Consider the following 742,103-nt stretch of genomic DNA (forward strand, 5'->3'; position numbering starts at 1 on the left):
CCTTTGCAAACGCTTTTGTTCCACCCTCGCCCATTAATTTGATAACGAGATCGGAATGACGAAAGGTGATCCACACAATGATCAAATTCAACAGAAGTGAAACCATTGAAATCCAATATCCATACGCATCAACAATAATGATGATAGCGGTCAGTGCGCCCGGTCCCATGACCAACGGAATTCCAATGGGAACAACACCTACCGATTTGGCTGTTTCCTTTCGTTCATCACTAGAGAAAAGCAGATCGGTCACGGCAAGCACAAGCAAAACAATTCCACCACCAATTCGAAAATCATTTTCGGTAATTCCCAGAAATTTGAAAATCACTTTTCCCAGTACAAGAAACACCAGAGCCACCGCTCCTGCCGTCAGTGATGCTTCGATGATCAGTTGGCGACGAGACTTTAATGTCATCCCCTGTGTTAGTGAAACAAAAATAGGAACAAGTCCCGGCACATCAATCGCCACAAACAGCGGGATGAATGCCATGATTAAATCATTTAAAATGTTCCAGACTTCTTTCATTAACTCTATTGTTTTAAAAAAATAAGATTGGATGTATCGAAATAATGCTGAACAAAAAAATCAAAATATTGTCATTACATCAATTATGATTTTAATTCTTTTAAAGCCGCCTCAATAATTGCCACCGTCTCTTTTTCCGAAATTAAAATTCTCGCACCGGATTGACGCACAGCGTCCGCGACAGTTCCCTTCTTTTCTTTCAGCATATTCCATACGTGGTAACCCAAACGGTATTGATCATTTGGTTCTTTTGTCGGTATCGTTTTAACACTGTTATAGGCGATTTTTTCTAATGAAGCATCGTCGAATGGTCGAACGGATGAAGGAGCAATAGTTGTCATGGAGAGTTCCCTGATGTTATTTGGTATTTTTCTGCGTTAATATAATCAACGCTTACTTGAGAAGCATGTTCTCTTTCAGACCCAATATCTTCTTCATATTATCTGCGAGCTGTTCCAAAATGGTTTTATAATGATCCATCGTTCTAAATCGCTCTGCGTAATCTCGCATGGCCGTAATCATTCCAACATCTTTTCCAGCCCGCTCGCTTAAATAATACTTGTTGTTCATAATCTCGATGTACAACTCTGCAGCCGTTTTTCCCTTAAACACATCTAAAATATTTTCAGATCGGAATAACTCGCAGATAGGAACAAAGATCGTTTTATACCAATCCCGCGTAGCTGCGGCAAGTGTTACATCGTTGCGTAACCGTTCGCTCATATACCATTTATGTTCTTCAATATGTTTTAAGAATTGATCGACATACGCAGGATTGAAAATGCTCCCGAGAAATTTATCAATATTGAACGACGTCTGTTGTTGAAATATTTTTTTCTTTACTTCAACATTATATAACAATGTATATCGCTCTTGGATGTATTTTTTATCTTCTTCCATTCCAAGATTGTCGCGAACCACACCGCTGCTCCGCAAATCTTCGTTGATCCAATCCATCGATTCAAAGAAAAAATTCAAATCTGCTTCTCGCATAGATTGTGAAATCTGCGGATGGATCTCAATCGTCTCCGCATCCGATAGATATGCAATAAGGACCGTTTGTATACCGACGAACGGTGTTTCTCTCTTTGAAAATTTAATAAGGACGTTGGCAAGAGATGCGTCGCCCCAATAGACCCCGTTGCTGTGCAGTTGAATGAATAACCGTACAATCGCATCCCAAATTTTCTGCCGATTTTCTTTTCGGAAATTTCTTGAGTAAAGAAGAGAATCAGGAAGAACTTTATCGACTAAAACGGTAACGGTATGGGAAATGAAATTATCTTCGTATTGAATTCCGACCGGTGTTTCAATGGCAATTGATTCCTCTTCCCGCACCACAAATCCCGCCGGGACAAGAGTGTGAATACCGCGCAGCAATAGTTGTTCGTAATGATCGATCTCTTTTTTGGAGATCTTTTCACTGATTTCTTTAATGCCAAAAGAAAATCTTCCAGTTTTGACAAAGACGACCACGTGACGCGAAATTCCCCGTTTTATATTTAAGATATTCACGCCGCATTTGTGCCAATCACCAATCGGAACGTTCCATGGTAATTTTAGTAGTTCTTCTTCAAAGATCGGGTCGACGTGAAAACGGATATGGGGGGAGAGTGTCATGACACTCAAAGATAAGAATATTTCTCTAGGATATGTTGGAACAGTCTTACACCAAGAACAAACGTGATGAAAAAATAAAGATACTCTCGGAAAGAGCGTTTATTTCTTTCCGTATTTCACTTGTAGGTATTTTATAATTCCGGGCAGGAGTGATAATAAAATCACGACGGCGATAACGTAATGAATATTTTTATCGATGTTCGGAATGGTTGAACCGAGAAAATATCCGATGAACAACATTCCCGGAATCCATAACACTGCTCCGATAACATTGTAGGTTGCAAACTTCATATACTTCATTTGGGCGATACCAGCAACAACGGGCGCAAACGTTCGTGCAAACGGCATAAATTGTGCGGCAACAATGGTGAATGGTCCGTACTTGTCATAAAAGGTTTTTGTATTGATCAGATGCTGTTTTTTAAAGAAGCGAGAATCTTCCCGAGAATATAATGCCTGACCACTCTTTCTTCCGATCGCATAGCCAGTTGCATTTCCAATAATAGCGGCGGCAAGCAACAATGGTGTTAATAAAGCGATATCAAAATATCCCGCAGCAGCAAACAATCCGGCAGTCACTAAAAGCGAATCTCCCGGCAGAAAAAATCCGACCAGAAGACCGGTCTCAGAAAAAATAATCATTGCCAGTCCGGGATATCCCGCCCAGCTGACAAGTTCTTTGATGTTGAGAAGCTTATGAAAAAATTCAGAAATAAAATCCATACAATAACACCATAGAAAAAATTTGCGAACAATATTATGAAACTCTTTTACAGCGGCTGTAAAATTCCGGTGTTTAACAGATACAACAAACCGAGACCAACAACAATTCGATAAATAATAAAGAGATATGTTGTATGTGATTTTAAATAATTTAACAAAAATGCGATAGAGGCATAACCGACAATTCCCGAAACAACGGTAGCGACAACCAAGCTTACAATTCCATCACTTGAAGAAAGCAAAACTTCTCGTTCTTTTATTAATTCTAAAATTCCGGCCGCTAACACCGAAGGAAGAGAAAGTAAAAATGAAAATCGAGCCGCTGTTTCGCGAGTCATTCCTGTAAACAATCCTCCGGTAATGGTTGTTCCGGAGCGGGATGAGCCCGGAATAAGGGCGACGGACTGCCAAAATCCAACAACAACGACCTCTTTCCAGGAAAGATCCTCAAGTGTTTTCAACTTTTCGCCGCGGGCTAGCTTCTTTTTGGTTATCCATTCGGCAATCATCAACACAATCGCCAGCAGAATCAACGAGGCGCTGATAACATAAAGGGATCGGAACGATGTCTCAATTTGGTGTTTTAAGAGTAAACCAAAAAAAACGATTGGCACCGTTCCTGTTGCAATCATCCAACCGAGCTGTGCGTCGCGATTATATAGTAGTCTACCAGACATCAGACCTTTAATGACTGCCGAAGTAATGGTAATAATATCTTTTCGAAAGTAGAATAGAACCGCTACGAGCGTTCCAAACTGAATGACTGCGGTAAACGCAGCGCCGGGGTCTTCCCATCCAATCAACGCCGGAATAATACGCAAATGTCCCGTGCTGCTGATGGGGAGAAATTCTGTCAATCCTTGAATTACGCCGAGTATAACAGCTTGAATAATGTCCATTGTATGTGTGAGATTAAAAAAAAAGAGGAGTGTTCATCTCCTCTTACTGTACATATTAAGGTACGAAAAAAATACATTCCTTTCAAACGGAGCATTTTTATAAAAACAGTTGAATTCTTTCAATTTATATTGTACTCTAGCCGAGCATAACAGACGATAGTCCGAAGCTCTATATTTCTTTCACATATCAAATCAAAAAAAATGACTACACCATCCTCCACCAAATCCCAATTTGGAACACTGATCACAGTCTTCTTTTTTTGGGGATTTCTTGCCGCATCGAACGGTGTCTTTATTCCGTTTTGCAAGGAACACTTTAGTCTCACACAGTTTCAATCGCAGCTGATCGATCTTGCATTCTATTTAGCATACTTTGTCGGTTCGCTTGCTCTCTATTTAGTAGAACGGTTAATGAAAATCGATTTCCTTAATAAGATTGGTTATAAGATGGGAATCGCATACGGCCTTTTTGTTTCTGCGGCTGGCGCTATAGCAATGATTGGCGCTGTGAACAGTGGAAACTACTGGCTGATTCTTGGTTCACTCTTTCTGATTGCAATAGGATTCTCCCTTCAGCAAACCTGTGCACAACCATTTGCTATTGCACTTGGTAATCCGGAAACCGGCGCACACCGTCTAAACCTTGCGGGTGGAATGAATTCTTTCGGCACAACAATTGGTCCGCTGATCGTTAGTTACTTTCTCTTTGGCGGATTGACTAAAAATGTCCAGGTGGAGATCGGTTCTGTCAATCAAATGTATATGTTTCTTGCAGGATTATTCATTGCCGTTGCACTCTTCTTCATCTTTTCCAATCTTCCCAAAATTACGCAGGACGAACACATTGAAGCTGGTCGCGGCGCATTGAAATATCCGCAGCTTGTGTATGGTATGGCGGCAATTTTTGTTTATGTCGGCGTAGAAGTGACAATCCAAAGCAATATGGGTGCGTTGTTGAAATTGCCCGAATTCGGTGGATACGACGAATCCGAAATCGCGCATTTTATTTCTCTTTTTTGGGGAAGCTTAATGATCGGACGATGGACCGGAGCAATTACAGTATTCAATCTTCCTAAAATGTGGAAAAATATTCTGACCGTGGTCGTTCCCTACGTTGCCTTTGGAGTGGTGCTTGGTGCGAACTCGTTAGGAGGGACCGATGTAAGCGATCTTTATCCTTACGCATTTGTGATTGCTATTCAGATTGTTGGATTTTTTATCGGGCAGGAAAAACCGGCAAAGACTCTTTTGGTTTTTGCGCTCCTGGGAATGGCGGCAATGTCTGTTGGAATGTTAACGACCGGTAAAATTGCCATCTTTGCATTTATCAGCGGCGGATTATTCTGTTCAGTGATGTGGCCTTGTATTTTTGCACTTTCTGTTGCAGGACTTGGAAAATATACCAGCCAAGGTTCCACATTCCTTATTATGATGATTCTTGGCGGCGCGCTCATTCCTCCGTTCCAAGGTTATATGAGCGATGTCTTGAACGATATTCACATGTCATATATCGTAACGATTTTCTTGTTTGGATACCTGGCCTTCTTTGCGATGAAGGCAAAATCAGTATTAAAAGCACAAGGTATCGATTACGAAACAAGCACAGCAGCGGCACATTAAGAACGATTATCATTAGTAAACAGAAACGTCCCGTTATGGGACGTTTCTGTTTTTAAAGAGTTAGTTTATCGCTTATGGAAATTGTAGGGATAGATTATGAGGACAATTTTGAATATTCTTCCAAAGCTTTTTCTGTCAACTTATCCTTCACCTCTTTTGACATCAGCACTTTGTCCCAATACTTTCCTTTATCCTTTTTGTCTTGATCTGAAGGGACTCCTATAAATAGACCATTTTTGCCATCGGCGATTTTGAATCCTTTGATCGTGATTCCTTCCGATGTTTCGAGATCGAAAAACGCTTTCAAATTATTCGATCCGTCAAACTGTTTCATGTTTACGACATTCATACTGCCTCCTATAAATAATTGTGGGAAAAGTGTTGCGTTGATTTATGTTGAGGCAAAATTAAAAAGGGAGAATATCGCAGTCAAGAATTATGCATTGACAACAAAGGTAACCACTAAGAAGTAGGCGTGGAGAATGTTTTATAAGGGGAAAAGCGTTGGCAATAGAGACGTGTTTGACAAAGCTACCATCAAACGATGCGATATTCTTTTCCTTCAATCGCCGCTCTTACAAAACCATTGGCTCGTTGCAGTCGTTTTGTTGCTTCATTGTAATCGACATTTGCTTTAATCATCACGAGGGCAGATTTTACGTGTCCTTTTGCTTCGTTCAAATATTGTTCTGCGGCCACATAATCGACACCAGTAATTGTCATCACAATTCGCTTTGAGCGTTCAACAAGTTTTTTGTTCGTCATCTGAAGATCAATCATCATGTTCTCGTAGATCTTTCCTAGACGGATCATAGCTGTTGTGGTTATCATATTAAGGATCAGTTTTTGTGCAGTTCCACTTTTCATTCTTGTGGAGCCCATCACCACTTCTGGACCGACCTCGGCACACATAGCAACATCAAGTACTTCCGCCAAATGTTTGTATTCGGGAAGATCCAGATTTCCTCTTGGATTGGTGGTGACATATAAGGTTTTTGCGCCGAGTTCTTTTGCCCGCCGTACTGCACCAATTACATACGGCGTTCTCATGCTTGCGGCAATTCCGCACACTATATCGTTGGGTCCGACAGATTTTTGATCGATATCGTGTGCGCCCCCTTCGGGTTTGTCTTCTGCTCCTTCCACGGCGCGAAACATCGCCCCTTCACCTCCCGCAATCATTCCTTGCACCATGTCGAACGGGACACCGAATGTCGGTGGACATTCGCTAGCGTCTACAACGCCAACTCGGCCGCTCGTTCCTGCGCCAACATAAATCAATCTGCCCCCATTAAGGAAACCTTTTACAACTAGTTCGACCGCTTGGGCGATGTAAGGAATTTGGGTTTCGACGGCAAGTGCCACCTGTTTATCTTCGTTGTTGATAATAGTGAGAATTTCTGTAATTGAACGAGCATCAATATCCATTGAATTGGCATTGCGCTGCTCGGTGGAAAGTTTTTGCAGTTGCTGAAAAAGTTCTTGGGTAGACAAATGAGCTCCGTTATTTCATTGTTGCGATAATGAGTTTCTTATCCAGATTATCAAACTCTTCGCTTCCCGGAAAGAGTAAAGGAACACTCTGAAGAAAAATGTTTGGAGAAGACTTTTTCACTAGGAGCTCTTCTTCTTCAATCTCTGCACCTTTAAATGTAATCAAAGATGGGGCGGAAATCGAAATCTTTTCAGCTCCTATATTACTGCCGCTTTGCTTTTTAAGAAAGGGTATACCCCATTCAATAAGATTTGAAAGGCTACTTACTGAGCGTACTACGACAGCATCAAAAGAACGGAAAAAATCTGGTTTGTTTTGTACTTCTTCTGCACGTCCCCAAATGGTTTTTACATTTTTTAATTCTAATGAATCAGCCATCGATTGAACGGCAACCAATTTTTTTTGTGTTGAATCAAGCAATACAAACGAGCAATCGGGTAGCATAATTGCCAGTGGTATTCCGGGAAATCCCCCACCAGTTCCAAGATCCAGGATCTTCGATCCGGAAAAAAACTGTATTTTAAAAAGCATTGAAAGAGAAAGAGAAATATGTCCCCTCCAAATATTCTCCTCGTTTTTTCTGGAAACAAGATTGATTTTTTTATTCCAATCCAAAAGCAGATTTTTGAACAATGATAGCCGGCGGATTTGTATGTCCGTTATAAATAGATCGTTTTTCTTAAAAAGTGTATATAGCCAGAGTTCTTCGTTGTTCATTGTTTCACGTGAAACTTGTACAGAACGGGATGTCTTTCCGTTGTACCGTTATTTTGATTCGAGTTGTTTTAAAAATATACTCAAGACAGAGACGTCGGAGTTTGTAACACCGGCGATGCGTGAAGCTTGCCCAATGGAATGCGGACGAATGCGATTTAGCTTCTCTTTTCCCTCAGTGCTCAGTGAAGATATTTTTGTGTAATTAAAATTTTCCGGAATGAGGTACTCTTCAAATTTTGCAAAACGATGAATCTGTTCATTCTGTCTCTGAATGTATCCCGCATACTTTACGTCAATCTCTACCTGCTCTCGTACATCGTGTTTTTGCAGAAATGATTTTATTATTTGGTCGGAAATAATTTCTGTAAGATCCAACGCATTAATATTTGTTCGACGAAGCATTTTTGAAAGATTGTCATTTTCCAGAATTGGAGATTCATTTTTCTTTTCAAGCAATGGATTTATTTTTACCGGAGAAATCGTAGTTGACTCTAGATAACGAATTGTTTCTTCAACCATTTTTTCTTTTGCATCCAGTCGCTCAATCATTTCTTTTGAGATTAATCCTAATTCATATCCATCGCGCATCAATCTCCTATCGGCGTTATCTTGTCGTAACAACAATCGATATTCTGCACGCGAAGTAAACATTCGATACGGCTCATCAGTAGATTTGTTGATGAGATCATCAACCATCACACCAATGTATCCTTCGCTCCGTTGTATTACGAATGGATTTCTTTTTTGAATCTTCAATGCGGCATTGATACCGGCAATCAATCCTTGTCCGGCCGCTTCTTCATAACCAGACGTTCCATTAATTTGCCCTGCCAGAAAAAGTCCGGAAACGAGTTTTGTTTCCAATGTATGTCTCAATTGATGCGGAGGAAAATAATCATACTCCACAGCGTAACCAGGACGAATCATTTGTGCATTTTCCAAACCGGCGATGGATCTGATTCCTTCAAATTGAATCTCTTCCGGAAGACTTGTAGAGAATCCATTCACGTACACCACGTTCGTATCGTATCCTTCAGGTTCAAGAAAAATTTGATGCCGGTCTCGTTCAGCAAAGCGAAATACTTTATCTTCGATGGATGGACAATATCGAGGTCCGATCCCCTTAATACGGCCGGTAAACATTGGAGAACGATCAAAACCTTTTTCCAAAATCTTGTGAGTCGTGGTGTTTGTGTATGTAAGGTACATCGGTATCAAACGATTTGTAATCTTTTCATTTTGATACGAGAAAGGAATTGGCGGATCATCACTGTTTTGTATTTCAGTTTTAGAAAGATCAATACTGTTCAGATCTATTCTTGGAGGCGTTCCAGTCTTTAATCTTCCAGAAGTAAATCCCAACGACTGCAAACTTTCGGTAACACCACGAGCAGGAGCTTCTCCAAATCTCCCTCCGCTACGATTCTTCTCCCCTGTGTGCATCAATCCATTGAGGAATGTCCCCGCACAGAGCACCAACGAACCGCAAGAAATACCGTGTCCGAGAAAAGTTCTTATTCCTTTAAGAACTCCTTCGTCAACATGGATATCTAAAACTGAATCTTCTAAGACCTCAAGATTGAATTGAGAAAGAATTCTTTTTTGAGCATCGGTAGCGTACCACTCCCTGTCATTCTGACTACGTGGGGACCAAACGGCGGGACCTTTTGAAGTATTGAGCATCTTAAATTGGATTCCCGTAGCATCTGCTATCTTTCCCATTTCACCACCGAGCGCATCTATCTCTCTTACGAGATGTCCCTTCGCTGTCCCCCCTATTGCAGGGTTGCACGACATTCTCCCTATAGCATTAGCTTTAAGAGAGATGAGTAGCGTGGAACAACCCATCCTTGCGGAAGCCAATGAGGCCTCAATGCCGGCATGTCCACCACCAATCACCACAATATCATAATATGTCTTTGGTCTATCAATCAACATAATGTTTCACGTGGAACAATTAATCCGCTACTTCCCGATACAAAAATTAGAAAAAATGTTGTTTAAAATGTCATCAGGGGTGGTCAATCCAATAATCTCTCCAAGATAATTAAGCGCACCCCTCAAATCAACCGCAGCAAAATCACCGCCAAGTCCTTCATTGACAGTTTGTTTCGCTGCGGCAATAGAAACCAGAGCTTTCTCTAAAGCATCTTTATGTCTGACGTTTGTAATTGTTACAGAAGAAGCTGTTGAATCATGACGAGGAATTGCAACATCTATCAATTTTTGTTTTAAGGATTGTATTCCTTGATGAGTTTTGCAGGAGATCCAAACGGGTGAAATTTTGCTTAAAACATTTATAGCGTCACATTTAATGTCAGATTTGTTCAACACCAAAAGAACTGATTTAGCATCATGGTATTGGTTGAATATTTTATCGTACAACGTAATATCTTCTGTTGAAACTAGTATCGAGCTGTCAATAAGAATTACGATAACATCTGAAGAATCTATCGCCTTTGATGTCCTTTTTATTCCCTCGATTTCAATTGAGTCATTAGATTCTCTTAATCCAGCCGTATCATTAAAGATGAATTCTATTCCATCAAGATGGATACTCTCTTCAATGGTGTCCCTAGTTGTTCCAGGAATATCACTTACTATAGCTCTCTCCTCTTGTAGCAAGACATTTAGGAGACTTGATTTTCCCGCATTAGGTTTTCCAACTAACGCTACTTTAATACCCTCCCTGATGACTTTTCCTTCCTGATAGCTGGAAGACAACTCTTTTATGGATAATTCAACGTGGTCAAGGTTTTTGATAATCTTATTTTTTTCTATTAAAGTAATTCCTTCTTGGGAAAAATCTAGTTCCAGTTCCAACAAAGAACAAATATTAAGAATCTCTTCCCTAAGGGATTGCACCTTCTTTGATAGCTTCCCGCTTAACTGGTCCACCGATGCTTTGTGTGATTTTTCAGACTTTGAGTGAATGATGTCTGCAACGGCTTCCGCTTGAGTTAGATCCATTTTTCCATGAAGAAATGCTCTCAATGTAAATTCACCAGGACCGGCAGGACGAGCACCATATGAATATAGTAGAATTAAAATTTTCTGAGAGACGAAATACCCACCATGAGAACTAATTTCTACAACATTCTCTCCGGTAAAAGAATTTGGCGAGCGGAACACCGAAACTAGGACGGTGTCAATTGTTTCACGTGAAACTGGGTGAACAATTGTTCCATAATGAATTGAGTGAGAAGTTGAATCTTGAACAGTAGTTGTTCCCCGGAAAACGGTATCAACAATAGGAAAAGCGGCGTTCCCGCTAATACGTATAACGGATATACCACCAATTCCAATCGGTGTTGCAATAGCGGCAATAGTCTCGTTCGTGATTGATAAAGAGTGCATAAAAAGAAAAATTTTTCAAAGATACGAAATTTTTTCTTGACAACGGAATGAAATGTTATATCTTATATATGTGTAACTCAGTTGCACTACTAACGATTAACGACAAAAGAATGCCCGCATACAACAAACATACAGAGAACATATCGAAACGCTCACGCGTTCGCGTTGTTGCTGTGCCTGTGGCTCTCCTTCCGCTGAGCGGCATTATTATTCTTTTGGGAATTACATTTGCGATTCTACGCCTAATTATTATTAGCTAAGAATACGCAGAGGTTACTCCCAAAAACAAATCACACATCCACCAACTAGAAACACGTGAGAAATAAAATCAGGGCGTAACCTCTGAACCGAGGTTGTGTATCGCTTTTTTTATTTTTCAGGTGTCCTATGACTCAACATACTTCTCCTTCTTCCCCGCAACGGCAAATGACCGGCGCAGAAATTTTTGTTCGATCGTTGATCGAAGAAAAAGTGGATATCGTATTCGGTTATCCGGGAGGAGCCGTTATAGGTATCTATGACGCTCTGCACGATATCTCAGATATTAAACATATCCTTACCCGTCACGAGCAAGGTGCTGTCCACGCTGCTGAAGGATACGCAAAAGCGAGCGGCAAACCGGGCGTTGCATTGGTAACTTCGGGACCCGGCGCCACCAATACCGTTACTGGAATTGCGGATGCTTATATGGATTCCATTCCGATCGTTGTCTTCACAGGACAAGTTGCTCTGAAGTTGATCGGTAACGATGCATTTCAAGAGGCAGATATTGTCGGCATCACTCGCCCAATCACCAAACACAATTATCTCGTCCGCGATGTGAATGAACTTGCTGCAACAATTAAAGAAGCATTCTATGTTGCCACCACCGGTCGTCCGGGTCCGGTTCTTGTCGATCTTCCGAAAGATGTGATGGCGACAAAAACCGTATTCAGTTATCCCAAGACAGTAAAGATGCGTTCCTATGTCCCGCATGTTGAAGGACATCAAAAACAATTGGACAAAGCAATAGCATTAATTGCGAAGGCAAAACGTCCTGTGTTATATGTAGGAGGCGGAACAATTCTTTCCAACGCCGCGGAAGAACTGACAAAGTTTGCACACAAAACAAAAATTCCGGTGACGACAACACTTCATGGTCTCGGTGCTTTTCCAGAAACGGATGAGCTCTCGCTCGGCATGTTGGGAATGCACGGCACATGGTATTCCAACACGGCGGTGAATTATTGCGATTTGCTAATCGCAGTCGGCGCAAGGTTTGATGATCGCGTGACAGGAAAGACCGATGCGTTCGCCCCCGAAGCGAAGAAGATTCATATCGATGTCGATCCATCAAATATCAGTAAAAATGTAAAGGTGGATGTACCGATTGTCGGTGACGTGAAAAGAGTGTTGCAACAATTGCTGCCGTCTGTTAGTCCATTGGATACAAAAGATTGGATTCAAACAATTAAAAATTGGAAAGAGGAACATCCGCTTCGATATAAAAGCGGAAAATATATTCGGATGCAGCATGTCATCCGGAAAATTTCAGAGGCAACAAAAGGGAAGGCGATAATGGTGAGTGATGTTGGTCAGCATCAAATGTGGATGGCCCAATTTTATCAATATATTTATCCGCGTACGCATTTAACATCCGGTGGACTCGGCACTATGGGATTTTCACTTCCGGCATCGATGGGTGCGGCGTTTGCTCGGAAAGATTTTCCAATCATCTCTATGAGCGGGGACGGGGGAATACAGATGAATATTCAAGAACTCGCAACCATCCGTGAGCATAACGTCCCTGTGAAAATATTGATCATGAACAACGGGTATCTCGGCATGGTAAGGCAATGGCAAGAGTTGTTCTGGCGAAAACGATATTCTCACGTAGAAATGTTCGGTCCTGATTACGTAAAATTGGCCGAAGCATATGGTATTCCCGGATTTCGAGTAACCTTGACAGATGAGGTAGATAATGTTGTCAATAAAATGCTTGAAATCGATGGCCCCGTACTCGTAGAATTCAAAGTGGTAAAAGAAGAAAATGTTTATCCGATGATTCCGGCAGGGCAGACATATCATGAAATTATTGATGTACCGGATAATACAGCAACAATTGAAGATGAACAAGAACGTGATCTTGAAATGATCACTATTACCAAAGGATAATGTATGAGTAATACTGTTGAAGTACCATTAGTTCAAACGTCACACAAACACACAATTTCCGTGCTGCTGGAAAATAAATTCGGCGCTCTGAATCGAGTTGCCGGAATGTTTTCTGCAAAAGGATACAATCTTGAAAGTATTACTGTTGGTCCGACAGAAGACAGTTCTATTTCACGGATGACAATTGTTACACGCGGTGACGACGCCATTATTGAACAAATCATCAAACAGCTCAATAAATTAATTGATACACTGAAGGTGGTTGATCTTACATACGACAGCTTTATGGAACGGGAACTCGCGTTGATTAAGATCGGAACAACGACAGATAGTCGTCCGGAGATTATGCAGATTGTCGAAATTTTCCAAGGGAAAATAATTGATATTAGTCATAAAACATTAACCGTTGAAGCAACAGGGAGCGGTCAAAAAGTAGATGCGATCATTAAAATGTTAAAACCATTCCATATCAAAGAGATAGCCCGTACCGGGAGAGTTGCTTTAAAAAGAGAATTTGTCGGAGAAGTATAACTATGAAAGAACCGTATCAACATCAGGATAATTTTCCGTTATACGATCCGCGCAACGAACACGATGCATGCGGTATCGGATTTATTGTGAACATCAAAGGAGAACGGTCCCACGATGTCATCAGTAAAGGAGTTGAGATTCTTATCAATTTAACGCATCGCGGTGCATGCGGCTGCGATCCTGAAACGGGGGATGGAGCAGGCATTACGATACAAATCCCTCATAAATTTTTTGTGAAAGAATGTAAGACCTTAGGAATTACTCTTCCGGAGGAAGGGGAGTATGGAGTTGGAATGGTATTCCTGCCGGTGAATCAATCTTCACGTTTGGTGTGCGAAGGGATCATGGAGCGTATTGTGCGGGAAGAAGGATTGAGTGTTCTCGGATGGCGTGATGCTCCGGTTGGCGCAGATGCAATAGGTCGTATCGCCCGCACTTCGCAGCCTTATATTGAGCAAATCTTCGTTCGCCGTGCGGAGGGAATGACAAGGGAAGAATTCGATCGTAAATTATATGTTGTCCGTAAACGGGCGGAGGCAGAATTATATACTTCCGACATTAAAGAAAAAGATTTCTTTTACATTCCGTCGTTATCATCCCGTGTGATTATCTATAAAGGACTATTGCTGGCGCCGCAAATCAAACAGTTCTATAGCGAGTTGTTGGATCCAGACACTGAAAGCGCACTCTGTCTTGTGCATCAACGGTTTTCCACGAACACTATGCCGAACTGGCAACTGGCACATCCGTTCCGTTTCGTGAGTCATAACGGAGAGATCAACACCATGCGTGGTAATGTTATTTGGATGCATGCACGGCAATCGGTGTTGAAATCCGATTTGTTCGGAGATGATCTTAAAAAATTATTTCCCATTATCCAACCAGACGGAAGTGATTCTGCAGCGTTAGATAATGCTGTTGAATTATTATATCACTCCGGCCGAAGTCTGCCGCATGTGATGGCAATGCTGATTCCCGAAGCGTGGAGCATGGATGTCACCATGTCTCCGGAGAAAAAAGCATTCTATGAATATCACGCATCGCTGATGGAACCATGGGACGGCCCGGCAGCTGTTGCTTTTACGGATGGAAAAGTAATTGGTGCAACGCTGGATCGTAACGGATTGCGACCTGCTCGATACATTGAAACACACGACGGATTATTGATTATGGCGTCCGAAGTCGGTGTTCTTCAGATTGAACCGGAGCGGGTGAAGATGAAAGGAAGACTGGAGCCGGGAAAAATGCTGCTGGTGGATCTTGAACAGAAACGTGTGATTCTGGATGAAGAAATTAAATCGCAATTAAGCTCTCGCAAGCCGTACGGCAACTGGATTAAAGAAAATCAGATCACCATTGAACAGCTTGCCGAACCTCCGCGCGCACATATGTTGAGCGAAAAAGATATTATTCAGCGTCAGAGAATGTTCGGCTACAGCGATGAAGATGTACGGATGATTGTCACTCCGATGGCGGTGAACGGGGAAGAAGCGATCGGTTCTATGGGAACCGATACACCGCTTGCGTGTTTATCCGACAAACCGCAATCGTTATTCAACTACTTCAAACAATTGTTTGCTCAGGTGACAAATCCGCCGATCGATCCGATCCGCGAAGAATTCGTCATGTCATTAACAAGTTACATTGGAACGGAAAGAAATATTCTTGAAGAGACACCGCAGCATTGTCATACATTAAAACTGCAGCATCCGATTTTAACTAATGTAGAATTGGAAAAACTCCGCCGCGTTTCGCAGGGAGATTTTCTGACGACAACATTGCCCATGTTGTTCCGTGTGAATGGTGGAGAACAGGAATTGGAGCGGGCGCTTGAAGGATTGTGCCGCCGCGCCTCATTGGCGATTGAATCCGGTTATTCTATTATCATTCTTTCCGATCGTGGATCCGACGAAGAGTATGCACCCATTCCGAGCTTGCTTGCAATGACAGCGGTTCACAATCACTTGGTGCGAGAAAAAACGCGAACACAGGTTGCACTCGTTGTGGAGTCAGGCGAACCACGCGAAGTGATGCACTATTGTTTGTTGATAGGGTATGGTGCAAGCGCCGTCAATCCTTATCTCGCAATCGAAACAATTGAAGACCTTGCCAATAAAGGACGTTTATCAAAAGACGTGACAGCAGAATATGCTGTGAAAAACTACAAAAAGGCTGTCGGAAAAGGATTATTGAAAGTCTTTTCGAAGATGGGAATTTCGACACTGCAAAGTTATCGTGGTGCACAAATTTTTGAAGTGATTGGATTAAATAAAAATTTGATAGAAAAATATTTCAACGGAACATCTTCCCGTATTGAAGGGATTGGATTGGATGTAATTGTGGAAGAGGCAAGACGTAAACATGAGTTTGCGTTGCAATCAATCTCGCATGCGAACACAGAACTTGATCTTGGAGGAAATTATCACTTCAGAATCAATGGTGAACGTCATTTAATCAATCCAACAACTGTAACGAAACTGCAACAGTCAGTCCGAAAGAGAGATTTCAAAACATTCAAAGAGTTCACCGGCATTTTGAATGATCAGAATAAAGAATTTTTCACTTTGCGCGGATTGATGGAATTCAGAGAAGGAACGCGAAGTGTCCATATTGAAGATGTTGAGCCGGCAAAACAGATTGTGAAACGTTTTGTGACAGGAGCGATGTCGTACGGATCCATTAGTAAAGAAGCGCACGAGACGATAGCGATTGCAATGAATCGCATCGGTGGAAAATCCAATACGGGAGAGGGGGGAGAAGATGAATCGCGTTTCAGTTCCGATGCGAATGGAGATCTTCGACGCAGCGCCATTAAACAAGTTGCATCCGGAAGATTTGGCGTGACAGCGAATTATCTTGTCAATGCCGATGAGATTCAAATTAAAATTGCCCAGGGAGCGAAACCGGGCGAAGGGGGACAACTTCCCGGATTCAAAGTGGATGAAGTGATTGCAAAAACTCGCCATTCAATTGCTGGCGTCGGTCTGATATCTCCACCACCGCATCACGACATCTATTCTATCGAAGATCTTGCGCAATTGATTTATGATCTGAAGAATGTGAATCCGATAGCCAGAATTTCTGTGAAGCTTGTGTCTGAAGTTGGTGTCGGAACTGTTGCTGCCGGTGTGGCAAAAGCACATGCGGATATGATCCTGATCAGCGGCGATAGCGGCGGAACAGGTGCTTCTCCGTTAACTTCTATTAAACACGCCGGTGTGCCTTGGGAACTTGGGCTTGCGGAAACACAACAAGTGTTGGTGATGAACGATCTTCGCAGCCGCGTTCGAGTGCAAACGGATGGAAAATTGCAAACAGGCCGCGATGTTGTTATTGCTGCATTGCTTGGTGCTGAAGAATTTGGGTTTTCAACTGCGCCGTTAATTTCTATGGGATGTATTATGATGCGCAAGTGTCATTTGAATACATGTCCCGTCGGAATTGCAACGCAGGATCCTGAATTACGAAAGAAGTTTACCGGTACACCGGAACATGTGATCAACTTCTTTTTCTTTATCGCAGATGAAGTCCGTGAAATTATGGCGAAGCTCGGCTTCCGCACGATTGATGAAATGATCGGCCGCGTGGATATGCTGCAGCAGAGAAAAGATATTGATCATTGGAAAGCGAAAGGAATTAACCTTTCATCAATCCTACATCAACCAACAGTGCCGCTGAGAATTGGACGTCGATGTTCAATTTCTCAAGATCACGGTTTGAATGAAGCGCTGGATTATCAACTTCTTGAACAGACGAAATTGGCGCTCGAAGAGAAGAAGCCGGTAGAAATTTCTCTTCCCATCAGAAATGTTCATCGCACAGTCGGTGCGTTGCTGAGTGGGCGGATTGCAAAATATTACGGAGCAGAGGGATTGCCGGAGAGCACGATCAAAATCAATTTTACAGGATCAGCGGGGCAAAGTTTCGGAGCGTTCCTTTCTAAAGGAGTGACGTTAACGTTGGAAGGTGATGCAAACGATTATGTCGGAAAAGGTCTTTCCGGCGGAAAGATTATTATCTATCCGCCAAAAAATTCCACGTTTGTTCCCGAGGACAATTCGATTGTTGGTAACGTGGTAATGTATGGCGCAACGAGCGGCGAAGCGTATTTTGCCGGAAAAGGGGGCGAGCGGTTTGCCGTAAGAAATTCCGGTGCAACCGTCGTTGTGGAATCTGTCGGAGCAAACGGATGCGAATACATGACAAACGGAATTGTTGTTGTGCTGGGTAAAACGGGCAAAAATTTTGCAGCAGGAATGTCCGGAGGATACGCATTCATCTTGGACGAAGACGGAGAATTCAGCTCAAAAATGTGCAACAAATCAATGGTCGATCTGGATGTAATGAATGAGGAGGACGATAAACTTGTTCAGAGCCTGATTAAAAAACATGTTGACTTCACAGGAAGCCGACGCGGTAAAAAAATTCTTGATGAGTGGAAAACCTGCCGAACAAAATTTGTAAAAGTGTTTCCGCACGATTACAAACGTGTTTTGAATAGTGCAAAACAAAAAGTTAAACAGGAGGTAGTACATGGGTAAACCGACCGGTTTTATGGAATATCAACGGGAGGTTCCGCAACGTCGTCCCGTCAACGAACGATTGGAAGATTGGCGCGATGTCTATACGGCGTTTGGAGAAGAGAAGGTAAGGACGCAAGGCGCGCGTTGTATGGATTGTGGTGTTCCATTCTGTCAATCAGGCTGTCCTGTGAATAACGTTATTCCGCATTGGAACGACTTGATCTATAAAGATCGATGGGAAGAGGCTATACGGGTTCTTCATTCAACAAATAACTTTCCGGAATTCACCGGCAATGTTTGTCCTGCTCCGTGCGAAGCGTCGTGTGTGCTGGGGATTAACGAACCGCCGGTGACGATTAAAGTGATAGAACGAACGGTCATCGAATATGCTTTTAGCCATGGCTGGATCAAACCTGAACCTCCTAAAAAAAGAACAGGAAAAACAGTTGCCGTTATTGGTTCCGGTCCTTCGGGATTAGCAGCCGCGCAGCAATTGAATCGCGCCGGTCATCGTGTAACGGTGTATGAAAAGAACGATCGCGTTGGCGGATTGCTCCGATATGGAATTCCCGATTTTAAATTTGAAAAACATTTGCTCGATCGACGTATTGAACAGTTGCAGGCAGAAGGGATTGTTTTTACAACAAAGACAAATGTCGGAGTAAATATTTCTGCCGAAGAATTACGGCGTTCATACGATGCGATATTATTATGCGGTGGAGCAGAATCTCCGCGCGATCTTAAAGTGCCGGGACGTGAACTGAAAGGAATTCATTTTGCAATGGAATTTCTTCCCCAGCAAAATCGCCGCAACGCTGGCGACAAAACAGATCCGCTCAAAGATATTCTTGCAACCGGAAAACGGGTGGTGATTATTGGCGGGGGTGATACCGGCGCGGATTGTCTTGGAACAAGTTTGCGTCAAAAAGCAAAATCAGTCAATCAATTTGAGATTATGCCAAAACCACCTCTGGAACGCGCAGCTTCAACACCGTGGCCTCTTTGGCCTCTGCAATTAAGAACAGAAAGTTCGCATGAAGAAGGGGGAATTCGTGACTGGGCTCTTGCAACAACAAAATTTGAAGGAGACGCAAACGGCAATGTGACAAAATTGCACGCTATCCGCGTGGGGCCGCCGCCAAATTTTGCTCCCATCACCGGGACGGAGTTTACGTTCGATGCTGATCTCGTGCTGCTGGCGATGGGGTTTAACGGCCCCACAAAGAATGGATTGTTAGATGAACTGGGAGTTGCTCTTGATGCAAGAAGCAATGTTTCGACCGACAAGGAATATATGAGTTCTGTTCCAGGAATTTTTTCTGCGGGAGATATGCGACGCGGTCAATCGCTCGTTGTTTGGGCAATCAGTGAAGGACGAAAAGCAGCGCGCAGCGTCGATAAATATTTGATGGGGGTATCAACATTACCATAATTCTATTGGGGGAGGAGAAAAAACGATGAAACTAAAGTTCATTGTGTTCATACTGTTCTTCGCTCTTCAGAGTTCATTTGCACAAAAAAAACAGATGGACAAAGCGAATACAATATTTGTGCAATTGAATGGTATCAAACAACAGACAGGACAAGTAATGTTGAGCCTGTTCAACAAAGATGAAGGATTCCCGACGCATCCCGAAAAAGCATTTCGGTGGAGCAAAGCGAAAGTAACATCTTCATCCTTGATCATTAGTTTTGACGGACTTCCGCCGGGTGCATATGCAATTGCCGTAGTGCACGATGAAAATTCAAATGATGTGATGGATAGAAATTGGCTTGGGTTTCCGGAAGAACCGTACGGAATATCAAACAATGCAACAGGCACATTTAGTCCTCCAAAATTTGAAGAGGCAAAGTTTACCGTTACCGGAAAACGCGATACGATAAAGATTGAAATGCAGCCGTAACATTTGAATGGAAATGTGTACACAATATTTGAGAGATAACTATTCATTATTAAGAAGGAAGTACAACAATGGCAAAAATCAATTTCGGCGGAACAGTAGAAGAAGTCGTTACCCGCGAAGAATATTCACTTGAGAAAGCAAAAGAATTTTTAAAGAACGAAGTTGTTGCAATTATCGGTTACGGTCCGCAAGGATACGGTCAATCGCTGAACATGCGCGACAATGGAATTAACGTTATTGTTGGCCAACGTAAAGGGGGCCAAGGATGGAGTGACGCTATCCGTGACGGCTGGATAGAAGGAAAGAATCTTTTTTCGAACATCGAAGAGGCGATCCAAAAAGGGACCATTGTTCAATATCTGCTTTCCGATTCCGGACAAAAGCAGATGTGGGATGTGGTGAAGAAAAATTTGAAAAAAGGACAAGCGTTGTATTTTTCTCATGGATTCTCTGTGGTGTTCAAAGATCAAACCAATATTATTCCGCCAGCCGATGTGGACGTCGTTCTCGTGGCTCCCAAAGGGAGCGGGCGCACAGTACGCAGTAACTTTCTTGCAGGAAGTGGTATTAATGCAAGTTTTGCAGTGTTTCAGGATGCAACAGGAAAAGCACGCGAACGGGCAATTGCCTGTGGTATTGCAATTGGGTCAGGATATCTTTTCGCAACAACCTTCGAAAAAGAAGTGCTTTCGGACCTTACCGGTGAGCGTGGTGTGTTAATGGGAGCGATTGCAGGTTTAATGAAAGCACAATACGATGTGCTCCGTCAGATGGGACATTCGCCGAGTGAAGCGTTTAACGAAACAGTGGAAGAAGCAACACAGAGTCTCTATCCGCTCGTTGGAAAATATGGGATGGACTGGATGTTTGCGGCCTGTTCAGTAACAGCACAGCGCGGCGCGTTGGATTGGGCAAAAAAATTCGAAACTGCGAATCGTCCATTATTTGAGTTGCTCTATCGCGATGTGCAATATGGTGTGGAGACAAAACGTGTGCTCGATTCTACCAGCGCACCGGATTACCGAGCAACACTGCAGAAAGAACTTGATGAATGGAAAAATTCCGAGATGTGGAAAACAGGCGAAGCAGTAAGAAGTCTTCGACCGGAAAACTGGAAAAAATAAGTCCGCACATGTGAACGATCTTGCGACCGTTCCGACAAAACTCAATGAAAACAAAAATATTCACATACGATACGACGCTTCGTGATGGAACTCAAGGCGAGGAAGTTTCCTTTTCCGCCGAAGATAAAATCAAGATTGCCAAACGGCTGGATGCATTTGGCATTGATTACATCGAAGGGGGATGGCCGGGTTCCAATCCAAAAGATATGGAGTTCTTTGAGAGAGCTCGAACGATTCAATTTGTGCACGCAAAGATTGCGGCATTTGGCAGCACGCGCCGGGCAAAAAATCGCGTTGAAGATGATGCAAATATCAAAGCGCTGCTGGATGCACAAACTCCTGTCGTAACGATTTTTGGAAAAACGTGGCTGTTGCATGTGAAAGAAGCATTGCAGATCACTGAGGAAGAAAATCTCGAAATCATTTCCGATTCCGTCGCGTATCTGAAAAAGAATAGTAAAGAAGTAGTGTATGATGCGGAACATTTCTTTGACGGATATAAAACTGACAAAGCATATGCCATCAAAACACTGCAAGCAGCGCAGTCTTCCGGCGCGAACGTGATTGTTCTGTGCGACACAAACGGCGGAACGATGCCATGGGAAATTTCTTCAATCGTTGATGAGATCAAACCATTCATCACGGTGCAGCTCGGCATTCATACGCATAACGATTGCGAACTTGGTGTGGCAAATTCGCTTGCCGCTATCAAATCCGGTGCGATACATGTGCAGGGAACAATCAACGGATACGGTGAACGTTGTGGCAATGCTAATCTCTGTTCCATCCTCCCAAATCTTGAAATCAAGTTAGGCAACGAAACCGTTGGGAGCGAACAATTAAAAAAGTTGACAGACCTTTCCCGATACGTAAGCGAATTAGCAAATTTGAAACACAGAAAAAATCAGGCTTATGTCGGTGAAAGCGCCTTTGCACACAAAGGGGGCGTTCACGTCAGTGCGGTGATGAAAACACCGAAGACATATGAGCACGTTCAGCCGGAAGTTGTTGGTAATGTGCGCAGAGTACTTGTTTCTGATCTTTCAGGAAGAAGCAATGTGTTGTATAAAGCGGAAGAGCTTGGATTGAAGATCGACGACAAATCTCCCGCCGCTCAGAAAGTTGTGGAAGAATTGAAGGAGATGGAGCATTACGGTTACTATTTTGAAGATGCGGAAGCATCGTTTGAATTGCTGGTAAAGAAACATACCGGTGAGATCAAAAAATTATTTGAACTTGAGCGATTTAAAATCAGCATTCACAAAGATTCCGACAGCAGTGATGCGCGAAGCGAAGCGATGATTAAAATTCGTGTGGGCGACGAGACGGAAATGACCGCTGCGGAAGGAAATGGTCCGGTGAACGCAATGGACAAAGCCTTGCGCAAAGCGCTTGAACGATTTTATCCTCAATTAAAAGAAATTCAGTTGACGGATTATAAGGTGCGAGTGCTCGATTCTCAGAATGCTACCGCAGCAAAAGTTCGTGTATTAATCGAAACAAAAAACGGAACATCATCCTGGAACACCGTTGGTGTTTCATCGGATGTTGTTGACGCCAGTTGGAAGGCGTTGGTCGATTCCATCACCTATCACTTATTAAAGAGGAAGTAAGGAAAAACAAATGATTGTTGTCTTAAAACCCGGAACAAAAAAAGAAGAATACGAACACGTTATTGAACGCGTAAAAGAATATGGTTTTAAACCGCATCCAATCGTCGGCGAAGAGCGGACGGTGATTGCCTGTGTCGGCGATGAGCGTGGCAAAGCACAACTGCAGCAATTGGAATCGTTGGAATATGTTGAAAATGTCGTACCTATCTTAAAACCATTTAAACTTGCCAGCAACGAAACGAAAGCGCGATCCGTTGTTAAAGTGGGAAATGTAGAATTTGGAAGCGCACAATTTGTTGTGATTGCCGGTCCGTGTTCCGTTGAATCGAAAGAACAGATCGAATTAAGCGCGGAACAAGTAAAAAAAGCGGGAGCACAAATGCTCCGTGGGGGCGCGTTTAAGCCTCGCACATCTCCATATTCGTTCCAGGGACTTGAAGAAGAAGGATTAAAACTTCTCGCTGCAGCTCGTGAAAAGACCGGACTACCATTCGCAACCGAAGTGATTTCCCCAAGTGATGTTGAGCTTGTTGCAAAATATTCCGACATGCTTCAGATCGGTGCGCGAAATATGCAAAATTTTGCTCTGCTGAAAGAAGTTGGTAAAACAAAACGTCCGATATTGCTCAAACGAGGAATGTCCAGCACGTATAAAGAATTATTGATGTCAGCGGAATATATCATGTCCCAAGGAAATTACAATGTTGTTTTATGTGAGCGCGGAATCCGCACCTTTGAAGATTATACGCGTAACACGTTCGATCTTACCGCTGTTCCGGCATTAAAAGAAATGTCACATTTGCCGGTGATTGTTGATCCGAGTCATGGTACCGGAATCCGCAGTTTAATTCCGCCAATGGCAAAAGCGGCTGTCCCTGTCGGAGCAGATGGTATCATTATTGAAGTGCATCCAAATCCGGAAAAAGCATTTTCGGACGGCGCACAATCTTTGATGCCGGATCAATTTTCAAAACTGATGGATGATATACGACGATATTTACCGTTAGAGAACAGACATTTATAACGACGCGGCAGGTCGGCATTAATGCCATCCTGCCAATACATATGCTGAGGAATATATGAGTGATCGAGTATACATTTTTGATACAACACTGCGCGACGGAGAGCAATCTCCCGGTGCGAGTATGAATTTTGTCGAAAAAATCAGAATGGCAAAGCAGTTGGAACAGCTACAGGTGGATGTGATTGAAGCGGGATTCCCGATTGCGAGCGAAGGGGATTTTGAATCGGTAAAAGAAATTGCCAAACAAATTCGCACCGTAACGATTGCAGGATTGTGTCGTGCAAATAATAATGATATCGATCGGGCGTGGGAAGCACTACGGCATGCAGAAAAACCGCGTATTCATACATTCATCGCTACGTCGGACATTCATCTAAAATATAAGTTGAAAAAGACACGAGATGAAGTTCTGGAAAATGCGATCAAGGCGGTGCGCAGGGCAAAATCGTACTGCGACGATGTAGAATTTTCCTGTGAAGATGCTTCGCGAACCGATATTGATTTTCTCTGCAAAGTGGTCGAAGCGACAATTGCTGAAGGTGCTACTGTTGTAAACATTCCAGATACTGTTGGATATTCAGTTCCAACAGAATATGGTACAATTATCCGTACGTTGATGGAACGGGTTCCGAATATTAATAAGGCGATTGTGAGTGTTCATTGCCACGACGATCTTGGATTAGCCGTTGCGAATTCATTGGCTGGTGTTATGAACGGCGCACGACAAATTGAATGCACGATTAATGGTATCGGGGAGCGTGCAGGAAATGCATCCTTGGAAGAGATTGCAATGGCTATCCGTACGCGCAGCGAAGCATTAAAAGTATCAACAAACATCAGCACCGAAGAGATTTATCGATCAAGCAAAATGCTAGTATCGCTGACAGGAATGCATATCCAGCGCAATAAAGCAATCGTTGGCGAAAATGCATTTGCGCACGAAGCAGGGATCCATCAGGATGGAATGCTCAAAAATCCGTTGACGTATGAGATTATGACTCCCGAAAGTGTCGGTATAAAACACAGCACGCTGGTGCTCGGAAAACATTCCGGACGCCATGCGTTGAAACAACGATACGAAGAACTTGGATACAAACTGTCTGCCGAAGAATTGGAAAAAGCGTATTCCTTGTTCAGCAAACTTGCTGATGAAAAGAAACAAGTGTTTGATGACGATCTTGTTGCGCTTCTTCAGGATGAACTTTCTTCAGTAGAAGAAACATATACGATTGAAACGCTACAAGTGACAAGTGGATTAAACATTGTTCCGACCGCAACCGTTGGTTTGAAAAAAGGAAGTCAATTCCTGCAAGATTCTTCCACAGGTGACGGACCGGTTGATGCAGCATACCGCGCCATTGAACGAATCACCAACATTAATGCAGATCTTTTGGACTATTCCATTAAGTCTGTTTCGTGGGGACAGGATGCGATAGGAGAAGTCTTTGTGAAGATAGCGATCGACGGATATGTGTTTAACGGCCGCTCGGCAAGTACCGATGTAATCACCGGAAGCGTCAAAGCATATGTGAATGCAATTAATCATGCAATTGCGGCGCGATATCGAAAACAACAATCAACAAGCGAAAACGTTGGAGTATAATAATTTTTACTCCATTGTATTAAAAAGGATTCCTGTATGGCAATGACGATCACCGAAAAAATTTTAGCAAAACATTCCGGAAGAAACTCCGTGCAGCCCGGCGACAATGTGTGGATTGATGTCGACGTGTTGATGACGCACGATGTGTGTGGACCGGGAACCTTCGGAATTTTTAAACGAGAATTCGGACAGAATGCAAAAGTATGGGATAAAGATAAACTCGTTGTCATACCGGATCATTACATCTTTACAAAAGATATGCATGCAAACCGCAACATCCAGATCCTGCGCGATTTTGCAAAAGAACAAGACCTTCCGCATTATTTTGATGTTGGCACATCCCGCTATAAAGGTGTTTGCCATGTTGCCATGCCTGAAGAAGGATTTACCCGTCCCGGCGAAGTATTGTTTGGCACGGATTCGCACACATGTACTGCCGGAGCGTTTGGTGAGTTTGCGACTGGAATTGGAAATACCGATGCAGCGTTTGTTCTCGGAACAGGAAAGCTGTGGGTAAAAGTTCCCGAAACAATGAAGTTTATCTTCGAAGGGGAAATGCCAAGATATTTAATGGCGAAAGATCTCATTCTTGCCGTCATTGGAAAAATCGGTGTGGATGGTGCAACATACCGCGCAATGGATTTCAGCGGCTCCACCGTTGATGCTATGACGATGGAAGACCGTATGACGTTGTGTAATATGGTGATTGAAGCGGGTGGAAAGAACGGCATCTGTACGCCGGATAAAACAACTATGGATTACGTCAGCGCCCGCACAAATAAAAAGTTTGAATGTTTTTTGAATGATACGGATGCAAAGTATCACTCTGTTCACCGATTTAATGTGAACGAAATCGAACCGACTATTGCTAAACCGCACTCTCCGGACAATAAAGCGTTCGTGAGCGAAGTCGCCGGAACAAAACTGGATCGCGCATACATCGGCAGTTGTACCGGCGGGAAGATTTCGGATTTCATTGCTGCTGCTGAGATTTTGTACGGCGAAAAAGTAAAGATCGATACATTTATCGTTCCGGCGACAACGGACGTTGCCAACCAGATTAAAACAATCAGAGTAAAAGGGAAAACGGTGATGGAGATTTTTGAAGATGCGGGATGTCGCATTGGTGACTCATCATGCGCCGCATGTTTGGGAGGACCATCCGATACATTCGGACGGTTGAACGGAGCGGAAGTTTGCATTTCGTCCACAAACAGAAATTTTCCCGGGCGAATGGGTTCCAAGAAATCGCAAGTATATCTTGCATCGCCGTACACCGTCGCGGCATCGGCAGTCAAAGGGGTTATCACGAATCCCCGCGAATTTTTTAATTAGGGAAAGACCTTCCATGTTTTAAAAACATGGAAGGTCTTCAGAAACATTTAATATTAAGGCAGCTATGAAAGCAATCATTAAAGGAAAAGCATTCGTTCTTGGAAATGACATCGACACCGATCAGATTATTCCGGCGGCTCACCTTGTCTATAAATTAGATGATATTGATGAAAAGAAAAATTACGGCAGATATGCATTCTCCGGAGTTCCAATTGAACAATCGGGCCTGCCGCAAGGAAACATTCCTTTCATTAAAGAAGGGGAATGGCAGAGTGATTATCGTATTGTTATCGGCGGAAAGAACTTTGGATGTGGATCGTCACGTGAACATGCACCATTCGCACTGCAAGTTGCAGGGATTGAAGCGGTGATTGCTGAAGGATATGCCCGTATTTTTTATCGCAACGCCATTGATGGCGCATTTATTGCTCCGTTTGAATCGACGCAGCATTTGGCAAAAGAGATTAAAACGGGAGATGAACTTGAATTGGACACAACAAAATGTTCATTAAAGAATCTCACACAAAACAAAGAATATCAACTCAGCCCGCTTGGAGATATTGAACATATTCTTCGTGGTGGGGGAATATTTGAGTATGCGAGAAAATCCGGAATGCTGCAGAAATAAACGACGAAAGAGAATTGAGATTATCATGTTAAATAAAACAATAGCTATTATCGGTGCTGGAAATATGGGAACCGCGTTGATTCGTGGAATCCTGAACGCGAAACTGACAAGTGCGAAAAAGATTTACGCCAGCGGCACGAGAATAGAAAAGCTGGAAAAACTTTCTGCAGAGTACGGCATTAATGTAACAACAAACAATAAAGATGCCGCCAAACATGCAGACATTGTTGTCCTTTGTATCAAAGCATCGGTGATTCGTTCTGTGCTGGAAGAGATGCACAAAGTGCTGCATAAAGGACAACTTGTTATCTCCATTGCGGCCGGTGTTACAACGGAATCCATGGAAAAAATTATCGGAAAAAACATGCCGGTTATTCGCTGCATGCCGAACATTGCATCAACAGTAGGACTCGGATCTACGGCAATATCATTTGGTCGATATGTTCATTCAGCGCAGCACGATGTAGCCATTAAAATTTTTGAAGCTGTCGGCGATGTCGTCGTTGTTGGTGAACAGCATCTTGATGCAGTAACAGGATTAAGCGGCAGCGGTCCTGCGTACATTTACATGGTAATCGAAGCGCTTATTGACGGTGGTGTAAAGATGGGATTACCACGCGATATTTCGACAAAACTTGCCATTCAAACCGTTCTTGGTTCTGCAAAACTGGTGAAGGAATCAAATGTCCATCCTGCAATTTTGCGCGATCAGGTAACCACTCCAGGCGGTACAACAATCAACGCAATTCACGAACTGGAATCGCACGGTTTGAGGTCGATGTTAATTGATGCCGTGGCAACAGCGACGAGGCGTTCAAAAGAACTCTCGGAATTAATCAACAAGCATTAAACTCTCCAGAAGTAATGCTCTCAACGAAGTTTTAACTCTCTTATGAAGAAAACGATTACAGTAATTTCCGGTGACGGGATCGGTCAAGAAGTTGTTGCAGGTGCTCTGCAAGTGTTAGATGTTGTCGCAACAAAATTTCATCACACGTTTGAATTACAAAATGCGTTAGCCGGCGGCGCAGCGTTGGATGCTACAGGAATTCCTCTTCCCGAAGAGACGCTGAAACTTTCCAAAGCAAGCGATGCCGTTCTGCTCGGTGCAGTCGGCGGTCCAAAATGGGATTCCAATCCTCAGCACTTAAAACCGGAACGAGCATTGCTGGGACTTCGCAAAGAACTTGGTTTGTATGCAAATATTCGCCCCGCAAAAATTTATTCTGCCCTTGTCGATGCATCGTCATTGAAGAAAGAGATTGTAAACGGTGTTGATATTATTGTTGTTCGTGAATTGACCGGCGGATTATATTTCGGTAAGCCAAGCGGATTTGAAACAAGAAACGGCGAAGAGGTCGGATTTAATACAATGATCTACTCGGAGTCGGAAGTGCAACGAATTGCCGTGTCGGCTTTTGAGATTGCACGAAAACGGAAAAAGAAATTATGTTCCGTAGACAAAGCTAATGTATTGGAAACGTCGCAATTATGGCGAAGAGTTATTTTGAACGTTGCAAAACAATATCCCGACGTTGAACTCTCTCATATGTATGTGGACAATTGTTCAATGCAGTTAATCCGTAACCCCAAACAGTTTGATGTTATTGTTACGGAGAATCTCTTCGGCGATATTCTCAGCGATGAAGCGGCTATGTTAACCGGTTCTATCGGAATGCTTGCTTCAGCCAGTCTTGGCGGAACTGTTGCAATGTACGAACCGGTGCATGGCAGCGCGCCGGATATTGCGGGACAAAATAAAGCGAATCCAATTGCGACTATCGCTTCCGTAGCGATGATGTTGAAATATTCTTTTAATCTTAACACAGAATCCGATGCAATTGAAAATGCTATAGAGAATGTGTTGAGTAAAGGATTCCGCACGGGAGATATTTATACTGAAGGAACAACATTGCTTGGAACAAAAGAAATGGCTTCAAAAATTATTGAATGTATGTAATTTCACCCTTTCACTCGACCAATCTTGAAGACAAACAGAATTTTTTTTTACCTGAAAGAATACAAGACTTGGCCGAGATAACACGAAAAATCTTTACTTAATCATATGCTTACAATGAAATTTGGCGGAACATCGGTCGGCGATGTTCCCAGACTGCAGGAAGTTGTTTCAATCGTCAAACAATTTTTGAAAGACCAGCCGGTGGTTGTTGCTTCGGCGATGGGAGGACTGACCAATGTACTGCTCGATACAGCACAAAAAGCGGTCGAACGGAAGTCCGGTGAAGTGAACAATGCCATTGCAGCAATTCGAGAAAGGCACTTACAAATTGCAAACGCCATGATTCATGATTATCCCCGGCGTGCTGCGCTGATCAAAAATCAACAGGATTCGATCAATGAACTAGCTAATTTCTATCATGGCGTGAGTCTTTTGCGTGAACTTTCGCCCCGTTCACTTGATGCGATTGCATCATTCGGAGAAATCCTATCATGTATGCAGATTGCTGCTATTTTTGAGGAAAACGGCATCAAATCCCAATTTATTGATGCGCGAACAATTATTCAAACCGACGATAATTTTGGAGAAGCTTCTGTCGATTTCTCCGTTTCGAATAAAAAAATCAACGAAACAATTTCACCACTTGTATCCAAAGGGATTGTTCCTGTTGTGACCGGATTTATTTCGTCTACAGAGGATGGAATAACAACAACAATTGGTCGAAGTGGTTCGGATTATACCGGCTCAATTGTTGGTTCTGCCATTAACAGTAAAGAAATCTGGATCTGGACGGATGTTGACGGTGTTATGACTGCCGATCCTCGATTTGTCAAAGGGGCACAAGTGCTCTCGGAAATTTCCTACCGCGAAGCAGCGGAGATGAGTTATTTTGGTGCAAAGGTTATTCATCCAAAGACAATGGTTCCGGCAATCGAGAAAAAGATTCCGATTCGGATTAAGAATACATTTAATCCGGAACACCAAGGAACGCTTATTTCAGCAAAACCGAATCACGGAGGAACATCAGCAAAAACGGTGACATCCATCGACAATCTTGCCATTATTGCAATTGAAGGAAATGGAATGATCGGCGTGCCGGGTGTTTCTGCAAGAATTTTTTCAGCATTAGCACGCGCTCAAGTAAACGTCATGATGATATCGCAGGCGTCATCGGAACATAATGTCTGTATTCTTGTTCCCAAAAAAGATAGTGCGAACGGTGTAAAAGTGCTGCGGGATGAATTCAGTATTGATATTGCAAAGAAAATTATTGATGCTGTTACTGTAAAAGAGACCGTTTCCATTGTTGCGGTGGTTGGAGAAGGAATGATTGGCACGAAAGGAATTGCCGGGAGAACATTTGATGCAGTTGCAAAAGCAGATGTGAATATCATTGCGATTGCACAAGGCTCGTCCGAATTGAATATCTCGTTCGTTGTTGATCAAAAAGATGCCAAAAAATCGGTGCAGGCTGTGCACGATTCGTTTTATCAATAGATTGTTGCTTGCCGCTATTCCGGATAGATGGTAGTGTTGTAACATCAGTAAAAAAGAATCAGAATGTATTTTCAGACCGACAATCAAAAATAATACATGCAAAAATATCAAAGCATCAGCTGTTCGTATTATGATCAACTGGAAGCATATGCGACAAAACGCACACACTGTTCCATCATCTATAGTGATGATTCAGAAAAAATTATCGATGGTGTTATTGTGGATGTCTATGCAAAAGAAGGTGCGGAATATTTAAAACTTGACAACGGAACCGTGATTCGATTGGATTATCTTCTATCGATCAACGGTATTCCTGTCAGCAATATTTGCTAATATGAAATCGATCTTAAAAAGTATAACAACCGGAACCGAATATCCACTTAACGAAGTCCGATTCACATCGGACAACGGTGAATTGCTGGATGTGATTCATGATTTTGATGCAATTCGGAAACAATATTCAATTTCCCGCGAATATTTTTCTACTAAACGATCCACGATCAACGGTCAGCCGAGCGGCGGCGTTTGGCATTTTAAAGAATTAGTCTTACCGACAATCGCGGAATCGGAGATTGTTTCCAAACAGGAAGGAAATACACGGCTATACCGCAGCAAAAAAATCTCCTCATGGCTTGGATTGAATTCAGAAAAATTCTTTTTAAAGCATGAAGGAGAAAACCCCACCGGTTCGTTTAAAGATCGTGGAATGACTGTTGCTATAACACAAGCAAAAGCGCTGCATCAAAAAGCGGTGACGTGTGCATCCACAGGAAATACGTCAGCATCACTGGCTGCTTATGCTTCAGAAGCGGAATTGACGGGAATTGTGCTCATTCCCAAGGGGAATGTGGCTGTTGGAAAAATTTCGCAGGCGCTTGCATACGGAACAAAAACACTTGTTGTCGATGGAGACTTTGATGATTGCATGCGGATGATCCGCGAGGCGCAGGAAAAACTTTCCGCGTATCCACTCAATTCCATCAATCCATTCAGACTTGAAGGGCAAAAGACAATCATGTGGGAAATTTTGCTTCAACTGAACTGGCAAATTCCCGATTGGATTGTTTTTCCCGGAGGGAATCTTGGGAATACCAGCGCATTCGGAAAAGCGCTGCATGAAGCAAAAGAACTTGGTCTGATCGATAGGCTTCCCAGGTTCGCGGTGATTCAAGCAGAAGGGGCAAGTCCGTTTTACAAAGCGTATAAAAATAATTTTTCCGGATTGAAAACGGAAAAGGCAGATACTATTGCTACTGCAATTAAAATCGGTGATCCAGTAAACTACTCCAAAGCCGTGCGTGCATTACGGTGGACAAACGGAATTGTGGAAAGCGTCACAGATGAAGAAATTCTGGAAGCAAAAGCGAATGTTGATGCTGCGGGTATCGGCGCAGAACCGGCTTCGTGTGCAACGGTGGCAGGAATAAAAAAATTGATTGCCAGCGGCGAGATAAAAACAAGCGAAACCGTCGTCGGAATACTGACGGGAAACATATTGAAAGATCCGCAGGTGATTGTTGATTACCATTTTAACCGAAAAACGGCTCTCGCAAATCCGCCAAACGAAATAAAAGCAGACATTAGTGATTTAAGAAAATATCTTTAATACACCGCAAAGACACAGAGACGCAAAGAGAAATGACTGTCGAAAATCTCAATCGCATTTCGAAGACAATTCTTGATGCGTGTATTACTGTTCATCGGGAAATGGGGCCTGGTTTATTAGAATCAATTTATGAGCTATGTCTGTTGGATGAGCTTCAACAAAGAGGATTAGTAGTTGCAAGCCAAGTTTCAATTCCTTTGAGGTTTAAGGGAAAAGAGCTATCCAAAGATTTTCGTATCGATATTCTTGTTGAAAACGAAATAGTTTTAGAAATTAAAGCGGTTGACATTTTGCTGCCAGTACATGAAGCACAAATAATCTCATACTTAAAGTTAACAGATAAGAGATTAGGCTTTTTGATCAATTTTAATGTTCCGTTATTAAAAAATGGTTTTAAACGATTCGTTCACAATTTTTAATTTTAGCGCCTTGGCGTCTTTGCGGTGTAAAAATGCAAATAAAAATTCCCTGTTCCACCTCTAATCTCGGTCCCGGATTTGATACGCTTGGTTTGGCGTTGAATCGGTTTCTCTATCTTTCCGCAGAACAATCAAACGGATTGACAATCATTGTTGAAGGAAACGGCAAGGAACATATTGCTACCGACGCGACGAATCTTGTTTATGCAGCAATGACTTCAACAGTCCAAAAAGTTGGAAGAACAATACCAGCGATACACCTTCATATTAAAAATGAAATTCCGTCATACGGCGGACTTGGAGGGAGTGGTGCAGCGATTGCCGGCGGTGTTTTTCTTGCGAATGAATTGTTGAAAATGAAATTATCAAAAGATGATATGTTGAATATCGCTGTGGAAATTGAAGGACATCCTGATAATGTTTCCGCTGCGATATTTGGCGGATTAACAGTAAACAGTTTCGATGCGGAAAGAAAAGTTCATTGCCGGAGTATTAATATAAAAAAACCACTTTCCGTTATTACCTGCTCTCCTCATTTTCAGGTACAGACGAAAGAAGCACGGAAGATTCTTCCACAGCAAGTTCCCCTTAAAGATGCTGTCACCAATATCGAAAATGCAGCATCCCTTGTTGCTGCAATGATGAGTGGAGATTTTGAAGCATTACGCTATGTGACTACTGATCGTCTCCATGAACAATACCGTGCCACACTTATTCCCGGATATGCCGATGTTCAGAAAGCAGCACTCGATGCCGGTGCATTATCCTTCAACATTAGCGGCGCAGGACCAACAGTCTTTGCGTTTGCCGTTGCACACGAACAACAGATTGCCGCCGCCATGAAACAGGCGTTCGAACGGAACGGACAACAGGCAACATCAGAAGTGATATCCGTAGAAAATTCCGGTGCGACTCTTCTCTAAACTGCTTATCTTTTGTATCACAGCTGTCCAAAATAAATCGTAACTGAATACAAAATTGGCTGTAGTAACTCAAATTGGGTAAATATATTTTGATAACAAGTAGTAAACCCTCTTTGCTGTATTGTAGAGATCGTATAAAAGTGTGTGGGTGCGAAATTTAGGAGGACTGAGTGAATGGGAAAGCGATGAATGACGGGACTTTTGATGGCGCGATTCGCGCCATCAACGGGCAAGAGCGAACGGGATTCATCGCGCGCGTTAAATTTCGCAAGGAGTTCTTTTGCTTCTTTTCTTGCTCCGTCAAGAAAAGAAGAGAGTGAGGAATTTTGTTGTTTTTATCAATGTATTTTGGACAAGTGTGATTTTGTATCATCCTTATTAACATTCTGGGAAACCCATGAGCGAATTTCCACAAAGCGATCGTAATAAAGTACGCCGGCTTCCTCAGCGGGGCCATTATGACAAAGACACAGTCTATGCCATTGTCGACGAAGCGCTGATTTGTCACGCAGGCTTTGTTGTTGACGGACAACCGTTTGTTATTCCGACGATTCATGTTCGGATTGGTGATACAATCTACCTGCATGGCGCTGTTGCGAACAGGATGTTATCACATCTTAAAGCAGGAAATGATGTGTGCCTGACAATGACACTGATTGACGGAATTGTGTTTGCGCGATCGGTCTTTCATCATAGTATGAATTATCGTTCGGCAGTGTTGTTTGGGAAGGGAAGAGTGATTGAGGGATATGATGAAAAGTGGAAAGTCTTTGAAGCATTAACAGAGCATATTGCTAAGGGACGGTGGAATGACGCGCGAAAACCAACAGAACAAGAGACAAACATCACCACCATTATTGCGATCGATATTGAATCTGCCTCTGCAAAAATACGGATCGGTCCCGCTAAAGATGATGAGGAAGATTATGCTTTACCGATGTGGGCCGGGGTAATGCCGGTGAGTATGAAATTTGGTGAACCAAAAAGAGATGAACGACTGCCGGAAACAGTTTCTCTACCGGCATATCTAAAGGAATACCGGCGTTAGCAGCAATTATTGTTTGATCAGTTCGAATGTTTGCGGTGTTCTTTTGATCCAATCCATAAATGATCGGTCTTTTTCCGGCATATCTTCGGGGACGATATATCCCTTCAGTTGAGTTGATCCCGCAAGATTTCCATTTTTATTGATCTTTGCCGTTGAAACAATGACGCCGGAACCCATATTTTTATATCCGAAGATTAACTCTCCATTCTTCGATACAGAAAACACCTCTTGTTCTATTCTCTTTCCCCGCGCCCAAGGCGGATCGACGCGAAACAGTGTTGGCACACTATTGTTTATTGAAATCTCTATTGTTATTGGCTCTTCTTTCGTTTGGAATTGAATTTCTCCTGAAGATGGCTGAACTCTACTCTGACTCCCTTTCCAGATACCAATATATTGAAGCACTTCATCGGCAGAGGGTTTCCGCAATCCCAAATAATAATCGGCAAGAGAACTATCATGCAATGCGATCGTTGCAGCATTGTTTTTCAGAATGTCGATCTCATGCATGGTACCGTAGATCGTTTCTGCATATTGTGTCAATTCAAGTACTTCTTTTTTGCGATGCTCCATGAGATTTCTGGACGCACTTCCCAACAATATACGAAGTGGGATCTGGTAATGATATCCATAGCTTAACGATATTGTTTCGTAATGTTTTTTCAGTTGCAACAATGAGAGATCCTTTTTTACGGGAGCAAAATCTTGAAAAAGGAATTTTAATCCATCGTACATCCCTTTGCCGGGAATGGATTCATGTGTTTCACCAGACAATATCACTTGCAGTGCGTTATTTCCTTTTGGCATGAACCGACTCCAATCAGTTCCCCAGCCGAACGCATTCTCAATAGAAACGTACTTTGTTTTGCTGTTCTCTTTGAGTAAGCGTGCAATATTATTTTTGAGCGCATCTGTTTTTGGGTCGATGTTGATTGGAACATCAAAGGAAAGAATCCACGGAAAGATCAGCGGCTTCCGTGCAAGAAGATACGAAACAAACAGACCTCCCTGAGAATGTCCGATGATGATCGTATGACCATTCAACGGAAAATGTTTCGTTAAAAAAGGTAGCAATTCGTCGGAGACAAATTGTGAAAAATTCTTTTCACCAAGTCCATCCAAGGCACTTGGCATAGGCATATCACGATTCCTGTCGGTGTTGGGAATCCCGACGATCACCGCTTCCGGCATTTGGGGAATTTCAGAGGAATAACACATAAAGCGAGATGTGCTCACCAACAATTCAAACAGCGTTTCAGCATCGAAAACAATAATCAGCGGATATCGGGTGTTTTGGTTCACCGTTTGCGCCGCGGGTGAGTAAAGATAGATATTCCGTTTTTCTTGTAACACGTTTGAATAGAGTAATCGTGTCGTACCAATCGTTACCTGATTGCTTGATTGAGCAAAACATGCCGTTGTTAATAATCCGGTAATAAAAAGAAGTTGGAGTTTGTTCATTCTTCAATTAGTTGTAGACTGTCCATGATCGGCTTCTGGATGATTTTTAACAACGCTCTCGCAGTTCTTGTTTGAAATTGTCAAAAACTTGGTTTTAAATAACCAATTTACGGTTCTGTTAATTGTCTCAGGGAAAATTTATCTCAATACAAGTACCATCCAGTCGGCTACCGACTGTAAAAGTGTAGGATCTTTTGTAAACATGGGTGCGCCGTGTCCGGCATTGTTTAGCACCTTCATTGTACTGACCGAATTTGTTGATGTGGCCACCATCTCCCTGATTGACTTCACAGCAGGATCTTCCTCAGAACTGGCGGCACCGAATATTGCCAACTGAGGATTGTTACGTAAATAAGTAAGTCCTGCTTTTGAAGTCCCACCCGAAAGCAACATTAAACCCTTTATTTTACCGCTGCGTTTGGCTAATCCTATTGCATTATTTACGCCACAACTGGCACCACCAACGCCAAGATTGAGCGTATCAATCCTTGGCTGCGTCATCAACATTGCAAGTGCCGAATCAATGTCTTTGGAGAGATTTTCGTATCCTCCAACGGAAGGTGTCTCACCGTATCCCCTATAGTCGAAAGTAAGCACGTGAATACCGAATTGAGCTAAAGTTGTAGCAAGTTGCTTCCAACTCTTGCGGTCCATATTGCATTGGTGCAGCAATAGCATTCCTGGTCCCTGCTTATCCGAAGTATAATATGTTGCTTTTAATTTAACACCATCATGCGCAAGAATATCTATATTAATTTCTTGTACTGATGATGGCTCTTTGGCCAATGCACAAACTGATAGTATAAGAAACATTATTGTTTTCATGACGCCCTTTTAATTTTTCATTTATGAAATTGATTTTACTCAACTCAATCTTTTGAGTTTCCTTAAAGTAAAAACCGTTTTTAACGTAGCTCATATTTCAAATAATACAAAAGATAAAAAAGTTCTTACGTTAACACTGATCTCTTAGTTTCTCTTCCTCTTTTTGAAATTTTATCAGAGGAATTGGATTAGGAGGTTGTTGTTTCTGTCGTGCCGTTTTTGGCAGTGCTGTTTCCGCGGAAAGGATATTTGGTTCTCCTCCAAAGAAATAACTTAAAGCTTTTCGCCGTCTAATATAGTTGATCCCTCCATATGTCGAATCGATTTTTAATGTGGGGTAAAGAATTTCCTCCTTCCATCCCGCAAATCCTCCAAGCAGCGTGTATACGCTATCATAGTATTTCATTTTTAGAAGCATCCATGCCTGAGATGCATGGATTCCCCCTTCAGAATACAGCACAACAACTTCATTTCGTTTGATCCCTCCGTTCAGCAGTTCCTGCAGAGTCATATTCTCCGCATCAGCAATTGTGTTGAGGGCATGCAGTGAAGAATCACGCAAGTCGATTAATCGGATCTTTTTTCCTGCATAGAGCTGTTCGGCGAGTTCAAGAGGGGTGATATGATCCTGTTCGCTTTCAATGAGCGCAGCAATTTCCGGAACGTTCACTTCTGATTGTTGAGGCGTACCAATGGATGCAGCAAGAAGTGAAAGAACGAGGACAATACCGACAAGTAATTTATTGAGAGTCATGAATTTTATTCCGTACGAAGTCGTTTTTCAAGATTCTCGGCGCCCCAAAATCCGGCAAGCGCTACCAGGACGATAAGGAGCACCGTTGTTCCATGAGAGAGATGCAATACTTGTGACAGAGTAATTTCACCCATTGAGGTCGATGAACACCAATCACCGATGAGGGGAAATAATTCGCCAAACAATAAAATTCCAGCAAACATTCCGAGCAAATGGATCCATCCATCCATCTTTCCGGTAACAGAGGCAACACAGCATGTTCCGGGACAATAGCCCCCCATCACGAATCCAACTCCAAATACCAATCCGCCAACCAGTTGAGGGATAAGAAATGTTGGAAGAACACCAACAAGTGAGAGATCGATCAACCCAAACCAAGAAAACCAAAACAAACCGAGCATTGCAGTAATAATTGCAGTGAACATCACTTTAAAAACCGTGAGATCGCGAAAATAGAATTGCTGGGCGAGTTTTACGCTGCTTCCGAACCCTGCCTGTTCAAGAAAGAATCCAAAACCAATACCGATAACGACAGCAAATAACAATGCTGTTTCATTTCCAAATAATCCAAATTGATAGAATGGTGCGTTCATACTAAGTCCACTGCTTTTTAAAAAAATATGCAACGCAATATGCACTGGCAAACACAGCAATCATAAAGACCCAACTTCCCACACTTAAAAGTGCTCCTCCTGTTAACGCCTGACCGCTTGTGCACCCACGGGCAATCTTGGATCCGAATCCCATCAGAATGCCACCGGAAAATGCGTACACCATTCTTGTCGTAATGGTAACTCGTGCACTTTTATCAACAGTACGACGCACCCGCCCCGAAATGAGTCCCGAAATTAATCCGCCAATCAGCACGCCGAGGATCTCGAAGACGAGCCAATCATTTAACGGATTTCCAGATGGTGTTGAGAGATACTCTTTATAGAAAGTGTTGGATTGAGCATGCGACGGTGCGACGCTGTTCACACCAAAAGTGAGAAATGAACTTAATGCACCTGAAGCGCCGAGGCCTCTTCCCATAATTACAAAGGCAGCAAGCAGGACGAGTCCGATTCCGATGCCTGCGAGGTAAGGATTCATGTATGGTTTGGGTGCACTCATGGTATATAAGTATGTGAGTAGTTGAGTAACCGAACGTACGAGGGAATAATATCTCAATTACTCAACTACTTTCGGTATTTTTTCCAAGGAGATCTACTTCTTCACTGACTCCGGTTTTTCGATAGGATAACTATCATCCCGCACATTCCAATCCTCAAAACACCCATCGTACACTTTTGCATTGTAGCCGAGATATTTTGCAGCATAATAAACAAGTGTTGCCTGCTGTCCCACATGACAATAGGTGACGACCGTGCTTCCTTTCGCGACGCCGGCGCTATCGAAAAGTCTTTGTAACTCAGCGACAGATTTTATTTTATTTGTGCTATCGAGAACCGTGTTAAAGACAAGACTCTTCGCACCTTTGATATGTCCTTGGCGAGCAACACCACCTCCGTTACCATCATAAAAATTCTTTGTACGGGCATCAACGATTGTTACCTTTGGATTGGAGAGATTCTGTTTCACCCAATCGGCATCCGTAATCACCAATGGATCGATCTTCAAAGAAAGTGTTGTTTTTATGAAGTGCGGAATTTCTTTAGAGATTGGTCTTCCTTCACTTTTCCACATCTCTAAGCCTCCATCCAACAACGCTGTCTGTTCGGCAAATCCGAAATATGACAAAGCAAGAATAATTCTTGTTGTTGTGGTAACATTTTGTCCGGCAAAGACAACCACAATTTTTGAGTCAGATGCAATGCCAAGCTCTTCTAAGGCTTTTTTCCCTTCTTCCAGCGTTGGCATTTCTGTGTTCAGATCTGGATTCGAAACGGCCAGTGAATTGAACCACACAAATCGAGCCGTGGGGAGGTGTGCATATTTATATTCATTTCGGCTGAAGCCGACCTGTAAAACGACCAAGTCTTTATCATTGAGATGATCCGAAAGCCATTGAGTTGATACAAATGGGGGAATAGACCGTTCGGCAGATGCCGATGAAAATACCACGACAACAATCATGAAGCTAAAAAGTGTTCGCATTATACGCTCTCCAGAACAATGTTCATTACGAATGTAGCGTGAACCTACAAAATTTACAAGAGACGTTCAAATGAGATGGGACGAAATGAGGGGAATTTGGGGCGAATATTCTCAAAAGTATTTTGATACGAAGAGATCAGCGAAACAACAGCAGCGCGGCAAATGAAACGAACAGTCCTGCCGCAAGCAACGAAATGGCGATCGTGCCCATAATATTTTTTTGATCCGGAATTTTTCCTTTGTTCCAAAAGAAGAGACCTATCAGACCGATAGGATACGCAATGAACAAATTCATGAGGTATGGCCACATCCAGCTGGTGAGGAAAAAAATACTTGCACAACCGATTGCAATCAGATTGTAGCGGAAGATTTTTTTATGGTTGGTCATATTTCAAATAGATGCAGAACACCTTAGAGGTGTCTTACATCTTAACATTCTGGAACTAAAAGCAACGCGGTTACTTTACTAGAATTAATTTTTTTGTGTCGCTAAAAGAGCCAGATTGCAGCCGATAAAAATACATTCCACTCGATAGATTCTTTGGAATAAATTTGATCGTATATGTACCCGCACGTCGTTCTTCGGCAACAAGTTGTTCTATTTCTCTTCCCATAAGATCGTAAATTGTTAGGGTGACAAACGAATTATGTGGAACGGTAAAATGAATTGATGTTGTCGGATTAAAAGGATTTGGATAATTTTGGGAGAGTGAAAATGTTGTTGCCGATACTCCAAGATCGGACGGATTCACATTCATAACTTTTGGTTGAGTGCTAAATACGCCATACCAATTTCCCGCATAAAGAAAACCATCACTGGAAAGGGAAAAACAATCCGGGGAGTATATATTTGTCGATTCCCAGGTATTACCATTATCGGTGGAAACATATGCAGAATCCCATGCGGTATATATAGTCCCTGTGTTTGTTACAATCAGGGCATCAATTGGATGAAGATGCCCATTAGTACCAAGAATGCGAGTCCAGGTGACACCATCATCCGTAGATCGTAGCAGCGCATCTATGCTGGACGCAAATATTGTTTTATTCGGGGAAACAGCTAATGCTTCAACATAACCCCCTTCAAGCAGGGCAGCCATATTTATTGTAGACCACGTATCACCATTATTTGTTGATTTATATACTCCGCCCGGTCCGCTTGCAAAAATTTTTCCGTCTTTTCCGGGAACAATATCAAAAATTGCTTTTGATAACGTTGTTATAATTTTCCACGTGTTCCCGCCATCCAAACTCCGGTAGAGAACCCCATGTTTAAATCCCGCAAAAAGTATCGAATCGTTCAATTTGGCTGTTGCTGTAACAGCATACGCCTGCAACCCGCACCCTGCTAATTTCCATTGAATCGTATCCAGCTTTGTGCGATACAAACCGGTTTCTGTGCCGGCAAATAAATATTGATCCGATACGGTTAATAATGAATGCAGGTTGATTGGGCTTGGCAAGCCAACATCAATTGCCTGCCAATGATCTCCTTTATCCTTTGACATTGATAAACCATAATCAATCGCTCCTGCATATATTGTTCCGTTTGAACCGACAGTGATATTGCTGATATATTTATTTGCTAAACCAGATGTGAACCATGTTTCTCCGTCATCGGTAGAACTGTAGACCGTACCTCGTGCAGTCGCTCCGTACAAAATACCGCCGGAATCAAGTGCTATTTTCCTGATGTTGTTTCCTAAATTTTTTCCGGCAACAAAGTTCCACGTTGTGCCGCTGTCAGCGGAGAATATAATTTTCCCTCCATAACCGGCAAAATATTTTCCACCGAAAGAACTAATAATAAAACCTTCAAAATGTCCCATTGTGCCATGCTTCTTCCAGGTATTTCCCTGATCAGTCGAGACAAAAAAACCTCCCATATTAAACGAAACATAGAGAGTGCCATTTTTATCTGTCGTCATTGTTTCAACAATAAAATTTGTTTGTTCAAGACCGGCATTTTTTGAAATCCAGGATTTTCCGCTATCAACCGATGTAAAAACACCAAGCCGTCCTCCGGCAAACAAAGTGCCGGTTGTATCTGCAACAATGTGAGTAAAAGAATATGCTGTATCGCTTGCATTGAGAAGATTCCAGGATATTCCATCGTTTGAAGAAGCATAAAGACCATAGTTGTACATAACAACGAATAAGATTCTATTTGCTTCAGCAAGACGAGAAACACGTTGTGGATCCAACGGGAGGGAATTTGCAATATTAATCCATTCTGTTTTACCCGAATCCAAGCGAAAAAAAGATTCGTTTGTTACCACAACTAATTGCTTTTTCGACGTACGGAGCAACTGCAAAACAAATCTTCCGGGAGTTTGTTTATGTTCCCAATTTTTTCCGGCGTCGGATGAATAAGACAACTTTCCATCTCCCAATCCATTAAATGAATTTGTCCAAACGTAAATTTGACCAGAGTCTCCCGCCGTCATTGAGCGAATATCTCCCCCATATGGTCCATTAAGTTGTTTCCAAAAATTTAACTGTGCGAATGCCGGATTGACATGAACAGCGGTCAGGAAGGCTAAAAATGCATATAATTTCATATGACCTACAGAATTCATAATTACTTCTGAAGTTGTCGTGGGTTTCGAAGAACGTTATAAAAACTCTCTTCTAAAGATGCGGGTCTATTCTTACTCTACGAGCTTTTTTACAATTTCCACCGCCGTGATTCCATCAGCTTCAGCATTGAAATTGGGAATAATACGATGACGCAGCACAGGAATGGCAACAGAGCGGACATCATCCATATCTGGTGTGTATTTGCCGTTTAAAATGGCTCGAGTCTTTGCACCAAGAATCAAATATTGCGACGCACGAGGTCCTGCGCCCCAGGTGAGCCAGTCTTTAATGAACTTCGGTGCATGCGCATCTTTCGGACGGGTTTTTGCCACCAGATTCACCGCAAAATCAATCACATTATCCGCCACCGGAACACGGCGCACAAGATCTTGATACCCAATAATGTCATCGGCATTTAAGAGATGTTTCAGTTTCGGTGCATATTGGCTTGTAGTAGATTTGACGATCTGTTTTTCTTCTTCAAACGAAGGATATTCAAGCCATAAGTTGAACATGAAACGATCCAGCTGTGCTTCCGGCAGAGGATAGGTTCCTTCCTGCTCAATTGGATTTTGCGTTGCCAAAACAAAAAATGGTTCATCAAGCGTATATGTTTTTCCCGCTGCGGTCACTTTGTGTTCCTGCATCGATTCTAAAAGAGCCGCCTGTGTTTTGGGTGGAGTTCTGTTGATTTCGTCCGCAAGAACAATATTAGCGAAAACCGGTCCTTCAACAAATTTGAATACTTTTCCGCCGCTCTTTTTATCCTCTTCAATAATTTCTGTACCGGTGATATCACTCGGCATCAAGTCCGGCGTAAATTGTATGCGATTGAATTTCAGATCGAGCACATCGGCAAGCGTTTTAATCAACAGAGTTTTTGCAAGTCCGGGAACACCTACCAGCAGGCAATGCCCGCGCGAAAGGAGAGAGGTGAACAATTGTTCGATCACAACATCCTGACCGACAATCACTTTGGCGATCTCAGTTCTCATCGCTTGAAATGATACATTCAGTTCGCGAACAGCTTCAACATCGCTACGTTTCGGTTTTAATGATTCAATTTTTTCAATTCGTTTTGCCACAGATTATCCTTAATGTTTTTTTGAACCACATAGGCACATAGATCACAGAGGTTTACTATTTATCACAATCTAACAAAAAAAATCTACAAGAAGCACTGGATAGTTCACATCGCAGAGATTCGTTATCTTCGTGCAAGCCAATCCCGAGGATTCTGTTTATCTTTTTCTTTCCATACTTCAAAATGGAGGAGATTTCCGGAGACAGTTTCGCCGCTTTTTGCAATGATGGCCCCTTCCTTAATTTGTTGACCAGCTACCACAGAAATTTCTGATAAATGCGCATAGACTGTTCGATATCCATGGCTGTGGTTAATAATGATCAAATTTCCGTACGAAGGCAGCCAATGAATAAGCGCAATTTCACCGTCGGCAACACTTCGGATGGGAGCATTTTCCTTTGTTGAAATATCAATCCCGGTGTTAGTAGTAATGGTTTTCATAACGGGGTGCACCTGATTGCCGAACTCCGCCACAATCCTGCCTCCAACAACGGGCCAAATCAATTTTCCCTTTCGTTCAAGAAGGGGACGCAGCACCAATTCTACTTTTGCTGTTTCAATCTCATATTCTTTTTCGCGAAGTTCAGCACGGCGGTTCGCCTCGGCAATTTCTCGTTCCTTTGCTTTTGCTTTTGCAAGGTCATTTTTTTTCTTTAACTCTGCCAACTCTTTTTCCCGCTCGATTTTTGCAACTCGTTCACGCTCGCGCTGCGCCGCGCGTTCCTTTGCAATACGTTCTTTCCGTTCGCGTTCTTCTCGCTCCGCCTTTTCTTTTCGGATACGTTCCTGTTCAATCAATACCGTAATAAGGTTTTCGAGCTCCTTTGCGGCGGAGATTTTTCGTGTCAGCTCTTTCTTTAATAGCGACTTATCTTCACGAATATCTTTCAACACACTCTTTCGACGTTCCTTTGTTTTGTTGAGCGTAAACTCTTCTTTGATTTTTTCGGAGATTAATTGCTGTTCTGTAGAAAGTTTTTCCTGCAGCGTGCTGTGCTCAATTTCGATCTGGTCTTTTTTGGAAAGAATCTTTTCAAGATCCTTTTTCCGCTGATCCGAAAAGCGCTTCATGTATTCGATGCGGATGTAGAGTTGATTGATAGAATTTGAGGAAAGGATTGTTTCCAAGTCGTACACTTTTCCATATTTGTATACGGAAGAAACATAATTCGCATAGTGATTCTTTAGAAAGGCCAATTGCTTTTCGAGTTGTCCGACATTTTCTCTCGTGCTTTCGATGGATGTGCGGATTAATTTCTCCTCATCCCTCAATTCTTCAAGCAGTATCCGAACAAGATTTGCCTTCTTTTCAATGATATCCAGACGGCTGAGCGTTGCCTTTTCCTTTTTTTCGCTTTCGTCAATCTGTTGTTCGTATCGCTGGATCTCGGCGCGAAGCCGTTTTAATTGCAGATCTTTCCTTCGAATATCCGTCTGCTGGTTTGCAAAACCATCGGGGAGAAAGAGGAGGAAGCAAAGACTATATAGAAAAAGCCATTTCATTCTATGGTAATAATCTCGGCGTCATCCGGGAAGGAAATAGTCAATGGGGATTGAACGGAATCATAAGAAACAGATCCGTATTCCAACACAAGAGTCGATTCTTTAGAAGGAATGTTCACTTCAACTTGTTCTGGAACGACGGAACTGTCCCCGTTTCTTTTGTACCAATATTTCACGCTCCAAAGAACAATGCCGTTTTTATCTTTTCGAATGCATCGTGTAATGTGGTATACATTTTCGTCAAACAAAAATTTATCAAACGAACTGTCTTCATTCACGATAGTGAAGGAGTATACCCGTCCCGCTTTCACTTCCAAGCTATCCAACGGAGAAGTAAATCGCAAAGGATGAATTCCTTGCAGTGAACTGATCAGAAGCTCAAATGGAACATCTTTAACAAACGGAAGCATGCGCATTTGTTTTTCCGGCGAACCGCGGTAGACGGTATTGTTCAATGCATTGTACGCGGTAAATTCGTGTCGGTTGAAGAGTGCCGTACCAACGGTAATGCCAAACGGACCGTAAACGGAGAGTTTTACAGAATCTTTTCCACGCGTGACAAGATCAAATCCTGCGGATTGATTCATGGTGGGAGTGTTCACCGTGATGGAACCTTCAGCAGAAAAATCCTTCAACGAGCGGACAGTTTGCATTAGACGGAATTGGAGTTCATCTGTTGTCATTGCTTCGTTGACCACCGGTTTTGGTGCCGTGGCGCAGCCGAGGAGGAACGCCGAGCAGAAACAAAATAATTTCAGAATTCTCACAGCGCTCCCCGGGAAATTTTTTCTTTTAATGCTACATTGTTTTGATCCTTTTCCAACGCCTTCGACCAATATTTTTTTGCCTCATCCATTCTGTTCAATTTTGCATACACATCACCAAGATGTTCCAGCACAACAGCGCTAGCTTCACCCAATTCCACGGCTTTAAGAATATGGGGGAGCGCTTCGGAATATTTTCCCTTTTGAAAGAGAATCCATCCGTACGTATCAAGATAAGAAGCGTTAAGGGAATCGGCGGCGAGAGAGGCTTTCGACATGCTCTCTGCCCGCTCCAATTGCATTCCGCGTTCGGATAAACTATACGCATAATTATTCAGGACCAAAGGAGATTTGGGATCAATCCTCAACGCGCGTTCGTAAGCGGAATCCGATTCCGTATGCATTTTCAGTGCGTCGTAGGTGAGACCAAGTGAAGAGAGAGCGTTCAAATCTATTGGATTTAATTCCACCGCTCGCTCGAGCGCGACACGCGAATCTTCATTCATTCCTGCACGGTTATATGCAATGCCAAGGAGTAAATAGATACGAAAGTCATCCGGCGTGTACTGCTTCGCCTTATTCATAATGCTGATGGTCTCTTTGAAATTCTGCCGGTCGAAATACATCCAACCGAGCTGCCACCATGCATCGCCATTCCAATTTGCCGATTGTGTTGCACGGGTAAAATATTGTTCTGCAATGGAATCATTTTTGATGCCACGATGCAATACGCCAAGGTAAACAAACGGACGCGAATCGGTCGGAAAATTCTTTTCATACTGATTGAAGACTTCGATTGCTTCCGGAATAACGAGCGTGTCTTTCAATGTCTGAGCGTAGAAAGCCATCCCAATGCGAATGTGTGTGTCAGGATCAAGAGAATCGGATTGAAGGACGGTGTTTAATTCTTTCTTCGCAGAGTTCCAATCGTTCTGCTGCAAATACACATCGGCGAGTGTTGTGCGAAGCATAATATTGTCCGGATTCTTTTCCAGCACATCGTTCAGCACTCCGAGCGCCTTGTCATATTTCTTTACCCGAATGTACGTTTCGGCGAGATTCTGTTTTATTGCCAGATTATTCGGATCGATCTTTTGCATTTCTTCCAGCGCCTCAACCGATTTGTCATACCGTTGAAGTACAGAATTTAATTGTGCAACCCGCAATAAAACATCCCAGGACGGTCCTTGTCGTGCAATAAGAGTATAATATAATTCCAACGCCTCCAGCGGTTTTACGCGCTCCAGTAGCTGCGCGAGTGTAAAGGTTGCCGTAACGTTCACAGGATCGATAGTTAAAATCGTTCGGTATTCACCCGCTGCTTTTTCAAATTGTCCGGCGTTAATATGGATTTGTGCAAGCAGTTCGTGATATTCTATTTTTGACGGATCGTGCTGGATGGCAATGATTGCATTTTCAGCAGCGGGAGCGTACCGGCGTAATTGTGCGTAACTTTTTGCCAATGCAAAAAAAATTGCCGGATCGTGATCGTACCGTAACGCATCCTGGTAATCCAGAATCGCTTCGGCAAACTGACCTTTACTTTCTTTCAGAGAACCGTCAATAAACAACTGCATTGCCACCGCACGGTCTTTTTCGTTTTCTGCGGATGATTTGGATTGAGCATTCGGTACTTCAGCAGTTTCTTTGCCGGAAGAGCATCCTGCGATTATAAGAATAATTCCTGCACCACAAAACCATAAACAACGCTTCATCATACAGCGATACTTCCTTTCAATAATTAATGAAAGATAAAAAAAGTTGGAGGGAGTTACAATGTTACAATAATAGACGAAATAAAGAGGACTTGTTCCCCATATTTTTGCATAAAAATATCCCAGAAGTATTAAAGAGGTGAGGGATTTATTGGTCTTAATTCTTACAATTCTACGCTATTCAAAACGATACGCCATAGCTCTGAGGAGTGTGATACGCTTTTGTATGGGGGGATGCGTGCCAAATAGTTCGGCAAAAAAACCTTCTTTATTGTTGATCTTGCTGCCAAGCGGGTCTGCAACACACAGGTGTGCAGTCCCTTTTTTAATTGATAGAGTGGGTTCAACTGCGGCAGATATTTTTTGAAGCGCTGCAGCAAGTGCGCGAGGATTTCTTGTCAATTCGGCTCCGGAAGCGTCGGCAAAATATTCGCGCTGCCGAGAGACTGCCATTGCTAGGATGCGGGCCACAATAGGAGCGAGAATAATGGTAACCAGCCAGAGAACAAGAATAATAAATCCACCTCCATCGTCTTTCGATGACGAACTTTTGCGAACCTTTCCATAGCGGCCAGATCGAAGAGAAATTTCAGAGATTAACATTACAGCTCCGATTAGGGAGGCAACGACGGTCATCATTCGAATATCGTAATTACGAATGTGACTTATTTCATGCGCAATAACACCCTGTAATTCTTCACGATTCAGTGTTTCAACCAAACCTTTTGTAACAGCAATGCTTGCATGATCCGGATCTTTGCCGGTGGCAAACGCATTAGGATCGGAATCCGGAATAATAAACACTGCAGGTTTTGGAAGACCTGATGCAATAGACATTTCTTCCACAACATTACGAAGCACTTGATATTGAGGATCGGTATCCGGCACAGGAAATGCACCGGCAGACGACAGCACCATTGATGCTCCTTGTTCCAAACTCCAATATCCATTCCATCCCCCAAACAATAATGCTGCAACGGTGATGACGGGAAAGGGAAAACCATCATTCCCAAATCCTAGGAAGTACATATCCGCGCCCCACCCGATAAAGCCGAGGAACAGCGCAAACAGGAACATAATGAAAACAGTATTACGCTTGTTGGCGTTCTGTTGTTCATAAATGTTTCGGGGTAGTTCAGGCATGTCGTTGAGTCTTTATTTCTTTAGCGAGAGGTTTACTGCCGGTACGTCGCGTTCGGCAGCATCGTGTATTTCGTAGAGCTCCGATGGCTGGAACTGGAACATTCCTGCAATAATATTTCCTGGAAATGTTTGTTGTGCCGTATTGAATTTTGTTGCGATGTCATTAAAGAATTGTCGTGCAAAGCCGATTTTATTTTCTGTGCTCGTCAATTCTTCCTGAAGCTGTTTCACGTTTTCATTTGCTTTTAAATTCGGGTAATTTTCCGTGAGCGCAAAAAATTTAGAAAGCACAGTAGAGAGTTCTCCTTCTTTTGCCGCCGCGTTAGCTATTCCGGTTGCTGACGCTGCAGCATTCCGCGCCTTAATTACTTTATCGAGCGTCTCCTGTTCAAATTCCATATATCCCTTCACAGTATTTACCAAATTCGGAATCAGATCGTGTCGGCGTTTAAGCTGAACATCAATTTGTTTCCATCCATTTGTTGTTTGATTTCGCAAAGTGATAAGGCCATTATATTGTGCAATTACCCAGATGATGAAAACTACAACAACGATGATCATGCCAATAAAAAATGTCATTACGTGCTCCTCATGAAGATGACAAAATGTTTTGATTATGCTGCGAAAATATAGCCACGCATTTCGAAAGAAGCAAAGAATAGAAATGTGTTGATAACACTATATTCTCAACAAAAAAAAATCGCTCCAATGTATGGCAAAGGAGCGAAGAATTTACTGTATAGCAGATGAAACAGTATTATTTTCTGCTGTTTAATTTTGCAAGTAATCGCAGGATTTCAATGTAAAGCCAGATGAGAGTAACCATCAATCCAAATGCAGCGAACCATTCCATAAATTTGGGTGCACCATGTTCCACCCCTTTTTCAATGAAATCAAAATCTAAAACGAGATTCAATGCTGCGATCACCACCGTGACCAAACTGAATCCAACACCGACCCATCCGTTCTCGTGAATATACGGGATTGATGTACCAAATAAACTCATAATCCATCCCACAAAGTAAATCAATGCAATTCCGCCAGTTGCGGCAAAAACACCGAGTTTGAAATTTTCAGTCGCTTTAATGACGCCGGATGTATATGCAATCAACAGGCACCCGGCGGTTCCAAACGTCAATGCAACTGCCTGAATGACGATTCCTGAATAGATCGATTCTAAGAATGCAGAAAGTCCTCCAAGAGCGAAGCCTTGCAATACTGAATACAACGGTGCGGTAACCGGCGACCATGTTTTTTTATAGATCGTCACAACCGAGGTAATCAATCCCCCAAAAAATCCGATCATCATCCACATCATCATGGATTCGGTATTGCCATCCGCAAACAAGCTCCAAGTATATGCCGCACCGGCAACAACCAGCAGAAGCATCATGCCTGTTTTGTTTACCGTTCCCTGTAACGTCATAGCATCGGTATATTCTCCCGTACCAATGTGTTGAAATGTTTTATCGTTCAATGCCGGGTTAGCTGTGCGCATCATAATAATTGGTCCTCTTCTGTTAACGTAATAAGATCATTTTTTTTGTTTGTGTGAAATTTTTTACTTCCAATCGGTAAAAATATGTTCCGGACGCTGCCTCTTCGTCGCTTTCGATTCTTCCATCCCACGAGACTTTAACCATCCCTTTTTTCGCTTGATCGCTGAAGAGTGTTTTAATCCACGCACCGGTAATATCATAGACGGAAATCGTGGCGAACCCATCTTCCGGAATAGAAAATTCGATGGTGGTCTGCGGATTGAACGGATTCGGATAATTCTGCTGCAACGAAGTTGATGACGGAACGCTTTCTGCTGTTTGCCTTACGCCGATTGTTGCATCGGATGAATATTTCCAAACACCAGAACCGGAAACATACATCAATGAATCGTTCATCTTTCGAAATCGATTCAAACTGTTTCCAATGGTGATGGATGTCCAGGTTGTTCCACCGTCTGTCGTTTGTTTCGGAGCGAGGGAAGTTCCGCCGGCCCAGCCAAGTGTATCATTCAAAAAACCAATTCCCTGCACAAAATACCCGGAAGCGGAAAATTGCTTGGGCACCCATGTCAGCCCGCCGTCCGTTGTTTTCAAAATGAAGACTGGAGCAACATTGCTGTTCCGTTGAAGACTGACGTAACCAATCTTTCGGGAAGGGAAGTTGATCTTCCATGCCCATTCATTCGTTCTCGTAGCAACATAAACTGTGTCCCATGTTTCACCTGCATCGGCGGTAGAGAGGATGATAGCGCGCGATTTTTCATGTGTGGTATCGGTGAGCCCAATGGTGATTCCGGAATCTTTTGTAAAAAATCGGACATCAATTAAACCTGCCGCATATGCTTTCATATCCTTGGCAATCCACGTTGCTCCGCGATCGGTCGTCTTATAAAACCAAGCCGGACCGCGGACTCTGCCGACGCCGTATATGATGGAATCATCGACGACATGCATTCCGCAAAAACCACGTTCAAAAGTTTTGCTTGTCAGTTGATGTTCCGGATTCCAGTTCAATCCGCCGTTCGTGGTTTTGTACAGAATCACCGTATCCTTTGCGTTTGGATTATTCACATCTCCCCAGCCAAGCGCGCCGGCATAGCCATTCAGCGAATCAAAAAAGCCAATGGAACGGAAATGAGTAAATGTTCCCTTATTCAACTGTCGGGTCCATGTGATGCCACCATCTGTCGTTCGGTGGATCTGGCCTATTCCATTTGCCACAAAACCAATCTGCGGATTTACGAAGAAAATATCGTTAATTCGGGATGAATTTGCCGTATAATCGAAATTCGTCTTCTTCCACGAACGCGACTGCTGAGCGGACACCGTGATGAAGAGAAAGAACAAAAGCACAAAAATATTTTTCATGGCATTTCAATTGTGACAACACGAAGAGGTGTATCAATACATCATCAGGTTACCGAAAAATATTTTCTTATTCAACCTCTTGCCCTAAATATAAAAATATGGTATACTCGCATCAGCAACTAACCCACTTATTTTCCAAACTACTTACAGGAGTTACAATGAATAAATTATTCAAAAAAATTGTTGTTGCAATGCTCATCGCGACAATGGCCGTTATGTCCGTTGGATGCTATGGATCATTTGCACTGACAAAAAAAGTGTATAACTGGAACGGATCATTGGGTAACAAGTGGGTAGTAGAATTAGTGTTCTTGGCATGCTACGTTGTTCCGGTGTATGGAATTGCCGGATTCATCGATACAGTTATCTTAAACTCTCTTGAATTCTGGACCGGCACCAATCCCATGACTTCGAACGTTACATCGGAAGACGGAACAACCGTTGCTTTTAACAAAGAAAAGAATGAAATGACCGTCTCCTACGGCGGAAAATCATTCACCATTACCCGCGAAGAAGGGAAATCCACGGTGAAAGATTCCGAAGGAAACGTTCTTGCATACGCAGTGAGCGATGCAAACGGTAACATGAATATTGTTGATGTAAACGGAAACGTGTTGAGCAGCTACAGTAACGCGGAAGTTTCATCGATGATCGCAAGCAAATAAATTTTGCTGCAATTTTTCAAAGGAGAACTGATTTCAGTTCTCCTTTGTCATTTTAAAGCCAGCATACAGAAGAACACCCCAACCCGCAAGAAATGCAATACCACCGAACGGTGTGATCATTCCGAACGATCGGATTCCTGTCAACGAAAGAAGATAGAGACTGCCGCTGAACAATAAGATGCCGAGTCCAAACAATCGTCCCGCAAGTATTGCGACAGGAACTTTTTCGACAAGTACAGCAACAATCAGTATCGCAAACGCGTGATACATATGGTAACGAACAGCCGTTTCAAAAACGGTGAGCATGTCGGGCGGGAGAATGTTTTTTAATCCGTGTGCGCCAAACGCACCAAGCGCAACACCAAAAAAGGCGAAGAGAGATCCGAGTAATAAGAATGTTCTTTTCATAAATATGATAATTGTATTTTGTTTTTAGTATAGATCCTTCAACTCATCCTGAATTTTTTTTGGGACTTTCTCAGGATGTTTTTTTCCCTTTGTATAAAGCAGATCGTTTTTAAAGCTGGTGATGAATTGTACACCAACATCCACAATCTGTTATCTAACAATCTGATCTCTCTTTGCGCTCATGCGAAGCGTTACAACATCCCACTCTGCTTTCTGAGCAGCCATTCAACGCCGAATAAGAGAACGATAATTGTTAGGAATGTCGGCAGATTCCATAATTCAAATTCTTGCGTTCGTGTTTGTTCCTGCATCTGCATCTCTTTTCGGGAAAGGATCTTTTCCACTAACGAAGTAAATCCGTCAACATCGGAATACATCCCTCCGGATGCGGAAGCAAGCTGTTTCATCAACGACTTATTCATTTTCGTTTCTGCAAATTCAATCGATTGCTCGCCGACAGAAATTCTTCCGTTTGTCGATCCAAGCGTATCACCATTGGCAAGAGCAACTGCGGAATAGCTGAATTCTCCTTCTGAAAGAGTTTCAATAATTCCTTCGTATAGTCCGGTACCGATTGACGATAGCGTGGTTTCATATCGTTCATTGTTCTTATGCGAACGGATGGAAATAAACACTTCCGCATTGTCCACCGGTTGATAACTTTGATTATACACCTGCGCAGCAAAGTCTATCTGTTCGCCTTGTGTATAAAATTCCTTTGATGGTTCAACACGGAAGAAGGAATCCTGCTCTCGAGTGGCAAGCCATCGGATGAGCGATATGAACCATTGATCGAAAAAATTCTTTGTTTCACCAGACGAACCGGCGAGCACTTTCCAGCGATGCAATCCGTAACCGGCAAATGCTGCGGATTTAATGTTGCCGATTGTGCGGATAAGAAAAAGGGGATTTGTCAAGGGAACATTTTGAATCCTAACAGAAAGAAGCTGCTGCGCTTCCGGTTTTGCCAAGAACGTCGGCAAGGAATAGAAGATCGGCGGAAGTTTTTCTATCATCGATCCGTTATTCTGCAATAATTGATGGAACATGTATTTCTCAGAAACAGTCGGTAGAATCATCTGTTCATCGATCCGATCCGAAGCAACAGTGAACGGGAAAAATTTCTCCAACAACCGTACCTTCTGAAGATCGAGCGTTCTTCCTGCAATAAAAAGGACCGGAAGGGAGCGCGAGGAGAGTATTTGTTGAAACTGTTGGATAAACGACGACGAAGTAGAGGAAACCGGGAACCCGATCGTGACGACTGCATCTGCTTTTGTCAGTGAAGATTGGATCTCCAAATTCTCTTTTTGGGATTTGAATTCACCGTTTGGAAGTTGATAAAAAAGATTTGCGTTGATGTTCTTTTCACTATTCAGCGCCTGCATTACCGCGGCAACGTCAGGACTTACCATGCCGGCGATAATGACAACATTCATTTTATTTTTAAGAATTTTCACTAACGCAGATCGGCTGTTGTTCTTCGTAGTCAATTCTCCTTCTACACCGGACACCGCAACGGATAATTTTTTTACACCGTCAGTTGCTGAGATGTAAGAAAATTGGAGAGGAATTTCTGTAATTCCATTGGATGCCGGAATAGCGGCTGTCTGCTCTGCAATTTTTTTTCCGTCTTCCAATAACGATACGGAGATTGTTCGCGCAGAAATACCCGATGCTTTTATTGTTGCATCAACAGGAATTGCTGCATCCACATAACCGATGGAGTTCGCAAGGAGTTTTGAAACGGAAATATCTTTTTGTTCATTTGTGTCTCCCACACCAACGGTAAAGAGTGGTATCCTGCTTTTCTCCGCATCATAGAGTGGATTTGATCCTGCATTATAATTTCCATCTGATACTAAAATAATTCCGCGCAGATCGTCGATTGTTTTTAATGAGGTTTGTATTGCAGAGGAGATGTTTGTTGTTCCTCCGTTTATGTTGAGCGATTCCGGGATTAACGTTGTTGTGGAGTATGAAAACGAAAACATTTTCAGATCAACCGAACCGGAAAGTTTTTCGACGGCATCGCTTTGAAGCAATGATGTCACTGTTTTTTCTCGATTTCCCGCTCCGTCCGTTTGGGACATGCTCAATGAGTTATCAACAAGCAATGCAATAGAGGGTCGTTTATTTTCCGTAAAGATCAGTTGAAATAGCGGCTCGCAAATTGCCAGAAGAATAAATGTTAGCGCTGTTCCTCGAAGAAACACTAGAATCATGCGCTTCGCAGTGGAAACCTGGGGAACGGTATAGCGGTACAGGTAATGCGATACCGTAAACGATACAACAATAAAAACGAAAACAAGATAGAGCGGTAATTGAAAAGAAAGATTCATACTGCAACAAATGTACAATAAAAATCCCCAAGACCAAGGGATTGAGGATGAAAAATCAGCCGGTCTTTCGTTGGAACGGCTTGTCAGACGGTCCAACGAAAGGGAATTACTTTATCAGCATCATTCGTTTTGTTTCGACAAAATTTTCTGATCGTAATCGATAGAAATAAACTCCGCTGGCAAACGCGCTGCCGTTAAACGGCACAGCATATTTTCCATAGGATTTTACTTCGTTCACTAATGTTGCCACTTCTCTTCCAAGCAGATCGTATACAACAAGTGAAACATAACCCGATTTTGGAAGATCGTAACCGATCGTTGTTGCCGGGTTAAAAGGATTGGGATAATTTTGCTGTAACGAAAATGTCACGGGAACGGGATCGACAGGTGTAACTCCCGTTGTTCCTGTCTTTGCATCGTACAAATCCGTCGGTGCAGTGTATGGACTGGTGCGGGAAACATTTGTTGCATCAACTGCACGAACATAGAAACGAGGAGTTGTCAGCAATTTTGGAACTACCGCAGAATATTTTCCTGAATTTGTTGCGGTGTCAACAATTTCGCCCAGTGTCATTGGTATTGTTGTAAAGGTCAGTCCATTATCTACTGTGTAAAGTATACGGATAGAATCTTTTTTTACCACCGATTTTGAAACAACAAACACTCCAATGGAATAATTACTATCCTGCGTCAAAGAAATTTCCGGATCAGTGCTGATAACCATTCCATTGTTCAGGACAGCTTTATAGGCGTTAATAATTCCCCAGCCGATGGAGTTATTTGGTTTGTCTGCATTGCTTGCTGTTGTTCGTAATGCATCGCGAACTTGTATCGGCGTCAGTTCCGGATGCGCGGAAAGAATCATTGCAGAAACTCCGGCCACGAGAGGTGTTGCCAGGGACGTTCCTTGTGAGGAACCGGTATAACCCGTTTTGCTCGCTGTCGCAGCGTATGTCCCGATTCCATGCGCCATCACATCCGGTTTCATCCTGCCGTCAGATGTTGGTCCGTTTGAACTGAATCCGGCAAGAATACCAGAACCACTCACTGCACCGACGGAAATAATACTATCCGCATCTGCCGGTGTTGTCAGAGATGGGGGATTGAGATTTGCTCCTTCGTTTCCCATTGCATTCACAACTACAACACCTTTGCGTGCAGCAATCGTTGCCGCTTTCGAAGTGGTCGCTGTTTTTCCATTCATATCGGTATATACGTAACTTTTTTGGCCAGCGTCAAATTCTTTATATCCAAGAGAACTGCTGACGACATCAACACCCCGTGCTTCCATCCATTCAATTGCTGCAACCCAATTATCTTCTTCAACATTTGTTTCGGATGGAACATATTCTGTCTTTCCAAGAATAAAGTTTGCGTTAAACGCAGGACTCACTAATTGTCCATCTTTATATGCTCCGACTAACGACATTGTAGAAGTCCCGTGTGAATCTTGTGATAATCCATCAGTCCCTTCGTTCGCCGTATTGGTATCTTTTTGAATAAAGTCGTACTCCGCAATTACTTTCATGTTCTGCATCGCTTCGTGGATCTTCCAACGAAATCCGGTATCCAACATTCCCACCAGCACCCCGCGTCCTGAAATACCAATATTGTGCACTGCAATTGCATTAATAGCTGTCATATGAGATTGTGAAAGACCGTACACAAATTTGCCGGCTGCTTGTTTAGATAATTGTGGTATAAAGGATTCGCTCTTAGGTAATTCTTTTCGCTTAAACGTTGATACTCGTTCTACCGATTGAACAAAGGAGAGAGACTGAACTTGTTCGTATTGAGCTTGCGAGAGATATGCCGTTGCCGCGTTGAACCATCGGGATGTATTTTCGACTGTGATCCCCTTTGCTTTTAGTTCCAAAAGATATGAATCCGATACTGGAAGGTCTTCGGAAGAAATATTCTGCTGCAACACTTTTGATCTCCGCAACTGAGCACGTTCTGAAATTCCAGTGAGACGCGCTATATCGGATGGAGATGAAGCTTTTGAAAGTGCGAGAGGTTCTTTTGCTTTGAAATAGATCCAATATTTATGCGGCTGTTCCTGCGATAATGCGAATGTCACGAAAAAAACTAAGAATCCAATAAACAATGATTTCATATATTTTCTTTCCATTTATATAGAGAATATACAGTAATGGTGGATTGTTATCAATGAACAGTTGTTAACAAACACATTCGAGAAACGAAGTTTTTCTGTGATTTTTCGTGTTTTTTGACAATCGAACTGCTGAAAAAAGCCTTATCCGAATTTTTTCGATTTCAACGGAACGGAATGACGGTTGTATCATGCAATGATGCAATTTTGTATATTAATAGAGTAACTCACCGTCAGATTCATTATTGGAAATCTATCTTGCTAAAGAACTTTGTCTCAAAATTGAAGACGTTTTTCGGAGCAAAACCGAAAACTGTCTTACCCCCTAAATCGATCCCTCAAAAAGAAACTCCAAAACAGCACCAACATCAGCACAAAAAATTTCCGAATGAAAAACCGAGCGGCACGCATCATCCTCGCGATCAGCGAAAAAGAGAAACGCGGGAAGAATACCGTTTGCGTCATGAAAAACAGGATCGTGAACAACAGAATACGCAAGTTCTTACGGTGGCAAAAGAAAAACCAAAAGTATTCATTCCATCGGAACCGTGGGATCCTTCTGCATTTAAAGTTCCGGTGGTTGACGGCAAAACTCGATTTCAGGATTTCGATCTTCCGCAGGAAATTTTGCATGCTATTGCCGATTTGAATTTTCAATATTGCACGCAAGTACAGGAGCAGGTCCTTCCGATCTCGATGCGCGGAGACGATGTTACTGCGCAAGCGCAGACCGGAACAGGAAAGACTGCCGCATTTTTGATCACCATTTTTTCTCACATCATCCGCAATCCCATTAAAGATCAAAAGAGAGGAACACCCCGCGCATTGATTCTGGCGCCGACACGCGAATTAGTAATGCAGATCGAAAAAGATGCCCAACTGCTTGGCAAGTTTGCGCCGTGTGCAGTTCTTTCACTCGTTGGGGGAATTGATTACAACAAACAGATGCAGAATTTGAAAAACGAAACAGTAGACATCGTGGTTGCAACGCCGGGGCGTCTCATCGATTTTAAAAAACAGAAATATGTCGATTTGGGAAAGACGGAAATTCTCATTATCGATGAAGCGGACAGAATGTTGGATATGGGATTCATACCTGCCGTGCGAAGTATTGTTTTGAGCACACCGCAAAAATCCGAACGTCAAACAATGTTCTTTACTGCAACAATGAATTCCGAAGTAAAGCGGCTTGCAGAATCATGGACCCGTCAGGCGATTGAAGTAACAGTCACTCCGGATACGATGGCTGTCTCTGCTATTGAACAGATCACCTACATCACCACGAAAGACGAAAAATTTCCTCTGCTGTATAATCTAATGCAGCAGAAACAATTGGAACGGGTGTTAATCTTTGTAAACAGACGCGACGTGGGACGGGATTTAAAAGAAAAATTAGAGACGTACGGTATTCCCTGCACGCTTCTTTCAGGCGATGTCGATCAACGGCAGCGGATTAAACGTCTTGAAAATTTCCGCGAAGGAAAAGTACGTGTGTTGGTAGCAACCGATGTTGCTTCACGCGGGCTGCATGTGGATGCGATTTCACATGTGATCAATTATAATCTTCCACAGGATGCCGAAGAGTTTGTTCATCGTATCGGTCGTACGGGACGCGCAGGAGCTACCGGTATTGCGATCAGTTTTGCGGATGAGGAGGATTCATACGAAATTCCAAAACTGGAAGAATATATGAAGCGGAAAATCGAATGCATCTATCCTGATGAAACATTATTGACTCCTGTAACGGAAATATTTCCTCGCAAAGAAATGAAGCGAGAGCGACCCGCACCGCGTCGCGATGGGAATAGAGGGAAGCGAACCGGAAGTTCCCGAAGGCCGCCGAGAAAAACCTCGTAAAAATAAATATTGGCAATAAAACATGTTAACGCGGGCGCTAGTCCGCGTTTTGCATTTTACAATGATTGAGCTTACCTCAAGAATCAATTCTTTTTCCCGGCATAAATCCACTTCACTGAGTAGATTCCTTTGTCGGCACGGACGGCAGTCCGTGCCAAAGCCCTTTTTGAAAGTTTGTCGGTGCGGACGCCAGTCCGCACCAAAGCATTTTTTTTGCAAATAATAACTTATGAGAACGATCTTCCGTTAAAAAACTCGGCGAATAAGTGCGACCGTTCCGAAAAGATCTATTATTTTTGTTTCTTTGAAGTAAACTGTCGGCACGGATGCCAGTCCGCGCCCAAGACTTTTTTTGAAAGTTTGTCGGTGCGGACACAAGTCCTCACCAAAGCATTTTTTTTTGAAGTAAGCTGTGGCATGGACGCTAGTCCGTGCAAAAGATTTTAGAATTGATTGAATTTTATGGAACGGTCTGGCGGCAATAAAATGAAGTATAAATCGAAAAAACAATATCGGCTCCCGTATTATAATTACGCAAGTTCAGGATATTATTTTGTAACGTTAGTTGCCAAAAATCGCCATAAATATTTTAGTACAATAAATGATGGCAATGTAGTTCTTACTGATATTGGGGAAATAATTAAACAATCATGGCTATACATTCCAATTAGTTCACCATTTGTAATGTTAGATGAATATGTCATAATGCCTAATCACGTACATGGCATTTTATTGATTGATAATCCGAATGAGGGTTTGGAATTGAAGGAGAAAAAATTTGAGATAAGAAAAAAATCCCTTTCGATTGTTATGAGAACATTTAAAGCTTCAGTAACCGCTCGAGCGAGAAAAGAACATCCTGACATCAAACTATGGCAATCAAGATTTTATGACAGTATAATTCGGAATGAGACGCACCTTCAAAATGTTAGAAAATATATCGAGAACAATCCGTTACAATGGGAAGAAAATAGTAAGAATCCGATGAGTATTATGATGTGAATATTATTTCCGGAACAGTCTTCTACCAAAAAGTGTGGCGGAAGTCCGTGCTTAAGTTTTATTTAAATTCATTTTAAAACTCCAGCTTTACTCCAATCGTTGGAAGCATCCCCAGTCCATTAGTCAGCACTTTGCCGCTTGTTTCACGAAACTCCTCGCTGTTAGGATTCTGCTGATTATACAAATTTAAGATATCCAGAAACGCGACAATCGCCAAGCCGCCAACAACAGGAACCGATCCAAACTGTTTTCGATAATCGATTCGAATATTCAATGTATGAAAATCGCTATACCGCAAATTGTTATTACCGGTAATCTCTTTTGAATAACGGAAATAGATAGAATCTTGAAAAATATTCGAATGCACAACGTACGAATCCTTCGGTCGTCCTGATGCAAACTTCCATTTCATTGAAAAAGACCATTCCTTATTCAATTCGTAACCAAGCAGGATATTGGCAATGTACGGCTGACCAAAATCGGCATTGTATTCGCCGGAACCATAATTGTCGTTTCGACGGCTTTGTGCGTAAGAAAAATTCATTTGCCCGTACCATTGATCTGAGAAGCGCTTAATCAGTCCGATGTCAATCCCTTGAGCATACCCAGTCCCTCCGTTCGTGCGGAAACGTCTTGTCCGATCTGTATGGACTAGCAGCTCGCGCAGATTCTTTCGATATGCTTCTACTGTCATCTTCATTTCTTCGTTGAGATAATATGTCCACCCCACGATGTAGTGAACAGCCCGTTCATTATGAAGCGATGTATTGGATTTATCGAACATCAGCAGACTGTATTGGGGCATCTGATAATAAATTCCGGTAGCAAGGTGTATTTTCATCTGTTCGCTAAGCTGATAACTTGCACTGAATCTCGGCGATATGGTCTGCTGGTTGTACAGTTCGCCGTACTCGTACCGAAGGCCCGACATTACCATCAGTCGATCCCAGAATGTATGCCGATAATCCACGAAGAGCGCAGCATTCAATTTTTTTCCTGATTGCGATGTGTTGATAGAGTGCGGATCGATGATCGTAAAATATTTCAACGGATCGGGACGATAATCGTCGCCGTCAAATATGTAGGATGTATCCACCCCTTGTTGTTCATATCGATAACGAAAATCATCCATGAATATTTCCCCGCCCGTTTGAACAGCAATATATGATGTTAATGCAACCGTGTACAACGATTTGAGACCGTACTGATCCTGATTGCTGTTACTATTGATATAATCTTGTCGTATTGGAACAGTTTCTTTTGCCGGAACAACACCGTTGATGACATTGATATAAACACGACCGTAATGGTATTCGGTATCTGTTCGCTTCAGATAAACTGTGTTTTCCAAAAAACTTTCTGTGTTAACAAGATATCGCCAGTTTGCGCCGAGTAGGTATTTTGTTTCGTCTAACGAACCGACGAAGGTTTCAAAGTCGTTATTCTTCGCATCGAAGACATTGTCTATTGTGCGCCCGAAATGTTCTGGAGAATAGATCGCAATGATGGAAAGTTTATGCTCGGGAGAAATTTCTGTAGTTGTTTTTGCAATCACATCAGAGAACCGGATTTGTCCGAGATCTTTTAGATCGATCATTTCAAGCATCCGGTCAAAATCGTGATGCCGGGCGGAGAGGAGGAAGGAAGTGTTTCCAAGCATATACGTCGGCCCGTCGTAATTCACCTCCCATCCAAAAAGATCGTACGTGCCGTTTGCTATAAATGATTCTTTGTTTCCCTCTTTGATCTTTAAGTCGAGAAACGAAGAATTTTTTCCACCGTACTGCGCACCAAATCCTCCCGCCTGAAACAAAGCTTCATCGATCAATCCAGGAGTCAGGATGCTGTATCGTCCTCCTTGCGCTTCATCCTCTTCAGAACCGGCAACAAGGTGCGCAACTTTATCGAACGGAATATTGTCGATCAGAATAATATTATCCCTTGGACTGCTCCCACGGACGGCGAAAGCGGAAAATTCTCCGCCGCTTCCCCCAACGCCGGGCAACGTCTCAATAGCGCGAAATATATCTCCTTGTGATCCGGGATTGCGGCGAATTTCTTCCCGATTATAGGTAAAGTTTGTTACTGGTGAAACGTTGTCGTTTGAAAAATACCCGGCAGTGACGAGAATAGAATCTGCCGTTAGCATCATTTCGTTCAATTCGATCTCTTTTACGGTCGTTGTTTTTCCACGAACAACTCTGATATCGGTTTCAATATGTCCCGCATAACCAAGTGAAGAGAATTTGAGTTTATAAATATTTTCAGGTACATCCTTGAGAAAATATTCTCCTTCGATATCGGTGGTGATCCCAATGGGTGTTCCCAGAACAACAACATTCACGCTGGGAATAGGTTGTTTTGTTTTTTTGTCGACAATCTTTCCGGCAATACTTCCGTTTTCAATTTCTCTGTCGGCCTTGTTGGTGACTAAAAGCTTACCTTGTTCGGGAAAAGTGTACTGAAGATCAGTATCTTCTAAAATGGATTTCATTGCCTGTTGAAACGAAGCCTGCCGCAACTGTATCGATATTTTTTTTGGAACCGATTCTCGCGATTCGCTGTACCACAATGAGAGAGAGTAGTAATCGGCAACTCGTTTAAGCGCTTCTTCTATTCGAACATTCTGAAGATCGAGAGTAATCAAATTGGATGAATTGGTTTGCGCCATTGTCATCTCAGCCATGCCGAATAACAGCCATGTAATTAATATTGCAGAGTTTAAACAATCTTTTTTCATCAAATATCGCTTGTCAATTATTTTAAACATCAGTGTACCCTTTGCTTTTTAGAACCCTGCGATTGGGAATCAACGCTCAGTGTTACAACCGTTCCCTCTTTTTCGTATCTGGCATTCAGTGAAAGAGCAATTAACGTCAAAACTTCCGGCAGCGATTCATCCTTAACCGAAGCCGTTAACGTTCGCAGCATAAGCGTTGAATCTTTTACGGTGAAATGGACATCATACCGACGCTCCAATTGCTTCAGAACATCCGGCAGAGGAGTCCGGCGAAACTGCAATTTACCATCAATCCAGGAAAGGTATTCATCGATCTGAACATGCAATGCTTCGGTAGGGGATTTTCCTTCGGCAATAATGCTCTGTTCTCCGTCGGTGAGAATAACTTCACGGTTTGTTGATAGGGTAGCAGAGCGAACAGAAACTTTTCCCTGGGAGACAACAACATCAACATGGTTTTCATCCGGCCACGCCTCCACATTAAATCCGGTTCCGAGAACCTTTACAATGGCATGTTCCGTGCGGACAATAAAAGGGAGTTGTTCATTCCGCGCGACATCGAAAAATGCCTCCCCACGCAGCCAAACTTCACGCACGTCAGAAGAAAACTCTTCCGGAAATCGAATAGTGCTGAATGTGTTGAGCTGTACAGTTGTTCCATCGGCAAATTGTAGTTTTACCCGTTCTCCTCTTTTCGTAGATACTTCTTTTAGAATAAGGTGTTTTGAATCTGACGAATTCCAATACCAATACGTTGCAGAAATTACTCCGAGGAGAACAACTGCCGCCGCAACGGTGCGAAAAAAGGATGAAAAAGAACTCTTCCGATCTGCGGTGCGTTGGTCTGAAGATGGCATTGTAGAAATCGAAGTATTGATGCCAGTCCGCTCGGAAACTCTGTCCCACGCTGCGTTGATGTCGACGTTAAATTTTTCATCCCCGGTGTCGTTCCACAATCGGCGAAACGCTTCGAGTTCAGCGTTATGATCCGGATTATCGGAAACCCAGGTTTCGATACGGCGTCGTTCTTCCTGTGTACATATTCCTTGAAAATATCGTATAGCTAACGAAAGATCGATTTCGGATTTCATGTCATAACCTCCAAATTTCCTACAACAGCGATTCTGATTCAGAGAAATTGCATCATACTCTTATATGACACGCCAAAGGCCGTTTACCGTGACAAGAAAAAAAATATTTTTTGAATGGTTTTACGAATTTCAGAGGGTGAAATAAAGGTTAGTTATAAGCATCAGAAAAATTACCGGAAGGTATTGCGACAGCAGTCTTCGAAGTTTTTTCAGCGTGCGGACCATTTGTGTTTCCACGGTATTCACCGAAATATTCAGAATAGAGGATATTTCACGATACGTAAGCCCTTCATCGCGGTGCAACAAAAAGATTAATCTGCTCCGTTCGGGTAGTGTTTGTATTGCTTTGTGGATCGCGGCGCTAAAATCTTTTGTCTGAAGGAGTGCAGAGGGTGTTTCATGGAGTGGACTTTCAATGGAAAGATGTGCCTCATCCAGTCGATCAATCGAGCGTGCTTGCCGAATATAATTTAGCGCTTGGTTTCGAGTTGCTCCGTACAAGTACGAACGAAGTGTGAAACGAAGAGTCCAGGATTTTCTGTTTTCCCACAAAGTAACAAACAAGTTTTGAACGACCTCTTCAGCGGCGGCTTGTTGTGAAACATATTGTAGGGCAAAGTGTACAAGTCCCCGGTAGTGAGATTTGAAAATCAACTCGAATGAATGAACATTGTCATTTTTAATTTGTTCAACGAGCGCTTGATCTCGGTATTGCTGTGTGTCAATAAGGGAAAGATTTGGCTGGCTGTTTTCTTTCGGAACATTCTTCTTCTGTCGGCCCATTGAGCGAAGTATTCTTTCTGAAAGAATTACATTACGCTTTCTACAGCAGAAATATCTGGAATGGTAGATTCCGTTTTTGCTTCCGTCATTTTCTGCTCCTTCGAAAAGAATGTGTACATTGCCGGAATAACGAAGAGTGTCAGCACAAGAGAAAAGAACAAGCCACCGATTACAACAATTCCCATGGAGATACGACTCTTGGCCCCGCTGCCGAGTGCTAATGCTATGGGGAGCGCACCGAGCATTGTCGCAAGACTTGTCATAAGAATAGGACGGAACCGGGATGCGGCTGCAAATTGTGCCGCTTCAATTAGCTTCACCCCTTTTTCTTTTTGCTGGTTGGCAAACTCGACAATCAAAATACCGTTCTTTGTTACCAAACCGATCAGCATGATGATGCCGATCTGACTGAAGATGTTGAGAGTTTGACCGGTAAGCCATAATGATAAGAGCGCGCCGGCAAGTGCAAGGGGTACCGTAAGCATAATGGTGATGGGATCGACGAAGCTTTCAAATTGCGCAGCAAGGATCAGAAAGATTAATACAAGAGCAAGCACAAAAGCGAACATCGTATTTGATGAACTTTCAGAGTAGTCGCGCGAAGCTCCGCTTAGCGCAGTCGTAAACGATTCGTCGAGCACTTTTTTTGCGATGCGGTCCATTTCTTTAATGCCGTCGCCGATTGTTTTTCCGGAAGCAAGTCCGGTTGAAATAGTCGCGGCTTTGAAACGGTTGTAGTGATACAACTGCGGCGGCGCACTTTGTTCGCGAAGCACTACAAGGTTGTCCAACTGTACCAGCTCACCGCGAGAATTCCGCACGTACAGCGATGTCAGGTCGAGCGGTTCATCACGGTTGTGCCGATTCACTTGGCCGATCACTTGATATTGAAATCCGTTCATTTCAAAATACGAGAAGCGCTGTCCGCTGAAGGCGAGTTGCAGCGTTTGTGCAATGTCAATCACGGAAACTCCGAGCGTACGTGCGCGGTCACGGTCGATGGAAATATCAAGCTGCGGCCTGTTGAATTTTAAATTCACATCGGCAGTTTGCAAGATGTTGCTTCTGTTGACCTCTTCCATAAATTTGGGAACAAACTCACGGAGTTTTTCAAAATTCTGATTCTGCAATACATATTGCACCGGCTGTCCCCGTCCGCCGCCGCCGACAGAAATGGTTTGTTCCTGAATGACAAAAGTACGCGCTTCCGTAAATTCGCGCGCCGTGCGAGAAAGATAGTCGGCTATTTTCTGCTGTGAGCGTTGCCGATCGAACGGCTCAGAAAGGCGTAGCCGTACAAAACCAGTGTTTGTTGCGCCGGAACCGGCAAAGCCGGGAGCGGTGACACTTAAGGCAATGCGTCGTTCCGGAATAGAATCGATAATGAACGAAACGACCCGATCCATGAAGGCGTCGGTATATTCAAATGAAGCCCCTTCCGGACCGGTTATTTGCAGTCGAAGCGCACTTCGATCGTCTAACGGTGCCAGTTCCGATTGGAGTGAGCCACCAATGAGGATGATGATAACAAACGACATTGCAATAATTGCAACTGCACCCCAACGATGTTTCATGCTGACAGCGAGCAAGCGTTCATAGGATGCATTCAAACGTTCAAAGTACGGTTCGGTAAATTTATAGAATCTGCTGTGTGTCCGTTTTTTCCGAATGAGATGAGCATTCAACATCGGTGTGAGGGAGAGCGAAACAAATGCCGAGATGAGCACTGCACCGGCAAGCACAATACCAAACTCCCTAAACAGCCGTCCGACGAATCCTTGCAGGAAAATAATCGGGAGGAACACAGCGGCAAGCGTGATGGAGGTAGAAATAACAACGAAAAAAATTTCCTTCGAACCGGCGAATGCCGCCTCCATCGGAGGCATTCCCAGCTCAACTTTTTTAAAGATATTTTCTGTCACCACAATACCATCGTCTACAACAAGTCCCGTCGCAAGCACTATGGCGAGGAGCGTCAGCACATTTATGGAAAATCCCATGATGTACATAATAAAGAACGCGCCGATAAGTGAGACCGGAATATCAATGAGAGGACGGAATGCGATGATCCACTCGCGGAAGAAGAGGTAGATAATACCGACAACCAGAAGGATAGCGATGAGAATTGTTTCCTGTACTTCAACAATGGAGTTTTTTACGAACAGTGTATTGTCCATAGCAATATCGAGTGTGATATCTGCAGGGAGATCTTTTTTAATCTGTTCAACCCGCCGGTAAAATTCATCCGCGATCTCAACATAATTACTGCCAGGCTGCGGAATTATAGCCACTGCAACCATCGGCGTGCCGGATTGCTTTAGGATCGTCTCTTCATTTTCTGGACCGAGATTGGCAAAACCAACATCGCTGACACGGACAATGTTTGTTCCGTTGGATTTAACAATGAGACTATTAAAATCATCAACAGTTTTTAATCTGCCTTTGGTATTCACAATCAGTTCTGTCTGATTGCCTGTAATTTTTCCGGAAGGGAGCTCGACATTCTCTCGACTAAGAGCGTTCCGGATATCCAGCGGCGTCAGTCCGTAAGCGGAGAGTTTTTCCGGATCCATCCAGAGCCGCATTGCGTACCGTTTCATTCCCCAAATCTGTGTTGTACTAACACCGGGGATTGTTTGAAGATTTTGTGCGATAATGTTTTCGGCATAATCGCTCACCTCCAATTGATTCCGCATTGTACTTTGCACCGTCATGGAAATAATAGCATCCGAATTTGCATCACTCTTTGTGACAACCGGAGGGGCGTCAATATCTTGCGGTAATTGGCGCTGAGCGCCGGAGACTTTGTCTCGGACATCGTTTGCTGCTGCTTCAAGGTCGGCATCAAGATTAAATTCAACAGAAATGTTGCTGGATCCCTGGCTGCTGCTGGAAGAAATATTACGAACTCCTGCAATACCGTTGATCGCTTTTTCCAGCGGTTCGGTGATCTGCGATTCGATTACATCGGCGTTTGCACCGGTGTAACTTGTCCGCACATTGATGAAGGGGGGATCGATGGCTGGATATTCGCGGACGCCGAGAAAATTAAAACTGATGACGCCGAACAAAATAATCATCAGCGACATTACAATGGCAAGGACGGGACGGCGTATGCTAACGGATGCGAGACTCATTGTGAATTAAAAATTCGAAAGTTAAGTTTCACGATTCACGTTTCATGATTCAAGTATCAAATTATTCTGGATTCAAAATTTTCTACACACCGCTCAAACGATATCGTTTAACGTGAACCATGAATCCTGAATCTGGTAACAGTGTTACTTTAACAACACGTTCACAGGCATACCTGTGCGCAGCTGCATCAGTCCGGTGGTCAGAACAGTATCCCCTACGGAAATTCCTTCTGTTATTTGAACTAAAGAGGCAGTTCTCATACCAGTTTTTACCGGAATGGCCACCGCAACACCATTCTTTTTTACAAAAAGTGATTGTCCTTTTAATACGGGAATAATAGTTTGGGTAGGTACCATCAGTGCATCGGTAATCTTTTTCAGTCGCAACTCTATCTGTACATATGCGCCTGGTAGGATCCGTTCATTCTTGTTATCCACTAATGCCCGAAGCTGTAACGTTCGTGTTGTCGGATCGATCTTTGGTTCAATCGCGTACAGCTTTCCGGCAAACTGTAGTTTTGTCTCTTCACTGTTGAATTGAACAATATCGCCGACGGAAACTTTGTCCGAATATTTTTCGGGAATGGAAAAATCAACTTTCAACAAGCTGATTTTTTGTATCGATGCGATACGCGTTGTGGAAGAGACGTAACTTCCTTCGCTCACATAACGCAGACCGATCCTTCCTTCGAACGGGGCTCGTATTTCTCTTTTGCGGATAGAAGCGACAAGATTTTCTTTATCTGCTTTCAGCGTGTTCACTTGATTTAAGGCGATGTCGTATTGTTCCTTGCTGATGCCGTTAATCTCGTACAATTGTTTTTGACGTTTTTCTTGTTCCACCGCAAGCTTAATTTGCAATTCGGTCTTTTTTAACTGTGCCTGCAGGTCGTCGTCATTGATCTTCACTAAAAGGTCGTTATTGCTTACGTGTGCACCTTCCGTAAAGGAGATTTTTTCAATTCTCCCTGCTGCTTCGGTGACGAGATCCACTGATTCCGATGCGAGGACGGTTCCCGAAGAACGGACGATATTATCGAGTTCTTGAAATTCAAGAACGACACCGTTTACGGTCAAGATACCACTTGGCGCTCCTGGGCGCGGTCTGTTTTCTTCGGATTTGGAACTGCATGAGGCAAATAGTAGCGCGCAACAAAGGATGGATGGAATAATTATTTTCGATGAAAGTGGAGTCATGGTGATCAATGCAAGGTAGACGTATGAAAACTCAATACGTTTAATATACTATAATTCTGGAACAGAGTGAATGTAGAAATCATTCCAACGACAGTGAAATTATTTACAATTGTCTCTCATTGCTTTGAGAAATATCTTTCGTTACTTTTCTACCGCCATCAATCACTAATCAAAATACACTATGAAAAAATGTTGTTTTTTTGCTCTCCTCACCATTTCACTTCTTGCACAACAACCGACTCCGTATGCTAACAATCAAGCTCGGCCGTCGGAATCATGGGTAAAAAATGGAATTATTTATGAAATATACACTCGTTCGTTTTCTAAAGAAGGAAACTTTGCCGGTGTAGAAAAAGGACTTCCCGAGTTGCAAAAAATGGGAGTGACGATACTGTGGATTATGCCGATCCATCCGGTTGGTGTAGAGAAACGAAAAGGTTCGCTTGGCAGTCCCTATTCCGTTCAGGATTATTATGCAATCAATCCAGAATTCGGGACGATGGATGATTTTAAAAGTCTGGTAAAAAAATCGCAGCCGCTGGGATTAAAAATTGTGATTGATATGGTTGCGAACCACACTGCGTGGGACAGCAAAATGTTTCGGGAACACCCCGAATGGTTTACGAAAGACAGCGCGGGAAAATTTATTGCTCCTGTTGCTGATTGGAGCGACGTGGTTGATTTAAATTATACTAATAAAGAACTCCGCACCTATATGATAGAGATGTTAAAATTCTGGGTGCGAGATGTCGGGATCGATGGATTTCGCTGTGACGTGTCCGAAATGGTGCCGGTTGATTTTTGGGATGAAGCGCGCGCCGCACTCGATTCCATTAAACCGGTCTTCATGCTTTCCGAAGGGATGTACGCAGAGCACCATCTGAAAGCGTTTGACGCTACCTATGGATGGAATTCGTATCACACTATGGCAGATATTTTTGCAGGGAAAAAACCGGCAAGCGAAATGGATTCCGTCTTAATCCGTGAATCATTGTCGTATCCAAAGGGTTCACTGCGGATGCGGTTTAGCTCGAACCATGATGAGAATGCATGGGATATGCCCGATGTGACAAAATTTGGTGTGGATGGTGCAAAGTTTGCAGCAGTTCTTGTGAATACATATCCCGGAGTGCCACTATTATATAACGGACAAGAGGTCGGCAATAACACAAAGCTGGGTTTGTTTGAAAAATTTGAGATTGATTGGACAAAAGGAAAAGAATTTCGAGAATTCTATACGAAACTCTATTCTCTACGAAAAAATAATCCTTCTCTTACAACAGGTGACTATCAATCGATAAAAAATAATAAGATTGATAACGTTTATTCATTCATCCGAACAGACGGGAAGAATACCGTTGTTGCACTGTTTAATTTTTCTGACAGTGAACAGACAGCACTACTCGAGCTTCCCCAAAATATGGCATCCACAAAATTCAGCGATATGTTTACCGGAAAAACGGTGGCAGCAAAAAATGTCGCCAAGGTTACACTTCCGAAACACGGGTATAGACTTTTTGTCGTAAAATAGTTGTTAACCAAAAATACTATGAAACCAGAACGGCTCACTTCGCTGGATGCATTCCGCGGATTTACGATTGCCGGAATGATTCTCGTCAACAACCCCGGTTCGTGGGGTAACATCTATCCTCAGCTTGCTCACGCATCGTGGCATGGATGGACATTCACCGATTTTATTTTTCCGTTCTTTCTTTGGATTGTCGGCGTTTCCATGACATTCTCCTTTGCTGTTCGCAGATCAAAAGGAGATGACGCTACAAAATTAATGCTGGGAGTTTTTCGCCGATCAGCAATCATCTTTGCTCTCGGTTTGTTTCTTGCAGGATTTCCGTTTGGATTATTATGGGGACATAACTTCAATCTTGCAACAATCAGAATCCCGGGAGTGCTTCAACGGATAGCAGTCTGTTACCTTATCTCTTCTATCATCTATCTTACTACCTCTTCACGCGGACAGATCCTGGCCATCGGCGGTCTGTTTCTTTCGTATTGGGTGATGATGTTCTACATTCCGGCAGCAGAGTTCGGGACCGGATTATTCGACAAGGGGAGAAATTTTGCAGCATACATCGATTCGATGTTCTTATCGGGACATATGTGGTCTGCAACCAAAACGTGGGATCCGGAAGGGATTATCAGCACAATTCCCGCAATTGCCACGGCGTTGTTTGGATCCTTAACCGGGGATTACCTCCGTCAATCATCGCATGATAAAGTGGAGAAATCGACATGGATGTTTGTATTTGGAGCAGGATTTCTGTTGCTAGGCGCTCTCTTAGATATGTGGATGCCCATTAACAAAAGTCTTTGGACCGTTTCGTATTCCATTTTTATGGCCGGATGGGCACTCTGCATTTTTGGAATATTTTATTTTCTGATCGATGCAAAAGGGATAAAAAAATGGGCGCATCCTTTTGTAGTGTACGGTATGAATGCAATTTTTGTGTTTGTACTTTCCGGTGTTGCCGCCCGAACGATGGGCTTGTGGAAATTCAACGTTCAACTGAGCGATGGATCGTTCAAGGATGTTGCAATCAAAACAATCCTTACACAAAATCTTTTTGATCCCTATTTCTCTCCATTAAATGCATCATTAATGCACGCCATTGTTTGGGTGAGCGTAATGTATCTTGTTGTGTGGGTGATGTATAAAAAGAAATGGTTTGTGAAGGTGTGAGAACAGATGGCCAGATAACAGATTATTCGATGACACATCGTTAACGTTACTACTTGAATAAAACCGATTATTCCATTCCTATGCTCAAAGCTCAAACGGCATCCTTGCCGTTTGGCCTGTTTGCCATTATAGAATTTTTCCTGTTTGTATTTATCTGGGGATTTGAACCAATCAAATCGGCGAGTAATATGCTGTTGCCGTGGTATTTTTTCCCGATCTTTGCTGTTGGAATTGTTTTCCATGAATTGATACACGGTCTTTCTTGGATGATCGGCGGGCAGCTTTCAATTAAACAAGTGAAATTTGGCTTTCAAGTAAAAACTCTTACACCGTACGCACATTGCATTGTACCAATACCAAAGAGCGGATATGTCTTTGGAACACTGATGCCAGCCATTGTGTTAGGATTCCTTCCGTTTCTTCTCTCACTCGTGAATGGGAATGGGTGGATTTTTATTTTTGGAGTGTTATTCACCTTTACAGCAGTTGGAGATTTTTTAATTGTCTGGCTTATTCGTTCTGTTGAATGGGATAGACTTGTGGAAGATCATCCCGAAAATGCGGGATGTTATGTGTATGATGAAAATTCTATCTAGATTCAGACTTGTCCAAAATACATTGATAAAAACAACAAAATTCTTCACTCTCTTCTTTTCTTGACGGAGCAAGAAAAGAAGCAAAAGAACTCCTTGCGAAATTTAACGCACGCGATGAATCCCGTTCGCTCTTGCCCGTTGATGGCGCGAATCGCGCCATCAAAAGTCCCGTCATTCATCGCTTACCCATTCGCTCGGTCCTCCTAAATTTCGCATCCACACACTTTAATACGATCTTTACAATACAACAAAGGGGGCTTACTATATGTTATCAAAATAAATTTACCTAATTTAAAATATTGCGGTCAATTTTTGCATTCATTTACGATTTATTTTGAATTTCAGTGATCTAAATTATACATGAAGAAACAATTAGAGCTTCTGTTTATTCTCGTCGTTGTTGTAGCAGGACAACACGATTCGCTTTTTCTTGCGGAACATCTCGCATTGGGGAATCCGAGTAATGCCGTTGCGAATATCAACTCTCCTCAAGACTTTTTGATGAGTAAAGCGCAGTATGTCCATTCGTATAATTGTTTTACGGGAATCCCAAATTGGGTCGCATGGCATACGGACAGCACGTGGCTCGGTGAGATTAAACGAAGCAACAATTTTCGTGCAGACAGCACACTTCCCGAACAGTGGTATCGTGTTCATGAAAAAAGTTACCGGCACAGCGGGTACGACAGGGGACATATGTGTCCTTCCGGCGACAGAACAAATACGCAACACGATAATGCAGTGACATTCGTGATGACGAATATGATTCCTCAAGCACCGAACAACAATCAGGGTCCATGGGCTGCATTGGAAATGTATTGCCGGGATCTGGTGAAACAGGGAAAAGAGTTATACATCTATTGCGGCGGATTCGGTTCGAAAGGATTTCTTGACAGCGGACGAGTTCAAATTCCGGAATTGACGTGGAAAACAATTCTTATTCTTGAGGCAGGAGAAAATGATCTTCAACGGATAACGTCAACAACTCGCACCATTGCTGTTGTGATGCCGAATGAGAACACCCTTATCGAAAAAAATGAAAACTGGAAACAATTTTGCGTGAGTATTGATTCAGTTGAGTCATTAACCGGATACAATTTCTATTCACGTGTTCCTTCCTCCATCCAAACCTCTTTTGAACGAGTTACCTATCCAGAGTGATGTTCTGTAAAATAACAATTTGATTACAAAAAATTGGCAATTAAGGCTTTACAAAAAGCATTGAAATACATATATTTGCGCGTGAGAGTTAAACGATTCCATCAACCAACATGAGGTCTGCATGAAAATTGCAACGCGCGTTTTGGCGGTCACCATTGCCGCAGTTCTACTCTTCCTTCTTCCATCGTGTCAAGAAACACCAGTCGATCCAGCCCAACAAGCATCACATAACGTTAAGACAAACACCTCACTTCAGAAAGTGACCGTGTCAGAAGATTTTGAACTTGGTTCAAAAACTTCGTATGCCGTCGGTGACGTTACATTTAGTTCTGGTGTGTGGACATTAGATGAAGCGTTAGTCGGAACATCTTCAAGCGATAGGAAAAACGGAACAAAGAGTGTTCGAACACGCAACAGCGGTAAGTTAACAATGAAATTTAACCGAACCGATGGTGCCGGTGTTGTTACTGTAAAGCACGCAAAGTATGGAACTGATGCAAACACAACATGGCAATTATGGTATTCGACGAACAGCGGAAGTGCGTGGACGCAGACAGGTGCAACAATCACCACTTCGTCAACAACCTTGGCTACTGCTTCATTCACCGTGAATATTACTGGTACAATCCGTTTTGAAATTCGAAAAACAGACGGCACAACAAACCGCGTGAATTTTGATGACTTCGTTATAAACGACTATGTTGGCGGAGGCGGGGGAGGAAGTACAGCATGGGAATCCTTCGAAACAGGAACAAAAACTTCTTACACAACAGCTGATGTAACCCTCAGTTCCGGTATTTGGAATTTTAATAATGCACTTCTTGGAACCTCAACCAATGACCGGAAAGTCGCAACAAAAAGCGCCCGCGTGCAAAGCACGGGTAAACTGACAATGAAATTTAATAAAACAACCGGTGCCGGTACTGTTACTATTCAACATGCAAAATATGGAACGGATGCAAACAGTTCCTGGCAATTATGGTACTCCACCAACAGCGGAACTTCGTGGACACAAACCGGAGCGACAATCACCACAACATCTACAACACTTTCAACAGCAACATTTACGGTGAATATTGCCGGCACAATTCGATTTGAAATTAGAAAAACAACCGGCACAACTTCAGTCCGCTTGAATTTTGACGAAATCAATATTTCTGACTATGCAACAACACCGACAGTGACAGAAGTAGAACCGAACAACACAACAGCATCGGCAAATCCTGTTGGCACCGTTCCTGCAACGCAAACGGGATTAATCGATGTAACCACCGACCTTGATTTCTTTTCTCTCAGTGCAACATCAACACAGACCGTCACACTTGGTCTCACCGTTCCTGCAGGTGTGAATTACGATCTGTTGTTATTGAATTCTGCCGGTACAACAGTGGCAAGTTCCGCAAACGCGGCCGGTGTTTCGGAAAGCATTTCATATAACTCTACAACAAACGAAACATATTATATAGAGGTTCTTTCAACCTCCGGTTCAAGCACATCCACAGCATATTCGTTGACGGCAAATCTTACAACGTATGGCGGAGGCGGCGGTGGTGGAGGATCAGACACGACAACGTCAACCAGCGAACATACCGTACTTGGAAATCCAAGCAATTCAGCGAACGATATCAATTTGCCGACAAATTACCTGATGGAAAAACCGCAGTATGTTCTTTCGTATCACAGAGATAAAGGAACAGCAAACTGGGTTGCATGGCATTTGAATGCATCGTGGATTGGAAGCACACCACGCCAAGATGATTTTAGAGCAGATGCAACACTTCCTGCAGCATGGTATCATGTTGGTTCGACAAGTTACAGCGGAAGCGGCTTCGATCGCGGCCACATGTGTCCTTCAGCAGATAGAACATCATCCGTTGCGGATAATTCAGCAACATTTTTAATGACCAATATGGTACCGCAAGCTCCGAACAACAATCAAGGTCCGTGGGCGAGCATGGAAAATTATCTTCGCACACTCGTTACTGCCGGAAATGAATTGTATATCTATTCCGGTGGATACGGAACATTGGGAACAGTCGATGCCGGTCACGTGAATATTCCTGCCCGAACATGGAAAGTTGTTGTGGTGTTGTCGGAAGGAACGGATGATCTCGGTCGAGTAACAACGTCAACACGCGTCATTGCTGTTGATATGACAAACGACAACGCTCAGATTAGCAGAACCGCTGATTGGAAAACCTTCCGAGTAAGCGTTGATGCTATTGAAGCGGCAACAGGTTATGACTTCCTTGGGAAAGTATCTCCCACGATTCAATCCACGATTGAAAGCGTTGTTGATAATCAGTAACTCAGTAACATTTACTTCTTAAAATAAAAAATCCCGAAGAGTTAATCTCTTCGGGATTTTTTATTGGGTCTCCAGTAAGAAATTATTCTTTCGAATTCAGCCGTAACTTTAAAATATAGGTGGGCTGCATTTTCTCCGTCGGGAAAATATTTCCCTGCGCATCAAAGTTTTGTAATTGACTATTCGCAATAAAGTAGAATTCGTCATCGACAATTGTTCCGGTGGTGGGAACATTGTACAATGGATTTTGGGATTCCAATACAGTAGATTTTGTTACGGCATCCATCTGCTTATTTAATTCAAACTTCATGATGCGTGATTGTGGTCCGGCGCCGTTCTGCACAGCAATTAAATTGTTTTCGTAAAAGTAGAGACCGTCAATCCCCGTTAATGTTGTATTCGGTTTTGCCTGCATCATAACGCTCTGAGTGTCGGCAATGGTTATTCGACTGATTCCAGCCCAATGTGCGACGAATAGATATTGTTGATCTGCCGATGCCGTAATACCGTTAGGATAGAACATCCAATCCCAATGATAGAATGGTTCAAACGTTTCAGTTTCCTTATTGATTTTATAGATTGTCTCCGTTTCACTATCGGTGATAAATATCGAACCGTTCACAATCACAAGATCATTAAAGAGATGTTTTAAAGTATCTTGTAACATATATTTTTTCAACAGCTTCCGGGAATCAAGTTCGTACTGATAAACCGCTGATTTTCCAAAATCTTCCTTACTCATTGTTCGTGCAGGCGGAGTGTTCATTACGCCTAATACCCACAAATGATTTCGTGCGGCATCCACTTTCATTCCCAGCGTACTGTAGAGTCCATCCTGCCCTTCGCCGACAAAATCGTATGATGTTCCGTCCAAATTGATTCCAACAATTTTACGTTTGTAAATACTGCTCACATAGAATTTTTGCTGACGCGGATCGTATGCCATTCCCTCTGGAATAAGATCTTTTTCCTTCAACGAAAATGCGTAGTTGCTTGCGGTAAGCTTGGAAAATTGTTTTGCCTTCGCTGCTATCTGTTTAAATTTTCCCTGCTTCCATAGTGGGGAGAAGGAAGTATCGTTTTCCACATTGAAATCGAAACCGATATCGGCAACACTTTGCAGCAAATTGGTTGCCCGGATCTGCCGGCCGACCGTGACGCATGCGCGCGCATAGTTTATCGTGAACTCAAGATTGAACGGCGCAAGTGTGTATGCTTGTTCGGCAAGATAAAAATATCCGGCGGTGTCTTTTTCCTGCAGACGCTGTTTGGAAAGATAATACGCTTCGAACGGATTTTGCGCTGATGCAATTGTTGTGCAGGCGGTGATGAAGATAATAATGTTTCGCATAAAAACGTTCCCCAAAAAAGTTACCACAATGCCGTTACTAACATCTGTGCAAGAATAATCTTCGTGATCATCGATGCAGGATAGACCATCGCATAATACATATTCGGCTGATCGTTCTGCGCTTGCTGATTTGCGTACGCAAGAGCCGCCGGTTGTGTTGATAATGCGCTTGCCACCCCCATGACAGCGGACATTGGAAGATGAAGATATTTATATCCTATGGATAATGTCAAGAACGAAATTATCGTTGTCAACATTGCCCCCGCAGCCATTACGACAATCCCCTCTGATTGAAATGTGGAGCCGAATCCTTGCCCTGCTTTTACGCCTATTCCCGCAAGAAAAAAGACCAATCCAATCTGCCGAAGCACAAGATTTGCGCTGAACGGCATTGTCCATGTAATGGATCCGGATCGCTGTAACCTGCCAAGAATCAACGCCACAATCAACGGACCGCCGGCAAAACCCAATTTAAACGTTGAGCCATTTGGAAGCGGGATGGGAATCATCCCGACAAACACTCCAATCACAATACCAAGTGAAATAGAAAGAAAATCGGTCTCGGAAATAGATTTCATTGAATCTCCGAAAAATTTTGTAATCCGCTGGATATTTTCGTGTCGTGTTACCACGCGGACACGATCGCCGAGTTCAAGAATGGTATCGGGAGAAGGAACGAAATCTACATCGCCGCGGCGGAGCCGAGTAATAGTAGCCCCATATTCATTTTCAAGATGAAGGTCGTTGATCTGTTTCCCGACAACAAGTTCGTTTGAAACAAACATGCGGCGGTATTCAAATCCGGCATGATCCAACGTTAGTTGTTCGTTCGCCGTTTCGCCGAGTACAATCTGAGCCCGCTGTAACGAATCTGCCGTACCGACCGCTGCAATCAAGTCCTGTTTTTCAAAAACAGTATCAGGAAGAATGATGTTTACCGTATTGCCGCGCTTAAACCGACTGAGAACAAAACGGCGGTGTTCAATCAGGTTCAGTATATCCTCAGCTCGTTTTCCAATAACGGCAGGATTCGTTACAAGAAACGTTTGTGTTTGAATGGAACTGACACCCGTTTCTTTTGATCGTTCCGATTCTTCTTTCACAAAATCGATTTTGTACCATTTTGTAAACACATAAAACCAGAGAATCACCCCAAGCACACCGAACGGATACGTTAAACCGTATGTAATGACGGGAGCGTTCAATAATGCTTCCCGCAGTTCTGCCGGATATTGTGCTGTGTATGATTTCACCACTTCAACGGAGGCGGCCAATGCCGGTGTATTTGTCAGTGCTCCGCAAAAAATACCGACAGCATGCGGAGTGTCGAAACCAAATAATTGTGCAAACACGGCAGCAAGACCTGCACCGGCGATAAGAACGAGCACAACAAAAAGATTTGCGCGAAGGCTTTTTTTGTTAAAGGATGCAAAAAAACTGGGCCCGGATTGCAGTCCGATAGAATAAACGAACAACACAAGACCGACAATATAGATTTCCTCCGGCAGCATGAGCCGCTTGTCAATGGCGCCGAACGTAATGCCGACAAACAGCACAGCCGCAACACCAAGATTGAATCCGTAAATTTTGATCTGACCGAAGAGATATCCAATACCGATAACAGAGAATAAAAGGAGTAATTTATTTACAGTAAGAAGGGAGACAAGTGATTCCATAATAAATAATCAATAAACAGATGAAGAGTAAACCAATATACAGTCCTAAGGTACGGAGATTTGAAGAGAAATAATAGGTTGATTTAGATTGCGGAATATTATGGTGCACCATAGAGAAAGAAGACATGCATACTTTGCAAATGGTATAAATAATTCTTTATCATTACTCTGATTTTATTATTTTATACAGTATACAATTTCCATCAATACTTATGTTGTTCAGTTGAACAATACTATGATCGAAAAGACTATTTGATCGTTACGCAAGGATTACGATGAAAAATATTTTTATTGCTTTGTTTATAGTATTGTTCTCAACAATTCTTTGGAGCCAAGACAGCAACGGTATTCAAACCAAAGTATTGTCAAAATCAGTAGTGAGCTGGGATGGTAAAAATTTGCCGAATTATAAACCCGGAACACCCGAAATTACAATTCTCAAAATAACAATCCCGCCCGGGGCACAGCTTCCAATACATAAACATCCGGTGATCAACGCGGGCGTATTGTTGAGAGGTGAATTAACTGTTGTTACCGAAGAGAAAGACACGCTTCACTTAAAAGCGGGGGAATCGCTGATTGAAGTTGTTAATACGTGGCACTACGGAAAAAATGAAGGGCGCATTACTGCGGAAATCCTGGTTTTTTACGCGGGAACCCAAGATGCCCCGATAACAATTAAAAAAGAAGATCAAACTAAGTAACTATACGCTTTATAAGGTATTGTAATTCTTCTTCTTCCCAAACGCTTTTTGGGAACGCACATTGTTTGAAACTCCGTTTCATTAATTGCAAAGTTGAACTTCTCAAAGCATATGTTCGCAATCCCTATGGAATCACGTCGTGACGGGACGTTGGGTCTACGACCTCGTAGAGGAACAAGAAGAAAAAGAAAAAAGTAATCATTAAAAATCACATTCACGAAATCTTTACGATCCCCAGAATGTCTAATAGGAATAAAAACCATGATGAGAAAATTTATATTTTATTTTATAATCTTCTTTTTTGTAGCAAAATGTTATGGACAACATGATGAATCAAAGGCAGCCGACTACACACTGCCGGACGTTTTAAAAACTATTGACGGGCAAATTGTAAACACGGTATCAGTTTGGGAAAACAAGAGAAGAACGGAAGTATTGACATTGTTTGAAAACAATATTTACGGACAAACATTGAAAAGCTATGACAGCATTAAATTTACGCTTACGAATAATGTAGAAAACGCCCTGAATGGAAAGGCACGTTTAAAAGAAGTGATTATTACTGTATGGAAATCAAATAAGCACGTAGCCATTCCTCTTACCGTAGTTATACCTAATAACAGTAAAAAACCATCACCTCTTTTTTTGGTGATCAATAATGGGAATAAAAATAATACGGACTCTACCGAAAAAAGTAAAAGTGATTTTGGGCCTGTTGAAATGGTTATTGATAGTGGATACGCTATTGCAGCGGTTTATACCGGTAATGCCGCACCCGATAATAAAGAAACATACCAAAATGGTGTTTTACAATTATATCCCGATCAGTTAAATGCCGACAACGGAATAAAAGCAATTGGCGCCTGGGCATGGGCTGCCAGCAGGGCAATGGATTATTTTAAAACTGATAACGATGTTGATTTCACTAAAGTCGGTGTGGTCGGTCATTCTCGCGGAGGAAAGACATCCTTATGGGCAGGTGCGCAGGATCAGCGTTTTGCCATGGTATTTTCCAGCTGTTCGGGTAGTACCGGTGCTGCGTTGGCAAGAAATCAATCCGGCGAAACGGTGAAAGCCATCAATACAGGATTCCCTCATTGGTTTAACAACAATTATAAAAAATATAATAATGATGTAAATACTTTACCGGTGGATCAACACATGTTGATAGCACTCATTGCACCAAGACCTGTCTACACAACATCTGCCACACAAGATAAGTGGGCTGATCCTGTTGGCTCATATCTTTCTATGGTGAACGCACAAAAAGTATATGCTTTGTATGGGAAACAATCAGCACTTACTCCTGACCAACCACCGCCGAACACTCCAATTCTTCATTCAGTGTTGGGATATCATATCAGGGAAGGTGGTCATGCTTTAACGGAGTATGATTGGGGAATTTTTATCCGCTTTGCTAATTTTCATTATTTTCAGAAATAATATTTAGAAATATTATTTCTTTTTTTGCAGCAACCGGCAATCCTGTTTCGGTCGTATTTTCGAAATATACATCAGAAAGGAAGAAGCAATACGTATAATGGTTTGCGTTCTTATTTAGGTCTTATCGGTATCCATATTTCTTCTTCTGATGTCAAATCATTGTTTTTATACTTTTCTCCAAGTATTTCAAAATGTGGTTTGTTATCTAGTGAATAGTTTGAACTCGGTAACCAAGTTCCATAAATGTATTGGAATATTTTAGTATCGGTGCTTAAACCTTTGTAATAGAAAACTGCATACAGTCCTCCAGTCAACGTATATGTTTCCATTTCATTCGGAACCGTGTCAAAGTCGGCAACTTCAACTGCCGCCCACTTTTGAAATTCTTCTTTGAGATTAGAAAAGGAAAAGTCAAACGATTGAGGATACACTTGCATTGAAAACAATTCAGTCGTTAAGTTGTTTTTAATTTCCCTTCGTCTTGGCATAAAGGATTGCCAAAGTTTAAAAGTCTGATTATCTGCAAATGTCATTGTCAATTGCTTGCCGACTAATTTCTTTTCGGGTAAAGTTTTTATTGTTGGTTGCATATTATGATTCTATTTCAACATCGTATCTGTCAAGTCGCGCTTGTCAAAAACCGAATTTGTCAAATCACATTCGGTAAAGTCCACCTATTATTGTAGTCGTCTTTGTCGATTTGCTTTGCCATCTGTTACGCGCGCGTCTAACATTTGTTTAATGAGCCGTATTTCTTTGACGTTCAATTGCATCAGCCATTAGCGCTGAGCTTAACTCGCCGCTTAATCGTAGTTCTTTAATAATACTTTTAAAATCTTCCTCATTTCTGTTTTGACTAAGTTTAAATGCCGCTTCGGTTTTATCTATACTGATTTCAAAACCAACTATTCCGTTCATTTGTTTTTGAACAGATTCCGGCAACGTGTCCAATGAAACCGGTTGCGCAGATTTCCGCTCATATCGATTCGTTAAACGCCTTACAGATTCCCAAAGTTTTTCACCTTCGATTATTTTTATTTTACCGGTTATGTGAACGCTTAAATAATTCCACGTTGGCGCGTTGGGATGATTATACCATGACGACGAAATATAATGATGAACCGGTGAGAGGAAAATGACCAAAACATTTTCATTTTTTTCAAAATCTCTCCATTGGGGGTTAACTTTAGAAATGTGTCCCCATAAAACTTTTTCACCATTATCATTAATTTCCAGTTCAATCGGAATATGTGTCCCTACCGGAAATATGGATCCTTTTGAAATAATGGTTGCAAGTCCGTTTTCTTTTATAAATTGCTCAATGATGGTATTATCTGTAATCTCAAAATGTTTTGGGATGTGCATACATTATACTCTTTCAATTTTACAGATGTAACAGCCTGCCTCAGCATTTCGCGCATGAAGATATTCCACTTCTGAATGGTTTTCAAAAATTGTCGGTATCAACATATCAACATCATTGTTGCCTACTAATTTTGTAAAAACCATTTTTTGCTCTTTGGAATAACCTATCAATGATAGCGGGAAATTTTCTTTGTCTGCTTTTATTTCCGGTGGAAAATTATAGATATCCGAATATGCTTCTACTTCTTCTTTATGAATAAATATTGGCCCGGACTGATTGAATGCGTTGTCAACCGAAAAAGGAGAATGTCCAATCAATAATCTTTTATCTTTACCAACACTGAATGGTTTCAATGAAACCCTGCATGGCCCCCTGCCTGTTGCAACTTGTTCAACAACATCGTGGCCAAAATCATCTTTACCACGTTGACGAATTTTATTTGCGTATTCTTTGCTTAAAGGAACGATTTTATAATTTTTCATAAATGTAATTGTTAGTGTATGGTTAATGGTAAATAATTTATGGTGAAGCTTACTTAATCTTTTCTGGAAGATAGTTGGGCGGCCTCCCATCCAAAAATGGCTGTCTTACGGTTGCTGCCCCAGTGATAATCTCCGATAACGCCAGATGATCTAATTACACGGTGACATGGAATTAAAAAGGCCACCGGATTATTTCCGATTGCAGTACCAACGGCTCGTGAAGCATTACGATTTTGAATTCTATCGGCAATTGCACCATATGTAGAAACATTTCCAAAAGGAATCTGCAAAAGCGATTGCCAGACTTTTAGTTGAAACGGACTCCCTTTCAAATGCAGTTTTACTTTTTTCAGATCATTCCAATCGCCGGCAAAAAAGCGTAAGGCATCTTGTTGTATAAAATCGGTCTTTTGAGAAAAATGAGCATTGGAAAAAAAAGATTTTAGATTTTGTATTCCCAGTTTTTCTTCTGGTACAAAGGAAAGATGGCAAATTCCTTTCTCTGTTGATGCTATAATAATATTGCCAAACAGAGTTTGTGCAAAACTATAATTGATATTTAACAATTTGCCTCCATTTTTATATTCGCCCGGCGTCATTCCTTCGATATTGATAAATAGATCGTGAAGTCTGCCTGTGCCGGACAAACCTGTTTCAAAACTTACATCTGCAAGTGATAAATTCTCTTTTAATAAATATTTTGCATATTCAACGCTGATAAATTGAAGAAATTTCTTAGGGCTAACTCCTGCCCAACCTTTAAACAACCGTTGAAAATGAAACGGGCTTAAATGCACCTGTTTTGCAATTTCGTCTAAATCGGGCTGTTCTTTGAAATTTTCTTTCAAATACCCGATTGCTTTTTCTATTCTTTCATAGTCGGTCATAACAATACAAAGATATGATGCGTAACGATCAATTAAAACCCGATTCTTGCTATTCTTGAGAAGAAAATAGTTTATGCCAAATTTTATTGACAACCCCTCGCTGAATTTCCATTTGTTGGGGATAACAATGGCAAAACGAAACCTGATTTTTGCTATCGTTTATAAAGAGTAAAATAACTGGCTGTTAATGGGGTTCCGATTAGTAAAGAGTTTTTTATTTCTTTACTAATCATATTATTCGAGGGGTAAAAACAACAATAACCCAAACACCGAACGTGTTTGGGTTATCTCTTCTCTGCCGCAACAAGTAATCCCGTTCCGGTAGTGTTCGTAGAGTTAAAATCAATCCACATCAAAATAAGTGAGAACCAGAGTGTTAAAAGATAATAGAAGGGAAGAACAATAAAGAACGCTTTGCTTGCGTTCACCATCAGCATAGGATATTTCACAACAAATCTCCAGGCAATCGTGCCGATCGGTCCGTACGCATATCGTGTATAGAGAACAGTAAATCCGGCATTCGATAATTTCGTTGTAATATCCTCAACGGAATAACCGTCCCGCGCATGTTCCTCTACAAAACTTTTTTCTCCTTCTTCATGAACATCCGAGCCGCCGAGGTTTGAAGGAGTGTTAATAAGAACGATGCCTCCCTTTTTCAAGGCTTGGTGAAAGTTCTTAAATACCTGTACATCGTCCGGAATATGTTCCATCACGTCGACCGAAAGAATAAAATCAAATCTGTCTGTATGTGTCGGAATAGTAAGATCTTCTATCCCAAAATTCACATTGGTAATATTGTCGGCGGAAAAAAAACGTTTGCAGTCAGCGATATAATCTTCTTTGACATCAATCGCGTGAATGGATACATCGCGAAATTTTTTGGCAATGTAATAGGAATATTGTCCGAATCCGGATCCGGCATCGAAAATCAACTTCGGAGCTTGTTTTCCGGAGAGAAACTCACGCAGCGCCCGTTTAACGTACCACGATCGGAGAAACAACAATCCCAACAGAAAGTAAAATACTTTTCGTAAAAACGGAGTGTTGCGAACAACGTTGCCGATAGAGTCTTTTATTGGATCGTATTGCATAATCGTATTTTGTTTTTATTTGTTAATCAATTTCTCAATATCCCGCACGATGGCATCCCATGAAAAGTTCTTCTTTTGATGCAATGTACCTTCCGTCAATTGAGCTTCTAAGTGTTCAGTATAAAATTTTTTTATTGCTCCCGCAAGCTGCTCAGCGTCATCGGCCGGAACAATAAGACCGGACTTTTCGTGAATGACCGTTTCCGCAAGCCCGCCGACGTTTGTCGCAATGACTGGTTTATTAAAGTTATAGGCAATTTGAACGATACCGCTTTGAGTTGCCGAAAGATACGGTATAATGACAACATCGGATGCGGAAAAGAAATATTTTACTTGTTCGTTTGAAACATACTCTGGGTAGATGTTGACAGAAGATTCCAGTTCGTTTTCCGCAATCTGTTTCCGAAACCGCTGCTCATCTTCATAGAATTCACCAACAACCAACAGCTGTACGGGAAGTGATTGACGGACGATTTTTAAAGCATCAATCAATATATGAAGCCCTTTATACCGTCGTATATAGCCAAAGAATAAAATTACCCGCTCTTCATTGATAGAAAGATGCTTTTTTGCTTCTTCTTTGGGTATTCCGGTTCCAAATGATTCATACACAGGGTGGAATGAACGAACGTATGTTGGTTTTTTTATCAATGAGAGTAAATCTCGTTCGACTGATTCTGACAACACAACAAACGAGTCCACAACCGAAAAAAATAATCTTGATAAAATATTGTCCCAGATTTTCCGTTCGTGGGGAATAATATTATGGGCAAGACAAATTATTGCTGTATTTTTCTTCCAGCGAATGATCGAGCAAATTACACTTAGGCAGGGAGCAAAAAATGACATCCAATATGCAACGATGATCACGTCGGCATTTTTGCTTCGCATTGTCATGCCAACCCGAAGCCAGTTTAATGGGTTGATCGAATCGATGATAGACAATGCGGGAACAGGAATTCCACCGGTTTCTTCCTGCGTTGTTCCCGGAAAAAAAATCTTTGGATATTGCCGCTTATACGAAATTATTTCCACGTTGTGATGCCGAGAAAGATATTGATACAGAAGGCCGTTAAAATGCGCCACGCCGCCGCGGAGAGGATATGCAGGACCGAGCAAAAGGATTTTCATCGGCAGGACCTGTGAACAATACTTGCAATACCCCGCTTAGCGTTTGCGGGTTGAAAAAAAGATGCCGAAACAAGTTCGGCATCAGTGAAAATTAATTCGGACAACATTTGTTTAATTGATCTCTTCACGAATGGAATATTCTTTTTCCATATGTTGATTCTTCGTAATCAATTCACCGAGCAATCCCATAGAAACAAATTGTACCCCAACGATGATCATAATTAAGGCAACAATAAAGAGCGGGCGATTGCTGAGCGGTTGATTATTGAAATACTTTTCATAGATCAGCCAAGCACTGGTGATGAGTCCTGCAAGCGTTGACAATATTCCCCAGCCGCCAAAGAGATGAAGCGGGCGGGTGATGTACCGGGTCGTAAAGACGACGGTTAACAAATCTAAAAAACCGCGCGAGTAACGAGCCATGCCGAATTTTGTTTTACCGTATTTGCGTGGCCGGTGATTTACCACCGTCTCGCCGACGCGGAATCCGAGCCAATGGGCAAGAGCGGGAATATACCGGTGAAGTTCGCCGTACACGTTTACGCTTTTCACAACATCATATTTGTATCCTTTAAGTCCGCAATTGAAATCGTGGATCTTAATTCCCGTGACAACTCCGGTAACAAAATTGAAAAATTTAGAAGGAATGGTTTTGCCAAGCGGATCTTTCCGTTTCTTTTTCCAACCGGAAACAACATCATATCCCGCGCGAAGTTCTTTAATCAAATTCGGAATCTCTGCCGGATCGTCCTGTAGATCGGCATCCATCGTAATAACAAATTCGCCCTGCGCTTTTTGAAAGCCCACCATCAATGCGGCACTCTTGCCGTAGTTGCGGCGGAAACGGACCGCTTTTACTCGCGGATTTTTGGCTTTCAGTTCACGAAGAACTTTAAATGAGTTATCGGTTGATCCATCATCTACAAAAATCAATTCATAATTCCCGCCGATGCGCGAAAGAGAATTCTTCAATTGTTCATGAAGATCGCGCAATGATTCTTCTTCGTTCAGTAAAGGTATGATTACTGAAACTGTGATGCGACTAGACGATTGCTTTTGCTCTTGCGGTTGACGCGGCGGCTGTGGTTGTCGCTGTTGCCGAGGCTGTTGCGGCGGTCGAGGGTGCGGCTGACGCTGTTGTTGCTGCGGCCGTTCTTCCTGAACTGGTTTCTTTTCTTCGACTGCTGTTTCGCCAAAAATAGCGGGGGGGAGTTCATCCACCTTTTCTAATGATGGGAATTCTGTTTGCGGTTTACGCTGCGGACGGGGATATTTTCCACGGAAATTCTTTCTGCGGAACGGATTCTCACGTTTTTGGGCATTTGGCTGCCCTTCCGGTTGTTGTTCCGGAGTCTGCTCGGGTGTTTCGTCTGCCATGGCACGTACAATTGGGTCATGTTCCGGGGTTATCATCCACGTAATTTATTGGTGTGTGGCGGCACCCTGCTTCAATCCAACCGCAAAAACCCGGGAAGATGACAATAGAATAAAAAATGTCGATTCAAAGTAGCACAAATCAAAGTGAAATGCAACGGAGGGTCTTAAACAAACTGCGAAGGTTTTCGATAATATTTCAATTTTTTGCGTCTTAGCATTTTTTGCGAGAGAAATCTTTTTACGCGCGAATCTGGTTGATGATGGTATCCAGATATTTTGTCATGCGGTTAAGGAAGACAATGTAGGCGTTCATCCAATCCACCGGGGTAACAGGTTTCTTTCCGATACAATCGTTGAAGATTTTTTGAATGCTCTGGGCGAGACGGTGTTTTCCTTCTTCTACCACCATTTCCAGTTCCGAATGGTAGAAGGAATGAATCTGCTGTAAATCGATCGGCACTTTTGAATCCACCTTCGCTTTTTGGAAGAGCGGATGCTCCACTTTCTGTACATCGCTGGTTTCATAGATCAATAGATTCCACATATCCATCACCAGCTTAAAATCATTTTCATTTTCGCAATCGTATTCCGAAATAACATCGGAAAATTTTTGTGTTTCCACCGTTGTTTTGTACAGAGGAAATGCTCCAAGATATTGAGCAATCAGATTAATCATTTCGCGCCGCGCTAATACGCGCAAGCAGGCATTGCGAACATCGGTTTTCAATTTTCGATCAGCGGCGGCAACGGTGTTAACAGGTCCGGATTTTGATGCATCAAGCGCCGATGGTTTTGATTGCTCCATTTTCGATTTGTATTCCGGAAGCATTTTTTCTTCTTCGCTGGCAAAGATTACTTTTTTTCGCACGTCGCTTGTAAGATCGTCAAATCGTCGAAATGCGCTGAAGATCGCCGCTTCGTTCTCCCGGACAGTAAGGATTTTCTCTAACAAGTTTGCAATAAATCGCCCTTTGTATTTCGTCCGAATGTGAGCAATATCGGCTACAATGTAGAGATCATCTGTAACGGTAGAGAATAGCGTATTGAATGTATCGGCAATATGAACCAAACCGGTCTTCTTGTCGTCCAATGACCGCAAGGTAAAATCTATTCCTGCAACAGTGAGATCAAAAATCACTGCACGTTTTGAACACAATCGGATTGAACCGAGCGGCGCAATCTCTACATCCCCAAGCTGATGTACTTTCAAATGTTCGCGTAGATACAATGTCTGACCGCTTGGAGGCGCAACAATTAGAATGTCGTCCAGTGTTGTCGTTCCGTTCAACAAAGCATGTTTCACACATTCAACAACCCGTTTTGCATTTACTTCGTTGAAAGGAAGGATCTTCTTCTTTCCGATAAACTGAGGTGATGTTGCATGCTGCTCTTCGGTATTGATAAAGAAAATCCGTCCCTTGGATCCTTGAGGGATGGGAGTCTCTTCCAATGCCGAAAGTAAGCATGCTTCAAAAATATTTGTCGATTCTTCCGGCAATGTTAATTCGCTTACAACATCGTACGGAAGCAGGTTAATCATAAAGCGATAATAGTCGCTGTCTTCATTTTGATAGTAAGCGAAATAATTTTTCTGGAGCCAATGCCGCGCACTGTCAAATTGTGAGACAGATTGGGGTGGCTGTTCGGTCACATCCGCTAACATGAAGCAGCGTTCCTTTGCAAGCGATGCAAAGAGAAAGAACTGAGCAAGGTTTAACGAGTGTGCATCGTCGATACAAACAATGTCGAATGATGCAAGTGCATGTTCAGAAAACGTAACGGCATTATAGATGGTTGTTGCGAGGCAAGGACGCGCCATGACGTTTGTATCATATTGATGGCCGTTGATGGTGGGAAATTGCGTCGCTGCAAACCGTTCTAATGATTTCTTCTCGCGAAGCGATATCGGCACAGAAGTCTCTTTTTTAAACAATTCTTTCGTGATGACCGATAAATGCTGTCTAAGACGTTCAACAAGGGCATTTTTCTCGCGCACGGCCGCTTGTATTTCTTCAACGGCTTTCTTCCCGATGCGCATTCGTTCGATCATAGAAGCATTTTGAACACGGTTCAGTTCTTCTTTTAATGTATGTAATTCTTCACCAGCGTCATTCACTTGCTGCTGCTTTTCGCTCAATTTTTCCTGAAGATGCTGAATGCGGGTATATTCATATTCAGCGTTGATCATGGAAAATAATTTTGTTAAACCATCGCTGGTTTCCTGATCAATCTCAGAACGCGTCGGAAGGAATCCCTGCGAATGATCCGACCGGAGATATAATCCTTCGCTGATCACTGTCATTGATTCATCTACGGCGATAGGATTTACTTCGGTTATCTCTTTTAAACATCCATGCAGACTTCCGGCTGATCCGGCAAGATACAGTACACGTTTCCCTTCCCGCAATCCATTCAGCACTAACGATGCGGCAACGCCGGTCTTTCCCCGTTTCCGTTCGCCGATAACGAAAGAGATTTTTCTATTCAGAGATTGTTTAATCGCTTGTTGCTGTGATTCCGTGAATGATGAAGAGAAGATCGGTTCTTTTTTTGCAGCGATAGCATTGTCCAGAAATTTTCGATCGAGTAGATTATGGACAATCTGATTCGACTTGAAGTTGGACCACTGTGCATTGAGTTGTTCGGCACTCTCTGTTGGATTCCATTTGCAATCCATCTCCGGAACAATTTCTCCCGCGTTGCAGGGAAAAAGCAGATACAGAAATTGACTTTGTACATCTGCGACAATGGCCTGGAACGAAAAACGAATTGTCGTTCCAACGGAACATCGAATTGTTGTTGATGGTGAAAAGAAATAGTTTTCAGGGATTTCGAAACGATAGACAGCGGTATTGCCATACAGAGCGATGCGTTTACCGTTGCTCAGTATAGATGAGCGAGGTGTTTGAGAAAGCGCGGCGATCTCTTCCGTCAATGATTGACGGATTCCCTGTATATGTTGATCTATTGATTCCATGAAAAACGAAGGTGTGATGGTGTAAGCCCCACCCAGAGTAGCAAAATTGAAAACCAAAGTCAACGACAAGGAATTGAGAAAAATCTAATATAATGGAGGGGTTTAAAACACAACACCCCGCGTAAGCGGGGTGTTGTGTTCAAAAAGCAGATCCGTATAATTAGATTGTACGAACGTTTGCAGCTTGAAGTCCTTTCGGACCTTGTTCAACGTCGAATTCGACTTTGTCGCCTTCGTTCAGGTTTTTGTATCCTTCGCCGACGATTGCTTTGAAGTGTACGAATACATCTTCGCCGTTAGGTCGTGAAATAAAACCGAAACCTTTTGTTCCGTTGAACCATTTGACTGTTCCTTTTTCCATGGAACACATCCTTTCATTATATGTTGTCCGGCAAGACCTCCGGACTGGTGTACCCCGAGAATACCGACTTAGTTACCTTACTCGCTTTGAATTTCAAAAGCGGCTTCTCGATGATGGTGTGTTCTGTAAAAAGAGGAATAACGATCCATCAAACTGTAAATCAAGCGGCTCATACAACGCTACTGAGCAGAAGACCCCCGAAGGAGTTATTACGGTGTACTGTTAATTGACGCTAATAAGATACACCTTCTCTTTCACTTTTCCTACTTAAATTACTCTTTTATTTTAGCGAAAGAACAACAGTTGAATTTCTTGCAAAAAACGCTACATTCTATAAGGAAATGAGTCAAAAAAAAGCAAAGTCAGAGGGGTAATTATGGAAAATGAACGAAGTAAAATTATTACGCAAGGGACAAATCGAGCACCAAACCGAGCAATGTTACGCGCGGTTGGATTTGGTGATAATGATTTTTCAAAACCGATTATTGGTGTTGCCAATGGGTATTCTACCATCACACCATGTAATATGGGATTGAATGGGTTAACAGCTGAAGCGGAAAAAGGGGTAAAGGAATCCGGCGGAATGCCGCAGATATTTGGAACCATTACCGCCAGCGATGGAATTGCCATGGGAACGGAAGGAATGAAATTTTCTCTTGTCTCACGGGAAGTGATTGCGGACTCGATTGAAACGGCATGCAATGGGCAATGCATGGACGGCGTTGTGGCAATCGGTGGGTGTGATAAAAATATGCCGGGCGGAATGATCGCCATGGCACGGATGAATATTCCCGCAGTGTATGTGTACGGTGGGACAATCAAACCCGGTCACCATCCGAAAGATGGACGGGATCTGAATATCGTCAGCGCGTTTGAAGCGGTTGGACAATTTAGTGCGGGAAAAATTAGCGAAGCAGAGTTGAAAGAAGTAGAATGTTTCTCCTGTCCGGGTGCCGGTTCATGCGGAGGAATGTACACCGCGAACACAATGTCATCGGCATTTGAAGCAATGGGAATGAGTCTGATGTACTCATCAACAATGTCTGCCGAAGACAAAGAAAAATCGGACAGCGCTCATGAATCGGGAAAAGTGTTAATGAATGCGGTGAAGAAAAATATTCGCCCGCTCGATATCATTACCCGCAAATCGATTGAGAATGCAATTACTGTTGTGAATGCCATCGGTGGTTCGACGAATGCAGTGCTTCATTTTCTTGCCATCGCTCATGCGGCGAAGATTCCGTTGACGATTGACGATTTTGAAATGCTACGCAAAAAAGTTCCGGTGTTGTGCGATTTGAAACCGAGCGGAAAATATCTCACCGTCGATTTCCATAAAGCAGGCGGCGTTCCACAGGTGATGAAAATGCTTCTCGTCAACGGGCTGCTTCACGGAGATTGTCTCACGGTAACCGGAGAGACGATTGTTGAAGTTTTAAAAGATGTACCGAATGAACCACGCGCAGATCAACAGGTGATTCATCCATTCAATAAACCTCTTTATAAAGAAGGACATCTGATAATTTTAAAAGGAAATCTTGCTACAGAAGGAGCTGTTGCAAAAGTGACCGGAGTAAAGAATCCGGTTATTACGGGACCGGCACGCGTATTCGATTCGGAAGAATTGGCAATGGCTGCAATTACCGGAAACAAGATTAATGCGGGAGATATTCTAGTCATCCGATACGAAGGACCAAAAGGGGGGCCGGGTATGAGAGAGATGCTTGCTCCGACATCGGCAATCATCGGTCGTGGACTTGGCGATAAGGTTGGTCTTATTACCGACGGACGATTTTCCGGTGGAACGTATGGACTTGTTGTTGGTCATGTTGCGCCCGAAGCAGCTGTCGGCGGAACAATTGCACTCATTAACGAAGGAGATTCCATTACAATTGATGCGACGAAAAATCTGCTGCAATTGAATCTGGATGAAAAAGAGATCACACGACGACGATCGGAATGGAAACCCCGCCGGATTGCATATGATAGAGGCGTCATGGCAAAATACGCCAAACTCGTTTCCACTAGTTCGCTCGGCGCAGTGACAGATTAATAATTTCAACAATAAGTGATATGAAAAAACTCAAGGTTCCCGTCGTTGTTGTTTTTTCTTTTTCCTGCGCTCAGGACTTCACTCATCCGGTCAACAATACCGTTTCAATTTAAAAACCGTCACCGTTGATCACCTTTAATCTCTTAAGGGTCTAATTCCCTCTACGAGGTCGTAGACCCGCCACTTGCGGCGTCATTCCGGCGAAAGTCTACAAAGTGATGCCTTCGGCACCGGAATCCAGGACCTGGATGCCAGCGCAAGCTGGTTCGGCCTTTTTGAATCCCGCTATGCGGAATCCGAAAGGCGGGACATGACAAGATACCTCGCGACTTGCCGCGAGGACATTCATTTAAGGATGCAATACAAAAGAGAGTAAGAAATACGATCGTCTTTATGAAATCTGAACTACTGTTGAAAAATTCATCATTAACAGCTTTCTCGAGTTACTGTGTTTCCGCAACTGAATTTATTAACATACATAACTCAAATGTGTATACATACTCACTCTTAGAGCAAAATGGCAAACGATAGTTGTTTTATAGTGGTGAGATGTGTATTTTTGTAGAGGCATCCTTATCGTAAGGATGCTTTTTTGTATCTATTCACAATATTGAGAGGTAGATGGCACAGATTTTACTATTTGCGCTATTTCAATTGTCCGCATTTCCTTTTTTCTCTGAAAAAGCGGAAAAACCAACTTCCCTTGAAAATTATAGCAATATTGAGCCTCGCTCCGTTGCTATAGCTACACGCTTCGATTCCCTCTTTACTTCCATTGCCCAGCGAAAAGGTTTCAACGGAAACGTCCTCGTTGGAATTCACGGCAACGCGATTTATAAAAACGCGTTTGGTTATTCCGATCTTAAGACAAAAGAACCGCTGAATATCCAATCGGTTTTTCAAATAGCATCAGTATCAAAGCAATTCACCGCCATTGCTATTATGATGCTCCACGAACAGGGGAAATTATCGTACTCAGACACCGTTCAAAAATTTCTTCCAGACTTTCCGTATAAGAATATCACCATCCGACAATTATTATCGCATCGCTCCGGGCTTCCAAACTACATGTATTTTTCGGGAAAATATTGGAAGAAGAAAAAAGAATATCTGACAAATGAAAATGTGCTCAGTCAGATGGTTCACTATAAACCTCGCCCGGAATTTTTGCCCGATCGGCGATATAAGTACAGCAATACCGGTTTTGCGATGCTGGCATTGATTGTTGAACGGATTTCAGGGCTTCCGTTTGATGAATATATGGAACAAAATATATTTCGTCCGCTTGGGATGGTCAATACGTTTGTCTACAATCCCAATAGTAAAAAAACGATCGAATACGAGACAAAAGGGTATAATAAGAACAGGCGAAAAGCATATATCGACTACCTTGATGGAGTCACCGGTGACAAAGGTATCTATTCAACCGTGGAAGATATGTTCCGGTGGGATCAGGCTTTATACTCCGAAAAGATTGTGAAGCAAGAGACATTGGATGAAGCATTTACACCAGCGAGTTATGATTATAAGCGTGACAATAATTATGGCTACGGTTTCCGACTTGATACATTGGCAGATGGAAGCAGAATCGTATATCATGGCGGCTGGTGGCGGGGATATAATTCATTGTTCGTACGAAGATTGGATGATCACACGACCATCATTATTCTGTGTAATAAGGTTAATTGGAGTTTTGGCGATATTCAAGATTTGATGACTATTATAGACACTTCGGGTATGTAATTTTTTTGTACCAAGCGTTCATTTCTTGACTTTGTAAGCGGAATTGTGGAAATTCCCGCAGTTTATTTCCCACCATTCATATTCATTATTAAGGAGTTTTTCAATGACGACAGAAGCCACCGCATCCAAAGGAGGATTGGAGTGGAAGTGGATCATTATCGGTATCATCGCCGGAACAGCGCTCTGCCTTTCTTTATTTCTTATGGTTGCAAAAACATTTCACCTTCCGTTGATTCCCACGTATATGTCGCTGCTTGGTTTTGTTGTGATGGGAATTATCATCGGATATAAGTCTGAGGGATATACTTTAAAAGAACCTGCGATTGGTGGATTTCTTACTTTGGCAATCACCGGTTTTACTCTATCAAGTGTGTTTAACTATTCTTTCTCCATGTCCGAAATGATCGGTGCCCCAATTCTTGGTTTGATCTTGGGATTAATTGGCGGATGGGTTGGCGAGCAGATCCAAATCACACCGGAAGAACTGGTAAAGGAACTTGAAGCTGACAAAAAAGGTGGATTACAGTGGGGTTGGATCATTGCCGGTACGGTCATTGCATTTATCTTTAATGCATTCTTTGTGATTGGCGGATTCGCACTTCTGAAATTCGGCATGGGCGGAATCGTCATGGCACTCGGCGCAAGTTTTCTGTTTGCCGGATTGCTTGTCGGTTATTTTTCTCCCGGAGTTACAATTATGGAAGCGGGTGTCTCCGGCGTTTTGAGTGTAATATTAAATGCACTCTTCCTCTATTCGTTCTCCTTGTTGATGATGGAAGAATCTGTTTATGTGCTTGAAGGACTTGCCGTCGGGTTTGTTCTTTCGTTGATTGGCGGATGGCTTGGCGAAAAGCTGCAAGCATTCATGGAAAACGACAGCGAACACGAACACATATAAGATTTATTCTTTAGAGATATTGAGATCCCCGAGATTTTTTCTTGGGGATTTTTATTTCTACGTGATAATTTTGTGATACTTTTCGGGTAGTTTATGTCTGATCAACAAAGGAAAATTATGAGACACGTATTGGTTGTAGAAGACGACAAAGACATCACCGAATTGCTGAATATCCATCTGAAAGATCTCGGATGCAAAGTAACAACGTCGCATGACGGTGAAAAAGGATATGCTCAGACGCAAAAAAATAAATTTGACCTGATCGTTCTCGATGTAATGCTCCCGAACATGGATGGACTTGAAATCTGTCGAAAAATCCGTGCAGATAAGAATAATACGCCGATTCTCATGCTTACCGCAAAATCGGAAGAGTTGGACAAAGTGCTCGGTCTTGAAGTTGGGGCAGATGATTATTTAACGAAACCGTTCAGCGTGCGCGAATTTATTGCACGCGTAAAAGCGATTTTCCGTCGCGCAGAAGCGATGCAGAATGAAACCGCATCTGCAGAGAAAGCCGCCTATATTGTTTTTGAAGATGTTGAGATCGATCGTGAACGGAGAAAAGTACAGCTGAAAGGAAAGCGTCTTGATCTCACCGCAAAGGAATTTGATCTGCTGCTGCTGTTTGCCGCTCATCCCGGTAAGACGTATACGCGCGAGCAGTTATTGGAACTGGTGTGGGGATATCAATTTAACGGATATGATCACACAGTAAATTCACATATCAATCGTCTTCGTTCTAAGATAGAAGAGGATATGTCCAAACCAAAATATATTCTCACTGCTTGGGGAGTTGGTTATCGTTTTGCAGAGTTAGAAGAAGTAGAAGGGTAAATCATTCGGTACGGAAATTCATGAAAAAATTCTTTCGATCACTATATTGGAAAATATCAGCAACATTCCTGGCGATTCTTATCGTACTTTCAGCAGTCTATATCTACATTATCGTATTTTCTGCAGAGATGTATTTTCAGGAAGCAAATCAGCGGTTAAGCAATCCCATTGCTAGACGCCTTCTGGCTCATTACCAACCGGTGGTGGAGCATCGATTAGATTCAACTCGATTAGAAGAGATTTTTACTACTCAAAAGTTGTTTAACCCCAGTATCGAAGTATATGTTCTAGATTCTACGGGGAAAGTTCTCTCCCATTGCCCTACCAATACCAAAGTCTGCCGGATGAATGTCTCTATTCTGCCAGTGAAGAAATTTGTGATGGAGAAAATGCCATCGTTTCTCACCGGGGACGATCCCAAATATTGGGTGGGAGAAAAGACCTTCTCCGCAGCGGAAATTAAAGATGGTAAAACGACAATTGGTTATCTGTATGTAATTCTCGGAAGCGAAGAGTTCGACAATAATTTTAAAATGCTTGCGGGGAGTTATATCCTAAGCATTGGTACGCGATCCATGACGATTACATTATTTGCGGCAGCAATCATTGGACTGATCGCGTTGCTATTTATTACTAAAAATCTTCGCATAATTGTTCAGACCGTTCGGGATTTTCAAAGCGGTAACCATCAAGCAAGGATTAAACTTTCATCAACCGGAGAAATGAACGAGTTGGCAACATCGTTTAACGAAATGGCCGATACGATTGTCCGCAACATTGAAGAGATCAAAACCATGGACAATCTTCGCCGTGAACTTGTTGCGAATGTCTCGCATGATTTGCGCACACCGCTGGCAACAATTCATGGATATATTGAAACACTTCTGATTAAATCGGAGTCACTTAATAAAGAAGAGCGTGAAAAATATCTCAAAACAGTGCTCACGTCAACAGATCGATTAAAAAATCTTGTGGAAGAATTGTTTGAACTTTCCAAGCTTGAAGCAAAACAGACAAAGCCGAATCCTGAACCATTCTCAATTACAGAACTTGTACAGGATATCGGGCATAAATATTTCATTATTGCGGAGAAAAAGGGGATTCAATTCCAATGCTTACTTCCGCGCGACCTGCCGCTGATCGTCGCCGACATAGCGTTAATCGACAGAGTCATTCAAAATTTAGTAGATAACGCCATCAAGTTCACCCCGTCCGGCGGAACGGTAAAGATTGAATTACAAAAACACTTTAATATTGTCAACGTGAGTATTGCTGATACAGGAGAGGGTATTGCTGATGAAGATATTCCCCACATTTTTGATCGGTACAATAAGGGGAGTCAAAAAAATATGTTCCAAAATGACGGCGCGGGGCTTGGCTTGGCGATTGTGAAGAAGATTCTTGAAGTACACGATCTTTCGATATCTGTATCAAGCAAACAACATGAAGGAACCGCATTCTCATTTCAATTACCAGTCTATTCGCTCTGAAATATGCTATCAGCATCTTCTTCTGTACACCATCGTTGGTTGTAATTATTCGTGAGTTTTTCTACCTTAAACAGATAACTTCTTTGATGCAATAACTCCATACGCAAAACCATGCACACAAAGATTCTTGAAACATGGGTAAAACAATATACAAGCGATCTCTTTAATTGGGCATACTATAAAACATCCGATTATCAGTCGGCAGAAGATCTGGTTCAGGAAACATTTCTTGTTGCCGCAGAAAAAATGCACAACTTCCGAAATGAAAGCCAACCCCGCACTTGGCTTTTTGGAATCCTGAAAAATAAAATCGCAGAATATTTTAGAATAAAATCGAAAACCCCACAGGTTCATCCGAACAACAAAGAGTCATTTGATCGGTTTTTTAATATGTCGGATGGTTGGAATAAAGAATCTCTGCCACACGAGTGGAACTTCAGTGAAGAACAACTGTTTGATAATACCGATTTCAATCAGATTTTCGAACAGTGCATGAAGAAGCTTCCTGTGCAATGGTTTGCGTGCATTTCTATGAAATATCTTGAAGAAAAAAATCCAAAAATAGTTTGTCAGGAATTGGAAATTTCCACTACTAATTATTGGCAAATTATTCACCGCGCTAAACTGCAATTACGTGAGTGTCTTGAACACCATTGGTTTAACAAGCAAAGATGATGATGAAATCCTTAATGATATCGTGTAAAAAAGCAACAGAGTTGATTGAGAAAAAAACCGTTGTAGGACTTTCGCTCTCCGAAACGATGCAACTGCGTATGCATACCGCCATGTGTAGCGCCTGCACCAATTATCAAAAACAATCATTATTCATTGATCATCTTCTGAAACGATCATCCAACCAGGAAATACCTGCAATAAATCCTTCTCATCACGCAGACCGTATTAATACCTTGATCGAGAAAATATTAAAGAAAAAAAGTTCGTAAATCTTTGTCAGGAATCCATCGTTCTCCCTACTAATTAGTTGTAATTAATATTTTTTCACCTTTTAGTAAGGAGTTACCATGAATAGTTCCCTTCAGAAAACCGTTATTGCAGGTGTTGCAGCAACCGCAATTATGACCATAGTGATGTATCTCGCTCCATTGATGGGTCTCCCCGAAATGAATGCAGCTGCAATGCTCTCCGGAATGACCGGACTTCCTATTGCCTTTGGATGGGCGATGCATTTTATGATCGGTATCGTGTTTGCGATGAGTTATACGTTTCTCTTTTTAACTAACCTCAAGATCAAAAACGTCATTGTCAAAGGGGCGGCGTTTGGATTTGCTGCGTTCATTGTTGCGCAAATTGCGATGGTGATGATGAGCATTGTTCTGGGACCGATGCCGGCACCGGAAGGCGGAATGATACCGATGATGATTGGAAGCATTATCGGTCATGTGATGTACGGAATTCCCGTTGCACTTATTGTAAAACCGCAACAATAATCATTTTATCTCTCTGTGATAATTTTGTGATAGGTTCGGTGTATTTTCTACTGTTAATATATCATCAACAATCGTAAAGGATTATGAAAAATTTATTGTTCAGTTTCTTAATTATTATTTTTGCAGCAGGATGTACAGAGGAAAGTTCACCGACGACAACGACCAGTGATAAAACAGTAACGGTTTCCGATGCACAGTTATATCAAATGGCAACATCAACAGCGAAAGCTGCTTATTTTAAAAATTCAACTGACACCATTCCGGGAAACAGCGGAGCCGCTCATGCGGGAAAAATTCTTGTCTGGTATAATGCAAAAGCAAAAGATCAGCTTGATGCACAAGGGAAAGTGAAACCATCCCCCACATTTTCCGACTCGTCGTTGATTGTAAAGGAAATATTCAACGCAAGCGGGGCTCGGCAATATATCGCGATCATGTTTAAGCTTTCGACAGCATCGAACAAAGGTCCGGGTGACTGGGTATGGGCTGAACTTGAATCGAATGGCCAGCCTTTTATGTCTGCAAACGATAAAGGGGCAGGATGTGCCGGATGTCACTCTTCCGGTGTTGGTTATACAAGAATGAATGATACGCATCCTTAATCAGGATGCATTTTCTTGACATTCTGTTTTTACAAGGATATATTTCGGCACAAATTCAGACAACGACCTCCGATTTACATTAATTCACGTTTTTCACAAACCACAACGTAAGGAGTTTTTATGAAACCAAACAAATTTTCCAATCTTTTGATGACCGCTGCTGTTGCAGGATTGTTAAGCGGTTCAATTGCCAATGCACAGGATAAAGCATCGGCAAAAGAAACAACCAAAAAAGAAGTAAAGAAAGATGGTTGCAGCGGCAAAGATGGCTGCAAAGGGAAAGATATGAAGAAGGGGAAAGATGGTTGTAAGGGAAAAGACGGCTGCAAAGGGAAAGATAAAGCAAAAGGAAAAGATGGCTGCAGCGGTAAAGACGGTTGCAATGGCCACGACGAAAAGAAAGAAGAAGTAAAAACAGACGAAAAGAAACCGAACTAATTATTTTTCTTAGTGTTTCAATCGCGGATCTGTTTACACGGATCCGCGGTTCTATTTTAACATTACATTCTATGACCCCAAACAAGTGGAACATACCTGATTTTGGATTCGGCGTCGGTTTGCGCAGCGTTCACTATAATCATATTCTTGAGCACAATCCGAAGGTGGACTGGTTCGAAGTTATTTCGGAAACGTATCTCGAATCAGGCGGGCGGACTAAATATGTTCTGGATAAAGTTGCAGAATGTTATCCGATCGTGCTCCATGGTGTGTCTCTTTCCATCGGCAGCAGCGATCCAGTGAATGTTGAATATTTAAAATTATTGAAAGCACTTGCCGACCGCGTAAAATCCCCCTACATCTCGGATCATCTCTGTTGGACGGGTGTGAATGCACATAATGTTCATGATCTGTTGCCGATTCCCTACACGGAAGAATCGTTGAAGCATATTGTGAATAAAGCAAAGTTTGTGATGGAATTTATGGAGCGCCCTCTTGTGCTGGAAAATGTCTCCACCTATGCGCAGTTCACTTCGTCGACGATGAGCGAATGGGATTTTCATGCTCGTCTTATGGAAGAATCACAGTGCGGAATGTTAATGGATGTGAACAATATTTATGTCAGCGCATATAATCACGATTTTGATGCAAAAGAATTTATCGACCGCATCGATCCGTCACTTGTCTGTCAGTATCATCTTGCAGGTCACACAAATAAAGGAACACATCTGCTTGATACACACAACGATCATGTTATTGATGAGGTTTGGGAATTATACAGGTATGCGTATCAACGCACCGGCGGACGAAATACATTGCTGGAATGGGATGAAGATATTCCTGAATTTGTTGTTGTACATGAAGAAGCACTAAAAGCCAAGAAGTATCGAAATGAAAAAATCGATCCATTGGCTTTTAAGCCTGCCAAGCCAACTGTTGCTCCAAAAATGCGATTAACGCCGTTGGAAAAGAATGAATTGGTAAACTCAACGAGCCATAAGTTATAATGCTATGAAATCAGAAGTACCGCTTAATACATTACAGCGATGGATGCAAAGCGTCATTGAACATCCGGGCTCAAACGAAGAAGCATGGAAATCCGAGCAGGCGGAGAGAGAACTGCCATTTGAAGACGCGTATGCCGGCGTGAAACCTTCCAAGTCTCTTTCGCCGATGGATCGAATTGGAATCTATCGACGCATGTTTTTTTTACGGATGACCGAATCGATGGCGATTGATTATCCTGGGGTAAAACATTTTTTCGGTGAAGAGGAATTTGATCGTTTAGTTGCGGAAGAATATGTGCACCGATTTCCATCCAAAAGTTACACGCTTAATCATCTTGGGAGGTTTTTTCCGCAGTTTTTTAAGGAATCGAAACTTGCAGAAAAAGAATTCCTTACCGATCTCGCACGTTTGGAGCTTTCCATCACCAACAATCTTGAAGCGGAAGAAAAACCGATTCTAACACAGCAACAGATTGCCGCAGTGCCGCAGGAACAGTGGGAAAAAGTACGATTAATTCCTATTGCTGCGTTGGAATTATTGGAATGTAATTACAATGTTTGTTCCTATCTCACTGCGGTGAATGAAGAATCACCAATCCCAGCGGTGAAAAAAGAGCGGTCGTTTGTTGTTGTATACCGCAACAACTATCGTACATATTGGGAAGAGCTTTCGGAGCACCAATTTGTTTTATTGTCTTCGCTTACGTCCGGAACACTCTTTGGAGAATCAATTGCCCTTCTTGCAGATCGTTTCCCCTCGGACGAGAGAGAGCTTCAGACGAATTTGTTTGAATGGTTTAATGAATGGGTGAGCAACGGATATTTTTCTTCCATCGAGCACACTACGTAACGAACAATCCCCACACAAAAAGAAATATACAATACATGAACACTTCAAGAATAGTAAAAACAATTAATTTATTTCATCAACGATACGTTTCGATTATCTCGCTCCTTCAGCATCCACTGCTGTTATTAATCCGCTTATATTGGGGATATGATTTTTATCAAACAGGCTTAGGCAAATTGAACAATTTGGAAGGGACGACGGAGTTCTTTGCATCGTTGAATATTCCGTTTCCTCACCTGAACGCCATTGCTGCCGGAACAACGGAGTTGACCTGCGGTATTTTACTGATGATTGGTCTTGGCTCACGATATTTTTCCCTTCCGCTTATTGTCATCATGTGTGTTGCCTACGCAACGGATGATTATGAAGCATTATCCAATATCTTCTCCGATGTGGAATCGTTTGTCGCTGCAACACCATTTCTCCATTTATTAGCGTCGCTCATTATTTTTATATTTGGCGCGGGAGCATTATCGGCAGACAATATCATTGGACGGTGGGTGGCAAAGAAATAAAACATTTCTTGTCTCATTAGACAAAACCTTGCAACCGTTGCAAGGTTTTTGTCGTTTAAAGAAATGCTTCATCGCGTTGCCTTGTTCAACGAAAAAAAATTCCCTATCTTCTTTAACAATTTAATGCAGGTGCCTTTATGCGAAATGTTGTCATTACAGGAATGGGTTTGATCTCCCCGTTAGGCCTTTCCGTTCAAGAGTCGTGGCAAAATGCCATTGCAGGAAAATCCAGCGTCGGTTACATTACACGATTTGCAAAAGAGCAATTTGTCACTCAAATTGCTGCAGAAGTAAAAGGTTTCGATCCGAAGAAATATTTTGAAGCAAAAGAAGTGAGCCGGTGGGATCTTTGCGTGCAATATGGCATTGGAGCAGCGCTCGATGCGGTCGCCGATTCCGATTTTGTCATCACTCCGGAAAATGCTGAACGAGTCGGCATTATTATGGGATCCGGCGTAGGTGGATTGATCGGCATTAGTCACACGTCGGTAAATCTTGATAAAGGGGGACCGAAACAAGTCTCGCCTTTTTTTATACCATCGGTTATCATCAATATGATTTCCGGCCTTTTAGCGATTCGTCTTGGAGCAAAAGGAATTAATTATAGTGTTGTTTCCGCGTGTGCCACCAGTAATCATGCCATTGCAGACGGGTATTATGCAATTCAACGGGACGAAGCAGATATGATGATTGTCGGCGGTGCGGAAGCTCCCATTACGGAGATTGGTATTGCGGGATTCTGTGCTTCACGAGCCATGAGTAAACGGAATGATGAACCACAGCGGGCTTCAAGGCCTTTTGATAAGGATAGAGACGGATTTGTTCTTGGTGAAGGTTCGGGTGCATTTGTGATTGAAGAAGAAGAACATGCAAAAAGGCGTGGCGCAAAAATCTACGGAAGAATTCTCGGGATCGGAATGACTGCCGATGCATTCCATTTCACCGCTCCTCCTGAAGATGGCAACGGTGCAATGCGGGCGATGAAATTAGCCGTACAACACGCTGGCCTTAAACCGGAAGATATCGATTATGTCAATGCTCACGGTACATCAACCGGGCTTGGCGACATTGCTGAGACGAAAGCGGTAAAAGGATTGTTTGGAGAATATGCTAAAAAAATAATGGTGAGCTCTACAAAATCCATGCACGGACATCTCCTTGGCGGAGCGGGAGCAGTAGAAGCGGTGCTCACGATCCTTGCATTGAAAGAAGGAATCATTCCGCCAACGATCAATCTGGATAACCCCGATTCGGCATGCGATTTAGATTATGTGCCGAATGTTGCGCGAAAAAAAGAAATACGGTACGCTCTTTCCAATGGATTTGGATTTGGCGGAACGAATGCAAGCATTTGTTTTGGTAAGGCGTAAACGTTTATGACCGTACAAAAGAAACAATTGACATTTTTAGTTGTTGATGACGACATACCGCTTTCACTCTTTTTTAAGCAAACACTGCTGTTGGATGATCACCGTGTATTTCTTGCCGTAAATGAGCATGGGGCATTGGAAGTTCTCAAAAATGAAACAATTGACATTCTGTTATGCGATCTTGTGCTTCCCGGTTTAGACGGATCAAAAATTATTGAGATCGTAAAAGAGCGTTACCCTGATGTTTATTGTGTTCTCATTTCAGGATATCATGATAAACTGAAACTTCCGAACAGTAAGGCGGATCTCAACGTTGGCAAACCCATTTTAAAGGAAACGTTAGGATCCATCATTCAAAAATTTCATCGTAGCCATTCAAAACAGAAAAAATAGTTATGAGTATCGACCGTATTGTCAATATCGGACTTGTGCAAACAAGCTGTTCCAGCGACACAGAGTCAAATATGGCAAAAGCACTCAGCGGAATCCGTACTGCCGCATCAAAAGGGGCGAACATTGTCTGTCTGCAGGAATTATTTACTTCACTCTACTTTTGCGACAAGGAAGATTATGCGCCGTTCAAACTTGCCGAAGCAATCCCGGGCAAATCAACAGAGATGCTACAGCCAATCGCGAAAGAATTGGGAGTAGTGATTATTGCATCATTGTTTGAACGTCGGGCGGAAGGAATCTATCACAACACAACCGCTGTGATTGACGCCGATGGAACGTATCTTGGGAAATATCGCAAGATGCATATCCCCGACGATCCGGCATACTACGAAAAATTTTATTTTACTCCCGGCGATCTCGGATTTAAATCATTTGCGACAAAATTTGGTAAACTCGGTGTGCTCATTTGCTGGGATCAGTGGTATCCCGAAGCGGCGCGATTGACGGCACTGTCCGGAGCAGAAATTCTTTTCTATCCTACTGCTATTGGATGGGCTGACGGAGAGGATCCAAAGGTGAACAAAATCCAACACGATGCGTGGGAAACAATTCAACGTTCGCACGCTGTGGCAAACGGTATTCCGGTTGTATCTGTAAACCGTGTGGGACACGAAGGGAATCAAACATTTTGGGGCGGTTCGTTTGTTGCCGGAAATCAGGGAGAGATTCTCTTCAAAGCATCCCACGATAAGGAAGAAGTAAATGTTGTTGCGATCGATCTCGGACGATCTAATACCACCCGAATCCATTGGCCGTTCCTTCGCGACAGAAGGATTGACGCCTACTCCGATATGACAAAACGATTCATTGATTAAAGCCAATGAACAATAATCAATAACCATGGATCGGAAAGATAATGTCTTGGCAAAAAAATCGTTCGCCTTTTCAAAAATTCTCTTCGCAATATTAAAAACAACTCGAATTAACAAGACATAATATATGGTAATTGATTTTTGATAAATGATCATTGAAAAGAAGACACCAAAACAATTAGGATACCGTTTTCCTGCCGAATGGGAACCACAAAAAGCAACGTGGCTGTCATGGGCGCATAAATTAGAATCGTGGCCGGAGAAGTTCGAACCTGTTCCGTATATCTACACCAATATTGTTAAGACCATCGCACGATTTCAGCATGTAAACATCAATGTCAAAGACGATGAGATGTTCCACGATGTGAAGTCTCGATTGATTCTTTCTGGAGTTGCCGAGGATCGATTTACGCTCTATCGTATTCCCACCAATGATGCGTGGTGCAGAGATCATGGTCCTGCGTTTGTTGTCAATCCACACGCTAAGGATAAACTTGCGATTGTTGACTGGGGATATAATGCATGGGGAGGGAAGTATCCGCCGTTCGATTTGGATGATGTTGTGCCGACGAAAATTGCAGAACAGTACAATGTTCCGGTATTTTATCCGGGAATTGTGATGGAAGGTGGCTCCATAGAAGTGAATGGAAAAGGATGCCTTCTCACAACCAAAGCATGCCTTCTGAATGAAAATCGCAATCCGAATCTTCATCAGGAACAGATTGAGACATATTTAAAAGAATATTACGGACAAGAAAAGATTCTCTGGCTGAATGACGGTATTGTGGGAGACGATACGGACGGGCATATCGACGATCTTTCCCGTTTTGTCAACCCGACAACGATTGTTACCTGCGTTGAGGAAGATCCGCAGGATGAGAATTATGAAATACTTCAAGAAAATCTTAAACTGCTTCACACACTGACTGATCAGGATAATAATCCGTTCAACATTGTTGAGTTACCAATGCCAGGATTTGTTGCATACGACGGGCAGCGTTTGCCCGCAAGCTATGCAAACTTCCTTATCGGCAATGGATTCGTCATTGTTCCTGTCTTCAATCATCCCAACGATTTGAAAGCGCTTAACATCATTCAGAAACAATTTCCGGATCGATCAGTGATCGGTATCGATTGCGTTGATCTTGTGTGGGGATTAGGGACGCTGCATTGTATTAGTCAGCAGGAGCCGATGGTATAGTTGACATTCTTAAGATTGAAAAAAAATCCCGCTTCAAGCGGGATTTTTTGTTACTGCAATAGTAATTTACCTTACTCTTCAATCACTGCTTTTTTCTTCGAAGCGCGGTTGCGCTCGTTTTGATCGAGAATTTTTTTGCGTAGTCGAATGAAATTCGGTGTGACTTCAACATATTCATCATCGCCGATCCATTCAATCGCCTGTTCCAGTGTCATCAGAAGCGGTGGTTCCAGCCGTACTGATTCATCTGTTCCGGACGCACGCATGTTCGTCAACTGTTTTGCTTTGCAGACGTTTACCGTCATATCCCCTTCGCGCGAATTTTCGCCTACGATCATCCCGGAATATACTTTTGTCTGTGGGTTGATGAAGAATGTCGAACGATCCTGAAGTTTGAACATTCCATATGCAACCGATTCACCTGTTTCAAGCGAAACTAACGCTCCGCGCGTACGGTGAGACAATTCTCCTTTAAACGGTTCGTAGCCATGAAAATTATGATGCAGAATGCCGGTTCCTTTTGTCTGTGTCATGAATTCATTTCGGAAACCGATTAAACCTCGCGCTGGAACGAAAAACTCCAAACGGGTATTGCCGTTGGAGGAGATCATATTCTTCATCTCCCCTTTGCGTTTGCCAAGATTTTCAATGACTGTTCCGGTGAATTCATCCGGCACGTCGATAATCACATGCTCGATCGGTTCACAGAGAACATCATCGATTCGTTTGTAGATCACTTGCGGACGGGAAACCTGCAATTCAAATCCTTCGCGGCGCATATTCTCAATCAACACGCCAAGATGCAATTCGCCTCGTCCGCTCACTTTGAACACATCCGGAGTATCGGTAAGTTCTACCTGCAGACTGACATTCGAACGAAGTTCTTTCATCAATCGTTCTTGCAGATTTCTTGTTGTGACATATTTTCCGTCCTGGCCGGCGAATGGTGAGTTGTTCACCACAAAGTTCATCGTCAGTGTCGGTTCTTCGATTGCAACGAACGGAAGCGGAGTCGGATCAGCGGCATCAACAATCGTTTCGCCGATATCGACATCTTCCATACCCGAGATCGCAATAATGTCACCGACGCTTGATTCTTCTATTTCAATGCGCTTCAAACCTTCGAACGTATACATTTTCGCTACGCGCGCATCTTCCGTTACACCGTTCCGGTGAATAATCTTCATCTGGTTCTTAATGTGGATTGCGCCGCGATGTACTTTTCCGATGCCAAGACGACCGAGATAATCGTTATAGTCAATCGTTGTTACAAGCATCTGGAACGGAGCGTTGATATCGCCGGTGGGCGGGGGAATCTTTGACACGATCGCATCGAACAATGGTTCGAGCGAGGTTCCTTTATCTTCCAGCTCAAGCTGTGCAATTCCCTGTTTGGAAATTGCGTAGATGGTCGGAAAATCTAATTGCTGATCGTTCGCACCGAGTGATAAGAAAAGTTCGAACACCTCATCCAATACTTCATGGGCGCGGGCATCCTTACGATCGATCTTATTGATAACGACGATTGGCTGAAGATGCAGATCCAAAGATTTTTTGAGAACAAATTTTGTTCCGGGGAGCGGTCCTTCGGAAGCGTCCACCAACAGCAACACGCCGTCCACCATCTTTAGTGTACGTTCTACTTCACCGGCAAAGTCCGAGTGACCAGGAGTGTCGACAATATTGATCTTATATTTTTCTTTCGTTGTCTTATCGGTATAGAAAACGGAGGTATTCTTTGCAAGAATAGTGATACCGCGTTCTTTTTCCTGAGCGTTGGAATCCATAACGCGGGTTTCCATATGCTGGTTTTCGCGAAACGTTCCGGTTTGACGTAATAATTGATCGACCAGCGTAGTTTTGCCATGGTCAACGTGTGCGATAATGGCGATATTGCGGATATTGCTTTGTTTGAACATTATGCTTTCCTAAACATCTCACACAAAGTCATTAAGGAATAAAGAAAAAACGACGAATATATCGATATTTATTCTTTGTGCCTTGGTGTGAGAACAAAATTGTATAATAAAAAACGTCCCGAATTGCGTACGGGACGTTCAATTGACTGCACTAAGATACGAAAATTATCGAATACTTACAATCTTATTAAATCATGGAATTAACCTCATCTATTAACTCTTTCAAGGATATATTTTTATTGAATGAGTTAAAGTAAATATTCCCATAATCTATAGAATTTATCGTCCTGTTTATTGAGCTCTCGCTTTTATTATAGCCCAGACCTGCTAAATGATAAATATCATTTAGTTTTTGTGACGGTTCATCAAAAATCGTGGTATCATCAGTTCTGGGATTGAATCCAAGGTTTGTGAAAATATATTCAGGTGTTAGAGAAGTGTGAATTTTACCAAAGTGATTTTCTTCAGTTAAAAACCATGCTTCAATTTCCATAATACTTAGTATAAATTTAATAGGCAATTTACTCTGGGGAATCCCGTAATACATCAGACGATTTAAAATTGGAATTTCTGTTCTTTTGAAATCTGGAAATACATCTCTCAATCCAATTATTTTTAAGTATCCATTTTTGAGCAGACTATCTCTTTGATCCTTAATATATGACTTAATAGTAGAGTCACCTCCGCAATCATAAATCAATATATAGTATTGAATTTCGTCCGTTATTTGTTTGGATGAAATCGTTGAAATTGTTATTGGAATACTAGATCCACCCTTTATAGTTTTAATATTAACAGCAACCCTTTTTTCCCCAAATATTTCAGTCAATAGTTTTTCTAAAAACAATCGTTCTGTAAGTCCTTCAACAAAAAATGCGATTTTCTTAATACTCAATTAATTTAGACCAGTTTTGAAGAAATTAGTTGTAAAAAAATCAAAATTATTTAAACCTGTAAATCGAAATTCATCAAATATCTTTTCGGAGTTTTGCTTGTTATACATTGTTACAATTCCACCATCTCGGTGAGTGATTTGCCAAAACTCTAAAGGTGTATTATTCATTACAAACTTATCGTTTGTAGACATTATTAGTTGTATTCCTATTTTTTTAGATTTTTCTATTAAAAGTTTTATCAGTTTCGTAGACCGATCAAAATCTAATCCTTCCCCAATGTCATCAATTAATACTGTTCCCTTCTTTTTTTCAAGCTGGTAGTAATTAAAGTGAATAAGCATTGATAAAGCTCTAAACATACCATCAGACATAGCGTTCTGATCTGTTATTCCAGATCTGTCAGATTCCTTGACATGTAATCCAACAACTTTGGATGGTATTGGGGATTCGACTTGAATACTTTCCAAAGGTCCCAAATCTACATTATCAACATTATAACCTATCATCCTAAAATCAGAAATAATGTTGTTAATAAACTCATCCGAATAGTTTTTTTTCCCCCTTCTAAACACTTCTATGGATTTATCAGCTTCTTTCAAATTAAAATCTTCTGGTCTCGATTTATTGCTGTCCACAAGAGCAACGTATCTTTGTTTTTCATTTTCTGTCGCAAACCTAAAATGTCTAAGTTGTGAAGCCCAATCAAATAAAAGATTCAAATAAGGATATTGTATATCGTCCCTTCTTAATGCAACAAGTTCATTTGTAGGGATTTTAAATTTTTGTATTTGATGGTTTTCCATGCTTTTAATTGTGCCGCTTCCATCGCTTATTCTCTCAATCAATTTTTCACCATCAATAATCAGTTCTTCATTTTGAACTATTCCATCGTTCAAAACTAAATTGTAATTTATTATGGTTTTATGATTGCTAAAATGTGTTTTATAAGTGCCCGTCTTATATGGAATTCTCGAGTTCAACAAAACATTAGTTAGTGACTTAATAACGTTTAATGTTCTAGTTTTACCAGAAGCATTATTACCAACAATTAAGTTTATAGTATTTAGTTTGAAATCTTCTAATTCCCAATACTTGGGATCAGTTTTGTTGAATTCTGAATATGCAAAATTTTGAAGTATCATGACTTATTTTCAAATCCCAACTGTTTATTCGCTAAAAAAGAATATATATAAATTACTAAAATTATTACGTATACACCAATTTCAATCTATATCGAAAATTACTGACTTAATATTGATAATTTAGTCTTAATTTCGTCATGAAAATATCTATTTGTAAAATAAAAATAGAGATTTTTCCCCGGACAAACGGTCTTTGATGAGTAATCCCTGTGTGAACGGATGGAGTCGATAGGTACGTTGTACGTTTTTGATAAAAATGCCATCATTCTCACGGTTGCATCCAATTGCTCCTGGTTTGGTTCTACCTCTTCAAAATTTCCGACAACCTCGATCAAGGCATGACCGGCAGGATCGTATTCGGTATTGGTGTCGCCTGCGTAATTGATATTTCGACCTTCATAGATTTTCCCATCAAGATCGATGATGTAATGGTAGGGAATATCGATCCATTTCTTTTCTCTGCGGGACCAGCTCTGCAGGTTGCGCAGATATTGAATTGGATCTTTTCCTTTGGGAAACGGTTCACCTTGGTGATGAAGGGTGATGTGGGTAATGGTATGTTGTTTAGCCAACGAATCAATGGCCGGTGAGCCACCCCATTGCTGAACAGACACAATTTCATTTTCAATATCGCGAAATGAGAATTCTTTGGATGAGGAGCAACCATCGGTGACAATAATAATGAAAGATATCGATAGAAGGAGAGGGATGTATTTCATAATAGTTTTTACTGCAATGTACATCTCATCGGCTGGAACAGCAAAACAATATTTTTACAATGAGACATCACCTTTAAGTTTTTTGAGGTAATGTTCAAACTCAATCAGATAAGAATTTCGCTCAACAAGTTTTTTGATCTCACTCAAATTAGCTTTTGCAATTATTTCTCCGGCGGCAATAATTTCCGCGGCCTTGTCGAAATCAGTCCAGGAAAGTTGACGAACGTTGGGGCGAATGATAAGATCTGCCTCCCGCAACCGGATCACAGAAAGGTGGAACGAAGTAATATCTTCAGTTCTATATAATATGTCGAAGATATTCTGCGGCTGTTCTACGATCTTAAGGGAACGCGTTACATCCACTGCCAGCACGCGATCGGCACCGATTTCCCGAACTTTCCCTGCAGGGACGCTTTCCGATGCACTTCCATCGACGAGAAAATATTTGCCGATTTTCACAGGTGGGAAGATTCCGGGAATGGCGGAGCTGGCGTGGACTGCATTGCGCAGACTCCCTTTCGAAAAATTAATCTCTTCTCCAGAGTTGAGATCGGTAGCAATGGCAGAGAAATGAATATCAAGATGTTCAATCTGAACGTCGGGAATCATCTCATACATCGCAGCAGTTACTTCTTCATCGAAATATGAAAAGCGATTCAATGAATTGATCGCCTGCAGCCTTGTTCCCACATAATCGAAAAATTGATCGAAGTATCCTTTTCCTGATTTCTTTCCATTATTGTTTAAGTTTACAATTCCAAGATTCAAAAATTTTGGATCGGAAATAGTACGCAACATAAAAGTTTCAACATGTTTGGCGTTTCCAAAATAGGCATACAAACCTCCTACCAAAGCACCCATACTGCATCCGGTGATAGCGGCAGGGCGAATCCCTTCAGCATCAAGGACTTTTAAGACACCGATATGCGCCAATCCTCGCGCGCCACCGCCCCCTAAAGCTAAACCTAATTTTGACATGATATCTCCTAACTTAAATCAACTGTACAGGTATCAGAAAAATCATCGGTCTATGGCTTACACTTCACGCCGAGATACTTAATTCTATGTATTGATGTTTGAAACAGAAACCGTGGTGGTGAAAAGTTCAATCGTATTAAAGTCAGGCAGGTTGAGGATCGAAATATTTTTTTTTGATCAATAGGGATACATTCACCAGCATAATCAATACCGGTACTTCCACCAAAGGACCGATTACTGTTGCGAATGCTACTTCGGAATTGATTCCGAATACGGCCACAGCCACAGCAATTGCCAATTCAAAATCGTTGCTTCCGGCCGTGAATGAAACGGTTGCCGCTTTTTCGTATGAAGCGCCGATTCTTTTGGCCGCAAAAAAGGTAATGAAGAACATTCCGGCAAAATAGAAGATGTACGGAATGGCAACACGCACAACATCCAGCGGAAGTTCGATGATCTTTTCTCCTTTAAGAGAAAACATGACAAAGATTGTGAAGAGGAGAGCGATAGGAGTCAGAACAGAAATTTTTGGTACAAATGTTTTATGATACCACTCCTTTGAATTGAATCTGAGCAGGATAATGCGTGTAAGAATACCGGCAATGAACGGAATGCCAAGATAGATTAAGACTGTTATGGCAATTTCTTTTATCGAGATCTCCACGATTTTTCCTTCAAAACCAAATAATGGCGGAAGGAGCGTAATAAACAGATAGGCATAGACTGAATACAAGAACACTTGAAAAATAGCATTGAAGGCCACTAATCCGGCCGCCAGTTCCGCGTCCCCTTTTGCCAAATCATTCCATACCAACACCATAGCTATACAGCGCGCCAATCCAACAAGAATAACTCCAATCATCAAATCCGGTTTATCTGGTAAAAAGAGAATTGCAAACAGAAACATCACCAGCGGGCCGAACACCCAGTTCTGTAGTAATGATAAAAGGAGAATTTTTTTGTTCTGAAAAACAATCGGAAGTTCTTCATATTTCACTTTAGCCAGAGGAGGATACATCATCAACACCAATCCGATGGCGATGGGAATATTTGTCGTGCCGGAGCTTAATGAATCCCAAAATCCCGCGATACTGGGAAACAACGCACCCGCAGTTACACCGAATGCCATCACAAGAAAAATCCATAAAGTTAAAAAGCGATCGAAGAAAGAAAGTCTTCCGGTGAGCGTGCTCATAATTATCCCTTCGAAATAGTTTCGCGATAGAAATGACGGAAATCGTTTTGTATCTCATCACGTACTCTACGAAAGACAAAAAGAATATCTTCTTTCGTACCCGTTGCTTCTGCAGGATCATCAAAACCGATATGGACTCTGTGTTTCACATTGCCGATGAACACAGGACATGTCTCTTTTGCATTACCACAGACGGTGATAACATAATCAAATGATTCCGACAGGAATTGATCAACTGTTTTTGGGTAATGACTGCTGATATCAATTCCAATCTCACTCATCACATGAACAGCGTTTGAGGAAACTCGTGGAGCAGCTTTTGTCCCAGCTGAAAAAACTTCCAACGAAGGATCGAATGATTTCAAAAATCCTTCGGCCATTTGTGACCGACAGGAATTTCCGGTGCAAAGAATAAGAATGCGTTTGGACATATTCTTTCCTTGAAGATTATTTTTATAAGTTGTCATTGCGAGCGAATGTTTTTTATGAGCGAAGCAATCTTCTTGTGCATAGATAGATTGCTTCGTCATCCCGATAAACAGCATCGGGATTTCTCGCAATGACTTTATCCAAAATTATGGTTTTTCGGCATACACGGTGATACTGTAAATGCCGGCGCCGCTTTTTCGATAGTCGAGTGCTTCTTCCAGCGAAATGTATTTCACTAAAAGGTCGTTAGGGATATTGATTTCGCGATCCTTTTGCACGGTTATGTTAATGAACCCGGCATATTTTATCGTCTGAAGATACTCTTCCTTTTGTTGTGCACCGGAGACGCAGCCGGCATACATTGTTGCGGCGGAGCGGATATTGTCCGGAAGCGTACCTTTCAAAACAATATCGGAAATTGAGAAGTGTCCACCGGATTTGAGGATGCGGAAAGTTTCAGCAAACGCTTTTTGTTTGTTGGGTACGAGATTCATTACACAATTGCTCACGATAACATCAGCCGTATTATTTTTGATCGGCATGTTTTCAATATCGCCGAGACGAAATTCAACATTGGTGAATCCAAGGGCTTTTACATTCTTGTTCGCTTTTTCCAGCATTGGTTCAGTCATGTCGATGCCGATGACATGTCCGGTTTCGCCGACAATTGATCGCGCGACGAACGCGTCGTTTCCTGCGCCGGAGCCGAGATCAACAACTGTATCACCCGGTTTCATTTGTGCAAATTCTGTAGGAAGACCGCAGCCCAAACCGAGATCGGCTTCAGCAACGTAGCCGGAGAGATGTGAATAGTCTTCAGACATAACTGTAAAATCAGCATTGGTTGTGCAGCAGCCTGTGCTGCCGCAGCAAGATGTTTCGTTTTGCTCTTTGGATTGCAAAGCGATCTCACCGTATTTTTCTTTGACGAGTTCTTTTAATTCTTGATCGGTAGACATATTATTTTCCTCCTTTGGAAGAAGGGCAGCAGTCTGTGCCGCAGCACGGTTCTTTGGTTTCGGTAGCATTCATGGTGTAATCCTTTCTTAAATATATCGTAATATTACGATTAAAATGTTAAATTTTTTTTAACAGCATTTCTTCATAGAGACAAGAAAATTTCCGAGCATTGACTGCATTTCGTTCCATCCTTTTTCATCCAGACAGTAACAGACCGACGTTCCTTCGATTTCGCCTTTTACAAGGCCGGCATTTTTTAGCTCGCGCAGATGTTGCGACACTGTCGATTGCGAAAGGGGAAGAACATCAACAATATCTCCGCACATACAGGAGTTGGAAGTGGCAAGATATTCAACGATAGCTACGCGGGCAGGATGTGCTAATGCCTTGGCATAATCCGCTAAGCGATTCTGTTTAGCAGTAAATTCTTCTTTTTTTGAGAGTCCCATAAGTATTTTTATTTATCGTAATATTACGATTTAAGTTTCATGAAAGCAATACTTTTTTTAGAACACGGATTTTCATAGATGGTAACTATTCAACAGAATTACATAGAAATTCAAAAACATGCCATCTAACCACGAAAACATGAAAGTGCACAAAAAGAATTTGAACCATTACCCCAAAAAGGTTGGTGAAATTTTGTGTTTTCGTGTTTTAGTGGCAAAAAATCGTAAACGCTGAGTAGTTACAAAACATCAAATTTTTTTTTCGATTAATAATAATCCGCGAAAATCAGTGAGATCAGTGTTATCCGTGTTCTAAATTGATAACAATTGTTCGAAAAAACCACCGAAGGTTCGTTCCTTATTGATGAAATGGATCTCTAGAATCCAATCGCGTGGATTTCCCTGAATATCAAGCTCACTTAGTTTGATGTGATTATTTGGATGGAGGTAATTGTGTTCCTCATCTCCGAGGATGTGCTCATGAGGAAAATTTCCAATCAAATGTCCGCAATGGATGTTTCCGAATTCCCATCCATATTGTCCGGCAAGAGATGAGATGTGATGATAAAATTGCGCACCTGTTAGTTCGGATGCATGTGCATCATAATATTTTTTCCCCTCATACCAAGCAGATTCAATATCATGTTTGAGTTTCTTTTTTTGGAGATTGTTTCCAAGCACATAGGTTCGTCCAAAATCCGCTTCCCATTCTTCAAAGACGGGACCGAAATCAAAAAATAAAATATCGTCCGATTGAATGATCAGATCCGGCGGGTTTTCTTTATAAGGAAGAAGCGTATTCTTTCCGGCACGAACAATTCGCTTGTGCCAATATTTTCGGATGCTGAACAGCTCGAACGCAAGTTCATACACTTCATCGTTTAATATTTTTTCCGACTTGTTGGGGACGATAAGACTTCGAGTTTCAATCTCACGGAACAATTGTTCCGCTTTTTGTTGAGCGTGAAGCAGTTGTTGCTTTCGTTCGGACAATTTTGTCATAGATGTTTTCCAAAAAAGTAGATCAACATATCGGGCATTCGTTGTCGCCAATTTCCCCATTCATGCCCATCGTTCACCTCTTTGAAATAATGTGGAATATGGAATGACGAAAGAACATTACTGTAATTTCTGTTCAATTCAAGAAATTCAAATTTACCAAACCAGGGATCTTCCCCAATAATGTCATAACGTCCACAATCAAGATAGAGCTTTAGTTGAGGATCGATGCGATGTGCGTCATATTGCTTTTTTGTGAGGTCAACCAACCATGGTGTGATTGTTGAAGATTGTCCACCCGCATTGAGAAACACGTCAGGGCGGCGTAATGCCATATACAGTGAAACATGTCCCCCATTAGAAATTCCCATCACCGCTCGTTTGAGAGGCGATGGTTCAGTCTTATAAAGAATGTCTATCATAGGAACAATATCATCGGCTACGTACCGCACAAATTGTTCCAGTTTATTTCCAATATATTCATCCTGACGTTGTACCGAAGGGATGAATACAGCGATAAGCGGCTCTATTTTTTTTTCGTCGATCAGATTATCGATAAAGGTTCCTGCAAGGGCAAAATCGACAGCATCAAAACCATCGTGAAAATATACCGAGGCAAGGTTTGCTAATGTATCGTATCCGGCAGGACGATACACTTTAATAGCTCGTGGTGAAGGAAGATAATGGTTTAAGGGTGATGGAATCTTCATGAGTGGCGCGAGTGAATCGATCACACCATGCGGGATATCATTCCGGAATGCGAGATAGGGAGAAGTAATAAATTTTGGCATGCGGATTTCCGAATGCGGACCAAATCCGCTCGGTGAAATCAACGGATTTTGAGGATCAAGTTTCGTTACACCATTGATGATCAATTGATAATCAAGACGCGCATCAGATGGGACGATGTATGTTCTATAGAAGAACGAGTATGTTCCGCATGGTATCCGTTCGAGTCTATCCGGTGCAAGCCAGCGTTGAAGATTTCCGTTCACAAAAACTGAATCCGCCAATCCATACAATACAATATGAAGCACGGAATCGTTTTCGATAATCGGCGAAAATTGTTTTGTATTTAAATATTGCTCGATGATCCGCCGGCGTTGTTCAACGGGTGATTGTTCCAATTTTTGAACCACCGCTTGAAACGTCTGAGCAGTGGCAATAGAACACAGAGTGAGTACAAGAAACACTTGTTTCATATTAATACGCTTTCCCGGGAATATCATTTGTAAACCGTTCCAAAAGTTTTCGATCCTGCATGGTAACAAAAGCTGTTGTTCCACCATTTCCGCCAAAGACAAGGTTACTGCAATTTTTCCCCTTCAATGGGATCTCGCGAATCAATAATCCTTCAGGCGAAATGACTGCGATTGTTCCTTTTCCATAGCGGGTTATATACAGATTTCCATGCTTATCACATTTCATTCCATCCATTCCAAAATCTTCAAAATGATGGAAAAGAGTCTTTTTTGAAATATTTCCAGAATCGTCAACGGAATATTTCCACACGTTACGCTGAACGCTTTCGTTAACATATAATATTTTTTCATCCGGACTTAATTCTATTCCATTGGTCGTTCCCATCGAATCTTCTAATAGAATAGAAGAACCGTCCGAATCAATTCGCCACAATTTTCCGCTGTTGGTTTTCCAATGCGGATCTGAAGCAAAAAGCTGGTCATTGGAGTTGATGCAGAGGTCGTTTGGCTGGTTAAACAATTCATTATGACTGTAGATACTGATGAGTTTGGTTGCCATATCCACCTTTAACACGTTGTGCATCGGATAATCAGCAAGCAGCATTTCTCCTTTGGAGTTAAACTTGATGCTGTTGGCGATACTTCCTTGAGGCAATTCCACAAATAATTCGGCCTCGCCATTCGCAGCAACTTTTCCAATGGTTCCGTTGCGTTGGAAATTTACAACGTATAACATTCCATTGCTGTCAAATGCAGGACCCTCAATACTTCCGGTAAAGAGATTTTCAAATGTAAAATCCGAAGCAACATGAATTGCGGAACAAGAAGAACACAAGAGCAGGAAACAGGCAAGAGTGAATTTCATAATAAGATACCTTCAAGCCATTCCGACGCATCTTTGATGTTGATGAATAAGCGCATGTTAATATGGCGGTTTCGTGCAACGGTTTCAGCAAACTTCATATTGTTATGATCATGAGCGGGATTACTGTCCACATATGCTATGGCGTGCGGCAATGAGAATACAGTTTTTTTTGCTGTTCGAATAACGTGATAAATGTTGAGCAGGTTCAATCCGGGTCCGGATAAATTTTCTTCGATCAGCACTTTGCCGCAGTGATGTTCTTCCATGGCACAATGGACATCATTGAGGTAGTGAATAACATGTTCGACTTTGTTCTTTCCTTGAATTTTGCAGGACAAAAAGCTTCCCGTATGTTCGATCGAAATAGAATACATATTCTGCGGTCCAAAAATAAATATTTAGACATGAAAAAGGGATAATGCCACGGCGGCGGACCATCCCAAAACTTTAAACTCACCTTCAAGAAGTGCTCGCATCATTTCACTCCGGGTAAGAATAACAATCTCTTGTTCTTCAAGATCATCGGCAATAATTTCTCCAACCAGGTGTGCGCTGCGTGCAAGATAGAGATGTGCATAACCATTGCCATGGTTGCCGTCGCATGGAAATTTGCCCAATGAAATCCACTGTCGTGCTTCATATCCTAATTCTTCACGAACTTCTCGTTTTGCGCAATCCAGCGGGTCTTCATTCGGTTCCAAATATCCGCCGACTGGTGCAAGGGAAATACCATTTGCTGCGTATTTCGTCTGACGAAAGCAGACAAAATTTTCATTCTCATCCTGTACAACAACATTCACATAATCCGGCGAGACAAGCCAGCACCAATTCTCCAGCACTTTACCATCAGGAAGTTCGATAGTATGATCCTCAACTTTCAGCCATTTGCTGTGATTAAGAATGATGGTGCGGGAAAGAGTTTTCCATGGTTTCATAAAGATATCTTCTGTTCGACATTGTTAGTATTTTAGTTTTGCGTACATCAATGCATCGGCGATCATACCATCCTTGATGACGGCTTTCTTTAAGCGAGCTTCAAATGTGTATCCATTTTTTTCAAGAACTCGGACCGATGCATTGTTCCATTCAAAGACATCGGCATACAACCTCACGATATCGAATCTGTCAAATCCGTATTCCGAAACGACTCCTACCGCCTCAGTAACGATACCGCGTCCCCAAAATTCTTCCCCGAGCCAATATCCAATCTCCATCGATTTGCGATAGACATCATCTTTCGCCACAAGACCGATACTTCCGACTGCATTTCCATCAATCGTAATTGCAAAGACAGTTTCCGAAAGAGATGTCGATGCATGCTGTACCCAACGCATCGCATCACCTTTTGTATATGGATGAGGAAAATGATCGCGAACGTTGATCCAGATCTTCCGATTGTTGGCATGCTTCTCCAGCGAGAGTTCATCACCGATTCTCCACGGACGAAGCAGGCATCGTTGTAATCGAAATTCCACTTGTTCACACCGCCACTTTCACGATAGCTTTTTTTGTAACAGTCATTGGCGGCTGCGGTGCATGTGCATCTTCTGGAAAAAGAACAGCAAACATATCCGATGCGATCTGCACGGTAAAGAGCGGGGGATCATTATAGAAGGCAACATCTTTTTCGAGACTGTAATCAGCAGCGACATTCCGGCATGAATCGATATCGTGCCACTCTAGCGGAAAAGCACCTTCGATAGCAAGCTGGATATCGATATATTTTCTATGAGTTTCTAATTTTCTGCGTTCTTTTCCATTATGGTCGTGTGCAATAATCAGATACAGATCGTCTCCTTCAATGTCGTGTCGTCCTTCCGGTAGTGCGCGAAGATCGGTCTTTTGAATATAATCGAATGCGTGCTTAAAACTGGAGTGAACATTGAAATATTTTTCTGCGCGTGAAAGATGATCGAGTATCATGGCGGAATTCCTTTCAATCATAAAAGGGAAAGTGTGATGCGGAATTGTTACGAGTAAGGTAGAAGTTTATCGGAAAAACTACAAGGTAATGTTATGATGAAATTTTTGTTCGCCAAAAAAAATAGGCAATAAATGGGGGAATCCAGATAATATCATTGAAAAAGTTTGTCCATAGTGCGGAAAACGGAATAATTCCGAGATATGTGTAATAGCCCCAGCCGACGATCCCGAATGATTTTCCGACGAGACCAAGTATGGCAAAATGATGATTGCGCCGGAGATCGCGTGAAACCAGGTAAAAACCGTAACCATAAATACCAACAAACATTCCCAAACCGCTCATGACATAGGAATAATTTATCTCCGGCAAATTGAAGAGTTGGAAGAAAGTTTGGGGAAATAACACGACTGCCGTTCCGACGGTGATATTATAGATTGCTGCAAGGCGAAAGAGGTTGCGGAAGAAAGATTCGTTCATCATTTATGCAAAAGCTTGAATGCGATGTTCGGTCCGATACCCTGCTGATAGGCGAGTGTGATCCATAATTTAGCAAGAGACTCCAGCATTTCTGCGCTGCGTAATCCTCCGACGTCAACGGCATCAAACCCGATGTCTTTGGCAAGCTGAGTTACTATTTTTTTTGCATCCTGATCATCACCGCAGATAAACGCATCGGCGTGCACTTTTCCAAATATCACGTCGGACAAGTTTACCGCTCCTAACGTGTTGAATGCTTTTACCACGCGAAAGCCGGTAAGTTTTTTGGCGATCTCTTCAGCGGCAGAACTACCCTGCGCGAGCGGCCATTCAGGATTCGGTTTAACCGGATTTGTGCAATCGATAAGGATTTTATCTTTTAAATCCACAATTTGAAATACTACTTCACCGACCGCTTCCCAAGGAGTTGCGAGGACAACAATGTCGGATTGTTCGGCTGCGGGTTTTATTAATGTTGCAGTAGCTTTATGGTCTGTTTCTTCGAGGATCGTTTGAATTTTTGGGGTCAAAGGATTACGCACCCCGTACGTAATGGTATGGCCTTTTTCTGCCCAAATCTTTCCAAGTCCGCCGCCAATGTTGCCGGCACCAATAATACTGATATTCATAGAATTCCTTGTTTTCAGTAGAGGAATGTAATTAATTTTTACAAAGAACGCATGTTCGATTTTAGTTAATCTTATAACCAAATAATGTGTAAATTTGTTCTCGAAAGAAAGAGACACCGTAAACATTTTTTTGGTGAGCACTCTTTCACATTATCACCATTGGTTATTTTCCCCTATGAAGTATTTGATCACATTGTTGCTCACATCGGTTTCGCTGCTCTATACACAAGGTGTGGACTCATTATTCTACGGTAATTCAAAACTGCTTCAGAAAAATCCGTACGGCTGGGGATATATGGCTGGCACAAACGGATATACCGATATTGGAAAATACCAACGCTTCGATGTGCAAGAACCGATCAATGTTGTTGGGGCAAAATTTTGGATGGGAATAGTCAAACCCGTCAACACACCGGATACGATCACAATTGTTTTTAAGAAAACAGGATACGGGAAAGCATATTACGATTCGCTCTCCGGCGGTCCGGGTACGACGATTACATCGATCAAAACTACTATCGCAGCGTTTGACACTGGAGGAAAAGGAACAGCATTTATGATTCCATCTCCATTTAATATGACGGGAAGTCTGACTGTGCCGGAATCGGTCTTTGTCGGAATCGAATGGTCCAGTGCTGCTGATGATACATTTGCTTTGTTTGCCGATTCTGCAAAGCAAGGCGGTAAACTGTTCAGGGCATGGGAGAAATTAACGGGAACAGGATATACCTATCAACGATTCAATGAACCAAGTAATTATTCCTGGGGATTTGACGGTGATCTCTGGATCGCGTTGTTGTATAAAAAAGGATTGCTTTCTGTGCAAGACGAACTGCAGGGAACACCTAAAAACTTTTTGTTGGAACAAAATTTTCCTAATCCGTTTAACCCGAACACAAATATTAGTTTTTCAATATCAACCGGCGCATTCGTTTCTCTGAAAGTGTTTGATATACTGGGAAACGAAGTCGCATCCCTGGTCAACGAACATCTGGAAACCGGAAGATATTCAACATCATTTTCCGCCCGGACAATATCCAGCGGTATTTATTTTTATCAATTGCGTACCGGCAACGTTGTTGAAACAAGAAAAATGATTCTCATGAAATGAAAAAACTTTTACAGCTCTTTTCCATAACAATCGTTCTCTCTTCCATTGGATCCTCACAGGAGATTCCATTCGTTGATCCCTGCGGTTTTCCCGATACCACAACCTTGGAGTATAAAATCGCCGCATCAGGCAATTGGGGATATGGGTATGATACGCTGCTGTATGATCTTAGTGTATGGAAAAAAAACCCATTTGTTCTTGTCGATTCTCTTGGTGCAACAGTACAGAATCGAACAATGTTCTTAATGACTATTCAAGACACAGCCCAAGTTACCGTTCCGCGGAAAAGAGTATGGATTCATGCCAGAACGCATCCGGGAGAAGTTCAAGGAACCTGGGTGACGAATGAATTGATCAAAATCCTGTTATCCAATACTTCGCTTGGGAAAATACTCCGCGATAGCTGTGTCTTTTCCATTGTTCCGATGTATAATCCTGATGGTGTTGAGCTTGGGAAAGCGCGGGAAAATGCGAATAATATTGATATTGAAAGCAATTGGGATACGACAAAATTCTATCCAAGTCAGCCGGAAGTAACCGTATTACGAAATACATTTATGCAGTTGATGGCGAAACCGAATCCGATACGAATTGCATTGAATATGCATTCGGCGTACGAATGCCATAAATTTTTTTGGTTCCATTTGGCATCGGGAACGTCAACACTCTATGCTGGTATTGAAAAACAATTTATCGATACGGTTGTGTTCAATTTTCCGGAATGGATACAACCATGGGATTCTCATGTCAGTTGGGGAGGAGCTGCGGCAAAACAATATCCCGAAAGCTGGTTCTGGTACAATCATCGAGAAAAAGTACTTGCTCTTACGTATGAGGATATGAATTGTGCAACGGCACATTCATTTGATAAGACGGCAAAAGCAATAGCGCAAGGTATTGCCGATCAACTTGGCATTATGAAAACAGTGGTTTATGTTGCGAAACAGCAGAGTTTCCCATCTGGTTTTGGATTAGAGCAGAATTATCCGAATCCGTTTAATCCTTCGACAGTGATCAATTATCAATTACCAGTGGTCGATCACGTAGTATTAAGAATATACGATGTGCTTGGAAGAGAAGTGGCAACACTGGTCAACGAAGAACAATTATCCGGAAAACATTCCGTCACATTTAACGCATCATCACTAAGCAGCGGACTATATTTTTATCAATTACGGACAGGCAATTTTACAGAAACAAAAAAAATGCAACTCATCCGATAGGAACAGTATGGACGACCAACGTATATCCTGGCACGAATATTTTATGAACATTGCAGATCAGGTAGCAACACGAAGTACATGCAGCAGAAAGCATGTCGGTGCGGTGATCGTTCGAGATAGGACAATTCTTTCTACCGGATATAATGGAAGTCTTCGGGGCGCGCCGCATTGCGACGAGATAGGACATGATATTGATAACGATCATTGTGTTCGCACTGTCCATGCAGAAGCAAATGCGGTTGCACAATCTGCAAAACATGGAATTCGAATCGATCAAGCCGAAATTTATGTTACCGCTTCTCCCTGTTTAACATGTTTTAAACTGATTGCCAACGCTGGTATTACCAAGATTTATTATAAAGAATTCTATCGCGATGAACGCATTACTGAATATGCAAAACTCTCCGGCGTGAAATTGGTCTATATGGGTAAGGAACAAAAATAGCGGTTGCAACGAGTCGTAATAAAAATCGGGAACAATCTACAGCAATAGTTTTTGTTTCATGTCTTCTATCCGGTGTTTATCACTGGCAAGTGTTTGCGGTAACAGAAGAGCAGATCGAAATACCTCTTTCCCTTTTTCTTCCTTTCCCCAATCAAAATATAGCAGACCAAGTTCGTATCGATGTCGGAGAATATTCGGAGCAAGTTCGATCGCTTTCAATAACATCTGTTCCGCATCTGCATATCCGCCTTTTGGCAAACCTCCGAGCAGAAGTGTGGCCAACTGTTGTTCAACCCACCCGATATTTCCCAAAGCGCGGTAAAAAGTACCATAGACAGAATATGCGACATCATTGCGGGGATTAACGGTGATGGAAATGGTAAGTGCTTTCTGAATACTGTGGCATAATTCCACTTTTTTTTTGCTTCCTTCGGTGAGGGCAATATATCCCATTGACACAGCGTACCAACATTGAGTGTCCGAATGTAATGAGTCCAATCGAACAGCTTCTGTTGACGCATCTAATGCTTTCCGATAGTATTTCCCCTGCTCGTCGATTGGTGTGACGTCCCCAGCACAAATGGCGGCGCGTGCTAATCTCCAGTATGCTTCAACATCATTCGGATATGCTTTTGCGTGAGCAGAGTACACTACCATTGCACTGATATAATCCTGCGCACGGAAAAGTTCATCTCCTTTATTAAGCATCGAAAAATCGGAGAGGAAAGTCAAAAAAATTATACAGAATATCATAATAGTATGCGGGTACGAATTTTATGAAGAAAGCCAGAAGAATGTCATTTGGTTCAGAACATTGCGACCATGAGCCTATATATTGTGGTGGTAAGATAGACATCGTTCATAATGAAGAAGTTATGCAAACGTTAACAGATGATGATGCAGAAGAATATACTTTGATCTATGATGCTGGTTGTGTCTCGAGGGCGACAATGTGAACAAGACACACTGCAAATGTATTTCACAATCAGGTCATTCCATCGGTTTCCTTTTTGTTGTGGAATCATTCTTCCAAGGATGAAAAGGAGTTAAGAAATTCTTTAGATCGTGTTAATCAAATTTAATACCTCATTTACATCCAAGTAATAGTCTAATAGTATTTTTACTATCATTTCATTCATACGGAGTTTGCGATGGTTTTTATTGTTTACAATCCTGAAGAAAAAACGATTGCCTTACAATTTGCACTACGGTTTGAGGAAGCCGGAATTGCAACACATTTATTTCGTCACGAAGACAAGGAGGAAAATGTCAAAGCACTGGCGATGTCAAAAGCAGTCATTCTGATACTTTCTCCTTTTTCCTTGACCACGTTCAATATGTATAAGCCGGAGATTGAAAATGCTCAGCGCTCAAAAAAAACTATTTTTCCTTTATTGTACGGGATGAGTAGAGCAGAATTCGACACAAAACAGACTCAATGGAAAGAGGTTGTCGGATCTTCTGCAACGATGCACGTTAAAGAAGAAACAATCGGAGAAAGTATCCCAAAGATTGTTTCTGGATTGAGGGGTATTGGAATAAAACCAAACCCATTACCCGATATTCATACGATCACATTTATTCGGTCCCAACTTCGAAACGATTATTTACTGCAAAAACAGATTCCGCCTATTTCCAGCAAAGAGAGAGAAAAAAAGAGAAGCAGGATCGTACCATTGCTTGTCGGCATTACAGTAGTATTTCTTGCTCTTGCCGGAGGATATTTTTATTTCCAATCAGATCCTCTGATCGAAGAAAGAACTATTTTACGAATTCACGGATCGAATACGATTGGAGCAAAGTTGCTTCCTTCAATCGTGGAAGGATTCATTCACAACATTGGCGGGACGGCAATTCAATGGCGAACGGGAAAGGTCCCACAAGAGAAATATGCTGTCTTTTCTCACCCGGATTCTATGGCGAAACTTGTTATCGAAGTCTTTGCTCACGGTTCAGCGTTTGCATTCAAGGACCTAAGGAATAATACATGCGATATTGGAATGTCATCCCGAGAAATTAAATACGACGAAGCAATTTTACTTCAGACCAAAGGATTAGGAAATATGTACAGTTCTTCAAATGAACATGTGCTTGCACTTGATGGACTTGCGATTATTGTTCATCCCAGTAATCCAGTAAAAACACTTACAGTGGAACAGGTTGGCAAGATCTTTTCTGGTGAAATTGTCAATTGGAAATCACTTACCGGAGAGAATGCCACGATTACGCTTTATGCCCGCGATACTAATAGTGGAACACATGAAACGTTTCACCAACTTGTGATGAAACGTATCCGGGAGGATCAGATTTCCGGCGATGCAAAATTTTATGAAGACAGCGGCGAGTTATCTCGAGCGGTTGAAATGGATCCACATGCAATCGGGTTTTTAGGATTCACCTATGCGAATGAAAATAAAGTAATTGCAATCAGTGAAAGCAATTCCGATCCTCTGTTTGCAAATTTTTTGACGATCGGCCGAGAAGATTATCCACTTGCTCGACGGTTGTATTTATACACTTCAGCTACTCCTGCAAATCAATTAGTACGTGAATTTGTACGCTATGCACTCAGTGAAAAAGGACAGCACATTGTTCACGCCAATAAATTTGTCGATTTAAACGTTCGGGTGGAAAATAATCCTTCCATCTCAACGAATGCATCAAAAGCATATACAGAGTTTGTACAAAATGCAAAACGGATTTCTGTCAATCTTCGGTTCCAAAGAGGGAAAGATTTCCTGGATACAAAAGCACAATCAGACCTGGAACGTGTCGTGGAGTTTTTAAAAGAAAACAATTATCCACAATTAAAATTGATCGGATTTACCGATACTGATGAAAAAAACAGTTCACGTGAACGGTTATCCCTTGAACAGGCAGAAGAAATTGCGGGAGAGTTTAAAGCCCGAGGAATCAATATTCCGCCATCGAATATTGCCGGATTTGGTGCAGAAGACGCAATCACTACAAGCAAAACCTCAGTTGGCAAATTTAAAAATCGAAGAGTGGAAGTGTGGCTTCAATAAGCTGAAGAATGGAATTCGATAGGAAATCAGGAGGGGACAATATCATCACCTGCGCTATTTTTTCTGTTGAGCAATTTCAATTCTTGCTTCTAATTTTGACAACTGTTCATTAAAAGGATCAAGAAGATACCCGAGACGAACCTCCATGATTGCTTTATCGTATTCATTCGATCCATAATATCGATGCGCAGCCAACAGATGCTCTTCTACAGGTGACAAGTTATTTTTTGCCGATATTTCCAAGGCACCCTCAATCGACAGAATTCTTTCATTCAATGGATCAATTTCGTACGCCTGCTGCAAAGAGACGAGCACCCCGTCATAATCCTTCTCTTTCAATTGTTGATATGCATGAAGAACAATTGATCGAATGGTATGATCCGTATCGATATCTTCCACACATAAACGTTGCTCAATCTTATGAATCGAATCATTCAATGGATCTATCTCATATGCACGGGAAATAGCCTTTTTTGCTTGAGCGATCTCGTTTTGTTCGCGATAGTACTCTGCACGGGATAATAGTTCTTGTATTTCTTTTGACTCGTGTTCCAGATGAAGATGTGCCACATACTCTTGGATCGAAAACGCATGAGAAGATGGTGTTGACATTTCGTTCATAGCAGTGACGTTACGAATGTGAGCTGAACTGTTTTTGTTCAGATCGTGAAGCTTCTTTTCCATGAGGGGGATATTAGGATGCGAGGGACTTACGTTATACGCACGTTGAATATGTATGAAGGCGCTTTCAAAATTTCCATTGAGGGCAAAATTTTCTGCGAACCGCAACATTGAGACAACCTTATCGTCATCATTTTGAGCTACTGCCGCATGGGCGAAATTTTTAGTGTATGCCAGAATATTGGCGACTTTATCTTCAATGGGAGACGAGGTGCTTCTTTGTTCGGCTGTTCTATTCATAGAGTTATTCCTCCTTGTTCACAAGGACATCTGTAGTAGTACCTGGTGAGTTATATCGTAAAATGAACATCGGATGAAATGCTGTCTTGATGTACATTGTTAACATCAATAAACAATTTATTTCGGTAGGAAAAATTATCGTACGATCATCGTACTGTTATGAATATCAGGATTATTTCTTTCGGAAGGAACGAAAGGCAAACCAGTGTTGGGAAAAATATCCCTCCGGGAAGTTGGAGTTAGACAATCCATATTCTGCCGGTTTTTCGGGGCGAGGAAGGTAGGCTGTACCGAACAGCCAATCCCACAGAGCAAACTTTGTCCCGAAATTTACACTATTTCCTTTTCCTTTAGAGTGATGCCATCGGTGCATCTCCGGTCCATTAATAATATACTGCAGCCAACCCGAATGCACATCGATATTCGAATGAATATACATTCCCCAAACGGCATCAACGATTCCTTTGATCAATACCACTTCCGGAGCAGCACCGAGAAGAATAATCGGTAAAAATTCTATTGTTTGGTTGATCAGAATTTCCAAAGAATGCGAGCGGGCCCCCGCTAACCAATCAACATCACCTACAGAATGATGGGCCTCATGAATACGATAGAGATATTTATTGCGATGCTGCCACTGATGGAACAGATAGATATACAAATCGTGCGTTATCAGAAATAACAAAAACTGGACTCCAAGATGCCAATGCGAAATACTCTGAAAGTGTGAAAGCCCTGTTTGACCGTCCAGCCAATAAATAAAACCGAATATGGCCCAGCTTAGAAGGTAACTTTGAAAAATAGTATACATTCCCAGATCGCTCCAAAAGCCCTTTCGAAATAATGGTTGTCCCTCTGTGTACGGAATGATTCGTTCTAATAAAATGAGAACGAGTGCTGAACATGCGATTATGACGGGCGATAGAATCTCTAAACGCATAGGAATTACGCTGCAACCGCCTCTCTCACACGGCGAAGTTTTTTCCTTGGACCTAGTTCGCTTTCATATACTTTCTTTACACCGTCACCAAATGCTTTTTCGATGTCACGAATATTTGAAACAAGGCGCATGAGGCCGCCAATTTCGACGGATGCCGCCTGATCGCTTCCCCACATTGCGCGATCGAGTGTGATGTGTCGTTCAACAAATTTTGCTCCCATTGCTACAGCAGCCCATGTCGGAGCTAATCCTGTTTCATGTCCGGAATATCCAATTGGGCAGTCAGGGTATTTGGTTTGCAGTGTTGATATCATTTTCAAGTTCAGTTCTTCCGGGGGACAAGGATATGTGGATGTTGAATGGGCAATAAGAATATTTTTTGTTCCAAGCTCATTCATTGCATATTCAATTTCATGTTGTGTTGACATTCCGGTGGAAAGAATAAGTGGTTTATTCGTTCCCTGCTTTTTTCGTAATAAGGGAAGATCTGTTAATGCTGCTGAAGCAGCTTTGTAACAGACGGGTTTGAACTGTTCAATAAAATCGACTGATTCTTCGTCCCAGCATGATGCAAACCACATAATTTTCCGTTCTTTGCAGTATCGGTCGATCTCAGCATATTGTGCAGCATCGAATTCCATTAAATATCGATACTCAAGGTATGTCATTTTTCCCCACGGAGTTTCACGAATGATGTCCCGTTGTTCTTTGGGAACGCATAACTCTGGAGTTCGTTTCTGAAATTTCACCGCATCACAGCCCGCAAGAGCTGCGCCATCAATCAATTTTTTTGCAATCTCCATTGATCCATTGTGGTTGATTCCGATCTCGCCAATGACAAATACCGGTTCTCCTTTGCCGACAAAACGATTGCCGATTTGAATTGTATTGTTCATACAATAGTCTCCGTGTGTATGGTTAATGATTTATGAAAATCTTGTTTTTTATCACCACGCCGTCCAGCCACCATCCACGATCAGATTGGCACCGGTCATGTACCGAGAGGCATCGCTGGCTAAAAATACCAGAGCGCCTTTATAATCGGTTGGTTCGGCCATACGCCCAAGCATTGTGCGAGATGAATATTTTTGGACGAAGTATTCATCCTGTCCATTTTTCACTCCTCCGGGGCATAATGCATTCACCCTTACACCTTTTTTCCCCCAGTATGCCGCCAGAAATTTCGTGAACGAAATCACCGCACCTTTGGTTGTTGGGTACGCCGGCGATTTGTAAAACGGTTGAATTCCGTCTGGCGTTGTATAAAGAGACTGATCCGGCGCCACCAATCCGTAGGTTGATGCGACGTTGATGATACTACCATTTCCTTGTTCCGCCATTATGGTCCCGATGACTTGAGAACTGAGGAACATTCCGGTAACATTGACATCGAGCGAATTTTGCCACTGTTGGAGGGGATAGTTCTCAAACATTGATTGTTCTGTTGCTGACGCGGGAGATTCAAATTTATCATTGATGGCAGCGTTGTTCACCAGAATGTCGATCCGGCCGAAATTTTCAACAACCGTTTTCCGTAACCGAATAAGAGATGACTTGCTGGTAATATCGGTACTGATGGAAAGTATTTCATTTGGCGTTGAGCTTTTCAATTCATCTGCAAATAGTTCGCATTTTTCCAATTCCGTATCAGAAACCACGACATGTGCGCCAGCTTCTGCCAATGCGAAACAATGCTGCTTACCGATCAATCCGAGTGCACCGGTGACGATTGCAATTTTATTTTTGAGGGAGAAGAGTTCGTTCATTGCCCAACCTTTTTCGGTTTCATATTGAAATTGCTTGTTTTGCGAAAAACCGGTTCAACTGGATCGCCACGAAGCAGAGTAGATACATTTTTTTCCGAGACGGCTTTCTTCAGTAAAGGAAGAATCTCTCGATATGCTGTAAGTGTATAGTCGATATCGGTATCACTGTGAGAAAAACTCATATTATGGAATCCGGTCCACAGGATTCCCCGTTTGATCAACTCTTGCTGGACGAACGACTTTAATTCAAGTGGATTTCCAACGCTTGCATCAAACGTGACAATGGTACGGCATCCAAAACCTGAACATCGTGTAAATGAGATCCCGAGATCGTCTGCCAGTTGGTTATATGCTAACTTGAGTTTGTTTCCCTGGATGGAGAGGTATTCCGGAACTCGTTTCTCCATCAGCTCTTCAATGGTGGTTTTTGCCGCTGCAAGAGACAAAGCTTCTCCACCAAATGTGGTAAAGAAAAACACTTCCTTTTCAAGAAGCTGCATAACATCTTTCCGTCCGGTCAGAATCGAGAGAGGCATGCCGTTTGCAACTGCCTTTGAAAAACATGCGAGATCCGCTTTTACTCCGAAATACTCCTGCGCACCGCCGACAGCAAGACGAAATCCCGTCCACATTTCATCAAAAATCAACACTGTGCCGTTTTGACGACACACTTCTTTCAATTTGTGCAGGAAATTCTCTTTCGGTGCTTCAAATACAATTGGTTCAAGAATAACGCATGCTGTATCACGATCAATGGAATCAATGACGGATTGAATGTCATTGTAGTTGAAGGTGAATGTTTGTTCTTGTACACTCAAGGGAATTCCTTTATTGCGATCTGTAACGGCTATATACCAATCGTGCCAACCGTGATAGCCGCAACAAAGGATCTTGTTTCTTCCCGTGAATGCTCGTGCAAGACGAACAGCAGCGGAGGTTACATCGCAGCCTGTTTTACTGAATCGAACCGATTCCGCATTGGGAATAACGGAATGAATCAATTCGGCTACTTCTACTTCAAGAGGGTGCATTAATGAAAAAGTAATTCCATCTTCCAATTGTTTTTTGATTGCATCATTGACAGTCGAATACGAATATCCGAGCGAGAGAGGGCCGACACCCATCGTGTAATCCAAATACTCATTCCCGTCAGCATCCCATACGTGCGATCCTTTTCCTCGAACCAAATATTTTGGCGCCACGCCGTTCACATACTGTCCAGGACCTTTTGCAAGCGTTTGGGTAACCGCAGGGATTACACCAAGTGCTCGAGTATACAACTCGTTTGATCGTTCAATAGTTGGATAGTGTTCGTTGAATGAGACGGTATTCATCAGAGTTCCCTTTACAATATTGGTTCGACCTGTTTTTCTCCGTAAACGGTATTTCCCTTTTCTATCTCGTGCAGACGAAGGAGAATTTTCGATGCGATTTGTTCACCCGTAAATCCTTCATATGCCAGTACATCATGCAGCAGTGCCGGTTTGAACCATTGGTTGTCCAATGCAATTGGCATAACCATTTTCATGAATGAGTGTTTCAGAAAGATCTCGCCGAGGATCGAATATAATCCGCCGATGAGAAAATGATCTTCCACAGTGACAATTAATGAACATTCTTTGGCGGCAGAGACGATCACCGCTTCATCAATCGGTTTTAATGTTCTAAGATTAATGTAGCGGATAGATATCCCCTTTTTTTCTAAAATCTCTTTTGCTTTCCATGATTCTTTTGTCATAAATCCATAAGTAATCAATGCAACATCCATTCCATCGGCAAGGACTTCTGCCGTTCCGATTGTAAATTGATTATAATGTTTTACAAAGGGTGGCAGCGCGGTGTAACGGATATACCATGGAGCTTTATCTTCAAGAATCTGAGGTAGACCGGCAACAAGCTCTTCATGATCGGCCGGACAAAAAACTTTCATATTCGGAATACCACGCATGACAGAGACATCTTCAATAGCTTGATGTGTTGGGCCATTCGCTTCCGATAAAAATCCTGGAACACCGCCGATCAGTTTTACCGGGAGATTTCCAACGCCAACATCCGTGCGGATAAATTCAAAAGCGCGGAGAGTAAGAAACGATGCAAGGGCATGAACAATAGGTATTCTTCCACGGAGCGCTAGACCCGCAGCCGCCCCAATCATTGTTTGTTCGGCGATGCCCACGTCGATAAATCGATTGCCAAGTACTTTTGGCAAGTTGCGGATTGCCGCACGATTCTCAGCGGTCATTACAACGAGCCGAGAATTCTGTTCTGAAATTTCTTTGAGTTTTTCTTCGTAGGTCATACTTATCTCACCATGAGTGTTTCAGATGTCAATACGCTCGTTTTTTCACCGCGTAATTCATCCAGAAGCATTTCCACTTCTTCGTGCGTGAAATTCACAAACCATCGGTCGGCGCGGTGTTCTATGCTTGGTAATCCTTTTCCTCGTATCGTATCAGCGATAACCACGCTGGGTTGTTCTGCACTGAAGGGGACTTGTAAAAATGTCTGTTCCATTTGTTCGAAATCGTGCCCGTTAATTCTTTTTACCCAGCAGCCGAAGGCTTTGAATTTTTTATCGATTGATTCTAACGGGATTAATTCTTCCGTCCGAACATTTGCTTGAAACTCGTTCCGGTCGACAATAATGACGAGATTATCGAGCTTATAGGCCGATGCAACCAGCAATCCTTCCCAAATTGATCCCTCATTTAATTCACCGTCGCCTAAAACAACAAAGACACGATTATTGCCTCCCCGCATTTTTATATCAAGTGCAACGCCGATTGATACTGAAAGGAGGTGACCCAGTGATCCTGAATGAAATTCTACTCCGGATATCATTCTGTTAGGGTGCCAATAGATTGAATCATGGGTCTTAAGGTGATTTTCCAGCCGTGAAGATTCAATAAAACCCAATTCAGCCAATGTTCCATAGAGCGCCGGAACATCATGCCCTTTTGATAGAAACAAATAATCCCGTTCCATATTCGCCACAGTCTGAGGTGAAATGTTTAACACTTCCGAATAGAGATAGACAAGAAGATCAGCGCAAGAAAGGGAAGCACCAATAAAACACCCTCCGTCCGTTGACATTCGGATGATATGTTCTCGCACGCGAAGGGCGAGGAGTTCAAGTTCAATTTTGTGCTGTTCAGTCATTGGGTAATACTACCTGTTTAGTTTCGTGCTTGGAAATTGTTTTCAATTCATCAAGATGATGACGGTACCAATTCACTCCGGCATATTTTGTATTGATGGAGTGTATTTCCGGTTCGAGTTCCAACATTCCTAATATCTCGTACAGCGAAAAATTAGGATGAATATTCGTCCAAAGTTTTTTGTAGACAGATTTGATGAACTCATAATCTTCGGGATAATCGAGCACCCAGCGATGGGACATTGAATAGTTCACTCCTGATTCCCATTCAACATTTCCGATCTTAAACCGCTCCGGATGTTCCCATATGAATGGAGTTGTATGTTCGCGCTCATAGATTTTGTTTGCTTCGCGCCAGGCGATTTCTAGTGTTTCAAACGTCATCACCTCCACATCATTTCCGTCTGGGTATGTAGCCGGATGCAGATTGCTGATAAAATCGTAGTGATGTAATGATTTTTGGTAGAATCGAAGCACCCTTTCAATCACAGCAGGATCGATCAATGGACAATCCGAAGGAATCTTGATAATCAGATCGGCTTTTTCTTGTGCTGCTACTTGATAGTGACGGTCTAACAAATCTGTCGGGTGACCGCTAAAACACGGCACTCCAATTTTTTTACACAATTTTCGTATTGGATCGTCGCTCTTCTCTTTCGTAGTGGCAACAACCAGATCGACTTTCCCGGAAATACACTGTACGCGCTCGACCATTCGCTGGAGCAACGGTGCTCCAACAAGCGGCATCATTACCTTGTTTGGAAACCGCGTGGAACCTGTTCGCGCTTGTATAACGAGGAGAGTTTTCATGATGCTTTCGAAAACAATTGAAACAGTTTGCGTTTATATTTGTTTTGAAATATTCTCTTCAACGGCTGCATTTTTTGTCGAAACGGCAGAATGTTTGAGTGTGATTTTTCTATTACGATTCGACACAGATCGGCAATATTTTTTGCCGCAGAATTGTTCTGAAGAGGTGTTAATCGTTTCAATTCATCTATGGGAAAATTTGAATAGACTTCTTTTCCGAGAGCGATTCCAACGTACACCGTTGACGAAAATTGAGTAATCAATACATCACAATTGGCAATCATTTCTTCGGCACTGCCGTGTGAAAATACTAGCGCATCGGGAGCATACCGATTGATCTCTGCTGTGGCGCGTGATATATTCTCATTCGGATGAAGTTTAAAAATCAATAAACGGCCATTTGCTATCGTTTTTGCATCCAAAATGATCCGTTTTCTATTTTCCATCTTCACCGTTTCTCTGGAATCGGAGGTACAGACAAGGACAAAATTCTTGTGCGGAAATGAATTTTGAAAATATTTTTTGCAATGATCGAAATTTGGTATTCCCGTGACAACAATTTTTTCCGGTTTGACACCTTTGCGAATAAACAGGTCTTTATATCCTTCGCTTGCTACACAGAATTTGACATAGGCATCGCTCAATCCCATCGTTGATGTGCTCGCAGACCATCGGGGCATGAGGCGTAATTTTACCATTCGATATGCCCAATTTTCAGGGTCTGTCATTCCTTCCTGCACCAAAATAATTTTGGTACTGCGAATATTTTTTGGCACAACAAGATCGGCGCAGGTCAATACCAGATCGTATGAATGGTTAACTCCACGAAAATCAATTTGTAATCCATGCAGCTTGAAATATTGCATGCACTGTTCAATATATCGCTGACCCATGATCGTCATTTCCGTCAACCCCGCTCGTCGCATCCATTCAACATGTCCGCTGGCATAATAGGGAGAGAAAAAACAATTAAACTCATGCATCAAATGGGAGGCTATTTGATGCATTTGTGTTGTCTGATTGTTAGAGCCGCAGATGAATAGAATTTTTTTCTTCATGAATGTTTCAATTGATTTATGGCTGAGTTTGAGCTGGAGCAATATCCGTTAAGTTCTGGGGGTGTGAATGAAATCGTTTGTTTGTGAATTGTATTCTTCCTAAAACAGTTGCTACGCTTACTCCTATAATAATCCAAAACAATTCCTTTGCCCGTTTGATGATGATAAATGCAGCGGCAATAGTCATCGTCATTCCCGGTACTGCGGATTGTAGTGAAGCGGAGTATCCGATGTCCATCACCCCGAGACCGGCAGGAATAAAGAATACCACTGATCGAAGAAAGGAAACGACCGGTTCAAATATCATAACATCCTGGAAGGATACCTTCGCACCCAGTAAAAAAAGAATGCAATATGTTTCCGCAAGTTCTGTAAGCCACCCACAAAAGAAAAACAGTATTGCGGCAATGTTTGTTGTTGAATTCCGCACAATTGCATTCTTCACAACGATATCTGTCTCGAAAAACGTTTTTTTTGTCCGATACAGCATCGTTTGAACTGCTCTGAACGGAAGACGCATCAACAATCTGTAACTAACGCTCCCGAGATTTCCTTTGGCGAGAAAGTATCCTATCGTCAAAAATACGATAAGCAGTAAGAAACTAACGGTAAGGCCAGTTTGTGTAAGTATAGAATCTGATCGGGAGGAACCTATCGTTATACCGGCTAAAACAACAACACCGATATACAGTGCTTGCGCTAGTCCCAGGAAGACTTTTCTCATTAACAGGCTTGAAACGATGTGAGGCGTTGGAACAGATGTATGTTTTGCCATCAACATCACTTTTACTGATTCACCAACCACGACACCGGCGGGGAGGAAGCGATAAAACGATTCTCCGGCAATATGAATCAACACAATTCGAATAAACGATATTGATTGGGAGGTTGGGAGAAGTTGCTGCCAAGCAAGGGAGTCAAAAATACATCCAACAAAATAAAAGGAGAAAATAACAATACAAAGATATCCGACATCTGAAATGAGGGTAAGTGTTGTAGCGATATTAATATTGCGAAAGGTAAAGAAAAATAAGAGAACACCTGCAATAAGCATGCTGCTGCGGAAAAGAAACTGTCGTCGACCAATCATCGTATTCACGGATACAAATGTACGTGTTCAACATTAACCGTGAATGAAGGGGAGGTGAATAAACAGTAAATGAAAGATTACGAGAATGTATCGAGAGCGTGAAGAAATCTTTCATGTAGCTTCAAGAAATAAATTTCCTTAGCCCTTTTTGTATAACTGAAAGATCTTGTTGTCCAAATGCTGTGCCTCAAGGATAAGGTCACAGATTTCACGAACGCATCCATCTCCGCCACGACGCTCGGTGACATAATGCGCTAATTGTTTATTCCATTTGCATCCATCGGATGGTGTAGCAGCAAAGCCGACTTTTCCCAGCACTTCAAGATCATTAATATCATCGCCAATATAGGCAATCTCGTCCCATTCTAACGCGTAGTGCTTTCGAATCTTATCAAGAACATCCATTTTTCGGTGAACACCTTGATACAGATTTTTAATCTTCAGTTTATCGGCTCGCAGTTTTACAATTTTCGTCTGCTCACTGGTAATGATGGAAGTGATGATCCCGGCAATTCTAAGAAGCGTTAATCCCATTCCGTCACGAGTTGAGAATTTTTTTTGCTCAACGCCATCTTCTCCATAATACATTCCGCCATCCGTAAGAACGCCGTCTACATCGGTGCATAAAAGTTTAATTTTTGTTAATCGTCTTTGAAGTACTTTTTTCATGCTTTTCCATTCTTGAAATAATTAATTTTTATACACTATGCTCCATTTTCACGGATACAGGCTTTATAACACTTACGTATAATACGCGGACTTCACAGATTGAATGAACACATTTCAAAATTTCAGTACACAATAAAGATTTTATTAACCCATGTTTCGTAGAATAAGAATAACCAGTCATGGTGAGCCTGTCCGCCTCTGTGGAATCCTGAAAAGCGGGAGATTCCGAACATCGGGACAAATAACGAAGGATTTGCTCAGATCAGACACAAAGTGTCCCTTCGGTAAGGACTCCTTTGGAGATGTCTGCCGTTTTCGCGCCACGGTGAACCACGTACATCTCTTTGCGAAACATCAGTTATTAACATTGAATAATGTATGAAGCGAATGTTACGGAGTGTGTTATCGTGCCTTTGCCAAGACAGGATGTAACTGTTTTGGCGCCAGTATGCTGATAGTAATTTTTTCAATACTCTTTTTTTGAACGTGCAGCAAGTGAAACAATCGATCACCTTGAGCGTTGGCAAACATCGTTCCCCCGGCATTCAAAAATGTGACGTTTTTTCTGGTATATTCGTCATGATGATGCAAATGTCCGTGCAACACTTTTGCCACATCAACGTTGTTGAACAATTGGAAGAGCCGCTTCTTTTTCCACAATTTCATTGTGCTTGATTCAATGGTGTGCCACAACCGCTCCAATTTCCCTGTAGATTTCTTTGACTCTAGCTTGCTAAAATGATGATGGATCAATACGAAGATCGTTTTGCCTTTCAGCATATCGCTGGAAAAGATCTCCTTCAACCGTTGGTGTTGTTGCTTGCCGATATCTCCGTTGGATCCCAAAGGATTTCTAAGCGTACTCCATTGAGCGACTGAGTTGATCCCGACAAAAACGACATCGCGCAAGATTTTCACATACGGGAAGATAGATGAGCCGGAGACATATTTACATCCTTCAAACGACTCATGAAAAGCGGCATGGAACTCTTTTACTTTTGCTTCATAATTTGTTTGTTTGCAGAATCCGGGAAACGACAACACATCCTCTGCATAGAATGGACCACCGAAGATGTCATGATTTCCGATTGTGACGGTCAGTTTTGCGGGATCGAGAAGTCCGAATTCCTTTAAAATACTTCGGGCGTGGGCAAATTCCTTCGGTTTTGCCTGGTTTGTAATGTCGCCGGTAATGACGATGTGATCCGTTTTTAACAACCGACATTTCTGAAGAATTTCATAAAACGCATCAGTGCGTTCGGGGAAATGATCCGGACTTAAATGAAGGTCGGAAAGATGTGCTATTCGCATCGCAGAAATTTTTCGTTATGTGACGATGCAAAGATACTCATCGTTCATAATGAAGAAGTTACGCGAACATTATCATATGATGAAGCAGATGGATGGGGGTAACATGTTTATTTTCTTCGCGGCTGCTCGAATGTTACTGTAACTCGGAAGAGTTCTTCGAACAATTCTTTTTTTCGATCAGCGCCCCAGAACTCAATTTCCAATTCATTCTTTCGTTTTGATGCGATCTGAAAACGAAGCCGTTTTCCGGATGCGCGTACTTTTACATCGGTGATTTTTCCGCTATGTGTTCGATCGAGTCCATCTGCAATACGTAGGATGGATGCAAGTTTTGATACAATTGATTGATCTTCGGGAGACAATAATCGAAAGCCTTCATGTTTTATTTTGGGATGACTCTTCCGATGGTATCGGGCAACATTGGCAATGATTTCTTTTTCATTTTCCGTAAATCCTAACAGTTCACCGTTTTTGATGATGTAGTAGGAGTGTCGATGATGAAGCGCGTGCGATATCGATAAGCCGATTTCGTGAAGTAATGCCGCTGCTTCAAGGTATTCACGTTCTGCGGACGAAAGTTTGTGCCATCGTCCGGTCTGATCGAATATTTTCAACGCAAGATCTGAAACCTGTTTGCCATGTTTAATTTCATTATGGAATTGCTGTGAAAGATGTTGAACGCTGTTGTACCGGATATCGGAAAGGTGATGAAACGACGGTCGCTGAACAGACTTTTCCATCGTATCGAGGATAATTCCCTCGCGCAATGCGTACTCCGAAACGGTCATCTCTGATATTCCAAACTCTTTGAATGTCTGTTCAAGGATTATTGCACCGGCAGGAATAATATCGGCCCGAGATTGATCCAATCCTTCAATCTTCACTCGATCGTCCGGATATTCCATCGATAAGATAGTGTCTACCGCAGAAAATAATTCCTCATCGTTGAAACGGATATTATTCAACGACAATTCGTTTCTTTCGCCGCGGCTGGAGAGAATAATCTTCGCTAAATTCATCGCTGTGCCGGAACTGCCGATCACTTGCTGATAGTCGTATTTTCCAATTTCGCGTACAATGGGGGTGAGCATCCCGCGGACATATTTTCTACATTCTTTTATGGATTTTTCGGTAACACGTCCGGAAGGGAAAAACCGTTCCGATAAGCGAACCGCACCAAGTTTTATGCTGTTGCTGGAGAGGATTTTCTTTTTCTTTCCGATAACATATTCTGTGCTTCCGCCGCCGATATCAATGCAGAGTATTTTTTTATTGAAGACAGGCAGCGCTTGAACAACTCCCAGATAGATCAAACGTGCTTCTTCGGCGCCGGAGGCAATTTCAAGTTTTATTCCCGCTTCGGTCTTCGCACGTCGGATGAACTCTTCCTGGTTCAATGCTTCGCGCACTGCGCTTGTTGCAATCGCACGAATGGGAGCGTTAAATGCTGCGGCGATCTTTTTAAATAATCGCAACGCCTGAATGCCGCGGGTCATCGCATTCTCGGACAAATATTTCATATCTGTTGAGCCCGAACCGAGCCTTACTAATTCTTTTTCGCGAGCTAGCGTGCGGAACTGGCCAGTGGAAGGAGAATATTCCACAACGATTAAATGGAATGAATTTGTTCCAACATCAATGGCGGCGATATTTTTTTTGGCAGAAATTGTTTTCATCACTCTCGAAATATACTGAAGTCCTTGGTGCAAAGAAACTCTTTGTTGATCGGTCTGCTCAGTCCGAAATTTTTCGAAGGATGCGCGGAGGAAGATAGAAAAGAAGACGCGAGCGTTTCGGCTGGTCTACATCGAACTCAATGGCACACAAGGATCCTTTTTTCAACGCAATGGATTGTTCACTTTGACCAAGAATTGTGGAGACAAATTTTCCTATGCTTGGTTCATGTCCTACAAGAATAAACTCCCCTTGTTCAGCATATTTCTTACACAATTGAATGATTGCCGCCGTTGTTGTTTCCGGCCGGAGGTCCTCTTCAGGAGCAATAGGAACTGAATGATCAAATATGTTTGCCAAAATTTCTGCCGTTGCAAATGCCCGTTTCATTGGGGACGAGACGATACAACGAGGAGTTTTGATAATGGCGGCGATTCCCGCAGCATTTTCCTTCATTCTACGAATACCGCTTTTTGTAAGTGGGCGGTCGTCATTCGGGTAAGATTTTTTTTCGCGTTCTTCCGCGACGGCATGTCGAACAATGTATAGTTTCATGGCACCAGTCAGTTTTTGGGAGGGAATTCCCGCGGAATGTGTTTGATAAGTTGAATATTTTTTAGCCGGGACTGTGCGATCATCTGTTGGCTTTCAAAATCAGCTTCATCTTTTTCAGGTGCACGTCGTGAATATCTGCCGTCGGAACGTAGGATTCTGGCTCCGATATTGTCTTTCAACGCTGATTCCAGCGTCTCCTGAAAAACCTGTTTGGCAAGGAGAGGATCGTCAATAGGAAACATCAATTCAACTCGGCGATCAAGGTTTCTTCCCATCAAGTCCGCACTGCTCAAATAGAGTTCCGGATTTCCATTATTGCCAAACCAGAATACTCTGCTATGTTCCAGATATCGACCGACAATGCTGATGACGCGGACATTCTCGCTGACACCGGCAATACCAGGACGCAAACAGCACACTCCGCGCACGATCAAGTCGATTTTCACTCCTGCTTTTGATGCTTCATACAACTGCTCAATAATTCGTTGGTCAGTAAGCGAGTTCATCTTAAGGATGATACGGCCTTCATTACCATTTTGCGAATGTTGTATTTCACGATCAATCAAAGCCGTAATCTCATTCCTTAACGTTATGGGTGCAACGGAAAGTTTTGCGAATGTTTCTTTCTTTGAATAACCGGTTAAAAAATTAAACACTTCGGATGCATCATTTGTAATCTCTTCGCGACAGGTAAAGAAACTATAGTCGGTATAGATACGTGCGTTTACCGGATTGTAATTGCCGGTTCCGAGATGAACATACCGTTTCAAGCCATCATTTTCTTTTCGCACAATCAATGCCATTTTTCCATGCGTCTTTAATCCTACAAGACCGTACACTACATGCACTCCGGCTCCTTCAAGCTGCTTTGCCCATCCGATATTATTCTCTTCGTCGAACCGCGCTTTTAGTTCAACCAGTACGGCGACCTGCTTTCCGTTTTCCGCCGCTTCAATCAGCAGTGGGATGAGCGGTGATTCTTTTCCGATGCGATACAATGTCTGTTTGATTGCCAGTACATCCGGATCGCGCACAGCATTTTTAATAAATTGTACAACGGGAGAAAAAGAATCGTATGGATGATGCAACAGAACATCTTCGCGTTGAATACTATCGAACATATCTTCCGAGCCTTCGTCCGAAATCTGATGCGCTGGTGAATACGGAAAATCCTTAAGCTCTGGACGAGGAAGTTTTAGCAGAGTCATCAGATGACTCAATCCGAGCGGCTGTTTGATTGGATACACATCATCTTTTGTGAGCTCCAGATTTTCAATGAGAATATTTCTGATACGTGCAGGCATCGTTTCCTGCACGCCTACTCGAACGACAGAGCCGAAACGTCGGAGTCGAATCGATTCCTCAATTGAACTGATGAGATCTTCCGCTTCGTCTTCCTGGATCTCGATATCAGCATTACGCGTAACTCGGAAGACGTATGATTCTTTCACGATCATTCCGGGAAAGAGGAGAGAAAGATTTGACGCAATCAGATCTTCGAGCCAGACAAAACGAAAAGTATCAACTCCGGCATGTCCGTTCGGTATTTCAATCAACCGTGGAAGTACATCCGGCACTTTCACGCGGGCGAATCGTTCTTCGCCATTCTTGGACATTACTACAACAGCAAGATTCAAACTGAGATTTGAAATATAGGGAAACGGATGTCCGGGATCGAATGCAAGAGGCGTGAGCACGGGAAAAATTTTTCGTGCAAACAATTCAGAAAGTTTCGTTTTGTCTTCACCGCTCAATTCATCGATTTTCAAAAGTGAAACACCGGCGTTTAATAACTCCGGGTGAAGTTCCTTCCAGAAACATTCGCTCATCTGTTTTACCATGGATGAGACCCGTTCATGAATTGCTTTCATTTGCTGATGCGGAACGAGTCCGTCTGGTGAATATTCAACAAAGTCTGCAATAATCTGTTCCCTAATCGCTGCCACGCGAATCATAAAAAACTCATCAAGGTTGGAACTGACAATCGAAAGGAATTTTACACGCTCCAACAGCGGATGACGCCGGTCGAATGCCTCTTCCAATACCCGGTGATTGAATTCCAGCCAGCTTAACTCTCTGTTAATAAAAAGGGACGGATCCAATGTGGATGCACCTTTATGCACATAGGGGAGTACCTTCCGCGGTTTGGACCGATGTCCTCGAGAATTCTTTTTAGGACTGGGATTCAATTTTGTCCGTTGTTCACTGGAATTTATCATACTACAATTATAGATGAACATTTTGGTAGAAACAAGTAAACAAATTGTTAACTAAAATCTTGCCATTCTTGAATCTACACCATTCCCTGACACTACCGTAATTATTCAATGATCCTGGATTAATATTCAGAAAACGATACCTCTGTATTTTCGTTCTCAAAAACAGGAGTATAGATTGGAACAACCATTACATCTTCACCGTTCGATTCTTTGTTCGACCCCGACGTTTGAAGTAAAAATAGCAGAAACATTGCAGGAAATTGAAGCTGCTCTGCGTCTTCGATTTGAAGTGTTTAATCTTGAAATGAAAGAAGGTTTACAATCATCATTCGAAACCGGATTTGATTCCGATGTCTACGATACATTTTGCGATCATCTGATTGTCAAAGAAATTTCATCTGGCGCCGTTGTTGGAACATACCGTCTGTTACCACAAAAGAAGGCGGATCACCATATCGGGTTTTATTCAGAAAACGAATTCGATATGACATTATTCAAATCATTTCCGGGACAATCGCTTGAACTTGGACGATCGTGTGTTGCAAAAGCATATCGCTCCCTTGCCGTAATCAATCTGTTATGGACCGGCATTGCACGATATTTAGAGAATCACGCCATTACTCACCTCTTTGGTTGTGCAAGTTTTCATACAAGCAATGTGAAGGAGATGGCAGCAGCATTCGCATATTTAAAACTGTATCACAGTGCACCGAATAAATATCACGTAACACCGTTGCCACGGTGTGCAATGGATCTGCCGTTCCAGTTTCTCACCTCAAATGAAATTAAAGAATCATACAAAAAATTTCCGCCGTTGATCAAAGGATATCTGCGTCTTGGTGCGATGATCTGCGGCGAACCGGCTTACGATAAAGAATTTGGGACAGTGGACTTTCTTATTGTTCTGGAGAAAGAGCAGATTACCAATAAATATAAGGATCATTATATTTCTGCCTCTGTTGCTGCATGAGACGTTTTCTAAAGTTTGCGCTATTCTCATTCATGACAGTGATATTTTTTATCATTGCAGCCTCAATGCAAATAGCATGTTTTATTCTCCGAATTGATCCGCAGCGAACACTCACTCAGCTTACAACGTTATGGGCAAGAACAATGTTGTGGATTTTGAATGTGAACGTTACCGCGCGTTGGCAGTCGGACGTTCACCAACAATCGCCACACATGATTGTAGCGAACCATCAGAGCTATGTTGATGTCATTATTATTGCTTCAATTATGCCGACGCTCTTTGTTGCAAAAGACGATGTCCGATCGTGGCCAGTGTTTGGATGGCTGGCATCGCTCGGTGGGACGCTGTTCATCGATCGAAAAGCATTTCGGGGCGCACTACATTCTATGGAACAGATTGCCAAAGCGCTCCGTTGCGGGATTAATGTTCAGGTTTTTCCTGAAGGGACTTCGACAAATGGAAGCGCAGTCTTACCATTCCGCTCCGCATTGTTTAACGCAGCTATTTCTTCATGCAGTGCTATCCTACCATTATCAGTCAACTACGAATCGATCAATTCTTCACAAGTCAATAACGTCAATCGTGATTTTCTTTGTTGGTATGGAGAGATGACGTTCACCAATCATTTTTGGCGTTTGCTCTCTTTGCAATCTGCCCATGTTTCTGTTGTGATTCATCCTTCGATACGTTTCGGAGAGGCAGACAGCGCTAAAACAATCTCCCAAGCAGCGTTTTCGTCAGTGGTTAACGGCTTTCGAAGGATTGAATAAACACCTGCATACTCTATAGTACAGCTCTTTCATGTCCACCAATTGTTAACTCAGTGTCAAGGTTGTATTACCGAATTTTAAACCAACCGTAACATCTTCGTAACACAAGATTAACACTAAAATCCGATTTTGGTGCATTGATTTTCACTTAAACACACATCGCAAGGCTTACAATGAACAACAGAAACATCATCACTCTTATTATTCTTGGAACGTTATTGCTCGCAACGTTAGTGACGGCTCAGGAACAAAGCACGCTCGATAAAATCCGTCAACAACAAGCGCTGCAGGGAGGCACGCTTCTTGGTAAAGTGAGCGATGAAAAAACCGGTGAAGATTTGATTGGTGCGAATGTCTTTATTGTAAATACCAAATTGGGTATTTCAACAGACATTGATGCTAAATTTCAAATCAAAAAAATACCGGAAGGGACGTATGATGTGCGAGTATCATTCCTTGGGTATGAAACCAAATTGATCTCCGGTGTTGAATTCAAGAATGCCGAACAAAAAATACTCAATATCAGTCTGAGTGAGGATCAAGGGATTCAGCAACAGGAAGTTGTTATCAGCGCGACAGCGATTAAATCCGGTGAAGGGGCAATCCTGGCCGAACGAAAAAAAGCAGCGAGCATTGGCGACGGAATCAGTTCAGAACAAATGAAAAAAGCACCCGATGCAACATCGGGCGACGCATTAAAGAGAGTCACCGGAATTACTCTGGTGGACAATAAATTTGTCTTCGTCCGCGGAGTAACGGATCGTTATAACCAGACTACACTCAACGGCGCTTCCGTTACCAGCACCAGTGTTGATAAAAAAAGTTTTTCGTTCGACATGCTTCCTTCCAGTCTTTTGGAAAATATGAATGTTGCGAAAACAGCTACTCCGGATCTTCCGGGAGATTTTACGGGCGGACTTGTTCAACTAAATACGCTCGATTTTCCGGAAAAGCGTACTGTAAAATTTGTGTACACCGGATCCTATAACTCCATTACGACGTTCGAAGCATTCAATCGCACGCAAGGGGGAGGAAAAGATTGGTTCGGTGCCGACGACGGGATTCGAAGTTTCCCAAATGAAATTCAAACGGCTGCTCAGCTCAATCAGCTTGGTGCGAAACTGCCTAATACCTGGGCGCCGCGCGGATCAAAAGCGCCCATGGCTCAATCGTTCAGTATTTCGCTCGCCGATCGATACGATATTGACGAAGACCAATTGGGAATTGTTGCTGCTTACTCATACCGAAATAATTTTCAGCGGACAAATTTCAATTTCAACGATATTAGTTCAACGTTTTCCCAATCCTTCGTTCACAAACAGTATTCCGGCTCGCAAGATCGGTTTTCTGTACTGTGGGGCGGCATTCTTGATCTTAGTTATAAGTTTGCCGATTTGCATAAAATCACCTTCAAAAACAATTACAACAAAACTGCTGAAGATAAATATATTAAAACTAGTGGCGAAGATTTTGATAACGATCAGTATGTCCGTTCGTACTTAAGTGAATGGGAAGAACGCGGGATGCTTTCCAATCAATTTGGCGGCGAACATAAACTGCCTGAATTGCTGAATATGAATATTGACTGGCTGTTATTTTTCTCAGAAGCAAACACAGATCAACCGGACAGAAAACAGGTGGATTATAATTTAAGCCGCGGATATGCCAAAACCGATCCATTTTCAGTAAATACTCAGCCGGAATATACAAAACGAGCCTGGGCATCACTCTATGATCGTTCTCTCGGTGAAAAAGTGAACATCGTTATTCCGGTTGATAATGCAAAGATTAAACTTGGATTATTAAACGAGCAAAAAAATCGTCACTATGATATTCGATATTATTCTATCTCCCCATTAGCTTCAAATTTTGACCTTGCATTATACGGGATAGATTCAGTCTTTGCCCAAAACAATTTTGGCATCGGTAAATTTAATTATTTTGATTATACCAATCCTTCGGATAAATATTCTGCCAAACAAGAATCATTTGCGTCCTATGTAATGCTTGATGTTCCATTTTCCATTGCGGAATTGAATTTCCGCTTTGCAGGTGGAGTACGAATGGAACATTCCATTCAAAATGTTTTTACCAATGGAAACTTTTCAAGCGTTGCACCTGTCGTTTCCACAATTGCAAAACGTGATTTTCTTCCCTCTATAAACTTCACATACATTCTCAACGAAGTTCAAAATCTCCGGTTTGCGTACAGCCAAACAGTGAACCGTCCGGAATTTCGTGAGTTGGCGGGCGTTCAATTTTATGATTTTAATAAATATGAATATGTTGTCGGTAATTTAAGATTGACGCGGGCGCTTGCAAGAAACTATGACGTTCGATACGAGATTTTTCCTGATGCAGGAGATCTTATGGCAGTAAGTTATTTTTACAAAAATATTTCTCACCCCATCGAAGAATTCCGTGTAGTGAATGCTGCTACATATCGCAGCTGGAAAAATGCTTCCAAAGCAACAAATTTTGGATGGGAGTTCGAGATCCGTAAAAACCTCGGATTCATTCAGGAATATCTTCGAAATTTCCAGTTAGTGGCAAATTACACTCGCATTTATTCCGAGGTTCCGTATCATGAAATTTCCGGAGTTTCAAGTTTTGTAGATGGAGTTCGGCAAATGCAGGGACAATCCCCGTACACATATAATATTTCTCTTTTCTTTGTTGAACCAGATCTCGGAACATCAATCAACATTCTCTACAATGAATACGGTTCGCGTATTGATGCAATTGGAAACACCGGCGTCGGTGATTTGAATGTGATGGAACACAAACGCGGTACCGTCGATTTTTCATTGACGCAGCCATTGAGTTCCTTAATGAACGGCCTTGAAGCAAAGTACACTGTAAAAAATCTTAACAACCAGTCTGCTGTGTTTACTCATGGAGCAAACGAGTATAGAAATAACATCACCGGCATTTCACACTCCATGCAATTGAGTTTTAACTTTTAATCTGCCACAACACTGTTGATACAAAAAGGGACGCGATGCCGTCCCTTTTTCTTTACACAATGTTAACAGTACATTTACATAGAAGTAAATCTGCATTCCTATCTTAGTCTCACAAAGAATCAACAGTCAATTCAATATTCGCATTTCACATTATTCTCAATCAATCATTCATTCAACGAAAGGAAACACCATGAAGAAATTGCACACGATAAGTGCGTTGCTTCTTATTCTCCTCACCTCGTTTGCTGTTGCACAGCAAAAGCCGACGAAAGTTATTGGAGCCGGCTTGACTGCTGCCGCAAAAGCACCGTTTAATATTACCGCAGGCAAAAGTGTTACTCTGAGTCGTGACACTGTTTATATTTTGACTGGTTTTTATTATGTCGATTCAACAGCGTCATTATACATTCAACCAGGAACAGTGATTCTCGGCGACAGCGCAACGAACGGAACAGTAATCGTTCGCCGCGGCGGTAAAATATTTGCCGAAGGAACGCGGACTGAACCGATTGTCTTCACATCGTCAAAACAGACCGGAAAGAGAAAACGCGGCGACTGGGGTGGAATTGTTATTCTTGGTAATGCTCCGACAAATAAACCGACCACAACAAAGATTGAAGGAATTGATGTTGGCGGTGAGTACGGCGGTACCGATGCAAATGACAATAGCGGTGTGATTCGTTATGTGCGTATCGAATATCCCGGTGTTGTTATTTCGTTGAACAACGAAATCAATGGATTGACGATGGGTGGCGTTGGAAAAGGAACAAAGATTGAATATGTGCAAGTGACCAACTCCAACGATGATTCATTTGAATGGTTTGGTGGAACGGTTGATGCGAAACATCTTATCGCGATCAACGGTACGGATGATGATTTTGATACCGATTTCGGATATTCGGGAAGAATACAATTTGCATTTTCGAAAAGAGATGCAAATCTGTGGGATGGATCAGGTCAATCAAACGGTTTTGAATCGGATAACGATGCAACACCAACAACACAATCTCCGTTGACCAATCCAATTTTTTCCAATGTGACATTAGTCGGACCTCAGACAGACACTTCCGTTGCACTTCCTGCAGGACAAAAATTTGAATATGGCGCAGTCATTCGTCGTAACACGCGGTTAAGCTTCCATAATTCCATTATCATGGGTTTCCCGTTTGGATTATCATTACGGAATGATTCCACTGCAGCATATGCTTTACAGGGAAATCTTCAGATCCGCAATGTCAGTTTACAAGCACGCACAAATGTTCTGAACACAGCTTCAGTTGCAGCAGGTGTCGGATTCACGTTTGCAACATGGTATGGCACAGCCGGCTGGAACAATCTTGGTGCTTCACCGCGTCAACCTTCAGCTATCGGACTTGTTGACGTGTTTGCTTCTGTACCGGATGCTCGACCGACGTTGGCATCTGAAGCAGCAACAGCTGGAACAGATTATTCAAGCAATCAATTGAATGATGGATGGTTTTCTTCCGTATCATTCCGTGGTGCATTCGATCCGAAAGCACCACGTTCGCAACAATGGGATTGGGGTTGGTCAAATTATGATCCGCAAAACACAAACTATGGCGGAACAGTGCGACCAATTATTTCACAGCGTCCCACCAAAGTGATTGGTGCCGGATTAACGGCTGCAGCAAAATCACCGTTCAATCTTACATCAGGAAAATCCATTACATTATATCGCGATACAGCATATGTACTTACCGGATTTTATTATGTCGATTCATTGGCAACAATTAATATCCAAGCTGGTGCCGTTATTCTTGGCGACAGCGCAACAAACGGAACGTTGATTATTCGCCGCGGTGGTTCGATTTTCGCAGAGGGAACAAAGAATGAACCAATCGTCTTTACATCATCAAAAGAACCGGGAAAACGAAAACGGGGAGATTGGGGTGGAGTAGTGATTCTTGGCAACGCACCAACCAACAAACCGGTGACAACAAAAATTGAAGGTATTGATGTCGGTGGTGAGTATGGCGGAGACAATCCGAACGACAACAGTGGAGTATTTCGTTATGTCCGTATTGAGTTTCCGGGTGTTGTCATCTCGTTGAATAACGAGATCAACGGTTTAACCATGGGCGGAGTTGGCAAAGCAACAAAGATTGAATATGTCCAAGTTTCAAATTCCAACGACGATTCGTTTGAATGGTTCGGCGGAACAGTTGATGCAAAGTACCTGGTTGCGTTAAATGGAACGGACGATGATTTTGATACCGATTTCGGTTACTCCGGAAATGTACAATTTGCTTTCGGCAAAAGAGACGGCAATTTATGGGATGCCAACGGTCAATCCAACGGATTCGAATCAGATAACGATGCAACACCAACCACGCAAGCTCCGTTAACCGCACCAGTGTTCTCGAACATAACGTTAGTCGGACCGCAATCCGATACGACAGTTGCACTTCCGGCTGGCCAAAAATTCGAGTATGGTGCAGTCATTCGCCGCAACACACGATTAAGTGTCCATAACACCATTATCCTTGGATATCCCTTCGGTCTTTCCATCCGTAATGATTCAACAGCATCGTATGCTCAGCAAGGACTGTTGCAGCTGCGTAACATCAGTTTACAAGCCCGCACGAATGTATTGAACACGGCATCTGTTGCTGCTGGTCTCAACTTCAATTTCGGAACATTCTTCGGAACATCTGGATGGAACAATCTTAGCTCTTCGGCACGCCAACCTTCAGCAATTGCATTGGTTGATGCATTTAATGTTGATCCAACCAAGATCGATCCCCGCCCGACAACCGGATCGGAAGCCGTCACAGCAGGAACAAGTTATAGCAGCACACAAGTAGCAAAACCATTCTTTACACAGGTATCGTATCGCGGTGCGTTTGATCCTGCAACACCGCGCAACGCACAATGGGATGCTGGTTGGACAAACTACAATCCCAATAGTGTAAATTATATCACATCTGTAAAAGTGAAATCGGGAATAAATGCACCGGCTGTCTATTCACTCGACCAAAATTATCCGAATCCATTCAATCCTTCTACCACCATCAATTATGTTTTACCGATGAGTGGAAATGTCACACTGAAGGTGTATAATCTGATCGGACAGGAAGTTGCAACACTGGTCAATGATTATCAACAAGCAGGAGGTTACAATGTGAAGTTCGATGCATCCAAACTTTCATCAGGCGTTTATTTCTATAGTTTGAACGCCGGCAACTACACGCAAGTGAAAAAAATGATGCTGTTGAAATAACAACACGTTTGTATCATTGAAATAAAAAAGGTGTCACTGCAGAGTGATGCCTTTTTTATTTATTCAACATTGTACAATGGAATATAACCATTCGTTTTCACAACGTTCTGTCCCTCTTTTCCAATCACCCAATCAATAAATTTTTTAATTGCACCTTCAGGAGGGTAGACTGTATAAAAATAGAGATAACGGGTAATAGGATATGTTCCATTCTGAACGCTCTCTATGGAGAGAGGAACACCGTCGACGGAAAGCGAGGCGACGTTTTCGGTATAGACAAAAGTACTATATCCGATTGCCGTTGAATCTTGAGCAATGGCATTAATCAATGCTCTCGCACCAGGTATCACTACACTCTCTTCGGAATATTGTTCTCCAAAAAGAACATGTTCTTCAAAATAGAGATATGTTCCGGAATTTGTCTCGCGTCCATACGTCGTAATTACACGGTCATCACCGCCTATCTCTTTCCAATTTTTAATTGCGCCGGTAAAAATCGCTTTCACCTGATTCATCGTAAGATTTCGAACAGTATTTGTTGGATGCACAACAATGCTCAAAGCATCTTTTGCGCACAACACCGAAACGCCGATCGATTGATACCGCTGTGCCAACCGTTGAATTTCATCCGTTGATAGCGGACGCGAGGTTGCGCAAATATCAACTGAACCTTCAATCAATGCTTCAATTCCGACTTTGCTCCCACCACCTTCAACATGGATTGAAGGAGCGGTTTGCTGTTTCATAAACTGTTCTCCCAATCGCTGCATCAGCAACAACATTGAATCGGATCCTTTAATTCGCAGTTCAGAACGGTCACTATTCATCGTGTCCGGACGCGGCAAACATCCGAACAATAAAAGAGACAGGCATATAATTATGATAGATCGATTCATTGTCGTTTTGAAATTGATCGTAATCGTGCATTCAGGAAGGGAGAGTGATCATACCATTGCGGCGCATTGTTGCTATTCGCCAACGACAGTGCAAATTGTAAGACAAAGGAAGCATGTTGAGCTGCCGCATCAAAATTCATCGGCTGTTGAAGATCGTCAACTGGAGAATGATATTTCTCTTCTGCCCATGTTGTATACCGATTGATACCGTCACTGTAAGCGCTAGATTGGTAATGTAAACCCTCGGCGATTAAGATGGATGGAATTCCAGCCTGGGCAAACATAAATTGGTCAGAATTTCGAAATTGATCATAGCGGAAAAGATCGTGCGGAATTTCATCCATTGTAAGACCGAGTGAGGCTGCAGTTGTTTGAAGCATCGTTCCCAATGTCGACAATTCAGCACCGACACCAATAAACGACCGCACGTTTTCAAATAATGAAATCCCATCAATATTAATATTCGCAACTGTTTTATAGAGAGGAACAACGGGATTAAGACAATAGAATTGCGAACCGAGAAATCCCCGTTCTTCTCCCGTTAAAAAAACAAACAGGATGGAACGTTTTGGTCGTTCCTGGTTTGCTGCAATTGATCGCGCAATTTCGAGCAATGCGGAGACGCCGGAAGCATTGTCGAATACTCCATTATAAATAGAATCACCTTCCACCGGCACACCGATTCCAAGGTGATCATAATGTGCACTCAAGAGGACGTACGAATCTTTCAAAACTGGATCACTTCCTTCAACCATTCCAATCACATTGGCAGAGAGAAAGTCCCGTTCTTTGAATTTTCCCTGAAAGCTGGCACGAAGCGTAAGAGGAAAACTTTTCATTGTTCCTTTTGTATCGAATGTTTCAACCTCTTCAAAAGAGTGCGGTGCATCAGTGAAAAGAAACGAAGCGAGTTTTACGTTCAAAAGGATGTTAAGATTTTCCGACGGTGCAAAAAGAAGACGAACCTCTTCAAACAAAAAATGCTTTTGCTGTTCATACCAATCATCCATCGATCGATCACGCGGATTCGGTATTAGTATACTCCCTCTGGCCCCGCGCGCAAGAGCGATCTTTTGCTTCATGGCAAATGATGAATGTACCGTTTCTCGTCCACCCTCAAAAAATGATTCATCCACGGATGCCGGTTCGCCGGAGAGAAAAACAACAATGGCATTTTTTACATCGATATTCTGATAATCATTATAATCAAATTCTGGCGCGATAATTCCATAACCGACAAAGATCAAGCGAACGGATGTAGGAATGAATGTTTGGGCTCCTGCCGAATACAAAACATAATCTTCTTGAAGACGAAGCGTGTAGGAATCTTTTGCTGCAAACAATTTAAATTCAGTTCCTTCAATCGGTGTGCTGCCGTGCAGCGGAAATTTTTGAAAATAATCCGGCAGGCCTGAGAGGTGGCGTATTCCATACAGGCGAAGAGCATTGCTGATATATGCTGCTGCATTTTCGCATCCGGATGATCCTGTCCCTCTCCCTTCATACGCATCGTCACCTAATTTCATGATGTGCGTTTTGATGGAATCCGCGGATATTTTTGCTTCCAAAGCAAAAGGAGGCATAACTGTCTGTGCAAAAGCAACGTTCAACAGTACTGTGTAGGTGAATGTTACAACGGCAATTCCAATATGCATTTTTCTTCTACCGGATTGGTTACAATAAGGTAACATTAAATTGATATGGTATAAACATGATATGGTTATCTTCGTTCATAAAATATAACAAATAAAAATCACGTTCGTTTCCTTTTTGTATTGTTCATGGTGTTGGGTGTTCACCAAAGCAAATTCAATACACTATCCAACAATGAACAAGAACGGTTTCTGCCACGAGAACATTATGACACCATCATTAGTTGGTTTAATGGAGCGCATTTCTATTGATCATGTTACGATCGATCCTGAACGCTTTATCGTATTAAAGGATAAACTGAAAATCAATCTTACCAAAACTGAATTTTTGATCCTCTATCTGATGATGAGCACCAAGGGAAAGATTCATTCCCGCAAGGATATCTCGCGCTTCGCATGGGGGCTGGAGTTACTGAATCATCCGAGAACAATCGATACGCACATCAGCAATATCCGGAAGAAGGTTGGTAAAGTGAATAACAAGGAAATCATTACCGTCATTAAAGGAGTCGGATATAAACTCGAAGATTCACTGTTGGATTAGGATGAAGGGGAGAATATTTCATTTCAATAGTACAAAACCAAAAAAACAATAATTTCAGCCTCTTTCTGCGAAGTATTGTTAACAATTTCGTAATACTGCCATAACCCACGGATAAACTAAAATTGTCAATTTGTTGACGTTTACTCAACACACAAACAATTTTAGGACATCCAGCGTGAAATCATTCTTATTTCTTCTGCTTTTAACTGTAACATTTTTCTCACATCGGTTGTTTGCACAAGAAGAAATGACTGATACAGTAAAGGTTCCAGTACAGGACCAGCTCGACCAATTAAAATCGAACGATGAAAGTGTCAATGAAATTCTTCTTGATATGAAGAGTTATATCGATCTTGCACGCAAATTAAAGTTTAGCGGATATATGCAGACGCAATACCAAGTTTCTGACGGTATCGGCGGGGCTCCATATTCTATAGGAAATTTTGCCGGGGGCGCATTCCCGACAAACGTTGGTTCGCGTTTTCAAGTACGTCGCGGCCGGTTGAAAGTTCAGTACGAAAACGATTTGACTTTTTCCCAATATGTGATACAATTTGATATCACTCAAAATGGTTTGGGAATTAAAGATGCGTATATCAATATTAAAGATCCCTGGGTAAGAAGCTGGAACATGAGAATGGGTGTGTTCGACAGGCCGTTTGGATTTGAAGTTGCATATTCCTCTAACTTTCGCGAAACACCGGAACGCTCGCGAATGGCACAGACACTCTTTCCCGGTGAACGGGAACTTGGTGCGATGATTGAGTTTGCTCCGGAAATTGGAGATTGGACAAATTATAATTTAAAACTCGGTGTTTTCAACGGTGTTCTTCCAACAGCGAATGAGAATGATAACCGAAAAGATATTATCGGACGCGCCGGATTTATTCTCCCCTTTGACGAAGAAAATTTTGCGTTCGATGCAGGTGTTTCCATGTATCTTGGGGGCGCACGTAGCAACTCCAAATTTATATACACAGGCAATGAATCACAGAAACAATTTTTAGTTGATTCGTCAACAACAAACATTGGAAAGCAGTATGACAGGCAATACTTGGGTGTTGACGGACAGGTTATTTATGACATTCCTTCACTCGGCGGTATCTCCATTCGCGGGGAGTATATTTTTGGATCGCAGCCCGGAACATCGACGGCAAACAGCTTCTATAATCCGACTATTGCAAATACTTCACTCTATCAGAGAAAATTTTACGGATATTACATCAGTCTTTTACAGAATATTGGAACGAAGCATCAATTATTGTTACGATATGACGTGCTCGACCCGAACAGTGAAATTGAAGGAAGCCAGATCGGCGCTGCCGGAAAATTTACAACGCTGGGAGATCTAAAATACAGTACGTTTGGAATTGGATATCTTTTTCATTTGGATGACAATGTGAAGTTTACGTTCTATTATGAACTCGTGGAAAATGAAGTAGTGAACAGTGCGGTTGCAGCAACCAGCGCATTTGCTCCGTACAAAACAGATGTAAACGATAATGTGTTCACGTTTAGAATACAATATCGATTCCCATTTTAATCCGTAGGCCAAAGGAAAAAATAGTATGAAAAAAATTATCGCAACACTCTTGCTCATGACATTCTCATCATCGCTCTTTGCAGCAGATGTGATCACAGTAAAAGGATCCGATACCATGGTGATCCTTGCGCAACGCTGGGCTGAATTGTATATGAAAAAAAATCCGAATGTGACGATCCAGGTTACCGGTGGCGGTTCCGGAACCGGAATTTCCGCCCTGATTAATGGGACAACAGATATCTGCAATGCGTCACGTCCCATGAAGCCAAGCGAAAAACAGAAATTAAAACACCGCTTCAGCAGTCTCGGCGTAGAAATTAAAACTGCAAAAGACGGCATTGCGATTTACGTCAGCGAAAAAAACCCGATTAAAGAATTGACCCTGCAGCAAGTGAAAGATATTTACACCGGCAACATTACCAATTGGAAAGATGTGGGGGGAGCAGATTCACGTATTATTCTCTACAGCCGTGAAAATAATTCCGGTACCTATGTTTATTTCAAAGAAAACGTATTAGATGATGAAGACTATTCACCCAGCTGTCAAAATATGCCGGGAACAGCCGCTTTAGTGAACGCTGTTTCCAAAGATCCGAACGGAATCGGATATGGCGGAGCAGCATACGCTAAAGGGATTCGTGAAGTAGCAATTAAAGCTGATGCGGATTCCCCCGCGTTACTTCCGGCAGCGGAAAATGTGAAATCGGGACAGTATCCAATTACCCGCTTTTTGTTTATGTATGTGAAAAGCAAACCAACCGGCGCAATGAAGGAATATGTTGACTGGATTCTCAGCGAAGAGGGACAAAGTATTGTCAGCAAAGTGGGATATTTTCCCCTACGATAAAATAAGTAATTCAATCTGTTATTGATTTTGCTAACGTTTACAAAACAAAGATAAAATGCAGTCACGCGGCGCCATAAAGAACAAAATGATGAAGAAGCGATTTCGCTGGAGTGAATTTCTTGCGGAAAAATTGATTACCGCAACGGCATTTATCTCATTCGCATTCATTATTCTGATTTTTATTTTTGTGTTTCGCGAAACACTCCCTATTTTTTCGCCGCCTGAACCAGTCGTGAATGTTGAAGAATTAGGTGAGCAAGAAACGTATGGTGATCTTGTGCTCAGTGACGCTGAAAAAGCAGCGGAAGAAAAAGAAAAATCAAAGGTTGCAGCGGAAGAAGGTGTAACAGTAGAAAATCTTGCGGGAGAGCGTTGGCAGCCAGTTTCAAGCAAACCAAAGTATGGCTTGATTCCATTGGTCGTCGGAAGTCTAAAAGTTTCTCTCATCGCGATATTGTTTGCGGCACCGATCGGCATTCTTGCTGCATTGTTTACTGCTGCATTTGCGCCAAAATGGGGGAAAGAAATGTTGAAACCGGCGATAGAAATTTTAGCGGGATTTCCCTCCGTCGTGATTGGATTCTTTGCTTTGGTTGTTTTGGCGACATTCATCCAGGATGCCTTTGGGCTGGAGTATCGTTTGAATGCATTTGTTGGGGGACTGGCTCTCTCGCTTGCCGTTATTCCGATCATTTTTACAATCTCCGAAGATGCTATTGCGGCTGTTCCAAAATCATTAACCGAAGCATCGCTTGCGCTTGGCGCTACCAAATGGCAGACTGCGTTGAAAGTGGTTCTACCGGCAGCGACACCCGGGATTTTTGCCGCAGTCATTCTCGGAATCGGACGAGCATTTGGCGAGACGATGATTGTGCTGATGGCAACAGGAAATGCGGCGCTTGTTTCCGCCGATCTGTTTGAACCGGTGCGGACGATGTCCGCCACAATTGGTGCGGAAATGGCAGAAGTGGTGTTTGGAGAAACGCACTACAATGTATTATTTGCCATCGGTTCTATCTTATTTCTCTTTACCTTTACACTGAACGCTATCGCAGAAATATTTGTCCGCCAACGATTGATGAAAAAGTTTAAAGGAAATTAGTAGAAACGGTCTCAAAAATATCTAATTTGTTTTGATAACAAGTAGTAAGCCCCCCTTTGTTGTATTGTTGAGATCATATTAAAGTGCGTGGATGCCTGCCTGCACCAAAGGTGTCGCTTCGCGAACGGCGAGGCAGGCGAAATTTAGGAGGACTGAGCGAATGGGAAAGCGATGAATGACGGGACTTTTGATGGCGCGATTCGCGCCATCAACGGGCAAGAGCGAACGGGATTCATCGCGCGCGTTAAATTTCGCAAGGAGTTCTTTTGCTACTTTTCTTGCTCCGTCAAGAAAAGTAGACAGTGAAGAATCTTGTTATTTTTATCAATGTATTTTGGACAAGTCTGAGATAGGATATAGTCTCTGGTTTTTACTGAGAAAAAGATGATAACAAAACGAAAAATATTCGGAGCAATCGCCTACACCGTCCCAGCGATGTTTGCATTTATGATTGTAGCAGTAGTGCTGATTGTGATGACCAATATTGTGATGGGAGGGTGGAGCAGTCTGACGATGAATTTTCTTCTGGGATCACCCGAAGAGGGAATGACCAAAGGAGGAATTTTTCCTGCAATTATCGGCACATTTCTTCTCGTTGTGATTATGTCCATCGCGGGCGTTCCTGTCGGCACGTTGACAGCCATCTATTTGAGTGAATATGCAAGTCAGAAATCGATCATGGCACGAATGATACGCTTTGCCGTTAACACGCTTGCTGGCGTTCCGGCAATTGTTTTTGGATTGTTTGGTCTTGGTTTTTTTATTCAGTTTGTCGGAACCGGAGTTGACGGAGCATTGTACAACGACGGAGAGCTGCACTGGGGACAACCAAATATTCTTTGGGCAAGTTTAACCATGGCTCTGTTAACGCTTCCTGTTGTGATTGTTGCTGTAGAAGAGGCAATTAAAACTGTTCCGCGTGAACTGCGTGAAGCTTCATTAGCGCTCGGTGCTACAAAATGGCAGACAATCAGAAAAGTCGTGATTCCAAATTCCATTACCGGAATGTTGACCGGCGGGATTCTTGCGGTCAGCAGGGGGGCGGGAGAAGTTGCGCCAATTTTATTTACCGGTGCCGCATATTTTCTGCCGCATCTCCCCTCGGGACTTTCCGATCAATTTATGGAATTGGGCTACCACATTTATATTATGGCAACGCAGTCCCCCGATGTGGAAGCAACCCGGGGGATACAATATGCAACAACACTGGTGCTGCTGTTATTGACGTTCGCATTGAATTTCTCTGCGATTTTTTTGCGGTATCGTTTACGAAAACGAATGATCACCTAACATTATGTATTCACACTCCTATACAACATTGCAGCCGACTGATGTTCGATTAAAAACCGAGCACCTTAATATTTTTTATGGTCAAAAACAGGCAATCAAAAATGTGAGTCTCGATGTGTTTACCCATCGAGTAACAGCACTGATTGGGCCTTCGGGCTGCGGAAAATCGACGTATCTCCGTTCGTTTAATAGAATGAACGACCTGATTGAAAATGCGCGTGTGGATGGAAATGTACTGTTGGACGGTGTTAATATTTATGACAAACAGGTTGATGTTGTGGAACTTCGGAAAAAAGTCGGGATGATCTTTCAAAAATCGAATCCGTTTCCGAAATCAATTTATGAAAATGTTGCATACGGTCCCCGTATCAACGGTATGAACGATCGGAAAAAATTAGACGAGATTGTTGAACGCTCGTTGAAACAGGCAGCGTTATGGGATGAAGTGAAGGACGATCTTGCGAAGAGCGGACTGTCTCTTTCGGGTGGACAGCAGCAGCGATTATGTATTGCGCGGGCTCTTGCGGTCGATCCGGAAGTATTGCTTATGGATGAGCCAGCCAGCGCACTTGATCCCATTGCAACGTCGAAGATTGAAGAGTTGGTCTATGAATTGAAGAACAAGTATACAATTGTGATTGTAACTCACAATATGCAGCAGGCAGCCAGAGTAAGTGATTATACAGCGTTCTTTTATATGGGAGAACTGATCGAATTCGACGAAACAAAAAAAATCTTTACCGTCCCCGCAAAAAAGCAGACGGAAGATTATATTACCGGACGATTCGGTTAATAATTATGCTTTCACCACAGAGACACAGAGGCACAGAATTTAAAATATTATTCTCCTCTCTGTCTCCATGACTCTGTGGTAACAACAGGAGAATATTCTATGGAACGACATTTTCAACGAGATCTTGAACAGCTGAAATCCAACGTCATTAAAATGGGGAGCTTAGTCGAGCAAAATCTTATCGACGCACTTGAAGCAGTGTTGAAGAATGATGCTACGCTTGCCTCAAAAGTGATCTCAGCCGACGGTAAGATCAATCAGTATGAGATTGATATCGACAACGGTGTTGTTGATCTTCTGGCGCTGCAGCAGCCGGTGGCAAGCGATCTTCGATTGATTCTGGCAATTCAAAAGATCAATAACGATCTCGAGCGGATCGGCGATCACGCGGTAAATATTGCTGAATCGGCATTTCGATTGGTGGAAACGCCGCAGGATGAACCTCTGCTGGAGATTCCGAACATGGCAAAGATTGCCAAAGAGATGTTTCAGCAGGCGCTGGATGCATTTATCCATCTAAATGCTCAGTTAGCCCAAAGTGTTTTGGAAAGCGACGACCGGATTGACGCATTGAACCGCGGAATGAATTCGCAAGTGATTAAATTGATCAAGAAAGATTTAAAAAGTATCGAAGGGGGATTGGAACTATTGCGTATCAGCAGAAACTTGGAACGCGTTGCCGATCTCACAACGAATATTGCCGAAGAAGTGATTTTCCATACGCAGGCAAGAATCGTAAAGCATCATGCAACAGAGAAATAACTCTATCGCAATCTCCTAAATTTTATTAAAGATGTATATAAGCGCTTCTAACAAGCGCTTATTTTTTTTGAACGTTCGCTTTTTCATTATAATATTTCTGTAATACATAAAACGCTTTCTTCTTCTCTCCGTTATCAGAAATTAATCCTTTTCGATTCCACCCATTCTGAATTCCCGGCAGCGCTCTTCTCGGCGAACGAAAATCAACCAATATCCAGGGCGAAATACCTCGTAGTTGCGGAATGGTACTAAGCATCTCCAGCGTCTCTTTATAGAGATATTCTTGATATTCTTCGGAGAATCTCGTTAATGTATCGGCATGAAATCCGTATTTTGCATCTGCGCCGAATTCGGAGATAATCACCGGTTTGTTTTGATCGATTTGCCAGCGGATCTGTTTACATTTATCCGGGAGACCATCGTACCATCCGATATATTGATTGAAGCTGAGGATGTCCGTAACATTGGCGAATGGATCGCTGATGATTTTCACATTCGGATTTCCTTGAGCACTGCTCTGTTCCAATGCAGCACTGATTAATCGCGTGGGATCCATTGAGCGTGTTTTTGCCGCAAGCTTCCCGAGAAAAATATTTCGCAATTCGCTTGTGGGGGTTTCGTTCGCCATCGACCAGATGATGACTGAAGCTCTGTTTTTATCCCGACTGATCATTGTTGTTAATTGATTTTCTGCATTGCGATATGTCTCATCGTTATCCCACGAAATTGTCCAATAGACAGGAATCTCTTCCCAAACTAATATTCCCATGTTGTCCGCGAGCCGCGCCATATGTTCATTGTGCGGATAGTGCGCTAAGCGGACATAATTGCATCCCAATTCTTTTGCCCAGGTCAATAATTGTTTTGCATCATCTAACGAGTGTGCTCGTCCGTGCCGAGCGGGACTCTCTTCGTGAATGGAAATACCCCGTAAAAAAATCTCCTTGTCATTCAGAAGAATGTTTTGTCCTTTCGTCTTTATTGTGCGGAAACCGATCTGGTCGGTCACTTCATCTGTTTCAGACTTTATGGTTACAGTATAGAGATACGGATTTTCTGTTGACCAGTACTTGATTTTTTTATTTAGAAATGTCAGCCGCGCAGTTCCCACACTATCGGTTACGAACTCTTCACTCAATTTCAAATCGGGAATGGTGATGCGTATTTTTTTTTGTGCAATGTCAACACCATTGAGAGTAATATATCCGCTGATTTTTTTATTATCGTTTGGATCGAGCTGAATAACATAGTCCTGAATAAAATTGGCGGAAGTTTCAACCAATTTTACATCTCTTGTCATTCCGCCGTAGTTCCACCAGTCGGTGTTTAAAGTCGGGACGGCCTCTTTTTTCCGTTTGTTATCAACTTTTACAACAAGGAAATTATCATTTTCTTTAAGAAGATGCGTTATTTCATAATTAAAAGGAGTGAATCCGCCGATATGTTTACCGAGTTTTGTTCCGTTGAAATACACATCCGCCTGATAGTTTGCCGCTTCAAAATAGACGAAGACTCTATTCGTCGATTGTTTCTTTTGATAATCGAATGACTTCTTATACCAGACAGTTCCTTCATAGTAAAAGAGTTTTTCTTTTTGTGTATTCCAGTCGCCGGGAACCGCAATGGTATCGGACTTGTCAAAATCGTATTCCACCAATTCCGTTTTATCAATCGGTTTAGCGTTAAGAAAGAAGGCACCCTTACCGGGATTTTTGGAATTTTCATACGGCTCATAGCGATAATTGTAAAAGCCGTTCTCATACGGATCGACGATGTAGTTCCATTGTCCGCTTAAACTTTTAACGGTTCTGTTGTAGACGTTTATGAGCAAAGGTTCTTGAGCGATTGATAGTTGAAGCAGGGCAGTGATAAACAGTAGTATTTTCATGAAGTTTAGTTATTTTTATTATGAGGGGATTTATACATCACTAACGAAAACAACACCGCAAAAATAGCATACACAATTGTTGTCATCCAAATTATTATCTGTTGGTTTTGTGAAACAACTTTAAGTAATGCAAGTGCGCCGACAACAAAATGCGCCATGTTTCCCACAACAATTGGCCTGCCGTAAATCCCTCCGAGAAGAGAATCTTTTGCCATCCAGTTGAGCATTGCAAAACCAAAATAGAGGGCACCAAGTAATTGGAGTATTACCGTAAGCGTTGTTGTTGTATGTGCATCAAGAAGTACGGTTATTTCCTGAGGAAAAAAGGAGAGAGCTATTCCCGCTGCACCAAGTGTAAGTGAGGCGGCGGTCATGATAAGTTTTGTATTCATTAAATCCCTTAAATTGTGAGGTGAGTTTACTGTTCGTTTAACTTGTCCGCAGGCTCTTTGGCGGAAACAAACGGTATACTTTTCATTTTAGTTTTCTATTTTTTATAGGCGGTAAAAAATTTTCGCCGGTGACAACATTTTTTCCGGTTTTTGATTCCAACTCTTTTCGCGCATTTTTAGCGACAGTGCCTCCTTTTTTACCTGCTGTTGCATTTTCTTCCAATCCTTTTGCTTGTTCCGTTTCTGCAATTTGGCGTGTAGAAAGTTCAGCCAATGCGGTAAAGATCAATTCTGCTTCCGACATGTGATCTCGTAAATTTTGCGACTTCAATCCCTTTAAATCTTTATGTTTCTTTACCGTTAAGCCAGTCCATTCATGATGAATAATATTTGTGAGCCAAGCGAATTCATCCTTTTCTTTTATGCCGGAATCTTTCCAATAATCAGTCAGCTTGTTTCTGGTTTCTTGTCCGGTCATGCGTTGTTGTATCCACTTTTCACTCCGTCCCAGATTTTGCCAGTTTTCTCTTGCTCTGTCTAAGCTTTGTTCCGGATCAGAAATTTCCTGCATTCGTTCGTAGCCTACTTTAGCCAGCCATTGCTTAAAAGGTTCGGCTTTGGGAGAGGGAATGGATTGAATCAATCGCAACACATCTTGAACCGTGCCACCCAAAGTTCTTCGTTTTTTGCCATGTGTTAACATTTCTACCTGGGGACAATTTGTCCCTAGGTAAGAGCCCAACTCGGTATCTCTTTTCCTCAATTTTTTTAGATAATCTGTTGGATTAACAGAGTCGGTTAAAGCGGCAACTACATCAACCACGGAAAAATACCATGTATTGGTTACTTCATTGTAATAACGTCGCACTTGTTTGTTCTCAAAAACAGCCAACGATTTTGTATTTTCCATAATTCTTTTTATGAAAGGTTTGTAGTTTTTATTGTTCTATTGGGTAAATACACCGGCGCTTGCGTCGGCTTTACCGACTGTGCGGTTGGGCTTTTTATACCCCGTACGCTTGGGGGTAGTTCATTTTATTTCTTGAAATTCGCCGGCACTTTTATTTTTGCGAACATTATTCCATGTAAAATATCGCCCGTTCATGGAGATGTAAACTCCCTTTGGCAACGTCTCCACAAAAGCCAAAGCACTTCCCAGATTAAAGAGTCCGTCAGAGCTTCCAAACTTATACGGGATCATTGCTCCGGTCAGTACAATAGTCTTGTTGGAAATTGTTTGAGCAAGAAACTGTGCTGTTTCCACCATTGTATCGGTTCCGTGCGTAATGACGATCTTATCCTCGGGTGTATCAATGCAATGATCCGAAATTATTTTACGGTCGGTATCGGTCATATCCAGACTGTCAATCATCATTAGAGTTGTAATGTGAACGTCAATCCGTGAGCGGCCGAGGGAGAGCATTTCGTGAAGATGAGTCTCTTTAAAGAAGAGTTGACCGTTCAGTTCATTGTATTCTTTATCGAACGTTCCGCCGGTGACGAAGATTTTTATAGGCATAAGAAATTTTTAAAAAGTATTTAACCACAGAGACACGGAGGGACAGAAAAGCACTCAATAATGTAATCTGAGTTTGAGTGAATATCAACGATTACGATTTCTTCTGCTCCAGTAGTCCGCGGATCGATTTCATTTCTTCTTCCAGACGGTTCATCTGTTCGTTATGCTTTGTCCAGAGTTCACTCCTTTTAACAGATTGACGTTCCGCCATTTGCGCTGCGCGGACAACTTTATCCATAAAATATCCAAAGAGCCAAACGCCGATGAATCCGAGCGGGACGATGACAATAAGAAGAGAACGGAGACGCGGAATGCCAAAAAAAATCTGCAGTTTATCGCTTGCGGTGATGATAAGCAGTGTAAAATTGAGAATGACAAGGAACGATTGTCCCAGGTCGAATCGGTATTTTTGTGCGAAAAAAACTTCGCGCCAACGGGCAAGGCGGACGAGCGTTTCATGATGGCTGCTGTTCTGTGATTCCATAAGGACATTCCTTTCCAATTAATGCAATACTCTATTAACCTACTCAAAATATCCAAAACAAAAAAGCGCGTATAATTATCCGCGCTTTTGTATAACTGAAGAATGATCACTCAAGTCACTAGAAGTATCTCAAAAACACAAAAACAACGGTCTGAATCCCGATGCAATCTCCGAAGGAGTCTTTTCCTAAGGGACACTTCGTGTCGGACCTGAGCGCCCGCCATTGCCAGACGGATAGGTAGCGAAGGAGATCGGGATGAACCTGTCCGCCAAAGGTAGGGAATCTGTAAATAGTATCAGATTTGCCGATATGTTTTTTAACGCACATCACCTCCCGTTTTTTGAGATTCCGCCTTGCGGGATTCCCAAACGCGGAACCGAACAACGGGGCTTCGGTGCACATTTTTTGAAAAAAAATTCTGTGGCTTGCTCAGATCCTTCGCTCTGCTCAGGATGGCAATAGTTTCATTTTTGAGATACGTCTACTTTTTTCTCATTTTTTCTTTTGCTTCAATGGCCGGAAGATCCTTTTTATATTGTTTCGGATTCCATCTAATCTGAAATTGCTTTCCATATTTTTCTAATGGTTCTAATCCAACATCAGCGCGTCTTGTATCAACATTATCCGGATCTTCCAACGGTCGCACATAAAACAGTTGCGTTTCCTGGTCTCTACCAATTTGGCTTCCATAGAGTTGCCGTTTTCCACGTCCTAATGCGACTCTATCTTCAAGGAGCGCTAAAGCGCTCGCTTGCGCTCTTCCATTTTTTACGGCATCTCTCATTATTGGCAAATATTTTTCCTGTGTTGTTTGATCGGAATGTTGTATGACAAGAAATAACGTTGTATTTCCTTGTTCGCCAATTACATCTGTGCCTAACCAACCATAAGTATCAAGAATGGATTTTATGTTGATTAAATTCAACGAGTCCTTTTCAATGATGATTTTCCAATGATTCTTCATTTCTTTGGACTCCCAGCCGTATTTCTTTTCTATTTCTCCAATTTGATTTCGATATTTTTGATCGTCATTAAAGATACTGTCTAATTGAGCAATTAATGGTTTGTTGAGTTTGGCTTCGGCTTTTGCTTTGTTCTGTTGTATGGATTCCAATAACGGCTTCCATCGATTATCATAATGCAATGAGATGAGATCTTGATCGGCAGCGATGTGTCCGTAGTTTGTAACATTTGATGTTGTTGCGATGGTGTGAAGTTGAGAAAATGCGCTGTCTGGCACCCCAGCTAATGCCCAAGAACAGGCAGCATTATACCGATCATTAGGAATTCCTTTCCAGTCATTAACTTTAAAAGCTTCTGAATACGTCGATGCTGATTTTCTAAACTCTTTTACAGTATAGAGTGAATCTGCTTTTTTTACCAAATGGATATACGCTTGTGGAATACTCTGTCCAAAAGCGAATGGTGTTACAATTACCAACGCTAAAATTATTGTTATTTGTTTCATCTGTTTTGGAATAGATTGTTTACGTTAATGGCTACGCTATTGTTAAAAGATAGTAGAAACCATCTTATATACAAGATAGCTACTAGAAGTGGTCTCAAAAATGAATTTTATTGTCATTCCGAACGAAGTGAGGAATCTCGTTTTTATAATTGAAGACAAAAATCGAGATTTCTCGATGCTTCGCATCTCGAAATGACAATGATTAGGTATTTTTGAGACCACTTCTAATAATCTGCAATCTGTATATCTGCATTTAGAACCGATCTCAAAAATGAAACTATTGCCATTCTGAGCACTTGTCCGCTCGACGAGTCGAGTCCTCGACCTTCTTTTGCCGAAGGCATCACTTCGTGATTGGCGGAAGCCTTGAATGTTTTTATATTAAGCGTAGCGAAGCTCCGCTGTACGGAGTGCCGCATAATACAAAATGATGACGGCAAATCTGATACTATTTTCAGATTCTCCGCCTTTGGCGGACAGGTTCATCCCGATATCCTTCGCTCCGCTCAGGTCCGAAGGACTCCTTCGGAGATTGCATCGGGATTCAGAATGACTTTGTTTTTGTGTTTTTGAGATGCGCTCTAGTATTTTAGTTCTCCCTGAGGTTCTTTTGCATTTGCATACCACACCGGCAGGAGGAGACATGTGAGCAACGAAATCTACACAATTTTCTGCACCACACTAACACATTTCCTCACTCATCTTTCATTACCACGAGCACCTTCAACCTCTCTTTCTGCTTGTTCTGACCTAAAACACCAACAAATACCTTTGGAAACAATGTGCAGTATGCAAAATAACGTATTTACGTGATTGCGGAGTGTGCATGGAGAATATATATTTGCCAGAAACTTTTGAAAGGAAAAAACCATGGTGATCGATATCTCTGCCGTAAAAGAAGTTGTGCATCAAAATGTTAAAAAAATAAAATCGATTCAATGCGTCTCCGAGAGGCTGCACGTATCGTACGAAACGCTTCGCAAATCGTTTTTGAAGAAAGAACATATTCCCCTGGCAAATTATATTACCATACAGAAAGTACAGGGGATGAAACAGCATTTGTTGGAGGAGGATGATCCCTGTTTTTTTGTCTGTTACGAATACGGCTACCGCGAAGACAGCGGGGCAAAGATCTTTAAGAAATTGACCGGGATGACGATGCTGGAGTTTAGACAGAGAAACAAAACTAAATAAATAAGCTTAATACTTAAGGAAAACGCCGTTCAATAGAACGGCGTTTTGCTTTTAAAAAACAATGCGCATCACAATATTGTTTGTAACGATTCGATTTGTAAAAACTGGATGCCTAAAGAGTCAATTGATTCATATTAAAAGTACGTATTCACGTTATTGCAAAATGTTTTGCTTGGGAATATATTTTTCAAACTTTAAAAAAGAAATTTCAATTTCGAATAATTGTTTATAAGCATTTAAATAATGATTTCAGACACTGACATAATAGCATTCGAAATGTGGAAAATAGAATTATGACGACCAAAAATAGCTTTTTGAAAGTTCATAAATAACTTTCAGTAATGAAAATATGTATTTCGACAACGAAATAATGAAGTATGACAATGAAAAAAAGATATCTAACAAAAGATAATTGAAGTGCGTCAGTAAAAAAACTGTTTGTAATGTTATATAAATGATAATGTCCAATAAATATTTATGTCGGCACAATGAATTAATGAATAGTGACGTGGACAAGATGGCAGATTTTACAAAAAGAATGTGCCGTGGGAAGAAAAAAATATTGTATGCGTTTAGATAAACCAACACGTTTTATTAAAAAACGTGCATTATCAACAAAAACCTAATAGGAGGAATTATGAACAAACGCAATGAAAACAGGCTGACGATGTATGAAGGGTTACTCACACTGTTTCAGGCTAACGGCGCAAAGGTACAAACCGTAGGAGGGTTTCCCGATGCGGTAGCAGAATTCTCTTTAATAATTTCCTCGTTGAAAGTGAAATCAGCCGAAGTGGATAGTGTTGCCGTTGGAAAAACAAACTCCAAATATAGCGCAGAAGAAGTGTTGGTGGAGGCAGTCCTTCCGATGATGGCTGCATTATATTTGTACGGTAGGAAGCAAAAAAATGAGGAACTTCTAGCGTTCACAAATATTTCTGAAACAAAATTACGAAGTAAAAGAGATACGGAATTGGCTAAATACGGTAACGCTATTGCAGATTTTGCAGCAACACATGCAAAAGGCCTTGCATCGTTCAAAATTACTTCCGCCATGATAACTGATTTGAAAACAAAATCAGAAGCATACAATACTGCAATAGGAGTTCGTGAAAGCAGTGTTGTTGATAGGAAGGGAGCGAGAGAAACGATGAATGAATTATTTGAAAAGGCGGATGAACTGTTAAATGAAGAGTTCGACCGTTTTATGGAGTTATTGAGGACAAAAGAAAGTGAATTCTACAATAAATATTTTACGGCTCGGGTTATTAAAGACACAGGCATACGACATAAAACAAATGGTGAACCCATAAACCCGGCAACACCAACGGTTGCAAAAACCGTATAAGAAGCATTAAATATATAATAGGAATTGGTCAATCTATTAAACCCCAAACGTGTACGCACATTTGGGGTTTTTAATTGTAATATTGCTTTTGTTAAAGACTATCGTGACATTCATGCAAATTAGTTATGAAGTTTAATCACTTTCGAATATTACGTTGGCTTAAACAGTCTATTTACTAGTTAGCCAGCATAATCAATATTTGTCTTGTGCTTAATTGTATGACACAATCTAAATATTAGAAAAGAGTAACAAAATATTTACCACATAATGAGGAATAATATGTTTAAAACATTTGGTTTAGTAATTATGTTGGCATTTCTTATTTCAGGATGTTCATCTCTTAAAAGTAGCGGTGCTGATATTGAAGTTTCTGAAAATAATGCATCGTGTAGCATAGAATATGAGGGCTATGAGTATCTTCTTATTAAACTTAAAGAACAAGCAAATACTGAAATGTGGAGCCCTAGTGAGTTTGAAACAAATAAATCCGAATTGGCTTTAGGCGGGCAGTTAATAATCCATATTTCGGGTTCTGATATTGATAATGTAAACACAAAGTATTGGGAGTATATAATACAAACTTTAGACGGTAAAGAAATCTATCGTGAAAAAGGAAGTGACGACATACCGGAATACTATGTCAGTCGATTAGGTACTACTTGGTGGAATATTGATATAGTTGACTTAAGAGATAAATTAAATTCTCCAATTAAAGTATTTGTCATTGATAAATTGAGACAAAAAAGAAGTTCTTTTATTATTTATCCAAAAACAAAAATTCAAAACTAATATGTATGCTGGCTAACCAGTCACTCAACCTGACGTAGCAACCGCGACGCGCCTGAACTGGAATTGTTGAGAAATCTAAACACAACATACGACACGAAACAGCATTTTAAATTTAAAAATACAATTCTGCGCTCTGGAACGTTGCCACGCAGGTTAGTTCCAGTCCGTTATACCGCTTACATCTTTAAGTAAGCCAAGGTTATGCAACAAAAGTGACTATGATCTTACGCAATAAATTTAAGCAGGAGTTAGTATGAACAAGTTGTTTTCCCTTCAAGTAATCTTTCTTCTTTGTTCTATTCTTAATGGTCAAACTAAAACGTTTGTACGAGAATACACATATTCTGTGGGTGAAGCCGATAGTAAAATCACTTCTCGCGCTGTTTCACTCGATCAGGTAAAGAGAATATTGCTCGAAGAGATCGGTGTCTATATACAATCTACTTTTGAAACCCAGAAGGAGGAAAACAACTCTTCCTTTAGTGAACTGACAAAACAACAAATCCAAAGTATAACGGCGGGAGTTACTGAAACTAAAATACTTGAGGAAAGATGGAACGGAGAGACATTCTACATCAAAGCAAACATAACCGTCGATCCCAAGGAGGTTACAAAAAATATCGCAAGCATCGCTCAAGATCAACAGAGAGTAAAGGACCTTGAGGAAGCAAAACGGGATGCCGATGATGCCGTGCAACGTATACACGATCTTCAGCAACAACTCGCTGTTGTCAAAGATGAAAATGAACGTGCAGCGAAACGTCAGCAATATATAACTGCCACGAATACACTATCGGCAATTGAGTGGGTTCGCAAAGGCATCAATGCTGGTCAGCGACAAGAGTATGATAACGCGATCCTCTTTTTTCAAAAAGCATTAGAACTCGATCCTACCATATATTATGCATATTCAAACCTAGGAAATATTTTTTTCCTGAACAGAAATTATGAAATGGCTTTGAAGTTATACAACAGAGCCTTTGGACTTTCCCCTCATTTCTTTAGCCTCGGATCAACCAGAACGGACAAGCTTGATAATTCGACTCCCGACTGGATGATTAATTTTCCCGAAGACCCCAACATTGTCTTTCAAGCAACCACAGATACTTGGAGCGGTCCAAATGCTTCTAGCACCGCCAAGACAAGAGCAATTTTATCAGCATTAGGGTTATTGAGCGAGGAACTTGATCGGTGGATAGAAGTAACAATGGACGCATTCCTCCTCTCTGAATTATCTGATTCCGTGAGTATTGAGGGTTTATTTTCACAAAAGCCAACGAGTGCGATCAATTTCGAATTTTGGAGTGGCTTAAGGGTTCAATTACTCGGAAAGTATTATCAAGAAGAAACTGACTCTGTGCTGACCCCTTGGGTGTCGAGGGCAATAAGACTATTTTTACCACGACCCATCGAAGGAATTTCGGTGATAACGTGGCGTGTTGAGAAAAGTCTCGATGGGAAAAATATAGTGCAGAGTGACACTCTAATCCCAACGGAATTCTCTATAAAGTTTCTTCAACAATTTGAACAACTCTTAAAGGACAATGAAATCTACATTAGAAAGTCACTCATTGTTCCCGACAGTGTTGCACAAAGGTGTTACATTCTGTTGGCGCATCCGCTTGGATCTGAATACACAAAGTTAGTTCAACAAATCAACAACAACAAACAAAAATATAGGAGGTTTATTGCAACATCGATGTTCAAACATATGGAGGAGGTTGCAAAGGAATATGAAAATTCTAAGAAATCTCGATTGAACTAGTTCTTTACAATTCATGATAACTTTTAGATCTAAGTACAAATTTTTACAAATAGTTTTATTTATTTGAAGATTTTCAAAATATGGCAGCAATAGCACTCGGGAAGTTTAATAAATAATCCCACGCGCCGGAACGATACCATGAAGGTTAGCTCTAGTCCGTTAGACAGCAACAATCAGCTTCATCATAATGGAGACATAAATGGAAAAATATTACAATTCGACTTTGTTTTTCGTTTTACTTTTAATATTTGGGTGTGCAACTGTCCCTTCATATCGTGTTTCACAACCCTGGTTTAGGTCATTGAAATCCAACCATTCAATTGATCCATCAAAAGGTATCAAAATCGAAGTTTCTGGAACAACAATACCACTTCTCGGAAATGAACAATTGACCTCTGAAAATCTCCGTAATTCTATTACTCATTTAATAAAACGTCGTGGTTTTATTATTGAAAACGGAAATTATGATTACCTGATAAAGTTATTTTATAAAACAGATAGAAATGATAAAATGAAATTCTCTTCAACTATTTCATCAATGAATACTCAAGCGTATGCAATTTCAACCGGAAGTGGTGCAGGTACAACCTCTGGGCTAGGAGTTAGCATTGCAAGAGCAATTGGAATGTTGGCGTCTCGTTCTTCGACAGTTGAGACACAATCTGCAAATCAGCGAGTTTCATACACACATACAATTTCGATTGAACTTTCAAATAGAGAGGGAAGTATTTTATGGAAGGGTGAATCAACTTGGGATTCAGAAGAACTAAATTTAATTAGCGGAATTATTCCAGCATTACAATTAATAATTAGCGATTTACCATCTGATAAAACCGTTCGGCCTGAAGTACAAGAAGTAAAAGATACTCACGTAAATAATTATTACAAATTAGAATGTAAAGATGTATGGTTCACTTGCCCCGCATTACCTTATCGAATTATGTTTGAAGATAATAGTATGAAGTCGTCTAATAGAATATCAATCCCAAATGGTATATTAAACCAAAATGCATTTGCGACTTATGTTGATCTAATTCAAACAGCAGAATATGCTCTACCCGATGGAAACGAAAAAGATTGGAATGATCCGTTAGAAATATCGTTATGGAAAAAAGTTACATTAGGTGGTCAATATTATTTAGGCCCGGAAAAAACACCTGTTAATATTATTATTAAACTTTTCGGAAAGAGTGATGGTTATTACATTACTGAATGCAAGATAGCAACAGAGAATGAGTTTTCTGAATTCAATAAGAAATTAATTAGTTGGAGGGAAGTGCTTACAAATTATTATGATGTATATAAACGCTAAAGAAATCTTGTTGCTGCCTAATTAGTCGCTCAAGCAGACGTTGCAACCGCTCGTGTCCCAAGTTTGCAAATGTTGAATTCTCAAATGACAACTTACGATACGAAAGCAGATTTTAAATTTAAAAACAGAATCCCACGCGCTGGAACGATACCACGCAGGTTAGCTCCAGTCCGTTAGGTTGCACTTAAATTATCATTCTAAAAAAAATTAGGGAGAGCAAATGGGTTGGAGATTTAGAAGACGTTTGACTTTGTTTCCTGGAGTTAGGATTAATTTTAGCTCCAAAGGAATTAGTACGACTTTCGGCGTTCCAGGTGCAAGTGTAAATATTGGAAGTAACGGTGCATATTTAAATACAGGTATCCCTGGAACTGGTTTTTACAACAGAACCAAAATTAATTTTGGCTCTGGCTCCAATAAAGTAACTCCTCAAGAAAACGAACAATTCCCAACAGATTCACCAAACTATTTTGTACCTGAGGGAATTGGAGCAATAAAAAGTGCCGATAATAATTCTATTACAAGCAAAGGTCTTTTAGGGGTTAAAGAAACACTTTTCGCAGCATATAAGGAAAAACAATCACTTCAAGCTGAGGTTAATAATGGTAAAGCAGCATTGGAACAGGTAGAAAGTAGATTAAAATGGATGAAGATATTTTCATTAAACGGATTGCTATTTAAACGCACATTATTGGATCGGCAAAACGAATATAAGGAATGCAAAGCATCTTTACTTGAAGCGACCAAACAGTCTGCCGAATGTAAGGTTTCAATCGAAGTGCAAATTGATCCATCGCTCATCAGATTTTATGAATCATTTAAAAAAGGTTTTGATAATCTTAAGGGATCGCAACATTGTTGGGATATAACCTCAAGTATTTATGTTGACAGAGTAAAAACTCGTTCGTCTGCGTCACAATCCATAAATCGGCAAAAAGTATCGTTCACATATTCCAGTTTAGATTTTGTCAATTCGGAATATCCCGCATTTAATTTTAAGAATGTTAATGGTGCTGATTTATTCTTTTATCCTGCATTCTTGATTGCATTTCATTCAAAATCCGATTTCGCGTTAATCGATTACAAAGAAATGTCTATTGACTATAGTCGAGTAAGCTTTGTTGAAACAGAGAATGTTCCTAATGATTCAATCGTATTGAGTAGAACGTGGCAATATGTAAATAAAAATGGTTCTCGTGATATGAGATTTTCTAATAATTATGAGATTCCAGTAATGTTATATGGTGAACTAGATCTTAAAAGTAGTGCGGGCCTAAATGAATCATATATGTTTAGCAATGCAACTGCCGCGGAAGAGTATGTCAATTCTTATGCAAGATTTAAAAATGCTTTAAGTGGAGACAGAAACCAAGAAACACAATCGAAAAAGGAATCCGTTACCAAACCACAAATGTCGAAAGCAAAAGCTCTTCATACTCTTGGTTTGTCTTCAAGCGCAACCAGCGATCAAATAAGAACAGCTTACATTGAGTTGATTCAAAAATATCATCCTGATAAGGTATCTCATCTTGCTGACGAATTTAAGATGATTGCCGAAACAAAAACAAAAGATATAATATCAGCTTATTCAATTTTAACTCAACAGCGATTTTAAGTGCAACATACGAGTCACTCAAGCTTAGTTCCGGTCCGTTAGGCTCCTCACGTAAATGCCTTACCATACAACATAGTTATTCATACCAAACTATCTTATGCTTTTAAATATACCAGAATCACGGTATTGTGGTTCATGGGGTATTAGCGTAGTTTCTTGCAGTCAAACTATAATCTGGGGGAATCATGCTTTCAAATTTCAAACCTTTACTCCTATTAATTTTTTCAATCCTCTTTTTTGCCGTTGAATTAGAGGCGGGACAATGCCAAGCCACAACGAAAAAAGGCACACAATGTAAACGGCAAGCGGCGGCAGGTTCTTCATACTGCTGGCAACATGCAGGTCAAGAGACAAAAACACCCGGAACAATCCTAAATACCGATAAAAAAAGTTCGTCTGAGGTAAAAAAGGAAGAATTCAAGAAAAAAGATTATGCTACAACTCAGTGTCAGGCGACTACAAAAAAGGGGAAACAATGTAGTAGAAAAGCAAAGGTGGGCTCAAAGTATTGTTGGCAACACGGGGGATAAATGAAATCACTAAAAATAATTCTGCTCATTTTTACAATATCTCTATTCATGGTCGATTGTTCTTCATCGGACGAAACCGTTGGCGCACCAACATCATCTTCCGGTGATTGTCCGAACGGTAGGTCGGGCGCAAAGTGTAAAGATGGATCATCAAGCACGGCAACGGGAAGCGGGGCTTGTTCAAGCCATGGCGGAGTAAATTATTGGATATGTAAATAGAGGGCACTATGCGAGATAAAAAAAGAATAAACGAAAGGGATATAAGCATAGAGGATAAAATAGGTGTTGCAATTAAAAAGCGAAAAAGAATAACTTTTACATATGACGAATACTCAAACACACGCATTTTTGAACCTTATTTAGTATATGAGTCTACGAAGCACAATTACTTAGTGTTTGGAATGCAGACTTACGACAGCGAAAAACCTCACGAAGGAACAAGTCCAAAGAATTTTGAAATATATTATATCAAGAACTTAACCGTTCTTGAAGAAGATTTTAAGCCCGATTCCGCATTCAATTCCTATTCCTTTCCGAATAAGATACGCACTATCTATTCCGTCGATTAAATAGACTAAAAAATTTTGTAGTGGACCTTTGGCAGTCTCTACAGCATCTTCCGCGTTTACAATCTCGAATGCACTTTTACCTATTTTGGCAAAAAAAAACCGCCGCTCAAATCGAGCGGCGGTTTTGTGTTTTCCCCCATTGTCATCCAGTCCTGCAAAGAGCGGGAGAGAATGGCAAAAATATTATGATTGAATAATCGAAAGTTTCTTTTCCAGTTTAGAGAGTCGGTCGCGAAGCTGTTTGTTCTCTTTCTTTAACAGTTCGATCATAGTCTCTTTTTCAGAAAGTTCTTTAGCAATCGAAGCCGAGGCCATTCTATTTTTATTTTGTGTTACCGGTTTTTGTGCAAAGGTCCGCACCGGAGCAAAGTATTTTTTTGTGGACTTCATAGCGACCGGGGCGGTGGTGCAGCCGGCCATTAAGAATGCCATTATTAATGTAAAAATGATCTTTTTCATAAGACGAACTCCTTCAAGTGTTTCTGAATCTGTAATTCTCTTGTACAAATATACCTGTCTCTATAATAGATGGCAACGAAATTGATATTAATTTTCTCTCATAAGTCAGCAGGAGGGGTTTTCTCCTTTGAAAGCAGGTAAATGGCCACTCCCAGAATGCCCGCCGCAATGAAAATTGGAACAAGGTTATTCGCTACGGCAACTTCACCTCCCGAAATTTTCGGGGCTTGCGGCCGATCCTTTACCGGAGGCAACAGATTTGAGGGGAGGGGAGTAACATTGCTTACTTTAAACGTGAACGGATAATCGATCATGATCTCGCCGATTTTGATCGGTATTGATAGTGTCACTTCGCTTCCGACCAATCCCGTAATCGCCTTTTTTACTCTCGGATATCCCCGGTCGTTCGAAAGAAAGAGATCTTTTTCTACCCAGCTTCCTTTTTCCATATAGACATTTTCGCGAGGGATCATTGTTTCGCGAATGTATCCTAACGGAGGTATGACGAGAGGAGTGGGTGAGACAAATTCCGGAGAGTAAAAATTGCTTGTGTTGCGGACGGAATAAGTGCGCTTGTTGACGCTAAGTGAAACTTTTTCCCAGACGATGGACATTGATGCTTCCGAAATATTCTGCATCTGAAAATGGACTGCTGAAGCATCAAAACTGAACTGGATATACACATACTCATCCCGGAAGATTAATTGATCGCTCTTCTTCGGCTGTGTCATGGTATAGGTATAGAGATAATTGGTCCCCTTTTGTGCGGCAACAGTTCCCGCGCATCCGGAGATCAACAGTGAAGCGATCAAGATATAAATCAGAACATTTTTCGTAATGCTGTTATTTGACATAAATCATCTTTTTCGTTGTCATGTGCGTCTTTGTAAGCAATCGATAGAAATAAATACCTGACGCAACCGAAACACCGTTTTCATCCGTACCATTCCATGTTATTTTATACTGTCCGGGATCGTGCGGAGCGGAGACCAGTGTCTTCACCTTTTGACCCAGAACGTTGAAGATATGGATCGCCGTCTTCGCTTCGGTTATTCTATTATCCGGAATATCGTACTCGATGGTGGTCGAGCCGTTGAACGGATTCGGATAGTTTTGTTTTAACTTGTATGTTAACGGATATTTCCCCACTACTGACGGAATAACATCGACTTCCGGTGTTACCGCCTTGTTGGATGTAATAGCAAGAATCACCTCTGTTGTATCGATCTGACCGGTGGATGTGATTTTTGGAATGCGCAGTATTGTACCTTCCCCAGGTTGAATTTCCGAATTAATTAGACTGTATGCAAGCAATCTAATTTCATTATCGGTTGTTTTCACAATCACGTCCATATGCTGTGCGCGTGAGAAGACGTAGTTTGCTTTGGTCACATTCACCGTGGAATCCTTCAATCGAATGCGGACTTCAATACCGCGGACACCGACCGTATTCACCATATTCAGACGCAACCCTTGCGGCGTTACTTCGAACTGAGTTTTTGCTCCGTCAAAGTACTCGCGCGGTTTTGCTGATCCTGTCTGACCATCTTTCTTACTCAACCGATCTGACGCTGTTTGTTCCGGTACGAACGGCGGCGGTGAGGAGAACGAGAGCGATTTGCCGAGAATATTATCGCGCAAGATATTGATATCAGAAGTGTCGATTCTTCCGCTTCGATCCAGATCGGATTTAATAGAATCGGAAATGGAGAATGATTTGTTTCCGATAATCTGATCGATGATCGTGGTGATATCGGCAACGTTCACATTAATATCGCCGTTCGGATCGCCGTAGATGTAATATCCGTCTGCAGCGTAGAGTGCAGAGAGGTTACTGCCGACCGATGCTGTAACATTGTAGGTACCTTCACGATCTCCCAGTGTGAAGTATGTTGACGCCGTTCCGACTGAGTCGGTCATAACGAGCGTATCCTTTACCGTCTGACCGATTGCATTATCCGGAGCCTTGGTAACAGCAAACTTCACCGGAGTTTTCTTCACAAGATTGCCGCCGATATCTTTCACCGTCAGCGTAAATGCGGTATCGAGTGTTGTCAATGTAGGATTGACTTGGATTGATCCTGAAACGTTTACCAATGACGCAGCTGCACCTTGCGTTGCCTCCGCCGTAAATGTTGTTTCCAGCGCAGTAAATGTTACTGCTTCATGAGTTTGTTTCTTGCTGTTCTTGCCATTCTTACCGGTGCCGCCGATTTCCTGCGCTTCGGTAACGGCAAGCGAAGTGATGAGAGCTTTCACTCTGTAGAATCCGACTTTACTGCCGAGTGTTAATTGCGTTACGGCAATACCGGAAGAATCAGATCCATCGGTGCTGGTGCTGAGTGTTGCGCTGGTATCTCCGACCGGTTTCTCCATCAGGACAAACTGAACGTTCTTTAACGGCACTGCGTTGTCGCCAATATCCACCACGCGGACTTTGAACGAATCCAGCGGAGTAAGAATCGGTTTCGTCTGGTTGAATCCTTCCGTAGCAATCATTGCCACCGCTACGCCGTGTGTTGCGGATGCGGTAAATTCTACATCAGGAACGCCAACGCTGGTTGCTTTGATCTTGTATGTTCCGACTTTGTTGCCGAGTGTGAATTTGACTCGTGCAAATCCGTTGATGTCGGAAGGTGTGGTCTTTTCACTTAAGCGTTCACCGGTTGAATTAGCCGGAGACTGTGTAATGGTAAAGTTAACAGGCTGACCGGAGACATTGTTTCCGCCGATATCCACCACGCGCATCGCAAAGTCACTCTGCAACTCTGTGATGATCTGAGCGGATTGATTATTTCCGGCGATCTCAGCGACAGCTACTGCTGCACCCGGTTTCGCATTTGCTTTAAAGGAGACTAGGACGGAATCGTTCACTTTCGCATTCACCACATAATCGCCGCTCTTATTCCCGAGCGTTAATCTGGTTGATGCCAAGCCGGAATCATTCGTTGTCATAGTGAAGTTTGTCAATGTTTGACCGATTGCATTCAGGCTTGGTAACGTATCGATCGAGAATGTGACTGTTGTCGGTTTCGCAATGTTACCGTTTGCATCACGCACGCGCACCACAAAGTCCGACGACAATTGAGTGGTAATTATTGCCGATTGTTCTCTTCCGGAAACTTCTACCAATGATGCTGCGGAACCGGCATTGGCAAAACCAGTGAAGATTAACGGACTGCTTGGACCAATCGTTACTGAAGTTGCACTGACTGTATAGGTGCCGACTCTGGTTCCAAGCGTTAAGATAGTTGAAGCTTGTCCGAGAGGATCGGTTTGTACGCTGCTGCGACTGAGCGCTGCACCATAGGTTGTATCATTCTTGATTGTAAATACAACCGTTTCGTCTTTTACAGGATTTCCGCCATTATCCAAAATTGTGACAATAAATGGATCGGCCAATGGTTTACCATTTTCACCTGATTGATTCAATTGACCACCACTCATAATTTGAACCGGTGTACCTTGTGATGCATTTCCAGTGAATGTGATCGTATCTTTTACGGTTGCGACAACAGCCTTCACTTCATACGGACCAACTCTACTGCCGACTGTAAGAATTGTGGCAGCTTGTCCGAGCGAATTGGTCGAAACCGTTGTATTGCTTAACAGTGTATCCTTAGCATCAGTAGGCACAGCCCCAAAGAAGAAGTGTACTTGAGTTCCTTCCACAGGATTTCCTGCCGTATCAGAAACAGTCACAGTAAATGCCGTATCAAGCGGTGTTAAAATCGGTTTTGTCTGCGGAGTGATGGTTACAGCCGCCAGATATTTTGGAGCACCGGACTTTGCACTAGCCGTAAATGTGACCGTGTCTTTCACACCAGTTGCTTTTGCACTGACTTTGTAGTCACCCAACTTGCTGCCGAGTGTCAGTTGCGTTGATGCTTTTCCTTGCGCATTGGTTGTGGTTGTTGCGACACTTAATGTATCGCCAATCGATCCTCCCGGACGATCGTAAATTGCAAATTGCACTTGTGCACCTTCCACAGCGTTTCCGCCGGTGTCGGTGACGGTAATCGTAAAGGCCGTATCAAGCTTCGTCAAAATCGGTCTGCGTTGCTGCGGAAGTGCAAGCGCTGCCAATTGATTTGGGGCGCCAAACTTCGCCGTTGCACTAAATGTTATTGTATCTGCTACACCGGCAACTGTTGCGCGTACTAAGTACGTATCAGCTTTACTTCCCAATGTGAGACGAGTCGAAGCGCGTCCCAACGCATCCGTTTGTGTTGATTGGTTGCTTAAGCCTGCGCCGAAGGAGCCTGCCGGCGGATTGATAATTGCAAATTGCACTTGTGCGCTGTCAACAGGATTTCCTCCGATATCGGCAACAGAAATCGTGAAGAGCGAATCGAGCGCTGTTAAGATCTGTTTGTTCTCCTGCGTCACCGGCAGGCTTGCAAATGTTTTTGCTGCTCCATTCTGCGCAGTGGCAGAGAAGGTAATTGTATCAAGATTTGGCGCAGTTGCAATCACGCGATACTGACCAACCTTGCTTCCAACGGTGAAGAGCGTTTTTGCATAACCGGATGCATCGGTAACAACAATTGTATCAGAGAGTCTTCCGGTTGTGTCTTGACCCGGTCTGAGATTAATGGCAAATGTTACCTGAACATTGCTTACCGGCGTACCATAGGCATCGGTAATCAATACTTTGATCGTATCCAATGTTGTAAGAATAATCGGAAGTGTATTATTTTGAACACTTGCTTGAGCTATTGATACTGCAATGCCTGCAGCGCCTTGCAGAGGTCCGATTGCGCGAACGGTATCTGCCATTGCCCATCGTCCTGCAAGGGTGACATTAGATTTAGAAATTGTTCTGAGCAATGTATCGACGACCGGAGTTTGACGAACCCAGTTGTTGCCATTATCCGTGGAACGCCATAATTGCAGATGATGAATATCGTGTCCGTTCAATTCACTATCAGTAAATTTAAATTCCACCGTGCCAGTCGCCGTGGCATCGGTCGGTTGGATCTGATAATACCGTTTGATTGATTGGTTTCCATTTCCACTCTGCGTCGAGTCCGAAGCGCGTATTACGCTTGTAATTCCCGGAGCGTTGGAGGACCAGGTGATGGTAGCTCCAATATTCCCGAAATTAGAAGACGTAGTACTCCCTGTAAGGTCTACCGATTTCTGAATTGCACCTTGTAATATCCCCGATTCAAACAGTGTATCGCCTAAGGTGATAATATTTCCTTGAGGTATCTTCAATGTTACCGGTGATGCAATGGTAAGACTTCCGGTGATTGATAGATTCCCTCCGGTAGTCGTTTTTGTGCCAGTGCCGGACAACGTAACATGTTTATATTGTCCCGCGGTAAGAGTCTGGTCTGCACCGATCAATTCAAATGTTCCGGTTAATGATGCCGGTAGACCGATTGCTTTGTTCTTTATTTTTAATGTACCTCTGTTATTAATTGTTCCGTGATTAATAAAATCTTGCGCCACTCCTATATGTATAAACGTGAGAATGAATAATGCATAATACAACAACCTTTTTGTTCGCGTGATCGAAGTGGACAAAGGAATCCCGGCGTAACCTGTATAGGATTCGTTGTTCTTCTGTTTGAACGAAAGCGTTGTCAACGAGGGAGTTTGTCTAATCACCGTATCATTTCCACTCGTCGATCCTTTATCGCGTGACGTATCGAAGAGATGATCTCTCCAATCTACCACGTGCGATCGAATATTAATATTATTTGGAACCATATGGTTACCCATGAATTATATTTTTGTCCAATATTTTGCAATGCAAACTGTGAGATGGATATATTCTATCATGTCGTTTCCACCGTAACTGATCGGAAAAGACAATGACAGATGATTCTCTGTTCGATCTCATCATAAAAAATTCACTTTGCATAGCCTCTTGTTAATACCATTACCCTGAATTGCTCCTTTGCCTGTAATACTTTTTGAAACAACCGACTCAAGGGGAGGGTGAAAAGGAGCACTAAACACCCTCCGCCATGAATCGTGAACACCATTTAATCGAACGGTAGATGACACAGTGCACAGACAGCATAAGAAGTGAGCATCTCCTTTTGTGACGGTGCCATAAACATTCCTTTCGATTTCACCATTGTTATGAATACGCATTTTCAACATCTCGTTTGCCACACACATGAACTTCCACCGGATTTATACCGGAATTTCTTTCCATCATAGAGCAATGGAAGTATGTCGGTTCTGTCCATAGCTTTTATCATAGCGTTACGCATATTCCGTTCTACCATATTTCTTACCTGATACAGCATTGCTTCCTTCGATGTTTATCTGCTTCGGGTGAAACATATCGTTCATCCGAATCAACAAAGAGATCTTTATTGATGAAGCAATGTTTGTCTGGATCCATATTGAATGCATTCAAATCAAACTACTATTCCCATCGCTGCTTTTAGGCGGACTACTTCCTTGATACACGAAAGCATAACGCGACGAGTTCTGTCTCGACCGCATTGCAATATCGCTTCGTGCATTCCGAAAGAGCGTAGTTCTCCCGCGAATCATACACAGTACATTACCAAATGCATGCTCCGTGTCTCCGCGGGCAGGCGGACTTGTCCCTTCGGGACTACCACCTTCACACACTACAGGATAGTGTAACCGATATTGAACCGAATGCATTGCAATATCACTTCGTGCATTCCGAAAGAGCGCAGTTCTCCCGCGAATTATACACAGTCCATTATCATGTGTATGTTCCGTATCTCCGCGAGCAGGCGGACTTGTCCCTTCGGGACCACTCCCATGATATTCCATGGAGACAATATCCTCGCGCGGATTCTTGATCCCGTTGCATTGTAGATTAGCAACTGCCGGACCGCGAATCATATCAAAGGCTGACTCGATACTCGACCGAGGAAGCACTCCGATATCGAATACCGGAGAGTGGGCAATATGTTGTTTGTTTTCTTTTAGCATACATTGACCATAACGCGTGCATAAAAATAAATTCTTTATGAACGCTCACTCTTTACCGAACAATGTTTATGCTATTAATTTACTGTAAGCACACCATCGTTGGTTATAGTACCATCGTTTGTGACAGTGCCGCTTATAGTTACATCGCCGGCACCTTGGATGTAAACACCATTTAATGAAGATGAGGTGTTGGTTAATGTTTCAGCAGCTAAAGTACCCGTGATGTTCTTGTCAGTGTCGCCTGAGAATTTGATTTCTCTGTAATTATTCAAAGCTGCAACTGTCTGACTTCCGCCATCGGCTGTTACGCCGCTATAATGAAAAATATTGCCAGCTGCAAAAGTTACAGTTCCTCCAGTTGATGTGAAGGCTTGTCGAACCTTATATTCTACAGCCGCAAAATCTTTGGATCCAGCGTTGGTCAATGTCAAGTTCACATAGTCCGCTTGAGCAATATTCTGTGCGGCAACTGCTGCGTAATATTCAACTGTTCCACCGATCGTAGGATTGGAAGTGAACGATGCAGTTCCTGCTATCTTAATCAAAGCAGAGGCACCATTAGTAATTGCATTTCCAGCGTCGCTAGCCGTAAATAAACCATCTTCGTCAGCTTGATTTATCGTTCCATTGTTGGTGATGTCTGCACCTGCACCAAGGATAAGATCCGCTAATCCTGTTGCTCCATCTACCAAAAGTGTATTGCTTGCATCTACTGTAAGCACTGTGTTAACAGTTACATCGCCATCAGATGTTTTGACTGATCCGCTTCCACCAGACAATGTCAAGTTTCCGTATGTCGAAGGGAATACGGTCTGAGCAGCAGTAGCATTATACACAACAGTACCACCAGTGAACGTATAACTTCCTGTGCTTGTATTCGAGAAGATTGCAGATCCTGTCCGCGTTACGGTCAATTGAGTGGCTCCTATGGTAAAGGAAGCATCGCCAGTAAGCGCAACTCCTCCTGCGACAGTGGCATTACCCAGCAGTGTTTTAGTAAAAGCCCCCGTGCTGTTTAAGGCTAAACCACCATAAATTCCCAGATCAATCGACGTTCCGGCAAGAACGTCTTGGGCAGCATTTCCAGTATATCCAATAGTTCCTGTGCTGGTTTTGAAATTGGCCGCTGGTGCTGACTGAGTGAGAACACCTTTAACATTTAGCGTACCAAGGTTGTTAGTAGTTCCTGCAGCACCATTAGTAAAAGCGGTGAATGTTGCGGTCCTATTAACTTTATTAGTAAATGTACCGTTATTGGTAAATGTGCCTGCAACGAGATTTGCAGCCAATGTGGCAACTGCCAACATGATGACAAATATTTTCTTAAACGCATTGATGTTTTTCATAGTATTGCTCCTTTTAGATATTGTTAATTGATTATTGTTTTTGCGTGTCGTTTGTAATGCTGTGTTCGGGTTTGAATCTTTTTGCGTTTTCATAACATGTTTCCTTTTTGTTTGTGTTTTTTAAATGGTTGTTTGTTGTTACAGCAGCTCATGCTCAATGAGCAACTTTACTTCTATTTCTCTTTACGGTGGTCGTGAATTGAACCTTGTCATTATTACCTCCTTTCTTTATATCGTTGTTAACTGTTTTCGATACAGCCATTGTTATTGGGCCATGTTGGTTTGTTAAAATTATTACAGTTAAAAGCTATTTATTAATTAGTTAACCGTTATCGTACCAGTGTTTGTAATCGTTCCTTCGTTATCAACATCACCCGTGACAGTCAGCGAGCTGCCGGCGGCATTAATGTTCACGTTTGCACCAAGAAGATTAGCAACATTTCCGCTCGTCAAAGTAACACTTCCTGTCCCGTCGATATTAAGAATTGATGCATTAGAGATACTTCCCAAAGAGACACCCAAGGATGCGCCGTTGGCAATCGTTAAAGTCGGAGCATTTGTAGCAGCAATATCAACCGCTGTATTGGCAGCCAACGTTGCAGCTGCAGTAACTGCACCGGTAATTGACTTTACACCAACTTCTGAGAATTGCAGCAATTTATAGTTAAGTGCTGCCACCGTCTGTGCACCGCTGCCGTTGTAATGGATAATTGTTGCTGCGTTGAATCCGGGAACAGCTGATGACGTCATATTTCCAGAAACACTAAATGTGCCCGCAGCAAACGCTGGTGTCACGCCCGAGAGTGTTAAGTGTTGGTATTGTGCAACGGCAACGGATTGACTTGTTCCTGTGTAATCAAATGTTCCACCGACGTTCGCAACACCCAATGTGACAGTGTTGTTCACTTTGATTGTTCCGAGGTTCGATGCTACGAGATTCGAACTTCCGCCTGTTGTAAATGCATTGCCAGAACCAACATCAAATGTTGTATTTGCATCGCTGTTATAAACACCGTTGATGGTGATTGCACCTTGACCAGTTTTTGTTGCGGGTGCAGTGCTTGTCATTGTCAAAGCGCCATAGGTCGTTGCAAATACCTGCTGAGCACCCGTTCCTGTGTAGGAAACTGTTCCGCTGGCTGCGGATAAGGTTCCACCAGATGTTACCGTTGCCGATTTGATGTCGAGTGTGTTAGCACCAACCAATAATGTTCCATTCGATAATGTAAATGTGGTATTTACCGTTGCCGAACCAGCAAGAGTCTTATTACCGGTAGCCGTAACCAACAGGCCACCATATGTTGTTGCAAGAACTGACTGTGCTGCTGCCGCTCCGTTGTATTCAACATTTCCACCAGTTGTGGTAAATGTGCCAACACCACCGTTGGTCAGATCGGCTGCAATTTTAATTGTTGCGGTATTGGTAGTTGTACCATTATCATTGGTGTAAGCAGCACCGACTACAAAATTTCCACCACTGATTGTTGCTTGACCATCAGTGCCGCCCGCATTGTTTTGAGAAAAATAGCTGTTCACTGTATATGTTCCGGCAGTATTATTGAATATTCCTCCGCCAGCATTCTTATAGTTCTCAAAATATCCAGTGACTGTTGTTGTTCCGCTGTTCGCGATTGTGCCATTATTTCTCACGTTTCCTGCAAACAGGATTCCTGTCACCAGAATGGAAATGGCGGCCACTATGACTGTTCGAAAAAAGTTTGTTGTTTTCATGACATTACTCCTTGTAGTAAGTGATTTGATTGTTGATGATTGTAAATTCATTTTAAATATTTTCATAAAATTTATGGTGTTACATCCAATGTTCCGTCAATAGTAAAGCTGCCACTGTTATCAACATCGCCATGAACCGTTAAGATGCCCGGAGCAGAGATCAATACGCTTGCACCGGAATTAATAAGAACGTTTGTATTGACTATCACTGAGCCCGCAATTGTTTTCAATCCGCCGTTCGTGAATACTAAATCAAAGTATGTCATTACGGTAACGGCTTGTGCAAGAGTACCATTGTATTCAATGGTGGAAGAATTGGCTGTTGCATTTGCAGTTGCTCCGGTAATCGTAAGAGCTCCCGCAATCTGTGTTGTGCCGCCGGCAAACGTCTTTATTCCACCTGTGCTCAGGGATAAATTGTTATAACTAAATGCGGCAATACTCTGTGCACCGGTGCCGTTATAATCGATTGTGCTTCCGGTCGTTACGTACGTTGCGGCTCCTTTGGTAAATGTTCCGGCAATTCCAATCGTACCGGTGTTTGCAAGTGTTATTGTTCCGGAGGCGGAGACTGTAAGATTTCCATAATTCAAGGCGGCGATTGATTGGGAGGTACCGTAGAATTCAACAGTGCTTGCCGGATCGAAAGTATAGGTGGTGTAACTAGCGGGAATAGCATTTGTTCCGCTTATGCGTAACGTTCCGCCGGAGCCTACGCTTAATGTTCCACCTGATGTTGTTCTGTTTGCAGTGAACGTTGAAAGGTCAAGCGTACCGTCTGATACAGTAAGATTACCAACAACATCCACATTTGCGCTGAGCGTGATTGTTGTTCCTGCGCCTGATACAATCAAGTTGTCATACGTACCGGCAGGGACCGTTTGGCCTGTTCCGTAATAATCGATATGGCTTGTCGGATCGAAAGCATGCGTAGTATAATTTATTGGAAGCGATGTTCCGGTACCGCCGATGCGCAATGTGCATAATGCGGCAATCGTCAACGTACCGCCAGCAGCGGATCGGTTGGCGGTAAACGATGTAAGATCAAATGTGCTACAGGAAATATTCAGATCTCCAACGACAATGATATTCCCACCAAGCGTAACCGATCCTCCCGAGTTTGATGCTGTCACATTCGGATATGTTCCGGCAGGTATCGTTTGTGTTGTTCCATAAAAATCTATGGTACTAGTTGGATCAAAAACTTGTGATGTATAATTTGCAGGGATTGTTCCTGTTCCGCCAATTCGTAATGTACAAGAAGCTGCAATTGTTAGTGCTCCACCCGAAATTGACCGGTCTGCCGTAAACGATGTAAGATCCAATGTACCGCCAGAAACAGTCAAGTCTCCGTTGATGCTTACCGTACCGAGCAGTGTCGATGTGCCATTTCCTGAAATGGTAAGATTGCTGTAGGTAATTGCAGCCACATTTTGTGAACCGGTGCTGTTATAGTTTACCGTTCCACCCGTAATACTTGTAGTGCCAGTGACCGCCGGGAATATTGTGGCGGTATTGAGTGTTCCATTCGATTGTGCGTAGTTGTTCGTGGCGGAAAGAGAAATTCCTGTTGGTATTGTAACACTTGCACTTGCATTATTGATAGTAATATCATGCGCTAATGCCGCAACATTAACATTTATCGTGTTCGCACCGATGGTGACATCATTTGCACCAGTTGGAACTCCGGCGGGACTCCAATTTGCTGCATCATTCCAACTTGTACCATCACCTAAACCGCTCCATGTTTTTGGCGCGCCAAGAATTTCCGTCAGCGTTCCAAAATTTGTCACTCCATTGGTAACACCAACCATTGATGCGGTACCTGATTTCGTAATATTGCCGGAGGCAAGAGGATAACTAATGTTCGGCCGAACGCGAACGTTCTGCCACGTTAAACTGTTTGTTACGCCAGTATTACTTGAACTCGAAACTGTAAAGGTAATTTGTGTGGTACTGATTGATGTAATCGCAAGAGAAGTACCGCTTGCAACCGCATTAATGTTTCTCGAGTTGGCTCCGGCACCGGCGATTCGCGTAACTAAAACTGTAGGTGCTATTCCACCAACATCAAAAATAAAGCCGCTCGGAGCATTCATGATGATTGTTCCCGTACCGACATTCGCACTTGCCGCTTCACCATACAATGGCCCGGTCAATGCAGTCCATGCACCGCTGGTAGAATCATCCGCTGAAATCGAACCGCCACCTGTTGCCGGAGTGATAGTAATTGATGCGGCAGTAATTGATGCACTTGTCCCGGCGGTCGGCGGCGGACCACCGACATTGCTTGCCGTTATCGTCCACACACCGGCAGTGTTCAGGGTGAGGGTAAAATCTTTGGTGCCGCCAACTAAAGCCGCATCCGGAGGCAATGTTGCTGCACCATCTGTGGAGGTGATGGTGATGGTGTTTGTTGCGTTTACTATATTCCAATTTGCATCGACAGCATTTACTGTGAACACAAACGGCGTTCCGATGCCTGCTGCAACCGGAGTTCCCATTTTCCCTGCCACCGATCCGGGAACGGCCGTCTCACCGTCGACAATCACTTGCAATTTATTCAACGTACCGGCATTGACGGTTATCGAAGAGCTTGTGTTTGCCGTTTTTGTTCCATCGCTGGTGTTCGTTGCCGTAATCGTGGAGGAGGTTGCTGTTGGAAGCGTGACCGTGGCAAATGTTACCGTTCCGGATGAAAGTGCTGCCGGTGAGGGCATGCTGGCATTCACATCGGATGTTGTTAACGTGATGGTGTTTGCCGGTGCACTGGTGATAATATTCCAGTTTGCATCGACTGCATTGACGGTAACACTGAATGACGAACCAGCTGTTTGACTTAATGGAATTCCTGTCTTGCCCGTTGCTGAACCGGGATCAGCAGTTTCTCCCGGTACGAGAGTCTGCATTTTTGAAAACGCTCCGACACCAACTGATATTGACGGACTCGTGTTTGCAGTTTTTGTTCCATCGCTGGTATTTGTTGCTGTGATCGTCGAGGATCCCGCCGTCGGCAAAGTGACTGTCGCAAATGTTACCGTTCCCGATGAAAGCGCCGCCGGCGAAGGCATGGTGGCATTCACATCAGACGTTGTCAGCGTGATGGTGTTTGCCGGAGCACCGCTGACAATATTCCAATTTGCATCGACCGCATTGACAGTAACACTGAATGACGAACCGGCCGTTTGACTTGATGGAGTTCCTGTTTTTCCCGTTGCTGAACCTGCATTAGCAGTTTCTCCCGGAACAAGAATCTGCATTTTTGTAAATGCTCCCGCATTTACGGTAATTGATGGACTTGTGTCTGCAGTTTTTGAAACATCACTTGTATTTGTTGCTGTGATCGTGGAAGACCCTGCTGTCGGCAGAGTGACTGTAGCAAAAGTTACCGTACCGGATGAAAGAGCCGCTGGTGACGGCATAGTTGCGTTTGCATCCGTAGTTGTGAGTGTGATGGTATTTGTCGGTGCGCCTGCAATCACATTCCAGTATGCATCAACCGCGTTTACCGTAACACCGAAGGAAGCTCCTGCCGTTTGTGCCGATGGCGATCCCGTTTTTCCGGTACCTGTTGAACCCGGATTTGCAGATTCACCCGGTACCAATAACTGCATTTTTGAAAATGCCGCCGGATCAACCGTGACGGACGATGATGCCGGACCGGAATATGTTCCATCATTCGCAGTAATCGTGGACGATTGTGCCCGATATAACGTTGTGGTTAATGCCGTGGATGATACACCAGAAATAAACGTGACGCTGGTTGTGTATGAAGTTTGTCCGGTCGGTCCGCTGTAGGAAATTGTTTTCGCTCCGGAATACGAAGTAACAGTATTAAAGTATTGATCCGTTGCCGTGATTGAGGAAATAGTAAACGAAGATCCAGCCGTACGATTTGTCGGTGGTCCTGAGTTCCCGCTGCCTTCGGTAAACGTTTCGCCTGGAAGTGTCACAACAAGTTTACTTAATGCTCCACGCACTTCCGTCAATGTGCCAAAATTTGTCGTGCCGTCGGTGACGCCGACAATAAATGATCCGCCGGATTTCGTAATATTACCGGTGGCCAATGGATATCCTGCCGTTGGACGGATGCGGATATTTTGCCATGTGAGGGTGTTCAATGCACCGCCGGTAGAAACATCCGTTACAGTAAATGTAATTTGCGTTGCTGATACTGAAACCGATGCCGAAGTTCCAGATGTTGCATTGTTAATATTATCCGTCGCCGTTCCGCCTCCGGTAATTAACACCGTTGGGGCGGTTCCGCTTTGGTCGAATTCAAATCCGGAGGGCACATCTAAAATAATTGTGCCTAATCCAATATCGCCATTCACAGTTTCTTCAATGGAAGGACCGGTCAACGATGTCCACGCTCCAGTTCCAAAATCATCAGCTGACACTGAACTACCACCGGTCGCAGGCGTTAGCGTGACACCCGTAGCAACCTCGCCGACTTGGAAATCACCGAATGCGGTTAATCCGGTCGCTTGTGTGGAGTTCGAAGTTTTTGTTCCGACCGTCGGAAGTGTCCAACCGCTGTTATACCGTCCGACAATAAACAATGATGTGTTTGAACCAAGAACAACGTCCGCAGTATTAAAATTGAACGTTGCGTCAACCGAAGGGAATGTCACAGCATTGTTTGTCAATGTCCAATAGCGCGTAACATGTTTTGTAGTGCTGATACCGGAAGTGTTGATCTGCGGATGATATGAACTGGTTGTATTTGCTGTAAGTGTACCTGAACCAGAAACAGAGGCAAACGTTAAGTTGATTGGTGTATAGTATGATGCATCTCCAACTTCAAATGTTACTGCAACAGGTGACCCGCTTGTGGAAATTGTCTTTTCTAAATTGCCAACGATATAACCGCCAGATCCTGATATTGTTCCAGAAGTACCGATCGATACTTTATGCGCACCAGTGGTAATATTTCCGGATGTCAAAGTTAACGTTCCGTTCACCGTTGCTATCCCGGAGAGTGTTACTCCGGATGCATTGTTCATCGTCAGATTGTTAAACGTAAATGCAGAAGCGAGCGACTGACCGGTGCTGCCGTTGAACGATATCGCACTGCTGGTCACAGTATATGCTTGCGATCCGGGTGTAAATGTTCCTGCTATACCGATAGTTCCGCTGCTTGCAAGTGTTGTTGTACCGCTGGTATTACTGACCGTCAGATTATTGTAATTGATTGCAGGAATTGTTTGTCCGCCTGTCGAGTTATTGAAATTCACCGTGCTGCCGGCAGAAGAATATGCTTGTGAACCGGGAGTAAATATTCCTGCTATACCGATCGTTCCACTGCCTGCCAGTGTCGTCGTGCCGCTGCTGTTACTGACTGTTACATTATTAAAGTTGAAAGCAGGAATAGTTTGAGAACCAGCTGCATTATTAAAGTTCACCGTTGACGTTCCCGCTGACGTTAACGCTCCCGCGCTTGGACTGAATGTATTGCTCACACCGATAGAGCCGATGAGCGTATTCACTCCACTCGTATTGCTCGATGTTACACTGTAATAATTGAAAGCAGGAATTGATTGTCCGCCGGTGGAGTTATTAAAGTCGACCGTTGACGTTCCAGCAGATGTTAACGCACCGGCGCTTGGAGTGAATATGTTGCTCACTCCAATAGAGCCGACGAGTGTATTCACACCGCTTGTATTGCTGGAAGTGAGATTGTAATAGTTGAATGCTGGAATCGATTGTCCGCCGGTAGAGTTATTAAAGTCGACTGTTGACGTTCCGGCAGATGTTAATGCTCCGGCACTTGGGGTGAATATGTTGCTCACACCAATAGAGCCAATGAGTGTATTCACACCGCTCGCATTGCTTGAAGTGAGATTGTAGTAATTGAATGCAGGAATCGATTGTCCGCCGGTGGAGTTATTAAAGTCGACCGTTGACGTTCCCGCAGATGTTAACGCACCGGCGCTCGGAGTGAATATATTGCTCACTCCAATAGAACCAACGAGTGTATTCACTCCGCTCGAATTACTCGATGTAAGATTGTAGTAATTAACTCCAAAAATAGACTGGCCGCCAGTTGCTCTGTTGTAGTTCACCGTGGAAGTCCCGGGATTCCATGTACCGCCCGATCCGCTTGTGAGTCCTCCAATGTTTAATGTACTCGAACTGAGATTCAGCGTACCGGCTGTGCTGGTAAATGTTCCGGTAAATGTGTGCGTGAGACCTGTTCCAAGATCAAGTGTTCCGCCAGTTCCATCGAGTGTAAATGCACCTCCGTTTACATTACCGTTGAATGTTGCTGTGCCGGAGGTCTTCGTTATAGAAACTGTTCCGGTTGTTGTAAAGCCGGCAATGCTTTGCGTTGCCATCGTATTATCAATGGTAATTGCAGAAGCATTTGCCGTGAACGTACCGCCGTTATTCACAAAATTACCGCCGAATGTCAGTGCAAAATTACTTGCACTCGTATTCAGGCTGGCGCCGCTATTAATAGTAAGCGGAACCGAGGCATTGAAGATCTTATCGGCGTTCATCGTAACCTCGCCGATATTGGAAATGATAACACCGCCCGTTGCAGCAAATGGGCTTACCCATTCATCGGATGCAGTCCGTGCTACAGACGTATTATATTGTAAGGTGGCATTTGAGCCGTACGCAAGAGTTCCGACAAAGTTATTGACAAACGCGTCGTTCTCGATGGAGAAGATATTATTTACCGTGGTGGTTCCAGCAGGCAGAGTTTTTGTTCCAGTACCTGAAAACGTCAGATTATAATAAGTCGTTACTAAAGCAGTCTGAGAGCCGGCATATCCATAGTCGATTGTTCCTGTTTCAGCAGTAAATGTTCCGGCATTTGTAAATGCAGTACCAGTGCGATTAATGTGTAACGTACTGCTTCCACCTTCTAAGGTTGCTCCTGCCGAAATCGATACTACTCCAGTAGATGTATGCGTTAAACCAGCGCCAAGATTTAAAGTGCTACCGGAACCGCTGCAAGCAATACCGTTGACATTAACATTTCCTGCGAATATGTATGTACCTTTCGTACTGGGAACACTAAATGCGCCGGTGGTTGTAAAACCATCAATACTGTATGGCCCGGCTGCTGTTCCGACTAATCTCACTTGTGATGATGCGAGACTAAATGTTCCGGTGTTTGTAAAACTGCCTGAGAAAGAAACTCTACCGGCTCCGGTCAATGTAAATGATCCGCTGTTTGTAAAATCGGCTGATCCGGTTTGATTAATTTGTCCAGTCGTGCCGGAAATTGTTCCGGCATTATCGACAAGTCCGGAAACGGTGATTGTAACGGCGGCAAGATTTAGTATTGCTCCGGAGTTGACGGTAAGACTTGCGACAGTAGCGGCGGCGGCGGTAACACTATTTCCACCGGTTGTTGCAATAACAACATTATCTGTTGTTGTTGGAACAACACCGCCGATCCAAGTTGTACCAGTGCCCCACGCACCACCAGTAGCAGTACTGGTTATGGGTATGTTAACGGAGAGAATACCGGTTGTAGCGGCGAAGTACGTATCGTTGGTATGCACAGCAGTGGAACTCGTCGATCCCCAGGTACCATCAGCTTGAAGAACTCCACCCAGTGTAAGAAATTTAACATCTAAATTAAGTCCTGCACCAACACTTGCGGTCGCTGTTCCACTCGGTGCAATGCTCAGATCTCCGGAAACTGACGTTCCGGTCAACATCGATTTTGCACCACTGCCTGAAAATATCAGATTGCTGTATGCTACCGCTTTTACCGTTTGAGGTCCTGCGCCATTGTAATTGACCGTGTTGCCGGCAGCGCTGACGGTAAGAGTTGTAAACGTCGGAACAGTAGGCGTAGTGCTAATGTTCAGCGTGCTGGTAGCGGTGGCGTTATTAAAACTTGTAATTGTACTCGAGCCAGAGTGATTAACAATACCGCCATCGTTGTTGGTGATACCGGTAATTGTTCCTGATCCACTGATATTGATAGTACCGGTATTGGTAAAATTAATAAGGGTCGTAGTCGTTGTTCCTGCGCCGGTACGGTTAATAATTCCGGCATTGTCGAGAGTGGTGATTGAACACGTTCCTCCAAGATCAAGGGTTCCAGTTGCACTGTTTGTTAACGTTCCCACTCCGGAAAGTGCGGTTCCGATAGTCAACGTATTATTGTTTGTATAAGTACCGGTTACTGCAACAGAACCAATGGTGGTAGCAAGAGTTCCGCTTATTGTTTTTGTTGCACCGCTAAAAGTGTGAACACCGGTATTTGCCGTGAATGTTGTTGCATTATTCGTGAAGCTGCCGGCAAAATTTATTGGTGCAGCGCCAGTTTCATTCCAAACACCGCCCGAATTCAGTGTAACATCACCGGTAAATGTTTTTGCACCGGTATTTGCGAGAGTGAGAGTTCCTGTAACCGAAGTAGTTCCGGTCACTCCGAGAGTCCATGTATTTGTTACACCGGTTGCAAAGGATGTTCCGGATCCGACATCTAAATTTCCAGAGATTGCTAAAGCGGCACCCGTTGTTAAGTTTGCTGTTCCGGTGAGAGTGACATTTCCAGCAATGGTGGTAAAGACTGATGTTCCGGTCGACGCACCACTCATACTAAAATCATTTGCTATAGTGGTTACACCGGTTAAAGTTTTTGCACCAGAACCTGAAAGCGATAGGTTATAATATGGTGTTGCTAAAACCGTCTGAGGACCAGCAAATCCATAATTGATTGTTCCTGTTGCAGCAGTGAATGTACCAACATTCGTAAACGCTGCACCAGTAACGTCTAAATTAAGAGTGCTGCTTCCTCCTTCTAACGTAGCTCCAGCAGAAATGGCTACTACTGCTGTGGAGGTGTGTGTCAATCCTGTTCCAAGATTTAACGTACTGCCGGATCCACTGCAAGCAATACCATTGACATTGACATTCCCAGTGAACGTATACGTACCGGTAGCACTGGTTATGTTCAATGCGCCGGTTGTGGTAAATCCATCAACATTATATGGTCCGGCTCCTGTCCCGACTAATCTCACTTGTGAAGAAGCTAGGCTGAATGTTCCCGTGTTTGTAAAGTTACCGGAGAAATCAATTCTACCGGCACCAGATAATGTAAACGAACCACTATTGGTAAAGCTGCCAGATCCGGTTTGTCGTAACTGACCAGTCGTTCCGGTGATTGTTCCATCGTTGATGACTGATCCTGTAACCATCAAAGTACTGGTTCCAAGATCCAATATCGCTCCGCTATTCACCGTAAGTCCAGCAATGGTAACTGCTGCAGCAGTAACACTGTTTCCTCCGGTTGTGGCAATTACAACATTATTTGTTGACGTCGGTACTATTCCCCCCACCCATGTTGTACCGCTGCCCCAAGCGCCGCCGGTTGTAGTACTGGTGATGGGTATGTTCACTGATAAATAACCTGTTGAGATGGCGAAGTATGTATTATTCGTATTGGTAGCGATAGAACCGGTCGATCCCCAGGTTCCATCAACCTGAAGTACTCCACCCAACACGAGTTTATGAACATCCAGGACAAGTCCCGCACCAATACTTGCTGTTGCAGATCCGGTAGGTGCAATACTCAGAGTGTCCGCAACCGAGGTAAGGGCCGACATTGATTTAGCACCACCACCTGAAAATATAAGATTGCTGTATGCTGCCGCCTTAACCGTCTGAGCACCGGCAGAATTGTAATTGACTATGTTACCAGTTTGATTGGCATTGAGTGTTGGTGTAATTGATGCACCGCCAAAGTTTAAAGTTCCGGTTGCACTGTTGGTGAACGTGCTTGCTCCTGCCAGTGTTGTTGATACTGTTAGTGTTCCATTATTTGTTGTTGTTCCACTGATGGTCAAGCTTGGGATTGCAATGGCACTTACACCGCCGATTGTTTTTCCTGTACCGCTAAACGTATGCACTCCTGTGAGCGCTGTAAATGTTGAACCATCATGTTGCAAGTTCCCTGCAAAATTCATCGCGGCTGCACCGGTTTCATTCCATATACCACCCGAATTAATGGTTACGTCGCCGGTAAATGTTTTTGTCCCGGTGTTGGCGAGTGTAATTGTTCCATTAACAGTTGTTGCACCGGCAACAGTGAGCGTCCACAAGTTGTTTGCTCCTGTTGCCAATGTTGTGCCCGCATTAATTGTCAGCGGACCGCCGCTAATATTTTTTATGCCGTTTGTTGTAATGATTGTACCTGTGCTATCGATGATAACACCGCCGGTACCGGCAAACGGATTCGGCCACTCTGCGCCAGCAGTAAATGCAGCTCCTTTGTGATACCGAATTGTTGCCGCCGCACCATATGTTGGCGCAGCAGAAACAGTAACTGTTGCATTTCCTTCGATGGAAAGAACATTGTTAACTGTGATACCGGTTGTTGTTTTTGCTCCGGTGCCTGATAGTGTTAAATTATCATACGTTGTGGCATTCACCGTTTGTGCAGCACCAGAATATTTTACAGTATTACCAGCGGCTGTTGCTGTAAGAGTAATTGTCGGCACTGGAGCAGCGCTGATGTTCAATAAGCCCGCTGTGCTGTTGGTAAACGATGAAATAACACCGGAGGATGAAAGGTTAACTGTTCCTGTATTGGTAATGCTGGTGGTTATTGCGCTGGTACCATTCATGTTGATGGTTCCAGAATTTGTCATGCCGGCAATATTTCCAGAACCATTGATATTAATAGTACCGGAGTTGGTAAAACTCGCAGGCACGGTGGAAGTGGTGGCGGTACCGCTTATGGTTACTGTACCAGCATTAGTTAAAGTGGTGATCGAACAGGAACCGCCGGTAATATTGACAATGCCTGAGGAACTGTTTGATAACGTTCCTGTATTTGTAATTGAGGTTGAGGAGTTTATTGTTCCGTTATTTGTAAGAACGACGCCTACGACGCTTAATAATGTTGCACTTGTCAATGTCCCATTGTTTGTCGATGCTATTGAAAATGTTGCCGTTGGAATAGAAAATGTTCCATTCAACTCTTGTACATTCGTTGTAAACGTATAGGCTCCAGTACCTGACGTAAATGTACCGCCGTTGTTGGTGATGCCACCGCGGAAATTCACCGCTTCATTAATCGCATTATTCCATGTAGCACCGGAATTAACGGTGACAAGTCCTGTAAATTGTTTTGTCCCTGTCGCTGAAGCAAACGTTAAATTACCGCTTGTTCCACCTCCTATAGTGGTCGTGCCGTTGACGGTTAAATTAAATGCTCCGACAGATAACGTGATACCGTCGTTAATGATAAGATCGCCGGTAGTTGTGGTGACGCCGACAGTGGTTTTTGTACCGCTTCCGGAAAGAGTCACACTGCCCGGATGAGTTGCAACCAAAATATCTTGTGCCGCGCCATCGTAAACAACGTTACCGGATGTTAATGTTCTTGTTGTTGAAACAGTTGGCGTAATAGCAAAGTGCAATGTCGTAGTAGATTTCACCATGACAAACACGCGACAAGAAAGCGCACCAGATATTGTTTGATCATCTGCCGTGCCGGTCATTCTTACAGTAAGACGGGAACCAACAAATGCTCCAGAAAAAATCCAATCGCCGGATGTAAGAGTAATAGTGTTTGTCGTCCCACCAGTGTTGGCAGCAGTAATTGTTCCGGTGCCGCCAACCGTTCCATACGTCAGAGGAGTCCCCGATCCGCCGGTAACAGTCAAAATAACACCGTTTGTCGTAATTGTTAATCCACCGATAACATTAACAGCTCCCACCGTTGTGCTTGCACCAACAGTTACAGTTATTCCCAATGGTATAACACAAGAATCTCCTGCTACAGGTGCAGTACCTCCCCATGTCGCTGGGGTTGCCCATGTGCCGGTCACAGTCGCAGTTCGTATTGTCGCCGTCGCTGTAAACGACAACAGTACTCCAAGGACTGATATCATCAGCAATCTGTTAAATGATTTGGGCAATATGTGAGAGAAAAATTTCAACTGTTAAATAATTACAATTTGAACTTCTTTCTTTGTGTTTCTTCTTGCATTAGATAGATACTGCAGCGGTCGATTGTTCAACGGTAAATAACCGTTCAACAATTTCCGTGAACGAATGCATCTGCATGGAATCTGTTGGAACAATCTTGCTCGATTGTTGCTCATCAAAAAAGTTTGATGTATACACACTTCCGCCGTAGGATTTTACTCCGGCGACGAGAGAATCGAACTGATGAATAATTTCATCGGAGGAATGATCGAGTGAGAGAACAACGAATACATCTTCCGGTCTGCATTGGTTAACTATATCATTTGCCGCATATTTTGTCAGCACCGTACCAAGGTTATACACGGTCATTCCCATATTGTCGAGCAGTAATTCCACCGCTTTCAACTCCACTTCATTCATCCCTTCATTCACAGAGAGACAATATAATTCCAGATCTTTCTTCTCTGATTTTGGGATTTGATCGGTAAAATGGATAAGTGCGTGAGTGAGGGTGTTCTTTGCTATTTGAAATTCCACAGAAGTAATCTGCTGCTGCTGATGTTTTGCGTGGATCATGCGGAGGATTGGAGTCAGCAGTGTGTCAAAAATAACCGGAAGGGTTTTTCTCTGCGCAAACAAGGTTGAAAACGCTTGTTCGATGGGATGACGAACTCCTTTAATCGCGTTGATAAAACATTCTTCCACCTGCGGTTCGCCGGAGATTGTTACAGCATCAACGGTGATTGTTTCCGAAGTTCTGGCGAAAGGAAGAAGCGGCGTTACAATCTCATAATGATATTGGTTGATGAATTCATGAACATTGGATGGTTTAAATTTCCGATGCCCACCAGGTGTTTTAAAACATTGCAACTTTCCTTCATCCGTCCACCGTTTAATTGTGGATTTACCGACACGAAACATTTTCGATAGATCGTCTGTGGTGTACAGTACTTCGTTCATAGTACCTCCTGTTAGTTTGTTAATGATTGATAATGTATATAATAGTAAATTTTCAAAATGGTCTTATTGGACTCTTTGGGCGTTTTGGGCTATTGAAGGTAGCCAAAAACATTTTCAAAACAATGGCTTTGCGTATTAGAATTGTCTAATATTTTCAAAAAGTGGCTAAAAATCGTGAAATTTAGCTATTTCCGTAGTATTGTCTAAAATAATTATCTACCGTTTATGATGTAGGATGAAAAAGTTATTGTTTCGTGAGAATTTTATGGCAGGAAAGTGCGTTATTGTATGTAATTAATCGACTTAGAAAGGAACAGGATGAGAAAAATTCTATATATGATCTTTCTGTCTGGTGCGATAGTTTTCGCCCAAAATAAAACTACAATGAAAGGAAAGACAATGGAACACAATACGGAGGTAGCAACACTTGGCGCCGGTTGTTTTTGGTGTGTGGAAGCAATCTATCAAAGACTGGATGGTGTGGAAAAGGTGGAATCGGGCTATTCGGGCGGTTCCGTGAAGGACCCTTCATACGAAGAGGTCTGCACCGGCAGAACAGGACATGCGGAGGTCATTCAAGTGACTTTCGATCCGTTGAAGATCTCGTTTAAAGAAGTGTTATCAGTATTCTTCCGGACACACGATCCTACAACATTGAACAAACAGGGAGCAGATGTTGGAACACAGTACCGTTCAGCAATTTTCTATCATAGTGATGAACAACGAAAGACGGCAGAAGAGGTGAAGAAAGAAACAGATGCTGCAAAAATCTGGGACGATCCGACGGTGACAGAAATCTCGCCATTTTTCGGGTTCTATAAAGCGGAAGAGTATCATCAGAACTATTACAATCAAAATTCTTATCAACCATATTGTATGATGGTAATAAATCCAAAATTGAGTAAATTCAAGAAGGAGTTTGGCAGCAAACTGAAAAAATAATAACGCCAACAACAATTCGTATGAATATTCAAACAACGAAGACGGTTTCAACTTTTCTGCAAAGTTGGAATGTTCTTCGTTTTTTATTTATAGAAAATATAAAAAAGAAGATAGGCTATGTTGCGCATGGCGCGGTTATAAAACCATCCTTCGATGCACTCGTTCAAAAAACGGACTCACTTGTTCAGGATGAACACCGCAGAGCGCTGCACCAACGCATTTATGCAAAAAGAAATATCATTTACCAAATGGCAGTTGCCATTTGTCTTTTGGGATTTGGAATTTCCCTTCAGGGTTGTTTTATTCTCCGTCCCTTTGCCGGAGCGAACATTGATATTGAGCAGTTGCAAAAAGCACGCGAAGCAAAAGTACTGGAAATCCGACGGGATGGAGCGAAAAGACTATCACAGCGATTAACGAAAGGCGACTCTATCAGCAATGCTGATCTCTCATTTTATTTTTCCGAAGCGCTCCTGAATAAAGCTGCATCACAATTGGATTCGACAACCGGCTGGCTCGATTCTCTCACATCCTACTCCATTAGAAATATCCGCGTTAAATTATATCATGGCTCAGCCATTGCCACTATTTCTCTTGCAGCCTTTAATCACGAGTACGATGTTGATGTCAATTTGTTGATGGATTGTATTCTTGCATTCAAAATAGATAGCGGAAAATTTTTTGCAACATTGGAGCCGTTTAATGTTGTCCCCAATGTGAAAGCAAGTGGAATGATTGCATCGCTCGAAGGAATCATTCAAGATATCGTTACCATGAAGCTTTCCACACTCAGCGACAATCTTCCTCCGATTCAATTTCCTGTCGATTTCAACAATCAATTTCCTGTTCAAGGTAACAGCGTGCAGGTACGGACAGGGATGAACATGAATATCACCACTTCGGCGCAGACCTTAAAATATTTTCTCGTGTTGAAAGAAGTTCTAATTTTTAAAGAAAAATTATTTCTTGCGATGAATGTGAAGAAAGTGGGGGTGGGAAAATGAAAGCAACTTTGGTAAAACATTCTTCGTTCTTTTTGTTATCATTGTTCGTCATGGGGTGCGGATCATCGATGGATATTCCCTCGAAAGAAGAATCTCAAGCAAATATTGCACAGTACAAGCTTCAATTAGATACGCTTGATGCGGTAATCACTGAAAAAACCGCAGGGCTTCCAAAAGGACACGATCTAATTTCTCGAACCAGATCATTAGCTATCAATACACTGTTAGCACGCGTTGTGAATCGTTCTCTAGCGGATATTCATATAGATTTCCTTGCGACCCGTCCATTATGGAAAGAGGAAAAATCGGTAATGGGTATTGGCTATACAAATTATGTGGATGTCGATACCGGAAAATTGGACATCGATTTGAAAAAATTCTCTTTTAGTAACTTTACCAACAATATTATCAACGCCGAAATCGAAATTGAAGGGACGGGAACGGTAAAAGTTTCCGGAACGTATACCGGCGTTTCAACAAGTTCTTCTCCCCAAATTCATTTTTACCTTGACGAGCAGATTCAATTTGTGGTTACGACAGCGGATTCTGATTTTATCCGCTTAAACCCGGTACCGAAAACCGTTCTGTTAAAAACCAAAATTACCATCAATTTGCTCGGTTGGAACATTCCGTATTATAAAGAGATTCCATTACAAACAACTGATCTGGTCAAACCAGTGTTTATTCCTTCCGCGTTACGATCAGAAATTGTTTTTCCCATTCCCGCATCACAATATGGCGATCAGCGATTGGAATTTGTAAAACGATATTTGCGATTCAATAAATCTGCAGTGAGGGCGAACGATAATGTGCTGGAGTATCGCAGCAATATTGATTTTGAAAAGGAGTAAGTGTGAAAATAATTACACTCTGTTTTCTTGTATCAGCAATGTTGGCAGCCCAGCAACAAGCAGAAGTCAAATCGTGGCTTGTTGATCCATCATATACAAAAAATCAGGTGTATGTTGTGAACGTTGGAAAAAGTCAATACGAAGCATTGCTCAAATCTCTGGCCGGATTAGCTGATAAAATAACATCGTCGCAATCAGAGATTCAACCTGAATCGATGGTGTCACCTAAATCAACCTTTACATACTCATTCGGTAACGTAAATATTTCGTTCATGCGAAAATCATTTGGTGAAACGATAAAGAAAAGAGATACGCTCGAAGTAAAAACCATGGTGTCATTTTATGGAAAGCTCCAGTATAATAAAAAAGGAAAAAAATGTTTTATTAACATCGGAAGTGAATTCATTGATATCGCCAACGATGAAACATTCAACGCATCTGCGTACGACTCGCAAACAACAGGAGAGCAATCATTATCATATGGATTTAGGAATATGATCCTTTCGGATCTTCTTGCAGAACTTGAACAAGAAGGCGTACACATTGAATTCAAAACAGAGTATGATGTGACATATGCTCTTGCCACCTATCCATTAACAAAATTATTGCGATAATTATGGTCCCAATTTCCATCGTCTATCAAGGTCAATTACGCTGCACTGCCAAACACGACAACAGCGGAACACACTTCATTACGGATGCACCGAAGGATAATTTCGGGAAAGGAGAGAGTTTTTCCCCTACCGATTTGGTTGCCACTGCTCTCGGCAGCTGCATGATCACTACAATGGGAATTTTTGCACAGAAAGAGCAAATGAATGTGAATCTTGACAAAACAACGCTTGCAATTGAAAAGCATATGAGTGTAAACACCCCCCGCCGCATTGCGAAATTGGTCGTAGTGTTTGGATTCCCCGCCGGTATACCTGTCCAATATAGAGCGCGATTAAAAGAGATTGGTGATCATTGTCCTGTGGCTAAAAGTCTGCATCCGGATATTCAATTACAGATAACATATGGTTATCCGGACTGAATTGAGAGTGGTCGAAAGATTCATAAGATTTCTACTGTCCTTTTCTCCTAAAAATCTTATATTTCCACAGTTCAATACCGACCAGAAAAAAACAGTTAGGGAATGTATGATGAAAAATCGATTGGTACAAAGCACCGTTGCAATCACACTATTTTTGTTAGCCGGCTGCGGTCTTGGTGCTCCGGATTCGTTCATGCAAATGAACAGACAATATTGGGAATCGATGGAAATTAAATCGAATGTGAAATATGAAGATGCATGGCAGCGCGTTATCTACATTATCACCAAGAAATTTGAACTGGAAATGATATCCAAAGAAGACGGTTACGTTCGTTCATCGTACGGACAATCCTATTTTACCGAAGATCTTCAAAATGAACGATATCAGATTCGTATCGTTGCAAAATTCACTCCGGACAGAAAAAAAATCGAATTCAAGATAGAATCACGCATGTGGGATGGAAAGATCTGGCATAACGGTTCCGATGTACGTGTTGCCGCAAACATGCGGAAAGATTTTCTGAATTCGCTGGGAGAGCCGCAAGGGAAAAAATTAACGGCTCCATCAGCGGATTCTCTTCAAATTCAATAAACGTATAAACGGTATTATCCTGCTTCTCTATTCAGACGCTCAGCATCTTGCCTCCTTGTCTGAAAAAATATCGTAAAGGATGAGGTACGGCAATCAATTTCCTCAATGCTTAGATGCACACAATATCGCTCGTGGAAAAATCCAATGATTCCGTTGCTATTCTGTAGGTCATCACATATCATTTTTTTCTCTTCTCCAAGAAAGGTCGTGCAATGAAATACACAACACGTATTGCTTTGATAATTTTTTTCTTCCAATTCACCGTTGCGCAGGAAAAAGTTGACAGTGCTATGATGGCAAATATCCGCGCTGAAGGGTGGGATCGGTCTCAAGTAAAAGATATTCTGTGGTATATTTCGGACGTGTATGGTCCTCGCCTCGCCGGTTCTCCGCAATATGCAGCAGCCGCTAATTGGGCTGTAGGAAAAATGAAGGATATCGGACTCCAAAACGCTCATCTTGAACAATGGGGACCGTTTGGCAAAAGCTGGGAATTAAAAAAATACTCTGCCACCATGATTGGAAGACAGGTTCAACCGTTGATATCGTATCCGAAAGCATGGTCGCCAGGATTAAAGGGACGCATTGAAGCCGAAGTTGTTTTTCTAGATGTTGATTCATTGAATCAACTCAACGCTTATAAGGGAAAATTAAAAGGAAAGTTCATTCTCCTTTCAAAACCAGGCATGGTAAACGCATACTGGAAGCCACTTGCTGCACGAGAAGAGGATTCTTCGCTGCTAGAAATGGCAAATGCTGATGCACCGCGCGCAAGGGGAAGAAGAAATTTCCAACCGTCTGACGCAGCACGAAAAGCTTCTTTGCTGACGTATGAAAAATGGCAAATGGTAATGAAAGAAAATGTTGCCGCTGTCCTTACAGCTTCCTATTCCACACGCAATCAAGGAGGAAGTGTAGGAGTGCAACAAGCATATGTGCCGAATCATCCCGACACCGTATTCGGTTCTCCGTTCAGGGTTTCGGCACAAAGCAGTAAAGCGCCGAACATTCCTCCGCAAATTGAAGTGGGTGCAGAACATTATAACCGTCTGGTTCGTCTTGCTCAAAAAGGTGAAAAGGTGAAGCTCGCCATTGAATTGGAAGTGGCAATGTCATCAAAAGATGAAGATTCGTACAATATCGTCGGCGAAATTCCCGGAGACGATCTGAAAGATGAAGTAGTGATAATTGGAGCGCATTTTGATTCGTGGCACGGTGGAACAGGGGCAACGGATAACGGAACGGGATCAGCCGTCTGTTTGGAGGCGATGAGAATATTAAAAGCCATCGACGCAAAACCGCGACGAACAATCCGGATAGGATTATGGGGTGCAGAAGAACAGGGACTGCTCGGCTCGGCAGCATATGTAAAACAGCATTTCGGAACTCGAGATTCAGTAAAACCGGATGCAGAAAAAGTTGCTGCCTATTTCAACAATGACAATGGTAGTGGAAAAGTACGTGGCGTCTTTATGCAGGGGAATGAATCGGTCCGACCAATCTTCCGGTCGTGGCTCGCACCGTTCAAAGATATGGGTGTGTCGACGCTGACGTTGCAAAACACCGGCGGGACAGATCATCTTTCGTTTGATGCAGTCGGTATTCCGGGATTTCAATTTATTCAGGATCCAATTGAATATGATACCCGAACGCACCATACCACAATGGATCTGTTCGATCGCGCACAAGAAGACGATCTGAAACAGGCGGCAATTTTAATGGCAGCGTTTGCGTATGATGCGGCAATGCACAATGAAAAACTTCCGCACAAAAATAAGTAATTTTTTAACGATTCGATCCAATAACATTCACCTTGCGGCGGCAAAAAAACCTCGCAAGGTTTTTTGCTTATGGTTACTCTTATTTCCGCAACAACTCCTGAACAGATAGAAACGATTCGCTTGTTATTTGTTGAATATCAGCAGTGGCTTAATTTTTCTCTCTGCTTCCAAGGATTCGATCAGGAACTCGCAACACTTCCCGGAAAATATTCTCTGCCGAACGGACGATTATATCTAGCGGAATATGATGGAGCCATTGCAGGTTGCATCGCATTGCGACCGATAGAAGATGGAATCTGTGAAATGAAACGCTTATTTGTACGGGAAGAATTTAGGGGAAAAGGGCTCGGGAAAATTCTTACAGAAAAAATTCTTGCCGAAGCCAAAGTGTTGGGTTACCACACCATGAGATTGGATACGCTGCAAAGGATGGAAACGGCACAGTCTCTTTATAAAAAACTTGGCTTTATTGTTATTCCGGCGTACTACAATAATCCGATGGATGAAGTAGTGTATATGGAGAAAAAGCTTTCTCTATAATACTTACAATGTGCAAAAACTGACTATCGGTACGCTCACTCCAAATTTTTATACTTTCTTTATATAATTTCCTCCTTGTTTTTTTTATAATACAACGAATTTTTCCAAGTAGTGGAAAGTGTTGTTCATTTCAGAATATTCATCGCGCAGATATTTATGTTCAATCAGCAATTCATCGCAACATTACTGCTCAATTTTTTGGTCATCGGTACATTCGCTTATTTACTGACCAAAAAAGATCTGCTCTCGTATTTTTCGGGAGGTAAATGGTGGCTTACATGGCTTTCCATCGGCATTATTACATTGATGGATGAGCTAACTTCGATTTTTTATGCTCCGAGCGAAGCTTTTCGTGTGATCGGTCTGAATGCCATTGCATTCCTCATTCTTACGTCAATTCTCATTCGTTTTCTTTCACTCCGCATGATCGAAATTGCAGAAATCTTGGAGGTGAATGGCATTCGCGGTGGAGGTGTCTATTCTTTTTCTTATCTCGTACTTGGTCCGACCGTATCATTTATTGCCGTCTCTTCCATTATTGTTGATTACGTTCTCACAGCATGTCTCTCCACGGTGAGCGCCATCGAAAACGGCATGGCATTTTTTCCTGTCTCCGACTCAGCAAAATTCATTCTTGAAGTCGGGGTTGTGTGGCTAATTGCAGGATTGAATATTCTTGGAATAAAAGAGAATGCAAAATTCACATTCGGAATTTTTATTGTTGCGGCAGTGATTCTGATGAATCTGCTTTTTGCAGGAATGTTTCACGCTGATATAGCTTCGGTAAAAACGATTGGAACGAGTTTTACCGATGTTATCGGTTCACTTGCAAGCGGAAATTGGTTTAACGGTTATTTCTTTGTGGTCGTCGGGATTTCAAGTTGTATCCTTGCGTATTCCGGAATCGAATCCGTGGTGCAGACCGCAAGTTTGGTAAAATCATGGAAAGAGATTAGAAAAGCGTACACGTTTCTTGCATGGACTGTCGGATTATTTACACCGATTCTTGCAGCGATTGTGTTATCATCAAAGATCAATATTTCGCACCATGAAACCGATCTTATCACTCAATTTGCGAAACATGTTGCCGGTATTCCGTTTGGATATATCGTTGGAATTCTTGCCAGCGTTTTATTAATGATGGCGGTGAACACCGCGTATGTAGCTTCCAGCGAATTGATGGAGCGCGTTGCGCATCATTATGGATTTCATTGGATCATCAAAACAAATAAACGTCAATCGCTGTACAGAATTCATATAGGAAATGCGATTTTTTATTCGTTCATCATTTATTTGACCGGTGGAAATCAAATGATGCTTGCTGAGATGTATGCGATTGGTCTGCTGGCAAGCTTTACGATCAATATGGGAAGTTTACTGCTGTATCGGTATAAGATCGGAACAAAGGAATCGCTTGAGTATAATACTTCGCGCACCGGAACGCTGGTTATTTTTCTCATTATGCTCAGTTGTTTTCTCTTCTTGGGATATCACAAACCATACGGCACAATTATGTGGTCGTCCGTTACGGCAATTTTTCTTTTTGTCGGATTGAAGTACGCTGAAAAATGGGCGCCGGAGAAAAAAGAAGTTCAGCAGACCGATTCACCGCTGCAAATGGTATTTCATCTTGGAGAAACTGATGCCGAAGAAGTCCATGTATATTTCCGACGTCCTAAAGAACATGGACATAGAATAGTGAATCAGGAGTCGGTGTATATCAGCCTCTACCATCCTCGTCAAAGAATTCCTGAAAAGATTGCGACGAACCATTTTAGATTTGCGTATCAAGGAAAAACATTGTTCCAGGCAATCACGGAGATATTGTACGCACTTGAATATGAACTGCCGCATAAGAAAATCATCGTTCATCTTGGGTGGCCGACATCGTCGTGGTTAGATCGTCTTTCAACAGGTGTAATGATTTTTAGTCTTACTCATTTGCCGAAACATTTTCCAAAATTACGTTTTGTCTTGGAATATATTCCAAAAGAAGAAACAGATACTAAGACACCTTAGAGATTAGTTTACCATAGGAAAGAATATTAGCTGCATCGATTAATTCTTAGAGATCGAGAAGGGTTCGTATATTATTTTTGTATAAAATCATATTCGTAATGCGAACATAGATTTTTTTTCTTTACAACATTTTTATATTTTCACTCCCTCTTTTTACTTCTTCCGTATTTCCTTTTTCAATCCGCTTTTCCAAATTGTTCCTGTCAACATTAGAAGGGAACATATTATGATCATCGGTTTAATTATCGCCGTGCTTCTGCTCTGCTATCTTACATACACGCTCATATATCCGGAGAAATTTTAACGGGTGGCAGTCCGGTGTTTTGCAAAGCAATGCTTTTGACAAACACCGACCCGCTGATTGAATAAAAAAGAAGGAAGGTTACTATGATTACTTTATCGGAAATTGTTCAACTCGTATTCTACGCAGTGTTGTTGCTGCTGCTTACGCCGCCATTGGGAAGACTGATGGCAAAGATTTTTGAAGGAGAGAAAACATTTCTCTCTCCCGTCTTTGGCTGGTTAGAACGGCTGACGTATAAACTTTCAGGCATCAATCCGAAAGAAGAGATGAGCTGGAAAACATACATGTGGGCAATGCTCGCATTCAACGCGCTGGGTTTTGCGGTCGTATTTTTGCTGCAATTTTTCCAATCCCATCTGCCTCTCAATCCGCAGCAACTGCCGGATGTATCGTGGCATCTTGCATTCAACACCGCCGTCAGTTTTATGACGAACACGAACTGGCAATCGTATGCCGGTGAGGTGACGTTGAGTTATTTCGTTCAAATGATCGGGCTTACCGTTCAAAATTTTGTGAGTGCGGCAACAGGAATTGCTATCATGCTTGCACTTGTACGTGGTATCGTACGCAAAACGACAACCGATATTGGAAATTTCTGGACTGATCTTGTACGTTCAACTGTGTATGTTCTGCTTCCGCTCTCTATTCTTTTCACAATCGTGCTTGTAAGCGAAGGAACAGTACAAACATTTTCCGGTTATCAAACTGTTACGACTCTTGAAGGTGCACAGCAAACAATTCCGCTTGGTCCGGCTGCTTCACAGATCGCGATCAAACAGCTTGGCTCAAACGGCGGTGGATTTTTTAATATGAACAGTGCGTACCCGCACGAAAATCCGACTCCATTAACAAATTTTTTAGAAATGCTTTCACTTCTTCTCCTTGCATCAGGATTAGTCTACACGTTCGGTGTTATGGCAAAAGCAAAACGTCACGCGTGGGTAGTGTGGGGTGTAATGTTCTTTATGTTTGCAAGCGGACTTACAGTTTCGTTGTGGTCGGAATATACGACAAACCCTGTCACAGGTGTTGCAGGAGGAATGGAAGGAAAAGAAACACGCTTTGGTGTTGCGAACAGCATTCTCTGGTCTGTTGCAACAACGGACGCATCCAACGGCTCGGTGAACGCAATGCATGACAGCATGTCTCCTCTTGCCGGTGCGGTTGCAATGATCAATATAAAACTTGGCGAAATTATTTTTGGGGGCGTTGGCGCGGGAATGTACGGAATGATGATTTTTATTTTACTCACGGTCTTCATCGCCGGATTAATGGTCGGGCGTACGCCGGAATATCTCGGAAAGAAGATTGAATCATTTGAAGTGCGAATGGCAGCAATTGCAATGCTTCTGCCGAGTGTGGGAATTCTCATCTTCACGGCAATAGCTTGTATTTCAGAAGCGGGGTTAGCCGGATTGAACAATCAAGGTCCACACGGTTTCTCAGAAATTTTGTACGCATTTGCATCCACCGCCGGTAACAACGGAAGTGCGTTTGCCGGACTTACCGCAAGCACACCATTTTACGATACGCTGCTTGGAATTAATATGCTGATCGGAAGATTCGGTGTCATCATCCCGATGCTCGCGATTGCCGGATCTCTTGCGAAGAAAAAAATTACGCCGTACTCATCGGGTACATTTCCGACCGATACAGTTCTTTTTGGTCTCTTGCTTCTCGGTACTATTCTGATCGTCGGTGCTCTCACATTTTTTCCGACGCAAGTGTTGGGACCGATTGTGGAACATTTTTTGATGTTGAACGGACAAACGTTTTAATTATCTATGAGCACCAACCTTGTCAAGGTTTAGAACCTTGGCAAGGTTACATTGACAAGGAAAAAATATGAACTCGAAAACAGTATCATCTACACTTTCATTTCTATCGGGTGAAATCGTACTTCAGGCGCTGAAAGACGCTTTCAAAAAATTTCATCCAAAATTATTAGTGAAAAACCCCGTGATGTTCGTTGTTGCAGTCGGTTCTCTTATAACAACATTCATCGTATTTCAGGAACCCTCCTCATTCAATATCCAGATAACACTCTGGCTCTGGTTTACGGTACTCTTTGCGAACTTTGCGGAAGCGATTGCCGAAGGACGCGGCAAAGCGCAAGCGGAAGCGTTAAAGAAAAACCGTTCGCAGCTTATCGCGAGATTGAAGACCGGGAGCGGTGAAAAATCGATTTCAGCGACTGAGTTAAAAAAAGGAGACAATGTCATTTGCGAAACAGGCGATGTGATTCCCGCAGACGGAGTTATTATCGAAGGAATTGCGAGCGTTGACGAATCTGCAATCACAGGAGAATCTGCGCCGGTCATCCGCGAAAGCGGCGACGACCGCAGTTCCGTAACAGGCGGAACAAAAGTGTTGAGCGACAGAATCGTCATACGAGTTTCATCAGAACCGGGAAGTTCGTTCCTCGACAGAATTATTTCTCTTGTCGAAGGATCGAAACGACAAAAGACTCCGAACGAAATTGCGCTGACAATTCTCCTTTCAGCACTGACGATTATTTTTCTGCTTGTGGTTGCAACACTACCTGCATTCGTACAATATAGTGAAAAGGCGTCTGGACAAGCAGGCGGCGCCTTAACAACATTACCGGTACTTATTGCATTGCTGGTCTGTTTGATCCCGACAACCATTGGAGGATTGCTGAGTGCAATTGGCATCAGCGGAATGGATCGTCTTATCCGTAAAAATGTTATCGCAACAAGCGGACGAGCGGCGGAAGCGGCGGGTGACGTTGATGTTCTTCTTCTTGATAAAACCGGAACCATCACGCTCGGCAACCGTATGGCGACGGAATTCATTTCGGCTCCAGGCATTCTGGAAGTACGTCTCGCCGATGCGGCGCAGCTTTCTTCTCTTGCGGATGAAACACCGGAAGGACGTTCCGTAGTTGTACTCGCAAAAGAAAAATATCAGTTGCGCGGAAGAGACGTATCAGAAATTGCAGGGCATTTTATTCCATTCTCGGCGCAGACTCGAATGAGCGGTGTCGATTTTCCAAAGGACGGAAAAAAGATCGAACGTTCTATCCGTAAAGGCTCTGCCGACGCAATCAAAAAATTTGTTACTGAGCAAGGCGGAGTGTTTCCAAAAGAAGTTCAAACGGTTGTTGATGATATTGCCCGAAGAGGGTCGACGCCGCTTGTAGTTGCCGAAAATAAGGAAGTGCTTGGTGTCATTCAACTTAAGGATGTTGTGAAAGGCGGGATTAAGGAACGATTTGCGCAACTGCGGCAGATGGGAATTAAGACCGTCATGATCACTGGCGATAACCCGTTAACCGCAGCAGCAATTGCTGCGGAAGCCGGAGTTGATGATTTTATCGCCGAAGCACGTCCGGAAGATAAACTGAAACGCATTCGCGATGAACAAGCAAACGGAAAACTTGTCGGAATGATCGGCGACGGCACAAACGATGCACCCGCGCTTGCGCAGGCAGATGTCGGCATTGCAATGAACAGTGGAACACAAGCCGCGCGTGAAGCGGGCAACATGGTTGATCTCGATTCAAATCCGACAAAACTGATCGAGGTTGTTGAAACAGGAAAACAATTGCTGATGACACGCGGCGCGCTGACAACATTCAGCATTGCGAACGATGTAGCGAAATATTTCGCCATTATTCCAGCAATGGTCGGAACCTTGTATGCGACTTCCTCTTTTTCCGCAGGACCCCTTTCTGCATTGAACATTATGAAACTTGCTTCACCGCAAAGTGCAATACTCAGCGCCGTGATATTCAACGCGCTAATTATTGTTGCATTAATACCGCTTGCGCTGCGCGGAGTTAAATATCGCGCCGTCGGCGCAAATTCGGTTCTCCAAAGGAATTTACTCATCTACGGAATCGGCGGCATCATTATTCCATTTATCGGTATAAAACTGATTGACATCATTATTGTAGCCTTGAGGTTAATATGAAAACGTACATTCTCCCAGCATTACGCATGGTACTTGTTATGACTGTGTTCACCGGAATTATTTATCCGGTCGCAATGACGCTGCTTTCGCTTGCGGTGTTTCCGTATCAAGCAAAAGGAAGTATGATTGAAAAGAACGGAACGATTATTGGCTCCGAGCTTATCGGACAAGGCTTCATGAGCGATAAATATTTTAATTCCCGTCCATCAGCAATTGATTACAATCCGGCACCATCCTGTGGAACCAACTGGGGTCCGACAGATAAAAGAATGGCGGATTCGGTAAAAGCACGCACTGCTCAAGTCAAATTACAAAATAATCTTTCTGCAGCGATGATCGTTCCCAAAGAAATGCTTTTTGCTTCAGCCAGCGGAGTTGACCCGCATATTTCTCCGGAAGCAGCACAATTGCAGATTGAGCGCATTGCAAAAGTGCGCGGATTCAATTCGGAACAAACATCTTCGTTACAAAAATTAGTAAAAGATTTTACGGAAGGTCCTCAGATGAAATTGTTCGGTGATTCACGCGTGAACGTGTTGAAATTGAATCTTGCGGTTGATGAATTGCAGACTAAATAAAAATAACAACCTTCAAAGGTTTAAAAACTTCAGAAGATCCATTCACAGAGAAAGAAAACCAATGAAAATTATACCCAGTACAATATTTACGCTTTGCCTGTTTACCGTTGGGAAGGTATTTGGACAGGCACCAGCATCGCCAGTAGCTGTTTCAGGATTTGTTGACGCGTATTACAGCAAGAATTTCAATCAACCGGGAAGTCGTATAAACAAACTACACAACTTCGATATCGCAGAAAATCAATTCACGTTGAGTTTGGTGGAAATTGTTCTGCAGAAAAAAAGTGAGTCTGTCGGTTTCCGCATTGACGCAGATTTCGGAACAACAAACGATGTTGTTCAATTAGGAAGTGGAAGCGCAACGCTTCCGTTTCTTCAACAAGCATATCTGACCGCGGTACTTCCAATTGGAGATGGATTAACAGTTGATGCCGGAAAGTTTGTTACGCACATGGGGTACGAAGTCATTGAATCAAAAGATAACTGGAATTATGGCCGTTCATTGTTGTTTGCATGGGCGGTTCCATATTATCACACCGGAATTCGGTTGGCATATCCCGTTGCGAGTAATTTCATCGCTACTATTCATGTCGTAAACGGATGGAATTCTGTCACCGATAATAACAACTTCAAATCACTTGGACTGACGCTGAATTATACTCCGATCAGTTCGACAAATCTCATTCTTAATGTCATGGATGGTGTTGAACAATCAGACGCCGCAATCGCCGGAAAGAAAAAAGTATTTGATTTTATCGCACTCCAACAAGTCACGGAATCGTTTTCGCTTGCGCTGAATGTTGATTATGGTGACGAACGAACATTTAACGGTCTCGCAATTTGGAAAGGTGCTGCGATATACGGGCGCTATACCGTCAATTCAAAATCTGCCGTTGCACTGCGGGGAGAAATCTTTGACGATCCAATGGGATATGCAACCGGAACGGGCACTCCAACGCTTGACGTGAAGGAAATAACTGGAACAGTCGAGTATAAATTCGCCGATGCATTACTTATGCGTGCAGAAGTACGCTACGATTTTTCAAATGCATCTCTTTTTGACAACAAGACAATCGTAAATTCTAAGAACAATCAGACGACATTGCTGGTCGGAATTGTTTCATCATTTTGAGATAACGTATGAAAGGTTTTCTTATAGTACTCTTTGCGCTTTGTATGTTTGCATTCGGCAAATGTTGTTGCGACGAAAAAAGACCGAATGTTGACAGCGCCATGCAACAATCAGAAAGTATAACATTGATTCATCATTCTTAAAGGACAAGTTCATCACACTCCAAGATATGATGAACTTAGATGAATGAATCACTATATTCAATCCTATGGACACACCTTCTCAATATCGTCCCGATCCTGATGCTCTTCTCAATGCACTAAAAAAAGAAGAAGAACATTCCAAACATGGAAAATTAAAGATCTTCTTTGGAATGTCCGCCGGCTCCGGTAAGACGTATGATATGCTGAAATCCGCTCACGAGACGAAAGCAAAAGGGATCGATATTGTCATTGGCTATATTGAAACGCATAAAAGACTCGAGACAGAAGCACTTGTTTCCGGTCTGGAAGTCATTCCAAGAAAAAAAATCGAATATCGTGGCGTTGCAATAGAGGAAATGGATCTTGATGCAGTAATCACACGAAAACCGAAAATTGTCCTTGTAGATGAACTCGCTCATACCAATGCGCCGACAAGCCGTCACAGCAGACGGTATCAGGATGTGTTGGAACTGCTTGAACACGGAATTGATGTGCATACAACGCTTAATGTTCAGCATCTCGAGAGTCGCACGGATACTGTTGCACAAATCAGCGGATCGATTGTTCGCGAAACAGTTCCGGATTCTATCTTTGAACAAGCAGATGAAGTTGAACTGATCGATATCTCCCCGGAAGATCTTCTGAAGCGTCTAGAGGAAGGCAAGGTGTATACACCGGAACGTTCCCGACAAGCAATCCAGAATTTTTTCCGCAAAGGCAATCTTACTGCATTACGCGAAATGTCTCTCCGACTCACAGCAGAGCGGGTTGACCACCAATTGCGCGATTATATGCAATCAGAACGGATTACGGAAACATGGAAGTCCGGTCAGCGTCTGCTTGTCGGCATCGGTCCGAGTCCGTCCACTGTCTCTCTTATCCGATGGGCGCGGAGAATGGCATACACATTGAACGCAACGTGGATCGCCGTCTATGTGGAAACATCCAAGAAGATTGACGATGAAGCAAAGAAACAACTGAACAACAATATTAAACTAGCAACCGATCTTGGTGCAGAGATCATCACAACAACGGATGAAGATGTTGCAACGGCATTAGTGCGAACGGCACACAAAAATAACGCTACACAGATCCTGATCGGAAAAACAGCAAACCGTTCTTTTCTTGTCTCTTCATTGCTTGACCGAATAATTGAAAAAAGCGGCGATCTGGACGTGTATGTCATCGGTGAACATGATAATTCAAAACAACAAGCTCAAAAATTCTCCATTCCGGAATTCCACTCGGGAATTGCGCAATACGTATTTTCAGCGCTCATAATTTTTATCTCCGCACTCATCTGCTATCCTTTTTCGGTATACCTAGGCTACCAAACCATTTCACTCATTTTGTTATTGATTGTTGTTCTTCTGCCGCTCAAATTCGGCGTCGGTCCCGTTCTGCTTGCTGCTGCAATGAGTGCAATGCTCTGGAATTTTTTTTACATTCCTCCGCAATTTACATTTGCGATTGGTCTCACGCAGGATATTCTGATGTTTCTTGCCTACTTTGCAATCGCAGCGGTTACCGGAACGCTCACCGCACGCATCCGTGCACGGGAACGGACAGTACGCCGGAGGGAAGAACATTCTTCCGCTCTTTTTTCTCTTACCAAACAATTGACCATTGCAAAAACGCAGGATGAAGTTGCCGATGCGGCCGTGAAAAACATTTCTACATTCTTTGCTTCCGACGTTTCGATTTTCCTCAGTCAACCGGATGGGGATATTTTCACTGCGGCACATCGTGCTAGCATGTATGCCGTTGATGAAAAAGAGTTCAGTGTAGCTGCCTGGGCGTACTGGAATGAAAAAAAAGCAGGAAAATTTACCGATACACTTCCTTCCTCCGAATCGACCTATTATCCGATCTCCGGACCTCGGTACCCACTTGGAGTGATTGGAGTAAAGAACAAGAACAACAACAAACAATTCACGTTGGAACAAGAAACTTTGTTGCAGAATTTTATCGCCCAGATTGCCTCTACACTGGAACGGGAACAGTTAAATGAACTGGCCAAACGAACTATCGTATATGCAGAATCTGAAAAATTATACCGGACATTGTTCAATTCTATCTCTCATGAACTTCGTACGCCGATCGCCGCTATCATTAGTGCTGCTGAATCGTTGTCTACCGATCATCAAAAAGAATTTGTCGGCGAGATCCATACTGCAGCCGATCGGCTAAACCGGCTTGTAGAAAATTTACTGGATATGACACGTCTTGAATCGGGACAACTAGCACCGAAACTCGACTGGTGCGATGTCAACGATCTCTTTCGCTCTTCGGTTCAAAAATTGAAAAAAGAGCTTGCACATCATACCATAAAGATTGTTGTGCCGGACGGAATGCCGTTTGTTAAACTTGATTTTGGCTTAATGGAACAAGTTTTTACAAATCTATTATATAATATTTCGCTCTATACCCCTTTCGGAACCACTGCCGTTCTGATGGCAAAAATGGAAGAAAAAGAATGTACTTTTACGATATCGGATAACGGTCCCGGTTTTCCGAACGGCACGCTAAAACATTTGTTTGAAAAATTTTACAGAGTGCCCGGATCACGAACGGGGGGAACCGGTCTGGGTTTATCAATTGTCAAAGGATTTGTTGAAGCACATAAAGGAACGATCACTGCTGCAAACGGATTTAATGGTGGTGCAGAATTTACTATTTCAATTCCAACAGATACACATTTTTCGAATTTGTAAATCTATGTCTTTAGGGATTTCCATATTAATTGTTGACGACGAAGTTCAGATGAGGCGTTTGTTGCGTACGACCCTTGAAAATGAAGGATACAAAATTACTCTGGCAGAAAATGGATCGGATGCCATCCGGTTATCCGAATCAAACCGTTTCGATCTGATTATTCTGGATCTTGGTTTACCAGATTTCGACGGTATTGTAGTGTTAAAAAAAATCCGCACATGGGCTCGTTATCCTATTATTATTCTTTCGGCAAGGACTGAAGAACAAGAGATTATATCGGCACTTGATGCTGGTGCAAATGATTATCTCACGAAACCGTTTCGAGGTGGTGAATTGATCGCCCGTATTCGCACGTCACTCCGTATTTTTAATTCTTCTGCGAAAAAGGAATCGAAGATTGTCTTTGGAGCCATTAGCGTTGATCTTGAAGCACACTCTGTAACCAATAATACGGAATTGATAAAACTCACTCCGACAGAATTTTCACTGCTGGCATTATTCATCCGTAATGCCGGTAAAGTGCTCACGCACAACTTTATTTTGCAGCAGATTTGGGGTCCGAAATTTGAAGGGGAGTCACAATACACTCGCGTTTATATCGGGCAGTTGCGAAAAAAAATGGAAGACGATCCAAACAACCCAAAATATTTTATCACGGAATCCGGAATCGGATACCGCTTATCGATTGATACAGAATAATCTTTCCTTGCACACCAATAAGTCCTGTCGTAGATTTGTAGTAATCTATGAACTCACTTCAAACAATCCCAGTCAGTTCAAACGATATTGATCAGCTTCTTATTTTTATGGAGCGGTTCTATGCCGTCGACGGTTATCTGTTTAATGCAGAACAAACTCGCTCATCTTTAAAAGAATTTATTTCAAACTCAGATAGAGGAATGATCTGGATCGTGAAAGAGAAGAATATTCCAATCGGGTATATTATTCTTGCAATCATTTACAGTTTTGAATTCGGTGGACGGAATGCTTTTATTGATGAATTCTATCTTGAAAATGAATTTCGTGGAAAAGGAATTGGTAAGAAGGTGATGGAATATATTACTGAAGAAGCGAAACAAATGAACATTAAAGCGTTGCATTTAGAAGTTGAACATCATAACGAAAAAGCAATACATCTATACCGAGCATTTAAATTTCATGAACATCATCGTATCGTAATGACAAGAATGATTAACGAATAATTGATTTTGGAGAATCCATGTTCATCGGACATTTCGCAGTAGCATTAGCGGCAAAAAAAACAGCGCCAAAAACATCGCTTGCAACATTATTTGCCGCAGCACAGTTTGTGGATCTCTTGTGGCCCATCTTGCTTTTGTTTGGATTGGAACATGTTCGCATTGATCCCGGAAATACCGCAATGACACCGCTCGATTTTTATGATTACCCAATCACACACAGTCTTGTTGGTGCGATTGGTTGGTCTGTATTGTTCGGTGCCGCATATTATTTTCGAAGAAAACTTAGGCGGGAAGCGATTATTGTTGGGCTTCTTGTTTTTAGCCATTGGATTCTTGACCTTGTCACTCATCGTCCTGATCTGCCGTTGCTGGGAAATGATTCTGTGAAATTTGGAATGGGAATGTGGAATTCATTTGCCGCTACGGTAACCGTTGAATCGCTGATGTTCATGGGCGGTGTGTGGCTGTATATGAGAGCGACTCAGCCAAACAATAAAATTGGAACGTATGCATTTGCCGGATTAGTTGTATTTATTTTGTTCATTCACATCACAAATATCTTTGGCCCACCGCCGCCAAATGTACAAATGATCGCTATTGCAGGAAACGCATCATGGCTCTTTGTTGTATGGGGATGGTGGATTGATAAGAATAGAACCAGTAAAGCATAAATGCGGTTCAACATAAGTAAAATTGAAATTTGCACGAATGCATAACCGATAGAGGGCAATAAGTGATTGTGATAATTTTGTGATGTTCTAATCGAAACGAGTTTGTATTTTTGTCGGTACAATTCTTAAAGAGAGGAAATTGATTATGCCGCATTATCTTGTTGTTTCGCCCCACACCGAAGAGGATTGTTCGAAAGTTGTCAAACTCACTTTGGCGATCGGCTATTTGACTCATTATTACTGGGGGTGTAAATCGGGGGATCACTGTGGTTATGCGATGATCGAAGCGGACAATCGACAAGAAGCGCTCCTTTCGGTTCCCACTGTTATCCGCGAAAAAAGTAAAGCCTTGCCAATCGAACAGTTCGACCCTAACGACGTTCAAGGTTGGTAAAAATTATTAATACCAATTGAAAATAAAAAAATGCGGAACTGCATATGCAGCCGCATTTTTTTTCTTCTACGTTACATTCACCTTAGTATCATAAATCAGATGGATAATATTTTATTTGCACTAATGTGAGCCACGCTATCTGCAGTATGCTGTCACCGAAGGAAAAAGATACAAAAAAAGATGTTTTTCAAATCACTTTCTGCTAAAGAATGCTCTACAAATTTAAAAGAGAAAAAACTCTTAATTCATTTGTAACGTATTTTAATATAAAACCAATCCACAGAAAAAATTGTCCAAGTGTAGAACACAAGCTCATTTGTTTTTGTTGTCACAATTTAATTACCTTACAAAGGCTGTAGAATTATTTTGATGAATAACGATGTGCACCTTCCTTACAGTGTAACAGACAATGTGAAAACTACAGTAGTTCACAATCATTGGTATTCTCTCTTTCAAATTGAGGGAAAGTGTGATGAAAAACCAATCGGTTCTTTTTCTTCGATTGATACTGATCTGTACAGTGATATCATCCATCAACTGTGATAGGCCGGTAAAACAAGAAATTGTACCGCAATATAGTAAAGAACCGACACTACAAACTGCACATGTCAACTACATCTTTGCAATCCACCCCTTACATAATTCGCATCGTTATTTTGAAGTATATCAACCCTTAGTGGATTTTATCAATCGTTCTACCAAAGAATTTTCCATTCAACTTGAATCCTCAAAAGATTATGCTCATTTCGAAGAAAAACTAGTGAAGAGAAGATTCCATTTTGCGTTACCCAACCCGTATCAAAGTGTGCAGTCATTGAAACAGGGATATCTCATTTTCGGAAAAATGGGTGATGATGAACAATTCCGTGGAATTATTGTTGTTCGGAAAGACAGCCATATTCAATCCATGAGAGATCTCCGTGGAAAAGCAATCAGTTTTCCATCGGCCACAGCTCTTGCAGCGGCAATGATGCCAAAATATTTTTTAAAAATGAACGGCCTGGATGTTGAAAAAGAGGCCGATTGTCGCTATGTGGGTTCTCAGGAATCTTCGATTATGAATGTTTTTCTGGGAAAAACTGTTGCAGGATGCACTTGGCCGCCCCCCTGGAAGTCGTTTATCAAAGATCATCCTGAAGTGGATAGTGCGGTCACGATACAATGGCAGACAGATCCCTTGATCAATAATGGTTTGGTAGTGCGAGATGATGTCCCGGAACGACATCGAAATATTTTTGCGGACATATTGTTTACTCTTCAAAAACACCAGGAAGGGAAAGAGATACTTAATCGAATCAATCTTTCCCGGTTTGTTGCCATTTCACAGCAGCAGTACATTTCGCGAGTGAATATTTTTTTACGGAAATATGAACACGAATTCGGATCATTGCCTGAAATCGGAGGAAAATAATTATGCAAAAATTCTTTCGATGGATCATTGGAAAATCAATTCGTCGGCAGCTTATTGCCGGCGTAGCCATAGTGCATTTAGTGTTGATGTCCATTTTTGTCTACGATTTAACACAACGGCAAAAATCATTTCTGTTGGAAAAAGCAAATGAGGAAACACAGTTTCAATTAATGATCCTTGTTTCAAGCAGCAAAGAGTATATGCTCACCCACGATCTTATTGGGCTGCAGGAAGTATTGGAGACTTTTTCGGAAAATCCTGCCATTAGTTATGCAATGATTATTACTCCCGACGGACACGTGCTGAGTCATTCGGATAAAAGCAAAAGAGGATTGTATTTAAAAGATCCTGTAAGTCTTACCTTTCTCTCTGGACCTCCGGTAACAACAAAACTTGATTCTTCTGAAAACAGGATAGAATTGGTCGCACCAATTTTTGAAAATATTACTCAGTTGGGTTGGGCACGTATTGCAAGTGATCTTTCTTCAAATCAAATACATGTTGAATATGTTAATCGGACAGGAATACTGTACACCATACTGGCAATTATTATTGGAACGTTATTCGCATTCGGGCTTTCCAAAATTATATTGCGACAGCTGCAGTTGTTAATGCAGGGAGCGGAACGATTTGGAAAACATCAATTGAACGAACCAATTCCGATTGTTGCCGATAATGAAGTAGGTGTTGTCAGTGTTTCATTTAACGATGCAATGCAGGAACTTGAACATCAAAGTGTTCTTATCCGCAAGAGTGAAGAAAAATACCGTTTGCTTTCGGAAACAGCAAAAGACATAATTGTCGTTTATAATCTGAAAGGAAAAATATCCTATATCAATGCTGTTGGATTGGAGAGAATCGGTCTTACAGAACTCAATTATCAAGGAAGGGATCTCTTTGAATTTATTCCGGAAGAATATCATGCAGGTCTGAAAAAAAATATTAAAGAACGAATGGAAGGTTTTAGGGGAAATAGACTTACGGAAGTTGAATTACTAACCGTACGGGGTAATCGCATTCCTATTGAAGTCAGTACAAGTCCGTTGGTGGTTAATGGTCATATTGAAAGTTTATTGTCTGTTGCTCGCGATATTACCGAACGCAAGCGTGCGGAACGGAAACTGCAAAAATTAAATCGTTTGTACGCAGTAATAAGCCATATCAATCAAATGATTGTCCGCGCACAGGAAGAAGAAGAAGTGTACCGACAAGCGTGTTCCATTGTTGTCAACTTTGGAAATTTCCAAATGGCATGGATAGGATTGGTCAATGATCAAACAGGTGAGGTCGCCCCTGTCCAATGGGCAGGCGTTGAAGACGGATATCTTTCCTTAGCAGAAAAATTTTCAATCAACGAACATGAACCATGGGGGCAGGGACCAACAGGAACCAGTATTCGTGAAAAACGGATTATTTTTTGTAACGATATTGCTAACGATCCGATGATGAAGCCGTGGAGGGTGCATGCGCTTGCACGAAATTATCGATCGTCTATTGTGTTGCCGATACGTCGATCGGAGAAGGTGATTGGCGCATTTGCCATATATGCTTCGGTGCCAAATTATTTTACAGAAGAAGAAATTACCTTGTTGACCGAGGTGACAGAAGATATTTCGTTTGCAATTCAAAACATCAAAATAAAAGGAAATCAAAAAGCTGCGGAAGTGGCTTTGCGTGAAAGCGAAGAAAAATTTCGCTCCCTGTATGAGAACAGCGTCTATGCCGTCTTGTTAACCGTTCCCGACGGGAGAATAATGGGAGCAAATCCTGCTGCATGCAAAATATTAGATATGACAGAACAAGAGATTTGTGCATTGGGTCGAAGCGGTATTACCGATCAATCAGATGTGCGGCTCATGCCGGCAATCAATGAACGTACATCGAAGGGTAAATTTAACGGTGAAATAACGTTTATTCGAAAGAATGGTGAAAAATTTCCCTGCGATGTTTCGTCTGCCGTATTTACGACGAAAGACGAACATTTGTGGACATGTACAATTTTCCGTGATATCACCGATAAAAAACAAGCAGAATTGGAGCGTGAACAATACTTTAAATTCTTCCAGACTTCTACGGATATTATGGTTATTGCAGATCCTAAAGGGTGTTTTAAAAAAATAAATCCTTCGTGTCTTCAATTGCTCGGATATTCTGAAGAAGAACTTCTCTCAAAACCGTTCATGGATTTTATTCATCCTGACGATCGACAACGAAGTCTCGATGAAGTAACGATACAAATGCAGAGAGGTTTTACCCTCAACTTCGAAAACCGATATTTATGTAAAAATGGTTCATTTTTATGGCTTTCATGGATTGCTACGTATAATGCATCAGAAGGTGTTACCTATGCTACCGCGCGCGATATTACCGAACGTAAACGGACAGAAGAACAACTTCATATCTTTTCGAGCGCAATTGAACAGAGCACAGTGAGTATTGTTATTACCAACACCGAAGGTACTATCGAATATGTCAATCCCAAATTTTTACAGATCACAGAATACTCTCTTGATGAAGTTTTAGGGAAAAAACCAAACATCTTAAAATCCGGACACACATCATTAAAAGAATATGAACAGTTGTGGAAAACAATTACTTCAGGGGGCGAATGGTGGGGTGAATTTTTGAACATTAAAAAAAGTGGCAAAGAGTATTGGGAGAACGTTTCCATCTCTCCGGTAAAGAATGATCAAGGAATCATCACGCATTTTCTTGCAATAAAAGAAGACATTACAGAAAAGAAAAAACTTCAGGAACAATTTGAGCAGGTGCAAAAGATAGAGAGTCTGGGCACACTTGCCTCGGGTATTGCACATGATTTTAACAATGTTCTTGGCATTATTTTGGCTTATGTCGGTTTTATGGAACGATCTCAATCTGATGCACAAAAGTCTGCATCAAGTTTGAAATCGATTAAAAAAGCGGTTGAACGCGGCGCAAATCTGGTAAAACAAATTCTCACCTTTGCACGAAAAGCGGAAACAACTATTTGTCCGATTGATGTTACGGAATTGATCAACGAAATTATTTCTATGCTTCGTGATACCTTCCCTAAAACGATCGTCATCAAAGCGCTGATCGAATCGGATGTGCCCTATATTAATGCAGATCGTACAAAAATTCATCAGGCAGTAATGAATCTTTGTGTAAACGCTCGCGATGCAATGTTAAACGAAGGGGTGTTGACTATCTGTGCAAAGAGTATCAATCAAGACAATCTTTCTCAAAAAGTACGCAATACAATTTCGGGTAACTGTGTTGCGCTAAGTGTTTCGGATACAGGAACGGGCATGGATGAAAACACCCTTCAGAGAATATTTGATCCGTTCTTTACAACAAAAGAAAAAGGAAAGGGGACAGGATTGGGTTTGTCGGTTGTCTATGGGGTGATCGAATCGCACAAAGGATACATCGATGTCGATAGCAAAATAGGGCATGGAACAACATTCACATTGTATCTTCCACTTGCTGAGGACGAGCAATTATCGTTACCATCGGAAGACTCTAGCAGCATTCAAATCCGCGGCGGCACGGAGACAATTCTTGTTGTTGAAGATGAAGAAATGTTGATTTCCATGGTAAAAATTCTTCTTGAATCCGAAGGGTATACCGTTATGGAAGCCCATAATGGAGAAGAAGCGGTGAACATATTCCGGGAACACAAGGATACGATAGATCTTGTGTTAACGGATATGGGACTTCCGAAACTTTCTGGTTTTGATGAATTTATGGCAATGAAAAACATTAAACCCGGTGTAAAAATTGTTTTTGCAAGCGGTTTTTTTGATCCGGCGGTTAAAACGGAATTAGATAAGAACGGAGCGAAAGCATTTATTCAAAAGCCATACGATCGTATTGAGGTTTTAAAAGCACTCCGGCAATTGTTGGATTAAATGCTATATATCCTTACTATTGGCAAATGGTCTTTTGTGCTGGGCGGATGTATCAATGTATAATTAGAAAACATTTTTCAAACGCACAAAACAATGTTGTATTTCGTGAAATGGAAAATCGAAGACCACACAAATAATCATTTACAGCAAGGGTCTGATGATGACAAAACCATTGACAGCAATAATCACAATCAACATCAATGCCGATTCGGAGGTAGTCTGGAAAGCGTTAACCGATCCCGAATTGATCAAACAATATTTTTTCGGTACGCAGGTTGAAACAGACTGGAAAAAAGGAAGTCCTATCTACTTCCACGGTGAATGGGAAGGGAAGAAATATGAGGATAAAGGTACCATTCTCGATATCCAACCGGGAAAATTTATAAAGTATAATTATTGGAGCTCAATGTCCGGAACTCCGGATATTCCTGATAATTATGCGAACATCAGCTACGAATTGATATCGAAAAATAATATTACCACCCTCACCATTATACAAGATGGTATCAAAACGGAAGCAAACAAAACCCATAGCGAACAAAATTGGCTTACGGTCATGGGTGGAATGAAAAAATTAGTGGAAACAAAATAGGTGTTCACTGGAATATAACAATACGTTGAGTTTCGAATTTTTGTAAAAAAAACTACGCATGGCAAACAAAGATAAACGGATCGATACATACATCGCTTCCTCTCAACCTTTCGCACGTCCAATCTTAAAACATTTGCGCGCACTTGTGCATACGGCATGCCCCAAAGTTGAAGAGACAATAAAATGGGGATTTCCCCACTTTGATTATCGTGGAGAGATGATGTGCAGTATGGCATCCTTTCAACGCCATTGTGCATTTGGTTTTTGGAAAGCATCGCTCATGAAAAACAAAAAACTCATGGCTAATGCTGCTTCTGAATCTGCCATGGGCCATTTGGGAAAAATATCTTCGCCGGACGATCTACCTTCTGATAAAGTGATGATTGCCTATGTGAAGGAAGCGGCAAAATTGAATGATGAAGGAATAAAAATTAAAAAGGTTTCATCGAGCAGTGCAAAAAAAGAACTTCTCGTCCCTGATTACTTTGTTTCCGCACTGAAAAAAAATAATGAAGCTGCGGCAACGTTCGAAAATTTTAGTTATTACAACAAAAAAGAGTATGTGCAGTGGGTGACCGAGGCAAAAACTGAAGAAACCCGTGAACGCCGTATTGCTGCTGCGGTCGAATGGATCTCGGAGGGGAAAGTCCGAAATTGGAAATATCTTAAAAAATAATCGAAACATTTCACCTCCCCGTGATTGACTTTTTACACCCCATGTGGTACACTTCCTTTAGATGAGAGAACGCTATTCCGACATTGCTCCTCTTATCACCCCGTCTCGTAACAACAGTGCTTTGTAATCCGGATATAAATATTTTTATCGCGTTCTTTTTTTCAAACACGGCGGAAAGATACAATCATGAAACAAGCGCCTTGGTTGAACACGATACAACCCCAGACAGATCATCGATGGGGAGTAATACTAGCGGGTGGAAACGGCGCGCGTTTGCAGCATTTTATCAAATCGAGATTTGGGGAAAATCGCCCAAAACAGTATTGTGCTCTCATCGGTAAGCGATCGATGCTTCGCCATACGATCGATCGTGTCGCACCGCTGTTTACTTCTGATCATCTTTTTACTACCGTCAGTGCTCAGCATCTTACCTGGGCATTAAAAGATCTCTCCGACCGACCGAAAGGAACGATGATCATTCAGCCGTTCAACCGAGAGACGGGACCTGGAATTTTATTACCGCTTCTTCATATTCATCACGCCGATCCGCAAGCGATTGTCTCCATGTTTCCCGCCGATCATTTTATATTACAGGAAGAACGGTACAGAACATTTGTTGTAGCCGCTAATGAGTACGTCTCCCGGCATCCTGATCATGTTGTTGCGCTCGGCATCGCACCAAGTTCTCAACAGTACGGATACGGCTGGATCGAAAAAGGAGATCGGACAAACTCAGAAGGAATTTCACACGTCAGACGATTTTGGGAAAAGCCCGATACGCAATTGATGCAGTATTTGTATGAAAAAAAATGTTTATGGAATACGATGACTCTCGTCGGCACATCAATGAATCTTTTACATTTGTACGAACGGCATATGAATGAAGTGTTTGTTTCGTCTCAACAGATTGTTCAATCGATTGGGACGACTCTTGAATCTGAAGTGACTGAACGAGTGTTTTCAACGATCCCATCGGTAAATTTCTCTCATCGTATTTTGGAACATATTCCCGAAAAAATGTTCGTTCTTCAAATGAACGGAATTTACTGGAACGACTGGGGTGATGAAGAACGGATTCTCAATGACATTGATTTTCTTGAGCACCAGGATCAGTCGTTAAACAGTGAAAAGGACTTTGTAACACAGAAAAACCATGCAAAAATATCTCCGTGAACCGGTAACACGAACAAGTGTGCATCTCCATAGCGCCTGCCTTTCACCAATCTGTAGAAATTTCTAATCTCTTATTTCCTGTTAGCTTATCTCGATTTCATTCTCTAACTTTGTCAAATTTTATTATCAACACATTTGTACCGTGAAAGGAACAGTGGTATGCCAACAATGGAAGAACGGAAGATGATGATTCAAAAGATCAAGTCGCTTCCCGGTATCCTCGATGCTACCGTGGATGGATTAAGCGACGCTCAATTGGATACACCATATCGTGAAGGAGGGTGGACAGCACGGCAGGTAGTGCATCATTTATGTGACTCGCATATGAACGCATTTCTGCGTTTCAAATGGATGTTGAACGAAGAACATCCAAAAATCAAAACGTATGATCAAGACAAATGGGCAACATCTCCCGAATATAAGCTCCCTGTCCTGGAAGCACTTCATCTTCTTCGCGGATTACATGAACGTTGGGCCACAATGTTGGATACAATCGATGAACAAGGATGGAGCCGCACGGCTGATCATCCCGAAAACGGCACTGTTACTTTGGATAAAATGCTGCAAATTTATTCCAATCATGGAGAAAAACATTGCGGACAAATCATGGGACTCCGCGATAAAATGGATTGGTAAAGCACAACACATGATTGAAAAGAATCTTGTCCGAGAGTGTAATGGCGTTGTTCGGCATCCCGAACAACGAGACACTCGGACAACACGAAAGATCGATCCTTCATCAACCACCTTATACAACAGGTGTCATATCAAACAGATCTTCTCCAGTATTCTTTGTTTGTTGTTACTGTTTGGATGTTCTTCTCGCGAACAAACAACGAAATCATCCGAAAGGATTATTTTTTTTGGCGATTCCATCACTGAACTTGGAATAAAACCGAATGGTTATGTAAGCCTTGTCCATGATTCACTGAAGACAATCGGATATCATTATGATGTGATCGGTGCGGGAGTCAGCGGAAATAAAATAAACGATCTTCTTGACCGTGTAGAAAAGGATGTCATTGCTAAAAAACCTTCCATCGTTGTAGTGTATATTGGTATCAACGACGTTTGGCATTTTGCATTCGCATCACGAGGACTGACAGGTACGCCGAAGAACAAGTTTGAAGAAGGATTGAAGAATCTGATCTTGCAGATACAATCAAATGGCGCAAAAGTGATCCTGTGTACTCCGAGTGTTATTGGAGAAAAGAATGACGGTTCAAATCCAAATGACATTTTGCTGGATGAGTACAGTGCAATCTCCAGAAAGATTGCCGCTGAAACAGGATCTACTCTGTGTGATTTACGGAAAGAATTTCTATCGTACCTTCATCATTATAATCTTTCCAATGCAGAACAAGGAATTTTAACGTATGACGGTGTACATTTAAATGATACCGGTAATCATTTTGTTGCGGAACAAATTGTGAAAACACTCGATGGATTAGGACTGTTCTTTCCGCAACGATAGGCCATCATGTTCTGCAAGAAAATGTTATAGTTATTCACCTTGTTTTTTCCCCCACTCACCGAAAATCATTCAAAAATCAATCGAAGGCATAGTATTTTATCCGCGAAATAATGTACCTGTTAAACATTTCAACAGTTCGTTGCCTTTTCCTTCTAAATTAGGGATATTAACAGATAATTTTACGAAAGAATTTGTTCTTTTTCATGCTATAGGAAAAAGGACAGGAAAATAAGAATATGTCAGATAATCAACATACAGACCTTTCATTTTTGAAGATTAATCGTAATGAATCTCAAGAAACAAAATGGGGATCAAAGCAAACCATTATTTTCGGATCGTTGGCAGGAGTGCTTGTCTTAGCAATTGCGCTGAGTATCATTCTGGGATCCGGTGTTTCAACAGAAGTAGTCGAACTCGGTACCGTTGTTATGACAACGCCCGGTCAGGAAAGTGCAGTGCTTACTGCCAGTGGTTATATTGTTGCACAGAGAAAAGCGGCAGTGGCTTCCAAAGGAACCGGAAGACTTGAATATCTCGGCGTGATTGAAGGAGATCGAGTGACGACTGGTCAGATCATTGGGCGATTAGAGAACAGCGATGTACAAGCGACGCTCGGTCAAGTAAAGGCGAGTTTGAATGTAGCAAAAGCCGGATTGGAAAATGCAAAAGCGGAATTGGAAGATGCGGCAGCAAATTTTGAACGGCAAAAAACATTGTTTGCACAAAATGCTATTTCCCGTGCAGATTATGACGGAGCAAATGCTCGCCATAAAAGAGCCATATCCTCTGTAACCTCTGCAGAAGCATCTATTAAATATGCCGAAGCAAATATACGCGCGGCCGAAGTGCAGCTGGAATATACACTCATCCGAGCTCCGTTCGATGGTGTTGTGCTGACGAAGAATGCAAATGTCGGCGAAGTTATTTCTCCTTTTGGCGCCGCTGCCGGTTCGCGGGGAGCTATTGTTTCCGTTGCAGATATGACATCATTGGAAGTAGAAGCCGATGTATCCGAAGCAAATATAGAAAAAATCAAAGAAGGATTTCCCTGCGAAATTACGCTTGATGCGTATCCCGAACGCCGGTATTCTGGATATGTTAATAAAATTGTTCCCACCGCGGATCGTGCTAAAGCCACCGTATTGACAAAAGTGAGATTTAAAGATCGTGATGAACGCGTACTTCCCGAAATGCGTGCAAAAGTGAATTTTCTGAAAGAAGCAAAAGAACAGAATCCAAAAAATTCTGCACCAAAAATTTCCGTCCCTGCATCGGCGATTGTTACTCGAAATGGTCAGAAAGTAGTTTTTGTTGCGCAGGGTGAAACGGTGGTAGAAACTGCAGTAACGCTCGGCGAAATCATGGGAAATCGGATAGAAATAAAACAAGGCGTAACGCCGGGACAAAAAGTTGTTCTGCGTCCATCGGAAAAACTTTCCACGGGAACAAAATTCACAACGGGTGAATAATAAACACATGACCGTCATGGAATCACTCTGCTGTCCAAAAATAAATCGTAAGGAAAACCAAAATTGGCTATAGAACTTCAAATTGGTCAAATTTATTTTGATAACAAGTAGTAAACCTCTTTTGTTATATAGTAGAGATCGTATAAAAGTGCGTGGGGGCGAAATTTAGGAGGACTGAGCGAATGGGAAAGCGATGAATGACGGGACTTTTGATGGCGCGATTCGCGCCATCAACGGGCAAGAGCGAATGGGATTCATCGCGTGCGTTAAATTTCGCAAGGAGTTCTTTTGCTTCTTTTCTTGCTCCGTCAAGAAAAGAAGGAAGTGAAGATTCTTATTGTTTTTATCTATGTATTTTGGACAAGACTGATGGAATCACTTGAATTAATTTTTTCTATTTATTCACAAATCATATATACTTATGTCAACATTAGTTGAAGTAAAAAACGTTACCAAAGTGTACAAACGGGACACGCTGGAAATTCCCGTCCTTCAAAATATCTCATTGGATGTTCCCGAAGGGGAGTTTCTTGCGTTAATGGGGCCTTCCGGTTCCGGAAAGACGACACTGCTCAATCTTATTTCCGGCATTGATCAACCAACCGGCGGTTCTATTATTGTAGCAGGTACCGATATTGCAAAACTGAATGAATCTGCTCTTGCAAAATGGCGGTCACATCATATCGGATTTGTTTTCCAGTTTTACAATCTGCTGCCAGTGTTGACGGCATATGAAAATGTTGAGCTGCCGTTGCTATTGACGAATCTTTCAAAGAAAGAAAAGAGGGAACGCGTTGAAATGGTGTTAAAGGTGGTTGGTCTTGAAGACCGGATGGATCATTACCCGAAACAACTTTCCGGCGGACAGCAGCAGCGCGTTGCTATTGCGCGCGCAGTTGTTTCCGATCCGACATTGATTATCGGCGATGAGCCGACAGGGGATTTAGACAGAAAGTCGGCGGAAGAAATTCTTATTCTTCTCGGCAGATTGAACAGCGAATACAAAAAAACAATTATTATGGTCACACATGATCCGCATGCGGCGGAAAGTGCGCATAAAATTCAACATTTAGATAAAGGCGAATTGAAAGTGAATTAATCTCAAGGCAGATCATGAAAATCCTCAAACTTATTTACAAAAATCTGCTGCGGCATAAACTCCGCAGCCTTCTCACCATTATGGGAATTTCGATCGCCGTGCTGGCGTTCGGTCTTCTCCGCACCGTTGTCACCGCTTGGTCGTACGGTGTTGAAGCTGCCTCGGCGGACCGGTTGATAACACGGCACGCAGTAGCGTTCATTTTTCCTCTACCGTATTCGTACAAGAGTGAAATTGAAAATATCTCCGGAGTAAAAAAAGTCTCTTTTGCTTCCTGGTTCCAAGGAATTTATAAGGATCAAAGTTTTGAAAATTTCTTTCCTCGACTAGCGGTTGATCCCGAAACAATCTTTGATGTCTATTCCGAGTTTATCGTCCCGCCAGATCAATTGGCTGCATTTAAGAAGCAGCGGAATAGCTGCGTTGTCGGGAAAAAATTGGCAGCGCAGCATGGATTCAAGATTGGTGATGTTATTCCCGTCAAAGGAGATATCTATCCGGGAGATTGGGAGTTTACGGTTGTCGGCATTTATGCAGGGAAAGATAAAACTGCAGATGAAACGCAGATGTTTTTCAATTGGGAATATCTGAACGAACGGAACCGTCAAACAGGATCGTTTGCTATCGATCAAGTGGGGTGGTATATCGTTCAGATTAAGAATGCTAATGAGGCCGCCACGCTTTCTGAAACAGTTGATGCTCTTTATGCTAACTCGAGTGCAAGGACAAAAACAGAAACGGAAAAAGCATTCCAACAAAGTTTCGTTTCACTCTCTGGTGCGATAATCACATCCATGGAAGTGATTTCGTATGTGATTATTGGTATCATTTTAATGGTACTTGCAAATACTATCATTATGGCGGCACGTGAACGGATACGCGAATATGCAGTGTTAAAAACACTTGGATTCACCTCCTTTCATGTTGTCGGATTGATTGCAGGAGAATCGCTCTTTATTTCCCTTATCGGTGGCGGAAGTGGACTGCTGTTGACATTTCCCGTTTGTCAGGGATTTGGAGAGGCATTTCCAACAATGTTTCCTGTCTTTGAAGTACAGCAGGCAACAATTGCAATGGCGATAGGATTTTCACTTCTTGTGGGAGTTATTGCCTCTGTGTTTCCGGCATATCGTTCCGCCCACATGAAGATCGTCGACGGCTTAAGACAGATTGGATAATCACATAACGGTACGTCCTGATAATTTCTATCGAGATGCATTGAAGGATTAACAAAACTAAATTATTATGAAAATTCCAATATCATACAACATTCGAAATCTTTGGGCAAGACGATTAACAACAGCTCTCACCGTATCCGGTATTGCACTTGTTGTGTTTGTTTTTGCCGCTGTGTTAATGCTGGCACAAGGAATCGAAGATACTCTTGTTGCAACAGGATCGAACGATAACGTTATAATTCTTCGCAAAAGTTCACAAGGCGAGATGATGAGTGCCGTCAGTCGCGATCAGATCGGAATCATTTCCACTTTTTCGGAAATCAGTGTTACGCAGGATGGGAAACCATTCGCAACATCCGATGTCGTTACACTCATCAACCTGAATAAAAAAGGGAGCAATGATATGGGCAACGTATCGGTTCGGGGTATTTCAACCGGTGCCTTTGCATTGCGTCCTCAGGTTCAGCTCAAAGAAGGCCGCTGGTTCAAGCCGGGATCGTACGAGATTGTTGTCGGCAATAAAATCCATGATCAATTCAAAGATATCGAAATCGGACAATCGGTAAGGATCGGATCGAAATTATGGACAATTGCCGGAGTGATTGATGGCGGAAAAACGGGATTTGCCTCTGAGATCTGGGCAGATGCTGATATTGTGATGACCGAATTTAACCGCAGCACGACGTATTCCTCATACACGTTTAAATTAAAAAATGTAGAAGACTTTGAGATTTTAAAGACAAAATTGGAAACCGAACAGAGACTGCAAGATCTCGAAGCAAAGCGTGAACAGGATTTCTACCTGGAACAATCAAAATTCATGGCTGCCTTTATTAAAGGACTCGGGATTTTTATCACCGTTATCTTCAGTTTTGGTGCTATGATTGGCGCCATGATTACCATGTATGCATCCGTGGCAAATCGAACGGTAGAGATCGGAACGTTGCGCGCTCTTGGATTCCGGCGACGAAGTATTCTGACAGCATTTCTGATTGAAGCCCTAGCGTTAGCATCGGTCGGCGGCATTATTGGATTGATGCTTGCATCGTTTATGCAATTCGTGTCATTCTCTACAACAAACTTCGGCACATTCTCGGAGTTGGCATTCGGTTTTTCGTTGTCGGCAAGTGTTATTGGGTGGACAGTAGTTTTCTTTCTTTTTATGGGAATTCTCGGCGGATTTTTACCGGCGGTTCGTGCTTCACGTATGAACATCATCAATGCATTAAGGGCATCATAATATGGCAACAAAAATAGTTGTGAATAATAATGGAAGTTACCGCATTGAAGGTGAGGATATTGAGATCGTCGATATGAATGGAAATCGTTTTAATCTAAATGGTCGCACTCGGGTCTCTCTTTGCCGATGCGGTCTCAGCAAGACAAAACCATTCTGCGATGCTACTCATAAAACAAACGGATTCCAATCAGTTTGTGAGGCGTACGAGCTTCCGCCTATTACACCTAAACAATAATCTTCTGGCATGTATTTCCTATTGATGCCAATACTATTAATTACTGCAGTTTGCTAATCTTCCTTGTTTAAACTCCGTTTAAAATAAAAAATGTTCCTATATTGAAGAAAATGGGAGTATTGAACATGAAGATTCTTGTCACCGGAGGAAGCGGATCTGTCGGAAAATATATTGTCGATGAACTGCTGCAGCATGGGCACACTATTGGAGTGCTCGATCTACATTCTCCAAAACAAAATAATGTTACTTTTCATAACGTTGACATACTCATTCTTGGTGATGTTGAACGAGCAATGAAGGGATACGACGTTGTTGTTCACACTGCCGGAATTCCTCACCCTTTGAATGATCCAGCAGAGAGAGTCTTTAATGTAAACGTTAACGGCACATTTAATGTGCTTGAGTCTGCCGTGCGAAATGGAATCAAAAAAGTTGTCTTTACCTCAAGCGAATCCACACTCGGTTTTGCATTTATGACGAACCGCATGGTTCCGGAATATATTCCGATCGACGAACAGCATTTGATGCGGCCGCAAGATCCGTACGGATTAAGCAAAGTGATCGGCGAGCAGATCTGCCGAACATATTCCGCCAAATATGGGATTCGGACAATCTGTTTGCGCGAGCCATGGATCTGGGTTCCGGAGGCGGAACAACTTCCATTTTATAAAAAGTTGGTAAACGAATATCACGATTGGCATAAGAATCTTTGGACCTATGTGCATGTGTACGATGTAGCTCAAGCACATCGCCTTGCCATTGAAAAGGATTTGGAGAATCTCCACGAAATATTTTTCATCACCGCTAAGGAGAATTGGACCGGCAAAAATTCTCAAGAGCTGTTGCATCAGTTTTATCCCGAAGTAACGAACTTCTCTAAGTCATTTTCAGGCCCATCCGCATTAATCTCACATGAAAAAGCACGCCAGATGCTTGGCTACCAACCGCACTATGCAGTTCAAGATTTATTTATGAAACAATGAAGTTTTATACTTTTATAGTATTGTTATTGTTTCCCTTTCTACTATCGGCACAATCCGAATTCAGTCGTTTATTACCAGGACTGCCTGATTCCAACACAACTTCGCTTCGTTTTGAACGGAATGTGAATACGTATTTGTGGAATGCAGACGCAAAATATCAGTATGACGATTCCGATCTCTTTATCCTTTTCAATGAAAAATTCATCTCATCATTCATTCGCAGTACGTTCCGGTCGTTTCGCGATGATCAAAATATTTCATTGAGTGCTTCCAAAAAAATCTCCGATCCATTTTCTCTTGCCATTGAAACGCAGTCATTCATTCTTTCGGATAATCAAACGCTCGGCAGCAGCAATGCCGGAATACACACCGGGCTCTTCGGAATAATCTATAGACCCGAGAAAAATATTTCCATAGCTCCGCTTCTTGGGATGCGGTACGATAAACAACAGGGGGAGGAAGATGATGGATTAAATTATCGATTCTATGCAAATGCGGATTCGTTGACAGCAGCAGGATATCGGGCAGGATTTTCTGCACATCTTAATCAGAGCGATCTTGGCGCACGGCATTTCAAGAATGACAGTGCGGGCTTGAACATTGCTACACAATTTACGCAAGGATCTACAGATAGCGTTCGTGTACATTGGATCAACAATCAAAGCGATTTTTATATAGCTGCATCCGATACTGTCAAAAGCGTCTTTGGTGTATCGTCCAATATTCGATCACGTATTGAACAGCAGTATGGTGTTGAAAATATCCTTGCGTACGACGTCGGTAAAGGTTTTGGATCAGAATTAACAATGAATGTTCAATCCCGTTCCATAAAAAATGCGTTTCGGTACAATGTGTTGAGCGATCTTTCTTCCATCTCCTTCAATACAACGGTGAAAGAGTTCCATCTGGAGGGGGGACTCAGATTGAAATATGTAACACAATCCATATTTGCTTCACTCGGATTTTCCATCGCAGAGCGCGATGAAAAACATCTGATTGAAAAATTGGATAACGTGGATAATAATTTTCAGGAAAATCGTTCCCGCCAGGAATCCCGACTGGACAACACCGCCTTTCGCAACATGATCACTGCATCCCTTTACAGTGATCTTACATCCCGCGATAGGATTTCGTTTTCGAGTTCAATCAGCATATTACGATACGACACACCCGATTCTGTCAACACAGATGATCGTGACGAGTTATTGATTAATGTGTCGTTAAATGAAACTCATCGTTTTAGTTCAGTATTTTTTGCTTCAGTAACAGCAGAAGCCACCGTGGCACATCTTGTCTATCTTTTGCGGGATAAAAGCGCCAATAATAATTGGAACAGAATACTGCGTTTGACACCAGATATGACATATTCTCCGACTGATAACATTCGCATGTTTAATGCGTTCGAAGTGCTTGCCAATTATACCGTCTTCGATTTTGAATCGTTAATTCCCACGGTAAAAAGTTATTCATACAGACAAGTTGCATTTCTTGATTCAACCTCGTATGATATGACAAAGCGGGTCGGTTTCGACATGGTTGCCTATGTGCGGGTGTTCGAACGCGGAGAATTGCATTGGCAGGAATTTTCTGAGCGTCCTCTGCAACGGATTGAAGAAGTGACTTTTTCGCCGCAGTTGCGATATTCATTGGATCAACGCTGGTTTTTTTCTGTTGGCTTCCGTTCGTTTGCACAAAAAAAATTCAAATATGTGAGCAATCATCGTCAGTTTGAAAGTACATATTTGAGTGCCGGACCGACAACCAGTATTGCCATCAGACTTTCATCACTTTCCCTTGTTGAGATCCGTGGTTGGAAAGAGTTTCAGCGTCTCAGCAGCGGAAGAATTCAAGAATATTCAAACATGATGATGAATGTGCGGTATTATTTTTAATCAAAGTAAGCGTTAATAATCACGCCGAAGATATCGAAAGGATATCCGCGGGGATTTTCAAAATTCCGATCAATCGTTGAACGAACAATGGCAGCCAAAGACCAACTCTATCAACTTTCCATTCCCAGCAGCCGCAAGAATATTAATCTTGTGGAAGAATTCTTTCGTACAATGAACGATAAATTCAAACTACCGGAAGAAAAATTGCACGCACTGCTTGTTTCGGTAACAGAAGCGGTGAATAACGGCGTGATCCACGGTAATAAGAATGATGCATCAAAATACGTGATGCTGAGTTGTTCCATGAAAGGAAAAACACTCACCGTGAAAGTGAGAGATGAAGGAGAAGGATTCAAACCCGAGACGGTTGCTAATCCTCTTCATGAAGAAAACCTGCTCAACACCGGTGGACGAGGAGTGTTTCTGATGAAAGCATTTATGCAATCAGTGCAATATAATAAAAAAGGAAACGAAGTGACGATGGTGATGAAGTTGTAGAAGCGGATGGTTAGATAACAAGGTGAGAGTATCGAACAAAAACGCCCCGTCCCGAAGGAGTCCCTTCGGGACGGGGCGTTTTTGTTTTATCTGATGTCTGAAATCTAACAATCTGTTTTTGCTATTTCACTTTATCCATATTCACTTTTACATCTTCGGCAGATTTCTTCAACGCGGCAGATTCTTCCGCAGTCAATTTAATCTCGATGATCTTTTCCATTCCTTTGCGTCCTAGTTTTACCGGTACACCGACGACAGTATCGTTAATACCATATTCGCCATTTAACATCACAGCGCAGGGGAGAATCCGTTTTTTATCTTTCACAATGGATTCAACCATCTGCACCGCAGCAGATGATGGTGCGTAAAATGCACTTCCGGTTTTCAAATAGTTTACAATTTCAATTCCACCATTTTGAGCGCGTTTAACAATTGCGTCGATCTTTTCTTGCGACATCAATTCTGTCAATGGAATTCCGGCAACGGATGTATAGCGGGGAAGTGGAACCATTGAATCACCATGGCCGCCAAGAATTAATGCGGTAATATCTTCAACCGATACGCCGAGTTCCATTGCGATGAATGTACGATATCGCGCGGTATCTAGAACGCCAGCCATACCAATGACTCGTTCGCGTGGGAAACCGGATGCCTTTTGCGCCACATACACCATCACATCTAACGGATTGGAGACAACAATCAGAATAGCATTCGGCGATTTTGCACAGACTTGTTCGGTAACGGATTTGATGATACCGGCGTTTGTGTTTAATAGATCGTCCCGGCTCATTCCCGGTTTGCGCGGGATGCCGGCGGTAATCACAACAATATCCGAACCAGTTGTTGCATCATATGTGTTCGTTCCTGTAACCACTGTGTCGAATCCTTCCACCGGTGCGGATTCGTACATGTCAAGCCCTTTTCCTTGCGGTACTCCTTCAACGATATCAACCAAGACAACTTCGTTAGCGAGTTCTTTTTCTGCGATACGCTGTGCGGCAGTTGCACCCACATTGCCTGCTCCGATTACGGTAATTTTCATAGTATTCTCCTGGTATTAATAATGCTTCATAAATTTCGTCCTATCCGCAAGCTTTTGACGGATACCCATTTTTTAGATTCCCTATAGAAATTTTTCCTGAAAGGATTTCTCCAGGACGGGAATGACGATGATTGATTGATGCTTTTCTAAAATAAAAAAGCGTCCACCGGAACGGACGCTTTGAACAACATAAACTCTATACACGCAAAACTTATGCGATGATAATCGAAACCGCCTGGCGTGTTTTGCTGATCATATGGAACTTCACGCGTCCTGTTTTCAGTGCAAACAAGGTATCGTCGCCGCCCCGACCAACATTATCGCCCGGGTGGAATTTTGTTCCGCGTTGACGGATCAAGATTTCACCAGCATTGACTAATTCTCCGCCGAAACGTTTCACACCAAGACGCTGCGCATTACTGTCGCGTCCGTTCTTAGTACTTCCGGCCCCTTTTTTATGTGCCATGGTTCAAACTCCTCTAAATCTTAAACTTAATTGATAGACGTGATTTCAATTTGGGTGTATTGCTGACGGTGTCCGCGTTTTACGCGATAGCCTTTACGGCGTTTTTTCTTGAACACAATCACTTTGTCGTCCTTGCTATGGGCAAGAACTTTTGCTTCTACTGAAGCCCCTTTAATCACCGGGTTTCCAACGGTGACCTTTTTGTCGTCCGCACGAAGCAACACATTATCGAACGTCACAACACTGTCAACAGCATTATCGAGTTTCGACACATAGAGTTTTTCCGAGGGATTCACTCTGTATTGCTGTCCTGCAATTTCTACTACTGCGTACATTGTAAATCTTCCTTCCATTCTAACGGTGAATCTGTAATTCAAATTTGGACTACAAAAATACAAAAAATGGAGGCACAAGTCAATGAAAAACTCTATGGTCGTTATATGCAAAACCAACACTCCCCTTGATTTTTTCGGAAGTGCAATCTTGGGAAATTGACCGATTACTGTTATTTTACTCACATGATCAACGAATCGCTCCTCACACAATACCACGCTACAATTATTTCGCTGAGAAAAGGCGGCATGCTTTTTCAACAGGGAGAACTTTCCACCTCGTTCTACATTGTAAAATCGGGAAAGATCAAGATGTCCAATTACAGTGAAGACGGCAGAGAGTTTGTGCAGGGATATTTCACTGCTGGGCAGAGTTTCGGTGAACCACCGTTCTTTTCCAAGGGATCGTATCCAGCATCTGCCGCAGCAACGGAAAAAACCGAAGTCTGGAAAGTTGGATACAACGATTTTCTTCAATTGCTGAAAGATAATTTCCCGATCCATCTTGAAATCACGAAAACACTTGGAACTCGACTGGTCTATAAATCCACTATGTTGTCGGAACTTGCCATTGAAGAAGCTGAGCATCGCTTACTCACATTAATTCGCTATCTTGTTGACCATGAAGCCCCGTACGGGAAAACATCCGTAAAACTCTCTTTTACCCGCCAACAGTTGGCCGATATGACCGGACTCCGTGTTGAAACCGTGATCCGGTCCATCAAATCTCTTGAACAAAAACGGCAACTGGAGATCGATACCGAAGGGAAAATCATTTGGACACAGATTTCCAAATGATGTTCCAGCTGTGCTGGGTCCATCCCTGAAGAAATTTTCACCATTATGACATATATCATAAGCTCCCTATACGGATTTCCGTTTATATTGACACCATCAAATCAGACAATTTTATCCGGGAGAACATATGATATCTTCATCGCTACAAACGAAATCTCTGAAAGAGATCGTTACTGACAATTTTCATACAGCAGCAGTGTTCGAAAAATATTCGCTTGATTTTTGCTGCCGCGGTGGAAAGACGATCGACGAAGCATGTAATGAAAAAGGGATCGACCCCGCATCAGTTTTGAACGATCTTTTATCTGTTGAAAAGACAAATGCAGCTCCGCTCATACCATTTTCGGAATGGGAACCGGATGTCTTGTGTGATTACATCGTGAACAACCATCATTCCTATGTGATGAAAATGATTCCTGTGCTCTATACTCACACAAAAAAGATCGCTGCGGTCCACGGTGCCAACCACCCCGAACTGCTGAAGATCGCGGATCATTTTGAAACAGTCGCGATCGAATTACAGCAGCACATGAAAAAGGAAGAACAAATGCTCTTTCCGTTCATTAAAAAGCTATACGTTTCCAAGAAACACAATACTTCAACAGTCCAGGCTCCGTTTGGCAGCGTACAAAACCCCATCCGCATGATGGAAGAGGAACATCAGAATGCCGGTGATGAGATGTATTCTATCCGCTCGCTCAGCAACGGTTACACCGTGCCTGCGGATGGATGCACAACATACCGCATCACCTATCAGGAACTTCAGGATTTTGAACATGATCTCCATCAGCATGTGCATCTGGAAAACAACATCTTGTTCCCGAAAGCAGTTTCGCTGGAACAAGAGATGATCTCGAAAAATTAAATAAAATCATTTTCAAAAAAGGATTTCACATGAAAAAGTACTGGTTAGGATTCGCCGCGGTCATTGTTCTCTCGTTCATTGTATTAGGATGGGTCGGTGTCCGCATTTATCAACAAGCTCCCCCGATCGCAGAACGGGTTGTTACGACTGACGGCACGGTGATGATTCCCGCCGGAGATATTTCAACAGGTCAGAATGTATGGCAGGCAATGGGCGGTATGGAAGTCGGATCTGTGTGGGGACACGGCAGTTATGTTGCGCCGGACTGGACGGCAGATTGGCTTCATCGGGAACTTGTCTTCATTCTCAACGAATGGGCACAATCCTCATTCGGAAAATCTTATGATGCTTTGGATGGCGAACATCGGGCTCAATTGCACGCTCGTCTCGAATCAATGATCCGGAAAAACACGTACGATCCGGCAACAAAAACAATTACGGTCGATTCTGTCCGGCTCCGTGCATTTGAAGCGAACCTCGCGCATTACACTGACGTATTCACAAATGGAAAAAAAGAGTACGCTATTCAAAAAAATTCCATCAGTAATCCGGTAAAGCTCCGTCAGTTTGCCGCATTCATCTTCTGGTCATCGTGGGCTGCATCGACGAACCGACCGGATGATAACATCACCTACACCAGCAATTGGCCGCACGAAACATTGATTGGAAATATTCCAACAGGCGATGCTGTTGTCTGGACAGGTGTAAGTATTATCGTTCTGCTTGCCGGTATTGGCGCCATGGCATGGTTCTACGCTTCACGAAAAGAAGAAGAAATGCTTGGCGATGTTCCCGTATCGGATCCGCTGCTGAATGCAATTTCTACTCCATCTCAGCGCGCTACGCTGAAATATTTTTGGACCGTGCTTGGTCTTCTTCTGCTTCAAATGGGAATGGGAATTGTTTCCGCCCATTATGGCGTGGAAGGGGATGGATTTTACGGAATTCCTCTCGCAGAGATACTTCCATATTCCGTTGCCAGAACTTGGCATACGCAGCTTGGAATCTTCTGGATCGCTACCGCTTGGCTTGCGGCAGGATTATTCATTGGACCGGCAGTGAGCGGTGTTGAACCGAAATTCCAGCGTTTAGGCGTTAATGTCTTATTCGGTGCATTACTGGTGGTCGTTCTCGGTTCAATGGCAGGCGAATGGTTAAGTGTTATGCATCATTTACCCGACAATCTCTGGTATTATTTCGGGCACAGCGGATTTGAATATATCGATCTCGGAAAATTTTTCCAGATTGCTTTGTTGGTCGGACTAGTGCTCTGGTTTGTGTTGATGTACCGGGCCATTCGTCCGGCATTACAGCGCAAAGATGAGCAAAAACCAATTCTTACATTGTTTCTGATCTCCAGCGGAGCCATCGCATCTTTCTATGGTGCGGCATTAATGGTCGGCAAACATACGAATCTTGCCGTTGCAGAATACTGGCGCTGGTGGGTCGTTCATTTGTGGGTGGAGGGATTCTTTGAAGTGTTTGCAACGGTTGTAATCGCTTTTCTTTTTTCACGGTTAAAACTGATCAGTTTAAAAACTGCTGGAGAGGCAACCGTTCTTTCTGCAACAATCTTCCTTTCCGGAGGCATCATCGGAACGCTGCATCATCTTTATTTTTCTGGAACTCCGACGATCGTCCTTGCACTTGGTTCGGTTTTCAGTGCGCTTGAAGTTGTGCCGCTGGTCTTTGTCGGATATGAAGCATGGGAAAATATTAAACTTTCCCGTGCTAAAGAGTGGGTGCAAAACTACAAATGGCCCATCTATTTCTTTGTCGCCGTCGCATTCTGGAATCTTGTCGGCGCGGGATTATTCGGCTTTATGATCAATCCGCCCGTTGCACTCTATTACATGCAGGGATTGAATACAACACCTGTTCATGCTCACGCAGCGCTTTTTGGAGTTTATGGAATGCTGGGAATCGGATTATTGCTCTTCTGCCTTCGCGCCATGAATCCGAAATTGAATTGGGACAATAACGTCATTAAATTTTCGTTCTGGTCGATGAACATCGGTTTGATGGCAATGGTCGTGCTGAGTCTGCTGCCAGTGGGACTGATGCAAACGTGGGCTTCAGTGGAATACGGATACTGGTATGCACGCAGCGCGGAATTCCTTCAGACGGACACCATGCATATGCTGCGATGGACGAGAGTGTTTGGGGATACGATTTTTGCGTCAGGGATTGTAGCGCTCGTTTTCTTTGTCGGTCAAATAACTCTAAAAGGTTTGAAAAAATAAAAAAATGTCGGAAGGATATTATCCGGTATTCTTTTGATCTATTTTACGCTATGAAAAAAGACATCTCACATCGCAACGATATAGAATTATTAGTGAATTCGTTTTACGATAAGGTGAAGGGGAATACTGCGATCGGTCATATCTTCAGCGATGTCGCCAACGTAAACTGGGAACTTCACTTACCGATTATGTATAATTTTTGGTCCGGAATTCTTCTGGATGACCATTCATACTCCGGAAATCCGATGGTTAAACATATAGCGTTGAATAAAAAATACTCACTAACCGAAACGCATTTCCAAGTATGGATTCAGTTGTTTCAACAAACAGTTGATGAGCTTTTTGTAGGGGTGAAAGCGGATGAAGCAAAAACGCGTGCAGGCTTTATCGCACAGATAATGCTGCAAAAAATCAATATTTCAGAGCGTGATACGTTCAATATTATCGAACACCGACAAACCGAATAATTGTGGAGTAATCATGAACTATTTAGAGAGCATCGAAAACGCGGCGTAAGCGTTGTTGCACACCTTCTGCAACGGGTTTCATGGCAGGGTTATCAATAATCCGCTCCATTACCATCGGATCGAATACGGAGACGTGTGTTGATCCCTCTTTTTCATACACAATCACATTGCAGGGAAGCAGAAGACCAATCTCGTTCTCTACCTGAAGTGCTTGATGTGAGAAATGCGGATTGCAAGCCCCAAGGATCGTATACCGCGGCACATCAACATTGATCTTCTTTTTTAATGTCTCTTTGATATCGATTGTTGTCAATACACCGAAACCTTCTTTTTTTAATTCTTCGGTAACTTGTTCAATCGCTTGTTCAAACGAGAGCGCAACAGTTTTTGAAAATCCGTAATTCATAATTTTTATTTCCTTCAAATGTAGTCCGCCATATAGGTGGACTACATCTTAACTATTCGATAATAATATTCGGTTCTACTGTTACTTCAGCGGAAACCGAGTTGCCAATCAGGCAATTTTCATGCGCAGTATGAACGATCTCTTCCACTTGTTCCTTCGTCCACGAAGATTCAACGACGATAGTCGGCTTGATGACCACTTTGGTAAATCGATAGTTGCCTTCAATATTTTCTAATACTCCATCGGCAGCACTGTTATATGATTTCAAGGGAAGCCCTTTTCTTATTCCGAACGAGAGGAATGTGGTCATCTGACAAATCTCAACTGCCGCGACAAAAAGATCTTCCGGTGTCCACACGCCGAGAATACCTTTGAATTCCGGCGGACTTGAAACATCGATGACAGGTTTTCCTTCAGAGTGAAGGGATCCTTGTCTATTGGATTTCCATTCAACATTGGTGTGGTACGTAAATGTTTTAAACTTCTTTATCGGCTGTTGTGTTGTCGGTTCCATTATTATGTTCTTTCTTTTCAGATTTTGGTTTGTCAATCAGCAGCGCGCCGATTACCATGCCGTATCCGGTAGAAATATACGGATTGCTTGTAATGGCACATGTCCCATTTGCACAACCAATATAGTAATAGTACGCATAGCCAGCAGCGGCTCCGACGACAGAAGCAATACCACGTTTTTGCCAAATATTCAATCGTTTTAGAAATTCCATGAGGAGATTCCTCCTTTGAGATTCCCGACGGTGAAACCAGCCTTCTTTAACTTTATTCCGGCATTTACGCTGCGACTGCCGCTTGCACAATAACAGATAATTTCTTTTCCACGATATTTTTCCAATTCTTTCATTCGTGAAGAAAGTTCATGCATCGGTATATGTAGTGAAGATGGAATCGAATGTGAACTCCGTTCACCGACAGTTCGGACATCCAGCAAAATACTTCCTGATCGCACCTTTTCTTTTGCCTGAGCTCCGGAATAGTTATTGAGCGAACGTGCTAATAATTGTTTTCGTATGTAAAAAATTACCATGATGCCAAGAATGGCATATAAAAATATTTGATCTGGGGTCATCGAACCGCTCCGCTAATCGTTGGGAATTTCTGTGCCTTCCATTGTAGGATGCCTCCCTGCATATTCAGTGCATGAAAACCGTATTCTCGCAAGATCTCGACGGCTAATTCACTTCTATTGCCGGAATGACAATAGACAACGATCTTTTTGTGCTTGTAGTGATTCAGCTCATTGATCTTCTTTTCCAAGAATTGCAATGGCATCAACGGTGTGTTTGCGATTCGTTCCTCGGTATATTCTCCGGGTGAACGCACATCCAGGAGTACAGCGTTGGTATCTTTTGCTAACAATATTCGCGCCTCTTTCGCCGAGATATCGATGGATGCAGTCAATTGTTGAGCTTGTAATGATGATGTCATTGAGAGTATAACAACAGTGCCAATCAAAAAAACGACGGAGAGAAAATGTTTAAACGTAATCATGCAACAACGACTTTCTTGTTCAAAAGATTTTCGTTGATCATGTTCACCAATTCGTTTTTTGGCAATGCGCCGGCAGCCATCATCGGTTTACCTTCTTTTGGGATAAAGAGAAGCGACGGAATAGAACGGATGCCAAAGACTGAGGAAAGTTCCTGTTCGTCATCCGTATTTATTTTATAGAACTGTATCTGCCCTTTCATTTCTTCGGACAGTTCATCGATGATGGGACTGAGAAATCTGCACGGTCCGCACCACGGCGCCCAAAAATCCACCACCGCCGGAAGTTCACCATTAAACTTCCATTCCTGGTTTTTTTCGTAATCAAATACTTTGGTTAAAAAAGTCTCTTTTGTCAGCACTTCTGTCATTGTGGTATCCTGTTTAATTATTTTATTTTTACTGTTTCAATTTTTTTATTTGTATTCACACCGGTGATATGCCAGATAGGACAGTAACGCATAAAACCTGTTACAACAAAAACTAACCCTGCATATGCCAGTGGTGTTTCCGGTCCCCAAAATGCCAAAGAGGTAATCAGTAATCCAAGCGCTATACGAATTGGTCGTTCAACATCTCCAATATTGTTTTTCATGGTACATCCTTTGTAATAATTAAGTGAATAGACTGTAGGGATTGTTTACTTGAATATATGATGCAGGGAAATGAAAAAAGATTCAGCGTGCTGGTCTTTTTTTTGCTTTTTCCATGTGAATAACGGCAAAGAGTTTTTTACGCGATTGTTCAGGTAAAGCGGGGGCGGGATATTGTTTGTAGAGATACACTGTCTTCTTCAATGAATCCAGCAGTGCTGAGCAATTTTTGCATCCTTTAATATGTGCTTTAATACGTCGGCATGATTCGGAATCCAATTTCGCATCCAAATTATCACAGAGATGCTCATATACCTTTCCGCAGGAGAGTGTATGGATATGTTTTTTTATATTTCCGTGCGATTGTTTCATGCTGTCATAAGACCGTGTAATTTGTGCCGTAAAAATATTCTGGATCGTCGCAGTCGTGATTTCACTGCCGGAACAGAGAGTTTCAGAATCTTTGCTGTTTCTTCCGCTGTTTTTTCTTCCAAATCGCGCAGAACAAACACAACTTTATATTCATCGGGAAGTTCCTGGATAGCCGCATCCATCTGCTCGCGAAGCTCTTTATTCATCATCACCTCAACCGGCGAATCATCCCACGTCGCTAATTGTCTCTGGACATCTTCATTCTCAATATCTGGTGCTTCATCCAGTGATTCGAGCAGTCCTTCCAGTTTACGTTTCCGGCGATTCATCAAACAATTGTTCGCAACAATCGTGTAGAGCCATGTGGAAAACTTAGAACGTGAGTCGAACTGATCGATCTTCCGAAACACATTAATAAAAGTATCTTGAAACGATTCTTCCGCTTTTTCTTTATTTCGACAAAGTTTGAATGCAAATCCCCACACAGTCTGCTCATATCGCTTTACCAACTGAGCAAATGCGCGTTCATCACCTTTTTTGATTCTGGCAATCAACGTCGTATCGTTATGAGAATCGAGGGATGCCGTCATAAATAGGATGCAGAGATTTGGAAAAAGGATTCAATTGTTCAAAAGAATAGAGAAAAAAGAGTGTGAATTCAATACAAATTATCCTTGAAACAATGCTCTCATTTATCCGTTTTGTATTGAGTGTATGTTGAAGAATGACACAGTAAATCCTTGCTCTTGATAGAATTTAGTTCATACTTTTAAATATGGATCGCCGTTCAGTCTTAAAAAAATTATTTATTACTCCATTGATGCTTCCTTCGATTACCGCATTTGCCCAGGACCGATCAAATCTACCATTACATCACGGTGAAAGTGGCTTCATCAACACCGACCCTGATTTTATCGAGGCAGGTTTCACCGAAATGGCGCCCTGGATTTTGAAAAAACTTCCGGCAACATTTTCCTCAAGTGAAAAAATTGAAATTCCGCGTGAATATAATGATGGATCTTTCTTGAACGGCAACAAGCCGTATACGGCAACATGGATCGGTCATGCAACGGTGTTGATTCAAATGGAAGGTAAAACCTTTCTGACGGATCCTGTTTGGTCAGACCGGGTCGGTCCATTCAAATGGGCGGGAAGCCCGCGCATTTCGGATCCCGGCATGTCTATTGACAAACTTCCGCCGATCGATTTCATTCTCATCTCCCATAATCATTACGATCATCTTGACGAATCTTCCATTGAAGAGATTGTCGATAAAAATCCGAATGTAAAATTTTTTGTTCCGTTAAGAGTCCGCGATTGGTTTGAAGAACGTGGAATTCATAATGTAGAAGAGCTTGATTGGTGGGAGGGAGCCACATTCAACGGATTGAAGATTATTTGTACTCCGTCGCAGCACTTTTCGGGGCGATGGGTGAACGACAAAAACCAGACGTTGTGGTGTTCATGGACAGTGCTGGGGCAAAAGAAACTATTTTTCGCCGGCGATTCGGGATATTGCTCTCACTTTAAAAATATCGGAAAAAAATTTGGTCCGTTCGATTTGACGTTAATACCCATTGGAGCGTACGAGCCGCGAAGATTGATGAAACCTGTTCATATGAATCCCGAAGAAGCAGTGCAGACATGTTTGGATGTGAGAGGAAAAAAACTGTTGGGTATCCATTGGGGAACATTTGTGCTGACGGATGAGCCGATGGATGAGCCGCCGAAAAAATTGTATGACGCCGTAACGCAGCAGCAATTATCTAAAGATGATTACTGGGCGCTGAAAATAGGCGAAACAAAAGAGTGGTAAGAACTATCAGATAATAATTTTCTACGAAATAGTTATCGGCTGTACTCGTTGCTCCAAAATTCGTTGTGAACGAGGTACGGTAAATGTAAACACACTTCCGGCGCCAAGAACACTCTCCACAATAATTTTTCCCCCATTCTTTTCAACGAACTCTTTGCAGAGCAGCAATCCCAAGCCGGTACCGGGTTCATCCTGCGTTCCCTTCAACGAAGAATGTTCAAGAGTAAATATTTTCTTGATTTGTTCCTCCGTCATCCCAATTCCAGAATCTTCCACTGATACTTCTACTATATCGTCGTATTCGGCGCATCGCACACGGATGGTGCCGTTTTGTTCCGTGAATTTAATTGCATTGGAAAGGAGATTTCGGACAACGAGATTGATCATTTGAAGATCAGCGTACGCTTCCGTTGAAGGCGGGACAAGATTATGAACAGTGATCGATTTCTTCTTCGCCATTTGTTCCAATAAACGGATCTTTTCCTTTGCAATTTGATGCAGATTGATCTGCGTCGGTTCAATCGTCAATCCTTTCCATTGACTTTTTGACCATTGCAAGATATTCTCCATTGATTCCATGATATGATCCATCGTTGCGGTCGATTGTCGGGTATATTCCTTGATCACGTTATGATCCAGTTCTTCGTCGCGAAGATAGGAGATGAACAGTTTTAATGAGGAAACCGGTCCGCGCAGATCGTGAGTGATGGTTGAAAAAAGTTTATCCTTCACGCCGTTCAACTGTTCCAATTGGACATTTTGTTCATGGATAATTTCTTTCTGTTTATGCAGCGTACTGTTAATCCTGTTTTTATTTACATTGGAACGGTACAAAGCAAAAATGCCCACCGCGCTGAACAATAATAAGACAGCGATGGAAGCAATGACTAATGCTTGTCGTTCCAGTTCGACCTTGGTTCTCGCCTGTTGTTCTTTAAGAAGCTTATTTTCGGATTCCTTTTTTTCGGTCTCATACGTTACTTCCAACCGAGTCCGTAGCGATGCGTTCTCTTTCAGAGTGACACTATCTTTGTACGCCATCCATTCTGTTTTATACTGTAACGCTTTTGCAAATTGTTTCTGCGCTGTTAAAATATCGACGAGGATTTGGTACGAATCGTATATCGGTCGTTTTAATCCGATCTGTCGTGCAAGTTCTGCATTCTGCAATGCGTATGAATATGCTACATCATACTTCTGCTGTCTAAAATGCCAACGCGCAATCAATGCAAGGCTATTGCTGATTCCTTCTTTGTTATCAAGAATGCGTCGATACTTCAACGATTCATTCAGCATCTCCAACGACTCTTTCATTCGGCCTGTTTCCATGAACACTATACCCATGTTAGCATACGTATATCCCAAACCCAAATAGTCTGAATTTTTTAATGCAATTCTGTTTGCTCGTTGATAATAAGAGAGAGCGTTATTATAATCCAATAGACGGTAATAAATATTGCCAATGTCACTGGAAATTCCGGTAGTTCTCATTGAATCGATCGAGTTCCATGTTTTCAGTGACAATAAATTGTGTTCAAGCGCTTTCCGAAAATCGTTTTGAAGAAAATAAATTGAGCCGATATGGTTGTACCCGCTGGCAACTCTCTGTTTATCGTTCATTGATTTACTCAAACGCAATGCTTGCAGATAATAGTTTAATGATTGTTCGAGGTTTTGATTGACATTCATACCGCCGAGATGGATAAGAATTTCAACTTTTTGTATGCTATCTGGTGAGAGAGAAGTAAGCTCAAGTGCCGTTGTAAGATGTTCTGATGCGTCGTCAAATTTCCCGAGCACTTGAAATAAAAATCCTAAACGGTCGTGTGCGTTAATTTTTCCCTTTAGATAGTCATTGGCATACGACAATGAAAGAGCAGCATTTCCATAAAACACTCCACTATCCGGATTGATTGTATAGTAGAGGTTCGCCAATTCGCACATCAAGTCGATTCGCTCTTCCGTCTTTTCTGCTTTAGATAGTGCAAGCTTTGTTGATTCAATCTTTTCAACATAGTCTTGCGGTGGAACAAGAGCAAACGATGTATTGAACAACAGTGCAACAGTGATAAGAACGTAGAAATATGCTGAGTGCTTCATGAATCCCGTCGAGAAAAGTTGAATAATTGTACCATAAATGAACATCCAAAAATAGCCAAATGGATCAGCAAGTTCAAGCAAACGAACGGGGTCTGTTTATTTTACAAAGACGGATTTTGTCAAGGCAATATATTGCGATGTTATTGTTCCGCCGCCGCCGAGATCAGAAGTGAGCGCGGGTGATTTTGACCGCTCCAGCGATAGTGTTGTCACGGTGTTTTTCAATGTGCTAATTTGAGAGAAGTGTGAAGCGGTGAATGTTACACTTGTTTTTCCCGTAGTATCTTGCGCGGTGTTAATTGTGCCGATACGCAGAGTGACAATTTCCAGTTTTTCCAATGGAGTTCCGCTCCAAACAATCGTCAATGGTATGGATGAATCGATCGTGTCAAGTTTTTGTGAGACAGGATAATCAATTGTATTAATTGTTGCAGTATTGAGAAAGGTCTTTTTATTTACATCGGTAAACGAAAACGTTCCTGACGAATGCAGATTTTCTAATTCTTTGATATACGTATAGTCACCGGTCCGATAATCCATGGCAATATCTTGAAACAGAATTTTGGCGTTACCATTAAAAATCAACCGTTGTCCGCCTTGAGATTCCTTTGAAAATGCTGCAGTGGCTGTGGTTTTGTTTGTGTTTTTATCATACCGAACACTGAGTAAGGAATACACTTTGCCATCGGTGATAGCAACCAATTGATCATCCTCGCATCCGAGGACAATAAGCAGTAAAAAAAATGCTGTTAAATTTTTCATTGTACCGTATATCATAAACAAAATGGTATAAGAAAATACAAACTCCTTTACAAAAGCTCAACTGATCATTTGTTCGGAAAGCGGTATTGTGATATGGGACAGTGGTTAATACTCTTTTCGATTTGCATACACATTCATAATCAAACCGGCGACCATCATGTAGGATACCAGCGATGACCCTCCGTAACTTAGGAAGGGAAGAGGAATGCCGATAACCGGCATGAGACCAACAGACATGCCGATATTGACGAATACGTGAAATGCAAAGAGCGAAGTAAAACCGATCGCGAGCAAACTGCCGAATTTATTTTTTGCGATGGAGGCAAGACGTACTCCATGGAATAATACCACAGCGAACAATCCAAGAACAACAACTCCTCCCAGCAAACCAAACTCTTCTCCAGGAACGCAAAAAATAAAATCGGTCCATTGTTTTGGGATGAAACTTAATTGTGTCTGAGTTCCGCGCATAAATCCTTTTCCTGTTAATCCCCCCGAACCAATGGCCACTTTTGCCTGAATAACATTGTAACCAGCACCGAGAGGATCGTTGTTGGGATCGAGGAATGTTGCGATGCGCTTCTGCTGATACAAGGGAAGTTTGTCATAGACGATCTGAACAAAAAATCCGATAACGACATTTACGCCAAAAACAACCGTCGCAAAAAACCTATTCTCATCTCGCAGGATATACAGTCCGATGCCGAGCAGCAGCAGTACAATCAAAAATGGGGTCGTCCCAAAAATGGAAGCTGCTGCAACAAACGCCGGTGCAATAATAATGATGATCAAAAATTTTGATGCACCCGCCCAATAAAGGACCGGAATATACATTGCCAGGAATGTTAACGAGGTGCCAAAATCCGGCTGTAGCATTATAAGACCGATCGGTAATGCGACAATCGCACTTGTTTTGACGAGATCTTTCAGATCGGTTGCCTTCACATCGCTTTGGCTGAGATAGGATGCAAGAGCAAGCATGGTGGAGATCTTGACAAATTCTGATGGTTGAATACCAAGTCCGCCGAATCCCAGCCAACTTTGTGAACCGTAAACGCGTTTTCCGACGATAAGGACAAGAACTAATAAACCCAGGGAAGAAAAAAATATTCTTAACGCATTTCGTTGAAGCCAACGGAGCGGGAGCGCCATCATTGTTATCATAGAAACAAAACCGACGCCGACCCACATCAACTGCCGATAAAAATCACGTCCTTCATAGGCATCGAAAGTTGCGCTGTAAATAGAAAGCAGTCCGATCCCTGCCAGCGAAAGCACGGAAAAGAAAATCGTCTTATCAAAATATTCTTTGAAAAATGAGTTCATAGCTTCTTATCGTACCGCTTCAATTAACCGCAACCGATTCTTCATCCGGTGAATTAGGTTCCAGTGGAAGAGGATGTTTTCCATACCGAATAATCTCTCCGTATAAAAATTCTTCCATGCAGAACCCGGCGATTGGTGCGGCAAAGGCGCCGCCGTATCCAACATTCTCAATCATAACACAAATTGCAATCTTCGGATCATCGTATGGAGCAAATCCCATGAACCATGCGTGAGATTTTCCATGAGGATTTTGCGCCGTTCCTGTTTTGCCGGCAACTTCAATACCGGGAACACGAGACGCCCGTCCCGTTCCACCAGGTTCCATCACTACTCTGCGCATTCCTTCGCGAACTAACGACCATGCTTTTTCGGAAAGTTCCAGTTGGCGCTGCTCTACTTTAATGAGTTCCCGTTGTTTGGTTCGTTTGTTTACAAAACTATTGACGGCATGTGGTTGGTAAAATTTCCCTTTATTTGCAAGCATGGATGCATAGTTTGCCATTTGCAGTGGTGTCACTCCCACTTCACCTTGGCCTATACCAAGACTAATCAAATATCCTTGCGTCCATTTTCCTTTTCCATGGATGCGGTCGTAATAGTTCCGATCGGGCATCAAACCCGAATTTTCTTCCGTGATATCAATCTTTGTCTGTTTGCCGAAGCCGAATTGTTTTCCCATGTCGCTCCAATCATCCAATCCTACTTTCAGCATCAATTGATAGAAGAAGACATTGCAGGATCGATGGATGGCATCAACAACGGTAACCTTTCCATGTACGTGTTCGCATTTAAAAACTTTATTGCCGTACCGGTATGCCCCTGTACAGGTAATACTCCAATTCTCGTCAATGATTTTTTTGTCCAACGCAGCAAGCGCCAGCAACATTTTGAATGTCGAACCTGGAGGATAACGGGTTAAGGTCGCACGATTGTATAAAGGTATTCCTTCATCATTGTTTAGTGCGCGCCACACTTCCGGCGATGTTGTTCCGCTCATTAACGAAAGATCATAATCCGGTTTGCTCACCAGCGCAATAATTCCGCCGTTACGAGGATCGATAGCCACAACGGCGCCCCGTTTATCCGCCAGTAGTGATTCTGCCATTGCCTGAACATCACTGTCAATTGCAAGATGAAGATCAAGTCCGTCCACGGGAGGAATGTCATGTTTGCCATTATCAAAATTTCCGATGATCTGACCCTTAGCATTTTGGGAAATGAACTCGAATCCTTTTATGCCGCGGAGCATCTGTTCATATTTTGCTTCGATTCCGCTGCTGCCGATAATATCACCTGGCTGATAATCACTCTTTTGTTTTTCCAGCTGTGCATCCGAAATTTCTTTTGCGTAACCGAACAGATGACTTCCGCGTGCAGATGTAGGGTACGACCGTTTTGATTCCATCTGGATTTCAACACCATATAATTTATCTTTGTGTTCTTCCAACATGGAAAGCTCTGCAAAGGTAATATCTCGTTTGATGCGCGCAGGAATGAACGCGTTATATTTTCGCCCGAGTTTAATTTTGTCAAGTATAGATGATTCCGGCATGGAAAGAATGCGGGAGAGCAGTGGAAGGTATTGTTTGTCAAAATCGACCGGTGTGAGCATCACAGTGTATGACGGACGGTTATCGACCAGAAGTTTTCCGTTTCGATCATACACATATCCGCGAATGGCGACTTTGGGAACATTGCGGATGGAATTTTCTTCTGCTTCTTTACCGTACAGCTCCGCATTCACATATTGCAATTGAAACAGCCGCGCAAACAGGATCATGAATCCTGCCACAAGTACAGCTCGAATTACAAACCGCCTGTCGGCGGATCCAAAATCATCGATCATACGGTTTGATTATTGTTCAATGATGGAATATTCATTTTTAAAATTATCGGAGCGACGGTCTGCGGGCATGAATAAACATCGGGATGGTAGCGACAAATGTTGTGTACAATGCCGAGAACAATCCAAACCGAAACACTGCCGTGAATAATCCTACATCGCTTCCTTGCGTAAAAATGATAAAATAAATAAGATTATGTACCACAGAAGCGATACCGACAAACAATAAGAATTGGTAGTTTGCTATATTGAGCTCGACTTTATTCTCATGAAAGAAATATCCTGCAAGAAATCCGGCGATTGTTTTTGACAATGCTGAAAGACCAAGAAATTGTCCGCTGATCAGATCCAGTAAAAAACCGATAGCGAAGCCGTACACCGTTGCCGGGATCTGTCCCTGTGTGATGGCAATGTACACGATCCAGATCAACATCACATCCGGAATAATATTCGCAATGGAAGTGAAACTGACTATTGTTGTTTGGAACGTAACAAGAAGAAGCGTGATAAGAATTAAGCGTACGTGTTTCGGCATCAAGGTAGAATGTTTACGACTAATTTTTAGATTATTTTATGAAAATTACAGTAATTTGAATCAAGATGCAAAACTTTGCTTGCATCTTGCCCCAACTTTCCTAACTTTATTGTTATCAATGAGCACGATCTTTACATATCTCGATTCGCCGAACGAAAAGCTGTTTTTCTCCCGCAATGATAGTTCCGATCCTCGCATGGGCGACATTGTGCTGCGTGGTGAGAAGAAATTTACGAACGATATTGCTATTGGCATTGTCGGGGTGCCGACCGATGAAGGAGTAAAGCGGAATGGTGGAAGAATTGGAGCAAAAGACGGTCCAGATGCAATCCGAACGGAATTTTATAAACGGACACCGTTTGTGATCGGCAAAGAGAAATCCCCTTCAGTTGTTCCGGTTTTTGATTTTGGCGATGTGAAATGCGGCAAGACCCTTGAAGAGACCCACGAAAATCTCACCGAAGTTGTTCAGACACTGGTAAGCGCGGGAATTGTTCCGATCGTTCTCGGCGGCGGACATGATATCGCTTTTCCGAATTTTCTTGGATTTTCAACCGGAAAAAAGAACGTTGGTGTTATTAATATCGATACACATCTTGATTACCGCAAACCGATACCGAAGCGGAACAGCAGCACTTCGTTTCGGCAAATGCTGGATCATCAGAGCTCTGCATTGAACGCCATGAATCTTGTTGAAGTTGGAATTCAATCATTCGCAAATGCAACCGATCACTATTCAGAATTGATTGAACGGGGAGCGACAGTCTTTTCGCTGCGAGATGTTCGTGCGGATGGAATTACCAAAACATTGGAGTTGGCATATGAACTTGCCACCTCTTCTGTTGATTCACTCTATATCAGTTTTGATCTAGATGTTGTGAATGGCACTGATTCACCGGGAGTGAGTGCACCATTGCCGACAGGATTTACTGCGGAGGAGTTTCTGACCGCAGCTCTTTTTGCCGGAAAACGCCGTAAAACAAAACTCATCGACATTGTTGAAATGAATCCCAAATATGATCAAGACGGCCGCACGGCAAAACTTGCCGCACTGGCTATGATGTATTTCCTCACCGGTTTTGCCAATCGATAAATGCTTTTCTGTGTCTCAGTGTCTCTGTGGTTATGCAATAGCTTTTTTCAACGTTAACACAGTTATTTCTGATCTCGCTCCGACTCGAACTGGAGGCCCCCAATATCCGGTTCCTTTGCTCACATACGCCCAGGTTTTCTCACCATATTTATTCAATCCTTTAATGAACGGCTGACCGATCGTTGCTACAAGGTTCCACGGAAAGAACTGTCCACCATGTGTATGTCCCATTAAGACGAGATCAAGATCGAGGTCGTTCACATGAAACAATGTGCGTGGTTGGTGAGCCAAAAGAATTTTTGCTAACTCTTTCGGTGCTCCGTTCAAGGCTTTTGCCGGATCGGATTTATGTACGGGAGAAAATCCACCACCGCTGTAATCGGTAACGCCGGCTAAAATAAATGATGCACCGTTTTTGGTTACGTAACGATGTTCATTCATTAGCACATCGTAACCCATATCGCGTGCGTGTGTAACCCATTGCTCAACACCCGAATAATATTCATGATTTCCGGTAATAAAGAATTTTCCGTGCGGTGCATACACATTGGCGAGAGGTTCAAGATCATATTTTAAATGTGGAACAGATCCGTCGGCCATATCGCCGGTGAAAGCAATCAGATCGGGAGAAAGTTTCTTTACTTCTTCAGCGATGGTTTCAATAAAATCCCGTTTAATGGTCAGCCCGGCATGAATATCACTGATCTGCACAATTCTGAATCCATCAAACTCCTGCGGAAGTTTTGCGATGGGGATATCGACGTTGACGATTCCAGGTTTTTTCCTTGCTTCGTACACTCCGTAAGCAGTAAGCGTGCTGGCAATACCGAGAATTCCCAGGTTAGTTGTTTGCAGCAGAAATTCCCGTTTAGCAGCATCAACTGCTTCGGGAGCGGAAGAGAAGAGAGAAAATAATTTTTGCCCACCGATTCCGAACATCCAGACAATATCACGGAAGAAGAGTGAAACAAAGACAAACGACAAAAATCCGAGGGAGAGATAACCGATCCAGGAAAGCGAATCGCTGATCCGTTCGGCGAAGCGCATAAAGATGAATGTGCTAAAGGGGATCATGAACATCAAAATCAATCCACCCCAAGCAAGTTGTTTGTATGGTGCTTGTAGTTGAAAGGGTGCGATAAGCCTCCATCCCATATACGAAATACCAATGCCGTACACGGTAAGAATGATTCCCATCCAAACCAGATACATTGTCGTTTGACTCATAGTTCTTTTTCGTTTTGTTGTTGAATGTTGTGACACGAAAGTTCCTTGTGTGCTGCTATAGGGTACGTTTATTTTACAATCTTAAGTTGAAACATCGGAGTCTTGAACACACCGTACATCCGCACCCATAAGAGCAGAAATGCTTCTGTTCCGCGCGCGTTTGTTATATCTCCCAGATCGAGAATGTTTTCACTCTTCCATCCGAATGTTTGCAATAGTGCAACAATCTTTGCTTTCGCTTCGGCATCATTCCCGCAGATTGGCAATGTATGATCGCCATTGTTCACCAACGAGGGATTCACCATTAATGGATGGGAGAGTGTGTTCAAAGCTTTCACCACTTTCACATTCGGATAAGCCCGTTGTATTTGTTCGCCGAGCGAATCAGTATTGGATACACTCAAGAATGGGGGGAAGCCTTTGGAGAAATCCAGCGGATTGGAAATATCGATCAATACTTTCTCATTGAGATTTTTTTCTCCTGCTGCAGCAATGGCCGGAAGCGAACCAATGCCAGTAGTTGCGTTCACCAACAGTTCACCGAACGCACCAACATCAGCAAAAGTACCGAGTTTCACGGAGTTGTTCTGAGAATACCATTCTTTAAATGAAATATTCCCCATGTTGTCACCCTCGGTTCTATTCTTTGTTTCTTCCACATTACGCGTACCTAACATAACCGTGTGGCCGAGTGAAACAAATTTAGCAGCAATTGATCTTGCAACGCCGCCGGTACCAAAGATTCCAATGTTCATTACGTTTTCTCCTGTTGTGAGGTTGAATATAAAATAGTGCAGTGGGTTATTGAGATTTCAAGTTTCAGGATTCAAGTAAAAGTCAGTTTTTCATTGACCAATGAATCTTGAGACATGAATCCTAAAACATTTTTATGCTTCTTTCTTTTCATCGCCGGGATAATATCCGCAGCGGCGTTTCCATTCCGCTTTAAACTCTTCGCGCTCTTCTGGAGTCATCGCGGCCAGCTTTTCTTCCATTTTATGTTTCCAGCGGTGCGACTTCCACCCTCCACTATGCCCATGCCATCCACGTACAAGAATGTGCGAGAGCAGCAGCAGACCCATTGCCTGCCAATACGTAACAGTCGGTCCATGGAAAATTTCCGGTATCAACCAGTTCCATAATTCCATTACCGCAAATCCGAACAATGCAACCATTGCGATGACGAACAGGACGAACTTTGCAACTTTTGCGATCCACCAGTATTTCATTGTTGTATCTCCTTACGTTTAAATTTCAATGATCAAATCTCAAATTCCAAATGATATTCCATGTATGATTCCAACAGACATGTTTGGTATTTCTATTTTGGAATTTGGTGCTTTTCAATATTTAGGTTTCAAATTCATCATACATCTCCTGCAGTTTTTCTCGCAGGAAAAGCACCGCATATCGTTTCCTTGAGAGGAGCGTATTCTGCGGTTCGCCTGTAATTTCGGCGATCTCTTTAAAACTTTTTCCTTCCAACTCATGCATCACAAACACCTGCTTCTGTTCCTCTGGCAGTTCGTCCAGCGCTTCTGCAAGTTCCGTCCAGACGAGAGAACGTGCGTAGACCTGATCGGGATTCTGCGTTGGATCGTAGAGAATATCTTCCAAATTCAGTGGCAGCGAAGGATCAGTAAGATCACGCGGAAGCGACTCCGGACGTTTCTTCCGGTACCAATCGATCACTTTATTTCGGGCAACGGTAAAGAGCCACGATGTCATTTTTTCGATCGGTTCTGTAACGCTGTAACTGGAGAGCAGCTGATAGAAGACATCTTCCATAATATCTTCAGCATCCTCATTCGTCCGCACGCGCCGGCGAATAAAATCGAACAGGCGCTTGCGTTCCGTCCGGAATGTCTGTTCCGCCGCAATGTGGGAGTGAGGCTGTTTCTCTAATGCGATCGCATTAACCACAGAATGTTCCGTATTGTTATTAGTTGTACTCACACTATCAGACGATGATGGATAGAAGATATTGTATTTTGATGAAACAGATTACGCAGATTCTTAATCAGATTCTCGTTTAGATTACACAGATTATTACTCAGATAAAACAGAAAACCCCGAATAGTGATCCGGGGTTCCAGGGTAATAAATTTTAATGTGCTGTTACATCCTTACTCCGAACACCACTCTCCATCGATAACCAATCTCTTTATCATTTGGTCGAACAGGATCTTTGACATAGATTGGAAAATAAACACCAAATCCTATCGGTCCTGAACTAAAACCGGGAAGGGAGATATTTCCAATATTGAGTTGTACTCCAACCCCGGCATCATAATAGAATTGTTTGAAACGAGTAGAGGTTGAATCCCATAAGGTTCCCGCATCGGCAAACATGACGAATGGGCCTTGTGAGAGTGAAAAATTTAATGCAGCAATATTCAACGCTGTCGTATCACGTTGAAGGAAAAGATTACCCCCGCCGGTTTTGATGAAATTATCCCGAAGCGATCTGCCGACAAGCGGAGTGCGGTGAGACCAGCTATCAAATTTTTCAAGAGGTGAGGCTTGTGTAAGCGAGTAGGTTGTTTGCACCGGCACAACACCTGTTGAACTTCCTCCAAACAATCTCCAATTGATTTTCATTCCAAAGAATGAATGTTCGAGTTTTGTTTCTGTTGTTAATTTTGAATAACTAAACGATGACGTCGGAACTCCAAACTCATCTTCCATTCGTATGATGAATTTTCCCCAAGAATAATTTTCAAAATATTTTAGGGTGATGAATCCGGCATCAAGGCGTCCGGTTCGATTCCACTCTGATGGATTGTCGAGATAGCGGTCATCAGTCACACAAATAGAAATGATCCTTGTATTCAAAATAAACGTCCGCCTGAAACTGCGCGCAAGACTTTTTCTGAATTCAAATGTTTTTTCAATATTCCACTGGCCTCCATTAAAACCATCTAAACGGAACAAACGGGCCGAAGTGGTCAACTGAGGATCGAAAACTCTGAGTGGAGTAGAATAGGATAACTGATAGTCCGGCACATTAGATCGTGTTCCGCCATTCAACATCAATGAAATAGTATTATCTGTGGACATGTAATTCCCCGTTATTGAAGTACCGAGTTCAATACCGTCGCGAAGATTGAAGCTGAGTGCAGGTGCAGCGTTAATGCGGTATGCATCGAGTGGGAAAGTAAAGAGATTAGCAATGTTCAATCCGTAGTCGAACACAACAGGCGGTATGCACCAGGAGTTGTTTAAACGATCAATATCGGAAAGCTTCATTTCAGGATCGATCACAACGTTCAAAATTTTTGCCGGTAATGTGTCGAGAATAATCTCCGCGCTTCTTCCTTTGCTCCACACGGTTTCCGAAAAACGAATATCCCGAATTGTTCCATCGTCAAGCGTAAGGCGAAGTGTTCCCGGCATCACAGCTTGTTCTTTATTTTCCAAAATGATTGTTGACTTCCAATACCCTTTACGCTCTTCATTTTGTACGTTGTTTACCGCCATGTCCAGTTTCCATGTTTGATTAAACCATTGATTCCAGAACCAATCAAGATCTTGTCCGGCCACGTCTTCCATTGTGTTGAAGAAATCTTCCGGATAAGGATGTTTTAAAAGCCATCGCGAATAATATTCATTTATTCCTTTGGAAAAGAGCTCTTTTCCTAACACATCTTCGAGCATCACAAGTACCGATCCTGGTTTTTGATATGCCATCACTCCATACTGGGAAGATGGAATCAAATATGGATGAGACATGATATCGGCCTCATCGTTCTCCAGGGCAGAAAGCAGGTATAGTCGTTGTTCCAATAGCCGTATATTTGTTTCCGGCAGATTCATCCATGAATATTTTTTTAAAAATTCTTGATGGATTAGTCCGTTATTCCCGTATCGAGCTTCTGCTGCTGTTGCAGTAATGAACGTGTTGAAACCTTCGTCCATAAACGGATAATTTGTTTCGTTACTCCCGATCATCATCGGATACCATTCATGCCCCAATTCGTGTGCAATGGTATAATACAGCAAGTTAATTACAGCGTCGCCCGATTCGGCGAAAATCATCATCGGGTATTCCATACCGGTGACAGGACCTGAAACAATAGTCGCTTGCGGATAGATATATTTTCCAAAGTTTTTAGAAAAATGTTCAATGGAATGTTTTGCCATTTGCGCCCCTTCATCCCAATTAGATGCATCATCCATCAACAAAGGAAAAGATGCACGGTATTCATCAGGATGATAAAACGCATAAATACGCACGCCGTTATTTGTGACTGTACCATCCCACACAAAGTTTGGGGATGCCGCCCACGCAAAATCCCGCACATTCTCAACAGAAAATTTCCAGGTGGTCGAATCACTGCTTATCAAATCACTCGTAGAATCAATCTCTGAAGGAAGAATGATACGTGATGTAGAATCGGTCGAAAGAGAATTGAAGCGTTGCAACTGCAATGGAGTAAGAACTTCAGTTGGATTCAGCAATGTCCCGGTCGAAGCAAGAATGAAGTTTTTCGGTACTGTCAATTCTACATTCCAATTCCCGTATTCATTATAGAACTCAGCAATGCCAAGATATTGTGTTCGATCCCATCCTCGAACATCGTCATACACGGCAATTTGTGGATACCATTGGCAAATACCAAAATCTTTCCCATCAGATCCTGTACGAAGTTCCGCATCTTTCGGTATTTCATAATTCCATTGTACAGAGATTGTTATCGATGATTTGGGAAGTAATGGTATGGACAAAGGTGTTTCCATGATTGTTTCATCAACCTTCGGAGTAACTGCAGATCCGTTGACAGAAAGAGTTTCAATTTCGATTCCTTTCGTAACGCTATATGCACGACTGGAATGTGCATCATTTTTTCTGGGGGATGAATCTTTGCGGAAGACATTCTGATATAGATGCCAGACGATAGTAAATAGGGTATCGGGAGAGTTATTATAGTATGTGATTGTCCCCGTTCCCGAGAGAATCTTTTTTTCAGCGTTCAATGTCGCTTTGATGTTGTAATCAATCTGTTGCTGCCAATATACTGCAGATGGTTTACCGTTTGATAAACGGATTGACTCTTTTGCTGAAGAAACATTATTGAAGAGCAATACTATCAGGAGCACTGGATAAAAATTTTTCATCGTTTTACTTTTCTTTGACTCAGAATTTTAAAAAATAGTTTCAATCAGATGACGAAAGATAAAAAGTAATACAAATACGGTAAAAATGATCATAGTTGCAGTTTTTTTCCATCAAAACTCATATCTTGCACTTCCTTTCTATTATTAGTATTTTGACTATAGAAAACCCGCCAATCAGCACTTTCGGCGGGATTTTTTTTAAAAGTAAGTATGATTTTTTAATTTGTATTGCAAATCTTGTCAAGGTTTGGATTTTTTAATAGCTTTGACAAGACTAATTGAAAAAATGAACAAAATTCGAAATTTCTGCATTATCGCCCATATTGATCACGGTAAATCCACTCTTGCTGATCGTTTACTTGAATTTACGGGACGTATCACAAAGCGGGATCTGACGACCAATCAGGTTCTCGACGATATGGATCTGGAACAAGAACGAGGCATAACGATTAAGCTTCACGCCATTCAGATGGAATACAAGGCAAAAAACGGCGAAACCTACACGTTGAATCTTATCGACACTCCCGGTCACGTTGACTTTACCTATGAAGTTTCCCGTTCATTAGCTGCTTGTGAGGGAGCAATTCTGGTGGTTGATGCGTCTCAAGGAGTAGAAGCTCAGACAATCAGTAATCTTTATCTGGCAATCGACTCCGGACTGGAGATCATTCCTGTGATGAACAAAATTGATCTTCCTTCCGCTGCAACGATGATGGATACAGTGCGAGATGAAGTGATCCATTTGATAGGGTGCAAGGATGAAGAGATTATTCGTGCAAGTGCAAAAACAGGGATCGGCATTGAGGATATTCTTGAAGCAGTCGTGAACAGGGTTCCGGCACCAAAAGGCGATCCGGCGAAACCGCTGCGTGCACTGATTTTTGATTCAAAGTTTGATGCATACCGCGGAGCGGTTGCGTATGTGCGTGTTGTGGATGGTGTACTGAAAGAGAAAGAAAAGATCAAGTTCATCAACAATGGCAACACGGCGGAAGTGGAAGAGTGCGGCGTGCTCTATATGAATAAGAGCCGAACGAAAGAATTAGAAGCTGGGAATGTCGGTTATGTTATTGCCGGACTGAAGAACGTGCGTGATACAAAAGTGGGCGATACGATCACGACACAGTATCACGGTTCCATTGAACCGCTTTCCGGATACAAAGAAGTGAAACCGATGGTGTTCAGCGGATTGTATCCAACAAACAGCGACGAGTTTGCCGAACTTCGAGATTCACTCGAAAAGCTTGCGCTGAATGATTCTTCGCTCATTTATGTTCCCGAATCATCCGGTGCGCTCGGGTTCGGTTTCCGCTGCGGATTTCTCGGATTGCTTCACATGGAGATTATTCAGGAGCGTTTAGAACGGGAATTCAATCAATCACTCATCACGACGGTTCCGAACGTAGAGTTTCGTGTAATATTGACGAGCGGTGAAATGATTATCGTCGATAATCCGGCAGACATGCCTGATCCTACAAAAATTGAACGGGTGGAAGAGCCGTTTATTAAAGCACAGATCATTACGCCGACGGAATACATCGGCAATATTATGAAATTGGCAACCGACCGACGCGGAATTTGGAAAGATACATCATATCTTGATCCAACGCGTGCGGATATTACTTATGAATTTCCGTTATCCGAAATCATTTTTGATTTTTATGATAAATTAAAATCATTAACACGCGGATATGCATCCCTAGATTATGAATATTTGGACTATCGCGAATCGAACCTTGTAAAACTGGATATTTTATTGAATACGGAGCAGGTTGATGCGCTTTCTACCATTGTCCACCATGATAAATCGTTTGAAATGGGAAAAAAACTCTGTGTGAAACTAAAAGAGTTAATACCGCGTCAAATGTTTGACGTTGCCATTCAGGCTGCGATAGGAAGCAAGATTATTGCGCGAACATCGATCTCGGCAATGCGAAAAAATGTACTGGCAAAATGTTATGGCGGTGATATCTCCCGGAAACGCAAACTTCTTGAAAAACAAAAAGAAGGAAAAAAACGGATGAAGCAGGTCGGACGAGTAGAGTTACCGCAGGAAGCATTCCTTGCCGTGTTGAAAATGGGGGATGATTAGAAATAAGTCGAAGAGATAAAGTATCAAATGAAACCTTAAAGGTCACAAATTGTTACCTTTAAGGTAAACATTGATGAGTAATTCAATCATAAAACATGAAAATATAGTTTCGCAGATCCACTTTATTCGTGGAGAAAAAGTCATTCTTGATGTTGATTTGGCAATATTGTATGGCGTTGAAACGCGTGTTTTAAAACAGGCCGTAAAAAGAAATATTGAGAGATTTCCCTCTGATTTTATGTTTCAATTGACTGAAAAAGAGTTTGCAATTTTGAGATCACAATTTGTGACCTCAAGTTGGGGTGGTGTAAGATATCGTCCGTTTGCTTTTACCGAACAAGGTGTCGCAATGCTATCGGGAATATTAAAAAGTAAGCGGGCAATAGAAGTGAACGTTGAAATTATGAGAACGTTTGTCAAATTGCGTCAGTGGCTTTCCTCGTATAAGGAGTTGGAACGGAAGTTGGATTCAATGGAAAAGAAATATGACGGACAATTCAAAATGGTGTTCGAGGCGATACGATTGTTGATGAAAGAAGAATCAAAACCAAAACAGAGAGTTGGATTTTAGTGATGCCGACACTGTATGAATATTTTGGAATTGTTGTATATTTTTACGCGAACGAACATTTGCCCATCCATGTTCATTCAGATTTTCAAGATCGTTCCTGCAAAGCAAAAATAATTTTTGAGCATGGAAACGTAAAAGAAATAATTATTGAAAATGTTAGAGGAAGGAAACCGCTTCAAGAACCTCAACTTTCAGATTTTATTATGGTCGTTGAACGAAACGCCGCAGATATTGTGAAAAAATGGAATGATTATTTTGTATTAAGAAAAACTATCCGTAAAGTTGTAATCAAGAAACGATATAGGAGGACGCGATGAAAATAGTCGTAAAAACACACGAAGTAAAGCCATCGGGAGTTCTGTCGATAGAACGTGCGAAATATCTTTCTGCCTTTAAGATTAAACTCGGTTTTTCAAATGGAAAATCTACGATCGTTAATTGTAAACATTTTTTAATGGGAAATGCTCATCCATCATTAAAAAAATATTTAAAAATTTCAGAATTCAAAAAATTCAAAGTTCTTAATGGAAACCTTAATTGGAATAATTACGAAATGATATTTCCAATAGAACAATTATACAAGGGGAAAGTAGATTAATCGAATGGCAAAAGAAGAAAAAGAAATCAAAAAAGACGAAGTCAAAAAACCACTGACGTGGAAAGAAAACTTTATCGCGCAGGCAAAAGAATTTGTGATTGTCTTTGGCGGATTCATCTTGTTGAATAATTTTGTCATCGCTTCGTTCCTCGTACCGACAGGGTCAATGGAGAACGAAGTGTTGACCGGTGACTTTCTGATGGTCAACAAATTTCTCTTCGGAGCATCGACACCCCGCAATATTATGTTCACCGATATTCGTTTGCCGTGGACGACACTTCCCGGATTTCGTGATGTGGAGCGCGGCGATGTTATTGTGTTTGAATTTCCAGGGATGAGAGATGAAGTGAAGCCAGAAGCTTTCACGTTTTATTTGAAACGTTGTATGGCAATAGCGGGTGATACACTGGAAGTCAAAAATCGTGTCGTCTATATCAATGGACAATCCGCGCCGATTCCCAAAAATATGAAATTTGATAATTTGCGTATTATTCCTCCCTCATATCAGGATGAACGCTCATTTCCGCCGACGGCAATGTTTAACGAGGATAACTATGGACCTCTGGTTGTTCCCAAAAAAGGAATGTCCATGAAGATCACTCCTGAAAATTTTAGAATGTGGTCAACCTTTATTCAGCGCGATGGACATACACCCGAATTGCGAAGTGATGGAACAGTAACAATCGACGGAAACGTTACCAACACCTATATTGTTGAAAAAGATTATGTCTTCGGTATGGGTGATCATCGCGATAACTCATTGGACAGCCGCTTTTGGGGTTTCATTCCACGGGAGAATATTGTGGGTACACCAATGTTCGTCTATTTTTCTGTGATGTTGACGGACGAATATCGTGAAGAGCTTACCATACGCGGCGAATCAATGCGAATGGAATGGATCTATACTACATTTTCCGGACATAACATACTTCTTGATATCCTAACAAAAATTGTTGTGACAGTGTTTAATCCGGAAACGATCCGATTTGGCCGGATCGGTACGCTGATCGGTTAAGGTGTTAACAATGTGGCGGACCATACGAGATGGAGCGTTTGTTCTTTTTATTACTCTGTTGTTTGCCACAGGTTTGAAATCGTGTATAATTGATGCGTTTAAGATTCCAAGCGAATCGATGACATCAACGCTGCACATTGGCGATTATTTGCTCGTGAACAAGTTTACCTATGGTGCGCGCACTCCTCAAAAATTTCTCTACATCTCTCTTCCTCATTTCCAGTTTCCTAAAATAAAAAGTGTGCAACGCGGCGATGTGATAGTGTTTGGTTTTCCCGGTGAACCGAACGAAGTATACTCAATTCGAAATCTTTTTCTTGTTAAGCGTTGTATTGGTTTGCCCGGTGACACGATCGATATCGTCAACGGTAACGTAAGGGTGAACGGAATACGGATGAATTTTTATGATCATGCCTCTCGGGATTTTCCTCGTACCATCGTTCCCAAAAAAGAAATGTCTTTCCCCATCAATAACAACAATTTTTTGGCATGGAAAATATTTATTCAACGGGAAGGAAACGTCATTGAACTTCGCGACAAAAAAATTTTTATTAATCAAACGGAAACAACAACGTACACAATCAAGAAAGATTATTATTTTGCCCTTGGTGATAATATCAATAACAGCTCGGATAGTCGCGAATGGGGATTTATTCCGGAAGAGAATATTGTCGGCAAAGCAATGATGATTTATTGGTCAAAGAATGATGTCGGAATTCAATGGAGTAGGATAGGAAAAATTATTAAATAAAACCATGGCTTCACTCTATCTTCACATTCCTTTTTGCGAACACAAATGCATCTATTGCGACTTTTATTCTATTGAGAATATGAGTTCGATGGATCGCTTTCTTTCTGCCTTAGAAAAAGAGATCGAACTTCGCAGGGAGACAATTTCCCAAGCCGAAACGATTGAAACAATTTTCTTTGGCGGCGGCACTCCATCATTGCTTTCCCAACAACAGTTTGAAAAAATATTCTCTTTACTTCATAAACATTACCGAATTGAACCGAATGCGGAAATCACCTGCGAATCGAACCCGGGAACAGTGGAATTGAATAAGCTCAGTGAGTTTCGTTCTGTCGGTTTTAATCGAATCAGTTTTGGTATTCAGTCGTTTCATGATGACGATCTGAAATTTCTTACTCGTATTCATTCCGCCGAAGAAGCAGAACGGGCAGTAGAGAGCGCTTATCGTGCAGGATTTGATAATGTCAGCTGCGACTTGATTTTTGCGTTGCCGCACCAGACTCCAGAACGATGGAAAGAGAATCTTCGCCGTGCCATTGCGTTGCAGCCAAAACATATCTCTGCTTACGCACTTATCGTGGAAGAACAAACACCCCTTGCAACCATGGTGAAGAACAAACTTGTGGCACCGCTGCCCGATGACGAAGATGCGCTCTTGTATGAGATTACTATCGATACCATGGCAGCAAATGGTTATCAGCAATATGAAGTTTCCAACTTCGCACAGCCGGGATATTTTTCCCGCCACAATTACAATTATTGGAATCACAGCAACTATATCGGTTTTGGACCCTCCGCACATTCATTCTGTAAAGATTCTTCGGTGACCGGAAAGCGGTGGTGGAATGTCCGGAGTATCCAAAGTTATTGCGATGCACTTGAAAAGGGAGAATTTCCTGTTGTCGGAAGTGAAACGATCGATCGCAAAAAATTTTTTACCGAAGAGATTTTTTTAGGTTTGCGCAGCACCGGTATCGATCTAAAAAAACTTTATCCGCTTTATGGTGAGGATGTATTTTCAGTGAAACAGTCACTGTTACAAGAAATGGAACAGGAAGGCTTACTCGTTCGTCAAAACAATGTCATTTCGCTTACTTCCAGAGGATACGCTGTGTGCGATGAGATCGCGGCAAAATTGATTTTGTGATTTTCTTTTGAAAATCGGCACTTTCAAAGTATATTTACATCGTTATTTGATAGGTCGGCGTTTGCCGAAGGTATCACTTCGTGAAACGCCGACCTGCCATTTTTAGAGATTAATACAGAGGTTGTAATGGAGCACACTAAACTGAATAAATATGTTGCAGGATTTGTTTTTCTTGGAACGCTCATCACCTATATTCTTACGCTTGCCGACACAGTCGTTTTTTGGGACGTAGGCGAATTCATTTCCGCAACATATCTATTGCAAGTCCCACATCCTCCGGGTTCACCGTTCTTTTTGCTCGTTGGAAAAGTGATTGGTATGGTGCCATTTTATAATGATCCCGCAGTTCGTATTCACTTTATTTCCGCGTTATCAAGTGCCTTAACGGCAATGTTTCTTTATCTGTCGTTGGTGAAACTGATGATCTTGTGGAGACCCCGAACGGATGATATGTGGAATAAGGCTTCCCTGTATACTTCGGCTGCTGTTGGAGCATTTTCGTTGTCGTTTAGTGCAACATTTTGGTTTAATGCGGTGGAAGCAGAAGTGTACGGCATCAGTATGTTGTTTGTTAGTCTGGTAACATGGCTTTCACTCCGATGGAATGAGCGTGCAGATACACCGTCACATCAAAAATATATTTTTCTTATCGCGTATCTGATTGGATTATCGCTTGGGGTACATTTATTGGCGCTTCTGGTAATCTTCCCGTTTTTGATTATTGTCTTTTTTAAACGTTATGAATTCTCCATCAGAAATTATATCATTTTTGGAATTGTGGCAATCGGAATTTTTGCTGTAGTATATCCCGGTATCGTCAAAATGCTTCCGAATTTATTGGATGGTGAATATGCAATCGGCGGGGGGAAAGAATCTCAAAGCATCATCTGGACATTAATACCATTTGCTGCGATCGGTGCGGCAATTTACGGCGTGTGGTATTCCATTAAGAACAAGAACGAGATGCTGAATATTGCGTCCCTCTCATTCTTACTCATCATTCTTGGATATTCCACCTATACCATGGTGATAATCCGTGCAAATGCCAATACGCCGATGAATGAGAATGATCCCAGCACGTTAAAAAAACTTGTTTCATATCTCAATCGTGAACAGTACGGCGATTCGCCGATTATGCAACGGCGCTGGAGTCAGGAACCGCAGCACCAAGGAATTTACACGAACTATAAAAGTGACGGTGATTATTTCTGGCGCTATCAGATGGACGAAATGTTTATGCGGTACTTCTTGTGGCAATATGCCGGACGGGAAGGAGACTTTCAGGGTGCAGGAGTAAATTGGAAACAACTCTTGGGGATTCCGTTAATCATCGGTCTGTTTGGTTTCTATTATCATTGGAAAAAAGATCGTGTTATGTGGTGGGTTTTCTTCAATTTTTTCCTGTTGATGGGACTCGTGATGGCGATCTATTTCAACATGCAGAATCCTCAACCGCGTGAGCGTGATTACTTCTATGTCGGTGCATTCTTTGTCTTTTCTGTATGGATTGGTATTGGAGCGCTGGGTATCGTTGACTCCATCCGCGATGTGGTGAAGAATATGCAATTCCAAAAATATGCATCCTATGCTCTGTTGGGACTGTTAGTGGTATTTATTCCCGTGAACATGTTGTACACCAACTACAAATCTTCGGATCGTTCAGGAGATTATGTTGCATGGGATTATTCATACAATCTCTTACAATCGTGTGAACCTGATGCTATTCTGTTTACCAACGGAGATAACGATACATTTCCTCTTTGGTATTTGCAGGATGTTGAAGGAGTACGACGCGACATTCGAATCGTCAATTTAAGTCTGGTAAATACATCGTGGTATATCCGTCAATTAAAACATCAAGAGCCACACGGTGCAAAAAAAGTTCCGATCAGTTTAAGCGATCAGGAAATTGAACAGATTGGGCCGATGCAGTGGGAACCGCGCGAATTGTCAATTCCTGTGCCGGCTGATGTTATGCGGGAATATCAACAATTCTCAGACCGTCCGGTACAACCGCAAATGAAGAACGATTCTTCAGCCAAAGCAGGAGAATTACGATTTGTTCTTCCGAACACGATCTCATTCCCGCAAGCAGGTGGACAAGTAATCAAAGCAATCCGTGCTCAGGATATTATGGCGTACGACATTATTCGGACGAACAACTGGGTGCGTCCGGTGTATATGGCTGTGACGTCAACTCCGGATTCGAAGATTGGTCTCGATCGTTATTTCCGCATGGATGGACTTGCGATGAAACTGATACCATATCCTGCACCAAGCGACGAAGGAGTGATCGATCCGAAGATTCTTTCAGCGAATCTGTTGAACGAACCTGTGGATGCAAACCTGAATTTTCAGCGCGGCTACCGATATCGCGGTCTGCAAGATACATCGGTGCATTATGACGAGAATGTTGTTCGGCTTGCCATGAATTATCGAAACGCATACATGCGTCTTGCGCTCTATTATATTAATACGGTGCACGATAATACGAAAGCGGTCGAGGCGTTAGACTCCATGATGGTAAAACTTCCGCCATCAGTTCTGCCGATGGATTATCGTGTGGAATTCGACATTGCAAATTTCTATCAATATGCAGGATCGAATGTGCGGTATACGGAAATGATCAGTAAGCTTGAAATGAAATTGCTTGATATTGTTTCAAAACCGATTTTGGAACCGTTTACGAATCAATATCATCCTTATTATATGCTCTTTACGTTGTATCAAAACCGTCAGGATTATGATAAAGCACTCGACATCCTTAATCGGATCAATACAGCATATGCCGGCGTGCAGGGATTACCGGAATGGGTAAAAGCACAACAAGCACAGGTGCAAGCGCAGGCAGCATTAAAAGGGATTCAAAAGAAAGACTCTGTTGCAAAGAAATAACGTATAAACGGAATAAATCTAAATAGGATGAAGAGCCATCTTCATCCTATTTTACTTTTCGTAAAGTTAATCGTCGACATTTAATAATTTAATGATGTGTTACTATGAAAGAATCTCGTTTAGAACACTGGGATAATTTTTGGGAAGAGAAAAAAGAGGTCAAAGAGGTTTATTCCAACTCAGATCGTGTTGTACGCAATCTTGTAAAAGTGACCGATGTAAAAGGAAAGAAAATTCTTGAAATCGGTGCAGGAACCGGCCGCGACAGTTTTCCGCTGGTTGAACGTGGAGCAATCGTTTATCAACTTGATTATTCAATGAACTCGCTGAAAATCATGAAACGGATCGCTGACGAAGAGAAAATGGATGTTCGTATTATCGGCGGAGACACGTTTCAATTACCGTTCAAGGATGGATCATTTGATATTATTTTTCATCAGGGATTGCTGGAACACTTTCGCCATGAAAAAGCGGAGGCATTGTTAAAAGAAAATATTCGCGTTTTAAAGACCGGCGGCTTGCTCTGTGTTGATGTTCCCCAGCGATATCATATCTATACTGTCATTAAAACTTTCCTGATTGCTATTAATAAATGGTTTGCCGGTTGGGAGCGTTCATTCTCCGTTCCGGAGCTGAAACGAGAGATGGAAAAACTTGGGTTGCAAACCGTTCACACCTATGGTGAATGGATGTATCCAAGTCTGTTTTACCGTATGACTCGGGAAGCATTGCGTGCGGTAAAGATCAAACTTCCTTTAAATCCTAAAATTCCCGTCTTATTTACTATCCGCAAAGCTGTACGTGATGCTGTAAAAGATAGCTCTCTGGCAACATACACAGCGCTCTCGATGGGAGTAATCGGAAAAAAGCAATAACAAATCAATGAAGAATGGAGAATGAATAATTGATCAACATATATTTTCCATTTTCCATTCTTCATTCTCCATTGCTCCGATGAAAATTCTCATCTTCAATTGGCAAGATCTTTCTCATCCGCTTTCCGGTGGTGCCGAAGTACATCTCCACGAAACATATTCCCGCGTTGCCGCGATGGGGCACGACGTTACACTTTTCTGTTCATCATACGACGGTGCTAAACCGATTGATGAAATAAATGGTATAAAGATTATTCGTCAGGGTGGAAGATTTCTTTTTAACTATGTGGTGATGCAAAAATATTTTTCCACGTTCAAGGATCAACACTTTGAACTGATTGTGGATGATGTCAATAAGATTCCATTTTACACTCCTGCGTATGTGAAAGAACCGGTGCTGGGAGAGATCCATCATCTTCTGGGAACCAGCGTTTTTCAAGAAACAATATTCCCCCTCGCATCGTACGTCTATCTTGCAGAACGCGTTTCGCTGCCAATGTATCGGAAAATTCATTTTATGGTCCATTCCCCAAGTACGATGAATGAAGTGAATGCTAATGGATTTTCAAACGAAAAGATCCATTATGTTCCATATGGAATGAATCACCAGCTATTTCGTCAGACCGGAATTGCAAAATCATCTGAACCGTTAATCGGTGCGCTGGGTAGATTGAAAAAATATAAATCGTTCGATCATCTTATTGAAGCATTTGTCATTGTCAAAAAAATTATTCCCGAAGCGAAACTTGTAATTGTCGGTGACGGTGATGATAAACCGAGGTTGATGGAACTGTCGAAGACACTTGGATTGAGTGACAACATTACATTCACAGGATTTGTCGGTGAAGAAGAAAAAGTAACATGGCTCAATAAAATGCATGTTGCGGTAAATACATCCGCGAAGGAAGGTTGGGGTTTAACGGCGATTGAAGCGAATGCGTGTGGAACGACAACCGTTTCCAGTAATGTGCAGGGACTTCGCGATGCTGTTGTGGATAACGAAACAGGATTGTTGTACGAATATGGCAATCGAGAACAGCTTGCAGAGAAGATCATTCTATTGTTGCGCGATGCACACCTGCGGGATCGCCTTTCTTCAAACGCGCTTCTCAGGTCTAAAGAATTTGATTGGCAAATCGGTGCAGAGAAAACCATGGAGGTTATCGAAAGAGTGGTGAGAGAAAAGAAAAAGTAATTGATCTCTTTGTTAATCATTTGGTTAATTATATTTACAACAACAATTCCGCAAACATTTCTTGCTTCATAAATTCCCCTCCCCTCAGTTATTTCAAAAGCAACATTAGCACATTATTACCTTTCCTATCTACCTTCACTACCAGTAGCTTCCGTTTATAGAATTTACCAAAACAAGGTTTTCAGTTACGATCATATTAGGTAGGGGTTTTCGTTCCTACTGTTTTGATTGATGTTTTTACCTTTTTTACAGATATAGTAGTCCCAAATTTTGTTAGCAAAAAAAGACTTGCTAACATGTGATATTTCAATATATTGCATATTGTATACAATATACAATTAAGGTAAAATGAATTATGGCAAAAAAACTGAATAGCTCTCTCAGTGTTGATTTTACTGATCTTGCTCCTCTACGTGACCGCATTGCATCTTCAATCCGAAATGCAATTATGGATGGACGATTGTCTCCAGGTTCGCGGTTGACCGAACAGGAACTCGTCTCAATGCTAGGTGTAAGCAGAACACCGCTGCGAGAGGCGTTGCTGCTGCTTGATTCGGAAGGATTCATCAACATCCTTCCGCGCAAAGGAGCTGTAGTCACGGAAATTTCCCAGAATGATGTTGAAGATATTTATGGTGCAAAAAGTATTCTGGAATCTGCTGCGGCAAGGCTTGCGTGCGACAAAATTTCGATAGAGACGATCGAAGAGCTTTCTGTTCTTACAGATGAAATGGAACTAACGGCAAAAGATAAACGAAAAGATTACCGTACGCTTCTCAATCTTAATGCTGAATTCCATCAATTGTTGAGCGATGCCAGCGGGAACAAAAAAATTTCACAGTTTATCAGAAATCTTCGAGATCAGACACTTCGGTATAATTACATTTACCTATCATTAATCACAAGAATTGATTCCTCAATATCTGATCACAGAAATATTATTGAAGCATTAAAACAAAAAAATAAAACACAGGTAGAACAGTTAATACAAAAGCACAATGAATCTGCTTGCAGAACATTATGCGAATTCATCAAAGACCAGTCAATGAAAAATCCTCACCAGGAGTTACATTTGGAGTAGTCATGGAAAAAATAAATGTAGCCGTCATAGGCTACGGTAATGTTGGGAAATGTGCTATAGAATCCATTCTCAACGAACCGGATATGAATCTTATAGGCATAGTCGAAGTCCCTGAAATTGTTTCTGCAAAATGTCTTCTCACAAACAAACAGCCCATCGCCCTAACCAACACAAAAATCGTCAGTGAACTTAAAGATCTCGAGGAAGTTGACGTTGCAATTCTCAGTTGTCCTTCGCGCCTTGTGAAAGAAACCGCAACAAAAGTTCACAAGCTTGGGATCAATACTGTGGATAGTTTTGATATCCACCAGGAAATTCCTGCAATGAGAAAATATTTGGATGTACTTGCCAAAGAAAACAATACGGTTTCTATTCTTTCGGCAGGATGGGATCCGGGAATCGATTCGATTATCCGCTGTTGGTTTGAAGCAATGGCACCGCGGGGGATCACGTACACGAATTTCGGACCGGGAATGTCCATGGGACACTCGGTTGCAGTGCGAGCTATTCCCGGAGTAAAAAATGCAATCTCCATTACTGTTCCCGCAAGCATGGGAGTGCATCGACGGATGGTGTATGTGGAATTGAATGAAGGAGCAAATTTCAATGACATCGAAGAGCGAATTAAAAAAGATCCGTATTTCATCAAAGATAGAACATATGTCTATCAGGTGGATAATGTTGAGAATCTCATGGATGTCGGTCATGGAGTGTCTATGGTGCGGTGCGGAGTCTCCGGAATGACACACAATCAATCGATGAAATTTGAATTGAAGGTGAATAATCCCGCATTAACTGCTCAGGTGATGGTTTCTGCTGCGCGCGCAGCAATGCAACATGAACCTGGCTGTTACACAATGATCGAATTGCCAGCGATCGATTTTTTGTATGGCGACGTGGACTCGTTTGTTACAAAATTTGTATAGGTCCTAATATGGCAGATCCTTACGAAACCAAACTTGTGAACCAAAATTTTTATCACAGTAAAGTTGATATCAAAGGAAATATTGTTGCTGTTCTTGATGGCATGCTAGACCACCGCGCATTACACTTGATTAAACCTCCTTCCAGAGCATTTCCTACCGGAACGATCATTGAATTGATTGGAACAGATGAGGACGAAGCAGGTCCGGGCACGACCGTGAATACGATAGCATACATAGCGTTTGTTGAACTCACCAATGGCGGTGTATTGTTACAAGGCGATCCGGTCTATTGTCATTCACAATTAATCGGAACAATTGCTGGGTACGATGATACCCACATGCCAAATCATCAGAATACAATTGTAAAAATGAAAGAACGAAAATCCGGAACACAGCTGGGATTAGTGCTTCGGGATGAAATTATGATTCAAGGATTCAAGAAATAACAGAAATACCATTTTGAGAAAGGATAATTATCATGGCGGCACCGAAGTATAAATTTCAAATGTATAAACGATTACAAGCAGAAACACAATTGATTTACGCTGAAGCCAAAAAGGCAGCGGAAACACTCAAGATGCCTGCAGAATTAAAAGGGGCGATCGGACTGACAGGTGCAATATCCGGATGTCCCGCACCGCTTCGTGAAGATCTGGAAAAAGTGATTCAGACAGAATCGAAAAAAGTGGTCCCGTTGGGATTTTATGTCGATCAAATTCGGGAAATAGTAAAAGATGTGTACGGTGATGGATATGATGCCGCACCGGTCAGCACCTGCGAAGCGGGATTGTGGGTTTCTATTGATTCATTGATGACTCCACCGCTGCATGGACGAGGCGATAATTATCGGGCGCGGTATATACTTCCGTTGGAACGTCACGCTCACCATCATGGCGGATATGGACGCCCGGTTCCACCAAAATATAAAGATATTCTTGCTGATCGTGGAAGCACCTCTGGAGAGCTCGGATTCTCCGGTAAGCGTCAAAATAATCTCGACACAATCTATGTACCAATGGAGGGAGCGGAATATCCAGCACACGGAATAAAATATTACACCGTTCCGTTAATGAAAAATCTAAAGGTTAAAGAATCTCTTGAAGCACTACGCTCAACAGCAAAACGAAACGAAACTCTCCTGTCTGGATTTGCCTCCCTTGGATATGATACACCCGGTTATGGTTATGGTGATAGAGATGCTGACGGAACACCAAATCTTTCCAAAGGAATTGCAAAACTTGCTCAAGAGTATAATGTCCCTTACGTCATCGATAATGCATGGGGTCTCCCGCTTGTTGGCACGAGTATCAAAAAAATTGGTGCTGATGTCATGATTTTCAGTGTCGACAAAGCACCGAGTTTTCCACACGGCGGATTAATCATTGGAAAAGAAGAAGCGATGATTCCTATTCGGCGCGCTATGGGACTTCATGGAAATCGTTACGGTACAACAGGTTCATATGGAAAAGCAGCCTATGTTGCTTTCGATCCCGGAAAAGAATCTCTTTCCGGAATGGTGGCAGCATTAAAACTACTCCGCGATAATCCAAAGAATGTTACCAAGACGGTTGATGATCTCTATGAAATTGTGATTGCAGAATTTGGGAAGATTGATTCCCGCATTAAACCATTCTTTAAGATTACAAAAAGCTACAATAGCTGCGCAGTGGAAATCAATTACGAAGAGAGCTGGAAGAGCGGAAAACTTGGTATTCCAATTTTCTCGATAGAAGATATGTATGCAGGTTCAAATTTATTCCAGGATGGGTTAACGCAAATGGGTATCATTCCAACCATTGCGTATGATGCCAACATCTTTATTTCACCGGGATTAGGAACTTCGGACAATCAGGGACAATTGGTTCAAGAACGTGCTCAAATGGTTGTTCGCGGACTTGTGATTTTGATAGAAATTGTCTGTCAACACTCTGGAATGTATGAACAGCAATAATTTCGTCATGCTTCTCTGCTTTGCTTCACGGCAAAACGGAGAAGCAATTTTTAAGCAGGTGATACATGGAAAATGATTCGGCATTTAACAGCATTATGGATGGAGTTGATATTGAAACATATCTTGTCTGTAATGATCAGCAGGAAGGGAAGCGTCTTGCATTACAATTGGGGAAAGAGATGAATCTCGGTGAGGTAGATATCATGTTCGAAGAATTTGACGGATATGGAATGCGTGTCCGTCTACGAAAATATGTCTACAAACCGGGAAATACGTATCGTTGGTTAAAATGATTTGCAAGTTTATTTTGAAGATCCAACGATTGGGAACATTACTATGATACTACAGACCACACAATCAAAGCATATTCTTTGTGTCCCGCTCGATCCTGTGCACGATGTTGGCATCAAATTAATCAATGCTGAATTATCTAATCACGGTCACAAAACAGAATTACTCGCTCCCGATCTTCCAATAGAAAGCATTATCAAAAAAGCTGCGAGTGATCATTACGATTACATTTTAGTCAGTCGTACAATCGGTTACGGAATCGCTGAACTTCTTGCTCGATTTGTTGATTTGCTGGACGTTGCAGGGATTCGGGAACATTCAAAAATTGTTATCGGAGGAAAAGCGATCACACCTGAGCTAGCCGCTGAACTTGGATTCGATAAAGGGTTTGACGAACATTCTTCGATTGAAACTGTTCTCGCATATATTGAAGGAAAAACAATTGATGAGACCGAAATAAAAGCCGCAAGAATTAAACCATCCATTTCAACAAAACATTCGTACCTTTTCCATAACAAAGAAATTGAAACACTTCTCTCCACAATTGTCGATAAAACACTCCAATGGTCTGAGGGAAAAACAACTTCTGGAATACAACGCGCTCGCGTCCGAGAAGAGTTATTTCATACTCGAAATTCGATGCAACAAGAAAGCCTGCAGTCTCAATACAATATGTTGTGCGACAAGGAAATTGTTGAGGGGAATTCGCATCATCGTTTTCCTAAAGGAGTTCGTTTTGTTGACAAGCAGGAATTACAAAATCTAGAACAGATGCTGAGCGGACACACTTCTTTTCATGCTGTAAAAATGCAGCACAATCGGCGTCAACCGCTTGTGTTTAAGTTCTTGGGTAGCGGATGTCCGATTATGGACATTGTCCATGGAAAAATATGTGAACGTTGGGGTATTGATGGATTTCTTATTATCAATCCATCGTGGGAAGCCCGCTACGAAGGATTGCTGGAGGGAATGCTGACGCATGAGAATGATGGAACGATTACCTCGTTCGATAATATTCGATTAATGAAACGATGGCTCGATCCGGCAACATTATTGACTGTGAGAGCACACAGGGGATTGAACACGCCGGAAATTGCTCTACTTGCCGGAGAAGCCGGTGCGGATTTAACAAAGATCGATTTGGTGTATGGATCTTTGGGGGCCGGAACAGATCCTGAACGATTAACCGTTGATGGGATTGAAGCAATAAAAATTGCAGCTCGCTATAACATGGAGTTTGATATTCCGGGAAATGATGAATTGAGCGGTGTTCCCGCATGGAAAACTCTTGCCGGATTACTCATTAATGTGATGCTTGGGAAGAAACTTGGAGCAAAGGCCATTCTCAAACCACTTTTTTGTTACGGACCGCACATTGTGTTACATGGTCAAATGAAACTAAACTATGTAGATTTTAACGCTGCAAAGATTCTTGCTCTCAATGAAATTGTTGACTGTCCAATTTGGCCGGGCGAACCGATTGCGTTTATGACGCAAACGGAAGATCGTGTGCAGTCAGCAAATGCTACATCATATCATGCATCGCTTGCTGCTTCGTTAGGAGTTGATGCCATCACTATTGCTTCAACAGATGAAGCATACTCACGAGGACCGATTTGTATTTCGTCCCGCATCGACAGTATTCGTGCGGTGACAGATGCCTTCAATTTTATGGGTGACGCATATTTTTCACCAACACCGGCAATGCAAATATTTAAGGATCAATTAATTCAGAACATAACAGAAACATTACGTTCTGTAGCAAATGCGGATAATCTTCCGGATGCGATCAATAAAGGACTATTAGGCAATGCTGAAGATGGCGCTTATCCCGGAAAATTTGGGAAAGGGACTGTCACTTGTGTCGGAGATTGATCCAACATATCCACATCAGAAAAAGATGGTGATTGGTATTGCCGGTACAGCAAAAAATACCGGAAAGACGACGACACTCAATTGTTTATTGAAAGAAGCTTCATACAGAAATATCTCCATCGCAGTCACAAGTATCGGATTTGATGGAGAAGATATAGACAATGTTACCTTTCTTCCCAAACCACGCATCACCGTTTACCCAAACTTCATTATCACTACATCTCAACAATGTTTGCAGAGTTCAACTGCGGTAGTCGATGTTCTTCAACATACGGGAATGTATACACCACTCGGTGAAATAGTAATTTTGCGAGTAATGAAAGAAGGTCGTATTGTGATTGCGGGTCCAAGCAATACGAAAGAATTACGGGTTGTTGTTGAAAAAATGAAGTCCTATAACCCTCACTATGTCTTTATCGATGGTTCACTGAACCGCATTGCGCCAATGACAGTTGTGGATTCGATCATTTTTACCACTGGCGGTGCACGCTCTACTGATATTTCTACTCTTTGCAGTGAAATGCAGGTGATAGAATCTTTCTTCCATCTTCCAGTTACTGATATTAATGTACATACCGCTTCGAATGTGGTTGCAATACCATTATTACTCGAGAAGCAAGAGGTGGAAGCATTTCAGTTACAACAAAAGGAGAATAAAACAACGCTTTATATTTCGAAGCTCATATCATCGTCAGCACTGGAACATTTAACTGAATATTGTGTAAAGGGTTCAATCATGTTTCAAAACATCATATTTCCCGATCCATTTTCAATGTTGATTCAAGAAAATATCTTTCAAACATATGAGTGTATTTCTCATCTTAAAAAATCTAATGTATCTGTTTTACTTCTTCATGTCCCTACGCTGTCTTGTATAATCGCCAATCCATTTTATCCTCAGTATAACAGTAACATATATTATGAACGATATCTTCACAGTGTTGAACTACTTGAACGGCTTCAATTATCTTGTTCTGCTCCAGTGTTCAATGCAAAAGAGACAAAATCTTCAATCATATTTGACACTTGCTTACAATAGAAAACAACGCTTTCTTCTTTTTCCGAAATCTCCACTTTACCAATTCAAGTTGAATATGATATGCATAAAGAATAAAAGAATTGTATTTTATTTCAACAATAATTGGGAATAAGGAAATGATGAAATATGTCTGGTGGTGCTGTGGTTCTATACTCTTTTTTTCTGCAATGATTGCTCAACCGCTGACAGAACGATATAATTATCTTGGTGAAATATTAATACCGCAATTTTCTTCAGCACCATTTCCTCACGCCAACAGGGTAAATGGCCATACATACAATAAATTGACATTTTCTGCAGACCAGCATTATAGCGATAGTAGCGTAGCTATTTTTATTCCAAAAGGATTCAATCAAACAAAACGTATCAACCTCGTTATCTATTTTCATGGCTGGTATAATTCTATCGATAGTGCCTGTGCTCAATTCAGATTGATTGAACAATTCTCAGAAAGCAAAAAGAACGCACTATTTGTCTTTCCGGAGGGGCCAAAATATTCTCCCGACTCATTTGGTGGAAGGATGGAGGAGAAAGATGGATTGAAAAATCTTGTTAATGATGTTTTAAACTTTCTCAAAAAAGAAAAGAAGATCACGTCTGGACAAGTTGGAAGCATTATCCTTGCCGGACATAGCGGCGCGTTTCGTGTGATGGCATTTTGTCTTATGCGGGGCGGCTTAACCAAAAATATTTCCGATGTGATGTTATTTGATGCCCTGTATGCACAAACAGAAAAGTATTCACATTGGATCGACAACAATAGAGGACGTATCATTAATATCTATACAGATGACGGTGGGACGAAAAATGAATCGGAAAGCCTTATGGCGGACTTAGACGGATGGAATATTTCATATTTCAAAACCGAAGAGACTGCGCTAAAATATAATGACCTAAAAAATAATCGATTGATCTTTATTCATTCCGATTTGACGCACAACGGAGTGATAGCAGCAAGAAATCAATTTCGGGAATTTTTACAATCGAGTGGATTAAAGAATATCAAATATCAAACAAAATAAAAATCATTTTCAACGCTAATACTAGAAATGTTGTTATATACAGATGAATTTTAATTAGAAAAGAAAATGTACGGTCGCTCCGAATCCTACGCTGATGGAATTGTCCTTGTAAAACGTAGGATAATACAACGTACCGGAAACACGTAAGCGGTTATCAAAAACGCCTGAGACCGGAGCAGCTGCGCCCATCGCCAGGCCAAAGACGAATTCTGACGTTCTTTTTTCACGAATCGTGTTGAGTTCATCCCCTTCGTTGAATGTGCCAAAAGCGGGACCAACATAAATTTTATAATTATGTTGATTGTGTAAATGAAACTGAACCTCACACCCAAACGAAGAAAAGCTTGAACTACTTGTTTGAAAAATTCCGCCTGTAAATTGAAAATTTATCTGCTGTGTCGGTTCAATTCCAAATGTTAACCCTAATCCGGAAACACGACTGGCACTGAATCCAAAATATTTTTTATATGCGGATGAATCTGTCTCTTGAGCCGCAGCAACAGTGATGGAAAACAGGACGAGTGATAATAGAACAGCGGATTTCATGATATTCCTTCAGAATGATTGCTGTCAATATAGCATATTTTTTAAATGGAAAGAAAGCGGTTACACCATAGTTGTTTATCGCTATCCTCTTTGGTACATTCTCACACCGATGAAGGTTAAAATAGATACTGTCACATATTCATTGTATGATAAAGCGTATGAAAAAACTCACGTCAAAAACAGATACCAAAAAGCTCTCGTTACTAGGAAACAATTCCCTGCCTCAGAAGAAACTGGAAGTATTTCCTAACCACCATGCTGATCGCAATTATACGATTTCTCTTGAAACGGACGAATTTACAACGCTCGGTCCGGTTAACCGCCAACCTGATTTTGCAACACTGCGGATAAAATACGTTCCGGATAAGTTTATTTTAGAATCAAAATCATTAAAATTATATCTTCAGACTTTTCGGAATGAAGAGACCTTTTATGAACATGTCGTCAACGTGATCCTTGACGATCTTGTTGCTGTTCTCAAACCGCGCCAATGTACAGTAACTGCTGCGTATGCTGTTCGTGGTGGAATTGCCATGACCGTTGAAACTGAATATTTTAAAAAATTATGAGCCTCGAATTATTTCTCCCGTTTATCAGCATGGTGTTTAAGGGAATCCTCTATTACGCCGCTTTGAAGATTCAAAAGTTAGAGGCACGGTTATTGACATGTGCGTTGTGTGGAGGAGCTTCATTGCTAGCCAGTTACATTCCGTTTCCTATCATGTTGCAATTTGCATTAACCATCGCAATTGCTGCTTACTTTATTGTGAAGAATTCGGATGCCGATCTCTACCCGAACGGCGTCGGAATTCCGTTGGCGGTTGAGATCGTTGGAGCATTTGCGTTGAGTTATGTTGTTGTGCCGTTATTAGAACTGATCTAGAAAAGATTCACAACCATTTGTTGCTTCATGGAGGCTATCATGAAATCATGTGGTGCAATTCTGCTGTTCGTACTTTCAGTGTTGTTCTTTGGTTGCCCAGCACGTTCACTTCATCCCTTGTTTAAGGAAAAAGAAGCTGTGTTTCTTCCATCCCTGCTCGGAACATGGGTAGAACATGATGATCTATACACATTTGAACAAGCGGAAGGGAAACGATACAAACTTGTTATCCGATCTCGCACTGAGAAAGACTCTTCAGTGTTTGTCGTCTGGTCAGGAAAAATAGGTTCCTCCTGGTATTTAGATTCGTATCCGATGCATAGTGCTCAGGAACATCATTATGTGTCGGTCCATGTATTTACCAAAATGATATTGAACGGTGATACGCTTCGAATTGCAACGCTCGAAGCCGATTGGCTCTCCAAAATGAGTTCTGCCAAAAAACTTGAAGTCGCGCATGTGCAACGCGAGAATGAAATTATTCTTACCGCACCAACTCATGAATTGCAGAAATTTTTAACTTCGATTGGCGACAATCAGGAAGCATTTCCAAATCCTGACGCACTTGTTCGATTGCGGTGAAAAACAAAGTAGCAACAATCCCCGGTAAAGGGAAGAAGGAATTGCCCGCCAAAAAACTAGCGGGCAAACTAACCGACCGGACATTACTATTTTATTAGAAGTAGTTTCTTCGAAGTGCTATAACTCCCCGCTTTGAGTGTATAAATGTACACACCAGTTGAAAGTTTCGACCCGTCAAACTGTGCAGAATGAAATCCTTCCTGCTGCTCTTCATTGAATAGAACCGCTACTTCACGTCCCAATACGTCGTAGACTTTCAATGTTGTGAATCCAGAGGCAGGAATGGAGTACCGTATTGTTGTGGATGGATTGAACGGGTTTGGATAGTTTTGATATAATTCATACAGGGTAGCACGTGTTGGCTCTTGAAAAGAAAAAGATGTCGGTTTTGACAATGTCGTAAATCCAAAAATACCGTCAATAAAAGTTACGACATAGACTGCATCACCAACAGCACTGAGAAAATTAATTCCCATTTTTTTTAAGCCGGTATAATTCCAGTTTGTACCGTTATTGCTCGAAAAAAATATCCCCTGATTGATACCACTGCCAAAGAACGATCCCCACAAAACACCGGATTGGTCTACGGTCAATTTTTGTGCAAAAGGAGAGGTGCCGAGACCGGTGGGAAGGGGAATTTCTTTCCAATTGACGCCGTCATACTTCCAGATTTTATAGGACCCTGATAATGTACGAACAATGACATTCCCATTCGGATCACTAAACAATCTCGCTTCGGCGGTAGAAAGGGTGCTGGTATTAATGACGTGCCACACAGAATCACCGTCAGCTCGTTGATACATAACGAATGTATATGTAGGAAATGAACCGGCCCTTCTTCCTATATACGTAACCCCTTTTTTATTATTAAGACTGACATCGGCGATGTATTCATCCGTTTTCAAACCCAAGCCTACTGTATCAATCTTCCAAGGCTTTCCGTTTTTCTTTGAATATACTCTGGCGTTACCACCAAGATATTGAACACCTTGTTTGTCCACAAAAAAATCAAATGATTGCGTACCGGACTTTATTCCCAATGCAGCAAATCCGGCGGTATCCGGAATCCATGTATCGCCATGATCGGTCGACTTGACAGTATAAAATATCGATGTGGATGGACCGGTTTTGAAAGGAAGATTCGAATAAACATTTCCTGCAGAATCTGAAGTTAATACATTGACTCCCCAAATAAATCCTTGTTTGGGAAATACTTTTTTCCACGTAGAATCACCTGAGGCAACCCGATAAATGCCTAGATTGGTTGAAATAAAATAATAATTCCCTCCCTTTACCACGCCAGTGTAGAAATTATGTGCAGGCACTTGTAAAGCATTTAGTGAATGTTTCCAGGTTGCGCCGGAGTCCGTACTTTGAAACATTCCATATTTCGTAGCAGCATAGAGAATTGAATCGCCGCTGATAGAATTGATTATCTTAGAATTCGAAGGTAAATATGCCAGTGCTGCAATGGAATCTCCGATAGATATCCAAGGGGGAGTAAGATTTGAAAGTCTATAAGCTTGTGATCCCGTGCCAACGGCATAAACATTTCCCAATAGATCATCTCCAAACGATGCGATTGTTTCAGTAATTCCCGTTGATGTGTTGTTCCAATGTAAACCACCGTCGGTAGACATCCATACTCTGCTGGCAGCGGCAGTGGTGGAGATAAACATTCTTCCTCTTCTGTCGACAAAGATCGCCTGGGGAAAACCAGTAGTTTTAAAGGATGTGTCCTTACGCCAAATATTAGAATCGGGATGTTGGGAATATAAATTTCGGCTTTGTGTTATCACCCAACCGTAATTATTTGTATCGACCGTTACATCTTGAACATATTGCGTACCGATATTTATTGTATCAATCTTCCAAGTTTTTGCTGTATCCCAACTGGCATACACTTTTCCTTGATTTAAAATGTATACTGCATCACCGATGATTTTTTGAACACTGGAAAAACCTGTTGCTGCAAGCGTTTTAGCATCTTTCCAACCGAGTTTTGGATCGTGAGATATACCCATAACTGTTCCGTTAGATAGATGTATTAAAATTATTGAGATATCGTTATTTTTAAACCTCGCACAATCAATTCTCGTTTCCGGCGGTGCGTCAAATTCGTACTCAGTCCTGAAGGGGCTAAGATTAATTACGAGTAATTTTTTGGCCGTATAAGTAAGCACCCTACCTGACTGTCGGTCTGGCGAATGACTCACCGATGACTGATTTTCGCCGAGCAAAAATCGACTGGCCATGTCAAAATCAGAATGTTGGGATAATGCTTTTTGTGAATAAATAAATAACAGCATAACAGAACAGAAACAAAACAACCTTTGCATAAAACCTCCTGGATAACAGTGTAAATGCCAATACTGTTGACATGATAAATATTTGACAAAAATCAATTCTGTGCATTCAAACTTGTTTTACTACCAGTTTCTTTATTTTACTTTATCCTGGCGAGTGATACTGATATAATGCACTGATACTATTTCATAAACATTAGTTTCTTTGATGCAAAAAAATCTCCCGCTCTTAAAGAATAAATATATACTCCGGTTGAAAGTTTTGATCCATCAAATTGTACTGTGTGCAGTCCTGCTTTTCGTTCTTCGTTAAGCAATGTTCTCACTTCCCTTCCAAGGATATCGTACACACGAAGCACTACTCTGTTTGATGACGGCAGATTGAATCGAATTGTTGTTGACGGATTGAACGGATTCGGATAATTTTGATGCAATGAATATTGCATGGGAAATACCGATTCTTTTTCAACCGGAGTAAGTGAATTGACGATGACGACTTTCGAAGAAGCGATTAACCCGCTGATGGAATCTGTCCCTGTAACGGAAAAGATTCCGAGCATGCTGCCTGCGGTGTAAACTCCAAGACTGTCAATTGTTCCGCCCGTTGCTTTCCATAAAGTGTTAACTTTAAACGGTTTGTTTGCTTGATCGTATCCATTCAACGTGAATTGAACAGAATCTCCTTTCAGCAATTTTACAGAATCTGGAAGAACAAAAACACGGACAAGAGCAGGCTGATATGACAGGACAACGAATGAATCCGCATCTTTCGCAGTCGTATCCAATAACGATTGCGCCGTAATATGAATGACCGTGCTGTCGCCGGGCGCGGCGTTCGCAGGGATTTTGATAAGAACATTGGTTAATCCCGGTACAGAATCTTTTGTTACCACAGTAATCGTTCCCTGAGATTGAAGCCAACCTTGTGTTTCGGTAATGTTCACCAGAATAGAATCATTTGGTTTCATCCAATTCTGCACAATAACAGAAACAGAATCGACACTTCCAGCGGTATTGAATGTAGAATCGTCTGAATGTGAAACCGTGAGTGAAACGGGAGAAGTTTTCCAATTCGATGCATTTACTCCTCCGGTGATAGAATTCCCTGCACCGGCAGAGTTACCCCACCAAACACTTTTTGCATTGATGACATTCGAGGTATCAAGATTTTTAATCGCTAAAGTACCATTTCCCGAAATATTCGATTTTGAAATATCCAATTGTGAGTACGAATCGAATTCAATCCCGTTACCTGCATTATCGGTAATGGAGCTGCCGGAAATTTTTGAAAACGAGGCAGGGGAGAAAGCATTATTCTCTTCAATTGAACGAACAGCCATTTCAGTTTTTTCCCTGACCCCTTTGATCCCTCCCAGTCCGTTACTGCATACTTGCACAGAACCGAGTTCCAAAAATCCTGCTGTTACTTCCCGAGTTGCTCCCCATAAACGGATACCATATCCCTTGTTTTCACAGATTCTTCCTCCGGCAATTCTCGCATTCCGCGTTTGAATTCCATTTCCGGAGTTGTTCAACACATTTATTCTTCCGGAAACATGAACATAGATCCAGGTACTTATTCCTGCACCGCAATTACCGGAAATATCAGCATCCTGCAAATTCAATGATTGAGCCCCAATGCCTCCCGGTCCACCAAGAGATGTAAATCGGTCTGTATCCAATGGGAGCCATTCATTGGGATTCTCCGAACAATTTTTTTTATTGTTATTCAAAAGAGAAATTTTTCCATTCACCGTCATATTGCCGTTCGGTATATACACCGCTTCCTCTTTATTGCCGGAAATCGAATTCTCCCTGCCGTTCATGATCAAACCGAATTGGGAGAGAACACCGAGACGTTCATTGTTGTTGATCACCGCATTTCCATAAATTTCTATTCTTCCTCTTGGAGAGAACAACCCATATCCTCGATTATTTTTCACTTCCACTTCATCCACACGGATGAAATTTGCCGCGTATATTCCCGCATCTCCGTTGAAATTAACTTCTACTTTTGATGGACCATTATTATTCACCTGCAATTTTCCATAAACTTCAACTATTCCTTTACGGCCCAAACCAAGTTCTTGATATGCATATGCTCCCGATCCGCCATTGTTGTTCAATTGGATAGAAAATCCTTGTGATAATGCGCCGGTTGATTTCAACAGGATATTTCCTTTATGTGCCCTTAGTCCGTGGAATTTATTCGATTGGGCAACAATGGAGGGACCAACCACTTCAATATTATTATCCGAATTAATGCCATCCTCGGAATTATTGGAAACATTCAGCGATCCATGCACAGAGACATTCCCTTGTTCCGAATGAATTCCCGAACCGCAATTATTGGTCGCTTCTACAGAGTCCGCGAACAAATTTTTATTCACCCAAATTCCGGCTCGGGTGCTACCGGGCGAGCATGAACCGTTATTTCCGCCACCGGAGTTTAATGCAAAAATTTTTCCGATAAGATGAAGATTCTCACCGGCATAGATCCCGTTCAGCATATTCGAACTGAGTCTGCAATTTTCAACTCTCAGATCGTTCCCCGAGACAGAAATTCCATTTTGTTGAAAATTGGAAATATCCAACGCTTTGATAACAGAAAGGGAGCCGCTTGTTTCTAAACCGTCAACATTACCTGCCTGAGTTCCGTTGATCGAGATTTTATTGCTGCCGGTTGAAAATCCGCTTTGCGTCGTTCCATCAATAGTCACTCCTGAAAAATCGAGTGTCGGCAGTGCTGAAGCGGGAGAAATAAAATTTGTTGAAAGATTTCCCGGAATGTCGAACGAAATGTAATCTTCTCCTTTTAAATGCTGAGCAGTCTGAATGGCTGCACGTAATGTTACTTCCGGTGCTCCGTTTACCGATGGGCCTCCTGTATCGGCAAAACCGTCCACGGCATTAATATCCGAAGCATCTCCGTTCGAATTGACAATGATGGGCGATTTTGAAAATTCTGAGGTGTTCCCGTCCGGATCCGTTGCCGTTGCAACTACGCGTTGATGCATTCCGCTAATTGTTATTATGAATTTAGCTGTACCGGAAGAATCGGTATTGACCGTTTCGGTTTGATGATATTCATCTCCTTCACCAAAACCTGTGCTGTCAGGTTTTTCGTGAGAATAGAACTGGATCTTGAAAGATTTCAGAGGTGTGCTTTTCAACATTCCCGTCACCGTGGTGTTTGCGCCACTCACTTTGATGAATGTTATGACAGGATAATTTTGAAGATTGTTCGCTCCCGCATCGCTGTCACTATTATCGTTTACGGTCGAACCTTCGTCTCCCAGATCGATCGAAAGCTGTTTATTCTTCTTGATAATATTGGAAAGAATTGTGTTGCCGGTCCCTTTTTTAATAAAGACACCATCAATTCCGTTGTACATAATCGTATTACCATCGGAAGCGTTGTTACCACCGATGATATTTCCAAATCCTTCTTCGATCATTACACCGGCACTATCGTTTCCCATTGACAGTGTTGCCGTCGCGTCTGTTCCAATAAAATTCTTTCGAATGAATGTGGAATCACCGGTCTGCAAAAATCTGTAAATATATATACCGTGCCGTTTATTTCGGGAGATCACATTCGACTCGATGATATTTCGAGGTGCATTTCGCAGAACAGTGACGCCGTAAAAATTACCGAGACCGCTGTCATTTGCAGCATTTGTCCCGATATAATTATGCATCACGCGGTTGTTACTGGTAACAATATTTCCGCTGGAATAATGTATTTTCACTCCGGCTTCACCGTTTGCAGCAATAATATTCGCGTCCGAAAAACTATTCCCGCCGACGGTGCAACCACGAGCTAATTCGAGAACTATCCCACTAGATCTATTTCCTAAAGGAAATTTACCAGAAGTATCTGTTCCCACCTTATTATTTCTGATGATAGAACTGTCACCATCAACCATATAAATCCCATTTCCGCGGTTGCCGGAAACGAAATTTTTTTCAATCAAATGAAAATCACCACGCACGGAAATACCGTCGGTTTTATTGGGTAGAGTGTCCGAGCGGGAAATATTGAATCCGACTGCGTTATTGTAAATATGCATTCGTTTCGACGAGCCGCTTCCACCGTAAATTCCTCCATTATTGCCCGAAACAATATTGGACCGTATTGTATCGCCGTTGGTATCGGTAAAATAGATCCCGACACCATTTGGCAATTTACCGGTGCCGGCAGCATTCGTACCGATAAGATTATTTTCGACGAGATTACCGTTTGTTCCCGTGGTTTTATAATCGCCCTCTAGATCAAGACCGTAATTATTTCCAGAAATGAGATTTTGATAAACCTTGTTGCGAAGACCTTCAACATAGAGACCATTGTCATTCAATGAAGCGGTCACTCCATCTGTTGTTCCGATATAATTATTTGCAACGATATTATCATTACCGTTGAGAATTGCTATGCCATACCCGGTTCTAAAATTGGACGCATTGTAAACATTGTCATAGACAATATTTTTTTCTTCTGGCTGCATTCCACCGATCAGATTATTGTTGGTGTTGATATTGATTCCGACCCCTTTATTGTGATAGAATTCGCACGACTGTACAATATTATTTCCCGATCCGGTATTCATCGCCAGTGCAAGAGCAGTACTTCCCCAATTGGTGAATTTCATATTCTTTACCGTCGTTCCGCCGATGATCCATAATCCATTTTTGTTTGTCATGAGCGCGCCGTCTAGCACGACTTTCCCGCCGGCAATAGATCCATCGAGAATGATCGGTGTTGTTGCCACTGGCAGTTCTGTAACAGGTTGTATTGATGTTACCCCCGAAAAAGAAATTGCATCGAGTGCAGGAGTCTTATTTGCATTTTCAATTGCTGAGCGTAATGTCTGGGGTGAGAAAATATTGTCACTTAAGTTGGAGTCATAATCATCACCGGGGTTTGTTACAACAAATGTCGTTGCAACGGATTGCTGTTTCGCTGCAGCGGTAAGTTTAACGTATAGTTGGTTAATCTGTTCATTGTTGGTGCTTAGTTCCGGGTGATTGAACCACGGAAGCAGAACATCAGCTGTTTGCCGCAACAACTTGGGTTGTATTTGTGTTGCATTTACCGTTAATGTTTGCGGCGGCTTATTTGTTTCGTTAAAAATTGCTTCTGAACTGCCATTTCGGACAGAAACCCGCCTTTCGATCTCTTTTGAATCAATACTAGATTGTGCAGGAATAAATGATGCTATAAGTATTATTGAGGAGACGAGACGAAAATACATACACACCTCTGAATTAATAAAAAAGTGTAATTCTAACCTGTATCTACATAGTTTGGTAAACAACGAAAAACTTTCAGTGAATTTTGTCTGATTTTTCTATTGTATGCCAAATCACTATCGGACAACGGACAAAGTGACTATTATTGCCAATGGATTGGAAAATTGCTTACTTTCCAAAGGTTCATCGGATTCCGGTAGAATTACATTTTGGAGAGTGCAATAATGAAATTTTTACTTAGAGGTATCATACTTCTTTTGTTGTTTCTTCCTGCTAAGTCACTGAGTCAAAAATTCACATTCGATACACTTGCTGCCCAGGCCCTTTTTCATCAAGCATTACACCTTCAAAAAACTGCCAAATATGACAGCGCTTTGATATTGTTGGATAGCTCCGGAGCAATGTTTGCAAAAGCGGGTAAGCGTACAGAACAAGTGCGATGTCTCATAAACAAAGCAGAGTGCCTTAAGTATAAAAGTAATTTCGACAAAGCAATTGATGCACTCCAACTTGGTGCGGAAATGGAACAACAAATATTACACGATGCTCCGCTTATTGCTGCGCAGCGATTCGTCATGCGTGGTTCAATTTTCAGAGAGCAGGCCAAATATGATACTGCTCTTATTGATGCAGAAAGTGCATTCTCCATTCAACGGAATAATTCTGTTAAGAGCAAAGATCTTGAATGGGATATATATACTCTCTTTGCGGGGACCTATTTCAGTCTTGGTGAGAACGATAGCGCATTATCGTACAATCGAAGGGCATTGGAACTTTTTACGTTGCCTGAAGGTGAACAACTGTTAAAAATAAGCGGTACGTATAACAGCATTGCAGGTGTTTATGAAATACGAGGAGACTATCAAAAAGCGCTCGATTTTTATACGCAGTCACTCACAATTCGCAAATCTCTACTCGGCGAAAAACATCCCGATATTGCAAATTTATACAACAACATTGCGGCGATCTATTTTCGAATGGCAGATTACGATCTTTCACTGGAATATTATTTCAAGTCGCTTTCTATCATGAACGAAACACTCCAGAGTGATCACGCATCATTTGGTAATCGCTATAATAATATCGCGATGGCGTACCGCGGCAAGAAAGAATACGGCAAGGCATTGCAATTCGGGCTACAATCCAAAACGATATTCGTAAAAAAACTTGGAGCGAAACATCCGAATGTTGGAGGTGTCGTGAATAATATCGGTCGGACATATTCAGATATGAAAGAGTATCAAAGGGCACTCGATTCGTATCAAGAGGCGTTGTCGATCTGGAAAGAGAAACTAGGAGAAAAACACCCAATTGTTTCACAAAGCTATCATAATATCGGTGAAGCATATGGGAATTTGAAGGATTTTGAAAAAGCAAAAGAGTGGATCGAGCGATCTTTGAGCGTTCGTCTGGAGATACTCGGTGAAAAAAATGTAAAGGTTGCGCAGTCGTATAATGCTCTTGGAAAACTATATTTCGAGAGGGAAACGTTTGATTCAGCGTTACAGAACTATCAAAAGGCTATTTCTGCACTCATTGAAGGAATGCCTGATTCAATTTCTTCTATTGTAAAAAGTTCTTCGGATCCCGATCTTGTATTATCAATTATTGGTAAAGCTGATGTACTTTTTGCGGAAGGACGAACACAGCAGAATTTCAATGACGTGCGAGCGGCGTTGATTGCATATGAGCAAGCTATTGATCTTACCGATAAAATTCGTCGGGGATTTGGAACGGAGGGGGCAAAAATTCAATTGAGCCAGATGTCATTTAATGTGTACGAACAGGCGATTGCGTCGGCGCTATTTCTTTTTGATCAAACGAAGGACGAATCGTACATATCCAAAGCATTTTCATTCGCAGAACGGAGCAAAGCAGGCATCTTGTTGGATGCTGTCTCTGAATCGAATGCTAAACAATTTGGCGGTATTCCAGATTCATTGTTGGAGCAAGAATCTGCATTCAGAACAGAATTGACATATTATGAAACATTGCTGCAGAAAGAGAAAGAGAAAAAGGGTAAAGCAAATAAAGTGAAAATTGTACAATGGGAAAATAAGATTTTCGATCTGAAACGTGGCAATGAGCAGCTGGTAAAACGTTTTGAACGTGAATATCCAAAATATTATTCGTTGAAACATCAATCGGAAGTTGTGTCATTAACAGATATTCAGAGACGGCTGCCAGATACGAAGTCCGCACTGTTGGAATATGTCGTTGGTGACACAACCGTAACCATTTTTGCTGTAACAAAAAAAGGGTGCATCGTTAAATCACAACGGCTTTCTATATTAACGTCTCTTGTTCAACAATTCAGACAATCAATCCAAAATGTTGAATCAAACGAATATGCTGTTCTTGCCAATAGTTTATACCGTCAATTGATCACCCCGGTGCAATCCAAATTGAAAGGAATTCAAAAATTATACGTTGTACCGGATGGTATTTTAAATCATCTTCCCTTTGAAGCATTGCTTACCACGCGGATAAATAGTTCAGCAAAAGTCGATTTTTCCGCGCTGCCGTATTTGATTCGCCAATTTGATATCAGTTATCAAATTTCTGCCAGATCTCTTCTTGAATATGTGGACGATATTTCAACCAAGGGATTAACGGTGGAGGAGAAAAAAACAACATATGAATTTATCGGAATAGCACCTGTCTTTGCGGACAAACCGTCACACTCCGAAGCAATATATACCATTTCTGCGGAACGAATTACTCGTTCCAGATCAGTTGACGGTGAACGATTTGTTGAATTGAAAGAATCCGAACATGAAGTAACAAGTATTTTCAAGCTGTTCGAGGAACATCAAAAATCAGGAAAGATGTATCTTCATAATAGCGCTACGGAGTCTAGTTTTAAATCAGACGATATGAAAAAGAGCCGATTTATTCATATTGCAACACACGGCATGATTAACGAAGAAAATCCGAAACTCTCCGGAGTGATCTTTGCTGTGCCCGAAAAGGGAACAATGGATGATGGGGTTTTGTATTCCGGTGAAATTTACAATTTGCAGCTTAATGCGGATCTGGTTACACTGAGTGCCTGCGAAACCGGCCTCGGAACAATTGTGAAGGGAGAAGGATTGTTGGGATTAACGCGCGGATTTATGTATGCCGGCGCTAAAAATCTTTTAGTTTCTCTTTGGCAGGTTGCTGATAAATCTACTGCCGAATTAATGGTGCAGTTCTATCGGAATATTCTCAACAATCAGCCGTACTCAACCGCGTTAAGAAATGCAAAACTGGCAATGATCAAAAAGGGGAAGTATGCTCATCCTGTTGAATGGAGTCCATTCATATTGACAGGCAAATAACGTGCATCAACGAATCACGAAAAATTTTCCTACCTGCATAAGTTTTTGATTCAGTTCTAACTTCAGGTAATAAAGACCAGGTGTAAGCTGTTGTGCAAGCGTAACTTCAGAAGAGACCGTTTCTTGTTTCCACACTTCCAGATTGTTATTGTCTACAATGAGCAAGACGAAATTATTTTTTTCGTTATTCACTTTCCATCTAAACGTGAACGGTATGGTCAGTGTGTCACCGATATCAGGAGCAAGCAGCGTTACAGTTGATGTGGATCGGACTGTTCTTTCGATAAAGTTCTCAAGAACTTGGTTGGGGATGAATTTTTCCGGATCCGATGTTGCCACCACTAGCTGCCCTGAGTGTAGATCTTCAACAGCAATTGTGTCTTGCTGAACGTTTTGATTGATCAAAATAGCGGTAATTCCTAAAGCAATAATCAATATTGCGGCCATTGCATATCGGAAAACCCCGGGCGAAATTTTCAGAATGGACTTCTGAAGATGCTCAACGACAGGTCCCTCTATATCCTCAATCTCCAGCAATCGTGCCGAACACTGCTGACATGCGGCAAGGTGGAAGGAAAAAAAACGTCTCTCTTTTTCACTCAATTCCCCGGCGAAATTGCGGTACGTAGAAAGTGCTGCGTAAGTAAAATGCTCCCCCGAGTCATCGAGAAATTGAGAATAACCGTTCAGAAACGTAGTTTCATTGGTTGTCATTATCAATCCCCGTAATAACTAAAATCATATACTGTATACATAGTTCGTTAAACGGTAAAAAACTTTCCGTTATTTTGTAACTTAAACAAATCTTTCCAGTCCGGAATGGGTATATCCAAGGCTTTTCAAATATTCTGCTAACTTTATCCGTAATCTTCTGATATTCGTATCCAGCGTATTCAGGTTCATACCTGTTGTTTTCGCAATCTCAGATCTGTCTGCTTCATCAATCAGAAAATTTAACAACCGTAATTCCTGCATCGTTAAACGGAGTTTGAAGAGACTCAATTGAATGAGTAATTCATTCCCCTCAAGAGCGGTTAATTGTTCCGCTTGATTGGTTGTGCGGTTGTAGTGAATTTTTTGTTGATCTTCATCCCTGTCAATTGGTTCTGTCTTCGACCCAATGGCTTTCACTTTGATCGCTTTGTCCAGTAACGACCAGCATTGAAGTTTAATTGCGCGCATAATGTAATGTTCCAGATCGCGAACATCACGTACATCACTTTTCGAAAGGGATAAAAATACCTCGTGTACGACATCATTAATGTCAGTAAAATTCGCGCGTGAAAGAACATCGGCATATCGGGAATAGAACCTACTGATGATGACATAGCCGTCAGTTCCTTTTTGCAGGAAGTCTCTATGGAGAGTGTGGTTATCCAATTTTCAATAGGATGATAAACAAAAATAAAAGAAACTTTTACAGTTATGTTAAGGAAAGATAGAGACTTTGCGTGGTTTAGGCAAGCGAATGTCAGCTACGCCAAAAATGTTTTTCCGATATTCACAGAGTGTAATATAGCGGTTCTTATTTTCGTGTTAATCGATTGATAAGTTCTTTATGTTGCGGGTATGTAGAATTCAAGATATCTCGTTTCGCTAATGTAAAATCATCAAAATGGAATCCTGGAGCTACTATGCAACCGACGAGGGCGTACGAATTTGTATCGTTTACCGTTCCGCCGAACCAACATCCATGCGGCACAACGGCGTACGGTAATTCTCCTTTTTCCAAATTCTTTCCGATATGATGCTGTGTGTATGTTCCGTCCGGTGCGATGGAATGAATTGTCAACGCCGAACCGTCAATGTGAAACCACTGCTCATCAGAATGTATTCTATGGAGCGAGGAGAAATCTTTTGATTCTAGTAGATAATAAATTGATGTGGAGTATGCTCGGCCTCCGTTATACCGTATGGGTAGATTGGGCTGAGAGACAATTCCCTCTGAACGATAGATCTCCTTGTAGTGTCCTCCTTCGGGATGAGGCGTAAGATGGAGGGATTTTATATAGGTTCTTGCAGACGGTGAATGCATAATGCACAACTCATAATGTATAATATTACGCTCGGCTCTTAGCAGTTATCAGAGACCGTTTAATAATTTTAATGATTTCTTCCGCTTCGGAATGAATTGAAAAAAATTCAGTTTCTTTTAAATATGCAGTTTCCTTTAACAATTCTAGCCAGTAGATCGTTTCATCGCATTCTTTGTGAGCGATAGATAACTTATGGATAAAATCTGCTTTTGATTCAGCACTATTTGCTTCTCTTACATTTGCTCCCACCGATGTTCCGGATCGCAATAATTGTTTACTAAGGACAAATTCCTTTCTTTCACCGCTCAATATTTTATAGAGCCTGATGATTTCAACGGCAAAAGAAAACGTCTTACTTCTTAAAATATTTTCTTTCGTTGTATCCATTATAAGTTATGCGTTATTAATTATGAATTGTTTTTTTACACCGCACCGATGACTGCATTAATCGCCGTTGTGTTAACAATATCTTCTACCGAACACCCACGGGAAAGATCGAATGCCGGTTTTTTTAACCCTTGCACAATCGGTCCAATTGCCTCTGCACCGCCCAGCCGTTGACCGAGTTTATATCCGATATTACCGGCATCAAGATCCGGAAAGACGAGAACATTTGCTGTGCCCGCGACATTACTTCCGGGAGCTTTTGAAGCACCAACCTTTGGAACGATAGCCGCATCCAATTGCATTTCTCCATCAAGTTTCAGATTCGGATTTTTCTGTTTGGCGAGAGCTGTGGCTTTCACTACTTTCTCAACATGCGGATGATTTGCACTTCCTTTGGTAGAAAAGGAGAGCATTGCTACGCGCGCTTCTTCACCGGTCAGTTTTGCATGATTCTCCGCTGTTGTTAACGCAATGTCTGCAAGCTGCTCAGCTGTCGGATCCGGAACAACGGCACAATCTGCAAATGAAAGCAATTGATTCGGAAAAACCATCATAAAAAAACTGGAGACAACAGAAATTCCTTCTTTCATCCCGATCACCTGAATACCTGCCCGCATCACATCGCCGGTGGTGGAGAGTGAACCGGCAACGCTTCCATCTGCCAATCCTTCCCGGACCATCATCGCGCCGAAGAATAACGGCTTCTTCATTGTTTCCGTTGCTTCGGTAAGATGGATTCCCTTTGCTTTTCGAAGTTCAAAAAATTTCTGTGAAAACGAAGGAAGCAGGTCGGATTTTTCGGGATCGATAAGTTTTAAACCTGTAAGAGAAACACCCTCTTCTTTTGCTTTGGCTTGAATGGCAGATTCATTCCCGATCAGGATCGGTGTGGCGATTCCTTCATCTACAAGAATGCGGGCTGCTTTAAAGGCCCGAGGATCGATCGCATCCGGGAGGACAATGGTTTTTTTAAGTTGCTTGGCTTTGGATCGAATTTCTGAGATAAAATTTTGAGGATTCATGATTGTAATTATTATGTATTTGATAAAGAGTGAGGAAAAAGAATCGAAATATGTAGTCCAAAATTTATGCCAATGTAAAAGCATAAAAAGTAAGGGAAATGAATAATTGTGCCTAAAAATTTTTTGGATTGTTGCTAAAAACGAAAAAATCCTTCAGATATGCGAAAAACTATTCTATTTAACTTCAAAATTCGCTGTTCTTAAGATGTGGATAACTTTTCTGTGAAAACGTACGCTTTTTTCTTCCGGCAAGCAAATAGCTGACAAAACGGCAACCATGGCCTTTCTTAAAATCAGTTAATCTTCACTTATTCAATTAATTTTGGTTAATAAACCGACTTTCCATTGTCCAAATGTCAGCAGGGAAGTATATTTGTAGTGCAAATGGAGACGAAATCCAAAAAAATCTATGTGGAAACATATGGTTGCCAGATGAATATGGCGGACACTGAAGTTGTACTCGGTGTGTTGGATGGAATTGGGTACAAACCTACCAAAGATGCAGCCAGCGCTGACTTGATATTAGTAAACACCTGCAGCGTTCGCGATAACGCAGAACTACGGGCACACAAACGAGTCTCCGAACTGAAAGAACACAAACGGAGAAACCCCGAAGTATTGATCGGCGTGCTGGGATGCATGGCAGAGCGATTACGAACAACACTCGTCGAAAAAAATAATCTTGTCGATCTTGTTGTCGGACCGGATGAATATCGAAAACTCCCAAAATTAATTGAAGATGCGTACGCAGGACAGCGCGGTATTGCCGTAAAGCTTTCCCGCGTGGAAAATTACGATGATGTCACTCCGTTGAGAACAGAAGGGATCAGTGCGTGGCTCTCCGTAATGAGAGGCTGCGATAAATTTTGCACGTTTTGCGTTGTTCCCTTCACCCGCGGCCGTGAACGAAGCAGAAGTTTGAAAAGTATTGTAGAAGAAGTGCGAAAGTTAAGTGCTCAAGGGTTTAAAGAAGTGTCGCTGCTTGGACAAAATGTAAATTCATATCACGACGGTGAATACGATTTTGCGGACTTGCTCAAATCCGTTGCCGAGGTCGATAGCACAATGCGTATTCGGTATACGACATCCCATCCTCAGGATATGAGCGACAAATTGATTGAGACGATAGCAACGCATGACAATATTTGCAAATATGTTCACCTTCCAGTGCAATCAGGATCGAACAGAATTTTGAAATTGATGAATCGTACCTACACTATTGAACGCTATCTTGGCTTAATGGAAAAGGTCAAGCGATCAATGCCGGATGCGAGTTTCTCAACCGATATCATTGCAGGTTTCCCAACAGAAACAGGGGAAGATCATCAAATGACATTGGATATTTTGAAGCAGGTGAAATATGATGGCGCGTATATGTTCAAATACTCTCCCCGCGAAAACACAAAAGCATGGGATATGGGAGACGATGTTGCGGAAGAATTGAAAGTTGAACGATTGAATGAGATCATCGAACTCCAAAATGGAATCGCATTTGATATCAATCAATTGCTCATCGGAAAAAATGTTGAAGTGTTGATCGAACGCGACAGTTCTCGTTCTGCGGACGATCTGATGGGGCGGACTGATACCAATAAAAAAACTGTCTTTCCGAGAGGTAATGCAACTGTTGGAGAAATTCGGAAAGTCAAGATCGAACGAGCAAATGCTCAGACGCTTATTGGTAAACTTGTTCCAAACATGAATTGATTTCAATTCAATAGTCTCTATGAAAAATTATACAATTTCTATAATGCCGGTTGTGCTGCTGATGACGAATCTGCTGTTTGCTCAGCTTGGTGAGCAGGAAGTTCGTCAACGTCTTGATTTGATCCATTCCGGAAAAATTGAACAAGTTCGAACAGAAGTATCCTCATTATTAAAGCAACTGTCGAACGATCCCGGAGTGAAATATCTCGAAGCGTATGTAACGGAAAACGGCGACCAGGCGGTGAAAAAGTATCAATCATTTGTTGATACTTATCCGCAAAATGAGTGGGCAGATGATGCCCTCTATAAAATCTACCAATATTATTATGCAGTTGGATTATACAAAACTGCAGATGCCAAATTAACGCAGCTGAATGAACAATATCCAAACTCGATATTTGCCAAACGAACTGTCAAAGAACCGATCAAATCTGAAACTCCGTCAACGGTGAAATCAGAACCCGCACCACAACCGGCGGTCGAAGAAAAAAAGGAATCGATTGTTCCATCAACAACAACCGGCGGTTTTATCGTTCAGGTAGCTGTCTATTCTCAAGAAGTAAAAGCGCAGGAACAGGCTGATAATATCACGTCCGTGGTCGGTAAAAAAGCAATTGTGTTTTCGAAGGTAAGCGGTGGAAAAACGGTATATGCAGTGGCATTTGAAGGATTTGTTGATGAACAATCGGCAAAAGCGTTTGGCGGAGAATTGAAAGCAAAGTTCAATCTGGACTGGTTTATGGTGAAACGTTGAGCGGGGCAAACGTGGAACAAACTCAGAACAGAACAGAGTTTCAACGTCAATTCGGCATCGTCGGCGAATCGCTGGAGATGCAGGAACTTGTGCAGGTGCTGCAACATGTGTCCCCGACCGATATTACTGTTTTGATCACCGGTGAAAGTGGTGTCGGAAAAGAAGTAATCGCGCATGCGATCCACGGTGCAAGCAAGCGTGCCAAGAAGACGATGGTAACAGTAAACTGCGGCGCAATTCCGGAAGGGATTATTGAATCGGAATTGTTTGGACATGAAAAAGGTTCGTTCACAGGAGCCAGCAGCGAACGAAAAGGATATTTTGAACTAGCGGATGGCGGTACAATTTTTCTTGATGAAATTGGTGAACTTCCCCTTGCAACACAGGTAAAATTTTTACGGATTTTGGAGAACGGTGAATTTTTACGTGTTGGTTCTTCCATCGCGCGCAAAGTGGATGTGCGAGTGATTGCTGCGACAAATAAAGATTTGGAACAAGAAGTGCGAAACGGGAATTTTCGACAAGATCTGTTTTACCGATTGCGCTCGGTGAATGTTCGTATCCCGGCGCTCCGCGAACGAAAAGAAGATATTCCGTTGCTCTTTGAAAAATTTGTAGAAGAGTTTACCGCAAAGAACGGCATCAAGTTCGGCGGTATGACACCGGCAGCGGTGGAATTATTGCAGCAGTATTACTGGCACGGTAATGTTCGTGAACTGCGCAATGTTGTGGAAAGCATGCTAGTGCTCGAGCGCGGGAAAAAATTAGAAGCCGAAGATATCAGAAAATATCTTCGCCTGCCGTCGGAAGAACGCAATCTTCCCATGGTTGTTTCGAAACAGAATGATTTTGACGAACGTCAGCTGCTGTATCGTGCGTTGATCGAGTTAAAGAATGACATGCTTGATGTAAAAAATTTGTTGAAGGGTGTGCTTGGCGGAAATGGTGCAGTAAGCGGAAATCAAAACAATGCGGTGCAGGAAAATCTCTCGCTCGGCGAAATGGAACGAAGGATGATTGAGACGGCATTAAAAAAGTATCACAATAATCGTCGTCTTGCTGCGGATGAGCTGCAGATTTCAGAACGAACATTGTATAGAAAGATTAAAGAATACGGAATATGAAAGCTGTTAACATTCTCTTTTTTGGTGTGTGCACATATTTGTTTGGAAGTTGTTACTCATTTACCGGAGCATCGGTTGCTCCTCATCTCAAGACAGTCGCAATTCCATTGTTTGAAGATGTCAGTGGATTTGGCGAACCGGGACTACGCGAAAAGTTCACACAAAAAGTGATCGAACAGTTCCGCAATGATAATAATCTTGAAATCGGGGAACGGTTGACGGCAGATTCGATTATCGAAGGGACAATTTCCACCGTGATTGATGCTCCATCCGTCATTGGAGGAAATGATATCGTCCGTACACGAAGAGTCACTGTGACTGTTCACGCTTCATACACCGATATGAAATTTCGGAAAAAAATTTGGGAAAAAGATTTTTCCAATTGGGGAGAATATACACAAGGTCAACAAACACGCGACGTTGCGTTAAACGATGCGGTGAACAAAGTTGCAGAAGATATTTTGCTGGAGACGGTTTCCGGCTGGTAAGAACAGTTTAAGACACTATATAATTCACATTCAAACTACATAACACTATGGAACAATTCATACTGATTGCCTACATCATCTGTTTGAGCATCTTGTTTGTTTTCGGCGCACACGGATTCGTCATGATCTATCACTATTACAAACATCGAAATGAGGTGGAAGGGGATCTTCCGCTGAATGATACACCGATGGTAACGATACAGCTTCCACTGTACAACGAGATGTATGTTGTGCGCCGGTTGATTGACGCATCATGCGGCATTGAGTACCCAAAAGATCGACTTGAAATTCAAGTGCTGGATGATTCCACCGATGAAACGGTTGATCTTGTTGCCAGTATCGTTCGCGAAAAGCAGGCAAAAGGATTCAATATTATTCATGCACACCGTACAAATCGTAAAGGATTTAAAGCAGGTGCATTGAAAGAAGGGTTAAAAACTGCCAAAGGTGATTTTGTAGCGATTTTTGATGCAGATTTTATTCCGAAACCGGAGTTCTTGGAAAAAACGATCCCATATTTCTTTAATGATAAGAACATCGGCATGGTGCAGACACGATGGGAACATTTGAATGGCGATTATTCGTTAATGACACGCACACAAGCAATGGCCTTGGACGGGCATTTCGTGATTGAACAGAATATCCGTAACAAAGCAGGATACTTTATCAACTTTAACGGCACTGGCGGTGTATGGAGAAAAGAGACGATTCTCGATGCAGGAAACTGGCAGAGCGATACGTTGACGGAAGATCTCGACTTGAGCTATCGAGCACAGCTTCGCGGTTGGAAATTCAAATTCCTGCGAGATGTTACCTCTCCGGCAGAACTTCCGGCAGAGATTAATGCATTGAAATCGCAGCAGTTTCGCTGGACGAAAGGTGCCATTGAAACAGCGCGGAAACTTCTCCCCATGGTGTGGAAATCGAACATTCCGTTTCGCATTAAATTTCACAGCACGTTTCATTTAACGAACAATATCGTATTTCCGTTCATCATCCTTGCAAGCATTTTGAATGTTCCGCTTACGTTCATTAAACATGGCGGTGGATTCGATGCTTATTTTGATTTTATGTCGGTGTTCGTACTTGCGTTCATCGGTTCATTTTTATTTTACCTGTATTCACAAAAAGATATCTATGCTGATTGGCGCAAACGGATTATGCTGTTTCCTGTTTTCATGGCCGGCAGCATGGGATTTGCAGTGAATAACAGTAAAGCGGTACTGGAAGGACTGTTTAAACGAAAATCTGAATTCGTACGGACACCGAAATATGGTATTGAAGGAAAAAAACAATCGTGGAATGATAAGAAATATGTTCCAGTGAAGTTCAGCTGGACAGTGCTTGTGGAAATCGCATTGGCGCTCTATTGTTTCTTCGGTGTGCTTTCATCCCTGTACTATCTTGAAATTGCGGCTGTTCCCTTCCAACTTTTGTTCACGTGTGGATATGGATTTGTTGCCTTAATGTCTGTTCAGCAGGCACTCGAAGCGCGCCGCATGAAAATGGCTCGATTGAATTTGGTTGTTGAACCGATTAGTGCCTGAACATATAATTTGTTTCTCAACAGTATAACACGATAATGCCGGCAGCTGCCGGCATTATTATTTTTGTTCAATTCCTTTTCTCCACAGCTCAAATGTTAACCACCACACCACTTCGGTTTTTAGTGTTGTATCTCCGCGATAATACTGTTCAATAACGGTGCGAATATATTGATAGTTGTAGGCAGGATGTTCTTGAACATTTTTTGAATACAACAGATCAAGTGTGTAATCTTTCATTAACTCTAAAAACAGATCAATATGGTTTTCAACATATTGAAACCCGAGTTTTGATTTAATTTTTGTATACAACCATGAAGTTTTTGTAGAAAGTTGAAAAGGATATGTCATACCACTTTTCACAAGAGGATAATTTGATAGTACGGGAAAGTTCATTTTAATCAGGTCGCGAAAGAGTCTCCCGTTCCGTCGTAGAGCAACTGGCATAGTAAAGACCATGTTTACAAAATCTAATTGTGCAAACGGCATAAAATTCAAAATCTGCTTATCCAATCTGGCCTGTTCATCACTTCCAAAATTGGGAAACCGCGATCGAATAGCCCAAAGATCCAGATAGTTTTCCAAACTGATTTCCCCAATAGCAGGCATTGTGTTCAGCATAGTAGAAATATCATTTCGCGCACCTATGTGCATCTGCTTGAAAATATCACGGTGAAGGAAATTACCTCGTTGTACATATAAATGCCTAAATAACAGATCAATATTTTGATTGCGAAAAGGTTTTTTTCCATAGAAGGCAAGCTTGTTCAAATATTGACGCCGAGCAATTTCGCCGTAGCCTCCATCAATCATAATATATTTTGCCGGATCAAGTGATGCAATATTTTGTAATCGTAACGCAGTGGAAATCGGCTCAACAAGATTTGTTTCCGATGCATAACTTTGGACCAGATGGGCTAATTGCTGTGTTGACGAAATAGCGGTTTGAAAGATAAAATGTGGAAAATGTTCTTTCTCGGCAATCCTCTTTGGAATAGCAACATCCGGATCGAGAATATGACCAAAGGTATGCGTTTGATAATTCTTACGATGAGAACCCATTAAGAATGAAAGAAGTACTCGAGAATCTAACCCACCCGATAAGCCTAATGTGATTTGCTTTAAATCTTGATGTTGTGGGGTAAGATATGAAAGTAAACAATCCGTCATATTCTTTTTGGAAAAAACAGTGTTATTAACAGATGGAGTATATGGTTGCTGATAAGATGTGACACTTCCGTTGTGGATCGTAAGCTTACCCTGTGGTCCAAGCCGGTGTGTATTTTTTGCCAGCGATTGATATGATAGTTGATTCACCAATAGCCAGCGGGAACCGGTGGATTGATAATCTATTTCTAATCCGTTGCAATATCTCGAGATCCAGTCAATTCGAGTGCTTAGGATGATCTCATCTTCATTTTGTTTCCAGTACATTGTCCGAAGTCCTAACGTATCTGTTCGGATTTCAAACGTATTATTGGCATATGTTACAATAATGAAATGACCGTTTTGTTTACTAACGCCGTCAACATTCTGTACCAAGGCATTCCACCCAAGAGGAGAAAGAATGGCGGCCTGATGTGGATCACTCTGTATAGCAATTCCCAATCCGATCCAAAAAGAACTATTGTCCGGGGTATTTTCGGAAAAACATGTTTGAGTATTTCCTCCGCAGGCAAAATAATGGGAGTGTTCTTTGAAATTTTGAAAAAGGTGCTTGTCGTGTACAGTGTGATATCGGGGTAGATCCTTGACCGTAACGCGGGAACCAATAACACCAAACAACCAACTCATGCAGACGGCTTTTAGCAAAGTGAGAAAATAGTGATGGAAATATACAAAATATTCATAACATGAAATCTTTACGAACAATTTTGCAATTCAGCTCAATCTTACCTATTTTACGCCTGAGTAAGTTATTAGCTGTTTTGTAACTGCTCAGGGGGAAATAATTCATGCATCAGGTGGTATAAACACTCTGAGTAGGTACATTGTTTTTTATTATGGAATTTGAAGAGTTCGACATAGAGTTTCTTGCACAAAAGTTAGCAGAAAATCCGCAATCGCCTCTCTTTGCGCGGCTAGCCGATATATATTTGGGGAGAGAACAATCTGCCGAAGCGATGATGCTGTTGGAAGAAGGAATAAAACTCTTCCCGAATTATTATGCCGGCTACATTGTTCTTGGTAAAGCTCATCTGGCTTTTAAGGAATATTCCAAGTCGCAAAGTGCTTTTGAAAAAGCATTGGAATTATCACCGTTCAATCAGACGGCAGCTCAGCTGCTGATCTCCGTCCCCAATAAACCGGATGAATCAACACGAACGACGGAAGAAAATTATTTCAAGCCGCCGACAGCTGTGAAACCGGAAGCAGAACAACAATTCTCTTCGCCGGAATCAGTGCAAGAAACTACTCAACAGATACCATTTGAAACTCCAAGTGTTGAAGAGTTAAGTTTTAGTCAGCCATTGAGCAGTGTTGCAGAACCGGAGTTTGAACAACCGATCGTTCAACAGCAAGAATACCAACCCGTTTCAGAAGAGCTTCCCATCTCCTCAGAAGCGTTTCCTTCATACGATGATTATTTTGCACAAAACCAATCACGGATCAATACGCAATCACCCGTTTCATTGGATGAATTTCTCAACAATGTTCAGCCTGCGGAACAGACAACTGTTGTTGTTGAAGATCATTCTCTTGATTTCATGAAGGAATCCTTTGACACTTCAGTACCGGATACTCAGCGGGAAACCCATACAGATCCGGAGCCGGTGTTTGCATCTCCGGAGCAAGCACAGCTGTTTGCAGAAATGAATGCGATGAATGAAGAATCGCCGATTGATATGGCATCGCCATCTACAGATATTGATTCGCTGGCAGAGAAGTTGCAAAGTGCAGAGAAGATAGTTCCGCAGGAAAATTATCAGCCGCAGAATCCTGTTCCTCAGGAAACTAAGGATGAGCAGGCGTATGAAACTGATGCTGTCACACCGACATTAGCTGAAATCTATGCACAGCAAGGGGAGTATCGCGCAGCGATACAAGCGTATGAAATTTTAATGTTTTCTCAGCCTGCCAAGGGGGGAGAGTTCCAGCAGCGGATCAGAGAATTGCAGCAGTTGCAAATGGAAAAAGAAGGATTGATTTAAAACGACACTCCCCGCAGAAGCGGGGAGTGTCGTTTGCAGCAACAAACAATTACTTCAGTTTGTTCACAAGCTTAGTCAATTTCGATTTCAAATTTGCTGCTTTGTTTGCGTGAATCACTTTCTTTCCAGCAAGTTTATCCAGAAACGACACCGTCTCTTTTAAGACAGTCTGTGCAGAATCTTTCGATTCTGATGAACGAACTTTTTTCAACATTGTTTTCATTGTTGATTTTTCCGCAACATTGCGTTTTGCCCGCCGTTCGTTGGAGCGGATACGTTTTTCCGCTGATTGATGCTGTGCCATGTGTTTCTCCTGATGTATTTCAATGAATGAAGTGTGTTAGTATAATTAAAATTCGATCGAGTTACAATTTCTTTTCCCAGTAGATTGTCCTGCGCAGTTCGTCTACCCATTGTTCGTATTTATTGCTCAGCTTGAACTGAAGGGCCAGCTGTTCTATCCGCTTATAATCATCGTTCAGATTGATTGGGTGTTCTGCTGTGACCGACCGGACGAAAATGATATGGTATCCATATTTGCTCTGCACGGTCAACTTTCTGGGCTCGCTAATGTCTCCTGCTTTTGCCGTTTTCACAAACTCTTCATACGCCGGATCAAGCTGATCTGAAGCGACTCTACCAAGATCTCCGCCGACGTCTTTCGTATCGTTATCTTCGGAATATCGACGTGCAAGCACTCCGAAACTTTCTCCTTTAACAGCTGCTTCACGAATCCGTTTTAATTGCGCGATTGTTGAATCGTCATTCGCCTGAGACATTTCAATTGGGAAGAGAATATGTCGTGTTCGTACAGCATCGCCACGACGTTCAACAAGTTGAATAATGTGATAGCCGAACTGCGTCTTAACTGGTTTGGAGATATCTTTTTCAGATAACGTAAATGCGACCTCTTCAAATTCTTTTACGAACGAACCGCGGCGGGCAAATCCAAGATCACCACCTTGTGCAGCTGATCCATCCGATGAATACCGTTTTGCAAATTCCGCAAAATCACCCCCTGCTTTAATGCTGTCGGCGATTGATTGTACTTTATTAAATAGCAGTTTCAATACGGAAGAATCTGGTTTCGGTTCAACATAGATGTGGCTTAATTCGAATTCCATCGGAACTTTTGGAATACTGTCTTTATATGTTGCGAAAAATTCTTCCACTTCTCGGCGCGACACTGTCAGTTGTGTTTGGCGCTGCTGCTGAATTTTTTGCACAAGCATCTGTTTTCGGATAAGCTCGCGGAACTGGAAGTCGCGCTTCATTCTATTGATGGTCATTCCGTACATCTCTTCCAGTTTCTGCTGACTTCCCACTTGATACGTCATACGCTGAATTTGTTGTTCAAGTCGTTCGGTCACTTCTTCATCGGAAACGATGACGCTGTCCTCAATAGCCTGTGCAAGCACAAGTTTATCATTGATCATGCCATCCAACACACGGTCTCGTAATTCTTTCGACTTTGAATCGAGTCGATTTTGTACGGCCAGTTGTTGAACGGTAAAATTCAAATCGGACTCAGTAATAACCTCTTTGTCCACGACAGCGATGATCCTGTCGAGTGATTGTTGCGCCGTTGCACCGCTGACGAGCAGCGATAATAATAAACATATTCTCATCGTCATGTATTAGTCCATTCCTTTGGTAGAATCTGTTCCCGCAATCATCATGGTCACAGTGTGTTTCATGCGCAGCTCCTGTAAAAATTGCTGATATTTTTTTTGGCGGCGTTCCATTGCCAATCGGTTACGGATATCTGTTTCAACATACTGCAACGGTGAGATAGAGCTCTCTTTAAATTGTCCCAGCGAACGAAGCACAACATGTCCAACACTGGTCTTTACCGGAAACGATACTTCCGACATTCCAAGTGCACCGGCCACTTTCCACAATTCCTGCGGATAGAGCGACGACTTGGTATAAAAAAGAGAATCAGAATACGAGAGCAATCCTTTTGACGGATTGGAACGAAACTGTTCGATCGTTTTATCCCATTCGCCGTTATTCAATGTCTCTGTGCGAAATTGATTTGCAGATTCAAATTCGTTGAAGATAACAACTGACAATCGAATAATACTTTCGCGAAGAATAAACTCGTCACTGTGATTCTGAAAATAGGCTGCAAGTTCATCACGCCGGACATCATTGGATGCAAGCGAATACACCTCTTTTTCCAACAATTCGGCAATACTCAGTTGTTTGCGCGCTTCTGTCATTTTTTGCTGTATCTGTTCGGACACATCATAACCGCGCTGCTGTGCTTCCTGATACAACAATTCATTGGTCACCCAGCGACTTGCATATTGCTGGATATCGTTCTGTGTCAATGTGCGGGAAGGATCGACATTTGCCTTAATCATTTCCATTGTCAATGATTGATTGTTCACCCGAGCAACGACCGATCCATTTTGTTCCGGTTCGGTGCATCCGATGACCAGCAACAGGAGCAGACTGAAAAAGAAAAGAGGAAAGCGATAGACGCTTTCCTCTGTATGGCAATTGCAATATGTCATTGTTTCTCTGATGCCGCGGTTGCCGGCGGTTTTGCAAAGGTTTTTGCCAATGCGTCTGCATTGAGTTGTACAGGATATTTTTTCTGCAGCGATTGGAACCATTCGTCACTTAATCGTTTTGTTTCATATTCTTGGAATGCTCCGGAAACCTCCGATTGTGCTTCTTCGAATGTTTTTTCGCGCGCGGGATCTTTTTTTAATGCTTTCACAAAGGAAAATCCCCCTTCGTTCGGGAAATAGGTAATGGTATCTTTTTCCGGAATTCCCCAAGCACGTTGTGTCACTGTGTTGGTGGAAAGAGGTTGTAAACCTAACACTCCGCGGGTTTCGAGTGTTGTACCGCGAACATTGTACAGAGCAGCGGCTGAATCAAAACTAATTGGTGCCACAACAATTTTTACAGTGTCGTAGGCTGCTTTTTTGCTCTTTCCTTTTTGTTTTTTGGCAACGAGTGAATCAACAGTATAACCCGTCATTGCTTTTTGCACAAGTTGTGCAACACTGTCTGATGGTACAAAGATTTCTTGCACATTCACCCGGTCCGGCCATTGATACGTTGCACTTCGTTCTGCATGATATTTTTTCAGGATGGAGTCTGACGGCTGAACTTTGTTCCATACATTCTCTTGTTCCGCTTTGAAAAGGAGAATACCTTCTTCGTATTCCTTCATTGTGCGGTTGAAGTCCGGGAATTTTCCTTCCAGTTGTCGAGCGTGATGTTCTGCAATCAAACCGGTACCGACCTTGCTGACAATAGTTTGGATAGTGAACGGAAGTTTCAATGCCAAATTTTTCAAATCCTGATTCGTTTTTGTTAATTCAATCAGTTCATCTACGGTTACTTTTCTGTCGCCGAAGGTGTAGATGACCAATGCTCGCGTCGCCGCGGAAACAGTGCTGTCCCAATTGATATCGCTTGTTGTTTTCGACGTATCGACACTCACCGAGAATGCTTTTACCGCATCATTGTTCTCTTTGAATGAATACAACGTACGGAGTTTATTCACCATCGTGTTGTAATCATATTGAAAACGATAGTTCTGGTAATCAGTTTTTAATTGTTGTTCCATTTCTTTAAATGGAGCAATTCCTTGCGCGTGATCCCGTTTAATGATGTGATATCCGAATTGTGTCTTCACGATTCCGGAAACTTCGCCGTCCTTAAGATCGAAAAGAACTTCATCAAATTCTCTCACCGTTCTTCCGCGTTCAATAAATCCAAGATCGCCGCCTCGTTCTGCGCTGTAGGTATCGTCGGACAAATTGCGGGCTGTTTCGGCGAAATCTTTTCCCGCTTTAATAGAATCCAATATAGTCTTAATTTCTTCATACGCTTTTGCAGAATCTGCGGGATTTGCGCCGCGCGTATGCCGCTTCATGATGTGGCTTGCTTTTACCGCACCTTGGTTGTTTTTTATATCGGTCACTTTAATAATGTGATAACCAAATTGAGTTTTCACTGGGACCAATGTAATTTCACCCGGTTTTAAACTGTAAGCAACATCTTCAAATTCCGGTACCAATTGTCCGGCACTGAAATAATACAGATCACCTTTATTGTTTTGAACTGAAGGATCCCGGGAATTATTCAAGGCTAATTCTTCAAAAGAAATTCCAAATTTCAATGAATCAATGATTGCTAATCCTTCATTAAATGCCATCAATGTATCTTCTGGATTTGCGGAGGTTGTTCCTACCAGGATATGACTTGCACGGAGTACCTTTAATTTACGTTGATACATCATTTCCAATGCCGGCTTGGTGATTTCCTTTTCCAGCATGTATGAAACAGCAAGATTTTTTCGATAATCGTTCAGTTCATTTTTCAATTCTTTGTCATTGTTATATCCAAGAGAGTAAGCTTCTTTCACTTTTAGTCGAAATTTTACATAGAGATCCAAAAACTTTTGGCGATCTTCCACCGATGTTTTTGCCGCAGCTTCCCAGCCGCCGTTATTCTTTGCATAGACCTGCTCAAAATCTTGGATCGTGATCTTATCACCGGCAATATCTGCAACGTACGAACTTGAACCGCCGCAGCCAATGATTCCCGCAAATATTGCGAAAACGAGGGTGGTCATCATTAACTTTTTCAATTGCATAACTGAAAAACTCCTCTATATGGAATAAATTGTAATGAAAAAAACGTTGTAAGTATATAAAAATACTGAAATTAGGGCTGATAAGCAATATTTGGGTGTTATCCCAGCCAGTCAATCGTTCCTTAGACGTCTTCGAAATATCGTTGTTCCCAAGTGGTTTTTCTACACCAACTTCTCTATTTTTGGCTTATGGATTATTTTGGAACGTTTCATTGCTCATTTTGCGGGGAAGAAAACGAGGTCTTTGTAGAACCAGAGGGAGGGGAAGAACAAACCTTGACGGAGGATTGTTCTGTCTGCTGCCGTCCAAACGTGCTAAATATTCGTATTATAGATCAGACCATCATTATTGAATCAGAATTTGAAGGATAACAGATGACCTCGCTGCAATTTCGCGACTATGCCGAAAAACAACTGGCTCCCACCGAACCAATGTTCTTGCTTGTTCCACCGGATCAAAAAGATTGGAAACCAACAGAAGAGTCATTCACCGTCGGTCAGTTAATGTATCACATGGCGTATGCGTTACGATTTAATGCAAATGGGATTCTGAAAAATGAATGGGCGCTTCCATCACTGCGGCATGTCTTTATTACGAACAGAAGAACACCGAGCGCTACAGTTGAAGAGTGTGTGAATCTGTATCGCGAAAACGTAAAATACTTTTTTGATATTTTTTCAATAATGAACAACGAAGAATTTCAGACGGGAGAATTGGATACGCTGCAATTAGGGCGTGCGCAAAAATGGCGCATGTCGCTTTTTGCACTGGAACATCATTTAAATCACAAAGCGGAACTTTTTATGTACTTGAAGTTGATGGGAGTGAAAGTAAATTCGAAAGATTTATACGGCGCGTTGGGTTAAGTTGTGAAGATGCAACAAGAAAAGAGTTACGCTGCTTTTTTTAAAGCGTTTTGAGCAAACCAAAACGAAAGAAGCAGGAACGTGAGAAAACAGACTGCCTCGATCATTATTGTTCCTCCATTCCCAATCCCAATTGTGAGATACCGTAAGATGTCTGTATGCCAAGTGAGTGGATTTGCGTAGGAAATGTAACGCAGCCATTCCGGCACTGCATCCAACGGATAGAACATACTGCTGACGAACATCAGAACGAAGTATGCAACATTGATCAGAGTATTAAAGGTGTCATTACGACGAATCTTGAAAGCGACGATCGACAACGCAAAGAACCAACCCGCAATTCCGGCCATCACCGCTATGATTGTTACAGGTATCAAAGCAATATTTACATTGATGCCGAGGATAAATATTGCGGCGCTCAACGTCAGTGCGGTTTGTGCTAAGGCCATCACGCATTGAAAGATCATTTTCCCTAGAAGTAACTCCCCCCGCGTCATCGGATAGGTAAGAAATTCGTAGAAGATACCGTTATCGCGATCAACAAAAAATCCATATGCTTGATTAATTGCACTTCCGAAACATGCCATTGAGAGTACGCCGGCAAGAAAAAAATCGTTGTACGGAATTGACGTACCCATTGTATTCACGCCGAGTCCAACGGCTTTATTGAAACCGACTCCAAACATTAACAAGTAGAGCAGCGGAACAGCCATATCAAAGAAGAGCCATGTAAAACTGGTAAGCCTTATAAGTGCATCGCGGTAGACGACGGCAGCAACATTCCTCATCGAGTTGTCCTCATCTTCTTACCGTCAATCAATTCAACAAAAACATCCTCCAGCGAAGCGGTGGAAATTTCAAAATGTTTCAATGCACCGGACGATTGTGCCAGCGAAAGAATGTTTAAGGCAACATTATGTTCCCGCACAGTCACTGTTGCTTCATTGTTCACAATCTCAATCTTTACAGGAGCAAATTTTTGAATCAATTCTTCCAGTTCTTTTCCCATCTCGCTGAACTTCAAGGAAAGATAAAACAACTGCAGTCCCATTTTCTTCACATCATCGGTGGTTCCGCTGGCGACAATTTTTCCGTGATTGATAATCGCAATGGAATGGCACAATTCTTCCGCCTCTTCAAGCATGTGTGTCGTCAAAAGGATCGTTCGTCCGCGTTCCGCTTCTTCTCTGATTGCTTTCACTGTTGCTCGTTTGTTGAACGTATCCATCCCGGTTGTTGCTTCGTCCAAAAAAACAATTGGTTTATCAACCAAAAACATTTTTGCCACCTGAACACGTCGTTTTATTCCTCCGCTCAGATCAATCGGTTTTTGATTGATCACGTCGTGTAAGCTGAACAATTCCACCACACGTCCCACTTTCTTCTCGATCTCGGCAGAGGACATTCCATGGAATTTTCCATAGGTAAGGAAATTATGTTTCACGGTCAGAAATACTTCAACGGCGCTTTCTTGCAGCACAACGCAGAGGTTTTTTCGGACTTCCAATGATTTCTGCACAACGTCGAATCCATTGATCAGGACAGTTCCCGAAGTTGGCGGAACGAGTGTGGAAAGAATCTTAATGGTTGTTGATTTCCCTGCCCCGTTTGGCCCGAGCAGTCCAAAAATTTTTCCGGATTCAACGTCAAAGGAAATATCGTCTACGGCACGCAGCGGTGCTTCACGCTTCCGGTGATATTCTTTAACAAGATTTTTAATGGATATTGCGGTGGACATGTCTTTCAATGGTATTTAATGCGATGAAACAAGATCTGTCAACTGCTTAATGATGTGTGCTGTTGCACCCCAGACCGGTTCTTTCCAAACATCGTAAAAATAAACCTGACGCTGAACCCCTTTTAATTCGCGGGTCTCTAAATGACGCAGCGACAGATCGAAAAATTTTTCCAACGGAATTAATAATACTTCGGCAACTTCATCGGGATTTGTTTTTACATCCGTGAAGGATTCAATATAACCGACAATTGGTGTAACAACAAATCCACTTGGAATATAAATATCATCCAATGTTCCGAGAATCGTAATTGATGAACGGGGAATCCCGATTTCTTCTTCAACTTCCCGAAGTGCGGTTGCCGTATCGGATTTATCTTCTTCGTCAACCATTCCGCCCGGAAAAGAAATCTGCCCTTTGTGATGCTCAACCGAATCAGTTCGTTTCGTCAAAAGAAGATGCAAATGATTTTCTTTATTGACAAGCGTTACCATCACACACGCTTTTCGACATCCGACGGGTGACAGTGGTATCCGTTTGTGCGCAGAAAGGATCTCTTTAATATAGTGATGGGTAAAATTGGTCATTAAAATCTGCTCGAATCTCTTCCAAAAACAAATGTCTTTATCCAATCAAATACGACAAGAATTTTATTTTTCCAGCTGACAAGTTTAGTCAAATATGCCGAACGCCAGAATATCCATGTTGAAAACCCTCGTCCTTTTACCTGAGGCAGATCAGCAAGTGCGCGGTTGCTTCCGATATATGCCAGCATTCCCCGATGATGATAGATGAACGGTGTTATTGGACGCTCCTTCGCTAATGCATTCAGACTCTTTGCAAGATAATATCCTTCCTGCTGTGCTACTTGCGATGTTGCCGGAAGAAGATTTCCCTCAATTGTTGCGCAGTCTCCAAGTGAATAAATGTGTTTAAATCCCTTTAGCTGAAAATATTCATTGGTGATCAAGCGTGATCCTCGATCTTTTTCGAACGGCAGCGATTTTACAAATGGTGTATGTGTATTTCCTGTCGACCATACCATCATTCCATACGGAATACGCGAGCTATCCTTCAAGAGGATTTCTTTTTTTTCCACTTTTGCTACTTGAGATTGAAGACGTACAGAAATTTTTTGTCGTTGAAAAATTTTGATTGTGTAATCACTCAGAGCGGCATCAAATGTACTTAATAAAGCATCGCCTGCTTCAAAGAGTGTGATAGTTACATCAGGCACGACGGTGGGATAAGAATCAACAAGATCTTCTGTAAGAAAATCATGAAGCTCTGCTGCGAATTCCACGCCAGTCGGTCCGCCGCCGACAACAACGAAATGTACCAACCGTTTTCTTTCTTCAAAGGGAAGATTGGGTGTGCTGGCTCGTTCAAAATTTTCTATTATCCGCTGACGAATGGCCCGGGCATCAGTCAACTCTTTTAAAAATAATCCGTATTGTTCCACTCCTTCTATACCAAACGTATTGCTGATAGCACCGACTCCGATCACAAGTTTGTCAAACGAAAGGGAAAACTCATTTCCATCCAGCGAATTTTTACATTGAAGAGTATTGTTGACAGTATCAATGCCGGTACAGTACGCATGATAAAAAGTGATATTTTCTTTTGCGCTGCGGATCGGTTCAATAATGGAACGGAACTCAATTGTTCCAACGGTTGTGCTTGGAAGCAGTGGTGTAAAAATAAAATGATTTCGCGGACTTACCACAATCACATCGTACGCCTGAGTATTGATACCCTTTAAAGTGCTAAAAGAGGCAAAGCCGCTTCCAAGAATAATAAGCTTTTGTTTCGCTGATTTCATAATTTGAGAAGTCAATTTCAGATAGAATCCTCTTAAAAATACGTATTTTTTCCTTTATTTTCAGTGAATATCGTGTTGTTACTCACATTGCATCTTAAACTAACCAGTATATTGCTTTGTCAAAGATGCTCAATTAACTATTACAGCTTTGTTACAATCTGTATGGAGATTACGATGAAATCCCGAAAACTATTTTTAATGGTAATTCTTGCTGCTGCTGTCCTAACCTGCGCTATTGCACAGCCGCGAATGGGGAGAGGAGACAGAACGGAAGCACAATTGAAACGGATCATCGAAAAAGTTGGTTTGAGCACGGAACAAAGTATTAAGGTAAAAGAAGTAATACTGAAAGCTCGCGAAGAAGCCCGGGCAGAATTTGACAAAAATGACGGAGATCGTGAATCGATGCGGGAGATCATGAAAAAACGGACCGAAAAAACAGATGCAGAGATTCTAAAGCTGTTAACAAAAGAACAAAAACCAAAATATGAAGAGTATAAAAAAGAACGTCAAAAAGAAATGGAAGAACGAATGAGAGAACGACAATAATCTCATTCAATCACAATTTTAAGGAGTTAGTATGAAAGCAACAAAACAATTTTTTTCTCTTCTGCTGATTACAGGATTGTTCATCTTCGGATGCGAGAAGAGCACAGATCCGCAGTCAGATTCCACTGTTCTCTATGAAGATGCAGCGGAATCTATTGCGGCAGCAATGGGAGATGAAAGCGGAGGTGCAACAGAAAACTTTGCCGATGTGATGATCGCGGGCGGTGGTGGATCTCTCGGTACAATGACACCGATAATGGATGGTGTTGATCTGGTGACAGCAGGAGTTCCAATTTATGATTCAGTATCAGGATGGTGGACTGTTTCCGTGAACCGTTCACAACAGAACAATCTTGTGAAGCGGTCCATTACCAGAGAATACCGTTATCGTTTCCTGAAAAATGGAATCGGTCAAAAAAATTATATTGCCGGAAATGATACGGCAACAACGTTACGCTTTTGGATTGTCAGCGGCACGGGATTTTTCCAAAACTCCAGAGTTTCGCATAGTCTTACACAATTAAAAGGTGCGTGGACTTCGAATAATATTAACAAAGATACCGTGACAATCACGTTAGATAGTAATTATGTCCGATCAGGAACTGATACTATCACAACACGAAATATGCAGCGGACACATAAGAGCACATTAACGCTCACAAGCGTTAATGTAAAAGCGCCAAGATATCGTCCATTATTGAGCACGACATGGAGAAGTAATTTCTATAATGCCATTAGTGGAACCATCAGCGGCAATTACACTGCTGAAATCACGTTCCAGCGGGGCGATCTCTATAAAGAACGTTCTATCAATCGTGATTTTACTGTGACGGTAGGAAGCGGGAATGGAACTCTCTTAATGAATGGGAATAATGGCAGTTTTAAGATTGATATGCAGTACGGATATCGAAAGTAAGAAGAGGTGAATTATTAAGGGCAAAGGGGAAGCATTTATGCTTCCCCTTTTTTATTTTAGACTATGAAATCAATTGTCTTTATCCTAATTGCATCGGCACTTCTCTCTGCCCAGGAATTAAATCTTCCTCAACGGAATGTCGATGCATCAGGCGGAAGTAATTTCAGTGTATCACTTATTCCCCTTACTCGTACTGATCGTGAAGAAGAGATATTTCAACAGGTATGTTCTGGGAATATTCCGAAATTTATTCGCACGTTTGTTCCCATAGAAATTGTGAAAGAGATCAACGGAAAGACGATGCAGTTGAAATATTTTGTCGCGCCGGAATATCTTGCCATTGGCCATGACAGCGATTATTTTCTTTGTCCAATGACACCTTTTCTTGCACAAAGGATTGCAGATTCACTGCATTGTACCTTGCCGACGAAAAATATGGTTGATCAAATCTACAAAGCAGCAACAGTAAAACTTCGTCCTCAGCCAATCCCCCCAGATACAGACATGATAAAAGTACCGCGATTCATTCAACATAATGATTCGGTGCAATCAATCAGAAATCCGCTTCTTGCAACATTTCCGCTCGGTTCACTTGTAGCGGGACATAAAAAAGATATTATTATCCATGAAAAGATCTATTCTCAATTGAGACCGAACAGACCGTCGCCAGTGGTTATTTATGGTTGGCATACAGCGGAAGGTGTTCCGATTCAACCACCAAACAACTGGCATCAAGATACGTATATGGATTACAGTCACGGTGTTCGACTGGTTTTAACGAAAGCATTGCTCGACGGTACGGAAGTATCACTGATTGATTTGATGCGAGATGAAATGTATCATGTATTCATCACCGATTCAGTATTAACCAAACCATATTACAGCATTCCAAAAAAAGTTGAGTAAATATATGAAACAGATCATCCCGATATTTCTCCTGTTCATTCTATTCTTTTCCAATTGTTCGTCACAGCCGCTTCCGTCATCGGTAAAGATGACACCGATTGTTGATCTTGCTCTTCAATCGAGCTTGGTGGTCGTGCCGCAAAAGTTCAAAGGAACAGTCTCTGAAAATCTTTCTCTTTCTTTGCCAACAGGATACACCGCAAAAATATTTCATGTCGGTGGACTTTCGAAACCGCGATTCTTTGCGTGGAGTCCCGACAGTGTGCTGCATGTTGCCGATAAAAATGGGGGTGCAATCGTTGCTCTTCCTGATAAAAATGTTGACGGTGTTGCTGACACGGCTATTATTGTTGCTTCGGGATTTTCAAAATCGCATGATCTTAAATTCTACAATGGTGCAATGTATGTTGCGGAAGAAACAAAAGTGACAAAATGTATTGATGCGAATGGCGACGGTATCTATGAAACAAAATCCACATTTGTTACGATGGTTACAGGAGGACAGCAAGGAGGGGGAGGACATGATACTCGAACGATTGTGTTCGATCCGATAAAGAAAAAAATGTATCTGTCAATTGGATCTCTCTGTAATACCTGCCGCGAAGAAAATCGAGCGATCATTGAAGAGTGGAATGACGACGGAACCGGACGGAGAGTCTTTGCAACAGGGTGCCGCAATGCTATTGGAATGACGTTGCGCAATGGACGATTGTGGGCGAACAATAATGGATTCGATTGGCAAGGAGATAATATCCCTCCTGAATGGATTGACATCGTCCGTGACGGAGGATTTTACGGGTACCCGTATGCGTTTGCTCACGGTGTGTGGGTCAACTTTAATGCCAACGCATCATATCAATCGCTTCTGCCGTTGAATGCTCAAGACAGCGCAAAAGTGAAATCAATGATCCAACCTGGCGCGCTTATTCAGGCTCACAGTGCACCGATGGCTATCGAATTTTCCAACGGATCTTTTCCGCAACAATTTCGCCATGGAGCTTTTTCTGCATTGCGTGGTTCATGGAATAGAACATATGCAACCGGTTTCAAAATAGTCTACTTGGGATTTGATAACGAAAGCGACACAACGGCAAATTATGTTGCAGATTTTGTGCAGGGCTTTTTGACAGATTCCGTTGGTAAATCTGCATGGGGAAGACCTGTTGGAGTGGAAACCGATATGCGTGGCAATCTTTACATCAGCTCGGATGAACTGACGAAATGCATCATCATTGTTTCGCCCTCAACAATTACGAAGGTGAAGAAGGCAGAGGCGGGAAGTCCGTTGCCGTTGGGATTACTGCAAAACTACCCGAATCCGTTTAATCCGAAAACGGAAATTCGATTTTCATTGGAAAGGGAAGAATTCGCGGTGTTGAACATTTATGATGCTGCCGGAAAGATTGTTGCAAATCTGCTCAACGAGAAAAAAAATGCAGGAACACATACAGTGCAATTTGATGGAACGATGTTACCCAGCGGAACATATTTTTGCACACTTCGCGCAGGCGAGTTTCTCGGTACAACACAAATGTCATTGATAAAATGATATCATAAAAGACGGTTTCTCTTTATATAATCATGGACTCCAGAGGTTTATTTTTTCAATTGTGGAAAAGAACAACTGCAATTAAACGAATTTTTAATTGATTCGGTATCTTGACGATTATCGCAATAATTTCCTATCATGTTCCCACTTCCCATTTTTCGTTGTATATTGTCCCACTAAAAATTGAGGAGAAATAATGAAATCTGCATGGTATATCATTCTTGGTTTGGTAACATTAGGAATTGCACAGGAAAATGACGGACTAAAATACATCCAGTATGATACGGACGTTATTACTCCTTCCGAATACAAAACGCGTCGGGATTCTGTGATGAAAATGATCGGTCAGGATGCGGCTGCTGTCTTTTATTCATCACCGGAACGGATGCGAAACGGTGATGTCGATTTTCTCTATCGACAGGCAGATAATTTTTATTATTTAACAGGCTTTACCGAAGCGAACGCATTGCTTATTCTTTCTCCAAAAGGAATTCGCGTAAAAGTGAATGATTCTACAACAATAACAACAAACGAAGTGTTATTTGTTCAGGCACGAAATCCGCAGGCTGAAGCGTGGACAGGGCGTCGCTATGGAACGGAAGGTGCAATGAAGATTATCGGCATTCAATCCTCGTTGCCGAATGATAAATTTAAATCAATTTTTCAGCAGACATTATTTTCCGGGATCAAATATCTCTATGCACAATCAGTGACATCCGATGTCACCGGTCAGTTGCGTGAACTTCTTTCACCCATCGTGTCATATGTTGATAATGCCAAACGATATAATTCAAAAATTGAATTACGTGACCCGAACGCGATCGTCCATACGATGCGCATCATCAAGTCCAAGCAGGAGATTGAGATGCTGCGAAAAGCGAGCGAGATCAGCGCCATTGCCCACAATCAGGCAATGATTTCTGTTGAGCCGGGAATGTATGAATATGAAGTGCAGGCATTGTATGAATATGCGTTTCAACGTCAAGGATCTGAGTTTAATGGTTATCCCTGCATCAATGGGACTGCAGAAAATTCCGTTATTCTTCATTACAATACCAACAGGAAAAAAATTAATAATGGCGATATTGTTCTTTCCGATTGTGCTGCGGAATATCGTGGTTATTCCAGTGATGTGACACGCTCCTACCCGGCAAATGGTAAATTCACCAAAGAACAAAAAGAGATCTATCAGATTGTTTTAAATGCACAGAAAGCAGCAATCGCCAAAATTAAACCGGGAGTGATGTGGAATGAAGTTTCCGCTGCTGCCGATTCTGTGATTGTGGAAGGATTGTTCTCGTTGGGAATTATGAAACAAAAAGAGGGAATGGGATTCAAAAAGTTTTACAATCATGGACTCGGACATCCTGTTGGATTAAATGTTCATGATGTGGGACAACAAATGATGGTTTCCGGAATGCTCTACACCGTTGAACCGGGAATCTATATTCCTGAAAACAGCGAGGGTGTCGATAAGAAATATTTTAATATTGGAATTCGGATCGAGGATGTAATCTTGGTAACCGAAAATGGAAATGAAAATCTTTCCGTAAGCGCAGTGAGAGAAATTTCTGATATTGAATTGTTAATGAAGAAAAAAGGAATTGGCAATCAGCCGTTAAAATAAATTGTTTCCGGCAGATGTAAGCAGAATCAGATTTGTCCAAAACACATTGATAAAAACAACAAGATACTTCACTCACTTCTTTTCTTGACGGAGCAAGAAAAGAAGCAAAAGAACTCCTTACGAAATTTAACGCGCGCGATGAATCCCGTTCGCTCTTGCCCGTTGATGGCGCGAATCGCGCCATCAAAAGTCCCGTCATTCATCGCTTTCCCATTCGCTCAATCCTCCTAAATTTCGCCTGCCCCGCCGTTCGCGAAGCGACACCTTTGGTGCAGGCAGGCACCCACGCACTTTAATACGATCTCTACAATACGGCAAAGAGGGCTTACTACTTGTTTTTTTAAAAAAATATTTGTCCAATTTGAGATACTATGGCCAATTTTGTATTCACTTGCGATTTATTTTGGACGGCAGTGATGCAGAATAAAATCTGCGATTTTTCTGCGACATCTGTGTAATCATTCTTATCTATTCTTCTTTTCAAAATCTAACAGCCATTTCTTACGCCATAATCCCCCACCATATCCGGTCAAACTCCCATCGCTCCCTATCACGCGGTGGCAGGGGATAATGATCGACATTCGGTTGAATCCATTGGCATTGGCCACAGCCCGTACTGCTTTACCGTGTTTCATTCGTTCCGCCTGCTGTTTATAGGAAACAGTTTCGCCGTACGGAATGTTGTGAAGCTGTTTCCAAACTCTGTTCTGAAATTCGGTCCCCGGTGTGATCAACGGAAGATCGAATGTTTTTCGTTTTCCGTCAAAATATTCTTTCAATTGAACCTGCAATCGTTCCAAATGTTTATTAGAGCCGAAGAGAATCGATCCGTGTAATCGTTTACGGATATCGCGCAATTCAAACTCCAGCATTCGTCGGTCAGTGTATTCCAATAAACAAATTCCCTCATTAGTAGCGCACGCAAACATCGGTCCCAATGGAGTAGGAAATCGAGTGATGGTAATGATATTCGTTGCAGAATGATCCGACGGAGCTTTTCCGATAAGTGATCGGAATGCATCGCTGAATCCGCTGAGTGATTCATATCCACTGTCATACGCTGCGGAAGTGACCGATTCTCCTTCCGATAATTTTTTGAACGCGCTGTTGATCCGCATCATCCGTTGGTATGAATGAAATGTGATGCCATGATGTCGTTTAAACCAACGACGGATCCGATTTGGCTCAATATTCATGGAACGGAGGTCGCCATCCTTCAATTTGTCCAACGGATGTTCCGTAATGCGGAAAATTATTTTCTTGATTTCAGTGGGATAATCGCCCACAACGGTCATTGGTGCACAGACTTTGCAGGGACGGTATCCGTGAAGAATAGCATCCTTTGGCGTGGAATAATATTCAACATTTTCCCGCTTCGGTTTGCGCGCGGTGCATGTTGGCCGGCAGAAAATACCGGTAGTTTTAATAGCGGCGTAGAAGGTTCCTTCGAACGTGCTGTCCTTGCGGAGCAAAGCGTTGTACATCGTATCGGCTGTAAGTGTCATAGTTTTTTTATGTTCAATATACTTTTTCATATGGAGCTGTTGCAACCGAAAAATTGACATGGAATTTTTTAAATAATGCTTTATGGTATCAAAAAAAATCCACATCTCAAAAAGCCCTCTAAGATGTGGATTTGATAGTAGAGATTGTTGTTATGCTTAAGTGAAGATCTTCTAAAATGCCTCAATTTCTTCCGATGTTAAATTGAAAACATCCGTCTTTAAATGAATATGATCTAACGCCTGCGCAATATCCGCAATAAGATCGTCATAATGTTCAACACCAACAGAGAGACGGATCAATTTTCCCGTGATATTGAGCTCTATTTTTTCGTTATCATCAAGATCCATGTGTGTCATAGTTGCCGGATGTTCGGCGAGACTTTCGGTGCTTCCTAAACTCACTGCCAGTTTAATCAACTTTAAATTGTTCAGGAATGTGAATGCTTCTTTTTCACCCCCCACAACATCGAAAGACAACATCGCGCCGGGAGAGAGACATTGTTTTTTATATACATCATATTGAACGGGATTTGTCTTATCCAAAAATCCGAGATAGTATACCCGTTCGATCTTTTGATGATGTGCTAAAAATTCTGCAACATGTTTTGCATTATGCGCCTGTGTTTCCATACGTGGTTTTAAAGTCTCCAGGCTCCGCAATAACAACCATCCGGTCCACGGTCCCGCCATATTTCCTAAAAAAGTTCTCAGCGTTTTTATTCTTTTAATGATTTTGGATGAACCAAGCACGGCGCCGGCAATAACATCGCTGTGCCCGCCAATATATTTTGTAGCAGAGTAGAGGACAATATCTGCTCCATGTTTTAAAGGATGCTGCCACAATGGACCAAAGTATGTGTTATCAACGGCAAGATAGACTTCTTTTTCTTTTGTCGAAAAATATGTTGCAATCTCTTTACAGCAGGCAATATCAATAAGATCGAGCGTAGGGTTTGCCGGTGTTTCAATATAGATCATCTTGAGAGTGTCCGCATGTCCGCTCTGCTCCACAATGTCGATCACTTCTTCGCGAAACTCACCCGTTTTGAATCGAATAATATTGATTCCAAATTGCGTTAAGACATGCTGCAAAAAATGTTCTGTTCCACCATACAGAGGAGAACTGTACAAAATAGTATCACCCGGTTTTAAGAATTCCAGCAAGACAGTAGAAATGGCAGACATTCCACTTTCAAAAACAGCACAATCTTCCGCACCATCCCACAACGTCAATCGATTCTCCAATATTTCCAGATCGGGATTATTGATGCGGCTGTAAATGAGACCGAGCTTTTCATTCGGACGTTGTTCCCGTTTGCCATAGGCAACTTCGAAGAATGCTTTTCCTTCTTCAGCTGTTTTAAATACAAATGTGGAAGTTTGAAAGATCGGACACTTAATTGCCCCTTCAGACCATTCGGGATTGTAACCGTAGGACATCATGAGGCTTTCTGGATGTAAGTTTTTATTATTCACAATTGTTTCCTTTCAATGTTTAAAATAAAAAACAGATTGAGGATCACTCAACAGTCAATTGAAAGAAGAACAAATTCAGAAATGAACGCGTGCGTAGGTTGTTTTTGGTTGAGGCATGTGAACCTCTTGAATAGCAGTGACAAGATTATTATTTCTCAAAGATACCGCGTTAATGCTCGGCATGCAACATCCTAAAAGGAATTAGCAAACCCAGTGCATATTCAACGGAGTACATTATCCGATTAATCCCAATCCTCGTCTTCAATTTCGCACAAAACGGATTCAAGATCGTTGAATTTGATCTCTTCCGGTTTCAAAGGCATCAATGGAAATTCGAATTCCGTGACCGGACCTTTGACGAGATACCGCAATCGGGCGTATCTCTTCTCGCCAAAATCAATCAAGAACGGAACATACATTTGAAAATCGTCCGGGACATTAGCCTGCTTTACCGTACAATGAACTTTATATTTTCCATTCTCCTGTTTTTGTAATTTATAAAGGATGGAATACGTAGGAATTTCTGTGTTATAGACCCATTGCTTGAAGAACCAATCCATCGGAATATTAAAATATTTCTCGGTGATTTTTTGAAAATCGGCTGTTGACACGCTCTTGCCGCGATTAGTTTGGTAGAATTCTTTCATCATTCCCTGGAAAACATCTTCTTTCATAGTTTTTAATTCAAGCGCCATATTGCGAAGCATGTGGAGCACCCAAGCTCCTTTTTTGTAAATGATAAGACTGTAATCCCCCTCCGTTGAACTCGAACTTGTTCTATACCCCAGCCAGATGGGACCTGCTTCCTGTCCGCTTCCTAGAAGATATTTCCTGTTCGACATGATCAGTGTCTTATACTTCCGAAGTTGTTCAAAGAATTTTTCATTGTCGTGAATAATCACCTGCATATACCACAATCCGGAATAGTCCGCGAACGCTTCGCTTAGCCATTGATCATGATATGTATTGAAATTGACACCGATTCCCCACCATTGATGGGCTACTTCGTGGGCGCGGAAAATTTCATCCGTTCCGTCGCTTTCCGTGTTTTGAAATGTGGACCAGGAGAGATGGACCAGGCCGGGGAAGGCCTCTCCATGTCCTCCGGGAATTTCAATTGCGGTGAATTGTTGTGTTGATGCTTTTCCATAGAGATGCTGAAAAAACCGGATACTGTTTTCGATATCTCCGGCAACCTGTTTGTCCATATCTTTTCCCGATAGTACGCCGGCTTGGGAAAGATAATTTTTCAATTGTGCATCATGTGCATTCGAAACATACACGGTGATTGGCGGAGTGCTGTCCGGACTAGCGGTATATTCTTTAAATCTTCCGATCATGAAGGATGCATTTCGTCCCGGTGAAGCAAGTTTCCATTCTGTAACCGTATTATCGCCATCGCTTGCCGTCGATACTTTTGTTCCGATACTTGTAAATTGATACAGCGTCGGTACAGAAAATTTAAGATCGTACGTTGATTTCTCTCTGTATTTCAGCGTATGCGGATACCACGAGGTAGATGTTTTTAGCGAATACCATCCTTCATCCCGATTGATGATCTCTCCTTGGGAATAGACGATCATCGTATACGTTTGTCGTTCCTTAAAACCAGCACTGTCATACAGCCAAAATAATCCGGATTCCTTCAATCGGACGAAGTCAGCTTTTTTACCGTCGCTCCAAACTATTGAATCCACATTCATAGTATGATAGAGAGAGAATGGAATCCATTTCCGTGACTCAACTTCATTGATAAACGAAATGGTGCAATGCGATGTTAATGTAAGATTATTGGCAAAACGGTTGTCCATAGAATAGTGTAATATCTCTGCCCCCATTTTTATTCCGGACTGATATATAACTGATACACCTGCAGTATTTTTCTTATGAAATTGAACGATAGTCTCTCGATATCCTGATGGAGAGAGCAGGTATCCGCTTTGCAGCATTTTTCCGAAGGATATTTCTTCATCTTCATATGGATCGATGTTGAAGAAAAACGACTCGCTCTTCTTTTTATAGAAATGAGCGTAAAACATCTCCTGTGAATCTTGAAAAAGAAATGGTCGGAGAATATCAAAATCGAATTCATCAGTATCGTCGTTTCGAAACATCAATAACGAATGTTCAACTGCGGATTTTCCGTCGGAAGGCATCTCAGTTTTGACGAATGCACAACGCCGTGAAAGCTCCGTAAATGTTGAATCTGTGAAGATCAAAAAAAGAGTTTTAAATTCAAGCGGAAAAAGACGTTCGTCAAAAAACCGATTCAGCTGCTTTTGTTCAATATCCGATGGCGGAACGATAGTTGCTGACCCTTTTCCTATGAAGAGAAGAGCATGGAAGTTATTGTTCAATGACGGAAGCTGATAGAGGGTGCCGGAGGTAAGAGTAAATGTTGCGGCGTCTCGCACAAACGAAATATTTTCGATTGGAGATGACAAAACACTCTGAGAGGAGAGTTGTGACAATTCCGATGTAATCCGCCAATATTCCTTTATTGCCAAAGTTTGGGTCTCTTCTTTTTTTCCTGCAGTGAGTAATTGGGTAAGGATAAAAAAAAATGACAAGAAAAACTTCATATGGAATTCCTTGAAAACTATTGAGTAGTATTATTTTAAGTCGCTCGGCATCCTTGGAGACGAAATCAATTCGCCAAAGACTGACCATCGTTTTGCCGCAGTAGGTTTTTTTCCAGATTTTTTTTCAACATAACCTCGGACCAAATCTTGTCCAAGATTATAATTGATGACATAACTTCGATATTTTTCAATGAAACGTATTCGTTGTTCTGCTCGAGCAGAATCGAATAATGCATATGTTGTTAACCAATGGAGTGTTTGTTCTTTGTCGAATGTTCCATCTAAATATCCCCGCGCTGCTTCATTTCCGGCGTAGGCAAGTTTTCCGAAAAGCGACTGAATTTGATAATAATGTTCAGCTTGCGATGCGTCGAGTCCTGCGAGAGGAAAAAGAGTATTCTTCTCAAAATTAAGCCGTTCCACATCCGGCAGAACTACTTCAATACCGTAATTCGCGCTTCCTTCTGCAATAAGTGACTGTGGACTAAAGAGAGGATAAATACAAAATTCCATCCATCCTTTTTTCCGTAATAATTCTGTTTCGAGTAAAACATTATACACGTGATGACCGGGATATCCTTCGTGTGCGGCAAGATCTACGGCGCGATCAATAAAAATGGGAAGGTCGGTATTTACTTGAATAATGCTGTGAGCATTTCCCTTATACCAATTGTATCCACTCCAAGGTTTATTGTTTACATATTCAACAACAAAACTTTCATGTTCCGGCAGGGAAATAAATTGTCTTGTCCTGGTTCGACATTCGATGATTGCTGTTTGGAAGACTGTATCCAATTTTTCTTTTGGAATAATAAATTGATTCCGGAATTGTTGATACCGTTCGCTGACCGTTCCTGTTCCTGCGGGAAGGAATTTATCAAGATCGCGAAGAATTCTTTTGAAGTGTGTTTCGGAATATTTTGGAGGAGTTGCATCGTATAATTTTTTCGCTTCATCATTAAACGAATAGTGGACACCCATCAGCATATTAATTTTTGCAGATGCGGCAGTCAGTTGTTTGTGCAAATATGATTTGCGAAGTGTCAGAAGCACATCTTTTTTGGGGACGCGAACCCGTTTCAACCGGGTGATGATCGCTTCGGTCCTGTCCAGTAAAGCTGTTAACTGGTACTTCATTTTTTTTGCCGATTCCTGCCAATCTCCACGTCCGTAATATGCATCTACATAGTCAGGGTCATGCTGGCCGATATCGAGCACTAAGCGAACATACTGTTCAGCAATATCATCCAATGTAATTGGGGGGTTCTTTTTTTGTGCGATGGAAATCATCGTGATAAAAAAAAATAGGAAGAATAGTTTCATAGTTGTACCAAATTGTTCGTGGATATCAAATTATTTTCGATGAACCATTGTCGGCGAGGATTGGTCAGTCGCCATCAAGATTATATTATTCACATTCACATGGGGAGGCCTGGTTGCCGCCCAGACGATCGATTCAGCAATATCTTCCGGTGTCAGCGGAGTTAATCCTTCGTACACTTTTTTTGCCCGTTCTTGATCTCCATGAAAACGCACGATACTGAAATCAGTTTCCACTAATCCGGGATCGATAGACGTTACGCGGATTGGAGTGCCAAGAAGATCCATTTTCATTCCTTGAGAAAGAGCATTCACCGCGAATTTCGTTGCAGCATAAACATTTCCTTTTGCATAGGTCCAATGTCCGGCAACGGAGCCGATATTGATGATATGTCCTTCGTTCCGTTTAATCATTCCCGGAAGCACTGCACGTGTTATGTACAACAATCCTTTTACATTTGTGTCGATCATTTCATCCCAGTCTTCAATCTTCGCATCCTGTATATTGTCCAATCCGCGGGAAAGTCCGGCATTATTGAGCAATACGGAAATACTTTTCCATTGGTCGGGAAGAGCGGCTAAGGCTTTTTCTACGTCGGATTGTTTCCTGACATCAAGTTGAAAAGCATATGAATCGATGTTGAATTGTTTTGTAAGATCGCTTGCAAGCGATTGAACTTTTTCATTCCGTCGTGCGCAGATGAGGATTCGGGCTCCGCATTCAGCAAATTTAACCGCAGTAGCTTTTCCAATTCCGGATGATGCTCCGGTAATAAAAACGATTTTATCTTTGAGGGGATTCATAGTATATGCTCAATGTTTATTTGGTTGAGGGAACTTATCATATTTTGTTGCGATATGCCAATCCCACAGGTGAATATTGAATGGAGAATCCCACAATTACTTGGTTTCTATTACCAAGGGCAGAAAATAACCCCGGCGAAAATCCCCAAATATCAATAACCCCGGGATAGAGATTTAGACGGAGTTTTTCATTGATTCGATTGGAAGCAATTACTGATGCTAACAGAGAATTCTCACGATCGTAGAAAATGCCTGCCATCCACCCTAATGTGACAGAGACAACGCGTGTACCGGAGGATGCATTTATCTTACGAAGCATCGTCTGCGTTGCTCCGACTGCCACGGTAATACTTTCATTGTTCGGTTGTAGGAATGAGAGTCCCAGCAATCCGTTATCTCCGAAATGATAGAACAGACTTGTTTTTGGTGCAAACGGAAGCTTGTATTTCATAACATAATAATGGCCGTGATTTTCCAGCGTGTTGAATTCAGGATTCCATGCAGGTTGCCCAGACCAAGAAGTCATGTTCAACGTTTTGCTGAAAAATTCTGCAACGGCATCGGAGGAAAAAAGAATTGCTCCCGTTAGGTTGAAAAAATAAATATCGGCAATCGGATCGACATTCGGTCCGACATAATTAGTATTTTCAATCGTTTCATTTACAAAGTGATATGTTGCGACGGTGAGTCCGGCAAAGAATGAAGGATACGGAATTTCGTGAAACGTAAACCATTCATACATCATGCGTGCATCAAATCCACCGCCGATGAAATGTAATGTATAGTTGGGAAACCATTGCGCCTTATCAATTTTAAAACTCGTCGGAAAAAGTTCTTGTCCGATAAATTTTCCCCAACCGAATTTATTTATCTGTGTGAATGGATCGGAAAGATTGTTATAGACATTCCGTGCACCGATTCCAATTTTCAATGTGGAGAGATTACGAGTGTGCGGTAAGGCTTGCAGAATGTCAAATCCGGCGTTAACGATTAATGATCCTGGATTGATCAGTGATTCTGAACCGAAATTTTTTCCGTGATAGAAATAGAATTGTTCCTGGGAAAAAGTTGTTCCGCACAGTAAAAACAAAATTGCAACAGCATTCAAATATCTCATTGACGATAAGATACGATTGAAATGCGTAATTTGGAACGTTGAAAGTAAAAAAAATTACGGTTTTCCGGTAAGGTCAAGCATGTGTGTTTCGGAATTCTTTAAGTACGGTTTGAACTGCGGATCTTCGAGCGATGAGAGTTTCTTCACAATATCCGCAAGACGGTGACCATTGGCCATCATGGTGTCGATATCGTTTTTCAGTTCAGATTCGCGGGGTGTGCCGATCTTTTTCTTCATCACTTGTAACGTCAGCATGATAATCCCGAGTGGATTGTTGATCTCATGCCCAACAGTGATGGCGAGTTCGGTGACCGCTTTTTGATGTTGAAATTTTGACAATTCCTGCTGTAGTGCGGTAATTCGAAGTCCGACATTCACACGGGCGACCAGCTCTTTATCATTGAACGGCTTGGTCATAAAATCATCCGCACCCTGTTCCATCCCTTCAATCTTATCCTCTGCGGAGTCGCGGGCGGTGAGCAGGATGAAATAAGCATACTTTAGGTCGGGATGTTCCTTAATGCGACGGCAAAATTCTGTGCCATCCATCTTCGGCATCATCCAATCGGAGATGATTAAATGCGGGCGTTCTTCCCCGGCCACTTGAAGGCCGACTTCACCATTTTCTGCAAGGTAAACATCGTAGCCAAGTGCAGTCAGTCGCTTTTGGAGGAATGAGCGAATGTAATTGTCGTCATCGACGACTAGGATCTTAATTGCCATAATTATTGTTCTTTTCCGGGCAACACAGGCTGAACAAATATAACCTTTTCCTTATCAAGAGCAACAGTACCCGCCGGAGCCCCTTTCGGTTTATGAATATATTTCCGCTCCGTCATTGCAACCGGTACATGCTTTGCGTTCTTCATTTTGCTGTAATATGCCGCAATGGATGCTGCTTGTTCTACTGCTTTTTTCGTCGGCGTCCCCTGTGAGCTTCCGAGCTTTAGAACTACATGCGATCCGCTGGATCCTCTGGCATGAAACCATAGGTCATTCGGTTTGGCATATCTAAATGTAAGCAGGTCGTTGTTTGCACTGTTCTTTCCTGCATACACCGTAAACCCGCCTTCAACAACAAAAATCTTGAATGGTGGAAGTTCTTCTTGTTCTTTGTCCGTCATAAACCCAAGTTCTTTAGCCACTCCCCCATACGATTGTATGAAATTTTTTAGTGAAAAACTGTCATTGATGTCGTTAGACTTTTCTAATAAATCGCTTACCGATGTCAATCTTTGTTTCAGTAAAAGCAATCTTTTTTGCGTTTCCTCTCGTGCATGTTTGGCTTTTTTTGCTTTTTCAAAATACTTTTCAGCATTTTTTTGCGGTGAAAGCGAACTGTCGAGCGGTATGGTGATCAACGTATTGTCATGAGAAAACAGATTTGTTAATTGCACAGACGTTGTTCCTTTGTTGATGGAAGAAAGATGTGCCATAATCAGATTGGCGTAGAGCTCATATTGTTCAGATCGGGATGACTCGCCAAGTTCAGATTCTACGGAACGGGTCGTTCGTTCGGCTTTTTCCTTCTCTTTGGTAAGCCACGAAGAAATTTCTTTTTTCTTTTGAAGGAACGATGCCGTGGAACGCTCAAAGCTGATAAACTTTTGAATTCCAAAAAAGAGATCTTTATATGTTTCGCTGTGGTATGCTGAATAATGTTCTAATGGTATTAATGAAAGACAGAGAGGTGAATTCTCTTCAAAATAGAGTAGTGGAGCGACATCGTTCAGTTGCAACAGAGTATTGATTGTATTGATGGTAATCGAATAGATCTTTTCTGCGATTTCTATTGATAGTGCTTGGGGGGCGGAGGATAGTTTGTACGTAATCTCATTTACTAGAATAGATCCTAATTTTGGTACAGTTTTTTTTAACACTTGTGTAAGATTGGTTTGATCAGTATTATTTTCAAGTATTGTTGCGATAAATTTGTCTCTATCCGGAACAATATTATCTGGGGTAACAGGAAGCTCAGTTCGTTGAAATTCCTTTACTGTTGAGATCAATTCTTTCTTATTCAAAAAAGCATCAATGACTGTTCCGCTTTCGTCACGCAATAATACATTGGCCTTGGATGCGAACATTTCCAAGCATAACCACTGTTTCCCAGAAAGTTGCATATACACGATTCTGTCATTCAAATCGACATACACAGAAAGAATATGTTGATCGATGAGCAGGGGAAAAAGATCGACTGAGTTTGTTCGAGCGCGTGCGTCCCCATTGTTTCCGACGATGTAATTTTTTCTTGCGTTGCAGGAGATTGTTATCGTATATGGTTCCGGAGCGTATAGAAGGATGGAAAGAGTGTTTTTATCCTGCGAGTATACTTGAGCAATTACTGTACGTACAAAACGGTCGTTCAATAATCGCGAAATGTGCACCAATGTAAAATAATTAGAGAGCATTTATTAAAATACAAAATGAGCATTGCAGATGCTTATGGAGTTTTATCAGTACTTTTTTATCTATAACATGATTATAAAAAAGTGGACATTTTGTTGAGAGTATCTTGCCATCAAATAAAATTTTCATGGAATGGATAAATAACTTGACATCGAAGTGAAAAAATAATACATTTGTTCAGTTACTAAACATTGTTCAGACATTAGAATTATGGGTACAGTAGAACGAAAAGAACGCGAAAAGCATGAAATGCGGGAGATGATTCTCGACGCCGCGAAAAAGCTCTTTATGAAAGAGGGTTTTGAGCATGTTACGATTCGAAGGATTGCCGAAGAGATTGAATACAGTCCGGCAACTGTCTATTTGTATTTTGCTGATAAAGATGCAATCCTCTGTGCATTACAAGAAGTAGGTTTTAGGGAATTATATAAACGTCAACATCTTTTAACTTCCATTAAGAATCCTGCGGAAAAGCTTCGTGCCTGTGGAAGGATTTATATGGATTTTGCAATGGAGAATCAGGAGTTATATGATCTGATGTTTATTATGCGGGCACCAATGAAAGCATTTCAATCACCAGCAGACTGGAATATTGGGAAAGATGCATACGAAGTTTTACAAACAATTATTACGGAATGTATTGATCAAGGATATTTAAATGCGCCAAGTCCACAGATAGCATGCTTTTCAGTGTGGGCATTAATGCATGGTGTTGTTTCAATTTTTATTCGTGATCGAGCACCGATGATACCAAAGGAACATCAAGCAGAAGTGATCAATGGAATTTTAGATTTTACCATGGCTGAACTATTGGATAAGTAAGAACCTTTTTTTTGCCCGTTAACTAAACGTTGTTTAGTTAACACACGACGTTAATAAATAACATAACCAAAAATCATACTACCATTTTTTTTCACAACACAGGAGAAAACATGCAACAACAATTCACGATGTCAAAAACTACAGCATTAATTTTTTTGATGCTTGTATTAAGTGTCAACATAGTTCGTTCCAATGAGCCGACCGATCTGGAAAAAAAAGCAGTAAAGGGATCGATCATGGGGAAAGTAGTGGATAACAATAGCAAACAACCAATTCCCAATGTCAGTGTGCAGATTATTGGTACGCCCGTCGGAACAGCAACAGATGTTGACGGAAATTTCATCTTGAAAAACGTGACAGAAGATGTATATAAACTTAAGTATTCTTCCGTTGGTTACACGCAGCATGTGGAGACCGATGTGCGCGTTGTTCGAAACAAAACAACAATGGTAAAAGAAATATCACTTAACGAAAATATTGTCTCAGGAGAAACAGTTGAAGTTACGGCAGGTCTGTTTTCCAATGATAATGTTTCTCCGGTAACAAATTATCACTATTCTTTGGAAGAGATTCGGCGTTCACCGGGATCCGCAGGAGATATTTTCCGCGCAATCGAAACTCTTCCCGGTGTCGCAAGCAGTGGTGGAGAATTTTCCGCATTTTCCGTTCGCGGCGGAAGTCCACGAGATAATATTGTTGTAGTGGATAACATACCGTTTGATAAAGTATCGCACTTCGACGGCGGAACGGAAGAACAGGAAGCGCAAGGGGGACGATTCAGCATTTTTACACCTGGTGTTATTGACGAAGCAAATTTTCAAGCGGGTGGATTCTCTGCACGTTACGGTGGAAAAAATGCATCTTTTGTTGATCTAAAGATTAAAGAAGGAAATAAAGAATCATTCACTTCGAATGGAACCTATGATGTGCTGGGTTGGGAAATGAATTTTGACGGTCCAAGTTATTTTCACGATAAGACATCACTGTTGTTCTCCGCACGTCACCAGAATTTCAAAACCATTTTAGATATGACAGGCCAAAGCGACCTTGGCTATCCAAGTTTTACTGACGTTCTTCTTAAAACAACAACAGAAGTAGATTCACAGAATAAAATATCAATTCTTGGAATCTATTCCCCAGAATTTTTTGAACGAACAATTGATAATGTTTATGAAATCAGTGACAAGAATTATGACAATCAGCTTGCCAAATCTACCGATACAAAATATTTGCTCGGCGTAAATTGGCGCACGTTAACTGGAGCAGCAAGCGTTCTTGAAAATGCGCTCTATTTTAGAGGCAATACTGCAGAATTTCGCCGCAGTAACTCCTATGTTTATCCGTTTAACGGTGTTGTGCCCAAAAAAGAAGAGGCGATTGTACGGGAAAACTATTACAAGTATAATAGTGAAGAAAATGAACTTGGTATACGGTCTCAATTTACTTTGACACCGTCAGCAGTTTCGACCATTGTAACCGGAATTCAAGTCAACAATACATCATTTGATTATGTTGCTCAACAGGTCGATGCTGAAACTTTATTCGTCTTTGGCTCTAATGATTATCGTCCAAATACTGCTAATAACTATATTATTCTTGATCCGGCATTCATCAACAGCAGAGCACAATCGTCAAAATCAACTGGAGCCGCTTTTATTGAGTATGGCTATTCCCCAACAGAGGTTTTGAAATTTATTCCAAGTGTTCGATATGAATACAGTGAATTTAATGACCGGAGTTATATTTCTCCGCGCTTCAGTGTCAGTTATTTTGTGAGCGAGTATACCAAACTGAGTGCAGCAACAGGTATGTATTATCAACCAGTGGAATTGCGAACCATTTCACTTGATGTTCGTAATGCACGGTTACGAAATGAGCAGGCGATTCATTACATCGCCGGCGTGACAACGTATCTTACTGACGATGTGAAACTCACAACAGAAATATATTACAAAGATTTGAATGATCTTGTTGTGAAAACTGATCGAACCACGGATTTCCGTAAAAATGTCGGAACCGGTTTTGCGAAAGGGGTTGACATCGGACTCGTAAAAAAATTTGTCGACAAATGGTACGGCCAGGTAAATTATTCATATTCCATCAGTAAGCGAGATAATCATGATGGAAAGGGAGAATATCATGCTGATTTTGATCAACCGCATATTTTCAATATTCTGTTTGGTTATGAATTTGATCATGAATGGTCATTCTCAACGAAATGGAAATTTGCAACCGGCCGCCCAAAGGATTCTTACATCATTCACTCGAATGTTTTCAACAATCCATCTACGCTGCGTTATTCCAAAGAGATTACAGGAAACAACACCGAGCGGCTTCCGGATTTTCATACATGGAATGTTCGTGTGGATTACCGTAAACAATTGGGAGATATTGCTATTGTTGCGTTCTTAGATATTCTGAATCTCTATAATAGACTGAATGTAAATGAAGAACGCTTCATTGAAACGACCGGCACGATTGATCCAAAAGGATTTCAAATACTTCCGTCCTTTGGTATGAAATTGGAATTCTAAATAATACTATTCAGTCTGAAATTCATTACACGAATGTCCGGAGCCAACGCTCCGGACATTGTGTTTTGGCGGCGTTCCTCGTAACTTCATGGCAGTTTTTTTCGTAAGCATCATCACCTTTTCTTTTGAAACAATAGAAGACACTATGAAAAATCAGATTTATATTATTTTCTTTTTGTTCACCTCTCTTATCGCGCAAGACAAAGAAAAACTCGGTTCAATTCAAGGCCAATTGATTGATGGTACGACAAACCAGCCGTTGATCGGCGCCAATGTAGTGATTGTTGAAAAATCGAATTTTGGAGCAGTGATTGATCTGGATGGAAATTTTTCGATTAACAATATCCCTGTCGGCGAATACAGTTTACGATCCACGATGGTTGGATATCAACAAGCGGTGTTAACGAATGTTGTTGTCTCCACTGGACGCAGTACAAAAGTAAAAATACGGATGAACGAAGAGGCAGTTCAAGTCGGTACGGTAGAAATAAAAGCAGATTATTTTTCAGCGGAAGGAAGCATTTCACCGATTTCAACAATCGGGTTGAACGGTGCCGAGGTAAAACGTTCTCCCGGATCATCTCAGGATATGCAACGAATTGTTCAAAACCTCCCGAGTGTAGCTAATAGTAATGATCAAAGTAACGAGTTGCTTGTCCGCGGTGGATCACCGGATGAAAATCTAACCGTGATGGATCATATTGAAATTCCGACGACGAATCATTATCCCAATCAATTTAATTCCGGCGGACCGATCAATATGGTAAATGTTGATCTTATTGAAGATATCCGATTCTCTACCGGAGGATTTCCAGCGAGTTTTGGAGATAAACTCTCATCGGTGATGGACATTTCCCTGAGAGAAGGGGACAAAGAACGATTGTTCGCCGGAAGCGCCCTTGCACATTTTGCCGGAGCAGGCGGAGTATTTGAAGGAAGTTTTGCTCAAGGAAAGGGAACGTGGATCTTTTCCGGACGGCAGAGTTTTCTGGAAACGTTGGATCAGATCGTCGGAATATCGGCTCTTGGTATCACAGCCATTCCAAAATATTACGATCTGCAATCAAAGATAACATATGAATTCTCATCATCACAAAAGCTGATTATTAATGGAATCTATGGAGACGATAAGATTCTGATTGAAGGGGAGCCAGATGAAACAAATGACCAGAAAAAAAATATCCATGATTCTACCGGCGTAGAAAATGTTGATGTGGTGACCCGTCAATTTGCAGTTGGTGCAACACTGCGTTCGTTATTCGGAACAAATGGATATTCACTTCTCTCGTTGTATGCCCTAGGAAATAATTATGACGTGTTTGTTACCGAAGATTTTATGGACCGGATCTATGATGCAACCGGAAAAGTATCTTCGTACAAAAAACTGCTCAGCACTCCAGTCTTTACAAACAAAGCGCAGGAACGCCTTCTTGGAATGAAATACGATTTATTGTATCACCTTAACCCAACAAACGAGTTGATGATTGGCGGACAGGCATTAACAACGGTAAAATTTGCCAATGATGTTTACTTTAATTCTGATACGCTGCGATTCGATCTGAACCATGACGGCATCTTTGAGATTCCGCAATCAACATATACCAACGGCAGAGTGAAACGGAATTTGACGTTTGGCGAAGAGTTCAAATTTGGAGGGTACATTAGCGACCGGATTTCTGTCACGGAAGAACTAACAGCAATGATAGGATTACGATATGATTATTTTACCTACTCAAAGAAAGGAAATTTCAGTCCGCGATTAAATGTCTCTTATCAACTTCATCCATTGACTACAAAATTGAACTTTGCTTATGGAGAATACTATCAAACCCAATCCCTTCCGACCTATGGAGATTTTAGCGGCGGAAACACAAATCGGTATCTCGAAAATTCTCATGCAAGGCACTTTGTGGTTGGGATAGAACATATACTTGATGAAGGATTGAAGGCAACACTGGAAGCGTACTATAAATCCTACGATCATTTACCAATAGACGAGGAGTTAATCAACGCTGCTGATAAAACATTCCGTTCGGATAAAAAACTCAGTATCGGTAAACGATATTCCCGCGGGATAGAATTATTCCTTCAGCAAAAGCAGGTAGAAAATTTCTATGGAACGCTTTCTCTATCCTATTCTACCACACGAATGAATGATCCAAGAGTGAATCTCCCCGGCTTTCATGCGTTGAATCAGGGAGAATTTCCATTTGATTATGATTTTCCGTTTCTTCTGACCATTGTTGCCGGACAGGTCGTTCATGACGTTCGTAATAATTTGGATGGGATGCCTTTTTACGTCAAATATCCTTCGATGATCTTACCGCTCTCCAATGATATGGAGTTCAGCGTTCGTTTCCGGTATTCCACCGGTAAGCCGTACTCTATATTGGAATATACTCCTTATGTTCAGCAGCGCGAAGGAGGAATCACATGGTCGAAAGGATATTGGTTCAACTCAAGCACGATCAACGGGGAGCGATATCCGGATTATCACCGGTTGGATTTTCAGTGGTTAAGTCGCTGGCACAATGAGGGATATAATATTGTCATGGTGGTTGCGCTGCAGAATATCTATAATCGAGCAAATGTTGCCGGCTATCAATATGCAAGCGATGGCACAAAGATTACCATTTATCAATTTTCCTTCTTCCCCGTGGTAGGGGCAAGCGTAGAGTTTTAGGTTTTTTTGATGTGAAAAATCCTATGACTGAATAGATGACACCGATGATCAAATAGTGAAAAGCAAAATTGATGAGTGTGTCACTGATGGAATGAGACCGACTAGCAATATCGATAAAGATATACGCGGCTGAACTTACAGCGGTCAGTAGTATTAACCAATCTAAACTTGTCGTTATTTTTTTTACTGCATCTTCTTTTAAAACAAATTTTGTGAAGGCAAACACAATATATGCAACAATCACAAAATCGATCGTGGCGCCAAGCCAATGGCCGACCGCAAGTTTTAACGGTCCAAGTACCAACTCCTACGTCGGTCATGATCCGTGCGGGATAAAGATGCCGATGAATGGCATAATAAGATTCGAAACCGTTGCAGTGACAAACGCATTCACTTTTCCGCCAATAACAACTGCGATAGCAAGACCAATCACACCGTACTTTTGCAGGAACGCCATAAATTCTTTAATCATATCCATCTCCCTCTGAAACGGTCTTTCGAACAATTATAAAAACGTATAGGATATTCCTAAAGCCAATCCTTCTTTGACCTGCGTGCGTGCAGTGACACTGCGGTCATTAATCAGCTGCACGTTGAATACGACGGCGAGATATTTGTTCAATTTTGAAGAAAGGGTATTATCGCTTCGAACCACAACAACATCGATGTTGTTGAACGGTGCAAACATTTCAAGCTTTGCGGTGAAGAGTGTATTTTCTTCGATTTTTATCTCTACGTCGGTGACTGATTCCAAACCTCCTTCAATTTTTGAACTTTCTATGGTAGGGGTAGATTTTACATCATCGGCGTAACCGTATTTACTATCATCGAACACTTCCCGTAACGCTACTCCGAGGCGAGTCTTTAATTGTACGAATGGCTGGTAGCCGAAACCCAACGCCTGCGTGAGGTACATCGGATCGAAAGACGATGAAATTTTTGTTTGTGTGTTTGCAGCATCGTTGTATTTCAATCCGTCATCGAATTGCGATTTAAATGTTGCCGATGCATATGGGTTAATGTGCGTTCCTATTTTGTATGTCAGCACACTCTCTAACTCAATCTTATCATCTGTTTTTCGTAATCCTTTAGAGCCGAGCCGTGTTTGGCCGTAGGCAATTTTGTAGGAATTGCTCCAGTTAGTCATGGTAACATCTCGAACAGATTTTCCATCAAAACTCAATGTGTATGCAAGCGCGTTTTCTCCCCCTTGTGCCCAATCAGTGTACGACACTTGCGTTACGGTCAATCCGGCAACAAGCGTGTGTTTCCAATCCGATTGCAGTGTAGAAGAATCAATTTGAGCAAATACTAAAGAAGAGAATAATACAGCAATGATATAGATAGTATGTTTCATAGATACTCCAACATAAATGTGGCGGAACTCTTGTGGCGAAATATAGTTTTACATTCCCTGAATATCACCACTTTAAAATAAAAAATCCCGGCACAGTGTGTCGGGATTCGTCTGACAGTAATAGCGTTGTTACGCTTTGGAGACTTTCGCTGCCTGCAAGCCTTTGGGTCCTTTTTCAACTTCAAATTGGACCTTATCGCCTTGGTTCAGCGTTTTGTAACCGTCGCCAACAACCGATTTGTAATGTACGAATACATCTTCGCCGTTTTCGCGGGAGATGAAGCCGTATCCTTTAGCGTTGTTGAACCATTTCACGGTACCTGTTTCCATAGGGTGCTCCTCTATGTTGTTTCAAAAAAACCTCACAGAACTTATTTCAGTGAGGGTACCACCGGCATTGGTGCCACTTTATTGCATTCCGATTGACTCCGGAATTTTGTGTTTGCCGATCCTCTGTTGATCAGTGAAGATTCTTCTGAGCATCAGGAGCGCATAACAACCCCGCAATTCGAATACGAGGGCATTTCAAGTGCATCAACGGTGTTACTGTTAATTGCCCGCCTGCATTAACTATTTTTTTCGTCGGGCAGGCAAAGCAAAAATAGATTGTTTAGAAATTAGACGCAAGTAATATTTTCGTTGCGTGATATAAAAACCATCGAAATTGTTATGATTTCGATGGTTTTTTCACTCTTAGACCGCAGCTTCTCCCGTTTCTTCCGTTCGAACACGAATGACTTCATCGATAGTAGAGACAAAGATTTTACCATCCCCGACTTCGCCGGTTTTGGCATGCTTCAGGATGATGTCGATTGCTTTATCCTGATTGGTATCTGCGCAGACAATATCGATTTTTGTTTTTGGTAAAAAATTGATTGTGTATTCCGAGCCGCGATAGATTTCGCTGTGCCCCATTTGTCGTCCGTACCCTTTTACCTCGGTAACGGTCAATCCTCTGAAACCGGCTTCCTGCAGTGCTTCACGCACTTCATCCAGTTTGTGAGGACGAATGATTGCTTCAATTTTCTTCATAGTTGCTTCCTTGAAAAGGTTGAGAAATATACTATTCCATTGGTTGAACGTGTGTCGACATTGAATTCTACTTAAAGGTTACATGAGAATCAAATTGATTTTAAATGCATATTCAATAAATCAATCTGTTAACCTTCGTACCCCTTAATGCCCATTTCCGGTATATCTAATCCATCAACTTCATCTTTTTCAGAAACGCGGTTTCCGATAAGTTTATCCGTTAATTTGAAGAAACCGTACATCACGGGGAAAACAAAAATGATACATGCTGCCGAACCGATCAGTTGCGCAATGAATTGACTTGAGTCTCCATAGAATAATCCTGTCACCGTTCCTGCAACTCCATTCCAACCATCGCCATACGTTCCATCGGCAAAAAGGCCTAATGCAAGTACGCCCCATAATCCATTCACACCATGAACTGCTACCGCACCAACAGGATCATCAATGTGAAGTTTTTGATCAATAAAAAATACTGCGATAATTACAAGCACTCCGGAAATTGCTCCAATGAGAACAGCAATCGGCGCTGTAACAAATGCACAGGGTGCTGTGATTGCAACAAGTCCGGCAAGCATGCCGTTTGCCATCATGCTGGGATCGGGTTTCTTATATCTAATCCACATATAAATTGTTGCAGACAGAGCGCCTGCAGCAGATGCAAGCATGGTGTTTACCGCAGCAACGGAAATACGCAGATCATTTCCTGCCAACGACGAACCAGCGTTGAAACCGAACCAGCCGAATGCAAGAATAAAAGTTCCAATAATTGCCATTGGAAGATTATGACCGGGAATAGCATTCGATGTACCATCTTTATTATATTTTCCAATGCGAGGACCAAGAACGATAGCTCCTGCTAAAGCGCTAACACCACCAACTAAATGAACAACTGAAGATCCTGCGAAGTCCACGTGACCATGCCCAAATCCAAAATTCTGTCCGAGCATTGCCAGCCATCCGCCACCCCATACCCAGTTTCCGTATAAAGGATACACAACCATGGAGATGAAAAATGCAAAGGCTATAAAGGAACTGAATTTCCATCGTTCCGCCATTGAACCGGTCGGGATTGTGGCTGTAGTATCCATGAACACCATTTGGAAGAGGAATAGTGTAAACACGCCGACATCATATACTTGGTTCCCGAGGAAAAAACCACTAGTACCAAATATTCCAAAGACTTTTCCAAAGAGTTCAATGGTAAATTCGCCAGTTAATCCTGGTGTTCCACCTAAAGCACCGACGGCACCTACACCACCGAACATAATTGCAAATCCACAAATCCAAAATCCAAGCATTCCAATCGCATAGACAAGAAAGTTCATTCCCATGGTATGGGCAACGTTTTTGGCTCTCGTAAAACCTGTTTCGACCATTGCAAATCCGGCCTGCATAAACATGACCAAAAATCCTGCAATAAGAGTCCAAACAAAATTTAAAGCGATTCGCGAATGACCAACAGCGTCTGCAACTTCAGCGAGTGTTGGTTCGCCAGGTTTAGCCGCGGGAACGTCGTTAATAGTACCAGTCTTAGATCCCGAAGGATCTAAATCTCCGGCAAATGAAAGGGTTGATGTAAGAACAATCATCATTGCAAGCCCCGAGAACAACAGCAATAATTTCTTTTTGGTAAACTGTTTCATATGTATTTCCTTATAAATAATGTATATAAGATAGTTGTCGTTCAGAATTTAGGATCGATAAGCAACCTACACAGGTATTTACGCTTGTCGTAAAATGTTAGGTAACAATCTGTTTTTACTTGCTTATCGTTTATTTCCCAGATCTGTCTCCTGAAACATCTTGCGCATCTCACCTTATTCTTGAAAATGGATGAACGATCCTATTTTTTTCATGTAAAAAGTGATTGTGAAAGAATGAAAATTATAGACTTATCCCAAAAAATAAATATGATTTTTCCGAATACGGATTCATCACATACTGAACGTTGAACGGAATAGAGAAATCGTCGCTGATTTTTATTGTTTTGGACGCCATAATACCCAAGCTAACAACACCCGCACCAGTTGTTACATACCATGCACTGCTTTTTGCCGGAGTGGCACCAATGCTTGCAGTTAATGTTGTGGATTCAATTGTAAAAGGGTAAGACACTTGAACATAGGATGAATTATCCGGATCAAGAAGACCACCGATGACATCATAATATGCAGCAACGGAAATCGGAAGAGATTCACCGCCAGTATAGCTTGCTCCCACTTCTATTACATGTGAACCAGCTCCTTTTTTTGTGTTATAGTCGAAAAATGTGGCAGTTGCCGGGAGAAAACTTGGAATGTAATAATCAGTCGCAATAACAGATACTGGACCGAATGCATAGGATGCCCATAAATCATTTTCAGCATATCCTGCGCCGGCAGCCGAATAAGAGCCCCATGCACCAACTGATAGACTGCCTGCTGTATATGTTAATGCCGGTTGAAATGATTCAGCACTATGCAATGCCGCACCGCGCCACACATAATGGCTGTAAATATCAGTTCCAAGCTTAATCTGTGCTAGGGAAGAGAAAGAAAAAAACATTGTGAAGAGAAAAAGGGACAGAATACTGCGTTTCATACTACCTCCGATAAATTGGTAAAAATTGAATTATGATGGATGAAAAAATTAATTTGACCGATCCGCCCAGAATAGTACCGGACAGCGCAAAGGTCTAAGGGTATAGCCTTCGGTAAAATCGATTTTCAAGGCTATAGAAAGCAGCGGAGGTGGTGCTGCAGAATAATCGTACAGAATGTGTTTCTGTAATATTAGCTTAATTAATAAGGTAAAACAACCAATAACCTTATTAATTAAGTTATTCTGATATTAAAGATAACAATTTAAGCTTTGCTGTCAAGTACTTTTTTCGGAAAATTTTGCACGTTGCTTTTTGACGCTGGATGCACTACATTTTCGCAACAAACCACCAATTATTGGGGAGTGAAATTATGTTACTGCATCATCGATTTATCGAAACGGCAAAACGCCTGGGCAACAAAATGTATATCGTCGACCGCACAACAAATAGACGAATTACATATTCGCGTGCATTAATTGCCTCGTTGATCCTGTCAGAAAAATTGCAGAAGTACGATAAAGGGTTTATCGGCATTATGGTGCCGACATCTGCGGGATGCATTCTTGGATCGCTCGCCGCGTTGATGAGCGGAAGAGTTCCGGTCATGATTAATTACTCCACAATGGCGGCGAAGAATTGTGAATTCGCACAAAAAAAATGTGCATTTAAAACAATTATTACCTCTAAGGCGCTGCTGGAAAAAATTCAATGTCCCGTTGTGCCGGGAATGGTCTTTCTGGAAGATCTGATGGAGAGCATCTCTATTATGGATAAACTCCATGCTGCGGTTCGTTCAAAACTGCCTGTTGCAATGCTCAAGAAAACTGTTGCACAAGGCGAAGATGATGATAACCTTGTGATTCTCTTTACCAGCGGAAGTGAAAAAGAACCAAAGGCAGTACAACTATCCCATAAAAACATCACTGCAAATTTGATGAGTCTGGAACAGGTTCTTGAAATCAGTGAAAAAGACATCATGCTCGGAAATCTTCCGATGTTCCATTCGTTTGGACAGACGGCGCATCTCTGGCTTCCTATTTGGAGTGGAATGACTGTAGTGACGTACGCAAATCCGTTGGACTTTAAAGGGGTGAACGATGCGGTACGCGAAGAGAAAGTAACTATCTTCGCAGGTACACCGAGCTTCTTCTGGGGTTATGTAGGGAAATCAAATCCTGGAGATTATGACACCTGCAGAATTATCCTTGCCGGAGCAGACAAGTGTCCCGATGCACTACGAAAAGCATTTATGGAGAAACACAACAAAGTGATTCTTGAAGCGTATGGCTGTACCGAAACGGCACCGGGACTTGCATTGAATTCGCCAACACACAATCGTCCCGGAAGCGTGGGAAGAATGCTCCCAGGAGTTTCCGTACGAATTGAAAACCATGAAACCGGTGAAGAGGTTCGTGTTCGCGAGACAGGGAAAATTTTAGTGAAGGGTGACAACATCATGAAAGGATACTTTGATGATTTTGAAAACACTTCTCTAGCATTCCGTCATGGATACTATGATACGGGTGATATGGGCTGGCAAGATGAAGATGGATACTTATGGCATGTCGGCAGATTGAAACGGTTCGTGAAGATTGGCGGAGAGATGATCTCCCTTATTAAAGTGGAAGATGTTTTGGAAAAATTGCTGCCGCCGGAAACAAAAGTATGTGTCGTTGAAATTCCAGATCAGACCAAAGGTGCTAAGATTGTTGCGGCTATTACCCATGAAATTAATGAAAAAGAAGTGCTCAAAAAAATGAGCGAACAACTGCCGAACATTGCATTACCCAAACAATTTGTAGTGATTCCGGATTTGCCGCAGATGGGAACAGGAAAGATCGATTTCCGTACAGTGACGAACATGGTAAGAGAATTGGTCTCGAAATAACAGAACAGTTACCGAAATTAATCTATCGGCAATATTTTTTCGGTCTCCAGATCGTATCCGATGAATGTGTCAAAATACTCTTTCATCTCGGTCCAGTAATACACCGTATAGCCACGTTGGCGGATCTCATCCAACTGAGGCTTGTAGAGCGCATAGATGAAATAAATCTCAATTCCGTTTAACGATCTTGCGCAATCATGGCGAAATTCTTTCTCCATTTTTTTGTCTATCACTACCGAAGGATTTTCCAGCCAAAACATCGGTCCCATTCCAATCATGACAAATGATGATTCCGGAATCGTTGCGTTCGAAAGTGCCATTCGCTTTTCATTGAGTTCACCTCTTCCTAAATATTCTTTCACGATATAACCGCGCTGCAGGTTTAAGTTTAATCGAGGTTGACTGATGCTGTGTTCAATGAGATCGATAGAAATAAATCCGTACGATAGTAATAACACTGTGATTACAACAAACACCCACCGTTCTGAAACAAGCGTAAGAAGGATGAGCAAAAACGGAAGCATCGGAATTAGGTATTCCCGTTCATCCGGAAGAAAAGCAAAGATGGCAATAGTCATGAGACATATTGCGGCAGAGACAGTTCCCGATGTTTTTAGAAATACTGCCGGAATCTTTTTCCACTGTATAATCAGCATAGTAATTATTCCAATCCAACCCGCCATCCCTATAGAAAAGATGATACGGTAAACGAAAACACTGATCCTCTTTACCATGGATTGTTCATGAGAACCTGCAAGAAAATCCTGAATGACAAAAGAATAATTTTCTGAAACAACAGCAGGGAGATAACAGACTGCTGTTGTAAGAACTGCGATCGCAGAAAACTTCAGCCATTGTTTTCGTTGAGTCCGTTCAAAGATAAAAATAAACGGAAGGAGGAAAACAATGTGTGTGATTCTTGTGCCAGCCGCCAATCCTAAAACAACACCAGCCAATAATAGTTTTTTCTTCAGGAGTAAATCAAGCGATAATAGAATTCCCAGTAATCCCCAGACATAATCCATCGTCACCGCGGAATTTTTCCAGAGTATGGGGAGAAATGCGTAGGAAATTACCAAGAGATTAATGTGGGGAATATTCCACATACGAAGAATATTTCTGAATACCACGATTGAAATAATGAAGACAACAAGTGAAGCAGCGTTCGATGCGAGTGAACCACCAAGGGCGATAATTGGAGCCTGAAAAAATTCATACAGCGGAAAACCGGGAATACGGGAGACGGCGTACACACCGTCATTCCAAAGTAATAACGCCGTTTTGGCAATGCGCCAAGCATCACCATCGGTACCGAATCCGCCGAATAACAACGGAAGGCGCGAGAGAATAATAATAACGATGAAGAAAAAGAATGAGCGGTTAGATTTCATCACCTTGATAATACTCAATATTTATTTTTCGTGAAAGGGAAGAAGAATAATTTCTTTGACTTCCTTTTGCAACAATCATTATCTTTATTCAATTAAAAAATAAAGGGTCTGTATGAAAAAAATTATTCTACTGTTACTTATTGCGTTCATTCTCCGCGCAGATGAAGGGATGTACCCTCTCTCGGAGATTCATAAATTGAACTTAAAAGCAAAAGGATTCAAACTTACTTCAAAAGAAATCTATAATCCCAACGGAATAAGTTTGGTTGATGCAAGCGTGAATGTGGGGGGATGCAGCGCATCATTTATCTCTGCCGAAGGACTGATCATCACAAATCATCATTGTGTGTTTAGTGCCGTACAACAGGCAAGCACCGTTCAAAATGATTATGTCACAAATGGTTTTATCGCACGCTCACGGGAACAAGAGATTCCCGCAAAAGGATTAACGGCAAGAATCATTGATTCTTATCGCGATGTTTCAAAAGAAATTCTTTTAGGGATTTCTGACACCACCGATCCTGTTGAACGGACAAAAATTATAGAGAAGAATTCAAAAGCAGTAGTTGCCGAGGCCGAGAAAAAACAAACTGGAGCCACGGCAAGTGTTGCCGAAATGTTTGCTGGAAAAACCTATGTTCTCTTTATCCATAAAATCATCAAAGATATTCGCCTTGTCTACGTTCCCCCGCGATCTGTTGGTGAGTTCGGTGGAGAAGCGGACAATTGGGTATGGCCGAGACATACGGGCGATTTTTCATTTATTCGCGCTTATGTCGGTGCGGATGGAAATCCAACCGAATATTCAGCATCGAATAAACCGTTTACACCGAAGAATCATTTTATTGTGAATCCCAATGGCGTTAATGAAAACGATCTTGTCTTTATTCTCGGTTATCCCGGACGAACATTTCGCCATCAGACATCGTACTATTTGGAATATGAACGGGATATTCGTCTACCGTTTATTCAGCAACGTAATGAATGGATGATTGCACAAATGGAAGCGGTCAGTAAAAATAATCCAGAAACTGCCTTAGCGCTGACAGCAAGAATCAAATCGCTGGCAAACGTTGAGAAAAACTATCGGGGGAAATTAAAAGGATTCAACAATCTTCCGATTGTTCAGAATAAGCAACAAGAAGAAGGGGAACTTACTGCGTTCATCAATGCTGATGAACGACGAAAACAACAGTACGCCGATGTTTTGCCTGGTATTAAATCTGTCTACGAAGAGATTCGCAGCGATGCTTCGCGTGCAAATATTCTTTCGAACATCATTGGAAGTTCAACATTGCTATCAATTGGCAATTCGTTAATGAAACTTGCCGATGAACGGCAAAAGCCGGATGCAGATCGCCAGTCAGCATATATGGAAAAAAATCTTTCCGCATTGAAACAAAACCTTCTTTCATCCCTTCGCAGTTTTAATCTTGAAATTGATACGCTGTTTCTCTCTGAGATTTTAAATGACGCAAAATCATTACCCGTTTCACAGCAGATTGAGGCCGCCGTTTTCTTAAAGGATATCCGACAATTTGTGGATACGACATTTGCAAAAACACAGCTTACCGATGCAGCGTTCATTGAAAAAGCGTTTACCATGCTTCCAGAACAATTAAAACAAATAAACGATCCGTTGATTGAGTTTGCGCGTATTCTTTCTCCAGAGATTGAACGTCAGACTACAGTCAACCGCAAACGGACCGGCGAATTGAATCGTCTTTCGGGTAAACTCGTAGATATTAAACAGGCATGGAAAAAGACAGATTTTATTCCTGATGCTAACTCAACACTGCGAATGACATTCGGAACAATCCGCGGCTATAGTCCATCGGATGCAACATATTTTTCACCGATCAGCACCCTGAAAGGGGTCATCGAAAAAACCTCGGATGATGCGGATTACAATACGCCGCAAAAGATCCGCGAATTGTACTCCAAAAAAGAGTTCGGACGGTATAAACACAAAAAACTTGATGATGTCCCGGTGGCGATTTTGTATGATATGGATACCACCGGCGGAAACTCCGGAAGTCCCGTGCTAAATGCGAAAGGTGAACTCATTGGAGTAAATTTCGACCGAGCATTCGAAGCCACAATCAATGACTATGCATGGAATCAAAGCTACAGTCGTTCTATTGCCGTGGATATCCGTTACGTTCTTTGGAATGTAGAAAAGGTAGCGGAAGCGGATTTTCTGTTAAAAGAAATGGGAATAAAATAATATCCATCATTCAGTCATTGTAAAAAAACCGAGTTCTGCTCGGTTTTTTTATTATTGAATATGGTATTCGGTCTGCATTGTTTTCGTACGAAAAATGTGAAAATCCTAATGAACATTTGCCGTGTTAAAACATTGATATTCAAGGACTTGTTGGGTATATTTATTGACGAAGAGGAAAAAAATATTTTATGGCAATTGGTGGAGATAAAGATTCGCAGAAAAAAATGATCGGGGAACTGCTGAAAGCAGCAGACCGACACATTAAATCTGCGGAATGGTCAAAAGCGCTTGAAGAAGTAGGGAAAGCATTGGCTATTGAACCGAACAATATGTACGCCATGGCTTATAAAGATCGCATCAATGTCTCCATCAACGAAGAAAAGAAAAAAGCTGAAGATGTAAAGGTGAAGAAGCTTTCGGAAGAAATGAAGGGGACGGAGAAACCTGCAGAAACAGCAAAAGCAGAACCGGCAAAACCATCAGAGGCGCCAAAAGCTGAAGAAAAGAAACCGGAACCCCCGAAGGAAGAGAAAAAACCTGAATCACCGAAGCAGGAAGCAAAAACAGCTCCTGCTGTTACCAAAGATGAATCCGCTGCCCGATTAGATTCGCTTCGACAGGAATTTGCCGCTACACAAGCAAAACTTCAACGCGAAGTAGCGCAATTGACCATGCAAGTAAAAGAAGCGCAAGCGTTGAAAGAAGCGACGGAAAAAAATTTGAATGGCCAGATTTCGACATTAACGCAAGAATTGGCAACATCAAAGCAGCAAGCCGGAGCGATTGATAGTAAAGAGCTCGATACATTGAAAAAAGAACTTGAAACCCTCAAAACAAAATATCAAAAGGATGTTGAGAGTGCCAAAGAGATTACCAAAGCAGAAATGCTGACGCAGGTGGCTGTGTTGCAAAAGGAACTTGAAGCCGTCAAAAAATCGTCCGATAATTCCTCTCTACAAAAACAGGGTGAATTGATTCTGAAAAATATGTTTCATAAAGCGTGGCAGGATGGATCAATTTCGGATGAAGAACGCGCGCTGATGTTGGTTTTAAAAAGTGCAATAGAAATGAGCGAAGCAAAATTCGGCGAAATGGAATCCGGTTCGAAAAATGAAGCGTACACAAATGCACTCCGTTCCGTATGGTCGGATGGGGTTGTGACGCGTGAAGAATCGGATTTCCTGACGTCGTTGAGAGAAAAACTCAGTATTCCTGCTGATGAACACTTTAAACTGGAAAGTCAGATCCGTAAAGAATTGAAGAAATAGCGATTGAGTAGAACGCTATATTCAGCCATCAGATAAACGCAATTCTCTGATGGCTTTTTTATTGCATCAGAGTTTCGGTGAAGATATCGCACAACCTGTTTTCAGAATCCAAGTGATACATGTAGGTTGGGAACCGTACTTTTTTAATCGAATAGTATTGTTCCACGCGCTGATAAAAATCAAAATCCTCGCCAAATGGGATAGGATGAAACCCACTTATCTTTAGTAATACCTTCTTGCGAAAAAAAAACGTTCCGCCGATATGACATTGACTGAGATGGATTTTTTTTTTGGGATTCATTAGATCCACCACATAGTGTTTTGCTTTCGGACCAATCAATTTCATTCCTCCATGAATGAAATCAATTGATGGATTTTTTGTAAGGTAGTGAACACGCTTTTTCAAATGGTCAATGGATAGTTCATCATCCGAATCAACAAAACAAATATAAGCACCTTTTACTTTTCGTAATCCAGCATTCCTAGCTTTTGCCAATCCTTTATTTTGTTGAAAATGATAGAGAATTCGTTTATCCTTGGTCTGCAATTGTTGTACTACATGGCGCGTATTATCGTTGCTCCCGTCATCGATGATAATCAATTGCCAGTGAGGGTATGATTGCGAAATAACGGAACGAATGGTTCTGGGAAGAAGTTGTGCTCTATTGTACGTGCAAAGTATGATTGAGACCATATAATTTTATTTTAATATTCAGTGATCAAAGTACAAAGAAATAGTCAATTTACAATAAGATGGATCTGTTCAAAACTATTGTATCATAATAATGTTTTCACACTATGAAATTATTTATAACGATAAGTCTTTTCTTTCTTTTTAATTTCATGACAGCTCAAGTCCATTCACTTTCCGGATTGGTAGTGGACGCTGAATCGATGCAGCCGCTTCCATCGGCAACGCTAAGGATACTCGGTACGTCCAAAGGTACCGTCACAAATACAACAGGTCAATTTCGAATTTCCCTTCTTGCAGAAACGTATAAAATTGCTGTAAGCTATCTTGGTTATCAAAGCGATACACTTCGCGTTGAACTCACGTCCAATCAATTTCGTGCCATTCAACTTCAGCCGAATACTATTCAACTAGCGGGTGTCACCGTTATAGATGAAGATCCTGCCTATGAAATTATTCGGAGGGCGATGGAAAGCAAGAAAAAATGGATGGCACAGTTGCAAACATTTGAAGGAAAAGCGTTTAACCGACTGCAGATTCGAACCGACAGTTCTATTGCAGCAATCACAGAAGCGTATTCAACACTGTATTGGAACAGAGGTGATTCAATTCGTGAAGTGATAACACAGCAAAAGCAGACAGGGAATCTTCCGAGATCGTTTCTTTCATCCCGTGTTGGCGATGTTGTCAACTTTAATGATGATGAGATCAAGCAGAACGGTTATAGGTTCATCGGTCCTACCGCTCCAACGGCATTTGATTATTATGATTACAAACTGCTCGCAACGCGTGTTATGGATAATTTTGATGTCTATATAATTGAGATCATTCCACGATCGAAAATCATACCATTGTTTAAAGGAACTATCTCTATTGCGGAACGATCGTACGCGGTAATGGATGTTGACGTGCGTCCGAACGAAGCATTTACACAGTTGTTTATAGATACAAAAGACTCTCGCTACATACAAAATTTCCGGTTATTCGAAAACAAATATTGGCTGCCAACAAACTTTCGATTTGAAGGGACGTTTAAAATAAAACTGATGGGGTTATCGTTCCCCGCATTTGGCATTGAACGGGATGTTGTCATTTATGATTATGCAATCAACCCGGTCTTTGCGGACACCATAAAAATGATGAAGAAATTGTCGATCGATTCATCGTCGACAGTCTATGATTCTACATTCTGGACATCGAACGATGTTCTTCCGTTAACACAGGAGCAAGACAGCGCATATAAAACTCTGGACAGCACACAATCGCTCGACAAAAAATTTGCACCCAAAGGTGCCACGGCAACATTGTTGGAACTGACGGGAAGTTCAGCAGGATTCGCTGAACTCTGGTTCAACCGTGTGGAAGGACTGCATGTTGGTGTCAGTAAATCATTTCAAAATGTGTTTGAAAAAGTGGATCTGCGCGGAGGAATAGGTTATGGACTATCCGACAAAGAGTGGAAATATGAAGCGGGAACAACACTCCACTTTGGCCCTGAGCAGGGGGGATCGACAAACACTGGGATCGCGAATATACGGTTGTCGCAGACAATGTTCTCGTTCAGTCTAGATGTCTATGACCGGCAGGATTATTTTCCGGTACCGTTGGTTAAAGGATTATTCTTGAATTCATTTGCAGCCCTATTCGGCAAGGATGATGTTCAGGATTATTATCGCGTTGTGGGTTCGACTGCAATGTTGACTTATGCGTATAGCGGCGACACACGGTTCAACGTCAGCGCTGCCACAGAAAAACAATTATCCGTTTATCAAACAACGAATTTTTCCATTCTTAAAAAGGGCATACCATACGCATATCAACCTTCAATTATTGACGGTAGAATGAATTCGCTGAAAGCATCAATCAGCAGCGGTTCTTCCGGCATTTTTGGACTCACGAAAGATGCGTATCGTCTCAGCGGAACGGCTGAACATTCATCATCAGGCATTGGAAGTGATTTTGATTTCACCAAATTATCCGGGAAAGCAAGAATAAAATTTGCCACATTGTTTAAGGAAGCACTTGTCTTTCCGCCGACACTTGGTATACAAGTTGCCGGGACAATGACCACAGGACATCTCCCTCCGCAGCGATATGTTGAATTGTATTCTCGATTTGAAACATTTGCCGGATTTGGAACGCTGAAAGGATTACCGCGGCGGCAGTACTACGGTGATCAGAGTGTATCTTTCACTATTGATCACAACTTTCGACGTCTTTTGTTTGCGCCGTTTGGCATACAGTGGTTAATGGAATCGAACCTTGATCTTATTGTTGAAGCAAATGCAGCTCGAAGCTGGCTTTCCGGAAAGGCACTTCGTACGCCGTTATTTCCGGTCCGTGATTCTGGCGGATGGTATTACGAAGTCAGCCTTGGTATCTCTAATCTCTTCGATCTGCTCCGTTTTGACATTACGAGAAGGTTTTCGTCTCCAAGCGATTGGGCAGCAACATTATCCGTTTCTGATTTCTTTATCGGACTTATTACACCGTAATAATCTTCTTATAATTACAGTTGTCCCAATTGGTTCTTGAATACGTTTTCAATTTTTTTTATATTACAATATGTAACAATATGTTTATGCAACAATGTAATTGCAGAAGGAGATGTTGAAATAGAACAGTTATTTGTACAGTTGGAAGAAGAGTTGGCACAAGCGTTAACAAAGAAAGACCCCGAACCACTCCACAGAATTCTTGACGAACAGTTTATCCTAACCAACGCCATCGGAAAAATCAGCTCAAAGCAACAGGCAATTGAGAAATTTCATAATACGCTTGAAGAAATGTCTTTTTTCTCTGTTACTAACGGCAATCTTCAAGTGCATCTCTATGATGGCGCTGCGGTGATTACCGGAACGCAAGTGCAGCATGCTACAAAACAAGATCAGTTACTGTTCATGAAAATTCGATTTACCTCGATGTATGCTAAACGGGAGGGAAATTGGAAGTTAGTTGCCGGACACAAATCTGAAACGGATGAGAAATACCGTTGAACTGAATCGGACACAGGCGCACACTTGGTGCGCATCTTCAGCTATTGAATCTGTTGTTGTAAACGCTGTGTAACGTTGGCTGCAACATCCAAACAACCGTCAGGGATTGGCACATACATTTCTTTTTCCTGACAACCATACTTCCCACGCACAGAATATTTGATCAGCAGTGAACGAACGCCAGACTCAATATCGTTTGCAATCGAAGTGTGAAGCAAAGTAATTCCGGGGGAACTCCAATCGATAAATATTCCGTTGATATATGCAGATGTTGGTGATATGAACGCTTCAAAAGGGGGATGTTCACTGTGATTCAAAACGCTTTTAGCATATACCATACCAATGGCAAATGAGTAAAAACCAAGAACAGCTCCAATCATAAGGCCATCCGTTACCGTCATTCCGTTATAACCGGTCCAACCCAATAAAGGGCCCGCAGCGAAGAAAGCAATCAATGTTGAATAAGCATTTTGCTTTTGTCGTTTGTATTCAGCGTTGGAGTACGTTTTCCAATGAGATTGATCATAAATCCAATGTGCAAGAATTTCACTCTGCAGCATTGTTTGAATGCCGCGGATATCCTGTTTCCCTTTGATCAGGAAAATTATCCCGGTGAAAAACAACATTGTTTGCGCAAGCCCGATATAGAGTATGGCTAATTGATCCAACCAAATTATTGTAAAGATTGCCGGTATGTACAACACTATCCCGGTAATAAACAGTGTCTTATACAGGAATTGAAATAGATTTGGAACAATGTTCCGAGTCATATAGTGAGGGGAAATTCATGACGCAATGCACGTTGACATTCTTCGCTGCATGAACGCCGTGTGTTTTTTTCACATGGGTCGCAACAAAAATGCTGTTTGTGACAGTCGAGATTGGCGCAATTTACATATCGGTCGCACGGAATCCCGCAGTGGAGACAAGCTGATACAGGAACATATTCGTCAGTATGATTGATCGGAACGGCGATGCGCTGATCGAATACATAACACAATCCATCCCACAGTTTTCCTTTTATCCGATCATCTTTTCCGTAGGTGACGATTCCTCCGTGCAATTGTGCCACATGATCAAATCCTTCGCTCAGCATAAACGCGGTCAATTTTTCGCAGCGGACTCCGCCGGTGCAATAGGTCAGAATAGTTTTGTCTTTATACGAAGAGAGATTTTCCCGGATCCATACCGGAAAATCACGAAATGATTTTACCGGAGGACGGATTGCATTTTTGAAATGCCCCAGATCATATTCGTAATCCGTTCGCCCGTCAAGAATTAGAACATCATCCCGTTGCATCGTTTCATACCATTCTTCCGGAGAGAGATATGTGCCGGTCTGTTTTAAGGGACTCCCATTTTCACCGATGCGGAACGTCACCAGTTCATTTTTGACCCGAATAAATAATTTATCAAATACATGCGTGTTCACTTCATCAATTTTGAATTGCATATCGGCAAAACGTACATCCATGCTGAGCGTGTTGATGTAACATTCTGTTTGCTCAGTTGTACCAGAGATGGTTCCGTTGATTCCTTCGGGAGAAATGAGGATGCGACCGCGAACACCTAGCAGCCAGCAGAGATGATAGTGATGCTGTGCAAACAGGGCATATCCGTGAATTGGGACAAATTTATAATAGAGCAAAACGCGATATGGTTTTTCAGAATTCACTCATGAATGTAAGGAAAATTAGATTGAATGAAAAATTGACAGCGAATTGTTATCGATCTTGCATTATCATTTTTCATTTTTCAATTGCATCTTCACAAAATCAACAACAATCATGGCATCATTAATCGGATCGACGGAAAGAGAATGAAAATGTGCATTTAGTCTGGTCGTAAGTCGTTCAATTGCTAGACCGACATTATTTGGCAGTGAAGCATCTCGTAAAGCAGATTGGAGAAGACGAAGAAAATCTTCTGTTGGTTTATTATAGAATTGTTGTAACGCAATACCGGCAATACGCCGGGCAGTTGTTCGCGTTCGTCCGGGATTCTCATTCGGTTGAATGCGTTGTAATTCTGTTTCAATTTGAAGGAGCCAGTTCATCGTTTTATTTTATCAATGCAAGTTTGATGATGTTCGAATAGCTACCGGCCCGAAACTCACAAAAGTATATTCCTCCTGATACTGTTGAAGCGTTCCATGTTTGTGTAAATCTACCGGAAGACATTTCTTGTGCAATGAGTGTTTCAATTTTTTTTCCCAGCACATCATATATTGTGAGGGTGACAAACGATGGCGATGGAAGAGTGAACGCGATGGTTGTTGAAGGATTGAATGGATTTGGATAATTCTGTTCAAGAAAATATTGACTTGGAAAATCATGTCCGTGGTTGTTGTTCACCGCAGCGAGACCGGACACAGAAATATTCCACAACACAGAATCTCTCAACAAATTATTTGGATCATTTCGTACCAACGGAGTTGTATCCCGAACAATACAATACACTGTGTGCTGCCCAATCCCAAGATCGTTTCCCGATACACTTACAGTTGATCCCTTTTCTCCATTATTTTTTATTCCATCAATAAACCATTCAGTTTTGATGCCGGAGCCGGCCGGTTTAATATTCGATATGCTCAGAAGAACGGATTGCGTATCCGATATTGAAATGGATGGATTCACCGGGGAAAATGATTCTATCGGTCGCAACAGACGGTAAAATGATTTGATGAATGTTTCTGAACAGACTTCACAAAATTTCACTCCCAATGTCTGCATTTTACAGTTCAATTTTGGACGAAACCATCCTGATGATTGATAGTGTGCTCCTTCAAATAAACCGACAACTGACCCGTATTGACTTGTTTTTGGAGTGGGGAGAGGAGTAGTGTTTGAGATCCAAGAGTTCCATTTAATTTTCTCACGAACAGTTTCTTTAGTTGTATTTGGTTCTTCCGTATCAGGATATCCGGGGTACGGTGAAGAATATTCATCACCCAAGCCGGCAAACGAATGGCCTAATTCGTGAACAACTGTTTCAAGAGCACTGCTATTGATAGAAGTTATTGCAAACGTTCCGCCGGAACCGCCGTATTCAAGATCATTGACAATAATAATAACAATATCGTAATCCGGCATGAGTGATTGTAATAATGTTTGCACTTTATTAGCCCCTTCACCATCTATAGAAACCAGACGTGCAATCCCGTACGTATCGAACGTGCTGTTAAAATAGGTATTGCGAAACACATTCCTTGAAGGATGATCAGAGCCTGAATCAGTAGAAGCAACAGATATTGCAAATGCATTGAAGAAGTTTTTATAGGAGGAATTTGGAGGCGTATTCAAAAAAGAATTCAAATCATTTGTTGCATCAACAATGTATTGAGTCAATTGCAGCGCTGTGTAACCCTCCGAGAGAAAAACAATGTTGATTCGTTTTTCGGTTGGTCCATTTTCTAACAATTGTTGAATCGATTCTTGAGAAACTGCAATGTGCAAGCATATAGCAAAAGAAAAAGCAATACAATTGGTACGGATGTTTTTGCAGATCATCGTTCACCTTTTAACCGAAGATCGGCAGTACCAATGTTAATTTTGTTGATGCGGTTAGTTGTTGAGGGAATGAAACGTGTTCGATAAAACTCAACTCGAGACATTTCCCATTTGTATGGAATTCTGATGGTGAATTCTACATCGTTTTGCCTTATATCTTTTGATAATAATCGACCAGGATTTTCTGGATCTTCATATTCAAGGTGCTGAATGGAGGGATCTTTTAGATTATTTTTAAATAACAGGGAACCATTTTGAGACAATACTTCGAAGAAAATCCCTGGTTGATCATTTTCCATATGCTTTTGTTTCAGAATCCCGGGCCGAACTGTTGTTTTCACTAATGTAACGGTTTCATTTTTCATGCGAAGTTGGAGAAAAACAATGCTGTCCTGAGGATATACTATGCCGGAACAGAATAAGAAAAGGCTTAGAATCAATATTCGTTTATTCATGTCGATCATTCTACGAAATTGCGAATCGAAACACAATCAGATTAACTCTTAAACACTGCTTTTCCAATCTCACATTCACTGCATCGTTCCGCAACGCAGTATTGTTTGTGCAATTGAATCAATCCCTGCTGTTGATGGGCAAACTTAAGGACTATTTTTTTCTTTACTAATTGACTATTCATTATCCGCAGAATGGAATTGTCTTCCAGTAAAGGAATTTCCAGTGCTAAGGCCAAGCAATGGTCAAAGAGAGATTCGTTTCCAAATATTTTCGAATATAAACAAACAAATGGAATGATAGTATTTACAATGATATCATGTCTTCTTGAGTCTCCGAGAACGGCATGTTTTTTATGAACAGGCTCGCCAAATGAGTAATGATAATTCCAAAACGGATTATTTCCTGTTTCAAAAAGACTTACAAGTTGTTCTATTTTAGATTGGGGTGATGAGAATTTTCCTTCCGTCAACGTAATGATCGATCGGAATAACGATTGATGAAGTAATTTTTGCACAAACCCGCTTGCTGCAGCAATTCTGATCGTTGGAAAATTAGAAGGACGAGTGGGCGAAAAATTCCAAACGGTTTGGTCAATCGGTACGAACGATAATTTTTTCGGCAATTCATTCCATGCCGCATGCAGCGTGTGAATGTGTACTTTGGAATCCTGATCGGTCATCTCATTCAGTTCAGGAAGCAGTCCAGAAGCTTTGAACAAAATTGCTTCAATATGAAGTGAGGATAATTCAATGGTTGCATCAATATTTTTTAATACAATCAACGAAATGGTCTCCGCAAGTCTTTTCATCGGTTTGCGGTTGTTCGAATATCCGAGACCGTCCAGTACTTCTTCATAGAGCAATTGCTCCCATGCGAGTCTCTGTTTAAAAAGTTGACGATCGACTGTCGAATCCGGAAGCGGTATCTCGTCAATGATGTCATGATAGGAAGAGTGTGGTTCACCGATGATCCTATTCTGGGAGATAATAATATCACAGAGTCGATCATGCAGACGGTGAACTTTTTTCTGTAGGCGTTCGCGATATAAAGTGCGGATCCAATCATTCAACAATGCCGGTGCGATAGAATCGTTTACAGACGCACATCTAATTTTATTTTTCTTGGAGGCATATTCCTCTCGTAATAGGTGATTCTCAATTGTCCCAATAGAAGAGGTTAAAAAAGATTCTAAAATAACAGAGGGAATATTACGCCCGCTAAGTGAAGGGGTTTCTCGTGCATTTCCGGATAAGACGACATGAAGTATAACGGAATTATAGTGCGGGTTATGCTGATGATTATGGAGATTCCAATCGCTGAATGTTCGATGAAATTCGATATCACCGGCGAATGTTGTGTTGCCGATTTCGATTCTAGCGTTGCGAAAGTCAGGACCGCTCTTTCTTGAAAGAATACCGGGGTCAAAAACACAAACGGCTTGCCCATCCGTCGTGACCAGCCGTGAGGAGTCAAATAATTGTTTTGCCCAGATATGTCGAAGTAGATCTTCGTGCATTGGCTACGGTGTTGAAAGGGTAGCGTTAACGCCCCCTACCGAAAATATCTTTGTCTGAAAAAATTTATTTCGTTGTTCAGTTTCAACGCTTCGCTTCGTGCCGCTTCGGAAAAATCTTTTCCATCGGATGCATACAAAATGCTTCGGCTGGCGTTGATCAGCACTCCGAAGCCGTCCTTCGTGCATCCGTACTGTATGACATCTTTAACACTTCCCCCCTGAGCACCAATACCCGGTACAAGAAAAGGAATCAACGGTGCAAGTTTCCTTACGGTGCGTATATCCTGAGCTTTTGTTGCTCCGACAACGAATCCCAGATTTTTTTTTGTAGTCCATTTCTGGGATATAGTAACAACTTCTTCAAATACCCTTTTTTTCCCCGTGTGCAAATATTGAAAATCGAATGCCCCCTGATTGGAAGTGAGTGCGAGAAGAAAGACTCCTTTTTTTTCATCCTCCAGGAATGGTTGAACGGAATCTTTTCCCATATATGGTGCTACGGTAACGGAGTCGAAATCCATGTTGTTCAGAATAGCATGTGCGTACTGCGACGATGTGTTTCCGATATCACCCCGTTTTGCATCGGCTATGGTAAGGATGGAGGAAGGGATCAACGCACGCGTCTTTTCAATAATTGACCATCCTTCTTTTCCTAACGATTCGTAGAAAGCAAAGTTGATTTTATAAGAACAGGCAATATCTTTTGTTGCTGCGATAATTTGTTTGTTGAATTCCAGGATGCCATTCTTTTTTGATTGAAGATGGGTCGGAATTTTCTTGATATCTGTGTCGAGTCCGACACACAAAAGAGAATTAGTTTTTTGTTGAATGGAAAGGAGTCGCTGGGAAAAATTCATAATGTGCTTTCAATATTATTTCGGATTGATTTGTAGGAGCCACCTGATTGTAAAAAATCTACTCTTCTTTTTTTGGAGCTCCGTAGGAGCGATCTGTTTATTTGAAATTCGTACAAATAATGTTAACCGTTTGTCACCCCGAATGATTTTTTTGATTCTATATGCCAATATAATAACAAATGGCTCTTGAAGAGCCATTTGATAAAAAGAAATTATTGTTTTAACAGGTAAAGACTGGGTTAGATTTTTTTGTTCTCCATTTCTAATGTAAATAATCCTTTAACCAGTCAAAAATGGTATTGTGCCACATTTCAGAATTCTGTGGTTTTAATACCCAGTGTCCTTCATCCGGGAAATAGAGTAGTTTGGAGGGAACCCCTTTGCGTTGTAGAGTGGTGAATAAAGCAAGTCCTTCTCCCACCGGTACTCGAAAATCCAGTTCGTTATGAATAATAAGCGTCGGTGTTTTGAAACTCTGTGCATACTTGTGCGGTGAGAATTTGTCATAATCTGGCGTTTCCCAGGGAATACCATGCTCCCACTCGTCGAACCACGTCTCTTCCGTAACGCCATACATGGAATAAAAATTAAACACGCCATCGTGACAAACCAATGTTTTAAATTTATCGCTGTGTCCGTTGATCCAATTCATCATATAACCACCGTAGCTTGCGCCGGCGGCTGCCATTTTTGTGACATCAATATATGGCTGTGTTTCCATATAAGCGACACCGTTCATTACATCGGTATAGACTTTTCCACCCCAATCGTGTGAAATCTCATCAGTGAACTGCTGGCCAAATCCGGTAGAGCCGCGCGGATTGGGAAGAGCGATAACATATCCCTGCGCTGCCCATAATTGCTGGTTCCATCGATACGACCAGCTGTTGCCAAATGCTCCCTGCGGCCCGCCGTGTACCCAATACACGAGAGGATATTTTTTCTTTGAATCGAAAAACGGAGGTTTGACGATCCACATCTGCACCTTTGTTCCATTCGCGCCATCGAACCAGACATATTCTGGATCGGAGAACTCGATATGAGAAAACAAGGCATCATTCACATGCGTCAATTGTTTTGCATTGCTACCGTTGCTGTTTGCTGTCCAAATTTCGACAGGCCGGGACATTGTTTGATGGGCAAATACAATTGACTTACCATCCGCAGAAATGTTCACATCGGAATTGTTTGCGTTATCGAATACTTTTTTTACCACTCCGTCAATAGTGATTGACCAGAGAGGAGTATTTGCTTTCTCTTCAGCAGAAGTGTAGATCGACTTGCTATCACTGGCCCAGCAGAAGGCATCGATATTTGTATCAAAATTAGGAGAGAGATTTTTTGTTATCCCGGTTGCTCTATCATATAGCATTAATTGCCATCGATCAGCTTCAAATCCTGCTCGTGACTGTGCCCGGTATGCAATATACTTTCCATTTGGCGAATATTGCGGGTACACGTCAGCAGCGGTATTGGCCGTGATCTGTTTTCGTTCGCCGGTTTGAAGATTCACTGTAAGAATGTCGTGATTGGTGCTCCATGATTCTTCTCGGACGGGAACAGGAGTAGCTGTGATTGCAATTTCTTTTCCATCAGGCGAAAATGAAAAATCATCTCCTGTGGAAAACGTTGAAGAGGTCGGCGTAGCATCGCGCTCACCCGGAGTTGCGTTGTGGGGATTTGTTCCATCGGCATTCACAACAAAGATATGCTGGCGTTTATCGTCCACCCAGCTGTCCCAATGCCGATATAATAGTTTTGTCATCACACGGGCTTTCATCTTGCTGTTGTCTCGGCCATCCTGCTTTTGTTTGTTTAATGCATCTGCTTCAGTATATAGTTTGTCAGAAAATTCCGGAAAAACCGCTGAGACAAAACCGAGTTTCTTACCGTCAGCAGACCAAATAGCACTGCTTGCTTCAGTCGAGATGGTAGTGATCTGTTTTGTTTCACCACTAGCAATATTGATAGTGTAAATCTGCATTGAGCCGTCGCGATTGGATTCGAATGCGATTGATTTTCCGTCCGGAGACCAGCGGGGATGTCGGTCTGCTTTTGGAGAATTCGTCAATTGTTTTGCATCGCCTCCAACAACAGAAATAAGCCAAATATCAGAGTTTGTTCTGTTCGCCGCTTTGTCAACCACACTAACAACATAGGCTACAGTTTTTCCATCCGGTGAGAGTTGTGGATCGCTAACGCGTTTTATCGTAAACATATCCTCCAATTGCAGAGGGCGTCTTGTCTGCGATTGCAAGAAGAGAATTGAACATGTTGCCAAGAGCAACACAATAAAAAATTGTTTCATGTGAACCTCGCGAATGATAAGATTGAAAATTGATAGGGGAAAGTAACTCAAAAAGAGGAGAGAGGCAAAACATAAATGGACGGATTGCTATTCCGTCCATTTATGGAATCGACAATGTTGTCATTATTATTGTAAACTATTTTTTAAAATTTTTCCACATCATCGATTCTACCGGTTTGATTGTTCGTTTATTATACTTTGCATTTTTCTTCTTGTTATAGAGCACTTCAACATCACCATCAACAACAAAATAGATTAATTGACCTATCGGCATCCCGGCATAGACCTTTACTGGTTGACGAACAGAGATCTCAAGGGTCCATGTATTGCAAAATCCAATATCTCCTTTTCCAGCGGTGGCATGAATATCAATGCCTAATCTTCCGATAGAACTTTTTCCTTCCAAAAAAGGGACATGTGCGTGGGATTCTGTGTATTCTTCGGTGACACCAAGGTACAATTTGCTTGGAACGAGGATGATTCCATCTTTTGGTATCTCAAAATGTCGCACCTTATTGTGAATTTTTGCGTCAAGGATTTCATGTTCATACATCGCAAGATGTTTTCCCAGATGCACATCGTAACTATTGGAACCGAGATACTTACGATTGTAAGGAGTGATGACGATAGTCCTTTTTTTCATCTCTTCGAGGATCTTTTTGTCTGAAAGGATCATAAGAACACTGATAATTGAATATTGATAATGAAAATGTATTATGGAAATATACAAAAAAAGAGATATGAATAAATATGGTCATGAAGATTTTAGAAGTGCTGTAAATCAAGATAAATCAATCTGTTATGTGACCACCGTACCTTGACAACTCATGAAATTTGGGATAAGTTATTACAGTGACATTTGAGCAGTTCCAAACACCGGAGCTCTCTCTAACACCCCTCCCGGAAAAATCTCCCAGAGCGTTGTTAGCTCTCATGATTGTGTTTGTCGTTAGAACACAACTGACGGGTTACAATCGCGCAACCGTTCATGACGACATACCAAAACTATTTAAATTCATCGTGTTAATCCATCGGGAGATTATATGAATAAAAACATTTTATACTTCTTGTTCCTAGTAATTCCATCCATCGTTTTTGCTCAATTTGCTGTCGTATCGACTCAGCCGGCAAACAATACAAAGAATGTTCCGTTGCAAACAACAATCAGCATCACGTTTAACGAAGCTATCGATACGATGGCAATGCAGCATTACCAGAACCTGTCGAACTTCGCCAGTTTCGACAGCGTAATTTCGCACGGATACAGTTCCGATTTAAAAACATCATATGCCAATGTTGTGCTCAAACCGAATCAATCATACTTCGTCGCATTTCTTATCATTAAAGCAGCATCCGGTGCATATATTACAACACCGTATGTCTTTCATTTTACAACGGGCGCCGATTTTCCTCCATACTCCGTGAGCGGAACGGTTCTCTCCGGTACGACTGGAGTATCAGCAGAAGGATCGATTGTTGCGCTTTCGAGCTTCAATATTATGAATGGTGAAGGGAAAGAAGAAACGTCGCCATTTGTCGGTTGGACGAATGTGAACAGCAATGGGACATATTCAGTACAGTATCTTCCCAATGGAACATATTGGCCGCTCGCCGTAAAAGATGTCAATCACGACGGAGAGATCGATCCAGACAATGGCATTGATGTAATGGCAATTGCAGATTCAATCATTATCAACAATGCATCCATTTCCAATTTCAATCTTACATTTATTAATTTTTCTCCCATGGTGTTTTCAGAATCGATCACGATAGGAGACAGTCTTGCAAAGAAGTTTCCTGCAGACAGAGTATTGCGGAGGATCTCCGGTTGGGATATGGATACGCTCGGAAGGGCACGAAAGTGGGAGTATGCGTATACGTACACTGCTCCTGTTGGTGGTTTTTTGATCGGCTCCGGAGTTACCATCCGTGCAAGTGAATCCGATACATACATTCTTGATCAGGGGTACGTTGATTGGATCAAACAACTAAAACCGGTCACTAATTATAAAACTGCCGCCTCCAGTGCAACCGTCATGGCGAATGTCGAAGCTGCCGGAGGAAAAAAGTTCCGGCTTCAGTCGCATCCCGATTCATTGGAATTCAACATTGAATTTTCCATGGCAGACCAAAAATACGGCTGGTTTGGACCACAGGGTTTCGATACAAGCAAAATCTATTGGGCTGTAGCGTATACCTTGAACTATCAGCGGACTCCGAATCAAACCGATTGGGTGGACGGCAGATTCTATCTCTGCGATCAAACAACCGGTGCCGTTCTTCTAACAAGGACGATGGGAGTGAAACAGAACGGAATACTGCCCGAACAATTTTTGCTAAATCAGAACTATCCGAACCCGTTCAATCCCACAACGAATATCTCTTTCACCATTGAGTCATCGAATGTTACATCATTGAAAATTTATGATATTCTTGGAAACGAAGTGGCGGTACTGGTTAATGGTAAGATAGACGCCGGTGATTATGATATTCCTTTTAACGCTTCACGGCTATCGAGCGGGATCTATTTTTATCAGCTGCGATCGGGTAATTTTGTTGAAACAAAAAAAATGATTTTACTGAAATAATTTTCCGGAGTGTTGCATTGCTACAACAGCCGCTTACAAAGCGGCTGTCGTGTTTTTGAGCAGAAAAAATCTGACTGTTTCGTAAAGTGTCGCAATCCATTGAATGATAAAAACAATGAGGGTGATTATTGAGTTCTGGTTCAAATTCAATGTAGTCAAATAATAAGAGAAAGTTAAAAAGGTTACGACCAAACACACACGCATCACTATGAGAGTATTCTTCTGGGATAGTCGTTCAGGTTCAAAGAATGTGAGAAATGTGATTGCCATAGCCGTAACAATGATCGGAAGCGCATATTTCTGAGCTAATATGAATGCTGGTAGATATTTTTCATTGAACAATTCGAATGATGTTGTCAGCATCACCAACACAGTCACAGAACTGATCAGGGTGTAGATAATTGTAATGATTCTAAATTTTATACTCATTTTATTCACTTTCTTTTACTAAATTTCAACAATCATTGTTCTAAAAGCAATCGCTAACAAGGAAGCGCTTTCATGAAAAAAATAATTACTCTTCTTTTTGCTGTTCAATTTCTCTTTCCGCAATACTCTATCAAATCGCCATATCTGCAGTCATCAGAAAAGATGTTTGGTTTCGTTGATAGCTGCGCCAAATTTTGGATGAATGCATACGATCCTGTAAACGGCGGATATTTTGTTAACATCAACCGCCAAGGAGGCGCATTCGGCACCGCTTTGAAGAATACCATGAACCAATCCCGCGATGCGTACGGTTTTATCAGGGCATTTCAGCTGACCGGTGATACAACATATCTTCGTTATGCGCGATATGGATTAAATTTTATGTACAAATATTCATGGGACAAAACATACGGCGGATGGTACAATGATATTAATAACATAGGGACTCCAACAAATTCCAATACTTCAAAAACCGCTTTCTATCAACATTATGCACTGCTTGGTATTGCCGCTGTATACGAAGCGACACGCGATACCACCGATTGGAGTTGGTTGATGAAAGGGGTCGATTACAATGAAGCAAAATTATGGGATGCAGATATTTCAAATTTCGGGTACTATGACTATGTAGCGGCCAATGGAACAACACCCACCGACAAAAGTTTTAATGCTACGGTAGATGCGGTAACAACACATGTGCTTCATCTGTATTTATTGACCGGCGAACAAAAATATAAAACGCGATTACTTGAACTTGCCGATAACATGATTAATCGATTAGCATCGACCGCCGCTTCGCAGCAGATCGGTTTTGCGGAGCGTTATACTTCAACCTGGCAGATCAAAAGTGGAACAAGCGACGAACAACGATCAATTATGGGACACGTGTTGAAAACCGGTTGGTGCCTTGCACGTATTTATGAATTGGAAAAAAATCCTCAATATCTTGCAACAGCAGAAAATCTTATCAAGATTGTTTTAGACAAAGGATACGATCATCAAAACGGCGGTCCGTACAAAGACTATAACCGTATCACCGGTGCAATGATGATGTACGGAATTTCAGATACGGCAAAGGCATGGTGGCAGATGGAGCAGGCGATTACTGCCGGGTTAATGATGTATCAACTTACGGGAAAAGATCAATATTTAAAAATGGCTGATGAAACGCTCGATTTCTTTATGAAATATTTCGTCGACCATGTGTACGGTGATGTATTTGAGAATACAAACAAGTACGGCGGATTAATACAACAATGGGGAACCACAAAAGGGAGTGGCGGTAAAGCAGCATACCATTCCATTGAAACCGGTTACTACACCTATCTCTACGGAAAACTTCTGGTGACAAAAGAACCTGCGACGCTCTATTATAGTTTCAATGCTCAGCAACAATTGCGGCAGTTACGGATGAGACCGATCGGTGTTCCGGAAGGATATCTTAAAATAACATCTGTAAAGCGAAACGGCAGTTCATATACAAATTATGATTCAACAAATCTTACCTTAACGCTCCCGGCAAATACGGACGGAATATTTTCTGTAACATACGCTCCGACAAACACATCATTGGGCATTGCACAGAATAAAAACACTCCGAATAATTTTGTTCTCAATCAGAATTATCCTAATCCGTTCAATCCAACAACAACCATCGGATTTACGCTTCAGGTGTCAGGATTCACATCATTAAAAATCTATGACGCGATTGGTAGAGAAGTGGCAGTGCTCGCCGATGAATATCTTGAAGCCGGTGTTCAACATCAACGAACATTTCATGCCAGACAATTAGCAAGCGGAATGTATTTCGCTAAATTGCAAAGCGGTGAACATGTTCAATTGAAAAAAATGTTATTGGTTAAATAATCTTCACCTGTAGCGATGGCATCTTCTTCCGAGATGTCATCGCTCATGTATCCTTTCATCCTTTCTGTGCAACACATCACACAATTCCCCAACTAAACAGATGTGCAGTTGTAATCCCCTGCCATAGATTCTATTTTCATACCATACAAACCCTCTCCCCAACTTTTGTAAGGTGATTCATGAAAAAATGTTTCTTTTTGTTCTGCATTATTGTTTTGCTGAATGCTCAAACCCCGATTCAGACGGCAAATCCGATCATTTTTGTTGCACAAACACCGACGGCAGGTTTTGAATCTGTTACACAGACGTTCAATAATCATCGTCCCACAATGAACAGTGCGCCGCGCGGAGGTGATTTGATGATTCGGTACGGCGATGGTACATTGCGGAATCTTACACGAGAAGCGGGCTTTGGTGATACCGCTGTTGTTCAAGGAGTAAAATCCATTGCGGTACGTCAGCCTTCCATTCATTGGAGCGGAACAAAAGCGCTCTTCAGCATGGTGATCGGTGCTCCGACCAAAATCTGGGAAGCGACAACATACTACTGGCAGATCTATGAAGTGACAGGATTTGGCAAAGGGGAGAAAGTTCAGATCACAAAAATTCCAAATCAACCTGAGTTCTATAATAATGTTTCGCCAATTTATGGAAGTGACGATAAAATCATTTTTACCTCCGATATGCCGCACAACAAGAAAAAATATCTCTATCCACAATTAGACGAATACGAAAATGCAACTGTGGTAACCGGATTGTGGAGTTTGGACCGCGTTACAGGAACAGTTACGTTGATTGAACATTCTCCCAGCGGATCTTTCTATCCGATCGTCGATTCGTATGGAAGGATTATTTTTACACGCTGGGATCATTTACAGCGCGATCAGCAGGCAGATCTTGACCGCGCGGGACAGCCGTACGGTACTTTCAATTACTCCAGTGAGGATTCTGCCGGGATTCCATTGAATTCACGCGAAGATATTTTCCCGGAACCGAGAAGTAAATTGAATCCCGATTACGATTCGACAATGTCGCTGCATACATTTAATCAATTTTTCCCGTGGGAAATTAATCAGGATGGTACGGAAGAAGAAACAATCAACCATGTCGGACGTCATGAATTTGGCGGATCCTATTCCAACCAATCTTTTCTTTTGGATGACAATCTCAGTTATATCATTCCGAAAGAAACTATCATCAAGAACAGAAAATATCTTCAGTCCGATGCAGGGACATTTCACATCACGGAAGATCCGAACAATCCAGGAACATATTATGCAACAAATGCCAGGGAGTTTTCGCGCGAAACAGCGGGACAATTAATAAAATTTACCGGAGCGAAGGGTATGAATCCGGAAGAAATGGAAATATTTGAACTGACACACTCGGCGACTGCCTTTTCTGCCGAAGATGGAACAACGCCAAATCCGAATCAGAGTGGACATTATAAGAACCCTCTTCCGCTGAGCAACGGAATGTTGATTGTGAGTCACTCAGAGAATAAATTTCTCAACAAAAATTATGGAACAGATCAATTTCCAAAAATACGATATCAATTTCGATTAAAGACTGTGAAGGATACAACGATCGATGGAAAACTATATATCGTGAGTGATAAATATTTAACGGCTGGTATGATTCGTTCGTTGAAATATTACAATGGTCAAAATTACATTGTTGAACGAACCGATACATTATGGGAGATTGACCCGGTGGAAGTCCGTTCGCGTCTCATTCCTCCTTTAAAAACAGAAACACCCATCTCAACACCGGAACAGCAAATATTTGCTGAAGAAAATATCGATGTGCAGCAATTCCGGACATGGATGAAAGAAAAAAATCTTGCTCTGATCGTCAGCAGAAATGTCACAACGCGAGAGCGCACGGATAATGCTCAACCGTTTAATTTGCAGGTGCCCGGTGGAGTAAAAACTACTTCACTTGCCGGAAAAGTGTACGACATTTCCTATCTGCAAATTTTTCAAGCTGATTTACGACGATCTCAAGGGGGAGCAGGCGGATATACAACTCCGAAACCGGGACGAAGAGTTCTTGCAACACCGATGCATGATGCTATTGCTAACAATCCTCAGATTGATTCAGGATTTGCCGGAAGCGTGAAATTGGGTTTGGATGGATCGTTGGCTTCCTTTGTTCCGACACATCGCGCTCTTACCTGGCAGTTGTCCGATCCTAAAGGGAAGGGAGTAGTGCGCGAACGCTACTGGATCACCTTTCAACCAGGGGAGATCCGTACATGCGCATCGTGTCATGGATTGAATGCAAAAGATCAAGCCGGTCTTCCAAAACCGCAGAACAAACCGGAAGCATTGAGAGCATTATTAAAACACTGGAAGAGCACCGCGTTAAGCGTTCCTGCGGGACAATCAACACCAATGGAATTCATGCTGGAACAAAATTTTCCCAATCCTTTCAATCCATCGACAACCATTATGTATCAATTGCCGGTGTCGAGTTTCGTTTCGTTGAAAGTATATGATGCAATTGGGCGAGAAGTGCAAACGCTTGTAAGTGAAGAAAAACATGCCGGAAAATATATTGTTGAGTTTAACGCTCAGAAACTTTCTTCCGGATTATATTTTTATACGCTGCGCGCCGGTACATTTACTGAAACAAAAAAATTACTTTTATTACGATAAAGATTTTAGGAATGATATGAAATTTATTTTCTTTTTTATTACTGCATTTACCTTTGTTTTTGCTCAAACGATAACGAAATCGTTTCAACAAGGGAAAGATGGATATTGGGGAGCCAAGGCGGTTGATATTTCGAGTCTTGGGTATGGAACAAGTGGGAATATCAACGGAACAACCTTTGCCGATGGAAATTCTGATTGGTGCATAGGATATCTTTCAAAGACCGTCCATGCATATGATATTTTTCCGTTGATGAGATTCGATAGTTTGGACAAATACATTCCGAAAAATGCGGAGATCAAATCAGCAAAATTGACATTAACATTTGTGCAATGGGATAAACCGGTGAGAGTGGTCGGGAAATATCTTGCGGTAGATTGGTTTGCCGATGTTGTCGATCCATCCGGCGGCGTAGGTTCTGCACAGATAGGATGGGAAACGCGGAAACAGAATGTTGCGTGGGGAGGAAAAGGAGCAAGCCAATCAGGAGTTGATTATGTAGCAAACAAATTATTTATCATACCGGATAAGGAGAATAAAATCCCGGCCAATGGTTCTGTTTCCTATACAGTTTTGCTGGACAATGATATTGTAAAGAGCTGGCTGGAACCGGAAAAGAATTTTGGTTTTAAATTGGAAACAGATACCGTTGGAATTCATATCTACGTTTCACAGCCGCAGAGGCATCTCTTTGGTACACAGCCAAAACTGACGATTGAATATATTGTTCCGGTAACGACGATTGGCAAAGAACAAAAAGCAGTGAACACATTTACTCTTTTGCAAAATTATCCTAATCCCTTTAATCCGACGACAATGATTGATTTTACGGTTCAGATTTCAGCATTTACCTCACTAAAAATTTATGATGCTCTTGGCAGGGAAGTGGCAACACTGGTAGATGAATACCTCGAATCCGGCGTTCACCATCAACAAACATTTGATGCAGGAAATTATTCAAGCGGAATATATTTTGCCAAACTACAAAGCGGCAAATACATTCAACTGAAGAAAATGATACTCGTCAAATAATCTGCACACTTCAAAAATACACTTTTCACACTGATGCCTGCTTCGGATTTCGGAATATTACTACGAAAAATACACGATACCGATACCAAGGATAATCACGAGCATAAACAAATTTGGTATGCAAACATTGCGCACCAATGCATTGTTTGCATGTGTCATACTTCAGCAGCAATTGTTTTTCTCAGTTTCCCTTGAAAATATTTGGCATTGAGTTTGAAGTATATTCGCCATACCATTTCTTAATACTTGGGGGATTATGAGATTATCTTTACTTTTTGTAATACTGCTGACGGAAGTTTCTTTTGGACAATCAGCTGATGCTATTGCCACTGTCAATGTTAACACTGTTATTAATCCCCGCTCGTCTCTTCTTTTGGGAATCACGTTCGATGCACGCTCAAGCATGAGAGGGAATTCCGGTCCTGTTGGATATCACGATACGAATGGCGTTATCCTACCGGAGATACAAACTATCTTCGGAGATTTTCCTATGTCAACACTCCGGTATCCTGCTAACGCCGTTATGTCCGGATTTGATTGGAAGAAGTCGGTCGGTCCGGCTGCAAAACGTCAATCACAGGACATTGGCGGTAATGTTCCTTCTCAGCCGCTGAAATTTGGATTTGACGAATTCATGGCGATGACGAAATCACGTGGAGCGCTTCCGAAAGATATTCAAATAATGGTAACGATCTATTCCAAGTCAACATCGGGATTGAAACTGATTCAATCCCAAGCAGCGATCGATGATCCAGCGCAATCTGCTGCAGATTTGGTAGAATATGCAAATGCACCAAACAATGGGAAAAATTGGGGCGGAGGAATTGATTGGGCAGCCGTCAGAGATTCCAATGGACATCCCGAACCGTATGGCATTGAAATATGGAATTTGGGAAACGAACCATGGGCATCGGGCGAATTTGGCAACGATTCTGTTGGAGCCAATAATTATGTTGCAATGATACAACCAATTTTGGATTCGATGCTTTTGCGAGATCCAACGATTAAGATTACTGTTCCAGCGACCGGACCGGCAACATCTCAATGGAATACCAAAATGATGAATCATCCTTCTCTGAAAGGAAAGCTATATGGACTCTCTCCCCATTTTTTCCCTGACGAGACTGTTGTGAATGGTACGCTTGGACTTGGAATTGCAAAGGTAGAGAGCGGAATAATTGCGATTGCCGATTCTGCGAAAGCAAAAGGATTGAAAGTAATTGTTGGAGATTATGCTCACAATGTTCCAACGCTCAACGGAGTGCCTACAGGAAATCCTGATCTTGCCATGCAATGGCAGGGAGCGAATCTCTGTGCAGATTTTCTGCTGTTGATGAGTCAAATAAAAAATGTTGAGCGTGTCAATTTTTGGGCGTATGGGCTTGTTCCCGCCACGTGGCATCCTATCCGGCTAAATTCTCCTGGAAATTATACACTGATGCCCGCTGCAGCACTCTATAAAAAATTGTCCCAATTGTTTTTAGATCGATCGGTTGCAGTAACAACTACATCTCCCAAAGGAAGCGACGGAAATTCATATTCCGTTCGAGCAGGAGCATTTATCTCATCAGATTCGTCATTATTGAATGTTATTGCAGTAAACCGGGACAAAAATGATTCTCATATATTTCAAACAAATGGCTTAAGCAATTATTCGGTAACAACATCTCGTCTGCTTACGGCAACTTCATTAACGTCCGAAATTATTTTGGATAATACTGTTGCCAGTGACCCAGCCGGTAATTTTACTCTATCACCGATGAGTGTGTTAATCCTTCAGTATCAAAAAAAGAAGCCTACCGCCGTGAATCACAATGGTGTGAATGTCTCGACATTTTTATTGTATCAAAACTATCCCAATCCGTTTAATCCAACGACAACAATAGGATTTACGATTCAAGAATCAGGATTCACCTCATTAAAAATATTTGATGCACTTGGAAGGGAAGTAACAACATTGGTCAATGAACACCTTGAAGCAAACGTCTCTCATCAAAAGACATTCGATGCTTCTGCTCTTGCGGGAGGCGTATATTTTTATCGGCTGACAAATAATTCACGCAGTGAGATGAAGAAAATGGTACTGCTGAAGTAAGGGCAAAAATTAATTTCGTATATTTTAAAATAACGTAACTGCTCAGCTGTTATGAGGGAAGATCATGAAGTCCTTTCCTGAGCGTAGCGAAGAATCTGGAAAAACTATAAAACAAGATATCGCATGAGATATTTTTACATCGCAATTTTATTTTTTCTTGTTCACTCATCAGTATTAGCACAATTCATTATCTCTCCCGGTTTGTACACATTAGGAACCTCAGATAAACCGACCCCTGAAAATCTTGTCAATCTACCGTTTATTGACGGAGTCGTAATCCGAACGAAGTGGGAAATTGTTGAGAAACAACCCGGTCAATTCGATTGGTCGTATATCGACTCCGAAGTGAAGAATGCCAAAAAATTTGGGAAGAAATCGGTAATCCAGATTTTGGGGAGTCCGGTGTGGATACGAGACTCGCTCGGCGCACAGGTATATTTTTATCTTGATCAAAATGAGTATCACCCAACATTTGGTGATACGCTGTTCGACTATGTACCGTGGGACAACATCTATCTTCAGCGTGTTACAAATGTAATTACGGCGCTTGGAGCAAAATATGCAGCCGACACAAATATTGCTTCTATCAACGCTGTCTCCGGAAGTATTTCGCGAAATTTGCCGGAAAAAATCGCCGATGGCAGAAACTTTTGGGAAGTATATCATTACAATCCCGATACACTCGTGGCGAAACTATGCAAGGTGTTGGATCACTATATGATTGCATTTCCGCACACACCGTTATGGAGTTCAATGGATTATGTGTCGTTCGAAACAAAGGCAACGGGAAAAAGCCGTAACTACGTCTGCGGAGAATATGCAAAATATGGTGTTGCCAAATATCCTGATCGGTTCGGATTGTGGCGAGAAGATATCAGCGGATGTACCGTTTATCCGCCGAATTCAGGGTCACAATGGAGTGTGATGAATACATATCCTGAACGGACCGGCGCGCAGATGCTCTGGCATGTTCAGGATGGTCCAGCGCGGATGAATCAGTGTGGAATTTCAGATTCGACGAAAGCAGGTGTAATGAAAGCAGCGCTGGAAAAAGGAAGAAAATTCGGCATGCGATATTTTGAAGTATATGGCAGTGATGTGAAAGATACTTCATTACATGCTGTATTCACCTCCTTTGCAGAGCAACTCCGATCAAAACTAACGGAAGCAAAACAAGAAAACGAAAATTCCAACGTTGACCATTTTGAATTATTCCAAAACTATCCCAATCCGTTTAATCCAATAACAACAATCAGTTATCATTTAAGAGAAGGGAGTCATGTAGAGTTGACCGTACGCGATATTTTAGGAAAAACGGTGGCTACAATAATAAAAGCTTCACAGGAGGCGGGATATCATTCTAAACAATTTGAAGCTTCACAATTTTCTAGTGGAATCTATTTTGTACAATTACGAGGCGGAGTATCAATGCGTATCATAAAAATGCAATTAGTGAAATAAAAAACGTATACGATTCAAACAGCACCCAAAAAAATGCAAAGTTGTTAGGTTACAACCGGCACGGTTTTTACCGTGCCTGTATTTTTTTAAACCGACTCATAACCGCCCATGAGAGTCAAAAATAATATCAAGACGCGTTTGTCCGAATAAAACTCCTGGGTAAGTTCGGAAAACAAAAGAAATGTGTTTGAATGTTGAGATAGAATATCGTTGTCCTTGATAAGGTATGGTCGGACTATATCCTCAAAAAAGGAATTATGTATAACTCATTATCTTTTGGGTAAGATATTTTAGTACATTTAAAGGTCGGCCCAAAAATCGAGATTTGTCATTACGATCCATAGTCTGGCAAAGAGGGTAATACGTATTGGGTCGGAGATTCTTTCGGTTGTTGTTGTTGAAAACGGCCAACTGAGATTTTTATATTTGAAATCACTCTTCGCAATATTTCAATGGTGAACGGTATGAAGAAAATATTTTTTCTAATAGCATTCCTTTTCAGTGTATCGCTTCCCGCCCAAATAAAAGTATGGAGTCAATCCACTGAAGCTGATTTTTCCAAGGGTATGTTTAATCGTACTGTCACTGTTGTCAATACTGATGGTGAAGTGCAATTGATTCATCCCGTAACGCGGGAGGGGAATCCCGCGCTTGACGCAACAACACCGCGAAATGTCAGTTACGATGATCAAGGAAATTACCTGAAAGGGTGGATTACTTCAAAAAAAGTGTATATCCAAAAATTTAATTCCCAAGGACAACAGTTAAGCGGAGCAATTGAGGTTTCGGAAAGGACTAAGACCGATGGTATAACGGTTGGAGTTGGTTTATTGAATGATGGACGTTTTGCGGTCAGTTGGGCAGAAAATTTCGATTCAACGAACGGATTTTCCTACACTCCGCGTTATGTTCAATTCTTTACCACTGCGAATGAGAAAATTGGAAGTAATACACGTATTTTTGGACTGAGTAATGCCACGCACAGTATACCGCGCCCTATTGTTGACCAGATCAATAAACGTTTTTTTATTATCGGTACGGAAGGAAATTCAACAATAGGATTTCAATCGTACGGGTGGTTTTACACTCCCGAAGGGACTAAACTAAGAGATTCTATTAAAATTGTTCCTGCAAGCATCACAAAAAATGAATACCACATCGATGGTGCGTTCCACAATGGGAAGTTTGCACTCGTATGGGATGGAGGAGATGATAATGTCGGGCCAGACGAAACCTATTTTACGCTTGCCGACTCAAACGGCAATTTATTGTTGTCACCTGTTATTGCAAACGGTTCTGCTCCCAAAGGGAGTTCTTCTCTTGTCGTATTTGACGCCGCCGGCAACAGCTGCGTAACATGGAATTATGTACCGGGTGTGTATCCTGGTCCCCCCGGACAAATCTATAGTCAGACATTTGATTTCACCGGGAACAAAATCGGAAGTTCGAAGCGGCTGACGGATCTTGTCAGTGGAGATATTTACTGGAAGGAGATGTTTTCCGCTAACGGAATGTTCAAATTGGGGTACGGTGTGGGATTTCATGATGGCCAGCCCGAACAACAATGGGCTTCGTTTTGGAAGGTACAAAATGCAACTTCCGGAAATTTTATCTCACAAATTTTTGACGCAGGAGTTCAGCAAACACACTATAAAACTTTCTCTTGGAATGGTGTTACACCCACAGGGACATCACTGAAATTTCAGTTACGATCTTCCAAAACACAAGATGAAATCCAATCTTCGCAATGGAGCGGTCCAACATCGGGATTGGATTATTATACAAATGCTTTGGAAGAAAACATTAACTCAGCAATAAGTCAGAAAAGATTCATTCAGGTAAAAGCATTTTTTAGGTCTGAAACGAATGGAAATACTCCGGTGCTAAACGATTTTAGTATTACCTATTCATCTTCTGATTCAATAGCTCCAGCCCCGATTTCGAATATCACTGCTCATGGTGAGCACCATCGGAATATGATCGGATGGACAAAAAGCCCGTCGACCGATGTCAAATCGTATCGAATTTACCGTGCGGAAGGTGTGAAAAATTTCGACTTGGGGACTTTTGTTGTTATACCATCCAATACGGCTTCGTACATCGATTCCTCTGTTTCGTTTGATATACTCTATCGGTATGGTGTTACTGCTGTGGACAGCACATTTAATGAAAGCGTCATGATCGAGAGCGGATCATTTTCTCCAAAAGTGATGAAAATTTTTGTTTCATCATCGGGAACGGAGGCAGGGGACGGATCGGCATCTCATCCATTCGCAACAATCCCTAAAGCGATTGAATATTCATATAAGGGGGATACCGTATATGTACTCCCGGGCGATTATCGAGGAGATATTGTGATGAAGGAGGGGATCTCATTAATTGGCGCAGGTGCTTCAATAACACGATTGATAGAGCCGGTGGGATCCACTTCTTTTTCAACGGCAAGCCACACCGTTGTCAAAGGATTTTCGTTTGTTTTACGTGGTATATGGTGCTATGGATCGGATGTACTGGTGACGGAAAATATTTTCACCGGTACAGGGAGTGATCTTGGGATTGGTATTTGGAACAACGCTGTTGTGGTAATCAGTAAAAACATTATTTCAAACTTCTTTGTTGGCATACAAATCAGGGCAAACAGAGCTGATATACGGAACAATATCATTCAGTCAGGAATTTGCATTCAGGTGTGGGGAGGGAATGACAATATTGTGAATAATATATTTGTGTTGAAGGCTGGATTGATCGGTATACAATGCACTCGCGGAGCGGTTACTCTTCGCAACAATTGTATTGCCGGTTTTCCGCCACCCGGCACCTATATTACTTCCATTCAAAATACCATCAATATTTCATTGCAGCTACTGTATAATGATCGATGGGGATTCAACAGTGCTTCGGATATAGCATTAAGTTCAACAGAAATTTCCGTCGATCCGATGTTTGTGAGCAAAGAAAAAAACAATTTTCATCTGAAAAGCGGTTCCCCGTGCATCAATGCCGGAGATCCATCATCGGAATATAATGATAAGGATGGTTCCAGGAATGATATCGGAGCATACGGCGGACCAGATCCGATGCCGGAAGATCTTAGCGCGGCTTTTTCCACAGAACTTTCGGTAAAAGGAGGGACCGGATTTCCAGGAGATACCGTAGCGGTTAATGTTCTTCTTTCGGTGGCAGCCGGAGTACAGAAAATACATATGGATATTACATTTGATGAGAATATTGGAACATTCATCGATGCGTCAACGGCTTCATTGACAAACGCATTTACCGTTTCTGTTGAGGGAATTCAAAAGGGAAAACGGTCTATTCATCTTAATGGTCCTTCGGAAATTCTTTCGGGCGGCGGACCCGTTGCAGTCGTACGATTCAAAACTAATCCATCGATTACCAATACGACGCGCAGTGCCGTTGAACTTTCCGGAGAGATTTTTGACGGAGGGAACAATCGAATTGTTCTTTCATCAATTGCTAGCGGACTGATTGTTGTGCAGTCCACGACACAATTTGCGCACAAGAAATATGTTGACGCCGCTTTTACGGGAATATCGGATGGCTCTATCTATCATCCATATCAAACTATTCAGCAGGGAATTGATAGTGCAAAAGCCAACGATACGGTATGTGTTGCATCTGGAACGTATCAAGGTCCGATCTCAATGAAAAGTGATGTATATGTACAGGGTGCCGGTGCAAGCATCACCACAATTATACGCCCCAACGATCCACTCATCAGCATTCCGACAACAGTACGATTTATAAATGTAAAAAATTCTGGAATTAGCGGTTGCACTCTTATTAATGAGGCATCGATAGGAACAGTTATAGAAGTGATGTCGTCGAACGCCGAAATCGCATTGAATAAGATTGACCAAGCAGCCATGGCAATGTACTCGGTGATTGTTTCTTCCGGTTCTCATGTGACGATTCGGGACAATTATTTTATCGAGTCAAAGTATGGCGGCACCAGTATGATTTCTGTCTCCGCAAATGATGCCATCATCACACGCAACGTTTTTGCTCCTTCGTCTGCAATTGATGCGGTTGTCTTGAACTCCGCAAATCATGCTACAGTCACAAACAATCGGTTCTTTCTTTCGAAGGAAATGATGACGGCAATAACAGGCATGACGTCAAAGCAATCACTCATCTCCAACAATCTTTTTTCAGGAACTGCTGTTGCCGGAAATGGAATAAAGCTTTTCAATGCCGACAGCACTGTTGTTGTGAACAATATCTTCGATGTTCGAAAAACAGGTATCAGCGACAATGGCGGCAATCAATCGATTCTGAACAATGTTTTTCTGAATAGTACTGTTGGTATTAGTGTGTCGCAATCTGCAGCACATCGATATAATCTTTTCTGGAAGAATACAACGAACGTTGCAAATGGAAATCTTGATACCACAGAGTTAACCGCTGATCCGCAATTCACGGATATGCAACGAGGAAACTTCTTTCCCGCACCATTATCCATACTCCCCAATGCGGGAGATCCAGTGTTACAATGGAACGATCGTGATGGAACACGGAACGATATTGGCATCTATGGCGGCCCTAAAGCTGACACAATGATGTTCGTCGCTGCAAATATGCGACTTCGCATTGGCAGTGTTTCAGGTGCACCCGGAGACACAGTGAAGATCCCCGTTATCGCATCCGGTGTGATAGGCATGTCCGGATTGCAATTAATGATTGAGTATGATGCTGGGCGTATACAGTTATTGAATATTCATACTCAGAAAGCTACTCATTCCTTTTCCATGGTGAGAAAGAATATCGGACAATCAATTGTTTCCATTGAACTGATCGGCTCCGAGCCTTCGGTAATCGACAGTGCTGCCGTAGTGGAATTGATTATGCGTGTGTTGCCGAATGCTACTGGGAGCGCATTCGTGAATTTCCAAAATGTGTATGTAGTTTCCGGCGCAGCGCAACCTATCTCAGTTCAAAATACTGAAAATGGAATTATCAATCTTTCGCCAGCTTCGGTGAGTAGAGCAACAAGTACTGCACCGGCACTATTTGTCTTGGAACAAAACTATCCCAATCCGTTCAATCCGTCGACCACTATTAGATTCACGATTCACGCTTCGGGATTCACGACATTGAAAGTGTATGATGTTTTAGGAAAAGAAGTTGCAACGCTGGTGAATGAATATCTCGAATCCGGCGTCTATCATCAGAGAACATTTAATGCGGCAAAACTTGCGAGCGGCATCTACTTCGCCCATTTGAAAAGCGGTGGTGATATACGATTAAAAAAAATGATATTGATAAAATAACTGGACAATTACTCTCCCTATTTGACAATATTGATCATCTTCCGACTTGTTTGTAAAGTTTTATTTCAAACCTTTGCTCATCATTTTATCAAAAAAAACTGGATGCCAATTGCAAGGTTTTCAATATGGTAGCACCGAGAAGGTATTATACCTAACAGATAAAAAAAGTAAAATGCTTATGTCTTAAAGATTTATAGTATTTTAATTTTCATTCTCCTTGCTTTGTAAGCGTTCTTCCGCCTGTGATAATTGTTGTTCCCTCAAAGAAATACATTCTATTTGAAAATGTAGCTTTAATGGTTTATGTATTTAGGTGGACATTCGTATTTGAGTGAAAACTATTTTCCTTATTGAATTGAGAAACGGTAATGTAAATTCGTTTAATCTCTTAAGGGTCTAATTCCCCACCGCTTGCGGCGTCATTCCGGCGAAAGTCTACAAAGTGATGCCTTCGGCACCGGAATCCAGGACCTGGATGCCAGCGTACGCTTGTTCCGCTTTTTGAATCCCGCTATGCGGAATCCGAAAGGCGGGACATGACAAGATACCTCGCAGCTTGCCGCGAGGGCATTCATTTCAATTTCTCAAATTAAATTAAAGGGAAAAAAGTATGTGTCGTCATTTGCATCTTATTGTTAGATCTGGTGTTAAATAAAATCATACAACATTGTCTTGATTTAGCACACTATTTATAAAATTAGGTCTTGCTTCTTCATTCTTATCAGATGATATTCTCGTGGTAGAAATTCTACATATCCACAAAACATTCCCTCTTGTAGAAAAAACATTTCTTGCAACACATTTTGCATAACGTTTCATCCGTTATGGCATTTCAATTTCACATTACAATATCCATTCTTCAAAATTTTATTCAAGGAGATACTCTATGAAGAAATTCATTACTTTTTTCATTTTGTTATACACAACGACATGGGCTCAATTTAGCGGATCATATAATATTGGCACAGGAGAGACATATACCACTTTGAAAGCTGCTTTTGATGCTATTAACGCCGGTACGGTAACAGGGAATGTGACGTTTTATATTACGAGCGATTTAACCGAATCGGCGAATGTCGGTTTGGGAGTAAATACTAGTGGTTTTAGCATTACCATTAGACCCAATCAGGATGTAGCTCGTACAATAACTTTTACAAGCACGACTGATAATACAGGACCTTCAGGTCATTTTGTTATTGGAAATCCTACGCCTACGTTGAGTTGGACGGATGCAACTACAATTTCTACCAGCAATATAACGATTGATGGTTATGCATCGGGATTTACTACCAAAAGATTAAAATTTACTAATTCAAGCGCTTCTACCGCTAATGCGCGTTTGATAACAGTTGTTGGAGGATGTGATAATATTGTTATAAAAAATTGCGTTTTTGAAAACAACTCTACTTCCGCAACATCTCCAGTTTGTATTGTTGCTGTTGCACGTATAGGAACAGCCATAGATGCTGCACCCACAAACTTAACGATTGAAAACAATACAATGACGGGTACGGGATCAAATGTTTCTATGGGTATGAGAATTACAAATTCTGGATCAGCTACTTCTAGGGTGACAGGATTTGTTTTTAAAAATAATACCGTTACAGCAAGGCGCAGACTGCTTGAAATAAACTATACAACAGGAGGAAATATTTATAATAACGAGTTTACCACTATTCAAACTGGTGCACCCGGAACTATTTCTTATGGTTTGTGGACTTCAGCAAATGTTGCGGGAACGATAAATATTTACAATAATAAATTTTTACAATCATCTACTCAAGAAACAGGAGCGTTTGGGCATAGGGTAATTTCATTAGCCAGTGCTGCAACCTATAATATTTATAACAACACCTTTGCCGGAATGGAGAAAACGGCGGCTTCAACAGCTGGTCTAAATTTAACGTATTTGTTTTTTAGCGGTGTTGCAGGAACAATCTATCATAACACATTTTACATGCCAGCATTGACAAATGCTAGTTCAACAGGATATTATAGTTGTATTCAATTATCTGGAAATACCGCTCAAATTAAAAACAATATTTTTATTAGCGATGAGGCTACACATACCAATCCATATTTTATCAGCGCTGTTCCTACACCAGTGAGTGATTGTAACAATTTTTATATGCGTCAATCAAACACAAATCATAAAGTTGTCAGTACTTATACCACAGTAGCTGCTTATCAATCTGCCAATCCGACAAAAGATATAAATTCGAAATCGATCAATGTAACATTTACAACTGCAACCGATCTTCATCTTTCTGGTGGCTCGAACGGCGATGTTAACCTTATAGGTGAGACCGGTCTAAGTATCTCAACCGATATCGACGGCAATTCGCGAAGTGGAACATACCCATACATGGGGGCTGACGAAGCAACCACTGTTCTTCCTGTCGAGCTCACTTCCTTTACTGCTGTTATTAGTGGAAATCGAGTTGAGCTGCTATGGAAGACAGAAACAGAAGTAGACAATTATGGATTTGAAATCGAGCGAAGCATGATGATTACCGGTACATGGGAAAAAATTGGGTTTGTCAATGGTGCAGGGAATAGCAATGCACCGAAATCATATTCGTTTACGGATGATATGGTGAGTGGTGGACAGTATTCCTACCGGTTGAAACAGATTGATAGGAATGGAAACTTCACCTATCACAACAGGATAGAAGTGAATGTCAATTTGGTGGCAGGTACATATCAACTTATGCAAAACTATCCGAATCCTTTTAACCCCGCAACCACCATCCGTTTCTCCATAAAAAATGTTGAGCAGGCAACGGTAAAGGTGTATGATGTAACAGGCCGCGAGGTAACTACATTGTTTAATGATATCGCACAAGCGGGACAGGTGTATAACGTTCAATTTAATGCTTCCGGGTTTGCAAGCGGTATGTATTTTTATGTTCTGCATACTCCCAATTACCGAGAAGTGAAAAAAATGAATTACACGAAATAAATAAGTTTTTTTTATTGGTAAGTAGAGGAAGAAAGTCTTTTCTCTTAAAATTGATTACAAAAAATCCCATCCTGCCGATGGGATTTTTTGCATGTCAAAATTACGATTCAACATGATCAATATCTTGCGATGATTTTCATAGAGATCAATAACATTCTGAACTCATTAAATTTATCTCATCATTGAATCCTTCCCGAAAAATCATCATTTTCCAAAGAAACATTAATACCAAATGATGAATAGATTTATTGTTGTTTCTTCCTTTGTAATTCTCTTCACTGGCGATATACACGCTCAATCATTTCACTCCGGTAATTTTTTATTGTATATCGATAGCGTTATTTCTGCAATGCCATCAGGTATCGGCACAAATGAGTATAAAACACCTACATCCACACAAGGATTATTGTTTGGAACTGCCGTTGAACACTGTCTCACAAAAAAATATACCGATGCCCAGGTCGCTGCAAAATACTTTGGGTATCATGTGATAGCCTTTACAGACACCACAACGGCGCCAAACCGTCTGTATTATATTTTACTTCGGGGAAGGGATTCTTCGAATCATTGGGGAACATTTGTTTTCAATCCTTCGCCGCGTCGTTCAAAGCTCGTGATTCAATCACCCCATGAATTGTTTGATACAAAGACTGGTGCTCAAGGCGCATACGTCTTTCAGGAACTTTCCGCGCTGGCATTTTTCCTGAATGGTTCGCATCGGTGTAACAGTGCAACGGCATCACAATGTAGTGGAACAACTACCGCGTGCGGTGGTGTAAGTGCGCCGTTCAAAATATCTGATCAAGCACATTCAGTTGATGGGACATTTCAATTGGGAACGATTATTCTCCTACAGCAAAAAAGTGACGCTATTGTCGTGCAATTACATGGATTTGGAAAAGGAACCGGTGATCCGGATCTGATTATGGGGAATGGCACAAATAAATCGCCGATTAATAATGATTATTTACTCCAATTGAAAAATGCTCTTTCAACGATAGATACATCGCTCACTTTTAAAGTAGCACATATTGATACTTCCTGGACAGAATTAACCGGAACAACAAACACACAGGGTCGACTGATAAACAACAGCGAGAATCCCTGTTCAACAAAACCTGGTGAGGCTACAGGAAAATTTCTTCACATTGAACAGGCATATTCCAAATTACGCGACACGAAAACGAATTGGAAAAAAGTTTCCGATGCGCTGGGAATCGTCTTTCCGGCAGAGCCAACATCGGTGAAGACATCTTCGTCAAAATTACCAAATGAGTTTCTACTGCTTACCAATTATCCCAATCCTTTTAATCCCACAACAGTAATTTATTACAAGCTACCATCCACCGGATTTACTTCTCTTAAAGTGTATGATGACATCGGACGGGAGGTTGCACAATTAGTTAATGAAGTGCAGCATGAAGGGGAGCATACGGTTCAATTTGATGGGAAAATATTGTCTAACGGGGTATATATTGTAAGATTATTTTGTGAAGGAAAATTTCAGTTGATGAAAATGTTGTTGATAAAATAATATTACTCAATAATGGACTAGATATTTAAATATTTTTTAATCTCAAACGACACGTGAGCTGCATGCCTTAAGATGCAGCTTTTTTATTTTAAAAATAACGTATTCACGTGATTGTCAAAGCTCCTATGAAACATTACATTTGCAAAACAATTTTTAGAAAGGATGGTAAAAATGAAAACAACACTGATTCTTTTTGTAGGGATGATCATCATCGGTTCGACAATGACGCACGGTCAAGTAAATGAAACGTTTGATGGAACAACATTTCCGCCGAGCGGATGGACTATCAATTCCACTGGTGGTTCGACAGTATGGAGCAGGTTAACCAGCAATACAAAAAATTCAAGTGCGGGCACTGCAAGTTCTACCTCTCCTTCGTTAGGAGTAACCAAAAATCTTACTCTTTCTTTGAACTCCTCGTCATCTGTTACAACATTGACATATTTTGTTGCCGTAAGCTCATTGACATCCGGGACAGGTGCCACATTGGTTGTTCAAGCAGGAACTGATACAAGTGCAATGACAACTCTCAGGACAATAAATCTTGAGGATAATGGTACGTTTACGGCAAATACCTATATTCAATTTACCGATAACATTGACGGTACCTTGGCATCAAATCAATCTGGCAGCATTGATTTACGATCTCAAAATACTGTCTTTATACGCTGGAGCCATCAAAAAGTATCCGGCACTGCCGCTTCGTGTCGATTGGAAGATGTTGCAATTCCAAATTCAGCTCCGCTTCCAGTTGAGCTCATGTCATTCACTGCCATTGCAAAAGATCGTGGTATTGAGTTAATGTGGAAAACCGCAACCGAAGTGAATAACGCCGGATTTGAGATTGAAAAAAAGGTGTATGGATCATGGAAAAAAATCGGTTTTGTTGAAGGTCACGGGACAATCAACGCTCCACAATCTTATTGCTATAATGATGCAGACGTAAAGGGAACATTATCCTATCGTTTAAAACAGATTGACAGGGATGGAAAATATGAATATAGCAATATCGTTGAAGCGATAGCAGGATTTACAGTTGCAGATTTTGGACTTGCACAAAACTATCCCAATCCGTTCAACCCAAATACCATAATTTCCTTCGCAATGAAAAACGCAGAACATGTGAATGTTTCGGTCTTTAATGCGCTTGGTCAAACGGTGGCAACGCTTTTCAATGGTATCGCAAATCCGAATGAATTGTATTCATTGAATTTTAACGGAAAGAATCTTTCCAGCGGAACATATTTTTATGCACTCCGCTGTGCTTCACGGAACGAAGTGCGAAAGATGTTATTAATGAAATGATAGTTTAGGGTCAAAAGCATTAAAGATGTCGGGACGGACGCACTTGTCCGCCAGTTTTTGGGGCGGAAGTCCGTCCTTTTATTTTTAAGTAATCCTGAAATGGTATATTGTTTTGCAAAACCAATCTCTTTATCCATCCGAGGACAATTCCAAGAAACCGTTCAATATCATCCCATAATTCCTTTTTGTATATTTCACCATGAGATATAACAAAATCTATTTTAGTATTTTATCGTTTTTTATCATTGTAGGAATACTTTGGGGTCAAGAACATCCTTCCATCCATCAGCAGGAGTGGGAATTTTATCAAAACAATCCTGATGCGGTACAATCGATTGAACGCTCATTTTCTCAAACAGAAAAAAAATTTAATAAACCAACTTCAATCCCAAATGCAGTTGTGTACGGCTTCCATCCATATTGGATGAATGGGGCTGAGAGTAATTACCAATTCGATTTATTGACACATCTTGCTTATTTTTCCGCTGATGTTGATCCCGCAACAGGAAATTTTTCTTCAACGCATAATTATTCCACTGCAACTGTTATTACACAAGCCAAAAATGCTGGACTTAAAGTACATTTAACAATCGTCTGTTTCACCGATCATGCTGTACTGTTTGGAAATCAATCCAGTGTTGACAGATTAGTGAATAACATAATTGCCAAAGTCAAAGAGCGTAACATCGATGGAGTGAATATCGATTTTGAAAGTATGAACAGCAGCGATAACGCTCCATTTAAAAAGTTTATCTTACAGCTTGGCGATTCATTAAAAAAACACCAAAAAGAACTTTGTGTAGAATTGTTTGCTGTTGATTGGGACAATACATTTCCTTCTTCGTTCTTTACGGATGTTGATCCTGTAGTTGATCAATACTTTGTTATGCTCTATGCATATTTTTACAGTAAAAGTCCTACCGCAGGACCAAATGCCCCGATGCGCAATTCAACGGCAAGCGGTTACCATGTTCTCAAAAGTATTGATACATATTTAAACAGAGGATGTCCTCCCAAAAAACTGATTGCCGGGTTCCCGTATTATGGCAACGATTGGCCGGTAGTAAGTAGTGCAAGAATGGCTGCAACAACCGGAACAGGTTCTTCTCGTTTTTATAATGTTGCCAAGAATAATTACCTGGATACAATGAAAGCGGAGAATCTTTTTTTCGATGCGACCTATGCTACGCCATGGTATCGTTATCACAATGGAACATCATGGCGTCAAACATGGTATGATGATTCTCTTTCGCTTGCCATGAAATACGATTCCGTAAAGATACGGAAGCTTTCCGGTGTCGGAATGTGGGCATTAGGGTATGACGGATCAGAACCGGAATTGTGGAATCTCTTGCGAAATAAATTTACTACTCCTTTACGTGTAGAAAAAGAAAATACACTTCCGGCACAATTCACACTAAGTCAAAATTATCCCAATCCATTTAATCCCGGCACGACAATCACCTTTGCCGTACATCATGCTGAGTATGTGAATTTGACTGTGTTCAATTCAATTGGTCAATCAGTGGAAACTCTTTTTTACGGTGTTGCTGAATCGAACACACCATATACTCTTCATTTTGATAGTAATAACCTCTCCAGCGGGACATACTTTTATCTCCTCCGGTCAGCCTCTTTTCACCTCTCTCGAAAAATGGTATTGCTGAGATAGATAGTGCAAGAGGCTACCAATCATGGTAAAACACCACTTCGATATCCTGTTTTTTTTCGATCCTCGTATTCGAACAGGTGTTCTTGCTTGACAACGTCTCTGAAATAGAATAGATTGCCAGTAGGAAAGAGAATAAAGAGCAGCGTTCGCTCTCTCTAACAAGGACCTCGAGTTTCCATTTTTACCTCCCGAGCATTGTTAGCTCTCGCGTTGTGTTCTATGCGTCACACGACAGTAGAGTAACAGGTGCCGCACTTCAACCATCGCCTAATCTGATATTACTCTAATTTTTTTTATTGAAGAAAAAGTGTACTTCAGGTATTCATACTGTTGCGAAAGGAGGTTGATATGAAACGGGAAAAGGTCACCATATGCTCCGGGGAAAATTATACGCCGTTATGTATTGAACTGCTCATCTCCCGACTTCAGTCATCGATCGGCGTGGAACGGATGAAAGCCCGAACAGCGCTCGTACGCATTGGCAAGCCTGCTGTTCCATACATAACCACATTATTGTCACACAAAAATGATCTTGTGCGATGGGAAGCGTGTAAATCATTGGAACAAATCAGAGATCCGGAGACGGCACGCGCATTGGCTCCGATGATGCTGGATGAGGATATGGATGTTCGTTGGGTAGCGGCAGATGCATTAATAGAACTGGAACAGCATGCCATCATTCCCGTATTGGAGATTATCGAAGAGCATTTTGATTCTGTCATACTTCGTGAAGCGGCCCATCATGTTCTGCACACATTAAAAGAGGGGAATCTGTTGGACAACAAAACAGAAGAAGTACTTCAAGCACTCACCATCAACGGACTTTCATCCAACGCAGCATTTATGGCAAACAATGTACTGGATCATCTTCGCGCCCAAAAACTAGCAAAACATCATCGGTGGGCAGTTCTATAGCAGATTCTCTTGAAAAAAATCCGAAGCCGTTACGACTTCGGATTTTAAGCATTTACATTCTCCATCTCAATCCAACATACGCCGTTCTTCCGTAAATCGGTCCCCAAATGAGCGAACTGTCAAAATAACTTCCATTCGGATTTGCCGCATCAAGAATCGGGTTGGACTGTCGAAAATTTAAAAGATTTTCAATTCCAAAATAGACATCAAGCCCTGCGAAAAATGACCGGGTAACTTGCGTATTTGCGAGAATAAAATTCGGCGATGAACTGCGCGATTGCAATCCCGTGGGATTTGTATCGGTATCCGGCAGACGTTTTTTCCCAAACCATTGCAGAGTCAGATCATACAACATCTGGGCGTCAGCTTCTTCCTCGCGTTCGGTTGCATAGCCGAAATTGATGAACGCACGATGCTGTGCAACAAAGGGACGCTCTCGCAGCGCACCGTTAATTGTCTGACGCACATCGTAAAAACGGTACGCTATACGCGTATCCAATTTTTCAATCGGTTGAATATTTAATTCTACCTGAATACTGTTAGAATACGACTGTCCGCGTAAATTATAAAAATGTACCTGCTGTGCGTTCGCATCAAGATCCACAACCACTTGTTTATCAAACTCTGTTCTATAGAAATCGACAGCAATAGTTGCCTCGCGGTAATCCCACAAGAAATAATGTGTTGCGTTCAGACCGAAATTTGATGCAACTTCTGGATCAAGTCCGTACAGCGATTTTGTGTTAGATGGAAGAACGGCCACATGTCGTGCACTGGCAAAGTACGCCATGTTTTCGGCAAAAATATTCGTCGTGCGTTGCCCACGTCCTGCAACGGCACGAAAGACCCAATCTTCTTGCGGAGTATATCGGAGATGCAGCCGCGGTGTAAAGAATGTTCCGAACACGTTATGATTGTCTGCGCGGACACCAGCGATCATCGAAAACTCATCACCGGGTGTGAACGTGTATTCAAAAAATGCGCCGGGCACCTGTTCAGTCCGTTGATATCGAATGTGTTTGAACGTTTCGTCATAATTGTCATACAAGAAACTCAAACCAGTTCGGAATTTATGCATCGTATTATCAAAGATCGATTGGTAAATCACATTCATATATCCCGTTTCTTCATTCGCTGCATATTCGTGCGAATTAAAAAAGGAATTCTGACGATTTCGTGTCAGTGACCATTGGAGTCCAACACTTTGATACTGTTTTTGCGGGAAGACATATCCCGTTTTTCCCCATACACGCAGTTGATCGCCATTCATTGTAAAAGCATATTCCGTTGGCCGAAGCGCTAACAATGATTTATCAAGATTGTAACCGTGTTTCGTTCCACCTTGTTTTTCATCATCCACGAATTGAATTCCGAATTGCCCTTCCCATCCAACATGATTTGAAAAATGGAATCGTTGAATGGCGTTGATGGTTTTGTACAATGGCATATCGAGAAAATTATCACCATTGCCGTCGATAATTTGCCGTTGTGTGCTTGCGTGCAGCAACGTCATAGATGATAACTCTGCGCTGACCGGGGTGCGAACATTGAGATTTGCTTCCATTCGCTGTTCTTGATTCCCGAAAAAATTGAAGAAAAATTGTTTCTCGTCTTCATCTTGCGGCTTTCGTAATTCTACATTGATTTGTCCGGTAATTGATTCATATCCGTTGGCAACCGAACCGACACCTTTGGAGACCTGGATATTTTCAATCCATGTACCGGGAATGTATGACAAACCCACGTTTGATGTGAGTCCGCGAATTGCCGGAAGATTTTCCAGTGTAATCTGCGTATATGTTCCGGAAAGTCCCAACATTTCAATCTGTTTTGTTCCGGTGATAGCGTCGGTGAAGGAAACATCAATGGAAGGATTTGTTTCAAAGCTTTCGGACAAATTACAACATGCCGCTTTGAATAATTCTTTTTCCGACATGACCAATGTTTTTTGCGGTGAAAGATAATTCACGTATGTACTTTGTCGTTCACCAACAATCTCTACTTCGGCAACTTTATTTGCGTCTGATTTGAGAATAACATTTACTTTTGATTGGTCGTTGATTTTCACCGTATCCGAAACATAACCGATGTAACTGACTACCAAAAGACTGCTCGAACCGTTAAGCGGTAACCGAAATACGCCGCTGGTATCTGTAACCGTTCCGTTGGAAGTGCCCAGCCAATAGACATTCGCTCCGATGATGGGATGAAACATTCCGTCATCTGTTTTTTCCAGCACAATGCCGGTCAATTGCTGTGCATTGAGGATGGAAAAAATTGTGATAAATAATAATAATATGGTTTTCATAGTCTCTCCACGTAAATTCATGCATAAAGTTCTCACGACGAAACATGAATTGTTCCGGCGTTGAAAATTTGAGAATAAACTTTTCCGTTAGTGTGTGTTGTCTTCGCCACGGTACAAGCAGCAGCCGGGAAGATTTGTGTACACCGAATCAGCCGCTGTAAATTTTTCCGTGTCGTGTCCGACGGAAGCAAGGCGCTGCTGAAGGGAATCAAGAGAGATCTTTTCGGAGAGATAGGCAATTTTTAACATCTTCGAAGTCTTATCCCATTTTGAGAATTTTACTTCTGAGATCTTCATCGCTTTTTCGATGCGTGATTTGCACATGCCGCAGTTTCCTGAAACCTTAAATTCTGTTTCCTTAACGGTGTCACCTGCGAATGCGAATACTGAAATGATGGAAAGAATGGTGATGAATGTGAATATGTTCGTTTTCATGATTTTTCCTAATTTAAAATGATTGATGATTGTGATAGTAAAAAATTCACCGCCAATGGCAGTGCATATCAATCATTAAATACGGAAAACTGAATTCGTAATAGAGAGATCGTTATTGGGAGGGGGTGAAAAGAATGTAAGAAAGGCTGAGGTAATATTTGAATCATGCAACAGTTGAACAAAGGACATCCCCGGCATAACAACATCGCTGGCGATCAATGGTTGAATAATGGTCGTGATGCTTACCTGTTGCGCATCCTCAAGTTGCACGGTAGTGAGTTCTGTGGTGCAGCACTTGTCTGTAGGCATTTCATCGCCGCAGCCGCATGGATCCTCAGTTGTTGTCGTTGCCAGCATGGTATCGGATTCACCGCCGCAGGTATGAACGATAATGTTCAAACCAACAGTAATGGTCAGATATAATGCCAATAAAAATATAATGAAGATGTTTTTCATGCTTTGATGCTTAAAAGATACTCAACCGTTATAACAGAAGCTAACGCTTTGTACGTTCCCGCATTTTCTATTAATGATGCGGAAGCTGCACTTGTTCATCCGAATGCGGGAAATTCTTCATGGTCAGCACAAAATAATGATATGCTGCTTTCCAGCTCTCTTCAACTTCGAGTGTGAAGTGTTCTTTTAAGATGTTACGAAGAGCATACAACAACGCTTCACCGAACGAGATGAAATGATGAGGTTCGATTCCGTACGACTGATGGATCATGCCCAAATTAAATAGCATTGGCTGTAATTGGCTCTGATCGTTGATGTTCTCTACGGCAACTCGAAGCATTCGCATCAATTTTTTTTGTTGTTCCTGAAGGTCTCCGCGAAACAGGCGTTTTGCATTTGGTTCGAGTCGAAATAATTCCTGATACAATAAATTCGCAACACGATCCTCATGTGATTCAAGCAGTGCGAATGTTGTTCGGACAAGTTCTTGCTGTTGTGTTGTCATAGTAACTCCTTTTTCTAATTCTATTCCGGCGCAATTGGATCAATTATTCTTAGACGATCGCCTCATCCAACGAGAACTGTTCGTTTACTTCTTCCAATGTCTGTTCCAGGATCAGTCGTTGGCGCTCTTTTTCTTCTATCAATTGATGGATCACCGGTGTTACGGTCGTATCACCAAGAGAATGGAGTGAACGTTCGTATATTGCTATAGTTTCATTCTCTCGCTCTATAAATTTTTCAATAACTGTTATGACAGAGGAGAATTCATCAAGTGTTTTCATACATACCTCCAAACGGCGAGTATTTATATCTTAATAAACGGGATCAATGCTTCGATATCCCTGTGATACGGTAATGATTTTTCTTTAAATTTTATATCAATCATTTCCAATAGTGCTTCGTGTGAAACCCATCCTTTAATCATATTCAACGATGCCAGCGCACTTAACGTTGCGCGGCTTCCGGTGCAAAGTGCACGTAACGGTAAACGTGAGATCTTTCCGGCACACTCAAACTCAGGGAGCGTTTGTTCTGCAATCACAATGGTTTGTGAAGTGCAACGTAATAGCGTTCCGTTCGACCGTACTTCCTTCAACCCTTCCGGTGAAGCTATAACGACCGCATCCGGTTCGTCAATTCCCGTATAGAGAATCTCTTCGCTGCTAATGCACAGTTCGGAAAGCGAGAATCCTGATCCTTGCGTAACAGGATTATCATTTTTTTGTGTTGAATGTAATCCGCTTGCGATCGCTGATTTCATAAACAGGAACGAAGCGAGCTGTACTTTTTCTCCGGCGGTTCCGGCAAGAACAACACGACGGCTTCCTTTCAGCGGGGATGTAAATTTTGGAGTGATTGTGTCATCAATCTGTTTCTTCGGTACACCCAATACTTTCTCTTTATACAACGAAGAAAAATCCTTGCGAACAGTCATACTTTCGTTGTCGGAATAATGAATTTTTCCGTTGATCGTTTTTCCATCAATTTTATTGAACGGTGTTGCCCATTCCGTGCAGAGTTCAAGGATTTCCACCAGCGCAAATCCTGGATGATTGATCGCTTCGGCTATGATATCTCCAAGTTGCTTATCCGTTGCTGCTGCTTGTTTTACGAATGTTGCGCCGCAGCTTTTCACAATGGAACAAATGTCCATTGGGGGAACGATGTTTCCCGCCGGTGTTGTAGGAGTAATAAAATCGAGCGGAGAAAACTGCGAGTGTTGTCCGCCAGTCATTCCATAGAGAAAATTGTTTGCAAGTAAAACCGTGACATCAATGTTCATCAACGCTGCGTTCACAAGATGGAGCAAACCGATTGTTGCCCCGCCGTCACCGATGACGACAATGGTTTTTAATTTCGAATCGTTCAATATTCCGTCGGCTAGTTCTATGCCGGTAGCAAATGCTGTAGAACGGCCATGAGTGGTGTGAAATGTGTGCGGCGTCGCAAACAGCGAATCAAGAATACCGATACAACCAATGTCGCTAACGATACAGACCTTTTTGGGATCCAGATTTAATGTAAGAAGAGCTTCATCCAGATGGTTCACGTAGTGATGATGACCGCATCCTTTACAGAAGGGAAATATCGCTTCTTCTTTTTTATATGTATGCTGTTGTATTGTTTCTTCCATCACATGCTCACAATATTGCATCCATGATATTGTTTGGAGTAATCATCTTTCCGACAGAATTCACTCCGACGACCTCTTGTTCCTTAAACAGGGATTGGATAACACTTCGATATTGTCCCGTCATATTTTCTTCTGCCACCACAATCCGCCGTACTCCGCGAGCAGCATCTTTCAACATTGTTTCGGGGACAGGGAACAGTGTTATGATGTTTGCATTGCGGACTTTTTTCCCTTCCGCGCGGGCTTTGCGGGTTGCTTCTTTTGCAGTACGGGCAGTGATTCCAAAACTTAACACTAATGTTTCAGCATTTTCCTGATCATCAATCCGCACGATTGCCATTTCTTCTTTGTGTGCTTCAATTTTTTTTTGTAGATGAACAAGTACATCAACCGTTTCAGGAGAGTTTTTTTGCAATGTTCCTTTTTTGTCATGTGCAGAACCGGTCATCGTCACTTTATGGGGTCCCCCCACAGGAGAAAAAAGAGGAACATCTTCAAGATTCTGAAAATCGTACGTAAGGTGCTCTTTACCATTCTGTGTGATAAACTCTTTTCGATACCATTGTGGTATGCTTTTTAACTGTGTGAAATCGACATCTTCAGACATCATTCCCACTTCCTTGTCGGAAAGGATGATAACGGGAGTTCGCAACAGTTCTGCCCATTTAAAAGCAATCGTCGTCACTTCAAAACATTCCTGCGGTGTGCTGGGAGCGAAGATCGGAATTGTATATGCACCCGACGTGCAAAATTCTGCAAAAAGAATATCTGCCTGACCGTTTTGAGTTGCTCCTCCGGTACTTGGTCCTAAACGCTGAACGAGTGCGATAACAACGGGAAGCTCTGTCATCAAGGCAAACTGCACTGTTTCAATCATCAGCGACCATCCGGGACCTGATGTTGCGGTCATCGTTTTTGCACCACGGCCTGATGCTCCCACGCAATATGCCAATGCGGATATTTCATCGGGAGCGGAAATGGCAACACCATTTCGCTGCGGCAATTGTTCGATCATTGCTTTATACACACCGGATGCGGGAGTGATAGGATATCCAGCAAAAAACTGACATCCAGCATGTAACGCCCCTTCGGCGATCATTTGGTTTCCTGTGCGTATTTTTATCGATGATTGCATTGTAATGGCTAGTGATAGTTATTCCCTCATAACAATAGCCATTTATGTGCCGAGTTCTGTGCACAGAAAATCAGCCTAATTTTGAGTGTCTATTTTTAAGGATGGGAAATTTCGACAGCAGAATTGCGAAAGTGGGAATAGAATTCAATTACAATCTTCAATTGCATTTACTCCATTCTCTCCATATTTTGATCAGTTAAAAAAATGGAGAAAAAATGAAAAAGCTGTTTTCACTATTATTCACTGTTTGCATGATTATGCATCTCAACGCTCAACATAAGGATAAACCAACACAACCAAATCTTATGGAACGAAAATATACAATTGAAAAATTACAGATGGGGGACGTTGGTCCCGTACGCATTGTGCAATTATATGCCGATGGATTTGAAAAACTTTCTTTGAAAGAAAAGACCTTTACATATTATCTATACAAAGCGGCACTTGCTGCAAGGGATATCTCCATCGATCAGCGTCATCGACACGCTTTGGAAATTCGCGAACTGCTTGAGGCGATCTACAAAAATCAAAAAGCGATCGATGCAGTGCTTTTAGATAAGATTATTCTTTATACGAAGTTATTCTGGGTGAATAATTCTCAATATGATAATATCACCTCTAGAAAATTTGTTCCGATGTTTTCTCCTGAGGAGTTTTCTTCTGCAATCAAAAGAGCAGTGAAGAACGGCGCGATGGTTTCGTTGCGTAGCGGAGAAACACTCGACCAGAAATTGGATCGGTTACGCAGATCGATTTTCGATATCGCCTACGAACCGGTGCAAACAAATAAAACTCCCGGTGAAGATATGATTGCAGGTAGCGCTAATAACGTCTATGAAGGAACAACATTCAACGAAGTGGATGCATGGGCTAAAGCCGGAAACGAAAAAAATCCTCTTAATTCAAAAGTGGTGAAGGAGGATGGAAAGCTGGTTGAAAAAGTATTTCGGACCGGAAACAAGCATATCGGGGGATCAGTTGAAGCAGGATTGTATGCTGAGGATCTGCAAGTAGCGATCTCTTATTTAGAAAAAGCAAAAGCGTACGCCCATAATTCACAGCAAGCAGAAAATTTAACTAAACTCATAAAGTTTTATCAAACCGGCGATTTGAAAGATTGGCGTGAATATAATATCGGATGGGTGAAAGAGACAGAATCGCAGGTGGACATGATCCATGGATTTATCGAAGTCTATATAGACGCACGCGGAGCGAAAGGACAATTCGAATCGGTTGTGAATTTTGCCAATCCCGAATTGACAGAGCTCTTTCAAAAAGTGGGTACCAACGCCCAATATTTTGAAAACAGAATGCCGTGGGACGTGAAATACAAAAAATCGGATGTGAAACCGTTAAAATATACTGTGATCAACGTGGTTGTTGAGACCGGTGATGCAGGACCGGTCAGTGCAATCGGTATCAACTTGCCGAATGAACAGGATGTGCGCGAACAATATGGCAGCAAATCCGTGACACTCTATAACATTGTTGATGCGTATGAAAAAACCGGCGGAAAAGATATTCTGAAAGAATTTGCTTACGATCAGCACGAAATTGAATCTGCTGAAAAATTTAGTTCACTTGCAGATAATATGCATACGGCCCTTCATGAAGTACTTGGTCATGCCTCCGGAAAAGTGTCTCCCTCTTTGAAAGTTGATCCGCAAGCTGCACTACCGGGATATTATTCCACACTCGAAGAAGCACGCGCCGATCTTGTTGCGCTCTATCATATCTGGGATCCAAAACTTGTCGAGATCGGGATCATTCCAAACACAACAGATGTGGTGAAAGCGATGTATGATAAAGAAGTGCGTAATGCAGGAATGATACAGTTGCAACGCGTTCCAAAAGGACATGATCAACTGGAAGAAGATCATATGAAGAACAGACAATTGATTGTCCACTGGCTCTGGAAGAATGCGGATTGTATTGAACGGGGAAAGCGAGATGGCAAAACGTTCTTTCGTGTGACAAGCTATGAAAAGATGCGGGAAGGTGTCGGCAGACTCTTGTCAGAAATTCAACGAATTAAATCGGAAGGAGATCTCTCCAGCGCAAAATTATTGATCGATACTTACGGATTCAAAATAGATACGACATTGCGGGACGAAGTACTTGCGCGAATGGAGAAACTTGATCGTGCAGTCTATACCGGTTTTGTCATGCCGAAGCTGGAGCCGGTAAAAGATGCAAAAGGGACTATTACCGAGGTAAACATTGTCTATCCAATGGATCTTGGTAAACAAATGTTGGAATATTCAGCGTTCACAAAAGAGGAAAAGGAAAAAGCACACAAAACACTACAGGGAAAATAACTGTATAAAGAGTTGCACCTTAATCTCATTTTTATATCTTATATGTAATGAAATCAATTCAATCCTATAACGCTCTATGTTGTCTACCGGAATTTCTATTGCAATGAAAGACTGATCATAGTGCCATGTAGTTTTTTGAAAAAGTCTTTCGTCCGCGAAAGACTTTTTCATTTTAGGATAAGATGTACTCAAGCTGTTAACAAGTATTTCAACTATAATAAAGGAAAAAACATATGAATTGGCTCTTTGAACCATGGAATTGGTACATCGCCGGACCGATTATCGGTCTGTTTGTACCGGTATTGTTAATTGTCACCAACAAAATGCTCGGCATTTCATCATCATTCGAACATCTTTGTATGATTCTTCTTCCAAAAGAGAAGGGTCAGATCTTCAAGTTCAATCTTGAAGAAAACAGTTGGAAACTCTATTTCTCCATCGGTATTGCGGTTGGAGCATTTATTGTTTCCCAATTCCTTTCATCATCACCGCTCCATTTTTTACCGGAACAATATCATACCACTTCTGGATATGTGAAATTATTTTTCGGCGGCATTTTGGTCGGTTTTGGAACGCGGTATGCCAACGGCTGCACTTCCGGCCACTCAATCTTTGGACTCTCTATCTTACAGTCCTCAAGCTTAAAAGCGACACTCGCTTTTTTTGCCGGCGGATTGCTTTATACATTTTTAGCATCATATTTTTAACGGAGAGATAATGAAAAATCTTACATATGGAATTTTTGGGATTTTATTTGGTGTTGTTCTGACGAAAGCAGAAGTGGTTAGCTGGTTTAGAATTCAGAATATGTTTCAATTCGTCGAATGGCACATGTACCTGATTATCGGATCTGCTGTTGTTGTCGGTGCAATCTCTATGCAGATTGTCCAACGATTAAAATTAAAGACAATCAATGGTGAAGAACTTCGCTTTCAAGGAAAAAAATATCATAAAGGATTCATCATTGGCGGGATGATATTTGGATTTGGGTGGGCGATTACCGGTGCATGCCCTGGACCGATCTTTGCACAGATTGGTGCAGGAGAACTTCCGGCCATCTTTACATTGTCCGGTGCTCTTGTTGGTGCGTTTCTCTATCATTCTTTGAAAGCTAAACTTCCTCACTAACCTGAACAACGGTGATTTACACAATAATTGTTCAAGAATGTGAAAAAAACGCAGGTTTGCATCCCCCAAAAAATCTGTTTATCTTGGTTCAACAAGCAACATAAAAGCGGCATTGCTCGCTTTTATGCCTTAAAACCGAGGATAGTATGAGCAGACAAGAATTGATCCAATATACTGTTGAACATATCCAAAAACTTCCTGAAGAAAAGATTAAAGAAGTTGCAGATTTTGCAGAATTTCTTTTGAATAAAATTGAAGACAAGGTCTTGATTGAGGGTATTCAAAAACTTGCTGCTCGTTCAAAATCCTATACTTTTTTAGAACAAGAAGACGAACTTTATACCGTGAACGATCTTAAGGAGCGATATCATTGACAAAAGGGGACATCGTTCTTGTTTCTTTTCCTTTTACCGATGCTTTAGGAGCGAAAAATAGACCGGCGATTGTTCTTGTTGAAACTGAATTCGATACTACCGTTTGTTTTCTAACATCAAAAACTAAATGGTCAGAAGAATATGATATAACAATTAGTCCCACTCCAACAAACGGATTAAAAAAACAATCACTTGCGCGAGTTACCAAAATTGCAACATTAGATAAAGAATTAATTTTAGGTCGCCTTGGTTCGCTAGACGCAAAAATAATTTTAGACATTAATAAAAGTTTGATAAAAGCATTTAAATTAGACATATAAATAATTATACAGCGGCCTTGTCCGCTTTTTTTATCCTCCTCGAAGCAGAAACCTTGTTATGGCTCAAGATATTATCATAAAACCCGAAGAAACAATCGAAACACTTGATTCAATTCCGCAAACACTACCAGTGTTGCCGCTGCGGGATGTTGTCATTTTTCCCTATATGATTTTCCCGGTGTTGGTCGGTCGGGAATCGTCCCTCCGTGCGGCAAACCATGCGCTGGAGAATAACAAATTCATTTTCCTCGTTGCGCAGAAGGATCCGACTGTAGAAGATCCGGGAAAAGAAGATATTTATATGGAAGGAACGGTCGCAAAGATCGTACAGATATTAAAACTTCCAAATAATCTGATGAAGATTCTTGTTGACGGAACTGTGCAAGGAGTCATTAAAGAATTTTTACCGAACGACAAATTTATGATGGCGGATATTTCGACAACATTCCAATCGTCGGATAAATCGACGGAGATGGATGCGATCGTTCGTCATGCGTCATCGTTGTTTTCGGAATATGTTCGGGCTAATCGCAATATTCCCCCTGAAGCGCTCGCGGCTTTCGAAAACATTAAGGACGTTCAGCGCCGGTTGTATTATATTGCCGCCAATATTCTTCAGACCGTTGAGATAAAACAAAAAATCTTGCGCCTAAATATATTGAAGGACCAATATCTAGAAGTAATTAGGATTTTAAATTCAGAAATTTCCATTCTGAAGATCGAACGTGAGATTGATACAAAAGTCCATGAGAATATCCAAAAGACGCAGCGTAAATACTTCATTCAGGAACAAATCAAAATTCTTCAGGATGAGCTGGGAGATGAAGAAGGAACGCCTGAACTTGCGAAACTAAAGGATGACATCGAAAAATCGGGAATGACGAAGGATGCTCTCGAGAAGGCGATGGAAGAATTCAACAAATTGAAAAAGACCCCTTCGATGTCTCCGGAATTCGGTGTGATTAGGAATTATCTTGATTGGCTTGTCAGTCTGCCGTGGAAGAAAAAAACCAAAGATGATCTCGAGATCGATCATGTAAAGAAGATTCTTGATGAAGATCATTATGGATTGGAAAAACCAAAAGATCGAATTCTTGAACATATCGCTGTATTGAATCTTGTGAAAGAGATGAAAGGTCAGATCCTTTGTCTGGTTGGTCCGCCCGGTGTTGGGAAAACTTCTCTCGCAAAATCCATTGCGCGTGCAATGGGAAGAAAATTTGTGCGTATGTCGCTTGGCGGCGTGCGTGATGAAGCGGAAATCCGCGGACATCGTAGAACGTACATAGGCTCCATGCCAGGTAAGATTATCCAATCAATGAAACGGGCTGGTGTTGTTAATCCTGTGCTTCTTATGGATGAAATTGATAAGATGAGCACGGATTTTCGCGGCGATCCATCCAGCGCACTGTTGGAAGTACTCGATCCGCAGCAGAATAACACATTCAATGACCACTATCTGGAAGTGGACTACGATTTATCAAAAGTTATGTTCATCACCACGGCAAATGTGCGGTATCAAATTCCGTTGCCATTGCTGGACCGAATGGAAGTGATTGAGCTTTCCAGTTATTTGGATTTTGAGAAAAAAGAAATCGCGAAGAAACATATCGTTCCCCGCTTGATCACCGATCACGGAATGAACAATAAAGAGATCGAAATCCGCGACGAAGCAATTCAGAAAATCATCACGGAATATACGCGTGAAAGCGGCGTTCGAAATCTTGAACGGGAGATAGCATCTATTTGCCGCAAAGCGGCAAAAGAGACGGTGCTGGCACGGCAAAAGAACGGAAAGAAAAAACGTTCGTTGTTAGTTGTAGATGAAAAAAAGATCGAAGAGTATCTTGGTGTACCGAAGTACAGAAATAAAGAAGCGGATAAAAAAGCGCAGGTTGGTTCCGTAACAGGATTGGCATGGACAAGCGTTGGCGGCGATATTTTGCATGTTGATGTTACATTAATGAACGGCGCTGGAAAGCTGACGTTAACCGGTCAGCTCGGTGACGTGATGAAAGAATCAGCTCAGGCGGCGTTGAGTTTTATTCGTTCCAACGCCAAAAAATTAAAACTGAATCCGGAATTTTTCAAAAAGCATGAGATTCACATTCATCTACCGGAAGGAGCGATCCCCAAAGATGGACCTTCGGCCGGAATTACAATGACGATGGCAATGATTTCCGCTATCAGCGGAAAACCTGCTCGCGCCGATGTGGCGATGACCGGCGAAATTACATTACGCGGTGAAGTGCTTCCAATTGGCGGATTAAATGAAAAGCTGCTCGCAGCAAAACGGGCGGGAATTAAAACCGTGTTGATTCCGAAAGAGAATCTTAAAGATCTAACGGAAATTCAGACAAGTGTGAAAGAGGGCTTAAAGATTATTCCAGTCGAAAGGATTGAAGATGCACTGCCAATTGTGTTTGGGAAAAAATGATCTACGTGAACACGAGTTACGCCGAAGAAATGGATTGACGGGATAGAACGAAAATAAAGTTAGAAGCCATTTCAAAAACACAAAAACAACGGTCATTCTGAATCCCGATGCTATCCTGAGCGGAGCGAAGGATATCGGGATGAAGAATCTGAAAATAGTATCAGATTTGCCGACATGCTTTTTAACGCACGGTACCTCCCGTTTTTTGAGATTCCACTTTGAGGGATTCCCAAACGCGGAACCGAACAACGAGGCTTTGCTGCACATTTTTTGGAAAAAAATTCTGTGGCTTGCTCAGATCCTTCGCTCCGCTCAGGATGGCAATAGTTTCATTTTTTAGATGGATTCTAGTAAAGCAGTTATAGTTTTATTATTTTGAGAGATCATGAATTATCAAGTAACAGCACGTAAATGGCGGCCGATGGTGTTCGACGATGTTATCGGTCAATCCCATGTTTCCGATACGTTGAGGAATGCTCTTGCGCAGAACCGATTAGCGCATGCATTTATCTTTAGCGGAACGCGGGGATGCGGCAAAACAACAACCGCCCGTATTTTAGCCCGCGCTGTGAACTGTCTCAATCCAAAAAATTTTGAACCATGTAATGAATGCGAAGTGTGCAAAGAAATCGTCGACGGCCGTTCGCTTGATGTAATCGAGATCGACGGTGCTTCGAACCGCGGTGTGGATGAGATTCGTAATCTGCGTGAATCAGTCCGCTATGCCCCGACACGAGGGAAGAAGAAAGTATACATCATCGACGAAGTGCACATGTTAACAAAAGAGGCGTTCAATGCGCTTCTGAAAACATTGGAAGAACCACCGTCCCACGTACTGTTCATCTTTGCAACCACAGAACTTCACAAAGTCCCAGCAACGATCCTTTCCCGCTGTCAGCGGTACGATTTTCGCAGAATCGGTTTGGAAGAAATCGTCGGCCGTTTGAAATTTATCGCCGGCGAGGAAAAAATTACGATTGATGATGATTCACTCCTGATCATTTCAAAAAAGGGGGATGGCTCTATGCGCGATGCGCAGAGTATCTTCGATCAGGTCATATCATTTTGCGGAACGACGATCACGGCAAAACAAGTCGGCGATGCCCTAAACATTGTTGATCAGGAATTGTATTTCCGTGTTTCCGATGTTCTTCGCAGTAAAGATACCAAAGCGGCGCTTGATCTTGTGAAAGAAGTGATCAACAGCGGATTCGATATCAAGGAATTTGTTTCCGGACTTGCAGAGCATTTCCGCAATATGCTTATTGCGAAAACAACCAATACGACCAATCTCATTGAAGAATCTGAAGCACATCGCAAGCGGTACGCTGCCGATTCAACATCGTTCTCATTGCAGGATATTCTCCGCGTCCTAAAACTAACATCGGATACGGAAGCATCCATTCGGTACACTCCTCAGCCGCGATTCAAGCTTGAAGTGATGATGGTGCAATTGACGAAAATGGAACAATCGGTGAAGATCGATGAGCTCCTCACACAAATTGACGAACTGAAAAAAAAACTTCAGTCTGAAGTAAAACCTGCATTCCTTTCCAAACCGCAAGATCCATTTCCGGAACGATCCCCGGAAATTTCGGTGCAGCAGGAGGCTCCGCGAGAACGTCCGGTTGCATCAACTCCAAAATATTCCGTACAAGATGCACAACCGCGGTATACTTTTGTCGTTCCTTCTAAAAAAGTTACGGAAGAACAAGTGCAGGAACAACAGTCTCCTCAGTTGGTATCGAATGTTTCACTCTCCGATGTTCATCAACAATGGAATACGATTGTCGATGAAATGCGGAAGAAAAAAATTTCCGTTGGAACAATCCTTGGAGAAACTTCGCCCATTGATATTGTGAATGGAACGCTTCAGATTGCCTGCGGTGACGATTTTCATTGTGGCACTCTGACCCGTAATAGAGAAGTCCTTGCTGAAACGATCAATACCATTCTCAATTCGCGTTTGAGAATTGAACCCATTCTCCAGGAATCCGGTTTACAGACAGGAAATGGTTCTCAACATTCCAAAGAGTCTAAACCGACTGCAACAAATACTCTGTCTGCAGCAACGCGTATTGAAGACCATCCGCTCGTTAAAAAACTCTACAACGATTTTGGTGCTGAACGAGTGTAGAGATTTTTTTAGAATCGTTCATTTCTCTTATGCCGGATACATAACCGCAAAAAAGAATTTACTTTTTTGAGTCATACTGATTCTGCATATATATCTTCTCTTCAACTACTATGCATTGCGACTAACGGATAATAAAAATGATGAAAAAACTCACTTCAAATTTTGAATTAACCTCAAATTGATCTTCATATCGGTTTAATTCAGTTGAGGATGAAAAACAAAGTTCGTAAGTTGAAACAGTATGAAAACATTGCTCTATATAGTAATCTTACCGTTTATGATGATTGCTCAGCAAAAGATTCTGATTCCGATGGATCTGAAGCAGACGAATCATTTAAAGGCGTATGGTATTGCTTTTTGGACGTTGGACAAAGGAGTGGAAATTGATTGGCTGCTCAACTATCGCGGCGGATCATTTCTCATTGATAATGTTCCCATCGTTGCAAATGAGTGCAGGATTCGCGGTGTAGCATTTGAGCAAATCAGCGGGGCTGCGGCAACACAGATCTTGGGTGAAATTGCCGGCGAAGATAACAATATGGATGTTGTTCGATTGGAGAAATCTCCTAAAGTTGCTGTCTACGTTCCGCCAGGATTCAAACCATGGGATGATGCCGTGACGCTTGCACTTGAGTACGCTGAAATTCCATATAAAAAACTATGGGATCCCGAAGTGTTGCAGGGGAAACTTTCGGAATATGATTGGCTCCATCTCCATCATGAAGATTTTACCGGACAATATGGAAAATTTTATGCATCGCACAGAAATTCTCCTTGGTATATTGACCAACAGTTAAGTTATGAAAAGACAGCTCACGAGCTAGGCTATAAAAAAGTTTCCGAAGAAAAAAAATCTGTCGCCCGCTCCATCCGTGATTATGTAGCGAGCGGAGGATTTATGTTTGCCATGTGTGCTGCAACGGACAGTTATGATATTGCGCTCGCTGCGGACAATGTAGATATTGCCGAAATGATGTTTGACGGCGATCCGGCAGATAGAAATGCACAGCAAAAACTGGATTTTTCCAAATCTTTCGCGTTTCAAAATTTCACGTTAGAAATGAATCCGTTCCGTTACGAATTTTCCGATATCGATAATCCGCCGAGCGATCCGGTTCCGCTTCGCGATCCGAACAGTGATTATTTTACATTATTCGAGTTTTCTGCTAAGTACGATCCTGTTCCAACAATGCTTACACAGAACCACGTGAATATCCTGAAAGGATTTATGGGACAAACGACGATGTTTAAAAAATCATTGATCAAACCGAGTGTGATTGTTCTTGGAGAGCGTGAAGGGACAGACGAAGTCCGCTACATCCACGGAAATTACGGACGGGGAACATTCACATTTTATGGCGGACATGATCCTGAAGATTATCAACATGCTGTGGGTGATCCACCGACAGACCTGAATTTGCACAAAAATTCACCCGGTTACAGAATCATTCTGAATAATATTCTTTTCCCTGCCGCAAAGAAAAAACAGCAGAAGACATAAAAAATCATTGTTGAAAAATATCCGTCTATGCTTTTTGTAGAAGATGATCGAGCATGCATCGAAACGGTCGCTACAAATATTATTCTTCTACCTAGCAAAATATGATTCCCAGTATAACAATTGTTGTTGCAGTCTATAATAATGCGGTATCGCTCCGATATATTTTAACGGCATTATCCCGACAATCAATGAAATCGTTTGAGGTGATCATTGCCGATGATGGATCTGGCAGGGAGATCGCTGATGTTGTTAACAATGCAAAAAGAAAATTTTCATTCCGCATCAAACATCTTTGGCATGCAGATAAAGGTTGGCGGAAGAATACCATGTTGAATTACGCTATTCAGGAATCAACTTCGGAGTATATCGTCTTTATCGACGGAGACTGTATCCCATCGGAACATTTTCTGGAGGATCATGTTACATACCGCGAGAAAGAGAAAGTACTTCTCGGAAGACGAGTTGAGCATGGTAAGCGTTGGGCGGAATTACTTTCCGTTGATATGATTTCATCCGGCAGATTTGAACAGTACACATTCGCCGATTTTGTTGATGCTCTTGCTGGAAGATCGGTTCGGTTAGAGCACGGAGTGAGAATCACTAATTCGTTGATTCGATCGTTTGTTGAAAAATCGACGGGGATTCTTGGCTGCAATTTTTCCACATATAAAGAGCATTTAGTTGCCGTCAATGGATTTGACGAATCATATGACGGTCCCGGGTTTGGAGAAGATACAGATATTTTTTTCCGGCTAAATTTAATTGGTATAACAGGAAAATCACTTAGAAATCTTGCCGTTCAATATCATCTCTGGCATCCATTCACTAAAGTATCCGATAAAAATCGTCTTCGTTTTGAAGCGGCAATGAAACGGGGCGAACCGCGATGTATTAATGGATTGAGCAAAAGCTGATTTCGCCGATTCCCATCCTCCATTCACCGAAAACGGGCTAACTTTCCGGGAAATTACGAGTATGTTTATGCAGTTCATTAAACAGAAAGGAAAAGCTCATGACAAATATTCGCCGCCGCCGTTTCAGCGTTCAGGATGCAGTGGTAGGAAGCATGTTGATTATTTTTGGCACCGTAATGCTGCTTCACCAATTGGATATTATTTATCTGTACGATCTCGGCATTCATTCTATCTGGCAGTTATGGCCGTTCATATTCGTTTTTATTGGGATTGGAAAACTTGCAGATGCACCGACCCTTTATCATATTGGCAAGGGAATCTGGTGGATATTTCTCGGACTATGGCTGTATGTTTCCCTTAACCACGTCTATGGATTGAGTTTCAGCGAAACGTGGCCGGCAATCTTGATAGCATGGGGCGTGAGTATGATGTGGGAATCGCTGACAAAAGATTCAAAGAAATTTTATAAGGAAGAACATTATGGACAACAATAAGCCTTCACTCATTTCGCCGCAATTCATTCTTGGATTGATGATTATTGGAGTCGGCATTATTTTTATGCTCGATAATCTCGATATCATTTACGCCGGAAGTATTTTGCGATATTGGCCTGCAATCCTTGTGGTATACGGTGTGACAAAAGCGTTGCAATCAAAAACCGTTTCGGGACAATTATTCGGATGGATTATTGCTGCTGTTGGTGCTTTGATGCTGCTGGATAGATTGGATTTCATCAACTTTCGAGTGTGGGATTGGTGGCCGATTATTCTGATCATTATCGGTTTGAACTTTTTGCGCGGATCATGGAAGCGAAAGAAAAACTATTCAAACAATCCGTTCCAAGATGTCTCTTCCGATTCTGATGCTTATATAAAGAACATGGCATTGATGAGCGGTGTGAAGCGAATTATTACATCAAAAGATTTTAAGGGAGGAGAGATCTCCGCGTTGATGGGTGGATGTGAGATTGATCTGCGTGATGCCGATATGAAAGGGAATGAGGCACAGATTGACGTGAATATCATTATGGGGGGAATTGAGATTCGTGTTCCGATGGGATGGGCAGTTTCTGTGGAAGCAACTCCGATTATGGGGGGTGTAGAGGATAAAACATATCCTGCAAAAGAGGGAATATCAAAAAAATTGGTTATTACCGGAAACATTATCATGGGTGGTATCGAAGTAAAAAATTAAATGAATGCATCCGATCCTCTCCGATAAAAAGAAGTTTACAATTTACCTGATTGTTTGGGGAATCCTGGGAATTATTTCGGGATTCCTCATTTCAGTGTACAACGGCCTTCATCCTCTTTTTTCCATAGGATTCTCGCTTCCCATGATGTTGTTCTACGGAGAAGTGAATTTATCAGCTTGGTATCTTTGTCGTGCTTTCCCATTGGAACGAACCTCCATTTGGAAAATTCTTCTTATTGCAACGGTTGCGGTGGTGATTGTCAGCTCAGTGTGGACATTATTGGGGTGGGGATTGATGTACAGCATGGAACAAATCTTTGCCGTAAAACTCTCACCTCTGCCGATCAACCAAACCTTGCTCATCGTCTATGTTACCGGAAAACCATTGTTCATCGGTTCGCTGGCAATCAGCTATTTGATTTCCGCATTTGAACGGACAAAAGAATCCGAACATGCTGCATACGAAGCGCGGTTGCTCGCGCAGAATGCAGAGCTGAAAGCGCTTCGGATGCAGATCGACCCGCACTTCCTTTTCAACAGTCTGAATTCCATCAGTGCGTTAATAACGACGAATGCGGAATTGGCGAGGACAATGACCACGACATTGGCCGATTTTTTCCGGAAGTCTCTTTCCTACGGTGCGAAAGAAACCATTTCGTTGAAAGAAGAACTTTCTCTTCTGCATCATTATCTTGATATTGAAAAGATCCGATTCGGAAAGCGACTTCATGTGGATGAAACAATTGATCCGGAAACTCTTGCTGATCATATTCCACCGTTATTACTTCAACCATTGGTAGAGAACGCGATTAAGCATGGGATTTCAAATAGTATTGACGGCGGTACCATTTCACTCTTAACGCAGAAGAAGAACGATCGTCTTTTCATCACGATTGAAAATTCCATTGATGCTGATATGCCAAAAAGACAAGGGGCGGGAATGGGAATGGAGATTGTCCGAAAACGGCTGCAGACAATCTATAATAATGACGGCGATCTGAAAATGAACTCCAGCAATGGGACATTTCAAGTAATTATATTTTTACCAAGTACTTCAAGAAAATGAAATCGACAAAAAAAACTACGGTGATCATCGTGGATGATGAAGAACTGGCCCGAAGCTTAGTTCGGGAATATCTTTCCGTGCACTCCAATATTGAAATCGTTGCAGAGTGTTCCAATGGTTTTGAAGCGGTGAAAGCGGTAACGGAAGTTCAACCCGACTTGATGTTTCTGGATATTCAAATGCCGAAACTGAGCGGCTTTGAAGTGATTGAACTTCTGGAAGTACCACCAGCAGTCATTTTTGTGACAGCGTTCGATCAATACGCATTAAAAGCATTCGACGTTCATGCGGTCGATTATCTCTTAAAACCATACGGAAAAGAACGTTTCAATGAAGCATTAGAACAAGCGCTTCAACGGTTGAGCAAACAGATTCCCAACAAAGCAAAAGAAGCTGCAGCCGATGCAAAACCGGTAGACCAGCAATGGGAACGTGTTCTGATTAAAGAAGGAAGTAAAGTCCTTGTCATACCGGTGGAAAAGATTGATTATATTGAAGCGCAGGACGATTACGTCTCATTTCGTTCAGAATCCAAATCTCACTTAAAAATGCAACGTCTTGCTGAATTGGAAACGGGTCTTGATCCCCGGCGGTTTGTCCGCATTCATCGATCATATATTCTGAATATCGAACGCCTGTCCAAAATTGAACTCTACGCAAAAGATTCCCGCACAGCCGTTCTGAAAGATGGAACGCAGTTACCCGTCAGTCGTACCGGATACGATAAGTTGAAAGAACTCCTCTAAGAAAATCCAAACAACAAATCCCAAATTCCAAAAAGGATTGGATTGATTTGGTATTTGGAATTTGGTGCTTCTTTTTTTAATATCATTAATCACATCTGATCAAAATGAATTTTCATCTTCCATATTCCAATGTGTTTTCCGCCGCTCCCGATTTTGTGATGGGGCTTGCATTTCTTGCCACATGGATTGATCCGGCATCGATTGGCGAAGATATGGTTTCCTCTCTTTCCCAAATAATGATTCTAGAATTTATTATTATTCACTCAGCAGGATTTATGACGAGTATTATTTATGGTAATGCACCAAAAGGGAAAAAAATTAAAATACTTTTTGGCTTAGGATTATTCTATTCTGTTTTTGTCCTCGGGTTTTCGTTTGGATTCAGATCGTGGTGGCCGTTGATAGCATTTGGGGGATTAATGTTCAACAGAATGTTGAGTGTTTTGACCGGTCAAGCAGAACAAGGAAAAGAGAATGAATTTATAATGAATATGTGGGGAGTGAATGTCGCGTGTTACCTGGTTTCGTTGTTTGCTGTTCTTCTGATTCCTCTTCCAACATTTGGAGTTTCATCGAACGCTCTTTCTCATTTAAACATGGGTGGTGACTTTATCGATCAACCGCACAAAATGATAGCGTGGGGATTTTTGTATTTTTCTTTGATAGGTTTGTATGAGCTGAAAATGAGACGTGGAAATTTGGAAAAGGTGATGGTATGAACGGTTTTTCATTTCCGATATGGATGAAGAGCAGTTTGACAGCGGGTCCTGATCTTATTATGGGTTTGGCATTTTTGGTTACGTGGATAGAACCGAAAGCGCTCGGCGAGAACATGCAGATATATTTTTTAATGATCATGCTTCTTGAGTTCATTACCATTCATTCTGCTGCATTCATGGGTTGGGCAATTATTGCCGGGACTTCAAAATTCATTAAAATCCTTCGCGCGATAGGATTGGGAATGTTCTACTCACTGTTTGTTTGGACATTTGCTTTGCCCAATAATGAAATGTGGGCGCTCAGCGCATTTTGGCTGTTAGTGCTCAATAGAATAATGGCAGTATTGTTCGGCGATGGAAATACTGCATCACATCAGGCTATGTTGATGGCTAACTGGGGAATGAGCGTTTTTTGTTATGTTCTTTCCATTTTTGTCACTGTTTTTTTGCCGATCCCTGCATTTGGTTGGACAAGTGAATACATTCAACATCTCACCACGAGTGGAGCAGGATTATGGTTTGAAGATCCGCAATCGATGTTGGCGGCAGGTTTCCTTTATTTTTTTGTTGTAGGTGTTTTTGAACTATACAGTCCTAAAATTGCAGAAAAGCTTTCCATGATCAATTCTAAAATTTCTTTACGGGGAAAGGAATAATGAAACGCGTTCTTGTGACTGGTGTATCGGGAAAACTTGGTTAATTGGTTGTGAGGTAGTTACAAAATGAAAGAGATTGGGTAAGAGCTCAAGAAGCATTATCAGAAAAGAAAACAGAAATTATTGCAGGCGATCCCGAGATAGTAAAACGAAAAGAAATTATTGAGTTGGCGTTTCGCATTGTTGTAAAAAGCCATCACTGATAACGATTCCTCCGAAACTGTTTCATTTGTTGGTTTATCTATCGAGATTTATTAATCCACGCATTCATGCGCTCTTGGTGTTTGACTGCGAAGTGAATATTTCCGATGGTGTTGTTGAGTCAAATGGAAAAGGCAGACCGCTAGACTATTTTCAAACATTAAAATAAAGGAACCATGTATGAAACGAATATTTTTATTGATGTGTTGTATCAGCGTTGCACATACCAGTTTTGCACAATCTGCAAAAGACAGCGCAGATATTCGGGCGACGGCATTGAATTACGTAGAAGGCTGGTATGAAGGGAACGCTGAAAGAATGGCCAAAGCGGTCCACCCGAAACTGGCAAAACGAATTGTCGGTTGGAGCGAAGATGTCACTAAAAACGAAAATGTTCTCAGCGAAATGAATGGTGAACAACTTGTTGAACGAACAGGAAAAGGCTACGGAAAAAGGATATCAAAAGAGAGACAAATCAAAAACATTACAATTCTCAGCATCTATAATAATACCGCAAGTGTTAAGGCAGAAATGAGTGACTGGTATGATTTTATGCATATTGGACGCTGGAATGGTGAATGGAAAATTATCAATGTGTTGTGGGAAATGAAACCTCAACAATAACATTCTGAAATTATTTGTATCCTATCTGGACTGCAAAGGGAGACATTATGAGCCATATTATTAAAAGCACAATATTTTTCATTATTGTTTGCTCCATAAATCTGTTTGCACAGCCGCAATCATCTGTTCGTGTGATGACATATAACATTAGGCTTGATGTAGCCATCGACGGGGAAAACAGATGGGATAACAGAAAAGAACATTTTGCCAGTATGATCCGTTATTATCATCCCGATATTGTCGGTCTTCAGGAAACCCAGAAACATCAGATTGAATATCTTACACAAGTATTACCGGACTATGCATGGTTTGGCGTAGGAAGAGATGATGGAAAGACAGAAGGTGAGTTTATGGCGATCTTCTATCGCAAAGAAAAATTTGATACAATTCGCACGTCCACATTCTGGTGTTCTCAAACACCGTCACATCCCGGACTGGGTTGGGATGCGGCATGCAACAGAATTGTGACATGGGGAGAATTTCGGGAAAAGAAAGCTAAACAGAACTTTTTCTTTTTTAATACTCATTTGGATCACTTGGGAAAAATTGCGAGAAAAGAAAGTGCGCGATTATTGAAGGATTCGATCGATGTCATCACCAACCGTGAACCGGTAGTGATCACAGGAGATTTTAATTCCCATCCGTCTGATGATCCATATCAGACAATTATTTCAAATAAATCGAAAAGAAAATTTATTGATACGCGTTTCCATTCTCTTCAACAACATCATGGCCCGAACGGAACGTTTAATGCATTTAACATCCAGAAATACGCCGATGAACCGATAGATTATATTTTTGTCAGCGAAGGAACAACGGTTTTGAGTCACGGTACGTTAACGGATTCATTCTATGGACGAATTCCTTCAGATCATTTTCCGGTAATAACAGAAATCAATTTTCAAGTTGTTCCATAACCATTTATTGCGCAAGAGTGTACAGATGAAGATACAATATTATACATGTGACGTTTTTACGGACAAACAATTTTCCGGAAATCAGCTTGCTGTTTTTCCGGATGCAACGAACATACCGGATCATTTATTACAACAAATTGCAAAAGAGTTCAATTTGTCGGAGACATCGTTTGTGTATCCGCCGGTTGATTCAAAGCATACCAAACGCGTTCGTATTTTTACTCCTGGCGGAGAATTACCGTTTGCGGGCCACCCAACAATCGGCACAGCAATCACATTAGGAACGATCGGAGCAATCACACTTCAGGGGAACGAAACGACAATTATTTTGGAAGAAGGTGTTGGTCCAGTTCCTGTAAAAATTCGTTTAACAGACGGAAAACCGACATTTGCTCAATTAGCGGCGGCAAAACTTCCTGAGTTTAATGATTCCGTTCCATCGGCAGATATTCTTGCAAAGATGTTCACCCTATCAAGAGAAGAGATTATGGATAAACAATTTCCATTGCAGTTTGTGGGGGTTGGTTTTCCATTTCTCTTCGTTGCTGTAAAGAACAGAAAATCCCTGGAGCGTATCAGCGTCAATGTTCAGACGATGGAAGAACTTCGACTGAAAGAAGTATTTGTCTTTACAACAGAAACAGAAAAAACAGATTTCCAATTCAGGGCACGTATGTTTGCGCCCCTTCTTGGAATTCCTGAAGATCCAGCAACCGGGAGTGCCTGCGCAGCATTTGCCGGATATTTGGCAGCGAAAGATCCGTTGAGAGACGGAACGTTGAAATGGAACATTGAGCAAGGCTTCGAAATGGGAAGGCCGAGTTTGCTTTATATTGAAGCTGACAAGAAAGCAGGAAATATCACCGGAGTTCGTGTCGGAGGAAATGCTGTGATGATGATGGAAGGTTTTTTAGAAATTTAAAAACGTATCAATCTTGATAATTATGCAATCTTGTATTCATGCAATTGCTTTTTTACATCTTACTTAAAAAATATGGCAACATGGAACGCCACGTTGGCCAATCGTGCGGCATGTCGTATCCCCACACATCCAGCCAATGAGGGATCGATTTTGAATGTAAAATTCCCGAAAGACGCCGCGATGCATCGGGGCTTTCAAAATTTCCTTGTCCTGTTGCAATAATAATTCTCGCTCGTCTCATCTGTTCGAGATATTCATGATCCGTAATGCCAGGAAGATATTGCTCAGGTGAATTAAAGAACACGTTATCGTCGTAATAACCTTTGGTATATGACTGTAGGTTATAGTCACCGCTCATCGCAATTGTTCCGGAAAATATATCCGGTCTGCGAAAAAAAATATTCAATGCATGCAACGCACCTAGCGACGCGCCGGTGGTGACAATTGGTGTCAAACCTTTGCTGTGATCGTGAATGAACGGTACCACTTCGTTGATGACATAATCGTTATACTGCTGATGACGAATTGCTTTGTGATGCGGTTGCATCGAATTATTGAGCCAGCTTTCGTTATTGATGCTATTGATGGAAAATGCTTTCAGTTTTCCCTCATTAATAAACGGAGCGATTGCGTTGATTAATTGAAAACGCTCATATTCCAGATAATCGGCTGCTGCGGTAGGGAACATCAATAGGGCAGGACCGTAATTTCCGTAGACGGCAATCTCCATATTTTTGTGTAAACTTGGGCTGTACCATTGATGAATTTCTCGATGCATTCTTTCCTCATGTAAAAAATTTGATTAATATAAGAAGGAAAACTAACATCCCAAAACACTTTTCTATTACTATGCTGATTACATCATGAAAAAATCAACAAAATTTTTTATTCTCACTACCGTCGTCAATATTATTCTTTCCACCATAACAGCTTTTACGTCATTATTAAGAGAAGTTCGAACAGTGGATCTTGTGACGTTTTACGCAACTGCTTTTGGGGCGGGAGCTTCTTTCGCTTCGGTGATTATTAGTCTTCGGTCAGGAAAGCAGAAAATAGACCAAGGGAACCTCTCCCAAAAATGAAGCGGTATAAAGATATGTCATAGCTCGTTTTCGCAGCATGGCAATGAAATATTTTTGAGATGGCGCGAATAACTGTTGGGTGTTTGTACTAATGGATCAATAACAATTATATCGATACATCATTCGGTGCGGTAAAAGTGGGGTCGGTAATATTGCCGGTATTCTTTGTAGCAGCAGGTTCAAAGATTAATACTTCTGTCTCTTCTACGGCGCGAGTTCTATGTTCAACGGAATGAGGAATGATTACAAACTCTCCCGGGTGCAGATCGATTGTTTGATCCCTGAAATCAACACTCATCGTTCCTTTAATGCACAAAAATAATTCATCTTCCGTATCATGATGATGCCAGACGAATTCTCCTTTAAACTTCACCAGCTTCACTTCCTGTCCGTTTAGCGCCCCCACTACTTTTGGACGCCAATGTTCATTGATCAGGGAAAATTTTTCAGCGAGACGTACTTTTGAAATAATCATTTTATTCGTTGATAGTTGATGCTCCATTCGATGTTCCATGTTTTCCCATTATCAATAGATTTCATCCAACCCCACACGAATGCATCTTTTGTGATATTTCGAAAGATCATCTTTCCCCGGTGAAGTTTTCCATCCTTCATGAATTCATGTTCAAAGAATCTATTCGCTCCCTCGGCTCCACCCGTAAAGGGAAGATACGAACTTTGATTATCTACCCATGTTTGCATCCATACTCCGGTGCGATTATCCAGCAGAGAGTTACTTTGTCCTTTATAACCTTTTGACTGTCCGGTTAATCCGGTAAAATTTTCCTGAATGACTTTTCCGTCTAAAATTTTTGTGATGAGGTTTCTTCCGCTTGCGGTTGAACCGTCAGGATCCTTCCATGTTAAGTCCCATTCACCTACCCAAAAATCGAACAGTGTAGGATCCTGCTTAACTGGTTGCTGACCGAAAAGCTGCATTGTGAAAATAATTGTGATAAACATAGCACGCATAATTTACTCCATTGTTTTCTATAACAACAGGAGTTTATGAGAGAGAATCAATCCACAATTGTAGAAAATTGTATTCGATCAAATCTTTTTCAGAATATTTTTTCTGAAAATATCCTGCAGCGCATTCTTCGTTGGAAATGTATTGATGCCGATTAGCATGAAGAGGAGATATGATGCCATATTGAAAAGATATTCTGGTTTTTGTTGTGTTATTCCACCAGTGACAGCAATCATGCAAACGACAAGTCCGAAGAATGCTGCTCCTTCAAGCAGCGCCATACGAATAATTATGGCTGCACGGATTGTGGCGAGAGATTGTTCGTAGGATGCAGCGGATGATGAGATGGAGTTATTAAGCTGCTGATCAGCAAACATTCGTTCAAATAGCATCCGGGAAATTCCAAACACTCCAATGGCGAATAATGCGTTGATGATACTCAAAATATTAACAACTTCTACATCGCCGGATCCGTTAGCAGTATGTTGGGAGTGCAGCAAAAGAACGACAAGTGCGAACATAGTCGCTCCTCCCAATAAAGCTGATTGAATAATCTGAAACACCCGAACAACTTCTGGTGTCAAAACACGTTCGAATTCATATTCTGAAAGTTGTTGGTAAGAATTCATAATAGTGTGGTTATAGTATTGTGATTGCCCGTTGATATATGGCGGCCATATCATCCGCAGAATCCATGGTAATCTTCAGGTCGCGGATCAATCCATCATGCAATCCGTAGATCCATCCATGAACTTGAAGTGATTGTCCTCGTGCCCAGGCATCTTGAATAACTGTCGTTTCGCATACGTTTAACGTTTGGTCAATCACATTTAATTCGCACAGCCGATCGACTTGTTTGTCCATCTCTCCGGCGGATTCAACTTTCGATCGGTATTTTTGATGAACATCCTGAATATGCCGCAGCCAATTGTCGATCAATCCATATCGTCGGTTAATCAGCGCGGCTCGAACGCCGCCACAGCCGTAATGTCCCACGACCATAATGTGTTTCACTTCGAGAACATCCACGGCATATTGGATCACCGAAAGGCAATTTAAATCCGTGTGAACAACCACATTGCCAACGTTGCGGTGTACGAACAATTCACCGGGATTGAGCGCAACAATTTCATTCGCTGGAACACGGCTGTCGGAACATCCTATCCAGAGATATTGCGGCGTTTGTATATTTGCGAGCCGTTGAAAAAAATCTTTCTGTTGTTCAATGCGATCTGAAGCCCACCGGCGATTGTTCTCAAGAAGGTTCGATAAACTGCTCATGATTACACTTGTCCGATCCATTGAGTATCATTTTGTTTGAAAGCTGCGCGAATTGTTTCAATGGTACCGGCAGGAAGGGGTCCTTTGGTTACAATTTCGATGTTCTTTTTGATATGATCAAGATTTGTTGTTCCGACGATGGAGCTGCTGATGCCGGGTGTAAAAGCAGTAAAACGAAGTGCAATATCTGTCCATTCATCGCCGAATTCGAGCTTCATCGCCTTCATACGCTTCCAATATTCTTCACAGTAATTTCCCGATGGTAATTTATCATGAAGCCAAGGTGCGTTACCGATAGGGCGTTTGGCAATATACCCGATCCCTTTCTTTGACGCAGGAGTTACAACCGAATCGATTGAACGCTGGTCAAAGATGTTGATTGAGCTCATTAATCCGTTGAATTGATTTGAACGCATTGCAAAATTTAATGCGTCATTTTCTCCGGAATATGCTGCGACGCGAATTTTTCCCTCCTGAGTCATTTTCTGCAGTGCAAGAATAACATCTCCATTTTCGAGAGTTTCTTTTGGGCAGGAGTGAAGATGAACAATATCGATATGATCCGTCTTCATCAGTTGCAATGCGTGATGCACTCCTGCAACTACACATTCATATGTCCAGTCCTGATATCCGGGAATGCTATAGCCGACTTTTGTAGAAAGAATAAAATCATTTCTTCGCCACGAGAGATGCCGCCCTATGCGTTCTTCTGACAATCCATACCCGCGTGCAGTATCGATGAAGGTAATGCCGAGATCGACGATCTGATTGACAAAGTATCCGACATAATTTTCATCCATTTTGGCATCCCCAATTAATCCTGCGCCAAAACCAAGAACGGGAAGCGTAATATTTGTTATGCCGTAATTTCTTTTTTCCATGTATGTGATTGAATATCGTTGGAATTTTTTATTTTTTCTTTGCTATTGCAAGCTCATATAATCGCACATATTCTTTTGCTGAATGATCCCACGAAAAATCCTTTGACATGCCGTTCAATTGAATTTTTTTCCATTCTTCAGGAATATGAAATGAATCGATTGCCCGTTTTACTGTAGCGTGTAATGCATATCCTGTTGCATCGTTAAACGAGAATCCGTTTCCAATATCTTGTCCGTATGATTGATATTCATGCCAATCCTGCACAGTATCGGCAAGGCCGCCGGTTTTACGAACAATCGGAACGGTCCCATATCGTAGCGAGTACATTTGATTAAGGCCGCACGGTTCATAATGTGAAGGCATTAAAAACATATCGGCGCCTGCTTCAATCAAATGAGCTAATTCATTGTTGAAACCAAGATATGTCCAGCATTTTTCTGGTAATGTATTGTTCATTGCTTTAAATAAGAGTTCAAACTTTTCATCACCACTTCCAAGAATTACCCATTGCGCATCCAGCTGCATCAGTTCCTGAATGGCTTCGGCAATAAGATCAAAGCCTTTTTGCGGCACAAGACGTGAGATAATTCCAATCACTGGAAGATGTTCATTGAATGTCAACGTCGTTTTTTCCAAAAGGAATTGTTTATTCTTTTTCTTATTCCCGAGGTCGTTTTGTGAAAAATGAAATGGAATATGTTTGTCGGTTTCGGGATTCCACTCTTCCGTGTCGATGCCATTCAACACGCCGAAAAAATCTTTTTCACGCAATTGTAAATACTGTTCCATTCCGGAGCCAAATGCCGGCGTTAGTACTTCCTTGGCATATGTTTCACTGACCGTGCTGATTATTTCGGAGAGTAAAATTCCCCCCTTCATCATACAAAATGAATTATCATAGTCGAGCAAACCGTCCTGTCCATATTCCGGACGTAACTCTGCTTTCATCAACGTATCGAACGAAAATCTTCCCGGATAACCAATGTTGTGAATGGAATATAGAAATGTGGAGTGATCGAACAGCCGATCCCAGCTGTAATTATCTTTCACAAAGAGCGGCAGCAATCCCGTTTGCCAGTCGTTGCAGTGAAACACATCGGGCGCCCACTTGAGACGTTGGCATAATTCGATCACTGCCTTGTTCAACAAAATGAATCGCTCATCTTCGTCCCAATTTTCCGTATAAATCTTCCCCCGGTGATAATATTCCGGAAAATCGATAAAATATATTTTAACCTGCGAACCGGGAATTGTTGTCGAAAAAATTTTTACGGAGCGGGGAAAACCGGCAACACGGACATCTATAACGCCGATGTCGTCGACAAGCTGCAGGTTGAATTTTTTTTCATCAATCGAATCGTATTTCGGAATGAAAACTTTTACATCAACTCCCAATGCTGCAAGATATTTTGGAAGGGTGCCGACAACATCGGCAAGTCCGCCGGTTTTTGCGAACGGCGCGCATTCAGAAGCAACTATGGCAACTTTCATTTGAATTCCTGACGAGATGATGTACCAATATCAAAAAACAGACGAGCAATTGCAAAAAATGGATCGGTGTGTTCGCTTTTGATGGATGCATTCACCATGACTGTTTTATCTTCAGCCCTGCTTGAGTTATTCATGCCAATCCGATGTTACTTCCATCAGGCAGATCAGTCCGCGCCATTTGCCGTACCGGTCATAATGTTTTTCGATTGCAGCATCAGAGACTTTCCGTCCTTTCTTATGGATTTCGGAAAACCGTTTCCGGACCCACGAATCAATACCGAGATGCTCATATCGTCCAAGAAGTTTCAAAATATTTCCGGCGGCGTAATGCCCTATTCCCTTAATAGAGCGCAATTTCCAATACAGTTCTTCCGTTGGGAGATCGGAATGCCGCAGCGACTCCAATTCAATTTTTTTGTTCGAGAGATTTCTACAGAGTTCAAGAAGATATGGTGCACGGTAACCGCAGGAGATTTCTTTGCGCAGCCATTTCTCAGATTTTTTAGCAATGGTTTCAGGCGACGGGAATGAAAAGACATTCTCAGCCGTTTCAACGCCAAGTTTTTTTGTTAGATGGTTCGTTTGAATTTTTGTAAGAGCCCAGCTGCAGTTTGTGGTAAACATCATCTTCACGACATCTTCGAATACTGAAGGTGATCGGAGTATTCTGCCCGCCTTCTTCTTCGCCACCCAGCGCAAATGTGATTCTTTTCTACAGAGAGTATAGAACTCGTTGAGCGATTCATCAATACGAAGAATGGAGCGAACATTGTTTTTGATCTTTTCTTTTTCCGTTCGTGTGATTCGAAGATGATTTTCAATGGTGATACTAAGTATGGATTGCTGGGGATGGATCCGCACTGGCACATGCTTGCTCTTCGTCAATGAAATGACGGTCAGTAATTCCGACATCGATTCGTTGGTGCTGAATGGGGGAAGATCGTACCATCCGTGTGAATTGATGGTAGTTTGAAAATTAAAATCAGGAGGAACTTGAATTGTCATAATGCCTTTTAATGGACATTGAACCACACATCATCATTGTGGTTGAAGGGTTTTAATAAAAAATGTTCCGCTTCAATAATGGTACGTTCAAAAATCAGCGGATTTTTTAAACTCTCAGTAATAATACGCTGATAGTATGTTACTGCTTCGTCTCGCTTTCCTTCGTTGTCCAAAAGGTTGGCATAGCGAACCAAGCTTAATAATGTATATGGCTCTGTTTCTTTAGTGGAAATGGATGATGATGCTTTCGTAAAATATTCTTTAGCTTTTTCAACGTTCTTATTTAGGGCGGCGATGTTTCCCAGCACAAAATATATCAGCGGGGCACTTCCTGTGGAATTGTTCGGATCAAGTTGAAGAGTGTACAACGCTTCCCGTTCCGCATCGATGATATCACGGTTAAGGGAAAGATACTGAAGAGAAGTTTTTGCGTGCGCCGAAATACGGAGTTCCAACAACCAACGAAAGATAGAATAATCAGGATCAAGTTCAATCCGCGTTGGAGTCGTCGGAAATGTGAATGTAAATTCCTGCTTTGGCTGCTCAACAAAAACACGTTTTGTCACCATTCTGCTTCCAAAAAAAAACACAATTGGTACCGGCATAGAAAATATATCAGTGCGTTGTTCAATATTCATTCGAATAATAGACATTCCCCGGGGAGTTTTTTCGTCTTTCCATTGCATAATATATTCCGGTGCAGTAAAATGGTTCAGCCATTGATCGAAAAACCAATCGAGTGAAGATCCGTATTCTTGCTCGCACAGTCTTTGAAATTCGCTCAATGATACCGGAGTATTGGAAAACCGTTCCGACATCAGACTAATCACCGTATCGAATGAAGCTCGGCTGAGAAGGTATTCCAGCATCAAAAAAAAATATTTTCCTTTTTGTTCGGCAATCTCATTGGTATTTGTTTTCTCTTTATAACCGGAAGCCATATTACCGTCAGGAAAAAATGTGAGGGTATTGGCTATGCTGCTGAGGCGTTCTTCTTTTTCCACCGTTGGAAATGTGGAAACGAGAAAGCGTGTGGTAAGATACGATGCGAAGCCGTCGTTGAACAACGCTGTCGAATCACCTTTCATTGGTATATAGAGATGAGCCAATTCGGTGATCCAATGATTGTATGACGATCTGGTGAGAGCGGAAGAATCAAACCGGGAGTATGCCGGTGAATTTCGTAGAACAACGAAGCGATCGGTTGAAAAAATGTTTCGTTTTAATTGTGCGCTGCCGACGACAGCATATGTACGTTTAGTTATATGCTGCAGTTTCGTTACGGAGCTGAAGAATTGTATGGCATCATTGATCTGACGAGTAACAGCGGCAGCATATTGTTGATTAAACTTCGCCGGGGCAGTGAACAACGAGATTGAAATAAGGGAGTCAGAGCTCAAAGAAGTCTGTTGTGTTGCATTGCGCAATCCGCAGAGAGTGAAAGCAGCTGAGAGCAGTACCGGTGTTGATGTGCTTCGCTTCCACGTGCGTATACCATCGGTTGATATAGTATCGAATAATTCTTCAGCGATGAGTGTAAATTGAGGTGAAAGTTTTAATTCAACGGAAAAGTGTTCAGTCTGTGAAGCATGAAATTGCGGCAGCCAAGAAGCAGAATCACTATACGGAAGGAGAAACTCTCTTTGGTTGACGAATATACTGCTGGATGAGAGTGAATCAAGAATAGCTTTAAAATCGATATTCAAAAAAAGAGAATCGTGCTGTTGTTCGTTGAGTTCGATGGTGATGAGATCGAACATTGTTCTTTCAGATGAAAAACGCTCAATATCGTATGAATCGTTGTTATGATCACGTATTGAATTGAAAATCCATTCTTTTGGAACCAAAAAAGAATATTGTGACGTTAAACTTCCCGCGATACGAAGCGCTACATGCATGCTTCCCGAGATTTCTTTCGTCCTATCGTCCACATTTGCGGCAACGTCAAATGATAGAACATGCGATTCCGATTGTGCAAGAATTGTCAGCGGCAAAAAAAAAGTAAACAATAAGAACCGAATCATAGCTCGAACGGGCGGTCAATATCCATGTCAAAAATTTGTGAAGTATCGGCGTAAATGATTTTGCTACTGTTGGATGGCAATTGAATGAGCCAGTCTCCCTTGGTATTACGAACTACGGTACCGAACAATTTCCGCAAACGCAACTGCGAGAATTTTTCCCAGAAGATCCAGCCGAAGTACGCAGTGTTTTGATCGATATAGAACGCGGGAATTCGTTCTCCGGGTTCAATCTTCACGTCGGCGACCGTCAACGGTAAAAATTGATGTCGCCGGAGTGTTTCAATGAATAAAGACGAAACATTCCTGCCGTCAAAGATCAACTCATGTTTCGATCGTTTGACGATCTTTCCTTCGACGATATCTCTTAGTACTTCCGGAAGATGATCACTCATTGTTTAAGTAAATAGAACACGGATGACGCGGATTAGTACAGATACATCCGCGGATATCCGTTTTATCTGTGTTATCCGTGTTCTATAAATCGTAATATTGTTTCAAAAAATAGATCTGGTTCGTCCAGCCACGGAAAATGCCCGGAATGTTCCATCATTACTAATCGTGAATTTGAGATTTTCCCTGCCATGAATTCACTCCACTGTGGTGATACGTGAACATCATGCGTACCGCCAATGATTAGTGTTGGAACAGAAATCTCCTTCAATCGCTCCGTTACATTATACCGGTTCAACTCATTCATCACAAAATATTGATTGCGCTGGGAATTGAATTCTGCTTTTGCAAAAATACCATCAATGAGTTGTTTTGCGGCATCGTTCTGCACATCAAATTGATAGATGGCGCGATTAAATGCTTTTATCCGGTGATCGGCGGGAAGAGAACGGACTTCTTTTGAGATTCTTTCAAACTCCGGATAGAGCGGATGTGCGGGATCACGGAACGTTCTTTTATGAAATTTTCCCGTTGGGGCCGAACAGACAACGATCAATGACTGAACGCTCGATTGGTGAGCGAGTGTATATTCCAGCGCTGTCCACCCGCCGGCGGATTGTCCCATGATGTTCCACCGATCAATGCCAAGATGAATGCGCAGCGCTTCTATATCAATGACGAGTGTTGGAATTCCATATTCACTTTTTTCTTGCACGCTTCCGGATGTTCCCGTACCACGTGGATCAAGCCGGATCAGCGTAAAATGTTTTGCAAGTTCATCCAGCGTGGTCCATCGATGTCCGTCAACTCCCCATGAGACAGGAGCAATAAGTAGAGGTTCGCCATTCCCAACAATGGAATATCCAATTTGCGTTGATTGATGTTGAAGAGTAAACGTACCGTTTTGCATGAGGGAATATACTGAAGAATGATGAATTTTGAATAGAGAATATTACTTCATCATTTCTCCGGCATCAACAATGAACCACGGGACAAATTCTGGAAATTTGGATCGGGTGAGTACGAAAGGATTAAATGTTACTCGATATAGTAAGACTATGTGCTTGTGCAGGTATAACAAAAACCATCCGATTTTTTAATCTCTTAAGGGCTTAATTCCCCGCCGCTTGCGGCGTCATTCCGGCGAAAGCCGGAATCCAGGACGCTGGATGCCAGCGTACGCTGGCATGACAAGATATCTCGCGGCTTGCCGAGAGGACATTCATTAAATCGAATGGTGTCAATATTAAAACTTTGCCGTAATCCCCGCTATCGGTGTAATTCCAAAATCGGGTCTTGAAGTTTTGGTGATATTCCCATTCGCGTCCGCTTTGTATGAATAGGACATAACGTTATCTTGGTTATACACATTCCACAAATCGAGATACGCTGTCAACGCCCAGCCATTCAGGATGAACTGTTTGTCCACGCGAATATCCAGTTTATGGTAATCGGGATATCGTGCTGAGTTCATTGCTCCATCCACAAGATAGAATACTCCCCCTTTTTTCACAACCCCAACAACTGGTGTATACGGATTTCCTGATGCAAACTGGAACTTAGCACCAATTTGCCATCCTTCACCAATTTCCATTCCGGCGAGAAGATTGACGATATGCGGTCGATCATATTCAAAATCATATTCCGGTAATGTTGTTTTGTCCTGACGCCTTGAAACCGAATAGGAATAGGAAGCACTTCCGACAAATCCATCGGTGAATTTTTTCTGAAGTGAAAATTCAATTCCGCGAGCATATCCGCTGCCGGTATTGAACAGAAGATTCGTGCTGTCCGGATCGACAATGACATCGTGAATATCTTTTTGATATGCTTCGATTGTTACACGGGTATCATCGGCAAGACGATGTTCAATCCCGGCAACATAATGGATTGCTTTACTGCTTTTTAAGGAAAGATTTCTCGGGTCCGGCGAGATTTGATAACTTGCCGGAGTTTGAACGAATTTTCCCCACGCAAGATTAAACGATGTCGATTCAATAATTCTATACGAAAGTGCAAGTCTGGGGCTAAGATTGTTCTCGTTTGTTAGTGCATACCGCTCAAATCGTAACCCAGCAGAAAGTGTCAACGGTTGTATAATATTGTATGATGACTGAAGATAGATAGCGGATTTTGTTGTGGCATTCGGTTGAAACGAGATTGTTGTCGCCGGGATAATTGTTCCGGTACGAGTTGTGTCTTCCGGTGTCCAGGTGATGTTTTTAGAATCAATCGATTTTCCCATCACGCCAAGTTTTAGATCGAGCGCTGGGGAAAATTGGTATGTCAATTCGGATTTCACCATGAATTCACTTTCAAGAATATCTTCTCCGCGCAATGAATGATTTGTTTGGGTCCCTTGATTCGTTGTCCAGCCGTTTCCGGTAGATGAAATTGTTGTCAGCACAAATGCCTTTTGAGAAACTAGTGATCGCCAGTTTAATCCGAATGCAGAACCGAAATCATCGCGTGCAAGATAATCGTACTTGCTCATGGCAGATGATTCTTTCGTTGCTCCGATACGGTCGATCTGATCTATATAATAGAAACCGACAAGGCTGATCCTGTTGTTTTGATTGAGATCGTACGTGATCTTTCCAACAGCATCATAATATCGCGGTGCAGCGGGACGATCCATAATTTTTGTGAGAATATCGAAGAATCCACGTCGCAATGAGAAAATAACGGAACTATTATCGATCAGCGGACCGTCGATCATCACACCGAATCCTGCAATATTTGCATTCACATCGGAATTGTACAATTCCTTATTACCATCCTGAAGAGTCATATCAAACACGGAAGACATTTTGTCGCCGTACTTTGCCGGAAATCCGCCGGTGAGAAAATCTACTTTCTCAAGAAGTGCCGGATTCACAATACTAATGATTCCCATCGATTCTCCGGTGCGGGCAAAATGGATTGGATTATAAATTTCAATGTTGTCGAGTAACGTGAGATTTTCATTCGGGCTTCCGCCGCGGACGATGAGCTGCGCACTTTTTCCGCCCGCAGTCGCCACTCCGGGCATGGATTGCATTACGCGAAAAATATCTTCGGCGGACCCGGGAGAACGTCGAATTTCTTCGGGGGAGAGTGTTCTCATACTGACGACATTTTCTGTTGGGCGCGCAAAATAATCGCTTTGCACTTCCACGGCACTCATCTCGATAGTGGATGTTTTTAATTCAAAGGAGATTTTCTTATTCCGCTGTGGATTGATCGTTACGTCGGAATTTGTAGCTCCTTCATAACCGATTAAAGTTGCTTTTACTTGATATTTTCCCGGGGGAAGATTTTTAATAACGTAATATCCCTCTTCATTGCAAGCTGTACCAAATGAAGTTCCAGGAATCATGACATTTGCTCCCGGAAGAGGTTGTTTTGTTACCGCATCTCGAACTTCACCGGATAGCGATCCTGTGTTTGTTTGGGAAAAAGTAAATTGCAGTGATAAGAAGAAAAGAGTAAGTATCTTGAAATATTTCATAAACGCTGTCCAATCTGTCAAATAAGAGAATGTGGTGCTGTGGGTATGATGCCGTAAAATGTGAAACGGTTCGGATATATAGGCATTATTTTTTACAAAATTTGTTATATTCGAGCATAATCAATCTTAAACACATCTCCTTGCTTTCATGTCACAACTTATTCCAGCTGAAGTAATTGAACAGAGAATTCTTCTTATTCGAGGTCAAAAAGTAATGTTAGACCGAGATCTTGCAAAATTGTATGGTGTTCCAACGATGAGGCTGAATGAAGCGGTGAAAAGGAACATCAAACGGTTTCCAAATGATTTCATGTTTCAATTATCAATTGAAGAAAACAATCATTTGATATCGCAATTTGCGATATCAAAACACCGTGGTGGTTATCGCAGATTGCCATTTGTTTTCACAGAACAGGGTGTTGCAATGTTATCATCAGTATTGCGAAGTGAGCGAGCAATTGACGTAAACATTGCAATCATGCGTGCATTTGTGAAAGTAAGGGGAATATTATCAACACATAAAGATCTCATAAAAAAGCTAGAAGATTTAGAGCGAAAATATGAATCTCATGATAAACACATAAAAATTATTTTTAACGCAATTCGTCAATTGATGGCCGAACCCAAAAAGAAAAAATATAAAGTGGGATTCTAGCCGTTATGCACACGCTTATCACATCATCATACAAGTCCGCCTCTGAGTTCATTGCTCGCAACAATGTTGTCGCCTTCCCGACGGAAACAGTCTATGGACTCGGCGCAAATGCATTTGAATCCGATGCTGTCAAAAAAATATTTATTGCCAAAGGAAGACCATCCGATAATCCGCTGATTGTGCATGTTGGTTCGCTGGATCAAATTCCATCTGTGGTTTCTTCTATCCCACGGTATGCAGAAAAACTCATTCAAGCATTTTTCCCCGGACCGTTAACCCTTGTGTTACCAAAAAATAAAAAGATATCATCACTTGCCACTGCAGGACTCGCGACTGTGGGTGTGAGAATTCCAAAACATGCTGTGGCGCAAAAATTTTTGAAAGAATGCGGAGTTCCTGTAGCCGCACCTTCTGCGAATCTTTCGGGCTCGCCGAGTCCCACCACGTGGCAGGCAGTGAAACACGATCTGAACGGAAGGATTCCTTGCATCTTGAAAGGGGATCCGTCGCGCATTGGTGTCGAGTCAACCGTGTTGGACTGCACCGGGAGTTCACCGGTGATACTGCGCGCTGGCGGTGTAACGCTGGAACAATTGCGCACGATTATTCCGTCAACACGTCTGCAAAAGCAACAGACGAATGTTCCTAAGAGTCCGGGAGTGAAGTACCGCCACTATTCTCCATTAGCATACGTGTTTATTGTTAGCGGTCCCGATGAAACTGTTCCAATGAAAAGTTCTGCGTATATTGGAATGCGATCCGGCGGACGAAACAATTTTGGATTGAAAAAGATTTGTCGGAATGGAGAAGAATATGCCCGGTCATTGTTTCACTTCTTCCGGCTCTGTGATGCAAAAAAGATTGAGACGATTTATTGTGAACAAGTAAGTGAAGATGGAATTGGATTAGCATTGATGGATCGAATTCGAAAAGCTGCTGTTCAATAATGGAACACAGATGACGCGGATGAAACGGATTTGCACAGATTGCTGATACTTATTTACCCGCGTCAATCCGTTAGATCCGTTCAATCCGTGTTCTATTCAACATGAAAGGTGTCAAATTATGAAAACAGTGATTTTCTTTTTACTAATACTCGCTGCAGTTTTGCCGGCACAAGAGAAAAATTTGAGAGAAGAAGCAAAAGCTTTCGGTCCGCTTCTGCTGGTAAAAGACAAAGCGAAGAAAGAAGTAAAAGACGGCGAGATGAAGCAATATTTTCTCGTACTGTTAAAAAGAGGCCCAATTAGGAATCAGGATTCTACAACATCGGCGGAGTTGCAGAAAGGACATCTGGCAAACATTGAACGTCTCTATAAAGAAGGAAAGATTGATATGGCGGGACCGATGGGTCACGATGGTGATTTGCGCGGAATTTTTATTTTTAATTGCGACACATACGATGAAGTGATGATGCATTGTTCAACCGACCCTGCAATTAAAGCCGGAAGATTGATTTTTGAAATATATCCGTGGTGGGCAGAAAAAGGAATTAAATTACGGTAATGGTCACTCTGCTTGAACATATCCCGCTTAAGGATTATACAACAATACATCTCGGTGGTACAGCAAAATATTTTCTCTCGTGCGCGTCTGATCACGATGTAAAGGAAGCGCTGCAGTATGCTGCTTCGAAAGGGATTCGCGTCCATATTCTTGGTGGAGGAAGTAACACAATTTTTTCTGACGAAGGGTTCAACGGACTTATACTAAAAAACGATCTTAGAGGAATTTCATATGTCAATGACGGCGACCATATTCTAGCAAGTGCAAAGGCAGGTGAAAATTGGGAATCATTTGTTCGATCGTCTGTCGAAAAAGGATATGCTGGAGTTGAATGCCTATCCGGAATTCCTGGAAGTATCGGCGCAACACCCATACAAAATGTCGGTGCGTATGGACAGGAAGTGAAGGATACAATTGTATTGGTGAAAGTGATAGAGAGAGCATCATTAAAGGAAAGAGAGTTTAGAAATGCAGATTGCGGTTTTTCATATCGCACAAGCAGATTCAAGACGCAGGATGTAGGGAAATATATTGTCACCGAAGTGACATTTCGTCTGAAAAAGAATGGACGTCCCACAATTCATTACCCTGAAGTAAAAAAGATTATAGAATCATCCGTGAACCTTCCCGCTCTTTCCGACGGGAAAGAATCTCTGGAAGCAGTACGAAACGTTGTTCTTTCACTTCGGAAAAAAAAATCGATGGTGATTGATCCTACAGACTCAAATACCCGTTCTGTCGGCTCATTTTTTTTAAATCCAATCGTTGAAGAGGGTATTCTTTTGAAGATCATCGAAACATGGAAAAAAATTGGAGATGGATCGAGTGTTCCTACATTTCCTTTTGAAAACAAGAAAAAAATCCCCGCGGCGTGGCTCATAGAAAAATCGGGATTCAAAAAAGGATACAAGAAAAACGGAGTTGGTATTTCGGAGAACCATACTCTGGCGCTGGTGAATTATCATGGAACGACAAAAGCGCTATTGGATATTGCAGAAGAGATTCGCAACGGTGTACAATCCGTCTTTGGAATTTGTCTAGAATTAGAAGCAAATGTTGTTTCATAAATAGTCATATCAATTTGGAGAAAACATGAAGAAGATGTTCGTATTGGTAAGCGTATTCATCGTGATAACTGCTGCCGATGAAAAAAAATCGTGCTGCGGTCCTACAGCGACGGCAGAGTTTGCAGCATTTGGCAAAGATTTGGCTTTTGTTGCATTGCATGAAGCTCCCGAGCCATTCAACTTCAAACCAGCAAGTGGCGAAATGAAAAAAATTAAAACGTCGGATAGTGTGGATGCCAACATTTATGAAGTGAGATCATCGGAAATGACCGATAACTATCTTCTCGTTTTTCATGAATGGTGGGGATTGAATGATTACATCAAACAGGAAGCAGAACGATGGCTGATTGAACTCAGAAATGTAAATGTGATCGCTGTAGATTTGTATGATGGTAAGATTGCGGCAGTACCCGATTCGGCCAAAAAATATGTCGGTGAAGTAAATGAAGAACGCGCCCGCACAATCATCAAAGCAGTAAATGAATACGTAGGGAAAGAGGCAAAGATTGCAACGCTCGGCTGGTGTTTCGGCGGTGGCTGGTCCATGCAATCTGCATTACTGCTGGAAAAACAAGCTGTTGGTTGTGTGATCTATTACGGCATGCCGGAAAAAGATGTAAAGAAATTGAAGACGTTGAATTGTGACGTGCTTGGTATTTTTGCTACACAGGATGGTTATATCAATCCCGCAGTTGTTTCACAATTTCAAAAGAGCATGAAAGAAGCGAAAAAGAAACTCACAGTAAAAAATTATGATGCTGTTCACGCATTTGCAAATCCAAGTAACCCGAAATACGACAAGGAAAAATCAGCTGATGCGCATACGCTGACTTCAGAATTCTTACGATCGAAGTTTAAGTAGAGAGTGAATGTTTGACATGAAGAAAGCTCTTCTTTCAATCGCTTTATGTTGTAGTTTCTGCATTGCACAAACACCATATGATTCGCTCTATTTGAAAAGTTCGGTGTATAAGAATCTTACCGCAATGTTTGCTATGTCTAAAATTACTTCTACCGATATTGTTTTTCTCGGAAATTCCATCACTTTTGGCGGAAATTGGACTGATCTGCTTGGACGAGAACGCATAGCCAACAGAGGGATTGGTGGAGATAATACCATCGGAATGCTGCACAGGATGCAATATGTCTATCAATTAAAGCCGAAACTCTGCTTTATCATGGCAGGGATCAACGATATTTATGCCGATGCTCCTTTGGATGTTGTGTTTCAAAATTACGTTAAGATTATCGATACCCTCCGAATACATTCGATTATTCCGATTATACAATCGACGCTGCATGTCAATCCAAAATGGAAGCGGTCCGAAGAGAAAAATTCTGAAGTAACAAAGTTGAATCTGATGCTTCAAGAATTTGCCCAGAAGAATACGATACAGTTTGTTGATATCAACGCAGTTCTTTCGGAAAAGGGAATTCTGCGGGATGAATATACTTCTGATGGAGTCCATTTAACACCTGCTGCGTACGATCGTTGGAGAGAGCTGATTTTTCCCATTCTTAAAAAGCATGGTTTGTAATTCTTTCAAGTTTGCTTATATTTCTTCGGAAATTATAACTACTCGCGTTTATGAGTTTTTGCCATTAAAACACGAAAACACCAAATCCCACCAACCTTTTTGAGGCAATGGTTTAAATTCTTTTTGTGCACTTTCGTGTTTTTGTGATTTGGTGGCAGGTTTTTTTTGTAATCCTGCTGAGTAGTTACGGAAATTTTTAATCTTATATTTTAGGAGTAGTTGTAATGAAGCAATTATCTGTTTGTGTTATCGTGCTGTGCTTGTTCACGTTGAATGTATTTGCGCAGCAGTCTAAAACCAATCAAACAAAAACAAAAGCAAAACCAAAATCAAAATCATCAGTCCTTAAGACCAATGAGGATAAGATGAGTTATTTGAGCGGTTACGATCTTGGATTGAAAGTGACGAGCAATGTGAAAACAAATAATTTTCCGTTGCGAGTTTCCGCATTTGTCGTTGGGATTCAAGAAGCACTGGATGGAAAAGAAAACCAGCTTTCACCGGAAGAAATTCAACAGTGTGTCGAGATTTTCCAAAAGATGAATCCTCAGTCGAGCGATGAGCAAAAATTGCATGCATTAGCCGGCAAGTATAAAAAAGAGGGGGAAGAATTTCTTGCTGTAAATGCAAAAAAGGACAGCGTAAAAACAACCGCCAGCGGTTTACAATACAAGATCTTGCGTGAAGGAACCGGAAAAGCGCCTGCGGAAACAAGTACCGTTACAGTCCACTATCGTGGTCGATTGACTGACGGTGTTGTGTTTGATGAATCGTATGCACGAGGCGAGCCGACAACATTTCAATTAAATCAAGTGATTAAAGGATGGACGGAAGGTTTGCAATTGATGAAAGAGGGAGCAAAGTTTGAATTTTATATCCCAAACAATTTAGCGTACGGAGAACGTCCAGTAGGCCAGTTGATTCCTCCGGGATCCATGCTCATTTTTGAAGTTGAGTTGATTGCAGTAAAATAAATAATGAGAATTGCGTTCAACAATAAAAACCTCGGCACAACTGTCGAGGCTTTTTATTTCTTTTAATTCATTTTTTAATGTTGCGGGACGACATCACGCTCTCAAAACTTTTTCGAAGATCGGGAAGATTAGCAACGAGCGAGCGGAAATCGTTCTTGTTCAGGCAGAGCACATCCATTGCTTTAGTGCAGCGGATCGTTGCTCCTCTCGTATGTTCGTTTAGCAGCGCCATCTCCCCGAAAAATTCCCCAGCACTTAAGAGAGCCAATCGCTGTTCCAATCTGATTTCTTCCCGGATCACCTCTGCTTCGCCGTTTAATAGAATATAGAGCGTATCGCCTACATCTCCTTGCCGGAAGACCGTTTCTCCCGGTTCAAAATGTGATTGAGATACTCCACGTGTTGTTCCCAGTTTCAGTTGCACAAATTCGGTGGGAATAAGCAGATCCAGCGCCCAGGCTATTCCAACTTTGATCTTGCGTTCTAGTCCAGGAAGTTTGAACAAATAGACCGTCCGCCAAAGGAACCATGCAAGGAATCCTGAAAGTTTAATTCCTGCAAAAATTTCTGCAACGGCATTGCGGTGACCGAGCGCTCCCATTTTTCCGAGGCCTCGGAATGTGAAAGGTTTCAGAACTTCCCCTCGGATCGAAGCAATAATATTCTGAGCAGTCAATGTTCCTTCGCGAGATGCATACTGTGCGGTTGGGGGACACGAACCAGATCTGTCGACGGTTGGTATGAGTGCACAATCTCCAATAGCCCAAATGTTTGTTGTTCCTTCCACTTGAAGTGCTGTTGTCACTTTGATCTTTCCCTTTTCTTTGGGAAGATCGATCAAGTCCACAATGGGATTCGGAGATGAGGGAACGGTTGATACAAGAGTTTTGGTTGGGATACGCTCACCACTGTTCAGGATTGCGCTGTCCGGTGATGCAGATTGCAATCGAGAATTAAATTTGATCTCCACGCCACGCTGCTGCAGGATTTTTTGTGCATACAGAGAAAGTCCTTCACTCATTTCTTTGTCGAGTATCCGTTTGCCTGAATGAAGCAGGATTACTCTGATATTCATTTCATCGACACCGTGATAATGTCGCGCAGCTTTTCGCACAAAATCATTTAACTCTGCCGCCACTTCCACACCGGAAAATCCGCCGCCCGCTATCACAAATGTGAGCAGCTGCCGTTCCAAGTCCTGATCTTCTTCAATTGCAGCTTCCTCTAACAGGTGAATAACGTGATTTCTCAAATGGATCGCGTCGGCAAGGTTCTTGAACGGAAGTGCATGCTCCTTCAGTCCGGTCAATCCCCGGAAATCGGTCACATTTCCCACGGCAATAACGAGATGATCGAAACTGATCACGAGCGGCCGCGGTCGAAATCCGTGGCTCAATGTCACAGTCTTGTTCGCAATATCGACCATTTCTACATCGCGGACGTAGATCGTCGTTTTGGGCAATAGTCGCCGCAGAGGACTTACCGTATCAAGGATGCCAATGCTTCCTGAAATGATTTCCGGCAACATCGGTTGAAAAACGAAATAGTTTTCTTTATTAACCAGGATAACTTCAATTTCATTCGCCGAACTGTTTATTCGTTCCAGCTCCATTGCAGTATAAACACCGGCGAAGCCACCGCCAAGGATAACGATTCGAGTTTTCATAAAATATTCCCAAGTGAATGTAAAGTCAGTTTATCGAATCTCAATCTCGTCAATAAATAACCACGCTTTTCCTCCATTCCCTTTATGCCATACGGGACAGGTGCCGATATTTTTTGCACGCACACGAATATAACGAACCTGTTTGTTCACGCGTTGCTCAACTGATTGGATGATTGCGCCGTTCTGTTGAGGAGGGACCCCGGTTGTTCCGGAAAAGACATTCTCAAATGTGATTCCGTCGGATGAAATCTCATAGTCGATATGCGTGGGAAAAAAGATCCACGCATTGTTGTCCTGTAAAAATCGCGCATTGATCTCGTCGATTTTTTTTACACTTCCCAAATCAATGGTAGCATCAAGATCGGATTGTTCATATCCTTGCCAGTGACCGACTCGAAAATCTTCGACACCGAGTAGTCCGTCAATCAGCGCATCGTTACCCCCTGCAGTATATTGATCGCTGTAATGGGTTGCTAACGAAATTGTACCGACTGATTTTGTTTTTACAAATACCGCCTTCACAGGTGCACTGCTAATATTATTTCGCACTGCAACAGCCTGAATGATTGTGTTGTCCTTAATAGCGATCGGTGCATGATAAGGAATGGATGCAGTTGAGGGAATCGAACCATTGAGAGTATAAAATATCGACGCTTCTTTTTCTCCAGGAAATATTTCTACAGTAGTTGATTCTCGAAACGACAATCCTTTCGATGAAAAATAGGGAACGGTAGTAAATGGTAATTCTCTAATAGTTGGAACATTCTTTTGTTTATTAAATCGTTGAGAAGGATTTGGGCCGACAACAACATTAAGAATAGAACCATTTATTATATCGTTATGGGAAATGAATAATTCGTCAAGTTCTTTTCCGTTTTTCTGAATGGATTGAACGTAAAGATCGTTTGGCGATGATCTTTTGGTGGAGATAAGAAATTGTTTTCCGTTCTCGAGTTTTATACTGACAGAATCAAATAGTGAGGATGTCAGTACATATTCAGGATTTCCGGGAGTTACCTGATATAATCCCATTGCGCTCATCACATACCATGCAGACATTTGCCCGCAATCCTCATTTCCGGAAAGTCCGCCCGGCTTGTCATGATACATCTCGTCAAGAATTTGATGAACGCGTTCTTGAGTTTTTGCGGGTGCACCAGCATAGGTGAACAAATACGCCATATGGTGACTTGGTTCGTTTCCATGTGCGTATTGTCCGATCAATCCGGTAATGTCTGATTGTTGTCGTCCCTCAAGTTTACTTGATGTTGAGAAGAGTTCATCTAATTTATTGATGAACTCTGTCTGACCGCCGTACAATTCAATCATTCCGTTGATATCGTGAGGAATGAAGAAACTATACTGCCATGAATTTGCCTCTGTAAAATCGAGCGATACGGATGCGGGAGTAAAAGGTTCATTCCATATTCCATTCTTTTTTCCTCGCATAAATCCGACTCGCGGGTCGAAGACGTTTCGATAGTTTTGCGAGCGGACAAAATATTGTTGAGCGATATCATGCTTCCCTAACAACTCTGCGGTATAAGCAATACACCAATCATCATAAGCATATTCCAACGTTTTGGAGACCGATTCCGATTCTTTTTCACCTAGGACATAACCGTTTGTGCGGTACGAATTTAAACCGAAATGATCTTTCTCTGCACTGTTTACCATTGCCTTCAATGCTTTGTTTTTGTCAAAACCGGAAATATTCTTTGCGACCGCATCGGCAATCACCGAAACAGAATGATATCCAATCATGCAGTACGTTTCGTTTGAACAGAGTTCCCATACCGGAAGCAATCCGCTCTCATCATACTGCGCTAAAAAAGTGTTTATAAAATCGGTTACCCGTTTCGAGTTAATGGTCGAAAGAAGTGGATGTAACGCTCGAAACGTATCCCAAAGTGAAAAAACTGAATAATGAGTTCTATCCTTTGCAGTTTGAATAACGCCATTCATCCCCCGATATTTCCCGTCAACATCGGAAAATGTATTGGGTGCAATCTTGCAATGATACAGTGCTGTGTAAAATGTTCGTTGCTGTGAAACTGTACCACCGCGAATGCTAATTTTGTTTAACTCATCATTCCATTGTTTTTTTGTTTTTGTCAAGATCGTTTCAAAATTCCACCCTTTTGCTTCCACCAAAAGATTTTTTCGTGCTCCTTCTACACTGACTGAGGAGAGAGCAACTTTAATGATGAGTTCCTTGTTTTTCTTGGTGTTAAACAACAATGCACCTTTTACGTTGTTTCCTTTTGTTGTTGTGCTATTCCAAGCGATCGAATCGTTATTGGTCATTGAAATGTTTTGGATTGGCAGAGAAAATTGTGCGACGAAGTAAAGATGTTGATCTTGAGCCCATCCTTTTGATCGTCGAAAGCCGGTAATTTCCGTTCTTCCATTCTTTTGCATCCATGAATCAATAACAACATCCGGTCCTAAACCATGATGAAGATCAATAATCACGTACGCAGAATCTCTCTTTGGAAATCTGTATCGATGAATACCAACTCGAGTTGTTGCTGTCAATTCCACATTGATGGAATCGTCTTGAAGAAGAACTCGATAGTATCCTGCCGAAGCGTTTTCGTTTTGGTGCGAAAATGAAGAACGATATTGATGCGGCTGAAGACTTGGTTGCTTCGACATCGGCATGAACAAAATATCTCCGTAATCAGGTACTCCTGTACCGCTGAGATGTGTATGAGTAAATCCAAGGATTGTGGAATCGGAATAATGATAACCACTGCACGCATCCCATCCTTCAACACGTGTGTCCGGACTGAGCTGCACCATTCCGAAGGGAGTTGTCGCCCCGGGAAATGTATGTCCATGTCCATCCGTTCCCACAAATGGATTAACAAGATCAGCAGAGCGTGTTTGTGCGAATAGAAATACTGAAGAAAGGAAAAAGGCGACAAGCAATTGCATGAGAATCCCCCATGAATATTCTGCACAAAATAGGAAATAGTTTCAGTAATCGCATGAAAATATCTTCTTCGGTGTTAAATACAATCAAGAATTAATGGAAATCTTCTTCCGTCCCTCAGCAAAATTTCATTATATTTCCCGCATTAAAATGTGAAAGGAAATGTATGTCCACAAAAGCGGTACTCATTACCGGAGCTAACGGTGAAATCGGTCACGGGCTTGTAGCACGACTGACAGAAAAAAATCCCGATGTGCGAATTGTTGCTATCGATGTCCATCCATTGAGCAAAACGCTTCAGGAAAAATGTCACGAAGTGATTGTCGGCGATATCATGGATTCGTCGCTGCTCGATCGTCTTGCAGCATTCTATGATTTTGGTACAATCTATCATCTTGCGGCGATTCTCTCCACAAAAGCAGAACGTGAGCCGGTGCTTGGCCATAGAGTGAATGTGGATGGAACATTGGGATTGTTAGAACTTGCAGCCCGGCAGGCGCGTGCGACAGGGGAGAATGTGAAATTTCTTTTTCCGAGCTCGATCGCTGCATACGGTCTACCGGATGTTCCGACGAAAATGAAAGCGGGAAAAGTAAAAGAATCCGAATGGCTCGATGCACGGACAATGTACGGCATCAATAAAAAATATTGTGAAGATCTCGGGCGCTACTATAATTGGTATTATCGTCAGATAGATCCTCAGCCGACCACTGCCCATGTCGATTTTCGCGGGATACGATTTCCGGGACTGATCAGCGCCGTCACACTCCCGACCGGGGGAACCAGCGATTATGGTCCCGAGATGATGCATTTTGCCGCGCAGGGAAAAGTGTATAACTGCTTCGTTCCCGAAAGTGCTACACTACCATTTATGGTGATGCCTGATGCGATCAATGCATTGTTACAGTTGGAGGCAGCTCCCGCGAAAAATCTAACACAAGTTGTCTATAATATCGGAGCATTTTCAGTTTCCGCGAAAGATTTTTACGAAGTCATTAAAAAAGCGTTTCCCCATGCTCAAGTGAGTTTTAAACCCGACACGCTTCGGCAGAAGATTGTTGATAGCTGGCCGGCGGATGTTGATGATTCACTTGCGCAAAAAGAATGGGGGTGGAAGGCGGAGTATGATTTCATTCGTTCGTTTGATGAGTATCTTATTCCCGCCGTTAAACAGAGGTATGAAAAAAAATGAAAAAAAGGCTTTCCATTTTTTTGTTTTTCACAATTTCAGCATTCGCTCAACAACATCCCTCCATCATATTTCTTTCCGATACCCAGCAGCCGATGTGGATTGAAACACTTCGATTAACAGAACATGAGAATGAAAAAGCCACCAAAACAATATTTCGTGCGATTCAATGTGAATCGACCGCCGTCGGAATTTTTCATCTCGGTGATGTTACATCAATAGGAATGACCGATTCGAATTGGAAATTGTTTGATGAATTCCATAAAGACCTCCATGTGCCCGTGTATCCCGTGATTGGCAACCACGATTACTATCTGTTTCAAGAACAGGCTCTCGAACAATTTAAAAAACGATTTCCAAAAATTCCCACCACATGGTATTCGGTGGTGATCAAATCTGTTGGTGTGATTGTATTAAATTCGAATTTCCCAAAATTATCGGACGATGAACATAATCAGCAACTACAATGGTACCACGAACAGCTCGCTCGATTTGAATATGACAGCACCATTACTTCCGTCATCGTTCTTTGTCATCATTCTCCATATACTAATAGTACGATTGTTTATCCTTCGCAGGATGTTCAGCAAAAATTTCTCGTACCGTTTTTTATGTATAACAAAACATCGGTGTTTATGTCCGGGCATGCACATGCGTATGAACATTTTCAAAAAATGGGGAAGGAACTGTTCGTTATCGGCGGGGGTGGCGGCCTGCTGCATCCCTTATTGACTGGTAAAAGACAACGATTTCCCGATCTGTTCAGCCAGCAATCAACAATGCGTTTTTTTCACTACATTGAATGTAGCATACAACCACATTCGCTCCTCTTTTCCGTCAGAAAACTACGAAATGATTTTTCTGGATTTGATACTGTTGATTCGATCTCTGTTAAATTTAAGCAGTAGCGTATCATGATGAGATTCGTTCTCATAGTTGCACTTCTGCTCTCTTTCTGTATTTCACAATTATGTAGCACTGAACGTAACGCAGGTCCGTATATCAGTTTTCCCTATCCGTTTCAACAATACACGCTCTGTTATTCCATCGGTGCCTCACTCACAATATTTCCGCGTTCGGTTGTGGAAGAAGAAATTCGCCAGATACCGATGGTGAATACTTCAGTACGGTACGGACTGCCGTACAATTTTTCTCTTATAACCCAATTCTCCACGGTCTATATTATCAATAGTGTTTCTGCTGGCGCTATGTGGTCTTATCCTCTGGGCGATGTATCCCTGGCTCTTTCCGATGAATTTACGTACTGGTTTGGTTTTGCAGATTTAGATGGTTTCGATACACAAGCAATGGGATTGTTGAATCGACCAGGAATCAGTGTCGGTATTGATATCGACGATTATAAAATAACAATGAAATCGGAAATGTTAATATTATTTTCACAGCATACGTATTTCGGTTCAGCATCCGTAGGTAAAGTAAAACCGGAAATTGCAGGCGTTGTTACCTCGGCAATACTTGAACAGGATATTTGGAAATCAACATTTATGTCTTTTGCACTGCGGGCACATTATGCACGGCCAAACTATCAGGTGTGGTTGGCTTTTGCTGTGCAGGATCGGTGGCTGTTGTATCCCGATGTTCAAATTTCTTTTGTCTTTTAACGTGTAATGAATCAACTATTTTTCATATTCCTTTTGGTGTTATTTTCTCTTGTAACATTATCGTGTTCACATGACACGGTAGTAAACGTTCCGGTATTTGTGGGAGGAGGAAAACTGATCAGTGCCCAGCCCATAAAACCACAGCAGCTGCAATTATTGAATGGGGTATACGATGTTATAGACGGTTCAGATCAATTCGGAAAAAAAGTGGTTGTAAAACGTACCGGAAAAACATTGTCGATCTTTACGGGAAAAAATGCCGGACTGTTTGTCTTTCAATGCGGAAGAATAGACTCCACACTTATTTTTGAGGGATATTGGCGATACACGCAGGGGGGTGAAACAGGTTTAGCTCAATTTGAAATCCCTGCCGAAAACAATGGAAAGCCATTGTTGCAAGGAATCCTGCCGACACCGTCATTTTTTTTCCAAGGAAAAATTGGAAATGGGTCTGCCGAACCCACGATCAATATTACCTTGCAATACAACAGTCCGCTGAAGGATACGACGTTTGTTATTCTTGCTCATCGTGGAGGAGGAAGGAATTCAGATCGATTGCCGGAATCAGAGAATAGTCTTGGAATGATACAACTCGCTGAAAGCTTTGGTGCAAATGGAATCGAGATCGATGTGCGATTGACAAAAGACGGGATCCCAATTCTTTTTCATGACGAGAATTTCAGTCCTCGCTTAGTAAACGGGGATTATTGTGTCGGACCGGTTTCGAATTATACATTTGCTGCTATTCGAACACTGTGTACCTTAAAGAATAAAGAACTTGTCCCAACGCTGAAAGAAGCACTCGAAGTGGTTGTCAACAAAACAACATTGACCTATGTCTGGCTGGATATAAAATCACCGGAGGCAATCGCATCCGCAGCTGCACTGCAGCAGGAGTATCAAAAAAAGGCATTTGCTGCCGGGCGAAAATTGGATATTTATATCGGACTGTCCAACGATGAACTGGTGGACAGGTATAAAAAAGAAAACATGGTATCCTCCGCTGATGCATTATGTGAATTATCGATGGAAGATGTCCGTGCGGTTAACGCAAAGGTGTGGGCGCCGCGCTGGACACTTGGTCCGTTGGGAAGCAATGCGCAAGCGATGCATTCCGAAAATCGTAAAATATTTGTCTGGACTCTCGATCAACGAGAATTCATTCTTCCTTTTCTGACACAAGGGAATATTGATGGAATCCTCACAAACTACCCCGCTTTGATAGCTTTTGAATATTATGTATTCCAATAATAGAACATATTTGTTTCTTTTGTTATTGTTCGCTTCGATGCTTGCTTCTGCACAGGATCAGAGTGTCGACCGAACGACATTTCGATTAGTTGGAGAAATTGGAGGGGGATATTCCTATAAACTCACGCCACCAAAAATCATTCTGGGAAACTCTACGCGCGATGGAATTACAGGCGCGTTTCGTTTAAAATGGGGCTCGAGCAATCTTCTGGGTGTTGGTGTTGAAACCGGATATATTCCTATATCAACAATGGCAATGAATAGTCTCGCATCAGAATTCGGATCAGTAGATGTTTCTGCATCCCTCTCAGCAATTCCCGTTTTGGCAATTTTCACAATTCAGCGGTTGGGGATTCAAATGCATACGGGAATAGGATATTATCGAATGACGGCGAAAGCAACTGTTATGGGGAAAACAATGGAGAGCTCAGAATGGAATATGGGATATATGCTATCATTTGGATTTACCCGTCCATTAATCTCAGATCTTTTCATCGGGACAGAATTGAAATGGAACAATATCGTTGAACAGCGGATTTCAATCCTTTCTTTGCAAGTACGGTTTTTATATTTTTTGTACGGAAAATAACAATCGGAATCAATTGAAGATTCTTTAATCCATGCTCCGCTGAAGTGAAAGTAGCTCAGATGTTTTTAAAATAGAAACGCCAGCCATTCGGCTGGCGTTTTGCATTATTGGAAAAGTGAAATATTATAGTTTTGTACGTAAATTAATCGTCCCGACATTAGTCACTTGACCAGAAACAACAGAAATATTTGTTAATGTCGAATCATTGTACATTGCATCGGCAGAAACGATAGTGAGACTGTATGTTCCAGGTTTTGCATACATGATCTTAAACGAGTTATTTGCTCCCGTAAGTGTGGATAGTGTGTCTCCATTTCCGTACGCCGAGACGGACGATTTAATGTTGACGCTTCCCTGAATATATCCGGTAGAAGATGTTGTCAACACTTTAATAACCGGTTTCATTACTAATCCAGTCGGAGTGGTGACAAGCGATTTTGTTGCATCAAAATCGAGAACAAGCTTATAGGTAACATTTGCAACAATCTCCACATTTAAGTTGAGTTTGATCTCTGCACTCGGAACTTTCAAGGCGATCTTTACACCCGATGCGTATACCCAGCAGGAATCACCCAACGTCAATCGCAGTTGTGAATATGTGCCGGCAGAAAGCTGCGTCTGCCCCATCACTGCTTCAACACCGTTCACCAAGGCAAGAAGGTTGTATGTTTTTGTTCCGCTGCTCAACGTGATCCAGCTTTCCGATGAAGCATTACTGTGCACTGAAACTTCCGTGACGACAACAATAATTGAATCATATGTGGTTGCTGGTGCATCGACCATTGAGACTTGCATCGTTCCTTTTCCACCCGTCGTCGATGGATTTTCATCGGACGCACATCCTCCAAATGCCAAGAATGCAAGTAACGCAAGAACTAAAATATTCTTCATGTGTGAACCCTTTCCGTTGTTTGTAAATAGTTCCGGCTATTCCGGACTCTTCACATACAAGTAACACTTTTTGGGATTGGAATGCAGTGACGCAGTATATCAATTTCGTGCATACCACTGTGCAAATTTTGCACATTTATTTTTATGTTAAACAAATGCAAAACGACGGATTTTTTTATGAGTATTGTTTCTGGATACTACGAATACACAAAGGTTGTGTAAACATGACGGATAATTCCAAAATGGCTTGGCTGGTAGTTCCGCAAACAGAAATAATCAATTCACCAGAATCGAATTTATTTTCATCAATTTGTTGTATCTTACAGGAGATGGAATCAATGAACAGAAATTGAACAGAAGAAGGTACACATTATGAAAGACCAACAGACGATAGAATTACGCTGCAGTAAAAACCCCGATGGGAAATATAACGCCAAGACCTTTGTGAACGGAAAAGAACTGAAAGGGAAAGAATATAATATTAACCGCGGAGATCAATTCTCTCTCGTTTTGGTTTATCACCAAATAAAGAAACAATATCCAGCCGGCGAAGTGCATATAAAAGGATTGGATAAGAACGCAGAACAGAATATCCTTCACTCGGAGTTGTAATAATAGAGGGATGATTATCCTGTAACAGGCTGTTACAGGATAGCACTATCGATTTAGCTGTTGCCCGGAGGGTTGTAATTACCCACGAGATCGGATTCGATCTTTAATCGTGTCTTTTTATCATCTTCAAGATGAACACAAACACAGTTCGCGTTATATCGGTTGAAGAACTGATCCTTTAATCCGTCGAACTGTTTACCAAGATTGTCAGTCTCGCCGACAAAGATGTGTTTATGCGAAACCTTATTCATCTCATCCGTTGCCCGGTGCGTAATAACATATACTGCTGCCGTCTGCTTGAATAATGTCGTCATCGGATGGATGGCGAATGAATACTTCTTTCCGGACTCTCCCCGAAATGCAATTTGTGCCATATTTCTCTCCTAAGATGCGTACTGCTTATAATACAATATCGTTAAAATTAGGTCTATATCCTACCAACGGCAGATTATATTCTCTTAACCATGGAAATAAAAAAACGAAACCCGAATCATACAAACTTCGGGTTTGTTGTGGGAGGATGGGGTGAAGACTATTATTGCGTGTTTGTTGTCAGCAACTCTTCCTGCATGCGCACAGACGCGGTTTTGAAAAATGTTTCATCGGTTGCAGTAGTAATTTCAGATTCACTCACATACCATTCCGGATTTTTTATTACCGAGAGTGCAATGTATGCTTTGTATCGTGTCGAGCCCGAAGGGTTTTTTAACCATACATCGTTGATGGCATCCACCAATTCTGAAACTTCAACAGCGGGAAAACGCATTTTTATTTGCGCAGTCACTCTCATTGCGGACTCAATAACACCTGGATTATTTGTATGCAAACCGGAGTGTAAATTCTTAATTGCATAAGTGATCTTTTTTTCTTCTGTGGGGAATTTTTTGGTGGGTTTTTCTGCCATTGCTGATTGTATAGTTATTATTGCAATTGCGATCAATATTGCTGCTCTCGTTTTCATAACATCCTCCTGTTTGGTTCGTTTATTGTTGTAATGTTAGTGTAGCACACTTTACGCGGAAGAATTTGCTAAAGATGTGTTTGTTGGGTCAGGAAATGTAAAAAAATGTCACGTAGGGAAAAAAAATACCACGGGGGTAACGGAGCGCACAGAGAAGAAATAAGTAATAATACCATGCCATGACTCAAAGTCATGGCATGGTATTATTACTATTTTATTGAACGATCAATTGATCGACAGAATATTTTCCCGCTCCGCCGATCAATAATGCGAATGCAAGGCCGATAATCAGCAAATGGTATTCAAATCCTTCGCCGGACTGGTTGCTAAACCAGTTCATAAAAAATCCATTCTGCAGATGTGATGTAAAAATAATGCCGATCATCAATCCGATAAATCCAAGGGCGATGAGTCGTGTTCCTAATCCTGCAACCAGCAGCAACGATCCAACGAACTCTAACAGAATAACCGAGAGGCCGATAATATACGGCAGTTTTGCGGTACCGGTGAAGAATCCCATTGTCCCCGTAAAACCATATCCGCCAAACCAGCCGAGCATTTTTTGTGCGCCGTGTGGAAAAATGATAAAGCCAACGGTCATTCGCAGAATTAATCCGATAACATCATTGTTTGTGGAAAAAAGTGTTGTAAGCATAATAACTCCCTTTAATATGTTGTAGATGTTTGTTTCAAAAACTGATACAAACATACTGAGAAGAGCATGGCGATGGTGATGAAGAAGGTCAAGAAATTCCCTTGATGTAGATCAATAAGGGAAATGATCACTAAAGAGTAATACCAAAAAAATTATTTCTTTTTTGACAATTTTTTTCTCATACGGCTAAGGAATTCCGGAGTGACGCCAAGATATGAAGCGATATGGCGCAGAGGAATGCGCTGTTCAAACGCAGGATATTTTGAGCGGAGTTCAAGATACCGTTCCTTCGCACTTCCCGTAAGATGGGAAAGGACGCGGCGCTGGTGTGCAATATGCGCATTGGTGAGCAAGATACGAAAGAACCGTTCGAACTTCGGTACTTTTTCCAACAACGTATCAAAATCGTTTCTGTCGATCTGAAACAATTCTGAATCTTCCATTGCTTCGATAGTTAGCGTTGCGGGTTGTCCGCTGTAGAAGCTGGCCATGTCACCGATCCACCAACCTTCAAGTGCAAATTGTACAATCCGTTCGTGTCCCTTTTCATCTAGATAGTAAGCTCGGAGAGCCCCTTTGCTCACGAACTGTTCAAATCGTGAAACGTCTCCTGCCTGGAGCAGATACTGTCGCTTTCGGAGTTTTTTTACGCGGAGGAGGGAGCAAAATATTTTCTTCTCTTCCGATGAGAGTGTAATATAATGTGTGACGCTTTTGAGAATGGAATCGAATGGTATTGTCTGTGTTTTCATATACTGACTGTAATATACTATTCGGAGAGGAAGATTAAAATACTACGACGGCAAAAAAAGCTTTTACCACAGAGACACAGATGCACAGAAAAAAATATTAGTGATGCATTGACTCAAAGTTGTGGCATCACTAAACTAAATAACAGAGCCGTCACATGGACGGCTCTGTATTTCATAAAGAGTGGTGGAATGTTACGCTATATTCCGTGTTCGTCGCACATGTTTCAAAGCGCGGAAACCGACAAGCCTGCGTTGTTCTTCGTCCCACAGCCGAAGAACAAGAAAACGAAAACTGGAAAAAAACGTGACTGGTTTCACCGAACTGAACACCGGAACTTCCTTCTGCACTTTTTCTAATCGATAATTCGGAATGCGAGGACTTAGATGATGGATGTGGTGAAAACCGATATTCCCGCTGAAGAATTGCAGCACCTTCGGAAGTTTATAAAATGAACTTCCTTTTAAAGCAGATTCGAAAAAATCCCATTCTTGATGATGTTCCCAATACGTCTCATCAAACTGATGCTGCACATAAAAGAGCCATAAACCGAACATACCGGAAAGCCAAATAACAGGCAGCACAATCATGACGAACGGAAAAAACCCAATCAGGTAACTCATCGCCGCCGTGATAACAGCCAACGTGACGCTTGTCCAATGCACGCTCTTTTTTTCGCGCGGGCCGGATTGTTCTGTTGTAAAGCGATGTGCAATGATGAACATGATCGGTGGGCCAATCAAGAGCATGGCGAAAGGATTTCGATACAGTCGATATTTAATTCGTCCCCAGGTTGAGAGAGCGAGATATTCTTTTACGGTGAGCATCCAAATATCGCCGGTGCCACGATTGTCCAGGTCGCTGCCGGTGGCATGATGAATGGAATGATTGTGCCGCCATTCATGATAGGGTGTAAACGTGAGAAGTCCGCTGATGATTCCGACAATGTCATTCGCTTTTTGAGATTTGAAGAATGATCCGTGTGTGCAGTCGTGGAAGATAATGAAGATCCGCACCTGAAATCCGGCAGCCGGGATTGCCAGCGCCAAAGTGATCCAGTATGAATATTCCAGGGCGAAATACATTGCCACAAGCAGAATAAAAAATGGTGCATACGAGTTAACAATCTGCCAAATACTTTTTCGCAGATCGGATTGCTGATATTTGGCGATCATCATTCGCCATGATTCCGGAAGGGAATCGGAAGATTGTTGTTGGGCCATACGGCGTTCCTATTGTTGATGGGTAAAATGTGAGGCGCCGAAAAAGTTGTTGAGAGGAGCGATCGTCTCTATTCATTACAAATAAGATAGGGTATTGGAAAGTAAGACACAAACGGTGGTGCGGTATAGTTGTTTGTTATAGAGTAGTGAGAGAGCATAATGGCGATTATTCTACCGATGATATACAATTATTGAAACCTTGAATCCCTTTCACCAGTCCAAGAAGCAACACTATATTAGGAGTATGTATGCGCTCAACACTATACGCAATACTTTTTATTTTGATCACTGCAGGTTGCGATCGTCAGCAGCCAGATCCGGACTTTAATGCTGTTGTTTCGAATCCCGCATTTACATCCAAGAGTCCCCGCATTCTGTTTGACCATGCACATCAAAATCTTCACACAATGAATGGGACATATCATCCGTTTGTTGATTTGTTGGTCAATGACGGATTCAGCGTCTATTCCAACGAAAAAGTATTTTCGCAGGAATCGCTGCATGGTTATGATATTCTTGTCATTGTCAATCCAAAAGGGAAAGAGAAAAAATATGATCCTGCTTTTACTGATGCAGAATGCTCAGCGGTGGAAGCATGGGTCCGTAATGGCGGGAGTCTTCTATTCATCGCCGATCATCATCCCATCGGTTCAGCTTCAGAGATTCTCAGCAAACACTTTGGCATTGCGATGACGAAAGGATTTACGAACGATTCGGTCTATTTCGATTCTTCAAGTTTTACCGCTTCACAGATTGACGGAAAATCGCAGCTGATCTTTTCCCGTGCTCATGGACTTATTTCAAATCATCCAATTACGCTGGGACGAGATTCAAGTGAACGAATTAATACCATCATCACATTTACCGGACAATCGTTACGCGGCGCCGGTAATTCATTTCTCAATCTCTCCGCTCACGCTGTGGATGTTATTCCTGATTCGATCTGGGAGACGAAAGGATTTTTGGATACTGATACACATACACGATTTGCCGATCCGGTTTCTGCGGCAGGAAAGTCACAGGGGATGGCACTTGAATTTGGGAAAGGGCGTGTTGTAGTACTTGGAGAAGCTGCAATGCTGACCGCACAGCGATTGAAGAATGAAAAATTCGGAATGCAGCTTCCGGGAATTGATAACCGTCAGCTTACGTTGAACATTATGCGGTGGTTAGGGAGGGCGTTATAATATTTCACATAAAATAATCCCAATTTAAGATTTTGTCTGTTGTCTTTTAATCGCTATGATCGTACGTTTAATAACAATACAAAAAAAACCAAGTGTCATTGCGAGAAGTGGCGCGTTTCGCGCACGACGTGGCAATCTGGTAGTGGCGTTTGAAGTTTTAAAAAAGCAGATTTCTTTGGTGCATCCAACAAACAGAAGGCGGACGAGCAGAACATCTAGGAATATAATGACGCGGGAACAATTTGAGCATATAGCACAGGAGGCGTTTGACAGTCTGCCCGCCGATTTTCGCGACCGTGTGGAAAATGTGCAGATTGTGGTCGAAGATTACCCTTCCGACGATGCGCTCGGCAAAGTGAAGGCCGATCGCACTTCATTGTTGGGGTTGTATCAAGGCATTCCGCTGACACATCGAGGACAATGGTACGGAATGAGCGCAACGGTACCGGACAAGATTTCTTTGTATCAAAAAAACATTGAGTCTGTCTGCCCGAACGAAGAGGAGATTGAGCTGAGAATCCGAGAAGTACTCTTTCATGAGCTTGGACATTATTTTGGGATGAATGAAGCGCAAGTGCGTAGTGCGATGAGACGATTTATGTAAACTACTAAGGCGTTTTATATGAAGTTCATGGATTATTATCATCACTAGAACTCATCTCAAGAATACTAAAACAACGGTCATTTTGAACCCTGATGCCACACTGAGCGAAGGGGATTGGGCTGTGGGAATTGAACATAGTATCAGATTTACCGTTATCATTTTGTATTATGCGGCACTACAAACAACGGGCCTTCGCCGTGCTAAGTAAAAAATATCCAAGGCTTCCGCCAAAAAGAAGGCAGACAAGTGCTCAGATCCTTCCCTCCGTTCCGGATCGCAATAGTCCCATTTTAAAAAATGGCGTCTAAAAACAATTCTATCAAAATTCAATTCTATCATTACCTTTCCACCCCACCTAAACTTTTCGTATATTACAGTGCAATTGTAAGGATTCCCCGACAGCGACCGGAAATGTTACAGAGCCGCGCGGGGAATGATGTTTTTTAGCGGGATTTGCCCTTTTCTATGTGCCTATGTGGTTTGCTTTTTAAAAATAATTCAAGTTTTTATTGTTATCTGTAATCTCACAATCTGAAATCTGTCGTCTGTTAATCGATGCTCTCTCTTAATAATCTTACCGTAAACTTTGGCGAACGTTACTTGTTCGACGATATCTCTTTCACCATCAATCCTCACGATCGCATTGGTCTTGTCGGCAGCAACGGCGCAGGCAAATCCACACTGATGAAAATCATTGCCGGAATCAATCCGCCGATGGAAGGAAGCGTGAACAAAGCGCGATTTGTCTCGGTCGGCTACCTTCCGCAGGATGCCGTGGTTGATTCGGACGCCTCTCTTTATAAAGAGGTGGAGTCTGCATTTGAAGATGTGTTACTGATTGAGCAGGAACTGGGCGAAGCATACGAAAAACTTGCGGTAACAGACCATACTTCTGAAGAATATTTGGAACTGCTTGAAATTATCGGTGAACTACAGCACAAACAGGAAGAAGCAGATGCTTACCGTTTGAAGTCGAAAATCGAAACCGTTTTGATGGGTCTTGGATTTACGATGCAGGATATGGAGAAGAACGTCCGCGCTTTCAGCGGTGGCTGGCAAATGCGTATTGCGCTGGCAAAATTATTATTAAAAGAGCCTTCCGTTTTGCTATTGGACGAACCGACCAACCATTTGGATATCGAATCCTTACAATGGCTGGAAGACTATCTCCGCAATTATAACGGCGCTATTATGCTTATTTCGCATGATCGTGCATTCCTCGATTCACTTACGAAAAAAACCTGTGCTCTTTCGCTTGGTAATATGGAGATCTATTCGGGCAATTATTCATTCTATGAAAAAGAACGAGTAATCCGCAAAGAGCTCGCAATGAACCAGAAAAAGAATCAAGAATCCCAATTAAAGCAGACGCAGGAGTTCATTGATCGCTTTCGTTACAAAGCAAGTAAAGCAAGACAGGTTCAAAGTCGTGTGAAGCAATTGGAGAAAGTGGAACTGATTGAGATCGAAGATGAAGAGGATGAGATCCATTTCCATTTTCCGCAGGCGCAATCCAGCGGCCGTGTGGTGATGGAACTGAAGAATATTCACAAAACATATCCATCATCGGATGGACAAGTGGGTGTGGAGAAAGTTGTGTATGAAGATCTCACCTATACAATTGAACGGGGAGACCGCATTGCTATCGTTGGCGTGAACGGGGCAGGAAAGTCTACCATTTCCAAGATTGCTGCGGGAGTGGAGCCATTTCAGTCGGGCGAGCGGGTAGAAGGATACAATGTAATCGTCTCGTACTTCGCGCAGCATCAGGCGGATGAATTGAGTCCGAACAAAGAGGTGCTGCAGACAGTGGATGAAGTTGCAGATGGGGAAATTCGTATGAGATTGCGGACTATTCTGGGATCATTCCTTTTTAAGGGAGATGATGTCTTCAAAAAAGTGAAAGTTCTTTCCGGCGGAGAAAAGAGTCGTTTGGCATTGGCGAAAATGCTTCTTGCTCCAGCCAATTTCCTGATTATGGACGAACCGACGAACCATTTGGACATGCGTTCCAAAAAAGTGTTGCAGGAAGCTCTCAAAGAATTCGATGGAACGTATCTGATCGTTTCGCATGATCGCGCATTTTTGGATACGATCGTTAACAAAGTGCTGGAGATTTCTCCGAATGGCGGTGTCCGTACATACCTCGGTAACGTGAGCGATTATATCGCGAAGAAAAAAGTGGAAAAGAAACAACTGTCAATTGACAATGGACAATTGAAGGCGGAGAAGAGAAATGCTGAAAAGGTCGCGGTCAATGCAAAGAGTGAAGAAAATCAGAAGTCAAAAGTTAAAAGTGAAACAGAGCATTCGAGGAAAAATTTACATCAGTTAAAGAAAAAATTAGAACAAGTGGAAAAAGATATCGCTGCTGTTGAAGAGCAGAAAGCAATGTTGGAAAAGAAAATGGCGGGCGAAGAGTACATTAAGTATCCGTTGAAAGCAAAAACCATTTCGGCAGAATATGATGCTGTCACGAAAAAACTGAATGTGTTGATGGAAGAGTGGGAAAAAGTTTCTTCAGAAATAGAATAAATGATAATGCAGAATGAAGAATGTAGAATGATGAATGGAAGCCAAAAAAGTTTGATTGTGATTCTTCATTCTCCACTATCCATTCTCCATTGATCGAATGATTAACCCCAAAAATATTTCTGCTCTTGGTTGGATGCTCTTCAGTGCGTTTTGCTTTGCGTTGATGGGAGCGTTTACACATTCACTGAAAGATACGTTCGACTGGCGCATAACCGGATTTGCACGCGCGTTTATCAATTTTATCTTCGTCCTCATCCTTGCCTATTTGACAAAAAAACCGTTAATGTTCTTCGATGTTCCCTCGTCGTTATGGTGGAGAAGTATTGTCGGCTCGCTCTCTATTCTTTGTACTTTCTACGTTTTTGCAAATCTTCCCCTGGCCGAAGCAACGTCTCTTGTGAACCTTGTTCCAATTTGGATGGCGCTCATTATTGCTTTTGTGGCGAATCAACCGATCCATCGTTCGGTGCTTATTTCTATCTTATGTGGAATCGCCGGTGTCTATTTTATTCAGCAGCCGCATTTCGATCAGGGAAACTTTGCTATTGTTGTGGGAATTTTTCAAGCACTGTTTGCAGCGGTTGCTGTTTATAATTTGCATCGCACAAAAGGACTTCATCCCACAACCGTTGTTGCACATTTTACCGGGGTCGCAAGCGTTATCACATTTGTTGTTTTGATTCCCTCGCTCCCTCATTTATTCGAAGGGGAGAAATATACCTTACCGGTGATTGGTGAATTGCTTGGGATCGGATTAACGGGAACAGCCGCACAGCTTGCTATGACGCGAGCGTATATGCTTGGAAATCCTGCACAAAATTCCACCGTCGGCTTGGCGCAGGTTGCATTTGCAACGGTGTTTGATGTTATAATTTGGGATCGATCATTCAGCCTTGAAACGATCATCGGCATTTTATTGATTACCATTCCAACCACATTTTTTGTCGCAAGAATTCAATTGCGGAACAGGGCGCAAGGAGTGTAGGAAAAGCGGCTGTTAGCAGTTGGCTATTAGCTTTTGTATGTATGCTAATAGCTAAAAGCCAAGAGCTAATAGCTCCATATTTTTTTAATTATGAACAACACATTTTACAATTCATTCGACACGCAATGCCGCGAAGATGAACGGAAGAACGACTATCGGACACCGTTTGAACAAGATCGGGATCGGATCATTCACACTGCTTCGTTTCGTAGACTGCAAGCAAAGACACAAGTATTTCTTTCCGGAGAATACGATTTTTACCGGACGCGGCTCACGCACTCATTAGAAGTTGCGCAGATTGGTAGAGCTATCTGTTCATACTTGCAGCGGAAGAGTCCATTCTTTTCTGATACATTTTATATCGATTCTCATCTTGTGGAAGCAATCTGTCTTTCTCACGATCTTGGCCATCCGCCGTTCGGACATGCGGGAGAACGGACACTGCACAACGTGATGAGACAATATGGAGGATTTGAAGGGAATGCACAAACGCTTCGGTTGCTTACGGAAACAGTTTATTCCGATAAAGTTTCGCGCAAGGGAATGAATCCTACTCGGTCATTTTTGGATGGCGTGTTGAAATATAAAACGTTCTACGGTGAATTGAACAATCCGAAAAATCACTTCATCTATAATGAGCAAAAACAGTTTCTCGATTTTGTTTTTGAAGGCGTTGATATCACAAAAGAAATTGAAGCAGGAAAGACAAGGGATTATTTTCGCAGCATTGAATGTCAGATTATGGACTGGTCGGACGACGTCGCCTATTCATTGAATGATGTTGCCGACGGGATTCATTCCGGATTTATCACACAGCAGAAGATTGAACGCTGGGCGGAATCACAGAAGTTCGACGAGGATCTGCAGTTGAGTTTGAAGAAACTGTTTGATGCTATGAAGGAGGGACGCGTTGAACGTTCGCTCTCCAGCAAAATCGGAAAATATATTGAATCGTGCAGCGTTGTGGAAACAATAAATGTGATGAGTGGAAAAACGAATCGGTACCGTTTTAATCTTGTGATCGATGAAAAAGCAAAAAAAGAATCGCAAATGTTCAAACAACTTTCGCTCGATCTGGTTTTTCTTTCCCCACAGCTTCACCAGTTGGAAAAAAAGGGGGATTACCTCTTAAAGAGAATCTTCGACACGTTTGCGGATAATTATCTTGGAAAAGAAAAATTTGAATTGAACCTGCTCCCAAAATATGTGGAGCAAAATTTCAGCACTGCATCGGACACCAACCACCGTGCTCGATTGCTCTGCGATTATATCGCCGGAATGACCGATGGTTTTGCTATTAGAACATACAAACGCTTATTCGATCCAGAGTTTGGTTCGATGGTAGATTTGATTTAAAAAACAAACCACAAAGACACTAAGGTCACAGAGAAAAAATTGTATAAGGCTTTATCATGGGAAATGAACAATGGTATAACATTAGCAATGTCGAAAGTATTGATTCTCCATCGTTGATCTTATACAAAGAACGGGTCAAAAATAATATCCGGCAATGTGTCCGTACGGTGAAAGATGTTTCACTGCTTCGACCTCATGTGAAGACGAATAAAATTGCGGAAGTGTGCAGAATGATGATGGAGGAGGGGATCTCGAAATTCAAATGTGCCACTATTGCTGAAGCCGAAATGCTCGGCTCGATTGAAGCCCACGATATTCTTCTTGCCTATCAACCAGTCGGCCCTAAAATCAATCGTTTACTGAAGATTGTGAAGCGATATCCCAATTCTCAGTTTTCTTGTTTGATTGATCATGTTCAGGCAGCGGAACATATTTCAAAAATCTTTCACGCATTCTCTTCAATTATCAATGTGTATATTGATTTGAATGTTGGTATGAACCGTACGGGAATTACACCTGCAAATGCCGAAGCGCTAATCAATTCACTCAAGAAATTTCCAGAAATTCATGTCGCAGGATTTCATGTGTATGACGGACAGATTAATAATCCCGATCCGGTGGTGAGAAAAAAAAGAAGTGATGAAGGATTCGCGCAAGTGACCGAGCTTTTAAATCTGGTACAGGAAAAATATCATCAAAAAATGACGATCATTGCGGGAGGTTCGACAACTTTTTCTGCGCATGCTGTTAGGGAAGGTGTTGAATGCAGTCCCGGAACATTTGTTTTTTGGGATTTCGGATACAAACAGATGATGCCGGAAGCGCCGTTCGATTATGCAGTGTTGATCTTGACAAGAGTAATCTCCATTGTCGATGATAAAACAATTACGGTTGATCTTGGCTACAAATCTGTTTCATCGGAAAATCCACAGCCGCGGGTCCACTTTTTGAACGCTCCGGATGCTGTTCCGGCAGCACATAGCGAAGAACATTTAGTGTTGGAAGTTCCGGATTCCAAAAGGTATTCACCGGGCGATGTGTTATACGGAGTGCCAAGACATATTTGTCCGACTGTTGCGTTGTACGAACGCATTACTGTAGCCGAAGGAAATTCGATCGTCGGTGAGTGGAAAATTATTGCAAGGGATAAAAAATTAGAATTTTAATAGCACTACCACATAGGCACATAGGACACAGAGAAAATCAATAGATCTGCCTTGTGTTTCAATCATTGAAAGAAATTATGGAAATTAAAAAAGACGACATTATTGAAGTGACCATCGAATCGACAGGATTTGAAGGGAAGAGTGTTGCCCGCATTGATGGGATGGTCGTCTTTGTTGACGGCGCCATAGCCGGCGATGTGGTAAAAGCAAAAGTTTATAAATCCAAAAAGAAATATGCCGAAGCGAAGTTAGTCGAACTTGTCACTCCTTCTCCTCAACGGACTGCCGCCCGCTGCAAATATTTTGGCGTGTGCGGTGGCTGTAAGTGGCAGCATGTTGAATACGCGACACAGTTGGGATATAAGCAGCAGCATGTTGCCGATGCGCTTGAACGGATTGGTGGATTCAAAGGATTGCAGATTGAACCAATTATCGGTTCAGATGATATCTTCTACTATCGGAACAAATTGGAGTTTTCGTTCAGCGACAAACCGTGGTGGACCGAAAAGGATATTGCCGATCTACAGGTTCGCGAAGGTATTGAAAATAATTTTGCGGTTGGTTTTCATGTGCCTCAGCGTTGGGATAAAGTGTTGAACATCGACGAATGTTTTCTGCAATCTGAACTGAGCACTGGAATTTTGAATGAGGTTAGAGCGTTTGCATTGAAGAACACTATTCCCGCCTTTTCACCTGACTCTGAAACCGGATATTTCCGTAATCTTGTTATCCGTGAAGGGAAGAATACCGGCGATGTAATGGTAAACGTAGTTTCGTTTGAAGATTCCCCTGAAGTGATGGAACGACTCTCTGCCGAATTACAAAAACAATTCCCCGAGATTACTACCATCATCAACAATATAACGAAGAAAAAATCGCAAGTGGCGGTCGGTGAATATGAAAAACATTATTATGGCGATGGGATTATTCACGATAAACTGGGAAAACATCTGTTTCAGATTTCAGCGAATTCCTTTTTTCAGACAAATACAAAACAGGCGGAACGGCTTTATTCCATTGCAAAAGATTTTGCTGCATTCAAACCGACTGATGTTGTGTACGATCTCTATTGCGGAACAGGAAGTATCGGAATTTATATTTCCGATTTTGTCCAGCAGGTGATTGGGATTGAATTGGTAGAAAGTTCCATCCAAAATGCCCGAAAAAATGCCGAGTTAAACGGTATCACCAATTGCGAATTTATCGCCGGAGATTTGAAAGATTTATTGACAAAAGATGTCGAGTGGAGAAAACGATATGCACAACCCGACGTGATTATTGTCGACCCGCCCCGCAACGGTATGCATCCGAAAGCGGTGGAAGAATTGGGAAGAATGAAAGTGCCAACAATCGTCTACGTCAGCTGCAATCCCGCGACACTTGCTCGAGACTTACAAATGCTTGCCAAGGACGGATATAAGATTGAGAAAGTGCAGCCGGTGGATATGTTCCCACACACATATCATATAGAATGTGTGGTGAAATTAGTCTTGGCTTGATAATTCTAAAATCCGATGGCGAGTCCGCTGTGAAAGAACACTCCGCCTGCCGAAAAATCTAGACCGACATTTTTATCGGTAACGGTGTTTGCAAATCCGTTAAATCCTAATACTCGATACCCCCCTTCAAGATGCACTGACACTGTTGGTAGAAAATGAATGTTCAACTGTGCGCTGAACCGATATCCCATTGTCTCCGAATGATAGTTGTTCGAAGATGTTGTCCGGATTTTGTTTGAGTTTGTGACTGCAAATTCTTCGTTCATATAACCGAGCGCGTAGATAAATTCTGCTTGAATCTGCGCAACATGATTATGGGTGGCCACACCAAAACCGAATGATAACGGATAAACGGTGTATTGTTCAGTAATTTCAGTTCGCAGCGATCCGACAACTGTTGATGAACTATTCACTTCCTCAGAGATATACGTGTATTTATAATCATTTTGCATCCTGCCGACACGCAGGATCAATAATTTATAATCGTTCAATGGTCGGGCCGTAAATGTGATTGTTAACTCTTCGAACGGTTTTGTCACGTCGGAAAATTGCTGATACTGATTGCCGTTTTGGGCGACTCCTTGATTGTCTACATCATTGACTTGTGTATGACTGTCGATATTCTCTTTCTGCAAATTATCATTAGAGATGCCATAGATGAACGCAAGTCTAAACTGTGGATATGTTTTTGTTGTATCCTTCAATGCCTGTGCAACGGAGTTTGAGACAAACATCATAAGCATGAAAACAATAACGAGGAGAGTGTTTCTCATGGAATTAATTCTTTAATGTTGCAATTCGTTTCAAGACGACATTTTTTTGAAAGATACCGGTGATTTGCTGAAGTTCTACGTAGTACATTCCCGAGGGATGATTATTGTACGGTTTCCATCCAATCAAAAAGGCACCGGCAGGATGACTGATGCTGTCTCGTAACACTGTAACTCGATCATGAAAACGATTATAAACACAAATTCGAATGTGTGGTGGAGAAGATTCAAGCGGCGGAATGACATATTCGATCAATGTGGTATCGATGAAAGGATTTGGACGGTTCTGTTTCAATTCACAAGAATTGGAAGGAATATTTTCGATTTCATTTAATCCACATGATCCGAACAGCACGGATACCAAAAGAATCATTATTTTCTGGTTCATAAAATTTCCGGAAAAAGTTCTACAATAAAAAAAAGAATATTACTATCAAGATCAACAACGGAAGTATAAACAGATGAAGAGTGTGAGTGGAAACACATAGAACAAGAAGGGCTTTTAACAAAGATATTTTGTAAAGAATTTCACAATGCGGTCTTCATACTCTTTTTTACCGATATCATGCACATCACTGTGTCTTGCTGACGCAACGAACCATAATTCTTTAGGCTCATTGGCAGCGATATATAATTCTTGTGTGTACTGATATTTGATAAACTTGTCTTCAATGCCGTGAATAAAAAAGATCGGTGCGTGAATTTTGGAAACTGCAGCTAGAGGAGAAACCTCACGGTGTTTAAAATGGGCGATCACTTCGCTCCGCTTCATAGAAATGTTGCGCAAAAAATGCCACGGCAGACGCATCAATCGCTTTTGATAGTCAACGGTGATCTGACGAAGCGTTGCAAATGCTGCTTCGGCTACAATCGCTCTAATGCGTGGTTCAATACTTGCAGCTTGTAATGCGATGGCCGCTCCCATGGAGGTCCCAAAGACACCGATGTTTCCCACAACAATTTTTTTCTCTGCACCAATCTTCCTCACTTCATCGATTGCTTTTTGCACGTCGTATTTTTCATGATAGCCATACGTACAATATCGTCCTCCGCTTTCGCCGTGTGCTCGTGAATCATAGATCAAGACATGGAAATGATTGTCGTGGAATACTTTTGCCAGCAACAAATCGCTCATTTTATTATCTGCAACGCCGTGCAGGTAAATAATTGTTCCGACAGGTTTTTCTGCGGCAATAAACCATGCACTCAATTGAGATTCGCCATCGCTTGCCGTAAATCGAAAATCATCGAACGTAAGTCCAAGTTGGGACGGAGAGATCGGTAATCCTTTGCTCAGATAAAAATTTTCACCGCGTCTTCTAGGATGCAGCAACATAATCGGACCGATCACGAAGACCAGAGCAGAACAGGTCAGCAAAAACGTCAGAAGAGCAAAGATGATAATAAGAAGAATACTCATGTTGATAAAAACAATACAAAGAAAAAAATATGATGGATCTGTCCGCTTTTTTACGGATTTTCTCAGGTGCGACACGAAGCGTCCCTTTGGGAAGGACTCATGTGAAGATGATTGTTCATTCTGCTCGAAGCCACTTTTTTATAAAATAATATGTTTAATCGCTTCGCAAACTCTTTCTATGTCGCCGGTTGTATTGTAAAAATGAGGCGAGATTCTGATCTTTCCTTCACGCAATGAAACGATAATGTTTCGAAGATTCAATTCTTGAAATACTTTTTCAGCGTTCGGTATTTTCAATGTTACGATTCCTGTTCGTTTGCGATGTTCCCTCGGAGTTATAGGTTCAATGCGATGGCGATCAGCAAAGTCCATCACCATATCGGTAAGGGAGAGAAGATGAGAATGAATATTTTTTATTCCTGCTTCGTTCAACAACGCTGCTGATTCACCCAGAGCAACAATTCCTGCGTTGTTTTGTGCACCATTCTCGTATCGTCTTGCAGAGTCGTCGAAATCCAAGCGATAGTCAAAAAGATTCGTAAAATAATCCTTGTTGCTAGTCCATCCCGCATACTGTTGTTGGATTCGCGACTGCATCTCTTCTGTGAGATAAATAAACCCTATTCCCATCATGGAAAGCATCCACTTGTGCCCGCCGCACGAGAGGAAATCGATGTGCGATTCAATCACGTCAATGGGTGTTGATCCGACTCCCTGAATGGCATCAACGCAGAAGATGACATTCTTTCGTTTACACAGCGCACCAATGTTCGGAAGATCGCATTTGAATCCGGAAAGAAATTGAACAAAACTGATCGATAACACTTTCGTTCGCGGAGTGATTGCTGCTTCAATATCATCCAAAGAAATTTCACCATCGTGATTTTTAATAAAATCAATTTCTACACCAATCCGTTTCAGGTTCAGGAATGGAACGACATTCGATGGGAATTCCATATCATTTAAAAGAATTCTATCGCCACTCTTCCAGTCGATTCCGTTGGCTAAAATGTTGAGTCCATCGGATGTATTGTTTACGAACCCAATCCGTTTCGGTGATGCATGAATGATTGTTCCGATCTGTTGTTTTGTATTATTGCTGATCTGGACAATCTGCGGAAAATCGTCGACGGTTCCTTCGGAACGGTTTTTTAGATACTGATCGATTGCATTTTTTGTACGGCTGTTTAATGGACTAATTGCGGCGTGGTTCAGCCAGAGTTTTCCCGTTTTCAGATGGGGAAATAACGATCGGTATTTTTCGGGGAGGTTTATCATTCTTTTTAATATAAACAGCAGTCAAAAGTGATGCAAGGTGCTGAATCAAAAACTATTTTTGTCCGCGCATCAAGTTTTGTATATTAATGCATGAAAGTTGCCTTAGTCCATGATTGGCTGACCGGAATGCGTGGGGGGGAAAAATGTCTTGAAGTGTTGTGCGAATTGTATCCTGATGCCCCGATTTATACGTTGCTCCATAATAAAGGATCAATGTCTCCGGCTATTGAATCAAAACGGATCATCACCTCGTTTATCGATCAACTTCCAGCGAAGCAGAAACAATACAGAAAATACCTTCCGCTGTTTCCATTTGCCGTTGCGCAATTTGATTTTTCGGAGTATGATCTTATCATTTCCACCAGTCATGCCGTTGTAAAAAACGCTCGTGTTAGAAACGGTGCGCTGCACATCTGTTATTGTTTTACACCGATGCGATACGTGTGGGATATGTATGATCAGTATTTCGGAAAAGGGAAAGCGGGAATGGTTACGCGAATGGCAATGATGATGATTGCCCCGATGCTTCGCTGGTGGGATGTGAAGACATCGTCAAACGTAACGCATTTTATTGCAATTTCCGAAGAAGTCCGTAAAAGAATTCACCGTCATTATTCCCGCGACGCCGAAATGATCTATCCACCGGTTGATACAGAACAATTTCAGCTTTCCTCAGTACAAGAAGATTTTTATTTAATTGTGAGCGCTCTTGTTCCATATAAACGTGTTGATCTTGCCGTGGAAGCATTTAATGAGAATGGAAAAAGATTGGTCATAGCCGGTACAGGTCCGGAAAGTGAAAAATTACGATCAGTTGCAAACCCAAACATCGAATTTCTCGGCTGGCAAAGCGATGATGAACTTGCTCAATTATATGCACGATGTACCGCGTTGATTTTTCCGGGAGTTGAAGATTTCGGTATTGTTCCATTGGAAGCACAGGCGAGCGGTAAACCTGTTGTTGCGTTCGGTCGGGGTGGAGCGTTGGAGACAATCGTTGATGGTAAAACGGGCCTCTTTTTTAATCAGCAAACGAAGGATTCGCTCCAAGATGCATTACAAAGAATTTCATTAATCAAATTTAATCCTTCCGATATCCGCCGCCACGCCCTTCAGTTTTCCCGCAGCAATTTCAGGCAGAAAATAAAGCAATCTATTGACGAAAAAGTACGGCAACATCTTAACAGACAATAACTTGCCGTTACCACACCCGTAAAATTCCGTTGCATTTCTACCACTTTTTTTTTACATTTGAAGTCCAATTTAGTATCAAGTCACATGCTTTGTGGGAGGGCGAATGCCATCTGAGCGCGATCATCACACATCAAAGGAAAATGCGTTTGAAATTGTGGTGATTCCGCAGGGAGATACCGGTTCGACTAAATCCTTCAAAGCCTCTGTATTGACGATAGTGCTCGTGTGTGTAGGAATAGTTGTGTTGATCGCATCGCTGACGGTAGCGACGATCGTATATACACCCGCGGGATTGCTCCTTCCGATGTCGGAAGAACAGTTGCAGAAGCGTTATGGTTCTGATCTGTTCGAAGTTCAAAAGCGATTGAACAGAATTTCCAGCGAAGTTCTCGTTCTGCGCGAATATAATAACAAGTTACGCAATGCATTAGGTCAGCAAAAGGTACCCGATGACAGCACCTTTGATGTTGGTGCTGTCAATTCATTATTGTCGGAAAATGATAAAGCGGTTACGAACATTTTAGAGACAAAACAAAATGTTCCCGTTCAATCTGTTCCATCCACCGAAATAACGTATCGTCCTGCGCTCAATGTAAAAAACGAAGCGACATTTCGTGCGGAGTTTCCGATCATCGCTCCTGCCGTTGGATATGTTTCACGGAGATTCGAATCAGAAAAAGGACATTTGGGGATTGATTATGCGGGGAAGATCGGATCGTTGATCGTGGCTGCGGCGGATGGATATGTAGTATTTTCAGGATACACTGCCGATGATGGACATACTCTGATGGTTTCACACGGCGGCGGATATTTGACAATGTATAAACACAATCAAAGTGTTTTAAAGACAGTAGGGGAGTTTGTAAAACGGGGGGAACCAGTTGCACTGTTGGGAAATTCCGGGAGGACAAGTTTTGGTCCCCATTTGCATTTTGAAGTATGGAATAACGGCAAAGCACAAAACCCAAACGATTATTTGATTGCGAGCGAACTCTAATGGCAGACAACACTTCGTTAAAAAATTTGAACCTCATCGGTGCAGGAACTACCGTTGAAGGAAAAATCCGGACCCAAGGAAGTATCCGTATAGACGGAAAATTGACCGGTGAAGTGCACGCGGCGGAAAATCTTGCCATTGGAGTGACAGGTGAAGTTGAAGGAGTTGTTACCGGACGAAGTGTTACCATCGGCGGCAAAGTGAAAGGGAATATCACATCGGTAGATAAATTAGTGCTGGAAGGAAAAGCGGTTGTGCGCGGCGATGTGAAAGCATCGAAGCTTGTTATTGATGAAGGGGCGGTGTTCGACGGGAAAGTGACGATGACGGAAATCCGTCCGACAGGACAGAATTACTAATGACACCGCAATCTCTTCTATGAAAACCGAAGAGGAAAAAATAAGCGGAATTTTGCAGACTGCCGCGCCATATATGACGCTCGGGCTGCAGATAGCGGCAGCGGTTGTGCTGTTTCTCTTTATCGGAAAATTTGCCGATGAACAATTTGGAACAAAGCCGTGGTTGATGGTTGCAGGAATTGTGATCGGCTTTACGGGAGGGATGATCCATTTTTTCCGCGAGGTAATAGCATTAAGCAATAAAGAGGAACATGAGCGCCGCAATAAAGTTTGATCTGAAATTTCTTGTGCAAATTTTCGCGGTGCTTGTTCTGGTTGGCGGACTCGGTTACTATCCGTTGATGAAGTTTGGATCGGAACAGGTGATTGTTGGGGTGGTAGCGGGAGTTGTTCTCAGTCTTGTCAATGTGCTGATCGGTTATATTGTGATACAGTTTTCGCTGAATAAATCGTACACCACATTTATTCAAATTGTGTTGGGCGGGATTGTGTTGAGATTGTTCGTGATGGTGGGATTGCTGCTGATTTGTGTTGGTTTATTAAAACTTCATTCGATCTCGGTAGTTGGTTCGTTGTTCGTCATGTATATCATTTTTTTGACAATGGAAGTATTATACATTCATAAAAAAGTTCAGAATTCATAATTTAGCTATTGCAGGTGCAACGTGTTTTCTTGGATCCTCTTATCAGAAAAAAAAGTTCATCAAGCAGCTGTTGACACTGTTCACGCAGTCGCAGATTCATCCGCCCACGCCGGTGGCGCAGTCCACGGTGGCGACGAAAATCTGTTTACTCAGTTGCTTCATCACATCTACGATTCCCGCGAGATAGAATATCCGACGTTTGATCTGCAACACCCGATCAGCCATCTGGAACTTCCGCATTTCGACCTGTTCGGCATGGACCTATCGCTGACGAAACATGTTGTGTTTTTATGGCTTGCAGCTGTACTTCTGGTGGTGACATTGACACTGGTCGCACGAAAAAATCTGAAGAACAAAGTCCCGAAAGGATTTGGCAACCTTATTGAAGTTTTTGTTGTCTTCGTCCGCGACGAGATCGTTGTGCCCAATATGGGCAAAGGGGGATTGAAGTATCTTCCATATCTACTCACAAATTTTTTCTTCATTTTGGTGATGAATCTGCTTGGGCTTATTCCGTTTGGCGCATCGGCAACAGGTAATGTCAGCGTAACTGCGGGATTAGCGATTATTGCATTTTTTATGATTCAGATTTCAGCGATCCGTGCGCAAGGTTTTGGTCACTATCTGGCGCATCTTACCGGCGGCGTCCATTGGGCATTGTGGCCGATCATGATACCAATTGAAGTGTTGGGTCTCTTTACAAAACCGTTTGCACTTTGCATTCGTCTTTTTGCCAATATGACCGGCGGGCACATTGTTATTCTTGCACTCATTGGATTGATTTTTGTCTTTAAGTCACTGGCGGTTGCACCGGTCTCGGTCGTTTTTGCGCTCGGAATTTACATGCTGGAATTATTCGTCGCATTCCTGCAAGCATACATTTTTACAATGCTGACGTCGCTGTTTATGGGACTTGGCATGCAGACGGAATCACACGGTCACGAACATTAATTCAATTAAATAAGCACATACTTCATTCATCTACAAAACATTAACAGGAGATATAACAATGGAATCACTCGGTCTTGGATACTTAGCGGCAGGAATTGGTGCTGGCGTTTCTATCATCGGCGCAGGTCTCGGTATCGGTAAACTTGCAGCAGCAGCAATGGAAGCAAGCGGACGTCAACCCGAAGCAGCAGGTCAAGTTCGTACATCAATGTTGATCGCAGCAGCGCTCATCGAAGGTGCGACATTTTTCGCTTTGGCAATCTGCATTATTCTTGCAACAAAGTAATTTTTAACGCAGGACGGGGTATCTCCCGTCCTGCATTCATTATTGAGTAGAAGAGAATCCTATGTTAGATATTAATCCCGGATTAATCATTTGGACCATGATCACCTTTGCGTTGCTGGTTATGGTACTTGGAAAATTTGCCTGGAAACCAATCCTGCAGGCGCTTCAAGCGCGTGAACAAGAGATCGCCGGTGCGCTCAAAAAAGCGGAAGAAGCAAAAAAAGATGCTGAGCGTATGATGCAGGAAAATAAGATTGCGATGGAAAAAGCGAGCACTGAAACGGCACGCTTGATCGCCGAAGGCCGTGCCATGGCAGAACAATTGAAGAACGATATTGTTGCCAAGGCAAACGAAAGTGCAAAGAAGATGATGGATCAAGCCAAAGATGAGATCGGTCGTGAAAAAGAATCGGCGATGGCGCAATTACGTTCCGAAGTTGCCGATCTTTCAATCAGCGTTGCAGAAAAAATTCTTGATGAATCGCTCGACGGAGCGAAACAGAAGAAAATGGTTGATAAGGTGCTTCAACAATTACAGAATAACTAATGAGCAATCTACGAATAGCAGCACGGTATGCCTCCGCTTTGATGGAGCTGACCAATGAACAGAAAAAATCCGATGCAATCGCCGACGATCTAATGGTGGTGAAGAATGCGATTGACGCATCAAAAGAATTACGCAACGTTCTAGCGAGTCCGGTTGTACCGAAAGTGAAAAAGAAGGCAATTCTGCGGGATGTGTTCAAGAAGAAAGTCGGTGAACTGGTCATGGGATATCTTGATCAGATCGTCGTCAAAGGGAGAGAAAATGTTCTCGGGGAAATTCTTGCACAGTATTTTGTCCAGCGCGATGAACAACTGGGAATTGTCCGTGTGAGTGTGAAGACCAGCATAGAATTTTCCACAAAACAGGAAAAAGATCTGGTAAAGCAGCTGGAAACAATGACAAAGAAAAAAGTTGAGATCACGTTCAGTCTCGACAAGTCGATCAAAGGCGGGTTCGTGGCGCGTGTCGGCGACACGGTGCTCGATGGCAGCGTAAAGCGCCAGTTGGAAATTTTAAAAATGAAATTAAAACAAGGTTCGTTAAATAATTGATAAGGAACAACGACAATGGCTGAAGTTCGACCTGATGAAATAACCTCGATACTCCGCAAACAATTAGCAGGATACGAAAAAGAAGTAGATATATATGATGTTGGAACCGTGCTCCAAGTGGGTGACGGTATTGCTCGCGTGTATGGACTTTCCAAATGTATGGCAGGCGAACTCGTTGAGTTCCCGAACGATGTTTTTGGAATGGTGCTCAATCTTGAAGAAGATAACGTTGGATGTATTTTATTCGGCGACGACACACAGATTAAAGAAGGCGATACAGTAAAACGTACAAACCGTGTTGCTTCAATGCCTGTTGGCGATGCAATGCTTGGTCGAGTTATCAATCCACTTGGTCAACCGATCGATGGACGGGGCCCGATTAAGACAGATAAATTTTCTCCGATCGAACGGAAAGCACTCGGCGTTATTCAGCGCGCACCGGTGAAGGTTGCATTACAGACCGGACTCAAATCTGTGGATGGTATGATTCCGATCGGACGCGGACAGCGTCAGTTGATTATTGGCGATCGCCAGACGGGAAAAACCGCGGTTGCACTCGATGCCATCATCAATCAAAAATACACACACACCGAAGAGGCAAAGAAACAAGGTGTTAAACCTGTCTATTGTATCTATGTTGCGGTGGGACAAAAAGGTTCAACAGTTGCTCAAGTGGTTGGTAAATTGGAAGAAGAAGGAGCAATGGCTTACACGACTGTGATCGCGGCAAATGCCAGCGATCCGGCGCCGATGCAGTTCGTCGCACCATATTCCGGTGCAACGTTGGGAGAATTTTTCCGCGATAACGGCCGTGATGCATTGGTGGTGTATGATGATCTTTCAAAACAGGCTGCAGCATATCGACAGGTTTCATTATTGTTACGTCGTCCGCCAGGACGCGAAGCGTATCCCGGTGACGTGTTCTATCTTCACTCACGCTTGTTAGAACGTGCGTCAAAATTGAGCGATGAAGAAGGAGGCGGAAGTTTAACAGCACTGCCAATTATTGAAACACAAGCTGGTGACGTTTCTGCTTATATTCCGACAAACGTTATCTCTATTACAGACGGTCAAATTTATCTTGAACCAAACTTGTTTAACGCTGGTGTGCGTCCCGCTATCAACGTCGGTATCTCGGTATCCCGCGTCGGTGGTAATGCACAGATTAAAGCGATGAAAAAAGTTGCCGGACGTCTGCGTCTGGAACTGGCGCAATACCGCGAGCTGGAAGCATTCGCAAAATTCGGTTCCGATCTGGATAAATCAACTCAACAGCAGTTGCGTCGCGGTGCTCGCCTTGTGGAATTATTGAAACAGGGACAGTACGTTCCGTTGCCGGTTGAGAAACAGGTCGTGATGATCTATCTCGGAACAAACGGATTGTTAGATGAATTGCCGGTGAACAGCATTCAACAGTTTGAAAAAGAATTCCTACAGATGTTCGAATTGAAACACAAAGCGCTGCTGACGTCGATTGCCGAGAAAAAAGACCTTGCGGACGATGTGGCAAAACAAATTCAATCCATCACAAAAGAATTCATGTCAACGTTTAAAGCGGCATAATCCTCATGGCGACACTACGAGAAATACGCCAGCGGATCAGCGGCGTTAAAAGTACACAGAAGATCACCAAAGCAATGAAGATGGTGGCTGCGGCAAAACTCCGCCGCGCGACTGATGCAATTATTGCTGCCCGGCCATATGCACGGAAGATGCAGGAGCTTCTTTCTTATCTTTCCGGCCAAGTGGATGTGACGAAGTATCCGCAGTTTGAAGCACGTGAAGTAAAATCCGTTGCCATTGTTATTGTTACGGCAGATCGCGGATTGTGCGGTGCATTCAACAGCAATATTATCAAAGCGGCGGTGAATCATATTAAGACCAACTACGCAGAGATGAACAAAGCGGGAAAAGTAAAATTGATTTGCGTCGGTAAAAAGGGATTTGATTTTTTCAGCAAGCGTGATTATGAAGTGATCGGCAAGCATATCGGCGTATACAATCAGATGAATTTTAATACAGCAAAGACGATCGTCGGCGAAATTGTCAACGGATTTGTGAAGGGTGAATATGACAAAGTTGAAATCATCTCGAACGAATTTAAGAATGCGGTGCAGCAAAAATTGACTATCGGACAGTTCCTGCCGATTGTACAACAGCAAACAGTCGATAAAAAATTGCAGTCAACCGACTATATTTTTGAACCGACAAGTGATGAGATCGTATCGTCGTTGATACCGAAACATCTAAATTTTCAAGTGTGGCGCGTACTGCTCGATTCGAACGCTGCGGAACACGGCGCGCGAATGTCGGCAATGGAAAACGCTTCAACGAATGCACGCGACTTGATTAAAGTATTACAATTGAACTATAACAAAGCCCGTCAAGCGGCAATTACGAAAGAATTGCTCGAGATTGTTGCCGGCGCTGAAGCACTTAAGAAAGCCAGTTAATATTTTTTGATGGATGATTATCCATTATTCATTCTCCATTATCCATTGTTTTTAGATGTTTGAAACACTTACAGAAAAATTAGACGGAGCGTTAAAGAAACTTCGTGGTCAGCATCGTATCTCCGAGGAGAATACGGCTGAAGCGTTGAGTGAAGTTCGTCGAGTATTGCTAGACGCCGACGTCAATTTCAATGTTGTAAAATCGTTCATTGACAATGTTCAAAAGAAAGCAGTTGGTCAAGACGTCATCACCAACGTTGCACCTGGTCAACTGATCATCAAGATCATCTTTGATGAACTTGTAGAGTTGATGGGAAGCGCGAAAGCGGAGATTACGATTTCGTCTGAAATTCCTTCTGTGATTATGGTTGCGGGTTTGCAAGGTTCCGGTAAGACGACATTCAGCGGAAAACTTGCATACTATCTGAAAAGTAAAGGAAAATTGCCGCTGCTTGTTGCGGCGGACACGTATCGGCCTGCGGCTATTGATCAATTGATCGCATTAGGACAGCAGATTGACGTTCCGGTCTTCAGCAGTAGAACGAACACAGCTCTCGAGATCGCGAAAAAAGCGATCCCATACGCTAAAGAAAATGCACGTGATGTGGTCATTATCGATACTGCCGGTCGATTAGCAATCGACGAAGAGATGATGAACGAGGTTGCGAACATCAAGGCGGCAGTGAAACCGCACGAGATCTTGTTTGTTGTCGATTCAATGATCGGACAGGATGCCGTCAACACGGCAAAAGCATTTCACGACCGGTTGGATTATGACGGCGTAGTGCTGACAAAGCTTGATGGCGATACACGAGGCGGTGCAGCACTTTCCATTAGAACTGTAGTCGGCAAACCGATTAAATTTGTCGGTGTCGGCGAAAAGATGGATGCGCTTGAGCAATTCTATCCCGACCGGATGGCGTCACGCATTCTCGGCATGGGCGATATTGTTTCGCTCGTAGAAAAAGCTCAGCAGACCTTCGATCAGAAACAGGCAGAAAAGATGCAAGAGAAGATCGTGAAAGCGACCTTTACCTTGCAGGATTTTTACGAGCAGTTGCAGCAGATTAAAAAAATGGGTCCACTCTCGCAAGTGATGTCGATGATTCCGGGAGCAAGCAAGCTGGGAAACCTGAATGATGTTGATGATAAAGAATTAAAATATGTTGAAGCGATCATCCTTTCAATGACGAAAGAGGAACGCGACAATCCAGGTATCATCAACGGTTCACGTCGGAAAAGAATTGCAAACGGAAGCGGGACAACAATTCAGGAAGTGAATAAATTGCTGACTCAGTTTACGGAGATGCAGAAGATGATGCGGAATTTTTCTAAAGGAAAGAGTTTTGCAAAGATGATGGGTCAGAGACTGGGACGATAAGCAATGCTTCACGACAAAAAAAGAATTTGTAAATAAATAAAAAATACATAACCAAACAGCAGTAAAAAAGGAGTAACAACTCGTGGCAGTAAAAATCAGATTACAACGCGGTGGCAAAAAGAAACAGCCGATTTACCGCATCGTGGCAGCAGATTCACGGTACAAACGTGACGGACGATTCCTCGAAAAACTGGGTCAATACAATCCTACTACCGATCCGATGACGATCGACCTGAAGGAAACCCGCATCATGTATTGGCTCGGTGTTGGCGCAACACCGACCGACACGGTGAAGAATCTTCTCAGCCGAAAAGGGATCATGTTAAAATGGACGTTGAAGAAAAAAGGGAAAGATGAAGCAACGATCGCAGCGGAATTTGAAAAATGGTCAGCTTCGCAATCCTTAAAACGTGAAAAAGAGCTTGCAAAAAAAGTACGTCGTAAAGCTGCGAAGAAAAAAGCGTCTGCACCGGCAGCAACAACGGAAGCAGCACCGGCTCAGGCATAAATAAGGTATCATCGTAGATAACGTCGTCTTCTCGAACAAACACAGGAGGCAGATATGCGCGAATTCCTTGAATATGTTGCGAAGCAACTTGTTGACAATCCTGATTCTGTCCAAATTACGGAAGAGGAGAAAGACAACAAGGTTATCTTTAAGATCAAAGTTGCTCAAGTCGATATCGGCAAGATCATCGGCAAGCAGGGCCGCACGGCGCAATCAATGCGAGTGCTGCTCAGTGCTGTAGCGGCAAAATCGGGCAAGAGGGCTATCCTAGAAGTTGAAGACTAAACAGCATCAGCAGCCGCTTCGTGCGGTTGCACAGATCCGAAAGATTTTCGGAGTACGCGGCGAGATGAAAATCGAGTCGTTTTCGCGTACCATCGATGAGTTTGAACGATTGGAAAATGTATTGCTCGGTACAAATGAGAGCGATGTCGTTCCTTGCGAGATCGAATCGGTGAAGATGCGCGGTGATGATATTTATCTGAAGCTGCGTGGGGTCGATGACAAAACAGCAGCTGACCAGATCCGTGGTAAGTATCTCTTCGTCGAAGAATCGTTTAGAAAAGAACTTCCGAAGGAAAAATTCTTTATTGATGAATTGATTGGCTGTGCAGTGCTTAGTGAAGGAGGAAAGAAATTCGGAACGGTGACTTCGGTTGATGCGTATCCCGCACAGATGGTGTACACGGTGAAGACGAGGCAGGGATATGTGATGCTGCCGGCAGTGCGTGAGTTTATTGTGAATGTGGATGTGGAAAAGAAAGAAATAGTTGTTCGTCCGCCGGATGGATTGTTTACAGGTGAAATGTTGTGAGTGAGCGTATGAGAATCGATATCATTTCGGCGGTTCCGCAGTTGTTAAAAAGTCCGCTGTCGGAAAGTATTCTCAAGCGAGCGCAGGAAAAGAAACTCGCGGAGATTGTTGTGCACGATCTTCGTTCCTATGCGCACGACAAGCATAAGATTATCGATCTTCCTCCGTACGGCGGAGGAGCGGGAATGATCCTAAAACCCGAACCGATCTTTGAATGTGTGGAAAAGCTACAGTCCGAACGGACGTATGATGAAATCATATATGTAACGGCGGATGGTGAGAAGTTCAACCAGAAAATGGCGAATGATCTCTCGCTGAAAAAAAATCTGATCATTCTCTGCGGACATTATAAGGGGATCGACCAGAGAGTTCGTGAGATATTAATTACCAAGGAAATTTCGATCGGGGATTATGTGCTGACGGGAGGAGAACTTGCGGCGATGGTGATTTCCGATGCTCTTATACGATTAATTCCGGGTGCAATTGGTGATGGAGAATCAGCGTTAACAGATTCGTTTCAGGACGGAATGCTCGATGCACCTAGTTATACTCGACCTCCGGAATTCCGGGGAATGAAAGTGCCGGAGATTCTGCTTGGAGGAAACCACAAAGAAGTGGCGAAGTGGAAAGAGAAACAACGGACATTGAAAACGCATCATCGGAGAAAAGATTTGTTATAAATTGGTGAACATTGCAACAATAAAATTGAAAAAGTAAAATACATTATTCAATCATCGTCCTGAAACATCGGGACAAATTAACGAGGTAGGTATGGACAAAATCAAATTAGTGGAAGCAGCGTTCTTGAAGTCCGAAATTCCGGCTTTCAAAGTGGGAGATTCACTGAACGTGCACGTGCGCGTTGTTGAAGGGGATAAAGAACGTATTCAGCAGTATCAAGGTGTTGTTATTGGACGCCGCGGTGAAGGAATGGGAGCAACATTCACTGTTCGCAAAATTTCCGACGGTGTCGGTGTGGAAAGAATCTTCCCGCTTCATTCACCCCGTATTGCAAAAATCGAACGGGTAAAAGAAGGTCACGCGCGCCGTGCAAAACTCTATTATCTGCGCGGAATGGCTGCGAAACAGATTCGTCAAAAGACAGGTTCAAATTAGTGGGTAGATTGGTTCGAGTTGGAGCGCTTCGCGAACTCTTCACACAACCTTTGTATCGAACACTCAAACGTTCCTCCGATTTTTCGGGGGAACTTTTGTTTGATACACCTTCCGCACATATCGATGGATTGATGAGCAACGAACGGAATGTTGCATTTGTTCCTCCGATCGATTTTGCACAGAACAGTTCGGGTATGATTCTGTACCCTGGCATCGGTGTTGCATCATCCGGTGAGAGCAGTGTGGCGCGACTCTACTTGCGGAGAAATCTACCGCTGATTCGCACGCTTGCCGTTGGTAACGTGTCGACTACGGATGTTGTCCTTTCGCGTATCGTCCTCGGAGAAAAATATGATTCCGAACCGGCGATTATTCCAGTGATCGGATCGATCGATGAAATGCTTGCAAAGGCGGATTGTGCACTTGTTTCCGGTGATTCGTTGTTGACAGTGAACAGCAATCATCCGTTTATCGACATTGTCGACGAATGGAATGATATTACCGAACTCCCGTTTGTTCATACCATCTGCATTGCTCGGAGTGAAATATTCTCCAAAAATATCAGTGCATTACTTCTTGCTTCGCAGGAAGCGGGAAGGAACTCGCTCGAATCCATTGCTCAAGAAACGTCTGCAGAAGCCAAACTTCCGGCTGATCTGCTCCAAAACTATCTCTCGCACTTTTTCTATGGATTTGACGATCTGTCCAAGACTTCTCTGGATGAGTTTTTTAGAATGGCATTTTATTATGGTATGCTTCCGGACATCCCTGAAATCAACTTTGCTGAATAGATCAATTGAATTCCTTCATCTTTGTTATTCAAATTGTAAATCTTCGTTGAAACTGATCGTTTTTCAGTGTAATTTGGGTCAATGCTGAAAAACCTCCTCATCAAAAACTACGCGCTTATCGAAGAAATCTCCGTCGATTTTTCTTCCGGATTAACCATCATTACCGGCGAAACAGGTGCCGGAAAATCCATTTTGATTGATGCGCTGGGATTGCTGTTGGGTGAACGTGCCAGTACGGAGATGATCCGCACCGGTGCAGAAAAAGCAATCGTGGAGGGACTCTTCGATATCAAAATGAATCCTCAAGTCGCAGAGATTCTCCGTTCCAGTGAGAATGATATCACGGAAGAATTGATTATTCGCCGCGAATTGACCGGCAAAGGACAAAGCCGTTGTTTTGTGAATGACTCTCCAGTATCTGTTTCCCTTTTGAAAGAAATCGGTGATGCTCTTGTGGATCTCCATGGACAGCACGAACATCAATCACTACTACATCCGGAAACGCATATCGATTTTCTTGATGATTTTGGGGGACATGAAACAACGATTGAAGATTATCGCAACACCTATCGATTACTTTCGGAATTAACTTCAAAGAAAAGAGAGTTACAGGCGCAAGAGTCTCAATTAAAGGCAAAAAAATCTCTCTATGAATTTCAGATCAAAGAAATCGATGCGGTGAATCCGCAGCCGAGCGAAGAAGAGCATCTCGAATCCGAACTGAAGATTTTGGAGAATACAGAAAAGCTGAGCGAGTTGACGAACGGTATTTACCAATTATTGTATGAAGCAGAAAATTCTGCACGGGATAGTTTGGTAAAAGCACGGAAGATGGTAGAGCAATTGGCGGAGATCGATCAATCATTTGCCGAATCGGTGAATGAAGCGCGTTCCGCCGAAGTGATTGTTGATGAACTTTCAAAACACGTTCAACATTATTCTTCACGGATTGAATTTAATCCGGATCGTCTTGAAAAAATTCGCGAACGACTTGGTGCATTATCGCTCTTGAAGAAAAAATATGGCGGTACAATTGATCTGTTGATAGAGTTTCGATCAAAGATTGGAGATGAGTTTAAGTTTGCGGAGAATTTTGAAGGTGAAATTGCCAAGCTGGAAAAAGACATTGATGCATTGCGAAAGACATGCGGTGAAAAAGCAAATGTTCTTACAACGCGTCGCAAAGAATCTGCAAAGAAATTTGAAAAAGCGATTCTCTCTTCAATTGGCGAACTGGGAATTCCAAAAGCACAGTTTGTTACTTCCATTCAGCAACGGATTGCCGATTCATCTAATCACATGTTGGCAGTGAAAATCGGTTCACAATTGTTTGAAGCAAGCACAAACGGAGTGGATCAGGTAGAATTTTTTATATCAACCAATGTCGGCGAAGATCCCAAGGCGTTGGTGAAAGTGGCATCCGGCGGCGAAGTTTCCCGCATTATGCTTGCTTTAAAAGGAGCACTGGCAAGTTCGGACAAAACTCCGTTACTCATTTTTGACGAAATTGACACCGGCGTCAGTGGTAGAATCGGTCAGGCGGTCGGATTAGGATTGAAAAAACTCTCTACGCATCACCAGGTAATTGCAATCACCCATTTACCTCAGATAGCCGGCCTTGCCGACACGCATTTTGCCGTGGAAAAAATTGAAGCGAATAAAAAAACCTCTACGCGATTGCGAAAACTGGAAACAGAAGAACGTATCCGCGAAGTTGCCAAGTTAATGAGCGGAGCAGAAGTGACGGAAGCTGGATTGAAAAGTGCGCGTGAGCTGATGGGGATCAAGTAACAAAGAGTTAATAGCTGTTGGCTGTTAGTCATTAGCTATTGGCAGTAAGGCATTCGTAATTGCAAGATGAAATCTATATTTGCTCATGAGAGATTTCAGAAAATTAAATATTTGGATCCAGGCTGTAGAAATTGTTACGAAAATCTATGAGCTGTCAACGTTATTGCCTGATTCTGAGAAATATGGTTTACGTTCTCAAATTCAGCGAGCGGCTGTCTCGATACCATCTAATATTGCCGAAGGGGCTAGTCGTAACAGCGAAGTTGAATTCAAACGGTATCTTGAAATTGCTATAGGATCATCCTTCGAATTGGAAACACAATTAATTCTAATTCAAAATTTGAAAATGGTGCCCAGCGAAGTAATTAAAGATGTTTTTGCATTGATTTCTTCTGAACAAAAAATGGTAAACACTTTAATCTCTAAAATTAATTCGAACAAACATTTAAATGACTAGTTTCCATACGCTAGCAGCTAAGAGCCAAAAGCTAAAAGCCAATATTATTTTTCTCTTTCAAAAAAATCAACTATACATCTAATGCCTTTAATTATTACCAACTCTCTCACTCGTACAAAAGAAGAATTCAAACCTCTCACTGAAGGCGTTGTGCGCATGTATGTCTGCGGACCGACAGTGTATGGACTTTCGCATCTTGGCCATGCAAAAAGTTATGTATCATTCGATATTGTTGTTCGATATTTACGCTACCTTGGATATAAAGTAACGTATGTGCAAAATATTACCGACGTGGGACACTTGACGGATGATGCGGACGAGGGGGAAGATAAAATTGCAAAACAAGCTCGCAAAGATAAACTCCATCCCATGCAGGTGGTGGAATTGTACACCAAAGAATATTTCGAGGATATGGACGCGATGAATATTCTTCGTCCCGATATCTCTCCCCGCGCTACGGGACATATTCCGGAACAGTTGGCGATGACGGAGCAATTGCTGGATAAGGGTTTTGCATACGAAGTAAATGGTTCCGTCTATTTTGATGTGAGCAAAGATCCGGAATACGGAAAACTCTCCGGAAGAATTCTTGAAGATGCCGAAAGCGGAACGCGCGTTGATATTAAGTCAGAAAAAAAACACCCGGCAGACTTTGCACTCTGGAAAAAAGCGGAACAGAATCACATTATGCAATGGAATTCACGATGGGGATTAGGTTTTCCCGGATGGCATGTTGAGTGCTCTGCGATGTCGATGAAGTATCTTGGTGAGACATTCGATATTCATGGCGGAGGAATGGATAATCAATTCCCTCATCACGAGTGCGAGATTGCCCAAAGCGAGAGTCTTACAAAAAAACCGTTCGTAAAATACTGGATGCATAATAATTTGGTAACGGTCAACGGTCAGAAGATGGGGAAATCGCTCGGGAATTTTACCACATTGAAGGATGCATTCAAAAAATTCGAACCGGGGGTTATACGATTTTTCATTCTGCAAAGTCATTATCGAAGCACGCTTGATTACAGTGAGCAGGCTGTGGAAGGAGCAGCGAAAGGTTTGGAAAAATTACGCAGCACCGTTGCCCGTTTGCGTACAGAAATCGGAAAGAAACGAACAGGATCAAGCGATTTCAAAGAACGATTGAAGGATTACAAGAAACGCTTCTTTGAAGCAATGAATGACGATTTCAATGCTCCGGCCGCTATCGGCGTTTTATTTGAACTTGTTCGAGAAACGAATGAACTGCTTACCGACGGACAAAATGCGTCTCACGAATTTTTAATAACGCTCGATGAATTCTTTTCTTCTGCTTCTGAGATAGTGCTTGGTATTAGGCTCTCGGTTAATGCGAAAGAGTCAGGTGAATTAGAAGAAAAACTATTAGATTTGCACATTCAAGCACGTCAAAGAGCTAAACGATTACAAGCATGGGAAGTTGCTGATTTTATTAGAAAAGGGTTAGAAGAAATGAAAATTAAGATTGAAGATACAAAAGAAGGTACTACGTGGAAGAAATTCTGAAATTTGAATGGAGTAACAACAAAGCCAGTTTGAATTTGAAGCAGCATAATGTTACTTTTGAAGAGGCATCCACTGTGTTCTACAACCCTCTTGCGAAGATATTTGATGACTCTCGTCATTCTCTTAGTGAGGTAAGAGAGATAATTATAGGGAATTCTATAAGAGGAAGATTATTATTTGTTGCATTTACCGAAAGAAAAAATAGTATCCGAATTTTTAGTGCACGTAAAGTGACAAAACGTGAAAGGAAAGAATATGAAGAAAACAACCGTAATGAAATCAAATGATGATTTTGAATTAATGCCCGAATATAAACTCGATTATAGCATTGCAAAACCGAACCGATTTGCACAAAAACTCGGCAAACGCAAAATTATTTTACTTGACGCGGACGTTGCAAAGATTTTTCCGAATGGAAAACTTGTGAATGATACATTGCGCGCTATTCTTAAAATTGTCCCAAGACAATCTCTGCATCGTAAAGTGAGCGTGCGATGAAAAAATATTTATTTTCAATGCTATTCATAGTAATTCCTGTTATCGCACAAAACTCCGCTGGTGATGCGGCGAATGTTGAACCGCGTTATCTCATTGATACTCCAACGGCGGGTCTCCTTAAACGCGGAGCGTTCTCGCTTGAATCGAACTTCTTTCAGGATGGGGGATTGATGTTCGGATTGTATGCCGGCGCGCTCGATCGTTTAACGTTTGGTATTTCGTATGGCGGAGTCGGTGTTATCGGGAAATCAAATGTTCAGATGCAAAAACTTCCGGGTGTGATGCTGAAGTATCGCCTGTTTGATGAAAGTGAATCAATGCCGGCGATAGCATTTGGTTTCGATTCACAGGGAAAAGAAACATACATTGATTCACTCGAACGATTTACGATTAAGTCGCGCGGAATTTTCATTGCTGCCAGCAAAAATTATTCATTCATGGGCTTTCTCTCATTTCACGGTGGGGTGAATTGGTCGATGGAAAAGAAAGATGGTGATAAAGACATGGATGTTTTTGCCGGAGTGGAAAAATCATTCGGACAGGAACTCTCGCTTTTAGCAGAATACGATTTTGCATTTAACGACAGCCATGCCAGAGCAATTGGTCAGGGAAAAGGATATTTGAACACCGGAATTCGGTGGTCGCTTGCAAACGGATTGACTCTTGGTTTTGATTTGAAAAATGTTGTGAAAAATCAAAAAAATGTCACATTTGCAAATCGGACATTAAAAGTAGAATATGTAAGGACATTTTAGAAAATTTCTGAAATTTCGATAATTTCAGCTGTTTGTTAAGCACCTTTGACTTTTCTGATTCATTTCAGTACAATTATCAAGAAGTTATTCATTCACAACCTGCTTATCTATTAAACCTTCGCTACTGATTCTTCATCTACATTGATAACCTTACGGTTTTGTGGTACATTGTATTGTAAGGAATGATTTTCCGTTCCCGGCTGTTCATTTAAACAGTTAAACATCAAGAGGTGCGATATGAAATCCGTGCTGAGATTATTCGTTTCTGCAATTGTTGTTTTTTCACTTGCAGGATGTTATACAGAACTTGCTACGGTGGAGCGTCAGGAAAGCGATATTGCCTATGATTCCGATACATCGTATGATGAAGGCAACACGACGATCAATAATCACTATTACCTCGACGATGATTATCGCCAATCTCGCCTTCGCGTGTCGTTCAATTATTATTATCCTACTTACTCATCCTGGATAAGCTCGTATTATCATTCCTATTTCAATGACTATTATTGGGGAATGTCCTACCGGCCATCATGGTATTACGATCCATTTTATACCTATTATCCGCCGTATGGTTGGTGCTATTATCCATCACCATATTATCATCCGTGGTATCCATATTATCCTCCAATCGCCTACTACCCTGGATATTATTCAATGCCAGTATATGCAAATAATCCGGCAACGCCGAATCGTCCAAGAACGGATGGACCGACGAGAGATCCGCAACCGGAAGATCGACTTCGACCGATCCCCGGAACTACACCAACAACAGAACCGCCTATAACAAGTACTGACGTTCGTCCAACCACTGGCGAAGCACGCCCGATAGAAACGTCCGGAAGAAAACCAGAACAACCATGGTGGGAACGATTAAATACAGAACGTCCTACAAAATTGGCAGATGAAGCACGGCCGATTGACAATGACAAAGGAAATAAACCACCTCGCGAAAATGTTCCTGGATACAATCCTCCAACACATAATCGTCCGAATTCGGATGGAGAAGCACGACCAACCGAGCATCCAAAGAATAATCAACCGACATATACACCACCAAAAAATAAACGTCCAGGTAGTGAAGATCGTCCAGTGGAAAGACCGAAACGAGGTGAGCCGAAATATTCACCTCCGGTCAAACAATCAGTGCCAAAAGATGAAGCGCGTCCTGTTGAACGCCCGCGAGAGACACGACAGCCGTCGTACAATCCTCCTACGCAATCAACGCCGCCGCAATCTGCTCCACCCAGAAGCAGTGGTGGAGGTTCTTCGTCGGGTGGAAGCGGAAGGAAACGAGACTAATATGCATGCAAAATTAACATTGATGATGACTATTGTTGTGATGTTCGCATTTTCTCAAAGTGGATGTTATACAAAACTAATGACACCGCAGGAATTTGTACACACACAGCGTTATCAACCGAAGAAAAATTTTACGGATAATTCTTATTCTATCAATTACAATCAATCATGCGTTACGTGTCATAGCGTCACGGAATTAAACGAACGCACTGAAGATTTGGAGTATTATGGAGTTCGAACAGTTCATGATGGAATTACATTGTCGTCACGGTTGTGGATTGATGGATCCGTTCTTCAACCGAGTATTCTTGTTCCAAGCCCCTCACCTTATTGGCCGAGCCCATATGACCCCGTGACTCCTTGGTGGACACCTTTGGGAACGACAGTAACAACAACGACGAATCTTCCTTCCGGCGATGGGAACAGAATTCGAAATGGTGGATCAACGCGTGATGAAAATAAAGAGGGTGAACGAAACGCACCGATTTCTTCACCGACTTACACACAGCCGCAAGCTCCGGTGGGTGGAACAACACCGGTACCATCTACTCCAGCTCCGGCAGTACAAGTGGCACCATCGACACCGCCGGCACAAACAAATGACAGCGGTAGAACAAGAGAATCAAATGAAAATACCAATTCATCCAACCGTACTCGAAGCGACGGAGCAACAAGGGATGATAATGGCAACAGACCGAGATAATTAGTGAGAAAAACCATGATGCGTTTTATTTTGTTTATGACAACAATGTTGTTGATGCATACAATTGTATTTGCTCAATCTTCCGAAGATGCCTTACGATATTCAGCAAGAGGGAATGGTTCCGGTTCGCGCGCCCTCGGAATGGGAAATGCGTATATCGGCGTATCGGATGATTACAGCGCTGCTGTGTGGAATCCCGCAGGACTTGCGCAGATGCGAAGATTAGAAATGATGGGAGGGATATCAAGCACTGGCCTTTCCAATGATGCAACATTCTTTTCTGCAAAACAAAATGCAAGCACTTCTGCAACATCACTGGACAATATTGGATTTGTCTTTCCGTTCCCGACTGTTCAAGGGAGTCTTGTATTTGCGTTTGGATACAGCCGAATCGCCGATTATGCATCGACAGTGAAGTTTGAAGGATTCAACAGTGGAAGTTCCATTATTTCATCGTTGTACGATTCCGATGTTCAATATGACATTCCCTTCAATACGTATTTGACTAATTCTGCAGGATACAGTGCTGTTCAAAATAATGTCAATCAACGCGGAGTAATTAAAGAAGGAGGAAATCTTGGTCAATGGTCATTTGCCGGCGCAGTTGATATCGAAGAAAATATTTCGTTCGGTGTTTCTTTGAATGTCTATTCTGGGATGTATGATTACACACGAAACTATGTGGAGGAGGATACTCGCAACATCTATAATAACACTGCCGCAAGTCTTCTGAAAGATTCTGCCTATTTACGGTTCAACAAATTTTATTATGATAGTTTTTTAAGCAGCGAATTGAGCGGCGGCAATATTACCCTGGGAATGATGTATCGATCAGAACTTTATCGGGTAGGATTGATTGCAAAAGGACCGACATCAATTAAAGTGCAGGAGACGTACATAAACGAAGGTGAAAGTGTATTCGATAATAATGGCGGCTCATGGAATACAACAAATCCAGCAAAAAAATATTCTGCCCCCAATTCCAATAACGAATACGGTGTTAGTTCACCGTGGACATTTGGTGCGGGAGGATCATTGTACATTCAACCGGAATTGTTGCTTGCTGTGGATGTTGACTATGTCGATTGGGCGCAGATTGAGTGGACAGATAGTCCGGCGATGGAAAAAAAGAACACACAATTACAATCGCTTTTCCGGTCAACTGTCAGTTACCGGATAGGTGCAGAGTTCGACATCCCGACTACCGAAATGCGAGTCCGCGGGGGATATTCGGTGACTCCATCGCCGTATAAAAATGATCCAAGCACTTTTGATCAGACCATGTTCACCGGAGGAATCGGTATTTTCCTTCAACGGAATGTTGTGTTGGATGGTGCATTCGCATATGGTTCTTATAAATCATTTCGCAATCAATACTCTATCCCGGGTTTGGCAAACGCTTCCAGAACCGACGAATCGATCACGACAACATTGGTGAATTTTACCGTCAGCTATCGTTTTTAGACCAGGACACTTCTAAAATTGATTGTTATTATGCACGCCGCTTCCCAGCGGCGTTCGTATTTTAAAGTTGAGTTTCGTTCAGACTTTCAATAAGTTATATTATTGTATAGCAGTTTTACCTGGGGGGACACTTCACTATGTTTGGAAATAAACCGACCGTCATATCTAACGACCAGCAACGAGATCTCATTTCAAAGCATCTTCGTTATGCGGATGAATTGGTGCGCGCAAAAAATTTTGAAGCAGCAATTGAAGAAATTAAAAAAGCGCTCCAGATCGATCCGAAACATTCTCTCGCCCGCTCTTTTCAACAGCGAATACTCTTGATTCAAAAGCAAAACGCCTCGCCGGATGACCTTTTAGCAAAGGGACCGAGCCAGGAAGAGATCACGCAGATGATTGCGCAAATGTTTGCCGTTGCGGAACAAATGATTGGCAAGCGGATGTATCAGGAAGCATTAAAAAAGATCGCTGAGGTGTACACACTCGATCCGGGAAATCATTTTGCGAAGGCCTATTCCGATAGGATTGAACAATTGATCATGGAGCAGGAACAGGTCGGTCGTCAGGTCTTTAAAGAAGCGATCCAACAGAAGAAGCCGGAACCGACCGTTGATACGCCTATCGACATGGAACGGGGAAGTTTGATGATGTACGATGAGATGATGAAAGAGGTCTGGTTCGATGGAAAAGTAACACCGGAAGAAGAGCAGGAACTTCAAGTCGTACGGGAGATCTTCAACATCACCATGGAAGAGCATACCGTTATTGAGCGAAAGGTGAAACACAAAGCGTATATTGATGCGCTTAAACTTGCTTGGAAAGATGGAGTCATCACGGATATGGAACGTCAGGTGTTGGATATGATGCGCCGCCGGTACGCCATCACGGAAGAGGAACATGCTTCACTGGAACGGGCAGTGCAGGATGCGAAGAAGGGGACGCAACCAAAAGCGAGAATTCTTATTGTCGAACCGGATAAGAATCAATTAGTCACGTTGATGCGTGCACTTCAGTCTCGGAATTTTGAAGTAGTTATTGCTGCAAGAGCTGAAGATGCGCTGCAAGTGATGATTAAACAACATCCGAAATTGATTATTACCGAGGCGGTATTTCCGCTAGGCCATTTAGATGGATTCGGTTTTTACCAAAAAGTACAGGAACATCCGGCACTTAAAGGAACACCATTCTTTTTTGTGAGTGATGCAAAAAGTCAAAAAGTGTTTCATGCCGCCCTGCGGCTTGGATTTGATGCATGTATGACGAAACCGATCGATATGGATCTGCTGTTTGCTGCGATTGATGGAAGATTACTGCTGAGATAACGTTTACCATCGTACTAAAAATACAATATCTCATCCAATTGAAAATGGATGTCAGAATGAACTCCAATCTGAATGTATCCTTTCTGACGTTTTTGAATTAACATAAATCAAAATAGATACAGCTGAATTGTATTGACCAGAGGACAATACTATGAAACAATCGTCAATCATTGATGCTCTTGTTCAACAACTTGAAGAATCATATCACACACGTGCCTGGCATGGTACGAATCTTCGTGGCTCCATCCGCGGACTCTCCCTTGATCAGATCTGCTGGCGCCCATCCGCGAAACGGCATAACATTTGGGAAGTTGTTGTTCATTGCGCGTATTGGAAATATATTGTGCGCCGCCGGTTGACCGGCGAAAAACATGGATCGTTTCCGTTAAAAGGAAGTAATTTTTTTCAACGCCCCGAAAATCGAATAGCATCCGCTTGGAAAAAAGACATTCAACTTCTCGAAGAAATGCACCAGTTACTTGTTGACGAGGTTAAAAAAATCTCGACGGAAGATTTAGGTAAATATCCTCATGGGAGCAAATTCAGCAACCTCCAAACCATCACAGGTATTGCAATGCACGACGTGTATCACGCAGGACAGATACAATTGTTAAAGAGACTGCAAAAGTGAAATTCGAACTTCCAAATTCCAAATAACAAATTTAAAATCAAAACGATAAACTCTGAATTCAGGATCTTGCATCCAGTATGCTGAATCTTTAACCTTATTTCGCCTCCTTTATGAATCGATTCTTCAAACCCTCTCTTGATTGGTTATTACTTTTTGTTCCATTGACGATCCTTGGTGAGTATGCGTTTCATTTTTCAGAAACGACATTGTTTCTTTTTTCGTGTATTTCTATTGTTCCTTTGGCAGGCTGGCTTGGAAAAGCAACGGAACATCTTGCAGAAAAAACCGGTGAAGGGATCGGCGGATTGTTGAATGCTACTTTTGGCAACGCTGCAGAATTGATTATTGCGTTAATGGCTTTGCAGGCGGGACTGTATGATGTTGTGAAAGCCTCCATTACCGGATCGATTATCGGAAATATTCTGTTGGTTCTTGGTGCATCGCTGTTAGCAGGGGGATTGAAGCATAAAACATTGACGTTCAGTGCTGCAGGAGCGCGTGCTCTTTCGACCATGCTTACACTGGCATCCATTGGATTGATTGGTCCCGCAGTGTTTCACTATTTTGGCGGGAAAGATATTGCTGATCGTGAAGCTGATCTCAGTATGGAGATTGCTGTTGTTCTTGTTGTTACGTACGGGTTGAGTCTTCTTTTTTCCTTAAAGACTCATAAACAACTCTTTATCGGCGAAGCAGCAGAGGCGGCAAAGATTGAAAATGAACATCGCAAAGCATGGAGTTTAGCACGATCGTTTACTGTATTAGCGGTTGCAACATTTTTTATTGCGTGGATGAGTGAAATTCTTGTGGCTTCAGTTTCGCATGCGGCCGAGGCAATGGGAATGACGAGTATTTTTGTGGGAGTGATTGTTGTTGCCATTATTGGAAATGCGGCAGAACACAGCACAGCGATCCTTGTTGCTATGAAGAACCGAATGGATCTCAGTTTGGGAATTGCAATCGGGAGCAGCATTCAAGTGGCGCTTTTCGTCTCTCCGGTACTTGTTTTTGCAAGTTATTTTTTGGGACCGAAACCGATGGATCTTGTCTTTACGCCGATTGAATTACTTGCCATTGCGCTTTCAGCATTGATCACAGAACAAATTGCCAGCGATGGAGAAAGTAATTGGCTGGAGGGTGTGCAGTTGATCTCTGTCTATATCATTTTTGCGTTGGTGTTTTACTTTTTACCGGGATAGATTTAGAGAGAATTGCAAGCATAACAGAAAAAGGTTACATTTACAGAGAATGAATCCGCAGAGGTGGCATTTAAGGCTTACTGCGGATTTTTTGTATTGATGAATATGGAAAACATTAATAAAAAAGAACTTTCTGAGCGCGATATTTGCTCTCTCTATATTCGACCTGCTGTTGCAGATGCGGGCTGGGATAGTTTTACTCAAATCCGTGAAGAAGTTAATTTTACTAAGGGAAAAGTTGTTGTCCGCGGCAATGCTGTCTTTCGTGAAAAACCATTGCGAGCAGATTTCATCTTGTATTATAAATCGAACGTACCATTGGCAATTATTGAAGCAAAAGACAATACGCATGGCGTTGGTGATGGAATGCAACAAGCACTTCGGTATGCAGAAAAACTACAAGTTCCTTTCGTCTTTAGTTCCAACGGTGATTCGTTTTTAGAACACGATAGATTAGTTACAAACGGTGTTGTTGAACGTGAAATATCACTGAATCAATTCCCATCGCCAGAAGAATTATGGAAGAAATATTGTAATGCTAAAAATATTTCATCTGAGATTCAATCTGTAGTTACTCAAGATTATTATTCTGATGGTAGCAAAAAAGAACCACGATATTTTCAGATGAGTGCAATCAACAAAACGATTGAAGCTATTGCAAAGGGACAAAATCGAATTTTGTTGGTTATGGCGACTGGAACTGGTAAAACCTACACGGCTTTTCAGATTATTTGGCGTTTATGGAAAGCAAAAAAGAAAAAACGAATTCTCTTTTTAGCAGATCGAAATATTCTTGTTGACCAAACTATGGTGAATGATTTTAAACCGTTTGGTGGCGTAATGACAAAAATTACCGATCGTACGATTGACAAGTCGTACGAGGTATATATGTCGTTGTATCAAGCGATTACCGGTCCGAAGGAAGAACAAAAAGTTTACAAAGAATTTTCTCCTGATTTTTTTGACCTTATTGTTATCGATGAATGTCATCGTGGTAGTGCCGATGAAGACAGTGCTTGGAGAGAGATACTTGAATATTTTAGCTCTGCAACTCATATTGGATTAACTGCTACGCCAAAAGAAACTGAATATATCTCAAACATTGATTATTTCGGTGACCCCGTATTTTTCTATTCATTAAAAGAAGGAATAGAAGACGGTTTTCTTGCTCCCTACAAAGTTATTCGCATTGATCTCGACAAAGATTTATTAGGTTGGAGACCAACAAAAGGACAAAGGGATAAATTAGGTCAAGAAATTGAGGATAGGATTTATAATCAAATAGATTTTGACAAAACACTTGTCCTCGAAAAGCGAACAGAACTTGTTGCTCAAAAAATTACTGATTTTTTAACTCGAACAAACCGTTTTGATAAAACCATTGTCTTTTGTGAAGATATTGATCACGCAGAACGAATGAGACAACAATTGGTGAATTGTAATTCTGATCTTGTTAACGAAAACAGAAAATATGTAATGAAAATAACCGGAGATGATCTTGTTGGTAAAATGGAACTTGATAATTTTATTTTACCCGACAGTAAATATCCTGTCATTGCTACAACCTCAAAATTAATGTCAACGGGAATCGATGCACAAACGTGTAAGCTGATTGTTATTGATCAGAACATCCAATCTGTCTCGCTCTTTAAGCAAATAATCGGACGCGGGACGCGAATTAATGAAGATTATCAGAAATTATTTTTTACGATAATGGATTTCCGCAAGGCAACGGAGCATTTTTCAGATCCCGATTTTGATGGTATTCCTATTCCCATAGATGGGGACGGCGATGGAAACAACGGTGGAAATAATTCGGGTGGAGGAGGAGGTGGTGGGGGTGTGGGTGGAGAAGGTGAACCAAGACCGAAATATTATGTGAATAACGTTTCTGTTTTTGTTGTTGCAGAACGAGTACAATTTTATGACAAAGATGGAAAACTTGTTACTGAATCTTTGAAAGATTACACAAGGAAGAATATTCTTAAGGAATATTCTTCCCTTGATCAATTCCTTATTCTTTGGAATAAATCCTCGCAAAAAAGCGCAATTATAGAAGAAATGAAAGAGCATGGAATTTTTATTGAGGCTATGGAAGAAGAAGTCAGTAGAAATATTGATCCATTTGATTTAGTCTGCCACGTTGCATTCGATCAACCTCCGCTCACCCGTAAAGAACGTGCGAACAATGTAAAAAAAAGAAATTATTTCACAAAATATGGTGGTAAAGCGAGAGAAATTCTTTCTGCACTAATAGATAAATATGCCGATGAAGGAATTGAAAATATTGAAGATATTCGAATTCTGAGAGTAAAACCGATTAAAGATTTTGGTACCCCGTATGAGATTTTTGAAGCATTTGGAAGTAAAGAGCAATACGAACAAGCAGTTTTAGAATTAGAACAACAACTTTATCAAGCAGCATAAAACTATGTCAATCAGTGGTGTAATAAAAAGCATTCAAGATATAATGTGGAAAGATGTCGGCCTTGACGGCGATGCACAGCGTATCAGTCAATTAGGATGGATGCTCTTCTTAAAAATTCTTGATGATCAGGAAAAACAATTTGAATTACTGAATAGTAAATACAAATCCGTCATTCCTCAAAAGTACCGATGGAGAACGTGGGCGGAAAATCCGGAAGGACTGACCGGCGAAGATTTAATTGAGTTTGTGAACAACGAATTATTCAGAAGATTGAAAGAACTCCCTTCAAATGGAAATCCTGAACGAACATATATTGTTCGTTCGGTTTTTGAAGATACGTTTAATTATATGAAGTCCGGCACGTTAATGCGTCAGGTGATCAATAAAATTAACGGTGCAATCGATTTTAAAAAATCGGAAGATCGTCACATCCTTGGTGATATTTACGAACAAATTCTTAAAGACTTGCAAAGCGCAGGTAATGCCGGAGAGTATTATACTCCACGCCCAATTACGCAATTTATGGTTGAAATGATTGATCCGCAACTCGGAGAAAAAGTGTTTGACCCTGCTTGCGGGACAGGCGGTTTTCTTACTTGCACAATCGAACATGTTCGAAAGGAATATGTTCGCACTACAAAACAAGAGGACAAATTACAAAAAAGTATTTATGGTGTTGAGAAAAAGCCTCTTCCGCATTTGTTGTGTATGACCAATATGTTGTTGCATGAGGTTGAGGTTCCATCCAATATCCTTCACGACAATACTCTTGCTAAACCATTTAGTGATTATAAAAAAGAAGATGAAGTGGACATCGTGCTTACAAACCCGCCGTTTGGCGGAATGGAAGAAGACGGCATTGCTGGTAACTTTCCAGCAGCGTATCGCACAAAAGAGACTGCGGATCTTTTTCTTGTGCTTATAACAAAAATATTAAAAGAAGGCGGAAGAGCGGCGATTGTATTGCCGGACGGATCGTTGACCGGAGACGGTTTAAAGCTTCGTATTCGTCAAAAATTGCTGGAAGAGTGTAATGTGCATACAATTGTGCGGTTGCCAAATTCTGTTTTTCAGCCATACGCTTCAGTGGCAACAAATTTGATTTTTTTTGAGAAAGGAAAACCGACTAAAGAGATTTGGTATTACGAACATCGTTTGCCCGAAACGCAAAAGGCATACAGCAAAACAAGACCGATCCAATTAAAAGAATTTGAACCAATCCGTAAATGGTGGAAAAAACGAAAAGAAAGTGAAATCAGTTGGAAGTTAAATATCGGGCAAAAAATTACCGAAGCCAAAAAAGAGGCAAAACAGTATTGGGAAGCAGCAATAAACGCGCAAAGTATTATTGATGCCCATAAAAAAAGGATTACAAGAATTGATGATGACCTAAAAGGAAAAGAAGAGAAACAACCATTACTTGAAGAAAGACAAAGACTTCAAAGTGAGATTGGTGCGCAGGAAAAAATTGTTAAAGAACAACAGCAAAATGGTGATTCAATTTATGGTGCGGCATTTGAATTGGATATAAAAAACCCGGTAGCTCAGAAAGAAAGTGTAGAATATACAAGTAAAGAAATTATTGAAAAGTTGAATAAATCATTTGCAAAGAGTTTAGAATTAATTGAACACATTAAATCAGAATTGTAGAACTTCATAAATGCCATCCAAGATCACCTCATTCAGAGATTTCTTACTACCAAGAGAAGAGCGATTTAAACCAGACGATGCTGCAATAAATGGTCTAAAAAGAATCGATAAAATTGATTTTTCTGGCGCAATTTACCTTTCTGAGAAAACATCGAACACCGATATGATTTTGATAAAGAAGGGTGATTTGGTGATCTCCGGAATAAATGTTGCCAAAGGTGCCGTTGCTATTTACGAAGGGGACGAAGATATAACCGCAACCATCCATTACTCATCATATTCGTATGATGAACAACAGATCAATAAAGATTACTTGAAATGGTTTTTAAAAAGTGCTGCTTTTATTAATTTAATTAAAGCAAAAATTCCTGGCGGAATAAAGACCGAAATAAAACCTAAACACTTTTTACCACTTGAGATATTATTGCCGGGATTAAATTCTCAAAAACAAATTGTAAATAAAATATTAGAAACTGAATTAGAATATAAACAACTCCAAATTGAAATCGAGAATCAACAACAATTCCTCAAGCAATTGCGCCAGCAAATTTTACAGGATGCAATACAAGGTAAACTGGTATCTCATAATCCGAATGCTGAACCTGCAACCAATCTTCTTGCACGAATAAAAGAAGAAAAACAAAAACTTCTTTCGGCTGGGGAAATAAAAAAAGAAAAGCCGTTACCCCTGATTAAACCTGAAGAAATCCCTTTTGATCTACCAAAAGGTTGGATGTGGTGTAGATTAGGAGAAGTAATTGATTTAATTTCTGGGCAACATATTGAAGTACAAGACTATAACTTAAAAGGTGAAGGAAATCCATATCTAACAGGCCCGTCTGATTTTGGCGAAATACATCCAAAGTTTTCAAAATGGTCAACAAAACCCAAGGTTATCGCAATGAAAAATGATATCCTCATTACAGTGAAAGGATCAGGAGTCGGGAAAACAAATATTCTTCATGAAGACAATATTGCAATTTCAAGACAGCTTATGGCTGTTCGAAATATGGGTGTTAATCTAAAATTCTTAAACTTTTATCTGCAAACAAAATTTGAACAATTTCAATCTCAAAAAGATGGTCTTATACCTGGGATAAATCGAGACACTGTTTTGCTCAAATGTTTTCCGCTTCCACCATTCACTGAACAAAAACGTATTACTGATGCTATCGAAAAAATTATGCAATTTAGTGCACAACTAGATAATCAAATCACTTCATCAGAAACTCTTTCCAAACAGTTAAAAAATGTAGTTTTGAGAGATGCATTTGAGAGTAAAAAAAACTATAAAAACCCACCTCTCGGATATCAAATCGCTGCCGAGCCTAAAGTAAAATATAAATCATCTAATGCTTAACTTTAGTATAAATCATCAATCGTTTGGTCAACTTGCACTGTTCAAAAAACAAATTGAACAGTGCAAACGTGAACTATTTATTGCTAAAGTAAATTTTCTCCGTCCATATTGTGTAGTCTATTTAGATCAATTGTTATTGTTACAAAACAAACAGAAGAAAATACAATTTCAATCTATTTACGATGGAGCAAATCAATACCTGAAACAAGTTGGTTTTGAATTTATTCATCCAAACAGCAAAGGGTGCGATAGTTTTAATCAAACAGAGATTATTTGTTTAAAAAGGTTTTCTGGCACATTAAGTGTGATAGAAGAACAAGTAGTGCAATGGATATTAAATGACATTGTCCCATTTTTACCAACGATTGAAGAAAAATTGCGTAAAAAAATAGTAAAGAACTTATGGGAAATAGTTAATAATGGGTTATCTCACGGTGAAGGTGAGTTCGGCGTTTCTGCATGTGGCCAATTTTATCCACTGAAAGGTTATTTTGAGGTGGCATTTTATGACTCAGGGTATGGAATACCAACATTGACAAGAAATTATTTAAAAGATAAAGCTCCTGCAAGTGATTCAGAGTGCATCACTTGGGCGGTTCAGGAGGGTAATTCAACCCGCCCATTTGAGGAGTCTGCCGGTATGGGGTTGCATCTTTTGCGGAGATTCCTTACTGTTAATCACGGAACTTTTCAAATCGCGTCTGGTGTTGGTTATTATGCTGATGATAGTGTGACCCCTGCCGTTAAGCTCAGAAATTATATTGATGGAACATTGGTCAATATTCGTGTTATCTATGACAATTATACATATCAATTAAAAGGCGAGAACAATGAAGACAATTAAAGTTGTTTCGCTCGTAGGAAATCCTTGTTTACTCTCTCCCGATAAAGGAACATCGTTATATCAATCGATTAACGATGGTTTGCAGGAAGCATCTCCCGTAGTGGTAGATTTTGCGGGGTATGAGTTCCTTTCGAGTACATTTCTTAATCACTCATTCGGTCAGTTATGTATTGATAATGATTGGGATGATACCGCATTTAAGGAAAAAGTTTCCATCGTGGGAATGGAAGAAGACGATGTTGATGAGGTTGCAATTACTGTGCATAATGCACAGTTGCGTCGCACGTTGAAACTACAACACATTTCACCCGCAGAATATTATTCGCAACGACTTCCCGCGTAAACAATGGCTACAGTTATAGACGCATTGAGTATTGTTGAAAATAAAAAGAGGCTTCCGTGTGGAGCCTTTTTTGTTGATACGAATATTATCATTGATTATAAAGATCCGTTTTCAACGTCACTTGAAGATAGAAGGATTGCTTTGTTGAATGCTGATCTCGGTAAAGTTTTACATTATTTAAAATCCTTATCGCTGGTTTCCCATACTACGGTGAGTGTTGCTGTAGAGTATTATAAACATTTGCAAGTCGGTTATTACCGTACGCAAACGGGGTCATTAAAATTTGAAACAAATGAATTTAAAAAACAGAGAGCTAACGACATTGCTTTTTTTACTGGATGGGATTTACAAATTAAAACTTTCAAAAAACTATTTAAAAAAAACTTTCCCATACATTTTGATTCTACATTCACACCGGATATCTTAGAAACTTTTGAGGGAAGTAAAGTCGATTTTGGAGATCATCTATTATATAACTATATGATTTCCTGTCCCGAAGCATTACGATGTATCTTTACGAATGACAGTGACTTTTATTCGTATGAAGGTGAGTTTTACTTGTTGACGACTAATAAAAAGATTATTTCACAAGCTAAAGACGATAAGAAACTTTTCACGATATAGTTCCAAAAAACTCATCTAACCAAGTATTTCATCGTTCCAACAACTTGCGAATAATATCCTTTTCCGAACAGATTCAAATGATTAAAGAGATGATAGAGTTTGTACAACTCGCATCTTCTTCTCCATTCATCATTCAGTGGATACGTTTCATGATATGATGCATAGAACGCTTCACTAAACCCACCAAACAACATTGTCATAGCAAGGTCGGCTTCGCGATGTCCGTAATAGACGGCAGGATCGATCAATGCCGGAGTATTATTTTCCACGCACAAAAAATTTCCATTCCATAAATCGCCATGAAGCAGGGTTGGCGGCTCACCATCATTTGGTATTAATCGGTCAATCTGTTTTTCTAGTTTAGTGAAAAGCGAAATGATTTCTTTATCGTTGTAACCATTCTGTTCTGCAAGACGAAATTGGAACTCCAATCGGTGTTCCACGAAAAAGTCTTTCCATGAATTGGTCTGAGGCAAATTCTCTTGGAGGTTCGATCCGATGTAATTATTCTCGATGAAACCAAATTGTGTTGCTGAGTGCCGATGCAGTTGAGCGAAATGTTTTCCAAACTGTTCAAAGAATTGGGTTCGCTGCGTGGGGGTCGTGACCGGAAGATATTCCAGAATTAAAAGTTCTTCGCTTGCAAGAATGACTTCTGGGATACGAAGTACATTTGCTTTTGCCAACTCCCGTAATCCATTCGCTTCTTTTACAAACATATCGTGATGCTGAGGAGAACTTTTTACAAAGAGTGATTGCCCGTCACTCATCTCTACGCGATACGCAGAGGCAATGGAGCCGCCGCTTGACTGGGAAAGAGAAAGAACATTTTTGTTCAGAGCTGATTGGATGTGAGGAATGATTGATGAATTCATAGTAATTTAGTTGACCGTCACCTATAAGGTGACGGTCAACTCCCTTGTGCTTTCAATTGTTTCAACAATCCTACGCACGCATCTTCAAGAATATCCAGTACATGTTCGAATCCTTCGGGACCGCCGTAATATGGATCAGGTACCCCGGTTACATCCATCTTCTGTGAATAATCGCTCATTAACGAAAGTTTGTGATGAAACTGTTTTGTTCTATCCATCGATTTCAAGTCGCGGAGATTATTTTCATCCATTGCGATAATATAATCGAATTGTTCAAAATGAAATGCTGGATTGAATTGTTGCGCCCGGCTGGTAAGATTATACCCCCGTTTTTGTGCGTGCGATCGCATGCGAGTATCCGGAAGTTCACCAATGTGATATCCGGCTGTTCCAGCAGATTGAATCTCAATCGGGAGTCCTTTTCCAAGCATTTTCATGACTCCTTCGGCGGCTGGGGAGCGGCAGATGTTTCCGAGGCAAACAAAAAGAATTTTGGTTGATTTCACGTCGTTTTCCTGTTAAAAATTGTGTAAAATAATAGGGAGTTTTTTCTGTAAATCAAACTGTTGTCACACATCAATCCGCTTCCATACTGTGTGCCTCATAACACACCGTTTTCTTGACTATTCCCTCCATGCTTTCTATTTTCAACTGTATCTACCCTCCAAAACTCGGCGAAAAAACCGAGGAAATTCGCACACAGGGGCTACAAAATCCGTGCGATTGTCCCATTACTTATTGCAAATGCTTTAGGAATGTTGATGCGCAGTTTTAAGATAATTCTATCTTTTTTTCTTTTTTCATTTCTTTTATCCAATTCATTATTGGCAGTGGGATTTACGTACTATTCAAAATCTGGACAGTCAAATCCAACACTTCTCTCCAATTGGTCGTTAACAACAGATGGTCTTGGTAATTCTCCAACATCATTTGATTCTGTTGGCAATGTTTTTGTCATTCAAAATGGACATACCATGTCTTTACCGGTTGGTCCCGCATGGATTATTTCCGGAACAAATTCTGAATTACGCATAGATGGAAAATTAATTTTGAATTCGTCTAGCTCAGTAACTGTTGAACGTTGTCAAATTTTTATTGGTGACTCATTGGCAATAAATAGCGGGGCGTCATTTACTGTGAATAATGGTAATACAGTGGGGTATGATCTAATTGTCCAAGGAAAATTAGTAAATTATGGCACTTTAAATTATGGTGTTTCAGCAACAGGCGAGGTACAAACTGATGGAAAGTATTATCATAGAGTCGATGGTGGAACAATTCCAGCATTTACTTGGACAGGGAATGCGCTTTGTGTAGTAGACAATATTACAAATTCTACAACTTTATTTGGACTCAATCAAAATTTTGGAAGTCTGTACTATGACTGTGTCACACAATCATCAAACGTAACAATAAACTCAGCACCGATATCACTTACAAATTTTACAATTAATTCCACCGGTACGACAGGTAGTCTAACATTGGGAGTGAATATTTCTCCAGCAGGCGATCTCATTGTTAATACAGGAATTCTAGATCTTTCGACATTTACCATTAATCGTGCAGCTTTTGGAGGGACAATCAGTCTCGGAACCGGAGCAAAACTGAGAATTGCGGGGACAAATAGTTTTCCTCTCGACTATTCAATACAAATACTTAATACATCAAGTACGGTTGAATATTACGGTACCGGTTCCCAAATTATTGCGGCAAAGAAATATGGAAACATAAACATTAGCGGAACTCGTGGTACGAACAACATCACTTTTGCAAGCTTTGATACCATTCTCATTGCCGGAACATTTTCTCCAACCGCAACATTTTCCGGAGGAGCGTACGTTACATCAAACTCTGTATTAAGATTTAATGGATTGAATCCTCAAACTCTTTCTGCGCTTCCCGACGGGACCCCATTTCATTCTTTGGTGATAGATAAAGTGTCAAATGTTTTGACACTTTCCTCAAATATTACATTGACGGGTAATCTTGATTTGATGAACGGTACGCTTAATGACAGTGGAAATACCATTACCGTAAATGGTCATATTCATGGTTCGTTAGGTCAACATAGCAGTACCGCAAGTGGTAAGATTCTTCTTAGTGGTGGAGCAGCGCAGCATCAAATCGGTGATGTGGATTTAGGACGTGTAGAATTGAATGATGTTAATGGAGCAACAATAACAGCCAGTCCCGCCATAAAGGATCTTATTCTCACAAGTGGGATACTCAATCTCGGAAGCGGATTGTATATCCTTTCGGGCGGTTCCATCACAAAATCTTCCGGCAATATCTCAGCAACGGGAAACATTTATTTCAATGGATCGGGTACAGTTAGTGGAGGTATAACATTTGATCTTGTCCGCGTAGCCGGTGCAGTTGATTTGGGAGTCGGATCAATAGTAAACGGAACTTTGCAAATTGATTCAGGCGGATCGGTGATCAATAATGCTCCATCATATGGAGTAACATCACTTCTGAAATATAATACAACAGGTATTTTTGCAAGAGGCTTAGAATGGAGTAGTATGAGTGGGGCCGGATATCCTTTTCATGTTCAAATATCCAATAATACCGAGGTCAATTTAGGAGCAAATGGCGGTACTGCGATAGAACGGAAGATTGCCGGGAATTTGACCATTGATTCTGCATCGACACTGCGAATGAATCAGGCGGGATTTATTATGACTCAACCACTAACAGTGTTAGGAAATCTAACGTTAAATGGTGCGCTGATCCAATCGAGTCTCGCAGGAAACGATTTTTATCTCGGAGGAAATTGGTTGCAGGGAGGTGCGAGCAGTGGGTTTTTTTCGAGTGGGAGAACAGTCCATTTTATTGGTAGTGGAAATCAGACTATCTCGAGAGCAAATTTCTACTCGGTTGATTTTAGTTCACTTACCATCAACAAACCAACAGGTGCTCTTATCATTGATTCAGTGCTGGCGACAAGTCTCACCATCGATGATACACTTTCACTTATTTCCGGTGATATAAATCTTAAAGATCGATACATCAACTTTCAATTTTCAGCTTCTCCGTTAATTGTAACCAATGTTCCGCATACGATTTTTGGATCGGCTGGTTCGGAATTCCAATTCAATGCAACCAAAACAGTGAATTCTATCGGCGGTGGAACGCTGTCATTCAATAACAATGTGCTCGTTACCGTAAACGGAAGCGACGTACATTTTGGAAGTGGAATAACAACGATTAATGGTGTATTGAAAATAATCGGCGGAACAATCGCTGCTGGCGGTGCTCCGGTATACAGTCCTTCCTCAACTTTAAGATATGAAATAGACGGATTATATAACCGGGGACCGGAATGGAGTTCATTATCTGGAGCCGGTTATCCAAATCACGTAATGGTAAGCGGATCAACAGTATTGAATTTAGGTTTTGGAGGCAACGGTGTTGCGCGGCAGTTGGCGGGAGATTTAACGGTTGAATCCGGTTCGGAACTGACCATGAATAACGCTGAATCTCAAATGACAGCGTCATTGTCAGTGACCGGAAATGTTTTAATCGATGGAACCCTAACACTTTCCTCATTTTCAGGAGGGGATCTCTTCCTGGGAGGAAATTGGACATTAAATGGTACGTTTACACCTAACGGAAGACTTGTAACATTTAACGGAAGCAGTCAAAATATTTCCGGGCCAACAACATTTGACGTCATGACGCTGAATAATGGAACGATCGTTAATCTTAACAATGACATTCACATTTCGAAAGGACTGAATTTTGCCAATGGAAAAATCTCTACCGGTATCAACGCCGTTATTATTGTTGATACGGCAAGCGTTTCACGGACAAACGGTCATGTGATCGGCAATTTGAAGAAATATTTTCCGGGTGGAGCCAATATTTCTAAGTTTTTTGAAATTGGTGACTCAAATTTTTATACGCCCGTCAATATTACTCTTGCAAATGTTTCGATAGCCGGATATCTCGGCGCTTCAACATCTATCGCCGGTCCGGATCTTACAGGAAGTTCATTTAATTTTTCCAAAAATGTCAATCGTTTCTGGAAACTGACGAATATAGAAACAGTGTTCGATACATGTAATGCAACCTTCACATTCAATACTGCGGATATTGACAGCGGCGCCAATACGAATAATTTTGTCGTAAAAAGAAATCAAGCTGCTTCATGGAGCAATACTGTTACCGGTACAAAGAACAGCACGTCAACGCAGGCGATTGGATTGACAGCATTGGGTGAATTTGCCGTCGGTGAACTTGTTGGCTTTGCAATTGCAACGAATTCGTTCGGAAGCGGAGGTATTGCCCCAAATAATCCATCGCTTTCGCAAGGGTCCAATCAAACGTTTAACTTCAATCCCAACATCAATTATCATGTCGACTCTGTAGTGGTGGATGGAAATAATATCGGTGCTGTAATAACGTACAATCTGAATAATGTTGACTCCGTTCACACGATCAATGCATATTTTTCCATTAATCAATATGCAATCACTTCTTCCGTTGTTGGCAATGGCACGATCGCTCCGATAGGTTCAATCAACATCAGCCACGGAACAAATCAGTCTTATACCATTCTGCCGAATCTTGGATATCACATTGACAGCATTCGGGTAGATAGTACAAATGTTGGTATCGGAAAATCTTTCACATTCAATACCGTTACAGGTGTGCATTCAATTACCGCGTATATTAGTCCAAACATCCAACTCTACTCAGAATATTCAGCTGATGTTTCTACGGGATTGTTGCTGCATTTCAATGAATTAAGCGGTTCAACTTTGGCGGATTATTCTTCGAACGTGAATAATGCTGTTTCATTCGGGACGGTTCCAGCTAATGGGAAACTTGGAAATGCCAGAGGGTTGTCCGGACTGTCCACTTATATTAACGTTCCACACGATAATACGATCAATTTTTCTACAGGTGATTTTACCATTGAGGCGTGGATTAAAACCGATACAATCTATGCTGCACGGACGCAGTATATTTTTGATAAACGGGCAAACAGTTCTACCCCGGGTTATGCATTGACGATACAACCTGGTGGTGCAATATCGATGGCGACATGGAGTCCTACGCAAAAAAGTATCGGTTCCGATGTGAAGATCAAATCGGGAAAATCATATCATGTTGCCGGTGTGCGAAAGAACGATACGCTCCGCATATATGTAAACGGAATTGCGGGAAGTCAATTTTTACCGATCACCGGTGACAATCTGAATAATATCGGGGATCTTAAAATCGGTGCGCGAAATGACACGAATTCAACATTTAATTTTAGCGGGATGATCGATGAAGTTCGAATCTCATCCATTGCTCGATCGTCAAATGAATTTAATGTTCAACCAACTCCGGTCAATCTCGCTTCATCGGCGGTGAGTCAGACCGAATCGTCTTTGAATTGGGTAAACGGCAACGGCGCAGTAGGACGGAGAAAAAACTTCATCTATCGGGGAAATTCTTCTCAGTCACTTGCATTGATTGATTCAACCGATGCGTCTACATATTCCCAATCGGGACTCACAGTAGGAACACCGTACATTTATGGAGTGAGTACGGTCGACAGTACGGGATATGAAGGAATCACGAATACTGTAGGATTCTTTAGCGCTATTCCCTTGACTGGTGAATATGCGGCTGATGCTAATACGGTTTTGCTTCTGCATATGAATGAACCCGCCGGCAGCGATGCGCATGATGCCAGCAGAAAGGGAAATTATGGTGTGGCAAAAGGGTCGACGATTGTTCCAGGAAAATTGAGCAACGCCAGAAAGTTCAATGGAACGAGTGAGTTCATAGAAGTTTCCCACAGAACAAATTTAAATACAGGCTCTTCCAACTTTACCGTAGAAGCATGGGTGAATCTCGACACACTGAACAAACGTCATTACATCGTACAAAAACGGTCTGGCAGCGGTTTTATTTTCCTTGTGGATACAACCAATTCGCTTCGGTTTTATGCGCTCGATCAGATTGGAAATACTTACGGTGTTTCAAATGGATCCATCATCCTGAATTCAGGAACATGGTATCATGTTGCCGGCGTACGAACCGGCGATGTGCTTTCGATCTATGTGAACGGAAAGTTCGACCAGTCAGCAACCATCCCGTCCAATATGAATCTGGACAATAGTGGATCGCTCACCGTCGGCACATACTTTAATTTTGATCCGACACGGTTGTTGAAGGGTTCTATCGACGAAGTACGCCTTTCAACCATCAATCGTACACCGAATGAATTTAATCTTCAGCTCACACCAAACTTTATCAGTGCTTCAGCTTCCGGAACAACGATCAATCTTGCATGGACGAACGGAGGCGGATCAGCACCATTTATGCGGTATAGAATCTACCGCGGCAGCGATTCCACCACAATGAGTTTGATAGATTCCACAATCAACACAAATTATACTAATTCCGGTTTGACGAATGCTTCAACGTATTTTTATCGGATCAGTACTGTTGATTCAACAGGATTTGAAAGTGAAAAAAGTTTTGCACAGTACGACACTGCACTTGATACAACTCCACCCGCCGTACCGCAAAATCTTGTTGCATCAGCCGGTGATCAACAGGTGATAATTAGCTGGAAACCTAATAACGAAGCAGATTTCCAGAAATATTATGTCTATCGCGGTACTTCACCAAATCCCACAATAATTATTGACTCAATCATCAATATCGTGGACACACTGAAAACGTACGGCGGATTGGTAAATTATCAACAATATTATTTCAGAGTGACAGCGAAAGACGTATACGGAAATATCAGCGGTTATTCGAATGAAGTATTGGCGACGCCGATTGATCAAACAGGATTGTCTGCTCCAACCGTTCTTTCCGTTATTGATTCTCTGCAAACGAATTTTACACTACGATGGAATTCCACGATCGGCGGTGACTTCAGGGCATATTATATCTATGGCGGACTTACACCATCACCGGAAAGTATCATTGATTCTACGACAAGTCTTACTGATACAATAAAAATTCTTACGAAACTGAGTATCGGGAAAAATTATTATTTCTTTGTGACAGCCATTGATTCCAACGGCAATGAAAGCGGTGGATCAGTTCAGGTAAACGCTTCTCCCGATGCTTCGGCACCTATGCTCGGTGAATATGCACCTGATATTTATACCATGGCGTACCTTCGATTCAATGAGATGACTGGTGACAGTCTGTACGATGTTAGTGGAAACGCCAATAACGGTGAGTTGTTCGGAACGGCGGTAACGAACGGAAAAGCTGGGAAGGGGAGGAATTTTGACGGCGTTGATGATTATGTCGCAATAAAAAATTCTGCAACAATGCAGCCGCAGGATATTACCATTGAAGGGTGGTTCAAATTTGCCAGCACAACCGGTACGAAAGTGTTGATTTCAAAAACTGTCGGCTCAGGGATTTCTGAATCGTTTATGATGAAATATATTTCGGGAAATCTTACAGCATCAATTGGTACATCATCAGGTCAAGGCCCGCTGTTGACAGCTGCTTGGACTCCTGAAACGGGCCGATGGTATCATATTGCATATACATTTGATGAAGTGGGTGATCTTCACGCTTTGTATGTGAACGGAAAGCAGATTGCATCGGGAATTAATACCACAAGTATCGGATATGATACTCATCCAATACTGATTGGAGCTGAGTACGAAAATGAAACATTGACGAATTATTTTGACGGAGTAGTTGATGAAGTCCGTGTAACAAATCGCGTTCGCTACGCTTACGAGTTCAGTCTACCTGTTCCACCATATTTTCTCAGCGCCAGTCCTGCAGTGAATTCGATCAATTTATCTTGGGTTTTTGATGGTGGATATACGCCGTTACGGCAATTCTATGTTTACCGTGGTGCCGATTCTACCACCATGACACTGCACGATTCCACACAGAATACCTTTTACGCGGATATAGAACTCCCAGAATTTTCCACGTACTATTACCGGGTAATAGCGACCGATTCCACAGGATTTACTTCGGATTCGACGTACGCGGCTGGTTTAACCGTTCCGGATCTCACTCCTCCGACGGCACCCGTCATTCTTTCCGCTATTGGAGGGAATAGCGTAATCGACGTTGTGTGGTCTAAACCTTCATCCAATGATATTGCGAAATACATCGTCTATGTGGACGGCATTGGACTAGATACCACATTTTCATCGACGGATACCTCGGTGACTCTCACAGGAATCACTAATGGAGCAAGTTATCAAATTACAGTCTGTGCTTTCGATAACAGTGATAATATCAGTACCAGTTCGAATGCGTATTATGCCACAGCAAATCCCGCGATGACAAGCGGTTACACTCCGGATGCCAATACTGTTCTGCTGCTCCACTTCGATGAATCGACAGGATCCGTCGTTTCGGATCTTTCCGGAAATAATAATTATGCCTCTACCGGGAGTAGCATCTCCGCTGGACGATACGGCAATGGACGCGATGTTATTTCCAGCAATATCTCCATCAGCGATGCTGCAACCATGAAAGTCACCGAAGGATCGTTTACGATCGATGCATGGATTAATGTGAATGATTCCAGCAAAGACTTCATCATCTTCAAAAAACAATCAGGAGCGGTTGGATTTCAGGCGAAGATGGTGATCGATACCGGGACCATTGCCATTTTCGTTTCAGATAATTTAGCAAACAGCATCTCGTTCACCAGCAACAAAAAAATCTCTGATGGAAAGTGGCATCACATTGCCTTGACGTTCCTTCACGGTTCGAAATTGTTCACACTTTATATAGATGGTGTATCGGATGTGGCTACAAGCGCTGCAGCACTGTCGGGATCCTTTGATTCCAATAACCCTCTGCAGATTGGTCCAGATGCAATGCTGGTAGAATCCGGTATCAATAGCAAACGTTTTTCGAAATTGAAAAAAATTCGTTTCGCAGAAATCGATATGATGGCAACGGAGGTAAGTAGGACGGTAGTTGATGAGTTTAGAGTTTCGACAACAGTGAGAACTCCGAGCGAATTTAGCTTGCTGCTTCCTCCATCATCGTTATCAGCAACGGCACAGAGTTCTACATCAATTGGTCTCACTTGGTTGTCCGGAGGGGGTACAGCTCCGTTCATGAGATATTACATTTATCGCGGATCGGATTCCACTTTGATGAATCTTATCGATTCCGTGGTGAATGCAACATATCAGAATACAGGCCTTACTTCCAATACAGAATACTTTTATCGAATCAGTGCCGTCGATTCTACAGGATTTGAAGGAGAGAAAAGTTTCGCAAAAGGAGTCACTACTCTCACATCGTACGCAGTATCGGCTTCTGTTGTCGGGAATGGTGCAATTTCTCCCTCCGGAACCATTACTATTCTTCAAGGGACAAACCAACTATTTGTTGTCACGGCAGATCCCTATCATCACGCAGATAGTATTTTGGTTGATGGAATTAAAGTCGATTCCCTGTTGAGCTACACATTTATTAACGTCGCGACTACACACACGATCGCTGCGTATTTTAGTCCGAATGTATTGCATCATTTCAAAATCGAAGCAAGCGGAGGGGGACCGATCATCGATCCGACGGCAGGACAAACATTCAATATCACAACAACTGCAGTGGATACGTTCGGGAATGCAGTGTCGACATTTACGGGAAATGTTTGGTTCTCATCTTCCGACACGACAATCTCTCTCTTGGGAGGATTGTATTCAGTTCCATTTACTGCAGGGCAACATGGGCCGCAAAATGTTACCATGTTTACTTCCGGATATCACACCATTTCTGTGATCGATTCTGTCAGCGGAAAAATTGGTATCAGTGATAGTTTTTTTGTTCATCCGGGAGACCTCAATCATTTTACAGTGAAAGATACTTTTGGATTGGATATACCGACTCAAATCCAAAATATTCCCTTTAATATTCGGATTACGGCGTTTGATAATTTTAGCAATATTAAAACTGATTTTGTTAGAGCGGTCTTGATCTCTGTACCCGGTGCAACGGTTACAACGGGTAGCGGACCGACCTCTAATTTTGTCAATGGAATTCTGAACTCGCATCAATTGGAACTGTCAAGCAGCGGATCATTCTCCGTACTGGTTAACGATAGTGTGTCGGAAACAACAAATTCCAGCAATTCGTTTACTGTTCTTCCAGATACGTACAATATTACGTCAACGGCTTTTAGTGGATTATTTTCGCCGTCAGGAGTTCAATCAGTGAGTTATGGCGACACAATTGTTTTTACATTTACTCCAAATTTCAAACACCACTTTGACAGTCTTTATGTTGATGGTCTAAGAGTGATGGATTCAACATCGCGTTATACCTTTGTTGATGTTATTTCTGCACACACCATTAATGCATATTTTTCGCCGACGTTGAATGTTCCACCATTTTTCACCACGGTTTTGTCGGATACTGCAATTGCACGATTTGATACATTACAATACGCGTATGCTGCGAATGATCCGGACAGCGGGGTATTACATTATGCGATCGTTTCAGCACCATCCGGAGTTTCCATTGACTCTGTAACAGGAGCGTTAAAGTATATTCCTATAACAAGTGCAAAGGGGCAATATACCATTGTGTTAAAGGTGTTTGATGACAGTCTTGCTGCGGTGAATGATACGGTATTGGTTCGTGTGAATATCTACGGCGATGTAAGTGGTAATGGAGTGATTTCTGCGTTTGATGGAGCACTTGTTCTTCAGAACACAGTCGGTGCCAACATATTCTCTTCATTGCAGCAGCGTGTCGGTGATGTTACCGGTAACGGATCAATCAGTTCGCTGGATGCATCGTACATTCTGCAGCGTGCAGTGGGATTAATATCATCCTTCCCCGGCGGACTGGAAAAAGAATCGCGTGCCGAGGCGGTTCTTTCTGCATTTTCTTTCAGGATTCTGCGCGGAGAAAAACAGGATGAATATGATCTTATAATCTCGGTCAACAAACCATCGCAGGTCTTTGGTATTGCGATGAGTGTCAGTTACGATACGACTATTGTAAAAGCTTTAAAGATGAGCAAGACGGCTTTAACTGATAGTATGTCCATGGCATATTATTTTCCTGAGAGAAAAGCGAATCTTGCGCTTGCAGGAGTTACACCATTGAACAAAGCAGGAGATATTATGAGATTCTCCTTTAACCTGAAAGATCCGAATTATCCGAAGAATGCCGTTCTGTTTACAATGAAGAAATTCATGTTGAATGAAACCGATCATACAAACGATATTGGTGGTATTACATTGAACGTAAGAGATCTTGCTCAACTGCCGACAGTCTATAAATTGGAGCAGAATTTCCCGAATCCATTTAATCCTTCTACGACGGTCAATTATCAATTGCCGGAAGCAAGTACTGTAAAGATTGTAGTATATAATATGCTTGGTCAAGAAGTGAAAACACTCGTGAGCGAAGACCAACTTGCCGGTTACTATTCAATGGTATGGAATGGAACGGATAATACAAATAGAAAAGTTTCGTCCGGTGTATATATTTATCGGATTATTGCGATAGGTCCGCAGAAGAAACAATATACCGAAGTGAAAAAAATGTTGATGATTAAATAATTTACACTCTGACCAGTGTCCAAAGGGAGCGGCGTCAATGAAACAGGTTTTTAAAAAAATACTTCTCTCTTTAAAATTATTAGACTCTTTGAGATATTTACAATCGTTGTTCTCAAAAATATCATTGTCAAATCTTCAAAAGGAAATTGCGTATCGAAAAAATGGATTGCCCGATAGATTTCCAACACCTCCATCAAAACTGATATTCCTGATAATACGATCCGTATGGTCGTTTGAATATTGGCACTCAGGTCTAGCAATTATTAACGATCTTCAATCACATTGTGAACGGCTTAATCTAAACTCGAAACAGTTCAAAAGAATATTGGACTTTGGTTGTGGTTGTGGAAGACTTACACGACAATTGACACGATTCAAAAATGCAGAAGTATATGGCACGGATTACAATGAACATCTTATCGCATGGAGTTCAAAGTACCTCACGAATAGTCATTATACTTGCAATAATCTTAAACCTCCGTTGGCGTATCAGACGGAGTATTTCGATCTGGTAGTTGCTCGTTCTGTCTTTACACATCTTGATTACCAATTACAATTTGATTGGATTGACGAGCTTTATCGGATCATTACGCCCGGCGGGTACCTGTATTTTACAACACACAGTGAATTGTCAACCCTTAGTCTTGGAGAACACCTTATCCATCGTTTTAAAAAAGAAGGATTTGTTTCTCAAAACTCAGACCTTCAAGGGGATAACAAATGTGCCGTGTATCAATCCAAAGACTGGGTATATACTAATTTAGCAAAAAAGTTTTCCGTTGTTGAATATATTCCCGGCAGACTCGAAGAACATCTTGGTCAGGATATATATATATTCCAAAAACCAAAGTAACTCAATCTAATGTAATAACACAGATTTCTATAGCGGGATTCTTTGGAATCCGTTCCGGTCAGTTGGCAAAAAAAGAAAGGCTAAACAATGAAATCGGTTATGGTAACTATTTTTCTATCGTTTATTCTCCATAGCATATCTTCAGCCCAAATTCTTCCAAAGAAGTTCTGGAATTTATTACAAGAAAATAAAATGGTGTATTCTATCCCTCGCAATTATTCGCAAACTCCGGTTCTAAAAAATGATGATGTTGAGTATGATTTTGCAATAAAGTCCAAAGATAATACATTGGAAATACGTTATAGGATATGGCCCATTATACGGCTTCAGCAAAACAGTAATACTCTATCTGACGGAATGTTGTTAACAATGGCGTTGAACATTTCCGGCGGCAAAATGGTAAATCCACAACCATTTCCGAAAGAAAATGTTGAAGAAGAGTTTGGTGCTGATAAAGGGTTTACGGCAATGGTTCCCACGAACTCAGAATTTGGCAAAGGGTATAAAATGTGTATGATCAATGTTATTCACAAAGAAAATGTTGCCGATGCCTATACGTTTTATTTGTTTGATGATCCACAATCCCTTATGCAGGTTCTTGGAAATAGTGAAGTATTTCATGCGCTTAAATTTAAATAACTCATGTTAGCAGATGGAAAAAACATGAATTATATCACCCCTACGGGGCTTGACTGATGATGCTTGTTCATTACTACAAATATTTCGCTCCTAACGGAGCTTTGGTAATACGCATTTTCCTCTCAAAGTTCATAAGTTAATAGTCCCGAAGGGACGAAATATTTATAGATCGAATGATCCACCTGAAGTCAAGCTCCGTAGGAGCGACATATTAAACCATTGTAGCTGCGTTCTTGCGTAACATGAGTTAAATAATATATTTTTACTGTGAACAAGAAAGATATGAAATTGTGGAGGTCAACAAAATCTTTTTAACAAAATAAAACAACCTGACCAATTACTATTCGACTGTATCTAAATACTTCAAATAATTCTTCGAAAAGGCACTTACTATTGGGAAGACAAACAAATCTTCAGGCATACCGTATTCACGGGATTGCGGCAAACCCTTCAAATGTTTACTTTCAGTTAACACAACTCATCGATAAATATTTACCAATACACGAAAAACGGTTATATGCTTATTGGTTCCAAGCAGTAAACGTTCTCAGTGTTTTACATAGTCGGGAATACTCACAATGCCGTGGAACATTAAAATAAATGATACACATAAAATAATAGAACTGATGTATTCTGGATCAGTCTCTCCAGAAGAGTTGAAGGATGCGTTTATAGCGGCGGTAATACTCTCCAAAAAAGAAAACACAACGATGTTTTTGGCAGACTGTACTAAAATGGCTGGCGGGCATTCTCTTATTGATCTCTATTCTTTGATTACATTGTTAGAATCAATCGGTATTGGTAGAAAAATGAAAGAAGCGCTCATATTGCCATTCTTGAAATCGTCCGTAAAAGATGTGAATTACTATGAAACAGCTTGTCTCAATAGAGGCTTCAACGTTAAAATATTTCAGAATAGTCAGGATGCCATCGCCTGGCTATTGAATTAGATGTGAAACACCCTACCAACGTGGAGATCATAAAATAGGATCCGATAACATCTATTGAATACGGACTTCTTTCTCTTGTCATCCGCCTTCCTTACTGATATTGAAAACAAATATTTGTAAACTACCCGAGGCGATTGTTTTTCCTACGCATCAAAAAATATGAGCATTCGCGAATGCAATAGACTTCCGCAAATGTTTATATACTTCATTAACAACAATAATATCCTAACAGTGAATCATATGAAAACAAGACATAGCAATTCAACTCAACAAACAAGACAACAGTTTATTTATTTCTGTTCTCTTATCCTCATCATTGCCGGAAATCTTTACTCTCAAACGCACTTATTTCGAACGGCTCCGTTGTTTCAAGATAATATGGTGTTGCAGCAACAAAGTAATGTGCCAATCTGGGGAAAAGGTATTCCCGGAACAACGGTGTCCATCCGAACTTCCTGGGGAAAAACTGTTTCTACTGAAGTGAACACGGATAGTTCGTGGATGACAAGACTCTCTACGCCAAAAGCGGGTGGACCGTTTCAGATTACTCTTAAACACGGTACCACTTTATCGATCATTAAAAATATTCTCATCGGCGAAGTATGGTTATGTTCCGGACAATCCAATATGGAGATGCCGCTGCAGGGATGGCCGCCAAACGATACGATTATGAATAGCTCCAACGAAATTGAACAGGCGCTCTATCCTACCATCCGATTGTTTACAGTAGCCCGTTCGTTTGAGTCTTTACCAATGGAACAGTGTGTCGGAACATGGACGGAATGTTCGCCGGCGGACGTTCAGAGTTTCAGTGCAACGGCATTTCATTTTGGCAAAACGATTCACAATACGCTAAAGGTTCCGGTCGGATTGATCAATGCAAGTTTCGGAGGAACAGCAGTGGAAGCATGGATGGACAAACCATCAATAAGCGCAATAGAAGGGTATGCAGGGATTATAAAAAGACTAGAAGAAAGCCGCGATAGTATTCGTATGTTGGATGAATGGGTTGAAAAACATCTGTCTGTAAGCATTGATGAAAAAGACCCTCTCCGGAAATATGTTGGACTGAAATTTCAGGATGAGCAATGCTCGCTTCAAAATTATAATGACAAGAATTGGCAGGAGATCAATCTGCCGCTATCCTGGGAAAAAGGATCTCTTGGAAAATTTGATGGAGTTGTTTGGTTCAGAAAACAGATTGTTATTCCATCCGCATGGATCGGAAAAGATCTCAAAGTATATCTCGGCCCAATCGACGATATGGATGAAACGTATGTGAACGGACAAAAAATTGGCGAGAATCTACGTGAAGGTGTTTGGAATATTGATCGGGTGTATACAATTCCGGGTACGCTGGTTCAAGATTCACTTATACAATTGGCGATCCGCGTGATTGATCTTCGAGGAGGAGGAGGGCTTTGGGGAAATCAAACAAAAATGGTTCTGACTTCCACCACTGAGCCGTTTACAGTTTCTCTTGAAGGGAATTGGAAATACCTTCCTGTTGCTGAGTACAGATCTAACAAGTTTGCTCTGTATGGAATAACCGGAAACGAACTTGCTCAGCGTCCGAAAGTAGCGTTCGAACTTACACAAGATACGCCGACATCGTTGTTCAATGGTATGATCAATCCTCTTATTCCATTTACGATTAAAGGGACAATTTGGTACCAGGGAGAAAGTAATGTTTGGAATTACACAACCTATCATACACTATTCACTTCACTCATTACAGGCTGGAGAAAAGATTTTCAATCCGGCGATTTTCCATTTTATTATGTGCAATTGGCGCCGTTTCAATACTGGACAGGTGCAAAATTAGCTTGTTTGCGTGAAGCACAGTTGCAAACTTTATCATTGAAGAATACCGGAATGGCGGTAACGCTCGATATCGGAAATCCGACAAATGTTCATCCCACGAATAAAGAGGATGTAGGAAAACGTCTTGCTGCGTGGGCATTAGCAAAGACCTATGGGAAGAAAATGCCATATACCGGTCCCCTCTATAAGAGCTTGAAAAATGTAAAAAGAAAAATTATTCTCTCATTCGATGGAGTGGGGAAGGGGTTGCTATTGAAAGAACGAAACGGAGAACATTATTTTACAGTGGCCGGTGAGGATAAAGTGTTCAAGAAAGCAGCAGTCAAAATCGAAGGACGGAATATTGTTGTTTCCCATCCGGAAGTATTGCATCCTGTTGCTGTTCGATATTTGTGGAGCAATACTGAAGAAGCGACACTGTTCAATAATGACGGATTTCCCGCATCATCGTTTAGAACAGATGATTGGCCAGAATAAATCTGTTGGCAATGACTTTCGGTGTTTTTAATGTAAGATTGTAGTGTGTTCTTGTGATAAGGGAAAGGATCGTAATGTGATGCAAAAATATTTTTACCTTCTTCTGCTTGTATGGTTGTTTTGCTTTCCGTCGATGATGTTGGCGCAAAATTATCAACTTGTATGGTCAGATGAATTTGACAGCACACAAATTAATTTATCCGAATGGGAATACGAAGTGAATGGGAACGGCGGTGGAAACAATGAACTTCAATATTACACCAGTAGATCGGTAAACAGTTTTGTCAAAGACGGTAATTTTTCCATTACGGCTTTAAAAGAGTCGTATTCAGGGAAAGCCTATACATCTGCACGGCTCCATACAAAAAAATCATGGCAATATGGCAAGATTGAAGCACGGATCAAACTTCCTTATGGTAAAGGAATCTGGCCGGCATTTTGGATGCTCGGAACAAATATTTCCTCCGTCGGTTGGCCAAAGTGCGGCGAGATTGATATTATGGAGATGATCGGAGGAACCGCAAGCTCTACCGGCGGGGACAGAAGAGTATTTGGCACCGTGCATTGGGATCAAGGAGGACATGCAAGTTATGGATTAAATTACTCCTTAACTTCCGGTAAACTGAATGATGATTTTCACACATTCTTTATTCTTTGGGATGCGGAAAGAATAGCGTGGTACTTCGATAATTTTCAATATTGCGTTATTAACACACAACCGGCGGGATTAAATGCATTTCGCGCTCCATTCTTTATCATTCTCAATCTAGCGGTCGGCGGTAATTGGCCCGGTTCCCCGGATGCCAGTACAATTTTTCCTCAAACCATGGAGTTTGATTATATTCGAGTCTACCAAAATATTCCTACCGGTGTTCAACACTCTTCGCCGCCGCAGGTCTATTTTGAATTGGCTCAAAACTATCCTAATCCTTTTAATCCTACCACAACAATTCAATATCAAATTCCGGCATCAGGATTAGTGAGTTTAAAAGTATTTGATGTTCTTGGAAAAGAAATTGCAGTTCTTGTGAATTCACCTCAAGAATCTGGGAAACATTCCGTTCCGTTTAATGCATCGCACCTTACGAGCGGAGTATATTATTATAAACTTCAGTCCGGAATGTATACGCAGGTGAAGAAAATGCAGATTGTACAATAAGTGTTGCTGAAAGAGTTAACTCGCGCTAAATTTTGTGATCAGTTCAATAGAAGGATGTGCTGTATTAAAAAATATACAGCGCAAACGTAAAACTGAAAACCCCCAATGCAAATCCCATCAACACATCCGTAGGATAATGCACTCCGAGATATATCCGAGAAAGACCGATCAACATAACCGATACAATAAATAGCGGGATCAATACGGGAACGGCAACGCTGAATAATAATGCTGCCACTGTGGCGGCAGCAGTGTGTCCCGAAGGAAAACTATATTGATCTTGCGGCTCGACAAGATTCTGAATGTTGGCATGTGCATGACACGGTCTTTTACGCGTTGTTGACTGTTTGATAATTTTATAACAAATCAGTTCGGCAGCAAATGCCGTAATGCCAACGAACAGCCAAGTCGTTGATACATCGGTGAGAATATAAAAGACAACTGCTAACACGATCCACGCATATCCATCTCCCATTGCAGAGAAAAATTTCATGAGCTTCGTGAGCGTTAATCCTCGTCGTGCAATAATGCTGAGAATAGTCCGTTCATCCCATAATTGTATTTGATGCTTAAATTGGCCCATACCATCACTCTTTGTTGGTATCAAGATCGTCAAATGGTATGTTATCTGTATTAGGACTGTGTTACGGTATTATTACTTCTTTGTTGAATAACCGTAACTACTCAGCAGAATTACATAAAAATTCAAAACCATGCCTCCAAAACACGAAAACACGAAAGTGCACAAAAAGAATTTGAACCATTACCTCAAAAAGTTTGGTGCCAAAAAATCATAAACGTTGAATAGTTACGAAAAACCTTAATAATTGGGCATGATATATCACACTTGTCCAAAATACACTGACAAAAACAAAAAGATTCTTCACTCTCTTCTTTTCTTGACGGAGCAAGAAAAGAAGTCCGCCAAAGGCGGACGAAATTTAACGCGCGCGATGAATCCCGTTCGCTCATGCCCGTTGATGGCGCGAATCGCGCCATCAAAAGTCCCGTCATTCATCGCTTTCCCATTCGCTCAATCCTCCTAAATTTCGCGCCCACGCACTTTTTTACGATCTCTACAATACAACAATGGGGGCTTACTACTGAAATCAAAATATATTTGCCCCATTTGAGTTACTATTGCCAATTTTGTATTCACTTACAATATATTTTGCACAGTTATTATTATATATTCAGACAAATAAATCTTGAAATGCATGCTTCACAAAATATCTGCTGAACATTCCCTTGCTTTACCATGAAAGTAGTAATATTTTTCACATACCACTCTACCGGTTGCGAACGAAATCTTCTCACATTCTAGTTGAAGGGGCCTTTGTGAATTTCCTGTGCGAAAGTTTGCAGCTATTTCTTTTTCAGCAATAGACGAAATACTTCGTCTTCTCTTTCGCCTCTCCTTCGTCGTTCTCCACCCTTATATATATTTGGGAGGCCACTTCCATGAAAAAGACAGATACGAAAAAAAATCAGTCTTATTTCCTCCGCCTATACGCTACCATCAGTCAAATCAATCAAATTATTGTGCGGGCAAAAGACCGCGACGCATTGTTTTCCCAAATTTGTCATGCTGCCGTTGAAAAGGGGAAATTCAGGATGGCGTGGATTGGCTTGATTGATGAAACAAGCGGGAAAATCAATCCGATCGTTTTTGCTGGTTATGAACACGGGTATTTATCGAACATCAATATCGAGATTCATAATACAAAACTCGGAAAGTGTCCTACCGCGGCTGCCGTTCGCGACCGGCATTGTATAATTTGCCAGGATATTTCTACCGATCCCCGTATGCTTTCTTGCCGAGAACCAGCATTAGAGCGTGGTTATTCTTCATCTGCCGCAGTTTCCTTCCGAAAAAAAGGACATACCATTGGCGTACTCACAGTGTATGCCTCCGAAGCATTAAGTTTTAGTAAAGATGACCAAACGTTGCTTAATGATATAGGGAAAGATATTTCTTTTGCATTGGATTCGATGGATGCCACTCGTGAACGCCAAATTGCAGAAGAGGCATTGCGAAGAGAATTGGAAGTGAATAAAGCAATGACCGATCTTTCGAGAGCCTTAATTTCCAGTGAGTCAGACATTCAATGTGTAGCAGAATCTACGCTTGAATTTGCACGATCGTTGACGGGAAGTACTCACGGTTTCGTTTCGTACATCGATCCGCTGACTGGTAATTCAATAGCCTATACGCTTACTTCGATGATGAAGAGTGAATGTCAATTGACCGGGAACGATCGAAGGATGGTGTTTCCAGTCGGTCCGGACGGGCGTTACCCAAAACTGTGGGGCCACGCATTGAATACTCGTCAAGGATTCTTTACAAATGATCCTGTCTCTCATCCCGCCTCCAGTGGTATACCTGTTAACCATATACCATTAAAAAATTTCCTCGCCGTTCCATCATTGATCAACGATACGCTTGTTGGCGAAGTGGTAGTGGCAAATGCTCCTCACGATTATACAAATGACGATTTAACTGTTGTTGCAAATTTGAGCAGTCTCTATGCGATGATGGTGGAGCGGAATGCAACGGAAAAAAAAATGCGCGAGAGCGAGCATCAATATCGGACACTCATGCAGAAACTTCAAGTTGCTGTGGTTGTGCATGGATCAGATACACAAATACTCTCTTCTAATCCAATGGCACTTAAAATGCTTGGATTGTCCAACGAACAATTGCTTGGGAAAACGGCCATTGATCCTGCATGGCATTTCCTCCGTGAAGATGGGAGCACAATGCCCGTTGAAGAATATCCAGTGAATCGGGTAATGTCGTCAAAAAAATCTCTGCGGGAATACGTTGTAGGTATTTTTCACCCCGACAGTAAAATACATACATGGGCATTGATAAATGCTGATCCTGTCTTTGCGGAACAAGGCAATATCGATAATGTGATTGTCTCATTTGTTGATATTACGGACCGAAAACATACCGAAGAAGCTCTTCATCTTGCCAATCAATATAATCGTTCGTTGATTGAAGCGAGCCTCGATCCGTTAGTGACCATTGATGCACACGGAAAAATTACCGACGTTAACACCGCAACGGAAACGGTCACTGGTTATCCAAGGACGAAACTCATCGGCACAGATTTTTCGGATTATTTCACTGAACCGGAAAAAGCGAGAACCGGATATCAGAAAGTGTTCAATGCCGGAAGCGTTCAAGATTATGCATTGGTTATTCGACGTAAAGACGGCCATCTCACTCCCGTGCTGTACAATGCATCCGTATATAAAGATGCCTCTGGGACCGTGATTGGTGTTTTTGCAGCAGCGCGCGATATGACGGAACAAAAAAAGGCAGAAAAGGCCAATGCAAAACTTGCGGCAATCATTGAATCATCGGACGATGCTATTGTGGGAAAAACTCTCGATGGCATTATTGAAAGTTGGAATGATGGTGCGGAACGAATTTATGGATACTGTGCGGGGGAGGTAATAGGGAAAAATATCTTTTTCCTGGCTCCGGAATCTTGCAAGAACGAACTGGCTAATATTTTGGAAAGAATACAAAAAGGTGAGCATGTTCGCCATGTTGAAACAGAGCGTATACGAAAAGACGGAACGCAAATCGCTGTTTCGTTAACGGTCTCGCCATTAAAAGATGAGTCAGGAAAACTTATTGGTGCCTCGTCCATCGCACGGGATATTACAGAGAGAAAACACACAGAAGAATTATTGAAGAAAAGTGAGGCCCGTCTTATTGAGGCACAGCGATTGGCACATTTCGGATCGTGGGAATTGGATTTGAAGAACAATCATCTTCAGTGGTCGCCCGAAATATACAATATCTTCGAAATTGACCAGAATCAATTTGGTGCCTCCTATAACGCATTTCTTAACGCCATTCATCCGGAAGATCGAGCCAAAGTAAATGAAGCGTACACCGTTTCCGTACAGAATCGTACTCCTTACACCATAGACCACCGTCTGCTATTTTCGGATGGCAGATTAAAGTATGTTCATGAGCAGTGTGAAACGTTTTATACTTCCGATGGAAAACCGATTCGTTCTCTTGGTACTGTGCAGGATATTACCGAACGGAAACGTATTGAGGAAGACCTTCGGATTGCTAATATTTACACCAGAAGCCTCATTGAAGCGAGTCTCGATCCGCTGGTAACCATTAGTGCCGACGGGAAAATCACTGACGTGAATGCGGCAACAGAAATTGTCACCGGGGCAACGCGGAAAGAATTGATCGGCACAGATTTTTCGGATTACTTCACGGAACCGAATAAAGCCCGTGCAGGGTATCAGGAAGTATTCAACAAGGGATTCGTTCAAGATTATGCATTGGAAATCCGTCACCGTAACGGAAAGGTCACTCCAGTATTGTATAATGCAACAGTATATAAGGATATTTCTGGAAAAGTGATTGGGGTGTTTGCCGCAGCACGAGATATCTCTGTTCAAAAAGCAGCAGAAAAAGAACGGGAACAATTCTTCACATTTTTCCAGCTTTCGCCGGAATTGATGTGTATTGCAGATCCGAATGGGTGTTTCAAAAAAATAAACCCTGCATCTATGCAGCTGCTTGGATATTCGGAAAATGAACTGCTCGCGGAACCATTTATCGATTTTGTTCATCCCGAAGACCGGCAGCCGACACTGAATGAGATGTCGTTACAACTTCAACGAGGATATTCACTCAATTTTGAGAACCGTTATCGCCGCAAAGACGGAACCTATATTTGGATGTCATGGAAGGCATCGTTTAACAAACATGAAGGGCTTACCTATGCTTCTGCACGGGACATCACGGAAACGAAACATGCTGAACAAGCATTAATACAAGCCAATGAGAAGATGGAAACCATCTTTTCCAATACACAAATATTATTCGCATTGTTGGACACTGATTTTAATTTTATTCGAGTCAATCGTGCCTATGCTGAGTCGGACGAGCACACGACTGATTTTTTCCCGGGTAAAAACCACTTTGCACTTTATCCAGATGCAGAGAATGAAGCGATCTTCAAGACTGTATTGAAAAGCCGAAAAGAGTACACCACTTTCGCTAAGCCGTTTCAATATCCGGAGCATCCGGAACAAGGGATTACGTATTGGGATTGGACACTCAGTCCTATCCTCGGATCCAGTGGAAATGTTATCATGCTTGTATTTACGCTGTTGAATGTCACGGAACGGAAACTGGCAGAAATTGAAATTAAGAAACTGAACGAGGAATTAGAACAGCGAGTTGTTGAACGAACTGCACAGTTAGAAGCAGCGAACAAAGAACTTGAAGCGTTTGCCTATTCCGTATCGCATGATCTTCGCGCGCCTCTTCGGAGCATTGATGGATTCAGTCACATTCTTCTTGAAGATTATTTGAATTGCCTTGATGATCAGGGGAAGGATTATTTACATCGTGTCCGCACTGCAGCACAGCATATGGCGCAACTGATTGACGATATGCTAAATCTATCACGAATTACGCGAAGCCAGCTGAACATTCAATCGGTCAATCTAAGTGACATCACAACGGAAATCGATGCTGAACTTCGGCAGTTTCAACCGGAACGGAATGTCGAGCTGCTCATTCAAAAAAATGTGACCGTCCGCGGCGATGCCCGTCTGTTAAAAATAGTATTGGATAATTTATTGAGAAACGCTTGGAAATTTACGTCAAAAAATGTTTCCGCACATATTCAATTTGGTATGAGGAAGGTAGAAGATAAGGATGCCTTTTTCGTTCAAGACGACGGCGCAGGATTTGATATGGCATATGCAGCAAAACTCTTTGGCGCTTTTCAACGCTTGCACTCTGCATCGGAATTTCCCGGGACCGGTATAGGACTGGCAACTGTGCAGCGTATTATTCATAAGCATGGAGGCACTGTGTGGGCAGAGGGAAAACTTAAACAGGGAGCAACATTTTATTTCACCATTCCATAAGGAACACTATCATGGCAAACAAAACAATATTGCTGGTTGAAGATAATCCCGATGATATCGAATTGACTCTTCGGGCGTTGAAAAAAAATAAAATCATGAATGAAGTAATCGTAGCACACGACGGAGTAGAAGCGTTGGACTATATGTTTGGCAGAGGCGCTTATGAGCGCCGGGACTTAACAATGATGCCAACGGTCATTCTTCTGGATATTAAACTTCCGAGAGTGGATGGAATGGAAGTCTTGCGGAAAATTCGTGAACATCCGAAAACCAAACTTGTTCCCGTGGTGATCCTTACTTCATCAAAAGAGGAACAAGATCTGATAAACGGATACAGTCTTGGAGTCAATAGTTACGTCCGCAAACCGGTTGATTTCTCACAATTTGCTGAGGCTGTGAGCAATCTAGGCCTGTATTGGTTGCTGTTGAACGAAATGCCTCCCGCTCTAGGAGAATAATATGATGAATTCGAAATTACGGGTCCTTATTGTCGAAGATTCTGAAAATGATGCTTTGCTGCTGTTACATCAACTCTCAAAAAGCAATTACACTGTAGAGCACAAGCGTGTTGACACGGCAAAAGATTTTGAAGCGGCACTCAATGAGCATACATGGGACATTATACTCTCAGATTATAAAATGCCGCATTTTTACGGAACCGATGCGTTAGCGCTTTATAAAAACCACGGCTTGGATATCCCTTTTATTATTGTTTCGGGAACAATTGGTGAAGAGATAGCCGTTGAAACGATGAAAGCGGGTGCACACGATTATATCATGAAAGGCAATTTAAATCGTCTTGTTCCTGCCATAGCGCGCGAATTGCGTGAAACGACAACCCGTATTGAAAAAAAAGAGCTTGAAAAGCAACAGAAAGAAAACGAACACGTACTCGTTGAACAATCTCGCGTACTGGAATCCTTTTTTAAACATACTCAAACCAGTTTGGTATTTCTCGACAAAGAATTCAATTTTATTCGTGTGAATGATGCATATGCCAAAGCTTGTCAACGTGATGTCTCATCGTTTCTTGGTCATAATCATTTTGAATTGTATCCATCGGCCGAATTGAAAAGTCAATTTGAACAAGTGGTTCTCTCAAAAACAATTTATCACGCATTGTCCAGACCATTTACATTTCCAGACCATCCTGAATGGGGAACTACATATTGGGATTTGACACTCATTCCAATACTGAACAGTGAAAAGGAGATTGAGTATTTAATTTTTTCACTTAACGATACAACCGAACGGAAAATCTCCGAAGCAAAATTGAAAGTGGCGAAAGAAGAATGGGAGCGAACGTTTGATGCCATTTCTGACCCGATTATCATTCTGGACACGCATTTTCGTATCCTTAAAGCAAATAAAGCGATGGCGTCTGTATTTAATACAGATCCTATTGGTATCACAGGATTACGGTGCTTTGAAGCCGTACACGGTGCTCAAGCTCCACCGGATTTTTGCCCTCATGCAAAAATGTTAAAAGATGGATGTCCCCACTCGGTCGAGATCTACGAACATAAACTTGGCGGTAATTTTATCGTTTCTGTTTCTCCGCTTTATACTCCGGAAGGAGTGTTGTACGGGTCCATTCACATCGCAAAAAACATTACTGATCGTAAGACAATGGAACTTGCCCTCCGCGAAAGCGAACAGAAATACAGGAAAATATTTGAAAATGTACAAGATATTTTTTATCAAACCGATCTTGCAGGAATAATTACTGAAATAAGTCCTTCGATAGAGCGCTATTCGAAATTTACCCGGGCGGAATTGATTGGAACGCCTGTTATAAATGTGTACCGAAAACCAAGTGACCGGGAAAAACTTTTATACTTAATTCAGAAACATGGCGAAGTAATCGATTACGAATTGCAACTGAAGGGGAAAACCAATGAGGTGATCTTTGCATCGGTCAATTCCCACATTCTCTATGACAATACGGGGAAGCCTGTGGGAATTGAAGGATCCATTCGCGATATCTCCGAACGCAAACGCTCAGAGCGGGAAATGATCATGCTGTCGCAGGCGATTAAATCAGTAAGCGAATATGTCTCTGTTACGGATGAAAATGACAAAATTCTTTTTGTGAATGCTGCATTTTTACAATCGTACGGTTACACCAAAGAAGAATTGATCGGAAAAAATATTTCTATCGTTCGGTCAGAAAAGAATGTTCCATCTCTCGTGTCCGAAATTCGCCCGACGACGTTGAAAGGAGTCTGGGAAGGTGAAGTGATTAACAAAAGAAAAGATGGTTCGGAATTTCTTGTACACCTTTCCACCACTTCTGTCAGGGATGATCTCAACAATATTATTGCGCTTATCGGAGTGGCGAAAGATATCACGGAACAACGAAAAGCAGAAGCCGCATTGCAGGAAAGCGAAGAACGGCACAGACTTATTCTCCATACAGCGTTGGACGGGTTTTGGCTTGTCGATACTGAAGGACATTTCCTTGAAGTGAACGAGACATATTGTAACATGAGCGGATATAACACGGAAGAATTGCTATCAATGAAGGTTTCCGATCTTGGCGCCGGTGAATCGGTTCAAAAAATTACCGAACATTTCAATCACCTAGTAGAAAAAAGAGAAGATCGATTTGAAGCACAACTCTATCGTAAAGATGGAACCATGTTTGAAATTGAAGTCAGCGCGCAGTATCGTCCCATTGAAAATGGGAGAATAGTGGCTTTTTTGCGCGATATCACTGAAAAGAAACAGTTGGAAGCTCAATTTTTACGGGCACAACGCATGGAGGGCCTCGGTACGCTAGCCGGTGGAATTGCGCATGACTTAAACAACGTTCTTGCGCCGATATTGCTTTCGGTAGAAATATTGAAAAAATCGTACATAAACGAATCTTCCAAAAAAATTCTGGATTCAGTTGAATCCAGCACGCGCCGCGGGTCGGAGATTGTGAAACAGATTCTTGCGTTTGCGCGGGGAATGGAGACTCAAAAGATTCTTCTACAACCGCGTCATCTTATCAAGGAAATTATTAGTATTTTCAAGGAGACTTTCTCACGCGATATCACTATTGTGAGTGATATACCGGCTTCCACTTGGACAATTGTCGGGGATCCGACACATTTTCATCAGTTAATTATGAACCTAGGTGTGAATGCACGGGATGCCATGCCGGAAGGGGGAACACTTTCGATTTCGGCTTCGAATGTTGAGATTGACGAACTCTATACCAGAATGAATATCGATGCAAAAACAGGACGGTATGTGATGTTCTCAATAAAAGATACAGGAATTGGTATGACCCCTCAGATTCTGGATCACGTATTTGAGCCGTTTTTTACTACCAAAGAAATTGGAAAAGGAACCGGTCTTGGACTTTCGACAGTCTATACGATTGTGAAGAGCCACAACGGATTCATTAAAGTTGAAAGTGAGTTGGGAAAGGGAACAACTGTTAATGTCTATCTGCCTGCATCGGAATCAACGACAATGGAAAAAATCGAACCAATGTCGAAGCAGGATTTTTTCGGTAATGGTGAATTGATTTTGGTGGTTGATGATGAAGAATCGATCCGTGAAGTAACGAAACAGACGCTTGAATCATACAATTATAAGGTCATTACCGCGTCGGACGGAGCCGAAGGAATTTCACGCTATTCGGAACATATCAAGAAAGTTCATCTGGTCATCACGGATATTATGATGCCGGTGATGGATGGAAAGCATATGATTCTTACGTTGAAGAAGATGGATCCCAACATCAAGATCATTGCTTCCAGCGGTTTAATCGATAAAACGAAAATAAGCAGCGGTGAAAAAATCTCCGTAAATGCATTCATCGACAAACCGTATACAGCGGAGAAACTATTGAGTCTTGTTGCTTCTGTCATCAAAGGGATATAAACTGAACACAGGTTTAAAGATATTTTTATTTACTATTTGGGGAGTATGTATGCGCAATGCAGCAAAAATTATTGTAACCCTGTTTTTTTTGGGATTGATTAACGGTTGCGACAAGAATGAAGGTCCTACTACTGACAGCAGTGTGCCCGATCAAACCAATGGCAGAATTACCATTGTTAACGATGAAGCAAAGTTGAATACACGCTTGAAAGAATTCAACGACACCATTCTGGTAGAAAGCGGCAATCTGACGAAGACAACAACTCCAACCGATGTGAAATTAGTATTAGAAGCAGAAGTCAGTCCACCTACTGTGAACGGACAAACATTGCAAGCGACTTCCGTTTCGCTGGATGGAAATTTTGCCTATGTCAGTTACAATCTCCGCGGTGAATCGTATGCGGGTGCTGTTGATATTATTCAGGTGAAAGGAGATAAGAAAGCTACTATCCGGTCCCAGGCTCTCTTTAATGATACAAAAGTAAGCGCAGTATATTTTGATGAATCAACATCCAAAGTATATTTGGCAGAAGCCACGAGTAATACAAGTTTTTCTGCACCGGCGGTGGCTGAGAAAATAAGCTCATCCGGTTCCAAATTAAATTTGACGAGTCCTATTCGATCAGCGCTTTCGAGTTTTGTAACGACTTCAATTCTGGCCAAAAATGATTTTGTTTATGCTACCACAGGGAACACCGGAGGACTGTACAAACTGACTAAAGATAGTTTAAAACAATTATCGTTTACCTCCATTTCGGATGCCCGATGGGTTGATGTGGATGCAAATTACATTGCTGTTGTTCAAGGGGGTGGGAAACTGTCGGTCTTTAATACCACAACGGGAGTTCTGATCAGCACATATAATTTTACCGGCACATCGATTCCCGAATCGAAATCGACTGTTCAGGTGATTGGCGGGAAAGCACTCATCGCTGCCGGAGATGGCGGAGTGGTTCTCATGAATTTAGCGACCGGTAAAGTCCTTGGATCGATTCCGAGAAAAGTTGTCAGTGGATTGGATCCATCTGTAACGGTGACAAATGCGGTTGCGGCAAAAGGGGAATATCTCTATCTCTCGAACGGTGAAGCAGGTGTTTATCAAGCAAAAACCAATGGACAAGATCTTAGTTCACTCACAGGAGACACAAATATCTCGTTGACCATTCAAGGCAAACTGAAGTTCAGTGCACTTCAATCGGTGAATCATGTTGCATTCGATGGAGAGACATTGGTGATTGCCTCCGGATTGGGCGGGGTAAAAATTGTGAAAGTAAAATAAGATACGATCCCGCAAAAATTTTTAGACGAAAGAACGGAGACGTATCATCTCCGTTTTTTTGTTTTTGATTATCTCTCTGATGAACGGACTGTTATTTTCATAATCTTTGAAAAGGTATTAAAAATACTACCTTATTGTCGGTTTCAATAAAAAATAAAATAAAATTACTTGCGTCTTACCGGTGAGAATATTAATATTCGGTACCAATCCCGCTAAACGGGAAACATACCGTGCTAGTCAGGCCTGATGTATATATAATAGCATCGAGTATGAACGTATCCCAGAACAGTATAGACTATTCTGGGATTTTTTTTTTGCTACATATGATATTATTGGATATATGGTAACATTCCAGGGAACAGGTCGAACTTTACATTCTAGGAATAGTATTATCGACAGACTGAAATACTGAACCATATTCGTTTTTATAAAGCTACATTAATGGACAAATTGTTTGCGGATATACTCCATCACCGGGTCTCGGTTTTCAAAATATTCTTTTGAGGAGAGAATGATGGTGAAATCGGGCTCGATCCATTTTCTTGTGTCGCCTGGTATATTTTCATGATACCGCCAGGAGATATTCCCGATAGCACCGCTCCATGGCAGCAGGAACATATTCCCTTCTTCACCGACAAAATTCGGACTTGAAGCGCTCGGTTCTCCTGCGAAGACCACGTTCGTTTCTTTGTTCAACAGCGAAATAAAGACTTGTGCTGCTGAAAATGTATTTCTTCCAGTGATTACAATGGTTCTTGTACTCCTGTTCTCAGCACCATATCTCTTTATGACATCAATAAGGGGACGCAGCAACATTTTATTCCCACCATTGTTGTTTCGTACGTCGATAACAAACAGACGGGGTTTACCGGCAGATAATGCGGAGTCCAACCTTTTGCTGAAGTCGGACAATGATTCCTTCCGGTCATTTTCAACCTGGTTAAATTGAACATACAGCATGTTCATATCCGGTCTGTATTCCAGCCAATAATTTTTTGATATCTGAGAAAGATACTTTGGTGCCGGAGGAGCATTATCCAACTGCGATGGTATGAGCTTGGGTATTCCTTGTAACGATGTGACCGGTTCGAATTCAATTGTTTGAAGTACTGATGTGTTCTTTCTGTCGATGAGTCGAAGGCCAATTGCTGGTGATGACGCCGGTAATCCATACATTTCATACACTCCCCGGAACCGCATGAAGGTAGGGGCAAACCATTTCACGGTGTATGCGTTATCCTGATGTATGTATGAATTCATATCGTTGATCACTGTGTCAACATCAATGCCGTTGATCTGTTGTACTTTGTATCCGATCAATTGTTTATACCGCTCTGCAGCATCAATAATGAAAACACCGTCGTTGAACAGATAAAACTGTATGGGCAGATAATAGGTCGGTCCTCTTTTTGTGGTGAATGGTAAAACATACGAATGTCCGTCGTGCATGTAATACATTAATTTTTCCAATTCGAAGACCAATCGTTCATCGCTGAGCCGATTCACAGTCTCTTTTAGTCTCGCAGCCCTCGTCAACAACTCTGCGGGAAAAGGTTTTGATTTATAAACATAATGTTGCCGTTTCATTAAGGATAACAGTGTATCAATATCTCCCTGCCAACCTTTTTCTCTTTCTGTTTCTTGAGACGTCTGTGCAATAATAAGCCGTAAGGTTAAAATAAAAATTATACTGACAAAGGTTCTCTTCATAGTATCATACCTTCGGTTGATGTGTGAAAGATTTAGTAAATTATTTCCATTCGTTGACTATATTTATAAACGCGACAACCTTATCAACCATATCGATACATTTCGACTATTAGAATGACGTTCGGAACAAGAAATGGTTGCGTTAAGGTTTACCGAATAGTCGCGCTGCACACCTCTTGGCTCGTAAAAATACAATTGTAAAACTGGATGGATGCCAAAAACTATGAGTTTTTAGCAAAGAATATTTGACTTCCGTTAAGGTAGGAGGGAGTTTGGTATTATGAATAACTCTTGGTGACTTTTCAAAAGCAAAATTCCGCAATCTGCTTTGCAGAAAGTTACGGAATCTTTAATGTTTTTGTACTCCTAACCGCCTGCCCATCGTGCAAAAATATTCAAGAGCAAACGGAAAACCCGTGTTATATTCACATGTTTGAAACAACCAATTTTAGATTGGCTGTTATTTCGGTTTTTAATAACTCTTGTTACGCAAGGACGCAGTTATACTGATTTAATATGTCGCTCCTACGGAGCTTGAATTCAGGTGGATCAATTGATCTATAAATATTTAGTCCCTTCGGGACTATTAACCTATGATCATTGAGAGGATAATGCGTGTTTCCAAAGCTCCGTTAGGAGCGAAATATTTGTAGCAATAAACAAGCATCACCAGTCAAGCCCCATTGGGGCGACATAATTCAGGTTTATTTTCTTCTGCGTAACATGAGTTAATAAATACTTTGTTCTATAAAATACAATTGGGTACATTACTTTTAGTAAAAATACTGAACCAGGAATGTCGGTCCACAAATTCTGAAAATTCCAGCCTTGAGATTCGCTATTGTGTTAAGGAGTTTTATTATTCACGTGCACACGTTAGTTTGAATCCATATGAAGCTACGAAACAAACCACGACAAAATAAAACCACTTTACCAAAGATCCGAATACTGCTTATTGAAGATAACCGACTATTGCGTGAGGGGCTCACATCCCTCATCAATGGCTACAAGGATGTGTTGGTTGCCGATGTTTCAAATGGGAGAGACCACGCGTTATTAAAGACGCGTTCAGTAAAACCGGATCTTGTCTTAATGGATTTTGGGTTGGCGAGTCAAAACAGCTTGAATATCGTTCAGTCCTTGAAAAAAGATTTTCCGGCTGTAAAGATAATTGGGATGGGTCTGATTCCGACACAGGTAGATATTATGGAATTTGTACAAGCAGGTGCCGATGGTTTTATCCTTAAAAATGCAGCAGTGGAAGAGATGATCAAAACAATTCGAATAGTGGCAGCCGGAGAAAAAATACTCCCTCCGCTCATGACTGAATCGCTCTTTTTTCAGGTAGTTGAGCATGCCCTTTTAAGCGGGAAGAAAAATGTCAAGAGTGCAATAAGGATCACAGAGCGCGAAAAAGAAATTGTTGCATTGATCGTTGATGGAATGAGCAATAAACAAATTGCCGAACGTCTCAATATTGCAACATTTACCGTTAAAAGTCATGTTCACAATATTTTGGAAAAGTTAGCTCTTCATAGCCGCTTACAGATTGCAAATTTCTCCCGCGACGAAATGTAATTCACCGTAAGCATCCCTTACTTCTTTTTTCGTTATCTCACAATATATACTGGTTTTAAAACCCTCTTTTTTAGTAGACATCCTTCGATCGACAGTACATCAAAATAAATCTTTTACATCATCGTATTGAGTCGTAAGCAAATCTGGTCGTATAGTAACTTTGAAACATATCTGTGTACACGGATTTCTCATCCTCATGGTGTAGTTCTTTTTTCATCCTTCTGATCGATATACATCCATTACGATTGTCGCTATGTTGAACCAGTTAAATGTATCCAGACAGGATCATGAATATTTACAATACCATAACGGAGAATCAAATGAGTACGAGTTTCCAAAATAAAATCAAAAATTCAAGTATCTGGATGCGTACCATTAGCATCTCAATAACAGCAGCAGTTCTTATGGCTACGTTTGCTGCTGGTTGTAAGAAGGATGATGTAGTATCAGCACCAATACCATTGGCAGACCATTCAGCAGTCAACCTTCGTTCGTCTTCCAGTTTTGTTGTCCTTGCAAAATCAGGAGTTTCAGCAACTGGGGTTACCTCAATTTCAGGAGATATTGGACTGAGTCCGGCTGCAGCAACGTATGCAACCGGATTTGGAATGATTATGGATGTTTCAAATACATTTGCAACTTCCTCGTTAGTAGTATCCCCGGGAAAAATATATGCATCGAATTATACTCCACCGACTCCATCGAAAATGACTACAGCTATAAGTGACATGCAAACCGCATACACCGATGCTGCCGGACGAACATCGCCGGATCATACGGAACTGGGTGCGGGAGACATCACTTCGATGACGCTTACGCCAGGTCTTTATAAATGGGGTACTGGTGTTCTTATCTCATCGGCCGGAGTAACTCTTTCGGGATCCGAAACTGATGTCTGGATTTTTCAGATAGCGCAAAATTTAACCGTGGCTAATGGTGCGATTGTTACTCTAAGCGGCGGTGCACAGGCTTCAAATATTTTCTGGCAGGTTGCCGGTCAAACTACTCTTGGAACGACGGCTGCAATGAAAGGGATTATATTATGCAAAACTGCTATCGCAATGAATACTGGTGCATCGTTAAAGGGAAAAGCAATGGCGCAAACAGCAGTAACATTAGCTGGGAACACTGTTGTAAATCCTTAATCATCATTTTTGTTGCACTAAATATTGTGTCAAAAGTCCGCATACTAAAACCTCGTTCTAACGAGCGAGGAAAATTTAAGAAAATCATATTTCAAATTTTACAAACTGCGCGGAGTTTTCATGAACATCTTTTTAACGAAAGTAATACGCGAAAACAATCTAACGAAGTATTGTCAGAGATTTGTCGCAGCATTTCTTGTGGTAGCAGTCCTGATTCCTTTTACAGCATATTCTCAGTTGCTGGGAAACCCTAAAATGAACAATCCAATCGACAGTTCTACAAATGATCAACGAAATTCTGCCAGTGCCAGCGACGGGAATAATAGATCAACATTAACAAATAATAGTGATATATCACTTACAGGCTATATCCTCTCGCAGAACTATCCGAATCCCTCCAATCCGGTATCGGCAATTAATTATGAAATTCCTTTGACCAGTCATGTTTTATTGACCATTGTAGATGCCATGGGAAACAAGATCAGAGATCTTGTGAATAGAAATCAAGCTGCGGGAAAATATACAGTGTCATTCAGCACAATTCAGGGAACGACGAATCTTTCAAGCGGTGTCTACTTTTATCGATTAGAAGCAGGGGAATTCACTGCGACGAAGAAATTGATCCTTTTAAAATGATTCCTTTACACCTGCACTAGACAGAGAGAGGAGATTTTATGAATATCAACAAGAACAATTCAACAATATTGAAGAACAAATTAAAACAGTTTTTTAGATCAGTATTGGCAGTAATGTTTACCGTAAGTGCCGTTGCCTTTTCTTAACAAGCACCAGTTTACGAGCGCCTGCTGATCTGGCGACGAATCAATCAACAACCATTGTTTTGAAATGGTTTTGACAGAGCCGGAGACAGTTTCTATCATTCACCGGGATCAGCAAGACTGGTCCGACTATCATAACGGAAAATGTTGGAGCGAGTCCGCTTGCCGGTTCAAAGATCACCAGCATCTGACTTACAGCAGTGAATGATGATAATGGAGGAAGACCAATGACGGTTATCAACGGATTTTCTTAGGGATATTTACGGGAAAAGTATCAATTCAATTTTGTTTTCCGTTAGCATCTTATATGAGTTAACATATTTTCTAAAGTTTTTGCTAAAAGGATTAACTATTCTTTCATCCCTTTGGATGATTACTATATTGGCCGCAATCACCTACCTTGCTTACACCAAGACACTCAAATTTTAAGTCTTTACCCTCACTTTTCTGATTTTTCTATTAAGAGCAACAATATCCAAGTATGTAGACACTATTGAGAAAAAGATTATGCACCGGAAATATTTTAGTTATATCGTCATCGCATGTTGTTTGTTCTTTATTGTCCAGACTTCCATTACCCAGCAAAGTGGATTTGGACTTGGCATCGTCATAGGTGAACCAACGGGAATTAGCGCTAAAGTGTGGACATCGCACGAAACGGCGGTTGATGTTGGTGTTGGCTGGTCTATTCAAAGGGACCATATGAATAATATTTATTACGATCAAATAAGCCGTGTTCATATCCATATGGATTATTTGTGGCATTCGTTTTCTGCCATCCACTCTTCGGAACAATTTCCTGTCTACTGTGGCATTGGCGGCCGCATTAACAGCAGTGCCAGAGATGATGCTTCTTTTGTTGCGCGGGGCGTGCTAGGTATATTATGGCTGCCGCGAAAAACTCCGGTTGATGTTTTTTTGGAACTAATTCCGATGCTTCTGTTGACACCATCAAGTGATGTTGGCCTTGAAGCGGGGATTGGAATACGATATTACTTTTAACAAATCCGCTATCACGGTCATTAAATGACTATACTATTTATCAAATAGTTTATTAAAAACAGATTTTATTGCGCTTACAAGAAATACAAAAAAGTGAGGAAAAAACAATGAAGAAAAAGGAGATACAATCACGCCGAACAGTTCTTCCGAAAGCGCCGACAAGTATTCAAGGATTAGATGAGATTACCGGTGGAGGATTACCGAAAGGGAGACCCACTCTTATTTGCGGCGGCGCGGGTTGCGGAAAAACTCTTTTTGCAATGGAGTTTCTTGTTCGTGGAGCAACGTTGTACAATGAGCCTGGAGTCTTTATATCATTCGAGGAAACAGAAAAAGAACTTACGGCAAATGTTGCTTCATTAGGATTCGATTTAGATAAACTTGTAGAAAGTAAAAAAATTTGGCTAGAACATATTCATATTGAACGGAGTGAGACTGAACAAAGCGGTGAGTACGATCTGGAAGGATTGTTTATTAGGATTCATTCTGCAATTGAGAAGATAGATGCAAAACGTGTCGTACTGGATACGATGGAAACACTCTTTTCGGAATTACCAAATCCACTGATACTGCGTAAAGAACTGCATCGGTTATTCCAATGGTTGAAAAAGAAAGGAGTAACAACAATTGTTACTGCAGAGCGAGGCGAAGGTGCCTTAACCCGTGAAGGATTGGAAGAGTACGTTTCTGATTGTGTCATCTTGCTTGATCATCGCGTAATCGATCAATCATCTATTCGTCGGCTGCGGATTGTAAAATATCGCGGCTCATCGCATGGTACGAATGAGTATCCTTTCCTAATTGATGAAGATGGTTTTTCTGTACTCCCAGTCACTTCTCTTGGACTGGATCACATCTCATCCCCAGAGAGAATTTCTACCGGTATTCCGCGTCTTGACACGATGCTCTCTGGAAAAGGTTACTTTTGTGGCAGCACAGTGCTTGTTTCGGGCACCGCCGGTACAGGCAAGACGAGTATTGCCGCACAATTTGTTGAAGCTGCATGCAAACGGGGAGAACGCGTTCTCTTTTTTACTTTCGAAGAATCCCCAAATCAGATTGTCCGCAATATGCGCTCTATTGGAATAGATTTAGAACCATGGGTCAATAAAGGGTTGCTGCAGTTTCATGCAACACGCCCTACGCTTTATGGGTTAGAAACTCATCTATCGACAAGTATCAAATTGGTTAACAAATTTAAACCGAGCATTGTTATTCTCGATCCTATTAATGCATTTGTGCTGGGAGAGAACCAAACCGAAGTCAATATCATGTTAGTGCGGCTTGTAGATTTTTTAAAGATGAGGCGGGTCACGGCATTCTTCACTAGTCTGACCTCTGGCAATGATACGATGGAATCAACCGATGTGTACATCTCATCCTTGATTGATACATGGCTGCTTGTTCGTGATTTAGAAATTGGCGGTGAACGGAACAGAGGATTGTACGTGTTAAAATCACGTGGTATGGCACACTCCAATCAGATTCGCGAGTTTAGACTGACAAATCACGGTATAGAATTGCTCGATGTGTATGTTGGTTCAGAAGGAGTTTTAACCGGTTCAGCAAGATTATCTCAAGAAACAAAAGATGAAGCGGAACAATTGTTACGGCAACAAGAGATCGGGAGCAAACAATTTGGATTAGAACGAAAACGCGACGCATTGGAAGCTCAAATTGTAGTGCTACGATCTGAATTTGAAGCTGAAGAATCAGACGCACTGAAAGTTATCGGGATTGAAAAAGCAATCAATGAGCGCTTCACTCAAGACAAGATAAAAATGGGGAAGAGTCGAAGAGGCGATGTATCTATAAAAATGCCCGGTGCAAATAAAAAGAAAAATATATTTAAAGGAATGTAATGTGAGTATTGAACATGAAATATTGAAAACGAGCCGGCTAAAGACTCGACTTGTTAAGCAAAATGTGCAACAGGGAGATACCAAGTGGGATTTGAATCTGTATGTTGTAGGGAAAACTTCAAAAGCTGCCACTGCAATCAACAATCTTGCGATAATTTGTGAAGAGCAATTAAAAGGTAGGTTTCAAATAACAGTGATTGATCTTTTAAAGAATCCGCAAAGTGCACACGATGACCAAATCGTTGCCGTTCCAACATTGGTACGTAAACTACCGCTTCCGGAAAGAAATATCATCGGAGATCTTTCAAATAGAGAGCGTGTATTGGTTGGGTTAGGACTCAAAGAACCTGGTGAACTAACGCTTGCATAAAAATCTTCAACGGTGGATGAAAATTATCTTTAATAATATTCAATAAAAATATTATTAAAGATAACTAACGACGTTTTGAAGACATGTTCCGAAAGAATGCACTTGGGAGAAGCTTTATTCCATATGCTACGACGAAACAAATCGCACAAAAAATAGTCTCTATGCCTAAAATTAGAATACTCCTTATAGAAGACAACCGCATTTTGCGGGATGGTATCACTGCGATGATCAACGGACAGAAAGATGTCACCGTTGCGGCTGTTTGCGACGGCAAGGATGACACCGTAAAAAAAACACACACGGTAAAAGCGGAAGTAGTGTTGATTGATCTCGGTTTGGAGAGTCAGAACAGTTTGGACGTTGTGCAGTTGTTGAAGAAGGAGTTTCCTAGTATCAAAATAATTGGAATGGGTCTTAACCCGGGTCAATCGGATATTATGGAATTCGTACAAGCAGGAGCTGAGGGTTTTATTCTGAAGGAAGCAACGCTTGAAGAGGTGATTAAGACAATTCGAGCGGTTGCCGGCGGAGAAAAAGTGCTTCCGCCTCTCATGACAGAATCACTCTTTTTTCAAGTTGCCGAACATGCACTCCTGAAGGGGAAAAGAAACCTTAAAAGTGCTGTCCGTATGACGGAACGAGAAAAAGAAGTGATTGCATTGATTGTTGAAGGAATGAGTAATAAGCAAATTGGCGACAATCTCAGTATTGCAACATTCACTGTTAAAAGTCATGTGCATAATATTTTGGAAAAATTAGCGTTACAAAGCCGTCTTCAGATTGCAATGCATGCCCGCGAAGAAAAATAAGTTCCACCCATTCTCACCGATATACTTACGAGCAGGACGTCATATTCCTCATTGAGAAACACAATCGAGAAGTTTATAGTCTCATTGTGTTTTTTCTATTTTAGGCTGGATATTTCGTTGAACTTCGATCACCATCTCTGGCAATAAAAGTTGCAATATCCATCAACCCGATGGATGACATTCAGCAACTCTCAGCTACTCCATTGCTTGGTACTATTAACGACACTTAAGGATTAGCTCTTTTATTGTCCTTTTGGGCGATTACTTCTGGAGGCAGTCATCGGTATACTCATACACGGTTCAGGAGAGGATTTCATTCCTTCATCGATCGAAGAGCACTTCTACTGATACTGCAAAGCACTCCCTATTAAAGAGATTGCATTTTTAAGTGTTACGATTTATTTAGGAGATCTATGAAAAACGCAAATGTTCAAACAATTACCCGATCAGCGATACGACCAGCTATTATTATGTCGATTTCGCTTGCAATGTTTCTTTTCGCAGCGTGCGAATCGAATTCACCATCCACCCAACAAGATATCAGCGGACCGTCTTCAGCAGCAAGGACGATTAACGAATCAGCAGTTCCTTTTGACGTAGTATCGAATCTTGCTGTACAAGAGCCTGTAAATCTTGGCTTGGCTGATGGATTTGCAATTCTTTCATACGCCGGAATTACCAATACCGGGAATACAAGTATTACGGGAAATCTTGGAGCGAGTCCTATCACTGGTGCCGCACTAACCGGTTTTGAGACAGTAGCCTTGGTTGGAACATTCTACACGGTTGATGCTACTGGTCCTGCAGGTTCGGTGATTTCAGCTTCCATGTTAGATCAGGCTATGCTTGATGTAACAGCAGCATATAACGATGCCGCAGGACGAACAGAAAATCCAATCAGTGTAGAAGGAAATCTTGGCGGACAGACACTTCTTCCGGGACTTTATAAATCCACCGGCGCGCTTGAAATTTCATCCGGTGATCTTACGCTCGATGCTCAAGGTGATGTGAATGCTGTTTGGATTTTTCAAATAGCATCCAGTTTCAATATGACATCAGGTCGGCAAGTGTTCTTAACCGGCGGCGCGAAAGCTTCCAACATTTTTTGGCAGGTCGGTAGTTCTGCAACGTTTGGAACAACTGCGGTAATGAAGGGAACCATTTTAGCGTATGCAACAGTAACGCTTGCTACAGGTGCATCATTGGAAGGCAGAGCATTAGCTCGAACTGCCAATGTTACATTAGATGCGAACACTATTGTGAAGCCGTAAACTCATTGGATTGAATTCTATAATTATGGGCTGAACATCGAAACCCCGCTCTCTCAAGGGCGGGATTTTTTATGTGTTCACTAACTACAAAGGATTAACTCTTTTTCCATCCTTTTGGGCGATTATACCCCAACACATTCATCGGTATACTCATTCACAGTTCAGTTGAAACTATATACTAACAAAGATGTACAAAAATCAAAAGGAGTAAATCATGGAAATTATTATTGGGCTTATTGCATATGCTGTAGTTTTATTTTTCCTGTTATCCTTTGGACGATTTTGCAAAGAATGTGATAATTCTATGCAGGGATATTTTGGGCAACGGGATTTTAAGGAAACGTAAGAAAGCAATCTCACAACTATTACATGAGAGCTACGAACCTTACGAAAGGATTAACTCTTTTTCCGTCCCTTTGGGGGATTACACTTCAACCTATTCATTGATATACTCATTCACCGTTAGGGAAAAAAAGATGCACATAAAAAAAGTGTATGGATAGGAATCATAACACATCCATTTTAAGCCGAAGATAGAAATTAGCCGGTGTCTCGCGAAAAAGAAGAAGTGAATTTTACAAAAGTGATTTTGGAAGTTAGTAGGCACATCAAAAGAAAGAAAAGATCATGAAAACACTCGACATTATAGCTCTGGTACTGTTCATACTATGGATCTTTGGTGTCATTCACATTCTTTTAGGCATTACTATTGTAGCGCTCTTATACGGTGTTACTTGCAGACGAAAAACTTTTAGTGCAAAAAAATTGAGTGTGGGACGTAGTCTTTTGCGGGTAAAATAATTCATACGAAGAAATTATAAAATCTTTTTTTCAAACAACCATAGACATGAAAACTGGAAAATTATTTCTCTATTACGGATACACAATGGCAACAATATGGATGTTATATTCTCGTTTTCTAAAAGAACAACGGCAGCGCAAAATGTCGGATCCCCAAGAAGATGATGAACCCATACACTGGGTGTAGAAAAATTTCAAATCATGCAGAACAGTTAGACCGTGCTCTTAAGAGCGGGGCAATTCGAACAAAAATACTTATTCATTTTTACGTACACCACGGAGGTTTTATGAACACCTATACAAAACACACAACAAATAGTTTGGCACGATTGACACGCTTCTTTGGAGCGATACTGTCAGTTGCATTGATCATGTCTGTTACTGCAAAGTCTCAAACACTGACGGCGGTAAATTTAGGATCCACCGCCAATTATGTTATTCTCGCAGGCTCATTAGTTTCGAATATTCCGGCATCTGCAGTTACTGGTGATATCGGTTTGAGTCCAGCAGCGGGTAGCAGCATAACCGGATTTGGATTATCCGAAGTTACCGGAACAATTTACACAGTCGATGTTTCCGGTCCTGCCGGTTCCACAATGGCACCGACGATTCTGACTGCAGCAAAAGGCGATTTAACCATAGCATATAATGATGCTGCAGGACGAACACCAGTACCAACTGGAAATTATTTAAATCCAGGTTCAGGAAATATTGGCGGATTAACACTCGTTCCTGGTTTGTATAAATTCACAAGCGATGCATCAATAACAGGATCTGATGTTACTCTCACAGGTAGCGCAACTGATGTCTGGATATTCCAGATTGCAGCTGGTCTGAATGTAGGCACCGGTATTAAAGTTATTCTCGCCGGTGGTGCTAGAGCAGCAAACATTTTTTGGCAAGTTGGTAGTTCGGCTACACTTGGTACAACCTCAGTATTTAAAGGAACTATCATGGCCGACCAATCAATCTCGTTAGGTACGGGAGCATCATTGGAAGGTAGGGCGTTAGCAAGTAATGCCGCAGTTACATTAGAATCCAATGCTGTTACAAGACCGGCAACAGTGACCGCAGTAGCAGATGGTGTCGTAACACCTCAACAATTTGAGCTCTTCCAAAATTACCCGAATCCATTCAACCCATCCACACAGATTCAATATAATCTTGAAAAAGCTGTTCAGGTTTCTCTCAAAGTCTACAATCTTCTTGGTGATGAAGTTGCAACACTGGTGAAGGGTCCTCAAGAAGCAGGTAGTTACACTGTACCGTTCAATAGCAAAATGGGAACGCTTAGTCTTTCAAGCGGTGTGTACTTTTATCGTTTGGAAGCCGGGTCATTCCTTTCAACAAAAAAATTTACTCTTGTAAAGTAGTTCTTATGTAAAACCCCACTCTCAAAAGTGGGGACGTTTTACCTAAACAATATCTTATTCATTTTCAATAACTATATAGAAAGTCTTATGAACATTCACACAATAAATAAATTAAGCCGATGGACTCGTTTTGTCGGAGCAATGGTGTCGGTAGCTTTGATGATTTCCGTTACGGCCATGTCTCAATCGCTGCTTCCAGTAAATATAGGATCAACTTCCAATTTTTCAATTTTGGCTGGCTCATTAATCTCAAACGTTCCAACCTCTGCTGTCATTGGTGATATCGGTTTAAGCCCCGCCGCTGGGAGCAGTGTGACTGGATTTGGACTAACTGAAGTAACAGGAATAATATATACGGTCGATGCTACTGGTCCTGTAGGTTCGGTAATTGATGCCACGAAGCTAACTACTGCACAGGGTGATTTAACCATTGCGTACAACGATGCTGCAGGTCGTACACCAATACCGACTGGTACATTTTTGAATCCGGGTTCGGGAAATATTGGCGGATTAACGCTTGTTCCAGGTCTATATAAATTCACAAGTGATGCATCAATTACGGGTTCTGACGTTACTCTCACAGGCAGTGCAACTGATGTCTGGATATTCCAGATCGCAGCTGGCCTGAATGTAGGTACCGGTGTTAAAGTTATTCTCGCTGGTGGTGCAAAAGCTTCAAATATTTTTTGGCAGGTTGGTACGTCAGCCACCCTTGGAACGACTTCAGTGTTCAAAGGAACTATCATGGCTGATCAATCCATCTCACTGAATACAAGTGCATCAGTTGAAGGTAGATTGCTAGCACGTATTGCTGCAGTTACATTAGCATCTAATGCCGTCACTAATTCTACAATAGTTACCTCCCAAGCGCCATTATTAGAATCACCTGCTGACTTGGCAACGAATCTATCAACATCTGTTGAACTGAAATGGTTTGCAGCAGTTGGAGACAGCGTGTATCATTTACAAATTGATACAAGTAACGTTTTTAACACAACAGTGTATAACGACTCAACTCTTACAGGTGTCTTATATAATATCACAAACTTGAAGAATGGAACAACATATTTCTGGCGTGTGAGTGTAAAGGATAGTGCGAAGAATAGTGTCGGTACGAGCGCTTATTCAACAATTCGAAGTTTTACAACATTGAATTCCACACCCATACCTATTACGCAAGCACCATTGTTAGAATTGCCTGCTGACTTAGCAACGAATCAGTCAACAACTATTGAATTGAAATGGTTTGCCGCGGTTGGAGATAGCGTTTATCATTTACAAATTGATACAAGCAAAGTTTTTAGTTCAACGGTGTATAACGACTCTACTCTCGCTGGTATCTTGCATAAAATTACAGGCTTAAAGAATGCAACAACATATTACTGGCGTGTAAGTGTAAAGGATAGTGCAAAGAATGGTATCGGAACGAGCCCTTACTCAATAGTACGAAGCTTTACAACATGGAATGTTACACCGACAACACCTCTTTTGCCGGTCACTCTTGGTATGACTGATCGATTTGCAATTTTGTCGTACGCAGGAATAACTAATACAGGTCCTTCAACTATTACAGGAGATGTTGGAGTAAGTCCTCTAGCTGCTTCGTACATGACCGGATTTGGAACACCCAATATCGTCGGAACGATTTACGGAGTTGACGCAACAGGTCCTGAAGGTTCGGTTGTTTTTCCTTCTATGTTAACGCAGGCAATGGGTGATTTAACGACTGCATTTAATGATGCAGCAGGACGAACAGTAGATCCTATCGGTGTTTCCGGAAATCTTGGCGGACTTACTCTCTATTCTGGTTTGTATAAATCTACCGGTTCACTTGAAATATCATCAAGCGATCTTACGCTCGATGCACAAGGCGATACGGCAGCTGTTTGGATTTTTCAAATAGCTTCCAGTTTCGATATGACATCAGGACGCCAAGTTTTTCTTAGCGGCGGCGCAAAAGCTTCCAATATTTTTTGGCAAATGGGCAGTGCAGCAACGTTTGGAACAACGACTGTAATGAAGGGTACCATTATGGCGTATACAACAATTACCTTTGCTACAGGAGCATCGTTGGAAGGCAGAGCATTAGCGCGAACGGCCGATATTACACTGCAAAGCAATACCATTGGCAAAGTTGCGGTAGTGACTTCTGTTCGGTCAGAAAATATACCACAAGGATTCACACTTTCGCAGAACTATCCGAACCCGTTCAATCCAACAACGAATATTGAATTTACCGTTCCATCCAATGGTCGAGCAACATTGATAGTATTCAATGCGATCGGACAGGAAGTTGCGACATTGTTCAACGGTGAAGCGGAAGCAGGAAAATACAATACAGTGCAATTCAACGCTTCAGGATTAGCAACAGGGTTGTATTTTTCGCGATTGGAATTTGGCGGTATAGTGCAGTTGAAAAAAATGATGCTGGTAAAATAACAGTATTAGGATTGGTTAAATAAATGAAGCGTTCCGGTTTTTTTGACCGAAACGCTTCATTTATCATTGGGTTTTATGTTATGAACACAAAATATTCTAGGAGAAATCATGAAACATATTAATTGCTCGTTTCGATTATCTGTAGCATTTATTGCATTAATGACTATGATGATTGTGCCAGCGAGATCACAAGTGAACATGAAGTTTGGCGGTGGTATTGGTATAATCAGTCCGGCTTCAAATTTCAATGGTTCTACGCTTGGATACTACAATGGTTCAAACTATGGGCTCGGCAACGGTCTTACCATTCATGGAAAGACGAAGATCGGGTCATCCGGATTAAATCTTGTCGGCGAAATTAATTATGCATCATTACAGAACACCGGAAATTCTGAACCAGGACAAGGATTGGTGGATATATCACAAAATACCATATCGTTGAAAGTTGGACCTGAGTTCCATCTCAGCATTCCTATAGTACCAATTATTCCATTTATCGGTGCAAACATAGCATTGAATAGATTCAGCGGGGAGACAACGTTCCGCGGAGTATCGAAAGTTCCAAGCGCAACGTACAGCGTGAAAGAAGCAACTCGACTTGGCATCGGATTTTCTGCCGGATCGGAAGTGAGTATTGGTCCCTTATTATCGCTCGATTTTAATTTCTCATACAACTTCATGAATGTTTCCGGTAAAGAATGGAATGACGTTAATCCGGAAACAAACCAACGCATTGATTCCTATCTTTCGTTAAATGATGGTATCGATCCCCTGTATGCTACGGGAGACGAAAAACATTTTATTGGCAGTGAGCGGAGTATTACTTCAGCATTTATTACTATAAGCATCCTCTTCGGCTTATAATGCCGGTCGAGGATAGATAACTGAAGAGATACAACAACAAATTCAAGAATTGGTACAACATAAACATAAGGAATGTGCAATGAAATATTTTCGTTTTGCAGTTATCGCTTGTTGTTTGTTTTTCGCATTTCAAGATTCAGAGGCTCAAGTACGTCGCTTTGGACTTGGCGTGATTTTCGGTGAACCTGCTGGAATTAGTGCAAAGTTGTGGACATCGAACAACAACGCATTTGATTTTGGTCTTGGTTGGTCGATGGGAGGAGATCGGATGGGGAGGTATGATTACTATTACAATTACAATAGAACAAACCGAGTTCACTTCCATATGGATTATGTATGGCATTTGTTTAATACCATTCATTCATCCGAGCGATTTCCACTATACTATGGAATTGGTGGTCGCATGAACAGTGGTGCCGGTTATGAAGCTTCTGTTGCAGTTCGAGGTGTACTCGGTATTGCATGGCTCCCACGTGAAACGCCGATTGATATATTTCTGGAACTCGTTCCAATGTTCCAGTTAACTTCTTCTAGCGGTTTTGGACTCGATGCCGGTGTCGGAGCACGATATTTCTTTTGATGAATTCGATCAACTTTGAACTCAAAGAAATTCTATTTTCAGGAATTGAAATGTTAGACAGTATTTCATTTTTTGTAAAAATAAAAGTGTAATTTAAGGGAGAAAGATGTTGAAATTTTGATAAATATTAACTTTTTGATGCGTAGGGAAGAATATATCCTTTCTCTCCTTCTTTTTTGTAGTGCATGGATAACGTGTTGTCTATTATATCTCCAAAATGAAAGCGCGTTGATGTATTTCGGCGATGCTGTTTCGCATATTGTTCGTGCTCGTCAGTTCCTTGATTCTCAACAGCCGGGTTTTCTCAATATCGGTACCGTCTGGCTTCCACTTCCACATCTCCTTCTGCTTCCCTTTGTTGCATTCGATTCTCTATTCTATTCAGGATTTGCCGGTGCTATGATCGGAATACCGCTTCTTATTGGAACAGGATTATTGTTGTTCTCAATTCTTGAATCTCTCACCAATTCGCGGTCCATTGCATTTTTTTTCGCTCTGATATTTGGATTGAATCCGAATATCATGTATATCGCACTGACACCGATGAATGAAATATCGTTGTTATTCTTTGTAACGCTTAGCGGATTCGGTTTGTTGAAATGGTTACAATCGGGAAATGAACGTTGGATGATACTTTGTTCACTCGCTGTTTTGAGTGCTACTCTTTGCCGGTATGAAGCTTGGCTTCTTGCACCGTTTGTCTCAATTGTAGCATTATACAGTGGAACACAACGTTGGAAACATGGAACAAAGTCTGCAGCAGTTAAGATGCTTTTAATCGGCGGCATTAGTTGGATAGGAATTATTTTCTGGTTCGGATGGAATTATGTTCATTACGGAGATGCATTAAAATTTGCACATTGGACATATTCCGTTGGGACGAATGCTGTTCGAACGATAATACACGATCGGCCGCAGGATGTCTTTCTCGTTCTTGGTAAAGCGTTACTCTGGATTTATGGACCGATGCTGTTGATTGCAAGCGTACTAATTTTATTTTTTTTAAAAAAGGTATATGCGCGGAAAGAGCAATTGGTTCTTCTCCTGTTCTTTTCTCTTCCCACATGGTTCGTCCTTGCGGCAATTCTTATCGGTTTTGTCCAGATCGATCAATGGTGGTGGAATTGGAGATTTATTCTCACATTTGGATTGGTCCTTTGTACTGCGAGCGCTATCATGGTGAATATAGTGTTTAGAAAAATACATTCGGCAGTCGCTCGCATATTTATTGGTATCTTGTTCCTTGTAATGCCGGTAGTACAGCTATCGATACCATTTGTCGGAGTGGCAGTATTCAAAGATGCATCAAAAAGTTTTACTGATCATTCCCGATCCGCTGTTGTCCTTGGTAAAGATCTGCAAAAACGGTATAACGGCGGATCAATTGCGTTGCTGACCGGATATGGCATTGGACAGAGAATTATGATCTCCAGTCATCTTCCCATAAAAACATTCAATGTGAAATATTTTTCGAATGAATCAATCCCCGCAATTTCTGACCGCTACATCATTCTCGGAAAAGATCGAACTCCGGAATCGGAAGAGTTTTCCCGTTATTGGAATGTGAATAAGGAAATACTGATTCAATCCTACACCATTAAGCTGGAAGATAATTATTTTGTTTTGCTGGAACGGAAACAATGATAATTTTTGTGATAGGCAGTTATTCCCGGTGATTTTTAAAACTGTATACCAGGGAAGATAATAGGTTTTATGAGTTGGCAATATTCCTGAAAGAAGTAAAGTGAGACTAACCATCTTCAACCTCATAGGCCAAAAAGTCTCTGAGATAGTTAAAGAAACAAAAGATGCTGGGACTTACGAACAATCATTCAACGCCCTCCAAACAACTGGTGGGCAAGCATCACAATTATCTTCAGGGATTTACTTCTACAGGATTGAAGCAGTGTCGGAACAGAGTTCACGGAAATTGTTCGTGGATACAAAAAAGATGGTTTTATTGAGATAGTATTGGAAAGTACAAAAGATGAATCAGTCTGTAACATTATTAGAAATTGAATTCAACGTATTTACGTAGTTGATACACCATTATTAAAAAAGTATATTTGCCTCACATAGAAACACTATTCGTCGGCTCATGCCACGAATTGGACTCTGGGATTTTTTTACAGATAGTCTTCAATTAAATCTTCCTCTATCCACTCACCGGCGCAGCCGGATAAGCAATTTCCAATATATTCAAGATAGATTTATCTCTTATTAATAAAACAATCACATCTATGTCCCTGTTTGTTTGTCAATGAATGTTTATAGAATAATAACGTCTGAATTTCTAAGATTATTTCATATGGCGTTCTTTGGTCATGTCCGATTTCTCTATTCCATTCATGTTAAAAGCACTTCTTCTCAACAAACGAATAAAGTACAACGCCAAATACTTCTTCCGTCTTTTTTTATCGCTCTCCTCCTTTCCTTTGTCTTACTCAATGCGCAACCGATTCGGTTTGAACGGATCACAACGGAACAGGAACTTCCCGATGGCACAATTGTTTGCATGATAAAAGACAGACAAGGTTTTCTCTGGTTGGGAACGTATGCAGGACTTGTACGATACGACGGATATTCATTTCGGCATTTCACCAAAGGACCGGCAAATAACAAAAATCTAAGCGCCGATATTATCTACACTCTTCTTGAGGATCGATTGGGATTGATCTGGATCGGAACAGTTAATGGGGGACTGAACTGTATCGATCCGGTAACGGAAAAAATTTTATATTACAGGCACGATCCCAAAAATCAAAATAGTCTCAGCCACGATCAGGTTTATTCGCTGCATGAAGATCGTTCGGGCCGGCTCTGGATCGGAACAACCGGAGGTCTTGACTATTTTGACAGAGAAAAAAATATCTTCACACATTTCGATCCTGACAGCATCACGGATCCGATCACGAACAAAGTCACGGCAATCTATGAACGTCCTGCAGAACCCGGAATTTTTTGGCTTGGTACATTTGGCGGCGTTAAACGATTTGATTGTGAAACAAAGAAGTTCACCCACTATAGAAACGATTCCCTTAATTCTTCCAGCCTCAGCCACAATGGGATCACGTTTATCTACGGATCATCCGGATTACCAAACGTTTTGTGGATCGGCACAAATGGTGGATTAAACAAGTTCGATATACAACAAGAACTCTTTAGAAGTTTTAAAAATGATCCCGGCAACAGTACGAGTATAAGCAGTAATGCGGTCAGATCAATGATAGAGGATCGATCCGGAATTTTTTGGATCGGTACAAGCGGCGGAGGTTTAAACCGTTTTGATCCGGTAACGGAAAAGTTTATCCGCTACTCCAACAATCCCAAAAACAGCAGGACTCTCAGTAACGACAATATTGTAACTCTATTGGAAGATGAATCCGGTGTCATATGGGCAGGTACCCGCGACGGTTTGAATCGGTTTTTACCAAAAGAGGATTTTGTCATCTATCAGCATGATCCAAGTAATTCCCTCAGTCTCAGCAACAACTTTCTCTGGACTCTCTACGAAGACAGTTCCGGTATATTGTGGATCGCATCGGGAATGGGATTAAACAGGTTTGACCGTAAAACGCAAACATTCACCTGTTACAAACACAATCCTGATGATCCGGCCAGCTTGCGAAACAATATGGTCAGAACAATTTATGAAGATAGAAATGGAACACTCTGGGTCGGCAATGTGAATGGCATGCTTCACAGATTTGATAGAAAAACAGGAAAGAGTAAATCAATTCAAATTCTTGTCCACCCGAGCAATGAGAAAGAAAATGATATTCTTTCAATGTTGGAAGATCGAAACGGAACATTTTGGGTTGGGACAATGGAGGGTCTGAATATCCTCAACAGAGAGAAATGGACATTCACGCCGATTGTCATCGGTTCGCTGGGCAGCAATATAAATCAGCGTTATTATATAAATTCTTTGTTTGAAGACAATGATGGAACGATTTGGATTGGAACATGGAACGACGGACTGATCGCCTATCAATCACAAAGCAGAAAATTTACCATCTACAAAAATGATACAACAAAAATAGCGAGCCTCAGCAACAACAACGTCGCATTTGTCACACGCGATAAATCAGGAATTCTTTGGGCAGCAACGCGCGGCGGCGGGCTTAACAGATTCGATGATGAAAAAAAAGAGTTTACACCATTATTGAAAACCAACGTGCCACCCTTTGAAAATATCTTTGGTTTTCTGGAAGACCACTTAGGGAATTTCTGGTTTGGAGCAGGGAATGGGCTCTGCCGGTTCAATCCTTCCACCGGAAAATACCGTATTTTTAAAACGCGCGATGTATTGCAGGGAAGCGGCTTTAATACCAGATCGTTCTATAAAAGTAATACCGGCGCAATGTATTTTGGCGGAGTAAATGGATTGGACGTTTTTTATCCTGACAGTATTCAGGACAATGTTCATGTCCCTCAAGTATTTATCACCTCTTTCAAGATTCACGACAAGGAGTTTTTGACTGACACAGCTGTACCGTATCTCAAAACTATTTCTTTGCCTTACACAGATAATTACCTTTCATTTGAATTTGCAGCGCTCGACTTCAAAGATCAACGCGACAATAAATATATGTATATGATGAAGGGAGTGAATGAAGATTGGATTAACAGCGGCACACGACGTTATGCCGCTTATACAAGTCTTAAACCGGGTACGTACATTTTCAAAGTAAAAGGATCAAACAACAATGGAGTTTGGAATGAAGTAGGTGCGTCGCTCACAATCACCATCCTCCCAGCCTATTGGCAAACATCGTGGTTCCGAATCCTCGCGATTGTTTTGTTTCTCAGTCTTATTGTTTCCATCTATCAACGGAAAGTCAACCGGCTCAAAAAAGAAAAATTCGTCCAGCGGGAATTTTCACGGAAACAGATCGAGCAGCAGGAAGCAGAACGAAAACACATTGCATCAGAATTGCACGACGGGCTTGGACAAAATCTTCTCGTCATCAACAACGAACTTCAACAATTTTTAGGCGAACAAAAAGAACCACAAGAAGATCTGCGCCGTGTCGCTTCGATGGTACAAGAGTCTGTGGAGAGTGTTCGTGAAATTTCATCGAATCTCCATCCGCATCATATCGAACGCCTCGGATTCTCCGCTGCGGTTCAAGCAATGACGGAAAATATTTCTCATTCAGCCAAACTGAAGATTGAATGCATGTGTGACAAGCTCGATCATCAGATACCGAAGGAATTCGAGATTCATATATATCGGATCATACAGGAAGGATTATCGAACATTGTTCGGCATGCTTCGGCACACTATGTAAAAGTTACCGTACGAAAAGTTCACAATTCAATTGATGTCACCATCACGGATGATGGATGCGGTTTTAACATTCAAGAATTTCACGGAGCACAATTTCCAAAATCAACCAATGACATCTTTCGAGGATTCGGTATTGCCAGCATGTCGGAACGGACGAGGATCATTGGAGGCACACTCACGATCGATTCATCAACTTCATCGGGAACAACAATTCATCTTACACTGCCACTTTCGTAAAGGATAACGATGGATACAATAACACGAGTGCTTATTGCTGATGACCATGAAATATTCCGTGTCGGTCTGGTGAAAACAATTGAGAGGGATAAGAATTTCTCAATTATCGCACAAGCCGCAGATGGTAAAGAAGCACTCACACAGGTTAGAGAAATGCGTCCCGATATTGCAATACTTGATGTCTCCATGCCGTTGATGAGCGGTCTCGATGTTGGGCGCGCCGTCTATAAGGCAGCTTTGGCAACAGAATTGATCTTCCTGACGATGTATAAAGACATCGCGTATTTCAATGCAGCAATGGATATCGGAGCGCGGGGATATCTTCTAAAAGACAATGCCAGCGCAGACCTGTTGGTTTGTCTTAGAACAGTTGTTGAGGGAAATTATTTTATCAGTCCCACGATGTCGCATTTTCTTGTAGAAAGAAAAAATAATACAGATGCACTTACACAGAATGTCCCTTCCCTGCAAAATCTTTCGCCGGCGGAACGCCACATTCTTAAACTTCTTGCTGATAATCTTACGAGTAAAGAAATTGCCGATAAGCTTTTCATCAGTTTACGCACTGTTGAAAATCACCGAACACACATTTGTCAGAAACTCGGCATTAAAGGACACAACAAGCTTTTGCAATTTGCGCTGGAAAATAAATCGGCGTTGTAATGAACTTGAAATTTCCACAAAGGCACTAAGAAAAATAATCGACCCCCCTCTTTAATTCTCCCCCTTTTCCCGAAGGGATGCCTTCGGCACTGGGGGAGAAAATAAATTTATGATTCGTCACTCCCTCCCCTGAAAGGGGAGGGCTGCGGCGGGTTCATTTCTTTTACTTTGAGCATTTCCGCTCCTTCTTCATTCGGTTTTTCATAATTCCCTTTTGTCGAATCTTCGATTCTTTTCCTCATTTATCCAAAAATGAGTAGTTCTACTCATACCTTTTTGGGTAGTTCTCTCCATTGAATCTCTATGCATCTCTATTGACTTTGCCATACCATTATTAGCCTTTTGAAGCCTCGTATGACATTTCTTATCGCTGAAGATAATCTTCAAATGCGCCAGAGCATAAAACGGTTTTTGCTCAAGAGCGTACCAAATCACCACACATTCTATGAAGCATCCGATGGAAGCGAAGCAGTGAAACAGTACGATCGCTTCTCACCTGATTGGGTGGTTATGGATATTGAAATGCTGCCGATGGATGGACTGACGGCATCAAAAAAAATTCTTGGTTCTCACCCAACTGCAAAAATTATTGTACTGACAAGTTACGACGATGCAGGGTATCGCAAAGCAGCATATGATGCGGGGACATTTGCGTTCGTATCGAAGGAACATCTTGATGATCTGAAAAAAATTTTATCAACACAATATAAAGGACAGTAAAATATTTTATCACAGTTCTTGAAAGGAGTGCGATGTATGAAAAACATTATGAGATGTTTGGTGACGATGCTTTTTGTCGGCACAATTTCTACACAGTTGATGGCTCAGTGGGTACAAACTGACGGACCCTATGCTGGCAAAGACGTACTCGTTTTTGCCAGCAGTCCCAGCGGAACAAGTGGAACAAATCTATTTGTTGGAACTAGAGAAGATGGCATATTTCTCTCTACAAATAACGGTGCAAATTGGACAGCAGTGAATTCTGGTTTGAAGAAGGCTGAATGGGATACAACAAAGTACGGTATTGTAAATGCTCTTGCAATAAATGGCACGAATCTTATTGCATACCTAAATGGAGACATTTATCGCTCAACAAACAACGGAAAAAACTGGATTAATGCCGGTTTACAATCGATAGTTGGACATGTTCTTGCTTATGCTGGGACAAATCTCTTTGCGTGCCAGGGTGGACGTATATTTCGGTCTACCAATAATGGATTGAATTGGTCTTTTTTAAGCTCCACCATTAAATGTAATATTTGGTCTTTTGCCTCTATCCCCGATGGGATAGGCGGTACAAAGTTATTTGTCGGCACTGAATATGAAGGAATCTTTATGTCTACAAACAACGGCGAGTCCTGGACAGCAGTGAATTCTGGATTGCGGAAAGCTTCATATGATACTACTCGATACGCTGGCATCCATGCCCTTGCCGTTAATGGTACGAATATCTTTGCAGGAGCAGTAAACGGTGGTGTCTTTCTTTCTACAAGTAATGGCACAACTTGGACTGATGTGAGCACCGGATTGACGAATTCTGTCTATGCTCTTGCTGTTTCTGGCTCGAATCTCTTTGCAGGAATGAGTGGGGGGGATGTCTTTCTCTCCACAAACAATGGGACTAGTTGGCAAAAGGTGAGTAACGGTTTACGTTCCGAGGCCGTTTTTGATTTTGCAATTTGTGACACCAATCTTTTTGCCGGAACAGAAGGAGGGGGTGTCTACCTCTCCACAAACAACGGTTCCAGTTGGACCGATGTCAATTATGGAATGGGCAGTTCCGGAGTTTCTTCTATGATAGACAACCCTTTCGGTCCTGGTGGAACGAATCTCTTTGCCGGAACTTCCAATGGTGTATTCTTTTCATCGAACAACGGCACAAGTTGGAAAGGAGTTAATGATGGCTTAAGTCCGGGCGGTGTCTCTTCTCTTGCCGTTAGTTCTAATGCGGCTGGTAGCAACAATCTTTTTGTCGGAACGGGTTACGACGGCATCTATCTTTCCACAAATAACGGCACAAGTTGGAGCGCAGTCAATACCGGCTTGACAAATAAGCGAGTTACTTCACTTGTTGTCGATGAATCGTATATCTATGCCGGGGTTAGCTTCGAACCAAATATTAACAAAAGCACACGCACAAGTGAACATTCTTCTTTTATCGACATTTCAAGTATATATCTTTCCACTAATGACGGGGCAAGTTGGATTGTGATTAACACTCCTTTTATCGGAGCTACAATAACAGCGCTGATGGCAAACAATCATAACATCTTTGTTGGCGCACCTGGGTATGGTATTTTTCGCTCAACCGACAACGGAACAAGTTGGATTCATACGGATTCAAGCTTGTCAAACATTGGGTCATTTGCTGTTATTGGAACGGCTATTTTTGCAGCCGCAGTAAAAGATAATATACCGGGAGTCTATCTTTCTACAAACAACGGTGCAAATTGGACAGTAAAAAATACTGGTCTACAGAACAGTAGTGTTAATGCGCTCGTCGTTTCGGGCAACAATCTATTTGCCGGGACTTACGACGGCGGTATCTATCTTTCCACCAACAACGGCACAAGTTGGACTGGGGTGAGTACTGGATTGAATAAGAGCATGGTCTTTTCTCTTGCCATTTCCGGCTCGAATCTCTTTGCTGGAACAAATAGTGGCGTCTGGCGCCGTCCACTCTCCGAAATGATAACTGATGTCAAACAATCAACTACTCAATTACCAGAGAAATATTCTCTTTCACAAAACTTCCCCAACCCGTTCAACCCATCAACAATAATTCGTTATTCACTTCCATCATCGGCAAACGTAAAACTTACTGTATACGATCTGCTCGGAAGAGAAATTGCAACACTCGTGAACGAAGAACAATCTGCGGGATTGAAGGAAGTGGAGTGGAATGCTTCGGCGTTTAGTTCGGGAATTTATTTTTATAAGATCACCGCAGGAAGTTTTGTTGATGTGAAGAAAATGCTGATAGTGAAATAAATTCAGAAACCATTAACGGTGTCCAGTTGGGACTTGCGAAGGTTTAGAATAAATCGGAACATCCTTCGCAAGGGTTTTAAATTGCAAGCGAAGAACAATCTGCCCGATGGAAGGAAGTGCCGTGGAATACGAAAGATGTTTCTAGCGGAATATATTTTTATCAATTACAAGCGAATGGAAAAAGAGAAATTAAAAATGTTGTTGATGAAATAATAATTCAAACACAGGGAGTTATGATGAAACACTTTTTACATTTAATGGCAATCACTCTTGTTGGTTCCAACATTCTCTTAGCACAATTATCTCAACATGCGAATGTGCAAACATCGAATGAATATAAGAGAATAAATAAATATCATCAGATGGGTGAACAAAACATAGCGTTTCGATACCATTGTGTAAAAAAATATTCAATCGGAAATCATTCATTTACCGATCCGCTGGTGCAGTTTCCATTGATACTAAAAGAGAAACCACAAAAGAAAATATTAAACAATGTCCTGTATCCTCAATCCAACATATATATAGTTGATACAGCAAGTGTCTTCAGTCAATCCGATACATCACGTATTATTTATACCTACCATAAAAGTGGGATAATTAGTGGAGAAATAATTCAACAATTAGTAAACAATCAGTGGATAAACTATACTCGTCGTACAATTACCACTACTGATAATGGAGATTGGTTATCGGAACTGAACGAGAAATGGGAGAATAGTCAGTGGGTGAATATTAGTCACTTTACCTATACTTACGATGGAAGCGGAAATCCTCTATCGTCATTGTGGGAAGTTTGGACAAATAATAATTGGGTGAACTCTAATCGCCAAACCTTCACTTACGATATAGAGGGAAATAAGATATCGTATCTATACGAACGCTGGAAAGATAATCAGTGGGAGAATGACAGCCGCTCTACCTCTACCTATGATGTAGTAGGTAATATGTTATCAGATTTGTATGAACGATGGACAAATAATCAATGGGAATATTACGGTCGTTATACCTCTGTTTACAATACAAATGGGAATAAGCTGTCGTATTTGGTAGAACTACAGACAAACAACCAGTGGGTAAATTTTGCACGCTATACTTATTCATATGATAATAAAGGAAACGTGTTGTCTTCTTTGTCAGAAAAATGGACAAATAATCAGTGGATAAACGTCAGTCGTCATACTCTTTCTTACGACACCAGCGGAAATCAGTTGTCGGATTTGGATGAACGATGGGTAAATAATCAGTGGGTAAACTTCTTACGAAATATCTGTGCTTTCGATGCAAACAACAATATGCTGATGGAATTGGACGAGCAATGGATAAATAATGAGTGGTTGAACTACACCCGTTCTATTTATGAATATTTTCAAAACACATTGTGGTCTGAAGGTAAATATGAACAATGGATAAATTCTTCATGGATACTAACTAATAATTATTTTTTCTTATATGATAATGCCGGAAATTCTTTTGGATATAATGGTTACAAAGTAACTATCTCTTACAAATTAATTGTTACAGGTGCTTACAATAATGACGGAATGGTTGCTACTGAATATTCATTGTCTCAGAACTATCCCAACCCCTTCAATCCAACAACAACAATACGTTACTCTCTTTCCAACTCCGCAAATGTAAAACTTGCGATATACGATCTGCTCGGCAGAGAAATTGCAGCACTTGTGAACGAAGAACAATCTGCGGGATTGAAGGAAGTGGAGTGGAATGTAAACAGTAATGCAAGTGGAATATCCGCCAAAGGCGCCCGCCAGCCATCGGTTGGGCTGGGATACGCCTCTGGCGTATATTTCTACAAACTACAAGCAGGAGAATTTCAGGAAACGAAACGAATGATACTCTTAAAATAAGGACAATGTAATTTTAATTCAATTGTCTCTGGGAGGTTATATGAGATCTATTCTGAATATGATTGTCATTTCTTTTTATATCACTTTCGCATCGGCGCAAGATATAAATCTTGACCGTAAGTTTTACGAATCCCAACCAAATTCATTCTCGGTTGAACAAAAAACTTCTGTATTACCGCCACTCGCAATACAGAAGGCACCCGGCCATTACACAAAACAGCAATGGCGTGCATTGGTTGATTCTTTTTGGGGACCAGGACTACCGACCGCCGATAAATTGAAAATGTTCGATGACTTCTGGAATCTTGTCGATCAAAAGTGGGGTGGATTTCCCAATCTTATTATTAATTGGGATTCTCTGAAGAATGTCTATCGTCCAGAAGTTGCCGCCGGTGTAAGCCGCGGACGCTTCGCAGCGATCCTCTCCCGGCTCACAAGAGCGCTCAATGAATTTCATACCTTCTTATATGACTCGGGAATAGACAGTACGACAAGATACTATCCATACAGGTCTGGTGTACCCCTCATAAATATTGACGCAAGTGGATATCAAACATGTTTTGGAGCCGGTCTTTCGGCGTTGCCCGATAGTACTGCTCTGGTGTATAACGTCATTCCGAATCATCCGCTCGGACTTCAACCCGGGGATGTTATTCTTGGGTATGATGGCAAGCCTTGGCTGAAATTGTACAATGAACTGCTCGATGTTGAACTGCCAATTTTGAAGAGTGGAGCATATTTAAGTTCCACCGCTGAAGCTGCGGTGTATTTGGCTATCAAAAGTACCGGAATGAACTGGGGATTATTCGACACGATCGACGTGAAAAAATATGGAACCGATCAAATCCTTCATTATCCTACATCGCTCCTTTCAACGCTGACTCCACCATATTACCTTGCGCACGATCAGCTTCCCGTGAACGGCGTACCATTCCCTGATTATCGAAATAATAAATTGGTTTCGTGGGGTGTCGTTTCAGGAACAAATATTGGATATATCTATGCCTGGGACTGGGGAGGAATATCGATAGCAACAGGCCCCCTCTTTGCACAAGCTGTTGATGAACTGATGCACAAGTACAACGTTCAAGGATTGATACTCGATTTTCGAATGAACTTGGGGGGAATGCCATTTTATGCCGACGCCGGATTTAATCATCTCTTCAATTTCGATTCCTTCTCAAATTATTATTTAGCAAAACGAAATCCCGGCAGTGATCATTTTTCATTTTCTCTTACTTCTTTCAACAACTTCTTGTTGCGGCCATTAAATCCCACGCCAGAGATTTTTGATCATCCAATTGCAGTTCTTACAGGACCAGATTGTATCAGCGCAGGGGATTTTAATGCGCACAGAATGCGTTTCCATCCGATGGTCCGTTTCTTTGGTTTGCCGACGAGTGGAGCCTACACTGCACTGGAGTCATCGACCGATATGGAAATTGGATTTTGGAATAAATCTTACAGTTATAGAATAGATCATAGCTCGGTATACTCTAATTATAACAATGAGGGGTACTTGATTCACAAACCTTTTCCTGTTGATGAAAAGGTGTGGCTCACGCGCGACGGAGTTGCCAAAGGAGAAGATGATGTGGTGAAGAAGGCAATGGAATGGATCAAGGCAATTGGGTACGCTCATTCACCCAACGTTAGCAAAACAGAATTAGACCCAGAAGGAGATTCAGTAACTATTACTGCTGTTATTTGCAATACGCTGAACCATTCAATATCGGTTTCGGCAATGTTGATAGACGCAAATGGCAAAACGGCGGATTCAGCACGACTATACAACGACGGGCTCCATGGCGATGGTACCGCTGTAGATAGTGTTTGGGGAGCAATCGTAAGACCGGCAGGCGAGAATCGTTACTCCATTGCCATTCGTTCAGATGATCACGTACTCGGGACCTTTAAAAAAGTCCCTTATAAAATCACATTATCTGCATCACCAAATACACCAGCAATACCAAAGATCATATACGCAGCACAATTGAATGGTTTATTCTCTTCACTATGGACGTTGGAGTCGAATTCCGATACGGTTCGGTCAATTGGAAATTCATCAAATATCAATATTTCTGGAATCGCTATTCGCCCTTCAACCAGTATTGTCTATGGTCTATCATCAAACGCTGACGCATCAACACTGTACAGCATAAGCAGTACTTCCGGAGTGCAGTTTCCGGTAATAACGTTTGCTGTCGGCGATGTGGTTTCGTTGACCTTTATTCACAAGGACACGATAGTAGTGGCCACATCAACCGGTAAGCTCTATCGCTGTAATGTCAATACCGGCGGAGCGTGGTTGATGAGTTCCAATCCGGAGTTGAAATACTGGAGCGTGTCGCTCAGTCCATCGGGAAAACTTTGGGCTTCTGCTCGGTCAATAGACAATGCTATCTATGTCATTGATATAAATACTGGCATGCCGAACAAGATCGGATCCATCGGTTTTGAAGCTATTCCGCGGTCTCTTGCTTTCAATTCTGCCGGCGTATTGTACTGTCTTATCGATAATGGGTCAGGAGAAGATTATCTTGCTACTCTTGATACAACAAATGGAATAGCAACGCTTGTTACAGGCAATCCATTGAATGTTGGGAACCTAACATCCATCGCAATGAGAATGGATAATGTTAATTCCATCTCTAACGATCGTACAACACAGCTTCCAGCAGTATTTGTTTTAGAACAGAACTTCCCCAATCCCTTCAATCCATCAACAACCATTAGTTATTCACTTCCATCATCGGCAAACGTTAAACTTGTTGTGTTCGACCTGCTCGGAAGAGAAATAGCAACTCTCGTAAACGAAGAACAATCCGCGGGATGGAAGGAAGTGGAGTGGAACGCCACGAATGTTTCGTCAGGAATATATTTTTACAAGCTCACAGCGGGAAGTTTTATTGGTGTGAAAAAGATGCTGGTGGTGAAATAAATTCAAGAACCTTGCGAAGGTTTTAAAATAAATATGAACAACCTTCGCAAGGTTGTACTTAGTGAACGAAGAACAATCGGCGGGGTGGAAGGAAGTGGAGTGGAATTCGTCCGCGTTTAGTTCGGGAATTTCCGCCAAAGGCGGATACGCCTCTGGAGTATATTTTTATCAATTACAAGCGAATGGAAAAAGAGAAATTATGAAAAAGTTATAATAAGAAAAATGTAGAGATGGTCTCTCTCGTTTGCCAAGTTGTTTGACGGATCACTAGTCCTAAAACACTAATACTATGTTACACAATTCGTTTGTCCATCACATCTAAAATATTGAATACTGAAGAGGATGTGAAAATGAAATTCAAAATGATCTGCTCTATTGGTTTGTTTTGCTTCTTGTTTTACGGATGCGATATCGTCAATCAAGAAGACGATGTCCTTACGTTGACCTTTTCCGATCCGTCCGAACCCTTTCCATATTCAACGGCAGATATTGAACAATTCATAAAAACAGGGGCACGTGTTCCCAATGGTTTCTTATATCGTGATTCACTCATTAGTAATGACTCCCTTCCTGACAGAAAGGTTCATATCTCTTACCTCATTCCGGATTCGGTCAACAATAGTACAAATGACAGCACCGTGGCCCGCCAAAGGTTGTTGAACGCACTTGGTCTGAATCGTGCCATTTACCAGACAGGTTCGAATGAAAAGTATTTTCAGTTCTTGTTAATAGAGTCAGATCAAAACATCGATAAAACATATTATCGTATCAATAATCAGAACTATGCCTCCATTCCAAAAGATCCTTCCATCAATATCCACCACGATCCCAAGAACGTATACTTAGGATTTGAAGCCGTAATCAATAAACGGCCTATAACCGTGGAATTGATAAAAGAATTCTCTGAATATGCATGGACAACATGGAGGATGAATAATACCAGTGGACTTTGTGGTAGTAGAAACTACCTTCCTCATATCATTTCGGAGGTAAGTTCATTGGATAATGAGACGGTGACCACTTACACATTATATGAGGTAGCAACATATGATTTCGTCATTGAGAATCCTCCAAATGAATTTCGAGTCAATAAATTAGCATTCAACGTTGATAAACAAAGTGGGCGAGTGAATTTAAATTCCAAACTCATTAGGAGATATGAATGGTTATCGCAATCAAAATGAAAGGGACCATAAAAATATTTATGAATCTCATTGTGGTGTTAATGCTACATCTTCTATTGGTAGTAAACACGACTGATTACGATTTACTTGGATGAGAAATTGCACTACTAGTAAACAAAGAACAATCCGCGGGATGGAAGAAAGTGGAGTGGACGGCGTCGGTGTTTAGTTCGGGAATATATTTGTATCAATTACAGGCGAATGAAAAAGAGAAAATAAAAAAGCGATTCTGATGAAATAACAATTCTTGAAAGGAGCGCGGTGTATGAAAACGATGATGAGATGTTTGGTGGTGCTTGGTTTAATCACAGTGTCAAATGCTCAGTGGGTGAAGACTAATGGGTATGGTGTTGGCGGAAATATTACCTTTTTTTACATATCAGGTACAACCCTCTTTGCAGGTACTGATGATGGTATCTATCGTTCTACAGATAATGGTACTCAGTGGTCTGCAGTAAATACAGGTCTGACGAATATTCAAACACTATATGTGAGCGGTGTATATATTTTCGCCGGGACCAGCGGAGGTGCATTCATTTCCACTAATAATGGTTCAAGCTGGACAGCGATAAATGGAGTATCGGGAGAAATTGTTAGTGCTTTTGTGGTTTCTGGCACAAATCTTTTTGTAGGAACGAGTGTCGGTGGTGTTTATGTATCTACCAACAACGGTTCAAATTGGACGGCGATAAATAATGGGCTGATAAACAAGCATGTTCTTTCGCTTTTCATTTCGGGAACGAATCTCTTTGCCGGAACCGATTTGGGTGTCTTTCTTTCTACCGACTATGGCGCAAGTTGGACTCTAAGAAATACAGGGTTGACCCACTCCGTCAATGCGATAATGGTTTCCGGCAGCAATCTTATTGCTGGGAGTTATGATGGAGTGTATCTATCACAAAACGATGGTCTAAACTGGACGAAAAGCAGCACGGGTGCGCTGTATGTCAATACCTTTATCGCCTGCGATAATTGTCTTTTTTCAGGAAGTTATTATTATGGTGTCTCAATATCTACCAATAACGGTTCAAGCTGGATGGCAGTCAACAATGGACTTCCTCAATATGAACCATACAAATCTCATGTGAGCGCACTTGCTGCGAATGGAACAAATCTCTTTGTTGGGACAGTTGGCGACGGTGTTTTTCTTTCTTCCAACAACGGTGCAGACTGGATTTCTGTCAGTTCCGGATTACCGCTTAAGCCGCTTCCCACAGTAAACACTTTTGCGGTTTCCGGCTCGAATCTTTTTGCTGGAACAACCGGGTGCGTATATCGAACGACGAACAAGGGTGCCGATTGGACGAAACTGAATAATGGCCTGCCGGTCAATAAATCTGTGCGCTCGCTCGTATCTATTGGCACAAACCTCTTTGCCGGAACAGATAGCGGCGTTTACGTTTCCTCAAACAACGGTGCAAATTGGACTGATGCAAGCAGCGGTTTAACAATCTTGGAAGTTAAAACCCTTTCTGCATCAGGGACAAATCTATTAGCTGGAACCGCAGCCGGCGTTTTTCTTTCAACCAACAATGGCGCAAAGTGGTCGAAAACAACACTTGATACTGTTACTGTCACATCATTTGCTGTCAACGGCACCAATCTATTCGCAGGAACAAATAAAGGTCTCTTTCTTTCAGTCAATAATGGTGTCAATTGGAATTATTTAGGATTTATTAAAGTGTCTCTTGTTTATGTTTTACCTGTTAAAGCTGATAGTGCAATTATCTTTGTCTCATGGATTGAACCCACTGGTACTGATGAAGGGAACGAAGTATTTTCTCGTTCTATGAACAACGGTGGAAGTTGGGTCAGAGTAGAATATATATTCCCGTCATCAATGGCTCATTCAGGGACTACCCTCTTTGCGGGAATTACACGCAATTTTGCAACCAGTAATAACAGCAATACAGTGGCAGAGCAAAAAGAATTTGGTGGGTCAATTTTCTGCTCGAATGATTATGGAAATAGTTGGACAGGAGTTGATACGGGCTTTAGTTACGTCAATAGCGCGGCACTCGCTGTTTTTGGAGACAATCTCTTTGCTGGCCCCCGGTGTTATGACATAGGCAATAATTTTCCCGGTGTCTGGCGGCGTCCACTCTCCGAAATGATTACCGATGTAAAACAATCTTCTTCTCCAACGCCAGAGAAATATTCTTTATCACAAAACTATCCCAACCCGTTCAATCCATCCACCACTCTGAGATTCAGCATTCCTGAACGAAGCACTGTTCGACTCTCCATCTTCAACACTCTGGGTCAGAAAATCTCTGAAATTGTGAACGAAGTAAAGGAGGCAGGTTCTTACGAACACAGTTTTAACGCATCTCTATTGGCATCAGGAATATATTTCTACAGGATTGAAGTAACATCAGTGACTAATTCAAAGACATTTGTGAATACTAAGAAAATGGTACTTATGCGGTAATATGTCAGAAAAGGAGTGCGATGTATGAAAACGATGATGAGATGCTTGGTGGTGCTGCTTTTTGTCGGAACAATTGTGACACAGGTGATGGCGCAGTGGAAGCAAACGGGTTTGAAAAACAGGAACATTACTTCTTTCGCGGTTAGTGGAAATTATCTCTTTGCTGGAAGTGACAGCGGTGTATATCGGTCAACTGATAACGGTTTAAATTGGGTTGCTGTGAATACAGGATTAACAAACTTAAAAATATCATGTATTATGGTCGATGGCAATAATTTGTATTTGGGCACTGGAAATGTAAATGAGAGTGGTGAAGGTATTTTTAAGTCTTCCAATTTAGGAACCAATTGGACTGCAGTAAACTATGGTTTACCTCCAACTATGCTTAACAGAATTTCTTCTCTCCACAGTTACGGAGGCAAACTTTTTGCCGGTGGAAGTTGTCTAGGTATTTCAACAGATAGTGGTTCAAGTTGGAAAGTTGATACAACATATATATTTATTGAAAACATTTTCACATCGGGCAAGAATCTATTTGTGGGAGCATATATTATTGGTGGTTATCCATATAAAGCTTTTTGTTCCAAAGACAGTGGTCAAACCTGGTCGACAGTGAATCAATTGAATATTTTTGATTTAAAAGATTTTAATGGAAATTGTTTTTCATTTGTTGTGGATGGTTGCAATATTTATGGGATAGGTGTTGGTTCGTGTTTGGGTGTTACAGAATATTTTATCGTGCAGTCAACTGATAATGGGGAAAATTGGAAAACCAATTTCGGCCTTGGGGCTATATTATATTATTTTACTACTCTAGCCATTGTACAAAAAAGTGATGGCGGGCCATATCTTTTTGCTGGACGTTCAGATGCGAGCTGGTATGATGATAAGAGAGAATTAGGGGCTATTGTTCTTTCTACAAATCACGGAATGAGTTGGTCAGTTGTCGATTCGGGCTTGAAAGCTTTCGTAACATATACTTTAGTAGCAAAGGGAAATTATCTTTTTGCAGGAACCGACAGTGGTATTTGGCGTCGTCCACTCTCCGAAATGATTACCGATGTCAAACAATCTTCATCTCGGTTGCCGGAAAAATATTCTCTCTCACAAAACTACCCCAACCCTTTCAATCCAACAACAACAATCACATACAGTATTCCAGAACGAAGTACTGTCCGGGTCTCCATCTTCAACACTCTCGGTCAAATAATCTCTGAGATAGTAAATGAAACGAAGGATGCAGGTTCTTTCGAACACAGTTTTAATGCTTCTCAGTTATCTTCAGGGATGTATTTCTACAGGATTGAAGCGATATCAACTCAGAATGCTGGTAAAACTTTTGTAGAAACGAAGAAAATGATTTTAATGCGATAATAATATTCAATTGCTACTCTCGTGAAAGGAGTGCGATGTATGAAAACAATGATGAGATGTTTGGTGATGATACTTTTTGTCGGCACAATTTCTACCCAGGTGATGGCTCAGTGGGAACCGGCTAACGGACCCGTTGGACCTTGTGTATTCTACCAGGTTTCAATCTCTCAGCCTTCTGGAGATCTCATTATGTTGGTAGCAACATCCAGCGGCATTTACAGATCAACGAACGAGGGGGATTCTTGGATACTGATCGTTAATCCAAAACCTTTGATGTATGCTGTGAAGTTTACGGTAATATATCCAACGCAATCAACACCAATAGTGTTTGCAAATTGTGGTGATTTAATAAAATCAACAGACTATGGGCTTACATGGTCATCTGTTCAAACATATCCTGGCTCTCGTGTTGATAACATAACACACTCAAGGACTGCTCTTTATGTTTTATCGAAAGATACAATTTACGTTTCGTACGATTTTGGTGAAACCTGGACAAATAGAAACAAACTTCCTTACACTGGAAACACAGTTTATGGAATATGGCATTTTGGAGAAAAGATTTATGCTTCATTAAACGACAACACCATCGGAACTTTGTTCGTCAGTGCTAATGACGGTGTGAGTTGGTCGAATACAGGATTGCTAGGAGTTTATAATATGTTTTCATTGGTCACGATCAATAATGACACAATTCTTTTTGCACAAAGCTGGTCAAGTGGTGATCCCTTGTATCGTTCAAAAGACTTAGGTAATAACTGGACAAGTATTAATATGAGTGGAGAACCTGCATTAACAACTTACTTCACTGAAGGTAATAATCTCTATCGTGTAAAAGAAAATATTTTATCAAGATCCACAGACCTGGGTGAAATTTGGACATCAATAGGGACATTACCTATAGGCCCTACATTGGGATGGGCGGGACAAAAATATCTTCATGGGCAAAGAATTTTTATTGCAGGATGGAAGGGTGTCTGTTATTCGATTGATAGTGGAACAAAATGGAACATTGCCAATAAAGGACTTTTCCTGCCATTAATGACCAACGGGGAAAGTGGTATAGGGTCAATTAACTTGGTTGCCACAAACGGGAATATTTCAATACTGGAATATCATGGTTGGTACTTTGAGAGTCCGTCTAGTTCAATGTACATATCAACGAATGCCCAGAAAGAATGGAAGCTTATAACACCTGACTTAGGGAGAGAGATGCATATTTCCGATGTTGTTTTTGACGGGACAGATATTTTTGTTTTATATGGATTTATGAGCAGTGCCTTAACATTTGATGCGAAAAATAGTAGTAGACCATTACAATATTGTAATTTCATTAAATCATCAGATAGCGGACGGACATGGATTGATTTTATGAATGGACCCAATTGCAGGTCATTCATGGTTCACGAAGGGACTTACTACGCAGGGGAGTTTAGTGATGATAATACTAATAGGGGTATTTATTTATCCATTGATAATGGTATGACATGGCAGAAAAAGAATACTGGTTTGTCTGATAGTAGTGTGTATGCTTTTGCTTTGATTCACGAACAAAATATGCATTATGTTTTTGCGGGAACGCGGATCGGTGTTTTTATCACGTCAAACAACGGCAATAATTGGGCGCTCACAGGTCAAGGCCCTAAAAGAGTGATCAGTTTAGCAACAAAGGTTACTCAATCAGGAACGACATTCATTTTTGCAGGGACAGACTCATCAGGCGTACTCAGAAGCAGCGATCGTGGAGCATCATGGTATTCTGCCAACGCTGGCCCAAAAATGCTGCACATATCCAAAATTATCACAACTGATAAATATATTTTTTCCCTCAGTTCAGACTTTATTTCAAAAGGCGGCGGGGTATTTTGTTCAAGCGACAATGGCAGTACATGGCAAACTGTAAATGGCTTACTTCCGGATGATAGAATAAGCGACATTGCTGTTACTGATAGTGTATTATTTGCCAGTGTCAATGAAAATGGTTTATGGTCTTTGCCTCTTTCATCAATTGTTTTAGATGTGCGTAATACTAAAATCAATATCGCTCTAAATGAATTTATTCTCGCGCAGAACTATCCCAACCCGTTCAATCCATCAACCACTATAAGATATTCTGTTCCAGAACGAAGCAATGTCCGACTCTCTATCTTCAACACACTCGGCCAGAAAATCTCTGAAATTGTGAACGAAACGAAGGATGCTGGCTCTTACGAACAATCTATTAATGCATCACAATTATCATCCGGCATTTCCGCCAAAGGCGCCCGCCCGCCATCGGTCGGGCTGGGATACGCCTCTGGCGTATATTTCTACAGGATTGAAGCAACATCAACACAGAATTCAGGGAAAACTTTTATGGATACGAAGAAGATGGTGTTGATAAGATAAAGACGCAGATGTAATGTCTCAGGAGATTTTATGCAAACAACATTATCTACCGTACTACTGACATTCATTTTTATCTTAAACAGTCTGTCCATTGCGTCCATCCGCAAAGTCCCGCAGGATTATGCGAAAATCCAGCAGGCAATTAATGCAGGAATGGATGGAGATACAATTTTGGTCGATCATGGCCTCTACGTTGAAAACATCCGGTATCTTGGAAAAAAAATTATCATTGCTTCGCGATTCATCGTAGACAATGACACTGCACATATTTCCGAAACAATTATTGATGGCAGTAGTCCAAATCATATCGATTCTGCATCTGTAGTGACGTTCGACGCTGGTACCGATAGCGCATCGAAACTTTGCGGATTTACGATACAAGGTGGGAAAGGAAATAAACATGACGATCCTCTCACATCAAAGATTGTTGTAGTCGGAGGTGGAATTGATCTCTTCGGCAACGGAGGTACAATCGTTCATAATCACATTATTAACAATGAAATTAAAAGTACATATCCACTAGGAGCGGCACTCTGCGCATGGGATCAAAGTAACGCACACGAGAATTCCAACTTTATCATCATTGAACACAATTCCATTTCTAATAACTCCCTTAACGGCTATGTATCGTTTGGAGGTGGTGTGGCAATTGCAATGAATGGACAAATACAATCTAATATCATACGAGACAACAAAGCAAACGGATCTTCTCAGGCTGCTGGCGGCGGAGTGACTATTTGGGGGAATTCCAAGATCAAACTTGCGAACAATATTATTGTGAGGAATCAAAGCTCGTTCTTTGCCGGTGCCATGCTGATATTCCAGTGGGTTGTTGGAATACCGGTTGTAACAATGACCAATAATACAATTTGTTTTAACACCGCTAATCAAGGTGCAGAAGGTATATCATGGAATGTATCCGTCAAAATGCTGAATAACATCATATGGAATCCTGGTGACGGTACAGAAATAGAGAACATCGTTTGGACTGTCGGTGAAAAAATTGCCACCGATAATTCTCGTTTAAAAGGGAGCATGAAAAATCTCATCCGAGGCGGCTATTTTGGAATTGATATAATCGACGAAGAACCACTATTTGCCGATACGGTGTTATTCCGGCCATCACCCCTGAGTCCAGCCATTGCCAGAGGAAGTATGCGTGAGCAGCTCGACAGCGAATATGTATCGCCTTCGCTATTGGATTATCTCGGAAATGTTCGCCCAGATTCCGATGGAACAGCTCCGGATTTAGGAGCAATTGAATCCGAATATAGCAAGCGGGTTGCCGTTGGTGCACAACCAAAATATATCATCAGGGATATTTCCTTTGGGGGGAACAAAAGAAATATGAATGTCTTCCTCCCGAGAGCGTATGATGGTACAGGTAAGAATTTTCCGCTCATGATCTTTCTCCACGGCGCCGGTCTTTCACCGGGAAGTACACTAACGTATGGATTCTATCTTATTGCCGATACAATGAATTTTATTATTGTATCACCCAAATCCCTACAGGATCAATGGTATAGTGCAGAAACTGACTTCATTAACGCTCTCATCGACACGATGGTGACGGAATTTCGAATTGACACGAATAACATTTTTGTGGGAGGACAATCAAACGGAGCGTACATGACATATACATTTGGATTGAACACCAGAAAGAAAATAAAAGGAATTGCAACCGTTGCCGGATTGCTTCAATCGAATGACGGAGGAGTAAGACCCGCTTCACCAATTTCTCTAATATCATTCCACAGTACAGCCGATGCTGCTGTCCCATACAATGGAAGAAGTGGGTACCTCGGTGCTGAGCAGTCTCTGTTCAAATGGTTGTCATATCTATCGTGCGGCACTACGCTAGATACTGTCAACCTTAGTGATCCCTTTCCCCAAAACTCCAACACAGTGCAACGCTTATCATCTCAATGTGCACCTGTTGTTTTCTATAAAATCACTGGTGGATCACATGCCTGGCCGGGTCCGTATTATACTCATATGCTAGCGTATCCAACAATACCTGATATTAATGCAACGCTCGAAATTTTGAGATTTTTTCAATCTCAGACAATTACTCAAGTTAACAGTGAAATATCGGACCGTATACCTGAAATCTATTTTCTTTATCAAAATTATCCCAACCCGTTCAATCCATCAACAACAATCTGTTACAGTATTCCTGACCGAAGTAATGTCCGGCTCTCTATCTTCAACACACTCGGTCAAAAAATCTCTGAGATTGTGAACGAAACGAAAGATGCTGGTTCTTATGAACACTCTTTTAACGCCTCGCAATTATCATCAGGGATTTCCGCCAAAGGCGCATACGCCTCTGGCGTATATTTCTACAGGATTGAAGCGACATCAGTAAATAATTCAAAGACTTTTGTGGAAACGAAGAAGATGGTTTTGATACGATAGCAATATTCATTTGCAACTCTCTCGAAAGGAGTGCGATGTATGAAAACGATGATGAGATGTTTTGGGGTGGTGATTTTAGTCGGAATGATTTCTACACAGCTGATGGGACAGTGGGTAAAAACTCAAAGAGTGCAGAATAATTTGAATCTTGAACGTATGCAAAAACAAATGCATCGTCATGCCATGAATAATTCTTCAATTTCTGAGAAACAAATTCCCATAGTGCAGAGCATCATCAAAGACGATTTCCTTGTGAGTGACGATACTGCAATGATGCCGATTAGGTCGGGATACTCTTCAGTGGGTATGGATCAAATTGGGAATATCGTGGCGACTTGGGTAGATAACCGAAACGATAATGATGACATTTACATGAAACGATATTCTCCCGACGGCATTGAGTTTGGAAAGAGCACCAAAGTAAATGATGATGCGGTGTTAGCACAGCAATGGGTACCTTCGGTAGCCGTAAATAAATATGGTAGTTTCGTGATAGTATGGCCAGACGATCGAGATGGAAAACAAGGAATTTACATGCAACGTTATACTGCCGAAGGAAAACCTGTTGGAAGGAATGTAAAAGTAAATGATGGTTCCTCTGTCGCACCATATGTGTATTCATACCCCAAAGTCGCAATTGATCAAAACGGAAATGTAGTTGTTGTGTGGACTGATACACGAAGAACGAATGGTGATCCAAATGATAATAAGTGGGATGTCTATATGCAACGATATGATGCTTTAGGTATTCCACAAGGAAAAAATATTTGCGTTCATGAAGATGTCTCGGATCCATCGATTGGTATTGACAGTATTGGAATGTTTACGGTTGTATGGATGTCACGAATTAATAGTCCTGCAGAAAACTCAGATATTTATTTACAACGCTATTCATCCGATGGATTACCGAAAGGAATAAATGTAAAAGTTAATGATGATGGAGGAAATAAATATCAAGGTTGTCCAACCATATCAATGATTGCAAGCGGTGATTTTGTTGTTGTATGGGCGGATCTGCGCAACAATCCACCTGTAAGTGGATTTGAGGTTTACCTGCAACGGTTTTCATCTGACGGCGTTGCTCGGGGAAATAATATCAAGGTAAACGGTAATTTTGGCAATACTGGATCACCTCCTTCAGTTACCATAAATCAAGACCGAAATGTTGTCGTTACATGGGGCGAAGGAGATTTATATTTTCAGAGATACGATTCTTCAGGTATCGCACAAGGAAGCCCAACGAAAATCAGCAGTAATTCGTATCGCCCAGGTATCGTCAGTGATGGCAAAGGAGATTTCATAATATCGTGGGCAAAAGATTATTATTGGAGTACATATTTCCAGCGATATAGTTCTTTGGGTTCACCCCTGGGAAACAATATTGACATAAACAATGAAAAAAGATTTGCCAGCCAAACTCTCCCTTCGATAGCAATAAACAAAACCGGAACCACTCTTGTTACTTGGCTCGATGGTGGTGAGATCCCCTCAGGAAATGAGAGTTACAACGTCTATCTACAACAATTCGGAGCAGATGGTTCGGCACAAGGAAAAAATAAAAGGATTTGCTCATATTTCGACACAAGTGATTATAGTAGAACTGCAAATAGATTACCAATCGTTGTGATGAACCAGACGGGTAAAGCTATTGTTGCGTGGACTGAATATACGGATTATGAGGAAAACGTACTGTTTCGAAATTTCAACGCACAAGATGGATATATGGGAAATATTCATCATGCTGTAATGGGAATAGGATCTCCTTCAATTCCAAAAATCGGAGAAGAGAATATTTATGTAGCAGGAATTCGAGAAATTAAAGGGTGGTGGTTTCCGATCGCTTCAGATGTCTACCTGTACAAATACTCACCGTCCCTCGGCAAAGTGATCGATTCCATCAAGGTTAACCGGGATTCCGCATTTTGTGGATCTCCCAAAATTGTGCAAAATGAATTGGGACAAGGTGCTCTATCTTGGTCATCGTATTACGGAGAAAGCAAGCCACATATATTTCTGCAGCGATTATCCTCTTCCGGTGACACTATTGGAGTAGCTATTTGTGTCAATACTGATACAGCGCTTACAATATCAGAAGATCCTTCTCTCTCCATCGATCCCAAAGGGAATATTGTCGTTGTATGGTCGGATGGAAGAAATGGACACATCGACATTTATCTGCAGCGTTATGATTCATTAGGAGTTGCCATCGGGCAGAATTTAAAAATCAATGATGATGCTGGTAATGCAGATCAAATAACTCCCAATATTGAAATGGATGAGAATGGAAATTATGTTATTGTTTGGGTCGATTACCGATATGGTCTTATGAATCCCGATATTGTTGCTCAAAGATTTCATTCCGACGGGACACTATGGGGTTCGAATTTTAGAGTTGTTGCTGATGGACCCAATTATGGCGAATTAAATCCTGTGGTCGCAGCAAACAATAATAATATCTTTTTTACTTGGCAGGATAACCGCAGATATAAAGGTTGGGATATTTATGGAAAAATCACTTCGTGGGATTGGGACGGAATTCCGAACGATGTCACGAAGAATATTGAATTGCCAATGTCGTTTGCACTACGACAGAACTTCCCCAACCCCTTCAATCCTTCAACAACAATCAGCTATAGTATTCCTGAACGAAGCTCTGTCCGACTATCCATCTTCAACACACTCGGTCAAAAAATCTCTGAGATTGTGAACGAAGTGAAGGATGTAGGGTCTTATGAACAGACTTTTAATGCGTCTCAATTATCGTCAGGGATTTCCGCCAAAGGCGCCCGCCAGCCATCGGTTGGGCTGGGATACGCCTCTGGCGTATATTTCTACAGGATTGAAGCAACATCAACACAGAATTCGGGTAAGATATTTGTGGAAACGAAGAAAATGGTTTTAATGCGGTAGTGAGGGGGCTTGGAGAAAATCAAACCAAAAATGTAAAAAGTGCTTTTTAATCAAATAAATCAGAGTGTGTTCCTGCCCGCACTAAAACAAGCTCTGAACTGGTAAGCATATAAATTAAGAGCCAGTCCGGTTGTATATGACATTCTCTGCAATCTTTATATTCACCTTGTAAAGAATGATCTTTGTAGCGGGCATCGAGCTTTTTTCCATCTGCAAGAGATTCAATAATTGCGTGAAGCATATTCATATCGCAACCACGCTTCAGACACCGTTTATAGTCGGCTTTAAATTTTGATACCCGCCATATGGAAATCATTACTTTGAAAGCTCCCGAAAAAGAGCTTTCGTTGACATGAATTTCTTTCCGTGTCTTTTGCGTCCTTCAGCAATCGCCGCGCGAGTTTCTTTGTTTGGCATCTTCACTTCAAACGGTATACCCCGTTGTAATTCCACCTGCTTATAAAATACCGTTATCGCTTCAGTCGCACTAAGGCCGACGGCAGAAAATATCTTTTCAACATTATTTTTTAAATTCGGTTCCATTCGTGCCTGTACCATTGCTGTTCGCGCCATAGAAATTTCTCTTTTTGTTTCTTCAATGTATTACATATGCAGGACAAAGTCAAATATTGCTGAAGACACCAAAATAATCCTCACGTATATTTTTTGTTGTTTTGTCTACAGTGGAAGGTAACGGTTCCTGCGAAGGTGTCAACCAGTCCGATGTAAATAATGTCTGATTCTTATAATACCAGTGCCTTTATTGATTGCCTGAGTTCATAATACATTTACAGAAACTGTATTCCAGTAAAAGAGATGAATCAGTCTGTAACATTATTAGAAATTTCATTCCTACGAGAATGCGTAGTTGACACACCGTTATTATAAAAGTATCTTTGCTTCACATAGAAACACTATTCGTCGGCTCATGCCGCGAATTGGACTCAGGGACCTTCGGTTCCATCATAATCTCTTCTCTTATTCCACCCACCGGCACTGCCGGGAAAATAAATTCTGTAAAATCAAGATAAAAACATCCTCAGGAAATGATAGTAAATAAGTTATTTTAAATTATTAATGCGCTTGCCATCTCATCACTTATAAGCAGGAGATTTTATGAAAAATATTTTCAGATATTTTATTTTGTTCTTTGTCGTTCCTGTTTTGTTTGGATTGATATATGTTAGCGAAACTTACGCACAAACGGGTTGGATTCATCAAACAAGCGGGATAACTACTCATCTCGATAGAGTATGGTTTACCGATTCAAATAATGGGACAGCAGTGGGACAATCAGGCACCATTCTGCGTACGACCAATGGTGGAGTAACATGGACGAGCCAGACAAGTGGTACTACGAATATGCTCATTGGAATATGTTTCAGTAATCCTTTGAACGGTTGGGTTGTAGGAATTTACGGCACTATCTTGCACACAACAAATGGAGGTGCCACATGGACAACACAATCAAGCGGGACAACATATCATATACAAGAAGTTTCTTGTTCTGATGACAGTAACGCAACAGTAGTGGCTAATTATGGTGTTATCCTGCGCACGACGAATGGAGGAAACACCTGGATACCGCAGTCAAGCGGTACAACGAATGGTTTTTCGGGAGTTTCTTTTACTGATTCTAGTAATGGTACTGCAGTTGGACTTTCTGGTACTATTGTGCGCACAACCAATGCAGGTGCCACATGGATTACCCAAACAAGCGGAACGACCAACCATCTCTATGAAACTTCTTTCACTGATTCCAAGAATGGGACTATCGTTGGAGACCTTGGCAACATTCTGCACACAACGAATGGAGGCGCCACGTGGACGCCGCAGTCTAGTGGAACTACGAATACTCTTTGGGAAATTTCTTTTACTGATTCCAACAATGGAACTGCAGTGGGAGCCCAGGGCACTATCCTACGCACAACCAATGCAGGAGCCACATGGGCGAAACAGACGAGCGGGACTACCGTTCTGATAGGAGGAGTATCCTTCACTGATGCAAACACTGGAACGGCGGTTGGAGATGGTGGCACTATTCTTCGTACTACAACTGGTGGTGTAGTATGGGTTGAGGAAATACCAAATGGAAATATATCGCAAAACTTTGAACTTAGTCAAAACTACCCCAACCCATTCAATCCATCCACAACAATCACTTACAGCATTCCTGAACGAAGTACTGTCAAACTTTCCATCTTCAACACTCTCGGTCAAAATATTTCTGAGATAGTGAACGAAACGAACGATGCAGGTTCTTACGAACACAGTTTTAATGCGTCTCAATTATCATCAGGAATTTCCGCCAAAGGCGGATACGCCTCTGGCGTATATTTCTACAGGATTGAAGCTACGCCCGTAAGTAATTCAAAAACTTTTGTTGAAACGAAGAAAATGATATTAATACGGTAACAGTTCGTGAAAGGAGTGCGATGTATGAAAACGATGATGAGATGTTTGGTGATGAAAATACATTTTACAAGAATTAATAGAATGCTACAAATATGTTTATTGATGTTATTCATTCAGCAGTATTCACTTTGTCAACTCGTCGATTTATTTCCTCTTAAAGAGGGGTGGGATGCGACATATTTATACTCAAGTCGGGAAGGTTCCTACAACGGAAATTATTCTTGCGATAAAATAAAATATGGTTATATCAACCATCAAGTCGTTTTAAAAACAATTTTATCAGACCATATTGAATGGAGAATTACCGAAAAAGAAAGTTCAATTGTTTATTACACAACATCCTATCCTGGTGACAAGGATACTACTTACACTTGGATTGAAGAGAAATTTGTAATTTTATTAGAATTCATTAATTCACAAAATCATTTGCTAAAGGGAACAAGCAAAATATGGAGTTTTGACGATGAAACAAATATGACAAGATATGATACGCTGAAATCAGATACTGGTAATGTAGTAGGTTTTATTATAGACGATAGCCGCACTACACACTCTAAAAAATATTATTTAAAAAGTAATGTTGGTTTGATTTCTAGTAAGTCTTCTATCTTTACTTTATTATCTGATTTTGGAGCGACCTGGCTGAATATTGATGCGTCACTAATGTCTTCAAACTTACTTAACATCTATTCTCGCACAACACAACGCCCAAATAAATATCAGCTGTCACAAAACTACCCCAACCCCTTCAATTCATCCACCACAATCACTTTCAGTATTCCAGAACGAAGTATTGTCCGACTTTCCATCTTCAACACTCTGGGTCAGAAAATCTCTGAAATTGTGAATGAAACTAAGGATGTGGGTTCTTACGAACAAAGTTTTAATGCGTCTCAATTATCTTCAGGGATTTATTTCTACAGGATTGAAGCAACATCAACGCAGAATTCAGGTAAGACTTTTGTAGAAACGATGAAAATGGTTCTATTGAGATAACTTCAAAAAGGGAAGTATTGTCGCAAAAAAAACGGAGCCTAACCACCTCCGTTTTCTATTTTTCAGCTGTTCTAAATGAAGTGAATTTCTTTATTTATTAGGAGAGAATTGAGTCAGACTGAAAATATAAACTGTATACCAAACTGTATAAAAACCGAAGAAGATTATACAGACTGTGGTGTGGGCTAAAAAGAAAAAACCACTTCTTTCGTGTAAAAAAAAGTGGTTTGTTTGTACTCCCAACGGGAATCGAACCCGTGTTACAAGCTTGAAAAGCTCGTGTCCTAACCCCTAGACGATGGGAGCAGTACAATTAACAGTAAACAATGAACAGTGATCAATTATCAACTTAGAGATTGTTCATTGTTAATTGTCAATTGGTCATTGTGTTTTGGGGTGACCAGTGGGATTTGAACCCACGACCTCCAGGGCCACAACCTGGCGTTCTAACCGACTGAACTATGGCCACCATGAAAAAAAACAAAAAAATCTTTGGGGCTGATCCCGACACCAGGTGATTTCCAAAGTCGGGTTCCTCAAAATTTCAACCACTCGTAAAAAGTACTTGTGGGAAATTTTGGAGCTATGGCCACCATGGAAAAGAACTAAGCTATAGAACAAAAAACCATCCGAACGTATCAGGATGGCTTATTTAGCATACAAATATAAAAAAAAATCGTCAGTCAGGCAAGATGTTTTCATTAAACAATATTAATTCGTAGAGACCTCTGAAATATTATGTTTCCATGGTCATTTCGAGCGCAGCGAGAAATCTCAGATTTGATTTTCGTCAAAAAAATGAGATTCCTCGTCGCTCCGCTCCTCGGAATGACATTGATTTGAGATTTTTCAGAGGTCTCTCGTATTTATTCGCCACAAAAATATCAATGCTCAAAATTGCACTAAATGTATGGTATCGTGCAAGGTTCTTTTTGTGATATTTTGTGTTTTCGTGATTTTGTGGCGAGATTTTGATTTTTTTATCTACGAATCATTTTCCTTGTTTACATCATTCCACCATCTAGTGATCTTTTTTCCACTCCAAATAGTGAATATGAAGAAGAAAATTCCTGTCAAAACATCAATCACATAATGATATCGCATATACACTGTCGATATAATCAATAACGATCCTCCCACAAACAACCACCATCGAATATGTGTCTTTGTTGTAAATGCAACATACATCAATACCAGAGTTAATTGAGTGTGGCCGCTTGGAAATGCATCACGATGAACTAAAGCAGCAGGATTTATCACTCCCACAGGTACTCCACCTCCGGCATTGACGATTTCCCGTAGATAAGGAGTTAAAAAAATTCCCGGTAGCTCCGTTTCCGTCGCAAAAAAATTATGCAAGGTGAATCTCGGTCCTATCGCCGGAAACAAGAGATATCCGATATAAGACAGGTAGAATCCATACACAACCAACGAGGCTCCGAAATGGAATGCTGTCTTATCGTTTCGACGGTACAGTTCAAAAAATAATGCAATAAAAAAAAGATAGTACGATGAATACGCTATTTGAAGAATTTCCGTAATGAATGGATGAGCAAATTGATAGATCCATTCTGTAGGATTAGCACCAAACAGCCATTGATCAATGATGATCAGAATGGAATCGTAATCTCGTTGATGGATAGTGTATGTGATGGATGAAGCTTGTGTATAGATAAAGAGTATGTTGGGGACAAGATACCAATCACGGAACAATTGAATAATGATATTACTTTTTGCTTTTTTGAAAGCCGTATATTGCGCGCTATAATAGATGAAACCGCAGATCAAGACATTCATGGAGACAAAGAACACCCAGCGTTCAATCCGTGAAGCAAAAAGAATTTCCAGTATGCTCAGGGAAACAATAAAAGCAATGGTGACGACATCAGCAGAGCGAAGAAAGGGGAATCGTTTCATGAAAGATCATGTTAACATTGAAAGAAAAAGCGTGGCAAATCCTAAGAATGAAATGAAACCGAAAGCATCTGTGCATGTTGTAACAAGTACTGCCGACGCCAATGCCGGATCAATCTTTGCCCATTTAAGTCCGAGCGGGACCAGAGTTCCCATTAAGCCAGCAATGAACAAATTGGTGATCATTGCTAGACACATCACAACGCCGAGCATCAAATTTCCATAGATGATTGCAATAACAGCTCCCGCAAGAAATCCAACCAGTGTACCATTTAGTAGTCCCACAGAGATTTCTTTAATTAAAGCTTTTCGTGCATTAGAGAAATCCACTTCGCCAAGGGCAATACCGCGAACCATTAAAGTGATTGCTTGTGTTCCAGCGTTTCCACCCATGCCTGCTACAATCGGCATCAATGCGGCAAGCACAACCAGTGATTCGATGGTGTTATGGAAAATATTAATAATGCTGGAGGTGATTAATCCAGTAAAAAGATATACCGACAACCAGGGAAGTCGTTTCCTCAGCGAAGTAAGCGGAGGAGTGGATATCCGTTCATTGGTCCCAACGCCGCCAAGGCGGAAGATATCTTCAGACGCTTCTTCTTCGATAACATCAACAATGTCATCAACGGTTATTCGTCCGACAACCCTGCCGGAAAAATCAACAACCGGTGCCGCTATCAGATTGTATTTCTTAAAAATATTGGCAACTTCTTCTTGATCAACATCCGTTTTTACACTGATGATGTCGGAATCCATCACTTTATAGATCCGCCGGGCTGGAGAAAGGAGGATAAGATTTGAGATGGAGAGTGATCCTACCAGTTTATCATTTTCATCCACGACATAGACAAAATATAAATGCTGCCCTACGTCATCCTTCGCTGCACGTCGCACTGCTTGAATAGCCTTTTTCACGGTATCCTTCTGGTTCACCGTGATGACTTCTTTCTGCATGATACCGCCAGCGGTATTTTCATCGTACTGCAGAAGTTCTTTTAAGTCTTGCGAATTTTCGGCACTTAAATCGTCCAACACTTCTTCCGCTTTTTCATCCGAAAGTTCGGACACGATGTCGGTCGCTTCGTCCGAAGGGAGTTCTTCAACGATATCAGAGATTTGTTCGCTATGCAGAGTCTGCAGGAAATGCTCACGATGATCATCATCCAATTCAACAATTACTTTTCCTTGGTCTTCTGTTGAAAGGAGTGAGAACAAATAATCGCCCTCTGCAAACTCCAGACGGTTGATGATGTGTGCGATATCGGTCGGATACAAATCGTTAAGGATGTTCTTGATAAGAAAATCAGATTTGGATTGAATGAGATCCCGAAGATCATCCATCAATTCATCATCAACCTCAATCAATTCCTGCGATGTGTAGGTGTTTTCAGCCATCAACTTCCTCCGTTGATGTTTGTAAGATTTGCGGGGCACAATGGATCAATTCATTGCTCAACTGAACAAAATCTCCCACGGAAAGTTCTTCCGGACGCAATTCAAGATCGACCGATAAATTTTCTAATTCAGCAACCGGAACATCCAACCCCTTTAATCCATTGCGTAATGTTTTGCGGCGTTTACCAAACGTTCCGCGGACAATCTTCCGGAATAATTGATCATTTTCCGCTCGTTGGGAGAATGGTTGATCAAAATCCAGATGGACGATCGCCGATGATACATTGGGAATGGGGAAGAATGAATTGCGAGAAACAGCGAATTGCATTTTTGGTGTGCTGTAATATTGCAATAGTATAGAGAGGATGCCGTATTCTTTTGTGCGTGGTTTTGCAACGATACGCTGTGCCACTTCTGTCTGCATCATCACCAGAAAATCTTTCACCGCAGGAAGGGAATCAACTACATGAAACAAAATCGGTGTTGTAATGTTGTACGGAATATTGCCAATGAGGCGGAGCGGTTTTCCCATTTTTTCTTTCAGCTCTGTCAACGAAACATTGAGTATATCCTGATGAATGACGCTGATTTTTTCGCCGAATTGTTCTTGCAGCAGCGGGGCAAGTTCATTGTCTAATTCAATCACCGTAATATGGTCTAGTGTTTGAAGAAGCAGAGATGTCAGAGCACCTTTCCCCGGGCCAATTTCAACCACCGGATCGTTCGCCGTAGCGTCGAAGACACGTACGATCTTATGCGCCACATTTGGGTCTTGAAGAAAGTTTTGGCCGAGAGATTTTTTTGCGCGATGCATCATGAGTTTTCCAATGAACAGAGTGACTAAACGTGTATGAATATAACGAATGAGAGGACGTATTTCAATGAACAATGCTTATTCTTGCCTCTCTCTTTTTTTCTTTTCATATTAACCTATCCGCATGAAAAACATTTCACACGTCATACAATCACTGACCGAAAGAGATAATCTCACCGCAAAATGGATTATTCTTATTGTTTTTGCGATAGTGGTAGCCTTAATGTTCCCTCAGGGTCTTGCGGTGGAGTCGGATTATCCTGTTGGAATGGTCTGGACCGAGAACGATCTTTATGCGCCGTTTGCTTTTCCCATCTATAAAGATGAACGGGAATATGATCGTGAACGTCAGCTTGCGGCCGGGAAAGTATATAAGGTTTTTGAAGAAAGTCCTGCCATTGCACACGATTACTTGGATTCTCTCCAGATGTTCTTCGTAAAATTACAGACGATTATTGACCGGCACAAGAAGGATGAAAAAGAAGTGCAGGAGGCTCTTGCCACATTTCCTATACAATTTCGAGAGAGTGAATGGAGAACATTATGGCTTCTCCGGAACGCAGAGCGTCGAAATACTGGAACGCTCCCGAAATATTCGTTTAATAAGCTCAGGAGAGATGTGCTGTTGGTGGTGAATGGATTGTATCTTCAAGGTATTGTCAATATACGGAAATCGCAGTATCGCGAAGATGAATTGATTGCCAAACGGAAAAAAACGAACGAACAAATTGTTCCGTTGAATAAATTTTTAGATCAATTTGAACTTGGCAAAGCAGTACAGCAAACATTTATCACCGGATATAAAGGAGAGAATGATACTGTTTCGATTGCAATGAAAATTGCTCTCACGTTTTTGCAGCCCAACGTCGTTTTCCAGAAGGAACAAACCGAACGGGAAATACAATTTGGCGTAGAGCTGGTTCCGCGCACCGTTGGTGCGGTCAGTGAAGATGAACGGATCATCGCCAAAAAGGAACGGATTACGCAAGAGATAAAATTAAAGCTCGACTCACTTCGAAAAGCAAAAGAAGAACGGGGTGCCGGAATCAATTCCTACGTGACATTCGCCGGCAAAGTGATGCATATCTTTGCTATCATGTGGATGTTGGTGATGTACATTTATCTCTTCCGGAAAAAAATTTATCACGACAATCTTAAGCTGATACTCATCTCATCTCTCTATTTTGCCGTGGCGTTTATAGCGTTTTTAACGGTACAGAATACCACGGAACTCCCGCTTCGCTTTTTAATCTTCGTCCCTGCCGTGTCGATGATTTTGACGATTATTTTTGATTCGCGCATTGCATTTTACAGCACTGTTGTGTTATCGCTTCTGGTGGCCGGAATACGCGGCAACGATTATGCAATAGCCCTATCATCACTTGTTGCGGGCGCGTTTGCTATCTATACAGTGCGGGATATCAAAAAACGTACGCAGATATTTCGTTCGATCATTTACATTTTCCTCGGTTACGCTACAACGGTCATTGCTCTTGCATTGGAGCGGTACGAATCTTTAACAATTGTCCGTGACCAACTGTTGGTGTCAGGTTTCAATGCAATCCTTTCGCCTATTATTGCTTACGGAATTCTTATCTTTTTTGAAAAGATTTTTAGGATTTCCACGGAACTGACACTTGTTGATCTCTGCGATTATAATCATCCACTGCTGAAAGAACTTGCCCATAAGGCGCCCGGATCGTTTCACCATAGTGTGAATGTGGCAACGCTTGCCGAAAGTGCTGCGGAAGCAATTGGTGCAAATCCCACACTGGCACGGGCGGGAGGATTGTATCATGATATCGGTAAGATGTTGAACCCAGAATCGTTCGTGGAAAATCAGCTTGGCACGGAGAATAAACATCGTACGATGAGTCCCAGAAAAAGTGTCCGTATCATCGCTGCTCACATTGAAGATGGAATGGATCTTGGCCGCCGGCATAATCTTCCGGAAACAATCGTCAATTTCATTCCCATGCACCATGGAACCATGCATGTGGGATTTTTTTATGAGAAAGCATTACGACAAAAGAGGAACAGAGGCGAAGTAAACGAGAACGATTTCCGATATCCGGGGCCAAAACCGAATTCAAAAGAGACGGCCATTGTTATGCTTGCTGATGGCATCGAAGCATCAACACGGACGATCAACGATCCGACGGTGGAAAAGATTGAGGCGAATATCGATTCTCTGATCAAACTCAGATTATTGGAAGGGGAATTGGACGAAAGCAGTCTGAACCTCCGCGATTTGAATCTTATCAAAGAGAGTTTTTTGAAGATCCTGGTTGGAATTCATCATTCTCGTCTGCAGTACCCCGAACAGGGAACGGGAACGCAAGCCATGACCGATCAAGAGGAATTGTCGCTTCCGGAGAAAAAATCCTCGGCTTCCAAAATATCGACTGATAAACGACTACAGCGCACCATCGAAAACATCGATCTGAAATGAAGTTCGATAAACAATCCTACTTTCGTTTTATCCAACTGGAAAAAAGTCTTGCCGGAAATTCCATTGAAGCCTATGAACGGGATATCAATCGGTATTTTCAATTCCTGGAACAGAATGGTATTACAACGCTTGACCAAGTAGAAGAAGAACATGTGTCGGCGTTCATCACCATTCTGCGGAAACTCGAGTTGTCGCCGAAAAGCATCGCCCGAAATATCTCGGCGATAAAAGGACTCCATAAATTTTTACTCGGTGAACGCCGCACGCAGATTGATCCGACGCAGAATATTGAACTTCCCAAAAAAGGAAAACATCTTCCCGATGTCCTGAGTGTTGATGAGATCAATCAAATACTTGATGCTGCAAATCCCGCGGCAGAGACGGCGACGAAATTTGTCTGGAGAGACAGAGCTATTCTTGAGACATTATATGGAACAGGGATGCGTGTATCCGAATTGACAGGATTAATGCAATCAAACATCATGGAAGATCAGCAACTCGTTCGTGTTTTTGGCAAAGGCTCCAAGGAACGACTGATCCCGATCGGTGACGTTGCGTTGAAATGGATCAATGAATATAAGCAGCGAGTGCGTTCAGTTCTGGCACAGCAGAAGAAATCCAACGATGCGCTCTTTCTCAATTTTCGCGGCGGAGCAATTTCCCGCGTTTCAGTCTGGCAGATTGTGAGCGACTATACACGCAGAGCGGGAATTACGAAAGAAATTCACCCGCATACGTTTCGTCATTCATTTGCAACGCATCTGTTGGAAGGGGGAGCGGATCTTCGGTCTGTTCAGGAAATGCTAGGCCATGCAGATATTTCCACCACACAGATCTATACGCATATTGATCGCGAACATTTAAAGCAACAGCATAAACAATTTCACCCGAGAGCATAAGTGTTGAAAATATGATTAAGAAATCCGCCCCCCGCAATAGAACGCTCACGTTAACAGCTGTTGAAAAAAGTCGATTTCAAAAGAGGTTATTGAAATTGACAAAACCAACGGCTGTATTGACACTTCTGGACAAAACAATCGTGCAGCATGTGAATGATGCCGTTCAATATTTTCCGGGTGGTTTTGTGGATTTACTTTTTATTGATCCTCCGTACAATCTCACTAAAAAATTCAATGCAAACACATTCCGGGCTATATCGCATAACGAATATGTGGAGTGGATGGATTCGTGGCTCTCCAAACTTGTGCGTGTTTTGAAACCGACCGCATCAATTTACATCTGCGGGGATTGGAGATCATCTGCTGCTATTCAGCAGGTTGCACAGAAGTATTTTATAATTCGCAACAGGATCACATGGGAACGGGAAAAAGGTCGCGGTGCAAAAGCAAATTGGAAAAATGCATCCGAAGATATTTGGTACTGCACTATGTCGGATATATTCACCTTTCAACTTGATGCCGTAAAAGTGAAACGGAAAGTGATTGCACCGTATACAGAAAACGGAAAACCGAAAGATTGGAAGAAATCAGACAGTGGAAATTTTCGCATGACCCATCCCTCTAATCTTTGGACTGATCTCACCGTACCGTTCTGGTCCATGCCGGAAAACACTGAACATCCAACGCAAAAACCGGAAAAACTCGTTGCTAAGATTATTCTTGCCAGCACGAAAGAGGGAGATGTGGTGCTCGATCCGTTCCTCGGCTCCGGTACGACCTCCGTAGTAGCAAAAAAACTTAGAAGAAAATACGTTGGAATTGAAATTGATGAAAAATTTGCTTCTATTTCAGAGAAGCGTTTGGAACGGGCCGAAACAGAAACTTCTATTCAAGGATTTGTTGACGGAGTTTTTTGGGAGCGAAACTCGCAATCATGATCGGGAGTTGTGTAAAACCCTTACGAATAGACATCCAGAACAATTCCGCTTTAGGCTGATACGTCGAACGATGACAATAATAAACCATGTCGAATCGAACCAGCATCTTGTATTGCTTGATATGAATATTTATTATTAACTGATGGTACGCAAAACTGAAAATTCTTTTTATCTCGTCCCTAAAGGGACTCTGTATTTGGAAATCGTATTATACTACAAATAGTACGCGCCTACGGCGCTTTTTGAAACCATTAAAATCATAAACTCATTCGCTTGTTTTGTTGTCCCGGTAGGGACAAGATATTTGTAGAAGATCAAGTGAATCAATTTTCAAGTCCCGTTAGGGACGAAATATTCTTTCATTCATAACTGATGTGTGCAACATCAGTTATGAAGAAAAAAGCAAAATATTATCACTCCTTGCAGTTCAGAATTTGATGTCCAATATTAAACACAATACATAGGTTGTATGAAACGTAGAATACTTGCTCTTGCAGAAGGGCGCTTTAGTCCTTTAAAATCAAAAACCGCAAACGCTGTGCTCATCTATACTCCCGGTGAAACCGTTGCAATTATCGACAGCACAAAAGTCGGAAAAGTTGCACAGGATGTGCTCGGGTATGGCGGTAGCGTTCCTGTTGTAGCAAGTGTTGAAGAGGGATTAAAATTTCAACCGACACATTTGTTGATCGGCATCGCACCGACCGGCGGTCGACTTCCTGATGTATGGCGCGAATGGATTAAAACAGCGATACGAAATAAGATGCACATTCTCAGCGGTTTGCATACAATCCTTTCCGATGACGAAGAATTTGCGAAGCTGGCTGATGAACATCATGTAACGATAACTGATTGGCGGAAAATTCCACTGGAATATGAAGTGGTTTCAAAGGGAAGTTATCGGACGCGAAAAGCAAAAACTATTCTTACCGTTGGAGCGGATTGCAACATTGGGAAAATGACAACCATGCTGCAGGTGTATAACGAATTTTTGAAACGGGGCTTAAAAAGCGATTTTATCGGTACGGGTCAGACAGGTATTATGATCTCCGGAAAAGGAATCGCTGTTGATGCAGTGATAAGCGATTATATTGCCGGAAGTATCGAAAAATGCATCGACGCTTCGAATGCCGATGGTTTCGATTATATTTTTGTGGAAGGACAGGGAGCGCTGACGCATCAAGGTTATAGCGGTGTCACATTTGGATTAATGCATGGAACTATGCCCGACGCAATGATTATGTGCGTTCAACCGACCCGCACACTTGATGATTACGGATTACCCCTTCCCGATTTGAATAAACTCATCAAACTGCATGAAAATGTCATAGAGTTTTTTCGTCCGACCAAAGTGGTTGGTATTGGGATTAATTCCATCGGTTTGACGGATGAGCAGAGCAAAGACGAAGCAAAAAAAATAGAGGATCTCACCGGATTGCCGGCCATTGACACATTCCGTTTTGGTGGCATGAAACTAGCCGATACATTGTTGAATTATTTAGGGTAATCCATTTTGAAAATAATTCCAATCATATTACTTTTATTATTATGTTCTTCCTGTCAAAAGAAGAAATCTGAGCAACCGAGTGTTCAGCGGGTAGATAATTATGTCCCGCCGGCATCGGAAGCAGAGATTGATACAACGCAGGGATATGTTTCTCCATCGGATGCGTTCAGCGATCATTCAAATTTTGATATTTCAAATTTCCAGACCAGCAAAGTAAGTTTTCGAGGAACACGGAATATCTCATATCAAATTTCGCAGCCGAAAAATAATAATCTTACCATTGTTGTAGAATATCTTAACGGTGCATGGAAAAACGGAGACACAGCTTCAACGGCCACGAGAATTCTTCTCTATCTGGAAAATGAATTACTCTATCGCAAAGCATTTCCGCTTGAATTTGCGGATGCAGTGAATTTTTTATCAATCAAACAATGCGATAATACTCTGCTCACCGTCAGCCTGACAAAATCGATTGTGTATTATTGGTTTGATAAAGTCCATAGCGATGGAAGCATCGAAAAAGAATATCATGCAATCAGTGTGGATAAGGAAGGTGTTACCAACGAGCTTTCCGGCGATCTTGTCCGGGTCGGCAGCAGTTATGAATCCGTTCGCTTTCTGAATGAAAATCGATTAAAGGCGAAAGTCTCTCCGAATTCCCGCTATCCAAATTTGACGGTTGATCTTATTTTTTCCATTGATTGGAAGATTTGCACGGCTGTGTTGGATGTTCCAATCGATACGGTTTTTGCCGTATCGGATCAGCCTTCGCGTTATTTCAACAGTAAAATTAAATTGTATCAATCTGTCGATCGAGCATCGGCGTTTCGCGAAACTGCTTTTCGGCGTTTAACGCAAGCGCAGATGCAGCGCATCTTTCTCCCTTCTCTGTTCGATAGGGGAAGCATCGATCGTGATCGATTGTATATTGAATTCAATCGGACGATAAAAGGATGGATCGACTATGAAACACTGATATTTGAGGAGATCATTTCAGAAAATTAATTTTTTTACATTCTTGCATGAAAATCCCGCTGAATTCTTTCAATTAAGCGGGATTTTTTTTATCATTCATATAGATAAAGAGTTATGATGTATCTTAAGCAAACCCGAACATGCTTCGGGTTTATTGTTCTACAGACTGTGATGAAAGTACAGAAACAATGATTGTCATGAAATTCGGCGGCACTTCTGTTGAAGATGCCAAAGCAATTCGGAACCTAACAGAGATCGTTAAACAGGAGCTACCACGGAAACCAATCGTCATCGTCTCCGCATGTTCCGGTATCACCAATCAGTTGCTGCAAACCGCTTCGCTTGCATCCCACGGAAAAAAAGAAGAAGCATTGAACAATGTTGCGGCAATTGAATCGCGGCACAAGAAGATTGTGAAAGAACTGTTTGATGGTGATCTTCAACGATTTTTGAACAAACATTTGGCTCAGATTGCTGAAGAACTGGCCGCACTTGTTAATGGTGTAGTCGTTTTGGGGGAATTGACCAATCGCTCCCTTGATACATTTGCTGCGTATGGTGAGCGGATGTCCTCCTTTATTATCCATCACTATTTTGAATCGCAGCGATTTAAATCATTCTGGGTGGATGCTCGTTCATGGATGATCACGGACGAACAGTATACGAAAGCTCTCCCTCAATTTGATGTCACCGAGAGAAAGCTTCGTGAGATCGTTCAACCGAAAATACAGAACGGGTATGTTGTCATTTCACAAGGATTTATCGGATCAACACCGAGTGGAATTACGACCACTATTGGACGCGGTGGTTCGGATTATTCCGCCGCTATTATCGGGGCGCTCTTGGATGCGGAAGATATACAGATCTGGACTGATGTCGATGGGATTCTTTCGAGTGACCCTAGTGTTGTGAAGGATGCAAAAAAAATTAAGGTGATGTCATTTAACGAGGCGGCGGAACTTGCGTACTTTGGCGCTCGCGTATTGCATCCTGAAACGATTCTTCCGGCAGTGAAAAAAAATATTCCTGTGAGAGTATTAAATTCGAAGAATCCGCATTCTTCCGGAACCTTGATTGTCTCAAAACCAAAGACTGACAAACGTTGTATTGTAAAATCAATTGCGTATAAAGAAGGGATAACACTCGTCAGTATTGTTTCCACGAGAATGTTTTTGGCCACGGGATTTTTAGAAAATGTGTTTGATGTCTTCCACAAATATGAAACGGTTGTTCATACGGTTGCTACATCGGAAGTAAGTGTGACGGCTACGATCGACAATACGAAGAATCTTTCCAACATTATTCGGGAGTTGAAACAGTTTGCTACCGTTTCTATCAGCGATAAAAAAGCAATTGTCTGCATTGTTGGGGACAACCTTCGCAACAGTCCGGGACTTGCCGTAAAGATGCTCGGACCGATTTCGGATGTGAATATTAATATGATTTCTCAGGGAGCTTCAGAGATCAACTTAAGTTTTGTGATTGACGAAGACCATGTTGACGATGTTGTATTGAAATTGCATAAAGCATTGTTTGCAAACGCCGGAAGTTTTCCGGAAATATTTGAATGATAAAAACAGCTATTGACTGTTAGCCATTGTCTATTAGGAAAAGTCGAAAAACATCTAGACCAATAGTTAAAGGCCAATAGCTAAGAGCCAACTGGTAAGAGCTTTTTTTTTAATAACGTTATGAATCATTTCCACTATAAAGAAAATCAACTGTTTTGCGAAGAGACCGCAGTTCAAGAAATTGTGGAAGAATTCGGAACGCCGCTCTATTTGTACAGCAAGCAGCAGGTGATTGATAACTTCCGCTCAATTGATAGTGCGTTTGAGGGAGTCGATCATATTACATGCTATGCTCTTAAGGCAAACAGTAATCGTGAATTGCTGAAACTTCTTGTGAAAGAAGGGGCCGGAGCGGATGCTGTTTCTGCGGGGGAAATTTATTTTGCTTTGCAGTCAGGTTTTCATCCATCTAAGATCACCTTTGCCGGCGTTGGAAAACAAGATGCAGAAATTGAATATGCATTGAAGCAGAATATTTTTTCCTTCAACGTGGAATCGATTGAAGAACTTGCGGTAATCAATGAAATTGCCGGAAGAATGAATACGAAAGCGCGTATTGCTCTCCGCATCAATCCGGATATCGATGCGTCAACGCATCCGTATATTTCCACCGGCTTAAAGACAAATAAATTTGGAATTGATATATCTGTTGCCGTTGAGGCATTCAAATATGCTGCATCACTTCCGAACTTAATTGTTGATGGCATTCACACGCATATCGGTTCACAGATTTTGAAACTAGAACCCTTTGTCCAAACTGCAGAAAAAGTTGTTGATATGGTAAGGGAACTTCGCACTCTTGGAATTAATATTCAACACATTGATTTCGGCGGCGGATATGGTGTGACGTACAAAAATGCTATTAAACATCCACTGCTTCCGGAGGAAAAAGGAACCAGCGCGGATGAAACACCAGGAAACAATGCATTTATCTCATCGGTGCTCCCGATTCTTAAACAAGCAAACTGTAAATTAGTGGTTGAACCGGGACGCTCTATTATTGCGAATACCGGTATATTGATAACAAAAGTGTTGTATCGAAAGGACAATGGCGTAAAAAAATTCGTCATTGTCGATGCCGGAATGAATGATCTCATTCGGCCAAGTCTCTATCAGGCGTTCCATCAAATTGTTCCGTTGACTGTACAATCTGGTGATACGGAGATGGTGGATATTGTGGGACCGGTCTGCGAATCCGGCGATTTCTTTGCACGGGATCGAACCATGCCATTTGTGCAACGGGGAGATTATTTGGCGATTCTCACCGCCGGTGCATATGGTTTTTCGGTTTCGTCGCATTACAATGCGCGGCCAAGCGTTGCCGAAGTATTGGTGAACGGAGAAAAAGTGAGAGTCATTCGAGAACGGCAAAAACTCGAAGAGTTACCATAATACAATACCACGTTCCAAATAACAAATTGCAATGAATGTGAAAATGAAAAAGCAGAAAAAATATTTTAGGAAGAAGGTAAAATAGAACAATGAAACACTATAAAGTAATTGTTGCCGGTGCTACTGGTATGGTTGGACGAAAAATGCTTCAAGTTCTTGAAGAACGAAAATTTCCCGTTGGAGAATTGATACCAATGGCTTCAGCACGTTCGGTAGGAACGACAGTGACATGTAACGGAAAAAATTGGAACGTTCAGGAATTGAATGAAGAGAATATTAAAAAGAGCGGTGCAGAGATTGCGCTGTTTTCAGCGGGCGGTTCAGTGAGCAAGGAATTTGCTCCTATTTGTGCGAAATATGGAATTCTGGTGATCGATAATAGCAGCGCCTGGCGAATGGATCCGAATGTTCCATTGGTCGTGCCTGAAGTCAATCGCAAAGAAATATTTTCCGGAAGTAAGATTATTGCAAACCCGAATTGTTCTACCATTCAAATGGTGGTGGTGTTGAAACCGTTGCACGATCAGTATAAAATTAAACGCGTTGTTGTTTCGACATATCAATCAGTCACCGGTGCCGGACAAAAAGGATATGACCAGTTGATGAAAGAATGGAATAAGGAAAAAGTCGAATCTCCGAAATTTCCCTATCAGATCTCGTTCAACTGTCTTCCGCACATTGATGAATTTACCGATAGCGGCTATACCAAAGAAGAATTAAAAATGGTCAATGAAACACAAAAAATCATGGGAGATAATACAATTGCTGTCTCTCCCACGTGCGTCCGCGTTCCCTCTATCGGAGGACACAGTGAATCAGTCAATTTGGAATTTGAAAAACCATTTGAACTATCAGAGGTGTTTACATTGCTGAAAAACGCTCCCGGCGTTGTCCTTCAAGACAATCCCAAAGAAAAAATTTATCCCATGCCGATTTTTGCACACGATAAGGACGAAACATTTGTTGGTCGAATTCGCCGTGATGATTCGGTAAAAAGTGGCCTAAATTTATGGATCGTTTCAGACAACATCCGAAAAGGTGCAGCAACCAACGCGGTACAGATTGCCGAAGAGTGGATTAAAGGAAAATAAGAGCATCAAATTATTAATGGGTGTATCCGCCGAAATAATGGTTGGATACACCTTTTTTTATATTCCCTCCTTGGCAGCGAATTATCCATGCTGCTTATATTTACAGTGATATTTCTCCCATTCATGATTTCTATGATCAAATAAAGACATTTTTGTATTTTTCCGCATTCTTCTATATTGGCAAGTTGAGATATTCCCTTTATTCCTGACCTCATTTTACATATTATAATCAAATCTAAAGCGTCATTCTGAAAACGATATCGTATAACTTGAAGGATATTATATGTGGAAAACAACAGAAGGGAGCACCGGACGACTCATTCAGCTCGCCATTGGATATTTTTTCTTTTATGTCATCACTGGTGTCAGTGTAAAGTATTTTACCGGCAATACCGCTAATGGATTTCCGGGAATGAATCAGATCGAATATCTTGTCTATAGTACCATCGGTGGAAATTTTATTGCATTATCTGTCGCGTTAGTGTTGCGTTGGTACCGTATTAAATCGAATAAAATTATCACATTGTGGAATATTCGGTTCCCTCAGGAAATTCTCTACATCATTCCTTCCGGAATTTGCACCGCGGTTGTCATTCCAACAACAACTATGATGTATCTCTTACCGATTTCAGTGATGGTTGCCATGGTTATCATGCGTGCAAGCGTTATAATCATCAGTCGATGTGTTGACGCCATTCAAATCTATCAAGGTATTTTAAAGAAGCACGTCTATGCCGAGGAAAATTATGCCGTTGTATTTGCATTGTTGGCTGCCGCGATGAATATCATTTGGGTCGCTCCGGGGGATTTTGATTTTATCAATTCATTTGCAGCGGTGACCATCTTGAGCAGCTACATCGTCGTCTATTCTATTCGTATTTATATTATGAACTATTATAAGAATACGAGGGCGAAGGGGGTTAAGCTGGATAACAACGGATTCTTTGCTATAGAACAAATTACTGCAACCATCGTGATGGCTTCCGTTAGCTACGTATTATTCCAATCTCCTGATTGGTTTCAAACAACGAATGTACAATTATTGACGTTTCACCAAACATTCGCAGAGGCTCATTCACAATGGGAATGGGCAGTGGTAGCCGGATTGGCTTATGGAATGGTTGCATTTTTTTCCGTTTTCATTTTTATGTTTAAAGGAAGAACAGCAACGTTTGCTGGTTTGGTGAACAGACTTACCTCACTTGTTGCCGGTACTGCGGCAACACTAGTCTCATATTTTATGTTTCAGGGAAGATTCCCAAAGATGCAGGATTGGATCTCGCTCGGATTTATTTTGATTGCCGTAGGGTTTTTGTCTCGCGCCGAAAAGAAACGAACACGGGAACTTGTGCTGGCAAATGAGATTCAATTGAAAGGGTGAGCTCTTAAGATGTAGGACACCTATAAGGTGTCCTAATCTTTTAAAAAATCACCTCTTTATTCCCCACAGTTTTGTTGTTGCCCGTTCTAATTCCGTTTCAATCAGTTTTATATCGTTCGTTTTTTCCGGCATATTCTCAAATATCGCGTATGGAACTTTGTGTCCCCGGATGGTAATGAAATTGGGATCTTTTGCTTCAATCGCTTCCCAATCGTTTGTCTTATAATAGAACTCCATCTTTTCATCGGGAAGAGAATGATGAAGGATAGAATCTTCCTGTCCGGGACGGGCTCGTCGACGGTTCTTCCGCACGGATTCTTCATACGGCACTTTGATATACACTAGCGATGCTTTGCTCAGCATCTCGTCGGAAAGGAATGACATTGCATTCACAATAGCATTTTCTCCGCCTCTGGCAAATTCCACCAGGGTTGTCATTTTGGAATGATACTCACTATCCTTCATGACTTTCTTTTGATAATCGAGCGCAAGACGTTTCATGTACAGATCCCAAATGTATTGGTCTTTAAACCAATATTTTTCATCGCTCCAAATGCGCGGCTTTCCCATTTGTGTCATCAGATCGTCCAATTCAAATGTTTCCCATACATATAAAAAATCATCAAGTTCTTCAAAATTTGCAATGTGGAATTTTTCTAATCGAACAATCGGGTCGCATTTTTTTAAGAAATCGATTACTTCGGATTTACCCGCGGCAGGTCTGCCGGTAATGATTAAAATCGGGAAATGATTATTTGCCATACTATTCTCCTCATGAAAAATGATACATGCAGCGGTCAGTGTGTCGTGAATTTTGAGTAGAAAGATACAAATAAATATTCTATTTTTAAGGCAACAATTGAAAATTCTACTGAACACATGAATCACTTTACGCAAATTTGCACATTTCTTACAGACAGGAACATCGTATTTCGCACTGTCCAACATCAACCAACATTTACTTCCGAAGAATCTGCCAAAGCGAGAGGAGAAGATGTGAAGATGGGCGGCAAGGCTATCGTGATGAAAGTTGACAGCGATTTTAAGTTGTTTGTTCTGAGTGCGGCTTTAAAAGTTGATTCCAAAAAAATTAAAAAGCACTTCAACGCAAAAAGCATTCGCTTTGCGTCGGCAGAAGAATTAATGGAATTGACAGGACTCGTTCCAGGTTCTGTTCCTCCTTTTGGTCGTCCCATTCTGAATCTGGATCTGTTCCTAGATCTCTCAATACTTGAAAATGAAAAAATTGCATTCAATGCCGGTTCACTCACCGATTCAGTCATCCTGAAAACATCCGATTATCTCTCTGTTATCAATGCAGAACAATTCAATTTCTCACTGCAATAAAACTTCGTGGCAACAATAAAATTTTGGCTGTATATTCCTTCACCATAATCAGGGAAAAAATCAATGACAATTGTAAAACGAAGTTTGTTGTTTCTTTATGTAATTTCTTGCGGTGTTGTGGGATTGTTTGCACAGCACACTCGTCCTGAAAAAACCCGTTACGAAGAAACATCACGATATCAAGATGTGATGGATTTCATCGATGCGTTGAAGATTGATGGCAAGGCGATGAAATTGACGTGGTTGGGATATACCACGCAAGGAAAGCGTCTTCCGATGATAGTGTATGGTGATGTAGTAGATACTACGCCGGAAACAATTAAAAAATCCGGTAAGCTCATCGTTTATATTCAAGGAAATATCCACGCCGGTGAAGTTGAGGGGAAAGAAGCAATGCTGGAGCTGCTTCGCGAACTGAAAGAAGGAAAACACTCCGAGTGGAGACGGCGATTGGTATTATTGATTGTGCCGATCTTTAATGCTGACGGAAATGACATGATCAGTCTCTATAATCGTCCCTGGCAGCATGGACCGATTGCAGGAATGGGACAGCGGGCAAATGCACAGATGCTCGACTTGAATCGTGACCATATGAAATTGGAGTCACCGGAAGTTCTTTCGTTTGTGAAGATGCTGAATGAATTCGATCCGCATGTTACTGTCGATCTCCATACGACGAATGGTTCATTCCATGGTTATCATATCACGTACAGTTTTGCGTTAAATCCAGTGATTGATCCTGGATTAGATGAGTTTACGCGGAATGTGTTTTTTCCCAAAGTGGAAGAGAAAGTACAAGCGCAAAAATTTCGCATTCACCGGTATGGCGATTATCTTGAAAAAACTCCAGCGGGAAAACCGGGATACTATTTTTGGGCAACCGAACCTCGATTCAACAGCAATTACGTTGGATTTCGAAACAGATTGGCAATTTTAAGTGAATCGTATTCTTATATCTCATTTCAACAACGAATCAGCTCAACCAAAGCACTTGTCGTTAGTATTTTAGATGTGGCAAACGGCAATTCAATTGCCATTAAAGAGGCGATTGCAAAAGCTGACGAAGCATCGCGGAATATTACAACGGTTGACTCTCTTGGTGTACGATCAGAAGTGATTGAATCAAATCCGGCTCAGGAGATTCTGCTTGCTGCGGTGAAAGAAGAACACAATCCGTACACAAACGAGATTATGTATTTGATGAATGAAGATAGCTTAAGAAAGATTGTGACAACTGAATTCTATTCCACGCGTGCAACGCGAAAAGCAAAAGTACCGGTCCGATATATTATTCCCGATTCGTTAAGCGATGTGATAACGTTACTGCAGCAACATGGAATCAAGCTTGAGCGGATGAAAGAAATGCAGACAATAACTGTTCAACGTTTTGCAATTCAACAGAACACTCAGGCGGAACGGGAATTTCAAAAACATAAAATGAGGACTGTGGAAGGTCAATATGAACCAATTCAACAATCGTTTGCTGCAGGAACGTACGTGGTTGAAATGAATCAGTCGTTATCCCGTCTTATTATGTATTTACTAGAACCAGAATCCGAAGACGGTGCTGTTGTTTGGAATGTGCTGGACAAATATTTCGGCAATGGAAAGGTGTATCCTATCTATAAAGTTATCAATTAATGAAAGGTATCGTATGAAAAGGATCTTTCTTTTTCTTTCTCTCTTCGTATCGTTTGCATTTTCACAATTGCAATATCCAAAAACTGCCACTGTGGATCATCAAGACAGCTATTTCGGGACATCCATAAATGATCCTTACCGATGGCTTGAACAGGATACAGCGATAAATGTGAAACAGTGGGTGGGGGAACAAAATACTGTAACGTTCGGCTATCTTAACCAGATACCGTTTAGGGAAAAAGTAAAAGACCGGCTGACAAAACTCCTGAACTATCCGAAATATACAGCGCCGTTTCGCGCCGGGAAGAATTGGTTTTTCTACAAGAATGATGGTTTGCAGAATCAAAGCGTTCTGTATATCCAGCGCGGATCACTCGATGCAAAAGCTGAACTTTTTCTTGATCCGAATAAACTTTCTGCAGACGGCACAACGTCGTTGCAAGGTTCCGCATTTGATAAGGAAGGAAAATATTTTGCCTACGCAATATCCAAAGCTGGCTCTGATTGGCGGGAGATTTATGTGATGGATGTTCGTACAAAGAAACTATTGAACGATAAGATTGAATGGGCAAAATTTACCGGAATTACATGGTATGGTAACGGTTTTTATTATTCACGCTATCCAATCCCTGTAGATACCGGATCAAAACTTTCTACATCAAATGCATATCACAAAGTCTATTATCATATCCTTGGCACTCCACAATCAAAAGATGCGTTGATTTATGAAGATCCTCAAAATCCGCAGCGGTTATTTGGTATTGGTCTAACGGAAGATCAACGGTTTCTTTCATTGTATATTAATCAGCGTGGATCAAATGGAAATGCGCTGTACTATCGAGATCGCCGAAAGCAGACGGAGTTTCTTCCAATTATGACAACATTCGACGATGATATCAGCATTGTGGATAATATTGGCGATAAGTTATTGCTCTCCACAAATCGCAACGCACCAAATCAAAAAGTTGTTTTGTATGATCCGGCAAATCCGGAGGAAAAAAATTGGAAAGAAATTTTACCGGAAAAACCAGAACCGCTCGTTTCAATTTCCATTGTCGGAAATAAATTGTTTGCGGTATATATGAAGGATGTGAGTAATCGCGTATTCGTATATGATCTGAATGGAAAGCTGGAAAATGAAATTGTCCTTGAAACACTTGGTAATGTCGGCGGTTTTGGCGGTGAACGGAAAGATCAGTATACCTTTTATACATTAACATCGTTTACATATCCTGCTACGATTTACAAATATGACATTGCGACAAAATCATCGTCGTTGTTCCGTAAGACAGAAGTCGATTTCAATCCGAATGACTATGAAACAAACCAAGTGTTTTATCCTAGCAAAGATAGCACGAAGATACCAATGTTTATCGTTCACAAAAAAGGAATTCCTCTTGACGGAAATAATCCTACGTTGCTGTATGGATACGGCGGTTTCAATATCTCCATCGGCCCGAGTTTTAGTGCCTCGCGTTTATTATGGCTGGAACAAGGTGGAGTGTTTGCTGTTGCAAACCTGCGTGGCGGAGGGGAATATGGCGAGAAATGGCACCAAGCTGGCATGCGTATGAACAAACAAAATGTGTTTGATGATTTTATTTCGGCAGCAGAATATCTTATTGCGAATAAATATACAAATCCGTCAAAGCTTGCTATCCAGGGAGGATCGAATGGAGGACTTCTTGTCGGAGCGACTATCAATCAACGTCCCGATCTTTTTAAGGTCGCACTTCCTGCAGTCGGTGTTATGGATATGCTTCGTTTTCACAAATTTACCATTGGATGGGCGTGGGTGAATGATTACGGATCCAGTGACGATTCAGTGCAGTTCAATTATCTAAAAAAATATTCTCCAATTCATAATATCCGTGAAGGAGTGAATTACCCGGCAACGCTAGTAACAACTGCAGATCATGATGACCGTGTTGTGCCGGCACATTCATTTAAATATATTTCTACACTTCAGGAAAAATATAAAGGACCGAATCCGGTGATGATCCGTATTGAAACCTCTGCCGGTCACGGTGCCGGAAAACCAACTGCAAAGATCATTGAAGAAACATCGGACATCTATTCGTTTACCTGGTGGAATATGGGAATTACACCGATGTATTTATTGAAAGAGTGACTCATATTACGCTCTACGAGTCGTAGACAAAACTTAAATAATGCTCATTGTGCGCCTGCCTGGCTGCAAGGTAGTTAAGGAGCAGATTAAATTCTCGAGGTCATCCCTCCCGACGGGTCTATCTACGATTCAACGAATCGTAGATTCGTTGAACGACCCATCGGGTCGTGGACGACGCATTCTTTCCCATTGCACGGGATCCCGAACATCGGGCAAAGAACAAAGGATTTGCTCAGGATGGAGGAGGAGCATTACTGAATTGTCACACTGAGCGAAGCGAAGTGTCTGAGGTAATTCGATCAGATTCTCCTCCTTCGGCGGACAAGTTCGGTCGTCCCCAAAAACAGGACTCCGTCAGAACGACGAGAGGGATAGAATACGGATGACACGGAAAGAAGGGACTCTCGCGGATTAAGAATACTTACGATCAGATTCCTTGCTCCTCTTGTAACGCTCTTTAAGAATTGAAATTACACCAAGAAAGAGTGTCGTTGCGTTTAGACGTCGTTTTCGGTAATTTGATGTTACCGAATGTTTTTCTTATGAAGTTACGGCTACTCTCTATATTATGCTTTTGTTTTATGCTTGCGGGCAATTCTCTTCGCGCGCAAGATAACCTTCCAGAGAAAATCCATACATCCATTGATAAAATATTGGATGATCATCTCGCCGAAATTGAAAATACTCTGATTAACGAAAAAGAAGTAGAAACCAAGACAATTCTGTTAATCACCGTCCCGCTTGAAAACTTTATTGAAGACGTACTGTTTATGATCAACCGACCGGTGGTGATATATCCAAGGGTTATTTATAAAGTTATCCGGGAGCAATTCCGGCAGGGAAAATCTCGGGAAGAAATTGAACGATTGCTTGTGACGATGCAAAAACAGAACAAATTTGAAAAAATATATGCTGCCGAAAAACAAAATTAGTTCAACAATGAACATAGTATTGTCGATAATGCTTGTTGCATTGGCAGCGGTGTATTCATACGCGGGAGACATAAAGCCCTCCGTTGAGGTGGAATTTAATATGTTCTATAATAGAAATTATCCTCAACCATTGTCATTCCAATTTCGCGAAGCAAAACTGTTCCTGGATGCAAATATCAATGAACATTCCACCGCGTTGATTGAATACACCATGAAGGACAATCTCGTCCGCGCACAGCTGGAACGGGCATATTTCATTCAGCACGATCTTCCCTTCAACAGCCAACTGACACTCGGCCAAATAAGGAATCCTTTCGGGTATTTTGACCCATTTACCGTTTCACATTCAACCACAAAAAGTACTCCATTGACACCGGATCCTTTAATGCCGGACTTTATGCTGCGCGATCTGGATGTTGGTATCTATTGGGAATCTCATGGCGAAATGTTCACCGTTGGAATGGGAATACTGAATGGAAACGGTATCAACAATCTCAAAGACGATAATAATTTTAAGGATGTTGTCGGTCACGCTGTCTATTCTGTTGATGTGTTCCAATTGGGTGTGAATGGATATTATGGGCGAAAAAATTCACTATTTGCCAATGGAACGGTAAACAAATATTCAGAGATTGAAGTGACGGCTGCTGGTGTAGAAGCAATGGCCTATATTGGTGATGCTACCGTTGCCTTTGAAGCATTATCGCGAAACTATGGAACACTCCGGAGTGCAGGAAGTTATCTAACGATGAATTACGATCTTTCATTTTTTGTTTCAACATTGCGTACGACATCGCGCATAGAGTTCTTTGATCCGAACAGAAGCCGCAATAATGATGAATCGATCCAGTGGGCACAAGGATTCCTTTATACGATCAGCCGCGGATATCTGGCAAAATTGGAATTTGTGCTGAATCTGGAACAGCACCGCCGTCAAGCAAATGAAATTTTCTTTGAATTAGAATATGAACTGTAATTTCTCTCCGTGAAAAAATTCTCAATCGGCGCTAAATTTCTTCTCTTTGTAACTCCTATTGTTCTCATCGGCGATATTCTTTTTACATTCCTTGCCGTTCAATACAGCCGCGAATATCTGATCAACGAGATGGAGCAGACAATGCTCAGCATCTCTCATACGATTGCCATTGATGTTGCGCGCGGATACGATATTCATAATACTCGAAGTCTCTATAGTCTATTATTCGAGTTGAAACAGCTTGATTCCCGGATCCTTGATGTCTCTATCACCGATTCTACCGGAACAATTGTGGGGGCACTTTCTATGGATCGTGTGTTCACAAAGGATTCTTCGGAACGAGTAACCAATGTGCTGAGGAAAAGAAATGAACAGATTTCATTTCTTGAATCGACTAAACAGAGTATTGTTGTGGTTCCCATTAGAACAATCCCCTCAACAACATTAGTGGGAACGCTGACAATTATTTTCAGCATCGAGAGAATGTATAATGTTATTTATTCTCTTGAAACGATTCTTATTTCCATTTCCGTTGCTGTCTTTTTATTTCTGAGTATCGGAATAGTCCTTCTTGCCCGATTATTGATTGTGAAACCGATTCATCGTTTTTTCCCAACATTGGAGCATATTGAGCGGGGAGATTTTTCTCACCCGATTCAAATTCATAATGATGATGAGATTAGCCAACTTGCGCAGCACGTTAATAAAATGGCAACCGGTTTGAAAGAGCGGGAATTTGTCAAAGATACATTCTCCCGTTATGTTCCGAAAGAAGTTGTTGATCAGTTATTACAGCGAAAGATCCGACCGAAACTTGAGGGAGAGTTGCGTGAAGTGACCGTCTTCTTCAGTGATATTCGCGGATTTACCCGTATGACGGAACGGCTTGGCGCGGAACAAATTGTGTATTTGCTGAATCGGTATTTTACGGCAATGACCGATATTGCAATAACGTACGGCGGCATTATTGATAAATTTTCCGGCGATGAAATTATGATCCTGTTTGGCGCACCGGTCCCAACGGATGAAGATCCGTTACACGCCGTGCGAATGGGTATTGCCATGCAGCAGGGATTGGAAAAGCTGAATATCGAATTTGCCAAAGAAGGATTGGAACATATTTCCATTGGGATTGGAATTGCTACCGGGAAAGTAATTCTCGGAAATATTGGCTCGGAAAAGCGACTCAATTATTCCGTGATAGGAGATACTGTTAATCTTGCCTCCCGACTTGTATCAAAAGCAAAGGCGAATGAAATTTTGATCGATGGTACCACACATAATTTTATTCAGAATCATTTTGTTTGTAATTCTCTTGGCGAAATTGAAGTAAAAGGAAAACAATACCCGGTTGATGTCTATTCTGTAACATCTCCACGATGAACGAAATCGTTGTAAAATCCATCCTCAACAAACACAAGAAACGTGATTCCTGGTTCTTAACCGATTATTCTGTTAATCCATACCAAGGTTGCGCGATGAATTGCCTTTATTGTTATATACGTGGCAGCAAATATGGTGTTCAGATGAATGTTTCGGTTAAAAAAAATGCTGTTGAAATTCTTGACCGCCAATTATCACTCCGAGCTAAGAACAAACAATTCGGTATTATTGCACTTGCTTCGGCTACTGATCCGTATATGCCAATCGAAAAAGAAACAACACTCACCCGGCAGTTTCTTAAAGTAATCCTAAAACATCGGTTCCCTGTGTATGTGATGACTCGATCGGATCTTGTCTTTAGAGATCTGGATATACTTCGTCAGATACAAAAGAGTGCAATTCTTCCTGACGACTTACAAGGCAAGGGAATACAGAATGTGATCATCGCTTCATCATTTTGTACGCTGGATAATGAGATTGCAAAGCGGTTTGAACCGAACGTCAACCCGCCGATGGAACGGATGGAAATGTTGAGAAAACTGAAGCAGGATGGATTCTATGTTGGTGCTCATTTTCTTCCGCTGCTTCCCAAATTGACTGATACAAAAGAATCACTTCAAACATACGTTGGAACCACAAAAGAATATGGTTTGGATTATCTGCTTGTCGGAAGTGTAACGCTGTTTGGCAATAAAGAAGCGGATAGCAAAACTCTCGTGCTCAAGATCATCGAACGATATTATCCTGATGTATACACGGATTATCAGAAACAGTTTTCAAGGCAGGATTATGTCACACAGAAGTATCAATTGAATCTAGAAAAAATTATGAAAGAGCTTTGCTGTAAATCCGGCTTAAAATATGGAATCTCTTGATGGAAATAACTCCATTTTCATGCTAAATTACTACATCACATTTCTATAAAATTCATCCCCAAACCCCTTGCGTATTACCACTGTATTTATTACAATGACTTAAAGTTATTCTTGAACAAGAGACAATTCTTGCCAATAACGACAATCAGAACATTCCCCTCGATTTTTCCGAATTTTCATATTCGCCTGCAAATCCATATGCATCTCCAACGCTATGCTATCACCTTTTTGTATGGCATAACGATAATCCACTATTTCCATTCACTATGTGAGGTTCTAACAACGCAATGGCAAAAAAGAAGAAAATTTTTGTTCTCGATACCAACGTTGTTTTACACGATAGTTCATGCATCTATCAATTCAAAGAACATGATGTTGTCATTCCGGTAACAGTACTAGAGGAGCTCGACGCATTTAAAAAAGGAAACGAATCAATAAACTTTCACGCACGCGAATTTGCCCGTAATGTTGATGCAATGAGCGGCGATCACATCTTCAATGGCGGTATCAAGATTGGGCCTGGACTCGGCAAGATTACCGTACGTCTAGAACAGGACTTTCACAAAGATATCTATTCCTCGTTTTCTCAAAGCAAGCCAGATCATCAGATTTTAAATACCGCATACTGTTTAGCAAAAGAACAATCATCGCGTGAAGTAATACTTGTTTCCAAGGATGTCAATTTACGGATGAAGGCTAAGGCGGTCGGTTTGCCTGCGCAAGATTATAAGAACGACCAGGTAAAGAATCTCACAGAACTGTATACAGGACATCGCACAGTTGAAAATGTTGACGAAAAAGTGATCACGCGTCTTCACGCAAATCCGTTTAAGGTTCAGCCGGATGAATTGCCGACAAATCATTTCCGTCCGAATGAATTCATCATTTTGCGGAACGGAAAGCAATCGACACTCGCAACATTCGATGCAGAACGGCAGCAGATTTCCAAAATAGAAAAGAACGTTGCTTATGGTATTGCACCGCATAATGCCGAACAGATTTTTGCATTGAACGCATTAATGAATCCCGATATCCAATTGGTGACGATCTCAGGAAAAGCGGGAACGGGAAAGACATTGCTTGCTCTTGCAGCAGCACTTGAACGGCGAAAACTTTATCGGCAGATCTTTATGGCGCGTCCGATTGTTCCATTATCCAACAAAGATATTGGATTTCTTCCAGGCGACATCGAATCGAAACTCGATCCGTACATGCAGCCATTGTTCGATAACCTGAATGTGATCAAAAATCAATATCAGGAATCGGACCAACAGTATCAGCGTATTGATCAATTACTGCAGGATGAAAAATTGGTGATTGAAGCATTGTCCTATATCCGCGGACGAAGTTTGGTAAAGATATTTTTTATTGTCGACGAGGCTCAGAACCTTACACCGCATGAAGTGAAAACCATCATCACGCGAGCAGGAGAAGGGACGAAGATCGTCCTGACCGGAGATATCTATCAGATTGACCATCCATATCTCGACAGTATGTCCAATGGATTAAGCTATCTGATTGAAAAGATGCAGGGGCAAAAGATTTACGCGCACATCAATCTGGAAAAAGGAGAACGATCAAAGTTAGCAGAATTAGCGAGCAACTTACTGTAATTCTATTCAAATAAGATCTCGCAGGTTTCCAAAACCTGCGAGGTCTTCATGGACAATTCTCATGAAAAATTACTCACGGCGTCAATTCATCCAAACATCTGCATCGCTTGGTGCAGGTGCGTTTCTTGCCAGTTGTGCTCCATCCGCAGCATCAATTTCTCATCGCACACAATTCGATCTCATAATCAAAGGAGGGAGAGTAATTGATGGAACCGGTATTGCAGAAACTCTCGCTGATGTTGGGATTCGGGACGGAAAGATTATTACCGTTGGTAACATTGAAAGCATTGATACAATGCGAATAGTCAATGCAAATGGAATGCATGTGGTTCCGGGATTTGTTGATATTCACACGCATACCGATTCAGCAATTCTCCGGCTTCCGACTGCGGACAGCAAATTACGACAGGGAGTAACAACCGAAGTAGGAGGTGCAGATGGTGAATCACGCGCTCCTCGTAAAGTTCTTGGAGAGGATGACGAACAATTATATACAGACCTTGACGGATTTTTTAATCATCTGCAGAAAAAAGGATCTGCTCAAAATCTTGCATCAATGGTAGGGCTTGGAACTATCCGCGAAGTTGTTGTGGGTGAAGATGATCGTCCGGCAACACCGGAAGAGATGAAAGCGATGAAACGAGAGGTGAAAAAAGCGATTGAGCAAGGGGCTTGCGGTGTTTCAACAGGATTGGAATATACCCCCGGAAGTTTTGCATCAACAGAAGAGTTGTGGGAGTTGACCAAAGCTGCTCCAGAACCGTATCGGTTGTATTCATCACATATGCGGAATGAAGATAACAGAGTACTTGAAGCGATTGAAGAAGCGATTAGTATTGCACGCAATTCCGGAGGCCGTTTACTAATATCACATCTAAAATCATCCTATAAAGTGAATTGGTATAAGAATGAAATTACTATTAAGATGATGGAAAATGCGATTGCGGAAGGGATCGAAGTTCACGCCGATCGATACCCCTACATTGCATACCAGACCGGTCTTGCAAATCTCTTTCCGTTGTGGTCACGTGATGGAGGGACGGAACAATTTATGATTCGGTTGAAAGACCGATCAATCGTAGAAAAAATACGGCCGGAGACGTTACGGAAGATCAACGGCTTGGGATCGTGGGATTCCGTGATGATCACATCAACGAAACTGGAAGAGCACAAAACATACATCGGCAAAACAATTCAACAGATCGTCACTCAATTGAATGTCGATGCTTTTGAATTTGCAGTCGATCTCATGATCAAAGAAAATGGTTCTGTTGGCATGGTCGGTTTTGGAATGGATGAAGAGGGAACAGAATTGGTTCTTCGATGGAAGAATACAATCGTTGCTTCGGATGGCGGCGCATATTCACCGGCGTCAAAATCAAACCCGCATCCCCGAACGTATGGAACGTTTCCCCGCGCAATTTCCTATTATCAAAAAGAACGAAATGTCTGTTCGCTGCCGGAAATGATACGGAAAATGACTTCGATGCCGGCACAAAAAATTGGCTTGAAAGATCGTGGAGTGATCGCAGAGGGAAAAGCAGCAGACATCGTCATCTTTGATTACGCAACGATTAAAGACAATGCAACATTTCTCAATCCGCATCAATTTCCGACCGGAATACCGTTCGTTATTGTGAACGGGCAATTTGCTGTTGATAATAATTCGATCACGGGGAAACTAGCAGGAAAGGTTTTGCGAAGCGGTTCATTTGCGGTGTAATGGTCATTTATCTTTTTAAGGTTCATCGCGTCCCACAAATCTACCTTTTCCTGAAAGAAATCTGATTGCCCGTTCAATATTCCTTTTGACCGCTGCTTCACTTTTCAACGAAACAATATATCGAACAATTTCTTTTCTACGTGATGGCGGCAGACCTTTAAACACCGATTGTGCTTTTCCATTTTTCTGTAATGCACTCTTCAATGCTGCTGGCATCTTGATTGTTCTTGATCTCGGATCGTGCGCAATACTCACCTCTGCTATGTCGCCGACGTCGATCCCAGCTCCTTTCCTCATTGGCGTGTTCAAATATAAACGCCACTTTCCTTGATACTTTACGAGTGTTTGTGTGAAAGGAAATCCGTTTAATGTCCCGCGCACCTGGATCGGTCCTGTTTCTCTTCCTGATTGATCAAAAAGCAATCGCAATGCCATTTTTGTCGGAATCACATACGGATTTATTCCAATGATACGAATCCGTGCGAAAAACGATGCTAATTCACCAGACATAAATTTTTTACGATAAAGTTTGATACATTACTGCGGAATTTTCATCACCATCATCACTGCCGCTGCCAGTGGTGTAACCAATGCAAGTAGACCCCAAATATCCCACGCACGATAAAGCGAATGAAACTGTTCCCAATCAAAATTCGTTGCTGATGTTTCCACTGTAGTAAAAGCATAAATCTTTTTTTGCAGCGGTGCTACCTTTGCCATGAAAACAATTCCCGAAATAATGAAGAGGATAATCGACCAAAGAATCCATCCGGTTGTCAGCATGGGAAAGTGACCGATTATAGCTGTCATAACGCCCGCCGCGGAGATAATGATAACGCCCGGTGTTGTAAAGTAATTATCAAAGTCTATAATACCTTTCATCGTATGCGCAATGATAGTGATATTTTTTGTCTGCACGGCATAACGCATCCAAAAAAGGCCAGTTACGATATTCCCCAAGAAAAGTATGACGGCGATAACATGAATCATTTTGTACAGTGAATATTCCATAAGGTTATCCTTGGCAGTACTATAAAAACCACATTTACAACAATGCATATTTCAATAACAGTGACAATTTTAATCTCTTAAGGGTCCAATTCCCCGCCGGTTGCGGTGTCATTCCGGCGAAAGTCTACAAAGTGATGCCTTCGGCACCGGAATCCAGGACCTGGATGCCAGCGTACGCTGGTTCCGCCTTTTTGAATCCCGCTATACGGAATTCGAAAGGCGGGACATGACAAGATACTTCGCGGCTTGCTGCGAGGACATTTATTTTTTGAATCACTCTAACGGTGAAGCTTTGCGATGGCGGGGATGAGAGAATGTCTTACTCGTTTGCAAATGCCCGCTGAATACTTTTCGTCCAAGTTAAGTAAAAAGCTGAAGCTATATCTGTCGCGTCCCTCTAATGCAAAACCCGTGTTAGTAGTTTGTTGTTTTATTCTGTTGTCAATAATTGCTCAAAGAATCCACCGATATTATTTATCTTGTCTATAAAGTGAATCTCCAAAATCCAGTGTCTTTTGTTTCCGTGTTTATCCAATAGAAATATGCTGCTATGATTGTCAGGATGAATATCTAAACACAAATCCTTAGGGTCATCGGGTTGCTCATGAGGAAAACGACCTACGATGTGACCTGCTATCTCATTTCCAAACGTGTACCCATAGCGTTTCGCTAGTTCAACAACGTAATTAAAATATTCCGCACCGGTAAGGTTGCTTTGCTTCGAATACCATGTATGTGCTTCATGCCAAGCGTCTTCTACATCTTTTTTTAACTTCAATTTTAAAGGATTATTTCCGATAACATAGGTTCTTCCTAAATCCGCTTCCCAGCCATTATAGATGGGGCCGAAATCTAAAAACACTATATCGTCATTTTGAATAACCCTGTCAACCGGGTTTCCATTGAACGGTTGAAGTGTATTGATGCCAGCCCGTACAATTTTTTTATGCCAGTACGTTTCAATACCAAAAAGTTCTTTGGCAAGTTTAATCACTTCATCTGATAACTCTCTTTCAGACTTTCCTGAAACTATTAATCCACGTTGTTCTACGGTATGAAATAATTCTTTTGCCTTTTGTTCGGCAAGGATTAAATTTTGTTTTGCTTCATTCATAATTTTAATTTATTGGGACTACTCAGCAGAATTACATAAAAATTCAAACACATGCCACCAAATCCCGCCAAACGACGAGTCGGGCAGGCACGAAAGGAATTTGAACCATTATCCCTAAGAGTTTGGTGAAATTTTGTGTTTTCGTGATAAAAAATCCTAAACTCTGAGTAGTTACATTTATTAATTTAGGTTGGTTAATTTTGTGTTTTGGTTATTTATTATATTTTCCATTTCTTTCTCAGTTGATCAATTCTCAAATTTAAACCCTCAGCAAACCACGGAACGCCCTGGCAGCATAGTAAGATTCTGCACCGTTGTGATACACGAAGACATTGTCGTAGCGGAAATCAGCAAAGAGGGCACCGCCAAGTTCTCTGATATCCGAAGGTGTTTTTATCCAACTCGATGTTTTCGTATCAAAATATCCAAGTTTCTGCAATTCTCGATATTGTTCTTCAGTTAAAATCTCAATGCCCATAGCAGCAGCCATATCAATAGCGCTATTCTTCGGTTTATGTTCTTTTCTTGACTCCAGCGCTTCACGGTCGTAACAAAGACTTCTGCGGCCGCTAGGGCTTTCCGCTGAACAATCATAAAAAATGTACTCGTGTCTCTTTTTATCGTAACCAACAACATCCGGTTCACCGCCAGTTCTTTCCATTTCATTGAGTGACCACAGTTTTTCAGTATTAGCTTCCAGCGTTGCCTGTACTGTAGCCCATTCAAGGCCTTTATGTCGGTTCATGTTTTTCTCAAAACGGTCTTCCAACGCTCTGAGCAGTTCTTCACGTTGCTTTGGTGACAACTCCTTTTTATTACTATTAGTCTTCTTCATACTTTTATATTACCTCTGTTGAATATTCATTTATTGATTAACCGAAATGATTTTTCTATCTGCAGGTCTGAAATACCAAGACATTACGGTCAGAACGAGAAGCAACAGCGAAGGAAATATTTCAATCACAGGATCACTTATGGCGATATGTGAAAATGCCGCTCCGGTCATGATAAAGAAAAATCCTGCATAAGTCCATTCCTTCAGTAAAGGAAATTTAGGAATAAGCATTGCAACGACTCCCAACATTTTCCAAGCGCCAAGGATTGTCAGCAAATAGAGAGGATAACCCAAATGGGTAATCATATCTGCACCCCCTTGTCCTTTAAAATTGAATAACTGTCCTAAACCGGTTGACAGCATTCCTAATGAAAGCCAGAGCGTAGCAATCCAATAGATAATTTTACCTGCTTTGCCGGCAGACAGGTTTCTCTTCGCCATATCTTTTCTCCCTATTGTGAGATATTATTTTAATTTGTTTACAATCTCTTGTAATCGGTTATGCGCCATGTTGATGCCTTGAGCAAAGGGTAACTTCAGCATCTGGTCCCTGAGTGCGACCGACTTATATACGATATGCATATTGAGTTTGCTGGTGTTGTCCGTGAGTTTTTCAAATTCTAAGAACTCAAGCTGGACACCAAAAGGGGTATTCTCCATTTCAAATGTGCGCGTGATTTTCTGGTTCGTGCTAAACTCATGGATCACACCATTGAATCCGTGTTTGTTTCCTTTGGGATCAGTTGTTTCAAATTGGTAACCGCCGTGCTTTTTATTTTCAAGTTTCAGCACTTTTGTTCCCATCCACTGCTCAACAATGCTGGGATCTGCATACGCTGTAAAAAGTAATTCCAACGGCAAATCAAATTCCCGCGTAATCATTAAATCCTGTTTGCCATCTTCAGCGTTGATTTTTGTCCCGTTGTAAGGGATGCTGTGCAGCGGCATTTTCCGTTCCATAGTATTTTATTTTTTTTGTTTGTAGTTTTTCATGATTGTTTCCAATTTATTGAACCTGTCATCCCACATTTTTGCAAAAGGCATCAGCCATTCAGCTATTTCTTTCATTTTGTTAGGATTGAAGTGATAATAAATTTCTCTGCCGTTTTGCTCTTGTTCAATCAGTTCGCACTCGGTAAGTATCTGCAGGTGTTTTGAAACGGTCGGTCTTGCCGTATCAAAGTTTGAGGCAATCGCGCCTGCCGTCATCGATTGTGAAGCAACCAACAGAAGTATAGCTCTTCTTGTCGGATCTGCTATGGCTTGAAATACATCTCGTCGTAAATTCATTATATTTTATTGTGTAGTTATTTGACTACAATATACATGAAGTTATTTGACTACGCAAGTTTTTTTTGCAAATTATTATCACTGGATGGTTTTGAGTGTTGTTAGCCGTAGGTTTGAATGATTGTCAGCCGATGACTAAAGAAGGGTAGAAGGATAGTGTTGAAATGATAATTGTACGCCAGAATTATTGCGATGTTGTCCGCAGCCCTGCCGGTTGATATACGAAATGTGTTTACTTTTTTTCTTTTAGAGATGTGCGGATGATTTCATTCAGAGCGTTTAGATCAACGTCTTTAAGTGTATTTATGTAGAGGCAGCCAATACCTGTCTTGTGTTTACCCAGCTTTTTAAGAACGACAGCTTGTTTCTTAATATCTACCATAAGGTACAGCGATAGATTCGCTTTACGGGGAGAGAAACCTATAAGGAACCAATCAACTTCCCTGCCAGTGGTGGGACTTTTGTATCGTTTATTCCCAAAACCGATGATAGAACTGCTCCATAACACTGGTTCTTCCCCGGTTGCTTTTTTCATCATTTCCAAAAGCGCAAAACTGTCCTTGCGCTTTTGTTCATCCTTAACAGAGTTGATAAAATCCTCCACGTTTGCTAAGGTTGGTTTTGTTTTTATTTCAACCAGTTTTGATTTTTTAGCCATTTGAAAATATAATTTGTTTCACATTTGTTTCGTATATCGGTTTGTGGCTACAAGAAGTTGGCGATTTTGAAGCACTAAACTTCTGCCACTACCAAACTTGATACGAAGTCCAAAGCTTCATTTAACCACTGAATCACCAATTTCTTGAAGCTGCTGTTAGCGGTTCGACTCTCTTTTTTGTAATTAATATTACTCTTCGCCAAAGTAGTCACTATCAATTTTTTTAAGTTCGTATATCTGTTGTGTCGTGCAACCAAGATTGTAGTCCATCATCAGTTGAGCCAATTGTTCTCCGTCAATAAGCACAATTTTAGTTTCATTTTTTGGTGTGTATTCCAAAGCTTCTTTTGTAAAATTTGATGTCGTGATGAAGATGCCTTTTTTAGCACCTTGTCCAGCTAAAGCACCAACAAATTTGTGTAGTTCTGGCCGCCCAACTACATTTCCTGGTCTCCAACGTTTGGCTTGAATGTAAATAATGTCAAGCCCGAGTTTATCTTCTTTTATTGTTCCATCAATTCCTTCGTCACCACTTTTTCCTATTGCTTTTCCTGCGTCCTTGATAGATCCACCGTATCCCATTTTTACTAACAATTCAACGACAAGTCTCTCAAAAAATGTTGGCGATAAATCAACCACTCGGTTACGCAATTCAGACGCTAATGATTTTCTAATTCGTTGATATGCCTTGTCAAGATTTTCTTCTGGTGTTTGTTCGTTTATTTCTACAATTACAACTTCTTCTTCACTGTCATTTCGGCTTGCGTTTTGAAATTCGAGAAATGCAGGAAATTGTCTTAAATATTTTGCATCTACTCGCTCAGGGTTTTTCTTTAGAGTGTCAAGTCCAATTTGAGTAATAACAAAAGTTGCCCGTTTGGGTGAGTCAAGAAGTCCTGCTTTTTTTAAATATGTTTTTGCCCAACCAACTCTGTTATCAAAAATTGCTTGATTACCACTTGCTAAAAGTTCTTTTCTTTCCTCGTCCGTCACTTGAAATTCAGTCGCTAAATTTTCAATTAGATCTCTATATTTATGTTCCTGTCTGTCCGAGACAAGTTTGAGTAAAGGAAGCATTAACGATTGATAGTCCGGTATCATATTTTTCGATTATTATCTGTTCGTTTTGTTGATGGTGTATCGTCTTTTAAGCTAACCATTAACGTTTGTAATATCTCAGTAGTTTATTTTTTCTGCATAAACATGCGTCTATTATACCATTTTAGCATGATTTACGCAATGCGTCTATTTGGCTCTTGCCTGTAATATTTTGGCCGGTTTGACTGTTGTATTGCCTCATCCATTGGATTTAAAATCTTTCCGAGCGATTTCTTGTGATGTGTCTTAATTATTTTTGTATATACCATAAATCGACTCCGTTTTCTTATAAATGTGTTGCAAAATTATGACGTAAGCCATACACACTTTTTTTTCCTAATTATTTCTTGCACAAGAACAGTAAGCAACAATATTTTTGGTGCTTCGGATTCAATCATTAATAATTTCTTTTTTGATAGTACAATTTATCATATGGACTTAAATAGTATTGTATTGAACAACTCTGCCAAATTTTGTACGTTACGTCCATCATTTTACAGCTTAAGTCATTGTCTAAGAGTAGGATTCATGTTTCTTCTTCCGGTAAGAGATTTGTCGAACTTTTTATGCATAACTCGCTTTTCGTCGAACTGTAAAAACCACGTGGAACAGATTCGCTGACTTCACACACTCAGAATGGTGGGGATTGTGTTTTCAATGCAATCGGCGAATTCGTTAATGGAAATGACTGTGTCAATGTATCCGCAGAAGAATATCACTTGGCTGCCGCAGACAAAGTCTGTGGATGCGAAAACAGTATCGACGACATATTCTTGTAGTATTCCTTATTTAGAATCGAGTGTGAAAAACATGTATATTATTAATAGGAAAGAAACTCTATGAAATATTTTCGTTCCATTCTTCTTCTACCCATCCTTCTTTTTGCACAGGATATTGATCTTAAGACTGACTATCTCAAATTCGAATACAAAATTCCGATGCGGGATGGCAAAAAACTCCATACCGCTGTCTATGTCCCAAAGGACACAACGACGAAATATCCCATCATTCTGTCGCGGACTCCCTATACGGTAGCACCCTATGGAAGTGATTATTTGAAAGCGGGACAAAATAATTTATGGATGGCCCAGGAAAAATATATCATGGCGTTTCAAGATGTGCGGGGCCGCTTTATGTCTGAAGGGGTGTATGAAGATATTCGTCCGCATATTGTTGATAAACGATCGAATAATGATGTTGATGAGAGTAGTGATACCTATGATACAATCGAATGGCTGTTAAAAAATGTCCAACCGAATAACGGTAATGTCGGTATGATCGGAATTTCCTATCCGGGATTTTATGCGGCTCATGGTTTAATCAATTCGCATCCTGCATTAAAGGCCGTCTCGCCACAAGCCCCCATTTCAGATTGGTTCATCGGCGATGATTTTCATCATAATGGAGCTATGTTGTTGATTGATGGTTTCAGCTTCTATCGTTCATTTGGAAAACCGCGGCCGACATTAACAACAACCTGGCCCCCAGGATTTGAATTCCCAACACCTGATGGATATAAATTTCTGCTGGAAGCCGGATCATTGTTATCGATAAAAAATAAATATTACGGAGACACTGCTAAATTTTGGAATGATCTGTTTATCCATCCGGACTATAATGGATTCTGGAAATCGCGTAGTGTCGCTCAACATATGAAAAACATTAAACCTGCCGTTCTTATTGTTGGCGGCTGGTTCGATGCCGAAGATCTCTATGGTTCTTTAAAGATTTATTCCGCGATTGAAAAGAACAACCAGAAAAATCGAACTTTGCTGATGATGGGTCCATGGTTTCATGGCGGCTGGGTTCGTTCCGATGGGAGCCGATTAGGACATGTGAGTTTTGGAAATAAAAATTCAGAATATTACGATCAACACATTCGTGAATTCTTTAATTTTTATTTGAAGGGAAAAGGGAGCTTCCATCTTCCGGAAGTTTCTGCATTTGAGACAGGGAGTAATGTCTGGAGATCATATAGTGAATGGCCGCCGAAGAATGTTGAAACAACAAAAATATTTCTTTCTGCAGAAGAAAAACTCTCCTTTAAAAAACCGAGTGAGAAAAATGGTTCCGATGAATACCTCAGCGATCCTCATCGACCAGTGCCGTATATTGCGGACATCAGCAATTCACGTGGCAGGGAATATATGACGGACGATCAGCGATTTGCCTGGCAGCGTCCCGATGTTCTTTCGTACAAAATGAACATTGACGACGATATGACATTGGCAGGACCGATTACTGCGCATTTATTTGTTTCAACAACAGGATCTGATGCCGATTTTGTTGTGAAAGTGATCGATGTTTTTCCGGATACGACAAAAGACGATGGAGTAAATCCCAAGCATATAAAAATGGGTGGATATCAAATGCTGGTGCGCGGAGAAGTGATGCGTGCACGATACCGGAATAGTTTTTCAACTCCCGAAGCATTGAAGCCAAATAAAATAGAAACTGTTTCTTTTACCATCCCGGACATAAATCATACATTCAAAAAGGGACACTCGTTCATGGTGCAAATCCAGAGCAGTTGGTTTCCGCTTGTCGATCGGAATCCTCAAAAATTCGTGAATATTTACCAAGCAAAAGAGACCGATTTCCAGAAGGCGACTCACCGCATCTATCGATCCATAGAAAATAGCTCTTATCTAGAAGTAGAAGTTCTTAAAAAATAAGCGGAAAATAACTATCAGAATAGGGTCATTCGCTTAAAAAGCCAGGGTGATGAAATTATTTAATTTTTTTCATTCGCTTTTTGGCTGGAATTTCGTATATTTATAATCCCTAAAGTAACAACGTCTAAACGCAAGGAGAGATTTCAATGGCAAAACAACAGTCGTTTGAGGAAAAAGCCAAAAAAGCCGCAAAAGCAGGCGGGTTGGAAAAAACGATCAAATTTGTTGCAGCGGTAAAAACAGATAAAGGTTCATACCGTTTCAACCAGAAATTAGTAAAAGTAAAAGACGAAAAGTCTGAAGATGCAGTCCTGGAAGCGGAATACAAAAAAATGCAGTCAGGCGCACACTAATTCAGATCATTAAGCAAACAAGGAACTAGAACAATGTCAAAACGATGTGAAGTCTCAGAAGTCGGTCCAATGACCGGACACAATGTATCGCACGCGAACAACAGAACACCGCGTCGCTTTCTTCCAAATCTCCAGAGCAAACGCATCTGGGTGCAGGAATTGAAACGATACATAAACGTTAAACTTACCAGCAAAGCCTTAAAAACTGTGACGAAGAACGGCACCGCCGAAATCGCAAAATTGGTGCGCGCGGGTAAACTCTAATCGGAACGCAATGAAGAACAGAACAAACAATTTTGTTTCTGTTATTGTATTGATTCTTTATGGCACACTCACATCCGTGACTGTGCCTTTTCATTTTCACGAAGATTCTCCGTTTGCTACCGGCAGCGGTGTGCACACAATCGTTCAGCATGATGATGCATCTCACTGCCACCATCATTCGATAGATTCTCACGATGACTGCACACTCTGTTCATTCGTATCCCATTCCGGTCTTTGTAAAGCATCATCCGTTGTTCCTCTGATCGATCCTGTTTCACAGGAATATATCTCGCATTTTTCTTTTACCGCAGTTATTGATTTCCATTCGACGCATTCCCGTCGCGGTCCCCCGGCACTTTTCTCGTAATTCAATTTTCAACGTACCATTGCACAAAGAGATTGATTCATGAATTGAAGCATGAAAAATCTTTTGTTGGAAACTTGTAGCTGCTCAGCAGAATGGCATAAAAATTCAAAAACATGCCACCAAATCACGAAAACACGAAAGTGCACAAAATAATTTGAACCATTATCCCCAAAAGGTTGGTGAAATTTTGTGTTTTCGTGTTTTAGTGGCAAAAAAATCATAACCGCTGAGCAGTAACGAAAATTTTAATATTCGAGAAAGGCTTACTCCATGCGAATGCTTTTCGTTTTATCCGCTCTTCTTTTTTTCTTACTATCTATCGCCTCGGCACAGTCACAGACGGCCTCGACTGATTCATCGGCTACCGCTGATTCTCTTTTGATGCTGGAACTTCAGGCTCAAATGCCGGCGCAAACTATTCCTGCACAAAACGCCGGTACGGTTCGATCTGCACTCTCAACAAATCCCGATATCAGTGCGATAGGGGATTTTCGGACTTCCTATTCCGATGCGGGGCGCCGAAATATTGAGACATATTTTAATGCGCTTGAAGTGCAGATGAGTTCCGTTGTCGATCCGTACGCTTCAGCAAATTTCCTCTTTTCTTTTGGCAAAGATTCTCTCAACGGTGACTATTCAGCTGGATTGGAATTGGCAACGTTGACATCCATGACTCTTCCGTATTCACTGCAAGTAACGCTCGGAAAATTTAAGCCACATTTCACAAAAGTCAATATACTTCATCCCCATGCGTTCAGTTTTATTGATTTTCCGACCATGATCAAAAATTATTTCGGTGACGAAGGGCTGTTTATGGAAGGTATGTCCGCAAGTGTTCTTGTTCCTAATCCGTGGGAATTCTTTCAGGAGCTTTATGTTGAAATTGGTCGAAGTGTATCGACTCCGTCATTGGATAACGGATCAAGCAATAAACTACTCTATGCTGCGCATCTTAACAATTTTTTTGAACTTTCGGATAATTCCACATTGAGTGTCGGATTCTCAGGATTAACGGGAGCGAACGTTTTAGATTTAGATACACGAATGGCAGGAATTGATCTGACCTATAAATGGAAACCGGTTCAATTCAATACATACCGTTCGTTCACATGGCAAACAGAAGCACTGGTCAGTCTCGCAGATACATCCGCGGGTAGCGACGTTCAATCGTACGGAGCGTATACTTTATTTGAATATCAGATTGAGAAAAGAACATTTCTCGGTTTCCGTTTTGATTATTCTGGTCTTCCGATGATTGAAAAATCAGACGAGCGAACCTCCTCATTACTACTTCGGTTCCAACCGACCGAATTTCAGGTATTGGCTTTGGAACTGCAGAACGTAAATCGGAATTATGCTCCAGGTTATTATCAGATTGTATTTCGGGCGATTTTTGGTATTGGCACTCACGCGGCACATGCATATTAATGCAAGTATATCGTTGAAGGGTTTTTCTATGAAAAAAAATATTGTTCTTATTCTATTAACATTAGTTTTTTCGAACTCATATTCGCAATTGAAAATCGTTACAACAATTCCGGATCTTAAAAGTATCGCCGAATTTATCGGTGGGGATAGGATTGAAGCATTCTCGATTGCCACCGGATATCAGAATCCTCACTTTGTTGATCCGAAACCTAGTTATATTCTGAAATTATCAAAGGCAGACATCTTTATTACGGTAGGACTCGATCTTGAGATCGGCTGGGTTCCGGCGTTATTAAACAGTGCGCGCAATCAAAAAGTCCAAAAAGGAGGGGAGGGATATGTGGATGCTTCATCCAATATTTCGTTGCTGCAAATTCCGTCAAGCATCAACAGGGGAGAAGGGGATATTCATATTTATGGCAATCCCCATTACTGGCTTGATCCATTAAACGGCAAGGTCATTGCGCAGACGATTGCAAACACTCTTTCTCGATTGGATCCGGACCATAAAGCACAATTTCAGTCAAATTTGAAAAAGTTCAATGAAACTGTAGATGGGAAAATCAAAGATTGGGAAGGGAAACTGACCCGATTCAAAAATACAAAAGTAATTGCCTATCACAATGAATGGCCATATTTTGAACAACGTTTCGGTTTAAAGATTGTTGACTTTCTCGAACCCCAGCCCGGCATTCCTCCGACACCGTCTCAACTGGCGAAGATTATTGGCGTGATGAAGAGAGAACAGATTAAGATTATTATCAATTCGCCCTATTTCACGGCAGAATCAGCTGATCTCGTTGCGCGAAATTCTAACGGGAAAGTTGTTACACTGGCTACATCTGTTGGGGCGACACCCGAGATAAAAACATATTTCGATCTTTTCGATCATAACGTATCAGAGCTTCTATCCGCTTTGCAATAAGGAGTTAGTATGTCCGACATGTTTACGCAGGAATTCATTGTTAACGCACTAAAGATTAGCATTATCATGGGACTGCTTCTTTCGTATCTTGGAGTGCATGTGGTGGGGAGAGGAATTGTCTTTGTGGATCTGGCGCTCGGGCAAATATCGATGCTTGGTGTAGCATTTGGAAATTTTATCGGGAAAGATCAGACTCTCATTTCCATTATCTTCACCATGGTAGGAGCGTTTCTTCTTTCTTTCATCAAGATTAAAGACAAGCGATTGAAGCAGGAAGCAATCATCGGCATTGTATATGCTGTCGCTTCAGCAGCAACCGTGCTGCTCATTTCAAAATCACCGCATGGAGAATCAGATATTTCCGAAGTATTATTCGGCAGCGTTTTTACGGTGACGGACGAACAAATTATGACTATGGCATTCGCCTTTGGTGTTGTTGGACTCTTCCAAGTAATCTTCCGTAAAAAATTCTTTGGTTTGACAGAAAAATTCGAAAACCATGATACTGATGAGATTGGTGTGTTTAATCTTTGGAATTTTCTTTTTTATCTTTCTATCGGGTTGGCGATTGTACTTGCGGTGCGAAGTGCTGGAGTAATTCCGGTCTTTTCATATCTGATTATACCACCCGTTTCGGCGATTCTTATCTCTCACAAAAGAAATGCGATGGTTATTATTTCGTTGCTCGTCGGAGTTTGCGGAAGTTTTTTCGGACTATTCTTTTCGACACAATTTGACTTTCCGGCAGGATCGTCCGTTGTGGCAATTCTCGGAGTAATCTTTGGTCTTTTAGCACTTGTTCGATGGGGGATGAATCTTTTTTCCTCAAAATAGAAGTGTGTATCGATTCTAACGCATTGAACCCCGCAAAAGCGGGGTTTTATTTTTCATACAGATCGGTAATATCTGCGGCGGCAAGATCAACAAGGAATGTTCCAATTTTTTCTGCTGTTGCATCTCCGAATCGTTTTCCTTTTTCTGCTGTTGCTGCTTTCGGATTTCCCACTCCCGTGTCATGAGAAATTTTCGTCCATTGTCGCGGCGCCCACGCTAATCCATTTCTGAATCCTTCAATACGGAATCGTTTTTCTTCACCGCTTCCTGCTTGATCGAGTGATAAGACAAGATCTGGTGCGATGTGCATAATCATGCTGGTCTCAAGTTCTCCGGCGTGATCTCCCGGTTCGTTGAAGTATTGCTTTGGAGGTGCAGCAACATACCAATTGAGCGAGCAGAGGAAGATCTTCAATTTTGGCTGTAACTCACGAATAACCGTATTAAAATCGTTCCCTCCGTGACCGTTGAGAATGACAAGCTTTTGAATATGATGCATTTGTAGTGTTTGAGCAAGATCGAGGAGGATTGATGCTTGAGTTGAAGGATTGATATGAAGACACAAAGGAATTTCTAATTGTCCTGACTGCACCCCGAATGGTACGGTTGGTAATACAATCACTTTTGCTCCAGCATCCCAGGCACGGCGTGCGGATTCTGCGGCAATATAGTCACATTCTAGAGTGTCGGTAGAATACGGAAGGTGGTAATTATGTGCTTCGGTGGCAGCCCAAGGTAGAATTGCTACATCGTATTTTGTCGCTTTAACATTCTTCCAATTTGTTTCTGCTAAAATGTACGGCCGGATTGACATTGTTCGTTCCTTACGATTTTGGAAATCTTATTGGAGAGTGTACAGATTAGTATCTGAAGAAACAATAAGGAACGTTTCTATAGCTATAGAATCGTAAGGTTTTAGAAAAATCGTTCACTCTTTATGAAATCATAACAATCAAAACACTCCTACTAATCCTACCGTAAATTTATTTCCACTATTTTGAATATCGTACGTGTATTCTGCCAAGAATCGTAAATTGCGCGCATACATATAACTATAATGTCCGGTGATACTGTTATACTTATAAGACTGAGCAGTGATCTCGGCCCAATTATAGATCAAGGCTCCGTACCAACTGCTTTTATCGCCATCTGGTGAATAGATCAATTCTGCCATCGTTCCACGCGTCTCTATAGTTTTCTTTAAAACGCTAAAAGTTGGATTATCGTCCCTTCGTTCAACATACTGTACATTTATTTCGATTGGTTCCAAAGAAAGTGAAAGATCAGGTCCAGCCATCCATAATGAGTTGATGAGGGAGAGATTTTCCTCTTTGCCATAATATGCAAAACCTCCCACACGGATCCCGTCAGCAACATCCTGTGATACACGTCCAAATATATTTTTATATTTATCCGAATCAAAGTTACGCATCGCATCTGCCGCACCAATCCCGCTTCCGTTCAGCACTTCTACAACCAGATCTGTATGTGTCGGCAGGGAATAGGAAAACATCATCCCGCGGTCATACGTTAGATTGATGTTTGATAAGCCGGGAGCAATGCGATAGATCTGATAATCTTCCAGCGTCAATCGCAACTCACGTTTGAAGAGAGGATCACTTATCTGAAATTGTCCTACAACAATATCCAGTTCGGACGAGAAGAGATTGTTGAACATGATAAATGCATCTTCAAGTCCGGCAACACTCCCCCTCTCGCCGAAAAAGAAATAAAAATAATAAGATACATTCCGAGCTATTTGTCCTCCGGACAATAATTTTAACAGATATGGCGCCTGGAAATCTGCGCGATGATTAGACTGTGGCTGCCATCGCGCATATCCTTCCATACGAAATGCAAAGGGAAGTTCCCGCATCAACAAAAGTTGATCGTCGCCCGTTTCGCGGAAAAAGCGGGGCGGTTCTTTCTCGGGAAGTTGAAATCCATTGGCAGCGAATTCTTCCCCGTACGCTTTTAATTTTGGGGCGGGTGAATGACAGGTTTGGCACGACATATCGTACTTTCGTGCAAATGCCGGGATAGCATTTGATTGTGTAACGATGACGTTTAATGCTATTACAATGAAGATGAAAAGTTTTTTCATAACAGTATCTCGTTAGGGAAGGACGGTAATATATGTTTCGTGAAAATTCACTTGAATAGTTTCCGTTTCATCTTTTGGGACACCAAGAAATTCAGCCACCGGTGTTGGTAGTTTTTGATAATTTAACACGGCAGAAATTTTCATTTTTCCTGGTGGTAGATTTGAAGGAAGAGTCCAAGTAAATGTTTCAATTTTAGTTTCCCTCGGTCCGAATCGATAATCTGTAGAGAGTGAAGCGGTGTTCCATTGTTGAATAGTCATCCGTCCTTTTGGGTCGAGATAGGGAAGTCTAAATATTCTGTCGCCGACGGGAACGCCGTCGCGCTGAATGCCTGGGAAATCGGGTTTATTTAAAGCTATTCCCATATCCTGATAGGCCAATGTATTCGCTGCAATAGTATATTCTTCTCCAGGGAATCCTTTTTTATCCACCGGAAGTTGAAATACATTTCCTTTGGCATCGACAGCTTCAACATGAAGCCATACCATACGCTCTTCGGCGGAACCAGTCGGGAATTTGTGCCCTGTCTTTTGATTAAAAAGGGCGACGGTGAATTTCACGCGGTCGCCAGGTTCGGCTTCCCGAATGTCTGGATGAACGCGAAGTTCAACTACACCGCGGATTTTTCCGGGATCATGTGCACCATGGAACAAATGCTGAGCAACATCCGGTAGTGGTTTTGCCATTGAAGCATTCTGTCCCGGCGCGTACGTCATATGGCAGTCCTGACATCGCACTCCTTCTTTTGAATATGGTCCTTCTTTCCATTCCAGATGTGTTGATTTTACCCAGATACCGTATGGATCTTTCTCATTATGACAGGTTCCGCAAAAATCGGCTGAACGGAGAAAATCTGATTTTCGTGTTTCGTGTGCAGGAGATTGTAATCCTTCCCGCGGTCCGTATTTCACTTTTCCTGGTTCCGAGATATAATTAAAATTGAAAGGGACTTCCCCTTTAAATCCGATTATCGTATGACAAACGTCGCACGAAACAGATTCGTTGGCTCTGCTGTTTTCCGAGGGTTTTGGTGGTGGAACATCTCCCGCAAGAAATGCGATCGGTGCATGGCAACCGTTGCAGCCTGCCTTTACACCGGCAACTTTCGGATCTTTTTCCGCATGCGGAACAGCGAGTTTGAAATATTCAATTTCGTCCCAATGATGTGTGTATGCCTGTGACATCATCGATTGTTCCCATTGTCGGTAAAAATCTACATGACATGATGTTCCGCATGTTTGTGGTTTTTCGTAATCGCTGTATTTCCTTGAACCTAATGCTTCGTCGCCTGCTTTTTTCGGTTGGGCAAACAGAGGCATCGAAAGCAGAACAAAACCGATGAATGTATAGATGAAGAAAATAGATGAAGATTTGAAGGTGAGTGTTTTCATAACTCCCTCATATTGTATTGTGGATGTCCCTTTATTTGATAATAGATTGACTCTAGATGAGTCGGTCTATTTCAGGATAGCGAGGATGGAATTACAGAGGTAAGGCTAACGGAAATTGTTTGAAGAAGCAATATGAAATACGTTTCGAATTTTCCACAGATAACTTTATCTGATTTATATTCAGAGATTTCTGAAAAAGTCATTGCAATGACGTTGTTCGAGAGTTTTTTAGATGTTTCATTCAATAAGAATGTTCAAACGATAAATATAACACGAATCCGTCATCTTTATTTCCATTGACGAAATGAATCGGGAACGCCAATCCCGGAACAATTTGCAGTTCTCCGATATCTATTGCCCATCGAACACCAGGGCTGACAATCAATTCGTTTGTTCTTCCTAATGGTGAACTGGATGAAGTATATAAAACTTCTGCCATGACATTAAAACTCTTATTGGCGAGATAAATGGCACTTGCCCCAAATAAGTATTCAGAAACCGTTTCTTTAGAGGGAGTAGAAGAAGAACGCGCATTTGGAATTACTGTGTATCCCGCATTATAGTGAGTTACAATCTCATCGGAGAAACGTTTGCTTACCGGTAAATTAAGTTGAACACCGACGGCACCATTTCCAGAGCCATTTTTGTTGTCTCCGGTGGGAAGAATGATGGAGACACGTGGAGCAACCGCCAATCCATGTTCATTCATAAACTGATAGCGATAATTCACCATGAGATCACTGATCCCTTGAGAAATTCTTGTGCCTGCCAATGAATATTGATATGGAACGGTAATGCTCAGTTGATGTTTTTGATCAAAGATAGGCCACTCTTCTGTAAAACTTGTCTCGAGAATATTTCCCGGAGAAAACGTTGTTCCATTGAAAATGTGTTGGATGACATTCGCTTCTTGGTTATATGCTTCTTCTATAAAGAAAGAATTATCCTCAATGGCTTTTGTAAATTCTTGGGAATAGGAGATTGTTGCAACAAATGCAAAAATGAAGACATATAACTTCATGCGAATACACTTCCTTAAATAATTAAAATAGTTTTGGAATAAACTTCCCAGTGGTATTCATGTACTCTGTATAACGCTCCCCAAACTCTTCAATCAGTTTTTGTTCCTCTGTGAATGTACGAACATATAGTGTTATTAAAACTATCAACGAAAGAAGAAGCATCAGCCAATTTGAAGAAAGCAGGCCTAATCCGACAAAGAATAAAAATCCGGTTGTGTATAATGGATGTCTGATGAAACGATAAATACCGCTTGTCACAAGCTGGTGGTTTTTTCTGGTTTCGACTGTGTCAGTAATATTCTTTCCAATATTCGTAAAAACTGATATACCCATCGGTATGGAAATCAGGGAAAGTACGATCCCGACGATCTGTAGAGTGACGATAGGCGCGAAACGTACAATTGCGAAAAAATCGGGAAACCAAGGGAAAACAAATGCAATCAACCACAAAATTAAGCCGCTGACGCGAAGGATGAAGAAGGTAGTTTTTCCTTCATTCTTCATCCGTTCAAATCGGTCTTGTTGCTGCTGTGCTTTCAAGCGATAATAAAAACCGAACGAAAAAACCGAGAAAAAAGCTACAGCAAACATTATTCGAACAATAAACTCTGAAATGAACATTATTTGGTACTCATTTTTTTGTTACCATGAAAAGATACTTGTCGTACGGTTCTGCAGTGAAGCCGTTAATTCCTTTTTTGGGAAACCAAACAGCATGTAGATAGACCATCCCCAAAATCATGACTCCAAGAAAACTGTATAGAAAAACAATTCCAATTTCACCTACAAGGTAAAGCATACCGATCATGATCAGCAGTTTAAACATTCGCCGTTTCCATGAAAGATGCTTCTCAAAATTATTGAAAAAAAAATTACCAACGCCCCATCCAACGATGATGAATGCAAGATCAAACCAAGACATATTCAACTTACCGCCAATCTCCAGACTTGAGCCACCAGAAAGCAGATAACGATTCCCATAATGATAGGAACAATAGAAGCAACTGTTGTCCATTTCACACTTTTTGTCTCTTTGTAGATAGTATAGATTGTTGTTGAGCAAGGATTATGCAGTAAACTAAAAAGCATCAAATTTAATCCAGTCAAGAATGTCCATCCGCCTGCTCGAAGAACATCCGCAACAGCATTTGCTTCATCCAATTCAAACATAACGCCCGCGCCATCTCCCACACCGGAGAGCTTGGTGCTGAGCACTGTCATCATTAACACGGTAGGAATGACAATCTCATTTGCCGGAATAGCAATGATATACGCAAGAAGAATGACTCCGTTAAGTCCTAACAATATTCCAAATGGGTTCGACCAATCGATAAAGTGTTCCGCAATACTTAATTCGCCTATATGAATATTGGAGACAAGCCATATCACCGCTCCAGCGGGAGCTGCAAAGACGATAGCGCGCCACAAAACGATAGCGGTTCGATCGATCAGCGATGTATATAACGTTTGCCACAATTGCGGCGGTCGATAGGGAGGAAGTTCTAAGCTGAACGCAGATGCTTCTCCTTGCAATACTGTTTTCGATAGTCCCCATGAAACGGCAAGTGTAAAAAATATTCCTAGCATTGCAACACCAACGACAGCTCCCGCTGTAACAAGTCCGGCCAGATGTGCCGGTACTAATGCTCCGAAGAAAATGGAAGCAATAAGGATTTGGGTCGGCCATCGTCCGTTGCAGAGAGAAAAGTTATTTGTGATGATAGCAATCAATCGTTCTCGCGGACTGTCAATGATGCGAGTGGCGACAACTCCGGCAGCATTGCATCCAAAACCCATTGTCATGCTGAGTGATTGTTTTCCATGTGCTCCCACTCGTCGAAAGAGTGAATCCATGTTGAACGCTACGCGTGGAAGATATCCAAAATCTTCCAACAGTGTAAATAAAGGGAAAAAGATCGCCATTGGCGGCAACATCACGCTGATGACCCATGCCATTGCGAGCCATACACCATCAACAAGTACTCCGGTCAACCACCAAGGAGAACCAATCAACGAAAAAGCACCGCGTAACCATGGATGAATTGTGTCAACAAGGAATGTTGCAATCATTGCCGAAGGAACATTCGCGCCTTCAACAGTAAGCCAAAAAACGACTGCCAACAGCAAAAACATTAACGGGAATCCGAACCATCTGCTGGTGATAAGTTTGTCTAATCTTTTATCGAAGTCGAATCGCGGTTTTTCTGTTGGTGTTGTGACTGCTCGTGATGCGATCTGATTTGCATCAGCGTAGATTGATTCCACAAGGGAATCGTGAACGTGTTCACCAATTTCCCATCGCAAGGTATTAGCAGTAGAGAGTATTGATTCTTTGTTATTTGTTTTCATAATGTTAATCCCTTTAAACCTTGTCAAGGTTTCATATAAATTGTATTAACCTTGACAAGGTTTATTTTATTTCTTCAATGTTGGCATTATGCTACCGATAGTATCGTTGTATTTCTAGAAAGATCTTTCAATTCGCCGCTTTTAACAGCATCGATGATCTTTTGATCTCCTTCCAACAATCGTAAAGCAATCCATCGTGAATTGGGAAGGTTAGGGAATTCGGCTGTTATTTTTATTGTCAATTCAGAAATTGCTTTTTCTAATCGCGGGGCAGTTCTTTCCAAACGATGAGGTCTGCAAACATACGCACCGATTGCTACATCATAAATATATTTTAAGAGATCAGGAATTCCCTCTTCTTGTCGTGCCGCGGATGCAACCACTGGAACTCCAAGATCTTTTGCGAGCCTTCTTGCATCAACGTCAATATTGTGACGCTTTGCTTCATCCATCAGGTTCAAACATACGACTGCACGATCTGTGATCTCTAAAACTTGAAGGACGAGATTTAAATTTCGTTCGAGCCGAGTTGCATCAACTACGATGACTGTAACATCCGGCTGACCAAATAAAATAAAATCCCGTGCTACTTCTTCATCTGTGCTTGTTGAAAGTAGGGAATATGTTCCGGGAAGATCGACAAGTTTAAATCGCTTGTTTCCGTAGACAAATCCCCCTTCAGCGCGAGTAACGGTTTTGCCCGGCCAATTTCCAGTGTGTTGACGAAGTCCGGTCAACGCATTGAAGACAGTGCTTTTCCCTGTATTTGGGTTGCCGGCAAGTGCCACAACAAAATCGAACTGTGACATGTTGATACCGAGTTTGGTAAGATTTCCAAGATTATGAACCGGACAATCTTCGCAATTTGCATTTGGTGTGTGCGACATAATGGTACCTCAAATAAAGTTACGCTGAGCGGATCCCGATTCATCGGGATGAGTCGAAGCGTTTTAATTTTTCTCTATGAAAATCATATTTGCATGCTGCTGACGAAGCGCAACAAGTGCACCTCGAATATTGTACGCCGTTGGATCACCAGAAGCACTTGTCATTTCTGCTTTAATAATTGTTCCGGGAACTACGCCCAGATCCATCAATCGTCTTCGCTGTTGACCGCGCATTGCTTTTGAAATGGTTAACACTTTCGCTTCTTCACCGATTTTTAAAGATCCAAGTGCTTCAAGCGGGGAAGTGATGAGATGTTCTTCCTCGGTAATTGCTGCAACAGTTAAATTATTTGTCAACAACGGCGCGAGAACGATCTCTTCTCCGTCCGCCGCAAATCGAACGCGCTCGTTCGAGCGTTCGATCATCATCACCTGCATTCCAACATATAATCCTTGTGCAACAAGCTGCGCATAGACTGCTTCAGGTTCATCTTCAATATGTGTGATGACGGCAAATTCACCGCCGTTGAGTGACAGCAATGAGTGTCCTTTTTTGGGCGGTAGTTCCCCGCTTGGTGTCGGAATAGGATCTCCGTGAGGATCAAAATTTGGATTGCCAATCTGTGCTGCGAGTGCTTCCGCTTCTGAAGCAGAAAGATTGTGTTCAGCTAATTCTGCAGAAGAATGCCATTCTGTTGGCGGAACACTTGTTTCATCCGCAAGATATCGTTCCCACAAACGGTGAACGCGAATGATCCGGAGCGCGTATGACCGTCCGTCTGCAGTCAATTTTACTCCGTTATCATTTGTGAGCAGTAATCCCATCGTTGATAATCGTGTGAGTAAATCTGCGGCTTTATCCGTTGAGATTAAAAGCGAACCTGCAATACTTTCTGTCGTGCAAAATATATTCTTGTATTCACAATCAAAGATATGTTTTAAGGCATCTTCGATCACTGCCCGTTTCATTCCTCGGCGCGCTCGTTTCCATCGGGAGTACAATCCATATTTGGGAAAAAGGAATAGTGCTGCCACAAGGGAAAAAATTCCAAAAATTATTAATGCATTGCCGGGGTCAATCATATTTTCTCCTGCACATTTTCCACAAAAATATTCGAGGCGATTGTTGAACTGATATTGATTTCTTTATTGTTAATCTTCACCAGCATCGAATTGTCGAAATTCATTTTTTGTTTGATCGTAATCTCTTTATGCAGCGATATGCCGATGGATGAAACATATTGCAGCATTTCAGAATTGGAATCACTAACGCGTAACACCCGTACGATGGAACCATCGCGCGCTTCGACCATTGGATAACTCATAGAACATTTGATCTCGCCATCTTTTGTGGGAATGGGATCACCATGCGGATCAATCATCGGGTGGCCTAATGCATGATCGATTTTCTCTTCCATCTTATCGGACATGATATGTTCGAAACGTTCTGCTTCGTTGTCAATTTCATCCCAGCCGAAATGAAGCACCTGGACGAGAAACATTTCCCACAACCGGTGTTTACGGATGATTCGAAGTGCAAGATGTTTTCCCGCCTCTGTCAGCTCTACTCCCTTATACGGCGTATGTGTCAGTGTTCCTTCTTCCGCGAGTTTCTTTATCATTTCTGATACTGATGCGGGGGAGATCTGCAATTTTTCAGAAAGGGAAGAGGTGGTCACCTTTCCTTCATTGGAAGAGAGCTTATAAATATTTTTCAGATAATTTTCTACTTGTTCGCTAGCCATATCACTGTTCCTTCGGTTAATCGTGTTCGCATGAGCAAGTGTCGTTTAACGATTCTGCTTTTTCAAAACATTCTTTCCCTTCTTTCACGGAAAAATAGACCAGTCCCAAAGCACCGGCTGCATCAACGTAAGGAAGAGAAAACACTTCGTATAAAAAACTCGAAGCCAATAATGTAATGGACATGTACACGCAGACGACGTTGCAATTTGCATCTGCAATCATCGCTTTCGAATCCAATGCTTTTCCAACTTTCTTTTTATAATAGATAAGACCAAGCATTGCAACGATTGAGATGAGGGATATGATGACACCCCAAAATGTAGAGTTCGGTTGATTTCCTGAAATAACAGAGAGGATAGACGTAATCAATAATCCACCGGACAATACATAGAACGACCAACCGGTGATCTTTAGTGCAGTGATTTCAAAAAGACTTTTGTGGCTAGCAGGATTATTTGAGGTTCGAATTACCATCGCCGCTATACCAATTCCGGAAATTGTCTCAATAAAACTATCTACACCAAATCCAAAAAGAGTAAGTGATTCATCGGAAAATCCGACAAATGTGGAGATGAGTCCTTCGGCGATATTATAGACAATCGTAAAAATGCTAAGGTAGAGTGCGAAATTATACAACCTTTGCTTTTCAACTGAAATTGGCTGATTTATTGCGGCAGTTTCCATTTTATATTCCCAGATATTTAATTTAGGTTGACCTAAATTTATATCAAGGAAGCGTTAAAGTCAAGAGAAAATTCAAAAAATTTTATTTTTCTCCGAAAATCTTTAACCACTCATCAATTTGAGATTTACTAAGTGCCACATCAGACTTTTCAGTGACAGTGTCATTTGCTTCAGAAAGCAGGTTATGGAAATATGTTGAAGTGTGAGTTTGACAGGAGTAATTTTTTGCGAAGCGTAAGATTTCTCTGTCTGAAGTAATAATAGTAAGGAGTGAACGATTCCGGGAATGTTCGATCATTTGTTTCATTTTACCATCAGCGGTGAAAGGAAAGGAATACACAACATGCACTGGAGCATGGGCGGGTTGTTTCAGGGAATGATCCGGTACTGTTCCATCAAAAATGATGGAGCAGCGAAATTTTTTGGTGTGCGTTAATTGGCCGACGGAATGAATCAAGAGTTCACGTGCTGACTCAGCATCATGCAAAAGTGTTTTCTTTAGTGCGGGAACAGCGTGAATGACATTGTAACCATCAATAATAAAATGCTGCATAGACTAGTCGACGGTAACATGTTCGTAATCGTGGATCCGATTCATGTTTACTCCGATTGCCTTTCCGGTTCCACTTTTCACAAAGATATCCTTGAACTTTGCTCCCCACACAATTTCATCATACCGATACGATGATCGGGAATGGACAATTTGCGAATAAGTTTCATCGGTTGCCGTAATCAAAACGAACATCTCAGTTTCTGCTCGTTCCAAAAATTCTTTACCCTTGTTGTGCAACGGACTTTTTTCATCTATCTCGTGAACGATTGTCCAGTGCAAAGGAAAAAATGTTACTTTTTGTCGATCTAACGGAAGAGTATGATATTGACGAACCCTTCGCCCATCTTTCTCGTGCATCCACGAAAAAATAATCTGCGCTTCGATATTGATTAATTGGCTCGATCGTTGATTAATAATGCGAACCATTAATGCTTTCCCGTCTTTAAATGGCGCAATGACGGCGTTGTTACTGTACAGAATTTTTGCATTTGGCCTCGCAAATCGTGCAAATAGCAAACCGGTTACCATTGCAGCGCTGAGCAATCCCAAAAATGCTTCAAACGTCATCAGCCAATTCGCTGCCATACTTCTCGGATTTAAGGCTCCATAACCGATCGTTGCAAAAGTCTCTACACTAAAAAAGAAACAATTCCAAAAATGATTTGTAACAGTGGTAGTTTCAGTGCCGTTCAGCGCATCCGATCCGCAAAGATAAAAGCCGAAGGCAAAGATAAAATTCATTAAAATATAGAATGACACAATAATGGAGAGGAACTTTGTCCACGAAAGGGTAATAAGCCAATGATACATGCTCATGGATTTGACAATGGACATACCGTCACGATCAACATTGAACGTGCCGTCGCGGTTCATCATGCGGTTATGTAGCTGCTGTGAAAGCCGTGACCCGAATCCCAGATCATTTTTATCGTCTCTGGATTGGACAATTGGTTTGAGTTTTTTCATACTGTTTAACGCCTACGCTTTTTTAGCAATAATCATAACACCATTTCCTGTTGCTCTGGTTCCGTGATAATCAATAAACATGGAAAGGAGATACAGCGGATAAAATATAAGATAAAAAGGTATTAACAGTAGGGTAAGAACAGGATGCCATGTTTTGAATAGCCATTCAAAGATCGCAGAGATTTCAAACATTGTTGCGGCAGCAATGCCGAAGGAATGTCTTTTTTCTTCTATGACAAAGCCGCATTCTTTAATTCGTTGCTCCAGTATTTCATCATTATACGTCTGCGGTCTGCCAATAACTTCATCATAATCAAAACCCTTTTTTTGCGCAAACCATTTGTATAACGTGAGGGTTCGCCGATAATTGACAGCTGCATAAAGTAATAATCGTCCATGTGGCGCGAGTGCATCCCTGAATTTTCTCAATAATGCTTTATCATCACTCATCAGCATAATCACCGCGATACACATGATCAGATCCTGTTGCGGAGGAATTTCCGCAGCATTCAGATCGCTGCAGACGAACTTCATATTCTTTTTTTTCAGTGTTTCCATCAAACAATTGCACACATCGATGTTCGATTGCGAAACATCAAGGCCGATAAGCTGTTTACCGTTTTGGAATTCCCGTACAGTAAATAAAAAATCACCCATGCCGCATCCCGCATCGACAATTCGTTTTGGCAAAGGCATTGTTGTTACTACTTGGCGGATTGCCCGTCGTGTATATTTCATTCGTAGTGCTGTCAGATGATTCAGCAGGTAGTAGACGAATATGATACGCGGGAAACGGAATAAAAAATCGGGTGCGCGTTGATGGTTAAGAATTTGAGAGAACGTATTGGCCATAAGTAAAATAAATTGTGAAACAATGTAGAAATGGATGACGCGAAATGCAACAAACAGAAAAATAAATATCGCGTGCATTATTCAGTGAATATGTGTGTACGGTTAATGTACGTTTATGGGATTGTATCGACATCATTATCATTTCTTTAATTCGTTGTACACCTCTTGTATTCAACACTAACTCCATAGTATTTTTGCAGACCAATTATTGGAGGAGAGAAAATGAATCACCTAAAAAATATTATTATTATTCTATTGTTGATTGTTTATTCCCTATTTGCTGAAACGCCGCCAAAACATTTTGTTGAAGCCAAGAAAGAAGAAGTTGTTGTTGAATCCCAATTATTACCATTTTGCCTTATTAAAGGGAATAGATTTCGGCTGGGTGATGTTTTTAATGAAGGGGATGTAGATGAGAAACCGGTGAGTTACGTAACGCTTGGTGATTTCATGATCAGTACATACGAAATTACCGTTGGACAATTCGAACAGTTTGTTTCGGAATCGCATTACGTCACCGACGCAGAAAAAGAAGGATGGGCTTTTGTATGGGATGGTGCCGCTTGGAGCAAAGATTATGGCTCAACATTTCGACAGCCTGGCTTTTCACAAACTGAATCTCATCCTGTGGTCTGTGTGAGTTGGAATGATGCTGTTGCATTCTGCAAATGGTTTTCCCAAAAAACAAAATTTGCTGTGAGGCTTCCGACCGAAGCAGAATGGGAATTTGCGGCGCGAGAAGGAGGAATGCGGCCGAGATATGGATGGGGAAACGGCGGCCCAAGCGGTAATGTCGCCGATGAATCTGCAGCCGGAAAGTTTTCGCAGTTAAAATATTGGTCAGGCTATAACGATGGTTTTGTGTTTACATCACCCGTTGGTTCGTTTCGTCCGAATATGTTGGGTTTATACGATATGTCGGGAAATGTTCTTGAATGGTGCGCTGATTCTTATGGTGAATATACACAGAATGAAAAAATTAATCCGCATACCGTATCGGATGATGCGTTTCGTGTTTTGCGCGGCGGATCTTGGATGAACGGCGAAACGGCTGTTCGAACTACAACTCGAAGCCGCTTGCATCAGTCATACCGGGGAAGCCGGGTTGGCTTCCGTATTGTACGGGAAATGAAAAATTAGTTAATGGAGATCAGGATGTTTTAAATGATTGATCGTTGCATCCTGATATTTTTTTGCAACCGAGAGAAGAGTGCCTTCCTCAAACAACTTACCTGTAAAGGTGATACTGACTGGTCTTCCTTGTTCTGTAAATCCGCTTGGAACAACGACACAAGGATGACCGGTAAGATTCGTTAATAACAAACTACTTCCTTCAAATGAAGGACCGACATAAACATCGATCGTCTCCATTACGTTGTGCATTTTCTGAATCAATAATTGACGCACTCGGCTTGCCTGGATATATTCGACTGCTGTGATAAACCGTGATGCACGGAATGAATTCGGCCATGCATTTTTAATTTGACGTACCATGAGATCGTCCTGCCCGCTGCGTGTGAGATCGTCAAATGCAGCAGCTGATTCGGCGCCAAGCATAATCGAAATATCATCCACGGGAAGATTCGGCAATTGAATTGGGAGTAATGTTGCTCCCAGTAGTTGAAGAACGGCAAGGACTGTGTTATTGAATTGCTTTCCGGATTTCACACTGTCGAAATCCGATTTCAAATATCCGATTCGCAGTTTTTTCAGATTGGTTTTCTTTGGATTATAAATAAACGGAAGATCATACACAGTCTGATCTTTTGTGTCCGGTCCGTAAATTGCGTTGAACACGAGCGCGCAGTCCTCAACAGTTCTGCATATTGGTCCGAGTTTATCCATGGACCAGCTGAGCGCCATTGCGCCGTACCGACTAACACGTCCATACGTTGGACGAAGTCCTGTAGTCCCGCAACGTGTAGAAGGAGAGACGATGGAACCATATGTTTCCGAACCAATTGCAAAGGCAAACAATCCGGCAGCTGTTCCCGAAGCAGATCCGGCAGAGGAACCGCTTGATCCTTGCGTGGTATCCCAAGGATTTTTTGATTTTCCTCCAAACCACACATCACCCCATGCTAATTCGCCCATTGCGGTTTTTGCGACAAGCACCGCACCGGCGGCTTCCAACTTTTTAATCACTGTTGCATCTTCTTCGATGAACTGATTCTTGAAAGGAACAGAGCCCCATGTTGTGGGATATTTTTTTGTTGAGAGAAGATCTTTTGCGCCGTATGGAATCCCATGCAGAGGTCCCCGATATTTTCCCGTAGCAATCTCTTTGTCAGCCCGTTGTGCTTGTGCTAACGCCAAGGACTCCGTTACCGTGATAATGCATTGAAGCATCGGTCGATATTTTTTTATCCGTTCAAGATAGAGCGTTGTCAATTGTTCCGAGGTGATCTTTCGTGATTTAATGAGAACGGAAAGATCGCTGACAGAGTAAAATGCCAGATCATTCCAATTGAGTGGAAGGGAAACATTTTTAGAGCCTTCTGGAGAAAACACGCTTTTCCCACTTATCAATCTCATTCCAAATGGAATTGGATTGAAGATCATTGAGGGGACAACATTATTGGAAAGCGGGATACTCCGTAAGGATTGAAAACTTTTGAGTTGTCCTTGCACATCACCAAGGAGCGATTCTCGTTTTGCTTCATTGAATTGCAAGCCAATGATTTTTTCGGCAGAAAAAATATCACGTGTGGTGATGGAATCTTGTCCAAAGAGGCTAGTGATTGATACAAGAAAAAAGAGGTAAAGAATTTTCATATATTGTCCAGGAAAAAGATCAAATTCGTGAAAGCCAGTAATCAGGTTTTTGTTTATTATGCATAACACAAATGATAATAATCTCTGAGGGTGTTATTGTGTAAATGATACTATATTCGAATTTTTTGAATAAGCATCTTCGTAAGGTTGTTGTAATGGGTGCCCAAGCGGTGGGAAATTGTCTGATCCGTTCTACGCAATCATGAAAATCATCAATAAAATGTTCGGCTGTTCGGATGGAAATATTTTCATAATACTCAAGTGCAACTGTCAGTTCGTCTTCGGCAAGCAAAAGGGTCCGAATATTCATTTCAATTTACTGCGTAATCGTTGTATCGTTTCATTAACATCATACGCAATAATTTTTCCCTGCTCATATTCCTTCAATCGTTGTTCAGCGATCTTAATCCACGCCATTTCAACTTCTTGTTCGGTCAAACCCAAAACACTTAATTCGAGTTTTTTTGCAAGCAGTTGACGATCCTCAATCGAAAGTTTCATTGCTTCGCTTAGCACCGATTCATATTGTGGTGACATCAATACACCTTTTTTCTTTTAATGTACTATTCTACAAATGAAGTTTCAACACTCGTTATCTCAAGTCTAATCGCATTGTTTGCACTTTGTCGCGATAGAAGCCGAGCGACCGAAACAGTTCGGCAAAACCTGATTCGGAAGGGCGAAGATTGTTACAGTATTCGAGAATGATCTCATTTCTATCCGGGTATGCAATCCGGATAAGATTAATAAACTGCGATAATCCTTCGAAGAGGAGTTCCACCTTAGAACTGGGGTCCTTCGTTTGAAGAAAATATATTCTTGCTCCGATATTTTCAATCCATACAATCGGAGTTCCTCTTTCAAAAATAATATAATTTCCCGCTGAACGGGACATTCGCGGTTGTAACATGACTGATTCCATATTTGATGCGGATTCCGTCTGATTCAAATCAACCCCACTCCCGTAAGGATTTGCCGGGTCGCAGGCATTCAACACAATCGGCGCTTCACTCTTTGATTGATGAGCTTTTATTTCATCCAGCATTCTCACTGCATCCGGAAGAGCGAATTGCATTCCAGACAATCCTTCAACAAAATATCCGCGACGGATTTCTCCGCGCATTTCCATCCGCTGGAATTCCATCGCCAGCATTGACCATGGCAGCAGATTATCTTCTCGCTTAGCAATCTCTCTGGCAACAATTCCATATCGCAATAATAATTGCTGTGCTTGTCTCTGAATCATCTCTTCGTTGCTGACCTGTGCACCAAGAATACTTTTGGTGTGTACAAGAGACCAGCGTCCATTCCAGCCCGGCACTTGTTTGAATGCCGTTCGAACGCTCTTCATGGCAATGGATTTTAAAGGGTTTCGGCGTGGATTTACAATCTCTATTCGTTCCGGAGGAAGTTCGGATTCTGTCGTACGATAACGCTTGATATTCAATATTTCATCAACAATATCATTCGTGATAAGGCTGCTCCAAAATAATTCGGATAAAACATGATTGATTGCAGCAAGGGTATATGATGTATGTTCACGTATGTCAGCAAGGAACGATGCACCATTTTTTTGCAGGAACTGAAGTATATCAACGGCTTGTTTGGACAATCCTTCGAAAGTCTGATTGTGAGACTCTACAAAAAACATCCCTTCGCCACGTGCCACCCATTGTGATTTTCCTGCACCTGTTCCGACACAGAAATATTCTCCCCGCTGAACAAGCTGACGCAGCATTCTACCATCATAATGCTGAATTCTGCTGCTGATGATTTCTGATTCCCATAATTCCGAGGGAAGAGAACATCCCTGAAGTTTCTCCAAAACGTTGCGTAGGCCTTCTTCATCTTTTTCTTGTGAGGATGGAAGTCGATGCTGCCATTGTAACAATAGCTGTGTAAAATTCGAGATTGTTGCCGGCGAGATCTCTTTTCGAAGCAATGAAATAGATGCACGGTGAATCCGTTCAAGGTTCGGACGGTAACACCATTGTTCCTCTTCACTTTCTTTGGTGAGGATACCATGCACGATGTTTTCGGATTTCAGAAGTTTTTGAAGAATATCATCGCATTCTGTGAGGGAAAGTGCAAAGCGCCGGACAACGTCGTTGGTGGAGAGCGTTCCATGCGATCTGAGCATCCGCATGATCACATATCGAAGTGCTTCTTCCCGTTCAAATCGTGCGGATTGAAAATGTTCCGGAAGGATCGCTAAGACATCCTTGCCGATGATGCTGAACGGACGATACAAGGGAATTTCTTCGGCGGCGATGAAGTATGTCGCACTGCCGATGGAGATGGGAGCAATGATATTTTTGGATTGAAGCTGTTCTATGAATATCTTTTGTCCGACACGATCAAGCATTTCTGTTTCGGTCAACTCTCCCAACCGAAGAAATACTTCCATCAGCTCTTCGGGAGTGCGCGCTTTTCGGGTAGATGCAGTAAACTGCAATTGTTCTTCCACTTTAATCACGGCATCTTTACGCACAACCGTTTTTACATCTTCAAGATTCACTACTTCTGCAACCAGCTCTCTATTAATGAGCGCAAATTGTTGTTTTGCATTATTCTTTGGATCGTCCCATTCATACATATATACAGCGGCAAAATCGAACAATAGCGTTGATGCAAAAGGAGAGGGAGTTTCATTTTGTACGGTATGAACTCGAATTTCTCCCGTTTCAATCTTCGTAATGATCTCTTTAAAATGATCGAAATCCAGTACATCGGTCAGGCACTCACGGATGGTTTCTATGACGATTGGAAAATCGTTGTATTGTCGCACGATTTGAAGCAGATCGGCAGACTTTAATCGTTGCAGGAAAAATGGTCTTCGTTTTCCCGGAGAACCTTTCGGAAGCAGCAGCGATCGCTCAGCATTCTGTCTGAACAACGCTCCGAAAAGAGGGGAGGAAGGAATTTCTTCCAAAATAATCTGTTGTGCAGTGTGAAGTGTTACATCGGAAAAAAGATCGAGAGGTAAACGTTCTGCGTCAGAACAACGGAACAGGATTCCGTCGTTATTATAGAGCATCTGCACTTCTATATTCAGGCGTTGTTTAAGGATATACGTAAGGACGATGCCGAGAAGTCCATTGACCCCTTTTCCGTAACATGAGTGAACAACAATTCGTGGGTCACCGACTTCGTCCCTGAATCCTTCAACAACAATGGCAAGGTGTGATGGAACAATCTGTGTGGATACTTTCTGATCTTGGACATAATCAATGATGTTTCGTGAAGAATTTGAATCGATCGGATAATTTTTTAATTGCTCAAAATGATCACTGGTAGAGAGTTGTTCTAAAAATTCGCCGATGCGGACACCAAGTTCATACGTCCTCCCGATTCCTTCTCCTCGCCAAAAGGGCATTCGTGCCGGCTGACCGGGAGCCGGAGAAACGACAACTTTGTTTGCATCGATATCCATCATTCGCCAGACATTGGAACCGAGGATGAATGTGTCTCCTGCCCTACTTTCGTAAATGAATTCCTCATCCACTTCGCCGACTTTTGTTTTGAGATCTTCCAGATAGACGCCGAAGTATCCTCGATCCGGAATTGTCCCCGCGTTCATAACGGCGAGAAGTTTAGAGCCGGGGAGCGGAGAAAGTTGATTGTGAAGTTTATTCCAGATGATGCGCGCACGAAGTTCGCGGAATGCGTCATTAGTGTACCGACCGGCCAACATTTCCAGAACGGAATGAAAAACAATTTCGCTGAGTGAACGATAACAATATGACTGTCGTATCAGATCGAAGATTTCTTCCGTGTTCCATTCTTCAATGCCGACCATTGCCACAATTTGTTGAGCGAGAACGTCCAGACAGTTTTGCGGGATGGAGGTTTTTTCAATGGAATGTTCCATCATCCCTTTTGCTACCACTGCACATTCTACAAGATCCTCCCGATGGGTAACAAATAATCGTCCTTTGCTATTTGCATTGACTAAATGTCCGGAGCGGCCAACACGCTGCAAGCCGCGCGCGATTCCTTTGGGGGATTGAATCTGCACAACCAAATCAACAGTACCAATATCGATGCCAAGTTCCAATGCTGAAGTGGTGATCAGTACGCGAAGCTTTCCGAGTTTCAGATCGGTCTCCAATTGTTCGCGCACCGTTCGCGACATACTTCCATGGTAAGCAAACACTTTAATATTGGATTGTCCGTTCACCTGTTGAAAATGTTGTACTGCAGTTTGCTGCTGATGGTAAAAGGGGACAGCATAATTGTTCGTTGTGTTTTGTTCTCCTTCAAGAATTTCATTTAACTTTGCCGCGACTCGTTCGGCTAGTCTTCGATTGTTGACAAAGATGAGTGTAGTTCGATGTTCGTGGATCAGCTGTAACAATTGCGGAAAAATGAGTGACCAGATGCTGTCCATCGGCATTTCCGAAAAATCACGTGCTGCACAGATCACTTTTAAATCGACATTCTTTTTGTAACCGGCGTCGATAATGTTCACTGTGCGGGGAACCAGACTATGATTCCGCCATTCCATTCCGCCCAGGAATTGAGCAACTAATTCCAGCGGTTTTTGTGTTGCAGAAAGTCCAACACGCACAAATGTCTTCTGTTGATCGTCAGAATTATTGTTCGAATTTTTTACCAATTGTTCTAATCGTTCCAATGACAATGAAAGATGAACCCCCCGTTTTGTGTTGCTGATGGAGTGTATCTCATCAACAATCACATAGCGAACAGAATGAAACATCGCGCGCGATTTTTCTGACGACAACATTAAAAAAAGTGATTCCGGTGTGGTGATGAGAATATCCGGTGGATTTCGTAGCATCCGAGCCCGTTCTGTTTGTGTAGTATCTCCCGTCCGGACTGCGCTGCGGATCTCTGATAGAGAAATTCCCTGTGCTTCCGCTTCATGTAAAATTCCGTTTAAGGGAATTTCAAGATTTCTATGAATATCGTTGTTCAACGCTTTAAGGGGAGAGATATAGAGAACACGAATTCCCTTCATTGGATTGTCAGTGCGAGAAATCCGTTTGTTATCCTGAGCGGAGTTGAAGGATGACGGATGACGAAGCAATTTCCTTTTTGAACCAGGAGAGTGTTTCAATTTGAGTTCTTCGGTATTTCCGATGATGTTCGAAAACACAATATTCTCTTCTACCAAATGATTAATACACCACAAAAATGCCGCAAGTGTTTTTCCTGATCCAGTCGGAGCGACAATCAGTGTGTGATTACGATTGGAAATAGAAGGCCAACCCTGCAATTGCGGCGGTGATGGTTCGCCAAATGTTGTTGTAAACCAAGAACTGACGATAGGATGGAATTTATGGAGAATATTCTCTGACATTAATAGTACTCAGTATCCTTGAGACTTTCCCACAAAAACTCCAAAACACAAAATGTCACTGAACGTTTTACGAATTCCATCTTATTCCGAAGGAATGCCGTCGCCGTTTAGACAGCACAGACATTTTTTTGATGAGAGAGGATTTCTTAAGGATCGACTTAAATTCCTTGTTTGTACTCTTTCGTGTTTTTGTGATTTCGTGGCATTTTTCGAAGCATTATTTTCATACTCTTGAGCTTTCATTAATGTAATCAAAAAGGAAGAAAGAGAAAAAAAGGAATCACCGTATTCTCACAAAACTCTAACGATTCTCAAATTGATTTTCACTCAAACAATCGCTATACTTTCCAGGGAATTTTTACCATTTACACTAAAAATTGATAGCAATGGGGAAGTCTATTCGGATTCTATTTATTGAGAACAACCAGGAAAGTGTAGCACTCTTTACAACAGAGATGCGCAAATCCGGTTTGGAATATGAAGTTCGCCATCTCCCGTCATTCGATCTTATCCCGGAAGCATTAGAAGATTTTTCTCCCGAAATCCTCATATTTGACTATACAATAGCAGAATTAAAGCCGTCCGACACGATCACGATTCTCAAGAATATGATTTCTTTGACACCGCTGATTATCTATTCCGATGTGTTAAACGAAGAGATTGTTGTTGAATGTATGCGGTCGGGCGCGACGGATTATGTCTTCAAACAGCATTCTGCCCGACTGGGACCGGCCATTGAAAGTGCTATTGATAAGCGTCGTGTGCAGGAAGAATTGCGCCTCAGCAAAGAACGGTTCAATACTCTTGCGAAAGTATCAACTGTTGGTATTTTCCTTGCTTCACCGGAAGGATTCTATCTGTATGTGAACGAGCGTTGGAGCGACATTACCGGATTATCGTATGATCAAGCATTTGGCGATGGATTTTTGAATGCCGTTCATTCTCACGACCGGAAAAGAATTCGGACCGAATGGCATCGATGCGTGCGTGAGCAAGCACCATTCCATTCCGAATATCGAATCTTTCGTGAAAGCGACAAAACAGAATTGTGGGTGATGGGTCACGCGCTTCCGGAAATTAATACAGATGGTTCGCTTGCCGGATTCGTCGGTACGATTACGGATATCACCGAACGGATGCATGCCGAAATTGAAATAGACAGTTCCCGAAAACAATTACGCGCACTCACGGTGCGGCTGCAAAATATTCGCGAAGAAGAACGAACACACATCGCTCGTGAAATTCATGACGATCTCGGTCAGGCGTTGACGGGATTGAAAATGGATTTAGTCTGGGTGAATAATAAATTGCAATCATCGGATGATGTGATCCTGAAGCGTTTGAAATCGATGATTGAACTCGCCGATGCAACTATTCATAAAGTACGAAAACTTGCCACTGATCTTCGTCCCGGTATTTTGGATGACATCGGTCTCGCTGCGGCAATTGAATGGCAGGGGAAAGATTTTGGCGAACGAACAGGCATTGATTTCACATTCCATCTTGACGAAAATTTACAGATGGATGAAAAACGGTCTACCGCTTTTTTCAGAATTTTTCAAGAGTCATTAACCAATGTCATCCGTCATGCTCAGGCAAAGAATGTTGCCATCTCGCTTCGGAAAGACGGATCGAATGTTCTGCTGACGATTGAAGATGATGGAAAAGGGATTGCGCAGAACGAGTTAGCCAATCCACGCTCAGTCGGAATTTTGGGAATGAAAGAGCGTGCTGCGAGTTTTAACGGTGAGGTGAATGTTGCCGGTGTCCCGAACAAAGGGACGACGGTACGAGTCCGCATTCCAGTTGCCGAATCTTCCATGTAATTGTTCATGACACACATTCTTATCGCCGATGACCACACCATTGTTCGAAAAGGATTGAAGCAGATTCTTTCCGAAGGGATGAAGAATGTAGAATTTAGCGAATCTTCCAATGCCTCCGAAACCCTTTCCCGAGTTACCTCAAAAAAAATTAATATTCTTATTCTTGATCTCAGCATGCCCGGGCGAAGCGGTCTGGATCTATTGAAGGATGTGAAAGCACAAGCGCCGAAACTACCGATTTTGGTGCTAAGCATGTATCCCGAAGATCAGTACGCATTGCGTGTGATTAAAGCTGGAGCAATGGGGTATATGACGAAAGACAGTGCGCCGGAAGAATTAGTAAGTGCCGTAACAAAAATTCTTAAAGGGGGAAAATATATCAGTGCCGCTCTTTCCGACCAACTGCTTGCCTTAGTACAGGAACCGAAAAAAGGGGAAGGGTACGAACAATTATCGGACAGAGAATTTCAAGTGTTGCAATTGATCGCATCCGGAAAAACCGTTTCCGAAGTTGCTAACGCATTATCCCTGAGCGTAAAAACTGTCAGTACGTATCGCACACGCATTTTGGAGAAGCTTCATTTTTCCACCAACGCCGATCTTACGCGCTATGCTATGCAAAATAAAATTGTGGAATAAACCCTTGTAGGACAAACACCTACATAAAATACCTTGTTTCTCTGATACCATTCTCCTACAAATGTTTAGTATAGTAGTTATACTTATTATGCAAACAGTGAATAGTACGAAATCAGTAAATGTCTTTATTGTCGATGATTCAGAGATCGTTCGCGATCGATTGACATCGATGTTGTCTGAAGTTGCAACCATCAATATTGTTGGATATGCCGACAATCCTCTTGCGGCAACAGAATCCATTGTTCGATCAAAACCCGATGTCATCATCCTCGACATTTTTCTTACCGGCGGCAGCGGCATTCATGTTCTCAAAAACATTCGCGGAAAAAAAATCACCGCAAAAGTGATTATGCTGACAAATTATGCGCAGGATGAATACCGGAAAAAATGCTTCGAAGAAGGAGCGGATTTCTTTTTTGATAAGTCTATTGAATTCGATCGCGTCATTGATGTAATCCAAAAATTATCGGCAGCAGCATAAAGTTTATTTTTAATTTACTTATTTCAATATTTAACGGAGTTACCATATGAGACAAGCAATTTTCAGTCTAGGCGCGTTACTGATGAACCGCCTCAATTATCTGCAAAAATTTGCCGTTGTTGCATTGCTGTTGTTGATACCGAGTTTCAGTCTGCTGTATGTTGTTACTACACAGATCAACAAAGATGTGGAATATTCACAGAAAGAATTGACGGGGATTGCCTACAATTCCACATTGCGGTTATTTTACGAAAAAGTGCAATTGCATCGCGAAAGCTCAGTGCAGTTTTTCTTGGGTGATTCATCTGCGCAAGAGCGTATGGTTCTGTCGCAACAGGAAATTGAACAGGCAGTGCTCGGTGTTGACTCTGCTGATACGCAATACGGCGATGCGCTGGCTGTGCGGGAACAATGGAAGAATATTAAGATCGACTGGAAAAACTTGAAGAGCCGTGCCTTCACACATAAAATGGATAAAAGTGAAGAACTGCATAATAAATTAATTTCGGATATTTTGGCCCTTGTTGTTGACGTAGCCGATAACTCCAACCTTACACTGGATACGGATATTGAAACATACTATCTGATGAACATCACCAGTTTCAAAGCTCTGCAAATTACCGAAGCCCTCAGCCAATCCAAGATGTTGTTGACGACTGCGGCGAAAACGCCTAAGTTAACGCCGGAACAACGCACGGCGTTTACGGTCCAAGCCGGAAATATTCAACCACTCATGGCCGATATTGCTGACGCCGTTAACCGAATCAATACATACAATCAACCCGTTTCTCCGATTGTTGAGCCCTCCTACGTAGACTTGAAATCGACAACGGATCAATACATCGAATTACTGCAAGCCGAAATTTTGGACGATAGCTTACGCGCGTCCCGCGGTGTCGATCTGAATATTCTTGATCGTCCGATTAAAGCCGGTATGGAAGTGTTTGACGTTCAACTTCCCATTCTGAAAAATTTGATCGAAGTCCGTATTAAAACGTTTCAGAGTCAAGTGTTGATTTATATTGCCGGTACGCTCCTTGTTCTTGTTTTCGTAGGTTATTTGTTGGGTGGTTTCTACAGTTCGGTGATCGATACGGTGCATACACTGGAAGGTGTGGCAACACAGTTGAACGAAGGCAAGATTACAGAAGTGGTCGAGGTAGAAACGCGTGATGAGCTGGGTCGTGTAGGACGGTCGTTCAACCAGATCGCTCTCAGTTTGCTTTCCCGTAATAAAGAACTTGAAGATAACAGAATACAAATTGAAGCAACAAACAAAGCCTTGCGCGAAACACAAACCGCTCTTGTGCAAGGAGAGAAGATGGCGTCCCTCGGACAAATGGTCGCCGGCCTTGCTCATGAAATTAATACTCCGCTTGGTTATGTAAAGAATAATATTGAAATGATGATCAGCAATCAGCAGACGATTAATGATGCAATTGAAAAGTACCGCAAATTACTCGATATGCTGGTGAATGGTGTGGAAGATGGATTAGAAGAAACCGTAACGGATCTCGCAAATCTTGCAACAGAGTTGGAAAAAAATACTGTGCTGGAAGATAGTAAGACCATGTTGTCGCAGGCGCTTGTTGGTACGGATCGTATCCAGGAACTGATCAGGAACTTGAGAGAATTCTCGCGTCTTGATGAAGCAGATCTTGCAAAGGTCGATCTCAACAACGCACTCGATGCAACACTTGTTATCGCAAATAACGTTATCAAGAATAAAGCAGTCGTGAAAAAAGACTTCCAGCCGAATTTATCGGCGGAATGTTTCCCGGCTCAATACAACCAGGTTATTTTGAACTTATTAACGAACGCTGCACAGGCAATTGAAGGACAAGGAACAATCAGTATCCGTACCTATAAAGAACCGGGCAATCCGGATATGGCTGTCGTAAAAATTTCGGATACGGGAAAGGGTATTCCGAAAGAAAATCTTGGGAAAATCTTTGAACCATTCTTCACCACCAAAAAAATTGGTGAAGGAACAGGACTTGGACTTTCGATATCCTACAAGATCATTGAAAAACATGGCGGATCAATTAAAGTGGAAAGCGAAATCGGACGCGGTACAGATTTCTATGTTCGGATTCCGGTGATGCAGCCACGAGTTGGGAAGAAAGAAACTGCTGCGGTATAACGAAAAAATTAACGTTGAATAGAAATCATTGAAGCGCAAGGAGTAACCTATGAAAACACAAAACCCAGTAATCGAAGAAAAGGCGAACATCTTATTTGTCGATGATGAACCGATGATTCTTTCATCGCTGAATATGTTGTTTAAGAGTAAATACAAAGTGTACCTCGCAGAGAATGGATTTGATGCGTTGGAAATTATTAAATCAGTCCCGATTAAAGTGATTGTCAGCGATCAACGCATGCCCGGAATGTTAGGACATGAATTGTTGCGCCAGGTAAAAGAGATCAGTCCCAACAGTGTGCGTATGCTGTTGACCGGTTATTCGGATCTTGATGCAATTATCGGTTCCGTGAATGCCGGCGAAGTGTTCCGCTTTATCAACAAGCCATGGCAGGGTGAATTCATGCTGTATGTGGTGAAACTTGGTGTTGAGATTTTTGATAAAGTTTCCAAACTGCAGGAAGACGAGATGCAAAAAATAGATGAGGCGGTAACGGAAGAACATCCCGTCTCCGGTCATCGGGTGCACATCGAGGTTGAAGAAGAAAGTCAGACCGTGCTGTTTGTGGATTACAGTGAAGAAGAAACGGGAAGACTTGTCGAAAAATACGGAAGTGCATTTAACGTTGTTGCAGTGAATTCCGTTGATGCTGCGTTCCAAGAAATGGCAAAGAAGCCTGTCTCTGTTATCGTCAGCAATATCAATTTTGGCGATGTCGATGGCGTCAGTTTCCTTGATACGGTCCGCCGTGAATATCCGAATACCGTTTCTGTTATTCTGACGGAAGTGAAAGATGCGCAACTGGCCATTCGATCAATTAATGAGTTGAACGTATTCCGTTATCTTGTGAAACCAATGCCCGAGGATCAGATTTCACACACGTTGGAGAAAGCAATTGAACGAAGTAAGGCGTTCAAATCAACCCCGCATAAAAATGTTCTCAAAATGGCGGAAGAAATTGCTCCAGACAGATTTGTGAAGAACGAAGAGAGCACATTACGGCTTCGTTTGCGAGCGGCTCAGGCATTATTGAACAAAAATAAAAACAAGTAACATCGCTGCCCATCAAGTACTGTTTTGGACTATGAACAGGCAGCCAACAACAAGCCCCGCCGCCCCACGCGGGGTTTATTGTTTGGATTGAACAGCCTCACCAAAGGGTAAATCTTTTTTTTGATGCAAACCATCTCACAAAAAATAATTGGCGCTGAACACCTCACCGAGGTGATTGCCTACCTGAAAAATGCTGATAAGTTTATTCGGCAGGGAGATATTCAGAGTGCGCTTGATGAGATTATGCACGCCCGCGAAAAGAATCCCACCATCATGTATGCCCGCGCGTACGAAGAATATGTCCGATCGGTATTGCTCAAACAGACCGAGGAACGTGGTCAGGAAGAAGGAGCAAAAGAATCGGTTATTCAACAGCTGATGCCCACGCTTGAAAAAATTCTCGATCTTGCAATTAAGGAAGTAAAACGAAGTGCGGTCTCTGCTTACAAACAGAAAGAAGTCTACGCCCTCCAGAAAAAACATGAAGAAGATCAGCGCCAGGAGGAGATATTGCGCGGGAAGGGAATTGCAAAAAAGATTGCGGATTATCTTCAACGCGCCCGCCAACGTGAAGCACAGCAGGATTTCCGCAATGCGTTAAACGAAGTCGCTCGCGCATTCATGCTGGATCCGACGGATGAACGGATTCTGCAGATTGAAGAAGAGATTAAAACAGCTCAAGAGGATCACGATCGGAGAGAGGCATCGCTCAACAGCATTAAAGGGCAGGAAGAGAATAAACGGCGGGAACAGTTGTTGGGGCAATGGCAGTTTCTGCGAGAGCAGGAAAAAGAACAAGAAATTAGAAAGAAAGAAGAGGCCTATAAACAAGCTCGGTCTCAAAAGATCCGCGAGTATTTACAGATCGCGCGGGGCCTCTTCGGTGACAATAGAGTTGAAGAAGCGCTCAGTCAATTGGCATTCGTCATGGTCCTCGATCCGCTCAACGAAGAAGTGCTCAGTTTAAACTGGAAGATACGGGAAGCGCAAAACAAAAAACAGGAAGAGAACATTGCGCTGAAGAAGCAGCAGCAAGAGGAAGAAAAAAAGAAAGCTGAAATGATCCGCATAACGGTTCAAAAGAATCTGGAAAAAGCGGAAGAGTATCTCAGCCAAAAGAAATTTTCTGAAGCGTTACGGGTCATCACTCAGGCCTATTTCATCGATCCGACAAATGAAGATATTCTCACCTGTGAAAAAAAGATTCTTGTTATCGAAGAAGAGACGCTACGCATTGAAAGTGATGAACAGAAGCTTGCGGAGGATGAACGAAGGAGAAAACAGGAATCGGAATTACACCGCTTGTCCATTGAACAACAGAAGCGAGAACAGATCCGCGAACGGATCGACGTGGAATCCAAACTGCTTCGTGATGAAGAAGAAATTTTGTTGTTTCTCTCCAAGGCCCGCGGTTATGTCAGTCAAGGAAATTATGACGATGCATTGAGGCAGATTGCGCAGGCATTCAAGATCAATCCGTTCGATGAAGAAATCGCTAAACTTCAGCGGGAAATTCTTGACGGTCAAAAGAAAGCAAAGCTGTTGAAGAAACCTTCTCTGCAAATGCTTGTTGAACCAGAAAGTGCAAGTGACCATCAAACAGCAGAAACCATTCGTCAATTTATTGAGAATGCTCAAAAGTTTAGAGGAGAGTCTCGTTACCAAGAAGCACTTGATGAAATTGCCCAGGCGTATCGGCATGATCCGATGAACGAATCGCTTTTTTCACTGGAGGGAGAGATCCAGCAGGAATTTCTTCAATATGAAGAAAAGCAGCAGCGTGAGCAGGAATCCTTTAAAATGGATCAAGGTGTCAAGAAAAGTTTGGCAATGGCAAGGGAAGCACTTTCACGGGAAGCATTCAGTGAAGCCCTTGGCTGGGTGGACTATGCAATGAGTTTTGACATGAAACGATTTGAAACTCTGCAAATGAGAGATGAGATTGAACGGTCACAGCGTCAGATGGAAGAAAAGAAATCGAATGAAGATAAAGAACTGGTGATCCAATTCCATCTCAGTAAGGCGATGGAATTTATGTCCGAAAAAAGAACATTTGAGGCTATTTTCGAGGTAGATTTAGCCCTTCGGCTGAATCCGAACCACAAAGGTGCCGCTTCCTTGCGAAAGCGATTGAACGAATTATCCAATGAATCGGTCATTTCATAAAAAGGGTCAAATTAAAGTTAAAAAATTCTAACGGGTTAAGTTGTTGACAAATCTATCTTATTTCTTTAAGATAGGAGTAAGTGTAGACACATAACCGATCAATTTCATGGCTGAAAACCCTTCATTACCAACATCTGAGCGATTGAAAGAAGTTGCTCTTCTTTTAAAGCAAGCTGATAAGCTTGTGAAAGAAGGGGATCTTGCAACTGCGCTGACGCTCATCGCAAAGGCCAGATCGTTCGACTCCCGTCACTTATACGCCTTAGCGTATGAGGAGCGTGTTCGTACGTTGTTAACAGCAAAACAACAGGAAGAGGCAAAGAAGGGGACGAAGCAAGCAGCACCTAGTACTGAACCAAGCGCTGAACAAAAGATTGCTCCGACCCTGCAGCATTTATCCAACCTTGCCATCATTGAAGCACAACATAGTGCAAACGTAGCTGCACAGCAGGAACAAGCCGTTGAGATTCATAAAAAAGAGGAAGAAGAAAAGTCAAAGAACGATGAGTTGCGGCGTAATGCCATCGAAGCAAAGATTGCCGCATTCTTAAATCGTGCTAATAGTTATTACCTGCGAAAAGAATATAATCGTGCACTGGATGAGATTGCCCGCGCCTACCTTCTGGATCCGGTCAATGACAAGATTCACACTCTGGAAGATACCATTCGTAAAGCACAGGAAGATTCCCGCCGGGATGAAGAAGCGGACAAGCAGCGGAAGATGGAAGAAGACCGGTTGAAGCGGCAGGAAATTATTAAGTCGCAAACCCAGCAGTATCAAAAAGAAAAAGAAGAAAAAGTAAAGCGTGATGAACAGGAACGGAAACGCGCTCAGGAAGAAAAAGTAAAGCAATACCTGCAGCATGTGAACGAACTATACCTTGCTAATAAGTTGGATGAAGCATTGGGTGAACTAGCATTTGTTGTTGTGATCGATCCGTTAAACGAGGAAGTGCTGCGTCTGGAACAAAAAATTCTTGAAACCCAAGAACAGCAGCAACAGCATCAATTGGAACTTTATCAAAAGCAACTGGAAGAGCGACAGAAAAAACGGGAAGTGATTGTTGCAACTATTAAAAAGCACATCTCGAATGCTGAGCAGCTCGCCAGACAGCAAAAATTTACCGACGCTCTTCGCACAATTACACGGGCAACGGTGCTCGATCCCGTCAACGACGATCTGCAGGAATGTGAACGCAGGATTCTTGCAATGCAGGAAGAATATTTCCGGCTGGAAGAGGAAGGCAAACGGGCGATGCAGGAACAGATTCGGCGTCAGCAGGAAGAAGAAGTGATCCGGCTTGAGCAGAATGATCGCTCAAAAGCGATGCAGGGAGAATCAGAAGAAGTTCGTGCGCAACAGCGTATTGATAAAGAAAAGATTCAGCAATATTTGGACCGTGCTCGGAAGTTCCTCGGTGAGAAACAGTTTGAAGTGGCTCTGGGTGAAGTTGCCCTTGCGTTCATCATCAATCCATTTGACGAGGATGTGAAACAAGTGGAGCAGCTGATTCTTCATGAACGGGAAGAACATCAAAATGTACAGAAACGTACCGCACAGCAAGCAGTGCTGAACGAACAGAAGACCAAGAATTCCGTCAACGAAAAAATCCAATCCCATATGCTGGAAGCGGAACGGCTACGATCCATGAGCCAATTCAGCAAGGCGTTTAATGAAGTGGCAAAAGCATTTATTCTCGATCCGCTCAATGCAGACATACAGAAGTACGAACAGGATTTGCAAGTAGAATTCGATGCATTCCTGTTTGATCAGCATAATAAGCGCGATTTTGATGAAAAATCGAAAATTATTCAGCGGCACATTCAACATGCGACGGAATTCCTCGATCGTGATTTATTTGAAGAGGCTCTTTCCGAAGTGAACGGCGGTCTCGTAATCGACGAACAGAATAAAGAGCTGTTGAATTTACGGCAGAAAATTTCCAACGCGTCCGAAGGATGGAAACTGAAACAGCGCGAAGAATCCCGCAATCTCGAGATCCAAAAATTATTGGTGATCGGAAAGGAATATTTCACCGTGGGTAAGTTTGATGAAGCGATTATTGCCGTACGAAAAGCGATTGAATTTGATCCAAACCGCAAAGAATCGGTAGCGTTGCTGGAAGATATTGAATCGGTGATTGCACAGACGCACGATTCCAAACAAAGCGAAATGCGTCATGAACGGGTGGCGTCGCATCTTGCACAGGCACAAAACCATCTTATGGCAAACATGTTGGACAAAGCACTCGTGCAGATCCTTTCTGGATTAGTAATCGATCCAATGAACGACGATCTGCTGAAACTTGAGCAGCGTGTCACTGCGTTGCATGATGCACGCATCAATGAACGACAATCGAGCGCTGTATCCTCTCCCTCCGCACAGCAGCGTATTTCAAAAGAAGAGCAAGAACGACTTATTCGCATTCACGTTCGCGTAGCAACGGAATTCCGTTCGCAAAAGGAATATGCGAAAGCGCTCGATGAAATTGCCCATGGTTTAACGGTGGACATGCAGAATGAAGAACTGTTGAAACTCGATGCAGAGATCCGAACCGAACAGACCGATCACGATCAGAAAGCAGCACAAGGACTAAAACTGATCTACTCCAGCGGACAAGCAGCAGGATAATGAGCATCGACTCACTCACAACGCTGCTTCGTGAAGCGCAACACGAAGTACACCGGCATCAATATTCCCACGCATTGAAGATCATTCGCGACGCGAAAATCATAGACCTCCACAACCTTTACCTGTTCGCTCTGGAACAATTTGTCACAACGCTTCCGTATCCTTCTTCCGTTGAATTCACCGAAGAAAAAGGAATGGAAAACGAACATGTGTTATCATTGTTAACCGATCGTGCAGTGAACGACCGTGAACGGCGCGCGCAAAAACGTTCTGAAGGAATGATTGTTCCCGATGAACGGGCAGTGTTGCTGGAAAAAGTGAAGAACAGTTATTTCCAACGGGCAGACGAATTTATTGAAGCAAAAGAGTTTGGCAGAGCACTGGAGGAAATCCAGCGGGTCTATTTTTTTGACCCGCAAAATTTTGTAGCCAAGGAGTATCAGCAAAAGATCGCGCAGCTTGCCGATTTGAACAAGAAATAAACTTCGGAAGTTATTTTGCGATCGACACAAGACGCGCTAATGTTCGAATCGTCTTCGGATCGATCGTAAAGGATTTCACATCGATTTTGTTATTCTTCATATCCCTGTAATACAACAATCCCCGTACCGAGCGGGCGCCGGTCATATTATCAACAATCTGTTTATTTCCGACTACAAGAAACTTCAACACATGCTTAGCATCATTTTCATTACGGAATCCTGTCTTTTGTACTTTTAACTCGTTCGTCGGTTTTCCATCAATAATAAATTGCATATGGGTGTTGGCAGGAAGTTGTGGCTTCAACGCCGCATTAAACTTTCCAATCTCTTCAAATCGAAAGACAAACAGGGGATCGCGGCCTTTTCTGATTTCGAAATCCGGATTGAATATGAGTTCATATCCAAGCAAGCCTTGCGTGGATAATTTATGTTGAACGTTCACCGGAGTGGAGAATGACATCCAGCTGCCGGGACCATGTTCCTGGATGGAATGTATGTCGTCGTCCTGAGCAACGGAGAATGTGGTAGTGAGTAAAACAAGCGTAAAAAAAGTAAGATACTTCATATATTTTTCTCCATATTCGGTAAGATCTACAGCTAAAAATACAGATTTTACTGTAGATTGTAAAGACAGCATTTATTTTTTCGGAAATTCTTGATAGCTTGGTAGCGTAACTTAACCCTTGTGGTGTCGTAAGATACTGACTCATTCTTTATCACATTCATGACCTTTACGTTCAATAAAGTTCAGCAACTTCGAACATTCTTTTCCCTTCTATTTGTCGTACTCCTTGTACAATCGATCATTACATTTATTTCCTTCATCAGCAGTCCGAATGACGAAAATTGGTTTCGGGATTCACCATCGCGGTTTATGGCGGTGAAACCAATCCATGCAGAGCTTATCAATAAACGTCCCTCCATTGGAGGTCACCCACTTTCCATTCGAACCAGTTTTGATTCTGTGATGACTGGAGATTTGATCACGGCAATTAATGATGGTACTTTGAAGACTATGAAGGATGTATACGATGCCATCGAGGAGAGTCCGCAAGAAGAGATTCGCTTTGAAATTCTCCGGCCTTCGCTTAATTATTTGCTCACCTTCAAAGTGGAACGAAAAACCATACCTTCAGAATTTCTTGTGTTGGTTCCGAATTATGTCTACGTCACGGATGTGTTTGCCGGCGGTGCTTCCGATCGCGGAGGAATGAAGATCGGTGACCTGATCGTCCGAATTAACGAACAGGAATTTGCAAATGCAGGTGAAGCAGATCGGATCCTTCGATTTGGACAGATCGGCAAATCGCTGAAGTATGAAGTTCTTCGGAATAATCAGTTGGTTGAATTGCATATTGTTTTAGCAAAGTTCGGTATTCCAATCTCGCTGTTGGTCTTTACATTGTGTGGATTGTTATGGATGGCAACAGGAACGTTCATTGCTGTCTCGCGGCCTAATTTGCAGGCAGCACGATTGGTCGGCAGCGCATTTCTATTGATCGGATTTTTTCTTGCGATATTGTTTATCCGAAGAGATTTTTCCCTGACGCCGGAAGTCATCGTTGTTCAAGTGATGAGGGGAGCAGCGTATGTGTTTGGGACAGCGTTTTTCTTTCATTCCATGCATTATTTTCCGATTGAACGAGCTGACCTGATAGAAAAAAAATGGATTGCCCGCGGATATTATATTCTTTCGGCTGTTTCAGGATTTCTTACCACCATTTGGAATGCACCATACCCCTTGGCACTGGTCTTGGTTTTTGGATTGTTTGTGATGATAAAATACCGGAAGGGTGCATCGCCGGAATATAAAAGTTATAACAACATTGTGCGTTGGACTGCGCTGTTTGTCGGTATTTCTTCCTCCGTCATTGCATATTATTTTTTCATCAATTCGGTTCAAGCATCCCAAACGATAGGGCTGGGGTTATTGGGTGCGGTGCTTGCAACAATTCCTCTCTCATATCTTTATACCATTGGACGGTATCGGTTATTGGACATGAATTTCCGCGTGCGGCGGAATACACAATACAGTGTTGTTACATTTCTGTGGGGCGGAGCGATCGTCTATTTTCTCGTGTGGATATTCTTTCAGTTACCGATGCTTGACCTGCCAAAAACGAATATTGTCTTTACCGGAACAGCTATTGAAGTGAATGATGCTCCGGAATTAGCGTCTCAACGGGGAACCTCTGAACGCGTGATGCTGATGGCGTTGGCAATTTTGCTCACCTTTGTAGTGATGCGTGTACGGAAATACGGTCAGCAGTTTATCGACAAGAAATATTTTCGGCAGCAATACGATTATCGCCGTGCATCGTTCGAGCTTGGAGAAGTGCTGGCAACAACGCTGAATGCAGAAGATCTTGCACGGGGACTTGTGCAAAAATTGAGCGAGTTAATGAAATTAAAACGGGTTGGCGTATTATTTTTTCGGGGAGAACAGAGTTGTTCGTGTCTTTCAGCGCAGGGATTTGATGGAAAAATGTGGTCGCAATTTTGCGTCTCCCATGAGCAAGATTTGATCAACAGCATTAAGACATTCAGTAATGAATTTCGGATTGACTATCTTCCGGCATTATTGAAGGATGAATTCAATCGTCAGGGATTCCATTACGGTATACCGATCCGTTCTAAGGAAAAATTAATTGGTGTGATGCTTGTCGGTGAAAAACAATCCGAAACGACCTTCCAACAGGAAGATCTTGCGTTCCTCTCCTCAACAGCAAAACAGGCATCTGTATCGATTGAGAATGCATTTTTGTATGAAGAGCTTGCCGAAAAGGAACGGATGAAACACGAACTGCAGATTGCCCGCCGGATCCAATTGGATTCGCTTCCGCAGTCAACACCGGATGTACAGGGATTAGAAATTTCGGGAACATCGATTCCTGCGATGGAAGTGGGAGGGGACTTTTTTGATTATCTTTCGAATGGGAACGGAAAGCTGACGATTGTGATCGGTGATGTCAGCGGAAAAGGGACATCGGCGGCATTATATATGTCCAAAGTTCAAGGGATTCTTCGCTCGCTGCACGGTTTTGATCTTTCACCGAAAGATCTTTTTACGCGGACCAATACCTTATTATGTCAGGACTTGGAGAAACGTTCCTTTGTGACGGTTCTTGGTGCTGAGTTTAATACCGAGAATAAATCTGTGATCGTCTCTCGCGCAGGTCATTTACCCCTCTGGCACTATCAAGCCAAATCCCGCACTGTTGTAAAAGTGCTTCCCCGCGGATTAGGTTTAGGACTGAATGCTGCTTCAATCTTCACTGCAGAGATGAAAGAGAAAAAGATTCAATATGCTACAGGAGATATATTCCTTTTTGCAACCGATGGCGTCACCGAAGCGCATAACGCATCAGCCGATTTTGGCGAAGAACGGTTGCAGAAAATATTAATTGATTCTTTTGATAGCCCGGCACAAATGATACAAGAACACATCATTAAAGAAATATCGAAGTTTGTCGGGGAGAAGGAACAGCATGACGATCAAACCGTGGTGGTGGTCAAAGCGGTGTAATGAGAAGCGATCGTATAAACAAGATCGCTTCTCACTGACACAATTCTAAAAGAGATATGTACCAACTGTTTTGCCGGGCAGAGAAGTTGAAAAGGCAGCTTCGCCAACCTTTACTCTGATCATTTGATCTTCCATGGATGTGTTTGAAATAATAAGAACGATAGTTCCATCGGGATTAATGAATGCCACATTATTGAGCGATTTATCTGTTAGACTAGAATATATTCGATACGCTCCTACCTTTACAAACTTAGAAATTTGCCCCTGTAAATAATATTCACCGGTCAGCCAATAATTATCGTGATTCTTTGCATCTTTAATAATCATTGAATGTCCGGGAGTGTGTGTCCATTGCTCAGGTCCTCTTTCACTATTCAGCATGGTCACCCAACCGATATATGTTCTTGACCAATTTCTGAAAATATCAATAATATCACTTACCCCATCAGCCCCCCAGTAGGTGCGTTCCGTGAAAAAGATTGCCTTCGAAGGAAACATGTTGCGAATACTTTTGACTTCATTAATAGCCCACGAGTAACCGTGAATTGCAGTACCATAGATTGCAGCATTTGACTCAGAATCAGATAGAATAGGTTTTGCGTAGTTTAACGCACCGTCATAATTGTGATCATAAAGTAATATTTTCGTCTCCAAATTATGCTTAGCAAGTTCTTTGCTTAATGCAATCGCTAATGCTTGAGCCTGTCCCGATGTAAGCGAGCATCCCGGATAATCCACCGGTACATACAGAGATTCATTTTGTAACGTTAACGCATACACCGGAATTCCTTTTTCTTTGTAAGCCAATAAAAATTTCGTCAAATACGCTGCATACACATCTGTATATTGTGAAATAAAATTTCCTCCAACAATATTTTTTGATGTTTTCATCCATGCCGGGGGTGACCAGGGGGAGGCAACAAACCGCAACTGCGGATTAATTTTTAATGCATCTTGTAACACGCCAATAATATTGTAATCAATATCTTTTTGAATTGAAAAATATGTCAGTAAGGTATCTTCTGTATTATTGGGAGTGTCATCATACGTATAAAATTTTCGTGACGTAAAATCCGATGTGCCGATACAAATACGCATCATGTTGAATCCAATTCCCTTATCGGGAGAAACGATTAGTTGAAGCAGTTCTTCGCGCTTTGCGGCGGTCATGCTCGATAAATTGAACACGGTCGTTTCTTCAAAGGAACATCCAAATCCTTCGAATGGCTGATATGTTGTTGATGAGTCGACGACGATCGTATTCGCCAGAGTGTCTGATTTTTGAAAATACACGTCAGACTGCTGTGTAAGTTTGTGTGTAAAATCCTTTGGTCCATTGAACCACGATGTATCTGCCGGCATCACCTCGGTGGTGAACCACACTTTTACCGGTTTGTCTGGTGTTTCATTACACGCTATAAGGGTAATACATAACAAGAGTGACAATAGACGTATTGTCTGAGTGGTAACGCTCAATGATCTAAGATTTTTCATGGTCGCCCAAACATATTTTTGATTATTCATTCACTTCTGTGAATACTAAATTCTATTTGTCTAAAACATCAGGATCATCGATAGGATAAATAAAAATGCCGCAAGTTGCGGCATTTTTATAGTAGCGCGTACGGGAATCGAACCCGTATTTAAGCCTTGAGAGGGCTCCGTCCTAACCGTTAGACGAACGCGCCGGTTTGTTTCCTTCAAAATTTCTCTGTTTTCGCCAACTCGATTTGTCATTGTTGCGTTGAAGATGACAAATTTTTCACTTTTATTGCCGAGTTAGTGCCCACTTTGTGCCCACCTGTTTTTTGATTGAGTAAGCATATATCAATTTACAAAAGGATGATGCTTTCTGCAACAGAGTAAAAATAATTTAGCGCGTTAGCAAGAACGCCCAACAGAATGTATACTGTGGAATTATCTCTTCGCAGCCTGTCTCCGGTTGCGAATAGTTATTCTTGAATGACAGATTTATATCAGTTACATTCCTCCGAAGAATATGAATCTGAAAAATATGATAACTCTATGACAATTTATTGACACCAATAACAGAACACTTCACCATATTGCACATGGATTGAAACTGTATTCATAAGACGATTCATTGCTGACAGGTCTTAATTATGTTAACGCGATTATCGCATACAACAAGTTTTTTTTCGGGTTATTGGATTACCATGAGGCCGTATCTGTTATTTATTTCCGGAATTACTGGTATGTGTGGCCTTTCCTATTCAGCATCACTCCCTTTTTTCTCTGAATTCCTGCTCTTTGCTGTCTTCTTTTTTTCTTACGGATTCGGTCAGGCTCTTACTGATTGTTTTCAAATGGATACGGATTCGCTTTCGTCCCCATATCGTCCGCTCGTACAGGGAACACTTCGGAAAAAAGATGTAATGGTTGTCAGTCTGTTGGGTTTGGCTGCATGCGGAATCATTCTCGGAATATTTTCCTTTGCAAATCTTTTTCTGGCATTTTTTTGTGTCGTAGGTTTATCGACATATACGTACTTCAAAAAACGATGGTGGGGAGGTCCATGGTACAATTCGTGGATTGTTGTTTTGGTTTTTCTCATGGGATTCCAATCCGGAAGCACTCTTTCATTCGATCAATATCGTTTAGAATTTTATTGTACCATTACTACCGTATTTTTTGGATATGCTAATTTTGTTCTTACCGGTTATTTTAAGGATGTTGAGGCAGATCGTTCGACGGGATATCACACTCTTGTTGTTGAGCACGGAAGAAAAATATCATCGAATGTGAGCAATGTTTTTGCTCTTCTGTTCACACTTTCCGGGATCGTATCAGTTATTTTAGTCCTCAAGGGACGATCAATTGACATTTCGTCTGTTGCGGCAATAACACTATTGATTGTGGCTGTTTATTTTTCCTGGTATTCTCAATATAAGCTTCGTCATGTCACGGACGATCAACACGCATATCTTGCGATCCTTCCTTGTATCCATTCATATATCACGATGATTGCTTCAATTACCATTGTCAATAAACCTTCGTGGATGATATTCTTACTCATTTATTATGCGTTGTACTTTTTGACTATAAAATTACGTCCCGAACAATCACAAATTTAATGGCATGATCTATGGCTGTTATTCTTCTTAATATAAACGCATGTGGCGGCAAAGCTTTGCAGAAATGGGAATCAATCGAATCGGAACTCCGAACATTCCTGGGAGAATTTGTAACGATTATTGCAGATGACTATTCAAAGGAAAAACTTGCTCAAGAGATTTCTCATGGCGAAAAATTCTTTATTGCTGCCGGAGGTGATGGTACAGTTAATTTTCTTTTAAACAGTCTGGCCCAATGCACAAACGGAACGTTGGCGAACATATCTATTGGTGCAATCGGCCTTGGATCGAGCAATGACTTTCATAAACCTTTTTTAAAGAACCAGAACATGAGGAACATTCCATGTAAAATAGCACGTGAAACAGCTGAGCTTCGTACAATCGGATCAATAAAGTGGTCTACAGGAAATATATCGGATCAACGATTGTGGATTAATAATGCAAGTGTTGGTGTCACCGCGGAAGCAAATGATCTATTTAATCACCCTGGCAAATTTTTGCATTGGCTAAAACAGGTGCATACTGATACAGCAATTCTGTTTACGGCGGTAAGTACTATTTTGGATTATCAAAATCTCGAAATGATGATATCCGCCAATGGAGCAGTTGCGGAAAATACATTGGTGACAAATCTTGGAGTGATATTCAATCCTCATTTTTCAGGATCATTCCATTATGATACACCACATCTCATTGACAGTGATTTCTTTTTTGTCCATACCATAAAAGATCAACGCATGCTTTCAACGTTACAGATGCTCGTCCATTTGACGAAAGGAAAATTCCAAGGATTACCGCATACCAATACGATTCAAGCATCGCACGTATCTCTTCAATCAAGGAATGAATTTGCTGTTGAGTTTGACGGTGAAACTATTAGAATGAACAATGTAGAATTTACTTTAAAACAAAAGGCGATTAAGATATGCAAGTGATCAATCCAATCCTCGAAAATAATTTGATTGACAGCCTCATTCGATCATTTCCTCGATCAACGCTGCAGTTGAATAAACCGCATGAAAGCGATGCCGAGTTGGTCAGAATTCCGGGCACCGATGCGATTATTGCGATAACAACAGACAGTATTTGTGAAGAGATTGAGCGAGGACTTTATACTGATCCTTACCTGATCGGCTATATGATTATCACTATCAATGTGAGCGACCTTGCCGCTGTTGGAGCTGTTCCAATTGGTTTGGTTCTTAATCACACATTAACTCACAAACTCAGTGACGATTTTTTGGAAAAATTGAATCAAGGAATTACCGATGCGTGTCTCAAATATTCTGTTTCCATTCTTGGTGGTGATACAAATTTTTCAACCAGATTACAAGTAAGTGCAACGGCGATTGGATATTGTTCCACCGATCGAGTATTATCCCGCAAAGGATGTCGTGTTGGAGATATTCTTTTTTCGTCGGGACGATTAGGAAACGGGAATGTATTTGCCTTTCAACAATTAGGAAATGAATCAAAATCAGAAATTGAATATCGGCCGACGGCACGAATTCGGGAAGGAGCCATCGTGTCGAAATATGCCTCGTCCTGTATCGATACCAGCGACGGGTGTATGGCGGCGGTGGATCAGTTAATGAGAGTGAATGCTGTAGGTGCAAAAATTACTACATCGATGAATGATTATCTATCCGAATCATCCATTCAGTTATGCCGCCAGCATTCTCTTCCGGAATGGTATATGCTTGCCGGTCCGCACGGGGAATTTGAGCTTCTCTTTACGATTCCTTCTGTTGCCGTCGAAAAATTTATGGAGCATGCTCATTCTGCAGATTGGCAGCCGATTGTTCTTGGTGTAATGACCGAGGAACAAAAAATAACTCTACAATATCGAAATGATTTCGTGTCATTCAATACGGAACATATCAGAAATATTTGTTTTGGAGATCATGGTGATCTGCACTATTACCTTTCAGAATTTAAAAAATTGGAACAAACACTTGAGGGAGGGATATCATGACTGTAAAAGAATATCAAGGGGGAGAAAATTTTGATCTGCGCGATGTATTGCTTAATGCTCATTCTACGGGTTTGCTGGAGCGTGTAGCATTTTTTCAACATTTTATCAATGATCTTCGCTCAACTGATCAGTTGCTGTACTTGCGGTGTACGAACAGTGCGGCAGATAGATCTGTTGATGTTATCGAAGAAAATACTGATGCTGCCCAACCGATGGTAATGTTTGGCTCAAATAATTATCTCGGTCTTGCAAATCATCCCTATGTAAAAGAGTATGTCAAAACAATCATCGATACGTACGGGATCGGTGTCGGAGGTCCGCCGCTTCTCAACGGTTATTCCATACTCCATCGGACACTCGAGCGCCGTCTTTCTTCGTTCAAAGAGAAAGAAGATGGATTGATTTTTTCATCTGGTTATGCCAGCAATCTGGGTTTAATTTCTGCCCTTGTCAATAAGCGAGATATTGTGATCTATGATAAATTTTGTCATGCATCATTGATCGACGGAATGCAGATGAGTAAATCCATATCATTTCCCTTCGAACACAATAATATTACACACTTAGAATCTCTTCTCCGCGAGCATGAATCTCACACAGGGACAATTTATGTGGTTGTGGAAGGTGTTTATTCGATGGATGGAGATCTTGCTCCGTTAGATAAAATCGTTCCATTGTGTAAAAAATATGGTGCAGTCATTATCCTTGATGATGCGCATGGAACCGGGGTATTCGGCAAGAACGGAAAGGGAACATCAGAATACTTTGGTGTACAGCATGAGATTGATATTATTGTCGGAACGTTTAGTAAAGCATTCGGTGTTGTTGGTGGATTTATTTGTGCATCGAAAGAGATTATTAATTATCTCAGGTACTTTGCACGTTCATATATGTTTTCTGCTTCATTACCACCGCCTATTATCGGAGCAGTATTGGCTGGACTGGATATTCTTGAGCAGAAACCGGAGATCATTCAAAAACTTCACGACAATATTGTGTATGCAAAGCATCTTTTTAAGGGAATTGGATTTCCTATCCCGACAATCTCACCTATCATTGCGCTGAATGCACCGGAAGGAATGAATATCCGTAAAGCGGCCCATCACTTTCACACGAAAGGCATTTTTGTGAATTCGATTGAATATCCCGCTGTTCCCATTCAGCAACAACGGTTTCGAGTCAGCATCATGGCAACGCATACGAAAGAGGATATTGAAAACATGGTTCGGTGTGTCGATGAAGTATGGTGCCTGTATGGTAAAAAAGAAACTACTGTTTTGAACAATCATCATGCTGAAAAAAAGTATGAATAATATTGTTGTAAGAATGTTGATGCGGGAACGTTCGCGAACGTTGATTACCATTGCGGGCACCGGAACGTTGCTTCTCCTGATGCTCTTTCTTGCCGGTATATACGAAGGGGTGAAAAATGGATCAACGGGATTCATTCGTCATTCATCGGCACAAATCTGGGCGTGTCAAAAAAATTCAAATAATTTGCTGCGCAGCTCTTCGTTTCTGAGCAACTCCACGGCAGAAGAATTAGGCGCAGTTTCCGGTGTTAAAAAGGTTGAAGCAATTCTTCGGTTACTTGCGACAGCAGAAATTCATAACAAAAACATCACAGCATTCATCTTTGGGATACCGTTGGAAAGTGAATTAAGCTCTCCTCCAATTGTTCGAGGGAGACCGGTGCCGAATCTTGGAGAGATTATTCTTGACCAATCAATCGTTAAGAAATACAATCTCGATCTTGGCGATACCATCCGGTTGAATGGAGATCCATTCATACTTGCAGGAATCAGTCGCGAAACGAATGCTACTGTTGCGCAATTTTCATTCATTACGTTGACCAATGCAGAACAAATTTTAGGGTTTGAAAGTATCTCGAGCTTCTTTCTCATTTCAGTAGATACGACGATACATGAGAAGAAAGTACTTGATGACCTTAAGCAAAATTATCCCGAGCTTTCATTTTATTCGAAAGAGGAATTTATCGCCAATAATCTCGATGAAATGAAAACCGGGGTTTTGCCCATCCTGTGGACGATTGCATTACTCGGATTCATCACCGGTAGCGCGATTATTTCGTTGTTGTTGTATGCATCGGCACAAGAACACCGGGAAGACTATGCGCTTTTTAAAGCATTGGGTATGTCTCAATCGCGTATTGCTGTTATCGTACTTCGGCAGGCACTTCTTATTTCTTTTGGCGGTTATGTAGTTGCTTTGTGTGGTTATGTGGTCTGTTCTCCTATTCTTTTGGCTTTTGCTCCGGAGATCTCTGTTGATATCAACAGAGAAATGTGCATGGTTTTACTTGGCATCTCACTCTTGTTGGGTTGTATTGGTTCTTTCCTTTCTGTGAACAAATTGTCCAATGTCTATCCGACGGAGGTGTTCCGTGCCTAACGCATTTCCCAACAATATTATTGTTGCTCACAGTCTTTCAAAAATATTTTCCGATAACCTCACCGTGCCGGTAGTGGCTGTTCGCTCGCTCGATCTTGAAATTTCTACGGGCGAATTTATTATTATCAGCGGACCGAATGGAGGAGGGAAGACAACACTGCTGACGCTGCTTGGCTGTATGAGTCGTCCTTCATCCGGATCTGTCTCGATCATCAATACGAATGTCTTGAGTCTTTCACAAAAAGAGCTTTCCCGTTTCCGGATGAAAAATATTGGTTTCATTTTTCAGACATTTCGATTGGTCGATTTCCTTACAGTGCGGCAGAATGTGGAACTCGCCGCTCATATTGCCGGAACGACCGGTCTTGAAGCATCGAACATCGTTTCGTCGCTGATGGATGAAGTCGAAATCTCGCACCGAGCAAATTTTTATCCTCAGCAGCTCAGCGGCGGTGAAAAACAACGGACTGCAATCGCTCGTGCATTGGTGAATAACCCGGCGATAATTCTTGCGGATGAACCGACCGGAAGTCTTGATTCTTCTTCCGGGAAAATAATCATTCGTTTGCTTCGTGAATTATCAAAAGAGCGGAATACAACTGTCATTATTGTCAGTCATGACGAACGGATCTATTCCTATGCGGACAGGGTATTGCGAATGGAAGATGGTGCAATATTGGTGCAGAAAAAATAATATGAGTTCATTTTTAACAAGGATCAATTATTCTTCGGTGAATGAAGACAGTACTTCAGAACTCGCGGCGTTACAGTTGGGATCGAACGACCGCTGCCTCTGTATCACCGGAAGCGGGGCACGTCCGCTCGATTTGCTGACGCAGCCGTTGGGGGAGATCGTTTCAATAGATATGAATCCTTATCAGAATTATCTTCTTGAATTAAAAATAGCGGCGATCCGATTTTTATCGTACGATGGATTTTGCGCATTCATTGGACTTACTCCGTCAGCAAATCGACTGACACTATATTTACAGCTCTGTAAGTTATTAACATCAGATGCGCGTCACTATTGGGATCGGCAACAGAGATTAATTGAAAAAGGGATATTGTATCAAGGATCTTGGGAGCGATACTTCAAGATTCTTGCGACATATCTCTCTCTTACGCGCGAATCATTGCTTCTTCGATTATTTTCTTCGGAATCGGTGCATGAACAAGCAGAAATTTGGGACAGTCAATGGAATAATGTCCATTGGCGAACGTTTCTTCGCTTGGTTTCTTCACGGTGGTGTTGGAAATATATCCTGCAAGATCCTGGATTTTATCGGTATGTGGAGAAAGATTTTTCCATTGCAGACTATATTGCTGCGCGACTAAACGTTAATGCTCATACCATTCATTTTCAAAAAAGCCCCTTTACCAATATTTTATTTTTAGGAAAATTACATCCGAACAGTGATCTGCCCAACCATTTACAAGAGAATCACTACCAACAATTGCAGAAAAATATCGATCGTTTGTCTATCATTTCTGCTCCACTTGGAACGCTTTCTGACCAAAAAGGGATCGGTTGCTTTCATGCATTTTCTATTTCGGACGTTTCATCCTATACAGATCAAGATGCCTATGAACAAATTTGGCGGGCAATGAATGCTGTTTCCGAGAACGGTGCACGGATTTGCGAACGGCAATTTCTCGTAAAACGGGATATTCCTGATATATGCGTAAAATTATTTACTCGTGATGTTGTGCTCGAGTCTCAATTAACAGAACGGGACAGTTCTATTTTTTATACGTTTGTTTGTGCAACGAAAAAGTAATTCTGTGAAAAATGATATCTCAATAGTTCCCTATAGAGTGGAACAAAACGAAGAAGCGCTATTCCTCGAAGCATTGTGCCCTCAGGGGGAAGAGATAATGGTTCGATTTATCCGTCCGACATTTCACAAACGATCGGAAGTATACGAACGTGCGATAATTTTCAGTGCTGTTTGCGAAGGGAAATTGATAGGAATAGCCACCGGTGCCGAAAAAGAACTTTCGCTTCATGGTGAAACGATCCATGCTGCGTATGGGTTCGACCTTCGAGTCCATCCTGCGTTCCGGAAATTTGGTACAGCAAAACGACTGACGGATGCATTCAAGGAATATTTTGGGAATAAAATCAATTGCAATTATACTTATATCGCAGGTCAAAATAAACGTGCGCTGGCACATGTGCGAATGGGAGTTGGATCTCGTGTGGCGATTCCAATGACCTATTTTATTTTTCCGGTTTATAAACCGATGATCCAGACGATGGAGTTTACAGACGTGTCGATGGATGAACTGCATTCGTTATTTCTGAAGAATACTCCCGGCATCGACTTCGTTCCCACAATGAAGCGGGAAAAGATGCATGGGTACATCAGTAGCATTACGGACGGGAATCAAACGGGAACATCCATCTGGACAAATGAAGAGATTCTTGCGGAACAAGTTCTTCGACTCCCGACACGGCTTTCCATGCTGCGATTTGCACAACAACTGTTCTCTCCAATTTTGCGCTTACCCAATATTCCGAAAATTGGTGAAACAATTAAAAGTTGGTTTCTGTTTGATCTCTTTGCGAAGGACGAACATTCTTTGCGACAAATACTTGCAGCAGTTAATGAGCAGGCACTCGATAAAGGGAAAGATTTCCTGTATGTTTTGCTTTACAATAACGATCCATTGACAGCAATGATTAAACAAACAGGCATAAAATATTTTACGATACCATACATCTTTATGGCAAACGGAGATCACATTCCGGGAATACAAGATCGGTTATATGTCGATATCAGAGATCTTTGAAAATTATCAATTGATTTAAGAGAGAGAAAGCATTTCGTTTTTTTATTTTTACGGACTACGAAAACAATAGCCGCATCGGAAACCATCAGACTCCAATTCAAATCCATCAATTGCTATTCCTTCTTGTAAAAAAGTACGAATAGTAAACTTTCTGCATAATCAAATTCCATACTCTACGTAGATACCAATGGAGCATTTCAGCAATGTGGTGAGAGTGTCAGGATAATGTTAGATAATCAGGTAATGATGTTAGTTTTTTTTGAAAAACAAGACTCTTCTATCGTTTATGACAATTTAATTCGCGCGTTTCGAATTTTCATGCCCTCGAAAATACGCTAAAAACGTAATATTTATTTTAAAAACCACGTATTTACGGGATTGCGCAGTTTAGGTAAAGTTGCTTACTTATCACCTATAAATTGAATCCAAAAAAACAGGAATATCAGAAAAGAATACTGAGAAATAGAAACAGATGAGAAGAATAAAAAAATATTTAACGGCATTACATATTACCATTGCAGCACTGTGTGCATTGGGAGCAGCATATATTTCATACATCATACTTGATCCGAACAATCAATTTGGATTTGCTTCGCTGATGTTATGGATGGGGATAAACATCATTCCGACGTTTGTTGGGATGATGTTTACGGGCAGTACCAATGATTCCATCGGAATTGTATTTTATATCACAGTTGCACTGCAATGGTTCATTATTGGCGTATACATCTCTAACCTGATATTAAAACACTGGGAAAAACAATCTTTAACATAGTATACGAATACGATTTATCAATCATATTACATATTACACAGGGGGAACAATGTTCCTAAAATCACTCTTAGTCATCGCACTTTTTTCTTCAATTTTTGTGCTCGACTTAATGTACTTCTTTCCGGTTTTTGCAATCATTCTTTATATCCTGAATTCCATTGAAAAAGATCTGAAGTTGAAAGATCGACGAAATAATGTGACGATATAACGATGAAACTCAGGACCATTCACCATTATCTTAAAAATATTGTAAAATCTCCGGATAATCCGTCCGAGGCGATCGATGCATTTCTTGATGCATATTGGTTGAATCATATTGATTCAGAATCCTCACAGGAAGGTCTTTGGAGTGAAATACGGTTTTTGGCATGCGAATTAAAACTCTTTGATTCTGATCTGGAAAATCGCAAAAAAGGTTTTTTCGGTGCTGCACATGCAATCATCATTACAGAAAGAGTTATTGATCTTATCTCTTCTCAATTAACCTCTAAACCAAAACAACTTACGAAAAAACAAGATTCGCAAAATGTTTTTTCCGAAAATGTTTCATAAAGCCGCATTCCATTTCGCATACGACACCCCGAAAAAATCTTTTTTCATTTTTTAGTTGATCGCAAAAATCTCATCTAAAAATACATGTTGTCTCTCCTAAATCTTTTCTCAATGAAATTTATAAGCGCATCATTCGCTTTTAAAATATTTTCCTTTTTAAAGAGAGTCGTTTAACTCGGACAATTTTGTCGGATTTATCTTTGAGATTGTAACGACACACATCACACTCATTGAAATATTCTGGTTACAGTATTTCAACCCACTTCGAATTTTTGTATTTTTTAGTGCGCAATCGTTGTAAACCATCATATTTAAAAACAAAATGTTAGAATGAAAGATGTTGCACATCAGGTATTCCTCTGGTTTCTGTTTCTTATAGCAAGCGTTACCATCGCCGGTATCGCTCTCCGTAATTTTGATTATTATACGCTCACATTCGAGGAACGACCGTTCCATGAACGGTATGAAGAACTGAAGCCCAGCGGAATGGAAAGCCACGGCTACGGTATCATCGGTTCGTGTATGATTATTTTTGGTGTTTCGATGTATTCCTCGCGCAAACGGATCCGTTCATTGAGGAATGTCGGAAAGATCAAATATTTTCTTGAGTTTCACATCTTTCTTTGTCTGCTTGGCCCTGCTCTCGTTTTGTATCACACAACATTTAAATTCGGCGGCCTGGTTGCTGTTTGTTTTTGGAGTATGACCGCTGTAGCGTTGAGTGGAATAATCGGTCGATATCTCTACGTCCAGATACCAAAAGGAATCCTGGGGGATGAACTGAGTGTGAAGGAGTTAGAAGAAGAAAGTCTTAAACTATACAGAGTGCTAAGCGATGAATTTGGATTGGATCCGGTTGATTTACGAAAGATTGATGCACTCTCAAGTCCGAAACAAACGAAGAGCATTTCGATTGCGTCGCTGTTGACATTTTTCATTGTGAACGACCTCACCAGAAGAGGGAGGCTGAGGCACATCGTCCACCACTTGCATGGAAAATCCGTGGATGTAGTGACGGTAAAAAAAATTACCCGTTTTGCGAACGATCGGATTACACTGCTTCGACGTATTCATTTTTTGGAACAGGTGAAAAATCTATTCCATTATTGGCATGTTATCCACCTTCCCTTCAGCATTATTATGTTTGTGATCTTGTTTATTCATATCGGCGTGGCGGTCACATTCGGTTACACATGGATTTTTTGATATGAAGAAGAATATTGGTTATAGCATTGTACTTGGGTTGGTGTTTTTTGTGGGAGTAGCATTTATTTTGATCCGCAACCGCCATCAAGCTGAGCCCGTGCATTCCGCACCGCTGCAGGAGCAAATCGATAAATTCCCGGATACATCCCCCTCGAAAACAAATGTTGCGCCTGTTTATCAAAAAAAAGTGAATCAACTGAAGGCATCCGTTGAAAAAAATCCTTCAAATATAGCCCACATCGCATCTCTTGCTCGCCTGTTTATGGATGGGCATCAAAATACCGAAGCAATCAAATATTTTGAAAAGGCGCTTTCCCTTCAACCAAAGAACGATTCTTTATTGTTTGACCTTTCTGTCTGTTATTTCAATGAGAAGCAATATGATAAAGCAATGGAAATAACTGAACGTGTGTTACGTTTCAAAAAAGATCATCCGAAGGGACTCTATAACAAAGCAATGATTCTGGCAACAGAGGGAAAAACCGTTGAGGCGGAAAAAATACTAAACCACCTGGTGACAGTAGCACCACAAAGCGATGAAGCGGGTCAAGCAAAAGCACATTTTCTTTCTGCGGGAAAGCAGTGAGAGTGTTAAACCTTTTGAAAATACTATTTTGCAGCATTATTCTTGGTGGAATTGCGACAGCACAGATATCACCCGGGGATCTCTTTAAGGGTCATCAACATCTGGAAGGAATCGATAATTGCACGAAGTGTCATACTGTTGGGAAGACCCTTGCGAATGACCGGTGTCTTGACTGTCACAAAGAAATACAATCTCGTATTTCGGCAAAGAAGGGATTTCATGCATCCATCGGTTCAAAGCAATGTGTAGAGTGCCATAAGGATCACCACGGCCGAGAATTTCAGATCATTCGGTTTGACAAAAAAAGTTTTGATCACTCCGCTGTCGGTTTTGTGTTGGAGGGTAAACATGCAACGGTGGAATGTGAAAAATGTCATACACCGTCTCATATCGTCGCAAAGGATATTCAGGTATTTTCCAACGAGCGGAAAGGAACAACGTTTCTTGGATTATCGAAAGTATGTTCTGCGTGCCATAAGGATGAGCATCGTGGACAATTCAAACAACAGTGTTCTCAATGCCACAATACGGTACACTGGAAACCGGTTACATCGTTTTCCCATGACAAAGCCAAATTTAAATTAGTAGGTGCTCACCTAAATGTAGAATGTGTGCAGTGCCATAAAAAGACATGGGATCACGGAGCGGTAACGCAATTTATCAATTTGGAATTTGCGACCTGCCGATCGTGTCATACCGATCCGCACAAAGGGAAATTCAAACAGGAATGTTCACAATGCCATACGACGAATTCCTGGCACAACTTGAAGGGGGATAAATTTGACCATGCAAAAACGGCATTTCCGCTAAAAGAAAAACATTCACAGTTGAAATGCGAACAGTGCCATGAAAAGAATCCAAAAATAAAAAATGTTGCCGGTGAACTCGGCTTTCATATTACACGATTCAGCAAATGCAGTTATTGTCATGCTGATGCTCATGCGCAACAATTCAGTTCACGGAAGGATGGAGGAGCATGCGAATCATGTCATACAGAAAAAGGATTTCTTCCATCGCAATATAGTATCGTGCAGCATTCACAGAGCAAATTTGCATTAACGGGGAGTCACATCGCAACACCATGCGGTAAATGCCACGTGGAAGGGAAGGTTCATGCAAAGAGCACGCGAAAATTCAAATGGGAAGAGAAAATTCAGTGCACGACGTGTCATAATAATATTCATGGAACGCAATTTGAAAAGAAAATGGTGAATGGATGCGAAACGTGTCACACGAATGAATCGTGGCAATCGTTAAAATTTTCACATGATAAGACGATATTTCCTCTGCGAGGAAAACATGCTTCCGTTGAATGTGCAAAATGTCATAAACCCAAAAACAATATTGTTCAGTTTGTTGGAATTGGCTCTGCATGTTCATCCTGTCATGAAGACAAACATGCCGGACAGTTTGTGAAAAATGGAAAAACTGAATGTGAACGCTGTCATACCGATAAAAGCTGGAAAACGTTACTCTTTGATCATAATACTCAGGCAAGTTTTGCGTTGACCGGGAAACATGCAAATGTTGCTTGTGAAAAATGCCATAAGCCGGTTATGATCAATCAAAAACAGATTACTATATATAAACCTTTAGGAGCAACATGCGTAGATTGTCATCCGGCATAGCCGTAGGTATGATATATGTTGTTGCAATGGTTTTCTGTGCAGCGACAGTATTGTATGGACAAAGTTCGCCGCACGGTCCGTTGAAACAGGCGTGCGTGGACTGCCATTCCACAGAATCCTGGAAAGAGCTTGCCAAACCGATGAAATTCGATCACGCCACGACCGGATTTTCACTGCAAGGGGCGCATATGAATGCACAGTGCCTACAATGCCATACCACAAAACGGTTTGCCGGAACATCAACGGATTGTTTTCAATGTCACACAACGGATTTTACCAAAGCGCTTTCTCCCAATCATCAATTGGGAAAATTTTCACACGACTGTCTTTCGTGCCATACAATGATTGGTTGGAAGCCATCCGTGTTTCAACATTCAAAAACTAATTTTCAATTGATCGGCGCTCATCTCTCCATTGAATGTTCGTCCTGCCACACGAATAACCGGTTTTCTGGATTATCGCAGGATTGTTACGCTTGTCATCAAAAAGACTTTAACCAAACAATAACACCAAATCATCGAACGGCATTATTCTCGCACGATTGTTTGTCATGCCATTCGTTCAATGGCTGGCGTCCGGCAACATTCGATCATAACAAAACTCATTTTCGAATTGCCGGTGCGCACCTTAGTATAGAATGTTCATCATGTCACACAGGTGGAAAGTATAGCACTCTACCGATGGATTGTTACAGCTGTCATACTAAAGACTTTATTCAAACTACTGAGCCAAATCACTCTACTGCTCAATTCTCACATGATTGTATGACATGTCACACCGATGTAAGCTGGAAACCATCGACGTTCGATCACAACAAAACGGAGTTTCGTTTGGGGGGTGCACATCTAACAACAGAATGTGCATTATGCCATGTGAACGGAAAGTTCAAAGGAATAGCGAAGGATTGTTATTTCTGTCATCAAAAAGAATTTGCCAAAACAGTTTCCCCGAATCATACGGTGATGGCTCTTTCCAAAAATTGTTTGGAATGTCACTCGAACACAAGCTGGAAACCTTCCACGTTCGATCACAATAAGACTAATTTCCGTTTGATCGGCTCTCATCAGGCCGTTGACTGCGCTTCCTGTCACGGCAATAAGCAGGCAAAATCCGTTACGGCTGACTGCTTTGGGTGTCATCAACAGGAATTTACCAAAACAGTATTGCCGAATCATTTGCAGTCGCAATTTTCGCACGACTGTTTATTATGTCATACGAGCATTACGTGGAAACCTTCGACGTTTGATCATAACAAGACAAACTTTCAACTGCTCGGAGCACATAAAACAGCAGAATGTTCATCCTGTCATTCCAGCGGGCAGTTCAAGGGATTACCGACGGAGTGTTATCCCTGCCATCAGCAAGATTTTGTTAAGACCACTACACCGAACCATTCGCTTGCACAATTCTCACACGATTGTTTGTCGTGTCATACTTCGGTTGCTTGGAAACCATCGACATTTGATCACAACAAAACGGCGTTTAAATTATTAGGTGCGCATGCTGCTGCAGAATGTTCGTCGTGTCATGCTAGTGGACAATTCAAAGGACTTCCATCCGATTGTTATTCGTGTCACCAATCGGATTATCTCAAAACCACAACACCAAATCATTCGCTTGCTCAGTTCTCACACGATTGCTCAACATGTCACTCGGTTGTTGGGTGGAAACCTTCAACATTCAACCATAGCACAACAACGTTCCCGTTAACGGGAGCACATACAACAACGGACTGTCTCTTCTGCCACAAAAATGGACAATTCAAAGGAACGGCAAGCGATTGTTTTACATGCCACCAATCGGATTTTACTACAACCATTGATCCGAATCATGTCACGGGAAATTTCGATCACAATTGCTTAACGTGTCATACAACTGTCGCATGGAGTCCGGCATCGTTTGATCATAATAAAACAAATTTTGCTCTGACAGGAGCACACAAACAAGTGGAGTGCAGTAAATGCCACGTCGGAGGAAAATTTGCGGGGACACTTTCAACATGCATCTCTTGCCATCAGTTGGACTATAATGCAACAACAAATCCGGCTCATGCAACAGCTCATTATCCCACGGAATGCTTAACATGCCACACAACGACAGCATGGAAGCCATCAACATTTGATCATACTCCGTTCTTCCCGATTAACAGTTCGGCGAAACACAGACCGGGTCGATGGACGACATGTCAAGACTGTCATGAAAATCCGACGAATTTCAAATCGTTCACTTGTATTTCGTGTCACGAACATAATAAGACGAGCATGGACAGTGAGCATCAGGGAAAAACAGGATATGTGTACGAAAGTTCGGCGTGTTATAAGTGTCATCCGCGTGGGAATTGATGGATATGAAAATGGTACACGTCATCAGTTGTATAATGGTCTTTAGTGTATTTGCGTTCGGTCAGCAATCACCGCACGGATTGCTCAAAGAAGAATGTTCAGCGTGTCATGGAACAGCATCATGGAAAGAGCTGGCACAACCGATGCGGTTTAATCATTCAACTACGGCATATCCATTGCGTGGACAGCATCAATCAGCAGAATGTATCGATTGTCATACAACACTTAGATTTGCAGGCACGTTAAAGAATTGTTATTCATGTCATCAGAAAGAATTTCAGTCAACCGCACAGCCAAATCATGTAAGGGCCGGGTTTAGCACGGAATGCGAACGTTGCCATTCGATAGACGCACAATCATGGCGGAATAGTTTTGACCATAATAAAGTGGATTTCCCGTTGCGAGGCGCACATGAAGGCGTTGCTTGTACTCAATGCCATCTGAACGAGACCTTTCGTGGAGTTCCTGTTCAATGTTATGTTTGTCATCAACAAGAATATCTGGCAACCACGGACCCAAATCATCAAACGGCGAAATTTCCGACGAATTGCGAAACGTGTCATCGTGCGCTGACGTGGAAACCAGCATCGTTGTTTCCACATGAATCGTATTTTCCGATTTCATCGGGAAGCACACATCGTCCCGGTCGCTGGAACAATTGCGGGGATTGTCATACGAATTCTGCGAATTATGCACAATTTGAGTGCATTAATTGTCACGAACATAACAAATCATCAATGGATAAAGAACATCTGGGGGAAGTATCAGGTTACGTGTATCAAAGTTCAGCGTGTTATCGTTGTCATCCTCGCGGAGAGGAGGATTGATGTTGCACAAGAAACCTTATACCATAATATTCTGTCTGTGGATTGTATTGATTCTGTCGAATGTATTGGCGCAAGAGAAGATCCGTGCTTCCGTTTCATACATTTCTTCTTCGGTTGTGTACCTGGATGCTGGACGTGATGCCGGATTTGCTGTAGGCGATACTGTGGAGATACAGAAGAACCAAAAGACGATCGCCACAGTTTTGATTACGGCTATTTCTCGGAAATCGTCAGCGGCACAAATACTCGCGAGCGATGGAATTATTGCCGTTGGTGATCAAGGATTAAGCAAAAAAATTATTTCTCTTCAACAACCTTCAACGGTAGTGGACACCACTACTTCGAACGAGAGAGTGCAAACGACCGTTCGCACAACTCCCCAAAGTGCTCCCAGTGTTCAGACTGAAAATATTATTTCCGGAAGGGCTTCGTTACAGTATTCCGGTATGTTGGCGGAAGATTCCCGATTTAATTTGAGTCAGCCCGCGCCGTTACTCCGTCTCAACGTTCGGAATCTTTACGGAACGGGAATGGAATTCTCCATGTATACGCGAACATATTATGATCTTTCAAATAGCTATCAGCGCTTTGGCGGATCATCCCGGTTTAAAACGCGACTGTATGAATTTCAATTGCAAAGGGATCTTCCCGATGCTCAATTTGGATATGGAATCGGCAGGATGACCTCGAGATATGTCGGCGGTATGGGAGTATTTGATGGTGTGCATTTATATGCACGCGAAGGTGGTTTTACTGGCGGCGTTCTGTTTGGTGCAAATGTATTGGAGCAATCGATTGATGTCAATTCGGAAAATACCAAAGAAGCGTTGTTTCTTAATTACCGCGCCGGTAAAGACTTCTCTCAACATTATGACGGAACCGTTGCATATATCCGTCAGCAGGTGAAAGGGAAACTTGACAGAGAATTTATGTACCTTCAACACTATGCTGCATTGAGTTCAAATTTTTCGATCTATGAAAGTTCAGAAATGGATTTGAATGATATCAACAACGGCGTGAAACGTTCTGCATTGAAACTTTCCAACACCTTTCTTTCTGTCAATTATTATCCTGTTCCATGGCTCTCTACAAATGTTGGATACGATGGAACCCGATCCATATACCTTTTTGAAACAATGAAAACAATCTCGGACACACTGTTCGACAGGAACTTTATGCAGGGACTTCGTGCCAATGCAACAGTCCGTCTGCCATATTATATTTCGGTTTCGGCAGGGATAGTATACCGGACGAAAAAAGGAGATGCCAGAGATGCAAAAACATTTGACGGCGCAGTGCGCATGAGCGATATTCTCGGATCGGAAATAAGTGCGGGAGTGCGATATGCACGCATCGTTGGTGTCTATTCTGAAGGAAATAATGTCACATTTGACATTGACAGGACATTCTTCTATTCATTGACGGCCTCACTTCGTTATGACTATTATTCGTATAAGATTCTGACACTTCAACAAGATTATGTTACACAGACGGCGACGGCAAGTGTTAACTACAGGATATCGCGGATGTTTTATTCGTCGCTTTCTGCGGACGGAGTATTCGATACAAACATGAATAGCGTACGTGTGTTCGCCGAAATAGGGATGAGATTTTAAAATGAATGAAACACTGATCACCATTCTTATTACCGTTATTCTTATTTTTGCCACGGTTGTACCGTATGTACGGCGGTTCCGAAAGAAAGAGGAAAAAGCGCGCGAAAAATTTCACCGAATGAAAATCTCCGGTCTTCACGAAGCGCTTACGATGCACCCGCATATAGATGTGATGCAATGTATCGGATGCGGTGTGTGCGTTCGTGCCTGTCCTGAAGGGGAGGTATTAGGTTTGATCGAAGGGAAAGCAACACTTATCCATGGTGCAAAATGTGTTGGTCATGGACTCTGTGCAGAAGCGTGTCCTGTTGGTGGTATTGAATTATTGACAGCCAAACCGGGACGCAGCGCAGATTTGCCGATTCTCGCTGAAAATTTTGAAACGACTGTGAAGGGAATGTTTATCGTCGGTGAACTCGGTGGGATGGGTTTGATTAAGAATGCAATTTCCCAAGGGAAAAAAGTGATTGAACACATCGCAACACTTCCGGCGGCATCGCGTGATGATATGGTAGACGTGGCGATTATTGGTGCCGGTCCGTCTGGCTTAACCGCAGGGCTGACTGCACAAGAAAAAAATCTTCGCTATGTCATCCTTGAACAAGGTGATATTGGAGGAACTATTCTGCAATATCCAAGAGCAAAGGTAGTGATGACAAGTCCGGTTGAACTTCCATTGTGGGGGAAATTAAAGTTCACAGAAGCAAGTAAAGAACAATTGCTCGAGTTGTGGAACGCAGTTATTGAGAAGACCAACTTAAAAGTTGCTATCAATGAAAAGGTAAAGGATATTCGTTCAGTGAATGGTGAATTTATTCTGACATCCACAACAAAGCAGATAACCGCACGGTATGTAGTTCTGGCACTTGGACGACGAGGAACTCCTCGGAAATTGGGTGTTCCGGGAGAAGAGCGTTCCAAAGTAACATATAGACTAATTGATGCTGCAACATATCGTGACGAACATGTTCTGATCGTTGGCGGCGGAGATTCAGCTATCGAAGCTGCGGTAGGATTAGCCTCGCAAAATAACAATACAGTGACATTATCCTATCGGAAGGAAGAATTTACCCGTATTAAAGAACGAAATAAAACTCATATCGATGACTTTGTTTCCCGTAAAAAAATTACGGTCATATTTAATTCGGATGTAAAAGAAATACGGGAAGATTCCGTACTTCTCCAGACACCGGGAGGAGAGCAAGAATTGAAGAATGCTCATGTATTTATTTTTGCCGGCGGAGAACTGCCAAATGAATTCCTTAAAAAGATAGGTATTCAAATGCACACTCAAGTAGTATAAATTCCCTCGGTGATAACTACACTTATCAAATTTTCAAAAACGCCGCTATCAGTTGTCTCAAAAACCCACAATCACTGCCATTGCGAGTCCCGATGTCATTATACTGGGACGAAGTAATCTCGATGTTATTCTTAATATTCTTTGATTGCTTCCTTTCCATATACTTCTACACGATGTTCTCGTTTAAAGTAACTTCAGAATATGCAATGACACATGTTCGTTTGTGAAATTGTTTCCAATCACTTCTGAAAGAACGTTGCATAAGGTGCAGGAAAAAACTATTTTGAAGAAAGTTGTATGATAAATATTTTATGAATCCACCATCTCAAAATCTTTCGGACAGCATTCTGAAAGCAGTCGCATATTTTGATCTTTTCAACTATCCGTTGACGAAAGAACAGATCTTCAATTATCTGCCGCAGAATTCAGTTTACCTTTCCGACGTTAAAAACGAGATAGAGACTCTCGTGAACGATAAAAAATTGCTGCGGGAGAGTTCGCTCGTTTTTTTGCCGGGTAAACAAGAGAACATCGTGCAAAATAGAATGGAAAATGAAGTCCGAGCAAAAAAAATGCTGAACATTGCACGGATGATTGCACGAGTGATAAAAATATTGCCGTTTGTCAGAGGGGTGTTTATTACCGGATCACTCTCGAAGAATGTTGCAGATTCTTCAAGCGATATTGATTTTATGATTATCGCCGCTCCGGACCGCGTGTGGATATGCAGAACAATCTTGACGTCGTTCCGTAAGATTTTCTTGTTGGGCAGATCAAAATATTTTTGCACGAATTTTTATCTTTCTGAGAACCATTATACACATCAAGAAAAAAATATTTATACCGCTGTTGAAGTTGCTACAACCAAAGTGATTTGGAATCAATCTGCTTATAGTGCCTATCAGCAGCAAAATGGTTGGATAAAAGAATATTTACCGAATATCGATATTGTTTCGGATGAAGAATTATTACTTTCCCCATCTCGTTCGATAATACAGAGATTCACGGAAATGATATTGAATATCCTCCCGCTTCACGCCATCAACATCAGATTAATGGAATTTCATAGAACCCACTGGCAAAAAATATTCCGTTCCGTCACAACAGATCAATTGAAATCTATGTTCATGATCTCTCCGGATGTGTCATCGGGCTGGCCTGAGAATTGTCAAGAAGCCATTCTGAAGGAATATCAAAAGAAGCTTACGTCATTAGGAATACAGGAATCGAAATGACCGATGTTCTCTTAACGCATTCATACTTTCTGCATTTTGATCCGAAACAGTCAAAAGCACAGACGCCATATCCGCCGCTCGGGACGTTATATGCCGCAGGATACTTAACATCGAACAATATTACAGTCTCTTTATTTGATACAATGCTGGCCTCATCAGAAACGGAACTTCGGGATGCACTACGGACAATTCAACCGAAGATCCTTGTGATTTACGACGATGATTTTAATTATCTGAATAAGATGTGTCTGACTCGGATGCGTGAAGCAGCATTCGTTATGTCTGCGATTGCTAAGGAATTTAACATTCCCGTTTTTGTACATGGATCAGATGCTGCCGATCAGTCAGAACAATACTTGGATCACAATGCAGATGTGGTGATTATTGGCGAAGGAGAACAGACGTTATTGGAAGTGGTCACTGCGTATTTAACAAACCAAAAATCTCGATTACACGCAATTCAGGGAATTGCTTTTGTATCCTCCAATGGCATAATCAGGACTCAAAAACGTCCGGTGTCACGGAACCTTGATTCACTCCCTTTGCCCGCCTGGAATCTGATTGATATCCATCAATATCAAAATGTTTGGAAAAAACATCACGGTTATTTTTCCGTGAATATGGTAACAACGCGGGGATGTCCATATCACTGCAATTGGTGTGCAAAACCGATTTATGGACAGGTATACAATTCTCGTTCGCCCGAAAATGTTGTCAACGAAATGCTCCATATACAATCAACGCTACATCCGGGTCATATTTGGTTTGCGGATGATATTTTTGGGCTGACGCCAGATTGGGTGCAGCAATTTTCTGTTCTTGTGAACGAACGTAATGTAAAAATACCATTTACCATCCAATCACGTGCCGATTTGTTGCTTCGCGATGATACCGTGGAAGCCTTGGCGCATGCTGGCTGTACCGAAGTTTGGATTGGAGCAGAATCCGGCTCTCAAAAGATTCTCGATGCAATGGAAAAAGGAATTACAGTTCAGCAAATTGCAGAATCTAGAAGATTATTAAAAAAACACGGGATTAACACCTCATTTTTTCTGCAATTCGGATACAGTGGCGAGTTATTTGAAGATATCCAAGCTACTATAGCAATGGTGAAAAATCTTCTTCCAGACAACATTGGTATTTCGGTTTCGTATCCTCTTCCTGGTACAAAATTCTATGAAACGGTGAAGGCAAATATGGGAGAGAAAAAAAACTGGACTGATTCCGACGATCTTGCCATGATGTATCGCGGAACGTATTCGCCGCGCTATTATAGGATGCTTCATCGGTATGTTCACAAAATATTTCGGTACACTCAAGGTGTATCCTTCCTTAAAGAACTTCTATCCATGAAAAGTTCTTTTACAAAACAGAGGCTGAGAAGAATGATGTTGCTTGCCTATTACATCCCTTCGATATTAATAGACGGATTACGTTTACGCCAACTTTCAAAAACATGACAACGCCAAATCCTCTCTTATTCACTAAATCAAATGATAATGCGTCGCATGTCAATGCTGCGTTTTCTGCACAAGCGCCGTTGTTCGACAGTATTCAGAATAATAATATGATGCTGCAATGGATGCGTTCTGTTGTACACAAACATGTTGAAGAATATTTACGACCGGGAGATACGATTCTCGACATTAATGCCGGGACAGGAATCGATGCTGTTCATTTTGCTCAGCAAGGTCATTCAGTCCATGCAATGGATATTGCCGATGGAATGGTGAATGAGATTAAAAGGAAAATCGAAATAAACAAATTGGAAAACCGCATTACCACGGAAGTACGCTCTTTTACCGAAGCGGGAACGTTAGCTCCCAGAACGTTCGATCATATTTTCTCTAATTTTGGCGGATTGAATTGTGTTCAAGACCTTCATCCTGTGGCTGAACAGCTTTGCCAGATTGTAAAACCCAACGGGTTTTTAACGCTGGTAATTATGCCGCCAATTTGTCCGTGGGAACTTGCATACGTTTTTCAGGGGAACACTTCGATGGGATTGCGTCGTCTTCACAAAGGGGGAATCATAGCCCACATCGAAGGAGAATATTTTAGAACATATTATCATTCTGTATCAAATGTAATTCGTAGTTTTGGAGATCGATTCATTGTTCTCAAAATTCGGGGAGTGGCGTCGTTTTCTCCTCCGCCGTACATGGAAAAATTCCCCCAAAAATATCCGCGGTTGTATTCGTTCCTTCAATCGTGCGACGAACGATTTTCAACCCTTGCGCCGTTCAATAGATGCGCAGATCAGTTTATTATCACCATGAAATATCAAGAGAATTGATGGGCATATGAGATTCTCGTTGAAAAGGAAAATTGAAATTTCTCCAAACAATCTAGACCGCCTAATCGTATTGGCGAAAAAAGCGTTGGAAACGAATGACGTCCCAGTCGCTTCGATTCTATTATATGGAGAAGAAATCATTGGCGAAGGATATAATACGGTGTTTCGCAACAATGCGGCGGGGGAACATGCTGAGATTAATGCTGTTTCTGATGCATTATCGAAATTGGGACTTGAAAAATTTTCACGATTGGACCGTAACAGTCTTGTACTGATTTCCACATTTGAGCCCTGTTTGATGTGCATCGGTATGTGTATAAATTACAATATTCGGAATGTCTATTATTTGCAAGAGAAAGATCAGCGCGATGTGGTAAAAGAGAGAAAATTGTTGATGAAATATTATTTCTTTCGCAAGCAGGTGTCACATCATGGTGAACAAATTGCACTATTCCAACTCCATCCCGATTATCCGAGGAGATGAATTATATTTTACCAAACTCATCTTCCACACTATTAAAAATAGAATTTCTTTGTATATTTAGCCCATTAGTATGTCAATCTCATTAAAGAAAAAAATATTTCTTGTCGGCGATCGAATTCTGATTGAGCCGGATAAAGGGCAAGAAAAAACCGCTCATGGTTTGTACCTTCCTCCCGGCGTAAAAGAGAAAGATAAAGTGCAGGCGGGCTATATCATCAAGATTGGTCCGGGATATCCTTTTATCAATCCAAATTATATGGATCAGGAATCGTGGTCCACGCCGAAAGATCCGGTAAAGTATATTCCATTGCAAGCCGAAGAAGGGGATTACGCGTTGTTTCTTCGTGATACAGCAATCGAAATTGAATTCGAGGGGAAACAATATTTGATTGTGCAGCAATCTCATCTATTAATGCTGATCCGGCCGGACACATTGGCGCAGCTGGGACTAAGTGAAGGTTAAGAAAGCATGAGTAGCGACATCCATATTTTTAGCGAAAAAAATCTTCACGCACAATTGCAAACTGCTCCTTTTACGAAAGGATTTTATACCGTTCAATTCTATACATCCGGCGGCTTATTGGCCAAGACGAAAACTGAGCTGCTTTCGGAATTCTATTTGTATCCATCCGGCGGAACGTTGCGCGATAGTAACTTTAATTTAGTCTTTTACGATTCACAGTTCGATACGTACCGCGGTTTTCAGCCGCCTCATTTGAGTAGAAAAGAATAATTGATTCTGGATACGTGATATGAGATCATATTATCCAATCCGACCAAAAAGAACACACGAGCAAAAAGTAATCATCAAATTTTTCAAAAATTCAGGATCTAAATCCAGCACCCACTATCCAGAATCTAGCATTCATCATCACTTATGACTGAACCTTTTCTCAATTCTCAAGAAATTCTCGAAAGTATCTCCGGCGGCTTTTTTGCGCTGGATAAAAATTTTCTCATCACTTATTGGAATAAAGCGGCGGAGGTGGGAACAGAATGGAAGCGGGAAGAGGTGATCGGAAAAAATATTTTTGAAATTTTTCCTAATCTTGAAAAACATGATGTTGGCATAAAATATAAACTGGCTCTTGAGACAAATACATTTCAAACGGCAACAAATCATACCAAAGACATCAATTTTGAAAAATGGTATGATTTTCGGATATATCCGAATGAAAACGGACTGTCAGTTTTTCTGACGGATATTACGGAGCGAAAGATTGAAGAGCGTCAACGGGAAACACTGCTTGATATCTCTCTTGTGATCAACACGGCAAGCCAGTTAGAAGATCTCTGCACTGAAGTGGTGAGTGTCATCGCGAGAAAGTATGAACTGCCGCAGCAAAATGTGTTACTCTATTTTCACCGCCCCGCGGATGAACAATTAATTCTGCTTGCTCCGGAATTGTCGCTCACCGACCTTCAAAAGAATCTGTATGCACTTTCGGTTGCAAACGATTCAAATTTTTCCAGCATTGAAGCGTTCTCTACCGGCAGTAAAATTGTCACGACTGATCTCTCCCGCAGCGTGCTTTACTCGTTTGCGCCGGAACAAGTGATTACAACCAATGTTACTACGCTGGTTTCACTTCCACTTCGGATTGAACGGGAAAAAATCGGTGTGCTGGAGATTCTTCTTTATAATTCGCGCGAACTTGTGGAAAAGGAACTATCATTCCTTTCGCTTCTGGCCAGCGAGATCACCGTCGGTATCAGCCGCCGTGGATTGATTGATGAACTCCGGGTAAAGAATGTCGATCTGGAAATCCAACGTGCGCAGACAATGGAAGCACATAATACGTTGAAGCGTTTTCTTGCGTTTTTCAGCCATGAACTCCGCTCACCGCTTAATTCCATTATCGGCTTTTCGGAATTGATCGCCGAAGAAGGTTCTGCTATTTCACAAGATTCATTAGTGCAATACAATGCCGCCATTAAGTCCAGCGGAGCACATTTGCTTCATCTGATCAATGATATTCTTGATCTTTCAAAGATTGAAGCAGGCAAATTGGACCTTCGCTTTGCTCCGGTTGGTGTCCGGAATCTTGTGGACGGAGTAAAACAAGTAGTGCAGCCGCAAGTTGACGCAAAAAAATTAACAATGGAAGTGTTGATGGATGAAGAGTTAGATGATATTATTGCAGATGGTGTGAGGTTGAAACAGATTTTATTGAACCTTGTTTCTAATGCGATCAAATTCAGTCACACCGAAGGGAAATTAATCCTTTCCGCAAGACGAAAACAGAATGACATCGAATTTTCCGTTCAGGATTTTGGCGTCGGAATCCGAAAAGAAGAGATCCAGACATTGTTCCAGCCGTTTCAGCAGACGGATCAGGGAGCGAGAAAGATTGAAGGGACGGGACTCGGCTTGGCGATTACCAAAAAGTTAACTGAGCTCCACGGCGGTTCATTATTTGTTGTCAGCGAATACGGGGAAGGGAGCACGTTCATTGCGCGAATACCAATGATGGTGCAGGTAGAAAATGAAGCGGAGAAAGTGTTCAAAAAGATTTCGGAAACGACAGATGGACAGCGTCAAAAACGGGTGCTGATTGTTGAAGACAAACCTCATGCAAGAACATTGCTTCACACATATCTTACGGAGTCGGGTTACATCGTGGAAATTGCAACAAACGGTGTTGAAGCATTGGAAAAAGCAAAGTTATGGAAACCCGATGTGATTACGCTCGACATTTTAATCCCGGTGAAAGATGGCTGGCAGGTGCTGCGCGAGTTAAAAGAACATCCGCTTTGTCGAGAGATACCGGTCATCATCATTTCTATGGTGGATGAACGGAATGTCGGTTTTGGTCTCGGCGCAGTGGAATATTTTGTGAAGCCGGTGCAAAAAGATGAACTGCTTGCAGCAGTGAAACGAGTGGAAGGGCGAAGCGCACAGAACTCGGCAAAGATTCTTGTGATTGATGATGATCGATCGGTGACTGATCTTGTTCAGATCATTCTTGAAGCGGAAGGATGTACGGTGATTAAAGCGCATAACGGAAAAGACGGACTCGCTCTTGCCGCACAAGAAAAACCGGATCTTATTATTTTAGATCTTGTGATGCCGGAAATGTCCGGCTTTAATGTTGCATATCAGTTGAAACACTCTTCAGCGACATTCACGATTCCTGTGATGATTATGACCTCCATGGAGATTGATGATGAGACGAGGGAACAACTGGAAGGTTTTGTCGTTTCGTTGATGAAGAAATCGGGCTTCACAAAGCGCGATCTCTTAAATGAAATTGCAGCAATTGAAGGGAAAAAGCATTAACGATTGTTCTTCGGATAGCAGTGAGACGTCATAAAAATTGTGACATTCTCGTTTGGTTGGAATCTAAATGATTTTGTATATTATTAAAATTTTGTTCTTTGACAATTTACATTGTTTTTAGAAAAAACATAACTTAATTCCAGAGGTAGAGTTTCGACAGTAAAATCAGAAAAAGGCAACAAGAGTTTATTGTTGTGATTTGATTTCAAAGGTAGAGTTTCGACAGTTTTATCACAACTTATATTAACGAGGCAACAGTTGTGATTTGATTTCAAAGGTAGAGTTTCGACAGTCGCACTTTATGAAAGAGTGCAAAGGAAACAGTTGTGATTTGATTTCAAAGGTAGAGTTTCGACAGTTCGTCCACGACGGCGGAGATATGCCGATGCGTTGTGATTTGATTTCAAAGGTAGAGTTTCGACAGTGGAAGTGTTGTGCCTACAAGCTGAACGATTGTTGTGATTTGATTTCAAAGGTAGAGTTTCGACAGTATTACTCTTGCAACTATAAAATCATTCGTTGTTGTGATTTGATTTCAAAGGTAGAGTTTCGACAGTATAGAAGCAACATAATTATCGTGTGCCTCAGTTGTGATTTGATTTCAAAGGTAGAGTTTCGACAGTTATAGAAAATGTGTTGACTTTCTATCATGGTTGTGATTTGATTTCAAAGGTAGAGTTTCGACAGTCATTCGGTGTTTGAATTAAACGACTCATTCGTTGTGATTTGATTTCAAAGGTAGAGTTTCGACAGTCGCTGAATTTTGCAATATGTTTCTCATTGCGTTGTGATTTGATTTCAAAGGTAGAGTTTCGACAGTAAGAACGAAAGCGCATGGAAGCCGAGTTGGGTTGTGATTTGATTTCAAAGGTAGAGTTTCGACAGTTTCAAAAATGTCAATGACCTGTTCCGCAGCGTTGTGATTTGATTTCAAAGGTAGAGTTTCGACAGTTGTTGGCATTCTTAGCCACCGAGACAAAGCGTTGTGATTTGATTTCAAAGGTAGAGTTTCGACAGTATCTTCCCGAAGAGACACAACTAAAGATTGGTTGTGATTTGATTTCAAAGGTAGAGTTTCGACAGTTATATGGTATGCTTACCTGCAGGTTGCTGAGTTGTGATTTGATTTCAAAGGTAGAGTTTCGACAGTAGTTGATCCATAATCTTCTATTTGTTAATAACTTAAATGGTGTGTCTGTCGGAAAAAAGCGCCAAAAAATCTAACCGAAGCGTAGCTGAGGTAGATTTTTTGGCGCTAATTTTTTGTTGATAAACTCTTCCAGCGTTTCAAACGCTGGAAGAGTTTATTTATTCAAAATATTTCCAATTGTGCCGGAGTGTCAGGCAGCGGTGTTGTCTTTTTTCCCCAAAAATTGATTATATCACCGTACTGTTTATCGGTGATTTTTATGATGCTGATATGCCCTTTTTGGGGAATTAACTTCTCTACACGTTTCAGGTGCACTTCAGAACTTTCCAAGCTTGCGCAATGACGTATATAAACGGAATATTGCATCATTGCAAAACCATCTTTCAAAAGGTCTTTGCGAAATCTGGCATGTATCTTCTTTTCAGAGTCGGTAGTAGTCGGAAGGTCGAAAAAGACGAAAACCCACATAATTCTGTACGCGTTGAGTCGCATAATTGAAATTGTAAACCCTGCCAGCGTTCCCGCCAAAAAGACGGCGGGCAAGTCAAACGCAGCAGGGTTATAGAATAAATTCCGGGTATTTAATCGTTTTCCGCTCTCCTGCAAAACATTCAGCCAGCGATGCAGTTGTTTGAGACAACGCAACCATTAAGGGGCTTGTAGATTCATTAATGGTAACATCAAGTGTCAATACGCTGAGCATTCGTATTTTAATGTTTTTATCGAGTACGGAGATATCCTTAAAATCTCTGATAGAACGAAGAACAAGAAGATCAACCCACGGACGATATGGCTCCATAATGTCATCGGCAAGACAAAAAGCATTGTATTTATTATGATGATGAATGCCAAGGGTAGGAAGGAGGCCAGAACCGATTAACGCACGTGCAACGGCTGCGCGAAGTACGATGTATCCGTAGTTCAAAAGATTATTGGGCGGTTCACCGTCGCGATTGCGAGTAAATTTTCCTAGAACCCTTCCAGCGTTGTTAACGCTGGAAGGGTTGAGCTTGTCAAATATATTCTGCCAATAATATCTGCTTGCTTTTCCTTCTTCGTTGGATACATCACCGCTTTTTACCTTCTCCGCACATCGTTTTAAAAAAGCTGTTTCTTTACCAAACGAGGCAAGAAGTTTTGCCTGATTACTGATTTTTGATTTAACCGTTTGTTGCCATAACTGTTTTTTCAGAGGTTCACTGGCATTTATCTGGCCTTGAAACACTTGGGATTGTAATGTATTTCCCTCCAGATTCAATAACATCGAAGTCGGCATATGATTCTGGTTGCAGAAGATCACGGCAACATTGTTTGCATTCAGATTAGCGATTGATTGTAAGGAAAATGTACATTCTTCACTTTCAAACACCACAAAACCAAGATCTTCGATAGGAGCTTGTTTTTCTTCGTCAGTTTTTTTGTTCCGTAGAATGAGTTGATTTAGTCGGGAACTGACATGGCAGGGATTTTCGATGAAGAGGGTGCGTTTAAGCATACTTTTATAGTTAAACGCTGGAAGAATTCCGAACCCTTCCAGCGTTTGTACTAATCAAATTCAACCGTTTGTAAAAATTTCTTTTCTACGCTTCGTTGGTGGAATTCTTTAAATCCTTTTGTTCCACCAAGCAATTTCATTAATTCTGACTTTGCGAGCATCGTTTTACGGGGAGAGAGGAAAACGCTATATGATGAAAATTTCCAATCATCCATATTTTTTGTAAAACCGTGATGAACCGGATTATTGTGTATATAATGGATAAGGTTCAACAAATCTATTTCGCTTGTAACTTTGCGACGCTTAAAGGTGTCAATAAAAAGACTTCCTCTACGGCTATAGAGTTTGTTAAATGCTTGTGTATATGCGTTAAATAAATGGGAAAATTGCAGGCTGTTTAAGCGTATCAACCCTTCCAGCGTTATCAACGCTGGAAGGGTTTTCTTTTCTATGTGATAAAATTTGCTAATCTCTTCTTCTTTCCGAATCCTGATAACAAAATGAAAATGATTCGGCATCAGACAATAGGCAAATGTTTCTGCAATTCCGAGAATGTATGTTGAGTATAATTTCAGAAAGAAGCGATAGTTTTCATCGGTACGAAAAAGATTGTCATCTCCGTTCGCATGATTGTAAACGTGATAAAATTGTTCGGGTTCTAATAGTGGCTGTGGTTTTGCCATAGTACTTTTATCTATATTATAGCAATGTCAATTCTATCAACGCGCAACCCTGCCTGCGTTCCCGCCAAAAAGATGGCGGGTAAGGCAAACGCAGGAAGGGTTTGCCATCTTGAAACTGACATGACACGGATTTTCGATGAAGAGGGTGCGTTTAAGCATGCTATTGTTTAGCTGGTTCTATTCTTCCTGTCGGGGTTATAATGACTTTAAGAGCCTTTAGCACATTAGGTACTTTTCTTAAAACCATAGGTGCTGGATCAGCATCGGCGTTTACATTTGAAGCAATGTGATAGGTGAATGTTATCATTATAGTTTTCCCTGTAGATGTCATTTTTCGAACTTTGTATAACTTCTTGCTAAGTTCAATTTGTGATGGAGGATTACTCCAATTGATATCTTGTTGATCGTAATCCATGAGAACTAATTCGTCTTTAGATAAACTCATAACAAACTTTCCCTCATAGTTGTTTTTATCAACAACATCTATTTTTTGGTTTCTTCTTTCGACAGCTTCTAAAAATGAAGTCATTAGCCCAAACCGCGAACCATCTGGTTTTTCATAAATTGAAACACAATGATTGCTTCCTGGTTCAACCCATTGATTATTGTTGTCTTTTAGTTTTTCCATATTTGATGATTCAACTCGAATCCGAACTTTTTTAACTGGAACAGGTTCACCATTTTCATTTGGAAGAAAAAGTGATTTGTCAAACGCTTTTCCAAAACATTCTTTATCTTTTGTTGTTTTTACTATTGGTTTATTATTTTCTTTGTCAATTTTTAGTCCGAGTTTAATGAGTCTTTTGTAAGCTAGTTCACGAATCTTTGTGTCAATAATTTTTGGTATCATTGCAGGAGTCAAGCTTTGCAATGGTTTTCTTACATTGAAATAATCATTTTCCTCCCCAAACATATTTTTCCTTTTTCCATAAACAGTTTCTTCGTGTAATGCTCCGCGAGCGGAAACACCGACACTTATAAATTCTTTCAATTCTCCATTTATCTTTTTCCGTATTCGCTTTTTAATTTTTGTTGTAACTCTATTTTTCGCTTTATACGCAATCAAAATATTTTTAATTGAAGTTTCAGCATGTGCGTGGAAATTATTCCACGGTAGAGGAAAATCCTTTAATTCGGATGTTTTATTGGATCTATTCCATCGGCTAAGTTCTTGAATAAAACTTACTTTTGTGTTTGCTATTGTTAATGCATCAACTGCATGATGTCTGTGGTCAGTTCTATTTTTTGCACCGCCTGTTATATAAAAATATCCTTTGCGAACGTAACCAATAACAACCCTTCCTTTTTTATGTAATCCCACTGGTTTTTCTTTTTGCTCAAATGTCCAAGAAATGGTTTCCGCTATCGTGCCATCTGCATTAATTGCTGCCCAATAATTATCTTCCGGTATAGAGTTGCCGACATTAATTCTTGGGTTAAGAATGGTATCTAATCCCCAATAATGTCTCAATTCCGAAGTTACTCCACCGGAAGAAACATTTACTTTTTTGCAAATAGATTCTAAATATGTTTTTGCTTCACGGCTTATATATCGTGTATCGTTAAGTTGACGGCTTACAAAATCTGTGTCAATTTCTTGCTTAATGAAACGTTGGTATTTTCTAAAAGGGAGGAGTTTATATGCACGAGTTTTTACTTCGTTCCATTTGTAAGGATCGTTTCCATAAAATTGGAAAGGTGTTTTATCGCCCTTTGCTTGATTTTCCTTTACTAAACAAATGGTTTTATTTGCCATTGAATCGTCCAAGGAGACACTCCAAGGGAAAATGTGTTCTATCTGAACGAATCCTTCTTCAAACAAATGCTTGATTGAAATTTCTGTTCCAGTATATGGACATTGATGTTTGCATTCCTTCCAGAGTAAATACTTTTGAATATTTTGTCTTGAATGGCGTAGTCCATATTCGTCTAAAACCTTTTTTGCTTCATTATTTTCACCTTCACGTTCTTTTTGTTTCCAATGGATTTCTTCTCGGACTGATTTGGGAACTTTCATTTCACGAGCAAGTTCAACTTTTATTTCGTCGGGAGATCCAAATTCTTTTGCAATTGCATTTGTAAGGCTTCGTAATTCATACAAAGCTTGTTGAACAATAGGGTTGCGTACATTTGGCGGTTTAGGAAGTTCCGTTTTAATTTGTTTTTGTGTTACCGCATCGAGATCACTGTGGTGATAAAGTTTTTGCAAATCTTTATCTGTATGATTGAATTGTTTCTTTAAATAGTCTCTTATTACATCTATAACTGCTTCTTTCTTTTTTGTGTTTTGCAAAATATCCAAAACCGTTTTTTCTATTGTATCGCTTTGGTTTGTATCAAATTTTAAATAACGATCTTCGCCAAAAAAATTTCGGACACCTCCTAAAACTACAGCGGTTGAATATGTATATCCTTTTTTGAGAAAAGGAAGAATGTTATTGATAGCTTTTCTGCTTAAACTGGCATAGTCTTGTTTGAAACTTATTTTCTTTAATTGTTCAATTTGTTCATCAGTAACGCTCCAGTTGCTCCGTGCATAGTTTTCTAGCCATTCGTTATCATTAGCAAAATAGATTATGTGCCAACGTAAATCTTTTTCATTTTCAGAAAAAGAATCCCACTCTTTGCCAAATAGTTTCGACAATTGGATAATAGTTTTATTTCCGGGTCTCGAATCACCTTTCTTTTCATCTGCACTGTAGTTGTATTTATACCCCTTTAAAAAGCCAAGTCGTTTTACGATTTCAAAAAACTTTACTGATTCTTTTCTATTAAAAAGAGAAACAATTTCTTCTCTTTGATCATCAGTTAAATTAAGTATTTCACCATCAGGGCTATAAATTTCTATTGAGTTAATAAATTGATATGTTCGAAAAAGCTCAAATGGTATTGCACTTATAGGGCAACGAGTTTTACCATTTTCAAATGTACATTTCCCTACAAGTCCCTTTTGTGAACGGAGGGGACGTTGGAAAAACAATATTCCTGTTTTGGTGTTTCCGATTTTTTCTTTTAATTCATTGGTAAGTATAGCAGGATAATATTTCTTTTGCTTCTCCCAAATATTTGCAAATTCATCAATATACATTTGGCGAGTAGTATATCGGTTACGAATTCGTTGTTCCTTTGTGTCTATCGAATTGAGGTAGTTTCCAAGGGTTTGATATGAGCCTTTTTCTATTGCATTGTTTGTATCAATGATGCCAATCTTACCTATTTTCTCATCACCTTTCATGATGACAGATTCTTCACTTGTTCCTGCTTTTCGGCTACTCTTAAATCCTCTACGTTGCGCGAGGTGAAAAAATATTCTTCCGAGTTCAAATAAGGTGAGTTTTTCAATGAGGGCTTTAGAACGTAATACGTAAGGGCTATTATGAAAATATTCTCTTAATATTTTATCATCACTGGAAAGAGGATACATTTTTACATCTTGCAAAGTCTTAATCAGATGTTTTTTTCGAAGTTTTGTGCGAAATGTTTGCCGTCTTTTTTGCCGAGCATCTCTTCGTGTTTCATTTTTTGAAACCTCTTTCCCTTTGGTGTCTCTATTAACACCTTCCGGAAATATTCTTACACCCGTTTTAATGATTATTTTAGATGCATCATCAATTAAAGCCCACCCAATAGAATTCGTTCCAAGATCAAGTCCTAGTATTTTTGCCATATAAATTGATCCCCAGGTTTATGTTGTAGTAATTACCGATGAGGTAAACAAATTAAGAGTAAAATACAATACCTGAATAACGGTATTTTAACAGACAATTTTGTGTTATTTATTTTTATCAAGTTCGAACAATTTACCAGTTGACATCAAATAAAAAAGCATTATATTTGAATCAAGATTTCTTTACTACCTTTGAAATCTTATCACAATAAGGCTATATGCCGAAGTGAAAAACTTGGCGCGGCTTCGGTCGCGCCGTTTTTATTTTAAATATGATGGACGACATTATCATCAGAAGATCGTTTATTAATGATATCCCTGCCATCGAGGAGCTTTATAAACATGTAGCAGCAGTGGAAGGAACTCTTGCTCGAAAAGCTTTCGAGATTTCGCATGACTATATTGAGTATTTTGTCTCCAAAAGTATCACTTATGGTATTGAACTCGTTGCAGTGACAAATAATCCTGTGCAGATTGTTGGTGAGATCCATTGCTACGGTAACGGTCTTACAACATTTGCTCACGTACTAGGCGATCTTACCATTGCTGTCCATCCGGCATACCAAGGAAAAGGGATCGGGAAAACGTTGTTTAACGAACTGTTGAATGATGTAAAAGCGAATCGTCCGGATATTCTCCGAATAGAATTGCTTGCGCGGGAAAGCAACGAACGCGCACTTCGTTTTTATGAATCACTCGGTTTCAAACAGGAAGGGCGCTTAGTGGAACGGATCAGAAGTGTCAACGGGGGATTTGAGGATGATATTTTTATGGCGTGGCATCGAAGGTAAGTCCGAAGGAGTCCACATTTAAGGTGGGCTCCTTCTTTTTCTTCTATTAAAAGCCATCTAAAAAACACAAAATCACGGTCACTCTGAATCCCGATGTTGTCTATCGGGATGAAGAATCTGAAAATAGTATCAGATTTGCCGATAAGTTTTTTACATGTACGGCACCCCGAACAACGGGGCTTCGCTGCGCTTAGTATAAAAACATCCAAGGCTTGCTCAGAATGGCAATAGTTTCATTTTTGAGATGGCTTCTAGTCAATTTCTACTCCTCTACAGGCTGCGGCGTAAGATTGGCAAACCGTTTAATCTTTTGCGTTGTGGTCTTCAAAAACTCCTGATCGCGGATGATAAATTTTCTGACCTGCTTATAACTGCTGATCTGTTTGTTCGCTTTTGACACTTCATCGGCAATGACCTGATGAAGAAAATCTTTTGTGATTTCTTTCCCGGTTGATTCTGCCAGTTCGATAAATGCCTCTGCATCAACAACAATCTGAGCAGAAATAATCTCATCAAGTTTTGCATCTTCGGCGCCATACACCAGTGACTCCAAAATGAATGGACTTCTGTTTAACACATCTTCGATCTCTTCCGGAAAAACATTTTTTCCTGATTTTGAAATGATCACATTCTTCTTCCTTCCGCTGATATGAAGAAATCCATCGTCATCAAAATATCCGAGGTCGCCGGTTTTGAACCATCCGTCGTGAAACACTTCTGCCGTTGCAGCCGGATTTTTATAATACCCTAACATGACGTTCGGACCTCTTCCGAACACTTCGCCGATTCCCTCCTTATCCGGTTCGTGAATACGTATTTCGGCCCCGGGCAGCGGAAAACCGGCAGCGTCGTCTTTCAGATTAAAGGGCGAATTCAGCGCGAGAATAGGAGAGGTTTCGGTAAGACCATATCCTTGAATGAAATTGAATCCTAAATCCCGTAATCCTTTTGCCACCAATGGATCGGGAGCGGCACCTCCCGCGATAAAGAATCGAATCGAACCGCCGAATTTATGATGGAGCTCTTTGAAGATTGATTTTTTTGCATTTTTCCATCCAACGGTCTGGAGAATATCGGTGAATTTAATGAGAGGGTTAAGCACTTTTGCCACCGTCTTTTTTTCCTGAATTCCTTTGTGGATTCGTTTGAACATTTTATCGTACAACAGCGGCACACCGAGCAGGATTGTTGCTTTCACGCGCTGCAGATCCTCCACAACAGTTTTTAGCGAACGCGCAAAATGGATTGAGGAACCGGCATACAGTGGGCAAAGCAGCCCGCAATTGCATTCGTATGTGTGATGAATCGGCAGTACGGAAAGAAAACGGTCGCTGGGGTACATCATAAAAATGCTGAGCATGGCCGTCAAGTTCGAGGAGATATTGTGCTGCGATAACATCACTCCTTTTGCTCTTCCGAGTGTTCCGGAAGTGAAAATGATAGCCCCCATCTCGTTTGGATTAATCTTAGGAAGTTCGTCGATTGCGCAACCGTGAGAATTTCTGATCAATTCGGACATGGAATGGAAAAGTTTTCCCAATGATATCGGATCCATGGAAATATAGTGCTTTACGTTGTGAAGAGATGAATGTGATTCGATAAAGATCTGTTCATATTGGGCGGTAAAGATAACCGCTTCAGCATCGGATTCATGAATGACATTCAGGATTTCGTTTTGATGCAAATTTCTGTCGATGGGAACAACAACATAATTAAAACATGACATGGTCAAATAACTGAGCGCCCATTGAACACGATTCTCGCCGATCACCGCAATATGACTTCGCTCTTTGATCCCGAGTGCTTTAAGAGCCGAACCAAACTTCAAAATTTGTTTCATTAATGCTGCGTATGTTAAACGCGGTATCGGTGTGTCGTTCAAATCTTCAAGCGCAAGTTTATCGCCATATCTTTTTGAAGATTGAATGATCATGTCTTGCAATGATGTGATAGCTGGAACAGGAAAGATTTTGATCGGCGTTTTCATGAATGACCTCAATAGGATTGTGTCAAAAGAAGGTCTAAAAATGTAGCGCAATTTCACTTGTTGAACAAGGAAAGAAATATTCGTCAACGGAGCGAAGAGTCCTAATTACAATATTTCTTTTGATGCTACGTCATACTTCATAACCCCATCTACAATAATTTTATCACCATCAGGAGGCAGTATGAAACAATTTATCGTTATGGGAATGGTCTTGCTTGTAACAAGTACGGCATATTTCGGGTGCCGCACTCACAGAGAAGAGGATAGTGCAAAGCGAATGGCGAAGCATGCCGACTGGATTACTGAAAAGATCACCGATGAACTTGATCTTACGGCGGAACAACAGAAGACTTTAAATTCTATAAAAGGTGAGATTGTCGCAAAACAGAGCGAGATGAAATTATTGCGCGAAGGAGTAGTGAACGATCTTTTTTCTGTTTTGGATAAGGAAACCATTACCGAAGAGAAACTGAATGTAATGTTCTCTGCACGGGAAGCAGCTTGGAAAGAATTACGTCAATTTGCTGTGGCAAAATACACACAATTCCATAACTCGTTGACGAAAGAACAGAGAGCGGTGTTGAAAGAAAAATTGGAAAAGTTCAAAAAATACCGGGGATGAGTATAAAAAAAGTCCGACGGTATATCTGTCGGACTTTTTTAAAACAAAATCTGCAAATCATTCTCTGTTATCTGTAAAATCAATACTCGCAGTTGACGACGACATCAATCTCTACCGGATGCGCACCTTGAATATCCTGATCGATTGCTCGGACGGTAAAAACATTTTTTCCTTTGTTTAATAGTCCGTCAACAACTTTTCCTACACCAAATGAATCTTTTCCCTTTCGCCATTCATAGATTATGTTTGCATTATCGGGACGATTTACATTAGGAGCGTGAAGAATAACCGTTGGATTTGACGGATTCCAAATAATATTTTGCGTCTCCGGCTTTTCCGAGAATCTTAACGAATCCCATGCCATGATATCGAATGATGTTTGTGCCAACGGTTTCTCTTTGGGAGTCCATGCAATGGCAGTGGATTGTTTCCCGGAGGTCATCGGTTTCCAAGATGACTCACTGCGATTATTGATCAGAAAATTAATCATTCCGTTGCCGTACAATTGGTTTGCATTGATCTCTGTGCCGATGATCCATTCTTTTGGATATTCGATTTCAAGATTGGGTTTAGCGATGACAAAGAATTCTTTTTGGACGGAGTCAACCGAATTCCGAACATTTCTTCCATCGTCCGCCGTTAACGTTACGATCATTCTCCCGGCAGAGAAGCGCACAGAATCCGGAGAAACAACAGTTCCATTGACTCTCCAAGAGAACTTCAATGCGTCACCGTCTGCATCAGTTCGTATTTCCGGTTTCAGTGTAATGATTTCATCTTCATAGAGTAATTCCGGTAATGAAAAAACCGGATTTGGTTTTGAATTAATTCGCACCGTTGTTTGTTTGCTCACGGATTGGGATGCTGTTTGCGAATTGTCAGTGATCATGAGATCAACAGTATGAGTCCCTGCGGAAAGATTCGCTGCGGTAACAATCGGCGTCGTTCCGATTTTTTTTCCGTCAATTTTCCAATCATACTGTGCAATGATTCCATCATTATCGGACGAATGTGATGCATCCAGCGCCAGTTGATCTCCCAGTGCGGCATCGGTCGGGATATTCCAAACAATAATCGGTGGTTCATTGACGATGATTTTTTTCATCAGCATCGCCGTATTGCAGTTTGATGTCGATTGAATATTGATTACCAATTCAATTTCGTATGTTCCCGCTTTCATAAATCGATATTGAATTTGGTTTAACGAAGCAGCGTTGATGCTTGTGTCTTTTCCCAGTTTCCATCGTACGGCGGAGACAGTTCCATTTGGTTTGGAAAGGGCTGGATCAATCTTCACCAGTTCTCCAATGCTGACACGCTCCGGCATAATGAAGTTTGCCGTTGGCCCTTCGATTACATGAATCGAAGAAGTTATTTGACTGACTTTGCTGCATCTTCCGCTGCCGCTTCCAACTACTGTCAGTGTAACGAAATATGTTCCGGCTTTTGTGTAAGCATGGGAAACTTTAGAACCAAGCGAATTTATTCCATCCCCAAAATCCCACGTATACGAACCGATCGGTCCGTTTGGATCGATGCTCCGTGTTCCGTCAAATTCCAAGGGGACATTAACGCAAATGGTCGTATCGATAAATGTTTGATACGCGACGGGAGAACCTTCGACAATGATTGGAATTGTTGCCGTTGTTGGTTGATCTGCAAAACCGTCATCCAACAATAATTTTACTGTGTAATATCCGGGTGTCTTATATGTGTGCGCAGGATTTGTTTCTGTGGATGCCGCACCATCACCGAAATCCCATTTTGTTGAGACTGCATCTCCGTCGGGATCGTAAGAGAGTGAGCCGTTAAACAGAATTGTTTGCCCGGTACACGAATAAACAAGTGAGTCAACCACAGCAACAGGAGGTCTGTTGACAAGAATCTTTATCGTTTCTCGCGTGATGCTGTTCTTTCGCCCCTGTCCATCATTTGCGGTCAATGTAATAAAATGAACACCTCCTGATGGCGCATCCCAGGTGAACGCTGCTTTATTGACGCGTGTTCTATCAGGAAGGAGCCATTCAAAATTCACGGCATGCTTATCGATATCATAACTCTGACTTGCATCAAGAAGAATGCGGCGAGAATTTGTTTTGATCAATGTTTTAGTGACAATGAGAGGTGATGCATTTACAAGTATATTTTTTTGGAGCGATTGTGCGGAATTGGCAAATCCGGATTCGTCATTAACGACAGTATTAACGGTGATTGTCCCTGAACGTAAAAATGTTTTTGTTATTTTCATCCCTTCGGCAGTCGTTCCGTCGGAAAAACTCCAGCGGGCGGTTGTCAGTTTTTTCGTTTCTTTATCTGTTGATCCGCTTGCATCAAACGTTACAGCAACACCCGGTTCAGCAACTTCCGGAATCATTTTCCACCGGACTATTGGCGGGTAGTTGATGTGGATGGGAATTGTTTTAATCGCAACAGCGTCGTCAAATCCGGAATTGTCTTTTACTTTTAGGGCAACGGCATAATCTCCCGCTTCAGCAAACGTAATGGAAGGATTTGCTCCTGTAGCAACCTCTTTCCCATTAACAAACCATTTATATTCTGCGATTGATCCATCGGGATCGCTGCTGCGTGAACCATCAACCTGCAGAGGACGCGTCGGTTCCCATTTTGTTGGAAGAGAGAACTGCGCAGTGGGATAACGATTGATCGCTAACTCATGCGTAGTTTTTTGGATACTGTTTGTTTGTCGTTGTCGATCATCCACTGTAAGAGTGATGGTGTATCTTCCACTTTGTTGATACTCATGCACAACATTTTTTCCGATTCCCGTTGTGCCGTCACCAAAATCCCATGTATGCACAAGTTCTTTTTGATCGGCATCGGTTGTCTTCTCTGCGGAAATTTTTTGCCGTGCGGATGTCGAGCGTCGCTCCGCAGTAATCGCCGGCATTGGCGGCGCGTTGATGTGAATATCACGGGTGATGGATTGAACAGAATTTTCAACATTTTCGCCGTCATCAGCCGTGAGGGTGATGGAATAGTTTCCCGGCGAAGAAAACGCGATTGCTGTCTGTTCACCGGTCAATGAATGTCCAGCAGTGGATGACCAAGAGAACGCTATGGAATTATTATCTTCATCAATTGCAGATGCTCGTATATTCAGTGTATCTCCCGGAGCCGCCTGCTTTATCAGGTCAAACGATGGGAGTGGTTCCGCATTTACTCGGTATGATATCGTCTGCGTAAAAGTGGAGTTCGAAGTGTTTGTTCTATCGTTTGCAGTTAATGTGAGCGAGTATGTTCCGGCTTTATCTTGTTTAATTGAAATCGAATTTCCTTTATTCGGTCCGACAATACCGCTGCCTGTCCAAAGAAAGTCAAGCTCATCATTGTCATTATCCGCATCATTTTCCACAACAAACGGAACTGCAGTTGATCGCCCAAAGATCGTTCTGAAATTCACATCAACATACGGTTGTGCGTTGATGCGGATCTTTTGTTCAGTCGCTGCTTCGGTGCAGGAGGAGTTCGGGGCGCCGTCGTTGACCACAAGTTTAACATCGTAGGTTGTCGGCAAAAGACTGGAGAGAGTAAGAATTTTTTCATCGCCGCGAAATTCTCCGTTGACAAACCATTGATACGACAACGATGCATTTTCCGGATCGGAAGATGATTCGGAAGAGAGTGTTATGATCTCTCCCGGTGCTGCGATGAGTTTATCCGCGGTGATGATCGCTTTCGGTGCGGCATTCACAACAACGGAAATCTGTTGTTCCCAATATTTCGGAAAATACATGCCGCGCGTGGGAATGTATACCGAAACAAAATTCTTCCCGGGCTTTTGGAAATCAATTTCAGCGGAATCTTTTTCGATGATGGTTTTTCCATAACTCCATTTTGGTAATCCGCCAAAAAGATTCTTCTTTGTTGCTTCATTCAATGCAAGTACCACGCTGTTGCAAGCTGGACCAGCTAATTGCACTGCATCGATGGATGGCTTTTGCGGTTGACGGACAATGGTCGGTTTGAGATCCCACAGAATGAGAGAGGTGGCTCCTTTAATCACTAGATTGTTCACTTTAAGAGGAGAACCAGTGATCGTCAATCCCCAGCTGTTTTTCATTCCATTGGGAAGTGTTGACAGAAAGAACCGATTTGCCACCGGAAGTGTTGAATAATTTCCGAATTCATCCCGAACACCAACATGAACCTGTTCTTCACCCATCGATACAAACGATGAGATTGTATTGTCAAGAGGTTGAAAAGGACGAAGCTGCATTTCCGCTGTTGGCGGCACACGGTATAAACAGACAGAGAGATCAATCGCGAGGATAGACCAATCAGTACGAAGGGATGTAACAGAATTTGAATCTGCTACAATCAATTGAAAACTGTTGACGTCGTTTCCGTCGCCACCGCGAACCCGGAGAATCCACCCATTCTTGGAGGACTGATCGAGTGTTGTAAATTTTTTCCAGCGATTGTAGTATTGTTGTTCGTCCAGTGTTGTCAGTTTTACATTTGCTTTTGCAGTTTTTGCGGTAACGGAAAGTTTTCCATTTGAATATGTATATAACGCATCGAACGGAATAAGTTCAAATGTCGTTTTTGTCTCCATTGTTCCCAGAATAATATCCGCAACTCCGCCTAAACCTGCATCAAAAATGTGTAACGTTGCGTTCCTTGCAGTAAGTTCGGGCTTGATCCAAAAATCATATTGATGGGTATTGTCACCGGTTTCTTTCACGAGTGCTTTATTCCCGGAAACGGAAAGAAACACTTCTTGTGAATACAGAAATGAAGAACAGAATAACAGGAGTAAAAATACCATTCCTGTTTGTCCAATATATTTAGACAATGAAGCCAATAATTTCCGATCTATAATAATGTTGCTGAACAACAGACCAACCTGCATTTATTCTACCTGATAAATTTTTGAAGCGACTACAATATTATCACTAATTGACTCAAAAACCAGCGTCAATTGTGCACCTTTTATATGTTTTAGAGAGACAGCCCAATTTCCTTGTGAGTCGGTTTGCACAACGGAACTTTGTTCCGCATGCTTCACTGTCACCTTCATTGATGGATAAGCTGTTCCGCTTGCCGAGATCTCTTCCGTCGTCGGGGATAATGTTATCCCTTCAACAGGACAGTTCCAATCAATTTTGTTCACTCTGTTTGTATCGATCTGTACTATTGAAAGGATTCGCTCTCTAGCATTTCCGGATCGGTCAATTGATTTCAATGTGATTTTTTTTTCTGCCAGTTCAGCAGAAACATTCAATGAAAATGTTCCGTTCTCGTCAAGTGGAGTCACTTTCCCGTTTACTATAAACGTTGCATCTGCTTCAGTGCTTCCATTGATTGTGAGGCGGGGAAGAGCGGTATATCGGCGGTCAGTTTCCCATGCCTCAACATAGATTGCCGGCGGCAGTTTGTCTTCAACGCGGAGTATTTTGTACGCCGGGCTTTCCATTCCGCGAAGGCCGAACCTATCGAGAGCTGTCAATCGAACAAATACGACACCAAGTTCAATATGTTCTAACTTCAAAAGAGGTTGGACTGTTGTAAAATTTTTGATTGTCGTATTAAACTCTTTCGTTTTACACAGTTCAACTTTGTATCCGGTGGATGCCGCAATGGTATTCCATTTCAACGAAAGATTGTCAGAATAGATTACGGAATCGATTCCGTTCCAGGCAAGCTGCGGAGGGGAAAGCAGTTGAACTGGCGGGAGAGGATCTTTTCCTTTCTCGACGACGGTTCCTTCGTTGGATCGTAATTTTACTTTTGCCTTGTTTGCGGTGACATCCATTGTGCCGTCATAATTGGAAAGTTTTATCCGTCGTTCTTCCACAGCGCTCGCCCAAAATTTTCCGGAGCGAACTTGTGATTCCGATGTTCCTGCTTGAAACGTAAAATTGTTCCGTTCTTTTGCGCTTTCGGTCAATTTGGTGAGTAGACTTCCTTTGACCAGTGCAATGTCGCGGCGGATACTTTGATCGAGTTTATCCATTTTTGATTCGCGAATCACCACAGTGGAGTTCGGATCGACCATTACTTCAACGCCGTCGGTGAATGCAAGCTGTGCAAAACTGGCATCTCCCGTTTTAATGCCATCCGCTTGGGCAAGCATGTCTCCTTTATTTGCCCCTTTCCATTCTCCGAGGAATCCTTTTCGTCGATTCACCTCCCCATTTTTTTCGGCAATTAGTGCGTCGATATCCTCATTCCGTTTTTTTTCAATCTCTTTACGGATGTTTTCCAGTGACTGCAGATACAACCCGCCGGATTTTGTCAACTCGGTAAAATTTCCCGCTTGCACATATGTATCGTAATCTACTCCAAATGATGTTGCCTTTTGCAATTCTTCCGGTGCGAAAACCCGAGCACCGGCTTTTAATAATTTATGAAAGAATTCTTTCCCCTCTTTTATTTTTTTGTGAAGCTGTGAGAACGTTTTAATTTGTTTCAACGCATCGTTGGACAGGGTAAAAGAATTCGATTCAACATTCTGTTCCGCAAACGCAACGACTACAGCCCACGCAGAGGCATCTCCGGTTAATTCAACCGTTTTTTTGTTGATATCGCCCGAAGAAAATGTGATCTGTGCGGATGTGCATTGGACACAGACGAACACAAAAATGAAAAAACAATATTTCATCATACGATAGGAATCGATAATGTGAATTTACAGCCGATGTTCGAGTTTGACTCGAGTGCGACAAGTCCTTTATGGAACGTCATCACTTCTTTTACGTGAGCAAGGCCCAGTCCGGTTCCGATCTGTGTTGCCGCTTTTTTATTTGATGTTACACGGAAAAATTTAGAAAATAATTTTTGCTGATCTTCGGCAGAGATGCCGTAACCGTGATCAGTAATGATAAAAAGGATGTGATCATCCTTTTGTTTCAACTCAACATTGATTGTTCTGTTTTCGTCGCCGTATTTGATTGCATTGGAGACTAAATTTAAAAATGCTTCCCGCATGAGTTCGGGAGAAACAGTTGTGTGAGGGATTCCTTCCTCCGCGGAAAATGTCAACGCAATTGATTTTGCAGCCAGCTGAGGCTTTTGTGAATCACAAACGGCTTTTGCCATCGATACCAGATCAGTCATTTCTTTATGATAGTCAACCGTGCGGGATTCTAAACGTTGGACATCCAAGAAACGATTGACGAGCTGGTTCATCGTCTTGCTGCTTTCCCGAATAATTCTAGTGTATTCCATCCGCTCTTCAAGACTCATGTCGGGTTCATCTACCATAAACGATGTGAATCCCATGATGCTGTTCAACGGATTTCGCAATTCGTGGACAATGAAGTTCATCATTTCGGTTTTCATCTTGTCGATCATTCGGTCATTCGTCAAGTCATGAAGAACAATGAGCGATCCCAATTGTTCGGTGTCGCGATCGATGGTCACATCGTGCAGGCTGAAATACTGCGGCTCGCCATTCATAAAAATGACTTTGATCTCCTTTTGAGTGAATGAGATTCTGTATGGTCCGCTAAGCTCTTCACGTGATGTTTCTTTTGACCGTTCGATGTTTGGATGGGCAAAGAGCTCCTGTTTGTTCTGCACCGGCGCGGATTTCTGCAGTTCATCATTCACCTGGATAAAACGGTCGTTCATGAAGGTGAAGGAACCGTTACCGTCTGTAATGCAAATGCCATCCTCACTGTGCGCGAGGAAAAATTTATTCTTCCACTCTTCAAAGATAATCTTCTCAACATTGATGCGCTGGTACCGTTCCAATACTGTCCGCATCGATTCAACTGTTGCAGCGACAGATGCAATCTCACGTAATTTTGGTACGGTAATCGGCCGGGAAAAATCCAATGTTTTCAATTGTTCAACATCATGAACTAGCTGTGTCACTGGTTTCGAAAGTTGATGTGAAAAAATCCATCCAAAGATCACCACAAGCGAGGTAAGGCTGAGGACAATAGTAATAGAATATAATAACAAGTTCTTCACCGGCTGAATGATCACTTCTTTGGGAATTCCGATCAATAAATACATCGGAACGGCAGAGAATTTTGAGAATAGAATCTTCCATTCGGTCGTTTGAACAAGAACGTCCTGCATCACTGTCAGGTTCTGCCACGATTCAGACACGATCGGAAATGTAACGGAATCGTTTCTGTAAATGAATCCATCTTTTCCGCCGACTTGAACAGCAAATGCTCCTCCAATGGGCAATTTATCCAGTTGTCGAAGCAAGTACTTTGAATCCGCAAACATCGTAAGGTAGATTGTCTTGGCATCAATAAGAACTCTTTTTTGAATGCCGAAGATCAGTTGATCCGCTGAGGTATCGTTCACCCACAGAGTTGAGATGGAGGTATCTCTTTGCGAAACGATCCACGAATCATTGCTGCCGGTGAAAGTAAAAGTGGGTTGAGAAGAACTCGTGGCGATAAATTCATCTGAAAGTTCGGGAGATGAAACAATAATCTGTATAAGCGAAGTATCGAATGCGATCTGTTGCCGAATTAATACATTAACGTCGCTTGGTCTGGTCTGGAGATTCCATCCAAGATACTGTGCGATGTTAATCCATTGCTCCAATTTTTCGTCGATTGATCGGATGGCAAAATGTTGCAGTTGTTGAACGACCGTTGTTCTTTCTTCCACAACCTGCCGTTCATAGAGTGGACGGATGAAGAACCACATGACACCGATGGAAATGACGACAAATAGCCCAACAAGGACAAAAATGCGATGATGAAAGGAGAATCGTGAGAATACTGTCATTCTTTATTATAGTATGATTGGGACGAAAGAAAATACAAAATTTTCATTCCAAATTTTAGGGAAAATGATTATTTTCTTCTAAGAATTCATTCAAATTGAGTATTGTCGATGAATCAGGATTCGATTTTAATATTGAGTGTTTGTTATTTAAAACAAAAAATCCTCACTATTACGTGAGGATTTTTGTGTCGGGAAGACAGGATTCGAACCTGCGACTTCTTGCTCCCAAAGCAAGCGCTCTAGCCGGGCTGAGCTACTTCCCGAAAAAATTTACTGCTTAATATAACAAAAAAACTGGAACTTTGGAAGGCAATTTTTTAGTTCAAAATGATTTTTGCTCTTATTTATATTCTCGCAACACTTGCCGCAAATTATACCGCAACGTGGTTTATCCATTTTCCATTTTTTGGCCAGGTCTCCATCGCAACGTTTATTTTTGGTATCACATTTACGGCACGCGACCGTGTCCATAGCAAGCTGGGACGAAAAAATGTCTATATCATGATTGTCGTTGCTGCGGCATTAAATCTGATCGTCACGGTAATTGGCGGGGTTGAATGGAGAATTGTCGCGGCCTCTTTAATTGCTATCATTCTTGCGGAAACAGCCGATACGGAGATTTATCAACACTTCATCAAAAATACGTGGGGAATGCGAGTTTTAAAAAGTAATTCTGTCAGTATCCCCCTTGATAGTCTTCTGTTTAATCTTATTGCATTTGCCGGTCTCTTTTCCAATATGGAAATTGTTTCCATTATTTTCGGCGAGATTGTTTTTAAGGGAGTTGTCAGTGCCATCACAGCCCTTCGACCGTTTGAGTATTTTCGTGCTGCTTCATTATCAGAAGATCAGCATTAAAAAAACTCAATTTTCCCTTTCTTGCATATTCCTTATTATTTGGCTATTATTTTTTGAATGAAAAAGCGAACAACAACTTCCCGCAAACGCGATCATGTTGAATTGACGATCAAAAAAGATGTTGCGTTTAGAGCTAAAACGTCGGGATTTGAAGAATGGGAATTTGTTCATAACGCGCTTCCGGAAATAGATTTTAGTGAGATAGAAACCTCGTCCGATTTTCTCGGAAAAAAATTATCATTTCCGCTGATGATTTCCTGTATGACAGGGGGTTACCCTGAAGCGGAAAAGATCAACCGTCAATTAGCGGAAGTATGTGAAGAGTATCATCTGGCAATGGGTGTCGGAAGTCAGCGTCAAGCAATGGAAGATTCCACATATCATTCTTCATTTTCCATTGCAAGAAAAGCTGCTCCGTCTATTCCGTTGATAGGAAATATCGGCGCACCGGAAGTAGCAAAACTAAACGATGTCTCACCGATATTAAAACTTGCGGAATTAATCCGGGCAGATGCTTTTGCCGTTCATCTTAATCCATTACAGGAATTTCTGCAGCCGGAAGGGAATACAAACTTTCGCGGTGTGTTGAACGGCATTGAAACATTAGTGAAGAAAATGCCGATCCCTATTATTGTGAAAGAAATTGGCGCAGGCATTTCAAAAGATGTTGCGGAACGATTAATAAATGTTGGAGTACGGTATATTGATGTTGCAGGTGCCGGAGGAACAAGTTGGGCGGGAGTGGAGATTTTGCGACATACTAAAGAAGAGCAGGCAGATTGGGATCCATTTTGGGATTGGGGAATGAGAACAACCGATGCATTGCAAGATGTTGTTCACTTAAAAAAGAGAATTCCTGAACTGACAGTTGTTTCATCTGGCGGCATCGTTCATGGACTTGATTGCGCAAAGTCGATCGCGCTCGGAGCAGATATAACATCATCAGCACGGCCAATGTTGAAGGCGTTAGTGTCCGGCGGCAAAAAAAAATTACGAAAAAAAATTGAACAATGGATGCGGGAATATACCGGTGCCATGTTCTTGATTGGCGTATCTTCAACAACACAATTACGAAACAGTAACGCATTGCAGCGAAAAAAATGAAATCGTTCGAAAAAAAATATCAAAAATACAAATCCTTAATCGATCAGAAAATGTATTCCTGCGTCCGGAAGAATGAACCGGTATCGCTCTATGAGCCGATGAAATATGTTCTTTCTGCCAGCGGGAAACGGATTCGTCCGCTGCTGATTGTTCTCTCCTGCGAAGCAGTCGGCGGGACAATGAACGAAGCGGTGAATGCAGCCATTGCTATTGAAGTGCTGCACAATTTTACGCTCGTGCACGATGATATTATGGATAATGCTGAATCACGGCGAGGGCGCGCAACCGTGCATGTGCGGTGGGATAATAATGTAGCGATCCTCGTCGGTGATGAACTAGTAGCACTGGCATATCGGGAATTGTTAAAAACGAAATCCAAAGCCATTGCACAAGTTGCTGATGTTTTTACGGAAGGCGTTGTGGAAGTATGCGAAGGTCAGGCATACGATAAGGAATTTGAAACATTGCACGATGTTTCCATTGATGATTACCTTTTGATGATCGCAAAAAAAACCGGAAAATTATTTTCTGTCTCTTCCGAGATCGGCGCACTGATAGGAGAGGGGACGGAACGCGAGATTCGAGCGCTCCGTTCTTTTGGGACCTATATCGGCCGTGCATTCCAAATTCAGGATGATCTTCTTGATGTGATAGCAGATGAAAAGGAGTTCGGCAAAACAATCGGCGGCGATATCGTGGAGGGGAAGAAAACATTCCTCTTGATTAAGGCCTATGAACGGGCGCAGGGGAAGGACAAGAAACTGATCAGTTCGATTATTAAGCATAAAGGGACTTCAAAAAAGAATATACCGTTGGTAAAGGATTTATACGAACGGTATGATATCATTCAACTTGCAAAGCAGTCCATAGACAAAGATATTCGCCAGGCGAATCTCCAGTTGGAAAAATTACGGGACACACCCGCACGCGAGATGCTCTTCTGGTTCTCCAATATGGTGTTGAACAGGCAGTTTTAATTTATGATTGAAAAAGATGTAACCATTAAAAACAGGGCAGGATTGCATACGCGGCCCGCGGCTGCGTTGGTAAAATTAGCAGCGCAATTTCAATCGGAGTTTTTCATCTACAAAGATGGATTTGAGATCAATGGGAAAAGTATTATTGGTGTGATGACATTGGCTGCGGAACAGGGCTCTACATTGCAACTGAAATTTGACGGTTCCGATGAGCAGCAGGCAGCGCAGGCTGTTGTTGGATTATTTGAACGAGGATTTGACGAAGTATAATGGGACAAAAGAACGAAATAGTACTTCATGGTATTCCGGCATCACCGGGAATAATTATTGGCAAAGCGTATGTTTTCGCCAAGCAGGCGCCGCGCGTTGAAGAAAAATCAATCGGGGAAAACGAAATCAGCCTTGAATTGGAACGGCTGCAGCATGCGGTGGATCGGTCCGAAAAGGAATTGCTGAAAGTGCTTCAGTTGACCGAGCAGAAAGTGGGTAGCCAGAAAGCAAAAATTTTTGAAGCGCAGATTATGATTTTGTCGGACTCAGTCTTGTTTGGATCGATCCGAAAACGGATCCAGAATGATTTGAAGAGCGCCGAATATGTAGTGCATCGCGAAATCTCGAAGTATCAGCAGATGATGATGAACTCATCCGATGAATATATGCGCGAGCGTGCACATGATGTTGAGGATGTAAAGAACAGAGTCATCAGAAATATTCAACAAGAAAAATTGATTTCACGTTTTGAGCCTAATTCGATTGTTGTTTCCGAAATACTCACACCTGCCGATACCGTGTTATTCAGCCGGAACGAAGTGCTGGCGTATGCCACGGATATGGGTGGAGTCACTTCTCACGCCGCACTGCTTTCTCGTTCGTTGAATATTCCTTCTGTCGTTGGACTGAAAGTGATCACTAAGCATGTTCAGGTGGGCGATACAATTATTGTTGATGGTTATACAGGAAACGTTACGCTTCATCCGACCGAGGAAACGATCGCGCGCTGTATTGAACGGAAAACAGAACACGAGCAATTTGAAACCCGGTTAAAAGAAATCCGTGAATTGACTGCTCAAACAATGGATGGAAAGATTGTCCATTTATCCTGCAATATTGAATTCAGTGACGAAGCCGGAAATGTTCATACGCAAGGCTCTACCGGCGTAGGATTGTACCGAACGGAAGGTCTCTTCTTGCGGACCGAAAACTATCCGAGTGAAGATGAGCAGTACGCAGAATATCGTGCTGTTGTAGAAAAATCTCGTCCGCATAAGGTCGTGATGCGAACGCTCGACATCGGCGGTGACAAGGTTGTGTCAAACTCCACTAGTGAAGATAATCCGTTCCTGGGATGGAGAGGGATCCGCCTATTACTGGATAGGCCGGAAGTATTTCTCACTCAGTTACGGGCAATGCTTCGCGCAAGCGCTTATGGCGAAATCTGGATCATGCTTCCGATGATCTCCGGCATTAAAGAGATTCGTCAGTCAAAGGAATATCTTGAGATTGCTAAAAAAGAACTGCGTGAAAAGCATGTTCCGTTCGACGAGAACATTAAGATCGGCGCCATGATCGAGGTTCCCTCTGCCGCAATTCTTGCAGGTGAAATCGCGGAGGAAGTTGACTTCCTGAGTATTGGAACGAACGATCTCATTCAATATTTGCTTGCAGTGGATAGAGGAAATGAAGTTGTCTCGTCACTGTATCAAGAATTTCATCCAGCTGTTATTAAAACAATCCGCTCCATTATTATGGAAGCACACCGTGTCGGAAAACCGGTGAGCATGTGTGGCGAAATGGCCGGCGATCCGATTGCTATTTTACTGCTGCTAGGATTAGGACTTGATGAATTCAGTATGACACCTCATATTCTTCCGGAAATTAAAAAGATCATCCGGTCGGTTTCTTGTGCGGAAGCGGAAGAAATTGCGAACAGAGTTCTTGAAATGAAAACGGAAGACGATATTAAAGATTTTCTCCGTGTAAATTTACACACCATGGTGCCTGAGTTGTTACTTGAATAATAAACACAGAAGTACGTTTCATGTTTCACGATTCAGTAAGTATTATCGGATTCAAACTGAATCCTGAAACTTGAATCCTGAAACGTGAACCCTGAATCCTTAACCTTTAAACCTTTTTTTATGAACGAACTAATTTCCAAACACGACCCCAAAGGAATGAGAAACCTCATTCTGAATTTTCCAAAACAAGCTGAAGAAGCTGTTGTCATCGGCAACGCAGCAAAAATTAAACTTAAGATAAAAAAGATTCAAAATATTCTTATCACGGGTCTTGGTGGTTCCGCAATCGGGGGTGACCTGCTTCGTGCATATCTTGCAGATAAATGTGATGTTCCGGTGATCGTTAATCGCCACTATTATTTTCCGGAGTATGTCGGTAAGAATTCACTTGTAATAGTATCGAGTTATTCCGGCAATACAGAAGAGACTGTTTCCGCCTACAAAGATGCAATCAAACGGAAAGCGATGATTTTCTGTATTACTTCCGGTGGTGAAGTGGAACGGATGGCGAAGAAATACAAACATCCGTATATCAAAATTCCCGGCGGACTCCCGCCACGTGCAGCGTTAGGGTATTCATTCTTCCCAACATTGATTACTTTGAGTAAACTTAGATTCATCAAAGACCAGAAGAAAGAGATCAAAGAGACTCTTGCATTGTTGAACACATTGTCTGCAACGTATTCAAATCATGATGCATCGGATAATCGCGCACTCAATCTGGCGAAGGCATTACAGGGAAAGCTTCCGCTCATTTATTCCGGTGCGGATAAATTCGATACAGTCAATACACGATGGCGCGGACAGATTTCGGAAAATGCCAAAACACTTGCGTATGGACATGTCTTTCCCGAATTAAATCATAACGAAATAGTTGGCTGGGAAGTGCTGACAGACATTATGAAAAAAATTCATATCGTTATTCTTCGCGACGCGCAGGATTACAAACGGATACAGCTTCGCATGGATGTGTCCAAAGAAATTATTGGCGGACTTGCGGACGGTATTACTGAAGTATATTCCGAAGGTAAATCATTACTCGCACGGACATTTTCCTTGTTGTATCTTGCCGACTGGTTTAGTTTTTATCTTGCAATCTTAAACGGTGTCGATCCGAGCCCTGTAAAGAAAATTGATTTCTTAAAAGAAGAATTGGGAAAAGTGAAATAGCATTTCACCACTGAGACGCAAAGCACAAATAAAAGCACGGATTTCCTCCGTGCTTTTTCTTTTGGCGGAAAGCCGCACCAAAGGGTTTTTTCGGAGTGGCGAAGTTTTTATTGAAAAACTATAACTCAGCCATCAAAAAGTAAAATAATCAGATGTAATCTGCATTTTTTCACTTTTTGCCATCCTCACCGCAATGACTTTTTCAGAAATATCTAGAAGACAGCTCAAAAATGAAACTATTGCCATCCTGAGCAACCCACAGAATTTTTTTCCAAAAAATGTGCAGCGAAGCCCCGTTGTTCGGTTCCGCGTTTGGGAATCCCGCAAGGCGGAATCTCAAAAAACGGGAGGTGCCGTGCGTTAAAAAACTTGTCGTCAAATCTGATGCTACTTTCAGAATGACCATAATTTTGAGTTTTAGAGATGGCTGCTAGCAACTTTTAATATTCCCTTCTGTCTAATCTTTTTACAAGCCATGCGACACGCTTTATGTATATCAAGGGAAGGAGTTATTATGTTTCTATCAAAATCTCCATACGGTATTTACTATCTGTATTACAAAAATGAATTTGGGCGCACTCATAAAGTTTCCACAAGAGCGCGTCTAAAATCCGATGCATTAAAATTCTTAATGTCATTCAACATTGATAGGGAGAGAAGAACATGCCCTAAATTATTCTCTCAGTTCTATTCCGAATTTATAGAGTTTTCAAAAAATAACCTGCGGGAGGGAACAGTGGAATTGTATGGACTCACGAAGAAATTTTTTCTTGAAATAATTGGGGATGTCACACTGGAATCACTAACGCCGTTTCATTGGGATAAATATAAATCTCTTAGGCTTACCAAGGTTTCTCCTGTAACGGTAAATATCGAACTTCGCAACCTTAGAAGTTTGCTCAATAAGGCTTTACGATGGAATTGTATCTCAAAAAATCCTTTCTCGCTACAAGCGTTGTGTTATGTACCGGAAAAATTTCCAGAATACTTTACGAAGGAAGAATTTTCCTCGTTTTATAATACAATCAAAGAAGATTGGTTTAAGGATTTGATACTGTTCGGTGTTTTGACTGGTATGAGGAGAAGCGAAATAATTAATCTACAATGGAAAAATATTGATCTCGAAAAGAAAACAATTCAGATAGTTTCAAGTCCATCATTTAGAACTAAGGCAGGGAAAAAGAGGATAATTCCCATTCACAACAAACTGATACCTATGCTGCAACAAAAGTTTAATGCTGATTCTGAATTTTACGTTTTCACATATATTGATAGAAAAATAAGTGGAAATTTTATAACGCATAAATTTAAAGATATAGTAACACTGAGTGGAGTGAAAAAGAAAGGGCTTCATATTCACTCATTAAGACATACATTTGCAAGTTGGTTAGTGCAAGATGGTGTTCCGTTGTATGAAGTGCAGAAACTCCTTGGCCATAGTACCATTACCGTAACAGAAATATACGCTCATTTGCAGCCATTCCAACTCCATAACACTGTGAACAAAATTCATATTGACTATCCTATTCAACATTCCTAAGAATCATTGCTTTAAAGTAGTTATGGAATGAATTCCATGCACCTAATTGAGAGTGAAAACTTAACAAAAACAGTGGTTTTTAAAATAGTCATCCAATGACCTCATAGTTGCAACGAGGGCATTATTATTTTTATATTGCCCTCGTTCATAAAACAAGGTCATTGAAGGCCCCTATCAAATGTCTTATAATAAAAACAAGCCATGTAATGATCTTCCGCTGCTCCCGTCAAAAGGAAAAACAGAAACCAAAAAAATTCTTAAGAAGGCAATAACCGTCACCAACGCACTTGCGAAACTTGTCGGTTCCTCTTTTTTGCCACCCAATTGTTACTCGAGATGATAAAACATCAAAAATACCCAATGTTTATTATTTACATTTATCAATTGATACTTTCTCCGCCAAAATGTAGTTTCTAGGAGAAAGAGATGCCTCCATGCGCCGATCAATTTTTTATATCATTGTCATAGCCTGCTGCACAATTCCGCTCGCTGCTCAATTTTCATACTTCGGCCACAATAAAGTCCAATACACGGAATTCAATTGGCAAATCCTTCGCACCGAACATTTCGACATCTATTATTATCCTGAGATGAAAGAACTTGCGCAACAAGGTGCATATTTTGCTGAAGAGGCATATCGGCAGCTTGAAAGTAAAGTGAATCACTCACTTACTAATCGCGTGCCGCTTATTTTTTATTCTTCCCATCTGCATTTCCAGCAGACGAATACCACCGGAGGATTTATTCCTGAAGGAGTCGGCGGCTTCTTTGAATTTTTGAAAGGGAGAGTTGTTATTCCTGCGGATGGTTCGCTTTCCCGATTCCGGCATGTTATCCGACACGAATTGGTGCACGTCTTTATGCATAGTAAGATCTCCCGCGTTCTGATCGATCATCGATTGCCGCAAGATCGTATGCCGCCGCTTTGGTTTACCGAGGGGCTTGCCGAAGTCTGGTCGACGGATGCAGACGATCAATCCGAAATGTTGATTCGTGATGCTGTACTGAATAATTATATCGTTCCTCTTCAAAACATGGAATCGATTTACGGTACGTTCTTAATGTATAAGCAGGGTCAATACATTTTGAAGTATATTGAAGAAAAATACGGCGAAGAACGAATCATGTTGCTCTTGGAAAATTTTTGGCGAAGTTCTTCCTTCAGCGAAATCATGAAGGCGACCATAGGCAAAAATTATAAAGAATTGGATGAAGAATGGATCTATGCATTCAAAAAACGATATTATCCTATTCTCTCAACAAGTGATTTTACCAGTCAGGTATCAACAACGGTGGTAAAAAAAGGATTTAATACCAAGCCGGTTTTTTTCAAGAATGATTCTCTGCGCGAAGTATATTTCATCGGTAACCATACGGGCTACACTTCTATCTACAAAGTGAATCTGGATGGTGAAACAGAGGAAGATCGAGAACCGCAACTGGTGATCGAAGGGGAAAAGAGCGACGACTTCGAATCGTTCCATGTGTTCCAGAGTAAGATGGATATTTCAAAAGATGGTATGCTCGCCTTTATCACCAAAAAGGGGGAGACAGATGCCCTGCATTTGTACGATGTTATGAAGCAGGAACTTGTCAGGACATTTCAATTTCCGAAGCTTGTCGTCTATGTCTCTCCGAATTGGTCTCCTGACGGAAAAAAAATAATTTTTGCAGCGAGCGATATGTCCGGCAGAATGGATCTCTATGTTTATGATCTGCCGCGCGAAGAATTGATCCGGTTGACAAATGATCCATACGATGATCGCAATTCCGTCTGGTCTCCGGACGGACAAAAAATCATCTTCAGTTCGGATAGGAATAATTTCGACCGTTCGGATATCTATAATTTGTATCGATTGGATATTGATACGAAAAATATTTCTGCGGTAACCTACGGTGAAGAGAATTATTATTCCCCTTCATTTTCTCCTGACGGGAAATATTTAACCTTTGTCTGCAATCGCGACGGGGCGCAAAATATTTGGAGTATTCCTGCCTCACAGATTGGTCAACAAAATTCGACGATGACGAAAGTAACCCATTTTACGAGTGCTGCGTTCGATCCGCAGTGGACCGATCATGACGAGATTCTTTTTTCCGGTTTTGAAAATTATAGCTTTAAAATTTATACGCTTCCCCAAGCGTCGGTGGATATTGACTCGTCGTTGACTCATCATCAATTCTCTCTCCCGACAACGTTGACATCATGGCAGCCAAAGATGATATTGTCGGATTCTCTCGTAAAATTTGAGGAATACCGTGGAGAATATTCTTTGGATATTGCTCAAAGCCAGGTTGCCACCGATCCTGTGTTTGGTACATCCGGCGGTGCTGCAATAGCTGTCAGCGATGTATTAGGAAACGATCAATACTATTTTCTGCTCTATAATAACGCGCAATCGTCGGATGAATTTCTCGGTAGCTTCAATCTGGCAGTCACGCGCGTTTCGCTCGGTCAACGAATGAATTATGCTTCTGGAATTTTCCACTTTGCCGGTCGTCGGTACGATCTTACCGATCCCGATCTCTTTTACTATGAGCGGAGTTTTGGAGGTTATTTTGTTTTGAGTTATCCTCTCTCAAAATTCCAGAGGATTGAAGCGGGAATAAGTTTCAGCAATTCGGATAAAGATAATTACATCAACCTTCGTCCGCGCAAAGCGTTGATCCTTTCCAATTCGTTGACTTTCGTTCATGATAATTCCCTCTGGCTGCAAACGGGACCGATTGACGGTTCGCGCTTTACAACAACTGTTGCCTATACACAGGATGTTCAATATGGAAACGTCGGTTATTATACCGCCATTGCAGATTATAGAACCTACAATAGAATGAGCGATCGGACTTCTCTTGCATCGCGGTTTACGATGATGGTGAACGAAGGGAAAGAGGCGCGAAGATTTTTTATGGGGGGAAGCTGGGATTTGCGCGGCTGGCCTCGCTGGTCTATCCGCGGGAAAAAATTATGGCTGATGAGTCATGAATTCCGTTTTCCGTTCGTTGACCAATTGGCAATCAAATTTCCATTTGCCAATTTTGGACTCGGATCGTTCCGTGCCGCCACATTCTTTGATGTCGGTACGGCGTGGGATGATATTTACCGCAAAACTCTGGGAAGTTTCGGCGGCGGCCTTCGGTGGAATATTGGAGGTGTGCTGGTGCTTCGCTATGATGTCGGCAAACGGATCATCAATGACTTCAATGAAGTTCAAAAAGGACTGTTCTACCAATTCTTCTTCGGATGGGATTTTTAGTGAGATCTAATCGGTTATCCATTTTTTTGTCGTTAATAATCGTTGGCTGTTCTGCAGTCTTAAGCGGATGTGGATCGCTGCTTAAACTTCGCGCTCCAATACGCCATTCATCGGATGATGTCACAATGTTTGGGAAGACTGCTTCCCGCGAGTTTACAGATTCATCGACATTTACATTTCCCTTAAAGGTAATTTGGGAATATGATGCATCGGCGGGGTTTGGCAATGGCTCTCCGATTGTTATTGGAAATATTTTATTCATGGGCACATTGCAGGGGGAACTGCACGCTGTGGATATTGAAACTGGAAAACGAGTCAGTTACATGAAGACCTTTGCACCTGTGTCATCTTCTCCTATTTTTTATAAAAAATATCTTATCGTTGGAACCGAAGCAAATAGTGAAAATCTTCTCTCAATTGATACGGAAGATGGTGATATCCGTTGGACACAAAATGTCGGCGGGGTTGTTTCATCTCCGGCGATTAAGGATGATCTGTTGTTTGTCGGTGGTTTGGATGGAAAGTTCTATTGTTTTGAAGCTGCCTATGGTTCCAAAAAATGGGTGTTTGATACTGGGTATCCAATCAGATCATCATCATGCGTATCGGGTGAACTTGTTTTTTGTGCGAATACGAATGGGACAGTTTTTGCGTTTGATATGAACACCGGTTCAGTCAAATGGAAATACAAAACAAAAAACGGTGTGTTTGCCGGTATCACAGAGGCACACGGGAAAATCTTTGCCGGATCACGCGATTCGAATCTTTATGTACTGGCAGCTGCATCCGGTGCTCTAGAACGAAAAATCTCTGTCGGAAATATGATCATGTCTACTCCGGCGATAGATAACAACGCTATTTATGTTCCGTTGATGGATGGTTCCATTTCTTCATTTTCCATTTCCGATGGCTCGCTCATATGGAAATTCCAATCAAAAAGTGCAATAAATACTACCCCCATAATAACACCGCAAGCAATATTTGTGACATCATTGGATCAATTTGTCTATGCTATTTCACCAGTTGATGGCTCGGTGCTTTGGAAAAGAGATTTCGAAAGCCGAATTAAAACTACACCGCTTGTCTGGAAGAACTCATTAATTATTGCTTGTGAAGACAAAAACATCTACCTACTTCGGTAATTTTTGTTTTTCACCCTTTCTTGACTTTCATCACAACACCCTCTATATTGACCCAGTTTACTGCTGATTGTTCAATAATTTTTCCCATGGGGACCACAATGTCAGAAGAAGTCGAAGTGCTTCGCAATGTTCCTATTTTTAGCGAATTAAGCGATAAAGATCTTGAGCATATTGCTGCACTCGGTGTTCGTAAAAAATATAAAAAGGGGAGTATCATCCTTTTAGAAGAGGAGACTGGTGCCGCACTTTTTGTTATTATTACCGGAAAGGTGAAGATTGTGCGAATGGATGATGATGGAAGAGAAGTGATTCTTTCTATTCTCGGTGAAAGCGATTTCTTTGGGGAAATGGCGATACTGGATGGTTCAACACGCTCTGCAAGTGTTGTTGCTACATCCAAATCTGAATTGTTTATGATTCACCGCGGAGATTTTCTGAAGTCACTTACGGATTATCCTTCCGTTGCGATTGGACTGCTGCGTGAATTGACCGGAAGGCTGCGCAAAGCGGATGCTCAGATCAAAAGTTTATCGTTAAAAGACGCTGCAGGACGTGTGGCAAATGTTGTTCTGCAGCTTGCAGATGATGTTGGTGTTTTCCGAAAAGGTAAAGTGGAGATTGATGAGCTTCCGCTGCAACAGGATCTTGCCAATATGGCCGGAACCTCACGCGAAACAATTTCAAGAATGATCCACAAATTTATTAAAAAAGGATATTTGCAGCTCCAAGGCAGCAAGTTGATTATTAACGATTACGAAAATTTTAAGACACTTCATTCCTAAATACTCACTATTTTTACGATGCTCAAAGCAGACCTACATATGCATACGAATTTTTCGGACGGAGTATTCTCTCCGTACGAATTAATCAAAAAATGCAAACAAAAAGGTCTCTCTATTATCAGTATTACGGATCACGATAGTGTTGAAGCATTTCCTGATGCAATTGAATACGGAAAAGAATTCGGTGTAGAAGTAATACCGGGTGTCGAACTAAGCGCATTAGTCGACGACAAAGATGTTCACATCCTTGGATATTTTGTTGATTATACCAGTGAGCATCTGCAGGAGTATCTTGAATTCTTTCGACGGGAACGTGTAAAACGTGCTGAGCGAATTGTCGCAAAATTAAACAGCATCAATGTTCCATTAAAATTTGAAACCGTCATGGAACGCGCGGGGAAAGGTGCCGTTGGGCGCCCCCATATTGCGTCAGCGATGGTTGAAGAAGGATTTATCGATTCATATCACCAAGCGTTCGAAAAATTCATCGGAAACGGTGGACCTGCCTACGAAAAGAAATTCCAACTGACACTCACTGATGCTATCAAACTCATCTCATCTTCCGGTGGATTGTCATTTCTTGCACACCCAGGCAGATATACAACAGAAGAGTTATTGCAGCAGACAATTAAGTCCGGTCTTGATGGAATTGAAGTGATTCATCCGTCACACCAGCCAACCCATACCCAATATTATCGCGGAGTGGTGAATGAATACTTTCTTCTGGAAAGCGGCGGTTCGGATTTTCACGGCGGCAAAAAAAATGATGACGAAGTATTGGGAAATTATTATATTGATGAAGTTCGAGTTGGAATGATGAAACACAGGCTTTTCTCCAACAATACATCCCACAACAGTTAGAGGACGTTGCATCTGCAGAACATGGCTACCGAAGTTTTTCCACGTGTGTTTGAAGGAGGCGTAAGTGCGGAGAATAAAAAATTCGCAATCGTTGTCAGTTCATTCAATAAAGCGGTAACGCAAAAACTGCTGGAGGGAGCACTGCAATGTTTTCGAAAAAACGGAGCGACGGATGTAGATGTCTTCCATTGTCCCGGTGCCTTTGAACTTCCGCAGGTTGCTTCATTTATTACACTGCAAAAAAAATACGATGCGGTTCTTTGTTTGGGTGCTGTCATTCGAGGGGAGACTCCTCACTTTGATTACATCTGTCAGGAATGTGCGAGAGGAATCGGTCAGGTGTCGTACGATCGAAAGATTCCTGTGCTGTTCGGTGTGCTGACCACAAATACGTTTGAACAGGCGATGGAGCGTGCCGGCGGAAGTGTTGGTAATAAAGGGTATGATACTGCCCTGGGTGCAATTGAGATGTCGAACCTATTTTCACAATCTGCTTCATAATAAAAGGAGAGCGCGAAAGATTCTTTGATACACTGATTTTATTCACTACACAAAGGAGTCTTTCGTATGCGTGCTGGAATTGTTTTGATGATGAGTCGTTGGTCTTTTGTATTATTGTTGCTTGTCGCGTGGGTTGTTTGTACCAGCGAAGGAACGGCCGGAATTGGCGATTGGAAGAATTATACGTCAATGAAAAGTGTCCGTGCCGTGACTTCGGACGGTCAATCTATTTGGGCTGCAACATCCGGCGGCATGTTTCGATTTAATCCTTCGGATTCGTCCTACCAGAAATTTGTCAATTCAGATGGTCTTTCAACAAATAATATTACGGCAGTGATGACCGATTCGACTGGCATTGTCTGGATCGGTCATCAATCGGGTTATATTGATATATACGATTCCAAGAAGTCCACGTGGAAATATATCACTGATATAGCACTTTCGGGTAGAACAACCCGCTCCATCAACGGTTTTTACCGAGCTGGCGATAAAATGTATATTGCCACTACATTTGGTATTGCAGTCTTTTCCGTTTCCAAATTTGAATTTTCAGACACCTACACAAGTTTTATGACGGTGATGCAGCCGAGTGTTTCTTCCGTGGTACTTTTCCAAAACAGGGTTTTCGCAACAACAAGCTCAGGAATTGTCTCGTCAAAACCCAGTGCAACAAATCTTGCCGCCCCGGAGTCGTGGGAAATTCTTTCCCCTGTCGTCACCGGAAATAATCTTTCCAGATTCAATAATGAATTGTTTGCTTCAACGGAAAGTGGAATGATGAAATTTCAAAATAATGGGTGGGTGGTTGCAAATGGCATCACATCGGACGTGAAAATCTTCTCGGTATTGGATACGTCATTATTATTTATCGAAGGGAATTCCATTAAGTCGCTGAACATCAACAATAATGTATCAACGCTGTATTCTTCTATATCATCAGCAATTTCCAGCGGAACGACACTCAATCGAAAAATCTTTTTGGGATTTCAATCAAATGGGATTTCAACCGTCAACAGCAATTCAGTATGGAATATTTATTTTCCCAATGGGCCAAATTCTAACGCATTCTACCAATTAGTGATGGATGAAAAAGGGGTTTTGTGGTCGGCTTCCGGCCGATACAACGCCGGATCGGGTTTCTATAGTTTTAACGGCACTACTTGGAGAAATTACACAATAGAGAATACGCCCGCACTATTGAATAATGATTGCTTTGCAATTTCAGTCGGACCGAATAATTCCAAATGGGTCAGCACCTGGGGAGAAGGGTTACTATTGATTAATAGTAACGGTGATGTGGTTAAGCGGTTTGATTATTCATCTGCGGGCTTTACTGGATCGGTTCGGAGCGATGGTTCAGGCCTTCCATCATATATCGTTCCATCAAAAGTTGCCATGGATAGATCCGGCAATATTTGGATGTCCAGTTGTTATTCAGTTGATTACCAAAAGGTGCTGTGGAAAATGAAACCGGATTCGACATGGGAATCGTTTCCCGGTTCAATCTATGGAGCATTCCCTTCGTTTATGTTAGGAATTGTTATCGATCAGAATCAAACAAAATGGTTTACGAATACAGTGCATGGCGGAGCGAGCTCACCAACGATTGTCTATTTCAATGAAGCAAAAATCCTTCCCGGATCGGCGACGAGCGGTTGGGGAACTATTACCGAACAAGATGGTGCGACAAATTTACAGTCGGAAACCATGGTGACAGATCATGACGGCGATATATGGATCGGAACAGGAACTGGCATCACCATCATTACCGATGTCAACAATCCAAAGAATCGTGTCTCAAAAGTATTTCTTGGTGTGGTACGCGATCAATACATCAATTGCATTGCAGTTGATCCGCTCAATAATAAATGGGTGGCTACGTCAACCGGTGTATTCGTCCTTTCACCGGACGGTACTCAGCTGCTTCAACAATATACCGTGGATCTTTCCGGCGGGAAAATGTTGGATGACAACGTCATGTCCATCGCTTTTGATACGAAAAAAGGTATAGCGTATTTTGGAACGGAAAAGGGACTTTCCAGCGTGGAGATTGCTCCTGTTGCCGTAAAAAATTCATTTTCAACGATTGATCTTTCGCCAAATCCGATTTATCTTCCAACCCACTCAGCTGTGGAGATTCGCGGGTTGGTTGATGAAAGCACCATAAAGGTCTTGGCGTTAAACGGGAAAGTGATTAAACAATTTTCTGCTCAAGGGGGCGGACGTGCATTTTGGGATTGCAAGGATAATAATGGACGTGCTGTGGCCAGCGGAGTATATATCATCGTTGCCCATAATAGAGCAGGCGATCAGGTTGCGTCGGCAAAAATTGCTGTGATTCAAAAATAATGGAAGCTTGCTGTGCCATTAGAGCAAACGGCACGGAATATTTTTTTTACAACGTGCAGAAGTGCTGCACAATTTTTACACACATATACAGGAGGGGTAGATTTGGAAACTTCTACTACACAATCGACGGAAAAAAAGGAAGAAGTATTTAGCAGACGTGTACGAGCGGGTAAACGCACGTACTTCTTCGATGTAAAAGCGACGAAATCGGAAAAAGACTTTTACATTACGATCACGGAGAGCAAAAAAATTGCAGAAGACGAATTCAAGAAGCATAAGATATTCCTGTATAAGGAAGATTTTGAAAAATTCGCCGACGCATTAGCAGAGGCCGTTGATTTTGTTCACGATGAACTTGGAAAACAGGGGATTCCCCTTTCAACCCCCCGTGAGGAAGCTATAGCAGTTAGTGCAGTAGTTGAAACAGCGGTTGAACAGGCATAATCGAACATATGCGACTAGTTTAAATTCTAAAGCCAATAGAGCGTTGCTCTGTTGGCTTTTAGTTTTTTCTAAACCTAAACCAACTTCTTGACTCTCTCCCTCAATCTTTCTATATTTGTGCGGACTTTTTTTCATTTTCTTTGAAATTTTGAAGAAAAACGGCAATTCTCTCTGAAAAACGCCGGGGGAACAAGAATGAAAATCAACATTTCGGGGCTTTCAGAGGGTACGCATCGGTACGATCTCACCAGATCAACCACCGAGTTTGGACTCAACTATCAAGCTATTGGTGACGTTACAGCCAACATTACCCTTGAGAAAAGTATTCACCAGATACTGGCAACGGTGACTGCTTCTGTCAAGGGCGTTTTTATCTGTGACCGTTGCGCTGATGAGTTTACGGAAGATGTGAAAACAAAATTCACCTTTGTCTATTCGTGGGAACGCACCGAAGAAACAGAAGAGGATGACGATTTTCATATTCTTGGAAAAGATGAAAATCTCATTGATTTTTCCCAATCGGTGAAAGAATATTTGATGCTGGCAGTACCGGCAAAACTGCTTTGCAAGAACAATTGCGAGATTCCGGTACATGTAGCGGCGGAAAAAAATATGGTTGACCCCCGCTGGGAAAAATTGCAAATGTTATTACGATCTGAAAAAAACTAATACACTATTTTGAAGGGAACGAAGCAATGCCAAATCCAAAACGACGACATTCCAAAACACGCGGACGCAAACGTCGCACACATTATAAAGCAGAAAAACCAACCGTAGCGATTGATCCGGTTTCGGGTGAAGCACATTTAAGCCACCGTGCTGTTTGGACATCGGAAGGAAAACTGATGTACAATGGCCGCGTGATTAAAGAAAAGAAACAAGCATAAGAATGTTGAGATCAATATCAGCCACTGCCGAAGATTTCTGCAGTGGCTTTTTTGTACATAACCATTCACAATTACTGCGATCGTTTTGAATCAACCGACACAAAAAATTCGCATAGCCTTAGATGCCATGGGGGGCGATTTTGCTCCAGCGAACGAATTACAAGGCGCCGTCGAAAGTCTGCGCCAAAGTAACAATCGTTTCCACGTGGTATTAGTCGGCGATGAACCCAGGATCAATGCCGAGCTGAAGAAGCTTGACGTATCCGGTTTGGATTTTTCCATCGTTCACGCTCCTGATGTGATCGACATGCATGATTCCCCTGTTGTTGCAATCAAAACGAAACCGAATTCCTCGCTTGTGAAAGGAATCACCTTGCATAAAGAAGGTGCTGTTGACGCATTCGTTTCGCCGGGAAACACCGGCGCTGTTACTGCGGCATCCACATTGATTCTCGGAAGAATTCCTGGTGTCAGCCGCCCGACCGTTGCAGCAATTTTCCCCAGCGAACAAGGCCCGACATTAATTGTTGATGCCGGCGCAGTTTCCGACTGCCGTCCGCAATTCTTGTTCGAGTTTGGCGTGATGGGAAGTATCTATTCCGAATACATGTTCAAAAAGAAAAACCCCCGTGTAGGATTGTTGAATATTGGTGAGGAAGAAACAAAAGGAAATGAATTAGCGAAAGAGGCGTTTAAGTATATCTCCGAACGAAAAGGAAAAATGAACTTCATTGGCAACATAGAAGGACGCGATGTTTTGAAGGGACATGCAGATGTTGTAGTATGCGATGGATTCGTCGGAAATGTTTTGTTGAAATTTGCCGAAAGCATTCCTGGATATTTGAAATTTCAATTCAAGAAATTTGCTGACAAAAGCATCCTGAACAAATTGATGATTGGAGTATTGCGAGGATCGCTTCGCGAGATCTTTAAGGATATGGATTATACGGAACACGGCGGCATTCCTCTGTTGGGAGTGAATGGCGTGACGATTATCGGACACGGCGGTTCGCCTCCCAAAGCGATCAAGAACATGCTGTATCGGGCAGAAGAAGTAGTACAATATAAAATTAATCAGCACATTCAAGAGAAACTACAAGGACAATGAATAGATTACGAGCAGCAATAACCGCAGTAGGACATTACGTTCCAGAAAAAGTATTAACGAACTTCGATCTTGAAAAAATGGTCGACACGAATGATGAATGGATCCGCACACGCACCGGTATCAGTGAGCGCCGCATATTTGAAAACGGTGCAACGTCCGATCTTGCCATCCCTGCTGTGCAAATGCTTTTAAAGAATCGCGGTATTGGGGCAGAGGAGATTGATGTGATCATTTTTGCGACCGTTACTCCCGATATGTTTTTCCCTGCCACCGCTTGCGTACTGCAAGAAAAGATTGGGGCAAAAAAAGCATGGGGATTTGATATCTCTGCAGCATGTTCAGGATTTGTTTATGCTCTTTCTGTCGGCACACAATTAGTGGAAACAGGCGCATACAAAAAGGTGCTTATTGTTGGTGCGGATAAAATGAGCTCAATCATGGATTACACCGACCGGAACAGCGCAATTTTGTTTGGTGATGGTGCCGGTGCAGTGTTGTTGGAACCGAGCAGTGATCCAACACTTGGGGTGCTTGACCACAAATTATATTCGGATGGCAGCGGTGGTCAATATCTCTATATGAAAGGGGGAGGAAGTTTGAATCCTCCAACGCACGAATCGATCGATCAAAAGATGCACTATTTGGTGCAAGATGGAAAAGCAGTGTTTAAAGTTGCGGTGATAGGTATGGCCGATGTTTCAGCAGAAATATTGGAGCGTAATAAACTCACCGGTGCTGATATTGATTGGCTTGTTCCGCATCAAGCAAACTTGCGTATAATCGATGCGACGGCCAATCGGATGGGAATTGATAAATCCAAAGTGATGATCAATATCGACAAATATGGCAATACGACAGCGGCAACAATTCCACTCTGTTTATCCGAGTGGTGGCATGCGGGAAAAGTGAAGAAGGGACAGAATCTTATCCTGGCAAGTTTTGGAGCAGGATACACGTGGGGTGCGGTATATGTGAAGTGGGCATATTAACAGCAATTGTGAATGGCGAATGCATAATGATGAATAACATTATGCATTCACTATTTTTCTTTCTGCATTATTTATTTGATTATGAGTTTAGCGTATATATTTCCAGGACAAGGTTCGCAATATGTTGGGATGGGAAAAGATCTCTGCGAACAATTTCCTGTAGCAAAAAAATATTTTGATGAAGCAGATTCGATTTTAGGGTTTTCACTTTCGAAGATTTGCTTTGAAGGACCGGAAGAAGAATTAAAACAGACAAAGAATACACAACCGGCGATTTTTTTGCATAGTATTGCTCTTTGGAATCTGGTGAAACCATCAGATGCGGCAATGGTCGCGGGCCATTCGCTTGGCGAATATTCTGCTCTTGTGGCAGCAGAGGCAATTTTATTTGCCGATGCTATCAAACTCGTCCGTTTGCGTGGCGAGTTGATGCAGAAGTCCGGCGAAGAAAATCCCGGAACGATGGCTGCCGTTGTTGGTCTTGATCCAAAAATTGTCACGGAGGTATGCGCGACAGCATCTGCGTCAGGCATTGTTCAGCCGGCAAATTTTAATTCACCGGGACAGATTGTTATTTCCGGATCAGTAACTGGTGTTCGCAAAGCGATGGAGCTTGCCAAAGAACGCGGCGCAAAATTGGTGAAGGAACTTGTTGTGAGCGGCGCATTTCATTCCCCGTTGATGCAAAGTGCAAAAGATACACTGAAAGATGCACTGGACAAAACAGAAATACGGAATGCAAAAATTCCTGTCTACGCCAATGTTACGGCAAAGCCGGTGCAGCAAGCGGATGAGATACGAAAGTTATTGTTTGAACAGGTAACAAGTCCTGTCCGCTGGGAAGAATCCGTAATGAACATGTCCGCCGCCGGTGCGAAAAAATTTGTCGAGATTGGTCCGGGGAAAGTGTTACAAGGATTAGTGAAAAGGACGGTAGCAACAGCGGAAATTTCTGGAATTGATAAAGCCGGTGATGTAAAATTGTAGTATGATTTGTCGGAGGCTGATATGACAAAAGATTTTGTCATGAAAACGTTAAAAGAGTTTCCCGATTTGTTCACTATTGATGAACTTGTAGAAAAATTGGTGTTCAAACAAAAAGTCCAGAACGGGCTTGAACAATCTGAAAAGGATAATACCTTTTCATCCGATGAAGCAAAAAAGCAATTGACCAAATGGCTGTCGTAAGGTGGACACCCCAAGCAATTCAAGATATTAATGATATTGCAGAGTTTATTGCAAAAGATTCTGTACGATACGCTTCGTTGTTTGTGTTGAAGGTGTTTGAAAAGGAATTGGTTTTGTCTTTTTCGATACGGTTAGGGCGCATGGTTCCTGAATTTGATAACGAAAATATTCGCGAGCTGATTTTCCAAAATTACAGAATTATATACAAAGTGGTGAATGACGATAGAAATAGATATTCTTTCGGTATTTCACGGATCACGAATATTAAATGAAAGCTCCCTTTTTGAATGAGTGAACTTACCATTGGAAAATACAAAATAGATCCGGTCCTTTTTGAAAAAGGATTTTCAAAAGGGTGCGGACCGTATCAATGTGAAACCACCTGCTGTTCATCCGGCGTTTTTTTGGATCCATCCGATCGCGATGTGATTATTGAGCATAAAGATGAAGTAAAACTGAAGATGGATGAAACGCAGACAACCAATGATGCCGTTTGGTTCGACAACAGAATAGAAGAAGATGCGGATTTTCCATCCGGTCACGCTGTTGGTACAGAAGTGTTTAACAACAAATGCGTTTTCCTTCGTAAAGATGGACGATGCAGCGTTCAGCTGGTCAGTGCAGAAAAGTACAATGATCCGTGGAAGATCAAACCGTACTATTGCGTCGCATTTCCCATTGTTGTTGATGGTGGTATATTGACGTATGATGATTATCAGGATGGCAAAACGCAATGTTGTACGATCGTTCGGGATACCGATGCAACGCTTGTTGATTCATGCAAAGCGGAATTGGAGTATGTGTTGGGGAAAGAGGGATATCAGCAACTAAAAGCATATCAGCCTTCAGTAAAATGACGTTGGATTGAAAACAGAAGTTCAGGAAAAAAAAGTTTCAAGTTTCATGATTCACGTATTCGTCAACGGTAGACTGAAACCTGAACCATGAATCCTGAAACAGAGACAAGATCAACATAGAGTATTTTTTAAATGATAAATTATAACCTTACAGGTAAAGTTGCTCTAGTCACCGGTGGTTCGCGTGGCATCGGACGTTCAATCGTTCTTCACCTTGCGCGATCTGGCGCCGAAGTAGCATTTACTTATCGAAGCAAAGTGGATGAAGCAAATGCACTCGTTGCCGAACTTCAGCAACTCGGTCGCAAAGCGAAAGCATTTCAGTCAAATGCCGCAGACACAAAACAATCGGATGAAGTTGTACAATCGGTGATAAAAGAGTTTGGCAGACTCGACATTCTTGTCAATAACGCCGGTATCACCAAAGATGGATTGTTGATGAGGATGAGCGAGCAGGATTGGGATGATGTCATCACGACCAATCTTAAGAGTGTTTTTAATTTTACAAAAGCAGCCTGCCGACAGATGATGAGTCAACAATCAGGCAAAATCGTCAATATTGCCTCAGTTGTGGGGGTGGTGGGAAATGCGGGACAGGCAAATTACGTCGCTTCTAAAGCGGGAGTTATTGGATTCACGAAATCTGTTGCTAAAGAGCTAGCTTCTCGCAATATTCAGGCAAACTGTATCGCTCCCGGATTCATCGAAACGGATATGACGGAAAAGTTGAATGAAAAGCAAAAAGAAGCTATCTTGACCGTCATTCCGCAGAGGCGGATTGCAAAACCGGAAGAAATTGCTTCGGTTGTTTGTTTTCTGGCGTCAAGCGATTCAAATTATATCACCGGACAGACGATTAATGTTGACGGCGGTATGGCAATGTAAGGAATTGAATCATTGCGTCATCGGTTCATTGGTACAATCAAGGGGAACAGAGAGAACATTAATACAATATTTTTTCAAAGAAAAAAGTATTACAATTCAGCAACCTTTAAAGGAGATATACTATGTCAGATGTAGCAGCAAAAGTAAAAGATATCATCGTCAACAAGCTTGGCGTTGATGCAGCACAAGTAACCGAAACAGCATCCTTCACCAATGACCTCGGCGCAGATTCGTTGGATACAGTTGAATTGGTCATGGAATTCGAAAAGACATTCGGTTTAAGCATTCCGGATGAAGATGCAGAAAAGATCGGCACCGTTGGTGATGCGATCACGTATATCTCTTCAAAGAAATAATTTTTTCATCTTAGAACCACACCGTTGCGGAATTCACAGTCTGTTCTGTAGCGTTGTGGTTTTCTATTTACGCACTGCAGCGATCTCGTTCCCAATCTTCGATTGGGAACGGTGATGTACACTCCGAATGTTCATTGAGGGGTGAAAAATTGAGTTATTTATAACAGTAAGGAAAGTGTTATGGCTTCTCGTCAAATGCGCCGCGTTGTTGTTACCGGCATGGGTGCGGTTACCCCCATTGGATTAACTGTGAAAGAGTTTTGGGCAAATGCGCTTGCTGGAAAAAGCGGTATTGCCAACATTACACATTTTGATACCACGCAATACGAAACAAAATTCGCCGGAGAGTTAAAAGGTTTCGATCCGCACAATTATATGGATAGGAAATTGGCGCAACGGGTCGACCAATACACACAGTACGCGCTTGCTGCTGCGGAAGAAGCGATCAAAGATTCCGGTGCTAATCTTGAGCTTGAAAATAAAGAGCGGATCGGGGTTGTCTTCGGTTCTGGTATCGGCGGATTTAAAACATTCCAAACCCAAACGGGAAATATGTTTGCGGCAAAAGGCCCACAGCATATCAGTCCCTTCTTTATCCCGATGATGATTCCGGATATTGCTGCGGGACGTATTTCAATTAAATATGGATTAAAAGGACCGAACTATGCTACCGTGTCCGCGTGCGCTACCGCATCGCATGCAATCGGTGACTCGTTAATGCTCATTCAGCGAGGTGTTGTTGATATGATGGTCTGCGGCGGTTCCGAAGCAGGTGTTTGCGAAATGGGTATCGGCGGATTTAATGCGCTGAAAGCTCTTTCCAAACGGAACGATGCTCCCGAAAAAGCGAGCCGTCCGTTTGAAAAAGACCGCGACGGATTTGTGATGGGTGAAGGGGGAGGAATATTGATCCTTGAAGAACTAGAACACGCTAAAGCGCGCGGTGCAAAAATTTATGCGGAACTTGCCGGAATGGGATTTACCGGCGATGCTTACCACATCACCGAGCCGTCACCGGGTGGCGAAGGTGCACAACGTTCCATGAAAATGGCGTTAGCCGATGCAGGATTACAGCCGACGGAAATCGATTATGTAAATGCGCACGGAACATCTACCTATTATAATGACAAGTATGAAACAAATGCTATTAAGACGGTGTTTGGCGATCATGCACAAAAGCTTGTGGTCAATTCCACAAAGTCGATGATCGGTCATTTGCTGGGTGCCGCCGGAGTTATCGGCGCAATTACAACGATCATGAGTGTTGTAACGGATGAGGTGCATCCGACGATTAATTACGATACTCCCGATCCGGAATGTGATTTGAATTATGTTCCGAATAAAGCAATCAAGAAAACCGTCAACGCGGCAATCTGCAACGCATTCGGTTTTGGCGGCCATAATGCGACACTCGCGTTTAAGAAGTTTTCCTCCTAACAGCACAATGTGTCGTCCCGACGTTTTTTGACGGGGCGACGCTCGCGTTTAAGAAATTTGTCGATTAATGAATCTTTACGTTGTCCCGGCGTTCTTTGACGGGGCTACCTTGGCATTCAAGAAATTTAGCGACTAGTGACAAAAATAGTCCCGACGTTTTTTGACGGGGCGACGTTCGCATTCAAGAAGTTCAGCGAATAAACAAAAACGTTATTCCATTATGTCGGGACGGACGCGCTTGTTCGCCAGTTTTTTGGCGGAAGTCCGTCCTTTTTTTTTCACCGCAAAGGCGCTAGGGAGCAAAGAAGAAATGTTGGGACGGACGGAAGTCCGTCCTTTTTATTTTTACCGCAATGGCGCAAAGAAGAAATGTCGGGACGGATGGTAATCTGTCCTTTTTAGTTTTCACCGCAAAGGCGCTAGGGAGCAAAGAAGAAATGTCCTTTTTATTTTTACCGCAATGGCGCAAAGATGAAATGTCAGACCGGACGGTAATCCATCCTTTTTTTTTCACCGCAAAGACGCTAAGGCGCAGAGAAGAAATGTACGACCGATCTCCCGATCGGTCAATTTATTTTAAACAACGGAGATACAGAATAACGTTACCGTCATCGTAAAGGTGGCGTTCACTTTCGTTCTAAAACAATGAATATCGACAGCGACAGAATGAACTGTAACAACGAAACAATGAATTGTGAGAGCCAAACTTAGACTTTTGACGTCGGAAAGATGAATTACGAAACTGAAACAATGTCAGTCGACAACGAAAGAAAGAACAGTGACAGCGGAAAAATGAATCGTAACGACCAAAAAACACACTGCGACAGCCTCACAAAGGTTTACGACAACAACAGAATGGATTCTGCTTTCGGAACAATGAAATGTGATGATGACAGAATGAGATTGAACAATCACACAATGAGGCGTGACGGACAAAAAATGGACACGTACGAAGAAATATTGATGTGTGAAACGAAAAAAATGAGCAGTGACGAACAATAAATGGGTGTAGTAGCAGACACTCTGTCAGATGTAAGATAATAAATCTCTATTTTTTTTTCACCGCGGAGACACAGAGGCACAGAGAAATAAAATAAACTGACCGTCATCGTATAGATGACGGTCAGTTTTAACAATCGAAGCAGTATCAATTGCAGATAAATATATCCGATTGCTGGAGTCCTTACGAAAATTGTCTTTCCCTTTCCGTTGCTGACGTACGGACTTTTTCCTACCTTTGTCCCAATATAGGTTACGAGCTGGATGCATTTGTTCGGTGAATATTCGCTCATCCCATTCTCGCGAACATTGAGAAAATTCTCACTGCAAAAAAATCTCACCGTTCGCACTTTTCTGCAGTTTGTCAATCCTATCATACGGAGGCTGCATGTCTCATCAACACAATTCACTCATTACGGCACAACCGTTGTTATTACCATTTCGCGGAACTCAAGCACTGGTCGTTCAAGCAGTTTTGCTTGCATCAGCAGTCGTGTTGCCGATCATCGCTCATCTGCTTCACGCACCTGTACGCATGTTGCTGCCGATGCATTGGCCGGTGATGCTTGCGGGAATGGTATACGGCTGGCGCTCGGGAGCGATTACCGGTGCGCTTGCACCGCTCCTCAGTTTTCTTCTCTCCGGTTATCCTCTTCCGAATATTCTTCCATCGATGACTGCGGAGCTATTCGTGTACGGATTTGTCAGCGGACTGCTTCGTCAACGATACATTATAAATTCGTTCATCTCAATTACTGCATCGATTATTGCCGGAAGAATTGTCTTCGTTCTGTTGGTGCTCATTTCACACAGAGCGGCGATCGGGGAGATAGAATACTTCAGCGCCGCACTTCTGCCGGGAATAATACCCGCATGCCTGCAGATAGTGACGCTGCCGTTTGTTGCACAATGGATTATAAAGCGAAAATATTCTAAGGATAACACAGAGTAATTTTTATTACCGCAGGAGCATCCTATGGACCGCAGAACATTTCTAAAAAAAGGAATTGGTTTTTCGGCATTGACCGGAGCGAATATAGCTGGAGTGCAGTTGCTCTCTCCGCATTTGCTTTCAGCACGACAGAGTGAAACGATTCCGTATGACCTTGTTGCTGTGAAAGGAGGAGAACCCGATGTGATGTTTGCGAAAGGGATGGAGGCACTGGGGGGTTTGAGCACGTTTGTGAAAAAAGGTCAGCGCGTTGTGGTGAAACCGAACATCGGCTGGGATGTAACGCCGGAGCGGGGAGGAAATACCAATCCGAGATTGGTGGAAGAGATTATTAAGCAGTGTTATCAAGCGGGAGCGAAGGAAGTCGTCGTGTTCGACAATACGTGCGACAATTGGCAACGCTCTTACAGTCACAGCGGCATTGAGCGGGCAGTGAAAGACGCCGGAGGAAAAATTGTTCCAGGAAACACCGAAAGATATTATCATCCGGTGTCGGTAAGCGGCGCAAAGAATTTAAAAAAGACAAAAGTGCACGAGTTGATTCTTGAATCGGATGTCTTCATTAATGTGCCGATACTGAAAAGCCACGGCTCAACCCAGCTGACGATGGCAATGAAAAATCTGATGGGGATCGTGTGGGACCGCGGGGAGTGGCACCGAAACGATCTTCATCAATGCATTGCGGATTTTGCGCCGTATCGCAAACCCGATTTGAACATTATGGATGCCTATTTTGTGATGAAGCGGAATGGACCGCGCGGCGTTTCGCAGGAAGATGTCGTTACGATGAAGTCACTATTGATCTCCACCGATATGATGACGATTGATGCGGCAGGGGCAAAATTATTCGGTATTGAGCCGAATGATATCCGCTACTTGCGCATTGCTGAAGAACAAAAGGTCGGTCGGATGTCGCTTGAGGGACTGAATATCAAAAAAATTTCGTTGTAGCGTGATCTCCGTGCATACATGGCGGAGAGTTCGGATCACCGTCTCATCGATCACTCTTGTTGTCGTATCCGCACTCTTTCTTGATATTACCAATCGTATTCCGCCGTCATGGAAAGCTGTTGTAACAGCGCTGCAGTTTGGACCTGCGTTGATTGCAACGATTTCATCTATCGGATTCGTTGTGATAGGATTATTATTTGTTACTCTTCTCACGCTCCTCTTCGGAAGAGTTTATTGTTCCCATCTCTGTCCCCTCGGAACACTGCAGGATATCATCATCTGGTTCCGTAAGAAGAATTATAAACACCGCACATTTCCATTTCACAAAACAAATTATTTTGCTCACTATTCCATCACTGCACTAATTATTCTCTCCGCGGTTGGTGGAAATATGTTTCTGCTGAATCTGTTCGAGCCATTCAGCAATTATGGAAGAATACTCTCATCACTTGTACGTCCGTTTGTTATTGGGATGAATAATATTGCTGCAATGCTCTTTACATCAACAAGCGCATTCGGTGTTGCAGAAATTCCGCTCCCTGGTGTGTCGATGTGGAATGTCGCATTGCCGTTCTTATTTCTATTGCTGATTATTGGCTTCACGGTCTGGAGAGGAAGACTCTTCTGTAATCTGCTTTGTCCGGTCGGCGGGATCTTGGGTCTGCTGTCGCGATTCTCATTCTATAAAATCAGAATCCAGAATGAAGCATGCATCGATTGCGGATTGTGCGAACGGGTTTGCCGCGCGCAATGCATCGACTGCGCAGCACGAACGATTGATGCCGCTGCATGTGTGGGATGTTTTGACTGCATCGGTTCCTGTCCGACCGACGGCATGGGTTATACTATGCAGCGGCGTTCGAAGCCTGGATCCGCACACACAATAAAAGAAGAACAGGACCGCCGGATTCTTCTTCTTTCTCTTTCTTCAGTACTGTTCGACTCGACCGGATTGCAGACAATTGTTCCCCCCTCTATTCCTCTCTTGTCTGGATACTCGGAAGCAAAACGAACACCTGTCGTTCCTCCCGGCGGAAGAGCGCAGGAACATTACGAAGATCATTGCACTGCCTGTCATTTGTGCATTAGTTCATGTCCCACGCACGTTCTGCAGCCCTCCTTTTTGGAATACGGTTTCGCCGGAATTCTTCAACCGAAAATGGATTACAACGTGAATTATTGCAATTACGACTGTACGATTTGCGGGGAAGTGTGCCCTACCGGTGCAATTGAGAAACTGACGCTGCCGGAGAAAAAACTTGTGCAGCTCGGCAAAGCGGTGTTTGTGAAAGAGGACTGCATTGTTGAAGTTCAGAAAAAAGATTGCGGCGCCTGCTCCGAACGCTGCCCCACCAAAGCGGTGAAGCTGGTTCCGTTTGAAACAACACTGCACATTCCGCAACTCGAAAATGACTACTGCATCGGCTGCGGTGCGTGCGAACATGCCTGCCCCACCACGCCGCGCAAAGCGATTTATGTAACACCCAATGTCGTTCACCAGACCGCAAAGAAGAGGGAAGAAAAACGAGTTGAACCACAGGAAGCGACACCGCAGGAATTTCCATTCTGATGTAATTGCCTAACCCACCGAGATATATGGGTAAGATATATATCATTGGGAGCCACTAAGTAATTTATCGTTGCATAACTTTGATTTTTGAAATCCCACAACTCGGATCCCCTAAACACACAACACTCAATTAGTAAGACTGTTAATAAAAACAATACGCGTATTAGTACTTCAATAAATAATTCCCTCACTTATTTGATATATTAGAAAAGGATTCATTGTAAACAACGGTTTTTTCAGTAATTCAACTGTCGAAGGTATTATATTCAGCTCTATTTGCCTATAAACAAAGGAAATTCTTAGTTCTCCAATAGATGGGCATCTATTTCGGATATACCAGAATTCAGGTATTGTGTATTTTGTAGGGAAAGTATATATTTGCGTGTGGTAAATTTGTTATAATATTGGAAAATCATTTTTGCCTAATAATTATTTGTGTTTGATTTGTAGGAATCGATTTTTTTATAAAAAATTTGAAGACGTTCATTTGCAATCAAATAACCTGTTGTGCGACATATCTTATCATCTCAACATTTCTAAAATTTATCTTTATCAATACACACCTCCCGAATTTATTTCGCTAATATGAAGAAAAGTTTTTTCGTAGAATCTGTTAGAAGTATAATGAAAGGTTTGGCTTGGACATTGGGTACAACTTTGCTTGGATTGTTACAACTAGGTTTCATCTATTTGGGTGGATTCATACAACAGTACAACGATATTGATTGGGGAAGATTTATTGCAGATGGTGTTTACTTATTTTTTTCAGTTGCTGTTGTAGGGGGAATAGCTCTCGACCATTTGGTGGAAAATTGGGAAAGGGAGAATATTAAGGGAAAAGAAAATGTATTTTGTTATGTCCCTTCGGGCGTAATAATTTTAATATCAATGTTTTTATACGTTAAAATATCTAGCTCACGTGAAACACCAATGAATTTTAATAACGTATTTTTAGTAGAAATGTCAATCTTCCTAGCCTCATTAATTTATATTTTTGGAATGAAATCTTATCGATATATAAAAATGAAAGAATAAAAATATGATTTCTCTTTTAGATATTATTGCAATAGTTTCCTTGTTAACATCTTCAATATATTTTTCGATTTCTATCTATAAGACAATTAAAAGTGACTTTATCGAAATATTGCAAAATAATCCAAATATTATTGAGGATGATTATATAGTTACCAACAAGAATATTAGATATAGGCGCAAAATTTTAATGGCTGTGAACGAAATACTTCTTGAAAATGAATCTTTCAGAGCGATTTGCAAACCTTTTATTCAAGACCTTCCATTTCTAAATGTTTCTCGCAAAAATATCTTCACAAATTCTTTTATCTTACAATCGAGATTAGTTTCTACTAAAAGGAATAAGTCTGAAAAAATAAAATCTAAAATTTATGAATAGAAGTGGCAAAATAACTCTTTTGAGAAAAATTTATGATTATTTTTTGAAAAAGTGGTTTTTTAGTTTAGCGATTATCACTCTCCCCAGCATTATAATATTTTCTAATGCATTTTATCATTCATTTATTGATCACACCAATTCACCTTTTCTGAAGATTCATGAGATGCTCATTTCTTTTTTATTTGTACCGACATTTATTTTTGCCTTATTTAAAAGTATTGCAGATTATTATAATTCTCAAGCAAAAGACAAGGGTCAAATTATATTATTAAATATTATGCAAACTCTTAATGAAGCAATAATAAACCAGACGAAAAATACTTTAAAAACAGTGCATAAGTTGGAAATTGGTACGATATTGGAAAAAGATCATATTTTAGATATCCTTCCTGAAACAGAGTTTTTGCTTAATCGTTTAAGAAAGATGTTCCGTGAAATATTTGGTATAGATGAAGACAATATAAGTATAAGTATCGTTTATCGATTAAACAAAGGAAAGTGGAATTGGCTTCATTCAATGAATATTATAGAATCTAAGGATCTCTCATTAGAAGAAATCATTTCAAACCCAAATAGCTCTGCGCGCCAAGTTATTGATGGTAAGAAAAAAGAAATATTTTTTCTACCCGATAAACGTGTTGGTAGTTATCATAAAATGTATGTAGAAAGTGAACGTGATAGAGAGTGTGGTGGGATTGGATCTATAATTTGTTCCGATGTCAGTGTTGAATCGAAATCGCACAAACTAGAAGCTATTTTAAATATTACGACATATAAAAAACAACTATGCCATATTAAGGATAGGGAATCCATATTCAAAATTGAAAAATTTATTATTGACCCAATAAACATAAGAGTTAAAAATAATTTAAGTTTTCTCTTATTAAAGAAACTAATGAAAAATAAAGAAAATTAAAAACCATTAAATAACTTATTTTTGAACTGAATTACATAACTTCATAAAGTATTTATATGTTTATATGATAGATGGTTATCATAAAAGAGAATTTTCTAAGTCTTTCAACGATTGGAAGGAATATCAAATCGTTTGTTCTAAATTTACTTGTGAAAATAGTAAATAGTGCTTTAGTCTCCGTCCGTAATATGAAATCGATGAAGAAATCTATGCACAACGGGGGCGAAAATAACACCAGCAATTAAAAGTACAGCTAGTCCAACTGTATAGGGCATACAATCCTGCAAAAAATTTTCCACCTTCCGTTTGTGGCTGAGCCAGCGGTCCCATCCCTGAAAGTATCATTGCCGCATTTTCAAATGCATCTATCCATGATAATCCTTCGAACCAGTGGTATCCTGCCATTCCTGTAGAAAGTGAAATGACAATAAGTCCAACCCCGAGTGCTATGGAAAAAACCAATCGCTGCATGCATAAATGTTTCGATAGAAGGGGTTGTTTACGATGTTCAAAAGGATGTTTCATTATAGTTTGAACATCTTGTTAACCGATTGAAAAAGCAATGGGAGTAAATGAGGAAACAGGTTTCTGTGCAGGCAAATCTCTTTAATTTTTCTTATATTTATTCCAATCAACAGTTCACACTAGAAAGTTTATGTAGGTCGAATACAAGGATTCGATCCATATAAGGACGGTATGGTATCCCGTCCTACCTTTTGGCGCGAACAGGTTAATCTCACTAACTCGAACAGTTTGTGTTTTTTTCGCGATTTCGTCAATTTCTCAGCTCATTCTTCGGCAGTTCTGACCGGAAACTCCACGTTCTCTATTCCCGCGTTGACTGGAACCAATTAGAATCAGCACTCCGTTATCCAATTCGGAACAAAGATTATTTTGTTCGCGCATTGGTACATCGCTCATTCATCCCAATTTCTCCTGTAGAAGCATTGCAGTCCAACGAGCGAATGGAATTTATCGGCGATTCGATCCTCAATTTTGTTGTTGCAGAGTATCTGTTTGAACAGTATCCGGAAAAAGAAGAAGGGGAGTTGACGATCCTTCGCGCCCGATTGGTGAACAGGAAGGCGCTAGCATTTTGTGCGAAAGAGATCGATCTGAAGAAGTTTATGCTGACGCATACCAACTCCGCCGGTGTGCAGGAAAAAGGTTTCGACACCATTCTTGCCGATGCATACGAAGCAATTATTGCAGCGTTATATTTGGACGGCGGGATGACGAATGCAAAAAATTTTATTCTCACACGCTTATCGTCTGCCCTCGCGAACGGATATTTGAAAGAAAGCGACCAGAATTTCAAAAGTGAATTGTTGGAACTTTCGCAGGCAAAGGGAAAAGGAATTCCGCGCTATCAAACGTTGAAAGAAGAAGGACCCGATCACGACCGGACTTTCACCATCCAAGTATTGGTGGGGAACGATCCGATGGGAATCGGAGTCGGGAAGAACAAAAAAGAAGCAGAACAAGCAGCAGCGGAAGAAGCGGTGGGGAAGTTGCAGAAAGAGTAAAAAAAGATTCATGTTTCAGGTTTCAAGATTCATGTTTCAAGGCTTATTGGTTAGTTTATTTATACTGAATCGTGAGACGGTAATCTTGAATCTGTCCTTTTTTTCCTGAACCTTGAATCTTTCATCTTGAATCTTGCATTTTGAACCTTAAACGATTTTTTTAATTTTTATTAACTTCGAGACTTATGAATCTAAACATTTCCCCCACAGACATTTTTGAACCACGTCACATCGGCCCGAACGAAGAAGAAACTAAAGAGATGCTGAAAACAATCGGCGTTTCATCTGTTGATGAATTGATTGAGCAGACTGTTCCTGCGCATATTCGTCTTGAGTCGCCGATGAAGATTAACAAAGCGATGACCGAAAATGAGACAATCAATTATATTCGGATGATAGCATCCAGAAACAAAGTCTTCCGCTCATTTATCGGCGCCGGATATTATGGAACGATTGTTCCTCCTATAGTCCAACGAAATATTTTGGAGAATCCGGGTTGGTACACGCAATACACTCCGTATCAGGCAGAGATTTCTCAGGGACGATTGGAAGCATTGCTCAATTATCAGACAATGATTATCGATCTGACCGGAATGCAAATTGCCAACGCGTCGCTGCTTGACGAAGGAACAGCCGCCGCTGAAGCGATGTTCATGATGTATTCTGCGAATCATGAAAAGAAAGGAAATCAATTTTTTGTTTCGGAAGAATGTTTTCCGCAAACAATTGATGTCTTAAAGACACGCTCAGTTCATCTCGGAATTGAAATTGTTATTGGAGATCACCGGACATTCAAGTTTGGGGAAAAAGTATTTGGCGCGTTAGTTCAGTATCCAGCAGGTAATGGAGCGATTTATGATTATGCAGAATTCTGCGCTGGGGCAAAATCGAACAATGTGCTCGTCACTGTGGCAGCAGATATTCTTGCGTTGACTGTATTGACGCCTCCAGCGGAATTCGGAGCTGATATTGTTGTCGGCAGTGCACAGAGATTCGGTGTGCCGATGGGATACGGCGGACCGCATGCAGCATTTATGGCAACAAAAGATGAATACAAACGGGTAATGCCGGGACGTATCATCGGCGTGTCGATTGATTCCAACGGAAATAAAGCATACCGCATGGCGCTGCAAACACGCGAACAGCATATCCGCCGCGAAAAAGCGACAAGTAATATTTGCACAGCGCAAGTTCTGCTTGCTATTATGGCCAGTATGTACGGCGTTTATCATGGACCGGAAGGATTAAAAAAAATTGCATCGCGTGTGCATGGTCTTGCCAAAGTGCTGGATAAAGGTTTGAAGAAACTGGAGTTTAAGCAGACCAACGAAATGTATTTTGATACGCTTGCTATTGAAACAGGAAATGCCACGGCGTCTATTTTAAGCCGTGCGGTTGGTGCTCAAATGAATTTTCGGCAGATCAGTGAAACGGTGATTGGAATCTCTGTGGACGAAACAACCACACTGAAAGAAGTGGAAACGATTCTCTCCGTTTTTGCATCGGTAAAAAGTAAAGTGATCTCCGTTGCAGAACTGGCGAAAAATCTTCAATGCGAATGGAGCAAAAATCTTATCCGCACAAGCAACTTCATGCTGCATCCCGTCTTTAACACTCATCATTCAGAACACGAAATGCTTCGATATATCCATTCGTTGGAGATGAAAGATCTTTCATTGAATTTCTCGATGATTCCCCTTGGTTCCTGCACGATGAAGTTGAATGCAACAACAGAGATGCTTCCCATTACGATGCCGGAATTCAGTTCGCTGCATCCTTTTATTCCACAAGAACAGGCGATGGGTTACACGCAAATTTTTGAAGAACTTTCGAACGACCTGAAAGAAATTACAGGGTTTTCCGGAGTTTCGCTGCAGCCAAATGCGGGCGCGCAAGGAGAATATACCGGACTGCTTGTGATTCGCGAATATCAAAAATTCAAAAATGAATCACACAGAAATATTGCACTGATTCCTTCGTCGGCGCATGGAACAAATCCGGCAAGCGCTGTGATGGCAGGTCTGCATGTAGTTGTGGTAAAATGTGATGAACGCGGAAATGTGGAAGTGGATGATCTGAAAGCGAAAGCAGAACAGCATAAAGCGAATCTTGCTTGCTTAATGGTAACGTATCCTTCAACGCACGGTGTGTTTGAAGAGAGCATTCAGGAAATGTGCGCGATCATCCATAAGAATGGCGGACAAGTATATATGGATGGAGCGAATATGAATGCACAGGTCGGATTAACAAGTCCGGCGCGTATCGGTGCGGACGTTTGTCATTTAAACTTACACAAGACATTCTGTATTCCTCACGGCGGCGGTGGGCCTGGCATGGGACCGATCTGCGTTGCGGATCATCTTGTTCCATTCTTGCCGGGACATTCTGTAGTTGATATTGGCGGTGAACAATCGATGAGCGCTGTCTCTTCCGGTCCCTGGGGAAGCGCAAGCATTTTGCTCATCTCATTTGCTTATATAAAAATGATGGGGGCAAACGGATTGACCAATGCAACCAAGTATGCAATTTTCAATGCAAATTATATTAAAGCGCGCTTAGAAAAAACATTCGACATTTTGTATGTTGGAAAGAACGGACGATGCGCTCACGAAATGATTGTAGATATGCGCAAGTTTAAATCTTCCGCAGGAATTGAAGTGACCGATATTGCAAAGCGATTGATGGATTATGGTTTCCATGCTCCGACAGTTTCGTTCCCGGTTGCCGGCACATTAATGATTGAGCCGACAGAAAGCGAACCGAAAGGTGAACTTGATCGGTTCTGCGATGCGCTTCTTCATATCCGCAAAGAAATTGAAGAGATTGAAAAAGGTCAATTCCCGAAAGACGATAACGTCCTGAAACATGCACCGCACACAGCGCATGCAGTAATGAGCAACGATTGGAAACACTCGTACTCGCGAGAAAAGGCTGCATATCCAACCGCATGGGTTCAGGCGCGCAAATTCTGGCCGAGTGTCGGTCGTGTCAATGATACGCATGGTGATAGACAGTTGATTTGCGTTTGTCCGCCGGTGGAGGCGTATATGGAAGAAACAAATTAGGAATTATCAAGATTGAAAGATTGCAAAATTGAAGAATATACCAATCTTGAAAATCATGTAATTTTGCAATCTTGTAATAATAGATATGATAACTAGCGAAAAAGATATTAAAAGATTATTGACAGAATCAAAAACAATCGCTGTCGTCGGTGCATCTCCAAAACCGTGGCGGGATAGTGGTGCGATTGCGGAGTATTTGGGAACAAAGGGGTATTCGGTATTTCCGGTCAATCCTCAATATCAGGAAGTGCTAGGAATGAAATGTTATCCCGATTTGAAATCAGTTCCGGAGAAGATCGACATTGTCGATATTTTTAGAAATCCTGATGATGTTGAACCGATTATTGATGAAGCAATTGCTGTCGGGGCAAGGTCAGTTTGGATGCAGCTGGGTGTTGTGAACGAAGCTGCTGCCGAAAAGGCTGAACAGGCGGGATTAAACGTTGTCATGGATTTATGCATCGCGGTTGAGCATCGCGCTCTGATGCGATAGTAATGTTGAAAGGTATAGATAAAGGCAGAACCGATGTTCTGCCTTTTGTTTTTGTTATATTACATTGATGATGCGATCATTCTTACTTTTATTTCCGTTCTTGTTCTTATGTGAAGCGCAGGAAGTCTCCATCCCAGTCTTCACATTTCCCGATTCGACATATCACGTCGGTCAGGTGATCTATATCGGCAATGAGGTGACGAAATATTACATCATTGAACAGGAAATGTCGTTGAAGCCGGGTTCATTGATCACACATGAAGCACTTCAATTTGATATTAATAGAATTTATAGCCTTCGATTATTTACCAAAGTTGATATCAAAGTTATCCCCGATTCCGCTGATGTGGCAACACTCTCCGTGCAAGTTGTAGAACGCTGGTTCTATTATCCTTTCCCCGTGCTTGGAATTAAAGACAGAGATTTTTCAAAATATTATTACGGACTCGGACTGGCGCATAATAATGTGGCGGGAGAGAACGTGCAATTGTACGGCGCGTTTGCATTGGGATACGATCCGTTTGTTTCCATCAATTATATCAACCCGCAGATCAATGTAGAAAACAGAATTTTTTTGTCTCTGCGGGCTTATTACACCGAACTAAGAAACCGTAGTTTGGTTTCACTATCGGGCACCCCGAACTTTGATGAGCATCGGTCGGGGGGAGAAATAACGGTGGGGAAACGATTCTCTCTCTTCACACTTATCACCATGAAAGCGGAATTCCTTAATCTTCATGTATCAGATAATCGTGCCGGAAGAACGTTATCGACAAATGGCAGAGATGAATTTTATTCGCTTCATGCGGCTTATTTTTATGATACGCGTGATCTGAAAGAATATGCAAAATATGGGACACTGTTAAGTCTTGGAATTTCCAAATATGGATTACTGGAAAAGGATGTAGATTATCAACGGTTCGGAATTGATTATCGTCGATTTATCCCGACGTGGAACGATATTGTTCTTGCCGGAAGAGTCTTTACCAGTCTAGCCAGCGGCGGGCGCATTCCGAATTACGGACATACATTTTTTGGCTATAACGAGCGCATTCGCGGACATTTTAATACGATACTGGAAGGGGACCAAATTGCGGGAGCAACAATTGAAACACACATTCCACTGATTTCTCCCCGATATTTTCATTTTGGTTTTATCCCGTTTGAACAATTTAAGGATATTCGTTTTGCGGTGAACGCTGCTCTTTTCGCCGACGCCGGAAATTCATGGTATCGAGATGAGCCGCTCGCGCTCAATAGAATGTATTCCGGCTACGGTGTCGGGATTCATTTATTGCTTGCCTACAGCGCTGTGGCAAGAATTGAATTTGGAATTCCGTATGGAAAACCTTTCTCCCAAGGAGAAATTATTTTAGATTTAGGTGCGGCACTCTAAAGCGTAGTTGAGTCGTTGAGAATATGAGTAGTTGAAAACAATATTCTTAATCAACGAATTCTATTTATTATTTATGTCTCAACGACTCGACTACTTATATACTCAACTACTATGTAATCTATGAGCGAATATTTTTACGTCCCAGCAGAATATATTATTGACCAGCATATTGCGATTGAAGGAGAAGAAGCACGGCATATTTCCCGCGTTCTTCGGAAACAACCGGGCGATTTAATCTGGATAGTTGATGGTGCCGGAAAAGCATTTGAAGTAGTTATTCGTCTTGTTGCTCCGGAAATGGTTGAATGTGAAATTTTGTTTGAGCATCATCATCACCATGAACCTGATATTGATATTACACTCGCTGTTGCTCAATTAAAGAATCCTTCCCGAATGGATTGGATTATCGAGAAAGCGACGGAGCTTGGTGTTCGCACAATTATCCCGCTGCAAACGATGCGGACAATCGCTCGATCACCGAAGGAAGATCGTTGGAATAACATTGCACTCGCCGCCATGAAGCAATCGGGGAGATGCATCCTTCCCAAAATTACTCCTCCCACAGATTTTGATGTTGCAATCGCAAATTCTACTGAGTTCGACTTAAAATTGATTCCGTATGAGCGGACAGATCATGTATTGTTTATTGCTGAGGCATTGAAACATCGAAAACCTCCAAGGAATGCAATGATTCTAATTGGTCCCGAAGGTGGATTTACCGATGAAGAAGTAATGCAGGCAGAACAAGCAGCATTTACGCAAGTCTCATTGGGAAGAAGAAGATTACGGACGGAGACCGCCGCGATTGTAGCATTAAGCTGGGTGGTTGGGAATGAATAAAGTAGTTGTAAGTCGGATTTTCAAATCCGACCTTATGAGAAGATACAAATGAAAATAAGTATAGGTCGAATCAGGAGATTCGACCAACGGTAGGTCGGAATTCCAATTCCGACCTTACAAGATGATGCAAATGAAAATATGTATGGGTCGAATCAGGAGATTCGACCAACAGAAGAATTGTTTTTGAGTTACTTTTGTTTTCGGCAATTACTGTTATGGCAGAATTAAAATACAAACCATACTACAGGCGACACCTTCCACACATCCATCCAACACAGGCTCAATATTTTGTTACATTTCGCCTTGCCAATAGTTTGCCGAAATTCATTGTAGAAGAACTGAAAACGGAATTTCAAGAACTTCGGTCAAAGACAAAATCAAAAGATAGTGAAGCAAGATTTAAACAACATCAACTCTACTTTGAAAAGTTTGATCAACTGTTAGACTCTTCCCAAACCGGCGATCTGTGGTTGCGGATGCCAGATGTTGCAAATTGCGTATTCGAAGCTATCAAATACCATGATGGAACGTCCTACGATTTGATTGCATGCACTGTTATGCCAAACCATGTTCATCTCCTGTTTGATCATTCTATCGGACGATCAGGATAACCGATCTATTCTATCCTTCAGTCGATTAAAAAGTATTCTGCGAGAAGAGGGAATAAAATATTAAAAAGAACGGGGAATAGGTTTTGGCAAAACGAAAGTTATGATCATGTCGTGAAAAGTGAACAAGAATCAGAAAACGTCATACGATATATCCTCTACAATTCGGTTAAAGCAAATCTTTGTAAAAATTGGATTGATTGGAAATGGACATACATTAAAGAGGAGTATAAGGGATTGTTTTTGTAAAGTAGGTCGGATTTCCCCATCCAATCTTGTTAGATGATACAAGTGAAAATAAGTATAGGTCGAATCAGGAGATTCGACCAACAGTAGGTCGGAATTCCAATTCCGACCTTGTTAGACGATACAAGTGAAAAATAAGTATAGGTCGAATCAGGAGATTCGACCAACGGTAGGTCGGAATTCCAATTCCGACCTTGTTAGACGATACAAGTGAAAAAAAAGTATAGGTCGAATCAGGAGATTCGACCTACCGAGAAGGCGCAAATAAAAATATGCTTGAGTCGAATCAGAAGATTCGAACGACAGTAGGTCGGAATTCCAATTCCGACCTTGTTAGACGATATAAATGGAAAAAAAGTATAGGTCGAATCAGGAGATTCGACCTACCGAGAAGGTACAAATGAAAATATGCTTGAGTCGAATCAGAAGATTCGAACGACAGTAGGTCGGAATTCCAATTCCGACCTTGTTAGACGATATAAATGAAAAAAAGTATAGGTCGAATCAGGAGATTCGACCTACCGAGAAGGTGCAAATGAAAATATGCTTGAGTCGAATCAGGAGATTCGATGGACGGTAGGATTGATTTTTTAATCTACTTGTTAAGCGAAACAAAAACAAAGGGCGAATCTGGAGATTCGCCCTACTGAGAAGTCGCAAATGAAAATATGACGAGTTGAATCTGGAGATTCGCCCTACGAAATTGTGCTTTGCGTCTTTGCGGTGAAATACTTATGCTGATTTTCGTTCTTCCAGAACATAAATCGGTTCTTTTTTCTTCTCAACAGTTTCTTTAGTGACCACGCATTTTGTGACGTTAGATTTTGAAGGGAGTTCATACATGATATCCCGCATAATCTCTTCCACAACCGATCGGAGTGCACGAGCACCGGTGCCACGCAGCATCGCTTTGGCAACAATCTGTTTCAATGCTGATTCTTCAAAATCGAGTTCAACTCCTTCATACTTAAACAGTTTTTTGAACTGCTTGATAATAGCATTGCGCGGTTCAACCAAAATGTTCATCAAAGCGGTTTCGTCGAGTGAATGAAGCGTTGTCAGCATTGGCAATCGGCCGATGAATTCCGGAATCAATCCGAATTTCAACAGATCATCCGGTTCAGCCATTTGGATGTAGACATCTGTATTATGTTCTTTTTTGCTTTTGATGTCTGCACCAAATCCGAGGGCGTTCTTGTGAACTCGACGGGAAATGATTTTTTCCAAACCTTCGAATGCACCGCCGCAAATAAACAGGATGTTCTTTGTATTAAGATTGATAAGACTCTGCTCCGGATGTTTCCGTCCACCTTTCGGCGGAACGCCAGCTACGGTTCCTTCTAATATTTTCAGCAATGCCTGCTGAACACCTTCGCCGGAAACATCTCGAGTAATAGATGCACTGTCGCTTTTTCTGGCAATCTTATCGATCTCATCGATATAGACAATTCCACGTTCAGCACGTTCTACATTGTATTCTGCATTTTGAAGGAGATGCACCAATACTGTTTCAACATCATCACCCACGTATCCCGCTTCGGTTAACGTTGTAGCATCAGCAATCGCAAATGGAACATCAAGAATCCGCGCAAGCGTTTGAGCCAAGAGTGTTTTTCCTGTTCCGGTTGAACCGATTAGAAGAATATTGCTCTTCTCGATCTCAACATTTTCCGGATCAGAGAACTGTTCCTGAGTGTCGATACGCTTGTAGTGATTATAGACTGCAACAGCGAGTGTTTTCTTTGCTTGTTCCTGTCCGATAACATACTCATCCAACGCACCTTTAAGCTGCGTTGGCGTGAGAATTCCTTTATTCTTGATCCGTTTCGTGCGGGCCGAAGATAAGTTGTTCCGGATGATGTCCATAGAAGTAGAAACGCACATATCGCAGATATACACATCGGGACCGGCGATAATGCTGGTAACTTCTTCCGGCCTGCGACCGCAGAACGAACATCGAACTTTATCTTCGCTTTTTTGCTTACTCATACATTACTTTTCTTTTTTGCTGTCAGCGGTTCTTTTTGTTAACACTTTATCAATGAGTCCGTACTCTTGAGCCTGTAGAGAAGACATATAATTATCGCGATCAGTATCTTTTTCAACATCAGCAATCGTTTTACCTGTATGCTGAGCGATGATTTCGTTAAGACGTTTCTTTGTCTTTAAAATTTCTTCTGCCTGAATGCTAATGTCGGATGCTGTTCCTTGAACACCGCCCCACGGTTGATGGATCATGATGCGTGCATTTGGCAGTGCTTGTCGTTTTCCTTTTTCACCGGCAAGAAGAAGAATTGCACCCATGCTTGCTGCCATTCCAACACAGATCGTTGCAACTTGCGGACGAATGATCTGCATGGTATCGTAGATTGCTAAACCTGCCGTCACTGAACCGCCGGGCGAATTGATATACACGGAAATATCTTTATCCGGATCTTCCGCTTCAAGATGAAGCATTTGTGCTATCGCCAGTGATGCAACGTAATCGTCGATGGCAGTCCCAATGAAGACGATCCGTTCTTTTAATAGACGCGAGAAAATATCATAAGCGCGTTCGCCGCGACTCGTCTGTTCAACAACCATCGGAACAAGTTGATTGAACAGTTCGTACGGTTTTGTCTGTAAGCTGTTTGTGGTTACCATAAAACTCCCTGAGTTAGTAAATTTGCGGATATATGAACAATCTATTAGACGTATGAAGCGCTAAAAAATTGCTTTTTATTGTGTCGCAAATTTACTGTAATCGTCTGTCTCAACTTCCGTAATCTTCACATTTTGTTTGAGAATATCAAGAAGACGGTTATACTTCAAACGCTCCAACGCATTATCGGAACTTTTGTAGAAATTCACAAGGCGTTCTTTATCAATATTCAATTTTGCTGACTCTTCACCTGCAATCTTCTCAATTTCGGAGTCGGAGATCTCAATTTTCTCTTTTGCAATGAACTGTTCCTTGATTAACAGCCATTTAGATTGCCAAAGTGCCGTTTCACGAGACTGTTCGCGATATGTTTTTTCGTTAAAATTCTTCGGCAATTGTTTGTTTGGCTGCTGGTTTTTTGCATCTTCAATGAACGTGTCGGTGACGTTCTGAACAAGAGCTTCCGGAACAGTGAACTCATATTGTTTGACGATCTCGGAGAGCAAATCGTTCTCGAATCGACGATCGCTTCGTTCTTTCCAGAATTCTTCCAAGTCCTTTTTAATGTTCTGTTTCATCTCTTCCGCCGTTTGGAACTTTCCATTGCTCACTTTTTGAGCCAGAGCATCATCCATTGTGGGAAGGATTACTTTTTCAATTTTCTTCACCGTCAGTTTAAGATGAACATCGTGTGAATGTTCGCCATGCTGATGTGAGAACTTCACTTCTTTCACATCGCCAACGGAAACTCCTGCTAACGCTTCTTTAATCTCTTTCTCTGTCGATTTCTCTTTAAGGTAGATCTTCATTCCTTCGCGCGAATGCCCATGTTCATCCATATCCAGCATATCAACGGTTACAATAAAATGTTCATCGATGACTTTTTGTGCTTCTTCCGTTGTGGAATTGATTTGCTGTAAACGTTCAATTTCGCTTTCAACTTCGGTCTCAGTTGCCTTATGAATATATTTTTCGAGCGCAATCGTTTTGTAATCTTTCAATTCAAATTCCGGTCGAACTTCAAACGTAACGGCAAACGTTAAGGGTGTTCCGGGTTTGAAATCAATTTTGTTGATCTGGGGCGTACCAATCGGATTCAAATTGCGTGCTTCTACTTCCGTTTTGAAAACATCGTTCGTAATTTCTTCAACTTTTTGATATTCAATGCTCGGTCCGAACATTTTTTTAATCATATGCATTGGAACTTTTCCTTTGCGGAATCCCTTAATCTCTAGTGCCGGCGCAGCTTCTTTATAGGCAGTCTCAAAATGAGGCGTTAACTCTATCTGGGACATTGTTACAGTCATTTCCCGAACACAATCATTCACGTTGTTAATAGTTACTTCCACTGAAAAAAACTCCTTACTTGTTCTGGTGGTGAAAAAAAATCCCGAAAGTTCGGGATTCAAAAATGTTCATAAAAATACGAAAATATGCCCAAAATCCCAAGCGTATCTTTTTTTTCAAAAATATTGCGATTCTTTAACAAACAGACTATATTCTCCGATATGCTGTTTACCTGCATCGAATACTTTCTAATTCCATATCATATCAATAAAAGGAGTCAGCATGAAAAAAATCGTTACAATTGTTGCAGTAATTTTGATGGTTGTATCCGGTATAGTCTATGCAGATGTATTTGCATCTCGTATTACCATCACCAATCCTAATGGGAGCGCATTCGACGGAAAATTTACTGATGGTACCGGGATGAAGGTATCATATATCTTAAATGATACAGCAACATCTGTAGAATTGAAAGTATATAACGCTGCGACGAATGTGGTAACAGCCTCCGTAGTATCATCGCCTCAAGCGCGCGGACTAAATTCCATCACCTGGGATGGAAATGGCGCAGTAGCAGGACAAAAATATTATGTAAAATTACAGGCCACTCAAAAACCACGATCCGCCGATAAATATACCGCATTTTATTTTCAACAAACTGCCAACGTTCCTCCGACGGCAATCGCTCGTGGAATTTACACGCGCGGTGTCGATATCAATAACAATATGGATACGCGCGGATTTGGGTATTGGTATGCAAGCAATTCTGATCCCGCAAACGATGAAGGATATAAACTTGGAACCCTTCGATATAATCCCGACGGATCATTTGCAGGTTCCGATACAGGACATCCTCTATTAAAACAAACATTGGGGACTGCGAACGGTGGAACATTTGATTGGGGAGGTACTGCACCATGGACTTCTGCTATCGATAGTAAAGGACGAATATATCAAGCAAGCAACGGTGGAAATTTTGTCACACGAATGGATCATGATTCCGCTGTTCCCAAAATCATTATCAGAAATATTACTTTCCCGCGAGGCATATATACTACCGGCGAAGGTTCAAACTTAAAACTCTATATTGCTGCGGATACAGTTGTTTGGAGAGCGGATATCGGAACAAGCGATACATTGGCCACGGCACTTCAACTTGTGGGATCATTTGGCGCGTATGTTCGTGATGTGATACTTGACGATGGAGGTGCAATGTTTGTTACCTTAAGGACGGGAGCAGCAGGTGTTGCGCCTGGATATATCGAGCGGTATGATATTTCAGGAACGCTACCAAAAAAACGTGCCGATGCGCTGTTTTCAATTTCTCACACGACAGGATTACCTGTCTGTTTTGCGCTGCAACGCGGACCTGATAAAATTTCTGCATCTGATGATACAATGTATTACAGCATTCGAGGAGCGAACGGATCAGACACGATGAATCTGGGAATTCATCAGATTATCAATGTTGACGGCGGTTTTCCTGAAGCAAAAAGAATCTTCAAATCAGGTGATGTCGTGGGGAGTCTCGGCGGAAATAATAATGCCAATGCTGATATTGCATTAGACTGGGCAGGAAATATTATCTGGTTCGAAAATGCAAATGAAGAGATCTTTATGGTGTCTCCGCCTCGCGCAGGTACTGTTGTTACACGAATTACAAAAGGATATGATACGGTGACGGTGCAAAATTTAGTATCAGTGAAAACTCAAGGTGTGCCGACGGAGTTTATGCTCAATCAGAACTATCCGAATCCTTTTAATCCTTCCACAACAATAAGTTATTCGCTTCCGGAGAATGCAAAAGTAACCGTGACGGTGTATGATGTGCTTGGAAATATTGTTAACGAATTATATAGCGGCGAAGCACAACAAGGATATAATGCAATTGTTTGGAATGCTGCAAATACTTTCGGAAAATCGGTATCGAGCGGAATGTATCTCTACCGAGTGACCGCTCAATTGAGCGACGGCCGTTCGTTTACCGACACAAAACGGATGCTGTTATTGAAGTAATTTTTTGGTACAATAAACCGTCCTGTTCACCCGGGCAGGACGGTTTTTATTTGTACAGAATTCTATGAAAATATTTATTGTCCTTTCGGTTTTTGTTATGACTACACATCTTGCAGAATCACAATTCTCAAAATCGTTATTCGATTCGTACGAAAAGTATGCATTTACTCCTGTCGCTTCGCGCCGATTTAACCATGCGGAGTTGATGACGCATCTTGACTCCTTAACAAAATCGCTCGGTGGTTTAATGACAATGGAGCAGATCGGAAGTTCTGCGGAACATCGTTCGATCAACTTGTTGACTCTTGGTACAGGAAAAACAAAAGTATTTATGTGGTCGCAGATGCATGGTGATGAACCGACAGCGACGATGGGACTGCTTGATCTGTTAAACTATATCTCGTTGAATAGAAATTCTGCAGAAGTAAAGAAAATCCTTTCAGAAACAACCTTGCTGATTATTCCAATGCTCAATCCGGATGGTGCCGAACGATTTCAACGGCGAACATCACAGGGAATTGACATGAATCGGGATGCGCTTCGATTGCAGACTCCCGAAGCAAAAATTTTAAAAGAGACGCGGGATAAATACAATCCCGAAATCGGATTTAATCTGCACGATCAAGATCCGAGATATTCCGTCGGTGACAAAGGGACTGTCGCTGTCATTTCGCTTCTGGCGCCTGCATACAATGTGGAAAAAGAGGACAACGCCGTTCGGACACGTGCAAAAAAAGTGGCATCAGCATTAACACTCGTGCTTCAACAATTTGTTCCGAATAATCTCGCAAAATATGATGATACGTTTGAACCGCGTGCGTTTGGAGACAATATCCAAAAATGGGGAACGAGTGTTATTTTGATCGAAAGCGGAGGGTGGAAGAACGATCCGGAAAAAATGTTCATCCGAAAACTGAATTGTGTCGGTTTGCTGGCAACATTTCATTCCATTGCAACCAAAGCATATGAAAAGGCCGGAATCTTGCCGTACGAAAATATTCCAATGAACACCAAAAATCTTTTTGACCTGATCATTGAAAAAGTGACCGTCACATTTTCTGACGGACGTCCTCCGCTTGTTGCCGATATTGCAATTAATATGGAAGAGATTCGTGATTCTCATGGAACATGGTGGAAAGGAAGAGTGGTAGACATCGGCGACCTTTCTGTCTTTTCAGCTCATGATACATGGAATGGTAATGGAAAGACAATAGACGGAACAACTGTTGAAATGAATGATATCGTGAATCTTGAGGAACTCACAAAAAAACTAAAATGACCAGTTTTTGATATGCTATCGAATTTTCACACAGGGCGGAGCAATCCGCCTTTTGTGCTTTAAAAAAGAGTTTGATACTGGACTATTGATTGTTTAAACTACCAGCGAATTTCAATCACCTTAAGAAAGGAATATCATATGCCTGAAGAGATCAGAACTCCTGAGCCGTCAAACGAAATGTCATTCAGCGATAAATTTGTCGGCATTCTTTCATCTCCGTCTGAAATTTATCAACAGATTTCCACGACGGAACCGAAAAACTCAAATTGGGGTTTACCGGTTGTGTTTACATTGATTATGATGCTCATCTACATGTTCGTTGTGTTCAATCAGGCACCTATTCAGGATCAGATGCAGGATAGTCAGCTGAAGGAAATGCAGAAACAAGTAGCGGATGGTAAGATGACACAGGAAGAAATGGATCGGGCTGTTGGATTTATGCCGAAACCAGGTTCACCCATATGGATGATCTTCGGTTCTGTTGGGATAGCAATCTTTGTATTCGCATCCTTGTTTGGATTCTCACTTGTGTATTGGATTGTTGGAAAGTTCGCGTTCAAATCCGTTGTACCGTATATGAAAGTGTGTGAAGTGTACGGACTATCGATGTACATTGCTGCTGTCAGTTCGTTGATCGGAATGGTGTTCGTCGTTTCGATGGGCTCGATCTATGCAGGTGCAAATCTTGCCATGTTGGTCGGGGAGGTTGATCCAGTGAATAAGACGCATATCTTTCTTTCATCTATCAATCTCTTCACACTCTGGCAGTACGTAGTGATCGGTATCGGTTTTTCAAAAGTATGGTCGGTTTCTTCTGTAAAAGGAATCTTGGTTGGTGTCGGTGTTTGGTTGATGTGGACTGTTCTCTTTAGTTACGGAGGAGCGTTGATCGGAAGGTAACATACACTGTATTGTGAATCGTCGTTAGAGGATACCCGTCGGATCCACATCCACAATAATTTTTACATTCACTTTTGTCGATTGCTGTTGAAGATCGTTTACAACACGCGCCACGGAATGCCGGGCGCGTGTTCCATTTTTATCCCGCTCTTTATCTGCTTTAATGACAATCTGCCAACGGTACTCATTTTTTATCTTTGAAAGCACGGCAGGAGAAGGACCCAAGATAGATTCTCTCAAAAGCAGAACAAACAATCGTTTTCCAAATTCAATCGCCATTTGTTCAACACTCTTCTCGTTCTTCCCTTTAAATTCTATGACGACTATTCGTGAGAACGGCGGATAGTTGATCGACTTCCGATATTCAATTTCTTCGTTGTAAAATCCAACAAAGTCATGGTCGTGAACATGTTTCAGCGCATAATGTCCCGGCTGCGATGTTTGAATAATCACTTCGCCGGCAAGAGTACTGCGGCCCGCGCGCCCGGCAACCTGTGTCAACAACTGAAACGTTCTCTCTGCCGATCGAAAATCGGGGAGCATCATTTGGGTATCAGCAGAAATGACTCCAACCAACGTCACACGAGGGAAATCAAGTCCTTTGGCAACCATTTGCGTCCCGAGTAATATATCTGCTCCTCCTTCACCAAATTGCCGTAATATTTTTTCGTGGGAGCCTTTTCTGGAAGTGGTATCCATGTCCATCCGTGTGATGACAGCGGAAGGGAATAGACCTGTTATCTCTTGTTCAACACGCTGTGTGCCGAATCCGTTTAGTGAAAATTCAAATCCACCACATTGGGAACAAACTGTAGGTGTGGGTTTCACTTTTCCGCAATAATGGCACCGCATATGTTTTTTGGTGGCATGATACGTCATTGTTACATTACATCGATCGCATTGTTCAACATGACCACATGAAGTGCATTCGATAAATGGCGCAAAACCGCGTCTGTTTTGAAGAAGTATGATCCCTTCTTTTTTTTCTAATCGATCGCGAATCTTTAATTCCAATGTTGATGAAATACTCCGGGATAGATTCTCAAATGCCTTCTTTCCAATTTCTTTTGCTTGTATTTTTGCCTCGGCAAATAAACGCTTTCGCTCGTCCACCATGTTTACAATCGTTACAGGAGGAAGCACGGCATTGTCGGCACGATCTGGCAGCGTGAGCAATGTATATTTTTCATTCAATGCATTTGTGTAGGACTCTATTGAAGGCGTAGCAGAACCTAAAACCACAACAGCATTGTATAGAAGTGCGCGCATAACAGCAACGTCGCGTGCATGATATCGTGGACTGGCATCGAATTGTTTGTAGGAAGATTCATGTTCCTCATCGACTATTACTAATCCAATATTTGTCAACGGAGCAAATAACGCAGATCGCGGTCCGATGACTATTTTATATTTTCCTTCTTTTGTCAAACGCCACGCATCATATCGCTCTCCGTCGGACATTTTACTGTGCATCCATACGACAAAATCTCCAAAATGGATTTGAAATCGTTTCACCGTCTGAGGCGTTAGAGAGATTTCGGGAATAAGAACGATCGCCGTTTTATTCTGCGACAGGGTATGCCGAATGGCTTCAATGTATACTTGTGTTTTTCCGCTGCCGGTAATGCCGTGCAGCAAAAATGTGTGCGGAATATTGCGGTCGATTGCTGAAGAAATTGTCCCAACCAATTCCTTCTGTCGTTCATTCAGCTGTATCAATAAACTTTTCGAAATATGTTCATCTGCCGCAAACTCCGTTTTTCGTTCTACGTCTTTTTGAAAAAGGGAAACAAGATTTTGCTGCGCCAATGATTTTATGGCTGTTAATGTAGTCGAATGAATTTGTAAAAATTTTTTTACCGCAATCTCTTCCTTCGGCAATAAGAGAATAGTTTGCCAAATCTCTTTCCGCTTTTTCCCTCGAAGTTCAATTGTTTCGTCGTTCGATATCCGGAGAAAATACCATTCTTTCTTTTTTGCCGGCCGTTTTGAAGCCTGCTCTTCCATGGTGATCGCACCGATTAATGTCAGTGCATTCACCGCAGCATAGATGTTTTGGATACCTGTTTTTTTTTTCAATTGTAAAATCGACAATGGTCCATCGACAAGCGCGTTCAAAATCTTTCGCTGGGAGATAGGAAACGCCTGCGTATGTGAAATAGGTACTGACAGCGATAAGATACGTTTGCTTGTTTGGCTGAATCCGGCGGGGAGAAATAGTCTTACTGTTTCTCCAAGGGATGTATTATAGTAGTCAGCTATCCATGCCGAAAGTGTAAGATCGGCTGAAGTGATGATGGGATGAAGATCAATGATATCGACAATTTGTTTGATAGTAACATTCGGCCGCTCTTTAGTGAGTCCAATGATAATCCCCGTCATCACCTTTCTGCCGAACGGGACAATGACAGCGATTCCTGGAGCGACTAATGTCTCAAATTGTTTCGGAACGCTATACGTGAATAGTTGCGGGAGCGGTACGGGAAGAGCAACGTTGACGAGTTGTAGGTTCATTTATTTCAGATACGGTTCAAGGTAATGCAGAAAACGTTCTGTTGCGCCGCAGTTTTTACGGACGAATGCTTCTGAAATATTTCCGGCGCGAGTTCGAATTTCGGAATTATCCAACAATGTTCTTAAGGTTCTATATAGCTCTTTTTCTTGTTCAATGACGAAGCCGGCTCCTTGTTTAGCAAGTTCAACAGCTTCTTGCGAGTTAGTATGTTTTGGACCGTAGATGACCGGGACGCCGAATACCGACGGTTCAAGAACATTATGAATGCCCTGTTTGAAACTTCCCCCGATGTAGACAACATGGGCATATTGATAGAGCGCCACTAAAATGCCAATGCTGTCGATCAAAATCACTTTTTCACCGGCAAAGTTATTAAGTTCAGAAAATCTAATATGCGAAATATTCCCACTCAGTTTCGATTCCAATTCTTCCAGATAGTCAACCGTCGGTTCGTGCGGCACAATGATAGTCAACAATGCATTTTCATTTTGTTGGATTTTCAGAATTACAGGAAGGATAACATCATCATCCTCGGACCAGTTTTGACCCACGACAAATATCTTTTTATGAGCAGTGATAGATGGTGATAACAAATGTTTTTGACGGGCATCTTCGCTTCTCATCATCACCTGGTCAAAGCGAGTATCTCCGATTACTTTGATCAGTGGAACAGTTGTTCCAAACTTCTGAAAAGATAATTGATCATTTTCCGAAACAGTCAAAATATGTGTGAAGCAATTGTAGAGAGAACGATGAAAGTGAAGAAACAATGGAAGAGTACGAAGAGAATTTCCTTTCATCGTTGCATTGGCAATGACAATTGGGATATTGTTCTTCCGTAATGCATAGATCATGTTTGGCCAGATGTCATATCGCACCATGATGGCAACATCCGGCTGCACAATTTTAATGAAGGTCTTTACGCTGTGGTAAGAATCGAACGGAATATAGGAAATAACATTTGCTGCTTTGTAATTTTTTGAATTATCAAATCCCGAGGGTGAGAAGAATGTAGCAATGATATCGACGTTGGGATGATTTTTTTTGATGGCGGCAATAATCGGTTTTGCTTGTTCAAATTCGCCAAGTGATGATGCGTGAAACCAAAAACGTTTCGATCCTTTCAGCTTTTCAATATTCGCTTGAAGAACGGGAAAAAGATTTTTCCTTCCCCGGATCCCCCGTCGTATTTTTTTATTGACGAATCCTCCCAAATGAAAGACAATCCATAAGAGAGGAATGACAGTAATATTGTAAGCGATCAGAAAAAAGTTCATTGCCCCAGCATTTTATTTAATATATCGATAGGAGTATTTTAGTGCAACGAATAGGATATAATTGTCTCAAATAACTGTTGGTGATTTTCTTGTTAGAGGATTCTTAAGGAAAATTAATACACATACGTGGTAAAAACTTGACTTATGAGTAATCATGTATTATATTAAAAACTCTTCAATGTGACACAATGTTTAAAAACATTGAAGAAAGTTTTAATAGGTGGTTGACAAACGGATTAAAATATGTTATATTTGTAACCCGTTTGGAAACAAACCGACGGTAATTGTTCTTTGAAAATTTGTGTGTACGGCTCAACAAGTCAAAAACTAGACGTTTCATTTATACAAATTCTCACAGTTGAAAATAAAGAAATTTATTACAATGGAGAGTTTGATCCTGGCTCAGGACGAACGCTGGCGGCGTGCCTAACACATGCAAGTCTGGGAGAATTGGGTAGCAATATCCATTGTAAACCGGCGCAC

Annotated in this window: 630 protein-coding genes, 4 tRNA genes, 1 rRNA gene, 1 pseudogene and 1 CRISPR repeat array (1 of these 637 only partly in view); of the genes and pseudogenes, 385 read left to right on the forward strand and 251 right to left on the reverse strand. The window is 41.7% G+C overall.

Annotation, left to right across the window (positions count from 1 at the left end; genetic code table 11):
* The 5 genes from WDA22_12095 to uppP form a co-directional block, all read right to left on the reverse strand.
* Positions 1 to 526 carry the 5' portion of a MarC family protein gene (locus WDA22_12095; GenBank protein ID MFA5834206.1) on the reverse strand. 71 nt of this gene lie to the left of the window's left edge, so the window shows 526 of its 597 coding nt (coding positions 1–526); its start codon is at positions 524 to 526; its stop codon lies beyond the left edge, outside the window.
* 83 nt (positions 527 to 609) lie between these two features.
* Positions 610 to 867: a hypothetical protein gene (locus WDA22_12100; protein ID MFA5834207.1), complete on the reverse strand. Its 258-nt coding sequence runs from the start codon at positions 865 to 867 to the stop codon at positions 610 to 612.
* Between the two features lie 52 nt (positions 868 to 919).
* Positions 920 to 2,146 (reverse strand): DUF4032 domain-containing protein, encoded by a 1,227-nt coding sequence (locus WDA22_12105; protein ID MFA5834208.1) that lies wholly within the window; start codon positions 2,144 to 2,146, stop codon positions 920 to 922.
* 99 nt (positions 2,147 to 2,245) lie between these two features.
* Positions 2,246 to 2,869: a VTT domain-containing protein gene (locus WDA22_12110; GenBank protein ID MFA5834209.1), complete on the reverse strand. Its 624-nt coding sequence runs from the start codon at positions 2,867 to 2,869 to the stop codon at positions 2,246 to 2,248.
* Positions 2,870 to 2,916: 47 nt separating this feature from the next.
* Positions 2,917 to 3,768, reverse strand: a complete 852-nt coding sequence (uppP, locus tag WDA22_12115) for an undecaprenyl-diphosphatase UppP (GenBank protein ID MFA5834210.1) — start codon at positions 3,766 to 3,768, stop codon at positions 2,917 to 2,919.
* A gap of 201 nt (positions 3,769 to 3,969) precedes the next feature.
* Here uppP and WDA22_12120 point away from each other — a divergent pair, with 201 nt between their 5' ends.
* On the forward strand, positions 3,970 to 5,388 hold the full coding sequence (locus tag WDA22_12120) for an MFS transporter (GenBank protein MFA5834211.1): 1,419 nt from the start codon (positions 3,970 to 3,972) through the stop codon (positions 5,386 to 5,388).
* Positions 5,389 to 5,482: 94 nt separating this feature from the next.
* Here WDA22_12120 and WDA22_12125 read toward each other — a convergent pair whose 3' ends face one another.
* From WDA22_12125 to mnmE, 5 genes are all read right to left on the reverse strand, one after another.
* Complete coding sequence (locus WDA22_12125; GenBank protein ID MFA5834212.1) at positions 5,483 to 5,737, reverse strand: septation protein SpoVG family protein; 255 nt, start codon at positions 5,735 to 5,737, stop codon at positions 5,483 to 5,485.
* Between the two features lie 188 nt (positions 5,738 to 5,925).
* The gene (gene murQ / locus WDA22_12130) at positions 5,926 to 6,882 is read right to left on the reverse strand and encodes an N-acetylmuramic acid 6-phosphate etherase (GenBank protein MFA5834213.1); all 957 of its coding nucleotides are present in this window, start codon (positions 6,880 to 6,882) and stop codon (positions 5,926 to 5,928) included.
* A gap of 10 nt (positions 6,883 to 6,892) precedes the next feature.
* Positions 6,893 to 7,600 (reverse strand): 16S rRNA (guanine(527)-N(7))-methyltransferase RsmG, encoded by a 708-nt coding sequence (gene rsmG, locus WDA22_12135; protein MFA5834214.1) that lies wholly within the window; start codon positions 7,598 to 7,600, stop codon positions 6,893 to 6,895.
* A 48-nt stretch (positions 7,601 to 7,648) separates the two neighbouring features.
* Positions 7,649 to 9,538, reverse strand: a complete 1,890-nt coding sequence (gene mnmG / locus WDA22_12140) for a tRNA uridine-5-carboxymethylaminomethyl(34) synthesis enzyme MnmG (GenBank protein ID MFA5834215.1) — start codon at positions 9,536 to 9,538, stop codon at positions 7,649 to 7,651.
* A 27-nt stretch (positions 9,539 to 9,565) separates the two neighbouring features.
* Positions 9,566 to 10,957 (reverse strand): tRNA uridine-5-carboxymethylaminomethyl(34) synthesis GTPase MnmE, encoded by a 1,392-nt coding sequence (gene mnmE, locus WDA22_12145; GenBank protein ID MFA5834216.1) that lies wholly within the window; start codon positions 10,955 to 10,957, stop codon positions 9,566 to 9,568.
* Between the two features lie 387 nt (positions 10,958 to 11,344).
* On the opposite strand from mnmE, the gene ilvB reads away from it, so the two are divergent.
* The 19 genes from ilvB to WDA22_12240 all read left to right on the forward strand — a co-directional run bounded on the left by ilvB (position 11,345) and on the right by WDA22_12240 (position 34,849).
* Positions 11,345 to 13,111 (forward strand): biosynthetic-type acetolactate synthase large subunit, encoded by a 1,767-nt coding sequence (gene ilvB / locus WDA22_12150; protein MFA5834217.1) that lies wholly within the window; start codon positions 11,345 to 11,347, stop codon positions 13,109 to 13,111.
* A gap of 3 nt (positions 13,112 to 13,114) precedes the next feature.
* Positions 13,115 to 13,642, forward strand: a complete 528-nt coding sequence (ilvN, locus tag WDA22_12155) for an acetolactate synthase small subunit (protein MFA5834218.1) — start codon at positions 13,115 to 13,117, stop codon at positions 13,640 to 13,642.
* A gap of 2 nt (positions 13,643 to 13,644) precedes the next feature.
* A complete protein-coding gene (gene gltB / locus WDA22_12160; protein MFA5834219.1) occupies positions 13,645 to 18,183 on the forward strand; it encodes a glutamate synthase large subunit in 4,539 nt (1,512 codons plus the stop codon).
* Positions 18,176 to 19,597: a glutamate synthase subunit beta gene (locus WDA22_12165; GenBank protein ID MFA5834220.1), complete on the forward strand. Its 1,422-nt coding sequence runs from the start codon at positions 18,176 to 18,178 to the stop codon at positions 19,595 to 19,597. Before gltB ends, WDA22_12165 begins: the two co-directional genes overlap by 8 nt.
* 25 nt (positions 19,598 to 19,622) lie before the next feature.
* Positions 19,623 to 20,069 (forward strand): DUF2141 domain-containing protein, encoded by a 447-nt coding sequence (locus tag WDA22_12170; protein ID MFA5834221.1) that lies wholly within the window; start codon positions 19,623 to 19,625, stop codon positions 20,067 to 20,069.
* Positions 20,070 to 20,137: 68 nt separating this feature from the next.
* Positions 20,138 to 21,193, forward strand: coding sequence for a ketol-acid reductoisomerase (ilvC, locus tag WDA22_12175; GenBank protein ID MFA5834222.1), 1,056 nt, complete (start codon positions 20,138 to 20,140; stop codon positions 21,191 to 21,193).
* Between the two features lie 44 nt (positions 21,194 to 21,237).
* A complete protein-coding gene (gene cimA / locus WDA22_12180; GenBank protein ID MFA5834223.1) occupies positions 21,238 to 22,806 on the forward strand; it encodes a citramalate synthase in 1,569 nt (522 codons plus the stop codon).
* Between the two features lie 10 nt (positions 22,807 to 22,816).
* Complete coding sequence (gene aroF, locus WDA22_12185; protein MFA5834224.1) at positions 22,817 to 23,830, forward strand: 3-deoxy-7-phosphoheptulonate synthase; 1,014 nt, start codon at positions 22,817 to 22,819, stop codon at positions 23,828 to 23,830.
* A 55-nt stretch (positions 23,831 to 23,885) separates the two neighbouring features.
* Complete coding sequence (locus WDA22_12190; protein ID MFA5834225.1) at positions 23,886 to 25,433, forward strand: 2-isopropylmalate synthase; 1,548 nt, start codon at positions 23,886 to 23,888, stop codon at positions 25,431 to 25,433.
* A gap of 36 nt (positions 25,434 to 25,469) precedes the next feature.
* Positions 25,470 to 26,768 (forward strand): 3-isopropylmalate dehydratase large subunit, encoded by a 1,299-nt coding sequence (locus WDA22_12195; protein ID MFA5834226.1) that lies wholly within the window; start codon positions 25,470 to 25,472, stop codon positions 26,766 to 26,768.
* A 64-nt stretch (positions 26,769 to 26,832) separates the two neighbouring features.
* Positions 26,833 to 27,396 (forward strand): 3-isopropylmalate dehydratase, encoded by a 564-nt coding sequence (locus tag WDA22_12200; protein MFA5834227.1) that lies wholly within the window; start codon positions 26,833 to 26,835, stop codon positions 27,394 to 27,396.
* A 25-nt stretch (positions 27,397 to 27,421) separates the two neighbouring features.
* Positions 27,422 to 28,246, forward strand: coding sequence for a pyrroline-5-carboxylate reductase (proC, locus tag WDA22_12205; protein ID MFA5834228.1), 825 nt, complete (start codon positions 27,422 to 27,424; stop codon positions 28,244 to 28,246).
* A gap of 42 nt (positions 28,247 to 28,288) precedes the next feature.
* Positions 28,289 to 29,356, forward strand: a complete 1,068-nt coding sequence (gene leuB / locus WDA22_12210) for a 3-isopropylmalate dehydrogenase (protein MFA5834229.1) — start codon at positions 28,289 to 28,291, stop codon at positions 29,354 to 29,356.
* 105 nt (positions 29,357 to 29,461) lie between these two features.
* Positions 29,462 to 30,853, forward strand: a complete 1,392-nt coding sequence (locus WDA22_12215) for an aspartate kinase (GenBank protein MFA5834230.1) — start codon at positions 29,462 to 29,464, stop codon at positions 30,851 to 30,853.
* Positions 30,854 to 30,949: 96 nt separating this feature from the next.
* Positions 30,950 to 31,186 (forward strand): hypothetical protein, encoded by a 237-nt coding sequence (locus tag WDA22_12220; GenBank protein MFA5834231.1) that lies wholly within the window; start codon positions 30,950 to 30,952, stop codon positions 31,184 to 31,186.
* Between the two features lies 1 nt (position 31,187).
* Entirely contained in the window at positions 31,188 to 32,459 is a 1,272-nt protein-coding gene (gene thrC / locus WDA22_12225; protein MFA5834232.1) for a threonine synthase, read from the forward strand.
* A 32-nt stretch (positions 32,460 to 32,491) separates the two neighbouring features.
* The gene (locus WDA22_12230; protein MFA5834233.1) at positions 32,492 to 32,878 is read left to right on the forward strand and encodes a GxxExxY protein; all 387 of its coding nucleotides are present in this window, start codon (positions 32,492 to 32,494) and stop codon (positions 32,876 to 32,878) included.
* Positions 32,879 to 32,910: 32 nt separating this feature from the next.
* A complete protein-coding gene (gene thrB, locus WDA22_12235) occupies positions 32,911 to 33,801 on the forward strand; it encodes a homoserine kinase (protein ID MFA5834234.1) in 891 nt (296 codons plus the stop codon).
* Between the two features lie 397 nt (positions 33,802 to 34,198).
* Positions 34,199 to 34,849 carry a pyridoxamine 5'-phosphate oxidase family protein gene (locus WDA22_12240; protein MFA5834235.1) on the forward strand — a complete coding sequence of 217 codons (651 nt, stop codon included), beginning with the start codon at positions 34,199 to 34,201 and terminating at the stop codon, positions 34,847 to 34,849.
* A 6-nt stretch (positions 34,850 to 34,855) separates the two neighbouring features.
* Here the strand turns inward: WDA22_12240 and WDA22_12245 are convergent, their stop codons facing one another.
* The 16 genes from WDA22_12245 to WDA22_12320 form a co-directional block, all read right to left on the reverse strand.
* A complete protein-coding gene (locus tag WDA22_12245; protein MFA5834236.1) occupies positions 34,856 to 36,310 on the reverse strand; it encodes an alpha/beta hydrolase-fold protein in 1,455 nt (484 codons plus the stop codon).
* 138 nt (positions 36,311 to 36,448) lie between these two features.
* The gene (locus tag WDA22_12250; protein ID MFA5834237.1) at positions 36,449 to 37,135 is read right to left on the reverse strand and encodes an alpha/beta hydrolase; all 687 of its coding nucleotides are present in this window, start codon (positions 37,133 to 37,135) and stop codon (positions 36,449 to 36,451) included.
* A gap of 130 nt (positions 37,136 to 37,265) precedes the next feature.
* Positions 37,266 to 37,889: a rhodanese-like domain-containing protein gene (locus tag WDA22_12255; protein ID MFA5834238.1), complete on the reverse strand. Its 624-nt coding sequence runs from the start codon at positions 37,887 to 37,889 to the stop codon at positions 37,266 to 37,268.
* A 5-nt stretch (positions 37,890 to 37,894) separates the two neighbouring features.
* Positions 37,895 to 38,482 carry a YeeE/YedE thiosulfate transporter family protein gene (locus tag WDA22_12260; protein ID MFA5834239.1) on the reverse strand — a complete coding sequence of 196 codons (588 nt, stop codon included), beginning with the start codon at positions 38,480 to 38,482 and terminating at the stop codon, positions 37,895 to 37,897.
* A 1-nt stretch (position 38,483) separates the two neighbouring features.
* Positions 38,484 to 39,002, reverse strand: coding sequence for a YeeE/YedE thiosulfate transporter family protein (locus WDA22_12265; protein MFA5834240.1), 519 nt, complete (start codon positions 39,000 to 39,002; stop codon positions 38,484 to 38,486).
* Positions 39,003 to 39,095: 93 nt separating this feature from the next.
* On the reverse strand, positions 39,096 to 39,986 hold the full coding sequence (locus tag WDA22_12270; GenBank protein MFA5834241.1) for a rhodanese-like domain-containing protein: 891 nt from the start codon (positions 39,984 to 39,986) through the stop codon (positions 39,096 to 39,098).
* Positions 39,987 to 40,122: 136 nt separating this feature from the next.
* Positions 40,123 to 40,374 (reverse strand): hypothetical protein, encoded by a 252-nt coding sequence (locus tag WDA22_12275; GenBank protein ID MFA5834242.1) that lies wholly within the window; start codon positions 40,372 to 40,374, stop codon positions 40,123 to 40,125.
* Positions 40,375 to 40,444: 70 nt separating this feature from the next.
* Complete coding sequence (locus tag WDA22_12280) at positions 40,445 to 42,547, reverse strand: T9SS type A sorting domain-containing protein (GenBank protein MFA5834243.1); 2,103 nt, start codon at positions 42,545 to 42,547, stop codon at positions 40,445 to 40,447.
* A gap of 90 nt (positions 42,548 to 42,637) precedes the next feature.
* Positions 42,638 to 43,561: a MoxR family ATPase gene (locus WDA22_12285; GenBank protein MFA5834244.1), complete on the reverse strand. Its 924-nt coding sequence runs from the start codon at positions 43,559 to 43,561 to the stop codon at positions 42,638 to 42,640.
* Positions 43,562 to 43,773: 212 nt separating this feature from the next.
* The gene (locus WDA22_12290; GenBank protein ID MFA5834245.1) at positions 43,774 to 45,153 is read right to left on the reverse strand and encodes a peptidoglycan DD-metalloendopeptidase family protein; all 1,380 of its coding nucleotides are present in this window, start codon (positions 45,151 to 45,153) and stop codon (positions 43,774 to 43,776) included.
* Complete coding sequence (locus WDA22_12295; protein MFA5834246.1) at positions 45,150 to 45,920, reverse strand: DUF4292 domain-containing protein; 771 nt, start codon at positions 45,918 to 45,920, stop codon at positions 45,150 to 45,152. Before WDA22_12295 ends, WDA22_12290 begins: the two co-directional genes overlap by 4 nt.
* Complete coding sequence (locus WDA22_12300) at positions 45,917 to 47,632, reverse strand: tetratricopeptide repeat protein (protein MFA5834247.1); 1,716 nt, start codon at positions 47,630 to 47,632, stop codon at positions 45,917 to 45,919. The genes WDA22_12295 and WDA22_12300 overlap by 4 nt, the downstream gene beginning before the upstream one ends.
* A gap of 177 nt (positions 47,633 to 47,809) precedes the next feature.
* Entirely contained in the window at positions 47,810 to 48,775 is a 966-nt protein-coding gene (locus tag WDA22_12305) for a M48 family metallopeptidase (GenBank protein ID MFA5834248.1), read from the reverse strand.
* Positions 48,776 to 48,787: 12 nt separating this feature from the next.
* Positions 48,788 to 49,354 (reverse strand): LemA family protein, encoded by a 567-nt coding sequence (locus WDA22_12310; GenBank protein MFA5834249.1) that lies wholly within the window; start codon positions 49,352 to 49,354, stop codon positions 48,788 to 48,790.
* Positions 49,355 to 49,532: 178 nt separating this feature from the next.
* Positions 49,533 to 50,273: a Bax inhibitor-1/YccA family protein gene (locus WDA22_12315; protein MFA5834250.1), complete on the reverse strand. Its 741-nt coding sequence runs from the start codon at positions 50,271 to 50,273 to the stop codon at positions 49,533 to 49,535.
* A 22-nt stretch (positions 50,274 to 50,295) separates the two neighbouring features.
* Complete coding sequence (locus WDA22_12320; protein ID MFA5834251.1) at positions 50,296 to 51,642, reverse strand: T9SS type A sorting domain-containing protein; 1,347 nt, start codon at positions 51,640 to 51,642, stop codon at positions 50,296 to 50,298.
* A gap of 158 nt (positions 51,643 to 51,800) precedes the next feature.
* On the opposite strand from WDA22_12320, the gene WDA22_12325 reads away from it, so the two are divergent.
* Positions 51,801 to 52,307 carry a DUF3332 family protein gene (locus WDA22_12325; protein ID MFA5834252.1) on the forward strand — a complete coding sequence of 169 codons (507 nt, stop codon included), beginning with the start codon at positions 51,801 to 51,803 and terminating at the stop codon, positions 52,305 to 52,307.
* Positions 52,308 to 52,340: 33 nt separating this feature from the next.
* Here the strand turns inward: WDA22_12325 and WDA22_12330 are convergent, their stop codons facing one another.
* From WDA22_12330 to WDA22_12340, 3 genes are all read right to left on the reverse strand, one after another.
* Positions 52,341 to 52,715, reverse strand: coding sequence for a DUF423 domain-containing protein (locus tag WDA22_12330; GenBank protein MFA5834253.1), 375 nt, complete (start codon positions 52,713 to 52,715; stop codon positions 52,341 to 52,343).
* A gap of 191 nt (positions 52,716 to 52,906) precedes the next feature.
* Positions 52,907 to 55,057: a vWA domain-containing protein gene (locus WDA22_12335; protein MFA5834254.1), complete on the reverse strand. Its 2,151-nt coding sequence runs from the start codon at positions 55,055 to 55,057 to the stop codon at positions 52,907 to 52,909.
* A 106-nt stretch (positions 55,058 to 55,163) separates the two neighbouring features.
* On the reverse strand, positions 55,164 to 57,173 hold the full coding sequence (locus WDA22_12340; protein ID MFA5834255.1) for a S8 family serine peptidase: 2,010 nt from the start codon (positions 57,171 to 57,173) through the stop codon (positions 55,164 to 55,166).
* Between the two features lie 279 nt (positions 57,174 to 57,452).
* On the opposite strand from WDA22_12340, the gene WDA22_12345 reads away from it, so the two are divergent.
* Positions 57,453 to 59,027 (forward strand): DEAD/DEAH box helicase, encoded by a 1,575-nt coding sequence (locus tag WDA22_12345; GenBank protein MFA5834256.1) that lies wholly within the window; start codon positions 57,453 to 57,455, stop codon positions 59,025 to 59,027.
* A 486-nt stretch (positions 59,028 to 59,513) separates the two neighbouring features.
* On the forward strand, positions 59,514 to 60,029 hold the full coding sequence (locus WDA22_12350; GenBank protein ID MFA5834257.1) for a transposase: 516 nt from the start codon (positions 59,514 to 59,516) through the stop codon (positions 60,027 to 60,029).
* Between the two features lie 73 nt (positions 60,030 to 60,102).
* Here the strand turns inward: WDA22_12350 and WDA22_12355 are convergent, their stop codons facing one another.
* From WDA22_12355 to WDA22_12375, 5 genes are all read right to left on the reverse strand, one after another.
* The gene (locus WDA22_12355) at positions 60,103 to 62,799 is read right to left on the reverse strand and encodes a TonB-dependent receptor (protein ID MFA5834258.1); all 2,697 of its coding nucleotides are present in this window, start codon (positions 62,797 to 62,799) and stop codon (positions 60,103 to 60,105) included.
* On the reverse strand, positions 62,799 to 63,860 hold the full coding sequence (locus WDA22_12360; GenBank protein ID MFA5834259.1) for a FecR domain-containing protein: 1,062 nt from the start codon (positions 63,858 to 63,860) through the stop codon (positions 62,799 to 62,801). Before WDA22_12360 ends, WDA22_12355 begins: the two co-directional genes overlap by 1 nt.
* 129 nt (positions 63,861 to 63,989) lie before the next feature.
* Positions 63,990 to 64,643, reverse strand: a complete 654-nt coding sequence (locus WDA22_12365; GenBank protein MFA5834260.1) for an RNA polymerase sigma-70 factor — start codon at positions 64,641 to 64,643, stop codon at positions 63,990 to 63,992.
* A gap of 26 nt (positions 64,644 to 64,669) precedes the next feature.
* Positions 64,670 to 67,780, reverse strand: a complete 3,111-nt coding sequence (locus tag WDA22_12370) for an efflux RND transporter permease subunit (protein ID MFA5834261.1) — start codon at positions 67,778 to 67,780, stop codon at positions 64,670 to 64,672.
* A gap of 144 nt (positions 67,781 to 67,924) precedes the next feature.
* Positions 67,925 to 68,977 carry an efflux RND transporter periplasmic adaptor subunit gene (locus WDA22_12375; protein ID MFA5834262.1) on the reverse strand — a complete coding sequence of 351 codons (1,053 nt, stop codon included), beginning with the start codon at positions 68,975 to 68,977 and terminating at the stop codon, positions 67,925 to 67,927.
* Positions 68,978 to 69,158: 181 nt separating this feature from the next.
* Between WDA22_12375 and WDA22_12380 the strand changes: the two genes are divergently transcribed.
* The 5 genes from WDA22_12380 (at position 69,159) to WDA22_12400 (ending at position 75,740) form a co-directional block, all read left to right on the forward strand.
* The gene (locus WDA22_12380; GenBank protein ID MFA5834263.1) at positions 69,159 to 70,508 is read left to right on the forward strand and encodes an alpha-amylase family glycosyl hydrolase; all 1,350 of its coding nucleotides are present in this window, start codon (positions 69,159 to 69,161) and stop codon (positions 70,506 to 70,508) included.
* Positions 70,509 to 70,526: 18 nt separating this feature from the next.
* On the forward strand, positions 70,527 to 71,675 hold the full coding sequence (locus WDA22_12385) for a DUF5009 domain-containing protein (GenBank protein MFA5834264.1): 1,149 nt from the start codon (positions 70,527 to 70,529) through the stop codon (positions 71,673 to 71,675).
* Between the two features lie 80 nt (positions 71,676 to 71,755).
* Positions 71,756 to 72,271: a DUF3267 domain-containing protein gene (locus WDA22_12390; protein ID MFA5834265.1), complete on the forward strand. Its 516-nt coding sequence runs from the start codon at positions 71,756 to 71,758 to the stop codon at positions 72,269 to 72,271.
* A gap of 360 nt (positions 72,272 to 72,631) precedes the next feature.
* On the forward strand, positions 72,632 to 73,432 hold the full coding sequence (locus tag WDA22_12395; GenBank protein MFA5834266.1) for a DNA/RNA non-specific endonuclease: 801 nt from the start codon (positions 72,632 to 72,634) through the stop codon (positions 73,430 to 73,432).
* A 121-nt stretch (positions 73,433 to 73,553) separates the two neighbouring features.
* Positions 73,554 to 75,740, forward strand: coding sequence for a DNA/RNA non-specific endonuclease (locus WDA22_12400; protein ID MFA5834267.1), 2,187 nt, complete (start codon positions 73,554 to 73,556; stop codon positions 75,738 to 75,740).
* Between the two features lie 82 nt (positions 75,741 to 75,822).
* Here the strand turns inward: WDA22_12400 and WDA22_12405 are convergent, their stop codons facing one another.
* Together WDA22_12405 and WDA22_12410 are read right to left on the reverse strand one after the other, a co-directional pair.
* A complete protein-coding gene (locus WDA22_12405; GenBank protein MFA5834268.1) occupies positions 75,823 to 77,091 on the reverse strand; it encodes a hypothetical protein in 1,269 nt (422 codons plus the stop codon).
* Between the two features lie 20 nt (positions 77,092 to 77,111).
* Complete coding sequence (locus WDA22_12410; GenBank protein MFA5834269.1) at positions 77,112 to 78,767, reverse strand: TrkA C-terminal domain-containing protein; 1,656 nt, start codon at positions 78,765 to 78,767, stop codon at positions 77,112 to 77,114.
* A gap of 275 nt (positions 78,768 to 79,042) precedes the next feature.
* Between WDA22_12410 and WDA22_12415 the strand changes: the two genes are divergently transcribed.
* Positions 79,043 to 79,471: a cupin domain-containing protein gene (locus WDA22_12415; protein MFA5834270.1), complete on the forward strand. Its 429-nt coding sequence runs from the start codon at positions 79,043 to 79,045 to the stop codon at positions 79,469 to 79,471.
* A 264-nt stretch (positions 79,472 to 79,735) separates the two neighbouring features.
* Positions 79,736 to 80,914 carry an acetylxylan esterase gene (locus WDA22_12420; GenBank protein MFA5834271.1) on the forward strand — a complete coding sequence of 393 codons (1,179 nt, stop codon included), beginning with the start codon at positions 79,736 to 79,738 and terminating at the stop codon, positions 80,912 to 80,914.
* A 110-nt stretch (positions 80,915 to 81,024) separates the two neighbouring features.
* Here the strand turns inward: WDA22_12420 and WDA22_12425 are convergent, their stop codons facing one another.
* The 9 genes from WDA22_12425 to WDA22_12465 all read right to left on the reverse strand — a co-directional run bounded on the left by WDA22_12425 (position 81,025) and on the right by WDA22_12465 (position 90,589).
* Complete coding sequence (locus WDA22_12425) at positions 81,025 to 81,504, reverse strand: GyrI-like domain-containing protein (GenBank protein ID MFA5834272.1); 480 nt, start codon at positions 81,502 to 81,504, stop codon at positions 81,025 to 81,027.
* A 148-nt stretch (positions 81,505 to 81,652) separates the two neighbouring features.
* Positions 81,653 to 82,279, reverse strand: a complete 627-nt coding sequence (locus tag WDA22_12430; protein ID MFA5834273.1) for an FMN-binding negative transcriptional regulator — start codon at positions 82,277 to 82,279, stop codon at positions 81,653 to 81,655.
* A 3-nt stretch (positions 82,280 to 82,282) separates the two neighbouring features.
* Entirely contained in the window at positions 82,283 to 82,762 is a 480-nt protein-coding gene (locus tag WDA22_12435; protein MFA5834274.1) for a DUF1203 domain-containing protein, read from the reverse strand.
* Between the two features lie 53 nt (positions 82,763 to 82,815).
* A complete protein-coding gene (locus WDA22_12440; protein ID MFA5834275.1) occupies positions 82,816 to 83,649 on the reverse strand; it encodes a methylated-DNA--[protein]-cysteine S-methyltransferase in 834 nt (277 codons plus the stop codon).
* A 284-nt stretch (positions 83,650 to 83,933) separates the two neighbouring features.
* Entirely contained in the window at positions 83,934 to 84,743 is an 810-nt protein-coding gene (locus WDA22_12445; protein MFA5834276.1) for a class I SAM-dependent methyltransferase, read from the reverse strand.
* Positions 84,744 to 84,758: 15 nt separating this feature from the next.
* The gene (locus WDA22_12450) at positions 84,759 to 85,874 is read right to left on the reverse strand and encodes a glycosyltransferase (protein MFA5834277.1); all 1,116 of its coding nucleotides are present in this window, start codon (positions 85,872 to 85,874) and stop codon (positions 84,759 to 84,761) included.
* A gap of 111 nt (positions 85,875 to 85,985) precedes the next feature.
* The gene (locus tag WDA22_12455) at positions 85,986 to 87,251 is read right to left on the reverse strand and encodes a glycosyltransferase family 2 protein (protein ID MFA5834278.1); all 1,266 of its coding nucleotides are present in this window, start codon (positions 87,249 to 87,251) and stop codon (positions 85,986 to 85,988) included.
* A 238-nt stretch (positions 87,252 to 87,489) separates the two neighbouring features.
* Positions 87,490 to 90,228: a hypothetical protein gene (locus WDA22_12460; GenBank protein MFA5834279.1), complete on the reverse strand. Its 2,739-nt coding sequence runs from the start codon at positions 90,226 to 90,228 to the stop codon at positions 87,490 to 87,492.
* A gap of 160 nt (positions 90,229 to 90,388) precedes the next feature.
* The gene (locus tag WDA22_12465) at positions 90,389 to 90,589 is read right to left on the reverse strand and encodes a cold-shock protein (GenBank protein MFA5834280.1); all 201 of its coding nucleotides are present in this window, start codon (positions 90,587 to 90,589) and stop codon (positions 90,389 to 90,391) included.
* Between the two features lie 373 nt (positions 90,590 to 90,962).
* Here WDA22_12465 and ilvD point away from each other — a divergent pair, with 373 nt between their 5' ends.
* From ilvD to WDA22_12550, 17 genes are all read left to right on the forward strand, one after another.
* Entirely contained in the window at positions 90,963 to 92,642 is a 1,680-nt protein-coding gene (gene ilvD / locus WDA22_12470; protein ID MFA5834281.1) for a dihydroxy-acid dehydratase, read from the forward strand.
* A gap of 621 nt (positions 92,643 to 93,263) precedes the next feature.
* Positions 93,264 to 94,385: a serine hydrolase domain-containing protein gene (locus WDA22_12475; GenBank protein ID MFA5834282.1), complete on the forward strand. Its 1,122-nt coding sequence runs from the start codon at positions 93,264 to 93,266 to the stop codon at positions 94,383 to 94,385.
* A 103-nt stretch (positions 94,386 to 94,488) separates the two neighbouring features.
* On the forward strand, positions 94,489 to 95,283 hold the full coding sequence (locus tag WDA22_12480; protein ID MFA5834283.1) for a hypothetical protein: 795 nt from the start codon (positions 94,489 to 94,491) through the stop codon (positions 95,281 to 95,283).
* Positions 95,284 to 95,400: 117 nt separating this feature from the next.
* Positions 95,401 to 96,117, forward strand: coding sequence for a response regulator transcription factor (locus WDA22_12485; protein MFA5834284.1), 717 nt, complete (start codon positions 95,401 to 95,403; stop codon positions 96,115 to 96,117).
* Positions 96,118 to 96,137: 20 nt separating this feature from the next.
* Positions 96,138 to 97,607: a HAMP domain-containing sensor histidine kinase gene (locus WDA22_12490; protein ID MFA5834285.1), complete on the forward strand. Its 1,470-nt coding sequence runs from the start codon at positions 96,138 to 96,140 to the stop codon at positions 97,605 to 97,607.
* 111 nt (positions 97,608 to 97,718) lie between these two features.
* Positions 97,719 to 98,282, forward strand: a complete 564-nt coding sequence (locus WDA22_12495) for a sigma-70 family RNA polymerase sigma factor (GenBank protein ID MFA5834286.1) — start codon at positions 97,719 to 97,721, stop codon at positions 98,280 to 98,282.
* Positions 98,282 to 98,551, forward strand: a complete 270-nt coding sequence (locus WDA22_12500; protein ID MFA5834287.1) for a hypothetical protein — start codon at positions 98,282 to 98,284, stop codon at positions 98,549 to 98,551. The genes WDA22_12495 and WDA22_12500 overlap by 1 nt, the downstream gene beginning before the upstream one ends.
* A 78-nt stretch (positions 98,552 to 98,629) precedes the next feature.
* Entirely contained in the window at positions 98,630 to 99,055 is a 426-nt protein-coding gene (locus WDA22_12505) for a DUF6789 family protein (protein ID MFA5834288.1), read from the forward strand.
* A gap of 83 nt (positions 99,056 to 99,138) precedes the next feature.
* The gene (locus WDA22_12510) at positions 99,139 to 99,657 is read left to right on the forward strand and encodes a hypothetical protein (protein MFA5834289.1); all 519 of its coding nucleotides are present in this window, start codon (positions 99,139 to 99,141) and stop codon (positions 99,655 to 99,657) included.
* A gap of 120 nt (positions 99,658 to 99,777) precedes the next feature.
* On the forward strand, positions 99,778 to 100,095 hold the full coding sequence (locus WDA22_12515; protein ID MFA5834290.1) for a hypothetical protein: 318 nt from the start codon (positions 99,778 to 99,780) through the stop codon (positions 100,093 to 100,095).
* Between the two features lie 71 nt (positions 100,096 to 100,166).
* Positions 100,167 to 101,102: a DUF692 domain-containing protein gene (locus WDA22_12520; protein ID MFA5834291.1), complete on the forward strand. Its 936-nt coding sequence runs from the start codon at positions 100,167 to 100,169 to the stop codon at positions 101,100 to 101,102.
* Between the two features lie 4 nt (positions 101,103 to 101,106).
* Positions 101,107 to 101,952, forward strand: a complete 846-nt coding sequence (locus WDA22_12525; GenBank protein ID MFA5834292.1) for a DNA-binding domain-containing protein — start codon at positions 101,107 to 101,109, stop codon at positions 101,950 to 101,952.
* A gap of 35 nt (positions 101,953 to 101,987) precedes the next feature.
* Positions 101,988 to 102,467, forward strand: coding sequence for a DoxX family protein (locus WDA22_12530; protein ID MFA5834293.1), 480 nt, complete (start codon positions 101,988 to 101,990; stop codon positions 102,465 to 102,467).
* A gap of 137 nt (positions 102,468 to 102,604) precedes the next feature.
* Complete coding sequence (gene fabF, locus WDA22_12535; protein ID MFA5834294.1) at positions 102,605 to 103,837, forward strand: beta-ketoacyl-ACP synthase II; 1,233 nt, start codon at positions 102,605 to 102,607, stop codon at positions 103,835 to 103,837.
* A gap of 6 nt (positions 103,838 to 103,843) precedes the next feature.
* Complete coding sequence (locus WDA22_12540; GenBank protein ID MFA5834295.1) at positions 103,844 to 104,230, forward strand: response regulator; 387 nt, start codon at positions 103,844 to 103,846, stop codon at positions 104,228 to 104,230.
* A 2-nt stretch (positions 104,231 to 104,232) separates the two neighbouring features.
* Positions 104,233 to 105,105, forward strand: a complete 873-nt coding sequence (locus tag WDA22_12545; GenBank protein ID MFA5834296.1) for a carbon-nitrogen hydrolase — start codon at positions 104,233 to 104,235, stop codon at positions 105,103 to 105,105.
* Between the two features lie 145 nt (positions 105,106 to 105,250).
* Positions 105,251 to 106,303, forward strand: coding sequence for an agmatine deiminase family protein (locus WDA22_12550; protein ID MFA5834297.1), 1,053 nt, complete (start codon positions 105,251 to 105,253; stop codon positions 106,301 to 106,303).
* A 71-nt stretch (positions 106,304 to 106,374) separates the two neighbouring features.
* Here the strand turns inward: WDA22_12550 and typA are convergent, their stop codons facing one another.
* The 18 genes from typA to WDA22_12640 all read right to left on the reverse strand — a co-directional run bounded on the left by typA (position 106,375) and on the right by WDA22_12640 (position 121,086).
* Entirely contained in the window at positions 106,375 to 108,222 is a 1,848-nt protein-coding gene (typA, locus tag WDA22_12555; GenBank protein ID MFA5834298.1) for a translational GTPase TypA, read from the reverse strand.
* Between the two features lie 187 nt (positions 108,223 to 108,409).
* Positions 108,410 to 109,117, reverse strand: a complete 708-nt coding sequence (locus WDA22_12560; GenBank protein ID MFA5834299.1) for a hypothetical protein — start codon at positions 109,115 to 109,117, stop codon at positions 108,410 to 108,412.
* Positions 109,118 to 110,260: an ATP-binding protein gene (locus WDA22_12565; protein ID MFA5834300.1), complete on the reverse strand. Its 1,143-nt coding sequence runs from the start codon at positions 110,258 to 110,260 to the stop codon at positions 109,118 to 109,120.
* 98 nt (positions 110,261 to 110,358) lie between these two features.
* Entirely contained in the window at positions 110,359 to 110,979 is a 621-nt protein-coding gene (locus tag WDA22_12570) for a peptidoglycan recognition family protein (GenBank protein MFA5834301.1), read from the reverse strand.
* 54 nt (positions 110,980 to 111,033) lie between these two features.
* The gene (locus WDA22_12575; protein ID MFA5834302.1) at positions 111,034 to 111,957 is read right to left on the reverse strand and encodes a patatin-like phospholipase family protein; all 924 of its coding nucleotides are present in this window, start codon (positions 111,955 to 111,957) and stop codon (positions 111,034 to 111,036) included.
* A 142-nt stretch (positions 111,958 to 112,099) separates the two neighbouring features.
* Positions 112,100 to 113,152, reverse strand: a complete 1,053-nt coding sequence (arsB, locus tag WDA22_12580; GenBank protein ID MFA5834303.1) for an ACR3 family arsenite efflux transporter — start codon at positions 113,150 to 113,152, stop codon at positions 112,100 to 112,102.
* 2 nt (positions 113,153 to 113,154) lie between these two features.
* A complete protein-coding gene (locus WDA22_12585) occupies positions 113,155 to 113,583 on the reverse strand; it encodes an arsenate reductase ArsC (GenBank protein MFA5834304.1) in 429 nt (142 codons plus the stop codon).
* A 144-nt stretch (positions 113,584 to 113,727) separates the two neighbouring features.
* Positions 113,728 to 114,540, reverse strand: coding sequence for an arsenite methyltransferase (locus tag WDA22_12590; GenBank protein MFA5834305.1), 813 nt, complete (start codon positions 114,538 to 114,540; stop codon positions 113,728 to 113,730).
* A 129-nt stretch (positions 114,541 to 114,669) separates the two neighbouring features.
* Positions 114,670 to 114,990, reverse strand: coding sequence for a metalloregulator ArsR/SmtB family transcription factor (locus tag WDA22_12595; protein ID MFA5834306.1), 321 nt, complete (start codon positions 114,988 to 114,990; stop codon positions 114,670 to 114,672).
* A 312-nt stretch (positions 114,991 to 115,302) separates the two neighbouring features.
* Complete coding sequence (locus WDA22_12600) at positions 115,303 to 115,992, reverse strand: M24 family metallopeptidase (protein MFA5834307.1); 690 nt, start codon at positions 115,990 to 115,992, stop codon at positions 115,303 to 115,305.
* The gene (locus WDA22_12605) at positions 115,989 to 117,191 is read right to left on the reverse strand and encodes an alpha/beta hydrolase-fold protein (protein MFA5834308.1); all 1,203 of its coding nucleotides are present in this window, start codon (positions 117,189 to 117,191) and stop codon (positions 115,989 to 115,991) included. Before WDA22_12605 ends, WDA22_12600 begins: the two co-directional genes overlap by 4 nt.
* Before the next feature lies 1 nt (position 117,192).
* On the reverse strand, positions 117,193 to 118,056 hold the full coding sequence (locus WDA22_12610; GenBank protein ID MFA5834309.1) for an SMP-30/gluconolactonase/LRE family protein: 864 nt from the start codon (positions 118,054 to 118,056) through the stop codon (positions 117,193 to 117,195).
* Positions 118,053 to 118,394: a hypothetical protein gene (locus WDA22_12615; GenBank protein ID MFA5834310.1), complete on the reverse strand. Its 342-nt coding sequence runs from the start codon at positions 118,392 to 118,394 to the stop codon at positions 118,053 to 118,055. Before WDA22_12615 ends, WDA22_12610 begins: the two co-directional genes overlap by 4 nt.
* Positions 118,395 to 118,454: 60 nt before the next feature.
* Positions 118,455 to 118,991 carry an NUDIX hydrolase gene (locus WDA22_12620; GenBank protein ID MFA5834311.1) on the reverse strand — a complete coding sequence of 179 codons (537 nt, stop codon included), beginning with the start codon at positions 118,989 to 118,991 and terminating at the stop codon, positions 118,455 to 118,457.
* Positions 118,992 to 119,015: 24 nt separating this feature from the next.
* Positions 119,016 to 119,531, reverse strand: coding sequence for a GNAT family N-acetyltransferase (locus WDA22_12625; GenBank protein ID MFA5834312.1), 516 nt, complete (start codon positions 119,529 to 119,531; stop codon positions 119,016 to 119,018).
* A gap of 4 nt (positions 119,532 to 119,535) precedes the next feature.
* Entirely contained in the window at positions 119,536 to 119,979 is a 444-nt protein-coding gene (locus WDA22_12630; protein MFA5834313.1) for a YhcH/YjgK/YiaL family protein, read from the reverse strand.
* A 91-nt stretch (positions 119,980 to 120,070) separates the two neighbouring features.
* Positions 120,071 to 120,457, reverse strand: coding sequence for an alkyl hydroperoxide reductase (locus tag WDA22_12635; GenBank protein ID MFA5834314.1), 387 nt, complete (start codon positions 120,455 to 120,457; stop codon positions 120,071 to 120,073).
* Complete coding sequence (locus WDA22_12640) at positions 120,457 to 121,086, reverse strand: NADPH-dependent F420 reductase (protein MFA5834315.1); 630 nt, start codon at positions 121,084 to 121,086, stop codon at positions 120,457 to 120,459. The genes WDA22_12635 and WDA22_12640 overlap by 1 nt, the downstream gene beginning before the upstream one ends.
* A 175-nt stretch (positions 121,087 to 121,261) precedes the next feature.
* Here WDA22_12640 and WDA22_12645 point away from each other — a divergent pair, with 175 nt between their 5' ends.
* From WDA22_12645 to WDA22_12655, 3 genes are read left to right on the forward strand one after another with little or no spacing between them, the layout of a single operon-like run.
* Positions 121,262 to 122,197, forward strand: coding sequence for a T9SS type A sorting domain-containing protein (locus tag WDA22_12645; GenBank protein ID MFA5834316.1), 936 nt, complete (start codon positions 121,262 to 121,264; stop codon positions 122,195 to 122,197).
* On the forward strand, positions 122,194 to 123,420 hold the full coding sequence (locus WDA22_12650) for a M14 family zinc carboxypeptidase (GenBank protein MFA5834317.1): 1,227 nt from the start codon (positions 122,194 to 122,196) through the stop codon (positions 123,418 to 123,420). The genes WDA22_12645 and WDA22_12650 overlap by 4 nt, the downstream gene beginning before the upstream one ends.
* Positions 123,421 to 123,427: 7 nt before the next feature.
* A complete protein-coding gene (locus tag WDA22_12655) occupies positions 123,428 to 123,865 on the forward strand; it encodes a dCMP deaminase family protein (protein ID MFA5834318.1) in 438 nt (145 codons plus the stop codon).
* 36 nt (positions 123,866 to 123,901) lie between these two features.
* On the opposite strand, the gene WDA22_12660 is transcribed toward WDA22_12655, so the two are convergent.
* A complete protein-coding gene (locus tag WDA22_12660) occupies positions 123,902 to 124,573 on the reverse strand; it encodes a hypothetical protein (protein MFA5834319.1) in 672 nt (223 codons plus the stop codon).
* 68 nt (positions 124,574 to 124,641) lie between these two features.
* Between WDA22_12660 and WDA22_12665 the strand changes: the two genes are divergently transcribed.
* Together WDA22_12665 and WDA22_12670 are read left to right on the forward strand one after the other, a co-directional pair.
* Positions 124,642 to 124,821 carry a hypothetical protein gene (locus WDA22_12665; GenBank protein MFA5834320.1) on the forward strand — a complete coding sequence of 60 codons (180 nt, stop codon included), beginning with the start codon at positions 124,642 to 124,644 and terminating at the stop codon, positions 124,819 to 124,821.
* Positions 124,822 to 125,016: 195 nt separating this feature from the next.
* Complete coding sequence (locus tag WDA22_12670) at positions 125,017 to 126,891, forward strand: substrate-binding domain-containing protein (GenBank protein MFA5834321.1); 1,875 nt, start codon at positions 125,017 to 125,019, stop codon at positions 126,889 to 126,891.
* A 54-nt stretch (positions 126,892 to 126,945) separates the two neighbouring features.
* On the opposite strand, the gene WDA22_12675 is transcribed toward WDA22_12670, so the two are convergent.
* The 15 genes from WDA22_12675 to ppk1 form a co-directional block, all read right to left on the reverse strand.
* Positions 126,946 to 127,812: a hypothetical protein gene (locus tag WDA22_12675; GenBank protein MFA5834322.1), complete on the reverse strand. Its 867-nt coding sequence runs from the start codon at positions 127,810 to 127,812 to the stop codon at positions 126,946 to 126,948.
* Positions 127,813 to 127,984: 172 nt separating this feature from the next.
* Positions 127,985 to 128,623 (reverse strand): sterol desaturase family protein, encoded by a 639-nt coding sequence (locus tag WDA22_12680; protein MFA5834323.1) that lies wholly within the window; start codon positions 128,621 to 128,623, stop codon positions 127,985 to 127,987.
* Positions 128,624 to 128,757: 134 nt separating this feature from the next.
* Positions 128,758 to 129,648, reverse strand: a complete 891-nt coding sequence (locus WDA22_12685) for an N-acetylneuraminate synthase family protein (GenBank protein MFA5834324.1) — start codon at positions 129,646 to 129,648, stop codon at positions 128,758 to 128,760.
* Positions 129,649 to 129,699: 51 nt separating this feature from the next.
* On the reverse strand, positions 129,700 to 130,518 hold the full coding sequence (locus WDA22_12690) for an SDR family oxidoreductase (GenBank protein MFA5834325.1): 819 nt from the start codon (positions 130,516 to 130,518) through the stop codon (positions 129,700 to 129,702).
* Positions 130,515 to 131,852 carry an aminotransferase class III-fold pyridoxal phosphate-dependent enzyme gene (locus WDA22_12695; protein ID MFA5834326.1) on the reverse strand — a complete coding sequence of 446 codons (1,338 nt, stop codon included), beginning with the start codon at positions 131,850 to 131,852 and terminating at the stop codon, positions 130,515 to 130,517. The genes WDA22_12690 and WDA22_12695 overlap by 4 nt, the downstream gene beginning before the upstream one ends.
* Before the next feature lie 11 nt (positions 131,853 to 131,863).
* Entirely contained in the window at positions 131,864 to 132,817 is a 954-nt protein-coding gene (locus tag WDA22_12700; GenBank protein MFA5834327.1) for a transketolase C-terminal domain-containing protein, read from the reverse strand.
* Positions 132,818 to 132,819: 2 nt separating this feature from the next.
* Positions 132,820 to 133,677, reverse strand: coding sequence for a 1-deoxy-D-xylulose-5-phosphate synthase N-terminal domain-containing protein (locus WDA22_12705; protein MFA5834328.1), 858 nt, complete (start codon positions 133,675 to 133,677; stop codon positions 132,820 to 132,822).
* Positions 133,670 to 134,485: a glycosyltransferase family protein gene (locus WDA22_12710; protein ID MFA5834329.1), complete on the reverse strand. Its 816-nt coding sequence runs from the start codon at positions 134,483 to 134,485 to the stop codon at positions 133,670 to 133,672. The genes WDA22_12705 and WDA22_12710 overlap by 8 nt, the downstream gene beginning before the upstream one ends.
* Positions 134,482 to 135,543, reverse strand: coding sequence for a hypothetical protein (locus WDA22_12715; GenBank protein ID MFA5834330.1), 1,062 nt, complete (start codon positions 135,541 to 135,543; stop codon positions 134,482 to 134,484). Before WDA22_12715 ends, WDA22_12710 begins: the two co-directional genes overlap by 4 nt.
* A gap of 16 nt (positions 135,544 to 135,559) precedes the next feature.
* Positions 135,560 to 136,633: a lysylphosphatidylglycerol synthase transmembrane domain-containing protein gene (locus tag WDA22_12720; GenBank protein ID MFA5834331.1), complete on the reverse strand. Its 1,074-nt coding sequence runs from the start codon at positions 136,631 to 136,633 to the stop codon at positions 135,560 to 135,562.
* A gap of 138 nt (positions 136,634 to 136,771) precedes the next feature.
* Positions 136,772 to 137,302 carry an HAD hydrolase family protein gene (locus tag WDA22_12725; protein MFA5834332.1) on the reverse strand — a complete coding sequence of 177 codons (531 nt, stop codon included), beginning with the start codon at positions 137,300 to 137,302 and terminating at the stop codon, positions 136,772 to 136,774.
* Positions 137,303 to 137,704: 402 nt separating this feature from the next.
* A complete protein-coding gene (locus WDA22_12730) occupies positions 137,705 to 138,613 on the reverse strand; it encodes a metallophosphoesterase (GenBank protein ID MFA5834333.1) in 909 nt (302 codons plus the stop codon).
* Positions 138,614 to 138,720: 107 nt separating this feature from the next.
* Entirely contained in the window at positions 138,721 to 140,289 is a 1,569-nt protein-coding gene (locus WDA22_12735) for a Ppx/GppA phosphatase family protein (protein ID MFA5834334.1), read from the reverse strand.
* 58 nt (positions 140,290 to 140,347) lie between these two features.
* On the reverse strand, positions 140,348 to 140,842 hold the full coding sequence (locus tag WDA22_12740; GenBank protein MFA5834335.1) for a phosphoglycerate mutase family protein: 495 nt from the start codon (positions 140,840 to 140,842) through the stop codon (positions 140,348 to 140,350).
* Between the two features lie 8 nt (positions 140,843 to 140,850).
* A complete protein-coding gene (ppk1, locus tag WDA22_12745) occupies positions 140,851 to 143,061 on the reverse strand; it encodes a polyphosphate kinase 1 (protein ID MFA5834336.1) in 2,211 nt (736 codons plus the stop codon).
* A 175-nt stretch (positions 143,062 to 143,236) separates the two neighbouring features.
* Between ppk1 and WDA22_12750 the strand changes: the two genes are divergently transcribed.
* From WDA22_12750 to WDA22_12765, 4 genes are all read left to right on the forward strand, one after another.
* Positions 143,237 to 144,031, forward strand: coding sequence for a GNAT family N-acyltransferase (locus WDA22_12750; GenBank protein ID MFA5834337.1), 795 nt, complete (start codon positions 143,237 to 143,239; stop codon positions 144,029 to 144,031).
* Positions 144,032 to 144,096: 65 nt separating this feature from the next.
* Entirely contained in the window at positions 144,097 to 144,801 is a 705-nt protein-coding gene (locus tag WDA22_12755) for a lysophospholipid acyltransferase family protein (GenBank protein MFA5834338.1), read from the forward strand.
* Between the two features lie 173 nt (positions 144,802 to 144,974).
* Positions 144,975 to 147,767, forward strand: coding sequence for a carboxypeptidase-like regulatory domain-containing protein (locus WDA22_12760; GenBank protein ID MFA5834339.1), 2,793 nt, complete (start codon positions 144,975 to 144,977; stop codon positions 147,765 to 147,767).
* A 190-nt stretch (positions 147,768 to 147,957) separates the two neighbouring features.
* Positions 147,958 to 151,008, forward strand: a complete 3,051-nt coding sequence (locus tag WDA22_12765; GenBank protein MFA5834340.1) for a T9SS type A sorting domain-containing protein — start codon at positions 147,958 to 147,960, stop codon at positions 151,006 to 151,008.
* A 59-nt stretch (positions 151,009 to 151,067) separates the two neighbouring features.
* Here WDA22_12765 and WDA22_12770 read toward each other — a convergent pair whose 3' ends face one another.
* Both WDA22_12770 and WDA22_12775 read right to left on the reverse strand, forming a co-directional pair.
* Positions 151,068 to 151,904, reverse strand: coding sequence for a phosphate ABC transporter substrate-binding protein (locus tag WDA22_12770; protein ID MFA5834341.1), 837 nt, complete (start codon positions 151,902 to 151,904; stop codon positions 151,068 to 151,070).
* Positions 151,901 to 153,559: a M28 family peptidase gene (locus WDA22_12775; protein ID MFA5834342.1), complete on the reverse strand. Its 1,659-nt coding sequence runs from the start codon at positions 153,557 to 153,559 to the stop codon at positions 151,901 to 151,903. The genes WDA22_12770 and WDA22_12775 overlap by 4 nt, the downstream gene beginning before the upstream one ends.
* A gap of 205 nt (positions 153,560 to 153,764) precedes the next feature.
* Between WDA22_12775 and WDA22_12780 the strand changes: the two genes are divergently transcribed.
* The 7 genes from WDA22_12780 (at position 153,765) to phoU (ending at position 160,437) form a co-directional block, all read left to right on the forward strand.
* Positions 153,765 to 154,100, forward strand: coding sequence for a winged helix-turn-helix domain-containing protein (locus WDA22_12780; protein MFA5834343.1), 336 nt, complete (start codon positions 153,765 to 153,767; stop codon positions 154,098 to 154,100).
* A 175-nt stretch (positions 154,101 to 154,275) separates the two neighbouring features.
* Positions 154,276 to 155,643, forward strand: coding sequence for a porin (locus WDA22_12785; protein ID MFA5834344.1), 1,368 nt, complete (start codon positions 154,276 to 154,278; stop codon positions 155,641 to 155,643).
* Positions 155,644 to 155,668: 25 nt separating this feature from the next.
* The gene (locus WDA22_12790; protein MFA5834345.1) at positions 155,669 to 156,490 is read left to right on the forward strand and encodes a PstS family phosphate ABC transporter substrate-binding protein; all 822 of its coding nucleotides are present in this window, start codon (positions 155,669 to 155,671) and stop codon (positions 156,488 to 156,490) included.
* Between the two features lie 88 nt (positions 156,491 to 156,578).
* Positions 156,579 to 157,592, forward strand: a complete 1,014-nt coding sequence (gene pstC, locus WDA22_12795) for a phosphate ABC transporter permease subunit PstC (GenBank protein ID MFA5834346.1) — start codon at positions 156,579 to 156,581, stop codon at positions 157,590 to 157,592.
* Positions 157,593 to 157,976: 384 nt separating this feature from the next.
* The gene (gene pstA, locus WDA22_12800; GenBank protein ID MFA5834347.1) at positions 157,977 to 158,882 is read left to right on the forward strand and encodes a phosphate ABC transporter permease PstA; all 906 of its coding nucleotides are present in this window, start codon (positions 157,977 to 157,979) and stop codon (positions 158,880 to 158,882) included.
* A 4-nt stretch (positions 158,883 to 158,886) separates the two neighbouring features.
* Positions 158,887 to 159,675: a phosphate ABC transporter ATP-binding protein PstB gene (gene pstB, locus WDA22_12805; protein MFA5834348.1), complete on the forward strand. Its 789-nt coding sequence runs from the start codon at positions 158,887 to 158,889 to the stop codon at positions 159,673 to 159,675.
* Between the two features lie 99 nt (positions 159,676 to 159,774).
* On the forward strand, positions 159,775 to 160,437 hold the full coding sequence (phoU, locus tag WDA22_12810; GenBank protein ID MFA5834349.1) for a phosphate signaling complex protein PhoU: 663 nt from the start codon (positions 159,775 to 159,777) through the stop codon (positions 160,435 to 160,437).
* A 58-nt stretch (positions 160,438 to 160,495) separates the two neighbouring features.
* Here the strand turns inward: phoU and WDA22_12815 are convergent, their stop codons facing one another.
* The 6 genes from WDA22_12815 to WDA22_12840 form a co-directional block, all read right to left on the reverse strand.
* Positions 160,496 to 162,325 (reverse strand): glycoside hydrolase family 2 TIM barrel-domain containing protein, encoded by a 1,830-nt coding sequence (locus tag WDA22_12815; GenBank protein ID MFA5834350.1) that lies wholly within the window; start codon positions 162,323 to 162,325, stop codon positions 160,496 to 160,498.
* Between the two features lie 5 nt (positions 162,326 to 162,330).
* A complete protein-coding gene (locus tag WDA22_12820; protein MFA5834351.1) occupies positions 162,331 to 162,717 on the reverse strand; it encodes a hypothetical protein in 387 nt (128 codons plus the stop codon).
* Positions 162,718 to 162,799: 82 nt separating this feature from the next.
* Positions 162,800 to 163,627: a Bro-N domain-containing protein gene (locus WDA22_12825; GenBank protein ID MFA5834352.1), complete on the reverse strand. Its 828-nt coding sequence runs from the start codon at positions 163,625 to 163,627 to the stop codon at positions 162,800 to 162,802.
* Positions 163,628 to 163,747: 120 nt separating this feature from the next.
* A complete protein-coding gene (locus WDA22_12830) occupies positions 163,748 to 164,236 on the reverse strand; it encodes an asparaginase domain-containing protein (protein MFA5834353.1) in 489 nt (162 codons plus the stop codon).
* A gap of 91 nt (positions 164,237 to 164,327) precedes the next feature.
* Entirely contained in the window at positions 164,328 to 164,720 is a 393-nt protein-coding gene (locus WDA22_12835; protein ID MFA5834354.1) for a hypothetical protein, read from the reverse strand.
* 482 nt (positions 164,721 to 165,202) lie between these two features.
* Positions 165,203 to 166,189, reverse strand: coding sequence for a DUF6624 domain-containing protein (locus WDA22_12840; protein MFA5834355.1), 987 nt, complete (start codon positions 166,187 to 166,189; stop codon positions 165,203 to 165,205).
* Positions 166,190 to 167,059: 870 nt separating this feature from the next.
* Here WDA22_12840 and WDA22_12845 point away from each other — a divergent pair.
* The 9 genes from WDA22_12845 (at position 167,060) to WDA22_12885 (ending at position 175,311) form a co-directional block, all read left to right on the forward strand.
* Positions 167,060 to 167,383 carry a hypothetical protein gene (locus WDA22_12845; protein ID MFA5834356.1) on the forward strand — a complete coding sequence of 108 codons (324 nt, stop codon included), beginning with the start codon at positions 167,060 to 167,062 and terminating at the stop codon, positions 167,381 to 167,383.
* A 637-nt stretch (positions 167,384 to 168,020) separates the two neighbouring features.
* Positions 168,021 to 168,731, forward strand: a complete 711-nt coding sequence (locus WDA22_12850; GenBank protein MFA5834357.1) for a hypothetical protein — start codon at positions 168,021 to 168,023, stop codon at positions 168,729 to 168,731.
* Between the two features lie 279 nt (positions 168,732 to 169,010).
* Entirely contained in the window at positions 169,011 to 169,520 is a 510-nt protein-coding gene (locus WDA22_12855) for a hypothetical protein (protein MFA5834358.1), read from the forward strand.
* A 253-nt stretch (positions 169,521 to 169,773) separates the two neighbouring features.
* On the forward strand, positions 169,774 to 171,285 hold the full coding sequence (locus WDA22_12860; protein MFA5834359.1) for a tetratricopeptide repeat protein: 1,512 nt from the start codon (positions 169,774 to 169,776) through the stop codon (positions 171,283 to 171,285).
* 199 nt (positions 171,286 to 171,484) lie between these two features.
* Positions 171,485 to 172,597, forward strand: coding sequence for a hypothetical protein (locus WDA22_12865; protein ID MFA5834360.1), 1,113 nt, complete (start codon positions 171,485 to 171,487; stop codon positions 172,595 to 172,597).
* Between the two features lie 220 nt (positions 172,598 to 172,817).
* The gene (locus WDA22_12870; protein ID MFA5834361.1) at positions 172,818 to 174,212 is read left to right on the forward strand and encodes a DUF4236 domain-containing protein; all 1,395 of its coding nucleotides are present in this window, start codon (positions 172,818 to 172,820) and stop codon (positions 174,210 to 174,212) included.
* Between the two features lie 185 nt (positions 174,213 to 174,397).
* Positions 174,398 to 174,742 (forward strand): hypothetical protein, encoded by a 345-nt coding sequence (locus WDA22_12875; GenBank protein MFA5834362.1) that lies wholly within the window; start codon positions 174,398 to 174,400, stop codon positions 174,740 to 174,742.
* On the forward strand, positions 174,743 to 174,961 hold the full coding sequence (locus tag WDA22_12880; GenBank protein MFA5834363.1) for a hypothetical protein: 219 nt from the start codon (positions 174,743 to 174,745) through the stop codon (positions 174,959 to 174,961).
* A gap of 8 nt (positions 174,962 to 174,969) precedes the next feature.
* Positions 174,970 to 175,311: a WYL domain-containing protein gene (locus tag WDA22_12885; protein MFA5834364.1), complete on the forward strand. Its 342-nt coding sequence runs from the start codon at positions 174,970 to 174,972 to the stop codon at positions 175,309 to 175,311.
* A 183-nt stretch (positions 175,312 to 175,494) separates the two neighbouring features.
* Here WDA22_12885 and WDA22_12890 read toward each other — a convergent pair whose 3' ends face one another.
* From WDA22_12890 to WDA22_12930, 9 genes are all read right to left on the reverse strand, one after another.
* Positions 175,495 to 175,770, reverse strand: coding sequence for a hypothetical protein (locus WDA22_12890; protein MFA5834365.1), 276 nt, complete (start codon positions 175,768 to 175,770; stop codon positions 175,495 to 175,497).
* A gap of 98 nt (positions 175,771 to 175,868) precedes the next feature.
* Positions 175,869 to 176,624: a hypothetical protein gene (locus WDA22_12895; protein ID MFA5834366.1), complete on the reverse strand. Its 756-nt coding sequence runs from the start codon at positions 176,622 to 176,624 to the stop codon at positions 175,869 to 175,871.
* Positions 176,614 to 181,500 carry a T9SS type A sorting domain-containing protein gene (locus WDA22_12900; protein ID MFA5834367.1) on the reverse strand — a complete coding sequence of 1,629 codons (4,887 nt, stop codon included), beginning with the start codon at positions 181,498 to 181,500 and terminating at the stop codon, positions 176,614 to 176,616. Before WDA22_12900 ends, WDA22_12895 begins: the two co-directional genes overlap by 11 nt.
* A gap of 492 nt (positions 181,501 to 181,992) precedes the next feature.
* Positions 181,993 to 182,145: a hypothetical protein gene (locus tag WDA22_12905; protein ID MFA5834368.1), complete on the reverse strand. Its 153-nt coding sequence runs from the start codon at positions 182,143 to 182,145 to the stop codon at positions 181,993 to 181,995.
* A complete protein-coding gene (locus tag WDA22_12910; GenBank protein ID MFA5834369.1) occupies positions 182,146 to 182,703 on the reverse strand; it encodes a hypothetical protein in 558 nt (185 codons plus the stop codon).
* A gap of 74 nt (positions 182,704 to 182,777) precedes the next feature.
* Positions 182,778 to 184,049 (reverse strand): hypothetical protein, encoded by a 1,272-nt coding sequence (locus tag WDA22_12915; protein ID MFA5834370.1) that lies wholly within the window; start codon positions 184,047 to 184,049, stop codon positions 182,778 to 182,780.
* 318 nt (positions 184,050 to 184,367) lie between these two features.
* Complete coding sequence (locus WDA22_12920) at positions 184,368 to 185,780, reverse strand: hypothetical protein (protein ID MFA5834371.1); 1,413 nt, start codon at positions 185,778 to 185,780, stop codon at positions 184,368 to 184,370.
* 71 nt (positions 185,781 to 185,851) lie between these two features.
* Positions 185,852 to 197,650 carry a hypothetical protein gene (locus tag WDA22_12925; GenBank protein ID MFA5834372.1) on the reverse strand — a complete coding sequence of 3,933 codons (11,799 nt, stop codon included), beginning with the start codon at positions 197,648 to 197,650 and terminating at the stop codon, positions 185,852 to 185,854.
* A gap of 97 nt (positions 197,651 to 197,747) precedes the next feature.
* Positions 197,748 to 198,647 carry a helix-turn-helix domain-containing protein gene (locus tag WDA22_12930; GenBank protein ID MFA5834373.1) on the reverse strand — a complete coding sequence of 300 codons (900 nt, stop codon included), beginning with the start codon at positions 198,645 to 198,647 and terminating at the stop codon, positions 197,748 to 197,750.
* 399 nt (positions 198,648 to 199,046) lie between these two features.
* Between WDA22_12930 and msrA the strand changes: the two genes are divergently transcribed.
* The 33 genes from msrA (at position 199,047) to WDA22_13095 (ending at position 236,297) form a co-directional block, all read left to right on the forward strand.
* On the forward strand, positions 199,047 to 199,589 hold the full coding sequence (gene msrA / locus WDA22_12935; GenBank protein MFA5834374.1) for a peptide-methionine (S)-S-oxide reductase MsrA: 543 nt from the start codon (positions 199,047 to 199,049) through the stop codon (positions 199,587 to 199,589).
* A 20-nt stretch (positions 199,590 to 199,609) separates the two neighbouring features.
* The gene (locus tag WDA22_12940) at positions 199,610 to 200,593 is read left to right on the forward strand and encodes a hypothetical protein (protein ID MFA5834375.1); all 984 of its coding nucleotides are present in this window, start codon (positions 199,610 to 199,612) and stop codon (positions 200,591 to 200,593) included.
* Positions 200,590 to 201,444, forward strand: coding sequence for a hypothetical protein (locus tag WDA22_12945; protein MFA5834376.1), 855 nt, complete (start codon positions 200,590 to 200,592; stop codon positions 201,442 to 201,444). Before WDA22_12940 ends, WDA22_12945 begins: the two co-directional genes overlap by 4 nt.
* Positions 201,445 to 201,446: 2 nt before the next feature.
* Positions 201,447 to 202,058 carry a hypothetical protein gene (locus tag WDA22_12950; protein ID MFA5834377.1) on the forward strand — a complete coding sequence of 204 codons (612 nt, stop codon included), beginning with the start codon at positions 201,447 to 201,449 and terminating at the stop codon, positions 202,056 to 202,058.
* Between the two features lie 2 nt (positions 202,059 to 202,060).
* Entirely contained in the window at positions 202,061 to 202,477 is a 417-nt protein-coding gene (locus WDA22_12955; GenBank protein ID MFA5834378.1) for an OsmC family protein, read from the forward strand.
* A 109-nt stretch (positions 202,478 to 202,586) separates the two neighbouring features.
* Complete coding sequence (locus tag WDA22_12960) at positions 202,587 to 203,069, forward strand: hypothetical protein (GenBank protein MFA5834379.1); 483 nt, start codon at positions 202,587 to 202,589, stop codon at positions 203,067 to 203,069.
* Positions 203,070 to 203,281: 212 nt separating this feature from the next.
* Positions 203,282 to 204,850, forward strand: coding sequence for a M20/M25/M40 family metallo-hydrolase (locus WDA22_12965; GenBank protein MFA5834380.1), 1,569 nt, complete (start codon positions 203,282 to 203,284; stop codon positions 204,848 to 204,850).
* A 69-nt stretch (positions 204,851 to 204,919) separates the two neighbouring features.
* The gene (locus tag WDA22_12970; protein MFA5834381.1) at positions 204,920 to 205,390 is read left to right on the forward strand and encodes a GNAT family N-acetyltransferase; all 471 of its coding nucleotides are present in this window, start codon (positions 204,920 to 204,922) and stop codon (positions 205,388 to 205,390) included.
* 156 nt (positions 205,391 to 205,546) lie between these two features.
* The gene (locus WDA22_12975) at positions 205,547 to 207,409 is read left to right on the forward strand and encodes an APC family permease (protein MFA5834382.1); all 1,863 of its coding nucleotides are present in this window, start codon (positions 205,547 to 205,549) and stop codon (positions 207,407 to 207,409) included.
* Between the two features lie 387 nt (positions 207,410 to 207,796).
* Positions 207,797 to 209,491 (forward strand): potassium-transporting ATPase subunit KdpA, encoded by a 1,695-nt coding sequence (gene kdpA / locus WDA22_12980; GenBank protein MFA5834383.1) that lies wholly within the window; start codon positions 207,797 to 207,799, stop codon positions 209,489 to 209,491.
* Between the two features lie 67 nt (positions 209,492 to 209,558).
* On the forward strand, positions 209,559 to 211,649 hold the full coding sequence (gene kdpB / locus WDA22_12985) for a potassium-transporting ATPase subunit KdpB (GenBank protein MFA5834384.1): 2,091 nt from the start codon (positions 209,559 to 209,561) through the stop codon (positions 211,647 to 211,649).
* Positions 211,646 to 212,227, forward strand: coding sequence for a potassium-transporting ATPase subunit KdpC (gene kdpC / locus WDA22_12990; GenBank protein MFA5834385.1), 582 nt, complete (start codon positions 211,646 to 211,648; stop codon positions 212,225 to 212,227). Before kdpB ends, kdpC begins: the two co-directional genes overlap by 4 nt.
* 61 nt (positions 212,228 to 212,288) lie before the next feature.
* Entirely contained in the window at positions 212,289 to 213,359 is a 1,071-nt protein-coding gene (locus WDA22_12995) for a porin (protein ID MFA5834386.1), read from the forward strand.
* A 208-nt stretch (positions 213,360 to 213,567) separates the two neighbouring features.
* Entirely contained in the window at positions 213,568 to 216,216 is a 2,649-nt protein-coding gene (locus WDA22_13000; protein MFA5834387.1) for a sensor histidine kinase KdpD, read from the forward strand.
* 4 nt (positions 216,217 to 216,220) lie between these two features.
* Positions 216,221 to 216,916 (forward strand): response regulator, encoded by a 696-nt coding sequence (locus WDA22_13005; GenBank protein MFA5834388.1) that lies wholly within the window; start codon positions 216,221 to 216,223, stop codon positions 216,914 to 216,916.
* Between the two features lie 47 nt (positions 216,917 to 216,963).
* A complete protein-coding gene (locus WDA22_13010) occupies positions 216,964 to 217,419 on the forward strand; it encodes a GNAT family N-acetyltransferase (GenBank protein ID MFA5834389.1) in 456 nt (151 codons plus the stop codon).
* A 17-nt stretch (positions 217,420 to 217,436) separates the two neighbouring features.
* The gene (locus WDA22_13015) at positions 217,437 to 218,090 is read left to right on the forward strand and encodes a hypothetical protein (protein ID MFA5834390.1); all 654 of its coding nucleotides are present in this window, start codon (positions 217,437 to 217,439) and stop codon (positions 218,088 to 218,090) included.
* 145 nt (positions 218,091 to 218,235) lie between these two features.
* Entirely contained in the window at positions 218,236 to 218,484 is a 249-nt protein-coding gene (locus tag WDA22_13020; protein ID MFA5834391.1) for a hypothetical protein, read from the forward strand.
* 472 nt (positions 218,485 to 218,956) lie between these two features.
* Positions 218,957 to 219,895, forward strand: a complete 939-nt coding sequence (locus WDA22_13025) for a phosphate/phosphite/phosphonate ABC transporter substrate-binding protein (GenBank protein ID MFA5834392.1) — start codon at positions 218,957 to 218,959, stop codon at positions 219,893 to 219,895.
* A gap of 2 nt (positions 219,896 to 219,897) precedes the next feature.
* Complete coding sequence (locus WDA22_13030; GenBank protein MFA5834393.1) at positions 219,898 to 223,788, forward strand: PAS domain S-box protein; 3,891 nt, start codon at positions 219,898 to 219,900, stop codon at positions 223,786 to 223,788.
* A 157-nt stretch (positions 223,789 to 223,945) separates the two neighbouring features.
* The gene (locus WDA22_13035) at positions 223,946 to 224,380 is read left to right on the forward strand and encodes an SRPBCC family protein (GenBank protein MFA5834394.1); all 435 of its coding nucleotides are present in this window, start codon (positions 223,946 to 223,948) and stop codon (positions 224,378 to 224,380) included.
* A gap of 58 nt (positions 224,381 to 224,438) precedes the next feature.
* Entirely contained in the window at positions 224,439 to 225,056 is a 618-nt protein-coding gene (locus WDA22_13040) for a YdeI/OmpD-associated family protein (GenBank protein MFA5834395.1), read from the forward strand.
* Between the two features lie 186 nt (positions 225,057 to 225,242).
* Positions 225,243 to 226,229 carry a sugar phosphate nucleotidyltransferase gene (locus tag WDA22_13045; GenBank protein MFA5834396.1) on the forward strand — a complete coding sequence of 329 codons (987 nt, stop codon included), beginning with the start codon at positions 225,243 to 225,245 and terminating at the stop codon, positions 226,227 to 226,229.
* 159 nt (positions 226,230 to 226,388) lie between these two features.
* Positions 226,389 to 226,865, forward strand: coding sequence for a putative metal-dependent hydrolase (locus WDA22_13050; GenBank protein MFA5834397.1), 477 nt, complete (start codon positions 226,389 to 226,391; stop codon positions 226,863 to 226,865).
* A 10-nt stretch (positions 226,866 to 226,875) separates the two neighbouring features.
* On the forward strand, positions 226,876 to 227,703 hold the full coding sequence (locus WDA22_13055) for a GDSL-type esterase/lipase family protein (GenBank protein ID MFA5834398.1): 828 nt from the start codon (positions 226,876 to 226,878) through the stop codon (positions 227,701 to 227,703).
* A 236-nt stretch (positions 227,704 to 227,939) separates the two neighbouring features.
* A complete protein-coding gene (locus WDA22_13060) occupies positions 227,940 to 229,172 on the forward strand; it encodes an efflux RND transporter periplasmic adaptor subunit (GenBank protein ID MFA5834399.1) in 1,233 nt (410 codons plus the stop codon).
* A gap of 421 nt (positions 229,173 to 229,593) precedes the next feature.
* Positions 229,594 to 230,271: an ABC transporter ATP-binding protein gene (locus WDA22_13065; GenBank protein MFA5834400.1), complete on the forward strand. Its 678-nt coding sequence runs from the start codon at positions 229,594 to 229,596 to the stop codon at positions 230,269 to 230,271.
* A 14-nt stretch (positions 230,272 to 230,285) separates the two neighbouring features.
* The gene (locus WDA22_13070; GenBank protein MFA5834401.1) at positions 230,286 to 231,449 is read left to right on the forward strand and encodes an FtsX-like permease family protein; all 1,164 of its coding nucleotides are present in this window, start codon (positions 230,286 to 230,288) and stop codon (positions 231,447 to 231,449) included.
* Positions 231,450 to 231,516: 67 nt separating this feature from the next.
* Positions 231,517 to 232,689: an ABC transporter permease gene (locus WDA22_13075; GenBank protein ID MFA5834402.1), complete on the forward strand. Its 1,173-nt coding sequence runs from the start codon at positions 231,517 to 231,519 to the stop codon at positions 232,687 to 232,689.
* A gap of 1 nt (position 232,690) precedes the next feature.
* A complete protein-coding gene (locus WDA22_13080) occupies positions 232,691 to 232,924 on the forward strand; it encodes a CDGSH iron-sulfur domain-containing protein (protein ID MFA5834403.1) in 234 nt (77 codons plus the stop codon).
* 125 nt (positions 232,925 to 233,049) lie between these two features.
* Positions 233,050 to 233,907, forward strand: a complete 858-nt coding sequence (locus WDA22_13085; GenBank protein ID MFA5834404.1) for an NAD(P)-dependent oxidoreductase — start codon at positions 233,050 to 233,052, stop codon at positions 233,905 to 233,907.
* Positions 233,904 to 235,799: a hypothetical protein gene (locus WDA22_13090; protein ID MFA5834405.1), complete on the forward strand. Its 1,896-nt coding sequence runs from the start codon at positions 233,904 to 233,906 to the stop codon at positions 235,797 to 235,799. Before WDA22_13085 ends, WDA22_13090 begins: the two co-directional genes overlap by 4 nt.
* Positions 235,800 to 235,886: 87 nt before the next feature.
* Entirely contained in the window at positions 235,887 to 236,297 is a 411-nt protein-coding gene (locus tag WDA22_13095) for an ATP-binding protein (GenBank protein ID MFA5834406.1), read from the forward strand.
* A 121-nt stretch (positions 236,298 to 236,418) separates the two neighbouring features.
* Here the strand turns inward: WDA22_13095 and mdh are convergent, their stop codons facing one another.
* The 3 genes from mdh to rplU all read right to left on the reverse strand — a co-directional run bounded on the left by mdh (position 236,419) and on the right by rplU (position 238,140).
* A complete protein-coding gene (gene mdh / locus WDA22_13100) occupies positions 236,419 to 237,339 on the reverse strand; it encodes a malate dehydrogenase (GenBank protein ID MFA5834407.1) in 921 nt (306 codons plus the stop codon).
* 211 nt (positions 237,340 to 237,550) lie between these two features.
* Positions 237,551 to 237,805, reverse strand: coding sequence for a 50S ribosomal protein L27 (gene rpmA / locus WDA22_13105; GenBank protein MFA5834408.1), 255 nt, complete (start codon positions 237,803 to 237,805; stop codon positions 237,551 to 237,553).
* Between the two features lie 26 nt (positions 237,806 to 237,831).
* Positions 237,832 to 238,140, reverse strand: a complete 309-nt coding sequence (gene rplU / locus WDA22_13110) for a 50S ribosomal protein L21 (GenBank protein ID MFA5834409.1) — start codon at positions 238,138 to 238,140, stop codon at positions 237,832 to 237,834.
* A 183-nt stretch (positions 238,141 to 238,323) separates the two neighbouring features.
* Here rplU and WDA22_13115 point away from each other — a divergent pair, with 183 nt between their 5' ends.
* The 4 genes from WDA22_13115 to WDA22_13130 all read left to right on the forward strand — a co-directional run bounded on the left by WDA22_13115 (position 238,324) and on the right by WDA22_13130 (position 242,510).
* On the forward strand, positions 238,324 to 238,935 hold the full coding sequence (locus WDA22_13115; GenBank protein ID MFA5834410.1) for a Crp/Fnr family transcriptional regulator: 612 nt from the start codon (positions 238,324 to 238,326) through the stop codon (positions 238,933 to 238,935).
* Positions 238,936 to 239,062: 127 nt separating this feature from the next.
* Entirely contained in the window at positions 239,063 to 239,800 is a 738-nt protein-coding gene (ric, locus tag WDA22_13120) for an iron-sulfur cluster repair di-iron protein (protein ID MFA5834411.1), read from the forward strand.
* A 29-nt stretch (positions 239,801 to 239,829) separates the two neighbouring features.
* Positions 239,830 to 242,043 carry a nitric-oxide reductase large subunit gene (locus tag WDA22_13125; protein ID MFA5834412.1) on the forward strand — a complete coding sequence of 738 codons (2,214 nt, stop codon included), beginning with the start codon at positions 239,830 to 239,832 and terminating at the stop codon, positions 242,041 to 242,043.
* A 50-nt stretch (positions 242,044 to 242,093) separates the two neighbouring features.
* Complete coding sequence (locus WDA22_13130; GenBank protein ID MFA5834413.1) at positions 242,094 to 242,510, forward strand: group III truncated hemoglobin; 417 nt, start codon at positions 242,094 to 242,096, stop codon at positions 242,508 to 242,510.
* Positions 242,511 to 242,532: 22 nt separating this feature from the next.
* Here the strand turns inward: WDA22_13130 and WDA22_13135 are convergent, their stop codons facing one another.
* The 9 genes from WDA22_13135 to WDA22_13175 all read right to left on the reverse strand — a co-directional run bounded on the left by WDA22_13135 (position 242,533) and on the right by WDA22_13175 (position 245,974).
* Entirely contained in the window at positions 242,533 to 242,916 is a 384-nt protein-coding gene (locus WDA22_13135; GenBank protein MFA5834414.1) for a DUF302 domain-containing protein, read from the reverse strand.
* 52 nt (positions 242,917 to 242,968) lie between these two features.
* Positions 242,969 to 243,430, reverse strand: a complete 462-nt coding sequence (locus WDA22_13140; GenBank protein MFA5834415.1) for an OsmC family protein — start codon at positions 243,428 to 243,430, stop codon at positions 242,969 to 242,971.
* Positions 243,393 to 243,641, reverse strand: coding sequence for a DUF6132 family protein (locus WDA22_13145; protein ID MFA5834416.1), 249 nt, complete (start codon positions 243,639 to 243,641; stop codon positions 243,393 to 243,395). The genes WDA22_13140 and WDA22_13145 overlap by 38 nt, the downstream gene beginning before the upstream one ends.
* Positions 243,629 to 244,000 carry a rhodanese-like domain-containing protein gene (locus tag WDA22_13150; protein MFA5834417.1) on the reverse strand — a complete coding sequence of 124 codons (372 nt, stop codon included), beginning with the start codon at positions 243,998 to 244,000 and terminating at the stop codon, positions 243,629 to 243,631. Before WDA22_13150 ends, WDA22_13145 begins: the two co-directional genes overlap by 13 nt.
* Complete coding sequence (locus WDA22_13155) at positions 243,997 to 244,422, reverse strand: rhodanese-like domain-containing protein (protein MFA5834418.1); 426 nt, start codon at positions 244,420 to 244,422, stop codon at positions 243,997 to 243,999. The genes WDA22_13150 and WDA22_13155 overlap by 4 nt, the downstream gene beginning before the upstream one ends.
* Positions 244,419 to 244,790, reverse strand: a complete 372-nt coding sequence (gene trxA / locus WDA22_13160; GenBank protein MFA5834419.1) for a thioredoxin — start codon at positions 244,788 to 244,790, stop codon at positions 244,419 to 244,421. The genes WDA22_13155 and trxA overlap by 4 nt, the downstream gene beginning before the upstream one ends.
* A gap of 17 nt (positions 244,791 to 244,807) precedes the next feature.
* A complete protein-coding gene (locus WDA22_13165) occupies positions 244,808 to 245,014 on the reverse strand; it encodes a DUF2892 domain-containing protein (protein MFA5834420.1) in 207 nt (68 codons plus the stop codon).
* Between the two features lie 82 nt (positions 245,015 to 245,096).
* The gene (locus tag WDA22_13170; GenBank protein ID MFA5834421.1) at positions 245,097 to 245,384 is read right to left on the reverse strand and encodes a zf-HC2 domain-containing protein; all 288 of its coding nucleotides are present in this window, start codon (positions 245,382 to 245,384) and stop codon (positions 245,097 to 245,099) included.
* Entirely contained in the window at positions 245,381 to 245,974 is a 594-nt protein-coding gene (locus tag WDA22_13175) for a sigma-70 family RNA polymerase sigma factor (GenBank protein ID MFA5834422.1), read from the reverse strand. The genes WDA22_13170 and WDA22_13175 overlap by 4 nt, the downstream gene beginning before the upstream one ends.
* A 185-nt stretch (positions 245,975 to 246,159) precedes the next feature.
* Here WDA22_13175 and WDA22_13180 point away from each other — a divergent pair, with 185 nt between their 5' ends.
* Complete coding sequence (locus WDA22_13180) at positions 246,160 to 247,200, forward strand: MBL fold metallo-hydrolase (GenBank protein ID MFA5834423.1); 1,041 nt, start codon at positions 246,160 to 246,162, stop codon at positions 247,198 to 247,200.
* A gap of 21 nt (positions 247,201 to 247,221) precedes the next feature.
* Here WDA22_13180 and WDA22_13185 read toward each other — a convergent pair whose 3' ends face one another.
* The 5 genes from WDA22_13185 to mreD form a co-directional block, all read right to left on the reverse strand.
* A complete protein-coding gene (locus WDA22_13185; protein ID MFA5834424.1) occupies positions 247,222 to 249,300 on the reverse strand; it encodes a tetratricopeptide repeat-containing sensor histidine kinase in 2,079 nt (692 codons plus the stop codon).
* Between the two features lie 96 nt (positions 249,301 to 249,396).
* Positions 249,397 to 250,062, reverse strand: coding sequence for a hypothetical protein (locus tag WDA22_13190; protein MFA5834425.1), 666 nt, complete (start codon positions 250,060 to 250,062; stop codon positions 249,397 to 249,399).
* Positions 250,063 to 250,167: 105 nt separating this feature from the next.
* Positions 250,168 to 251,388 (reverse strand): rod shape-determining protein RodA, encoded by a 1,221-nt coding sequence (rodA, locus tag WDA22_13195; protein MFA5834426.1) that lies wholly within the window; start codon positions 251,386 to 251,388, stop codon positions 250,168 to 250,170.
* Between the two features lie 19 nt (positions 251,389 to 251,407).
* Positions 251,408 to 253,234, reverse strand: coding sequence for a penicillin-binding protein 2 (gene mrdA, locus WDA22_13200; protein ID MFA5834427.1), 1,827 nt, complete (start codon positions 253,232 to 253,234; stop codon positions 251,408 to 251,410).
* 43 nt (positions 253,235 to 253,277) lie between these two features.
* Positions 253,278 to 253,766, reverse strand: a complete 489-nt coding sequence (mreD, locus tag WDA22_13205; GenBank protein MFA5834428.1) for a rod shape-determining protein MreD — start codon at positions 253,764 to 253,766, stop codon at positions 253,278 to 253,280.
* 118 nt (positions 253,767 to 253,884) lie between these two features.
* On the opposite strand from mreD, the gene WDA22_13210 reads away from it, so the two are divergent.
* Complete coding sequence (locus WDA22_13210; protein MFA5834429.1) at positions 253,885 to 254,859, forward strand: formimidoylglutamase; 975 nt, start codon at positions 253,885 to 253,887, stop codon at positions 254,857 to 254,859.
* 30 nt (positions 254,860 to 254,889) lie between these two features.
* Here the strand turns inward: WDA22_13210 and WDA22_13215 are convergent, their stop codons facing one another.
* From WDA22_13215 to WDA22_13235, 5 genes are all read right to left on the reverse strand, one after another.
* Positions 254,890 to 256,086 (reverse strand): metallophosphoesterase, encoded by a 1,197-nt coding sequence (locus WDA22_13215; protein ID MFA5834430.1) that lies wholly within the window; start codon positions 256,084 to 256,086, stop codon positions 254,890 to 254,892.
* Positions 256,087 to 256,154: 68 nt separating this feature from the next.
* Entirely contained in the window at positions 256,155 to 256,841 is a 687-nt protein-coding gene (locus WDA22_13220; GenBank protein MFA5834431.1) for an NAD(P)-binding domain-containing protein, read from the reverse strand.
* A gap of 132 nt (positions 256,842 to 256,973) precedes the next feature.
* Positions 256,974 to 257,315 (reverse strand): hypothetical protein, encoded by a 342-nt coding sequence (locus WDA22_13225; protein ID MFA5834432.1) that lies wholly within the window; start codon positions 257,313 to 257,315, stop codon positions 256,974 to 256,976.
* A gap of 121 nt (positions 257,316 to 257,436) precedes the next feature.
* Positions 257,437 to 258,009, reverse strand: coding sequence for a sigma-70 family RNA polymerase sigma factor (locus WDA22_13230; protein ID MFA5834433.1), 573 nt, complete (start codon positions 258,007 to 258,009; stop codon positions 257,437 to 257,439).
* 195 nt (positions 258,010 to 258,204) lie between these two features.
* Positions 258,205 to 261,204: a M1 family aminopeptidase gene (locus WDA22_13235; protein MFA5834434.1), complete on the reverse strand. Its 3,000-nt coding sequence runs from the start codon at positions 261,202 to 261,204 to the stop codon at positions 258,205 to 258,207.
* 286 nt (positions 261,205 to 261,490) lie between these two features.
* Between WDA22_13235 and lepA the strand changes: the two genes are divergently transcribed.
* The 18 genes from lepA (at position 261,491) to WDA22_13325 (ending at position 280,528) form a co-directional block, all read left to right on the forward strand.
* On the forward strand, positions 261,491 to 263,296 hold the full coding sequence (gene lepA, locus WDA22_13240; GenBank protein ID MFA5834435.1) for a translation elongation factor 4: 1,806 nt from the start codon (positions 261,491 to 261,493) through the stop codon (positions 263,294 to 263,296).
* 73 nt (positions 263,297 to 263,369) lie between these two features.
* Complete coding sequence (locus WDA22_13245) at positions 263,370 to 263,867, forward strand: ORF6N domain-containing protein (protein MFA5834436.1); 498 nt, start codon at positions 263,370 to 263,372, stop codon at positions 263,865 to 263,867.
* A 2-nt stretch (positions 263,868 to 263,869) separates the two neighbouring features.
* Complete coding sequence (locus tag WDA22_13250; GenBank protein MFA5834437.1) at positions 263,870 to 264,184, forward strand: DUF4160 domain-containing protein; 315 nt, start codon at positions 263,870 to 263,872, stop codon at positions 264,182 to 264,184.
* Entirely contained in the window at positions 264,181 to 264,465 is a 285-nt protein-coding gene (locus tag WDA22_13255; protein MFA5834438.1) for a DUF2442 domain-containing protein, read from the forward strand. The genes WDA22_13250 and WDA22_13255 overlap by 4 nt, the downstream gene beginning before the upstream one ends.
* A gap of 4 nt (positions 264,466 to 264,469) precedes the next feature.
* Positions 264,470 to 265,480: a signal peptidase I gene (gene lepB / locus WDA22_13260; GenBank protein MFA5834439.1), complete on the forward strand. Its 1,011-nt coding sequence runs from the start codon at positions 264,470 to 264,472 to the stop codon at positions 265,478 to 265,480.
* A 10-nt stretch (positions 265,481 to 265,490) separates the two neighbouring features.
* Positions 265,491 to 266,231 (forward strand): signal peptidase I, encoded by a 741-nt coding sequence (gene lepB, locus WDA22_13265; GenBank protein MFA5834440.1) that lies wholly within the window; start codon positions 265,491 to 265,493, stop codon positions 266,229 to 266,231.
* A 4-nt stretch (positions 266,232 to 266,235) separates the two neighbouring features.
* Positions 266,236 to 267,378, forward strand: coding sequence for a radical SAM family heme chaperone HemW (gene hemW / locus WDA22_13270; protein MFA5834441.1), 1,143 nt, complete (start codon positions 266,236 to 266,238; stop codon positions 267,376 to 267,378).
* 126 nt (positions 267,379 to 267,504) lie between these two features.
* Entirely contained in the window at positions 267,505 to 270,273 is a 2,769-nt protein-coding gene (locus WDA22_13275; protein MFA5834442.1) for a DUF2723 domain-containing protein, read from the forward strand.
* A 104-nt stretch (positions 270,274 to 270,377) separates the two neighbouring features.
* Positions 270,378 to 271,148: a methyltransferase domain-containing protein gene (locus tag WDA22_13280; GenBank protein ID MFA5834443.1), complete on the forward strand. Its 771-nt coding sequence runs from the start codon at positions 270,378 to 270,380 to the stop codon at positions 271,146 to 271,148.
* Between the two features lie 79 nt (positions 271,149 to 271,227).
* Positions 271,228 to 272,343 (forward strand): glycosyltransferase family 4 protein, encoded by a 1,116-nt coding sequence (locus tag WDA22_13285; protein ID MFA5834444.1) that lies wholly within the window; start codon positions 271,228 to 271,230, stop codon positions 272,341 to 272,343.
* Positions 272,344 to 272,698: 355 nt separating this feature from the next.
* Positions 272,699 to 273,424 carry a GntR family transcriptional regulator gene (locus WDA22_13290; GenBank protein ID MFA5834445.1) on the forward strand — a complete coding sequence of 242 codons (726 nt, stop codon included), beginning with the start codon at positions 272,699 to 272,701 and terminating at the stop codon, positions 273,422 to 273,424.
* 2 nt (positions 273,425 to 273,426) lie between these two features.
* On the forward strand, positions 273,427 to 274,350 hold the full coding sequence (locus WDA22_13295; protein MFA5834446.1) for a diaminopimelate dehydrogenase: 924 nt from the start codon (positions 273,427 to 273,429) through the stop codon (positions 274,348 to 274,350).
* A gap of 8 nt (positions 274,351 to 274,358) precedes the next feature.
* A complete protein-coding gene (locus WDA22_13300; GenBank protein MFA5834447.1) occupies positions 274,359 to 274,796 on the forward strand; it encodes a hypothetical protein in 438 nt (145 codons plus the stop codon).
* Positions 274,797 to 274,828: 32 nt separating this feature from the next.
* Positions 274,829 to 276,301, forward strand: coding sequence for a hypothetical protein (locus tag WDA22_13305; GenBank protein ID MFA5834448.1), 1,473 nt, complete (start codon positions 274,829 to 274,831; stop codon positions 276,299 to 276,301).
* 65 nt (positions 276,302 to 276,366) lie between these two features.
* A complete protein-coding gene (locus WDA22_13310) occupies positions 276,367 to 276,594 on the forward strand; it encodes a hypothetical protein (protein ID MFA5834449.1) in 228 nt (75 codons plus the stop codon).
* Between the two features lie 43 nt (positions 276,595 to 276,637).
* Positions 276,638 to 278,467, forward strand: a complete 1,830-nt coding sequence (locus WDA22_13315) for a cobalamin-dependent protein (GenBank protein ID MFA5834450.1) — start codon at positions 276,638 to 276,640, stop codon at positions 278,465 to 278,467.
* Positions 278,403 to 279,506, forward strand: coding sequence for a hypothetical protein (locus WDA22_13320; protein ID MFA5834451.1), 1,104 nt, complete (start codon positions 278,403 to 278,405; stop codon positions 279,504 to 279,506). Before WDA22_13315 ends, WDA22_13320 begins: the two co-directional genes overlap by 65 nt.
* Positions 279,507 to 279,625: 119 nt before the next feature.
* On the forward strand, positions 279,626 to 280,528 hold the full coding sequence (locus WDA22_13325; GenBank protein MFA5834452.1) for a hypothetical protein: 903 nt from the start codon (positions 279,626 to 279,628) through the stop codon (positions 280,526 to 280,528).
* Between the two features lie 54 nt (positions 280,529 to 280,582).
* Here WDA22_13325 and WDA22_13330 read toward each other — a convergent pair whose 3' ends face one another.
* Positions 280,583 to 281,074, reverse strand: a complete 492-nt coding sequence (locus tag WDA22_13330; protein ID MFA5834453.1) for a hypothetical protein — start codon at positions 281,072 to 281,074, stop codon at positions 280,583 to 280,585.
* Between the two features lie 158 nt (positions 281,075 to 281,232).
* Here WDA22_13330 and queF point away from each other — a divergent pair, with 158 nt between their 5' ends.
* Genes queF through WDA22_13345 form a run of 3 tightly spaced genes read left to right on the forward strand, consistent with a single transcriptional unit; the run spans position 281,233 to position 282,539 of the window.
* On the forward strand, positions 281,233 to 281,643 hold the full coding sequence (gene queF, locus WDA22_13335; GenBank protein ID MFA5834454.1) for a preQ(1) synthase: 411 nt from the start codon (positions 281,233 to 281,235) through the stop codon (positions 281,641 to 281,643).
* Positions 281,640 to 281,957 carry a hypothetical protein gene (locus tag WDA22_13340; protein MFA5834455.1) on the forward strand — a complete coding sequence of 106 codons (318 nt, stop codon included), beginning with the start codon at positions 281,640 to 281,642 and terminating at the stop codon, positions 281,955 to 281,957. The genes queF and WDA22_13340 overlap by 4 nt, the downstream gene beginning before the upstream one ends.
* Positions 281,958 to 281,996: 39 nt before the next feature.
* Positions 281,997 to 282,539: a hypothetical protein gene (locus tag WDA22_13345; protein MFA5834456.1), complete on the forward strand. Its 543-nt coding sequence runs from the start codon at positions 281,997 to 281,999 to the stop codon at positions 282,537 to 282,539.
* 86 nt (positions 282,540 to 282,625) lie between these two features.
* Here the strand turns inward: WDA22_13345 and WDA22_13350 are convergent, their stop codons facing one another.
* Both WDA22_13350 and WDA22_13355 read right to left on the reverse strand, forming a co-directional pair.
* The gene (locus WDA22_13350) at positions 282,626 to 284,563 is read right to left on the reverse strand and encodes a T9SS type A sorting domain-containing protein (GenBank protein ID MFA5834457.1); all 1,938 of its coding nucleotides are present in this window, start codon (positions 284,561 to 284,563) and stop codon (positions 282,626 to 282,628) included.
* Positions 284,564 to 285,027: 464 nt separating this feature from the next.
* Positions 285,028 to 290,097 carry a right-handed parallel beta-helix repeat-containing protein gene (locus WDA22_13355; protein MFA5834458.1) on the reverse strand — a complete coding sequence of 1,690 codons (5,070 nt, stop codon included), beginning with the start codon at positions 290,095 to 290,097 and terminating at the stop codon, positions 285,028 to 285,030.
* Positions 290,098 to 290,319: 222 nt separating this feature from the next.
* Between WDA22_13355 and WDA22_13360 the strand changes: the two genes are divergently transcribed.
* Positions 290,320 to 293,418, forward strand: a complete 3,099-nt coding sequence (locus WDA22_13360) for a CHAT domain-containing tetratricopeptide repeat protein (protein ID MFA5834459.1) — start codon at positions 290,320 to 290,322, stop codon at positions 293,416 to 293,418.
* Between the two features lie 6 nt (positions 293,419 to 293,424).
* Here the strand turns inward: WDA22_13360 and WDA22_13365 are convergent, their stop codons facing one another.
* From WDA22_13365 to pta, 5 genes are all read right to left on the reverse strand, one after another.
* Positions 293,425 to 294,132 carry a hypothetical protein gene (locus WDA22_13365; protein MFA5834460.1) on the reverse strand — a complete coding sequence of 236 codons (708 nt, stop codon included), beginning with the start codon at positions 294,130 to 294,132 and terminating at the stop codon, positions 293,425 to 293,427.
* Between the two features lie 81 nt (positions 294,133 to 294,213).
* Entirely contained in the window at positions 294,214 to 294,798 is a 585-nt protein-coding gene (locus WDA22_13370) for a hypothetical protein (protein ID MFA5834461.1), read from the reverse strand.
* Positions 294,799 to 294,943: 145 nt separating this feature from the next.
* On the reverse strand, positions 294,944 to 295,453 hold the full coding sequence (locus tag WDA22_13375) for a cupin domain-containing protein (protein ID MFA5834462.1): 510 nt from the start codon (positions 295,451 to 295,453) through the stop codon (positions 294,944 to 294,946).
* Positions 295,454 to 295,478: 25 nt separating this feature from the next.
* Positions 295,479 to 295,841, reverse strand: coding sequence for a four helix bundle protein (locus WDA22_13380; protein ID MFA5834463.1), 363 nt, complete (start codon positions 295,839 to 295,841; stop codon positions 295,479 to 295,481).
* A gap of 35 nt (positions 295,842 to 295,876) precedes the next feature.
* A complete protein-coding gene (gene pta / locus WDA22_13385; GenBank protein ID MFA5834464.1) occupies positions 295,877 to 296,863 on the reverse strand; it encodes a phosphate acetyltransferase in 987 nt (328 codons plus the stop codon).
* A gap of 384 nt (positions 296,864 to 297,247) precedes the next feature.
* Here pta and miaB point away from each other — a divergent pair, with 384 nt between their 5' ends.
* The 5 genes from miaB to WDA22_13410 are packed head-to-tail and all read left to right on the forward strand — an operon-like array spanning position 297,248 to position 302,483.
* Positions 297,248 to 298,570, forward strand: a complete 1,323-nt coding sequence (miaB, locus tag WDA22_13390; GenBank protein MFA5834465.1) for a tRNA (N6-isopentenyl adenosine(37)-C2)-methylthiotransferase MiaB — start codon at positions 297,248 to 297,250, stop codon at positions 298,568 to 298,570.
* Between the two features lie 19 nt (positions 298,571 to 298,589).
* On the forward strand, positions 298,590 to 299,324 hold the full coding sequence (locus WDA22_13395; GenBank protein ID MFA5834466.1) for an SPOR domain-containing protein: 735 nt from the start codon (positions 298,590 to 298,592) through the stop codon (positions 299,322 to 299,324).
* An 11-nt stretch (positions 299,325 to 299,335) separates the two neighbouring features.
* Positions 299,336 to 300,448, forward strand: coding sequence for a sigma-54 dependent transcriptional regulator (locus WDA22_13400; protein MFA5834467.1), 1,113 nt, complete (start codon positions 299,336 to 299,338; stop codon positions 300,446 to 300,448).
* Positions 300,445 to 300,936 (forward strand): LPS assembly lipoprotein LptE, encoded by a 492-nt coding sequence (lptE, locus tag WDA22_13405; GenBank protein MFA5834468.1) that lies wholly within the window; start codon positions 300,445 to 300,447, stop codon positions 300,934 to 300,936. Before WDA22_13400 ends, lptE begins: the two co-directional genes overlap by 4 nt.
* A gap of 47 nt (positions 300,937 to 300,983) precedes the next feature.
* Positions 300,984 to 302,483 (forward strand): cellulose synthase family protein, encoded by a 1,500-nt coding sequence (locus tag WDA22_13410; GenBank protein MFA5834469.1) that lies wholly within the window; start codon positions 300,984 to 300,986, stop codon positions 302,481 to 302,483.
* Positions 302,484 to 302,540: 57 nt separating this feature from the next.
* Here the strand turns inward: WDA22_13410 and WDA22_13415 are convergent, their stop codons facing one another.
* Positions 302,541 to 304,274 carry a hypothetical protein gene (locus tag WDA22_13415; protein ID MFA5834470.1) on the reverse strand — a complete coding sequence of 578 codons (1,734 nt, stop codon included), beginning with the start codon at positions 304,272 to 304,274 and terminating at the stop codon, positions 302,541 to 302,543.
* Between the two features lie 209 nt (positions 304,275 to 304,483).
* On the opposite strand from WDA22_13415, the gene WDA22_13420 reads away from it, so the two are divergent.
* A complete protein-coding gene (locus WDA22_13420) occupies positions 304,484 to 305,632 on the forward strand; it encodes a hypothetical protein (GenBank protein MFA5834471.1) in 1,149 nt (382 codons plus the stop codon).
* A 49-nt stretch (positions 305,633 to 305,681) separates the two neighbouring features.
* Here the strand turns inward: WDA22_13420 and rpsT are convergent, their stop codons facing one another.
* The 4 genes from rpsT to WDA22_13440 all read right to left on the reverse strand — a co-directional run bounded on the left by rpsT (position 305,682) and on the right by WDA22_13440 (position 310,235).
* Positions 305,682 to 305,936 carry a 30S ribosomal protein S20 gene (gene rpsT, locus WDA22_13425; protein MFA5834472.1) on the reverse strand — a complete coding sequence of 85 codons (255 nt, stop codon included), beginning with the start codon at positions 305,934 to 305,936 and terminating at the stop codon, positions 305,682 to 305,684.
* Between the two features lie 61 nt (positions 305,937 to 305,997).
* A complete protein-coding gene (locus WDA22_13430; GenBank protein ID MFA5834473.1) occupies positions 305,998 to 307,266 on the reverse strand; it encodes a peptidylprolyl isomerase in 1,269 nt (422 codons plus the stop codon).
* Between the two features lie 3 nt (positions 307,267 to 307,269).
* A complete protein-coding gene (locus tag WDA22_13435) occupies positions 307,270 to 308,154 on the reverse strand; it encodes a peptidyl-prolyl cis-trans isomerase (GenBank protein MFA5834474.1) in 885 nt (294 codons plus the stop codon).
* Positions 308,151 to 310,235 (reverse strand): peptidylprolyl isomerase, encoded by a 2,085-nt coding sequence (locus WDA22_13440; protein ID MFA5834475.1) that lies wholly within the window; start codon positions 310,233 to 310,235, stop codon positions 308,151 to 308,153. Before WDA22_13440 ends, WDA22_13435 begins: the two co-directional genes overlap by 4 nt.
* A gap of 210 nt (positions 310,236 to 310,445) precedes the next feature.
* Between WDA22_13440 and WDA22_13445 the strand changes: the two genes are divergently transcribed.
* Entirely contained in the window at positions 310,446 to 310,628 is a 183-nt protein-coding gene (locus tag WDA22_13445) for a CPXCG motif-containing cysteine-rich protein (protein ID MFA5834476.1), read from the forward strand.
* A gap of 3 nt (positions 310,629 to 310,631) precedes the next feature.
* The gene (locus WDA22_13450) at positions 310,632 to 311,123 is read left to right on the forward strand and encodes a hypothetical protein (protein ID MFA5834477.1); all 492 of its coding nucleotides are present in this window, start codon (positions 310,632 to 310,634) and stop codon (positions 311,121 to 311,123) included.
* A gap of 26 nt (positions 311,124 to 311,149) precedes the next feature.
* On the opposite strand, the gene WDA22_13455 is transcribed toward WDA22_13450, so the two are convergent.
* From WDA22_13455 to WDA22_13470, 4 genes are read right to left on the reverse strand one after another with little or no spacing between them, the layout of a single operon-like run.
* Positions 311,150 to 311,911, reverse strand: coding sequence for an ABC transporter permease (locus WDA22_13455; GenBank protein ID MFA5834478.1), 762 nt, complete (start codon positions 311,909 to 311,911; stop codon positions 311,150 to 311,152).
* Positions 311,908 to 312,861 carry an ABC transporter ATP-binding protein gene (locus WDA22_13460; GenBank protein MFA5834479.1) on the reverse strand — a complete coding sequence of 318 codons (954 nt, stop codon included), beginning with the start codon at positions 312,859 to 312,861 and terminating at the stop codon, positions 311,908 to 311,910. Before WDA22_13460 ends, WDA22_13455 begins: the two co-directional genes overlap by 4 nt.
* Positions 312,862 to 312,876: 15 nt before the next feature.
* Positions 312,877 to 313,446 (reverse strand): CoA pyrophosphatase, encoded by a 570-nt coding sequence (locus tag WDA22_13465; GenBank protein ID MFA5834480.1) that lies wholly within the window; start codon positions 313,444 to 313,446, stop codon positions 312,877 to 312,879.
* Positions 313,446 to 314,681 carry an FAD-dependent oxidoreductase gene (locus WDA22_13470; protein MFA5834481.1) on the reverse strand — a complete coding sequence of 412 codons (1,236 nt, stop codon included), beginning with the start codon at positions 314,679 to 314,681 and terminating at the stop codon, positions 313,446 to 313,448. Before WDA22_13470 ends, WDA22_13465 begins: the two co-directional genes overlap by 1 nt.
* A gap of 174 nt (positions 314,682 to 314,855) precedes the next feature.
* Here WDA22_13470 and WDA22_13475 point away from each other — a divergent pair, with 174 nt between their 5' ends.
* The 5 genes from WDA22_13475 to WDA22_13495 all read left to right on the forward strand — a co-directional run bounded on the left by WDA22_13475 (position 314,856) and on the right by WDA22_13495 (position 320,228).
* Positions 314,856 to 315,230, forward strand: coding sequence for a hypothetical protein (locus WDA22_13475; protein ID MFA5834482.1), 375 nt, complete (start codon positions 314,856 to 314,858; stop codon positions 315,228 to 315,230).
* 31 nt (positions 315,231 to 315,261) lie between these two features.
* Positions 315,262 to 316,146 carry a hypothetical protein gene (locus WDA22_13480; GenBank protein MFA5834483.1) on the forward strand — a complete coding sequence of 295 codons (885 nt, stop codon included), beginning with the start codon at positions 315,262 to 315,264 and terminating at the stop codon, positions 316,144 to 316,146.
* Positions 316,147 to 316,209: 63 nt separating this feature from the next.
* Positions 316,210 to 317,052, forward strand: a complete 843-nt coding sequence (locus tag WDA22_13485; protein ID MFA5834484.1) for a hypothetical protein — start codon at positions 316,210 to 316,212, stop codon at positions 317,050 to 317,052.
* Between the two features lie 4 nt (positions 317,053 to 317,056).
* Positions 317,057 to 318,601 (forward strand): T9SS type A sorting domain-containing protein, encoded by a 1,545-nt coding sequence (locus WDA22_13490; GenBank protein ID MFA5834485.1) that lies wholly within the window; start codon positions 317,057 to 317,059, stop codon positions 318,599 to 318,601.
* Between the two features lie 196 nt (positions 318,602 to 318,797).
* On the forward strand, positions 318,798 to 320,228 hold the full coding sequence (locus tag WDA22_13495; protein ID MFA5834486.1) for an aminopeptidase P N-terminal domain-containing protein: 1,431 nt from the start codon (positions 318,798 to 318,800) through the stop codon (positions 320,226 to 320,228).
* A 464-nt stretch (positions 320,229 to 320,692) separates the two neighbouring features.
* On the opposite strand, the gene WDA22_13500 is transcribed toward WDA22_13495, so the two are convergent.
* The 8 genes from WDA22_13500 to WDA22_13535 form a co-directional block, all read right to left on the reverse strand.
* Positions 320,693 to 321,763, reverse strand: coding sequence for a methylated-DNA--[protein]-cysteine S-methyltransferase (locus tag WDA22_13500; GenBank protein ID MFA5834487.1), 1,071 nt, complete (start codon positions 321,761 to 321,763; stop codon positions 320,693 to 320,695).
* Between the two features lie 141 nt (positions 321,764 to 321,904).
* Positions 321,905 to 323,209 (reverse strand): cystathionine gamma-synthase family protein, encoded by a 1,305-nt coding sequence (locus WDA22_13505; protein MFA5834488.1) that lies wholly within the window; start codon positions 323,207 to 323,209, stop codon positions 321,905 to 321,907.
* A gap of 242 nt (positions 323,210 to 323,451) precedes the next feature.
* On the reverse strand, positions 323,452 to 325,791 hold the full coding sequence (locus tag WDA22_13510) for a M1 family aminopeptidase (GenBank protein MFA5834489.1): 2,340 nt from the start codon (positions 325,789 to 325,791) through the stop codon (positions 323,452 to 323,454).
* A 30-nt stretch (positions 325,792 to 325,821) separates the two neighbouring features.
* A complete protein-coding gene (locus WDA22_13515; GenBank protein MFA5834490.1) occupies positions 325,822 to 327,114 on the reverse strand; it encodes a hypothetical protein in 1,293 nt (430 codons plus the stop codon).
* A 30-nt stretch (positions 327,115 to 327,144) separates the two neighbouring features.
* Positions 327,145 to 327,915: an SDR family oxidoreductase gene (locus tag WDA22_13520; GenBank protein ID MFA5834491.1), complete on the reverse strand. Its 771-nt coding sequence runs from the start codon at positions 327,913 to 327,915 to the stop codon at positions 327,145 to 327,147.
* Positions 327,916 to 327,952: 37 nt separating this feature from the next.
* A complete protein-coding gene (locus tag WDA22_13525; GenBank protein ID MFA5834492.1) occupies positions 327,953 to 329,032 on the reverse strand; it encodes a hypothetical protein in 1,080 nt (359 codons plus the stop codon).
* Positions 329,033 to 329,086: 54 nt separating this feature from the next.
* Positions 329,087 to 329,755 carry a response regulator gene (locus tag WDA22_13530; protein ID MFA5834493.1) on the reverse strand — a complete coding sequence of 223 codons (669 nt, stop codon included), beginning with the start codon at positions 329,753 to 329,755 and terminating at the stop codon, positions 329,087 to 329,089.
* Positions 329,756 to 329,757: 2 nt separating this feature from the next.
* Positions 329,758 to 331,443, reverse strand: a complete 1,686-nt coding sequence (locus WDA22_13535) for an NFACT RNA binding domain-containing protein (GenBank protein ID MFA5834494.1) — start codon at positions 331,441 to 331,443, stop codon at positions 329,758 to 329,760.
* A 208-nt stretch (positions 331,444 to 331,651) separates the two neighbouring features.
* Between WDA22_13535 and WDA22_13540 the strand changes: the two genes are divergently transcribed.
* The 3 genes from WDA22_13540 to WDA22_13550 all read left to right on the forward strand — a co-directional run bounded on the left by WDA22_13540 (position 331,652) and on the right by WDA22_13550 (position 337,480).
* Complete coding sequence (locus WDA22_13540) at positions 331,652 to 332,263, forward strand: TetR/AcrR family transcriptional regulator (GenBank protein MFA5834495.1); 612 nt, start codon at positions 331,652 to 331,654, stop codon at positions 332,261 to 332,263.
* A gap of 110 nt (positions 332,264 to 332,373) precedes the next feature.
* On the forward strand, positions 332,374 to 334,797 hold the full coding sequence (locus WDA22_13545) for a TonB-dependent receptor (protein ID MFA5834496.1): 2,424 nt from the start codon (positions 332,374 to 332,376) through the stop codon (positions 334,795 to 334,797).
* Positions 334,798 to 334,942: 145 nt separating this feature from the next.
* Complete coding sequence (locus tag WDA22_13550) at positions 334,943 to 337,480, forward strand: TonB-dependent receptor (protein MFA5834497.1); 2,538 nt, start codon at positions 334,943 to 334,945, stop codon at positions 337,478 to 337,480.
* A gap of 316 nt (positions 337,481 to 337,796) precedes the next feature.
* Here WDA22_13550 and WDA22_13555 read toward each other — a convergent pair whose 3' ends face one another.
* The 6 genes from WDA22_13555 to WDA22_13580 all read right to left on the reverse strand — a co-directional run bounded on the left by WDA22_13555 (position 337,797) and on the right by WDA22_13580 (position 342,452).
* Complete coding sequence (locus WDA22_13555) at positions 337,797 to 337,952, reverse strand: MscL family protein (protein ID MFA5834498.1); 156 nt, start codon at positions 337,950 to 337,952, stop codon at positions 337,797 to 337,799.
* A 33-nt stretch (positions 337,953 to 337,985) separates the two neighbouring features.
* Positions 337,986 to 338,837 carry a DUF3078 domain-containing protein gene (locus WDA22_13560; protein MFA5834499.1) on the reverse strand — a complete coding sequence of 284 codons (852 nt, stop codon included), beginning with the start codon at positions 338,835 to 338,837 and terminating at the stop codon, positions 337,986 to 337,988.
* Positions 338,838 to 338,966: 129 nt separating this feature from the next.
* On the reverse strand, positions 338,967 to 339,167 hold the full coding sequence (locus WDA22_13565) for a cold-shock protein (protein ID MFA5834500.1): 201 nt from the start codon (positions 339,165 to 339,167) through the stop codon (positions 338,967 to 338,969).
* Between the two features lie 363 nt (positions 339,168 to 339,530).
* Positions 339,531 to 339,869: a P-II family nitrogen regulator gene (locus WDA22_13570; protein MFA5834501.1), complete on the reverse strand. Its 339-nt coding sequence runs from the start codon at positions 339,867 to 339,869 to the stop codon at positions 339,531 to 339,533.
* Between the two features lie 128 nt (positions 339,870 to 339,997).
* The gene (locus WDA22_13575; GenBank protein MFA5834502.1) at positions 339,998 to 341,515 is read right to left on the reverse strand and encodes an ammonium transporter; all 1,518 of its coding nucleotides are present in this window, start codon (positions 341,513 to 341,515) and stop codon (positions 339,998 to 340,000) included.
* Positions 341,516 to 341,756: 241 nt separating this feature from the next.
* The gene (locus WDA22_13580) at positions 341,757 to 342,452 is read right to left on the reverse strand and encodes a hypothetical protein (protein ID MFA5834503.1); all 696 of its coding nucleotides are present in this window, start codon (positions 342,450 to 342,452) and stop codon (positions 341,757 to 341,759) included.
* A 371-nt stretch (positions 342,453 to 342,823) separates the two neighbouring features.
* Here WDA22_13580 and WDA22_13585 point away from each other — a divergent pair, with 371 nt between their 5' ends.
* On the forward strand, positions 342,824 to 344,341 hold the full coding sequence (locus WDA22_13585) for an AMP-binding protein (GenBank protein MFA5834504.1): 1,518 nt from the start codon (positions 342,824 to 342,826) through the stop codon (positions 344,339 to 344,341).
* Between the two features lie 17 nt (positions 344,342 to 344,358).
* Here the strand turns inward: WDA22_13585 and WDA22_13590 are convergent, their stop codons facing one another.
* Positions 344,359 to 345,732: a hypothetical protein gene (locus WDA22_13590; protein ID MFA5834505.1), complete on the reverse strand. Its 1,374-nt coding sequence runs from the start codon at positions 345,730 to 345,732 to the stop codon at positions 344,359 to 344,361.
* Between the two features lie 112 nt (positions 345,733 to 345,844).
* On the opposite strand from WDA22_13590, the gene WDA22_13595 reads away from it, so the two are divergent.
* Together WDA22_13595 and WDA22_13600 are read left to right on the forward strand one after the other, a co-directional pair.
* The gene (locus WDA22_13595) at positions 345,845 to 347,959 is read left to right on the forward strand and encodes a S46 family peptidase (GenBank protein MFA5834506.1); all 2,115 of its coding nucleotides are present in this window, start codon (positions 345,845 to 345,847) and stop codon (positions 347,957 to 347,959) included.
* A 188-nt stretch (positions 347,960 to 348,147) separates the two neighbouring features.
* Positions 348,148 to 349,227, forward strand: coding sequence for a hypothetical protein (locus tag WDA22_13600; GenBank protein MFA5834507.1), 1,080 nt, complete (start codon positions 348,148 to 348,150; stop codon positions 349,225 to 349,227).
* A gap of 58 nt (positions 349,228 to 349,285) precedes the next feature.
* Here WDA22_13600 and WDA22_13605 read toward each other — a convergent pair whose 3' ends face one another.
* Entirely contained in the window at positions 349,286 to 349,921 is a 636-nt protein-coding gene (locus WDA22_13605; GenBank protein ID MFA5834508.1) for a glycosyltransferase family A protein, read from the reverse strand.
* Positions 349,922 to 350,025: 104 nt separating this feature from the next.
* Here WDA22_13605 and WDA22_13610 point away from each other — a divergent pair, with 104 nt between their 5' ends.
* Both WDA22_13610 and WDA22_13615 read left to right on the forward strand, forming a co-directional pair.
* Positions 350,026 to 352,413 carry a DUF5686 family protein gene (locus tag WDA22_13610; GenBank protein ID MFA5834509.1) on the forward strand — a complete coding sequence of 796 codons (2,388 nt, stop codon included), beginning with the start codon at positions 350,026 to 350,028 and terminating at the stop codon, positions 352,411 to 352,413.
* Positions 352,414 to 352,554: 141 nt separating this feature from the next.
* Positions 352,555 to 352,914 (forward strand): nuclear transport factor 2 family protein, encoded by a 360-nt coding sequence (locus tag WDA22_13615; GenBank protein ID MFA5834510.1) that lies wholly within the window; start codon positions 352,555 to 352,557, stop codon positions 352,912 to 352,914.
* Positions 352,915 to 352,955: 41 nt separating this feature from the next.
* Here the strand turns inward: WDA22_13615 and WDA22_13620 are convergent, their stop codons facing one another.
* The 9 genes from WDA22_13620 to dcd form a co-directional block, all read right to left on the reverse strand.
* Entirely contained in the window at positions 352,956 to 353,684 is a 729-nt protein-coding gene (locus tag WDA22_13620) for a hypothetical protein (protein ID MFA5834511.1), read from the reverse strand.
* Positions 353,681 to 354,589 (reverse strand): rhodanese-related sulfurtransferase, encoded by a 909-nt coding sequence (locus WDA22_13625; protein ID MFA5834512.1) that lies wholly within the window; start codon positions 354,587 to 354,589, stop codon positions 353,681 to 353,683. Before WDA22_13625 ends, WDA22_13620 begins: the two co-directional genes overlap by 4 nt.
* A 66-nt stretch (positions 354,590 to 354,655) precedes the next feature.
* A complete protein-coding gene (locus WDA22_13630) occupies positions 354,656 to 354,970 on the reverse strand; it encodes a hypothetical protein (protein ID MFA5834513.1) in 315 nt (104 codons plus the stop codon).
* A 4-nt stretch (positions 354,971 to 354,974) separates the two neighbouring features.
* Entirely contained in the window at positions 354,975 to 356,423 is a 1,449-nt protein-coding gene (locus WDA22_13635; GenBank protein ID MFA5834514.1) for a M64 family metallopeptidase, read from the reverse strand.
* Positions 356,420 to 356,722, reverse strand: coding sequence for a hypothetical protein (locus WDA22_13640; GenBank protein MFA5834515.1), 303 nt, complete (start codon positions 356,720 to 356,722; stop codon positions 356,420 to 356,422). Before WDA22_13640 ends, WDA22_13635 begins: the two co-directional genes overlap by 4 nt.
* A gap of 197 nt (positions 356,723 to 356,919) precedes the next feature.
* Positions 356,920 to 358,395, reverse strand: coding sequence for a DUF2851 family protein (locus WDA22_13645; protein MFA5834516.1), 1,476 nt, complete (start codon positions 358,393 to 358,395; stop codon positions 356,920 to 356,922).
* Between the two features lie 35 nt (positions 358,396 to 358,430).
* A complete protein-coding gene (gene pyrF, locus WDA22_13650) occupies positions 358,431 to 359,252 on the reverse strand; it encodes an orotidine-5'-phosphate decarboxylase (GenBank protein MFA5834517.1) in 822 nt (273 codons plus the stop codon).
* Between the two features lie 262 nt (positions 359,253 to 359,514).
* Positions 359,515 to 361,560: a S9 family peptidase gene (locus WDA22_13655; GenBank protein MFA5834518.1), complete on the reverse strand. Its 2,046-nt coding sequence runs from the start codon at positions 361,558 to 361,560 to the stop codon at positions 359,515 to 359,517.
* A 136-nt stretch (positions 361,561 to 361,696) separates the two neighbouring features.
* Complete coding sequence (gene dcd, locus WDA22_13660) at positions 361,697 to 362,236, reverse strand: dCTP deaminase (protein MFA5834519.1); 540 nt, start codon at positions 362,234 to 362,236, stop codon at positions 361,697 to 361,699.
* Between the two features lie 367 nt (positions 362,237 to 362,603).
* On the opposite strand from dcd, the gene WDA22_13665 reads away from it, so the two are divergent.
* Positions 362,604 to 364,148, forward strand: a complete 1,545-nt coding sequence (locus WDA22_13665; GenBank protein ID MFA5834520.1) for a T9SS type A sorting domain-containing protein — start codon at positions 362,604 to 362,606, stop codon at positions 364,146 to 364,148.
* 33 nt (positions 364,149 to 364,181) lie between these two features.
* On the opposite strand, the gene WDA22_13670 is transcribed toward WDA22_13665, so the two are convergent.
* Positions 364,182 to 364,577, reverse strand: coding sequence for a hypothetical protein (locus WDA22_13670; GenBank protein ID MFA5834521.1), 396 nt, complete (start codon positions 364,575 to 364,577; stop codon positions 364,182 to 364,184).
* Positions 364,578 to 364,649: 72 nt separating this feature from the next.
* Between WDA22_13670 and WDA22_13675 the strand changes: the two genes are divergently transcribed.
* The 11 genes from WDA22_13675 to WDA22_13725 all read left to right on the forward strand — a co-directional run bounded on the left by WDA22_13675 (position 364,650) and on the right by WDA22_13725 (position 387,368).
* Entirely contained in the window at positions 364,650 to 366,443 is a 1,794-nt protein-coding gene (locus WDA22_13675) for an AGE family epimerase/isomerase (GenBank protein ID MFA5834522.1), read from the forward strand.
* A gap of 179 nt (positions 366,444 to 366,622) precedes the next feature.
* Entirely contained in the window at positions 366,623 to 369,103 is a 2,481-nt protein-coding gene (locus WDA22_13680) for a T9SS type A sorting domain-containing protein (protein MFA5834523.1), read from the forward strand.
* A 16-nt stretch (positions 369,104 to 369,119) separates the two neighbouring features.
* Complete coding sequence (locus WDA22_13685; protein ID MFA5834524.1) at positions 369,120 to 370,133, forward strand: T9SS type A sorting domain-containing protein; 1,014 nt, start codon at positions 369,120 to 369,122, stop codon at positions 370,131 to 370,133.
* A 256-nt stretch (positions 370,134 to 370,389) separates the two neighbouring features.
* Entirely contained in the window at positions 370,390 to 372,228 is a 1,839-nt protein-coding gene (locus WDA22_13690; GenBank protein MFA5834525.1) for a T9SS type A sorting domain-containing protein, read from the forward strand.
* Between the two features lie 123 nt (positions 372,229 to 372,351).
* On the forward strand, positions 372,352 to 373,689 hold the full coding sequence (locus WDA22_13695; GenBank protein ID MFA5834526.1) for a T9SS type A sorting domain-containing protein: 1,338 nt from the start codon (positions 372,352 to 372,354) through the stop codon (positions 373,687 to 373,689).
* A 464-nt stretch (positions 373,690 to 374,153) separates the two neighbouring features.
* Complete coding sequence (locus WDA22_13700) at positions 374,154 to 378,980, forward strand: cohesin domain-containing protein (protein MFA5834527.1); 4,827 nt, start codon at positions 374,154 to 374,156, stop codon at positions 378,978 to 378,980.
* 886 nt (positions 378,981 to 379,866) lie between these two features.
* A complete protein-coding gene (locus tag WDA22_13705) occupies positions 379,867 to 381,942 on the forward strand; it encodes a T9SS type A sorting domain-containing protein (protein ID MFA5834528.1) in 2,076 nt (691 codons plus the stop codon).
* A 235-nt stretch (positions 381,943 to 382,177) separates the two neighbouring features.
* A complete protein-coding gene (locus WDA22_13710; GenBank protein MFA5834529.1) occupies positions 382,178 to 383,476 on the forward strand; it encodes a T9SS type A sorting domain-containing protein in 1,299 nt (432 codons plus the stop codon).
* 171 nt (positions 383,477 to 383,647) lie between these two features.
* Positions 383,648 to 384,781, forward strand: coding sequence for a T9SS type A sorting domain-containing protein (locus WDA22_13715; GenBank protein MFA5834530.1), 1,134 nt, complete (start codon positions 383,648 to 383,650; stop codon positions 384,779 to 384,781).
* A 199-nt stretch (positions 384,782 to 384,980) separates the two neighbouring features.
* The gene (locus WDA22_13720; protein MFA5834531.1) at positions 384,981 to 386,453 is read left to right on the forward strand and encodes a glycosyl hydrolase family 18 protein; all 1,473 of its coding nucleotides are present in this window, start codon (positions 384,981 to 384,983) and stop codon (positions 386,451 to 386,453) included.
* A gap of 348 nt (positions 386,454 to 386,801) precedes the next feature.
* Positions 386,802 to 387,368: a HEAT repeat domain-containing protein gene (locus tag WDA22_13725; protein ID MFA5834532.1), complete on the forward strand. Its 567-nt coding sequence runs from the start codon at positions 386,802 to 386,804 to the stop codon at positions 387,366 to 387,368.
* 52 nt (positions 387,369 to 387,420) lie between these two features.
* Here WDA22_13725 and WDA22_13730 read toward each other — a convergent pair whose 3' ends face one another.
* The 7 genes from WDA22_13730 to WDA22_13760 all read right to left on the reverse strand — a co-directional run bounded on the left by WDA22_13730 (position 387,421) and on the right by WDA22_13760 (position 393,839).
* The gene (locus WDA22_13730) at positions 387,421 to 389,676 is read right to left on the reverse strand and encodes a TonB-dependent receptor (GenBank protein ID MFA5834533.1); all 2,256 of its coding nucleotides are present in this window, start codon (positions 389,674 to 389,676) and stop codon (positions 387,421 to 387,423) included.
* Between the two features lie 87 nt (positions 389,677 to 389,763).
* Positions 389,764 to 390,111, reverse strand: a complete 348-nt coding sequence (locus tag WDA22_13735) for an ATPase (protein ID MFA5834534.1) — start codon at positions 390,109 to 390,111, stop codon at positions 389,764 to 389,766.
* Positions 390,112 to 390,186: 75 nt separating this feature from the next.
* Positions 390,187 to 390,567: a hypothetical protein gene (locus tag WDA22_13740; GenBank protein MFA5834535.1), complete on the reverse strand. Its 381-nt coding sequence runs from the start codon at positions 390,565 to 390,567 to the stop codon at positions 390,187 to 390,189.
* A 70-nt stretch (positions 390,568 to 390,637) separates the two neighbouring features.
* Positions 390,638 to 391,072: a globin domain-containing protein gene (locus tag WDA22_13745; GenBank protein MFA5834536.1), complete on the reverse strand. Its 435-nt coding sequence runs from the start codon at positions 391,070 to 391,072 to the stop codon at positions 390,638 to 390,640.
* Positions 391,073 to 391,121: 49 nt separating this feature from the next.
* On the reverse strand, positions 391,122 to 391,352 hold the full coding sequence (locus WDA22_13750; protein MFA5834537.1) for a hypothetical protein: 231 nt from the start codon (positions 391,350 to 391,352) through the stop codon (positions 391,122 to 391,124).
* A 23-nt stretch (positions 391,353 to 391,375) separates the two neighbouring features.
* Complete coding sequence (locus tag WDA22_13755; GenBank protein ID MFA5834538.1) at positions 391,376 to 392,704, reverse strand: thiamine pyrophosphate-dependent enzyme; 1,329 nt, start codon at positions 392,702 to 392,704, stop codon at positions 391,376 to 391,378.
* 7 nt (positions 392,705 to 392,711) lie between these two features.
* Positions 392,712 to 393,839 carry a transketolase C-terminal domain-containing protein gene (locus WDA22_13760; protein ID MFA5834539.1) on the reverse strand — a complete coding sequence of 376 codons (1,128 nt, stop codon included), beginning with the start codon at positions 393,837 to 393,839 and terminating at the stop codon, positions 392,712 to 392,714.
* A gap of 215 nt (positions 393,840 to 394,054) precedes the next feature.
* Between WDA22_13760 and WDA22_13765 the strand changes: the two genes are divergently transcribed.
* From WDA22_13765 to WDA22_13850, 18 genes are all read left to right on the forward strand, one after another.
* A complete protein-coding gene (locus tag WDA22_13765) occupies positions 394,055 to 396,157 on the forward strand; it encodes a peptidase M49 (GenBank protein ID MFA5834540.1) in 2,103 nt (700 codons plus the stop codon).
* A gap of 233 nt (positions 396,158 to 396,390) precedes the next feature.
* Positions 396,391 to 396,864: a YeeE/YedE thiosulfate transporter family protein gene (locus tag WDA22_13770; protein MFA5834541.1), complete on the forward strand. Its 474-nt coding sequence runs from the start codon at positions 396,391 to 396,393 to the stop codon at positions 396,862 to 396,864.
* 10 nt (positions 396,865 to 396,874) lie between these two features.
* Positions 396,875 to 397,285, forward strand: a complete 411-nt coding sequence (locus tag WDA22_13775) for a DUF6691 family protein (GenBank protein ID MFA5834542.1) — start codon at positions 396,875 to 396,877, stop codon at positions 397,283 to 397,285.
* Between the two features lie 146 nt (positions 397,286 to 397,431).
* Entirely contained in the window at positions 397,432 to 397,659 is a 228-nt protein-coding gene (locus WDA22_13780) for a DUF2281 domain-containing protein (GenBank protein ID MFA5834543.1), read from the forward strand.
* Positions 397,656 to 397,979: a type II toxin-antitoxin system PemK/MazF family toxin gene (locus tag WDA22_13785; GenBank protein MFA5834544.1), complete on the forward strand. Its 324-nt coding sequence runs from the start codon at positions 397,656 to 397,658 to the stop codon at positions 397,977 to 397,979. The genes WDA22_13780 and WDA22_13785 overlap by 4 nt, the downstream gene beginning before the upstream one ends.
* 58 nt (positions 397,980 to 398,037) lie before the next feature.
* Positions 398,038 to 400,416, forward strand: coding sequence for an endopeptidase La (gene lon / locus WDA22_13790; protein ID MFA5834545.1), 2,379 nt, complete (start codon positions 398,038 to 398,040; stop codon positions 400,414 to 400,416).
* 385 nt (positions 400,417 to 400,801) lie between these two features.
* The gene (gene dnaX / locus WDA22_13795; GenBank protein MFA5834546.1) at positions 400,802 to 402,553 is read left to right on the forward strand and encodes a DNA polymerase III subunit gamma/tau; all 1,752 of its coding nucleotides are present in this window, start codon (positions 400,802 to 400,804) and stop codon (positions 402,551 to 402,553) included.
* Between the two features lie 241 nt (positions 402,554 to 402,794).
* A complete protein-coding gene (locus WDA22_13800; GenBank protein ID MFA5834547.1) occupies positions 402,795 to 404,054 on the forward strand; it encodes an asparagine synthetase B in 1,260 nt (419 codons plus the stop codon).
* Positions 404,055 to 404,155: 101 nt separating this feature from the next.
* Complete coding sequence (locus WDA22_13805) at positions 404,156 to 404,968, forward strand: glycosyltransferase (GenBank protein MFA5834548.1); 813 nt, start codon at positions 404,156 to 404,158, stop codon at positions 404,966 to 404,968.
* A 98-nt stretch (positions 404,969 to 405,066) separates the two neighbouring features.
* Entirely contained in the window at positions 405,067 to 405,462 is a 396-nt protein-coding gene (locus WDA22_13810; protein ID MFA5834549.1) for a DUF5668 domain-containing protein, read from the forward strand.
* Positions 405,449 to 406,162: a DUF5668 domain-containing protein gene (locus WDA22_13815; GenBank protein MFA5834550.1), complete on the forward strand. Its 714-nt coding sequence runs from the start codon at positions 405,449 to 405,451 to the stop codon at positions 406,160 to 406,162. Before WDA22_13810 ends, WDA22_13815 begins: the two co-directional genes overlap by 14 nt.
* A 4-nt stretch (positions 406,163 to 406,166) precedes the next feature.
* Positions 406,167 to 407,228, forward strand: coding sequence for a histidine kinase (locus WDA22_13820; GenBank protein ID MFA5834551.1), 1,062 nt, complete (start codon positions 406,167 to 406,169; stop codon positions 407,226 to 407,228).
* Positions 407,225 to 407,974, forward strand: coding sequence for a response regulator (locus tag WDA22_13825; protein ID MFA5834552.1), 750 nt, complete (start codon positions 407,225 to 407,227; stop codon positions 407,972 to 407,974). Before WDA22_13820 ends, WDA22_13825 begins: the two co-directional genes overlap by 4 nt.
* Before the next feature lie 104 nt (positions 407,975 to 408,078).
* Positions 408,079 to 408,693 (forward strand): hypothetical protein, encoded by a 615-nt coding sequence (locus tag WDA22_13830; GenBank protein MFA5834553.1) that lies wholly within the window; start codon positions 408,079 to 408,081, stop codon positions 408,691 to 408,693.
* Complete coding sequence (locus WDA22_13835) at positions 408,690 to 409,349, forward strand: hypothetical protein (GenBank protein MFA5834554.1); 660 nt, start codon at positions 408,690 to 408,692, stop codon at positions 409,347 to 409,349. The genes WDA22_13830 and WDA22_13835 overlap by 4 nt, the downstream gene beginning before the upstream one ends.
* 381 nt (positions 409,350 to 409,730) lie before the next feature.
* On the forward strand, positions 409,731 to 410,174 hold the full coding sequence (locus tag WDA22_13840; protein ID MFA5834555.1) for a nuclear transport factor 2 family protein: 444 nt from the start codon (positions 409,731 to 409,733) through the stop codon (positions 410,172 to 410,174).
* A 47-nt stretch (positions 410,175 to 410,221) separates the two neighbouring features.
* Positions 410,222 to 411,091, forward strand: coding sequence for an endonuclease/exonuclease/phosphatase family protein (locus WDA22_13845; GenBank protein ID MFA5834556.1), 870 nt, complete (start codon positions 410,222 to 410,224; stop codon positions 411,089 to 411,091).
* A 25-nt stretch (positions 411,092 to 411,116) separates the two neighbouring features.
* Positions 411,117 to 412,013, forward strand: coding sequence for a PhzF family phenazine biosynthesis protein (locus WDA22_13850; protein MFA5834557.1), 897 nt, complete (start codon positions 411,117 to 411,119; stop codon positions 412,011 to 412,013).
* Positions 412,014 to 412,065: 52 nt separating this feature from the next.
* Here the strand turns inward: WDA22_13850 and WDA22_13855 are convergent, their stop codons facing one another.
* A complete protein-coding gene (locus WDA22_13855; GenBank protein MFA5834558.1) occupies positions 412,066 to 412,791 on the reverse strand; it encodes an alpha/beta hydrolase-fold protein in 726 nt (241 codons plus the stop codon).
* A gap of 85 nt (positions 412,792 to 412,876) precedes the next feature.
* Between WDA22_13855 and WDA22_13860 the strand changes: the two genes are divergently transcribed.
* Positions 412,877 to 413,095 carry a hypothetical protein gene (locus WDA22_13860; protein MFA5834559.1) on the forward strand — a complete coding sequence of 73 codons (219 nt, stop codon included), beginning with the start codon at positions 412,877 to 412,879 and terminating at the stop codon, positions 413,093 to 413,095.
* A 106-nt stretch (positions 413,096 to 413,201) separates the two neighbouring features.
* Here WDA22_13860 and WDA22_13865 read toward each other — a convergent pair whose 3' ends face one another.
* The 12 genes from WDA22_13865 to WDA22_13920 form a co-directional block, all read right to left on the reverse strand.
* The gene (locus WDA22_13865) at positions 413,202 to 413,570 is read right to left on the reverse strand and encodes a cupin domain-containing protein (protein MFA5834560.1); all 369 of its coding nucleotides are present in this window, start codon (positions 413,568 to 413,570) and stop codon (positions 413,202 to 413,204) included.
* A complete protein-coding gene (locus WDA22_13870; GenBank protein ID MFA5834561.1) occupies positions 413,567 to 414,067 on the reverse strand; it encodes a hypothetical protein in 501 nt (166 codons plus the stop codon). Before WDA22_13870 ends, WDA22_13865 begins: the two co-directional genes overlap by 4 nt.
* Positions 414,068 to 414,145: 78 nt before the next feature.
* Positions 414,146 to 414,586 (reverse strand): hypothetical protein, encoded by a 441-nt coding sequence (locus WDA22_13875; protein MFA5834562.1) that lies wholly within the window; start codon positions 414,584 to 414,586, stop codon positions 414,146 to 414,148.
* A gap of 118 nt (positions 414,587 to 414,704) precedes the next feature.
* Positions 414,705 to 415,346 carry a carbonate dehydratase gene (can, locus tag WDA22_13880; protein ID MFA5834563.1) on the reverse strand — a complete coding sequence of 214 codons (642 nt, stop codon included), beginning with the start codon at positions 415,344 to 415,346 and terminating at the stop codon, positions 414,705 to 414,707.
* A gap of 2 nt (positions 415,347 to 415,348) precedes the next feature.
* Positions 415,349 to 416,227, reverse strand: a complete 879-nt coding sequence (locus WDA22_13885) for an aldo/keto reductase (GenBank protein ID MFA5834564.1) — start codon at positions 416,225 to 416,227, stop codon at positions 415,349 to 415,351.
* A 28-nt stretch (positions 416,228 to 416,255) separates the two neighbouring features.
* Positions 416,256 to 417,719 (reverse strand): glycogen/starch synthase, encoded by a 1,464-nt coding sequence (locus tag WDA22_13890; protein MFA5834565.1) that lies wholly within the window; start codon positions 417,717 to 417,719, stop codon positions 416,256 to 416,258.
* Positions 417,716 to 417,853, reverse strand: a complete 138-nt coding sequence (locus WDA22_13895) for a hypothetical protein (GenBank protein ID MFA5834566.1) — start codon at positions 417,851 to 417,853, stop codon at positions 417,716 to 417,718. The genes WDA22_13890 and WDA22_13895 overlap by 4 nt, the downstream gene beginning before the upstream one ends.
* A complete protein-coding gene (locus WDA22_13900; GenBank protein MFA5834567.1) occupies positions 417,846 to 418,724 on the reverse strand; it encodes a hypothetical protein in 879 nt (292 codons plus the stop codon). The genes WDA22_13895 and WDA22_13900 overlap by 8 nt, the downstream gene beginning before the upstream one ends.
* Positions 418,725 to 418,732: 8 nt before the next feature.
* Positions 418,733 to 420,748: a hypothetical protein gene (locus tag WDA22_13905; GenBank protein MFA5834568.1), complete on the reverse strand. Its 2,016-nt coding sequence runs from the start codon at positions 420,746 to 420,748 to the stop codon at positions 418,733 to 418,735.
* A complete protein-coding gene (locus WDA22_13910; GenBank protein MFA5834569.1) occupies positions 420,745 to 421,140 on the reverse strand; it encodes a hypothetical protein in 396 nt (131 codons plus the stop codon). Before WDA22_13910 ends, WDA22_13905 begins: the two co-directional genes overlap by 4 nt.
* A 71-nt stretch (positions 421,141 to 421,211) precedes the next feature.
* A complete protein-coding gene (locus WDA22_13915; GenBank protein MFA5834570.1) occupies positions 421,212 to 422,048 on the reverse strand; it encodes an alpha/beta hydrolase in 837 nt (278 codons plus the stop codon).
* A gap of 336 nt (positions 422,049 to 422,384) precedes the next feature.
* Positions 422,385 to 424,628, reverse strand: coding sequence for a TonB-dependent receptor (locus WDA22_13920; GenBank protein MFA5834571.1), 2,244 nt, complete (start codon positions 424,626 to 424,628; stop codon positions 422,385 to 422,387).
* 148 nt (positions 424,629 to 424,776) lie between these two features.
* Between WDA22_13920 and WDA22_13925 the strand changes: the two genes are divergently transcribed.
* From WDA22_13925 to WDA22_13955, 7 genes are all read left to right on the forward strand, one after another.
* Entirely contained in the window at positions 424,777 to 425,283 is a 507-nt protein-coding gene (locus tag WDA22_13925) for an ORF6N domain-containing protein (GenBank protein ID MFA5834572.1), read from the forward strand.
* A gap of 5 nt (positions 425,284 to 425,288) precedes the next feature.
* A complete protein-coding gene (locus WDA22_13930; GenBank protein ID MFA5834573.1) occupies positions 425,289 to 426,230 on the forward strand; it encodes an L-threonylcarbamoyladenylate synthase in 942 nt (313 codons plus the stop codon).
* A gap of 118 nt (positions 426,231 to 426,348) precedes the next feature.
* Entirely contained in the window at positions 426,349 to 426,789 is a 441-nt protein-coding gene (locus WDA22_13935; GenBank protein MFA5834574.1) for a YciI family protein, read from the forward strand.
* Entirely contained in the window at positions 426,789 to 427,856 is a 1,068-nt protein-coding gene (locus WDA22_13940) for a UDP-N-acetylmuramate dehydrogenase (GenBank protein MFA5834575.1), read from the forward strand. Before WDA22_13935 ends, WDA22_13940 begins: the two co-directional genes overlap by 1 nt.
* Positions 427,857 to 427,881: 25 nt before the next feature.
* Positions 427,882 to 428,718: a dienelactone hydrolase family protein gene (locus WDA22_13945; protein ID MFA5834576.1), complete on the forward strand. Its 837-nt coding sequence runs from the start codon at positions 427,882 to 427,884 to the stop codon at positions 428,716 to 428,718.
* A 16-nt stretch (positions 428,719 to 428,734) separates the two neighbouring features.
* The gene (locus tag WDA22_13950; protein MFA5834577.1) at positions 428,735 to 429,394 is read left to right on the forward strand and encodes a GDSL-type esterase/lipase family protein; all 660 of its coding nucleotides are present in this window, start codon (positions 428,735 to 428,737) and stop codon (positions 429,392 to 429,394) included.
* Positions 429,395 to 429,618: 224 nt separating this feature from the next.
* Complete coding sequence (locus WDA22_13955; protein ID MFA5834578.1) at positions 429,619 to 430,368, forward strand: FKBP-type peptidyl-prolyl cis-trans isomerase; 750 nt, start codon at positions 429,619 to 429,621, stop codon at positions 430,366 to 430,368.
* 67 nt (positions 430,369 to 430,435) lie between these two features.
* Here the strand turns inward: WDA22_13955 and WDA22_13960 are convergent, their stop codons facing one another.
* Both WDA22_13960 and WDA22_13965 read right to left on the reverse strand, forming a co-directional pair.
* Entirely contained in the window at positions 430,436 to 432,034 is a 1,599-nt protein-coding gene (locus WDA22_13960) for an FAD-dependent oxidoreductase (GenBank protein MFA5834579.1), read from the reverse strand.
* Between the two features lie 30 nt (positions 432,035 to 432,064).
* Positions 432,065 to 434,974 (reverse strand): GH92 family glycosyl hydrolase, encoded by a 2,910-nt coding sequence (locus WDA22_13965; protein MFA5834580.1) that lies wholly within the window; start codon positions 434,972 to 434,974, stop codon positions 432,065 to 432,067.
* Positions 434,975 to 435,138: 164 nt separating this feature from the next.
* Between WDA22_13965 and WDA22_13970 the strand changes: the two genes are divergently transcribed.
* Genes WDA22_13970 through WDA22_13990 form a run of 5 tightly spaced genes read left to right on the forward strand, consistent with a single transcriptional unit; the run spans position 435,139 to position 439,623 of the window.
* Positions 435,139 to 436,164, forward strand: a complete 1,026-nt coding sequence (locus WDA22_13970; GenBank protein ID MFA5834581.1) for an NAD-dependent epimerase/dehydratase family protein — start codon at positions 435,139 to 435,141, stop codon at positions 436,162 to 436,164.
* Entirely contained in the window at positions 436,161 to 437,069 is a 909-nt protein-coding gene (locus WDA22_13975) for a metallophosphoesterase (protein MFA5834582.1), read from the forward strand. The genes WDA22_13970 and WDA22_13975 overlap by 4 nt, the downstream gene beginning before the upstream one ends.
* A gap of 9 nt (positions 437,070 to 437,078) precedes the next feature.
* Positions 437,079 to 437,783: a hypothetical protein gene (locus WDA22_13980; GenBank protein MFA5834583.1), complete on the forward strand. Its 705-nt coding sequence runs from the start codon at positions 437,079 to 437,081 to the stop codon at positions 437,781 to 437,783.
* A gap of 6 nt (positions 437,784 to 437,789) precedes the next feature.
* Positions 437,790 to 439,034: a glycerophosphodiester phosphodiesterase gene (locus WDA22_13985; protein ID MFA5834584.1), complete on the forward strand. Its 1,245-nt coding sequence runs from the start codon at positions 437,790 to 437,792 to the stop codon at positions 439,032 to 439,034.
* A gap of 10 nt (positions 439,035 to 439,044) precedes the next feature.
* The gene (locus tag WDA22_13990; GenBank protein ID MFA5834585.1) at positions 439,045 to 439,623 is read left to right on the forward strand and encodes a hypothetical protein; all 579 of its coding nucleotides are present in this window, start codon (positions 439,045 to 439,047) and stop codon (positions 439,621 to 439,623) included.
* A gap of 123 nt (positions 439,624 to 439,746) precedes the next feature.
* Here the strand turns inward: WDA22_13990 and WDA22_13995 are convergent, their stop codons facing one another.
* Positions 439,747 to 440,514, reverse strand: a complete 768-nt coding sequence (locus WDA22_13995; protein MFA5834586.1) for a DUF4382 domain-containing protein — start codon at positions 440,512 to 440,514, stop codon at positions 439,747 to 439,749.
* 372 nt (positions 440,515 to 440,886) lie between these two features.
* On the opposite strand from WDA22_13995, the gene WDA22_14000 reads away from it, so the two are divergent.
* On the forward strand, positions 440,887 to 441,126 hold the full coding sequence (locus WDA22_14000) for a hypothetical protein (GenBank protein ID MFA5834587.1): 240 nt from the start codon (positions 440,887 to 440,889) through the stop codon (positions 441,124 to 441,126).
* 53 nt (positions 441,127 to 441,179) lie between these two features.
* On the opposite strand, the gene WDA22_14005 is transcribed toward WDA22_14000, so the two are convergent.
* The 5 genes from WDA22_14005 to WDA22_14025 all read right to left on the reverse strand — a co-directional run bounded on the left by WDA22_14005 (position 441,180) and on the right by WDA22_14025 (position 444,715).
* On the reverse strand, positions 441,180 to 441,500 hold the full coding sequence (locus WDA22_14005) for a hypothetical protein (GenBank protein MFA5834588.1): 321 nt from the start codon (positions 441,498 to 441,500) through the stop codon (positions 441,180 to 441,182).
* 161 nt (positions 441,501 to 441,661) lie between these two features.
* A complete protein-coding gene (locus tag WDA22_14010; GenBank protein ID MFA5834589.1) occupies positions 441,662 to 442,087 on the reverse strand; it encodes a hypothetical protein in 426 nt (141 codons plus the stop codon).
* Between the two features lie 214 nt (positions 442,088 to 442,301).
* Positions 442,302 to 442,742 (reverse strand): DoxX family protein, encoded by a 441-nt coding sequence (locus WDA22_14015; GenBank protein ID MFA5834590.1) that lies wholly within the window; start codon positions 442,740 to 442,742, stop codon positions 442,302 to 442,304.
* Between the two features lie 152 nt (positions 442,743 to 442,894).
* A complete protein-coding gene (locus tag WDA22_14020) occupies positions 442,895 to 443,494 on the reverse strand; it encodes a Crp/Fnr family transcriptional regulator (protein ID MFA5834591.1) in 600 nt (199 codons plus the stop codon).
* 192 nt (positions 443,495 to 443,686) lie between these two features.
* Positions 443,687 to 444,715: a fatty acid desaturase gene (locus WDA22_14025; GenBank protein ID MFA5834592.1), complete on the reverse strand. Its 1,029-nt coding sequence runs from the start codon at positions 444,713 to 444,715 to the stop codon at positions 443,687 to 443,689.
* A gap of 248 nt (positions 444,716 to 444,963) precedes the next feature.
* On the opposite strand from WDA22_14025, the gene WDA22_14030 reads away from it, so the two are divergent.
* From WDA22_14030 to rlmD, 8 genes are all read left to right on the forward strand, one after another.
* Entirely contained in the window at positions 444,964 to 445,902 is a 939-nt protein-coding gene (locus WDA22_14030; GenBank protein ID MFA5834593.1) for a hypothetical protein, read from the forward strand.
* 226 nt (positions 445,903 to 446,128) lie between these two features.
* Positions 446,129 to 446,506: a metallopeptidase family protein gene (locus WDA22_14035; GenBank protein ID MFA5834594.1), complete on the forward strand. Its 378-nt coding sequence runs from the start codon at positions 446,129 to 446,131 to the stop codon at positions 446,504 to 446,506.
* An 82-nt stretch (positions 446,507 to 446,588) separates the two neighbouring features.
* A complete protein-coding gene (locus WDA22_14040; protein MFA5834595.1) occupies positions 446,589 to 446,714 on the forward strand; it encodes a hypothetical protein in 126 nt (41 codons plus the stop codon).
* A 347-nt stretch (positions 446,715 to 447,061) separates the two neighbouring features.
* Positions 447,062 to 449,041, forward strand: a complete 1,980-nt coding sequence (locus WDA22_14045) for an ABC-F family ATP-binding cassette domain-containing protein (GenBank protein ID MFA5834596.1) — start codon at positions 447,062 to 447,064, stop codon at positions 449,039 to 449,041.
* A gap of 97 nt (positions 449,042 to 449,138) precedes the next feature.
* The gene (locus WDA22_14050; protein MFA5834597.1) at positions 449,139 to 450,026 is read left to right on the forward strand and encodes a DMT family transporter; all 888 of its coding nucleotides are present in this window, start codon (positions 449,139 to 449,141) and stop codon (positions 450,024 to 450,026) included.
* A gap of 90 nt (positions 450,027 to 450,116) precedes the next feature.
* Entirely contained in the window at positions 450,117 to 451,382 is a 1,266-nt protein-coding gene (gene dgt, locus WDA22_14055; protein MFA5834598.1) for a dNTP triphosphohydrolase, read from the forward strand.
* Positions 451,383 to 451,438: 56 nt separating this feature from the next.
* Positions 451,439 to 452,548 (forward strand): D-TA family PLP-dependent enzyme, encoded by a 1,110-nt coding sequence (locus WDA22_14060; protein MFA5834599.1) that lies wholly within the window; start codon positions 451,439 to 451,441, stop codon positions 452,546 to 452,548.
* Positions 452,549 to 452,625: 77 nt separating this feature from the next.
* A complete protein-coding gene (gene rlmD, locus WDA22_14065) occupies positions 452,626 to 454,047 on the forward strand; it encodes a 23S rRNA (uracil(1939)-C(5))-methyltransferase RlmD (protein ID MFA5834600.1) in 1,422 nt (473 codons plus the stop codon).
* Positions 454,048 to 454,052: 5 nt separating this feature from the next.
* Here the strand turns inward: rlmD and WDA22_14070 are convergent, their stop codons facing one another.
* The 4 genes from WDA22_14070 to WDA22_14085 form a co-directional block, all read right to left on the reverse strand.
* Complete coding sequence (locus WDA22_14070; GenBank protein ID MFA5834601.1) at positions 454,053 to 454,820, reverse strand: hypothetical protein; 768 nt, start codon at positions 454,818 to 454,820, stop codon at positions 454,053 to 454,055.
* A gap of 4 nt (positions 454,821 to 454,824) precedes the next feature.
* On the reverse strand, positions 454,825 to 455,205 hold the full coding sequence (locus WDA22_14075) for a hypothetical protein (GenBank protein ID MFA5834602.1): 381 nt from the start codon (positions 455,203 to 455,205) through the stop codon (positions 454,825 to 454,827).
* A 114-nt stretch (positions 455,206 to 455,319) separates the two neighbouring features.
* The gene (locus WDA22_14080) at positions 455,320 to 456,237 is read right to left on the reverse strand and encodes an alpha/beta hydrolase (GenBank protein MFA5834603.1); all 918 of its coding nucleotides are present in this window, start codon (positions 456,235 to 456,237) and stop codon (positions 455,320 to 455,322) included.
* Positions 456,238 to 456,375: 138 nt separating this feature from the next.
* Complete coding sequence (locus WDA22_14085; GenBank protein ID MFA5834604.1) at positions 456,376 to 457,515, reverse strand: aminotransferase class V-fold PLP-dependent enzyme; 1,140 nt, start codon at positions 457,513 to 457,515, stop codon at positions 456,376 to 456,378.
* A gap of 90 nt (positions 457,516 to 457,605) precedes the next feature.
* Between WDA22_14085 and WDA22_14090 the strand changes: the two genes are divergently transcribed.
* The 36 genes from WDA22_14090 (at position 457,606) to WDA22_14265 (ending at position 489,005) form a co-directional block, all read left to right on the forward strand.
* Positions 457,606 to 458,709: a glycosyltransferase gene (locus WDA22_14090; protein MFA5834605.1), complete on the forward strand. Its 1,104-nt coding sequence runs from the start codon at positions 457,606 to 457,608 to the stop codon at positions 458,707 to 458,709.
* Between the two features lie 103 nt (positions 458,710 to 458,812).
* Positions 458,813 to 459,706 carry a M23 family metallopeptidase gene (locus WDA22_14095; GenBank protein ID MFA5834606.1) on the forward strand — a complete coding sequence of 298 codons (894 nt, stop codon included), beginning with the start codon at positions 458,813 to 458,815 and terminating at the stop codon, positions 459,704 to 459,706.
* Positions 459,706 to 460,065, forward strand: coding sequence for a polymer-forming cytoskeletal protein (locus WDA22_14100; GenBank protein ID MFA5834607.1), 360 nt, complete (start codon positions 459,706 to 459,708; stop codon positions 460,063 to 460,065). Before WDA22_14095 ends, WDA22_14100 begins: the two co-directional genes overlap by 1 nt.
* 19 nt (positions 460,066 to 460,084) lie before the next feature.
* Entirely contained in the window at positions 460,085 to 460,339 is a 255-nt protein-coding gene (locus WDA22_14105; protein ID MFA5834608.1) for an AtpZ/AtpI family protein, read from the forward strand.
* A complete protein-coding gene (locus tag WDA22_14110; protein ID MFA5834609.1) occupies positions 460,317 to 460,709 on the forward strand; it encodes a hypothetical protein in 393 nt (130 codons plus the stop codon). The genes WDA22_14105 and WDA22_14110 overlap by 23 nt, the downstream gene beginning before the upstream one ends.
* A 21-nt stretch (positions 460,710 to 460,730) precedes the next feature.
* Positions 460,731 to 461,660: a F0F1 ATP synthase subunit A gene (atpB, locus tag WDA22_14115; protein MFA5834610.1), complete on the forward strand. Its 930-nt coding sequence runs from the start codon at positions 460,731 to 460,733 to the stop codon at positions 461,658 to 461,660.
* Between the two features lie 58 nt (positions 461,661 to 461,718).
* On the forward strand, positions 461,719 to 461,946 hold the full coding sequence (locus WDA22_14120) for an ATP synthase F0 subunit C (GenBank protein MFA5834611.1): 228 nt from the start codon (positions 461,719 to 461,721) through the stop codon (positions 461,944 to 461,946).
* Positions 461,947 to 462,007: 61 nt separating this feature from the next.
* A complete protein-coding gene (gene atpF, locus WDA22_14125) occupies positions 462,008 to 462,493 on the forward strand; it encodes a F0F1 ATP synthase subunit B (GenBank protein MFA5834612.1) in 486 nt (161 codons plus the stop codon).
* Positions 462,493 to 463,044, forward strand: a complete 552-nt coding sequence (gene atpH, locus WDA22_14130; protein MFA5834613.1) for an ATP synthase F1 subunit delta — start codon at positions 462,493 to 462,495, stop codon at positions 463,042 to 463,044. The genes atpF and atpH overlap by 1 nt, the downstream gene beginning before the upstream one ends.
* A 15-nt stretch (positions 463,045 to 463,059) precedes the next feature.
* Positions 463,060 to 464,607 carry a F0F1 ATP synthase subunit alpha gene (gene atpA, locus WDA22_14135; GenBank protein MFA5834614.1) on the forward strand — a complete coding sequence of 516 codons (1,548 nt, stop codon included), beginning with the start codon at positions 463,060 to 463,062 and terminating at the stop codon, positions 464,605 to 464,607.
* A 5-nt stretch (positions 464,608 to 464,612) separates the two neighbouring features.
* Positions 464,613 to 465,497: an ATP synthase F1 subunit gamma gene (gene atpG / locus WDA22_14140; GenBank protein MFA5834615.1), complete on the forward strand. Its 885-nt coding sequence runs from the start codon at positions 464,613 to 464,615 to the stop codon at positions 465,495 to 465,497.
* Positions 465,498 to 465,552: 55 nt separating this feature from the next.
* Positions 465,553 to 466,878 (forward strand): signal recognition particle protein, encoded by a 1,326-nt coding sequence (gene ffh / locus WDA22_14145; GenBank protein MFA5834616.1) that lies wholly within the window; start codon positions 465,553 to 465,555, stop codon positions 466,876 to 466,878.
* An 82-nt stretch (positions 466,879 to 466,960) separates the two neighbouring features.
* The gene (gene rpsP / locus WDA22_14150; GenBank protein MFA5834617.1) at positions 466,961 to 467,386 is read left to right on the forward strand and encodes a 30S ribosomal protein S16; all 426 of its coding nucleotides are present in this window, start codon (positions 466,961 to 466,963) and stop codon (positions 467,384 to 467,386) included.
* Between the two features lie 54 nt (positions 467,387 to 467,440).
* Complete coding sequence (locus WDA22_14155; protein MFA5834618.1) at positions 467,441 to 467,671, forward strand: KH domain-containing protein; 231 nt, start codon at positions 467,441 to 467,443, stop codon at positions 467,669 to 467,671.
* Positions 467,661 to 468,200, forward strand: a complete 540-nt coding sequence (gene rimM / locus WDA22_14160; protein MFA5834619.1) for a ribosome maturation factor RimM — start codon at positions 467,661 to 467,663, stop codon at positions 468,198 to 468,200. Before WDA22_14155 ends, rimM begins: the two co-directional genes overlap by 11 nt.
* An 8-nt stretch (positions 468,201 to 468,208) precedes the next feature.
* Positions 468,209 to 468,880, forward strand: coding sequence for a tRNA (guanosine(37)-N1)-methyltransferase TrmD (gene trmD / locus WDA22_14165; GenBank protein ID MFA5834620.1), 672 nt, complete (start codon positions 468,209 to 468,211; stop codon positions 468,878 to 468,880).
* A 91-nt stretch (positions 468,881 to 468,971) separates the two neighbouring features.
* Positions 468,972 to 469,316 carry a 50S ribosomal protein L19 gene (gene rplS, locus WDA22_14170; GenBank protein ID MFA5834621.1) on the forward strand — a complete coding sequence of 115 codons (345 nt, stop codon included), beginning with the start codon at positions 468,972 to 468,974 and terminating at the stop codon, positions 469,314 to 469,316.
* Positions 469,316 to 470,107, forward strand: a complete 792-nt coding sequence (locus WDA22_14175) for an MqnA/MqnD/SBP family protein (GenBank protein MFA5834622.1) — start codon at positions 469,316 to 469,318, stop codon at positions 470,105 to 470,107. The genes rplS and WDA22_14175 overlap by 1 nt, the downstream gene beginning before the upstream one ends.
* 81 nt (positions 470,108 to 470,188) lie before the next feature.
* Positions 470,189 to 471,898 carry a DNA repair protein RecN gene (gene recN, locus WDA22_14180; protein ID MFA5834623.1) on the forward strand — a complete coding sequence of 570 codons (1,710 nt, stop codon included), beginning with the start codon at positions 470,189 to 470,191 and terminating at the stop codon, positions 471,896 to 471,898.
* Positions 471,899 to 471,983: 85 nt separating this feature from the next.
* Entirely contained in the window at positions 471,984 to 472,355 is a 372-nt protein-coding gene (locus WDA22_14185; GenBank protein ID MFA5834624.1) for a four helix bundle protein, read from the forward strand.
* A gap of 81 nt (positions 472,356 to 472,436) precedes the next feature.
* Positions 472,437 to 473,879, forward strand: coding sequence for a cysteine--tRNA ligase (gene cysS, locus WDA22_14190; GenBank protein ID MFA5834625.1), 1,443 nt, complete (start codon positions 472,437 to 472,439; stop codon positions 473,877 to 473,879).
* Positions 473,864 to 474,166: a BrnT family toxin gene (locus WDA22_14195; protein ID MFA5834626.1), complete on the forward strand. Its 303-nt coding sequence runs from the start codon at positions 473,864 to 473,866 to the stop codon at positions 474,164 to 474,166. The genes cysS and WDA22_14195 overlap by 16 nt, the downstream gene beginning before the upstream one ends.
* Positions 474,135 to 474,377, forward strand: a complete 243-nt coding sequence (locus tag WDA22_14200) for a hypothetical protein (protein MFA5834627.1) — start codon at positions 474,135 to 474,137, stop codon at positions 474,375 to 474,377. The genes WDA22_14195 and WDA22_14200 overlap by 32 nt, the downstream gene beginning before the upstream one ends.
* Positions 474,374 to 475,132, forward strand: a complete 759-nt coding sequence (locus WDA22_14205) for a YjbH domain-containing protein (protein ID MFA5834628.1) — start codon at positions 474,374 to 474,376, stop codon at positions 475,130 to 475,132. Before WDA22_14200 ends, WDA22_14205 begins: the two co-directional genes overlap by 4 nt.
* 237 nt (positions 475,133 to 475,369) lie before the next feature.
* Positions 475,370 to 476,434, forward strand: a complete 1,065-nt coding sequence (locus WDA22_14210) for a hypothetical protein (GenBank protein ID MFA5834629.1) — start codon at positions 475,370 to 475,372, stop codon at positions 476,432 to 476,434.
* Between the two features lies 1 nt (position 476,435).
* Complete coding sequence (locus WDA22_14215; GenBank protein MFA5834630.1) at positions 476,436 to 477,137, forward strand: hypothetical protein; 702 nt, start codon at positions 476,436 to 476,438, stop codon at positions 477,135 to 477,137.
* A 15-nt stretch (positions 477,138 to 477,152) separates the two neighbouring features.
* Positions 477,153 to 478,601, forward strand: coding sequence for a hypothetical protein (locus WDA22_14220; protein ID MFA5834631.1), 1,449 nt, complete (start codon positions 477,153 to 477,155; stop codon positions 478,599 to 478,601).
* Between the two features lie 137 nt (positions 478,602 to 478,738).
* Positions 478,739 to 479,926, forward strand: a complete 1,188-nt coding sequence (locus tag WDA22_14225; protein MFA5834632.1) for a response regulator — start codon at positions 478,739 to 478,741, stop codon at positions 479,924 to 479,926.
* Positions 479,927 to 480,077: 151 nt separating this feature from the next.
* Positions 480,078 to 480,557 (forward strand): DinB family protein, encoded by a 480-nt coding sequence (locus tag WDA22_14230; GenBank protein ID MFA5834633.1) that lies wholly within the window; start codon positions 480,078 to 480,080, stop codon positions 480,555 to 480,557.
* Positions 480,558 to 480,667: 110 nt separating this feature from the next.
* The gene (gene cax, locus WDA22_14235) at positions 480,668 to 481,756 is read left to right on the forward strand and encodes a calcium/proton exchanger (GenBank protein MFA5834634.1); all 1,089 of its coding nucleotides are present in this window, start codon (positions 480,668 to 480,670) and stop codon (positions 481,754 to 481,756) included.
* A gap of 114 nt (positions 481,757 to 481,870) precedes the next feature.
* Positions 481,871 to 484,183: a DEAD/DEAH box helicase family protein gene (locus tag WDA22_14240; protein MFA5834635.1), complete on the forward strand. Its 2,313-nt coding sequence runs from the start codon at positions 481,871 to 481,873 to the stop codon at positions 484,181 to 484,183.
* A 4-nt stretch (positions 484,184 to 484,187) separates the two neighbouring features.
* The gene (locus WDA22_14245; protein MFA5834636.1) at positions 484,188 to 485,834 is read left to right on the forward strand and encodes a class I SAM-dependent DNA methyltransferase; all 1,647 of its coding nucleotides are present in this window, start codon (positions 484,188 to 484,190) and stop codon (positions 485,832 to 485,834) included.
* 10 nt (positions 485,835 to 485,844) lie between these two features.
* Positions 485,845 to 487,194: a hypothetical protein gene (locus tag WDA22_14250; protein MFA5834637.1), complete on the forward strand. Its 1,350-nt coding sequence runs from the start codon at positions 485,845 to 485,847 to the stop codon at positions 487,192 to 487,194.
* Positions 487,187 to 488,038, forward strand: coding sequence for a hypothetical protein (locus tag WDA22_14255; protein ID MFA5834638.1), 852 nt, complete (start codon positions 487,187 to 487,189; stop codon positions 488,036 to 488,038). Before WDA22_14250 ends, WDA22_14255 begins: the two co-directional genes overlap by 8 nt.
* Positions 488,025 to 488,381: an STAS-like domain-containing protein gene (locus WDA22_14260; GenBank protein MFA5834639.1), complete on the forward strand. Its 357-nt coding sequence runs from the start codon at positions 488,025 to 488,027 to the stop codon at positions 488,379 to 488,381. The genes WDA22_14255 and WDA22_14260 overlap by 14 nt, the downstream gene beginning before the upstream one ends.
* Before the next feature lie 3 nt (positions 488,382 to 488,384).
* Positions 488,385 to 489,005, forward strand: a complete 621-nt coding sequence (locus WDA22_14265; protein ID MFA5834640.1) for a hypothetical protein — start codon at positions 488,385 to 488,387, stop codon at positions 489,003 to 489,005.
* An 11-nt stretch (positions 489,006 to 489,016) separates the two neighbouring features.
* On the opposite strand, the gene WDA22_14270 is transcribed toward WDA22_14265, so the two are convergent.
* Positions 489,017 to 489,880: a fructosamine kinase family protein gene (locus WDA22_14270; GenBank protein MFA5834641.1), complete on the reverse strand. Its 864-nt coding sequence runs from the start codon at positions 489,878 to 489,880 to the stop codon at positions 489,017 to 489,019.
* 35 nt (positions 489,881 to 489,915) lie between these two features.
* Positions 489,916 to 490,386 carry a low molecular weight protein-tyrosine-phosphatase gene (locus tag WDA22_14275; GenBank protein ID MFA5834642.1) on the reverse strand — a complete coding sequence of 157 codons (471 nt, stop codon included), beginning with the start codon at positions 490,384 to 490,386 and terminating at the stop codon, positions 489,916 to 489,918.
* Positions 490,387 to 490,641: 255 nt separating this feature from the next.
* Between WDA22_14275 and WDA22_14280 the strand changes: the two genes are divergently transcribed.
* The 6 genes from WDA22_14280 (at position 490,642) to WDA22_14305 (ending at position 507,316) form a co-directional block, all read left to right on the forward strand.
* Positions 490,642 to 501,414, forward strand: a complete 10,773-nt coding sequence (locus WDA22_14280; protein ID MFA5834643.1) for a LamG-like jellyroll fold domain-containing protein — start codon at positions 490,642 to 490,644, stop codon at positions 501,412 to 501,414.
* Between the two features lie 37 nt (positions 501,415 to 501,451).
* Positions 501,452 to 502,267 carry a class I SAM-dependent methyltransferase gene (locus tag WDA22_14285; protein ID MFA5834644.1) on the forward strand — a complete coding sequence of 272 codons (816 nt, stop codon included), beginning with the start codon at positions 501,452 to 501,454 and terminating at the stop codon, positions 502,265 to 502,267.
* A gap of 99 nt (positions 502,268 to 502,366) precedes the next feature.
* The gene (locus WDA22_14290) at positions 502,367 to 502,906 is read left to right on the forward strand and encodes a hypothetical protein (GenBank protein ID MFA5834645.1); all 540 of its coding nucleotides are present in this window, start codon (positions 502,367 to 502,369) and stop codon (positions 502,904 to 502,906) included.
* Positions 502,907 to 503,484: 578 nt separating this feature from the next.
* Positions 503,485 to 503,856: a hypothetical protein gene (locus WDA22_14295; protein ID MFA5834646.1), complete on the forward strand. Its 372-nt coding sequence runs from the start codon at positions 503,485 to 503,487 to the stop codon at positions 503,854 to 503,856.
* Positions 503,857 to 504,096: 240 nt separating this feature from the next.
* Complete coding sequence (locus WDA22_14300; GenBank protein ID MFA5834647.1) at positions 504,097 to 506,157, forward strand: sialate O-acetylesterase; 2,061 nt, start codon at positions 504,097 to 504,099, stop codon at positions 506,155 to 506,157.
* 79 nt (positions 506,158 to 506,236) lie between these two features.
* On the forward strand, positions 506,237 to 507,316 hold the full coding sequence (locus tag WDA22_14305; protein ID MFA5834648.1) for a family 16 glycosylhydrolase: 1,080 nt from the start codon (positions 506,237 to 506,239) through the stop codon (positions 507,314 to 507,316).
* Between the two features lie 64 nt (positions 507,317 to 507,380).
* On the opposite strand, the gene WDA22_14310 is transcribed toward WDA22_14305, so the two are convergent.
* Entirely contained in the window at positions 507,381 to 507,899 is a 519-nt protein-coding gene (locus WDA22_14310; GenBank protein ID MFA5834649.1) for a phosphatase PAP2 family protein, read from the reverse strand.
* 878 nt (positions 507,900 to 508,777) lie between these two features.
* Here WDA22_14310 and WDA22_14315 point away from each other — a divergent pair.
* From WDA22_14315 to WDA22_14330, 4 genes are read left to right on the forward strand one after another with little or no spacing between them, the layout of a single operon-like run.
* Entirely contained in the window at positions 508,778 to 513,244 is a 4,467-nt protein-coding gene (locus tag WDA22_14315; protein ID MFA5834650.1) for a PAS domain S-box protein, read from the forward strand.
* 11 nt (positions 513,245 to 513,255) lie between these two features.
* Positions 513,256 to 513,702 (forward strand): response regulator, encoded by a 447-nt coding sequence (locus tag WDA22_14320; protein ID MFA5834651.1) that lies wholly within the window; start codon positions 513,256 to 513,258, stop codon positions 513,700 to 513,702.
* Between the two features lies 1 nt (position 513,703).
* Positions 513,704 to 517,123 (forward strand): PAS domain S-box protein, encoded by a 3,420-nt coding sequence (locus WDA22_14325; protein MFA5834652.1) that lies wholly within the window; start codon positions 513,704 to 513,706, stop codon positions 517,121 to 517,123.
* Positions 517,124 to 517,172: 49 nt separating this feature from the next.
* Positions 517,173 to 518,402: a hypothetical protein gene (locus tag WDA22_14330; protein ID MFA5834653.1), complete on the forward strand. Its 1,230-nt coding sequence runs from the start codon at positions 517,173 to 517,175 to the stop codon at positions 518,400 to 518,402.
* 438 nt (positions 518,403 to 518,840) lie between these two features.
* Here WDA22_14330 and WDA22_14335 read toward each other — a convergent pair whose 3' ends face one another.
* Complete coding sequence (locus WDA22_14335) at positions 518,841 to 520,112, reverse strand: hypothetical protein (protein ID MFA5834654.1); 1,272 nt, start codon at positions 520,110 to 520,112, stop codon at positions 518,841 to 518,843.
* A gap of 891 nt (positions 520,113 to 521,003) precedes the next feature.
* Here WDA22_14335 and WDA22_14340 point away from each other — a divergent pair.
* From WDA22_14340 to WDA22_14350, 3 genes are all read left to right on the forward strand, one after another.
* Complete coding sequence (locus WDA22_14340; protein ID MFA5834655.1) at positions 521,004 to 521,690, forward strand: response regulator transcription factor; 687 nt, start codon at positions 521,004 to 521,006, stop codon at positions 521,688 to 521,690.
* A 320-nt stretch (positions 521,691 to 522,010) separates the two neighbouring features.
* Positions 522,011 to 522,835, forward strand: a complete 825-nt coding sequence (locus tag WDA22_14345) for an ice-binding family protein (protein MFA5834656.1) — start codon at positions 522,011 to 522,013, stop codon at positions 522,833 to 522,835.
* Positions 522,836 to 522,955: 120 nt separating this feature from the next.
* Complete coding sequence (locus WDA22_14350) at positions 522,956 to 523,471, forward strand: T9SS type A sorting domain-containing protein (protein ID MFA5834657.1); 516 nt, start codon at positions 522,956 to 522,958, stop codon at positions 523,469 to 523,471.
* Between the two features lie 186 nt (positions 523,472 to 523,657).
* Here WDA22_14350 and WDA22_14355 read toward each other — a convergent pair whose 3' ends face one another.
* Positions 523,658 to 523,855, reverse strand: coding sequence for a hypothetical protein (locus WDA22_14355; protein MFA5834658.1), 198 nt, complete (start codon positions 523,853 to 523,855; stop codon positions 523,658 to 523,660).
* 266 nt (positions 523,856 to 524,121) lie between these two features.
* Here WDA22_14355 and WDA22_14360 point away from each other — a divergent pair, with 266 nt between their 5' ends.
* The 13 genes from WDA22_14360 (at position 524,122) to WDA22_14420 (ending at position 541,178) form a co-directional block, all read left to right on the forward strand.
* Complete coding sequence (locus tag WDA22_14360; GenBank protein MFA5834659.1) at positions 524,122 to 524,616, forward strand: hypothetical protein; 495 nt, start codon at positions 524,122 to 524,124, stop codon at positions 524,614 to 524,616.
* A 107-nt stretch (positions 524,617 to 524,723) separates the two neighbouring features.
* Positions 524,724 to 526,478, forward strand: coding sequence for a circadian clock protein KaiC (kaiC, locus tag WDA22_14365; protein ID MFA5834660.1), 1,755 nt, complete (start codon positions 524,724 to 524,726; stop codon positions 526,476 to 526,478).
* 64 nt (positions 526,479 to 526,542) lie between these two features.
* Positions 526,543 to 526,848, forward strand: a complete 306-nt coding sequence (locus tag WDA22_14370) for a circadian clock KaiB family protein (GenBank protein MFA5834661.1) — start codon at positions 526,543 to 526,545, stop codon at positions 526,846 to 526,848.
* Between the two features lie 161 nt (positions 526,849 to 527,009).
* The gene (locus WDA22_14375; protein ID MFA5834662.1) at positions 527,010 to 527,657 is read left to right on the forward strand and encodes a response regulator transcription factor; all 648 of its coding nucleotides are present in this window, start codon (positions 527,010 to 527,012) and stop codon (positions 527,655 to 527,657) included.
* Positions 527,658 to 528,070: 413 nt separating this feature from the next.
* Positions 528,071 to 528,928 (forward strand): ice-binding family protein, encoded by an 858-nt coding sequence (locus tag WDA22_14380; GenBank protein ID MFA5834663.1) that lies wholly within the window; start codon positions 528,071 to 528,073, stop codon positions 528,926 to 528,928.
* Positions 528,929 to 529,142: 214 nt separating this feature from the next.
* A complete protein-coding gene (locus tag WDA22_14385) occupies positions 529,143 to 529,274 on the forward strand; it encodes a hypothetical protein (GenBank protein ID MFA5834664.1) in 132 nt (43 codons plus the stop codon).
* A gap of 742 nt (positions 529,275 to 530,016) precedes the next feature.
* The gene (locus tag WDA22_14390) at positions 530,017 to 531,102 is read left to right on the forward strand and encodes an ice-binding family protein (protein MFA5834665.1); all 1,086 of its coding nucleotides are present in this window, start codon (positions 530,017 to 530,019) and stop codon (positions 531,100 to 531,102) included.
* A gap of 87 nt (positions 531,103 to 531,189) precedes the next feature.
* Positions 531,190 to 533,541: an ice-binding family protein gene (locus WDA22_14395; protein MFA5834666.1), complete on the forward strand. Its 2,352-nt coding sequence runs from the start codon at positions 531,190 to 531,192 to the stop codon at positions 533,539 to 533,541.
* Between the two features lie 108 nt (positions 533,542 to 533,649).
* Entirely contained in the window at positions 533,650 to 534,405 is a 756-nt protein-coding gene (locus tag WDA22_14400) for an outer membrane beta-barrel protein (protein ID MFA5834667.1), read from the forward strand.
* 79 nt (positions 534,406 to 534,484) lie between these two features.
* A complete protein-coding gene (locus WDA22_14405; GenBank protein MFA5834668.1) occupies positions 534,485 to 534,985 on the forward strand; it encodes a hypothetical protein in 501 nt (166 codons plus the stop codon).
* 231 nt (positions 534,986 to 535,216) lie between these two features.
* Positions 535,217 to 536,629, forward strand: a complete 1,413-nt coding sequence (locus WDA22_14410; GenBank protein ID MFA5834669.1) for a hypothetical protein — start codon at positions 535,217 to 535,219, stop codon at positions 536,627 to 536,629.
* A 664-nt stretch (positions 536,630 to 537,293) separates the two neighbouring features.
* Positions 537,294 to 540,515, forward strand: a complete 3,222-nt coding sequence (locus tag WDA22_14415; GenBank protein MFA5834670.1) for a two-component regulator propeller domain-containing protein — start codon at positions 537,294 to 537,296, stop codon at positions 540,513 to 540,515.
* Between the two features lie 9 nt (positions 540,516 to 540,524).
* Positions 540,525 to 541,178 (forward strand): response regulator transcription factor, encoded by a 654-nt coding sequence (locus WDA22_14420; GenBank protein ID MFA5834671.1) that lies wholly within the window; start codon positions 540,525 to 540,527, stop codon positions 541,176 to 541,178.
* A gap of 107 nt (positions 541,179 to 541,285) precedes the next feature.
* Here the strand turns inward: WDA22_14420 and WDA22_14425 are convergent, their stop codons facing one another.
* Complete coding sequence (locus WDA22_14425; GenBank protein MFA5834672.1) at positions 541,286 to 541,420, reverse strand: hypothetical protein; 135 nt, start codon at positions 541,418 to 541,420, stop codon at positions 541,286 to 541,288.
* A 112-nt stretch (positions 541,421 to 541,532) separates the two neighbouring features.
* Between WDA22_14425 and WDA22_14430 the strand changes: the two genes are divergently transcribed.
* From WDA22_14430 to WDA22_14480, 11 genes are all read left to right on the forward strand, one after another.
* Positions 541,533 to 541,898, forward strand: coding sequence for a response regulator transcription factor (locus WDA22_14430; GenBank protein ID MFA5834673.1), 366 nt, complete (start codon positions 541,533 to 541,535; stop codon positions 541,896 to 541,898).
* Between the two features lie 36 nt (positions 541,899 to 541,934).
* Positions 541,935 to 544,169 (forward strand): T9SS type A sorting domain-containing protein, encoded by a 2,235-nt coding sequence (locus WDA22_14435; protein MFA5834674.1) that lies wholly within the window; start codon positions 541,935 to 541,937, stop codon positions 544,167 to 544,169.
* 116 nt (positions 544,170 to 544,285) lie between these two features.
* Entirely contained in the window at positions 544,286 to 546,040 is a 1,755-nt protein-coding gene (locus tag WDA22_14440; protein MFA5834675.1) for a T9SS type A sorting domain-containing protein, read from the forward strand.
* 40 nt (positions 546,041 to 546,080) lie between these two features.
* On the forward strand, positions 546,081 to 548,981 hold the full coding sequence (locus WDA22_14445) for a T9SS type A sorting domain-containing protein (GenBank protein ID MFA5834676.1): 2,901 nt from the start codon (positions 546,081 to 546,083) through the stop codon (positions 548,979 to 548,981).
* 61 nt (positions 548,982 to 549,042) lie between these two features.
* Positions 549,043 to 549,195, forward strand: coding sequence for a hypothetical protein (locus WDA22_14450; protein MFA5834677.1), 153 nt, complete (start codon positions 549,043 to 549,045; stop codon positions 549,193 to 549,195).
* Positions 549,196 to 549,331: 136 nt separating this feature from the next.
* Positions 549,332 to 550,165, forward strand: coding sequence for a hypothetical protein (locus WDA22_14455; protein MFA5834678.1), 834 nt, complete (start codon positions 549,332 to 549,334; stop codon positions 550,163 to 550,165).
* A 265-nt stretch (positions 550,166 to 550,430) separates the two neighbouring features.
* Positions 550,431 to 552,596 carry a T9SS type A sorting domain-containing protein gene (locus WDA22_14460; protein MFA5834679.1) on the forward strand — a complete coding sequence of 722 codons (2,166 nt, stop codon included), beginning with the start codon at positions 550,431 to 550,433 and terminating at the stop codon, positions 552,594 to 552,596.
* Between the two features lie 24 nt (positions 552,597 to 552,620).
* Complete coding sequence (locus tag WDA22_14465; GenBank protein ID MFA5834680.1) at positions 552,621 to 553,970, forward strand: T9SS type A sorting domain-containing protein; 1,350 nt, start codon at positions 552,621 to 552,623, stop codon at positions 553,968 to 553,970.
* 39 nt (positions 553,971 to 554,009) lie between these two features.
* Positions 554,010 to 556,358 carry a T9SS type A sorting domain-containing protein gene (locus WDA22_14470; protein MFA5834681.1) on the forward strand — a complete coding sequence of 783 codons (2,349 nt, stop codon included), beginning with the start codon at positions 554,010 to 554,012 and terminating at the stop codon, positions 556,356 to 556,358.
* Positions 556,359 to 556,388: 30 nt separating this feature from the next.
* Positions 556,389 to 558,776, forward strand: coding sequence for a T9SS type A sorting domain-containing protein (locus tag WDA22_14475; GenBank protein MFA5834682.1), 2,388 nt, complete (start codon positions 556,389 to 556,391; stop codon positions 558,774 to 558,776).
* 39 nt (positions 558,777 to 558,815) lie between these two features.
* Positions 558,816 to 561,686: a T9SS type A sorting domain-containing protein gene (locus WDA22_14480; GenBank protein MFA5834683.1), complete on the forward strand. Its 2,871-nt coding sequence runs from the start codon at positions 558,816 to 558,818 to the stop codon at positions 561,684 to 561,686.
* 46 nt (positions 561,687 to 561,732) lie between these two features.
* On the opposite strand, the gene WDA22_14485 is transcribed toward WDA22_14480, so the two are convergent.
* Entirely contained in the window at positions 561,733 to 562,002 is a 270-nt protein-coding gene (locus WDA22_14485; GenBank protein MFA5834684.1) for a type II toxin-antitoxin system YafQ family toxin, read from the reverse strand.
* On the reverse strand, positions 562,002 to 562,259 hold the full coding sequence (locus WDA22_14490) for a type II toxin-antitoxin system RelB/DinJ family antitoxin (GenBank protein MFA5834685.1): 258 nt from the start codon (positions 562,257 to 562,259) through the stop codon (positions 562,002 to 562,004). The genes WDA22_14485 and WDA22_14490 overlap by 1 nt, the downstream gene beginning before the upstream one ends.
* 543 nt (positions 562,260 to 562,802) lie before the next feature.
* Between WDA22_14490 and WDA22_14495 the strand changes: the two genes are divergently transcribed.
* Positions 562,803 to 564,101: a YCF48-related protein gene (locus WDA22_14495; protein MFA5834686.1), complete on the forward strand. Its 1,299-nt coding sequence runs from the start codon at positions 562,803 to 562,805 to the stop codon at positions 564,099 to 564,101.
* 24 nt (positions 564,102 to 564,125) lie between these two features.
* Positions 564,126 to 565,097 (forward strand): T9SS type A sorting domain-containing protein, encoded by a 972-nt coding sequence (locus WDA22_14500; protein ID MFA5834687.1) that lies wholly within the window; start codon positions 564,126 to 564,128, stop codon positions 565,095 to 565,097.
* 234 nt (positions 565,098 to 565,331) lie between these two features.
* Here WDA22_14500 and WDA22_14505 read toward each other — a convergent pair.
* From WDA22_14505 to rsmA, 5 genes are all read right to left on the reverse strand, one after another.
* Positions 565,332 to 565,403: transfer RNA gene (locus WDA22_14505), tRNA-Glu, on the reverse strand.
* Positions 565,404 to 565,489: 86 nt separating this feature from the next.
* Positions 565,490 to 565,566 (reverse strand) — tRNA-His (locus WDA22_14510).
* A 515-nt stretch (positions 565,567 to 566,081) separates the two neighbouring features.
* Positions 566,082 to 567,014: a phosphatase PAP2 family protein gene (locus WDA22_14515; protein MFA5834688.1), complete on the reverse strand. Its 933-nt coding sequence runs from the start codon at positions 567,012 to 567,014 to the stop codon at positions 566,082 to 566,084.
* A gap of 6 nt (positions 567,015 to 567,020) precedes the next feature.
* A complete protein-coding gene (gene mgtE / locus WDA22_14520; protein MFA5834689.1) occupies positions 567,021 to 568,409 on the reverse strand; it encodes a magnesium transporter in 1,389 nt (462 codons plus the stop codon).
* Entirely contained in the window at positions 568,402 to 569,226 is an 825-nt protein-coding gene (gene rsmA, locus WDA22_14525) for a 16S rRNA (adenine(1518)-N(6)/adenine(1519)-N(6))-dimethyltransferase RsmA (protein ID MFA5834690.1), read from the reverse strand. Before rsmA ends, mgtE begins: the two co-directional genes overlap by 8 nt.
* A gap of 121 nt (positions 569,227 to 569,347) precedes the next feature.
* On the opposite strand from rsmA, the gene WDA22_14530 reads away from it, so the two are divergent.
* The 9 genes from WDA22_14530 (at position 569,348) to WDA22_14570 (ending at position 581,429) form a co-directional block, all read left to right on the forward strand.
* Positions 569,348 to 571,675: an HDIG domain-containing metalloprotein gene (locus WDA22_14530; protein MFA5834691.1), complete on the forward strand. Its 2,328-nt coding sequence runs from the start codon at positions 569,348 to 569,350 to the stop codon at positions 571,673 to 571,675.
* A complete protein-coding gene (gene xerD, locus WDA22_14535; protein MFA5834692.1) occupies positions 571,672 to 572,574 on the forward strand; it encodes a site-specific tyrosine recombinase XerD in 903 nt (300 codons plus the stop codon). Before WDA22_14530 ends, xerD begins: the two co-directional genes overlap by 4 nt.
* A gap of 11 nt (positions 572,575 to 572,585) precedes the next feature.
* Positions 572,586 to 573,512 (forward strand): site-specific DNA-methyltransferase, encoded by a 927-nt coding sequence (locus WDA22_14540; GenBank protein ID MFA5834693.1) that lies wholly within the window; start codon positions 572,586 to 572,588, stop codon positions 573,510 to 573,512.
* A gap of 469 nt (positions 573,513 to 573,981) precedes the next feature.
* Positions 573,982 to 575,019 carry a DUF1611 domain-containing protein gene (locus tag WDA22_14545; protein ID MFA5834694.1) on the forward strand — a complete coding sequence of 346 codons (1,038 nt, stop codon included), beginning with the start codon at positions 573,982 to 573,984 and terminating at the stop codon, positions 575,017 to 575,019.
* 6 nt (positions 575,020 to 575,025) lie between these two features.
* Positions 575,026 to 576,024 carry a hypothetical protein gene (locus WDA22_14550; protein ID MFA5834695.1) on the forward strand — a complete coding sequence of 333 codons (999 nt, stop codon included), beginning with the start codon at positions 575,026 to 575,028 and terminating at the stop codon, positions 576,022 to 576,024.
* A 158-nt stretch (positions 576,025 to 576,182) separates the two neighbouring features.
* Positions 576,183 to 577,565 carry a lysine-sensitive aspartokinase 3 gene (lysC, locus tag WDA22_14555; protein ID MFA5834696.1) on the forward strand — a complete coding sequence of 461 codons (1,383 nt, stop codon included), beginning with the start codon at positions 576,183 to 576,185 and terminating at the stop codon, positions 577,563 to 577,565.
* Between the two features lie 120 nt (positions 577,566 to 577,685).
* Complete coding sequence (lysA, locus tag WDA22_14560) at positions 577,686 to 578,957, forward strand: diaminopimelate decarboxylase (protein ID MFA5834697.1); 1,272 nt, start codon at positions 577,686 to 577,688, stop codon at positions 578,955 to 578,957.
* Between the two features lie 89 nt (positions 578,958 to 579,046).
* Positions 579,047 to 580,048 carry an aspartate-semialdehyde dehydrogenase gene (locus WDA22_14565; GenBank protein MFA5834698.1) on the forward strand — a complete coding sequence of 334 codons (1,002 nt, stop codon included), beginning with the start codon at positions 579,047 to 579,049 and terminating at the stop codon, positions 580,046 to 580,048.
* A gap of 283 nt (positions 580,049 to 580,331) precedes the next feature.
* Positions 580,332 to 581,429 (forward strand): hypothetical protein, encoded by a 1,098-nt coding sequence (locus WDA22_14570; protein MFA5834699.1) that lies wholly within the window; start codon positions 580,332 to 580,334, stop codon positions 581,427 to 581,429.
* Positions 581,430 to 581,477: 48 nt separating this feature from the next.
* On the opposite strand, the gene WDA22_14575 is transcribed toward WDA22_14570, so the two are convergent.
* Entirely contained in the window at positions 581,478 to 582,191 is a 714-nt protein-coding gene (locus WDA22_14575; GenBank protein ID MFA5834700.1) for a hypothetical protein, read from the reverse strand.
* A 117-nt stretch (positions 582,192 to 582,308) separates the two neighbouring features.
* On the opposite strand from WDA22_14575, the gene WDA22_14580 reads away from it, so the two are divergent.
* The 10 genes from WDA22_14580 to WDA22_14625 all read left to right on the forward strand — a co-directional run bounded on the left by WDA22_14580 (position 582,309) and on the right by WDA22_14625 (position 594,050).
* On the forward strand, positions 582,309 to 582,776 hold the full coding sequence (locus tag WDA22_14580) for a YbaK/EbsC family protein (protein MFA5834701.1): 468 nt from the start codon (positions 582,309 to 582,311) through the stop codon (positions 582,774 to 582,776).
* A gap of 63 nt (positions 582,777 to 582,839) precedes the next feature.
* Positions 582,840 to 584,417 carry a M14 family metallopeptidase gene (locus WDA22_14585; GenBank protein MFA5834702.1) on the forward strand — a complete coding sequence of 526 codons (1,578 nt, stop codon included), beginning with the start codon at positions 582,840 to 582,842 and terminating at the stop codon, positions 584,415 to 584,417.
* 13 nt (positions 584,418 to 584,430) lie between these two features.
* Positions 584,431 to 586,548 (forward strand): prolyl oligopeptidase family serine peptidase, encoded by a 2,118-nt coding sequence (locus WDA22_14590; protein ID MFA5834703.1) that lies wholly within the window; start codon positions 584,431 to 584,433, stop codon positions 586,546 to 586,548.
* Positions 586,549 to 586,715: 167 nt separating this feature from the next.
* Positions 586,716 to 586,934: a hypothetical protein gene (locus WDA22_14595; protein ID MFA5834704.1), complete on the forward strand. Its 219-nt coding sequence runs from the start codon at positions 586,716 to 586,718 to the stop codon at positions 586,932 to 586,934.
* Positions 586,935 to 587,090: 156 nt separating this feature from the next.
* Positions 587,091 to 587,480, forward strand: coding sequence for a hypothetical protein (locus WDA22_14600; protein ID MFA5834705.1), 390 nt, complete (start codon positions 587,091 to 587,093; stop codon positions 587,478 to 587,480).
* A 7-nt stretch (positions 587,481 to 587,487) separates the two neighbouring features.
* Positions 587,488 to 588,456 (forward strand): hypothetical protein, encoded by a 969-nt coding sequence (locus WDA22_14605; GenBank protein MFA5834706.1) that lies wholly within the window; start codon positions 587,488 to 587,490, stop codon positions 588,454 to 588,456.
* A 9-nt stretch (positions 588,457 to 588,465) separates the two neighbouring features.
* Entirely contained in the window at positions 588,466 to 589,839 is a 1,374-nt protein-coding gene (locus WDA22_14610) for an adenylate/guanylate cyclase domain-containing protein (protein MFA5834707.1), read from the forward strand.
* Positions 589,836 to 590,714 (forward strand): radical SAM protein, encoded by an 879-nt coding sequence (locus WDA22_14615; GenBank protein ID MFA5834708.1) that lies wholly within the window; start codon positions 589,836 to 589,838, stop codon positions 590,712 to 590,714. Before WDA22_14610 ends, WDA22_14615 begins: the two co-directional genes overlap by 4 nt.
* A 287-nt stretch (positions 590,715 to 591,001) precedes the next feature.
* Positions 591,002 to 592,327: a PhoH family protein gene (locus WDA22_14620; protein ID MFA5834709.1), complete on the forward strand. Its 1,326-nt coding sequence runs from the start codon at positions 591,002 to 591,004 to the stop codon at positions 592,325 to 592,327.
* Positions 592,328 to 592,388: 61 nt separating this feature from the next.
* Positions 592,389 to 594,050: an amidohydrolase family protein gene (locus WDA22_14625; GenBank protein MFA5834710.1), complete on the forward strand. Its 1,662-nt coding sequence runs from the start codon at positions 592,389 to 592,391 to the stop codon at positions 594,048 to 594,050.
* Positions 594,051 to 594,065: 15 nt separating this feature from the next.
* Here the strand turns inward: WDA22_14625 and WDA22_14630 are convergent, their stop codons facing one another.
* From WDA22_14630 to WDA22_14670, 9 genes are all read right to left on the reverse strand, one after another.
* Entirely contained in the window at positions 594,066 to 594,560 is a 495-nt protein-coding gene (locus WDA22_14630) for a YdeI/OmpD-associated family protein (protein MFA5834711.1), read from the reverse strand.
* 27 nt (positions 594,561 to 594,587) lie between these two features.
* The gene (locus tag WDA22_14635) at positions 594,588 to 595,061 is read right to left on the reverse strand and encodes a DUF2269 family protein (protein MFA5834712.1); all 474 of its coding nucleotides are present in this window, start codon (positions 595,059 to 595,061) and stop codon (positions 594,588 to 594,590) included.
* Between the two features lie 430 nt (positions 595,062 to 595,491).
* Positions 595,492 to 596,175, reverse strand: a complete 684-nt coding sequence (locus WDA22_14640; GenBank protein MFA5834713.1) for a M24 family metallopeptidase — start codon at positions 596,173 to 596,175, stop codon at positions 595,492 to 595,494.
* A 259-nt stretch (positions 596,176 to 596,434) separates the two neighbouring features.
* Positions 596,435 to 597,010 carry a DUF4256 domain-containing protein gene (locus WDA22_14645; GenBank protein MFA5834714.1) on the reverse strand — a complete coding sequence of 192 codons (576 nt, stop codon included), beginning with the start codon at positions 597,008 to 597,010 and terminating at the stop codon, positions 596,435 to 596,437.
* Between the two features lie 30 nt (positions 597,011 to 597,040).
* Positions 597,041 to 597,451, reverse strand: coding sequence for a DoxX family protein (locus tag WDA22_14650; GenBank protein ID MFA5834715.1), 411 nt, complete (start codon positions 597,449 to 597,451; stop codon positions 597,041 to 597,043).
* Positions 597,452 to 597,475: 24 nt separating this feature from the next.
* Positions 597,476 to 597,970, reverse strand: a complete 495-nt coding sequence (locus WDA22_14655) for an SRPBCC domain-containing protein (GenBank protein MFA5834716.1) — start codon at positions 597,968 to 597,970, stop codon at positions 597,476 to 597,478.
* A 6-nt stretch (positions 597,971 to 597,976) separates the two neighbouring features.
* Positions 597,977 to 598,300: a metalloregulator ArsR/SmtB family transcription factor gene (locus WDA22_14660; protein MFA5834717.1), complete on the reverse strand. Its 324-nt coding sequence runs from the start codon at positions 598,298 to 598,300 to the stop codon at positions 597,977 to 597,979.
* 232 nt (positions 598,301 to 598,532) lie between these two features.
* Positions 598,533 to 598,958: a DUF1801 domain-containing protein gene (locus tag WDA22_14665; GenBank protein ID MFA5834718.1), complete on the reverse strand. Its 426-nt coding sequence runs from the start codon at positions 598,956 to 598,958 to the stop codon at positions 598,533 to 598,535.
* A gap of 189 nt (positions 598,959 to 599,147) precedes the next feature.
* Complete coding sequence (locus WDA22_14670; protein ID MFA5834719.1) at positions 599,148 to 600,059, reverse strand: restriction endonuclease; 912 nt, start codon at positions 600,057 to 600,059, stop codon at positions 599,148 to 599,150.
* A gap of 836 nt (positions 600,060 to 600,895) precedes the next feature.
* Here WDA22_14670 and WDA22_14675 point away from each other — a divergent pair.
* The 7 genes from WDA22_14675 (at position 600,896) to WDA22_14705 (ending at position 606,902) form a co-directional block, all read left to right on the forward strand.
* Complete coding sequence (locus tag WDA22_14675) at positions 600,896 to 602,731, forward strand: CocE/NonD family hydrolase (GenBank protein MFA5834720.1); 1,836 nt, start codon at positions 600,896 to 600,898, stop codon at positions 602,729 to 602,731.
* Between the two features lie 146 nt (positions 602,732 to 602,877).
* Entirely contained in the window at positions 602,878 to 603,084 is a 207-nt protein-coding gene (locus WDA22_14680; GenBank protein MFA5834721.1) for a hypothetical protein, read from the forward strand.
* Between the two features lie 33 nt (positions 603,085 to 603,117).
* Positions 603,118 to 603,348, forward strand: a complete 231-nt coding sequence (gene rpmB / locus WDA22_14685; protein MFA5834722.1) for a 50S ribosomal protein L28 — start codon at positions 603,118 to 603,120, stop codon at positions 603,346 to 603,348.
* A gap of 10 nt (positions 603,349 to 603,358) precedes the next feature.
* Complete coding sequence (locus tag WDA22_14690) at positions 603,359 to 603,715, forward strand: DUF2946 family protein (protein ID MFA5834723.1); 357 nt, start codon at positions 603,359 to 603,361, stop codon at positions 603,713 to 603,715.
* A 270-nt stretch (positions 603,716 to 603,985) separates the two neighbouring features.
* On the forward strand, positions 603,986 to 605,143 hold the full coding sequence (locus WDA22_14695) for a hypothetical protein (protein ID MFA5834724.1): 1,158 nt from the start codon (positions 603,986 to 603,988) through the stop codon (positions 605,141 to 605,143).
* 28 nt (positions 605,144 to 605,171) lie between these two features.
* Positions 605,172 to 606,068: a metal ABC transporter substrate-binding protein gene (locus WDA22_14700; protein ID MFA5834725.1), complete on the forward strand. Its 897-nt coding sequence runs from the start codon at positions 605,172 to 605,174 to the stop codon at positions 606,066 to 606,068.
* A gap of 9 nt (positions 606,069 to 606,077) precedes the next feature.
* Positions 606,078 to 606,902 carry a metal ABC transporter permease gene (locus WDA22_14705; GenBank protein MFA5834726.1) on the forward strand — a complete coding sequence of 275 codons (825 nt, stop codon included), beginning with the start codon at positions 606,078 to 606,080 and terminating at the stop codon, positions 606,900 to 606,902.
* 46 nt (positions 606,903 to 606,948) lie between these two features.
* Here WDA22_14705 and WDA22_14710 read toward each other — a convergent pair whose 3' ends face one another.
* The 13 genes and pseudogenes from WDA22_14710 to WDA22_14770 all read right to left on the reverse strand — a co-directional run bounded on the left by WDA22_14710 (position 606,949) and on the right by WDA22_14770 (position 619,457).
* The gene (locus WDA22_14710; protein ID MFA5834727.1) at positions 606,949 to 607,716 is read right to left on the reverse strand and encodes a creatininase family protein; all 768 of its coding nucleotides are present in this window, start codon (positions 607,714 to 607,716) and stop codon (positions 606,949 to 606,951) included.
* A 138-nt stretch (positions 607,717 to 607,854) separates the two neighbouring features.
* Positions 607,855 to 609,006 (reverse strand): hypothetical protein, encoded by a 1,152-nt coding sequence (locus WDA22_14715; protein MFA5834728.1) that lies wholly within the window; start codon positions 609,004 to 609,006, stop codon positions 607,855 to 607,857.
* Between the two features lie 12 nt (positions 609,007 to 609,018).
* Positions 609,019 to 610,398 carry a multiheme c-type cytochrome gene (locus tag WDA22_14720; GenBank protein MFA5834729.1) on the reverse strand — a complete coding sequence of 460 codons (1,380 nt, stop codon included), beginning with the start codon at positions 610,396 to 610,398 and terminating at the stop codon, positions 609,019 to 609,021.
* 241 nt (positions 610,399 to 610,639) lie between these two features.
* Positions 610,640 to 611,419, reverse strand: coding sequence for a transporter (locus WDA22_14725; protein MFA5834730.1), 780 nt, complete (start codon positions 611,417 to 611,419; stop codon positions 610,640 to 610,642).
* A 22-nt stretch (positions 611,420 to 611,441) separates the two neighbouring features.
* Positions 611,442 to 612,041 carry an isoprenylcysteine carboxylmethyltransferase family protein gene (locus tag WDA22_14730; GenBank protein ID MFA5834731.1) on the reverse strand — a complete coding sequence of 200 codons (600 nt, stop codon included), beginning with the start codon at positions 612,039 to 612,041 and terminating at the stop codon, positions 611,442 to 611,444.
* Between the two features lie 10 nt (positions 612,042 to 612,051).
* The gene (locus tag WDA22_14735) at positions 612,052 to 612,342 is read right to left on the reverse strand and encodes a hypothetical protein (protein MFA5834732.1); all 291 of its coding nucleotides are present in this window, start codon (positions 612,340 to 612,342) and stop codon (positions 612,052 to 612,054) included.
* A gap of 2 nt (positions 612,343 to 612,344) precedes the next feature.
* Positions 612,345 to 614,656: pseudogene (gene feoB, locus WDA22_14740) on the reverse strand (ferrous iron transport protein B).
* 63 nt (positions 614,657 to 614,719) lie between these two features.
* Complete coding sequence (locus WDA22_14745) at positions 614,720 to 615,739, reverse strand: metal-dependent transcriptional regulator (protein ID MFA5834733.1); 1,020 nt, start codon at positions 615,737 to 615,739, stop codon at positions 614,720 to 614,722.
* Positions 615,736 to 616,401, reverse strand: a complete 666-nt coding sequence (locus WDA22_14750; protein ID MFA5834734.1) for a metal-dependent transcriptional regulator — start codon at positions 616,399 to 616,401, stop codon at positions 615,736 to 615,738. The genes WDA22_14745 and WDA22_14750 overlap by 4 nt, the downstream gene beginning before the upstream one ends.
* A gap of 16 nt (positions 616,402 to 616,417) precedes the next feature.
* Positions 616,418 to 617,086 carry a cation transporter gene (locus WDA22_14755; protein MFA5834735.1) on the reverse strand — a complete coding sequence of 223 codons (669 nt, stop codon included), beginning with the start codon at positions 617,084 to 617,086 and terminating at the stop codon, positions 616,418 to 616,420.
* A gap of 82 nt (positions 617,087 to 617,168) precedes the next feature.
* Complete coding sequence (locus WDA22_14760) at positions 617,169 to 617,639, reverse strand: NYN domain-containing protein (GenBank protein ID MFA5834736.1); 471 nt, start codon at positions 617,637 to 617,639, stop codon at positions 617,169 to 617,171.
* 3 nt (positions 617,640 to 617,642) lie between these two features.
* On the reverse strand, positions 617,643 to 618,605 hold the full coding sequence (locus WDA22_14765) for an ion channel (GenBank protein MFA5834737.1): 963 nt from the start codon (positions 618,603 to 618,605) through the stop codon (positions 617,643 to 617,645).
* Positions 618,606 to 618,617: 12 nt separating this feature from the next.
* Positions 618,618 to 619,457: a methyltransferase domain-containing protein gene (locus WDA22_14770; GenBank protein MFA5834738.1), complete on the reverse strand. Its 840-nt coding sequence runs from the start codon at positions 619,455 to 619,457 to the stop codon at positions 618,618 to 618,620.
* 222 nt (positions 619,458 to 619,679) lie between these two features.
* Between WDA22_14770 and WDA22_14775 the strand changes: the two genes are divergently transcribed.
* A complete protein-coding gene (locus WDA22_14775; protein ID MFA5834739.1) occupies positions 619,680 to 620,597 on the forward strand; it encodes a formylglycine-generating enzyme family protein in 918 nt (305 codons plus the stop codon).
* Here the strand turns inward: WDA22_14775 and WDA22_14780 are convergent, their stop codons facing one another.
* Genes WDA22_14780 through WDA22_14795 form a run of 4 tightly spaced genes read right to left on the reverse strand, consistent with a single transcriptional unit; the run spans position 620,598 to position 627,555 of the window.
* Positions 620,598 to 622,232 (reverse strand): amidase, encoded by a 1,635-nt coding sequence (locus WDA22_14780; GenBank protein MFA5834740.1) that lies wholly within the window; start codon positions 622,230 to 622,232, stop codon positions 620,598 to 620,600.
* Positions 622,233 to 622,251: 19 nt separating this feature from the next.
* Complete coding sequence (locus WDA22_14785) at positions 622,252 to 622,542, reverse strand: type II toxin-antitoxin system RelE/ParE family toxin (GenBank protein MFA5834741.1); 291 nt, start codon at positions 622,540 to 622,542, stop codon at positions 622,252 to 622,254.
* On the reverse strand, positions 622,539 to 622,769 hold the full coding sequence (locus WDA22_14790) for an addiction module protein (GenBank protein MFA5834742.1): 231 nt from the start codon (positions 622,767 to 622,769) through the stop codon (positions 622,539 to 622,541). Before WDA22_14790 ends, WDA22_14785 begins: the two co-directional genes overlap by 4 nt.
* A gap of 55 nt (positions 622,770 to 622,824) precedes the next feature.
* Positions 622,825 to 627,555 (reverse strand): DEAD/DEAH box helicase, encoded by a 4,731-nt coding sequence (locus WDA22_14795; GenBank protein ID MFA5834743.1) that lies wholly within the window; start codon positions 627,553 to 627,555, stop codon positions 622,825 to 622,827.
* 386 nt (positions 627,556 to 627,941) lie between these two features.
* Here WDA22_14795 and WDA22_14800 point away from each other — a divergent pair, with 386 nt between their 5' ends.
* The 8 genes from WDA22_14800 (at position 627,942) to WDA22_14835 (ending at position 638,978) form a co-directional block, all read left to right on the forward strand.
* Positions 627,942 to 629,381 carry a PAS domain S-box protein gene (locus WDA22_14800; protein MFA5834744.1) on the forward strand — a complete coding sequence of 480 codons (1,440 nt, stop codon included), beginning with the start codon at positions 627,942 to 627,944 and terminating at the stop codon, positions 629,379 to 629,381.
* Positions 629,382 to 629,387: 6 nt separating this feature from the next.
* Positions 629,388 to 630,020 carry a response regulator transcription factor gene (locus WDA22_14805; GenBank protein ID MFA5834745.1) on the forward strand — a complete coding sequence of 211 codons (633 nt, stop codon included), beginning with the start codon at positions 629,388 to 629,390 and terminating at the stop codon, positions 630,018 to 630,020.
* 88 nt (positions 630,021 to 630,108) lie between these two features.
* Entirely contained in the window at positions 630,109 to 630,501 is a 393-nt protein-coding gene (locus tag WDA22_14810; GenBank protein ID MFA5834746.1) for a response regulator transcription factor, read from the forward strand.
* A gap of 46 nt (positions 630,502 to 630,547) precedes the next feature.
* On the forward strand, positions 630,548 to 632,644 hold the full coding sequence (locus WDA22_14815; GenBank protein ID MFA5834747.1) for an ATP-binding protein: 2,097 nt from the start codon (positions 630,548 to 630,550) through the stop codon (positions 632,642 to 632,644).
* A gap of 49 nt (positions 632,645 to 632,693) precedes the next feature.
* The gene (locus WDA22_14820; protein MFA5834748.1) at positions 632,694 to 633,698 is read left to right on the forward strand and encodes a response regulator; all 1,005 of its coding nucleotides are present in this window, start codon (positions 632,694 to 632,696) and stop codon (positions 633,696 to 633,698) included.
* 123 nt (positions 633,699 to 633,821) lie between these two features.
* Positions 633,822 to 635,864 (forward strand): hypothetical protein, encoded by a 2,043-nt coding sequence (locus WDA22_14825; protein ID MFA5834749.1) that lies wholly within the window; start codon positions 633,822 to 633,824, stop codon positions 635,862 to 635,864.
* A 106-nt stretch (positions 635,865 to 635,970) separates the two neighbouring features.
* Positions 635,971 to 638,496, forward strand: coding sequence for a hypothetical protein (locus tag WDA22_14830; GenBank protein MFA5834750.1), 2,526 nt, complete (start codon positions 635,971 to 635,973; stop codon positions 638,494 to 638,496).
* Positions 638,496 to 638,978 carry a hypothetical protein gene (locus tag WDA22_14835; protein ID MFA5834751.1) on the forward strand — a complete coding sequence of 161 codons (483 nt, stop codon included), beginning with the start codon at positions 638,496 to 638,498 and terminating at the stop codon, positions 638,976 to 638,978. Before WDA22_14830 ends, WDA22_14835 begins: the two co-directional genes overlap by 1 nt.
* Before the next feature lie 10 nt (positions 638,979 to 638,988).
* On the opposite strand, the gene WDA22_14840 is transcribed toward WDA22_14835, so the two are convergent.
* A complete protein-coding gene (locus WDA22_14840) occupies positions 638,989 to 639,543 on the reverse strand; it encodes a hypothetical protein (GenBank protein MFA5834752.1) in 555 nt (184 codons plus the stop codon).
* 159 nt (positions 639,544 to 639,702) lie between these two features.
* Here WDA22_14840 and WDA22_14845 point away from each other — a divergent pair, with 159 nt between their 5' ends.
* A complete protein-coding gene (locus WDA22_14845) occupies positions 639,703 to 642,504 on the forward strand; it encodes a SpoIIE family protein phosphatase (GenBank protein ID MFA5834753.1) in 2,802 nt (933 codons plus the stop codon).
* Between the two features lie 45 nt (positions 642,505 to 642,549).
* Here WDA22_14845 and WDA22_14850 read toward each other — a convergent pair whose 3' ends face one another.
* Positions 642,550 to 644,028, reverse strand: a complete 1,479-nt coding sequence (locus WDA22_14850) for a glycoside hydrolase family 30 beta sandwich domain-containing protein (GenBank protein MFA5834754.1) — start codon at positions 644,026 to 644,028, stop codon at positions 642,550 to 642,552.
* A gap of 92 nt (positions 644,029 to 644,120) precedes the next feature.
* A tRNA-Glu gene (locus tag WDA22_14855) sits at positions 644,121 to 644,192 on the reverse strand.
* 489 nt (positions 644,193 to 644,681) lie between these two features.
* On the opposite strand from WDA22_14855, the gene WDA22_14860 reads away from it, so the two are divergent.
* From WDA22_14860 to WDA22_14975, 24 genes are all read left to right on the forward strand, one after another.
* Positions 644,682 to 645,599: a UbiA family prenyltransferase gene (locus WDA22_14860; GenBank protein MFA5834755.1), complete on the forward strand. Its 918-nt coding sequence runs from the start codon at positions 644,682 to 644,684 to the stop codon at positions 645,597 to 645,599.
* 11 nt (positions 645,600 to 645,610) lie between these two features.
* On the forward strand, positions 645,611 to 646,534 hold the full coding sequence (locus tag WDA22_14865) for a diacylglycerol kinase family protein (protein ID MFA5834756.1): 924 nt from the start codon (positions 645,611 to 645,613) through the stop codon (positions 646,532 to 646,534).
* Positions 646,525 to 647,574, forward strand: coding sequence for a thiamine-phosphate kinase (locus WDA22_14870; GenBank protein ID MFA5834757.1), 1,050 nt, complete (start codon positions 646,525 to 646,527; stop codon positions 647,572 to 647,574). The genes WDA22_14865 and WDA22_14870 overlap by 10 nt, the downstream gene beginning before the upstream one ends.
* The gene (locus WDA22_14875) at positions 647,571 to 648,887 is read left to right on the forward strand and encodes an aminotransferase class I/II-fold pyridoxal phosphate-dependent enzyme (protein MFA5834758.1); all 1,317 of its coding nucleotides are present in this window, start codon (positions 647,571 to 647,573) and stop codon (positions 648,885 to 648,887) included. Before WDA22_14870 ends, WDA22_14875 begins: the two co-directional genes overlap by 4 nt.
* Entirely contained in the window at positions 648,880 to 649,986 is a 1,107-nt protein-coding gene (locus WDA22_14880; GenBank protein MFA5834759.1) for an ABC transporter permease, read from the forward strand. The genes WDA22_14875 and WDA22_14880 overlap by 8 nt, the downstream gene beginning before the upstream one ends.
* Positions 649,979 to 650,680, forward strand: coding sequence for an ABC transporter ATP-binding protein (locus WDA22_14885; GenBank protein ID MFA5834760.1), 702 nt, complete (start codon positions 649,979 to 649,981; stop codon positions 650,678 to 650,680). The genes WDA22_14880 and WDA22_14885 overlap by 8 nt, the downstream gene beginning before the upstream one ends.
* Before the next feature lies 1 nt (position 650,681).
* Positions 650,682 to 651,764, forward strand: coding sequence for a DUF3419 family protein (locus WDA22_14890; GenBank protein MFA5834761.1), 1,083 nt, complete (start codon positions 650,682 to 650,684; stop codon positions 651,762 to 651,764).
* Positions 651,765 to 651,768: 4 nt separating this feature from the next.
* Positions 651,769 to 652,779: a GNAT family N-acetyltransferase gene (locus WDA22_14895; GenBank protein MFA5834762.1), complete on the forward strand. Its 1,011-nt coding sequence runs from the start codon at positions 651,769 to 651,771 to the stop codon at positions 652,777 to 652,779.
* A 472-nt stretch (positions 652,780 to 653,251) separates the two neighbouring features.
* On the forward strand, positions 653,252 to 653,554 hold the full coding sequence (locus tag WDA22_14900) for a hypothetical protein (GenBank protein MFA5834763.1): 303 nt from the start codon (positions 653,252 to 653,254) through the stop codon (positions 653,552 to 653,554).
* Positions 653,555 to 653,764: 210 nt separating this feature from the next.
* Positions 653,765 to 654,106 carry a hypothetical protein gene (locus WDA22_14905; protein MFA5834764.1) on the forward strand — a complete coding sequence of 114 codons (342 nt, stop codon included), beginning with the start codon at positions 653,765 to 653,767 and terminating at the stop codon, positions 654,104 to 654,106.
* Between the two features lie 330 nt (positions 654,107 to 654,436).
* Positions 654,437 to 655,312, forward strand: coding sequence for a hypothetical protein (locus tag WDA22_14910; protein ID MFA5834765.1), 876 nt, complete (start codon positions 654,437 to 654,439; stop codon positions 655,310 to 655,312).
* A 1-nt stretch (position 655,313) separates the two neighbouring features.
* Positions 655,314 to 655,898, forward strand: a complete 585-nt coding sequence (locus WDA22_14915; GenBank protein MFA5834766.1) for a tetratricopeptide repeat protein — start codon at positions 655,314 to 655,316, stop codon at positions 655,896 to 655,898.
* Positions 655,899 to 655,900: 2 nt separating this feature from the next.
* On the forward strand, positions 655,901 to 657,526 hold the full coding sequence (locus WDA22_14920) for a cytochrome C (protein ID MFA5834767.1): 1,626 nt from the start codon (positions 655,901 to 655,903) through the stop codon (positions 657,524 to 657,526).
* Positions 657,502 to 659,868 carry a hypothetical protein gene (locus WDA22_14925; protein ID MFA5834768.1) on the forward strand — a complete coding sequence of 789 codons (2,367 nt, stop codon included), beginning with the start codon at positions 657,502 to 657,504 and terminating at the stop codon, positions 659,866 to 659,868. Before WDA22_14920 ends, WDA22_14925 begins: the two co-directional genes overlap by 25 nt.
* Positions 659,869 to 659,873: 5 nt before the next feature.
* Complete coding sequence (locus tag WDA22_14930) at positions 659,874 to 660,695, forward strand: hypothetical protein (GenBank protein ID MFA5834769.1); 822 nt, start codon at positions 659,874 to 659,876, stop codon at positions 660,693 to 660,695.
* Positions 660,695 to 662,311, forward strand: a complete 1,617-nt coding sequence (locus WDA22_14935; GenBank protein ID MFA5834770.1) for a hypothetical protein — start codon at positions 660,695 to 660,697, stop codon at positions 662,309 to 662,311. The genes WDA22_14930 and WDA22_14935 overlap by 1 nt, the downstream gene beginning before the upstream one ends.
* 1 nt (position 662,312) lies before the next feature.
* The gene (locus tag WDA22_14940; GenBank protein MFA5834771.1) at positions 662,313 to 663,614 is read left to right on the forward strand and encodes an NAD(P)-binding domain-containing protein; all 1,302 of its coding nucleotides are present in this window, start codon (positions 662,313 to 662,315) and stop codon (positions 663,612 to 663,614) included.
* 311 nt (positions 663,615 to 663,925) lie between these two features.
* The gene (locus tag WDA22_14945; GenBank protein ID MFA5834772.1) at positions 663,926 to 664,849 is read left to right on the forward strand and encodes a hypothetical protein; all 924 of its coding nucleotides are present in this window, start codon (positions 663,926 to 663,928) and stop codon (positions 664,847 to 664,849) included.
* Positions 664,846 to 666,309 (forward strand): radical SAM protein, encoded by a 1,464-nt coding sequence (locus WDA22_14950; GenBank protein MFA5834773.1) that lies wholly within the window; start codon positions 664,846 to 664,848, stop codon positions 666,307 to 666,309. Before WDA22_14945 ends, WDA22_14950 begins: the two co-directional genes overlap by 4 nt.
* Positions 666,306 to 667,145: a class I SAM-dependent methyltransferase gene (locus tag WDA22_14955; GenBank protein ID MFA5834774.1), complete on the forward strand. Its 840-nt coding sequence runs from the start codon at positions 666,306 to 666,308 to the stop codon at positions 667,143 to 667,145. The genes WDA22_14950 and WDA22_14955 overlap by 4 nt, the downstream gene beginning before the upstream one ends.
* A gap of 19 nt (positions 667,146 to 667,164) precedes the next feature.
* Positions 667,165 to 667,629, forward strand: coding sequence for a nucleoside deaminase (locus tag WDA22_14960; GenBank protein MFA5834775.1), 465 nt, complete (start codon positions 667,165 to 667,167; stop codon positions 667,627 to 667,629).
* 70 nt (positions 667,630 to 667,699) lie between these two features.
* Positions 667,700 to 668,092 (forward strand): co-chaperone GroES family protein, encoded by a 393-nt coding sequence (locus WDA22_14965; protein MFA5834776.1) that lies wholly within the window; start codon positions 667,700 to 667,702, stop codon positions 668,090 to 668,092.
* A gap of 6 nt (positions 668,093 to 668,098) precedes the next feature.
* Positions 668,099 to 668,362: a hypothetical protein gene (locus WDA22_14970; protein ID MFA5834777.1), complete on the forward strand. Its 264-nt coding sequence runs from the start codon at positions 668,099 to 668,101 to the stop codon at positions 668,360 to 668,362.
* Between the two features lie 144 nt (positions 668,363 to 668,506).
* On the forward strand, positions 668,507 to 670,909 hold the full coding sequence (locus WDA22_14975) for a response regulator (GenBank protein ID MFA5834778.1): 2,403 nt from the start codon (positions 668,507 to 668,509) through the stop codon (positions 670,907 to 670,909).
* Positions 670,910 to 671,034: 125 nt separating this feature from the next.
* A CRISPR array of direct repeats spans positions 671,035 to 672,059; the repeat unit is 36 nt; unit sequence GTTGTGATTTGATTTCAAAGGTAGAGTTTCGACAGT.
* A 162-nt stretch (positions 672,060 to 672,221) separates the two neighbouring features.
* Here the strand turns inward: WDA22_14975 and cas2 are convergent.
* The 4 genes from cas2 to cas9 form a co-directional block, all read right to left on the reverse strand.
* A complete protein-coding gene (gene cas2, locus WDA22_14980; protein ID MFA5834779.1) occupies positions 672,222 to 672,527 on the reverse strand; it encodes a CRISPR-associated endonuclease Cas2 in 306 nt (101 codons plus the stop codon).
* A gap of 91 nt (positions 672,528 to 672,618) precedes the next feature.
* A complete protein-coding gene (gene cas1 / locus WDA22_14985; protein MFA5834780.1) occupies positions 672,619 to 673,554 on the reverse strand; it encodes a type II CRISPR-associated endonuclease Cas1 in 936 nt (311 codons plus the stop codon).
* A 50-nt stretch (positions 673,555 to 673,604) separates the two neighbouring features.
* Positions 673,605 to 674,237, reverse strand: coding sequence for a hypothetical protein (locus WDA22_14990; GenBank protein ID MFA5834781.1), 633 nt, complete (start codon positions 674,235 to 674,237; stop codon positions 673,605 to 673,607).
* Positions 674,238 to 674,397: 160 nt separating this feature from the next.
* Positions 674,398 to 677,904 carry a type II CRISPR RNA-guided endonuclease Cas9 gene (gene cas9 / locus WDA22_14995; protein ID MFA5834782.1) on the reverse strand — a complete coding sequence of 1,169 codons (3,507 nt, stop codon included), beginning with the start codon at positions 677,902 to 677,904 and terminating at the stop codon, positions 674,398 to 674,400.
* 272 nt (positions 677,905 to 678,176) lie between these two features.
* Here cas9 and WDA22_15000 point away from each other — a divergent pair, with 272 nt between their 5' ends.
* Positions 678,177 to 678,695: a GNAT family N-acetyltransferase gene (locus tag WDA22_15000; protein MFA5834783.1), complete on the forward strand. Its 519-nt coding sequence runs from the start codon at positions 678,177 to 678,179 to the stop codon at positions 678,693 to 678,695.
* 262 nt (positions 678,696 to 678,957) lie between these two features.
* Here the strand turns inward: WDA22_15000 and WDA22_15005 are convergent, their stop codons facing one another.
* Positions 678,958 to 680,682, reverse strand: a complete 1,725-nt coding sequence (locus WDA22_15005; protein MFA5834784.1) for an AMP-binding protein — start codon at positions 680,680 to 680,682, stop codon at positions 678,958 to 678,960.
* Between the two features lie 181 nt (positions 680,683 to 680,863).
* Between WDA22_15005 and WDA22_15010 the strand changes: the two genes are divergently transcribed.
* Positions 680,864 to 681,304: a Spy/CpxP family protein refolding chaperone gene (locus WDA22_15010; protein ID MFA5834785.1), complete on the forward strand. Its 441-nt coding sequence runs from the start codon at positions 680,864 to 680,866 to the stop codon at positions 681,302 to 681,304.
* A gap of 79 nt (positions 681,305 to 681,383) precedes the next feature.
* Here WDA22_15010 and WDA22_15015 read toward each other — a convergent pair whose 3' ends face one another.
* From WDA22_15015 to WDA22_15030, 4 genes are all read right to left on the reverse strand, one after another.
* A complete protein-coding gene (locus tag WDA22_15015) occupies positions 681,384 to 686,120 on the reverse strand; it encodes a PKD domain-containing protein (GenBank protein MFA5834786.1) in 4,737 nt (1,578 codons plus the stop codon).
* A gap of 57 nt (positions 686,121 to 686,177) precedes the next feature.
* On the reverse strand, positions 686,178 to 687,932 hold the full coding sequence (locus tag WDA22_15020) for a FecR domain-containing protein (GenBank protein ID MFA5834787.1): 1,755 nt from the start codon (positions 687,930 to 687,932) through the stop codon (positions 686,178 to 686,180).
* On the reverse strand, positions 687,929 to 690,025 hold the full coding sequence (locus WDA22_15025; protein ID MFA5834788.1) for an ATP-binding protein: 2,097 nt from the start codon (positions 690,023 to 690,025) through the stop codon (positions 687,929 to 687,931). The genes WDA22_15020 and WDA22_15025 overlap by 4 nt, the downstream gene beginning before the upstream one ends.
* A 188-nt stretch (positions 690,026 to 690,213) precedes the next feature.
* A tRNA-Pro gene (locus tag WDA22_15030) sits at positions 690,214 to 690,288 on the reverse strand.
* A gap of 64 nt (positions 690,289 to 690,352) precedes the next feature.
* Here WDA22_15030 and WDA22_15035 point away from each other — a divergent pair.
* The 32 genes from WDA22_15035 to WDA22_15190 all read left to right on the forward strand — a co-directional run bounded on the left by WDA22_15035 (position 690,353) and on the right by WDA22_15190 (position 721,531).
* Positions 690,353 to 690,883 carry a VUT family protein gene (locus WDA22_15035; GenBank protein ID MFA5834789.1) on the forward strand — a complete coding sequence of 177 codons (531 nt, stop codon included), beginning with the start codon at positions 690,353 to 690,355 and terminating at the stop codon, positions 690,881 to 690,883.
* Between the two features lie 57 nt (positions 690,884 to 690,940).
* Entirely contained in the window at positions 690,941 to 691,987 is a 1,047-nt protein-coding gene (gene fni / locus WDA22_15040) for a type 2 isopentenyl-diphosphate Delta-isomerase (GenBank protein MFA5834790.1), read from the forward strand.
* The gene (locus WDA22_15045; protein MFA5834791.1) at positions 691,984 to 692,964 is read left to right on the forward strand and encodes a polyprenyl synthetase family protein; all 981 of its coding nucleotides are present in this window, start codon (positions 691,984 to 691,986) and stop codon (positions 692,962 to 692,964) included. The genes fni and WDA22_15045 overlap by 4 nt, the downstream gene beginning before the upstream one ends.
* 3 nt (positions 692,965 to 692,967) lie before the next feature.
* Positions 692,968 to 693,234, forward strand: coding sequence for an HPr family phosphocarrier protein (locus WDA22_15050; protein ID MFA5834792.1), 267 nt, complete (start codon positions 692,968 to 692,970; stop codon positions 693,232 to 693,234).
* Positions 693,234 to 694,982: a phosphoenolpyruvate--protein phosphotransferase gene (gene ptsP, locus WDA22_15055; GenBank protein MFA5834793.1), complete on the forward strand. Its 1,749-nt coding sequence runs from the start codon at positions 693,234 to 693,236 to the stop codon at positions 694,980 to 694,982. The genes WDA22_15050 and ptsP overlap by 1 nt, the downstream gene beginning before the upstream one ends.
* A gap of 120 nt (positions 694,983 to 695,102) precedes the next feature.
* Positions 695,103 to 696,152 (forward strand): bifunctional phosphoglucose/phosphomannose isomerase, encoded by a 1,050-nt coding sequence (locus WDA22_15060; protein ID MFA5834794.1) that lies wholly within the window; start codon positions 695,103 to 695,105, stop codon positions 696,150 to 696,152.
* Between the two features lie 514 nt (positions 696,153 to 696,666).
* Positions 696,667 to 697,692, forward strand: a complete 1,026-nt coding sequence (locus WDA22_15065; GenBank protein MFA5834795.1) for a tyrosine-type recombinase/integrase — start codon at positions 696,667 to 696,669, stop codon at positions 697,690 to 697,692.
* Positions 697,693 to 698,126: 434 nt separating this feature from the next.
* The gene (locus WDA22_15070) at positions 698,127 to 700,946 is read left to right on the forward strand and encodes a hypothetical protein (protein MFA5834796.1); all 2,820 of its coding nucleotides are present in this window, start codon (positions 698,127 to 698,129) and stop codon (positions 700,944 to 700,946) included.
* 26 nt (positions 700,947 to 700,972) lie between these two features.
* Positions 700,973 to 702,088, forward strand: coding sequence for a PQQ-binding-like beta-propeller repeat protein (locus tag WDA22_15075; protein MFA5834797.1), 1,116 nt, complete (start codon positions 700,973 to 700,975; stop codon positions 702,086 to 702,088).
* Positions 702,089 to 702,186: 98 nt separating this feature from the next.
* On the forward strand, positions 702,187 to 702,870 hold the full coding sequence (locus tag WDA22_15080) for a Crp/Fnr family transcriptional regulator (protein ID MFA5834798.1): 684 nt from the start codon (positions 702,187 to 702,189) through the stop codon (positions 702,868 to 702,870).
* Positions 702,871 to 702,909: 39 nt separating this feature from the next.
* A complete protein-coding gene (locus WDA22_15085; GenBank protein MFA5834799.1) occupies positions 702,910 to 703,731 on the forward strand; it encodes a PHP domain-containing protein in 822 nt (273 codons plus the stop codon).
* Between the two features lie 21 nt (positions 703,732 to 703,752).
* Positions 703,753 to 704,232: a 6,7-dimethyl-8-ribityllumazine synthase gene (gene ribH / locus WDA22_15090; protein ID MFA5834800.1), complete on the forward strand. Its 480-nt coding sequence runs from the start codon at positions 703,753 to 703,755 to the stop codon at positions 704,230 to 704,232.
* A gap of 66 nt (positions 704,233 to 704,298) precedes the next feature.
* The gene (locus WDA22_15095; protein ID MFA5834801.1) at positions 704,299 to 706,581 is read left to right on the forward strand and encodes a hypothetical protein; all 2,283 of its coding nucleotides are present in this window, start codon (positions 704,299 to 704,301) and stop codon (positions 706,579 to 706,581) included.
* Between the two features lie 102 nt (positions 706,582 to 706,683).
* Positions 706,684 to 707,025, forward strand: coding sequence for a DUF3276 family protein (locus WDA22_15100; GenBank protein MFA5834802.1), 342 nt, complete (start codon positions 706,684 to 706,686; stop codon positions 707,023 to 707,025).
* Between the two features lie 195 nt (positions 707,026 to 707,220).
* Positions 707,221 to 707,694, forward strand: coding sequence for a DUF177 domain-containing protein (locus WDA22_15105; GenBank protein MFA5834803.1), 474 nt, complete (start codon positions 707,221 to 707,223; stop codon positions 707,692 to 707,694).
* 26 nt (positions 707,695 to 707,720) lie between these two features.
* Complete coding sequence (gene rpmF, locus WDA22_15110) at positions 707,721 to 707,912, forward strand: 50S ribosomal protein L32 (GenBank protein MFA5834804.1); 192 nt, start codon at positions 707,721 to 707,723, stop codon at positions 707,910 to 707,912.
* An 85-nt stretch (positions 707,913 to 707,997) separates the two neighbouring features.
* Complete coding sequence (gene plsX, locus WDA22_15115; protein ID MFA5834805.1) at positions 707,998 to 709,020, forward strand: phosphate acyltransferase PlsX; 1,023 nt, start codon at positions 707,998 to 708,000, stop codon at positions 709,018 to 709,020.
* Positions 709,017 to 710,009, forward strand: a complete 993-nt coding sequence (locus tag WDA22_15120; GenBank protein ID MFA5834806.1) for a beta-ketoacyl-ACP synthase III — start codon at positions 709,017 to 709,019, stop codon at positions 710,007 to 710,009. Before plsX ends, WDA22_15120 begins: the two co-directional genes overlap by 4 nt.
* 81 nt (positions 710,010 to 710,090) lie before the next feature.
* A complete protein-coding gene (fabD, locus tag WDA22_15125) occupies positions 710,091 to 710,996 on the forward strand; it encodes an ACP S-malonyltransferase (GenBank protein MFA5834807.1) in 906 nt (301 codons plus the stop codon).
* A 21-nt stretch (positions 710,997 to 711,017) separates the two neighbouring features.
* Positions 711,018 to 711,197 (forward strand): hypothetical protein, encoded by a 180-nt coding sequence (locus WDA22_15130; protein MFA5834808.1) that lies wholly within the window; start codon positions 711,018 to 711,020, stop codon positions 711,195 to 711,197.
* Positions 711,185 to 711,469: a type II toxin-antitoxin system RelE/ParE family toxin gene (locus WDA22_15135; protein MFA5834809.1), complete on the forward strand. Its 285-nt coding sequence runs from the start codon at positions 711,185 to 711,187 to the stop codon at positions 711,467 to 711,469. Before WDA22_15130 ends, WDA22_15135 begins: the two co-directional genes overlap by 13 nt.
* Positions 711,470 to 711,484: 15 nt before the next feature.
* The gene (locus tag WDA22_15140) at positions 711,485 to 712,054 is read left to right on the forward strand and encodes a DUF3109 family protein (GenBank protein MFA5834810.1); all 570 of its coding nucleotides are present in this window, start codon (positions 711,485 to 711,487) and stop codon (positions 712,052 to 712,054) included.
* Positions 712,055 to 712,186: 132 nt separating this feature from the next.
* Positions 712,187 to 712,939 carry a 3-oxoacyl-[acyl-carrier-protein] reductase gene (fabG, locus tag WDA22_15145; protein MFA5834811.1) on the forward strand — a complete coding sequence of 251 codons (753 nt, stop codon included), beginning with the start codon at positions 712,187 to 712,189 and terminating at the stop codon, positions 712,937 to 712,939.
* 122 nt (positions 712,940 to 713,061) lie between these two features.
* Positions 713,062 to 713,295: an acyl carrier protein gene (locus WDA22_15150; GenBank protein MFA5834812.1), complete on the forward strand. Its 234-nt coding sequence runs from the start codon at positions 713,062 to 713,064 to the stop codon at positions 713,293 to 713,295.
* 180 nt (positions 713,296 to 713,475) lie between these two features.
* A complete protein-coding gene (fabF, locus tag WDA22_15155) occupies positions 713,476 to 714,732 on the forward strand; it encodes a beta-ketoacyl-ACP synthase II (GenBank protein ID MFA5834813.1) in 1,257 nt (418 codons plus the stop codon).
* 729 nt (positions 714,733 to 715,461) lie between these two features.
* Entirely contained in the window at positions 715,462 to 715,734 is a 273-nt protein-coding gene (locus WDA22_15160; GenBank protein MFA5834814.1) for a hypothetical protein, read from the forward strand.
* Between the two features lie 385 nt (positions 715,735 to 716,119).
* Entirely contained in the window at positions 716,120 to 716,683 is a 564-nt protein-coding gene (locus WDA22_15165) for an ECF transporter S component (protein ID MFA5834815.1), read from the forward strand.
* A gap of 24 nt (positions 716,684 to 716,707) precedes the next feature.
* The gene (locus WDA22_15170; GenBank protein MFA5834816.1) at positions 716,708 to 717,634 is read left to right on the forward strand and encodes a DUF362 domain-containing protein; all 927 of its coding nucleotides are present in this window, start codon (positions 716,708 to 716,710) and stop codon (positions 717,632 to 717,634) included.
* A gap of 10 nt (positions 717,635 to 717,644) precedes the next feature.
* The gene (locus tag WDA22_15175) at positions 717,645 to 719,204 is read left to right on the forward strand and encodes a 4Fe-4S binding protein (GenBank protein MFA5834817.1); all 1,560 of its coding nucleotides are present in this window, start codon (positions 717,645 to 717,647) and stop codon (positions 719,202 to 719,204) included.
* Between the two features lie 624 nt (positions 719,205 to 719,828).
* A complete protein-coding gene (locus WDA22_15180; GenBank protein MFA5834818.1) occupies positions 719,829 to 720,239 on the forward strand; it encodes a hypothetical protein in 411 nt (136 codons plus the stop codon).
* Between the two features lie 4 nt (positions 720,240 to 720,243).
* Positions 720,244 to 720,615 carry a hypothetical protein gene (locus WDA22_15185; protein ID MFA5834819.1) on the forward strand — a complete coding sequence of 124 codons (372 nt, stop codon included), beginning with the start codon at positions 720,244 to 720,246 and terminating at the stop codon, positions 720,613 to 720,615.
* On the forward strand, positions 720,608 to 721,531 hold the full coding sequence (locus WDA22_15190) for a hypothetical protein (protein ID MFA5834820.1): 924 nt from the start codon (positions 720,608 to 720,610) through the stop codon (positions 721,529 to 721,531). The genes WDA22_15185 and WDA22_15190 overlap by 8 nt, the downstream gene beginning before the upstream one ends.
* 207 nt (positions 721,532 to 721,738) lie before the next feature.
* Here WDA22_15190 and WDA22_15195 read toward each other — a convergent pair whose 3' ends face one another.
* Positions 721,739 to 722,056 (reverse strand): hypothetical protein, encoded by a 318-nt coding sequence (locus tag WDA22_15195; protein ID MFA5834821.1) that lies wholly within the window; start codon positions 722,054 to 722,056, stop codon positions 721,739 to 721,741.
* 230 nt (positions 722,057 to 722,286) lie between these two features.
* Between WDA22_15195 and rnc the strand changes: the two genes are divergently transcribed.
* From rnc to WDA22_15225, 6 genes are all read left to right on the forward strand, one after another.
* The gene (gene rnc, locus WDA22_15200) at positions 722,287 to 723,057 is read left to right on the forward strand and encodes a ribonuclease III (GenBank protein MFA5834822.1); all 771 of its coding nucleotides are present in this window, start codon (positions 722,287 to 722,289) and stop codon (positions 723,055 to 723,057) included.
* Between the two features lie 185 nt (positions 723,058 to 723,242).
* Positions 723,243 to 726,122, forward strand: a complete 2,880-nt coding sequence (gcvP, locus tag WDA22_15205; GenBank protein ID MFA5834823.1) for an aminomethyl-transferring glycine dehydrogenase — start codon at positions 723,243 to 723,245, stop codon at positions 726,120 to 726,122.
* A gap of 85 nt (positions 726,123 to 726,207) precedes the next feature.
* Complete coding sequence (locus WDA22_15210; protein MFA5834824.1) at positions 726,208 to 726,615, forward strand: CoA-binding protein; 408 nt, start codon at positions 726,208 to 726,210, stop codon at positions 726,613 to 726,615.
* 70 nt (positions 726,616 to 726,685) lie between these two features.
* Complete coding sequence (locus WDA22_15215; GenBank protein ID MFA5834825.1) at positions 726,686 to 728,011, forward strand: BamA/TamA family outer membrane protein; 1,326 nt, start codon at positions 726,686 to 726,688, stop codon at positions 728,009 to 728,011.
* Positions 728,012 to 728,131: 120 nt separating this feature from the next.
* A complete protein-coding gene (locus WDA22_15220; protein ID MFA5834826.1) occupies positions 728,132 to 728,851 on the forward strand; it encodes an RsmE family RNA methyltransferase in 720 nt (239 codons plus the stop codon).
* 215 nt (positions 728,852 to 729,066) lie between these two features.
* Positions 729,067 to 729,462: a hypothetical protein gene (locus WDA22_15225; GenBank protein MFA5834827.1), complete on the forward strand. Its 396-nt coding sequence runs from the start codon at positions 729,067 to 729,069 to the stop codon at positions 729,460 to 729,462.
* Positions 729,463 to 730,437: 975 nt separating this feature from the next.
* On the opposite strand, the gene clpX is transcribed toward WDA22_15225, so the two are convergent.
* From clpX to tig, 3 genes are all read right to left on the reverse strand, one after another.
* Positions 730,438 to 731,694: an ATP-dependent Clp protease ATP-binding subunit ClpX gene (gene clpX / locus WDA22_15230; GenBank protein ID MFA5834828.1), complete on the reverse strand. Its 1,257-nt coding sequence runs from the start codon at positions 731,692 to 731,694 to the stop codon at positions 730,438 to 730,440.
* Between the two features lie 3 nt (positions 731,695 to 731,697).
* Complete coding sequence (gene clpP, locus WDA22_15235; GenBank protein MFA5834829.1) at positions 731,698 to 732,348, reverse strand: ATP-dependent Clp endopeptidase proteolytic subunit ClpP; 651 nt, start codon at positions 732,346 to 732,348, stop codon at positions 731,698 to 731,700.
* Between the two features lie 75 nt (positions 732,349 to 732,423).
* Positions 732,424 to 733,695: a trigger factor gene (gene tig / locus WDA22_15240; GenBank protein MFA5834830.1), complete on the reverse strand. Its 1,272-nt coding sequence runs from the start codon at positions 733,693 to 733,695 to the stop codon at positions 732,424 to 732,426.
* Positions 733,696 to 733,915: 220 nt separating this feature from the next.
* Here tig and WDA22_15245 point away from each other — a divergent pair, with 220 nt between their 5' ends.
* The 3 genes from WDA22_15245 (at position 733,916) to WDA22_15255 (ending at position 737,828) form a co-directional block, all read left to right on the forward strand.
* Entirely contained in the window at positions 733,916 to 735,649 is a 1,734-nt protein-coding gene (locus WDA22_15245; protein ID MFA5834831.1) for a FlgD immunoglobulin-like domain containing protein, read from the forward strand.
* A gap of 64 nt (positions 735,650 to 735,713) precedes the next feature.
* Positions 735,714 to 736,928: a M14 metallopeptidase family protein gene (locus tag WDA22_15250; protein MFA5834832.1), complete on the forward strand. Its 1,215-nt coding sequence runs from the start codon at positions 735,714 to 735,716 to the stop codon at positions 736,926 to 736,928.
* Between the two features lie 138 nt (positions 736,929 to 737,066).
* The gene (locus WDA22_15255; protein ID MFA5834833.1) at positions 737,067 to 737,828 is read left to right on the forward strand and encodes a hypothetical protein; all 762 of its coding nucleotides are present in this window, start codon (positions 737,067 to 737,069) and stop codon (positions 737,826 to 737,828) included.
* A 24-nt stretch (positions 737,829 to 737,852) separates the two neighbouring features.
* Here WDA22_15255 and priA read toward each other — a convergent pair whose 3' ends face one another.
* On the reverse strand, positions 737,853 to 740,342 hold the full coding sequence (priA, locus tag WDA22_15260; protein MFA5834834.1) for a primosomal protein N': 2,490 nt from the start codon (positions 740,340 to 740,342) through the stop codon (positions 737,853 to 737,855).
* Positions 740,343 to 741,620 carry a glycosyltransferase N-terminal domain-containing protein gene (locus tag WDA22_15265; GenBank protein ID MFA5834835.1) on the reverse strand — a complete coding sequence of 426 codons (1,278 nt, stop codon included), beginning with the start codon at positions 741,618 to 741,620 and terminating at the stop codon, positions 740,343 to 740,345.
* A gap of 379 nt (positions 741,621 to 741,999) precedes the next feature.
* On the opposite strand from WDA22_15265, the gene WDA22_15270 reads away from it, so the two are divergent.
* Positions 742,000 to 742,103 (forward strand): 16S ribosomal RNA (locus WDA22_15270); the annotation flags it as partial.

It is taken from the genome of Bacteroidota bacterium, assembly GCA_041658205.1.
Lineage (GTDB): Bacteria > Bacteroidota > Ignavibacteria > UBA10030 > UBA8401 > UBA8401.

Excerpts from the sequence above, each read along its gene's own strand:
- WDA22_12100 (MFA5834207.1), bottom strand. The coding sequence starts at position 867 with ATGACAACTATTGCTCCTTCATCCGTTCGACCATTCGACGATGCTTCA.
- WDA22_12105 (MFA5834208.1), bottom strand. The coding sequence starts at position 2,146 with ATGACACTCTCCCCCCATATCCGTTTTCACGTCGACCCGATCTTTGAA.
- WDA22_12110 (MFA5834209.1), bottom strand. The coding sequence starts at position 2,869 with ATGGATTTTATTTCTGAATTTTTTCATAAGCTTCTCAACATCAAAGAA.
- uppP (MFA5834210.1), bottom strand. The coding sequence starts at position 3,768 with ATGGACATTATTCAAGCTGTTATACTCGGCGTAATTCAAGGATTGACA.
- WDA22_12120 (MFA5834211.1), top strand. The coding sequence starts at position 3,970 with ATGACTACACCATCCTCCACCAAATCCCAATTTGGAACACTGATCACA.
- WDA22_12125 (MFA5834212.1), bottom strand. The coding sequence starts at position 5,737 with ATGAATGTCGTAAACATGAAACAGTTTGACGGATCGAATAATTTGAAA.
- rsmG (MFA5834214.1), bottom strand. The coding sequence starts at position 7,600 with ATGAACAACGAAGAACTCTGGCTATATACACTTTTTAAGAAAAACGAT.
- mnmG (MFA5834215.1), bottom strand. The coding sequence starts at position 9,538 with ATGTTGATTGATAGACCAAAGACATATTATGATATTGTGGTGATTGGT.
- mnmE (MFA5834216.1), bottom strand. The coding sequence starts at position 10,957 with ATGCACTCTTTATCAATCACGAACGAGACTATTGCCGCTATTGCAACA.
- ilvB (MFA5834217.1), top strand. The coding sequence starts at position 11,345 with ATGACTCAACATACTTCTCCTTCTTCCCCGCAACGGCAAATGACCGGC.
- ilvN (MFA5834218.1), top strand. The coding sequence starts at position 13,115 with ATGAGTAATACTGTTGAAGTACCATTAGTTCAAACGTCACACAAACAC.
- gltB (MFA5834219.1), top strand. The coding sequence starts at position 13,645 with ATGAAAGAACCGTATCAACATCAGGATAATTTTCCGTTATACGATCCG.
- WDA22_12165 (MFA5834220.1), top strand. The coding sequence starts at position 18,176 with ATGGGTAAACCGACCGGTTTTATGGAATATCAACGGGAGGTTCCGCAA.
- WDA22_12170 (MFA5834221.1), top strand. The coding sequence starts at position 19,623 with ATGAAACTAAAGTTCATTGTGTTCATACTGTTCTTCGCTCTTCAGAGT.
- ilvC (MFA5834222.1), top strand. The coding sequence starts at position 20,138 with ATGGCAAAAATCAATTTCGGCGGAACAGTAGAAGAAGTCGTTACCCGC.
- cimA (MFA5834223.1), top strand. The coding sequence starts at position 21,238 with ATGAAAACAAAAATATTCACATACGATACGACGCTTCGTGATGGAACT.
- aroF (MFA5834224.1), top strand. The coding sequence starts at position 22,817 with ATGATTGTTGTCTTAAAACCCGGAACAAAAAAAGAAGAATACGAACAC.
- WDA22_12190 (MFA5834225.1), top strand. The coding sequence starts at position 23,886 with ATGAGTGATCGAGTATACATTTTTGATACAACACTGCGCGACGGAGAG.
- WDA22_12195 (MFA5834226.1), top strand. The coding sequence starts at position 25,470 with ATGGCAATGACGATCACCGAAAAAATTTTAGCAAAACATTCCGGAAGA.
- WDA22_12200 (MFA5834227.1), top strand. The coding sequence starts at position 26,833 with ATGAAAGCAATCATTAAAGGAAAAGCATTCGTTCTTGGAAATGACATC.
- proC (MFA5834228.1), top strand. The coding sequence starts at position 27,422 with ATGTTAAATAAAACAATAGCTATTATCGGTGCTGGAAATATGGGAACC.
- leuB (MFA5834229.1), top strand. The coding sequence starts at position 28,289 with ATGAAGAAAACGATTACAGTAATTTCCGGTGACGGGATCGGTCAAGAA.
- WDA22_12215 (MFA5834230.1), top strand. The coding sequence starts at position 29,462 with ATGCTTACAATGAAATTTGGCGGAACATCGGTCGGCGATGTTCCCAGA.
- WDA22_12220 (MFA5834231.1), top strand. The coding sequence starts at position 30,950 with ATGCAAAAATATCAAAGCATCAGCTGTTCGTATTATGATCAACTGGAA.
- thrC (MFA5834232.1), top strand. The coding sequence starts at position 31,188 with ATGAAATCGATCTTAAAAAGTATAACAACCGGAACCGAATATCCACTT.
- WDA22_12230 (MFA5834233.1), top strand. The coding sequence starts at position 32,492 with ATGACTGTCGAAAATCTCAATCGCATTTCGAAGACAATTCTTGATGCG.
- thrB (MFA5834234.1), top strand. The coding sequence starts at position 32,911 with ATGCAAATAAAAATTCCCTGTTCCACCTCTAATCTCGGTCCCGGATTT.
- WDA22_12240 (MFA5834235.1), top strand. The coding sequence starts at position 34,199 with ATGAGCGAATTTCCACAAAGCGATCGTAATAAAGTACGCCGGCTTCCT.
- WDA22_12245 (MFA5834236.1), bottom strand. The coding sequence starts at position 36,310 with ATGAACAAACTCCAACTTCTTTTTATTACCGGATTATTAACAACGGCA.
- WDA22_12250 (MFA5834237.1), bottom strand. The coding sequence starts at position 37,135 with ATGAAAACAATAATGTTTCTTATACTATCAGTTTGTGCATTGGCCAAA.
- WDA22_12255 (MFA5834238.1), bottom strand. The coding sequence starts at position 37,889 with ATGACTCTCAATAAATTACTTGTCGGTATTGTCCTCGTTCTTTCACTT.
- WDA22_12260 (MFA5834239.1), bottom strand. The coding sequence starts at position 38,482 with ATGAACGCACCATTCTATCAATTTGGATTATTTGGAAATGAAACAGCA.
- WDA22_12265 (MFA5834240.1), bottom strand. The coding sequence starts at position 39,002 with ATGAGTGCACCCAAACCATACATGAATCCTTACCTCGCAGGCATCGGA.
- WDA22_12270 (MFA5834241.1), bottom strand. The coding sequence starts at position 39,986 with ATGCGAACACTTTTTAGCTTCATGATTGTTGTCGTGGTATTTTCATCG.
- WDA22_12275 (MFA5834242.1), bottom strand. The coding sequence starts at position 40,374 with ATGACCAACCATAAAAAAATCTTCCGCTACAATCTGATTGCAATCGGT.
- WDA22_12280 (MFA5834243.1), bottom strand. The coding sequence starts at position 42,547 with ATGAAATTATATGCATTTTTAGCCTTCCTGACCGCTGTTCATGTCAAT.
- WDA22_12285 (MFA5834244.1), bottom strand. The coding sequence starts at position 43,561 with ATGAGAACTGAGATCGCCAAAGTGATTGTCGGTCAGGATGTTGTGATC.
- WDA22_12290 (MFA5834245.1), bottom strand. The coding sequence starts at position 45,153 with ATGAAATGGCTTTTTCTATATAGTCTTTGCTTCCTCCTCTTTCTCCCC.
- WDA22_12300 (MFA5834247.1), bottom strand. The coding sequence starts at position 47,632 with ATGAAGCGTTGTTTATGGTTTTGTGGTGCAGGAATTATTCTTATAATC.
- WDA22_12305 (MFA5834248.1), bottom strand. The coding sequence starts at position 48,775 with ATGCCTGAACTACCCCGAAACATTTATGAACAACAGAACGCCAACAAG.
- WDA22_12310 (MFA5834249.1), bottom strand. The coding sequence starts at position 49,354 with ATGACATTTTTTATTGGCATGATCATCGTTGTTGTAGTTTTCATCATC.
- WDA22_12315 (MFA5834250.1), bottom strand. The coding sequence starts at position 50,273 with ATGCGCACAGCTAACCCGGCATTGAACGATAAAACATTTCAACACATT.
- WDA22_12320 (MFA5834251.1), bottom strand. The coding sequence starts at position 51,642 with ATGAAAAATATTTTTGTGCTTTTGTTCTTTCTCTTCATCACGGTGTCC.
- WDA22_12325 (MFA5834252.1), top strand. The coding sequence starts at position 51,801 with ATGAATAAATTATTCAAAAAAATTGTTGTTGCAATGCTCATCGCGACA.
- WDA22_12330 (MFA5834253.1), bottom strand. The coding sequence starts at position 52,715 with ATGAAAAGAACATTCTTATTACTCGGATCTCTCTTCGCCTTTTTTGGT.
- WDA22_12335 (MFA5834254.1), bottom strand. The coding sequence starts at position 55,057 with ATGAATCTTTCTTTTCAATTACCGCTCTATCTTGTTTTCGTTTTTATT.
- WDA22_12340 (MFA5834255.1), bottom strand. The coding sequence starts at position 57,173 with ATGAAATCATTGTTTATTGGATTCTTAGTTTTTTTCGTGACATTCGCA.
- WDA22_12350 (MFA5834257.1), top strand. The coding sequence starts at position 59,514 with ATGAAGTATAAATCGAAAAAACAATATCGGCTCCCGTATTATAATTAC.
- WDA22_12355 (MFA5834258.1), bottom strand. The coding sequence starts at position 62,799 with ATGTTTAAAATAATTGACAAGCGATATTTGATGAAAAAAGATTGTTTA.
- WDA22_12360 (MFA5834259.1), bottom strand. The coding sequence starts at position 63,860 with ATGAAATCCGAAATCGATCTTTCGTTAGCTATACGATATTTTCAAGGA.
- WDA22_12365 (MFA5834260.1), bottom strand. The coding sequence starts at position 64,643 with ATGGGCCGACAGAAGAAGAATGTTCCGAAAGAAAACAGCCAGCCAAAT.
- WDA22_12370 (MFA5834261.1), bottom strand. The coding sequence starts at position 67,780 with ATGAGTCTCGCATCCGTTAGCATACGCCGTCCCGTCCTTGCCATTGTA.
- WDA22_12375 (MFA5834262.1), bottom strand. The coding sequence starts at position 68,977 with ATGACTCCACTTTCATCGAAAATAATTATTCCATCCATCCTTTGTTGC.
- WDA22_12380 (MFA5834263.1), top strand. The coding sequence starts at position 69,159 with ATGAAAAAATGTTGTTTTTTTGCTCTCCTCACCATTTCACTTCTTGCA.
- WDA22_12385 (MFA5834264.1), top strand. The coding sequence starts at position 70,527 with ATGAAACCAGAACGGCTCACTTCGCTGGATGCATTCCGCGGATTTACG.
- WDA22_12390 (MFA5834265.1), top strand. The coding sequence starts at position 71,756 with ATGCTCAAAGCTCAAACGGCATCCTTGCCGTTTGGCCTGTTTGCCATT.
- WDA22_12395 (MFA5834266.1), top strand. The coding sequence starts at position 72,632 with ATGAAGAAACAATTAGAGCTTCTGTTTATTCTCGTCGTTGTTGTAGCA.
- WDA22_12400 (MFA5834267.1), top strand. The coding sequence starts at position 73,554 with ATGAAAATTGCAACGCGCGTTTTGGCGGTCACCATTGCCGCAGTTCTA.
- WDA22_12405 (MFA5834268.1), bottom strand. The coding sequence starts at position 77,091 with ATGCGAAACATTATTATCTTCATCACCGCCTGCACAACAATTGCATCA.
- WDA22_12410 (MFA5834269.1), bottom strand. The coding sequence starts at position 78,767 with ATGGAATCACTTGTCTCCCTTCTTACTGTAAATAAATTACTCCTTTTA.
- WDA22_12415 (MFA5834270.1), top strand. The coding sequence starts at position 79,043 with ATGAAAAATATTTTTATTGCTTTGTTTATAGTATTGTTCTCAACAATT.
- WDA22_12420 (MFA5834271.1), top strand. The coding sequence starts at position 79,736 with ATGAGAAAATTTATATTTTATTTTATAATCTTCTTTTTTGTAGCAAAA.
- WDA22_12425 (MFA5834272.1), bottom strand. The coding sequence starts at position 81,504 with ATGCAACCAACAATAAAAACTTTACCCGAAAAGAAATTAGTCGGCAAG.
- WDA22_12430 (MFA5834273.1), bottom strand. The coding sequence starts at position 82,279 with ATGCACATCCCAAAACATTTTGAGATTACAGATAATACCATCATTGAG.
- WDA22_12435 (MFA5834274.1), bottom strand. The coding sequence starts at position 82,762 with ATGAAAAATTATAAAATCGTTCCTTTAAGCAAAGAATACGCAAATAAA.
- WDA22_12440 (MFA5834275.1), bottom strand. The coding sequence starts at position 83,649 with ATGACCGACTATGAAAGAATAGAAAAAGCAATCGGGTATTTGAAAGAA.
- WDA22_12445 (MFA5834276.1), bottom strand. The coding sequence starts at position 84,743 with ATGCAATACGATCCAATAAAAGACTCTATCGGCAACGTTGTTCGCAAC.
- WDA22_12450 (MFA5834277.1), bottom strand. The coding sequence starts at position 85,874 with ATGAAAATCCTTTTGCTCGGTCCTGCATATCCTCTCCGCGGCGGCGTG.
- WDA22_12455 (MFA5834278.1), bottom strand. The coding sequence starts at position 87,251 with ATGGCAGACGAAACACCCGAGCAGACTCCGGAACAACAACCGGAAGGG.
- WDA22_12460 (MFA5834279.1), bottom strand. The coding sequence starts at position 90,228 with ATGGAATCAATAGATCAACATATACAGGGAATCCGTCAATCATTGACG.
- WDA22_12465 (MFA5834280.1), bottom strand. The coding sequence starts at position 90,589 with ATGGAAAAAGGAACAGTCAAATGGTTCAACGGAACAAAAGGTTTCGGT.
- WDA22_12475 (MFA5834282.1), top strand. The coding sequence starts at position 93,264 with ATGGCACAGATTTTACTATTTGCGCTATTTCAATTGTCCGCATTTCCT.
- WDA22_12480 (MFA5834283.1), top strand. The coding sequence starts at position 94,489 with ATGACGACAGAAGCCACCGCATCCAAAGGAGGATTGGAGTGGAAGTGG.
- WDA22_12485 (MFA5834284.1), top strand. The coding sequence starts at position 95,401 with ATGAGACACGTATTGGTTGTAGAAGACGACAAAGACATCACCGAATTG.
- WDA22_12490 (MFA5834285.1), top strand. The coding sequence starts at position 96,138 with ATGAAAAAATTCTTTCGATCACTATATTGGAAAATATCAGCAACATTC.
- WDA22_12495 (MFA5834286.1), top strand. The coding sequence starts at position 97,719 with ATGCACACAAAGATTCTTGAAACATGGGTAAAACAATATACAAGCGAT.
- WDA22_12500 (MFA5834287.1), top strand. The coding sequence starts at position 98,282 with ATGATGAAATCCTTAATGATATCGTGTAAAAAAGCAACAGAGTTGATT.
- WDA22_12505 (MFA5834288.1), top strand. The coding sequence starts at position 98,630 with ATGAATAGTTCCCTTCAGAAAACCGTTATTGCAGGTGTTGCAGCAACC.
- WDA22_12510 (MFA5834289.1), top strand. The coding sequence starts at position 99,139 with ATGAAAAATTTATTGTTCAGTTTCTTAATTATTATTTTTGCAGCAGGA.
- WDA22_12515 (MFA5834290.1), top strand. The coding sequence starts at position 99,778 with ATGAAACCAAACAAATTTTCCAATCTTTTGATGACCGCTGCTGTTGCA.
- WDA22_12520 (MFA5834291.1), top strand. The coding sequence starts at position 100,167 with ATGACCCCAAACAAGTGGAACATACCTGATTTTGGATTCGGCGTCGGT.
- WDA22_12525 (MFA5834292.1), top strand. The coding sequence starts at position 101,107 with ATGAAATCAGAAGTACCGCTTAATACATTACAGCGATGGATGCAAAGC.
- WDA22_12530 (MFA5834293.1), top strand. The coding sequence starts at position 101,988 with ATGAACACTTCAAGAATAGTAAAAACAATTAATTTATTTCATCAACGA.
- fabF (MFA5834294.1), top strand. The coding sequence starts at position 102,605 with ATGCGAAATGTTGTCATTACAGGAATGGGTTTGATCTCCCCGTTAGGC.
- WDA22_12540 (MFA5834295.1), top strand. The coding sequence starts at position 103,844 with ATGACCGTACAAAAGAAACAATTGACATTTTTAGTTGTTGATGACGAC.
- WDA22_12545 (MFA5834296.1), top strand. The coding sequence starts at position 104,233 with ATGAGTATCGACCGTATTGTCAATATCGGACTTGTGCAAACAAGCTGT.
- WDA22_12550 (MFA5834297.1), top strand. The coding sequence starts at position 105,251 with ATGATCATTGAAAAGAAGACACCAAAACAATTAGGATACCGTTTTCCT.
- typA (MFA5834298.1), bottom strand. The coding sequence starts at position 108,222 with ATGTTCAAACAAAGCAATATCCGCAATATCGCCATTATCGCACACGTT.
- WDA22_12565 (MFA5834300.1), bottom strand. The coding sequence starts at position 110,260 with ATGATACTTCAAAATTTTGCATATTCAGAATTCAACAAAACTGATCCC.
- WDA22_12570 (MFA5834301.1), bottom strand. The coding sequence starts at position 110,979 with ATGAAATACATCCCTCTCCTTCTATCGATATCTTTCATTATTATTGTC.
- WDA22_12575 (MFA5834302.1), bottom strand. The coding sequence starts at position 111,957 with ATGTCAAAATTAGGTTTAGCTTTAGGGGGCGGTGGCGCGCGAGGATTG.
- arsB (MFA5834303.1), bottom strand. The coding sequence starts at position 113,152 with ATGAGCACGCTCACCGGAAGACTTTCTTTCTTCGATCGCTTTTTAACT.
- WDA22_12585 (MFA5834304.1), bottom strand. The coding sequence starts at position 113,583 with ATGTCCAAACGCATTCTTATTCTTTGCACCGGAAATTCCTGTCGGTCA.
- WDA22_12590 (MFA5834305.1), bottom strand. The coding sequence starts at position 114,540 with ATGTCTACCGATCAAGAATTAAAAGAACTCGTCAAAGAAAAATACGGT.
- WDA22_12595 (MFA5834306.1), bottom strand. The coding sequence starts at position 114,990 with ATGGGACTCTCAAAAAAAGAAGAATTTACTGCTAAACAGAATCGCTTA.
- WDA22_12600 (MFA5834307.1), bottom strand. The coding sequence starts at position 115,992 with ATGACAAAATTGTCCGAACGAAAGCAACAACTGCTTCACGCTCAACAA.
- WDA22_12605 (MFA5834308.1), bottom strand. The coding sequence starts at position 117,191 with ATGAAACAAGTGTTTCTTGTACTCACTCTGTGTTCTATTGCCACTGCT.
- WDA22_12610 (MFA5834309.1), bottom strand. The coding sequence starts at position 118,056 with ATGAAATTCACTCTTGCCTGTTTCCTGCTCTTGTGTTCTTCTTGTTCC.
- WDA22_12620 (MFA5834311.1), bottom strand. The coding sequence starts at position 118,991 with ATGAAACCATGGAAAACTCTTTCCCGCACCATCATTCTTAATCACAGC.
- WDA22_12630 (MFA5834313.1), bottom strand. The coding sequence starts at position 119,979 with ATGATACTCGATCATCTTTCACGCGCAGAAAAATATTTCAATGTTCAC.
- WDA22_12635 (MFA5834314.1), bottom strand. The coding sequence starts at position 120,457 with ATGAACGAATCTTTCTTCCGCAACCTCTTTCGCCTTGCAGCAATCTAT.
- WDA22_12640 (MFA5834315.1), bottom strand. The coding sequence starts at position 121,086 with ATGAATATCAGTATTATTGGTGCCGGCAACATTGGCGGCGGACTTGGA.
- WDA22_12645 (MFA5834316.1), top strand. The coding sequence starts at position 121,262 with ATGAAGTATTTGATCACATTGTTGCTCACATCGGTTTCGCTGCTCTAT.
- WDA22_12650 (MFA5834317.1), top strand. The coding sequence starts at position 122,194 with ATGAAAAAACTTTTACAGCTCTTTTCCATAACAATCGTTCTCTCTTCC.
- WDA22_12655 (MFA5834318.1), top strand. The coding sequence starts at position 123,428 with ATGGACGACCAACGTATATCCTGGCACGAATATTTTATGAACATTGCA.
- WDA22_12660 (MFA5834319.1), bottom strand. The coding sequence starts at position 124,573 with ATGCTTAATAAAGGAGATGAACTTTTCCGTGCGCAGGATTATATCAGT.
- WDA22_12665 (MFA5834320.1), top strand. The coding sequence starts at position 124,642 with ATGAAGAAAGCCAGAAGAATGTCATTTGGTTCAGAACATTGCGACCAT.
- WDA22_12670 (MFA5834321.1), top strand. The coding sequence starts at position 125,017 with ATGGTTTTTATTGTTTACAATCCTGAAGAAAAAACGATTGCCTTACAA.
- WDA22_12675 (MFA5834322.1), bottom strand. The coding sequence starts at position 127,812 with ATGAATAGAACAGCCGAACAAAGAAGCACCTCGTCTCCCATTGAAGAT.
- WDA22_12680 (MFA5834323.1), bottom strand. The coding sequence starts at position 128,623 with ATGTATACTATTTTTCAAAGTTACCTTCTAAGCTGGGCCATATTCGGT.
- WDA22_12685 (MFA5834324.1), bottom strand. The coding sequence starts at position 129,648 with ATGAACAATACAATTCAAATCGGCAATCGTTTTGTCGGCAAAGGAGAA.
- WDA22_12690 (MFA5834325.1), bottom strand. The coding sequence starts at position 130,518 with ATGAACGAACTCTTCTCCCTCAAAAATAAAATTGCAATCGTCACCGGT.
- WDA22_12695 (MFA5834326.1), bottom strand. The coding sequence starts at position 131,852 with ATGAATACCGTCTCATTCAACGAACACTATCCAACTATTGAACGATCA.
- WDA22_12700 (MFA5834327.1), bottom strand. The coding sequence starts at position 132,817 with ATGACCTACGAAGAAAAACTCAAAGAAATTTCAGAACAGAATTCTCGG.
- WDA22_12705 (MFA5834328.1), bottom strand. The coding sequence starts at position 133,677 with ATGACTGAACAGCACAAAATTGAACTTGAACTCCTCGCCCTTCGCGTG.
- WDA22_12710 (MFA5834329.1), bottom strand. The coding sequence starts at position 134,485 with ATGAAAACTCTCCTCGTTATACAAGCGCGAACAGGTTCCACGCGGTTT.
- WDA22_12715 (MFA5834330.1), bottom strand. The coding sequence starts at position 135,543 with ATGAAGAAAAAAATTCTATTCATCTGCGGCTCTAACAATCAGACAACA.
- WDA22_12720 (MFA5834331.1), bottom strand. The coding sequence starts at position 136,633 with ATGATTGGTCGACGACAGTTTCTTTTCCGCAGCAGCATGCTTATTGCA.
- WDA22_12725 (MFA5834332.1), bottom strand. The coding sequence starts at position 137,302 with ATGAAAAAAGTACTTCAAAGACGATTAACAAAAATTAAACTTTTATGC.
- WDA22_12730 (MFA5834333.1), bottom strand. The coding sequence starts at position 138,613 with ATGCGAATAGCACATCTTTCCGACCTTCATTTAAGTCCGGATCATTTC.
- WDA22_12735 (MFA5834334.1), bottom strand. The coding sequence starts at position 140,289 with ATGAAAACAATTTCTGCCAAAAAAAATATCGCCGCCATTGATGTTGGA.
- WDA22_12740 (MFA5834335.1), bottom strand. The coding sequence starts at position 140,842 with ATGAAACTATACATTGTTCGACATGCCGTCGCGGAAGAACGCGAAAAA.
- ppk1 (MFA5834336.1), bottom strand. The coding sequence starts at position 143,061 with ATGATAAATTCCAGTGAACAACGGACAAAATTGAATCCCAGTCCTAAA.
- WDA22_12755 (MFA5834338.1), top strand. The coding sequence starts at position 144,097 with ATGCAAATAGCATGTTTTATTCTCCGAATTGATCCGCAGCGAACACTC.
- WDA22_12760 (MFA5834339.1), top strand. The coding sequence starts at position 144,975 with ATGAACAACAGAAACATCATCACTCTTATTATTCTTGGAACGTTATTG.
- WDA22_12765 (MFA5834340.1), top strand. The coding sequence starts at position 147,958 with ATGAAGAAATTGCACACGATAAGTGCGTTGCTTCTTATTCTCCTCACC.
- WDA22_12770 (MFA5834341.1), bottom strand. The coding sequence starts at position 151,904 with ATGAATCGATCTATCATAATTATATGCCTGTCTCTTTTATTGTTCGGA.
- WDA22_12775 (MFA5834342.1), bottom strand. The coding sequence starts at position 153,559 with ATGCATATTGGAATTGCCGTTGTAACATTCACCTACACAGTACTGTTG.
- WDA22_12780 (MFA5834343.1), top strand. The coding sequence starts at position 153,765 with ATGACACCATCATTAGTTGGTTTAATGGAGCGCATTTCTATTGATCAT.
- WDA22_12790 (MFA5834345.1), top strand. The coding sequence starts at position 155,669 with ATGAAAAAAATTATCGCAACACTCTTGCTCATGACATTCTCATCATCG.
- pstC (MFA5834346.1), top strand. The coding sequence starts at position 156,579 with ATGAAGAAGCGATTTCGCTGGAGTGAATTTCTTGCGGAAAAATTGATT.
- pstA (MFA5834347.1), top strand. The coding sequence starts at position 157,977 with ATGATAACAAAACGAAAAATATTCGGAGCAATCGCCTACACCGTCCCA.
- pstB (MFA5834348.1), top strand. The coding sequence starts at position 158,887 with ATGTATTCACACTCCTATACAACATTGCAGCCGACTGATGTTCGATTA.
- phoU (MFA5834349.1), top strand. The coding sequence starts at position 159,775 with ATGGAACGACATTTTCAACGAGATCTTGAACAGCTGAAATCCAACGTC.
- WDA22_12815 (MFA5834350.1), bottom strand. The coding sequence starts at position 162,325 with ATGAAAATACTACTGTTTATCACTGCCCTGCTTCAACTATCAATCGCT.
- WDA22_12820 (MFA5834351.1), bottom strand. The coding sequence starts at position 162,717 with ATGAATACAAAACTTATCATGACCGCCGCCTCACTTACACTTGGTGCA.
- WDA22_12825 (MFA5834352.1), bottom strand. The coding sequence starts at position 163,627 with ATGGAAAATACAAAATCGTTGGCTGTTTTTGAGAACAAACAAGTGCGA.
- WDA22_12830 (MFA5834353.1), bottom strand. The coding sequence starts at position 164,236 with ATGCCTATAAAAATCTTCGTCACCGGCGGAACGTTCGATAAAGAATAC.
- WDA22_12835 (MFA5834354.1), bottom strand. The coding sequence starts at position 164,720 with ATGGAATCACAGAACAGCAGCCATCATGAAACGCTCGTCCGCCTTGCC.
- WDA22_12840 (MFA5834355.1), bottom strand. The coding sequence starts at position 166,189 with ATGAAACAAATAACAATAATTTTAGCGTTGGTAATTGTAACACCATTC.
- WDA22_12845 (MFA5834356.1), top strand. The coding sequence starts at position 167,060 with ATGGTGATCGATATCTCTGCCGTAAAAGAAGTTGTGCATCAAAATGTT.
- WDA22_12850 (MFA5834357.1), top strand. The coding sequence starts at position 168,021 with ATGAACAAACGCAATGAAAACAGGCTGACGATGTATGAAGGGTTACTC.
- WDA22_12855 (MFA5834358.1), top strand. The coding sequence starts at position 169,011 with ATGTTTAAAACATTTGGTTTAGTAATTATGTTGGCATTTCTTATTTCA.
- WDA22_12860 (MFA5834359.1), top strand. The coding sequence starts at position 169,774 with ATGAACAAGTTGTTTTCCCTTCAAGTAATCTTTCTTCTTTGTTCTATT.
- WDA22_12865 (MFA5834360.1), top strand. The coding sequence starts at position 171,485 with ATGGAAAAATATTACAATTCGACTTTGTTTTTCGTTTTACTTTTAATA.
- WDA22_12870 (MFA5834361.1), top strand. The coding sequence starts at position 172,818 with ATGGGTTGGAGATTTAGAAGACGTTTGACTTTGTTTCCTGGAGTTAGG.
- WDA22_12875 (MFA5834362.1), top strand. The coding sequence starts at position 174,398 with ATGCTTTCAAATTTCAAACCTTTACTCCTATTAATTTTTTCAATCCTC.
- WDA22_12880 (MFA5834363.1), top strand. The coding sequence starts at position 174,743 with ATGAAATCACTAAAAATAATTCTGCTCATTTTTACAATATCTCTATTC.
- WDA22_12885 (MFA5834364.1), top strand. The coding sequence starts at position 174,970 with ATGCGAGATAAAAAAAGAATAAACGAAAGGGATATAAGCATAGAGGAT.
- WDA22_12890 (MFA5834365.1), bottom strand. The coding sequence starts at position 175,770 with ATGAAAAAGATCATTTTTACATTAATAATGGCATTCTTAATGGCCGGC.
- WDA22_12895 (MFA5834366.1), bottom strand. The coding sequence starts at position 176,624 with ATGTCAAATAACAGCATTACGAAAAATGTTCTGATTTATATCTTGATC.
- WDA22_12900 (MFA5834367.1), bottom strand. The coding sequence starts at position 181,500 with ATGGGTAACCATATGGTTCCAAATAATATTAATATTCGATCGCACGTG.
- WDA22_12905 (MFA5834368.1), bottom strand. The coding sequence starts at position 182,145 with ATGCATTCAATATGGATCCAGACAAACATTGCTTCATCAATAAAGATC.
- WDA22_12910 (MFA5834369.1), bottom strand. The coding sequence starts at position 182,703 with ATGCTAAAAGAAAACAAACAACATATTGCCCACTCTCCGGTATTCGAT.
- WDA22_12915 (MFA5834370.1), bottom strand. The coding sequence starts at position 184,049 with ATGAAAAACATCAATGCGTTTAAGAAAATATTTGTCATCATGTTGGCA.
- WDA22_12920 (MFA5834371.1), bottom strand. The coding sequence starts at position 185,780 with ATGAAAACAACAAACTTTTTTCGAACAGTCATAGTGGCCGCCATTTCC.
- WDA22_12925 (MFA5834372.1), bottom strand. The coding sequence starts at position 197,650 with ATGATATCAGTCCTTGGAGTACTGTTGTCGTTTACAGCGACGGCGACA.
- WDA22_12930 (MFA5834373.1), bottom strand. The coding sequence starts at position 198,647 with ATGAACGAAGTACTGTACACCACAGACGATCTATCGAAAATGTTTCGT.
- msrA (MFA5834374.1), top strand. The coding sequence starts at position 199,047 with ATGGAACACAATACGGAGGTAGCAACACTTGGCGCCGGTTGTTTTTGG.
- WDA22_12940 (MFA5834375.1), top strand. The coding sequence starts at position 199,610 with ATGAATATTCAAACAACGAAGACGGTTTCAACTTTTCTGCAAAGTTGG.
- WDA22_12945 (MFA5834376.1), top strand. The coding sequence starts at position 200,590 with ATGAAAGCAACTTTGGTAAAACATTCTTCGTTCTTTTTGTTATCATTG.
- WDA22_12955 (MFA5834378.1), top strand. The coding sequence starts at position 202,061 with ATGGTCCCAATTTCCATCGTCTATCAAGGTCAATTACGCTGCACTGCC.
- WDA22_12960 (MFA5834379.1), top strand. The coding sequence starts at position 202,587 with ATGAAAAATCGATTGGTACAAAGCACCGTTGCAATCACACTATTTTTG.
- WDA22_12965 (MFA5834380.1), top strand. The coding sequence starts at position 203,282 with ATGAAATACACAACACGTATTGCTTTGATAATTTTTTTCTTCCAATTC.
- WDA22_12970 (MFA5834381.1), top strand. The coding sequence starts at position 204,920 with ATGGTTACTCTTATTTCCGCAACAACTCCTGAACAGATAGAAACGATT.
- WDA22_12975 (MFA5834382.1), top strand. The coding sequence starts at position 205,547 with ATGTTCAATCAGCAATTCATCGCAACATTACTGCTCAATTTTTTGGTC.
- kdpA (MFA5834383.1), top strand. The coding sequence starts at position 207,797 with ATGATTACTTTATCGGAAATTGTTCAACTCGTATTCTACGCAGTGTTG.
- kdpB (MFA5834384.1), top strand. The coding sequence starts at position 209,559 with ATGAACTCGAAAACAGTATCATCTACACTTTCATTTCTATCGGGTGAA.
- kdpC (MFA5834385.1), top strand. The coding sequence starts at position 211,646 with ATGAAAACGTACATTCTCCCAGCATTACGCATGGTACTTGTTATGACT.
- WDA22_12995 (MFA5834386.1), top strand. The coding sequence starts at position 212,289 with ATGAAAATTATACCCAGTACAATATTTACGCTTTGCCTGTTTACCGTT.
- WDA22_13000 (MFA5834387.1), top strand. The coding sequence starts at position 213,568 with ATGGACACACCTTCTCAATATCGTCCCGATCCTGATGCTCTTCTCAAT.
- WDA22_13005 (MFA5834388.1), top strand. The coding sequence starts at position 216,221 with ATGTCTTTAGGGATTTCCATATTAATTGTTGACGACGAAGTTCAGATG.
- WDA22_13010 (MFA5834389.1), top strand. The coding sequence starts at position 216,964 with ATGAACTCACTTCAAACAATCCCAGTCAGTTCAAACGATATTGATCAG.
- WDA22_13015 (MFA5834390.1), top strand. The coding sequence starts at position 217,437 with ATGTTCATCGGACATTTCGCAGTAGCATTAGCGGCAAAAAAAACAGCG.
- WDA22_13020 (MFA5834391.1), top strand. The coding sequence starts at position 218,236 with ATGCCGCATTATCTTGTTGTTTCGCCCCACACCGAAGAGGATTGTTCG.
- WDA22_13025 (MFA5834392.1), top strand. The coding sequence starts at position 218,957 with ATGAAAAACCAATCGGTTCTTTTTCTTCGATTGATACTGATCTGTACA.
- WDA22_13030 (MFA5834393.1), top strand. The coding sequence starts at position 219,898 with ATGCAAAAATTCTTTCGATGGATCATTGGAAAATCAATTCGTCGGCAG.
- WDA22_13035 (MFA5834394.1), top strand. The coding sequence starts at position 223,946 with ATGATGACAAAACCATTGACAGCAATAATCACAATCAACATCAATGCC.
- WDA22_13040 (MFA5834395.1), top strand. The coding sequence starts at position 224,439 with ATGGCAAACAAAGATAAACGGATCGATACATACATCGCTTCCTCTCAA.
- WDA22_13045 (MFA5834396.1), top strand. The coding sequence starts at position 225,243 with ATGAAACAAGCGCCTTGGTTGAACACGATACAACCCCAGACAGATCAT.
- WDA22_13050 (MFA5834397.1), top strand. The coding sequence starts at position 226,389 with ATGCCAACAATGGAAGAACGGAAGATGATGATTCAAAAGATCAAGTCG.
- WDA22_13055 (MFA5834398.1), top strand. The coding sequence starts at position 226,876 with ATGATTGAAAAGAATCTTGTCCGAGAGTGTAATGGCGTTGTTCGGCAT.
- WDA22_13060 (MFA5834399.1), top strand. The coding sequence starts at position 227,940 with ATGTCAGATAATCAACATACAGACCTTTCATTTTTGAAGATTAATCGT.
- WDA22_13065 (MFA5834400.1), top strand. The coding sequence starts at position 229,594 with ATGTCAACATTAGTTGAAGTAAAAAACGTTACCAAAGTGTACAAACGG.
- WDA22_13070 (MFA5834401.1), top strand. The coding sequence starts at position 230,286 with ATGAAAATCCTCAAACTTATTTACAAAAATCTGCTGCGGCATAAACTC.
- WDA22_13075 (MFA5834402.1), top strand. The coding sequence starts at position 231,517 with ATGAAAATTCCAATATCATACAACATTCGAAATCTTTGGGCAAGACGA.
- WDA22_13080 (MFA5834403.1), top strand. The coding sequence starts at position 232,691 with ATGGCAACAAAAATAGTTGTGAATAATAATGGAAGTTACCGCATTGAA.
- WDA22_13085 (MFA5834404.1), top strand. The coding sequence starts at position 233,050 with ATGAAGATTCTTGTCACCGGAGGAAGCGGATCTGTCGGAAAATATATT.
- WDA22_13090 (MFA5834405.1), top strand. The coding sequence starts at position 233,904 with ATGAAGTTTTATACTTTTATAGTATTGTTATTGTTTCCCTTTCTACTA.
- WDA22_13095 (MFA5834406.1), top strand. The coding sequence starts at position 235,887 with ATGGCAGCCAAAGACCAACTCTATCAACTTTCCATTCCCAGCAGCCGC.
- mdh (MFA5834407.1), bottom strand. The coding sequence starts at position 237,339 with ATGAAAATTACCGTAATCGGAGCAGGCAATGTGGGTGCAACTGCCGCA.
- rpmA (MFA5834408.1), bottom strand. The coding sequence starts at position 237,805 with ATGGCACATAAAAAAGGGGCCGGAAGTACTAAGAACGGACGCGACAGT.
- rplU (MFA5834409.1), bottom strand. The coding sequence starts at position 238,140 with ATGTACGCAGTAGTAGAAATTGCAGGACAGCAATACAGAGTGAATCCC.
- WDA22_13115 (MFA5834410.1), top strand. The coding sequence starts at position 238,324 with ATGATCAACGAATCGCTCCTCACACAATACCACGCTACAATTATTTCG.
- ric (MFA5834411.1), top strand. The coding sequence starts at position 239,063 with ATGATATCTTCATCGCTACAAACGAAATCTCTGAAAGAGATCGTTACT.
- WDA22_13125 (MFA5834412.1), top strand. The coding sequence starts at position 239,830 with ATGAAAAAGTACTGGTTAGGATTCGCCGCGGTCATTGTTCTCTCGTTC.
- WDA22_13130 (MFA5834413.1), top strand. The coding sequence starts at position 242,094 with ATGAAAAAAGACATCTCACATCGCAACGATATAGAATTATTAGTGAAT.
- WDA22_13135 (MFA5834414.1), bottom strand. The coding sequence starts at position 242,916 with ATGAATTACGGATTTTCAAAAACTGTTGCGCTCTCGTTTGAACAAGCG.
- WDA22_13140 (MFA5834415.1), bottom strand. The coding sequence starts at position 243,430 with ATGGAACCGACAACACAACAGCCGATAAAGAAGTTTAAAACATTTACG.
- WDA22_13145 (MFA5834416.1), bottom strand. The coding sequence starts at position 243,641 with ATGGAATTTCTAAAACGATTGAATATTTGGCAAAAACGTGGTATTGCT.
- WDA22_13150 (MFA5834417.1), bottom strand. The coding sequence starts at position 244,000 with ATGACCCCAGATCAAATATTTTTATATGCCATTCTTGGCATCATGGTA.
- WDA22_13155 (MFA5834418.1), bottom strand. The coding sequence starts at position 244,422 with ATGATTACGTTTAAACATTTTCTCTCCGTCGTTTTTTTGATTGGCACT.
- trxA (MFA5834419.1), bottom strand. The coding sequence starts at position 244,790 with ATGACAGAAGTGCTGACAAAAGAGACTTTTTTAACCAAAGTATTTGAT.
- WDA22_13165 (MFA5834420.1), bottom strand. The coding sequence starts at position 245,014 with ATGAAAAACAATATTGGAGATGTTGAACGACCAATTCGTATAGCGCTT.
- WDA22_13170 (MFA5834421.1), bottom strand. The coding sequence starts at position 245,384 with ATGAAACAATCGCACGGAAATATAAAAAAACATATCCATACACTCTCC.
- WDA22_13175 (MFA5834422.1), bottom strand. The coding sequence starts at position 245,974 with ATGACGGCATCCCTCGATTCTCATAACGATACGACGTTGATTGCCAGA.
- WDA22_13180 (MFA5834423.1), top strand. The coding sequence starts at position 246,160 with ATGGATCGCCGTTCAGTCTTAAAAAAATTATTTATTACTCCATTGATG.
- WDA22_13185 (MFA5834424.1), bottom strand. The coding sequence starts at position 249,300 with ATGAAGCACTCAGCATATTTCTACGTTCTTATCACTGTTGCACTGTTG.
- WDA22_13190 (MFA5834425.1), bottom strand. The coding sequence starts at position 250,062 with ATGAAAAATTTAACAGCATTTTTTTTACTGCTTATTGTCCTCGGATGC.
- rodA (MFA5834426.1), bottom strand. The coding sequence starts at position 251,388 with ATGAACTCATTTTTCAAAGAATATTTTGATAAGACGATTTTCTTTTCC.
- mrdA (MFA5834427.1), bottom strand. The coding sequence starts at position 253,234 with ATGATCGATGATTTTGGATCCGCCGACAGGCGGTTTGTAATTCGAGCT.
- mreD (MFA5834428.1), bottom strand. The coding sequence starts at position 253,766 with ATGCCGAAACACGTACGCTTAATTCTTATCACGCTTCTTCTTGTTACG.
- WDA22_13210 (MFA5834429.1), top strand. The coding sequence starts at position 253,885 with ATGAGCACGATCTTTACATATCTCGATTCGCCGAACGAAAAGCTGTTT.
- WDA22_13215 (MFA5834430.1), bottom strand. The coding sequence starts at position 256,086 with ATGAGTCAAACGACAATGTATCTGGTTTGGATGGGAATCATTCTTACC.
- WDA22_13220 (MFA5834431.1), bottom strand. The coding sequence starts at position 256,841 with ATGAACATTGGAATCTTTGGTACCGGCGGCGTTGCAAGATCAATTGCT.
- WDA22_13225 (MFA5834432.1), bottom strand. The coding sequence starts at position 257,315 with ATGAAATACTGGTGGATCGCAAAAGTTGCAAAGTTCGTCCTGTTCGTC.
- WDA22_13235 (MFA5834434.1), bottom strand. The coding sequence starts at position 261,204 with ATGAAAAATTTTTATCCAGTGCTCCTGATAGTATTGCTCTTCAATAAT.
- lepA (MFA5834435.1), top strand. The coding sequence starts at position 261,491 with ATGAACAAAATTCGAAATTTCTGCATTATCGCCCATATTGATCACGGT.
- WDA22_13245 (MFA5834436.1), top strand. The coding sequence starts at position 263,370 with ATGAGTAATTCAATCATAAAACATGAAAATATAGTTTCGCAGATCCAC.
- WDA22_13250 (MFA5834437.1), top strand. The coding sequence starts at position 263,870 with ATGCCGACACTGTATGAATATTTTGGAATTGTTGTATATTTTTACGCG.
- WDA22_13255 (MFA5834438.1), top strand. The coding sequence starts at position 264,181 with ATGAAAATAGTCGTAAAAACACACGAAGTAAAGCCATCGGGAGTTCTG.
- lepB (MFA5834439.1), top strand. The coding sequence starts at position 264,470 with ATGGCAAAAGAAGAAAAAGAAATCAAAAAAGACGAAGTCAAAAAACCA.
- lepB (MFA5834440.1), top strand. The coding sequence starts at position 265,491 with ATGTGGCGGACCATACGAGATGGAGCGTTTGTTCTTTTTATTACTCTG.
- hemW (MFA5834441.1), top strand. The coding sequence starts at position 266,236 with ATGGCTTCACTCTATCTTCACATTCCTTTTTGCGAACACAAATGCATC.
- WDA22_13275 (MFA5834442.1), top strand. The coding sequence starts at position 267,505 with ATGGAGCACACTAAACTGAATAAATATGTTGCAGGATTTGTTTTTCTT.
- WDA22_13280 (MFA5834443.1), top strand. The coding sequence starts at position 270,378 with ATGAAAGAATCTCGTTTAGAACACTGGGATAATTTTTGGGAAGAGAAA.
- WDA22_13285 (MFA5834444.1), top strand. The coding sequence starts at position 271,228 with ATGAAAATTCTCATCTTCAATTGGCAAGATCTTTCTCATCCGCTTTCC.
- WDA22_13290 (MFA5834445.1), top strand. The coding sequence starts at position 272,699 with ATGGCAAAAAAACTGAATAGCTCTCTCAGTGTTGATTTTACTGATCTT.
- WDA22_13295 (MFA5834446.1), top strand. The coding sequence starts at position 273,427 with ATGGAAAAAATAAATGTAGCCGTCATAGGCTACGGTAATGTTGGGAAA.
- WDA22_13300 (MFA5834447.1), top strand. The coding sequence starts at position 274,359 with ATGGCAGATCCTTACGAAACCAAACTTGTGAACCAAAATTTTTATCAC.
- WDA22_13305 (MFA5834448.1), top strand. The coding sequence starts at position 274,829 with ATGGCGGCACCGAAGTATAAATTTCAAATGTATAAACGATTACAAGCA.
- WDA22_13310 (MFA5834449.1), top strand. The coding sequence starts at position 276,367 with ATGGAAAATGATTCGGCATTTAACAGCATTATGGATGGAGTTGATATT.
- WDA22_13315 (MFA5834450.1), top strand. The coding sequence starts at position 276,638 with ATGATACTACAGACCACACAATCAAAGCATATTCTTTGTGTCCCGCTC.
- WDA22_13320 (MFA5834451.1), top strand. The coding sequence starts at position 278,403 with ATGCTGAAGATGGCGCTTATCCCGGAAAATTTGGGAAAGGGACTGTCA.
- WDA22_13325 (MFA5834452.1), top strand. The coding sequence starts at position 279,626 with ATGAAATATGTCTGGTGGTGCTGTGGTTCTATACTCTTTTTTTCTGCA.
- WDA22_13330 (MFA5834453.1), bottom strand. The coding sequence starts at position 281,074 with ATGAAATCCGCTGTTCTATTATCACTCGTCCTGTTTTCCATCACTGTT.
- queF (MFA5834454.1), top strand. The coding sequence starts at position 281,233 with ATGAAAAAACTCACGTCAAAAACAGATACCAAAAAGCTCTCGTTACTA.
- WDA22_13340 (MFA5834455.1), top strand. The coding sequence starts at position 281,640 with ATGAGCCTCGAATTATTTCTCCCGTTTATCAGCATGGTGTTTAAGGGA.
- WDA22_13345 (MFA5834456.1), top strand. The coding sequence starts at position 281,997 with ATGAAATCATGTGGTGCAATTCTGCTGTTCGTACTTTCAGTGTTGTTC.
- WDA22_13350 (MFA5834457.1), bottom strand. The coding sequence starts at position 284,563 with ATGGGTATATCTCACGATCCAAAACTCGGTTGGAAAGATGCTAAAACG.
- WDA22_13355 (MFA5834458.1), bottom strand. The coding sequence starts at position 290,097 with ATGTATTTTCGTCTCGTCTCCTCAATAATACTTATAGCATCATTTATT.
- WDA22_13360 (MFA5834459.1), top strand. The coding sequence starts at position 290,320 with ATGAAATTTTTACTTAGAGGTATCATACTTCTTTTGTTGTTTCTTCCT.
- WDA22_13365 (MFA5834460.1), bottom strand. The coding sequence starts at position 294,132 with ATGACAACCAATGAAACTACGTTTCTGAACGGTTATTCTCAATTTCTC.
- WDA22_13375 (MFA5834462.1), bottom strand. The coding sequence starts at position 295,453 with ATGCATTCACCGTCTGCAAGAACCTATATAAAATCCCTCCATCTTACG.
- WDA22_13380 (MFA5834463.1), bottom strand. The coding sequence starts at position 295,841 with ATGGATACAACGAAAGAAAATATTTTAAGAAGTAAGACGTTTTCTTTT.
- pta (MFA5834464.1), bottom strand. The coding sequence starts at position 296,863 with ATGAATCCTCAAAATTTTATCTCAGAAATTCGATCCAAAGCCAAGCAA.
- miaB (MFA5834465.1), top strand. The coding sequence starts at position 297,248 with ATGGAGACGAAATCCAAAAAAATCTATGTGGAAACATATGGTTGCCAG.
- WDA22_13395 (MFA5834466.1), top strand. The coding sequence starts at position 298,590 with ATGAAAAATTATACAATTTCTATAATGCCGGTTGTGCTGCTGATGACG.
- lptE (MFA5834468.1), top strand. The coding sequence starts at position 300,445 with ATGAAAGCTGTTAACATTCTCTTTTTTGGTGTGTGCACATATTTGTTT.
- WDA22_13410 (MFA5834469.1), top strand. The coding sequence starts at position 300,984 with ATGGAACAATTCATACTGATTGCCTACATCATCTGTTTGAGCATCTTG.
- WDA22_13415 (MFA5834470.1), bottom strand. The coding sequence starts at position 304,274 with ATGAGTTGGTTGTTTGGTGTTATTGGTTCCCGCGTTACGGTCAAGGAT.
- WDA22_13420 (MFA5834471.1), top strand. The coding sequence starts at position 304,484 with ATGGAATTTGAAGAGTTCGACATAGAGTTTCTTGCACAAAAGTTAGCA.
- rpsT (MFA5834472.1), bottom strand. The coding sequence starts at position 305,936 with ATGGCACAGCATCAATCAGCGGAAAAACGTATCCGCTCCAACGAACGG.
- WDA22_13430 (MFA5834473.1), bottom strand. The coding sequence starts at position 307,266 with ATGACGATGAGAATATGTTTATTATTATCGCTGCTCGTCAGCGGTGCA.
- WDA22_13435 (MFA5834474.1), bottom strand. The coding sequence starts at position 308,154 with ATGACATATTGCAATTGCCATACAGAGGAAAGCGTCTATCGCTTTCCT.
- WDA22_13440 (MFA5834475.1), bottom strand. The coding sequence starts at position 310,235 with ATGACCACCCTCGTTTTCGCAATATTTGCGGGAATCATTGGCTGCGGC.
- WDA22_13445 (MFA5834476.1), top strand. The coding sequence starts at position 310,446 with ATGGATTATTTTGGAACGTTTCATTGCTCATTTTGCGGGGAAGAAAAC.
- WDA22_13450 (MFA5834477.1), top strand. The coding sequence starts at position 310,632 with ATGACCTCGCTGCAATTTCGCGACTATGCCGAAAAACAACTGGCTCCC.
- WDA22_13455 (MFA5834478.1), bottom strand. The coding sequence starts at position 311,911 with ATGAGGAATGTTGCTGCCGTCGTCTACCGCGATGCACTTATAAGGCTT.
- WDA22_13460 (MFA5834479.1), bottom strand. The coding sequence starts at position 312,861 with ATGTCCACCGCAATATCCATTAAAAATCTTGTTAAAGAATATCACCGG.
- WDA22_13465 (MFA5834480.1), bottom strand. The coding sequence starts at position 313,446 with ATGACCAATTTTACCCATCACTATATTAAAGAGATCCTTTCTGCGCAC.
- WDA22_13470 (MFA5834481.1), bottom strand. The coding sequence starts at position 314,681 with ATGAAATCAGCGAAACAAAAGCTTATTATTCTTGGAAGCGGCTTTGCC.
- WDA22_13475 (MFA5834482.1), top strand. The coding sequence starts at position 314,856 with ATGAAATCCCGAAAACTATTTTTAATGGTAATTCTTGCTGCTGCTGTC.
- WDA22_13480 (MFA5834483.1), top strand. The coding sequence starts at position 315,262 with ATGAAAGCAACAAAACAATTTTTTTCTCTTCTGCTGATTACAGGATTG.
- WDA22_13485 (MFA5834484.1), top strand. The coding sequence starts at position 316,210 with ATGAAATCAATTGTCTTTATCCTAATTGCATCGGCACTTCTCTCTGCC.
- WDA22_13490 (MFA5834485.1), top strand. The coding sequence starts at position 317,057 with ATGAAACAGATCATCCCGATATTTCTCCTGTTCATTCTATTCTTTTCC.
- WDA22_13495 (MFA5834486.1), top strand. The coding sequence starts at position 318,798 with ATGAAATCTGCATGGTATATCATTCTTGGTTTGGTAACATTAGGAATT.
- WDA22_13500 (MFA5834487.1), bottom strand. The coding sequence starts at position 321,763 with ATGAAAAAGTATATTGAACATAAAAAAACTATGACACTTACAGCCGAT.
- WDA22_13510 (MFA5834489.1), bottom strand. The coding sequence starts at position 325,791 with ATGAAGTTTTTCTTGTCATTTTTTTTTATCCTTACCCAATTACTCACT.
- WDA22_13515 (MFA5834490.1), bottom strand. The coding sequence starts at position 327,114 with ATGAAACTATTCTTCCTATTTTTTTTTATCACGATGATTTCCATCGCA.
- WDA22_13520 (MFA5834491.1), bottom strand. The coding sequence starts at position 327,915 with ATGAATCCCCTCAAAGATAAAATCGTTTTTATTACCGGAGCATCATCC.
- WDA22_13525 (MFA5834492.1), bottom strand. The coding sequence starts at position 329,032 with ATGAGATATTTGAATGCTGTTGCAATTTTGTTTTTACTGTGCGGAACA.
- WDA22_13530 (MFA5834493.1), bottom strand. The coding sequence starts at position 329,755 with ATGGCAATTAAGATCCTAGTCGTCGATGACGACAATTACATTCGCTCA.
- WDA22_13535 (MFA5834494.1), bottom strand. The coding sequence starts at position 331,443 with ATGCTCTCTAATTATTTTACATTGGTGCACATTTCGCGATTATTGAAC.
- WDA22_13540 (MFA5834495.1), top strand. The coding sequence starts at position 331,652 with ATGGGTACAGTAGAACGAAAAGAACGCGAAAAGCATGAAATGCGGGAG.
- WDA22_13545 (MFA5834496.1), top strand. The coding sequence starts at position 332,374 with ATGCAACAACAATTCACGATGTCAAAAACTACAGCATTAATTTTTTTG.
- WDA22_13550 (MFA5834497.1), top strand. The coding sequence starts at position 334,943 with ATGAAAAATCAGATTTATATTATTTTCTTTTTGTTCACCTCTCTTATC.
- WDA22_13555 (MFA5834498.1), bottom strand. The coding sequence starts at position 337,952 with ATGATTAAAGAATTTATGGCGTTCCTGCAAAAGTACGGTGTGATTGGT.
- WDA22_13560 (MFA5834499.1), bottom strand. The coding sequence starts at position 338,837 with ATGAAACATACTATCTATATCATTGCTGTATTATTCTCTTCTTTAGTA.
- WDA22_13565 (MFA5834500.1), bottom strand. The coding sequence starts at position 339,167 with ATGGAAACAGGTACCGTGAAATGGTTCAACAACGCTAAAGGATACGGC.
- WDA22_13570 (MFA5834501.1), bottom strand. The coding sequence starts at position 339,869 with ATGAAGAAAATTGAAGCAATCATTCGTCCTCACAAACTGGATGAAGTG.
- WDA22_13575 (MFA5834502.1), bottom strand. The coding sequence starts at position 341,515 with ATGAAACAGTTTACCAAAAAGAAATTATTGCTGTTGTTCTCGGGGCTT.
- WDA22_13580 (MFA5834503.1), bottom strand. The coding sequence starts at position 342,452 with ATGAAACGCAGTATTCTGTCCCTTTTTCTCTTCACAATGTTTTTTTCT.
- WDA22_13585 (MFA5834504.1), top strand. The coding sequence starts at position 342,824 with ATGTTACTGCATCATCGATTTATCGAAACGGCAAAACGCCTGGGCAAC.
- WDA22_13590 (MFA5834505.1), bottom strand. The coding sequence starts at position 345,732 with ATGAAATCTAACCGCTCATTCTTTTTCTTCATCGTTATTATTATTCTC.
- WDA22_13595 (MFA5834506.1), top strand. The coding sequence starts at position 345,845 with ATGAAAAAAATTATTCTACTGTTACTTATTGCGTTCATTCTCCGCGCA.
- WDA22_13600 (MFA5834507.1), top strand. The coding sequence starts at position 348,148 with ATGGCAATTGGTGGAGATAAAGATTCGCAGAAAAAAATGATCGGGGAA.
- WDA22_13605 (MFA5834508.1), bottom strand. The coding sequence starts at position 349,921 with ATGGTCTCAATCATACTTTGCACGTACAATAGAGCACAACTTCTTCCC.
- WDA22_13610 (MFA5834509.1), top strand. The coding sequence starts at position 350,026 with ATGAAATTATTTATAACGATAAGTCTTTTCTTTCTTTTTAATTTCATG.
- WDA22_13620 (MFA5834511.1), bottom strand. The coding sequence starts at position 353,684 with ATGACTCGGAACATTGTTCCAAATCTATTTCAATTCCTGTATAAGACA.
- WDA22_13630 (MFA5834513.1), bottom strand. The coding sequence starts at position 354,970 with ATGAACTGGCTCCTTCAAATTGAAACAGAATTACAACGCATTCAACCG.
- WDA22_13635 (MFA5834514.1), bottom strand. The coding sequence starts at position 356,423 with ATGATCTGCAAAAACATCCGTACCAATTGTATTGCTTTTTCTTTTGCT.
- WDA22_13640 (MFA5834515.1), bottom strand. The coding sequence starts at position 356,722 with ATGGAAAATGATCAACCAGGGATTTTCTTCGAAGTATTGTCTCAAAAT.
- WDA22_13645 (MFA5834516.1), bottom strand. The coding sequence starts at position 358,395 with ATGCACGAAGATCTACTTCGACATATCTGGGCAAAACAATTATTTGAC.
- pyrF (MFA5834517.1), bottom strand. The coding sequence starts at position 359,252 with ATGAATTTTTCCCAGCGACTCCTTTCCATTCAACAAAAAACTAATTCT.
- WDA22_13655 (MFA5834518.1), bottom strand. The coding sequence starts at position 361,560 with ATGAAACAATTTTTTATTGTGTTGCTCTTGGCAACATGTTCAATTCTC.
- dcd (MFA5834519.1), bottom strand. The coding sequence starts at position 362,236 with ATGATCCTTTCAGACAAAAAGATCCTCGAAGAGATGAAAAAAAGGACT.
- WDA22_13665 (MFA5834520.1), top strand. The coding sequence starts at position 362,604 with ATGAATAAAAACATTTTATACTTCTTGTTCCTAGTAATTCCATCCATC.
- WDA22_13670 (MFA5834521.1), bottom strand. The coding sequence starts at position 364,577 with ATGAGTATAAAATTTAGAATCATTACAATTATCTACACCCTGATCAGT.
- WDA22_13675 (MFA5834522.1), top strand. The coding sequence starts at position 364,650 with ATGAAAAAAATAATTACTCTTCTTTTTGCTGTTCAATTTCTCTTTCCG.
- WDA22_13680 (MFA5834523.1), top strand. The coding sequence starts at position 366,623 with ATGAAAAAATGTTTCTTTTTGTTCTGCATTATTGTTTTGCTGAATGCT.
- WDA22_13685 (MFA5834524.1), top strand. The coding sequence starts at position 369,120 with ATGAAATTTATTTTCTTTTTTATTACTGCATTTACCTTTGTTTTTGCT.
- WDA22_13690 (MFA5834525.1), top strand. The coding sequence starts at position 370,390 with ATGAGATTATCTTTACTTTTTGTAATACTGCTGACGGAAGTTTCTTTT.
- WDA22_13695 (MFA5834526.1), top strand. The coding sequence starts at position 372,352 with ATGAGATATTTTTACATCGCAATTTTATTTTTTCTTGTTCACTCATCA.
- WDA22_13700 (MFA5834527.1), top strand. The coding sequence starts at position 374,154 with ATGAAGAAAATATTTTTTCTAATAGCATTCCTTTTCAGTGTATCGCTT.
- WDA22_13705 (MFA5834528.1), top strand. The coding sequence starts at position 379,867 with ATGAAGAAATTCATTACTTTTTTCATTTTGTTATACACAACGACATGG.
- WDA22_13710 (MFA5834529.1), top strand. The coding sequence starts at position 382,178 with ATGAATAGATTTATTGTTGTTTCTTCCTTTGTAATTCTCTTCACTGGC.
- WDA22_13715 (MFA5834530.1), top strand. The coding sequence starts at position 383,648 with ATGAAAACAACACTGATTCTTTTTGTAGGGATGATCATCATCGGTTCG.
- WDA22_13720 (MFA5834531.1), top strand. The coding sequence starts at position 384,981 with ATGAGATATAACAAAATCTATTTTAGTATTTTATCGTTTTTTATCATT.
- WDA22_13725 (MFA5834532.1), top strand. The coding sequence starts at position 386,802 with ATGAAACGGGAAAAGGTCACCATATGCTCCGGGGAAAATTATACGCCG.
- WDA22_13730 (MFA5834533.1), bottom strand. The coding sequence starts at position 389,676 with ATGAAAACCATATTATTATTATTTATCACAATTTTTTCCATCCTCAAT.
- WDA22_13735 (MFA5834534.1), bottom strand. The coding sequence starts at position 390,111 with ATGAAAACGAACATATTCACATTCATCACCATTCTTTCCATCATTTCA.
- WDA22_13740 (MFA5834535.1), bottom strand. The coding sequence starts at position 390,567 with ATGAAAAACATCTTCATTATATTTTTATTGGCATTATATCTGACCATT.
- WDA22_13745 (MFA5834536.1), bottom strand. The coding sequence starts at position 391,072 with ATGACAACACAACAGCAAGAACTTGTCCGAACAACATTCGCACTGCTT.
- WDA22_13750 (MFA5834537.1), bottom strand. The coding sequence starts at position 391,352 with ATGAAAACACTTGATGAATTCTCCTCTGTCATAACAGTTATTGAAAAA.
- WDA22_13755 (MFA5834538.1), bottom strand. The coding sequence starts at position 392,704 with ATGGAAGAAACAATACAACAGCATACATATAAAAAAGAAGAAGCGATA.
- WDA22_13760 (MFA5834539.1), bottom strand. The coding sequence starts at position 393,839 with ATGCAATCATCGATAAAAATACGCACAGGAAACCAAATGATCGCCGAA.
- WDA22_13765 (MFA5834540.1), top strand. The coding sequence starts at position 394,055 with ATGAAAAAGCTGTTTTCACTATTATTCACTGTTTGCATGATTATGCAT.
- WDA22_13770 (MFA5834541.1), top strand. The coding sequence starts at position 396,391 with ATGAATTGGCTCTTTGAACCATGGAATTGGTACATCGCCGGACCGATT.
- WDA22_13775 (MFA5834542.1), top strand. The coding sequence starts at position 396,875 with ATGAAAAATCTTACATATGGAATTTTTGGGATTTTATTTGGTGTTGTT.
- WDA22_13780 (MFA5834543.1), top strand. The coding sequence starts at position 397,432 with ATGAGCAGACAAGAATTGATCCAATATACTGTTGAACATATCCAAAAA.
- lon (MFA5834545.1), top strand. The coding sequence starts at position 398,038 with ATGGCTCAAGATATTATCATAAAACCCGAAGAAACAATCGAAACACTT.
- dnaX (MFA5834546.1), top strand. The coding sequence starts at position 400,802 with ATGAATTATCAAGTAACAGCACGTAAATGGCGGCCGATGGTGTTCGAC.
- WDA22_13800 (MFA5834547.1), top strand. The coding sequence starts at position 402,795 with ATGAAAACATTGCTCTATATAGTAATCTTACCGTTTATGATGATTGCT.
- WDA22_13805 (MFA5834548.1), top strand. The coding sequence starts at position 404,156 with ATGATTCCCAGTATAACAATTGTTGTTGCAGTCTATAATAATGCGGTA.
- WDA22_13810 (MFA5834549.1), top strand. The coding sequence starts at position 405,067 with ATGACAAATATTCGCCGCCGCCGTTTCAGCGTTCAGGATGCAGTGGTA.
- WDA22_13815 (MFA5834550.1), top strand. The coding sequence starts at position 405,449 with ATGGACAACAATAAGCCTTCACTCATTTCGCCGCAATTCATTCTTGGA.
- WDA22_13820 (MFA5834551.1), top strand. The coding sequence starts at position 406,167 with ATGCATCCGATCCTCTCCGATAAAAAGAAGTTTACAATTTACCTGATT.
- WDA22_13825 (MFA5834552.1), top strand. The coding sequence starts at position 407,225 with ATGAAATCGACAAAAAAAACTACGGTGATCATCGTGGATGATGAAGAA.
- WDA22_13830 (MFA5834553.1), top strand. The coding sequence starts at position 408,079 with ATGAATTTTCATCTTCCATATTCCAATGTGTTTTCCGCCGCTCCCGAT.
- WDA22_13835 (MFA5834554.1), top strand. The coding sequence starts at position 408,690 with ATGAACGGTTTTTCATTTCCGATATGGATGAAGAGCAGTTTGACAGCG.
- WDA22_13840 (MFA5834555.1), top strand. The coding sequence starts at position 409,731 with ATGAAACGAATATTTTTATTGATGTGTTGTATCAGCGTTGCACATACC.
- WDA22_13845 (MFA5834556.1), top strand. The coding sequence starts at position 410,222 with ATGAGCCATATTATTAAAAGCACAATATTTTTCATTATTGTTTGCTCC.
- WDA22_13850 (MFA5834557.1), top strand. The coding sequence starts at position 411,117 with ATGAAGATACAATATTATACATGTGACGTTTTTACGGACAAACAATTT.
- WDA22_13855 (MFA5834558.1), bottom strand. The coding sequence starts at position 412,791 with ATGCATCGAGAAATTCATCAATGGTACAGCCCAAGTTTACACAAAAAT.
- WDA22_13860 (MFA5834559.1), top strand. The coding sequence starts at position 412,877 with ATGAAAAAATCAACAAAATTTTTTATTCTCACTACCGTCGTCAATATT.
- WDA22_13865 (MFA5834560.1), bottom strand. The coding sequence starts at position 413,570 with ATGATTATTTCAAAAGTACGTCTCGCTGAAAAATTTTCCCTGATCAAT.
- WDA22_13870 (MFA5834561.1), bottom strand. The coding sequence starts at position 414,067 with ATGCGTGCTATGTTTATCACAATTATTTTCACAATGCAGCTTTTCGGT.
- WDA22_13875 (MFA5834562.1), bottom strand. The coding sequence starts at position 414,586 with ATGTTCGCACTTGTCGTTCTTTTGCTGCACTCCCAACATACTGCTAAC.
- can (MFA5834563.1), bottom strand. The coding sequence starts at position 415,346 with ATGAGCAGTTTATCGAACCTTCTTGAGAACAATCGCCGGTGGGCTTCA.
- WDA22_13885 (MFA5834564.1), bottom strand. The coding sequence starts at position 416,227 with ATGGAAAAAAGAAATTACGGCATAACAAATATTACGCTTCCCGTTCTT.
- WDA22_13890 (MFA5834565.1), bottom strand. The coding sequence starts at position 417,719 with ATGAAAGTTGCCATAGTTGCTTCTGAATGCGCGCCGTTCGCAAAAACC.
- WDA22_13895 (MFA5834566.1), bottom strand. The coding sequence starts at position 417,853 with ATGAATAACTCAAGCAGGGCTGAAGATAAAACAGTCATGGTGAATGCA.
- WDA22_13900 (MFA5834567.1), bottom strand. The coding sequence starts at position 418,724 with ATGACAATTCAAGTTCCTCCTGATTTTAATTTTCAAACTACCATCAAT.
- WDA22_13905 (MFA5834568.1), bottom strand. The coding sequence starts at position 420,748 with ATGATTCGGTTCTTATTGTTTACTTTTTTTTTGCCGCTGACAATTCTT.
- WDA22_13910 (MFA5834569.1), bottom strand. The coding sequence starts at position 421,140 with ATGAGTGATCATCTTCCGGAAGTACTAAGAGATATCGTCGAAGGAAAG.
- WDA22_13915 (MFA5834570.1), bottom strand. The coding sequence starts at position 422,048 with ATGCAAAACGGTACGTTTACTCTTCAACATCAATCAACGCAAATTGGA.
- WDA22_13920 (MFA5834571.1), bottom strand. The coding sequence starts at position 424,628 with ATGAAATATTTCAAGATACTTACTCTTTTCTTCTTATCACTGCAATTT.
- WDA22_13925 (MFA5834572.1), top strand. The coding sequence starts at position 424,777 with ATGTCACAACTTATTCCAGCTGAAGTAATTGAACAGAGAATTCTTCTT.
- WDA22_13930 (MFA5834573.1), top strand. The coding sequence starts at position 425,289 with ATGCACACGCTTATCACATCATCATACAAGTCCGCCTCTGAGTTCATT.
- WDA22_13935 (MFA5834574.1), top strand. The coding sequence starts at position 426,349 with ATGAAAACAGTGATTTTCTTTTTACTAATACTCGCTGCAGTTTTGCCG.
- WDA22_13940 (MFA5834575.1), top strand. The coding sequence starts at position 426,789 with ATGGTCACTCTGCTTGAACATATCCCGCTTAAGGATTATACAACAATA.
- WDA22_13945 (MFA5834576.1), top strand. The coding sequence starts at position 427,882 with ATGAAGAAGATGTTCGTATTGGTAAGCGTATTCATCGTGATAACTGCT.
- WDA22_13950 (MFA5834577.1), top strand. The coding sequence starts at position 428,735 with ATGAAGAAAGCTCTTCTTTCAATCGCTTTATGTTGTAGTTTCTGCATT.
- WDA22_13955 (MFA5834578.1), top strand. The coding sequence starts at position 429,619 with ATGAAGCAATTATCTGTTTGTGTTATCGTGCTGTGCTTGTTCACGTTG.
- WDA22_13960 (MFA5834579.1), bottom strand. The coding sequence starts at position 432,034 with ATGAAAACTCGAATCGTTATCCTTGGCGGTGGCTTCGCCGGTGTTTAT.
- WDA22_13965 (MFA5834580.1), bottom strand. The coding sequence starts at position 434,974 with ATGCAATTGCTTGTCGCCTTTTTCCTTTCTTCAGTATTTCTATTCGCA.
- WDA22_13970 (MFA5834581.1), top strand. The coding sequence starts at position 435,139 with ATGTCCACAAAAGCGGTACTCATTACCGGAGCTAACGGTGAAATCGGT.
- WDA22_13975 (MFA5834582.1), top strand. The coding sequence starts at position 436,161 with ATGAAAAAAAGGCTTTCCATTTTTTTGTTTTTCACAATTTCAGCATTC.
- WDA22_13980 (MFA5834583.1), top strand. The coding sequence starts at position 437,079 with ATGAGATTCGTTCTCATAGTTGCACTTCTGCTCTCTTTCTGTATTTCA.
- WDA22_13985 (MFA5834584.1), top strand. The coding sequence starts at position 437,790 with ATGAATCAACTATTTTTCATATTCCTTTTGGTGTTATTTTCTCTTGTA.
- WDA22_13995 (MFA5834586.1), bottom strand. The coding sequence starts at position 440,514 with ATGAAGAATATTTTAGTTCTTGCGTTACTTGCATTCTTGGCATTTGGA.
- WDA22_14000 (MFA5834587.1), top strand. The coding sequence starts at position 440,887 with ATGAAAGACCAACAGACGATAGAATTACGCTGCAGTAAAAACCCCGAT.
- WDA22_14005 (MFA5834588.1), bottom strand. The coding sequence starts at position 441,500 with ATGGCACAAATTGCATTTCGGGGAGAGTCCGGAAAGAAGTATTCATTC.
- WDA22_14010 (MFA5834589.1), bottom strand. The coding sequence starts at position 442,087 with ATGAAAACGAGAGCAGCAATATTGATCGCAATTGCAATAATAACTATA.
- WDA22_14015 (MFA5834590.1), bottom strand. The coding sequence starts at position 442,742 with ATGCTTACAACACTTTTTTCCACAAACAATGATGTTATCGGATTAATT.
- WDA22_14020 (MFA5834591.1), bottom strand. The coding sequence starts at position 443,494 with ATGAAAACACAGACAATACCATTCGATTCCATTCTCAAAAGCGTCACA.
- WDA22_14025 (MFA5834592.1), bottom strand. The coding sequence starts at position 444,715 with ATGGCCCAACAACAATCTTCCGATTCCCTTCCGGAATCATGGCGAATG.
- WDA22_14030 (MFA5834593.1), top strand. The coding sequence starts at position 444,964 with ATGCGCTCAACACTATACGCAATACTTTTTATTTTGATCACTGCAGGT.
- WDA22_14035 (MFA5834594.1), top strand. The coding sequence starts at position 446,129 with ATGACGCGGGAACAATTTGAGCATATAGCACAGGAGGCGTTTGACAGT.
- WDA22_14045 (MFA5834596.1), top strand. The coding sequence starts at position 447,062 with ATGCTCTCTCTTAATAATCTTACCGTAAACTTTGGCGAACGTTACTTG.
- WDA22_14050 (MFA5834597.1), top strand. The coding sequence starts at position 449,139 with ATGATTAACCCCAAAAATATTTCTGCTCTTGGTTGGATGCTCTTCAGT.
- dgt (MFA5834598.1), top strand. The coding sequence starts at position 450,117 with ATGAACAACACATTTTACAATTCATTCGACACGCAATGCCGCGAAGAT.
- WDA22_14060 (MFA5834599.1), top strand. The coding sequence starts at position 451,439 with ATGGGAAATGAACAATGGTATAACATTAGCAATGTCGAAAGTATTGAT.
- rlmD (MFA5834600.1), top strand. The coding sequence starts at position 452,626 with ATGGAAATTAAAAAAGACGACATTATTGAAGTGACCATCGAATCGACA.
- WDA22_14070 (MFA5834601.1), bottom strand. The coding sequence starts at position 454,820 with ATGAGAAACACTCTCCTCGTTATTGTTTTCATGCTTATGATGTTTGTC.
- WDA22_14075 (MFA5834602.1), bottom strand. The coding sequence starts at position 455,205 with ATGAACCAGAAAATAATGATTCTTTTGGTATCCGTGCTGTTCGGATCA.
- WDA22_14080 (MFA5834603.1), bottom strand. The coding sequence starts at position 456,237 with ATGAGTATTCTTCTTATTATCATCTTTGCTCTTCTGACGTTTTTGCTG.
- WDA22_14085 (MFA5834604.1), bottom strand. The coding sequence starts at position 457,515 with ATGATAAACCTCCCCGAAAAATACCGATCGTTATTTCCCCATCTGAAA.
- WDA22_14090 (MFA5834605.1), top strand. The coding sequence starts at position 457,606 with ATGAAAGTTGCCTTAGTCCATGATTGGCTGACCGGAATGCGTGGGGGG.
- WDA22_14095 (MFA5834606.1), top strand. The coding sequence starts at position 458,813 with ATGCCATCTGAGCGCGATCATCACACATCAAAGGAAAATGCGTTTGAA.
- WDA22_14100 (MFA5834607.1), top strand. The coding sequence starts at position 459,706 with ATGGCAGACAACACTTCGTTAAAAAATTTGAACCTCATCGGTGCAGGA.
- WDA22_14105 (MFA5834608.1), top strand. The coding sequence starts at position 460,085 with ATGAAAACCGAAGAGGAAAAAATAAGCGGAATTTTGCAGACTGCCGCG.
- WDA22_14110 (MFA5834609.1), top strand. The coding sequence starts at position 460,317 with ATGAGCGCCGCAATAAAGTTTGATCTGAAATTTCTTGTGCAAATTTTC.
- WDA22_14120 (MFA5834611.1), top strand. The coding sequence starts at position 461,719 with ATGGAATCACTCGGTCTTGGATACTTAGCGGCAGGAATTGGTGCTGGC.
- atpF (MFA5834612.1), top strand. The coding sequence starts at position 462,008 with ATGTTAGATATTAATCCCGGATTAATCATTTGGACCATGATCACCTTT.
- atpH (MFA5834613.1), top strand. The coding sequence starts at position 462,493 with ATGAGCAATCTACGAATAGCAGCACGGTATGCCTCCGCTTTGATGGAG.
- atpA (MFA5834614.1), top strand. The coding sequence starts at position 463,060 with ATGGCTGAAGTTCGACCTGATGAAATAACCTCGATACTCCGCAAACAA.
- atpG (MFA5834615.1), top strand. The coding sequence starts at position 464,613 with ATGGCGACACTACGAGAAATACGCCAGCGGATCAGCGGCGTTAAAAGT.
- ffh (MFA5834616.1), top strand. The coding sequence starts at position 465,553 with ATGTTTGAAACACTTACAGAAAAATTAGACGGAGCGTTAAAGAAACTT.
- WDA22_14155 (MFA5834618.1), top strand. The coding sequence starts at position 467,441 with ATGCGCGAATTCCTTGAATATGTTGCGAAGCAACTTGTTGACAATCCT.
- trmD (MFA5834620.1), top strand. The coding sequence starts at position 468,209 with ATGAGAATCGATATCATTTCGGCGGTTCCGCAGTTGTTAAAAAGTCCG.
- rplS (MFA5834621.1), top strand. The coding sequence starts at position 468,972 with ATGGACAAAATCAAATTAGTGGAAGCAGCGTTCTTGAAGTCCGAAATT.
- recN (MFA5834623.1), top strand. The coding sequence starts at position 470,189 with ATGCTGAAAAACCTCCTCATCAAAAACTACGCGCTTATCGAAGAAATC.
- WDA22_14185 (MFA5834624.1), top strand. The coding sequence starts at position 471,984 with ATGAGAGATTTCAGAAAATTAAATATTTGGATCCAGGCTGTAGAAATT.
- cysS (MFA5834625.1), top strand. The coding sequence starts at position 472,437 with ATGCCTTTAATTATTACCAACTCTCTCACTCGTACAAAAGAAGAATTC.
- WDA22_14200 (MFA5834627.1), top strand. The coding sequence starts at position 474,135 with ATGAAGAAAACAACCGTAATGAAATCAAATGATGATTTTGAATTAATG.
- WDA22_14205 (MFA5834628.1), top strand. The coding sequence starts at position 474,374 with ATGAAAAAATATTTATTTTCAATGCTATTCATAGTAATTCCTGTTATC.
- WDA22_14210 (MFA5834629.1), top strand. The coding sequence starts at position 475,370 with ATGAAATCCGTGCTGAGATTATTCGTTTCTGCAATTGTTGTTTTTTCA.
- WDA22_14215 (MFA5834630.1), top strand. The coding sequence starts at position 476,436 with ATGCATGCAAAATTAACATTGATGATGACTATTGTTGTGATGTTCGCA.
- WDA22_14220 (MFA5834631.1), top strand. The coding sequence starts at position 477,153 with ATGATGCGTTTTATTTTGTTTATGACAACAATGTTGTTGATGCATACA.
- WDA22_14225 (MFA5834632.1), top strand. The coding sequence starts at position 478,739 with ATGTTTGGAAATAAACCGACCGTCATATCTAACGACCAGCAACGAGAT.
- WDA22_14230 (MFA5834633.1), top strand. The coding sequence starts at position 480,078 with ATGAAACAATCGTCAATCATTGATGCTCTTGTTCAACAACTTGAAGAA.
- cax (MFA5834634.1), top strand. The coding sequence starts at position 480,668 with ATGAATCGATTCTTCAAACCCTCTCTTGATTGGTTATTACTTTTTGTT.
- WDA22_14245 (MFA5834636.1), top strand. The coding sequence starts at position 484,188 with ATGTCAATCAGTGGTGTAATAAAAAGCATTCAAGATATAATGTGGAAA.
- WDA22_14250 (MFA5834637.1), top strand. The coding sequence starts at position 485,845 with ATGCCATCCAAGATCACCTCATTCAGAGATTTCTTACTACCAAGAGAA.
- WDA22_14255 (MFA5834638.1), top strand. The coding sequence starts at position 487,187 with ATGCTTAACTTTAGTATAAATCATCAATCGTTTGGTCAACTTGCACTG.
- WDA22_14260 (MFA5834639.1), top strand. The coding sequence starts at position 488,025 with ATGAAGACAATTAAAGTTGTTTCGCTCGTAGGAAATCCTTGTTTACTC.
- WDA22_14265 (MFA5834640.1), top strand. The coding sequence starts at position 488,385 with ATGGCTACAGTTATAGACGCATTGAGTATTGTTGAAAATAAAAAGAGG.
- WDA22_14270 (MFA5834641.1), bottom strand. The coding sequence starts at position 489,880 with ATGAATTCATCAATCATTCCTCACATCCAATCAGCTCTGAACAAAAAT.
- WDA22_14280 (MFA5834643.1), top strand. The coding sequence starts at position 490,642 with ATGCGCAGTTTTAAGATAATTCTATCTTTTTTTCTTTTTTCATTTCTT.
- WDA22_14285 (MFA5834644.1), top strand. The coding sequence starts at position 501,452 with ATGAAACAGGTTTTTAAAAAAATACTTCTCTCTTTAAAATTATTAGAC.
- WDA22_14290 (MFA5834645.1), top strand. The coding sequence starts at position 502,367 with ATGGTAACTATTTTTCTATCGTTTATTCTCCATAGCATATCTTCAGCC.
- WDA22_14295 (MFA5834646.1), top strand. The coding sequence starts at position 503,485 with ATGCCGTGGAACATTAAAATAAATGATACACATAAAATAATAGAACTG.
- WDA22_14300 (MFA5834647.1), top strand. The coding sequence starts at position 504,097 with ATGAAAACAAGACATAGCAATTCAACTCAACAAACAAGACAACAGTTT.
- WDA22_14305 (MFA5834648.1), top strand. The coding sequence starts at position 506,237 with ATGCAAAAATATTTTTACCTTCTTCTGCTTGTATGGTTGTTTTGCTTT.
- WDA22_14310 (MFA5834649.1), bottom strand. The coding sequence starts at position 507,899 with ATGGGCCAATTTAAGCATCAAATACAATTATGGGATGAACGGACTATT.
- WDA22_14315 (MFA5834650.1), top strand. The coding sequence starts at position 508,778 with ATGAAAAAGACAGATACGAAAAAAAATCAGTCTTATTTCCTCCGCCTA.
- WDA22_14320 (MFA5834651.1), top strand. The coding sequence starts at position 513,256 with ATGGCAAACAAAACAATATTGCTGGTTGAAGATAATCCCGATGATATC.
- WDA22_14325 (MFA5834652.1), top strand. The coding sequence starts at position 513,704 with ATGATGAATTCGAAATTACGGGTCCTTATTGTCGAAGATTCTGAAAAT.
- WDA22_14330 (MFA5834653.1), top strand. The coding sequence starts at position 517,173 with ATGCGCAATGCAGCAAAAATTATTGTAACCCTGTTTTTTTTGGGATTG.
- WDA22_14335 (MFA5834654.1), bottom strand. The coding sequence starts at position 520,112 with ATGAAGAGAACCTTTGTCAGTATAATTTTTATTTTAACCTTACGGCTT.
- WDA22_14340 (MFA5834655.1), top strand. The coding sequence starts at position 521,004 with ATGAAGCTACGAAACAAACCACGACAAAATAAAACCACTTTACCAAAG.
- WDA22_14345 (MFA5834656.1), top strand. The coding sequence starts at position 522,011 with ATGAGTACGAGTTTCCAAAATAAAATCAAAAATTCAAGTATCTGGATG.
- WDA22_14350 (MFA5834657.1), top strand. The coding sequence starts at position 522,956 with ATGAACATCTTTTTAACGAAAGTAATACGCGAAAACAATCTAACGAAG.
- WDA22_14360 (MFA5834659.1), top strand. The coding sequence starts at position 524,122 with ATGCACCGGAAATATTTTAGTTATATCGTCATCGCATGTTGTTTGTTC.
- kaiC (MFA5834660.1), top strand. The coding sequence starts at position 524,724 with ATGAAGAAAAAGGAGATACAATCACGCCGAACAGTTCTTCCGAAAGCG.
- WDA22_14375 (MFA5834662.1), top strand. The coding sequence starts at position 527,010 with ATGCCTAAAATTAGAATACTCCTTATAGAAGACAACCGCATTTTGCGG.
- WDA22_14380 (MFA5834663.1), top strand. The coding sequence starts at position 528,071 with ATGAAAAACGCAAATGTTCAAACAATTACCCGATCAGCGATACGACCA.
- WDA22_14385 (MFA5834664.1), top strand. The coding sequence starts at position 529,143 with ATGGAAATTATTATTGGGCTTATTGCATATGCTGTAGTTTTATTTTTC.
- WDA22_14390 (MFA5834665.1), top strand. The coding sequence starts at position 530,017 with ATGAACACCTATACAAAACACACAACAAATAGTTTGGCACGATTGACA.
- WDA22_14395 (MFA5834666.1), top strand. The coding sequence starts at position 531,190 with ATGAACATTCACACAATAAATAAATTAAGCCGATGGACTCGTTTTGTC.
- WDA22_14400 (MFA5834667.1), top strand. The coding sequence starts at position 533,650 with ATGAAACATATTAATTGCTCGTTTCGATTATCTGTAGCATTTATTGCA.
- WDA22_14405 (MFA5834668.1), top strand. The coding sequence starts at position 534,485 with ATGAAATATTTTCGTTTTGCAGTTATCGCTTGTTGTTTGTTTTTCGCA.
- WDA22_14410 (MFA5834669.1), top strand. The coding sequence starts at position 535,217 with ATGTATTTCGGCGATGCTGTTTCGCATATTGTTCGTGCTCGTCAGTTC.
- WDA22_14415 (MFA5834670.1), top strand. The coding sequence starts at position 537,294 with ATGGCGTTCTTTGGTCATGTCCGATTTCTCTATTCCATTCATGTTAAA.
- WDA22_14420 (MFA5834671.1), top strand. The coding sequence starts at position 540,525 with ATGGATACAATAACACGAGTGCTTATTGCTGATGACCATGAAATATTC.
- WDA22_14425 (MFA5834672.1), bottom strand. The coding sequence starts at position 541,420 with ATGAGGAAAAGAATCGAAGATTCGACAAAAGGGAATTATGAAAAACCG.
- WDA22_14430 (MFA5834673.1), top strand. The coding sequence starts at position 541,533 with ATGACATTTCTTATCGCTGAAGATAATCTTCAAATGCGCCAGAGCATA.
- WDA22_14435 (MFA5834674.1), top strand. The coding sequence starts at position 541,935 with ATGAAAAACATTATGAGATGTTTGGTGACGATGCTTTTTGTCGGCACA.
- WDA22_14445 (MFA5834676.1), top strand. The coding sequence starts at position 546,081 with ATGAGATCTATTCTGAATATGATTGTCATTTCTTTTTATATCACTTTC.
- WDA22_14455 (MFA5834678.1), top strand. The coding sequence starts at position 549,332 with ATGAAATTCAAAATGATCTGCTCTATTGGTTTGTTTTGCTTCTTGTTT.
- WDA22_14460 (MFA5834679.1), top strand. The coding sequence starts at position 550,431 with ATGAAAACGATGATGAGATGTTTGGTGGTGCTTGGTTTAATCACAGTG.
- WDA22_14465 (MFA5834680.1), top strand. The coding sequence starts at position 552,621 with ATGAAAACGATGATGAGATGCTTGGTGGTGCTGCTTTTTGTCGGAACA.
- WDA22_14470 (MFA5834681.1), top strand. The coding sequence starts at position 554,010 with ATGAAAACAATGATGAGATGTTTGGTGATGATACTTTTTGTCGGCACA.
- WDA22_14475 (MFA5834682.1), top strand. The coding sequence starts at position 556,389 with ATGCAAACAACATTATCTACCGTACTACTGACATTCATTTTTATCTTA.
- WDA22_14480 (MFA5834683.1), top strand. The coding sequence starts at position 558,816 with ATGAAAACGATGATGAGATGTTTTGGGGTGGTGATTTTAGTCGGAATG.
- WDA22_14485 (MFA5834684.1), bottom strand. The coding sequence starts at position 562,002 with ATGATTTCCATATGGCGGGTATCAAAATTTAAAGCCGACTATAAACGG.
- WDA22_14490 (MFA5834685.1), bottom strand. The coding sequence starts at position 562,259 with ATGGCGCGAACAGCAATGGTACAGGCACGAATGGAACCGAATTTAAAA.
- WDA22_14495 (MFA5834686.1), top strand. The coding sequence starts at position 562,803 with ATGAAAAATATTTTCAGATATTTTATTTTGTTCTTTGTCGTTCCTGTT.
- WDA22_14500 (MFA5834687.1), top strand. The coding sequence starts at position 564,126 with ATGAAAACGATGATGAGATGTTTGGTGATGAAAATACATTTTACAAGA.
- WDA22_14515 (MFA5834688.1), bottom strand. The coding sequence starts at position 567,014 with ATGAAACGATTCCCCTTTCTTCGCTCTGCTGATGTCGTCACCATTGCT.
- mgtE (MFA5834689.1), bottom strand. The coding sequence starts at position 568,409 with ATGGCTGAAAACACCTACACATCGCAGGAATTGATTGAGGTTGATGAT.
- rsmA (MFA5834690.1), bottom strand. The coding sequence starts at position 569,226 with ATGATGCATCGCGCAAAAAAATCTCTCGGCCAAAACTTTCTTCAAGAC.
- WDA22_14530 (MFA5834691.1), top strand. The coding sequence starts at position 569,348 with ATGAAAAACATTTCACACGTCATACAATCACTGACCGAAAGAGATAAT.
- xerD (MFA5834692.1), top strand. The coding sequence starts at position 571,672 with ATGAAGTTCGATAAACAATCCTACTTTCGTTTTATCCAACTGGAAAAA.
- WDA22_14540 (MFA5834693.1), top strand. The coding sequence starts at position 572,586 with ATGATTAAGAAATCCGCCCCCCGCAATAGAACGCTCACGTTAACAGCT.
- WDA22_14545 (MFA5834694.1), top strand. The coding sequence starts at position 573,982 with ATGAAACGTAGAATACTTGCTCTTGCAGAAGGGCGCTTTAGTCCTTTA.
- lysC (MFA5834696.1), top strand. The coding sequence starts at position 576,183 with ATGATTGTCATGAAATTCGGCGGCACTTCTGTTGAAGATGCCAAAGCA.
- lysA (MFA5834697.1), top strand. The coding sequence starts at position 577,686 with ATGAATCATTTCCACTATAAAGAAAATCAACTGTTTTGCGAAGAGACC.
- WDA22_14565 (MFA5834698.1), top strand. The coding sequence starts at position 579,047 with ATGAAACACTATAAAGTAATTGTTGCCGGTGCTACTGGTATGGTTGGA.
- WDA22_14570 (MFA5834699.1), top strand. The coding sequence starts at position 580,332 with ATGTGGAAAACAACAGAAGGGAGCACCGGACGACTCATTCAGCTCGCC.
- WDA22_14575 (MFA5834700.1), bottom strand. The coding sequence starts at position 582,191 with ATGGCAAATAATCATTTCCCGATTTTAATCATTACCGGCAGACCTGCC.
- WDA22_14580 (MFA5834701.1), top strand. The coding sequence starts at position 582,309 with ATGAATCACTTTACGCAAATTTGCACATTTCTTACAGACAGGAACATC.
- WDA22_14585 (MFA5834702.1), top strand. The coding sequence starts at position 582,840 with ATGACAATTGTAAAACGAAGTTTGTTGTTTCTTTATGTAATTTCTTGC.
- WDA22_14590 (MFA5834703.1), top strand. The coding sequence starts at position 584,431 with ATGAAAAGGATCTTTCTTTTTCTTTCTCTCTTCGTATCGTTTGCATTT.
- WDA22_14600 (MFA5834705.1), top strand. The coding sequence starts at position 587,091 with ATGAAGTTACGGCTACTCTCTATATTATGCTTTTGTTTTATGCTTGCG.
- WDA22_14605 (MFA5834706.1), top strand. The coding sequence starts at position 587,488 with ATGAACATAGTATTGTCGATAATGCTTGTTGCATTGGCAGCGGTGTAT.
- WDA22_14615 (MFA5834708.1), top strand. The coding sequence starts at position 589,836 with ATGAACGAAATCGTTGTAAAATCCATCCTCAACAAACACAAGAAACGT.
- WDA22_14620 (MFA5834709.1), top strand. The coding sequence starts at position 591,002 with ATGGCAAAAAAGAAGAAAATTTTTGTTCTCGATACCAACGTTGTTTTA.
- WDA22_14625 (MFA5834710.1), top strand. The coding sequence starts at position 592,389 with ATGAAAAATTACTCACGGCGTCAATTCATCCAAACATCTGCATCGCTT.
- WDA22_14630 (MFA5834711.1), bottom strand. The coding sequence starts at position 594,560 with ATGTCTGGTGAATTAGCATCGTTTTTCGCACGGATTCGTATCATTGGA.
- WDA22_14635 (MFA5834712.1), bottom strand. The coding sequence starts at position 595,061 with ATGGAATATTCACTGTACAAAATGATTCATGTTATCGCCGTCATACTT.
- WDA22_14640 (MFA5834713.1), bottom strand. The coding sequence starts at position 596,175 with ATGAATGAAGCAAAACAAAATTTAATCCTTGCCGAACAAAAGGCAAAA.
- WDA22_14645 (MFA5834714.1), bottom strand. The coding sequence starts at position 597,010 with ATGAAGAAGACTAATAGTAATAAAAAGGAGTTGTCACCAAAGCAACGT.
- WDA22_14650 (MFA5834715.1), bottom strand. The coding sequence starts at position 597,451 with ATGGCGAAGAGAAACCTGTCTGCCGGCAAAGCAGGTAAAATTATCTAT.
- WDA22_14655 (MFA5834716.1), bottom strand. The coding sequence starts at position 597,970 with ATGGAACGGAAAATGCCGCTGCACAGCATCCCTTACAACGGGACAAAA.
- WDA22_14660 (MFA5834717.1), bottom strand. The coding sequence starts at position 598,300 with ATGAATTTACGACGAGATGTATTTCAAGCCATAGCAGATCCGACAAGA.
- WDA22_14665 (MFA5834718.1), bottom strand. The coding sequence starts at position 598,958 with ATGGCTAAAAAATCAAAACTGGTTGAAATAAAAACAAAACCAACCTTA.
- WDA22_14670 (MFA5834719.1), bottom strand. The coding sequence starts at position 600,059 with ATGATACCGGACTATCAATCGTTAATGCTTCCTTTACTCAAACTTGTC.
- WDA22_14675 (MFA5834720.1), top strand. The coding sequence starts at position 600,896 with ATGAAATATTTTCGTTCCATTCTTCTTCTACCCATCCTTCTTTTTGCA.
- WDA22_14680 (MFA5834721.1), top strand. The coding sequence starts at position 602,878 with ATGGCAAAACAACAGTCGTTTGAGGAAAAAGCCAAAAAAGCCGCAAAA.
- rpmB (MFA5834722.1), top strand. The coding sequence starts at position 603,118 with ATGTCAAAACGATGTGAAGTCTCAGAAGTCGGTCCAATGACCGGACAC.
- WDA22_14690 (MFA5834723.1), top strand. The coding sequence starts at position 603,359 with ATGAAGAACAGAACAAACAATTTTGTTTCTGTTATTGTATTGATTCTT.
- WDA22_14695 (MFA5834724.1), top strand. The coding sequence starts at position 603,986 with ATGCGAATGCTTTTCGTTTTATCCGCTCTTCTTTTTTTCTTACTATCT.
- WDA22_14700 (MFA5834725.1), top strand. The coding sequence starts at position 605,172 with ATGAAAAAAAATATTGTTCTTATTCTATTAACATTAGTTTTTTCGAAC.
- WDA22_14705 (MFA5834726.1), top strand. The coding sequence starts at position 606,078 with ATGTCCGACATGTTTACGCAGGAATTCATTGTTAACGCACTAAAGATT.
- WDA22_14710 (MFA5834727.1), bottom strand. The coding sequence starts at position 607,716 with ATGTCAATCCGGCCGTACATTTTAGCAGAAACAAATTGGAAGAATGTT.
- WDA22_14715 (MFA5834728.1), bottom strand. The coding sequence starts at position 609,006 with ATGAAAAAACTTTTCATCTTCATTGTAATAGCATTAAACGTCATCGTT.
- WDA22_14720 (MFA5834729.1), bottom strand. The coding sequence starts at position 610,398 with ATGAAAACACTCACCTTCAAATCTTCATCTATTTTCTTCATCTATACA.
- WDA22_14725 (MFA5834730.1), bottom strand. The coding sequence starts at position 611,419 with ATGAAGTTATATGTCTTCATTTTTGCATTTGTTGCAACAATCTCCTAT.
- WDA22_14730 (MFA5834731.1), bottom strand. The coding sequence starts at position 612,041 with ATGTTCATTTCAGAGTTTATTGTTCGAATAATGTTTGCTGTAGCTTTT.
- WDA22_14735 (MFA5834732.1), bottom strand. The coding sequence starts at position 612,342 with ATGTCTTGGTTTGATCTTGCATTCATCATCGTTGGATGGGGCGTTGGT.
- WDA22_14745 (MFA5834733.1), bottom strand. The coding sequence starts at position 615,739 with ATGATTGACCCCGGCAATGCATTAATAATTTTTGGAATTTTTTCCCTT.
- WDA22_14750 (MFA5834734.1), bottom strand. The coding sequence starts at position 616,401 with ATGGCTAGCGAACAAGTAGAAAATTATCTGAAAAATATTTATAAGCTC.
- WDA22_14755 (MFA5834735.1), bottom strand. The coding sequence starts at position 617,086 with ATGGAAACTGCCGCAATAAATCAGCCAATTTCAGTTGAAAAGCAAAGG.
- WDA22_14760 (MFA5834736.1), bottom strand. The coding sequence starts at position 617,639 with ATGCAGCATTTTATTATTGATGGTTACAATGTCATTCACGCTGTTCCC.
- WDA22_14765 (MFA5834737.1), bottom strand. The coding sequence starts at position 618,605 with ATGAAAAAACTCAAACCAATTGTCCAATCCAGAGACGATAAAAATGAT.
- WDA22_14770 (MFA5834738.1), bottom strand. The coding sequence starts at position 619,457 with ATGGCCAATACGTTCTCTCAAATTCTTAACCATCAACGCGCACCCGAT.
- WDA22_14775 (MFA5834739.1), top strand. The coding sequence starts at position 619,680 with ATGAATCACCTAAAAAATATTATTATTATTCTATTGTTGATTGTTTAT.
- WDA22_14780 (MFA5834740.1), bottom strand. The coding sequence starts at position 622,232 with ATGAAAATTCTTTACCTCTTTTTTCTTGTATCAATCACTAGCCTCTTT.
- WDA22_14785 (MFA5834741.1), bottom strand. The coding sequence starts at position 622,542 with ATGAATATTCGGACCCTTTTGCTTGCCGAAGACGAACTGACAGTTGCA.
- WDA22_14790 (MFA5834742.1), bottom strand. The coding sequence starts at position 622,769 with ATGTCACCACAATATGAATCGGTGCTAAGCGAAGCAATGAAACTTTCG.
- WDA22_14795 (MFA5834743.1), bottom strand. The coding sequence starts at position 627,555 with ATGTCAGAGAATATTCTCCATAAATTCCATCCTATCGTCAGTTCTTGG.
- WDA22_14800 (MFA5834744.1), top strand. The coding sequence starts at position 627,942 with ATGGGGAAGTCTATTCGGATTCTATTTATTGAGAACAACCAGGAAAGT.
- WDA22_14805 (MFA5834745.1), top strand. The coding sequence starts at position 629,388 with ATGACACACATTCTTATCGCCGATGACCACACCATTGTTCGAAAAGGA.
- WDA22_14810 (MFA5834746.1), top strand. The coding sequence starts at position 630,109 with ATGCAAACAGTGAATAGTACGAAATCAGTAAATGTCTTTATTGTCGAT.
- WDA22_14815 (MFA5834747.1), top strand. The coding sequence starts at position 630,548 with ATGAGACAAGCAATTTTCAGTCTAGGCGCGTTACTGATGAACCGCCTC.
- WDA22_14820 (MFA5834748.1), top strand. The coding sequence starts at position 632,694 with ATGAAAACACAAAACCCAGTAATCGAAGAAAAGGCGAACATCTTATTT.
- WDA22_14825 (MFA5834749.1), top strand. The coding sequence starts at position 633,822 with ATGCAAACCATCTCACAAAAAATAATTGGCGCTGAACACCTCACCGAG.
- WDA22_14830 (MFA5834750.1), top strand. The coding sequence starts at position 635,971 with ATGGCTGAAAACCCTTCATTACCAACATCTGAGCGATTGAAAGAAGTT.
- WDA22_14835 (MFA5834751.1), top strand. The coding sequence starts at position 638,496 with ATGAGCATCGACTCACTCACAACGCTGCTTCGTGAAGCGCAACACGAA.
- WDA22_14840 (MFA5834752.1), bottom strand. The coding sequence starts at position 639,543 with ATGAAGTATCTTACTTTTTTTACGCTTGTTTTACTCACTACCACATTC.
- WDA22_14845 (MFA5834753.1), top strand. The coding sequence starts at position 639,703 with ATGACCTTTACGTTCAATAAAGTTCAGCAACTTCGAACATTCTTTTCC.
- WDA22_14850 (MFA5834754.1), bottom strand. The coding sequence starts at position 644,028 with ATGAATAATCAAAAATATGTTTGGGCGACCATGAAAAATCTTAGATCA.
- WDA22_14860 (MFA5834755.1), top strand. The coding sequence starts at position 644,682 with ATGAGGCCGTATCTGTTATTTATTTCCGGAATTACTGGTATGTGTGGC.
- WDA22_14865 (MFA5834756.1), top strand. The coding sequence starts at position 645,611 with ATGGCTGTTATTCTTCTTAATATAAACGCATGTGGCGGCAAAGCTTTG.
- WDA22_14870 (MFA5834757.1), top strand. The coding sequence starts at position 646,525 with ATGCAAGTGATCAATCCAATCCTCGAAAATAATTTGATTGACAGCCTC.
- WDA22_14875 (MFA5834758.1), top strand. The coding sequence starts at position 647,571 with ATGACTGTAAAAGAATATCAAGGGGGAGAAAATTTTGATCTGCGCGAT.
- WDA22_14880 (MFA5834759.1), top strand. The coding sequence starts at position 648,880 with ATGAATAATATTGTTGTAAGAATGTTGATGCGGGAACGTTCGCGAACG.
- WDA22_14890 (MFA5834761.1), top strand. The coding sequence starts at position 650,682 with ATGAGTTCATTTTTAACAAGGATCAATTATTCTTCGGTGAATGAAGAC.
- WDA22_14900 (MFA5834763.1), top strand. The coding sequence starts at position 653,252 with ATGAGAAGAATAAAAAAATATTTAACGGCATTACATATTACCATTGCA.
- WDA22_14905 (MFA5834764.1), top strand. The coding sequence starts at position 653,765 with ATGAAACTCAGGACCATTCACCATTATCTTAAAAATATTGTAAAATCT.
- WDA22_14910 (MFA5834765.1), top strand. The coding sequence starts at position 654,437 with ATGAAAGATGTTGCACATCAGGTATTCCTCTGGTTTCTGTTTCTTATA.
- WDA22_14915 (MFA5834766.1), top strand. The coding sequence starts at position 655,314 with ATGAAGAAGAATATTGGTTATAGCATTGTACTTGGGTTGGTGTTTTTT.
- WDA22_14925 (MFA5834768.1), top strand. The coding sequence starts at position 657,502 with ATGCGTAGATTGTCATCCGGCATAGCCGTAGGTATGATATATGTTGTT.
- WDA22_14930 (MFA5834769.1), top strand. The coding sequence starts at position 659,874 with ATGAAAATGGTACACGTCATCAGTTGTATAATGGTCTTTAGTGTATTT.
- WDA22_14935 (MFA5834770.1), top strand. The coding sequence starts at position 660,695 with ATGTTGCACAAGAAACCTTATACCATAATATTCTGTCTGTGGATTGTA.
- WDA22_14940 (MFA5834771.1), top strand. The coding sequence starts at position 662,313 with ATGAATGAAACACTGATCACCATTCTTATTACCGTTATTCTTATTTTT.
- WDA22_14945 (MFA5834772.1), top strand. The coding sequence starts at position 663,926 with ATGAATCCACCATCTCAAAATCTTTCGGACAGCATTCTGAAAGCAGTC.
- WDA22_14950 (MFA5834773.1), top strand. The coding sequence starts at position 664,846 with ATGACCGATGTTCTCTTAACGCATTCATACTTTCTGCATTTTGATCCG.
- WDA22_14955 (MFA5834774.1), top strand. The coding sequence starts at position 666,306 with ATGACAACGCCAAATCCTCTCTTATTCACTAAATCAAATGATAATGCG.
- WDA22_14965 (MFA5834776.1), top strand. The coding sequence starts at position 667,700 with ATGTCAATCTCATTAAAGAAAAAAATATTTCTTGTCGGCGATCGAATT.
- WDA22_14970 (MFA5834777.1), top strand. The coding sequence starts at position 668,099 with ATGAGTAGCGACATCCATATTTTTAGCGAAAAAAATCTTCACGCACAA.
- WDA22_14975 (MFA5834778.1), top strand. The coding sequence starts at position 668,507 with ATGACTGAACCTTTTCTCAATTCTCAAGAAATTCTCGAAAGTATCTCC.
- cas2 (MFA5834779.1), bottom strand. The coding sequence starts at position 672,527 with ATGTGGGTTTTCGTCTTTTTCGACCTTCCGACTACTACCGACTCTGAA.
- cas1 (MFA5834780.1), bottom strand. The coding sequence starts at position 673,554 with ATGCTTAAACGCACCCTCTTCATCGAAAATCCCTGCCATGTCAGTTCC.
- WDA22_14990 (MFA5834781.1), bottom strand. The coding sequence starts at position 674,237 with ATGGCAAAACCACAGCCACTATTAGAACCCGAACAATTTTATCACGTT.
- cas9 (MFA5834782.1), bottom strand. The coding sequence starts at position 677,904 with ATGGCAAAAATACTAGGACTTGATCTTGGAACGAATTCTATTGGGTGG.
- WDA22_15000 (MFA5834783.1), top strand. The coding sequence starts at position 678,177 with ATGATGGACGACATTATCATCAGAAGATCGTTTATTAATGATATCCCT.
- WDA22_15005 (MFA5834784.1), bottom strand. The coding sequence starts at position 680,682 with ATGAAAACGCCGATCAAAATCTTTCCTGTTCCAGCTATCACATCATTG.
- WDA22_15010 (MFA5834785.1), top strand. The coding sequence starts at position 680,864 with ATGAAACAATTTATCGTTATGGGAATGGTCTTGCTTGTAACAAGTACG.
- WDA22_15020 (MFA5834787.1), bottom strand. The coding sequence starts at position 687,932 with ATGATGAAATATTGTTTTTTCATTTTTGTGTTCGTCTGTGTCCAATGC.
- WDA22_15025 (MFA5834788.1), bottom strand. The coding sequence starts at position 690,025 with ATGACAGTATTCTCACGATTCTCCTTTCATCATCGCATTTTTGTCCTT.
- WDA22_15035 (MFA5834789.1), top strand. The coding sequence starts at position 690,353 with ATGATTTTTGCTCTTATTTATATTCTCGCAACACTTGCCGCAAATTAT.
- fni (MFA5834790.1), top strand. The coding sequence starts at position 690,941 with ATGAAAAAGCGAACAACAACTTCCCGCAAACGCGATCATGTTGAATTG.
- WDA22_15045 (MFA5834791.1), top strand. The coding sequence starts at position 691,984 with ATGAAATCGTTCGAAAAAAAATATCAAAAATACAAATCCTTAATCGAT.
- WDA22_15050 (MFA5834792.1), top strand. The coding sequence starts at position 692,968 with ATGATTGAAAAAGATGTAACCATTAAAAACAGGGCAGGATTGCATACG.
- ptsP (MFA5834793.1), top strand. The coding sequence starts at position 693,234 with ATGGGACAAAAGAACGAAATAGTACTTCATGGTATTCCGGCATCACCG.
- WDA22_15060 (MFA5834794.1), top strand. The coding sequence starts at position 695,103 with ATGAACGAACTAATTTCCAAACACGACCCCAAAGGAATGAGAAACCTC.
- WDA22_15065 (MFA5834795.1), top strand. The coding sequence starts at position 696,667 with ATGTTTCTATCAAAATCTCCATACGGTATTTACTATCTGTATTACAAA.
- WDA22_15070 (MFA5834796.1), top strand. The coding sequence starts at position 698,127 with ATGCGCCGATCAATTTTTTATATCATTGTCATAGCCTGCTGCACAATT.
- WDA22_15080 (MFA5834798.1), top strand. The coding sequence starts at position 702,187 with ATGTCAGAAGAAGTCGAAGTGCTTCGCAATGTTCCTATTTTTAGCGAA.
- WDA22_15085 (MFA5834799.1), top strand. The coding sequence starts at position 702,910 with ATGCATACGAATTTTTCGGACGGAGTATTCTCTCCGTACGAATTAATC.
- ribH (MFA5834800.1), top strand. The coding sequence starts at position 703,753 with ATGGCTACCGAAGTTTTTCCACGTGTGTTTGAAGGAGGCGTAAGTGCG.
- WDA22_15095 (MFA5834801.1), top strand. The coding sequence starts at position 704,299 with ATGCGTGCTGGAATTGTTTTGATGATGAGTCGTTGGTCTTTTGTATTA.
- WDA22_15105 (MFA5834803.1), top strand. The coding sequence starts at position 707,221 with ATGAAAATCAACATTTCGGGGCTTTCAGAGGGTACGCATCGGTACGAT.
- rpmF (MFA5834804.1), top strand. The coding sequence starts at position 707,721 with ATGCCAAATCCAAAACGACGACATTCCAAAACACGCGGACGCAAACGT.
- WDA22_15120 (MFA5834806.1), top strand. The coding sequence starts at position 709,017 with ATGAATAGATTACGAGCAGCAATAACCGCAGTAGGACATTACGTTCCA.
- fabD (MFA5834807.1), top strand. The coding sequence starts at position 710,091 with ATGAGTTTAGCGTATATATTTCCAGGACAAGGTTCGCAATATGTTGGG.
- WDA22_15130 (MFA5834808.1), top strand. The coding sequence starts at position 711,018 with ATGACAAAAGATTTTGTCATGAAAACGTTAAAAGAGTTTCCCGATTTG.
- WDA22_15135 (MFA5834809.1), top strand. The coding sequence starts at position 711,185 with ATGGCTGTCGTAAGGTGGACACCCCAAGCAATTCAAGATATTAATGAT.
- WDA22_15140 (MFA5834810.1), top strand. The coding sequence starts at position 711,485 with ATGAGTGAACTTACCATTGGAAAATACAAAATAGATCCGGTCCTTTTT.
- fabG (MFA5834811.1), top strand. The coding sequence starts at position 712,187 with ATGATAAATTATAACCTTACAGGTAAAGTTGCTCTAGTCACCGGTGGT.
- WDA22_15150 (MFA5834812.1), top strand. The coding sequence starts at position 713,062 with ATGTCAGATGTAGCAGCAAAAGTAAAAGATATCATCGTCAACAAGCTT.
- fabF (MFA5834813.1), top strand. The coding sequence starts at position 713,476 with ATGGCTTCTCGTCAAATGCGCCGCGTTGTTGTTACCGGCATGGGTGCG.
- WDA22_15160 (MFA5834814.1), top strand. The coding sequence starts at position 715,462 with ATGAATTACGAAACTGAAACAATGTCAGTCGACAACGAAAGAAAGAAC.
- WDA22_15165 (MFA5834815.1), top strand. The coding sequence starts at position 716,120 with ATGTCTCATCAACACAATTCACTCATTACGGCACAACCGTTGTTATTA.
- WDA22_15170 (MFA5834816.1), top strand. The coding sequence starts at position 716,708 with ATGGACCGCAGAACATTTCTAAAAAAAGGAATTGGTTTTTCGGCATTG.
- WDA22_15180 (MFA5834818.1), top strand. The coding sequence starts at position 719,829 with ATGAAAGGTTTGGCTTGGACATTGGGTACAACTTTGCTTGGATTGTTA.
- WDA22_15185 (MFA5834819.1), top strand. The coding sequence starts at position 720,244 with ATGATTTCTCTTTTAGATATTATTGCAATAGTTTCCTTGTTAACATCT.
- WDA22_15190 (MFA5834820.1), top strand. The coding sequence starts at position 720,608 with ATGAATAGAAGTGGCAAAATAACTCTTTTGAGAAAAATTTATGATTAT.
- WDA22_15195 (MFA5834821.1), bottom strand. The coding sequence starts at position 722,056 with ATGAAACATCCTTTTGAACATCGTAAACAACCCCTTCTATCGAAACAT.
- gcvP (MFA5834823.1), top strand. The coding sequence starts at position 723,243 with ATGAATCTAAACATTTCCCCCACAGACATTTTTGAACCACGTCACATC.
- WDA22_15210 (MFA5834824.1), top strand. The coding sequence starts at position 726,208 with ATGATAACTAGCGAAAAAGATATTAAAAGATTATTGACAGAATCAAAA.
- WDA22_15215 (MFA5834825.1), top strand. The coding sequence starts at position 726,686 with ATGCGATCATTCTTACTTTTATTTCCGTTCTTGTTCTTATGTGAAGCG.
- WDA22_15220 (MFA5834826.1), top strand. The coding sequence starts at position 728,132 with ATGAGCGAATATTTTTACGTCCCAGCAGAATATATTATTGACCAGCAT.
- WDA22_15225 (MFA5834827.1), top strand. The coding sequence starts at position 729,067 with ATGGCAGAATTAAAATACAAACCATACTACAGGCGACACCTTCCACAC.
- clpX (MFA5834828.1), bottom strand. The coding sequence starts at position 731,694 with ATGAGTAAGCAAAAAAGCGAAGATAAAGTTCGATGTTCGTTCTGCGGT.
- clpP (MFA5834829.1), bottom strand. The coding sequence starts at position 732,348 with ATGGTAACCACAAACAGCTTACAGACAAAACCGTACGAACTGTTCAAT.
- WDA22_15245 (MFA5834831.1), top strand. The coding sequence starts at position 733,916 with ATGAAAAAAATCGTTACAATTGTTGCAGTAATTTTGATGGTTGTATCC.
- WDA22_15250 (MFA5834832.1), top strand. The coding sequence starts at position 735,714 with ATGAAAATATTTATTGTCCTTTCGGTTTTTGTTATGACTACACATCTT.
- WDA22_15255 (MFA5834833.1), top strand. The coding sequence starts at position 737,067 with ATGCCTGAAGAGATCAGAACTCCTGAGCCGTCAAACGAAATGTCATTC.
- priA (MFA5834834.1), bottom strand. The coding sequence starts at position 740,342 with ATGAACCTACAACTCGTCAACGTTGCTCTTCCCGTACCGCTCCCGCAA.
- WDA22_15265 (MFA5834835.1), bottom strand. The coding sequence starts at position 741,620 with ATGAACTTTTTTCTGATCGCTTACAATATTACTGTCATTCCTCTCTTA.